The 922,746-nt window shown below is 35.8% G+C and carries 816 protein-coding genes, 17 tRNA genes, 6 rRNA genes, 12 pseudogenes and 3 riboswitches (1 of these 854 only partly in view); of the genes and pseudogenes, 428 read left to right on the plus strand and 423 right to left on the minus strand.

Annotation, left to right across the window (positions count from 1 at the left end; translation table 11 throughout):
• Positions 1-28: 28 nt before the first annotated feature.
• From MTQ00_RS15340 to msrA, 6 genes are all read left to right on the plus strand, one after another.
• On the plus strand, positions 29-2,239 hold the full coding sequence (locus tag MTQ00_RS15340; protein WP_273650182.1) for a TonB-dependent siderophore receptor: 2,211 nt from the start codon (positions 29-31) through the stop codon (positions 2,237-2,239).
• Positions 2,240-2,280: 41 nt separating this feature from the next.
• On the plus strand, positions 2,281-3,483 hold the full coding sequence (locus MTQ00_RS15345) for a PepSY-associated TM helix domain-containing protein (protein ID WP_273650183.1): 1,203 nt from the start codon (positions 2,281-2,283) through the stop codon (positions 3,481-3,483).
• Complete coding sequence (locus tag MTQ00_RS15350; RefSeq protein WP_273650184.1) at positions 3,483-5,600, plus strand: TonB-dependent receptor; 2,118 nt, start codon at positions 3,483-3,485, stop codon at positions 5,598-5,600. The genes MTQ00_RS15345 and MTQ00_RS15350 overlap by 1 nt, the downstream gene beginning before the upstream one ends.
• 51 nt (positions 5,601-5,651) lie before the next feature.
• Positions 5,652-6,863 carry a PepSY-associated TM helix domain-containing protein gene (locus MTQ00_RS15355; protein ID WP_273650185.1) on the plus strand — a complete coding sequence of 404 codons (1,212 nt, stop codon included), beginning with the start codon at positions 5,652-5,654 and terminating at the stop codon, positions 6,861-6,863.
• 87 nt (positions 6,864-6,950) lie between these two features.
• Positions 6,951-7,919 carry an ROK family protein gene (locus MTQ00_RS15360; RefSeq protein ID WP_172281487.1) on the plus strand — a complete coding sequence of 323 codons (969 nt, stop codon included), beginning with the start codon at positions 6,951-6,953 and terminating at the stop codon, positions 7,917-7,919.
• A 235-nt stretch (positions 7,920-8,154) separates the two neighbouring features.
• Entirely contained in the window at positions 8,155-8,709 is a 555-nt protein-coding gene (gene msrA, locus MTQ00_RS15365) for a peptide-methionine (S)-S-oxide reductase MsrA (protein WP_273650186.1), read from the plus strand.
• Positions 8,710-8,777: 68 nt separating this feature from the next.
• Here the strand turns inward: msrA and MTQ00_RS15370 are convergent, their stop codons facing one another.
• Together MTQ00_RS15370 and MTQ00_RS15375 are read right to left on the minus strand one after the other, a co-directional pair.
• Positions 8,778-10,544 carry a RagB/SusD family nutrient uptake outer membrane protein gene (locus MTQ00_RS15370; protein ID WP_273650187.1) on the minus strand — a complete coding sequence of 589 codons (1,767 nt, stop codon included), beginning with the start codon at positions 10,542-10,544 and terminating at the stop codon, positions 8,778-8,780.
• A 17-nt stretch (positions 10,545-10,561) separates the two neighbouring features.
• A complete protein-coding gene (locus MTQ00_RS15375) occupies positions 10,562-13,606 on the minus strand; it encodes a SusC/RagA family TonB-linked outer membrane protein (RefSeq protein WP_273650188.1) in 3,045 nt (1,014 codons plus the stop codon).
• Positions 13,607-13,933: 327 nt separating this feature from the next.
• Between MTQ00_RS15375 and MTQ00_RS15380 the strand changes: the two genes are divergently transcribed.
• A complete protein-coding gene (locus MTQ00_RS15380) occupies positions 13,934-15,001 on the plus strand; it encodes a phosphatidylinositol-specific phospholipase C1-like protein (protein ID WP_273650189.1) in 1,068 nt (355 codons plus the stop codon).
• 127 nt (positions 15,002-15,128) lie between these two features.
• Here the strand turns inward: MTQ00_RS15380 and MTQ00_RS15385 are convergent, their stop codons facing one another.
• Positions 15,129-16,922, minus strand: a complete 1,794-nt coding sequence (locus MTQ00_RS15385) for a metallophosphoesterase family protein (RefSeq protein WP_273650190.1) — start codon at positions 16,920-16,922, stop codon at positions 15,129-15,131.
• A gap of 76 nt (positions 16,923-16,998) precedes the next feature.
• On the minus strand, positions 16,999-17,808 hold the full coding sequence (locus MTQ00_RS15390) for a hypothetical protein (protein ID WP_273650191.1): 810 nt from the start codon (positions 17,806-17,808) through the stop codon (positions 16,999-17,001).
• Positions 17,809-18,177: 369 nt separating this feature from the next.
• Here MTQ00_RS15390 and MTQ00_RS15395 point away from each other — a divergent pair, with 369 nt between their 5' ends.
• The 14 genes from MTQ00_RS15395 to MTQ00_RS15460 all read left to right on the plus strand — a co-directional run bounded on the left by MTQ00_RS15395 (position 18,178) and on the right by MTQ00_RS15460 (position 26,780).
• Entirely contained in the window at positions 18,178-18,378 is a 201-nt protein-coding gene (locus tag MTQ00_RS15395; RefSeq protein ID WP_273650192.1) for a hypothetical protein, read from the plus strand.
• Positions 18,379-18,449: 71 nt separating this feature from the next.
• Positions 18,450-20,120, plus strand: coding sequence for a tetratricopeptide repeat-containing sensor histidine kinase (locus MTQ00_RS15400; RefSeq protein WP_273650193.1), 1,671 nt, complete (start codon positions 18,450-18,452; stop codon positions 20,118-20,120).
• A 12-nt stretch (positions 20,121-20,132) separates the two neighbouring features.
• Complete coding sequence (locus MTQ00_RS15405) at positions 20,133-20,798, plus strand: response regulator (protein WP_172281505.1); 666 nt, start codon at positions 20,133-20,135, stop codon at positions 20,796-20,798.
• Between the two features lie 139 nt (positions 20,799-20,937).
• Positions 20,938-21,276, plus strand: a complete 339-nt coding sequence (locus tag MTQ00_RS15410) for a YegP family protein (RefSeq protein WP_273650194.1) — start codon at positions 20,938-20,940, stop codon at positions 21,274-21,276.
• 5 nt (positions 21,277-21,281) lie between these two features.
• The gene (locus tag MTQ00_RS15415; RefSeq protein ID WP_273650195.1) at positions 21,282-22,352 is read left to right on the plus strand and encodes a type I restriction endonuclease; all 1,071 of its coding nucleotides are present in this window, start codon (positions 21,282-21,284) and stop codon (positions 22,350-22,352) included.
• Entirely contained in the window at positions 22,352-22,861 is a 510-nt protein-coding gene (locus MTQ00_RS15420; RefSeq protein ID WP_273650196.1) for an SH3 domain-containing protein, read from the plus strand. The genes MTQ00_RS15415 and MTQ00_RS15420 overlap by 1 nt, the downstream gene beginning before the upstream one ends.
• Positions 22,862-22,877: 16 nt before the next feature.
• Positions 22,878-23,501 (plus strand): PH domain-containing protein, encoded by a 624-nt coding sequence (locus MTQ00_RS15425; protein WP_273650197.1) that lies wholly within the window; start codon positions 22,878-22,880, stop codon positions 23,499-23,501.
• Between the two features lie 5 nt (positions 23,502-23,506).
• On the plus strand, positions 23,507-23,722 hold the full coding sequence (locus MTQ00_RS15430) for a TM2 domain-containing protein (protein ID WP_172281515.1): 216 nt from the start codon (positions 23,507-23,509) through the stop codon (positions 23,720-23,722).
• An 11-nt stretch (positions 23,723-23,733) separates the two neighbouring features.
• The gene (locus MTQ00_RS15435; RefSeq protein ID WP_273650198.1) at positions 23,734-24,156 is read left to right on the plus strand and encodes a DUF6804 family protein; all 423 of its coding nucleotides are present in this window, start codon (positions 23,734-23,736) and stop codon (positions 24,154-24,156) included.
• On the plus strand, positions 24,134-24,541 hold the full coding sequence (locus tag MTQ00_RS15440) for a hypothetical protein (protein ID WP_172281519.1): 408 nt from the start codon (positions 24,134-24,136) through the stop codon (positions 24,539-24,541). Before MTQ00_RS15435 ends, MTQ00_RS15440 begins: the two co-directional genes overlap by 23 nt.
• A 6-nt stretch (positions 24,542-24,547) precedes the next feature.
• On the plus strand, positions 24,548-25,567 hold the full coding sequence (locus tag MTQ00_RS15445; protein WP_273650199.1) for a beta-carotene 15,15'-monooxygenase: 1,020 nt from the start codon (positions 24,548-24,550) through the stop codon (positions 25,565-25,567).
• Positions 25,527-25,889 (plus strand): hypothetical protein, encoded by a 363-nt coding sequence (locus MTQ00_RS15450; RefSeq protein ID WP_273650200.1) that lies wholly within the window; start codon positions 25,527-25,529, stop codon positions 25,887-25,889. The genes MTQ00_RS15445 and MTQ00_RS15450 overlap by 41 nt, the downstream gene beginning before the upstream one ends.
• 10 nt (positions 25,890-25,899) lie before the next feature.
• Positions 25,900-26,388: a hypothetical protein gene (locus MTQ00_RS15455; RefSeq protein WP_273650201.1), complete on the plus strand. Its 489-nt coding sequence runs from the start codon at positions 25,900-25,902 to the stop codon at positions 26,386-26,388.
• Positions 26,389-26,447: 59 nt separating this feature from the next.
• Complete coding sequence (locus tag MTQ00_RS15460; protein ID WP_273650202.1) at positions 26,448-26,780, plus strand: hypothetical protein; 333 nt, start codon at positions 26,448-26,450, stop codon at positions 26,778-26,780.
• A 55-nt stretch (positions 26,781-26,835) separates the two neighbouring features.
• Here MTQ00_RS15460 and MTQ00_RS22390 read toward each other — a convergent pair whose 3' ends face one another.
• Genes MTQ00_RS22390 through MTQ00_RS15475 form a run of 4 tightly spaced genes read right to left on the minus strand, consistent with a single transcriptional unit; the run spans position 26,836 to position 28,720 of the window.
• On the minus strand, positions 26,836-27,099 hold the full coding sequence (locus MTQ00_RS22390; protein ID WP_442868076.1) for a GNAT family N-acetyltransferase: 264 nt from the start codon (positions 27,097-27,099) through the stop codon (positions 26,836-26,838).
• Entirely contained in the window at positions 27,042-27,284 is a 243-nt protein-coding gene (locus tag MTQ00_RS22395; protein WP_442868055.1) for a GNAT family N-acetyltransferase, read from the minus strand. The genes MTQ00_RS22390 and MTQ00_RS22395 overlap by 58 nt, the downstream gene beginning before the upstream one ends.
• Positions 27,277-27,900: a ribosome biogenesis GTP-binding protein YihA/YsxC gene (gene yihA / locus MTQ00_RS15470; protein WP_172281527.1), complete on the minus strand. Its 624-nt coding sequence runs from the start codon at positions 27,898-27,900 to the stop codon at positions 27,277-27,279. Before yihA ends, MTQ00_RS22395 begins: the two co-directional genes overlap by 8 nt.
• A 58-nt stretch (positions 27,901-27,958) precedes the next feature.
• Positions 27,959-28,720: an alpha/beta fold hydrolase gene (locus tag MTQ00_RS15475; RefSeq protein ID WP_172281529.1), complete on the minus strand. Its 762-nt coding sequence runs from the start codon at positions 28,718-28,720 to the stop codon at positions 27,959-27,961.
• 272 nt (positions 28,721-28,992) lie between these two features.
• Here MTQ00_RS15475 and mraZ point away from each other — a divergent pair, with 272 nt between their 5' ends.
• The 17 genes and pseudogenes from mraZ to MTQ00_RS15560 all read left to right on the plus strand — a co-directional run bounded on the left by mraZ (position 28,993) and on the right by MTQ00_RS15560 (position 48,796).
• Positions 28,993-29,451, plus strand: coding sequence for a division/cell wall cluster transcriptional repressor MraZ (gene mraZ, locus MTQ00_RS15480; protein ID WP_172281531.1), 459 nt, complete (start codon positions 28,993-28,995; stop codon positions 29,449-29,451).
• 37 nt (positions 29,452-29,488) lie between these two features.
• Entirely contained in the window at positions 29,489-30,382 is an 894-nt protein-coding gene (gene rsmH, locus MTQ00_RS15485) for a 16S rRNA (cytosine(1402)-N(4))-methyltransferase RsmH (protein WP_273650203.1), read from the plus strand.
• 64 nt (positions 30,383-30,446) lie between these two features.
• Positions 30,447-30,812: an FtsL-like putative cell division protein gene (locus MTQ00_RS15490; RefSeq protein ID WP_002981890.1), complete on the plus strand. Its 366-nt coding sequence runs from the start codon at positions 30,447-30,449 to the stop codon at positions 30,810-30,812.
• Positions 30,796-32,788, plus strand: a pseudogene (locus MTQ00_RS15495) (penicillin-binding transpeptidase domain-containing protein). Before MTQ00_RS15490 ends, MTQ00_RS15495 begins: the two are co-directional and overlap by 17 nt.
• Before the next feature lie 17 nt (positions 32,789-32,805).
• Positions 32,806-34,266, plus strand: a complete 1,461-nt coding sequence (locus MTQ00_RS15500) for a UDP-N-acetylmuramoyl-L-alanyl-D-glutamate--2,6-diaminopimelate ligase (RefSeq protein ID WP_273650204.1) — start codon at positions 32,806-32,808, stop codon at positions 34,264-34,266.
• Between the two features lie 81 nt (positions 34,267-34,347).
• A complete protein-coding gene (gene mraY, locus MTQ00_RS15505) occupies positions 34,348-35,589 on the plus strand; it encodes a phospho-N-acetylmuramoyl-pentapeptide-transferase (protein WP_172281538.1) in 1,242 nt (413 codons plus the stop codon).
• An 87-nt stretch (positions 35,590-35,676) separates the two neighbouring features.
• Entirely contained in the window at positions 35,677-37,002 is a 1,326-nt protein-coding gene (murD, locus tag MTQ00_RS15510; protein WP_172281540.1) for a UDP-N-acetylmuramoyl-L-alanine--D-glutamate ligase, read from the plus strand.
• 93 nt (positions 37,003-37,095) lie between these two features.
• Entirely contained in the window at positions 37,096-38,334 is a 1,239-nt protein-coding gene (locus tag MTQ00_RS15515) for an FtsW/RodA/SpoVE family cell cycle protein (protein ID WP_172281542.1), read from the plus strand.
• Positions 38,335-38,371: 37 nt separating this feature from the next.
• Positions 38,372-39,472 carry an undecaprenyldiphospho-muramoylpentapeptide beta-N-acetylglucosaminyltransferase gene (murG, locus tag MTQ00_RS15520; RefSeq protein ID WP_273650205.1) on the plus strand — a complete coding sequence of 367 codons (1,101 nt, stop codon included), beginning with the start codon at positions 38,372-38,374 and terminating at the stop codon, positions 39,470-39,472.
• A 15-nt stretch (positions 39,473-39,487) separates the two neighbouring features.
• Positions 39,488-39,964, plus strand: a complete 477-nt coding sequence (locus tag MTQ00_RS15525; protein WP_172281545.1) for a hypothetical protein — start codon at positions 39,488-39,490, stop codon at positions 39,962-39,964.
• Positions 39,965-39,976: 12 nt separating this feature from the next.
• The gene (gene murC, locus MTQ00_RS15530) at positions 39,977-41,341 is read left to right on the plus strand and encodes a UDP-N-acetylmuramate--L-alanine ligase (RefSeq protein WP_273650206.1); all 1,365 of its coding nucleotides are present in this window, start codon (positions 39,977-39,979) and stop codon (positions 41,339-41,341) included.
• 75 nt (positions 41,342-41,416) lie between these two features.
• Positions 41,417-42,373 (plus strand): cell division protein FtsQ/DivIB, encoded by a 957-nt coding sequence (locus MTQ00_RS15535; protein WP_273650207.1) that lies wholly within the window; start codon positions 41,417-41,419, stop codon positions 42,371-42,373.
• A 22-nt stretch (positions 42,374-42,395) separates the two neighbouring features.
• Entirely contained in the window at positions 42,396-43,778 is a 1,383-nt protein-coding gene (gene ftsA, locus MTQ00_RS15540) for a cell division protein FtsA (RefSeq protein ID WP_273650208.1), read from the plus strand.
• Between the two features lie 78 nt (positions 43,779-43,856).
• On the plus strand, positions 43,857-45,773 hold the full coding sequence (gene ftsZ / locus MTQ00_RS15545) for a cell division protein FtsZ (RefSeq protein ID WP_273650209.1): 1,917 nt from the start codon (positions 43,857-43,859) through the stop codon (positions 45,771-45,773).
• A gap of 118 nt (positions 45,774-45,891) precedes the next feature.
• On the plus strand, positions 45,892-46,338 hold the full coding sequence (locus MTQ00_RS15550; protein ID WP_172281554.1) for a GatB/YqeY domain-containing protein: 447 nt from the start codon (positions 45,892-45,894) through the stop codon (positions 46,336-46,338).
• Positions 46,339-46,762: 424 nt separating this feature from the next.
• Complete coding sequence (locus tag MTQ00_RS15555) at positions 46,763-47,173, plus strand: BrxA/BrxB family bacilliredoxin (protein ID WP_172281556.1); 411 nt, start codon at positions 46,763-46,765, stop codon at positions 47,171-47,173.
• Between the two features lie 105 nt (positions 47,174-47,278).
• Positions 47,279-48,796, plus strand: coding sequence for a GH3 auxin-responsive promoter family protein (locus MTQ00_RS15560; protein ID WP_172281558.1), 1,518 nt, complete (start codon positions 47,279-47,281; stop codon positions 48,794-48,796).
• Between the two features lie 33 nt (positions 48,797-48,829).
• Here the strand turns inward: MTQ00_RS15560 and MTQ00_RS15565 are convergent, their stop codons facing one another.
• From MTQ00_RS15565 to MTQ00_RS15610, 10 genes are all read right to left on the minus strand, one after another.
• Positions 48,830-49,213, minus strand: coding sequence for a hypothetical protein (locus MTQ00_RS15565; RefSeq protein ID WP_172281559.1), 384 nt, complete (start codon positions 49,211-49,213; stop codon positions 48,830-48,832).
• A gap of 59 nt (positions 49,214-49,272) precedes the next feature.
• Positions 49,273-49,620 (minus strand): hypothetical protein, encoded by a 348-nt coding sequence (locus tag MTQ00_RS15570; protein WP_172281561.1) that lies wholly within the window; start codon positions 49,618-49,620, stop codon positions 49,273-49,275.
• Positions 49,621-49,624: 4 nt separating this feature from the next.
• Complete coding sequence (locus MTQ00_RS15575) at positions 49,625-50,599, minus strand: endonuclease/exonuclease/phosphatase family protein (RefSeq protein ID WP_172281562.1); 975 nt, start codon at positions 50,597-50,599, stop codon at positions 49,625-49,627.
• A 73-nt stretch (positions 50,600-50,672) separates the two neighbouring features.
• Complete coding sequence (locus MTQ00_RS15580; protein WP_273650210.1) at positions 50,673-51,593, minus strand: endonuclease/exonuclease/phosphatase family protein; 921 nt, start codon at positions 51,591-51,593, stop codon at positions 50,673-50,675.
• Positions 51,594-51,671: 78 nt separating this feature from the next.
• The gene (locus MTQ00_RS15585; protein ID WP_273650211.1) at positions 51,672-52,406 is read right to left on the minus strand and encodes a rhomboid family intramembrane serine protease; all 735 of its coding nucleotides are present in this window, start codon (positions 52,404-52,406) and stop codon (positions 51,672-51,674) included.
• Between the two features lie 2 nt (positions 52,407-52,408).
• Positions 52,409-54,190, minus strand: coding sequence for a DNA mismatch repair endonuclease MutL (gene mutL / locus MTQ00_RS15590; RefSeq protein WP_172281568.1), 1,782 nt, complete (start codon positions 54,188-54,190; stop codon positions 52,409-52,411).
• Positions 54,191-54,435: 245 nt separating this feature from the next.
• Entirely contained in the window at positions 54,436-55,263 is an 828-nt protein-coding gene (locus MTQ00_RS15595) for a YoaK family protein (RefSeq protein WP_172281570.1), read from the minus strand.
• Between the two features lie 36 nt (positions 55,264-55,299).
• Complete coding sequence (locus tag MTQ00_RS15600; RefSeq protein WP_273650212.1) at positions 55,300-55,794, minus strand: hypothetical protein; 495 nt, start codon at positions 55,792-55,794, stop codon at positions 55,300-55,302.
• Between the two features lie 253 nt (positions 55,795-56,047).
• Positions 56,048-57,469: a sensor histidine kinase gene (locus MTQ00_RS15605; protein ID WP_172281573.1), complete on the minus strand. Its 1,422-nt coding sequence runs from the start codon at positions 57,467-57,469 to the stop codon at positions 56,048-56,050.
• Between the two features lies 1 nt (position 57,470).
• A complete protein-coding gene (locus MTQ00_RS15610) occupies positions 57,471-58,181 on the minus strand; it encodes a response regulator transcription factor (RefSeq protein WP_172281575.1) in 711 nt (236 codons plus the stop codon).
• Positions 58,182-58,349: 168 nt separating this feature from the next.
• On the opposite strand from MTQ00_RS15610, the gene MTQ00_RS15615 reads away from it, so the two are divergent.
• From MTQ00_RS15615 to MTQ00_RS15640, 6 genes are all read left to right on the plus strand, one after another.
• On the plus strand, positions 58,350-58,922 hold the full coding sequence (locus MTQ00_RS15615) for a helix-turn-helix domain-containing protein (protein WP_172281576.1): 573 nt from the start codon (positions 58,350-58,352) through the stop codon (positions 58,920-58,922).
• Positions 58,923-59,269: 347 nt separating this feature from the next.
• Positions 59,270-62,095 carry a TonB-dependent receptor gene (locus MTQ00_RS15620; protein ID WP_273650213.1) on the plus strand — a complete coding sequence of 942 codons (2,826 nt, stop codon included), beginning with the start codon at positions 59,270-59,272 and terminating at the stop codon, positions 62,093-62,095.
• A gap of 37 nt (positions 62,096-62,132) precedes the next feature.
• Entirely contained in the window at positions 62,133-63,404 is a 1,272-nt protein-coding gene (locus MTQ00_RS15625) for a DUF5690 family protein (protein ID WP_273650214.1), read from the plus strand.
• A 12-nt stretch (positions 63,405-63,416) separates the two neighbouring features.
• Positions 63,417-64,571, plus strand: a complete 1,155-nt coding sequence (locus tag MTQ00_RS15630) for a TIGR03364 family FAD-dependent oxidoreductase (RefSeq protein ID WP_273650215.1) — start codon at positions 63,417-63,419, stop codon at positions 64,569-64,571.
• Between the two features lie 4 nt (positions 64,572-64,575).
• The gene (locus tag MTQ00_RS15635; protein WP_273650216.1) at positions 64,576-65,244 is read left to right on the plus strand and encodes an HAD hydrolase-like protein; all 669 of its coding nucleotides are present in this window, start codon (positions 64,576-64,578) and stop codon (positions 65,242-65,244) included.
• A gap of 170 nt (positions 65,245-65,414) precedes the next feature.
• Positions 65,415-67,268, plus strand: a complete 1,854-nt coding sequence (locus MTQ00_RS15640; RefSeq protein WP_273650217.1) for an alkaline phosphatase family protein — start codon at positions 65,415-65,417, stop codon at positions 67,266-67,268.
• Between the two features lie 81 nt (positions 67,269-67,349).
• Here the strand turns inward: MTQ00_RS15640 and MTQ00_RS15645 are convergent, their stop codons facing one another.
• The 3 genes from MTQ00_RS15645 to MTQ00_RS15655 are packed head-to-tail and all read right to left on the minus strand — an operon-like array spanning position 67,350 to position 69,667.
• A complete protein-coding gene (locus tag MTQ00_RS15645; RefSeq protein ID WP_273650218.1) occupies positions 67,350-67,829 on the minus strand; it encodes a GNAT family N-acetyltransferase in 480 nt (159 codons plus the stop codon).
• 13 nt (positions 67,830-67,842) lie between these two features.
• On the minus strand, positions 67,843-69,258 hold the full coding sequence (locus MTQ00_RS15650) for an aminotransferase-like domain-containing protein (RefSeq protein ID WP_172281596.1): 1,416 nt from the start codon (positions 69,256-69,258) through the stop codon (positions 67,843-67,845).
• 43 nt (positions 69,259-69,301) lie between these two features.
• Entirely contained in the window at positions 69,302-69,667 is a 366-nt protein-coding gene (locus MTQ00_RS15655; RefSeq protein WP_273650219.1) for a hypothetical protein, read from the minus strand.
• A gap of 498 nt (positions 69,668-70,165) precedes the next feature.
• Between MTQ00_RS15655 and MTQ00_RS15660 the strand changes: the two genes are divergently transcribed.
• Positions 70,166-71,206, plus strand: coding sequence for a glycosyltransferase family 9 protein (locus MTQ00_RS15660; RefSeq protein ID WP_273650220.1), 1,041 nt, complete (start codon positions 70,166-70,168; stop codon positions 71,204-71,206).
• Positions 71,207-71,259: 53 nt separating this feature from the next.
• Positions 71,260-72,102, plus strand: coding sequence for a lipopolysaccharide kinase InaA family protein (locus tag MTQ00_RS15665; RefSeq protein ID WP_273650221.1), 843 nt, complete (start codon positions 71,260-71,262; stop codon positions 72,100-72,102).
• Between the two features lie 178 nt (positions 72,103-72,280).
• Here MTQ00_RS15665 and MTQ00_RS15670 read toward each other — a convergent pair whose 3' ends face one another.
• The 8 genes from MTQ00_RS15670 to MTQ00_RS15705 all read right to left on the minus strand — a co-directional run bounded on the left by MTQ00_RS15670 (position 72,281) and on the right by MTQ00_RS15705 (position 75,357).
• On the minus strand, positions 72,281-73,276 hold the full coding sequence (locus tag MTQ00_RS15670; protein ID WP_273650222.1) for a phosphotransferase: 996 nt from the start codon (positions 73,274-73,276) through the stop codon (positions 72,281-72,283).
• Between the two features lie 101 nt (positions 73,277-73,377).
• Entirely contained in the window at positions 73,378-74,502 is a 1,125-nt protein-coding gene (gene chrA, locus MTQ00_RS15675; RefSeq protein ID WP_273650223.1) for a chromate efflux transporter, read from the minus strand.
• 230 nt (positions 74,503-74,732) lie between these two features.
• Positions 74,733-74,816 (minus strand) — tRNA-Leu (locus tag MTQ00_RS15680).
• A gap of 6 nt (positions 74,817-74,822) precedes the next feature.
• Positions 74,823-74,898: transfer RNA gene (locus MTQ00_RS15685), tRNA-Gly, on the minus strand.
• Between the two features lie 8 nt (positions 74,899-74,906).
• Positions 74,907-74,988: transfer RNA gene (locus MTQ00_RS15690), tRNA-Leu, on the minus strand.
• Positions 74,989-75,101: 113 nt separating this feature from the next.
• A tRNA-Leu gene (locus tag MTQ00_RS15695) sits at positions 75,102-75,185 on the minus strand.
• A gap of 6 nt (positions 75,186-75,191) precedes the next feature.
• Positions 75,192-75,267 (minus strand) — tRNA-Gly (locus MTQ00_RS15700).
• Between the two features lie 8 nt (positions 75,268-75,275).
• A tRNA-Leu gene (locus MTQ00_RS15705) sits at positions 75,276-75,357 on the minus strand.
• Positions 75,358-75,536: 179 nt separating this feature from the next.
• Between MTQ00_RS15705 and MTQ00_RS15710 the strand changes: the two genes are divergently transcribed.
• From MTQ00_RS15710 to MTQ00_RS15720, 3 genes are read left to right on the plus strand one after another with little or no spacing between them, the layout of a single operon-like run.
• Positions 75,537-75,914, plus strand: a complete 378-nt coding sequence (locus MTQ00_RS15710; RefSeq protein WP_273650224.1) for a DUF3127 domain-containing protein — start codon at positions 75,537-75,539, stop codon at positions 75,912-75,914.
• A gap of 60 nt (positions 75,915-75,974) precedes the next feature.
• The gene (aat, locus tag MTQ00_RS15715) at positions 75,975-76,631 is read left to right on the plus strand and encodes a leucyl/phenylalanyl-tRNA--protein transferase (RefSeq protein WP_273650225.1); all 657 of its coding nucleotides are present in this window, start codon (positions 75,975-75,977) and stop codon (positions 76,629-76,631) included.
• The gene (locus MTQ00_RS15720; RefSeq protein ID WP_273650226.1) at positions 76,615-77,499 is read left to right on the plus strand and encodes a DMT family transporter; all 885 of its coding nucleotides are present in this window, start codon (positions 76,615-76,617) and stop codon (positions 77,497-77,499) included. Before aat ends, MTQ00_RS15720 begins: the two co-directional genes overlap by 17 nt.
• A 48-nt stretch (positions 77,500-77,547) precedes the next feature.
• On the opposite strand, the gene MTQ00_RS15725 is transcribed toward MTQ00_RS15720, so the two are convergent.
• The 8 genes from MTQ00_RS15725 to MTQ00_RS15760 all read right to left on the minus strand — a co-directional run bounded on the left by MTQ00_RS15725 (position 77,548) and on the right by MTQ00_RS15760 (position 85,761).
• A complete protein-coding gene (locus tag MTQ00_RS15725) occupies positions 77,548-78,927 on the minus strand; it encodes a tetratricopeptide repeat protein (protein WP_172282417.1) in 1,380 nt (459 codons plus the stop codon).
• 209 nt (positions 78,928-79,136) lie between these two features.
• Positions 79,137-80,108 (minus strand): quinone oxidoreductase family protein, encoded by a 972-nt coding sequence (locus tag MTQ00_RS15730; RefSeq protein ID WP_273650227.1) that lies wholly within the window; start codon positions 80,106-80,108, stop codon positions 79,137-79,139.
• Between the two features lie 74 nt (positions 80,109-80,182).
• Positions 80,183-80,758, minus strand: coding sequence for a Crp/Fnr family transcriptional regulator (locus MTQ00_RS15735; RefSeq protein ID WP_273650228.1), 576 nt, complete (start codon positions 80,756-80,758; stop codon positions 80,183-80,185).
• Positions 80,759-80,808: 50 nt separating this feature from the next.
• Entirely contained in the window at positions 80,809-82,191 is a 1,383-nt protein-coding gene (gene glmM / locus MTQ00_RS15740) for a phosphoglucosamine mutase (RefSeq protein ID WP_172281617.1), read from the minus strand.
• Positions 82,192-82,280: 89 nt separating this feature from the next.
• Complete coding sequence (locus MTQ00_RS15745) at positions 82,281-82,433, minus strand: hypothetical protein (RefSeq protein WP_273650229.1); 153 nt, start codon at positions 82,431-82,433, stop codon at positions 82,281-82,283.
• Positions 82,433-84,466, minus strand: a complete 2,034-nt coding sequence (gene feoB / locus MTQ00_RS15750) for a ferrous iron transport protein B (protein WP_273650230.1) — start codon at positions 84,464-84,466, stop codon at positions 82,433-82,435. Before feoB ends, MTQ00_RS15745 begins: the two co-directional genes overlap by 1 nt.
• The gene (locus MTQ00_RS15755) at positions 84,466-84,720 is read right to left on the minus strand and encodes a FeoA family protein (RefSeq protein ID WP_262888831.1); all 255 of its coding nucleotides are present in this window, start codon (positions 84,718-84,720) and stop codon (positions 84,466-84,468) included. Before MTQ00_RS15755 ends, feoB begins: the two co-directional genes overlap by 1 nt.
• A gap of 135 nt (positions 84,721-84,855) precedes the next feature.
• Positions 84,856-85,761 carry a GLPGLI family protein gene (locus tag MTQ00_RS15760; protein ID WP_273650231.1) on the minus strand — a complete coding sequence of 302 codons (906 nt, stop codon included), beginning with the start codon at positions 85,759-85,761 and terminating at the stop codon, positions 84,856-84,858.
• A gap of 239 nt (positions 85,762-86,000) precedes the next feature.
• On the opposite strand from MTQ00_RS15760, the gene MTQ00_RS15765 reads away from it, so the two are divergent.
• The gene (locus tag MTQ00_RS15765) at positions 86,001-86,495 is read left to right on the plus strand and encodes a DinB family protein (RefSeq protein WP_172281626.1); all 495 of its coding nucleotides are present in this window, start codon (positions 86,001-86,003) and stop codon (positions 86,493-86,495) included.
• A gap of 61 nt (positions 86,496-86,556) precedes the next feature.
• Here the strand turns inward: MTQ00_RS15765 and MTQ00_RS15770 are convergent, their stop codons facing one another.
• Positions 86,557-89,259, minus strand: coding sequence for a hypothetical protein (locus MTQ00_RS15770; RefSeq protein WP_273650232.1), 2,703 nt, complete (start codon positions 89,257-89,259; stop codon positions 86,557-86,559).
• A 276-nt stretch (positions 89,260-89,535) separates the two neighbouring features.
• Between MTQ00_RS15770 and MTQ00_RS15775 the strand changes: the two genes are divergently transcribed.
• Together MTQ00_RS15775 and MTQ00_RS15780 are read left to right on the plus strand one after the other, a co-directional pair.
• Positions 89,536-90,417 (plus strand): cupin-like domain-containing protein, encoded by an 882-nt coding sequence (locus tag MTQ00_RS15775; RefSeq protein WP_172281630.1) that lies wholly within the window; start codon positions 89,536-89,538, stop codon positions 90,415-90,417.
• Positions 90,418-90,696: 279 nt separating this feature from the next.
• Positions 90,697-91,578 (plus strand): cupin-like domain-containing protein, encoded by an 882-nt coding sequence (locus MTQ00_RS15780; RefSeq protein ID WP_172281632.1) that lies wholly within the window; start codon positions 90,697-90,699, stop codon positions 91,576-91,578.
• Positions 91,579-91,611: 33 nt separating this feature from the next.
• Here the strand turns inward: MTQ00_RS15780 and MTQ00_RS15785 are convergent, their stop codons facing one another.
• The 10 genes and pseudogenes from MTQ00_RS15785 to MTQ00_RS15830 all read right to left on the minus strand — a co-directional run bounded on the left by MTQ00_RS15785 (position 91,612) and on the right by MTQ00_RS15830 (position 100,646).
• On the minus strand, positions 91,612-93,336 hold the full coding sequence (locus MTQ00_RS15785; RefSeq protein ID WP_273650233.1) for a hypothetical protein: 1,725 nt from the start codon (positions 93,334-93,336) through the stop codon (positions 91,612-91,614).
• 128 nt (positions 93,337-93,464) lie between these two features.
• On the minus strand, positions 93,465-94,196 hold the full coding sequence (locus MTQ00_RS15790) for a metallophosphoesterase family protein (RefSeq protein ID WP_273650234.1): 732 nt from the start codon (positions 94,194-94,196) through the stop codon (positions 93,465-93,467).
• Positions 94,197-94,198: 2 nt separating this feature from the next.
• Positions 94,199-94,740, minus strand: a pseudogene (locus MTQ00_RS15795) (RNA 2'-phosphotransferase).
• A gap of 108 nt (positions 94,741-94,848) precedes the next feature.
• Positions 94,849-95,793, minus strand: coding sequence for an ADP-ribosylglycohydrolase family protein (locus tag MTQ00_RS15800; protein WP_273650235.1), 945 nt, complete (start codon positions 95,791-95,793; stop codon positions 94,849-94,851).
• A complete protein-coding gene (locus MTQ00_RS15805; protein WP_273650236.1) occupies positions 95,793-96,479 on the minus strand; it encodes an SIR2 family NAD-dependent protein deacylase in 687 nt (228 codons plus the stop codon). Before MTQ00_RS15805 ends, MTQ00_RS15800 begins: the two co-directional genes overlap by 1 nt.
• A complete protein-coding gene (locus MTQ00_RS15810; RefSeq protein WP_273650237.1) occupies positions 96,476-97,000 on the minus strand; it encodes an O-acetyl-ADP-ribose deacetylase in 525 nt (174 codons plus the stop codon). The genes MTQ00_RS15805 and MTQ00_RS15810 overlap by 4 nt, the downstream gene beginning before the upstream one ends.
• A gap of 26 nt (positions 97,001-97,026) precedes the next feature.
• Entirely contained in the window at positions 97,027-97,935 is a 909-nt protein-coding gene (locus MTQ00_RS15815) for a sugar kinase (protein WP_273650238.1), read from the minus strand.
• Between the two features lie 48 nt (positions 97,936-97,983).
• The gene (locus tag MTQ00_RS15820) at positions 97,984-98,991 is read right to left on the minus strand and encodes an SPFH domain-containing protein (RefSeq protein WP_273650239.1); all 1,008 of its coding nucleotides are present in this window, start codon (positions 98,989-98,991) and stop codon (positions 97,984-97,986) included.
• Between the two features lie 191 nt (positions 98,992-99,182).
• Entirely contained in the window at positions 99,183-99,725 is a 543-nt protein-coding gene (locus tag MTQ00_RS15825) for an NADAR family protein (RefSeq protein ID WP_273650240.1), read from the minus strand.
• 243 nt (positions 99,726-99,968) lie between these two features.
• Positions 99,969-100,646: an NUDIX hydrolase gene (locus MTQ00_RS15830; protein ID WP_172281656.1), complete on the minus strand. Its 678-nt coding sequence runs from the start codon at positions 100,644-100,646 to the stop codon at positions 99,969-99,971.
• Between the two features lie 134 nt (positions 100,647-100,780).
• Between MTQ00_RS15830 and MTQ00_RS15835 the strand changes: the two genes are divergently transcribed.
• Together MTQ00_RS15835 and MTQ00_RS15840 are read left to right on the plus strand one after the other, a co-directional pair.
• A complete protein-coding gene (locus tag MTQ00_RS15835; protein ID WP_172281658.1) occupies positions 100,781-101,413 on the plus strand; it encodes a DUF1579 domain-containing protein in 633 nt (210 codons plus the stop codon).
• A gap of 313 nt (positions 101,414-101,726) precedes the next feature.
• Positions 101,727-101,942 (plus strand): hypothetical protein, encoded by a 216-nt coding sequence (locus MTQ00_RS15840; protein ID WP_273650241.1) that lies wholly within the window; start codon positions 101,727-101,729, stop codon positions 101,940-101,942.
• A gap of 36 nt (positions 101,943-101,978) precedes the next feature.
• Here MTQ00_RS15840 and lepA read toward each other — a convergent pair.
• The 5 genes and pseudogenes from lepA to MTQ00_RS15865 form a co-directional block, all read right to left on the minus strand.
• Positions 101,979-103,774: pseudogene (lepA, locus tag MTQ00_RS15845) on the minus strand (translation elongation factor 4).
• Between the two features lie 77 nt (positions 103,775-103,851).
• Positions 103,852-104,871 (minus strand): hypothetical protein, encoded by a 1,020-nt coding sequence (locus MTQ00_RS15850; RefSeq protein ID WP_273650242.1) that lies wholly within the window; start codon positions 104,869-104,871, stop codon positions 103,852-103,854.
• A gap of 238 nt (positions 104,872-105,109) precedes the next feature.
• The gene (locus MTQ00_RS15855; protein WP_273650243.1) at positions 105,110-105,619 is read right to left on the minus strand and encodes a hypothetical protein; all 510 of its coding nucleotides are present in this window, start codon (positions 105,617-105,619) and stop codon (positions 105,110-105,112) included.
• An 8-nt stretch (positions 105,620-105,627) separates the two neighbouring features.
• The gene (locus MTQ00_RS15860; protein WP_172281668.1) at positions 105,628-106,164 is read right to left on the minus strand and encodes a hypothetical protein; all 537 of its coding nucleotides are present in this window, start codon (positions 106,162-106,164) and stop codon (positions 105,628-105,630) included.
• A 13-nt stretch (positions 106,165-106,177) separates the two neighbouring features.
• Complete coding sequence (locus tag MTQ00_RS15865) at positions 106,178-106,735, minus strand: RNA polymerase sigma factor (RefSeq protein WP_172281670.1); 558 nt, start codon at positions 106,733-106,735, stop codon at positions 106,178-106,180.
• A gap of 95 nt (positions 106,736-106,830) precedes the next feature.
• On the opposite strand from MTQ00_RS15865, the gene MTQ00_RS15870 reads away from it, so the two are divergent.
• The 4 genes from MTQ00_RS15870 to porW all read left to right on the plus strand — a co-directional run bounded on the left by MTQ00_RS15870 (position 106,831) and on the right by porW (position 111,360).
• Complete coding sequence (locus MTQ00_RS15870; protein ID WP_172281672.1) at positions 106,831-107,580, plus strand: Rossmann-like and DUF2520 domain-containing protein; 750 nt, start codon at positions 106,831-106,833, stop codon at positions 107,578-107,580.
• A complete protein-coding gene (locus MTQ00_RS15875; RefSeq protein ID WP_172281674.1) occupies positions 107,570-108,088 on the plus strand; it encodes a KdsC family phosphatase in 519 nt (172 codons plus the stop codon). The genes MTQ00_RS15870 and MTQ00_RS15875 overlap by 11 nt, the downstream gene beginning before the upstream one ends.
• Before the next feature lie 9 nt (positions 108,089-108,097).
• Positions 108,098-108,652 (plus strand): Maf family protein, encoded by a 555-nt coding sequence (locus tag MTQ00_RS15880; protein ID WP_273650244.1) that lies wholly within the window; start codon positions 108,098-108,100, stop codon positions 108,650-108,652.
• 86 nt (positions 108,653-108,738) lie between these two features.
• Positions 108,739-111,360 carry a type IX secretion system periplasmic lipoprotein PorW/SprE gene (porW, locus tag MTQ00_RS15885; protein WP_273650245.1) on the plus strand — a complete coding sequence of 874 codons (2,622 nt, stop codon included), beginning with the start codon at positions 108,739-108,741 and terminating at the stop codon, positions 111,358-111,360.
• A 16-nt stretch (positions 111,361-111,376) separates the two neighbouring features.
• Here the strand turns inward: porW and tsaB are convergent, their stop codons facing one another.
• The 7 genes from tsaB to rpiB form a co-directional block, all read right to left on the minus strand.
• Complete coding sequence (gene tsaB / locus MTQ00_RS15890; RefSeq protein WP_273650246.1) at positions 111,377-112,057, minus strand: tRNA (adenosine(37)-N6)-threonylcarbamoyltransferase complex dimerization subunit type 1 TsaB; 681 nt, start codon at positions 112,055-112,057, stop codon at positions 111,377-111,379.
• Between the two features lie 66 nt (positions 112,058-112,123).
• Positions 112,124-112,873 (minus strand): SDR family NAD(P)-dependent oxidoreductase, encoded by a 750-nt coding sequence (locus MTQ00_RS15895; protein ID WP_273650247.1) that lies wholly within the window; start codon positions 112,871-112,873, stop codon positions 112,124-112,126.
• 63 nt (positions 112,874-112,936) lie between these two features.
• Entirely contained in the window at positions 112,937-113,308 is a 372-nt protein-coding gene (locus tag MTQ00_RS15900; protein WP_273650248.1) for a YraN family protein, read from the minus strand.
• Between the two features lie 49 nt (positions 113,309-113,357).
• Complete coding sequence (locus MTQ00_RS15905; protein ID WP_273650249.1) at positions 113,358-114,287, minus strand: S66 peptidase family protein; 930 nt, start codon at positions 114,285-114,287, stop codon at positions 113,358-113,360.
• Positions 114,284-114,970, minus strand: a complete 687-nt coding sequence (locus MTQ00_RS15910) for a LysE family translocator (RefSeq protein ID WP_172281688.1) — start codon at positions 114,968-114,970, stop codon at positions 114,284-114,286. Before MTQ00_RS15910 ends, MTQ00_RS15905 begins: the two co-directional genes overlap by 4 nt.
• A gap of 66 nt (positions 114,971-115,036) precedes the next feature.
• The gene (gene rnr, locus MTQ00_RS15915) at positions 115,037-117,187 is read right to left on the minus strand and encodes a ribonuclease R (protein ID WP_273650250.1); all 2,151 of its coding nucleotides are present in this window, start codon (positions 117,185-117,187) and stop codon (positions 115,037-115,039) included.
• Positions 117,188-117,435: 248 nt separating this feature from the next.
• Positions 117,436-117,870, minus strand: coding sequence for a ribose 5-phosphate isomerase B (rpiB, locus tag MTQ00_RS15920; protein WP_273650251.1), 435 nt, complete (start codon positions 117,868-117,870; stop codon positions 117,436-117,438).
• A 550-nt stretch (positions 117,871-118,420) separates the two neighbouring features.
• Here rpiB and MTQ00_RS15925 point away from each other — a divergent pair.
• On the plus strand, positions 118,421-119,611 hold the full coding sequence (locus MTQ00_RS15925; protein WP_273650252.1) for a phosphoglycerate kinase: 1,191 nt from the start codon (positions 118,421-118,423) through the stop codon (positions 119,609-119,611).
• A 69-nt stretch (positions 119,612-119,680) separates the two neighbouring features.
• Here MTQ00_RS15925 and MTQ00_RS15930 read toward each other — a convergent pair whose 3' ends face one another.
• From MTQ00_RS15930 to MTQ00_RS15960, 7 genes are all read right to left on the minus strand, one after another.
• Positions 119,681-120,562 (minus strand): C1 family peptidase, encoded by an 882-nt coding sequence (locus MTQ00_RS15930; RefSeq protein ID WP_172281696.1) that lies wholly within the window; start codon positions 120,560-120,562, stop codon positions 119,681-119,683.
• Between the two features lie 863 nt (positions 120,563-121,425).
• Positions 121,426-122,247: a class I SAM-dependent methyltransferase gene (locus MTQ00_RS15935; protein ID WP_273650253.1), complete on the minus strand. Its 822-nt coding sequence runs from the start codon at positions 122,245-122,247 to the stop codon at positions 121,426-121,428.
• Positions 122,248-122,357: 110 nt separating this feature from the next.
• Positions 122,358-124,220 (minus strand): tRNA uridine-5-carboxymethylaminomethyl(34) synthesis enzyme MnmG, encoded by a 1,863-nt coding sequence (gene mnmG, locus MTQ00_RS15940; RefSeq protein ID WP_273650254.1) that lies wholly within the window; start codon positions 124,218-124,220, stop codon positions 122,358-122,360.
• 181 nt (positions 124,221-124,401) lie between these two features.
• Positions 124,402-124,812 (minus strand): rRNA maturation RNase YbeY, encoded by a 411-nt coding sequence (ybeY, locus tag MTQ00_RS15945; protein ID WP_273650255.1) that lies wholly within the window; start codon positions 124,810-124,812, stop codon positions 124,402-124,404.
• A 4-nt stretch (positions 124,813-124,816) separates the two neighbouring features.
• Positions 124,817-126,973 carry a patatin-like phospholipase family protein gene (locus tag MTQ00_RS15950; RefSeq protein ID WP_273650256.1) on the minus strand — a complete coding sequence of 719 codons (2,157 nt, stop codon included), beginning with the start codon at positions 126,971-126,973 and terminating at the stop codon, positions 124,817-124,819.
• 4 nt (positions 126,974-126,977) lie between these two features.
• Complete coding sequence (locus MTQ00_RS15955) at positions 126,978-129,425, minus strand: bifunctional UDP-N-acetylmuramoyl-tripeptide:D-alanyl-D-alanine ligase/alanine racemase (protein WP_273650257.1); 2,448 nt, start codon at positions 129,423-129,425, stop codon at positions 126,978-126,980.
• Between the two features lie 185 nt (positions 129,426-129,610).
• On the minus strand, positions 129,611-130,201 hold the full coding sequence (locus MTQ00_RS15960) for a thymidine kinase (protein ID WP_172281718.1): 591 nt from the start codon (positions 130,199-130,201) through the stop codon (positions 129,611-129,613).
• Between the two features lie 61 nt (positions 130,202-130,262).
• Here MTQ00_RS15960 and MTQ00_RS15965 point away from each other — a divergent pair, with 61 nt between their 5' ends.
• The 4 genes from MTQ00_RS15965 (at position 130,263) to fabG (ending at position 134,734) form a co-directional block, all read left to right on the plus strand.
• A complete protein-coding gene (locus tag MTQ00_RS15965) occupies positions 130,263-131,666 on the plus strand; it encodes a hypothetical protein (RefSeq protein ID WP_273650258.1) in 1,404 nt (467 codons plus the stop codon).
• An 8-nt stretch (positions 131,667-131,674) separates the two neighbouring features.
• Positions 131,675-132,349, plus strand: coding sequence for a 16S rRNA (cytidine(1402)-2'-O)-methyltransferase (rsmI, locus tag MTQ00_RS15970; protein WP_273650259.1), 675 nt, complete (start codon positions 131,675-131,677; stop codon positions 132,347-132,349).
• On the plus strand, positions 132,350-133,822 hold the full coding sequence (locus tag MTQ00_RS15975; protein ID WP_273650260.1) for a WG repeat-containing protein: 1,473 nt from the start codon (positions 132,350-132,352) through the stop codon (positions 133,820-133,822).
• Between the two features lie 168 nt (positions 133,823-133,990).
• Positions 133,991-134,734, plus strand: coding sequence for a 3-oxoacyl-[acyl-carrier-protein] reductase (gene fabG / locus MTQ00_RS15980; protein ID WP_273650261.1), 744 nt, complete (start codon positions 133,991-133,993; stop codon positions 134,732-134,734).
• Between the two features lie 52 nt (positions 134,735-134,786).
• Here fabG and MTQ00_RS15985 read toward each other — a convergent pair whose 3' ends face one another.
• Positions 134,787-135,827 carry a GMP reductase gene (locus MTQ00_RS15985; RefSeq protein WP_273650262.1) on the minus strand — a complete coding sequence of 347 codons (1,041 nt, stop codon included), beginning with the start codon at positions 135,825-135,827 and terminating at the stop codon, positions 134,787-134,789.
• A gap of 59 nt (positions 135,828-135,886) precedes the next feature.
• Between MTQ00_RS15985 and MTQ00_RS15990 the strand changes: the two genes are divergently transcribed.
• Genes MTQ00_RS15990 through MTQ00_RS16000 form a run of 3 tightly spaced genes read left to right on the plus strand, consistent with a single transcriptional unit; the run spans position 135,887 to position 138,294 of the window.
• Positions 135,887-136,642, plus strand: a complete 756-nt coding sequence (locus MTQ00_RS15990) for a prolipoprotein diacylglyceryl transferase (RefSeq protein ID WP_273650263.1) — start codon at positions 135,887-135,889, stop codon at positions 136,640-136,642.
• A 2-nt stretch (positions 136,643-136,644) separates the two neighbouring features.
• Positions 136,645-136,881 (plus strand): hypothetical protein, encoded by a 237-nt coding sequence (locus MTQ00_RS15995; RefSeq protein ID WP_273650264.1) that lies wholly within the window; start codon positions 136,645-136,647, stop codon positions 136,879-136,881.
• A 9-nt stretch (positions 136,882-136,890) separates the two neighbouring features.
• Positions 136,891-138,294, plus strand: a complete 1,404-nt coding sequence (locus MTQ00_RS16000; protein WP_273650265.1) for a radical SAM protein — start codon at positions 136,891-136,893, stop codon at positions 138,292-138,294.
• Positions 138,295-138,358: 64 nt separating this feature from the next.
• On the opposite strand, the gene MTQ00_RS16005 is transcribed toward MTQ00_RS16000, so the two are convergent.
• Complete coding sequence (locus tag MTQ00_RS16005; RefSeq protein WP_273650266.1) at positions 138,359-139,021, minus strand: GNAT family N-acetyltransferase; 663 nt, start codon at positions 139,019-139,021, stop codon at positions 138,359-138,361.
• Complete coding sequence (surE, locus tag MTQ00_RS16010; protein ID WP_273650267.1) at positions 139,021-139,791, minus strand: 5'/3'-nucleotidase SurE; 771 nt, start codon at positions 139,789-139,791, stop codon at positions 139,021-139,023. Before surE ends, MTQ00_RS16005 begins: the two co-directional genes overlap by 1 nt.
• A gap of 146 nt (positions 139,792-139,937) precedes the next feature.
• Here surE and MTQ00_RS16015 point away from each other — a divergent pair, with 146 nt between their 5' ends.
• Positions 139,938-142,067 carry a carboxy terminal-processing peptidase gene (locus MTQ00_RS16015; RefSeq protein ID WP_273650268.1) on the plus strand — a complete coding sequence of 710 codons (2,130 nt, stop codon included), beginning with the start codon at positions 139,938-139,940 and terminating at the stop codon, positions 142,065-142,067.
• A gap of 156 nt (positions 142,068-142,223) precedes the next feature.
• Here MTQ00_RS16015 and MTQ00_RS16020 read toward each other — a convergent pair whose 3' ends face one another.
• Positions 142,224-142,727, minus strand: coding sequence for a superoxide dismutase family protein (locus MTQ00_RS16020; protein ID WP_273650269.1), 504 nt, complete (start codon positions 142,725-142,727; stop codon positions 142,224-142,226).
• Positions 142,728-142,877: 150 nt separating this feature from the next.
• Between MTQ00_RS16020 and MTQ00_RS16025 the strand changes: the two genes are divergently transcribed.
• From MTQ00_RS16025 to MTQ00_RS16065, 9 genes are all read left to right on the plus strand, one after another.
• Positions 142,878-143,780: an AraC family transcriptional regulator gene (locus MTQ00_RS16025; protein WP_273650270.1), complete on the plus strand. Its 903-nt coding sequence runs from the start codon at positions 142,878-142,880 to the stop codon at positions 143,778-143,780.
• A gap of 93 nt (positions 143,781-143,873) precedes the next feature.
• Positions 143,874-146,117 carry a TonB-dependent receptor gene (locus MTQ00_RS16030; RefSeq protein WP_273650271.1) on the plus strand — a complete coding sequence of 748 codons (2,244 nt, stop codon included), beginning with the start codon at positions 143,874-143,876 and terminating at the stop codon, positions 146,115-146,117.
• A gap of 80 nt (positions 146,118-146,197) precedes the next feature.
• On the plus strand, positions 146,198-146,848 hold the full coding sequence (locus MTQ00_RS16035) for a hypothetical protein (protein ID WP_172281749.1): 651 nt from the start codon (positions 146,198-146,200) through the stop codon (positions 146,846-146,848).
• 139 nt (positions 146,849-146,987) lie between these two features.
• On the plus strand, positions 146,988-148,319 hold the full coding sequence (locus MTQ00_RS16040) for a 2TM domain-containing protein (RefSeq protein ID WP_273650272.1): 1,332 nt from the start codon (positions 146,988-146,990) through the stop codon (positions 148,317-148,319).
• Complete coding sequence (locus MTQ00_RS16045) at positions 148,306-148,611, plus strand: 2TM domain-containing protein (protein ID WP_172281753.1); 306 nt, start codon at positions 148,306-148,308, stop codon at positions 148,609-148,611. Before MTQ00_RS16040 ends, MTQ00_RS16045 begins: the two co-directional genes overlap by 14 nt.
• A gap of 55 nt (positions 148,612-148,666) precedes the next feature.
• Entirely contained in the window at positions 148,667-149,248 is a 582-nt protein-coding gene (locus MTQ00_RS16050) for a methyltransferase family protein (protein ID WP_273650273.1), read from the plus strand.
• 214 nt (positions 149,249-149,462) lie between these two features.
• Positions 149,463-149,762, plus strand: a complete 300-nt coding sequence (locus tag MTQ00_RS16055) for a 2TM domain-containing protein (RefSeq protein ID WP_172281759.1) — start codon at positions 149,463-149,465, stop codon at positions 149,760-149,762.
• Complete coding sequence (locus tag MTQ00_RS16060) at positions 149,746-150,042, plus strand: 2TM domain-containing protein (RefSeq protein ID WP_273650274.1); 297 nt, start codon at positions 149,746-149,748, stop codon at positions 150,040-150,042. The genes MTQ00_RS16055 and MTQ00_RS16060 overlap by 17 nt, the downstream gene beginning before the upstream one ends.
• Before the next feature lie 63 nt (positions 150,043-150,105).
• The gene (locus tag MTQ00_RS16065) at positions 150,106-150,849 is read left to right on the plus strand and encodes a LytR/AlgR family response regulator transcription factor (protein WP_273650275.1); all 744 of its coding nucleotides are present in this window, start codon (positions 150,106-150,108) and stop codon (positions 150,847-150,849) included.
• 447 nt (positions 150,850-151,296) lie between these two features.
• Here the strand turns inward: MTQ00_RS16065 and mnmA are convergent, their stop codons facing one another.
• Positions 151,297-152,484: a tRNA 2-thiouridine(34) synthase MnmA gene (mnmA, locus tag MTQ00_RS16070; RefSeq protein WP_273650276.1), complete on the minus strand. Its 1,188-nt coding sequence runs from the start codon at positions 152,482-152,484 to the stop codon at positions 151,297-151,299.
• A gap of 200 nt (positions 152,485-152,684) precedes the next feature.
• Between mnmA and MTQ00_RS16075 the strand changes: the two genes are divergently transcribed.
• Entirely contained in the window at positions 152,685-153,215 is a 531-nt protein-coding gene (locus MTQ00_RS16075; RefSeq protein ID WP_172281767.1) for a hypothetical protein, read from the plus strand.
• A 76-nt stretch (positions 153,216-153,291) separates the two neighbouring features.
• Here the strand turns inward: MTQ00_RS16075 and MTQ00_RS16080 are convergent, their stop codons facing one another.
• Positions 153,292-155,823, minus strand: coding sequence for an ATP-dependent Clp protease ATP-binding subunit (locus MTQ00_RS16080; protein WP_172281773.1), 2,532 nt, complete (start codon positions 155,821-155,823; stop codon positions 153,292-153,294).
• A gap of 154 nt (positions 155,824-155,977) precedes the next feature.
• On the opposite strand from MTQ00_RS16080, the gene MTQ00_RS16085 reads away from it, so the two are divergent.
• Genes MTQ00_RS16085 through MTQ00_RS16105 form a run of 5 tightly spaced genes read left to right on the plus strand, consistent with a single transcriptional unit; the run spans position 155,978 to position 159,637 of the window.
• A complete protein-coding gene (locus MTQ00_RS16085) occupies positions 155,978-156,202 on the plus strand; it encodes a uroporphyrinogen decarboxylase (RefSeq protein ID WP_273650277.1) in 225 nt (74 codons plus the stop codon).
• Complete coding sequence (locus tag MTQ00_RS16090) at positions 156,202-157,296, plus strand: glycosyltransferase (protein WP_273650278.1); 1,095 nt, start codon at positions 156,202-156,204, stop codon at positions 157,294-157,296. Before MTQ00_RS16085 ends, MTQ00_RS16090 begins: the two co-directional genes overlap by 1 nt.
• Before the next feature lie 46 nt (positions 157,297-157,342).
• Complete coding sequence (locus MTQ00_RS16095; protein ID WP_273650279.1) at positions 157,343-157,762, plus strand: SufE family protein; 420 nt, start codon at positions 157,343-157,345, stop codon at positions 157,760-157,762.
• A gap of 2 nt (positions 157,763-157,764) precedes the next feature.
• Positions 157,765-158,730, plus strand: coding sequence for a glycosyltransferase family 9 protein (locus MTQ00_RS16100; RefSeq protein ID WP_273650280.1), 966 nt, complete (start codon positions 157,765-157,767; stop codon positions 158,728-158,730).
• A 4-nt stretch (positions 158,731-158,734) separates the two neighbouring features.
• On the plus strand, positions 158,735-159,637 hold the full coding sequence (locus MTQ00_RS16105) for a glycosyltransferase family 2 protein (protein ID WP_273650281.1): 903 nt from the start codon (positions 158,735-158,737) through the stop codon (positions 159,635-159,637).
• Positions 159,638-159,713: 76 nt separating this feature from the next.
• Here MTQ00_RS16105 and MTQ00_RS16110 read toward each other — a convergent pair whose 3' ends face one another.
• The 7 genes from MTQ00_RS16110 to MTQ00_RS16140 form a co-directional block, all read right to left on the minus strand.
• Positions 159,714-160,616, minus strand: a complete 903-nt coding sequence (locus MTQ00_RS16110; protein ID WP_273650282.1) for a hypothetical protein — start codon at positions 160,614-160,616, stop codon at positions 159,714-159,716.
• 4 nt (positions 160,617-160,620) lie between these two features.
• Positions 160,621-163,407 carry a hypothetical protein gene (locus MTQ00_RS16115; protein ID WP_273650283.1) on the minus strand — a complete coding sequence of 929 codons (2,787 nt, stop codon included), beginning with the start codon at positions 163,405-163,407 and terminating at the stop codon, positions 160,621-160,623.
• A 2-nt stretch (positions 163,408-163,409) separates the two neighbouring features.
• On the minus strand, positions 163,410-163,880 hold the full coding sequence (locus MTQ00_RS16120; protein ID WP_273650284.1) for a DUF4280 domain-containing protein: 471 nt from the start codon (positions 163,878-163,880) through the stop codon (positions 163,410-163,412).
• Between the two features lie 54 nt (positions 163,881-163,934).
• Complete coding sequence (locus MTQ00_RS16125) at positions 163,935-164,918, minus strand: hypothetical protein (protein ID WP_273650285.1); 984 nt, start codon at positions 164,916-164,918, stop codon at positions 163,935-163,937.
• A 137-nt stretch (positions 164,919-165,055) separates the two neighbouring features.
• Positions 165,056-165,130, minus strand: a tRNA-Val gene (locus tag MTQ00_RS16130).
• A gap of 33 nt (positions 165,131-165,163) precedes the next feature.
• Positions 165,164-165,238, minus strand: a tRNA-Val gene (locus tag MTQ00_RS16135).
• Positions 165,239-165,280: 42 nt separating this feature from the next.
• The gene (locus tag MTQ00_RS16140; protein ID WP_273650286.1) at positions 165,281-166,525 is read right to left on the minus strand and encodes a bifunctional folylpolyglutamate synthase/dihydrofolate synthase; all 1,245 of its coding nucleotides are present in this window, start codon (positions 166,523-166,525) and stop codon (positions 165,281-165,283) included.
• A 97-nt stretch (positions 166,526-166,622) separates the two neighbouring features.
• On the opposite strand from MTQ00_RS16140, the gene MTQ00_RS16145 reads away from it, so the two are divergent.
• From MTQ00_RS16145 to MTQ00_RS16165, 5 genes are read left to right on the plus strand one after another with little or no spacing between them, the layout of a single operon-like run.
• A complete protein-coding gene (locus tag MTQ00_RS16145) occupies positions 166,623-167,963 on the plus strand; it encodes a TolC family protein (protein ID WP_273650287.1) in 1,341 nt (446 codons plus the stop codon).
• Between the two features lies 1 nt (position 167,964).
• Complete coding sequence (locus MTQ00_RS16150; protein WP_273650288.1) at positions 167,965-168,555, plus strand: SprT-like domain-containing protein; 591 nt, start codon at positions 167,965-167,967, stop codon at positions 168,553-168,555.
• Between the two features lie 2 nt (positions 168,556-168,557).
• Complete coding sequence (locus MTQ00_RS16155) at positions 168,558-169,640, plus strand: mannose-1-phosphate guanylyltransferase (RefSeq protein WP_273650289.1); 1,083 nt, start codon at positions 168,558-168,560, stop codon at positions 169,638-169,640.
• Positions 169,641-169,667: 27 nt separating this feature from the next.
• Positions 169,668-170,330: a hypothetical protein gene (locus tag MTQ00_RS16160; protein WP_273650290.1), complete on the plus strand. Its 663-nt coding sequence runs from the start codon at positions 169,668-169,670 to the stop codon at positions 170,328-170,330.
• Complete coding sequence (locus tag MTQ00_RS16165) at positions 170,299-170,832, plus strand: GNAT family N-acetyltransferase (RefSeq protein WP_273650291.1); 534 nt, start codon at positions 170,299-170,301, stop codon at positions 170,830-170,832. Before MTQ00_RS16160 ends, MTQ00_RS16165 begins: the two co-directional genes overlap by 32 nt.
• A gap of 84 nt (positions 170,833-170,916) precedes the next feature.
• Here MTQ00_RS16165 and bcp read toward each other — a convergent pair whose 3' ends face one another.
• Positions 170,917-171,366 (minus strand): thioredoxin-dependent thiol peroxidase, encoded by a 450-nt coding sequence (gene bcp / locus MTQ00_RS16170; RefSeq protein ID WP_273650292.1) that lies wholly within the window; start codon positions 171,364-171,366, stop codon positions 170,917-170,919.
• A gap of 32 nt (positions 171,367-171,398) precedes the next feature.
• Here bcp and MTQ00_RS16175 point away from each other — a divergent pair, with 32 nt between their 5' ends.
• A complete protein-coding gene (locus MTQ00_RS16175) occupies positions 171,399-172,019 on the plus strand; it encodes an endonuclease III domain-containing protein (protein WP_172281801.1) in 621 nt (206 codons plus the stop codon).
• On the opposite strand, the gene MTQ00_RS16180 is transcribed toward MTQ00_RS16175, so the two are convergent.
• Both MTQ00_RS16180 and MTQ00_RS16185 read right to left on the minus strand, forming a co-directional pair.
• A complete protein-coding gene (locus MTQ00_RS16180) occupies positions 172,020-172,466 on the minus strand; it encodes a DinB family protein (RefSeq protein WP_172281802.1) in 447 nt (148 codons plus the stop codon).
• Between the two features lie 150 nt (positions 172,467-172,616).
• On the minus strand, positions 172,617-174,413 hold the full coding sequence (locus MTQ00_RS16185; protein ID WP_273650293.1) for a DUF885 domain-containing protein: 1,797 nt from the start codon (positions 174,411-174,413) through the stop codon (positions 172,617-172,619).
• Positions 174,414-174,581: 168 nt separating this feature from the next.
• Here MTQ00_RS16185 and MTQ00_RS16190 point away from each other — a divergent pair, with 168 nt between their 5' ends.
• The 4 genes from MTQ00_RS16190 (at position 174,582) to MTQ00_RS16205 (ending at position 177,331) form a co-directional block, all read left to right on the plus strand.
• Positions 174,582-175,043, plus strand: coding sequence for a hypothetical protein (locus MTQ00_RS16190; protein ID WP_172281806.1), 462 nt, complete (start codon positions 174,582-174,584; stop codon positions 175,041-175,043).
• Positions 175,044-175,222: 179 nt separating this feature from the next.
• Positions 175,223-175,927, plus strand: coding sequence for a MotA/TolQ/ExbB proton channel family protein (locus tag MTQ00_RS16195; RefSeq protein WP_273650294.1), 705 nt, complete (start codon positions 175,223-175,225; stop codon positions 175,925-175,927).
• Positions 175,928-176,018: 91 nt separating this feature from the next.
• Positions 176,019-176,417 (plus strand): ExbD/TolR family protein, encoded by a 399-nt coding sequence (locus MTQ00_RS16200; RefSeq protein WP_273650295.1) that lies wholly within the window; start codon positions 176,019-176,021, stop codon positions 176,415-176,417.
• Positions 176,418-176,449: 32 nt separating this feature from the next.
• Positions 176,450-177,331 (plus strand): ferric siderophore ABC transporter substrate-binding protein, encoded by an 882-nt coding sequence (locus MTQ00_RS16205; protein ID WP_273650296.1) that lies wholly within the window; start codon positions 176,450-176,452, stop codon positions 177,329-177,331.
• Between the two features lie 15 nt (positions 177,332-177,346).
• Here the strand turns inward: MTQ00_RS16205 and MTQ00_RS16210 are convergent, their stop codons facing one another.
• The 9 genes from MTQ00_RS16210 to MTQ00_RS16250 all read right to left on the minus strand — a co-directional run bounded on the left by MTQ00_RS16210 (position 177,347) and on the right by MTQ00_RS16250 (position 184,784).
• Positions 177,347-177,739 (minus strand): hypothetical protein, encoded by a 393-nt coding sequence (locus tag MTQ00_RS16210; RefSeq protein WP_172281814.1) that lies wholly within the window; start codon positions 177,737-177,739, stop codon positions 177,347-177,349.
• A 49-nt stretch (positions 177,740-177,788) separates the two neighbouring features.
• The gene (locus tag MTQ00_RS16215) at positions 177,789-179,192 is read right to left on the minus strand and encodes a nucleoside recognition domain-containing protein (protein WP_273650297.1); all 1,404 of its coding nucleotides are present in this window, start codon (positions 179,190-179,192) and stop codon (positions 177,789-177,791) included.
• An 88-nt stretch (positions 179,193-179,280) separates the two neighbouring features.
• Entirely contained in the window at positions 179,281-179,790 is a 510-nt protein-coding gene (locus tag MTQ00_RS16220) for a DUF6973 domain-containing protein (RefSeq protein ID WP_273650298.1), read from the minus strand.
• 55 nt (positions 179,791-179,845) lie between these two features.
• Entirely contained in the window at positions 179,846-180,700 is an 855-nt protein-coding gene (gene accD / locus MTQ00_RS16225; RefSeq protein ID WP_172281820.1) for an acetyl-CoA carboxylase, carboxyltransferase subunit beta, read from the minus strand.
• An 83-nt stretch (positions 180,701-180,783) separates the two neighbouring features.
• On the minus strand, positions 180,784-181,854 hold the full coding sequence (fbaA, locus tag MTQ00_RS16230) for a class II fructose-bisphosphate aldolase (RefSeq protein ID WP_172281822.1): 1,071 nt from the start codon (positions 181,852-181,854) through the stop codon (positions 180,784-180,786).
• A gap of 70 nt (positions 181,855-181,924) precedes the next feature.
• The gene (locus MTQ00_RS16235) at positions 181,925-182,791 is read right to left on the minus strand and encodes an NAD kinase (RefSeq protein WP_273650299.1); all 867 of its coding nucleotides are present in this window, start codon (positions 182,789-182,791) and stop codon (positions 181,925-181,927) included.
• Position 182,792: 1 nt separating this feature from the next.
• Positions 182,793-183,443: a CBS domain-containing protein gene (locus tag MTQ00_RS16240; RefSeq protein WP_273650300.1), complete on the minus strand. Its 651-nt coding sequence runs from the start codon at positions 183,441-183,443 to the stop codon at positions 182,793-182,795.
• Between the two features lie 184 nt (positions 183,444-183,627).
• A complete protein-coding gene (locus tag MTQ00_RS16245) occupies positions 183,628-184,158 on the minus strand; it encodes an RNA methyltransferase (protein ID WP_172281828.1) in 531 nt (176 codons plus the stop codon).
• Positions 184,159-184,163: 5 nt separating this feature from the next.
• Complete coding sequence (locus MTQ00_RS16250) at positions 184,164-184,784, minus strand: toxin-antitoxin system YwqK family antitoxin (RefSeq protein ID WP_172281830.1); 621 nt, start codon at positions 184,782-184,784, stop codon at positions 184,164-184,166.
• 55 nt (positions 184,785-184,839) lie between these two features.
• Here MTQ00_RS16250 and MTQ00_RS16255 point away from each other — a divergent pair, with 55 nt between their 5' ends.
• Entirely contained in the window at positions 184,840-185,439 is a 600-nt protein-coding gene (locus MTQ00_RS16255; protein WP_172281832.1) for a hypothetical protein, read from the plus strand.
• Here the strand turns inward: MTQ00_RS16255 and MTQ00_RS16260 are convergent.
• Entirely contained in the window at positions 185,436-186,329 is an 894-nt protein-coding gene (locus MTQ00_RS16260; protein ID WP_172281834.1) for a bestrophin family protein, read from the minus strand. The two genes, MTQ00_RS16255 and MTQ00_RS16260, sit on opposite strands and share 4 nt — an antisense overlap.
• Before the next feature lie 107 nt (positions 186,330-186,436).
• Between MTQ00_RS16260 and MTQ00_RS16265 the strand changes: the two genes are divergently transcribed.
• Both MTQ00_RS16265 and MTQ00_RS16270 read left to right on the plus strand, forming a co-directional pair.
• Complete coding sequence (locus tag MTQ00_RS16265; RefSeq protein WP_273650301.1) at positions 186,437-186,598, plus strand: hypothetical protein; 162 nt, start codon at positions 186,437-186,439, stop codon at positions 186,596-186,598.
• A gap of 187 nt (positions 186,599-186,785) precedes the next feature.
• Positions 186,786-187,577: a cupin-like domain-containing protein gene (locus MTQ00_RS16270; protein WP_273651069.1), complete on the plus strand. Its 792-nt coding sequence runs from the start codon at positions 186,786-186,788 to the stop codon at positions 187,575-187,577.
• A gap of 9 nt (positions 187,578-187,586) precedes the next feature.
• On the opposite strand, the gene MTQ00_RS16275 is transcribed toward MTQ00_RS16270, so the two are convergent.
• The gene (locus MTQ00_RS16275; RefSeq protein WP_273650302.1) at positions 187,587-188,123 is read right to left on the minus strand and encodes a GNAT family N-acetyltransferase; all 537 of its coding nucleotides are present in this window, start codon (positions 188,121-188,123) and stop codon (positions 187,587-187,589) included.
• A gap of 125 nt (positions 188,124-188,248) precedes the next feature.
• Between MTQ00_RS16275 and mutS the strand changes: the two genes are divergently transcribed.
• Positions 188,249-190,834 carry a DNA mismatch repair protein MutS gene (gene mutS, locus MTQ00_RS16280; RefSeq protein ID WP_273650303.1) on the plus strand — a complete coding sequence of 862 codons (2,586 nt, stop codon included), beginning with the start codon at positions 188,249-188,251 and terminating at the stop codon, positions 190,832-190,834.
• Positions 190,835-190,877: 43 nt separating this feature from the next.
• Here the strand turns inward: mutS and MTQ00_RS16285 are convergent, their stop codons facing one another.
• From MTQ00_RS16285 to MTQ00_RS16295, 3 genes are all read right to left on the minus strand, one after another.
• Positions 190,878-191,036 carry a hypothetical protein gene (locus MTQ00_RS16285; protein WP_172281844.1) on the minus strand — a complete coding sequence of 53 codons (159 nt, stop codon included), beginning with the start codon at positions 191,034-191,036 and terminating at the stop codon, positions 190,878-190,880.
• Positions 191,037-191,192: 156 nt separating this feature from the next.
• The gene (locus MTQ00_RS16290) at positions 191,193-191,357 is read right to left on the minus strand and encodes a bacteriocin (RefSeq protein WP_172281846.1); all 165 of its coding nucleotides are present in this window, start codon (positions 191,355-191,357) and stop codon (positions 191,193-191,195) included.
• A 111-nt stretch (positions 191,358-191,468) separates the two neighbouring features.
• On the minus strand, positions 191,469-191,630 hold the full coding sequence (locus MTQ00_RS16295) for a bacteriocin (protein WP_172281848.1): 162 nt from the start codon (positions 191,628-191,630) through the stop codon (positions 191,469-191,471).
• Between the two features lie 151 nt (positions 191,631-191,781).
• Between MTQ00_RS16295 and MTQ00_RS16300 the strand changes: the two genes are divergently transcribed.
• The 3 genes from MTQ00_RS16300 (at position 191,782) to MTQ00_RS16310 (ending at position 193,425) form a co-directional block, all read left to right on the plus strand.
• On the plus strand, positions 191,782-192,270 hold the full coding sequence (locus tag MTQ00_RS16300; protein WP_273650304.1) for a TlpA family protein disulfide reductase: 489 nt from the start codon (positions 191,782-191,784) through the stop codon (positions 192,268-192,270).
• Positions 192,271-192,284: 14 nt separating this feature from the next.
• Complete coding sequence (locus MTQ00_RS16305) at positions 192,285-192,944, plus strand: thioredoxin family protein (protein WP_273650305.1); 660 nt, start codon at positions 192,285-192,287, stop codon at positions 192,942-192,944.
• 85 nt (positions 192,945-193,029) lie between these two features.
• On the plus strand, positions 193,030-193,425 hold the full coding sequence (locus tag MTQ00_RS16310; protein WP_273650306.1) for a ribosomal maturation YjgA family protein: 396 nt from the start codon (positions 193,030-193,032) through the stop codon (positions 193,423-193,425).
• On the opposite strand, the gene MTQ00_RS16315 is transcribed toward MTQ00_RS16310, so the two are convergent.
• From MTQ00_RS16315 to MTQ00_RS16335, 5 genes and pseudogenes are all read right to left on the minus strand, one after another.
• Entirely contained in the window at positions 193,405-193,785 is a 381-nt protein-coding gene (locus MTQ00_RS16315) for a hypothetical protein (RefSeq protein ID WP_273650307.1), read from the minus strand. The genes MTQ00_RS16310 and MTQ00_RS16315 overlap by 21 nt on opposite strands.
• Positions 193,786-193,837: 52 nt before the next feature.
• Positions 193,838-194,746, minus strand: coding sequence for a YARHG domain-containing protein (locus MTQ00_RS16320; RefSeq protein WP_273650308.1), 909 nt, complete (start codon positions 194,744-194,746; stop codon positions 193,838-193,840).
• On the minus strand, positions 194,743-195,033 hold the full coding sequence (locus tag MTQ00_RS22285; RefSeq protein ID WP_337249970.1) for a DUF2306 domain-containing protein: 291 nt from the start codon (positions 195,031-195,033) through the stop codon (positions 194,743-194,745). The genes MTQ00_RS16320 and MTQ00_RS22285 overlap by 4 nt, the downstream gene beginning before the upstream one ends.
• Complete coding sequence (locus tag MTQ00_RS16330; RefSeq protein ID WP_273650310.1) at positions 194,924-195,334, minus strand: DUF2306 domain-containing protein; 411 nt, start codon at positions 195,332-195,334, stop codon at positions 194,924-194,926. The genes MTQ00_RS22285 and MTQ00_RS16330 overlap by 110 nt, the downstream gene beginning before the upstream one ends.
• Positions 195,335-195,416: 82 nt before the next feature.
• Positions 195,417-196,620: pseudogene (locus tag MTQ00_RS16335) on the minus strand (NAD(P)/FAD-dependent oxidoreductase).
• A gap of 111 nt (positions 196,621-196,731) precedes the next feature.
• Here MTQ00_RS16335 and MTQ00_RS16340 point away from each other — a divergent pair.
• The 3 genes from MTQ00_RS16340 (at position 196,732) to MTQ00_RS16350 (ending at position 199,545) form a co-directional block, all read left to right on the plus strand.
• Complete coding sequence (locus MTQ00_RS16340; RefSeq protein WP_172281867.1) at positions 196,732-197,226, plus strand: acyl-CoA thioesterase; 495 nt, start codon at positions 196,732-196,734, stop codon at positions 197,224-197,226.
• An 84-nt stretch (positions 197,227-197,310) separates the two neighbouring features.
• Positions 197,311-198,375, plus strand: a complete 1,065-nt coding sequence (thiL, locus tag MTQ00_RS16345) for a thiamine-phosphate kinase (RefSeq protein ID WP_273650311.1) — start codon at positions 197,311-197,313, stop codon at positions 198,373-198,375.
• 261 nt (positions 198,376-198,636) lie between these two features.
• Complete coding sequence (locus tag MTQ00_RS16350; RefSeq protein ID WP_172281872.1) at positions 198,637-199,545, plus strand: DUF6268 family outer membrane beta-barrel protein; 909 nt, start codon at positions 198,637-198,639, stop codon at positions 199,543-199,545.
• 1 nt (position 199,546) lies between these two features.
• Here the strand turns inward: MTQ00_RS16350 and MTQ00_RS16355 are convergent, their stop codons facing one another.
• The 7 genes from MTQ00_RS16355 to pepT form a co-directional block, all read right to left on the minus strand.
• Positions 199,547-200,284: a LytR/AlgR family response regulator transcription factor gene (locus MTQ00_RS16355; protein WP_273650312.1), complete on the minus strand. Its 738-nt coding sequence runs from the start codon at positions 200,282-200,284 to the stop codon at positions 199,547-199,549.
• Positions 200,271-201,335, minus strand: coding sequence for a sensor histidine kinase (locus tag MTQ00_RS16360; protein ID WP_273650313.1), 1,065 nt, complete (start codon positions 201,333-201,335; stop codon positions 200,271-200,273). The genes MTQ00_RS16355 and MTQ00_RS16360 overlap by 14 nt, the downstream gene beginning before the upstream one ends.
• A gap of 68 nt (positions 201,336-201,403) precedes the next feature.
• On the minus strand, positions 201,404-202,000 hold the full coding sequence (locus MTQ00_RS16365) for a porin family protein (protein WP_273650314.1): 597 nt from the start codon (positions 201,998-202,000) through the stop codon (positions 201,404-201,406).
• 288 nt (positions 202,001-202,288) lie between these two features.
• Positions 202,289-203,761, minus strand: a complete 1,473-nt coding sequence (locus MTQ00_RS16370; protein ID WP_273650315.1) for an RCC1 domain-containing protein — start codon at positions 203,759-203,761, stop codon at positions 202,289-202,291.
• Positions 203,762-204,499: 738 nt separating this feature from the next.
• The gene (locus MTQ00_RS16375; RefSeq protein ID WP_273650316.1) at positions 204,500-204,739 is read right to left on the minus strand and encodes a hypothetical protein; all 240 of its coding nucleotides are present in this window, start codon (positions 204,737-204,739) and stop codon (positions 204,500-204,502) included.
• Between the two features lie 166 nt (positions 204,740-204,905).
• Positions 204,906-206,222: a hypothetical protein gene (locus tag MTQ00_RS16380; RefSeq protein ID WP_273650317.1), complete on the minus strand. Its 1,317-nt coding sequence runs from the start codon at positions 206,220-206,222 to the stop codon at positions 204,906-204,908.
• Between the two features lie 184 nt (positions 206,223-206,406).
• Positions 206,407-207,654, minus strand: a complete 1,248-nt coding sequence (gene pepT / locus MTQ00_RS16385; RefSeq protein WP_273650318.1) for a peptidase T — start codon at positions 207,652-207,654, stop codon at positions 206,407-206,409.
• A gap of 186 nt (positions 207,655-207,840) precedes the next feature.
• Here pepT and MTQ00_RS16390 point away from each other — a divergent pair, with 186 nt between their 5' ends.
• Positions 207,841-208,689: a hydroxymethylglutaryl-CoA lyase gene (locus tag MTQ00_RS16390; protein WP_273651070.1), complete on the plus strand. Its 849-nt coding sequence runs from the start codon at positions 207,841-207,843 to the stop codon at positions 208,687-208,689.
• A 92-nt stretch (positions 208,690-208,781) separates the two neighbouring features.
• Positions 208,782-209,618, plus strand: a complete 837-nt coding sequence (locus tag MTQ00_RS16395; protein ID WP_273650319.1) for a sulfurtransferase — start codon at positions 208,782-208,784, stop codon at positions 209,616-209,618.
• A gap of 53 nt (positions 209,619-209,671) precedes the next feature.
• Here MTQ00_RS16395 and MTQ00_RS16400 read toward each other — a convergent pair whose 3' ends face one another.
• The 5 genes from MTQ00_RS16400 to MTQ00_RS16420 are packed head-to-tail and all read right to left on the minus strand — an operon-like array spanning position 209,672 to position 212,544.
• Complete coding sequence (locus MTQ00_RS16400; RefSeq protein WP_089028448.1) at positions 209,672-209,998, minus strand: SUF system Fe-S cluster assembly protein; 327 nt, start codon at positions 209,996-209,998, stop codon at positions 209,672-209,674.
• Between the two features lie 3 nt (positions 209,999-210,001).
• A complete protein-coding gene (locus MTQ00_RS16405) occupies positions 210,002-210,706 on the minus strand; it encodes a 3'-5' exonuclease (RefSeq protein WP_273650320.1) in 705 nt (234 codons plus the stop codon).
• A 14-nt stretch (positions 210,707-210,720) separates the two neighbouring features.
• Positions 210,721-211,068 carry a tRNA-binding protein gene (locus MTQ00_RS16410; protein WP_273650321.1) on the minus strand — a complete coding sequence of 116 codons (348 nt, stop codon included), beginning with the start codon at positions 211,066-211,068 and terminating at the stop codon, positions 210,721-210,723.
• Positions 211,065-211,574 carry a hypothetical protein gene (locus MTQ00_RS16415; protein WP_273650322.1) on the minus strand — a complete coding sequence of 170 codons (510 nt, stop codon included), beginning with the start codon at positions 211,572-211,574 and terminating at the stop codon, positions 211,065-211,067. Before MTQ00_RS16415 ends, MTQ00_RS16410 begins: the two co-directional genes overlap by 4 nt.
• 40 nt (positions 211,575-211,614) lie before the next feature.
• The gene (locus MTQ00_RS16420) at positions 211,615-212,544 is read right to left on the minus strand and encodes an NADP-dependent oxidoreductase (RefSeq protein WP_273650323.1); all 930 of its coding nucleotides are present in this window, start codon (positions 212,542-212,544) and stop codon (positions 211,615-211,617) included.
• A 280-nt stretch (positions 212,545-212,824) separates the two neighbouring features.
• On the opposite strand from MTQ00_RS16420, the gene MTQ00_RS16425 reads away from it, so the two are divergent.
• From MTQ00_RS16425 to MTQ00_RS16450, 6 genes are all read left to right on the plus strand, one after another.
• On the plus strand, positions 212,825-213,400 hold the full coding sequence (locus MTQ00_RS16425) for a DUF4840 domain-containing protein (RefSeq protein WP_273650324.1): 576 nt from the start codon (positions 212,825-212,827) through the stop codon (positions 213,398-213,400).
• Positions 213,401-213,509: 109 nt separating this feature from the next.
• Positions 213,510-214,076, plus strand: a complete 567-nt coding sequence (locus tag MTQ00_RS16430) for an RNA polymerase sigma factor (RefSeq protein WP_273650325.1) — start codon at positions 213,510-213,512, stop codon at positions 214,074-214,076.
• The gene (locus MTQ00_RS16435; RefSeq protein ID WP_273650326.1) at positions 214,069-215,466 is read left to right on the plus strand and encodes an outer membrane beta-barrel protein; all 1,398 of its coding nucleotides are present in this window, start codon (positions 214,069-214,071) and stop codon (positions 215,464-215,466) included. Before MTQ00_RS16430 ends, MTQ00_RS16435 begins: the two co-directional genes overlap by 8 nt.
• A 44-nt stretch (positions 215,467-215,510) precedes the next feature.
• The gene (locus MTQ00_RS16440) at positions 215,511-216,485 is read left to right on the plus strand and encodes a T9SS type A sorting domain-containing protein (protein WP_273650327.1); all 975 of its coding nucleotides are present in this window, start codon (positions 215,511-215,513) and stop codon (positions 216,483-216,485) included.
• A 182-nt stretch (positions 216,486-216,667) separates the two neighbouring features.
• On the plus strand, positions 216,668-217,138 hold the full coding sequence (locus tag MTQ00_RS16445) for a YbaK/EbsC family protein (protein WP_273650328.1): 471 nt from the start codon (positions 216,668-216,670) through the stop codon (positions 217,136-217,138).
• A 97-nt stretch (positions 217,139-217,235) separates the two neighbouring features.
• Complete coding sequence (locus MTQ00_RS16450; RefSeq protein ID WP_273650329.1) at positions 217,236-218,771, plus strand: YifB family Mg chelatase-like AAA ATPase; 1,536 nt, start codon at positions 217,236-217,238, stop codon at positions 218,769-218,771.
• Between the two features lie 80 nt (positions 218,772-218,851).
• On the opposite strand, the gene MTQ00_RS16455 is transcribed toward MTQ00_RS16450, so the two are convergent.
• Entirely contained in the window at positions 218,852-219,325 is a 474-nt protein-coding gene (locus tag MTQ00_RS16455; protein WP_273650330.1) for a DUF6876 family protein, read from the minus strand.
• A 78-nt stretch (positions 219,326-219,403) separates the two neighbouring features.
• On the opposite strand from MTQ00_RS16455, the gene MTQ00_RS16460 reads away from it, so the two are divergent.
• Complete coding sequence (locus MTQ00_RS16460; protein WP_273650331.1) at positions 219,404-219,895, plus strand: hypothetical protein; 492 nt, start codon at positions 219,404-219,406, stop codon at positions 219,893-219,895.
• A gap of 1 nt (position 219,896) precedes the next feature.
• Here MTQ00_RS16460 and MTQ00_RS16465 read toward each other — a convergent pair whose 3' ends face one another.
• The 4 genes from MTQ00_RS16465 to MTQ00_RS16480 form a co-directional block, all read right to left on the minus strand.
• Positions 219,897-220,154 carry a hypothetical protein gene (locus MTQ00_RS16465; protein ID WP_172281918.1) on the minus strand — a complete coding sequence of 86 codons (258 nt, stop codon included), beginning with the start codon at positions 220,152-220,154 and terminating at the stop codon, positions 219,897-219,899.
• Positions 220,147-220,680 carry a hypothetical protein gene (locus tag MTQ00_RS16470; protein WP_273650332.1) on the minus strand — a complete coding sequence of 178 codons (534 nt, stop codon included), beginning with the start codon at positions 220,678-220,680 and terminating at the stop codon, positions 220,147-220,149. The genes MTQ00_RS16465 and MTQ00_RS16470 overlap by 8 nt, the downstream gene beginning before the upstream one ends.
• On the minus strand, positions 220,619-220,876 hold the full coding sequence (locus MTQ00_RS16475; protein WP_273650333.1) for a hypothetical protein: 258 nt from the start codon (positions 220,874-220,876) through the stop codon (positions 220,619-220,621). The genes MTQ00_RS16470 and MTQ00_RS16475 overlap by 62 nt, the downstream gene beginning before the upstream one ends.
• 439 nt (positions 220,877-221,315) lie before the next feature.
• Complete coding sequence (locus MTQ00_RS16480) at positions 221,316-223,520, minus strand: S46 family peptidase (protein WP_273650334.1); 2,205 nt, start codon at positions 223,518-223,520, stop codon at positions 221,316-221,318.
• A gap of 85 nt (positions 223,521-223,605) precedes the next feature.
• On the opposite strand from MTQ00_RS16480, the gene MTQ00_RS16485 reads away from it, so the two are divergent.
• Complete coding sequence (locus MTQ00_RS16485; RefSeq protein ID WP_273650335.1) at positions 223,606-224,040, plus strand: META domain-containing protein; 435 nt, start codon at positions 223,606-223,608, stop codon at positions 224,038-224,040.
• A gap of 65 nt (positions 224,041-224,105) precedes the next feature.
• Here MTQ00_RS16485 and MTQ00_RS16490 read toward each other — a convergent pair whose 3' ends face one another.
• The 5 genes from MTQ00_RS16490 to MTQ00_RS16510 form a co-directional block, all read right to left on the minus strand.
• On the minus strand, positions 224,106-224,516 hold the full coding sequence (locus tag MTQ00_RS16490) for a hypothetical protein (RefSeq protein ID WP_273650336.1): 411 nt from the start codon (positions 224,514-224,516) through the stop codon (positions 224,106-224,108).
• A 6-nt stretch (positions 224,517-224,522) separates the two neighbouring features.
• Complete coding sequence (locus tag MTQ00_RS16495) at positions 224,523-227,069, minus strand: beta strand repeat-containing protein (RefSeq protein WP_273650337.1); 2,547 nt, start codon at positions 227,067-227,069, stop codon at positions 224,523-224,525.
• A gap of 5 nt (positions 227,070-227,074) precedes the next feature.
• Positions 227,075-227,554 (minus strand): T9SS type A sorting domain-containing protein, encoded by a 480-nt coding sequence (locus MTQ00_RS16500; protein ID WP_273650338.1) that lies wholly within the window; start codon positions 227,552-227,554, stop codon positions 227,075-227,077.
• Between the two features lie 150 nt (positions 227,555-227,704).
• Entirely contained in the window at positions 227,705-228,418 is a 714-nt protein-coding gene (locus tag MTQ00_RS16505; RefSeq protein ID WP_273650339.1) for a LytR/AlgR family response regulator transcription factor, read from the minus strand.
• A 163-nt stretch (positions 228,419-228,581) separates the two neighbouring features.
• Positions 228,582-229,583, minus strand: coding sequence for an MsnO8 family LLM class oxidoreductase (locus MTQ00_RS16510; RefSeq protein ID WP_273650340.1), 1,002 nt, complete (start codon positions 229,581-229,583; stop codon positions 228,582-228,584).
• 327 nt (positions 229,584-229,910) lie between these two features.
• Between MTQ00_RS16510 and hflX the strand changes: the two genes are divergently transcribed.
• The 6 genes from hflX (at position 229,911) to MTQ00_RS16540 (ending at position 235,266) form a co-directional block, all read left to right on the plus strand.
• On the plus strand, positions 229,911-231,137 hold the full coding sequence (gene hflX, locus MTQ00_RS16515) for a GTPase HflX (RefSeq protein WP_172281937.1): 1,227 nt from the start codon (positions 229,911-229,913) through the stop codon (positions 231,135-231,137).
• Positions 231,137-231,766, plus strand: a complete 630-nt coding sequence (locus MTQ00_RS16520) for a DUF4919 domain-containing protein (RefSeq protein ID WP_273650341.1) — start codon at positions 231,137-231,139, stop codon at positions 231,764-231,766. Before hflX ends, MTQ00_RS16520 begins: the two co-directional genes overlap by 1 nt.
• 15 nt (positions 231,767-231,781) lie before the next feature.
• A complete protein-coding gene (locus MTQ00_RS16525) occupies positions 231,782-233,068 on the plus strand; it encodes a cation:proton antiporter (protein WP_273650342.1) in 1,287 nt (428 codons plus the stop codon).
• A gap of 13 nt (positions 233,069-233,081) precedes the next feature.
• The gene (locus tag MTQ00_RS16530; RefSeq protein ID WP_273650343.1) at positions 233,082-233,801 is read left to right on the plus strand and encodes a DNA alkylation repair protein; all 720 of its coding nucleotides are present in this window, start codon (positions 233,082-233,084) and stop codon (positions 233,799-233,801) included.
• A complete protein-coding gene (locus MTQ00_RS16535) occupies positions 233,801-234,130 on the plus strand; it encodes a DUF6122 family protein (protein WP_273650344.1) in 330 nt (109 codons plus the stop codon). Before MTQ00_RS16530 ends, MTQ00_RS16535 begins: the two co-directional genes overlap by 1 nt.
• Before the next feature lie 65 nt (positions 234,131-234,195).
• Positions 234,196-235,266: a calcium:proton antiporter gene (locus MTQ00_RS16540; protein WP_273650345.1), complete on the plus strand. Its 1,071-nt coding sequence runs from the start codon at positions 234,196-234,198 to the stop codon at positions 235,264-235,266.
• Here MTQ00_RS16540 and MTQ00_RS16545 read toward each other — a convergent pair.
• A pseudogene (locus tag MTQ00_RS16545) lies at positions 235,263-235,647 on the minus strand (group III truncated hemoglobin). The gene MTQ00_RS16540 and the pseudogene MTQ00_RS16545 sit on opposite strands and share 4 nt — an antisense overlap.
• Before the next feature lie 192 nt (positions 235,648-235,839).
• Between MTQ00_RS16545 and MTQ00_RS16550 the strand changes: the two are divergent.
• From MTQ00_RS16550 to MTQ00_RS16565, 4 genes are all read left to right on the plus strand, one after another.
• Positions 235,840-236,829 carry a hypothetical protein gene (locus tag MTQ00_RS16550; protein WP_273650346.1) on the plus strand — a complete coding sequence of 330 codons (990 nt, stop codon included), beginning with the start codon at positions 235,840-235,842 and terminating at the stop codon, positions 236,827-236,829.
• A 128-nt stretch (positions 236,830-236,957) separates the two neighbouring features.
• Positions 236,958-237,926 carry an ion channel gene (locus MTQ00_RS16555; RefSeq protein WP_273650347.1) on the plus strand — a complete coding sequence of 323 codons (969 nt, stop codon included), beginning with the start codon at positions 236,958-236,960 and terminating at the stop codon, positions 237,924-237,926.
• Entirely contained in the window at positions 237,926-238,408 is a 483-nt protein-coding gene (locus tag MTQ00_RS16560) for a YkgJ family cysteine cluster protein (RefSeq protein ID WP_273650348.1), read from the plus strand. Before MTQ00_RS16555 ends, MTQ00_RS16560 begins: the two co-directional genes overlap by 1 nt.
• Positions 238,409-238,533: 125 nt before the next feature.
• Positions 238,534-238,854, plus strand: a complete 321-nt coding sequence (locus MTQ00_RS16565; protein WP_273650349.1) for a hypothetical protein — start codon at positions 238,534-238,536, stop codon at positions 238,852-238,854.
• Positions 238,855-239,108: 254 nt separating this feature from the next.
• Here the strand turns inward: MTQ00_RS16565 and gdhA are convergent, their stop codons facing one another.
• The 3 genes and pseudogenes from gdhA to MTQ00_RS16580 form a co-directional block, all read right to left on the minus strand.
• The gene (gdhA, locus tag MTQ00_RS16570) at positions 239,109-240,467 is read right to left on the minus strand and encodes an NADP-specific glutamate dehydrogenase (protein ID WP_172281957.1); all 1,359 of its coding nucleotides are present in this window, start codon (positions 240,465-240,467) and stop codon (positions 239,109-239,111) included.
• A gap of 190 nt (positions 240,468-240,657) precedes the next feature.
• On the minus strand, positions 240,658-241,767 hold the full coding sequence (gene dprA / locus MTQ00_RS16575) for a DNA-processing protein DprA (protein ID WP_273650350.1): 1,110 nt from the start codon (positions 241,765-241,767) through the stop codon (positions 240,658-240,660).
• A gap of 34 nt (positions 241,768-241,801) precedes the next feature.
• Positions 241,802-242,568 (minus strand): annotated as a pseudogene (locus tag MTQ00_RS16580) (rhomboid family intramembrane serine protease).
• Between the two features lie 269 nt (positions 242,569-242,837).
• On the opposite strand from MTQ00_RS16580, the gene MTQ00_RS16585 reads away from it, so the two are divergent.
• Positions 242,838-243,761, plus strand: a complete 924-nt coding sequence (locus tag MTQ00_RS16585; RefSeq protein WP_273650351.1) for a DUF3078 domain-containing protein — start codon at positions 242,838-242,840, stop codon at positions 243,759-243,761.
• A gap of 67 nt (positions 243,762-243,828) precedes the next feature.
• Here MTQ00_RS16585 and sufD read toward each other — a convergent pair whose 3' ends face one another.
• From sufD to MTQ00_RS16610, 5 genes are all read right to left on the minus strand, one after another.
• Positions 243,829-245,136, minus strand: a complete 1,308-nt coding sequence (gene sufD, locus MTQ00_RS16590) for a Fe-S cluster assembly protein SufD (RefSeq protein ID WP_172282427.1) — start codon at positions 245,134-245,136, stop codon at positions 243,829-243,831.
• A 126-nt stretch (positions 245,137-245,262) separates the two neighbouring features.
• Positions 245,263-246,006 (minus strand): Fe-S cluster assembly ATPase SufC, encoded by a 744-nt coding sequence (sufC, locus tag MTQ00_RS16595; RefSeq protein WP_172281980.1) that lies wholly within the window; start codon positions 246,004-246,006, stop codon positions 245,263-245,265.
• 18 nt (positions 246,007-246,024) lie between these two features.
• Positions 246,025-246,534, minus strand: coding sequence for a GNAT family N-acetyltransferase (locus MTQ00_RS16600; RefSeq protein WP_273650352.1), 510 nt, complete (start codon positions 246,532-246,534; stop codon positions 246,025-246,027).
• 2 nt (positions 246,535-246,536) lie between these two features.
• Entirely contained in the window at positions 246,537-247,985 is a 1,449-nt protein-coding gene (gene sufB / locus MTQ00_RS16605) for a Fe-S cluster assembly protein SufB (RefSeq protein ID WP_172281983.1), read from the minus strand.
• Between the two features lie 83 nt (positions 247,986-248,068).
• A complete protein-coding gene (locus tag MTQ00_RS16610; RefSeq protein WP_172281985.1) occupies positions 248,069-248,398 on the minus strand; it encodes a HesB/IscA family protein in 330 nt (109 codons plus the stop codon).
• 211 nt (positions 248,399-248,609) lie between these two features.
• Here MTQ00_RS16610 and MTQ00_RS16615 point away from each other — a divergent pair, with 211 nt between their 5' ends.
• Positions 248,610-249,512 carry a GLPGLI family protein gene (locus MTQ00_RS16615; RefSeq protein WP_273650353.1) on the plus strand — a complete coding sequence of 301 codons (903 nt, stop codon included), beginning with the start codon at positions 248,610-248,612 and terminating at the stop codon, positions 249,510-249,512.
• 13 nt (positions 249,513-249,525) lie between these two features.
• Positions 249,526-250,374, plus strand: a complete 849-nt coding sequence (locus MTQ00_RS16620; RefSeq protein ID WP_273650354.1) for a GLPGLI family protein — start codon at positions 249,526-249,528, stop codon at positions 250,372-250,374.
• A 49-nt stretch (positions 250,375-250,423) separates the two neighbouring features.
• On the opposite strand, the gene ypfJ is transcribed toward MTQ00_RS16620, so the two are convergent.
• From ypfJ to MTQ00_RS16695, 15 genes are all read right to left on the minus strand, one after another.
• Complete coding sequence (gene ypfJ / locus MTQ00_RS16625) at positions 250,424-251,284, minus strand: KPN_02809 family neutral zinc metallopeptidase (RefSeq protein WP_273650355.1); 861 nt, start codon at positions 251,282-251,284, stop codon at positions 250,424-250,426.
• 104 nt (positions 251,285-251,388) lie between these two features.
• Positions 251,389-253,467, minus strand: a complete 2,079-nt coding sequence (locus MTQ00_RS16630) for an LTA synthase family protein (protein ID WP_273650356.1) — start codon at positions 253,465-253,467, stop codon at positions 251,389-251,391.
• 222 nt (positions 253,468-253,689) lie between these two features.
• Positions 253,690-254,208 carry a 6,7-dimethyl-8-ribityllumazine synthase gene (ribH, locus tag MTQ00_RS16635; protein WP_172281994.1) on the minus strand — a complete coding sequence of 173 codons (519 nt, stop codon included), beginning with the start codon at positions 254,206-254,208 and terminating at the stop codon, positions 253,690-253,692.
• Between the two features lie 2 nt (positions 254,209-254,210).
• A complete protein-coding gene (locus MTQ00_RS16640; protein WP_172281996.1) occupies positions 254,211-254,918 on the minus strand; it encodes a tetratricopeptide repeat protein in 708 nt (235 codons plus the stop codon).
• A gap of 113 nt (positions 254,919-255,031) precedes the next feature.
• Positions 255,032-256,075: an SMP-30/gluconolactonase/LRE family protein gene (locus MTQ00_RS16645; RefSeq protein WP_273650357.1), complete on the minus strand. Its 1,044-nt coding sequence runs from the start codon at positions 256,073-256,075 to the stop codon at positions 255,032-255,034.
• Between the two features lie 97 nt (positions 256,076-256,172).
• Positions 256,173-256,736, minus strand: coding sequence for a Crp/Fnr family transcriptional regulator (locus MTQ00_RS16650; RefSeq protein WP_172282000.1), 564 nt, complete (start codon positions 256,734-256,736; stop codon positions 256,173-256,175).
• Positions 256,737-256,767: 31 nt separating this feature from the next.
• The gene (locus MTQ00_RS16655) at positions 256,768-257,304 is read right to left on the minus strand and encodes an adenine phosphoribosyltransferase (protein WP_273650358.1); all 537 of its coding nucleotides are present in this window, start codon (positions 257,302-257,304) and stop codon (positions 256,768-256,770) included.
• Positions 257,305-258,498, minus strand: coding sequence for a hypothetical protein (locus MTQ00_RS16660; RefSeq protein WP_172282004.1), 1,194 nt, complete (start codon positions 258,496-258,498; stop codon positions 257,305-257,307).
• 104 nt (positions 258,499-258,602) lie between these two features.
• Positions 258,603-259,625, minus strand: coding sequence for a hypothetical protein (locus tag MTQ00_RS16665; protein WP_273650359.1), 1,023 nt, complete (start codon positions 259,623-259,625; stop codon positions 258,603-258,605).
• A gap of 143 nt (positions 259,626-259,768) precedes the next feature.
• Positions 259,769-261,100: a quinol:cytochrome C oxidoreductase gene (locus MTQ00_RS16670; protein WP_172282008.1), complete on the minus strand. Its 1,332-nt coding sequence runs from the start codon at positions 261,098-261,100 to the stop codon at positions 259,769-259,771.
• An 8-nt stretch (positions 261,101-261,108) separates the two neighbouring features.
• Complete coding sequence (locus tag MTQ00_RS16675; RefSeq protein WP_172282010.1) at positions 261,109-261,801, minus strand: c-type cytochrome; 693 nt, start codon at positions 261,799-261,801, stop codon at positions 261,109-261,111.
• A gap of 1 nt (position 261,802) precedes the next feature.
• The gene (locus tag MTQ00_RS16680) at positions 261,803-262,324 is read right to left on the minus strand and encodes a DUF3341 domain-containing protein (RefSeq protein WP_122546000.1); all 522 of its coding nucleotides are present in this window, start codon (positions 262,322-262,324) and stop codon (positions 261,803-261,805) included.
• A complete protein-coding gene (nrfD, locus tag MTQ00_RS16685) occupies positions 262,311-263,708 on the minus strand; it encodes an NrfD/PsrC family molybdoenzyme membrane anchor subunit (RefSeq protein WP_172282012.1) in 1,398 nt (465 codons plus the stop codon). The genes MTQ00_RS16680 and nrfD overlap by 14 nt, the downstream gene beginning before the upstream one ends.
• Positions 263,709-263,733: 25 nt before the next feature.
• The gene (locus tag MTQ00_RS16690) at positions 263,734-266,781 is read right to left on the minus strand and encodes a TAT-variant-translocated molybdopterin oxidoreductase (RefSeq protein ID WP_273650360.1); all 3,048 of its coding nucleotides are present in this window, start codon (positions 266,779-266,781) and stop codon (positions 263,734-263,736) included.
• Between the two features lie 22 nt (positions 266,782-266,803).
• Complete coding sequence (locus MTQ00_RS16695) at positions 266,804-268,168, minus strand: c-type cytochrome (protein ID WP_172282022.1); 1,365 nt, start codon at positions 268,166-268,168, stop codon at positions 266,804-266,806.
• 185 nt (positions 268,169-268,353) lie between these two features.
• On the opposite strand from MTQ00_RS16695, the gene MTQ00_RS16700 reads away from it, so the two are divergent.
• Positions 268,354-268,890: an SPOR domain-containing protein gene (locus MTQ00_RS16700; protein WP_172282024.1), complete on the plus strand. Its 537-nt coding sequence runs from the start codon at positions 268,354-268,356 to the stop codon at positions 268,888-268,890.
• 54 nt (positions 268,891-268,944) lie between these two features.
• Here the strand turns inward: MTQ00_RS16700 and MTQ00_RS16705 are convergent, their stop codons facing one another.
• The 6 genes from MTQ00_RS16705 to MTQ00_RS16730 form a co-directional block, all read right to left on the minus strand.
• The gene (locus MTQ00_RS16705) at positions 268,945-270,219 is read right to left on the minus strand and encodes a DUF6080 domain-containing protein (protein ID WP_273650361.1); all 1,275 of its coding nucleotides are present in this window, start codon (positions 270,217-270,219) and stop codon (positions 268,945-268,947) included.
• 78 nt (positions 270,220-270,297) lie between these two features.
• Positions 270,298-271,251 carry a T9SS-dependent choice-of-anchor J family protein gene (locus MTQ00_RS16710; RefSeq protein WP_273650362.1) on the minus strand — a complete coding sequence of 318 codons (954 nt, stop codon included), beginning with the start codon at positions 271,249-271,251 and terminating at the stop codon, positions 270,298-270,300.
• A 76-nt stretch (positions 271,252-271,327) separates the two neighbouring features.
• Positions 271,328-272,869: a protein adenylyltransferase SelO gene (locus tag MTQ00_RS16715; RefSeq protein WP_273650363.1), complete on the minus strand. Its 1,542-nt coding sequence runs from the start codon at positions 272,867-272,869 to the stop codon at positions 271,328-271,330.
• A gap of 73 nt (positions 272,870-272,942) precedes the next feature.
• On the minus strand, positions 272,943-275,324 hold the full coding sequence (locus MTQ00_RS16720) for a transglycosylase domain-containing protein (protein ID WP_273650364.1): 2,382 nt from the start codon (positions 275,322-275,324) through the stop codon (positions 272,943-272,945).
• 6 nt (positions 275,325-275,330) lie between these two features.
• Positions 275,331-275,792 (minus strand): gliding motility lipoprotein GldH, encoded by a 462-nt coding sequence (locus tag MTQ00_RS16725; protein WP_273650365.1) that lies wholly within the window; start codon positions 275,790-275,792, stop codon positions 275,331-275,333.
• Positions 275,785-277,149, minus strand: a complete 1,365-nt coding sequence (locus tag MTQ00_RS16730; RefSeq protein WP_273650366.1) for a PSP1 domain-containing protein — start codon at positions 277,147-277,149, stop codon at positions 275,785-275,787. Before MTQ00_RS16730 ends, MTQ00_RS16725 begins: the two co-directional genes overlap by 8 nt.
• A gap of 276 nt (positions 277,150-277,425) precedes the next feature.
• On the opposite strand from MTQ00_RS16730, the gene MTQ00_RS16735 reads away from it, so the two are divergent.
• From MTQ00_RS16735 to MTQ00_RS16755, 5 genes are all read left to right on the plus strand, one after another.
• On the plus strand, positions 277,426-278,661 hold the full coding sequence (locus tag MTQ00_RS16735; protein ID WP_172282038.1) for an OmpP1/FadL family transporter: 1,236 nt from the start codon (positions 277,426-277,428) through the stop codon (positions 278,659-278,661).
• 10 nt (positions 278,662-278,671) lie between these two features.
• A complete protein-coding gene (locus MTQ00_RS16740; RefSeq protein WP_273650367.1) occupies positions 278,672-280,222 on the plus strand; it encodes a G-D-S-L family lipolytic protein in 1,551 nt (516 codons plus the stop codon).
• Between the two features lie 84 nt (positions 280,223-280,306).
• Positions 280,307-281,245: a ribose-phosphate pyrophosphokinase gene (locus MTQ00_RS16745; protein WP_172282042.1), complete on the plus strand. Its 939-nt coding sequence runs from the start codon at positions 280,307-280,309 to the stop codon at positions 281,243-281,245.
• Between the two features lie 56 nt (positions 281,246-281,301).
• Positions 281,302-281,943, plus strand: a complete 642-nt coding sequence (locus MTQ00_RS16750; RefSeq protein ID WP_172282044.1) for a 50S ribosomal protein L25/general stress protein Ctc — start codon at positions 281,302-281,304, stop codon at positions 281,941-281,943.
• Positions 281,944-282,105: 162 nt separating this feature from the next.
• Positions 282,106-283,326 (plus strand): aminotransferase class V-fold PLP-dependent enzyme, encoded by a 1,221-nt coding sequence (locus tag MTQ00_RS16755; protein WP_273650368.1) that lies wholly within the window; start codon positions 282,106-282,108, stop codon positions 283,324-283,326.
• A 53-nt stretch (positions 283,327-283,379) separates the two neighbouring features.
• Here MTQ00_RS16755 and MTQ00_RS16760 read toward each other — a convergent pair whose 3' ends face one another.
• Complete coding sequence (locus MTQ00_RS16760) at positions 283,380-283,505, minus strand: GNAT family acetyltransferase (RefSeq protein WP_273650369.1); 126 nt, start codon at positions 283,503-283,505, stop codon at positions 283,380-283,382.
• A gap of 163 nt (positions 283,506-283,668) precedes the next feature.
• Between MTQ00_RS16760 and MTQ00_RS16765 the strand changes: the two genes are divergently transcribed.
• Positions 283,669-284,487: a T9SS type A sorting domain-containing protein gene (locus MTQ00_RS16765; protein ID WP_273650370.1), complete on the plus strand. Its 819-nt coding sequence runs from the start codon at positions 283,669-283,671 to the stop codon at positions 284,485-284,487.
• A gap of 97 nt (positions 284,488-284,584) precedes the next feature.
• Here MTQ00_RS16765 and hemE read toward each other — a convergent pair whose 3' ends face one another.
• The 4 genes from hemE to hemA are packed head-to-tail and all read right to left on the minus strand — an operon-like array spanning position 284,585 to position 288,540.
• A complete protein-coding gene (hemE, locus tag MTQ00_RS16770) occupies positions 284,585-285,610 on the minus strand; it encodes a uroporphyrinogen decarboxylase (protein WP_273650371.1) in 1,026 nt (341 codons plus the stop codon).
• Between the two features lie 41 nt (positions 285,611-285,651).
• Entirely contained in the window at positions 285,652-286,335 is a 684-nt protein-coding gene (locus MTQ00_RS16775) for a uroporphyrinogen-III synthase (RefSeq protein WP_172282054.1), read from the minus strand.
• 35 nt (positions 286,336-286,370) lie between these two features.
• Positions 286,371-287,279: a hydroxymethylbilane synthase gene (gene hemC / locus MTQ00_RS16780; RefSeq protein WP_273650372.1), complete on the minus strand. Its 909-nt coding sequence runs from the start codon at positions 287,277-287,279 to the stop codon at positions 286,371-286,373.
• Positions 287,266-288,540 (minus strand): glutamyl-tRNA reductase, encoded by a 1,275-nt coding sequence (gene hemA, locus MTQ00_RS16785; protein ID WP_273650373.1) that lies wholly within the window; start codon positions 288,538-288,540, stop codon positions 287,266-287,268. Before hemA ends, hemC begins: the two co-directional genes overlap by 14 nt.
• 240 nt (positions 288,541-288,780) lie before the next feature.
• Between hemA and MTQ00_RS16790 the strand changes: the two genes are divergently transcribed.
• The 6 genes from MTQ00_RS16790 (at position 288,781) to MTQ00_RS16815 (ending at position 295,108) form a co-directional block, all read left to right on the plus strand.
• Positions 288,781-289,806 (plus strand): rod shape-determining protein, encoded by a 1,026-nt coding sequence (locus MTQ00_RS16790; protein ID WP_034680746.1) that lies wholly within the window; start codon positions 288,781-288,783, stop codon positions 289,804-289,806.
• A gap of 26 nt (positions 289,807-289,832) precedes the next feature.
• Positions 289,833-290,687: a rod shape-determining protein MreC gene (mreC, locus tag MTQ00_RS16795; protein ID WP_273650374.1), complete on the plus strand. Its 855-nt coding sequence runs from the start codon at positions 289,833-289,835 to the stop codon at positions 290,685-290,687.
• On the plus strand, positions 290,680-291,186 hold the full coding sequence (locus MTQ00_RS16800; protein ID WP_172282059.1) for a rod shape-determining protein MreD: 507 nt from the start codon (positions 290,680-290,682) through the stop codon (positions 291,184-291,186). Before mreC ends, MTQ00_RS16800 begins: the two co-directional genes overlap by 8 nt.
• Positions 291,183-293,213: a peptidoglycan D,D-transpeptidase FtsI family protein gene (locus MTQ00_RS16805; RefSeq protein WP_273650375.1), complete on the plus strand. Its 2,031-nt coding sequence runs from the start codon at positions 291,183-291,185 to the stop codon at positions 293,211-293,213. Before MTQ00_RS16800 ends, MTQ00_RS16805 begins: the two co-directional genes overlap by 4 nt.
• A complete protein-coding gene (rodA, locus tag MTQ00_RS16810; protein ID WP_172282061.1) occupies positions 293,210-294,439 on the plus strand; it encodes a rod shape-determining protein RodA in 1,230 nt (409 codons plus the stop codon). The genes MTQ00_RS16805 and rodA overlap by 4 nt, the downstream gene beginning before the upstream one ends.
• A 93-nt stretch (positions 294,440-294,532) precedes the next feature.
• A complete protein-coding gene (locus MTQ00_RS16815) occupies positions 294,533-295,108 on the plus strand; it encodes a pentapeptide repeat-containing protein (protein ID WP_273650376.1) in 576 nt (191 codons plus the stop codon).
• Positions 295,109-295,219: 111 nt separating this feature from the next.
• On the opposite strand, the gene MTQ00_RS16820 is transcribed toward MTQ00_RS16815, so the two are convergent.
• The 7 genes from MTQ00_RS16820 to MTQ00_RS16850 form a co-directional block, all read right to left on the minus strand.
• A complete protein-coding gene (locus MTQ00_RS16820; RefSeq protein ID WP_172282063.1) occupies positions 295,220-295,930 on the minus strand; it encodes a C40 family peptidase in 711 nt (236 codons plus the stop codon).
• Positions 295,931-296,233: 303 nt separating this feature from the next.
• Entirely contained in the window at positions 296,234-297,340 is a 1,107-nt protein-coding gene (locus tag MTQ00_RS16825) for an efflux RND transporter periplasmic adaptor subunit (RefSeq protein ID WP_273650377.1), read from the minus strand.
• 30 nt (positions 297,341-297,370) lie between these two features.
• Complete coding sequence (locus tag MTQ00_RS16830) at positions 297,371-300,640, minus strand: efflux RND transporter permease subunit (RefSeq protein WP_273650378.1); 3,270 nt, start codon at positions 300,638-300,640, stop codon at positions 297,371-297,373.
• A 32-nt stretch (positions 300,641-300,672) separates the two neighbouring features.
• Positions 300,673-302,064, minus strand: coding sequence for a TolC family protein (locus MTQ00_RS16835; protein ID WP_273650379.1), 1,392 nt, complete (start codon positions 302,062-302,064; stop codon positions 300,673-300,675).
• A gap of 99 nt (positions 302,065-302,163) precedes the next feature.
• Positions 302,164-303,516 carry a sensor histidine kinase gene (gene porY, locus MTQ00_RS16840; RefSeq protein WP_273650380.1) on the minus strand — a complete coding sequence of 451 codons (1,353 nt, stop codon included), beginning with the start codon at positions 303,514-303,516 and terminating at the stop codon, positions 302,164-302,166.
• Complete coding sequence (locus MTQ00_RS16845) at positions 303,513-304,205, minus strand: response regulator transcription factor (RefSeq protein ID WP_172282069.1); 693 nt, start codon at positions 304,203-304,205, stop codon at positions 303,513-303,515. Before MTQ00_RS16845 ends, porY begins: the two co-directional genes overlap by 4 nt.
• A gap of 163 nt (positions 304,206-304,368) precedes the next feature.
• Positions 304,369-306,564 (minus strand): glutamine synthetase III family protein, encoded by a 2,196-nt coding sequence (locus MTQ00_RS16850; protein WP_273650381.1) that lies wholly within the window; start codon positions 306,562-306,564, stop codon positions 304,369-304,371.
• A 295-nt stretch (positions 306,565-306,859) separates the two neighbouring features.
• Here MTQ00_RS16850 and MTQ00_RS16855 point away from each other — a divergent pair, with 295 nt between their 5' ends.
• The 3 genes from MTQ00_RS16855 to MTQ00_RS16865 all read left to right on the plus strand — a co-directional run bounded on the left by MTQ00_RS16855 (position 306,860) and on the right by MTQ00_RS16865 (position 311,169).
• A complete protein-coding gene (locus tag MTQ00_RS16855) occupies positions 306,860-308,551 on the plus strand; it encodes a DUF6909 family protein (protein WP_172282071.1) in 1,692 nt (563 codons plus the stop codon).
• A gap of 186 nt (positions 308,552-308,737) precedes the next feature.
• Positions 308,738-309,208, plus strand: a complete 471-nt coding sequence (locus tag MTQ00_RS16860; protein WP_273650382.1) for a DUF1572 domain-containing protein — start codon at positions 308,738-308,740, stop codon at positions 309,206-309,208.
• A gap of 116 nt (positions 309,209-309,324) precedes the next feature.
• Positions 309,325-311,169 (plus strand): M1 family metallopeptidase, encoded by a 1,845-nt coding sequence (locus tag MTQ00_RS16865; RefSeq protein ID WP_273650383.1) that lies wholly within the window; start codon positions 309,325-309,327, stop codon positions 311,167-311,169.
• Between the two features lie 40 nt (positions 311,170-311,209).
• Here the strand turns inward: MTQ00_RS16865 and MTQ00_RS16870 are convergent, their stop codons facing one another.
• Positions 311,210-311,383 (minus strand): bacteriocin-like protein, encoded by a 174-nt coding sequence (locus MTQ00_RS16870; protein ID WP_172282075.1) that lies wholly within the window; start codon positions 311,381-311,383, stop codon positions 311,210-311,212.
• A 224-nt stretch (positions 311,384-311,607) separates the two neighbouring features.
• Here MTQ00_RS16870 and MTQ00_RS16875 point away from each other — a divergent pair, with 224 nt between their 5' ends.
• The 3 genes from MTQ00_RS16875 to MTQ00_RS16885 are packed head-to-tail and all read left to right on the plus strand — an operon-like array spanning position 311,608 to position 313,899.
• On the plus strand, positions 311,608-312,369 hold the full coding sequence (locus MTQ00_RS16875; RefSeq protein WP_172282076.1) for a type III pantothenate kinase: 762 nt from the start codon (positions 311,608-311,610) through the stop codon (positions 312,367-312,369).
• The gene (locus tag MTQ00_RS16880; RefSeq protein WP_273650384.1) at positions 312,366-312,896 is read left to right on the plus strand and encodes a GNAT family N-acetyltransferase; all 531 of its coding nucleotides are present in this window, start codon (positions 312,366-312,368) and stop codon (positions 312,894-312,896) included. The genes MTQ00_RS16875 and MTQ00_RS16880 overlap by 4 nt, the downstream gene beginning before the upstream one ends.
• A 46-nt stretch (positions 312,897-312,942) precedes the next feature.
• Positions 312,943-313,899 (plus strand): hypothetical protein, encoded by a 957-nt coding sequence (locus tag MTQ00_RS16885; protein ID WP_273650385.1) that lies wholly within the window; start codon positions 312,943-312,945, stop codon positions 313,897-313,899.
• A 2-nt stretch (positions 313,900-313,901) separates the two neighbouring features.
• On the opposite strand, the gene MTQ00_RS16890 is transcribed toward MTQ00_RS16885, so the two are convergent.
• The 13 genes from MTQ00_RS16890 to MTQ00_RS16950 form a co-directional block, all read right to left on the minus strand.
• Positions 313,902-314,333 (minus strand): nucleoside deaminase, encoded by a 432-nt coding sequence (locus tag MTQ00_RS16890; protein WP_273650386.1) that lies wholly within the window; start codon positions 314,331-314,333, stop codon positions 313,902-313,904.
• 4 nt (positions 314,334-314,337) lie between these two features.
• Complete coding sequence (locus MTQ00_RS16895) at positions 314,338-314,940, minus strand: energy transducer TonB (RefSeq protein WP_273650387.1); 603 nt, start codon at positions 314,938-314,940, stop codon at positions 314,338-314,340.
• 1 nt (position 314,941) lies between these two features.
• Entirely contained in the window at positions 314,942-315,571 is a 630-nt protein-coding gene (locus MTQ00_RS16900; protein WP_228457011.1) for an energy transducer TonB, read from the minus strand.
• A 56-nt stretch (positions 315,572-315,627) separates the two neighbouring features.
• On the minus strand, positions 315,628-316,548 hold the full coding sequence (locus MTQ00_RS16905) for a helix-turn-helix transcriptional regulator (protein ID WP_172282084.1): 921 nt from the start codon (positions 316,546-316,548) through the stop codon (positions 315,628-315,630).
• A gap of 269 nt (positions 316,549-316,817) precedes the next feature.
• The gene (locus MTQ00_RS16910; protein WP_172282087.1) at positions 316,818-316,991 is read right to left on the minus strand and encodes a hypothetical protein; all 174 of its coding nucleotides are present in this window, start codon (positions 316,989-316,991) and stop codon (positions 316,818-316,820) included.
• Between the two features lie 190 nt (positions 316,992-317,181).
• The gene (locus MTQ00_RS16915) at positions 317,182-317,739 is read right to left on the minus strand and encodes a hypothetical protein (protein ID WP_273650388.1); all 558 of its coding nucleotides are present in this window, start codon (positions 317,737-317,739) and stop codon (positions 317,182-317,184) included.
• 1 nt (position 317,740) lies between these two features.
• Positions 317,741-318,424, minus strand: a complete 684-nt coding sequence (locus MTQ00_RS16920) for a hypothetical protein (protein ID WP_273650389.1) — start codon at positions 318,422-318,424, stop codon at positions 317,741-317,743.
• 67 nt (positions 318,425-318,491) lie between these two features.
• Positions 318,492-319,064, minus strand: coding sequence for a DUF2589 domain-containing protein (locus MTQ00_RS16925; protein WP_172282092.1), 573 nt, complete (start codon positions 319,062-319,064; stop codon positions 318,492-318,494).
• A gap of 304 nt (positions 319,065-319,368) precedes the next feature.
• Positions 319,369-320,406: a patatin-like phospholipase family protein gene (locus MTQ00_RS16930; RefSeq protein ID WP_273650390.1), complete on the minus strand. Its 1,038-nt coding sequence runs from the start codon at positions 320,404-320,406 to the stop codon at positions 319,369-319,371.
• 188 nt (positions 320,407-320,594) lie between these two features.
• Positions 320,595-321,095 carry a M15 family metallopeptidase gene (locus MTQ00_RS16935; protein ID WP_273650391.1) on the minus strand — a complete coding sequence of 167 codons (501 nt, stop codon included), beginning with the start codon at positions 321,093-321,095 and terminating at the stop codon, positions 320,595-320,597.
• Between the two features lie 186 nt (positions 321,096-321,281).
• The gene (locus MTQ00_RS16940; protein ID WP_273650392.1) at positions 321,282-321,896 is read right to left on the minus strand and encodes a YdeI/OmpD-associated family protein; all 615 of its coding nucleotides are present in this window, start codon (positions 321,894-321,896) and stop codon (positions 321,282-321,284) included.
• 7 nt (positions 321,897-321,903) lie between these two features.
• Entirely contained in the window at positions 321,904-323,031 is a 1,128-nt protein-coding gene (locus MTQ00_RS16945; protein WP_273650393.1) for a serine hydrolase domain-containing protein, read from the minus strand.
• 83 nt (positions 323,032-323,114) lie between these two features.
• Entirely contained in the window at positions 323,115-324,656 is a 1,542-nt protein-coding gene (locus MTQ00_RS16950) for a glycine--tRNA ligase (RefSeq protein WP_273650394.1), read from the minus strand.
• A 213-nt stretch (positions 324,657-324,869) separates the two neighbouring features.
• Between MTQ00_RS16950 and MTQ00_RS16955 the strand changes: the two genes are divergently transcribed.
• The 4 genes from MTQ00_RS16955 to MTQ00_RS16970 all read left to right on the plus strand — a co-directional run bounded on the left by MTQ00_RS16955 (position 324,870) and on the right by MTQ00_RS16970 (position 327,820).
• The gene (locus MTQ00_RS16955; protein WP_273650395.1) at positions 324,870-325,562 is read left to right on the plus strand and encodes an alpha/beta hydrolase; all 693 of its coding nucleotides are present in this window, start codon (positions 324,870-324,872) and stop codon (positions 325,560-325,562) included.
• Positions 325,563-325,569: 7 nt separating this feature from the next.
• Positions 325,570-325,797 (plus strand): hypothetical protein, encoded by a 228-nt coding sequence (locus MTQ00_RS16960; protein WP_273650396.1) that lies wholly within the window; start codon positions 325,570-325,572, stop codon positions 325,795-325,797.
• Between the two features lie 205 nt (positions 325,798-326,002).
• Complete coding sequence (locus tag MTQ00_RS16965; protein WP_273650397.1) at positions 326,003-326,698, plus strand: pseudouridine synthase; 696 nt, start codon at positions 326,003-326,005, stop codon at positions 326,696-326,698.
• Positions 326,699-326,797: 99 nt separating this feature from the next.
• The gene (locus tag MTQ00_RS16970) at positions 326,798-327,820 is read left to right on the plus strand and encodes a quinone-dependent dihydroorotate dehydrogenase (RefSeq protein ID WP_273650398.1); all 1,023 of its coding nucleotides are present in this window, start codon (positions 326,798-326,800) and stop codon (positions 327,818-327,820) included.
• 43 nt (positions 327,821-327,863) lie between these two features.
• Here MTQ00_RS16970 and MTQ00_RS16975 read toward each other — a convergent pair whose 3' ends face one another.
• Positions 327,864-328,748 (minus strand): hypothetical protein, encoded by an 885-nt coding sequence (locus MTQ00_RS16975; protein ID WP_273650399.1) that lies wholly within the window; start codon positions 328,746-328,748, stop codon positions 327,864-327,866.
• A gap of 29 nt (positions 328,749-328,777) precedes the next feature.
• Complete coding sequence (locus tag MTQ00_RS16980; RefSeq protein WP_273650400.1) at positions 328,778-330,022, minus strand: DUF445 domain-containing protein; 1,245 nt, start codon at positions 330,020-330,022, stop codon at positions 328,778-328,780.
• Between the two features lie 105 nt (positions 330,023-330,127).
• Here MTQ00_RS16980 and msrB point away from each other — a divergent pair, with 105 nt between their 5' ends.
• The 3 genes from msrB (at position 330,128) to MTQ00_RS16995 (ending at position 332,120) form a co-directional block, all read left to right on the plus strand.
• Entirely contained in the window at positions 330,128-330,571 is a 444-nt protein-coding gene (gene msrB / locus MTQ00_RS16985) for a peptide-methionine (R)-S-oxide reductase MsrB (RefSeq protein WP_172282112.1), read from the plus strand.
• Between the two features lie 354 nt (positions 330,572-330,925).
• Positions 330,926-331,684 carry a murein L,D-transpeptidase catalytic domain family protein gene (locus MTQ00_RS16990; protein WP_273650401.1) on the plus strand — a complete coding sequence of 253 codons (759 nt, stop codon included), beginning with the start codon at positions 330,926-330,928 and terminating at the stop codon, positions 331,682-331,684.
• A 55-nt stretch (positions 331,685-331,739) separates the two neighbouring features.
• Positions 331,740-332,120, plus strand: coding sequence for a hypothetical protein (locus tag MTQ00_RS16995; RefSeq protein WP_273650402.1), 381 nt, complete (start codon positions 331,740-331,742; stop codon positions 332,118-332,120).
• A gap of 52 nt (positions 332,121-332,172) precedes the next feature.
• On the opposite strand, the gene fabF is transcribed toward MTQ00_RS16995, so the two are convergent.
• The 7 genes from fabF to MTQ00_RS17030 all read right to left on the minus strand — a co-directional run bounded on the left by fabF (position 332,173) and on the right by MTQ00_RS17030 (position 338,244).
• Positions 332,173-333,414 (minus strand): beta-ketoacyl-ACP synthase II, encoded by a 1,242-nt coding sequence (fabF, locus tag MTQ00_RS17000; protein WP_273650403.1) that lies wholly within the window; start codon positions 333,412-333,414, stop codon positions 332,173-332,175.
• Between the two features lie 2 nt (positions 333,415-333,416).
• Positions 333,417-333,842: a PaaI family thioesterase gene (locus MTQ00_RS17005; RefSeq protein WP_172282119.1), complete on the minus strand. Its 426-nt coding sequence runs from the start codon at positions 333,840-333,842 to the stop codon at positions 333,417-333,419.
• 9 nt (positions 333,843-333,851) lie between these two features.
• Complete coding sequence (locus MTQ00_RS17010) at positions 333,852-335,120, minus strand: acetyl-CoA C-acetyltransferase (RefSeq protein WP_273650404.1); 1,269 nt, start codon at positions 335,118-335,120, stop codon at positions 333,852-333,854.
• Positions 335,121-335,131: 11 nt separating this feature from the next.
• A complete protein-coding gene (locus MTQ00_RS17015; RefSeq protein ID WP_273650405.1) occupies positions 335,132-335,737 on the minus strand; it encodes a TetR/AcrR family transcriptional regulator in 606 nt (201 codons plus the stop codon).
• A 100-nt stretch (positions 335,738-335,837) separates the two neighbouring features.
• Complete coding sequence (locus MTQ00_RS17020) at positions 335,838-336,818, minus strand: alpha/beta hydrolase (protein WP_273650406.1); 981 nt, start codon at positions 336,816-336,818, stop codon at positions 335,838-335,840.
• 46 nt (positions 336,819-336,864) lie between these two features.
• A complete protein-coding gene (locus MTQ00_RS17025) occupies positions 336,865-337,281 on the minus strand; it encodes an OsmC family protein (RefSeq protein ID WP_172282127.1) in 417 nt (138 codons plus the stop codon).
• 90 nt (positions 337,282-337,371) lie between these two features.
• Complete coding sequence (locus tag MTQ00_RS17030; protein WP_273650407.1) at positions 337,372-338,244, minus strand: helix-turn-helix domain-containing protein; 873 nt, start codon at positions 338,242-338,244, stop codon at positions 337,372-337,374.
• A 345-nt stretch (positions 338,245-338,589) separates the two neighbouring features.
• On the opposite strand from MTQ00_RS17030, the gene MTQ00_RS17035 reads away from it, so the two are divergent.
• The 16 genes and pseudogenes from MTQ00_RS17035 (at position 338,590) to MTQ00_RS17110 (ending at position 362,896) form a co-directional block, all read left to right on the plus strand.
• Positions 338,590-339,585 (plus strand): EndoS/ChiA family endoglycosidase, encoded by a 996-nt coding sequence (locus tag MTQ00_RS17035; RefSeq protein WP_273650408.1) that lies wholly within the window; start codon positions 338,590-338,592, stop codon positions 339,583-339,585.
• Between the two features lie 243 nt (positions 339,586-339,828).
• Positions 339,829-340,707 carry an AraC family transcriptional regulator gene (locus MTQ00_RS17040; protein ID WP_172282133.1) on the plus strand — a complete coding sequence of 293 codons (879 nt, stop codon included), beginning with the start codon at positions 339,829-339,831 and terminating at the stop codon, positions 340,705-340,707.
• Between the two features lie 426 nt (positions 340,708-341,133).
• Positions 341,134-344,094, plus strand: a complete 2,961-nt coding sequence (locus MTQ00_RS17045) for a SusC/RagA family TonB-linked outer membrane protein (protein ID WP_273650409.1) — start codon at positions 341,134-341,136, stop codon at positions 344,092-344,094.
• Positions 344,095-344,109: 15 nt separating this feature from the next.
• Positions 344,110-345,744, plus strand: coding sequence for a SusD/RagB family nutrient-binding outer membrane lipoprotein (locus tag MTQ00_RS17050; protein WP_273650410.1), 1,635 nt, complete (start codon positions 344,110-344,112; stop codon positions 345,742-345,744).
• Positions 345,745-345,912: 168 nt separating this feature from the next.
• Positions 345,913-347,205, plus strand: coding sequence for an MFS transporter (locus tag MTQ00_RS17055; protein WP_273650411.1), 1,293 nt, complete (start codon positions 345,913-345,915; stop codon positions 347,203-347,205).
• A gap of 42 nt (positions 347,206-347,247) precedes the next feature.
• Positions 347,248-348,219, plus strand: a complete 972-nt coding sequence (locus tag MTQ00_RS17060; RefSeq protein WP_273650412.1) for a glycoside hydrolase family 130 protein — start codon at positions 347,248-347,250, stop codon at positions 348,217-348,219.
• Between the two features lie 104 nt (positions 348,220-348,323).
• Positions 348,324-350,555 (plus strand): GH92 family glycosyl hydrolase, encoded by a 2,232-nt coding sequence (locus MTQ00_RS17065; RefSeq protein ID WP_273650413.1) that lies wholly within the window; start codon positions 348,324-348,326, stop codon positions 350,553-350,555.
• Positions 350,556-350,587: 32 nt separating this feature from the next.
• A pseudogene (locus MTQ00_RS17070) lies at positions 350,588-352,018 on the plus strand (glycoside hydrolase family 125 protein).
• 93 nt (positions 352,019-352,111) lie between these two features.
• Positions 352,112-352,432 (plus strand): hypothetical protein, encoded by a 321-nt coding sequence (locus MTQ00_RS17075; protein WP_273650414.1) that lies wholly within the window; start codon positions 352,112-352,114, stop codon positions 352,430-352,432.
• Between the two features lie 60 nt (positions 352,433-352,492).
• A complete protein-coding gene (locus MTQ00_RS17080) occupies positions 352,493-352,711 on the plus strand; it encodes a hypothetical protein (protein ID WP_273650415.1) in 219 nt (72 codons plus the stop codon).
• The gene (locus MTQ00_RS17085; RefSeq protein WP_273650416.1) at positions 352,696-354,399 is read left to right on the plus strand and encodes a glucosamine-6-phosphate isomerase; all 1,704 of its coding nucleotides are present in this window, start codon (positions 352,696-352,698) and stop codon (positions 354,397-354,399) included. Before MTQ00_RS17080 ends, MTQ00_RS17085 begins: the two co-directional genes overlap by 16 nt.
• 55 nt (positions 354,400-354,454) lie before the next feature.
• Entirely contained in the window at positions 354,455-356,842 is a 2,388-nt protein-coding gene (locus MTQ00_RS17090) for an endo-beta-N-acetylglucosaminidase H (RefSeq protein ID WP_273650417.1), read from the plus strand.
• A gap of 185 nt (positions 356,843-357,027) precedes the next feature.
• Positions 357,028-357,894: an ROK family protein gene (locus MTQ00_RS17095; protein ID WP_273650418.1), complete on the plus strand. Its 867-nt coding sequence runs from the start codon at positions 357,028-357,030 to the stop codon at positions 357,892-357,894.
• Between the two features lie 12 nt (positions 357,895-357,906).
• Positions 357,907-360,177: a GH92 family glycosyl hydrolase gene (locus tag MTQ00_RS17100; RefSeq protein WP_273650419.1), complete on the plus strand. Its 2,271-nt coding sequence runs from the start codon at positions 357,907-357,909 to the stop codon at positions 360,175-360,177.
• 34 nt (positions 360,178-360,211) lie between these two features.
• Positions 360,212-360,709: a phosphoheptose isomerase gene (locus tag MTQ00_RS17105; RefSeq protein ID WP_273650420.1), complete on the plus strand. Its 498-nt coding sequence runs from the start codon at positions 360,212-360,214 to the stop codon at positions 360,707-360,709.
• A 75-nt stretch (positions 360,710-360,784) separates the two neighbouring features.
• Entirely contained in the window at positions 360,785-362,896 is a 2,112-nt protein-coding gene (locus MTQ00_RS17110; RefSeq protein ID WP_373428013.1) for a glycoside hydrolase family 97 protein, read from the plus strand.
• A gap of 51 nt (positions 362,897-362,947) precedes the next feature.
• On the opposite strand, the gene MTQ00_RS17115 is transcribed toward MTQ00_RS17110, so the two are convergent.
• The 10 genes from MTQ00_RS17115 to MTQ00_RS17160 all read right to left on the minus strand — a co-directional run bounded on the left by MTQ00_RS17115 (position 362,948) and on the right by MTQ00_RS17160 (position 377,615).
• Positions 362,948-364,291: a sugar porter family MFS transporter gene (locus MTQ00_RS17115; RefSeq protein ID WP_273650422.1), complete on the minus strand. Its 1,344-nt coding sequence runs from the start codon at positions 364,289-364,291 to the stop codon at positions 362,948-362,950.
• 6 nt (positions 364,292-364,297) lie between these two features.
• Entirely contained in the window at positions 364,298-366,052 is a 1,755-nt protein-coding gene (locus MTQ00_RS17120; protein WP_273650423.1) for a class I mannose-6-phosphate isomerase, read from the minus strand.
• Positions 366,053-366,081: 29 nt separating this feature from the next.
• On the minus strand, positions 366,082-367,005 hold the full coding sequence (locus MTQ00_RS17125) for an ROK family protein (RefSeq protein WP_273650424.1): 924 nt from the start codon (positions 367,003-367,005) through the stop codon (positions 366,082-366,084).
• 8 nt (positions 367,006-367,013) lie between these two features.
• Positions 367,014-370,340, minus strand: coding sequence for a glycoside hydrolase family 38 C-terminal domain-containing protein (locus MTQ00_RS17130; RefSeq protein ID WP_273650425.1), 3,327 nt, complete (start codon positions 370,338-370,340; stop codon positions 367,014-367,016).
• A 65-nt stretch (positions 370,341-370,405) separates the two neighbouring features.
• Positions 370,406-371,161 (minus strand): GntR family transcriptional regulator, encoded by a 756-nt coding sequence (locus tag MTQ00_RS17135; RefSeq protein ID WP_172282165.1) that lies wholly within the window; start codon positions 371,159-371,161, stop codon positions 370,406-370,408.
• A gap of 256 nt (positions 371,162-371,417) precedes the next feature.
• Positions 371,418-374,105: a TonB-dependent receptor domain-containing protein gene (locus MTQ00_RS17140; RefSeq protein WP_273650426.1), complete on the minus strand. Its 2,688-nt coding sequence runs from the start codon at positions 374,103-374,105 to the stop codon at positions 371,418-371,420.
• A gap of 68 nt (positions 374,106-374,173) precedes the next feature.
• Positions 374,174-374,464 carry a hypothetical protein gene (locus tag MTQ00_RS17145; RefSeq protein ID WP_228457014.1) on the minus strand — a complete coding sequence of 97 codons (291 nt, stop codon included), beginning with the start codon at positions 374,462-374,464 and terminating at the stop codon, positions 374,174-374,176.
• 91 nt (positions 374,465-374,555) lie between these two features.
• Positions 374,556-375,200 (minus strand): hypothetical protein, encoded by a 645-nt coding sequence (locus tag MTQ00_RS17150; RefSeq protein ID WP_273650427.1) that lies wholly within the window; start codon positions 375,198-375,200, stop codon positions 374,556-374,558.
• Between the two features lie 78 nt (positions 375,201-375,278).
• Positions 375,279-375,965 (minus strand): response regulator transcription factor, encoded by a 687-nt coding sequence (locus MTQ00_RS17155; protein ID WP_007842513.1) that lies wholly within the window; start codon positions 375,963-375,965, stop codon positions 375,279-375,281.
• 102 nt (positions 375,966-376,067) lie between these two features.
• Positions 376,068-377,615: a sensor histidine kinase gene (locus tag MTQ00_RS17160; protein ID WP_172282173.1), complete on the minus strand. Its 1,548-nt coding sequence runs from the start codon at positions 377,613-377,615 to the stop codon at positions 376,068-376,070.
• 201 nt (positions 377,616-377,816) lie between these two features.
• Here MTQ00_RS17160 and MTQ00_RS17165 point away from each other — a divergent pair, with 201 nt between their 5' ends.
• The gene (locus tag MTQ00_RS17165; protein WP_172282175.1) at positions 377,817-378,308 is read left to right on the plus strand and encodes an SRPBCC family protein; all 492 of its coding nucleotides are present in this window, start codon (positions 377,817-377,819) and stop codon (positions 378,306-378,308) included.
• A gap of 88 nt (positions 378,309-378,396) precedes the next feature.
• Here MTQ00_RS17165 and MTQ00_RS17170 read toward each other — a convergent pair whose 3' ends face one another.
• The 4 genes from MTQ00_RS17170 to MTQ00_RS17185 all read right to left on the minus strand — a co-directional run bounded on the left by MTQ00_RS17170 (position 378,397) and on the right by MTQ00_RS17185 (position 382,481).
• The gene (locus MTQ00_RS17170; protein ID WP_172282177.1) at positions 378,397-378,738 is read right to left on the minus strand and encodes a hypothetical protein; all 342 of its coding nucleotides are present in this window, start codon (positions 378,736-378,738) and stop codon (positions 378,397-378,399) included.
• 10 nt (positions 378,739-378,748) lie between these two features.
• Entirely contained in the window at positions 378,749-380,791 is a 2,043-nt protein-coding gene (locus MTQ00_RS17175; RefSeq protein WP_273650428.1) for a S9 family peptidase, read from the minus strand.
• 175 nt (positions 380,792-380,966) lie between these two features.
• Positions 380,967-381,707 (minus strand): uroporphyrinogen-III synthase, encoded by a 741-nt coding sequence (locus MTQ00_RS17180; protein ID WP_172282435.1) that lies wholly within the window; start codon positions 381,705-381,707, stop codon positions 380,967-380,969.
• A 12-nt stretch (positions 381,708-381,719) separates the two neighbouring features.
• Positions 381,720-382,481 (minus strand): DUF4271 domain-containing protein, encoded by a 762-nt coding sequence (locus MTQ00_RS17185; RefSeq protein WP_273650429.1) that lies wholly within the window; start codon positions 382,479-382,481, stop codon positions 381,720-381,722.
• On the opposite strand from MTQ00_RS17185, the gene MTQ00_RS17190 reads away from it, so the two are divergent.
• The 4 genes and pseudogenes from MTQ00_RS17190 to MTQ00_RS22290 all read left to right on the plus strand — a co-directional run bounded on the left by MTQ00_RS17190 (position 382,465) and on the right by MTQ00_RS22290 (position 385,854).
• Positions 382,465-383,181, plus strand: a complete 717-nt coding sequence (locus MTQ00_RS17190) for a polyprenol monophosphomannose synthase (RefSeq protein ID WP_172282183.1) — start codon at positions 382,465-382,467, stop codon at positions 383,179-383,181. The genes MTQ00_RS17185 and MTQ00_RS17190 overlap by 17 nt on opposite strands.
• Positions 383,178-383,546 carry a DUF4296 domain-containing protein gene (locus MTQ00_RS17195; RefSeq protein WP_172282185.1) on the plus strand — a complete coding sequence of 123 codons (369 nt, stop codon included), beginning with the start codon at positions 383,178-383,180 and terminating at the stop codon, positions 383,544-383,546. The genes MTQ00_RS17190 and MTQ00_RS17195 overlap by 4 nt, the downstream gene beginning before the upstream one ends.
• A gap of 56 nt (positions 383,547-383,602) precedes the next feature.
• Positions 383,603-384,733: a tRNA guanosine(34) transglycosylase Tgt gene (gene tgt / locus MTQ00_RS17200; protein ID WP_273650430.1), complete on the plus strand. Its 1,131-nt coding sequence runs from the start codon at positions 383,603-383,605 to the stop codon at positions 384,731-384,733.
• A 9-nt stretch (positions 384,734-384,742) separates the two neighbouring features.
• A pseudogene (locus tag MTQ00_RS22290) lies at positions 384,743-385,854 on the plus strand (LptF/LptG family permease).
• Positions 385,855-386,077: 223 nt separating this feature from the next.
• Here MTQ00_RS22290 and MTQ00_RS17215 read toward each other — a convergent pair.
• Positions 386,078-386,560: a biotin--[acetyl-CoA-carboxylase] ligase gene (locus MTQ00_RS17215; RefSeq protein WP_273650432.1), complete on the minus strand. Its 483-nt coding sequence runs from the start codon at positions 386,558-386,560 to the stop codon at positions 386,078-386,080.
• Positions 386,561-386,647: 87 nt separating this feature from the next.
• Between MTQ00_RS17215 and rsfS the strand changes: the two genes are divergently transcribed.
• The 5 genes and pseudogenes from rsfS to MTQ00_RS17240 all read left to right on the plus strand — a co-directional run bounded on the left by rsfS (position 386,648) and on the right by MTQ00_RS17240 (position 391,291).
• A complete protein-coding gene (gene rsfS, locus MTQ00_RS17220; RefSeq protein ID WP_172282203.1) occupies positions 386,648-387,016 on the plus strand; it encodes a ribosome silencing factor in 369 nt (122 codons plus the stop codon).
• 15 nt (positions 387,017-387,031) lie between these two features.
• Complete coding sequence (ftsH, locus tag MTQ00_RS17225; RefSeq protein ID WP_172282205.1) at positions 387,032-389,020, plus strand: ATP-dependent zinc metalloprotease FtsH; 1,989 nt, start codon at positions 387,032-387,034, stop codon at positions 389,018-389,020.
• Positions 389,021-389,155: 135 nt separating this feature from the next.
• Positions 389,156-389,736, plus strand: a pseudogene (locus tag MTQ00_RS17230) (LUD domain-containing protein).
• 24 nt (positions 389,737-389,760) lie between these two features.
• Complete coding sequence (locus tag MTQ00_RS17235; protein ID WP_273650433.1) at positions 389,761-390,633, plus strand: phosphatidate cytidylyltransferase; 873 nt, start codon at positions 389,761-389,763, stop codon at positions 390,631-390,633.
• Positions 390,634-390,637: 4 nt separating this feature from the next.
• On the plus strand, positions 390,638-391,291 hold the full coding sequence (locus tag MTQ00_RS17240; RefSeq protein ID WP_172282211.1) for a phosphatidylserine decarboxylase family protein: 654 nt from the start codon (positions 390,638-390,640) through the stop codon (positions 391,289-391,291).
• Positions 391,292-391,348: 57 nt separating this feature from the next.
• On the opposite strand, the gene MTQ00_RS17245 is transcribed toward MTQ00_RS17240, so the two are convergent.
• The 4 genes from MTQ00_RS17245 to MTQ00_RS17260 form a co-directional block, all read right to left on the minus strand.
• Positions 391,349-391,699 carry a DUF1801 domain-containing protein gene (locus MTQ00_RS17245; RefSeq protein WP_172282213.1) on the minus strand — a complete coding sequence of 117 codons (351 nt, stop codon included), beginning with the start codon at positions 391,697-391,699 and terminating at the stop codon, positions 391,349-391,351.
• A 22-nt stretch (positions 391,700-391,721) separates the two neighbouring features.
• The gene (locus MTQ00_RS17250) at positions 391,722-393,560 is read right to left on the minus strand and encodes an ABC transporter ATP-binding protein (protein WP_172282215.1); all 1,839 of its coding nucleotides are present in this window, start codon (positions 393,558-393,560) and stop codon (positions 391,722-391,724) included.
• A gap of 52 nt (positions 393,561-393,612) precedes the next feature.
• Complete coding sequence (locus MTQ00_RS17255) at positions 393,613-394,536, minus strand: M28 family peptidase (protein WP_273650434.1); 924 nt, start codon at positions 394,534-394,536, stop codon at positions 393,613-393,615.
• A 171-nt stretch (positions 394,537-394,707) separates the two neighbouring features.
• Complete coding sequence (locus MTQ00_RS17260) at positions 394,708-395,097, minus strand: DUF4293 family protein (RefSeq protein ID WP_273650435.1); 390 nt, start codon at positions 395,095-395,097, stop codon at positions 394,708-394,710.
• Positions 395,098-395,240: 143 nt separating this feature from the next.
• Here MTQ00_RS17260 and rho point away from each other — a divergent pair, with 143 nt between their 5' ends.
• Together rho and MTQ00_RS17270 are read left to right on the plus strand one after the other, a co-directional pair.
• Positions 395,241-397,052: a transcription termination factor Rho gene (rho, locus tag MTQ00_RS17265; protein WP_273650436.1), complete on the plus strand. Its 1,812-nt coding sequence runs from the start codon at positions 395,241-395,243 to the stop codon at positions 397,050-397,052.
• 176 nt (positions 397,053-397,228) lie between these two features.
• A complete protein-coding gene (locus MTQ00_RS17270; protein WP_194304258.1) occupies positions 397,229-397,825 on the plus strand; it encodes a superoxide dismutase in 597 nt (198 codons plus the stop codon).
• Between the two features lie 56 nt (positions 397,826-397,881).
• Here MTQ00_RS17270 and MTQ00_RS17275 read toward each other — a convergent pair whose 3' ends face one another.
• Together MTQ00_RS17275 and MTQ00_RS17280 are read right to left on the minus strand one after the other, a co-directional pair.
• On the minus strand, positions 397,882-398,304 hold the full coding sequence (locus MTQ00_RS17275; RefSeq protein ID WP_273650437.1) for a DUF6146 family protein: 423 nt from the start codon (positions 398,302-398,304) through the stop codon (positions 397,882-397,884).
• A gap of 30 nt (positions 398,305-398,334) precedes the next feature.
• Positions 398,335-399,522 carry an endonuclease/exonuclease/phosphatase family protein gene (locus tag MTQ00_RS17280; protein WP_273650438.1) on the minus strand — a complete coding sequence of 396 codons (1,188 nt, stop codon included), beginning with the start codon at positions 399,520-399,522 and terminating at the stop codon, positions 398,335-398,337.
• Positions 399,523-399,755: 233 nt separating this feature from the next.
• On the opposite strand from MTQ00_RS17280, the gene MTQ00_RS17285 reads away from it, so the two are divergent.
• Positions 399,756-402,626, plus strand: coding sequence for a carboxypeptidase-like regulatory domain-containing protein (locus MTQ00_RS17285; protein ID WP_273650439.1), 2,871 nt, complete (start codon positions 399,756-399,758; stop codon positions 402,624-402,626).
• Between the two features lie 31 nt (positions 402,627-402,657).
• Entirely contained in the window at positions 402,658-403,965 is a 1,308-nt protein-coding gene (locus MTQ00_RS17290) for a DUF5689 domain-containing protein (RefSeq protein ID WP_273650440.1), read from the plus strand.
• Positions 403,966-404,030: 65 nt separating this feature from the next.
• Here MTQ00_RS17290 and MTQ00_RS17295 read toward each other — a convergent pair whose 3' ends face one another.
• The 5 genes from MTQ00_RS17295 to MTQ00_RS17315 all read right to left on the minus strand — a co-directional run bounded on the left by MTQ00_RS17295 (position 404,031) and on the right by MTQ00_RS17315 (position 407,589).
• On the minus strand, positions 404,031-404,501 hold the full coding sequence (locus tag MTQ00_RS17295) for a DUF6702 family protein (RefSeq protein WP_228457017.1): 471 nt from the start codon (positions 404,499-404,501) through the stop codon (positions 404,031-404,033).
• Between the two features lie 58 nt (positions 404,502-404,559).
• On the minus strand, positions 404,560-405,312 hold the full coding sequence (locus MTQ00_RS17300) for a TIGR00730 family Rossman fold protein (RefSeq protein ID WP_373428014.1): 753 nt from the start codon (positions 405,310-405,312) through the stop codon (positions 404,560-404,562).
• Positions 405,313-405,319: 7 nt separating this feature from the next.
• Complete coding sequence (locus MTQ00_RS17305) at positions 405,320-406,033, minus strand: nucleotidyltransferase family protein (RefSeq protein ID WP_172282233.1); 714 nt, start codon at positions 406,031-406,033, stop codon at positions 405,320-405,322.
• Positions 406,034-406,108: 75 nt separating this feature from the next.
• On the minus strand, positions 406,109-406,516 hold the full coding sequence (locus tag MTQ00_RS17310; RefSeq protein ID WP_172282234.1) for a RapZ C-terminal domain-containing protein: 408 nt from the start codon (positions 406,514-406,516) through the stop codon (positions 406,109-406,111).
• A 53-nt stretch (positions 406,517-406,569) separates the two neighbouring features.
• Entirely contained in the window at positions 406,570-407,589 is a 1,020-nt protein-coding gene (locus MTQ00_RS17315; RefSeq protein ID WP_172282236.1) for an aminoglycoside phosphotransferase family protein, read from the minus strand.
• Between the two features lie 50 nt (positions 407,590-407,639).
• Between MTQ00_RS17315 and xrtF the strand changes: the two genes are divergently transcribed.
• Together xrtF and MTQ00_RS17325 are read left to right on the plus strand one after the other, a co-directional pair.
• Positions 407,640-408,170: an exosortase family protein XrtF gene (gene xrtF / locus MTQ00_RS17320; protein ID WP_273650441.1), complete on the plus strand. Its 531-nt coding sequence runs from the start codon at positions 407,640-407,642 to the stop codon at positions 408,168-408,170.
• Positions 408,157-408,591 carry an exosortase F system-associated membrane protein gene (locus MTQ00_RS17325; protein WP_273650442.1) on the plus strand — a complete coding sequence of 145 codons (435 nt, stop codon included), beginning with the start codon at positions 408,157-408,159 and terminating at the stop codon, positions 408,589-408,591. The genes xrtF and MTQ00_RS17325 overlap by 14 nt, the downstream gene beginning before the upstream one ends.
• 10 nt (positions 408,592-408,601) lie before the next feature.
• On the opposite strand, the gene MTQ00_RS17330 is transcribed toward MTQ00_RS17325, so the two are convergent.
• The 20 genes from MTQ00_RS17330 to MTQ00_RS17425 form a co-directional block, all read right to left on the minus strand.
• Positions 408,602-409,582: a cation diffusion facilitator family transporter gene (locus MTQ00_RS17330; protein ID WP_273650443.1), complete on the minus strand. Its 981-nt coding sequence runs from the start codon at positions 409,580-409,582 to the stop codon at positions 408,602-408,604.
• Positions 409,583-409,651: 69 nt separating this feature from the next.
• On the minus strand, positions 409,652-410,644 hold the full coding sequence (locus MTQ00_RS17335; protein WP_273650444.1) for an aspartate-semialdehyde dehydrogenase: 993 nt from the start codon (positions 410,642-410,644) through the stop codon (positions 409,652-409,654).
• A gap of 30 nt (positions 410,645-410,674) precedes the next feature.
• The gene (locus MTQ00_RS17340; protein WP_172282253.1) at positions 410,675-411,106 is read right to left on the minus strand and encodes a hypothetical protein; all 432 of its coding nucleotides are present in this window, start codon (positions 411,104-411,106) and stop codon (positions 410,675-410,677) included.
• A gap of 93 nt (positions 411,107-411,199) precedes the next feature.
• Complete coding sequence (locus tag MTQ00_RS17345; protein WP_273650445.1) at positions 411,200-413,815, minus strand: TonB-dependent receptor; 2,616 nt, start codon at positions 413,813-413,815, stop codon at positions 411,200-411,202.
• A 209-nt stretch (positions 413,816-414,024) separates the two neighbouring features.
• The gene (nadC, locus tag MTQ00_RS17350; RefSeq protein WP_273650446.1) at positions 414,025-414,885 is read right to left on the minus strand and encodes a carboxylating nicotinate-nucleotide diphosphorylase; all 861 of its coding nucleotides are present in this window, start codon (positions 414,883-414,885) and stop codon (positions 414,025-414,027) included.
• 15 nt (positions 414,886-414,900) lie between these two features.
• Positions 414,901-416,472, minus strand: a complete 1,572-nt coding sequence (nadB, locus tag MTQ00_RS17355; protein ID WP_273650447.1) for an L-aspartate oxidase — start codon at positions 416,470-416,472, stop codon at positions 414,901-414,903.
• A 29-nt stretch (positions 416,473-416,501) separates the two neighbouring features.
• Complete coding sequence (locus MTQ00_RS17360; RefSeq protein ID WP_273650448.1) at positions 416,502-417,128, minus strand: NAD(P)H-dependent oxidoreductase; 627 nt, start codon at positions 417,126-417,128, stop codon at positions 416,502-416,504.
• Between the two features lie 123 nt (positions 417,129-417,251).
• Positions 417,252-419,246 carry a T9SS type B sorting domain-containing protein gene (locus tag MTQ00_RS17365; protein WP_273650449.1) on the minus strand — a complete coding sequence of 665 codons (1,995 nt, stop codon included), beginning with the start codon at positions 419,244-419,246 and terminating at the stop codon, positions 417,252-417,254.
• A 115-nt stretch (positions 419,247-419,361) separates the two neighbouring features.
• Complete coding sequence (locus MTQ00_RS17370) at positions 419,362-421,623, minus strand: T9SS type B sorting domain-containing protein (protein WP_273650450.1); 2,262 nt, start codon at positions 421,621-421,623, stop codon at positions 419,362-419,364.
• Positions 421,624-421,741: 118 nt separating this feature from the next.
• Entirely contained in the window at positions 421,742-424,003 is a 2,262-nt protein-coding gene (locus MTQ00_RS17375; RefSeq protein WP_273650451.1) for a T9SS type B sorting domain-containing protein, read from the minus strand.
• Between the two features lie 187 nt (positions 424,004-424,190).
• Complete coding sequence (gene rnhA, locus MTQ00_RS17380) at positions 424,191-424,667, minus strand: ribonuclease HI (RefSeq protein WP_273650452.1); 477 nt, start codon at positions 424,665-424,667, stop codon at positions 424,191-424,193.
• A gap of 38 nt (positions 424,668-424,705) precedes the next feature.
• Positions 424,706-426,292 (minus strand): replicative DNA helicase, encoded by a 1,587-nt coding sequence (gene dnaB, locus MTQ00_RS17385; protein ID WP_273650453.1) that lies wholly within the window; start codon positions 426,290-426,292, stop codon positions 424,706-424,708.
• A gap of 156 nt (positions 426,293-426,448) precedes the next feature.
• Positions 426,449-428,509, minus strand: coding sequence for a gliding motility-associated C-terminal domain-containing protein (locus MTQ00_RS17390; RefSeq protein WP_273650454.1), 2,061 nt, complete (start codon positions 428,507-428,509; stop codon positions 426,449-426,451).
• A 113-nt stretch (positions 428,510-428,622) separates the two neighbouring features.
• On the minus strand, positions 428,623-430,698 hold the full coding sequence (locus MTQ00_RS17395; protein ID WP_172282275.1) for a gliding motility-associated C-terminal domain-containing protein: 2,076 nt from the start codon (positions 430,696-430,698) through the stop codon (positions 428,623-428,625).
• A 25-nt stretch (positions 430,699-430,723) separates the two neighbouring features.
• Positions 430,724-431,341 carry a hypothetical protein gene (locus MTQ00_RS17400; RefSeq protein WP_273650455.1) on the minus strand — a complete coding sequence of 206 codons (618 nt, stop codon included), beginning with the start codon at positions 431,339-431,341 and terminating at the stop codon, positions 430,724-430,726.
• Between the two features lie 89 nt (positions 431,342-431,430).
• On the minus strand, positions 431,431-432,666 hold the full coding sequence (locus tag MTQ00_RS17405) for an MFS transporter (protein ID WP_273650456.1): 1,236 nt from the start codon (positions 432,664-432,666) through the stop codon (positions 431,431-431,433).
• Between the two features lie 92 nt (positions 432,667-432,758).
• On the minus strand, positions 432,759-433,121 hold the full coding sequence (locus MTQ00_RS17410) for a hypothetical protein (protein WP_172282280.1): 363 nt from the start codon (positions 433,119-433,121) through the stop codon (positions 432,759-432,761).
• A 69-nt stretch (positions 433,122-433,190) separates the two neighbouring features.
• Positions 433,191-434,690 carry a GH3 auxin-responsive promoter family protein gene (locus MTQ00_RS17415; protein WP_172282282.1) on the minus strand — a complete coding sequence of 500 codons (1,500 nt, stop codon included), beginning with the start codon at positions 434,688-434,690 and terminating at the stop codon, positions 433,191-433,193.
• A 126-nt stretch (positions 434,691-434,816) separates the two neighbouring features.
• Entirely contained in the window at positions 434,817-435,098 is a 282-nt protein-coding gene (locus MTQ00_RS17420; protein WP_273650457.1) for a hypothetical protein, read from the minus strand.
• A 177-nt stretch (positions 435,099-435,275) separates the two neighbouring features.
• Complete coding sequence (locus tag MTQ00_RS17425) at positions 435,276-435,671, minus strand: hypothetical protein (protein WP_273650458.1); 396 nt, start codon at positions 435,669-435,671, stop codon at positions 435,276-435,278.
• 263 nt (positions 435,672-435,934) lie between these two features.
• Here MTQ00_RS17425 and mfd point away from each other — a divergent pair, with 263 nt between their 5' ends.
• From mfd to pth, 6 genes are all read left to right on the plus strand, one after another.
• A complete protein-coding gene (mfd, locus tag MTQ00_RS17430; RefSeq protein ID WP_273651072.1) occupies positions 435,935-439,297 on the plus strand; it encodes a transcription-repair coupling factor in 3,363 nt (1,120 codons plus the stop codon).
• 140 nt (positions 439,298-439,437) lie between these two features.
• Positions 439,438-440,247 (plus strand): hypothetical protein, encoded by an 810-nt coding sequence (locus MTQ00_RS17435; RefSeq protein WP_228457018.1) that lies wholly within the window; start codon positions 439,438-439,440, stop codon positions 440,245-440,247.
• A gap of 2 nt (positions 440,248-440,249) precedes the next feature.
• Complete coding sequence (locus MTQ00_RS17440) at positions 440,250-441,065, plus strand: hypothetical protein (protein ID WP_273650459.1); 816 nt, start codon at positions 440,250-440,252, stop codon at positions 441,063-441,065.
• Between the two features lie 3 nt (positions 441,066-441,068).
• Positions 441,069-441,812, plus strand: coding sequence for a hypothetical protein (locus tag MTQ00_RS17445; protein ID WP_273650460.1), 744 nt, complete (start codon positions 441,069-441,071; stop codon positions 441,810-441,812).
• Positions 441,813-442,084: 272 nt separating this feature from the next.
• Positions 442,085-443,017 carry a hypothetical protein gene (locus tag MTQ00_RS17450; protein WP_172282292.1) on the plus strand — a complete coding sequence of 311 codons (933 nt, stop codon included), beginning with the start codon at positions 442,085-442,087 and terminating at the stop codon, positions 443,015-443,017.
• Between the two features lie 85 nt (positions 443,018-443,102).
• Positions 443,103-443,666 carry an aminoacyl-tRNA hydrolase gene (gene pth / locus MTQ00_RS17455; RefSeq protein ID WP_273650461.1) on the plus strand — a complete coding sequence of 188 codons (564 nt, stop codon included), beginning with the start codon at positions 443,103-443,105 and terminating at the stop codon, positions 443,664-443,666.
• Between the two features lie 44 nt (positions 443,667-443,710).
• Here pth and MTQ00_RS17460 read toward each other — a convergent pair whose 3' ends face one another.
• The 8 genes from MTQ00_RS17460 to MTQ00_RS17495 form a co-directional block, all read right to left on the minus strand.
• Positions 443,711-444,133: a hypothetical protein gene (locus MTQ00_RS17460; RefSeq protein ID WP_273650462.1), complete on the minus strand. Its 423-nt coding sequence runs from the start codon at positions 444,131-444,133 to the stop codon at positions 443,711-443,713.
• 161 nt (positions 444,134-444,294) lie between these two features.
• Complete coding sequence (locus MTQ00_RS17465; RefSeq protein WP_172282297.1) at positions 444,295-444,930, minus strand: carbonic anhydrase; 636 nt, start codon at positions 444,928-444,930, stop codon at positions 444,295-444,297.
• 57 nt (positions 444,931-444,987) lie between these two features.
• The gene (locus MTQ00_RS17470) at positions 444,988-446,580 is read right to left on the minus strand and encodes a SulP family inorganic anion transporter (protein ID WP_172282299.1); all 1,593 of its coding nucleotides are present in this window, start codon (positions 446,578-446,580) and stop codon (positions 444,988-444,990) included.
• A 146-nt stretch (positions 446,581-446,726) separates the two neighbouring features.
• Positions 446,727-447,026 (minus strand): hypothetical protein, encoded by a 300-nt coding sequence (locus MTQ00_RS17475; protein ID WP_172282300.1) that lies wholly within the window; start codon positions 447,024-447,026, stop codon positions 446,727-446,729.
• Between the two features lie 20 nt (positions 447,027-447,046).
• Positions 447,047-447,715 (minus strand): carbonic anhydrase, encoded by a 669-nt coding sequence (locus MTQ00_RS17480; RefSeq protein WP_273650463.1) that lies wholly within the window; start codon positions 447,713-447,715, stop codon positions 447,047-447,049.
• Positions 447,716-448,043: 328 nt separating this feature from the next.
• The gene (locus MTQ00_RS17485; protein ID WP_273650464.1) at positions 448,044-448,601 is read right to left on the minus strand and encodes a serine acetyltransferase; all 558 of its coding nucleotides are present in this window, start codon (positions 448,599-448,601) and stop codon (positions 448,044-448,046) included.
• Between the two features lie 35 nt (positions 448,602-448,636).
• Positions 448,637-449,785, minus strand: coding sequence for a glycosyltransferase (locus MTQ00_RS17490; RefSeq protein ID WP_273650465.1), 1,149 nt, complete (start codon positions 449,783-449,785; stop codon positions 448,637-448,639).
• Positions 449,785-450,342 (minus strand): acyltransferase, encoded by a 558-nt coding sequence (locus tag MTQ00_RS17495; RefSeq protein ID WP_273650466.1) that lies wholly within the window; start codon positions 450,340-450,342, stop codon positions 449,785-449,787. Before MTQ00_RS17495 ends, MTQ00_RS17490 begins: the two co-directional genes overlap by 1 nt.
• A 56-nt stretch (positions 450,343-450,398) precedes the next feature.
• Between MTQ00_RS17495 and MTQ00_RS17500 the strand changes: the two genes are divergently transcribed.
• Positions 450,399-450,629 carry an acyl carrier protein gene (locus MTQ00_RS17500; RefSeq protein WP_172282309.1) on the plus strand — a complete coding sequence of 77 codons (231 nt, stop codon included), beginning with the start codon at positions 450,399-450,401 and terminating at the stop codon, positions 450,627-450,629.
• Here MTQ00_RS17500 and MTQ00_RS17505 read toward each other — a convergent pair.
• The 5 genes from MTQ00_RS17505 to MTQ00_RS17525 are packed head-to-tail and all read right to left on the minus strand — an operon-like array spanning position 450,626 to position 455,348.
• On the minus strand, positions 450,626-451,264 hold the full coding sequence (locus MTQ00_RS17505) for a GNAT family N-acetyltransferase (protein ID WP_273650467.1): 639 nt from the start codon (positions 451,262-451,264) through the stop codon (positions 450,626-450,628). The genes MTQ00_RS17500 and MTQ00_RS17505 overlap by 4 nt on opposite strands.
• On the minus strand, positions 451,261-452,706 hold the full coding sequence (locus MTQ00_RS17510) for an AMP-binding protein (protein ID WP_273650468.1): 1,446 nt from the start codon (positions 452,704-452,706) through the stop codon (positions 451,261-451,263). The genes MTQ00_RS17505 and MTQ00_RS17510 overlap by 4 nt, the downstream gene beginning before the upstream one ends.
• A gap of 33 nt (positions 452,707-452,739) precedes the next feature.
• Complete coding sequence (locus tag MTQ00_RS17515; protein ID WP_273650469.1) at positions 452,740-453,912, minus strand: glycosyltransferase; 1,173 nt, start codon at positions 453,910-453,912, stop codon at positions 452,740-452,742.
• Positions 453,913-453,970: 58 nt separating this feature from the next.
• Positions 453,971-454,804: a glycosyltransferase family 2 protein gene (locus MTQ00_RS17520; RefSeq protein ID WP_273650470.1), complete on the minus strand. Its 834-nt coding sequence runs from the start codon at positions 454,802-454,804 to the stop codon at positions 453,971-453,973.
• A gap of 4 nt (positions 454,805-454,808) precedes the next feature.
• Positions 454,809-455,348, minus strand: a complete 540-nt coding sequence (locus tag MTQ00_RS17525; RefSeq protein ID WP_172282319.1) for an acyltransferase — start codon at positions 455,346-455,348, stop codon at positions 454,809-454,811.
• Positions 455,349-455,496: 148 nt separating this feature from the next.
• Between MTQ00_RS17525 and MTQ00_RS17530 the strand changes: the two genes are divergently transcribed.
• Entirely contained in the window at positions 455,497-456,267 is a 771-nt protein-coding gene (locus tag MTQ00_RS17530) for a class I SAM-dependent methyltransferase (RefSeq protein ID WP_273650471.1), read from the plus strand.
• A 67-nt stretch (positions 456,268-456,334) separates the two neighbouring features.
• Here the strand turns inward: MTQ00_RS17530 and MTQ00_RS17535 are convergent, their stop codons facing one another.
• From MTQ00_RS17535 to MTQ00_RS17625, 19 genes are all read right to left on the minus strand, one after another.
• Positions 456,335-457,273 carry a glycosyltransferase family 2 protein gene (locus tag MTQ00_RS17535; protein ID WP_273650472.1) on the minus strand — a complete coding sequence of 313 codons (939 nt, stop codon included), beginning with the start codon at positions 457,271-457,273 and terminating at the stop codon, positions 456,335-456,337.
• A gap of 47 nt (positions 457,274-457,320) precedes the next feature.
• On the minus strand, positions 457,321-458,262 hold the full coding sequence (locus MTQ00_RS17540; RefSeq protein ID WP_273650473.1) for a glycosyltransferase family 2 protein: 942 nt from the start codon (positions 458,260-458,262) through the stop codon (positions 457,321-457,323).
• Positions 458,263-458,267: 5 nt separating this feature from the next.
• Complete coding sequence (locus MTQ00_RS17545; protein WP_273650474.1) at positions 458,268-459,206, minus strand: glycosyltransferase family 2 protein; 939 nt, start codon at positions 459,204-459,206, stop codon at positions 458,268-458,270.
• The gene (gene asnB, locus MTQ00_RS17550) at positions 459,203-460,999 is read right to left on the minus strand and encodes an asparagine synthase (glutamine-hydrolyzing) (protein WP_273650475.1); all 1,797 of its coding nucleotides are present in this window, start codon (positions 460,997-460,999) and stop codon (positions 459,203-459,205) included. Before asnB ends, MTQ00_RS17545 begins: the two co-directional genes overlap by 4 nt.
• Before the next feature lie 57 nt (positions 461,000-461,056).
• On the minus strand, positions 461,057-461,983 hold the full coding sequence (locus MTQ00_RS17555) for a glycosyltransferase family 2 protein (protein ID WP_273650476.1): 927 nt from the start codon (positions 461,981-461,983) through the stop codon (positions 461,057-461,059).
• A 12-nt stretch (positions 461,984-461,995) separates the two neighbouring features.
• A complete protein-coding gene (locus MTQ00_RS17560; protein WP_273650477.1) occupies positions 461,996-462,664 on the minus strand; it encodes a hypothetical protein in 669 nt (222 codons plus the stop codon).
• A gap of 17 nt (positions 462,665-462,681) precedes the next feature.
• On the minus strand, positions 462,682-463,614 hold the full coding sequence (locus MTQ00_RS17565) for a glycosyltransferase family 2 protein (protein WP_172282331.1): 933 nt from the start codon (positions 463,612-463,614) through the stop codon (positions 462,682-462,684).
• A gap of 6 nt (positions 463,615-463,620) precedes the next feature.
• Positions 463,621-464,559, minus strand: a complete 939-nt coding sequence (locus tag MTQ00_RS17570; RefSeq protein ID WP_273650478.1) for a glycosyltransferase — start codon at positions 464,557-464,559, stop codon at positions 463,621-463,623.
• Entirely contained in the window at positions 464,556-465,380 is an 825-nt protein-coding gene (locus tag MTQ00_RS17575; RefSeq protein WP_273650479.1) for a glycosyltransferase family 2 protein, read from the minus strand. Before MTQ00_RS17575 ends, MTQ00_RS17570 begins: the two co-directional genes overlap by 4 nt.
• A 5-nt stretch (positions 465,381-465,385) precedes the next feature.
• Positions 465,386-466,285 carry a glycosyltransferase family 2 protein gene (locus MTQ00_RS17580; RefSeq protein WP_273650480.1) on the minus strand — a complete coding sequence of 300 codons (900 nt, stop codon included), beginning with the start codon at positions 466,283-466,285 and terminating at the stop codon, positions 465,386-465,388.
• Between the two features lie 5 nt (positions 466,286-466,290).
• Positions 466,291-467,265, minus strand: coding sequence for a hypothetical protein (locus MTQ00_RS17585; RefSeq protein ID WP_273650481.1), 975 nt, complete (start codon positions 467,263-467,265; stop codon positions 466,291-466,293).
• Complete coding sequence (locus MTQ00_RS17590) at positions 467,265-468,365, minus strand: DegT/DnrJ/EryC1/StrS family aminotransferase (protein ID WP_273650482.1); 1,101 nt, start codon at positions 468,363-468,365, stop codon at positions 467,265-467,267. The genes MTQ00_RS17585 and MTQ00_RS17590 overlap by 1 nt, the downstream gene beginning before the upstream one ends.
• Entirely contained in the window at positions 468,358-468,819 is a 462-nt protein-coding gene (locus tag MTQ00_RS17595; RefSeq protein ID WP_273650483.1) for an acyltransferase, read from the minus strand. Before MTQ00_RS17595 ends, MTQ00_RS17590 begins: the two co-directional genes overlap by 8 nt.
• Entirely contained in the window at positions 468,816-469,217 is a 402-nt protein-coding gene (locus MTQ00_RS17600) for a sugar 3,4-ketoisomerase (protein WP_273650484.1), read from the minus strand. The genes MTQ00_RS17595 and MTQ00_RS17600 overlap by 4 nt, the downstream gene beginning before the upstream one ends.
• A gap of 110 nt (positions 469,218-469,327) precedes the next feature.
• Positions 469,328-470,590 carry an ABC transporter ATP-binding protein gene (locus MTQ00_RS17605; protein ID WP_273650485.1) on the minus strand — a complete coding sequence of 421 codons (1,263 nt, stop codon included), beginning with the start codon at positions 470,588-470,590 and terminating at the stop codon, positions 469,328-469,330.
• An 18-nt stretch (positions 470,591-470,608) separates the two neighbouring features.
• Entirely contained in the window at positions 470,609-471,457 is an 849-nt protein-coding gene (locus tag MTQ00_RS17610) for an ABC transporter permease (protein ID WP_273650486.1), read from the minus strand.
• Between the two features lie 171 nt (positions 471,458-471,628).
• Complete coding sequence (gene rfbA, locus MTQ00_RS17615; protein ID WP_273650487.1) at positions 471,629-472,492, minus strand: glucose-1-phosphate thymidylyltransferase RfbA; 864 nt, start codon at positions 472,490-472,492, stop codon at positions 471,629-471,631.
• 75 nt (positions 472,493-472,567) lie between these two features.
• A complete protein-coding gene (rfbB, locus tag MTQ00_RS17620) occupies positions 472,568-473,647 on the minus strand; it encodes a dTDP-glucose 4,6-dehydratase (RefSeq protein ID WP_273650488.1) in 1,080 nt (359 codons plus the stop codon).
• 131 nt (positions 473,648-473,778) lie between these two features.
• The gene (locus MTQ00_RS17625) at positions 473,779-475,095 is read right to left on the minus strand and encodes a UDP-glucose dehydrogenase family protein (protein WP_273650489.1); all 1,317 of its coding nucleotides are present in this window, start codon (positions 475,093-475,095) and stop codon (positions 473,779-473,781) included.
• A 214-nt stretch (positions 475,096-475,309) separates the two neighbouring features.
• On the opposite strand from MTQ00_RS17625, the gene rimP reads away from it, so the two are divergent.
• From rimP to pckA, 15 genes are all read left to right on the plus strand, one after another.
• Entirely contained in the window at positions 475,310-475,777 is a 468-nt protein-coding gene (gene rimP, locus MTQ00_RS17630) for a ribosome assembly cofactor RimP (protein ID WP_273650490.1), read from the plus strand.
• A gap of 16 nt (positions 475,778-475,793) precedes the next feature.
• Complete coding sequence (nusA, locus tag MTQ00_RS17635; protein ID WP_172282359.1) at positions 475,794-477,029, plus strand: transcription termination factor NusA; 1,236 nt, start codon at positions 475,794-475,796, stop codon at positions 477,027-477,029.
• Between the two features lie 78 nt (positions 477,030-477,107).
• On the plus strand, positions 477,108-480,068 hold the full coding sequence (gene infB / locus MTQ00_RS17640) for a translation initiation factor IF-2 (protein ID WP_273650491.1): 2,961 nt from the start codon (positions 477,108-477,110) through the stop codon (positions 480,066-480,068).
• Positions 480,069-480,374: 306 nt separating this feature from the next.
• Complete coding sequence (locus MTQ00_RS17645; protein WP_273650492.1) at positions 480,375-483,242, plus strand: SusC/RagA family TonB-linked outer membrane protein; 2,868 nt, start codon at positions 480,375-480,377, stop codon at positions 483,240-483,242.
• A 19-nt stretch (positions 483,243-483,261) separates the two neighbouring features.
• Positions 483,262-484,869, plus strand: coding sequence for a RagB/SusD family nutrient uptake outer membrane protein (locus tag MTQ00_RS17650; protein WP_273650493.1), 1,608 nt, complete (start codon positions 483,262-483,264; stop codon positions 484,867-484,869).
• A gap of 17 nt (positions 484,870-484,886) precedes the next feature.
• The gene (locus tag MTQ00_RS17655; protein WP_273650494.1) at positions 484,887-485,690 is read left to right on the plus strand and encodes a hypothetical protein; all 804 of its coding nucleotides are present in this window, start codon (positions 484,887-484,889) and stop codon (positions 485,688-485,690) included.
• 30 nt (positions 485,691-485,720) lie between these two features.
• Entirely contained in the window at positions 485,721-486,371 is a 651-nt protein-coding gene (locus tag MTQ00_RS17660) for a hypothetical protein (protein ID WP_273650495.1), read from the plus strand.
• A 313-nt stretch (positions 486,372-486,684) separates the two neighbouring features.
• Positions 486,685-489,666 carry a SusC/RagA family TonB-linked outer membrane protein gene (locus MTQ00_RS17665; RefSeq protein ID WP_273650496.1) on the plus strand — a complete coding sequence of 994 codons (2,982 nt, stop codon included), beginning with the start codon at positions 486,685-486,687 and terminating at the stop codon, positions 489,664-489,666.
• A 73-nt stretch (positions 489,667-489,739) separates the two neighbouring features.
• On the plus strand, positions 489,740-491,122 hold the full coding sequence (locus MTQ00_RS17670) for a RagB/SusD family nutrient uptake outer membrane protein (RefSeq protein WP_273650497.1): 1,383 nt from the start codon (positions 489,740-489,742) through the stop codon (positions 491,120-491,122).
• Between the two features lie 107 nt (positions 491,123-491,229).
• Positions 491,230-493,128 carry a putative porin gene (locus MTQ00_RS17675; protein ID WP_273650498.1) on the plus strand — a complete coding sequence of 633 codons (1,899 nt, stop codon included), beginning with the start codon at positions 491,230-491,232 and terminating at the stop codon, positions 493,126-493,128.
• A 14-nt stretch (positions 493,129-493,142) separates the two neighbouring features.
• Positions 493,143-494,729 (plus strand): bacillithiol biosynthesis cysteine-adding enzyme BshC, encoded by a 1,587-nt coding sequence (gene bshC, locus MTQ00_RS17680; RefSeq protein ID WP_273650499.1) that lies wholly within the window; start codon positions 493,143-493,145, stop codon positions 494,727-494,729.
• 38 nt (positions 494,730-494,767) lie between these two features.
• Entirely contained in the window at positions 494,768-496,717 is a 1,950-nt protein-coding gene (locus MTQ00_RS17685) for a LysM peptidoglycan-binding domain-containing protein (RefSeq protein ID WP_273650500.1), read from the plus strand.
• 68 nt (positions 496,718-496,785) lie between these two features.
• Complete coding sequence (gene fabD, locus MTQ00_RS17690; RefSeq protein WP_172282380.1) at positions 496,786-497,661, plus strand: ACP S-malonyltransferase; 876 nt, start codon at positions 496,786-496,788, stop codon at positions 497,659-497,661.
• An 11-nt stretch (positions 497,662-497,672) separates the two neighbouring features.
• Positions 497,673-498,575, plus strand: a complete 903-nt coding sequence (locus MTQ00_RS17695; protein WP_273650501.1) for a GYDIA family GHMP kinase — start codon at positions 497,673-497,675, stop codon at positions 498,573-498,575.
• 130 nt (positions 498,576-498,705) lie between these two features.
• Complete coding sequence (gene pckA, locus MTQ00_RS17700) at positions 498,706-500,322, plus strand: phosphoenolpyruvate carboxykinase (ATP) (protein ID WP_172282384.1); 1,617 nt, start codon at positions 498,706-498,708, stop codon at positions 500,320-500,322.
• 50 nt (positions 500,323-500,372) lie between these two features.
• Here pckA and MTQ00_RS17705 read toward each other — a convergent pair whose 3' ends face one another.
• Complete coding sequence (locus MTQ00_RS17705) at positions 500,373-500,777, minus strand: type II 3-dehydroquinate dehydratase (RefSeq protein WP_273650502.1); 405 nt, start codon at positions 500,775-500,777, stop codon at positions 500,373-500,375.
• Positions 500,778-501,022: 245 nt separating this feature from the next.
• A riboswitch (SAM riboswitch) is annotated at positions 501,023-501,119 on the plus strand.
• A gap of 83 nt (positions 501,120-501,202) precedes the next feature.
• On the opposite strand from MTQ00_RS17705, the gene MTQ00_RS17710 reads away from it, so the two are divergent.
• Together MTQ00_RS17710 and MTQ00_RS17715 are read left to right on the plus strand one after the other, a co-directional pair.
• Positions 501,203-504,118: a SusC/RagA family TonB-linked outer membrane protein gene (locus MTQ00_RS17710; RefSeq protein WP_273650503.1), complete on the plus strand. Its 2,916-nt coding sequence runs from the start codon at positions 501,203-501,205 to the stop codon at positions 504,116-504,118.
• 24 nt (positions 504,119-504,142) lie between these two features.
• Complete coding sequence (locus MTQ00_RS17715) at positions 504,143-505,636, plus strand: RagB/SusD family nutrient uptake outer membrane protein (protein ID WP_273650504.1); 1,494 nt, start codon at positions 504,143-504,145, stop codon at positions 505,634-505,636.
• A 571-nt stretch (positions 505,637-506,207) separates the two neighbouring features.
• Here the strand turns inward: MTQ00_RS17715 and MTQ00_RS17720 are convergent.
• The 7 genes from MTQ00_RS17720 to MTQ00_RS17750 form a co-directional block, all read right to left on the minus strand.
• A complete protein-coding gene (locus tag MTQ00_RS17720; protein ID WP_273650505.1) occupies positions 506,208-513,356 on the minus strand; it encodes an RHS repeat-associated core domain-containing protein in 7,149 nt (2,382 codons plus the stop codon).
• Positions 513,357-513,392: 36 nt separating this feature from the next.
• Positions 513,393-513,893: a hypothetical protein gene (locus MTQ00_RS17725; protein WP_273650506.1), complete on the minus strand. Its 501-nt coding sequence runs from the start codon at positions 513,891-513,893 to the stop codon at positions 513,393-513,395.
• 7 nt (positions 513,894-513,900) lie between these two features.
• A complete protein-coding gene (locus MTQ00_RS17730) occupies positions 513,901-514,755 on the minus strand; it encodes a cell wall anchor protein (protein ID WP_273650507.1) in 855 nt (284 codons plus the stop codon).
• Positions 514,756-515,163: 408 nt separating this feature from the next.
• On the minus strand, positions 515,164-515,559 hold the full coding sequence (locus MTQ00_RS17735; protein WP_273650508.1) for a hypothetical protein: 396 nt from the start codon (positions 515,557-515,559) through the stop codon (positions 515,164-515,166).
• Positions 515,549-522,202 carry an RHS repeat-associated core domain-containing protein gene (locus MTQ00_RS17740; protein WP_273650509.1) on the minus strand — a complete coding sequence of 2,218 codons (6,654 nt, stop codon included), beginning with the start codon at positions 522,200-522,202 and terminating at the stop codon, positions 515,549-515,551. The genes MTQ00_RS17735 and MTQ00_RS17740 overlap by 11 nt, the downstream gene beginning before the upstream one ends.
• A gap of 36 nt (positions 522,203-522,238) precedes the next feature.
• Positions 522,239-522,739 (minus strand): hypothetical protein, encoded by a 501-nt coding sequence (locus tag MTQ00_RS17745; RefSeq protein WP_273650510.1) that lies wholly within the window; start codon positions 522,737-522,739, stop codon positions 522,239-522,241.
• Positions 522,740-522,746: 7 nt separating this feature from the next.
• A complete protein-coding gene (locus tag MTQ00_RS17750) occupies positions 522,747-523,601 on the minus strand; it encodes a cell wall anchor protein (RefSeq protein ID WP_273650511.1) in 855 nt (284 codons plus the stop codon).
• 267 nt (positions 523,602-523,868) lie between these two features.
• Here MTQ00_RS17750 and MTQ00_RS17755 point away from each other — a divergent pair, with 267 nt between their 5' ends.
• The 20 genes and pseudogenes from MTQ00_RS17755 (at position 523,869) to MTQ00_RS17850 (ending at position 547,828) form a co-directional block, all read left to right on the plus strand.
• Positions 523,869-524,192, plus strand: a complete 324-nt coding sequence (locus MTQ00_RS17755) for a DUF6660 family protein (protein WP_273650512.1) — start codon at positions 523,869-523,871, stop codon at positions 524,190-524,192.
• Positions 524,193-524,331: 139 nt separating this feature from the next.
• A pseudogene (locus MTQ00_RS17760) lies at positions 524,332-528,696 on the plus strand (CusA/CzcA family heavy metal efflux RND transporter).
• 1 nt (position 528,697) lies between these two features.
• Positions 528,698-529,942 (plus strand): efflux RND transporter periplasmic adaptor subunit, encoded by a 1,245-nt coding sequence (locus MTQ00_RS17765; RefSeq protein ID WP_273650513.1) that lies wholly within the window; start codon positions 528,698-528,700, stop codon positions 529,940-529,942.
• A gap of 45 nt (positions 529,943-529,987) precedes the next feature.
• Positions 529,988-530,728 carry a methyltransferase family protein gene (locus MTQ00_RS17770; protein ID WP_273650514.1) on the plus strand — a complete coding sequence of 247 codons (741 nt, stop codon included), beginning with the start codon at positions 529,988-529,990 and terminating at the stop codon, positions 530,726-530,728.
• Positions 530,729-530,759: 31 nt separating this feature from the next.
• Entirely contained in the window at positions 530,760-531,632 is an 873-nt protein-coding gene (locus MTQ00_RS17775; RefSeq protein ID WP_172284652.1) for a bestrophin family protein, read from the plus strand.
• A 20-nt stretch (positions 531,633-531,652) separates the two neighbouring features.
• Positions 531,653-532,549 (plus strand): cation diffusion facilitator family transporter, encoded by an 897-nt coding sequence (locus MTQ00_RS17780; RefSeq protein WP_273651073.1) that lies wholly within the window; start codon positions 531,653-531,655, stop codon positions 532,547-532,549.
• A gap of 15 nt (positions 532,550-532,564) precedes the next feature.
• Positions 532,565-532,984 (plus strand): Fur family transcriptional regulator, encoded by a 420-nt coding sequence (locus tag MTQ00_RS17785; protein ID WP_172284650.1) that lies wholly within the window; start codon positions 532,565-532,567, stop codon positions 532,982-532,984.
• A gap of 44 nt (positions 532,985-533,028) precedes the next feature.
• Entirely contained in the window at positions 533,029-534,987 is a 1,959-nt protein-coding gene (locus MTQ00_RS17790) for a heavy metal translocating P-type ATPase (protein WP_273650515.1), read from the plus strand.
• Between the two features lie 142 nt (positions 534,988-535,129).
• On the plus strand, positions 535,130-535,489 hold the full coding sequence (locus MTQ00_RS17795) for a hypothetical protein (protein WP_273650516.1): 360 nt from the start codon (positions 535,130-535,132) through the stop codon (positions 535,487-535,489).
• A gap of 116 nt (positions 535,490-535,605) precedes the next feature.
• A complete protein-coding gene (locus MTQ00_RS17800; protein ID WP_273650517.1) occupies positions 535,606-535,881 on the plus strand; it encodes a YHS domain-containing protein in 276 nt (91 codons plus the stop codon).
• A complete protein-coding gene (locus tag MTQ00_RS17805) occupies positions 535,868-536,551 on the plus strand; it encodes an SCO family protein (RefSeq protein WP_442868057.1) in 684 nt (227 codons plus the stop codon). The genes MTQ00_RS17800 and MTQ00_RS17805 overlap by 14 nt, the downstream gene beginning before the upstream one ends.
• A gap of 109 nt (positions 536,552-536,660) precedes the next feature.
• Complete coding sequence (locus MTQ00_RS17810; protein ID WP_172284641.1) at positions 536,661-537,335, plus strand: superoxide dismutase; 675 nt, start codon at positions 536,661-536,663, stop codon at positions 537,333-537,335.
• A 3-nt stretch (positions 537,336-537,338) separates the two neighbouring features.
• Positions 537,339-537,707, plus strand: a complete 369-nt coding sequence (locus MTQ00_RS17815) for a hypothetical protein (protein ID WP_273650518.1) — start codon at positions 537,339-537,341, stop codon at positions 537,705-537,707.
• 214 nt (positions 537,708-537,921) lie between these two features.
• Positions 537,922-538,758 (plus strand): MbnP family protein, encoded by an 837-nt coding sequence (locus MTQ00_RS17820; RefSeq protein ID WP_273650519.1) that lies wholly within the window; start codon positions 537,922-537,924, stop codon positions 538,756-538,758.
• The gene (locus MTQ00_RS17825) at positions 538,748-539,797 is read left to right on the plus strand and encodes a cytochrome-c peroxidase (RefSeq protein ID WP_442868077.1); all 1,050 of its coding nucleotides are present in this window, start codon (positions 538,748-538,750) and stop codon (positions 539,795-539,797) included. The genes MTQ00_RS17820 and MTQ00_RS17825 overlap by 11 nt, the downstream gene beginning before the upstream one ends.
• Positions 539,798-539,810: 13 nt before the next feature.
• Positions 539,811-540,764: a transporter gene (locus MTQ00_RS17830; RefSeq protein ID WP_273650521.1), complete on the plus strand. Its 954-nt coding sequence runs from the start codon at positions 539,811-539,813 to the stop codon at positions 540,762-540,764.
• 100 nt (positions 540,765-540,864) lie between these two features.
• A riboswitch (cobalamin riboswitch) is annotated at positions 540,865-541,049 on the plus strand.
• A 112-nt stretch (positions 541,050-541,161) separates the two neighbouring features.
• Complete coding sequence (locus MTQ00_RS17835) at positions 541,162-543,189, plus strand: TonB-dependent receptor plug domain-containing protein (RefSeq protein ID WP_273650522.1); 2,028 nt, start codon at positions 541,162-541,164, stop codon at positions 543,187-543,189.
• Entirely contained in the window at positions 543,186-544,322 is a 1,137-nt protein-coding gene (locus MTQ00_RS17840; protein WP_273650523.1) for a YncE family protein, read from the plus strand. The genes MTQ00_RS17835 and MTQ00_RS17840 overlap by 4 nt, the downstream gene beginning before the upstream one ends.
• A 13-nt stretch (positions 544,323-544,335) precedes the next feature.
• The gene (locus MTQ00_RS17845; protein WP_273650524.1) at positions 544,336-545,529 is read left to right on the plus strand and encodes a cell surface protein; all 1,194 of its coding nucleotides are present in this window, start codon (positions 544,336-544,338) and stop codon (positions 545,527-545,529) included.
• 25 nt (positions 545,530-545,554) lie between these two features.
• The gene (locus MTQ00_RS17850) at positions 545,555-547,828 is read left to right on the plus strand and encodes a T9SS type A sorting domain-containing protein (protein ID WP_273650525.1); all 2,274 of its coding nucleotides are present in this window, start codon (positions 545,555-545,557) and stop codon (positions 547,826-547,828) included.
• Between the two features lie 255 nt (positions 547,829-548,083).
• Here MTQ00_RS17850 and MTQ00_RS17855 read toward each other — a convergent pair whose 3' ends face one another.
• The 9 genes from MTQ00_RS17855 to MTQ00_RS17895 form a co-directional block, all read right to left on the minus strand.
• A complete protein-coding gene (locus tag MTQ00_RS17855; RefSeq protein ID WP_172284623.1) occupies positions 548,084-548,875 on the minus strand; it encodes a T9SS type A sorting domain-containing protein in 792 nt (263 codons plus the stop codon).
• Positions 548,876-549,191: 316 nt separating this feature from the next.
• A complete protein-coding gene (locus MTQ00_RS17860) occupies positions 549,192-550,286 on the minus strand; it encodes an MFS transporter (RefSeq protein WP_337249971.1) in 1,095 nt (364 codons plus the stop codon).
• Positions 550,287-550,464: 178 nt separating this feature from the next.
• Positions 550,465-551,124 (minus strand): FadR/GntR family transcriptional regulator, encoded by a 660-nt coding sequence (locus MTQ00_RS17865; RefSeq protein ID WP_273650526.1) that lies wholly within the window; start codon positions 551,122-551,124, stop codon positions 550,465-550,467.
• A gap of 145 nt (positions 551,125-551,269) precedes the next feature.
• Positions 551,270-551,341, minus strand: a tRNA-Glu gene (locus MTQ00_RS17870).
• A 70-nt stretch (positions 551,342-551,411) separates the two neighbouring features.
• Positions 551,412-551,483: transfer RNA gene (locus tag MTQ00_RS17875), tRNA-Glu, on the minus strand.
• 11 nt (positions 551,484-551,494) lie between these two features.
• Positions 551,495-551,749, minus strand: a complete 255-nt coding sequence (rpsT, locus tag MTQ00_RS17880) for a 30S ribosomal protein S20 (RefSeq protein WP_273650527.1) — start codon at positions 551,747-551,749, stop codon at positions 551,495-551,497.
• Positions 551,750-551,816: 67 nt separating this feature from the next.
• Complete coding sequence (locus MTQ00_RS17885) at positions 551,817-552,137, minus strand: hypothetical protein (protein WP_172284615.1); 321 nt, start codon at positions 552,135-552,137, stop codon at positions 551,817-551,819.
• 11 nt (positions 552,138-552,148) lie between these two features.
• A tRNA-Glu gene (locus MTQ00_RS17890) sits at positions 552,149-552,223 on the minus strand.
• Between the two features lie 58 nt (positions 552,224-552,281).
• Positions 552,282-553,574 (minus strand): N-acetylmuramoyl-L-alanine amidase family protein, encoded by a 1,293-nt coding sequence (locus MTQ00_RS17895; RefSeq protein WP_172284613.1) that lies wholly within the window; start codon positions 553,572-553,574, stop codon positions 552,282-552,284.
• Positions 553,575-553,627: 53 nt separating this feature from the next.
• Here MTQ00_RS17895 and MTQ00_RS17900 point away from each other — a divergent pair, with 53 nt between their 5' ends.
• The 3 genes from MTQ00_RS17900 (at position 553,628) to MTQ00_RS17910 (ending at position 557,192) form a co-directional block, all read left to right on the plus strand.
• Positions 553,628-556,228, plus strand: a complete 2,601-nt coding sequence (locus tag MTQ00_RS17900) for a putative LPS assembly protein LptD (protein ID WP_172284611.1) — start codon at positions 553,628-553,630, stop codon at positions 556,226-556,228.
• Positions 556,229-556,356: 128 nt separating this feature from the next.
• The gene (locus MTQ00_RS17905; RefSeq protein ID WP_045491236.1) at positions 556,357-556,737 is read left to right on the plus strand and encodes a RidA family protein; all 381 of its coding nucleotides are present in this window, start codon (positions 556,357-556,359) and stop codon (positions 556,735-556,737) included.
• Positions 556,737-557,192: a hypothetical protein gene (locus tag MTQ00_RS17910; RefSeq protein ID WP_172284609.1), complete on the plus strand. Its 456-nt coding sequence runs from the start codon at positions 556,737-556,739 to the stop codon at positions 557,190-557,192. Before MTQ00_RS17905 ends, MTQ00_RS17910 begins: the two co-directional genes overlap by 1 nt.
• A gap of 48 nt (positions 557,193-557,240) precedes the next feature.
• Here MTQ00_RS17910 and MTQ00_RS17915 read toward each other — a convergent pair whose 3' ends face one another.
• Positions 557,241-558,770, minus strand: a complete 1,530-nt coding sequence (locus MTQ00_RS17915) for a trypsin-like peptidase domain-containing protein (protein WP_172284607.1) — start codon at positions 558,768-558,770, stop codon at positions 557,241-557,243.
• Positions 558,771-559,146: 376 nt separating this feature from the next.
• Here MTQ00_RS17915 and trhO point away from each other — a divergent pair, with 376 nt between their 5' ends.
• Together trhO and MTQ00_RS17925 are read left to right on the plus strand one after the other, a co-directional pair.
• Positions 559,147-560,517: an oxygen-dependent tRNA uridine(34) hydroxylase TrhO gene (gene trhO / locus MTQ00_RS17920; protein WP_273650528.1), complete on the plus strand. Its 1,371-nt coding sequence runs from the start codon at positions 559,147-559,149 to the stop codon at positions 560,515-560,517.
• 47 nt (positions 560,518-560,564) lie between these two features.
• Positions 560,565-561,110, plus strand: coding sequence for a 5-formyltetrahydrofolate cyclo-ligase (locus tag MTQ00_RS17925; protein ID WP_262888852.1), 546 nt, complete (start codon positions 560,565-560,567; stop codon positions 561,108-561,110).
• On the opposite strand, the gene MTQ00_RS17930 is transcribed toward MTQ00_RS17925, so the two are convergent.
• On the minus strand, positions 561,059-561,643 hold the full coding sequence (locus tag MTQ00_RS17930; protein WP_172284601.1) for a hypothetical protein: 585 nt from the start codon (positions 561,641-561,643) through the stop codon (positions 561,059-561,061). The two genes, MTQ00_RS17925 and MTQ00_RS17930, sit on opposite strands and share 52 nt — an antisense overlap.
• Positions 561,627-562,808: a hypothetical protein gene (locus MTQ00_RS17935; RefSeq protein ID WP_273650529.1), complete on the minus strand. Its 1,182-nt coding sequence runs from the start codon at positions 562,806-562,808 to the stop codon at positions 561,627-561,629. Before MTQ00_RS17935 ends, MTQ00_RS17930 begins: the two co-directional genes overlap by 17 nt.
• 183 nt (positions 562,809-562,991) lie before the next feature.
• On the opposite strand from MTQ00_RS17935, the gene MTQ00_RS17940 reads away from it, so the two are divergent.
• A complete protein-coding gene (locus MTQ00_RS17940) occupies positions 562,992-563,333 on the plus strand; it encodes a hypothetical protein (RefSeq protein ID WP_172284597.1) in 342 nt (113 codons plus the stop codon).
• A 73-nt stretch (positions 563,334-563,406) separates the two neighbouring features.
• On the opposite strand, the gene MTQ00_RS17945 is transcribed toward MTQ00_RS17940, so the two are convergent.
• The 3 genes from MTQ00_RS17945 to rmuC form a co-directional block, all read right to left on the minus strand.
• Positions 563,407-564,174, minus strand: coding sequence for a TrmH family RNA methyltransferase (locus tag MTQ00_RS17945; protein WP_273650530.1), 768 nt, complete (start codon positions 564,172-564,174; stop codon positions 563,407-563,409).
• Between the two features lie 93 nt (positions 564,175-564,267).
• Positions 564,268-564,687, minus strand: coding sequence for a hypothetical protein (locus MTQ00_RS17950; RefSeq protein WP_172284592.1), 420 nt, complete (start codon positions 564,685-564,687; stop codon positions 564,268-564,270).
• A 7-nt stretch (positions 564,688-564,694) separates the two neighbouring features.
• Positions 564,695-566,197 (minus strand): DNA recombination protein RmuC, encoded by a 1,503-nt coding sequence (gene rmuC / locus MTQ00_RS17955; RefSeq protein WP_373428016.1) that lies wholly within the window; start codon positions 566,195-566,197, stop codon positions 564,695-564,697.
• A gap of 201 nt (positions 566,198-566,398) precedes the next feature.
• On the opposite strand from rmuC, the gene MTQ00_RS17960 reads away from it, so the two are divergent.
• The 5 genes from MTQ00_RS17960 to MTQ00_RS17980 all read left to right on the plus strand — a co-directional run bounded on the left by MTQ00_RS17960 (position 566,399) and on the right by MTQ00_RS17980 (position 574,035).
• Positions 566,399-567,073 (plus strand): response regulator transcription factor, encoded by a 675-nt coding sequence (locus MTQ00_RS17960; RefSeq protein WP_172284590.1) that lies wholly within the window; start codon positions 566,399-566,401, stop codon positions 567,071-567,073.
• Positions 567,074-567,075: 2 nt separating this feature from the next.
• Positions 567,076-568,440: a sensor histidine kinase gene (locus tag MTQ00_RS17965; RefSeq protein WP_273650531.1), complete on the plus strand. Its 1,365-nt coding sequence runs from the start codon at positions 567,076-567,078 to the stop codon at positions 568,438-568,440.
• A gap of 101 nt (positions 568,441-568,541) precedes the next feature.
• Complete coding sequence (locus MTQ00_RS17970; protein ID WP_273650532.1) at positions 568,542-569,816, plus strand: TolC family protein; 1,275 nt, start codon at positions 568,542-568,544, stop codon at positions 569,814-569,816.
• An 8-nt stretch (positions 569,817-569,824) separates the two neighbouring features.
• Complete coding sequence (locus MTQ00_RS17975) at positions 569,825-570,937, plus strand: efflux RND transporter periplasmic adaptor subunit (RefSeq protein ID WP_273650533.1); 1,113 nt, start codon at positions 569,825-569,827, stop codon at positions 570,935-570,937.
• Entirely contained in the window at positions 570,937-574,035 is a 3,099-nt protein-coding gene (locus MTQ00_RS17980) for an efflux RND transporter permease subunit (protein WP_273650534.1), read from the plus strand. Before MTQ00_RS17975 ends, MTQ00_RS17980 begins: the two co-directional genes overlap by 1 nt.
• A gap of 122 nt (positions 574,036-574,157) precedes the next feature.
• Here MTQ00_RS17980 and MTQ00_RS17985 read toward each other — a convergent pair whose 3' ends face one another.
• The 5 genes from MTQ00_RS17985 to MTQ00_RS18005 all read right to left on the minus strand — a co-directional run bounded on the left by MTQ00_RS17985 (position 574,158) and on the right by MTQ00_RS18005 (position 577,932).
• Positions 574,158-574,394: a hypothetical protein gene (locus MTQ00_RS17985; RefSeq protein ID WP_172284580.1), complete on the minus strand. Its 237-nt coding sequence runs from the start codon at positions 574,392-574,394 to the stop codon at positions 574,158-574,160.
• Positions 574,395-574,520: 126 nt separating this feature from the next.
• Positions 574,521-575,495, minus strand: coding sequence for a DUF6624 domain-containing protein (locus MTQ00_RS17990; protein WP_273650535.1), 975 nt, complete (start codon positions 575,493-575,495; stop codon positions 574,521-574,523).
• Positions 575,496-575,663: 168 nt separating this feature from the next.
• Positions 575,664-576,134 carry a YciI family protein gene (locus MTQ00_RS17995; RefSeq protein WP_273650536.1) on the minus strand — a complete coding sequence of 157 codons (471 nt, stop codon included), beginning with the start codon at positions 576,132-576,134 and terminating at the stop codon, positions 575,664-575,666.
• Positions 576,135-576,185: 51 nt separating this feature from the next.
• Entirely contained in the window at positions 576,186-577,364 is a 1,179-nt protein-coding gene (gene pncB, locus MTQ00_RS18000) for a nicotinate phosphoribosyltransferase (RefSeq protein ID WP_273650537.1), read from the minus strand.
• A gap of 91 nt (positions 577,365-577,455) precedes the next feature.
• Positions 577,456-577,932 carry a Dps family protein gene (locus MTQ00_RS18005; RefSeq protein WP_172284572.1) on the minus strand — a complete coding sequence of 159 codons (477 nt, stop codon included), beginning with the start codon at positions 577,930-577,932 and terminating at the stop codon, positions 577,456-577,458.
• 102 nt (positions 577,933-578,034) lie between these two features.
• Here MTQ00_RS18005 and MTQ00_RS18010 point away from each other — a divergent pair, with 102 nt between their 5' ends.
• The 8 genes from MTQ00_RS18010 to MTQ00_RS18045 all read left to right on the plus strand — a co-directional run bounded on the left by MTQ00_RS18010 (position 578,035) and on the right by MTQ00_RS18045 (position 587,257).
• On the plus strand, positions 578,035-579,630 hold the full coding sequence (locus tag MTQ00_RS18010) for a hypothetical protein (protein ID WP_273650538.1): 1,596 nt from the start codon (positions 578,035-578,037) through the stop codon (positions 579,628-579,630).
• A 145-nt stretch (positions 579,631-579,775) separates the two neighbouring features.
• Positions 579,776-580,723 (plus strand): sulfatase-like hydrolase/transferase, encoded by a 948-nt coding sequence (locus MTQ00_RS18015; protein WP_273650539.1) that lies wholly within the window; start codon positions 579,776-579,778, stop codon positions 580,721-580,723.
• A gap of 92 nt (positions 580,724-580,815) precedes the next feature.
• Positions 580,816-581,229 carry a 30S ribosomal protein S12 gene (rpsL, locus tag MTQ00_RS18020; RefSeq protein WP_002983146.1) on the plus strand — a complete coding sequence of 138 codons (414 nt, stop codon included), beginning with the start codon at positions 580,816-580,818 and terminating at the stop codon, positions 581,227-581,229.
• Between the two features lie 22 nt (positions 581,230-581,251).
• A complete protein-coding gene (gene rpsG / locus MTQ00_RS18025; protein ID WP_172284566.1) occupies positions 581,252-581,728 on the plus strand; it encodes a 30S ribosomal protein S7 in 477 nt (158 codons plus the stop codon).
• A 6-nt stretch (positions 581,729-581,734) separates the two neighbouring features.
• Complete coding sequence (fusA, locus tag MTQ00_RS18030; protein ID WP_172284564.1) at positions 581,735-583,852, plus strand: elongation factor G; 2,118 nt, start codon at positions 581,735-581,737, stop codon at positions 583,850-583,852.
• 16 nt (positions 583,853-583,868) lie between these two features.
• Complete coding sequence (gene rpsJ, locus MTQ00_RS18035; protein ID WP_002661363.1) at positions 583,869-584,174, plus strand: 30S ribosomal protein S10; 306 nt, start codon at positions 583,869-583,871, stop codon at positions 584,172-584,174.
• 302 nt (positions 584,175-584,476) lie between these two features.
• Positions 584,477-586,660, plus strand: coding sequence for a TonB-dependent siderophore receptor (locus MTQ00_RS18040; protein ID WP_273650540.1), 2,184 nt, complete (start codon positions 584,477-584,479; stop codon positions 586,658-586,660).
• A gap of 105 nt (positions 586,661-586,765) precedes the next feature.
• Positions 586,766-587,257: a low affinity iron permease family protein gene (locus MTQ00_RS18045; protein ID WP_172284560.1), complete on the plus strand. Its 492-nt coding sequence runs from the start codon at positions 586,766-586,768 to the stop codon at positions 587,255-587,257.
• A gap of 37 nt (positions 587,258-587,294) precedes the next feature.
• Here MTQ00_RS18045 and MTQ00_RS18050 read toward each other — a convergent pair whose 3' ends face one another.
• From MTQ00_RS18050 to MTQ00_RS18080, 7 genes are all read right to left on the minus strand, one after another.
• On the minus strand, positions 587,295-590,009 hold the full coding sequence (locus MTQ00_RS18050; RefSeq protein ID WP_273650541.1) for a hypothetical protein: 2,715 nt from the start codon (positions 590,007-590,009) through the stop codon (positions 587,295-587,297).
• 46 nt (positions 590,010-590,055) lie between these two features.
• Entirely contained in the window at positions 590,056-591,057 is a 1,002-nt protein-coding gene (locus MTQ00_RS18055; protein ID WP_273650542.1) for a hypothetical protein, read from the minus strand.
• Positions 591,057-591,470, minus strand: coding sequence for a hypothetical protein (locus tag MTQ00_RS18060; RefSeq protein WP_273650543.1), 414 nt, complete (start codon positions 591,468-591,470; stop codon positions 591,057-591,059). Before MTQ00_RS18060 ends, MTQ00_RS18055 begins: the two co-directional genes overlap by 1 nt.
• Positions 591,471-591,614: 144 nt before the next feature.
• Complete coding sequence (locus tag MTQ00_RS18065; protein ID WP_273650544.1) at positions 591,615-592,415, minus strand: hypothetical protein; 801 nt, start codon at positions 592,413-592,415, stop codon at positions 591,615-591,617.
• A gap of 18 nt (positions 592,416-592,433) precedes the next feature.
• A complete protein-coding gene (locus MTQ00_RS18070) occupies positions 592,434-593,165 on the minus strand; it encodes an MIP/aquaporin family protein (RefSeq protein WP_273650545.1) in 732 nt (243 codons plus the stop codon).
• A gap of 23 nt (positions 593,166-593,188) precedes the next feature.
• On the minus strand, positions 593,189-594,685 hold the full coding sequence (gene glpK, locus MTQ00_RS18075) for a glycerol kinase GlpK (RefSeq protein WP_172284548.1): 1,497 nt from the start codon (positions 594,683-594,685) through the stop codon (positions 593,189-593,191).
• 19 nt (positions 594,686-594,704) lie between these two features.
• Positions 594,705-596,294: a glycerol-3-phosphate dehydrogenase/oxidase gene (locus MTQ00_RS18080; RefSeq protein WP_273650546.1), complete on the minus strand. Its 1,590-nt coding sequence runs from the start codon at positions 596,292-596,294 to the stop codon at positions 594,705-594,707.
• A gap of 114 nt (positions 596,295-596,408) precedes the next feature.
• On the opposite strand from MTQ00_RS18080, the gene MTQ00_RS18085 reads away from it, so the two are divergent.
• The 29 genes from MTQ00_RS18085 (at position 596,409) to rplQ (ending at position 611,175) form a co-directional block, all read left to right on the plus strand.
• Positions 596,409-597,173 (plus strand): DeoR/GlpR family DNA-binding transcription regulator, encoded by a 765-nt coding sequence (locus MTQ00_RS18085; RefSeq protein WP_172284544.1) that lies wholly within the window; start codon positions 596,409-596,411, stop codon positions 597,171-597,173.
• A gap of 227 nt (positions 597,174-597,400) precedes the next feature.
• The gene (gene rplC / locus MTQ00_RS18090) at positions 597,401-598,027 is read left to right on the plus strand and encodes a 50S ribosomal protein L3 (RefSeq protein ID WP_007839520.1); all 627 of its coding nucleotides are present in this window, start codon (positions 597,401-597,403) and stop codon (positions 598,025-598,027) included.
• Positions 598,018-598,647, plus strand: a complete 630-nt coding sequence (rplD, locus tag MTQ00_RS18095; RefSeq protein WP_172284542.1) for a 50S ribosomal protein L4 — start codon at positions 598,018-598,020, stop codon at positions 598,645-598,647. Before rplC ends, rplD begins: the two co-directional genes overlap by 10 nt.
• A 3-nt stretch (positions 598,648-598,650) precedes the next feature.
• Positions 598,651-598,941, plus strand: coding sequence for a 50S ribosomal protein L23 (gene rplW / locus MTQ00_RS18100; RefSeq protein WP_042720941.1), 291 nt, complete (start codon positions 598,651-598,653; stop codon positions 598,939-598,941).
• Positions 598,942-598,963: 22 nt separating this feature from the next.
• Positions 598,964-599,785, plus strand: coding sequence for a 50S ribosomal protein L2 (rplB, locus tag MTQ00_RS18105; RefSeq protein WP_172284540.1), 822 nt, complete (start codon positions 598,964-598,966; stop codon positions 599,783-599,785).
• Positions 599,786-599,787: 2 nt separating this feature from the next.
• Complete coding sequence (gene rpsS / locus MTQ00_RS18110) at positions 599,788-600,066, plus strand: 30S ribosomal protein S19 (RefSeq protein WP_002983209.1); 279 nt, start codon at positions 599,788-599,790, stop codon at positions 600,064-600,066.
• A 2-nt stretch (positions 600,067-600,068) separates the two neighbouring features.
• Positions 600,069-600,467, plus strand: a complete 399-nt coding sequence (gene rplV / locus MTQ00_RS18115; RefSeq protein WP_172284538.1) for a 50S ribosomal protein L22 — start codon at positions 600,069-600,071, stop codon at positions 600,465-600,467.
• Between the two features lie 7 nt (positions 600,468-600,474).
• The gene (rpsC, locus tag MTQ00_RS18120) at positions 600,475-601,209 is read left to right on the plus strand and encodes a 30S ribosomal protein S3 (protein WP_172284536.1); all 735 of its coding nucleotides are present in this window, start codon (positions 600,475-600,477) and stop codon (positions 601,207-601,209) included.
• Between the two features lie 78 nt (positions 601,210-601,287).
• Positions 601,288-601,713, plus strand: a complete 426-nt coding sequence (rplP, locus tag MTQ00_RS18125) for a 50S ribosomal protein L16 (protein ID WP_172284535.1) — start codon at positions 601,288-601,290, stop codon at positions 601,711-601,713.
• Between the two features lie 12 nt (positions 601,714-601,725).
• Positions 601,726-601,914: a 50S ribosomal protein L29 gene (rpmC, locus tag MTQ00_RS18130; RefSeq protein ID WP_172284533.1), complete on the plus strand. Its 189-nt coding sequence runs from the start codon at positions 601,726-601,728 to the stop codon at positions 601,912-601,914.
• Between the two features lie 11 nt (positions 601,915-601,925).
• A complete protein-coding gene (gene rpsQ / locus MTQ00_RS18135) occupies positions 601,926-602,183 on the plus strand; it encodes a 30S ribosomal protein S17 (RefSeq protein WP_052186088.1) in 258 nt (85 codons plus the stop codon).
• Positions 602,183-602,551, plus strand: coding sequence for a 50S ribosomal protein L14 (gene rplN / locus MTQ00_RS18140; protein ID WP_007839504.1), 369 nt, complete (start codon positions 602,183-602,185; stop codon positions 602,549-602,551). The genes rpsQ and rplN overlap by 1 nt, the downstream gene beginning before the upstream one ends.
• A 22-nt stretch (positions 602,552-602,573) precedes the next feature.
• A complete protein-coding gene (gene rplX / locus MTQ00_RS18145; RefSeq protein ID WP_172284531.1) occupies positions 602,574-602,900 on the plus strand; it encodes a 50S ribosomal protein L24 in 327 nt (108 codons plus the stop codon).
• 13 nt (positions 602,901-602,913) lie between these two features.
• Positions 602,914-603,465, plus strand: coding sequence for a 50S ribosomal protein L5 (gene rplE / locus MTQ00_RS18150; protein ID WP_039364081.1), 552 nt, complete (start codon positions 602,914-602,916; stop codon positions 603,463-603,465).
• Positions 603,466-603,468: 3 nt separating this feature from the next.
• Positions 603,469-603,738 carry a 30S ribosomal protein S14 gene (rpsN, locus tag MTQ00_RS18155; RefSeq protein ID WP_007839501.1) on the plus strand — a complete coding sequence of 90 codons (270 nt, stop codon included), beginning with the start codon at positions 603,469-603,471 and terminating at the stop codon, positions 603,736-603,738.
• Positions 603,739-603,881: 143 nt separating this feature from the next.
• Positions 603,882-604,280, plus strand: coding sequence for a 30S ribosomal protein S8 (gene rpsH, locus MTQ00_RS18160; RefSeq protein WP_172284529.1), 399 nt, complete (start codon positions 603,882-603,884; stop codon positions 604,278-604,280).
• 17 nt (positions 604,281-604,297) lie between these two features.
• The gene (rplF, locus tag MTQ00_RS18165) at positions 604,298-604,843 is read left to right on the plus strand and encodes a 50S ribosomal protein L6 (RefSeq protein ID WP_172284527.1); all 546 of its coding nucleotides are present in this window, start codon (positions 604,298-604,300) and stop codon (positions 604,841-604,843) included.
• A gap of 14 nt (positions 604,844-604,857) precedes the next feature.
• Positions 604,858-605,211: a 50S ribosomal protein L18 gene (gene rplR / locus MTQ00_RS18170; protein WP_172284525.1), complete on the plus strand. Its 354-nt coding sequence runs from the start codon at positions 604,858-604,860 to the stop codon at positions 605,209-605,211.
• Positions 605,212-605,230: 19 nt separating this feature from the next.
• A complete protein-coding gene (rpsE, locus tag MTQ00_RS18175) occupies positions 605,231-605,752 on the plus strand; it encodes a 30S ribosomal protein S5 (RefSeq protein WP_172284523.1) in 522 nt (173 codons plus the stop codon).
• Between the two features lie 10 nt (positions 605,753-605,762).
• Complete coding sequence (gene rpmD / locus MTQ00_RS18180; RefSeq protein WP_007839493.1) at positions 605,763-605,939, plus strand: 50S ribosomal protein L30; 177 nt, start codon at positions 605,763-605,765, stop codon at positions 605,937-605,939.
• 18 nt (positions 605,940-605,957) lie between these two features.
• Positions 605,958-606,407: a 50S ribosomal protein L15 gene (rplO, locus tag MTQ00_RS18185; RefSeq protein WP_172284521.1), complete on the plus strand. Its 450-nt coding sequence runs from the start codon at positions 605,958-605,960 to the stop codon at positions 606,405-606,407.
• 9 nt (positions 606,408-606,416) lie between these two features.
• The gene (secY, locus tag MTQ00_RS18190; RefSeq protein WP_172284519.1) at positions 606,417-607,796 is read left to right on the plus strand and encodes a preprotein translocase subunit SecY; all 1,380 of its coding nucleotides are present in this window, start codon (positions 606,417-606,419) and stop codon (positions 607,794-607,796) included.
• A 3-nt stretch (positions 607,797-607,799) separates the two neighbouring features.
• The gene (gene infA, locus MTQ00_RS18195) at positions 607,800-608,015 is read left to right on the plus strand and encodes a translation initiation factor IF-1 (protein ID WP_034684855.1); all 216 of its coding nucleotides are present in this window, start codon (positions 607,800-607,802) and stop codon (positions 608,013-608,015) included.
• Positions 608,016-608,078: 63 nt separating this feature from the next.
• Positions 608,079-608,195 (plus strand): 50S ribosomal protein L36, encoded by a 117-nt coding sequence (gene rpmJ, locus MTQ00_RS18200; protein ID WP_007839480.1) that lies wholly within the window; start codon positions 608,079-608,081, stop codon positions 608,193-608,195.
• A 9-nt stretch (positions 608,196-608,204) separates the two neighbouring features.
• Positions 608,205-608,582 (plus strand): 30S ribosomal protein S13, encoded by a 378-nt coding sequence (rpsM, locus tag MTQ00_RS18205; protein WP_040993540.1) that lies wholly within the window; start codon positions 608,205-608,207, stop codon positions 608,580-608,582.
• Between the two features lie 12 nt (positions 608,583-608,594).
• On the plus strand, positions 608,595-608,984 hold the full coding sequence (gene rpsK / locus MTQ00_RS18210) for a 30S ribosomal protein S11 (protein ID WP_089028777.1): 390 nt from the start codon (positions 608,595-608,597) through the stop codon (positions 608,982-608,984).
• 19 nt (positions 608,985-609,003) lie between these two features.
• Positions 609,004-609,612: a 30S ribosomal protein S4 gene (gene rpsD / locus MTQ00_RS18215; RefSeq protein ID WP_172284517.1), complete on the plus strand. Its 609-nt coding sequence runs from the start codon at positions 609,004-609,006 to the stop codon at positions 609,610-609,612.
• 33 nt (positions 609,613-609,645) lie between these two features.
• On the plus strand, positions 609,646-610,641 hold the full coding sequence (locus tag MTQ00_RS18220) for a DNA-directed RNA polymerase subunit alpha (protein WP_172284507.1): 996 nt from the start codon (positions 609,646-609,648) through the stop codon (positions 610,639-610,641).
• Between the two features lie 6 nt (positions 610,642-610,647).
• Positions 610,648-611,175 (plus strand): 50S ribosomal protein L17, encoded by a 528-nt coding sequence (gene rplQ / locus MTQ00_RS18225; RefSeq protein WP_172284505.1) that lies wholly within the window; start codon positions 610,648-610,650, stop codon positions 611,173-611,175.
• Positions 611,176-611,230: 55 nt separating this feature from the next.
• Here the strand turns inward: rplQ and MTQ00_RS18230 are convergent, their stop codons facing one another.
• Positions 611,231-611,665: a hypothetical protein gene (locus tag MTQ00_RS18230; RefSeq protein ID WP_273650547.1), complete on the minus strand. Its 435-nt coding sequence runs from the start codon at positions 611,663-611,665 to the stop codon at positions 611,231-611,233.
• 68 nt (positions 611,666-611,733) lie between these two features.
• Between MTQ00_RS18230 and MTQ00_RS18235 the strand changes: the two genes are divergently transcribed.
• The 11 genes from MTQ00_RS18235 to MTQ00_RS18285 all read left to right on the plus strand — a co-directional run bounded on the left by MTQ00_RS18235 (position 611,734) and on the right by MTQ00_RS18285 (position 624,358).
• Positions 611,734-613,599: a glycoside hydrolase family 35 protein gene (locus MTQ00_RS18235; RefSeq protein WP_273650548.1), complete on the plus strand. Its 1,866-nt coding sequence runs from the start codon at positions 611,734-611,736 to the stop codon at positions 613,597-613,599.
• A gap of 175 nt (positions 613,600-613,774) precedes the next feature.
• Positions 613,775-614,407 carry a response regulator transcription factor gene (locus MTQ00_RS18240; protein ID WP_273650549.1) on the plus strand — a complete coding sequence of 211 codons (633 nt, stop codon included), beginning with the start codon at positions 613,775-613,777 and terminating at the stop codon, positions 614,405-614,407.
• A 6-nt stretch (positions 614,408-614,413) separates the two neighbouring features.
• A complete protein-coding gene (locus MTQ00_RS18245) occupies positions 614,414-615,169 on the plus strand; it encodes a hypothetical protein (protein WP_273650550.1) in 756 nt (251 codons plus the stop codon).
• 639 nt (positions 615,170-615,808) lie between these two features.
• Positions 615,809-616,594: a sensor histidine kinase gene (locus MTQ00_RS18250; protein WP_273650551.1), complete on the plus strand. Its 786-nt coding sequence runs from the start codon at positions 615,809-615,811 to the stop codon at positions 616,592-616,594.
• Positions 616,595-616,681: 87 nt separating this feature from the next.
• On the plus strand, positions 616,682-617,008 hold the full coding sequence (locus MTQ00_RS18255; RefSeq protein ID WP_273650552.1) for a hypothetical protein: 327 nt from the start codon (positions 616,682-616,684) through the stop codon (positions 617,006-617,008).
• Between the two features lie 17 nt (positions 617,009-617,025).
• Entirely contained in the window at positions 617,026-617,229 is a 204-nt protein-coding gene (locus MTQ00_RS18260; RefSeq protein WP_172284491.1) for a hypothetical protein, read from the plus strand.
• A complete protein-coding gene (locus tag MTQ00_RS18265; RefSeq protein ID WP_172284490.1) occupies positions 617,229-617,810 on the plus strand; it encodes a hypothetical protein in 582 nt (193 codons plus the stop codon). The genes MTQ00_RS18260 and MTQ00_RS18265 overlap by 1 nt, the downstream gene beginning before the upstream one ends.
• Before the next feature lie 209 nt (positions 617,811-618,019).
• Positions 618,020-619,312, plus strand: a complete 1,293-nt coding sequence (gene eno, locus MTQ00_RS18270; protein WP_172284488.1) for a phosphopyruvate hydratase — start codon at positions 618,020-618,022, stop codon at positions 619,310-619,312.
• 84 nt (positions 619,313-619,396) lie between these two features.
• A complete protein-coding gene (locus MTQ00_RS18275; RefSeq protein ID WP_172284486.1) occupies positions 619,397-620,683 on the plus strand; it encodes a citrate synthase in 1,287 nt (428 codons plus the stop codon).
• A gap of 169 nt (positions 620,684-620,852) precedes the next feature.
• Entirely contained in the window at positions 620,853-621,914 is a 1,062-nt protein-coding gene (locus MTQ00_RS18280) for a helix-turn-helix domain-containing protein (protein WP_172284476.1), read from the plus strand.
• Between the two features lie 80 nt (positions 621,915-621,994).
• Complete coding sequence (locus MTQ00_RS18285) at positions 621,995-624,358, plus strand: outer membrane beta-barrel protein (protein ID WP_273650553.1); 2,364 nt, start codon at positions 621,995-621,997, stop codon at positions 624,356-624,358.
• Positions 624,359-624,402: 44 nt separating this feature from the next.
• Here the strand turns inward: MTQ00_RS18285 and MTQ00_RS18290 are convergent, their stop codons facing one another.
• Positions 624,403-624,567: a hypothetical protein gene (locus MTQ00_RS18290; protein WP_172284474.1), complete on the minus strand. Its 165-nt coding sequence runs from the start codon at positions 624,565-624,567 to the stop codon at positions 624,403-624,405.
• Positions 624,568-624,837: 270 nt separating this feature from the next.
• Between MTQ00_RS18290 and MTQ00_RS18295 the strand changes: the two genes are divergently transcribed.
• The 3 genes from MTQ00_RS18295 (at position 624,838) to MTQ00_RS18305 (ending at position 628,662) form a co-directional block, all read left to right on the plus strand.
• Positions 624,838-625,752 (plus strand): dimethylarginine dimethylaminohydrolase family protein, encoded by a 915-nt coding sequence (locus MTQ00_RS18295; RefSeq protein ID WP_172284472.1) that lies wholly within the window; start codon positions 624,838-624,840, stop codon positions 625,750-625,752.
• A gap of 68 nt (positions 625,753-625,820) precedes the next feature.
• Positions 625,821-626,750: a citrulline utilization hydrolase CtlX gene (gene ctlX / locus MTQ00_RS18300; RefSeq protein ID WP_273650554.1), complete on the plus strand. Its 930-nt coding sequence runs from the start codon at positions 625,821-625,823 to the stop codon at positions 626,748-626,750.
• Positions 626,751-626,907: 157 nt separating this feature from the next.
• On the plus strand, positions 626,908-628,662 hold the full coding sequence (locus MTQ00_RS18305; RefSeq protein WP_273650555.1) for a discoidin domain-containing protein: 1,755 nt from the start codon (positions 626,908-626,910) through the stop codon (positions 628,660-628,662).
• A 30-nt stretch (positions 628,663-628,692) separates the two neighbouring features.
• Here MTQ00_RS18305 and MTQ00_RS18310 read toward each other — a convergent pair whose 3' ends face one another.
• From MTQ00_RS18310 to recJ, 7 genes are all read right to left on the minus strand, one after another.
• Complete coding sequence (locus tag MTQ00_RS18310) at positions 628,693-629,403, minus strand: alpha/beta hydrolase (protein ID WP_273650556.1); 711 nt, start codon at positions 629,401-629,403, stop codon at positions 628,693-628,695.
• A gap of 215 nt (positions 629,404-629,618) precedes the next feature.
• Positions 629,619-631,922: a TonB-dependent receptor domain-containing protein gene (locus MTQ00_RS18315; RefSeq protein ID WP_273650557.1), complete on the minus strand. Its 2,304-nt coding sequence runs from the start codon at positions 631,920-631,922 to the stop codon at positions 629,619-629,621.
• 68 nt (positions 631,923-631,990) lie between these two features.
• Entirely contained in the window at positions 631,991-634,246 is a 2,256-nt protein-coding gene (locus MTQ00_RS18320; RefSeq protein ID WP_273650558.1) for an outer membrane beta-barrel family protein, read from the minus strand.
• 404 nt (positions 634,247-634,650) lie between these two features.
• Positions 634,651-634,992, minus strand: a complete 342-nt coding sequence (locus MTQ00_RS18325) for a DUF3817 domain-containing protein (protein WP_273650559.1) — start codon at positions 634,990-634,992, stop codon at positions 634,651-634,653.
• Between the two features lie 5 nt (positions 634,993-634,997).
• On the minus strand, positions 634,998-635,804 hold the full coding sequence (locus MTQ00_RS18330; protein WP_273650560.1) for a hypothetical protein: 807 nt from the start codon (positions 635,802-635,804) through the stop codon (positions 634,998-635,000).
• 5 nt (positions 635,805-635,809) lie between these two features.
• Positions 635,810-636,394, minus strand: coding sequence for a nicotinate (nicotinamide) nucleotide adenylyltransferase (gene nadD, locus MTQ00_RS18335; protein WP_273651076.1), 585 nt, complete (start codon positions 636,392-636,394; stop codon positions 635,810-635,812).
• 57 nt (positions 636,395-636,451) lie between these two features.
• Positions 636,452-638,164, minus strand: coding sequence for a single-stranded-DNA-specific exonuclease RecJ (recJ, locus tag MTQ00_RS18340; protein WP_273650561.1), 1,713 nt, complete (start codon positions 638,162-638,164; stop codon positions 636,452-636,454).
• Positions 638,165-638,426: 262 nt separating this feature from the next.
• Here recJ and MTQ00_RS18345 point away from each other — a divergent pair, with 262 nt between their 5' ends.
• The 3 genes from MTQ00_RS18345 to MTQ00_RS18355 all read left to right on the plus strand — a co-directional run bounded on the left by MTQ00_RS18345 (position 638,427) and on the right by MTQ00_RS18355 (position 640,904).
• Entirely contained in the window at positions 638,427-639,137 is a 711-nt protein-coding gene (locus tag MTQ00_RS18345; protein ID WP_172284454.1) for a ferritin-like domain-containing protein, read from the plus strand.
• A 27-nt stretch (positions 639,138-639,164) separates the two neighbouring features.
• Positions 639,165-639,983, plus strand: coding sequence for a ferritin-like domain-containing protein (locus tag MTQ00_RS18350; protein ID WP_172284452.1), 819 nt, complete (start codon positions 639,165-639,167; stop codon positions 639,981-639,983).
• Between the two features lie 108 nt (positions 639,984-640,091).
• Entirely contained in the window at positions 640,092-640,904 is an 813-nt protein-coding gene (locus tag MTQ00_RS18355) for a M48 family metallopeptidase (RefSeq protein ID WP_273650562.1), read from the plus strand.
• Between the two features lie 72 nt (positions 640,905-640,976).
• On the opposite strand, the gene MTQ00_RS18360 is transcribed toward MTQ00_RS18355, so the two are convergent.
• On the minus strand, positions 640,977-642,599 hold the full coding sequence (locus tag MTQ00_RS18360) for an ABC-F family ATP-binding cassette domain-containing protein (protein ID WP_273650563.1): 1,623 nt from the start codon (positions 642,597-642,599) through the stop codon (positions 640,977-640,979).
• Positions 642,600-642,718: 119 nt separating this feature from the next.
• Between MTQ00_RS18360 and smpB the strand changes: the two genes are divergently transcribed.
• The 5 genes from smpB to MTQ00_RS18385 all read left to right on the plus strand — a co-directional run bounded on the left by smpB (position 642,719) and on the right by MTQ00_RS18385 (position 647,453).
• Positions 642,719-643,177: an SsrA-binding protein SmpB gene (smpB, locus tag MTQ00_RS18365; RefSeq protein WP_172284446.1), complete on the plus strand. Its 459-nt coding sequence runs from the start codon at positions 642,719-642,721 to the stop codon at positions 643,175-643,177.
• Positions 643,178-643,254: 77 nt separating this feature from the next.
• Positions 643,255-644,763: an OmpA family protein gene (locus tag MTQ00_RS18370; RefSeq protein WP_172284436.1), complete on the plus strand. Its 1,509-nt coding sequence runs from the start codon at positions 643,255-643,257 to the stop codon at positions 644,761-644,763.
• 95 nt (positions 644,764-644,858) lie between these two features.
• A complete protein-coding gene (locus MTQ00_RS18375; RefSeq protein WP_172284435.1) occupies positions 644,859-645,599 on the plus strand; it encodes a YebC/PmpR family DNA-binding transcriptional regulator in 741 nt (246 codons plus the stop codon).
• Positions 645,600-645,657: 58 nt separating this feature from the next.
• Positions 645,658-646,485, plus strand: a complete 828-nt coding sequence (locus MTQ00_RS18380) for a UDP-2,3-diacylglucosamine diphosphatase (RefSeq protein ID WP_273650564.1) — start codon at positions 645,658-645,660, stop codon at positions 646,483-646,485.
• Positions 646,482-647,453 carry a glycosyltransferase family protein gene (locus tag MTQ00_RS18385; protein WP_273650565.1) on the plus strand — a complete coding sequence of 324 codons (972 nt, stop codon included), beginning with the start codon at positions 646,482-646,484 and terminating at the stop codon, positions 647,451-647,453. The genes MTQ00_RS18380 and MTQ00_RS18385 overlap by 4 nt, the downstream gene beginning before the upstream one ends.
• Here MTQ00_RS18385 and MTQ00_RS18390 read toward each other — a convergent pair.
• Positions 647,442-647,732, minus strand: a complete 291-nt coding sequence (locus tag MTQ00_RS18390) for a GNAT family N-acetyltransferase (protein ID WP_172284432.1) — start codon at positions 647,730-647,732, stop codon at positions 647,442-647,444. The two genes, MTQ00_RS18385 and MTQ00_RS18390, sit on opposite strands and share 12 nt — an antisense overlap.
• Before the next feature lie 92 nt (positions 647,733-647,824).
• Positions 647,825-648,574: an RDD family protein gene (locus MTQ00_RS18395; protein WP_172284431.1), complete on the minus strand. Its 750-nt coding sequence runs from the start codon at positions 648,572-648,574 to the stop codon at positions 647,825-647,827.
• Between the two features lie 27 nt (positions 648,575-648,601).
• On the opposite strand from MTQ00_RS18395, the gene MTQ00_RS18400 reads away from it, so the two are divergent.
• The 8 genes from MTQ00_RS18400 (at position 648,602) to MTQ00_RS18435 (ending at position 655,957) form a co-directional block, all read left to right on the plus strand.
• Complete coding sequence (locus MTQ00_RS18400; protein WP_273650566.1) at positions 648,602-649,582, plus strand: stage II sporulation protein M; 981 nt, start codon at positions 648,602-648,604, stop codon at positions 649,580-649,582.
• Complete coding sequence (locus MTQ00_RS18405) at positions 649,569-650,528, plus strand: DUF4013 domain-containing protein (RefSeq protein ID WP_228457061.1); 960 nt, start codon at positions 649,569-649,571, stop codon at positions 650,526-650,528. Before MTQ00_RS18400 ends, MTQ00_RS18405 begins: the two co-directional genes overlap by 14 nt.
• Positions 650,521-651,315, plus strand: a complete 795-nt coding sequence (locus tag MTQ00_RS18410; protein ID WP_273650567.1) for a DUF4129 domain-containing protein — start codon at positions 650,521-650,523, stop codon at positions 651,313-651,315. Before MTQ00_RS18405 ends, MTQ00_RS18410 begins: the two co-directional genes overlap by 8 nt.
• A 14-nt stretch (positions 651,316-651,329) precedes the next feature.
• Positions 651,330-652,493, plus strand: coding sequence for a DUF4350 domain-containing protein (locus MTQ00_RS18415; protein ID WP_273650568.1), 1,164 nt, complete (start codon positions 651,330-651,332; stop codon positions 652,491-652,493).
• 61 nt (positions 652,494-652,554) lie between these two features.
• Positions 652,555-653,586 carry an AAA family ATPase gene (locus tag MTQ00_RS18420; protein WP_273650569.1) on the plus strand — a complete coding sequence of 344 codons (1,032 nt, stop codon included), beginning with the start codon at positions 652,555-652,557 and terminating at the stop codon, positions 653,584-653,586.
• A 104-nt stretch (positions 653,587-653,690) separates the two neighbouring features.
• Entirely contained in the window at positions 653,691-655,013 is a 1,323-nt protein-coding gene (locus MTQ00_RS18425; RefSeq protein WP_273650570.1) for a DUF58 domain-containing protein, read from the plus strand.
• 8 nt (positions 655,014-655,021) lie between these two features.
• Complete coding sequence (locus MTQ00_RS18430; RefSeq protein WP_172284421.1) at positions 655,022-655,519, plus strand: YegJ family protein; 498 nt, start codon at positions 655,022-655,024, stop codon at positions 655,517-655,519.
• Between the two features lie 18 nt (positions 655,520-655,537).
• Positions 655,538-655,957 carry an OsmC family protein gene (locus MTQ00_RS18435; protein ID WP_273650571.1) on the plus strand — a complete coding sequence of 140 codons (420 nt, stop codon included), beginning with the start codon at positions 655,538-655,540 and terminating at the stop codon, positions 655,955-655,957.
• A 287-nt stretch (positions 655,958-656,244) separates the two neighbouring features.
• On the opposite strand, the gene MTQ00_RS18440 is transcribed toward MTQ00_RS18435, so the two are convergent.
• On the minus strand, positions 656,245-658,851 hold the full coding sequence (locus MTQ00_RS18440) for an MGH1-like glycoside hydrolase domain-containing protein (RefSeq protein ID WP_273650572.1): 2,607 nt from the start codon (positions 658,849-658,851) through the stop codon (positions 656,245-656,247).
• 189 nt (positions 658,852-659,040) lie between these two features.
• Positions 659,041-659,149, plus strand: a riboswitch (SAM riboswitch).
• 63 nt (positions 659,150-659,212) lie between these two features.
• Here MTQ00_RS18440 and MTQ00_RS22400 point away from each other — a divergent pair.
• The 7 genes from MTQ00_RS22400 to metF all read left to right on the plus strand — a co-directional run bounded on the left by MTQ00_RS22400 (position 659,213) and on the right by metF (position 668,914).
• Complete coding sequence (locus MTQ00_RS22400; protein ID WP_373428017.1) at positions 659,213-660,202, plus strand: alpha/beta fold hydrolase; 990 nt, start codon at positions 659,213-659,215, stop codon at positions 660,200-660,202.
• Positions 660,203-660,213: 11 nt separating this feature from the next.
• A complete protein-coding gene (locus MTQ00_RS22405; protein ID WP_373428018.1) occupies positions 660,214-661,752 on the plus strand; it encodes an ACT domain-containing protein in 1,539 nt (512 codons plus the stop codon).
• A gap of 115 nt (positions 661,753-661,867) precedes the next feature.
• The gene (locus MTQ00_RS18450; protein WP_273650573.1) at positions 661,868-663,028 is read left to right on the plus strand and encodes an O-succinylhomoserine sulfhydrylase; all 1,161 of its coding nucleotides are present in this window, start codon (positions 661,868-661,870) and stop codon (positions 663,026-663,028) included.
• Between the two features lie 67 nt (positions 663,029-663,095).
• Positions 663,096-664,106: a homocysteine S-methyltransferase family protein gene (locus MTQ00_RS18455; protein WP_273650574.1), complete on the plus strand. Its 1,011-nt coding sequence runs from the start codon at positions 663,096-663,098 to the stop codon at positions 664,104-664,106.
• Positions 664,107-664,187: 81 nt separating this feature from the next.
• Complete coding sequence (locus MTQ00_RS18460) at positions 664,188-665,279, plus strand: fatty acid desaturase family protein (RefSeq protein WP_273650575.1); 1,092 nt, start codon at positions 664,188-664,190, stop codon at positions 665,277-665,279.
• Positions 665,280-665,286: 7 nt separating this feature from the next.
• The gene (gene metH, locus MTQ00_RS18465) at positions 665,287-667,947 is read left to right on the plus strand and encodes a methionine synthase (protein WP_273650576.1); all 2,661 of its coding nucleotides are present in this window, start codon (positions 665,287-665,289) and stop codon (positions 667,945-667,947) included.
• A 7-nt stretch (positions 667,948-667,954) separates the two neighbouring features.
• Entirely contained in the window at positions 667,955-668,914 is a 960-nt protein-coding gene (gene metF / locus MTQ00_RS18470; protein ID WP_273650577.1) for a methylenetetrahydrofolate reductase [NAD(P)H], read from the plus strand.
• A 1,273-nt stretch (positions 668,915-670,187) separates the two neighbouring features.
• On the opposite strand, the gene MTQ00_RS18475 is transcribed toward metF, so the two are convergent.
• From MTQ00_RS18475 to MTQ00_RS18520, 10 genes are all read right to left on the minus strand, one after another.
• Complete coding sequence (locus MTQ00_RS18475; RefSeq protein WP_273650578.1) at positions 670,188-670,505, minus strand: DUF1493 family protein; 318 nt, start codon at positions 670,503-670,505, stop codon at positions 670,188-670,190.
• Positions 670,506-670,509: 4 nt separating this feature from the next.
• Positions 670,510-671,211 (minus strand): hypothetical protein, encoded by a 702-nt coding sequence (locus MTQ00_RS18480; protein WP_273650579.1) that lies wholly within the window; start codon positions 671,209-671,211, stop codon positions 670,510-670,512.
• Between the two features lie 139 nt (positions 671,212-671,350).
• A complete protein-coding gene (locus MTQ00_RS18485; protein ID WP_273650580.1) occupies positions 671,351-671,893 on the minus strand; it encodes a hypothetical protein in 543 nt (180 codons plus the stop codon).
• Positions 671,893-672,498, minus strand: coding sequence for a hypothetical protein (locus MTQ00_RS18490; protein ID WP_273650581.1), 606 nt, complete (start codon positions 672,496-672,498; stop codon positions 671,893-671,895). The genes MTQ00_RS18485 and MTQ00_RS18490 overlap by 1 nt, the downstream gene beginning before the upstream one ends.
• Before the next feature lie 184 nt (positions 672,499-672,682).
• The gene (locus tag MTQ00_RS18495; RefSeq protein ID WP_273650582.1) at positions 672,683-673,255 is read right to left on the minus strand and encodes a hypothetical protein; all 573 of its coding nucleotides are present in this window, start codon (positions 673,253-673,255) and stop codon (positions 672,683-672,685) included.
• Positions 673,252-679,995, minus strand: a complete 6,744-nt coding sequence (locus tag MTQ00_RS18500; RefSeq protein WP_273650583.1) for an RHS repeat-associated core domain-containing protein — start codon at positions 679,993-679,995, stop codon at positions 673,252-673,254. The genes MTQ00_RS18495 and MTQ00_RS18500 overlap by 4 nt, the downstream gene beginning before the upstream one ends.
• 46 nt (positions 679,996-680,041) lie before the next feature.
• A complete protein-coding gene (locus MTQ00_RS18505) occupies positions 680,042-680,518 on the minus strand; it encodes a hypothetical protein (RefSeq protein WP_273650584.1) in 477 nt (158 codons plus the stop codon).
• Positions 680,519-680,527: 9 nt separating this feature from the next.
• Positions 680,528-681,529, minus strand: coding sequence for a cell wall anchor protein (locus MTQ00_RS18510; RefSeq protein ID WP_273650585.1), 1,002 nt, complete (start codon positions 681,527-681,529; stop codon positions 680,528-680,530).
• A gap of 501 nt (positions 681,530-682,030) precedes the next feature.
• Positions 682,031-682,750, minus strand: coding sequence for a hypothetical protein (locus MTQ00_RS18515; protein ID WP_273650586.1), 720 nt, complete (start codon positions 682,748-682,750; stop codon positions 682,031-682,033).
• The gene (locus MTQ00_RS18520) at positions 682,747-683,184 is read right to left on the minus strand and encodes a hypothetical protein (protein ID WP_273650587.1); all 438 of its coding nucleotides are present in this window, start codon (positions 683,182-683,184) and stop codon (positions 682,747-682,749) included. Before MTQ00_RS18520 ends, MTQ00_RS18515 begins: the two co-directional genes overlap by 4 nt.
• Positions 683,185-683,281: 97 nt before the next feature.
• Here MTQ00_RS18520 and folE point away from each other — a divergent pair, with 97 nt between their 5' ends.
• The 8 genes from folE (at position 683,282) to MTQ00_RS18560 (ending at position 692,541) form a co-directional block, all read left to right on the plus strand.
• Positions 683,282-683,947, plus strand: a complete 666-nt coding sequence (folE, locus tag MTQ00_RS18525) for a GTP cyclohydrolase I FolE (protein WP_172284379.1) — start codon at positions 683,282-683,284, stop codon at positions 683,945-683,947.
• Between the two features lie 5 nt (positions 683,948-683,952).
• Positions 683,953-684,384, plus strand: coding sequence for a DinB family protein (locus MTQ00_RS18530; RefSeq protein WP_273650588.1), 432 nt, complete (start codon positions 683,953-683,955; stop codon positions 684,382-684,384).
• A gap of 152 nt (positions 684,385-684,536) precedes the next feature.
• On the plus strand, positions 684,537-686,003 hold the full coding sequence (gene cysS / locus MTQ00_RS18535) for a cysteine--tRNA ligase (protein ID WP_273650589.1): 1,467 nt from the start codon (positions 684,537-684,539) through the stop codon (positions 686,001-686,003).
• Positions 686,004-686,236: 233 nt separating this feature from the next.
• Positions 686,237-687,403, plus strand: coding sequence for a T9SS type A sorting domain-containing protein (locus MTQ00_RS18540; protein WP_273650590.1), 1,167 nt, complete (start codon positions 686,237-686,239; stop codon positions 687,401-687,403).
• Between the two features lie 124 nt (positions 687,404-687,527).
• The gene (locus MTQ00_RS18545) at positions 687,528-690,182 is read left to right on the plus strand and encodes a 4-alpha-glucanotransferase (RefSeq protein ID WP_273650591.1); all 2,655 of its coding nucleotides are present in this window, start codon (positions 687,528-687,530) and stop codon (positions 690,180-690,182) included.
• A gap of 139 nt (positions 690,183-690,321) precedes the next feature.
• Positions 690,322-691,275 carry a hypothetical protein gene (locus tag MTQ00_RS18550; protein WP_273650592.1) on the plus strand — a complete coding sequence of 318 codons (954 nt, stop codon included), beginning with the start codon at positions 690,322-690,324 and terminating at the stop codon, positions 691,273-691,275.
• 184 nt (positions 691,276-691,459) lie between these two features.
• On the plus strand, positions 691,460-691,906 hold the full coding sequence (locus MTQ00_RS18555) for a hypothetical protein (protein ID WP_273650593.1): 447 nt from the start codon (positions 691,460-691,462) through the stop codon (positions 691,904-691,906).
• Positions 691,907-692,031: 125 nt separating this feature from the next.
• On the plus strand, positions 692,032-692,541 hold the full coding sequence (locus tag MTQ00_RS18560) for a ferritin (protein ID WP_172284366.1): 510 nt from the start codon (positions 692,032-692,034) through the stop codon (positions 692,539-692,541).
• Positions 692,542-692,616: 75 nt separating this feature from the next.
• Here the strand turns inward: MTQ00_RS18560 and MTQ00_RS18565 are convergent, their stop codons facing one another.
• The 11 genes from MTQ00_RS18565 to MTQ00_RS18615 all read right to left on the minus strand — a co-directional run bounded on the left by MTQ00_RS18565 (position 692,617) and on the right by MTQ00_RS18615 (position 708,304).
• Positions 692,617-693,087, minus strand: a complete 471-nt coding sequence (locus MTQ00_RS18565; protein ID WP_172284364.1) for a hypothetical protein — start codon at positions 693,085-693,087, stop codon at positions 692,617-692,619.
• Between the two features lie 60 nt (positions 693,088-693,147).
• Positions 693,148-693,795 (minus strand): XAC2610-related protein, encoded by a 648-nt coding sequence (locus tag MTQ00_RS18570; protein WP_273650594.1) that lies wholly within the window; start codon positions 693,793-693,795, stop codon positions 693,148-693,150.
• 2 nt (positions 693,796-693,797) lie between these two features.
• Positions 693,798-694,415, minus strand: coding sequence for a hypothetical protein (locus MTQ00_RS18575; RefSeq protein WP_273650595.1), 618 nt, complete (start codon positions 694,413-694,415; stop codon positions 693,798-693,800).
• 5 nt (positions 694,416-694,420) lie between these two features.
• The gene (locus MTQ00_RS18580) at positions 694,421-698,482 is read right to left on the minus strand and encodes a PAAR-like protein (protein WP_273650596.1); all 4,062 of its coding nucleotides are present in this window, start codon (positions 698,480-698,482) and stop codon (positions 694,421-694,423) included.
• A 4-nt stretch (positions 698,483-698,486) separates the two neighbouring features.
• A complete protein-coding gene (locus MTQ00_RS18585) occupies positions 698,487-699,290 on the minus strand; it encodes a hypothetical protein (RefSeq protein WP_273650597.1) in 804 nt (267 codons plus the stop codon).
• A 449-nt stretch (positions 699,291-699,739) separates the two neighbouring features.
• Positions 699,740-700,921 carry a hypothetical protein gene (locus MTQ00_RS18590; RefSeq protein WP_273650598.1) on the minus strand — a complete coding sequence of 394 codons (1,182 nt, stop codon included), beginning with the start codon at positions 700,919-700,921 and terminating at the stop codon, positions 699,740-699,742.
• A 20-nt stretch (positions 700,922-700,941) separates the two neighbouring features.
• Positions 700,942-701,388: a hypothetical protein gene (locus tag MTQ00_RS18595; RefSeq protein ID WP_273650599.1), complete on the minus strand. Its 447-nt coding sequence runs from the start codon at positions 701,386-701,388 to the stop codon at positions 700,942-700,944.
• A 7-nt stretch (positions 701,389-701,395) separates the two neighbouring features.
• Positions 701,396-702,325, minus strand: a complete 930-nt coding sequence (locus MTQ00_RS18600; protein ID WP_273650600.1) for a DUF3289 family protein — start codon at positions 702,323-702,325, stop codon at positions 701,396-701,398.
• A gap of 10 nt (positions 702,326-702,335) precedes the next feature.
• Positions 702,336-704,261, minus strand: coding sequence for a type VI secretion system Vgr family protein (locus MTQ00_RS18605; RefSeq protein ID WP_172284350.1), 1,926 nt, complete (start codon positions 704,259-704,261; stop codon positions 702,336-702,338).
• Positions 704,262-704,542: 281 nt separating this feature from the next.
• Positions 704,543-704,947: a type VI secretion system tube protein TssD gene (tssD, locus tag MTQ00_RS18610; RefSeq protein WP_172284349.1), complete on the minus strand. Its 405-nt coding sequence runs from the start codon at positions 704,945-704,947 to the stop codon at positions 704,543-704,545.
• Positions 704,948-705,163: 216 nt separating this feature from the next.
• Positions 705,164-708,304 (minus strand): UvrD-helicase domain-containing protein, encoded by a 3,141-nt coding sequence (locus MTQ00_RS18615; protein WP_273650601.1) that lies wholly within the window; start codon positions 708,302-708,304, stop codon positions 705,164-705,166.
• 182 nt (positions 708,305-708,486) lie between these two features.
• Between MTQ00_RS18615 and MTQ00_RS18620 the strand changes: the two genes are divergently transcribed.
• From MTQ00_RS18620 to MTQ00_RS18635, 4 genes are all read left to right on the plus strand, one after another.
• The gene (locus MTQ00_RS18620) at positions 708,487-709,236 is read left to right on the plus strand and encodes a hypothetical protein (RefSeq protein ID WP_273650602.1); all 750 of its coding nucleotides are present in this window, start codon (positions 708,487-708,489) and stop codon (positions 709,234-709,236) included.
• A 14-nt stretch (positions 709,237-709,250) separates the two neighbouring features.
• On the plus strand, positions 709,251-710,048 hold the full coding sequence (locus tag MTQ00_RS18625; protein WP_273650603.1) for a carboxypeptidase-like regulatory domain-containing protein: 798 nt from the start codon (positions 709,251-709,253) through the stop codon (positions 710,046-710,048).
• A 26-nt stretch (positions 710,049-710,074) separates the two neighbouring features.
• Entirely contained in the window at positions 710,075-710,842 is a 768-nt protein-coding gene (locus tag MTQ00_RS18630; protein WP_273650604.1) for a carboxypeptidase-like regulatory domain-containing protein, read from the plus strand.
• Between the two features lie 104 nt (positions 710,843-710,946).
• Positions 710,947-711,681, plus strand: a complete 735-nt coding sequence (locus tag MTQ00_RS18635) for an SIMPL domain-containing protein (protein ID WP_273650605.1) — start codon at positions 710,947-710,949, stop codon at positions 711,679-711,681.
• A gap of 88 nt (positions 711,682-711,769) precedes the next feature.
• On the opposite strand, the gene MTQ00_RS18640 is transcribed toward MTQ00_RS18635, so the two are convergent.
• From MTQ00_RS18640 to MTQ00_RS18660, 5 genes are read right to left on the minus strand one after another with little or no spacing between them, the layout of a single operon-like run.
• Complete coding sequence (locus tag MTQ00_RS18640) at positions 711,770-712,282, minus strand: GNAT family N-acetyltransferase (protein ID WP_273650606.1); 513 nt, start codon at positions 712,280-712,282, stop codon at positions 711,770-711,772.
• 2 nt (positions 712,283-712,284) lie between these two features.
• Positions 712,285-712,506 carry a PspC family transcriptional regulator gene (locus tag MTQ00_RS18645; RefSeq protein WP_007839346.1) on the minus strand — a complete coding sequence of 74 codons (222 nt, stop codon included), beginning with the start codon at positions 712,504-712,506 and terminating at the stop codon, positions 712,285-712,287.
• The gene (locus MTQ00_RS18650; RefSeq protein ID WP_273650607.1) at positions 712,499-713,773 is read right to left on the minus strand and encodes a DUF2851 family protein; all 1,275 of its coding nucleotides are present in this window, start codon (positions 713,771-713,773) and stop codon (positions 712,499-712,501) included. Before MTQ00_RS18650 ends, MTQ00_RS18645 begins: the two co-directional genes overlap by 8 nt.
• Positions 713,774-713,800: 27 nt before the next feature.
• On the minus strand, positions 713,801-714,949 hold the full coding sequence (bshA, locus tag MTQ00_RS18655; protein ID WP_172284335.1) for an N-acetyl-alpha-D-glucosaminyl L-malate synthase BshA: 1,149 nt from the start codon (positions 714,947-714,949) through the stop codon (positions 713,801-713,803).
• A gap of 7 nt (positions 714,950-714,956) precedes the next feature.
• Positions 714,957-716,693, minus strand: a complete 1,737-nt coding sequence (locus MTQ00_RS18660; protein WP_273650608.1) for a glycoside hydrolase family 3 protein — start codon at positions 716,691-716,693, stop codon at positions 714,957-714,959.
• A gap of 115 nt (positions 716,694-716,808) precedes the next feature.
• Here MTQ00_RS18660 and MTQ00_RS18665 point away from each other — a divergent pair, with 115 nt between their 5' ends.
• Positions 716,809-717,342 carry a hypothetical protein gene (locus MTQ00_RS18665; RefSeq protein WP_172284331.1) on the plus strand — a complete coding sequence of 178 codons (534 nt, stop codon included), beginning with the start codon at positions 716,809-716,811 and terminating at the stop codon, positions 717,340-717,342.
• A gap of 72 nt (positions 717,343-717,414) precedes the next feature.
• Here MTQ00_RS18665 and ribA read toward each other — a convergent pair whose 3' ends face one another.
• From ribA to MTQ00_RS18705, 8 genes are all read right to left on the minus strand, one after another.
• Positions 717,415-718,011 (minus strand): GTP cyclohydrolase II, encoded by a 597-nt coding sequence (gene ribA / locus MTQ00_RS18670; protein WP_273650609.1) that lies wholly within the window; start codon positions 718,009-718,011, stop codon positions 717,415-717,417.
• Between the two features lie 26 nt (positions 718,012-718,037).
• Positions 718,038-718,496 (minus strand): hypothetical protein, encoded by a 459-nt coding sequence (locus tag MTQ00_RS18675; RefSeq protein WP_172284328.1) that lies wholly within the window; start codon positions 718,494-718,496, stop codon positions 718,038-718,040.
• Complete coding sequence (locus tag MTQ00_RS18680) at positions 718,493-719,107, minus strand: DUF4254 domain-containing protein (RefSeq protein WP_273650610.1); 615 nt, start codon at positions 719,105-719,107, stop codon at positions 718,493-718,495. The genes MTQ00_RS18675 and MTQ00_RS18680 overlap by 4 nt, the downstream gene beginning before the upstream one ends.
• Positions 719,108-719,122: 15 nt before the next feature.
• The gene (locus tag MTQ00_RS18685) at positions 719,123-719,332 is read right to left on the minus strand and encodes a twin-arginine translocase TatA/TatE family subunit (protein ID WP_172284324.1); all 210 of its coding nucleotides are present in this window, start codon (positions 719,330-719,332) and stop codon (positions 719,123-719,125) included.
• A gap of 30 nt (positions 719,333-719,362) precedes the next feature.
• Entirely contained in the window at positions 719,363-720,922 is a 1,560-nt protein-coding gene (locus tag MTQ00_RS18690) for a peptidoglycan DD-metalloendopeptidase family protein (RefSeq protein ID WP_273650611.1), read from the minus strand.
• Positions 720,919-721,761, minus strand: a complete 843-nt coding sequence (locus tag MTQ00_RS18695) for a DUF4292 domain-containing protein (RefSeq protein ID WP_273650612.1) — start codon at positions 721,759-721,761, stop codon at positions 720,919-720,921. Before MTQ00_RS18695 ends, MTQ00_RS18690 begins: the two co-directional genes overlap by 4 nt.
• A 108-nt stretch (positions 721,762-721,869) precedes the next feature.
• A complete protein-coding gene (locus MTQ00_RS18700; RefSeq protein WP_172284320.1) occupies positions 721,870-722,886 on the minus strand; it encodes a sugar phosphate nucleotidyltransferase in 1,017 nt (338 codons plus the stop codon).
• 141 nt (positions 722,887-723,027) lie between these two features.
• On the minus strand, positions 723,028-724,449 hold the full coding sequence (locus MTQ00_RS18705) for a lipopolysaccharide biosynthesis protein (RefSeq protein WP_273650613.1): 1,422 nt from the start codon (positions 724,447-724,449) through the stop codon (positions 723,028-723,030).
• Positions 724,450-724,563: 114 nt separating this feature from the next.
• Here MTQ00_RS18705 and MTQ00_RS18710 point away from each other — a divergent pair, with 114 nt between their 5' ends.
• Complete coding sequence (locus MTQ00_RS18710; protein ID WP_273650614.1) at positions 724,564-725,901, plus strand: dihydroorotase; 1,338 nt, start codon at positions 724,564-724,566, stop codon at positions 725,899-725,901.
• 108 nt (positions 725,902-726,009) lie between these two features.
• On the opposite strand, the gene MTQ00_RS18715 is transcribed toward MTQ00_RS18710, so the two are convergent.
• On the minus strand, positions 726,010-728,307 hold the full coding sequence (locus tag MTQ00_RS18715) for a GH92 family glycosyl hydrolase (protein WP_273650615.1): 2,298 nt from the start codon (positions 728,305-728,307) through the stop codon (positions 726,010-726,012).
• 129 nt (positions 728,308-728,436) lie between these two features.
• Between MTQ00_RS18715 and MTQ00_RS18720 the strand changes: the two genes are divergently transcribed.
• The 4 genes and pseudogenes from MTQ00_RS18720 (at position 728,437) to MTQ00_RS18735 (ending at position 734,626) form a co-directional block, all read left to right on the plus strand.
• Complete coding sequence (locus MTQ00_RS18720) at positions 728,437-729,318, plus strand: SDR family oxidoreductase (RefSeq protein ID WP_172284316.1); 882 nt, start codon at positions 728,437-728,439, stop codon at positions 729,316-729,318.
• An 86-nt stretch (positions 729,319-729,404) separates the two neighbouring features.
• Entirely contained in the window at positions 729,405-731,597 is a 2,193-nt protein-coding gene (locus tag MTQ00_RS18725; RefSeq protein ID WP_273650616.1) for a M1 family metallopeptidase, read from the plus strand.
• A 235-nt stretch (positions 731,598-731,832) separates the two neighbouring features.
• A pseudogene (locus MTQ00_RS18730) lies at positions 731,833-732,537 on the plus strand (endonuclease/exonuclease/phosphatase family protein); the annotation flags it as partial.
• A 223-nt stretch (positions 732,538-732,760) separates the two neighbouring features.
• The gene (locus tag MTQ00_RS18735; protein ID WP_273650617.1) at positions 732,761-734,626 is read left to right on the plus strand and encodes a M1 family metallopeptidase; all 1,866 of its coding nucleotides are present in this window, start codon (positions 732,761-732,763) and stop codon (positions 734,624-734,626) included.
• 37 nt (positions 734,627-734,663) lie between these two features.
• Here MTQ00_RS18735 and MTQ00_RS18740 read toward each other — a convergent pair whose 3' ends face one another.
• The 5 genes from MTQ00_RS18740 to MTQ00_RS18760 all read right to left on the minus strand — a co-directional run bounded on the left by MTQ00_RS18740 (position 734,664) and on the right by MTQ00_RS18760 (position 740,154).
• Positions 734,664-736,046, minus strand: coding sequence for a phosphatase PAP2 family protein (locus MTQ00_RS18740; protein WP_273650618.1), 1,383 nt, complete (start codon positions 736,044-736,046; stop codon positions 734,664-734,666).
• 96 nt (positions 736,047-736,142) lie between these two features.
• A complete protein-coding gene (locus MTQ00_RS18745; protein WP_172284312.1) occupies positions 736,143-737,138 on the minus strand; it encodes a zinc metalloprotease in 996 nt (331 codons plus the stop codon).
• A 414-nt stretch (positions 737,139-737,552) separates the two neighbouring features.
• The gene (locus tag MTQ00_RS18750; protein ID WP_172284311.1) at positions 737,553-738,191 is read right to left on the minus strand and encodes a response regulator transcription factor; all 639 of its coding nucleotides are present in this window, start codon (positions 738,189-738,191) and stop codon (positions 737,553-737,555) included.
• Positions 738,188-738,973 (minus strand): sensor histidine kinase, encoded by a 786-nt coding sequence (locus MTQ00_RS18755; RefSeq protein ID WP_273650619.1) that lies wholly within the window; start codon positions 738,971-738,973, stop codon positions 738,188-738,190. Before MTQ00_RS18755 ends, MTQ00_RS18750 begins: the two co-directional genes overlap by 4 nt.
• A 749-nt stretch (positions 738,974-739,722) precedes the next feature.
• Positions 739,723-740,154, minus strand: coding sequence for a hypothetical protein (locus MTQ00_RS18760; RefSeq protein WP_273650620.1), 432 nt, complete (start codon positions 740,152-740,154; stop codon positions 739,723-739,725).
• 257 nt (positions 740,155-740,411) lie between these two features.
• Here MTQ00_RS18760 and MTQ00_RS18765 point away from each other — a divergent pair, with 257 nt between their 5' ends.
• Complete coding sequence (locus tag MTQ00_RS18765) at positions 740,412-741,293, plus strand: hypothetical protein (RefSeq protein WP_273650621.1); 882 nt, start codon at positions 740,412-740,414, stop codon at positions 741,291-741,293.
• Between the two features lie 203 nt (positions 741,294-741,496).
• On the opposite strand, the gene clpB is transcribed toward MTQ00_RS18765, so the two are convergent.
• On the minus strand, positions 741,497-744,091 hold the full coding sequence (gene clpB, locus MTQ00_RS18770; RefSeq protein WP_273650622.1) for an ATP-dependent chaperone ClpB: 2,595 nt from the start codon (positions 744,089-744,091) through the stop codon (positions 741,497-741,499).
• A gap of 342 nt (positions 744,092-744,433) precedes the next feature.
• On the opposite strand from clpB, the gene MTQ00_RS18775 reads away from it, so the two are divergent.
• The 16 genes from MTQ00_RS18775 (at position 744,434) to paaZ (ending at position 758,999) form a co-directional block, all read left to right on the plus strand.
• A complete protein-coding gene (locus MTQ00_RS18775; RefSeq protein WP_228457057.1) occupies positions 744,434-745,045 on the plus strand; it encodes a TetR/AcrR family transcriptional regulator in 612 nt (203 codons plus the stop codon).
• A gap of 114 nt (positions 745,046-745,159) precedes the next feature.
• Positions 745,160-746,479, plus strand: a complete 1,320-nt coding sequence (locus tag MTQ00_RS18780) for a phenylacetate--CoA ligase family protein (protein WP_273650623.1) — start codon at positions 745,160-745,162, stop codon at positions 746,477-746,479.
• A complete protein-coding gene (locus MTQ00_RS18785) occupies positions 746,476-747,561 on the plus strand; it encodes a 2Fe-2S iron-sulfur cluster-binding protein (RefSeq protein ID WP_172284305.1) in 1,086 nt (361 codons plus the stop codon). Before MTQ00_RS18780 ends, MTQ00_RS18785 begins: the two co-directional genes overlap by 4 nt.
• Before the next feature lie 76 nt (positions 747,562-747,637).
• Complete coding sequence (paaA, locus tag MTQ00_RS18790) at positions 747,638-748,576, plus strand: 1,2-phenylacetyl-CoA epoxidase subunit PaaA (RefSeq protein WP_337249973.1); 939 nt, start codon at positions 747,638-747,640, stop codon at positions 748,574-748,576.
• 80 nt (positions 748,577-748,656) lie between these two features.
• Complete coding sequence (gene paaB, locus MTQ00_RS18795; protein WP_172284303.1) at positions 748,657-748,938, plus strand: 1,2-phenylacetyl-CoA epoxidase subunit PaaB; 282 nt, start codon at positions 748,657-748,659, stop codon at positions 748,936-748,938.
• A gap of 73 nt (positions 748,939-749,011) precedes the next feature.
• Positions 749,012-749,773 (plus strand): 1,2-phenylacetyl-CoA epoxidase subunit PaaC, encoded by a 762-nt coding sequence (gene paaC / locus MTQ00_RS18800; RefSeq protein WP_306615073.1) that lies wholly within the window; start codon positions 749,012-749,014, stop codon positions 749,771-749,773.
• Between the two features lie 89 nt (positions 749,774-749,862).
• Positions 749,863-750,327, plus strand: a complete 465-nt coding sequence (gene paaD / locus MTQ00_RS18805) for a 1,2-phenylacetyl-CoA epoxidase subunit PaaD (protein ID WP_273650625.1) — start codon at positions 749,863-749,865, stop codon at positions 750,325-750,327.
• 142 nt (positions 750,328-750,469) lie between these two features.
• Positions 750,470-751,270, plus strand: coding sequence for an enoyl-CoA hydratase/isomerase family protein (locus MTQ00_RS18810; RefSeq protein ID WP_172284297.1), 801 nt, complete (start codon positions 750,470-750,472; stop codon positions 751,268-751,270).
• Positions 751,271-751,305: 35 nt separating this feature from the next.
• Positions 751,306-751,656: a four helix bundle protein gene (locus tag MTQ00_RS18815; RefSeq protein ID WP_172284295.1), complete on the plus strand. Its 351-nt coding sequence runs from the start codon at positions 751,306-751,308 to the stop codon at positions 751,654-751,656.
• Positions 751,657-751,700: 44 nt separating this feature from the next.
• Positions 751,701-752,834, plus strand: a complete 1,134-nt coding sequence (locus MTQ00_RS18820; RefSeq protein ID WP_273650626.1) for a 3-hydroxyacyl-CoA dehydrogenase NAD-binding domain-containing protein — start codon at positions 751,701-751,703, stop codon at positions 752,832-752,834.
• A gap of 22 nt (positions 752,835-752,856) precedes the next feature.
• Entirely contained in the window at positions 752,857-753,153 is a 297-nt protein-coding gene (locus tag MTQ00_RS18825) for a hypothetical protein (RefSeq protein WP_273650627.1), read from the plus strand.
• A 2-nt stretch (positions 753,154-753,155) separates the two neighbouring features.
• Positions 753,156-753,569, plus strand: coding sequence for a PaaI family thioesterase (locus tag MTQ00_RS18830; protein WP_172284290.1), 414 nt, complete (start codon positions 753,156-753,158; stop codon positions 753,567-753,569).
• Between the two features lie 78 nt (positions 753,570-753,647).
• Positions 753,648-754,853 carry a 3-oxoadipyl-CoA thiolase gene (gene pcaF / locus MTQ00_RS18835; RefSeq protein ID WP_273650628.1) on the plus strand — a complete coding sequence of 402 codons (1,206 nt, stop codon included), beginning with the start codon at positions 753,648-753,650 and terminating at the stop codon, positions 754,851-754,853.
• Positions 754,854-754,950: 97 nt separating this feature from the next.
• Positions 754,951-755,547, plus strand: a complete 597-nt coding sequence (locus MTQ00_RS18840) for an acyltransferase (protein WP_172284286.1) — start codon at positions 754,951-754,953, stop codon at positions 755,545-755,547.
• A 14-nt stretch (positions 755,548-755,561) separates the two neighbouring features.
• Positions 755,562-756,389: an alpha/beta hydrolase gene (locus MTQ00_RS18845; protein WP_273650629.1), complete on the plus strand. Its 828-nt coding sequence runs from the start codon at positions 755,562-755,564 to the stop codon at positions 756,387-756,389.
• Between the two features lie 114 nt (positions 756,390-756,503).
• Positions 756,504-758,999, plus strand: coding sequence for a phenylacetic acid degradation bifunctional protein PaaZ (paaZ, locus tag MTQ00_RS18850; protein ID WP_273650630.1), 2,496 nt, complete (start codon positions 756,504-756,506; stop codon positions 758,997-758,999).
• An 18-nt stretch (positions 759,000-759,017) separates the two neighbouring features.
• Here the strand turns inward: paaZ and MTQ00_RS18855 are convergent, their stop codons facing one another.
• Complete coding sequence (locus MTQ00_RS18855) at positions 759,018-759,725, minus strand: CPBP family intramembrane glutamic endopeptidase (protein ID WP_273650631.1); 708 nt, start codon at positions 759,723-759,725, stop codon at positions 759,018-759,020.
• A 187-nt stretch (positions 759,726-759,912) separates the two neighbouring features.
• Here MTQ00_RS18855 and MTQ00_RS18860 point away from each other — a divergent pair, with 187 nt between their 5' ends.
• The 12 genes from MTQ00_RS18860 (at position 759,913) to MTQ00_RS18915 (ending at position 767,732) form a co-directional block, all read left to right on the plus strand.
• Complete coding sequence (locus MTQ00_RS18860; RefSeq protein WP_273650632.1) at positions 759,913-760,647, plus strand: DUF4241 domain-containing protein; 735 nt, start codon at positions 759,913-759,915, stop codon at positions 760,645-760,647.
• Positions 760,648-760,649: 2 nt separating this feature from the next.
• Positions 760,650-761,348: an SMUG2 DNA glycosylase family protein gene (locus MTQ00_RS18865; protein ID WP_172284662.1), complete on the plus strand. Its 699-nt coding sequence runs from the start codon at positions 760,650-760,652 to the stop codon at positions 761,346-761,348.
• A 441-nt stretch (positions 761,349-761,789) separates the two neighbouring features.
• The gene (locus tag MTQ00_RS18870; protein WP_172284276.1) at positions 761,790-762,554 is read left to right on the plus strand and encodes an enoyl-CoA hydratase/isomerase family protein; all 765 of its coding nucleotides are present in this window, start codon (positions 761,790-761,792) and stop codon (positions 762,552-762,554) included.
• A gap of 120 nt (positions 762,555-762,674) precedes the next feature.
• Positions 762,675-763,292: a hypothetical protein gene (locus MTQ00_RS18875; protein WP_273650633.1), complete on the plus strand. Its 618-nt coding sequence runs from the start codon at positions 762,675-762,677 to the stop codon at positions 763,290-763,292.
• 60 nt (positions 763,293-763,352) lie between these two features.
• Positions 763,353-763,643 (plus strand): winged helix-turn-helix domain-containing protein, encoded by a 291-nt coding sequence (locus MTQ00_RS18880; protein WP_273650634.1) that lies wholly within the window; start codon positions 763,353-763,355, stop codon positions 763,641-763,643.
• A gap of 72 nt (positions 763,644-763,715) precedes the next feature.
• Complete coding sequence (locus MTQ00_RS18885; protein WP_273650635.1) at positions 763,716-764,555, plus strand: metallophosphoesterase; 840 nt, start codon at positions 763,716-763,718, stop codon at positions 764,553-764,555.
• Between the two features lie 6 nt (positions 764,556-764,561).
• Positions 764,562-764,855, plus strand: coding sequence for a hypothetical protein (locus MTQ00_RS18890; protein WP_273650636.1), 294 nt, complete (start codon positions 764,562-764,564; stop codon positions 764,853-764,855).
• A gap of 10 nt (positions 764,856-764,865) precedes the next feature.
• Positions 764,866-765,351 (plus strand): Coq4 family protein, encoded by a 486-nt coding sequence (locus tag MTQ00_RS18895; protein WP_172284268.1) that lies wholly within the window; start codon positions 764,866-764,868, stop codon positions 765,349-765,351.
• Between the two features lie 5 nt (positions 765,352-765,356).
• Positions 765,357-766,730 (plus strand): DUF4153 domain-containing protein, encoded by a 1,374-nt coding sequence (locus MTQ00_RS18900; protein WP_273650637.1) that lies wholly within the window; start codon positions 765,357-765,359, stop codon positions 766,728-766,730.
• 5 nt (positions 766,731-766,735) lie between these two features.
• Complete coding sequence (locus MTQ00_RS18905; RefSeq protein ID WP_273650638.1) at positions 766,736-767,038, plus strand: hypothetical protein; 303 nt, start codon at positions 766,736-766,738, stop codon at positions 767,036-767,038.
• 92 nt (positions 767,039-767,130) lie between these two features.
• Entirely contained in the window at positions 767,131-767,274 is a 144-nt protein-coding gene (locus tag MTQ00_RS18910; protein WP_273650639.1) for a hypothetical protein, read from the plus strand.
• Between the two features lie 53 nt (positions 767,275-767,327).
• Positions 767,328-767,732: a hypothetical protein gene (locus MTQ00_RS18915; RefSeq protein WP_273650640.1), complete on the plus strand. Its 405-nt coding sequence runs from the start codon at positions 767,328-767,330 to the stop codon at positions 767,730-767,732.
• 201 nt (positions 767,733-767,933) lie between these two features.
• On the opposite strand, the gene dtd is transcribed toward MTQ00_RS18915, so the two are convergent.
• Together dtd and MTQ00_RS18925 are read right to left on the minus strand one after the other, a co-directional pair.
• Positions 767,934-768,383 carry a D-aminoacyl-tRNA deacylase gene (dtd, locus tag MTQ00_RS18920; RefSeq protein ID WP_273650641.1) on the minus strand — a complete coding sequence of 150 codons (450 nt, stop codon included), beginning with the start codon at positions 768,381-768,383 and terminating at the stop codon, positions 767,934-767,936.
• 3 nt (positions 768,384-768,386) lie between these two features.
• On the minus strand, positions 768,387-768,839 hold the full coding sequence (locus tag MTQ00_RS18925; protein WP_172284259.1) for a hypothetical protein: 453 nt from the start codon (positions 768,837-768,839) through the stop codon (positions 768,387-768,389).
• 109 nt (positions 768,840-768,948) lie between these two features.
• Here MTQ00_RS18925 and greA point away from each other — a divergent pair, with 109 nt between their 5' ends.
• From greA to MTQ00_RS18960, 7 genes are all read left to right on the plus strand, one after another.
• Positions 768,949-769,419 (plus strand): transcription elongation factor GreA, encoded by a 471-nt coding sequence (gene greA, locus MTQ00_RS18930; RefSeq protein WP_172284257.1) that lies wholly within the window; start codon positions 768,949-768,951, stop codon positions 769,417-769,419.
• A gap of 49 nt (positions 769,420-769,468) precedes the next feature.
• On the plus strand, positions 769,469-769,858 hold the full coding sequence (locus MTQ00_RS18935) for an HIT family protein (RefSeq protein WP_172284255.1): 390 nt from the start codon (positions 769,469-769,471) through the stop codon (positions 769,856-769,858).
• 66 nt (positions 769,859-769,924) lie between these two features.
• Positions 769,925-771,112, plus strand: a complete 1,188-nt coding sequence (gene clpX, locus MTQ00_RS18940) for an ATP-dependent Clp protease ATP-binding subunit ClpX (RefSeq protein WP_172284253.1) — start codon at positions 769,925-769,927, stop codon at positions 771,110-771,112.
• Positions 771,113-771,190: 78 nt separating this feature from the next.
• Positions 771,191-773,194: a T9SS type A sorting domain-containing protein gene (locus MTQ00_RS18945; RefSeq protein ID WP_172284252.1), complete on the plus strand. Its 2,004-nt coding sequence runs from the start codon at positions 771,191-771,193 to the stop codon at positions 773,192-773,194.
• A 5-nt stretch (positions 773,195-773,199) separates the two neighbouring features.
• Positions 773,200-773,424, plus strand: coding sequence for a signal peptidase (locus MTQ00_RS18950; RefSeq protein WP_172284250.1), 225 nt, complete (start codon positions 773,200-773,202; stop codon positions 773,422-773,424).
• Between the two features lie 61 nt (positions 773,425-773,485).
• Positions 773,486-774,772 (plus strand): TlpA family protein disulfide reductase, encoded by a 1,287-nt coding sequence (locus MTQ00_RS18955; RefSeq protein WP_273650642.1) that lies wholly within the window; start codon positions 773,486-773,488, stop codon positions 774,770-774,772.
• Between the two features lie 44 nt (positions 774,773-774,816).
• Positions 774,817-774,890: transfer RNA gene (locus tag MTQ00_RS18960), tRNA-Met, on the plus strand.
• A 314-nt stretch (positions 774,891-775,204) separates the two neighbouring features.
• Here the strand turns inward: MTQ00_RS18960 and MTQ00_RS18965 are convergent.
• The 9 genes from MTQ00_RS18965 to MTQ00_RS19005 all read right to left on the minus strand — a co-directional run bounded on the left by MTQ00_RS18965 (position 775,205) and on the right by MTQ00_RS19005 (position 789,252).
• On the minus strand, positions 775,205-776,503 hold the full coding sequence (locus MTQ00_RS18965; protein WP_172284246.1) for an HlyD family secretion protein: 1,299 nt from the start codon (positions 776,501-776,503) through the stop codon (positions 775,205-775,207).
• A gap of 71 nt (positions 776,504-776,574) precedes the next feature.
• Positions 776,575-776,778, minus strand: coding sequence for a hypothetical protein (locus MTQ00_RS18970; protein WP_172284243.1), 204 nt, complete (start codon positions 776,776-776,778; stop codon positions 776,575-776,577).
• 49 nt (positions 776,779-776,827) lie between these two features.
• Positions 776,828-779,020 (minus strand): peptidase domain-containing ABC transporter, encoded by a 2,193-nt coding sequence (locus tag MTQ00_RS18975; RefSeq protein WP_273650643.1) that lies wholly within the window; start codon positions 779,018-779,020, stop codon positions 776,828-776,830.
• Between the two features lie 352 nt (positions 779,021-779,372).
• On the minus strand, positions 779,373-780,878 hold the full coding sequence (locus MTQ00_RS18980; RefSeq protein ID WP_273650644.1) for a vitamin K epoxide reductase family protein: 1,506 nt from the start codon (positions 780,876-780,878) through the stop codon (positions 779,373-779,375).
• Positions 780,879-781,064: 186 nt separating this feature from the next.
• Positions 781,065-782,312 carry an erythromycin esterase family protein gene (locus tag MTQ00_RS18985; RefSeq protein ID WP_273650645.1) on the minus strand — a complete coding sequence of 416 codons (1,248 nt, stop codon included), beginning with the start codon at positions 782,310-782,312 and terminating at the stop codon, positions 781,065-781,067.
• Positions 782,313-782,422: 110 nt separating this feature from the next.
• On the minus strand, positions 782,423-785,593 hold the full coding sequence (locus MTQ00_RS18990) for a lantibiotic dehydratase (protein WP_273650646.1): 3,171 nt from the start codon (positions 785,591-785,593) through the stop codon (positions 782,423-782,425).
• A gap of 4 nt (positions 785,594-785,597) precedes the next feature.
• Positions 785,598-786,791 (minus strand): lanthionine synthetase C family protein, encoded by a 1,194-nt coding sequence (locus tag MTQ00_RS18995; RefSeq protein WP_273650647.1) that lies wholly within the window; start codon positions 786,789-786,791, stop codon positions 785,598-785,600.
• A 222-nt stretch (positions 786,792-787,013) separates the two neighbouring features.
• The gene (locus MTQ00_RS19000) at positions 787,014-787,223 is read right to left on the minus strand and encodes a class I lanthipeptide (protein WP_273650648.1); all 210 of its coding nucleotides are present in this window, start codon (positions 787,221-787,223) and stop codon (positions 787,014-787,016) included.
• 277 nt (positions 787,224-787,500) lie between these two features.
• The gene (locus MTQ00_RS19005) at positions 787,501-789,252 is read right to left on the minus strand and encodes a helix-turn-helix domain-containing protein (protein WP_273650649.1); all 1,752 of its coding nucleotides are present in this window, start codon (positions 789,250-789,252) and stop codon (positions 787,501-787,503) included.
• 195 nt (positions 789,253-789,447) lie between these two features.
• Between MTQ00_RS19005 and MTQ00_RS19010 the strand changes: the two genes are divergently transcribed.
• From MTQ00_RS19010 to MTQ00_RS19030, 5 genes are all read left to right on the plus strand, one after another.
• Positions 789,448-789,630, plus strand: a complete 183-nt coding sequence (locus MTQ00_RS19010) for a hypothetical protein (protein ID WP_172284227.1) — start codon at positions 789,448-789,450, stop codon at positions 789,628-789,630.
• A 32-nt stretch (positions 789,631-789,662) separates the two neighbouring features.
• Positions 789,663-791,837, plus strand: coding sequence for a prolyl oligopeptidase family serine peptidase (locus MTQ00_RS19015; RefSeq protein WP_273650650.1), 2,175 nt, complete (start codon positions 789,663-789,665; stop codon positions 791,835-791,837).
• Positions 791,838-794,021, plus strand: a complete 2,184-nt coding sequence (locus tag MTQ00_RS19020; RefSeq protein WP_273650651.1) for a lantibiotic dehydratase family protein — start codon at positions 791,838-791,840, stop codon at positions 794,019-794,021.
• Positions 794,022-794,870 (plus strand): thiopeptide-type bacteriocin biosynthesis protein, encoded by an 849-nt coding sequence (locus MTQ00_RS19025; protein ID WP_273650652.1) that lies wholly within the window; start codon positions 794,022-794,024, stop codon positions 794,868-794,870.
• Positions 794,871-795,039: 169 nt separating this feature from the next.
• The gene (locus MTQ00_RS19030) at positions 795,040-797,271 is read left to right on the plus strand and encodes a CocE/NonD family hydrolase (protein WP_273650653.1); all 2,232 of its coding nucleotides are present in this window, start codon (positions 795,040-795,042) and stop codon (positions 797,269-797,271) included.
• Positions 797,272-797,592: 321 nt separating this feature from the next.
• On the opposite strand, the gene MTQ00_RS19035 is transcribed toward MTQ00_RS19030, so the two are convergent.
• From MTQ00_RS19035 to MTQ00_RS19050, 4 genes are all read right to left on the minus strand, one after another.
• Positions 797,593-798,579, minus strand: a complete 987-nt coding sequence (locus MTQ00_RS19035; protein ID WP_273651078.1) for a DUF3810 domain-containing protein — start codon at positions 798,577-798,579, stop codon at positions 797,593-797,595.
• A 61-nt stretch (positions 798,580-798,640) separates the two neighbouring features.
• Positions 798,641-800,086 (minus strand): MFS transporter, encoded by a 1,446-nt coding sequence (locus MTQ00_RS19040; RefSeq protein WP_172284214.1) that lies wholly within the window; start codon positions 800,084-800,086, stop codon positions 798,641-798,643.
• A gap of 41 nt (positions 800,087-800,127) precedes the next feature.
• Positions 800,128-800,856, minus strand: a complete 729-nt coding sequence (locus tag MTQ00_RS19045; protein ID WP_172284212.1) for a lysophospholipid acyltransferase family protein — start codon at positions 800,854-800,856, stop codon at positions 800,128-800,130.
• A 3-nt stretch (positions 800,857-800,859) separates the two neighbouring features.
• A complete protein-coding gene (locus MTQ00_RS19050; protein ID WP_273650654.1) occupies positions 800,860-801,318 on the minus strand; it encodes a GtrA family protein in 459 nt (152 codons plus the stop codon).
• Between the two features lie 229 nt (positions 801,319-801,547).
• On the opposite strand from MTQ00_RS19050, the gene MTQ00_RS19055 reads away from it, so the two are divergent.
• The 17 genes from MTQ00_RS19055 to rrf (MTQ00_RS19135) all read left to right on the plus strand — a co-directional run bounded on the left by MTQ00_RS19055 (position 801,548) and on the right by rrf (MTQ00_RS19135) (position 826,704).
• Entirely contained in the window at positions 801,548-801,811 is a 264-nt protein-coding gene (locus MTQ00_RS19055; RefSeq protein ID WP_172284208.1) for a hypothetical protein, read from the plus strand.
• A gap of 85 nt (positions 801,812-801,896) precedes the next feature.
• The gene (locus MTQ00_RS19060; RefSeq protein ID WP_172284206.1) at positions 801,897-802,748 is read left to right on the plus strand and encodes a BadF/BadG/BcrA/BcrD ATPase family protein; all 852 of its coding nucleotides are present in this window, start codon (positions 801,897-801,899) and stop codon (positions 802,746-802,748) included.
• A gap of 13 nt (positions 802,749-802,761) precedes the next feature.
• Positions 802,762-805,050 (plus strand): NADP-dependent malic enzyme, encoded by a 2,289-nt coding sequence (locus MTQ00_RS19065; protein ID WP_273650655.1) that lies wholly within the window; start codon positions 802,762-802,764, stop codon positions 805,048-805,050.
• 176 nt (positions 805,051-805,226) lie between these two features.
• Positions 805,227-805,811, plus strand: coding sequence for a Holliday junction branch migration protein RuvA (ruvA, locus tag MTQ00_RS19070; protein WP_172284202.1), 585 nt, complete (start codon positions 805,227-805,229; stop codon positions 805,809-805,811).
• Between the two features lie 57 nt (positions 805,812-805,868).
• Positions 805,869-812,885 carry a T9SS outer membrane translocon Sov/SprA gene (sov, locus tag MTQ00_RS19075; protein ID WP_273650656.1) on the plus strand — a complete coding sequence of 2,339 codons (7,017 nt, stop codon included), beginning with the start codon at positions 805,869-805,871 and terminating at the stop codon, positions 812,883-812,885.
• Between the two features lie 257 nt (positions 812,886-813,142).
• Entirely contained in the window at positions 813,143-813,520 is a 378-nt protein-coding gene (gcvH, locus tag MTQ00_RS19080; protein WP_273650657.1) for a glycine cleavage system protein GcvH, read from the plus strand.
• On the plus strand, positions 813,462-813,872 hold the full coding sequence (locus tag MTQ00_RS19085) for a VanZ family protein (protein ID WP_373428031.1): 411 nt from the start codon (positions 813,462-813,464) through the stop codon (positions 813,870-813,872). The genes gcvH and MTQ00_RS19085 overlap by 59 nt, the downstream gene beginning before the upstream one ends.
• Positions 813,873-814,718: 846 nt before the next feature.
• A 16S ribosomal RNA gene (locus MTQ00_RS19090) occupies positions 814,719-816,235 on the plus strand.
• Positions 816,236-816,450: 215 nt separating this feature from the next.
• Positions 816,451-816,524: transfer RNA gene (locus MTQ00_RS19095), tRNA-Ile, on the plus strand.
• Positions 816,525-816,610: 86 nt separating this feature from the next.
• A tRNA-Ala gene (locus MTQ00_RS19100) sits at positions 816,611-816,684 on the plus strand.
• Between the two features lie 172 nt (positions 816,685-816,856).
• A 23S ribosomal RNA gene (locus MTQ00_RS19105) occupies positions 816,857-819,611 on the plus strand.
• A gap of 161 nt (positions 819,612-819,772) precedes the next feature.
• Positions 819,773-819,881 (plus strand): 5S ribosomal RNA (rrf, locus tag MTQ00_RS19110).
• A gap of 1,655 nt (positions 819,882-821,536) precedes the next feature.
• Positions 821,537-823,053, plus strand: a 16S ribosomal RNA gene (locus tag MTQ00_RS19115).
• Positions 823,054-823,272: 219 nt separating this feature from the next.
• Positions 823,273-823,346, plus strand: a tRNA-Ile gene (locus tag MTQ00_RS19120).
• Positions 823,347-823,432: 86 nt separating this feature from the next.
• A tRNA-Ala gene (locus MTQ00_RS19125) sits at positions 823,433-823,506 on the plus strand.
• 172 nt (positions 823,507-823,678) lie between these two features.
• Positions 823,679-826,433: ribosomal RNA gene (locus MTQ00_RS19130) — 23S ribosomal RNA — on the plus strand.
• Positions 826,434-826,595: 162 nt separating this feature from the next.
• Positions 826,596-826,704: ribosomal RNA gene (rrf, locus tag MTQ00_RS19135) — 5S ribosomal RNA — on the plus strand.
• The 16S, 23S and 5S rRNA genes sit together here with 4 tRNA genes alongside, the layout of an rRNA operon.
• Before the next feature lie 263 nt (positions 826,705-826,967).
• Here the strand turns inward: rrf (MTQ00_RS19135) and MTQ00_RS19140 are convergent.
• Positions 826,968-828,596 (minus strand): acyl-CoA carboxylase subunit beta, encoded by a 1,629-nt coding sequence (locus MTQ00_RS19140; RefSeq protein ID WP_273650658.1) that lies wholly within the window; start codon positions 828,594-828,596, stop codon positions 826,968-826,970.
• A gap of 461 nt (positions 828,597-829,057) precedes the next feature.
• Between MTQ00_RS19140 and MTQ00_RS19145 the strand changes: the two genes are divergently transcribed.
• Genes MTQ00_RS19145 through MTQ00_RS19155 form a run of 3 tightly spaced genes read left to right on the plus strand, consistent with a single transcriptional unit; the run spans position 829,058 to position 831,799 of the window.
• Positions 829,058-829,933: a DMT family transporter gene (locus MTQ00_RS19145; protein ID WP_273650659.1), complete on the plus strand. Its 876-nt coding sequence runs from the start codon at positions 829,058-829,060 to the stop codon at positions 829,931-829,933.
• 17 nt (positions 829,934-829,950) lie between these two features.
• A complete protein-coding gene (locus tag MTQ00_RS19150) occupies positions 829,951-831,033 on the plus strand; it encodes a PorV/PorQ family protein (RefSeq protein ID WP_172283528.1) in 1,083 nt (360 codons plus the stop codon).
• Positions 831,034-831,043: 10 nt separating this feature from the next.
• Complete coding sequence (locus tag MTQ00_RS19155; protein ID WP_273650660.1) at positions 831,044-831,799, plus strand: hypothetical protein; 756 nt, start codon at positions 831,044-831,046, stop codon at positions 831,797-831,799.
• Between the two features lie 111 nt (positions 831,800-831,910).
• Here the strand turns inward: MTQ00_RS19155 and MTQ00_RS19160 are convergent, their stop codons facing one another.
• On the minus strand, positions 831,911-832,480 hold the full coding sequence (locus MTQ00_RS19160) for a fasciclin domain-containing protein (protein WP_172283532.1): 570 nt from the start codon (positions 832,478-832,480) through the stop codon (positions 831,911-831,913).
• A 254-nt stretch (positions 832,481-832,734) separates the two neighbouring features.
• Between MTQ00_RS19160 and MTQ00_RS19165 the strand changes: the two genes are divergently transcribed.
• Together MTQ00_RS19165 and MTQ00_RS19170 are read left to right on the plus strand one after the other, a co-directional pair.
• Positions 832,735-833,304, plus strand: coding sequence for an RNA polymerase sigma factor (locus tag MTQ00_RS19165; protein ID WP_273650661.1), 570 nt, complete (start codon positions 832,735-832,737; stop codon positions 833,302-833,304).
• A gap of 1 nt (position 833,305) precedes the next feature.
• Positions 833,306-834,124, plus strand: coding sequence for an anti-sigma factor (locus MTQ00_RS19170; RefSeq protein WP_273650662.1), 819 nt, complete (start codon positions 833,306-833,308; stop codon positions 834,122-834,124).
• 69 nt (positions 834,125-834,193) lie between these two features.
• Here MTQ00_RS19170 and uvrC read toward each other — a convergent pair whose 3' ends face one another.
• A complete protein-coding gene (uvrC, locus tag MTQ00_RS19175; RefSeq protein ID WP_273650663.1) occupies positions 834,194-835,984 on the minus strand; it encodes an excinuclease ABC subunit UvrC in 1,791 nt (596 codons plus the stop codon).
• Between the two features lie 89 nt (positions 835,985-836,073).
• Positions 836,074-836,838, minus strand: coding sequence for a hypothetical protein (locus MTQ00_RS19180; protein ID WP_273650664.1), 765 nt, complete (start codon positions 836,836-836,838; stop codon positions 836,074-836,076).
• Between the two features lie 123 nt (positions 836,839-836,961).
• Here MTQ00_RS19180 and hutH point away from each other — a divergent pair, with 123 nt between their 5' ends.
• The 4 genes from hutH (at position 836,962) to MTQ00_RS19200 (ending at position 841,062) form a co-directional block, all read left to right on the plus strand.
• Positions 836,962-838,449, plus strand: a complete 1,488-nt coding sequence (hutH, locus tag MTQ00_RS19185; RefSeq protein ID WP_273650665.1) for a histidine ammonia-lyase — start codon at positions 836,962-836,964, stop codon at positions 838,447-838,449.
• A 10-nt stretch (positions 838,450-838,459) separates the two neighbouring features.
• A complete protein-coding gene (locus MTQ00_RS19190; RefSeq protein ID WP_172283542.1) occupies positions 838,460-838,876 on the plus strand; it encodes a DUF2059 domain-containing protein in 417 nt (138 codons plus the stop codon).
• A complete protein-coding gene (locus MTQ00_RS19195) occupies positions 838,866-839,432 on the plus strand; it encodes a GNAT family N-acetyltransferase (RefSeq protein WP_306614587.1) in 567 nt (188 codons plus the stop codon). The genes MTQ00_RS19190 and MTQ00_RS19195 overlap by 11 nt, the downstream gene beginning before the upstream one ends.
• 145 nt (positions 839,433-839,577) lie before the next feature.
• Positions 839,578-841,062 carry a S8 family peptidase gene (locus MTQ00_RS19200; protein WP_273650666.1) on the plus strand — a complete coding sequence of 495 codons (1,485 nt, stop codon included), beginning with the start codon at positions 839,578-839,580 and terminating at the stop codon, positions 841,060-841,062.
• A gap of 109 nt (positions 841,063-841,171) precedes the next feature.
• Here MTQ00_RS19200 and ygiD read toward each other — a convergent pair whose 3' ends face one another.
• Complete coding sequence (gene ygiD, locus MTQ00_RS19205; protein ID WP_273650667.1) at positions 841,172-841,999, minus strand: 4,5-DOPA dioxygenase extradiol; 828 nt, start codon at positions 841,997-841,999, stop codon at positions 841,172-841,174.
• Positions 842,000-842,075: 76 nt separating this feature from the next.
• Positions 842,076-842,588: a YceI family protein gene (locus MTQ00_RS19210; RefSeq protein ID WP_172283548.1), complete on the minus strand. Its 513-nt coding sequence runs from the start codon at positions 842,586-842,588 to the stop codon at positions 842,076-842,078.
• A 450-nt stretch (positions 842,589-843,038) separates the two neighbouring features.
• Between MTQ00_RS19210 and MTQ00_RS19215 the strand changes: the two genes are divergently transcribed.
• The 3 genes from MTQ00_RS19215 (at position 843,039) to MTQ00_RS19225 (ending at position 847,399) form a co-directional block, all read left to right on the plus strand.
• Positions 843,039-845,177, plus strand: coding sequence for a S9 family peptidase (locus MTQ00_RS19215; RefSeq protein WP_273650668.1), 2,139 nt, complete (start codon positions 843,039-843,041; stop codon positions 845,175-845,177).
• A 37-nt stretch (positions 845,178-845,214) separates the two neighbouring features.
• A complete protein-coding gene (locus MTQ00_RS19220) occupies positions 845,215-846,285 on the plus strand; it encodes an acyltransferase family protein (RefSeq protein WP_273650669.1) in 1,071 nt (356 codons plus the stop codon).
• Positions 846,286-846,373: 88 nt separating this feature from the next.
• Positions 846,374-847,399, plus strand: coding sequence for an LLM class flavin-dependent oxidoreductase (locus MTQ00_RS19225; RefSeq protein ID WP_273650670.1), 1,026 nt, complete (start codon positions 846,374-846,376; stop codon positions 847,397-847,399).
• A gap of 44 nt (positions 847,400-847,443) precedes the next feature.
• Here MTQ00_RS19225 and MTQ00_RS19230 read toward each other — a convergent pair whose 3' ends face one another.
• Genes MTQ00_RS19230 through MTQ00_RS19240 form a run of 3 tightly spaced genes read right to left on the minus strand, consistent with a single transcriptional unit; the run spans position 847,444 to position 852,187 of the window.
• Positions 847,444-847,890 carry an STM3941 family protein gene (locus tag MTQ00_RS19230; RefSeq protein WP_172283556.1) on the minus strand — a complete coding sequence of 149 codons (447 nt, stop codon included), beginning with the start codon at positions 847,888-847,890 and terminating at the stop codon, positions 847,444-847,446.
• Between the two features lie 50 nt (positions 847,891-847,940).
• On the minus strand, positions 847,941-850,979 hold the full coding sequence (locus tag MTQ00_RS19235) for an AAA family ATPase (protein WP_273650671.1): 3,039 nt from the start codon (positions 850,977-850,979) through the stop codon (positions 847,941-847,943).
• A complete protein-coding gene (locus tag MTQ00_RS19240) occupies positions 850,976-852,187 on the minus strand; it encodes a metallophosphoesterase family protein (RefSeq protein ID WP_273650672.1) in 1,212 nt (403 codons plus the stop codon). The genes MTQ00_RS19235 and MTQ00_RS19240 overlap by 4 nt, the downstream gene beginning before the upstream one ends.
• 214 nt (positions 852,188-852,401) lie before the next feature.
• On the opposite strand from MTQ00_RS19240, the gene MTQ00_RS19245 reads away from it, so the two are divergent.
• Positions 852,402-852,647, plus strand: a complete 246-nt coding sequence (locus MTQ00_RS19245; RefSeq protein WP_273650673.1) for a VF530 family protein — start codon at positions 852,402-852,404, stop codon at positions 852,645-852,647.
• A 107-nt stretch (positions 852,648-852,754) separates the two neighbouring features.
• The gene (locus MTQ00_RS19250; RefSeq protein WP_172283566.1) at positions 852,755-853,255 is read left to right on the plus strand and encodes an FKBP-type peptidyl-prolyl cis-trans isomerase; all 501 of its coding nucleotides are present in this window, start codon (positions 852,755-852,757) and stop codon (positions 853,253-853,255) included.
• Between the two features lie 58 nt (positions 853,256-853,313).
• Here MTQ00_RS19250 and MTQ00_RS19255 read toward each other — a convergent pair whose 3' ends face one another.
• Both MTQ00_RS19255 and MTQ00_RS19260 read right to left on the minus strand, forming a co-directional pair.
• Positions 853,314-853,691 (minus strand): YchJ family protein, encoded by a 378-nt coding sequence (locus tag MTQ00_RS19255; protein WP_273650674.1) that lies wholly within the window; start codon positions 853,689-853,691, stop codon positions 853,314-853,316.
• 112 nt (positions 853,692-853,803) lie between these two features.
• Positions 853,804-855,944 (minus strand): annotated as a pseudogene (locus tag MTQ00_RS19260) (M3 family metallopeptidase).
• 232 nt (positions 855,945-856,176) lie between these two features.
• Between MTQ00_RS19260 and MTQ00_RS19265 the strand changes: the two are divergent.
• Positions 856,177-856,941, plus strand: coding sequence for a head GIN domain-containing protein (locus MTQ00_RS19265; protein WP_273650675.1), 765 nt, complete (start codon positions 856,177-856,179; stop codon positions 856,939-856,941).
• 53 nt (positions 856,942-856,994) lie between these two features.
• On the opposite strand, the gene MTQ00_RS19270 is transcribed toward MTQ00_RS19265, so the two are convergent.
• The 5 genes from MTQ00_RS19270 to MTQ00_RS19290 form a co-directional block, all read right to left on the minus strand.
• On the minus strand, positions 856,995-858,875 hold the full coding sequence (locus MTQ00_RS19270; RefSeq protein ID WP_273650676.1) for a monovalent cation:proton antiporter-2 (CPA2) family protein: 1,881 nt from the start codon (positions 858,873-858,875) through the stop codon (positions 856,995-856,997).
• An 8-nt stretch (positions 858,876-858,883) separates the two neighbouring features.
• Positions 858,884-859,405: an NAD(P)H-dependent oxidoreductase gene (locus MTQ00_RS19275; protein WP_172283587.1), complete on the minus strand. Its 522-nt coding sequence runs from the start codon at positions 859,403-859,405 to the stop codon at positions 858,884-858,886.
• Positions 859,406-859,596: 191 nt separating this feature from the next.
• Entirely contained in the window at positions 859,597-860,403 is an 807-nt protein-coding gene (locus MTQ00_RS19280; protein ID WP_273650677.1) for a TPM domain-containing protein, read from the minus strand.
• Positions 860,384-860,812, minus strand: a complete 429-nt coding sequence (locus MTQ00_RS19285) for a TPM domain-containing protein (protein WP_194304275.1) — start codon at positions 860,810-860,812, stop codon at positions 860,384-860,386. The genes MTQ00_RS19280 and MTQ00_RS19285 overlap by 20 nt, the downstream gene beginning before the upstream one ends.
• On the minus strand, positions 860,812-861,420 hold the full coding sequence (locus tag MTQ00_RS19290; protein ID WP_172283591.1) for a LemA family protein: 609 nt from the start codon (positions 861,418-861,420) through the stop codon (positions 860,812-860,814). Before MTQ00_RS19290 ends, MTQ00_RS19285 begins: the two co-directional genes overlap by 1 nt.
• Before the next feature lie 73 nt (positions 861,421-861,493).
• On the opposite strand from MTQ00_RS19290, the gene MTQ00_RS19295 reads away from it, so the two are divergent.
• Together MTQ00_RS19295 and MTQ00_RS19300 are read left to right on the plus strand one after the other, a co-directional pair.
• Positions 861,494-861,994 (plus strand): dihydrofolate reductase, encoded by a 501-nt coding sequence (locus tag MTQ00_RS19295; protein WP_273650678.1) that lies wholly within the window; start codon positions 861,494-861,496, stop codon positions 861,992-861,994.
• 68 nt (positions 861,995-862,062) lie between these two features.
• Entirely contained in the window at positions 862,063-862,635 is a 573-nt protein-coding gene (locus tag MTQ00_RS19300; RefSeq protein ID WP_172283595.1) for a tetratricopeptide repeat protein, read from the plus strand.
• Between the two features lie 69 nt (positions 862,636-862,704).
• Here MTQ00_RS19300 and MTQ00_RS19305 read toward each other — a convergent pair whose 3' ends face one another.
• The 3 genes from MTQ00_RS19305 to MTQ00_RS19315 all read right to left on the minus strand — a co-directional run bounded on the left by MTQ00_RS19305 (position 862,705) and on the right by MTQ00_RS19315 (position 864,888).
• Positions 862,705-863,337 (minus strand): trimeric intracellular cation channel family protein, encoded by a 633-nt coding sequence (locus MTQ00_RS19305; protein ID WP_273650679.1) that lies wholly within the window; start codon positions 863,335-863,337, stop codon positions 862,705-862,707.
• An 82-nt stretch (positions 863,338-863,419) separates the two neighbouring features.
• On the minus strand, positions 863,420-863,893 hold the full coding sequence (gene coaD / locus MTQ00_RS19310; protein ID WP_273650680.1) for a pantetheine-phosphate adenylyltransferase: 474 nt from the start codon (positions 863,891-863,893) through the stop codon (positions 863,420-863,422).
• A 2-nt stretch (positions 863,894-863,895) separates the two neighbouring features.
• Positions 863,896-864,888, minus strand: coding sequence for a D-alanine--D-alanine ligase (locus MTQ00_RS19315; RefSeq protein ID WP_172283601.1), 993 nt, complete (start codon positions 864,886-864,888; stop codon positions 863,896-863,898).
• 156 nt (positions 864,889-865,044) lie between these two features.
• Between MTQ00_RS19315 and MTQ00_RS19320 the strand changes: the two genes are divergently transcribed.
• The 6 genes from MTQ00_RS19320 to MTQ00_RS19345 all read left to right on the plus strand — a co-directional run bounded on the left by MTQ00_RS19320 (position 865,045) and on the right by MTQ00_RS19345 (position 870,717).
• Complete coding sequence (locus MTQ00_RS19320) at positions 865,045-866,154, plus strand: PASTA domain-containing protein (RefSeq protein ID WP_273650681.1); 1,110 nt, start codon at positions 865,045-865,047, stop codon at positions 866,152-866,154.
• A 72-nt stretch (positions 866,155-866,226) separates the two neighbouring features.
• Positions 866,227-867,291, plus strand: a complete 1,065-nt coding sequence (locus tag MTQ00_RS19325; RefSeq protein ID WP_273650682.1) for an RluA family pseudouridine synthase — start codon at positions 866,227-866,229, stop codon at positions 867,289-867,291.
• A gap of 51 nt (positions 867,292-867,342) precedes the next feature.
• Entirely contained in the window at positions 867,343-868,293 is a 951-nt protein-coding gene (locus MTQ00_RS19330; RefSeq protein WP_172283607.1) for a PorP/SprF family type IX secretion system membrane protein, read from the plus strand.
• Between the two features lie 50 nt (positions 868,294-868,343).
• The gene (gene hemW, locus MTQ00_RS19335) at positions 868,344-869,468 is read left to right on the plus strand and encodes a radical SAM family heme chaperone HemW (RefSeq protein ID WP_273650683.1); all 1,125 of its coding nucleotides are present in this window, start codon (positions 868,344-868,346) and stop codon (positions 869,466-869,468) included.
• 61 nt (positions 869,469-869,529) lie between these two features.
• Complete coding sequence (gene murI, locus MTQ00_RS19340; RefSeq protein ID WP_172283619.1) at positions 869,530-870,360, plus strand: glutamate racemase; 831 nt, start codon at positions 869,530-869,532, stop codon at positions 870,358-870,360.
• 57 nt (positions 870,361-870,417) lie between these two features.
• Positions 870,418-870,717 (plus strand): winged helix-turn-helix transcriptional regulator, encoded by a 300-nt coding sequence (locus MTQ00_RS19345; RefSeq protein WP_273650684.1) that lies wholly within the window; start codon positions 870,418-870,420, stop codon positions 870,715-870,717.
• Here the strand turns inward: MTQ00_RS19345 and rsmD are convergent.
• From rsmD to MTQ00_RS19365, 4 genes are all read right to left on the minus strand, one after another.
• The gene (rsmD, locus tag MTQ00_RS19350) at positions 870,714-871,292 is read right to left on the minus strand and encodes a 16S rRNA (guanine(966)-N(2))-methyltransferase RsmD (protein WP_273650685.1); all 579 of its coding nucleotides are present in this window, start codon (positions 871,290-871,292) and stop codon (positions 870,714-870,716) included. The genes MTQ00_RS19345 and rsmD overlap by 4 nt on opposite strands.
• 70 nt (positions 871,293-871,362) lie before the next feature.
• Entirely contained in the window at positions 871,363-872,079 is a 717-nt protein-coding gene (locus tag MTQ00_RS19355; RefSeq protein ID WP_273650686.1) for a DUF3822 family protein, read from the minus strand.
• Positions 872,080-872,097: 18 nt separating this feature from the next.
• The gene (locus MTQ00_RS19360) at positions 872,098-872,592 is read right to left on the minus strand and encodes a Smr/MutS family protein (RefSeq protein WP_273650687.1); all 495 of its coding nucleotides are present in this window, start codon (positions 872,590-872,592) and stop codon (positions 872,098-872,100) included.
• 8 nt (positions 872,593-872,600) lie between these two features.
• A complete protein-coding gene (locus MTQ00_RS19365; protein WP_273650688.1) occupies positions 872,601-873,095 on the minus strand; it encodes a metallophosphoesterase family protein in 495 nt (164 codons plus the stop codon).
• A gap of 102 nt (positions 873,096-873,197) precedes the next feature.
• Here MTQ00_RS19365 and MTQ00_RS19370 point away from each other — a divergent pair, with 102 nt between their 5' ends.
• Entirely contained in the window at positions 873,198-874,745 is a 1,548-nt protein-coding gene (locus MTQ00_RS19370) for a serine hydrolase (protein WP_273650689.1), read from the plus strand.
• 58 nt (positions 874,746-874,803) lie between these two features.
• Here MTQ00_RS19370 and MTQ00_RS19375 read toward each other — a convergent pair whose 3' ends face one another.
• Together MTQ00_RS19375 and MTQ00_RS19380 are read right to left on the minus strand one after the other, a co-directional pair.
• Positions 874,804-875,853: a T9SS type A sorting domain-containing protein gene (locus tag MTQ00_RS19375; RefSeq protein ID WP_273650690.1), complete on the minus strand. Its 1,050-nt coding sequence runs from the start codon at positions 875,851-875,853 to the stop codon at positions 874,804-874,806.
• A 213-nt stretch (positions 875,854-876,066) separates the two neighbouring features.
• Entirely contained in the window at positions 876,067-876,543 is a 477-nt protein-coding gene (locus MTQ00_RS19380) for a SixA phosphatase family protein (RefSeq protein ID WP_273650691.1), read from the minus strand.
• Between the two features lie 114 nt (positions 876,544-876,657).
• Between MTQ00_RS19380 and ruvX the strand changes: the two genes are divergently transcribed.
• From ruvX to MTQ00_RS19405, 5 genes are all read left to right on the plus strand, one after another.
• On the plus strand, positions 876,658-877,074 hold the full coding sequence (gene ruvX, locus MTQ00_RS19385) for a Holliday junction resolvase RuvX (RefSeq protein WP_172283638.1): 417 nt from the start codon (positions 876,658-876,660) through the stop codon (positions 877,072-877,074).
• Positions 877,071-877,643 (plus strand): peptide deformylase, encoded by a 573-nt coding sequence (gene def, locus MTQ00_RS19390; RefSeq protein ID WP_172283640.1) that lies wholly within the window; start codon positions 877,071-877,073, stop codon positions 877,641-877,643. The genes ruvX and def overlap by 4 nt, the downstream gene beginning before the upstream one ends.
• Positions 877,644-877,723: 80 nt before the next feature.
• Complete coding sequence (locus tag MTQ00_RS19395) at positions 877,724-878,284, plus strand: DUF5606 family protein (protein WP_172283642.1); 561 nt, start codon at positions 877,724-877,726, stop codon at positions 878,282-878,284.
• 245 nt (positions 878,285-878,529) lie between these two features.
• Complete coding sequence (mazG, locus tag MTQ00_RS19400) at positions 878,530-879,303, plus strand: nucleoside triphosphate pyrophosphohydrolase (protein WP_273650692.1); 774 nt, start codon at positions 878,530-878,532, stop codon at positions 879,301-879,303.
• The gene (locus MTQ00_RS19405) at positions 879,303-880,184 is read left to right on the plus strand and encodes an SdiA-regulated domain-containing protein (protein WP_273650693.1); all 882 of its coding nucleotides are present in this window, start codon (positions 879,303-879,305) and stop codon (positions 880,182-880,184) included. The genes mazG and MTQ00_RS19405 overlap by 1 nt, the downstream gene beginning before the upstream one ends.
• A gap of 187 nt (positions 880,185-880,371) precedes the next feature.
• Here MTQ00_RS19405 and MTQ00_RS19410 read toward each other — a convergent pair whose 3' ends face one another.
• The gene (locus MTQ00_RS19410) at positions 880,372-884,088 is read right to left on the minus strand and encodes a metallophosphoesterase (RefSeq protein ID WP_273650694.1); all 3,717 of its coding nucleotides are present in this window, start codon (positions 884,086-884,088) and stop codon (positions 880,372-880,374) included.
• A gap of 26 nt (positions 884,089-884,114) precedes the next feature.
• On the opposite strand from MTQ00_RS19410, the gene MTQ00_RS19415 reads away from it, so the two are divergent.
• Positions 884,115-885,293, plus strand: coding sequence for a Pycsar system effector family protein (locus tag MTQ00_RS19415; RefSeq protein WP_172283648.1), 1,179 nt, complete (start codon positions 884,115-884,117; stop codon positions 885,291-885,293).
• A 106-nt stretch (positions 885,294-885,399) separates the two neighbouring features.
• Here MTQ00_RS19415 and MTQ00_RS19420 read toward each other — a convergent pair whose 3' ends face one another.
• The 17 genes from MTQ00_RS19420 to MTQ00_RS19500 all read right to left on the minus strand — a co-directional run bounded on the left by MTQ00_RS19420 (position 885,400) and on the right by MTQ00_RS19500 (position 903,682).
• On the minus strand, positions 885,400-887,700 hold the full coding sequence (locus MTQ00_RS19420) for a GAF domain-containing protein (RefSeq protein WP_172283650.1): 2,301 nt from the start codon (positions 887,698-887,700) through the stop codon (positions 885,400-885,402).
• 74 nt (positions 887,701-887,774) lie between these two features.
• Positions 887,775-889,154, minus strand: a complete 1,380-nt coding sequence (locus MTQ00_RS19425) for an NADH-quinone oxidoreductase subunit N (protein ID WP_172283652.1) — start codon at positions 889,152-889,154, stop codon at positions 887,775-887,777.
• Between the two features lie 121 nt (positions 889,155-889,275).
• On the minus strand, positions 889,276-890,769 hold the full coding sequence (locus tag MTQ00_RS19430) for a complex I subunit 4 family protein (RefSeq protein WP_172283654.1): 1,494 nt from the start codon (positions 890,767-890,769) through the stop codon (positions 889,276-889,278).
• Positions 890,770-890,771: 2 nt separating this feature from the next.
• The gene (gene nuoL / locus MTQ00_RS19435) at positions 890,772-892,685 is read right to left on the minus strand and encodes an NADH-quinone oxidoreductase subunit L (protein ID WP_273650695.1); all 1,914 of its coding nucleotides are present in this window, start codon (positions 892,683-892,685) and stop codon (positions 890,772-890,774) included.
• A gap of 3 nt (positions 892,686-892,688) precedes the next feature.
• Positions 892,689-893,018, minus strand: a complete 330-nt coding sequence (gene nuoK, locus MTQ00_RS19440; protein ID WP_172283658.1) for an NADH-quinone oxidoreductase subunit NuoK — start codon at positions 893,016-893,018, stop codon at positions 892,689-892,691.
• Positions 893,019-893,022: 4 nt separating this feature from the next.
• On the minus strand, positions 893,023-893,520 hold the full coding sequence (locus MTQ00_RS19445; RefSeq protein WP_172283660.1) for an NADH-quinone oxidoreductase subunit J family protein: 498 nt from the start codon (positions 893,518-893,520) through the stop codon (positions 893,023-893,025).
• Positions 893,520-894,077 (minus strand): NuoI/complex I 23 kDa subunit family protein, encoded by a 558-nt coding sequence (locus MTQ00_RS19450; RefSeq protein ID WP_172283662.1) that lies wholly within the window; start codon positions 894,075-894,077, stop codon positions 893,520-893,522. The genes MTQ00_RS19445 and MTQ00_RS19450 overlap by 1 nt, the downstream gene beginning before the upstream one ends.
• A 138-nt stretch (positions 894,078-894,215) precedes the next feature.
• Positions 894,216-895,277 (minus strand): NADH-quinone oxidoreductase subunit NuoH, encoded by a 1,062-nt coding sequence (nuoH, locus tag MTQ00_RS19455; RefSeq protein ID WP_172283664.1) that lies wholly within the window; start codon positions 895,275-895,277, stop codon positions 894,216-894,218.
• Positions 895,278-895,370: 93 nt separating this feature from the next.
• Positions 895,371-896,369, minus strand: coding sequence for a 2Fe-2S iron-sulfur cluster-binding protein (locus tag MTQ00_RS19460; RefSeq protein WP_172283666.1), 999 nt, complete (start codon positions 896,367-896,369; stop codon positions 895,371-895,373).
• A 41-nt stretch (positions 896,370-896,410) separates the two neighbouring features.
• Complete coding sequence (locus MTQ00_RS19465; protein ID WP_172283668.1) at positions 896,411-897,292, minus strand: hypothetical protein; 882 nt, start codon at positions 897,290-897,292, stop codon at positions 896,411-896,413.
• Positions 897,293-898,651: an NADH-quinone oxidoreductase subunit NuoF gene (nuoF, locus tag MTQ00_RS19470; RefSeq protein ID WP_172283670.1), complete on the minus strand. Its 1,359-nt coding sequence runs from the start codon at positions 898,649-898,651 to the stop codon at positions 897,293-897,295. It abuts the gene before it with no gap.
• A 12-nt stretch (positions 898,652-898,663) separates the two neighbouring features.
• Positions 898,664-899,173 carry an NADH-quinone oxidoreductase subunit NuoE family protein gene (locus tag MTQ00_RS19475; RefSeq protein ID WP_172283672.1) on the minus strand — a complete coding sequence of 170 codons (510 nt, stop codon included), beginning with the start codon at positions 899,171-899,173 and terminating at the stop codon, positions 898,664-898,666.
• 105 nt (positions 899,174-899,278) lie between these two features.
• Positions 899,279-900,502, minus strand: a complete 1,224-nt coding sequence (gene nuoD / locus MTQ00_RS19480) for an NADH dehydrogenase (quinone) subunit D (RefSeq protein WP_273650696.1) — start codon at positions 900,500-900,502, stop codon at positions 899,279-899,281.
• 69 nt (positions 900,503-900,571) lie between these two features.
• On the minus strand, positions 900,572-901,066 hold the full coding sequence (locus MTQ00_RS19485; protein ID WP_172283676.1) for an NADH-quinone oxidoreductase subunit C: 495 nt from the start codon (positions 901,064-901,066) through the stop codon (positions 900,572-900,574).
• A 6-nt stretch (positions 901,067-901,072) separates the two neighbouring features.
• Entirely contained in the window at positions 901,073-901,633 is a 561-nt protein-coding gene (locus tag MTQ00_RS19490; protein WP_172283678.1) for an NADH-quinone oxidoreductase subunit B, read from the minus strand.
• A 94-nt stretch (positions 901,634-901,727) separates the two neighbouring features.
• Positions 901,728-902,099: an NADH-quinone oxidoreductase subunit A gene (locus tag MTQ00_RS19495; protein WP_172283680.1), complete on the minus strand. Its 372-nt coding sequence runs from the start codon at positions 902,097-902,099 to the stop codon at positions 901,728-901,730.
• A 452-nt stretch (positions 902,100-902,551) separates the two neighbouring features.
• Positions 902,552-903,682, minus strand: coding sequence for a GNAT family N-acetyltransferase (locus MTQ00_RS19500; protein ID WP_172283682.1), 1,131 nt, complete (start codon positions 903,680-903,682; stop codon positions 902,552-902,554).
• 107 nt (positions 903,683-903,789) lie between these two features.
• Between MTQ00_RS19500 and MTQ00_RS19505 the strand changes: the two genes are divergently transcribed.
• Positions 903,790-904,500 (plus strand): zinc metallopeptidase, encoded by a 711-nt coding sequence (locus MTQ00_RS19505; protein WP_172283684.1) that lies wholly within the window; start codon positions 903,790-903,792, stop codon positions 904,498-904,500.
• Here MTQ00_RS19505 and MTQ00_RS19510 read toward each other — a convergent pair.
• The 7 genes from MTQ00_RS19510 to rbfA all read right to left on the minus strand — a co-directional run bounded on the left by MTQ00_RS19510 (position 904,497) and on the right by rbfA (position 912,368).
• Complete coding sequence (locus tag MTQ00_RS19510; RefSeq protein ID WP_273651080.1) at positions 904,497-905,099, minus strand: IMPACT family protein; 603 nt, start codon at positions 905,097-905,099, stop codon at positions 904,497-904,499. The two genes, MTQ00_RS19505 and MTQ00_RS19510, sit on opposite strands and share 4 nt — an antisense overlap.
• A 97-nt stretch (positions 905,100-905,196) precedes the next feature.
• Positions 905,197-906,225, minus strand: a complete 1,029-nt coding sequence (ribD, locus tag MTQ00_RS19515) for a bifunctional diaminohydroxyphosphoribosylaminopyrimidine deaminase/5-amino-6-(5-phosphoribosylamino)uracil reductase RibD (RefSeq protein WP_273650697.1) — start codon at positions 906,223-906,225, stop codon at positions 905,197-905,199.
• 60 nt (positions 906,226-906,285) lie between these two features.
• On the minus strand, positions 906,286-908,088 hold the full coding sequence (locus tag MTQ00_RS19520; protein WP_273650698.1) for a DUF349 domain-containing protein: 1,803 nt from the start codon (positions 908,086-908,088) through the stop codon (positions 906,286-906,288).
• Positions 908,089-908,163: 75 nt separating this feature from the next.
• The gene (locus MTQ00_RS19525) at positions 908,164-908,901 is read right to left on the minus strand and encodes a shikimate dehydrogenase family protein (RefSeq protein ID WP_273650699.1); all 738 of its coding nucleotides are present in this window, start codon (positions 908,899-908,901) and stop codon (positions 908,164-908,166) included.
• 61 nt (positions 908,902-908,962) lie between these two features.
• Entirely contained in the window at positions 908,963-910,750 is a 1,788-nt protein-coding gene (locus MTQ00_RS19530) for an endonuclease (protein ID WP_273650700.1), read from the minus strand.
• A gap of 49 nt (positions 910,751-910,799) precedes the next feature.
• On the minus strand, positions 910,800-912,005 hold the full coding sequence (locus tag MTQ00_RS19535; RefSeq protein WP_273650701.1) for an ABC transporter permease: 1,206 nt from the start codon (positions 912,003-912,005) through the stop codon (positions 910,800-910,802).
• A gap of 3 nt (positions 912,006-912,008) precedes the next feature.
• Positions 912,009-912,368 (minus strand): 30S ribosome-binding factor RbfA, encoded by a 360-nt coding sequence (gene rbfA, locus MTQ00_RS19540; RefSeq protein ID WP_273650702.1) that lies wholly within the window; start codon positions 912,366-912,368, stop codon positions 912,009-912,011.
• 91 nt (positions 912,369-912,459) lie between these two features.
• Between rbfA and mce the strand changes: the two genes are divergently transcribed.
• From mce to MTQ00_RS19580, 8 genes are all read left to right on the plus strand, one after another.
• Complete coding sequence (gene mce / locus MTQ00_RS19545; RefSeq protein WP_172283698.1) at positions 912,460-912,858, plus strand: methylmalonyl-CoA epimerase; 399 nt, start codon at positions 912,460-912,462, stop codon at positions 912,856-912,858.
• 62 nt (positions 912,859-912,920) lie between these two features.
• Positions 912,921-912,994: transfer RNA gene (locus tag MTQ00_RS19550), tRNA-Ile, on the plus strand.
• Positions 912,995-913,189: 195 nt separating this feature from the next.
• Positions 913,190-914,398: a site-specific integrase gene (locus MTQ00_RS19555; RefSeq protein ID WP_273650703.1), complete on the plus strand. Its 1,209-nt coding sequence runs from the start codon at positions 913,190-913,192 to the stop codon at positions 914,396-914,398.
• A gap of 42 nt (positions 914,399-914,440) precedes the next feature.
• Positions 914,441-916,843 carry a DEAD/DEAH box helicase family protein gene (locus tag MTQ00_RS19560; protein ID WP_273650704.1) on the plus strand — a complete coding sequence of 801 codons (2,403 nt, stop codon included), beginning with the start codon at positions 914,441-914,443 and terminating at the stop codon, positions 916,841-916,843.
• Between the two features lie 178 nt (positions 916,844-917,021).
• Positions 917,022-917,975: an AAA family ATPase gene (locus MTQ00_RS19565; protein WP_273650705.1), complete on the plus strand. Its 954-nt coding sequence runs from the start codon at positions 917,022-917,024 to the stop codon at positions 917,973-917,975.
• A complete protein-coding gene (locus MTQ00_RS19570) occupies positions 917,962-919,143 on the plus strand; it encodes a DUF3871 family protein (RefSeq protein WP_273650706.1) in 1,182 nt (393 codons plus the stop codon). Before MTQ00_RS19565 ends, MTQ00_RS19570 begins: the two co-directional genes overlap by 14 nt.
• A gap of 138 nt (positions 919,144-919,281) precedes the next feature.
• Complete coding sequence (locus tag MTQ00_RS19575) at positions 919,282-920,529, plus strand: AAA family ATPase (protein WP_273650707.1); 1,248 nt, start codon at positions 919,282-919,284, stop codon at positions 920,527-920,529.
• Positions 920,526-921,608 carry an RloB family protein gene (locus MTQ00_RS19580; protein WP_273650708.1) on the plus strand — a complete coding sequence of 361 codons (1,083 nt, stop codon included), beginning with the start codon at positions 920,526-920,528 and terminating at the stop codon, positions 921,606-921,608. The genes MTQ00_RS19575 and MTQ00_RS19580 overlap by 4 nt, the downstream gene beginning before the upstream one ends.
• 25 nt (positions 921,609-921,633) lie before the next feature.
• Here MTQ00_RS19580 and MTQ00_RS19585 read toward each other — a convergent pair whose 3' ends face one another.
• Positions 921,634-922,746: the 3' portion of a UvrD-helicase domain-containing protein gene (locus tag MTQ00_RS19585; protein ID WP_273650709.1), read on the minus strand. 564 nt of this gene lie beyond the right edge of the window; only the last 1,113 of its 1,677 coding nucleotides appear in the window; the start codon falls outside the window, past its right edge — the gene reads right to left on this strand; its stop codon occupies positions 921,634-921,636.

Below are 922,746 nucleotides of genomic sequence, written 5' to 3' on the forward strand. Positions count from 1 at the left end.
TTCAACACACATAAGGATCTTATAAACAATGAAAAGAGTAATAATAGGAGCTGCTTTATTATCAACTGTGATGGTATTTGCTCAGGAAAAAAAAGATACGATTAAATCAAACGATATTGAAGAGGTTGTAGTAAGCGGTAAGTACTATAAAAAATATGTAGAAAAAGAAGGTTCTTCTTCAATGCGTTTAGATGAAGCGCTTATCAAAATTCCTCAAAACATTTCTATTATTACGAACAGGGCTTTAGAAGATCAGCAGGTAACCACATTAAGCGATGGTGTATTACGAAATGTTGCCGGAGCACAAAGGTTAGAACACTGGGGAGATATGTATACCAGAGTTAACATGAGGGGTTCAAGAGCAGCTGCCTTTATGAATGGGGTAAATGTCACTTCAAACTGGGGACCTCTGAGTGAGGACATGAGCTTTGTAGATCATATTGAGTTCATCAAAGGCCCTTCCGGTTTCCTGATGTCAAATGGTGAACCAAGCGGTATTTATAATATCGTTACCAAAAAGCCTACCGGACAATCATTGAACGGGAGTGCCAGAGTAACACTTGGAAGCTTTAATATGTACAGAGGAGAGACCGATATTGATACGAAAATTACCGATAAAGTAGCGTTCCGATTGAATTTAATGGCTCAGAATAAGAACAGTTTCAGAGACTATGAATTTAATGACAGGTACATTATTAATCCCTCATTAAAAGTTAATCTTTCTGATAAAACTACATTAACAGCAGAATATATTTATCAGAAGGCTAAAATGTCTGAAGTTGGTTCCGCTTATGTTTTCTCTTTTGAAGGTTATAGAGCGAAGCCAGTTGGATATACCGTAACTGATCCAAGCATTGACCCTACAAAAGTAGATAACAATACCGTAAATATTAACTTACAGCATAAGTTCAATAATAATTGGAAATTAACTTCTCAGCTAACTTATGTAAACGAATATACTATGGGTAGTGACATTTGGCCAAGTAATTTCGAAAATGGATACATGATCCGTCGTGTAAACTATTGGGAAGCTGATAACACAATGAAATTCGGACAGGTGTTTTTAAACGGTTACGTTAAAACAGGATCTGTTTCTCACAAAATTTTAGCAGGTCTTGACTTAGGAAGTAAAAAATATATAGCAGACTGGTCTCAGGGATATAATCTGGATAAGTACAATGCTAACGGAGATTTTGATCCTGATAAAAATTCTGTCGCTGATCACAACTATTGGTACAATACCAATACTGGTAATTATGATATCAATGGAATAAATACATATTCCGGACCCAATAATACCGAGAATTATAAACCATTTGATAAAAGTAAGCCCCTTTCAACCAGAGCAGGTGCAGGAAGTACTATAGATCAAAATTATACTGGTTTGTATTTACAGGATGAATTAGGTTTTTTTAATGATGCTTTAAGATTAACTCTTGCTGCCCGTTATACTACTGTAAAAGAAATCAATTACGGAACAAAGTCTGAAGCTAATAGAATTACCCCTCGTATTGGATTGAGTTATTCTATTAATGAAAGCATGTCTGCATATGCTTTATATGATCAAACTTTTGTTCCCCAAGCAGGATTATTCAGAGATGGTACAACAGCTACTCCTCTAACAGGAAGCAATATGGAAATAGGAGTAAAAAAAGATTGGTTTGCAGGAAAATGGAACACTACTTTATCATTATACAATATCAATAAAAATAATGAAGTCACAGGAGATCCTGATCAAACCGACAATCCAAATGGAAGATATTCCATCCTTCTTGGAAAGACGAGAGTACAAGGAGTAGAGTTTGATCTTAAAGGAGAGATTGTAAGAGGATTCAATGCTATTTTCAACTATGCATTCACTGAAAATAAATTTACAGAAACCACGGCCAAAGCAAATAAAGGAGATAAAGTACCGGGGTTTGCAAAACACACGGCTAACGGATGGCTAAATTATACATTTACAGATGGTATCCTGGAAGGATTCGGGCTAAGCTTTGGGGGTACTTATCTTGCGGGAAGAAGCAGCTGGAATTGGGGAAGTTCAAACACCTTACAGATGGGAGATTATGTAAAATTTGATGCTGGGGCTTCTTGGGAAAACACGAAGTTCAGAGTAGGTCTAAATGTATTCAATGTATTTAACAGATACCTTTACTCTGGTTCACCATATGCAAACTATTACTATTATCAGGCAGATGCTCCGAGAAATTTCAGACTTTCAATAGGATATAAATTTTAATAAATAAAGGTTAATCGGTTTTTTCCGGTTAACTTTTTTCTATGCGTAAAAAACATCATCATAAGAAGAAACCATCCGCTACAAAAAAGTGGTCTGCCCAGCTGCATTTGTGGTTCGGCTTATCTGTGGGTTTGATCGTATTCATTGTTTCCCTTTCCGGAACCTTATATGTTTTTAAGGATGAAATCCAGAATATAATCCGAAAAGATGCTATAGAACTCAAAAGAGAAACCATCCGGGAACAATCTTTACCAATTAGCCTTCTCCGTGAAAAAGTAACATTGGAACTTAATGAAAAATATCCTTTGAGTTCTGTTGAGATCCCAATGGATAAAGGAAAATCTTATGGTTTTTTATATTATAAAAAAGGGAAAAAGGGATGGAATTATTTTCAGGAAGTATTGATCAATAAGCAGGTTTTTGTTAACCAATATACCGGTGAAATCCTGGCTGTTTATGATGAAAAATATGATGTCTTTACCATTTTAAAATATATTCACTGGAGTCTTCTTCTGAAATCGGATTGGGGAAAATATGTGGTGGGAATTCCAGTGGTTCTTTTTATTGTAATGCTGATCACAGGAATTGTATTATGGTGGCCTCAAAATAAAAAAGCAAGAAAAGGGCGCTTCTGGTTTAACTGGAAAAATATAAAAACCTGGAAACGGAAAAACTATGACCTCCACAATGTTCTGGGGTTTTATTCCTCGTTTATTGCTTTACTTATGGCGATTACCGGTATTTACTTTACCTACCCTTACGTTAAAAATGCCTTCAATTTCACTTTATCCGGATCATTTGAACTTCCAAAAGAAAAGCAACCCAAGTCTCCGGATTCGCTACTGGCAAAAAACAATAGAGTTTTTGATCTGGCAGCCAATGAAACGAGAAAAATATATGCGTCTTCTTCAAGTTTCAGAATTCCTCTGAACGGAAAGAATAAAAAAGGAAAAGAACTGAAGAACATTCCGGTAACCATTTATCAGCAGGACGGAAGGTACAGCGAAAGAAATGTTCTCATATTCGATAAGTACTCCGGAAAACTATTGGCAAACCGACCTCATCAGAATTTATCTGCTGCAGAGAAATATTCCAATGCCAACTATGACATCCATACAGGTTCTTATTTCGGCCTGGCGGGAAAGATCATTTGGTTTATTGCAGGGCTTATCTGCACATCATTACCTGTCACCGGATTTCTGGTATGGTGGGGAAAAAGAAAGAAACAAGGGAAAAAAATATAATGAAAAAAGCTTTTTTATCAGTAGCATGCCTGGGAACAGTGACTGCTTTTGCACAAGTTAAAGATACACTACAAACCAGGAATGTTGAAGAAGTTGTACTTACGGCTTCAAGAAAAAAAGAAAATATCAAGGAAGTTCCTAGCTCTATTACCATTGTCGGGGAAAAGCAGGTACAATCTCAATTGACGGTTAATTCGGATATTACCAGTATCCTTCAATATACTGTTCCGAGTTTGGGACCAAGTTCGGGACAAACTTCCAATTCAGGACAAACCCTCCGAGGCCGCCAGGTATTGGTACTTATTGACGGGGTTCCTCAGTCTACTCCACTTAGAAACGGAGCAAGGGATATAAGATCTATTGATCCGTCGGTTATTGAAAGAATCGAGGTTATTAAAGGTGCTTCGTCGATATATGGAAACGGAGCGGACGGAGGTATCATTAATTATATTACCAAAAGAAGCAGATCGGATCAAAAGATTTCAGGTCTTTCACAGATCGGACTTACAGGTCAGCCTTATGGCGGGACATTAGGATTCAGGGCAAGCCAGCTTTTATCCGGAAAGATCACAGACAAATTTGATTATGTGGCCTCATTGGCCTACGAAAGAACGGGATACCTGAAGGATGCTGACGGTGTAAACCTCAGCCCTACCTACAGTACGGCAAAAATGGACAATTACAACGGAATGCTGAAACTGGGATATAACCTGACCCCTAATCAAAGAATTGAGGCTTCATATTTAGGATATGCTTCGAAATCAGATCTGGATTTAGGATTAAAAACCGGAAAATACGGAGTTACCCCAACAATCGGTGAAGGAAGGGGGAAAAATCTTGAAACTACTCCACAGGGAACACCAAGAAACCATAACTATAAATTAAGCTACGATAATAAAAACCTGTTTGAAGGGACATCATTGAATGTAAACCTTTATTATCAGGACTTCAGAACAGTGTATGGATACAGTGATACATTCCTGAACGGAGGGCAGTCCAACGTTATTTCCAAGAAAAAAGGTGCCCGTATTAATCTTGATACTCAATTGTGGAATACGAAAAACTCCCAGGCAGAAGTTATTTACGGAGTCGATATACTTAATGATCAAACCGTACAGAAGCTTGAAGATGGCCGTTACTGGACTCCGGACATGGACATGACCAACATTGCTCCTTTTGCACTTATTAAAATTGATCTTTTAAAAAAGCTTACCATTAAAGGAGGTGTCCGTTATGAGAATATAAAAGTTAAGGTAGGTGATTTCAATACTCTCTCATCCATTAAAAACGACGGCACATTCACAAAAAGTATTTTTGTTACCGGCGGAGACTTAAAGTACAACGCCTTTGTAGGAAACATTGGGGTGCGTTATAATATTGAAGATTATATCAATTTATTCGGAAGCTTTTCACAAGCCTATTCGATTAATGAACTGGGCAGGATCCTCAGGACATCTACGGAAGGAACTATACAAAACCTCGAAACCAAACCTATTATTGTTAACAATTATGAATTGGGAGCCACAGGTCAGATTTCCAAATGGATCAATTACGAAATTACATCTTATGTAAGTACTTCAAAATTAGGAGCTTCATTTGTTCAGAGCCCGGACCGTGCTTTAACCATTCAAAGGTCTCCCGAAGTAGTATATGGAGTAGAAGGATTTTTACATTTCACGCCTACCCGATGGATTAATTTCGGTGGAAGCTACAGCTGGATGGAAGGCATTACTTCTATAAAAAATGACGGGGATTATTCTGCAAAAATCAACAACAGCAGAATTTCTGCTCCGAAGGTCCTGGCTTATGTTCAGGTAAGGCCTGTGAAGGCATTATCTTTAGGACTTGATATGCTTCATGCCTTTAAACAGGACAGGTTCGAGCCTAATACAAAAACAGGATTATATGCTTACGGTGAAGGTCGGGTTCCGGATTACACTGTTTTCAATTTTAAGTCCAGCTATGAAGTCAATAATAACTGGAAAGTTTCTTTAGGAATAGAAAACCTTTTCAATAAACTCTACCAACCTTCTATCGCATGGTGGTCTGCAAGAGATAGTGACTTCATCAATTCTTTAGGGATGAGAGGAACTTTCATGATCGAATATAAATTTTAATTAATCTAAATAAAAGTTAAGTGTTATCTTTGCACGACTTTCTGTTACGATATGAAGAAGAAACATCACCATAAAAAAAAGCCCGGATTTTTTAAAAAGTGGTCTGCCAAGCTGCATTTGTGGTTTGGGCTGGGAATCGGCTTTTTAATTTTCATTATTTCCATCACCGGAGCATTATATGTTTTTAAGGATGAGATTGAAAACGTTACCCGAAAAGATGTTATCTATCATAACGAGCAAAATATAGATCAAAAACAGATCCTGCCGATCAGGGTGCTGGAAAAATCAGTTACCGAACAGGTAAAAGAGAAATATCCTGTTCACTGGGTTAACATTCCTGTTGACAAAAAGATGTCATACATTTTCTATTGGTACGAACACAACACCGATGCCTGGAATTACTTTGATGAATATCCTGTCTATAAAGCGGCTTACGTAAATCCTTACACCGGAAAAGTTTTAAGAACGTATGACGAAAAAAACGGATTTTTCCAGATCGTAAAAATGATCCACTGGAGCTTTTTAATGAAACAGGACTGGGGAAAATACCTTGTTGGGATTCCCGTTATTATATTCGTCATCATGCTGATTACGGGGATCGTACTGTGGTGGCCGAAAAATAAAGCGGCGAGGAAACAACGTTTTTCTTTCAAATGGAAAAATATCAAAAGCTGGAAGAGAAAGAACTATGATCTTCACAATGTACTAGGTTTTTACGCCTCCGTTTTCGCTTTAATATTCTCTATTACAGGTTTATTTTATGCCTTCTTTTTTGTTCAGGCAGCAATCTATGTGATCTTTTCAGGAGGAAGTACCGTTTATCCTGATTTTTCCCATATCAAGACAAAGGCTCCGATAGAGCAGAGAACAGAAACCACACTCGATAAAATAAGCAATACTGTTAAAGAGAAATATCCGGATTCCTTTGGTTTTTCTATAGATCTCGGGCACGAACATATGGATGATCACGAGCATCCTAATTTTGAAGTATACGTAAAGCACCTATCCTATTCTTATCATAAAAGCAGCAGCTTAATTTTTGATGAAAACTCAGGTGAACTTCTTCACACTCACGATCCTAAAGACAAAAATTTCGGAGAAAAAGTAGTGGGAGCAAATTACGATATCCACGTCGGATCCATATTGGGGCTTCCTACAAAAATCATTGCCTTTGTTGTAAGTCTCATATGTGCCTCATTACCAGTGACTGGCTTCCTCGTATGGTGGGGAAGAAGAAAAAAGAAAACACCCAAAACGGCCTGAAAACTTTTTTTAATAAATTCTTCGTTAATAATCCATTAATACAATCTTTTTTATAATTTTAACCCTTCAGAATTATTAGAATAGAAAATGTCATTAATAGATTTATCAAAACATGTTGCCATAGGAATTGATATTGGTGGTACCAATACAAAGTTTGGAGTGGTAAACCACAGAGGAGAGGTTCTTGAAAAAGGGCACCTGAGAACAGATGAATATGAAAAGGTTGAAGATTTTATCGAAGCCCTGCATGAAAAGGTTCACCCTCTGATTGAAAAGTACGGCAATGAAAAAAATTTCGATGGCATTGGTGTAGGTGCTCCTAACGGGAACTATTACACCGGAACCATAGAGCAGGCTCCCAATCTTCCCTGGAAGGGAGTTGTTCCTTTTGCTGAATTAATGACAGCCAAATTCAATCTGCCTTGTACCATTACCAATGATGCCAATGCTGCAGCTTATGGTGAAATGCTTTTCGGAGCAGCAAGAGGAATGAAAGATTTTATCATGATCACTTTAGGGACAGGTGTAGGAAGCGGTATCGTGGCCAGTGGAAAGCTGATCTACGGACATGATGGTTTTGCCGGTGAACTCGGGCATACTATTGTGAAACCGGGAGGAAGAAAGCATTGGAGTACCGGTTCTGAAGGAAGTCTTGAGGCGTATGCCTCCGCTACAGGAATTGCAATCACGGCTAAAAAAATGAGGGCTGAATTTCCTGAATCCCTGTTGAACCAGTATCCTGAAGAGGCGATCAATTCTAAAACGGTTCATGAATGTGCATTAAAAGGAGATCCTATTGCTATCGAAGTATTCAGATACACGGGACAGAAATTAGGGGAGGCATTGGCTAATTTTGTTATGTTCTCATCTCCTGAGGCGATTCTTTTATTTGGTGGAGTTATTAAAGCCGGAGATTTTATCCTGAAACCTGCAAAACTTCATATGGAAAGAAACCTTCTTTCGATTTTCAGAAATAAAGTTAAATTGGTTTTCAGCGAACTTGATGAAGCGGATGCTGCTATTTTGGGGGCAAGTGCCTTGGTTTGGGAAAAATAATCTGACGCTATTTAAAGATATAATCAAGCATCCTTTAAGGGTGCTTTTTATTTTGTCCTATATTATCCGGAATATTTGATTTTCGGCTCGCTGCAAATCACGAGCAATATGTACAAATTCTCATGACAGTTCCCGTAAAAAATGAAAAAGTTTTTCATATTTTTGATTAGCTTTTTGATATCCTTTATAGTATAGGATAGATAAAGAAACCGGTAATTCAAACAATCAACCTACAATGGATAACAATAATTTAGAACAGATTACTTTCGGCGGTGGATGCTTCTGGTGTGTAGAAAGCTGTTTCAACATGCTAAAGGGTGTAAAATCTGCAATTTCAGGCTATTCAGGAGGACATAAAGAGAATCCGACCTACGAAGAAGTATGTACAGGAAATACAGGTCATGCAGAAGTAGTACAGATCACTTATGATCCTAAGATCATTTCATACGAACAATTGATGGATGTATTCTTTTTCCTTCATGATCCAACACAGCTTAACAGACAGGGAAATGACATCGGAACACAATACCGTTCTGTTATTTACTATAAAGATGATGCGGAAAAGCAAAAAGCAGAAGAAGCCATCAGGGTATCTGAAGAATCAGGGAGATGGTCCGGAGAATATGTTACCGAATTAACGAAATTCGATAAGTTCTGGCCTGCTGAGCAATACCATCAGGGGTATTACAATGAAAATCCTACACAACCTTATTGCAGTGCTGTGGTAGGCCCTAAAATTCAAAAATTCAAAAAACATTTCGGAGAACTGAACATGTTGAATGCTGAATAAAAAAATAAAGCGAAGAGATTATTCTCTTCGCTTTTCTTTGCAGAAAATAATCATTTATATGAGAAAAACTAGTAGCCCGGATTCTGAGTAAAATCATTTGATGCATCAAGTGTTGCCTGAGGAATCGGGAAAATTCTTCTGTAAGGTTGGGACGCTGACTTAGCCGTTCCCGGAAGATCGAATTTCCCAAATCTTATCATCGCTTTCCTTCTGTACATCTCCCAATACAGTTCATAGCCGGACTCTTTAAATAAAGTATTTGCATCAAGAGAAGCAATCGCAACACCCGGAGCATTATTGTATAAAGATTCGCGGGTCCTGCTGGTTCTTAATTTATTAACATCGGCCAACGCTGCTGCTATATTTCCATTTCTGAAATAGGCTTCTGCACGCATCATATAGATTGTTCCCAATCTGTATAATGGGACGTCCATTCCGCTTGTTCCGTTGTTTCCATAGCCTGGATCAAATTCAAATTTGAAATTTCTTACTCCTCTGTTGATCTGCGCCTGCGTAAATACAGCCTCAGAAGGGTTATCAAAATTCAGTTCAGGAGTGAAATCTGCAGCAAGCGTTGTGTTTTTTTCTGTAAACAACTTAAATACTTTAATTCTTCCATCTGCGGTCATATCGAAATTTCCATTTTGAAGAATTTTAGGCCCATATTGCTGACCCACCTGCAGTCCTCTGTTAAAATGAAACCAGGGTTTTCCTGTTCCTTCCACTTTACTTGTTGAAGGCACGCTCACATCAGTTCCGTCATTTCTGAACCATGTTCCGTCCTCATATTGATAGGTTCTTTGAAAACGGGGGTCATCATGATTCCCGTTCCATGAGTAATAGAATTCAGGAGTGACACATGATGCATTTGTTCCTCTGTTATCCGGTGAAGGCTTCTGGCTCCTTTCCATTGACATATACGCTAAATCGTTATCCGAACCCTTGTCTGAACTGGCTATTTTTTTCTGAACAATAGTAAAGATCATCTCCTTGCTCGTATCGTTATTGATATCAAAATTGTGAAAATAATTAGACTCTAAGCTAAAGTTGGGATTATTAATCAACAAGTTACAATATTCAATCACTTTATCCATATCATTTCCTCCCCCACTTACAGCCTGTTCCGTAAAATTGAAAGTACCTGCCGTTTTGTTTTTTAAAACTGCCCTGTTCAGGTACATATCTGCCAAAAGTGCATAGGCGGCTTGCTTTGTAAACCTTCCTGCATGGGTATTCTGAGTTTTAATATCTGCTAAATTGGGAATAAGCCCTGCTACTTCAGTGATTAAAGCATCAATTGTAGTATCTGCCTTTCTGATCACAATCGGGGCATTGATATTATCCGGATCCCTGTAAGGAGCTTGTCCAAATAAATCGATGGTTGTATAAGTATAATATGCCAATAATCCTTTTGCTTCTGCTAAAAATAATGTTTTATTGGCTCCTGTACTTTTGTTAGCGCTCGATATTGCCGTTAAAGATTTGGTAATCCCGAAGTTCAGCTGGTTCCATGTCGTTTTAACCACGTCACTGTTGGCATCCCAAGTAAATTCGTGCATAGCTCTCCACTTTCCTCCGTCTCCCCAGTCACTTCCTCTCGTAGGAAGAATGGCTTCATCCGTAGAATATTCCTGCAAAGCAAAAACACTTCCATGGTCTACAAAAGTTCCTTCGCCAAGCTGGCTGTAAGCAGCAGCCAAAGCAGCCTCTGGATCTGCAACTTCAGAACCCAGGACCTCATCGATTACTTTTTCATCCAGATTTGTACATCCCATTAAGGCCAATGCAGCAATGGATAAAATAATTTTATTAATATTTAAAAAATTAGATCTCATGATTTCTTTAACTCAAATTAAAATTTAACAGTTGCCCCCAAAATGAATGTTTTGGCAGACGGATATGTTGTATAGTCGATTCCCAGAGACTGGTTCCCTCCTACTTGTTTGTTCGTATCAACAAGAGGATCATATCCCGAATAACTGGTGATGGTAAATAAATTTTGTGCGCTTACGTAGAGATTAATGCTCTTTAAAAATTTCAGTTGTCCCATGTCGAAAGTATATCCTAGCCTTACGTTGTTCAAACGAAGGAAATCGGATTTTTCAAGATACAAAGAGGACAGTTGGGGCTGATTGGTGAAACTTGCTCCCGAATCGTAGAAATTTTTCAAAACATTCCTGTCTGAGGCTAGGTTATTGATATTCAGGTCAAGCGCCGTATTATTAACAAGATAGCCTCCGGTTTGTCCGATGAAAGAGAATGCAAAATCAAATCGCTTGTATTTCATATAAGAATTGATCCCGAAGGTAAAATTGGGTATAGCTCCTTCGAAAATTTTTCTGTCATTCTGATCGATTCTTCCATCTCCGTTAATATCTTCATAGATATATTTTCCGTTGGCATCAACACCGAGATAATTCAACATATAGAAAGAACCCGCCTCATATCCGTTTTTGTAAATATTCGCCGTTACCCCGGAAAGCCCCGGTCCTGAAACTTCACCAGAGTAAATCGCTGATACCGGAAGATTTTTTACAACATTGTTCACTGTCGCTCCGTTCACATCAAGGTTCCATGTAAAATTTTCATTTTTCATGATCTCTGAACCTAAGCTGAATTCAAAACCTTTATTGACAATCTGCGCATCAACATTCTTCCAAACAGTGCTTGTTGGGCTCAAAGGTCTTGAAGGAATATTTAAAATAGGATCTTTCGTCGTCTTATGATAATATTCCAATGATCCGTACAATTTATTTTTCCATAGACTGAAATCTGTCCCAATATTGGTCTGCTCTACAACTTCCCATTTCAGGTCAGGATTTACCGTTCTATTGATGGCCACTCCGTTGATCAGATTTAAGTTATCATACAGATAATATCCCGCAGCTTGCGTCAGTGAAGAACTCGCTTGTGTAATTTTGTTCGGAACTTCCTGGTTACCGGTTTGTCCCCAGCTACCTCTTAATTTTAATTCATTGATGATCTGAGAGTCCTTTAAGAAGTTTTCATTGGAAATCGTCCACCCCACCGCAAATGAAGGGAAATATCCGTATTTATTATTTTTACCAAAACGAGTGGAACCGTCTGCTCGTAATGAAGCTGTTAGTAAATACTTTTTATCAAAATTATAATTTACCCTTCCGAAATAGGACTGCAATTCATTTTCCTGCGCATATCCCGCTCCGGGAATAAATGCCGTTCCTGAATATCCCGGATTAATTTCCGGTGCAATTCCCGCTCCCTGAGCAGCAATATCCTTTACTCCGAAATAAGTTCCTGTAGATTTGAATTTCTGATATGAAAAACCTCCCAGCAAACTGAAATTATGCTTATTTAAACTAAGATCATAGGTTAAGTAATGTTCCAACAGAATATTATAAGAATCAAGATTGGCCTGAACATACATTCCTTTGGGAGTTCTGTCGGTAATATTCGGATACATAGTGGTGTTTCTCTCCGACATTGTTTTATCGATCCCTAAATTGAATTTATAATTCAATCCCGGCAAGATCCTTAAAGTTGCCTCTGTATTTCCCAAAACCCTGAAGGTATTGGTCTTGTCATTATAAACACTTAACAGATATAATGGATTATAATGAGCGTTCATATTAAAATTAGTGAAGTTCCCGTTTTGATCATAAACAGAACGGGTTGGGTTCGCCATCAGGGCATGAATAATGACTTGACCATCCGATCCTGCATTACCTCCGTTCGGGATTCCTGTTTCCCTGATGTCACTTGCCGTAAGGTTTACTTTAACCTTTAGCCTTTTATTGTCAAAAAAAGACTCTTCTGCATTCAGACGGGCAGTTGTTCTTTTAAAACCACTGTTGAGAACAATACCGTCCTGATCCATGTGAGAAATGGAAGCAAAATAATTTCCTGTTTCCGTAGCTTTTGAAAATGATACCGAGTGATTCTGAGACACCGCGTTTCTATAGATCTCATCCTGCCAATCCGTATTTCCTCCGTGATCATAAAGCTTATCAACTCCGGCAGCTCTGTACTGATCTGCCGTTAGCAGATCCAGCTTCTTAATAACAGAAGAAAAACCAAGATAGGTATCATAGGTAAACATAGGTTCTCCCCTCTTTCCTCTTTTCGTGGTGATCAAAACAACTCCATTCGATCCCCGGGCTCCATAAATGGCAGCAGCCGAAGCATCTTTTAAGACGGTGATTGATTCGATATCGCTGGTATTCAGAAAGTTTAACGGATTTTTTGCCTGTGCATTTCCTAAACCTACATTCGGGCTTGTTGCACTCACCGCATCATTACTTAAAGGAACACCATCTACAACAAATAAAGGAGTACTACCACTCCTTATTGAACCAATCCCACGAATAGACACGTTCACTCCGGCCCCCGGTTCACCGCTTGACTGAACTATACGAACACCGGCAATCTTTCCCTGCATCAGGTTATCCACAGAAATGTTCATTCCTTCTTTGAAGTTTTCAGCCTTCAACTGGCTGACAGCTCCTGTTAAATCAGATTTTTTCTGGGATCCATAACCTACTAAAGTTACCTCTTCGATAGAAGTTGCTGCTTTTTTGGATTTTAACCGTACAGAAACAGAAGTTCCGTCAATCTTCATCTTCTGAACTTCATAACCATCATAAGAGACTGATAATGTTTGCCCGATAGAAGCAGAAATGCTAAAATTTCCTGAAGCATCTGAGATGGCTGTAGCTCCCGTTTCTACAATCATAATTTTTGCCCCCTCAACCGGTGATCCCTCCTGATCCAGAACAACTCCGGAAATCGTCTCATTTACCTGCGAGTAAACAGGGCTAATGGTCGTAAACCCCTCTGCATTGGCCTGATTGGCCACCAGAAAGATTAACGCTATTGGAATTAGCTTTTTAAATTTAAAAAAATTAATTTTGTGGTACATATCATTAAGTAAATTGTAATAAACATTTGCTTAGTAAAAAGCCGCTGTTGTTCCCGCAACAGTGGTTTTTTTTTAACTCTTTTCACAGCTTATTTTCGGCATACAAAGTAAATCCATTTCCCCAAAAACTATTTTAACATAATATTATCTTAAGATCAACAAAATATAAATATCCCAAAATGAGAAAATAATATCGCTTTAACTTTCAGAGTTTTACAAACAGTATCTTTTACCTTATTTACATAATCTTAAAAATTTATTAACATAATATATAAATTATCTAAGAACAAGAGTCGCTAATTTCGCCATGACAAAATTTGAGTTATTATGAAAAAGGCTGCCGTTTTTCTGTTATCCTTATCGCCCTATTTTTTGCTATGGGCACAGAGACAGAATCTGGATGATGTAAAGATGAATGAAATCCAGGTGATCGGCTCCCATAACAGCTATAAGAAAGCAATCCTTCCTGAGGTTTATGATTTTCTGGCAAAAAAAGATTCATTACATTCCCTGCCTAAAATTCAATACGAGCATATCGCGATCCCGGAACAGCTGGATTTAGGATTACGGAATCTCGAACTTGATGTGTATGCAGACAGCAAAGGCGGAAAATATGCTCACCCGAAAATTTTAGATCTTGTCAAAACAAAACAACCTTTTGATCCGGAAGGGAAAATGAAAAAGCCGGGATACAAAATGATCCATATTACGGATATTGATTACCAGACCTGGTATTTTACACTTGAAGAGTGTTTAAGAGATCTTAAAAAATGGTCCGACGCACACCCTGATCACGACCCTATATTCATTACCCTGGAACCTAAAGATGGTGGAGCCAACACATTCGGAACCGAACCGGAGCACTTTACAAGCCAATTATTCGATGACCTTGATAACGAGCTAAAAAACTACCTCGGTAAAAACAAGATCATCACCCCGGATGATATTCGCGGATCCTATACCACATTGAACGAAGCAGTCCTTCACAAGAACTGGCCGACCGTAAAAAATGCCAAAGGAAAGTTTCTTTTTGTGCTGGATAACAACGGAGAAAACAGAGATCTCTATATCAAGGGACACGCTTCTTTATCGGGAAGGATGATATTCACTAATTCAGTACCCGGAACCCCGGAAGCTGCAGTATTGTTCAGGAATGATCCCGGTCCTGAAATCCGGGAACTCGTACTAAAAGGATACATTATCCGCACCAGGGCAGATGCAGATACTATGGAAGCGAGAGCCGGGGATTATTCAAGGTTTGAAAAAGCCAAAGCAAGCGGGGCACAAATAATTTCAACAGATTATTACTTACCCAGCAGTCTTTTTAAATCAGATTATAAGGTAAGTTTTGAAAACAATACTTATGAAAGAAAAAATCCGGTAAACGGACAATAATTACACACGTTCACATTCATATCAAAGAAAAGCAGTCTTAGCATAAGGTTGCTTTCTTTTTATTTTAAAAGATCTTTTAATAACGAAGGTTTGAGAGCAGGATTCAGCCATTCAACATAAGATTCCTCTACAGTTTTTTTACTGATTGCTTTTTCAAATCAATTTCAAAATGGTCAGCCGGATCTCCGTTTGAAAGCAGGGATAAGATCCTGAAGACAGATTTTAGCTTTAATATAAAAGGATCCTTCGATTGATTTTGCTCAAAAGATTTTATCAGAACCTGATATTGCATCCCCCTTTCCTTCGAAATATCCTCTTGTGCAAGTTCATCAGCAGACTGGAATTTATACAGGTCGAACAACAGATCTTCAAGATTCCATTTTTTGAACGAATTTATATTGATATTTTTTGGCAATGTATATTTTGAACCCTCAGAAAGCAAAAGCAATTCTTTCCCTGATAAGGATTTCCCTTTTTCAATAAAATCCTTTGGCCAGTCATCCGGGATCATCCGAAGGCGAACCAATTCCCTAAGATGAAATAACATGAAATCATGGTAGGATTTTGTTTTCAGGATTTCTTTATTCCACAGGAGCTTCCCCGGAATTTTTTGCAATGCTTTGTATTCCTTTTCGTATAAAGGAAACAACTCATCAAAACGGGGAACTTCATGTAAAACTTCTGTCCTTACTTCCATTACATCCTGTGAATGAATAGTAAGCACTTTATAACCTGGTAAATAGGCTGCAAGAGAAGGAACCTGTATATTCACCAGCATCTTATCCCCTATTTTCCGTATCCCCGTATCATTGATATGCATATGTCCTGCAAAATGAATCTGCAACCCGGCATCTGCAAAGTCTTTGGCTACTTCTTCTTCTGGAACCCTTTCCAGCTGCCATTTCTTCTCTCCTAAAAGATTTTTGATCTCATCTGTGGCCCCGTCATTAAAATCGATCATCGGGTAATGGGTAAAAGCAATCAGAGTTTTGCCATTTCTTTCAGCTTCTGCTGCTATCTTCTTTACCCATTGGATCAAATGCTTTTTATGCGTCAGAACATTATTATATCCTATACTCGCTCCGTTATAATTTCCGGGATCATCCGAGCCCTTATTGAGATTCTTGGGAATATAAGTGTTTCCATCAATAGCCATCATCCAAACACCATTTACCGGTTCTACCACATAGCTTAAGTCAGGGACTGAAAATCCTTTGGAGACTTCATACATCCTGTTAGGGTAATTGGCACATTTCATTGCATGATCATAGGAGTAGGCGGAATAAGAATAGCTGGCAAAAGGAGTACTCCAATACAGATTCCCTTTTTGCGGGTAAAAACCGAAATCTTTAAGTTCATTCAAAATCTCGAGATACCCCGATTCTGCAATGTCCTTCGTAATAATATTCCGTTTATTTTTTGACAGGGTTTTATTACTGTAAACCCCCAATGCATTTCCATCGCTTCCTAAAAAATCATCTTTCCCTCCATCCTTATAAAATGGCCCGACAGGATCATGATTTCCCGTTGTTATGTAAAAATTAATCCCATACTTTTCATGATACGTCCTCAGAATCCGTTGCAACCCGCGTATATTGTACGCTTGCCCGTCATCCGAAAAATCACCGGGCATGGCAACAATCTTAATTCCTTTCGCAGCAATATCATCCAGCGCTTTCAGGAAGGCAAAATAATTTTCATTAAAAACTCGTGTGGAATGCAATTGAGCATCCATTGTCCTCAAAATGGTTGCTTTTCCTGTTTTAGGATTAACAATTCCTTTAAAATCATGATCCGAAAAACTTCCATATACATCATGAAAATGCACATCCGAAAGAAAAGCAATCTGCACCGGATTTTGTTGGGCAGATAAATAAGTAAAAGCAAAAAGTAAAGTGGAGAGAATTCCTTTTTTTAACATGGTAAAAATAACCCGAAAATTAGAAGATTATTTTTGGAATTGATTTAAGGGAATTTTAAATAATTGTGAAAGAAATTCATTCTTCCAATTTAGCATTTTGACCTGCATAATTCTCTAATATTCCTTCAGAAACATCTTTTAAAGCTTTTTCATTTTTAGGATGTTTCCCATAACTTGTAAAAAATTCTACATGATTTTTACTTTTATCATACCATACTTTACCTAAGCTATTATCAACATTAAGTGTATCAGGTCTATTAATCCGCTTAAAATATCTAAAATCATGTGGATTCATTGCAACCACTTTCAATTGAGGACCAAGATCACTGCTATCTGTGGCAATATATCTATCTCCATCCCAATACATATAATTCTTTTCCACATCAAGCTTACCTCCAGACATAATCCCTAAAGAATGTCTCATTCCATCATCGTATTTCTTATTATTTGAAAAAATAACCCCTCCTGTAACCAAAAAAATAACAAACGCCATTTCTACAAGCCCAAGCCCATTTTTCTTAATAAAATCTGGCATTGCAAGAATTGGCTTATTAATAATATTAATTACGATTCTAGAGACCGTTTGATTAATTGTGTATTCTATTGTTTTCCAGTCTAAACAATAATTTTTGAAATTATCATATCCTAAATAATTGCTTAAATCATCAAGGATTACAGGCTTAATATTATAATCTTTCTCACTTTCAACAATAGTTTTATAATAAGTCTCAAAGGTTTTATAGCTCAGGTTGACTTTAAAATCATCTAACAAACTTCTTTCTAGTGATTTTAGAATCCCACTAGGAGATTTCTCAGTTGTCTCATTTGATGCCTTTTCAAATACATCTTCCAGTAGCTTTTTTTTCTGGGATAAAAATTTTGACATATAGCAATAGTTTTTATTCGGAAAATTAAAGGGTTTATCAATAAAATCATTACGGTTTCCCGTACAAAAGTTTCCAAGAACTTTCCAAAAACTTTCTAACACACACTTTCTCCATTGTTGGATATTTGCTCCAGAAATCAATGACAGACAAAACGTTACAATAACAAATTTACAAAACTGATTTCTAAATCACCAGATAAAACGGAAGAAAACTCCGGGTTGGGAAGCAGATGTTTCTCTTCCGTTTTTGAAGGTTCTACTTCCCAAAAAATTTAAGAAGCGCTTCAAATTTTTTAACCGTGTAAAACTATCTGCGATCTGTTTCGCAGGGAAGAACACGAATGCTTTAACATTAAATTTTTTGACAAAATGATCGAGTTTATATTAATGCTATTAGGCTTAGCATTCCCAAATAATAACGCAAATACAGCAACATGTCCACATAATAATGGAACGCAAATTACAATACAAACAAGTAGTAGTCCGGCAGAAGGATTAGATCCGGGAGGCCCAGGAGGAGGTACCACAGGCGATACAGGTCAGACACCACCACCATTTACAAACCCTTAATAATCAGAAAGGACAGATTGCATAAATCTGTCCTTTTTATTACTTTGCACTATAAACTAATATTATGAAATATGAAGAGTCTGTTACTATTAATTATATCAGTGATTTTATTTTCTTGTGCAAAAAAGAAAACTTTATCAGATAATTCCAAAAAAGAAAATCTATTCCATGTAAAAGCAAGAGAATTCAGAAATGCGAAAATCAGTGACTCAGCATTTTATTATTATACCTTGGCAAAAGACGAATACATAAAAAATAATGATTCATTAAGAGCAGGACAGTCTTTGATTAACATGGCAATTATTGAAACTGCAAAAGGTGATTTCTATGGTTCGATAGAAACCTCTCTCGAAGCAAATAAGTTTCTTACCAATATCAAAGATTCTATAGTGAGAAGAGACCTAGCTTCCAGTTTTAATAATATGGGGATAGCATCTGGCTACATGTATAATTACAATGATGCTATTGATTTTTACAAAAATGCTATACAATATGCAACCAATGACGAAACAAAATTTACCTACTATAATAATATTGGGGTAGCATTTTTAAAGAAAAATGAAGCCAAACAAGCTATTAGATACTTTAAAAATTCTATCTTATCTAAAAATAAAGTGGAATATGCACGGGCATTAAACAATTTTGCTAGAGCTAAATTCATGCAAGACAGAAATTACAATCCTCTTCCTGAGTTTTATAAAGCATTAGAAATAAGGAAAAAAAGCAATGACATAGATGGTTTAAATTCTAGTTACTATACATTATCTGAATACTTTAAAACATTTGATAAAAGTAAGGCTCTTTTTTATACCGAAAAAATGCTTGAAACAGCAATTGCGGTAAAAAATCCTGAAGATAAGCTGCAGGCATTAATTAAACTTATTGATCTCAACACAAGTAATATTTCAATATATTTTAAAGATTATCAAAAACTCAATGACAGTCTTCTTATTGCGAGGAGTAAAGCAAAAAATCAGTTCGCATTAATAAGGTATGAAACAGAAAAAAATAAAGCTGACTTTCTAAGATCTGAAGCACAAAATGCACAAAAAGAAATTCAATTATTAAGACAATATTTAATTTCAAGTGGTTTAGTAGCTACATTGATTATCATTATAATATTATATAGCAAAAGACAGAAAAAACTAAAACAAGAAAAAGAGCTAGAAGTAAAAAACACTCAACTTAAACTCTCCAAAAAAGTACACGATGTAGTAGCAAACGGTATCTATCAGGTGATGACCAAGATTGAAAACCAGGAAAGCTTTAGCAAAGATGAGGCGCTTGATGAATTGGAATTTGTTTATGAAAAATCAAGGGATATTTCCTATGAAAAGACCGATCTTACCAATAACGAGAAGAATTACAATGAAAAGATATCGGAACTTATAGGCTCCTTTAATAATGATACTGTAAAAACCTATCTTGCCGGAAACGATGCAAGCATATGGAAGGGATTACAAGAATCAACCCTGACAGAAGTGTACCAGATTGTACGTGAATTACTCGTAAATATGAAAAAACATAGCCGGGCAGACCGGGTGGTTTTCAGATTTGAAAGGGAAAATGAACTGATCAAAATTTACTATACCGATAATGGAATTGGCATTCCCGGAGAAATTATATATAAAAATGGGCTGTCGTCTACGGTTTCCCGTATAGAAACAATCAAAGGAGAAATTATTTTTGACACCAAAACCGAAAGAGGATTGAAGATCAACATTTCATTTCCTGTTTCCTAAAAACTAAAAAGAATGTTCAAAAAAATTTTAATCGCTGAAGACCATGAAAGTATTAATCTTTCGGTACAAAAAACACTGGAAGACCTCAACATTCCGAATGTTGATTATGTATATTACTGTGATGATGCATTGGCAAAGGTTCATAAATCCATTCGGGAAAATGAACCTTACGACCTGTTGATCACTGATTTGTATTATGAAGAAGATCACCGGCAGCAAAACATTAAAGACGGAAGAGATCTTATCCAACAAATAAAGGCACTTCAGCCTTCCCTGAAAGTCATTGTCTTTTCCGCCGAACACAAATCCGGAATCATCGATTCTCTTTTCAAAGACTATCATATCAATGGATATGTTCGTAAAGCAAGAAACGATTCCAAAGAGCTGAAAAAATCAATTGCATCTGTTTACATTAATGAAAATTATCTGTCTCTTGATTTAAAGCAGGAAATAAAAAAACTAAATAGTTATGAGTTTTCTGCGTATGAAATTACACTCGTTTCCCTTCTTTCAAAAGGAGTTCTGCAAAAAAACATTCCTGATCTCCTACAGGAAAAAAACATAAAACCTAACAGCTTAAGCAGTGTTGAAAAAAAATTGAACAGCTTAAAAGAAGATCTTGAGGTAACCAGCAACGAACAACTGGTTGCATTTTGCAAAGACATCGGAATTATTTAAAAAACAAATTTTCCATCCCGATTTAATATAGCCTTTCATTTTTTTGAAAGGTTTTTTTGTTTTTTGCCCGTTTTACGGATTCCCGTAAGGATTGGTTTTGAAAGGGTTATACTTTTGGAATGTTAAATAAAAAACAATCATGGGAAAATTTGTAATTACTCAGAGAATAAACAATGAGTATCAATTCAATCTTAAGGCTGGAAACGGAGAAATTATCCTGACCAGCGAAGGCTATGTTCAGAAAGCCTCCTGTCATAAAGGAATAGAGTCTGTAAGAATCAATTCAAAGGACGATTCCAGATACGACAGAAGAGAGGCTGTAAATGGTAAAGATTATTTCGTGCTAAAAGCCAGAAATGGGGAGATCATTGGAAAAAGCCAGCTCTACAGCTCAAAGACAGCAATGGAAAATGGAATTCACTCTGTAAAATCCAACGCTCCAACCGCAGAAATTATTGATGAAACCCTTAAAAACTAAAAGCAATGGATCTTAAAATAAAACTAGAGCAGCTGCATCAGAAAGTAGTAGGATTGAAAGACCAGATCAATACGGAAGAAGCGACCAAAAATGCTTTTGTTATGCCGTTTATCCAGATTTTAGGTTATGATATATTTAATCCTACCGAAGTGGTTCCTGAGCATATTTGTGATATCGGAACCAAAAAAGGAGAAAAAGTAGACTATGTAATAAGACACAACGACAATCCTATTTTTATCATTGAATGTAAGCATTGGAAAGAAAGTGCAGATGCGCACAATTCGCAGCTCCACAGATACTATCATGTTTCAAAAACCCGGTTCGGAGTGCTAACCAATGGGATTGTATATAATTTTTACACCGATCTGGAGAAGCCTAATATTATGGATGAAAAGCCTTTTTTTACCATCAACATTGAAGATCTCAAAGACAGTTCGATTAAAATTCTCGAAAGCTTTACCAAAAAAGACTACAATCTGGAAAGCATTTTAGATTCTGCTGAAGCATTAAAGTATATCAAAGCAATCCGGAGAGAATTTGAGAAAGAAATCGAAAACCCCTCTGATGAGTTGGTTAGGCTGTTAGTCAATCGTTTTTTCGAAAAACCTTTAACCGCGAACAGAATGATCTCCTTCAAAGAGTACACAAAGAAAGCTTTGACAACATCAATCAATGAATCCATAAGTTTCAGGCTCAAATCTGCATTGAGTATTAACGAACAGATTGAAAAAAGGGATGAGGCTGTAAAAACACCACAATCTATTGATGAAAACAATGATTCTAAAATTGTAACAACCGAAGAAGAACTGGAAGGGTTTCAAATTGTAAAGGCTATCCTGCGAGAAAAAGTCGAATCATCAAGAATTGCTTATCGGGATACTCTATCCTATTTCGGAATTTTATTCGATGACAACAATAGGAAACCTCTTTGCAGACTACATTTTAATACCTCGAATAAATACCTGGAGCTATTTCATAACGGGAAAGATTCCGGAGAAAAGATTTTATTAGGTAATCTCGATGAAATCTACAATTTCAGAAATGAACTTCACAAAACACTTGAAAATTATAACTGATGAAAAAGCTGTTTTTACTTATTATAATCCCAATCATCATTTTTCTTTTACATTCTTGTTTTAAGGCAAACGATAATATTGGGCACGATGGAAGATGTACGGGGTCTGCCTATTGTACAGCTTGTTCAAATTGTTCCGGTTGTGGACATTGTGCAGGAGGTGGTGGAACCTGTGGTGTTTGTAAAGGAGAATCCTCCGGAAAAAAATCTTCTTCAAAGAAAGACAAACATAAAAGACCGGGAGATAATGATTCTTATTCTTCAAAAAGAGGTAAATCTACCAAAGCTCCTTCAGTTTTTGTGAATGAAATCAATATCAATTCTGGCAGATACATAGCAGGAACTGCAATTACCTACATATATGAAAAACCTTCTATTCAATCCAAAATAATAGAAACTGTTCCTAAAAACGAAAAGCTGATTCAGCTTTCAAAACAGGATTCTTGGTATAAAGTGAAAGTACAGAAATCAGGAAAAATAGGATATGTATATTATAAAAATGTAAAATAACTAAAAACAAATATCTATGAATTTAAAACAATTTTTAAACGAAGAACAGGATCCTAAAGCTGTTGAAAAGCTCCTTGAAAAAATTAACAGCCTTCTTACTTCACAAGAGTTTGTTGAATATATTGCCGTTCAAAAAAAGCCGGCTTTTAATTTATCTCCGGACTGTATTGCTCTTACCAATAGGAGAGTTATTTTTTGTAGACCCAAAAATTTCGGTTTATCAATGGATTTTCAGGATTACAGTTGGGTAGATGTTGCAGACTGTCATATTAAAGAAGGTATTCTTGGGGCTACTTTCATTATGAAAACTGTAGGAAACCTAATCAACATGATGGACTATTTACCAAAAGCACAAGCAAGAAAACTCTATCAATACGCTCAGGAAATTGAAGAACAAATGAGAGGTGTGAGAAGAGAAAAAGATTTAGAAACAAGAAGAGCTTCTGCTGGAGGAGGAGTAACTGTAAATAACACGACACCTATTATTGCCCAGCCACATCAATTCCAACAACAACCTTTGTTGATAGAAAATGAAGATCCTTTTGCCATTTTACAAAAATTAAAAGGCTTAATAGAAACCGGAATTATTTCCCCGGAAGAGTTTGAAGAAAAAAAGAATGAAATCTTATCAAGAGTTTAGAAATTATGAAATCAAAATTTACCACAGCCATGCTCGCTCTCTTTTTAGGGGGATTGGGCATTCATAGATTTTACTTAGGCCAAAATACATTAGGAATATTCTATCTTTTATTCTGCTGGACTTTTATCCCGGCACTCATTGCCTTTATTGACTTCATCGTTTTCATTTTCATGTCTGAAAATAGTTTCAATTACAAGTACAACCTTACTACAGGATTCTAAAAACTAAAAAAATGAAACCATTTCTCACCTTCTGTGCAATATGTTGTTTTGTAGGTGTTTTTAGACTCCCTATTGAATATTACACCTTTCTCCGGGTTTTAGTCTCTGTTGGAGCACTGATTATCATCTATAGTTTTTTGAACAATAAGCAATACAACTGGGGAGCAATATTCATAGTAATACTGATCATTTTTAATCCGGTTTTTCCCATTTATCTATATAGAAAAAGTATATGGATCCCTATTGATACCATTACAGGAATCCTTTTTCTCCTTATAGCGTTTGCTGAAAAACTGGATTTTAAAAAGGAAGAAGAAACTACTGAAGAAATTCCAGAACATAATAGACAAGTAAGATCTCCTTCACGAGATATCATTATTAATCCCAAAAAGACCAAAGAAGAACCAACCAATGGAAAACAATCAAATAACTGAAAATCTCAAAGCTCACTTCTTAAGGCTTTATCAAATGGCTATTTGTGATGATGATTTCAGTGCTCTGGAGCTGAAAATGCTTTACAAATGTGCTGAAGAAAGAGGAATATCTTCAAAAAATCTGGATGATATTCTGCTGAATCCTATCAATTTTAAATCTCTGGTCCCACAAACCATTGAGGAGAAAGTTGATTACCTATATGATCTCACTGTGATGATATGGGCCGACGGCGTCGTCTCTCCAAACGAGTATTCCGCTATGGAAAAGTATGTACTTATGTTCGGTTTTCTGGAAGAGAATGTAACAGATATTGTTGATTACCTTATCGAAGCAGTAAAAATCGGAAAGAATAAAAGTGATATTTTATATGAATTAAAAAACTAAAACACTATGGATACCATCAGCATAAAAAATTTATTCAAACTGAAATCAGTTCCAATTGAAACACCCAAACAGGAAGTTCTCAAAGACACCGACTCTAAAGTAGAAACAGAATCTCCTGAAGAAAGCAGAAAAAGAACTTATCACGAAGCCGGCTACAGGGACAGCTCCAGAACAAATGGAAATCATTCCACACTATCAATTTGCCTTGATGCCGTATACTCAAAGTTTCAAAATGAGGAAAAAGAGATGGTTGAAAAACAGCAAAAGCTTAAGGAGTCTTATATCAATGAGCAAAAAAACAGAGAAACTGAGATCAAAGCTCTGACTGTTTCCCAGGAAACTAAAGAAGAACAACTAAAAAATAAAAACAAGGAGGTCGAAAATCATCAAAACACAATTGAGGCCCTAAAAGCTGAAATACTGGATTTACCTAGAAACCCCGAAAAACACAATGTAAAGGCAACAAAAGGAGCTTCCACTAAATTCTGGATTGGCGCATTCCTTCTCATTCCTATAAGCCTTTACTTGATCACATTCTATATTTCAACTTCTTACTCTGCTTTCTTTAAAAGTTTTGATGCTAAAAGTACGGTGATACAAAGTGTTTTGGACGCACAAGCATTCAGTAAAGCATGGAACGCAGGAGCTATTGAAGGAGCTTTTGTCACTTTAATTCCATTTGTATTTCTTGGACTAGGCTTTCTCATTCACATGTTCAGCGAGAATAAAACAACAGCGAATTATATTAAACTTGGACTATTATTCGTAGTTACATTTGTTTTCGACTCCATTTTAGCATATGAGATTGAATCAAAACTGTATGAATTAAATAAAACATTTAATTCCACTGATTTTAATCTTAAAATCGCTTTTACTAAAATACAGTTTTGGGGAATTATTTTCGCAGGATTCATTGTCTACATTATCTGGGGGTTGGTATTTGATTTCGTTATGAAGGAGCATAAAGAAAAAGATAAAATCAAAAATGAACAAGAAATCAGACAAAAAACGTGCTTTTTCTTTTAGAAAAAATCAATGTACTGAAAAAGAAATTGAAGAAATTCTGGGAAATATAGGTACCACAAAAGAATTAATAATTAAAACCCGTGGGAGAATTGAAGAACTTCAGAATATTATTGATGGAGTCATCATTCCAACCAAAGATTACAAGTTATATGCCTCAGAGTATGTCCAGGGTTGGATTACTTTTATTGGAGAAAAGATAGCTGTTTCCAAAACAGAGAAACAAACGATGATCGAAAGCTGTATTGAAACCTATAATATCAATCTGGAAACCGTAGGAGCTAATTCTGATAATCAAAATTTAGTATACTTGTCTTCTTTATAAATCGAAAGCCATGAAAAAAATAATATACTTATTAATAATCATCTCTTTTGTTTCTTGTTGCAAAACTGAAAGTGGTTCTTCCGATGAAAGAAAAGATAGTATTCAAACTGATCTGAATAACTTAAATGTTAGCATTTTAATTGATTTATCGGACCGAATCGATCCCAAAACCAACCCAAACCCATCAATGGAATATGCTCAGAGAGATGTGGAATATATCAAAACCATTGAAAAAGGATTTCTCAACCATATTAAATCCAAAAGAATAATCACTTATGATGATCAGATGCAGATCTTCTTTAATCCTGAACCTTCCGATCCAAAAATGAACGAACTGACCAAAGAACTAAAGGTATCTTTTGATAAAAATACAAGCAAAGATTATTTTAGTTCTGTCGAAAAAAATATTCTGAATTGCCTTCTAATATTTATCAATCAGCCATTAAAGATGATAAATACGTTGGTTCTGACATTTGGGAGTTCTTTAGAAATAAAGTAAAGGATTATTGTATCAAAGATGATCGAAGAAATATTCTTTTTATTCTGACTGACGGCTACATGTATCATGAAGATTCCAAGTTTTCACAAGAAAAGAAGACCTCTTATCTGACATCAAAATTAATAAAATCATTTCATCTTACCACAACAGATTATAAAGCAGAAATTGAGAAAAATCATTTGGGCTTTGTAAAGGCCAATGATAATCTGAATAATCTGGAAATAATTGTTTTGGGAATTAACCCTGAAAAAGGCAATCCATTCGAAGAAGCAGTCATCAAAGAATACTGGGAAAACTGGTTCAAAGAAATGAAAGTCAAAAATTACCAGATTAAATTAGCAGACCTTCCTTCTAATCTGGAACCGATTATTTTAAAAGCCATTAAAGGATAAAAACTAAAAACACTCAACATATAACCACAAAAAAGCGAAGATTAGTCTTCGCTTTTTATTTTCTGATCATTTCCGTATGCGGAATATCATCCTCCAGATATTTTTTCCCGGTATCAATAAAACCAAACTCAGAATAGAAACGCAACAGGTAATCCTGTGCAGAGATTTTGATCTCCGATGTATGAAACCTGTTTTCAATGGTTTCAACCGCATATCTTATCAATTGTTTTCCTAAGCTTTTTCCTCTTGCTTTCTCAGTAGTCAGTACTCTTCCGAATGAAGTTTCATCATATTTAATACCCTTATCAAAACCCTGCAGTAGGCAAGGATCTCACCTTCTTCCTCCGCCCAGATATGAATACCCTTCTGATCATAATTATCCAGATCAGGATAAGGGCAGTTTTGCTCAATCACAAAAACATCAATACGCGCCTTTAAAACTTTATAAAGCTCAGGAACGGTGAACTCATCAAAAGTTTTTATTTTCCAGATTATATTACTCATCAAAGTTTACGCTATTATTTTTTAAAAATTCATTGGTGGTCTGGATGAAATCCAGAATTTTGTCGCCTCCTTCCTTCTTTTCTGCTGAAGTAATGTACAGTTCCGGCAGGTCTTCCCAGGTTTTGTGAAGTTCAGCTTTATAATCCTCCACATTTTTTATAACAACATTAGGCTTCAGTTTATCTGCTTTGGTAAAAACAATTGAAAAAGGAACTCCGCTCTCTCCACACCATTGGATAAACTCTAAATCGATTTTCTGAGGAGTGTGTCTTGAATCCACCAAAACAAAAAGGTTAACCAGATTCCTTCTGTTCAGGATATAATTGGTGATCAGTTTTTCAAAATCTTTTCTCTGAACCTTTGAAACTTTAGCATATCCGTATCCCGGCAAATCGGTAAGATACCAGCTTTCATTGACTAAAAAATGGTTGATCAGCTGTGTTTTTCCCGGAGTTTGTGAAGTTTTTGCCAGATCTTTATGATTCATCATCGCATTGATCAATGATGATTTACCCACATTTGATCTTCCTATAAAAGCATATTCGGGAATATTGGGCTCCGGGCATTCCTGCCATTTCCCGCTACTTTTGACAAATTCTGCTGTTTTAATTACCATTTTTGAATTATTTTAAGAAAAACAAACCATTAAGAGCTATCTTAATGGTTTAAGTTATTTATACTTTATCTTTTAACCAGCTGTAAAGAATTTCATTGAATTCATCTGGTTTTTCCATCATTGCTGCGTGGCCGCATTTATCTATCCAGTACAGATCAGAATTAGGAATAAACTTATGCATATCTTCTGCCACCTCAGGAGGTGTTACATTATCCTGCTTTCCCCAGATCAGGCACGTAGGTGTCAGAATTTTAGGGAGATCATTCAGCATGTTGTGTTTGATAGCACTTCTGGCAAGCATTACCGTTTTTATTCCTTTCATTCTGTCATTAACAACACCGAAAACCTCGTCCACGAGATCCTCTGTAGCGACTGCAGGGTCATAGAAAACTTCCTCCGTTTTCTTCCTTATATATTGTCTGTCACTTTTTCTCGGAAAGCTGTCCCCGAATGTTCTTTCGTATAATCCGGAACTTCCCGTTAAAACAAGATTTTTTACAAGATCAGGCCTTGCCAAAGCTAAGATAAGCCCGACATGACCGCCCATCGAATTCCCGACAATAGTTACCGGTTCCGAAATATGGCTCTCTATAAACTTGATAATATATTTTGCGATAGTAGTAAGATTGGTATTGAGTACCGGCAAATCATAGATTGGCAATTGAGGCACATATACCTTAAATCCTTTCTCCGAAAAAAAATTCACCATCTTATCGAAATTACTCAAACCACCCATTAACCCGTGCAACAGCACCAATGGATGTCCTTCTCCCGCTTCTACAAAAGTATATTTCTTTTCTTTTTTTGTACTAAATATCATAAAACGCCTTAATAAAGCCCTGCAAAAATACAAATTAAACCTCAAAAATATTTTGATATTCCTAATTTAAGATAAAAATAATATAATAAAGGCTTTTTGCCGATCTTTTTTAACATCCTTTTTGTTATGGGCAAAATAAGACCAATTCCAATATCCAAAATATCAACCACTTACCCCTGCGGTCTTCAATCTTTGATAAAACTTATTAACATTGAGTCAAAAAGTGGGAAAAAGTGGGAAGTTTTGGAAATAATTATATAAATTTGTCCCAAATGAAGAATTTCATTGGAACATATGAGTGTAAAATAGACGACAAAGGTCGCTTAAAAGTCCCTGCATCGCTGATCAAGCAGATGGAGAACTTTGACGATAAAGCCTTTGTAGTCAAACGCTCCGTGTTTCAACCCTGCCTGGAAGTTTATCCTATGAATGCTTGGGATCAGCTGATGGGCAAAATTAATAAACTAAACAGATTCATTAAAAAGAATGCTGATTTCATAAGAATGTTTACAGCAGGAGTAAAAACTGTAGAGTTGGATAACGCCGGAAGATTACAGATTTCCAAAGACCTTACCCACTTCGCAAATCTTCATAAAGATATTGTGATCACAAGTGCCGGGGAATTATTTGAAATCTGGGATAAAGAAGCTTACGAGAAAGTGATCTCTACCAACGAAACCGATTTTGCAAGCCTTGCTGAAGATGTGATGGGCTCTTTCGATGAAGAATAACTACGCTGCTAAAAAGGCGCAAAACACAAATTAAAACATGTATCATAATCCCGTTTTGTTGAAGCAAAGTGTTGATGATTTGGTTACGAATCCAGACGGAACATACGTGGACTGTACTTTTGGTGGCGGAGGTCATTCAAGAGAAATACTGAGCAGGCTCTCGGAAAAAGGAAGGCTATTCAGTTTTGATCAGGACTTAGACGCTCTTAAAAATAATATTGATGATCCGAGGTTTACCTTGATTAATCAGAATTTCAGGTTCCTGGAAAATTCTTTACTGATGTACGGAGTTTCTCAGGTAGATGGAATATTGGCGGATCTGGGAGTATCATCGCATCAGTTTGATGAAGCGGAAAGAGGGTTTTCTACCAGAAGTGATGCCCCACTGGATATGAGGATGAATGTAATGCAGAGCCTGGATGCCAAAAGGGTGATCAATGAATATGAAGAAGAGCAGCTGGCAGATATATTTTACTACTACGGTGAATTGAGAGAAGCACGTAAACTGGCGAGGGATATTGTTCATCACAGAAAAAGTAAAATCATCAATACAACGGAAGACCTGAAAAAACTATTCAGCTATCTTCCCCCGCATAAGGTTAATAAATTTTATGCACAGCTTTTCCAGGCAATAAGAATCGAAGTAAACCAGGAGCTTGAGGTTTTAAAAGAAATGCTCGTTCAGGCTTATCAGATCTTAAAAACGGAAGGAAGACTGGTAGTTATTTCATACCACTCCCTGGAAGATCGTCTTGTAAAAAGATTCCTTAAAAACGGAATGTTTGAAGGTGAACCGACGAGGGATATTTATGGAAATTATAAAAAGGCATTCGAACTGCTGAAGAGTAAGGCAATCATTCCTGATGATAAGGAGATTGAGGAAAACTCAAGAGCAAGAAGTGCAAAAATGAGAACAGGAATAAAAGTATAAATGGTTAGAAATAAGGATTAACACCCTTATTATCAATTATTAATCATCATTTATCAATAATAAATTGGCTAAAAGAACGACAAATCGCCCACAAAAGAGATTAACTTTTATAGACATTATAAAAGGAAATTTTCTCAACCGTGATGAGATAAAAATACATTACAAGTATTTCTTATTGCTTTTTGTACTGATGATGGCCATGATCTATACCAATCACCTGGTGAACAAAAAGATCAAAATTGTAAATGCTTTAAAAGAAGAAACAGAAGAATATAAATCCCGAAACGCTTATGCCCAAAGTAAGCTGATTAAGGTAAAAATGGAATCAGAGCTCGGAAAAGAAGTAGCACGGGATTCTCTAATGACACTGGAAAACCATCCTCATAAACTGCTAATAAAATTGGATAGTACAGATGCAAAAGCAAAATGAATACGATAACAAACGTAAAAAAACGTTAAGGTGGGGCTACCTCTTCGCAGTGGTAGCTTTGTGCGTGTTTGTACTTTTTTTAACAAGAATCGTTATTCTCCAAAACACTAATGTTCAGGAAATTAAAGACGACTACATCAATAAAAACTATCGTGAAGCTACTTTAAAGGCCGCCAGAGGGAATTTATTTGCATCAGATGGCTCTATTCTCGCAACTACCGTTATGCGTTATGATATCTATCTTGATTTCAAAACAATAAAGGATACGGTTTACAGTAACAATATCGGTGCATTAACGGATTCACTAAGCAAGATGTTTGGAAAACCAAGAAGTGAATTCAGACAGAAATTTGACGAACAGAAAAGAAAGAAAAATCAATACTATACACTAGCCAGAGGCTTGGATTTTGATGAATACGACAGGATCAGAAACTTCCCGATCTTTAAGAAAGGAAAGAATAAAGGTGGGTTTATCGTAGACAGAAATTATAAAAGAGAGCTCGCAACTTCTGAAATTGGTGCAGGTACCATCGGAATGGATAACAGTGAGTACAAATCCGGTCTGGAAGGAGCTTTTTCAAAATACCTGACAGGCACCGACGGGAAAAGATTGGAACAAAGAATCAATTCTTCGCAGTGGAAGCCTATTGATTTCTGGAAGGTTCAGGAACCCGTAGATGGAGAAGATGTATATACGACCTTAGACCTTAGAATTCAAGACATTGCACACTCAGCTCTTGAGAAGCAGCTCGTAAATTTTGAAGCAAAACACGGTACTGTAATTGTCATGGAAGTAGGAACCGGAAAGGTTCGTGCCATGGTAAACCTTCGAAGAACAGATTCAGGAGAGTACGAAGATGCTTATAATTATGCTTTAAAAGATAATATCGAACCTGGCTCAACTTTCAAAACCATTTCACTTTTGGCAGCAATGGATGACGGATTCATCGATGATAACACAACGGTAAATGTAGGAAACGGAGTATGGACCTATGCGAAGCAAAGAATTTCAGATGGCCACGGAGGAGGGATATACGACATCAGTGACGTTCTTGCGAAATCCAGCAACGTAGGAACCGCCAAACTGATTACGAAATACTATGCCGATAAGCCACAGATATTCCTTGATCACCTTAAGCGCTGGAAATTATTTGATAAAATGGATATCGAACTTCCGGGCATTACAAAACCTAAGATCGTAACTCCGCAAAATAAAAGATGGAACGCAGCAACACTTGCCTCGATATCTTTTGGATATTCTTCGAACATTAACTTATTACAATTAGCAACTTTCTACAACGGGGTTGCTAATAATGGTAAAATGCTTAAGCCTTTATTCATCGATAAGATCATGAAGGATGGTAAAGTAATGTATCAGGCTAAGCCGGAGGTAATGGTCAGCAAAATGGCTTCTGAGAAAGCAATTAAAATGATGACCAATGCTTTGACAAAAGCCGTGGAAAAAGGAACCGGACGAAGTATTTTCACCCCGAATCTGAAAATGGCAGGAAAAAACAGGGACCGCCAGATTTGAGTACTGGCTTCCGGGCCCGATGAAATACCGTGCCTCTTTTGCAGGGTTCTATCCAGCTGATAATCCGAAGTATACCTGTTATGTAATGATCAGTGAGCCGAATACGGCAAAAGGATTTTACGGAGCGACTGTTTCAGCCCCGGTTTTTAAAGAAATTGCAGGAAAAACATTCCTGAAGACGCCTCAGAATATTGAAAAAGAAATGCTTGTTGACAAAAAGGTAAACCTCAATAAAATGGTGGAGCCTAATGTGAAAGTAGCAGTAAATGATAAACAAATGCCTAACGTGGTAGGATTAATAGGTAAGAATGTGATTCCACAACTGGAAAACCTTGGATACCGTGTAGACTACAAAGGAGTAGGAAGAATAAAAGAACAGTTTCCTTTGGAGGGAACTACGATCAGTAAGAACCAGAGAATTTATTTATCTCTTCAGAATTAAAAATAAGCATCAGAGAAATGCAATTAATTGAATTATTAAACAGAATCCAAACTTTAGAAATTCACGGCGACAATACCCGTGAAGTTTCGGAGCTGGTATTCGACAGCAGAAAGGTTACAGAAAATTCTCTTTACATCGCAGTAAAGGGAACGGTTGCAGATGGGCATTCATATATTGCATCTTCTATTGAAAAAGGAGCAAAAACGATCGTTTGTGAAGTATTGCCCGATCAGCTGAATGAGGATGTTACGTATGTAAAAGTAAAAGATTCTTCGAAAACCCTGGGACATCTGGCCTCAAACTTTTATGGAAATCCTTCTCAAAACCTGAAACTCATCGGCGTTACCGGAACCAACGGAAAAACATCTGTTTCCACTTTGCTTTTTGATGTTTTCAAAAATCTGGGCTATGAATCTGCATTGCTTTCAACTGTTGAAATCAGAATAGGCAGCGAAATAATTCCGGCCACACATACTACCCCGGATATTATTACGATCAATCAGGTTTTAGCTAGGGCCGTAGAAGCAGGTTGCGAATTTGCTTTCATGGAAGTAAGTTCTCATGGAATTTCCCAAAACAGAATTGAAGGACTTCATTTCAAAGTTGCAGGATTTACAAATCTTACTCACGATCATCTGGATTATCACAAAACATTTGAGGAATATCTGAAAACGAAAAAAAGGTTCTTTGATGAGCTTCCTGATACCGCTATTGCCATTACCAATATTGATGACAAAAACGGGAATGTAATGCTCCAGAATACCAAAGCTACCAAAAGATCATATGCATTGAAAACAATGGCAGATTACCATGGAAAAGCTTTGGAAATTGATTTTAACGGAATGCTCCTGAACTTCAACGGGAAGGAATTCTGGACCACCTTAACGGGAAGATTCAATGTCTATAATCTTCTATTGGTATTTGGAATTGCATCTGAACTCGGCTTTGAATCCAATGAAATCCTTCAGGCCATCAGCACCCTGAAAAGAGTCTCAGGAAGATTTGAAACCTTCAAATCCGATGGTGGCATTTTTTTCATCGTCGATTATGCCCACACTCCGGATGCATTGGAAAATATTCTGGACAGCATTAATGATATCAGAACAAAAAATGAAAGACTGATTACCGTCTTCGGTTGCGGGGGAGACAGAGACCACTCCAAAAGACCTGAAATGGGAAACATTGCAACGAAAAAATCCACGTTGGCAATTATCACTTCAGATAACCCGAGAACAGAAGATCCGGCAGCAATTATAAAAGAAATTGAAGCAGGTGTTGAACCTCAGAACTTCAGCAAATACACTTCAATACCCGATAGAAAAGAAGCCATAAAAATGGCGATTAAATTTGCAGAGCCCAAAGATATTGTTTTAGTAGCCGGAAAAGGTCACGAAAACTATCAGGAGATTAATGGTGTAAAACACCATTTTGATGACAAAGAAGTAATTACAGAACTGTGGAAGTTAATGAGCAAGTAATTTATAATCGATAAATGATCAATTATTATTGATCTTATCATTCATCAAACATCACTTATCATTTATTAACAATAGGAAAACATGTTATACTACTTATACGAATATCTAACCCACCATGGAATCCATATCCCCGGACTTGGAATGTTAAAGTACATCTCATTCCGTGCAGGGATGGCGGTCTTATTATCCCTGATTATTGCTCTTGTGTATGGTAAAAGAATCATCAATTACCTGAGAGCAAAGCAAATGGGCGAATTGGTCCGCGACCTTGGCCTTGACGGGCAAAAGCAGAAAGAAGGAACTCCGACAATGGGAGGGCTCATTATTATCCTTGCCACCATGATTCCGGTTCTTCTCCTGACAAGAATTACCAATGTATACATCGTCCTTCTGATAATTTCAGTTTTATGGATGGGTGCCATCGGATTTGTAGATGACTATTTAAAGAAAGTAAAGAAAAATAAAGACGGGCTTAGCGGTAAATTCAAGATCGTAGGTCAGGTTGGACTGGGGCTAATTGTCGGAGTAACAATGTATTTCCATCCTGATATTACGGTAAAGAGAAAATATGCAGATGCAAAAGTAGTTAACAGAAATAATGTGGAGCAGAATTTTATGCCTACAGAAAAAATTACGGTTTCTACCGTGCCCTTTGCGAAAAATAATGAATTTGACTACAGTGGAATATTATTCTGGATGAGTGATAAAGATGCTCATGAGTGGGCGTGGATTGTTTTCATTCCGATTGTCATCTTTATTGTAACAGCGGTTTCCAACGGAGCCAATATCACGGATGGAATAGACGGCCTGGCTGCAGGGACGAGTACGGTAATACTCCTTACCCTTGCATTCTTTGCCTACATTTCAGGGAACATCATTTTTGCGGATTACCTCAATATCATGTTCCTGCCCAATATGGGTGAAACCACCATTTTTGTAGTTGCCATGGTAGGTGCTGTGATCGGATTCTTCTGGTATAATACCTATCCGGCACAGGTTTTTATGGGAGATACCGGGAGTTTGATGCTGGGAGGAGTAATTGCTGTATTGGCTATTATTTTAAGAAAGGAATTAATGATTCCTGTTTTATGCGGAATATTCCTGGTTGAAAACATATCTGTAATGCTGCAGGTGGTTGTTTTTAAATACAGAAAGAAAAAATACGGGCTGGAATACGCCCAGAATAATAGATTATTTAAAATGTCTCCATTACACCATCATTATCAGAAAGACGGTTTCCATGAAAGTAAAATCGTTAACAGGATGATTATCATAGGAGTAATGTTGGCTATAGTATGTCTGATTACATTAAAAATGAGATAAAACTCTATAAAAGTAAATGTATTAACGTATTCATGATTTTAAAAACATAAATAAAGTACGCCAATACATAAATACAAAAAAGGTAATATGAAAATAGTTGTTTTAGGAGGTGGAGAGAGTGGCTGCGGTGCTGCTTATTTAGCTAAAAAGAAGGGTCTGGAGGTATTTCTTTCAGACAAAGGAACTATTAAAGATAACTATAAAGCGTTTCTTACTGAAAACAATATTGAGTTTGAAGAAGGAAATCATGACGAGGAAAGGATTTTAAATGCAGACTGGATTGTAAAAAGCCCAGGAATTCCTAAAAAAGCGGATATTATTTATAAAATCCATCTGAAAGGAATCCGCCTTTCTTCCGAGATAGAATTCGCTTCAGAATTCACCAATGCTAAAATCATTGCGATCACAGGAAGCAACGGAAAAACCACCACTACTTCATTGATCTACTATATCCTGAAAAATGACGGACTGAAAGTAGGTCTAGGAGGAAACATCGGCTACAGTTTTGCAAAGCAGGTAGCAGATGAAAACCATGAATATTATGTACTAGAGGTAAGTTCATTCCAGCTGGATGACATTCAGAACTTCAGGCCATATATTTCATTATTGCTTAATTTATCACAGGATCATCTGGACCAGTATAATTACAACTATGAAGAATATGCGATGGCAAAATTCAGAATAGCTGAAAATCAGGAAAACGATAATTTCTTTATCTACAACAAAGATGATGAAATGAGCAAAACCATTCTTGAAAAGCTGGAAATAAAGGCAAAAATGATCCCTTTTTCAACAAAAGAAAAATTGACCGAGGGAGGTTTTATAGATAACGACAGTATTGTGGTAAAACTAAAAGATACATTTTCAATGAAAATTGATGAGCTTTCTTTATTGGGAAATCATAATGTAGCGAACAGTCTGGCGGCATCTATCGCAAGTAAAATACTGAATGTCAACAATGAAAGCATCAGAAATTCATTAATGACTTTTCAGGCAGTGGAACATAGGCTGGAGTTTGTTTCTGAAATTGATGGCGTAAAATACATCAACGACAGTAAAGCAACGAATGTAAATGCGACCTATTATGCTTTGGAAAGCATGAAAACACCTACGATTTGGATTGTGGGAGGTCAGGATAAAGGAAATGATTACACGGAGATTGAGGACCTTGTCAAAAGAAAAGTAAAAGCAATTGTCTGCTTGGGAATTGATAATCAGAAAATTATTAATTTTTTTAAAGACAAAAAGGAGTTTATATACGATACTTCAAGCATGGAAGAGGCCGTAAAAATATCAAAATCGATTGCTAAAAGCGGAGAAACGGTTTTACTTTCTCCTTGCTGTGCAAGTTTTGACCTCTTCAAAAGCTATGAAGACAGAGGAAAACAGTTTAAAGAACAAGTATTAAAATAAATGTACTGATGTATTGATGTAAAATGTATTCATGTATTTGACAACTAAGAATCATTAATACTTTACATAATACAGTTAAAGATACAATAGAGTATGAACGAACAGGACACAGAAAGCAGATTTGAATTTCTAAAGGGAGATAAAGTACTTTGGATGGTCATTCTCGTGATCTCCATTTTCTCTATTTTCCCTGTATATTCTGCAAGTTCGAATCTGGAATATATTGTAAATAACGGGACCACAACAGGCCATGTTATCAAGCATATGTTCTTTGTAGTCCTTGGTTTGGGAATCATGAGACTGGTAGGAACCGTAAAATATGAATACATTGGAAAACTCAGCAGTATACTTCTGGGGTTAATGATTATATTACTGGTTGTCACCATGTTTACCGGCCAAACGATCGATGGGGCAAGTGCCTCCAGATGGCTAAAGATTCCGGGAACACCGATTTCTTTTCAGCCTTCATCATTTGCCTTTCTTATGCTGGTTATTTACCTGTGCAGGTATTTAACCAAGAAGATAACCCGGGAAAGACTTCCGATAGAAAACATTATGTACATCTTTGGTCCTATTCTCCTTGTTTTTGTTTTAGTAGCAAAAGATAACGGATCTACGGCTCTGATGATCCTGATGGTATCTGTTATTGTATTGGTTATCGGGCAGCTTCACTGGAAATATATTGCAGGTTTTATTTCGGCTTCATTTATTGCGATCGTATTGTTCTTACTGATTGCTTTAAATACCAATCTGATTGGTGGAAACCGTGTTCATACATGGATGAGCCGTGTAGAAACCTTCACTTCCAGTAAAGCAAAATCAGCCGATGTGGATGATGAAAGCGTAAAAGCCAAGAATTACCAGGTAATGCAGGCTAAAGCAGCAATAGTACATGGAGGAATTACAGGAATGGGACCTGGAAAAAGTGCATTAAAGCAAATGCTTCCGCAATCTGCTTCCGACTTTATATTTGCAGTAATTGTGGAGGAATACGGACTGATAGGAGCAGCTTTCCTTATCTGTATGTATCTGATCATGGTGATACGGATCGTAATGATAGCCAGTAAAATGCCTGCGTTTTTCGGATCTTTGCTCGTTCTCAGCCTCGGGGTCATGATCTTTATACAGCTATCGGTAAATATAGCCGTAGCCATCAATCTGATTCCGGTGACCGGACAACCCCTGCCCTTAATAAGTTATGGGGGAACATCCATGTTGGTAACCTATTTACAGTTGGGAATTATTTTAAATATAAGCTCAAGGATACAGATTTATGATGAGGAAGGAATGGGTAAAAAACAGAGTATTGCAGAAATAAATGATATTGCTTAAATCATATTAATGATCAGGCTATTTCAAAATTGAAAAAATGAACAAGAAACTAAAAGTATTATTATCCGGTGGTGGAACAGGAGGACATATCTTCCCGGCAATCGCTATTGCAGACGAGATCAGGAAAAGATTTCCGGATACAGAATTCTTGTTTATCGGAGCCAACGGAAAAATGGAAATGGAAAAAGTTCCTCAGGCAGGTTACCCTATTGAAGGAATCGACATCGCAGGAATTGACCGTGGTAACATGTTATCTAATCTGGGATTACCATTCAAGATATTGAAAAGCTTATCCAGATCAAAAAAGATCATTAAGCGTTTTGCTCCTGATTTTGCGATCGGTACAGGAGGCTTTGCCAGCGGACCGGCTCTGTATGAAGCAAGCAAGCTGGGGATCCCTATTTTTATTCAGGAACAAAATGCACATGCAGGGGTAACCAATAAAATTTTAAGTAAGAAAGCAAAAGCTGTTTTTACTGCTTACCCTAAAGTAGAAGGGTTTCCGGATGATAAGATAAAATTTTTAGGTAATCCTATTCGCGAGAATATCATTCTGGGAATGGAAGAATCTTCTCAGGCAAAAGAAAAAATGGGATTAAATAAGGAAAAGCTGACAATCCTTTCTGTTGGTGGATCACTGGGTTCCAGAACTTTAAATAATGCCTGGAGATCACATTTTGATGAACTCATCAACAAAGATTATCAGCTGATCTGGCAGACAGGAAAACTCGATTATAAAGATATTATAGAAGAAACAAAAGATAAGAAAAGCCAGAATATTCAGATTCTTGAGTTTATAAAAGATATGGAGAAAGCATACTCGGCAGCAGATATCATTGTTTCAAGAGCAGGAGCTATTGCCATTTCAGAACTGGCTGTTGCACAAAAACCGGTTTTACTGATTCCTTTCCCGTTTGCGGCAGAGGATCATCAGACCAAAAATGCACTGAATCTGGTTGAAAAGAATGCGGCAAAAATGGTCAAAGATTCCGAAATGGAAGAAAAATTCTGGAACACGCTTATGGAGGTTTGCGACAGCGCAGCGATGAGAAAAGAGATGTCTGAAAACCTGGAATATTTTGCCAAACCCAGTGCTGCAAAGGAAATTGTTGATGAAATTTTTATAAAGTTACAATAACCAACACTATAAAGTATGAAAACTAAATTACTAACAGTATTGCTCATTTGCTTCTTTACCCACTGGGTAACGGCACAAACCCTGATAAAACCCGCTGACTTTAAAATTGCAGCAGTGGGCAACTATTTGAAAGGAAAAGGATATGATATCCTGGAGCAGGAGGAAACTTTTATTAAAATAGGAAATAAAGACAAAGCCACACTCTTTATGGATGTGGATGCAGGGAAAAAATACATTAACCTTAATGTAAATATCCTACTGAATAAAGGGGTAAGCAAAGACAAAATTGATACCCTGCTGAACGAGATCAATAAGCTTGCAATGATAAAAGCAGAATATCTGCCAAGTCAGAATTCAATCGGTTTTAAATATTATTTCTGGATTACCAACGGATTTACATATGAGACCCTTGAAGATGCAGTAATGGAATTCTTTTTGTATCAGGGAGATTCGTATGGACTGGATAAAGAAAAGATATTCAATTATCAATAACTAAAATAGAAGATGAAATTATTAGAAACATATCATACTTTTTACTTTGTGGGGATCGGCGGGATTGGCATGAGTGCCCTTGCCCGTTATTTTAAAGCTTCAGGTAAAAAAGTTTTAGGTTATGATAAAACCAACACCAAACTTACTCAACAATTGATGAGTGAAGGAATTGATATTGTTTTTGAAGATCTCATCGATGAACAAATAACCACGCTTCAAAAGGATAACACCTTAGTAATTTATACTCCGGCTATTAAGAAGCTTGGAATTCTTGATTACTTCAATGAACATGGTTTTGAGATTTTAAAGCGTGCAAAAGTGTTAGGATTAATTACGGAAAATACAGATTGTATTGCCGTAGCCGGAACACATGGTAAAACAACAACGTCTACCTTGGTTTCCCATTTATGTAAAGAAGCGGACCTGCCATTTTCATGCTTTTTAGGAGGTATTTCGGAAAATTTCAAATCCAATTTTTTATATAACGGTTCAGAATACTCAGTGGTAGAAGCTGATGAATACGACAGAAGCTTTCTCAATCTTTCTCCGGACTGGGCAGTGATTACCTCTACCGACGCAGATCACCTGGACATTTACGGAGACAAAAGTCATATTGAAGAAGGGTTCCGCCAATTTGCCGCTCTGGTTCCGGAAGATAAAAAACTTTTTGTAAGAAAAGGTATTGAGATCGGAAGAGACCATCAGACTTATGCTGTAAACGAAAAAGCGGATTATTACTCCGATAATCTGCGTATGGATCACGATAAGATCTATTTTGATTTTCATACTCCCGGTGAGTCTGTAAAAGATTTTGTCTGGGAAATTCCGGGGATCCATAATGTGGAAAACGCAACCGTTGCATTAGCCATCCTGCATAATTTAGGAGTGGATTTTGACATCCTGAAAAAGGCTATTGCCAGCTTCAAAGGAATTAAAAGAAGATATACAAAACATATTTATAAGAACGGTAAAATATATATTGATGATTATGCCCACCACCCGACAGAGATCAATGCTGTTGTAGGTTCCATCAAGACCTTTTACCCTGATAAAAAATTACTGGTTGCATTTCAGCCGCATTTGTTCAGCAGAACAAGAGATTTCGCTGATGGCTTTGCAGAAAGTTTAAGCAATGCAGATGAACTCATTTTACTGGATATTTATCCGGCAAGAGAGCTTCAGGAAAACTTTGAGGGGATTACCTCAACATGGTTACTGGAAAAAGTAACCCTGGATAAAAAAGAAGGCTCCACTTTAACGGAAGCCTTTGAAAAGATAAAAGAAAAAGATTTTGACATTCTGCTCACCGTAGGTGCAGGAAATATAGACACCCTATATGACCCGATTTGTGAATGGTTAAGTTTAAAAGATAAATAGTAGTAGTGTATGTAAGTAATGTAATCCACAATAATCATGAATACATTTTACTTTAATACATGAATACAATAGAATATGAAAAATAAATACAGAATATTAAAAATTGCTATCACAGTAATCCTGCTTGGTTTCCTGCTGAGTTTCTCTTTGAAGAAATTCAGTGGCCAGAAGATTACCGATAATAAGATTTCTGTAAAATTAAGCGAAAAGACTCCGGTATATTTCGTTGATGAAAAAGACATCAGGGATATTGTAAAAAAAGAAAACCCTTCAGGAAAAGTAGGTGATCTGAATATTCCATCCCTCGAAAAAAAGATCAATGCCCTTCCGGCTGTGGATAGTGCCAATGTTTATTTAAATCTAAACGGAAAGCTCAATCTGGATATTAAACAAAGGGTTCCGGTATTCAGGCTGAATAAAGACGGCAGGGATTTTTACGTGGATGAAAAAGGAGTTGAATTTCCCATCTCAAAAACCTATTCGCATCCTTGTATGCTGGTAACAGGAAATGTAAAACCTGACGAATATGAAAAGCTTGCTGAACTGGTTGAAAAGATTGATAAGGATGACTTCAGCAAAAGATACTTTATAGGAATTTCAAAAGTAAAGGATGATTATAATCTTTTGACAAGTGAAGGAAACTATAAAGTAGAAATCGGAGACCTGGATAATATTGAATTCAAAGTAAAAGGTTTTAAAGCGTTTGTTGAGAAATATCTTGTGTATCAGGATCCTCAGAAGTACAATATGATCTCTGTAAAATATCAGAACCAGATTGTAACTACTTTAAATCCTGCTTTTAAAGAAAATGACAGTATTTTAACTGCAGGACGTAAAGAATTGGCAAAAGCTCCTGCTCCGGCAACGATAAAGAAACCGGAAACTAAAAAACCAGCAGAGATAAAAAAGCAAAATTCTGTATCTCAGCCAAAGGAAAATAAAAAGCCAAAAACGACAACCAAACCAAAGGAGACAAAGAAAACAACTGAGAAAAAGGCTACAAAGCCAAAAGCAAAAGTTAAAATAGAATAAAAAATCAAATCGATATAAACAAATGGAAAATCAAGAGTATTCAGTAGGTCTGGACATCGGGACAACAAAGATAGTCGCGATTGTCGGAAGGAGGAATGCACACGGGAAAATAGAAGTTCTCGGTGTAGGAAAGGCCAAAAGTCTTGGGGTTCATAAAGGTATTGTGAATAACATCTCACAAACCATTAATTCAATCAAGGCGGCTGTGTCTGAAGCACAATCCAGTGCAGGAGTTCCTATCCGCAAAGTCACGGTTGGTATTGCAGGAAAACATATCCGTTCTCTGCAACATTCCGATTATATTATGCGAGAGCATCCAGACAAGTTTATTACAGACGACGACATCGAAGCATTGAAAGATCAGGTAAAAAAACTGGTCATGCTACCCGGTGAAGAAATTATTCATGTACTTCCTCAAGAATATAAAGTGGATTCTGAAGGTGAGATACAGGAACCTGTCGGTATGCACGGAAAACGTTTAGAGGCTAATTTCCATGTTGTCGTAGGACAAATGGGCAGTATCAGAAACATTGCAAGATGTGTAAGAGAAGCCGGACTGGAAATGGAAGCCCTTACTTTAGAACCACTGGCATCTTCTGAAGCTGTTCTTACAAAAGAAGAAAAAGAAGCAGGAGTCGCAATCGTAGATATAGGTGGTGGTACTACGGATATTGCTATTTTCAAAGACAATATCATTCGCCATACCTGTGTAATTCCTTACGGTGGAGGAATCATTACAGAAGATATTAAAGAAGGCTGCTCGATTATAGAAAAACATGCAGAACAACTGAAGGTAAAATTCGGATCTGCAGTTCCTGAGCTTGAAAAAGACAGCACTTTTGTAACCATTCCTGGCTTACATGGAAGACCGGACAAAGAAATTTCTCTTAAAACTCTGGCACAGATCATCAACGCGAGAGTTGAAGAAATCCTTGAAATGGTGAACACCGAGCTTAAAGCCTATGGAGCATTCGAACAGAAGAAAAAGCTGATTGCGGGAATCGTTCTTACAGGAGGTGGTTCCAATTTGAAGCACTTACGCCAGCTTGCTAATTATACTACAGGTTTCGACAGCAGAATTGGTTTTGCTAACGAATATATCGCCAATGACAAAAACCAATACCTGAAAGGTCCTGAATTTGCAACATCTATCGGATTACTGATGGAAAGTTTGAAAATCCGTGACAAAAAGCAGACGATCGTAGAAGAAGAAACCGTTCAGGAGAAGCAACAACCGGAAGTAGTATCCAATACAGCTGAAACCCCAACTACCACACAGCAGGCGACTCCTGTTCAGGAGCAGGAAGTGGTAAGAGAGCAACAGGAAAATAAAAAAGCGGCAAGGCTCACATTCGGACAGTCGCTAATGGAAAAAGTAAAAAAATTCTTTGAAGAAGTAGAATAATTATAAAATGATGAATGATAAGCGATACACGGCTATTCCTTATCACTTATCATGAGTCAATTTTAAAAAATATAAGTTATGGAAAATATAGGTACACAAGGGTTTTCATTTGATTTACCAAAAGGAAATTCATCAATCATCAAAGTAATTGGTGTTGGTGGCGGTGGAAACAACGCCCTTAAACACATGTACGAGAAAGGGATTCACGGTGTTGATTTCGTGATCTGTAATACGGATGCTCAGACTTTAGATAATAACCCCGTCTCCAATAAAGTTCAGTTGGGTACTTCCATCACCGAAGGACTTGGAGCAGGTGCTGATCCTGAGGTTGGAGAAAAATCAGCTATTGAAAGTATTGAAGAGATCAAGGCTGCAATGGGACAAAATACCAAGATGGTATTCATTACTGCCGGGATGGGAGGTGGAACCGGAACGGGTGCCGCTCCTGTTATTGCCAAAGTAGCTAAAGATATGGGAATTTTAACGGTAGGTATCGTTACTGTTCCATTCAGCTTCGAGGGGAAGAGAAGGCTTGAGCAGGCAGAAAACGGACTTGATAAATTGAGAAATAATGTTGACTCACTGATTGTCATCAACAACGATAAATTAAGACAGCAATTTGGTAACCTTGGATTCAAGCAAGGCTTCTCAAAGGCCGATGAAGTGTTAACCAATGCAGCAAAAGGTATGGCAGAGGTTATTACCGGTTACTTCGATGTAAACATTGACTTTAGAGATGCTAAATCTGTGCTTCAGAACTCCGGTACTGCATTGATGTCTACAGGTACAGCTTCCGGAGAAAATAAAGCAGAAGAGGCCGTAAGAAAGGCTCTGGATTCCCCATTATTGAATGACAATAAGATTACAGGTGCTAAAAATGTATTACTATTGATCAGAAGTGGTGTAGAAGAAGTTACCATGGATGAAATAGGTATCATCATGGACCACATTCAGAAAGAAGCAGGAAACACCGCGGATATTATTTTCGGGGTTGGAGCGGATGAAGAGCTGGGAGATGCAGTAAGCGTTCTTGTAATTGCTACAGGTTTCTCCAATGAGGATAAAAAATTTGCAGGGCCAACTGAAAAAATAAGAATCGGTTTAAATGACAAACTGGATTCTCACAAAACTTCTCCTTTTAAAACGAGAGAAGAAAGAGAAATGAGCCCTGAAGAAGGCTATACTTTCGGAGGAAAGAACCTTTTCAGACTTGATGATGAAGACCAGGATAATCCTCAGTTTAAGACATCTACTGAAAAAAAAATGATTATTGAGGATGAAGAGGTAAAAACAGAAATAAAGTTCTCTGATAGAGAGCAAGATACGGTAGACAGCCCAATTCAGGACTGGAGAAACGAAGAAGAGGATCAGGATGCTTATAACTTATTTTCTTTCGATGAAGATAACGACCCGAATGACCTGGAAATACAGTCTTTTTCTTTTGAAACAGAAGACAGGAAAGAAGAACCGACTAAAAACTCTTCTGTTCCTTCTTTTTCCGAAGAAAAACCGATTGAATTCAGCTTCTTTGTCAATGAGCCTGTTAATGAGCCAAAAACGGATTATGGACAGCCAAAAGCAGAGTTTACCACTTCAGCCAATACGGTAAGCCAGATTACAGAAGAACCTCTTCAGAAAATGGAAAGTTTCTTCCAGCCAGTGAAAGAAGTTCCGGCCAATGAAAGCAAACCGGTTGTTGAAAATAAAACGGAAACCGAAGCTCCAAAGCCATCAGACAGTGAGTTCACTTTTGTGAACAAAACTATTGACCAGGAGAGAGTGGTTGAAAGAAGAAATAAATTAAAAGAATTCAATTCACGTTATCAGAGTTTTGATAATGTCAATGAGTTCGAATCTGTGCCTGCATTCAAAAGAAAGAATATTTCTATTGACGGGACCAACGCATCAGATCAGAATATAAATACATATTTATCTGATAATAATGGTTCTATGCAAATCAGAGAAAACAGATTTTTAAATAAAGACGTAGACTAAATTTAATTTGAAAATGAAATAATTTGTGAATTTGAAAATTGATCCACTGGAAATTATACATCCATTGCCTTTTACTATTTTCAAATTGTTTCATTCTCAAATTTTCAAATCATAATATATGAGTTTAGAAAATACAATCAGCGAAGCGATAAAAACCGCTATGAGGGAGAAAGACAAAGTGGCTCTGGACTCTCTCCGTGCAGTAAAGTCCCAGATCCTGCTTTTGAAAACAGAAGCCAGAGGAGCAGAAGTTTCAGCAGAACAGGAGATCGCTATTTTACAAAGAATGATAAAACAACGTAAGGATTCTTACGACCAGTTTGCTGCTCAGGGAAGAACGGATCTCGCAGACGTCGAAGAAGCCCAGATGAAGGTCATCGAAAAATTCTTACCTCAACAGCTTACTGCTGAAGAGCTGGAAACAGAAATTAAAAATATCATTTCACAGACCGGCGCTGAATCTATAAAGGATTTAGGAAAGGTAATGGGAATGGCATCAAAAGCGTTAGCCGGTAAATCTGACGGAAAAAGCATTTCCGAGATGGCTAAAAAGCTGCTTTCTTAAAGGGTATTTGGTCTTCAATCCGGACACAGATCCAGAGTAAGATCATTGAACCCGTTTACTAAGGATATTCAACCTTTGCATATCGATTTGATTAATGAAGCCCGAAATTAATTTCGGGCTTCATTTTATGCATTAAGATGCTTGAGGTGTCTGTGAATTACAGACTTAACTAATTGCATCTTTTAAGTCGAGGGAATGACGTAAAAAATGCCTTTTCATGGTTGGTTGTTTTTAGAATCATTTCAAATTTAATAATTATTTTTCATTATTCATTGCTTTTATTTACATTTCTTCAAATATTGTTGAAATATTTACATATCACCGTGTTACATATCATGCACTTTTCCTAATGCGTCAATAGTTTTTATAAATTGATGAAACATAAATAATTTTTTACCTTTGTACAGATTTAAAAAAACAAAAAATGTATCCAACAGATTTAGTAATGCCTATGAAGGCTGAACTTACAGATAAAGGCTTTGAAGACTTGACAACAACTTCTCAGGTACAAGAAGCATTAAAGCAATCAGGAACTACCCTATTAGTGATCAATTCAGTATGTGGGTGTGCTGCAGGAGCTGCAAGACCGGGAGTTGTTTACTCTTTGACCGGAGATAAAAAACCCGATCACTTGACAACCGTATTTGCAGGATATGATACTGAAGCTGTTTCAGAAGCGAGAAAACATTTAGCTCCGTTTCCTCCAAGCTCACCTTGCGTAGCTCTTTTCAAAGATGGAGAATTGGTTCACATGCTGGAAAGACACCACATTGAAGGAAATCCTGCAGGAGCAATTGCTGCAAACCTTCAGGCAGCTTACGACGAATATTGCTAGAAAACAATATATCCAGATAATCAACCGTTACAATATTTGTAACGGTTTTTTATTTTAAGCCATAAAAAATTCTCTGAAAAATCAAATATCATTATATTTGTTGAAATGGCAACGAAAGCACTTTTCAATACTGTGGTGAATTGGTTTATCCGTCAAAGGATAGACCAGATCCAGAATTTCATGAATCATCCGATTGAAACACAGAAAGGGATACTATTTTCCCAGTTGTTTCATGCCGAGGATACAGAATATGGGAAGAAGTATGGTTTTAATTCTATTTCGAGTTACCAGGATTTTAAAAATAAAGTTCCTATTGTTACCTATGAAGATTTCGAACCTTATATCGAGAGAGCACGACAAGGTTATAAAGATGTAAGCTGGCCTGGCTATATCAAACATTTTGCAAAGTCCTCAGGAACCACGAACGCTAAAAGCAAATTCATTCCCATCTCTGCCGAGAGCCTGGAATATTGCCATATGAAAGCCGGAAAAGACATGGTATCAATTTATGCCAATAACCATCCGGAAAATCAGCTTTTTACGAATAAAAATTTACGTCTGGGAGGCAGCTCCGAACTCTATGCCGATTTTAACACAAAATTCGGGGACCTTTCTGCTATCCTTATTGACAATCTTCCTTTTTGGGTAGAGATTACAACAACCCCCAGCAAAAAGGTATCACTCATGTCCGAGTGGGAGAGTAAACTGAGAGCCATTATATCTGAGGTTAAAAATGAAGATGTCGGAAGTTTACTGGGGGTTCCAAGCTGGATGCTTGTTTTACTCCAGAGGGTTCTGAAAGAAACGGATGTTCAGAATATCTCTGAGCTCTGGCCTAATCTGGAAGTCTTTTTTCACGGCGGAATAAGTTTTAAGCCCTACAGGGAGCAATACAGCCAGATCATCGGAAAAAACATCAATTACTACGAAATTTACAATGCCTCAGAAGGCTTCTTTGGTATTCAGGACAGATCAAATAGTGACGAAATGCTTTTGATGCTGGATTATGGTATTTTCTACGAATTCATTCCTATGGATAAATTCCATTTCTCGAATCCACCAGTTGTAAGCCTTGAGGATGTTGAAGTCGGAAAAAATTATGCGATGGTCATTACCACCAATGGAGGATTATGGAGGTATCTCATCGGTGATACGGTTGTCTTTACATCCGTTAATCCGTTCAGGGTAAAAATTTCAGGAAGAACCAAACATTATATTAATGCTTTTGGAGAAGAATTAATGATCACCAATGTGGAGCTTGCACTTACAAAAGCCTGTGAACAGACAAATGCAGCCATTACAGATTTTACAGGAGCTCCTGTTTTCATGAAAGAAAATGAAAGTGGTGCTCATGAATGGATTTTTGAATTCAGTAAAAAGCCGGACGATCTCGACTGTTTTATCAATGCTTTCGATGAGTGCCTGAAGGCAATTAATTCGGATTATGAAGCGAAGAGGTACAATAATATTACATTAAAAAAACCCATTGTTCATATAGCCAAACCCAATTTGTTCTATTCGTGGCTGGAGTCCAAAGGAAAGCTCGGGGGACAAAACAAGGTACCAAGACTCAGCAATGACCGGGAATATATAGACCCTTTATTAGAACTCAATAAGAATTAATAAAAAAACCGCAGTTTTTACTGCGGTTCTTTTTTATTTGCTTTTCAGATCTTCTTTTAATTTTTTAGCTCCCTCTTCTACTTTTCCGGCGCCTTTAGCTGCAGCATCCTTTACATCCTGTCCAAGCTCCTTCGCCCCTGCCTTAATATCTTTTCCAGCTTCATTAAGGTCTGCTTTTGCCTTATGCGCTGCATTATCTATTTTATCTCCGGTAGCATCCACTTTAGCTTTAACGTCTTCTTTTGCCTTATTAATTTTAGTAGTATCTACGATATCTGCCGGACTTTGCGTCACTGTAGTGCTGGTTGTTGTAATAGATCCGTCCGGATTTTCAACCTGCTCAGTTTTTGTTGTCGATTTGGTGCAGGAAACGACCAATCCGGCTACCATAAGTGCTGTTACAATTTGTTTTTTCATATTGATATTTTTTAAGAATGTATTCAAATTTATGAAAACTTCCGTATAGTTTTCATTGTTCAGGGAGAAGTTTTTCCTGCTTCCTCTTTCGCCTTTCCTTCTTTTTCCTTATTCTTTTTCTCCTCTTCCTGTTTCTTTTTGTTTTCTTTTTCCAGCTCCTGTTTAATACGTTGCTCTTCCTTTTGGATTCTAAGAGCCTCTTTTAAAGAATCCTGATACTTCTGGGAAGACATTCTGATCTTTCTTGCAATATCTACGGATATGGCACCATTAGAAAAGGAATCTATGGCAGTTGTATCATAATCCACTTTCGTCACCTGATCCGTCTCTACACGAACAGGTTCTCTTTTAGAACAGGAAGTAATCAGAATAGAAAAAACCGCTGCTAAAAAAAATACATTTTTCATGGAACTAATTTAACAGAAATTCCGCAATTACAGGATAGTGATCTGATAATTTTACGGACTGATCTATTTTATAGCTTATGGGTCTTATGTCTTTAGAGGTGAAAATATAATCGATTCTCAAAGGAACTTTATAATCATGAAAACTGGTAGAAATACCATTCCCGACTGTTAAAAAAGCATCATCCAGATTTTTCCCAAGATTATAATATTCATAAGAATTAGGCACGGAATTAAAGTCACCCGCAAGTATAACCGGATAAGGAGAAAAGTCGATTGCTTTTCTGATCTTTTTTATCTGATCTTCATGAGCCCTGAATGTGGGTGTCATGTGAGAAAGAAGAAGATGGAGTTTATTAGATCCTTTTCCAAGACTATTAAAATCAAACATCGATTTGTTCAGACGGAATGGTTCAAGATATACATTTACTATTCGTATGATTTTTCCATTAATATCAATATCCGCATAAAAAGAATTTCCTCTTGATTTATCTTCAATTAACTCTTCCTGTCTTACAATTTTATGTTTTGTCTTCAGGCTCACTACCGGATACTTAATCATATCTTTTCGTATTGCCCGGTTTGTATCTTTTTCCTGAACAAGAATAATATCAGCATTCTGATCCTTGATATATTTTGATACTTTATCCCAGCCAAACTCACCATACTTCACATTGAATGTCAATATTTTAACATCCCGTATTGATTTATAGTTTTCAGTTTTAGGAGAAAAGTTCACCCATCGTCTTATGGGATTATAAAAAACAAAAGTGCTTAACAGAAAAACAATGGCGATTTTATTTCTTTTAACGATCCAGACCAGCGTTAATAAAATATGTAATAAAATTAAATAGGGAAACCCTAATGAAAGAAGATTCAAGCCCCCAATAATGTTAGGCGGTATCCATGCATTCCCTAAGGTGCACAGTAATAATACGATAATTGCAATATGCAAAAACAACAATATCTGGTTCGGCTTCATGAAAAAAACGGTCTAGTCTTTTTTTAATCAAAAATCCTACCAATATGAAAAGCTTTAACGTATTTTATGAATATTATTTTTTTAATTTGAAAGTTGCAACCACCGGATAATGATCTGAAATTCTGACAGAACGGTCAACTTTATAACTTAGAGGTTGTATGGATTCCGATGTAAAAACGTAGTCGATTCGTATCGGGAATTTGTAGTCATGAAAGCTGGTAGCACTTCCTCTACCTGCTTCTACAAAGGCATCTTTTAACCCTTTTCCAAGATGGTAATACTCGTAAGAGTTAGGCACAGAATTGAAGTCACCTACTAATATTACCGGATAAGGAGACTCATCAATCCCTTTTCTTACCGCAGCAACCTGATCCTGGTGCATTTTGAAAGTCGGGATCAGCCTTTTAACGATATCTTTCAGCTTTTGTTCATCTTCATCACTATTTCCCTTAAGCTTTACCATGCTTTTTTCAAATTTAAAAGGCTGAAGGTATACATTGATAAAACGATACGTATTTCCTTTAATCTCAATATCCGTCTGATTGGCGTAGGCGTTATTGGTCTCTGAATTACTCTCAATAAGTTCTTTCTGATCAATGATCTTATATTTTGAAGAGATTGAGACAATAACATCTCCTCTTCCTTTTCCCATTCCTTTAAAATTGTAATCCCGAACATGTTCTTGTAACAGAACCACATCCGCATTTTGAGAATCTACATAATCTTCAATATTTTTAATCCCCATCGTTCCTCCTTTTGCATTTAATGAGATGATTTTCAGATCAGATGTCTCCTTTTTTTCAGCAGAATAGTTGACCCATCTCTTAACAGGGTTCAAAAAAAGCAGTCCCAATGCAGCAAATACTATAGCCCTTTTTTTCCAGGCGAAAACCCAGAAAACAGTTAGAAATACATAAGCAGTGATTAAAACAGGAAAACCTAATGATAAAAGATTAAACCATGGATATATTCTAGGAGGTACATAAGCATTCATTAATGTTCCCAACAAAAGAAACAAGATTCCCAGATGTACAATTAAAAATATTAGGCGAACAACTTTCACAGGATAGTATTAACGGAATCTATACAAATGCTTTTTCCATAGTAAAGCCAGGAGAAAGCCTACAATAGCCCCTCCCACGTGCGCAAAATGGGCAATACCTCCTACATTTCCTGAAACCCCTAAGTAAATTGAAATAACAAGTAGTATGGGTAAAAGGTATTTAACTTTAACAGGAACCGGAATAAACATAATCCCGATCTTTGAATCCGGATAAAGGGTAGCAAAAGCAGCAATAACTCCAAATATGGCTCCCGAAGCACCGACCATAGGAGTCCTTAGTGCATTATAAAGACTTTGGGAAAGCTCCTTTCCTTCTTCTGTCGTAGCACTTATATTCATGTCTCCTGTATATCCTATTGCCGCTTTCTTATAAATTTCAGCCGCATTTAAGCCTAAGCTTTCCAGGCTGGAGGTAATCTGCTGAATTTCTATAAAATTCCAAAGATTGAATAAGAAAAATGCACCCAAACCACTTACAAAATAGAGGATCAGATACTTTCTTTCACCTAAAGACTGTTCCAATATAGGCCCAAAACTCCACAAAGTCAGCATATTAAATAAAATATGCATCAATCCTCCGTGCATAAACATATGGGTTATGATCTGCCAGGACCTAAAGTTGGGAGAAAAAGGATAATACGCAGAAAGTGTATTATACAGTTGTGGAAAAATATAGGATATAATAAATACAACAATATTTATTATAATTATATTTCTTGTAATCGGTGGTATATTGTTAAACATTTTTAAAATTTGTTTTTAAAATCATTGAAAGGAACTTCATAAAAGCATCGTTTCCCGTTAGGTAAAAACTCAGGAAAACCTAATGCCGTAAAGTCCTTGATCAATTGTTCAGCATCCTTTTTATAAATAAAGTCAAATCTGGATTTAGACTGCATCTTCGTCCATTGATTCTGATAATACTGGTTGAATTCCTCATCTGTTTTATAATCCAGGATCTCAAACAGGTCTTCAAGAAACTTCATAACCTGAGTCTCTTTTAACCCCTCAGGCACCGCATCTATCCTCAATACACTTTCGTGGGCCACTTTCATGTCGAATCCCAGCTCAGGAAGATATTTTTTGATTGATTTATATTTTGTTTTCTCAATCTCGTTCATATGATACTCCAAAGAGAAAAGAAGTGCATGACTGTTTATGGTTCCTTTTTTTGTCGGCTTATTATTTTCTGAAACAAAAAGCCTGTGCATTCTTCCCAGATCAAGCATCAGGGTTCTGTCCCCTTTATTGAACAGCCAATACCCGTTGGGAAGCCTCATCAGATCTTCATCAAAATCTTCATCCTCAAAAAGGTTTATTTTGGAAGGTTCCGCAGATATATTCTGATGGTACATTTCTGCAAGATTCTGAATTTCAGCCTGCCTTACACCTCTTTCTTCCAAAAACGGATTATAATCCTTATCGACCACAATTTCCGGCATCTTTATAACCCCTCCGCTATTTGTCTTTCCCGGGAAGGTTTTTTGCATCAGCTCATCAAGCTGTGGGTCTTTCTCAAAATCAAGACTTGGAGCCACATTGTAAATTCCGAGAGATCTTTTTATTGTAGAACGGATCAGTGCAAAAATAAGATGCTCATCCTCAAATTTCACTTCTGTCTTTTGCGGATGAATATTAACGTCTATTTTTTCGGGATCCAGCTCTAAAAAGAGAAAGAAGGTAGGAATATAGCCAGGCAAAAGCAGTCCTTCGAATGCTTCCTGAACCGCTTTATTAAAATAAGGGCTCTTAAAGAATCTTCCGTTAACAAAAATAAATTGTTCCCCTCTTGTCTTTTTTGCCCCTTCAGGCTTGGCAACAAAACCATGCAGTTTACACCATATAATATCTTCCTTGATCGGAATAAGCTGTGGTTGCAACTTTCGTCCGAAGATATCTACGATCCTCTGCATCTGGCTTCCTTTTCTTAAGCGGAAAACCGGTTCATCATCATGGAATAATGAAAATTCCAAATTTTCATGGGCCAAAGCAACCCTTTGGAATTCATCAATAACATGTCTGAATTCAATATTATTATTTTTAAGGAATTTTCTTCTTGCAGGAACATTAAAGAAAAGATTTTTCACCAAAAAATTAGAGCCTTCTGAAGTTTGCACAGGATCCTGAAACTGGAAAACTCCACCTTCAATGTAAATATTGGTTCCTATTTTGGCATCTTTTTGTTTGGTTCTGAGTTCTACTTGGGAGACAGCTGCAATAGAAGCTAATGCTTCTCCACGAAATCCCTTTGTCGCAATTCTGAAAATATCTTCCGTCCCTCTGATTTTTGAAGTAGCATGTCTTTCAAACGCCATTCTGGCATCCGTTTCGGACATTCCTTTTCCATCATCAACAACTTGTATCAGATTTTTTCCGGCGTCCCTTACGATCAGTTCAATTTTAGAAGCCTCTGCATCGATAGCATTCTCCAATAATTCTTTCACAATGGACGCAGGTCTCTGCACCACTTCTCCCGCCGCAATTTGGTTGGCTACATGATCCGGTAAAAGCTGAATAATATCTGACATAAAAAACGTTAAATCAACTTACAAAAATAGTCAATGAAAATGGGAATAAAAACAATAAAAACGCGAATTAAAATTTTATTATCAATATGCAAAAATTCTGCCTTTTATGATTTATATAATAATCCCTTTATTTTTCATCCTTCTAAAAAATACAATCCCCTAAATGTACGACACAAATAGAGGATTGATTCACAGCTTGTTTACACAAAATTAATACTGATAGTTTCTTTATTTATTCTTGTATTTTAATCATCAAATACAAGTCTTCTTTTTTCTTTGGTTTTAGATTTTCCATGGATCTTATCATACAGGTTGGCCAGAAGGCTGGGCTTTTTATAGATCTTACTGTATCTGTACCGCGTGTTAAAGTGGCGGACATGGATCGTATAGAAATCATACCCAATAACTACTAATAAACATATACTGATTACATAAAACACTCTGAATTCCAGATAATAATAGGTTAATCCTGAGAACACAGCTCCTAATACATAAGCCAGCATGATACTCGAAAGCAGTTTTGCCCTTGCAATCAGTTCCGGATTTCTCCTGTACTTTTTTTGGGTAAACATAGACGCCAGGATTCCAAGGTCGGTAGTGGTACCGGTAAGGTGTGTTGTTTTTACCGAGAAATTGGAAATACTTGCCGTTAACCCATTCTGTAAACCGGTTGCAAAAAGCATAAGGGCAACCAGATACTCTGTTTCTTCTACTGTTTTCCTGTAGAAAACCTGTCCGTAGATCCCTACAAAAAGCAAACACATAATTTCCAGCACAATAGGCATCGCATGGGCAAAGTATTTACTTTTTTTATTAAAATTAATAACGAAGAAGTTCGCTACAAAACTTCCGAAAAAGAAAAGGAATATCCATGCACCAACCACTGCCACCTGCGTCCAGTTTCCTTTACTGATCTCTGCAGCAAAAATGGCATAGTGTCCTGTTACGTTTGAGGTAAAAGAGAGAAAAATTAAGAGAGATGCTATATTTATAGTTCCCGCCGTAAAGGCCGTCAGCGTCCCCAACCTGATGTTGTCTCCCAATGTCCTGCTGTTACTATAATTTCTTAACATTTTTATTAATTTAAATAATTGAATTGTGTGTTTTTTTTAGACCTCGACAAAAATCTCAGCAAGTCTTCCTCTTTCCGGAAGGCTCTCAGAAATCTCAAGAGTAATCTCATGCGATTCAAGATCTTTGCATTTTTTGATGTACGGAATGATGTCGAACTTCCCCTTCCCTTTACTTTTAATCGATGGCGAATAATAAGCCTCGTCAATTTTTTCTGTTATTATGTAATTATTAAATGTTCTTTGAAAACTTCCTGTGAAAATATCGCAGTTCATTTTATTAATCAGGTGAGGATATTTGTTTTTTATGATGCTGAATGCGTCACAAAATTCATGGGATCTTATTTTACCGAATATGGTACTCTTCGTCGTGAATAAAAGATCTCTGATAGAATCTCCCATGTCATATCCTGATACGAATATGATGTTATATTTTGTTTCGTCATGTTTCCCGTCTTTTTCCTTCAGTACTTTTTTTAATATATTTAATGACTCAAGGGAGTAATCGGTGGCAATTAAAATTGTTTTGGTCATATCTTCGATTTTAGTGTTTTATCTGATTTTGATAATACAAAACTATAGTGACCAAATTAGAGGATCTTTGGAATGGAATTAAAATGTCATTAAAGAGATTAAAATGAGATTAGAAAATTGTTAAGAGAATTTAATATGGAGAGGTGAATGGGTAAAAAAGATTGAATAATAGAATTTCAACCTATTCATTTACAGAACAAAATATATTAAGCCATCCCCCTCGACTCCAAAAGAATCTTACGATCTTTCAAGTTTAAGATTTCGCCCCCAATCCCTGGTTTTCTGCCTGCATCACATAGAAATTAGGAAAACGAAGCTGGACGGTAGTCCCCTGATTTTCATGGGAGCTTACAATCAGTTCTCCGTGATGCATTCTTACAATATTTCTTGCCAGTGGTAAGCCGATTCCATAGCCCTCATAGTTTTTCGTGTTAGAGGCTCTGAAGAACGGGTCGTAGATTTTATTCATTTCTTCCTGAGGAATTCCGATACCATTATCCTTTATAATAATATAAACATCGGTATCCGTGGCGCCTAAAGAAACCTTTACCTGCTGGAAATTGGAATATTTACACCCGTTATTGATGATATTGGCTACAGCAAGATGCAACAATTGCTCATTACCCTGAACTTTCAGCTTCTTTGGATTTTCCGGCAACATGCTGATATCCAAATAAATATTATTCCTCGTATCAATCCTTCTAAGGGTTTCAATAACATCCCAAAGGAGCTGATCGATCCTTACTTTATCTATCTTTTGGATCTTACCATCAAATCCGGTTTGAGCAATCATAAGCAAGGCTTTGATTTTCTTATCCAGTTTTTCGGCTTCATCGAGAATGATCTCCAGTGTTTCTTTATATTCTTCGGCGGTTCTGTTGATTGAGAGAGCAACATCTGCTTCTCCCATAATAGAAGTAAGCGGAGTTCTCAATTCATGTGAAACATTTCCGATCAGATGATTCTGGGTTTCAAATGAAGTTTCAATCCGGTTGAGCATATCATTGAAAGTATCTGCCAGTTCATTCAATTCTTTATTATCGGGATGGGACTCCAATCTTAAGTGAAGATTCTCCGAACTGATCTCTTTTACTTTCCCCGTAATTTTTAAAATAGGTTTGAATAAATTTTTGGATAAATAAAAAGAAAAGATCATGCTGAAGAACAAAGAAAGGATAATACAGGTAACCAATGTCCTCTTAAGGAATCCCAGATAATAAATCAGGTAATGGTTTTTCGCAGAAGCTATTGCTATATAATCTTTATCATGAAATCTGAATGACTGTCCTATATAATAAAACTCTTTATCATTATAATTATCCTCCCCTTTTTTCATGATGTTCTTGAAAAAGGTATCCGGAATATGAACTTCCTGGGATATCTTCCTGAAATTGGAATCTGCAGGAACCATAAATACATAGTCCTTTTCCATGGGAAGCTCTTCGTCATTCAGGCTGTTCAGGATGTAGTTTTCCGGAAGGTCCAGATGTTCTTTTCCTTTTTCGATTTGTACTATCGTTGTTGTCCGGATTTTAAGCAATTCATAAAACCTCTGATGTGAAAAATTGACAATAGAGAAGTACACCAGCCCTCCAAACAGTAATATAATGGTAGTAAAAACCACCATTAAAAGTATCATTGTTTTGGTTTGGGTAGTAACAACTTTATTAAACATCCTAAGGTTTTTTTAAAACATATCCCATCCCGATTACCGTGTGAATCAGCTTTTGATCATCCTGGTTGTCGAGCTTTTTCCTAAGATAATTAACGTATACATCTACCACATTAGTCCCCAGCTCATAGTTCACGCCCCACACGGCGTCCAGAATTTCTGCCCGGGAAATTACTTTTTCTGTATTATTCAGAAAATACATCAACAGCTTATATTCTGTGGAAGTAAGGGAAACTTCTTCTCCTGCACGGGTTACCTTTTTAGTATAATCATTCACGATCAGATCGGAAACCTGATAAATATATTCACTATCCGCATCCGGTTCTACCGCTTCTTGGGTCGCGGTATTATTAACGCTTCTTCTCAGCAGGGATTTTACCCGGGCAACGAGTTCTATAAATTTAAAAGGTTTTACCAGATAATCATCTCCGCCACTCTCCAGGCCAAGGACAATATTCTCGGAGGTTCCCAAGGCAGTCAGAAAAAGAATAGGAACATGCTGATTGGTCTTTCTTATTTCCTTACAGACATCAAGCCCATTCATTTCGGGCAGCATAATATCCAAAATTACCAGATCAAAATCATTGGCTTCTACCAGCTGTACTCCTGTACGTCCGTCAAAAGCTACAGAAATCTCATAGCCTTTTTCCTGAAGTCCCTTTTTTATAAAAGATACTACACTGGTTTCGTCTTCGATCAGAATAATTTTTTTCATAAGTAACGAATTTCACAAAAATAGCAAAAAGATAGGAAACGGAAGGAATGCATGAATCATGAGTTTTTCAATGAAATAATGGTAAAGTTGGTGAAAACTATAGAGAATAATATTACATTTGCTGTGATAAGCAACTAATGAAAAAAGTTTAGGTTAAATTTTTAAAGTATGAATGATTTTTTAATAGGAATAGGCAAAAGATTAAAAGATATTAGAAAGAAAAATAATTTAACCATCAACGAGCTGGCCTTTAAAGCCAATGTAAGCAATGGACTTGTGTCCAGGATTGAAAATGGGAGAACAATTCCTTCTCTTCCGGTTTTGTTGGACCTCATCCAGTCTTTGGAAATCGATGCCAGTTTTTTCTTCGAAGGCGTTGAAAAAAAATCAAATGCCAAATTCATCTATCTTCCTAAAGACAGTCAGCAACTTATAGAAAAAGAAGTAGAAGCGGAAGGCTTTAAATATGTGCATATTTTCAGTAAAAGTCTTCATTCTCTGGGCTTTGAAGCGGTTTTATTAACCCTTGAACCTAATTCCAAAAGGGAAAAAGTAATTACGGATGCCTGGGAATTCAAGTATATCCTGAAAGGAGAAGTAAAATACCTCATCGATAATGAAGAAGTCATTCTACATGAAGGTGATTCTCTATATTTTAACGGGAAGTTACCTCACGTTCCTGTAAGTATAAGCAATGAAAGCTGTATTATGCTGGTCCTTTATTTTTACTCAGATAAGTAAACCACTTATTTTTCCGGCTCATATCCGGAGTTAATTAAAATCCGTTTTTCCATTAAAAAGTTTACAAATATTCAACTTTTACTTTTTACGGCTCCAATAAAATGAATACAAAATGAACTTATTTTCCTTTCATGTGTATTCACATTTTGAGATACTTTCTTTAAAAAAAACAACCAAACCCTCTGTTTTACAGCACTAATTATCAATTAATCTTATTTTTTAACGACAATCTTACGTAATACACCCTTAACAATATGGCATTATTTGTTAATCATTACTTAATACCAAATATTTACATATATTAAAATTATTAACTTGTTTTGCATAAAAATTTAATATTTGTAAAAATGAAAACAAGATTGAAGAAATTACTCCCCCTTATGTTTCTTTGTTTCATTGGATGGGCATCCGCCCAAAAACAAACGATTACGGGAGTTGTATCTGACGAGAATCAACCTCTTCCCGGAGCTACGATCAAAATAAAAGGATTATCTAAGAATATGGTTACCGATATTGATGGTAAATTCACCATTAATGATCTTAAGGCAGGTGAATATAATTTGCAGATAAGCTATATAGGATATGAAAGCACTACTCTTCCTGTAAGCATTCAATCCGAAGAAAATACTGATCTGGGCATAATCCGATTACAACAAAAACATAAAAATATTGACGAAGTAATTGTTACCGCCACATTAAAAAACAGCGAAGCAAGAGCTTTAAATCTTCAAAAGAATGCAATCAACATGACCAATGTAATTGCTTCGGATGGTATCGGAAAACTTCCGGACAGAAATGCCGCAGAAACCGTTCAGCGGGTCCAAGGTGTTTCTATTGAAAGAGACCAGGGAGAAGGACGATTTGTATCTATACGGGGACTTCCTCCGTTCTGGGCTTCAACAACGATTAATGGAAACAGGCTTCCAACGGCAGAGGAAGAAACCACTTCAAGAGCAACGGCTTTTGACTTCTTCCCAACAGAACTTATTTCCTACGTGCATGTCAATAAATCTTTCACTCCGGATATGGAAGCTGATGGAATTGGAGGCGGTGTGAATTTCATTACCAAAACCCCTCCTATGAAACAAGAGCTAAAGATCACGGTTGGAAGCGGTTACAATGCAAAATCCGACAAGGGAGTTTATAATCTGGGCTTATTGTACGGAGGAAGAACAAAGGATAAAAAGCTGGGATACCTTTTCAATATTGCCCACTTTACGAGAAACTGGTCTACAGATAATTTTGAGGCGAGAAGAAGTGGTGACCAGGGAGTCTTCAGATTGGAGTTGCGGGATTACAATGGGGTAAGAAAGACCACGGGGATCAATACAGCTTTTGAATACGTGTTGTCTCCAAAGAGCACTCTTTATTTAAAAGGAATGTACGGAACGTTAGCAGATGATGAAACCCACTACAAGCACAGAATAAGATTCGATAAATTCAGTTCTACCAACAATACGGCAAGAGTGGAATTACAGAATATCCATAATCTTCTGATTACGCAGCTAACCTCTGTGTCTCTGGGAGGGATCCATCAATTGAATAAAGGAAAAATAGATTGGGACTTGTCCTACTATGATAACCGGTTCAAATATGGAAACATTCCGGACAAACAAAACAATTCTTATTATGTGATCAAATACACTCAGTCCGGAGTTGGCATTGATCCTAATTATATTGCAGATCGCGGAAATGGGCCTAGAGCGTATTGGAAAGCCGATGGCGGAAAATTGGATTATAAAGATCCTGATGCATTATTTGGGTTCTACAGTGACCCTAATTTCAAAATGGATGCTTCTCAAATGAGATTCACAGATCTTGAATTCTACAAAGTTTTTGTTGAAGAAAAAGACAAAATTGTAGCGGCCTTCAACCATGAGATTTACGCCTCGGATAAACTGACCTTCAAGTATGGTTTTAAATACAGGGATAAAGAGCGTAATGCAAAATTTTCAGATATTTTCTATAGCTGGAACAACGGAACAGCTCCCCTCCTTTCTGATTACGGGCAGTACATTACTACGCAGCCTAACGGTCCAAAATATTTAAGTGAAATGAATGCCCATATTGGCAACAGTTTCGGTCCTGTTTTATCGACTACCGGAATGGACCAGTTCTGGTTCCAGAATCAGGGAAATTTAAAAATAAATCCCGCAGATTCGGAATCTTTGGAATACAATAAAGCATTGGGTAGAAACTTCGATGTATTTGAAAAACATGCCGACGCATATGGAATGGGAACATATAAACTAAATGATAAAATTACAATATTGGGAGGAATCAGGCTATCTAATACCAATACGAAGGTAAAAGGTTATAACGTAATTGATGATAAACTGGTTCCGGTAGAAAATACTAAAAAATACCTGGCCGTTTTACCCATGCTACACATCAAGTATGCATTAAACGACAAAACAAATTTTCGTTTTGCAGCAACAAGAACTTTTTCAAGACCCAATTTCGGGGATCTTACACCTGGAGGAACTTATATTGAGGCCGACAACGAGTTTAAAGGAGGAAATCCTAATCTTAATCCGACGTATTCGTTAAACATTGATCTGATGGGAGAATACTATTTCTCCAATGTAGGTATTTTAAGCGGAGGGATCTTTTACAAATCCATCACAGACCCCATTTTCCAGGATTCTTTTGTAGGTTCTTATAATGAAAATCCAGGAGTTCAGTTTACAGCACCCAATAATGGAAAAACAGCATCATTGGGAGGTCTTGAGCTTGGCCTGAACAGAAGATTCGACTTCCTTCCGGGATTCCTGCAATATTTCGGAACACAGCTAAACGCTACTTTCATGACTTCAAAAATGGAGAAACCCAGTGGTAGAAAGGTAGCCCTTCCTTATCAGGCAAAAGAACTATACAACATACAGTTATTCTTCGAAAAAAAGGGATTCAATGCAAGACTGGCTTATAACTATAAAGGAAAATACGCCGTGGAATACGCTGAAGATGATATCAATGACACGTACTATGGAAAGTACAGCAGCTTAGATTTTGGAGGATCTTATCAGTTTACAAAATTTCTGACGCTGTATGCAGATGTAAATAACATCCTGAATAAGCCTTTGATCTATCATTTCGGTAAAAATGAAAATCGCCCTGAACAGGTGGAATATTATGGTGTAAGGTTCAATATGGGAATTAAACTTAACTTCTAGCAGGGTCAAAATGGAAGGCAACACCAATAAAAATAGAATGGTAACACTGAAGGCAGCATTTTCTGCTTTCGGTGTTTACTTCTGCATGTACGGATTCCGAAAGCCTTTTACGGTAGCTTCATTCGAAGGCCTTGCATACTTCGGAGTGGATTATAAGGTCCTGATAATCATTGCCCAGGTTATGGGATATTTTATTTCAAAATTCGTTGGAATCCGATTTATTTCTGAACTAAAACCCGCGAAAAGAATCTTCTACCTGTTAAGCTTTATTGCTATTGCAGAGCTTGCATTACTGGGTTTTGCAATCTGCCCGGCACCTTACAACATTATTTTTATGTTCATTAACGGTTTTCCGCTAGGATTGATCTGGGGAATTGTTTTCTCCTATATTGAAGGAAGAAAAACGACGGAGATCATAGGCTTGTTTTTATGCTCAAGCTTTGTCGTTTCGTCCGGGTTTACCAAATCTGTCGGAAAATTTATAATGGATACGTTTGGTGTTTCAGAATTCTGGATGCCTTTTACAGCGGGATTGGTTTTTATTATTCCTTTGGTCATTTTCGGCATCATGTTAAATAAAATTCCCAAGCCATCAGCAGAGGACATTTTATTAAAGAATAAAAGACAACCATTAGACAAGCCTGCAAGAAGGGCATTAATCCGCCGTTTCTTCATTCCTATGATGTGCATTACTATTGTGTATATCAGTTTAACCATTCTCCGGGATTTCAGAGACAATTTCAACCGTGAGATATGGGATGCCCTTAGCTTTACAACAGACAGCTCTGTTTTTACCCTGACGGAAATTCCGATCGCCATTGTAGTGCTTTTAATTTTAAGCCTTATGGTAAGGGTAAAAAACAATAAAAAAGCTTTTGCCTATTATCATTACATTCTTTTTGCGGGAATACTAACGGTAGGATTTTCAACGTATTTCTTTCAGCATCATATGATGTCTCCGTTTCTATGGATGATGGTCTCCGGAATGGGAATGTATCTTTGCTATATTCCATTCAACGGAATTTATTTTGACAGGATGATTGCGGCCTTTGAAATCAAAGGAAATGTAGGGTTTCTGATTTATTTTGTAGATTCATTTGGTTATTTGGGCAGCGTTCTGATCTTACTTTATAAGAATTTCGGATCTTCCAAAACAACATGGCTGAATTTTTATATTCAACTCAACTATTTCATCGTAATTACGGTTTTGATTTCTTCAGTGATTGCTTTCCTAGCTTTCAAAAAAAAATCCAAACCTAAACTAAATAAAAATCAATACTTCCATTTCGATGCTTCGAAAATGGTTTAAAACAAAAGTAAAATGACAACAAAATTTGATCTTATTGTTGTGGGTGGCGGAATTCTGGGAACATTTCACGCTTATCATGCACTAAAAAGAAACCTTAAAGTAGCTTTGGTAGAGAAAAATGCACAGCCTCAGGGAGCTACGGTAAGAAATTTTGGGCAGGTGGTTCCATCGGGAATGGATCTTAAATGGCAAAATTTCGGAAGAGAGAGTCTGGCCATATATAATGAGCTGCAATTCCAAACAGATCTAACAATACGAAAAAACGGTTCTGTTTACCTTGCTTCCAATGAAGAAGAACTTAAGCTTATCAATGAACTTTATGACATCAACCGGAAAAATGGTTACGAGTCTGTTCTTCTCTCAAAAAACGATTGTATGAAGAAATTTGATGGACTTCGTTCAGATTATTGTAAAGGCGGATTATTCTTTCCGGAGGAACTTTCTATAGATTCGGGGGAAATGATCGTCAAACTTCATAAACTTTTACAGGAAAAACTGGATTTAAAGATCTATAATAATACGACCGTAATTGAAACGTATGAAGATAATAATCAATGCGTTGCCCAGACATCAGACGGACAGCAGTTACAGGCTGCAAAAATAATCATCTGCGGAGGTCATGAGTTTAAAACCTTATATCCTAACGTATTCAATGAAAGCGATTTAGTGGTCACGAAACTGCAGATGCTACAAACCAAAGCTCAGGGTATTTATTCCTTACAGGGAAATATCCTTACCGGGTTATCCATCAGAAGATACGAGTCCTTTCAGGAATGTCCTTCCTTTCAGGAAATCAAGGCGTTAGAAACCCCTGATTCTTTCGAAAAGAGATATGGGGTCCATATTCTATTTAAGCAGGCTCTTGATGGATCTATCATTTTGGGAGATTCCCATGAATATGCAAGTGCAAAGGATTCGGATGCCCTGGGATATGACCTGAATATGGAAATCGATGAGTTTATGATCAGCGAGGCCAAAAAGATCATTGATCTTCCAACCTATGAAATTCAGAGAAGATGGTTTGGGATCTATTCTCAATGTAAAACAAAAGATATTTTCGAACATAATCCTTCTCCCAATATTCATATCATCACAGGTATCGGCGGCAAGGGTATGACCGCAAGCGGTGGATTCTCAAAATTTAATATAGATAAAATATACGCATAAAATAATGAAGAACATAGAATTATTGGTTCTGGATATGGCCGGAACAACAATTAATGAAGACAATGTAGTTTATAAAACTTTAATGCACGCAGTAAATGATTACGGTTATAATGTTACTCTGGAAAAGGTATTATCGAGCTGTGCAGGAAAGGAAAAATTAGAAGCCATCAGTGGTTTACTTATTGAAATAGGTGGCGACGCAAATGATTCCCTTCCCATTTTTGAAAATTTCTCTGATCAGCTAAAAGTAGCGTATCAGAACCTTGATGTAAAGCCGATCGAGGGTATTGAAAATTTTCTGCTAAAAATGAGGTCCAAGGACAAAAAAATTATTCTTAATACGGGATATACCTATGATATTGCGCAGCAGCTTCTGGATAAGCTGGGATGGAAGGAGAATGTATATTATGATGCCCTTATTACGGCTAATGATGTATCCGAAAGCCGCCCAAGTCCTGAAATGATTCATCTGGCCATGCAAAAATTCAACATCCTTGATCCTCAAAAAGTGCTGAAAGCAGGAGATTCGGTGGTTGATATTGAAGAAGGAAAAAATGCAGGGTGTGGATTAACGATTGCCGTTCTTTCTGGGGCTCAAAAAAGATCCGAACTTGAAAAATCCAATCCTGATTATATATTCAATACCCTATCTGAGGCTGAAGAAGTTATCTAGCATATTCTTTCATCTTACTACTGATCATTCAGCCTCAGTTTCTTATCGTTTTTTTATCCTTTAATTAACTTTAAGTTCACACATGTTTACAAATAGTAAATTAATTTTACAAATAATAAAATATTAATTACTATTTGTAAACATTTTCATTTCAAAAAACAAAAATTTCTATGAAAACAAAACTATTTTCAATGGCAGTTATAGTGAGCTGCTTTTTAAGTGCTCAGACAAAAAAGGTTCTTTTTATCGGAATCGATGGTTGCCGGGCAGATGTTATGATGTCTTCCGATACACCTAATATTAAGTCGTTAATTACAAAATCGGTGTATTCCCTTGACGGCCTTTGTGCTGCGACGACCTGGAGTGGAAATGGATGGAGCACCATGCTAACTGGGGTATGGCATACAAAACACAATGTTCAGGATAATAATTTCACAAACCCGAATTATGTAAATTATCGCGATTTCCTTACCCGTGCAGAGGCCTATAATTCAAATTTAAGAACAATCTCCCTCGTACATTGGTCACCTATTAACGATATTATTATTAAAAATGCAGATGTAAAGACCAATTTCAGCACAGATTTAGCGTTAAAAAATGCTGCTGTAGATGCATTGCAGAATGATAACCCAGATATTCTGTTTGTGGATTTTGATGACGTGGATCACGCAGGCCACTCTTATGGTTTTTCTTCGACCGTACCACAATATGTTTCCTCAATGCAAACAACAGACACTTATATCGGAGAAATTGTAAATGCGATGAAAAACAGGTCGACTTACAACAATGAAGATTGGCTGGTAGTCCTGACAACAGATCACGGGGCAGTAAATAATGGTCATGGAGGAGGAAATCTCTCTGAAAGGAATATCTTTACGATCTACTCTAATCCGAACCTTACTCCCCAACAGATCAGTAAAACGGACATTGATTCGAATGTCACTTTCAACCAACTTAACTTCCCTGCCGGTACTTATGCCAAGCCTACCAACCAGGTTCCTTTTAACTTTGGGGCTAATCAGGACTTTACGATTGAATTTTGGGTAAAGCCTAATGCCAGCTTCTCGAGTGATCCTGTAATGATCAGTAATAAAAACTGGAACAGCGGAAAAAACAAAGGATTTGTTATCTCAGGATATTCGGGACAAACCTATAAAGTAAATATTGGTGATGGTACGAACAGAATTGACCTGGTAGGAGGAAAAATGGAAACCAATAAGTGGAAACATATTGCAGTAAGTTTTGATAGGGATGGCCTTGTAACTCTCTATGAGGACGGTGTGCCTGTTACTTTTGCCAAAATGAATACAATCGGAAATATTGATTCAGGGCTTCCGTTAACGATCAATCAGGACGGAACCAATACTTATGGACAGAACCTGGCCGCTTCGTACAAAGACATCAGGATCTGGAAATCAGCCCTTCCTAATGATGTTTTAGTTAATTGGGCTACCCAAAATATCACTTCTGCCCATCCTTATTATGCTCAATTACTGGCTAATTGGAAATGCAATGAAACTTCCGGCAATACACTAACAGATTCAAGTTCAAACAGTAATAACAGTACGATTACAGGAAGTCCTACCCGTAGCCTCAATACAACAACTAACTTTAAAATCTATAATTATTTATCTACCACAAGAGAAACAGATCATCTTCCAACTGTACTGAACTGGCTATGTGTTCCTGTAGAAAGCTCCTGGGGAATTGATGGTACCAACAGATTATCCAGCTGCCAGAGCAATACTTTGTCTGCAAAAAGCACGGAAAGACCAGCAGAAGATTTTAAGATATATCCCAACCCGGCAAATCAGAATATCAATATAAAATTCAAATCTGATGAGAAAGAAATGACATTTACAATCATCGATACCCGAGGGTCCGTGGTTTTGTCTAAAACATCGAAATCATCGGATGGACAATATGACGAGACATTTGATATTCATAAGGCCCCAACAGGTGTTTATTTTATAAAAGTTACAGGAGTCCAGAAGTCCCTAACGAAAAGCTTTATTAAGAAATAAGAAAGAATTTCAATATCATTAGTAGATTTAAATTGGATATTAGAACGAGGATTACTCCAGGTTCTAATATCTTTTTTTTATTTAATCCCTAAGCTTTAGCTCCATCTGTGTATCGCAACGGTTATACGCCGAATGAGTAACCGGAATATGCTCAAATCCAAGCTTTTCATATAATTTAATCGCTGGCACCAAAATAGAATTGGTCTCCAGAAATATTTTCTCCGCGTGTAATGATTTTGCTTTCTCCACCAAAGCCTTTCCTAAAAGATATCCGATCTTTTTACCCTGGGCCTTGGGGCTTACTGCCATTTTCGAAAGTTCATAGGTTTCAGGTCCTGCCTTCACTAAAGCACAGGTTCCTACCACTTCATTATCCAATAGGGCAAATACAATGTGACCTCCTTTACTGATAATATATTCCTCAGGATTATCAAGCAATTTGTAGTCCCCGCTTTCCATCACGAAGAATGTTTTGATCCACTCTTCATTCAATGCTTTAAAAGCTTCTTTGTATTGAGGGTGATACGCCTCAATCTTTACTTCATTATTCTGGTCATTCATATTCTTTATAGTATTAAATATTATTCTTTATCATATTTCCGAGTTTTTCAATATCACTTTCCACCCTATCGGTCCATTCCAGGGCATAATTCAGTCGCATACAGTTCCGGTACTGATCATATTGTGAAAACATCCTTCCCGGAGCAAAATTGATTTTATGACTAAAAGCTTCGTCAAAAAGATCCTCAGTACATATCCTTTTATCGAGCTCCAGCCAAAGCATAAACCCACCTTTAGGTTCCGAGATTTTGGTATTATCCGGAAAATAGGAGGTAACCGCTCTCTGAATCTGCAAATAATTGGAATAGACTTTATTTCTGAACATTCTTAAATGATGATCATATCTTCCATATTCAAGAAAATCAGCAATTACATCAGAGTATAATGACGGACTGCATACCGTCTGAACCAGCTTCTGGCGGATTATCCTGTCTTTAAATTGTCCCGGGGCGACCCAACCTACCCGGTATCCGGGAGCCATAGTCTTGGATACAGAGCCTACCCACATCACCAGCCCTGCTTCATCATAAAATTTACAGGGCTTGGGGCGTTCTGCTCCAAAGTATAAATTCCCATAAATGTCATCTTCAATCAGCGGGACATTGTAATGGGTAATTAATCTTACCAATTCCTTTTTATGCTCATCGGGCATCTGAAAGCCCATCGGATTATTAAAATTAGTCACAAAACAACATGCCGATAATTTCGGCAATACCTTTTTCAGGGCATCAAGATCTACTCCATATACCGGATGAGTAGGAATTTCTACGGCTTTCAACCCTAATAACTGAATAGCCTGTAAGATCCCAAAATAGGCCGGACTTTCAATCGCGACAGAATCACCGGGCTGCGTCACTGCCATCAAACTGTTATAGATGGCATTCATTGCTCCGGACGTAATAACCAGGTCGTCTTCTGTAATTTTTCCTTCCATCACTAAAGACCATTTGGCAATCTCCCGGCGAAGATTATGATTCCCTTGTACCGGCTCATAATTCGTTCCAAAATCATTTTTACTTTTGATTACATTAATGATGGATTTCTTCATCTTAGCCAAAGGCAGAAAATTCTTGCCGGGTATAGCTAAAGCAAATTGGGTGATTCCTGAATCTGAAATCGTTCCGAATACTTTATCTATAAGATCTTCTTTGGTTCCCTCTATTTTGGAATCCTTCATTTTGGTTACAGATGGAAGATCCAGTTTCCGCTGGGAAGTGTGGCTTACATAATATCCAAACTTGGGTCGGGACTCAATCAGAGACCGGCTTTCCAATTCCATATAAGCCAGTTTGATCGTATTCAGGCTTACATTGTATAACTTCTGGGCACTTCTTAGGGAAGGCAGTTTATCTCCAAACTGTAAGGTTTCAGTCTGGATCTGCTCCATCATTATTTTTGCTATTTTGAGATATAAGACTTCTTTGCCCATAATATCATTGTTTTACATAAAGCAAGCAAAAAGCTATTCATCCTTAAATATTGATCCAGTTTATGATCCTGCTGATGGTGCTTTTCAATTGCCCGGGGTCATTATAATTATCTGAAGGAGCTTTTTTAAAACAATCTTCAGCATACTTTTTGAAAGCCTCCTTTTCTTTTGCATCCATATTCCCGGCTTCAAAAATCACAAAATCTACTGTATCCTGATCATTGATGATAAGACTTGCAAAAGCTATAATTTCATCTGTTTTTTTGGCCATTACAAACGGAAGTCCAAAGTCTTCATTCACTTGCTTCAGATTTCTTTCTTTCACAAAAATCTGTTTCAGGTGCACCAGATCAGAAATATAAACCTCATCAAACTGAAGTTTGCCTGTAGGCAGAAAGCATGTTTCCATAGTGTTTACATTAGATATGTAAAGTTAAAGCACAATGCTAAAAGGATACAGATACAGAACTTACTATTATTGTAGGTACAGCAAATTTATTAAAAAGAATTGGTTTGTATTATCGGAGCGTTATTCTACCGGTATGGTATCGAAAACCCTTCAGCTAAAATCCGGAAAATAGTTTTGCAGAGATTTGAAAGGTTCAAATAAATTTTCAAATCGAACAGGTAGATTCTATGCTTTCTTTATTTTAAAGACTTTTTCTCCTTTTATTAATTTTTTATCTAAAAAAACATCAATTGTCCATAACCTGAAATCCCTATGAATAAAGGACTTTACAAACATTACAAAGAAATTTTCAATTGTATACATATTAAATTTTATAAACACAATTAACTTTTCAGTAAATAATCAATCAAATGATTGTTTTGTGCTAATTTTATACATACGGTTTTTTTTAAGGAATGTTTAATACGAAATCGGGATTATCATGATCCCCGCTGAGCTATGAAAATACCCAAACAACTCAATGTGATCAGGAGGAAGGTAATGCGTGGTCTTACCAAAAATATGGGCCAGTCGAATTCTACCGTTAAACCCGGCAAAGAAGTCATCATAAAAAAAATATTGATTTCGCGCCCCAACCATAGATTAGGGAATTTATTATTGCTATCCCCTATCGTTCAGGAGGTTAACGATACTTTTCCGGATGCCAGGATTGATTTATTTGTAAAGGGAAGTATATCACCTATTATTTTTAAAAATTATAAAAATATTGACCAGATCATTCAGCTTCCGAAGAAACCTTTCAGCAACCTTCTGAAATACATCCGGAGCTGGAGTTTGCTTCGCTGGAAAAAGTATGATTTAGTGATCAATACAAGCCATAGCTCGTCATCGGGAAAAATATCCACCCAACTGGCCAATGGCGATTATAAATTCTTTAATGAATGGAATGATGAACTTCATTCAGAATATCCGGATTATCCGCATGCGGCAAAAAATCCTATTTATAATTTGCGAAAATTTCTTACCCACCTGGGATTTGAAAAAAATACGGGAAAGGTTCCTTTTTTAAATATAAAGCTGAGTCCGGAAGAAATAGAAACGGGTAAAAGGAAATTAGAAGGAATTACTAAAAACGATAAAAAAACCATTTGTCTCTTTACCAATGCCACAGGCGATAAATGCTATTCCAATACCTGGTGGGCATCATTCTATGAAAGCCTGAAAATGACATTTCCAGATTATAATATTGTTGAACTTCTACCGGTAGAAAATATTTCCAGATTAGATTTCAAAATTCCCAGTTTTTACAGTACCGACATCAGGGAAATAGGTGCCTTTATAGCCAATACCAGTGTTTTTATTGCCGCAGATAACGGTGTAATGCACTTAGCCAGTGCCGTTGGAACACCGACAATAGGATTGTTTATGGTAACGGATGAAAATGCATATAAACCCTATAACGATAAAAGCTTCTCCATTAATACAAATAATGTTAAGGAATCCGAAATACCGGATTTAATAAAAACGGTCCTTCAATAACCGTTGACTAATATTGAAAACACACAAACACACACCACAATTATACCACTCATATGAATCTTGTTCTTGCACCAGATTATGCTCATTACCAAGATGAAATAATCCGTATTATCAAAAATTTCCATAGTGAGGGGACTTTAATCGGTCCCGGAAGCAGAAATATTGTAAAGTCATTTTCCATCAATGGAAAAAAATTCAATTTTAAATCATTTAAGCAGCATAATTTTATCAACAGGCATGTCTACAAATACTACCGGAAATCCAAGGCACGGCGATCTTTCGAATATGCCCATATGCTGATCGATAAAAACCTTCACACCCCACAGCCGATTGCTTATGTAGAGTTTCACGACTGGCTGGGTCTTACCAACAGTTATTATATCAGTGAACAACTGGAAAACATATATACTCTGGAAGATGTGATGTACGCACGAAGCCCCTTTGAAAACCTGAAAGAAGTCATTAAAGAGTACACTCAGCTCATCTATTATTTACACGAACAGGGAATTGAGTTTATCGATAATTCTCCGGGGAATTTTCTTATAAAAAAAATCAACGGCGCTTATCGTTTTTTTATGGTGGACCTTAACAGAATGAATTTCCACACTGAATTTGAAATGCCCAAAAGGATCAAAAACTTCTCACGGATAACCAATGATCCGAAGATTCTTAAACTGATCAGTTCAGAATATTCTAGGCTGGCAGGAATTTCTTCGGAATACTTCCTTACACAGATTGTTAAAGCTGCCAATACTTTACAAACCAAGCGAAGAATAAAAAAGGTTCTGAAGTTTTATAAATATTTCCTTAAAGTACTTCCCGTTCTTAAAAACTTAATTCTTATCTCATTAATCAGTTTTTTAGAATCTGATTTACCTTTTCTTGTTTTTACCTGAAGGTCAAAAATTACAGTAGAAGGAAGGTGTTGATTTATAGTCGGAAGAAATTTTCAGCCCCAAAGTAATTATCTAAGATAATTGAAATATAAAGTCCTGCTTTTTAAGTAGGATTTTTTGTGGGCACATGTATTAATACTGGTTTTAATCTTTGAGCTCTGTTATTATTGATCCTTTTTTAATTATTAATATCAATTTTTTGATAAGCGATCCATCGTTTTAAATTCCCAACCATCCTTTTTAAATGATCTTCATTCAAGAAAATATTTGTCCAATATTCAAATCTATCGCACTGAACACTTATGTAGTAGGTCATAATTGCTAAACATGCGTAGGGCAAAAACTTTTTTTCTTCGTTACTAATTTTAGTTACAGTTTCATACCCTTTAATGAAACTATCGGCTTTTACCTGATATTCTTCTTCGTTCAAATGAGTTGTAAACAACTGAAATAGAAAATAGGAAATATCAAAGCATAAATAACCGTTGCCACAAAAATCAAAGTCAAAAAATGTTATTTCTTTTTCATTATCAATATGTAAATTATCAAACCAAACGTCGAGATGAACAGCTCCATATCTCATTTTACGTTTGTCCGTACTTTCCATTTTTTGCGTTAAAAAAGCAGAAAGTGTTTCTAAAAATTCATTTTCGCTAACATTTTTACTATAAAATTCTTTAGTTCTTATAATAGGATTCTTAAGCAAATTTTGAGCATTGTAGGTTATTCTCTTCAGTTCAATATTTTCTGTGGATTGGTGAACTTTTGCTAATGCCTGTCCAATCAGAAAACTTGTTTGGTGGGAGAATTTTGCTGTTTTTATGCCTTTAGCATATGAAAATAAAACACCAAATCGTGTTCCTTCTGATGCTTCAATTTCCTGAATGAAATTGTTCGATTGATCAGCTATGGGAAAAGCAACTTGTCGCCCTGCTTCTTTTAGATGAATTAAAAGTTTTAGCTCTTCTTCAATTTCTAATTGAGATCGCCAGTTATGTGTATAAACTCTAAAAACATATTTATTTTCGTCATCATGAACAATGTATAAATGATTCATGGCAAGCCGGAATACTTTGCATTCAGTTTTCTCGGTTAATTTATAATTTCTTTGAATAAACTTACCAAGTTCATTTGGTGAAAGCGTGCTATTTATGGTAGGAAATTTCTCTGTCATTAGTTTTTCGTTCGTAGTTGAGTTATAATGTGTATGCAGTTTTGCTCGTAATTTTCAGCCTTATATTTACTAAATTATTTTTACTAAATTGGGGGAATATCTTACATCTTTTGTAAAATATATCCTAAAAAAGCTCCCAGCATAACAATCCATGCACTGTTTATTTTTTTGAAAGTAAACATCAAAATAATGCATAATACAGCAATAATTATTGTTTTCCAATCTGCTATACTATCTTTTGCCATTTCATAACATATATTTAAAATAATAGCTATTGACGCAATATTGACTGCATCTAAGAAAGATGAGAATGTTTTTGATCCCCTCATCATCTTTACGATTGGATTAAGTAATGCTACAAAAATAAATGAAGGAAAAAAGATACCCAACGTAGCAACCAAAGCTCCTGACCAGTTATTTATTTGATAACCAATAAAAGTAACCGATGAAAAGACGGGTCCTGGTGTAAATTGTCCAACAGCTATAGCATCTAATAGTTCTTGTCTTGTTAATAAACCTCTTCCCACCAATTCTGTATCAAAAAAAGCAAACAGGACATATCCGCTTCCGTAAAGAATAGCTCCTATTTTAAGGAAAATTAGAAATAATTTAATATTACTTTGTGACAGAGAGCTAAAATCTGGAATCTGTAGTAAAGTTAGTGGAATAAGTGAGTTGGTCGTATTTTTCTGTCTTATGATTGCAAATAGCATTGCGATTATACCTGCTCCGAATAATAAAAAGAGTTCATTAATTCCTAAGAAAGAAAGCATCAGCACGCTAATACCAATAATCCATAGTGGGATGGTTTTTAAAGATTTTTTTGCGAGGGGAAAAACAGCCGATAATATTACAGATATGATAGCAGGTTTTATTCCATATATAAAGGGCTGAACTTGTGGAAGCTGCCCATATTCTTTATATAACCATGCAAAACATAAAGTAATGATAACAGCAGGACATATAAAACATAATCCAGCTACAATCAGTCCTTTCCAACCGGCCCTTTCCTGCCCGATATGAATTGCCATTTCTGTACTATTGGGACCTGGGATAAGGTTAGTTGCTCCGATCAGATCAAGAAAATGCTCCTCAGACATCCATTTCCGTTTTGTTACTACTTCCTGCTGCATCATGGCAATATGAGCGGCAGGACCTCCAAATGCTGTAACTCCCAGTTTCAGGAAAACACCGGCAACTTCTTTCAGATTATTTTCTTTCCCCACAATTTTTTATGTATTTGTCTATCAAAAAAACTATAATCCCATAATAGATTCACTCTTGTTTGGAGTGATCCAATTTAAGCTTCACACTGAGATATGAAATTACTTATTTCTTTTCTCTTTCTAAATTTTAATTATAAAATATGTATAACCTCAGGTATAATAAATAAGAAGTAGCAATGAGGTATGTTCTAAAAATAAAAACCCCTCCGCAACAAAGTTACGGAGGGTTGTACCCCAGACGGGACTTGAACCCGTACGTCCTTGCGGACACAGGATTTTAAGTCCTGCGTGTCTACCAGTTCCACCACCAGGGCGTGGAATGGAGCGAAAAACGGGATTCGAACCCGCGACCCCAACCTTGGCAAGGTTGTGCTCTACCAGCTGAGCTATTTTCGCAAACGTTGTGCGGATGAAGGGACTCGAACCCCCACGCCTCACGGCACCAGATCCTAAGTCTGGCGTGGCTACCAATTACACCACATCCGCTGGTTCTGCTGATCTGTAACTACAGATATCCTCAGCATTATTCTTACAAATATAATAAATACAACTTAAAAAAAACAAAAAAAATCCTCCGCAACAAAGTTACAGAGGATTAGTACCCCAGGCGGGACTTGAACCCGCACGCCAAAAGAGGCACAGGATTTTAAGTCCTGCGTGTCTACCAGTTCCACCACCAGGGCATGGAGTGGAGCGAAAAACGGGATTCGAACCCGCGACCCCAACCTTGGCAAGGTTGTGCTCTACCAGCTGAGCTATTTTCGCAAACGTTGTGCGGATGAAGGGACTCGAACCCCCACGCCTCACGGCACCAGATCCTAAGTCTGGCGTGGCTACCAATTACACCACATCCGCATTGTTTGGTTAAGTTGTATTTTAAAAGAACTTCTTTCGTTTTTGTGAGTGCAAATATAGGGCAATTTTCTACAATCACAAGGCTTTTTTCAAAAAAAATTAAAATTTCTGCATTTTTTTTTCCTGACCCCTTTTATTACATTTCATTTTCTTACTTTTACATCGTTAATATATACGATATGGAATTACAAGGAACGGTAAAGAAACTTTTTGATGCTCAGACATTTGCAAGCGGATTTCAAAAGAGAGAAATGGTTATTTTAACTCAGGATCAGTATCCACAGCCGATAAACATAGAATTTTTGTCTGACAAGATCAGTTTATTAGACAACCTTAAGGAAGGAGAAAATGTAAAGGTAGGAATCAACATCAGAGGAAGAGAATGGACATCTCCTCAGGGTGAAACCAAATACTTCAACTCTATCACAGGATGGAGAGTAGAAAAAGTTTTTGATAACGGATCAGAACCTACTCAGGCAGCTCCTTCACAATCCGGATCTCCGGTTTCAAATGAAAATCCATTTGCGGGAGACGAAGATGATGATTTACCTTTTTAATTAGATACAACGATTAAAAATATAGATCCTGCTTTTTAAGTGGGATTTTTTTTCCTCAACATGGTTCGATTAGACGAAAACGAGATTTCATTTCCTGATCCGGAACTTTATGACGGGCACGAAGGGGTTATAGCTTTCGGAGGGGATTTATCGGTAGAAAGAATTTGGTTTGCCTATCAGCTGGGCATTTTTCCCTGGTTCAATCCGGGGGAGGAAATTCTTTGGTGGAGTCCTGATCCCCGTTTTGTTTTGTTCCCTGATGAACTAAAGGTTTCCAAATCGATGCGTAAGATACTCAATCGCGAAGTTTTCACCTTTACTGAGAATAAAGACTTCCGGGGAGTCATCAGAAACTGCCAGCAGATAAACCGAGTCGACCAGGCCGGAACCTGGCTTTCCGATGAACTTATGGAATCATTTATCACACTTCATGACTATGGGTTGGCAAGAAGCATAGAAGTTTGGAAAGAGGGTGAACTGGTAGGTGGCTTTTACGGCCTCCAGATCGGTAACGTCTTTTGTGGTGAAAGTATGTTTGCCAAAGTAAGCAATGCTTCCAAAGCAGGCTTTATCCATTTTGTGGAAACTTATAAAGATCAGCTTGATCTCATTGACTGTCAGTCTCATACAGAACATCTGGAAAGCCTCGGCGCAAGGATGATCCCCAAAAAACAATTCTTACACTACTTACACAAAAATAATGAAAGCACACAATGAAAAATGGATCCTCTTACTGCTGCTCAGTCTCATTTGGGGATCTTCTTTTATCTTAATTAAAAAATCTTTAGAACATTTTAATCCTTTTCAGGTAGGTGCACTAAGGGTCCTTATAGCAGGGATCATATTATTACCTATCGCAATTTCGAAGTATAAACTATTTCCTAAAAAACACATCAAGTGGCTTATTTTGGCGGCGATCACTGGGAATTTTATCCCGATGTTCCTCTTTCCTATTGCAGAAACAGAAGTAAGCAGCAGTATTGCAGGGATTATCAATTCTATGATGCCCATTTGCGTGATTATCGTAGGCGCACTGGTATGGAAATTTGAAACCACAAAACATCAGATTATAGGAGTTTGTATTAGTTTTGCGGGAGTATGTATCCTCGCTTTCGGAGGAGGAGACGGAGCGAAATTTAAAATGATTCCGATTGCTTTGTTATTGCTGGCTACATTATGCTATGCGATAAGTACGACCACTGTAAAATCGAAGCTTATGGAATTGTCTTCTGTTATTTTATCCTCATTTATATTCTCTTTTGTACTCTTTTTTCCTTCGATCATTGCTTTAGCATTAACCGGGTTTTTCTCGGAGTTTAGTTTTTCAAAAGACAATATGACGGGATTGCTCTTTGTAAGCTTATTGTCGATTTTCGGAACAGGACTGGCCATGACCATGAATTACAGGCTCCTGAAAGTATCGTCTCCGCTCTTTGCATCAACCGTTACTTTACTGATGCCTATTGTTGCCATTATCTGGGGCATTCTGGATGGCGAAAAATTAACTTTCCTCCAGTTTGTAGGCGCAGCGATCATTATAGGAGGTTTGATCTTTTTAAGGACAAAACCTGCCGTAAAAAAATAAATCCTGCATTACTGCAGGATTTTTTATTTAAGAACCATTATTGATTCGTTAATTCTTTTTCTTCACTTTGGCTTTAGCCTTTTTTACCCCATCTTTAATGAAAGGATATTTCTTCTGCATATCCTGAACAAGAGTCGGGTCCAGATCTAATGCCTTCTGAAGGGTTTCAATTCCTTTTTCCTGATCTCTAAGGTTGAAATAGCAGTTGCTCAGCTGATAATACAATTCTGCCCTGTTATGATTTTCTATAGCTTTGTATAAAATCGTAACGGCTTCTTCGTATTCACCCAAAAGCATTAACACTTCTGAGTAGGCATACCAGTTGTAAAACCTTGAGGGTTCTGAAGCTACAAGCTTTTTCAAACAGGAAAGGCTTTCTTCAAATTTTCCAGCATCAATAAATAAAAATGCAAGCCTTTTTTGATAATCAAGGTTGCTGTCATTCAGATGCGTTGCCTCTTTTGCAAAATGAAGCGCTTCAGCCATTCCCCCCATTTCCTCATACAAATAAGACTGCTCCATCATAGACAGATAGAACTGAGGATCTTCCCTCAATGATTTCTGAAAAGAGTTCAATGCGATAATCGGCTGCTTCATTGCTTTATAGCATAATCCGATTTTATAGTAAGTAAATGCTTTGGTATATTCCAACTCCAGCATTTCCTCATATACTTCAATGGCTTTTTTATATTGCCCTAATGCTTCGTAACAAGCTGCTTTATTCGCATATACTCCTACAGAAGATGAATTGATCGCTAAAAGATAATCAAACCCTTTAATCGCTTCTTCATAATTCTTTCTGTTGAAATAGAACTGTCCGTATTCATACCATGCGGTTTCAGAATAAGAAAATTCATCTAAATATTCATTCAAAAAGGCAATAGCCTCCTCGCTCTTTTTTAAATCATTAAAGCAGATCATACAGTTTTCCAACGCATATTCATCCGTTGGGTCTTCTTTCAATGCTTTTCTGTAATGTTTAAGAGCGTTGAAAGGATCTCCTAAGTTCACATATTCATCCGCAATAAAGTTGTGAAGAAAGTTTTCTTCTTCCTTCAGTTCTAATGCTTTTTTACAAATTTCAATGGATTTTCTAGGATTTCCCAAATTCGAATAATACTTGGCGTAGCAAACTAAAAAGTCCGTGTGCTCCATAGATGAAGCCTTTAACTCGTCTATTAGCTCTTTTGCCGTATTATAATCTTCCCACTCCAAAAGAACTTCAAGCTTTTTGATCTTGATGTCCAATGAATTAGGATGAAGCTTTAGGCCATAGTTAACAGCATTATCCGCATAGTTAAAATCGCCCAGCTCCAGATAATAAACAATAATGTCTTCCAGTTCTTCTGTATCGAAGTAGAATTCATCATTATTTTCAATCATTTCTTCGAACTTTTTTACCAGTTCATTTCCAAAATATTCTTCCAATATACTGTATCCTCCGTCAGCCAACGCCCGAATTTACTTGCGAACCTCGGCAAACTTATTTAATTAATATACTACTTCTGAGATTGTTAATTCAAAATTACTGCAAATTTGCGACTTTTTTTTGAATTATGTTTTCGTAATTTTCTATCCTAAAGATAGTAAAAAGAAGAATATAATGAAAGAAATGTGGATAAAAAGAGGGATTCACATTAAATTAACACGACTAACCTTTTTCTGTTAGGAATTTCATTTTGCCATACCGATTCAATATCTTCTAAATCAATAACTTCAGTTTCCATTCTTATTTTTCGTTCTGCTGCAGCCTGAAACATTTGAGGGATAATTTCCGTAATCAACAACTTAAACTCTTCAGGAGTCCAACTTCCCAATCCGGAACCGGAAATCTGAAGATCAGTTCCTCTGAGTATCTGTGACGACAGCTGAATAGTGTCTCCGCTCATTCCTCCAACGGACACCAATCTTGTTTTGTGGGAAAAATTTCCATCTCCTTTTATCGCAGACAGAAGAAGCTCAATAGAATGACCCCAGATGTAATCCAGTACTACATCAATAGGAGTCTGGCTATGAATTTCCTTTATTTTCTGCATAAACTCCCCATCATTCATTTTCAGGGAAATAACCTCATCGGCACCCAACTCCCGAAGCGCCTGCAATGCTTCTTCATTTCTACCCGTGGCAAGTACTTTTTTAGCTCCGTATAATTTTGCGATCTGTACAGCAATCATTCCGGTTACCCCTGTTGCTCCATTGATCAGGACCGTTTCTCCTGTTTTTAATTGTGTTTTAAACCTTAATCCCATTGCTGAGCCCATAATCGCATTAGGTAATGCTGATGCTGTAGCGAAATCCAATCCATCAGGAATGGGAACAGTCATATGTTTATCAGCTATTGCTTTTTCTGCAACCGTTCCTCTTTTACTGAAAAAATATACTCTTTTTCCGTTTTCCAATATTCCGGCCCCGTCACTTCCTATAATTTTAGGCTGATGTTCCTCATTTTCCGTAGAATAGTGTTTTCCGCTTGCTCTGGCCCTGTCCAAATGTTTTATGGATGCTGCTTTTACATAGACGAGTTGCTCATTGTCCTTCGTAACTTGAGGATCCTGAAAATCTGCATATTGAGGAGTTGCTCCTTTTTCAAATACTACTGCTGCTTTCATTCTTTTTAATTTTTATACAAAATTATGATGAAGGAAACCCCTGCTGCAATAACATTTGTTATCAGTTTACTTCGCTAGCCTCCTTTGAGGATTTTGGCCTTTATTCTGCTCAGGTGGACGGTCGTAATTCCGAGGTAAGAAGCGATATAATGCTGGGGAACTCTTTTAATGATTTCAGGTTTCTCCTTTGCAAGATCAAGGTAACGTTGCTGAGGACTGTCTTTTATAAATGAAAAGAAATGTTTCATATAATCAAATGTTCTCTCAAAGACTGAATCCATAAAGCGATCCCTCAGCTCAGGATCATTATATATTTCTGCTAAAATCTGGTCAACGGTCGGCTTATCTATTTTCCATAAAATGCAAGATTCTATGGTCTCAAAGGAAACCATGCTCGGCAGACCTTTTCTGAAGCTTTCCAAAGAAGAAAACATGGTATTCTCAGTAAAAAACTGAAAAGTAACATCCTTTCCGTCATTGTTATACCAGGCTCTTGCCAATCCCTTTTCAATATAATAGGCGTGCAAGGACACCTCATTCTCTTTTAAAAGAATGGTCTTTGCCGGTACTTCAATGCGTTTGAATTCCCTGATAAATCGGACACATTTTGTTTTCGGAAACGGAAACTTTGCTTTTAGATGCTCAAACATATTTAAATATAAAAAAAGAACGGAACATAAAGTTCCGTTCTTTCATCTTTTTAAATCAGGCTATTTATTTTCGCTATAATCTGGTCTGCCAGCTGATCTGCCTCTTCCTGGGATTTGGCCTCAGTATAGACTCTGATAATAGGTTCCGTATTCGATTTACGAAGGTGAACCCAGTTGTTTTCAAAATCTATTTTCACTCCATCTATGGTAGAAACTTCTTCGTTCTGATATTCTTTTTCCATTTTGGCTAAAATATCATCTACGTTGATTTCAGGGGTAAGTTCAATTTTCTTTTTCCCCATAAAATAGCTTGGATATCCTGCTCTCAGCTCTGAAACGGTTTTGTTTTCTTTTGCCAGATAAGTAAGGAAAAGGGCAACGCCTACCAAAGAGTCTCTTCCGTAGTGAAGATCAGGATAAATAATTCCTCCGTTTCCTTCTCCTCCGATAACCGCATTTTTCTCTTTCATCAGGGTAACAACATTTACCTCTCCTACCGCACTTGCGAAATATTCAGAATTATGATTCCGGGCGATATCCCTCAATGCACGGCTCGAAGAAAGATTGGATATGGCAACTCCGTTTTTATGTTTTAATAAATAATCCGCCACTGCAACCAATGTATACTCTTCTCCAAACATCTCTCCCTTTTCATCGATCAGAGCCAGCCTGTCAACATCAGGATCCACTACCACTCCGAAATCTGCTTTTTCTTTTTTTACCAGTTCGCAGATGTCTCCCAAATGTTCTTTCAGAGGCTCCGGGTTATGCGGAAAATGTCCGTTAGGCTCACAATACAGTTTTATGGTTTCACATCCAAGTTTATCCAGCAACATCGGAATCGCTATTCCACCTGTAGAATTCACAGCGTCTAAAACAACTTTGAATTTTTTGGCTTTAATGGCTTCAACATCTACCATGGGAAGATCAAGGATCTGCTGGATATGAATATCAAAGGCATCGTCCCTTGTTTCATATTTCCCTAAATCGTCTACTTCCGCAAAGTTGAAATCTTCACTTTCAGCGATTGCCAGCATCTCTGCCCCGTTCTCACCACTGATGAATTCTCCTTTTTCATTCAACAATTTAAGGGCGTTCCATTGTTTTGGATTATGGGAAGCGGTAAGGATAATTCCTCCGTCCGCCTTCAGTTCCGGAACCATAATTTCCACGGTAGGTGTTGTAGAAAGTCCGAGATCAATAACATTGATCCCCAGTCCCTGTAATGTAGCCGTTACCAGAGAGGAAACCATTCCACCGGAAATCCTTGCATCCCTTCCTATAACAAGCGTTAAGTTTTTTTTGTTTTTATTGTTCTGAAGCCAGGTCCCGAAAGCGGAAGCAAACTTTACCACATCAAGTGGAGTTAAGTTATCATTTACTTTTCCCCCGATCGTTCCCCGGATTCCTGAAATACTTTTAATTAATGACATTGTAGGTCTTTTGTAAGTTTAAATTCTATTTATATTCTGCGTAAGGCTGAGCAAAATTAGAAATTATTTACATTATTTGTGTGACAAATTTATGAACAACCGCAATCTTTATCACAACCTCCTCCTTTAGAGCTGAATTTTTTAGGTGCAAAATTCTTTCTGATCACTCTGAAAAGAGAGTAACAGGCGAATCCTACAATGAGTAGTACGATAATATATTGAAAAATTAATGAAGAGTTCATTATTTTAGAATTTGATAAATAAACATAGACACAAAATATGCCAAACCAGTCATCATAACAACCTGAAAGCCTGTCCATTTAAGGCTTTTTGTTTCTCTGTAGACTACTGCAAGTGTGGAAACACACTGCATTGCAAATGCATAAAATAAAAGGATAGAGATTCCTGTTGCAAAATTAAACACTTTTTCACCGTTTGGTTTCACATCGTGTCTCATTTTGTCAATTACTTTTACTTCAGGAGCATCATCACTCAGGCTGTATAAGGTAGACATTGTACCTACAAAAACTTCTCTAGCTACAAAACTGGTAATGATTCCTACTCCCATTTTCCAATCATAACCCAAAGGAGCAATGGCCGGCTCTATAGCCTTACCCATTTTTGCAAGGTAGGAGTGATCCAGCTTAACATCTGTAGCAACCATTTGATTGGTCTTCTGTGCCGGTCCGAAATAACTTAAGAACCAGATGATAATACTTACAATAAAGATTATCTTTCCTGCTCCCGTTATAAAGTCCCAAACCTTTCCTAAAACCATTTTGAAATCATATCCGAACAATGGTTTTTTATAAGTAGGCAAATCCATTACAAGGTATGTTTTACCTTTATCTTTAATAAATCTTTTTAAGATGGCTGCTGAAAATAAAGCGACAAGAAATCCTAACAGATACATTCCCATTAATACCAGAGCTTTATACTTTATTCCTAAAAAGCTTTTGTCTGAAATAACCAAGCCGATAATGATGCTATATACAGGAAGTCTTGCAGAACAGGTCATGAAAGGAGTTACTAAAATGGTCAGGAGTCTTTCCTTAACGTTTTCGATATTACGTGTGGAAATCACAGCAGGGATCGCACAAGCTGTTCCGGAAACCAATGGGACAATACTTTTCCCGTTGAGTCCAAATGGCCTTAAAAATCTATCCATCAGGAAGATTACTCTTGCCATATATCCTGAATCTTCTAACAGATATAAGAAGTATAACAAAATTCCGATTTGAGGAGCAAATACCATAATCCCTCCTAATCCCGGGATAATTCCATTAGAAACAAGTGAATTTACCGGTCCTTCAGGAAGATACTCGCCAGTGAATGCGGACAGCCATGAGAAGAAACTTTCGATCCAGTTCATCGGATACTCCGCAAGGAAGAATACGCTTTGGAATATAATAAGTAAGATCAGCATGAAAATCACATATCCCCAGAACTTATGCACCAAAACTTTATCCAGCTTTTCGGTAAGCAGTTCTTTGAACTGTGGCTTTTTAGTGATTACATTCGCTAATATCTTATCAACATTCTGGTATCTTCTTACTGTCTCCTGAACCTGTAGTCTCTTCGGAACCAGACTTTTAGCATCCGGACTATTGAGAATATCATGAACAGATTCTATTTTGCTGAGTTCTACTCCCGATGATATACTCATCCAGGCTTCATAATCACTATCCAAGCCCTTATGAGCCACAATTTTTGCTATAAAATCTTTATGTTCATTCGGAATTTCAAAAGAAGTTTTTTCCGTTTTTTTAAAATCATTATTAAAAACAGCTTCCCTTATCTGATCTATTCCGATTTGCTCTTTAGCATTGGTTTGGATAATTTTAATATTTAAAGCATTTGAGAACTGCTGGATATCGATATCAATCCCGCGTCTTTGAGCCTGGTCGATCTGGTTAACTACCAAAATAAGAGGAATACCCAGATCCTGGATCTGTTGAAACAAAAGAAGCCCCCTTTTTAAACTTAAGGCCTCAAGGATATAAACAACTCCGGCATAGTTTTGCTGCTCATCGATCAGAAATTTTGAAAAGATAGCTTCATCTTCAGAGCTCGGATATATACTGTAAGAACCCGGTAAATCCACCACTTCCACTTCCTCATCCTTGTAGCTGTAATGTCCGGAATAGCTTGCTACAGTAACACCGGCATAATTCCCGGTCTTCTGTTTTTTATTACAGAGTGTATTGAAAACCGTAGATTTTCCTACATTCGGATTTCCAACTAAAAGTACCTTTTTTTTCTTATTTTCCTGCATTAATCCCATTCTTGTACAATTATATAATCCCCTTCTTCTTCTCTGAGAGCTATACGGCTTTTTTCATCTCCAAATTCCACATACATGGGACCACTAAATGGAGCCTGATACAAAATCCTGAAAACGGTTTCCGGTAAAAGACCCATTTCTATAATTTTGTTTGGCATCTTTAGATGATCATTATCATAACCCAATATCTTCCCCATTTTGTTCTTAGGGAATCCGCTTAATTTATGTAAATCCTTCTCTTTCAAAGCCTGCTTTTTGTACATGCAAATGTACGCTATTTAAATTTAATCTAAATAACCTTAGTCTTAAAAAAAATAAACCCAAATGCTGTAAAAACATTTGGGTTCATTTGATAAAATATAATTTAGTTAATTGAATGTCTATTTTTTCTTTTTGTCAGTTATTTCAACCTTCTCAATCGGGTTATCATTGGCATTAAAGAAATCTTTGTATTGTTTTTCCTGTTTCTTCAACATATCACCTACAGTTCCATCCATTCCCGGTATGGTCTTGGAAAGCATGTCCTGTGTCATCATCGGTCTCAGAGTAGCAAAAGGATCTTTTTTGAAATCGTTATACGTTTTTTCGAATTTTTCTCTGGTCAGTTCGTTTACCTTTCCTCCTTTCGCCTGCATCAGGTTTTCTACGTATGAATATTCTGTGTAATCTTTCACCTTCTTATTTCCCTGAAGCACCCATGAATAATCTTTTGCATCGTCCTCTATCTTGACAATCAGACCCGGAAGACCAGAAAACTTGTAAGGACCGTCAGGAAAAGGCAGATCCGTACTGAACCATGCTGTCCATTTTCTTCCTCCGAATTCTGTGGTTGCTTTTTGTGTATTATAAGCTCCTATTTTTTGTTTGTCGGTAAGAATATTCCAGTTGAATTTCGGCTCCTCGTTATATCCGATATTACTTGGAGTAAATCCACTGGCAATTTTATCAACATACTGCACTTTCATGCTTGGATAAAATTTATAAACCCTGGCAGAAATTTTAGGCTGTCTGATTGTTTTTGAAAGGTCTTTCATCACACCTGCCTTCTGCATTGCTTCTATTTCCACCTTCAGGATCGAATCCTGTGCGATAATGGTATAATCCTGATAAATCGATCTGTTTTTATCTGTAATATCCAATATCGTAATAACCTTATCTATTTTAGTAGAATCTTTTTTAGGTTTAAAAGTAAGTTCGTAAAAGAAACGGTTTGCAGTTTCTTTAGACTCCTGAGCATTGGCAAAAGCAAAAAGAGCAATTAAGAATACTGAAAGCAACTTTTTCATTGTAATAATGTTTACTTATTAGTTGCTATTGTATCAAAAATGTTACAACTTTTTTCTCTTTATTTATAAGTTCTTTATGGTAAGCCCCGGAAATATGGCTCCGCCAGGTTAATAGCTATATAAAAAATTATTTTCAGTGGCATCTTCTTTTTTCATATTCATTTTTAAAGATTATTATGTCGTCAAAACCTTTATAGCTATAAAAGTTTTAACTTTAAATACCTAAAAACAAAATTAAAATGGACACATTAGCTCAATTAAAATCCGAACTTGATAGTGAGTATCAAACCACCAGAAAATTTTTTGACCTCTATCCCGATGACAAAAATGAGTATGCTCCTCACGAAAAAAGTATGAAAATGAAATCGCTTGCCAACCATCTTGCTGATGTTTTTGAGTGGCCCAACACCATGCTGAAAACATCTGAACTGGATTTTGGAACCGCACAACATCCAACCACGTCTGCTACGAAAGAAGATTTATTAAAAAAACTGGATGAGAACTATAAATCGGGTATCGACGCATTGGAAAATGCAAAAGAAGATGACCTGAATTCTACCTGGGCTTTAAAACATAATGGGCATGAATTGGCAAAATGGACCAAGTATGCATCAATCCGCCACAGTTTAAATCAAATTACCCACCACAGAGCTCAGCTGGGAGTATACTACAGGCTCAATGATATTCCTTTGCCGGGAAGTTACGGTCCGTCTGCAGACGTACAAAGCTTTTAAAATATAGTTTAAATGAAAAAGCCAATCCCAAGGGATTGGCTTTTTCTGTTTATGTAGTTTATTATTTGAAGTTAAATTTCACGGTAAACATTACCTGACTTGGACGAAGCTGATATCTCGTATAGGTAATATTGGTCGTATTAATATCATAGGTTTCGAATACCTTTTTATTCGCAATATTCATCCACTTCAGTTCGAAATCTATTTTCTTTTTAGCCCAGGTAAACTGATAGGACACATCGTAGAATCCGTTATGGTACTTCTGTTCAGCTGCATTTGTGTTCACCTGATCCCAATTGAACCCGACTGTATGGTTTTCTATAGGATAGAAGAAAAGTCCAAGATTATGGGTGAAGCCTGTTCTGGTAGCGTTAGAACTAACCTTTCCAACACTGGTCTGTTTTGTTCGGGAAATACTTGCGTTATAATCTATACTCATCCAGCTGAAATAAGTATTATTGAATTTAATTCCGTACGACTGGCTGTTATTCTTGTTGGTATAGGAATCATTATTTAAAAACAGGTCTGATTTCACGGTGTTGTTACTATAGCTAAGGGAGGCATTGGTTTTAAACTTTGGAAAATACTTTCCAACTTCTGCACTGTATCCATTATTCAATACATGATTATCCTGTTCTTTGTAATTCATTATTGTATATCCCGCACCATTGATTGTAGGATTGGAAATCAGGTTTCTTTTCGCATCGGAATATCTGTAGTTTACATTAAAGAATAAATTATTCAGCGGGTTTCTGTATTCAATTCTTGTTCCTGCTGATTTATTGTTGTTCTGAGGAATCGGATTTTTTGGATCCATTGCATTAATTCCACTTGGAGAAGTCATCAAGAATCCTGAATATGCTGTATTAATTTCTCCAAAATTATTATTGATATTCGCGTTTACCGACGCTTTCCAGAATGAAGCAAATGTATATTGAGCAAAAACACTTGGCTCAAATGTAACTTTATTAACCGTTTTAGAAACATTTCTGAACGGGTCCTCCGCTTTAATATTATTAGAATTGACCGGGATGTTGGCATAAAGCATCCAGGAATCATTTTTATAATTAACCCCTAAACTTCCGTAAGGAGTTGCTGTGGAATATCTCAGGTCATTGCTGTATGCGGTAGAAAGTGTCGGTAGATCATTCGGATTCGTGGACGGAATTGTTTCAATGTTATACAGGTCTGAAACCAGATCCGTTGTTTTGAAATTAAATCCTACTTCAGGAGTAAAGGTCCATCCCTTTGTAGAAAATCCAATATTTGCAGAATGATTTGCCTCAAAAGTTTTAAGCCTTAGGTTTTGGGTAACAAAATCAGAATTCGGTAACACTTTAAATCCAGGGATATCCAGATATGATGTTGGAGAAACTTCCAATGTTTGCCTGTCTGTCTGATAGCTTACATAGGATAAAAGGTTCACCATTTTTTCCTTCCATGGTATAATCGTACTTAAGGAGTTTTGAAATGATGTCGTAGGAGATTCAAGGCTTTCCCCTGCATTTCTTTGTTTTCCGGAAGTAAGGTCGGTTCTGTCTACCAGTCCTCTGTCTGCATTCCAGTATTGAGAAAAGCTTGTTGTATTCTTGAAGAATCCTTTTTTTGCATTTTTTGTAAAAATCAATTCTCCTTTAGCTTTATCCGTATAAAAATTATTAAGAATATTAGTTGTATTAGAGCTTCCATCGAAATAATCTTTCCTATTATAAGCTTCTCTTTCTACTGCATTATTTGTATAGTTGGCATTGGCCTTAAGTTCCCATTCTTTCTTTTTATCGATATTGGTTAAATAATTAGCGGATAAATAGTGGACATTATTTAATAAGTATCTTTTTACCGGAAGGCTGGGAGTGTCTGCATTTTCTACAGTGAGCCAGTCATTTTGTGAGGCATTAATCCTCTTTCCTTCGAACCTGTTTCCAAAAGCCAATATATTTCCTTCATTTTCAACCTGCTCTCCCATATTATTGGTTTTATAATTAACTACCCATTGGCTTTTCTGTCCAAAGAACATAGGAGTCAGTTTCACATTCCAGAGCCAAGGTTCTCCAAATCCTGTTCCTACTTCTCCTCTACCAGTCATGGTAACGGAATTCTTTAATTTAATATTGATTGCCGCCTGGTCGGAAGGTACTTTATCCTGAAGAATTTTTACAGGTTGGTGATTTTCAAGCACTTCAACTTTCTGTACAGCATCCTTTGGTAAAGAATTATTAATCGTTCCGTATCCTCCTTCCATCAGGTCTTTCCCATTAACGTAGAATTTATTGATCGCATTCCCCTGATAAAGTATCGTTCCGTCCGTATTAACCTCAATACCAGGAATCTTTTTCATCACATCAGCCAGTGTCCTGTCACTCTTACTGTCAAAAGCTTTAAGATCATACGCAATGGTATCCCCTCTCGCCGTAATCATCTTGGTTTTCAGTTGAACTTCCTTGATCTCGGTAGCCTCAGACTGCATTTTAAAACTTAGCGTCTGATCACTGTTGCTTATCTGTTTAGTTAATGGTTTTTGGTTAAATGCCTTTACTTTCAAATCAACATTAGACTCTGCTGTAGTAAAAGTTACTTTATATTCCCCTTTTGAATTGGTAATTCCATAAGCTAAGATCGCATCTTTACCCGGTTCTTCTACCGTTACACTTGCGCTTGGAATAGGAACACCATCTTCATCTGTGATTTTACCTATAATCGTCTTTTGCGCATAAGTAAGCACAGAAAGAAAAATCATCAGAAATAAAGTAATATTCTTTTTCATAATTCTAGTTATTTGCTTAATTAGTTATTATTCGGTGTTTTTTGTTACACCTCTATAGAGATGCATTTCAGGCAAATAAGTTAAAACACTGTTTTTCACTATGTTTTTAGTGATAATTTTTTTTGGTTTTTTTTGTTTGTGTATTTTAGGGATATAAGTTTTGCTTCATTTTATTTTGACTAAATAAAATAAATGATTAAAGCCATAGGTTAAATAAATCTTAATTTACTTAATATCAATATTTATTTAATAGTTTTGTAACATAAAATTTATAAAATGGGAATTGTCTTAAAGCCTATTGACATTGTAGATGACATTACTAAGGAAGAATTCTACGAAAAATACCTAAGGCCGAGAAGGCCTGTTGTCATCAAAAATATGGCAAAAAAATGGCCTGCATATCAAAAATGGACAATGGACCACATCAAAGAGACAGTAGGAGACGTAGAAGTTCCATTATATGACAGTTCCAAAGCTGATCCCTCAGCACCGATCAATACCCCTACTACAAAAATGAAGTTTGGCGATTATATAGACCTGATCCAAAGAGAACCTACCGATCTTCGTATTTTTTTCTTTGATCCTATTAAATATGCCAATAAGCTGCTGGATGATTATATTTCTCCAAAAGATTTAATGGGCGGCTTCCTGGATAAATATCCTTCCATGTTTTTCGGAGGAACTGGGTCCGTTACTTTTCTGCATTATGATATAGACCTTCCCCACATTTTTCATACCCACTTCAACGGGAGAAAGCACGTTATTCTTTTTGAAAATAAATGGAAAGAAAGATTATATAAGATCCCTTATACCACCTATGCATTGGAGGATTATGACATTTCAAATCCTGATTTTACCAAATTTCCCGCACTGAATGGGATCGAAGGTATTGAATGCTTTCTGGAACATGGGGATACCTTATTTATGCCTACAGGATGGTGGCACTGGATGAAATATCTGGACGGAAGTTTCTCTCTTTCCTTAAGGGCATGGGATAAATCCTGGGCTGTAAAGGCCCACTCTATCTGGAATCTTACGGTACAACGTAAATTCGATGATATCATGAAGGTCAATTTCAAGAAGAAATATATGGACTGGAAGGAAAAAATAGCCATAAAAAGAGCGGAAATAGCCTTACGCAGAGGCTTGCCTAAGTAAATATTCTTATTTTACAAAATTCTTAATCATAGGTTTTGATCCAATCGAAACCCATAATTTTTTGTTGGATACTAAGACTATTTGTATTGAATTCTAAATTTTGTGGAGTCCTTTAGTTATTACGCATGATAAATAAAATACTATTGCATTACACTTCTTTTTATTATTTTTATCTGGTCTAAATATTTATGATAGTGATTTGAATCATAGATTAAAAAAAACTTAAACACAATATTATATTTATTTAATTTAATAATTTTGTAACATAAAATTTACAGAATGGGAATTATTTTAAAGCCTATAGATGTTGTAGACGATATCAGTAAAGAAGATTTCTACGAAAAATATCTAAAGCCGAGAAGGCCCGTTGTCATCAAAAACATGGCAAAAAAATGGCCTGCATATCAAAAATGGACAATGGATTATATGAAGGAAACGGTAGGTGATGTAGAAGTCCCCTTATATGACAGCTCAAAGGCTGACCCGTCTGCTCCCATCAATGCATCTGCAGCCAAAATGAAATTTGGAGATTATATCGATTTGATTCAGAAAGAGCCTACAGATCTTAGAATCTTCCTTTTTGATCCGATTAAATTTGCTCCAAAACTTCTTGAAGATTATATTTCTCCCAAAGAATTAATGGGAGGGTTCCTTGATAAATATCCGAATATGTTCTTTGGAGGAAAAGGATCGGTTACTTTCCTTCATTTTGATATCGATATGGCGCATATCTTCCATACGCACTTCAATGGCAGAAAACATATCATGCTCTTTGATTACAAATGGAAAGAAAGACTTTATCAGATTCCTTATGCTACGTATGCTCTGGAAGATTACGATATTGAGAATCCTGATTTCACTAAATTCCCGGCGCTTGACGGAGTGGAAGGTATTGAATGCTTCCTTGAACATGGAGACACCTTGTTTATGCCTACAGGATGGTGGCACTGGATGAAGTATCTGGACGGAAGTTTCTCTATTTCCTTAAGGGCTTGGGATAAATCCTGGGCAGTAAAGGCACACTCTTTATGGAATCTTACGGTACAGCGTAAATTTGATGATATCATGAAGTCCAATTTCAAAAAAAGGTATATGGACTGGAAAGAGAAAAAAGCTGTTGAACGAGCCAATTATGCTTTAAAAAGAGGCTTACCAAAATAAAAAAAGGCGTTTCAGATGAAACGCCTTCACTTTTTACAAAATCCTATACACCGGATATTGCCTGAATGTCTTTTCTTCAAAATAAGGAGAATGTCTATAAACCCAGTCTAGCTGAGCAGCACCATCATCTGCAAATTTTTTATCTGATGATTTTTTATCGTCAAAGTCCTTTTTCAGTTTAGGATCTTTTTTTAATAGTTCAGCCGCGGTATCTTCAAAGATATATGCTGAAAAATATTCCTTTTGTGCCAGAATACCATCAAAGAAATTCCAGTTAAAGAAGGAATCCAATGCTTCCGGCTCAAGGGTTTCAATAATGTATTTAACTCCCGGCTGTTGTGTAGAAACTATATAATCACCTTCCAGGAAATTCATTTTTTTATCGGATTTATCAACCGTTGTTTCATAATGAAGATAATGTCCTTCGTACGGATTTTTAACCGTTTTAAAATCATTGATCTTATAGGACTCCACCGCTATTGCACTGTCCTTTTGAATCGGTTTCATTTCTATTTTATTCCTTTTGAATTCTTCAATAACCCTGTACTGGGACTGCGGAATGACATAATATTTTGGAATTGTAATGTAACCCGTAGGAACAGCAGTCGTAAACAATTTTATATTTTTTGTAAAAGGACTTGTCCTGTCGTAATACAATCTTGGTTTTCCGGATACTTCGCTGGGTTTATATTTTCCTTCATATCCTTTAAAATCCATCGTGGAAAATTTTGTAGAATCAATCTTCCAGCGGATACCATATTGTTTTCCTGGCTGATATTGCTTTAGGTTTTCAATACGATAGTCTTTGATCTTTTTATACTCTTTATCCAGATTCTGAAGGTTAACAAGCATATACTTATACGTTGCATCAACCCTTTTGTCGTAAGGTTTGAGCATATGCGTTTCCGGAACCGTGCCCAATGAGTTGAATAAAGAAGTATATCCCGTTGAGTATCGTGGTGAATCCTCAAAGGCTGCAAATCCGATTTCAGGGACATCCCCATGAATATTCACATATGGAGTGCTCTCATATCCCAGTTTTTTTAAATCCTGCAGGTTCTTTGCCTGATAATCATTGTAAAAATAATTTCCCAGTACATTTCCAAGGCGTTCTTTAAAAGTTGAAATATAGGTAAACGTATATTGGTAATCTGCCCCGTTGCTTACATGGTTATCGATAAAGACATCCGGCTTCAGCCACTGGTATATTTCCTGGAAACTTCTGGCATTTTTAGAATCGGCTTTAATAAAATCCCTATTCAGATCATAGTTCCTGGCATTTCCTCTGAATCCGTATTGTTCCGGACCGTTTTGATTCGCTCTGGAGTAAGACCCTCTGTTCAGCATTCCGCTTACGTTATATGCCGAAATAGCTGCTATGATAAAATTCTGTGGAGTCTTTATTTTTTTTGTGGCAAGATCCCGAATGAGCATCATGGTTGCATCAATTCCGTCCGGTTCTCCCGGATGGATTCCATTATTAACAAAAAGGATTGCTTTTTCTTTTCTCAGCTTTTCAATATCTTTTTCCGGAAACGGATTATAGATAACAAGATAGATGGGCTTTCCGTTATCATCTTCCCCTTTTTTAAGGTATTGAATTGTATTAAATTTTTTAGCCAGATCCTGGTAATAGTTATTCATCTCATCATAGGTAACGGTCTGGTTGCCATTTCCTTTTTCAAAAGGCGTCTGGAAAGATTTCTGTGAAAAAAACAATGAAGAACTAAGTAATAATAGAACAAATTTAAGTTTCATGAAGATAAAATTTCAGATTATAAAATTACTGAAATTATTGATGAATCTTTTGGTTAATCATAAAGACCGGGGGGTTCTTTTAAAGAAGTAAGAATGTCTCTGATTATCATTGATTTCTCGATTAGCAGCTACCCATTCCTTCCTGTCTCATCAGGATATAAAGCAGGAAGAGGATCACTCTGCCAGAACTCTTTGGTGTCTGCATCCATAATGGACAATGATCCTGTATAAGCAGCCCCGGTATCCAGATTCCAGACATTGGCTTTGTGTAGAGGTTCTTTGCTTCCCAGGTCAATAGTAGGGGTATGCCCAATAAATATCTCGTTATACAAAAGCAGCCTTTTAGGATATAATTCAGAGTTCTTGCTCAGCTTTTTATCCATACAAACAGCCGTTTCCCAAAGCGTCCGATCCCATCGGTAATTGCTGGAATAGACCTCTCTTTCCGGGCCGTGCATTGAAGAATATCCGGCATGAATAAATAAACGGTTCTGATCATCTACATCATAGTTTTTCATATGCTGAAAAAACTCCAAATGTTGCTGTAATTCTATTTTGGAATAGGCATCATAACTTTCGATAGTCTTTCTCCCCCCATTATTGAGCCACACTTCAGGAGTTTCCCCGAAAGAAAGCCAGTCTTCACACCAGGTATCATGGTTTCCTTTAATAAAAATACAATCCTGCTTTTTTGAAAGTTCAATCAGAAAGGCAATAATATGGGAAGATTCACTCCAGCCGTCTACATAATCTCCAAGAAAGATTAATTGATCATCACTTTTTACCTGAGCCCGGTCAAGAACCTGGATCAGCGCTTTAAAACCTCCATGAATATCACCTATTACTAACTTTCTCTTCATTTTTACTTTGAAATATATTTCGTGTCAACAAAATCCGTCAGCCAGACTCCATTGTCTGAAAGATAGAACTGAATTCCTTCTTCAGACATTTTGCCTGTCCGGATGGTCAAAATTACAGGTTTTCCGTGACGCATTCCCACTTTTGTAGCAGTATCTTTATCTGCACTCAGATGAACATGCTGCCTGCTTCTTTTTCAATCCCTTTTTCCATAATGGAGCTGATATTACTTTCTGCAGTTCCATGGTAGAGATATTCCGGAGGCTGCTGAGGAATCAATGCCAGATCTATATCAATAGAGTGTCCCTGGTTAGCTCGTATTTTCGTTTTATCTTCGTTAAAAGCAAACCTTTTTTTGTTATTTGTTTCTACGACCTTATCTAATTCCTCCATCGTAAAATGCACTCTTTTGCGAGCCGATTTTGTAATCAATTCTTCCACATCCGCCCAACCATTTTCATCTAAATGCAGATGAATTGTTTCTGGCTGATGACGGAGAATCAGGCTTAAAAATTTACTTATTCTTTTATTTTCTATTTCGTTCATGATTATGTTTTTTATTTAGCAATGATATTCTTCAGGATCAGATCTTACTTGAATTCCTGTTGTTTCAATTATATTTTAAAATATTCACTTATAGTATTCATTGCTCTATTACTTACTAAAATATTTTGTCTCCAGCTTTTCACATAGTTTTTCAATATCTTCCTTCCTTACCAATTCTGAAATCCAGTCTTCAGGAATATTTTCAAAACCATAATAAATTCCAGCAATTCCTCCTGTTATTGCCCCTGTAGTATCGGTATCTTCACCTAAGTTAACCGCTTTCAATACCGCTTCAGAATAACTTTCTGAATTCATAAAACACCATAAAGAAGCTTCTAAACTGTGTAGAACATATCCTCCGCTTTTAATTTCATCTTCAGTATATTTCCAAATATCATTTTTTAAAAGCCTATCGAAAAGCTTAATTTCATTTGGATTAAAGCCTTTGATTTCTGCATATTTTAAACTTCTTTTTTGCATAAACTCATATGCTTCTTCTTTTCTTTTCCCTTTTATTAATTGGATAGCAAAAACAATATAGATAAAACAGGCAAATACTGAGCGAAAATGGCCATGGGTAATAGCAGAAACTTCTTTAATTGTTTTATAAAGCATGTCGATATCCTCTTGTTTTTCAAGATAAAAAGCTAATGGAAGAATTCTCATCAATGAACCATTTCCATTATCTTCCTCAAAGATATTTCCTGAAAATTTTGCGCTTTCGCCTTTTATCAGCCTTGCAATAGAATGTCTTGTTGTTCCGCCAATATCAAAAAGTTTTCCATGAGCCGTCCAATGTCCATATTTATTCCACTTAACAAAACTATGTCCTATTTTCTCTAAATCATATCCTTTAGTAAGCTCCTCCGCCAGACAAAGTGTTAAAGAGCTATCATCACTCCAGGTTCCTTTAGGCTGATTCCAAGACATATATTCCAAATATCCTTTAACCGGTGATTTCTTTAAATCTTCTCTTTTCTTAAATTCAACAGGAACCCCTAACGCATCTCCAACACAAACGCCGAAAATTCCAGATTTTACCACATTCTCCATTATGCCATATTTACAAGCTTATCAAACAATAATTTCATTCCTCTTGTTGCACTTTCTTTCATCACTACAGCTCTTTTACCATATCCGAACTCCGTTTCATTGGGATTGATAACGATCAAAAGACAATCATCTTTAATTTCATGTATCAGACCTGCTGCCGGATATACCTGCAAGGAAGTTCCGATAACAATTAAAATATCTGCTTCTTTTACCTTTTCTCTTGCTACATTGTATAAAGGCACATCTTCTCCAAACCAAACGATAAATGGTCTTAACTGAGATCCGTCTTCAGCTTTATCTCCCTCGTTAATATCATCTTTTTGCTCATAGATCAGGTCTTTGTTATGACTCGAACATGACTTAAACAATTCTCCATGGATGTGGAGGATGTTGGTTGATCCTGCCCTTTCATGAAGATCATCTATATTCTGAGTAATGATTTGTACATTGAAATACTTCTCAAGCTCTGCTAACAGCCGGTGGGCATCATTAGGTTCTACTTCGTGAAGCTGGCGGCGTCTCTGATTGTAAAACTCCAAAACCAATGCTCTGTCCCTCCTCCAGCCCTCAGGGCTAGCCACATCTGTTACATTATGATTTTCCCAGAGACCATCTCCGTCTCTGAATGTCTTTATTCCGCTTTCGGCACTAATTCCTGCACCGCTTAATATGGTTAGTTTTTTCATTGTTTTTCTTTTAATAGTTTGTCATAAATTGCTTCGTTTTCATTATCGAAACAAACGAAAATAATTTTTTCAATCCTTTCTGTCCAAAAATTTTGAACTTCATTAATAGCAATTTTTGCTGCTAATTCTTTCGGGAAATGATAAATTCCGGTACTAATGTTCGGAAAAGCTATTGTTTTAGCATCAAGACTCTCTGCTAATAGTAAAGAATTCCTGTAACAATTAGCTAAAAGCACCGATTCTTTTGCTTCTTCATCACCATTCCAGACCGGTCCCACGGTATGAATAACATAAGTTGCAGGAAGATTTCCTGCAGAAGTTACAACCGCCTCGCCCGTTTTACATTTTCCTTGTTTATTTCTTATATGAATACATTCTTTTAATATCTGCTTTCCACCTGCACGATGAATAGCCCCATCAACACCACCTCCTCCAAGTAAAGACGAATTTGCCGCATTTACAATAACATCAGCCTTTACTTTAGTGATATCGCCTTTTATTAATTCAATAAGTGGGCTCATCTAATTTTAATTTTTGTTTCCATTTTTTAATTTATTACCAAAACCGCCTCTTCATCAGACAGCTTAATTTCTACGGTTGCACCACTATTGAACTGCAAAAAATCCTGTTCAATTCCATCACTAAATATAAAACCATTATTTGGCATTAATGATTCTATAACGAGCCTATTTCCTCTTTTTATTCGCCCACTGCAAATTTCCGTTTGTGTTGCTTTACTTTTGAAAGGTTCTCTCACCGCAAAGTATAGATCATCTTCATTGAGTTCCGGATATTCCAGTTCTTTAGATCCTAAAATTCCATAGGCCATATTAAAGATCGAGCTTAGCCAGCCGGTACTTCCTGTCTTTGTAGAAACAATAATTCCACTGGAAGAATGCATCTCTTCTTTTCCGTTCATAACCACCTTATACCTTGCTGAGCTATGGGAAGAAACACCAATGAAAAGATCATTTACAGCCAGGAGCTTTTGCCCGTCATTCAATACTGCTTCAGCAAACTTCATTCTCTTTGAACTAAAATTTTCGTTTATAACAGAATAAATGCCATCCAGAAAGTTTTTTGTATTAAAAGGAAGCAGTACTCCATCATACCTTTCCTGGTCAGGGTTAATTGCTACGATAGGTATATTTTTAGAGTATTTTGCTACATTCACTACCAACCCATCCTGCCCAACCACCACAATTAAATTCTTTTGAGAGAAAATAAAGGAGGGTACAAATTCTCGTTCTACCACTTTATTTTTAATTACTTTGGAAAGTTTTGTCTGGACTTCAAGAAATGACTGATAGAACTTTTCATGTTCAGTAACATATTCCTGAAAATCACCCCCTGAACTTTCGATATAAAACCGGGCCTGTGCTTTTGTATTGAACCGTTCAATCAAAGCTTCCAATCTCGTTTTGTTCTTAATAATAATTGCGTATTCTGGTTTCATGCTTTACTTCAATTGCTTATTTTAAATGCTTTTCATTCCTTTCATCGCTTAATGCTGTTTTAAGAGATTTTCCAATAAGTCCGGGCTTATATTTAAGTTTCCTATTTTCCCTGCATTTTCAGCAAGCTCTCTAAAAGCCAGTGCAATATTGGATCTTGCATCCTGGTTTCCACTCAAAGCACTTAGAATTCTCCAATCCATTTCTTTATATGGTTTCAATGAGGTTTCCAATACATAGCCCTGGGTTTCAGCTTCTTTTCTGTCATTTTCTGTCTTTTGCTCTATCAGCTGTTTTCTTTGATTTTCAACGGAAATATCAGCAGCAATCTTCATTTCTCTAAGGATCTTATTATTTTCCTCCTGCTGGATCTCTGTTTCCATTCTTTTTTCTTCGATCTGTTTTTGTTTTTCCTCAACTGCTATCTCTGTATTCAGCTCAGATTCTTTGATCTTTCTTTCCTGCTCCACAGCAAAGTTTCTTCTCTCATAAATAGCTTCATCTGCCTGCTGCTGGAGTTTCTCCCTGGTTTCCGTTTCTAATGCCCTGGCCATTTCCGGAGTGGTTTGAACCGCCAGAATACTGGCTCCCAATATTTCAATGCCCATGGTTTGGATGGTTTCTGAAGCCTTAAGCCCTTCTAAAATATGTTCCTCAATCTTCTTGGCAGAGCGAATGGCATCTTTTAAACTCATGTCATGGATAAATGATGAAGTAGAAGTCTGTGCCAGGTTAATGATTCTCTGGTTAAGCTTCTCAATATCATTTTTCTTATATACTCCTGATTCGTTAACCGTAAAATCCAATGTATTGGATAAAGCTTTTGGATCAATAATTTTATAGCTGATCTGTCCCTGGATTTTTACCGTCTGATAATCAAGCGTATTTTCATTAAAAATAAACGGCAGATCATTACTTCCCATCGGAATTGCTACAATAGAACTGTTTGGGGCAAAATAAAAGAATGATAGCCCTCTTCCTTCTCTTACGGTTTTCCCATTTTTAAAATGAAGAACGTAAGTCATTGAATCGAATTTGATGTGTCTGAAACCAAACATTGCTTTACTTTTTTAAGAGTTAATATTTGTGTTGTTTTTACGCTAATTAAACAGGACATAAGTTTATCTTGTTTAAAAGAATGTATTCTTCATTGATGAACATAACATCCTTCCCGAATGCATATTTTCACTGTTGATTAATATTTTACATTATTGCCTTAACGGATAATAAATCCCTGTCCCGGGCCATATCATTCTTTTAGATCATCCCGGACCTCCATTAAAGCGAACCCTAAAAGATTCTCTCCTCTCCAATGAAGCGGATTTTTTGCTTCAGGATCTGATTCCAGCATTCCTATTCCCCAGATCTTATCATAAGGACTTGCTTCAATAATAAGCTTATCACCCGTTGATAATAGAAATTTTTTAAGCTCTCCGTTTTGCAAAAATTTAAAAAAGTTTCCTCTCTTTACAATTTCATATTTATGCTCATCCCAAATATGATGATCAAAGTTTTTAATCTTTCTTCCTAATCCCTTTGCCTCCTTTGGGTCCTGTGCTTCAATGATAAGAGCTTCGATATTCTCATCATTAAATAGTCTTGCTTTTTCTGCCATCATATAATGCTCTGCCGTTTTATAAATAACTCCTCCTTCTTCAAATTCAGCCAGATACCACTGACTGAAGCACGCCTTCGTGATCTGATCTTTGGCTGTATGACCCCAGAAAAATAAGAATTCCAACTCCTCTTTATTTTGAAACTTTTGGATGATATTTTGCAGATTATATTTCATGTTTGCGTTATTATTACACAAATGTAAGAGAATACTTTATTTCCCTCCAAATTTATTTGCGTTAATTTTACACTAATATCTTTAAAACATTGATTTTCAATTACATTAATTTATTACTGTACATTTTTATTTTAAATAATCCATCGAATAGTTTTATAAAAAAACGGGCTAAAGCCCGTTTTTCATTTGATATGATGATCATTTGTTATTATGTATTTACTTAGAAATATATGGTTTATACTCCTATTTGATTTCAAAATAAAATCCTTGCTCCTCAAGTTCCTTATATTTCTCCTGATTAAAAGTAAATAGTTTTCCCGGTCTTCCGCTCCCTTCTTTTTTAAGGTTGTTGGTTTCATTGAGAAGACCATAGCTCATGATCTTTTTACGGAAATTTCTGCGGTCTATCTCCTGGCCAATGATTGTTTTATAGAGGTTTTCCAGATCAGAAAACGGAAATTCCTCATTAAGAAGATTGAAACCAATCGGCTGGTATTGAATTTTCGTACGAAGTCTTTTTAACGCAATATCCAGTATTCCTTTATGATCAAAAGCAAGCTTTGGAAGCTGATTAACACTGAACCATTGTGCGTCTTCGGCATCGGAATCTGCAAATAGTTCATAGTAAGAAGGGTTTACCAGGCCCAAATAAGCTATAGAAACTACTCTGTTCCTGGGATCCCTACCCACATTACCAAAAGTATAAAGTTGTTCCAGAAAATCGGGCTTTATGCCAGCCTCTTCATACAGTTCTCTTTTTACAGCATCATCAAGATTTTCATCATCAAGAACCAATCCGCCCGGTAATGCCCATCCTCCTTTGAAAGGATCAATTTTTCTTTTTATCAAAAGAACCTGAAGATCCTTCTTATCAAAGTATCCAAATATAACTGCATCTACTGCTACTTTAATATTCTGCATAATATAGTTTGCGTTGTGAATACACAAAGTTAATGTTTTGAATTAAAAACTCCACCGTTAAAAAGGCAAAAACCAACAAAATAAAATTTCTTACCTTTAAATTAAAATTATAACCAACTTAAAACTAAACATTTATGAAAAATCTAATGTTCATTGTAATCGCAGCTTTTCTATTGACGGCTTGCGAAAAAGGAAAACCCAATATGGGTAAGGAATCCACAGGATCTGATTCTGCAGCATGGAAACCTGTAGATTCTGCTACCGCTGTAAAGGCATGGACTGAATATGCTACTCCCGGAGAGATGCACAAAATGCTTGCTAAATCAGATGGGAAGTGGACCGGAGAAACGACTATGTGGATGGAAGAAGGAGGAAAACCTATCAAAAGTACATCTGAGTGTACCAATAAAATGATCTTTGGCGGACGCTATCAGGAGAGCGTACACACCGGTAATATGTGGGGAATGCCTTTTGAAGGAAGGAGCATTGTTGGATACGATAATGCGACTAAAAAATTTGTAAGTACATGGATGGATAATATGGGAACAGGAATAATGTATACTACAGGAGATTGGAACGCTTCAAAGAAATCAATTGAATTTAAAGGTAAAATGCCTGACATTGCAAGACCTGGAAAAGAATGCGATGTAAGGGAAGTTTTTACATTCGTGGATGATAACACTCAAATCATGGAAATGTATGGTCCCGGCTCCAAAACCGGTAAGGAAATGAAAACAATGGAAATAAAATTCACCCGTAAAAAATAGAAAATAAAAAAACCGCTTCCTCTGAAGCGGTTTTTTATGCTAATTGGTTTCTGATGCACTTGTTACCGGAACGCTGAAATTATTGTTTAAATAATTAACGTTGTAGACCTGCCCGCTCCATGTCTTCATTGTGGAGTTGAAAACATATATTTATGATCATACGTATCAGCAAACATTAACAACAGTAAAAAACACACCTCATTTTCAGTGATTTACCTGATCCTACACCTTCTTTTATTATAGAAATTTGATATAGTAAAAAGGTCCAGGCCGAAAACCTTAAAAAGTAGGCATAAAACAAACTAACATTATTATGAATGCAAAAAATTTATTAAGAGTACTTATTGTAATTATCGTCATTATTGGCGGAGTTATTATTATTGTAATAGGCAAAAAACCATTTCCTGAGCCTGAATGTATTGTATGCGGTACTAAACTGATAACCATGCTTGGTATCGTTGAAATTATTCTGGGATTAGGAGCGCTGGTCGTGCAGAGAAACCTGATTGATAAGCAGAGAAATCTATAAAATAAAAAGACCGATATGATATCGGTCTTTTTTATATTAATCATTTAGCTTTAATACGGCCATAAATGCAGATTGCGGTACTTCTACCCTACCAATCTGTTTCATCTTTTTCTTACCTTCCTTCTGTTTTTCCAAAAGCTTACGTTTTCTGGAAATATCTCCCCCGTAACACTTCGCTGTAACATCTTTTCTTAGAGCTTTAATGGTTTCCCTCGCGATAACCTTCGTTCCCAATGCAGCCTGAACCGCAATATCAAACTGCTGTCTAGGGATCAGTTCACGAAGCTTTTCACACATCTTTTTACCGATATGATAGGCATTACTATCGTGAATCAATGAAGAAAGGGCATCTACCATATCGCCATTGATCAGGATATCCATTTTTACAAGCTTGGAAGCTCTGAATCCGATCGGATGATAATCAAATGATGCATATCCTTTAGAAATGGATTTCAGTCTATCGTAGAAATCGAATACAACTTCTGCCAGAGGCATATTGAATATCAGCTCTACTCTTTCAGAAGTTAAATAACTTTGGTTAACGATCTCTCCTCTTTTCTCAATACATAAAGTCATTACCGATCCTACAAAATCAGATTTGGTAATAATAGAAGCTTTAATAAACGGTTCTTCCACTCTATCCATTGTAGATGGATCCATCATTTCAGACGGGTTATTAATCAAAATAGGAACATCCGGTTCTTTTTTAGTATATCCGAAATAAGAAACGTTCGGTACCGTAGTGATAACGTTCATATTGAATTCCCTATCCAATCGCTCCTGAACAATTTCCATATGCAGCATTCCTAAGAAACCACATCGGAACCCAAAGCCCAGAGCAGCAGAACTTTCCGGTTCAAAAACCAAAGAAGCGTCGTTAAGCCTTAACTTCTCTAATGAAAATCTAAGTTCCTCAAAATCCTCAGAATCAATAGGATAAATCCCTGCAAATACCATCGGTTTAACTTCCTCAAATCCTTCAATCGGTCCACTTGCAGGTTTATCGAAAGAAGTGATGGTGTCTCCTACCTTAACTTCTCTAGCATCTTTAATTCCAGAAACCAAATATCCTACATCTCCACATCCAATTGTCTTTTTAGGAACCTGCTTCAGCTTTAAAGTCCCTACTTCGTCAGCTCCATATTCTTTTCCAGTGGCAAAAAATTTTATTTTTTCGTTTTTGGAAATACTTCCATTTACTACTTTAAAATAGGCTTCTATACCACGGAAAGGATTGTATACGGAATCGAAGATCAAAGCCTGAAGTGGTGCATCAGGATCTCCTACAGGAGCAGGAATTCTTTCCACAATCTGCTCAAGCAGATGATGAACCCCTTCACCGGTTTTCCCGGAAACCCTTAATACATCTTCATATTCGCAACCAATTAAATTCATGATTTCATCAGTCACTTCTTCAGGATTGGCTGAAGGTAAATCGATTTTATTAAGAATAGGAATGATCGTCAGATCATTCTCCAATGCAAGATAAAGATTACTAATAGTCTGTGCCTGAATACTTTGAGCAGCATCTACAATAAGAAGCGCTCCTTCGCAGGCAGCAATTGATCTGGAAACCTCATAAGAGAAATCCACGTGTCCCGGGTATCGATCAGATTTAAAATATATTTTTCCCCTTTATATTCATAATCCATCTGGATCGCGTGAGATTTAATCGTAATCCCACGTTCTTTCTCCAAATCCATATCATCCAGCGTCTGAGACTGTAATTCCCTCTGGGTAACTGTATTGGTATATTCCAATAAACGATCCGCCAAAGTACTTTTACCGTGGTCAATATGAGCGATTATGCAAAAATTTCGTATGTTTTTCATTTAAGAACCTTGTAATTTGCAAAGATAAAAAAAAGCAAGACAATTCATTGCTGTTAATTTTAATCAGTGAAATTAATTTATAATTCCGAAGGAAAATCGTATTCTCCCGTTAAAGGATCAATATAGATTTCAAACTTATCCCCTTTTTTCATTTTCTTTTGTTCTGCTCCCTGTTGAATTGCATCAGCAACACCTCCAATTAAACCAAACATTCCTAATGTATTATTAGAAGCTGCAGGAAAAAGATATCCTCTGTTGCTTACCACATAAAATCCTTTTTCATTTCTATTTAAATCCAGAAAGCCTGATAATCCCTTTTTATAAGCCTTTCCGTTTTCCACATAAGCAAACATTTTGTAGGCAGGAATCTTATTCTTTTTACCATTTTCCTCTTTTAGTGCTTTTGTCACCTCCCCTTTTTCATTCCTTTCAAGTAGATAATTTCCGGGCTCGGGAGTCTGGTTAAAGAATGAAAAGTGATCCAAATAAATCCCATCCTTTAACTGATCGCTCTTATATACTGCATAATTGTTATTGACAAATGATTCATAATCAGAAAGCTCGTTGATAGATACAGCATTTCCAACAGGTCTCTTTCTGTATGTTCTCATGAATAAATCAAAAAAAACATTAGGAACATTCTTAACTAAAAGTTCTGCAATTTCCTTATTATTGAGTGTAACTACAGTATCTTTTTTATATAGGAAACGATATTGGTCCCCTTCCTTTGAAAAAGTCTGGGCTGAAAAATCAATGCTCCCGCTTGTATTTTTTCCAATTGTTTCTCCAACACTTAATTTAAGCTTTTTTAAAATCAGAACCAGGTCTGCACTTCCTCCCTCATCATTTCCTTTTTTATACCAGTTTCCTAAATCATTTCCCGGGCTTGTAAGGAAAACAACTTCCTTCTCTTCTTTTTGATTTCCAAAAGGAAGAATTCCTATTTTTTTGTCTTCTCTTTGATCAATGACCGTTAAAGACTTATAAGTTTCTTTTCCGTAATTTGGAATACTCCCTTTGAATTTGATGTATTCTTTTCCCTGAGATAATACGGTGATTGCAATAAAAAGGCTTGCAGTCTGAAGTAATTTCTTCATCTTTTTTATATTTTTTGCAAAAGTAAAGATTAGTTTTAAACCAACTACACCAAACAAAAAACATTCATAAAAGCTATTAATCTCTATATTATTTTAAATCTTATTTTGAAAAAATGCAGTCTCCCGTAACGATAATTGTTCTAACAATGCTTGCCACAAAATATCATTTCAAACATAAAATCAAACGACTCTTACAAAAAGATTCGTAAGAGTCGTCCAACATTAAAAAAATAAACTATTATGGGTTTTGTTTCGGAGTTCCCGAATTGTTATGATCGTGAGGCTTTCTGTCATTCATCTTATCTCTCATCCTCCACTCCGATTGAAACAATTTCAGTACTTTCTGACAGGGAACTACCCGCTGCATTTTCTCAGCATATTTTTTTCTATTATCCAGTAATTTTTGTCCCAGCTCAAAGCTTTGCTGTAGCTTGACTTTGGCTTCTTCATCAGACATTTTATCAGGATCAAAATCAGGATTAAACTGGCTTTTTATCTGTTTCTGATTATCTATGTATTCATTATAAATAGCCGTAAATTCTGCTTTATCTTTCTCATCTACATTCAGATTGTCCAGCATCATATTATCTCTGAATTTTTTCAAAAGATCTTTTCTCTCTTCCGGAGAAAGGTTATTGATGATCTCCTTTCTTTGTTTAGGGTCCATCTTTTTCCAGTCATAATCCGTCCTTTGAGCATTTAAACAAAAGCCGTAAATAATAAAAAGGGTAAATAATATCTTTTTCATCTCTTCTTTTAATTATATAAATCTAAATAAACGTCTTCTGTTGAATTCTTGGCTAGTTCTGCAATCTCAGAATTAGAAAATGAATCCAGATATTCGTTCATTTTAGTTTCAGTCTGCTTTGAAACAGCGACTCCGTTCTGGGGTTTTGAAACTGTTTCTGCTTCAGTATCCTGAGAATCGTCTATCTCTGCACTTTTCTTGTTTTGAACTATTTGATCCGTGCTTTCCACAGAAATTAAATCAGATTTCAAAGTTTCGTAGGCAAGCTCGCTTTCACTCTTTGGGGCCTGGTCATTCTTTGCATAACTTACTTCAGAAATACCAGAATCTTTTATTGTATTTTGATCGGAATTGAAAACAAAAATACTTCCAAAGATCAAAGCTAATGACGCGGCAACCGCATACATCCAATTTAATTTAAATATGGGTGCTTTTTTATTTGCCTTCACGTCATTCATCACTCTTTCCTGGATCATATTAAACATATCATCAGGAGCTTTGTAAATGTTTTTACGTTCTAATTTCTCTATATCGAACTCTTTCATCTTATTATGTTAATCAAAAATTATTCTCGTAATTTTCTTTAATATATTCTTCTATCTTTTGTTTGGCATAGTGATAATTTGTTTTTAAGGTTCCTACGGACATATCAACAATTTTTGATATCTCTTCGTAAGGCAAATCATCATAATACCGCATCATAAATACGAGTTTCTGTTTTTCAGGCAGACTCTGTATAGCATTCTGTAATAAAACCTGTATTTCATCGGCATCTTTTTCAGCATTATCCGCTACAAGATTTTGCATATGATACTCAGCATCTTCATCAGTTTTTTGCATTTTTTTCATTTTATTAACTTGCTGTAATGCTTCGTTGGTAGCTATCCTGTACAACCAAGTATACAGCTGGCTATCATTTTTGAACTGGTGAAAATTCTGATAGGCTTTTATAAAAGTATCCTGCAACGTATCCTGAGCAAGATCTCCGTCTACAATAATTCTTCGTATATGCCAATATAATCTACTTTGATAAGCATCCATCAAGGCACGAACTCCTTTATCCTGAGTTCGGGGATTTTGCATCAGCGTAATAATTTCCGCGTCCTTAATCTTCATAGATGCTTTCACTGTTTTGGATTACAAAAATATCTAAAAGTTAAATACTTTGTTCAATTTTCAGTCCAAAACTCATAAAATATTATCTTTGTTATATGCAAATTGTAATTATAGGTTCCGGAAATGTCGCATACCATCTGGCAAAAGCCTTTGTTCTGAATAACATTCCGTTAGCTCAGATTTTTGGACGAAATGAAAAGGATTTGGAAAAAATAGCTGCGGAGTTACATATTCCTTATTCTACGGAAAAGCTGGAAGATGCCGATTTATATATTATCTGTGTAAGTGATAACTCTGTACAGAATGTTTCAGCAATGATCACTAAAAAAGATTCACTTGTTGCTCATACTTCAGGCTCGCTTCCTAAGGAGCTTTTAGCAGGGGAGTACAGGAAAGCAAGTTTTTATCCTTTACAGACATTTTCTAAATCCAAAGATCTCACCTACAAGAAAATCCCTTTTTTCATAGAGACAGAAACCGAAAAAGATAAAGAGATTCTTTTTGAACTGGCATCCAAAATATCTGATCATGTAATGGAAAGTAGTCATGACAAAAGAAAATATATCCATCTTACAGCGGTTTTCGCCTGTAATTTTGTGAATCACCTTTTTTCTAAAGCCAAAGAAATATCGGATTCCCAGGAGATTCCGTTCGACTATTTTCTTCCGTTAATTGATGAAACCGTTCAAAAAATTCATGAAATTGAACCCAGGCTTGCGCAAACGGGTCCGGCTGTAAGAAATGATGTAAGGGTATTGGAACTTCATGAGCAATTGCTAAAGGATGAAAGCCTTGAAATATATAAAGTAATGAATCATTCTATTAAAAAAATGTATGGGTTATAAAGAGAAATTAAAAGATATTAAAGCATTCGTATTTGACGTGGACGGTGTTTTTACCGATGGAAGTGTGTATCTGATGCCGGGTGGAAATATGAGCAGAGTGATGAATGTTCTGGACGGCTATGCAGTAGTAAAAGCTTTAAAAAATAATTATTTAATAGGGGTGATTACCGGAGGAAATGATGAGATGGTAAAACATCGCATCAATTATCTGGGTATAGAAGATTATTATGCCAAATCACATGATAAAATGGCTGATTTTGAAGATTTTAAAAAGAAATACAATCTTAAAAATGAAGAGATCCTGACAATGGGTGATGATCTTCCTGACCTGCATATTATGGAAAGTTCAGCCATCGCAGCCTGTCCAGAAAATGCTGTTCCCGAAATCAAAGGCATCGCTGATTATATTTCCACAAAGCAGGGTGGAAGTGGAGCTGTACGTGACGTAATCGAGCAGGTAATGAAGGTGCAGGGAAACTGGCATGATGACAACACACAATCTGTATAAATACTTGATATGAAATTACATTTAGCATCACAATCACCCAGAAGAAAGGAATTGCTTTCCAGCCTTGGATTTGATTTTGAAGTAGTAACAATAGATTGTGAAGAAATCATTCCTGATGATATGGCTATTGAAAATGCGGCTGCCTATCTTTCTCAATTAAAGGCAAACTCATTCCGTCCACTTGAGGCGGGTGAAGTTTTACTCACTGCAGATACCGTTGTTGCCTTAAATAATCAAATTCTTGGAAAACCGAAAGATGAAGCCGATGCTCAGCATATGCTGCGATTGCTTTCCGGAAAAACGCATCAGGTATATACAGGAATTACCATACAGACGGTTGATCAGGTTTTTACAGAAACGGATGTTGCAGATGTGGAACTCGATGAAATTTCCAATGAGGAAATTGATTATTATATTACCCATTACAAACCTTTTGATAAAGCAGGAAGTTATGGTATCCAGGAATGGCTGGGAATGGCAAAGATCAAAAAATTATCCGGTAGTTTTTATACAATAATGGGGCTTCCAACACATCTGGTTTACAAAATATTGAAAGAAATATAAATTTTTCCAATATAAAATTTTATTATTTTTACAAAATCATCAAACTTTTGATAATAAAAAGTAGATTAGCTAGTTATATTGAAATAATGAAAAAGAATATTTTATTCCTTTTAGCAGCATGTTTTGTTGTATCCTGTGCCACCAAGGTAAAAAAACCGGAGCAACGATCAAAGTTCTTAAAAGGTTTTTCCACATATTATAACACTTTATTTAATGCAAAAGATGCATTGAACAGTGAATTTACGACCAGAGATAAGGGGCATAAAGATAACTTTTATGCTCCTTATATTCCTATACTTACCTATGAAAATCAGCCCTTGGGAAGTGATCTTGGACAATCAACGGCCTTTGCAGAAAATTCTATGAAAATGGCCGAAGTAAATAAGCCTTCTAATTCTTCCGGAAGGGGAGCAAGCGGGCCTCCGGGTAAGCCTGGTCTCCAGGATATTCCCGGTATGGTAAAAGACAAAGTTAATTCCGCTGTTGCAGGTCTAACGGGAAATGATTCCAATCAGCCTGAGGTAAAAGGAGCTACCGCGCTTCAAATTGCAGAATCAAAGGCTTTAAAAGCTATCAATAAGTATTCGGTAGTGAGAAACGGGGAAGAAAAGAATAAACAGATTTTTGATGCCTATATGATCCTTGTTCAATCCCGGATCTATCAGGACAAACCTTTAGAAGCCCTTGATGCCTTAAATTATGTTTTCACTCATATGAAAGAAGACAAAAGATTACCATTAGCTAAGGTTTATCAGGGACAGGCTTATGCCCAGATGAAAGATTATCATAAAGCTCAGGAGATTTTCACTAAGCTGAAAGGAGAGGGGATCAGTAAAAATGATGATAAATTATTGAGCATTTATAATTCAGAAACTCTTTTGGATGCAGGTAAAAAAGAAGAGGCAGTAAAAGAACTTGACAGAGCATTTGAACTTAACAATAACAGTAAATTAAAAAGCCGAATTTCATATTTAAGAGGACAGATCCTGGAAGGACTGGGCCAGAATGAAAAGGCCAGAGAAAGTTTTTTAGCTGCTTATAAATATGCGAATGATTTTGAATTTGAAGTTAAATCGCAGATTGAAATCGCAAAAACCTTCAATGGAAAAGGGGATTATAATGGTGCTAAGAATTATCTGGAGAAGATCAGTAACAAGGGAACTTACATGTCCAGAAAGAATGAATTTTATTATGCTTTAGGACTTATGGCCAACAAGGCGGGTAAAAAAGAAGAGGGACAACAGTTTTTCAGAAAATCTTTGACGGAAAAGGTATCTGATCCGCAGGTTCGCGGTCTTGCTTATTACGAGATAGGAAAAAATTACCTGGACAAAAATGATTACATCGGTGCCGGAGCATATTATGACTCTGCGCTTGCTGTTATGACCTATGAACCATCTAAAGTCCTTTTAAAAGATCAGTCCGAGAATATTAAAAAGATCTCAAGAAACTATTACCTGATCAAAAAAAATGACAGTATTCTTTCATTAGCAAAAATGACTGATGCTCAAAAAACTGAATTTTTTGCCAAGCATATTGCCAAATTAAAAGCCAAGGAAGAAAAAGAAGAATTGGAAAGAAGACGTGCTGAAAGAAATAAAGGTTTTGACACGGGAGATTATAATTCCAACTCTATTTTTGCCAATAGTTCAACTTCTTTTGAAGATTTCGGAACAGCTCCTAAAGGATTTTATTTTAGCAATACGGGAACTGTAAGCAAGGGTACTTCCTCATTTAAACAGGTTTGGGGTGACAGGGCATTAAGTGATAACTGGCGTTATTCTAAAAAAATGTCTTCTATTGATGATATGAAGAATGAAGCGCTGGGAGTAACATCAGCTCCCGATCCGAGACGTTTTGAACCTGCTTTCTATATTGAACAGATTCCAACGGATGCGGGTAAACTAGGACAACTGAAAAAGGATAGAGATACGGCTTCTTTAGGATTAGGGATCATGTACCAGAACTATTTTACCAACACGCCTTTAGCGACTAAAACACTGTATGATCTGGTTGATGTAAAGCCGGAAGAAAAAGTACTATTGCAGGCGTTGTATGAAATTTTTGCAATGAATTATGAGAAAAACCCACAGGCATCAGAGAAGGCAAAACAGATCCTGTTGACAGATTATCCTTATACTTCGTATGCGGAATTTGCAAGAAATCCTAAAAATAATTCATTTATAAAATCCTCTGAAGATGTTGAAAATGAATACAAAAGAGCATACGCATTATATGAAGCAGAAAAATTCAGTGATAGTAAGAATGTCATTGACCAGACTATTGAGAAGTATCCGAAAGATGCATTAGTCCCAAAATTGTATTTACTGAATGCTTTCAATACCGGAAAGTCCAGTGGTAAAGAAGTAATGATTCTACAATTGGAACAGATTGCATTAAATTATGCCAAAACACCTGAAGGTATTAAAGCTAAGGAAATGCTGAACTATCTGAAGAGTGATCTTGCGTTCCAGGCAACGGACAACAAAGGAAATACGATACCTCAGAACCAGAATAATGTACCAGTACAACCTGCTTCACAGAATAATGTTCCTACCGGCCCGGATAATAACGATCCTCAAAAAATACAGGACTTTAACGGCCAGCCACCTGTAAAGAAAAAATCAAAAAGGTTTGGGAATCCTGATCAGAATAAGCAGGATCTTCAAATGCAGAATCCGAATTCACAGCCTCCAAGGCCAAAATAAATAAAAAAGCGAAGATTTAATCTTCGCTTTTCTTTTTCTTTACTCCATGAAAATCTTTTACATAAAAAGGTTCAAAGTAGGCAATATCTTCGTAGTCTTTACTTTCTGTTTTTTCAAGCGTCTTCTTTATCAGGTGTTGTGCGGAAGGGTATACCTCTTCATTATATTCTGCGTTGGGTAACTGCAGTATTTCTTTTGCCTTTCTAGCGCCGTCTCCTACAAAAAGTATTTTTTTATCCGACCATTCATTAAAAGATTGTTCATCAAGAATTTTAGCTTCCGTAGAAGAAATCTCTTTTCCCGTAATACCGTCATAAGCTGCCGTATAAACCTCCATTCTCCTTGCGTCAACTAAGGGTATGATTACATCATAGTTTTGTCCTAAAAAGGGCTCTTTCATGCTTTCGAGAGAATTCACCGCAATCAGAGGAATTTTTAAACCATAACAAAATCCTTTTGCAGAAGCTGCACCAATCCTTAATCCAGTATAAGAGCCGGGGCCTTTTCCCAAGGATATGGCTTCAATCTCTTTAATGGAAATTCCTGCCCCTTCCAATGCCCACTCTACAAAGGTATGCAAGCTTTCGGATTGTTTATAGTTTTCAGAAACTTCTTCACATACACACAGGAGTTTATCATTATCTGAAATGGCAACTGAGCAGTTTTTAGAAGAGGTTTCTAGATATAATATTTTCATTTTTGTAAGCTTATCGGCAGGTTTAAATACACTTAAATAATATCTGCAAATTTAATCCTTTTAAATCTATTTTCTGTAGATTGTTCTCGGTTCACTTTGTGCACTCGGATAGATTGTCATATCTGACACATTCACATGTTTTGGAGCATTTACACAATAGGCAATAGCATCTGCTATATCTTCAGCCTTTAAAGGCTCATAACCAGCATATACGGTAGAAGCTCTTTCATGATCCCCTTTGAATCGTATCAAAGAGAAATCTGTTTCTACAGCTCCCGGCTGAATATTAGTTACTCTTATTCCGAATTCAGTGAGCTCCAAACGCATTCCTTCGGAAACGACATCAACTGCCTTTTTGGTCGCACAGTATACAACACCATTGACGTAGGTCTGTTTGGCAGCTACTGAGCTGATATTAACGATATGTCCGGAATTTCTTTCTTTCATTCCTGGAATAATCGTTTTAGAAACATATAAAAGTCCTTTTACATTTCCATCGATCATAGAATCCCAGTCGTCCGTTTTTCCAGCCGAAAGAGGATCTAAACCATGCGCATTTCCGGCATTATTAACCAAAACATCAATATTTTTCCATTCCTCAGGAAGAGAATTGATTGCATTTTCTACTTCTTCAAGGTTCCTAACGTCAAATTTTAAGCTGAGTACTTCTGTAAAAGCTGATAATTCGCTTTGTACAGACTCCAATACTTCGCTTCTTCTTCCACAGATAATAACCCTGTTTCCTTGTTTAGCAAAAAGCTCTGCTGTTGACTTTCCAATCCCGGAAGTTGCTCCGGTTATTAATATTGTTTTCATATCTTATTGTAGCAATTTCTTAGTAACCCGATCAGTGAATCACGGTACATTTTGAATTAAATTTTAATTGGCGTCAAATGCCTGGAATGCATCTTCAATATGTTCAAGAACCAATTTTCCTTTTTCATCCGGCAAAACTGAAATAATATCGAAGCGTACTTCCTTCACATGATTAAACTCTTCGAGATAATGATCAGCAGCATTAACAATAGATCTGATCTTTGTTTTCGTAACAGCTTCCTGAGGCAGCATAAAAGCATCTGTAGAACGTGCTTTTACTTCAATAACTACAATCAGATTTTTTATTTCCGAAATAATATCAATCTCGGCTCTTTGAAACCGGTAGTTTCTGGCAAGAATTTTATATCCGTTTCTCTGCAAATGTTCTACGGCAAAATCTTCTGCTATTTTTCCAAAATCATTGTGAGATGCCATCTGTCTTTTTTACATTTAAAAGATTAAAAAAGTGAAAATTAATGCCTGATTAAAATTCTATCTTAACTTTACTTCCAACTTTCATTTTCACATTTCCACCGATAATCAATGGTCTGTTGTCTTTGATATGTCCGTTTGGAAAACCAAAAATAACGGGAAATTTATATTTTGAAATTCTTTCAGAGATTAGTTTATAGGCAAATTCATCGAAACTTTCCTCATAATTTTTATTCTCTTTTTCATCACCCATATTGGTCATTCCACCAACAATAAGTCCTTTGATTTTTTTTAAAACTCCGGCTAATTCCAAACTCATGATCATTCGATCCAGGGCATAGTAATTTTCTCCGATATCTTCAATAAATAATATTTTACCTTTAAAATCAAAAGAGTAGGGTGTTCCTAAAAGTGCATAGATCAGAGCTAAATTTCCCCCAATCAATTCGCCTTCAATATTGCCTTCTCTATTCAATTGATTGGTCTGTAAACCATATTTTGGAGCTTTTCCTTTCAGAATATCAAAAACTAAATCATAGCTTTCTTCTGTAACTCCGAAACTGGAAGTTTTAATTGTCTGGCCATGAATAGATACAAATCCTTTTTTCAGTAAATAACTTTGGATTACTGTATTGTCTGAATATCCGATATACCATTTTGGATCTTTTAAAAACTGTGTAAGTTTTATGCGCTGGATAAGATGCTGACACCCGTATCCGCCCCTGGAGGCCCAGATCGCAGAAATTTCGGAGTCATTGAAGGCCCAGTTTATATCTTTCAATCTTTCCTTTTCTGTTCCGGCATAGTTGTATCCCTTAGAAAATCTGGTATACAAATGTTTTCCTAAAACAGGTTCAAAACCTTTCGCTTTAATCACGGAAATTCCTTTTTCGAGCTGGGATTCATCAACTGCTCCTGCCGGAGAAATAATAGCTATCTTATCTCCTTTTTTAAGGGACTTTGGAAAGATATTTTTTTTCATTTTGATTTTTGATATTTGACTTCTTTTTTCTCTGCTTCTTCCAGACGTTTATCAAACTGATTAAATTTTTTAAAGCTCTGTAAAAAGATGAAAAAACTGAAAATAATAAGAATTCCACCTACAATTCTTCTGATCTTATTGGCCAGCTTTTGAGTAAGCCTGTCATGGAATTGTTTGGCAAGGAAAATTTTAGCAAGATCAATGCATAAATAGGTGCCTATTACAATCCCTATATAAAGAATAAAATTACTGATGTCAGGGTACTGGTTTCTTACCGAAATAACAGTAACCAACCAGAAAAGAATAACACCTACATTTAAAAGATTGAAGAAAAAACCATTAATAAAAGTCTTAAAATAATTTTGACCAATGATTCTTTCTTCACCGGGCATATGCATCTTGGTTTTGGTAACCAACATAACAACCCCATATACAAAAATAAGAATGGATGTAATCCTGTAAAATCCAGGGTGCTTATCAATCAGGTTCACAAGATCCGCACTCGCATAATAGGCGGCCACAATGCAAAGCAAATCTGCCGTAATTACACCAAGATCAAGCGCTAAAGCATGTCTGGGACCTCTTGAGAAGCTGGTTTCAATTAAAAGGAAAAAAATAGGTCCTATGAAAACCAGGCTTAACATGAATCCTAATATGACAGCAGAAAGTACAAGTTCAAACATTTAATATGGCTTTAAAACGGAAAAAAATCCATCTCATTTTGTACAAATTTAGACTTTATGATTTAATTAATCAACAATCTTGAAATCCAGTTGTTTCTGAATCAGATTAGCTTTCACTACTTTGATGTGAACTTCATCTCCCAACTGATATTTTTTACCTGTTCGTGAACCATAAACAGCATGGGTTGTCTTATCATACACATAGGAATCATCTACAAGATCCCTTAGTTTAATAAGTCCTTCAGCTCCATTTTCAGGAATTTCTACCCAGAATCCGAATTCCGCAACTCCGGAAATCACTCCCTTGAAGTTTTCTCCAAGATGTTTCTCCATGAATTTCACCTGCATAAACTTAATAGAATCTCTTTCAGCATCTGCTGCCAGTCTTTCCATGGCACTGCAGTGTTTTGCTTTTTCTTCCAATTCAGCTCTGTCCGGAGATTTTCCACCATCCAGATAATGCTGGAGTAATCGATGTGCAAGTAAATCGGGATAACGACGGATCGGAGAGGTAAAGTGAGAATAGTACTCAAATCCTAAACCGTAATGTCCAATAGGTTCAGTAGAGTAGACTGCCTTACTCATACTTCGCATAGCTAGCGTTTCGATCATATTTTCTTCTCCTTTCCCTTTTACATCGTATAATAGCTTATTCAGGGATTCAGCTACTTTCTTCGTATTGGCAAGATTCATCTGGTATCCGAATGTGGAAACAAAATCTCTTAATGCTTCCAGTTTTGCCGGGTCCGGATCATCGTGAACCCTATATATAAAGGTATTATTGGTCATTCCTCCTTTATTCGTTAAAGAAACAAATTCAGAAACTTTTTTATTGGCCAAAAGCATGAATTCTTCAATCAGGTGATTTGAATCCTTGCTTATCTTAAAATAAACGCCGATGGGTTCATTGTTTTCATTAAGATTAAATCGTACTTCACTTCTGTCAAAAGTAATTGCGCCGTTTTTAATACGTCCTTCACGCATAATTTTTGCCAGTTTATCCAGGACAAGAATCTCTTCAGCCAGATCTCCCTGCTGTGTTTCAATACGTTCCTGAGCTTCTTCATAGGTAAATCTTCTGTCGGAATGAATAACTGTTCTTCCAAACCATTGTTTCTGAATCTCAGCATTATCATTCAATTCGAAAACCGCAGAGAATGTATATTTATCCTCATTCGGACGAAGTGAACATACATCATTACTTAAAACTTCAGGAAGCATCGGAACCACACGATCCACTAGATAAACAGAGGTTGCTCTCTGATAAGCTTCGTCATCTAAAATAGTTCCGGGAACTACATAATGGGAAACATCCGCAATATGGACACCGATTTCCCAGTTCCCATTCTTTAGTTTCTGGATGGATAACGCATCATCAAAATCCTTTGCATCTTTAGGGTCTATGGTAAAAGTACAGATCCCACGCATATCACGACGTTTTGCAACTTCGTCATCTGTAATCTGTCTGTTAATTTTATCCGCATCCTGTTCTACTTCTTCAGGAAATTCATAAGGTAAGCCGTATTCTGCAAGAATAGAGTGGATCTCAGTTTCATGTTCTCCCGGAGAACCTAAAACCTTAATAATTTCCCCTTCCGGATTTTTATCTCCTGGTTTCCATTCGGTCATTTTCACAACAACCTTGTCACCATCTTCAGCACCGCCAAATTTTCCTTTCGGTATAAATATATCTGTATTGATCGTCTTTTTATCACAAACTACAAATCCGAAATCCTTATGGCTTACCACCTGTAAGGTCCCCACAAATTCTGTACGTGTTCTTTCCAGGACTTCAAGAACAGAACCTTCTAATTTTTTCCCTTTGTAAGTGTAAGTAACAATCAGTACTTTATCCCCCTGTAAAGCATCCTTCACATTTTTTGAATGGATAAAGATATCATCTGTCATTCCTTCCACATTTACGTAGGCGTTGCCGGATTGGTTAAAATCAATCACACCGGTAAGTGTTCCGGCTATTTTTAAATTGATAATGTATTTTCCTTTATCAGTCTCTTTTATTTTTTCAGAAGCCTGCAGCTTGTGCAAAGCCTGGATTACAAGTTCCCTTTGTCTCGGATTCTTGTAATCTATTCCGTCTGCGATCTGCTTATAATTATAGATCTTGGACGAATTTTCATTCATAAACCTAAGGATTAATCTACCGATCTCCATTAATTTATGGTCATTTTTTTGACTTATATATTTTCTTTTTTTCATTTTTTAATTATTGTTTAAATAACATCAACAGCATTATTTCCCTCCAAATTTTTAACAACGGAAGTTTTAGTTCGTATAAATTTAATACAAAAATGGAGAAGAGAAGTGAAAAACCTGGTATAAATAAATTTAATTTATCTGTAAAGGTTTTGGGGAGAATAAAGAATGTGTTTCTATTTGTTCGGTGCAAAGATAAGTATTTTAAAATAAATAAGGCTTGTAATTTGATTTACAAGCCTTTATATTTTTTAGCAAACTGCTATCTTATCTACTCTTGTTTGGTGTCTGCCACCTTCAAAATTAGTAGAGAGAAATTTTTCTACAATTTCTATCGCCAGTTCTTTTGAGATAAATCTTGCAGGCATTGAAATCATATTCGCATCATTATGTTGTCTTGCCAACGTTGCAATCTCCGGCATCCAACAAAGAGCACAACGGATCTTCTGATGCTTGTTAGCAGTGATCTGTACACCATTTCCACTTCCACAGATCAGAATTCCTAATTCGTTTTCCCCATTTTCTACGGAAGTTGCTGCAGGGTGTACAAAGTCAGGATAATCCACACTGTCTGTGGAAAACGTTCCAAAATCCTGAATATCAAATCGTTCTGAAAAATAGTTTTTAACAATCTCCTTATATTCAAAGCCTGCATGATCGGCTGCGATCGCAATTTTTCTTTTCATAGTAGTTATATTAAACTTTATATAGATTTATTTCCTTACAAATTTAAGTATTAAATATCAATTGTTAGTTGATCATTGGTTAATTGTGAAAAGCATTGTGAATAACTGTGGAAAACTTTTATAAACTAAATATTTTTCCAATACTAAAATTTACTAATGAGAAAAATCTTTGGAAAGCCAACGGAAAATTTCAAAAATCTTTTTTGGAAGAATTCATTAGCTTTTCCATAAATGAGTAATTAATAATTAAAATTGTTAACAACTAAACGATTTTTGTTAGTAACCCTTTAAATAATCAGATTTACAAGAAATTATATTGTGAATTAAATATGAATTACATAAAAATTTAGTGTTATCAACTTTTTAGGGTAAAGTTATCCCCGAAACTCACAACACTCAACAACAATACTCATTCTTCTTTTATCAAAAAAAAAAATTGTTGGTTAGTGAGTGTTGGGCTTGTGGGAAGTTTTTTGAAAACTTTTTTTTATTCGATCTTTTTCAAAAGTTTAAAATCTTACATTTGTGAAACGAAAATTCTAAGATATTTATGAAAACAGTGAATGATTTCAATTTTAAAGACAAAAAGGCTTTAGTAAGGGTGGATTTTAATGTTCCGCAAGATGATCAGCTTAAAGTTACGGATAATACAAGAATTGCTGCGGTTAAACCAACTATTGATAAAATTCTTAATGATGGAGGATCTGTGATTTTAATGACTCACCTGGGAAGACCTAAAGGAGAGGTGAAAGACGAGTTTTCATTGAAGCATATTCTTGAGGAAGTATCCAATATTTTAGGAAAAGAGGTAAAATTCATAGAAGAATCTGTAGGACCAAAAGCTGAGCAGGCTGCTTCCGAGCTTAAACCTGGTGAAATTTTATTATTGGAAAATCTTAGATTTCATAATGAAGAAGAGAAAGGAGATGAAGGCTTTGCTGAGCAGCTTTCTAAATTAGGAGATGCCTATGTGAATGATGCATTTGGTACTGCACACCGTGCACATGCTTCTACAGCTGTAATCGCTAAGTTTTTTGATTCAACTAAATTTTTCGGTTTACTAATGGCTAATGAGCTTGCAGCTATTGATAAAGTTTTAAAGAATGGTGAAAGGCCTGTAACTGCGATACTTGGAGGATCTAAGGTTTCAACTAAAATTACCATTATAGAAAATATTCTACCTGCCATTGATAATTTAATTATTGGTGGTGGAATGGCATTTACATTTATTAAAGCTCTTGGAGGTAAAATAGGTAATTCCTTGGTGGAAGAAGACAAGTTACCTTTAGCACTGGAAATTTTGGCTAAAGCAAAAGAGCATCATGTGAAAGTTTATCTGCCATCTGATACGATCATTGCAGAAAGTTTTAATAATGATGCTGATAGGAAGGAAGTAGATATATATGCTATTCCTGAAGGATGGATGGGATTGGATGCAGGTTCAAAATCAAGAGATCAGTTTAATGACGTTCTATTAAATTCAAGAACTATTTTATGGAATGGTCCTATCGGAGTATTTGAAATGTCTAATTTTGCTGCCGGGACTATTGCACTTGGAGACAGTATAGCTGAGGCAACAAAGCTGGGAGCTTTTTCCTTAGTAGGTGGAGGTGACAGTGTTGCTTTTGTTAAGCAATTTGGTTACGGAAATAAAGTGAGCTATGTATCTACCGGTGGGGGAGCGATGCTTGAAAGTCTTGAAGGACTGGAACTTCCCGGTATTGCTGCGATCAATAAGTAAAAACTGTTATTATATATAAAGAAAATAACCCTCTCAATGTGAGAAGGTTATTTTTTTTGAAATCATTATTTATTGAACATATGCTACGTAACATTCGTTAATCGCACCATTAGTTGTTTTGGCAAAGAATGAATAATCGATCCAGAAATATCCATTGTTGCCCCAATTTGTTCCCCATTGGTTTTGTACTTTAAATGCCTGTTTGGCATCATCATATCCTATTACCGCAATGGCGTGGCCACCTCTGCTGCTACCTGAATGTGACTTCCAGATCCATCCGTTAGATGAACTTAAATGATCAAAGCTGTAATCTACTGTTACTGCGATAACTATGGGTAAATTCATGCTTAGAAGTGTTTTTACATTACTGATATCTGTTTTATCAACCGTTGCCCAGGTGGTAAATTTGTGAGTGCTTGCGGCATTTTTCTGTGAGGAATTTGGCTGAGTAGAACATCCTGTATCTGTATAAGGCATTTCCGCCCAACTGCAAACACCCTGATTTTTAATCAGATTTAATCCATCACTTACATAAGCACCTGCATCACAAGATCCGAGCTTGATTTGATTATAAACGTACTCGGGGCTTCTTTTGGCAGTAACTCCTTTGAAATTAGATTCCAGACCACTAGCTGTGGTATAAGCTGTTGCCCAGGCAACACAAGAACCTTCTGCTCCCTGGTCTCCAATTGCGGGAAGACCGGGAATTAAATAACTTGAAGCAAGTGCATTTTTTGCTGCTTTTTCGGTCTTACCCTTTAGTCTTAAGGTTAGCTCATTGATGTTTACTTTAGCGAAATTGTTGTAAGTAGTTTGATCAATCAGCTTTGCTCCCAATGAGTGAAGTTGCTGTTTTTCTGAAGATTGCGTGTTTAAATCTTCGTCTCTTTTTTCGCATGCTGTAATGGATAGCATTCCTATTGCTATCATTACGAGTTTAAAATTTTTCATTGATTAATATTTAAAATGGTTCTGTGAATGTATAAATTATTTTCACATATCAATGATTTATTTTATGTAAAACATAAGAATTGATAAACAAAATGCAATTATTAATATTTTTTACTTAATTATTTTTATTTCTGTTTATTTTATTTTTATATTTTACCATTTGTTTTAAATATTTTAATATTTAGTGTGTTTTTATTACTAATTAAGTTATTTTGTTTATTTTTTTTCTTTAAATAAATTATTTAACTAAATAATTTATTTTATATAATTTAAAATATTTATATTTTTTTTCAAGTTTTAACCTGAAATTTTAATTTTATTCATAATTTTTCCTTTTTAAAATGAAAAAAATGGTGTTAAATGTTTGTTTTTGGTAATTTTTTAAATATCTCTAGTGAATTGGTGGTGTTATTAATATGTTTTTTATTATTTCTAATATGGTTGATTTTATTAATTAAAATACTAAGTTTAAAAGTGAGAGATGGTATTTGTCTATAGATTTATTAAGTTGGTGATTTTTAATAATCCAAGGGTAATTTTTAAATCGATAGGGGTAGGAGAGAAATTTGGAAATGTATTTTTCATTTTGATTTAATGATCTATTGCAGAGTTTGAAATAATGTTAAATGAGAATTGGAGATAAAAATTATTTATTGATTTAAGTTTTGTCGATTCTTGTTACATTTTATATTTTGAATAGTAAACATAAATAAATAAAAAAGGTCTGATAAAATATCAGACCTTTTATTCAAGGTAATTTTACAAATTATCTTGAATTTTTAATTATTAATTTCTTCACTTTTTTATTTTGGAGCCAAATTTGTCAAAAATTGACCTTCAGAAATATATCAAAAATCGATTTTCTATCTTTTTTCGATAATATATATCAAACTTGAAAATTCGTTCGAAAAAAGGGCATTTACGTTAGAAATCGTTCCGTAGATGATAGCTTTCAGCCAAAAAAGTGGTGATTTTTTATATTTTTCGCTGAGCATTGAGATGTAATATGAATCCAGGACAAGCGGTTTGATTTTTCTTAATTTCCAATCTGGATTTTTTGATATTAAATTTTCCATGCCTTTTTTTGAAAAATGAAAGATATGTCTTGGAACGTCATAAGCAGCCCAATATTCTTTGTAGTGTTTTGCATCATACGAAGTAGGGTTGGGTACGGCAATGATCAGAAGTCCTTTTTCTTTTAATTTATTATGAAAGATTTCCAGGATCTCTGACTGATTTTCAATATGTTCAAAAACATGCCATAATGTAATTGCATCAAGACTATTATCTTCTAAGGAAGTAACGTTATCTATTATTTTAGCTTTTGTTACTTTGCTCTGTGCAGCTTTTCTTGCATCTGGATTAGGTTCATATCCAAACGTCTGAAAATCATTTTCTATAAATTTTACAAATTCTCCGGCGCCACAACCATAATCCAGAACTTTTGAATTCTTATTAATACGATCTATGAGAATTGTTTTCTTATATTGAAGATTGAAAGACTGAAGGAATTTATATACTTTTTCTTTTAGGCTTCCTGAATCCTGATGATGGGAAATGTAATCCTCGCTTTCGTAGTATTTTGAAATGTTGGATGGAATAGGGGAGGTTTTGAAAACTCCTTTAGTTTCTGTTTCTTTAATTTCAAATATTTCCTGAGTCAGAAAGTGATCTTTAATTTTCATTAAAATATTCTTTTATGGTAAAAATTAAGATATTCAGAGTTTATATAAAGCTCATAAATACCTTAATTTTGTTTTAAATTTAATTATGTTTCACGTGAAACATAATGTAATTATCGTCCTAAATAGACCAGTAAAACGTTGATATCAGCTGGGGATACACCACTGATTCTTCCTGCTTGCGCAATTGTTTTTGGTCTTACATTATTCATTTTTTGTTTAGCTTCAGATGATAAACTTGAGAGTTTTAGATAATCAAAATCTTCTGGAATTTTAATGTTTTCCAAACGGTTCAGTTTTGCAACATTTTCTTTCTCCTTTTCAATATATCCTTTGTATTTGATATTAATTTCAGCTTGTTCCCTTACTTCATCGTCAAACTGAGAGGCTACATCTTTAATAATATCAATATTTTCAAGCTTTTCTAATGTAATATTAGGTCTGGTAAGAAACTGAGAAGCTCTGTAGGCTTGATCTACAGGATTACTTTCTTCACTTTCTAGAATAGGATTGATGATTCCGGGTTTTAAAGAAGTTTCTCGCAAGAATGTTTCAAGTTCCTCACTTTTAGCTATTTTTTGCTCAACTTTTCTTAATCTTTCTTCTTTTGCAAGTCCAAGTTGATACGCTTTTTCAGTTAATCTGATATCCGCATTATCCTGTCTTAAAAGGAGTCTGTATTCGGCACGTGAAGTAAACATTCTGTAAGGTTCCTCTGTACCTTTGGTAATAAGATCATCAATTAAAACTCCTATATATGCTTCATCCCTGTTAAGAATAAATTCTTCTTTACCGTGTACTTTATTATGGGCGTTGATACCTGCCATTAAACCTTGACCGGCCGCTTCTTCATATCCTGTAGTACCATTAATTTGTCCGGCAAAATATAAATTATCAATTAGTTTTGTTTCTAAGGTATGCTTTAACTGGGTAGGGGGGAAGTAGTCGTATTCAATGGCATAGCCCGGACGGAAAACCTTTACGTTTTCGAATCCTGGAATATGTTTCATAGCTTTGATTTGTACATCTTCCGGTAAGGACGAACTAAAGCCGTTTACATATATTTCTACTGTTCTCCAGCCTTCGGGCTCTACAAATAACTGGTGTCTTGTACGTTCAGCAAATCGGTTGATTTTATCTTCAATACTAGGGCAATATCTTGGACCTAAACTCTGAATGGTACCATTAAACATAGGGCTTCTGTCAAAACCTTCGCGTAGAATATCGTGTACGGTTTCGTTGGTGTATACGATATGACAACTTAATTGTTTGGTTAACTTCGGAGTATCTAAGTAACTGAACTTTTGTGGTTTTTCATCTCCTTTTTGCTCTTCCATTTTGGAATAATCAAGGCTTCTTCCATCTACTCTCGGTGGAGTACCGGTTTTCATTCTTCCGGCTTCAAAACCTAAAGATACCAATTGTTCTGTAATGCCAAAAGCTCTGGGTTCTCCCATTCTTCCACCTCCCAATTGTTTATCGCCAACGTGGATCAAACCATTAAGGAAAGTACCGTTTGTGAGGACTACAGATTTAGCTTTAATTGAAATTCCTAAAGAAGTTACCACACCAACTACCTGGTTATTTTCAATAATAAGCTGCTTTACCATATCCTGAAAGAAATCAAGATTGGGTGTATTTTCTAATGCTAAACGCCATTCTTCAGCGAAAAGCATTCTATCGTTCTGGGTTCTGGGTGACCACATCGCAGGACCTTTTGAAAGGTTCAGCATTTTAAATTGTATGGCTGATTTATCAGCTACAATTCCTGAATATCCTCCCATAGCATCAATTTCACGTACGATCTGCCCTTTAGCTATTCCTCCCATAGCAGGGTTACAGCTCATTTGACCAATGGTCTGCATGTTCATTGTAACGAGCAGGGTTTTTGATCCTAGGTTTGCAGCTGCGGCTGCAGCTTCGCAACCTGCATGGCCTGCACCTACTACTATTACGTCATATATTTCTGAAATCATTTTTTATACCTGTTTTAAGGCTTAAATTTTAATCTTTTTACTAAATGTTTCACGTGAAACATTTTTTTTAAATACTGCTTTAATAAGCCTATATTCATTGTTTTTCGCCATGTTTATTTCGCTTCATTCAAAAAAATAAATTAAAAAAACATGGTGTAAAGATTACAAATGCCAAACTACATTATCCAATGTATTTAGCTAGATAGAAATCTTCTTTACTTCGCATTTCTTTTTCTTCTTCTTCGGTCTTGTCCTTATATCCGCAAAGATGAAGGATGCCATGTCCTAGAACCCTTCTTAATTCTTCTTCATAATTTTTTGATAGGGTAGAAGCATTATCTGAAATGCGCTGCAAAGATACGAAAATCTCTGCGCTTATTGTTTTGCCTTTAACATAATCAAAAGTGATGATGTCTGTATAGTAATCATGTTGTAAATAATCCTGATTAATTTTAAGTAAATATTCATCATCACAAAAGATGTAATTGATTTCACCTAATTTTTTTCCTTCTGAAAGAATGATATCTTCCAGCCATTTTGTATAGTCTGTGTTCACAGATTCCGGTAAGTTTTCGTAAAAGAATTGTATCATTTTTTTAAAACCAGTGTCCTAGTATTACACTGAATATGCCTTTTTGATTATTTTTTAGAGAGTGACTGAAATTAATTTTAATTTGTCCGAACGGAGATTTATATCCTGCTGTTATTCCCAGGGAACTGTAGTTAAGTTTAGCTGCGTTTTCAAAAGTTATATCGTTGGAAAGGTTCGCAAAAGAGAAGTTTCCACTTATGAAATAATTTTTGTTCAATTTAAACTGAAGATCATTAGATACTAAAACAACGTTGTTAGTACTTAGCTGTGCAAAATAAAATCCTGCAAAACTTCTGAAATTAACTACATTCTGTTCAAAAATTCCTCCCAGTTTATATTTATAGAATTCCGGGAGATTTTCACCGATTGTTATTCCTCCATATAAATTCAGACGATAAGTAAATTGTTTTGCCAAAGGAATATTTATTCTGATATCAGCTTTTACCTGAACAATTCTTTTTTCAAGTTCAGATTTCATCAGATCGACCACTTTTCCTTCAGCAGCTATATAAATTCCTTTTGTAGGAAAATCCTTATCGTTTTGAGTATCGCTTTTTATAAATACATAGGGATTAAGGAAACGGCTTACTCTTTCATTTGATCCGTTCATATCAGCACTGAAATAATCGTGGCTGATCCCGCCGCCGATTGCAAACTTATCTTTCCATACGGATTGGATATAGGCTTCATTTCTTAACCATTTCCAGCTGTCAACAACATTATTATTGATGTCTTTAAGATCAATGCTCATTCCCGAAGAGTAGATCCCGAATCCCGGAATGTATCCGTTATCAATGAAATAATTGAGATAATACCTCGGCTGGTCACCCACAATAACGTCAAGCGACAGATTTGAATTTCTGAATAAGAGTCTTTTTGCAGAATAGTTTAGAAGCAATCCTGTTTTGAAAACATCATCATAGTGTAGTCCGAATTTAAAAAAATGTCTGGCATCGTCTTCGGTTACATACAATTTAAGATAATTGGCATTATTTTCCGATACAATGTCATAATTGATGAACTTGTAATTATTAGTTGCTACCAGTCGGTCTATTTTTTTGTTAATGCTACCGTAAGTTTCCATAGATGGAAGGTGTAATCCCATTTTCCCCAGAGCATAGTTTTTACCGTAAATTTTGCTTCCAATTAAGGAAATGCTATCAATCTTATATACGTTGGAATAAATTGGATTTACGCGCTGTCTGAGGCGGTCAAAAGAACGCTTGGGTAATTGATTCAGTATGTCAACATATTTGAGTCCTTCAACATATCCGCTATCCAGGATTTTTTTCTTTTCATCGTAGCTGGTCGCGGACATTCCTTTAAGGTCCGGTTTGATATTAATATCAGTATACTTGTACTGACGTTTTGTATCCTTGTGGATGTTCATATCAATAACCTGGTTAAGAATGGCTATAATATTGTTTAAATCTTCTCTTTTTGATAAGTCCTGGTTAAGGTCCACACCAATAACGATATCGATTCCTTTGTCCTTTAATGGCTTTGATGGATAGTTAACAGTCATAGCACCGTCTATGTAAATACTGTCGCCAACTTTTACCGGATCCATTAAAGAAGGAAATGCGGAACTTGCCATGATAGATTCTACGAGATCACCTTTTTCAAAAATCTGCATATTCCCACTTTCCAGATTCGTAGCAACACACATAAAAGGAATTGGTAATTTGGAGAAATCGTCAATGTTCGAAACATTTTTAAACAGTTCCTTTAACAGGTAAACATTTTTCTGTCCAGTACTGATAGAAGAGGGGAGATTGATCTTACCATGCTTAATGGGAATGGAAAGAAGATATTTGTCAACAGATTTATTAAAGAATGTGCTTTCCTTTCTGGATTTAGGATCCATGATCAGAGAATAGAAATCGGTATCCATAACGATTTTTTCTATTTCTTTTCCGGAATATCCTGAAGCATATAGTCCTCCAACAATAGCTCCCATACTGGTTCCTGCAACATAGTCAACTTTTACTCCCAGGGAGTCGAGTACCTTTAATACTCCAACATGAGAAAATCCTTTAGCTCCTCCGCCGGCAAGTGAAAGTCCTATCCTTGGATTTTTTGGAATCACGAGCCCTTTTCTTACCTGCGATTGCAGCAAAAGTAATTGGAATATGAACAGGAGGACCAGGAGTTTTCTCATAGGATTAGTCTTTTATATAAATCCGTTTCACCCGAGGCGAAATGGAGGTTAATACTTCGTAAGTGATGGTTTTGCAGTAATCTGCGAATTCTTTTAAACTTGGCTTTGCATTAAAAATAGTCACTGTATCACCTTCTTCTACATTAGGAATGTGATCTACATTGATCATCATCATATCCATACAGATACTTCCGACGATAGGAGCTAATGTTTTGTGTATTCCTACATTACCTATCTGATTTCCGATTAGTCTTGGAATTCCATCCGCATACCCTACAGGTATAGTAGCTATTTTTGTACGGTGATCTGTTTTATATCTTCTGCTGTAGCCAATGGATTCTCCGTTTTCTACATTTGATATTTGAGAAATAACTGTTTTAAAACTAACCGTTGATTGCAGCTGTTTTTGTATTTCACTATTTGGTGATTCACCTAACATTCCGATCCCAATTCTTACCATATCATACTGGTATTCAGAATAGTTTGTTATTCCTGATGAATTCAGGATGTGTCTTATCGGCTGATATCCCAACTTTTCGATCAGGTATCCGGAATTTTTTTCAAAAGTATTGAACTGGTTTAAAGTAAATTCTCTTTCATCCGGCATATCAGAAGAAGAAAGGTGCGTCATGATACTCTGAACCCGGACATTCATATTTTTTAAGTTTTCACTTAATTGATCCAGTTCAAAACCTTTAAAACCAAGACGATGCATACCTGTTTCCAGTTTAATGTGAATAGGGAATTTTTGATCGTATCCTGATTTCTGAACCGCATCATTAAATAGTTCCAGCACCCTGAAGCTGTAAATTTCAGGTTCCAGGTTGTATTGTATGATAGCATCATAGCTATGCTGAGCTGCATTCATTACTACAATAGGAGTTGTAATTCCCTTTTTTCGGAGCTCTACTCCTTCATCAGTGTACGCTACACCAAGATAATCGATATGATGGTGCTGCAGAAATTCCGATATTTCATAGCTTCCTAATCCGTATGCATTTGCTTTTACCATTGCCATTACTTTGGTTTCAGGTTTTAGCAGGGATTTGTGATAATTAATATTGTGAAGAATCGCATTTAAATTGATCTCAAGAACAGTATCATGTTTTCTGAGTTCAAGGATATCTTTAAGCCTTTCTATCTCGAATTTTCTCGCACCTTTTAACAGGATAATCTGATTTTCAATATCTGTAAGATGTTTGCTTTCAATTAATTCCTGAGTATTAATGAAAGTAAAAGTTTTAGATTTAAAAAGATGGCTGAATGCAGTAATTTCATTTCCGACAAGGAACAGAGAGTCAAAATTCTGTTCATTGACAAGTTCAGAAACTTCCTCATACAATTCTTGTGAATTCGAATTTACTCCTACGATATCTGTTAAAACCAGAGATTTTTTCGGCTTATTATATTCGTTCAGGAACTGCAGTGCAGTTTTCAGGGAATCAAGATCAAGATTAAAGGAATCGTTAATAATGATGTTATTTTTATTTCCCTCAATAGCTTCAAGCCTCATTTCAATAGTCTTCAAGGCATTGATCTTTTCGACAATTTTATTATTGTCGATATTCAACTCCTTTAAAACGGCAATAAGAGCCATGGCATTGGTTAAAGTGGCTTCATCCCTTTGGTGTACAGGAAAACTTATTTCTTCATTAAAGTACTGTACAATTATATTTTCTTCTCTTGAAATATTACTTTTAATAAATACCTGATTATTATCTCTGAAGCCATAGGAAATCAATTTTTTAGAAGCGTATAATGTTTTTATTTTCTGATCAACAAGGGAATTGTCACCATTGTAAATGATAACCCCGGAATCTTTAAAAAGTTTGATCTTTTCATTAATTAAGGCCTCTTCGGAATCGAAATTTGCAGCGTGAGCGGTTCCAATATGAGTAAGAAGTCCAATTTCGGGGCTGAAAATATCCTCCAGTTTTTCCATTTCATGAGGTTTGGAAATTCCAACCTCAAAGATCCCAAGCTCATAGGAATTGTTGATCTGAAGTAAAGAAAGGGGAAGACCGATCTGTGAATTGAAGCTTTTAGGACTTTTTACAGTGGAGAACTCATTCCAAAGACACTGATATAACCATTCTTTTAAAATAGTTTTCCCGTTACTTCCGGTAATTCCGATGGATTTCAGATGAGAATGTTCAAAATGATATTTGGCCAGCTTTTGAAGAAAGTCAACAGAATTGCTGACGATGATCCACGTTATATTTTCAAACTGAGGATACTGATGTTCGGAAATAATAATTTTTATACCTCTGTCAATCGCCGATTCAATGAATTTTTCACCAGAATTTTTTTGGGTATTAATAGCTATAAATGCAGTGTTTTTAATGGAATAGATGATTCTGCTGTCAAAAGCAATATTTTTGATGATGGCATTACCATCTCCGATTACTTTTGAATTGGTGATATGTGCAATTTGGTCTGCTGTATAGTTCATTGGTGCTCTTTCTTCTCTTTGTGAGGAAACTGCAAAAGTGTAAAATTACAAAATCAAAGAATCTGAAAATTGTAAAAAGGTTCCGGTAGGTTTATAAAACTACAAGAAAAACCAATTTTACAATTCAACAGTTTAATGACTTTACAACTTTGTCTTTTCAGCGTTTCCGCCAATATATATTTTAATTATTTCTTCTTTTTTAACAGGACTTCATCAATAAAGACTCTTCTGCTTACCGCTTCGTAACTTTCCGTTTCTCCAAGCTCTACCAGATTATCTCCCTGAGATGTTCTCATCGAGTAATTGGCAAGATTCCCTGTTCTTTTGCAAATAGCGTGAACTTTGGTTACATATTCCGCAGTTGCCATAAGATTAGGCATCGGCCCAAATGGACGTCCTAAAAAGTCCATATCCAATCCTGCAATAACAACTCTTATACCGCTATTTGCCAATTCATTGGCAATTTCAACAATGCTTTCATCAAAAAATTGTGCTTCATCAATTCCCACCACATCACAATTAGAACCCAATAAGAGAATTTCGTTTGGGTTTTCTACTGCTGTACTCCGAATTTTATTCTTATTATGTGAGACCACATCTTCTTCAGAATATCTAGTATCTGTTTTCGGTTTAAAAATTTCCACATTTTGCCCTGCCATTTCTGCTCTTCTCAGCCTTCTGATCAACTCTTCGGTTTTTCCGGAAAACATTGAGCCACAAATAACTTCCATCCAACCGCTTTGTTTGGAGTGATTAATTGTATTTTCTAAAAACATTTGTTAAATTAGCCGTAATATTTTAACATCAAAAGTACGCAATTTTTAACAAGAATCTTATATGCAGAATATCCAAGATTTAAAGGAAAAAATTTTTTTCGAATCCAAGAATATCATCGATATACTGGAAAAAATAAATAACGTGGATGAATTACTTTCCAAGCAGGATCTTGTGGATGAACTTGCTAATAGGATTTCTTTTTTAAGAATGGTAGAGAAAAATATTGAATATTTTATCCCCCATACTTCATCACAGAGTTCGGAAAGTCCAAACCATACTTCTTCTGTGCAGAAAGAATTTGAAAATCAGGATTCAAATCACGAAGTGACGGAAGAGGAAGCGATTTTCAATAACGAGCTGAATGAAATTGATGAAAATGAAGGGATGGAATATGATGATGATGAACAGGCGGATGAAAACGGGACTGAACAGGAGGAAATATTCAATAATCAATTGACAGAAATAGTTGAAAATGAATACCATGAAAATATGGTGCATTTTGCTGAAGAAAAAGCTGCTGATCTTAAAGCGGAAGAATCGTTTGATGATCCGATAGAGGAAGAAGTAATTTTTACCAACCAGCTGAATGAGATTAATGAATTTGAAAATGAGCCTTCTGATTATCAGGAATCAAGTAATAACTCCTTTGACGAAGAAGAAAATATTCAGAATAGCATAGAAAACGATGAAGCGACAGACAGGGCAAAAGCTTTTATAAATGATACCAGCAATTTTTCTGAGGTGAATGAAAAAATCCCTAGTATTTTTGACACAGAGGTTTTGGAAGATGATGAAATGCTAATAGAAGAGGTTGATTCACAGTTTATTGCTTCTAATATTTCAATAGAGCAGGGAGAAATGGCAATGGAAACGTCTAATGTTGAAAATATTGTTACAGAAATTAAAAGCGAGGCTCAGACCGAAGAAAAGCGGGAAGAACAAACAGCTTCAGAGGAAAATAACAAGAGAAAAATCGTTGATATAGATCATGGGCAGCATGAATCTGAAAAGGAAAGACATCCTTCTGACGAAAGTTTTGAAAATCTGGATGCCTATAATCAGGAGAAGAAAATCAAGCTTGCTAATATCAAGGGACTTAAATCCATTCAATCACTGTTTGATGATGACCCGTTAGAGAGGGAAATTTCGAAGGAAAAGACTGAAACAAACATCAAAGAAGAGAGTGGAAGTTTGCTTAAAACGAATATTCCAACGAATTTTATGGAGGCTGAGAAGTCAAAGCCTGAATTCAAATTGGATCTCAATGACAGAATTGCATTTTCAAAAATGCTTTTTGACGGAAGCCAGTCCGAGCTTAATGAGGTAATTTCCGAATTGAACAGCTTCAGAACACTGGAAGAAGCAAAAGAGTATTTAAGTGATTTGTATTACTCCAAAAACTGGAGAAAAGTAGATGAATATGCCCAAAGGTTATGGGTACTGGTGGAAAATAAATTTTTATAATTCTAATTTTGAGCGGAACCCTATATTTTGTTCCTACGCCTGTAGGAAATTTGGAAGATATGACCTTCAGAGCAGTAAATGTACTGAAAGAAGTGGATTACATTTTATGTGAAGATACAAGAACATCTGGTGTTCTTTTAAAACATTTTGAGATTTCTAAACCTTTAAAATCTTATCACCTGCATAATGAACATCAGGCAACAGAAAAGGTAATTGCAGACCTTAAAAGTGGCCAGAATGTAGCCATAATTACTGATGCCGGTACACCCGGAATTTCTGATCCCGGATATTTATTGGGAAAAGCAGGAGCTGATCATCATATTGAAATGATCTGTCTACCTGGTGCTACAGCATTTGTTCCTGCTCTTGTGGTATCCGGACTCCCGAATAATGAATTTTTATTTGCCGGTTTTCTTCCCCAGAAAAAGGGCAGACAAACGAAGCTGAAGCAACTTGCTGAAGAGAAAAAGACAATCGTTTTATATGAGAGTCCTCACAAAATAAACACAACATTGGAACAGATCAAAGAGTTCTTCGGTGAGCATACAAAAGTAAGCTTGAGCCGGGAGATCTCCAAGAAATTTGAAGAGACTAAAAGAGGAACTATCAATGAATTAATTGAATTTTCCAAAAGTAAAACTTTAAAAGGAGAAATTGTTCTTATCGTGAATAATTCTATTTAATTGAAAAAGCTATTTTTTATACTACTTTCATCGGCTTGTATCGCGCAGCAAACCGATCAATATAAACAGATCTTATTATCAAAACAATTGGGTAAAGAAGTACGCCTTTACTCAAAAGGCTATGGAATAATTTCTGAGGCAGGAAAATCAGGCATTATAGATTCCCTTGGAACTGTTACAGCCGCTTTCCCATATAAAAATGAGATCTCCAGGTTAGCCAGGGAAAGGTTTATATTAAAGGTTAAAGAAGGTTCTTCCAATGGAAAAATGGCTTTAATTGATACCAAAGGAAACCAGCTGATCCCCCTGGATAATTTTAAATTCAGAACTTGGGAGAACAAAGAAAGGCTTATTTATTCTAAAGGCGGAAATGACTGTCTTTATGATTACAACGGAAAACAGATCATCCCTTTTTCTGATAAAATTGAGTTTGCCAACGAAAAGAGACTTTTTGTAAAAACAGGAAAGGTATGGAAGATTTATGATTTCGATGGTCGCCTGGTTTCTGACAGGGAATTTGATGAAAATCTGCATTTTTACAAAGGAAGAGTTTATGTCATTACAGGATTCAGAAAAGGAGAGGTGATTGATGAGAATGGTAAGACAATCAGCTCTATTTCGGATCATTATATTGATGGAATTGTTTCTTACCCTTTTATGGTGACCAAAAATATCCCCAAAGATAAATATGGAATTATAGATGCCCAGGAAAATGTTCTTGCGGAAGAAATTTATGACCAGGCTTTTGTAGGAACTGAATACATTTACCTTAAAAAGGATGATAAAGTAAGCATCTTTTCTAAAAAAGAGAAAAAAGTATACGCAACGGATTTTGAATATGTGAATCATTTATTCGGAGGTTTATTCAGGACTGTTCCTGAACATAAAAATCCTAAAGTTGCGGTAATTATGACTAATGGTGAAATCGTACTGCCACAAGAGAATGATGATGTGGATGCCTTGAAAATTGCGGGAGATCATTTTATGTATCTCCGGAAAAACAATACCGAAACACTTTTGGATAAAAATTTAAAAAATGTTTTGGAGGAGGGGTATGATATAGAAAAAATATTTGCCAATTATCTGATTGTTAAGAAAGATAATAAATTTTATAGATTTTCACCCAAAGACAAGCAGTATAAAGAATTAACAGAAGTTGTTTCGATAAAACCTTTTGAAATTTTACCCGGATTGATCTACAAAAATAAAGAAGATAAATACGGAATGCTTGATGAAACCGGAAAAGAGGTAATTCCTGCCATCTACGACGATATGGTCACTTTTCTTTCTGCCAAAGAGATGGTTGTAAAAAAGAATGGTAAATTCGGTGTTACCAATCATAAGAATGAACCTCTTAAAGAGGTTGTATATGATAGCTATTCTTCTGATAGAAAAGGATTAAAACTTATCAAAGGAAAGAATTCCGAATATTTGTATTTTACTCATTCAGAGGATAAAACTGCTTGGGATTAATTGCATACTAAACAAAAAGAACGGGAAATATTGAAGTAATTTGCAATTAATAATGCGTTGAATAACAAATTATAATATCTTTGCGGCTGTTTATTTACAAAAATAAATATCTTAAATTAGCCGTCAATCAACAGGTTAGAAAACAGAAAGAAAATAATTGTCATAGATATGAAACTATTAGAAGGAAAGGTAGCGCTAATTACGGGAGCTACAAGAGGGATCGGAAAAGGAATTGCCGAAGTTTTTGCTCAACACGGAGCAAAAGTAGCATTTACTTATGCCGGTTCTGTAGACAAAGCAAAAGAATTGGAAGCAACTTTAAGTTCTGTAACTCAGATCAAAGGGTATCAATCAGACGCATCGGATTATGATGCTGCTCAAAAATTAGTGGACGATGTAATGGCTGATTTTGGTAACATCGATATTTTGGTCAACAATGCTGGGATCACCAGAGATAATTTATTGCTGAGAATGTCTAAAGACGACTGGGATACCATTATCAAAGTAAACCTTGATTCTGTATTCAACCTTACAAAGGCGGTTATTAAGCCTATGATGAAAGCAAAAGCAGGATCTATTATCAATATGACTTCGGTAGTAGGAGTGAAAGGAAACGGAGGACAATCCAATTATGCTGCTTCAAAAGCAGGAGTGATTGGCTTTACAAAGTCTATTGCTTTGGAATTAGGTTCAAGAAACATCCGTTGCAATGCTATTGCTCCCGGATTTATCGAAACTGAAATGACGGCTTCGTTAGATGAGAAAACCCTGAAAGCATGGAGAGACGGAATTCCAATGAAAAGAGGAGGACAGCCTCAGGATGTTGCTAATGCATGTGTATTTTTAGGAAGTGAAATGTCAACTTATATCACAGGACAAACCTTACATGTTGACGGAGGAATGCTGACATAGAAAAAACTTAATTAGAAATATAAAGCCGGATCAACGATCCGGCTTTTTTGTTTTAATCTTTAAATATCTGATTTTCCTGTTCCTGAACCCTAATGAAAGTGGTTCTTTTGGAAAGTTCTTTAAGTTTGGAAGCACCCACATAAGTACATGTGGAGCGAACACCCCCTAAAATATCTTTTACCGTATCTGAAACGGGTCCCTTATAAGCTACTTTTACCGTCTTACCTTCTGAAGCCCGGTATTCAGCAACACCACCGGAATGCTTATCCATTGCTGTTTTTGAGCTCATCCCATAAAAAAGCCGGTATTTCTTTCCATTTTCTTCAATCATCTCACCACCACTTTCATCGTGACCGGCAAACATACCTCCCAACATAACGAAATCCGCACCGCCACCAAATGCTTTGGCAACATCTCCCGGTACTTTACATCCTCCATCGGCAATAATATGGCCGCCTAATCCATGAGCTGCATCAGAACACTCAATAATGGCTGAAAGCTGAGGATATCCTACTCCTGTTTTTACACGGGTTGTACATACCGAACCAGGTCCGATACCCACTTTAATGATATCTGCGCCTACTAAAAGAAGCTCTTCAACCATTTCACCCGTAACTACATTACCGGCCATAATGATTTTATCCGGGAAATTGGCCCTTGCCTGCTTTACAAAGCTTACGAAATGTTCAGAGTAACCATTGGCTACATCGATGCATAGAAACTCGATTTTTGGGTGCCTTTCGAGGATTTGTTTTAGCTTCTCCTCGTCATTCTTACCTGTTCCGGTACTCAGGGCTATATATTGATGAATACTTTCCGGCTGGTTATGCAGGAATTCATCCCACTCCTGTATGGAATAATGTTTATGCACAGCCGTAATAATTTTATCTTTTGCCAATTCAACAGCCATTTCAAAAGTACCTACAGTGTCCATATTTGCTGCAATGATAGGTGTTCCTTTCCACTTCTTTTTTGTATGGCGAAATGTGAATTCCCTTTCCAAATCAACCTCGGACCTTGATTTTAAAGTAGATCTTTTCGGGCGGAACATTACATCCTTGAACCCTAACTTTATGTCATATTCTATACGCATTGTGATTATTTAGAATATTAAAATTAGCAAATAATATTAAATATAGTATTTTTGAAAGCATGGATTTTCCTGTTACTTTTCAAATCTTTGGTAAAACAATGCTGGCGCATCCTCTTTTTGAAGCGTTGGGAATGTTCATGGGAATGCGTTATTACTTTTACCTAAAAAGAAAATCCCCGGAAAAGTTATCCTTCAATGTTTCAGCGGCGATTCTCATCGGTGCTACTGCGGGGGCTTTGATCGGGTCAAAATTGATCGGGAATCTTGAAAATCCTTACAAGCTTTTTAATGACTTCAGCTTTAAAAATATATGGTCGAATAATACGATTGTCGGAGGACTTGCCTTTGGATTGATAGGAGTGGAGCTCGCTAAGAAAATTGTGGGGCATAAGGAAAGTACGGGAGATTTGATTGTGTATCCTCTATTACTTGCCATCATCATTGGTAGGATAGGATGTTTTCTTACCGGAATCTATGAAGAAACATATGGTCTTCCTACAGGTTCTGTTTTTGGAATGCATCTGGGGGATGGGTATTTGCGACATCCCGTAGCGCTTTACGAGATCGCTTTCTTAATCAGCCTCTGGGTTGTTTTAAAGATTAAGCAAAGTACGGCGGAATATCCTTCCGGATATATTTTCCAGCTTTTTATGCTGAATTATTTCACATTCAGATTTTTTCTGGATTTTATTAAGCCGAGAGTTGAACTGTTTGGAAACCTGGGAACAATTCAGATTGTGTGCATACTTGTAATTATTTATTATATTTTTAAAATCAAGCAGACAAAAAGTGTAAATTCACATCAAAATATTTGAAAATGATACCATTAACTTTTTTGGAAGGGGGCAATTATGCCGGTGTCTTTATAATGGTCATTGCGATCATTATTTTTGGAGCCTTATTTGTTTCTTTTATTGCCACTTTATTTGTAAAAATAATTTATGAATTAAAAGATGGAAGGAAATTTTCGAAAAAACAATTCATACAGACCATGGTTATCTGTTTGTTGATCTGTGGACTGATCAGCGGATATATTTGTGGTGGAGGACTTTAAAATTACATTATGCCGGTAAGAAATTATACCTATTACGATTATACGATCAGCCTTTGCCCCGAATGCCTTAAAAGAGTGGGAGCTAAGGTTATTATAGAGGATGAAGCCGTTTTCATGACTAAACGGTGTCCTGATCACGGGTTTTTCAAAACAAAAATTGCCTCGGATGTTCAGTACTATAAAAACATCCGAAACTATAATAAAGCTTCGGAGATGCCTTTGCATTTTGGTACGGATGTAGAATATGGTTGTCCTTATGACTGCGGACTCTGTGTGGATCATGAACAGCACAGCTGTCTTTCTATCGTAGAAGTTACAGACCGTTGTAACCTTACTTGCCCCACATGCTATGCAATGTCATCACCCCATTACGGAAGCCATAGAAGCCTGGAAGAAATCGAAGCGATGTTTGATATCATTGTAAAAAATGAAGGAGAACCGGATGTTGTACAGATCAGTGGAGGAGAGCCAACCATTCATCCTGAGTTTTTTAAGATCATGGATATTGCAAAGACAAAGCCGATCAAGCATTTAATGTTAAATACCAATGGAGTAAGGATAGCGAATGATCCTGGTTTTGCTGAAAAATTAGCAACATATGCTCCCGAGTTTGAGGTTTATCTTCAGTTTGATTCATTTAAACCGGAGGTTTTAATGGATTTCAGAGGTAAAGATCTTACTGATGTCAGAATGAAGGCTCTTGAAAAGCTTAATGAATTAAATCTTTCCACGACATTAGTTATCGTACTCCAAAAGGACAAAAATATTGATGAAATAGGAAAGATCATTGATTTTGCCTTAAAACAGAAATGTGTGAGGGGAATTACATTTCAGCCCGTTGAGATAGCAGGGAGGAACAGAGAAGACTCTGCTTATGAAAAAATTACGTTAACAGAAGTAAGACAAGAGATCCTGAATCAGTTTCCGTTGCTTAATTCAGATGATATTATTCCGGTTCCCTGTAATCCGGATGCCTTGGCAATGGGATATATCTTAAAGCTGGGGGGTGAAATTATTCCTTTAACCCGATATATCAATCCGGCTGATTTACTGAATAATGAATCCAGAAACACGATTGTCTATGAACAGGATGCCGGACTTCATATGCAGCTTTTGGATATTTTCAGTACAGGAATTTCCGTAGATAAAGTAAAACCTAAAGTGAACCAGTTACTTTGTTGTCTTCCTGAAGTTTCAGCTCCTGATCTTGATTATGATAATCTCTTTAGGATCATTATTATGAACTTTATGGATGCCCATGATTTTGATGTTCGTGCGGTTAAAAAATCCTGCGTGCACATCGTTAACAAAGACCTGAAATTAATCCCTTTTGAAACCATGAATCTTTTCTACCGTGATGGAAAAAAAGAATACCTTGAAGAACTGAGAAAAGAAGATAAAGTACTTTTTTGAGAATCTGACATGTTATATACACTTTGATTAAACAAATCAGCAAGAAATAAAAAGGGGTGAAAAACTATCGTTTAACACCCCATAAATTGATCTTTCCCCTGTGACCGAATCCTAGCTTATCGTAAAGTTTTTTGGCTCCCATATTGCTTTCCGCTACATGGAGAAACGGGGTTTTGTTATCATCAAATATTTTTCCTGAAACAAAAGCAACAAGTTGTTTTGCATAGCCTTTTCCCAGGTAATCCGTATCGGTAATCACGGCACTTACTTCAGTCATATCGTCCATCTGCATTCTTTCACCCGTTACGGCAACCAGTTTTTCATCTTTAAAAATTCCAAAATAGCGGCCAAGTTCCGGTGTTTTCTTTTTAAAATAGTAAGGATAAAATTTCAGGATAAAATCGTTAAGTTCCTTCTGATTTTCCTCTGTAATAAGGACAATATCTTCTGTAAAGTCGATTTCGATTTTATTTTCCAAAACATACTGATCACAGACAAGCTGAGATAATGCAGTTGCAAAGTTACCTTTGGGTTTAGCGCCAAAAACAAGAAAATCATCACAGATTTTTGCATATTCTGCAATATCTTCTTCTTTTCCTATGTCGGATGCGCCCCCAAAAGCAGCAACCTCAGGATTGTAAAATTTAGAATTTCCAAAGTTTAAGCAAAACTTTTTATGGTATTCATTAAGTGAATGATAAACAGGATTGTCTAGCTTGCCGTACATTAGTCAAAATTCATTACCTCTTCCAGGGTTTTCATATATTCGTAGGCTGTTAAATCAAACTTTACAGGAACAATGGAAATATATCCGTTAGCCAAAGCTGTTTCGTCAGCATCCTCAGACTCGTCCATATTGTTGAAATACCCTGTCAGCCAATAGTATTTTTTTCCGTGCGGATTGACCCTTTCGTCAAAGCTTTCTTCCCATTTCGCATGTGCCTGTTTACATACTTTAATCCCTTTTATTTCTTGAGCCGGAAGTTTTGGAATGTTTACATTCAGAACGATCCCTCGTGGCATTGGGTTTTCCAAGGTTCTTCTTACAATATTCTGAATGAACTCTTTAGCCTGCGTAAAGTCTGCTTCCCAGCTAAAGTCGAGCAGCGAAAATCCGATAGCAGGAATTCCTTCTACACCTGCTTCTACGGCAGCAGACATGGTCCCTGAATAAATAACATTAATCGATGAATTAGCTCCATGATTAATGCCGGAAACCACGATATCAGGTCTTCTTTTCAATATTTTGTCAAGGGCCATTTTTACACAGTCAACAGGAGTACCACTACAGGAAAAATCCTGCTGCGGGCCATCAAGTTTTACTTCTTCATAACTTAAGGTAGAATTGATCGTAATTGCATGTCCTTTGCCACTTTGTGGAGAATTGGGAGCTACTACGATTACTTCGCCTATTTCATTCATAAAATTGACTAGATTTCTGATACCAGGTGCTGTAATTCCATCATCATTAGTAACCAGAATAAGAGGTCTTTCCATAAAAAAATTTTATTTTAACAAAAATACTTAAAACTATCCGATATTTGTAAATAAGGTATTAAATTTGATAGTTTGTAACAGTAATTTAAATGTTACTACTAATTTATATATTTTAGAAAAAAATTAATAAAATACATTAAAGATTTATGTGGAAAAATTTTAAACTTAATAAATTTTTACTCCTAATTCCATTGACAAGTCTAATGTTTTGTTTCAACTCGCCTAAGAATGACGATGAAAAGATGCAGACGATAATGGTGAGCGTGAAAAATACACTTTCTTATTTGCACTACAGCCCAAAACCTATTAATGATGCCTACTCAAAAGATGTTTATAAGCATTATTTTGAATTGGTAGATCCTGCAAAAAGATATTTTCTTCAGTCGGATATGGATGAATTCAGTAAACACGAAACAAAGCTGGATGATTATCTGAACCTTGGAGACCTTACTTTCTATAAATTAACTATCGACAGATTATACCAAAGAGTGGATGAAATTGACCAGATTACCCAGGACATTTTCAGCAAGCCGATTAATCTGGAAGAAGATGAAACCCTTACACTGGAACCAAAACTTAAAAAGGTACCCGCGAATAAGCAGGAGCAGTATAACGAATGGAGAAAATTCATCAAATACAATATCCTTCAGGAAATTGAGTCGATGAACAGTAAGGAGCAGGCTCAGAAAGAGAAAAAAGATTCTGTACAAAAATATAATCTGAAAGATACCATCAAGCTTCAGATCCTTACTCCTGACCAGAAAAGGATAAAAGCAACAGATGAAGTTAAAGATCTTGTAAAAGAAACTTTTACAAGGTTCAAGAAAAGAAAGAAAATGGATTGGTTTACAGTATACATGAATGCTTATACTGAAGTTTTTGATCCGCACACCAACTATTATTCTCCAAAAGACAAAGAAGACTTCGATACTCAGTTTGCAGGAAAAGTGATTGGTATTGGAGCGATTATTCAGGAGAAAAAAGGGAATCTTTATCTGGGAGCCTTAACGATAGGAGCTCCGGCCTGGAAATCCAAGCAGCTTTCAGAAGGAGATAAGATCCTGAAAGTAAAATCCAAGCCAAAAGAAGATGCCGTAAATGTAGTGGGAATGCTTTCTGACGAAGCGGTAAGACTGATCAGAGGGGAAAAAGGAACTCCAGTAACTCTTACGGTACAGAAGAAAGACGGAACCATTAAAGAAGTTACGATGATCCGTGAGGAAGTAGCGATTGAAGATACATTCGCAAGAAGTATTGTGGTTAATGCTCCAAATGGAAAAAAATATGGTTTTATCAATCTGCCGAGTTTCAATGCTGATTTTGAAGATGCTAAGGGAAGAAACGCTTCAGATGATATTAAAAATGAAATCATTAAACTAAAGGCTCAGAACATTGAAGGAATTGTTTTAGACCTGAGAAATAATGGAGGAGGTTCATTAACGGAAGTTGGTGATATCATGGGATTATTTATGAATGCAGGACCTTATGTTCAGGTAAAAGATGGGAACGGTAAAATTCAGACGTTAAAAAACAAGAATGAAACTCCGATCTGGACAGGACCTTTGGTGATTATGCAGAATGAGCTTTCTGCCTCGGCTTCAGAAATTTTGGCCGGAGTAATGCAGGATTACGGAAGAGCAATGATTATTGGTTCCCCTCAATCTTTTGGTAAAGGGACAGTTCAGACATTCGTAGACCTAAACAGATTCTTAAATACTGAAGATGATTTCGGATCACTGAAATTAACGATTCAGAAATTTTACAGAATTACGGGAGAATCTACTCAAAGAAAAGGAATTGTATCCGATATCCAGATGAAGGACTTCTTTACTTATGCTGAAATTGGAGAAAGATATGATGATTTTGCGCTGGCTTGGGATAAAATTCCTGGAACGCAATTCCAAAAGTTAAATTATTTTGATATCAAAGCATTAGAGAAGGCTAGTAACGATAGAATGGCTAAAAACTCAAACTATCAGTTGTTATTGGAATCTGCTCAATGGAGAGAGAAGCTGGATAAAGAGGAAACCATTACCCTTAATATTACGAAGTTTAATGAAGTCATGAAGCAGAGAAAAGCTCAGATTGAAAAATTCAAAGCACTCACTAAATTTGTAAACGGGTTACAATTCACCATGTATCCAAACGAGATCGAAAGAGAGAAAAAAGATGAAGCATTTAAGAAGAAATCTGAAATGTGGATCAAAAATCTTAAAAAAGATACCTACCTTCAGGAAGCAATGAACATTATTGCAGATATGAATGTAAAATCATAAAAATAACCCGGCTATCAGAGCCGGGTTATTTTTTATAAACCTTTCAATGAATTTCCATAAATAAATTGGTATAAATACAAACGGAAACCTAATGGTTTCCGTTTGTATTTAATAAGCCGTACGGCTTATTTGTGTTGTAATAATCAGCTTTACATTTTACTTGATCTCCACACATCCTACACGTCCACCAGCATTTCCGGTTGGTTGGGTATGGAAATCATCCTTGTCTGCATGGATGATCAGACCTTTTCCAATAATATTCTTGGATTCATCGGTACATCCTAAACACCATTTGTTGGTTTTAAACGTAAGTGTTGCTGTTCCGCTCTGATCCGCTACAAGGTTACCAATGTCTCCCATATGGAAGTGTTCCGCTCCCCACTTTCCATGATCATCTTTCGCAGGATTCCAGTGTCCGCCTGTAGAAGTTCCGTCAGCAGCTGAACAATCTCCTTTTTCATGGATGTGTACAGCGTGGATTCCCGGTGTTAAATTCGTTACATCAAGTTTCATGATAACTTCATCACCTTTCTGCGTAAACTTGGCTGTACCTCCTGTCTGTGTTCCGCTTTTTGCGTTAATCATATAGGTATTTGTTGTTCCACAAGAAACAGCAAATAAAGCCAGTCCTGTTAATAATACAAATTTTTGTAGCTTCATTTTGAAATGATTTTAAGTGATTTTTTATAATTACCTAAATTTAGACATAATTTTTTAAAACACTTTATGATTCCGGTCTGTTTTCGGAAATCCCGCAATAAAAGACAAGTCTCATGGGTATAATCTCGGTATTTTTGTAGAAAACAACCATTGGAAGCGTATAAAAAAAGGATCGTAAAGATCATCAGGTATATAGAAGACCACCTTGATTCTGAACTCAGTCTTGAAAAAGTAGCAGAACTGGGAGCGTATTCTCCTTTTCATTTTCACAGGGTTTTTAAGCTTATTACAGGGGAGACGCTTCAAAGCTATGTCATCAGAAAAAAAACAGAAAAAAGCGCATTGTATCTTGCGGTAAGAAGGGAATTGGGTATTAAGGATATTTATATGGATCTTGGCTTTTCTAACCATTCGGCTTTCAATAAAACATTCAGGAAATATTACGGAAAATCACCATCCGAATTTCGAAGGTCAGTCCCGGAAAATTTTCACAAGATTTTACCTATAGAGAGCAAGAACGGACAAATTGATACAATTTTTCACCAGTACATTTGCAATGTAGAAAACCTGCTAAACTGGAGAAAAATGAATATAGAAATTAAAGTAACCACCCTTAAAGAAATGCACCTGGCTTCAGTCATGAGCATTGGGATCAAAAACGTTGAACCTTCTTATGACATTCTTATAGAATGGGCCAGGCGAAAACATCTGTTTCCTAGAGATGATGTAAAAATGATATCGGTATATCATGATAGTTTTAAAGTGACACCTCCGGATAAAGTAAGGATCCACGCAGGAATGCTATTGGATGATAAGCTAAAAGAACAGGATGGAGAAATTTTCCCGGAAACCATTGAAGCGGGAAGGTTCATTGTAGGCAGCGGAGAGTTTACATTAGATGATTTTGAACAATGCTGGGTATCCCTTTTTATGTGGATGAATGAAAACCATTATACTTTTAGGAAATCTTACCCATTTGAAGTGTATCATTCGAATTTCAGGGAACATCCGGAAGGAAAAATGCATGTTGATTTTTGCATTCCGATACACTAATTTCCCACTCAGTATACAATCTATACCTTTCAGTCATATTTTTTTCACTGAAAGGTATTTTCTGTCCTATTTTTGATCCGAAAATTAACAACAATGAAAACCCGACAGCAAAGATTATTATTTCTCATCACCTTTTTATCATTTTGTCTGAGCTATGCCCAGGTAAAAATTACAGGAAGGGTAACGTTTAGAAATAAAGGGATTGGTGAAATAAATGTGACCCTAAAAGGGACTTATGATGGGGCAACTACAGATTCTAACGGAAAATTTTCTTTTGAAACATCAGAAAAAGGAAATCATACGCTTTCTTTTACCCATCCGAAATATAATGATATTGAAAAACAGATTATTATTGATAATCAGGATATCTCTGTGGATGCAGAACTGAAAGAGCAGATCAATGAAATCGATGCAGTAGTAATCTCAGCAGGAGCAATAGAAGCAAGTGATAGGAAAAGAGCAACAGCATTATTAACACCAATCGATATCTACACAACGGCAGGAGCGGATGGCCAGATCTCCTCTGCATTAACCTACCTTCCGGGAGTGCAAAAAGTAGGGGAATCCGAGGGTTTATTTATCAGGGGAGGTACCGGAACGGAATCCAGGATCTTTATGGATGGAAGCCTTATCAATAACTATTTCTCCAGTTCGGTACCAGGTATTGCAGGAAGAGATCGTTTCAATACATCTCTTTTTAAAGGGAATGTGTTTTCAAGTGGGGGATATTCAGCTTTGTACGGACAGGCTCTTTCCGGAGCTTTAATGTTGGAAAGTGTAGATCTTCCAGATCAGAGCTCTTATGATTTCGGGATTTCACCCATCTTCCTGAATGCAGGGTTCCAAAAACTGAGTGGAGATAAGAATCATTCTTATGGTGCTACTCTGGGATATTCTCTTTTGAGCCTGATGCAAAAAGTTCTGAATTTCAATACAGATTTTATAGATGCTCCCCAAGGATTTAACGGAGATGCAAATTTCAGGATAAAAACAAAATCAGGCGGATTTTTAAAGTATTACGGAATGTATGACACGAATAAAATGGGGGTAAGAACAGAAAGTCTTGAACCGGGATCTGATTATGCATTGGTAAGAATAAATGGAAAAAATACCTATCATAACCTGTCTTTTAAGCAAAAGTTTGGAAAATATCTTCTGAATACCGGTGCTTCTTATTCTTATAACAGGTCCGACCTCAATTTTTCTGGAGAGACCAATACTATAGAAACTGATAAAACGCAGCTATTGACAGATGGTAATTATATTAATTTTAAAGCAGTTCTGGAAAGAAAAATTAATAAGATAAGCGCTGTTCGGGGTGGATTTGAATTGAATAATACTGACGAAAAGCTGAAATTTGAAGAAGTCAATAAACATTATCAGGATCTTATTTCTTCTGTATTTGCAGAAACAGATCTGGGATTCAGTAATGAGTTTTCAGCTAAAATAGGAATAAGGGCAGAAAATTCTTCTTTTCTAAATAAAAGTAATATTGCTCCGCGTTTTGCCTTAGCTTATCGCCTGGCAAAGAACTGGACCACCTCATTTGCTTATGGCCTTTTTTACCAGAATCCTGAAAGTAAATACATTAACGGACCTGCACATCTTGATTTTCAAAAATCACAACATTATATTCTACAGGTTCAAAGAGCATCAGAAGGCAGAAGTTTAAGATTTGAAGCTTTTTATAAAAAATATGACCAGCTTATAAAAGTGAGAAACATTGCCAATATTGAGAATCAGAATCAACCGGTCCAGACTGCGATTAATAATGACGGATTCGGATATGCAAAAGGGTTAGAGCTCTTCTGGAGGGATAAAAAAACATTTGAAAATATTGACTACTGGATCAGCTATTCTTTTTTGGACTCGAAAAGGGATTTTATGAATTATCCGGTAAGCTTAAAGCCCAACTTTGCATCAGAACATACCCTTTCAGTAGTGGGTAAAAGATTCATTCCGGAGTGGAAATTAGGGGTCAATCTTTCTTACACCTATGCCAAAGGACGCCCTTATTATGATATTGCCACAAAAGATATCAATGGAAATGTGGTTAATTTTACAAGAAATGAAGGAAGGTTGAAAGATTATAATGCTTTAAATTTAAGTTTTAATTATCTTCCGAATCTGGGTAAAAAAGATGCTAAAGCATTTACTGTTTTTGTATTAAGTATTTCCAATGTGCTCGGAACCAGGAATATGTATGGATACAATTTTTCACAGGACGGATCCAGAAGTTCAGCTATTGTCCCACCAATTAATACCTTTGTTTTTGTAGGGGCATTTATAAGCTTTGGAGTAGACAAAACACAGGATGCCATCAATAATAACTTATAATAAATAACGAAAGGGATCATCCTACTGATGAAATACATACCTTTCGGTACATAAAACGAACCCTAAAAAATTAAGAAACAATGAAAAAGTATTTATTAAGTTTTGCTTTAGTTTGCATGAGCCTAACTGCTTTTGCTCAGTCTGATTACGAGAAAATAATGTCTGAAAAGATCGCAAAGATCGAAACCTGCAAAACGCCAGAAGATTTCCAGGCGTTAGCGAATGATTTCCAAAGGATAGAAAGTAAGGAAAGCGGGAAATGGCTACCAAGCTATTATGCTGCTTTTTCTTATATTCAGAAGGGTAGGGTAATGATGAGAGAAGGAAAAACCCAGGATCTGGATGAGGTGGCCAACCAGGCAGAAAAGCATCTTGCGAACGCACAGAATCTTGCAGGTGCCGATAATGCAGAGATTCATTTATTAAGAAAAATGGCTTATTCTTTAAGAATGATGGTCAATCCCCAGCAAAGGTATATGACAGACGGAATGAAGGCTGCTGAAGAACTTCAAATCGCTGAAAAGCTAGATCCGGGAAATCCCAGAATAGCTCTGATAAAAGCGGAAGATACTTATTTCACTCCGGAACAATACGGAGGAAGTAAAACAAAAGGCCTCGAAATGTTCAAGAAATCATTGGAGCAGTACAATGCTTATAAGCCAAAATCTTCCATGGATCCTAACTGGGGAAGAGGAGAGGCAGAATATTTTATAAGCCAGCCCGTAAAATAACAGCCTATAAAAGAAAATAAAGTCTTCCCGATTCAGGAAGACTTTATTTTTGCCTTTCAGTAAAGGAAATTGACGGTTCAGTGAAAAATAATTTTTGGTACATTTATTATCCGCTAATTTTGAACCAAGAAATAAACTCATGAAACGCAAAAACCTTATTGTTCTGCTTTGGGTAACCATAGGAACAGCATTATTCTTCTTCCTGTTTTTTACAAAGGAGAAGACCATTGACAATCTAATGCTTTCCTTTCTTATTTCTGGTCTTTATTCTTTTGTGCTGGGGATGGGAAACGGCATGCTTAATGATTATTTAAATAAAAAGGTTCCATGGTCTGAAGCTACCACCAAAAGAGCCGTTATAAGCGTTATTTCGATCCTTATAGTCAATATTATTCTCGTCTATATTTGCAATTACATCAATTTTGTTCTTTTCCAGAAAGATGCAACGTCAGAAGAGTTCTTTTCTGGGAAATATAATTTCATCAACTGGTTCATGGTGAATATTGCTCTACTTATCTCAGCTTTTCTTCATGCCAGGGGTTTCATGGAAGAGCTCAAAAAAACTTCTAAAAAAGAAGTGGTAGAACAGAAATTGATTGCAAAATCTGCCAATGCACAGTTTGAAACCCTTAAAAATCAGCTCGATCCTCATTTTCTTTTTAATTCATTAAATGTACTAAGTGCCCTGATTGATGAAAATCCAAATCAGGCACAGAAGTTTACAGCTTCTATGTCAAAGATTTACCGCTATGTACTGGAGCAAAAAGATAAAGAACTTGTTACTGTAGAAGATGAAATAGAATTTGCAAAAACATACTGCGAATTGCTGAAAACAAGGTTTGAGGACAGTGTAGATTTTATTTTTGATGTCCGGAAAGAAGATTACAGGAGGTATGTCGTTCCGCTTTCTCTTCAATTGCTTCTTGAAAACTGTATCAAGCATAATTTTGCAACCTCTTCAAAACCATTGATCATAAAAGTTTTTTCGGAGAATGATACACTTTGTATTGAAAATAATCTGCAGGTTCGGGAACAGATTAAAGAAAGTGCCGGAATTGGACTTGCCAATATTGTACAAAGGTACTCACTGCTGACCAAAAGAAATGTTTTTATTGAGAAATCGGATGATTATTTTAAAGTGAAACTTCCGGTTCTATCAGATAAACCGAACGTTGTCAGTATTAAACCTGAAGATGAAGATAAGGCCTATAAAAAAGCTCAGAAAAGAGTAAAAGAGATCAAAGGATTCTATGCCAATCTTATTTCATACTGCCTTGTTATTTCCTTTTTAATCTTTATCAATCTTTATACTCAGAGCCGTTATCATTGGTTTTGGTGGCCACTCCTGGGTTGGGGATTTGGTGTTGCCTCTCATGCCTTCCAGGTATTCGGCATTGGAGAATCCTGGCAGGAAAAGAAAATTCAGGAAATTATGGATAAACAAAAAAACAAAAACAATGGAAACGTTTGATGAAAATGATATTCGGTATCAGCAGGCTAAAAAACAGGTAGAGAGACTAAGAGGATTTTATGCTCATTTATTCTCTTACATTGGTGTAAATATTATAATTGCTTATTTCAATTATTCCAACCTGGACCCGGGAGAAAGCTATTTCCAGTTTAAAAACTTCTTTACAGCGATATTCTGGGGAGTAGGACTTATCGCTCATGCACTTTCTGTTTTTCTGCCAAGAATGGACTTTGCTAAAAAATGGGAAGAGAAGAAGATCAGGGAGCTGATGAACAAGGATAAAAAATTGTAAAATCGCTAAAAGCGAATCGTCATTTTGCTACTTTTAAGAATAAAAACAATAACAAATGAATCTACAAATCTTATTTTACGCTTCTATGGCGGCCTGGTTTCTTAGTGAAATCATCTATAAACAAAAATTGAAATCAGCAGATAAGGATCAGAAAAAAGATCAATCCACTCTCAGTATTCTTTGGATAGTTATCCTCTTTTCAATCGGAAGTGCTGTGATGGTGTCTCACATATCTGATTTTGTTATTACAGACTCAGTCTGGATTGTATATACCGGCCAGGCCCTCATTATCATTGGAATTGTATGCCGGTATCTTATCATCAGGTCTTTAGGTAAATATTTTACTGTAGATGTGACGATACGGGAAGATCATAAAATTAAAAAAGACGGGCTTTATCATTATGTGAGACATCCCTCCTATACTTTTGCATTGTTAACTTTCCTGGGACTAGGCTTATATCTAAATAACTGGATTTCCCTTGCCCTGGCATTTATTCCTCCATGTATAGCATTTAGTTACAGGATTAAAATAGAGGAACAGGTGCTCATTGGACAGTTTGGTGATGATTACATACAATACAGGAAAGCAACAAAAAGCTTATTCCATTTATTTATTAATAATAAAAATACGGAATGATAAAATGCTGAATAAAATAAAGTTTGCTGCTTGGAAGACTTTAGTTAAGGAAAAGACTGACAAGTAATCCAGATAAAAAAATCCCGATTTCAATTGAGTCGGGATTTTTGCTACTCAGAAGGGATATTCGACGACTCAGTAAGATATAGTTGATTTGAAGGTGATTTTCGTGATACATTTGATTCAAGAAAATAAATAATCAAAATTCAATAGTATGGAAACATTATCATTCGACAAGGAAAATCTGACTTATAAAAAAGCAGTAAGACGGGTAAAAGAATTAAAGGCATTCTATGGGAATCTGACTTCCTATTGTTTAGTAATCCCATTTTTATTTGTTTTAAACCTTTTAACATCACCTGACCACTTGTGGTTTTATTGGCCGATGCTTGGATGGGGAATAGGTATTATTGTTCATGCCATAAACGTCTTTGGAATAGGGAAAGAATGGGAGGAGAGAAAAATAAAAGAATTAATGGAAACAGATAAAAGAAATCATGGAAAAGTACTTTAATAAAAATACAATGGAATATAGCCAGGCCTACGAACGCGTCAAAAGATTGAAGAGTTTTTATAAAAGCCTTGCATGGTATTGCGTTATCGCAGGGATTTTGTTTTTCAATGATTATTTTGAGCACGGAACAATTGATTTTTCTCCTTTTCATGGATCGATCCTTTTGCTTATTTGGGGAATAATATTAGCTATGAAAGCAGTCAAGTTATTTATTTTTGACTCCGAATGGGAACAAAGAACCTTAGACAAGCAACTTCATAAGGGTAAGCCGAAAATATAGTTCAAAACCGGATTCTTTTATCTACTTTTAATGCTGTAATTTGAAAAACTAAAACCGTTATTTATGATCAAAACTGTCATCATTGAAGATGAAAAACCAGCTTCAAGAAAATTAGAGCGGATGTTGAGTATATTTACTGATATACAGGTAATTGCAAAAATAGAATCGGTAGAAGAAGGTGTTTCTTGGTTTTCTGAAAATGAACATCCGCAACTGATCTTTTCAGACATTGTTTTAGGAGATGGATTGTCTTTTGATATTTTTGAAAAAGTTCCATCAAAAGGATTCATCATCTATACGACGGCTTTTGATCAATATACTCTCAAAGCCTTTAAACTGAACAGTATTGATTACTTATTAAAACCAATTCTGGAAGAAGACCTGGCAGGAGCTATAGATAAATTTAAATCTTTTCTTCCTTCCGGGAACCCGGTTAGTTCTGAAGAAATTAAACAGCTGATAAAAAAGGACAAATCCACCCTTTCCAGAATTTTGGTGAAAATAGGATATAACCTGAAAATTATTCAGACCAGCGAGGTAAGTTGTTTTTTCAGTGAAAATAAGATTGTTTACCTCCAGACACGGGAAAGAACATACCCTTCAGATTTTACACTCGATGAACTGGAAGAGACATTGGATGAGAAAAAATTCTTCCGTGTGAACAGGCAATTTATCGTTAACTCTGATTATATCAGAAATATTCATACTTCTCCAAATTATAAGGTTGATCTGGAATTCCAGCCGGGAGAGGAAATTACGGTAAGCAGGGATCGCGTGAAAGTTTTTAAAGTGTGGCTGGTAGGTTAAAATAAAAAGATTTTGATATTCAATTATCAATATTAACTATTTGTAATCTATTAGGTTAGAGTTAGTATCTTCAAGTTGTTTGATAATAAGAGCACATACTTCGCCACTAATTGGAAAGCTATTTGAGGCAGGTTGAAATTTCTTCTTTGAAGAATTTTAAATAGAGCAATAAGCTCTTATATTAAAAACTAATACATGTACTTATAAAATGCAATTCATGGAATTTTTATTCTGGATTCTTAAGTTCTTCGTTGATATTTTTTATCCTTAAAATACAACGTTGATTTTAAATAAAGGCAATGATTTATAATGAATTATATTAAATCAATTAAACAATTTTCTGAATACTCATTTCCTCAAACAAAAGATAAACCCGAAACAAAGTGCTCCGGGTTTATTATATATTATTTAGTCTTAATTTTTGGTGAGTATACTGAAAATTTTATATTATGCAATAACTCCGCTTCCTATCAATTCATCCTCCATATACCATGATGCAAACTGTCCTTCAGCAATTGCAGACTGAGGATTTTCAAATTCGATATAAAAAGCATCTTCAAACTGGTATAGCGTAGCCTTTTGAAGAGGCTGTCTATATCGGAACCTGGCCATTACTTCTATGGATTCACCATTGGAAAGTCTTAGGTCCTCTCTCACCCAATGAAGTTCCGGATTATTTATTTTTAAAGCTTTTTTATGCAGTCCGGGGAAGCTATGACCTTCTCCTACGAAAATAATGTTGTTTTCAATGTCTCTGGACACGATAAAACAGCTTTCTTTATGTCCGCCTATACCAAGCCCCTTACTCTGGCCAATCGTGAAAAATTGAGCGCCCTGGTGCTTTCCGATTACTTTTCCGTCAGATTTTTTATAACTGATCTTTTGTGATAAATATTGGAGTTCTTCTTCCTTCGAGGGAAATGAAGGCTTTTCTTTCGAAAATAAAGGAGAATCGCTGAAAATTTCTACAATTTCACCTTCTTTTGGCTTGAGTTGCTGCTGTAAAAACTGAGGAAGACTTACTTTACCTATAAAACATAGTCCCTGAGAGTCCTTTTTATCCGCTGTTACCAGCCCGATTTCTTTTGCGATTTCCCTAACTTCGGGTTTTGTAAGTTCACCAATAGGAAACAAAGCCTTTGACAATTGATCCTGACTCAGCTGACAAAGGAAATAGGATTGGTCCTTGTTGTTATCTTTACCTGCCAGTAAATGAAAAATTTCCTTTCCGTTTTCATCAAAAGTTGAGGTTACCCTGGCATAATGTCCTGTCGCAACTTTATCCGCGCCCAAAGACATTGCTGTTTTCATAAAAACATCAAATTTAACCTCTCTGTTGCATAGTACGTCAGGATTCGGGGTTCTCCCTTTTTCATATTCTGCAAACATGTAATCGACGATACGTTCCTTATAAAGATCACTCATATCAATAACCTGGAATGGTATTCCAAGCTTCTGAGCTACCATTAACGCGTCATTACTGTCCTCTATCCAGGGACATTCATCTTCTAATGTTACGGAAGCATCATTCCAGTTCCTCATAAACAAAGCCACTACTTCATGCCCTTGCTGTTGCAGCAAATAGGCTGTAACGCTAGAATCTACACCTCCGGAGAGGCCTACTACTATTTTCATTGTATTTCAATTTTACGAAACTCTTAACGGGAGTTCTTAGTTTGATCCGGCAAAAATACAACTAAAAAGATTCGCAAAAAAAACATAATTTTAAGCATTGATAAAAACGATGGTAATGTAGAATCCCGGAATTTTAAGGAATTATGGGTTCGCAGGAAAGCAATTGCATATTATCTTTATTAATAATTAAATATCAGAGTATGAAAAAAATAATTATTCCATTGATGCTGATGTGCTCAATATCAATATTTTCCCAGGTCACAGTGGGAGCTCCCTCAATGACTGAAAACAACAGATGGACTTTCGGAGGCGGGATCGGTTTAGGTTTTGGAAGCAACAGCGCATTTTCTCTTCAGGCAGCTCCGAGGGTAGGATACAGGTTAACCGATGATCTTGAAGCGGGAGTATTGGGAAGTGTTTCCTGGCAGACATCAGACTATTATAGATCAACGATGTTCGGGGTTGGTCCTTTTGTGAATTACTATTTCGCAAGATCCTTTTATGTAGGGGCGAATCTTCAACATTATTTTATAAATTATCATGATAAATTTTATGATTATAAAGATAACCGGGAAGAAACGGCACTATATCTGGGAGGAGGATATATGCAAAGGATAGGAGGGAATTCCTTTATGCAGCTGGGATTGATGTACAATGTTTTATGGAAAGAGAATTCAAGTGTTTTCTCAAGTGGATTGGTTCCGAACATTGGATTCGTTGTGGGCCTTTAATAATTACGGAAATTATTTAAAGATAAAAAAGCACGGAAAATATTTCCGTGCTTTTTATTTTAACAAAATTATTTATTTATTGAGAAGACTTTTCAGTCGTCTTTTTGGTCTTTTGAGCCTTGCCGGTTAATCCGTCTTTAGCTTCATTTACATCAAGAACAATTGTTTCTCCTTCATTTAATTGCTTGTTTACCAGCATTTCTGCCAATAAATCCTCAATGTATTTCTGGATTGCTCTTTTCAATGGTCTTGCACCAAAATCTTTATCCCATCCTTTTTCAGAAATAAAATCTTTAGCTGCTTCAGTTAAATCGACTTTATATCCTAATTTATCAAGTCTGGTGTAAAGCTTATTTAATTCAAGATCAATGATTTTCTTGATATCAGTCTGTTCAAGAGAGTTAAAGATCACAATGTCATCAATTCTGTTCAGGAATTCAGGAGCAAATGCTTTCTTAAGGGCATTTTCAATTGTGCTTCTTGCTCTGTTGTCTGTATTTGACTTCTTAGCAGAAGTTCCGAATCCTACACCATCTCCAAAGTCTTTAAGGTCTCTTGTTCCGATGTTTGAAGTAAGAATAATGATCGTGTTTCTGAAATCAATTTTTCTACCTAAACTATCTGTAACATGTCCTTCATCCAGAATCTGTAATAAGATATTGAATACATCAGGGTGAGCTTTTTCAATCTCATCAAGAAGAACTACCGCATAAGGTTTTCTTCTCACAGCTTCAGTAAGCTGACCTCCTTCCTCATATCCAACATATCCCGGAGGCGCACCTACCAATCTTGATACGGCGAATTTTTCCATATATTCACTCATATCAATTCGGATCAATGCTTCATCTGAATCGAAAAGTTCTCTTGCCATTACCTTGGCAAGCTCAGTCTTACCAACACCGGTTGTTCCTAAGAAGATAAATGTTCCGATCGGACGATTTGGATCTTTAAGACCCGCTCTGTTTCGTTGAATAGCTTTAACTACTTTTCTTACAGCATCTTCCTGTCCGATAACTTTTCCGTTCAGGTTGTTGTCCATCTGAGCTAATTTATCAAGCTCATTTTTACCAACTTTGGTTACAGGAACACCACTCATCATGGAAACTACCTCTGCAACGTTTTCTTCTGTAACCGTTTCTTTTTTCTCTTTTACATCCTTATCCCACTGATCTTGTGCGGCATTAAGCTCCATTTGAAGTCTTTCCTCCTCATCTTTAAGCTTTCTGGCTTCAAGATAATCCTGAGCTTTTACAGCTTTCTGCTTCATTTCTTTGATGTCTTCAATTTTCTTTTCGAATTCAATGATTTCGGTAGGAACTTTCATGTTTTTGATATAAACACGGGAACCTGCTTCGTCCATTGCATCAATCGCTTTATCCGGTAGGAAACGATCTGTAATATATCTTGATGTAAGATTCACACAAGCCAATATGGCTTCTGGTGTATAAATCACATTATGATGCTCTTCATACTTATCTTTGATCTGATTTAAAATCTGAATGGTTTCATCAATAGAGGTAGGCTCTACCATTACTTTCTGGAATCTTCTCTCTAATGCTCCGTCTTTTTCAATATATTGACGGTATTCATCCAAAGTAGTGGCTCCGATGCATTGAATTTCTCCTCTAGCAAGAGCCGGCTTAAACATATTGGAGGCATCCAGACTTCCTGTAGAACTTCCTGCACCTACAATAGTATGAAGCTCGTCAATGAATAGGATAACATCCCTGTTCTTTTCCAATTCCGTCATGATCGCCTTCATTCTTTCCTCGAACTGACCACGGTATTTCGTTCCTGCAACTAAACTTGCAAGATCCAGTGTGATCACTCTTTTACCAAAAAGAACTCTGGAAACCTTTTTTTGCTGGATTCTTAAAGCTAATCCTTCTGCAATAGCAGATTTACCCACTCCGGGCTCTCCGATAAGAAGCGGATTGTTTTTCTTTCTGCGGGAAAGAATCTGAGAAACCCTCTCGATTTCTTTCTCACGTCCGATTACAGGATCCAATTTCCCATCCCTTGCTAAAGATGTAAGGTCTCTACCAAAATTATCCAGCGTAGGAGTTTTGCTCTTTGCAGCGCCTAAATTTCCTGCCGGTTTTCTCATCTGCTCAAATTCTTCTCTTTCATCATCATCATCATAAGCACTCATCTGAGGTGATTGTCCGGAATTTTTAAGCATTGTCTGGTATTCTCTTGAAACGCCTTCATAGTCGATATCGTAAGCGCCTAATATATTTGAGGTGGGATCTTCATATTTATAAAGAATACCTAAAAGTAAATGAACGGTATTAATTTCATTACTTTTGTATTGTCGGCATTCTAACTCTGCACGTTTAACGGCATGATCTGCCATTTTCGTGAAAGAAATATTGGTTACCTCCTCAGAAATAGGATTAAGACTTGCTGTATTTAGAGTTTCAATTTTTCTTCTGATTTGTGTTAAATCGGCATTAAGGTTTTGAAGGATTTCTTTTGCAGAGTTTTCTGTTTTTATAATACCTAAAAGTAGATGTTCTGTATTAAGAAATTCACTTTTCAGCCTTTTAGCTTCATTTTTGCTCTGTTTGAACACTTGGCTCAAACCTTGTGAAAACTTATAATCCATAATATATCTCAATTAGAATAAAGATAGAATTATCTTTTATTCATTATTCTAAATTACAAATATTTTACCAAAAATCAATTAATGACTTTATGGCAGAAAAAAGTTTTATTATCTTATTGAAAATGACTAAGTTTGTGTCCCTTAAATTTTTCTTATGAACCCCGAAATTGCTGCTTATATTGGATATTCTGCTTCACTTTTTCTTGTGTTGAGCTTTATATTGAAAGATGTAAGAAAAATTAGAATCGTAAATATGATTGGCTGTATTTGTTTTGTCATTTATGGTATCTTTAACGGAATGCTCTGGCCGGTTATTATACCCAACGGATTGATCTGTATTATACAGATTTACCATTTAATGGCCGGAAAGAAAAGTTAATGAAAAAAAAAATAATTACATCTGCTTTTAGTAATCTGTATACAGATCAGCGAATAGAAAAGGTCTGTCACACCTTGTATGAAAACGGATACTCCCTGGAACTGATCGGAAACGACTGGGGAGGGGCTGAGAAAATCACAAGACCTTATCCTTTCTCAAGAATTATGCTGGTTTCTAAAAGTTTAAAGACGGCTTATTTTGAATTTAACTGGAAATTGTACAAAGAACTGAAAAAGAAAGCAGATAAGAATACCATTCTTCATGCTAATGATATTGACGCTCTTCTTCCCAATTATCTTATCGCAAAAAAATTAAAAATCCCTTTAATTTTTGACAGTCATGAAATTTTTTCCGAAATGCCAGCCATTCAGGGCAAAATGTCACAAAAAATATGGCGTTACCTGGAAAAAAAAGTACTTCCGAACTTAAAATTCATGATAACAGCCAGCGGAAGTTATGCAAAATGGTTTAAAGAAAAATATCATGTAGAGGCTACAGTGGTACAAAATGCACCCAAAAAAATAAACTTTCCAATAGATATTCCCGATAATAAGCCTAAAGTATTTTTATACCAGGGTGCAATAAATCCTTTTAGGGGAATTGATAAAGCAATTCTGGCTATGCATCATATTGATGATGTTGTTTTCAAGATTGCAGGAGATGGTCCCAAAAAGAAGGAATATGAAGAGCTGGTAGCTCGTGAGAATCTACAGCATAAAGTTGAGTTTTTGGGCAAGCTGGTGCCTGAAGATCTAAGAAAAATTACTCTTACCGCAGATGTGGGGATGAGTATCGAGGAAAACGGCGGGGACAGCTACTTATACTCCCTTCCGAATAAAGTCTTGGACTGTATTCAGGCAAGGGTTCCATTAATTATGGCTGATCTCCCTGAAATGCGTAATATAAGAATGCAGTTTGATGTTGGTGAGATCATTAAGGACCATCAGCCGGAAAATATTGCAGATGCTGTTTTCAGAATTTTAAATAAGGGAAGAAAGGGTTATCAGGATGAATTGAAAAAAGCCTCGGAATTGCTTTGTTGGGAAAATGAAGAACTAAAACTTCTGGAAGTTTTTAGAAAGGCATCTCAATAAATTATCTTTACAAAAATGGTATCTTTGCATAAAGAATTGTTAAAAGATGACCATTAAAGAAAAACAGCAGGAAATAATAGACGAATTTGCATTTCTTGACGATTGGGAGCAGAAGTATGAATATATTATTGACCTTGGTAAAGAATTGAAAGGGCTTTCAGAAGACAAGAAAACAGATGCTAATCTTATTAAAGGATGCCAGAGTAAAGTATGGATTGATGCTGAATTTAAAGACGGCAAACTTTATTTTGATGCTGATTCTGATGGTATTTTACCAAAAGGAATTGTTTCTCTTCTGGTTAGTATTTACAGCGGGCATTCTACACAGGAAATTCTGGATTCGGATTTCCAGTTTATTTCAGAGATCGGACTTCAGGAGTTTCTTTCTCCTTCCAGAGCCAACGGACTAATGGCAATGACTAAACAGATTAAATTTTATGCAGTTGCCTATCAACTGAAGTCGTAGTTGTGACAAGAATTTTAGCATATCGTTTTTCCGCTTTTGGCGACGTTGCGATGACAGCGCCCGTTTTTCGTGAATTCCTTGAACAAAACCCTGATGTAGAAATCGTAATGGTTTCCAGAAAAAATTTTGAAAGCTTGTTTTCAGATATTCCCAACATTATTTTTAAAGGAATTAACCTGGATGATTATAAGGGTTTTTTTGGATTGAATAGATTGGCCAATGAGTTAATCAGAGAATTTCATCCGGATTTCATAGCTAATTTGCATGATGTAATCAGGACGAAGGTTCTGGATAAAATCTACAGGAGAAAGGGATACAAAGTATTCAAGATCAATAAAGGAAAAGAAGAAAAGGAAATTCTTACCGATGTCTGGAATCTGGATAAAGTACAACTGAAAAAAACCGTCGAGCGATATGCAGACGTATTCCGGGAAATGGGGTTTAAAGTGAACTTATCCAATAAATTAAGGCCATCAACACAGCAAAAGTCCGGGATCGGGTTTGCTCCTTTTGCACAGCATAAAGGAAAGATGCTTCCCTTGGATAAATCCTATGAACTCGTTAAAATTTTAGCCCAAAAAGATAAAATATATTTCTTCGGAGGCGGGAAAAATGAAACAGAAACCCTGGAAAGATGGGAAAGTGAAATTCCGAATACCCAAAGTCTTTCCGGGAAATTAAACCTTAAACAGGAGCTGGATACAATTGCAGAACTTAAACTGATGATCTCAATGGATTCTGCCAATATGCACCTTGCCAGCCTTGTGGGAACAAGATGCGTTTCTATCTGGGGATCTACACATCCTTATGCCGGTTTTTTAGGGTTTGGACAGAGTGAAGATGATGTGGTGCAAATTAAAGATTTAACATGCAGGCCTTGTTCAGTATTTGGAGATAAGGAATGTTTCAGAGGAGATTGGGCATGTCTGGAAGAGCTTAGTATTCAGAAAATCATTGAAAAAATCTAATGAAATGAAAATTACAATCTGCATTCCTGTCTATAATTTTGATGTCCGGGAATTAGTTTCTGATTTAGGAAAAGAAATTACAGCAAAGGCTTTTAATGCAGAAATCATATTAATCGATGATCGGTCTGAAGAACAATTTAAACAGATTAATAAAGTCCTAGAAGATAAGGTAGAAAAATTGATCTATCTGGATAAAAACATTGGGAGATCAAAAATCCGCAATCTGTTTCTTTCCTATTCAAAGGGAGATTATTTACTTTTTCTTGATTGTGACGGTAAAATAACAAGTGACCGTTTTCTAGAAAATTACATAGAATTTATAAAGGAGAATCCGGATACAAAGGTGATCTACGGAGGGCGAGTTGTCTCAGAATCACCGGTTGATCAAAACCATTATTTAAGATGGAAATTTGCCGTAGAGCGTGAGAATTTACCGGTTTCGCTTCGTGTGGAAAATCCTTACTTGAGCTTCCAAACAAATAATTTTATCATTGATCGGAATATCCTCAAGAAAGTTCCGTTTAATCCCGAATTTCAAAGCTATGGGTACGAAGATCTGTTATTTGCAATGGACTTAAAATCCAGTCATATAAAAATTAACCATCTACAGAATCCTGTATTCAACAATGATGTAGAAGATAATCAACTCTACCTTGAAAAAGTAAAAGAATCGGTAGGTAGTTTATCTCAAATGCTTCAAAACAAACAACTCAGTGCAAAACTTTCCGAAATTAAACTGGTAAAAGCGTACAGGGCTATAAAAAGGCTTGGTTTAAAAAGCTTATTTACCATTTTCTTTAGGGTTAGCAGGCCAAGGATAGAGCGTAAGCTTTTAAAGCGAAATATCAACCTTAAATACCTTGATTTTTATAAGCTGGGATTACTACTGAATGTAGCGGATATCTGAAAGATTTTCTTTATCAGAATCATTTCAGGTAAAAATGAAGCATTGACAAAATGCCAATGCTACGATTGAAAATTAATTATCTTATTACTTCAAGAGGAGCGCCTTTTTTTGGACGATGAAGTACCAATTCATAGATTTCTGTACTTTTGTCTTTAAGTTTTACCTGCAAAGCTGATTCATCTTTATTTTTTTCATCAGTCCTGATTAAAGCAACCATTCTTCCATTGCCATAAAAAACCATTTTATAATTGTCTATCGGTAAAACTTCAACGATATTCTGAATCGTTTCCGATGTTTCTGCCTGGTCCTTTTTGCTCTCAGCAGAAGAAAGATATAAAGCCTTGTCAATTTCGGCATCTCGGACTTTTGTTTTTGTGAGAAAACTACCAATATCTTTTTTCTGCAGAATTTCCCTGAAATGATTATAAGTCTCTAAGACCTCTTTCAGAAGAGCATCTTTATCTTCATTCAACAGAACAGCGGAGTGGGACCATCCTGATACCTGATAGGGAACATCAGAAGTAAAATCCCAGGATTGAGTAATCTCTTTTGAGGGCTTATTGGTTTCTGCATTAAACTTACAATCTACTATTACCTCATAGTCAGGGGAATCAAATGAAGCATACTTTAAAATTCTGAATTTATAATATTTAAGCTCGTTTTCATCCAGTTCTTTATCCGACTTCAAAATAACTTTAACGGTTTGTTTTCCCGGACCTAAAATTTCACGATTAATAGGCAAGGTCAACGATGTTCCGCCGTTTTTGTAATAATAGGCAACCAGGATATCATTAATGTAAACCTGAAAATCGCCAGCTGCATCAAGGCTTAATGCATATAAAGGTTGAGAAGCCATATTTTGTGTTGTTTTTTTTTCGTAATTACTTTTGTTTGATGGAGATGTATGAGACGCTGTATCTTTTTTTTGACAGCTTATCATGTTGAACAGCAATAAGCCAAATAATATCTTTTTGTTCATTGTGTTAATATTTATGTTCTTCTCCGGCTCCAAATGTCATGCTGACTGGATTTCCGGAGTAGCTTGGGATCAGTTTAAAAGGATCAAGTGTTTCCGGAGCTTTATTTTTGGAGTTCCTCTTCATGGAAAATTTGTAATAAACAGTAACCATAAGTCCTGAGAACTTGGTTGTAAAGTCAAATTTATTATCCCAATCGAAATTAGGGCTTGCTGTAATTTTGAATGAACAGTCTGCTCTTACCCCGGCCTGAAGCTCTACCTCAGGAAACTTATTAATCTGCTTGGCGCTCATAGTAAGGCCCAGTTCAAGTTCAAGTTTTCCTCCGAGTGTTCCGGAAAGGGTTAAATCGGTATCAAATTTATTGCCTTCTTTTGCATCATTCCATTTTACATAGGCTTCCTCGATTGCCAGATTTGCATAAAATATCAAATCAATACGATAGGTAATGCTTAAGGCATTCATTGATATTTTTTCAATGAGCCAGGTCGTTAGGTCCAGGAAAGTAATAAACTTTCCATAAACAGGAATTTTATCAGCTAAGGCCAATAAATCAATTTTAAGCTCTCCACCAATGAGGGGAGAACATTTTACCTTTCCGGCAAGTTCAAGGCCAACAAAATCCCCTGTTTTTGCAAATTTCCAGCTAATCCCTGCTGATGGGGCAGGAGGGAGGAGTGAAAGGCTCATCATGCTCCTTCTTCCTGCCAGTGAAGGAGGAAGGGATTCTGCTCCCTTTCTGGCCTCTTTTGCTCCTGCAATATCATCTACCGTATCATAAACCGATTTTAAAATGCCCAGCATTTTACGGTACTTTTCGGCAAATTTCCAACTGAGTTCATGGGAGACACCACCATTATATGAGACCTTGGCGGAAAGTCCAAAATTCCCTTTCATATCTCCCATGTAACGGTTAGCAGAAGTGGCAATTTTTTTTTGTCCGTCTTTGATATTCTTGTTTTCGTTTCTCTCTTCTCTTCTTAAGTCGGCCAGGGCAACAACATCCCCTTTTGTTTTAAGATCTCCTACTGAGATGGTGTCTCTTGTTGCTTTACTTTCAGTACCATAGATATTATAGGTTGGCTCAGAATTACCGTACCAAACAGGGTCGGAGGTATTGTAAAGGAAGTTTAGTGACCATTCTACATCCGGGAATATCCTGATTTTAACAAGTTGATTAGGATACCGACAAGTAGAAACAGGAACAAAATACGTTTGTATTTTTTCTTTTGATAGCCAGAAGTAATTGACCAGCCAGGATTCTGCCACAGGAATATCATTGAATTCTTTATCTCCGATAGCTGTAGTTTTGTTGTAAATGTAGGAAAGGTTCAGTTGGAGTTTATTTTCTCCAATAAAGCTGTAATCCTCATTCTCTTTCCATCCCTGTACGTCTGCTACATTTCCTGACGGGGCTTTCGTTTCATCAGCGTAAGCATCAGTATCATTTGCTTGTGTGGGATCATTTTTTACGGATAGTACTTTATTTGTATAATGGGGAACCAGAACAGTATCTAATAAAAAAACATGTTGCGGGATATTATGTTTTTGGTCTTTAGGAAGTAAAACTCCTGTACACAAAACATTTTTATTCTGAAGATTATCCAGGGTTATGCTTATTTTTTTCTTTGTTTTATCTCCTGTTACAAGGTCAAAAGTATTTCGTGTATTGTCTATCCTGTCTTTAGCATCTTCATCAAATATAACATAGGGAGATCGTTTTTTATCATCCTCATCGGCTATCGTTATTTTGCTGTATCCGCAGGGATCATATTCTTTTTTAAGATATTCAATGTCTCCTATATATTGAATCTGATTATTTTTTTGTTTTTCAAATTCACCGAAAAGGGCACTCATATCATTATAAGGAACCAGTAAGTCGGGAGAAGTGTTAAAGATCCATTTTCCTTTTTCCATTCTTCCCCAGTTTGAAGTGTCTTTTTCAGAATCATATTCACCTTCCTGGGTAAGAAAACCTTTGGGTAGAAGAACCGGTCCTGTAAATCCTACATAACCTTTTAACTTTAGAAAAAACTTTTCATCCTTCTTTTCTTTATTGTGATTTTTTTGCCATTCGGTATTCAACTGAAACTTTAAAGATTTTACCGTGTTGTAAACGAATGGTCCCGGATTGGTAATTTCAATTCTTTGCTGTTTGGAAACGACCTTACCTTTGTTAATGAGCTCAACATCAAAAATGAACTTTGAAAGGCTATTGTTCCAGTCGGGAAGCATATGCGTATAAACTTCTACATCTACTGTTTGCCCATACAACGCTTTTTTTTCGTTATTTGTCAAAGGAATGTACCCTCCTTTAGGAAATTTAAAATGACAGTATAAGACCTGTGGTTTATCAATAACAACCACTCTCATGGCTTCTGTACCATCTGTTTCAGGGAAATTACTATAAGGTATTAACAGATAAATGACTCCAATACTTTTTGCACTTGTTTGAATGTCACCGGTAGTGAATACTTTGTTGTTTCCTTCAAATATTTTGTAATCCTTGTTTTCTTCGTTTTGGGCTTTTATTGTTGTAAAAAAGTCATTCGGCCCAAGGTTTGGGTAAAGTTGTTTAAATGATGTCCAGATATGCTCTCTTATAAGGAACCACTTCACTTCCTTCATTGTAGATTCCGGATTTCGGGTTCCTTTTCCCAGGCAGGTTTTATCCAGATAAGCGGTAAATGAGTTTCTGGCAGGGCTTAGTTCCACAATGGATCCGGAACCATACTTCCTGACGTTTTCTTTGGGCTCCTTGATCAGAGCTTTTTTAATCCCAGCTGTACCCATACTTAAAATCCAAATTTATAAAACTCCTGCGTATCATGCTGTGATATATTGATAACAGGATTTACATGTGACTGAAGCTCTTCATCTGCCTTTTTTATATTGCTTTTGGAAGGTTCTCCAATTTGTCCGGTTTTAATGATGCTGATGCAGTCTTTACCACCGATAGGACATGTTGCTTTGCTGTCTTCCAGTAAAACATAGCCATCAGGTGGAGAGTATTTTTCTTTTTCATAATAACCACTCCATTCAGTAACAACAGCTACACAGGGTGTATTGAGCTTTTTTTTGCATGAACCAAAGCTGTTTTTTTCAAAAGTAGATCCTATATCTTTATGTGTTGCAGCCAGTTTAGAGCTGCCATTAAGGTCATTGATGAAGAATTTTTGCTGCGTAAGTACCTTTAATGTATCGGGAGTAGTACCAAACTGACATTGGCACAAGGCTCCCTGTACTACTTTCTCTTTTAAAGACATATTAATGTAATTTGTGTGGTTTGTAAAATTAGTGTTTTTTATACAAATGGATTTTTACCAGTCATTTTCATATATGTTTTTGTAAAACCCCCATTTGTTAGGTTCTGAAACTACAAGTCCGCCCGTAATAAAAGGGCTATCCTTACTTAGTTTCTTGTCAGAATACTCTCCGTTATGGAGCTGAAACTGATTGTAGCTGATTCTTTTAATTAATTTTTTTTCCCCCGAATAATCCCTGGTGAAAACTTCAAAATATGCCCGGGTATGCATTGGGAAATGATGGTATACATCCAAATCAAAGGTGACCTTAAGAGACATCCAATGTGCATCTTGATTAAAAGCATTTGCAGGAATAAAATATAAGTCCGCAGGTATTTCTTCACTTTTGAATTCAATAATAAAAGAATGATAATCTGTCGGAATCTTTTGAATGGTCTGAATTCCGGGGAATCTTAAGGGATTCTGATAAGGAATTACAGCCAGAAATAATGCTGTTGATGTTTTTCTTGTGTCTCCATAATCAATGAATTTAGGATGGAAAAAGAGATTCCAGAACCAGTCATAATGCAGCCCGTTCTCTATTTCTTTCTTATTTTCCATTTTATGGTCAACAGCGGATAAGAATTTCTCCAATGGCTGTCCCGAATACTTTTCAGATAATTTTAACTTCTCGCGGGACCATCGGGTTTTAATTTCATCAAAATTTGTAATTTCATTAGTGCCCGTTCCTTTTTCATTGATTTGGGTCTGGACAGGATATAGGGATTTCGAAATGGATTCGGCTAATAGCTCGCTAATGTTATCGGCTTGATGCTGATTAAAGTAGATGTTTTTTTTATCAATCGTTAGAAAACCTTTCCCGTATTCGAGGTTTAATTCAGTAGTAATTTCATAATCAACCCTTTTATCCGGCGTTTCTTCATCATTTGAAAAATACTTTATTGAAACTCCATACTTTCTTGAGGGGAGCCCTAAAGGGTTTATTCTCAGAGTATTTAATCGTCTTAATATTTCTTTTTTTGATAATATAACATCCATAGCAAAAACATTTTAACCTATCAGACATGTGTTGTGTTGATCAAATTTAGTGAATTGAATTGAAAAGACTTGAAAATTTAAGGAATTAAGGTAAGATCAAAAAAGAAAGATCTCCCAATTTCTTGAGAGATCTTCTGTGGGTCCTGAGGGATTCGAACCCCCGACCCTCTGGGTGTAAACCAGATGCTCTGAACCAACTGAGCTAAGAACCCGAATTTTTTTGAAAGGTTTCGTTTCCTTTTCTGTGGGTCCTGAGGGATTCGAACCCCCGACCCTCTGGGTGTAAACCAGATGCTCTGAACCAACTGAGCTAAGAACCCTCTATACTTGTTTTCTCGTTTAGAGTGGTGCAAATATACGACTTATCTGGAAATCTCCAAATTTTTTTCTAAAAATTCTCCTACTACAAAGTTGCTTCCGCCAATAAAAATCATTTCGTCATTTGTACATTCTTGTTTTGCAGATAAATACGCTTCCTGTACAGAATCAAAAATTTTATAAATTATTTTTGCATTTATAAGCAAATCTTCATAATCTTTCGGATGACGTCCTCTGTGAATCGATGGTTTTGCAAAATAGAATGTAGAATTTTCAGGTAATAAACTCATCACTTCATCTATTTTTTTATCATTAACAAAACCTAAAATCACATGCTTTTTACAGCCAATGGAATTAAGCTGCGAGAAGACCTGTTCCAGACCAGCTTGGTTGTGCGCTGTATCACAAATAGTAAGCGGGGTTTTTGAAAATTCAAACCACCTGCCGATAAATCCGGTATTCTCATGAACATGTAATAATCCGTCTGTAATGTTTTTCTCAGAAATTTCAACATTCAGTTTTAACAACTCATCAGTTAACGCTAAAACCACCCTGATATTTTTCTGTTGATAGTTTCCCTTCAGATCCGAAGCGAAACCCGATGACAATGTGGTTGCATCGACAAATGTTGCATTATTTTGATCCGCTTTAGTACGGATGATATTTTTTACAACTTCATTTTCATCCCCGGATATAATAGGGATTCCGTTTTTGATAATACCTGCTTTTTCCCGGGCTATTTCTTCTATAGTATTTCCCAGGATATTCTGATGATCCAGCTGTACATTAGTAATAGCAGATACTAAAGGCCTTATAATATTGGTTGAGTCCAGTCTTCCTCCCAAACCTACCTCGATAATTGCAAAATCTACCTGCTGTTGATAAAAATATTCGAAAGCCATTATAGTGGTAAATTCAAAAAACGAAGGCAAAATATCGTTGGGTAATGTTTTTAATTTTGTGATGAAATCAAAAACGAATTCTTTGTTACATTTTTTCCCGTTTACTTTGATACGCTCTGTGAAATCAATAAGGTGTGGAGAATTGTATATTCCAACTTTGTAGCCGGCTTCCTGAAGAACAGAGGCAAGCATATTGCTGGTTGAACCTTTACCATTGGTACCTCCGATGTGAATACATTTTATTTTTTCCTGTGGATTGTCAAAAAATGCACATAGCCTGGTTATATTGTCAAGTCCTGGCTTATAAGCCTTCTCTCCGTCAATCTGATAGTTGGGTGCCTGCACGAAAAGCCAGTCAACGGCTTCCTGATATTCTTTGGTTGTCATGATGCAAAATTCTCAAAAGTTTTATTAAAATGAAACAATAATTTTTAAATGTGTAACTTTTTTATATTTGGTACGTCTAATATGGTAAAATCTTAATATGAAAAAAGTTTGGACTATCGTTTTCGGATTAACTTTCCTGGGTATGAATGCTCAGAAAAAATGGTCCTTAAGAGAATGTGTGGATTATGCTGTGAAGCATAACCTTCAGGTTATCCAAAATGAATACTCTAAACAAGTCCAGGATTCTAATCTTAAAATTGCTAAAAAAGGATATTTACCTTCTTTATCAGCAAGTATAGGAAATACAGTCAGTTTTGGACAGACGTCATTCGGAACAGGAAGTCTTAGAAATGACAGATTCAGTAATAATGCCAGTCTGGGAGCTGATATCCTGGTTTATAATAATGGAAGACTAGAAAAAACTGTCAGAAAAACACAGTTTGATGTAGAAGCAAGTCAATATGATATCGAAACCATAAAGAATGATATTTCATTGCAGATCGCACAGCAATATTTAACAACATTACTTAAAAAAGAAATTATTAAAATTTCACAAAGTGCTGTTGACAATGCTCAAAAACAATATGACAGGGCAAAAATCACTACCCAGGTAGGAACCACTGCTGAAACAGTGCTTGCAGAAGCTCAATCTGCATTGGCAAGAGAAAAACAAAACCTCAAAACAGCTGAAATTGACACCGGAAGAAGTCTATTTGCACTTGCTCAACTTTTACAATTGCAGGATTACAAAGATTTTGATGTTGAAGATGTAGTTGTCTCAGATGATCTGGCCCCACAATTAAAATCTGTGGATGAGGTTTTGAACACAGCATACGAAAATCAACCGCAAATAAAAGCAGCGGAAAGCAGAATAAGATCTGCGGAAGCTCAAACTGAAGTATCTAAAACAGCATACTGGCCTACGGTAACAGCAAGTGCAGGGATCGGAAGTTTTTACAATAACCTGCTTAATACCAATAATACAGGAAATGAATTGATTTATATCGCGGAACGAAACTTATTTCAGCAATATAAAGATAATTTCGGGCAACAGGCAGGCTTATCTATCAGCGTTCCTATTTTCAACAAGGGAATTACAAAACTTCAGGTAGAGCAGTCAAGAATTAATGAAAGTGCGGCTAAGAATACTTTAGAACAACAAAAACAGACGGTAAGACAAAATGTACAGAAAGCCCAGTTCGACGTAGAAGCTAATTATGAAGCTTATGTTGCTGCTGTAGAAGCTGCAAAAAGCACAAAATTGTCATTGGATTTTGCAGATAAAAGTTATGCTGCAGGGCGGACTACTATTTTTGACCTAAACGTGGCAAGAAATAATTACGCTAATGCAGCGGGTTCGGTGGCGCAGGCTAAGTATAATTATCTTTTTAGTCTTAAATTGTTGAATTTCTATGCAGGAATTCCACTAAGTTTGTAAAATGTCTATCCAGTCACTAGAAAAATATTTACCACAGAACACGCTTCAGTATTTAAAAATCTGGTTCTCAGATTACTATATTCATATAAAGATTACAAGAAACAGGAATTCAAAACTGGGAGATTACAGAAAGCTCCCGGATAATTCCCATGAAATTACAATCAATTCTACATTAGCGCCTCAACTGTTTTTCTTTGTTCTGACTCATGAGCTGGCCCATCTCATTGCTTTTGAAAAATATGGCAGAAGAATTTCTCCACATGGTAATGAGTGGAAAGATACTTTCAGACGAATGCTTCTTGAAAGTGTTGAGGTATATGAAGATGCTCTTCAGCCAATTATTGTAAAATTTTCAAGATCTCCAAAGGCTAACTTTATGGCCAGTCCGGATCTGGTCAAGTATTTCCATATTGAAAAACAAGATGATAAGCTTCAATTTATAGAAGAGTTGCAGAAAGGAGATTACTTCATCTATAGAAACGAAAAGTATTTTTTAGAAGGTCTGATTAAAAAAAACTATCTTTGTAAGAACCTGGCTACTGGAAGGAAGTATTCTTTCAAACCTCTGGCAAGGGTAGAAAAATGTAGTTAAGCATGTCAAAATCAGATAAATACTGTGTTATCATGGCAGGTGGAATTGGTAGTAGATTCTGGCCTATGAGTACGCAGAAGTTTCCAAAACAATTTCAGGATATTTTAGGTGTTGGACGTACCATGATTCAACAGACGTATGACAGGATCAGTAAGGTTATTCCTGATGAGAATATATTTGTTATTACCAATAAGGAATATGTGAATCTTTCCCATCAGCAGCTCCCTGAAATTCCGGAAAAAAATATTGTTGGAGAACCTCTGATGAAGAATACTGCTGCCTGTAATTTGTATATGGCCAATAAAATAGCTGAAATTAACCCTGATGCTACAATAATAGTTCTACCGGCAGATCACTTGATATTGAAGGAAAATGTTTTCCTGGAGAAGGTTGAGTTGGCCTTTGATCTGGCTTCTAAAAATGATTATCTGGTGACATTGGGGATTACACCAACCAGACCGGATACTGGATATGGTTACATTCAGTTTGTAGACAAAAAGGGAGCAGACTATTTTAAAGTTAAAACATTTACTGAAAAGCCAATACTTGAGATAGCCCAAAGTTTCCTAGAGAGTGGGGATTTCCTTTGGAATGCCGGAATTTTCATCTGGAATGTGAAAAGTATCCATCGTGCTTTTGAAACTTACCTTCCGGAAATGACCCAGCATTTTATGGCATGTGAATATAATGGTGAAGCAGAGGACAATTGTATAGAACTTATTTATCCTAAGGTACAGAAAATATCCATTGACAACGGGATTATGGAAAAGGCAAAAAATGTTTATGTAATACCTTCCGATCTGGGTTGGAGTGACTTAGGAACATGGACCTCGGTTTATGAAAATGCTGAAAAAGATGAGAACGAAAATACAGTAAAACTAAAATATCTTTTGGCATATAATTCCAAAGGAAATATCGTTCGTGTAAAAAGTAACAATAAGGCGGTAGTTATAGATGGATTAGAAAACTACATCATTGTAGATACGGATAAGGCTTTGCTTATTTGTCCCAGAGATAACGATCAGCTTATAAAAGATTATGTTCTGGATCTGAAAAACTTTAAAAAAGGGGAAAAATTTATGTAGTAATTCTCCATTATTAATCTCGGAACTATGAGAAAATTAATTTCAAGATGTATGGTAATTGCTTTTATTCTTTTAGGAATATCAGCTTATTCACAGGCAAAAATAAAATTTTCGAGCATTCCTAATGTTTTGCAGGGAATAGAGCCTAACGATAAAATTGACTTTTGGGTGTTGAATTACAATACCTATGGAAAAGATCAGGAATTAAAAGTTTCAGGAACTAAAAAAGACTTTATTCCTCAGACATCAGGATTTGATTTATTTCCGGATGAAGATAGCTTTTATTACATCGTTTATTCCTCCGGTGGAAAAATTAATTACGTTACGGATCTTGATGCCTTAAAAAAGTTTGTCGGAAAGATAGATAATGTTCAGGAAGCAGCCATTTTAGCTACTGTGGATGGTTATATGATCGATGAAGAATTTAAGGATGTAGCAGGAAATTATTATGAAGATCAATCTAACTATTACCTGGATTTAGGAAAATTAACGTCAAAGGAATGTCCTTATCAGAAAACCCATTTTACATTAACTGTAAATAAAGCTTCAGGAGCAGTTACTCAGGTAAAAGATAATGGGACTTATATAGAGCTTTATAATAAGAAATGTGCCAATAATCCAAGGCTTTTAAAAATCGAAAAAAAAGAAGAATCTAAAGATGAGTCTAAAAAATCACCCAAAAGAAGGTAATTTCTACGAAACAGAAAGACTTATCCTTCGTCCGATAACCGTGGATGACCGTGAGTTTATATTTGATCTTTACAACAGACCAAAGTTTATACAGTTTATTGGTGACCGTCATCTTAAGAATGTCTCCGATGCCGAAGCCTATATCAAAAACAGGTTTCTCCCTCAATTGGAACGGTTAGGATTTGGAAACTATCTTGTTATAACTAAAGAAGGAAATAATAAGGTGGGTGCAGTAGGAATTTTCGAACGGGAAGGACTGGAAATATTAGATATAGGATTTTCTTTGTTGGATGAATTCGAAGGCAAAGGATATGCTTATGAAGCTGCCTTAAAAGTTAAATCTATCGGTATGGATGACTTTGGGTTAAAGAAAATATCTGCCATTACTTCTAAAGATAATTTTTCTTCTCAAAAGCTAATTGAAAAGCTGGGATTGAAATTTCAAAAATACGTAAGTCTTCCAGGGGATAATGAAGAATTGAGATACTACGAAACCGAATAAAATTTCTTTAAAATAAATAGTACAAACCTTTAAACAGCCTTCCTAGTATGGACTTTGTTTAAAGGTTTGTTTTATTATATAATTTTATCCTTCTAAAATTTGTTCTGCTGCAGTCTTCGAGGTTACTTTATCAATAACTCTTGTGCAGATGCCTTTTTCATCAAAGATAAAAGTAGTTCTCACGATTCCCATATACGTTTTGCCAAAAGTCTTTTTCTCCTGCCAAACACCAAATTTTTCGATAACATCACGATTTTCATCTGCAATCAGATCATAAGGAAAAGCAAATTTACTATGAAAGTTTTTCTGTTTTTTTACAGAATCTCCACTGATACCTAAAAGTTGAAATCCTGCTTTTTTTAGCTGCGAATAATTATCACTCAGATTACATGCTTCCACAGTACAAGTTGGAGTGTTGGCTTGCGGATAAAAGAAGATAATTAGTTTTTTTCCAATGAGTTTAGATGAATTTATTGTTTCTCCATCTTGATTGGTCCCTTCAAATTCGGGTAATTTGTCGCCTACTTTCAACATATTGTTTATTTTTGTTCAAATTTAGTGGTTACATGACAAAAAAGCAAAGAGCTGAGCTTGTTCAGCTTGAATTAGAAAAATTATATCCTGAAGTTCCTGTTCCGCTTGCGCACACCGATGCTTATACATTGATGGTCGCCGTCGCACTCTCAGCACAAACGACGGATAAAAAGGTGAATGAAGTAACACCACAACTTTTTAAAGTAGCAGGAACACCGGAAAAAATGGCGAAGCTTGAAGTTTCAGAGATCAAAGAACTTATCAAAGAGATCGGGCTGTCAAATACTAAAGCCAAAAACCTGAAAAGGATGGCGGAATTATTGCTTGAAAGGCATAATGGTATAGTGCCGCAAACTTATGAGGAGCTTGAGGCTTTACCAGGCGTAGGACACAAAACAGCTTCGGTGGTCATGAGCCAGGGATTCGGATTTCCTGCATTTCCTGTCGACACTCATATCCACAGATTAATGACCCAATGGAAGCTTACTTCAGGGAAAAATGTTGTGGAAACAGAAAAGGATGCCAAAAATATCTGGAAGGAGGATGTATGGAATAAACTTCATCTCCAGATCATTTTCTATGGAAGAGAATATTCTCCGGCACGGGGAAAAGGAGATAAAGATTTCATTACCAAGATGATGTTTGAAAAATAATCAGCTATCCAGTAATCTTCTGTGATAATTGATCTGTCCCAAATGATAGCTTAAATGTCCCATAAGATGAATCAGAAAATATCCGGTTGTCATTTTGTATCCCAATGGTTCAAAAGGATATTCGTTTTCTAGGTCAGCATCTGTAAGGTTATTTAAAGAGGAGTTTACAACTTCAAGAGTATTTTCAATTTGTCGAAGTAACTCTGCTCTTGGAATATCTTTTAAAGAAAATTCAAGTTCACGGTTTCTTATATATCCGGTATTTCCAAGGATAGCGCCTACGAAATGGCTCAGGTTTCCGACCAGATGAAGAGATAGGGTTCCTGCAGAATTAGCAATGTTTTTATCTGTTTTCCAAATAGATGCTTCATTATGGTAAGCTTCAATTTCTGCTTTTAGTTTATTTAAATCTCTGGCAAAGAGAGATTGTAAAGATTCAATTGTCATGTTTATAGTTTTGTCTGTTATTGATTGTGTCTTTGAAAGAAGGAATCATCAAGCTTCTTTGCAAAAAATTAATTACCATTAAACTTAAAAAAGGAGCAATTTTAATAAACTGCTCCATCAAAAATATTAATTTTTTATTTTTTTAAAAGATTACTTTTGCTTCTTCGCCCAAAGTTCCATTTTTCTGTTCAAAACATCAAGTGGAAGACAACCCTGGCTTAGAACTTCATCATGGAAATTGGCCAGATTAAATTTCTTTCCTAGCTGTTTCTGATACTGATCTCTCAACTCACGTATTCTTAAAGAACCGATTTTATATCCCAGCGCCTGTCCCGGCATTGCCATATATCTTTCCACTTCTGCAGTTGCTCCTGCTTCATCATAAGAGATATTGCTTAGAAAGTATTTAATTGCTTCCTCTCGGGTCATTTTTCCTGTATGAAGTCCAGTATCCACAACCAACCTTACAGCTCTCAGCATCTGGTCGCTTAAATATCCCATTTTCTGATAAGGATCTGTATACAATCCAAACTCAGAACCTAATGTTTCACAATAATGCGCCCAGCCTTCTCCATAAGCTCCGAACCACCCGAATCTCATAAACTTAGGAAGCTTTGTGTTTTCCTGCTGAAGAGAAACCTGATAATGATGTCCTGGTATCGCTTCATGCAAGAAAAGGGATTCCATTCCGGAAGTTACATTGAATTTTGCCGGATCCGGAAGGGGAACGTAAAAGATACCCGGTCTCTTACCGTCAGGAGTTCCGGGAGTATACTCAGCGCTTGCGGTGGCCTCTCTAAACTTTTCCGTCTGTCTGATCTCAAATTTTGTTTTCGGAGTTACATTAAACATGGTTTTCAGTTTCGGAGTTATTTTGGCTAAGATTCCGTTAAAACCAGCCAGAACTTCTTTTGACGTTTTGTAAGGCATTGCCTTAGGGTCTGTCTTTACAAATGTTATAAACTCTTCCAGACTTCCTGTGAATCCGACCTGCTGTTTTACCTTCTCCATTTCTGAACGAAGCATGGCCACCTGCTGAATACCGATTTTATTAATTTCTTCAGGAGACTTGTTGGTTGTTGTCCAGCTTTTTACATAGTACTGGTAAATTTCGTTTCCTTTTGGTAAGCTGTTGTAACCATCTGTATCTCTGCCTTTAGGCAAGTATTCCTTTTCTAAAAAGTTACCCATTTTTGTGTAGGCAGGAATGATTTTTTTGAGAATAGCATCCTTGTAAAGTGTGGTGAACTTTTCTTTTTGTGCCTGGGTGAAATTCTTAGGGAATTTTTTGATAGGACCGTAAAATATATTTTTTTCAAAGTCCGGAGTAATGATTTCTTCCGCTTTCATCTGGGGAATCATCTTTACAATGAGCTTTTTAGGCAAAACTATTTTATTGCTAATTCCTTCTTTAAAATTTTCTATTGCAGTGTCCATCCACACCGGAAATTTATTCATTCTCTGCAACCAGTCCGCATAGTCTTTTTCTGTTTTAAAAGGCTGGCTTCCTTCTCCACTGCCAAACAGGGGAAAGTTCAGAGGAAGTCCTGTAAACTGGCTGAATGGAATATATTCCGGATGATACGCATAGGCTTCTATTTTGTCTTTTAAGGTATAATCCAGTACATCATAAACTACTTTATCATCATCAGAGAGATTTTTATAATCCACTTTATCTAATTGGTTCTGAATAGAATTATAAAAAGCAATTTCTCCTGAAATAAAATCTTTATCAATATTAATAGGTAATTGATCATTATACCTTGTGTCTCCTTGAGAAGTAGCATCAAGAGGATACAGTTTCAGATATTGTTCATAATAGTTAGAAGCAATGGAGTCTAAATTCGTTGGAGTTACTTTCGTTAAAGGGGAGTCAGACTTTTTACACGCTGTCAGGCTTATCACCAATCCTAAGCTTAAAATACTTTTTGATAAAAAATTTTTCATTTCAGAATCTTTATGTAACAAAAGTAAGTATTATTGGAGGATCAGAAAAAGATAGGATCATGATTTTGGAAAAAATAATTTTCAAAATATTTTTCAAATTCAATCTATTTTTTATCTTTGCTTAAAACATTTAACAATCATATTATTACAGCTCTTTTTTAAGAAATAATGAAAGGGATTTTAAAAATTTACCATCCGGACGAAACGTTAAAATACAATATAAGAAGTACTTATTGCAAGGCTATTTATAGTAATCAACAACATTTCCTTGAAGTTGAAATCATAACGGATGATGGCTTGGATCATGTAGAAGATGATTCTTTACAATACAATTTTCCACAACTCTCACTAGAAGTTTTCGACTTTCCTATTGATTCTGCGGACCTTGAAGGAAAAACGATAAACATCAATGATTCTGAAGATGAAACCTTTACAGAGGTGGATTTGTTCGACGATGAAGATGCTTTTATCTACGATAATGAGCTGGTATTTGAAAAAAATGAAGAAGGCGAATTGGATCTGATCTGGAAGGGAACGATTGATGATTTTTACACAGGATCAGATACTCCGATTGCTTTTAGACTTAAATGTGAACTAAAACAGGATAATATTGAGGTAGACGAAGATTAAAAAATTTATCTTCCTCAATAATTTTATATTCAATTTCTTTTCAAAATTCTTTTTGGAAAGAAATTTGCTGTTTATGTGGCAATGGAAAATTTAAGTTGTTTTTAAGCATTTTTTAAGACATGAATTAATAATATTCCATTACTTTTGTCGTTTAAATTCATTATAAAATATTCACATTAATGCTGTTAACGGAACTTACTCAGATCTTATTTGCACAAATTACAACACCCGCAGTTGCCACAGACAATTTAGAATTTTCATTTTGGAATATCATGTTCCATGGAGGAGCCTTCGCTAAAATAGTGATGGTGACCGTATTACTGCTTGGTGTGTTTTCAGTATATCTGTTTTTTGAACGGTTTTTCTTTATTAAAAGATTGTCCTCAAAAACAGATTCCAATTTTATGAATAATATTGAAGACTTTATTAAAGAAGGTAAAATTGAATCAGCGGTAGATTATTGCAAAAGACAAAACTCACCGGAAGGCAGAATATTGGAAAAGGGGATTTCCAGATTGGGAAGGCCTGTTTCAGATATTGTAAGTGCTATGGAATCCCAGGCTCAGGTTGAAGTAGCCAACATGGAAAAGAACCTAAATCTATTAGCAGTGGTGCCAAGTATTGCTCCGATGCTGGGACTTTTGGGGACGGTTATCGGGATGATATTAGCGTTCTTTAATTTGTCACATGCAACGGGGTCTTTCTCTCCGAAAACACTGTCAGAAGGTATTTATACTGCTTTGGGACAAACGGCTGTTGGTTTGGCGGTAGCGATTCCTGCTAACTTTTTTTACAATATCCTTTTAACAAGGATTGATAAATTTGTTTTGAGAGCTCAGAACATGTCTGGTGAATTTTTGGATCTTATCAACAAACCTTTATAAATCTTTCTTATGAAATCGCTGTGAAAAACATTCATTGTATAGACTTATTAAGAGCGATTCCATCTGACCCATAAAAATTTAGAATAAACAGATGAAAATTCAAAGAAGAAATAAAGCAAATCCGGAGTTTAGTTTGGCGGCGATGACTGATGTCATCTTGCTCATGCTGATCTTCTTTATGATAACATCTTCAGCGGCTAATCAAAGTGCTATTGACGTAAACTTGCCAAAGACAAGCACTGCTGATGATAATATACCGAATCCCCTTACAGTAACCATTAAACCTGACGGAACTTATTATATTGACGATAAGCCTGTAGCAAGGGAACAGCTTGAACAAACTATTGTCAATAATTTAACCAATCAAACGAATAAATCTTTTACGATTCGGGCAGACGAAAACACGTTGCATAAAGATGTTGTTTTTGCCATGGAAATTGCAGAGAAGCATAAATTCAATATTGCTCTTGCAACTATTAAAGATAAATAACCGGAACTTAAGATCCTGGTAATTAGTAAAAAATGAAAAGTTATACTGTAAACAAAAATGAGGAAACCCGGGACCGGATAAAAAGTGGAATACTTTCTATCCTGGTATGGTCTGCAATCCTGCTTTTTGTTTTTCTATATAAATTAAAGCCGGAACAGAATAAGGAGCCTGAGGTTGTAACCACTATGTTGGTAAACTTTGGAGATAACCGGAATGGAAATGGTATCGAAGAACCGGCAGAACAGGAAGGAAGTTTAGCTGCAAAATCGGAAGAAGTTACTCCCGAACCTGTAGAAGCCGTTGTTCCTGAAACTAAAACCGTAGTAAAACCTGAACCCAAGACGGAAACTAAGAAATCTGAACCTAAAGATAAAGTAATCAACGGAAATAGTAAAAAAGCGAGCGTTCCGAAAAAAGAAGAATCAAAATCGAATAAAAAAGAAACGACAAGTTCATCCGCTTCGAAAAACACTAAAAAGACTTCCGGAGCCACAGCAAATTCTAAAACCGGAAATGGAGATGGAAAAGGGAATGCGGCAATCGGTAACCTGATAAAAGGAAGAGGAACAAAAGCGGGCAGTCAAGGAACGGGAACAGGTATAGGAAATGCAGGAGATCCTTTAGGCGGAGATGGAAATGGAGACAGTAAAGTAGGAATCGACAGAAAATTGATTGGCTACATCCCCGGAACAATGGGCAGAGGAGGAGCACAACCACAACACAACTGTACAGCCAGTGGATCCGTTACAGTTGCTTACACCGTTGATAAGGCCGGAAATGTAGTCTCTGCAAGAAGAGTAGGGGGAATATCGGATCCTTGTGTATCTTCAACCTCTGTAGCGTGGGTTAAAAAATATGTAAAAGCTGAAAAGGCCAGTACATCATCCACCGGGACCTATAAGATCACATTCTAAAAATACAAAAGCACTTTATTCAAGTGCTTTTTTTATTTCATTAATTCTGTTGATTATAGGAAGGGCAAAGATTCCACTTGTCTGAAGATACAGTTCATAAAAGGTTTTTGCTTTATCCTGAAAATCGCGGTTTTCTGTTTCCTTTCCTTTAAAATAAAAAAGGTTTCCAAGCATTTCATAATAGTCTTTATGATCCCTTTCCTGTCTTTCATTCACGATTTCTATGATTTCTTCTTTTGTCTTAGAAGAGATTGCCGTAAAATCTATTTTAAAAATATCCTTCATCAGAGAATCAAAATCCAATTCTTTTTGCATCAAACTTTCTTCAGGCTTGTCTAAAATAAGTTTTTCCAGGGCCTGTGTCAGTTGACGGATCAGGCGTAATGTAAATTCTTTATCTGTAATCATATTCTGGTTGCTTGTTTGTTTGGTTATTGAATGGTTATAAAATGATATATTACGCAAAAAATAAATAAGCCAGCGCAATTGAAGTGATAACACCTACTAAATCGGCCAGAAGCATTGCAATTACCGCATATCTTGTGTTTTTAACCGCTACGGCCCCGAAATAGACCGCAATTACATAAAACGTCGTATCTGAACTTCCTTGCAGAACTGCTGCTAATTTTCCCTGAAAACTATCTGCTCCGAATGTGGACATGGTGTCAACCATCATTCCGCGTGCTCCCGACCCTGAAAGAGGTTTTATTAAAGCTGTGGGTAATCCGTCCACAAATCTTGCATCTAAACTGGCTGCATTGGCAACCCATTTCATTCCATCTATGATCACATCGAAAACCCCCGAGGTCCGGAGAAGAGAAATAGCGATCAACATTCCAACTAAATAGGGGATAATCTTAACACAAGTTGTAAATCCTTCTTTTGCGCCATCAATAAAGGCATCAAATACATTGATTTTTTTATAAACTGCTCCAAGCACGATCGCTAAGAAAATAAACAAAATAAGGCCGTTACTTAGAACCTTGCTGAATGTATCCAGCTCATCTTTACTCAACCGGACAAGGTATAAAACCAAAAAACCTATAATTGCTGAAATTCCACCGACATATGCAATTACGATTGGACGAAGCAGATTGATCTTCTGGTAAAGAGAAACGATGATCATTGCTGCCAGTGTTGCGGTAAAAGTAGCAATCATACATGGAAGAAAGATATCCGTTGGCGTCTTTGAGCCCATGGAGGCTCTTATAGCAATGATAGAAACCGGGATCAGCGTCATTCCACCAGCATGAAGACACAGAAACATGATCTGGGAATTACTGGCGGTGTCTTTATTGGGGTTTAAGGTCTGTAAGCTTTCCATGGCCTTAAGCCCGAAAGGAGTGGCTGCGTTGTCAAGTCCCAGCAGGTTCGCACTAAAATTCATTAGCATATGGCCGAAAGCAGGATGGTTTTTAGGAATTTCCGGGAAAAGTTTTGAAAAGAAAGGCTGAATAAGCCGACTGAGCAAATTGATTCCACCTGCTTTTTCCGCAATACTCATAAAACCCATAAAAAGAGTCATGATGCCTATTAGCCCAATGCATATTTTAACTGCAGTTTCTGCCGTCCCAATGACCCCGTCAGCTTCCTGAACACGATATACCTTTACGTTTTGTTGTAATGAGTCTGTTTTATAATGAATCCTGTCTTCTGCAAAATCAGGTTTCTTCGTAAGGCTGTCCCTGATAATGGGAGAAAGCGTATTCATTTTTTTCGATGCGATCTGTACTGTATCTCCTGCTTTTCCTACTACCATATCATTGAAAATGGTATTATAATGACTTGAAGAGATATATTTTATGCCTGCAATGGCGATAGCAACGATAATAAAAGCGGACCAAATTCTGCTTAAAACCATTTGATTGAATTAATTGTTTAAACTTATCAAAAATACTTTAAACTACAAAGGACACAAAGGGGCCAATGTTTTTTTTAGTTAAACCGGCTTATTCTTCAAGATATACAAGATGGCCCTCAAAATGGTCATCGAGGTTTTTAAGGACTTTTGCGTCGTCCATCTTTTTAACCAAAGCATCTATAAAAAAACTTTTTTCAAAAAACTGCCGGTGAATACCAGGAAGAATTTCCATAAAATAATCCATTCCGATCTTATTATTATGAAGGTCCATCTTGGTTTCCAAAGGTTTATTTGGAAATAATTCTTCGTGTAAATCTGTTACTTTTTTGCAGAAATCAAGAGCTTTTTGAGGTGAGGAGATCTTGGAACAATACATCAAGATAAAACAACACCATAATGCATGTCTGAAGGCATTGCCAATTCCATTATTTGAAGCTGTTTCAGGAAAACGAGCCTGTGCAATGGTGAAGGCTTTAACAGTCGCATAAAAACTCAATAGGGAAAATAAAGGATGTGGCAGAACAAGAGATAAAAGACGGAGAATCTTTTTAAAACTCATGGCCCGAATGGTATTGAAAAATATTCTGAAGGTTCTCATAAATAAAAATCTCTCCCTAATCAGAGAGAGATTATATCGTATTTGTTACAAATTTTTAAGCATGTGTTGCTAATAAATTTACTGTTTTAGAGACCACATCTTTAATTTCTGTTCTCTTCACAATAAAGTCTACAAATCCTTTTTCCTGAAGGAATTCAGATGTCTGGAAGCCTTCCGGTAAATCTCTACCGATTGTTTCGCGAATTACCCTTGGTCCTGCAAAACCGATCAGAGCTCCAGGTTCAGCCATAATGATATCTGCTGTCATTGCAAAAGATGCAGTAATTCCTCCAAAAGTAGGATCACATAAATAAGCAATATACAGTAAGCCCGCTTCTGAAAGCTGTGCTAATTTAGCCTGTACTTTTGCCAACTGCATCAAAGAATAAGTTGCTTCCTGCATTCTTGCTCCTCCGGACTGACAAATGATCATATAGGGAAGTTTATGTGCGATACAATAATCTACAGCTCTTCTTATCTTTTCTCCCATTACAGATCCCAGAGATCCTCCGATGAAAGCAAAGTCCATACAAGAAACCACCATTTCAGTGCCTTTCACTGTTCCTACAGCATTTCTGATAGAGTCTGTAAGTTTTGTTTTTGCTTTTACTTCTTTCAGACGATCAACATACGGTTTTGTATCTTTGAAGTTTAGGATGTCTATACTTTCAACATTAGCATCTAGTTCAGTGAATTTACCTTCATCAAAAAGGATATCAAAAAATTCTGCACTTCCTATTCTTACATGAAATCCATCTTCAGGAGAAACATAATTGTTTTTCCTTAGCTCTTCGTGTTCCACTATTTTTCCTGATGGAGTTTGGTGCCAAAGGCCCTTAGGAACATCCTTTTTTTCATCAGTAGAAGTGGTAATGTTTTTTGCTTTTCTTTTAAACCAGTCGAATGCCATTTTTGTTTGTATTAATGTATAAATGTAAAATGTATTAGTGCAAATGTATGAATACGTTTTACACTAATACAAATGTACAGTTCTTATTTTAAAGTATTTACGTTATTTAAATCTTCAAAAGCTTTAACCAATCTTGTGGAGAACGTTTCTTCACCTTTTCTTACCCAAACTCTTGGGTCATAGAATTTTTTGTTAGGTTTTTCTTCTCCCTCAGGGTTTCCGATTTGAGATCTTAAATAATCGATATTGTTAACCATATAATCTCTAACACCTTCTGTATAAGCGAACTGAAGATCAGTGTCAATATTCATTTTGATCACACCGTAATCAATTGCTTCTCTGATTTCTTCTAAAGTAGAACCAGAACCTCCGTGGAATACAAAGTTGACCGGTTTTGCAGCGGTTCCGAATTTTTCCTGAACAAATTTCTGAGAATTATCCAGAATTTTTGGTGTAAGAACAACATTTCCAGGCTTGTAAACTCCATGTACGTTACCGAATGCCGCAGCAATAGTAAAGTTATCAGAAACAGCCTTTAGTTTTTCGTATGTGTAAGCTACATCTTCCGGTTGCGTATATAATTTTGCATTATCTACATCAGAGTTATCAACACCATCTTCTTCTCCTCCTGTAACACCGATTTCAACTTCCAGAGTCATCTGCATTTTTGCCATTCTTTCGAAATATTTAGCAGAAATTTCAATGTTTTCTTCTAAAGGCTCCTCAGAAAGGTCCAGCATATGGGAAGAATAAAGAGATTTTCCTGTTAGTCTGAAATACTCTTCATTAGCATCCATTAAACCGTCAATCCAAGGCAATAGTTTTTTTGCGCAGTGGTCTGTATGTAAGATTACAGTAGCTCCATAAGCTTCTGCCAAAGTGTGAATATGTCTAGCACCGGCAATTGCTCCTAAAATAGCAGACTTTTGTCCGTCGTTGCTTAATCCTTTTCCTGCGTTGAACGCAGCTCCACCATTTGAAAACTGAATAATAACAGGAGAGTTTAGTTTTGCTGCAGTTTCCATAACAGCATTTACGTTGCTGGAACCGATAACGTTTACAGCTGGTAACGCAAATTTATTTTCTTTAGCATACTGAAAAATATCAGTAACCAATTGACCTGTGGCAACTCCTGCCGGAAAAATTCTGCTCATGTTTTACTTTTTAAATAAATTATTAGGTGTTTGTAAAGTTGTTGTAAAGGTAATAAAATTTGCTTAAATGCTAATTTCTTTTGTCCCGCCCCCAAAGTAGTTTCTGGCGGATTGTTTCATAGAAACTTAAATTATTAGGCTGAACCAAAAGAATCTGGAAATCAGCCTTTTTTATAACGACTTCCTGATCAGTCTCTATATGTATTAGTCTTGAATCAAGAGAAAGAGAATATTGGGATACCCTGCTTTCTACCTTGAATTTTATCTCAACACGGTCATTCACTACCAATGGCCTTACATTCAGATTATGTGGCGCAATAGGAGTTATGACAAAGTTTTCGTTATTAGGAGAAATAATAGGCCCCCCACAACTCAATGAGTAGGCTGTAGAACCTGTAGGAGTGGAGACAATAACACCATCTCCCCAGAATACATTCAGAAATTCATCATTGATAAATGAATCTACGGTGATCATGGACGTTGTTTCTTTTCTTGAAACGGTGACGTCATTCAAAGCGTATGGAAAAAATTCTTCAGATCTTGGGGAAACCACTTCGATCACAGAGCGTCGGCTGGTTTTTACATCTCCTTTCAGAATTGCGTCAAGTTCTTTGAATGCTTCTTCCTTGGTAAAGCTGGCTAAAAAACCCAACCTTCCTGTATTTACTCCGACAATAGGAATTTCAAGATCTTCAATAAAGGTTAAAGAGTTGACTATCGTTCCGTCTCCTCCGAATGTGAAAAAAAGATCAACTTCTTTCTCTACAAGATCCTGTTTATTATTAAAGGTTTCGAAAATTTTTGAAAACTGAAGGGCTTCAGCCATTTCATCGTATAAAACAGATTTTACGCCCCTGCTCTCAAGCTCTGAAACGAATTTGCTTAAATATAAAAAAGTATCAAGATCTTTTTTTTGAGAATATATAGCTGCCTTCATGTTATATTTCTATAAATTTTTGGAAAAAACCAAATCTGTCTTTAAACAGGTCTGTTTTTTCATCAGAGTAGAATTTTTCAACAATTCTATAATCATACCGGTCGAACGTGGCATCAATAGATGCAAGATTTTCATTGCTGATCTTTATGGTTACCCGAACCACTTCTTCCGACATAAAGCTGATAAATCCACCGTAGAATTTAGAATTGTTGCTTTCCACAATATTGGCAATTTCTGTCATGGAATATTTTCGTGCGGGAGCTTCTACAGTAAGTATAGCTCCTGATTCAGAAAACAAAGGATAGCGTGATAAATCCTGAAAGACATCTTCACACATGATATATCCTAAATATTTTTCTGCTTTATTGATGACCGGAATTACATTCGAATTGAAGGTATAAAATAAACGAATGCTGTCCATGATATTGTTATCCTCAAGAATAGCAAATCGTTCAACCTGGTGCTCCAGATCTTTTAATGTTCCTTCAGCGTCATAAAGAAACTCTCTGGCAATAGCTCCGTAAAAGTGATGGGATTTTTTAATGAAAACATGAGTATATCCAAAGTCTTCTAATGTACTTCTTGCTGATTCTATTGAGTCAGTCAGGCTAAAACATGGGAAATCCTTTGAGATATAGTCCTTGATAAACATTGTGCTAATTTATAAAAAATTAAACGAAACTGTTTTGTAATATTCGTTTTTTTTTTCGTGAAAATGAAAAATCCGGGCCAAAAATTTGTTTGTAAATAAAAATAAAGTATCTTTGTCGCCTTTCATTTTTACTTTTTATTAGATTTATTTCAAACTGCACTGTCTATTGGACATATGCAGTTTTTTATTTTAAAGCCTTTGTAAACTCCCACATAACGAGCCCTCCGCATACACTTACATTCAATGAATGTTTTGTTCCTAGTTGAGGAATTTCCAGGAATACATCAATGTTTTCCAAAGCTTCATCACTTATTCCTTCTACCTCATTACCCAGTATCAAGGCATATTTTTTAGTCTTATCGATGGTAAAATCTGTGATCATAGTACTATTACTGGTTTGCTCTATGCCAATAATTTCAAACCCCTGACTTTTTAAATCTCTGATTGCTGTGTTGATATCATTTTCATATGCCCAGTCTACACTTTCTGTAGCTCCTAAAGCTGCTTTGTGAATTTCACGGTGGGGTGGTTGCGGAGTAATACCACAAAGAATTATTTTTTCGATCAAAAAAGCATCGGCTGTTCGGAACGTGGCTCCTACATTGTGCATACTTCTTACATTATCCAAAATGACGATCAAAGGAATTTTCTCAACCTTTTTAAATGTTTCAACATCTATTCTGTTGAGTTCTTCCAGTTTTAATTTATGTACCAATTATATTATTTTGTAGAGATTAATTTTCCGTCTTTATATATTTCTGTTTTTTCAATGCTTCCGTCTTCACGGTAATGAACGCGTGTTCCGTTCCATTTATCGTTGGCGAACTCTGTTTCACGCTGAACTTTTCCAGATGGATAAAGCATTTTCCATTTTCCTGTGGCTATCCCGTTTTCGTAGTAGCCAATTTGTTTCACCGATTTTCCGTTCTCGTAAAAAACCTTGCTTTCACCATTCAGCTTTCCGAACTTATAATTTGAAATTTCGGTGATGGTGCCGGAAGGTGAATAAAACGTACCGGTAGAAGCATTGTCATAGACATTTTTTTCTCCGTTTCTGAAAACCTCTTTAGAAGTCAGGATACCATTTTTATCGTAGTATGCCCATTCTTTTATTTTGTAATCCTTTTTGTATTCTCCTTTTGCCTGAACTTTTCCATTTTCATAGTAAAAGATTGCATCACCATCCAGTTTTCCCTTTTTCCATTCAGCGATTTCTTTGACCTGCCCGTTTTCAAAAAACTGTTTACAGGTTCCTTCCTGTAGTCCGTCTTTAAATCCACATGGTTTTTGTGCTATTGCCAAAGAAGATGCAGAAAATAATAAAAGAAAAATGTATTTCATAGATTTTTTTATTTCAAAAATAGTAAAATAGTTATATTTGATTAAAAAATATGACATGAAAAATTTACTTGTATTCGGGATGCTAACCTCTGCTTTTATACTATCAAAAGCTCAGAATACATATTATCCACAGGCCTTCTTTGATAAAAAACTGGCTCAAAACATGATCGGTTTTGGAAATTCTACCATTGAAGGAGTGGCGTCTACCAAACAAAAAAACAACTGGGGAATCAAACCTTTACTGGGGGAAAAACATTATGCACCAAAAGGAACCGTTGTTATGCTTTTTCCTGTAACTCCTTATTTTGAAGAATTTTATAAGATGAGGAAAAAGTATGAGAATAAGAAAACAACCGTTTACATGTCTGATGAAGCTTTTAAATACAGAATAGAAGCTCTGACTGATGATCATGGCAGATTTAAATTTGAAAAATTAAAACCGGGTAATTATTATCTCGAGACGATTGTGAATTTTACTGCAACGGCAAGTTATCAGCAGCAAACAGGACAGTCGGATGCTTATAATGCTTACGGAGGATACCTTTATTCAACACCTATATACCAGACTTTTTTCTATAACTATTCGTCGGCAAATCGCGAAAGTAAATTTGTAGAAATCAAGCAAGATGGAGAACTAAAAGAAATCAACCTCTAAAGGTTGATTTTATTTTTTAATCCCATGATCTGATGGACATTTTTTTCAATATTCTGAGCAATGGTTTCCATCGGAATATCATTTTCATCATTATTGAAAGGGTCCTCAATTTCTTCGGCAATAAGTTCCAGACTCATTAAGACATAATAGACGAATACAGTCAAAGGAATCATAAATAAACCAATGCTGATAACATATGCTACAGGCAAAGCCAATACATATAAGATGATGAATTTCTTTACAAAAGACGAATAAGAATAGGGAATAGGTGTATTTTTGATTCTTTCGCAACCTCCGCAAATATCCAGAAACCCTGAAAGCTGAGTGTCCAGATATACCATTTCTACATCTGTAATTTTACCTTCCTTTTTTAGCTGATTTAATTTATGGCTGAGTAATATTACAATTTCACTGGGGCCATGGTGCTTAAGGGATTTTTCGATCTCAGAATAATCTTCATCCAATGCAAGTCTTGTAGATTCCTTAGAAAGGTGTTTGGCGAGAAAATGAGGAAAGAACTTCAAGTATCTTGCCACCTGTTCTGCACTATGTCTGTCATTGTCAAGGATTAAATTGAGCTTTATGGCAATATTCCGGGTATCATTCACCAGTTTTCCCCATAACTTTCTTCCTTCCCACCATCTGTCATAAGCCGTATTCGTCCGGAATACCAATAGTAAAGAAAGTACAAACCCTAATAATGAATGGATCATACCTACATTGCTTACCGCAGATTTTGACGTGAGATGTAGATACTCCACCTCAAGATATTCGATTCCGTAAGAATATACTCCCACCAATAGCATTGTTGGAAATAGGATCTTTAGGGTATCGCTTTTATGTAGGCTGAAAAGTATTTTCAGGAAATGTTTTGTATTATAAACTCTCATAAATTAGGTTGATCTTACAAAGATAATTTTTTTCATTTTATACTTTCTTTACGGAAACCCGTAATGAGGTCTTCTTCGAGCTTATTTTCTTTGTAAAAAAACTAAAAATGGGATATTACAGAAAAGGGCACTATAAAAGAGATGGCACCTGGGTAAGCGGACATTATGTAAATAAATACAGCAGAAAGAAATTTCAGAACGGGCCGGGTGGATGTGCTCTTATTTTTTTTGGAGGAATTATTTCCGTGTTGGTATATCTTTTTTCCTGATTTTTAATTGATAATATTCAAAGAATAAGAAAATGTGAAAGGTAAAGTTTTTATAAATTTCAAAAAAACATTACTTTTATTTCGCATTAAATCAATTATGGATGATTCTAGAAAAAGTAGATGTTGTCAACGATATCAGTAAAGAAGATTTTCAGAAAAATTATTTCAAAAAAAGAAGCCCGTTCTGATCAAAAATTTTGCAAGACGTTGGGATGCATTTGATTTGTGGAACCTTGCTTACATTCGTGAAAAAGCAGGGGAGCAGGAAGTTCCGTTATATGATAACAAACCTGCTAATGCTTCTAAAAGCTCAGATGCTCCTGTTACCCATATGAAAATGAAGGATTATATCGATACGATTAAAAGTAAACCTTCAGACCTTCGTATTTTTTTCTATATCATTACCGACAGGCTTCCGGAACTATTAAAGAACTTTACTTATCCTGATCTTGGAATGAAGTTTTTTAAAAGACTTCCAACCTTATTTTTTGGAGGAAGTGAGGCTCATGTTTTAATGCATTATGATGTGGATTTAGGAGATTTTATGCACATTCATTTTGAAGGAAAAAAAAGGATACTGCTTTTTGATCAGGAGCAATCTGCTTTTCTGTATAAAGTACCATTATCGGTTCATACTGTTTATGATGTAGATTATGAAAATCCTGATTATGAAAAGTTTCCAGCCTTGAAATATGCAAAAGGATATGAAATCTTCATGGAGCATGGAGATGCACTCTTTATTCCGGGAGCATTCTGGCATTTCAACAGGTATCTTGAGCCCGGGTTTTCGTTATCGCTACGCGCACTCCCCAACAAGCCTAAAGTTTTTGCCAGTATGCTTTATCATGTATTTATCATGAGGTATACCGATAAGCTTTTGAGAAAAGTTTTTAAAGCAAAATGGGTAAACTATAAACAGAAATGGGCATATGAAAAAAGTACTGAAGCATTAGAAAGACATCTGAGAAAAGGCCGGTAGAATACTCTTTTATTTTCTGTCTTTTAAAAGGCCAAAAATAGTAGCATCTACAAACTTACCCTTTTCAAAAAAGAAATCGCGCATGGTCCCTTCTTTTTGAAAACCAGCTGAAAACAAAAGTTTTTCAGAAGAGATATTAGCAGGATCTATAAAAGCTTCTATTCGGTGAAGATTCATTTTTTCGAATCCGAAAGATAAAATAGGTTGTACCGCTTCTTTCATATAAGCTTTTTGCCAATATTCAGGATTCAGTTCATATCCTATTTCCGCCTTAAAATGTTCGTGAAACCAATTGTGATAGCCACAGGTTCCTATAACCTTATTTTCGCCTTTCAGCTCAATAGCCCATCTAAATCCCTTATTATTTTCGAAATCGTTATTAAATGTGTCAATTAGTTTTTCGGCCTCTCCCAATTCTGTAAAAGTTGCCAGATCATAATATTCCATCACAATATCCAAAGAAAAATATTCAAATAAATCTTTAGCATCATTCCGGGTAAGTTGTCGTAAAATTAATCTGTCTGTTTCTAATATTGGAAAATCCATTACTTAATTTTATCGAAAAGTACGATAAAAAATTAATCAAAACAAAAGAGGAGCTCGTAAGATTAATAGAGAAACAATTTTTTAACCCTGAATTTATTTTTTAAATTTGACCTTCATTTTTTATTATGGCAAAAACGAAGAAGGAGACTCCATTAATGGCTCAGTATAATACCATCAAGGGAAAATACCCGGATGCTCTTTTATTATTCAGAGTGGGAGATTTTTATGAGACTTTTGGACAGGATGCAATCCGTGCTTCTCAGGTGCTTGGAATTGTGCTTACCAAAAGAGCGAACGGAGAAGGTCATATTGAACTGGCAGGATTTCCACACCACTCAGTAGATTCTTATCTGCCTAAGCTAGTTCGTGCAGGACTTAGGGTGGCTATCTGCGATCAGCTGGAAGATCCTAAAATGGTAAAAGGTATTGTAAAAAGAGGGGTGACAGAACTGGTAACCCCGGGAGTTACTTTTAATGATCAGGTACTTAGTTCCAAGAAGAACAATTTCTTGCTTTCGATCCATAAAGAAAAGGAAAAGTTTGGAATCGCACTGGTTGATATCTCTACCGGAGAATTTTTGGTAAGTGAGGGAACTCTCGAAAAGCTTTTGCATATCGTAAGCACTTTCGATCCCAGCGAAATTATCTATCAGAGAAGTGTTCAGATCCCTGAACAGTTGAAAAATAAAAGTGCTTTCAAACTGGAAGATTGGGCTTTTCAATACAATTTTGCATATGAGAAGTTAACGGGGCAGTTCAAAACCAATTCATTAAAGGGATTTGGTATAGAAAATCTCTCCCTGGCAATTACAGCGGCAGGAGCTATATTTGCGTACCTTGTAGAAGATACTCATCATAACTTACTTGCCCACATCACTAAAATCAAGGTGATCCCCCAAGATGATTTCCTGATGATGGATAATTTCACATTGAGAAATCTAGAGATTGTATATCCAAGCAACCCACAAGGAAAGTCATTGTTAGATATTATTGATAGGACTTCAACCCCAATGGGAGGTCGACTCCTAAGAAGAAGGATTATTCTTCCGCTCAAATCTGTTAATGAAATTCAAAGAAGGTTATCCCTTATTGACTTCTTAAATGAGAACGATGGATTAAAATATGAGATCTCTCAATTGCTGAAATCTATTTCCGACCTCGATCGTTTGATGGGAAAGTTAGCAGCAGAAAAAATTTCCCCGAAAGAAATAGGTTATCTTCGTCAGAGCTTAGTTAATATCCATACAATTAAGGACTTACTTCATCCGTTTGCTGATGTGCTGGCATGGATTGAACCGCTTTATGATCTTGGAGAACTGATTCAGTCTTTACAGGATAGACTCAATGAAGAACTTCCTGTAAATATTTCAAAAGGGAAAGTAATTAAAGAGGGGATTTCGGAAGAACTCGACAGGCTTAGAAACCTTCAAAGCAAAGGGCGGGGCTTTCTCGATGAAATGTGTCAACGGGAAATAGAAAGAACAGGGATTTCAAGCCTTAAAATAGATTTTAATAATGTTTTCGGATATTTTATTGAGGTCCGGAACACTCATAAAGATAAAGTTCCAGGAGATTGGTTGAGAAAGCAAACACTCGTTAATGCAGAGCGTTACATTACTGAAGAATTAAAAGAATATGAAAGTCAGATTCTTGGAGCTGAGGAAAAGATTAGTGTTTTAGAAAATGAGTTATACAGGAATGTGTGCTCTGAAACAATGGTTTATATGGACCAGATTCAGGAAAATTCGAATATCATTGCGCAGCTCGATGTAGCGGTAGGATTATCGGAGCTTGCTGTTTCAGAAAGCTATACAAAACCTATTTTGAATGATGGCTACATTGTTGATCTGAAGGAGGCAAGACACCCAATTATTGAAAATGCCCTTCCTTTGGGAGAAAAATATATTCCTAATGATATCTTTTTAGACAAGGATTCCCAACAGATCATTATGGTTACCGGCCCAAACATGGCGGGTAAATCTGCAATTCTTCGTCAGACGGCGATCGTCTGTCTTCTGGCGCAAATAGGAAGTTTTGTGCCGGCAAAACATGCTGAAATAGGGGTTTTAGATAAGATATTTACCAGAGTAGGAGCGACAGACAATATTTCTGCCGGGGAATCTACTTTTATGGTTGAGATGAATGAAGCGGCTAACATTCTTAATAATATTTCAGAACGGAGTCTGATCCTGCTGGATGAAATCGGTCGTGGTACATCAACCTATGATGGGGTTTCAATTGCTTGGGCTATCGCAGAATATCTGCACCAGCATCCAAGTCAGGCTAAGACATTATTTGCAACCCACTACCATGAGCTGAATGAGATGACAGTTAATTTTGAAAGGGTGAAAAATTTCCATGTCTCCATACAGGAAAATAAAGGGAATATCATCTTTCTGAGAAAGCTGGTTCCGGGTGGAAGTGAGCATAGCTTCGGTATTCATGTGGCAAAACTGGCCGGAATGCCGGCGAAAGTGGTTAACAGGGCTAATGAGATTCTAAAAACCCTGGAAGCAAGCCGAACTCAGGGAACTTCATCGGAAAGTATTAAAAGAGTGACAGATGAAAATATGCAGTTATCATTTTTTCAGCTAGACGACCCTGTTTTGGAAAATATCAGAGAAGAACTTACTAAAATAGATATCAATACGCTAACCCCAATAGAAGCTTTAATGAAGCTTAATGCAATTAAGAAAATGATTGGAGGATAAAAAAAGAGAGCTTACTAGCTCTCTTTTTTTGATATGGATAATGTTAGCAACAGCTTCCATCCATTCTGCAAATTCCCACACGAGGTTCGCCGTCGGGAGTAAAGCAAAAACATTCTATGAGGCAGTCATTACCGGCTCCGCCATTGATTTCCTTTAGTTGTTTCTTTGTTAATTTTCTTTTCTGATTGTCTGATTTTTTCATGATAAAAAATTTTAATTTGGTATAACTAAAGTACATTTTTATTTTAACAGGACAAGATAAAGTGATTGGTTTTTAGTTGCTTATTGAGTAAATTTAAAATAGGATGTCATATCATTCTATTTGTAGCTGCACTTTTTATTGCCTCGGATGGTGCAATTAGCAACAATACCCATCTTGTATTCCGGGAACTCCTATTAATTCTTCCCCTGTATTTCTGTCAAAACAGCTAAATACAACAGGGCAATCATGTCCCACACCTCCGTTAACTTTCTTCAACTCTTTTTTAGTTAATTTTGTGATTCTGATGTTTGATTTTTTCATAATTATAATATTTAATTTGTTTAAAAGCACATTGTTTTGTGTGAAAAATGACACCAGATAATGGTGTCATCGTAGATTTGTTATTATTTGATTAGCTATTAGTACAACCAATTAGCAGCAATAATCATCCTGAACTCCTGGCACACCATAGCGTTCCTGCCCTGTATGACGGTCAATGCAGCTGATTACCCTTGGGCAGACAACTCTTCCACCGTTAATTTCTTTCAACTCTTTTTTAGTTAGTTTTTTTGATTTAGTGTTTGATTTTTTCATAATAAAAACTTTTAATTTGACTAAACTAAATTACATTTTTAATTCTGATATATCCATAATTGGTGAATGAAATTCATGAAAAATACCTGAATTCAGGTATATTAACTAGTTGAAAATCATTGATCAATGAAACTTTTTATTAATTTTGAATATGAAGCATTTCTTAAAAATTTTATTCCTATCATTAGGCGTTACCATTTCAAAGGCACAGCAGACTGAAATTTCTTCTGTGAAATATGAAGAGCTTGAAAAACGTATTCAGCAGGAAACCGATAAGTTCCTTGTCCTGAACTTTTGGTCAACGACTTGTGCTCCATGTGTAAAAGAACTTCCTGATTTTATGGAAGTAAATAACAAGAATAAAGACAATCCGAAATTTAAAATGATTTTAGTTTCACTCGACAGATTAGCGGATAAGGAAAGAGTGCTAAAGTTTATCAAAAATAAAAAGCTTACTGCTGAAGTTATTTTATTGGATGATATCAAAAGAATGAATACATGGATTCCCCGGTTCGAAAAAAACTGGGATGGAAATATTCCCGTAACTTTGTTTTATAAAGGAGGCGAAAAGATCTTTTTTAATGATGGAGAAATGAGCAAAACTGAACTTGAGTCTGTTATTAATAAAAATTTACTTTAAATATTTATAATACTATGAAGAACATAAAAATTATCATAACATCTTTTATTATTGGTTTCGGCTTATTGAGTTTTACCGCAAAGAATAATGAGAACACAGTAAAAGAGAAATATAGTTTTATAACATCTGAAAAAGGATACGAAATAGGAGATGAGGCAACAGATTTTAAACTGAAAAATATTGATGGCAAAATGGTTTCCCTTAGTGATTATAAAAGTGCTAAAGGCTTTATTATTATTTTCACCTGTAACCATTGCCCGTATGCTAAGAAATACGAAGACAGGATTATTGCGCTGGATAAAAAATACAAAGAACAAGGTTATCCCGTAATTGCCATTAACCCGAATGATCCGAATGTACAACCGGAAGACGGATACCAGCAAATGATTGAAAGGGCTAAACAAAAAGGCTTTACATTTCCTTATTTAGTGGATGAGGGACAAAAAATTTATCCTCAGTATGGGGCAACTAAAACGCCGCATGTTTTTATTTTACAAAAAGAAAATGGAAAGAATATTGTTAAATATATAGGAGCGATCGATAACAATTACGACAATCCCAATGATGTTTCAGAGTATTACGCACAAGATGCAGTCAATGCTTTACTAAAGGGAGAACCTGTTAAAATGACAAAAACGGTTGCAATAGGATGTACCGTAAAAGTAAAAAAATAATCTCCTATTTGTAATAAAAAATGAATAAAGCGGGCACATGCCCGCTTTATTAATCCAGTATAATGACTTTTGTTAAACCAGGAAAATGAAACTACAATTTAATATCAAATACCTTATTCTGACGATTCTACTATTTCTGACAGAAGTTATAATTGCTACTGCATTAAAAAATGTTTTCTTTGTCAGGGCCTATTTGGGAGATGTTATTGTTGTAATCCTTCTTTATACTTTTGTCAAAAGCTTCATTACAATTGATAATACAAAACTTATTACAGGAATTTTTATATTCTCATGTATCATTGAATTTGCTCAGTATTTTAATGTTGCAGAAAAAGCAGGCTTCCAAAAAGGAAGCCTGATGTATATTGTTATAGGAAATTCATTTTCATGGGTAGATATCACATGTTATGCGATGGGATGTTTATTTCTCTATCTTATCATAAAAGTAGCTGAAAATAAATCATTCCAACCAGAAAATTAGAGGCTGTTTCATTTTCATTTTGACCTTTTCTCCATTTTTTTCTCCGGGAATCCATTTTGTATGTACACTGTGAAGAGCCTTCAGGAATTCTTTTTTTATGATTTCATTTTCGTAGGATTCTATTTGTATCTGGCTCATGCTGCCATCTTTTTCTACTATAAATGTAGCTACCGCTTTTGCTGTACTGATATTGAGCCTGGTTAATAATGACGTTTGGAAATTGCTTTGAATCTTTCTTACAAATGCCTGATGACCACCAGGAAATTCAGGGTTTTTGTATCCTGCAAGTTCGTCGGGAGAAATAACCGAATGGTTTTTCTGAGTGGAAGCAGAGTCTTTTTGTGCAGAAAGAAAGACCATGCAGAAAATTAAAGCAAAAAGGCTAAGATATTTTTTTTATCATCTTTTATTTTTAACGGCCAAATCTGTCGTATTTATCCTCGGCATATTTGATGAAACGGTTTAATAAAGCAACATTTTCCTTTTCTACTGGAGATAGATCATGATCTACATTATTCGAAACGGGAATATACCAGTCTGTATGTTCAAAGAAGTTTCTGTAGGTTTCTTTTTTAAATGAGTATCCATGTCTTGCAAAGACAGAGTTTTTGATGATTTCCATATCAAGTTTTCTCAGGTTTTTAAGATCTTTTTCTGTTAACTTCTGTTTGGAAGCATTGATTTTAAAAATAGCCTCAGAAGCGACCCTGTTTTTCGAGGTTGTATAGCTTTCTGTTTTTCCCGTCTCTTCATCAGTATACTTTTCAATAAAATCTTTAGGATTCGACCAATCTACCAGGTCAGAGTTTTCGTCCAGCATAAAGTTAGGGTTATACACAAAATCTTTTTTTATAAGCTTTAACGTCTTTGAAGGGGACTTTACTGCTGTTTTATTGAAGGCTGTCCATTTACCTGTTAAGCTGTCATTATTGAGCTTTATTTCAAATCTTCCATCGGTTTTATCATTTCCGGGTTCATCCAGTACAAAAGACTTTGTTTCTTCATTAAAAATGCCACGGAATGGTCGCTGATTGCCATTTACAATGCTTTGTCCATATACACTGTCTTTGGTAATCTTGTTAATTTTTACAGAAATTTTTTTAAATATATTATCTTCATATTCATTACCGTCATATTCGTCAATCACTTTTTCCTTTCCGCCGAAATCACCCGTGTAGATTCCATAGTATTCTTTATGGATTTCCGGAATTACAACAGAGTCTTTTTTTGCCATTGCGGGGCCTGCACTTTTAGCTTCTTTTTTACAACTTGATAACGCGACTGCTAACAGAGATACGAGAGTGTAATTTAAAATTTTCATAGTATTTTTTTTGTGATTAAAAACTCAATTAAAAGGATATTAGGAATCCAACCAAGCCAGGCAATTATTTGATATACATCCATCGGATTTGGATGAAATAAATATACAATAATAACTTTCCACATTCTTAAAGTAATAGCAGATAGTGTCAATGCAAAACTTCTCCACATCCATTGCTTATGGAGGAGGAATTTTTTTTTGTTTTGCCAGCTTAAAGGCTTTGAAGGTCGTAATCCACCACAGGATTCCCAGAATAATAAAAGAAAATTTTGAAAGGAATCCTCCATTGGCAAATATACCCATATAAACTCCCGAGGGAGCAGAGAGGCATAATACCACAAAAATATAGCTCTTTCCTATATTTTTGTGTAGGCTTTTCAAACCGAAATCTTTTCTCAGAATCGCTAAAAAGCCCAGTAACAGTACAAATATACTGGTATAAACATGAGTGTAGAAGAGGTAAAGATATTCAGGTCTATGACTTACCTCCGTCTGTTTGATCTGTAAAAAGCTTACTTCAGGGCTTATAGGAATATATTCCAGGGTAATTTGAAGCATAAGACAAAAGAAATAACCGAATCCTATCATTAAAAGGATTTTAAGAATATTCTGATATTTCTTTTGAATTAAAAACACTGCAATTACATCCTTGTTATAATTGACTAGATAATCATTTCATGTTCAGATCCTGTGCAATCAACCATGCTTCACTCCAGCATGCCTGAAAATTGAACCCACCCGTTTACTGCATCAATATTTAATACTTCACCGGCAATATAAAACCGAGGAAGGATCTTTGAAGACATATTTTTAAAGTTGATTTCTTTTAAATCCACTCCTCCGGCAGTTACAAATTCATCTTTAAAGGTTGATTTGCCTGTAACCTGAAGTTTTTTAGAGCAGAGACTGATAAGGATCGCCTGCATTTCCTTTCCGGAAATATGAGCTACCTGTTTATTGAGGTCTATTTTTAAAGTGTCAAGAATTTTCTGCCAGAATCTGTTGGTAACTTCAAATATTTTCGACTGACCTATGGTCTTTTTAGGATTGCTGTGTCTGAAGTTTTGAAATATCTCCTCTGCTTCATCTAGTGTTTTTGAAATGAAATTTACTTCAATTTCAAAGTTATATTTCACCTTTGCCAGATTGATCGCCTCCCAGGCCGAAATTTTCAGTATGGCAGGTCCGGATAATCCCCAATGTGTTATCAGGAGCGGCCCACTTTCCGCTGTTTTCAACTTTGGTATTGAAACTTCTGCATTTTCAAAGCTGGTTCCTGCAAGGTCTTTCAGAAGATCATTTTTAATGTTGAAAGTAAAAAGTGAGGGAACAAGGCTAATGATTCTGTGTCCTAAACTTTCTACAATTTTCAGAGATTTTGGAGAGCTTCCTGTAGCATAAATGATGTAATCCGCTACAAGGTCTTCCGAGCTGGTCTTTACAATGTATCTTTCACCATCCTTTACAATTTCTTTTACAACAGATTTTGTTTTTACATCTATATTTTTCTTTTGGACTTCGTTGAGAAAAGTATTGATAATTGTTTGTGAAGAATTGCTTTCAGGGAAGATTCTGTTGTCATTTTCTATTTTCAACGAAATATTTCGTTGTTCAAACCATTCCATGGTGTCTCCGGGCTGAAATTTGGTAAAAACACTTAAAAGTTCTTTGTTCCCACGAGGGTAAAACTGAATCAATTCTTTGGGGTCAAAACAAGCGTGACTTACATTACAACGACCTCCTCCTGAGATTTTTACTTTCTGGAGGACATCCGAGTTTTGTTCAAGAATAATAATTTTATATTTGGTTTCGTCAAGGTTGGATGCACAGAAAAACCCCGCTGCACCTCCTCCGATAATAATAATTTGTTTCATGTACCTGTAATCTTATGGTGAAGATTATTTTTCCAAAAGTACAATTTTTATAAACCATCTTATTTGAGTATTTTTGAAGATTATAATTTATTATTCTAAATACAATTTCAAATGACATTCTACCATACCTTCGAAGTGCGTTGGAGCGATCTTGACGCCAACAAACACTTAGCAAATTCATCTTATGTGCAGTATTGTGCACAAGCCAGGATGGCTTTTATGACAAAAGAAAAAATGGGAGTTACCCAGTTGAGTCGATGGGGGATAGGACCTGTTATGCTTCATGAAAGATATTCTTTTTTTAAAGAAATCTATGCTGATCAGACGGTGATCGTGAGTGTGGAAATAGGCGGTTGCTCGGAAGATTCTTCCATCTACCGTTTTATACACAAATTCTATACTCCGGATGGTGTGCATTGTGCAACGTCTGAAGCTACAGGGGTATGGATTGATATGATGCTGAGAAAAATGACCACTCCTCCGGATGATGTTATTGAAGCAATGAATAAATATAAAACACCAGACACTGAAGTTTTAACCAGAGAGGATTTTAAAAAGTTCCCTTTCCATCCTCATAACATTGATCCTTCAGAGTTTAACAAATAAATGATAATTGATAAATAATCATGGATAAAAGAATATCGAACAGCATTTATCAATTATCTGTCATCATTTATAAATAAAAAAGATATGTTTGAAGATAAATCTCAGGAACTAACACCCATTTCCAAATTAGGAGAATTTGGATTGATCAAACACTTAACGGAACATTTTCCTTTGTCCAATGAATCTTCGGAGCTTGGAGTTGGAGATGATGCAGCAGTTATCAATCCGGGCGGAAAGAAAGTGGTCCTTACCACTGATGTATTGGCAGAAGGTGTTCACTTTAATCTGGGTTATGTTCCATTAAAGCATTTAGGATACAAAGCTGTTGTTGTCAATTTAAGTGATGTAGCGGCGATGAATGCTACTCCTACACAGATTTTAGTTTCTCTTGCCGTTTCCAACCGGTTTCCGGTAGAAGCTTTAGAGGAAATCTATTCTGGTATCCAGGCTGCTTGCGCGAGATATAAAGTAGATTTAATAGGAGGAGATACCACCAGTTCTAATACAGGGTTGGTAATGAGTATTACCGCTATAGGAATTGAAGATGAAGAGAATCTGGTTAAAAGAAGTGATGCGAAGCCGAACGATTTATTGGTCGTAAGCGGAGATCTTGGAGGAGCCTATATGGGGTTACAGATTTTAGAAAGAGAGCATGCCGTTTTCCTGGCAAATCCGAATATGCAGCCGGAAATGGAAGGATACGATTATATTCTGGAAAGACAATTAAAGCCAGAGGCAAGAACGGATGTTAAAACGATCCTTAAAGAGCTGGATATAAAACCAACTTCTATGATCGATATTTCTGATGGGCTTGCTTCTGAAATACTGCACCTTTCTGACCAGTCAAAAGTAGGATTCAGGCTATATGAAGAGAAGATCCCTATGGATAGCCTTACGATCTCAACTGCTGATGAAATGAATTTGAATCCTGTTGTAACAGCATTAAGTGGAGGTGAAGATTACGAATTATTATTTACAATCGCACCGGCAGATTTTGATAAAATAAAAAACCATCCTGATTTTACGATTGTAGGACATGCTGTAGATAAAGAGGACGGGAATTTTATGGTGGCCAGAGGTTCCAACCAGCTGATACCGCTTACGGCGCAAGGCTGGGATGCTTTTTTGGGAAACCAGCAGGGAGAATAAAGTAATACTTAATTTTCAATATTGTTAGAAGCCACAGTACTAGTACTGTGGCTTTTGTATTGTATTGTATTGTATTGTATTGTATTGTATTGTATTGTATTGCTGAGACTAAGCCGTATGAGATCATAAATAAGGACAGGAACAAGCGTATGGCATCTATTGGTCATGCAGTTATTTCAGGTCATCACAAGATGTACACACTTAATCAAGTATTTTTTGTTTCGCTTTTTGAATACCCTCTCTTTGTGAAAATTTTACATTATGAAGAAGGGTCTTTTGATTGCCTTTTATGGTTTTACTCATTTAAGTTGTCTGCTAAACGCACAATCCGGATTATCCGGAGAATTAAAAACGGAATATATTCCTTATTCAAGTTACATCCGTCCTGAGGATAGTATGAAAACGGATTCCAAAAGTGATTTTAAGAGAATGGATATAAGCTTCAGCATTCCTCTTTCCATGAAAAAAATAAGTGAAGGAAAAATAAAATCATGGTCATTACTTGTTAACGGATCTTATGCTAAACTGTCCCATAAGAACTATGAAACTCATTTATTTCCTGATCAGATGCTGAATGCGCAGGTTGGATTACAGCATATAAGACCTTTGGGTGGAAAATGGAGCATGATGGTTACCGCTTCAGCCGGCGTTTATACCGACCTTGAAAATGTAAACTTTGATGATGTTTTAGGGCAGGGAGGTTTATTGTTTATAAAAAACTTTACTCCTAATCTTGCGCTTGGAGCAGGCCCTGTGCTTACTACTGCATTTGGAGTACCCATGATTATGCCCTGGATCTATTTCGATTGGAAAACGGGAAATAAAATCAAATTCAACATCAACTTTCCTGAAGGAATGGAGGCGGGCTATCAGTTTTCAGATAAATTTGCTATCAAGGCAGTCGTTGGATTAAACGGGATGACGGTAGAAAGGAATAAAGGAGGAAAATCCACGCTGCTTGGCTATCAGCAAATTACAGCAGGGATACGGCCTGAATTACAGATCAGCAAAAATGTAAGTCTACGTCTTACCGGAGGAACCGCTCTCCTGAGGAGCTTTAGTGAAAATGACCGTAAGATCAAAAGCATATTTAAATCAAAAAAGATGGAAGATCCTCGTTTTGCTTCCACCTTTTATATGGCTGTTTCTCTTCGCTGGAATCTCCCTTAATTTATTTACTTATGAGCTTCTTATAGACTACCTGGTTAAGCAATTCTTCTTTACGGGTTCTCGAAATAGGAAGCTCTGTTTTATTAATATAAAGCCTGCCTCCTGCAATCATTTCAATATGAGTGATATTGATGAGAAATGATTTATGGATTCTAAAAAAATGCTCAGGGGATAAGGACTCCTCGATAGCTTTCATTGTCTGATGAATGACAAGTGTTTTATCTTTAAAATGCAGTTTGGTGTAGTTCTGCATGCTTTCAATATATAAAATATCTACCCAGGAAACCTTTATAAAGGTGTCGGATTGACGTACATATAAGTAAGGATCATCCAGAGAAATATTTCTTTTGGATCTTTCAAATAAGATGAATTGCTGCTGTGCCTTATTTACTGCCTGGTAAAAACGATTAAACGCTATAGGTTTTAAAAGGTAATCTACAATCTGTAGTCTGTAGCCCTCTAAGGCATATTCTGAGTAAGCAGTTGTGAAAATACATAAAGGCGGATTCTCCAGTTGTTCCAAAAAATCAAGGCCTGTAAGATAAGGCATATTAATATCCAAAAAGATGAGGTCAATTTGATTCTCTTGTATTTTGTTATTAGCCTCTAATGCGGTAGCACAGGTATCCACCACTTCCAAAAAATCAATTTGATCCGCCATGTCTTTTAGATAGAATCTTGCCAAGGGTTCGTCATCTATAATCAGACATTTCATTTTGGGAATATTATTGTTTGTCATTTTCCTGAGAGAGATTTAGGATTAGAGAAATTTTGTAAACATGATTATCAGACTCCACGTTGAGAGAGTATGAATCCGGGTACTGAAGATCAAGCCTTTTCTGTACATTATTAAGCCCTATTCCATGAGCACCATCTTTACTTTTATGAACAGTTATACTGGAGTAGGAATTTTCCACATAAAAAGAAAGTTGGTTATCTTTTTCCTTACATGAAATTAAGATATAACCTTTATGCCCCGGCAAGCGGCAAACATATTTAAAGGCATTCTCAATAAAAGGAACGAGAAGAAGCGGAGCAATAGTCGCTTTATCGGTGGAAAGCTCCCAGGTTGCTTTTACATCCAGTTCATTTCCCCAACGCAATTTTTCAACTTCTACAAGATTTTGTAGGTATTCAACATCTTTTTTAAGCAGGACCTGATTCTGATTACAGTGATAAAGCTGATACCTCAGTATATCTGAAAACTTTAGCAATAAAAATGAAGCAAGCTCAGTATTGGTTTTCATCAGGATATGAATATGATTGAGAATATTGAAAACCAAATGGGGATTTATCTGGTCCTGTAATAGCTTAAGCTGATTTTCCAGATGGGCTTGTTGCAAAAGAATGTGATCCCTTTCAATTTTTCCGTGTTCCTGATAAAATGTTATTCCGCATGCTGTTCCATTAATAAGAAAGGATGCAGGAAGAGCTAAATAAAATCCTTTCCATAAAATAGGGAGGTGACTTTTAAAACCAGGAGCTAGGGGTGTTCTGGAATCTACTTCTATATAAGCAAAAACAAAAGAGTAAATAAAGCTCAGTAAAAGAATCATAATCGTTGCCTGGAGTAGGAATTTTTTCATCTTCCTCTCTTTTAAGGCTTGCGGGAGTAATTTTTTTGTTAAAAACTGAGTGAAAATAAAGGAGCTTATTACAATGGCTAAAGTCTGGATAAGTGAATTGTATCTGCCGGAATCTGCCTGGAAATTAATCCACATGGTTATCCCGAAAATCAGCCAGAAACCAATAACAAATAGATGTTTTCTTACGATAAAAGATTTAAGCATATTTTGATAGGTAAAAAATTAGAAACTGCAGGAAATGCAGTTTCTAATGGTAAAGATAATTTAAGTTTTTAGAACAGGAAGTATCCGATTCCAAGCGAGAAGCTGTGAGGTTTGGATTTAAATTCTTTGCTGATGCTGGTGAGTCCTGTTTCGTACCTCAGATCAACGGTGAAGTTTTTATAATCCACACCAATTCCACCGGTAATACCAATATTGGATTTATCGAATTTTTTTAAACCTTCGCGCAGTGCTTTTGAGGTAGAAATATTATCATTAAATCCATAACTGTAAACTCCTCCGGCAAAAGCTCGGACATTAAAATCTTTGGAACTTACGATCTTATAACCTGCTACAACAGGGATATCGATTGAATTCCATTTCAATTGCGAAGAACTTCCATCTTTTAAGTCATATGATGTTTTTCTTTTGTTAAATATAGCTTCTCCCTGAAGATATATCCGGTTAAAGTCTACTCTTGCCATAAGTCCCGCCTGATATCCTATTCCATATTTTCCGCTCAGGTCAGAAGAGGCAGAAGATGTTTTAGTGAAATTTGTACCGGCCTTAACTCCAATATGAACGATTGGTGTTTGTTGTGCGTTGGCTTCTACTGAGCAGGTAATGCAAAGCAATAAAGAGCTTACTGCTAAAAAACGTTGTTTCATAATAATAAATAGTATTAAATCTGGTGCAAAACAACAGCAGTGAGCGTGAAAATGAAATTTTATTTGATGAAGAGCATGGGTGTTTTGATAAAAGGAAGCTTTTGTATCAGGTTGAGCTCATCTTCGTTAATAGGTATTTCATGTAATCATTGATAAAGTATCCTGATTGTGCCATTATCTAAAGATGCCAGGCAATAACAAAAGCTATTCTTTGTGTATAAAAAAGACTGCCTTAGTTTAAGGCAGCCTTTAATAACTAATATCAGTTAAATGAGTATCGTAATCAACTTACTTATCTTCATACACAGGAACCAAAATATTTGATCCAGACTCGTTCAGTCTTCCTAATTGTCTGTAAGCGCCTTGTCCTGCTCCGTATAGTACATTTCTTTTATTGGAAGCAGGAAGATACATATTGTTGTATCCCAGACTAACTCCGCTATATTCAAAACCATTAAGGTGAGCTGGGGTAATGCTTGTAACGGCGTTTAAGGTATTTGTATTTCCAGTCCCAAAACGACCGTTGGTATTGAGTCCAACACCATAGATATTATTCTGGTTGGTGATAAAAGCGACACCATTATTCATTGAGAACTCTGTAAAACGTTCTCCGGATTGAAGGTTAGGAGTTAAATTTGTAGGTCCCGAATATACGCTTCCTCCTCCAAAATATAACATATAACCAAAAGCAAAGAACCTTCCCTGATCAGTTATAAATCCACCTCCATAATTGGAGTAATCATCAACTTGTACTTTCACTACTTTTTCTCCTGAATTCAATGTAAATTGGGAATTAAGAAGGGTAGGGGTAGTAGCGGTTCCTACATTAGTTGGAAGCCCTATTCTTCTGTACGTTGTACTATTAAGTCCCCATGTGTAAACATTTCCATCACTGGTAACTGCGATGGCTCCATAGATAAATACATCCATATCTATAACTTCCATCCCGTTAAAGAAATTAATTTTTGTAAAGGTATCGGCTTGGCCGGTTGTTGTTCCGTCACCCAAAACACCATACCCATTATATCCTGTTACATAGAGTTGATTATCCTCCCCTAAAACAAGAGAATTGTATTGTCCGGTTCTTGCTTTTTTAGCTTTAACACCTCCGGGAAGCGCAACTTGTCGTGGGGAAGCTACAGTAGTGGTATTTCCGGTTCCGTTCTTTCCATAGCTATTTTGTCCCCATACCCAGAGCTCCCCACTTGTAGTAATAGCCATTCCATTATATCGCCCCATAGTAAGCTCCTTACAAGAGCGGCCTAAAATAAGAGATGGGTATTTTGATCCAGCTGTTAAAGCTCCTAGCTGATTGGAAGATTGAAGTCCCATACCATAAACATAATTGTTTTTATAAGGGTCTATGTATGTTGCTGCATAGAGGTCAGCAGCAGCTACCTTATTAGCTCTGGCTGGCTTATTACCATTATAGGTTATTTCTGTTTGGATTAAGTTTTCAACTTCTGTTTCATCTATAAGACAAGAACTCCACCCTTGGGAATCATCTGTTGTTTTCAACCTAAGGCATCGTTTGTTATTATCATAAACAACAGTAGCTTCTACTGGAGTTGTATTGCTGTTGCTTACTGCAACATCGGTAGAGTCCACGCGAGGCATTACCAAACCCATTTGTTTGCTTGGTATGTTTTGTAAATGCAGAATTCCTTGTGGGGAGGTGGTATTTACCCCGACCTGAGCATAAGTTATGCTGGATAAAAAGATTGTTGTCACCAACAATAGTAGGTTTTTTAATTTAGTCATTGCTTGTGTTTTTAATTGGTTATATAATATTATTAAGATGAATTGTCTTCTTCTTTTTCTTTTATATCATTAAATCACAGGAGAAGGATTTTTTTTATGTCGAATTTTTACCGCAAATACATATTTTGCATTAAAAATGAGCTACTTAATTTATTTTAGTGCTAATTAACGATGCTAAAAAGAATAAGCAATTTGGTACAATCGTGGGAACTAATAAATCTATCTCCTTTTTTTTATAAAAATTTTTTTTCAGCGCGAAAATATAAAATATATTTAAGCTAAATGACTGTAAAAAATTATCTATTTTATTGATATAAAGCGTTTTGTATTTATTGTTTCGGTGTAATTAATCAAAAAAATAAACTACAAAGGCTTTTATTGTTTATAAAACATCTAATTTTTATCAAAAACATGATTTATATCATGTTTTTTTAGTTGGTTTTGTGAAAGTAACTATTATGGGTTGTGGTGAGTCTTTTTAGTTGAAACTTATTTCGGTTTTAGTTCCATTACGAATAATTGAATTATATGCTTGTTTCTACTTAAAGGAATAAAAATTTATGGTAATAAATAGGACTAACCAGGCGCAAACCAGCTATCGCTAGTGAGTGCAGGATGAGTTTTCTAAAACGAAGAGCACTTGTGTTTTGATAAAGGGCTTTATGTAAATTAGTTTCCTCTCAATGATCTGATGAGTAGGCAAAAAAAATCGGAAAAGTAATTTTCCGATTGATATTATTAAAATGGTTCTTCTTCACAAATCATCCCTTGGGGACAGCCGCTTCCGGGATTTCCACCACTACCGGGACTGCCGATACTTACACAGGTTCCCGGGTTACCATCGTCCTGCATTTCACATGCCTTACCATAAGTGCATTCACAATCTGTCCAACAATATGCGGAGTCTCCGCTGCTGTGGCAGCCATTTCCTCCGCTACCCAGAATTGTTAGCAAATCTTTTCTAAATAGTTTTTTCATAATGTAATTTGATTTTTTGTAGTAATAAATATATTAAAAAAACACCTTCACTTTAAAATATAATTATTTATAAGTAAAATACTTACAGGCTAAATGATGTTGTTATGCTCCAAAAGCAAGAAACCACAACAATTGTCGTGGCTTCTCTTTTATTTAAGTGATAATATTAAAATTCGATCTCTTTGTGATATAGAGGATATTCTCTTTGGAAAAGGGGAATGGTTCCTTCATATCTTAGTGGGAAGACTCCAAATCCATAAAACATGTCTGCCTGGATTTTTGCCTTTAGGTCAATAATCCCCTTCCTTTGTGGTATAAGCTGTACACCTAAGGCAGCAATAGTTGAGGCTCTGCCCCTTAGTCCTGAATTGGCAATAGGTACTGTTAGAAATTGTAAGCCAACAGCGCCTTTTGCTTCCAGACCTATTTCCGCAGATAACGTGCCTTCCAGAGAAGTGATGCTGAAATCAGATCTTTTTTCCAAGCTGATGTTTAGAGCCGGGTTTTTTGAAACCAGGAAATTAGCTGTCCCTCCTACATCAAGAAGGTTTACTTTTGCTTTGCCGGTCGCCCCGATTCCAAGAAAAGGACCTGCAGATATTGTAGGACTCAGTACAAGCCCGGTCGGACCTAATACGATAGGTACAATTGGAATGCTTACAAAATCTGTAGTACTTACAGTGTAACCTACTGATGCTTGAATATCCGCAGTGGACTGTAAAACAATATCATCCATGATAAAGTTTACAGAAAAGTTGGTCAGATGTCCCCATGAAAATGTAATATTGTAATCAATTTTAGGAGTTACTCCACCTTTTACGTTTACGCTTGAAGCTAATCCTACCGGACCAACTTGTTGATTAATAGGAAAAGTCCTGTTAAAGTTGAAACGATTAAAAGTAACCAGTTTCTGATCACTTAGACTTTTAGCTTCTATATTGATGATTTTATTATTTAATTCCTGGGAAATAAAGCCTTCAACCGGAACATAATTTACCATCCTCCCATTAACACTGATGGGAGCTTTGCCTGAGGGGTCGTAAATTCCACTCAACGTTCCACTATATATAAATTCTTCAAGTTTAGCGCTTGATGTCTGCACAAAATACTGATTATTTGTTTTAGTTACAGATTGTACTTTAGAAAGGATCGTCTTTACCTGATCTCCTTCTATTTTTGTTCCAACTAAAACACTCCCGGCCTGAATGTCATCAGTTTGATCGGTTGCTTTATTAAAGGTAATATTCTGATTATCCAGTTTGGAAATTGCTGATACGGATTCATCATCAAGAATAATGACATTTTTTTGTAAAGTAAGATTTCCCAAAGTTTTGAAGCCACCGGATTCTGTTTGAGGTACTACCGGGTCCTCGTTCAAATTGTCCTGTGAACACGAAGTTAGAATTACTGCTGTGAATATAGAAAGAATTATAAGGTTAAAAAATCTTCTATAAGTTCTGAAATTGTTAAAGTTGTTTTTCATAAGCGAAAGATTTTTAGTTCTTCCAAGTTACAGATTAATTTTATTTAATCACTATGAAGAGAAGTAGAAAATAAAAAAACCGTTATGCATATAATAATTTGTTAATGAGATGATTGTATGTGAAAAAGAAAAAGCCTCCGTTCCAACAGAGGCTTATTATTTAATATTTAAATCAAATGCTTTATTACTTCTTTACAATATTGATTATAACTTCAGTAGCTTTTTCCATGCTTTCTAATGCAACATATTCATAAGGGCCATGAAAATTGATTCCACCAGCGAAGATATTTGGACAAGGAAGTCCCATATAAGATAATTGTGCCCCATCTGTACCTCCTCTGATCGCTTTTATCTTAGGCTCAATATCAGCTTCCCTCATTGCTTTGGCTGCAAGATCAATGATATGCATTTTTCCTTCGAACTGCTGTTTCATGTTACGATACTGTTCCTTAATCTCAATTTCTGCAGTCCCTTCACCGTGTTTTTCATTAAATGCTGCAACTTTTTGCTCAATGAATTTTTTTCGTGCTTCAAATTTTTCATCATCATGATCACGGATTATATATTGAAGCTTGGCTTCAGAAATATCAGCAGTAATATCCATCAGGTGATAAAACCCGTCAAATCCTTTAGTTGTAGATGGTGTTTCGTTCGCTGGAAGAGATTGTGCAAACTCAGCAGCTAAAAGACTCGCATTGATCATTTTTCCATATGCATAACCAGGGTGTACGCTTAATCCATGGATTTTTACAACAGCTCCGGCAGCGTTAAAATTTTCATATTCTAGCTCCCCAACTTCACCTCCGTCCATTGTATAAGCCCATTCTGCTCCGAATTTTGCTACATCAAACTTGTGAGCACCTCTTCCGATCTCTTCATCAGGTGTAAAACCAATCGCAATTCTTCCGTGTTTGATCTCAGGGTGAGCGATAAGATATTCAGCAGCTGTAACAATTTCTGCACATCCGGCTTTGTCATCAGCTCCGAGAAGGGTATTCCCATCTGTTGTGATCAAAGTTTGCCCAATATATTTTTTTAAACTTTCAAATTTTGAAGAGGAAAGAGTGAATCCGGTTGCCTTATTAAGAAGGAGGTCTCCACCATCATAGTTATCCCAAACCTGAGGATTTACATTTTCACCACTGAAGTCGGGTGAAGTATCATAATGTGAAATAAATCCAATGGTAGGTTGGTCATTATTCTCAAGATTAGATGGAACATAACCCATAATATAACCATTGTCATCAATAGAAACATTCTCCAGACCGATTGTTTTTAATTCCTCAACAATATAATTAGCGATGTCCCATTGCTGCGGAGTAGAAGGAGTTGCTTCACTCTCTGCATCACTTGTTGAATATATTTTTACATAGTTAAGAAAACGATTCAATAACTTCTCTCTCCATAATTGGTTGAATTCTATAGTACTCATTATCCGGTATAAATTTTAACAAAGTTAGCAAATTTGATGCTCAGAATACATTATTTGCGGCTGAATATCAGTTATTGAAATTTTGAATCATATATAAATAATTGAAAATCAAAATTATGTTAGCTTTGTATTGATCGTAGATAAACTTGTTAAGTTTTATTATATTTGAGAAAATCTAAAGTGAAAATGTTTCTTACCGAATGTCCTAGGGATGCCATGCAAGGCTGGGGGGAATTTATTCCCACAAATAAAAAAATTGATTACATCAACTCTCTGATGGAAGTGGGATTTGATGTGTTGGATAGCCTCAGTTTTGTCTCTCCAAAAGCTATCCCGCAAATGGCTGACTCTGATGAGGTTGCTGAAAATATAGACAAATCTTTATCAAATACGAAGATTTCTGCCATTATAGGAAATTACAGAGGAGCTGAAAAAGCACTAAAGCATCAGGCTGTAGATATTCTGGGGTTTCCTTTTTCAATATCTGAAACTTTTCAACACAGGAATACTAACAAAAATCAGGAAGAAGCTTTTAATGAGATCATTAAAATGCAGGAGCTTGTAAAATCAGAGAATAAGGAACTGAATATTTACTTTTCCATGGCTTTCGGAAATCCATACGGAGAAATGTGGAAGTTGGAAGATGTAGAGTTTTGGGCTCAAAGATTTTCGGAGATCGGAATTGAAAATATTTTGTTGTCCGATACAACAGGCGTTGCAACTCCCGAAAAAATTGCCCTTTTATTCGAAAAAATACCCGCAAAACATCCTGAAATTAATTTTGGAGGACATTTTCATAACCGATATGAAGATTCTTATTCCAAATTAAAGGCGGCTTATGACCAGGGGTGCAAAAGGTTTGATAGTGCTATTAAAGGAATTGGAGGATGTCCTATGGCGGAAGATGATCTGGTAGGTAATATGCCTACCGAGCAGGTAATTAACTTTATGAGTGTAGAGAAAATAGACCATAATCTTAATCTTTTAAACTTCGAGAGCTCATATAATAAAGCAAAAGATATTTTTCATTTTTAAAATATAAAATCAATCAGTAGGCGGGCTTTAGCCCGTTTTTGAATTATTATATCATTCGGCTTTAGCCAGAACCTAATTAACAAAAGAATTGTATGTCCCCGATTATTTCAGCTTCACAATTAAGAAATTTAGAAACTCAAAATCTAATCATCCTTGATGCACGAGTAGGTAAAGATATATACCAGAGTTATTTGGAAAAGCATATTAAGGGAGCGCGATTCATCAATCTAGATACAGATCTTGCTGAAATCGGAGAAGATGCAGCTTTTGGAGGAAGGCATCCTTTACCCGGGATTGAAGAATTTGGTAGAACATTGGCAGCCTTGGGGATTTCTGAAGATAGCCATGTGATTATCTACGATGATAAAAATGGTGCCAATGCGGCTGCACGAGCATGGTGGATGTTGCGTTCTTTTGGACTTAAAGAGGTTCAGGTTTTAGATGGTGGGTTTCAGGCGGCTGAAAGAGAAGGTGTGGAATGTGCATCAGGAGAGGAGGTTTATGAAAAAACTGCACCTATGCAAAATCAAAGATGGCTTCTGCCAACATTAAGCCTGGAAGATGTTGAAAATGAATTAATAAACAACTCTTCAACAGTAATTGATGTACGGGATGCTTACCGTTATAAAGGAGATTCTGAACCGATTGATCTGATAGCGGGGCATATTCCCGGAGCGATTAATATTCCTTTTTCAGAAAATCTTGATGAAAACGGGAATTTCCTTAAACCAGAAGTCTTAAAAGAAAAATATTCAAAATTATTAAAGGACAAATCTCAAAACCTGATCATTCATTGTGGTTCAGGAGTAACGGCATGTCATACTATATTAGCTTTGGACTATGCCGGCTTACCAATCCCTGATCTTTATGTAGGTTCATGGAGCGAATGGAGCAGAAGAGAAGGAAAAAAAATAGCAACAGAGACTTAAAAATAAAACCGCAGGAATTATTCCTGCGGTTTTTTTATTTTCTATTCTGATTTTTAGAGCATTCCTAATTCGAATTTGGCTTCCTCACTCATCATATCTTTATTCCAGCTTGGCTCAAAAGTAAGTTCTAAATCAACACTGTTTACTCCTTCTACACTTTGAACCTTATCCTTTACCTCTTGTGGTAATGTTTCTGCAACCGGGCAGTTTGGAGTTGTAAGAGTCATGATGATCTTAACATCGCCATCCTCAGAAATCTGTACATCATATACAAGTCCCAATTCATAAATATCCACAGGGATTTCAGGATCGTATACGGACTTAAGTACTCTTATAATTTCTTCTCCTATATCAGCAATTTGATCGTCTGTAAATTTCATTTTTTAATCTTGATTGATATTTCTTTTCAACAAATCTTCCTGCCGCATGCGGCGAAAAACATTTGCCAAAGTTAAGACATCTTTTTCACAATAGTCAACTATTCTTTGCAAGTCTTTCTCTATGTAGTAGATTGATGAAACCATTGAGCCATCTATATCATCTTTGGGCGTTGGAATTCCAAAAACATGCGCTAGCAATTCAAGGGAAATAAACGTTTTATAATCTCCGAATTTCCAAAGGTCCATCGTATCGATATGAGGAATTTCCCAAGGTTTTTTTCCGAACATCTGAAAAGGAACCGGAGGTTGCATTCCATTGATCAGAAAACGGCGTGCAATCCAGGGAAAATCAAACTCTTTTCCATTGTGTGCACATAAAATTACATCCCGTAGCCTTGGACTGTTGAATATTTCTCCGAACTCTGTAAGGAGCTTTTTTTCATCATGATGAGCAAAGCTTTTTATCTTTAAAGTGTCATTCTTTTCTACCATTCCTATGGTAATGCAGATGATTTTCCCAAATTCTGCCATTATTCCTGCTCTTTCAGAATAAAATTCTTCGGCAGAAATATCATCTTTCCGTTGAAATCTGGTTTTTTTATCCCAAAGCTTCTGGTCTGTTTCGGATAAGTCGTCCCATGATCCTGCATTCGGAACTGTTTCAATATCAAGGAATAATATCTTTTCTAAAGGAATGTGTTGTATCATAAGTATTTTATATTTTATCCCACCTGCATTCCATTTTTTACAGGTAGCGAAGGTGCTAAAAGAGTAACATCACTTTTGTTCTCACCATACAATCCTAAAACAAGGCATTCACTAAAAAAGTTGGCAATTTGTTTTTTCGGAAAGTTCACAACAGCTAAAATTTGTTTTCCAATTAGGTCTTCTTTTTGATATAATGCTGTGATCTGAGCTGAAGATTTTTTAATACCGAGCGGGCCAAAATCAATTTCCAACTGGTAGGAAGGATTCCTTGCCTTTTCAAAATCATTAACGGAAATAATAGTTCCGCATCGTATATCTATTTTCTCAAAATCTGCCCAGGAGATATCTGGTTTTATTATCATGATATTTGGTTTATTAATTGTTCAACTTCTAATTTCTGCCCTGCATATTTTTGCTGTAATTGAGAATTTTCTCCCATTCTTCTGTAGTATTCCAAAGCTTTATTTCCAAAAAACTTTTTATGAAAATCCGAAACTTCAGGAATTTGTGGAAAAATCCGATGAAAAAGCATTTCCGAATATGCCTGAAATTCCCTTTCATTTTTATCTTCAATAAATTGACCAGGAACTTTCTGCCTTACATGAAGCATTTCATGAGCCAGCATATTCAGAACAAGACTCAAATCAAAATCGAATATGTTTCTGGGGATCATTACCTTTTGAGGGTGACCCAATTGTCCTTCAGCAGTCAATAACATGGAATTAGGGGAAAGTTCCTCCCGGAATCCAAAGCCGGCAAAGTTCTCATGCTCCAGGTTAAAAGTGCGGATCAGATAATTGGCCGCATCTAATATCTGATCATGTTCCTTATATGCCTCAAGATGTAAACTAACCTGTTCAAGGTTCATTCAGATGATGTTTTTAACAAATATATTAAAATAATAAAAACTATATTCTAACTACAATCTTTCCTTTTGTACGATGGGTCTCAATTTCTCTGTGCGCCTCTGCTATTTCGTTCATTGGCAAGATTTCTCCAACAAAAATCTTTAATAATCCTTTTTCGATCAGTTCTGATAGTTTTATCAGGCTTTCCCTTTTAAAAGTAAGCATGGTCCACATCAGATTGATATTGCGTTTTTGTGCCAGTTCAATTGCTTTAGGATCATCTTTAGTATAGGAAGGTAAACAAACGACTTTTCCTCCGGGCTTTACACAATTGATTGATCCGTACAATACTTCTCCACCCATAGTATCAAGGGCAGCATCAAGATCGGATAAGATTTCCTCAAATCTTTGATTTTTATAGTCAATAGGCTGATCCACACCAAGCTCTTTAATGAACTCAATATTTTTACCGGAGGCTGTACCACTCACTGAAGCACCGGCTATTTTAGCCAATTGAACGGCAAAATGACCAACTCCTCCCGCTGCGGACTGAACCAGAATGTGTTCGCCAGACTGAACTTTTAAATGATCATGAATAGCCTGATAAGCGGTGAGACCAGCTAAAGGAGCAGCTGCTGCTTCTTCAAAAGTGATATTTTCAGGCTTTTTTACGAATACTTCCGGACTGACGGCAATATATTCGGCATAAGTTTGAGTAGCTAATCCAAAAACAGCATCTCCGACCTCAACGTTCTGAACATTCTTTCCCACTTCCTCAACAATCCCACTGAAATCTTTTCCTAAAATGGCAGGAAACTTAAGCGTTTTCGATGAAATATGTGAGCCTGCTCTGATTTTTGTTTCTACAGGGTTAATTCCTATGGCTTTTACTTTTATTAAAACCTGATCAGAAGTAATTACCGGTTTTTCTATCTCTGCGATTTTAAGTTGGTCGGCCGTTCCAAATTCATTGATTATAATGGCTTTCATATTATTTTTTTATGATAATCTAATGTATGGATTTTATTGGTTTTTTAAAAAGCATTGCAGGATATTTTAGATATGCAAAGGGGTAATTATTTCGAAGCCTGAATTTACTGGTTTATTATTAAAATATTGATATTGTGATTTTTTTTAACTGATAATCAGTTGCTTACTTTTGCGTTTTCATTTTTATTTTAAAAGTTGTGCAAGATTTTAAGAAAAGAGGGTTTATATAAGTGAGTACTCAAAATAAATAAAATAGTGTTTAATGCAACAAATTTAAAAAATGAAGAAATTTATAGTACTTAAAGCTTTTATGGCTGTGTTGATTGGTTTTATGGGACTTAGCTTAATTTCATGTAACAATGACGGACCAGATATTCCACCAGTAAAATTACAAGATGTTATTGGAAATTATAAAGGAAGGCTAATAACAAGTCAGGGAAACAATAAAGCTGAGGCGGTAGTAAGTTTTGCTGTGAAGAAAGACACCATAAAGTTCGCAGACCTTCCCGTAAAAGAAATTGTGAAAGCCGTAGTAAAAGACCCTGCAAAAACTGAAGCTGCTCTTACGGCAATGGGAAAAGTAAAATATAACCTTAATTATACAGCTGTGGTAAATGCAAATTATAATGCAGTGGAATTAACTTTTACTCCTAAGACTTTAGAGCTCAATATTCCAATGGATGGAGCGGTGAAAAAAACAATTGTGACATTTACAGCGAAAGAAAAAGGATTTTATGTTGGCCAGAACTATGCAATGAAATTTGGTTTGGTCGCAGAAAAAATTACGGTAGACGGAACAGTGCTGACACCGTATGAAATGATTAAATATGATTTTCCATATTGTATAAAAAATTAAGTAATAGTTAGATGCAAAATTAAAATAGGTTGCGCTTTGCAATGTTGCAACCTATTTTTGCATTAAGATTTATCAATCATTAAAACGAGGCGTCAGGGAAACATAATCAATGGAGGCAAATAAGGAGCAGATTTTAGTTAATCGTCTTCTCTTAAAAGAAGAAGCTGCATGGAAGGAGCTTTTCGGAGCATATTCCGGGAATCTTTCTTATGTGTGCTCTCGCTATATCATTGATAAGGATGACGTCCGTGACGTACTACAGAATAGTTTTATCAAAATGTTCCGCTCAATAGATTCATTTGAATATCGGGGAAGCGGATCCCTTAAAGCCTGGATTACCCGTATTGTGGTCAATGAATCACTAAAACATATTAGACAACATTCAGATTTTAAAGTAACGATGAACGATTCTGATATTCCGGATAAAACGGACGATGAGGAACCGGAAATAGAAGAGATGCCACAGGAGGCTATGATGGAAATGATCCGTTCACTTCCGGAAGGCTATAGGACTGTTTTTAATCTCTATGTATTTGAAAATAAAAGCCATAAACAGATTGCGGAATTGTTGGGGATAGCAGAAAATTCTTCGGCTTCGCAATTTCACAGAGCTAAAGCTATGCTTGTTCAGAAAGTTAAAGAATATAAAATGTTAATAAAAGCGCAATATGAGTAATCAATGGTTAAACGATCTGCGCAGGAAGATGGAAGATCACGAAGGTGATGTTCCGGATGGATTATGGGATAACATCAAAGATGAATTATTCGATAAAGATGAGGATAAAAATATTGTTGGGCTTTTTACTGAAGCAAATAAAGCGATCGATAGTGAAGACTCAGATTCAAATAAAAAAAGAGGGGCATTCATTTATCGTATTGCCAGTATAGCCGCTGCGATTGCATTATTTTTTATTGTGGGCAAACAACTATGGGAGGTAAACCATAATGTTAAACCCAAAATTGGCAAGTCAGAAGATAAGAGTTCTGCTGAAAGTAATTCTCACACGCCAGATAATCGCATTTCCTCATTTAACGAAAAAGGAGAGTCCGATGTTCTAAAGGAATTTGGGCAGAAGAAAGATCGTACCCCGGAACAGGATATTTTTTCAACGAATGTATATGCATATGGGAATAGGAGAGGTGTAAGAAATGTCCAGTATAGGTCAGTAAAGGAAGAAACGGATTTGTTGGCTGGCCTGCACACACAATATGCTCCTGTAATTCAAAATCAGATTCCCAGGATTCGTGAAATGAAGAATCTTTTACCTATTAATAGAGAAGAGGAGATTAACAAACTTATTTCTGAAACGGATTTAGGGGTACAGGACAAATCATTAGCAAATACATTAAAAGAAAAAAAACAGAAGAACAAAAAGTCATGGATGCTAAGTTTACTGACTGGTAAAGCCTCATCTAACTCACAACAATTTCCGGGATATGCTACAATCAGCGGAGGTCCGTTAACTCTTGATCAGGTATGGAGTGCATCTGCTTTTTCTGAAGATCCATTTGTAAAAGTTCTTGTGGCTAACCAGAGTCAAAATGTAGAAGCAACGGTAAGGCATAAAGTTCCTCTGAATCTTGGCGTTTCTCTTTATTATAATCTGGGTAAAAAGTGGGGTATAGGGACTGGTTTAAACTATACTAAACTATCTTCTGAACTTCATTCCGGAAGCCAGTCGAACTTTGTAAAAAGTGAGCAGACAATACATTATTTGGGCATTCCTGTTCAGGTTAACTACAACGTTATCCAGAAAGGGAATTTTACGGGTTATGTTACCGCAGGAGCACTTGCTGAAAAATCCGTTGGAGGAAGCTTTAAGACACAATATATTGTTGATAATGAAGTGAATGGAGAAACAAAAGAAAAGCTTGGAAACCAGCCGGTACAGGTTTCATTAAATACAGCTTTAGGGCTGCAGCTAAAACTTGTTGACAAAATAGGCATATATGCAGAGCCCGGTATAGGCTATCATTTTAAAAACGATGGTGCTTTGAATACAATCTATAAAGAGAAGCCATTGAATTTTAATGTCAAATTCGGAATAAGAGTATTACTTGATTGATTTGTGAGGACCGAAAAATAACAACCAAAATTAAATTAATATCTATGAAAACAAAACTAATTTTTTTATCACTGTTTTTACTTTTAAATCTCTTAAAAGTAAGTGCGCAGTGTTCATTTACACCTACCATTACCAGTCCTAGATTAGGAGCTCAATTTCCCAATAAAGTCGTGTTTTGCAACACGGAATCAGAAGTACTTTCAACACAAACTTATGGTAGTTATCAATGGTACAAACAGGCGTGGACATGGCAGTCCCCCAATACTAATCCTTGGGTTCCTATTTCTGGGGCTACCTCCCAGACTCTGACGATTAATGGTTCAAGTGATATGCTTTATTATTTTAAAGTAGAAGCTACACTTAATGATTGTACAGCACAAAGCGCAGAAATTATGGCTGATGGATATGCCTATGCACTTCCGGCTATGATGACGACACTAACTCCGGGAACTTACGAAAATATAGGTCCGGGAGAATATAATGTATGTAATGGTGCATCGGTACAATTTGATGATATTTTTCCGGTTGTGTATGGAGTTCATACATGGTACAAATGTGCACCGAGCAATATACCACCGGTTTCAGGAGATGGGTGCATCATTTCTGGAGCTACCGGAGATACTTATGTAGCGACAGAATCAGGTGAGTATGGCTTCTATGCATGTACGGCTTATTGTCCTGATCAATGTGAATTCCTGGGATTACAATCTTTTGTAAAGCTAAACTTTGGAAACTGGAACTTTTGTAATCTTGGAACCGGAGAAGTTGATCCTAAAAAAGGGAATGAAATGAGTATTTATCCAAATCCTGCGACTCAGCTTATCTTCATTGGGAAAGATTCGGATAAAGTTTATAAAGAAGTTTCTATAATTGATGCATCAGGAAGACTTGTTTTACAAAAAAAGAACCATACCTATAATCAGCCTATCGATGTAAGCGGTCTTGCTACAGGCAATTATATTATTGTTTCCAAAGATTCTAAAGATAAAATGTACAAAAATAAGTTCATTAAAAAGTAAAATATGAGTGCCCCTTTATAACTCATGTTAGTTTTTTCAATAATTGTGGAGTCGGTGCAGAATTTATTCTGCACCGGTTTTTTTATCCGGAAACAGAACCAATATAGCGTAATGAGTCCTTCTTTTTTGTAAGAAATGAATTATATTTAACAAGATATAATTAGCATTTGTTTGATCATACAATGGGAATAGAAAAAGCAAAACTTCACTTGAAAAAATGGAATAAGGATTCCGAAGTGATAATATTTGATACCTCCAGTGCCACGGTGGAGCTGGCTGCAGCAGCATTGAACATTAGTGGAAATAAAATAGCAAAATCTATTTCATTGTACGATGAGAATAACGATGTTATTTTAATTGTAGCCGCAGGGTACCGGAAGATCGATAATAGAAAGTTTAAAGATGAATTTGGATTAAAGGCAAAGATGCTTGCTTTTGAAGATGTGGAACCTTTGGTAGGACATCCTGTTGGTGGTGTTTGCCCCTTTGGTGTTAATTCGCAAGTTTCAGTTTTTTTAGACATTTCGCTTAAAGAGTTTGAGTTTGTGTATCCGGCTTGTGGAAGTGCTAACTCAGCTATAAAACTTTCTATTTCTGAATTAGAGGTTTTATCGGGTTTCAAAAAATGGGTTGATGTTACGAAAGGCGGTTGAAAACGACAAAGGAAATACATAAATTCTTGCCAGAGTTTTTAATGATGAATATTTCATTCATTTATAAAAAATGATATATTTACATTAAAACACACTTATGCTGATCAAAATTTATGGAAGCGCAATTCATGGAGTTGCGGCACGAACGATTACTATTGAAGTTAATATTGATACAGGTGGCGTTGGCTATCATTTAGTTGGTCTCCCCGACAATGCAATCAAAGAAAGCAGCTATAGGATTTCTGCAGCATTAAGAAATGTCGGTTTCAAAATTCCCGGTAAAAAAATTACAATTAATATGGCTCCCGCAGATCTTCGGAAAGAAGGTTCCGCATATGACTTAAGTATTGCGATAGGGATTTTAGCTGCATCAGACCAAATTCTTGCTGAAAATATCCACAACTATATCATTATGGGAGAACTTTCATTGGATGGGAGCTTACAGCCGATTAAAGGAATTTTACCCATTGCAATCCAGGCGAAGGAGGAGGGATTTAAGGGGATTATTTTACCCATGCAAAATACCAGAGAAGCTGCTGTGGTGGAAGGAATTGATGTTTATGGAGTCAGTAATATCAAAGAGGTGATTGATTTTTTTAATAAAGGAATACCCATTGAAAAGGTTGTTTTGGATATAAAAAAAGAATTCCAGGAAAAAGTAAATCAGTTTCCTTTTGATTTTTCAGAAGTAAAAGGGCAGGAAACGGCAAAGAGGGCAATGGAAGTTGCCGCAGCAGGAGGGCATAATATAATTTTGATAGGTCCACCCGGAAGCGGAAAGACAATGCTGGCAAAAAGAGTTCCCAGTATTTTACCTCCATTAACCTTAAAGGAGGCTTTGGAAACAACAAAAATACATTCCGTTGCCGGGAAAATAGGTGCTGAAACTTCTTTAATGACCATTCGTCCTTTCAGATCACCTCATCATACGATATCGGATGTAGCCTTGGTCGGTGGGGGAAGCTATCCACAGCCAGGAGAGATATCCCTCGCACATAATGGTGTTTTATTCCTTGATGAAATGCCTGAGTTCAAAAGAACAGTGCTTGAAGTGATGCGACAGCCCTTAGAAGATCGTGAGGTTACCATTTCAAGGGCAAAGTTTACAGTAAACTATCCCTCGAGCTTTATGCTTATTGCATCGATGAATCCAAGTCCTAGCGGATACTTCCCGGATGATCCTAATAATACTTCATCCCTTGCGGAAATGCAACGTTATATGAATAAATTATCAGGCCCTCTTTTAGATCGTATTGATATCCACATAGAAATCCAAAAAGTTGAATTTGAGCAATTAACTGAAAAGAGAAAGGGTGAAAAAAGTGAAACGATCAGAGCAAGGGTACTGAAAGCCAGAGAAATCCAACAGGCCAGATATCAAGATTTAGAAATTAGTTACAATGCGCAAATGGGCTCGCGACAAATTGAGCAATTTTGTGCTTTAGATGAGGTTTCATTTGCTCTGATAAAACAAGCGATGGACAAGCTGGGTCTGTCCGCAAGAGCGTATGACAGAATTCTGAAGGTTGCACGGACAATTGCAGATCTTGATGAATCTGAAAATATTTTCTCACATCATATTTCTGAAGCCATACAATACAGAAGTTTGGATCGGGAGTTTTGGAATGTTTGATGTGGACTTATATGGGGTAAAAGCCTTCATCATTTTTTTATATTGTAAATGCATCATACTGATATGCAAAATCTGTATGTTTAGTAAATGTTCTCTTCAATCGGTAAACAGAATAATTTATCTTTTTTTATTACAATAAGATCATCAAAATAAAAACTTGCCTCAATATTCTTAATCTCGGCTAATTTTTGACCTTCTTTATTTTTGCATGTAAGTGTAAAGGAATGGGGAAGAACTCTTTTTAAGGTCCATATTTGAGTTTCGGAATCGGAATGAGGCTGCTCATCCAGTATAAGATCAAATAGCCACAAACAGTCTTCAAAATTAACCATATCATTAATCCCTTCTGTAAATTGGTATTCCTCCTTATAGTCGTGTAAATCCTGAGCAACTGAATAAACATTATATAACTCATTCGCTGAGTTTCGACGAATATTGTGTTTGTTGTTCATGGTTTTAGTTTTTGTTATGGAAGAAGGTTTAAATTGACGGAAAGATTCAGATGCTTCAAAATGTTTGTAGTAAGCATGTGATGGTTCAACGAAATTTTTCATGTTTTTAGAATTTTATTTTAATTTTGTTTTATATCTTTGCACAAATATAGTCAAAATTTAGACCAAAATAAAATAAAAATGGACAAAATAACAACCATAAAAGAAAGAATCCTATTTTATTTGGAGGAAAAGAGCATTAAAAAGGAGTCTTTTTACAGGGAAACAGGGATGTCTGCTTCTAATTTCAAAGGAGCAGGACTAAAAAGTGACCTTGGTATTGATAAGGTTGTTAAAGTTTTAGAGGTGTATCCGGAGCTGAATGCTCACTTACATTGGCTTATAAAAGGAGAGGGGGTATTGGATTTAAGTAGTTTAGAGAAAGTATATGAGGTTGAAGAACAAGAATTACAACCTGATCATATGTTGAAGAGTAAAGATTTTAATGAAGATATAGGTGACCTATTAGCTAATATTTATGCCCAATACAATACACAGGATAAAAGCTTGCTGTTCATCCAGAACCAGATATCGAAACTGGAAAAGAAACTGGAAGCCTCTATCGCTAAGCAAAGCAAATATTTGGAAAGAATTTTAGCTCAGGTTGAGGAAAAAGAATCAAGATCAAAGTAAGCTAGTTCTTGTTTACGATGATTTTTTCAGATCCTGATAATAATGTTTTAGTTCGGGTATTAAGAATAAGGTAGCCTAGTTCGTTAGTAAAGACTTCCAAATCCTGCATGGTACCAATAAATCCATTATTGATCTCTTTTTTTACCAATCGCATTTTCTCAAGATATTGCTCTTCGGACAAAATTTCCGCAATGTAGTCCTCCCAAAGTTTATCACTAAGAGCAACAAGAATTTTTAAACTTTCTCTGTGATTACTCATTTTTTGTGATATCGTTACGTTTGTATAATATGGAAGAAAACCTTTCTAAGGTACTATTGTTAAATTTATCAATAACATTTATTTCTCTATAGTAGTTGTCTAATCGATAGATAAGATAAACAATTATAGCAATAATGGCGATAATCGCTATATCAGCATATCCGGAAATTATATTCTTATTGAAAAATATAAACTTAATATAGGTCGCTAAGTGAAAATATCCGGAAACAAAAACCACATAGAAGGTATATCTATGAGCTTTGAATAATCCTCCTAATGCAAGGAGGATTATGCACGATGGGATTGATAGAAAATAGATTGCTGAATCTAAATCCAAACGCCTTTCGCCGGCATTATTTGCCAGCTGGACATTAACATCAATAAAATAACCCACAATATTATTCAGAAAAGGTAAGATCGCCGAAATCAACACGAATGCAGACATCGTAATCTGAATAATCAGCTTACTTAGGCCTATCCGGCTTTGTCGGGTCGATTGTGTCGGCGGTACTGTTGCTTGTTCCATCTTTTGAATCTGGCTCATTTGGTTTTTCTACTGGTTTTGTTACGGTATCGCTAACGATTTTTACATTTTTTGCCGCTTTTAAATCTGCTTTTGTGCCTTCCGATTGTAAAGCGGGAGCGTCTTCATTACTTCTGTCATCACATGCTACCAAAAGAGTCAGCAATGCGATCCCGGATAAAATTAATTTTAAGTTCATAACAATATATTTTTTTTAACAACTTAAAGATAAGTCTTAAAACTTAAATTTAGCTTAAAAAAAATAGACTAATTCTTTTCATTGTGTAATAATAATAAAATTTTCTGTTATAAAAACCTTATATCACTGCGTAATGAAATCAAAAATAGTAAATAAATATTTACATTTTGCTATTTTTTAATAAAATTTTCATTTTAAAATAAATTAACTGTTTTTATTTTTCTTAAATAATCTTTTTTTAGCAATGCATATTATTGCTGAAAATTTAACTCCGTCATCTTATTTGTAACGATCTCGTATTGTCTTTATTCTATAAAACGGCGTAAAAATCACAAAATTTTATGGTGCAGAGGGGTAACTCAATCACGTATTTATTTCATTAAACGGTATAAAAAAAGCCGTGAGAGAATCTCACGGCTTTTAAAATTTAAAAAAAAGATTATTTATTCTTTTTGGTAGATTTTACATGTTCAGCTTTTGCAGGACGGGTTTTAGTATCAGCTGGTGTGTTTTCACTTCTAACCAGCTTCAACTCGTCAATTAATCTTCTTGCACCAGCATATTTATCGATAGTCCAAAGAACAAAACGTACATCAACGTTGATTGTTTTTTGCCATTCTTGTTCAAAAACAATATCACCACTTAAAGCTTCACTGTTTCCATCAAATGCGATCCCTATAAGGTTACCGTCACCATCGATTACCGGAGACCCGGAGTTTCCACCTGTAATATCATTATTAGAAAGGAAATTAACTGGCATATAACCGGCAGCATCAGCATATTGACCGAAGTCCTTCATGTTGTAAAGATCGATTACTCTTTGAGGAAGATCAAATTCTTCATCTCCTTTTTTGTATTTTCCTACCAAACCGGTCATGTCAGTATAATAGTTATCTGTAACACCAAAGTAGTTTCTGTCTGTTCTGATAGGTAATTTATCAACAGTTCCGTATGTTAATCTCATAGTAGAGTTAGCGTCCGGATAAAACTTTTTCTCCGGCATGGATTTCATTAAACCAGCTAAGAATATACGGTTGTTTTTAGCAAAATTATCATCAATCTTAGAGAATTTTTCAGAAGATAACCTTTGATCTGTAGTGACCCCGTTAGCTATTTTTAAAAGTGGATCAGCGTCTAGCTTTAAACGATCCGGATTTAAAATAAAGTTGGTTACAGAGGTTTTATTAGCAAAAATAGATGAATAAGCAACGTTCGAAAGATTTTTAGAATCTAATGCCATAATAGTTGGAGATGCTACATCTTTATCTACTCTTGACTGATAAAGACCAACCATTGAATTAAGCATTTCTCCTTCTAACTTAGTATTAAAGTTTTCATAAGCAGCTTTTACCGCAGCTTCTACTTTTGGTTTCATTGCTAATCTTCCTGCCATATCTTGTTCAGCATATGACTTAAGTACAGAGCCTACCTGAGAAGCAAGGCTGATGTATTTAGCATTTCTATAGAGCTGGGTGGCATAATTTCTTTCAACATTTCTATTAGAAACTTGTTTATAATAGATTGAGATATCATCTAAAACTCCGTCATATTCTATATTTGCCGGTTGTAAAGCCCATTGCTTGAAATTAGCTTCAGTTTTCTGCTTATCGGTAATTGTCCCGTTTTTGATAACAGCATCGATAGTTCCTTGTCTATTTTTCCAATAATTTGCTACTGATGCGTATTGAGAAGCATAATTAAGCTGAGTTGCCTTGTCTTTATCCATGTACTTCTTCATCACATCCATTGCTAATTTAGAAGCTTCTACCCAAGCTGGATAATCTTTGTTTACCATCTGCTGTATACCGTAAGAAGTTAAATAACGGTTTGTTCTGCCTGGGTAACCAAGGATCATAGAGAAATCTCCAGGCTTAATTCCTTTAAGAGAAACCGGTAGGAAATGTTTAGGCTTTAAAGGGGTATTGCTTGGAGAGTACTCAGCAGGGTTTCCTGCTGCATCAGCATACACTCTGAAAACCGTAAAATCTGCTGTGTGTCTAGGCCATTCCCAGTTATCAGTATCACCTCCAAATTTACCTAATGATGAAGGAGGTGCACCTACCAATCTTATATCTTTATAATCCTGATAAACGAAATAATAAAACTCGTTTCCATTGAAGAAATCTTTTACTACTACTGTATACTTCCCGTTTTCAGAATTCTCAGCCTGAATAGCTTTAGTTTCAGCATCAATTACAGCTTTTCTTTCTTCGCCAGTCATTTTGTTGTTTAGCTTAGCATTGATTCTTTGTGAAGCATCATCCATTCTTACTAAGAATCTAACATATAGGTCTTTAGCGTTGAATTCGTCTTTTTGCTTCATGGCCCAGAATCCATTCTTCAGATAATCTTTTTCCGGAGTAGAAGCTGCTGCAACAGCACCATAACCACAGTGGTGGTTTGTGAAAATCAGTCCTTTATCAGAAACAATTTCACCGGTACAGAAGCCTCCAAAACTTACAATAGCATCTTTTAAACTAGAATTGTTTACGGAATAAATTTCTTCTGGAGTTAAATGCAAACCTTCTTTTTGCATATCAACACCATTTAATCTTTTAATGAGCATTAGCAGCCACATACCTTCATCCGCTCTCATCTGGGCAAAGCCCAATAAAAAAGTGAATAGTAGAAATAGTCTTTTCATTTTATAAAATAATTTTGTGTCGCTAATTTACTAATTTTTACGATATTCCGGCCGTGATTGGTATGAAAATGGAAGGATAGGCTGCATGAAAAAAATATTTATAAGTCTATTAGGAGTTTTGGTTTTAGGAATGATGATTAATTGTTCATCAGTTCCGGGTAAAAACCCATCAGTTCAAAGAGAATGGATGCTTATATCTTTTGGGAAATTTGATAAAGAAGAAATGGTTAAAAGCCGCGCGGGAATTAATCTTACAGGAGCAATGGAAGGAGAAAAGATTCGTGGAGGGGCATTCATGGGGTGTAATAAAATGTTTTTTACCGGAGAGTTCAGAAAAAATGGGAAAATGAAGATTTCCGGAGTTGGAAGTACAATGATGGCTTGTCAGAATATGAAACTTGAGCGAGCGTTTGTTAATAGCTTTGAAAGGATTACGCGGTATTCAGTGGAGGGTCATTTTCTTTCTTTGTATGATGATAAAGGGATAGTGATGAAGTTTGTTGCCTCAGATTGGGATTAACAGTAATTTTTTTGAAAAATGTACAGATAAAATAAGTCCGCTAAGTAGCGGACTTATTTCGGTTATTAGTTTCTAGGAATAGTTTTTTTTATTTCTTCAAGTGTTGCCGTATTAGAAAGTCCCGTAACGGTTATTTTCTTATTAATAGGTTGACTTGCTTTACGTGAACGCCGATTAGGAATTGTTGCTAAGACCTCATCAAAACTAGCTGTATTGGGAAGTAATTTTCCTGAATTGTCCGATGTGTTTTTAGGTTTTAGATTTTGTTTTTTAACTTCAAGTCCATAATCTGATACCAGCCCGCTGTGTGGAGGATTGTTTTTATTATACTGCTCATAATCTTTAATGAGCTTAGCTTCCTGTTCCTTTGCATTTTTTAAAATAACGGCCTGATCCTGCGGCTCAGAAGTTTTATTTTCCTGGGCATACATACTTAGTCCTGATAATAGTAATGCGATGGTATATAATGATTTCATAATTTTTTATTTAATGTTTACTAGTACTTTAATTTTTGCCGTTTCATTCTGATTGTAATCCTGGAGAGCTTTTCCGATTACCTGTCCAATTCTGACTTTTTTGAGATTTGCTTTCATGGCAACTCCTGGTTTTGAAGAGGTTACTAAAAGGTCTCCTCTTTTAATTTTTCCTCCTTCAAGACAAACCTTTGTGGGGATCACTCCGATAACTCCCATGGGAACTTTTCCGGACAGATCTGCATCGATATTTTCTTCAGTCAATAAAACCCCGGGTTTGGTTGCATAAACTCCTGCTACAAGTGTAGAGTAGGGCTTTGAGGACTTTTCTATCGTTCTGTCAGAGTCTGTTGAAATCACTAAAATGTCGCCGGGCTCATATTCAGAAACATTTCCTTCCACATCAAATGCTTCTGCAACGTCCGCACCGCTGTTTTGTGTTCCGCCATTAAAAAAGCCTCTTCCTGCTTTATTGATCCGGGCTACATTAACTGATGCACTTTGATAGACAGAAATATTACCAGATGGGCCCTGATGATTGACAAGAAGTGTGGAGCCGGTACCAGTAGTGGTTATGTGTACAACAGGTTGTCCGTTGGCATTATTAAAATTAGCAAATCTACCGGCCTTACCTGTTCCAAAATTGGGAATAAAACCTGAGATCGCATTACCTGTTCCGTCGCATGATGCTTCTATACCATCGCCGCTACCACCAGCATTGGCGGTAATCCCGTTTCCATTCCCTTCGGTAAGGGCTAATACAGCCGGTCCATTTCCACTGGCATTTGATGAATAAAATAAGCCTCCATAGCCACCGGTTCCTGATGAAAGACCAAAAATACCTGCAGTACCGAAATTAGCAAAAATGGAATTCACTTCACCTTTTACTGCCGGTGAGGTGCCGGTTGTGCGATCCACCTTGAAGTTTCCTGCAGTACCATTACCAACAGTTTTCACAGAGATTACTTCGGTATCATTGTCTTCATTGAAAATTTCAAATCTACCGGCACGCCCGGTTGCAAAAGATGGAACCCATGCGTATAAAGCATTTCCGTTTCCATCAATATTTGTTTCCACACCATTACCGTTTTTGCCGGCATTGGCAGTGATTGCATTTCCATTTCCATCGGTGAGTGCCACCAGGGCCGGACCGTTTCCGGCCGTATTAGAAGCATGGAATAAGCCTGCGAAACCTCCGGTCCCTGAGGATATTCCAAAAATACCGGCAGCTCCAAAATTGCCGAATATGGTTTTTACTTCACCTCTTACGGCAGCGGCGACACTATTGGTATTATTAACGAGGAATGAAGAAGCATTTCCTTGTGTGTTATCAGGAATATTTCCATTTCCGTTGGTTTCGATTTCAAGCGTATTATTTTCATTGGTTTGATTGAAATTTTCGAATCGGCCAGCTCTACCTTTACTGTTGTTGAGCCCAACCTGGCCTAAAACACCTATCGCTGTTCCGGTACTATTTGTTGCAATAAACCCCCTCACGCCATATCCTCCACCATCATTTCTTCCGACTACAGCACCGGCTATATCACTTGTTGTTCTTCCGACCACGGCTTCTCCGTTGCCGTTGTTATCACCTACAACACCTGCAGAGGATACTTGGCTTGTAATCCCATGTAGGGCAAAACCAGCTCCTGAAGTGCTTCTCAATCCTGCACCGGTTCCTGTCGTAGAAATATTGACAACCGTTCCGTTACCCGCGGTTGAGGCAATAATTGCGCTGTTGGCATTGGAATTATTAGTTATTGAAATATTAGCAGCAACCCCGTTTGTACTTATTGCGGCAAGTCCTGTTCCTGCGTTGCTGTTTGCATATACACCGTATCCATTTCCCGATGCATTTCCATAAACACCCAGTCCATTAGGGGTAACTCCATATACTCCCCATCCGCTTCCGTTCTGACTTCCCCAGACCCCCACTCCTAATCCTCCAGTGCCATTATTGATTCCCCGGACTCCCGAAGAAAATCCACCGGCAGAAGTACTGGTTACAACACCCCTTATTGAAGCGATACTTGAAGTTGTTGTATTGTTGGTGCCTTCAATGGCTGCTCCATCACCATCATTGGTTAAAGCAAAAAGACTGGCTGTGTTATTTACGGTAGCTGAATATGGAAGGGTAAAGCTTCCGCCACCGCCTCCTGCAGATTTTGCGTACATGGCATAAGGAACGCTGAGAAGTTGGCTGGTGCCTGATATCGTATAGCTGGTTCCTCCTGACGGATCTGTTTCTGTTTTCAAATAATAATTTCCAGTGGTCCAGTTAATCGCGGCAAATGTCCCAGTAAGAACAGTTCCTGTACCTATTTCAAGGCTGATTAAACCATTGGCATTGGTATTTCCGGTCAACCTTTCTGAGTATACCACTGGGCCTGCGGCTGAGCCTTGAAGAACACTTACTTTTACTGCAATACTCTGATTGATGATCAGTTGTCCCGAAAGATTTCGGATAACGGCCTGATAGCTCATTTTTTCAGGTACTTGTCCAAAGGCTAAAAAACAGCCCAGTATAAGCCCTAGTATGAGTAGATTTTTTTTCATGGTAGTTATTTTTTTATGATTTTGAATGTTTTAATGTTTTTACCATCCTGATTAATTCTTATAATGTACATGGCAGATGGAAGAGAAGAAAAATTAAATTCAGATTTTGTCTGCATAATTTTTTCACTCCTGATCAACTTACCTTGTGCATCGAATAATTGATAATCTGAGTTCTTATAGCTGTTTACTGTAAAATCCAGATATAGATAATCTCTAAAGGGATTAGGATAGAGTAAAATACCGTCCTCTGCAGATGACGTTTCATGGGTGTCAAGGGTCGTAATTTCAAAAGCTTGCTGTACTCCTTCCATAACCTGGAATCCGCTTCCCTTAGAGAGATAAGTGACCTGGCCGACACTATAAGAAATAGAGCCATTACCTCCTGAGACAGTTGTTCCTGTAGTTAAAACAGCTGATTGAGCTTTAAGCTGTCCGGTTACAATAAACAATATGAAAAGGAAGCCGGAAATAAATGTTCTTTTCATGTGAGTTTTTTTTGGTTAGTAGTTTATAAATTCGGGTTAATGAATTTCGGAAGACTAAATTACCACATCCCGGATGCAGATATTGGGAAAATAGATAAACGACACGAAAAATCGACAAATGACAATCCGAAAAAGAAATAGAGGAATACTTTAATTGGGCATGTTGAAAAATGCCAGATTATCTTTATAACTTCTTCCTATGGGAAGCTTAATCTTATGGGTAAGTTCCACTTCGTGAGAAGTTTTACTTCGGATAAGATATTTTGGAACGGCATAGCTGCGGTGTATTCTTACAAAAGAATCGAAGTGGTTTTGATGAAGAAGATTTCCAAGGGAATCGAGAATACAATGTTTTTTTTCAGAAGTTACAATTCTGGTGTAATCTTTTAATGCCTCCAGATAAAGAATATCTGTTATTTTGATTTGTAGAATTGTACTCCCTTCTTTGATTTTAATCGTATTTTCACCAAGTAAAATATCAAGACATTCACTCTTTTCCTTCATTTCAAGAAAATCCAAAAGTTTTTGTAACGAATGATGAATACGATCCGTTTTTAAAGGTTTTTTAATAAAGTCGAGTATGTCCAGTTCGAAAGCCTCGGCAGCAAACTCACAGTGGGAACTCATGAAAATACAAATAGGGATTTTATAGGCTAATTTACAGAATTCAATTCCGTTCATTCCGGGGAGTTTGGTTTCAATAAACAGGACGTCTACTGGTAGATCAAGGTATGGAATTGCTTTTTCTGCTGAATCAAAAGATGCAACAATTTCTATATTATCATACTGATTGATATGATGTTGAAGAACCAGCCTGTCCAGTTCATCATCATCAATAATCATACATTTAATATTGGCAATCATGATTCTCCGGATGTTAATTAGTTTTTATAGATCAATGTAAATAAAACAAAAATCTCATTATAAAGTTATTAAAATTATTTTGGTTTTTAATGTTTTATGTTTATTTTAATATTAAAATGGGTGATTTGAAATAATAATCACAAAGTGGTGAACGGTGGTGGCTTTATACATCACAATTGCTAATCCATTCAAAATTTTTGAAACGGGATTCTTTATCGTAAATATTGCTTAGTATAATCAGATTATTGGTTTGGTAAAATGTTGTAATTTCAAAGAGATGTTTATGAATTGTGTCAGGAGTGGCAATAATTATATTCTTCAGGATTTTTTTTAAATCATCATTTTCTGTAGGACTTAACATTTTTTCTTCTATATCATTCGGATGTAATAATGGGGAGGGAGCTAGGCCTCTGCGTGCTTCAAGAAACTGGTAAGCCATGGATAAGGCATTTCTTTTTGCGGTGTCGTAATTTTCAGCGACTGAAACTGAAACGGCAATTTGTAAATGAGGTGTTTCGCTCAGATTACCACGCTTAAATTCATTTCTATAGATTTCCGTGCTTTCATTTTGCTTGTTGTCCATCAAAAAATGAGAGAAGGAATATCCTAATCCGTTTTTTGCAGCTTCCTTTGCCGAATTATTCCCTGAGCCCAGCCACCATACTTCTGGCATATGTTGAAGGTTTTGAGGCTGAGCAATCAGATCACCATAACGCTCTTGCGTAATACTTGTATCATCTGAAATATAGGCTGCGATATCTCGGAGTTTTTCGCTGATATTACTTATTGTTGGAAGTTTATCGCCGTTCAGGGCCAGGGAAGATATTTTAAGACCGCCCGGTGCTTTTCCTAGTCCCAGTACAAAACGTCCGGGAAAAATTGACGCTAGTAATTTTGTGATCTCAGAAATTTTATATGCAGAATAATTTCTGAGCATGATCCCTGCGGTTCCAACTTTTATTTTTTGTGTTTTGCTTAAAATAACAGCGGCTAATATTTCGGGGCTTGAGCTTGCGTAACCAGGAACTCCATGATGTTCGGAGAATAAAATGCTTTCATAACCAAGATGCTCTGCCCATTGGGCCAGTTCAATGCTGTTATGAAGGGTATCCTGCGTATGCTCTCCCATTACAACAGGAGATTGGTCCAGGATGCTCAATTTCATTGTTTTTTTTGTAAAATCTTTTTCTGATTGGCTGGCCATACAATATTGTTTTAAAGCTGAAATTGAAGACTCAATATAATGAAAAATCGTTTTATGATCAGAATGATACTCTAAACGGTCATTCAGGTACTATTTTTGTTTTAATGGATTTGTAAGGTTTAATGTTTGAAAGTAATAAAAAAGCATTTGTTGATTATTATTTTTCCGCAAATTAATAGTATTTAAAGCTTAAATTAACATTAAAATTTTAGATTGTCTTAAAAATCGTTTTGCTTTTTATCCCTAAAAAGGGTATCTTGTAAAACTCACAAACATAGATAGAACTTAATGCTAGAAAAGAAAGAACATAATTACGAGAAAGCTGTTTTAGTAGGTGTTATTACTCAAAATCAGGATGAAGAAAAGCTGATAGAGTATATGGATGAATTAGAATTTTTAGCTTTCACAGCAGGAGCAACGGTACAAAAGCGCTTCACTCAAAAATTAACTCAGCCGGACTCCAAAACCTTCATTGGAAGTGGAAAGGCACTTGAAATAAAAGAATATGTAAAAGAAAACGAGATAGGAACAGTAATTTTCGATGATGAACTCTCACCATCCCAGCTTAAAAACCTGGAAAGAGAAATGGAGGTGAAGATTCTGGACCGAACCAATCTTATTCTCGATATTTTTGCACAACGAGCACAAACTTCTTACGCTAGAACCCAGGTGGAACTGGCACAGTACCAATATCTCTTACCTCGATTAACGAGGATGTGGACCCACTTGGAACGTCAGAAAGGAGGGATTGGAATGAGAGGTCCGGGTGAAACTGAAATTGAAACTGACCGTCGTATTATCCGTGACAGAATCACTTTACTGAAAGATAAGCTAAAGACGATAGACAAGCAGATGGCTACTCAGCGTAATAATCGTGGGAAAGTTGTTCGGGCTGCGTTGGTAGGGTATACGAATGTAGGTAAATCTACTCTGATGAATTCACTTTCAAAATCTGAAGTTTTTGCAGAAAATAAACTATTTGCAACATTAGATACCACTGTCAGAAAAGTGGTTATCGGGAACCTTCCGTTTTTACTTACCGATACTGTAGGATTTATCAGAAAATTACCGACCCAGTTGGTTGAATCCTTTAAATCGACTTTGGATGAGGTGCGGGAAGCTGATTTGCTGATCCATGTCGTAGATATTTCTCATGAAAGTTTTGAAGATCATATAGAATCCGTTAATCATGTTTTGATGGAAATTAATGCTCATCAGAAGCCTATGATTATGGTTTTCAATAAGATTGATGATTTTAGCTATGAGAAGAAGGATGAAGATGATCTGACACCTTCAACAAGAAAGAATGTTTCCCTTGAAGAATGGAAAAAGACCTGGATGGCAAAATCTAAATATCCAACGGTATTTATTTCGGCTTTGACAAAAGAGAATTTTCCGGAGATGAAGAAATTGATCTATGATGAAGTCATGAAAATCCATATTTCAAGATTTCCATATAATGACTTCCTGTTTGAGTATTTCGATAACGACGAGGAAGATGAAAACAACAATTAATGAAATATTACATTTTCCTTTTGCTGCTGAATATTTCGGTTTTAGGCTTCGGTCAAAAATCGAAAATTGATTTTAAAAGTATAGAGAAAAACCTTAAAAATCCCGAATCACTTTATAATTATGATAAACTGATTTTCAAGTACAAAGGGATTCCAAAGTCACTGGATAGTATAGAAGCTCAGTATTTGTACTACGGTAGAAATTTCGAATCAAATAAATTAAATACTTCAGATAATGATTTTAAAAGTCTTGCTGAAGCATTTAAAAATAATAATTTCGATGATTGCATAAGATTGGGTAAGGTTTTATATGGTAAGGATCCAACGAATATGGACGTACTGCTGATTTTGCTGCGTGCTTATGATTCTAAAAAAGATGTAAGTAATTTTACTCATCATCTCGCACAGCTTCGATTACTTGCCGACGCAATCAAAAATTCGGGAGATGGGAAAACCGAAAAAACCGCCTATCAGGTCAATTCTGTTGGTGACGAATATATTTTCCTGAATATTCTCAATATCGGAGAAGGCTATACAAAAAGTTCAAAAACAGTAAAAGAAGGCATTATTGACTTATGGGAAAAAGAAAATAACAAAATATATATCAAAGTCCTTTACTTGGACTTTTAATTAAAAAATAACTTAGTGGAATTATATTATTCATTTTCAGCGTTAATAGTTTTAGCATCCATATTCGCATATCTTAATTACAGATTTCTCAAACTTCCCAGTACTATCGGGATCATGGTAATTGCCATTGTGGTTTCAATTTTCCTGGTTTTATTTGGTGAAACTGTATTGCCAAGAACTTTTGGGCATCTTCATAAATTGATGAACAGCATAGACTTCACTGAAGTGTTAATGGGCGCAATGCTTAATTTTCTATTATTTGCAGGAGGAATTCATATTAATATTAATGACCTTAAAGAACAATTCAGGCCCGTTCTTATTTTCTCCACGGCAGGGGTTGTCATTTCTACTTTTATCGTAGGATTCGGAATGTTTTACCTGTTGCCTTTAGTGGGTATCAAACTTCCTTTTATCTATTGTCTTGTTTTCGGGGCTCTGATATCTCCTACTGATCCCGTGGCTGTTCTGAGTGTCTTGAAGCAGGCAAAAGTTTCTAAATCTTTAGAGACTAAGGTTGCTGGAGAATCTCTTTTCAATGATGGTATGGCTGTTGTTGTTTTTACCGTAGTACTGCAGTTAGCTGTCGGGAAAGAAGTAGATTTAGGAGTGGAAAGTATTGGACTGTTACTGCTTAAAGAAGCTGGAGGGGGATTGTTATTGGGTGTTTTGTTAGGTTGGATTACTTCAAGGCTAATGCGTGAAGTTGATGATTATATTATTTCAGTTTTGGTTACCCTTTCTGTGGTCATGGGCGGATACCTCATCGCAAGGCAGATGCATATTTCAGGCCCTCTCACCATGGTTGCTGCCGGATTATTTATGGGGAATTTTAACGTAAGATTCAAAATGAAATCAATTACTCAGGATTATCTTATTAAATTCTGGGAGTTAATTGATGAAATATTGAACGCTGTACTTTTCTTATTTATAGGTTTTGAGCTGCTCATGATAAAGGATCTGAATCACTTTATTATTCCAGGGATTATTGCAATTATTGTTGTGTTGGTAGCAAGATTTATTTCAATATGGGGACCTACAAAATTTATGTCTTTCCGAACAAGGTTTAGTCCCCAAACGATAAAAGTGCTGTTTTGGGGTGGAATTCGTGGCGGAGTTTCTATTGCGCTGGCAATGTCTATTCCTAAAAGTGAGTATAGCAATATTATTTTAAGTATTACTTATTGTGTGGTAGTATTTTCTATTGTAGTACAGGGACTTACCATTGCTAAGGTTGCTAATCCTAAAAAGATTGCAAAAGAAGAATTGGAACAGGAAAGCATTGCTTTAGATAAAGATGTTTAATTGATTGATTGTTATGAGTAACGTAGTAAAAGAAATACAGGAAGCTCTAGCTGTTTTATCAATTCCCGAAAAAGCGGAATTCTTCCCGAAATTTTTTAAAACAGGAAAGGGGGAATATGGTGAAGGAGATATTTTTTTAGGTGTAAAAGTTCCTGACCAGAGAATTGTAGCGAAAGAATACTATTCCAAAATCTCTTTGAAAGAGCTCAGTGTTTTGCTTGCATCCGGTTTTCACGAATATCGGTTGACTGCATTATTTATGCTGATCAGTAAATTTGAAAAAACAAAGGTGGCAGAGGAGAAAAAAGAAATTGTAGATTTTTATCTTAATCATTTGCCATACATTAATAATTGGGACTTGGTGGATTCAAGTTGCTATAAAATATTAGGGAGATATGCTTTTGAAAATCAACAAGAACACCTATTAAGGGAGCTTTCTCATTCTGATGAAATGTGGCATAAAAGAATAGCCGTAGTTGGAACAATGCATTACATTAAAAAAGGCTTTTTTCATCTGACAAAGGAATTTGTAACGACGAATCTGAGCCATACGCATGATCTTATGCATAAAGCAAATGGCTGGTTATTAAGAGAGATGGGAAATAAAAATGAAGGAGAATTAGTTGCCTATCTCAATAAGTACTATAAGGAAATGCCCAGGACCTGCCTGAGGTATGCTATTGAAAAACTGGATGAGGAGCTACGACAGGATTATTTAAAAGGAAGGATCTAATGGATTGTTTATTTTGGAAAGCAGGAACACATTATTTTTTACACCTGGTATTTCCTGTTTTGATAGCATATATATTTTATAGGGATCACTGGAAAAGAACTTACCTGATACTCTTAGCTACCATGTTAGTTGATCTGGACCATCTGTTTGCTAATCCCATATTTGATCCTGACAGAAACAGTATAGGATTCCATTTTTTACATTCTTACTATGCAATTGCGGTGTACTTTTTGCTGCTTTTTTTTAAAGGAAATATAAGAATTGTTGGCATCGGGCTTTTATTGCATATGCTGACTGATTATCAGGATTTCAATCTTTGGTGTCATTAAAATATCATTAATCTTTTCTCTTAATATTTTAATCTTCATTGATTTTTTGTATTTTGTAAACACTTATGAAATTAAAAGAACTTTTACATTATACCTTTATTTTCCCGGTTTTAGCCGTGGGATATTACTTTTCTGGTCTGATGGCAAACGGTGTCATCTTTGAAATAATAGCAGGAATTTTACTTACAGGAAGTGTGCTTTCGGCTGTTCATCATGCGGAAGTGGTAGCCCATAAAGTAGGAGAGCCATTCGGGACAATTATTCTTGCTCTTTGTATTACCATTATTGAAGTGGCGTTAATTATTTCTTTAATGATAGCAGGAGGAGATCAGGCGGTAACGCTGGCAAGGGATACTGTTTTTGCGGCTGTAATGATTATTCTGAATGGAATATTGGGGATATGTATTTTAGTAGGTGGAGTAAAGTATTATGAGCAATTTTTTGCGAGAACTTCTGCTACAACCTATCTGGTAAGTATTGTGTCTATATTGGCGCTTACTCTTATTCTTCCCAACTTTACTTCAAGTGTAAACGGACCTTTTTACAATACGGCCCAACTGATCTTTGTTTCAATTGCCTGTCTTGTTATTTATGGTGTATTTCTTATGGTTCAGACAGTGAGGCACAGGAACTATTTCATTATTACATCAGATGACCCGGATTCACATTACATCCCTTCAAAAATAGCGACTCTTATCAGTTTTATATTTCTTGTTATCTGTCTGATTATTGTTGTCTTAATGGCGAAAGGGCTTTCTGCGACCATCGAAAATATGGTTCAGAGTGTTGGAGCGCCAAAATCTTTGGTTGGAGTGATTATTGCAGCTGTGGTTTTGCTTCCGGAAGGAGTTGCGGCGATCAGGGCAGCCAGGAATAATCAGATACAATCAAGCGTTAATCTCGCATTAGGCTCTGCGCTGGCAAGTATTGGATTAACCATTCCTGCTGTGTCTATAGTTTGTATCATGTATGACATACCTTTTGTATTAGGACTGGATAGAAAGGACATTATTTTGCTTTCTTTATCGGTATTTATCGTTATGCTCTCATTAAGCAGAGGGAAAACCAATATTTTATATGGAACTGTTTTATTGGTAAACCTGGCGGCCTATATTTTTACTGTAATCGTTCCTTAATTTAATTTTCTAGCCATCTCCATTTTGTAGGACATAAGTTTTGCTATGTTTTCAGATTTATAGATGGCCATGTCTGCACTTTCACCGATGAAAAGCTCTTCTATTGTGCTTTTCCAAAGGAAGAGCCACTGATCGAAGTGTTTTTTTTCCATTGCATGAAGTTCGTTGATGGGAAAGTGAACGGCCATTGGATTTCCTTTATAGCTCATCTGGCCAAAAAGAATCGTTTCCCAGAAAGAATACATTTTAGGAAGGTGGTTATCCCAGTTTACCTTTGCAATGTCATTAAAAAAGAACCCAATGGTTTTCGTCTTTAACTACTTTTCCATAAAATGAATTAACAAGGTGTTCTATATCTTCTCTTGATTCCAACTTTTTCATAATTCAAATTTAGTGTAAATCAGGTAAAAAAGGGACTTGAAAATTGATCAATCTCATTACCTGCTAGTTATCAGTCACAACTGCAATTAATAAAATATTTATAAGTGTTAAAATTGTTTAATTCGCAAAAATAAGCTACTAAACAGAGCGGTTTTTGTAAATTTAATAATTAAACACTAAAAAATAATAAAGATGAGTAAAAAAATCAATTCTGTTTTAGTAATTATGTTATTGGGGATTTCTGTTTCTTGTTCAAGGGATGAAGTCAGTTCTATTGGTGATGATACAGAAAACACAAGTTATACTGATTTAAAAAGAACTTCAATGACTGAGGCAGAAATGCTTCAGAAGGGCTGGAAGATTGTAGATGAATTTAAGTTGCCGGGCAACACGAATGTGATACGTGGTATATCTGATGAAAAAAGCAAGATACCCTTTAAAGCAAATCACTTGAAGGATATGGGATATGATATCAATTTTTCAGGTGAAAAAACAAGGCTCAAAAATATTTTCGCTTATTCAGGACAAGTTCCTGACGGAATTATTTTTAATCCGGATCTATCCGTTGATGGCGATATGCGAAATACAGCAGCAAGTCCGGATGTATCTATTGTTTTAGGAACCCCTGATGTAAAAATAAAGACAGACGGAGTAGATCTACCTGATGATTCGTATACGACTGAAGCTATTAATAATGGTGACCGGGAAAGTGAGATTACAGTTACCTATTCTTATAAAAAAGGGTATTCAACCTCATGGAAACGTACGGTTTCAGGATCATTTGAAGTAGGAGCTTCGGTATCCATAGATGTTCCGTTAGTTGCCAAAGCATCTGCCAGTACAAAAGTTGTTGTGGGAGGCGATACTACAGATGGAACCGAGAGCTCGGAAGAAATTACAGAAACAAGTACATATAAAGCTATTGTACCAGCTCATTCCAAAAAAATAATTTCTGTTCTGACAAAGTTGAAAGGATCTTCGGTGGAGTATTCTGTGCCAATGAAGTTAACCGGAACTTTGCTAGCCAATTTTCCCAACCCTGCAAACGGACATTACTACTGGGCTTTTCCCGTGGAAGATTTTCCTAACTTTATTTCAAGCATACATGGAGAATCGGGTATTGTAAAGTCGGTGAGTAATGTAAGTGTAACTGTTCTTGAATCACCGGCCCAAAAAATATAGATCGATCTAAAATAATATATAATAATAGACAGGAGCTGTAGAGTTCCTGTTTTTTATTAAAAATGTTAAAAAAATGAGTTATTCTATGCTTAACTTTGCTCTTTAAAATAATTAAAAAAAGTGTAAGAATGACCCGGGGATTCAGAAAAAAAATCCGTCAGACAAATACGGAGAACAGTGGTTTTGGTAACAATGCCTCAGGGAGATTTATCAATAAGGATGGTTTTCCGAATGTTCAGCGAGCAGGAGTCAATGTTTTTAATCGGCTAAGTTGGTATCATACGATGCTTAATTTATCCACATTTCGTTTTCTTTCGTATCTGGTAATTTCCTATGTGGTGGTCAATCTTATTTTTGCATTGGTTTATTATCTGATCGGAGTACAGCATCTTACAGGAATTGATAAAAGTAATCCCCTCAATGAATTTATTGATGTGTTTTTTTTCAGTTCGCAAACATTTACGACAGTAGGATATGGAAGAATTGCACCGGTTGGTTTTCTGGCGAGTCTGGTGGCTACTTTTGAAGCTTTTTTAGGATTGCTTACCTTTGCTATTGCAACAGGACTTTTTTATGGAAGATTTTCACGGCCCAGAGCTTACTTAAGGTTTTCTGATATTGCAGTGATTGCTCCTTTTAGAGATACATCTGCTTTAATGTTTAGGCTAGCGCCTTATAAAAATAATGCGCTTACAGATGCAGAGGTTATTGTTTCGGTAGCTATTGAAGTTATTGAAGATGGAGTTCCTAAAAGTAATTTTTACCGGTTGGATACCCAGCTGGGTAAAATTAATACATTGGCACTTAACTGGACTGTTGTTCATAAGATTGATGAAAACTCACCGTTTTATGGCTTTTCTGAGGAAGATTTTAAAAATACAGATATTGAACTGATTGTTCAGGTTCGCGCTTTTGATGAGGTATTTTCCAATACTGTGGTTCAAAGGTCGTCTTATGTGACTGGGGAAATTATTTATGGAGCCAAGTTTGTCCCAATGTATTATCCGAATAAAGATAATCAGTCGACAATTCTGGATCTAGATAAGATTAATGAACACCAAAAAGCAGATCTTCCTGTTTTTAGCGAAAAGGGGTAATGGATATAGAATTATACAGAAAACAAGCTTTACAAAAGCAAAAGGAGCATAAGAAATTTTTGGACGGATTAAAGAAAAAGCCGCCCAAAAATCTTGATTATGTTGTTCAGGAAACCCATGAAGAAGTATTTGAGAAAGTGGATTGTCTTCAATGTGCAAATTGCTGTAAAACTACCGGGCCTTTATATACAGAGAAGGATATTGAGCGCATTGCTAAGCATCTTCGAATGAAGCCTGCAGATTTTGAATCAAAATTCCTGAGGATAGATGAGGATAATGATAAGGTGCTTCAAAACTTACCCTGCTTTTTTCTAAATGATGATAATACGTGCTCGATATATGAAGTGAGACCTAAAGCCTGTAGGGAATATCCTCATACGGATAGAAAGAAGATTTATCAGATCAATTCGTTAATGGTAAAAAATACTGTTATTTGTCCGGCTGCATTTGAATTTGTAGAGAGGATTATGAAAAAATTATGAAAATAACTTATAATCAAAATTCATCTTAAAATAATATAAAGTACGTTAAATAAGACCTTTACATATAATTTAATAAAATAAATGGCGTTCTAGAAATACTAAACACCCATTTAAAATATTAGAATATGAAAAAGTTAATTTTCACAGCAGCATTTTCTTTAGTAGGAATGATTGCTGTATCAGCCCAGACTGAGACACAGAAGAAGGTTGATCCTAATCAGACTACAACCCAGACAACTCCACAAACGATGCAGTCTAATTCCAATACGACTACACCGAATCAAACATTAAGTACAGGTACAACCACTACTGTTGATACTTCGGCCAACCCAACTAAAATGACTGATGGAACAACAAGTGTTAGTACTGAAACTGCTGTTGAGGCAACAAAACCTTCTGAAGCGACTAAAGAAGAGAAGAAGGCTAAGAAGAAAAAGTCGAAATAAATTGTTAAAAAGTTGAAATGAAGATCCTGAAATTATGTATTTCAGGATTTTTTTTGAGCATAAAATGTCTGGGAGCATATTATTCCCTACCAAATGATGATGGGAGATGCACTTATCTTGTATGTTTTTTACATAAAAAAAGCATTGAATATATCAATGCTTTCTCCTTTCACTTTTTACTTTTTTCCCATTATCCCCGGGAACAGGCTATAAGAAAAAAGGCCGGGAAGATTCCCAACCTTTATATTTTTATCTTACACAACTCCTTGAGCTAACATTGCTTCTGCAACCTTCACAAAGCCGGCAATATTTGCCCCTTTTACATAGTTTACATAGCCGTCTTCCTCTTTTCCGTAGTCTCTACAAGCTTTATGGATTCCAATCATGATTTCCTTTAATCTTGCATCTACTTCTTCAGAAGTCCAGTTCAAACGAATTGAGTTTTGAGTCATTTCTAATCCTGAAGTAGCTACACCACCGGCATTAGATGCTTTTCCAGGAGAGAATAATACTTTGCTATCTAAGAAATAGTTGATGGCTTCTAATGTTGAAGGCATATTAGCAGCTTCAGTTACACATAAAACTCCGTTTTCAACCAATATTTTAGCATCTTCGAAATCCAATTCGTTTTGGGTTGCAGAAGGAATTGCCACATCACACTTCACTTCCCAAGGACGTTTCCCTGCATGGAATACAGCAGATGGATATTTTTTAGCATAATCCTCAGCTCTGTTATTACCGGAAGCTCTCAATTCCAATAAGTAATCGATTTTATCTCCTTCAATACCGTCTTTATCATAAATGTATCCGTCAGGACCTGAAATGGTAACCACTTTTCCTCCTAATTCAGATACTTTTTTAATTACTCCCCACGCTACATTACCAAAACCTGAAACAGAAACTATTTTGTCTTTAAAAGTTTGGCCAATGGTTTTCAGCATTTGCTCAGCAAAATACACAACACCATATCCCGTAGCTTCAGGACGAATCAATGAACCTCCATAAGCAAGTCCTTTACCAGTAAGAACACCGGTAAATTCATTTCTGATCTTCTTATATTGTCCGAAAAGGTATCCGATTTCTCTTGATCCTACCCCGATATCTCCGGCTGGAACGTCAGTTTCAGGACCAATATGCTTGCATAATTCAGTCATGAAAGCCTGGCAGAAACGCATTACTTCCATATCTGATTTTCCTTGTGGATCAAAGTCAGAACCTCCTTTTCCACCTCCCATTGGAAGAGTAGTTAATGAGTTTTTGAAAACTTGTTCAAAAGCTAAAAACTTAAGAACAGATAAATTTACTGTCGGATGGAAACGAATTCCTCCTTTGTATGGTCCGATTGCAGAGTTCATCTGAATTCTGAAACCTCTGTTTACCTGGATCTCTCCTTTGTCATCAACCCATGGAACTCTGAAAATAATAATTCTTTCAGCTTCAGCCATTCTTTCTAGAAGCTTCATTCCTGTATATTCCTTCTTTGTAGCGATAAATGGGATAACAGTAACTGCAACTTCTTTTACGGCTTGTAAAAATTCTGGCTCGTTAGGGTTTTTTGCCTCAATTTTTGCAATAAACTCCTGGATTTTCTGGTCAATATTATATTGTTCCATATATTAAGGTTGAATATTATTGCCAACAAATTTAATTTTTTTTTCAAGATTCACAACACCTTAATTGATGATTATTGAAAATTTAATAATTATGAGGGAAAATATTATTAAATTAATAATTAGTAGTTAAATTTTATTAAAAATTAAATGTTATTTGTGAAATAATGCAATATTAAGAAATAGTTAAATTTCAAATTGCCACAAATTGTCTCCCGGAAAGTGATTTCACTTTCCCTAAAAGCTCTAATTCCAAAATTATGGGCAAAATTTTGTGTGTCGGAAGCGTAATTTGCTGGGCAAGATCATCTAAATTTATTTGTGGATTCTTTAGAATAAATTTATAGATTATATTTTGATTATCAGTTAGTTGTATGCTTGTGGAAGAATAAGGAAAAAGTTCTTCCATTTTTTCCTTCGGCTTGTTAAAACCTAGGGTATAAATAAGGTCTTTTATTGTAGAAATTATTGCTGCTTTATTTTGAGAAATGAGCTGATTGCAACCTTGGCTATGTTGATCGGTGACTTTTCCCGGGAGAGCAAAAACATCCCTGTTGTAGCCGTTTGCAAAAGTTGCTGTACTTACAGATCCTCCCCCAAAAGCAGTTTCTACCACAATTGTAGCAGGAGAAAAACCCGCAATAATCCTGTTTCTCTGGATGAAATTTTCTCTGTCGGGTTTCCTGGAAGAATTAAATTCTGTAAAAAGAGCCCCTCCTTCATTAATTATTCTGTCAGCTAGTTTTTTATTTTTGGCCGGATATAAAGTATGGAAGCCATGAGCTAGAACACCAATCGTAGGGATTTTATGATGCAGAGACTGTTCATGGACTTCCTTATCTGCTCCCAAAGCCAGGCCACTGACCGAAACAAAATTGTAGGATTGGGCTTCATGAAAAAAGTCACTTATAAATTGTTTCCCATATGATGTGATAGTACGTGTACCCACAATACTTAATGGTTGTAAGTTTTCATTGTAGGTTCCTTTTTGGTATAAAATAGCAGGAGCGTCTTCACATTCATGGAGTAAATAAGGAAGTTCTTTCAGATGTTTTAACCTGATCTGAATACCGTTACGCTCGCAAAATTTTAATTCTTTTTCTGCGAAGTGTAAATGAGACAAATTGCCAATATCTGATACGATTTTGTGACCAAATCCATCCAGCTTTTTATATTCTTTTTTGGCTTGTTCCCAGGCATTTTTAGCGCTCCCGAATGCTTTTGTGAGTTTAGAAAGGTTAATGTCACCAATGAGGTTACATTCGCGTAATGCGATTGAATAAAGATGTTCTTCGGATATCATGTGTGCTTTTTATCCAAATGTAACGAATTAAGTTTTATTTTTTTCTTAATTCATCCAAATGATCCCAGATATCATCTCTTTTTTGTACGGCAGTTCTAAAAAGTCTTCAGGGTGATTTTCTTTATATTCCTGCCAAAGTTTGTCATCTTTTTCGCTATAATAATTGGGGAATTCCCAGATATATCTTTTCTTTTTTTCTCCTATGTTTTTAAATGCAAATGCAATAATACTTCCTACAACAGCTCCCGATAGATGGGCTTGCCAAGATATTTTACTCGGTTCCTGAAGATTGTAAAATAGTTCCTCCGGAAACATTCCCCAAACTAAACTGCCATAATAAAGTACGACCAGTAAAGAAATGGTGAGAAGCTTCATATTCCATTTGAAGACCCCGCTGAAAAAGAGGAAAAAAGCTAGAACGTATACAATACCGCTCGCCCCAATTGTACATGTGTACATATATTCTCCTGTAAGAATATCTATGGGCGGAAGTAACCATAACAGCAAACCTGTTGCAAGCCAGCCTATGACAAATACTTTATTAGCCACTAACGGGTAAAACTGATATAGAAGAAACATCAATACGGCGATCGGAATTGAATTGCTAATGATATGATCCATATTTCCATGCAGAAGGGGAGACGTAATTATTCCAAGCAAGCCTTCAGGTAGCAGAGGTATAATAGCTCCAAAACAGCTTTGAAAAAAGCCCTGTGTCTGTAAAAAGTACCCCAGCCACATTGCTGAAAGCATCAGCAGTGGATTTATGATAGCTTTTCTGGAAATTGCGTTTTTAAACATGAAGAGATAATGTCAAATCAAAAGCCAATAATAAATTTCGGAAATTTTGGCGATGATTTCCAGATACGAAGTTTTTTTTACGACAAAAGGTAATGATTTTTATCAAGATTTAAATTTTAAAAAAATATAAAAGATTTGATTGCTGGAAAGTGGCTCGGTTTTCGTATGTTAAAGGATAATTTGTGAACAAAACAGGCTACCTGCTTTATAAATTATGGGTTCACACAAATTATATTTTATACTTTTGTAATTGAAAAATTTTTTATTATATGAAGAAGTTTTTATTGCTTGTCGGTATTTCAATGCAGTTTTTTGTAAATGCTCAGGACATAAAAAAGGATTCAATCGTTGTAGACACTGTTAAACATTGGTCGGTTTTAGGTAAAAATACATTAATGTTCAATCAGGCCGCTTTTTCAAATTGGGTTGGTGGAGGAGCCAACAATGTTGGCTGGCTTGCAGGTATCGATTATAATCTTACTTATGAAAAAGATAAGGACCTATGGGAAAACATTATTATCATGGGTTATGGACAGAATAATACAAAAGGAGTGGGAACAAGAAAGACACAGGATGTTCTCAATATTTCTACCAACTATGGAAGACAGTTTTCTAAAAGCTGGTATATTTCCTCCGGGGCAAGCTTACAGTCTCAGTTTTCAACAGGATATGAAGACGGGAATAACCCGGAAGCAAAGAAAATCTCTAATTTCATGGCTCCGGGATACTTTAACATGGGTTTGGGGGTTACCTACAGGCCAGATGATAATCTGACGGTAACATTGCGCCCGGTCAATGCAAGATGGACGTTTGTTCTGGATCCTGACCTTCAGAAAGCGGGGAATTATGGCTTAAAAGCAGATGGCGACAGTTCTCTTCTGCAATTTGGTTTTTTAGGGAATGCTGTCTACAAAATTAAGCTTATGGAGAATATTAATCTGACTAATACTGCATCGGTATTTTCAAATTACCTAGATCATCCGGATAGACTTGTTCTCGCTTATGGAGCAGTTGTCAATTTAAAAATCAACAAATATATTTCTTCCAATATTACGGTGGATGTACTCTATGACCATAATCAAATCCAAAAGACACAGCTTAAACAGACTTTAGGAATTGGTATTGCCTATACTGTGAATAATGGAGTGAAGAGATCGGACAGGAAAGATAATCAATGGTGGATCAAGAAATAGAGAAACTATATATCATAATAAAAAAAGCACTTCATACGAAGTGCTTTTTTGGTATCAATTTATTTTCTTAGAATTCAATGTCTACTTCTAATTTCTCAGCCAATAATCTGGAAATTTTTTCTTTTAAAGGTTCAATATCAATGTTTTGCATGGCATCATTGGCAAATGCATATAATAATAATGCCTGAGCTTCTTTTTTAGAGATTCCTCTTGCTCTCAGATAGAATAATGCGTCGTCATTCAGCTGACCTACAGTACAACCATGTGAACACTTTACATCATCTGCAAAGATTTCCAATTGAGGCTTTGTATCAATACTTGCTCCCTCGCTTAGCAAAACATTATTATTTTGCTGATAAGCATTGGTTTTTTGAGCTATTTTATCAACGAAAACTTTTCCGTTGAATACACCATGTGCCTTATCTTTAAATATCCCTTTATAGTTTTGATAACTTTCACAATTCGGCTGATTATGGTGAACTGCAGTATGGTGATCCACCAACTGATCTTTTCCGATAATCGTAATCCCGTTCATAAATGAATTGATATTCTGTCCGTTATGAATGAAATCGAGATTGTTTCTTACCAGTTTTCCTCCAAAGGAAAACGTGTTTACAGTTGTTAAACTATCTTTTTCCTGTTTTGCAAAAGTGTTGTCAATCAGATAAGAAGTGTCATTATCATTCTGAAGCTTATGCCAGTCTGCTTTTGCATTGGGATAAGTGAAAATTTCAGTTACTGAATTTGTTAATACAAAAGTATCATCAAAATTATGGTGACTTTCAATAATTTCCACTTTTGCTCCGTCTTCTACGATAAGCAGGTTTCTTGTGTTGTAGAAGGTGTTTTCTTCTTGATTTTGTGAAAGATAGAAAACGTGGATAGGTTTTTCAATAACTACATTTTTAGGAACTTTCAGGAAGAACCCGTATTTGCAATAAGCAAGATTCAGGTCCGTGAAAGCTGATTTTTCTGCAGCAATTGTATTAAAGTATTTATCAAATACTTCTTTATGTTTTTCATCATTCAAAGCATAGTTGAAGGACAAAAACTCTACATTCTCAATAGAAACTTTTGATAATTCTTTATGAAGTTTACCATTCACAAAAACAATCCAGTCAAAATTTTCTTCACCAAGATGCAATTGCTCCAATTGTTCTTTAGTAATATTGTGACCTTCTTTAGGGAAAAAATTATAGTTTTTTTCCGTGATCTCTTTTAGGTTGGTATATTTATATTCTTCGTCTTTTTTGGTTGGAAAACCAATACTTTCGAACGCCCGAAGAGCTGACTTTCTATCTTCATCCAGAAATCTGTGACGAAGACTTTCCAAAAACTCATCGTGGTTGTCAATAATTTGATCGTATAAAGCCATTACTGAAATTTCGGCCATCACACCTTTTTTATGTATTTAAAAATTGTATTACCATTTGCGGTTTTTCCGCTTGACTTTTAGTAATGATTGATAAAATCGGTACTAAAAATATTTCTTCTTATCTAATTAGTTAAGAAGCCAATCGTAACCTTTTGCTTCCAATTCTAAAGCAAGAGATTTGTCACCAGTCTTTATAATTTTACCGTTAGCCAGTACATGAACAAAGTCCGGTTGGATATAATTAAGCAATCTTTGATAGTGGGTAATCAAAAGAACTGCATTTCCTTCGTTTTTAAAGTAATTTACTCCATCTGCAACGATTCTTAAAGCATCAATATCCAATCCTGAATCTGTCTCATCAAGAATAGCTAATTTTGGATTAAGCATCATCATCTGAAAGATCTCATTTCTCTTCTTTTCACCTCCCGAAAATCCTTCGTTTAATGATCTTGAAAGGAAATCTTTTTTAATTCCAAGTTTTTCAGACTTTTCACGAATCATAGCAAGCATTTCTTTTGCCGGCATTTCTTCGAGTCCGTTTGCTTTTCTGTTTTCGTTTAAAGCAGCTTTAATAAAGTTAGTAACAGAAACTCCAGGAATTTCTACCGGATACTGAAAAGAAAGGAATATTCCTTTGTGCGCTCTTTCTTCAGGAGCATCCTCATTGATGTTTTCGCCCTCAAAAATAATTTCACCTTCTGTAACCTCATAATCTTCTTTTCCTGCGATAATAGAAGAAAGGGTAGATTTTCCTGCTCCGTTAGGCCCCATAATAGCATGGACTTCACCTGGTTTTATTTCAAGATTGATACCTTTTAAAATTTGTGCGCCATCTTCAATTCTGGCGTGTAAGTTTTTTATTTCTAACATTTTATTTGCTTAAACAAATTATTTTTGAATTCTATATACTAAACTTTCCGGCTGATCCGGGACATCATTAAGTTTTCCTGTCTGCTCCATTCCTGCTTTCTCCAATACTTTGATGGAAGCTATATTGTTAGGACGGACAACACCAAAAATTTCCTTTTCATTTAAATCACTAAAACCGAAGTCTATTGTCTTTTTTGAAAATTCTGTTGCATATCCTTTTCCCCAAGCTTCGGGAGCAAAGCGATATCCCAGATTTAATTTTTCTGTCTCACCATACATTTTATAGCTTAACCCTCCAAAACCAATGATTTTTTCCGGATTTTCTTTTTCTGAAACAGCCCAGGCTCCAAAATTATTTTGTTCCCAGTGTTCCAGCATCCTATTAAATGTACTTGTAGCCTTTTCAAGACTCATTGGTCCATTTGGATTATATAAATTAGTCTGCGGATCATTATTAATTTCAAAAAATCTTTCAAAATCGTCTTTTTCAGGTTTTCTTAAAATCAATCTTTCCGTAGTTTCCTTCATAATTACCCTACCGAACCTTCTAATGATATCTCTAATAATTTCTGGGCTTCAATAGCAAACTCCATTGGAAGTTTATTTAAAACTTCCTTACTGAACCCATTTACAATCAAAGCAATAGCCCTTTCTGTATCAATACCTCTCTGATTGCAATAGAAGATCTGATCTTCCCCAATTTTTGAAGTAGTAGCTTCATGTTCCAGCTGTGCAGTCGGGTCTTTGATCTCAATATATGGGAAAGTATGCGCACCGCACTCATTACCCATCAGTAATGAATCACACTGTGAAAAGTTTCTTGCTCCTTTTGCAGAAGGCATTACTTTTACCTGCCCTCTATATGAGTTCTGAGATTTTCCTGCTGAAATACCCTTGGAAATAATCGTTGATTTCGTATTCTTTCCGATGTGGATCATTTTAGTTCCTGTATCAGCATACTGGTGATTATTGGTCACCGCAATGGAGTAAAACTCACCTATTGAGCCATCTCCTTTTAAAATACAAGAAGGATACTTCCATGTTACTGCAGACCCGGTTTCAACCTGCGTCCATGAGATTTTTGCATTTTTTTCGCAAAGTCCTCTTTTAGTCACAAAATTGAATACACCTCCCTTGCCTTCTTCGTTACCCGGATACCAGTTCTGAACAGTTGAATATTTAATTTCTGCATTGTCCATTGCTATTAATTCCACAACAGCTGCATGGAGCTGATTTTCATCTCTGGAAGGAGCTGTACATCCTTCAAGATAAGAAACATAACTTCCTTCATCCGCAATAACAAGGGTTCTTTCGAACTGTCCTGTTCCAGCCTGATTGATACGGAAGTAAGTAGAAAGCTCCATCGGGCATCTTACACCTTTTGGAATATAGCAGAAACTTCCGTCAGAAAAAACCGCGGAGTTTAATGCAGAATAAAAATTATCTCCTCTTGGAACTACTTTTCCAAGATATTTTTTCACCAGGTCTGGGTGATTTTTTATCGCTTCGGAAATAGAGCAGAAAATAATTCCTTTTTCTGCCAGGGTTTCCTGAAAAGTTGTTTTTACAGAAATAGAATCGATGACGATATCTACCGCAACTCCCGAAAGTCTTTTTTGCTCTTCGATATTGATACCTAGCTTTTCAAATGTTTTGAGAAGCTCAGGATCCACCTCATCTAGGCTTGCTAGCTCAGGATTTTTCTTTGGAGCAGCATAATAACGGATAGCTTGGAAATCTGGTTTCTCATACTTAATATTTGCCCAGGTAGGTTCTACCATTTTAAGCCATATTCTGAAAGATTCCAAACGCCATTCTGTCATCCATTCCGGTTCTTCTTTTTTAGCAGAAATGGCACGGATGATATTTTCATCTAAACCAATTGGGAAATCTTCATAATCGATCTTGGTTTCCCAACCGAATTCATACTTTTTATTTTCTAAATCGACGCGTAAATCGTCTTCTGTATATTTACTCATTATTTTTTTTTAGATTTCAGATGTTAGATTTCAGATTGAAGAACAGGTCTTTTATCTGATATCCAGCATCTAATGTCTTTTCTCTATAGAGAAAAACTTTCTCCACAACCACATGTTCTGGATGCATTCGGATTGTTAAAAACAAATCCTTTTCCATTCAAACCTCCTGAATATTCAAGAATTGTACCCGCTAAATAGAGGATAGATTTTTTGTCCACAACAATCTTAACATCGTTATTTTCAATAATCTGATCTGTTTCTGTTTTTTCGTTATCAAATTTTAAAACATACTCCAAACCAGAACATCCTCCACTTTTTACCCCCACTCTTATATAATCTTCAGCAGGGTCAAAGCCTTCTTCCGTCATTAGTTGGATGGCTTTTAACTTCGCTTGATCTGATACTGTTATCATTGTATTTATTTAGAATGATTTAATCTTGCAAAAATACGAACTAATTTCCGCAATCTCAAATTGAAGATATCTATTTTAATAATTCTAATCACAAGAGGATCATTATACATATGATCACTGCTATTAAAAATGGATAAATTTTCTGCGGCAAAATTAGTGATTCTGGTCCGATTTAACTTTAGACAGTATTTTTTATCTATAAAGAACTATTATGAAAAATAAATTACCGGTCTTTTTTGTGTTGTTTCTATTGTCTATGTCTTATGGACAGACGACACGTTATATTTATGAAACAGCTGTAAATCCGGATTCAATTAACCTGGTAGGGCTGAAGACTGAAAGGACTTTCCTCGATATCAAAGGCAGTCAATCGTTATTCATAAGTGAACATAAATTAGTAAGGGACTCTCTTGTGTCAAACTTTAAACGGGATGAAAGGATAAGTAATAAAAAAGAGGGTAAAGATTTTTCAAAATTAGGAATAGGAAAATCGGGGGAACAGTCTTTTTTTGATTATTATATTCTTAAAGATATTCCGGATCAAAAAGTATATTATTACGACAGAGTAGGAGGGAAGCAGATTTATTATCAGGAGGACAGACCTATACAATGGAATGTAACAAATGATGTCGAAAAACAGAATGGCTATTCGTCACAAAAGGCAACTGCCAGCTTTGCTGGAAGAACCTGGACAGCGTGGTTTACGAAAGACATCAATGTTTCTGATGGACCTTATAAATTTTCGGGGTTACCAGGATTGATTGTAAAGCTTGAAGATGATAAAGGAGATTATAAATTTGATCTCATAAAAAAAGTTGTTGTAAAGAACCCTTTTGAAGAGCCTATGGATTCTGATGCGAGAAAAACTTCAAGGGTCAATTTCCATGGAGATAAAGCGGCGTTGGAATTGGAGCTTAGTAAAAACAAAAGAAGTATAAACGGAGGAAATAACGGTGGTATGCAAGGTTTTGAGGCAGGCAGACATCAGGGAGGAATGAATGGTGGTGGAAGAGACGGAATGAATGGGGGGAACAGTGACCTTCCTGCACAAAGTTTCGGCTCTGGAAATACATCCTTTAATACAGGAAGCCAAAATCCGATCGAATTACAATAAAAATATAAAATAAATGAAAAAAATAGGAATCATAGTTTTAATACTATGTATGCAAATAACCTTTGCACAGGTGAACCGTTTTGTATATCAGGTAACTATGAAATCTGATGCTACAAATAAAAATGATGTAAAAACAGAGAATGCTTATTTGGATATCTCACAGGATAAATCTGTTTTTTATTCAGAAAACAGGATAAAAAGAGATTCTATTATACAAAATACTTTCCAAAGTGGTGGAGCGAGAGGCTTTAACAGAGATCAAATGGAAAGCTTACGGAGTAATATCAACTATACAATTGAGAAAGATAAAAAGGATCAAAAGATCTATTTTAAAGACCGGTTAGGCCGTGATATGTATTCATATGAAGAGGACAGGCCGTTAAACTGGAAAATATTATCTGAGACCACAAAAATAGGAGACTATAAGGTTCAAAAGGCAGAGACCGATTTTGGGGGAAGAAAATGGACAGCCTGGTTTACTACAGATCTTCCATATCAGGATGGACCTTATAAATTCAGCGGACTTCCAGGCCTTATTATAAAAGTAGAGGATGATCTTGGTGATTACTCTTTTGATTTGATGAAGAATTATAAAATCGCTGCTTTCCCTACGATGAATCAGTTTGGAAATACCATTAAGGTTAAAAGGGCAGATTATATCAAACAGCAGAAAAAGTTCTATGCAGATCCGGCATCGTTCATGACACAGGGCGGAGGAGGTTTTGCCCAAACCAGAATTGGAGGAGGAATATCCGGACCTAGAGGGAATGGAGGTGGAAATCCTGCCGATTTCCGAAAAAGAATGGAGGAGAGAGTTAAGGACGATGCAAAGAAAAATAGTAATCCAATCGAACTGCAATAAAAAAACAGCCTGAAGAATTTTCTTCAGGCTGTTTTTTAGAGTATAGTTGTTACTTTAAAAGTTGATTAAATGTATCTCCTTGTCTGATATCCCCGGTATTATAACCTTTCATAAACCATTCCTTACGTTGGGCAGATGATCCATGAGTAAAACTTTCCTGATTAACATATCCCTGGGACCTTTTTTGAATATTGTCGTCACCAACAGCCTGAGCAGCTTCTATCGCAGAATCGATATCTCCCGGTTCCAGAATATGCCTTTCCTGATCTATGTTTTTCGCCCAGACTCCTGCGTAAAAATCGGCCTGCAATTCAGTAGCGACTGATACTCTGTTCATATCCGCTTCCGAATATCTTCCACTTCTTCTCAGTGCATCTACTTTTTGAGTGGTTCCTAACAAAGTCTGTACGTGGTGCCCGACTTCATGGGCAAGTACATAGGCTATAGTAAATTCTGTTACTTTAGCACCGAACCTTTGTTGCAACTCGTTAAAGAAGCTCATATCCATGTATACTTTCTGATCTGCGGGGCAATAGAATGGTCCCATTGCTGCTTGAGCCGTACCACAACCTGATTGTGTTGTTTCTTCGAAAAGAACAATTTTCGGAGGTGTATAGGTCATTCCATTTTCCTTGAAAATCTGATTCCATGTAAGGTTATTCCAGCCACTCATCATATCTACCATTTCTCCAATTTTCTTTTCATTGGCATTTAGCTCCCTTTGCTCTGTTTGGGTAGGTGATGACATGTTGCTCCCTGAACTTAATATGCTGGAAGGATCCCCGCCTAAGAAGAAAACAATGGCTGCAATAATTAATGTTCCTAATCCTCCTCCAACGATCATACCACCGCTCCCTCCGGAACCTCGGCGGTCTTCAACGTTCCCTCCTCTATCGTCTGTCCATTTCATAGTAATTTTTTTGTGTATGTAAATTTAAAGATTTAATGCTGAAAATAAAATAAGAGGACTATAAAATCCTCTTATGTATTTACTATATTGATATCTACAATACATTAGCGATTAAGCTGGTTTGTTTTTAGCCAATATGAAGTCGACTGATAGGCGGAAATTGCATCGTCAACAATTTTTTGATCCGGCTTTTTTAAAGGATTTTCATCATAATAAATGCTAAATTCCGGAGTAAGTTTATCCTTCTTTTGGGAAAGGGAATATTGCTTTATCTTTTTAACAGGAGAAATTACCGTTAAATATCCGTCTTTTACAAAACCCAGATCCTGATAAGTGGCAATATATGCTTTAGGCTGAAATTCTTTTTTGAGAACATCCTGGCCCAGGAACTTCGATTGATAGCTGAAGTTGAGTAATCCCAAAACAGTTGGCATAAGATCTATTTGTGACATAAGCTTATCAAATTTTACAGGCTGGATAAAATCTTCTGAAAAAACCATTGCGGGAATTCTGTATTTGTCCATAGGTAATTCCGTACTTCCTGCACTTGAAGCACAGTGGTCAGCTACAATAACGAAAACGGTGTTTTTGTACCAATCTTGTTTTTTTGCCATCTCGAAAAACTTGCGAAGGGAGTAATCTGTATATTTTACACCTCCTTCTCTTGATTTTGCATCTCCGGGGATATCTATTCTTCCGCCCGGATAAGTGAAAGGTCTGTGATTGGAAACAGTCATCCAATGGTTAAAAAATGGTTTTCCGGATTTTGACTCTGCATTCATTACCTGAATGGCTTTTTTCGCCATATCTTCATCAGCGACTCCCCAAACGTTGGCAAAGGTTATTTCTTCCGGCTTGAAATTATTTCTGTCAACAATTCCGTATCCATTTCCGGCAAAGAAATCCTGCATATTATCAAAATAGCTGTAGCCTCCATACAGGAATTTTACATCATATCCTTTTGATTTAAAGATATTTCCTGTTGTAAATTTGTTTTTATTATTTTCTCTTTTTATGATGCTTTCTCCGGCTGTTGGCGGGATACAAAGGGTTAAGGCTTCGAGGCCCCGAACTGTTCTGTTTCCTGTTGCATACAAATTGGTAAACATCATGGATCGGTCAGCCAGACTATCCAGGAAAGGAGTTATTTTCTGATCATTTCCATAATGCTGCATAAAATCTGCAGATAAGCTTTCGATGGATATAAGAACCACGTTCTTTTTAAGTTCCGGTTGGTCGGATGTAATATTTCTTGTAAGGGCAGGTTCAGGGTATTGGCTTAAAAAATTATGTTCTGCTGTTTTTTGATCTATATGCGGATAAAACTGAAAGTAATCCAATTCATTATGGGTAAATGCCCAGTAAAATTTCGGGAAACCATTGGCTTCGATTTCTTCTGCAAATACATTTGAGGATTTGATTTGGGTTGTGAATGTAAGAGAGAATAAGCTGATTCCGGCAAGTATTATGAAAGACGCTAATAAAACCAGTTTTTGCTTGAAGTCAGGAAGCTCCTTAAGTTCATCTTTGGTCTTTTTAAAGATAAACCATGTAACTGCAGATGTAAGTGCAAAAATAATCAGAAAGAGAGGAAGGACAGGGTAGCTTTCCATTATATTTCCGATCACTTCATTAGTATATATGAGATAATCTACGGCAATAAAATTATATCGTAATCCAAATTCATTATAAAAGAAATATTCACTTACTGCATTAAATATGATGAGCAGTACATATATAAATAATGTGATAAAATAGAGGATATTTCTGATTTTAATCCTTTTGGAAGGAAAAAAAAGCATTAATGCAAAGCAAAGGATCTTTACTCCAATAAAAGCAAGTGTAATTTCTGCTATAGAACCGCCATATTGTTTGAAAATATTATTAGGAATAAAAAGTATGTAGAAAAAAAGGAGCACTAAAGCTCCCAATATGATTTGTCCGTAAGGATTTTTGTATTTTGAATCTGAAAGAAATAAAAAGTAAAGCGCCAGAAATGTACTAGCCAGTATAAACACAAAAACATCATTAGCCACACCAACTACTAAAACTTTAAGGACTTCAAAAAAGCCAAAGCTTGCTGTAGTTATTGGATGGAAAAAAAACACTATCCTAATGATCAGTGATACGATAAGATAAAAGAATCCTAAGTATAAAAATGGTTTTATTTTTTGCGAATACATTCAGATTAGATATATGTTAACTTTTACAAAGATAGTTTTTATGCACAGTTTTTCAAGAGAAAAAATAAAAACAGGTAGTTTGTTGTATTTTTTATAATAAATTAAATTATTCTTAAGTTGAATTCTCTATAAGCTGTAGCCTCAAATTGGTCCCTAAACCTAGGTACAGAAAAAGGGACTATCATTTGATGTCCCTTTATATTCTCTAAGAAAAGAGATATGCTAAGAATGGCCAAAGCCAATGTTCCCTTTTTTATCTGATAAATTCTTTTTGAAATCTATCATTCTTAAGGCTGTAACGGCTGCTTCTACGCCCTTATTTCCCAAATCTCCACCGCTTCGCGCAATCGATTGCTCTTTGGTGTCATCGGTAAGAACACAAAAGATGGTTGGGGTATCTGTTAAAATATTACAATCTTTAATTCCCTGGGCTACCGCAGAAGATACAAAGTCGAAGTGTGGAGTTTCTCCACGGATAATACATCCTATTGCAATCACAGCATCGAATTTTCTTTCTTTGCAAAGCTGCATACTTGCATAATTTAACTCGAAGGCTCCCGGCACCGAAAACAACTTTATATTTTCTGTTTTTACTCCTTCTTTTTCAAGGATTTCTAAAGCTGCATCACGAAGATTGTAAGTTACAAAGTCATTCCACTCAGAAAAAACAATGCCGATAGAAAAATCTTCGGCATTGGTTATATGAAGTGGCTTGTAATCGGAAAGATTAACTGTTGCCATTTTTAATAATATTTAGTCATTTCAATATAAGAATCAGACATTCCGTTATCGTAGTCCTGATATTTCTCGTCAATAGTTGAGAAGTATTTTTTTGCATCTGCATTTTTCTTTAATCCTAATGCAACAATACCTGCTTTTCTTGTAAAGTAGTAAGAAGTATAAGGATCTGAAGATGCTGTTGCTGCCTTGTCTAATAATGCTAAAGCTTCATCATTTTTATTAAGACCGGATTTAGCATCAGCCATGGCACCATACTTCATAGCCATCAATGTTTTATTATCAGAAGAAAACTGATCCAAAAGATCATATGCTTCTTGAAATTTTCCTTCTTTGAATTTTAACAAACCGGCATTATATCCTGCAAGCTTACCGATATCTGTAGAAGAAAAATCATTATAAGTTCCAATAAAACCTGGATTAGCAGCAGATTTACCTCCTAAAGCTTCTTTATCTTTACCTTCGGTAAGGTTTTTCTGAGCGGCAAGGAATGTCTTTACTGCTTCGGCATTTTGAGGAGCAACAACAAATTGCTTATAGGCGAAAAATCCTAAAACTCCTAAAATCAAAGCCCCAAAAACAATACCTAATGGTTTTGAGTACTTTTCAAGGAATCTTTCTGTATTCAAAGCCTCTCTGTCAAGATCTTTAAAAAATTCCACTGTTTCTTTACCTTCTTGCTCTTTCTGAGCATTCTTTGCAAGTTTTGCCATAAATTCTTAAAAATTGAATTGCAAATTTAATTGTTTCTGAATGATTTACAAAATATAAATTATGAATATTAGTTTTTGTGGCCTTAAATGTCAAAAGATTCTGGGCTTTGTTTTTAAAACTTCAATTTAAATATTTTGTAAGTGCTTTTTTTTTCTTTAGGTAAGTGTATTTGAGAAGTTGTAAAGTAGAGATTCCTTTGGTTGTCAAAAGCAAATGAATCAGGCCATTTTATAGCTTCATCTTTTATTATTTCGGTAAAAACACCTTGTTTATTTATTTTACTGATTGCATTTTTCTCTAAACTACTTAGAAAAAGTTCTCCTTTCTTGTTGAATATAATCCCATCATTGGCTCCGGTTTGCGCATACTTTTCCACCTTTGTTCCCAATTCGGTATCAGAAATATTTTTATCTAATAAATATGCAACCGGTATCCTGTAGACATTTTTACCCATCAATGAGCAAAAATATAAATATCCGCTCGGTGCATCAAGTTCTATTCCGTCCGAATGCACCGGGTGTTTCCTTTCGTAACCTTCTATTATAATCTTATCTACTTCGGTTAAGGTAGAGTAATGATTGACAAGAACTCTTCGTACTTCGGTGGTGTTTAGATCGAACATGACAATACCACCGACCTGTGAATCTGTAAAATAAGCAATGTGATTTTTATGGTCTATTCTAAAATCATTTAAGTAAGCTTTGCTTGTTATTTTCTCGGCAGGTAAAAAGTAATTGTGGATGAGGGTATTATTTTTAAGATCAAAGCAAAATAGGCGGGCGCCTTTTGTGGTATCGGTCAAAAGCTCATAGCCTGTATCCAAAACCCAAAGTAAGTCTTTACTATCTACATACATACTTTGAACACAAATAAACTGATTATTGTTTGATGTATTTTCTGTCCAATTGTTCCAATGCGGATTAGGAAAAGGGATGGTCTTCCCGTCAATAATTTCTGCAACAGAAACCGGTGTTTCCGGAGACCATCTTGGGAAATTGACAAAAACACGATTAGTTTTGGAAATGGCAATTCCGGTCCATTGTTGCGGATTTTCAGCAAAGATACTCATCTGAACTTTGCTGGTTGTTTCCTGACTATAAGCCACCACGTTTGTTATAAACAAACATAAGAAAACTATTTTTTTTAATTTGTACATAATAACATCTATTTTTTAGTAAACTTTAATACAAAAATGGATGTATATGGCGAAATGTAAAAGGATGATTCTCACAAATATTTTGTGACGAATCTCACTATTTAGAACCCAGACGACTTAGGGATTCTCTTGAAACTCCAATGTAAGAGGCAATTATTGTTTTCGAAACCCTTTGAAAAAGATCAGGGTATTGTGCAAGGAGAACTTCATAACGCTCCTTTATATTATCGGATAAAAGCGAAATCATTCGTTTTTGAAGAGCAACAAATCCACTGTTGGCTTTTTTTCTGAAAAAATGCTCTACTTTTTGCATTTCTTTACACAGTTTTTCCCGGTTTTCATAAGATAAACAAAGGAGCTCTGTATTTTCGAGGCAGTCTACGTTAAATATGGCTTTTGTATGGGTGAAATAAGCTTGATAATCTGTGATCCACCAATTTTCCATCGCAAACTGTATAATGTGTTCCTTTTCTTTTTCATCAGTATAGGAAGCTTTCAATAATCCTTTTTTCACCCAATATGTGTGATTAACAGAATCGTCTTTTTGAATGAGGAACTGATGTTTTTTTAATTTTTTTATTGTAAAGTGAGAAAGAATGTAAGCAAATTCATCATCAGTCAAATCAATTATTTCTTCGAAATGTGCTCTCAGGTTTTCCATTACAGGTTTTTGATTCTGACAGTATGATATTTTAGTATTCTAATATATGATAGATTTCCGCATTGAATTTACGTAGTTTTTCATCGCCTTTTAAATCTTTCAAAACAGATAAAAAGCTGAACTGGGCTACTGTTGCACTTTGTTTCTCTACCAATTTTGCTGCTGCTTCTGTTGTACCACCTGTTGCAAGCAAATCATCATGGATGAGGACTCGCTGTCCTTTTTTGATCTGACCTTCACGGGTTTCAATCTCTGCACTTCCATATTCCAGATCATATTTTTCAGAAACAATAGGAGGGGGTAGCTTTCCCTTTTTCCTGATCAGGATAAATGGAACTTCAAGGGCTACAGCAATAGCAATCCCAAAAAGATAACCACGGCTTTCAATTCCACAAACAGCATCTATTTTTCCTTTACTGAATTTCACAAGATCTTCAATAACGTCTTCATATAACTTTGGATTTAGAAAAATTGGTGAAATGTCTTTAAACTGTATTCCCGGAATAGGAAAGTCAGGAACATTTTCAATGGTATTTTCCAGTTGCTTAATTAATTCCTTTGAGGCCATTTATGGGTTTATTTTGTAGCTGGAAATTTTCCAGTCACCATTTACATTTTTAAGTCCGAAAGTTACTTTTAGAGAAGTGGTTTTTCCATTCTTATCGGTAACATCATAAGTTGCATTCACACTAGAGCTGTTTGCGTTTGTAGCATTGGTTGTAATGTTTTTTACACTTACATTTTTTACAGATCCAAATCCGGAAGTAGGATTTGAAAATGATTCATAGCTTCCCCAACTTGGATTGTTTGAAGCATCAAAAGCAGCTTTAAGATTTTGCGAACTTACATTATTTAGGAATTTACTTACTGTATTTTTTGGATCTGCAGCAGGTTGTTTAGGAGTTGCCGGAGATGTTGATGCAGACGGATCTGTAGAAACAGGTGCTGTTCCTGTAGGATTATTTGGATCAATTACAGCATTAGGATCCTGATTTACTACTGTAGAATCTGTTTTAGGAGGAGCCGGAACTTTCAAAGCTGAAGGGTTAACTTCAAGTCCTATTTTAGACATTTTGAATGTTTTTGCAGTTGTCTTAACAGACACCGTGATATCTATTTTATTGTCCACAACTTTTGAAGCGAGAAGAGATGAAAACTTTAAATTGAAACCTTTAAAGTTGTTATCAGTCATTAGATTTTTAGCGGTAGAGAGCTTTACTCCATTACTGAAAACTTCCAGGGTTGTTTCTAATCCAGCTCCTGTAAAAGTAACAGGATTACCGGCGTTATCCACAAGCTTTGGGATAATTTGTATAGCAGTGGCTCCGTTTCCATCGTCAGCTGATGGTCTCGTTATAATACTTAATGAATTTGCTTTTACATCATTGGGATCTGTCTCTTTTGCTTTTTCGTCACCGAAGATATTCATTTCTCCTAATGACGGAGGAGCGGTACTTGCCCATTCGATATTATTTTTTTGAGCAACTTCATCTGCCATTGCCATAATTTCAGGAACTTTTTTTCCGTCGATCAACTTACCAAGAGCTTTTACCTCATTGATGTCACCATCAGCATCTACACCAAAGGTTTTAAGGATATAAAGCGCCTCATTAAACTTGATTTGTTTAATGGTAGACAGACTTGAAGCCATGTCATTGATACTTGACTGTAAAGTTTTTGTACTCGTAGCATCTACATGATCTTTCTTGCATGCTGTAAAAAGCAATAAACTAAAAATAAGTAGAAGAGAAAACTTTTTCATTTTAATTGAGTTTGATACAAATTTAGTAAAACCTTTATGAATAGAAATTTTTATTTTTTATTTCTTCTTCATTTTAGCTGATTGTAGTATCAAATCATCCTGTTCTATGGGTTGTATTTGTTAGGCTGTTCTTTTAGATCTCCTTTAAAGAATGAGCTGAAAATGCTTTGCATATTTGGAAATGAGGCGTCCTGCCAAAAAGATATTTTGTAATTGCTGTTATCTTTATCAAATCTTACTTTATTGGTATCGTTATCATTTTCGAAGCTGAATTCGGTTGGATAGAAATTAGAATACACTATGATTTGATTGTAATCTGGCTCACTTTTATGTTTTAATTTAACAAAGGTGCGCTCATTGTATTCTAGAAAATCTCTTAAACCTTTTGATGATCCCTTTTCAAATGTGAGATTAAGGATTGTCCTGATATCATAAAACCGGAATCCAAGAAATGCGAATTCTTTCTCCTGTAAAACACCGCCGGAAATTTCGATCTGGTCTTTCCTGTCTCCTTTTAATTCTTTTATTTCAGTAATTTTTGTTTTATAATCTTCTGGATTTCCCAAGTGCTTAAGCTTAGGAAGATTCAGCGAGTTCCCATAATCCCATGATGAAGTTTGTTTTTTTTCATTTTTAGGATCTTCCAGACGATAGATTCTGTACTGCTGAACATTTGTACTTTTCAGCTTTTTACTTTTATTGTCAAAAATATAGGTAATTATTCCATCCGCATATGCATTAAGCTTATTATTAACCGTAACATAAGAGTTGAAATTTCCTTTGATGAAAATGTATTTAGCCGGTTTATTATTTTTGATCACGACTGTCTCAATTTCCTTTATCCGATCATTGAGTTTTATAATGTCGTGGTCAATTTCTGTGTAGGATAGTGTTGCTACGGAAAAATTGTCGTAAACCAATTGAAATTTTTCCTGAGAGGGATCCAATGCTTTTTTGTCTATTTTACCATCAATATCTGAATAGGCTAGGATGCTTCCATCTTTTCCAAAGACAGATACTTTTGGCAAGGGTCTATTGTCCTTTTCAGAAACAAAAGTTATCGTCTGTGAATGCATGAAACTAAAGATGAGCAGGAATATGATCTGTAATACATAATTTTCCTTCATAATAAAAGCTGTTTAATGGTTTGTATTCATATATAAAGACACCGGATTTTGAAAATAGTTGCCTGATACATCAATTATAATCATAAAAAAAGACTGATTATTTAATAATCAGTCTTTTATAGTTTTTATTTTGTTACAAGTCCTTAGAAAGGATACTCATAAATTTCAGATTCATGTAAGAATGGGTTTCCTGTAGGAATCAATTTAAGTTTAGATAATGCAGTCATTACAGTAAACATAAATAACCCAACAATGAATAGGATAGATCCTAAGATCAGGATGAATACTTCAGGAGTATTCCAGTATGGTCCTACTGTTCCCGGCATTACCATATTGAAGTAATCTAGAATGTGTCCAAGGATTACAACTACTGCCATTGTAGTAACTACTTTATAGTTTCTCTTGATACTGCTGCTTACTAATACCAATAAAGGTAATAAGAAGTTAATGATCAACATTGGAAGGAAAGTAGGTGAGTAGTGTTGGAATCTTCCAAAGAAGTAATTAACCTCTTCCGGTACGTTGGCATACCAGTAAAGCATGAACTGTGCAAACCATGTATATGTCCAAAGCATACTTGTTGCGAAAAGGAATACTCCAAGATCGTGTAAGTGGTTATCATTGAACTGTGGTAAGAAACCGTTCTTCTTAAGGTATACACTGATTAGGATGATTACTGCAATACCACTAGACAGGCAGCTAACCATAGAATACCAGATATACATTGTAGAATACCAGTGAGGGTCAATAGACATCAACCAATCCCAAGCCCATGCAGCTGAACAGAATCCAAAGAATACAATATATCCTACTGCCCATCTGTAAAGCATTTGGTAGTCGATTCTTGATTTAGTTTCATCTACTTTCTTTGAAACAGCTTTTAATTTCCATGCGAAGAATGATGCTCCGATTACATACAAGAACGTTCTGAATGCATAGAAAGGGATATTTAAGAATCTTTTTTTCTCGAATAAGATCACATCAAAGTGCGGAGAATCAGGGTTTGTTAACTCCGGATCCATCCAATGGAAAAGGTGACCATTGTGAGAAATGTTTAATAGCATAAGGATGATCAAAATAGCTCCCCCGTATGGAATATAAGAAGCAATAGCTTCCATTACTCTTGTAATGATAATTGGCCAACCTGCGTGAGCTGCATGCTGAATACAGTAGAAAAATAATACTGCACAACTTACTCCGAAGAAAAATACAGCTACAAAGTGTAGTGATGCCAACGGCTGGTTGTGAACCTGCAATTCTGCGTGTTCCAAATGGGCAGCGTGGTCCTGAGGTCCTACCATTTCACTTGAATGTGTAGGAGCATTGTGACCTGAAGCATGAACAGCTTCCATCATCTGTTCAATTTTCTCTGTGCTGATTCCTTTATTCAAGAAAAAACCAATACCAAATAGAACTAAACCTACAACAAGCAGTATTATAGAAATTGATTTTAATTTTGGTGAAAAAGTATACATTTCTTTTCTTATTTTTTAGTTTCGGTAGTCGTTTCAGTTGCTGGTGCCGCTGCTGTAGCTGTAGCTGCCGCAGGTGCTGCTGCTCCTTTTTTGAAAGCACTCATCACATACATTGCTACTCTCCATCTGTCTCCTGCATTCAATTGTCCTGCATAAGACCCCATCGCATTTCTACCGTTTGTTAATACATAATGAACAGATCCCACAGTAATTTCTCTATCAGCATAGTTAGGTACACCTGAGAAAGCACCGCTTTGTACGATTGGTCCTTGTCCATCACCTCCTGTTCCGTGACATGCCGCACAAGTATGGTCGAACAACATTTTTCCTCTTTCTATATCTTTAGCTGCATTAGCTGGATTTAGAGGAGAAGTCGTCAACTTTTTTGATGCATCATATCCTGCATTATATTCATCTGCATTTTTAGGAAGTAATCCTTCTTCAAAAATTCCGTCTTTATTTTGAGCAACACTCCCTTCTACTGGAGCAAGTCCTGTTGCATAGCTATTTTTAACAAACGCTGGAATTTCATTGTCATGATCTGAATAAGCATCTTTAGCCTTCATCAATGGATCATATGCTACCGGGAAATACATATCCGGGAAATATACCAGAGGTGCATTTTCTTTCGGTCCGCAAGAATTAAGTAAAACTGTTGTTAAACCTAAGATTGCAGTAATTCTTAATACATTCTTTTTCATTTTAAGCGTCTTTAACAGTTATTTCTTCAACTCCAGTCTCAATAAGTAGCTGTTTTACAGATTCTACATCTTCAGTTACAAATTCCATCATGAATTTGTCATCTGTAGTTCTCGGATCCGGATTTTGTGCCGGAGCTCCAGGATACATCTTGTTTCTTACCAAGAAAGTAAGTGACATCATGTGAGCAGCACAGAATACCATTAATTCAAACATCGGAACTACGAATGCCGGCATGTTGTGTCCCCAGTCAAAAGCTGGTTTACCACCGATATTCTGAGGCCAGTCATGATTCATTACATACCAGGTTACAGTTGCACCGATCGTAACACCATAACAAGCATAGATAAAAGCAGCATCAGAAATTCTTGTCTTCTTCAGACCTAAAGCTTTATCTAGTCCGTGAACCGGAAATGGAGTATAAACCTCGTTGATTTTTATTCCTTTATCGTTGAATGCTTTAACGCCGTTCATTAAATCGTCGTCATCAGCATAAAGTCCGTATACAATTTTAGTGGTGCTCATCTCCTTCTTTTGCTTTATAAGTTTCACCTGAGATTTTCAAAATCGATTTTAATTCAGCCTGTGCAATTACAGGGAATGTTCTTGCGTATAATAAGAATAGTACAGAGAAGAATCCGATTGTTCCTAAATATACACCTACGTCAATAATGGTTGGTTTAAACATCGTCCATGAACCTGGCAAGTAATCTCTTGAAAGGTTGATTACGATGATATCGAAACGCTCAAACCACATACCGATGTTGATAATTAGTGCTACAATGAAAGTCCAGATAATGTTCGTTCTTGCTCTTTTGAACCAGAAAGAAGCCGGAATAACAAGGTTACAGATAATTAGTGACCAGAAAGCCCACCAATAAGGACCTGTTGCTGCACCTGGAGAAAGATACGTAAAATCTTCAAATCTTGATCCTGAGTACCATCCTATGAAATATTCAGTTGCGTAAGCTACAGTTACCATACCACCTGTTACCACAATTACGATGTTCATAATTTCAATGTGATACATAGTGATGTAATCTTCAAGGTGACAAACTTTTCTGGCAATTAACAATAGTGTTTGTACCATTGCAAATCCTGAGAAAATCGCACCGGCAACGAAGTACGGAGGATAGATCGTAGAGTGCCATCCTTTAATAACTGAAGTTGCGAAGTCAAAGGATACGGTAGTGTGTACTGAGAATACAAGTGGAGTTGCCAAACCTGCTAAAACCAAAGATAATTCTTCAAATCTTTGCCAGTGTTTTGCTTTACCACCCCAACCGAATGCTAGGAATGTATAGATTTTTCTAGTCCAAGGAGTTTTAGCTCTATCTCTGATCATTGCAAAGTCAGGGATCAATCCCATGAACCAGAAAACTGTAGATACTGAGAAATACGTAGAGATCGCAAATACGTCCCAAAGTAGAGGAGAGTTAAAGTTCCCCCAAAGAGAACCGAATTGGTTTGGAAGAGGGAATACCCAATATCCTACCCAAACTCTACCCATGTGGATTACAGGGAAGATAGCTGCCTGTACAACAGCGAAGATCGTCATCGCTTCAGCTGAACGGTTTACAGACATTCTCCAACGCTGTCTAAATAATAATAATACCGCTGAGATTAGGGTTCCGGCGTGACCAATACCTACCCACCATACGAAGTTGGTGATATCCCAACCCCAGTTAATAGTTCTGTTAAGCCCCCATGCTCCAATACCTGTTCCGATAGTATAAGCGATACACCCGAATCCATAGATGAATAGAACTAGTGCTGCATATAGTGATATCCACCATAATTTACCTGCTCTTTCTTCGATAGGTCGTGCAATATCTTCTGTGATATCGTGATAAGTTTTGTGACCAATAATTAGAGGTTCCCTTATCGGAGCTTCGTAATGTCCTGACATTTTTTACCTATTTATTATTTAAACTTTATTTTTCTACTCTGTTTCTTACTTTAGTGTGATAGAACACATTTGGCTTGGTTCCGATCTCTTCCAGTAAATAATATCTTCTGTTGCTTGAGTATAATTCTCTTACTTCAGATTCTTTATCGTTCATGTCTCCAAACGTCATTGCTCCGGTAGAACAAGCAGCAGCACAAGCAGCAGAGTTTTTGAACTCGTTGTCTGTTACTTTTCTGTTCTCTCTTTTCGCAGTTAAGATTGTAGCCTGAGTCTGCTGGATACACATTGAACATTTCTCCATAACCCCTCTTGTTCTTACCACAACGTCCGGGTTTAGTACCATTCTTCCAAGATCGTTATTCATGTTGAAATCGAAACGATCGTTCAGGTTATATGTAAACCAGTTGAAACGTCTTACTTTATATGGACAGTTGTTTGCACAATATCTTGTACCAATACATCTGTTGTAAGCCATATGGTTTTGACCTTGCTTACCATGAGAAGTAGCCGCTACCGGACATACTGTTTCACATGGAGCGTGGTTACAGTGCTGACACATTACCGGTTGGAAAATCACATCCGGACTTTCATTCGGTTCGATTAGGATGTCATATAGATTAGGAACATTTAATCCTCTTTCAATACCTTCTTTAGTTTCGATCTTTTCTTTAGCAGAATAGTAACGATCGATTCTTAACCAGTACATATCTCTGGACATTCTGATCTCTTCTTTACCTACAACAGGAACGTTGTTTTCTGCCTGGCAAGCAATGATACATGCTCCACAACCAGTACAAGAGTTTAAGTCAATAGATAAATTGAAGTGAGGTCCATCAGTGTCATCGAAAGCGTCCCAAAGGTCTATTTTTCTTGCTGGAAGAGCTCCACTGATCGTGTGGTATTCCAAAGGCTTGTTCCATCCTTTGTGCTCGTCATCAAAAGCGACATTCAGATATTCTGTTAAAGGAACTTCTTTAGCGATTTCATAACGACCCATTAGGGTGTTTTGAAGCTGGATACCAGCAAACTCATGCTCTTCACCTGTTTTTTCTATTTTAGCATTAGAAACAACTAAATTAGAACCGTCAAATAAAGGATAAGCATTTACTCCTGTATCAGCCGTTGCTCCGGAATTCTTTTTACCATATCCAAGTGCTAAACCTACTGATCCGTCTGCCTGACCTGGTTGAATGAATACAGGAACATCTTTTATTACAACTCCGTTTACCGTAAGGTTTACAATAGAACCATCCAACTGCATTCTGGCATTCAGATCATTTTTTATACCTAATCTGTCTGCATCTTTAGGAGAAATAGTTAAGTAGTTATCCCAAGACATTCTTGTTAACGGATCCGGTAATTCTTGTAGCCAAGGGTTGTTAGCCTGAGTACCATCTCCGATAGAAGTCTTAGTATAAAGTACTAATTCAAGATCGGAAGCTTTAAAGTTACCTAATTCAGCAAGTGCCTGAGCAGCATTTCCTCCTGCATAAGATAATGTCGTTGCATTACTGGAAGGAACGATACCGTTATACAAAGCTTTGTTGAAAGAGGTACCTCCTAATATAGAAGAAGCACTAGCTTTTAAGTAATCATAGTAGTTATTGGCAGCATTGTTCTTACCATTTTTCCAAACCAATAATGATTCTTCAATCTGTCTTGATTTGTAAATTTTCTGGATAGTAGGCTGCATTAATGTATAAACTCCTGTCTGAGGCTCCATATCTCCCCAAGACTCTAACCAGTTGGCTACCGGAATAACAGCTTTCGCTGCTTTATACATTTCATTTTTCTTATCTGCAACAGCAATTACGTAAGGAACTTTTGTTAAAGATTTTTTGAAATCTTCTCCTTTTGGATGAGAATAGATAGGATCTACATTGTTTGTAATCAATACTCCAACCTGTCCTGCATTTACCCATCCTAAGAATTCCTGGTATCTTGCTTTATCAAATTCTTTTAAGAAGTTCGCTTTACCGGTGAAGGCAACCGAACCTAATTTTTGGTTAATTAAGTGTGCTAAAACCTGTGCACCTTTAGATCCGTCCGCAAATACGACAGCTTTGCTTCCTTTTGTCTGAAGTTCTTTTACGATCTCAGCAGCAATTTTATCAGAAGCAGCACCCCCACCTACGATTGCATTGTAAACTTCAACTAATGTTTTATTTACTGCACTAGGCTTTAGTCTGTATCTTGAGTCAGCATTTGCACCTGTAAGAGACATGTTGGATTCCACCTGAATGTGTCTCAACATGTTTGCTCCCGGTTTTCTTGCTTCTGCATAAGAAGTTTCTAAACTTGAGGCATTGTAATCTCCTAAGAAATCAGCCTGGAAAGAAACTACTAATTCAGAACCTTTAAGATCGTAAACCGGTAATGCTCTTTGTCCGAATACTTCCTGTGCTGCATCTAATGCTGCGGAGTAAGGGAAAGCATCATAAGTTACAAGTTCTGCTGTAGGATATTTAGCTTTGAATTCAGCGAACAACTTTTTGAAAGTTGGTGAAGCAAAAGACTGAGATAAAAGAACAATCTTTTTGCCTGCTGACTGTGCTTCTGCCAAACCTTTAAAAACAAAATCATCTACTTTATCGAAAGTTTCGTCTTTACCGTCAAGCTTAGGTTGTTTTACTTTATCATTATCATAAAGAGAAAGTACACTTGCCTGAGCTCTTGCATTCGTTTTACCTAATTCTCCTGCAGCCGGGTTTGGATCAATTTTAATAGGTCGTCCTTCACGTGTCTTTACTAAAACACTAGCGAAATCGAAACCATCAAAATATGTTGAAGCGTAGTAGTTAGGAACCCCAGGAATGATATCATGAGGTTTTACCACGTAAGGAATCGTTTTAATTACCGGAGCTTCACAAGCAGCAAGTGTTACTGCTGCAGTAGAAAATCCTAATAATTTTAAGAAATCTCTTCTTGAAGTACTTGATCCGTTCTGTTCAGCATCTCCAAGGAAATCTTCTACCGGAATTTCTTCCTGAAACTCTTTTTGAGCCAGCTTATTATTTAAAGCCGGGTCTTTAAGTTCATGAATACTTCTAAATTGTATTTTGTTTGAAGCCATTTATACTTCTAATTTTTAGTTATTAATAATGACATTTACCACACTCAAGACCTCCAATTGCATCTACAGTAATCTTACCACCATCTTTAGGGTATTGTTTTTTCAACTTGTCATGTAGATTCTTGAAGTATTCTTTATTATAACCGTTGTTCATATCAACCTCAGTAGTTCTGTGACACTCGATACACCATCCCATAGTGAAGTCATTAGCCATCTGAACAACATTCATTGTGTCTATTTTTCCGTGACAAGCTTTACAAACAACATCGATTTTGTTATTCGGATTCTTTTTGTTGAAAGAATTGATGATTGCCTGCTCACCCGCTACAACGTGCTGAGAGTGATTGAAGTACACGAAATCCGGCATGTTGTGGATTCTTGTCCATTCTACTGGTTCAGTTTTTCCTGTATACTGTTGTTTTGCAGGATCCCAACCTGTATGCTGATAAATCTTTTGGATTTCACCGTCATAGAACGCTTTGTCTTTTCCTGGCTCCATATAGTGATCTGCATTGTATTCGGAAATTGTTCTGTGACAGTTCATACAAACGTTCATAGAAGGAATTTCAGAAACTTTACCATATTTAGCACTTGAGTGACATAGCTGACAGTCAATTTTTTGTTCTCCAGCGTGAATTTTGTGAGAGAAGTAGATAGGTTGTTCAGGCTTGTATCCTTTGTAAACACCGATCCACATTAACCAGTTCCAGATTCCATAGGTTGCAAGGATCGCTAAAATAACCAAAGCTCCTTTACCTATATAGTGGTATTTTTTATAGATTTCACTGAATGAACGAACTCTCGTTTCATTAAGCCCTGCTAAGTCTTCTGACTGTCCTAATTTAACTAATTGTCTTAGTTTAAGTAAGATCCATACCAGTAAGGCTGCAATTGCTAAAAGTGAAATGATAACAACGTTTGTTGTTGTTTTGTCGGTTGCTGCAGTTGCGGTAGCATCTGTTGCAGTGGCTGCTCCCGCTTCCGGTTTTTTCTCTTCCGGAGCCGGAGGATTAGTTGTAAAAGCTAAGATGTCATCGATATCCTTCTCTGTAAGATTAGGAAACTGAAGCATCTCAGTTTTATTATATTTTTCAAAAATCTCATTGGCGTATTTGTCTCCAGAAGCTCTCAGAGCTTTGTTGTCCTTGATCCACTTGTGAAGCCAATCTCTGTCTACACCACCCTCTGTCTTTACTCGTTCTACAACTCCTTTCAAAGGAGGTCCTATCACTTGTTTATCCAGAGCGTGACATGCAGTACAATTCGCTTTGAAAAGTTTCTCACCGTTTTTAGGATCGCCGTCTTGCCCGTAAAATGAAGCACTGGTTGATAGCAATAAGCCTATTGCGATCAACGTTTGTTTATAATGCTTTCTCCAACTAATCATTTAAATTATCTTATGTTAGTAAAATATTGAACATTCAATCAATCCCGCAAAAATAATATTTTTAACAGGAATTTAACGGCATATAGAAAGGGGAAAATATCATTTACGTTTAATTTGTATTGATTCTAAATAACTCAGTTTGGTATAATTTTTTAATTTGTATAAATTTGCGCAAACAAGTTTAAATGAAAAATTTAATCAAAATATTGTCGGTACTATCCTTTTTTGGATTTTATGAGATTGAAGCCCAGCAGGTTGTAAAGAAGGATACATTGTCCGGAACCGAACTAGTAATGTCAATGGATCCTAAGGTAAAAGATGCTTTAGAGAGTCTCGAAGACAAATGTTCAAGAGTTGTAACCACTACAACACCCCGGGATAGTAGTGACGAAACTTACACCAGACCTACAAAAATATATGTTCCGAATAGGGAATTGACCAATGCGGAAATCTGTAGAAAAAACCCAAGAATTTTAGGGTATAAAATTCAGATTACAACTGTGAAAAGTAACGATGAAGCGAATGAGATCAAATCGTATTTCAGAAAAAGATTTCCTAATCTAAAGGTGGAAACCGATGCGTCTTTGAGACCTAATTATAAGATTTTAGCAGGAAGTTATTTCACGAAACAAAGTGCTTCTTCAGACCTTTCTAAGATCAGAGAATACTTTAAATCTGCTGTTGCAGTACAGTACAGAATATTTTGTGCAGAGGCTAAATAATATAAGCTATATGATAAAAAAATAAAAGCTGAGAAGAAAATCTTCTCAGCTTTTTTATTGATAATAAGAATCTAAGAACCAGAAAAACTCTGTCATCCTGAGGTAGTTATTAACTCCCAGATAAACCAATAATATTCCCAATGTAAGTGTCAGGAATGAGAGTGCTTTCGGAGAAGACCGATAAGAGTAGAACAACCAGCCTAGAAGTATCGGATAGACAAAAACAAAGTGACCGCCATAGATGTAAGACGTATGTAATCCGAATCTCATAATGCAGTGGATAACAATATCTACAACAAAAGAGATCATTACAACTTGTACCAGTTTATTTTTGAAATTTCTGAAATAACTCCAAAATATAAGACTCAATAAAAGGGCAATAAATAAGTAAGCAACCCACGAAGAATAAACATCCATAATAAGACCTTTGAAATGAAAGCCTTTCATATTATGTTTATCACGAATGATAAAATTGGAAAAAAGAATATTGCCACCAAAAAAATACGAAAGAATCATGTCCCAGGTTGGTGTAGACTTTACATTAGAGAACTTTTCATATTGTTCGTTCGTCTTATTGAAGATATTTTTATATTTAAAGTCTATCCGGTTTAGGTATAGCAGTATAAAGCAAATACAAGTAATTACAACTCTTAGTGCAGCATTTCCAAATTTCTTCCATTTTGTAAACAGGTCTTTTTCGAATAAGACAGGAATGAAAACCTTAAAAATGTTGGTAATAGTAAGTCCTGCCACGGAAACTCCAGCGAAAACAAGAGCCAGACCAGATATTTTCTCTTCTTTTTTTAGTTTAATGGCCGCATAATGGTTATAAAGACAAAGAAGAAAAAATGTATAAGTAAAGTTTTCCGGAGTGAAAGAAAGCAGGATGCTTGTTGAGAAAAGCCCGAAAAAAAGAATAATAATAAGGTTGATCATCAATGGTATTCTGATGATGTTTTTTAAATATTTAAATACTTGTAATATAGCTAGACTTACCGTGGTTATGCTAAACCATGCCAGAACTAACCTAAAGGTAACATCCGTTTTTCCGTTCGAGATTAGAAAAGCAAACTCTCTTATCCAGTTAAAAAAGTAGTAGGATAAAGGATGTCTTTCGAAACTACCACCGGTCATCACAATTGAACGATTGTCAAAACTGAAATAAGCATCCCAGGGTATTCTGTTATCAAAAATGATGGTGTAATTAATGGCAATGTAAGATCCCAGTATTCCATACAGAGAAAGAAAGAAAAGAAAGACCCATAGCTCAGTGAGCGAAGAAGGAAATATGAGTTTAAAAAAATGGATTAGTTTCGTTTTGAAATTCACCTGTTTAAAGTTTTTGCAAAAGTAAAATAAAAAAACTCACCAATTCCGGTGAGTTTTGTTTCTATGTGTAAAAATCATTTATTCTTTGATGACTTTTTCTGAGGATGATGTCCCATCGTTAAATTCGATCTGCATCAAATAATTTCCTTTAGGGAGTGAAGAAAGATCTGCTTTTACCGAAGCCGTTTTTAAAACTGATTTTCCTGAAACATCAAAAACAGATATTGACTTTATTTTTTTGTCTGTTCTGATTTCAACTTCTCCTTTTGTAGGGTTGGGATAGATGCCTGTTCTAACTTTGGCAGAATTTTCGGATGTTGAAAGAGTGCCTGTAGTAATTTTAACGTCATCTAACATAAACATATATTGATCTGAGGACATATATTGGATACCAATCCTGATTGTTTGACCACTATAAGCATCCAAACTTTGCGTAACTTGCTGCCATGCCGCATAAGGAGCTGTTAATGGGGTTGCGCCAGATATTATTGTAAAGTTCGCAGCTGACGTAGGTGTACCGTTACCGACATATACTCCTATTTTATAGTTTTCTGTAAAGGCAGGAGATAGAGCTTTTACCCAAAGGCTTAACTGATTGCCACCTGCTCCTAATGTTACAGCTGGAGAAATAAGCCAGTCGTTATTTGCATTTACACCAGCAGCCGGCACTGCAGCCCAGGATACAGCTGTTTTTTGTCCACCATGTGGAGTGAAATTTCTTATTTCTTCATCCACTCCTGGTACTGAAGTCAGATTGTTTGTGGCATTACTTGCTGAAAGGTTAAAAATCTGAAATGCCATAGCACCACCGGCATTTGTCCAATTAGCAGTCCAGGTTGGTACGGTACTGCCTCCTACTACAGGCCCACCTCCTGTGTAAGTATTTCTACCGTCTAAATCTAAAGTCAGCCAACTTCCGATATTTGTAATGGCAAAATTCGTGTAAGATTCGAAGCCTTCATCTAACAAGACGGTTTGAGCAGTCCCCATCACGCTTGTTAATAATATTAAAGATAGTAAAGTCTTTTTCATAATGTAATTTTATAGTTATACTCAAAATTAAGCAATTTTTTAATAGATATCACGTATCTTATTTATTATTATGAACTTACGAACTGCAAGACAGCGTGGAACATCCGGAAATATCATCATAATCAACAGGCCTTTTTACGGAAAATTCAGGATAAATTTCCTGATAAGGATTTTCGAGGGCATGTATTAATTTTTTTAATAAATCTTTCTTCCCTTCATTAATTTCTTCAATGCATTGGTACAAAAGATAATTTCTAAGGATGAATTTTGGATTAGCTTTTTGCATCAGGTTGAGAGAGGCTTCCTTTGTAATTTTATTTTTTGAAATTCTTTCTTTGTATTTTTGAATAAAGTGTTTAAGCTTATTCAAAAGATCATCATTTAGGAAGGTATAAGATACATTTTCAAACAACTCTTTCAGGTCATCTCCCTCTTTGAGTTTTTCCAACTGATTAAAAAACAAGGTGTGATCAAATTCTAATTCCTGCATCAATCCCTGCCAGTTGCTGAAAAACTCTTCGTCACCATCTAATAGCTGATCGAATCCGAATTTTCGGCAAAGCATTTTGTCGTGAGCTTCCCAGAAATAATTACCATAATTATTGAGGGTATTTTCTAAAAATTTTTCATCCTTAATTAATGGATGAAGCGCATTTGCCAACTGCCATAAATTCCATTGTGAGATTTGCCCCTGCTTTCCGAATGCATATCTTCTTCCTGGCAAATCGGTGGTATTGGGAGTGAAATTCAGATCATACTCATCCATCATAGAGTATGGACCATAGTCAATGGTAAGCCCAAGCACAGACATATTATCTGTATTCATAACTCCATGTACAAAACCCACTCTGAACCATTCTGTCATCAGATCAGCCGTTCTTGTGCAGATGCTTTTAAAGAAATCTTTATATTTTTCAGAATCCGATGAAGTGATTTCAGGAAAATAATTGAGAATAGTAAAGTCACCGAGATCCTGTAAGGTTTTGTATTCTGCCTGAGCAGAAATGAGCTCGTAATGTCCAAACCGTAGAAAGCTTTCCGCAGTCCTGATAATTATCGCTCCTTTTTCTTTTTGAGGATTCCCGTTGTACATCATATCTCTTATGACATCTTCTCCTGTAAAACATAGGCTTAATGCCCTTGTAGTCGGAACACCAAGGTGATACATAGCCTCACTCATCAGGTATTCCCTGACTGAAGACCTTAATACAGCTCTTCCATCTGCATGTCTTGAATATGGAGTGGCTCCAGGACCCTTCCATTGAATTTCACTTTTTTTCCCGGAGTCATTGATTATTTCCCCAGCGAGTATAGCTCTCCCGTCTCCAAGTTGTCCGGCCCAGTTTCCAAATTGATGCCCGGCATATGCTGTCGCGTAAGGTTGAATATTAGGAGGTAAATTATTTCCAACAAGAAAATCCAGGTCGTTCTCTTCAAACTTTCCTAGGCCGATTTCTTCAGAAAGTTTTTCATTGAAAATAATTAATTCCGGATTGTCAAACCCGGCAGGACTAACCGTTGAGAACAAAACTTTAGGCGTTGCTCTCTGCATTGGATTTCCTGAAAAGTCTCCGGGAAACTTCTTTATAAAAGGCTGTTTGATCTCTTTAATATTCATGAATCAAAGATACAACAATAAAAAAAGACCTTTCAAACAGATTGAAAGGTCTCGTGTATTTGTAAAAGAGAATTTATTTATTAAAATCAATTTCTTCGCTCTTATTGAGGTTTTCATTGACGTTCTCTTCTTTCTTCGTTGTATTGCTTTTTGGTGTAGGATCTACAGGCCTAGGATTTTTAATTTGATCGATTGTCTGAAGTCCTCCCTCATCACCATAACCTCCACTCAATCCTTTGAGATCCGAACATCCGTCTTTCCAATCTGATGGTTTCACAAACTTATCATCTGGAGTAATGCCTAAACTTTTATCTGCCCAGACTTTTTTCATAAATATCGCCCAGATCGGCAATGCCATTCTTGCTCCTTGTCCTTCACCTGTTCCAAAGAAGTGAGTTGCTCTGTCTTCCCATCCTACCCAGGCACCTGTTGCTAGCTTAGGAGTTATTCCCATAAACCAACCATCGGAGTTGTTCTGTGTAGTACCGGTTTTGGCAGCAATTTCCACCGCTTTTGAGATGCCCCTTCTTGAAAGTTCTCCGGAAGCGGTACCAAATTGGGCTACTCCTTTCATCAATTCAATCATGGTGTAGGCATAACGAGGATTCATTACCTCTTTTGGATCTACATTTACTTCTTTGATAACCCTGCTGTTGGCATCTTCTATCCTCCAGATCATTTCAGGTTTATTATAGTTACCATAGTTGGCGAAAGTACTGTAAGCACCAAGCATTTCATAAATCGTGATGTCAGATGAACCTAATGCAATTGTATTGTTTCTTGGAATTTCCTCAGTTACTCCTAGATCTCTTGCAGTCTGTATTACAGCATCTACTCCGGTCATTTCTATGAGACGTGCTGCAACTGGGTTTTGAGAGTGCGCTAAAGCATCTTTTAACGTCAGCATTCCGCCTCTGCCGGGAACATGCCATCCATTATGGTCGTAGGTTCCGTTTGAAACAGCTGAACAAGGTGTCATTCCAAGCTTCATGATAGCAGTTGCATATACGAAAGGTTTGAATGTGGATCCAACCTGTCTTTTACCTTGTTTGATATGGTCGTACTGGAAATGCTGCCAGTCGATTCCTCCAACCCATGCTTTAATCTCACCGGTTCCAGGAACCATAGACATCAAACCTGCCTGAGCGATCTGCTTATGATATCTGATAGAGTCCCAAGGAGACATTTCAACTTCTTCTTCTCCATTCCATGTAAAACGTGATGTTTTTATCGGTTTATGGAATTCCATAAGGATTGAATCTTCAGATACTCCGGCTGCCTTAAGCAATTTGTAACGTCCCGTTCTTTTCATAGCCTGAACCATTACACTGTTGATTTGCTTATCCGTTAAGTAATAAAAAGGTCTGTTTTTTCTGCCTCTTTGTTCTGCATCAAATCTTTTTTGAAGGTCTGTCAAATGTTCTTTAATTGCCTCTTCCGCATATTTTTGCATTTTAGAGTCAAGCGTAACATATATTTTAAGTCCGTCTTTATAAAGGTTTAATTTTTTACCGGTTTCTTTTTCGTGATCTTTAAGATAACTATCGATCTCTTTTTTCAGATAAAACTTATAGTAAGCAGAGTAGTCATCATTGATGTTTTTGATCGGATGATAGTCTAAAGTAATAGGCGTTGCTACCGCTTTGTTGTAAGTATCCTCATCAATATAACCTGTTTTCTGCATCTGCTCCAAAACAACATCTCTTCTTGCCTTCGCTCTTGTCTCATTACGCATAGGATTGTTTTTTACCGGATTTTCCAGCATGGCAACAAACATTGCTGCTTCAGGTAATGTAAGCTGATTGGTGCTTTTGTTAAAATAGATTTTTGAAGCCATTTCAATTCCGTTTGCATTGTATAAAAAGTCAAACTTGTTGAAATAAAGCGTTACAATTTCTTCTTTGGTATATCTTCTTTCAAGGCTTACTGCCACAACCCATTCTTTTAGCTTTTGGAAAGCCCTTGCTAACTTGTTTTGTGAAGCTCCCCCTGTGAAGAGTAGCTTTGCAAGCTGCTGGGTAATGGTGGAGCCACCTCCTCTGCCACCTCCATAAACAACTGCTCTGGCAATTGATTGTAGATCAATTCCGGAGTGTTCTTTAAAACGCTCATCCTCTTTAGCTTGTAGTGCATACACAAGAAAAGGAGGAAGATCCTTATAGGTAATAGGTTGGGTTTTTTCTTTTTCAAATTTGCCTAAAAGAACACCATCTGCAGAAAAAATCTGAGAAGCAACATAAATGTCAGGGTTTTCCAGTTCTTCAACATCCGGCATTTCACCAAGAAAACCTTGTGAAACAGCAAAGAAAGTTCCTGAAATTCCCAAAACAACTACAATGAGTCCAAGCCAAATAAATCTAACCCACTTTTTCCAGGAGGTATTTTTATTATTTTTTTTGGGAGGAAGCGGAAACGTCTTTCCCTTACTTCCTGTGTTTTTTTTGTTTTCTTCCATTTATGATTACGGTTTAGCCGTTTCTATTTTTACTCCAATATCTTCAATCCCCGGAAGGAAATCATTTCTCATCGCTTGTATTAATCCAATTTCATATTTTCCTTTTTGTGGAAACCTGTAATTTAATTTATACTGGAAAAGCGTTTCCTTCGTGTCTCCAAAACCTGTTCCAAGCCATTCTCCATTTGGTTTTGTAAGAATATAATTCAACGTATCCGTCTCCTTTTTCTTGTTTTGAAGATTGGTGAAATTAACGATAAACCTTATATTGCTATAAGGATAATCGTTATTGTTTCTTACAACAAATATAATATTTTTAGGATTCTGTGGATCCGAAATCTCAAGATTAAATTTCTGCTCACTTTTCTTATTCCATTTACTATCAATGGAATTCATCGTGACATGTTCTCCCGGAGAATTACAGCTCAAGAAAAGAATAAGGGATAAAAATCCTAAAACTTTATGCATTGTTATCTTTTTTTGGAGGAAATTTTTTTTTAAATTTTTTCTTGTTTGGATTTTGTTGAGGCTTTTTCTCCTGACCGGAATTACTCGCTTCTACTTTCTCCAATTGAGCTTTTGGCTGCTGAGGCCTTGGCTGTTTGGGGTTATGATTAGAATTGGTATGGTCTGGTTTTTCAGATCTCTCCGGTTTATTTTTCCTTTGTCCCTGATTGTTGTTTTGCCTGTTCTGGTTATTGTGATTCTGGTTTCTGTTTTTGTTGAATCCTTTATTTTTCTTTTCGAATCGATCCACATTATTCTCCTGAATCAGATCAATGCTATGCAACGGGATATCCGGTTGTTTAAGTTCTTCAAGAGGGAGTATTTTTTCTCCTCTTTTATTTTTAGAAATGAACTGTTTTACAAGGTCAATATCAAAATCATACCATGCTACAGAGCTATCCACATAGGCAAACCACATTTTCTTCTTGAAAACGTCAATTTTAATACAGAAAGCTCTTCCTTTTTCTGTATCCAATGTTGTTGACGAAGAAGGGAAATTACTTAATGCATCAAGATAACTGTCTAATTCATAATTTAGACAACACTTTAGTTTACCACATTGCCCGGCAAGTTTTTGCGGGTTGATACTTAATTGCTGATATCTCGCAACGTTGGTATTTACAGATCTGAAGTCGGTAAGCCATGTCGAACAGCAAAGTTCTCTTCCACAAGACCCGATTCCTCCGATTTTTGCGGCTTCCTGTCTGAAACCGATCTGTTTCATGTCGATTTTTGTTCGGAATGTAGAGGCGTATTCTTTTATTAACTGTCTGAAATCGATACGATTATCTGCAGTATAATAGAATGTTACCTTAGAGGCATCTCCCTGATACTCTACATCAGTAACTTTCATTTCAAGCCCCAGATTATGGGCAATCTTTCTTGCCTGGATCTTTACGCTGTCTTCTTTTTTTCTAGCTTCCTGCCAAACTTCAATATCTTTTTGATTGGCTAATCTGTATATTTTTAGTGAGTTTTCTTCAGAAAATTTTTTCTTTTTCATCTGAATTTTCACTAATTCGCCGGTGAGACTTACCACACCAACATCGTGTCCGGGACTAGATTCTACGGTGACTACACTACCTATATGTAATGGAACATTATTTACATTTTTATAAAACGATTTTCTGTCATTTTTAAATCTAACTTCTACAAAATCACACCTGTTAGATGCGGGATTATTGATGTTAGATAGCCAGTCGAAAACACTTAATTTATAACTATTACCACAGGTATTTACATTTTCACAACCATTCGCGGATTTCTTGGGTCCGCAAGAATGCGCAGAATCGCCGGATGTTTTACATCCACAACTCATATAACTATTATTTAATCTTGCAAATTTATATATTTTTATCTTTATGTAATTCTAAAAAATTCAAATATTCGTCAACATCATTGTTTGATATTAAACAAAAAACACTTTTTTATCACCGAATTTTACCAATGTACTAGTATATATGCTTTTATGGTGAATTTTTCCTAAAGTGTTATTTTAAACATAATTTTCTTTTCGTATAATGTTTAAAATATTAAGAAATATTAACAGACCTATGCAAAATAATTTTATATTTGGGTTATATAATAATAGTCTATGAAAAAAATATTAGTATCAACTGCTTTATTGGCGGGTGTTTTATCTTACGCTGGAGGCTTCAGGGTTTCTTTGCAAGGGGTAAAGCAATTGGCAATGGCACATACTAGTGCTCATGCTGAAGATGCAAGTGTGGCATTCTTTAACCCTGCGGGTATGTCATTCATTCCTTCTAAACTGAGTATAGTTGCCGGAGGATTTGGAGCAAGTAATAAAGTTACTTTTCAGAATTTAAATACTTTACAAAGTACAGAAACTGATAATCCTCTTGGAACACCTATTTATGCGGCTATTGCTTATAAACCGCTGGAAAATTTATCAGTAGGTTTCAGCTTTTCAACACCTTTTGGTAGTACGATCCAATGGCCAAATGATTGGGAAGGAAGAGAAATGGTTCAGAAATTAGAATTAAAAAGTTTCTACTTCCAGCCAATGGTTTCAGTAAAACTGGCCCCGTGGTTAGCTTTTGGAGCGAGTTATATATATGCAAGAGGAAAAGTAGACTGGGATAAAGCAATTACTCAATTTGGAGGTGAGGTAAATATTAATGATGAGAAAGCAAGTGGACATGGATACGGGTTTGGTTTCTATTTCAGACCTGAAGAAAAACTGGATGTTAGTATTGCATACCGTTCTCCGGTTGATATGAAAGCGAAGAATGGAACAGCAACATTTAAATTTCCATCACAGTCTATCTACTCATTATTAGGATTAGGAGCGAACGGACAAGATGGTTTCTCTGCAACGCTTCCTTTAGTGGAAGAATATACAATAGGTTTAACCTATAAGATTACACCAAAATGGTTGGTTTCTGCTGATTTTAACTATCATGGATGGGAAAGATACAGTAAACTGACATTGGATTTTGCCAATGCTCCTATTGGAAACCAAGCAGATCCTACGGTGCTTGTTGCTCCAAAAAACTTCAGAAACTCAAAAACCTTCAGGTTAGGAACGCAATATGCATTTAGCGATATGATTTTTGGACGTTTGGGAGCTTATTATGATGAATCTCCTTATTCTGACAACAATTTTATAGCTGAAACACCTTCATTTAATACTTATGTAGTAACAGGAGGGGTAGGCTTTAAGTTGAAACAATTTGGAGTTGATATTGCTGGAGGATATGCAATGCCTCAGGCAAGAGACGTTAATAATGCGAATCTTGGATTCTACGGACAGGCAAAAGCCAGGGCGTTTTATTTTGGTCTAGGTTTATCTTATAATCCTTTTTAATTGAAAGACTATGAAAAAAATTATAATTTCTACAATCGCTGTCTCTGCGCTTTTATTTACAACGAGCTGCGAAAATGATTTTGATACGGATGTTAAAGATATCCAGGTATCGAAAGGGAATGCAGACTTTTCTAAATATGTAGCATTGGGTAATTCATTAACATCAGGCTATAGAGATGGAGCTCTTTATTCAGATGGACAAAATGAATCTTATCCTTCTATGATAGCTCAGCAAATGAAACTTGTCGGAGGAGGAGATTTCAAACAACCGTTAATGCCGGATAATAATGGTGGATTGCTGTTAAATACCTTAGCCGGTCCTGTTCAGATTGCCAATACAAAATTATTCATTAGTGGTTTTGTAAATGGTTCTCCTGATATTAAAAATGCGAATAATAATACAGCAACAGCACTTGTAAATACCATTTTGACGGGTCCTTTCAATAACATGGGAGTTCCGGGAGCAAAAGTGGCTCATTTGCTGGCTCCTGGATATGGTAACATTCAAGGAATTGCTACTAAAACAGCTAATCCGTATTTTGTAAGATTTGCATCAAGTCCTACAACATCTGTAATTGCTGATTTTAAAGCACAGAAGCCTACTTTCTTTTCATTATGGATAGGAAATAATGATGCGTTGTTATATGCTCTTGCAGGTGGAGATGCTACGGTTGAAACCCTTACACCACCGGCACAATTTACACAATATTATAATGCATTAATTAATGAGATTGCCTCTACAAATGCTAAAGGTGTTATCGCAAATATTCCTAGCGTTACTTCTATTCCTTCCTTAACAACTGTTCCTTATAACCCTTTAACAGCTTCTGTTCTAGGTGGAGGTAATGTTACTGTAGGAAATGCAACAATAGATAATTTAAATACAAACTTATACGGGCCATTGAGTCAGATTTTGGCTGCAGTAGGAGGTGCTGGAAGAATAAAGCCTTTGTCTAAAACCGAAGCTAATCCATTGCTTATAGTAGACGAAAGCCTTCCTAATCTAGGTGCTCAGATTACAGGTGCTGCTTTAGCATCCGGAAATCCAACCCTGATTGCTTTAGCAACATATTTAGGAGCTACTTATGGACAAGCAAGACAGGCGAAAGCAGGAGATTTGGTTCCTTTAACTTCTAAAGCTGAGATTGGAACACTTCAAACATTGCCTCCAGGGGTTCCCGCTAGCCTTGGTGCAAAAGGAATTGCTTATCCGTTTGCTGATAAATATGTATTGACGGCAACAGAAGTTACTGATGTAAACACAACCATTGATGCTTATAACGTAACGATTAAAGCAGCAGCAGATGCTAAAGGATACGCTTTTGTAGATGCCAACAAAAAGATGGTTGAACTTAATAGCCAATCCGGAATTTCATTTGACGGGGTAAGATATACTGCGAAGTTTGTAACGGGTGGAGCTTTTTCTCTTGATGGAGTTCACCTGACAGGAAGAGGTTATGCTATTGTTGCGAATGAATTTATTAAATCAATTAATGCAAAGTATAATTCTTCTTTACCACAGGTAAATGCGAATAATTATTCAGGAGTAAGATTCCCTTAAAATATAAAGGAAACAAAAACTTAGAAACCACAAGACTAATTCTTGTGGTTTTTTTTTAAATTTGCAAAATCTTAAAAAGTAAAAATGGCCGATCAGTTAAGTTATCTATTTAGTACAAGGACAAGTAAGGACTTGGCAGAAAAAATTGCTCAGCATTATGGGCAGGGATTAGGAAAAATAAACTTCCAGGAGTTTAGTGACGGGGAATTCGAACCTGTTTTAGACGAATCAGTAAGAGGAGGTAGGGTTTTCCTGATTGGATCTACATTCCCTCCCGCGGATAATCTATTAGAGCTTCTTCTAATGATTGACGCTGCAAAAAGGGCTTCTGCGAAAAGTATTACTGTTGTACTTCCTTATTTCGGACTTGCAAGACAGGATAGAAAAGATAAGCCAAGAGCTCCTATAGGTGCTAAGTTGGCTGCTAATCTTTTAACTGCTGCGGGAGCGACCAGAATTATGACCATGGATCTGCATGCGGATCAGATTCAGGGATTCTTTGAAATTCCTGTGGATCACTTGTATGCGTCAACTATTTTTGTAGATTATATCAGAGACCTGAATCTGGATAATCTTACCATCGCTTCACCGGATATGGGTGGGGCAAAAAGAGCTAAAAACTATGCCGGACACCTGGGTGCTGAAGTAGTAATTGCTTACAAAGAGAGAAAGAAAGCTAATGTTGTAGAGGAAATGTTCCTTATCGGGGATGTAGATGGTAAAAACGTTATTCTTATTGATGACATGATTGATACAGCAGGAACGCTTTGCAAAGCTGCTGATATCTTAATAGAGAAAGGAGCAAAAACAGTTAGAGCAATGGCTACTCATGGAGTGCTTTCAGGAAAGGCTTATGAGAATATTGAGAACTCTAAATTGCTGGAAGTTATTGTAACTGACTCAATTCCTGTTAAAAATAATTTGTCATCTAAAATAAAAGTGCTATCTTGCGCCCCATTATTTGCAGATGTTATGAAGATGGTTCATGAGCACCAGTCAATCAGTAGTAAATTTGTTATCTAATTGATTTACTGAAGTTTGCAAATTGTATTTTAAAACAAAATTTTAAATTTTTATAAATGAAATCTATTACAATTCAAGGTACAAAAAGAGAAAGCGTGGGCAAAAAGTCTACAAAAGCTTTACGTGATGCTGAATTAGTTCCTTGTGTTGTTTATGGAGGGACAGAACCATTGAACTTCTCTGCAGAAGAGAAATCTTTCAAAGGTTTAGTATATACTCCTGAAGCACACACGGTATCTATTGAAGTTGACGGACAAACAATTCCAGCAGTTCTTCAGGATATTCAGTTCCACCCAATTACAGACAAAATTCTTCATGCTGACTTCTATCAATTATCTGCTGATAAGCCGGTTATTATGGAAGTTCCGGTAAGAGTTACTGGTCGTTCTAAAGGTGTTGTTGCTGGGGGTGTTCTACGTCAGTCATTCAGAAAGCTAAAAGTAAAAGCGATCCCTGCAAACTTGCCGGATGAGATCGTTATTGATATTACTTCACTTAAGATTGGTAACAAACTATATGTTGGTGCTATCAAAACTGAAGGATATTCTTTCATGCACCCTGACAATGCAGTTGTTGTAGCTGTTAAGATGTCTAGAAATGCAATGAAGGGAGGTGCAGCAGCACAAGATGATGAGGATGAAGAAGAGGTTGTAGCTGAAGGAGCTGCTCCAGCAGCTGAGGAAACTGCAGCTGAATAAGAATTGCTTAATAACAATGATATAAAAACCTGTCAATTTTTTGGCAGGTTTTTTATTTTAGATTGCATCTATAATGCTATTCTTTCTTTAGCCTTTCAAAAAAAAAGATGTAAATTTGAAGTGTTCTAAATAAGAACATAATAATTGTAAAATTTATAATAAATGTTTGACATTCAAGAAATAAGAAGTCAGTTTCCTATATTAGATCAGGAGGTCAACGGTAAGCCTCTGGTTTATCTGGATAATGCAGCGACATCACAAAAACCAAACTCCGTTTTAGAGGTTTGGAACCAATACTATACAGAAATTAATGCAAATGTACACAGAGGGATTCATACTTTAAGTCAGCTTGCTACTGAAGAAATGGAGCTTTCGCGAAGAAAGATCCAGAAATTTATTAATGCAAAGCATGATTTTGAGGTGATCTTTACAAAGGGAACAACGGAAGGGTTAAACCTCATCGCTTATATTCTTACCGGAAAGCTGAAAAAAGATGATGAGATCATTATTTCATATTTAGAACATCATTCTAATATTGTTCCATGGCAGTTGCTATGTGAAAGAACAGGTGCAAAGCTTCGTGTGATTCCGATTGATGACAATGGTATTTTACAGCTTGATTATTTGGATCAGTATCTAAGCGAGAAAACTAAAGTTGTTGCCGTAAACCAGGTTTCAAATGCATTGGGGGTTGTAAATCCTATTGAAGAGATTATCTCAAGGACCAGGAGGAATTCCGATGCTTATATCGTTATTGATGGTGCGCAGTCTGCTCCTCATTTCAGAATTGATGTGCAGGCAATGGATTGTGATTTCTTTGTATTTTCAGGGCATAAAATGTACGCTCCAATGGGAACCGGAATCCTGTATGGGAAAGAACATATTTTAGATTCTTTGCCACCGTTTCATGGAGGAGGGGAAATGATTGCCACATGCTCATTCGATGGAACGACCTATGCCGGGTTGCCATTTAAGTATGAAGCAGGAACGCCAAATGTCGGAGGTAATATAGCATTAGGAGCGGCAGTAGATTTTATTGAAAAAGTAGGACACGAAAATCTTCAGAGACATGAGAATGCTTTGTTGGAATATGCTCAAAGACAGCTTTTAGAGATTGAAGGTCTTAAAGTCTATGGAGAAAAGGCCAGAAGAACGGGCGTTGTTTCCTTTAATTTAGAAGGAGTAGGAATATCTTCCGATGTAGGAATGATTCTGGATAAGATGGGTGTAGCTGTAAGGACAGGGCATCACTGCACGCAACCTATAATGGATTTCTTTAATATTGCAGGAACTGTAAGAGCAAGTTTTGCCGTGTATAATACTTTTCAGGAAATTGATCTTCTTGTAGAGGGAGTAAAAAAGGCCAAGAGAATGTTAAGTTAATCGAAATAAAAAAATAAAAAAGCAGTTGTAAAACTGCTTTTTTTATAGGTTTATTATTCCCAAGGAACGCAGTGACATCTTCCTTGTATAATAACCTGGTAATATCCGTAGGCGCATTCCAGGCATATTTCGCCGCCGGCATATATAGCCTTCATTGTTTCTTTGTTTAATTTTTTCATGTTATTTGATTTTTAAAGTGTTAGAAGTTAAATATAATCATAAATTCAAGTAAAACTCTTATGTTTTTTTGTGTTTAATTTTCATAAAAAATAATTATTGTATTAAATTTTACAATTATAATGATATTAATTATTAAATTTAATATAATAAATAAGATGCGTTATGAAAAAATATTTATTTTCTTTTATTTTGGTGTGTGGAATATACAATGCCCAAGTGTTCTCTGAAAATTTTGATGGAAATGTTTTACCATCCGGATGGACGACAAATAATCCCGATACTTCTTTTAATTGGGACGTAGGATCTGAAAATGGCTTCGCTACATTTCCCTCAGGTGCAGCTTTTTTTGATGATGATAATGCAGGACCCTCAAGCATAAACTCCAATGCCAGGCTTGTATCTCCTGTTATTAACCTATCGGCGGTTCAGAACCCTAAACTCTCATTTAAGTATGCTAACATGATTTATGATGATGATTCAACGTTAAAAGTCGAGGTTTTTAACGGAACATCATGGGTACAGGTATTTACTTTTTCGGGGGATGCTGGTCAGTGGGATCTTGATTTTAATACATTTTTATATGTTGTTACAACCTATGAGCAAGCTACGGATATTGATCTTACGCCTTATGCCAATGCTAATTTTCAAATGAGATTTGTATATGACGATGCAGGGGATTATTCTTACGGTGTTGTCGTAGATGATGTTGCCATTACTTCCGGAGCATTAGGTACTTCTGAGGTTTCATTTTCAGATAAGATGCAGGTATACCCTAATCCTGTGAAAGATTTTGTACATATTCAGTCTGGAAACTTAAGATTTGACTCTAAAATCACCGTGCTGGATTTAGCAGGCCGACAAGTTAAGAGCTTTACAGGATTGGCAGACGGATATAATCTTTCTGATTTGCCGAAAGGCAGCTATCTGATTCTGATAGATAATAAAAAGGAAATTATCAGTAAAAAAATTATAAAAGAATAATCTCTGAAATAGCCTCCTAAGCAGGGGCTTTTTGTAATAACAAATCCCTTTCGATAATTATTGAAAGGGATTTATTTTATATTTGGTTGTGAAACTATTAAGGCTTCCAGTCTACAACAGCTCTGATAAAGGCTTCTGCGTTCTCCAGTGGAATGTTTGGCAGAATTCCGTGACCTAAATTAGCAATATAGCGATCCTTTCCAAATCGATGAATCATCTCGTTTACCATCTTTTTTATGGTTTCAGGGGTTGAATGCAATCGGGCCGGATCAAAGTTCCCTTGAAGGGTCATTGTATGATTGGTTAAAGTTCTTGCAAACTCAGGTTTTATTGTCCAATCTACTCCAAGAGCTGAGGCCTTGGACATTGTCATTTCTTCCAGGGCAAACCAGCATCCTTTTCCAAATACAACCACGTGGGTCAATGGGCTTAAAGCTTCCACGATCTGATTGATGTATTTCCATGAAAATTCCTGATAATCATCTGGAGAGAGCATTCCTCCCCAGGAATCGAAAATTTGCACTGCAGATACTCCTTTTTCTACTTTTCTCTTTAAATAGGCGATGGTAGTATTTGTAATTTTTTGAAGAAGCAGATGGGCTGCTTCCGGTTGCTGAAAACAGAATGATTTGGCAATATCAAAAGCTTTACTTCCTTTTCCTTCCACACAATAGCAAAGGATAGTCCATGGAGATCCTGCAAAACCAATCAACGGGATTTCGTTATCTAATTTTAATAAGGTTAATTCTATGGCATCAAAAACGTATCCTAAAGTGTCATTCACATCCGGAACAACAACATTCTGAACCTGCTCCATTGTTCTGATGGGAGTGTCTAGCCATGGGCCTACTGATTCCTTCATTTTAAAGTCGATTCCCATTGCTTGTGGCACTACTAAAATGTCAGAAAACAAAATAGCAGCATCCAGCGGATATCTACGGATCGGCTGTACGGTAATTTCAGAAGCCAGTTCAGGAGTTTGACATCTTGTAAAGAAATCATATTTATCTCTTAATGCAATGAATTCCGGCAGGTATCTTCCGGCCTGTCTCATCATCCACACAGGAGGTCTTTCTACGGTCTCTCCGCGAAGGGCTTTTAAATATAGGTCGTTCTTAATCATAATTTATTTAAATCTGCAGTAAAATTGATAGCGCAAATTTGCTACAGGTTGTTCTTACTTTCTCTTCTGATCATTTCTAAAATGGAAACCAAAGTATTACCTTCTGAAGTGAAAATTTTTTCCCGGGTATACTTTTTTATTTCATTGGAGGTTGTTTCTCCAATAGAAAACAGCTTCGTATGATCTAATGAATTTCGCTTTGCAAAACTACGAACTCCACTTGGACTGAAAAAGACTATGCCATAATATTTTTCAGATATTAACGGATTGATCTCTTCGGTATTATAAACCGTTATCTTTCTGTACTTGATATTTTGTAATGGCAGTTCATTGTCCAGAACATCAATGGCCAGGTTTCCACAAAAATGCAGGAATTGTTCATGTGGACAATGCCCAATGATAAATTCCGAAAGTGCTTCTGCATTTTTCAGAACCTTAAAGGTGCCAAACCCATATTTTCGGAGGATTCTTTTTGTTTTTTCCCCGACGCAATAAATCTTGTTGTAATTTTTTGTCGTAAAATCCTCATTGGGTCTGAACTGATTTTCGAAAAAAGAAGTCACTCCGTTGGCACTTGTGAAAATAAGTGAGTAATTTTTTAAATCGAATGGTTTAACACGAATCGGAGTTGTTTTAATTACCTCAATACAATCAACCCCAATGTCATCTCCTAATTCTTTGGATAAAACAGAGGGGTCTATATTTTTGGTAAATAAGATTTTCATTTGAGATAAAATTGATTGCCGGCAAAAGCCTGAATTTATATCTGGCTCTTTATTTCGGCCATTAATTCCTTGCCTCCGTTTTCGAGTACTATTTTTGCATATTTTTCTCCGAAATTTTCACTCTCATTATATGTGAAATTTTCGTCCGTTGCGATGCAGTTTTTTCCGTCCAGTGAGCAAAGTGCTGCTTTAAAGCGGATCTGGTCATCAAATATTTCAGCAAAGGCTCCGATGGGTGCAGTACATCCTCCTTCAAGGGTACTAAGGAAATTTCTTTCAATCTCAACGCAGATTTGTGTGGGTTTATGATTAATCTGACGTACTATTTCATTGATTTCTTTTTTATCCGAATGTCCGGCAACTGCGATAACTCCCTGAGAAGGCGCTGGGATCATTAAAGGAAGCATCTCGTAATCAATGTCCATTTTCATTCTTTTGATGCCCGCTAAAGATAATATAGTGGCATCAAAATCCTGTTCTTCCAATTTTTGAAGGCGTGTCTGTATATTTCCACGAATATCGGAGAAAGTTGCTTCCGGATAATATTTCAGCCAAAACGCTCTTCTTCTCAAGCTGCTTGTTGCTAACTTAAGTTCATGAAACTCTTTATTTTTTGCTGATTCTTTTCTTATTAAAACATCCTGCGGATAATCTCTTTCCAGATATGCGATAAGTTCTGTATGTTGGGGAAGTTTTGTAGGGACATCTTTCAGAGAGTGTACAGCAATATCTATTTCATCATTTAATAATGCGGTATCCAGATCTCTGGTAAAAACGCCTGTAATCCCTAAAGCGTAAAGAGGTTGATTAAGATTTTTATCACCCGAAGAAAGGATGGGCATGATCTCAGTCGTGTAATTATTATTTTGCAGATACCTTGCGACCTCTCTCGCCTGCCAAAGAGCAAGTGCTGAATTTCTTGTTCCTATTCTAATGCTTTTCATTGAATTCGTTGTTTGGTTGTTCAACTAATATTTCGTGCATTAATTTACTAATTTCTTCGGCTTTTAAAGGGTTATCTATGATGTATTTTGCAAAACGGCTGGTAATTTTCTGAATCATCTTTTCAGAAAGTGCCATATCGTCTACATTGATGTATTTATTTTTTCTGTAGAACTGATGCATTTCATTACGCTCCATATTTTTCAGGACCGCTTTGAAATGATGAATGTTGGGAGCGAGTTTTCTTTTTTTCTCCCACTCTATGAAGTCTTTAGACATTTCCTTGATGATCTGTTCTGCTTTTGGAATTTCTTTTTCTCTCTGCTGGATTGTTTCCTGAATTTGTTTTGATAATTCATCCACATCGATCAAGGTTACATTTTTATTATCCGTAACATTTTTTTCAACATTGTGGGGAATGGAAAGATCAATGACCAAAGTTTCTTTTCCGTTTGGAAAATGTGAAGCGTTTACAATAGGATGTTTTGCCCCTGTTGCCACAATCAGAATGTCTGTATTTTTCAGTTCTTTATCGAAGTCTGAATAATCAACGTGAGGAATGGTATATTTCTGAGAAATCTTTTCAGCTTTCTCCTGGGTTCTGTTGGTGATTTTTATTTTAGGCTGATAAACGTGCTTTACAAGATTCTCAACCGTATTTTGTCCGATTTCACCCACTCCTAAAAGCAGAATATTTTTCTCGGTAATCCTTTTTTGATTATTCAGAATGTAATGAACAGCGGCATAAGAAACTGAAGCGGCCCCATTGGATATCCCGGTTTCATTTTTAATTCTTTTTGAAATCTGGATCGCCGAGTTGATCGCTCTTTCCAAATAAGGATTAGAGTTCTTTCTTTCTTTTTTAAAACGGCTGTATGCTTTTTTGATCTGCCCGATAATCTCAAAATCCCCGATGATCTGGCTTTCAAGACCTGCGGCAACCCTGAACAAATGAGTTAAAGCCTCCTCCTTGGTAAGGATATTGGCAAACTGCAAGAAATCAGTAATGTTAACCCCGATCGTTTTACAGTATTCTTCAGCAACCAAAAGATAGTTGGAAGTAGTGGTATATATTTCGGTCCTGTTGCAGGTAGAAACCACAAAGGCATCCCCTAAATTTTCATCGTGAATACGGGTAACGAAATTTTTTATGTTTTCATCAAAAAACGCAAATTTCCCTCGTGTTTCTCCATCTGCCTTTTCGTAGCTTATGGAAAGAACGGCGAAATTTGAAGTTTGATTTGTATGAGTGTTTTGTAACATATCCGAGGGCAAATTTACGCTTTTTTTAATTAAACACTTTCTGAAATTGTGTATGATAATTATCGTGAAAAACTATAAATCCGTTACTGTTCTGAGTTTGGATTGATATTATAAGAAATTAAATTGACCGTTAAAGAATTATTTCAAATTTTAATAAAATTTTAACCAAATTATATGCTTGCCAAATTTTATTGGTAGTGTTTAATTTATATCTTTGTAAACTTAAATCAGAAGAAAAATATGAGTTTATTCGATATGTTTACGCAAGAAATTGCGATAGACTTGGGAACCGCTAACACACTTATCATCCATAATAATAAAATTGTTATAGACCAGCCCTCAATTGTTGCAATTGAGCGATCTACTGGAAGGCCGATAGCTGTTGGTGAACAGGCTAAACATATGCAGGGGAAAACCCATGAAGACATCAAAACAATTCGTCCTTTGAAAGATGGGGTTATTGCGGATTTTCATGCTTCTGAACATATGATCAAGGAGTTTATTAAAAAAATTCCTGGTATCAAAGGTAAATTCATTCAGCCTGCTTTAAGAATTGTAATCTGTATCCCTTCCGGAATTACGGAAGTGGAAAAAAGAGCGGTAAGAGACTCTGCACAGAAAGTAAATGCTAAGGAGGTAAGACTGATTTATGAACCAATGGCAGCTGCAATAGGAGTAGGAATTGATGTTCAAAAACCGGAAGGTAATATGATCATTGATATAGGTGGAGGGACAACTGAAATTGCAGTAGTTGCTTTAGGAGGTATTGTTTGTGACAAGTCTGTGAAAATTGCAGGGGATGTATTCACGAATGATATCGCTTATTTTCTGAGAACACATCACAACCTTTATATTGGCGAAAGAACAGCCGAGAGAGTGAAAATTGAAGTAGGATCTGCTGTTGAAGATCTGGATGTGGATATTGAAGATATTCCGGTACAAGGTAGAGACCTTATCACAGGTAAACCAAAAGAAATCATGGTTGGGTATAAAGAGATTGCCCGCGCATTGGATAAGTCGATCATCAGAATTGAAGATGCCGTAATGGAAACTCTTTCTTTAACACCACCTGAACTGGCAGCTGATATTTATAAAACAGGTATTTATCTTGCAGGAGGAGGTGCATTGTTGAGAGGTCTTGCAGACAGATTACATAAGAAAACAGGTCTTCCTGTTTTTGTAGCTGAAGATCCGTTAAGAGCGGTTGTTCGCGGAACCGGGATTGCACTTAAGAATATGGATAAATTCAATTTCTTAATTAAATAATTTTAACTTTTACGAACACTATCTGAATGGGATTTTTGCTGAGATTATTTTCGAAGAACGCTCTTTTTGTCTTCTTTATTTTCTTGCAAATTATTGCTCTGGTCCTTATATTTTCTAAAAATGCCATGCAAAAATCCTGGATTGCTGGTCAGTCCGCAGCGTTAAATTCCTGGGTTTCCGGTTATATTGATGAAGGGGTTTCTTATTTGAGGCTTAAGCAAATCAATGAAGATCTTGTTGCTCAGAATAAAGCTTTAATGATTGAGCTGTATGGAAAGGATGGTGCTAAAAAGCCGGTCTTCAGAAAAGTTCACGATACTTTAGGAGGTGGCCAGATCTACACCTTTGTGGATGGCGAAATTGTTTTCAACAGTATTAACAGGAGAAATAATTATTTTACAATTAACCGTGGCCGCAGAGATGGGGTATTTCCTCAGATGGGAGTTATGGCTCCGAAGGGAATTGCAGGGATCGTTATAAATTCAACAGATAGTTATGCTTTGGTTCAGTCGGTTTTAAGTGTTAACCGTATCAGGATCAATGCTTCGTTAAAGAAATCTGGGTATTTTGGAACCTTAACATGGAACGGGGATAATTCTAGGGTAATGCATTTGGCAGATATTCCGAAATATGTAGCCCTGAAGATTGGAGATACGATTGTTACCGATGGAAAATCAGCGATTTTTCCCAAAGGGGTAATGATTGGAACTGTGGCAGGATACTCAGTAGATAACAAAACCGGTTTCTGGGATATTTCAGTAGAACTCAGTGAGAAAATGGGTTCCCTGAATAAAGTGTATGTGGTAAAAAGCCTGAAGAAAGCTGAGGTTCAAAAAATCCAGGATACATTACAGGCAGTAATAAAAAAGGAAAATGATTAGCAGAACACTTTTTACGGATATATTAATCATGATCTTTCTTGTTGCATTACAGATTTTTGTATTGAACAGGATCACTTTGTTCGGGAAGTATACTCCCGTGCTATATCCTGTATTTGTCATGTTTTATCCTTTTTTCAGAAATAAATTTCAATTTTTGGCATTGAGTTTTTTAATAGGACTTTCTATTGATGCCTTCTTATATTCATGGGGAATTAATGCACTGGCTACAACACTTATTGCGTATTTCAGAACATTGATCTTCAGGACGTCCACTGATACGTCCACCGACTTCTTTTCTTTTCAATCTCTGCAATGGGGGCAGTTCTTACTTTTTCTATTTTCAAGTATTTTCCTGCACCAGCTTTTAGTACAGTATATTGAGTTCTTTAAGTTCAGCAGATTTTTTGAAATATTGTTTAATGTGTTGGTAACAAGTGTAATTTCCTTTATATTTATAGTTGTTTACGCATTAATCTTTAAAATCAAACAAAAAGTTTGAACACACGTTATTTAAAAATCTTTGCCGTTGTTGCTGTTATTGCCCTTATTTTTGTGGCAAGGCTTGCATATTTACAGTTGTTTACGGACAGGTATGCGCTAAACGCGGCTAATACATCTATCAAAATAGAATATGTGATCCCGCAAAGGGGTGTTATTTTTGACCGGAATGGAAAAATCATGGTAGGTAACCAGCCGGCTTATGAGATCTCTTTCACTCAGGCTTTAATGAAACCTGATTTTGATACTTTGGGATTTTGTAATTTAATGAAGATAAGCAAATCCGACTTCATTAATAAAATCAATACAATCAAGAAAGAAAAATATTATTCTAAGCTCACTCCGATGACTTTTATCAAAGATCTGAGCAGAGAAGATATTGCGAGGGTTCAGGAAATCATCTTTAAATATCCTGCATTCAGTATCGTTTCCAGACCTCAGCGTCAATATGAGGTCTCCACTTCCGGAAATCTATTAGGGTATACAAGTGAGGTTAATGAAAGGGATATAAAAAAGGATTCTCTTTATTACCTGCCGGGAGATTTCATTGGAAAAACAGGAGTTGAAAAATCATACGAAAAAGAACTTCGTGGAGTAAAGGGGATGAAATACATCCAGAAGGATATCAGACTTCGAAACATTGGTTCATACAAAAACGGAGCATTAGATAAGGATGTAATTACAGGAAAAGATATTACTCTGACCATTGATTATGATCTTCAGAGAATGGCGGAGGAAATGATGGTGAATAAACATGGTGCCATCGTTGCCTTAGATCCTAATAACGGGGAGGTTTTAGTGTCGGCGACAGGTCCGGATATTGATCCTAATCTTTTCACAGGGCCTATGAAATCCAAAAATTTATACGCTTTATCTAAAGATACGATCTACGAAAATAAGCCAACATTTGACAGGTCTCTGCAGGCAGGGTATCCTCCTGGTTCCACTTTTAAACTACTTACGGCATTATCTGCTATGCAAATGGGAGTAATGGATGAAAACACGATTTTCCCTTGTGGGGGCGGATTCAATTACAGAGGATTACGAATCAAGGGGCACGGTGGAGCGGAACCTTTAATTCCTTCCATACAGGTTTCAAGTAACTGTTATTTTTCTTATGCATTTTTAGCGATTGTTAATAAATATCCGGGAAATCCATCTAAAGGTGTTGACGAGTGGAAAGCTATTATGAGCAGCTTTGGGGTTGGAGAATTTTTAAACAATGATTTTGCCGTTGGTGCAAGAGGAAGAATTCCTTCCGGAGCATTTTATGAAAAAAGAATGGCATCCATCCTTAAAGCAAGTGGTTCTAAAAAAGACAGTAAAAACTGGGATCCTTTGGCTACAGGTGCTGTTTTCAACGGAATGGGACAGGGGGACGTAATGGTTACTCCTTTGCAGCTTGCCAATTACGTGGCAGCTATTGCCAATAGGGGATGGTATTATACTCCGCATATTGTAAAATCAATTGACGGAAAGCCTAATCCGGATCCGAGATTTAAGAAAAAGCATAAAACTCTGGTTGATCCTAAACACTTTGAGCCTGTTCTTAAAGGAATGGAAGCAGTGGTATTAAGAGGTACGGCAAGAGGATTGAAATCAAATGATTTTACTCAGCTGGCCAAGACAGGGACTGCTCAGGTTCCTCAGGGTAAAGATAATTCCATATTTGTTTTGATTGCACCGGCGGATAAGCCAAAAATTGTAGTGGTTGCTGTAATGGAGCATGCAGGATTCGGTGCTACATGGGCAGGACCAGCAAGTACGGTGATCGCGGAGAAATATATTACAGGAGATCTGAAAAGAGAAAATCTTTACAAAAAGATGACATCTGCCAGCTTTATGCCTGAATATAAAAGACAGTGGATTGTCGATTTAAAACGTAAAGGTTTATACAAAGATCCGAAGCAGGATTCTGTAAAACTTAAAAAAATACAGGACAGTCTGGATTTTATAAAGAAACAGAAAGAAAAATTACAGAAACAGATAGACGCAGAAACTCAAACTAAAAAAGATAAAAAGCAATGAAATGGACAGAAGGATTAGATAAATTAGGCCTTGGTCTATATTTCCTGCTTTGCATTTTTGCGATAGCAAACATCTACAGTGTGGAACCGGCAAGTGGGACCAGACAAGCAGTTTGGTTTGGAATATCTGTTTTTGTAGGGCTCATTATCTTTTTCACCCGTACCAAGTTCTTTGAGAATATGGCAGGGATTATCTATATTATTGGAGTCTTATTACTGATCGGATTGTTTCCCTTTGGAAAAGAAGTTCTTGGGCAAAAGAACTGGTACAAATTCGGACCTTTAAGTTTGCAGCCGGTAGAGTTTGCAAAACTGGGAACAGCATTGATGCTGGCTAATTATGTCTCGGGTCCCGATTTTAATTTAAGTAATAGAAAATCTTTATTGACCTCTCTGGCGATCGTGGGAATTCCTGCAGTTGTTGTACTGGCAATTCCGGATGTTGGCTCACTGCTTGTTTTTGTAGCATTTTTCATTGCATTGTATAGAGAAGGATTAAGTGGATTATTATTCGGGATAGGATTTCTTTTTGCTGCTGTTTTTCTCGTTTCTCTTGCGGTGAATCCTATTTATGTAGTGATTGCTATTCTGGTCATTGCAGGAATTTTAATTGCAATGAACTATTATAAAATGTCCTGGAATGTTATATCCATTTCAAGTATTGCAGGCTCTATTATTCTGTTGTGCGGATTGGCATTTGCAACACCTTATATTTTAGAGAAATTACCTAAACACCAAAGGGAGAGGATAGAGGTTCTTTATAAAGGAGAAAAGGCATTCAGGGATACTTCAGGATATAACCTTCTTTATTCAAAAACAGCAATTGGCTCTGGCGGACTTTTAGGAAAAGGATATCGTGAGGGATCAGTAACCCAGGGCAAATTTGTACCTGAACAGAGTACGGATTATATTTTCTGTACCGTTGGTGAAGAATGGGGATTTGTAGGAAGTGCGGGACTTGTTTTGTGCTACTTATTGTATATTGGAAGGATCTATTACCTTGCAGAGAAGCAAAAGTCTATTTTTAACAGGGTTTTTGGCTACTGTTTTGCTTCCATCCTGTTAATGCACTTTTCGATCAATTTAGGGATGGTTATGGGACTTTTTCCAACCGTTGGGATCCCGTTACCTTATTTTAGTTATGGAGGAAGTTCTTTGCTGGCCTTCTCTACTATGACCTTCATCTTTTTTAAGCTCAACTATTCGGATAAAAACAGTCTGGTATAGAAGCGGTCGTTATTGGTTAGCTACAAAAGGCTTTCTAAAAACTCATCGTTATTATTAAAACTTATTACAAAAATTTCTTTTAAACATCCTGGTATGAAAGAAGCATACGTTATTGATCAGGTTTTTGAAAATGGGGACTTTTCCCAATTTCAAAAAGGCGAATATGAAAATTGTATATTCCGGAACTGCCATCTTGAGTATATGGACCTTTCTTTTTTCAGTTTTAACGATTGTGAATTTATCGGATGTAATCTGAGTATGGCAAAGCTTGTTTCAACAGCATTTCGGGAGGTGGTGTTTAAAGAATGTAAGATGTTCGGGCTTCACTTTGATGAATGCAATGAGTTTGGAATGTCGTTCAGATTTGAAGGGTGTTCTTTAAATAATTCTGTTTTTTATAAAACATCGATCAAGAAAACTTTGTTTAAAAACTCAAAATTGACGGAAGTCGATTTTGCTGAGGCAGACTTATCGAATTCCGTATTTAATAATTGTGATCTTTCCGGGGCAATCTTCGAAAATTCCAACCTTGAAAAGGCTGATTTCAGAACATCTTTCAATTATACTATAGATCCTGCTTCCAACAGGCTGAAAAAGGCTAAATTTTCACTTTCGGAAGTGCATGGGCTACTTTATCGCCTGGACATAGATATTGATCGAAATAGTTAGCTTTTGGCGTTGAAAGAAAGATGTCATCAAATAGAAACCAATTGAAAACAGATAAAACAGAAAGCCATCAAATATTTGATGGCTTTCATTATTTAAATCAATTATTTAAAATTAAAAACTTGTTGCTGTTGATGCTGTAGTTGCAGCTAAGTTATTATAAGCATCTCCCTCTTCATTAATCACTCTCTTTGCAAATCTGAATTTCGGTCCCCAATATGAATCATTAAGTGACGAAATCATAACTCCTTTAGAAGTAGCTGCATGAATAAATTTAATCTCCCCATCCTCAGAAACACTTTCTACAATACCAACGTGAGAGATTCTTCTACCGTGAGAAAAGAAAATCAAATCTCCTTTCTGTAGGTTTTCTTTTTCAACTCTCTCTCCTTCCTGAGATTGAGAAGCTGCAACTCTAGGTAAACTAAGACCTGCTGCTGCTCCGAATACAGAAAGAACAAAAGCTGAACAATCTATACCATTTCTTGTTGTTCCTCCATATCTGTAAGGAGTTCCTAGGTACGTTTCAGCTTCGGTTAGGATATTGTCAATCGTTTTATTGTGTTTGATTGCTTTGGCAATCTCAGAATTTCTTAAAGTATTTTTTGCATTAGATAAAACGGCTGCCTTCTCAGAGATAAAAGAATTGATTAATTGCTTCTTATCCTGTTCCATTTTTCTGGTATCTATAGAAGCTAGTTTGGCATCTGTTTTGTATTCTTTAGTGTAAGTTGCTGGTTTTGAAACTACGTAGTTTGTAACACAAGATTGTAATGACATCGTAGAAACGAAAGCAGCTAAATAAAACAAAACTCTTTTCTTCATATATATTTGATTATCCGTGTTAAATAAGGAATATTTATTTCTAAAAGCATTACAAAAGTAGAGATTCCAACCAAAAGAGCTTCGATATGATTAATGTCAGGTTCTTACTTTAACACATTTTAACATATTATTTACGTATGTTAAAGAAAAACAAACCGCAACATCCCATTTTTGGTGATACTGCGGTTTTTTTTATTAAGATTCTTTAACAAAGTAAAATCTCATTCCTTTAATAATGGGTTAATTTTTACTTTTTGTAGAAAAACGAATAAAAAATATCTTTTAACATCTAGTTAAGATTAATTATTTTGTGAGCTTTACTTTTATATTCTGTCCGTCGCGGATTTCTTCCGTTGCTGATTTGATAATCACATCGTTAGGGCTGACTTCACCAATAATGGTTGTCGTATCACTATTTGAAATTCCGGCAGTAACAGGAACCCAATGGGCAATGTCTTTTTCAACTCTGATAACGAAAACACCTAATGTGGAGTTTAATACTGCTGATGTAGGAACAGATAGGGCTTTATTGTTATCACTTAACGGAAGAATTACATTGGCAACCATTCCCGGCAATAATTTTTTATCATTATTGTAAACATCCATTTCCACGGATTGAGAGCGCAGCCTGTTATCCAATGCTCCTGCAAATCTGGATACTTTAGCGGTAAAGGTTTCTCCCGGGATAGATTGTACAGAGAATTTTATCTCTCCATTCTTATTTAAGCTTCCTGTGTAAGATTCCGGAACATTTACTACCAAACGAAGTTTGTTTTGCTGAACAAGACTGAAAAGGGGAAGCTCGGATCCTTTCCCAGAAGGTCCCACATAGGCTCCTGCACTTACATTTCTGGTTGCTATATTCCCACTGAATGGAGCCCTGATCTGAAGGTAGTTTTTAACATCCATGACTTCTCGATAAGAGGATTTTGCGGCCTCAAGCTGTGCTATGTCAGATCTTTGGGCAGCAAGTGCCTGTTCCAGATCAAGTGCAGATATGGTTCCCGGTGTTTTACTGGTTTCTTTCAAACGATCATATTTCGCTTTACTGGCTATATATATTGCTTCTTTAGATTTTAATGCTGATGCTGCAGCATTTTGCTGCGCATTCAATTCCGGAGCTTCCAGTGTGGCCAGCAACTGTCCTGCTACAACCTCATTTCCTACATCTACATACAGTTTTTTAACAAAACTGCTTATTTTAGCATATACGTCTACTTTCTGGAAAGGCTGAAGTTCCCCGGGAATAGTGGTGGATGAAGCGAAATCTCCCTGCTTAGGATTGATAGCTTCTATTTCAGGTGCTGATGATGTTGCGGTCTTTTTTACTTCCGCTTTGTTTTGTTCACAGCTTTGCAAGCTGAATAATAGAACAACTGCCGGAATGAAATATTGATATAAACGGTTCATATTTAAATTTTTAATAGCCATTTGGTTATTTTATTTTAAAAGTTCTGGTATAAAGTGGATACTTTCTTCATCCTCAGGGTCAAGTGATACGCTTTGGGTAGAAGTTTTTCCCTGTCCCCATGCAAAAGCCAACGGAAGAATAAACAATGCTGCAAATGTAGAAGCAATTAATCCTCCGATTACTGCACGTCCTAACGGAGAGACCTGATCTCCGGCTTCTCCTAATCCAAGTGCCATAGGAACCATTCCTACGACCATTGCTAAGGCGGTCATTACAATAGGTCTGATCCTTAGTGCCGCAGCTTCTCTTGCTGATAGTAAAGCATCTCCATTATGTTTTCTCAGTTGCTCTGCATTCGTTATCAATAGCACGGCATTGGAAATAGATACCCCTACGGACATGATAATTCCCATATAGGATTGAAGATTAAGCGTTGAACCCGCAATAATAAGCAATGCAAGAGAGCCTAATAATACCGCAGGGACAGTTACCAATACGACTCCGGATACTTTAAAAGACTGGAAATTGGCAGCCAGCATCAGAAAGATTACGAGAATGGCAATGATCAGACTGCTTTGTAAACTGCTCAGGGTATCGTTGAGAGTCTGGCTTAGACCAATTAATCCGACATTCAGCCCTCTTGGTAATTCTCCAAGGTTGTTAATCACCTTCTGGACATCTTTTGATGCTTTTCCTAAATCAGTGTGATTTAAATTGGCCGTTACTGTAAGCATTGGCATTGCACCGAGGTTATCTGTTTCCCCGTACGTGTAGCTGTCTTTTATAGTTGCCACATCCCCTAAATTAGGTCTGTTAGAGTTTTTCAGCAAAGGGATTCCTGCAATCTGAGCTTTGCTATTCATTTTATTTTCAGGGATCTGTACCTGTACATTATAGCTATATCCTGCTTTTTCGTCAGTCCAGATGTTTTTTTCGGTGTATCGGGATGAAGAGGTAGAAGCAACCAATGAACGTGAAATGTCGGTCATGTCTACTCCCAGTTGGGCTGCCCTGATCCTGTCTACGTTGATGTCAATCGAAGGGTATTTAATCGATTGCCCGATTTGGACATCTCTTAAGTAGGGTATTTTTTTAAGTTCCTCTGCTATTTTTTTAGCATAAGTTTCGTTAAGCTCTTTGCTTCTGCCTGATAATCTTACTTCAATCGGAGTTGGAGATCCCTGGCTTAATATTTTTTCTGTTAATTCTATGGGCTCAAAGGAAAGCTTCATATCCGGATTGATGCTTTTAGCCTTTTCTCTGATTTTATCTTTAAGATCATCCAGGTTTGCATGGAAGCCTTCATGTAATCCCACTTGTAATACCGTTTCATGTGATCCTGCCATCCAAAGATATATCGGGCTTACAGAAAAAAGATTCGGATGGGTTCCAACATAAGCTGAGGTAATAGAAATGTTATCTTTTCCTACAATATCCTTAATGCCGTCGAGCAGCTTCAGTGTTTGAAGTTCTGTAGTTTCAATCCTCGTTCCATCAGGGATACGCATCCTTACCTGAAACTGGGAGCCATTTACCTGAGGCAGTACGTCTCTTCCTATGCTGTTGAGAAAGAGAGCGACCAGTCCCATCGTTACCAGAATATAAGCCGAGACAATAATTTTCCTAAAGGGCATAATCCGGTCAAGAAATTTAAGGTACCGGAATCTTACCTTTTCAAATAGGCTTACTTTACCATCCCTGTTGCTGTCGATGTTTTGCAGGAGTATTTCTTTCTGGCTCCAGGTGTCTGCTTCATCACTTAGTCCCGCAGCATCAAGTTCTTCTGCTTCGGTCATGGTATGGCCGTCTTTCGCTTTGTGGTGCTTTACTTTCATAATCCAGTTGGCCATTACAGGAACAAAAGTTTGTGCAAGGAAATAAGAAATGATCATACTGAATCCTATTGCCAAAGCCAAAGGCAGAAACAGGGAGCCTGGAATTCCTTCCATTGTAAAAGCCGGGGCAAAAACAGCAAGAATACAGAACAAGATCAAGAGTTTTGGAAAAGCAATTTCCTTACAGGCATCCCAGATAGCTAAGGCTTTTGGTTTTCCCATATCGAGATGCTGATGTATATTCTCTATGGTAACGGTACTTTCATCAACGAGGATTCCGATAGCCAGCGCAAGCCCACTTAGGGTCATAATATTAATGGTCTGCCCGAAGAGATTAAGAAACAGTACCGCTGAAATAATGGAAATAGGAATAGTAAGAATTACAATGATAGCACCCCGTATATCTCCAAGGAATAAAATAACCATGAGTCCTGTCAGCAGGGCACCTATTGTTCCTTCACTCATCAAGCTTTTAACGGAATTGATAACATATGTCGATTGGTCAAATTCAAAGCTTACCTTAACATCGTCGGGAAGATTAGACTGGATCTGGGGAAGTTGTTTCTTAAGATTTTGGACGACATCCCAGGTTGAGGCGTCAGCACTTTTGGCAATACTCAGGTAAACTGAACGGCGTCCATTAACCAATGCGTACCCGGAGGTCATGTCTGCTCCGTCGGTTACCGTTGCTACATCTTTTAAATAAAGGTTTTGTACTCCTCCTTTATATAAAGGAATGTTTCCAAAATCTTTTACGTTTTTGATCATCGTATTGGTTGGAGTAATATAATATTTATCCCCGATGCGTACATTCCCTGAAGGTGCAGTCTGGTTATTAAGACGTAATGCTTCTACAAGTTGATCAGGAGTTAAATTATGCTGTCGGAGTAAATCCGGGTTGGCATTGATTACCACAGTCCGTATATTTCCTCCAAAAGGGGGAGAAGAAACAATTCCGGGAATGGAAGTAAATGTGGAGCGAACATATACGTTGGCTAAATCAAGAAGCTCATTGTTATTTCTTTTATCACTGCTCAAAACAAGCTGCCCCACGGGAAGGGTAGACGCATCAAAACGGATAATGAACGGAGGGTTGGATCCCGGAGGAAATGCTGCCTGGATCCTTGTGGAAAAAGAGTTGAGCTCAGCAGCGGCCTGGGCCATATTGGTTCCCGGATAAAAATTGATTTTCATCAGTGTCAATCCCTGAATGTTTTTAGTTTCAATACTTTTGATCCCGTTTACGAAAAGGAAAATATTGATGTACTGTTTAGCGAAAAAAGCTTCCATTTGTTGTGGAGTATATCCGCTGAAGGGGTGGGAAACGTAAATAACCGGTAAATCCAGTTTAGGAAAGATGTCGACTTTGATCGAATTGGCGGACCGTATTCCAAAGAAAAACAGTCCGGCTACAATCACCAGAATCGTAATGGGTTTTCTTAATGCAAATCTTATTAAGTTCATTGATCTATTATTGATGTAATTTATATTTAACCTTACAGTTCACTTTCGAAAACTGTAAAATCACCTGTTGCGGCTGCTTTTAATAGTAATGCGTTCCAAACGTTGCTAATAGCGATGTCCCTATCTGTCTCTGCTCTTATCAGTGCGTATATGGCCTGGGATAGGTCAACAATATCTGTGAGGCCGTTTCTGTATAATGCAGATCGCTGGATATAAGCATCATTTGCAGATTTTAATTGAGCCGGAACCTGATCGTACACGGTAAGAGCATTGTTCCATTTATTTTCAGACAAATCAAGCTGTGCCTTGAGCTGCTGTTCTGCAAGATCATATTCATGCTTTAGCCCCTGGCTTGCATATTCCTGCGCGCTGATTTCTTTTGATAATCTGAAGGTCTGGGTGAAATTCCAGGATACTCCCAGTCCGATCAGGTAATTGCTTCTCGTTGGGTGGATTCCGTCCCAATAAGACATAGAATAGTCATTTTGGTTTTGAGCATATCCGTTACCGAATCCTGAGGCGCGTGTTTGTATAATTCCAACCATGGAAAATGATGGATAGTATTGTGTTCTGAGCAATTGTTTTTCTTCTTCACTTACATCGATCCGGCTCTTGTAAAATGCAAGAAGAGGGTGGTCTTTTAGGACCAAGTTTTTTTCTGATGGCAGATCTGTAGGAATTCTTTTGAGAATGGTGCTGTCAAGTCTGAATTCCTGGGACGGAATACCCATTAACTGCGCCAGTTTATTTTCCTGCTCCTGCTCATTGTCTTTTGCCTTTGTGTAAGTGATCATGGCATTGGCATAGTCTGCTTTGGCAAGAGAAAGGTCAACTCCGGGAACGAGCCCGTTTTTTTCTTTAACCTCAACAATTCTCCTAATGGTGTCGGTTCTTCCTAAATTCTTTTCATAGGATAATTTCAGCTTTTTCGCTGCCAGAACATTCAGATAAGCTGCCGCGACTTTTATTTTATGCTGAAATATTTCGTCGGAAAGGTCTCTGGTATCTCTTTGGTTTTTAAATTGAGCCACCTTTATTCTTTGTTTTGCTTTTCCAAATGAAAAGAACTCCCAATTGACATTAGCAAGATACAGGGCTCCGAATGAAGCATTCCAGTTTTGTTCAGGAAGAGGAAGTCCGGAAGAGGCTACTCCGTAACCACCAAATCCATATAAAGGGCCGTTCTGTCCATTTACAGTTCCAAAATCCTGCTGTACACTTAAGTTGAGGTTGGGCAAATACTGCCTTTTGGCTAATTCTACGGATTCCTGCGATGATAAACGGTAGGATTCTTTGGCTTTAATGGTTCCGTAATTGTGAACAGCTGTTTCAAGTGCGGATTGAAGTGTGATGACTTCCTGTGCGCTTACTTTGTTGATTAAAAAAATCGTAGAGACGGATAGAATAAAAGCTCTTAAAAGCATCGAGTATATTTTTTTCTTTATTCAAAGTAAAAAACACATTTTGAAGCAAATTTGAAGTTCTGTATAAATTAATCAAACAACCGTTTTTATGGATTGATTTTATTCAGCAAAATTAAGTGATGTCTTTATGTTTTCAATCTCTTGGGCAGGGGTGGAATAGGAAGTTGGAGTAAATAAAGAGTGGTTTTCTGTTGAATCAAAATACACCGTAATACAATGCCAGCCGTCACTAAAGTCGTAATGAACAGGGAATGTATTGACCTCGCAAATTTGTTTTACGATTGAAAGGCCCAAACCAATACTCTCTGTGGATTGATTGCTTTTCTTGAATCTTTTAAAAAGTTCCTGGGTGGGAATATCAGGAGGCAATCCTGTATTGCTGATCCTGAAGAATTTATGGGTCAGTGAAATTTCTATATTTCCATTTTTCACATTGTGCCGGATTGCATTGGATAAAAGATTGTTCAAAAGAATTTCTGCTAGTGCGGGATGGATTTTTATGTATACATCTTTTTCACAGTGCCTGTTCAGGGTGATGTTTTTTAATGCAATATGATCTGAATAAGCGTGGATGGTTTCTTTTTCCACCCGGCAGAATTTTAATTTCTCATGCGTGAGGAATTCCTGATTGTTAAGTTTTGTAAGCAGGATCAACGAGCGGTTGATTCTGGTAAGTTTATCTATGGAGTTTTGGATGTCGGTCAATAATGCCGCCTGTTTTGCATTGATTTCTGTTTCAGCTAAAAGCTCAACTTTGCTCTGTATGATTGCCAGAGGGGTTTGTACTTCATGAGACGCATTTTCACTGAATTCTTTAACGGAGGTGTAATCTTCAATGGCTTTATCGGTCATGAGCCTGAGAAACTCATTAAGTTTTTTAAATTCATTTGTGCTTGTTGAGAGTAACTGAAGAGGTTCCCGCTTCTGAATATTAAAATGATGAATATTATCTATAGCGTGATGGAAAGGCTTAAGTATATACCGGGATAATATTCTTGCGGTAATGAATACTATAGCTGTGATGAGTAATACTTTTAACAGTAATGCAGTGAGCATACCTTTCATGATCTGTTCTGTAGAAGTGATATAGCTATAAGAAGAGATCTTGTATGTTTTATTTGCGGCTGTGACAAATGTATTGATTTGTATTTTACATTCGTTACGAGAGGGACCATTATTATCCAGGCAGGTGTGGATAATTTCAGGGTTGGTAGGAATAATACCACTTCCTGTATAGGGTTTGATAGAAATGGGTAATCCCTGAGATGTTTTTTCAGGTGTTTCTCCTCTTTTTAGTTGGGCGGCTACATAATTATTTACTGATCTAAGTCGCTCTATTTCAACATTGTCCAATCTTTTTTTAATATTGGAATAAGAAATGTACATGCTAAGAGGAGTAACCAATAGTACAATGGCAATGAACCAGATCGATATTTTATTTAGTAAATTCATGAGCCGTTATATTTTGACGCATTAAACTTATAGCCCAGACCATAGATCGTTTCTACATAATCGTTACCCTGTGCAATTGCTATTTTCTTTCTGAGGTTTTTAACGTGCTGATAAACGAAGTCAAAGTTAGCTAAATTATCGGTATGATCTCCCCAAAGATGGTTAGCGATGGATTGTTTGGACAGGACCCTGTTTTTATTAACCAAAAAATAAAGCAATAGCTCAAATTCTTTCTGCGTGACATCTAATCTATTTTCATGGATGAAAACCTCAAAGGTATCGGTATTCAATAATATTTCATTAAAACGGACATCATTGTAACCATCCATTTTTTTCCTGCGATATACTGCTCTAAGTCTTGCGTGTAATTCAGGTAAATGAAACGGTTTTGTAATATAATCGTCGGCACCCTTTTCAAGGCCTTTGATTTTATCGTCCAATGCATCTTTAGCTGAAATAATTAATATGCCGCTGTTGATTTTTTCACTTTTAATATGATTGAGGAGGTTTAGCCCATTTCCATCCGGGAGCATAATATCGAGTAACAAACAATCATAAGTATTGAAGCTCAGGCGTTCCAAAGCTTCATTATAATTATAGGCACATTCGCAGATGTAGTGCTCTTCTTCCAGATAATACGTCATGCTGTGGGCCAGTTCTTTATTATCTTCAATGATCAGGATTTTCATAGAACAGCAAAGTTAAATCTAAATTTTATATCAATTTTGAAGTTGTGTAAAATATTGTTTGCTAAGTGTTTAGTTTGTTTTATTTTCAGGAATAAAATAAAGGAAATACAATAAAAAAACTCCCCAAAAAGGGGAGTTTAACTAATATGGACTTTACAAAATGTTATTTTGTAAATAACATTTCTCTGTATTTTGTCATCGGCCAAAGCTCGTCGTCCACCATCATTTCAAGATTATCAGATGCATCTCTGATTACATCGAAAAGAGGTTTCACTTTGTTGCAATAATCTTCTGCCTGCTTTTGGCTGTCTGATACTGCTTTTGCTGCTTCTCTGGCTTTGATAAGATCTTCAACTCCTAATTTTATTACAGAAACATTTTCAGAAATATTAGTGATCAGGCTCATTTGTTCTTTTGCCAACGTTTTGAATTCTTTATCTCCGAAAATTTCTTTAAGACCTTTTACGTTTTCAATTAGTCTGTTCTGGTAATTTAATGCAGAAGGAATAATGTGGTTTCTTGCGATATCACTTAGAACTCTTGCTTCAATATCAATAACGGTAGAGTATTTTTCAAGTTTGATCTCATTTCTTGCTTCTACTTCTCTATGAGTAAACACTCCTATTTCTTCATAAAGAGCTAAGAACTTCTTATCCATTTCCTGCTTCAAAGCTTCCGGAGTGGTTTTTAAGTTGTTTAACCCTCTTTTCTTAGCTTCTTTTGCCCAGTCATCAGAATATCCGTCACCTTCAAACATGATATTTTTACATTGTTTGATGTATTCTCTTAATACGTTGAATATCGCTTCGTCTTTCTTTAATCCTCCTTCAATTAAAGCGTCAACTTCTTTTTTGAAATCATTTAACTGCTTTGCAGCGATCGTATTCATTACGGTCATAGATTCTGCACAGTTTGCAGAAGAACCTACAGCTCTGATCTCAAATTTATTTCCTGTAAATGCAAATGGTGAAGTTCTGTTTCTATCGGTATTGTCCAATAGGATTTCAGGAATTTTCCCAACAACATTTAATTTTAATTCTGTTTTTTCTTCAGGGGATAATTTACCGCTGGTTACTTTTTCCAATTCCTCCAATACTCTGAATAGCTGACTTCCGATAAATACGGAAATAATTGCAGGTGGAGCTTCATTAGCCCCTAATCTGTGGTCATTACTTGCAGAAGCGATACTTGCTCTTAAAAGATCTGCATATTCATGAACAGCTTTAATGGTATTAACAAAGAATGTTAAGAATTGCAGATTTTTCTTAGGGTTTTTCCCTGGGCTTAGTAGGTTTTCACCTGTATCTGTAGCCAATGACCAGTTATTGTGTTTTCCACTTCCGTTTACTCCGGCAAATGGTTTCTCGTGGAATAAAATATGAAAATGGTGTTTATGAGCCACTCTTGCCATAATATCCATCAATAAAGAATTGTGGTCTACAGCAACGTTTACTTCTTCAAACATCGGAGCCAGCTCGAATTGATTAGGAGCTACTTCGTTGTGTCTAGTTGTTACAGGAATTCCCAATTTCATACACTCTATTTCCAACTCTTTCATGAAGTTCATTACTCTTGTCGGAATAGACCCGAAATAGTGGTCATCCAGCTGTTGTCCTTTTGCCGGTGAGTGTCCAAGTAAAGTTTTACCTGTCAATACAAGATCGGGACGCGATTGATACAATGCCGAATCCACTAAGAAATATTCCTGTTCCCATCCTAAAGTAGGAGTTACTTTTGTTACATTTTTGTCAAAATACTGCATTACGTTAGTTGCAGCTTCGTCTACAGCATTCAGAGCTCTTAGAAGAGGAGCTTTATAATCCAGTGTTTCTCCCGTATAAGAAATAAAGATCGAAGGAATACAAAGTGTAGTTCCCATGATGAAAGCCGGTGATGTAGGATCCCAGGCTGTGTAACCTCTTGCTTCGAAAGTATTTCTGATTCCTCCGTTCGGGAAAGAAGAAGCATCCGGCTCTTGTTGGATAAGCAGGTTTCCGCTGAATCTTTCAATGGCTCTTCCCCCTTCGATTGGAGTGAAGAATGAATCGTGCTTTTCAGCAGTTGATCCTGTTAAAGGTTGAAACCAGTGTGTGTAGTGTGTTGCCCCTTTGCTCATTGCCCAGTCTTTCATAGCTACCGCTACCTGATCTGCAATGTGTCGTTGAATTTTAGTTCCTTTTTTAATAGCATCCATAATAGATGTGAATGCTTCTTTCGTCAAATACTCTCTCATGGTTTCTTCTGAGAAAACATTTTGACAGAATAATTCAGACAATTTTGCAGGAACTTCAATGGAGTTATCCTTTCTGAAGTCCTTGAATGGTAATGTTTCTAACGCTTTGAATCTTAAAGTTGACATAATAGGGTTAATTTTTACAGGGCAAATTTACAAAAAAAATGAATTGAAAATGTTTTAACCCTTATTTTTTTAGGGGGTGTTTGTAAAATTTATAAAAATTAACAGAAAAATAGGTGTCTTGAATGGAAGGATTTCAAATAGGAAGGGAAAATGAAATCAAATATTTTATAACTCAAAGATATGAATACTTTACTATTATATAGGATACAAAAATGTATACAATTTAACCTCCTTGTTAAAAGATACTTAAAATGATTTGCAGTGTAATTTTGTATATTTGTGTGAAATTTATTTTATGACAAATTCTAGAGCAAGAGAAACAACAGAGGCTATTGAAAGACTATACATCTCTATGAGACATTTATTCTATAGAGGATTTTTCAAGCCAGGAGGTGTTTCGGGAGAAAGTATAAGAAGTTTGTTAAAAACAATCAATCCTGAAATTTATGGTACCATGAATGTTCCGAATAAACTGGAGCTTGATGGTTTGATGTATGTTTTAGACAGGCTTCCTGAAGGAATTGAGGAGTGTGCTTTTATTCATCTTACATCAGATGAGGGTTTTGATAAAGGTAGTTTCGAGCCTATTGTTCCCAAAAAGAGAAGAAGAAACTGTTATAGAATTGATGAACACCAAATGAATATTGAAGTTCTTTTGGGACGTTCAGAGATCTATGATATTCTTACTCACTTAACATTCTTATTTATAGAAGCGGATAAAATCCGTAATCTGGCATTTATTCAGGATGAAAACTGGAAGCCGACACGTGCCTTTAAAATTATTGAAGAGGTAGTAAAAGGAGAAAAGAAATTCAGCAGAAAAGAAAAGGAAGTTGCACTTATTCATCTTTCTTCTCTGATCGGAAGAACTTTTGAAGAAACATTAAAAGCGTATAATACTTTTGGAGATGATGAAAATCCTGACCGTTTATTCAAAATCATCTATAACTTAGGAAAGGTAAGTTTAGAAGATGCTAAGCAGAGCAGAGAAAGAGAAATCCACTTCAGTGCTATATTGAAAGAAAGAGTAGGGCATCATTATTTTGGAGAAAAATGGGCAAATAAAGTAAAAGAAGTTTTGTATGATAACGGGCTTCACATGCGTCCCTTACATATAATCTCAGCAAACATGCATTCTGTGAAAAATATGCTGTATGCTAATGATGCACTTAAGAAGAAAGACCATAAGGAAGTTGATTATAAACTGTATGGTGAAATTTCCGATAAGAAAGATCTTCGAGATAAAGTTTCAAAATATGCGGCAGACCAGGGACTTATATATATCGATGACAAGAGTGGTAGTAATATAGATGTTCAGATCATTGATCTAAGTAAAACTGATCTTAAAAATACTCCATTCGGACATATAAAATATTCAGGAGATGATGTAATCATGGTTTTTGATTATGCCTTCGGAGAACAGGCTTTTGAGGTAATGGATGAGCTTTTAAGGCCTTTCGAACACAAAGGGGAAGTCTATATGATGAAAGTAAAATCCGTATCCATTATGGGTAAAGCCGGAATTCTAAACGGAGGTAAGGGAGATATTATGATTCCTACTTCTCATATTTTTGAAGGAACAGCTGATAATTATCCTTTTGAAAATGCTTTAAAACTGGATGATTTTAAGGATGATGAATTGAAAGCGTTTGAGGGAGCTATGATTACGGTTTTAGGGACTTCGCTTCAGAACAGGGATATTTTATCTTATTTCATGAATACCTCCTGGAAAGCTATCGGTCTTGAAATGGAAGGGGCTCATTATCAAAAAGCCATACAGGTGGCATCAAAGATCAGACATCATATTGCACCGGACCTTTTTGTTTGTTATGCATATTATGCTTCGGATAATCCTTTAGAAACGGGAAGTACTCTTTCTTCAGGAGGTTTAGGACTTACAGGTGTAAAACCAACCTATCTCATTACCCTGAAAATTCTTGAAAAGATTTTACTAAGTGGAAAAAAAGAAGTTACTTCTAAAAAATAATCTACTTTAAATTATATAAGCCTCGAGTATAAAACTCGAGGTTTTCTATTTTTAAATACCAATGCCATTGATGTTTTTCACTAACAGCAAGTACACTACTTGTGGATCAAAAAATTGGATTATCTCCAAATCTGCAAGAACTGAGAACATGAAATTAATTAACTTTAAAAAAATAAAATGAAAAGCATGAGCTCAGCCATACAATTATCAAAAAGATTCAGAGAAGTTATGCTTGACGGTCTCTGGATCGCCAATACCAATTTTAAAGATCAGCTTTCTGATGTAACCTGGGAACAGGCGATAACAAAAATCGGTTCTTTGAATACGATCGCAATGCTGGCATTCCATATCGATTATTATATTGCTGGTGTCTTACAGGTTTTTGAAGGAGGAGTGCTTGAAATAAAAGATAAATTTAGTTTTGACTTACCGCCGGTAGAGTCTCAGGAGCAATGGGAGAAAATCCTTAATAAACTTTGGTCAGATTCGGAAAGATTTGCCGAGCTACTTGAACAAATGTCGGACAATAAGCTTAGTGAAGTTTTTGTAGACGAAAAATACGGAACTTATCAAAGAAATATAGATGGAATGATTGAGCATTGTTATTATCATTTAGGGCAAATCACTTTGATTAAAAAAATGATTACCTATCCATAAACTAAAGAACTCTGATTTTGTTATGAGATCCTTAGACAGCATCTCAAATTCCAAATAACTCCACTTTTTTGAGGGTTTTGGATAAAATACCTACCTTTAAAAAAAATAATTTTTAAATGAAAAAGTCGATTGCAATCATTTTTGCGTTTGTCATTTCACAATTTCATGCCCAGCAGAATCCTTATTATCAGCAGGCTGCGAAGTACAAGATGGATATTGATGTTAATGCAGAAAAATTTACTTACCAGGGAAATCAAACATTAGAATACACAAATAACTCGCCGGACGAGCTGAATGTAGTGTATTTCCACTTATACTGGAATGCTTTTAAACCTAATTCAATGATGGATCAAAGAGTAGCTAGTCAAGGTAAAAATGGTGATTCAAGATTGCAGAGAGGAGGAATTTCAAGACTGGCCTCGATTCCTAAGGATCAGGAAGGGGCGCAAAATATACACTGGATCAAGCAAAATGGCAAAGATCTTAAGTTTGAAATTCAGGAAACCATTATGAAGGTTTATCTGAATGAGCCTATTAAACCCAATTCCAAAACATCATTTACGATGGAGTGGGACGCTGTAATACCTCAACAAATCAGAAGAAGCGGAAGAAACAATGAAGAGGGAATTGATATGACCATGACCCAATGGTACCCGAAAATTTCTGAATATGACTATGACGGATGGGCAACTTTCGACTATATAGGGAGAGAATTTCATGCCCCGTTCTCTGATTTTGACGTTACTATTAAAATTGATAAAGATTATGTAGTAGGAGCCGGAGGAATTCTTCAAAACCCAGGTGAAGTGAAGGGTTATGATGCGAATGCGAAGATCAAGACAGAGAAAAATAAAAAGGCAAGCTGGAGGTGGACAGCTAAAAATATCCTGGACTTTGCCTGGAGTGCGGACAGAGACTATGTAGTTAATAGCTTTGATGTTCCTAATGGACCTAAAGTGTATCTGGTTTATCAAAAAAATGATAAAACCAAAGTCTGGGAACAGGCGCAACCTTATGTTACCAAATATTTTGAGATCATGAATTCTCATTTTGGAAAGTATGCTTATCCTACCTATGCCTTTATCCAGGGTGGTGATGGTGGAATGGAGTATGGAATGTGTACCATGATCTTAGGCGAATCAAAAGATATTGAAGACCTGATGGGGCTTATGACACATGAAGGTTCCCATTCTTGGTATCAACAAATGCTGGCGACCAACGAATCTATGAAACCATGGATGGATGAAGGATTTACCAGTTATGCTGAGGGATACGTAATGTATCAGTTGTTTCCACCTAAAGATAAGCTGCCTAATCCTTTTGTTGATAGGTTGACAGCTTACCGGAATTTTGTGAAAAAAGGAATTGAAGAACCAGCAGTATGGTTAGGAGATCACCATGACAATGGTACTTCCTATACTTATGCTTCCTATGTAAAAGGAGAATTATATCTTGTTGAGTTAGGGTATATTGTTGGAGAGGAAAATCTTGCCAAAATTTTGAAGGAATATTTTGACAACTGGAGTTTAAAGCATCCTTCAGACCGGGACTTTCTTCATATTGCACAGAAAGTATCCGGGATGGATTTAAAGTGGTTCCATCATTACTGGATCAATACAACCAAAACCATTGATTATGGGATTAAAGATGTAAAATATGATGCAAAATCCACAATGATTACATTGGTGAATAACGGACAGGTTCCAATGCCTGTTGATTTTAGTGTAATGACAAAAGATAAGAAAATTGTTACTTATCAGATTCCGACAAATCTTACTCGTACATGGAAACAGAAAGATGCATACGGAGATTTTAAGACCATGAATTACTGGCCATGGACACAAAAGGAATATACATTAACAATACCTTATTCTCAATCTCAGTTGCAGGTTTTGGGGATCGATTTCAGTCAGAGATTAGCTGACGTAAATATGGCAGATAACTTTGTTGAAGTAAAATAAAATAAAAAAGGAGTATGAAAATACTCCTTTTTTATTTGTCTTAATCGGGTGAGCATGCAGCGGGTATAATGCAGTTGGGAGTAGCACATGGGTTAGCAGGACATCTCGTTCCCGGACATATTGCCGGAACACTGCTTCCGGGAACTGGGCAGTTTACATTTCCCCCGTGGATTGTTTTAAGAGCATGCCTTGAAATTCTTTTGAAGTTTTTCATAGTAGTGGTTTTAAATGAGTTGATATTTCAAATGTACCTTAAAACCTACATGCCCGATAGAATGAATTGATAAGTGTCTTCTTTATTTTTATAAGTGTAGCGGCAGACTTAATAAATGAAATGATTTGCAAACACTGATTTTAAATTAATAGGTAGTTTCATAGAACTTTTCACCATAAAGCCTTATTTTTACACTCATTTTCAAACCCATTTAGTTAAAATAAATGAACTCTATTGTTATAAATATTGGAAACAGCAATATAAGATTTGGTCTTTTTGATGATGACAACTGTGATATTTCATGGGTGATTAATACAAAGCCTTACAGAACCGCTGATGAATTGTATGTCCAGATGCTGATGTTGTATCAGACCTATAAGATTGAACCGGGCGCAATACAAAATGTGATTATTGGTTCAGTAGTTCCTCAGCTTACTAAAGTAATGAGCTCTGCCATTAAAAAAATACACGGAATTTCCCCTGTTATTGTTGATAGAAATACTCCTTCCGGGGTTCAGGCAAAATCCAAACAAATGGGAACAGATATCTATGCCAATTTGGTAGCAGCACATAATATGTACCCTGGCCGTAAGAAGATTATTATAGATTTCGGTACCGCACTTACAGCAAGTTGTGTTACTGAGACCGGTGAAACGCTGGGTGTGATTATTGCGCCGGGAATTGTTACCTCGCTAAACTCTCTCATCAGCCAGACTGCCCAATTGCCGGAAATAGAACTTAAAAAACCAAAATCTGTTTTAGGGCTTGATACTGTAACCTGTATGCAGAGCGGAATGGTTTATGGTTTCCTGGGAATGGTGGAAGGATTTATAGATCGTATTAATGAAGAGGTGAATGATGATTGTTTCGTCATTGCGACCGGTGGTGTTTCTCATGTGTATAAGCCTTTAACCAATAAAATACATATTACGGACAGACTTCATACTTTAAAGGGACTTTATTTTTTAGGTAAAGATCAATCATGAAAAAATTTCCTGTAATAGAAACAAAAAGACTGATTCTTTCACAGCTGGAAGAAGGCGATATTCCTTTAATTGTCGAATATCTTCAGGATAAAGTTTTTTCAGAGCTCACCTCTAATATTCCTTATCCTTACACTGAAAAGGATGCTGAATTCTGGTTGAAAATTTCAAACGAAGCTTTTGAAAATAAATCAGGGTTCACTTTTGCGATCCGAAATAAAGAGCATAGGATTATTGGAGCTATAGGACTTCACGACAGAGGAGATGATAAAGCTGAATTGGGCTATTGGCTGGCTGTCCCGTTCTGGAATAAAGGATACGTAACAGAAGCGGCTTCTGCAGTGGTTGAGTTTGGATTTAAAGAGCTTGGATTTAACAAGATTTTTGCCACTCATTTTTTCCACAATCCGTCATCCGGAAGGATTATGCAAAAAATAGGAATGGAGCAGGAGGCCATACTAAAACAGCATCTTAAAAAAGACGGGCAGTACTTTGACATTCCCGTGTATTCCATTTTTAGGAACAAATAGTTTTTCAATATCTTAGGTGTAGGTTTTAACTTCACCAACTTATACCATGAAAAAGCTGATTATCTTATTTCTGCTCACCAGTACTATCTTTTCTACTGCACAGACCAAAGTTTCCGGATCTTATCACGTAGATTCTGGAAATCCTGATGACGGAGGCTATAATTGGATACTTTTGGAAAACCACCGCTTTGTGATGGCTACATTTGGGCAGGTTATTCTTGGAACATGGAGTATGGATAATGATAGTATCATTTCTTTTATCCCTTCTACACCTAAATATCCTTTTGATGTGTACGGAAGATATGATGCCGGCCAAAAAGGAACTAAAGTTATGTTTGATAACTTTGAGAGGGATACCAAAATTTATATGGGAAATTCCGAACAGGGCATCCAGCCTGTGTTAAATGATGATGCTAACTGTTTTTCTTATCCAATGGTAAAAGAGTTTGGTAGTAATTTTAAAGATATTATCCTTTCTGTGGCATTGTTTGATCAGGCTAAAGACTTACACTATGTAGCAGAAAATAAAAGGTATAATAATTTTATTGTTATGTATTATTCATCTGCTGTAAGGCAAAAACCGTTTACGGCAAAATTTAAAGAAGGAAGATTATATTTCAGAAGTGAGGATCGCCCTTCTTCTCTCAAAAAAGATCTTCAGCCGGCAGAACTGAAAGAAATGGAGACGTTTATTAATGGAGGGGTGTCCGGCTTTTCAAAAGAATCTATCATCAGTAATCTGGCTTATAATATGGAGGCATATGGGCCTGGAGAAAGATCAATGCAGGAGGACTTTGATGAGGAGTCCTATCTTAATTACAACTATAACTACGATGCTTCCAAAGAGGTCTATACGGCAAAACACCCCGAGGGAGCGTCAGAAGATGATGAATACCATAATCTTGATACAATGTATAAGTATCATAGAATGGAACTTAAACCACAACAAAAATCATATAAGAAAATTGAAAAGAGTATTTTTAGTATAACCTGTAAGGATTAATCTTATCTCTTTGATCTGAAAAACTCTTTAACGATTGCCGAACATTCGTGTTCCATAATTCCTGTAACCACTTCAGTTTTGGGGTGGAGGCTGAGGTGTTTATTGATAAAGCCTCTTTGCTCGTCTCTTGCGCCAATAACTACCTTGGATATTTGTGACCAGGCCAGTGCCCCTGAACACATGACACAAGGCTCTAAAGTAACATACAGTGTGCAATTGATCAGGTATTTTCCTCCTAAAAAATTTGCTGCAGACGTAATCGCCTGCATTTCTGCATGAGCCGTTACATCATTAAGGGTTTCGGTTAAATTATGTGCCCTTGCAATAACACGGTTATTGGAAACGACTACACAGCCGATCGGAACCTCATCTTTTTCGAAAGCCAGCTCTGCTTCCTGGAAAGCCATCTTCATAAAGTATTCGTCAGTAAACATATAATTAAAATTGAATTGTTAGGGGAAGACGCATCCTGTATCTTACAGTGTAACCATCAATCCTTGCTGGTTCCCATGTGCCATCAGACAAATATACCGCAAGTTCAGCTTGTTTATTAAAATCCTCGTTATCACCGACTCCTTTTACTTCAACAATGGACCCATCTTTGTCAATAATAAAATTTACTATACAACTGATTTTTCCATCCGCATTAATAGTGCCAGCATAAAAATTATCTAAAATTTCCTGTTTAAACTGATTGATTCCTTTAGAATATTCTGCCACAATCTCTCCCTTTTCGTCTAACTTTTTAACAGAAGGGATATCAGATTTATGAGTAGATTCATAAAGTTTAATCCTCGTAAGCTCCTCTAAATACTCATTATTTCTTTTAAGTTCTAAGACTGAAATAGCAGCATTCTTTTTTACTATAAATTCATTCAACTGCTTCTTAGATAGTTTTTGGATAATAGAACTTTCGGATGCATTTTCTATTTTTTCAAATTCAGAAGCATATTTATTTTTAATTATTCGAAGTCCTTCTGTCTGCTGAGAATAATAAAAAGAGAATAATAAAATTAGATAAAAAGTACAGTAATTCTTCACGTTATTCAATAGTCATAGTTAGTGGAAGTTTAAAACGATATCTAACGGGATCACCGTTGATGATTGCTGGAGAAAATTTTTCTGAAAGAGAATACAATGCAATCTGAGCCTGGCGGTTAAAAGTGAAATTATCGCCCTGTGCTTCTACATTGCTGATAGTGCCATCCTTCTCCACGATAAAAGCAACATTGGCTTTTACTGTTTTCTCTTCTGAGAAGACTCCATCAATATAGAACAAATGGGCGACCTCTTGCCTCAGAGCATTAATACCGCCAGGATAATCTGCTGACTTGTCTGTAATGGGAAAGATTTCCGGGGCCTTTTCGGGGATTGCCATTCTGTTTTCCAACCGGATTCTGCTGAGGTCTTCAGTATTTTTTACTCTTAAAAGAGCTCCGATTAACGCAACATTTTCTATACTATCCATTTTTTTCATGAAAAAAATAAAATCCTGCTTAATGGCTGCTTTTTGAAAATTACCGGTTTCAGCATCAAACTTTTTTCTGAACTCAGTGTTCAGCATACTGCGATGCTGATTATAATAGTTTTTTACCTGCTTAAACTCTTCCCGTTGCTGAGAGAAGAATATTGCAGAACAAAAACAGCATAATAACAGTAATAAAGATTTCAAATTGTGGATATTTATGTAAAAATAGTCAAAAAAACTTAATTCAAAATGAACCTTTATTAGTCTTCCAGATAGCTGTTTAATGATTCTTTCAGATGATTGCGGATTTCATCAACTAAAGATTTAGGTTCAAGGACTTTTACCTCTTTTCCGTAAGAAAGGATTTCCTGCATAAAATCATAAGTAGGATGCAAAAAGAACTCAAAGTATATATCTTCAGGAGTTTCTTTAATCTCATTTTGAGATTGGTGAAGCGGAAAACTTTTGATATATTCTCCCTGATGACGTGAGCATTTCAATGTAATTTTCTGAGGTTTTTGTTCTGTTAAATTCATAACCCCGAATGCATTTTTAAAATATTCTCGGAAGTTATAACGATATTTTTCCCGGAATTTGGTCTTACTTACATCCAGATAATTGATCCGGTCCAGTCCAAACGATTTAAGTGCTTTATCATTGGTATCTATAGCAATGAGATACCATCTGCCTTTAGATTCTTTTAATGCTAAAGGGTGTACTTTTCTTGATGTCATAACTTTATTTTTGTAATTGTAATGTTCAAAAGAAACGACACGTTTATTACGAATGGCAAAGAAAAGATCATAGAAATGCTCTACACCCGTTGGTTTTCGGGATTCAAAAAAGATGTATCCTGAAAAATCCGGATGAACATTTAAAGCATTACTTACCTGAAAGGATTCCAGGAGTTTCTGGTTATACTCATCCACTTCCATCGTTGGACGGCTTTCTATATAATAACGGTTATCACCTTTCTTCTTATTATGGATAGAAAGGTTAAAAAGATCAGATATCTCACGGATATCCCTCTGAAGAGTACGGATGGAGTAACTCTTAATATCAGCGTCCTGAAATTCAAAAGAATTTAAAAGATAGTCTTCCAGCTGCGAGTAGGTCGCAGGAGCACTTTCTAATTTTTTAATAATCAGAGCATATCTTGTTAAGTAAAAATCTTTTTTCATTCGGGTTAATTTTATTTAAAGCTTTCCAGTCAGTTATTTCAAATGGAACGCAAGCGTTTCACGGTTAAGTTTTTATAATACAAATATATGCTCTTAATGCGACAAAAAATGTCGTATTTTTGTTTTTTTTAATTGAGTTTCTGGAATCATTTCTTTCTGAACGCTAAAAAGGTAAAAAGTTCCGGCTATCCAATAATGATTGGTGTTTAAAAGGTATTATGGAGCTGTGAGATTATCAGATAGCAACGGAACTTCATAACTAACAAGGTTTATAAATAAATATCGTCTTCGAGGATCTCATTCTCAAAATCTTCTTTGAAAAAGAGCTCAATATCATTGAGATAGTTTTCATAATCTATCTCCACATTTTCGATGTCACTCCACTCTATAGTGTAGAGATCGGTATCAAAAATTATATCTGGATTGTGATTTGGTGTTTCCATGTCGTGTGTTTTAAAGATTGAACATATTTTAGGCTGTTCAGCATTAATTAATGTTGAATTCAATGGCTTTTGAAAGTTTTTAAAGATTGTTTTTTTGTGCCTTGGTCTATGATTCAAAAGTAGAAAGAGGGGACGACAAAACTTGACGTATTAAAAAAAATAACTCAAAAAAATTGAGCTATTTTTTAGATTAGGAGAAATCTTCAAGATCTATTTCATCGGCAATCAGCATACTTATGTCCATTTCTGAAAGCATTGATTTAAGTTTGATTCCTCCGGGTTTTAGGTCCGCATCGGAAAGGATATACCACCACACTTTTTGAACAAAATCATTGAAGTCTATTTCCCTGGTATACTGCAGTCCTTTTTTTTGTGCTGTTATGGTAAGTATCTGTCTTGTGATGTCCCTGCACTCATTCATTTTCCCTTCGTGAGGTGCTAAAACCTGAATTACACAGTTTTGTACATCATACAGAAGGTTGGCTGCAATTTTTGTCTGGTTTTTCTTTGTATTAAAACCTCTTTCATCACTGTATTTAGCTGCCAGAATTTTACTTCTGAATCCTGCAATTTCAGAAACCTCACTGATATTATTATGGGAAAAAATCTCTTCTACAGACTTTAGCCATGATAATGTTTTTTCAATAAAGAAAGGTTCCTTTTTTTCTAATGCAGTAACGATCACAGGAAACTCCTGAAGATTATCCTTTAACTGGGAAACCAGAATGAATTGTGATTTCTTTACCATATTATTCAGGAATTAAGGTTTCTATAATATTTCCGTTAATGTCTTCATATCTGGACCATTCCATTCCTGCTTCACTTACACTCATTTTAGCATAGATCAGGCATTTGGCATCCAGTTCCATCAGTCTACTTGCTTCCACAATAATTTCGTAATCGTCGATCTTTTCTATGATTTTCCTTGCTTCCCGAACAACTCTGTTCAGGATACTCTGCTGGAAAAACTGAGGATCTGTTTGCCTCCAGCTGAAATTGGGCAACGACTGACAGAATTCCAGTGTATATTTGGGAATTGGATCAAAATATTGTATTTGTGAATCGGTAATGATAGAAGTATTATCGTCTTGTATTTTTTTGATAGCATCATTATAATAAACTTCAAGATCCACCAGAAAAGCTCTCAGGCTTTGATCGCTTTTAATATCGGAAGGATTGTAATTGGTCTTAGCTATTTTAATAATCTCGTCGTAAGCAAAATCTCTAAAGGCCATGATGGGTGAATTGCCTGCCGTAGCGAAAGGTATTGTAAGATCTACAGTTCCGACTTTCATTCTTGGAATGGAAAAATGTTTCAGTAGGTCGTCTTGTGCGTATTCTTTTGCAATCTGTACTGTTTGGAGGTCTGCCATTTTTCTGGCAGAAGCAATTTCAGAAACAATTCCTCCCAAATATTCATTCAATTTTGGCATGATAAGTTTTTTATATTTAAAAGTTTAAAAGAGATGGCTGCCCGGGCAGCCATCTGAATAAATGAGATTAAGCAGTTGGTGCAGCAGCATTAGCTACAATAGCATCTTCCAGCATGTCCATAATCTTTGCAAGACCGGCAGGTAGTTCATCATTTACAGCTTTTACATGTACTCCTAACGTATATGTTTTTTCTGTGGTAGAAGTACTTGAAGTGGTCTTCTTATAAGCAGCTGAAGCGTTGAATTTTACTTTCCAGATTTTTGCACTTATGGATGCACTTCCGGAAAACTCACTTGAAGCAGACTGTGTTTCTACTGAATTTAATTTTGCGTTAAAATCAATGGTCATTTCATCGATTCTCAAAGCCGGAATCGTAAGCATGGAAAGAAAAGGCACCTGTAAGGTAACTTCAGACTGTGTCACCGTATCATTTGCACCAGGTACGGATTTCTTATATTTGAAATCTACATATCTTAGCTCTTTTGCTTTAGGGTGTCCTTCCGGATAGAACCCGACTTCTTTGATGAAATCCACTTGTGAAATAGAGGCATCATGTTGAGCTTTAATGGCTGCTTGCATCGGTCCTCCGATATAAACACTGAAATCCAAACTGTTTAATTCTTGTACTAAATTTGCCATAATTTAAAATTGTTAAGGTTATTAATTGGTTAATAATATATAGTAGTGCTAGCAGACTATTCTATAGGTAATACATATCCTGGCTCAGTTTTCATAAACTGAAACTAAAAACGGATTAAAATTAATAGGGATATTTTAGGGTTGAAGCAGGTTGTTTGCTTTGGTTTCCCTGGTTATTTTGTTATTTCAAAGATAATTAGTTGTGGCGTCAAAACTCGTCGTGTTATAAAATATTTCTGTTGAGAACAAATATTTATCTATATAAGCTTTAAAGCTTATTATCACATCATATAAGCTTAAAAGCTTATATTTTGTTTTTAATGAGCTTCTGTACAATTTGATTTAATGTTTCTCTGTTATCATCAATATAGCTCAATCCTGCCTGGATCAGATTTTCAATATTCGAACGTCTTACATTATCCATAGCCGGAGATGCATTCTTTAATGAAGGATTGATACGATAATAATTTTTTTGATTTCTTAACCCCAATGTCTGAAACATCTGACATAACTGATAATCTACGGTTTCTGCATTCGCAGACATCAGAATGTCAATTATAGGAGTTACCCAGCCGATTTTTCCTGCTTTTTCCAGTTTTTTGAAAGAATAACTTCGGGATTCAATCCCGGTCCCTATTGATACGATGATCATATCATTAACAGTGGGGTGGTTGGCTTTCTGATGATTTTTCAATACTTCGGCAAAAGGAATTTTTCTTGCTTCGGCATACGCACAAAGTGCAGGATTATTGGCGAACATCCCTCCGTCAATAAGGCTGAAAAGCTGTCCGTACATCGATTTTATCTGGACCGGACTAAAATAGGTGGGTGCCGCCGAAGTTGCCCTGCAGACATCTTTTACATAAAAATTATCAGTACTTAGGCTGGCTTCCCATGAATTAAAAAGTTTAGCTCTTCTGTTTTCTATATCATAGCTGGTAATTAAGCATGGTTTTATCAATTCCTTTAATTCAAGATGTCCAAAAAAATCATTCAGATTTTTCTCAAGTGCTTCCTGAGAAATCTTCTCATTAATCAATCCAAAAGGGTTTACAAGTTTCTCCCAAAAAGAAACCTGGAATATGTTACCCCCCTTTTCAGCATACAGCTCTAACCCTTTTTGAATAGAGTATTTGGCTTTTCGATGTTCATCGGGACATAAAATAATTGAAGCGATTAGTCCTCCCGTGCTGCTTCCTGCTACCAAATCAAAATAATCACCAAGTTTTGCATTGGGCTTATCATAATATTGGAGCTGCTCTTCTATATAGCGTAAAATAATACAGGTGATAATGCCTCTTATTCCGCCGCCATCTAAAGAAAGAATGGTTGTCTTTTTCATTTGTTGATATTAATTGTTAATAGAACACTTACAATCTTTAATATTCAAAACCATTGGTCATTCTTCGGGATAAAACAATTTTTTTTATCATGCAGACTTTGTTTGCTTTTGTTGTTTTCTTGTAAAGTAAAGATAGGCAGAGAAAGCGACAGAACTTGTCGTATTATAATTATTTTCAATAAAAAAGATTAAAAAATAATATATCCGGCTTTGTCCCTTGCCATTTTAGAAAGGGTTTTCCAGGTGGTTTTTACAAGCCCTTTTTGGGTTGGAAAATTCTTTTTTTCGAAGTGAGGAAGGTCTTTAAACGTTTTCCAGTTTCCTCCCCAATCCCAGCCATGCTTCGCGAAAATTTTGACACATTCATACCAGTCTGCTACTCCGTCATTATCCCAGTCTTTTGCAGTGTCCCAGCTTGCTGTTTTCCCATCTATCATCAAACAAATATCCACCGCCAAACCATAATTGTGGATGCTTTGTCCGGCTTTGGCATTGGTCACTTTTTTTCCGGAGGTAATTCGTCCTATTGCATAGAGTTTTTCCTGTTCTTCAAAGGACCGTAAACCTTGCGTAATTCTTACTTTTGCTCTTCCGGTGAGGGCTTCGTCACATTCTTTAATGATTTGCTTTACTTCCGCTCTTACCAGAGGGTGAAGTTTTTCTATTCTTTCTAAGGTCACTTTATCCATAATTACAAAATTTAGTCTTTTTAGAAAACAAAAGTAGATATGGATAGCGCCAAAACTTGACGTATATTAGAATGAATTCAACGGGTGTGGAATTAAGTTTTGCAATACAGTTTATAGCCTGTTTCCATCTCTGCCTGTGACTGAGAGATGATTTTTTAGATGCGTAAATAGATAAAAGATAATGATTTAGGATTTTTTCTCATATTTCCAATTTCTTCCTTTACCTTCTTCTATCCATTCAAGAGCTTGTTCTATCCTTTTATTTCTTGTAGCTTCAGTTTTTGCTTCGGTAATCCAATTGATATACTCTTTTCTAAAAGATGGAGATTTTGATTCAAATACTTTTAAAGCATTTTTATTTTGCTGTAAAGCTTTATTGAAATAATCGGGAATTTCAGTTTCTGTTTTTGTTGGAAGTGCTTTTTTCATGGTTACTCCCATATCTGTTAGTTCCATAGCCTCAAGAATGGCTTTTTTCAAGAGAGCTTTTGAAGGGAGTTCTTCTATTTTAGTAATCTTACCTAAGCTAAACATCGAAGTTTTCTCAGCTGTCGTTTCCAGTTCTGCAATGGTTTTCATTTCCCCGTGAAGCCAAAATCCAAGGCTGCAATATTGTTTGAATGAAGTAATGGAACAAAGTATTTTGCCTTTGTACATAAAAGTAGGAAATTTCCATTTGATCGCCTCTTCTGCATCAGGGCAAAACTCATGAACCGTTTCCCGAAGGTAGCGTAAGATGGGTTTTGCAAAATCGGGGGATTTTTCGATATATTCATCAACCTGTGCGCTGTATTTTTTCATGATCCTTTTAATTAAATAATTTTACGGTTTCGTTCACAAGAAATCTTACCTGGTCTGGTCTTCCTCTGTCATTTTTAGGAGAATTCTCATAGCTTCCTGTTCTTACAATAACCATGTTGTGATCTGGTACCATAATGATATACTGACCTTGAAGTCCAAGAAAATAATAATGTTTAACAGGATTGTCATGATTAATCCAGAGCCCCATCCCATAGATGTCTTCGGATTTTTTTGTAGGGGTTCTCATCAGCTCAATAAAATCAGAATTAAGAACCTCGATACCATCTACCTTGCCATCATCCAGGAATAGCTGTCCGAGCTTTGCAAAATCCCTGGAATTGGAATGAATACAGCAATATGTCTTTTCCATTCGGCTATTATCCACACTCCATTCGGCATTTTGTTCCATGCCTAAAGGAGTCCAGAATTTTTCAGATAAGTAGCTTGCGAGTGTTTGGTTTATTGATTTCTTTATGGCAAATCCCAATAGCTGAGTAGAACCACTTTGATACTCAAACCGTGTCCCGGGTTCTGCTTTAAATCTTTTTGAAAAAGTAGCTTTTAAGAGACTCCTTCCGTAATAGGCTTTTGCATTAGGGCGAAAAGGATTTTTATAATCTTCGTCCCAATCCAGGCCAGATTCCATTTGGGCCAGGTTTTTAAGAGTTAGCTGATTACCTAATTCCTTGTTTTTGAAATCTTCGAAAAAGCTGGAGAATTTTTCGTCAATACTTTTTATTTTACCTTCTTCAAGAGCCTTTCCCAGGAGCATTACAGTCACTGCTTTTGCCATAGAAAAAGAATTCGTTTTAGAAAGCTGGTTATAGCCATTCCAGTACTGCTCATGAAGCAATTTTCCATTTTTAATCACTAAAAAAGAGGCTGTATTGGAGTGGATGAGGTTTTCAACGATTGTTTTAGGTAAAGTACTTTTGTTATAAGCAGGATCTTCTTCCCAAAGCTTTGGAGACTCTGTGGAAATAATATTGCTGGGAAACAGTTTTCCGTCGTCAATGTTGGCACTTGATTTACCTTTCAGATAAGTTTTGGTAATTCCACTGAATAAATAATCATATCCGAAAAGGTAAGCAAAAGCTACACCTGCAGCAGCTCCGCCGATAATATATTTTAGCATTTGTTTAAGATCTGTCTTAAACAAATTTAAAATAAATTAGGGGATAGCAATAAAAAAAGCCCTGAAAAATCAGGGCTCTGTATTTATATTTTAGAAAGTAAATTTCTGAAGTTGGTTTTTTCATCAATGATCCTTCTCAGGTCTGCTACAGGAACTCTTTCCTGTTTCATTGTATCCCTGTCTCTGATGGTTACCGTATGATCCGTAAGAGAATCGTGATCTATTGTTATACAATAAGGAGTACCAATAGCGTCCTGTCTTCTGTATCGTTTTCCGATCGCATCTTTCTCTTCGTAGAATAGATTGAAATCGTATTTCAGATCATTGAATATATTTTCTGCATATTCAGCCAATCCATCTTTCTTCATTAATGGCAAGATAGCAGCTTTGATAGGCGCCAACGCAGGAGGTAGAGATAATACCGTTCTTTCCGAACCGTCTTCCAATACTTCATCTTTAAGGCAGTGAGAGAAGATTGAAAGGAACAACCTGTCTAAACCAACTGAAGTTTCCACAACATAAGGAACATAGTTTTCATTTCTTTCAGGATCGAAGAACTGAAGCTTTCTTCCTGAATACTCTTCGTGGGCTTTGAGGTCGAAATCGGTTCTTGAGTGAATACCTTCCAGTTCTTTGAAACCAAAAGGGAAATTAAATTCGATATCTGCTGCAGCGTTCGCGTAATGCGCTAATTTTTCATGATCATGAAATCTGTAATTTTCATCACCTAAACCTAGGGCACGGTGCCAATTCAGACGTTTTTGCTTCCATTGTTCGTAGAATTCGAGTTCAGTTCCCGGTGCTACAAAAAATTGCATCTCCATTTGTTCGAATTCACGCATTCTGAAAATAAACTGTCTTGCCACAATCTCATTTCTGAAGGCTTTTCCGATCTGGGCAATACCAAAAGGAAGTTTATGACGTGATGTTTTTTGTACGTTTAAGAAGTTAACGAAAATACCCTGAGCTGTTTCTGGTCTAAGATAAAGATCCATTGCAGAATCTGCAGAAGCTCCCAGTTTTGTTCCGAACATCAGGTTGAATTGTCTTACTTCCGTCCAGTTTTTGGAACCTGTATCAGGATCTGCAATTTCAAGCTCTTCAATTAAAGCTTTTACATCAGCAAGATCTTCATTTTCAAGGGACTTTGCCAACCTGGAAAGAATTGCCTCTCTTTTTGCCCTGTACTCTAGAATTTTTGGATTTGTAGCAACAAATTGATCTTTATCAAAAGCATCACCAAATCTTTTCGCTGCCTTTTCAATTTCTTTGTTCTCTTTATCTTCAATTTTAGCACAATAATCTTCAACCAAAACATCTGCTCTGAAACGTTTCTTAGAATCCTTGTTGTCAATCAACGGATCATTAAATGCATCCACGTGGCCCGAAGCTTTCCAAGTAGTAGGGTGCATCAGGATAGCTGAATCAATACCTACAATATTTTCGTTAAGCTGTACCATCGCTTTCCACCAATATTGTTTGATATTATTTTTCAGTTCAGCTCCGTTCTGCCCATAATCATAAACAGCGGATAAACCGTCATAGATCTCACTGGAAGGGAAAATAAAACCATATTCTTTAGCGTGAGAAATCACTTTCTTGAAAACATCTTCTTGCTTTGCCATAATTTTTTTACGTCTGATTTGCAAAAATATGAATTTGGATTCCAAAATCATGAAATTCAACAAAAAAAGCGGCTAAAAAAGAAATTTTCTTTCTCTTTTGATTTTTAGCGAACTAAGAATCTATCTTTTTGGAAAGAAAATACGAATAGGATTGTTTTTATTGTCTTATTTTGAGACAATTTGTCGAAATTTGTTTTGATTAAAGATTTTACGATGAGAAAAATCAGTTTTATATTTTTGGCTTTTATTTTGTCTGTTCATCTGTTTTCTGCCCAGAAAATACCTGAAGGAAAAGTGGTAACAACTTTCATTACCGCAAAAACACTTCATAACAAAGCCGGTGAAAACCCTAAGCGGAGAATTTCAGTCTATCTTCCTCCGGATTATGAAAAATCTTTAAAAAGGTATCCTGTTATATATTATTTACACGGTTTTTTTTGGAATGACAGTCTTTTGGTAGGCAGTGATAGAATCAATCATATTATCGACCGCGCAATCGAAGCAAAAAAGATAAAACCTGTAATTATTGTTATGCCTGATGAAAGTACAGTTTTTAAGGGAAGCTTCTATGCCAATTCGAAATCGTCCGGAAACTGGTCCGATTTCACTTCTCTTGAACTGGTGGAGTTTATTGATAAAAATTATAGAACGATTTCCAGTAAAGACAGTCGCGGAATTTCAGGACATTCTATGGGCGGAAACGGAGCGCTTCGAAATGCATTTCTTCATCCGGATGTTTTTTCATCTGTATACGCTTTATCTCCGGGAATTCTGGATGCCAGGTATTTTGCTTTGACAGAAATTGAATCTTATAAAAACGTACAGAATATTAAAGAAGTCAAGGATCTTTCAAAACCTGAAAACTCAAGAACCAATATTATTTTTTGCCATTGCCAGAGCTTATAACGGAAATGTGAATAAGCCTCCTTTTTTTGCTGATCTCCCATTTTATTTTCAGGGAGATGATCTGAAAATAGACGCTCTTGTCCTGGACGAACTCAAGAAAAATTCTACTTCAGAGCTGGTTTTCACGCAATATGAAAACATCAAAAAACTGAAGGCGATAAAATTTGATTGGGGCCGAAATGATGAGCTTAAGCATATTCCACCAAGCTGTATGAGTTTAAGCAAAAAATCTTGAAATATTAAAAATAAAGCATGAAGCCGAAGAATATATCGGAACACATGGAAGTGAGGTTAGCAAAGAAAACGGACGAATTGAAAATCAAATGTTACCTTTTTTCAATACGCATTTGAAATTTGAGGAATAATGTATACTATAAAATTTTCATAGTATTTTCGTAGCAGTTAAGAGTAAATAGATAAGAATCCTCTATTTTTGCTCCATGTTAGAAATTCTTTATCGCGACGAACATCTTATTGCCATCAATAAACCGAGCGGTTTACTGGTGCATAAGTCCTTTTACTCCGGGGAAGCGGATACTTATGCTATTCAGGAACTGAGAAAGCAGATTGGTCAAAAAGTTTATCCGGTGCATCGTCTCGATAGAAAAACTTCAGGAGTTTTGCTGTTTACACTAGATAAAGAAACTTTGAGAACAATGAGTGACCGGTTTGCATCACGGGAGGTGGAAAAGAAATACATCGCAATTCTTCGTGGTTGGGCAAAAGAAGAAGAAACCATTGATTATGATTTAGTTAATGAAGACGAGGTAAAGCAAAAAGCAGTTACGTATTATCATCGTTTACAGACTTCAGAAATAGAATTGCCTTTTTTAAAACATCAGACGTCAAGATATTGTTTAGTTGAAGCCATTCCAGAAACGGGGCGGTTTCATCAGCTGAGAAAGCATTTTAAGCATATTCTGCATCCTATTTTAGGCTGTCGTAAGCATGGATGCAATAAACAAAACAAGTTGTGGCTTCAGACATTTGGCATCAACAAAATGACGCTTCATGCCCATCAATTGGTTTTTAATCACCCAGTTTCTAATGAAAGGATTACGGTAAATGCAACGATAGACGATGAGTTTAAAAGAGTAGGAGGCATTCTTAATTTCGACTTGAGCTCGTATTCTTAACCTCTCATATTTTGCCGTTTCAATTTCATTTTTGATAAAATATCAAAAGTTAATACGACCATTAATTTAATTTGAGTATTTTTGTCAAACTTTTTTTCAATGTACAAAAGTATCATCAGACCCATTCTGTTCAAATTTGATCCCGAGGAAGTTCATCATTTAACATTTTCAATGCTTAAGAATTTTGGATTTCTCACCAAACTATTTTTTCCTAAACCAATCGAAGATAAACGTCTTGAAAGAGAAGTTTTTGGCTTGAAATTTAAAAATCCGGTAGGCTTGGCAGCCGGTTTTGATAAGAATGCAGTGCTTTTTGAAGAACTCGCTGATCTTGGTTTTGGTTTTGTGGAAATCGGAACACTTACACCCAAAGGCCAACCGGGAAATGACAAGAAAAGACTTTTTCGCTTAAAAGGAGATTCAGCCATTATCAATAGGATGGGCTTCAACAATGAAGGAGTAGATGCTGCTGTTGAAAGGCTTAAGAAAAATAAAAATGTACTGATCGGTGGAAACATCGGGAAAAATAAAGTAACTTCTAATGAAGAAGCGGTAAATGATTACAAAATTTGTTTTGAGAAACTTTTTCCGTATGTAGACTATTTTGTTGTTAATGTAAGCTCGCCTAATACACCCAACCTCCGCGAACTTCAGGATAAAGAACCTTTAACTCAGCTTTTGGGAACTTTGCAACAAATGAATAACGGAAAAGCCAATCCAAAACCTATCCTTCTAAAAATAGCACCTGACCTATCCGATGATCAGTTGTTGGACATTATCGATATTGTAAAAGATACTAAAATAGCGGGAGTTATAGCAACCAATACTACACTTTCCCGCGAGAATCTTAGTTCCGAGAATAAATCTGAAACCGGAGGATTATCAGGAAAACCACTAACTAAAAGATCTACAGAAGTGATCCGTTTTCTTTCTGAAAAGAGCGGTAGAGCATTTCCGATTATCGGAGTGGGAGGAATCCATTCTGCAAAAGATGCAATTGAAAAGCTTGATGCAGGAGCAAGCCTTATCCAGCTTTATACAGGATTTATTTATGAGGGTCCGGAATTGATCAATGAGATCAACAAAGAACTTTTAAAAAGGGCTTCAAGACTACCTAGATAAGGAAGCATATTCCAAATCTGATCAGTAATGGCAGGTCTTGCATCTATTTTGATTTTGTAACTGAAGCATTGTTACGATCTACAACCAAGGTATAAGCAGGGCTTGTTGTTGTCTTTTTAATAGCGAACTTTAAAACTTTAGAATCTTTAGTTTTGGTTACTACAGTATCGTAAATATTATTGATACAGCTTTCTGTAAGAAAATCTTCGTGTTTTTTATAGTTCCAGTCGCTGGTAAAGTATAATACCCTATAGCCCTTTTCTCCTTCACTGGCACCACACATTCCGCAGGCATTGAAATTGGACGTATGCTCAAAATATAACAGAATCCTGTTTCCCGATTGATCTGAAACGTATGATACCAGTTCATTACCTCCGTAAGAATCTATAAAATCATAGGTGTTTATTTTTTTATTATTGGGCAGGATCAGATAATTATTAAATCTGTAGATCATGTTGTTTTTGGTAAACAAACTTGCAGATTGTGCTTTATTTCCTAAAATGAATTTACCTTGGACTTCTTTATTGGACCGATCATTTTTAAAAATGAAGCTTTCTTTGGGGTTCAGCGTCTTAGCAATACTGTCAGTTTTTTCAATCCATTGAGGTGATGTAATCTTTTCTCCCAATATTTTTGAACTCTGTTTTTGCTTATTTCCAAAATTATAGAGGTATAGGTTTCCATAATCGTAAATACCGGTGAGCGGAATTTTTTTCTGATATTTATCGTAGAAATACCAGCCGTCTATAAAGTGCTGATATTGGCTGCAATCCACGATACCCCTATAATGCAATTGCATGGTAACAGGAATTCCTGCAACTTCCCCTTTAAAGATCTGGGAAGAATCATTAACTACTTTGAGTTCTATTTTTTGAGCGAGGGAAAAGAAGTCTATGGAACACAGGAGTAATAAAAATAGTTTTTTCATGCGGGTTTTATGGTTAGTTTTTAGTTGTATTAAATAAAGAAATGAGCAATTGTATAAATGATCAATCCAACCAATCCACCGACTAATGTACCATTTACACGGATAAACTGTAGGTCTTTACCCACCTCAAGCTCCATTTTCTCACTTAATTCTTTGCCTTTCCAGTTTCCGACAGTGGAGCTGATGAGGTTTCCAAATTGGTGAGTGTTTCTCAGAATATATTTATAGGCAGTAACGCGTACCCAATGATCTATTTTGTTTTGAAGTTTTTCGTCAGTTTTTAAGTTCTCTGAAAACTCATTTAAATTTTTGGAGATATAATTTTTTAAAGAGGAGTGATCTTCCTGAAGTTCTTTTGTTAAAGTGTTTTTAATGGAAGACCAGATGTCATTCGAATACTGGCTGAGTTTATCGTTTTTAAGGATCTCATTTTTAATGTTCTTAAACTCACCTTCCCATTTAGGGTCTTCTTTCAGATCCGATGAAAATTCATAGATCTTCTTTGAGATTAATGATCTGATTTCATGTTGAGGATCTTCCTCCACTTCTTTAAAGAAATCGGATAATCCATTGGCAATTTTTTCTGCAATTTTATTGTCAACAAATGACGGGATAAAAGAATAACTTCCTTTTTTTACACGCTCCTCGATCATCTCATCATTTTCTATGATGTATTCTTTGATTTGCTTTGATAGATTGGTTATAATCCGCTGATGGTCATTTTTATCCAGCAAATAGTTAATTCCGTTTCCAATGATCACATTAAGCTTTATCCCATTGGACATTTCGGAGACTTTTTTGGTAATAAAATCACTGACCACTGAATCGTCAAGCTTATTGAGGATATCCAGAACAATATCGGATAGATTTTTAATTAAAATTTCCTGGTTTTTTTCTTTGGTAAGCCATTCGCCTACGAAATTGGATATTTTAAGTTTCTGAATGTAAGGGCGTATGTTCTGTGGTGAAAGAAAATTGGTCACTACAAAACTTCCGAGATTATCTCCGAGTCTTTCTTTGCTGTTTTCAATCAGGTTGGTATGTGGAATAGGAAGCCCCAGTGGATGTCGGAATAAAGCAGTTACGGCAAACCAATCGGCCAGGGCTCCCACCATTGCAGCCTCGGAGAATGCGCGGACGTATCCTATCCAATGTGAAGGATTTGTCTTTTGAAGGACTGTTGTAATGACAAAAATAATTGCCATCAATACAAATAATCCTGTCGCAAATGCTTTGTATTTTCTTAGTTGTTTTCTTTTGGCTTCATCATTCATATGATCAAATTTAGTAAATTTGGTTATGAAATTTTTAATTTCATTAATACTAATTGTTTTTCTGCAATCATATTCGCAGAATCATAACCCATCAAAATTACATCTATGGAAAACGAAGCAAAAAACAATCCATACTATTCAAGAACAGATACCACAAAACTGGAAGTTCCCAATGAAGAATGGAAGAAAATCCTGGCTCCCGATTTGTACGCCGTATCAAGAGAAGCTGCTACTGAGAGAGCTTTCACGGGAAAATATAATGAGTTCGATGAAACAGGTGAATATTATTGTGCCGTTTGCGGAAACCATTTATTTCGCTCTACCTCAAAGTTTGCAAGCAGTTGCGGATGGCCCAGCTTTTTTGAAGCGGATAAAGAAGGAGTTTATTATAAAAGAGATACAACTTATGGAATGGAAAGAGTAGAGGTGCTTTGTAAACGTTGTGATTCGCATTTGGGGCATGTTTTTGATGATGGTCCCAAACCAACAGGACTACGTTATTGTATGAATTCTGTAAGTCTGGAATTTGTCCCGGATTCTAAAAACTAGATTTTCGATGAATAGTTCTATCTGATCTTTACTATTTTCAATGAATCTACAATAAGTAAGAATTTTCTTAATATAAAGATGCTTATTGTAGAATATTAAATTATTGAAGATTTATATGCAGGAATTCCTTGCGAAGTATTTCCTCATGTTATAGCAAAACCCGTAAAATCGCAGTATCGCATAAAATCAATGCGACAGGAATTGATCCGAAATGCGTTAAAATAACGGCTTTAATTCACAGAATCAGGAAGTTAAAGTTTCTTAAATAGCGTTAAACTTCGGTTTGTTTTTCCTGTCGCGTAATTATGTTTTTATAATTTTGCCCCACTAATTTATATTTTACATAGTTATTGAATGAAAGGATTATATAGCCTCTTGGGCTTTGCGTACATGGTTACAACTTCATTTTACATTTCTCCGGAGAAAACGAATTTAAGAAGTGAAACCATTGGCACAGAAAAAATTGAAAGAGTAGCTGACACGAAATCTGAGAAGACAACCAATGCGGTATCTTCATCAGAAGAATTATATAAATCAATTGCATTCGCACCAGGACATGAACTTAATGAAGAGGTGTTCTTTAAAGCCTTAACAGGATTTGAAAATTTAAAAAAAGCAGGATTACTGAGTCAGGATTCACATTTACTGACAGTCTGCGATTTTTCGATGTCCTCCAATACCAACAGGCTATGGGTAATTGATACACAGGAAAAGAAAGTTTTGTTTAATTCTTTGGTTGCCCATGGTAAAAATACAGGAGAGGAGTTTGCAACCAATTTTTCAAATAATGAAAGCTCGCTTCAAAGCAGTATGGGATTCTATATTACCGATGCTACCTATAACGGAGATAACGGATATTCTCTAAGGTTGCTTGGGATGGATAAAGGATTTAATGATGCGGCTTACAGAAGAGCGATTGTAATGCACGGAGCAAATTATGTAAGTGAAGAATTTGCAGCAATGCATAAAAGAATCGGGAGAAGCTGGGGATGTCCTGCCATTCCGAAAGACCTTACGGCTCCAATTATTAATACCATAAAAGGAAGAAATTGTCTGTTTATTTATTATCCGGATCAAAATTATCTTTCTTCCTCAGAGTGGTTAAAGTCTTAATAAGAATTGTTATCAATAAGTATAAAGACGATTTGAACATAAACTAAAAGGTCGTATGAAATCTACAGGTGAGTATATTCCTGCTTTCAGGTTATCGAGTAATCCAGATCAGACAAGCAGATTTGAGACAGGTAAAATACCCACTTTGAAGCCCATGAATACCAGGACTTTTTGGATTAGTACGATAACAGAAGAATGGGAAAAACATACGCATCCGGCTCCACGGAGACAGTATGTGATCACATTAAAAGGAAATATTTTATTTAAAGTTAGTGATGGTTCTACATTTCTAATTGAACCGGGAATAATTCTTATAGCAGAGGATACTGATGGAGTTGGACATAGTTGGGAAATAGTGGAAGGAGAAAAATGGGAAAGACTTTATATTCCAATTGAAGAGGGGGAAGATGATTTTTTTATTCCTGAATCAGAATAAAATAGAAAGCAGTCAATTTTGACTGCTTTTTTATTTTTATTAAACTAATTCCTTAGCTAAACTTCTTGAAAATCAAGGTCGCATTGTGTCCACCGAATCCGAAAGCATTACTTAAAGCATACGTAATATCTTTTTCTTTAGCCTCATTAAATACGATATTGACATCTTTAGGGATGGCAGGATCTATCTCGTGAAGATTAATGGTTGGTGGAATGATTCCGTTCTCAATTGCTTTAATTGAAAGTATGGCTTCCGCAGCACCCGCTGCCCCTAATAAGTGCCCTGTCATTGATTTTGTACCACTTATATCAAGTTTTTTACTTCCTTTGAAAAGGCTGTTGATCGCTTTTAATTCAATAAGATCTCCTAAAGGCGTTGAGGTCGCGTGGGGATTGATATAATCAATATCTTCTGCATTAATTCCGGCTTCGTTAAGAGATAACTGCATAGCTTTTATAGCACCTGCTCCTTCAGGATGCGGAGCGGTCATGTGATAAGCATCTGCTGTCATGGCAGCACCTACCAGTTCGGCGTAGATTTTTGCTCCTCTGCTTTTGGCATGTTCATATTCTTCAAGGACCAATGATCCTGCTCCTTCACCGATTACAAAACCATCTCTGTCTACATCATAAGGACGGCTTGCTGTAGCAAAATCGTCGTTTCGCGTAGACATTGCTTTCATGCCGGAGAATCCGCCCACGGAAGCTGGAGTAATACCAGCCTCTGAACCTCCGCTTATGATTACTTTTGCTTTACCCAAACGGATATAATTAAAAGCATCCATTAAAGCTGTATTTCCGGTGGCACACGCGGAAACTGTCGTATAGTTGATTCCCTGCAGTCCGTATTTCATAGAAATCATTCCTGAAGCCATGTTGGCAATGAATTTTGGAACGAAGAACGGATTGAAACGCGGTATGCCCTCACCACCATAATATTCTGCGACTTCATTTTCGAAGGTTAGCATACCTCCCTGTCCTGTTCCCCAGATAACACCTGTATCGAATGGATCCATCGTCTCAAAATCCAATCCTGAATCTTCAATTGCTTCAGCAGAGGCATACATTGCATACTGAGTGAAGAGATCACTTCTTTTTATTTCATTATGGTTCAAATATTTTTTAGGGTCGAAATCTTTTACCTCACAAGCAAAATGAACTTTAAATTTTTCAGCATTAAAATGCTTGATTAAAGCCGTTCCGCTTACTCCATTAATACTGTTTTGCCAGAAATCTGCGACATTGTTTCCCAAGGGTGTAACTGCACCCAGTCCTGTAATGACAACTCTTTTCATACTTAGTTACTGATTTTAAATAAATTGGAGGTTCCTCTAGCAATGAGTCTTGTTTTATCTGCGTTCCATATCTCGCATTGGGCATTTACAAATTGCTTCCCCCTTTTAATGATTTTAGTTTCGGCTACAATATTATCATTTTCTTTCGCAGTTGAAAAATAATCGATGACATTATTTATGGTTGTAATGAAAGAATTTTCATTTAAGGAAAACATCGTAGCACCGATGATGTCATCCACAATAGCCGCGGTTACTCCGCCATGAAGATTACCGATTGGATTCAGCCATTCCGGGCGAACGGTATATTGAAACTCCAGATTTCCTTCCTCTACAGAAATTACAATAGGATTCAGCCATTTCATAAATGGAGAAGGGGACTGATCAAATTCTTTTCCAATAAATTGTCTTAATTGTTCTAATCGATCCATATAATACTTTTACTTTTCTATAATCATGGTGATACCTTGCCCTCTTGCTGCACAAATAGAAATAAAACCTTTCCCGCTTCCTTTTTGGTTTAAAAGCTTAGCCAGTGTAGCGATAATTCTGCCTCCGGTTGCGGCAAACGGGTGAGCAGCTGCAAGGCTTCCGCCTTTTACATTCAGCTTATTTCTGTCTATTTTTCCCAAAGCTTTTTCTAATCCGAATTTTTTGGCGAGGTCATCATTCTCCCAGATCTTAATTGTTGCCAAAACTTGTGCTGCAAAAGCTTCGTGGATTTCGTAATAATCAAAATCTTCAAGGTTCATTCCTGCTTTTTTCAACATTCTGTCTGCGGCAAAAACCGGTGCAAGAAGTAAATTTTGTCTGTTTTCCACATATTCTATTCCTGCTATTTCGGAAAAGGTAATATAGGCCAGGATGGGAAGATTGTTGGCCTTAGCCCATTCCTCACTGGCCAATAAGACAGCAGAGGCCCCATCTGTAAATGGAGTAGAATTTCCTGCAGTGAGTGTTCCGTTTTGTTTATCAAATGCGGGTTTTAACTGAGCCAGTTTTTCAAGGCTGGTATCAAGGCGTAAATTATTATCCTTCTCTAAACCAAATGCGGGTGTGATCATATCATTGAAGAATCCTTCCTCGTAAGCCTTAGCCATATTTTGGTGACTTTTGAAAGCCAGCTGATCCTGGTCTTCACGTGATATCTGATAATATTTTGCGGTAATTTCAGTATGTTCACCCATTACCAATCCTGTTTTAGGTTCCTGTCCCTTGTATGGAATAGGCATCCAGTCTTTCAATGACGGGCTTAAGAGATGTTTCAGCTTTCCAAAAGCTGATTTTTCTTTATTTGCTTTTAAAAGAGCCTTTCTCAATTTGGGGGACGATTCGAAGGGGATATTGCTCATAGCTTCTACTCCGCAGGCGATACCGCTTTCTATTTGTCCAAGGGCGATTTTATTCCCAATATATATAGCTGCTTCGATTCCTGTATCACATGCTTGCTGAAGATCACATGCCGGAGTTGCCGGATCCAGAGATGTATTCATTACTGTTTCTCTGATGAGGTTGCTTTCCGATATGTGCTTAATAACTGCTCCGCCTGCAACTTCACCAAGTAGTTTTCCTGTGAGCTGATAACGGTCAATCAGTCCGTTTAAGGCAGAAAGCAGCAAATCCTGATTCCCTTTATCTGCATAAGCAGTGTTCATTCTGGCAAAAGGAATTCTGTTGTATCCTACGATGGCCACTTTTTTTGTTTCCATATGATAAAAATTTATGATGGAATAATATTGAGTTCCTGGTCTATGATTAAAAGGATCCTGTCTAAAGCAAGGTTCAGATAGGTTTCATTACCTGTTGTTTTGGAAAGAAGTATACCGCCTTCAATAAGCATAATGAATAATGAGGCCATTTCATCTGCATTTACTTTTTCATTGAATTCTCCGCTTTGCTGGCCTTCCTGAATAGCTGCTGAAATTTTTTTGATCCAGGCCTGAAAAGATAGGGTAACCTGATTTTTCAGGATAGGAAAAGTGTCATCAGACTCTGTAGCGGCATTCATCAGCGGGCATCCTCCATTAAGGAAAACATCCTTCCAGCTTTTACGGTAAAAATTGACAATAGCTTTTAATTTATCCACAGCCAGAGGAAAGTCTTCTCCTAGTGATCTGGACATGCTTCTACTCAGAAAAGTTGAGTTATACTTGTAAGCTTCAAGAGCTACTTCATCTTTGTTTTCAAAATTTCCGTAAATACTGCCCTTTGTTAGTCCTGTTGCTTCCGTAATGTCCGAAAGCGTCGTTGAGAGATAGCCTTTCTTATTAAATAAGGGAGCAGTAGTCTCAATAATGAACTGTTTGGTCTTTTCTGCTTTTGACATAATCATGAAATTATATGCAAATATACGAAAATATACCAAATGGTATATTTAGAATAAAAACTAAGTCTGAACTTGAATATTAGTCCAGACTTAAGATATTTTATTTAAAGAGAGCTTCTTTTATTGTGGAAGCTGCCTGGGCAAGAGATTCCTGAATTGCCGGAATATGAGCTATAGGATTTAATAATCCATAATCATGGATAAAACCTTTATACACTGCAAGTGTAGTAGGAACACCGGCTTCATCAAGCTTTCTTCCATACGCTACCGCTTCGTCATGAAGAATATCATTCTCAGCTATCTGGATCAATGCAGGAGGTAATCCTTTTAACTCTTCAAGAGATGCCTTATTTGGAGAAGCATATTTTTCTTTTCTTTTTTCAAGATCTGTAGTATAATTGTCCCACATCCATTTCATTAACGGAGTTGTTAAGAACCTTTCCTGCGCATACTTTTCATAAGATTCTCTTGTGAAATCTGAGTCAGTAACTGGCCATAATAAAACCTGGTATTGAAGTTCCGGTCCTTTTTTATCCTTTGCCATCAGAGCAACTACAGCAGCCATATTTCCACCTACGCTGTTTCCTGCAACAGCCAATTTAGAGCCATCCACTCCGATTTCTTTGCCATTTTCGGAAACCCATTTTGTAGCTGCATAGGCCTGATTGATAGCAGTAGGATACTGAGCTTCCGGAGATGGAGTGTAATCAGGGAATACAGCGACGGCTCCACTTTTTACAACCAAATCTCTTACTAATCTTTTATGAGTAGGGAAATCTCCTAATACCCATCCCCCTCCATGGAAAAACATAAATACAGGAAGGTTATCGTTTGCTCCTTTGGGTTTTACAATATGAATATTTAATGAAATACCGTCCTGGGTAATCTTTTTTTCAAATTCTTCAATATCTGAATAATCAAAGTTTACAGAGGCTTGTGCTCCTACAAGAACCTGTCTTGCATCTTCAGGAGACATTTCTTCAATTGGTTTTCCGCCTCCACTGTTAAGATCCTTAAGAAAAACGCGGATATCTTTTAAAATATGGGGATCATTTTCTGCGGGTTGAACATTGTGTGACATAATGTTGGGTTTTTAAGGTTGGTAATTGGTTATAATAGTAGGTTGATTATGCTAAAGTTGCGTTGAGTGTAATTTCAAAATTGAAAGCGGCACTTACCGGGCATCCTTCTTCAGCAATTTTAGCATATTTTTGAAAGTCTTCTTCTGAAAGTCCTGGAACTTTTGCGGTTAAAGTCAATTCAGATTTAGTAATTTTTCCAATACTTGGATCAAGAGTAATAACAGAGGTTGTTTTAAGTTCCTCAGGGGTAAATCCGGCCTGTGATAATTCAGCGCTTAATTTCATGGTAAAGCATCCTGCATGGGCAGCCGCCAATAATTCCTCAGGATTTGTTCCTACACCATCGGCAAATCTGCTGTTGAAAGAATACTGAGTTTCATTTAATGTGGTGCTTTGAGTTGTTAGGTGTCCGTTTCCTTCTTTGATGTTGCCATTCCAAACGGCTGTTGCGTTACGTTTCATAATGTTTTGTTTTTTAGTTAATATTTAATTTGTTTTTTTGACATGACAAAGGTATGTCACATCAAGGTTGGTTTCAATAGATAAAAAGGCTTAAGTATTGTACTTTTTTCCCGAAGAGTAATTTTTCTTAAAATGAGCCGGTGTGCTGCCTACCTTATTGGTGAATAATCTGTTAAAGTACGCGGGGTCCTCATAGCCAAGATCATAAGCTATTTCTTTTACCGGTTTATCCGTATAGAACAATAGTCTTTTTGCCTCCAGCAAAATTCTGTTGATAATGAGTTGATTGGGAGATTCCAGGTTTAGGTTTTTAAACTTGTGGGTCAATGTTTTCGGCGCAATATGCAATAACTCGGCATAGTCGGCCACATTGTGTTTTTGTCTGAAATGAATTTCAAGGTTTCTGCTGAAATCCCTGAATACATCGAGATCATTATTCGGGATGCTTACCCTTTCCGTTTCCAGGTTTTGTTTTTTCCACTTTCTGGTAGAATGAATGATGATCTGTTTCAAATAGGTCCTTATCATTTCTTCGTTAGAGGATTGCTTCCATTCAAGTTCATCCTTTATATTTTTTAGCAAATTTCTGATAATTACTGCCTCCTCTGGATTCAGCTCTACCTTTGGAATTTCAAATATATTATGGAAAAGGATCCCGTCGCAGGCTACTTCCTTATCATGAATCTGAATACAATAGAAATCTCTGTTGTAATGTAATAATATGGATTCATCAGGATTTCCCTTCTTTATATCCAAATATTGATTGGTTAAAAAGAACAGGGTTGGAACTGTAGTTTTGTAATGGTTAAAATCCACACTCAGTTCATATCCCGGAGGAATAAAGAATATTTTGATCTCGGAAGTCAATTTATTTTCCTTTAAAATGCCAAGATTTTCTTCAGAAAAAACATCGAATCCAAATTTTTTATAGGAGTCTTCAAAAATAAAACTTTGTCGCAGCATTGGTATACTTTAAGAATAAAGATACAAAAAAGCTGGGTGCAGATGTATTAAATCCCTGAAACAGATCCTTGATTACAATAAAAGTCACTTTTGAATCTCTCTGTCAATAAAAAAACTTTGATATGATCGGGATTTGTAACCTGTTGCTTTATAGAGTTTTTATGGTTGTAAAATAGTATTGCTTAATGATAAAATAGTATTATCCCGGTCACTCTTCAAAATTTAGATTTGTTAATATGAATTAAATCTTAAATAAATTTTAATTATCTCTTGTTTATAATGAATGATATTTAAGAAAAAGAGATCTGACTTGTTTATATAGAAAAAACCGCAAAAAATATTAAGATGAGAAAACAAAAGGGGCTTGCTTACGTACATATGATTTTAATTTTTATGTGCTTCGGTTTCATATCCTGCCAGGATGATAATGAAGGAACAATTCCAAAGGAAAAAACTCCGATTGAAATTATCAACAGTAAAAAATTTAAGGTAACAGGGTATTTTAATGGATTGACGAGAGGAGGAGTGATACCTGATTACTACAACTTGAGGGATATTCCGGATGGTGTGGATATTGTCAACCTTTTTCATCGTTTTTTGGGCTTAAGTAATTTAAAGAGAGGAGATAGGATTCCCGGAGCTACAGGAGAGGATGCAAAAACATTAACAGAGATCATCAGTGATGTACAATTCCTTAAGAAAAGAGGAACTGTTGTTATTCAGACCCAGTTCGCAAATGAAATCTTCGAAAATTATAAGGATGAACGAAAAACCGTAAAATTTAAAAACATGCCTGAAGATTATGATGCTTACGCAAAAAAGGTCTCAGATTCTTTGACGAAATGGGGGATTGATGGGGTTGATCTGGATCTGGAGCCAGGCTATACGGATGCAGGTTTTAATGCCGGAGATTGGGAACTTTATATTAAGGCCTTTGCTAAATATTTTGGACCGGGATCAAACTCAGGAAAGCTACTCATCATTGATACGAATGTAGGGTTATCAGAATTAGGGGTGTCTAGTGCAACCCTTTCAAAGATCGATCTTATTTATATCCAGGATTATTGGGGAAGTGAAGCATCCAGTGATAATAAAATCGATGGCTACATACAATCCGGTTTTCCAAAGAAGAATATCCTGTTGATTTCTGCTGACTTTGAATCTTCTTATTCTTATAGTAATGATAGCCAGGGACCTTTGAGGCTAAAAAAGTATTACACTTCTACGAAATACCAAGCTAAGGCGGGAGGATATGGTGCTTATGGATTCAATTTTGATAAAAAACAGGACTATAAAATTTATAGAGAAATGATTACCAGCATCAATCAGCTAAACCAGTAAACGTGGAAAGATGAGGTAATAATTAGTTTACCTAGTGATATGGCCGCTTCTAATTATTGGATCCGGCTTTATTTTTCTTATTAGAGATGGATCAAAACAAGTTAAGAAGTGTCAGTCATTATCTTTTACTAAAATAAGTGTACTTTAGTCAATCAAATTATAAAAACAACCGGATGTAAGGTTCCTTATCTTACATTTCTATTATAAATGCCCATAATTCAGTAATTTAACTATTGTAAACACATGAGCGGATTAGAAAATATTTTGAGAGAAATAACTCCGTTATCTCCCGAGGACAGTTTTCTTGTATTTGACCGGATAAAAACCTCATTTGATTTCCCGTATCATTACCACCCGGAAATTGAAATTAACTTTATCTACAAAGGGAAGGGATACCGTCGGATGGTAGGGGACCATACCGGAGAGATCGGAGATATTGAATTGGTGCTGGTTGGCCCTAATCTTCCTCACTGTTGGGCAAATTACCGATGTAAGAACAAAAAAACATATGAAATTGTAGTACAATTTAATCAGGATTTTTTCAACCAATCCCTGATGCAGAAGAATATTCTCAAACCAATCAGCAATCTTATCAAAGAGTCTATAAGAGGCATCCTGTTTTCGAAGGAGACGGCTGAAAAGCTGAAAGAGTCTTTTCTTAATCTTTCGAAGATGAATAGTTTTGAATCTTTTATTGAGATCATGAAAATCCTGAATGAACTGGCAACAGCTGAAAACAAAACATTATTATCCTCTTACAGTATTGAGCTGGAAACATTTGTGGATAGTGATAAAATGAAGATCATCCATGATTTTGTGCATAAGAATTTTGAAAATAAACTTACTCTTGAAGGCGCTGCTTCTTTGGTCAATATGAGCAATGTTACGTTCAACAGGTTCATAAAAAAAAGGACGGGCAAAACTTTTGTGAATTATCTTAATGAGATCAGGATCAGTTATGCCGCACGGTGGCTGATGGAAAAGAATCTTACCATTTCTGAAATTGCATTTGAAGCAGGTTTCAATAATATTGCCAATTTTAATAAGGTTTTTAAATCACTCAAAAAAACAACACCTACAGAATTCAGAGAACAGTTCAAGGGAGTAAAGAAAATAGAATGATATTTTTATTTTAAGAGCATTTTATATTCCCGGGCCCGGATTTTGGGGTTTGGATTTTCTTTTTATGGTCATAAAATGACAGAAATCACGAAAAAAATTATGCATATATCACATTTTGGCTATAAAAAATAGGAAAAAAACATGATTTTATAAATTCTCTAAAATGTTGTAATGTATTGTATTTCAGGCCAAAAAAAGGCCAATAAGAAAAGTGTAGAAAAAATAATATCGTTTTATGACAAAATAGTATTATATCTGATTGTGCACAAAAATTAGATTTGTCAATATGAATTAAATTTTAACGAAACTTTAATTGTTTACTATTTATGATACATAAATGTTAAGCAAAATAAAGTGGGCTTGCTTTATAAATAAAAAACAAGAGGTAAAGTATTGATTCTAAATTAAACACTATTTAATCTACCTATGAGAAAAACTGCCGTACCGGTTTTATTAGCTTTTTCTGTGTTTGGATATGCACAAGTAAAAAAGCCTGCCGATTCAACTAAAACAGCCGACATCGAAGAGGTTGTTGTGACGTCTTTGGGGATCAAAAAACAAGCCCGTTCTTTAACTTACTCCAGCCAACAGATTGGAGGAGATGAACTGACGGCGGTAAAGACTCCCAACCTTTTAAACTCAATCAATGGGAAAGTTTCCAATGTGCAGATCAATAGAACCAATGGTGTAGGGAGTTCCGTAAGAGTAGTAATGAGGGGAAACAAATCTGTTTCTAATAGTCAGCCATTGTATGTAATTGATGGAATCCCTATTATCAATGATGCAGGGAAAGCTCCTGAAATCAGCCAGTACTCGAGCATGCCGGATGCAGGAGATGTATTAAGCTCCATCAATCCGGATGATATTGAAAGCATCAACTTCCTTAAAGGAGCTTCAGCTTCAGCTCTTTATGGTTCTGCAGGAGGTAATGGAGCAATACTTATTACGACAAAAAAAGGGAAAGTAGGTAGAAGCTCGATCAGTTATAGCTCTAGTTTCAGTGTAGAAAGAGCGTATAGTCTTCCTAAGTTACAGCACAGTTATTTGTCTTATGATCCGTCTGTATCAGGTGATGCTCCGGGGGCTTCTGTGCAGAGTTGGGGAGCAAAAGGGTCTTCAAAGGATTATTTAAAAGATTTTCTACAAAATGGGACAACATGGGTGAATAGCCTTTCTTTTCAATCTGGAAATGAGAAATCAACCAATTATTTTTCGATAGGAAATACAACTAATAAAGGAGTCGTTCCCCTTTCCTATTTTGATCAATATAATGTTTCTTTCAGAAACTCGAGTAAATTTCTCGATGATAAACTAACATTAGATGCTAACTTTATAGGCTCTTTACAGAATAGTATAAACAGACAATCTCCAGGGGTATCTTTCTCTCCTTTAACGAGTTTGTATTGGCTACCAAGAGGAGTAGATTTTGATCAATATGGCCCAGATAACTATTCTTATATTGATAAAAACAGATTACTGCCGGCACAAAACTGGTGGGAGGTAAAACCTGACGGATCCTTTAAAGGAAATCCGGCTACACAGAATCCATATTGGATATTGAACAGGGATAAGGTTACAGTAAATAACAAAAATACCTACAGTGCCGTTGCTTTATCTTACCAGATCAACCCATGGTTAACAGCAAGAGTTCGAGGGAACTATAGTTGGAGTATTTCAGATAGCCAAAGAGGAATTTCAGCGTATTCAGATCCTGCTTTGTTAGCCAATGGTACTAATGGAAGGCTTCTTAGAAATACATATGAAAATTCTTCTACTTATGGAGATGTTTTGTTGGTGGGTAGTCCTAAGTTGAGTGAGGATTTTTCTTTAGACTTTACAGTAGGAGGAAGTATTAATACCTCGAGAAATAAAGTTACTCAAATCGATAATTCCTATTTGGTAACCCCCAACTTATTTTCATTAAATAACCTTTTGTGGCCAGGAAACAGAGCACCTGGTGATGGATATCATTATATTTATTACAATCTCAAAAAACAAGTGCAATCTGTTTTTGCCAGCGCTTCCGTTGGGTACAAAAATATGTTATATGTTGATATGACATTTAGAAATGACTGGGATTCTACTCTGGCCTTAACGGGCAGAAAAGGATTTGATTACGAGTCCATAGGAGCCAATGCCATATTATCCTCAGTCTTTAAGCTTCCTGAGGTTATTAATTTCTGGAAAATAAGAGCTTCTTATGCGACAGTTGGGCTTGGGTTACCGCCAAATATATCGAATGCAATGTTAGAATATAACAAAGGTTATTCTTTTGGGGTAGATGCGGGAACAATTGTATATCCTAAGAGTTCTTTTGTTACAGATCCACGTTATAAGGATTTGTTTCCAAAACCTGAATTGAATAAAACATTTGAGGCGGGTACTGAATTAAGATTACTAAGAAACAGACTTAATTTTGATTTCACATATTACGACTCTAATGCGACGAATCAATTACTAGAAACACTGATTTCTTCCAATTTAGGGGGTATTCCTACCGGTTCATATTACATTAATGCTGGAAAAATACAAAATACAGGTTTTGAATCTTCATTGTCTTATAAGGTTTTCAATACAGGAAAATTTGACTGGACCACAACATTGAATGGGTCCGTGAACAGAAACAAGATCGTTGAATTGTTTCCTTCAAGCCTGAATATTCCGCAAGATCAACTGTTTTCATTAACAGGTGGTGGAAATTATACAAAAATGAAATTAGGTGGATCGTTTGGTGATATTTATGGAATTAAATACCAAAGAGATGCGCAGGGACGTATTTTGGTGGATAAAGATGGTATTCCATTGGCGACTACAGGGAGCCTTGGATACTTAGGAAATCCGAATCCTAAATTTATTTTAGGTTTCAATAACAGCTTTAATATAGGTAAGTTAGGTATTTCCTTCCTTGTTGATGGAAAATTCGGAGGACAGGTACTATCACTTACTGAAAAAGCAAATGATGTATATGGTGTAAGCAAAGCTTCTGCGGATGCTCGTGATGCTGGTGGGATATCTATCCCAAATTCTGTGTATGCACCGGGAACGCCTAATGCAGGACAGGCTTATAATGGCAAAACTGATGCAAAAGCTTATTATAAAGCTGTTGGAGGAATTGAAAATAATACAGGGATTGACGAAGCCTATATGTATAGTGCTACCACGGTGCGTTTACGTCAGGCATCGATCTCATATACCTTTGACGTGAATTCAAAATATATGAAAAGTGCAACATTAAGTCTGGTAGGGACTAACCTGTTTTTCTTCTATAAAAAAGCGCCGTTTGATCCTGAACAGGTATCAGGAAATACACCGGGTGGAGTAGGAGTAGATTCATTTGGTTTGCCAATCACCAGATCTATAGGATTATCATTAAAAGCTAACTTCTAATTTTACAATACTAAAATGAAAATCATTAATATAAAAACATGGGTACTAGGTGCAATAGTATTAGCTTCTGCTTCCGGATGTACCAGTGAACTTGATCAATATAATCAGGAAAAGTTAGGAGGCCCTGAAAATTTTTATGCCGATTTTAAACTAGTGGTAGACCCGTTGGTATCTATGCAGAGAGGATTGCAGTCAGATTATCAGCTCTATCCCAATCTAAGTGCAGATATGTTTAGCGGTATGTTCAGTACAGCATCACAGTTTAATGGAGGTAAGAATAATATGACCTATTATATGATGGATGGATGGAACAATAGGATTATTGCCAGACAGCAGGACATTTTTAACTATGCTATCAACATGGATAATGCTGCTAAAAATATATATGCAGGAATAGATTTTACGGGAACACTTGCTGTGAAAAAAATACTAAGAGTTGTTACAGCTGTAAGGGTTTCCGATAACCATGGCCCGGTTGTGTATAGTAAATACGACACACCAAATGCTAATGGAACTACAGATTTTGATTCTCAGCAAAGCGCGTATAATCAATTTATTATTGATCTTACTTCTGCAATAAATGACCTTCAAGCCATACAGAATAGCCCGGCAACAAAAAATGTAGAGGATAAATCAGCGTTAAAAAAGGCAGACTTAGTATACCAGGGGAATATGGGTAAATGGGCAAAGCTGGCCAACTCATTGAAGTTGAGGTTAGCAATGCGTATGAGTTATGCAGATCCTGCAAAATCAAAACAATATGCTGAAGAAGCACTTGCGTCACCAGCAGGATTGATCACTGACAATGAAGATAATGCTTTGATCAGTGTGGGTCAATCGGAATTGAGTTTTATCATTTATTCGTGGGGAGACTGTCTTATAGGAGCGCCATTAATGGCTTATATGAACGGATATAACGATCCAAGGCTTCCTGCCTATGCTATTCCGGCAACAGACAGCAATCCACAGATCAATGGTAAATACATAGGAATACGACAAGGTATCGATTTATTGAACGGAAAATCTACGTATGGTGGTTTTTCTCAGCCACAGGCAAAATCAGCAGCCGGAGATTATTTTTCTGCAACAGAAGGTAAAATGAAACTGTTTACCGCAGCTGAAACATGGTTCCTTAAAGCGGAGGCTGCATTGAGAGGGTATGCTGGAGCAGGAGCAATCCAGGCAGATTACGAGACAGGTGTTCAACAATCATTTGGAGAGTGGGGAAAAAGTGCAAGTGTTGCTACCTATCTCGCCAATACAACAGCTACAGAAGCTCCCTATGTTGATCCGAAAAATGCGGCGAATAATATTGGGGTAGGACATCCTGAGCTGAGTACCATTACCATTGCATGGAACAATGCAGATTCTAATGAAAGGAAATTGGAAAGAATCATTACTCAAAAATGGCTTGCCCTTTATCCGAACGGACCTGAGGCCTGGGCAGAACAAAGAAGAACCGGTTATCCGATCCTTTTCAAAGTAAGACAAAATGATAGTGGAGGGTTAATCAGTACAGATGCGATGATTCGCCGAATTCCTTTCACGGTAGATACCAAGAATTCTTTATTCAACTATCCTCAGGCATTACAATATTTAGGAGGAGCAGACACTGGAGGAACAAAACTTTGGTGGGATAAGAAGCCATAATTGTAACTCAATAATTAAAATAGCACAGAGGCCGTCTCAAATGAAAAGCATGGATTCATGCTTTTCATTCCGGTGTAAAAATGTACAGTATTTTTTATTTCTCACAATGTTTCGTTTATGCCGGCGTGAAACTTTTGAGATGTCCTCTTTTTACATCTATAATTTAATATGGTAAAAAACACTTCCGGAACCCGTTCTATACAGCCGATATTCTGGATCTCGTCATTATATTTTGCAATGGGAGTACCTTTTGTAACCATTAATGCTGTTTCCGGAATTATGTATAAGGATATGGGTGTTTCGGACTCAAAGATTGCTTTCTGGACAGCTCTCATTTTATTTTCATGGACATTAAAACCATTGTGGAGTCCTTTCCTTGAAATTTATAAGACAAAAAAGTTCTTTGTAGTTTTTACCCAGTTTGCCATAGGAATTCTTTTTGCGCTAATTGCGCTAAGTCTGCCTATGCCAGATTTTTTTAAGTACAGTATTGCCCTCTTTGCTGTAGTCGCCTTTTGCGGAGCAACACATGATATCGCAGCGGACGGAACTTATATTAATTTTCTTACCAATAAAGAACAGGCAAAATATATAGGATGGCAAGGTGCATTTTATAATCTGGCCAAAATTATCAGCAGTGGAGTCCTCGTTTATTTTGCAGGCGTTTTAGAAAAAACCAAAGGCGTTACGCATGCCTGGATGATCATTATGGGAGTATACGCCCTGCTATTTTTTATTCTTGCCGTCTATCATTATTCTGTTTTACCCAACGAAAACAAGCTTGAAAAGCAAAAGAACGGAAAAACAGCCGGCAATGTCCGACAGGAACTTCTGGAAGTCATCACTTCTTTTTTCAAAAAACGAAATATACTCTGGTCGGTATTATTTATTATTTTATATCGTTTTGCAGAGGGATTTGCTATCAAAATTGCGCCCTTATTTTTCAAAGCACCAAGAACCTCCGGAGGCTTGGGGTTATCTACTTCTGATATAGGGCTTATTTACGGAACCTATGGTTCTGCAGCATTTATTTTAGGGTCGGTGCTGGCTGGATACTTTATTTCAGCCCGGGGCCTTAAAAGATCATTGATCTGGTTATGCTGCGCATTTAATATTCCATTTGTTGTGTATGCTTTATTGGCTCACTATCAGCCGGATACATTGCTTCCTGTAAGTGTTGCTGTGGTTGTGGAATACTTTGGTTACGGGTTCGGTTTCGTTGGACTTATGTTGTATATGATGCAGCAGATTGCACCTGGTAAACATAAAACGGCCCATTATGCATTTGCAACAGGGATCATGAATCTTGGAGTTATGATTCCCGGCATGTTCAGTGGAATGATCAGTGACTGGATAGGATACAAAATGTTTTTCGTATGGGTTTTGATCGCTACGATTCCGGCATTTTTGGTCACTTTAGTTGCACCGTTTCCTTATCCGGAAAAACAAAAAGAACAATAATTCTATTATTAAATAATTTTAAATAAAAGTAAAAAATACTTTATGACATCTCAATCAGCAATGATCCCTTGGCAGGATCGTCCGGCAGATCGTCACGATATAATGTGGCGTTTCTCTGAAAATCCAATTATCAACAGATATGCAATACCAACATCGAACAGTATATTCAATAGCGCGGTAGTCCCTTTTGAAGATGGATTTGCCGGTGTTTTCAGATGTGATAACAAATCTGTACAAATGAATATTTTTGCTGGTTTCAGTAAGGATGGCATCAATTGGGATATCAACCACGATCCAATTGAAATGAAAGCAGGAAATACAGAAATGATCGAATCTGATTATAAATATGATCCGCGTGTCACTTTTATAGAAGATCGTTACTGGATCACATGGTGTAACGGATATAACGGACCTACGATCGGAATTGGGTATACCTTTGATTTTAAAGAATTTTTCCAGTGTGAAAATGCCTTTTTGCCTTTTAACAGAAATGGAGTTCTTTTCCCTGAAAAGATTGATGGAAAATATGCGATGTTGAGCCGTCCCAGTGATAACGGACATACGCCTTTCGGGGATATCTATATCAGCTATAGTCCTGATATGAAATATTGGGGAGAGCATCGTTGCGTAATGAAAGTAGCTCCATTTGAAGAGAGTGCTTGGCAATGTACCAAGATCGGAGGCGGCCCGGTTCCGATAAGAACAGAAGAAGGATGGTTGCTATTTTATCACGGGGTGATCAATACATGTAATGGTTTTCGCTATTCCATGGGATCAGCATTGCTTGACCTTGAAAATCCTTCAAAAGTATTGTACAGAACAAAACCTTATCTATTGGCTCCCGCAGAGCTATATGAGCTTACGGGAGATGTTCCGAATGTGATTTTTCCTTGTGCGGCATTATCAGAAGGAGACAAAGTTACGGTATATTATGGAGCTGCTGATACGGTGGTTTCCATTGCATTCGGATATATTTCAGAAATCATTGATTTCATGAAAAAAAATTCTCTTTAAATTAGATAAGATTAAAACCATAAGGAAAAGCGTCATTTTCTCGCTTTTAAAATAAAATTTTCATTTTTTTGTGTAGTCTTAAAAATGTTCAAGATCTCTCCGTTATGAAAAAGGAACTGTTTATTTATTTTTTTGTTGTCCTGTTTGTTCAATCTGTTAACGCCCAACGTAGAGACGATGCGCTTTCATGGGTAGATCCGTTTATCGGAACCGGAGGGCACGGGCATACGTTTCCGGGAGCTACAACACCTTTCGGGATGATACAGCTGAGTCCGGATCAGAATACCAAAAGTGGTGACTGGGACTGGTGTTCAGGGTATCATTACAGCAGTAAAACGATTATGGGGTTCAGTCATAATCACCTTAGTGGAACAGGCTGGGCCGATCTCGGAGATATCTTAGTGATGCCAACTACCGGAAAAGTAAAAATGGTTCCGGGATCAGAAGAAAATCCTGATAGCGGATACCGTTCCAAATTCAGTCATGAAAGAGAAACTGCTGCTCCAGGGTATTATTCTGTAATGCTTGACAGCTATGGAATAAAAGCTGAACTGACGGCTTCTCCACGGGTAGGGTTTCATAAATATACATTTCCAAAAAGCGAAGAGGCTAATGTAATCATAGATCCTACCAACAAAATCTTCGGAAATATTTATCATACACTGGTAAGAATCCAGGGAAACAATAAGATTTCCGGTTATTGCTATAGTAATGGCTGGGGTGGTAAAAGATTTGCTTATTTTGTAATGGAGTTTTCAAAACCATTTAAATCATACGGAACCTATTCTGAAGGTAAAATAACAGAAAATGAAAGGTTTGCGCTGGCTAAAGATGCAAAGGCTTTTGTAAGATTTTCTACACAGGAAAATGAAAGCATTGAAGTAAAAGTCTCTTTATCCCCGGTAAGTACGGAAGGAGCACAGGAAAATTTTGATGCAGAAGCAAAGAATGTTGATTTTGCTCAAGCTAAAGAAACTGCCCAAAAAACATGGAGAGACCTGATCAACAGATTCCAGATCACAGGCGGAACCGATGACCAGAGAAAAATATTTTATACTGGTGTTTACCATACTTTCATTGCTCCGAATCTTTATATGGATACCAATGGAGATTATGTGGCTGCCCAGGAAAATATGAATACCAAATGGTTCACCAATTATAGCACATATTCTTATTGGGATGGCTTCAGAGCAACACATCCGTTGCTTACCATTATGGATCAGAAACACACCAAAGAATTTGCAAACTCATTGATCAGCAGGTATACAGATCGCAAGGATCACATGCCAATCTGGGAACTTTGTGGATATGACAATTTCTGTATGTTGGGCTACCATAGTGTTTCGGTTATTTGGGATGCTATTTCTAAAGGTGTACCGGGAATTGATCATGAGAAGGCGTTCGCTGCGATGAAAGATGCTTCCTTAACGGATAAAATGAGCAGCAGCGATGGCGGTGGAGGTCTTAACGATTACATTAAATTAGGGTATACTCCTTCAGAAAACGGAGCTTCTGTATCCGCCACCCTGGAATATGCCTATGATGATTGGTGCATCCAGCAATTGGCTGAAAAATTAGGAAAAAAAGAAGATGCAGAAGTATATAAAAAACGCTCAATGAATTTTCTTAATACTTTCAATAAAGAAAATAATCACTTCTGGCCTAAGCAAAAAAACGGACAATTTCTGGCTGATTTCCTTTTAAACGACTGGAAAAAGCTTCAGCCGCACTGGGTATCAGGAAACATCTGGGCATATGATTTCTTTGTTCCTCACCAGATCGATGAAATGATGAATCTTTATGGTGGAAAAAAGGGATTTGAAGAAAAATTAGATAGAACATTTACAGAAACCCTTAAAATGGAAGGGGAACAACATGTTGATATTTCAGGATTTATCGGATCTCTTGGATTTGGAGATGAACCGGGACACCATGTTCCTTATCTTTACAATTATGCAGGAGCTCCCTACAAAACCCAGAAAATGATCAAATTTATCCGTGACAATATGTACGCAGCAAAGCCGGACGGGATTGTAAATAATGAAGATTGCGGACAGATGTCTGCATGGTATATTTTCTCTTCTTTAGGTTTTTATCCCGTTACTCCGGGAAAACCTGTGTATGCGATCGGAGCACCACAATTCCCAAAAGCTTCCTTAAAGCTGGAGAACGGAAAAACATTTACTGTGATTGCAGAGAAAATATCGGATAAAAATATTTACGTTCAGAAAATGTTTTTGAATGGTAAAGAATTTAAAAGCTGGGAATTGAATCACAGTGATATTATGAATGGGGGTGAACTGAAATTTGTGATGGGAAGTAAGCCCGTAAAATAGAATTAATAAACAATAACGAAATATAAGTATCAATGGAAAGGAGAAAATTTATTAAAACAAGTGCACTGGCAGGAGCCGGATTATTATTTGCGCAGAATGCTTTTGCAAAAGGGCTAGGCGTAGAAGAATTCCCTGTTGTCCGTGTTCCTAAAGATAAAAGGCATTTTACCAGTGAAGCGGTAGAAAATGCTATCTCAGCCTTTAAAAAGAAAGTGAAAAATAAAGAATTGACCTGGCTTTTTGAAAACTGCTTTCCCAATACATTAGATACAACGGTTTTCTATACAGAAAACAAGGGAACACCGGATACTTATGTTATCACTGGAGATATAGATGCCATGTGGCTTCGTGACAGTTCTGCACAGGTTTTTCCTTACTTGCAGTTTTCAAAAAAAGATGATAAGCTGCACAAATTGATATCAGGAGTAATCCATAAACAGACCCAGTTTATTCTGAAGGATCCTTATGCGAATGCATTTTATAATGATGATCAAAAGATAAGTAAGTGGAAGGAGTACGATCATACGGATATGAAACCCGGTATACACGAAAGAAAATGGGAAATAGATTCACTCTGCTATCCAATCCGCCTTGCGTATCATTTCTGGAAAACGACCGGAGATACAAAAACCTTTTGATAATAACTGGCTGCAAGGAATTAAGCTGACTCTGAAAACTTTTATTGAACAGCAGAGAAAAACAGGTTTAGGACCTTATCAGTTTGAAAGGACAACAGCCTGGGCTACCGATGGAATCCCAATGGGAGGATATGGATATCCTACAAAACCTGTTGGTCTTATCAGCTCCATGTTCCGACCAAGTGATGATGCTACCATTTATGCATTCCTTATACCTTCCAATTTATTTGCTGTGGTAAGTTTACGCCAGGCAGCAGAAATGGTTTTCCCAGATCAAAAATGAAAAGGAACTGGCAAAACAATTAACGAGTCTTGCTGATGAGGTAGATGCTGCCATAAAGAAATATGGAATCTATGATCACCCGCAGTATGGAAAAATATATGCTTTTGAAACGAATGGTTTTGGTAGCTATAACCTAATGGATGATGCCAATTGTCCAAGCTTGTTGGGATTGCCTTATCTGGATGCTGTAAAAGCTGATGATCCTGTTTATCTTAATACCCGGAAATATGTATGGTCACAAGATAATCCTTTCTTTTTTCAAGGGTAAGCTGGCAGAAGGAATCGGGGGTCCTCATATTGGTTTGGATATGATCTGGCCGATGAGTATCATTATGAAAGCACTAACAACCCAAGATAAAAGCGAGATCCGCTGGTGCATAGACACTTTACAAAAAACGCATGGAGGAACAGGTTTTATGCATGAGTCCTTCCATAAAGATAATGATAAGAAATTTACCAGAGAATGGTTTGCCTGGTCCAATACATTATTCGGAGAATTGTTATGGAAAACCTATAATGAAAATCCGGAACTGCTTGGATAAATTCAAAATTTAATAATCAAATTCAACACAAATAAAAAAAAAATTAAAAGATGGAAAATACTAAAATTTTTTACCCCCGTAGAGCTTACCTTTTTGAATGATGTTCCAAGAAGCAATAAGGTAAACGTTCCCTACATCGTCGTAGATAACTTTCCGAAGCTTGGGATGCTTTCGGCATTCCGGTTTCTGGAGTGGGTTCACAAGAATCCAAAAGGAGTTATCAGTCTGCCAACAGGAAAGACTCCGGAATATTTTATTTACTGGACAAAGTATATTCTCGATCATTGGGAGGAAGAAAATGTAGTAAGGCTAAGGGAAAAGCATCAGTTGTTATTCGCTGATAAACCATCGCTGGCTGATCTTCATTTTGTCCAAATTGATGAGTTTTTATCCCATAAAATCTTCACAAGCTAATAGTTTTTATCATTATGTAAAACAAATATTACATTGAAGGGTTTGGGCTTAAAAAAGAAAATGCTTTACTTATTAATTGTGATGAAATCCCTTTGGCGGAAGGTAAAAGTTTTGAAGAAGTTTTTCCCGGACAGCAAAGTAAATCTTGAACTAAGATATCGTGAAGCCCTGAACCCTCTTGAAAAATTACAAAAAGAATCTATTTTCCTCATTGATAACTGGTGTTCAGGATATGAACAAAAAAATCCGCCAATTGGGAGGGATTGGTTTTTTTCCTAGGGGGTATTGGTCCAGACGGACACATTGCTTTTAATATCAAAGGTTCGGATCCTTATTCTACGACAAGGCTGACTTCGACTAATTTTGAGACGCAGGCAGTTGCTGCGGGAGATCTGGGAGGAATTGAAATTTCAAAAGAGCGTCTTGTGATCACCATAGGTCTTGAAACCATTATTTATAACAAAGATGCTGTTGCTATTATTTTTGCAGCAGGTGAAGCGAAGGCTCCTATGATCAAAGATGCAATGGAACTTCCTCCTTCCAATTTATATCCGGCTTCTGTCCTTTCCCAACTTTCTAACGGACGGTTTTATCTTACACAAGGTGCGGCAAGTATGCTGAAAGACTATATTGATAACTATTATCATTCTGGAAGCTGGTCCCAGGAAAAGACCGATAGAGCTGTAATGTCTCTGACCCAAAAGCTGAACAAATATGCAGAACATCTTTCGTTGGATGATCTGAAAGGGGATGATTATACAAAACTAATTCCGGATGTAAGCAATACTACGGTACAGCAAGTTATTGCGTCCATTGAAAATAAAATAAAAACAGGAACAAAACCGCTCAGCAATGAAGTCTTTTATCATACCGGACCCCATCATGATGATATTTCTTTAGGATTATTACCATATATTCATTATCAGTCCCGTAATGAGACCAATTCTTCTCACTATTCAGTTCTTACCTCCGGATTTACTGCTGTTACCAATAAATTTTTAATAAAAATCCTTCGCGATACGCTTTCTTTTATCGGAAGAGAAGAAGTTGAAATGCTCAATTATCCCGATTTTTTTGAAAACGGATATAAAAATAAAAAAGACAAAGATGTATATCATTATCTGATCAATATTGCCTCAGGAAATGAAGAAGAGCGGGCGAGAGCTGTTTCCCATAGAATGGTGAGGAATATTGTTGAACTCTGGAATCTGAAAAGCAAGTCTGGATTACGCGAAAAGATCAGGGAGATCATAGACACGGTTAACTCCAGCTATGACGGACAAAACCCTGAACCGAAAATTCAGATTTTAAAAGGGATGATCCGTGAATATGAGGAAGAGCTTGTATGGGCACATTTTGGGGTGAGAACAAAAAACGTAAGCCATCTGAGGCTCGGCTTTTATACGGGAGCCATTTTTACGGAAAAACCAAAAAGAGAACGGGATGTTCTTCCTATTTTACAACAGTTAAAGGAAATTAACCCTACAGTTATAAGTTTAGCTTTTGACCCTGAAGGAAGCGGCCCTGATACTCATTACAAAGTTTTGCAGGCTATCGCTGAAGCGGTAAGAGAATGGGGCAAAGAAAAAGATCTTTCCGGTCTTAAAATCTGGGGTTACAGAAATGTATGGTATCAGTTTAATGCTGCAGACGTCAGCCATATATTCCCCGTATCACTTAATGCCATGAGCACAATGGATGAGAGCTTTACCAACAGCTATCTGAGCCAGGTAGATGCATCCTTTCCAAGTTACCGTTACAATGGGAAGTTCAGCCATCTGTCAATACAAACCTGGGTAGAACAGCTCAAAGCGGTTCAGCTGGTATTAGGGAAACCATATTTTTATGATAACGAGAGTCCGAGGCTGAGGGCAACCCACGGATTATTATTCTTTAAAGAAATGAATGTAGAAGAATTCCTTCAATCTGCGAGGGAGCTGGAGAAGTCAACGGAAGGAGCCTTCTGACCCATTGTTATACCTCCGGATTTATAAACCAGGTCAAAAACGAAATAATTATACTATGAAAGGAAAATCTATTCTTATTGCATTGGTCTTATTAATAGGGCAGGCAACATCTTTATTACGGGCACAGCTTAATCCTTTGGGGATATGCTATGTGGAGGTTAATAACAGCAATATTCTGAACGCAGGGTCATATACTTTGCAAAACAGTAACAAACAACTTTTTGACGTTGCTATTATCTTCGCGGCCAACATCAATTATGATGTTTCCAAAAGCCGGGCTTATATTTCCAACAATAATAATGTGACAAAAGTATTAAACGATGTCGACACTTATGTAAGGCCTCTACAGCAAAAAGGAATCAAAGTATTATTAGATATCCTGGGGAATCATCAGGGGGCGGGTATCTGTAACTTTCCGACCCGGGAAGCGGCACGTGATTTTGCTTTGCAGATAGCCCACACCGTATATACCTATGGCCTGGATGGAGTTGATCTTGACGACGAATATGCAGATTATGGAAATAACGCTACCGGACAGCCGAATAACAGTTCTTTTGTTATGTTATTACAGGAGTTGAAAGCTGCCATGCCGGATAAATTAATTACATGGTATTACATTGGCCCGGCAACAACAAGGCAAGCTTATAATGGAGATAATGCCGGAAACTATATCAATTACGGATGGAACGCTTATTATGGCACTTATAATGCTCCTTCAATACCTCCTCTTGCCAATTCTAAAATTTCTGCGGCAGCAACCTGGATCCAGAATACTTCTGCTTCTACACTTTCTACTTTAGCAACGAGCACAAAGAATGACGGCTATGGCGTTTTTATGTGGTATGATCTTAAAGGAACCAATGCTGCCAGCTATCTGAGTACGGGATCTAACATTCTCTATAACGAGAACACACAACTTAGTGGCCAGCTGTATACCTGGACACAGGGAGCATCATGTGATCCACCATTAGGACTTGAGGTGACCAATGTTGCAGGAACTTCAGCTAAATTAAACTGGACTTCAAACGGTTCTCAAACCTACAATATAGATTATAAGGCAGCCAATTCAACAACGTGGATTAATTTGGCAATCAATTACTCCGGAAATAATATCAATGTAAACAACCTGGCTTTAAGTACAGATTATGATTGGAGAATTCAGTCCAATTGTTCTTCTACGCTGAAGAGTACATATCTTTTTGCTCCGAGATTTAATTCCGGAAGCGGATGTGAAATTCCGGCAGGCCTTAAGTCGGAAAACTTCCTGGGAACGACAACAAAGCTGTCATGGAATGCCGGAAGTGCAACTTCTTATACCTTACAGTATAAAACAGCTGCCGCTACAACATGGACAACGATTCAGAATATTACAACCAATACATATAATCTGCAAAATTTAACTGAAAATACAAATTACGTTTGGAAAGTACAGGGAGTATGCAGTGCATCTACTGTAAGTGCATATTCTGCAGAGGCTTCATTTAACAGTGGTTTTGCGCCGGTTCAAAGTCCTGGACCAAGATCTCTTTCTTTTAACGGCAGTAGTCATTATCTCAATGCCGGCCAGTTTAATCTAAGTGGGAATGCACTCACTTTTGAAGGATGGGTGAAAGTAAATGCGTTTAAAACTGCTTTCCCTAATATTTCTTCAGTAATTGGGATTGAAGTAGGAGATAATAATTCTGCCATTCTGAGATTTGGGGATGCCGGTCTTACAAACAATAAATTACAATTTATATTAAGTTTCGGCTCATCTCAGATTAAGCTGAACAGCAATACTGGATTGAATACCAACACGTGGTATCATATCGCTGCCACTTATGACGGAACGGCGATGAAAATTTATATTAACGGAACTCTTGATGCAAGTGCTGCAGCCACCGGAAACTTTACAGCCAATGGAATTCTTTATCTGGCAAGAAATTATGATAATTCAAGAACATTGAACGGTTTCCTTGATGAATTCCGGGTGTGGAAAAAAGCATTGACGGCTCAGGAAATTATGAATGACAAATGTAATATAGCTTCTAATAGTGCAGGGCTTGAGGCTAATTGGAAAATGGATGAGGGAAGTGGTAACGGAGCTTTAGACGCGACTTCGAATACACATTTTGCGACTCTTATTAATATGTCAAATGCCAACTGGACAACAGATGTACCTTGCAATATTTCATTATCAACAAAAGACAATGTTCTTGAAAAAGGAAATAATGTCTATCCAAACCCTGTTAAAAAGGGAAATGATATTCATTTTGTAATTAATGATCGTTCTGCTAGTGAAGTATCCCTATATGATCTTTCAGGGAAGTTGATCAAAAAACAGAGTGTAGATAAAGATAAAATAACGATCAATACTAAAGCTTTATCGTCCGGAACATATATTTATAAAGTGGAATCAAAAAATGACCGCATTATATTTTCAGGAAAAATAATAGTGGATTAAGTCTTTAAAAAATTAATAAAATTATACAGTTAGAATTTAAATTTGGAATCTAAGATAGGCAGACAAGTGGCAGGAACATTTAAAAAATGAATTTAGGAATTATTGAATAATAATGATTTTGCTTTCTTGTTTGTCTGTTTTTAGATGATCAGATATATCTACTGGAATTAAAAAATAAGAGAATTATGCAAAATGCATTAGGTATAGACATTGGCGGATCGCATATTACAATGGCTCAGGTAGATCCTGAAAAGCATGAAATTATAGGTTCCACTTATATCAGGGAGCATGTTGACTCATTTGGCGGACGGGAAGATATTTTTTCCGCCTGGGTTTCTGCAATCGGAAAAGCTGTAGTAAATCTGAACAGGGAAGAACTCCTTATAGGCATTGCAATGCCGGGACCTTTTGATTATAAAAACGGAATTTCTCTCATGCAGCAGGGAAAATTTATCGATATCTACCAAATAAATATCAAAGAAGAACTGGCCAGCAGGCTTTCTATATTAAATGAACAGATCCACTTTGTAAATGACGCTGCCGCATTTCTGGAAGGCGAAGTTTTCGGAGGTTGCGTCACTGAATATAACCGTGTATTTGGGATAACGCTGGGAACAGGATTAGGAACAACATTCTACAATGGTGAGACTTCAACAGATGAGGATTTGTGGAATTCTCCTTTTAAAGATTCCTTAGCTGAAGATTATCTTGCCACTCGATGGTTTGTTAAACGATATGCGGAATTAACAGGAAGCGAAATCTCAGGAACCAAAGAATTACTTGATAAGCCTAAAGACATCCAATCCAAGATATTTCAGGAGTATGCAGATTCTTTCTCGGAATTTATTGTCAAATATGTATGGGATTACAGGCCGGAGGTCCTTGTAATAGGAGGAAACATTGCGAAAGCATATCCTTATTTTGAAGAAAGATTTAGTGAGAATTTAGTAAAAAATAATATTAACTTGCCTGTTAAAATTTCGGTTATTTTTGAAGACGCTGCCATCTTAGGTGCTGCAAGCTATGCTTTGAAGAAGACCTTAATCAACTAATAAAATGATATAATGAAGTTTTTATTTTCAACTCTTTTTCTCCTGCTTAATGCGCTGGTTTTTGGTCAGAATCCGTCTCCTGCAGATTATGTAAATCCATTAATGGGAACCCAATCTAAGCCATCATTGTCTAACGGTAATACTTATCCTGCGATAGGGCTTCCATGGGGAATGAATATCTGGACTCCCCAAACAGGTAAAATGGGTGATGGATGGGCTTACACATATGATGCGGATAAGATCAGAGGATTTAAACAAACACATCAGCCCTCTCCATGGATGAATGATTATGGAGCATTTGCAATTATGCCAGGTGTCGGAAAACTCAGGTTTAAAGAAGAAGATCGTGCCAGCTGGTTCAGCCATAAAGCAGAAATTGCAAAACCATATTTTTATAGTGTTTATCTCGCTGATATTAATGTTACTACGGAGTTTACACCCACAGAAAGAGCCGCATTTTTCAAATTTGATTTCCCTAAAACGGATAGTGCTTATGTTGTAATTGACGCGCTGAATAAAGGTTCTTATATCAAAATTCTTCCGAAACAAAGGAAAATCATAGGATACACGACTAAGTATGCCAGAGGAAAATATGAGAGTTTTAAAAACTATTTTATTGTTCAGTTTGATAAAGACTTTGATGTAACGACAACATGGAAAGATGATCGGTTGGTAAATGATCAATTGGAAATTACCAGCGATCACACAGGAGCCATAGTTGGATTTAAGTTAAAAAATAAAGAATCGGTTTATGCAAAGGTAGCTTCATCATTTATCAGTTTCGAACAGGCAGAAATTAACCTTAAAAGGGAAATTGCCGGCCGCAGTTTTGAGCAGGTAAAAGATAATGCGAAAGAGATATGGAACAAGACACTTGGAAAGATTGAAGTAAAGGGAGGAACAGATCAGCAAATGAAAACCTTTTATTCCTCTTTATACAGAACCTTATTTTTCCCACAAAAATTATATGAGATCGATGCTCAGAATAAAGTGAAGCACTGGAGTCCGTACAACAGTAAAATATTGGATGGGAAAATGTTTGCAGGAACCGGTTTTTGGGATACATTTCGTGCATTATACCCATTTCTGAATCTCGTATATCCAAGCATCAACGTAGAGATGCAGGAAGGCCTTGCCAATGCTTACAAAGAAGGAGGTTTTCTGCCAGAGTGGAGCAGTCCCGGCTATTCTGATATTATGATCGGGAACAATTCTGCTTCCGTTGTTGCTGATGCTTACATTAAAGGATTGCGTGGATATGATATTGAAACCTTATGGCAGGCCGTAAAACACGGGGCGAATAATGAAGGTCCTATTGAGGCTGTCGGCCGTAAAGGGGTGGAATATTATAATACCCTGGGATATGTTCCATATGATGTGAAAATTAATGAGAATGCAGCCCGTACTTTAGAATATGCTTACGATGACTTTTCGATTTATCAGTTAGGAAAAGCTTTAGGGAAACCAGCGTCAGAAATTGACATCTACAAAAAAAGAGCCTACAACTATAAGAATATGTTCGATCCTGAAACAGGTCTTATGCGAGGTAAAAATAAAGACGGAAAATTTCAGTCACCTTTTAATCCTTTTAAATGGGGAGATGCCTTTACCGAAGGAAACAGCTGGCATTACACATGGTCGGTTTTCCAGGATATAGATGGTCTTGCAAAGCTGATGGGTGGTAAAAAGAAATTCGAAGCCAAACTGGATGAGGTATTTTCTCTTCCTCCTGTTTTTGATGATAGCTACTATGGAAGTGTGATCCATGAAATAAGGGAAATGCAGATCATGAATATGGGGCAGTATGCCCACGGTAACCAGCCTATACAGCATATGATCTACCTGTATAATTATGCCGGAGCGCCATATAAAACCCAATATTGGGCAAGGCAGGTAATGGATAAACTTTATCAGGCCACACCGGACGGATATTGTGGGGATGAGGATAACGGGCAAACTTCTGCATGGTATGTTTTTTCTGCATTAGGATTTTATCCGGTAACACCCGCTACGGATCAATATGTTTTAGGGGCGCCGTTGTTTAAAGAAGTTACCGTACATCTGGAGAACGGTAAAAATATCGAAATAAAGGCTCCGGAGAATAGCAGTGAGAATCTTTACGTAAAATCTCTGAATGTAAACAATCAGCCTTACTCCAGAAACTGGTTGAGTCACAAAGACCTTCTGCATGGTGCAGTTCTGGATTTCAAGATGAGCAATCAGCCGAATAAAGAAAGAGGATCACAGGAAAAGGACTTTCCTTATTCGATGTCAAAAGAATAAATCATTTTAACAATAAACTTTAATAGCGATAATTATGAGTGCGGAAAAGAAAGAAATATTTGATAAAGTAGAAAAGATGCTAGGAGCTCAGGGCTTTAATCTTGTTGCAAAAGATGATACAAGACCGTGGGGTGGATTTTTTGTGATTGATGAAGCGCAGGCACAGGATTTTGCGAATCAATATTTTGACGGAATAGATGTGGAAAGCCTGAAGATCGGAGGAAAATTAAGCCCGAAAATTCTTCTGGTGGCGCCACAGGCAAGATTGAGCTGGCAGTATCACCACAGGAGAGCAGAAATCTGGCAGGTTGTTGAAGGAACAGTAGGTATAAAAAGAAGTAATACCGATGAAGAAGGTGAACTGCAGGAATACAAGCCAAAGGATCAGGTAAAACTTCAACAGGGAGAAAGACACCGATTGATCGGACTGGATGGCTGGGGTGTTGTAGCCGAGATCTGGCAGCATACGGATGCATCAAATCCATCGGATGAAGATGATATTGTAAGAGTACAGGATGATTTCGGAAGATAATTCCGGTAAGTATAATTGATCTCTGTCCGCCATTTTCCCAGAGAATGGCGGACAGTGTTTTTTAAGATTATTATAATGAAAATAAAGACTATATACTTTTGTATGAGTATGTTGTTCACGATTGTTACGAACGGACAACTACTCTCGTCACCCAATAATCAGTTTAAACTGAACTTTAAAATAGAAGGGGAGGGAACTCCATATTATTCATTAAATTATAAAGATAAAACGGTTTTAAAAGAAAGCCAGTTAGGATTTGTTTTAAAACCCTCTTATTCCTATTTCTCCGATTTTAAAGTAGAGGGGATTGATTACTCATCTTCCAATAAAACCTGGAGGCCGGTTTGGGGACCCAATAAGGAAGTAGCTGATCATTACAATGAAATGCTTGTCCATTTAGTTCAAGATAAAACCGGCTGGAAACTGGATATCAGATTCAGGCTATTTGACGATGGTTTAGGTTTCCGGTATGAGTTTCCTGTCCAAAAGGATTTAAGGCATTTTACCATAAGCAGTGAGAAAACAAGCTTTAATTTAGGAAAAGATTATAAGGCATTTTGGATCCCTGCCGATTATGATACGAATGAGTTTCCGGTTACTACATCAAATCTGTCCGAAATTTCAAAGCTGATCGATGAGGTACGCAAAGAACCTCTGGCAGCAAAAGCACCCAGTGCCAGTCTTGCTGTACAAACACCTTTGATGCTGAAATCAAAAGACGGAATTTATATTAATATTCATGAAGCAGCTCTTATCAATTTTGCTGCAATGACACTCAATCTTGATGAGAAGAATTTTATTCTTTCTTCCAATCTGACACCTGATAAAAACGGAGACAGGGGTTTTGTTCAAACAGGTTCTGTAAGCCCATGGCGAACTTTGATTATCAGCAGTGACGCAAGAGATATTTTGGCTTCCAACCTGATTGTTAATCTTAATGAGCCAAGCAAAATTGAGGATACTTCATGGATCAAGCCGACCAAATACATTGGAGTATGGTGGGAATATTTTATAGGAGGTGGATCTACCTGGGCTTATTCAGACGATCAGGATATCCGGATCGGGCAAACGGATTATAAAACCCTCAAGCCGAATGGCAGACATGGCGCGAATACCAAGCATGTTAAAGAATACATTGATTTTGCTTCAGAAAACGGCTTTGATGCTGTTTTAGTGGAAGGATGGAATGAAGGATGGGAAGATAATCAGGCTTACAGAAAAGAACATATTTATAGCTTTACCAAAGCTTATCCCGATTTTGATGTAAAAGAACTGCAGGCTTATGCCAAAAGCAAAAATGTAAAGATTATCATGCATCACGAAACAACATCATCTGCGGTAGATTATGAAAGACAATTGATGGACGCATTTCAGTTTATGAAAGACAATGGATACGATGCCGTAAAAACCGGATATGTAGGGCCAATTATCCCGCGGAGTGAATATCATGACAGCCAATGGATGGTTAACCATTACAACTACGTTGCTGAAATGGCTGCAAAATATCATATTATGGTAGATTCACATGAAGCAGTGCGGCCAACAGGTCTTTACAGGACTTACCCCAATTGGATTGCTCAGGAATCGGCACGCGGAACAGAATTTGAATCTTTCAATGGCAACCGTCCGGATCATACCACCATATTGCCATTTACAAGGCTAATAGGAGGCCCGATGGACTATACACCAGGGATATTCGAAGGAGATCTTTCGGTTTATGGAACTAATAAAGCGAAGTTGAGTACAACGCTTACCAAGCAATTAGCACTTTATGTTACAATGTACAGCCCGCTTCAGATGGCTGCAGATCTGATTGATAATTACAAAAAATATCCTGATGCTTTTCAGTTTATCAAAGACGTGGCAGTAGATTGGGATTCTTCATATATTCTTGAGGCCGAGCCGGGTGATTATATTACCATTGCAAGGAAAGCTAAAAATAAAGATGAATGGTTTGTAGGAAGTATTACTGATGAAAATCCAAGAGAAGCAACGGTAGATTTGTCATTTCTACCTAAAAACCAAAAATTTGAAGCGGTAATTTATAAAGACGGTAAAAATGCCAGCTGGAAAAACAATCCTAAAAGTTATGAGATCTCCAGACAAATAGTGAGAACCAATACTAAGCTGAAAATCAAAGCGGCTCCCGGTGGGGGATTTGCGATGAGTATAAAGCCGGTAAAATAATAAAGAGTGATTGAAATCCCAAAATTAAGAATTTCAATCACTCTTTTTCTTTTATAGAGAATTATGTATTTCCTCTAAGGTTTTTCCTTTGGTCTCAGGTACTTTTTTCCATACAAACAAGAGTGCTGTGATAGCGATGGCCATGTATAACCAAAATGTAAAAGCATTACCAATAATTCCGACAAGAACCGGAAAAGTTTGGGAAACTAAAAAAACGGCTGACCACAGAAAGAAAGTAGCCACGGACATAGCGGTAGCTCGAGCCTTTGTTGGAAAGATTTCTGCAATAACCACAAATGCAAGAGGACCAAGGGACATGGCAAAACAAGCAATGTATCCAAGGATCGCGATAAGTATCAGATACCCCTTTTGTTCATTAAAAAAGGCAAAACCAATAATAAATAAACAAATAGCCATGCCGGAAATACCAAGAAGCAGTAACTTTTTTCGTCCCCATGTGTCTACATATTTTATGGCTACAAAAGTAAAAAGAACATTGATGATCCCCACGAGAACGGTTTGCATGAATGCAGAGTCTGAGCCGACTCCCGTTGCCTTGAAAATCTCAGGAGCATAATACATAATTGCATTGATGCCGGTAATTTGTGAGAATATAGCAAGGAAGATACCTATAGCCAATGCCCGTTTTAATTTGGGCTCCTTAAGCGCGCTGAAAGAAAGAGATTTTTCCTCTTTTAAAGCCCCCTTGATGGAATCCAGCTCCTGCCGGGCAGTCGTAGGATCATTGATGGTTTTCAGGATTGCTAATGCCTCAGTTTCTCTTTTTTGTCCGGCCAGCCAACGCGGACTCTCAGGAACAGTGAAGAGCAACAGAATAAAGATAACGGCAGGAATAATTCCCGAACCAAACATCCATCGCCATCCTGTCGAAATATTCCAGCTTTCGTTATGAATGCCGGCAATATAGGCATTCACAAAATAGATAACCAGAATACCACTCACGATTCCCAGTTGGAATATGGATATCAGACGTCCTCTTATGGCTGCAGGAGCCATTTCTGAAATATACATCGGCGAGAGCATGGAAGCAATTCCGATACCCATTCCTCCTATTATCCGGAATACTACAAATATCCACAGATTAGGAGCCAGTGATGTTCCTATGGATGAAATAGTAAACAATAAACCCGAAAGCATTAATACTTTTTTACGACCGATACGATCACTTAATGTTCCTGAATACACAGCACCTATGATGCAGCCCAGCAGAGCACATGAAGCTACCCAGCCTGTCATCAGATCGGATAAATGATAATAAGTTCGCATAAAGCCAATTGCTCCGGAGATTACAGCGGTATCATAACCGAATAACAATCCGCCTACTGATGCTACAAGAGTTGCCTTAAGGATTGTAGAATGAAACGTTTGCTGCATAGATGTTTATTTTATAACTTTTTGAGAAATCATCTGAGTACGTATGCTCGCTTTAATAGTCACACATTCTTTTCCTTCACTCTCTCCATATGGGCTTATGGTATACAGTCTTACATGGGCCGGAACGATAAATGTTTCAGCATAATGAATAACATAAGGCTCAAAAAGATGTTCTGGGCTTTCTACAATAATTTCCCTTCCATCAACAAGGTTGAGTACATTTACCACACCTCCGGTATGATGAACTACTTTTTTAGTAAACCAATGTCTTCTTGTTTCAATAAATGATAATGCATCTAAACCTGTACGTTCTTCCCGCCAGCCATCTCCTTCAGCAATAGGTTCTGTAAGGTTTAGTATATTTTCTTTGGTCCATGAAGTTGTTCGATCCCATTGTATAACATTTTTACCATGTGCCAATGATATGGGACGCGGTTTGCCATCCAGTCCCATACGCCCCCAATCCCATAATTTAAAAGTAAAAATATAAGGAGTTGCACTGATTTCCAATACCACAGAATTCGCTCCCGAACAATGTACAGTGCCCGAAGGAATAGATACATGATCATGTTTGCGGACCGGCCATTTTTGTACATACTTCTCTGCGTCAAAAGGAACCTGATCATATTGCGCAGCTTCCAGCTCCTTCATCATAAGCTGAGGGTCAATATTTTCTTTTAACCCCAAATAGACAAAAGCATCTTCTTTAGCATCCAGCATATAGTAACTTTCATCCTGTGTATAGGACATCCCGAACTTTTCTTTGATGTATTCCTTAAGCGGATGTACCTGTAGACTCAGATTACCCCCTTCCATAGTGTCCAGAAAGTCAAAACGGATAGGAAACTCATCCCCGAATCCCTCATATACTTCTTTTCCCAGCAAAGCTTCTGGCTGGAAAAAAACAAGATTGGAAGAAGGTATTTCTACAACCTGGTTTCCGAAACCCAATAAGAGACTATTCTCTTCAGGGACACAATCAAATCCCCAGGCGTAATTCGGAAGACTTCTGTCCAGGTCACATACCTCTTTTAGCCACTGGCCTCCCCATGGGCCGGGATCAAAAAACGGGACAACTCTGAAAGGAGCGCTTAACGTTTGCTGAAATGCATCAAATAAAGAAACAGTACTTATCATTTTAGGTTGATGTGGTATGGTCGTATCCAGAAGAAACTGACACTTATTCAATATTTGTTTCTTATAATGGTCACTAACGCGCCAGTCTACAAAATAAGCATGTTTGTATTGATATGCAAAAGAATCAGTATAGTTGGTTCTGCCCAGATTGCAGGCTGTATCTTTTCGGAAACGCATTTGTATTTCCCATCGAGGCATATCTGCATACATGGAAAGGTCTGCCTCGTCTGCAATTAAAGTGGCACCAGGGCCTATGATCACAGCACAATCCCCGATTTCTGATAGAAGGCTTTTGAGATCTTTAATCTTTTTAAAATCAAAATAATCTTCCAGTTTTAGGGAGGATATATAGCCAAATACAGGATCATCCGTTACATAAGGCTGTATCAATGCTGCAATTTCTTTTTCCGGTTTCATGGCCTGAATGGTATTGATCACCAATTCCGGATTTAGGATCTCTTTCAATGAGCTGATGACCTCTTCCAGATAAACCCCTGGATAGCACTCAATCGCGATAACTCTAGGATTACTTTCTTTTATTTGTTCAGTAATATTCTGCCAACCTGAAAAACAAGAGTGGCCTTTGATTTCAATGACGGGATGTTTATTAAAGTTTGATTTCATCTTGTGCAATGTTTATCAGTCATATTATTTTATTGGTTGTTGATGAGATGGGCTATGCCCAATAGGGCAGCTGTGCCGGAGAATTTTCCTTCAGTAAGATGAACTTTTCCCCAGGGTGTCCATGCGTAAGTTTCAATATAATTCCGTAAATAGGGTATGATAGAAGAACTGCTGGCCATAATCCCGCCGGTAAGCACCAGTATTTCCGGGTCATAAGCATGAATCAGATTAACAGCACATGCAGACCATGCCTGAAGGCTCTGATTCCTGATTTCTAATGCTTTTGTATTTCCTTCTTCAGCCAGAGTAAAGATCATTTCATAATCAACTACCGAAGAAGCTGGCAGATCTTCTGATTTACGCATGTTTGCGAGATTCCATGTTGAAGCTTCCGTTTCTACACAACCTTTATTGCCACAATTACATACATTCCCTTTATAATTGATCACCGAATGTCCTCCAAGAATACCCGCCGTAAAGTGTTTCCCCTTCAATAATTTTCCTTCTATGATGGCCGCACTGCCTATTCCAGTTCCCAGTGTCATGAGAACTGCATTGTCATGATTTTGTGCATTACCATATATCCATTCTCCTACCAACGCACTCCTGGCATCATTCTCTATGAAAAAAGGAAGATTAAACATCTTCTGGCTCCATTCCTCTAAATCGATTTCAGGAGCATCTCCAAATTTCTTATCGATAGAAAGTACTTTTTTCCGGTGGCTGTCTACGATCCCGGGAGAAGCAATACCTAATCCACCCAGATCCGATAAAGAAAGTTGTTGGGGTTTTAATAAATTTTCTACAGCTTCCCGGATATAAGGAAGCCTGGATCTGAGACCATTTGTGGAATAGGCATCAATAGAGGTGGAATCCAGTAAAATGCCATCTTGCACAATGCCGATTTTAATCTTTGTACCTCCCATATCTATGGCAATAACCGGTTTCGACATAACTTTAATTAAGGAATAAGTTTAATTTCAATAACATCCATTCCTGATAAACTAAGTTTTTCGTCAGGTGTTATTGTTTTGCCTGTTTTTACATCAATAAGCTGAGATGGTTTTAGCTTTTCCCAGGCAAATGTTGTTGTCTGTTCCCGCTCGTCTGGATTGTATAGTCTTATAATAAAGCTGTGATCTTCTTGTGGTGTTACACTTGTCACAACAATTTTGTCATTGCCAACTTTGAAAAGACTTCCGCCAACTTTGAATTTTTCATCGACAGAAACGGCAATAAGAGGTTGCGTAAAAGCAGACGCATACTTCTCATTGTCTACTGAATCAAATGATCCATGTGGACGTAGAGCATAGCGGTAATGCACAGGACCTTCCTGATCTGCTTTATAGTTGGTGTGCCAATAGTTGTTCATCGCATAGCTGAACCAATTGGTAGTGCCGGGAGCTCCTTTGTCTTTCCATTTTTTGTGGCTGTTATCAATAACCATTCTTTCGTCGATCATCTCAGTAGCTTCAATAAGGGGTGCTTCTAAAACCATCCATTGCATTCCCTTTTGTCCAAAAGAAGCATCTACCCATCGGCGGCTATACCAATAATCCATGTTGGAACCGGGAAGCTGATCAGTAAGATACCTCATGATACCATAACCTGCATCTACTGTTATATTCTTGAACTCAGCATTGAAGGGAAAACCAAAGTGAACCGATTCTTTGGTACGTATAGGTTTTTTATCCACAATATTTTCCAATCCTACTTCATCACTATCCGCAAACAAAGTAAGAATTCTTTCCAGTTTATTAGCACCTGGTGCTTCTGATATCAGAGAGATTTTGCTCATAACAGGTCCATTCTCTAATACTTTTATCTGCACATTCATGTTGGATTGAGCTTCCTTTGGATCAGAACCAGGAACATACCAATAACTGTTTAACCCTTGGTTGTTAAAAATTCCTACGTAATTAATATTGTTGTTATCGGTAAACTGGGTAATGCTTCCAGTCTTATGATCCCAGGTCACAGCAACCTTTCCATTAGAAATACTATTGTTAGTAACAGAAAAAGGCTTTGCGGAAGATACTTTTGCTTTAATGATAATGTAGTTTGCTGACCCTAGTGGTGGAACATCTTTTGCGATGAATATCATAGTTCCGTCCTGCAGCTTTTGTAAAGGAGCTGTATGACCTGATGCATCCTGGACGGCATTCCCCAATGATGTTCCAGGAATAATTACCGCACCACTTCGTAACCATGATGAGGTGTTGAAAACTGCAATGGTTTTGGATACAGGATTGGTTATAGGCTTTAGTAAATCAGCTTCCAGTTTGTTAGCCAAAGAACTTCCGTCAGTAGAAAACTGCTTTTTTACCTGCCATTGATCTTTAACGAACGGAAGGTCAGGAGCAGTAATACTATTAAAGGCTCCCCAGGTATGCTCATGAAATAAAATGACATTTCTCCATGCTTCATAAAAACTTTGGCTGTTATATTGAGTAGGATTGAGCATTGAGTACAGGGTGGTTAGCTGTTGTAGCTTAAGGCTGCTGTTTCGGTTAATCCCTTCTTCCCTGGCCGTAGACATTGCTCCGTCTTCCCAATGCGGACTGATATCTCCTTTTACTATTGGAAGCTGATCTCCATATTTCTTTTCAAAAACTTCAAACATCTTTTCATTCGTACTGAGAACGATTTTAGGCGAGATATATTTTTTATTCCACTCATCTACAAACTTTGATATTGAAGGATCTATAGGACCATTATCAGAAACAATATTATAACGCCACTGTACCATATCATAAGGATAATTGGTTTTGGTAAGGTCATCAAGATATTCAGCAATCTTTCTTTGCCCGTTTTCAAATACACCACCCGGATGGATGCCGTGCCATGAAGAATAACCTCTTCCGGCTGTCCAGAATAATATTTTTTCTTTACCCGAAGGCGATTGCCACCATACTGGTTTATCTCCCCAGTTTTTTACAAAATTTCCAACCCGGTCTCCAAGATATGGGTTGGTTTTTCCAAGATAATTGGGGCCACTGGAAAAATATTTTACTCCCGATGCAGTAAGTGCAGGAACCAATGACCAGGCAAAGCCGGGAACATCAGACATCATGGCACTGTTGATCTTTAATCCATATTCTTTTTCCAGCTTTTTCCCATATTCCGTGTAATGGTATAATTCTTCGGGCTGGCTAAGTCCCGTTAAAATATTACCATACATTGCTGAAAGACCTATATCTCCTTCTTTTACTGCTTTTACAAATAATTGTTTATCCTGAGGAGTAGCTTTTCGCATAAAGTTTTCTACATCCCATAGTGCTTCGACATTATATTTAAAACGAGCTTCTTCAGGTAAGTTCCGTGTTTTCTCAATCATTTTCAAGGCATCATATATATTTTGAGTATGAATCCTTTCCACTTCAGATTGTAAATGGGAATATCCTACATCCGTATGAGAATGATGTATGAAATATAAGGTGCGGGGAACGATAGCTCCAGCCTCAATAGTTTTACGGAGAAGTTCCTTATTACCGGAGGTAACTGATAACTGAACACTGCCTCCTTCAGGTGCAAGATCTACAGGTAGGTCAAATGTTTTAATACCATCCGGCATAGTAAAGGAGAAGGAATTCTTATTGTTTATTTTAGCCGTAATTTTTTGTTCAGGACCAAAGTGTAATGTAGTAAGGGTAATAAGACGTTTTCCATCTTTTAAAATGAACGGAGTGGAGGAAGCATCCATTTTCTCCTGGAAGGTAAATTTGTATGTCATGAACCAGTCCCTGCTATCCTGAGCTTGTCCTACAAGTTTCAGACGTAAAGGTTTTCCCGGAGTTACTTTATTGGCAGGAACTCTGAGATACGCAATACCATAAGAATCTTTTAAGCCGTCCATTTTAGTCTGGTTGAATACAAATGCAGTACTGTCTGCTGCTTTGGAAATCCAGTCCGGATGCTTATTTCCGGGATAAGTAGTGAGAGTCAGTGCTTTTTGATCGTTGATGTACAAGTCAAAATGGCGAATACCCCCACTGCTTCCCGAAGAATGGGAGACCAGCCAGTTAAAATATACATATTGCTTATTGCCTTTTTGTGGCACAGGAGCAGTTTCCCACTCAATTGCTTTTGCGCCATCCGTTGTGCGCGTAAGCAAAGCTCTCGTTGCATGATCCGGAAATGCAGAGAAATAATCAATATTCTCACCACTTATTTCCTTTTCATAACCGTTGGTAGACTGTATGTTACCAAAATAAGGAACTTTTTTTTGACTATAAACAAAATTGCCTGTCATCAGGAAGGACATCAGCAAAAGAAAATACTTGTACATGGACTTCATTTTTGGTTATATGTTAGAATGTTTGAACATATTAATGTCTAAAAAAATAAAACCTGCTAAGAAGATTTATTAATATCTATCGTATAGGTAAACTTATCAGAACGGTAGTATCCCACATTATATTCTACCGGCTTTCCATTGATATCATACACGAAACGCTCTCGTTTCAGAACCGGAAAAGCAGCCGGTACTTTTAGTTTCTTTCCTATCACGGCACCAGCCTGGCAGGCGCTTATATTTTCACGGGACCGGTGTACTATGACTCCATGATTCTCCTGCAACATGCTATACAATGGCATATCAAAATCATCATTTTTATCAAGGCCTATTCTTGGATGAAAATAGCTTTCAAAATAGACAATCGGATCACCGGAATTTTCTCCTTTTAATTTAGAAAGCTTAAATATTTTTTTATCTGGTGAACTGTTAAAAAAATGGCAGATTTCTTCATTAGGCTGTACTGTTTCTGTTTTTAACAATTGGTTAATTACATGAATACCTTTCTCCTGCATTTCTCTTGTAAAACTATACCAATGATCCAATCCTGTTGTAAGGCTTTTATTTTCAGCCACACGTGTTCCGACCCCTTTTTTCCGTACAATAAGACCTTCATGTTCCAGTTTATTGGTTGCCTGTCGGATGGTGTTCCGGGAAACTCCCCAAAGATTAGCCAGATCAACTTCCTTAGGTAACAGAGCTCCTTTTTTATAAACTTCCATCTTGATAAGTTTACGGAAAAGTTCTTCTACCTGTACATGCAGAGGGAGTTTACTATGATGATCTATCGTGAAATCTTTGGTTGGTATGTTCATACATATTAGAAAGTGTAAATATATAAAATTTTTAATGTAAATAGATTTTTTAAGTATTTTTTTGTTCTTTGTTTGTAAAATGGCAAAATCGGAGATTTGCAAAATTGTCATTTAATGCCTTAGCTCACCTTTGTCAACGGAGAAGGAACCACATTTTAATCTTGAAAAAATGTCCGTACCGATAAAATTTTATTCCAAAATAAAGGCAGCATTTGGATTAATGCTGCCTATTATATTTAAAAACTTATCGGTATTTTTAGAATGTCACATCCAGACCTACATAAAAATTAGCTTTCATAATAGGAGCGTAGAGCATTCCACCATCAAAATAATTCCCGAAAGGATTTTTAAAATCGATGATCGCATTCTTCTGATAGTAAGAGGTTAAGTTTTCGCCTCCAACATAGGCTCTCAGTTTTTTATTGAAATTTCTAGAAATCTGTGCATTCAAAATAGTATAAGATTCGGAATAACCGGGTAATTGAAACTCGGTTGGATTGCCCGATGTGTCCGGTAGTCTTTGCTTTCCAACCCAATTCAGAGTCGTATCAAAACTCCAGAAGCCACCCTTATCACTTTTGTTCGTAGAATAAGCAAGATTTACAAATCCGCGATTTTTAGCCATAAAAGGAATTTCCCTTCTTCCGTCAAGATAATCTGCCTGAACGTCATAATATTTGTAGGCAGCTTTTACTTCAAAGTTTTTAATCGGAATAAAATCCCACTGTATCTGCAAACTATTGGCAAAAGATTTTCCTTCCAAATTATAGAATACAAGCTGCTGTGGAGATCGGTCAAGGTCAACCATCACCTGATTCTGAAAATCTGTTCTGAAAAAGTCGGCAACGATGGAAGATTTTCTTCCGAAAATTTTAAACTCCTGCTGTAAACTTGCTCCATAATTCCATGCAATTTCAGGTTTTAATCCGTAAATATCTCCGCCATTTTGTATAATTTGAATCGTTCTGTTCGATGCAAAGTACTGTTGATTTTCCGCAAAAACCGAAGCCGTTCTAAAACCTCTTCCTGCTGACAACCTTAAAATGGTTTGTGGAGTGAAATCATATTTAAAGTTCATCCTTGGTGTAAACTGTGTTCCAGCCAGGTTGTGGAAGTCTACTCTTGCTCCGGCTACCAAAGTATATTTTAATCCTGTTAAGGTATATTCGGCAAAAGCTCCAGGTACGATTTCATTTCTTTTGTATGGAGTTGTAAGATAGGTTTCATCATAACCGTCATACATAAAACTGGCTCCGGCTTTATATTTGTGATTCGTATTCCCGATAATACTCTCAAAAATTAAATTGGAATAAAAAGTATTCTGTTTACCTGAATAATTTCTCAACCCGAAAAAGCTATCCTGCTGATGGTATACATACTGATTCATCCAGCCTATACTTTGATAAGGTTTACCTTTAAAAACATATCCGGTCTTGTTCCATACCTGAAATCTCGAAATATCAATTCCAACCCCGTACGGGCTTTGCTTATCCTGAGACAGCCTTTTATCAAAATCGGTCTGGCCTGCTGTTCTGTTATCCTTCACGAAATTAATTCCGAAGTGAGATCCAAAACCGGATTTTTCCAGGTCATTATAATTAAGCAAATATGCTGCATTGATTTGTGTCCCTTTCGGACGGTCAAGAAATCCGTCATTATTCATATCCGTATTTCCGAAAGTTCCATTTCCATGTAATAAGAAAGTCTGAGACCATTTCTCATTAATAGGAGATACACTCGTTATATTTGCCTCTGCTCTCCCGTTGAAATCAGAAAAAAGATTGAGTGATGTTTCCGGAGTCTTGGCATTTTTTAGAAGTTCGGTATTGATTTGCCCGGTAATACTTTCATACCCATTGGTTACCGTACTTCCTCCTTTTGTAAGTTGGATGCTTTCGATCCATCTGCCGGGAATAAAATTCAGCCCATAAGCGGAAGCCAAACCTCTGATCTCCGGTAAAAGTTCCTTGGTTAGGCTGGTGTATTTCTGATCAAGACCCAGCATTTTAAGCTGTTTCGTGCCTGTTACAGCATTACTGAAGGAAACATCTACAGTAGCATTTGTTTCAAAACTTTCCGAGAGATTACAACAGGCTGCTTTCAACAATTCCTTTTTGTCAATATTAAAAACTAGGCCTGCTTCGTTTTTGCTTAATGAAGTTGAAGCTTTCGACGCGGATAATTTTACTTCCTCAATCTTTTTTTCATGATGATCGTGGTTCTCGTTTTCCGCAGATACATTATTGTTACCGGACATTGTTTTTTCATCTTCTTCAAAATGAACGTTAGGTCCTTTTTCTCCCAACGCTACAGTTCTGTCGTAAAGGCAACATGAGGGAAGATTGTTATAAACGTTCTCTGTTGAAGTATACTTTTCGTTGTCATGCCCAACATCAGCAATCTTTTTTAAAATTTTATCTGCAGAAGTTTTGTTGCTGTCAAAGTTTAAAACAACAGTTTGTTTCTCAGCGCTCCAATTTGCAGAAGTAGCACCGGCATCTTTTGCTGCTTTTTCAATTCTTGCTTTACATGATGCACAATTTCCTTTGACATAAAATTCATTGTCAGCTTTGGATTTTTGTACTACCGTGCTTGTACTTGCATTGGACGGTTGAAGAGTTCTCTCGTAATGACAGCAGTCAGGAAGACTTTGATACACTTCATCAGTAGCTTTGAATTTCTCATTGTCGTGTCCCGCTTCAGCTACCTTTTTAAGAATGTCATCCGGAGAAACATTTCCTTCTGTTTCTAATGTTAAAGTTTGAGAATCTATAGAATATCTTGCCGCTTTTGCCCCTGCTTTTTTTGCTGAGGTTTCTATTCTTTCTTTACACATTTCACAGTTTCCTTTTACCTGAAACTGGCTTTTAAGATTTTGGGCAAATATAAAGGGTGCAGATAATAAGCATAATCCAAGAATTATCCTGGAAATAAATAATTTCATTTTGTTTAAAATTTAGATTAATTAAAAAATAGTCCATTAGCGCTCTAATGAACCTGCTGTATTTTTAATTAAGCTAGCTTTGGCGGTTCCCAAATCTCTTTTAAACGATCCGAAAGATGAGGATCACAATATTGGAAAAGTAATTTTTTATTGGCTTTATAGTATGATAATTCCAATAGAAAACCTTTGGAAAAAGGAGTTTCTATATATGAAAAACAAGCCACACATGTTGAACAGCAATCATCGTTGCAAGATGATTTTGATTTTTCGTGTTCTTTAGATGATTTTGATTGATGGTTCTTACAGCAGTCGTCTTTTTTAGCGTCCGCCTTACAGCAGGTCTGCTGGGTTGACATCATATAGAAGTTATCTTTAGGAATCAAGAAAATTCCTAAGCAGAAGATAAGGGTTATGATCTGAAATAACTTCACGATGGCAAAATTACAAAAATTATGGTAATGGATCACCTACTTTTACAGAACAATTGTGAAAAGGCTCTCCGTGAGCGGGGTTTAATTTCGGTTTCTCACCAGTTGCCAGACTTTGTTCAGGAGCTGAAACGGGAGTGTTTTGTACAGCATTTTGAACAGGCTGTGGAAGCGGTTTACTATTGAGAGGTTGTCCTACAGGAATATCACAGCGATGTCCCGGTTGTCCGTGAGGTGGATTCATGCCCGGAGCAGTTTTTACCGCCTTTCCTGTTTTATTATCCACCGTAAATTTTCCTGGTTTTAGTGAATTGGGATCGATTTGTATCGTTTGAGATCCATTATTATTTACCACAACATTTTGAGTGGTCTGGGCCTGAGCCGGTTTGCTGTTTAATGGCTGTCCTACAGGGATATCACAACGGTGTCCCGGTTGTCCGTGGGGTGGATTCATTCCCGGAGCGGTAACAGGTGGAGCTGAATTTACAGGTTGCACATTGCTCTTTATGCCTGCCTGATCTAAAATAGAAGCTTTTGGAGTATTATTAACAGCTAATGCAGGCTGCTGAATGGATGCCTCTTCTTTAATGTAAGTTGCTCTTTCATCTTTTTTACAGGAAACAGTAAGCAGAGAAAAAGCAGCAAGACCTAAAAATATATTTTTCATATCCTATCGTATAAAACAAAATTAGCAAAACATTTTCAATTGTTTTGCTAATTTTATATTTATAATCTTCTTTTGGAATTAATTCTTAACTAAAAGTCTGAATCCTTCTCCGTGAACATTGATGATTTCCAGTCCTTCATCATCTTTTAAGAGCTTACGAAGTTTTGCGATATAAACATCCATACTTCTTGCAGTAAAATAGTTTTCCTTTTTCCAGATCTTTCTCAATGCAAGGTCTCTTGGCATAAAATCATTTCTGTGGATACAAAGAAGCTTAAGCAATTCATTTTCCTTCGGAGAAAGTTTGTATTCTTTGTCACCTACTCTTAATTGTCTCAGCATGGAATCAAAGAAAATATTGCTGATCTTAAACTGTTCCTGTTCTTCATTTTCCAGGGTTGAGCTTCTCTGAAGAATTGCCTTAATCTTGTATAAAAGTAATTCCGTATCAAATGGTTTTGTAATATAATCATCTGCCCCCAACTGATATCCTTTCAGGATGTCTTCCCTCATATTTCTTGCTGTAAGGAAAATGATAGGAGTATTTTTATCTATTTTTTTTACATCTTCTGCCAATGAAAACCCGTCTTTCTTAGGCATCATCACGTCGAAAATACAAATGTCAAATTCATTTTCTGTGAATTCTTTGAGCCCCTGCTCTCCATCTGTTGCAAGAGTTACTTCAAAATTATTGATGGTTAAATAATCTTTCAAAACAGCTCCGAAACTCTGATCGTCTTCTACTAATAATATTCTGTTGCTCATAATTTTAAAAATTAAAAATTAATAATAAGAATGAACTTCCTCACTCTCTCTTCTTTTATATTTGTTATTTGGTTTATCTTTTATTGCTTCCTGTCTATTCTTCTATGTCATGGGAAGTTTTATCGTGAACACACTTCCTTCTCCCTTATGTGATTCCACGATAATCTGGCCCTTATGAAGTTCTACAATTTTTTTAACGTACGAAAGCCCTAATCCCTGACCTTTTACATTATGGATATTTCCCGTTTCTTCTCTAAAGAATTTTTCAAAGATTTTAGTTTTATTCTGTGTTTCCATACCCATTCCTTTATCGGAAATTTCAATCACATAGAAGTTGCCTTCATTTTTTGTTTTGATTTTGATATCCGGTGTATCAGGAGAATATTTGTTGGCGTTATCCAGTAAATTCACCAGCATATTGGAAATATGGAACTCATCGATCTTAAAAGTATATCTGTCAGCAGTAAACTCTTCCGTCAGTGAACCGTTTCTCTGTGCTACAATAAGATTAAATGATTCTGTCGTTTTTTTGATCAGTTCTCTTACATTGGTTTCTTTGAGGAACAGATTAACTTCATTTCTTTCAAGCTTCGACATATTAAGGACATTCTCCACCTGTTTTTTCATCCGAAGATTTTCCTGCTTGATCAGGTTGGAATAATATCTTACCTTTTCCGGATTAGTGGCAATTTTGTCATTCGCCAGAGAATCCGTAGCAACGGAAATAGTAGCTAAAGGAGTTTTGAACTCATGCGACATATTATTGATGAAATCCGTTTTTATTTCTGCCAGTTTCTTTTGTCTCATCATATAGTTGATGGAGATGATGTAGATTCCCAATATCGTAAGCAAAGAAAGGAAGGTTCCCAAAAGCATCGGCCAGTTATTCATGGCTAAGGAATATTCTTTTTTAGGGAAAACCAATGCCAGGCTGTATAAAGTACGGTCCTTTTTGTCTGTAAAAAGGGGATAGCTATATGTATTATTATCCTTTTTCTCTTTATATACTTTGTTAAAAACACTTGTGAGTTTATTGTTTTTATCAGTAACCCCGAAACCAAACTTTGCGGTAATGCCTTTCATTTTCAGTTCTTTGGCAAGAACAGAATCCAGAATAGCATCATCCACTCTTTTAGTAATCGGAAGGTTATTTCCATATACTTTGGCAAACTCCTTCATAGAGTAATCTCCGCTTTCTATATCCTGATTAATGTCAGCCGTAAGGAGTTCCCGGTTGGTGGTATCTCTTTTCAGTTTGTAAGCGGCTTCGTCCGTATATAAGGTTGTCAGCTTTAATGAATCTCCTTTCTGAGAAATGGGAAGCTGTGTTTTTTCAATGATATTTTTAGAATAAATAATCTGCCTCTGAGCCCCAGAATCCTCTACCTGCTGGATCGTAGTTAAAGAAGGTTGATTATTATTGGAAATGACATTTTTTCTGAAATTTTTAAAATCTTCATTCAGGTACTTTTCCACTTCAATTTCAGAGATATTTTTTGCTGTATTTTCTAAAGCCGCATAGACTTTATTCGAAAAATCTTGTTCTAAAGCATTATAATATCCTTTCAACCAATAAAATTGGAGTGTAACAAAGACAATCAATGATATTGTCATAAACACTGAAATTATTGGGATGAATTTATTATTCATTAGCTTGTTTTAGGTTGTTCGGAATGATGAATGTTAAAATTAATTGTTTTCAGACTTGATAAACAAAAAACGAGCCAAAAAATTGTATTTTTTTTCTTAAAACCATGTTTTTTAACAATTTTTTTATAAATCAAAAATAACTTGTCTTATGAAAAGCCTCACCTACAAATAAAGAAGTAAGTTTGTTAAAAATAATTACGTATGGAATCAAATATCATTTTTAACAAAGATTTTGACGCAAACAGCATTTATGTAATGATTATTTACAAAGCTGATGTTTCAAAAGTGTGGGATTATTTTACCAAATCCGAATTATTAGACCAATGGTGGGCTCCAAAACCCTGGAAATGTGAAACGGTAAAAATGGATTTTAAAGAGAATGGAATCTGGCATTATGCAATGATAGGTCCCGAAGGGGAAAAAATGTATGGACAGCTTAAATATGGGGAAATTATGGAACACAGAAGCTTCGATGGGATAGATGCTTTTTGTGATGAAAACGGAAATATTAATAATGATTTTCCGCAAGCCCAATGGCTGATCGGATTCACTGGAATTGAAGAGGGAACGAAAGTAACAATCAACATCCATTTCGAATCCCAGGAGGCTTTAAAGAAACATCTTGAAATGGGCTTTGAAGAAGGATTTAAAATGGGCTTGAGTCAACTTCACGAAGTTTTGGCCGTTCATTAATATTGAATGACATATGTTCAACAATTAAGAAATTATATTAAAAACGAAAATGTGGCAGTTTAAAATGATTAACTGCCACATTTCAATTTTAAAGAAGCTCCTCATCCTGAAAATATTGGATGATGGCCTTTTTCATTAATAAGGTTTGCTCATTAGCCCTAAGTTCAGGAAGGTCCTCTAATTTGTCAAATTGGGGCCATCCATCTTCATAATGCGTAAACTTATAGTAGCCAAAGGGCTCCAGTAATCTGCAAACTGCAATATGAAGAATATTGAGTTTGTCATCTTTTGAATATTTTTGATGACCACTTCCAAGTTCCTGAAGTCCAATCAGAAACAATAAAGTTTCAATGGGAGGATTTTTTTCAGTCTGAAAGTTATCTTCAAAAAACTGTTCTATTTTTTTCCAGTATTCAGATTCGTTAATCATAATTTATACATTATCTTTTATCAATCATCAACAGGAACGCATATTCTAATGCATCTTCTTTTAATGATTCAAATCTTCCACTTGCTCCTCCATGTCCTGCACTCATATCGGTTTTGAAAAGTAAAAGATTCTGGTCTGTTTTCAGTTCTCTCAGCTTGGCAGTCCATTTTGCAGGTTCCCAATATTGTACCTGGGAATCATGCAGTCCTGTGGTGATGAGCATATTCGGGTAATCTTTAGCTTCTACGTTATCATACGGGGAATATTCCTTCATATAATGATAATATTCTTCATCATTAGGATTTCCCCATTCGTCATATTCTCCCGTGGTCAATGGGATGGTTTCATCCAGCATTGTGGTTACCACATCTACAAAAGGGACTTGCGCAACAATACCGTTAAACAGGTTAGGTTCATAGTTAACTACAGCCCCTACCAATAATCCTCCGGCACTTCCTCCCATTGCATAAAGATGCCTGGATGAAGTGTAATTTTCTTTGATCAGGTATTTTCCGGCATCTATAAAATCAAAGAAGGTATTCTTTTTAAATAACATTTTACCATCTTCATACCATTCTCTTCCCAGGTATTCACCACCGCGGACATGAGCAATTGCATAGATAAAGCCTCTGTCCAAAATAGATAACCTGACATTTGAAAAGCTGGCATCTACGGTATGTCCATAGCTTCCGTATCCATAAAGCAGTAGGGGAGTATTTTCTGATTTTTCTGTGTCTTTATGGTAAACCAGTGAAATAGGAATTTTTGTTTTTCCATCTCTTGAATCCGCCCATATTCTCTCCGAGATATAATTTTCAGGGAAAAATTTGCCTCCTAAAACCTCCTGCTGCTTGAGAAGTACGGTGGTTTTGTTTTTCATGTTGTATTCGTAAGTGGAACTTGGTTGGGTTAAAGATGTATAACCGTATCGTAAAATTTCCGTATCGAACTCCAGATTGATTCCAATATAGGCTGTGTAAGTAGGATCTGAGAAAGGAAGATAATAGGCTTCCTGAGTTTTTTCGTCTATGATTTTTATCTGTAACAAACCTTGCTCTCTTTCTTCAAGGACAAGGTAGTCTTTAAATATTTCGAACCCTTCAAGCAGGACTTCAGCACGGTGGGGAATTACATCTACCCAGTTTTCCATCCCGCAGTTGTCAATTTTAGTTTTTACAAGCTTAAAATTGAACGCATCATCAGCATTGGTGATGATATAGAATTCGTCTTCATAATGCTCAACGGAGTACTCAAGATCATCTATTCTGGGCTGTATAATTTTCCATTCAGCGAAGACATCATCAGATGGAATGAACCGGTGTTCATCAGAGATAGTGCTTGAACTTGCAATGAATATATATTGCAAAGATTTTGTTTTAAAGACATTTACATCAAAGGTATCATCCTTTTCATGGAAGATCAAAACATCTTCCGATGACTCAGTTCCCAGTTGATGTCTGTATACCTGGAACGCACGTAAGCTCTCATCTTTTCTGATGTAGAAAACATGTTGGTTATCATTTCCCCAGACAGCCTTTCCTGTTGTATTTTCTATTTTATCCGAAAGGATTTCTCCTGTTTCCAGATTTTTGAAATTGATGGAATATATTCTTCTTCCGACATTGTCAGATGAAAAAGAGGCGATCTTATTACTCGGGCTTACTGCAACACTTCCAACTTCGAAAAAGCTTTCTCCTTCAGCAAGGATATTTACATCGAGTACAATTTCCTCAGGGTTATCAAGGGTTTTATATTTTCTGCAAAAAATAGGATATTCCTTTCCCTCCTCATAACGAACCATGTACCAGTATTCATTAAAAAAATAAGGAAGTGATTCATCATCTTTTTTATAGCGGGACTTCATCTCCTCATAAAGCTCTTCCTGAAAATCTTCCGTTTCCTTCATCATGAAATCTGCGTAAGCATTTTCCTGTTCGATGTATTCTATGACTTCGGGATTTTCTCTTTCATTGAGCCAGAAATAATTATCAGTTCTTTTGTCTCCGTGTATTTCGAGTATTTTTTCTATTTTTTTTGGCTGGGGAGCTTTCATCCGGTAGTTTGATTTTTATAGGTCTGTGAATCATGTGGAATGCCATATCAATTTTTCACTATAGAAATATGAATAAGGCATTTCATTCAATATTAATTCTTGTTCAAATGTAATTAAAAAAAAGCCATCTTTCCTTTAATCGAAAAGACGGCTGTTTTATGTAAAATATTAAAACCTATTTATGAAGGCTTTTAATATATTTTTCAAGTGCCATTGTCATAGATGGTGTTTCCTTGGTAGGAGCCATTACATCTACTCTCAATCCTGCTTCTTCGGCTGCATTTAAAGTCGTGTTTCCAAAAACGGCAATTTTGGTTTCATCTTGTTTAAAATCCTCAAAGTTCATTTGAAGCGACTTAATTCCTTGCGGACTGAAGAATATCAGCATATCATAATCTTTAATGTTGATATCACTCAGATCACTGCATACCGTTCTGTACATGATAGCTCTTGTCCAGTCAATATTTGCCGCATCTAATGTTTTAACGATATCAGGACTTAAAACATCTGAAGAAGGCAATAAATATTTTTCTGTAGGAAACTTTTTGAAAAGAGGCAGCAAGTCTGAGAAGTTTTTCTCCCCAAAGCTGATTTTTCTCTTTCTGTAGACAATGTGCTTTTGAAGGTAGTTCGCAATTGCTTCGGACTGGCAGATATATCTCATGGTATCCGGGACTGCAAAACGCAGTTCCTCTGCTAATCTGAAGTAATGGTCTATAGCATTTTTACTGGTAAAGATGATGCCAGTATATTGCGTAAGATCTATTTTTTGTGTCCTAAGTTCTTTATTGTCAACCCCCTCTACATGGATGAACGGACGGAAATCGATCTTTATTTTTTCCTTCTTCGCTATATCCAAATATGGAGAAGACTCACTAGGCGCTGGTTGAGAAACCAATATAGACTTTATTCTCATCATTGACTTTTATTAAAAAAATAACAATTTCCAAAGCAACAATAATGGTGCGATTTGGAGGGTGCAAATATACAAAAATTTATAATACCATTTTTCAGGTAAGACCTTGTTCTTGTGAAATAAATAGAAAAAAACTTTAAAAATAAACACAAAAGAAAAGAATATCAAATAGTAAGAAAATATTTTATTTCTGTCGACTGGGAAATAATAGTGGGTTATACACAGAATTATTAGTAAAAAAGACAAAATGAAATAAAATTTAGTGGAGGTAAAATAAAAAATAAGCCATTTTTTAGTGTCACCTATACTTTGGTAAAATAAAAATCCTAAAGTTGATTTTATTAAATAAAAAATACTGATTGCAAATAGACAATATCCAAATTTGTTCATCTGATATCCTAAAATCTGTAGGTCGGCAATATATTTAGGAACAATTGGAATGTATTGAGATAGAAGTACAGCCAGGGTGAGGGTGGCCACACAGGAAGTTATTATCCAGCTTGCTAAATTATTACTGGCATCAAAATATTTTTGAAGAAGGAAATCTTTTAGATTGGCTCCTCTTTCTACAATATTCATCATAAAAAGGTACAAAAATATGCAGCCCAGCAATATAAAGATTACCCAATCATTGTTTTCAGGAATCCTTACATGGTTTACGAAGTTTTGTGATAATAGCAATCGATTGTTTTTTGCAAAATTATAGAATATTTTGTATAAAATAAAAAGGTTAAATAAACTATCTTTGCAAACTGAAATGAAAAAACTTGTCATTATTCCAACTTATAACGAAAAGGAAAATATTGAAAATATTATTTCCGCGGTTTTTGCATTGGAAGATGACTTTCATATTCTTGTGGTGGACGACTCTTCACCGGATGGAACAGCCACCATTGTAAAGGAGCTTCAAAGAAGGTTTCCCCATTCTTTACATTTATCCGTAAGGCACGTGAAAGATGGTTTAGGAAAAGCTTACATCCATGGATTTAAATGGGCTCTTCAAAATAATTATGATTATATTTTTGAAATGGATGCCGATTTCTCCCATAATCCGGATGATCTTCCAAGATTGTATGAGGCTTGCTTACAGGCTGATATGGCTATTGGTTCCCGTTATTCCAAAGGAGTAAATGTGGTTAACTGGCCTATGGGCAGGGTTTTGCTATCTTATTTTGCCTCAAAGTATGTGAGGTTCATCCTGGGATTGCCTATTCATGATACAACGGCAGGCTTTGTGTGTTTTTCAAGAAAGGTTCTGGAAAATATAGATCTGGATAATGTAAGATTAAAAGGATATGGTTTTCAGATTGAAATGAAATTCAGAGCATTTAAGAAAGGCTTCAAAATTGTAGAAGTTCCTATTATTTTTACGAACCGTATTTTAGGAGAAAGTAAAATGAATGGCGGAATTATCCATGAAGCGGTTTTTGGGGTTTTAAATTTAAAATGGAAATCATTAATTAACAGATTATGAAAAAATTAATTTTTCTTTTTGTTTTGATGCTTGTATTTTCCTGTAAGAAGTACATTGATAAGCCTAAGAATCTTGTTTCTGAGGGTACAATGTCAGAGATTCTTGCTGATTTGGCAATCAATGATCAGGCTACTTTTATGTTTCAGAATACCAATCTGGAAAGCGGAACCCGCTTTGTTCTTAAAACTCATAATGTAAAGCCGGATGACTTTGTTGCAAGTTTTAAGTATTATGTGGTAGAGCAAAAGATGAGTGGGATTGCTGATGATGCTCAAAAAATATTATTAAAAAAAGATCCGAAAGCAGATCAATATGTCAAAGATAAAATCAAGAAGAATTTAAGTCCTCCTGTTTTATCAAACTAATGTAGAATGTATTCGTTGGAGATCAACCAATGATGATGAATTAATAAAATATACAAATGAAATTTTTTAATATAGAAAAAACCTCTGAAGGGAAAGCTAGGGCAGGTGAACTTATAACCGATCACGGTAAGGTTCAGACGCCTATATTTATGCCCGTAGGAACTGTTGCGAGTGTAAAAACAGTTCACCAGAGAGAATTAAAAGAAGACATTAAGGCGCAGATCATATTAGGGAATACCTACCATCTTTATTTACGTCCGGGAATGGATGTTATGCAGGAAGCCGGAGGATTACATAAATTCATGAACTGGGATCTTCCTATTCTTACGGATTCCGGAGGTTTTCAGGTTTTTTCGCTTTCAGGAAGCCGAAAGATGTCTGAAGAAGGTGTGAAATTCAAGTCGCATATCGATGGAAGTTATCATCTTTTTACTCCGGAGAAATCTATGGAAATCCAAAGACAGATCGGGGCAGATATTTTTATGGCATTTGATGAATGTACTCCTTATCCATGCGAATATAATCAGGCAAAATTATCAATGGAACTTACGCACCGTTGGTTGAAAAGATGTATTGACTGGACTGAAGAAAACCAGGAGCTCTATGGTTATAAACAGAGATTGTTTCCTATTGTTCAGGGTTCTACTTATTCCGATTTGAGAAAGATATCCGCAGAGGTGATTTCTGAGGCCGGTGCTGAAGGAAACGCAATTGGTGGACTTTCTGTAGGAGAACCTGAAGAAGAAATGTACAGAATTACAGATGAGGTAACAGATATTCTTCCTAAAGAAAAGCCAAGGTATCTTATGGGGGTAGGAACTCCCTGGAATATTTTGGAATCTATCGGCTTAGGTATCGATATGATGGATTGCGTAATGCCAACCAGAAACGCCAGAAATGCCATGCTCTTTACTTGGCAAGGGGTTATGAACCTGAAGAATGAGAAGTGGAAACGTGATTTTTCGCCTTTGGATGAGTTTGGGACAAGTTTTGTAGACAAAGAGTATTCAAAAGCATACGTTCGCCATTTATTTGTTTCTAAAGAATATTTAGGCAAGCAGATTGCATCTATCCACAATCTGGCTTTTTATTTGGATTTGGTAAAAGTTGCAAGGGAGCATATTTTGGCAGGTGATTTCTATGAATGGAAACAATCTGTTATTCCTGTTCTCAGACAAAGATTATAAAAGGAAATTATGTTTACAATTATAGACCGGTATATCATCAAAAAATATCTTGGAACTTTTGGTTTCATGCTTATATTATTGTCTATAGTTGTTTTGGTGATCGATGTTCAGCAGAAAATTCCAAGGATAGAAAATGCAACAGCAATTGATGCAAAATTAAATCTATCTTATTTTCTCGTTCATTTTTACCCGTTCTGGATCATTAATTTGGTCATGACATTCTTGTCTATTCTGGTATTTATATCGGTAATTTATTTTACCTCCAGAATGGCAAATAATACAGAAATTGTTGCTGTGATCAGTAGTGGAGCGAGTTTTCATCGCTTTGCAAAGCCCTATTTAATTACTTCTTTGTTTATTGCGTCTATATCTTTGGTTGTCAATCATTTTGTGCTCCCATGGGCAAATATCAAAAAAAATGAGCTGGAAGCTTATACTTATAATGCAGCCAATAAAGAAAAAGTTTTGGAACAGCACCGGTAACGGCACAGCTCAGCAGAACAGAATATATTTTTATCAACTCCTGGAACAAGAGGGAGCGAAGGGGTTCCGGTTTTATATTCCAGAAATTTGATAACAACAGAAAGATGCTTTATGAACTGAAAGCTTCTGATGTGTATTGGGACCAGGATAAAAAACAATTTGTTCTCAATAATTATACTGAGAAAAATGTTAATAAAGATGATTCTGAAAAGCTGAAAAACGGAACTGAACTAAGGAAAAGCTATGGGCATGCACCTGAAGAACTTTTCCCTAATGAGCTTTTGGGGCAGAATAAAACCACTCCGGAGCTTTTAAAGTTTATCCAAAGGGAGAAAGAAAAAGGAAACAGTAACCTGAATACCCATTTAAATGAGTTGTACCAAAGGACTTCCATGCCTGTTTCTATTGTTATCCTGACATTTCTGGCTCTTTCACTTTCCTCACAAAAGAAGAGGGGAGGTTTGGGAATTAACCTGGCGATAGGTATTTCTCTTGCGTTTATCTTTGTATTCTCATTTGAGGCTTTAAAAGTAGTTTCCGAAAATAAGAGCATGTCTCCGGCTCTGGCCATGTGGTTTCCCAACCTTATTTTCTTTCCGATTGCATTATATCTTTATCTGAAAAGAGCAAATCAGTAAAGAAGTTTAATCTCTTTATGGTAAAAAGAACGAAGGCCTTCTTCCAGTTCAATCCAGATTTCTCCCTTTTCGTCGCAAAACTTTATAATGCCATTTTGTCTCTTTTTATCGATTTCAAAAACAGAGATCTCATCTTTACGGAATAAAAGATCATTGAATCGTTTCAGGATTTCTCCATCAGTCGGAATATTGCTCAGTTTTTCAATCAGGAAATCATGAAGACTTACAGTAAATTCTTCAAGGCGGAATCTCTTACCTGTAAGAACAGAAAGCGAGCTTGCGTTCGAAATTTCATCAAAATTCTCCTGTAGAACATTGAATCCTGCGCCAATGATGAAATAATTTTTTTGATTAATTTTTTCTTTTCAATCAATATTCCAACTATTTTCTTACTTTTAAGAATAATATCATTAGGCCATTTTATCTTTACATCACATTCAGTCATATTGGCAAGGAAATCCCTGATAATAATTGCGGTATAATAATTGAACATAAAATCCGAAAGCGTGAAATGATGAGTGCTCACAGCTAATGTGTAAGCTACATTCTTTTCAGCAGTGGAAGACCATGTATTTCCATATTGCCCGCGACCTTTGGTTTGATTAAATGTATGTAAAGCAATAAAATCTGAATTTTCGTAAAGTAAAAACTTTGAAATTTCGTCATTAGTAGAAGGGCACTCTTTTAGATAGAACAGTTGGGCCATTTAAGAAAACTTTAAGACTTTAAAAGGGTAAAAGTAAGGTTAAAGTAAAGAAAAAACAATAAATTTGCAGATTATAGTATTTTTTTAATGAATAAGACAGTAGAAAAGCAAGAATTAATAGATAAAATCGTTGAAGCTATCCAGGATGTAAAAGGAGAAGACATTATGATCTTTGATCTTTCCAACATCGAAAACTCAGTAGCAGAAACGTTTGTAATATGCAGTGGAAACTCTAATACACAGGTTTCTGCATTGGCGGGGAGTGTAGAGAAGAAAGTTAGAAACGAACTTCATGACAGACCTTGGCACGTAGAAGGAACGGATAATGCAATGTGGGTTTTGGTAGACTATGTAACAGTGGTCGTTCACATATTCCAAAAGCAGGTGCGTGAGTACTATGATATTGAGGAATTGTGGGGTGATGCGAAAATCACCAAAATTGAAAATGAAATTTAATTTTAAAAAGTATAAATGAACAATAAAGGATTTAACTGGTTTTTTCCAATTGCGATCATAGCTCTTTTGTTATTTTTTGGATCCAACTTTTTAGGAGACAACAGCGCAAAAGCTATTGATGAAGACGGTTTCTTCAGAGAAATGCAATCGGGAAAAGTTCAGAATATTATTATATATAAAGACACTGAAAAGGCTGATGTATTTTTAACTCAGGCTGCTAAAACAGCAATGGTGAATAAAAACACCAAAGAAAACAATCCTTTGTCAGCATTCGATATGGCTCCTAAAGCTGATTACACAGTGAAATACGGAGATCTTCAGCTTTTCCTTCAAAAATTTGATCAGATAAAAGCAGAAAATGCGGCTATTAAAACAACTAAAGATTATGGAGCGGGTAAAAATCCTTTCATGGATATTTTATTCTCTGCATTGATATGGATTGCTATTTTAGGATTATTTTACTTCCTTCTTTTCAGAAAGATGGGTGGAGGTGGAGGTCCTGGAGGACAAATCTTCTCTATCGGTAAATCTAAGGCAAAACTTTTTGACGAAAAAGAAAGAATTCAGGTAACATTTAAAGATGTAGCAGGATTAGAGGGAGCAAAAGAAGAGGTACAAGAAGTTGTAGATTTTCTTAAAAACTCTGAAAAATATACAAAACTGGGTGGTAAAATTCCAAAAGGAGTTCTTTTGGTAGGTCCTCCGGGAACTGGTAAAACATTATTGGCGAAAGCAGTAGCCGGAGAAGCAAAAGTACCTTTCTTTTCGCTTTCGGGTTCAGACTTTGTTGAAATGTTTGTAGGAGTTGGGGCGTCAAGAGTAAGAGACCTTTTTGCTCAGGCGAAAGCTAAATCTCCTGCCATTATCTTTATTGATGAGATCGATGCTATTGGACGTGCGAGAGGAAAAAATAATTTCTCAGGAGGAAATGACGAAAGAGAAAATACCCTCAATCAACTTCTTACAGAAATGGACGGCTTCGGGACTGATACCAATGTTATTGTAATGGCTGCTACCAACAGGGCTGATATTTTAGATAAAGCCTTAATGAGGGCAGGGCGTTTTGACCGTTCAATCTTTGTAGACCTTCCGGAATTACACGAAAGAAGACAGATTTTTGATGTTCACTTAAAGAAAATCAAACTGGATGATAATGTGGACAGAGAGTTTTTAGCAAAACAGACTCCTGGTTTCAGTGGAGCCGATATTGCCAATGTTTGTAACGAGGCAGCACTGATTGCAGCAAGAAATAACCATACTTCGGTAACAAAACAGGATTTCCTTGATGCGGTAGACAGAATTATTGGTGGTCTTGAGAAGAAAAATAAAGCAATAAAACCTTCTGAAAAGAAAAGAGTTGCTTATCATGAAGCCGGTCACGCAACCATTTCATGGTTGGTAGAACACGCTTCTCCACTTTTAAAGGTAACGATCGTTCCAAGAGGACGTTCCCTGGGAGCAGCATGGTATCTTCCGGAAGAAAGGCAGCTTACTACTACTGAGCAGATGCTGGATGAAATGTGTGCAACTCTGGGAGGTAGAGCAGCAGAGCAAGTAATATTCAATAATATTTCTACCGGTGCATTATCTGACCTTGAAACAGTAACGAAAAGAGCTCAGGCTATGGTTACAATCTACGGATTGAGTCCAAATATCGGTAACATTTCGTACTATGATAGCTCAGGACAGTCGGAATACAATTTTGGAAAACCTTACTCTGAGGAAACTGCGAATAAGATTGACGTAGAGATCAAATCGATTATCGAAAATCAATATGCACGTGCAGTACAGATCCTTACAGAAAACAAAGATAAGCTGGATGCGCTGGCTGGTAAGCTTCTGGAAAAAGAGGTAATCTTCCGTGAGGATTTAGAAGAAATATTCGGTAAAAGAGCCTGGGATCCTGAATTGACGGAAAGACCGGTAACGAATACAATTCCTCTAATCAAGGATAAAGAAGAAGAAAGTGAAATTCAGGCTCCGGAAAGCCCGACTCAACTTTAAAATTCTTAAAAAATAAAAGAAATAAAACCTGGTAATTTCAAAATTGCCAGGTTTTTTCATATTTAAACGTACATTTTTGGAATCTATTATAATTTATTTTCTATTTTTGTATAAAGTTGACTAAAAAACATTAAGTTGAGTTTATTTAAAAAAATTGTAAGCAAACTAACTAACCAACCCGAGGAAGATGACAACCAAAGTTTGGAAAAGCTAGGGGATTCGCTGAAAAATGCAGATCTCGATTATAAGTTTGCGCAATTATTTACGCATTCGGGGGATTTTTTAATTATTGTGCAGATGAAGCGGAGGCTCTACAAACTTTGAATCAAATCATTAAAATAGAGGGCATTCACAATATATTTTGTTGGGATAAGGAACTGCAGAATTTTTTGAATGTTGTAAAAACTCCCTTTACTTCAGAGCTGGAACATTCCAACGATGCTGCATTTATAACCTGTGAATATCTTATTGCTTACGACGGAAGAATTATGCTGTCTCACAATAACATTCTCCATTATCATTCGTCGAGACTACCCAGTAAGATTATTATCATGGCTAACGTATCTCAGATCGTTAATAACCTGAATGATGCCATGGGAAAAATAAAGCGTAATGGGAATATTAAAAACCTGACTTCAATCAGCGGAAGCCAGTCAAAATTAGATACATCCTCTAATTCCAATACAAAACTGTTTTTATTGCTGCTTGAAGATTAAGCATCAATTTCTAAATTATACATTTTGGACAAAAATCTCATTCAAAGAACCATTTCAGGGATTGTGTACGTTGCGGTTATTATCCTTTGTGCAACTCCACTCGGAGCCCAACTGATCAATACCATATCTCCGGACCTCGTTAAACAGCAATACCTGTACTACGGTTTAATAACATTTTTAATGCTGGTGGGTTCATGGGAGTGTGTGAAGATCATGAAGTTTGGAAAAGGATATGAAAAGTGGGTTGTTTTTCCCGTTATTGCGGTTATCTTTTACATGTTTTCCAAAAGATACTTCTATCATGATTTCTTTTTTGATTTCAGGCTAAGCGAAATATTGGCATTATCATTAATAGGGATAGCTGTAGTTACTCTATTTAAGTATCCTACAGAATTATACTACGATAGCGGGAAACTGATTTTTACGGTCATTTATGTTGCACTGCCTTTTAGCTTTGCTCTGGGACTTCCAAAATATTCTAATTTTGATAATTCGTTTTCTTTAGAAGTGTTGTTCCTGTTTATTCTGATCTGGAGCAGTGATACATTTGCCTATCTTACGGGAAAATTTTTTGGAAAACATAAAATGGCACCCAAGATATCTCCTAAAAAAACCTGGGAAGGTTATGCGGGAGGTGTTATTCTCACATTAGTATTGTCTTACTTTATTGAAAAATATCAACACGATCTGCGTGGAAACTGGATCGTTGTAGGTTTTCTCGTCGCTTCATTTGCTCCGCTTGGGGATCTGGTAGAAAGCCAGCTTAAAAGAAGTTTTGGCGTTAAGGACAGCGGAAACATTATTCCGGGGCACGGAGGTGTATTAGATAGACTGGATAGTTTTATAATCTGCGTTCCTGTTGTATATTTGTACTTTATTTTAGAAAAATTTATTTAAACTCATGAAATTACATAGAGAATCGAAAGGAACGATCACTGTAGCAACCATCCTTTTCATCATTATTGGTGTTGCAGCAATTTATTTTCTTAAAATGTGGTCGCTTTTGATCATTATGCCTTTATTGGTTGTGTACAGCCTTATATTTTGGTTTTTCAGAGTTCCCAACCGGGAAATTCTTGATCATAAAGAGAATGTGATTGCACCGGTAGATGGGAAAGTGGTTATGATTAAAGAAGTTGAAGAAACGGAATTTTTGAAAGGGAAGGCAATACAGGTTTCTATCTTCATGTCACCCCTGAATGTGCATATTTGCAGATATCCCGTTTCCGGAGAGGTGATCTATAAAAAATACCATCCTGGAAAATATTTGGTAGCATGGCACGAAAAGTCTTCTACTGAAAATGAAAGAACAACTGTGGCGATAGAAAGTTTAACGAATCACAAAGTTGTTTTCAGGCAGATTGCGGGTTATGTAGCCAGAAGGATTGTTTTCTATTGTAATGAAGGAGATCAGGCAAAAGCAGGGCACGAATTTGGATTTATAAAATTCGGTTCAAGAATGGATGTTTTCTTACCATTGGACACGGAGATTATTTGTAAAATCGGAGATATCACAAAAGGAGGGTTGGATATCATTGCTAAAATGAAAGAGTAATTTCAATCAGAAAAATATAAAAGCAGTTTCAGGAGAAGCTGCTTTTTTTGTTTAAGGTTAAACCTTAATAAATTTTTTCACCTCGTTTACAAGCTCTAAAATAAGCTGTATGGGTAAATCCTTATCCATGTCAATTAAAAGGATTTTAAACTTCTTTCTGCCTTCCTGGAGCAATTCCGGAGCATTCAGTCTGTCTCCATGATAAAAGCTTACATAATGTTTCTTATATTTTTTGCTGTAATACAAATAGCAAAGCATCTTCTTTTTGTATTTAAAAAAGGGCAATCCAAAGCTTAGTGTCTCTGTTATGTTATCCGGATCAGATTCCAGGATCTTTTTCCGCAAAAACAAAAGAGTACTTCTATCAGGTTCTTCAATTCTGTAGAAATACTCTTGTATGGGGTTCATTTTAAATTTAATTTAAAAAGGTTTAATCAAAATTCTGGAGTTCAACCAATTTGTGGTAAACACCTCTTTTCGCGATCAGGTCGTGGTGGCTTCCCTGTTCTACGATATCCCCTTTTTCCATCACTACGATCCAGTCTGCTTTTTGTATTGTCGAAAGCCTGTGGGCAATAACCAAAGAGGTCCTGTTTTCCATCATTTTCTCGAGAGCATCCTGTACAAACTTTTCAGATTCTGTATCTAATGCTGAAGTTGCTTCATCAAGGATCATAATCGGTGGGTTCTTAAGAACTGCTCTTGCAATAGAAACCCTTTGTTTCTGCCCTCCGGATAATTTACCACCATCATCTCCGATATTGGTGTCATAACCTTTTGGAAGCTGTGTAATAAAAGTATCTGCATTGGCCACTTTAGCAGCTGCGATAACCTCTTCTTTGGTAGCATCAGGTTTACCCATTAAGATGTTGTTATAAACAGAATCATTGAAAAGAACGGATTCCTGGGTTACCATTCCTAATAGCTTTCTGTACTCCTGTAGCTTCAGGTGTTTGATATCAACATTGTCAATTAAAATTTCACCTTCGGAAACATCATAGAAACGGGCAAGCAGGTTGGCTATTGTTGTCTTCCCGCTTCCGCTCTGGCCAACTAACGCTACTGTTTTTCCCTTTGGAATCGTTAAATTAAAGTTTTTAAGAATTACATTATCCTTATCATAATAGAATCCGATATTCCTGAATTCAATATTGTTTTCAAGTGTTGTAATAGAAACCGGTGCCGCAATTTCTTCGATTTTAACATCTGCATCCAGAATTTCCAATACCCTTTTCAGAGAAGCTTCTCCCTTCTGAACATTGGAAATCGAAGTAGATAAACTTTTTGCCGGAGGTAAAATCTGGAAAAACATCCCTAAAAATACAAGGAAATCTGCAGGGGAAATACTTTGATCAACGATGATTTGCTTTCCTCCATACCAAGCAATGATCAAAAATGTAATAGAGCCCAGGAATTCACTCATTGGCGAAGCCAATTCTTTTTTTCGTCCTAAACTTATAGAGCTGGAAATCCATTTGTGCATCGATTGCATAAATCGGTTATCCATTATTTTTTCAGCATTAAAGATTTTAATAACCTTTGATGATTTAAGGGTCTCATCCACGATAGAGAATATATTTCCTAATTCATGCTGAGCCTCATGAGAGTCTTTTTTAAGGCTTTTTCCGATTAAAGCGATCATCGTTCCCATTACCGGTAAAATAAGTAGTGAAAAAAGTGTCATTTCAGGGCTTAAAAAGAAAAGGGTGATCAAAGTACTGATCAGCATAAACGGTGCATTGATCAGGTCAATTAAACTACCTAAGATATTACCTTCCACTTCACCGACATCATTGGACATACGGGACATCAGATCACCTTTTCTGCTTTCGGTAAAGAATGACACAGGCAATGAAAGTATTTTGCGGTACATCGCACCACGGAGATCCTTGGTAACTCCCACCCGGTAATTAATTAAAAGAAAAGATCCGAAATAACGGAACGCATTTCTTAAGAGAAACATAAAAGCAGTGACAACGCAAAGCCATGCAAGTACTTTTAGCGAACCATACTCAGTAACAAGGCTTTGTACATAATAATTGGAATAGTCTTTTATGTAGGAAAAGAAATCAATAACATCTCCTGAATACACAGGTGCAGATTCATATTTCTGCGGTTTTATTGTTCCGAAAAGCATTCCCAGGACCGGAAGGATAGTTCCTAAGGAAGCTATCTGAAACACAGAATACAGGATATTGAAAAACAAACTTCCGTATATGTATTTCTGGTGAGGCCGTGCGAATTTTAATATTTTTTTATATTCGTTCATTAATGAAAAATTGGAAAGGCAAAATTAGGTATTTTTAAAAGAGTAGACGATCTTAATTGAATTTTACTTTATCGTTATATTTTGGTGTAAAATTCTTTGGTCCTAATTTCTCAAAAGTTTTCCCAAGGTTATTGATGATTTGGGTCAGGTTATTGAAATCTACAACGGATACATCGTCGCTTTCATTGTGATAATGTGTTGCTTTGGTCATGTCAACTGTAGAGAACGAGTGTGCAATGATTTTCTTTTTAACAAAGCTTACGTTATCGGATCTGTAGAATAACTGTTGTGTGGCATATGGATCAGGATATATTTTCAAGCCGTTTGCTGCATGTTGATTAAACAATTCATCAAGATCAGAAAATTCATCACCTGTCATGAAGAGGGCATTTTTCCCGAATTGTGATTCCGTAGCTACCATTTCAAAATTAAAGAGAGCAGACATGTTATTATAAATAGGATCAAGATCCTTGTTAGTTGAAATCGCCCTTGAACCTAACATTCCTTTCTCTTCTCCGTTAAAAGCAATAAATGCCATTGAAAATTCAGGAGTTTTATTTTTGAAATAATCTGCGATTCCTACAAGAGTGGTAATTCCGCTTGCATCGTCGTCTGCCCCATTGTAGATGTTATCACCACTTTTTTTACTGGTGCCGATATGATCGAAATGTCCTGAAAAGCCTAAATACTTGTCGCTTTTTCCTTTTTTGATACCACAAACGTTATAAGCGGTTTTCCCTTTATAATCAAAAGGGACAAGGTAAGAGTTCCCGGTGCAGTATTCTAAGTTGTTTTCTTTAAAAAGTTTGGCAATATATTGGGCGGCATTGTCGTTTTCCGGGGTCCCAATTTCCCGGCCCTTCATTTCATCAGATGCCAGTGTGGAAAGAACAGTTGTTACTGTACTTTTCTGAACTTCCTGGGCAAAGGTAATTACTGAGAAAAACGAGAATGCGAGATAAGTTAATTTTTTCATTGGAGTCCTGTTATATAAGTATGTGTCGTTGAAACATAGAAAATGTTGCATTGATTTTAAAAAAATATGGAGAGGTAAGAAGGAAATACAGAAATTGAAAACTTAATCTTGGTCTAAAAGAAAAAAACAGCTTCAAAAGAAGCTGTTCTTACTCAAAAAATCGTTGTAAGGTTATCGAAGTCTGTCTACAGATTTTACGAGCCTCTCATCTTTACGGATATATATGTTTGCAATAAACAAACAGATAATCGCGATTAATGGAAAAACAGGCTCAATACCCTTCTCAGGAAATTGAATTCCTCCGGATAAATTTAGTAGCCAATAAGCCAATACACCAATCAACAAAGCGTTTATAATGATGCTGATTGTATTCAGCAAAATTTGTCTTTTTCTGTTTTTAAAGCTGAATACACTTAGTAATCCAACTAAAACAAGTACAATACATGCACTGTCTACTACAGGAATGTTACCAAAAACAGCAACATCTTGTCCTGTGATGAAAAGAAAAACAGCAGCTAAAACTGCCAGAAAAATCCATATAGTTTGTATTCTTTGTAGCATTGAATATTAAATTCTTGGCAAAAATAACATAAATTTTGCACAATTCAAAAATAAGTGTAGATTTGCATTATACAATGTACTTGAAAACAAAAGTCACCGGACTTACTTTTCTTACTCACAATTAATTACATTTTTACATACATATGTTTAACATTGAAACGTTAAGGTCAAAATCCGTAACGGAATTGACTAAAATCTTAAAGGATTTAGGCGTTAAGGTTGCAAGAAACAGCTCTGAAAACGATAAAATTTTTGCTGTTCTTGATTTTCAAGCTTCTAACCCTAAAGTTACAAAAGATTATTTCAACACCACAGAGAACAGTATGAATACTGAAGACAAAACGGTGGAAAAAGAAACTAAAGCTCCTGCCAAGAAAGCCGCCCCAAAGAGGACGGCAAAACCTAAAACGGAGGCAAAGGTTCCAACGCCATCAGAGACAGCAACAAAGGTTGAAGAAAAAACAGAAGAAAAAGAAACTGTCACTGAAACTCCAAAGCAGGAAGAAGTTACTTCAACTACAGAAGAAAATACTGCTTCACAGCAGCCACAAGCAAAGAAAAAAAGGAAAAGAGTTACTCCAAATACCAATACCACTGAAGCTTCTGCTCAGGAAAGGACGGAAGTACAAAAAAACACAGATACTCAGGAATCTGCTCCGGCAGAAGAAAAGCAAAGTAATCCCCAAGCTCAGGCCAGACCTCAGAAAGGCCAGAACCATCCACAAAACGGTGGAAACTCTCACAAAAATCAGAACCAGAACCAAAATAACCATAATCAGAATCAAAACAGACATTCTGATAAGCAGGAAGAGCAACACGAATCTAAAAAAGAATTCCATTTTGATGGAATGGTAAGTATAGAAGGTGTGTTAGAAATTTTACCTGATAATTATGGGTTTTTACGTTCTTCAGATTTTAGTTATATTTCTTCTCCGGATGATGTATATGTATCTACTGCACAGATCAGAAATTTCGGATTAAAAACCGGAGATACAGTAAAAGGTATCGTAAGGCTTCCAAAAGAAGGTGAGAAATACTTTTCCTTATTAAAACCTACGGAGGTGAATGGCCGTGATCTGGCATTTATCAAAGATCGGGTAGCATTTGAATACCTTACACCTCTTTTCCCGGAAGAAAAATTTAACCTTACAGGAAACAATTCAACCATTTCTACGAGAATCGTAGATCTGTTTGCTCCAATCGGAAAGGGGCAAAGAGCAATGATCGTTGCGCAGCCTAAAACAGGTAAGACCATGTTGCTTAAGGACATTGCGAATTCTATCGCAGCTAATCATCCTGAAGTTTATATGATGGTTCTTCTTATCGATGAACGTCCTGAGGAAGTTACAGATATGGAAAGAAGTGTAAATGCAGAGGTAATTGCTTCTACATTTGATGAAGCAGCAGAAAAGCACGTTAAGGTTGCTAATCTTGTATTGGCAAAGGCTCAGAGAATGGTTGAGTGCGGCCATGATGTTGTTATTTTATTAGATTCCATTACCAGATTGGCAAGAGCATACAATACGGTAACGCCGGCTTCTGGAAAGGTTCTTTCCGGAGGGGTTGATGCTAATGCTTTGCATAAGCCGAAGAGATTCTTCGGAGCAGCCAGAAAAATTGAAGGCGGTGGTTCCCTGACAATTATCGCTACAGCATTGATTGACACAGGTTCTAAAATGGACGAGGTTATCTTTGAAGAATTCAAAGGTACAGGTAATATGGAGCTTCAGTTGGATAGAAAAATTGCCAACAGAAGAATTTATCCTGCTATTGACCTTGTTTCTTCCAGTACAAGACGGGACGATCTTCTTCTGGATGAAGTAACTTCTCAGAGAATGTGGATCTTTAGAAAATATCTTTCTGAAATGAATCCTGTGGAAGCCATGGAATTTGTTAATAAAAATATCAAAGGAACTCTTAATAACGAAGAATTCCTGATGTCTATGAATAGATAGATTAATTTAATATTGTTAAATAAAAAGCACAGGTTTTCATAATCTGTGCTTTTTACTTTTAAACAGGATGTGGAATATAATATATCAATGTTAAAGATTTATTAAAATAATACGCTATTTTTGATAATCGGTCAATTATTGGCTAACTTTGAAATATAACATTAAAAAATAAAATTATGTCATTTGAATTACCAAAACTAGGATACGCGTACGATGCATTAGAACCAACTATTGATGCGAAAACAATGGAAATTCACTATACAAAGCATCACCAGGCTTATATAGATAATTTGAATAAAGCAATCGAGGGTACGGACCTGGCTGGAAAAACAATAGAAGAAATCTGCAAAACAGGAACAGATAAGCCTGCAGTAAGAAATAACGGAGGAGGACACTTTAACCATTCTTTATTCTGGGAAATTTTAACTCCGGGAGGAAGCAAAGAACCTGTAGGAAATGTAAAGGCTGCTATTGAAAACTATGGTGGTTTTGATAAATTTAAAACAGATTTCTCTGAGGCTGCTAAAACAAGATTTGGTTCAGGATGGGCATGGCTGATTAAAAATGCAGACGGTTCAGTTTCCGTATCTTCTACTCCTAATCAGGACAATCCATTAATGCCTGTGGCAGATGTTAAGGGAACTCCGGTTTTAGGATTAGACGTTTGGGAACATGCTTATTACCTAAACTATCAAAACAGAAGACCTGACTACGTTACAGCGTTTTTCGATGTAGTAAACTGGGATAAAGTAGAGGAATTATTCAACAAATAGTTTATCGTTTCCAATAAAAATAAAAAAAGGATCAGAAATTTCTGATCCTTTTTTTATTAATATCTTGTGACATCACTACCGCTCAAACCGTTCATTCGTAAACCGTATTTCCAATTGACGTAAGCGAAAACCTGGTAAAGTTTGTATTCAAACTTTAATCCGTAATTTTCTTTTGGATCATAGCTGATCGACGATTCGATTACATTCCTATATCTTCCTGTATTATAATAGGAATTCCATTCACTGACCAGAATTATATTTCTTGATTTTAAGTAAGACTCTGTGTATTGGTTCATCGGTTTTGCAACCGCATTTAAAAAATAATCATATTGAGTATCCAATACAGTGATATCCCACTCTCCATCGTCATTTTTGGCCGGTTTTATCTCAGATTTCTCTTTGTCCGATTTAGGTTTGTCCTGAGACAAACAGCTAAAAGGCAGACAAAACATGCATACTATTAAAATCAGATTTTTCATACTTATAAAGTTACGCAAAAAGTACTTTAGTTAGGGTTCCTTCTGAAGAATGACAAATGCTGGAAAATGGTCGCTATATCCTCCGGTAAACTGATCCCCATTCCAGGACCTGAAAGGATAACCTTTATAGTTTCCTTCTTTATTGACGAGATATGCGGGAGCATAAATTTCAGCCCTGTAAACAGAGTACTCTTTTGTTACCTGATCGGAAATAAGGTTTTTGGAGACAATGATCTGATCGAATAGGTTAGGTGCATCCTGATACGCCAGAGAAGCAACTCCTTTTTTGTATAGAGGATACATCAGATTCAGATAGGGGGTGTTGTCATTAAGATCTTTTGAATTGCCTACAGCTTTTAAGTGATTCTTTAAACTGGAACTTACCGGGTCGTCATTAAAATCTCCCATTGCAAATAGCTTAGTAGAAGGATCTGCTGCCCGTACACTGTCCATTTGTTGTTTCAGAAGTACTGCTGCGGCATTTCTCTTAGGTAATGAGACCGCTTCTCCTCCTCTTCGGGAAGGCCAGTGATTCATAAAGAAAGCTACTTTTTCATTGTCTAAAAAACCTGTTACCACCAGGATGTCTCTTGTATATTCTCTTTTTCCGGTCTCATTGAAAATTTTTAATTCCTTTTTTAAAGAGTTCGTAACCGTAAATCTTCTCTTCTGATAGATCAATGCAACATCAATTCCCCTGTAATCGTAAGAATTATAATGAATGATCCCATAATCATATTTAGCTAAAGCGGGTTCTTTGATAAGGTCCTGAATTACCTGCCTGTTTTCCACTTCTATAAGACCAACAACTGCGGGAGCTGTTTTTGTATACTGAGACCCAAGCTCAGAAATGACCTTTGCTTCATTGGCAAGTTTGGTTTTATAAACTTTAGTATTATAGTTTTTAGAGCTTTTGGGGGTGAATTCTTCATATCCGCTTTGATATCTCACTGTTTTTTTCCCTTTTAACAAGCCATCACTCCATGTACCATCATACTTTTCAGCCTCCAGGAATCTGATTGAATCTAATGGGATACTCCGATGAAATGCAGGATTGTTTATTGCTTTAGTGCCATCAATATAATCAGCTGAAGGTATAGTATCAAATAAATTTTCCACATTCAAAAAACCTACTGCCGCTACCTTTCTTAGCTGGCCTTGCTGGGCAAAGGTAAACATTGAAAAAAGGAACATAAAAAGGCTTAAATTTTTTCTCATTTTGCGTCAAGATTAATAAGTAGACAATTGATTTATAACTCATTTCATCTTTAAATATAAGTAAATTTAAAATAATTGAACGGAGCGTTTAGCCGGATGCATTACAAAGCCGTAATATTAAGATAACATAATTTTAAAAGTATTTCAGATTATAAAAATTTGTTAAATTTATATTTCCCTACTTTTTTAACGCGTTGAAAACTAAGGGAAAACTATTAAAAATACATTTGCTTATGATTAAAAAATTATCATTAGTCTCTTTGTTTACTTTACTTCCGGCTTCTTATTATTTCGCGCAGACAACTGTGTTTGCTTATTTAAAAGATGCAGATGGAAAACCTATTGAAAGGGCAGAAGTAGATTTAAAAGGGAATGAAAATGATGTTACGGCAGACAAGATTGGCTACTTTCAATTTGTCGATTTGCAGCCCGGACATTACCAGATTGTTATTACAAAATCGAATTACGAAACCAAAGTTATGGAGTTCGATGTGACTCATGATGAAAAGAGGAAAGATTTGGGCATTATTACCCTGTATTCTAATTTAACTAATGTTGATCAGGGATTGGCTATCATAGACAGTGATAATGACGACGACGGTAGCGGCAGCCAGACCTCCACGGTTGGACTTCTTCAATCATCCCAGGATGTATTCAGCAGAATTGCAGCGTTTGATTTAGGTTTTTACTGGTTTCGGCCCAGAGGAATTGACGGACGAATGGGAGAAACTATGTTAAACGGAGTTTCTATGATCAAGTCTGATAACGGAAACGTAGATTTTGGAAATTGGGGAGGACTTAATGAAGTGACGAGATACCCTGAAATTTCTGCGAACCATTCCCCATCAGAATACGCGTTTGGGGGAAATAGTTCGGTCATTTACAAAAGTACCAAGGCTAGTGAATACAGGAAAGGGTTTCAGTTTACGCAATCTCTTACCAATAGAAACTACAGAAACAGGACCTCCCTACGCTATAGCTCCGGGATGAATAAAAACGGGTGGGCATTTACAGTAATGGGAGCAAGGAGATGGGCGGAAGAGGGAATTCAGGAAGGAACATTTTACGATGCATATGGAGCTTATTTGGGTATTGAAAAGAAATTCAATGACAAGCATAGTATGACCTTCAATTTTATTGGAGCTCCTTATAGAAGATCGACAGCAAGCCCAAGTACTCAGGAAGTATATGATTACAGAGGAGTACATTATAATTCCTATTGGGGATATCAGGACGGTAAACAAAGAAGTGAAAGAGTTAGAAAGGGTTTTCAGCCGATATTCCAAATCCAGGATTTTTGGAAAATTGACAAGAAATCAAGTCTCTGGACTTCTGTCTCGTATCAGTTTGGAAAGGATAGAGGCTCGCGCTTAGACTGGCAGAAAGTACAAAATCCGTCACCTACATACTACAGGAATTTGCCAAGTTATTATGATTCCTTAGACCCTAATGCATCGGTCGCTGTAGGACCTGGTGGAACGATGACGACTGCCCAGGACGCATATCAGACATCTCTGGCAGCCTGGACTTCCGGAGATCCGGGAAGTACTCAGCTTAATTGGGATGCTCTTTACAAAAGGAATGGGCAACAGGCGGCAGGAACGTATTACGGGCAGACGGGACGAAGGGCTTTATATTATCTGGTTGATGATGTAAATAATGATAAGATTTTTAATGCAGCAACACACTTTATCCACAATTTTAATGATACAAATAAGTTCCTATTGAATGTATCATATCAAAATTATAAATCAGAACAATATAGGGAAGTCAAGGATCTTTTAGGTGCTGATTTTGTTTTAAACCGGGATCCGTTTGCGGCAACCAATCAACCGGGAAAATCAGGATTGTTTAATGATGGGGAAGAGAATGTAACGAAAAAGGTCGGAGACAGAATGACTTACGATTATATTTTCAGAAGACAGGAAGTTAAGGTGAATCCGGGACTAAAATTTGCAACCGGAAAATTTGATGTATTTGTTTCTGCTCTTGCAGGCTACTCAACATCCAGCAGGGAAGGATTATTCAATCATTATTTGTATAAAGACTCTAAAGGGAAAGGACAGGACTACAATTACTGGAATTATGGACTGAAAGGTCAGGTAGTTTACAAACTGAATGGCAGGAACTTTTTGGTATACAATGGAGCATATTATTCGCAGGCTCCTTATCTGGAAGATCTCTTTATCAATCCCAGAGTAAACGGATCTGTAGCACCTAATATTCAGAATATGGTAATCAGTGCCAATGATATCAGCTATGTTATTTCTTCACCGTTTCTTAAGTTGAGGTTAACGGGATACTTGGTGAACACAAGCAATGAAACCACCGTGCAAAGGTTTTTTGCTGATGGTATTCAGTTAAGTAATTCTGATGACCAGGGAAATGAAACTATTGTACAAAGTGCATTTGTAACGCAGGTAATGACCGACGTTAAAAGAAGAAATATGGGGGCAGAGCTGGGGTTAGACGTAAAGATTATTCCTACATTATCACTACAGGGGTTAGTAAGCCTTGGACAGTTTACCTATGAGAATGATCCTGTTACCTATTTTGCTTCCGACGCTTCAGGTATTTTTTCTAATGGACTTTCTTATATAAATTTAGGAAAGGCTTACATTAAAAATTATCGTCAGGGAGGGACTCCACAGCAGGCTTACTCTTTGGGGTTCAGATATAATTCTCCCAAATACTGGTGGTTCGGTGCCAACTGGAATTATTTTGATGATAATTATTTGGATCCATCCGCTCTGATAAGGACAGAATCATTTGTTCAGAATAATGTTTCTTCAACTCCTTATATTAATCTTAGCGAATCTGAACTGAGAAGAGTGTTGCAACCCAATAAGCTGCCTTCTTCATTTTTTATCAATGCTAATGCAGGAAAATCCTGGGTCATTGGTAAATATTACGTTTTGCTTTCAGCTTCGGTTAATAATATTTTGAACAATAAGAGGTATATCACCGGAGGCTTTGAGCAAACAAGAAATGCCAAATTCCCGGATTTTGTTCAGGATACAGACAGGGAGTTTACTTTATTTGGCCCAAAATACTGGTATACACAGGGAAGATCTTATTTCATTAATCTTCAGCTTAGATTTTAATTTCTATCATCCATTATTAAAAACAACAACAATGAATATAAAAAAATACTTTAGTATAGTAATGGGAGTGGTTTTGGCAGCTTCTGTTACATCTTGCGTGCAAAAAGATGATTGGGAAACTCCACCCGTTAAGTGCACGAATAAATTTCCAGCGGTTACGATGACTATGGCTGATTTTAAAGCCCAGGCTCCGTCGAGTGGTTATATTCTCATCAATACGGACCAGATTTTCGATGGTTATGTGGTATCTTCAGATGAAAACGGCAATTTCTATAAAACGATTTCTTTTCAGGATAAACCTGAAAATCCTACCGTGGGATTACAAATTGAAGTAGATAGAGCAAATAATTATGCTGATTTCCCTGTGGGAGCCCATATCAGAATTAATGCAAAAGGATTAAGACTTGGACTTGACAGAGGAGTTGTGAAGATAGGCTCCGTGGATAATACTTATGCTATAGGAAGAATCCCGGGACCTTTACTGAGCAGATATATGTCTGGGGTATGTAATGGAAACGGACTTGATATTGCTACGTTAAAGCCTCTTGAATTGGCGAATCTGAAGTTGGCCCAGGATGCTAATTATCTGAATATGCTGGTGAAGGTTCCGAATGTTCAGTTTTCTGCTTCTGAGATGGGTAAGAAATACATAGATTATGTAGGTGGTGCAGGAGTAGATACTGATAGAAGTATCGTGGATGTCTTTGGAAATGCAACGAATATTAGAAATTCAGGGTTTTTTACTTCTGGCTCTGCTTTGATTCCTGAAGGAAAAGGGGAACTGACATTTGTAGTAAGCCGCTACAATTCTTCATGGCAAATGCTGATCAGAAGTTTGAACGATGTACAATTTACGGGGAAAAGGTTTTTCTTTGAAGGTTTTGATGGAAGTCTGGATGATAATTGGTTTGCTGTTAGTATCACAGGAGCGCAGGTATGGAACATTCAACAGTTTGGAAATCCAAAACCATGTGTAGTGATGAATGGTTTTTCCGGAGGTAATAATGTTAATGAGGACTGGCTGATTTCTAAACCAATTTCTTTGCAGGGCTTTACTTCGGCAGCTTTATCTTTTGAAACTGACGCAAGATATAATGGTAACCCACTTGAAGTTTTTGTTACTGAAAACTACACCGGAAATCCATCGACAACAAACTGGGTGCCTTTATCTGCAATACTGGATACAAATGCGGCTGCGTTTAATACCTGGACTTATTCCGGAGATATTAATCTTAATGCCTATGTTAATAAGAGTATTTCAATTGCATTTAAATATACCTCCACAACATCGGCAGCTGCCACCTGGGAGTTAGACAATGTTAGAGTAGTGGGTAATTAAAAAACTACAATTTCCATAAAAAAGCCACTACATCTGTAGTGGCTTTCATAATTTAAATTAACTCTTTAAAAAGATACTTCGTTCACTTCTTTCCCTCGTTGGAAATTCATTACTTTCTGACTTCCTTTATACGAGATAGTAACAATGTTACTCTGTTTTGGAAAGGCGCTTAGAAGGATCGTGTTTTTTATTTTCAAGGTATTGATATCTGAAACACCTCCGGTTTCAAAATATACCCATACAGTTTCTCCGCTTACCTGACTTCCTGTAAATGTTATTGTTTTTGGAGAGCCGTTGACGTACACATCAAAATTATTATTGACATATTTTTTTACTTCTGCCTCAAAACCTGCTGTGTTCGGATTTATCTTAATAGCATCGGAAATATGACTCGTATTCATTTTCGTGGTGAACTTCAATGTTTTGCTTCCATCTATATAATCAACCTTAGTCATTGAAGAGAAAAAGTCTACATACATAAAACTCATTAACATAAAACATGTTAAAATTCCTGATATATATAAAAGTTTTTTCATCTTAATTAATAAATTTACAATCATAATTGTTCGTTATAAGTGACAAATAATATGCCAACTAGAAGTTCACGTTTACCGCATACTTGTCGTAAAATGCTTTAATGTGTGCTACAGCCTCATCCGCAGTATCTACCACTCTGTAAAGATCAAGATCGTCTTCAGCAATCATCCCTTCTTTTAGTAAAGTTGCCTTAAACCAATCTAACAGTCCACTCCAAAACTCAGACCCAACCAGAACAATAGGGAACTTTCCGATTTTGTTCGTCTGGATCAGCGTGATAGCTTCAGTAAGTTCATCCAGGGTACCAAATCCTCCTGGCATTACAACAAATCCCTGGGAGTATTTTACAAACATGACCTTCCTTACAAAGAAGTAGTCAAAATTCATCGAATAGGATTTGTTGATATAAGGGTTGAAATGCTGTTCAAAAGGAAGGTCTATATTTAAGCCGATAGATTTACCCTTAGCATTAAAGGCTCCTTTATTTCCTGCTTCCATAATTCCTGGACCTCCTCCTGTAATGATACCAAAACCTATTTTCGTTATTTTTTCTGCAATTTCTACGGCCATTTCGTAGTATTTGCTTTCGGGCTTTAATCTTGCAGACCCGAAAATGGAAACACAAGGGCCTATTTTAGCTAATTTTTCATAACCGTCTACGAATTCAGCCATTACTTTGAAAACCATCCAGCTATCCTTAGTAATGATTTCGTCCCAGGTTTTTTGTCTTAAACTGTTTTGTAGTTTTGTTTCATTAACATCAAATTCCGGATTTATTAAACTTTCGTCTCTGGTACCATCCATTTCCATTGCAAAATTATTTAAAATGTTTTTCGGCTTCTTTTACAGATTCTGGTCTTCCAACATCTATCAGCAGATTATTGTGTACAAATCCATGAATATGTTCGGTTTGCATTAAATCCAGATATTCTTCCATAACAGAAAATTTGCCTGTTCTTTTTATTTTTTCAAAGATAGAAGGGTTAATGCAATGTACACCGCTAAAAGCCAATGCTTTAAATCCTTTATTGAATTCTGCAAGCCTTTGTTCTCCGGTTTGTACGTTTAGCCAGCCTCTTAAAACCATTTCATCATTGAAAAGTAATTTTCTCGAGCTTTCCCTGTCCGAGACGGCTAAAGTAGCAAAATCTTTTATCTTTTTGTGATAACTTACAAGATCATTAATATTAATATCGGTAAGAATATCCGCATTCATGATTAAGAAATCTTCTCCATGATCAAGGAATCTTCTAGCAAAAATTAAACCACCTCCGGTTTCAAGCAATTCTTCACGCTCATCAGATATTTCAATATTGCAATTAAAGTTGTTATTTTCCTTTAAAAAATCAATGATCTGATTTCCAAAATGATGGATATTAATGACAAAATCATTAATTCCAAAACTTTTAAGATATTTGATATTCCGTTCCAGTAGTGGAACTCCATTTACTTTTGCCAAGGCTTTCGGATGATGGTCTGTAAAAGGCTTGAGGCGTGTTCCTTTACCGGCAGCGAAGATTAGAGCTTTCATTTGTTATAATGGGTAGATGATTATTAAAACATACACGGAGTACATTAATTATTTATATAATTGATCGTTTATCAATTATGAATTAAGATGATGTTGCTCATCATGATGTAAGCTTATTTCAGTTCCCTGAGGATATTTTTCTTTGATAAATTCGGCTATTTTTATTGCTGAATATACTGATCTGTGCTGTCCTCCGGTACACCCAAAATTAATTTGCAGATTTTCAAATCCCCGGGAAAGATAATTATCAATATTGATGGATATGATTCCTTTTACCAATTCCAGAAATCGTGGCATCTCGGTTTCATTTTCAAGGAACTCCTGGACTCCTTTGTCGCTTCCTGTCTGACTTTTATATTCCTCAATTCTTCCGGGATTAAGAATTCCTCTGCAATCAAAAGTAAAACCTCCACCATTACCGGTTTCGTCTTTGGGAATTCCTCCTTTCTTGTATGAAAAACTGTGGATGTCTATGTGTAACATAAGTATATATTTTTTATTTACCCTTTAAGATTTAGATGTGTTTTCTTAAGGCTTTACGGGTTTAAAATTGTGTTTATTTTTAAATGTACTTTCTCGTGATCTAATTGTTGTATTAATTTTTTGAGCTCAGGATATTCATTTATACCTTCCCAAGTTTCCGCGAAACGTATCACGTTTTCAATCCCCTGATTGATGCTTGATATAAAATGTGGCTTTCTTTGAATAAGACCTCTAAAACCGTATGCACCAAGAACCTGGAGAAATCTCATCATTTGAATAGGTTTTACCGAGTTTCTTAGTTGATGTTGTGTCTGCTCACTTTCAAATTGCTGAATATAAAATTCTAACATTTCATTTTTGAAATCTTCGGGAAAGTTTGCCTTAGCCTGAAAAAGAAAGGAAATAACATCATAGATAAGAGGGCCTTTCATTGCAGATTGATAATCAATGAAGGAAACATCGTTATTTTCGTTAACCATGATATTTCTTGCCTGAAAATCCCGTATCATTATTCCTTTTGGCTCAAGACTTTCAATAAGAGAGGCTATGGCTTTGAATTCTTTTAGTAGGGTTGACTTATGATATTCCAGCTCCAGGACATCGGCAATGAAATTCTTAAAATAATACAAATCGTGGATGACCGGAAGTTCGTCATAATTCTCATATTCAAATGTTTTGGTAAAATCTATTTCCCCACTTGTCCGTATTTGTAACTGAAAAAGCTTTTCTAAAGTCTGCCTGACCATGGCTTTTACTTTCACGGAAAGACCCTCTTTTGCAATAATTTCGGAGAGGGTGTGTTCTCCTAAAAATTCCTGAACATATGTTTTCCGGTCTTCGGAAATAATAAGAATAGCAGGAGTGTTGAGGTGTAAGTGAGAGAAAATATTTGAATAATAAAAAAAACTTTCATTTTCCTGAATATTTTCATTATAGGTAATAATATACTTTTTGTTATCTGCCTGCGCCAGAAAATTCACTCTCGCGGATCCGCTTTGAGCCAATGTGACGAACTCAGAAGATTTTTTACCTATATGGTTTTCAAAAAATCGTTGTGCGTTTTCAGAAGTCATAATATGGAAACAAATATACTAAATTAGAGTCTAATTTTTATCTTTGTATTATGCTAAAGGATTTTAAGCCGGTTTTAAGTATTCTGTTGAGGTTCATCATCATTTATGTGGTGTTGCTGTTGGCTTATCAGTTTTATCTGAACAGCTACAAGGAAACGGGGCTGGATCCTTTTTCAAGGATGATTGCTGAACAGGTGAGCTATATTCAGAATATTTTGAAATATCCTACACAGCTGTATAATGACGTTGAAAAAGAACAGGTCTGGTTTTATGTAAAGAATGTTTACGTTACACGAATGGTTGAAGGATGTAATGCAATTTCCGTAATAATTCTTTTCGTATCTTTTGTTTTTGCATTCTATAAAGGAGCTAAAACATTTATTTTTGTTTTGATCGGCCTTATGATACTTTATGTGATCAATGTTCTTAGGATCGTAGGAATTAATCTTTTGGTCAGTGATTACAAGCAGTATGAAAAGATGGCCCATGATTTTCTTTTTCCTGCTGTGATCTATGGAACGGTAGTTATCCTGTGGCTTGTTTGGATTAAATTTTTTGCTTTAAAGAATGAAAATACTTAACTGGGTTTTAGTGATACTTGGAGTTGCGGGACTTATGAGTGTACGGGTATTTGAAAATAAGATCTTTTATGATCCTTTTCTTGAGTATTTTCATAAAGCCGATAAGACTATTGCTTTTCCTGCTTTTGATTGGGGAAAGCTGATTCTTGGGCATTTCCTAAGATTTTTTCTGAATTTATTTTTTTCCTGCCTTATTATTCATTTTTTATTTAAAAATAAGACCTGGACCCTACAGGGTGGAGTATTGATTACTATAATTTTTCTTATTACTTTTCCCATCTATCTTTACTGTATTCACGACAGGTTTGAAGTGGGATATCTTTTTTCTTTCTATATGAGAAGGTTTGTGATCCAGCCTTTGATTATACTTCTTGTTGTTCCTATGTTTTATTACAGGCAACAATTATTAAAAAGAGCTTAGATATATCAGTCTATGTTGCAGTATGTTTAACCTCCAGTGTTATATTCTCTGTAGTCCATTCCACTCTTTTTACGAAATCCCTTTCGCGGACTGGGCAATCCATGATCTGGCAGACCGGGCATGAAATCGTTTTGCAGTCATCCATATGAAAATTAAATTCAATGGTACGGTTGATATTTTTTGCCAGGAGGATAATCACATTTTCCATTTCTTTATGGGCGTCACGAAGGCTATAATACCATGGTAGCGTAATATGTGCATCGATATGGAGCGAAGCTCCGAATTGCTGGATTTTCATATTATGTACATCAATCCATTCTGCTTTTCTGTTGTTTTCAAGAACTTGAACAATCTGGATCAGTATCTCGGGATCCTGTTCATCCATAATTCCGCTTAAAGACTTGCGGATGATCTTATATCCTACAAATATAATATAGGCTCCAAATACCAAGGCAACGACAGAATCTAGCCAATAGATCTTTGTAAAGTAAACAACAATTAAACTAAGAACAACTCCAAGAGTGGTAATGGTATCAGATTGGAGGTGTTTTCCTGAAGAGATGAGAACCAATGAGTTATCCGCTTTCCCTTTTTTAATGGAAATATAACCCAGCAGATAATTGACTACTGCAGTGGCAGCAATGATTGCAATTCCCCAGTCCATTTTATTAAGCGTCTTACCGACGATTAAACTATGGGTACCTTCGTAGATGATCATAATACCTGCTATGGCGATTAGCGCTCCCTCTATTCCGGAAGTTACGAATTCAACTTTTCCATGTCCGTAAGGGTGTCCCTCATCTTTAGGTTTTGCGGCTAGATGGAGTGAATAGAGTCCCATAAACGCGCTGATAACGTTCACGACACTTTCCATAGCGTCTGAAAAAACAGCATCGGAATTAGTGAGTTTCCAGGCGATAATTTTACCGATGAACAAAATAACTCCAAAAACGGCAATTAATCTTTGAAAGCCTATCTTATTTTTATTCATATTCTTTAATCTTACTAGTTTGATAAAAAAAAGAATCTCAATTTTGAGACTCTTTTTTATTTTGTTAGTTTAAACTAAGTTTTTTGATACTAGGTATTCTGCAATTTGTACTGCGTTCGTTGCAGCGCCTTTTCTCAGATTATCCGCCACGATCCACAAATTGAGCGTTTTGGGTTGTGACAGATCCCGTCTTATCCTTCCTACAAAGACTTCATCTTTTCCTTCTGAGTCTAGTGGCATCGGATATCGGTTGTTTTTCACATCATCTATTACTATAACTCCCGGGGTTTCAGATAAGATCTTTCTTACTTCATCGAGGTCGAAATCATTTTCAAATTCGATATTCACACTTTCCGAATGTCCGCCCTGAACCGGAACCCTTACTGCCGTTGCCGTTAAATTAAAAGTATCATCCCCTAAGATTTTCTTAGGCTCTTTCATTAATTTAATCTCTTCCTTCGTGTAATCGTCATCACTGAAAACGTCACAGTGTGGTAAAGCATTTTTAAAGATCTGATAAGGATATACCTTTGATACGGAATCATCACCTTTAATTTCAGAATTTAACTGATCTACGGCTGCTTTCCCAGTTCCTGTCACAGACTGATAGGTTGAAACAACCACTCTTTTAAGGTCATATTTCTTATTAAGTGGTCCCAGAACCATAACCAACTGAATGGTAGAGCAGTTCGGGTTAGCAATAATTTTATCTTCGGCCGTTAAAACATTCGAATTGATCTCAGGAACCACCAGTTTTTTGGTAGGATCCATTCTCCACGCAGAAGAATTGTCGATTACAGTAATTCCTGCTTCAGCAAATTTGGGAGCAAATTCCAAAGATGTAGAACCTCCGGCTGAAAAAATAGCAATATCAGGTTTGGCAGCTATAGCGTCATTAATGCTTACAATCGTATACTCTTCCTGTTTATACTTCACCTTCTTACCAATAGATTTTTCCGAAGCTACCGGAATTAATTCTGTGACAGGGAAGTTTCTCTCCTCCAAAACTTTAAGCATAACTTGTCCAACCATTCCTGTTGAACCTACTACAGCTACTTTCATCTTAATGATTACAATGTTTAAGTTAATATATTATGCCCCGAAGACCCTTGTCCACGGGAACGCGAATGCAAATAAGCCAACCGCAATAAGTCCCATGATTACAATTCCTAACGAAATAGTATCATTGGATTTTACTTTTTTATTGATGATCGTCATCAATACGGCTGCAATCAGCATAGAAAATGGATGTTCCACATATTGAAATCTTAGGTCTGCATTTTTCATTACTGCTCCCATATCCAATCCTTTTGTAAAGTTGGTTATCAGCATAATGATTCCAATCAAAAATTGAACGTGGAAGAAGATCATGGTGAAAAGAGTGGTCTTCTTTAAAAATTTGTTCACTTTTCCACTGAAGCCAAACATGGTCCCTAAAAGTGCAATAATAAATAGTGCTACCAAAAGAAGCTCAAGATACCCAAATCCTTTGTGGGCACTAAGTAAAATCTTGTAAAAATCCATATCCTTTTTTTTTCTATTTTTCTAGTAGACAAAGATAACAAAAAATCCCGGCCAAAGCCGGGATTGATATTTATAAAATCTAAATTTATATTATTAGAAGTTGAAAGATAAATTAGCAGACCAAGTTCTTCCGAAACCGAAATAAACTCTGTTCGATGGGTCAAGCCCTTTGTATAAAGTAGCTTGATATGCAGCATATTGCTGAGGCGTTGAGAAATCTCCCTCTCCTTTAGCAAAGATGTTAGTTGCTCCATCTGAAATATAAGTAGTATCTAATAAGTTGTAAACGTTAGCACCTACAGTGAAGTATTGTGACGTGTTATTTAATCTTATTTTATAAGAAAATCCTACATCAAACAGATTAAAATCTGGTAATTTAAGTGATCCTCTTGCCTGGTTTTCAGGTTTGGAGAATGATCCTGGATCAATAGATGAGTAAATTTCACCCACGTATCTCCAAGTACCATAGATACTTAAATCTTTTACAGGTCTTATGGTAGCTCCCAATGAAGCAGTCATCTGAGGAATACTGTTACTGCTACTTCCCCCTACTTTTACACCATCTAGGTAAAGAGTAGTATTGTTAGAAGCGTTTCCAGAAGTTACTACTGGATTGTTGTTATCATCAAATGTAGCCCCACTAGCATTACCTTTATATTTGTAGTCTCCAATAGATAACATTCCTTGGAATTCTAGCATGGGGATTGGCTTATAGGTTGCATCTATTTCAATTCCCATATGTACCTGTGTAATTCCACTGATTTCTGCGTAACCGGTTAATGTTGACGTTCCTGTTGGAGAAGAAGGATCTACTACTTCAAATGTCATTCCTCCTCTTCTGAACCATCTGTCTTTCCACTCAGTTCTGTAAAGGTTAACATTTGCGTTTAATTTAGATGATCTGAATCCATAACCAACTTCAGCTGAGAAGATTTTCTCATTAGTCAAAGTAGGGTTAAGAACCTGAAAGTTACTTGGATATACAGAGTTCATGAAAGGCTGCTTGCTGTAATATCCGATATTAGCAAAAACATTATGGTTATCATTAATATTATAATTTGCCCCCCCTTTAATGTTGTATCCGAAAAGATTCTTGAAACCAGTTTTTGTATTTACTATCTGTCCAGTAACTGCATTAGGTTGTCTGGTTACACCATCTTTTACAAAGTTATCAATTCTTTGATATGCCTGATTTGAAACGGAACCTTGTAAGAATGCTGATAAATTATCCTTAGAATATTCTACTTGAGCGAATCCACTGTACCAAAGTACTTCACCATCATTACTGTAGCCTATTTGATCTCCTATTGGAGCAGTTTTCCCTCCAAACGGATTCCATGAAAGGCTCTTGTAATCATACACTTTATTAACAATGTATGGCGCCACATTTTTGTTTCCGGCTTCTTTATACCCTGCAGCTCCGTAAAGATCTGAAACTACTTGATAATGATAACCATAGTAATATCTGTCGTCTGTACCTACTGAGAAATTCCAGTTATCATTGATTTTATGTTGGAAATTTGCTAAAATCCCATACCAGTTGTGGGAGTTAATACTTGCTCTACGGATTAATGTACTTCCTGCTGGAGTAGCCGGATTATTTAGGTCAACAGCCTGGTTAGCTGCAAAAATAGCATCATAATTGAAATGCCCCATATTGTCATAGTAACCAGTAGCTCCTTTTCCGCCAACTCTACCCAAATCACCAGTTCCACCACCTCTACCATTAGACATATATAGAACAGTACTTAATTTGGATTTTTCATTCATATTCCAATCCCAGTTCAACATCATTACGGGCTTAGCGTAATAATTAGATCTGTTTGCTAAAGCCACTTTATTTCCATTTGCATCGGTATAGTAACCATAATCAGAATTGTATTGTCTGTATGGAGTACCATCTTGGTCCGGATTATATTTTATATAGTTTGCAATAGTAGGAGAGAAGGTTCTCTGATCATGCCACTGTGGAGATGAAGTTATAGTGAATTGGAAGTTATGCTTTTTGTTCGGCTCCCAACCTAATGCGAAATAGTAAGCATAAGCTTCAAAGTCTGTGTTTTCGATATAAGTTCCTCCTGCAGTTCTACTCATTAGAAAAGATGAAGACCATCCTTTATCAAGTTTTCCAGTATTATATGCAAATGATGTTTTTAAGTAGTCATTATTACCAACTCCTAATCTTATCACACCTCCTTTTTTCATGTCCGCAGAACGAGTAATGTAGTTAATAGTTCCCCCTACAGAAGCTATCCCTAATTTAGAAGAACCTAAACCTCTCTGTGCTTGAACAAAACTAGTAACGTCAGCTAAACCTGTCCAGTTAGAGTAGTATACAGTACCTCCTTCCATATCATTTACAGGCATACCGTTTACCATTACTGCGATGTTTCGGGACTCGAAACCTCTCATGGTAATACCTCCGTCACCGTAACCACCTCCGGATTTAGTAGCGTACACTGAAGGTGTAGTGTTTAAAATCTCGGTAAGTTCTTGGTTTCCTAATCTTTCGATAATTTGTGCTGCTTTAATAGTAGATGCAGCAACCGGTGTCTTTCTATCTTTAGCGATATCTGTTACACCTTGTAAAATTACCTCCTCAATGTCTTTAGACCTCTTAATCGTGTCCTGTGTTTCTTGAGCGTAATAAACACTAGCTGTAGACAATGTAATTACTACAGTCAGTATCGATTTGTTGATTAATTTCATAATCGTTAGTAATAGTTAGATTTAAATTTTATGCAAAAGTCGGTATTTAAATTTTAACCAATATTAACCCAATGTTAATTTTTAACGAATATTAAGAATTATTAATTTGTTGATTTATAGTATTTTAGCTTTTTTACTTGTTTTTATGTTAAAAAAATGCATTGCATAATACATAAAAAAGTAATATTATTTTTATTAAAAATACAATGCTATTTCACGGCTTTGAGGCTTAGATCTATGTTTTTAGCCGAGTGTGTAAGGGCTCCTGCAGAAATGTAAGTAACCCCTGTAGAGGCAATATCTTTTAGCTCATCACGGGTAATTCCGCCTGAAGCTTCGGATTCACATTTACCGTTAATCATTTCAACTGCCTGTCTCATTGTTTTGACATCCATATTATCGAGCATGATTCTGTCTACCTTTGCTTTAATAGCTTCTTCAACTTCTTCAAGATTCCTTGTTTCAACCTCTATTTTCAGTTTTTTCTTGTTCTTTTTAATATAATCTTTTGCCATTTTTACCGCATTGGTAATACTGCCATTATAATCAATATGATTATCTTTCAGCATGATCATGTCATAAAGCCCGTATCTGTGGTTGGTTCCGCCTCCTATAGCAACCGCCCATTTTTCACATATCCTGAAATTAGGAGTGGTTTTTCTTGTATCTAATAATTTGGTTTTTGTCCCCACTAATCTTGAATCCCATTCATGTGTAAGAGTTGCTATACCGCTCATCCTTTGCATGCAGTTCAGGATCAGCCTTTCTGTTGAAAGAATTGATTGAGCAGGTCCTGTAACTATGAAGGCAATATCTCCTACTTTGGCTGCCTCACCGTCTTTAATAAAGGTTTCAACTTTTAGGTTTTTATCGAAAGTTGTACAGATAATTTCAGCTAATTCAACTCCTGCAAGGATACAATTTTGCTTAACCAGAAGTTGAGCACTTTGTTTAAGATCTTTTGGAATTGTTGATAAGGTAGAATGATCACCATCCTGGATATCTTCTTCCAGAGCAGATTTTATAAATGTTTTAAGTGCTTTATCTGTTACGTAGTTTGGCTTTTTCATGTTCTTTATACTTGGTTAAGCTAAATCTTTATTATAAAATGCCCCCTTATTTTCAGTCATTTCCATAGATTGGGTAATGATGAGATGAGCAACGGTTGTTAAGTTTCTTAGTTCGGATAATTGAGGGGAAAGAATAGAGTAGCGATAGATTTCATCTACAGCCGCGGCAATTTCATGATGCTTTTGAAGAGCCATTTTTAAACGTCTGTTGCTTCGTACGATACCTACCAGGTCACTCATCATTTCCTGAAGTTGTTTTCTGAGGTAGCTTACGATAACCATTTCATCAATAATTTTCATTCCTTCCTCGTTCCACTCCGGAACAGCTTTTAGATCATCAAAATTAAAGCTGTTATCCTTTAATAGCTCTACGGTCTTCATCGCTGCATTATGCCCAAACACAAGTCCTTCTAGTAAAGAGTTGGAAGCAAGTCTGTTAGCTCCGTGTAAGCCGGAGTTGGTGCATTCGCCCACGGCAAATAAATTTTTGATAGAAGATTGCCCGTCTCTGTCCACTTCAATTCCTCCCATCAGATAATGGCAGGCGGGAACTACAGGAATTAATTGAGTGAAAGGATCAATGGCTTCTTCTTTGCATTTTTTATAAATATTAGGGAAATGGTCTAAAAATTTTTCCTGATTCATTTCCCGGCAATCCAGACCTACATATTCATCTCCGGAAATTTTCATTTCGTTGTCTATAGCTCTTGCTACTATATCTCTGGAGGCAAGTTCCTCACGTTCATCATATTTATGCATGAACTTTTCTCCTCTTTTTGTTCTGAGTTTTGCACCATCACCACGTACTGCCTCTGAAATCAGAAATAACATTCCGTCAATTTTGCTATACAGGGCTGTAGGGTGGAACTGGTAATATTGCATGTTGGAAACATTTCCTTTTGCGCGGGCTACAAATGCAATTCCGTCACCTGTCGCGATAGTGGGATTGGTTGTGTTTTTATAAACATGGCCAGCACCTCCGGTTGCAACGAGTGTTATTTTTGAAGTTATTTTTTTTATGGTTTTGGATTTTTCATCCAAAATATATGCACCATAACAGTGGATGTCTCCTTCATTTAATTCTTTTCCGGGAACATGGTGCTGAGTGATAATGTCAATAACGTAATGGTGATCGAGAATTTCGATGTTTGGACTGTTTTTGACTGTCTGTAAAAGAGCCCTTTCAATCTCAAATCCCGTTATATCCTTATGATGAACAATTCTGTTTTCTGTATGTCCTCCTTCTCTGCCTAATGCAAATTCTCCATTTTTCATGTCGAATTGAGCACCCCATTCTACAATTTCATTAAACCTTGCGGGAGCTTCTTTTACCACCATTTCTACCACATCGCGTTTACTTTCTCCATCTCCGGCACGCATGGTGTCTTCAATGTGTTTTTCGAAATTGTCTTTCTTGAAATCCGTAACGACAGCTAAGCCGCCCTGAGCATATTTTGTATTGCTTTCATCTTCATCAGATTTTGTTACTATTATTATATTGGCATCAGGAAGTTGTTCAGAAACTTTAATTGCATAAGAAAGTCCCGAGATTCCGGAACCAATTATTAATACATCCGCTTTTATCATATGCTTGCTTTAAGACAATGGTCTAATCATTAAATAAATTTAAACAATTTTTCGTTTGGTTTCCGTACTTTTTTCATGTGCTGAAAATGATCCTCTTCAGATCTGTAGCCCATTGCCAGTGTAACCGTTACTTTTTCTGTTTTCGGATCCAGATTTAGGATGTTTTCGATAAGATCTTCGCGAAACCCCTCCATGGGGCAAGTATCTACATTTTCAATAGCGGCAGCATACATTAGGTTGGCTAAGACGATATAGGATTGTTTTTCAGCCCAATTGAAAATTTCGTCGTCCTTTTTTTGAACAATATGCTGGTTAATGCTCTTTTTGAAAGGATCAAGTGTTTCCAGTGGAATATTTCTCACTTCAGAAATGTGGTTAAAATAACCTCTTATATAACTTTCATCAATTGTTTTTTTAGAAACAATTACAATAAGGTGAGAACATGTAGAAATTTGAGATGGATTATAGAAAGCCGGAATAAGCTTTTGTTTCATTTCTTCGCTTTCAACAACTAAGATCTTGTACGGCTGAAGTCCCAAAGAGCTGGCAGACAATTTCCCCGACTCAAGAATGTTATGAAGGGTTTCCTGAGGAATAATCTCTTTGTTGAATTTTTTTACAGAATATCTTCTGCTTAAAGCTTCCAAATAATTCATAAGACAAATTTAAGAATTGAATATGAATAAAATGGAGTTATCAGGAAATATCTGTTTATAAATAATATGAAAAAGGATTGCTTCAAAAAATGAAACAATCCTTTTTTTATGTGAATACGGATATTATTCTCTATTCTTTACCAATATCCATCCGGAATATTTGATAGCGGTATTTTTCTTGTCGTTTTCATTCCATGTTACGGAAAACCAGTAGCTGCCTGTAGAAACTTTTCTGCCAGCTATCGTTCCATCCCATTTGTATTTATTGGATTTATCACCCTGATGGAGTTTCGCCCCGTACCGGTCGAAAATACTGAAAACTAAATTTTGTTTACCGGACAGTGCGGAGTAATCGATAACATCGTTCACTCCGTCGCCGTTTGGAGTGATCACATTGACCAGATTTGGAACGGTAACGGTAATATCTATTGGCTCACAGTCATAGGCGTCTTTTACAAATATATTGGCTTCACCTCGTGGTAAATTAGAAAAGACATTGGAATTTTGCCAGTTGATATTGTCCAACGAGTATTGATAAGGAGGTGTTCCTCCTATTGCATTTACGGTTATGGTATTGCTGGAAATATCAACATTGTTGATGACCGGTTGTTCAGAAGGGTATACGGTTACATTCTGAGTAGCAGTACACTCGCCGGTTTTTAATTTTACCCAGTAAACACCTACTCCCACATCAGTAATGCTCTGGGTTGTTGCTCCGGTACTCCAAAGGTAGGATGCGAAACCCGGACCTGCGTCCAGAGTAGTTTTGTCTTCAATACAGATTATTTTGTCTTTTAAAATCGTCGAAAGAACAGGAGCGATCACCACCAGGGTGACTTTTGCTATCGCATAGCATCCGTTTGAGTTCGTAACTCTGATATATACAACACCATTAGGGGCAATATAATTTGCCGGTGTGGTGATTTCATTGGTTCCGTTCATTGCATCCGTTAGCGATGGATAATATTTTTTAGTTACCCCTAATTGTGTAGTAACCGAAGCGGCCGTCAGGTTGAAAGATGCTGTTGCAGGGCTCGATTCAATAAAACAGGACCTTAGGGTAGCATCATTTACAGTGACAATGGGGGCTACTTTTAAGGCTATTGTTGCATCATTGTTATCGCATAATACCGACGATGGGTCTTTTATAACTACAGAAATATTGGTATCTGTGGTATACTGGAAATTTGTAGGATTTGGAATCGGGGTTCCGCTTCCTGTAATATAGTAAGTAAATGTATAATTGCTAGGAGTTGCTGTAAGTTGAGGATTAAATGTTGTTAAGTCTATATTTGCCATTCCGGCAAGGTCAGGACATATGAATTTTGTTATAGCTGTTTGTAGCAGAGGAATTTTGTCTACATAGACTTTTACGTTTTTTATAGAGTGTCTCGATCTTGCTCCACCTGTAGAAGCTGAAAACCCAAAATAACCTACTGTCATGGCAGCAGCAGCTCCTGAAGGTGCGAAAGATTGATTAACGATTAAGTTTCCGTCAATGGTTATTTTTACGATCCAGTTGGCCGGAGCTGCAGGATCTACTTCTCCGCTTACCTCTACATGTTTGTAGGTTGTACCTTGGAAGGGTTGTGTGGCATTCAGATCAGGAGAGTGAAAAGAGCTTCCGGGAACATTAAAAAACTCAACATTGTTGGTATCTGTAGTATTTGCAACCTGGCCATATGCAACATGTACTTTACTCATTCCGGAGGTTCCGGTTGCATTGTTATATGTGTCAAATCCGGTAATAAAACCGATCGCATTTTGGGATACTCCCAGTCCGGAGCCCAGAATACTTGCAACAGGAGGGTTGGCGAGATACCAAAAGGCAATTCCGTCACCTGTATAAGTCTGATTGGAATCCATTCTGAAATCAAACTCTACTCTCCATTTGTCACAATATTTCAGATTGATGGGTTCGTTTAATCTTATGGAACCTGATCTGTCATTGATATCCGGAGTTAACTGCACAAAATCGGTATTTACAACCGTTGGTGCAACCATTGTCCATCCTGTAGTATTCACAGGGTTTCCTGTTAATTGATAGGTTTGTGAGAAAATCATTACCGGGAAACAGAGCAGAAAAAGGAGAGTATAAAAGGGTATAGTTTTTTTCATTGTTATAAAGGGTATTAGTTTTTTATGGTTTTATAAATCTTCTATTTTTTGGTAAAAAGAATCACTCCGGAAATAGAAGTGATTCTTTATTTTTTTATATGGTTGGTTATTTTTATTAATCTCTGTTTTTTACCAGAATCCAGCCGGAATATTTAATCGCTGTATTCTTTTTATCGTTTTCATTCCATGAAACTGAATACCAGTAGCTGCCCGTAGAGACTTTTCTGCCTGCTATTGTTCCGTCCCATTTATATTTATTGGATTTGTCACCCTGGTGAATCTTAGCTCCATACCGGTCATAAATATTAAAGACAAGGTTTTGTTTGTGAGCTAATGCAGAATAATCTATAACGTCATTTACTCCATCTCCGTTTGGCGTAATCACATTGATTATGTTCGGAACAGTTACGCTAATATCTATAGGCTCACAGTCGTAAGCGTCTTTTACATATATGTGGCTTTCTCCCCTCGGAAGATTAGTGAATACATTAGAATCCTGCCAGTTGATATTGTCTAATGAGTATTGGTATGCTGGTGTTCCGCCAATAACATTGACCGTCATTGTGGTGCCAGATATGTCTACATTAGTAATAACAGGTTGTTCGGAAGGGTGGACAGTCACACTCTGAGTAGTGGTGCATTCACCGGTTTTGAGCTGTACCCAATAGACACCAACACCTACATTTGTGATAGCCTGGGTAGTCGCTCCCGTGCTCCACAGGTAAGAAGCGAAACCTGGGCCGGCATCAAGAGTTGTTTTGTCCTCAATACATATTGTTTTATCTTTTAAAACTGCAGACAGTACAGGTGCTAGTACAACTAATGTAACCTTAGCAACGGAATAACATCCGTTTGCATTATTGGTAACTCTAATATAAGCGACACCGTTAGGGGCGATATAAGCTGCAGGTGTGGTAATTTCATTTGTTCCGTTTAAAGCATCGGTTAATGATGGGTAGTACTTTTTGCTGACGCCAGCTTGTGTCGTTACTGAAGCAGCTGTAAGATTAAATGAAGCTGTTGCCGGACTTGTTTCTATAAAACAGGATCTTAATGTAGCATCATTGACAACCACAACAGGGTTGATGGTGAGTGTAATTTTTGCCACATCTACACAGCCTTGTGGAGTTGTAACTCTTACATATACTGAACCGGCAGGTGATGCATAGGCTGTAGGGTTTACTATTTCGTTAGTTCCCGCATTTAGGTCTGTCAAAGACGGGTAATATTGTTTAGTAACGCCTGGAACAGTAGTAACGGCAGCTGTTGTCAGGTCAAATATTGCGGTTCCTGCATTATTATTGTTGCAGCCTGTTAATGTTACGTCATCCGCAGCAAAAGGAGTAGGATTTAGCTGAATAACCCCATCGCCATTATCACATAAAGTGGAAGAAGGGTCTCTTACTACTACCGTAATTGTTGTGGGTCCGGAATATTGGAAATTTGTAGGATTGGCAATTGGAGTAGAGTTTCCTAAAACATAATAAGTGAAAATATAATTAGCCGGAATATTTACAAATTGCGAATTATATGAGGTTAAATCCACTGTCCCGTTTCCTGTCGCAGGATTAACACAAACAAACGGTGTAACGGTGCTTTGTAAAATGGGAACCTTATCCACAAATATTTTAGCATTTTTTATTGAATGTCTTGCACTGGCTCCCCCTGTGGCTGCTGAAAATCCAAAATATCCTTGAGTCATACCAATTGCTCCTCCTGAGGGGGCAAATGACTGATCCACAATTAAGACTCCGTCAATTCTTACCTTTATAATCCAGCTGGTGGGATTGGCAAGGTCTGTTTCACCATTTACCTCTACATGTTTATAGGTTGAGCCAACAAATGGCTGTGTAGGATTAAGATCCGGGGAATGAAAAGTGCTTCCCGGAGTGTTGTTATATTCAATGTTATTGTTAAGGGAGTTGTTGGTTCCATATAAAATATGAACTTTACTCATTTGTCCTTCTGTAGTATTGTTGAAAATATCAAATCCTACCATTAAGCCCGATGCATTAGCCGGAATTCCAAGGCCGCCTCCTGAAACGAATCCTGTAGGAGGATTAGCTAAATACCAGAAGGTAAATCCATCTCCTCTTCCAAACTGTGCGGTTCCGTTTCCATCAATTCTGAAGTCAAATTCTACTTTCCATTTATCACAATATCTTAAATTAATAGGACTGGCTAATTTTATAGCTCCATATAAGTTTCCCTGATCAGCAGTAAGTTGTATGAAATCAGTATTTACGTTTGCACTTGAAACAAGATCCCATCCCGTAGTATTGACGGGATTTCCTGAAAGTTGATAAGTCTGGGATAGAAGATTTCCGGGTAGATTGGTTAAAAGAACAAAAAGGCAGAAGAGTAAAAGTTTTTTCATTTGGAGTGGGTGAAATAAGGAGTTGTTATTTATTCATTTATTTAATTTCGGATGCTTTCTTTAAAATAGTGATTTGTATTGAAAAGACCACTGCCAATGCTGGAGTGGTCTTTTTTTGTTAGTCCCTATTTTTAACCAATACCCAGCCGTTATAGTTTGTTTGAGTATTGTTTTTGTCATTTTCGTTCCAGGAGATGGTGTACCAATATGTTGCAGTAGGTACTTTTTTACCACTTGCGGTACCATCCCACTTGTAGTTTCTTAATTTGTCAGCTTCGTAAAGCTTATTTCCATATCTGTCGTAAACGATGAATATCAGATTCTTTTTATAGGCTAAAGCAGAATAGTCAATATAATCGTTTACATTATCCCCATTTGGAGTAATTGCATTAATCAGGTTCGGTACAGTGATTTGTACATCAATAGGATCACAGTTATATGAATCTTTAACAAATATTTTATGCTCTCCTCTGGATAAACCGGAGAATACATTAGAGCTTTGCCATGTTGTACCGTTTAATGAGAACTGATATGGGGGGGTACCTCCATTTACATTAATTGTAATCGTGTTATTGGTAATATCAATGCTTGAAATCACCGGTTGAGGTGCAGCTTGTACTTTTACAATCTGACTGGTGAAGCAACTTCCTGTTTTAAGCAGAACCGAATAGATTCCCACCGGAACATTTTGTATGGATTGAGTGGTTGCACCGGTGCTCCATAGATAACCGTCAAAACCTGGGCCTGCATCTAATGTTGCAGTTTCGTCTATACATATTGTCTGATCTTTAAGAACAGTTGATGGAACAGGAGGTAAAACAACAAGGGTAATTTTCACAATGGTGTAACAATTATTTCCATCAATTACTTTTACATAGACTACAGCATTTGTAGATACATATGCTTGCGGATTTACAATTTCATTCGTTCCGCCCATTGCGTCTGCTAAAGTTGTGTAGTATTTTTTTATTGCTCCGGCCAGTGGTGTTACATTGGCAGTGGTCAGGTTAAATAAAGCGGATGTTGTATTGGTGTCAATGAAACAGGAGCGAATAGTATCATCATTAGCGACTACTTCAGGAAGAAATGCCAGCGTTATCTGAGCTGTTCCTGTACAACCTTGTGGTGTTGTCACTTTTACATATACGACTCCCGGAGCAGATATGTAGTTTGAAAAGTTAGTGATTTCATTGGTTCCTGCGTTGAGATCAGACAGTGTTTTGTAATATTTCTTAACGGCTCCCGGTACTCCCGTTACAGCTGCAGTACTTAGGTTAAATGTTGCTGTCCCGGCTTTATTGTTGTTACAAGCGGAAATAGTTACATTATTTGCTGTAAAAGGCGCCAGAACCAACTGAATCTTTCCGTCGGGATTATCACAAAGGACACCTGCATTGTCTTTAATAACAACAGAGATTGTTGTATTGGTATTGAATTGATAGTTGGTGGGGTTAGCAATAGGCGTTGAACTCCCTATTACATAGTATGTAAATGTGTAATTGGCCGGGGTATTCACAAACTGTGAATTAAAGGTTGTAAGATTGACCGTGCCATTTCCTGTTGAAGGATTCGGGCATAAGGATTGGGTAACTGAGTTCTGTAAAATAGATACTTTGTCTGTATAGATTTTTACATTTTTTATGGAACTCCTCACTGAAGCCGCTCCCGTAGAGGCTGAGAATCCAAAGTATCCCACTCCCATTGAAGCTGCAGCACCTGCAGGTGCAAATGATTGATTAATGACTGATGTTCCGTCAATTTTCAGGTTGATAATCCAATTGGCCGGAGTAGCAGGATCCACCTGTCCGGTTACTTCCACATGTTTGTAAGTAGCTCCCACCAAAGGAATGGTAGACGTAAGATCAGGTGAGTGAAAGGAGCTTCCGACAGTATTGAAATACTCGATATTATTTGTGTCAGTAGTATTTTGAACCACACCATAGGCAAGATGAACTTTATTCATCTGTCCCCCTGTAGTATTATTGTAGAGGTCAAAGCCGATCATAAGGCCGATTGCATTTTGCGGAATTCCCAGACCTGAGCCTAACTGGCTGGTTACTGGAGGATTCTGTAGATACCAAAATGCAAAACCGTCTCCTCTTCCCGACGACGTTCCGTTACCGTCAAGTCTGAAATCAAACTCGATTCTCCATTTATCACAGTACTTCAGGTTGATAGGATCGTTAAGTTTGATTGCTCCTGATTTGTTGGTGAGATCATCAGTCAGCATAACAAAATCTGTGTTAACTACGGCAGAAGGAACAACTGTCCACCCTGTCGTATTCACAGGATTTCCGGTGAGCTGATAGGTTTGGGAAAAAAGATTTCCGGATAAACAGGATAAAAGTATAGTGAAATAAAATAGTAAATTTTTATTCATTAATTAGGATGTTTAAAAATTGGACATGTAAATATATTAAATCCTAAGTAATAAATATGTGTTCAGTGTTAATTTTGCAGAAAATATTAATGATTTTTTAATAAAAGTTAATTTGGATAGTAAAATAACTAAATTATTTAACAGAATAATTGAATTTGATAATGGGGTGCTTTTTGATTCTTATTCGTTAAAATAGAGAATTGTTTTCAATATTCTCAAAATAGGTGTCTATTTCTAAATCAGAAGAAGCTGCAGCTGCAACCGCCAGCTTATCACACAGCTCATTTTCAAAATGACCGGCATGCCCTTTGATCCAATGCATTTTAGGAGTATATTGATTGTAAAGAATAACAAACCTTTTCCAGAGATCGGGATTCTTCACATTTTTCCACCCTCTTTTTATCCAGCCGGAAATCCAGTTTTGGTTGATCGCGTCTGCTACATATTTGCTGTCTGTAAAAATATGGATATCGTTTTCTGTTGACTTTAGCTTTTCCAGAGCCGTAATTACTGCCAGAAGCTCCATCCTGTTATTCGTTGTTTTACGGAATCCTTTAGAAAATGTTTTTTGATAATTCTTTTCCGGAACACGCATGAGAATTCCATAACCTCCTTTTCCGGGATTTCCACTGCATGCTCCGTCTGTATAAATCTCAATTCTCAAAATTTCAGAAATTGTCTTTTCTTATCAGTTCAACATCATTAAAAAGGGAAGTCGTCATCATCATCAAAATCATTCATCGAAGATCCTGACAACTGGGAGTTGTCCGGAAGATCAAATGCTGCCCCCGGCTGAATGGTTGTTTTTATCTTATCAAAACCACTAGGTTCATTCGAATTAAAACCTGAGGGATAACCTGGGTTTCCACCCGTTGCTGCTTCGATATCTCCGAATTTTGCAAAATGTTTAAGGAAAGATAATCGTACATCGGCAGTAGCACCGTTCCTGTGTTTTGCAATAATAAGCTCAGCCTGATTTTCAGTCGAAGTTTCCTGGCCTTCTTCATCATTATCCCAAACCGTGATCTTATAATATTCAGGTCTGAAGATGAAAGATACGATATCAGCATCTTGCTCAATCGCTCCCGATTCTCTAAGATCTGAGAGCTGAGGTCTTTTCCCCGGACGTGTTTCCACACTTCTTGAAAGCTGGGAAAGTGCAATAACAGGAACATTGAGTTCTTTTGCAATTGCTTTTAATGAACGCGAGATCATAGAGATTTCCTGTTCACGGTTTCCTGTCCCTTTTCCACCTCCTCCTGCGGTCATAAGCTGAAGGTAGTCGACCATGATAAGCTTTACACCATGCTGCATTACAAGTCTCCGGCATTTTGCCCGGAAATCGAATATAGAAAGTGATGGAGTTTCGTCAATGAAAAGCGGAGCGTTTTCCAGTTCGGATACATTGGAAAACAATCTTTGCCATTCTTCATCATCTAAGGTTCCCTTTCTTAATTTTTCAGAAGAAATTCTGGTTTCAGAAGCAATCATCCTTGTAATAAGCTGAACAGATGCCATCTCGAGAGAGAACAGCACCATTGGGATTTTATATCCTACCGCAATATTTCGAGCCATGGAGAGAAGGAATGCTGTTTTTCCCATCGCAGGACGAGCCGCGATAATAATAAGGTCGGAATTTTGCCAGCCTCCGGTTTCTTTATCCACATCCCTAAATCCTGAGGGTACTCCGGAAAGTCCTTCTTTGTCTTTCAGGGATTTAATTGTATCGATAGCCTGCTTTACTAAAGAATTTGCAGTATCAAAGCCTTTTTTGATGGTCCCGTTGGTGATTTCAAAAAAAGATTGTTCTGCTTTATCCAGCAGCTCAAAAACATCCGTGGATTCTTTATATGAAGAGTCTATAACGTTTGCTGAAACATTAATCAGACTTCTCAAAATATATTTTTCTAGGATAACACGAACGTGATATTCTATGTGAGCTGAGGAGCTTACTCCCATGGTGAGATCAATAATATAATGATCCCCTCCTGCTGAATTTAATTTGTCTTCCTTTTTTAAGTCTTGTATAATAGTCATTAAGTCAACCGGATGGTTGGCTTCATATAATTTCAAAATGGTAGCAAATATCACCTGATGTCTGGGATCATAAAATACCTCCGGGGTAAGAAGGTCGATGGAATGGTCAAGACCTTTTTTATCAATTAAAAAAGTTCCTATAATCAATCTTTCAAAATCCACTGCATTAGGAGGCATTTTTCCATCTGCAATTGACAATTCTTTCGCAAAATTTCCATGCGTAAGAGATGATAATGTTTCTTTCTGCGCCATTGTGCAAAGATAGTTTATTTAAAAAAAATTAAAAAATAGTAATCAACAAATTATTCTTAAGGGTTATTAAAATACCACCAATAAAAGATAAGCAATGTTAATAAAAAAATCACCTCAATTTTGAGGTGATTTTTTAAATTCTATTTATAATTTCAATTATTCTCTATTTTTTACCAATATCCATCCGCTATAATTCGTTTGAGTATTGTTTTTATCATTTTCATTCCAAGAAATGGTGTACCAATATGTTCCGGTAATCACTTTTTTACCGCCGGTAGTTCCATCCCATTTGTAGCCTCTCAGTTTGTCAGCTTCGTACAATTTATTTCCATATCGGTCATAAACGATGAATACTAAATTTTTCTTGTATCCAAGCTCAGAGTAATCTACGTAATCATTTACATTATCTCCGTTAGGTGTGATGGCATTAATTAAATTAGGAACTGTCACTTGAATATCAATCGGAGTACAATCAAAAGAATCCACTACATATATTTTGTTTTCCCCTCTAGGAAGTCCGGTAAATACGTTAGAATCCTGCCAGTTGGTACCATCCAGTGAATATTTGTATGGTGGTGTTCCTCCTGAAACATTTACAGTAATTGTATTGTTTGTAATGTCTACACTGCTGATCACTGGTTGTTGGGAAGCCTTTACACTTACTTGCTGTACTGTATAGCAAATTCCTGTTTTAAGTTTTACCCAATAACTTCCTATCGCAACGTTTTGGATAGATTGTGTTGTTGCTCCTGTGCTCCACTCATATCCGTCAAAACCAGGCCCCGCATCCAATGTTGTAGTATCTTCAGGGCAAATAGTAACGTCTTTTAAAACCGCCGATTTTACCGGAGGAAGAACTTTAAGGGTGATTTTAGCAATAGCATAACACATATTTGCGCTGAATACCCTTACATAAACATTTCCATTGGCAGAAACATAAGCCGTAGGATTAGCAATTGGATTGGTTCCGCTTACTGCATCGGCCATGGTTGCATAAAATTTCTTCGTGATGGGTGTCTGGCTTGATACGTTAGCTGTTGTTAAGTCAAATTTTGCTGTTGTAATATTGGTGTCAATATAGCAGGATTCAATTTCTGCATCATTAACCACTACTACCGGAAAGAATTTCAAGGTGATTGCCGAGTCGTCTGAACAGTTTTCAGGCGTTGTTACTTTTACATATACTGTTTTTTCTCCTGAAACGTAAGCGGCAGGATTCATAATCTGGTTGGTTCCTGCATTTAAATCGTTCAATGTAGGATAATATTTTTTTGTCGCGGTGCCAGAATATGTATTGGCCAACGTCAGGTTGAATGTTCCTGTCCCCGCACCATTATTATTACAAGCATAAATGGTATCGTCACTTGCTACAATATTTCCCTGCCTGAATTTAAATTTCCCTGTCTGGAAACAGCCGTTAATCGGATTGTTAGGGTTATTCGGATCTGTATATTTTAATCGGTAGTAGTAGATCGTTGTAGCATCTACCATCGTAGGGCTTGGTAATGGGTTTGATCCCGTTATCGCATCATTTACATTATCATGATAAGTAACGGTAAAATTTGCATTTCCATTTAGAATCCCTGTTGTTAATGAGTTGAAGTCAAATGAAGTTGGCAAAGCACACTTCAGGATTTCATTTGGAGAATCCGGAGTAGGACCAGGTACCCCAGGTGTAATAAATGGATTCGGTGTTACTGCCGGATCATTAAATGCTGAAGTTAAAGTAGCTGTTCCACCCCATGTCATGGAAAAACCATGTGCTGTGTGTGAGTAATTATCAACAATCAAATAATAAGTTTCTCCGGCAACTACGTCCATATATGCACTCATAGCCTCATCAGTGTTTGTGCCGGTAAGTGTGAGACTTAAACCAGTTGGTCCGTCTGCAGGAGAATAATTACATCTGATTGGTGGGCTTAAAGCGCCACATGTTTGATTAGGACCATAAACACCAAAGTCATAGTCATCAGAATACTGATTAGGAGTAATAAGGAATGTTAAAGTTCCTGAAGTGGCTATGGTAAAAGAATACCAAACACTATAATGCTCGTCAGTGGCCAAACATCCCATTAAGTCTTCCTGAATATTACCATGACCACTAGGGGTGTAGGAAATATCAGAATTTCCACATACGGGAATTGCAGTGATACAGTCCGACTGTGAAAAATATATTTGATAAGTAAATAAAATAAAAAGAAGTAAGAATTTTCTCATTTTAAAATGAATTTAATGTAACAAAAATAGCGAAAATAACAAGATAATTGGATTATAGTTCGCTCGAATTAATAAAAACCGCTTTTTTAAGCGGTTTTTATCAAAAAATATGACTATTCTCTGTTTTTTACCATAATCCAACTGGAGAATTTGATAGGTGTATTTTTCTTATCATTTTCGTTCCATGTCACAGAATACCAGTAAGTTCCTGTTGAAACTTTTTTGCTTCCGTTGGTAGTACCATCCCATTTGTAACCATTCGTTTTGTCAGCCTGGAATATTTTTGCACCGTATCTGTCATAAATACTTAATATCAGGTTTTGCTTTCCTGCCAGTGCAGAATAATCAATCACATCATTCACACCATCATTATTAGGAGTGATCACATTGACTAAATTAGGAACAACCACATTGATGTCAATCGGTTCACAATCATAAGAATCTTTAACATAAATATGATTATCTCCTCTTGGTATATTATTGAATACATTAGAATCTTGCCAGTTGATGTTATCCAATGAATATTTATATGGCGGAGTACCTCCGATTACATTTACAGTAATCGTATTTGTTGCTATATCAACATTGGATATAACAGGTTGCTCAGATGCATAAACTGTTACAGTTTGGTTGGTAGTACATTCCCCGGTTTTCAATTGTACTGAATAAGTACCAACAGTTACATTACTGATGGTTTGTGTCGTAGCACCTGTGCTCCATAAATACCCGTCAAATCCAGGTCCTGCATCTAGTGTAGTTGTATCTTCCATACAGATTATTTTATCTGCAAGGACTGTAGATTTTACTGGAGGTAATACGATCAGATTTACTTTTGCAACAGTATAACAATTATTTGCATTGGTCACTTTGATATAAACCACACCATTCGGTGCAATGTACGGAGATGGCGTAGTGATTTCGTTGGTTCCGTTAACAGCGTCTGTCATGGATGGGTAATACTTTTTAGTAATACCCGGCTGTGTTGTTACTGAAGCAGCTGTAAGATTGAAAGAAGCCGTTGAAGGATTCGATTCAATGAAACAAGATCTAAGGGTAGCCTCATTTACCACGACTACAGGATGGAATGCTAAGGTGATTTTTGCAGTAGTGGTACATCCGAATTGTGAAGTTACCAGAACGAAAACATTACCTCCTGCAGAATTATACTGATATGGATTCGTGATCTCATTGGTTCCTGCATTAAGATCTGTAAGGGTAGGATAGTATTTTTTTGTCACGGTTGGGTCGGCAATTACAGCAGCAGTAGTCAGGTCGAATATAGCAGTACCCGTATTGTTGTTATTACATTCTGTTAATGTGACATCAGTCGCTGTGATAGCTCTTTGTATAAATTTGAATTTACCCGGAATCCTACACCTGTTGATAGCACCTGAAGGGGCATTTGGATCGGAATAACTAATGGCGTAATAATAAATATCAGTAGTGTTGACGGTTATAGGCGTTGTTATCGGATTATTACCTGTAATTGCATCGTTTGCGTTAGTATAATAAGTTACTATGAAGTTTGGGTTATTGTTTATAATTCCTGCAGATAATGAATTAAAATTAAAAACTGCCGGATTTGAACAGATAATAACCTCTCTCGGATCATTAGGTGTTGGCCCTGCGCTTCCTGGCTCCATAAAAGGATAAGGTTGGAAAGCATTGTTGAAAGGGGAAACCAAAGTTGCAGTTCCTCCCCATGTTAATACGAAACCATTTGCAGTGGATAAGAAATTATCAACAACCATATAATAGGTCTGGCCAGCTACAACATTCATGTAAGAACAGAATGGCGGGCCTCCTCCATTTTCTGATGTTCCGGTTGCGGTCATATTTAAACCGGTAGGGCCATCGGCGCCGGAATAGTTACATCTTATGGGAAACCCAAGATTTGCACAAGTAACATTCGGGCCATACACAGCCCAGTCGTAATCGTCAGCGAAAACGTTTGGATCGATATTAAATGTCAATGTTCCTGATGTGGCAACCGTAAAAGTATACCAGATGGAATAATGTTCCATGCTTAGACAGTCTCCCAGTACTTCGTGGATGTCTCCAGGTCCTGTAGGGGTGAAAGAAATAGGTGTGTTTCCGCAAACCTGCACATTTCCACCACAGTCAGAGCTGGATTGGGCAAAACTTATCTGAGATATAATTATCAGAAAAATAAGTAGAACTTTTTTCATTTTGATCAGTTTAAAATTTTAATTCTTATTTATTTGAAATTAACTGTCTGCCCCATGTTGGTGCAGCACTGCCCATAGAAGTTTTACTGTCAAATCCGTTTTTTGCTTTTTGCAGTAGTACATCAGCGTCAGCTTGATTTCCTGATTTTTCTTTTATTCTTGCCTTTAGAATGGCAAGCCTTGGATTGTTTGGAGAGGTAGCCTCAGCTTTTGCGACTGCCTGAGAAACAATTTCCATATCCTTTTGTGTGTCACCTGATGGACTCACCTGCATTTTCTGGAAATATAGCAATCCTAACAGAATATTAGCTTCGGCATTGTCCTGCTGAGCATTAAATGCCCCTTTTGCAAATTTTCTGGCGAGAGCGTTAGCGCCCGGAAGATCTTCATGCATGGTTTGATTTAGCTGAATCTCTGTTTTAAGATACATAGAAACTGCGGCATAATAATAAGCTTGCCATCTGTCATTCTTTTTGTATCCTGTGAATTTGGAAAATTTTTGGAAAAGGTTGTCGTAGTCGGCTTTTGTTTTAGCTGTATTTACTTGTGATATAGATTGTTGGAAGTCTTTTTCTGAGTAGGTTTGGGCGTTTACCCAAAAGCCAGCCAAGAAGAAGCCTGAAATTAGTAGAAATTTTTTCATAAGGGGGGATTTTATACGACAAATATAAAAAATTATTAAATTTTAATTAATGTTTTTAAGTTTTATTTAATATAACGTGGAATATGTGTTTAATATTGCATTTTTCGTAGCTTAGGATTCGTACTTCCGACAAGTAAGGCAATAAGAACCGTCATACTTCCTCCGAATACTACCGAACGGACCACGCCCAGTAGTTTTGCAGATAACCCACTTTCAAATTGTCCCATTTCATTGCTGGACATGATAAAAATTGAATTAACACTGAGTACACGTCCCCTTATATGATCAGGTGTTTTCAATTGTACAATGGTTCCACGAATTACAACGGAAATACCATCCAGCATTCCACTCATCACTAAAAACATAAATGATAACCAGTATATATGAGAGAGTCCGAATCCTATAATACAAAGCCCGAATCCGGTAACCACACCAAGTAATATTTTTCCCTGATTTTTTCTCAGTGGAACAATGGAGAGAATGGTGATGATGCACATGGAGCCAATATCTGAGGCTGCATTAAGAAGCCCGAAACCTTCAGCTCCCACCTTTAATATGTCGGTAGCATAAACCGGGATCATGGCTACGGCACCTCCAAACAGTACGGCGAACATATCCAGACATAATGCTCCTAAGATTTCTTTAGTTTTGAAAATATACGAAATACCTTCCCTCATACTTTCCACAACATTAATATTCCCTTTTTTATATTCAGAAAATTGTTTTTTCAATTGCCAGAAAAATAACGAGGCGATAAAAATGAGCAGGATGATAACCACAAGAGTCCATTTTACGCCAAAAAAACCAATAAGGAAACCTCCTATGGCGTGACCACAAACAGAAGATATTAGAAATGTAGCTTGATTAAGGGTGACAGCATGAGGAAGATTCTCCTTTTTTACAATCTTAGGAATCATCGAGGGAACGATGGGACCAATAAACGCTCTTGCAATTCCCGTAAAAAAAATCACACTATAAATAAAATAGGTGATCTGATGCCCGCTAAAATGCATTTCAACATTGAAAAAAGCTGGAATAAGCAGGAGCCCGATGAGAAAAATATAAGCATAGTTGCAAATGAGCAAGAGTCGCTTTTTTTCATTCATATCAATTACGTGTCCTGCATATAGTGCGCAACTGACAGCCGGAATTACTTCCGAAAGACCAATTAATCCTATTGAGAAAGGATCTTTTGTTAACTGGTACACCCACCACCCCAATAAAGTGGCAAGCATTCTGAAGGCTAAAACAATGAAAAATCTTCCGGTAAGTAGATTTCTGAATTCAATATTTTCTAAGGTTTTTAAGGGAGTAAAGGAAATCATACGCAAAAGTAGCTCTAAATATTTATTTAGAGCTACTGAGAAGTTGATTTTTCAAATGATAAATCAAATGTATTTTGAAAGATAAAATCTATTTAGTCTGCCCTTGAAGCACTCACTACGATGGCCGCAGCCGCGGCTGCACCGATAAGCACTGCTCCTCCTGTTACCCTTGCTCTTGATCTGTCTTTTACGGCAGCAACATTGGATTTTGGAATAATTACTTCTGTACTGTCTTTTTTACCTGCTGTTCCTACGATATTATCACCCTGGATATTACGGAATAACATTTTTTGTTTTTTAGAACCGTCTTTCATAGTGACAATGTATATTCTTCCCGCTTCCAGATTAGAATAATTATTTTTTGAAATATCTTCACTGTACTTTGTAGTAGCACATGAAGAGATTAAAAATAAAGAGGTAAGTAAAGATGATTTTAAAAGTACAGATGCTTTCATTATTTTTATTTAGTTTTTCAAATTTATAATTTTTTTTGAATATTTGTTTTTGGAATTGAAAAAATGTAATTATAATTTGTAAATTTCCAATAAATCAGCAATTTTTCTGTCATTTGCCAATCTTGGTATTTTATTTTGTCCTCCCAGTTTGCCCTGAGATTTTGCATATTCCTGAAATGCATTTTTTTTCAGAAGCGTAATGTGCAGCTTTTGCAAGATGTTTCCTGAAATAAGATCATCATAGTAGGTGTTACGTTTGCGTAGCTGATTATCCAGTTCATCCTTGAAAAGTTGAAGGTTTACAGGTTCTTTTTCGAATTCGATCAACCATTCATGATATGGGAGTCCGTCAATGGGAGTTACCTGCGGAGCCAGATGGAACTCTGTAATCTGAGCGGGAAACTTTTCTAAAGTGGCTTTGATGGCTTCCTCTACTTCGTAAGCTATGACATGTTCTCCAAAAGCGGATGTAAAATGTTTTGTTCGCCCACTTACTAAGATCCGGTGAGGATTTTTGCTGATAAATCGCACAACATCCCCGATAGAGTAAGCCCAAAGTCCGGAATTGGTTGTTAATATCAAAGCATAATCCTTATTTAGTTCAATATCCTTTAGTGTTAATCTTCGGGCATCCGGTTTCCCGTATTCCTCTAACGGAATGAATTCATAAAAAATACCATGATGGGTAAGAAGGAGTAGTCCTTCTTTGGTATAGCTATCCTGAAACGCAAAAAAGCCTTCTGAAGCAGGAAAGGTTTGGATGATATCAACCGGTCCGCCCAGAAGATCCTCCATTTTATCACGATACGGCTCATAGTTTACTCCTCCGGTAACAATAAGCTGAAGATTTGGAAAAAGTTGTTTGATCTTTTTACCATGCTTTTCAGTAAGCTTTTCAAAATACATGATGAGCCATGGCGGAATTCCCGATATCAGGGTCATATTTTCTTTCTCTGTTTCTTCTACAATTTTATCAACCTTGGTTTCCCAATCTTCAATGATATTCGTTTCCCAGCTTGGGAGACGATTTTTTTGCAGATAGTTAGGAATGTGGTGGGCTACAATGCCTGAGAGACGTCCTGTCTTTATTCCGTACACTTCTTCAAGAACAGGGCTTCCCTGCAGGAAAATCATTTTTCCATTGACGAAATCAGCGTTTTTTTTCTGGGAAATATAATGGAATAATGCACTTTGAGCTGCTGCTACCTGAAAGGGCATCCCTTCTTTTGAAATGGGAATGTATTTAGATCCAGAAGTTGTTCCCGAGGTTTTGGCAAAATATTGGGGCGTTTCAGGCCAAAGGATATTTGCTTGTCCTTTTTTTACCCGTTCGATGTAAGGCTTTAAATCTTCATAATCGGATACAGGTACTTTTTTCTGGAAGTCTTGTACAGACTGAATATTTTCGAATTGATGTTCTCTTCCAAAAAGAGTCTTTTTTGCAGTATCAATCAGTGATAAAAGCAATTTTTCCTGATCCTTTTCTGCATTCTTTTTGAATTCTTCGGCTTTTTGGACATGTTTTTTTGCCCAGGCCAGTGCTATATTTTTCTTTAGGAAGCTTAACATGGTTCAAATTTATAAATAACTAAATAATCTGAGAATACTTTTATGGAATATGAAATAAAAAAAACCGATGATAGCCCCATCGGTTCTTCGAAATTTGATTATGAAAATAACAACTATATGTTGAGTTTATTTGTTGGCTTTATACCTTTTATCTGGTGTGCCGTCTTTTTTTAAATGTTTGTTTGCTTTGTATCTTTTATCAGGAGTTCCGTCCTTTTTCATTTTCATTCCATTTGAAGTAGCAGCAGATTTAGTTTCAGTTGCTTTCAATGTTTTTGGCGCTTCCTGAGCTTTCAAAGTTTTCGGAGCCTGCTGAACAGTTTTAGTTGCAGTTGCCGGAGTTGTTTGTTGAGCAGTTGCAAGACCTAATCCTAAGATTAATGACATTGCGGTTAATAATTTTTTCATAGAATTACATTATTTTGGTTTTGTTGAGTAAAGGTATGCAAAAATCGTACAGATAGATCTAGTATATAGAAACTTAACTAAAGTTTATTACAGATTAAAAAAAGATTAAATGATCGCAGATATTAAAAGAAAAAACCTGTTTCTAAAAAGAAACAGGCCTGTTAAAAAAAATAATTATTATCGTGTACAATTGGCTGTCCACGTTTTGCCGTCTTTAAGATAAAGGATCTTTAATTCATTATTATCAATCCTTATATAAGAGGTTGCGCTGGAACCAATCATAACTAAACTATTATCACCTTTTTGCTCAAACTCTATTCCATTAAGGTCGGGAATGCCGTTTGAAAATCGAAAATTATACTTTGTACCGCTGGCGATTTTGGTTACAAATACACTACCGTCATTGGTGCTTGTATTTGTTGAACCACCGTCGTTATAAGATACGCTTCCACGGTATGTGCCTGCGAAGAAATCATTGTTTGCAGGATCATCATCCCTGCTACATGATGCTATAGTGACTGCTGCAAAAAATGTCACCATAAAAATGCCCAGAATTTTAATTGCTTTTTTCATAATACTATTTTTAGTGTTGTTATATTCGTATGAATGAAGTTTTCAAACACTGTGCCATGAAGTAAAATGGTTAGTTTTTTAACTTTTAATTAGAGTTTTTAGTAAAAAGATGCTATTTAGATTATCGATGGTGGATTATTTTGATTTTTGAATAATTTGCTATTTTATTGGGTTGGAAAAAATATAGCTACCTTTGTTCTAAATTAATGAACGGTTTCGGAGAACTTCCGAAATCGATTTTGTCGTTTATACCGTTATTACTTATGCAGTTAAAACCTATTCATGAAAAATTTCTTCCGGATTTACTACAAAAAGAATTTGGCAAAGAAATTTTCACACAACTGGAAGCGAATCAACACATCTCGGTAAAAGGGAATGCAGGATCTTCCACTTCTGTTTTTGTGGCAGAGCTTTTCCTGACCCAAAAGAAGAATATTCTTTACATTATAGATGATAAGGAAGATGCTCTTTATGCTAATACGGAAATGGAAGATCTGTTGGGTAAAGACAAGGTTCTTTATTTTCCTGCCACTCATCTTGAACCCTATCAGGTTGAAAAAACTCAGAATGCAAATCTTGTTTTAAGAACAGAGGTTTTAAATAAAATAAATTCCGGGAAATCTCCAAAAGTAATTGTAGCATATGCCGGAGCTTTATCAGAGAAAGTTCTGAAAAAAGAAGATTTTAAAGCAATTTCACATCATATCAAAGTAGGAGATCAGCTCGATTTTGATTTTGTGGATGAACTGCTTTCCCATTATCAGTTTCAGCAGGCAGATTTTGTATCCGAGCCTGGGGAGTTTTCAGTAAGAGGAGGAATTGTAGATGTTTTTTCTTACTCTAATGAAAAGCCTTATAGAATCACTTTTTTTGGTAACGAGGTAGAAAGCATCAAAACTTTTGACATTGAAACGCAGCTGTCGGTAGATAAGATCAAAGAATTTCAGCTTGTTTCAAATATGAACTTTTCGGTTTCTGGCAGCCGGGTTTCCTTACTTCAGCTTCTGCCGAAAGAGAGTTTTGTGATTTCGAGAAATGGAGTGGTAGGATTGCAAAAAATAAGATCATTCTATGAGAAGTCGTTGGAAAAGTATGAATCTTTAAGTAAAGATATTGCTCACAGGACTCCTGACGAATTGTTCATTTCCGATCAGGAGTTTTTATTTGATTACAAGAAGTTCAAAACAATTGATTTCAGCAGTGTTGCTATTGAAGGGCTTAACACTTATGAGATTAGTATAGAGCAAACTTCCCAGCCTTCTTTTCATAAAAATTTTGAATTATTAATTCAGGATCTGGAAGAGAAGCAGAATGACGGTTTCGATACCTGGATTTCGTTTTCAACAGAAAAACAAAGAGAACGACTGGAGTCAATTTTTGAAGAACTTGAACATCAAATGATCTTCAAAAGCTTTAAATCTGAACTTCATGAAGGTTTTGTTGATAATAACCATAAAATATCTGTGTATACCGATCATCAGATATTTGACCGTTATCAAAGATATAAGGCTAAAAATACTTTTGCTAAATCTGAGCAGCTTACCCTCAAGGATCTTATGTCTCTTAAAGTCGGGGATTATATTGCCCATATCGATCATGGGATCGGTAAATTTATGGGATTGGTAAAAGTTAATAATGATGGGAAAATTCAGGAATGTTTTAAACTTACCTATAAAAATGGAGATTTACTTTACGTAAGTATTCATTCACTTCATAAAATATCAAAATATAACGGGCCTGATGGCAAAGAAGTTGTTCTGAGTAAATTAGGATCTCCGGCATGGAAGTCTTTAAAGCAAAAAACAAAAGCAAAAGTAAAGCAGATCGCTTTTGATCTTATCAAACTTTATGCACAAAGAAAAACCGCTCAAGGTTTTGCTTATACCCCGGATTCTTATTTACAAAATGAATTGGAAGCCAGTTTTATTTATGAAGATACTCCGGATCAGGAAAAAGCAACGATTGATGTGAAGGCGGATATGGAGGCTAGTACTGTGATGGATCGTCTGGTGTGTGGAGATGTAGGTTTTGGCAAAACAGAAGTTGCAATAAGGGCTGCGTTTAAGGCAGCAACAGATGGTAAACAGGTTGCGGTTTTAGTTCCAACGACAATTCTTGCATTTCAGCATTACAGAAGCTTTAAGGAAAGACTGAAAGATTTTCCGGTGAATGTTTCATACATCAATAGATTCAGGTCAGCAAAACAAAAATCGGAAGCTTTAGAAGGATTAAAAAATGGTAAAGTAGATATCATCATAGGAACGCATCAGCTTGCCAGCAATAGTGTTAAGTTTAAAGATTTAGGCTTGTTGATTATTGATGAGGAACATAAGTTCGGAGTTTCCGTAAAAGATAAGCTGAAAACGCTTAAAAGCAATGTGGATACACTTACACTGACGGCGACACCTATTCCGAGAACTTTGCAGTTCTCCTTAATGGCTGCAAGAGATTTATCTGTCATCAAAACACCACCACCTAACAGGCAGCCGGTAGATACTCAGATTATCGGGTTTAATGAAGAGATTCTTCGTGATGCCGTTTCATATGAATTACAAAGAGACGGACAAGTCTATTTTATCAACAACCGGATTGAAAATTTAAAAGATATTGCGGGACTCATCCAGAGATTGGTTCCGGACGCCAGGGTTATTACCGGTCATGGCCAAATGGAAGGGAAGCAGCTGGAGCGGAATGTCCTTGATTTTATGGAGGGCAAATATGATGTACTGGTCTCAACAACTATTGTGGAAAGTGGGGTAGATGTTCCGAATGCCAATACGATATTTATCAATGATGCTCAAAGGTTTGGTATGGCAGATCTCCACCAGATGAGGGGAAGGGTTGGACGAAGTAACAGGAAAGCTTTCTGTTATCTGATCACTCCTCCTTATGATATGATGACTTCTGATGCGAGAAAGAGATTGGAAGCTATTGAACAGTTTTCAGATCTTGGAAGTGGATTCCAGATTGCCATGAAAGATCTGGAAATCCGTGGCGCAGGAGATTTGTTAGGTGCTGAGCAAAGTGGATTTATTAATGAAATGGGATTTGAAACATACCAGAAGCTGATGCAGGAAGCTTTGGAGGAGTTAAAAGATGATGAAGATTTTGAAAACCTGTTTGACAATGAAGAGGACAGGCAGAAACTTTTTAAATCTGTAAAGGAAGTGAATATAGATACCGACCTGGAGCTCATGCTTCCTGATTTCTATATCTCTAATACAGAAGAGAGGTTATTGCTGTATCAGAAGATTGCAGAAATTGATAATGAAAAAGATCTTCAGAAATTTGAATCCGAATTGATAGACCGTTTTGGGCCTTTACCGGAGGAAGCTGTTAATCTTTTAAAAAGTGTGTCTTTAAAATGGCTCGCTGCAGACATTGGATTTGAAAAAATAGTTATGAAGAATGGTGTGTTTTTAGGGTATTTTCCAGGTAATCCACAAGATAAGTTTTATCAGACAGAAAAATTCAGGCACATTATTAATTACCTTACTCAAAATCCTTCGGAGGCTCAATTAAAAGAAAAAATAGGAAAAGAAGGGAATAATTTAATGATGAGAAAAGATAAGGTGAAAAATGTAGATGAAGTAAATATTTTGTTGAGGTCTATATTGCAGCTATAGCCCTGTTTTAAAGATAATTCTACTTTTCGTTACGAAGAATTCTATTAATACATAGGCATATTTCTATGGTATAAATAATTAAACTATAGGGTTTTATATTAAAATTGTGTACCTTTGTGCCGCTTATTATGAAAAAAACTATGTATTACTGCATAGCAGGGCTTTGCTCTGTCTATGCTCACGCGCAGGTGGGAATTGACACTAATTCACCAAATTCGACTCTCGATGTAAACGGGAAAACCACCTTAAGAAAAGAATTAAGAGTGGGAGGTACTCCTACTCAAGTTGGAAATGCCGGACTAAACGGACAAGTTTTAGTTTCGCAGGGAGAAAATCTACCTCCTGTATGGAAATCAATCAACGTATCTTTTATGGAAGAAGGACAGTACAAATTAATTAACTCGTACTTGTCTCTGGATCAAAAAGGAATTACCAGTCTATCTAATGGTGTGGCAGGTGATATGATCTATACCAATGTTGTTGGGGATAATATAACCGATACCAGCAAGGGTAAATGGGTGAAGATTGAAGGCCTTGAAAATAATTTTACAGTTAAAAATCCTAAAAACAGGATTACTTACCAATTCCAGACAGGGATTGAATTGAAAGCTCCCGTGGCTACTACTTCCCAGAATATAAGCTTTACATGCGGAGTATTCAGAGGAGGTAAGCTTGTTGCTGTTCGTCCTGATAAGGTCTCTTCTACAAATAATACAGACAAAGGAGGATTTCAGGATTATATTTTTACACTGAATTACACTGAGCAAAACGTTCCCCTTGGTGCTCAGAAAATTGAAGTGGCTTGTAGAAAAATTGAGTCTTCTGATGTGAACAGCCAATTTTCGATTGGACGTAACATTTCGAATTCCAATACAGTTTCTAATGCCTTTACTTTAGAATCGGATCTAAAGATTGATATTATTGAATACGTAACCTACAAAGCCAACTAATTATGAAAAATATATTATCGCTTCTATTCTTATCAATCGGGCTTTCTGTTTCTGCGCAGATAGGAATAAAAACAGTAACTCCAAGAGCAAAACTTGATGTAAACGGAGATATTAACCTTCGTAATAAACTGGTTGTTTTAAATACAACAGACAATAGCCTCGTCCAGGGGACAAATGGCCAGATATTGGTTTCACAGGGAGAAAATTATCCTCCGATTTGGAAAACACTTAGAATTCCTGAATATGAACCTAATCAGTTTTACCTGATCTTTAATAACTCTTTTTCAGATAGAACAGGTGTTACTTTTACTGGAACTGAGGAATCTTCTACAAGATCTACACGATCTACGAGCTTTGTAAAAGGGAGCGACTTCAGCACTTTTAATAACTTTAAAAAGATCAATGCTTTATCTCAGCCGTTCCAGGTATACAGTACGGATAGTAAAACGTATTTTCAGTTTGAAACTGTAATTCATACGAATTTCCCTGCTAATGGTGCTACAGATACTTCGATTGATTATGCTTGCGGAATCTTTGTAGATAATAAATTGGTGAACCTAAGACAAGGGAATATTAAAGCCAGTACTGCAACAAATACCTTTTTGACACATAATCAAATCGGAATTGCTTCGAACCTTACAAAAGGAACACATACAGTAAGTGTTGCTTGTTCAAGACTACAGTCATACAATACGAGTAATGTTACTTTAGGAATAGGAATCAATGTGGCAACTAATATTGACAGTTTTATTGCACAGTCTTCTCTTAAAGTGGACGTTTACGAAATCCCTCAAGTCTTTAACACCATTTTAAATTAAATCATGAAAAAAATATTTTTAATAACATTATTATTAGGTGTTGGTTTGTCTAAAGCTCAAGTGGGAATCAATACTAAAACACCTGTAAACACATTAGATATTAATGGAGATGTCAATGTAAATAAAGAATTGAGAACAGGAGGGACTAATACCGTAAAAGGGAACGCAGGAAATGCCGGAGAGATTTTTCATAACAATTCCGATATGGTTAGTAACGATTGGAAAAGTATAAAGATTGCAGACGGACAGGGTAGTATGGCTTTGTTTTCCATCAATACGGTTTCTGATAAAGTAGGTGCTACTTTTTCAGGGGCAAACGGTTCTACATCACCTTATGCAGAAAATGCGGCACTGGATGCTACTTGGACAGTTCTGACAGGAGCTGTTGATACTTTTTCTATTACCAATGCAACGAATAAAGTAGTGTTTACTTTTCAGACAACGACACAAAAAACAGCTAATGCAAATTCTTCAATAAGTTATGCTTGCGGAATTTTTGTGAACAATACGCTTAAGGCTGTGAGAACAGACGTTTTGGTTGGAGGTGATGGTACAAATAAGATTTTCAATCTTAATGCTACACTTACTAACCTTACTCCTCAGAATAACTATAGCGTTAAAGCAGCATGTACTAAAAGAAACCTGAACTCCGGAACTTTAGGAACAGGAAAAGCTGTAAATACAACTTATTTAAATGATGATATGGCACAATCAGTACTTACTACTCAGGTACTGCAACCTTACTAATCATTAATTTTATCGATAAAAAAACAAAAAAACTAAAAGCGGGTCTTTTAGTTTTTTTGTTTTATAGCACAACTTACTTATAAGTAAATAGCTCTTCTAAAGATATAGTCTACAGTGAAATATGTTTTTTTGCCCAACTTTTCTCTTCAGAATATCTAAAGTACAAGAAAACCTGCTTATTTGATTGTTAGTTTTCTTATAATATAAATAAATATATGCTTTTTGTTTAAAAAAAAATTATATTTGTGAAAAAATAAATAATCCCCTTGGAAATGAAACAACTTTTCTATTTTATTTTACTGTTTGCTGGTTTTTCTTCCATTCATTCGTGTAAAGATCTTATTGATGAAGACGGAAATCCACTTGTTGATTTACATAACAATACCGGACTGACAGGGCCTAGAGCTTTGTATAGAGAAATTACGGATGCTGATACCATTGCAGAGTATCATTACAGTGGGCTGCTTTTATCCCGTGTGCTTACAGATAGTGCTTCTATTACAGATATTATGTATAGCGGAGATAAGGTAAGCAAGATTGATTTCAGAGGTTTTCTTGATTTAGATAATAATGGAAAATTAGATAAGGATAGTGTTTCGTATTCTCAGATTTTCACTTATGGTGTATCGGGAAAAATAGATAAGGTATCTGAAAGCCGTTCAGTGTTCAGGAGAACACCTCCGGTTATTCCGGGAGATCCTCCAGGTCCTCAAACTCTTTTCAGAAAAACCAAGACTCTTTATAATTTGAAATATGCAGCTTCAACAAGCAAGCTTGACAGTATTATCATGAGATCAGGAGAGGATGTTTCAGGAGTTCCGTTTGTTTACAAAAACTATTCAAGAACTGGGTATACTTATTTAGGGGATAATGTAAGTAAAGTAGTAAGACATTATGGCCCGATGAGTAATGACGTATTTGGCGCACCAACAGGTAAACTGGGTTATGATTATGCGAACTTTGACACTCAGATAAGTGCATATACATTGCTTCCTTTTGCTTATAAAATATCTGTGATCCTTTCTACAGAAATGAATGATAAGAGAAGTTTGATCCTATCTCCAAACAGTCCTAAGAGAATGGCGATAACGGATCTTACGACACCTATTCCTGTTCCGGCAGTGTTCAGTACAGATTATCATTACGATCCGCAGACTTACGTAACAAAAGGGTATGGAATAAATTATATCTACAAGCCTTTATAAAATTTTTTTAACAATAGATCAACTCAATTCTTTAACGGATTGAGTTTTTTTATTTTTTATCCCTTAATTTTGCAAAAAATTTCAAATGAAATATTTAATAGTCGGACTTGGTAACAAGGGTGCGGAATATGAAAATACACGTCATAATATAGGATTCAAGGTTGCAGAAAAAATAGCAGAAAGTCTTGAAACTTCATTTAATACAACCAATTTCGGATGGATGGCAGAAGGGAAATATAAAGGTAGGAAAGTCTTTATTTTAAAACCGGACACTTATATGAATCTTTCTGGTAATGCTGTAAAATACTGGATGCAGAAAGAAAATATCCCTCTGGAAAATATATTAATTATTACGGATGATCTGGTACTTCCTTTCGGGACCTTAAGAATGAAAATGAAAGGATCTGATGCGGGACACAACGGTTTAAAAAATATTAATGAAGTTCTGAAGACACAGAATTACGCACGGCTTCGCTTTGGAATTTCTGCGGACTTTACTGAAGGGAGACAGGTAGATTATGTTTTGGGTACGTGGAATGAAGAGGAAAGAGAAAAATTGCCAGAAAGAATTGAACAATTTTCAAAGGCCTGCCTTTCATTTGTTTTTGCGGGCATTAATAATACAATGTCAGCTTTCAACGGAAAATAAATCAGATTTTACATAAAACAATAAACCTCCGTCAGGAGGTTTTATTATTTAGCAACAACAATATCCTTTACAATTTTCTTTTCAAAAAAATTCCTTTCACTGGTTGTAAAACGGTAATTATGCTCCTGTTCAAAAAACTCTATTGGAGTTGTGGGAGAGTTATCAGGTTTCCATTTAATAATCATTGTGGGTTCCTGAGCGGAGTTGATATCGCTTTCTGAAAACCTGAATATCGTATTTAACAAAGGACTACCGGGATTTTCATTAATATCTGATTTTGCTTTTTTAGGTTGTAACTGGGAAAGGTCTTTTAGTAGTAGTGAAAAAGGTTTACCAATGTATTTTTCTTTGTTTGTTTCAAATTTTTTAAGATAAGCGAGGGTATCTGTAACTTGCTTTTGTGCTTTTAAAGATCCGCTCAATATTACTAAAATTCCAATCAGAATGAAGTTGTCCTGTAGTTTCATAAGTTTGTCTGCAACATTAATTTTTACGCATCAAATGTAAGGAAAAATTGAGCCTTGAAAATTCTTATGCTTGAAATAAAAGAACCACCGGGGTGCGATGGTTCTTTATTGTGAATTTAAAAATTAATTAATCTAAACTATTACATAGTAATATCTGAATACTATAACCAGGTTACAGCACCTGTTTCAACATCGTAGTTCGCTCCAACGATTTTGATTTTACCTTCATTTTCAAGGTTTCTAAGCGTTGAACTTTGTTTACGGATGTCTTCGATAGCATTTTTTACATTCTGATGATTCAGTCTTTCTAATAAAGAACTGTTTTTTGATGAACGTTCTTCATTCTCTTCAATCACTTCATTGATGATCGGATCAAAATGGTTAATCAGGTGGTTCAGGTTATCCATTCCCATTCCTTCGATTTGTGCGGCATCAAGTCCTCCTTTTAAGGCACCACATTTGGTATGCCCTAAAACAACGATAAGTTTGGAACCTGCAACATTACAACCGAACTCCATTGATCCCAGAATATCCTGATTTACAAAGTTACCGGCAATTCTGATGCTGAAAACATCACCCAATCCCTGGTCAAAGATTAGCTCTGCTGAGGTACGGCTGTCTATACAGCTTAAAACAACTGCAAAAGGCCACTGTCCTTCACGGGTAGCATTTACCTGTTCCAAAAGGTCTCTGTTAGCCTTTAAGTTGTTTACAAATCTTTGGTTTCCTTCTTTTAAAAACTCTAAAGCTTTCTCGGGAGTAATCGTTGATTGGGTTTCGTACGTATGTGCTTTCATATAATTTAATGGTTTTTTCAAATTTTAAAGTTAAAAAATAATTGTTGATAAATGAGCTTACATAGCTCTTCTGTGTGTAACCAGTATGTGTGAATCTTCATTTTTTTCGTAATCTCTGTACGAGGTTTTGAAGCCCAGAAGCTCTACCGTTATATCCTCTTCTTTTGCGCGGATGTTGGCAAAATCCTGGATCATTTCTAAAACGTCTGTCGCTATATATGAAGTATCCCTGGCATCGATGGTTACTGCAGAATTAGGTTTTATATTTTTAAGTGTTTTTTTGATGGCTGCTTTGTTTAAAAAAGAAACTTCTTCAGCCAGTTTGATATTGATTTCGTCTGCATCATCCAGATTCTCCCTACTAAGGTAATATGCTCTTTTCATATTTCCCTGGAGGATGTAGAAAATGGAAATGGCAAGACCTATTCCAACTCCTTTTAACAAGTCTGTTGCCACAACAGCTACAACTGTTGCTAAAAAAGGGATAAACTGAAATTTTCCCAAATGCCAGAAATGTTTGAATGTAGCCGGTTTTGCTAATTTATATCCTACTAAAATTAATACGGCGGCTAAAGTTGCCAAGGGTATTAAATTAAGTAGAAATGGTATGGTCAGTACGCATACCAGAAGCAGAACACCGTGAATCATTGCTGAGAGCTTTGATGTTGCCCCTGCATTAGCATTTGCCGAGCTTCTTACAACAACGGAGGTCATAGGTAGTCCGCCGATAAATGAGCTGACAAGGTTTCCGATTCCCTGTGCTTTAAGTTCTAAATTGGTATCTGTTATTCTTCTCTGTCTGTCCAGCCTGTCAGATGCTTCAATACAAAGCAAGGTCTCAATGGAGGCAACAATAGCGATCGTTGCACCCGCGATCCATACTTTGGGATTTGTAAATCCGGTAAAATCCGGTAATAAGATTAAATTTTTAAAATCATCAATGGATTTTGGAACAGGTAATGAAACCAAGTGTTCTGTTTTTATGGCCAGTGGGCTTCCAGTCATTTTAAAAGTTTCATTTAATAGGATTCCTGTAACTACGGCAACCAATGCTCCAGGAAGCATCTTCATTCTCCTAAGTGCGGGAACTTTATCCCAAAGCAGAAGAATACTCACTGATACTACTGTTACAAGAACGGCTCCCGGATGTATGGCCCCGAAAAGCTCGGTAAAGTAATTAAAGTTTAAGCCATTGTCGAAAATAGATTCATGTCCTTCGTAGTCTTTATCGAATCCTAATGCATGGGGAATCTGTTTTAGGATAATAATAATTCCTATTGCCGCAAGCATTCCCTCAATTACATTATTAGGGAAGTAGTTGGAAATACTTCCAGCTCTTGCAAACCCTAAAATCAATTGAATAAATCCTGCAATAATTCCTGCACAAAGAAACAATTCAAAGGCGCCAAGATCTGTAATGGCTGTTAAAACAATTGCTGTTAAACCAGCTGCAGGGCCGGAAACAGAAATGTTTGAATTACTTATTGTTCCTACGACCAGGCCACCTACGATACCGGCGATAATTCCGGATAAAGGAGGTGCACCTGATGCTAAAGCAATTCCTAAACAAAGAGGAAGTGCTACTAAGAATACCACGAGTCCTGAAGGGAAATTTTCCTTGATTCCTCCTATTAATGATGTCTTTTTCATGATGTGAAGCTGTGAGATATAACCAGCATATTTGTCTTTAAATAAGCTAGTTATAAAGATTGAAAATTTAATTTTTAAAGCACGTATGTATTCATTATCAAAAAAGTTGATAAGGAATAGGTATCAAAAAACTCTAACTATAAAAATTAAGCTTCGGGAGGCGGAGAAAATATGGTTAATAAGGGAGACAGGTGAAAATCATCATCCACCAATACAAAAGATCTGTCTTTTACGTCCGGTTCAAAGAACTTGAGATAATCAAATACATCTAATGTTTTAGGAAGTGTTTTTTCGTACACTGTAAAAGAAGTAGGATGGGAGTGTGGTTCTTCTTCATTGACTATTATATTGGTTCTCAGTAAATCCCAGCCCGCTACTGCAGCAATGCTCGGCAAGGCTGTAAAGTTTAGGAAAACCGTCAATACAATAATACTCCAGAATTTCATTTCACTCTTTTTTGGAAAAACTATTTTGTTTTTCTGTTCATGACCCAGTCTGATTCGGTTAGATTATATATTTTCTGGATGTCTTTCAAAACCTTTTCAAAGTCAATGTCCAGATCAATAATTTTTCCGGTTCGAAGGTCGAAAACCCAGCCATGAACTATAGGATACTCTTCTAATATGTATCTCTCCTGAACACAGGCCATTTTGATTACGTTGATACATTGCTCCTGAACATTAAGTTCTACAAGCCTGTCATAACGTTTTCCTTCATCCTGAATTGAATCCAGTTCAGTCTGGTGTAATCTGTAAACATCGCGAATATTTCTAAGCCAGGGATTTAATAATCCTAAATCCTGAGGGGTCATCGCTGCTTTTACTCCACCACAATTATAATGCCCACAAACAATAATGTGTTTTACTTTTAAATGTTCTACCGCATATTGAATAACCGCTGTAGAACTCATATCCAAAGTATTTACAACATTGGCAATGTTTCTGTGGACAAAAACTTCTCCAGGTTTAGCTCCCATTAATTCTTCAGCTGTCGCCCTACTGTCCGAGCACCCTATATATAGGTAGTCCGGATGTTGGGTTTTGGCTAATTCTTCAAAGAAAGCCGGATCCTGTGAAATTTTGGATTCGACCCATTTTTTGTTGTTTTCAAAAATAACTTCGTACGATTGGGACATAAAATAAATTTTTAAGGTTTATAATTATTCATTTCGTTTAAATTATTTTCAAATCCAATAGATCAAATCAATAATTATGCAAAAATATAATTTTTGATGAAAAGTTGATCTCTTTTAACAAAGTTTAATATTAAAATATGCTTAAAATCATACATCTGCTTTAAAATCAGGCATTATATCTTATTTTTAATACTAATTATTGACTTTTTCAAAATTTAAACGGAACAAAAATCTAAATAAAAATACGAACAATTAGACAGAATGTGTGGATTTAAGAATTAAAATATTCTTAAATGCTTAAAACATGCTTTTCAGCAAAGCGGAAATTTTATACTTTGTTATTGATATATCCCTCCGTAGCATCTTCTTTGGGATATATTTTTCCAGGATTACCTACAACTACAGAATTGGAAGGAATATCAAAGTTAACATAGGAGTTGGGTGCAATTAGTACATTGTCTCCAATAGTAATTCCACCTACGATTACAGCGTTAGCGCCTATCCATACTTCATTTCCAATAGCCGGAATTCCTGTGTTTTTCCCCCGGTTTTGCTGGCCAATGGTTACACCTTGGGCAATGTTACAATTAATTCCGATCTTGGTTTTAGGATTAATGACCAAACTTCCCCAATGTCCTAAGTAAAACCCTTCTCCAATTTGGGTTTCCGGATAGATCTGAAACCCATACTTTATCTGGTGGTGCCTTAATACAAATCTCCAGAATGCTCCGGCAAGGGATTTCTTTTTGTAGGATTGGGCTTTTCTAAGTATATAAATAAAATGGAGGTTGGGGTTTACACATTTAGCCCACATCTCAAATTTAGAAAGCCATTTTCCATTTTCGCGGTAGAAGTCTTTTTGGATAGTAGTATATTGATCTGGCATATAAATTATATGTAGGGTTAGAAAGATAAATTTATTTATAACTCATCTAAAATACGGGTTATTTTCTGTACGGAATTTTTAAGGTTAAAAGGCATAAGGTAATTATTCAAAGCCTCTTTATATTGTAGAAAAGTATCTGGATGTAATAAAGCCTGCTTCATTCCGGAGTAGATGCCTTCTTCGGAATTATCTACGATCATACCAAGTTCCCCGTTGTTCAACATTTCCTCTACCCCGGAAACATCTGTAGCAATAATTTTCTTTTTTAAAGTTATGGCCTCAAATAAAACCGTAGGAAAACCTTCATATCTTGAACTTAAAATATAAAAGTCGGCACTTTTGAAGTAGGGATAAGGGTTGTCCGTAAATCCTAGCATGGTTGCCGTTTCATCTATTCCAAGTTCCGATTTCAATTTTTTGATGTTTTCAAAATCATATCCGTCTCCGATAATTAAAATCCTATGTTTTAAGCCTTCATCAATAAGTCTTTGGTGAACTTTTAAAAGTCTGTCAAATCCTTTTTGTGGAAATACGGTTCCCACGGAAACAAAAGTGGGTACAGACGAATCAAAGCTGTAATCATCAATTGATTTTTCTGCTTTTTGTAGAATTTCCTCTGTGTCAAGAGGGTTGTAGATCTTAATAATTTTGTGTTTCTCCGATTCATTTTTTGCTGCCTTATAAAATAGCTGTTCAATCTTTTCAGAAATAACCAGTATTTTATCAAATCCGAAAAATTTACGGATTTCATCATGGGTATATCCTTTGACTTGTGATAAATCATTATGGATCCAGACGATTTTTTTAGATGATTGAAGAGGAGAATTTAGAATTTCATCCCGCATTCCGTGGATAGCGGCAAACTCAATGTCGTATTTTTTATTTTTTAATTTACCATTGTAAAGAAGAGACGGAAATCGGTTTAGTGATTTCTGATAAATAACACGGATTGCTTTTTTAGGAATATCCTGTATACGGTTTGTAGTGATCATTTCACCTTTATTAAGGTAAATGACATTGATCCAATCCGGGACTTCCGGTAAATACTTTCCAGAGTATAAATTTAAGAGTAAATCAATTTCATAGCGATCAGAAGGTAAATTTTTTAGAAAAGTTACAAGTACTTTTTCTGCGCCGCCGTGACGTAGGGAACCAATTCTGATAAGGATCTTTTTCTTAGGCACTATTTCGAAGTTTTGAACTTTTGAGGTAAATTCAATTTCAGCCACTGGTTAAGCTCTTTTCTATTCTTTTCAAGATGGATAGGATAGTCAATCGTGGTTTTTTTTAGAACATCAGCATAATCTTCTATTTCGCAAACATATTTGGCGGGATTTCCTGCGTAGACAGTATGTTCAGGCATTGATTCGGACAAAACTGAATTAGCTCCGAGAACACAATTATCTCCTATCTCAACATTTTGTAATATTACCGAATTGCTACCGATGGCACAGTTTTTCCCAACTTTTATCCATCCGAAATTTCTTACCTCTTCATAGCCTTCCAGCTTCCTGATATTGGCAGTAGCTCCTGAATGAGTTACAAACGTTACCCCAGAGGCAATTCTTGTATCATCTCCAATTTCCACGAGAAATGGTTCGGAGCCAAAGGAAACATTATTTCGTATCACTACATTCTTTCCTAATTTTAGCCCGCTGTTTTTGCATATTTTAAGGTAAACGGAATGTTGGAAATCCTGAGTAAGGGTAGATATTTTATTAATAATCTTATATATCATCATAGTAAAACAAAGTTAGAAATTATTTTATAAATTTGTCCCTCCAAATATATAACACAATGAAGATCGAACATTTTTGCGAACTGCTTCAGCAAGAACTTAACGAAAAAACTACAATAACTGCGGATACGCATTTTAAGGAATTAGAGAGCTATGGATCTCTGTCAGCAGTTTTGGTTATGCAGTTGGTTGAAAATCAATTTGGCGTAAGCCTTAATCCAAGATCTTTCAGAAGTATTAATACTATAAAAGATTTAACGGAAGCCATAGGAAAAGAGAAGTTCGACTAGTCTTTTAAATTCTTTTTCAGAATAACCTTTTTGATACTGGGGTAAACTTTATTTTCCTGAGTGTCTATTTCCATTGTTTCATATTTGGAAAATCCAAATTTAGCATAGTATTGTATAAGATGCGGGCTGCTCTCTAGTACATCTATGTAAAGTTCATCAGTAAGATTTTTCATCTCCGAAATGATGTGCTTTAATAAAAATTCCGCCACCCCTTTTCCTCTGAAGAGATCATCTACAAAAACATATTGGATCAGGTATTTGTTTTCAGAATAACTTTTGGTCTCAGGTAAGTTTTTTGCCTTATGTATGAATGAAGATAAATGATCACCTTTCAGATGAATCGGAAATAATTCACTTTTATTCTGATAGTAATTGACATTGGTAAGGATCAGTGCACAACATCCTGCAGCTATCCCATCCACTTCTGCTATGGTATATGTATTCAGAGATAATTCAGTATCGAAGTTCTCATCATCTAAAAAAAATTGATTAAGATATTCTTTAGTCGTATCAATGTCGCTTCCGAAAATATTGCTGTAAGTATCAGACAGTGATATTGGATGGCTCTCAATGGCTAATATTCCTTTTATGATCAAGGGAATGTCATCTTTTGTGGCTTTTCTGATGCTGATCATAACAAAGTCTTTTTTAATTCGTTTCGGTCTATTTTTCCGGATGTATTGACCGGAAACTTTTCGAGTTTAATGATTTTTGAAGGAATACAATATTCCGGAAGATTATCTTTCAGGTGAGAAAGAATTAAATCTTCATTGATACTTGGCTCATTGATAAACAAGACGAGAATATCATTATTGTTTTTGTCCTTGTGAATAACAGCAACACTGATTGCATTTTCCAGTTTTTCATTTGAAAAATATTCGATTTCTGCTAACTCTACTCTGAAACCATTGATCTTAGCCTGAAAATCGATCCTGTTCAGATAGAAATAATCTCCTTCATTATCTTTTACGCACCAATCCCCTGTCCTGTAGAAAGTTGTATGATCTCTTTGAATAAATGCTTCTTTTGTTTTTTCTTCATTTTTCCAATAAGAATTTGCCAACAATTTTCCGGATAATAAAAGTTCTCCTTCATTCATTTCATTGTCAGAAAAGCTCATTGTAGAGTTGATAACCGATTTTCCGATACTTATGATGCCATTTTTTTCTTTTATCGGGTCTTCCACTTTATAATGAGTGCAGAAAATTGTATTTTCTGTTGGTCCATATACATTGTAGATACTGGCATTGGGTACGAAATCTTTCCACCCGGTAATCTGCTTTGTCAATAATGCCTCACCACAAAATAAATTTAGCCTTAAGCTTTTATTTTTTATTTCGGGATCAAGGTAAGGTATGATCAGATTTAAGATGCTTGGAACCATTAAGGCTATCGTAATTTTATCTGCTTCTAACAGGTCCAGGATCTGCAAAAACTTAGTTTCTTTTTTATGAAGACCAACAACCGTTGCTCCGTTTAACCAGGGAATCAGATAACTCATTACCGAAAGGTCAAATGTAAGCTCAAACATTTGCAGCACACGATCCTCAGAATTTAATTTTCCAAAAGTTGAATGGAAAGCATCAGAGAAATAGTATAAATTGGAGAACCTGATAGGAACACCTTTTGGCTTTCCTGTACTTCCGGAAGTGAAGAGGATATAGGCGTTATTATCTATGGAAGACTCTTGAGGTAGTGTAGAAAGTACCCCTTCAGCCATCTTTTTTGTGTCAATCAGCTTAGTTTCATAGTTCTCTGTTATTTCAGCTGATGTAAGGATTGCTTCTATATCCGCTTGCTGAATAACATTCATATTCTTGCTGAAAGGAAATTCTGGATGTATGGGAACGTATGTTTTTCCTGCAAACCAAACTGCAAGAATTGAAGCATACATGTATACATCATCAGTGAGATAGATTCCTACGTTTTGAGAATTTATGGTTTGTAGCTGATATCTTATTTGATGGGTCAGATTTAAGACTTCCTCATAGGTGTATTCTTTATCCTCTATGCTTAAGCAAACTTGTTTGTTGTTGAGGAGAAAAGATTGGTATAAATTTTCAATAAAGGAATTCATCTTTTGCAACTTGTGTTATGATATACTTAAGAGTTATTGGTTTTTAATTTTACTTTGATATAGATTCTCGATAATATTTTCCACACTTTTGAAAATCTTTTCATTATCAAAGCGCTTTTCAATATCCTTCAGGTTGTCCTGTATATGTTGGACAAGCTCTTTGTTGGTTAAAAATTCCCTGATACCGTTGTACAGACCTTCCTGGGAATAATCTGTCAGGTAACCGGATTCTTTATGGGTAATCATTTCAGGAATTCCCCCCACGTTGGTTGCTAGTATGGGTTTCTGGAGAATCAGGGTTTCCGCAATAATTAATGGCCATCCTTCGCTTTCCGACGGCATGATATAAAAATCTGCATTGGAAACGTATGGGTATGGATTCATTTGGGTACCTAATAGCTTGAAAGAATTTTTTACATTTAATTCCTCAATCCTTTTGGAAAGAAGTTCATAATCCTCTCCATCACCAATAACAACAATACGATGATCAAACCCGTCATCAATTAGTTTTTTGTGAGTCTCCAATAATGTTCTGTATCCTTTTCTATAGTGCAGTCTGCCCACTGATACAAAAGTAGGGAGCTCTTCAAATTCAGGAATGAATGCTTTTGCTTTTGCTTTTAGCTCTTTTATGGGGATAGCATTCAGAACAACTTCGCCCGGAGGCAACTTAAGGTCCGGAAATTTTTCAGTCAATATATCTTTACATTGCTGTGAACCATAAATGATATAATCAAACTGTTGCATGTTTTTAAAGATTTCCTCACGGTAAGGAGCAAAGCCTTCCAATGAAAGATCTGAATGAAGCCATGCAATCTTTTTAGATTCTTTATTTGTGGAGTTTAGAACGGCTTTATAAATGCCGTATGTAGTTGCAATCTCTACATCATATTGATCTTTTAAAATCCCATCCGTAAGCCTGGGATTTTTGTCGATCTTATTAAGTCTAAATTTTCTTCTAGCCAGTTGAATTTTTTGAATAATCGGATTTTTTGAGAAATCTTCTTTCCCTTCCGCGATGTAAACTTTTCTAATGTTGTCAGGAAACTCATTCCGTAACTCTCCCTGATTAAGGCTTAAGCATATTGTGAGCTCAAATTTATCCTTGTTCAGGTTGTTGAGCATACTTAATACTACTTTTTCCACACCGCCAATCTCCATAGAGCGATGTCTGAAAAGAACTTTTATTTTTTTATTATGCTCCATTATTCTGAACTTTTGTATAGATAATTTTTTCTATGAAGTGTGTTTAGTTTCAAGTATATTAATTTTTCTGCAAAAATGTTAATATTTTAATCTTTAATCTGTGTGCCATTTTGGTTTGATAATCAAGTAAACTGAAAACCTCTTCAGCATTTTGATAAACCTGGGGAACAGCTCGCCCATTTATAGATATAATATTTCTTCTTTTGAATGTATTAAAAATAACTTTTGCAAATGAGTCTTTAGCCTTTCCTTTTGATGTTGCCTGAGATACCCCATTAGGATGAAGTCTGTATTTATATAGATCCTTGGCAATAAAGTATGCGTCACCAAAGTCTAATATTTTTAAATATAGGTCCTGATCAACGGCACTCTTTAATGTAGAATCAATACCTTCAGTTTTTAAATATATTTCTCGTCTGAATGCTACAAAATGAGCAATCTGGATTGGATAATTAAAAAAATAAGGATCATTATTTAGGATCTGTTTTGCAGATTTAAAAGGATAAAGAATATTTAAGTTCTGATCACATGATAAAAATCTGGAATAGGTAAGGACTACATTTTTTTTCTGTTTGAAAACTTCTATTGACTCTTCGATAGCTGTCGGAAAAATGGCATCATCGGGATCCACAAATCCACAGATCTCACCAGTGGCAAGTTCGGCGCATTTTCGTTTGGTATAGCCTACTCCCTTATTGGTCTCATTTTCAAAAAACAAAAACCTACTGTCATCGGATATCAGGGATTTTATCATTTCTTTCTCGGTATCATCAGAACAATCATCCACTATGATAGCTTCCCAGTTCGTATAGGTTTGTTGTTGAAGACTTTCATAGCAATCTTTAAAGTAATTACCATTGTTATAATGTGCTATAAGAACTGAAAATTTCATTTTTTTATGATTTGAAAATTAATTCCTGCTTATTAAGGACTGTTGTATTAGCAGGAATATCTTTATATATGGTGCAGCCTGCTCCTATTATACAGTTATCGCCGATATTTACACCTTTTAATATAGTAACATTGCTTCCTAACCAACAGTTTTTCCCAATTTTTATAGGAGCTTTTGTAAACTCATTATGGAAAATTTTGAATTCCGGTATACTTTGGTGTGCATGGTTATGGTCATATAATTTTACATTTTCACCAAACAAAGTATTTTCACCGATAGAGATGTGGTCTAAACAATTGATAGAGCAAAAATTATTCATAAAAACATTATCCCCAATTTCAAGGATTCCTTCATCCTTAACTAAAATATGAATGTAATTTCTGAAATTAATATTTTTACCAAAAATTGCTTTTCCAATGTTTTTATAGATGATAAAGTGATTAGAAATCCCCAGTTTTATACTTCCTAAAATTACTTTGGGATGTTTGTGAAGGATAGTAATTTGTTTTTTTCTTTGAAGAGTTTCAAAAAATCGGGAAAGCATTCTTTTATCTTTGTTTATTTTTTTATAAAATTATTGGCAGATCTTTTGCAAGTACCTTACACTAATTTTTATCATTTGAGTACTAAAATTGATTTTAGTTTAAACAAATGTAACTAAAAAAAAATATATTTTTGTGTAAAGTAACACGATGGGAGAATTAAAAAGAGTTTTTACAACATTTGTAGCCTATCTTAAAAGGCCGGATCTCTATCCTGAACTGGGTAGGAAAATTTTAAAAAATACAGTTAACCGAAATAATGCGTTTAAAGGAAAGGAAAAAACAAATTTTTGGGCAAGATCAAAAGCAATTTCCCAGAGAGATGCTATAACAAAGCTTTTTGGCATAAATACATTTTCATTTGAATCCAGTTATCGTGAAATTTTAGATTATGCTGTGCAACGAGAGAAGGAGTGTCCAATAAAAATGGGAGGACCTGGAGCCTTAGAACTTATTTATTATGCATGTGAATTTTCGCAGGCGAAAAATGTAGTAGAAACAGGAGTAGCCTATGGATGGTCCTCATTGGCATCATTGCTTTCTCTGGAAAAAAGAAATGGAACCTTGTACAGTTCCGATATGCCTTACCTGGGACAAAATGGAGATCAATATGTTGGATATGTAGTTCCTGAAAATCTTAAAAGAAACTGGAAACTATTCCGTTTTGCAGATAAAGAATCTTTGCCGAAAATTTTTGTTGAGAATAAAATTTTTGATGTTATTCATTACGATTCAGACAAGAGTTATAACGGGATGTCATGGGCTTATAATGAGCTCTATTCCCATTTAAGGAGTGGAGGAGTGTTTATTAGTGATGATATCGGTGATAATTCAGCCTATCAGGATTTCTGTGAAAAAAATAATATTGAAACGACCATTATTGAAATGGATAATAAGTTTGTAGGAATTTTTATCAAGTAAATTATATCAGAACAATAGTATAGATTATTTTCTTATAGTAATGAAATTTTGATATATTAAAAAGATACTAAAGTAAATACTTTCTAAAGTTAATATTATACAATCCAGATTTAATGCTTCGGAAATCTGTAAACAAATATTTTGTGATCATCCCCCATTTTCTGGGAACAGAAGCTTCTGCAATCTGGTAACTTCGGAGAGTCCTTTCAATATGTTTCTTTATATCATTTGAAATCAAATTTTCATGCTGTGCCCAATTATTGACTTCTCTCCAGAGCATAATTCTGGTGGATGAAGGTTTTATTTTACCAACGTCTACCTGTGTAATTCTGTTATTTTCATGAACTCCTCTTACTGCAACTGCAGTATTCAATAGCCCAGAATAAAGGCGGAGATAGAACGATAGTCTGAAGATGAATTCAGTATCCTGATGAAGTCTTAATTGAGTTTTGAATAATTGTCCTACTTTTGATAAAGCACTTTTCCTTATTGTTAATCCATCCAGACTAAAAAGACCAAAACTTCCTTTCATATTAAGAAGGCCGGGAAATACATCTTGGGGATTATGTCTTTTATAAACAGTGGTCAGGCGGTCTTCAAAAACCTTATAGTATTGTTCCCTAGCTTTTTCTGAATAATAGTGTACACCAATTGCTCCATATACCCCCTCAACATCAGGATTTTGAAAAAGCTCTTTTTCTGCATCAAAACGATTGGGTAAGTAATAATCGTCTGCATCTAAAAAGGCGATAAAATCACCTGTGGCATTTTGGATTCCCAGGTTTCTAGATGCTCCGGCACCATGATTTTGTTTATCAGGGTGCTGATATAATTTTACTCTGTCATGCTCTTCCACCAGTCTTTGACAAACGACCAATGCATTATCCGGAGATTTATCTTCCACAAGAATTACTTCAAATACTTCTTCAAACTGAAGAGCTGATTGCACAGCTTGAGAGATGTAATTCTCTGCATTGTAAACAGGTATAATGACAGATATTTTCATTATGATCAATTAATTTAAACAGGCAAACGATATAATATTATACAAGATTACGAAATTAATGAATATCTGAAGTTAATATTATATAATCCAGACTTTATACTTTCATAATCTGTCACTAAATATTTGATTATCATACCCCATTTTTTTAGTTTAGGGGCATTAGCAATTTCAAAACTGCGCTGCATTCTCTTGATATGAATTTTAATATCATCAGATATGGTTGCTTCATCTTTTGCCCACTTATAAGTTTCATTCCAGAGGATAGTCCTTGAAATTGCAGGCTTGGTTTTATTGGAATCTACTTTAGTAATTCTGTTACTTTCGTGTACTCCTCTCATTGCTATTGCCTGTTCAATAATTCCAGGATATAGTTCAAGATAATAAGACAAACGAAATAAGAATTCCGTGTCTTCGTGAAGCTTCATCGGTTTAAATAATGGATTTAGTTTTCTTATCATCGAAGCTTTTCTGATGGTCAGCCCATCCAAACTGAAGAGTCCAAAACTTCCAAGTTTATGAATTAATCCGGGAAAAACATCTTTTGGGCTATGTTTTTTATATACGGTGGTAAGTGAGTCTTTGAAAAGCTTATAATACTGTTCTTTTGCTTTTTCCGAATAATAATGAACGCCGATTGCACCATAAACTCCTTCTACTTCAGGATTTATAAAAAGCTTTTTTTCCGCTTCAAAACGATTGGGGAGATAATAATCATCAGCATCTAAAAAGGCGATAAAGTCTCCAGTAGATTTTTCTATCCCAAGATTTCTACTGGGGCCGGCTCCATGGTTTTTTTTATCCGGATGTTGGTATAATTTAACTTTATCATGCTTTGAGATTAATTCCTTACAAACTTCTAAAGAAGAATCCGGTGATGCATCTTCTACTAAAATCACCTCGAATACTTCATCATGCACTATTGCTGACTCCACTGCCTGAGAAACATACTTTTCAGCGTTATATACAGGAATAATTACTGAGATTTTCATTTCATCTATTTTTGATAGTTAAATCGATATTGTGTTTTTAATATATTGGGGTTTTTAATTGCTTCAATAAAGATATTATAATATTTTATGAGTCCTGTTTTTTGAGATAAATCAAAGGACTTATACTTTAAATAAATTTTTTCTTTGGATTCAGAGGAAATATTTTGTTGCTCAGCCCAATCATATAATGATTTCCAGAAAAGAAGTTGCCTTTGATTGTATTGAGGAGAATATTTAATAATTTTAGTGATTCTGTTGTCATCATGTATGCCTCGAATGGCGACAGGTTTATCTATAATCCCGGACTTTAAGTAACAATGATAAGTCAGTTTAATTATAAAATCCGAATCCTGGTGAACCCTTAGAAGTTCATTGAACCTGAGGTTATGTGTATCGATAGGATGTCTTCTTATAGTGAGTGCATTTAAGTGAAAAAACGTACCGAAAGTTTTAGGTGTTAATCCAAGAAGTCCTTTAAAAACCTCCATGCCTTCTGCGGGATAATTTACTGTGGTAAGAAAGGTATCATTAAACTTAGACTGAAATTCCTGTCTCCCCTTTTCGGTTAGATATTCTATACCAATAGCACCAAAGATCCCCTCTATTTTAGGATCTTTAAATATTTCTTTTTCGGCATCGAAACGATTGGGTAAATAATAATCGTCTGCATCTAAAAATGAGATAAAGTCTCCTGTGGATTTTTGCATCCCGAGATTTCTCGAGGCAGCAGCGCCATGATTTTCTTTATCAGGATGTTGAAGAAGGATGATTTTGTTGTTTTCACTAGCTAATTTTTTACAGATTTGCAGTGAATTGTCAATTGATTTGTCTTCGACTAAAATAACTTCTTTTACTTCTTCAAATTGTAATGCTGACTGAACTGATTTTTCTAAAAACTCAGCTGCATTATATACAGGAATAATTACTGAGATTTCAAGCATCATAATATAGATTTATTGTTATAAGCCCATAAAGCAAGCTGTAATAAATTCCAATGTTTATGATCGTTATTCAGAAATTTTTGAGCATTATCAAAATCAATATAGTCAAAGATTTTCTGATTAGGATCTTTGAGCAGGTCGTTGGAAAGGTTAATGAGTGACTCTTCTTCAAACCATGCCTTAATGCTCATTCCAAATCCTTGCTTATGCCGTTTTCTTATAGTCTCAGTCCAATACGACCCCATAGCTTCACGGAGTATGATTTTATCGTCATCATCTTTTAATTTCAATTGTTCCGGAAGTTGGATGCAAAATTCAGCAAAATCCATATCGAGAAAAGGGGTTCTAACTTCCAGCGAATTAGCCATTGCCATCCTATCGGATTTCATCATCATATTGCCAGGTACATAATTTTCAAGATCTACCCTCATAATATCATTCAGAGAATCAGGGTCAGGAATAAAACTATAAGACTGATGATAATCTGTTGAGATTCCCAAAAGCTTTTGTTCATTTTTATTAAATGCATTTCTCACAGAATTCTGATGAAAATCCAAAACAGAAGAATATTGTAGATTCTTTTGGGTAACAAAAGAAGTCTTTCTAAAATTCTGATAAAGCTTTAATCCAAATTTTGCGATGATGTTTTTATAGCTAAAATGATTTCTTAGTTGATCTTCAACTTTATAAAAATGGTATCCCCCGAATAATTCATCACCAACATCTCCTGATAGAACAACGGTGAGATTCTTTCTTGCGTTCTTACAGATTTCATAATGTGGGAGATAAGAAATATCAGCAAAGGGCTCATCCAGAAAGGGCGAAACTTTTAAAAGTGACGCTGCTATATCCTGTTTTTTTTCATGAACTTCAATGTGATTGGTGTTGTACTTTTCAGCAATCTCTTTTGCGTATTTCAGCTCGCTATCTTTATGATCATAGCCAAAACTAATAGTAGTTTGTTTAGGTAAAAACTCATTAACTAATGCAACAATAGAGGAAGAGTCGAGTCCTCCACTTAGAAAGCTTCCCACTTCCACATCTGCTATGAGCTGTTTTTTAACCGCATTTTTTAAAAGGTATAAAAATTCTTCTTTAGCATCAGATAAGCTTATAACTCTGTCTTTCGCAGGTAAATTATAATAGCGTGAAACTTCAATTTTTCCATCCTTCCAGATGAGTTGATGGGCTGGAGGAAGTGCAAAGATATTAGCATATATACTTTGATATGTGTTTACATATCCATTCTGGAGATAGTGTCCTAATGCATCAGGATTTACCTTAGATTGTATAAGTCCGGAAGCAAGGATTGCTTTGATTTCTGAGGCAAAAATAAATTCATTGTTATGTCCAATAGCATAAAAGAAAGGTTTTTCTCCAAAACGATCACGGGCGCAAAACAACTGTTGCTTTTGTTCATCCCAAATAGCAAATGCAAACATCCCGGGAAGATCATGAATGAGGTTTTCCTGCTTCCTTTGATACATGGCTAAAATCACCTCCGTATCGGAACTTCCATGGTATGGATACTCGGCATACCTTTTTTTGATGTCAAGATAACCGTAAATTTCACCATTCAGAACGATGCATTCGTTTTTTGTGTTGGAGTACATGGGTTGTATTCCATTTTCAGATAAATCGATGATTGATAATCTGCGATGTCCCAAAGCAATATGATCATAAAATTCATAATGGGAAGAATCCGGGCCACGATGTGCAATTGCATCAGTCATTTTTTGGATTTCTTCTGTATAATTTCTGGCATTATTGCTGATAATTCCTGCTATTCCACACATTTGTTTTGTTTTTTCATCACCATTTTGTTAAAAAAAATTCCATCTCTTGGGACTAATTTACGAAAGATTGAGAAAAGAAGGACCTTCCTGTTTTACCTTATTTCGAATATCAATAAGTGTTTTTTCCTCTTGGGATATTTTTTTATATCGGTGAGATAATTTTTTATATTCGGTTCTGTTCCCTAGTAAAAGGTTTTTGAAAATACTCTGTTTCAGTGATTTTTTCTCCAGTTGTAGAGCGTTAGGTAAGTTTGGATTTATAATATTTGTTTCAATACGCAGATCTTTATACTTATTGTAATCAATCTTATTCAGTAACTGTACTCCATCATGCACTGCCTTACTAGAGGGCACGAGGATGATCTTTTTTTTATGAAAATGAACCCGATTTACATATTCATTATCTTCGCCATAGTGGAAAAAATAAGGATTAAATCCGCCAACTGTTTCTATCGTTTGCTTCGGTAGAAGCCAATGTGCTGCGTTAATAAAATTGATTTCGTAGAAAGGTTTTATTGTTTGAAAATAAAGATCAGAGATTAATCTCGTCTTATCACAGTTCTGAGCTATATATTTATCTAAAAAAATATCCAGGTATTTTTCTGATCCGTCTACCTGCATTGGGCTTATAATTCCAATGTCGTTTTGATCGGGGTGGGTATTGTAGACTTGCAGGAGGTTCTTTATACTATCCGGATATAACCATGCATCCTGATTCATTAAATAAAAGAAATCTGCACCATCCTTATATGCTTTCTCAATTCCGATGTTATTAGCTTTTCCAAATCCTAAGTTTTCTGGGGACTGAATAAATTGTATTTCAGGAAATTTTTCTTTTATATATTCCTGTGTGCCATCAGTAGATCCATTATCAATAACAATGCACTGTACAGGTACAGAAGATTCTCTTAGACTTGTAAAGCATCTTTCTGCCCATTTCATGGCATTGTAGGTAACAATAATAAAATAAATCTTAGGTATCACTATTTTTTATTTTTAAATATACTTTTGAGCTAAATTATTTAAATAGACATCAGGTTTTACTCCTGAGAAAAAAGCATCCGTATTTTGGTCAAAAGTTACTTTATAAAAATCTCCTTCTTCGACCTCATCATAGTAAGCTTCCTGTTGTATCTGATCCTGAATAGCATTGACAATCTCTCTTAAGTTATAATAATAAGGAAATGCAAAATTGATTGTTTCGTTTTTTACAGATCTGCATGTAGTATCAAGAAAGCCTGAAATATCATCAATATCTAATAACAATCTTCTGGCATTACGGTGAACTGTAAATCTACTGTTATCTTTAATTTTTGTTTTGAGAAAGTTGAAAAGAGTATTGGGATTACCTCCTTTTCCTACAATGTTTCCAATTCTTAAGATAAGATAATTATTAGATTTATTCTTAATGTAATTTTCCATTTCAAGCTTATGTAATACATAATTGCTTTTCTGCTTTGATTGATCATGTACACTTAGAGTGGAAAAATATACCAATTTCTTTTCTTTATTATTTACAAGGGCGTTGCTTAAAAGATCAAATTCTCTTTTAAATTCGGTTTCTTTAGTTTCAAGGGAATTTGAAACACCAGAAGCAAAATAAAGAACATCTTCAGTATCAATATTTTTTAATGAATTAGCAATAAGCCCGTTTCCTATAATCATATTTTGTGTTTATTAATCTATACAAAACTATTGTTTTGTTTTTTTATCTGATATTTTTGTTTAATTGTTCTTCTGCTCCATTTAATGGTATGGTATAATTTGGTCGGAGTAAAGGAAAATTTAGACAAAACATTATAAAAAAAATAACCAATGCTCGCCTTAAAAAAATCGATTTTGCTTATCATATTTGAATAAGACATAAGGGTATAATAAAAATAGCTCTTAAGTTTTAATTGGCTATAATCTGAGTTATATTTTTTTATAAAGGGAATAATAGCAAAATCTTTTTTCATGACTTCTGAAGTTACATTTTTTGAAATACTGGCTCCAAATTGTCTGTAGGTACTCATTTGTTCCGGAAATATTTTTACTTTACCATAGCAACCTGCCAATAAATATAAACATCTGTCTGCGGAAATAATATCCGTTGGAAAGTCATCCTTTAATATCGATTTTCTAAAAAAAAAGGTGGATGTCTGACATATTTTCAGATCGGTTAAATCATCTTTTAACAATTCATCTCCCGGATGATCAGTAAAGCTATGGCTTGGGGTTGGAGTATCTTCATAAACAACCTTGGAATCTGCTCCTACAGCTGAAAAATCGGGATGAGATTCCAAAAAATCAAATTGCTTTTGAATTTTTGAATGGTCAATCCACAGATCATCTCCATCTAGAATAGCAATATATTTTCCTGAAGCTTTTGAAAAAGAAAATAGAGTATTTTTAACATAACCTAAATTGGGTATGTTTTTAAAATATTTGATTCTGTTACCTTTGGGGTGTGTGGTAATAAGTTGATTAATAATATCTTCTGTGTTGTCGGGAGAATTGTCATTGCATACAATAATTTCATAGGAACCGGAAAATTCCTGGGAAAAAATACTTTCCAGACATTCTTTGATATACTTTTCATGTTTATATGTAGTGATGCAAATACTGATATCCATAATGAGTTAGATTGTAAACAGGTCTGACAATTTCAAGTCTAAATATTTATGACGAATACATTTCGCTATATATATCTTCTTGTCAAGAAAGTTCATTGTTTTCAAATAAGAATTCCTATTTTTAATAAAGGCAGAATATATTTCTGTTTTTTGAGGATCCTCTTTAGGATTTATTTCCTGAAGCCTTTCAATAGATTTTAAATATGGCCATACATAATTTTTAAAATACTGTTGGTGTCTCGAAAGACTGGAGGGTGCCTCAGATTTCTCAGAATTATATCTGAGCCCATATACCTGACCAGGATGAAGTCTGTAGGAAGAAAGGGCTTTTGGAATGAATCCCAATTTATTTTTAATACTCAGTATTTGTACAATAAAATAATCATGAGCCATTGGAAAATCTTTGATATTGTATTTTTCAAGTGCATTTTTTCTTATGGCAAGTGCACAACCCAGAATAAAACTACCTTTACTTACTAATGAAACAAAAAGCTTATGCTCCCGAATGTCATTAATAATATTTTCGTGTGTTATATTTTTCCAATTAAGATATGATGGCTGAACACTATTTTCATCGATTAGTTTTAAATCATGAAATACTCCATCGGAATCAGGGTTTTTCTGGAAGAAAAGAATCGTCTCCTCTATCTTGTTCTTTTCCCATACATCGTCTTGATCACTAATAATTATGATTTCATTATTGCATAAATAGATCGCTTTTTCAAAATTTCTTATAAATCCTAAATTGGTTTCGTTTGTAAATACTTTGATAATCTCAGGATACTTTTTCTCATAAGTGCTTAAAATTTCAATTGTTCGGTCAGTAGAACCGTCATCGCAGATGATCAGCTCATCAGGAATCAAAGTCTGATGTAAAATGCTATCTAGCTGAGTGGACAAATATTTTTCACCATTGTATGTACACAGTGCTACTGATACCTTCATAATTTGAAAAATTTAAAAACTTTACTTACTAAAACATACCTTTTACTGTTTAAAATAGCTTTTAGGTGTTTGTTTTCGGAGGTTAACTTTTCATTAGCTTCAAATAAATTTTCAAAACTTCCTAGCTCCTTCGTGAAAAACTCTATATGTTTTCTATAGATTATATTGTGAGTATACAATTTCTTTGAATTACCATTTGCCGACATTTCTTTTATCATAGATATTTCTTTAATTCTATAATAAAACCCTACTTCTTTAATTTTGAAAACATCACCTTTTTCCTTCAAAAGAGAAATCCAGAAATCCCAGTCCTCCCATCCGTAAATAAGGTTAGTATCATAGCCTCCTGCCATCATCCAGTCCTCTCTTTTAAAGAAAGCAGAACAAAAAATCATGTTTTTTACGGCAAGCATCTTTCTGCTATAGGCCGGTAGTTCCCAACTTCCATTTTCTGAACCAAATTTTTCTGCTTCACAATAGATAATTGTATATCCTTTATTAAATTCTTTTGCAGCTAAATCAAGGTACCGGCTGCTTATTTTATCATCGGCATCCAATGGTAATATCCATGTTCCTTTTGAGATTTCTATACCCGCATTCCTGGCTGAAGATAATCCTCCGTTTTCTTTATAAATATACTGAAAACGAGGGTCTTTCTCAATCCATTTTTTTGCTATCTCTTCTGTGTTATCCGGAGAACCGTCATTTACAATAATACATTCCCAGTTCTCATAATTTTGATCAAGAACTGTTTCTAAGCATTCATCAAGAAATTGAGCCTGATTGTAGCATGGAACGATTATGGAAATTTCTGGATTCATTTTTTTTAAATGATTTTATTTAAAAGTTTAAATAATGGAACCGGTAGCTTATAATGCATGGCAGTATATAATCGTTTTACTTTAAAAGGATAATTTTTGTAGGCTTTGAGATATTGCAAAGGTAATTTTTCACCCGATATATAATGTTTCTGTGTTATTCCGTTTATTTTATCTTTTATATCACCATTTTTATCAAACATCATCTGAAGAATCAAGGTTTCCATCTCTATTCTTTCTTTTTTAGCAGAAGAAAGATTATTATCATGAATTCTGTAATAAGCTAGTTTTTGAGGAATGTAAGCTATGTAATAAAGAGCGTTTATCTTTAGCCATCTAAAATAATCCTCCACTAAAAAATCTGATTTATATTCTCCTGTATCTACAAGGGCTTTTTTTCGCATGAGAACTGTTAGGGCAGCAATTCTGTTGCTCTTAATTAATTGTTTCCTAAAAAGGTCTTTATCAATATTTCCCAGCGAGTTATAATCTGCGATATCCGGAATGCTGTTTGAATTTTCATCTACTCCATATGTGTCTGTGAATACCATTCCGAACCCATCACCTAGTCTTTCCAGTTCTGCTACACATTTTTCTATCGCTTCAGGATGGAGAAAATCATCGGCTGCAATTATTTTTATGTATTCTCCTTCTACAAGATTCATACAATTGTTCAGCATAGTTGAAAGGCCAGTATTTTTTTTCTGAAAATTGGTTTTGGCTGAATAGTTATTTTTTTTAAGCCAATTTTCATATACAGAAACTGAATCATCCGGTGAAAAATCGTCTGCAAGAATCAATTCTATGTATGGATAGGTCTGTGATTTAATACTATCCAGACATTCGTTAATATACTTTTCATGATTATAGCTACTAACTATAATACTTACTAACCCTTTTTTTTCCAAAATAATTATTCTAATTGTTCCTTTGCCCCTTCAATACCTAACAAACTCTGTACCTTTTCTCCGTGAGCATCTAAGGAATAAATAAGTTCTCTTTGATCTTTCTTTACCAGATAGATTTCAGATGGGACTATATTCGCATTGTCGATTTTCTTTGGAATCACTAGCTCTAACGTGTAGCCAGCAATAAATTTTTCGTTGAGGAAATCCGGTTTTATGTGAATTGTCGGATTAAGTGAGTCTACCGACACCCTGTTCAATTTAGTTGCTACTAACTTGGATGTTAATGGACTTAAACCAATGCGGAAAAGTTTACGTTGTTTAATATACTGAAATCCATTTTCTTCAAGGGTTACCGGATTATGATAAACCATTTTTTCGAGATGCTTAAGAAGTCCTTTGGAATTATAGATTGTTCCATCAACAGAAAAAGGATAAGACCAGTGATGAATAGCCGTATCGGTATAATAATCCCATTGATAATAGTTGTTCTTTTTCTCAAGATATGATGGTTGTCCTTCCAAATTTTCACCAACGTACAATCTGTAAGAAGCATTTTCAGGATTGGCTCTTATGATGTCAAACACTTCTTTCGGAATTGTAATATCATCATAAAAAACTCCATCATCTGTGTTGAACATTAGGAATTCACAATTGCTGTTGCGAATGATTTTTTGAAGTAATCCTTTGAAATTATCTCCGTTTTTATTAAATAAATTTTTTTTCTTGAAGAATTCCCAATCTTTTTTTGAATTAAGTGATTTGAAATAAGATAAATCGAAAATAACACTCTTTCTTTCAATAAAATTTACACGCTGTTCTGCATATTTTTTCTTAAGAAGCTCATATCCTTCCTTATGAGGTCCACTCGTATGATATAAAACAACGATTTTTGAATCTGTTTTAAAATGTTTTAAAGTAGATTGTAATAAGTAATCTAACTGAATCGCACGATTGTAAGAAAATATTATATTGAGAACCATTAGAATGCATTTAAGGTTTGTATAACTTTTAAAATTTCCCCATCTGTCATTACTGGGGAAATTGGTAAACTTAAAACCTCATTATGAATCTTTTCGGTAACAGGCAGACTAAGTTCCTTCCATTCTGAGTATGCTTCCTGATGATGAGGTGGAATGGGATAATGTATGAGGGTTTGGATTCCATTTTCTTCAAGATACTTTTGCAGCTTATCCCTATCTTCTGTTCTGATTACAAAAAGGTGATATACATGGCTGTTTTCTTCTAATTTATGTTGAGGGAGAATAATCTTTGGATTTATAATTTCCTTAAGGTATCTATCTGCAATTTTTTTTCGTTCGTAATTTTCTGCGTCTAAATATTTTAATTTTACAGATAACACAGCAGCCTGAATTTCGTCTAAACGCGAATTGTAACCACGATATTGGTTAACGTATTTTTTTTGAGAACCGTAATTTGCCAAAGTTCTCACACAAGTCGCCAATTCATTGTCTTTACAAGTGACAGCGCCGGCATCTCCTATAGCTCCAAGGTTTTTCCCTGGATAAAAGCTGAATCCTGCAGCATCTCCTAAACTTCCTGATTTTTTGTTTTTCCACAATGCTCCAATTGTTTGAGCATTATCTTCAATTATTTTTAGATTATATTTTTCTGAAATTTGTTGTATTTTCTCTGAAAATACAATACTCCCATATAAATGAACAAGTAGAATTGCTCTGGTCCGTGAAGTAATTTTTTCTTCTATTTTAGAAGTGTCAATGTTGTAAGTATTAAGATCTGGTTCTACTAAAACCGGAACTAATTTATTATCTGTGATGGCAAGGATAGAAGCAATATAGGTATTGGCGGGAACAAGAATCTCATCTCCTTCAGTCATAATACCAAGCTCAATATAAGCTCTGAAAATTAACCTTAATGCATCTAACCCATTTGCCACGCCAATGGCATGAGGAACATCGCAATATTGAGCAAGCTCTGTTTCAAATGTTTTTATTCTATCACCCAATAAATACCATCCGGAACGGAAAGTACTTAAGATGGCATCTTCAATTTCTTGTTGATGGGTAAGATTTATTTTCTGTAAATCAAGAAATTTAATCATGAGTATTTTTCTTTAAAAATTTTGCTGGATTTCCAACCCAGATTTCATTGGCAGGAATGTTTTTGGTAACAACACTCCCTGCTCCGATAAGCGAATTTTCTCCAATTGTCACACCTGCCAGTATGGTTGCGTTTGCACCAATAGATGCTCCTTTTTTTATCAATGTATGTTCCAGTTTAAAGTGCTTATTTTTGGATTTTGGAAACAGGTCATTCGTGAAAGTTGCATTAGGGCCAATAAAAACATCATCTTCTATTGTAATTCCATCCCAGATCTGAACACCGGGCTTTATTGTTACATTATTCCCTATAATTACCTTATTTTCTATAAATACCTGACAATTGATATTACAGTTACTTCCAATTTCTGCGTCTTTAAGAATGACGCAGAATTGCCATATGTAGGTTCCTTCACCTATGTTTTGAGATTGTACATCAGCCAGAGAGTGAATCATTTTTTATAATTTTTAAATTCCTCAAAATCTCTGAAATAATCTTTCTCATCATAAAGTTCAGATGCTAAACACAGGAGTACAGCATTGTGGCTAAACTTGATGTCTCTCCAAATTAGTTTAGGAATATAGAGGCCTTTCGAAGGTGAATCTAAAATGAAAGTTTCTCTATTTCCCTGAAGATCAAGCGTGTTAAATTCTATAATACCAGAGGTTGCAAATATCACTTGTTGAAGTTCTTTATGTGCATGACCTCCTCTTATAACATCCTGAGGAGTATAATAAGTCCAGTAAACTCTCTTTATTTCAAAAGGAGTGTCTTTTTGTGTTTCTGCAACAGTAATATATCCCAAATCCTGGGAGCCAATTTTAGAAAAATTTATGATATGTGGGATATCCATCGAATGAATATAATTAGTTAGTAATAAATTATTTCAAGTAAATGTATAAATTTTATATAACAAAGGATGTAATGGACTTTAATAATATGTTATCCAGATATCCATTATTTTTACATTTTCTCATAATTTACATTATGTGTGATTTTTGGAAATAAAACTCCTGGAGATTTAATTATTTCCCCGAATTGATTTTGCATTCCATTTACTTCAAAACCAAAAATTTGTGTTCTGAATGCTATGTCTGATCTATTAACACCCCAGAAAAAATCAAAATAATAGGAATCCTCATTAAGGGTATATGGAGGTATTTCAAATGTAACAGTATAATCTCCTTTTTGAGATTCTCTGTTAGTACTTAACATCAGTCCAGTACTCATTACTGTAAGATCGTGGCTATTTTTAAGAAGAAAGGAAAGATCAATATCGACATTCGCCATCTTTGACATAAAAGAAACAGTTACAAGGATACCCGACTTTATATTAATCATATCTCCATTAATTGGTTCGGTTTTGAAGGATTTAATTAAAATCTTTTCATTTTCAAGTTTTATAGGATCATCCAAATAATTGTAGAAAAATTTGGCTTCATTATTTTTTTGATATTCTATAATACATTTATTAATATCCCCTTGATTAATTAATAAGCCTTTATCTAATAATAATGCAGTGTTACAAAGCTCTTTAATAGCAGTAATATTATGACTTACAAAAAGTACAGTTCTTCCTTCTCCTTTGGTGACATCACCCATTTTCCCCAGGCATTTTTTTTGAAATTCTGCATCTCCAACAGCCAAAACTTCATCTACAATAAGAATTTCCGATTCTAAATGGGCAGCCACAGCAAATGCCAGACGTACATACATACCTGATGAATATCTTTTTACCGGAGTATCTATATACCTTTCTACGCCAGAAAAATCAACGATCTCATCAAACTTTCTTGTGATTTCCTTTCGGGTCATACCCAAAATTGCCCCATTTAAAAATACATTTTCCCTGCCTGTCATTTCCGGATGGAAGCCAGTTCCAACCTCAAGCAAAGAAGCTATTCTTCCTTGGGTGTAGATTTTTCCCGTTGTGGGTTTGGTAACTTTACTTAAAAGTTTTAATAGTGTTGATTTTCCTGCACCATTTCTGCCAATAATTCCTAAAGCATCCCCTTGCTTTGTTTCGAAATTAATATCTCTAAGTGACCAAACATATTCGGAATCTCCTTTTGAAGTTCTATCATTAGCTTCTCCAATTTTCAAATAAGGATCTTCTTTACCTCTTAACCTGTACCAGAATCTATTAAGGTCATGAGAAAGTGTGCCTGTTCCAACTTGTCCTAAACGATATTGTTTTGATATATTTTCTGCTTTTAAAGCGAGCATATTTTTTTAGTTTAATAATTATACAGTATCCATAAATGTTTTTTCAACCTTATTGAAAACAACAACTCCTATCCCCAAAAGAATAAGGATGATTATAGTACTTATTCCAAGCATCAATGGTGAAAAATCTCCAACACCTAACCATCCATACTTAAAACATTCAAAAATACCGGTTAATGGGTTGTAATAGGCTAACTTTTTAAAATATCCGGGTAGCGATGATACAGGATAGATAACCGGAGTTGCATACATGTATAAGCTTACACCAAAGCCCAATAGCATGTTAAGGTCTTTGTATTTTGTTGTAAGAGAAGAAAAGATCATACCAACACCTAATGCGAAAAGGGCCATAAGAACGACCAAAAGCGGAGTAGCCAAGATCCATATGTTAAAATGAATATCTCCTTTAGCGAGATAGTATCCCCAAACAATGATGAACAAAAAGAATTGAACACCAAGACGCATTAAATTTGAAATTACAATTGAAATAGGGGTGACAAGTCTCGGGAAATATACCTTTCCGAAGATAGCCGCATTTCCTGCAAATGTATTTGAAGTACCAAGTAGTGCACCTGAAAAATAGTTCCAAAGAGTAACCCCAGCTAGATAAAATAGCAATGGTGGTGCACCGTCTGTAGGTAAGTTAGCAAGTTTCCCAAAAACAATCAGATACGTAATTGTGGTGAAAATCGGATTAATAAAAAACCATATAGGTCCCAGAATCGTTTGTTTGAAACTGGATATAAAATCCCTTTTCACAAACATATAAATAAGATCTTTATATCTCCATACTTCTTTGAGCCTTAAGTCAAATAAAGTATGGTTGGCCTCAATGGTTTCTGTCCACTTTTGTTGTGGTTCATTCATTTGTGTTAAGTTTATGCAAATTTATAATAATTAATTTTCTCATAGTTCTATATATTATGAATTGTTATTCATGTAAAAACTAAAAATAATAACTAATATATTGATATTTATTATTATAAACAAAAGCTGTAATCATTGAAGATAACAGCTTTATAAATTCCTGATTTAAGATTATTTGTTTACGAGTTGCGTAAGGTATTTGCCATATCCGCTTTTTCCGTACTTTAAAGCTGTCTGTAATAACTTTTCCTCGTTAATAAATTTATTTCTAAATGCAATTTCTTCAATACATCCGATTTTAAATCCTTGTCTCTTTTCAATAACACTTACAAACTCTGAAGCATCATGAAGAGAATCAAAAGTTCCGGTGTCAAGCCACGCTGTCCCTCTGTCCAAAACCCCAACTTCCAGCTTGCCTTTTTTAAGATAAACATTATTTACATCTGTAATTTCAAGCTCACCTCGTGCAGAAGGTTGTATGTTTTTTGCAATTTCAACAACTTCATTGTCATAAAAATATAAACCGGGAACTGCATAATTGGATTTTGGATGTGTAGGTTTTTCTTCTATAGAAACAGCTTTAAAATCATCGTCAAACTCTACAACTCCATATCTTTCGGGGTCGGAAACGTGATAGGCAAAGACAACTCCGCCATCAGGATTTGTTTTGTTTTTTAAAAGGGTTCCCATTTCAGATCCATAAAAAATATTATCTCCCAATACTAGTGCTGCCGGATCATTCCCAATGAAAGAATCTCCAAGAATAAAAGCCTGAGCAAGACCATCCGGGCTTGGCTGCACCACATATTGAATATTGCAACCTATCTGAGATCCATCTCCTAGTAGTTTAACGAAACCTTCCTGGTCATGAGGGGTTGTTATAATTAGTATATCCCTTATTCCCGCTAATAATAATGTAGATAAAGGATAGTATATCATTGGTTTGTCATAAACAGGCATTAACTGTTTACTTACTGCAATGGTAAGAGGGTAAAGTCTAGTACCGGAACCACCGGCTAAAATTATTCCTTTCATGTATTTGTTTTTTTATTTTTTCAATTATGTTCTATTGGAACATTGCATTTGGTGAAATGATTATTTTTTGATGGTTTAGTTGTATTGTTTTTCGTAGTATTTTTGATAATCTCCCGAGGTTACGTTTTCTAACCACTCTTTGTTTTCAAGATACCAGTCAATTGTTTTTGATAATCCCTGCTCAAATGTCACTGATGGTTTCCATCCCAGGTTTTTATTCAGCTTTGATGCATCAATAGCATAACGCTTATCATGGCCTGGTCTGTCTTTTACAAAAGTGATTAATTTTTCAGAGTAACCAGATGGTTTTCCAAGTTTTGCATCCATTTGCTTGATTAATTCTTTTACCAGATCAATATTTTGCCATTCATTAAATCCTCCGATATTATAAGTTTCACCTGTCTTGGCTTCATTAAATATCTGATGAATTGCTTTTGCATGATCAATAACAAATAACCAGTCGCGGGTATATTTACCATCGCCATAAATAGGTAACGGTCTTTCATTAATAATATTGGAAATACAAAGAGGAATCAACTTTTCCGGGAAGTGATTGGGACCATAATTGTTTGAACAGTTGGATACGATAAAAGGCATTCCGTAGGTATTTCCATAAGCTCTTACTAAATGATCAGAAGCTGCTTTAGAAGCGGAATAAGGAGATTGTGGATCGTAAGATGTTGTTTCCAGGAAGAAACCAGTTTCTCCTAAACTGCCGTATACTTCATCCGTGGAAACATGATAGAATAAATTCTTTCTGATTTCATCTGGAAATCTTCCATGGGTATGTTCGGGATTAAGCGTCCAGAATTCTTTACACAAGTTAAGAAGATTGGCAGTACCATTTACATTCGTATTAATAAAAGCCATGGGGTCAGTAATACTTCTGTCTACATGACTTTCTGCAGCTAAATGTATAACAGCATCAGGGTTATATTTTTCAAAAATTATTCTTAATTCTTCCGGTTTTGTTATGTCTGCTTTTTCAAAAACGTAATTGGGTTCGTTTTCGATATCTTTTAAATTTTCTAAATTTCCAGCATAAGTAAGGGCGTCCAGATTGATTATCGTGGTGTTAGGGTTATTCTTGACAAATTCTCTAACAACGTGGGAGCCAATAAAACCTGCTCCTCCCGTAATAATTATATTTTTCATTTTAATATTTTGAAACAGTTAAGATTAAAGTTACTAAGGTATTAATATAAATTCTATACCTGCTATTATAAATATAGGGTATTGAATTTTTTATACAGAAAATAAACGGTACTTTGTTTTTGTTATTGAGCTTATGGATTCGGGATAGTTTGTCTTCCAATACTTTTATAATAGAATCCATGTTGTTTGGGAACCTCCAAAGGATACATATTTCTTCCGTCAAATATAACTTTATTGTTCATTTTTTCGACCATCAGATCAAAATTAGGATTTTTGAATTCCGGCCATTCCGTAGCAATAAATAATGCGTCAGCTCCTTCTAAAGCATCGTACATCGTTTTTGCATATTGGATCTGGTCTCCAATAATCTGACGAACATTGTTTTCCGCGACTAGATCATACGCGGTTATTTTAGCTCCTTTTTTCAACAAAAGATTAATGTTGTCCAAAGAGGAAGCTTCACGTATGTCATCGGTATTTGCCTTAAAAGCTAGTCCCCAAATTGCAATCTTTTTTCCATTAAGATCTCCTCCGAAATATTTTTCAATATCAGAAACCAGAATAACTTTTTGAGTTGTATTTACATTTTCTGTAGCTTCTAAAATCTGGAAATTAAAATCTTCCTGCTTCCCAGATTTAATTAATGCCTTCACATCTTTAGGGAAACAACTTCCCCCATACCCAATTCCGGGAAACAAAAAGCGGTGACCAATTCTGTCATCACTTCCCATTCCCAGTCTTACTTTGTCAACATCAGCGCCTACTTTTTCACAATAATTGGCAATCTCATTCATGAATGTAATTTTCACCGCTAAAAATGAGTTTGATGCATATTTGGTAAGTTCAGACGATTTTTCATCCATGAATATAATAGGAATTCCTGTATTGGTAAAAGGCTGATATATCTTGGACATGATATTTTTAGCTCTCTCTGAACTTGATCCGACAACAACTCTTGCAGGGTTCATAGAGTCCTCTACAGCAAAGCCTTCCCTTAAAAATTCCGGATTGGAAACAACATCAAAAGGAATGTTTGTTTTTGAAGAAATAACTTCTCTTACTTTTTCTGCCGTTCCCACGGGAACTGTACTTTTGTTAACAATGACCTTATATTCAGTCATCAGTTCGCCAATACTATTGGCAACACTCAACACATAAGAAAGATCAGCAGATCCGTCTTCCCCGGGAGGAGTAGGTAAAGCAAGGTATACGACTTCGCTTTTATCTAATGCTTCTTTTAAATTGGTGGTGAAAAATAACCTTTGAGACTGAATGTTTCTATGGAACATCTCTTCAAGGTTCGGCTCATATATGGGAACAATGCCGTTTTTCATGCCTTCAACTTTTTTTTCATCAATGTCAACACAGTATACTGAATTGCCAAGTTCTGCAAGGGTAGTTCCGGTAACTAATCCTACATAACCTGTTCCTACAATTGTTATATTCAAAATGTTTGTTTTTAAAATTCATCACAAAAATAATAAAAATACTGTCAACCCCTCTTTAAATTTAATGTTAATACATTGTCGGGTTATTTATCTGATAATAAGATGATTTTGCTTTTTTAGAAAAAAAATCTTATATTTGCATTGGATTTACGGAAAAAAATGGGAAGGCTTCGGAAGAAAGCCTTTTTTCGTACTGTAAATCAAGCATAAAATTATGGAGTTTAGAAAGAAAATTGAAGAATTATTAAATGAATTCCTTGAAACCAGAAAAGATTTATTTCTTATTGATCTGAAGTTTTCTGCAGGGGATGATATTACAGTGATTTTAGATGGTGATAATGGAGTTTCTTTGCAGGATTGTCTTGATGCAAGCCGGGCAATAGAGTTCAATATGGATCGTGAAGAACATGATTTTAGTCTTCAGGTTATGTCTGCGGGACTAAGCGAACCATTATCTACTCCCAGACAGTTTAACAAAAATATAGGAAGAGAAATTGAAATTGTTCTTGAGGATTCTTCTAAAATAGAAGGTGAATTGTCAAAAGTGGATGAAGAAAAAATCACACTTATTTTACGATACCGAAAACCAAAAGATATTGGAAAGGGTAAAGTAGATGTGGAGGAGGAAAAGGAAATTCCTTACTCTGAGATAAAAAAAGCATTAGTAGTAATTAAATTTTAAAAAGAAAAAAGAATAAATGGATAATATAGCGTTGATTGAATCCTTTGGTGATTTTAAAGACGAAAAAGGGATCAGTAAAATTGATCTTATGGCAATTATTGAAGATTCACTGAAAACTCTTTTGAGAAAAAGGTTTGATTCAGATGATCATTTTGATGTGATTGTAAACCCTGATAAGGGGGATTTTCAGATATTTTTAAATAAAACAATCGTAGAGGATGAGATGTCGGAAGACGATGATTTGGAAATTGAAATTTCTGAAGCTAAAAAAATCGATCCGACTTTTGAAGTAGGGGAAGACTTTACAATGGAGATTCCTGTTGCACAGCTGGGAAGAAGAAATATATTAACTTTGAAGCAGATTCTCGCTACAAAACTTCAGGAGCATAATAATGCAATGTTGTATGAGCAGTTCAGAGACAGAATTGGAGAGATTGTTGTTGGAGAAATTCATCATATTCGTCACAAACATGTAATTTTGTTAGATGATGAGGGTAATGAATTTATTTTACCAAAAGAAAACCAGATTCCTTCTGACTTCTTTAAAAAAGGAGAGAACATCAGAGCTATCGTAGAGTCAGTTGATTTTAAAGGTTCAAAGCCACAAATTATTATTTCCAGAACTGCACCTAAGTTCCTTGAGAAATTATTGGAGCTGGAGATTCCTGAGATTCAGGATGGAACGATTATGCTTAAAAAAGTGGTAAGAATTCCTGGTGAAAAGGCTAAAATTGCCGTAGATGCTTATGATGATAGAATTGATCCGGTTGGTGCTTGTGTGGGTGTAAAGGGATCCAGGATTCATGGGGTTGTAAGAGAGTTGAAAAATGAAAATATAGATGTTATTCAGTGGTCTAAAAATCCTGAAATTTTAGTTAAGAGAGCGTTAGGTAACGTTACAATTAACAAAATAGACATCAATGAGAACAGTAGCTATGCGTTAGTTTATACACCTGTAGAAGAAATTTCTAAAGTAATTGGAAAGCAAGGTCAAAATATCAGACTGGCTTCTTGGTTGACAGGGTATGAAATAGATGTTTATAGAGAGTCTAGCGAGGATGACGATGTTGATTTGAGAGAATTTAATGACGATATCGAGCAGTGGATTTTGGATGAATTTAAGAAAGTAGGTCTTACTACTGCGAAATCAGTATTGGATAAGGATACTGAAAGTCTTTTAAATATGGTTGACCTTGAAGAAGAAACCATCGAAGATGTAAAGCGCATTCTGAGAGAAGAATTTGAAGATTAAGATTTTAAATAAATTTTAATAAAAAGTAAAAAAGAAATACTTTAATTTTAGAAATTAAAAAAACAGTAAATAATATAAATGCCAAAAATAAGATTAAATAAAGCGGTTAAGGAATTCAACATTTCGATGTCCAGATTAGTAGAGTTTTTACAGTCAAAGGATTTCGAGGTTGAAAACAATCCTAACGCTCAATTAGAAGAAGCGGCATATTCTGCATTGGAGGCTGAGTTTGCCAAGGATGGCGAACAACGTAAAGCTTCCCATGAGGTGGTGATCATTAAAGTTCCGGAAGAAAAACTGGAAATAGAAGAAAAGAAAACCCCTGAAGTAATAAGAGCTAAAGCTAATAAACCAGAAACTAAAATTTTAGGTAAAATAGATTTGGATTCTAAGAAACCTGAGGCTGAAGAGATTTCTGAGGCTCCGGTTGTTCCTGTAACTCCTCCGGTTGAGAAGAAGGAAGAGATAGTGTCAGAACCGGAACCTGAAACTAAAGCAGCTACAGAGAAACAGGAATTTAAAGTTCTGGATAAAATTGACTTGTCACAAATAGAGTCAAGAAACAGACCAGTTAAAAAAGATAAACCAAAAGTGGAGGAGAAAAAAGCTGAAGAAAAACCAATTGAAGTTGTGAAAGAAACTCCAAAACCAGTTGTTGAAACTGAGGCCAAACCAATTGATGCTGTGAAGGAAGAATCTGTAAAAGATGACGAGCAATCTCAGGAGCCTCAGAAAATTGAAACCGTTTATCAAAAATTAGACGGACCTAAGATTGTTGGTGAAAAAATTGATTTAACGCAATTTGCTCCTAAGCCTAACTCAGGTGCGAAGAAGAAAAGAAAAAGGATTGAAAAACCTGGAGGACCTAATCAACAGAATACAGGGAACAATCAACAGGCTGGAGGAAACAATCAGCAAGGGGGGCAAGGAAACCGTCCGCAAGGGGGTAATCAAGGCAACCGCCCACAAGGTCAGGGTGGCCAAGGTAATCGCCCGCAAGGTCAAGGTGGTCCTGGTGGAAACCGTCCGTACAATAATAACAATCAAGGAAACCGTCCACAAGGTCAGGGTGGTGGATTCAAGAAAGGGGGTCAGAATAATAGACCGGGGCAAAGAACAATGCCTGTGGAGCTAACTGATGAGCAAGTAAAGAATCAGATTAAAGAAACCCTTGAGAAGTTAACTAATAAAGGAGGTAAATCTAAATCTGCTAAGCATAGAAAAGATAAGAGAACTTATCGTAGAGAGCAGGATGAACGTCAGCAAGAGATTGATGCACAGGATAGAACATTAAAAGTTACTGAATTTATTACAGTAGGGGAACTTGCCAGTTTGATGAACGTTTCTCCAACAGAAGTTATTTCCGCATGTTTCTCTCTAGGTGTTATGGTAACTATGAACCAGAGACTTGAAGCTGATACCTTATTATTGGTAGCTGATGAATTTGGTTATAAAATTGAGTTTTCGGATGCTGATCTTGAAGAAGCAGAATCTGAAGAAGATATGGATGCAGAGGAGGATCTTTCTCCAAGAGCACCAATTGTAACCGTAATGGGACACGTTGACCACGGTAAAACATCCTTACTTGATTACATCAGAAAAACCAATGTTATCGCTGGTGAATCAGGAGGTATTACACAGCACATTGGAGCATATAATGTGAAGTTAGAAAACGGGCAGAGGATTACCTTCCTGGATACTCCTGGTCACGAAGCCTTTACGGCTATGAGAGCAAGGGGTGCTCAGATTACCGATATTGCTATTATTGTAATTGCAGCCGATGATGATGTAATGCCTCAGACTAAAGAGGCGATCTCTCACGCGCAGGCAGCAGGTGTACCAATGATTATCGCTTTGAATAAAGTTGATAAGCCGGGTGCAAATCCTGATAATATCCGTCAGCAATTATCTGGTATGAATATTTTGGTTGAAGAATGGGGTGGTAATGTTCAGGCGCAGGAAATTTCTGCGAAGTTTGGTAATAATATTGATCTTTTATTGGAGAAAGTGTTGCTTCAGGCAGAAATGCTTGAACTGAAAGCTAATCCGAATAGAAATGCTCAGGGAGTTGTAATTGAAGCTTCTTTAGATAAAGGAAGAGGATACGTAGCTACGATGCTGGTGCAAACCGGAACTTTAAGAGTTGGTGATTATGTACTTGCAGGGAAAAACCATGGTAAAGTGAAAGCAATGCTTGATGAACGTGGTAGAAACCTTAAAGAGGCAGGGCCATCAATCCCGGTTACTATTTTAGGTCTGGATGGTGCTCCAACAGCAGGGGATAAATTTAAAGTCTATGCTGATGAGAGTGAGGCAAAAACTATTGCCAATAAGAGAGAGCAGCTTCAAAGAGAGCTTTCTATCAGAACTAAGAAACATACAACGCTTGAAGAACTTGGAAGAAGAATTGCTCTAGGTGAGTTCAAGGAGTTGAATATAATCCTGAAAGGTGACGTGGATGGTTCTGTTGAAGCGTTATCAGATCAATTGCAAAGGTTGTCAACGGAAGAGATCAGTGTTAATATCTTACATAAGGGAGTTGGTCAGATTACAGAATCTGATGTTAACTTAGCTACAGCTTCGGATGCTATTATCATTGGATTTAATGTTAGGGCTGGTGGTAATGCTAAAGAATTAGCAGATAAGGAAGAAATTGAGATCAGAACTTATTCTGTAATTTATGCAGCTATTGATGAGGTAAAAGAGGCAATGGAAGGTATGCTTTCTCCTGAAATTAAAGAACAGGTAATTGGTAATGTGGAAATCAGAGAAGTATTTAAAATTTCGAAGGTGGGAACAATTGCCGGATGTATGGTTCTTTCAGGGAAGGTTACAAGAAGTGCTAAGGTAAGAGTTCTAAGAGACGGTATCGTTAAATTTGACGGGGAACTGGAGAGTTTAAAGCGTTTTAAAGATGATGTGAAAGAAGTAACCAAAGGTTACGAATGTGGATTGAATTTAAAAGGTTATAACGATATTGAAATCGGCGATATTCTTGAAGTATATGAAGAAGTTGCAGTGAAGAAGAAATTGAAATAATTTATTAATTATCTAAATATTTGAAAACCACTTTTTTATAAAAGTGGTTTTTTTTGTTTAAAAACATAATTTATATTGATTCTAAATTGTTTTTTTAACATTTTATTATATTATCATTATTTAAGTTAAATAGTTATAATAATGTTTTTTTTATTTAATATTTATATGTTTTTATTATAAATAATTATTCAATTTAATGTGATTTTTGAATTAAAGTTAAATTTGTTTTATATTATTAATTTAATGTATTTGTAAATATTAGTATTAATTAACATATTTGTCTTGTATATATTAAAATATGTTAATATGAATGTTAAATTACGGGTGGTGAGTGCTGGCGCGTTGTTTTTTATATGTGGCCTATATAATGCACAAACTGTTAAAAAAAATGATACAATCAAATCAAAAGATATTGAGGAGGTTGTAGTTTTAGGGTACAATAGAACTTTAACTAAGCCTAAGGATGTCAGTGCGAATACTACTGTAAATGCGGAGGTTTTAGAGAACAGACCAAATGTTAGTTTTCTAAACTCATTACAAGGTTCTGCTCCTGGTGTTACTATTGCGTCTAATTCGGGTTCTCCTGGTTCTGCAAAAATTGATCTGGTTATTAGAGGGATTTCATCACTTTCGGCAGATACAGAGCCATTAGTGATTATTGATGGGGTTCCTACTGGGGCTAATCAGTTTAGGAATTTAAATTCGGAGGATATAGAATCTATCTCAATTTTGAGAGATGCGGCAGCGACTTCAATTTATGGAAATAGGGGAGCAAATGGAGTATTGTTGATTAGAACTAAAGGAGGTAAGTTTAACTCAAAATTGAGATTAAGCTATAGTACTATGACTGGGGTTAGTGTTATGCCTAAAAACAAATACAATATGGCAAATGCTCAGCAGTTACTTAGGATTCAAAAAAATAATAATCAAACAAGTCTTACAGGGGGAAAGCTTACTGATGAAGAAATTGCAAACTATCCAATTAATACAAATTGGGAAAAAACTTTCTTTAAGGCAGATGTAACCCAGCAACATAATGTTTCTGCAACTTTTGGTGGTGAAAATACATCGGTATATTCATCATTAGGATATTTGGAGCAAGGAGGTTTGGTTCCGAATACTAATTTTAAGAGATTTACATTTAGAAATAATATCACAGGTAGATCAGCTGATAAGAGGTTTAATTATACTGCTATAGTTGGTTTGGGGTATTCTGCTAGAAAACAGCTGAATCAAGAAAGTAATTCGGGTATAAATGGAAATTATGTTCAAAATCCATTAATAGGATCTTTTCTGGCTTTGCCTTATATTGCTTCTGGGCAATATGCTAATGGTCGCGATTTATTTAATGCAATTGGGACTAATTCCGGAGCGGAGGGTAATTTTGCTTACATTCTTGAGGATGTACTTAGGGGTGATCAGTCCGTATTTGGGCGTTTCAATGAAACTTCTATTTTCACTAATGTAACTACATCCTACAAACTTACAGATGACTTTACGCTTAATAATAGAACGGGGGTAGATGTTAAAATAGGGAATTCAATGGCAGGAAGAAATCCTAATGGGTATCTTTCGTTGGTGGTTGCTGCAACAAATGGGACAGAGTACGGAGGTAGTGAGACTATTGGTAACTCCAGAGAGCTGAACTTTACTACAGTTTCTAGCGTTAATTATAATAAAGTATTAGGAGATCATACTATTGGAGTAGGAGCATATTTAGAGTATAATAAGGTTCATTTCTATTCAAGTAGTCAAACTCAAAATGGTTTAGATCCAAGATCATTTGCGATTGGGTCAGGTGTCGGGTATATTGCTTTCGATCCTGTGAGAAATATTTATCTACCATCGGTTTCGGCATTTAAGGCTACTGCTGGTTCCCTTTCTTATTTTGCAACGGCAGATTACGATTATAAAGATAAATATGGTTTTAGTGGAACATTAAGACGGGATGGTAGTTATAGATTTGCTCCTGGTAATAAATGGGGAACGTTTTGGTCTGTCGGAGGACGTTGGAATATTGATAAAGAAAACTTTATGCAGGGATCAATATTCGATATGTTGAAGTTGAGAGCTTCTTATGGTACCCAAGGGAATGCTAACGTAATTGCGGCTGGAGATGATACGAATCCTATGCTTTTAGGAACTGGTATTACAAGGGATTTGAATGTGGTTGGAAATGGGTATTCCAACACTTCAGGTTATTTTGTTAGTAATATAGCAAATCCTACACTTCGATGGGAAGAGGTTAAACAAACAAACTTCGGGTTGGATTTTAAATTGTTTAAGAATAGGCTGGAAGGTAATTTTGATGTCTACAGAAAAGATACCGATATGCTTTATTATAATATTCCTTCATCAGCAATTACCAGTCAATATACTTATAGAGGTAATTATGGAGCTTTAAAAAATGAAGGTTTTGAAGCGGTGCTGAGATATAATATTTTTAACAAATCAGATTATAAGTTAACAATATTTGCTAACGGTTCATATAATAAAAATACTATTAAAAAACTGTCAATTCCAGTAAGTACAGGATCTTTACTTTTAGTAGAAGGAGGTAGCATCAATGAATGGAATCTAGTGCCTTATTTAGGGGTGAATCCTAATAATGGAAATGAGTTATATTTGGATTCAAACGGAAATGTATCAGAACAAGCATTAGATAAAGACAGAAGAAAAACGGGGAAAAACTATTTTCCAAAGTACACGGGAGGTTTTGGCTTTAATAGTGAATATAAAGGGTTTTTCTTAGATGCATTATTCTCATTCCAAGCTAAGTTCTGGAGATCAGACAATCAGTTGGCATGGGCATTAAATCCATCATATATGCGTGCTGGAAATAATGTTTCTGCTGATTTGCTTAATGCGTGGACCCCTACTAACACTAATACAGATATTCCTTCGTTAAATGCGCCCATGTCTAGCATTACTGATAGACTTCTGTATGATGCATCCTTCCTGAGGATGAAGAATGTAACTCTAGGGTACAATGTGCCTAAAAAATTCTTTAATGAAAAATCTATACTGAAGGCTGCTAGAATCTTTATTCAAGGTGAAAATATTTTTACCTGGACAAAATGGAGAGGGTATGACCCTGAGGGATTGGGTACATTTCCTTTAAGTGTTTATCCAAACCCAAGAACGTTCTCAATTGGAGCTAATTTAGATTTTTAGTAATTATTAATTATTCAATATGAAAAGTATTTTTAAAACAACAATATTATCCTTAGCTGTTATTGTAAGTGTATCTTCTTGTAATGATGCATTGGATATCACGCAGGCGGGAGAACTGAATGGTGAGTCGACATTCACTAATACAAACGATTTAGATAAATACCTTAATGGTGCTGTATATACTAGTTTAGATATTACCAATAATTTATTTTTATCTGCTCAAATAACTGATGAGTTGGGGATGGGGCCTCAGAATTCTGAGTTGGCACTTAGTGCTCATCAATTTTACCTTGATATTACTAATGGGCCTACTTCTGGTATCTGGCTCGGGAATTATACAACAATAAATAGGGCTAACAGGCTTTTGGTAGGAGCCAAGGGTATAGTGCCGGCAGAGTCTGAACGAGCTAGATATAATAATGTGGTTTCGCAGACCAGACTAATAAGAGCATTTTCTTATTTTACTCTTTTGTCCTATTTTTCTACAGACATGAAAGATCCTAATGCTTTAGGGGTTATGCTAATAGAAGATGTCCCTGAGTTGACAGAAACTAAACCAAGGGTTGCGAATTCTCAAATTTTTGCATTAATTGATGCGGATGTCGCCTTTGCAGAAAGTAATTTGACAACCAGTGGTGATTATTACAGGATTACGAAAAATTTTTTAAATGCCTTTAAAGCAAGGTATTATTTATACAGAGGTATGTATCCTCAAGCTAAAGCTGCGGCACAGGCGGTGTTAAATACTTCTGGTTTATCACTTACGGTGGCAAGTCCTCCTAATCCAGGTAATTTGGCTCAAAATAATCAGGCTCATAAAGATCTGAATGCATATACTTCCAAGAATCCATACGTTAAAATGTGGAATAATACAGATACTGGTAATCCGAGAGAATTAATATTTTCTTTAAACAGGCCGCAACTTCAAAGCTGGGGAAATATTGTAACTCTGTTTGCAACCAATGCGTCGCAGGCTAATGGATCTATTTTGTATGATATGGGTAGAAAAACTTTTAACCTGTATGCTAGTACTCCTGGAGATATTAGGAGGTTTGCCTATATTGATCCTACTGCTGTAATTAATTCCAATTACGCGACTATAGATAATTACAGAGCTCTGGATGTGCTTGTGATAGATAAATATCCTGGCAGAGCAACTTTGGCGCCTGATCCAATTCCTACAGACCCTACACGAGAAAAGGTTTTAAGTCAGAATGTATTAAGAAACGATATTCCAATTTTCAGGTTATCTGAGATGTATTTTATTTTAGCTGAATGCGCTGTTGAAGAAGGTAGTTTCACTACGGCTGCAACACTTATAAAGAATGTTAGGGATGCGCGTAACTACCTGGGTCCTGTGGATTTACCGGTATATTCAAGTAAACAGCAGGCATATGTTGATATCCTTTTGGAGAGAAGGAAAGAGCTCTATTTGGAAGGGCATAGATATTTAGACTTAAAGAGATTGGGGGCAATTGCTGGAGTGGCTATTGATAGGGATCCCACAGACGATGTGAAAACGATCCCGGTGACTATACCAATTAATGATTATCGTATGAGGTCGCTGCCTATTCCAAGAGCTGAGCTGCAAGGAAATCCAACAATTCAACAGAATCCTGGGTATTAATTAAAAAAAACTTAGAAATGAAAACAATAAAGTATATATATCTATTTCTTGTTTGTCTTGTTATGTCATGTACAAATGATGAAATTCATTACGAAGGTGAGCCATATTTACATTTTGTAACAGCAGGTTCGGATCAGTTAATAGAACAGGGTAGTGGACATAAAGATGTTGAAGTTAAATATGGAACAATTTCGCAGGTATCTGGAGATAAGGAGGTGAAATTAGTTTTAGATCCAAGTTCAACTGCAAAAGAAGGAGTTGATTTCCAACTTGTGAAAGGTACTGATAATCCTTCTGGTAAGGTTAATGGAGTTTTCGTTGTGCGATTGTTGGAAAGCGGAGCGACCAGTGTGGCTAAAAAAGCTGTTTTTAAATTACAATCGAATTCTATTCAGAATGCTATTATAGATTATCAAACATATACAATGAGTATGTCATTGAAATGCTCGGCTACGTTGATGAATGGTAATTTTAAAAATACAGAGGCTTTTTGGAATACTCCAAATGGAAATTATGATATTGTTCAATCGTCAACGACGAATCAATTGAAGGTAAAGGACTTTTTAGACGTAGGTATAGATTTGGTGTTAAATTATAATCCGGATACATATGTAGTTACTATTCCGGATCAATATACGGGATCAAACTATAGTGCTGCTCCATATGCCGGAGCTCCTATTTGGGTTAAGCAATCTACTGATGCTTCACAAGTTTCATCATTTAATCCGTGTACAAAGACTTTAACTGTGTATGGGAATTATTACCTTAAAGGTACTACGGCGGCTTACGGAAACAAAAAAGAAGCGTTTGTAGGAAATTAACAACCTCAATAAAAAAAGAAAATATTTAAAATGAAAAAGACGGGAATTATATTGTCATTTTTAGGCTTTAGCTTCTGTTTTGGGCAAAGTGCTGTGCTTTACAATCTTAATAACAATAGATTGTTGTCTAATTCGGTTAATAAAATTGGCGTTGGAGAAAGTGCCGATAATGATAATTATGATGGGTCTCCTTTTTTAGAAAAAGAGTTTTTGCCATCAATGATTAAAGGAGAGAGTGGAGCTTTTCTTTTAAGATATAATATCTATAATGATGAAATTATCTTAAAGAATGATGATAAATATTATAAAATTCCAAAAGAAGAGGCTGATTATTTTAAAATCAATAATGAATATGTTGTGAGATTGATTAATGGGAAATATTATATTGATTCCTCTTCGGATAAAAATAATTATGTAATTGTTCGAAAAGAGAATATAACCTTTACGCCAGGAAAAGTTGCGGAGAATACCTATGATCAAGCTAGGCCCCCGAAGTTTTCAAGAACTAAACCAGATTATTTTTTGTTTGATATGGCTAAAAAGGTAATTACTCCATTGAAAAAAGATGAAATTAAAGCATTATTTCCTAATAAATCCGAGGAATTAGATCAAAATTTTAAAAAAAATAAATTCAAAAATATTGATGATCTTAATAGTTTATTAAGCATTATTGCTGGTTAAATTAAGCATACAAATAAATTCAGAAGAGCCTATTGAAAAATAGGCTCCTTTGGAATTTATAACCGTCTGATAATTTATAATAATTCTAAATAATATTTTTAAGGATGATAAATGTTTGTTAAAGATATTTTGAACTGTGGAAAATTTGTTTTATTGAAATGTTAAATGTTATTTTTTGTTAAATTTTAATGTACGAAGTAAAATATTAATTTTTATATATCGTATTTATCATAATTATCGCCAAATTAAAAAGTTGCCAGTATTAATATTTATTAACATATTTGCTCTCTTAAATATATTAAAATTTGTTAATATGAATGTGAAATTACGTGTATTAAGTGCTGGCGCATTGTTTTTTTTAGGGCATACAGCTTTTGCACAGAAAACAAAAAAAGATTCTGTTACTAAAGAGCAGCAGATCGAAGAAGTTGTTGTTGTTGCTTATGGTACTCAGAAAAAGCAGAGTATTACAGGGTCAATTACGACAATTAATGCAAAACAGTTAGAGGATGCTCAGGCATCAAATGCTGTTCAATCTTTAACCGGAAAGGTTGGTGGGGTACAAATCTCCGCTAATTCGGGACAACCAGGAGATCCTCCGCAGGTTAGATTTAGAGGTATTGGATCTCTTTCTTCTTCAAATAATCCTTTGTATGTTGTCGATGGGGTGCCTTTTAATGGTAATATTAATGCGATTTCAAATCAGGATATTGAAACCATTTCATTTTTAAAAGATGCATCAGCAAACGCATTATATGGTAGCCGAGGTGCAAATGGGGTTATCCTTATTACAACAAAGAAAGCTAAAAAAGGTAGGTTCTCAGTTACTTTTGACACTAAGTTCGGGGTGAACTCACGAGCCGTTAAAGAATATGATATCATTACTGATCCGGGAGAATATTATGAAGTTTTCTATAATAGATTGGTAACTGATGGTGTTTATAAAGGAATGTCGATGGGTAATGCCGTGACAAATGCAATAAACACAATGATCCCTGATTATTTGGTTTATAATAATTATAATGTCGCTGATAATCAGATTATAGACCCTGCGACAGGGAAAATTAATAAAAATGCAAAATTGTTGTATCATGATGATTGGAACAAAAATCTATTTAAAGATAGAGTTCGTCAAGAATATAACATTAATATAGCTAATTCTTCTGATAAAAATGATACTTACTTGTCTTTTGGTTATCTTAATGATGAAGGGTATGTTATAAATTCTGGATTTGATAGGTATACAGCTAGATTAAATAATGAATTAAGACTTACTTCTGATATTAAAGTTGGTGTTAATTTAAACTATGCTAGAACTGAACAAAATGCACCTATCCAAGGTGCTTCATCTAGCCAGTATAGTAACCTTTTCAGTTGGGCAAGGAATATTGCTCCAATTTATCCGATATGGGCAAGAAATACAAATGGAGGTTTTATACTTGATTCTAACGGTCAAAGAGTATATGACTTTGGAACTCTTACTGGACCAATGGGATTAGCCCGCCCTTATGGTGGAACTTTAAATCCATATGGAACTACTTTATTAGATATTAAAAGAAATTCGGAGGATAATTTAAGTGGTAGAGCTTATGCTTCTGTGAATTTCCTTAAAGATTTCAACTTCACATATAATTTAGGGTATGATTTATTAAGTGGCTATTACACTAATTATTCTAATAACATTGGTGGTGATGCTGCAGGGTATGGAGGTACTATTACTAATGCAACAACAAATGATTATACTGTGACCAATCAGCAATTATTAAATTGGAATAAAACATTTGGAAAACATAGTATAAGTGCAATGGTTGGTCATGAAACTTCCGATTTTACCAGCAAGATGATAGCGGGAGTTAAAAATAATATTGCAATTCCAGATCTTCCAATATTAAGTAATGGAACTAAATATTCCGCATTAAATGGGTTTAACGATTTATATAAAGTAGAAGGTTATCTTTCAAGAGTTAACTATAACTATGATAATAAATACTTTGTAAATGCAAGTTTTAGAAGAGATGGTTCTTCTGTGTTTGCTCCAGAAAACAGATGGGGTAACTTTTTCGGACTTGGAGCAGCATGGGTTGCTACTAATGAGAATTTCTTGAAAGGAAATAAAGTGGTAACAAATTTAAAGCTTAAAGCAAGTTACGGGGAGCAAGGAAACGATAATATCTTGTATGCTGGGAATGTAAACCTTAATAATAGAACATATTTCGGATATGGAAGAAATTATTATGCTTATGAATCTCAATATGAAGTTGTTCCAGATTCTCAAGGAAATGCAACAATTGTGCAAGTTTACGAAGGAAATAGAGATATTAAGTGGGAGGTTTCAAGAAACCTTAATGCTGGCTTTGAATTAAGTCTTTTCAACAGGATTAATATTGATGCTCAATATTTTGAAAGAGGGGTGAAGGATATGATTTATAACAAACCATTACCATCTTCTACTGGGACAAGATTTATTTCAACGAATGTTGGAGATATGAAAAATAGAGGAGTTGAAGTTTCAATAGATGCAAGTATTATTAATAATCAGGATTTTACTTGGAATTTATTTGCTAACGCAACTCACTATAAAAATGAGATTACATTCTTACCTGCAAGTTTTGTATCAGGTATTTTCAAATTTGATAAAGGATCTTCAGCGTATACTTATTACCTAAGACAATTTGCCGGAGTTGATAAGGAAAATGGTGATGCTTTATGGTATATGGATGATGCTTCTGGAAATAAGGTGACTACTAATGATTATACGAAAGCAAAATTATATTTGAGTGATAAAACTCTAAATCCTAAAGCATACGGTGGTTTCGGAACTAATGTGAGCTATAAAGGGGTAAGCCTTGCAGTTAATTTTGCTTTCCAATTTGGTGGTTATATGTATGATAATGTTTACCAAGGAATGCTTCCTTCAGGACCAGATAATATTGGACAAAATTATCATAAGGATGTTTATAACACTTGGACACCTACCAATACTGATGCACCACTTCCAGCATTAGACTTATCAAGACCGAACCAAATGGCTGCTTCTGATTTATTCTTAATCAAATCTGATTATATCAGTTTACAAGATGCCTCTATTAGTTATGATTTTGATAAAAGTATTTTGCCTCAAGGTCTTTCTGGACTTAGATTTGGTCTTTATGGAACAAACCTTGCAATGTGGAGTAAAAGAAAGGGAATGGATCCTAGATTGGCTAGTATAGGTGCTTCTGCTAACAATGGCCTTTCTTTGAATAATTATGGAGTTGTTAGAACAATCTCTTTAGGTTTAACAGTTAAATTTTAATTAAAATGAAAAAATAGCAATATATTCACTATTAGTATCTTCTTTATTTGTTACAAGTTGTAGTGATGACTATTTGGATACAAAACCTCAATCAACTATTAATGAAGAGCAGTTAGCAACTTCCCCTGCAGGTCTTCAAGCGCTATTGGATGGTATATATACAGGATTTAGAACCTTTGGTAATACTAATGGCGGAAATCACGAAGATTATGGTCATAAATCCATTCTTGCAGGTTTGGATATGATGTCAAATGATAATGTCATGACTAAATCTAGCTGGTATTCTAGCTGGTATAATTATACGGGAATTATTCAAACAAATAGTAGATCTCTTCTTCCTTGGAATACTTATTATCTTCAAATTAAATCTACAAATACAATTATTAATACAATTACTAAAGTAGGAGTAAATGATCAAAATAAATCTGTTTTAGGACAGGCGTATGCATTAAGAGCGCTCTCTTATTTTATGTTAGCAAGAATATATGGGCCTACTTATGTTGGACATACTTCAGACTTATGTGTTCCTATATATACTACTGTTGGATTTGAAGGGAAATCAAGATCTTCAGTTGGTGAGGTTTATTCTTTAATAGAGAGTGATCTTTTGAAATCAGTTGATTTGCTTACGGGTTACACAAGACCAAATAGAGAAAAAGTAGATAAATCTGTAGCTCAAGGCTTCCTAGCTCAAGTATCCCTTGAAATGGGTAAATATTCTCAAGCTGCACAAAATGCTAATGCTGCTAAACAGGGTTACGCTTTAGGGACAGAAGCTGATTGGCGTAATGGTTTCTATGATCTAACAAAAACAACTGATGCTATGTGGGGAGCTGTTATTACTGGTGATAATACTTCTTTCGTAGCAAGTTTCTTTGCACACTTTGATAATACTAATAACAGTGGATATGCAGGAGGGCTTGGAATTTATAAATTAATCGATAAAAGATTATATGATAATATCTCAGCTACTGATTATAGGAAAAAAGCTTTTGTAGCACCTGGAGGAAATCCTAGTTATCCTGCGTTACCTGCTTATGCAAATCTTAAATTTATTGATCCTACCGTTACTGATGGGGATTATATTTACTTAAGAGCTTCTGAAATGTATTATATTGAAGCAGAAGCGCTTGCTAGATCTGGAAATGAGCCTCAAGCTAAGGCTGTACTTGCCCAAATTACACAAGCTAGAGATGCTTCTTATACAACATCTACTAATACTGGTGCAGCATTAATAACTGAGATTACGACTCAAAAAAGAATTGAGATGTGGGGTGAAGGTTGTGCTTGGTTTGATATGAAGCGATTAGGTGTTGGATTAAATAGAGTATATACAGGGACTAATCATCCAACATTTGGACAACTTACCTATCCTGCTAATTCTAACAAATTTTTATGGCAAATTCCGCAGGCAGAAATAGATACTAACCCAAATATTGTTCAAAATCCTAATTAACATCAAATTTTTATATAAGAGAAAATCTTAAATAATAATTATTAAATTTGTACTTCATAAAATCTTATGAAGTACATTTTTTTTTGTTTATTGATCTGCTCTTTTTTTTGAGAGCACAAACGGTAAAACCATCCTCAACTGAAAAGACCAATCCAGTCAAAGACAAGGATACTTTAGTTATTGACTCTGGAAAGAAGGATTCTTTAAAAATATTCAAACCTACCATCAATGATTATCTTTATCAGACTCAATTTTCTGAAAAGAAAATATTTGATACGGTGATGACTTACGAAAAAACATACGTCTTTTCACAATATAACAATAAAGATAACTTTGGGAGAGTTCAATTTCCTAATGTGGGAGCTGGATTTAATCCTCTTTCTTATGAGGTAAATGCAGAGCAGGATCTTTCACTGTTGCCTTCCAATAAATCTTATGGAATTATTGGGATTAATGACGTGAAATATTATGACGTAAAAACTCCAACAGCAACTTTTGTTTATCATAATTCTATAAAGAACGGAGCGGTTTTAAGATCTACCTACACCCAAAATATTGGGAAACGATTTAATTTTGCTTTGGAATATATGGGACTGCGATCACAAGGTCTTTACAGGAACTCATTGGCAGCTAATAATAATACACTATTCTCTGGACACTATCTAAGTAAGAGCGGAAATTATGAATTATTTGCTCATTACCTGCATCAAAATGTTAATAATCAGGAAAACGGAGGAATTGTGGCTGATGATCTGTTCCAGAGTGGGAACAGTGATTTCAGAAACAGAATCAATGCAGAAGTGAATCTTGCATCTTCAAGTTCGCAATTTGGATACAGAAGATATTATTTAAGCCATCAGTTTACTCCTTTTAACGCTGAAAAATTTCCTTTTAGGATCAGGCATACCATTTTTAACCAAGGGAATAAATATTATTACTCTCAAAATGCTTTAGAAGGGTATTGGTACGATACACCCGCCGAAATCGTTAATGGTTTTCCTCTTTCAACAAAGAAATATTCCAATAATCTAAGCAATACTGTTAGTCTGGTTTGGGATAATGAAAAGTTCAAACTGGATGCAGGAGTGCGTTATCAAATGATAAAGTTTGGAGCAACGCAAGTTACTCTGCCTACATTACAGATTCCAAATGAGATTAAAGAGAATAGAATTGGAGCAGTAGGAAACTTACAGATAAAGCTTTTAGATAAAATCCAGCTTAATTCATTTGCGGAATTTTCTAATGGAAGTCAGTTCGGAACTTATGTAAAAACTACTAACAACATTAAATTTGAACCGATCAAAGATTACTTTGTAAATGCTAAAGTAAATTTCCAGAGTGCTTATCCTTCTTTTAATTATCTTTTGAATACTTCTGTTTATAATAATTTTAATTATTACCTTCAGAATGTTAAAAACCAATCGATAACTGAGATTGGTGGGAATATTAATTTAAAATGGTTTAAAACAGAATTGTTTGTTAATTATTTCAGAATAGACAATTTTACTTATCTCGATGCGGCATCAATGCCTAAACAAAGTCAAGGGTCGCTGAATATTTCTCAGATCGGAGGAGATGCTACATTCAGTTTTGGTAAATATCATTTAAATACAAGAGTGCAGTTTCAGAACGCGCTAACAAATAAAGATTTGTATCCGATGCCTGGATTTATAGGCCGTGCTAATTTCTTTTATCAGACCAAAGCGTTTAAAAATGCTGCAGAAATCCAAGCTGGACTGAAAGTTTACTATTTCTCAAAGTTTGCTTCAAGAGAATATTTTCCGATACTTAACGAATACATTTTACCAAGAGCGGATTCATTTTCAATCGGGGGACAGCCTATTGCCGATGTTTATATCAATATGAAAGTTAAAAAAATGTTCTTCTTTATTGAAGGGCAACAGATAGGTACACTTATCTCATCTAATAAAGCCTATGCATTTCCACATTATCCGGTTTATGATTTTAGACTGAACCTTGGAATTGTTTGGTATTTGTTCAACTAAAATCATGACACCAGTTGAAAACAATCAGTAAAATATCATTTAATGATATAGAAAATATACCTCAGTTAATAAAAGATTTTTTAAATCATAAAATTGAGGGTTTTGAAGAAAATACATTTTCATTAGACCATTTTAGAAAAAAAATTCATCTAAAACAAGAATCTTTTACTTCAGAACAGAGAGTGGTATTATCCACCGCTCTTGAACAACAGTTATCCGGACTCATACTTTCTAAAAAGCAAAGGGAAAATTTAAACAACATAAAGCTTCCTGATACTTTTACTATAACAACAGGTCATCAACTAAACCTTTTTTCGGGGCCTGTTTTTTTTGTGTATAAAATTTTACAAACTATTAAGACTTGTTCTTATTTAAAATTTAATTTTCCGGACTTTAATTTTGTTCCTGTATATTGGATGGCTTCTGAAGATCACGATTTTGCTGAGATCAATCACTTCAAAACCGAGAATAATTATTACGAAATTAATGAAAAGTCTGGTGGACCTGTCGGGAGAATTCAGATAAGCGATACATTTTTCATTTCTGAGTTTGAAAAGGAATTTAAGGATTCTGTTTTTGGGACAGAGCTTATTTTAATGCTTAAAGAAGCTTACAAAGTCGGGAATACTCTTACAGAAGCTATAAAGACATTAGTGAACAGACTTTTTTCAGAGTTTGGTTTGTTAATCATTGATGGGGATTCAGGCATATTGAAAAATCAGGTCAAAGAAATTTTCCGGGAAGAGTTAATTCATTCTGCATTATATCATGCTTCTAAAGAAAAAGTGAAATTTCTCACAGATAAATATGGAAAGGTTCAGGTGAATCCCAGGGAAATTAATTTGTTTTACCTTTCTGACACGAGAGATCGGATAGAATTGGTAGGAGATCATTATAGTGTGGTGGATACTCCCATCCGGTTTACAAAGGAAGAGATCTTAAATGAGTTGGATAAAGCCCCGGAAAGATTTAGCCCTAATGCATTAATGCGTCCGGTTTATCAGGAAAAAGTATTGCCTAATTTAGCCTATATCGGGGGTAATGCAGAAATTATGTATTGGCTTGAGTTAAAAGACTATTTTACTAAAATAGATATCCCTTTTCCTGTTTTGATTCCCCGAAACTCAATGTTGTTCTTACAGGAGAAAGTATTAAAAAAAATAGATAAGCTTGATCTGAAAGTTGATGATTTCTTTCAGAATTTTGCAGCTATTACGAACAACAGGATCTTAGATAATAGTAGTATTCTCAGGTTACTTGAAGAAAAAGAATCTCTTTTGATCAATAGCTTTTCTGAATTACGGTCTATCGCCGAAACTACCGAGAAATCTTTTGGAAATATGGTTAAGGCGGAAGAAATTAGACAGCTCAAATCTTACAAAAGGATGAAAAAGCGACTTCTTCATGCAGAAAAGATAAAACAAAGTGAATTGCTTGAAAGGTTGGAAAATTTATTTTTAAACGTACATCCTTCTAAAACATGGCAGGAAAGGGTTTATAATTTTAGTGTATTTTTCGCTGATTATGGATATTCATGGCTTGAAACTTGTTTAGAAGAAATGGTGGTTCAAGAATCAAAATTAATAATTGTTGCCATTTAATTTTAAAGGAGTATTTTTGTAAATTATAATTATCTACTATGATAAAAAGGTTTTTTATTCTATCCAGTTTATGTATGGTTTTGGGCGTTTCCGCTCAACAATCACATACCGTAGTTAAAGGAGACAATCCTTATAATATTGCCAAGAAGTATGGTATAACGGTGGATGAACTGCTGAAACTAAATCCAAAATTTAAAGATGGAAAGTTGACAGTCGGTGATGTGCTTACAGTTAAATCTGATAAAAGCACTTCTGCTCCTGTTACAAAAACTGCTGTCATTGAAAAAGCTAAACCCAATGCTCAGCTTGGTAAAATTGTATTACAGCCGAAACAAACCATCTATGGAATTACAAAGCAATACCGTATTTCTGAAACTGACTTGAGAAAGTTGAATCCTGAATTGGATTCTCATATGAAGATCGGTGATGAGATTACATTACCTTTTGAAAGCATAAAAAAATATGGAGGCAACCAACAACCTGTTGTAGCTTCAAAAACTATAGAAGCAACTGCTAATAATACTCCATCAACTGCCGTGGCAACGGATGAGGATAGCTATACAATTCAATCAAAAGATAATTATTACAGAATTACAAAACAATTTGGAGTTAGCCAGCAAGAGCTGTATGCTTTAAATCCTGGATTGGAAGAAAAAGGATTAAAACCAGGAGAGGTTATCCGTGTTAAAAAATCAAATAGCAATGTTGCTAATGTGATTACGGAGCCTGTTAACCCTAAAACTAAAATTGATTCAGGCAACGAAAAGTCATCTGCTAATAATTCCTCTAACGTGAATGCAGAGGCAGGAGATGAATATGTTACTTACACTGTTCAGCAAGGGGATACTGTTTTCTCTATTGTGAATAAATATGGTATTTCCATTGACGAATTAATCGCTTTAAACCCGGATTTAACCCACGGACTAAAGACCGGGATGGTTTTGAAAATTAAGAAGCTTGATCCTGCATACATTAAGAAAAGCGGAGATGCTTTAAGTGTTGTTTTGATGCTTCCTTTCGGCTATAGTACAAATGAAACTCAATATAGGGGAATGGCAATGGATTTTCTTACAGGAGCTAAATTAGCCATTGAAAGAAATGCAAGAAACGGTCAGAAACTGGATATTAAAGTAGTTGATTCCGGTAATGAAGCTTCATTTAGGAATTCATTGACTCAAATCAATCCTAATAATACAGATTTAATTATAGGCCCATTCTTTAAATCGAATGTCATTGATGTTTTGGACTTTACTAAAAGCCAGAAAATTCCAATTGTAGCGCCGTTTGCAAATTCTCCGGAATTGTATAACTACAGTAATCTGGTTATTATTGAAACGAATGATCAAACCTATGCGGATAAAATTGTAGATGAAGTAAAAACTGTATACTCGGATCAAAAAATTTATATAGTTGCAGACAGCAAAAAGGAAAATGCAAATTATATTAAAGCGGGTCTCGAAAAGGCAGTGAAAAATCCAAATGTAACAATTGTAAGTTCTCCTGCAGAAATTAAGGCAGACCAGAATATGATGACGGGACAATCTGCTCCTGTAATAGCTATTTTAGCGAGTGATAACGATAGTACGGGCGAGGCTTTTTCAAATAGAGTTATTGCCCTGACAAAAGAAGTACAGGGAATAAAAGCTTTTAGCATGTATTATGCTCCAAGTTTTGAGAAAAAGGTAGACGACCTTAGTCAGGCGAGTCTGGTTTACTTAATGGACAGAAAAATCAATACGGACGGAAGTTTTGAAAAAGAGATTTTGGCAGCCTATAAAGGTAAATATTGCAAGACTCCTCCCAAATATGCAATTATTGGTTTTGATGTTGTCAATGACATGTTAACCAGAGAGAATAAAAAAGGAGAAATTTTTAAACAAATGAATAAAGTTCAAACTCAGCTTGCAACCAAGTTTGAATTTGTAAAGTCCAAAGCTAATGGAGCTTATGTGAATACTGGTTATCGTGTAATCCGATTAGTTCCTTAGTGAAGTACATTGGATGAAAGAAAATCTTCACATTATGTTTATATTTGCATAATATTTTAAATTATTAGATGAAAGCACTTGTATTTCCTGGGCAGGGTTCTCAGTTTGTTGGGATGGGAAAAGAACTATATGATTCTCGAAAAGACATAAAGGATCTGATGGAATCTGCCAATGAAATTTTAGGTTTCGATATTTTATCCCTTATGTTTAATGGGACAGAAGAAGATCTAAAGAAAACCGAGGTTACTCAGCCTTCTATTTTTATACATTCTGTAGCTGCTTTAAAAGCTGTAAATGGACTTGGTGCTGAAATGGTAGCGGGTCACTCTTTAGGAGAATTTTCAGCATTGGTCGCTAATGGAGTTCTGTCTTTTGATGACGGTCTTAAATTAGTATCTGAGCGAGCAAAAGCAATGCAGGAAGCTTGTGATATTAATCCAAGCTCAATGGCTGCAATTTTAGGATTGGAAGATGCTAAAGTTGAAGAAATTTGTGCACAGATCAATGGGATTGTTGTTCCTGCAAATTATAATTGTCCTGGGCAACTTGTAATTTCAGGAGAAACTGCTGCCGTAGAAGAAGCTTGTATTAAATTGAAAGAAGCGGGAGCGAAGAGAGCATTATTGCTACCTGTTAATGGGGCTTTTCATTCTCCATTGATGCAACCTGCACAAGAAAGATTGGCCGCTGCTATTGAACAAACTAAGTTCAGAAAAGCAACGATTCCAGTTTATCAGAATATTACCACGACTGCAGTTACAAATCCTGACGAAATTAAGAAAAACCTAATTGCTCAGTTAACAGGTCCTGTAAAATGGACACAATCTGTTCAGAATATGATTAAAGACGGAGCATCTAACTTTGTAGAAGTTGGACCAGGAAAAACTTTACAGGGATTGATCAAGAAAATTGATAGTTCTGTAGACGTTGCTTCGGCAATCTAAAAAATAAACAAATGGGCGAAATATTTTCACCGGGAAAGCTCATGCTTACTTCAGAATATTTTGCTATAGATGGAGCTCTTGTCCTAGCGGTACCAACCAGGCTGGGACAAGAGTTTTTCTTTGAAGAAACGGAAGATGGGAAATCATTGGTTTTTTGGGAAGCTTACCATCAAAATAAACTATGGCTGAAAGTGGTCATTGATTATTCCTCTTGGAAAATCCTTGAGACAAATATAGCTCCCAGTGCCCAATTTCTTATAAAAACGTTGAAAAACGTCCAAAAGCTTTCTACTCGTAAATTCCAGAATGCAGATTCATACTTTTTAAAAACAAATCTACAGTTCCCTTCCGATTTTGGATTGGGAAGCAGTTCAACATTAATGAACAACCTTTCTGTGTGGGCTGATACAGATCCTTTCATGCTAAATAGTCTAAGTTTGGGTGGAAGTGGTTATGATATTGCTGTCGCAAAGGAAAAATCAGCAGTTTTGTATCAGAATAAACCGGTAATACAATATAAAAGAGTAACCTTTGATCCTATCTTTAAGGACGACTTGATTTTTATCCATTTAAATCAAAAACAAGACAGCAGGGAAGCAATCGATCTGTATAAGTCTAAAATAAAATCCCGGAAACTGATCGAAGTATTTTCTGCCCTTACCAATGAAATTCTATTATGTAATGAATTAAATGATTTTTGTCATTTAATGACTGTTCATGAAAGAAAAATTTCTGATTTTCTGAATATTCCTACCGTTAAAGACAAATTCTTCTCCGACTGTCCGGTTTTTGTGAAAAGTTTGGGTGCCTGGGGGGGAGATTTTGTAATGAGTGCCAAATTTAGGGGCTTTGAGGACTATTTTCGGGGAAAAGGTTTTGCGACTATTTTTGAATGGACTGATATAATTGCTTGATATTTAATAATTTGCCGTTCTGTTTTTTTCTTTGTCATTCTGACTTATATCATTATATTTAACCACCTGTAACACTAAATTAATATTTAATTTTGTTGGACTAAAAAAAGAAATAGAAAATATAAGTAAAATGAAACACGCTAAAATCATCCAGGATTTGCAAAAATTAGGGATTAAGGGAGACTACGAAATAATATATAATCCCTCATATGAGGAATTATTTCAAGCAGAAGTTTCTCCTGAAAATCAGGGTTTTGAGAGAGCTGAACTTACGGAATCTGGTGCAGTATCAGTAAAAACAGGAATTTTTACTGGCCGTTCTCCAAAAGACAGATACATTGTTCAGGATGATGTTACAAGAGACACAATTTTCTGGGATGGCAAAGTGAACTTGCCTACAACAGCAGAAATCTTCAAGTCTTGTAAAGAATTAGTGCTAGACCAACTTTCTTCTTCTAAGAAAATTTATGTAGTGGATGCATTTTGTGGAACAAATGCTGACACAAGACTTAAAGTGAGATTCATCGTAGAAGTTGCATGGCAGGCGCATTTCGTTACTAATATGTTCATCCGTCCATCTCATTATGAGCTGGAAAACTTTGGAGAACCTGATTTCACTGTTGTGAACGGTTCTAAAACAACGAATCCGAATTGGGAAGCTCAGGGACTAAATTCCGAGAATTTTGTAATGTTCAACCTTACGGAAAAATTACAGATCATTGGAGGAACCTGGTATGGAGGAGAAATGAAAAAAGGAATGTTCGCAATGATGAACTACTACCTTCCGCTAAAAGGAATGGCATCTATGCACTGTTCTGCAAACGTAGGAGAAGAAGGAGATGTTGCTTTGTTCTTCGGCCTTTCCGGAACAGGTAAAACAACTTTATCCGCTGATCCTAAAAGATATCTTATTGGTGACGATGAACACGGTTGGGATAACAATGGAGTTTTCAACTATGAGGGAGGTTGCTATGCAAAAGTAATTGACTTATCGGAAGAAAAAGAACCGGACATTTTCAGAGCAATTAAAAGAGATGCTCTTCTTGAAAATGTTGTTGTAAATAATGGTGTTTCTGATTATACTGATAATTCAATCACTGAAAACACGAGAGTTTCTTATCCGATTTACCATATTAACAAAATTGTACTGCCTTCTAAAGCTGGGCATGCTAAGAAGATTGTTTATCTTTCAGCTGATGCATTCGGAGTATTACCTCCGGTTTCAATTTTAGATGAAAATCAGGCTCAATACCACTTTTTATGTGGATATACTTCTAAATTAGCAGGAACTGAAAGAGGAATTACTTCTCCAGAACCTTCATTCTCTCCGGCTTTTGGTGAGGCATTTCTTACGTTACATCCTACCATGTACTCTAAAACCTTGATTGGTAAAATGAAAGAACATGGAGCAAAAGCTTATTTGGTAAATACAGGATGGAACGGTACAGGAAAAAGAATCTCATTAAAAGATACAAGAGCCATTATTGATGCAATAATTGATGGATCTATTGAGAACGCTCCTAAGGCACAAGTACCTATTATGAACTTGGAAATTCCTACTTCTTTACCCAATGTTTCAGAAGGCATTCTGGATCCAAGACATACATACAGTGATGCTTCAGAGTGGGAAGAGAAGGCTAAAGACTTAGCATCAAGATATATTAAGAATTTTGAACAGTATTGTAACACTGAAGAGGGGAAAAAGCTGGTTGCTTCCGGACCTCAATTACAAGAACAAACAATATAAAAAAAGAAAAGCCTCATCATTGATGAGGCTTTTTTATGTATTAAAACATCCTAAAAGCTTAATAAAGCCAGTCTGTATCCTTTCATTCCAAAGCCGGATAATACAGCATCTGTGTGAGCCGCTGTTACTGACTTTTGCCGGAATTCTTCTCTTTTATAAATATTGCTGATATGTACTTCAATCTTAGGTTTCTGTATATTCTTTAAACAGTCGGCTATCGCATAAGAGTAATGAGTAAAAGCCCCCGGATTGATAATAACAGCATCAAAATCATCTTCCTGAAGTCTGTTAATTAATTCTCCTTCAATATTCGATTGATAATAGTTCAGTTCGTAAGAAAGGAATTCATCTTTTAGTTTTTCCAAATATTCATCCATTGAAATTATTCCATAAATTTCAGGTTCTCTTGTACCCAACAGATTTAGATTCGGCCCGTTTATGATTAAAATTTTCATAACATAAAATTAAAAAGTTTTTTTCGATTAGTGCGGATATTTTACGGGTTTTATTTGAAGAAGATGTTTTACATTATTTTTAATGATATTTCTCATGTTTAAAAATTTAACATTTTCTCTAATGGTTTATTAACAGGTGTTTTAAGTGAAAATTAAGTTAATTTTTGAGAATTTAAAATAAAAAATAAATTAGTCTACTTGTTTTATAGACTAATTGTTTTTAGATTTGCATCCATATTTCGATCGGCTTATAAAGAAAGATGGAGGGAACTGACCCTACGAAGTCTTAACAACCTGCATGATGCAAGGTGTTACATTCAGCCTTTTAAGGAAAAATAAGCATTTGGTTAAATCAATTTCTTGATGCCCTTTGCTGTGTTTTCCGCAAAGGGTATTTTTTTAATATTTAACAAATAAAATTGATTATGGTTAGTAGAAATTTATTCAAAGCTGGTGTTTGGATTTCACCCGGTGCTTTGTTTTTCTTAGGCATTATTAGTGTTAATGGGCAGGAGATAAAGCAGAAGAAAGATACGCTTAGGGAAAAAGATATTGATGAAGTCGTTGTAGTAGCTTACGGTAAAGCGAAAAAGACGAGTTACACAGGTTCTGTAGCGACGATCTCCAGCGAAAAGATTAATAATCGGCCGGTAACCAATATTACAAAAGCTTTGGAAGGGCAGGTAGCGGGATTGCAGGCAGTAAGTGCTTCAGGCCAACCGGGTGCTACGGCAACAATCCGTATCAGGGGGATCGGATCTATTAGTGCCTCAAGTAATCCTTTATTCGTGGTGGATGGAATTCCTTTTGATGGAAATATCAATTCTATCAGCCCAAATGATATAGAATCAATTAGTGTTTTGAAAGATGCTACGGCAAGCTCTCTGTATGGATCAAGAGGTGCTAACGGAGTGATTATTGTGACTACAAAGTCAGGGAAAAAAGGAGAATCACGAATCAATTTTAATATCAGTCAGGGATTTTCCAGCAGGGCTGTAAAGGACTATGAACAGGTTACCACGGACCAGTATTTTCAATTATATTGGGAAGCAATGAGAAATGGATATAAATCAGGACAGGTTTCAGCACAACAGGCTGCGCAAATGGCCACAGATAATCTTGTGAATAACCTGGGCATCAATCCATATGGTTCTAACTATGCAAAACCGGTAGGGACAGATGGAAAACTGCTGCCTGGAGCAAGGCCTTTATGGAATGATGACTGGAGGGATATACTACAAAGAGTGGCCTCAAGAAACCAGGTTGATCTTGATTTTAGTGGCGGAAATGAAAAAGGAAACTACTTTTTCTCATTGGGATATCTTGATGATAAGGGTATTGCCATAGGATCCGGATTTACAAAATACAGTACGAGATTGAAGATTAATAATGAAGTGAAAAAATGGTTAACAGTTGGAGCAAACCTTAGCTATACCAATAGTCTTCAGGAGGCACCACCATCTTCCGATTCAAGAACTGATAATATTATTAATGCAGCCAGAGTAATTCCTTCTTTTTATCCATACTATGAAAGAAATCCTGACGGAAGCTATAAGCTTGATGCTAACGGAAATACAATTTACGACTTCGGAAAGTACAGGCCGACAAGTGCTTTGCAAAATCAAAATGCAGCAGCAACTTTGCCATTAGACAAAAATGAAAACAGGGAAGATAACTTTTCAGGAAAAGGGTATTTGGATTTTACCTTCTTACCGGAATTAAAATTTAAATCCAGTTTTTCAATTGACCTGGTAAATTATAATGGGCATTATTATTCAAATCCGTTACTTGGGGAAGGTAGTGAAATCGGAGGTTCAGTGACCAAGACAAATTCACGGACATTATCTTATACAACCAGTAATATCTTGACCTATGACAAAAAATTCAATCAGCATCATTTCAATATTCTAGCCGGACAGGAGTTTTATCATTATGAGTATCAGACGATATCCGGAAGCCGAAGTCAGTTTTCTTTACCTTATTATTATGAACCGGATGCAGCGGCTTTATTAGGAGGTTTTAGTGGTAATAGTGATAAATTAGGTTTACTGAGTTTTTTAGGTAAAGCAGAGTATGATTTCAATAACACTTATTTTATTTCCGGATCTGTAAGATCAGACGGATCTTCCCGTTTTTCACCGCAAAACAGATGGGGAACTTTCTGGTCAGTAGGAGGTTCATGGAAGGCGTCTAATGAGCAATTCATTAAAAATCTAAATTTCTTTAATCAGCTAACCCTTCGTGCGAGTTACGGAGGACAGGGAAATGATAAGTTGAGTACTTATTATGCTTACCAGAGTCTTTACGCATTTTACAATAATCTGGGAGAAGGGGGAACAGTTGCTAGCAGACTTCCCACTCCTGATCTTAAGTGGGAAACCAATCTTAACTTGAATGTGGGGCTGGAATTTGCTATTCTTAAAAACAGGGTCAAGGGTAATGTGGAATATTTCCAGCGTCAAAGTAAAGATCTTTTATTTGACAGGCCTTTGGCTCCCTCTCTTGGTTTTAGTGGTTATTCAGCGAATATTGGAGAACTGAAAAATACAGGCTTTGAATTTTCATTATTCACAACTCCGATTAAAACGGACGATTTCCAATGGGATGTTGATGTTAATGTAACAACCCTAAAAAACAGAATTACGAAACTTCCTAAAGGCCCAATTGTAACAGGAACTAAATTATTGCAGGTTAGGGGTTCTGTTTATGATTTCTTTATTCCGGAATGGGTTGGAGTTGATCCAAGTAACGGTGCTCCGCTATGGAAATATGTTTATCAGGATGCCAATGGGAATACAGTAGAAGGAACAACTTCCGAATATGCAAAGGCGACAAAAACATTACAGGGTTCTTCTTTGCCTAAATTTTCCGGTGGAATCACTACAAATATTACATATAAGGATTTTGATTTATCCGCGCTGCTAACTTTTAGTGTTGGAGGAAAAATTCTTGATACAGATTACACCATGTTAATGTCAAATGGAAGCAATGCTGGAAGAGCATGGAGTGCAGAGATGTTAAACAGATGGACGCCTGAAAATCCCAATACGGATGTTCCGGCTTTAAGTACAACGACAAATAACTGGACTTCAACGTCCTCAAGGTTTTTATACTCGGGGACTTATGCCAGATTGAAAAATGTGAGTATCGGATATACGTTACCTTCAGATTATTTCGGAAGACTGGGACTGAAAAAGTTCAGAATTTATCTTCAGGCTGAAAACCTTTTAACTTTCTACAAGCATAAAGGAATGGATCCCGAGCAAGCTATAGATGGTACCACTTATTACAGATATCCGGCAATGAGAACAATAACATTCGGTCTTCAGGCTACACTTTAAGTTTATATTAAAACAATCAAAACAATGAAAAAAATAAAATATATATCATTTATACTTATTGCAGCTTTCTCTTCTACTGCATGTACTAATGATTTGGAAACAGCTCCTACTAATCAGGCTAATGAAGCCGAGATATTCAAAACAGCTGAAAGTGCTGAAACGGTGATTAATGGGACATGGGCAAAATTCAATGATGACGGGCCTACCTATGCTAATATTGGCTATTCAACTGTATTACGGGCCAGCGATGCTATGGGAAGTGATGTCGCTGTCCTTACTAATAAATATGGCTTTGCATCGGCTTACGCTTTTACCGATTTAGTGAATAGTACCGGAAGTCGTTCTCAATTTGTATGGAGTTTATTATATTCTGCAATCAACAACATGAATAATGTGATTAGTCGTATTGATGGAGTAGAAGGAAGTCAGTCTAAAAAGGATCAGGTTAAGGGCCAGGCAAAAGCTTTACGTGCTTTTTGTTACTTGAATTTAGCAAGCCTTTATCAGTTTAGTTATTTAAAAGATAAAAACGCTTTGGTGGCTCCAATTTATACAGAACCTACAACCACAAATTCTGTAGGAAAAAAGAGAGCTAGCCTTGAAGAAATTTATACTTTGATTAAAAATGACCTATCAGAAGCAGGACTTTTATTAGCAAATTATACAAGAAATAATAAGGATAAAATTGATAAGTCTGTAGTATATGGATTATTGGCCAGGACTTACTTAAATACCGGTGAGTGGACTAAGGCTACTGCTGCTGCTCAAATTGCAAAAGCTAGTTTTCCGTTGATGGCTCCCGAAAAGTATAAGGACGGGTTTAATGATATTACCAATGGGGAATGGATCTGGGGACATGGTCAGACGCAGGAACAATCAGGAGAAAGTTATGCATTCCACTACTTAGATGTTTCTTCATCAGGAAGTTACTACTACAGTTTTATGGCAGATCCATATTTTAAAGATTTATTTGACACCCATGATATCCGGTATCAATTATTTCAATGGGATGGGCTTCCTGGAAGAGAAGGACTTTTAAGATATGCTAAATTTAAATTTAAAGCTAATCTCATTGCTGATATTGTGTTTATGAGATCAGCTGAAATGTATTTAATTGAAGCTGAGGCAGAAGCCAGAAATGGGAATGTGACCAATGCTGTGGCAGTTTTGAATCAACTGAAATCAGCGAGACAGGCTAATCTGTACAGTGGATCTTTAGCCCAGAATGATGTGATCAAAGAAGTCCTGATCGAAAGAAGAAAGGAATTGTTTGGAGAAGGATTTTCATTGTCTGATATCATAAGAACTCAGGGAACTGTAGTAAGAAAACCTTTTACTGATTCCAATGGTCAGCCAATTAAAGTACAAGTAACAACTCCGGATGGAACTGTAAAAACAGTGAATGGAAGAGGACATTCTGTATTTTCTTTTCCTGATCAATCTGCCTTTGCGCCAAACAGTAAGTATTATTTGTTTACGATTCCGCAGAAGGAGGTGGAGAATAACCCGAATTTGTGAGGAAGTAAATAAGGTGTTATTTTTATGGTTATTATTTATAATGAGAATTTTATAAAAAAAATCTTTTTAATTAAAATAAAAGGTTGTCTCGGCGAGGAGACAACCTTTATTTTATATATTCTATTAGAAGATCTACATTAATTTTTGTACTATTTTCTTCCTAATGAAAAATATAAAAATGAGCGAAATAATTTTCAAAAATATTACTATTTCATCTACTTTCAAGTGATTATCTACATCATATTCATAGGCTATATATGATGTACATTGACTTACAATCAGTAAAAACTGGAATATTGTAAATATAATAAGTGATATTTCCGCCACATCATATCTGTTAAGCATCGACATGTGAATTCCCAAAAGTTTTTTTGTTATTCTATCCGCATATCGCATCATTACAAACCCAATCCCAATCAATATTAAATAAAAAATAAGGGACGATATCATACCATTATTGATTCCAAAATTTATTATTTTATAAATGGAAAGAAAAATATAATTAAATATTATATATAAAGATATTATATATATAGTTATACTGATTGAATAAAATACATTTTTCATAATATTACTTTATTAATGGATATTGATTTATCCCACTGCCAGCTCCGGGTAAATGAAAAGTGTAATCGTAGGTCGCTTTACCAAAAGGATGAAACGGAACAACTAAAGAAGTATTCATATTAGTTGCACCTACATAGGATCCTGTTACTTTTACATTAAAAACCATAGTTCCGGAAGGTAATACAAAATCTGCTCTGCCTATATAACTATAACCTGATGGACGAAAATCATTCACATCTTTTAAAATATTAAGAGCCTTTTCATATCTGAAGGTAAAAATCCCATAAGGAGAACTTCCCTGTATTACTACAGATCCTTTATACAATTTTGTAATATTTGTATTTCCACTGCTACCATAGGCTACTACAGAAAGTTTATTTCCAATTAGATTCATAGTACCTTTGATTGTATACCAATCATAATCGGCTACATATGGATCTTTTTCTTTTCCACTGACAGAACCAAAAGGTAATGCTATTGATGAAGCTTCAAAACTAACAGTCTGTCTAGGGATCCTAATGTTTGCTTTTTTAGGGCCTGGACCATTTAAATGGTCCATAGAGTGATTTAAGCCCGCAATGATACCTCCAATAACAGCTCCTTGCCAAAAATTCCCTCCACTGAGTTCGGCTCCCACACCACCTGAAATAGCTCCAAATAATACTTTTCCTGCTGTTTGGTTAGCAAAATCTTTAGCAAACGACCCAAAAGCCGAGGCTCCTAAACTTCCTAATGCTCCTGAAAGCAGAGCTTGATGGAAAGAGCCGCCTTGCATTAATGATAATGCTCCCTGAGCAATACCATGCACTGTTGCTTGCGCTAACGCTACTCCTGTTTGAGCCATCATTTTCAATGCAGCATTTGATACCTGTACAGCTGATTGGAGGGCGGGAGCAAAGAGTTGGCCAATTCCAAAGGTGACCGCTCCGGATATTGCTCCGAACACTGTGGACTTAAATAATCCCAGAAGAGAAAACTTCTGTCCTGTAATAATTGCGCTCACAATATAGCTTGCTGCCCCTACGATTGCCCCTATAACTACAGCTGCTAATAAAGCAGATTCTATTCCGAAAATATATTCTCCGCTAGGATCGTTGAACAATAATGGATTATTCATTACGTATCCATACTTATTATAATTCTGGGTATTATAAGGATCCTGGATATTTTCATCAGGATTTAAGAATCTTCTGAGTAGTGGATCATACAATCTTCCGTTCATGTGGATGATTCCTACTTCGGCAAAATGCTCATGGCTGGTGTATCCTCTTTCAATAAGTAATGCAGTATTATCAATAATATTTTTATCGGTAATAATCGCTCCGTTTCCAATCTGAAGATGTGTAAAATTACCCCATGCATCAAAATGTCTCTGTTCCAACTTGTTACCCGCTTCATCACTAATTGCTAAAATACTTCCGAGATAATCCTTGTGTAAAAATTTATATGAACCATTAGATTCGTTATAATCTTTAAGGAAAATGATGTTACTTTCATACGGTGTTCCACCAATGTAAAGAACATGCTTTTCTTTACCTGTCGTATTGTCTACCACTACTTCAAAACTTCCATCTTCATTATAGAATTTGGTAAACTTCCCATCTCCATCAGTTGCAAAATTGCCACCATAAGTGACTCTTTGTCTCATACTAGTTAATCCATACTGGAAGGCTACATCTCCTTTTTGTCCGTCAATAAATACGGGATCATTGTTCTCGTTGTAAACAATACTTTGGATCAGATCATTGTTATAATTTTGTGTTCCTGCTGCATTTAAGGTCATTCCTGTAGGTTGGTATACCTTAGCTGAGTTATTAAATTTAATGGTTCCTATCTGATCATTTTCCAGAATCCTTCCTTTTTCATCATAAATATTACGATTGCTTGAAGGTTTAACACCCGTTACAGGATTGGTCCAGTTGATCAATCTGTTGTTGTCATCATAATCAAATGATTCAACAATATTAAAATCTCCTCCTGTAGTTCTGCTTTTTAGCTCATTCTTAATCGCATCAAATGAATAAGAAAGCTGAAGGATTCCCGGCTTCACCTGCGAAGAATGGTTCATGTTTGTTAAGAACCCATTCGTGTCATAGGTATTATTTACTTCTGTGGCTCCCAGTGCTGTTTTTAAAACCTGGCCTTTTGCATTAGCTTGTAAAAGCGTCCATAATACCTTCCCTGAATTTCTATCCTTTACCTGAGCGAGTTCTCCATTCCAATTGCTATAAGCGTTTTCAATATTCACTTTTGTAAGTACGCCTGAAGAAAAAAGGCTTTTCTCGTATGATATCACTCTCCCTTTATCATCATAAGTAATTTCTTTCTGCATATAGTACTTACCATTGCTACTTTCAGATGTTGATAACAATCTTCCCTGTTGGTCGTAAGTTACATTTGAACTATATGCTTTTCCTTTGGATGTTCCGTTCTTAGAAGTTACTCTCCCTTTGTTGTCGTAAACAAACGAGATTACTTTGTTGGTAGTAGCGCCGGCATCCGCTGTAGAAATTTCTTTCTGAGTAATAAGCTGTCCAATGCTATTGTAAATGTATTCCTTGGTTCCCTTTGGACTTGTGATTTTTTTAACCTGATCAAAACCATCATACTCATACTTATAAATTCCATTAGATGGATCGTTAAACTCTGTTTTTCTTCCCCAAACATCATATTTAGATGTTACGATATTGGTTCCATACTGAGCGGTAAGTTGTTTTCCTAGGGAATTATAAGTAAAATTAATAGTGCCGCCTTTATCCGAAGTAGAAACAATATTTCCTAGAGCATCAACTGTTTTAGTTGTTGTTCGTCCATATCCATTAAGTTCTTTTAAGGTGGTAACAGTTCCTGATATTGAAGTTTCAGTTTGCTTACCATTAAAGAAGGAAGTTGTAACCTTAGCGGGGAATACTGTATCGTCATAGGTAAATACATTCCACTGAACATTTGCTGGCAATTCTTCTGTTGCCTGGTCAAAATAAGGTTCGGATTCTTTTATTTTCCTACCTAAAGCATCAAACATACGATATACTGCCACGAATTTACCTTGTTCAAAGCCTTTGGTTTGTGTTTTATATTCTTGGCCTAGTTTATTTACATATTTTCTAGAAATATTACCATCAGGTTCATATTCGATAACTATAGTATTTCCCTGGTCATCTCTTATATACTGGTAATTTGTAACGCCTTCTAAATTTGTTTTAGAGGTTAAAATTTTCCCCCAGTTATCATAAGTATTAGTAGCAGTGTTTCCCAGTACATCAGTTTGGGTTAAGATTTGTCCCCAATTATTATAAGTAATACTGGTTTCTAATCCAAGGTTGTCCGTTTTCTTTATAACAAATCTTCCCTTATCATCATATTCGCTTTTGTTAATTCTGAACTGTGAATCACTTCCGGCTGTAACTTTCTTCTCAATGACATTACCGAATCCATCATATTTATAATCTTCAGTAAGATTGTCCGAAAAGTTATTGGAGAAGTTATTCCCAGAAACATTAATGACTGTTTTAGGAAGATTATTCTGATACAAGTAATATTGACTTACTTTATTGGTTGTATTATAAGCCGCATGCTGCATAGTTTTTGCATCCAGATGACCAATAAAATAATCTTTCCCAATTCCTGAAGGATTATGAGTATAAATAAAGTCCGTTGTGGTTACTGAAAAATTATCATTAACATTGGAAGTTGTTTTAGACGGCAGGTAGTAGGTATTGTAAATAGCTGTTCCTGCTGTTGTAACGTTCGTCAAAAAGTCCTTCGCTAACGTAGAGGTTGCGACAGTAGCTGTCACTATTTTGGGCTTGTCAGCATCTGAAATTGTTGTAACTACTTGCCCATTGAGAAGTTTATCTTCCTTATAAATTGTCGATTTATAGCTCAATAACTGAGTATTATTCTCCGAAATATCTGTCGGGAATATCAGGTTTTCATTATTGGTTCTGATAGACCACTCTTTTACAGGGACTCCGTCCAATAAAGGGTCTATTTGTATGCCCGACCAAATTTTTGCATTTTCAAATCCAGCAGCGTATAAAGAGGAGCGGGCAGTTTGACGGAAGCCAATTACCCCTTTTCCTGTAAAGTGACTTAAAAAACCTCTGTATCTGAAGTCCTGGATCAGGGTGCCTGCTGGCGTATATTGTTTAAGCTGTGATACAGCAGCGGATAATGGAGCTTGTTCTAATTCAAAATATGGATAAAGTTCCTTTTTTACAGGCTGATAAAAATTAGCATCTGTTTTGGAATTAAGTTCTTTATAGCTGATCTCAGTGGTGATTCCTCCTTGCTTGATATTCTTAGCTCTTGCCAAAGCTGGCACATAAGGATATCCATATTGAATCACATAGTTGTAACCACACCCGATAACTCCAGAACAATCATCTGGTTTTCCTAAAAGGATAACCTGTTGGTTGTCTTTATTAATGGTCAAATTACTAAAAGGAATTACCTTTTCGTTAAAAGACTTTAACCAGTTTCTTGTTTTGTAGAAGTTGATACCACTATTAGTTTGGATAGAAACTGTGTTTTCAGTATTATAAGGTTGTGGAATGCTTGCTCCCAGAATAGTAATAGGAGGATTGTAAACAATACTTTTATCATTGGCTCCGGATACTTTGTTGACAGAGTAAACTGTAACATTGGTATTAGTCCATTCCTTGTCATGGTGAGCATTCCATGTATGGTCAGTAACTAAAACATTTGAAACAATAATTTCAGATTTTCCATCTCCATCCAAATCTGCTGTATTGTACTGGAAATATCTGCTCATACCATACGCACATCCACTTTCAAAGAAGGTGTTATGAACACCTTGTGTTAAGGTTTCGGTTCCTGAAGAGTAGAAAATAAAGTTATTGATGTAGAACTGATTCAGCTTTTTCCCATCAGATAAAAATAAATTCCAGTTATAAGATTTATTGCCTTGAGGAACTAAGACATCAATTTTGCTGTCGCCGTTAAAGTCACCGTATAGTGCACCATTGAAGAATCCTCCCAATGCTTGTCCTGTGAAGTTTCCTACATTGGATAATACAAAGTTTCCTGCAGATATTTTATTGATATTAAATACTTTGGTCATAGTACCATTGGAGCTATTGAGCCAGATAATATCCTGGATTCCATCTCCGTTAAAATCTGCGAACTGGATTTTCTTTGCAGCTCCTGTTCCTTCGTCATATTTGTAAATGCTTTCGGCAACCGGAAGGTTTTCACTTAGATCAAATAATATGGATGAGTAAAAACTTGTTAAAGTACTTCCTGGAATAATGTTTACCTCTCCATTGTCGATCGGAGGTACTCCATATTCTTCAGTATTGGATGAGTTAACTGAAGGCTCGATATAAGGGAGTGTAGGCGGCGTAGTTTCATCCAAGGCAACAGGATTTGAAATAGTTTTACCAATAGGTTCCGGATCAAATCCTCCATTAATACATGTTCTCGTTCTTCTGAAATTAAAAAGAAGTTCCGTAATTCCGTCCCCGTCATAATCATAGCTTGTCAATTCCGATAAGCTTACAACCGAATAGTTACAGCCCGTCATAGGAAGATCGTCATCTCCGGGATCACCAATAGCATACTGATCATACGTAATTAGTTTCGAATATTCCAGCTTGAATCTGAAATCTGAAATATCTACAGAGTATACCAATAATTCATAATTGGGTTTTTTAGGATCTCCCGTAGCAACGGTATGAGGGATGACGATTCCTGCTTTGTTTTTTACGTATCCGTCTTTTTTGAAAGTCACAGATGCCGCCTTGCCAAATTCAGCAGCTGTAAATCGATTAAGTTCATACTGTAGCGGCATAACCGGAACGTCTTTGTATACGGAGCTCTTAAAGTTCAAAACACCTACCTGTGTGGATCCCGCAGTCCCTGGAGTGGGAACGTATTCCAGATAGTCTGTGATACCATCCATATCAAAATCACCATATTTTTTGGTATTGGTCGTGGTGATATTATATTCTTTAGTTGTTTCCTCTCCTGCAGTCTGAGCAGGTTCATATTCTATAGCTATGGGATTGGCTGCCTCATTATTACTGTTGTATTCCGTAATCTTATTGACAAACTGATAACTCGTACCATTATCCGTATATTCTAATGCATATCTTCTAAACTGATTACCATTAGTGGAAACGATAACCTCATTTAATAATTTGTCCTGATTGTAATAAAATCCCTGATGATAGGAAATCTCTTTAAAAGTCCTATCCAGGTTATAATTGAACGAAATCTCATTGAAATGTGGCTTATTCAGGGTTTCATTCCCACCCCATTTTATTTTCTTTATCCGGGTAACATCCCCACCTGGAACTGGTTGAGAAGTAAGATATTGGTTCTTCTCATATTCATAGGTGATGTAATTCCCCTGGGCATCCATCCATTTTACAAGATTATATCCCATAGAGGTTCTTGCTGCACTATAATGCTCCGGATCGCTGTATTCAGTATCTCCATACCATGCCTGTGAGCCGTCATCAAAGGTAACATGGAACAACATGGGTCCTTGAACTCCATTTTTTGTTCCTAATGATTTGATTTTGATATTGGAGTATTTCTCAGTAACATACTCAGCTCCATCTTTTCCATATTCTCCGGATTTAAGAATGAGTCTTTGTCCGTTAAAGCTATAATTATCTGAATAATCGAGTTGTACTGATTTGGTTATCCCATCTTTTTCAATATTCTTACTTATTCTAGATACTGCTGTTATTCCTGAAATATCCCAACCATAACCCGCAATTCCATTGACAGAACCACTTGTATATGTAAGGTTGATCTGAGGTGCTACACTTTTTATTCCCGGAGGTAAAGCTATTGGTAAGCTAAATTGCAGTTGCCCGGCTCCGGAAACCTCAATGTTTCCCTTGGTATCATGGAAACTCTGGCCTGTTGGTGCAGATGTCCCGGTTGGATTACCGGCTCCGGCATTGGAGTCCGCGGGTCCCCCACCTGGATTTTCAGTAGAAGGCCCGATCTTTGCCACAAAAGGATTTGAAGTGCCGGAGGAGGCCTTAAATCCTTGAGCCAAGACAACGGTTTGCGGATCCTGTACTGTTCTGGAAGTACTTTCCTGCTGATAGAGTATGGTCTGGGAATAGCCCAATACCGAACAGAGGGAAAGTACCAATGATGAAAGAATCTTCATATTCTTGGTTGTTAGTAAATTGTTATGATTAAAAGTTTATCGTTTTGTAATATTTCTGCTGAAGACCCTGCCGTCTTTTAATGCAAAGTGTAAAACATATACACCCCATTCGTAATTGGACATATTGATCTTTAGCTGCTTATTTAATCCCGGAGTATTCTGTTGCTGGAATTTCCAGTGAACCGTACTGTGCTGGTAAAGAGAAACGGATTCTATGAGTCCGTCTACTTCATCGGTCCAGTCTATAGTAAGGAAATCATTCACAGGAACAGGATACAATCTGATCTGTTTCCAGAATGCTTTTTCATCCAGAACCGGTTGTTGCTTGATCTCAGCAATGGTCTTTACCTCTTCAACTTTAGGTTTTTCTTCGGTCTTTGCCAAATTTTTTAAGTCTTCAGGTGCTTTTTTACCACTCACATCTGTCCCTCTGTATCTCTGGTTTCCGGCTTCGTCATACTTGAAGTAGACTTCGGTTTGTGAGAATCCGAAAACACCAATCAACAAAGAAAATAAGGAAAGTAATTTTCTTTTCATTTTGTAATTATTTTTGTGTTGAAAGCAGCTCTTGAACCTTCTGTTCAAGTTTTTCAATCTTTGCAGATTGGATTTTTAAAACTTCATTTTCATCCTGAAGCAGCTTTAGTTGTATTGCCTGATGCTTTATTTGTTTATTCTGTTCAATTGAATAAAGAGTTAGTTCTTCTATCTTTTCAAGAAGTTTGGAATTCATCTCAGCAACGTTAATCCCGTTTTCAAGTACCTCCTTAGCCGTTGGAATGTTAGGCAAATGTCCTTTTTCATGAATATGTTTTTCAACATCCTCTAAAGATCTCAGTGGGTATTCTTTTTTAAACACATAATCTGCCCATACGTTAGCTTTTACTTCAACTTCTTTAGCCTTAATTTTACCATCAAATCTGGCAATAGCATTGTTGAAGAATTTTACCCAAGTTCCGTTATAAGCGTCTTGAATACCGAAATACGTGGAGCCATCATTACCATCATTAGGCTGAGCAATAATGATATTGTGGCTTTGCCCCAGGTTTCTAAGAACGGTATCTCCAATTTGCCCGCCCCAACAGCCCGAGCACCCTGATTTTCCAATCTGGAAAGAGCCTAATGAATTTGCAATTTCAAAAGCAGGATTGTCTTCCTTATATATTCTGAAATAAGCTTCACCGCTTCCTCCGGGATCATTAATTCCTACTTTTACTACTCCATTTGGAAGAATACTCATTACTTTTGTATTATTCGTTTTAAAAACCAGAGGTTGATTATCTGTAGTTCCAATGAAATTACTAGATGAATTAGTCCCTGAGTTTCCAGTAAGATTCCAAGATTGGGCAAAAGCCATAGAGGATACGGCTATCAATAGCGGTACAAGTTTAGTCTTCATAAGTTGTTAATTTTTATTAAATTGTAAAACGTGATATAATTTATGTTGATTGAAATTATTTTTTTAAATGCGTTTTGAAAAACTCTTTAAAAGTAGAATAAACAATATTTTTCTCATTCAAAGATGTAATCATTTGAATTATCATACAAATAAATACTATATAGATTCATAAATTTATATTCATGTTATGCTCTTATAATGATTTAATAGGATAGATTCAGTATTAAAAAGAAGTTCCGGATGGAATCGTAAAAAAAGCCGAAGGAGAATTCTATTTTATTTTCCTGACTAATCTGTTTAATATATATCTAAAATTAACTTTATTTGATAACGTAAAATACTTTATTATAAATCAGATTAAAACTAATAAAAAAACCGGTACAGAAATTTCTGTACCGGTCTAGCTATTTATTGACTTTTTTCATTACAAAATTTATATATTTTATTTCCGGAAAATTTAATCAATATAGTGTCATTTTGAGGCCTCCGATATTCAATCCTTTTAAGATACACCTTGTCATCTTCTGCAGACTGTGGGATTTTTCCAAATCTATAGGATTCAATTTCAACAGGTTCTAATAATTTATTTTTAAAAGAAACATAAATAGAATAAATGTTCTCTCTGTTGTAAATGGTATGGACTCCAATTTCAACATAATTTTTCTTACTTTGTGATTCTAAGACCTCAAAATAATTTTTATCTTTCTTGAGATTATCCACGCTTTTATAGCTCTCAAAATTTGTAGATACACAGCTTGTTGTAAAAAAAAGTATCGTTAAAAGGAAAATTTTCTTAATACCCATACATTTTATTTCTATAATGTTGATAAATTGATTCTGCTTGGCTCTCGTTAGTTCCTATAATTTCATAAGGATTACCCTTCATAAATAACTGTTCCCATATTCCTCTAGCTTGAAAATTACCCCAACCTTGTCTCTGAACCTGGAAGATATGACCAAATTCGTGCCCAAAAGTAGCAGGACTTGTAAAGGTGCCTGAAGAACCAAAAGTGGCTACATTATTTCCCCATGTCACCTCTCTTCGATAATTTTCAATGGGTTGTCCTTTTCCTTCCTTATCTAATAGTCGGGCAATGTATGGCTGTGCTAATTGGTATAATCCACCACTTCTCCAGTTTACATTTTCATAACCTACGCCACTTCCTTTTGAAATTTCTTTAACATACTGCAATTGTTCATCAGAAGGTTTATAAGTTGCACCAAATGTCATGATCATAAAGCTAGATTGTGCAGCTCCATTTATTGCCCCATTCTCAAATCCGCCTTTTACCCCTAACCATACATTTTCACCTCTGAATAAAGCTGAGAACCCTCCGGATATGGATCCTGTGATTCCATACCTTAAAGAGCTATGTAAGATTTCACCCACTGCATTTTTGGTCCATCCTAACAATCCCTTTCCACTAACACCATTCCATCCAGGTAATTGAGTACCAACAAAAGCTCCGATAACAGAAGCGCCAATAGTAGCTACATCTATTTTGCCATCTTGTAAAAACATTGTCGCCATGTTTGAAAGAAGATCCCATGTTCCGGAATTAAGCATGAAACTGCTTGTACTAAATAAGGCTGCACCGAGCCCATTTAATCCACCGGATATTGCGCCAGCAATAGCTCCTCCAATTATTGCTCTTCCAAAACCACTCCAGCTCCAATTTCCTGTAATTAGTCCTTTTATAGAATATGCTGCAGCTGCTACACCTGCACCAACTATTGCTCCATAGGCTGCTCCTATAGCAACTTTGATAAGTATAGGAACTAAGAATTGTAAAAATTCTCCACTTGGGTCATTAAACATTAAAGGATTATTTAATACATAACCATATTTATTATAATTTTGAGTATTATAAGGATCTTGAATGTTTTCGTCTGCATTTAAGAATCTCCTCAATAAAGGATCATATAATCTTCCATTCATATGAATGATTCCTACTTCAGCAAAATGTTCGTGGCTTGTGTAGCCTCTTTCTACTAATAACGAAGTATTGTTAATAACATTTTTATCTGTAATTATTGCTCCACTTCCAATTTGAAGATGAGTGAAGTTACCCCAAGCATCAAAATGTCTTTGTTCTACTTTATTTCCTGCTTCATCACTTATAGCCAGAACACTTCCTAGGTAATCTTTATGTAAGAATTTATATGAGCCATTTGATTCATTATAATTTTTTAAATAAACAAAATTGCTTTCATAAGGAGTTCCTCCAATGTAAAGTACGTGCTTTTCTTTTCCGGTTGTATTATCTACTACTATTTCAAAGCTTCCATCTTCGCTATAAAATTTAGTGAAATTACCATTACCATTCGAACCAAAATTACCACCGTATGTAACTCTTTGTCTCATGCTTGTTAAGCCATACTGAAAAGCGACATCTCCTTTTTCCCCATCAATGAATACAGGATCATTATTTTCATTATAAACAACTGTTTGAATCAGGTCATTGTTATAATTCTGACTGCCCGCTGCATTTAATGTCATTCCAGTAGGTTGATAAATTTTAGCGGAATTTTCATATTTAATGGTTCCTATCTGATCATTTTCTACAATTCTACCTTTAATGTCATAAGTATTTCTATTAGTAGATGGTTTGACACCAGTTACAGGATTGGTCCAATTTACTAATCGGTTATTGTCATCGTAATCAAATGATTCTACAATGTTAAAATCACCTCCGGTAGTTCTGCTTTTTAGCTCGTTTTTCACGGCGTCAAAAGAATAGGAAAGTTGTAAAATACCCGATTTAACCTGTGAAGAATGATTTACATTTGTTAAAAAACCATTATTATCATATGTATTAACAATATTCGCTTCTCCAAGTTTTGATTGTAAAACCTGTCCTTTTGCATTTACCGCTTGAAGCTGCCAAAGGATTTTTCCTGAATTTTTATCTTTTACCTGATATAGTTCTCCGTTCCAGTCACTGTAAACATTTTCTATATTTACTTTTGTCATTGTTCCAGAAGAAAACAAACTTTTTTCATAAGATATTACTCTCGACTTATCGTCGTATGTAATTCCTTTATTTATATAGTATTTTCCATTACTGCTTTCCGACGAAGAGATCAATCTTCCTTGTGGATCATATAATAGATTTGAGCTATAGGCTTTTCCATTGGATGTTCCACCTTTAGATATAACTCTTCCTTTGTCATCATAGGTAAAAGTAATTAGTTTATTGGTCGACTGGCCTGCATCTAAAGTTGAAATTTCCTTTTGAGAAATAATTTGACCAAGATTATTGTACGAATATTCTTTGGTCCCTTTCGGACTAATCATTTTTTTGATTTGTCCAAACCCGTCATATTCGTATTTATAGATTCCGTTCGAAGGATCGTTATATTCAGATTTCCTCCCCCATACATCATATTTAGTTTTTACAATATTTTGTCCATATATTGCTTGTACCTGTTCTTTAGCTGCATTATATATGAAATTGATAGTACCTCCTTTATCTGTTGTAGATATTACATTTCCTAAGGGATCTGTAGTTTTAGTAGTTGTTCTACCGTAGCCATTAAGCTCTTTTACCGTTGTAATGTTTCCAGAAATAGTAGTTTCGATTTGTCTACCATTGAAGGTTGTTACCGTTGTTTTTGCTGGGAAAACGGTGTCATCATATTGTATACTGTTCCATTTGTCAGCAAATGATTGTCCTTCAATATAGGGTTCACTTTCTCTGGTTTTTCTACCAATAAGATCAAACCAATATTCTGTAGATATGATTTTATTCTGGTTGAATATTTTAACTGAATTTTGATAATTTTCGTTGAGCTGATTTCTGTACGAAATATTTTGATTCCCATCTGGATAATAGGTCGTTATCTTTCGGTTTTGAGTATTATTAATATGCTGATACTGGTAGGTAGTAGTACCTTGAAGATTGTTTTTAGATTTAACAATTTTTCCCCAATAGTCATAATTATTAGTGGTTGTATTACCTAAAGGATCGGTTTCGGTTAATACCTGCCCCCAATCATTATAGGTAATATGGGTATCTAGACCAAAGTTATCTGTTTTTTTTATGATAAATCTTCCAGTAGGATCATATTGAGCTTTCGTATTTTGGATTTGAGAATCTACACTATTGGTAACCGTTTTTTCAATAATGTTTCCAAATCCATTATAATTATAGGTTTCCGTAATATAGCCAGTATTATCTCTATTCCATTTTCTCAAAGTTTTTAAAAGATTGGAGTCATAGGTATACTCTTCCTTATTAGTAATTACACTATTATATGAAGAAACATTATTGCTTAATATCTTAGATGCCGGACGACCAATGTAATAATCTTTTCCTACACCATTAGGATTATGAGTATAGGTCATTTCAGAACTCGTTATTGCAAATCCATTATTAATATTGGTAACAGAATTATTTGGCAGATAATATTCGCCATATGAAGTGTTTTCTGTGATAAGATTATTTGTCAAGAAATTTTTCGATTTCGTAACATTGGGTAGAATTGCCGTGACAATTTTCGGTTTATCAGAGTCGGCTATAGTTGTTACTAATTGTCCATTTAATAATTTGTCAATTTTATATGATGTAGATTTGAAACTAAGTAGCTGAGTATTGTTTTCCGAAATATCCGCAGGAAAAATTTTTGTCTCATCATTAGTTCTTATAGACCATTCTTTAATAGGAAGACCTTCGTTTTGAGGATCTGTCTCAATTCCTGACCAAACTTTAGTATTTTCATATCCATTGGTGTACCAAGTTGATCTTGCTATTTGATTATACCCAGTGATACCTTTACCTTGAAGGTGCCCTGTCATTCCTCTATAACGGAAATCTTGAGTTCGTCCGATCTTCTCTAATTGAGAGACTACAAATGTTTGATCAACTCTTTCTAGTGAAAAATATGGATAAAACTCCTTTTTAGTTTTTCTGTAAAAATTAGGATTGATATCAGGAACAGCTTCTAGATATTTTACGTAAGTTATAACGTTGGCATCTTGAGTAATTACCTTAACTCTTGCAAGTTCTGAAATAGGAGTCTGAGGTCTAATTTTCATTAAGACGTCTTCCCTGAATATAAATACGTCATAATAATTGTTATTCGATTTTAAAGGAACGGTAACGGGAATATATAAACTTGTATTATAAATGTTTTGTACCCATCCTTGTGTACTGTTATATTCAAGTGATGATGCAAAGCCTGGAGAACCATCCATCATATTTCCATTGGACATTTTCGATGTCATCGTAAAGCCAAAATTTCTCCAGCCGTTAGATTGCATATTAACATCACTATACGAAAATACTTGTATAATATCTGATTTTCCGTCCTTATTAAGATCCCCAACACTTAGAAAATACTCTTTTAAATATCGGCCATCAGAGCTTGAATTTCTTTTTTTATAGCCTAAAAAATTTTGTTTAAAATAATTATTAAAACTTTTTCCTGTTCCGATATAAAATCTCCAATCCTCTAAGCCTGTACTTTTAATGCCTGTAGGTATTGCAAAATCAATTTTTCCATCACCATTATAATCTCCATATAGAACAGGAAACTCGTTGTCTTTAGTCTCAACTAAATTATCTGTAAATTTAATTTTTTTAAGATATTGATTAGGAGCTGTTTTTATAAATTCAAAAACTGTATATGCGTTATTGGATACATTAATGATATCTATTTTTCCATCTCCATCAATGTCAATATATTTTTGATTGGTATATGAACTTTCGTTAACTCCTGTTTCAAGAGTATAGGAGGAAATAGGATTATTGGAATTTTTTAGATCCACAATGTAGTTTCCAATAAAATCAGTATTGCAAATGGTTTCTACACATTTGATTGGTCCAATTATTCCATTTTTAGAAGTAGGATCAGAGTTAACTGAGGGATCAATACAGTCTGGATTAGTTATTGTAATACATCTGCGTGCATTGAGTGTAAGAAAGATATCAGATATCCCATCCCCATCTACATCACCTTCACTTAAATTAGCTTGTAGTGTGCATTTTTCATCGCCTACATTTGTGCAATTTGCCAAATCATATACTTGTTTTTCAAATGTTTTTACAAAGGCGTTGTTTTTAAAAATGTAACCTGTAATTTTTCCATCTTCATATTGTACAATACCATTTCCATTGTGGACCTGGCCTTCCTCGTCAAGTAAAGTATTAACAATGAGTGCTGTGGAATTGAATGTTTTATTAGGAGTTACAGTGACAAAACTATCGTTAAAGGCACTTAATCTTATATTGCCATTATTGAATATGAAATCTACATAAGAATCTCCATTTAAATCCCCAGTAAATTTTATATTATTATAATCAGCATTCGAGTAATCAGCATTCGCGATTGCCGGTCCTGTTGGTGCAGGATATTCAAATTTTATTGGATTCGCCGGTTGATTATTTGCATTGTATTCTGTAATCTTATTAATAAATTGGTAGTTTGTACCGTTCTTAAAATAATCAAATACATATTTTTTGAATTGGTTTCCTTTTGATTTTACAAGTATATCTTTTAGTAATTTACTTTGAACATACATGGTTCCAGGCCCATTTATATAAGCTCCCTCGACAAAATCTCTGTCTATATAATTGAAGACAATTTCGTTAATAGGGGTTGTATTTAAATCTTGATTTCCTCCCCAAGTAATAGATGTAACAACTGCAACATTTTCAGATTGTGCATAATTATATGTAATATAATTTCCTTGAGAATCTTTCCACTTTACAATATTAAATTCCATCCGATTCGTAGAATCGTTTGTTCCTCCGTACCATGCTTGGGAACCATCCTCAAACGTTACTTCCCAAGATTGAGGTTGTTTCCAGTTTGCGATGTTTCCAATTGATTTAATTTTTACATTAGAGTATTTTTCAGTAACATACTCAGCTCCGTCCTTACCATACTCTCCTGATTTTAGAATGAGTCTTTGCCCATTAAAACTGTAATAATCTGAATAATCTAGTTGGACACCACTGGAAATACCATCTTTTTCGATGTTTTTTCCAACTCTTGAAATGGCGGTTAATCCGGATAGGGTCCAGCCATAGCCGGCAATTCCATTTCCTGAATTACTTAAATATACCAGACTTATGTTTGGTGATACATTTTTTATCCCTGGCGGTAAAGCAATTGGTAGTGTAAATTGCAGTTGACCACCATTAGTAACGTCTATATTTCCTTTGGTATCATCGTATTTAAGAGTTGATGAGTCAATTGTCCCATAAGGATTATTAGCTCCTGCTTGGGAATCTGTAGGTCCCCCACCTGGATTTTCAGTAGAAGGCCCGATCTTTGCCACAAAAGGATTTGAAGTGCCGGAGGAGGCCTTAAACCCTTGAGCCAAGACCACGGTTTGCGGATCCTGTACTGTTCTTGAAGTACTTTCCTGCTGATAGAGTATGGTCTGGGAATAGCCCAACACCGAACAGAGGGAAAGTACCAATGATGAAAGAATCTTCATATTCTTGGTTGTTAGTAAATTGTTATGATTAAAAGTTTATCGTTTTGTAATATTTCTGCTAAAGACCCTGCCGTCTTTTAATGTAAAGTGTAAAACATATACACCCCATTCGTAATTGGACATGTTAATTTTTAGCTGCTTATTTAATCCCGGAGTATTCTGTTGTTGGAATTTCCAGTGAACCGTACTATGCTGGTAAAGAGAAACGGACTCTATAAGTCCGTCTACTTCGTCGGTCCAGTCTATAGTGAGGAAATCATTAACAGGAACAGGATACAGCCTGATCTGTTTCCAGAATGTTTTTTCATCCAGAACCGGTTGTTGCTTGATCTCAGTGATGGTCTTTACCTCTTCAGCTTTAGGTTTTTCTTCGGTCTTGGCCAAATTTTGTAAGTCTTCAGGTGCTTTTTTACCACTCACATCTGTACCTCTGTATCTTTGGTTTCCGGCTTCGTCATACTTGAAGTAGACTTCGGTTTGTGAGAACCCGAAAACACCAATCAACAAAGAAAATAAGGAAAGTAATTTTCTTTTCATAGTTTACTTATTTTGTTTTTTCTGAAAGAAGCAACAACAATTGTTTTTCAAGCTTTTCAATCTTATCGGATTGTTGTTTCAACGTTTTATTTTGCTCAATAGAATACAATGTTAACTCTTCAATTTTTTCAAGCAGCTTAGCATCCATTTCTCCCAGGTTGATTCCATTTTTTTCTACTTCTCCGGCAGAAGGGATATTTGGTAAATGTCCTTTTTCTGAAATATGCTTTTCAACATCTTCCAATGATCTCAATTTGTAATCCTTTTTAAAGACATAATCAGCCCATCCGTTGGTTGCAGGGTTTTCAACTTTTATTTGCTCAGCCTTTATTCCTTTTCTTACATAAAAGATGAAATTAGGGTCATTATCATATTGATCTGTTCCTACGGTCACTTTTCCGGTATTAAAAACCACAAGACTGCTTGGGTGTACTGAATCTGTAAATTTTATTTTAGTAATTCCGGATGAGTTGGGAGTTGAAGTATCTGAATTAGGATCAACTGCGTTGTCATTGGGCATATGGAACTCCATATTTCGGCTATTCAGAATTCTGATAACTGCATCTGATGCAACAGACCAACGTGAAGCACAGCCATTACAAAGAACTGTTGCAAGCTCTAATTTGGCTCCGTTAACGGTTCCTGCAGCAGCGGAGTTTCCGATAGCAATACCATTGGCATAAGGTCCGTTAAATACCTTAAGTCTTTCCATGTTATTTGTTTTGATAACAAGTTCCTGGTCATCAATGGTGCCGATGAAATTAGATGGAGGAGTAGTTCCTGAGTTTCCTGTAAGATTCCAGGATTGGGCAAAAGCCATAGAGGATACGGCTAACAATAGCGGTACAAGTGTCGTTTTCATGAATTGTTAATTTTTGTTAAATTTAAAACGCGAATATAATTTATATTTATTGAAACTTTATTGATTTAATATTTTTTTTTAATATATTAAATATTAAGAATTATTTTCCCGGTCAAAGATGTGATCATTTGAATAATTGTACAAATAAATACTATATAGATTCATAAATTTATATAGTATTATAATGGTCTGTTAAAAAATATGCTAATGGAGTATGTTTAATTTTATTTAATATTTTTTTAATAAAAAAATTCTACCTTTGTCCAAATGAACTTCTTAAGATTGATTTTAGCGCTTTATTTTATGGCATTGTCTGTAATGCCATGTGAAGATGTGCATAAACAATCGGGTTCTTCCAAAGTTGACTTTTCATTAAGCGTTGAAGAGTCTCATTCAAAGGATCAGGGAGATATCTGTTCTCCTTTATGTGTTTGCAATTGTTGTCAGATAACGGTTGCGGCTTTTAAAATGGAACCTCAGATAAGTATTCCAAGACAAGAACAGGCTTACTTTTCCAAAAAGATTCTTTTCCACAAAAATAACTTTGCCTATCAGGTTTACGAAAACATCTGGCAACCTCCTAAAATTTAATTTTATTGATTTGGGGAAAGCACAGCTTTCCAACCTTACGTGAAACTTTGCAATTCTATTGCATGGATCTTCATGATATTTTTGCACTTGACATTTTAAAATGTCTGTGCATATAATTTCAATAAAATAAATCTTTTTTGTGTTAGATAAAATTATAAAATTCAGTATTAAGAATAAGTTCATTATTGGTTTAATGACTTTACTGTGGATTATCTGGGGAGTCTGGAGTGCTACCAGATTACCCATTGATGCGGTACCTGATATTACGAACAATCAGGTTCAAATTATTACAGTATGTCCTACATTAGCGGGACAGGAGGTAGAGCAATTGGTTACTTTTCCAATTGAACAGAGTATAGCAAATGTTCCAGGCATTGAAGATATGAGAAGTGTATCAAGGTTTGGACTTTCTGTGATTACAGTTGTTTTTAAAGAAGATGTTGATGTTTATTTTGCGCGACAGCTTATTAGTGAGCAACTTAAACAAGCCGTTGAAGAGATTCCCAAAGGAGTGGGCGTTCCGGAACTTGCTCCGGTAAGTACGGGATTAGGAGAAATATATCAATATATTCTGCATCCGAAAAAAGGAAGCGAAAAAAAATACAGTGCTAAAGATCTTCGGACCATGCAGGACTGGATTGTTCGAAGACAGCTTAACGGAACTCCTGGTGTTGCAGAAATCAACAGTTTTGGAGGTGAGTTGAAACAATATGAAGTTGGTATTAATCCCAATAGACTAAAAGCGATGGGAGTAAGTATTTCCGATATTTTTACTGCTTTAGAAAAAAATAATCAGAATACCGGAGGTGCTTACATTGACAAAAAACCGAATGCCTATTTTATCCGCGGGGTCGGAATGGTCACTTCGTTAGAAGATATTCGGAACATAGCAGTGAAAAATGAAACAGGAAGTATTCCTATATACATAAAAGATGTCGCAGATGTTCGTTTTGGAAGTGCGGTGCGATATGGAGCGATGACCTATAACGGAAAAGTAGATGCAGTGGGTGGAGTCGTAATGATGCTGAAAGGAGCGAATAGTAATGAGGTGGTGAACAATGTGAAAGCTAAAATCCCTACTATTCAAAAATCTCTTCCTGACGACGTAGTCATTGAGCCTTTCATTGATAGGACCGATCTCGTGGGAAGAGCAATGAAAACAGTGGAGAAAAATCTGGTAGAGGGTGCATTAATTGTAATTTTCGTACTTGTTGTTTTTCTTGGAAATCTTCGGGCCGGGCTTATTGTTGCGTCAGCAATTCCTCTATCCTTATTATTTGCTTTAGGAATGATGAATGTGTTTGGGGTGAGTGCCAACCTGATGAGTCTGGGGGCAATTGATTTTGGACTTATTGTAGATGGAGCCGTTATTATTGTAGAGGCAACATTGCATTTATTACATAATAAAAACAGCGGGAAGCTTACGCAGATCCAGATGGATAAGGAAGTAGGAACGGCAGCGTCCAAGATGATGAATAGTGCCATTTTTGGACAAATTATTATTCTGATCGTTTATATTCCAATACTTTCTTTAGCTGGAGTAGAAGGTAAAATGTTTACCCCGATGGCAAAAACAGTAGGATTTGCAATTATTGGAGCTACCATTTTATCCATTACTTATATTCCAATGGTAAGCTCGTTGTTCCTTTCTAAAAATGTTAGTCATAAAAAGACACTCAGTGACAAAATTATGGACTTCCTTCAAGGTATTTATCAGCCTTTGTTGCAAAAAGCCATTCGATTGAAGCTCGTAATTGTCACTATAACGATTTCTATTTTTGTGATTTCAATTTTCATATTCAAAAATATGGGAGGGGAGTTTATCCCGCAATTGCAGGAAGGAGATTATGCATTTCAATGTATCCTACCTCAGCAAAGCTCATTGAGTCAAAGTTTGGAAACATCCATGCAGGCATCAAGGATCATCAAGTCATTTGATGAGGTAAAAATGGTTGTAGGAAAAACCGGATCAGCCGAAGTACCTACCGACCCGATGCCACCAGAGGCTTCAGATATCATTGTGGTGCTAAAACCACAGAGCGAGTGGAAAACAAAAAAATCATATGCGGAACTGGGAGATGAGATCAGTAAAAAACTGGAAGCGATTCCCGGGGTATATTTTGAAAGAAACCAGCCGATCCAAATGCGTTTTAATGAATTGATGACGGGAATTAGACAGGACGTAGCCGTTAAAATTTTCGGGGAGAATCTGGATTCCCTGGCCATTTATGCAGAGAAAGTTGGAAAGGCGATACAATCGGTAAACGGAGCTAATGCTCCTCAAATTGAAAAAGTGGGTGGACTTCCACAAATCAATGTTACTTATGACAGAACAAGAATGGCTAATTACGGAATCAATATTGAAGATGTAAATAACGCCTTAAGTACCGCGTTTGCAGGAAAAAGTACCGGTCAGGTTTTTGAGAATGAGAGACGTTTTGATCTGGTTGTTCGCTTGGATAGTCTTAATAGGACTAATATTGATGATGTTGATAACCTGATGATCAATACTAAAACAGGAGCACAGATCCCGCTTTCACAGGTCGCAGATGTCAAATACAAAATGGGGCCCGCACAGATCAGCCGCGAACAGGCAAAAACGTAGAATTGTTGTAGGCTTTAATGTTAAAGGACGTGATGTACAGAGTGTGGTTTCAGGATATTCAGAAGAAGCTTGACAAAGACGTTAAGCTACCTGCAGGATATTATTATACTTACGGTGGACAATTTGAAAACCTTCAGGAGGCTAGCCAGCGTCTTATGATTGCGGTACCTATATCGCTGTTGTTGATATTTTTATTATTGTATTTCACTTTCAACTCTTTAAAACAGGCAGCATTGATTTTTACAGCCATTCCAATGAGTGCTATTGGTGGGATCTTTGCCCTTCTTGTAAGAGGGATGCCTTTTAGTATCAGTGCCGGAATTGGATTTATTGCCTTATTCGGAGTAGCGGTTCTTAATGGAATTGTATTGATAGGAACCTTCAATGAATTAGAAAAAGAAGGCGAAAAAGATATCTTTAAAAGAGTGATGGAGGGGACTAAAAACAAGGCTTCGACCAGTATTAATGACTGCAACGGTAGCATCGTTAGGATTTTTTACCCATGGCGATTTCCACGGGCGCAGGAGCTGAGGTTCAGAAACCACTGGCAACCGTTGTAATCGGTGGATTAATCAGTGCTACTTTTCTTACTTTATTTGTGTTACCAATGCTGTATATTATTTTCAATACAAAACTTCGAATTAAGAAGGTGAAAATGAAACCATTTACACCGGTGATTATTCTTGGATTTATAATGTTGGGTCAATTCGCCAGCGCTCAATCCAGAACATTGACTGTAGAAACAGGCAGTAGAACAGGCCGTGGCGAACAACCCCGGACTGAAATCCAAAGACCTGGGCATTGAGGCTGCAAGGGCTTTAAAAACCTACGGCTAAAGAATTGCCAAAAATGAATTTTAATGCACAGCTCGGGCAGTATAATAGTCCTACTTTTGACCAATCTTTTGCAATTTCACAAAGTATTCCTTTTCCTACTATATTCAAGGCCAGAAAAGAATTAATTGCGGAAACTATAAAAGGTAAACAGATAGAGAAGGAAATTTCTATGAATGAGCTTGTTAAACAGGTTCGCTCCTATTATTATCAGATTGAATATCTGCAATACAATAAAGCGCAATTAAAGAATCTGGACAGCCTGTATCGCGATTTCATTCGTATAGCCACCGTAAGGTTCAAGGCTGGGGACATAAAAAAGATTGAGATCAGTACTGCTGAAACCCAACAAGGAGAAATCAACCTTTTGCTCAATCAAAATCAGGTATTTTTAAATAACGCATATAAAAATTTAAAGACACTTTTAAATATTTCTGAGGACATTGAGGTTCCATTTAACGGAAATTATGAGCCGCTTAAATCCGGAAATATTCTGGACAGCAAAGAGGTTGATAATAACCCTACAATTAAAGCATTTTATCAGGAAATGGAAATTGCTGAAAGAAACAAAAATGTAGAAAAAGCACAGGGACTTCCGGAATTCAGTTTAGGATATACCAACCAGTCTTTAACAGGATCTTATCCAGTAAACGGACGGGAAGTATTTTATAACTCAGGCAACCGGTTTAGCTTTGTAAATGTAGGAATAGCAATTCCTCTAACTTTCGGAGCGACAAAGGCGAGAATAAAATCTTTGGAATTTCAGAAGCAGGTTGCGGAAACCAATGCTATGTATCAGAAGAATCAGCTTTCCACTCAATTGCAAAACGCATTAACCCAATATCAACAGGATACGCAGCAATATAATTACTATGTGGGGCAAGCGATTCCTAATGCTGAGAAAATTGTAAAAGCGGCTCAGTTAGGATATAGAACAGGTGAAATTACTTATGTAGAGTATCTTTTCGCCTTGCAGACTGCGACAAATATTCAATTAAAATACCTGGAATCCATCCAGCAGGTGAACCAATCTGTTGTAACGATTAATTCAATAATTAATAAATAAAATGAGAAAAAAACACATCATCATATATTGTATTGCTCTTTCTTTGTTAACTGTAAGTTGTAGTAAAAAGGAAGAGGTGGCGGAAAATCCTGCGGGGAAAGCAGAGCAAAAAATTGAGAAACCCGCAGAAGCTTCCGAGACTATTGCTTCATTAACGGAAGAACAAATAAAAGCTGTTGGAATTACAATGGGAACCATTGAAATGAAGGAGTTAACTTCTACCGTTAAAGCCAATGGTACCTTGGATGTACCTAATAACAGTAAAGCCACCATTACCTCTTTATATGGAGGAATTATTAAAACGCTTACTGTTCAGGTAGGTAGTGTGGTGAGAAAAGGACAGGTGATCGCAACAATTGCCAATCCTGAATTTATAAGACTTCAGGAAGAATACCTGACTGTGAATAGTAGGATTACATTTGCGGAACAGGAGTACAGAAGACAACGAGAGCTTTTTGATAATGATGCAGGAGCCAAGAAAAACCTGCAGAGTTCCGATGCAGAATTAAAAACCCTCAGAACGAGGAGGGCCTCTTTGTTGAGGCAACTCCAGATGATGGGAATAAGCCCCGGTGCTGTTAACAATGCAAATATGAGATCAGGTTTGGTAATAACATCACCTATCAATGGAACTGTGAGTAGTATTTCTGCGCAAATAGGGAGCTATGTTGATGTTTCATCTCCGGTGGCTGAAGTTATTGATAATGAATCTATCCATTTGGATTTACAGATATATGAAAAAGATCTTCCGAAAATGAAAGTTGGGCAAATTGTTCATTTTAATCTAACCAACAACCCGGAGACAGAGTATGATGCCAAAGTATTCAGCATAGGTTCATCTTTTGAGAATGCGAGTAAGACGATTTCTGTACACTGTAATGTAATCGGGAATAAGGAAGGATTAATTGATGGAATGAGCATTACCGGAGTTGTAAGTCTCGAAAAAACAACCACACCGGCTGTTCCTAATGATGCAATTGTAGAAGCAGATGGAAAGTCTTATATTTTTGTTCAAACGAATAAAAAGCCTGCAGAAAATCATGATGAAGAAAAACCTAAGAAAGAGATGTCTAAAGAAAATGTGAAAATGATCAATTTTGAGAAAATTGAAGTAGTAAAAGGTTCTTCTGATATGGGTTATACAGCAATAACTCCGGTAACAGAAATTGCTCCTGATTCTAAAATAGTAGTGAAAAGTACATTTTTTGTAAATGCGAAGCTCACCAATGCTGGCGAGCAGGATTAATTAAAAGCCTTCCGACAAAAAAACACAATAATATTATTTCACAAGATGGCTTTAAAAGAAGAACTTGAAAAACAAGGGAATTGGCTTTTCAAATATAGAAGCACATTACCGATAGGTATTTTATTTATCGGTTTTGTGGTTTCTGTTCAAATGAATTTAAAAGAAGAAACAACGAGCTGCGAAATTCTATACGAATTTGCCTGCCTTTTAATAAGTGCTGTAGGTTTAGGGATTAGAGTTTATACAGTGGGATATACACCTAAAAATACCTCGGGAAGGAATACCTCAGAAGGTCAGGTAGCTGATACACTTAATACAACAGGGATATACAGTGTAGTAAGAAATCCTTTATATCTTGGGAACTTTTTTATGTGGCTGGGACTTGCCTTATTTACAGAAAATTTATGGTTTGTCGTTTCCTTCATTCTTTTTTACTGGATTTATTATGAGCGGATTATTTATGCAGAGGAACAATTTTTAGAAAGAAAATTTGGAGAAAAATATAGAAGCTGGGCATCCAAAGTACCGGTTTTTATTCCTAACTTAGGATTGTTTAGGAAAAACGAACTCTCATTTAGTCTAAAAAAGGTGTTGAAGAAAGAAAAGAATGGGCTTTTTGCTATGTTTTTGATCTTTACGCTTTTCGATATTACAGGAGAATGGATTAGAGATCATTCTGATCATAATTTGTTGTTCATTTCTGGTACGATCATTACAATGATGATGTACTTTGTACTCAAAGTATTAAAAATGAAAACGAAACTTTTAGAAAACAACAGATCTTAAAGAGTTAGAACTTAATTTAAAAAAAATAATTATGTTATTAAACAAAAGATTATCCATTTGGTATTTCATTAATGAAATAAAATCTCAGATTCTTTTCATTTGCATATTTGCTTTTTGTATAGGGCTTTTAGATTTACTTCCCGGATTTAGAAAAATATCACTTCCTCTGAATATTCCTGCATTAGTGGGAACGGCCGTTTCTCTGTTATTGGCTTTCCGTACTTCACAATCTTATGAAAGATGGTGGGAGGCAAGAATTGTCTGGGGAGCCATTGTAAACGATTCCCGGACTTTGATCAGATTAGCAATTCAGTTTTTACCGGAAAAACAAGCACAGGAATTCGCGGAAAGACAGATCATCTGGACTTTTGCGTTAGGGGAATCGCTTAGAAAGCTGCCCTTTTCTGTAAAGGTACAGGAATATCTTACTGCTCATCAAATTGATGCTTTAAATGTTCCGAATGCATTACTCGATGAACATTCCAGGCAGGTAAGAAAAGCTTTTTCCTCAGGGGAAATCTCAGAATTTCAACAATTACAACTTAATGATGCCATTACAAAGCTTTGTGATAGCATGGGAAAATGTGAGCGATTAAAGAATACGGTTTTCCCGCGATCATATAGTATTTTGGTCCATGTGTTAATCTATGTTTTTGCTGCTATTTTACCATTTGGATTGGATGATAATCAATTGATAATCGAAGTATTGGTCACTATTTTAGTTCCTACAATGTTTATCGCTATAGAAAGAACATCAATCATCATGCAGGATCCTTTTGAAAATACGCCTGTTGATACCCCAATGACTTCTTTAGCACAGACAATAGAAATTAACCTGAGACAGATGGTCGGGGAAAAGAATGTTCCTATGAAGAAAGAAAATCCTTTGTACTATGAAATGTAACCCAACTTATTTTTGAAATGATGAACGAAAAAAACACACAAACAGTTTCCGCAGCCAGTAAACATAAAAAGAATCTTCTTATTGTATTATCGTTTAGTGGAGCATATCTTATTGCGGAGGTTATTGGAGGAATTCTTACCAATAGTCTTGCGTTGCTTGCAGATGCCGCTCACATGCTTACAGATGTGGTAGGATTGTTACTGGCTTTTATTGCAATAAAAATCGGAGAACGGAAAGCGGACTCCAAAAAGACTTTTGGATATTACCGTACAGAAATATTGGCAGCGGTGATCAATGCCGTGGTACTGCTGGGAATCTCCGTGTATGTTTTATTTGAAGCTTATCAGAGATTTAAAAGCCCTCCAGAAGTGCAGAGTAAATCAATGTTGATTGTTGCGGGAATAGGACTTTTAGTAAACATTGCAGGAATGTTGATCCTTAGAAAAGATTCCGAAGCGAGTCTTAATATGAAAGGTGCGTATTTTGAAGTTCTTTCGGATATGCTTACTTCTGTAGGAGTTATGATTGCAGGTGTAATTATGCTTACAACCAACTGGTACTATGCCGACCCATTGATCTCGGCAGCAATTGGCTTACTGATCTTTCCCAGAACCTGGCGACTTCTTAAGGAAGCTGTTAATGTATTACTGGAGAGTACTCCCAAAGATGTAGATATTGATCTGTTACGTAAATCACTGGAACAGGTTCCTGGTGTAAAAAGCGTGCATGATCTCCATGTATGGTCACTTACTTCCGGCGTAAATGCCATGAGTTCTCATATTGTTAAAGATGATACAATTACTCAAAATCAGCTGCTGGAAAAACTGACCGAAGAAACAACATCCAGATTTACCATCAGCCATACTACTTTTCAGATTGAGGAAGAAAGTTATCAGGAAGATGTTACCCATTATTAATAAAAAATATCAGAAATGAAAAAAGATATAGAAGATAAGCTTATAGACAAAAATACGAAGCCAACAAGTATGCGTATCCTGGTATATGATTTTTTGAGCTCTCAGGAAGCCGCTTTGTCATTGTCTGAAATTGAAAGTCATTTTGATAATGCAGACCGAACAACTATTTACAGGACCTTAAAAACTTTTGAAGAGAAAGGAATTGTTCACGGGATACAGGAAAATACAACTACCAAGTATAAGCTTTGCGATGATGATTGTGACGAGAAAACACATAAAGACTGGCATCTTCATTTTTACTGTAAAATTTGTAAGCAAACCACCTGTAAAGAAGATATTTCATTTCCAGATAACATCCAAACTAATTTCCGGATTGATGAAATAAGGCTTTTTGCTAAAGGGATTTGCGAAGATTGTTTGGAAAGTTTGCAATAGTATTGCACTTGTTTTAAAATTAATTTTGTTGAAAATTATAAGTTATGGAAGAATGCTGTAATACAAAACCTCAAAAAAAAGAGCACAATCATTTTGAAGGAGATGGCCATGATCACGGTCACTCTCATGATACCTCAGATAAAACGACTTTCCAGTTGTTTTTACCTGCAGTAATCTCTTTTGTTTTATTAATGATCGGTGTCGCTTTAGACAATTATATAAAAACAGAATGGTTTACCGGTTGGGTTCGGATCGTTTGGTACTCAGCGGCCTATATTCCTGTTGGACTTCCAGTATTAAGAGAGGCTTATGAAAGCATCATTAAAGGAGATGTGTTTTCAGAATTCTTCTTAATGGGGATTGCAACAATTGGGGCATTTGTTATTGCCCAATATCCTGAAGGAGTAGCAGTGATGCTTTTTTATGCCGTTGGAGAAGTATTTCAAACTTTGGCCGTTACAAGAGCGAAAAGCAATATCAAATCATTATTAGATCAGCGTCCGGATGAGGTAACTGTTTTAAAGGGTGGACTACCCCAAATAGTGAAAGCAGAGACTGTAGGTATAGGAGAAATTATTCAATTGAAATCCGGAGAGAAATTAGGGCTGGATGGAGAATTGCTTTCAGAAACTGCTTCATTTAATACAGCTGCACTTACAGGAGAAAGTAAGCCGGATACCAAAGCCAAAGGTGATGCCGTGCTTGCGGGAATGATCAATTTAAATACTGTTAGCCAGGTTAAAGTTACCACTGCATATCAGGATAGTAAACTGAGTAAGATCCTGGAGCTGGTTCAAAATGCTACAGCGCAAAAAGCTCCAACCGAATTATTCATTAGAAAATTTGCGAAGGTTTATACTCCGATTGTGGTATTGCTTGCTATAGCAATTGCATTATTACCTTATTTCTTTGTACCAGATTATCAATTTAAAGATTGGCTGTACAGAGCTTTAGTATTCCTTGTGATTTCTTGTCCATGTGCATTGGTGATCTCAATTCCTTTGGGATATTTCGGAGGGATTGGAGCGGGAAGCAGAAATGGAATTCTGTTCAAAGGAAGTAACTTCTTAGATGCACTTGCTAAAATCCAGAATGTTGTAATGGATAAGACCGGAACAATGACAGAAGGTGTTTTCAAAGTTCAGGAAGTGGACTTCAAGCCTGAGTTTGATAAAAATGATATATTGAAACTGGTAAACCTTTTAGAAAGCCAGAGTACGCACCCTGTAGCAACAGCTATTCATGAGTATGTGGGAGAAATAGATCATTCCATTCCTATGGAAAACGTAGAGGAAATTGCAGGGCACGGGCTGAAAGCAACAATTAATGGAAAAGATTTATTGGTTGGGAATTTCAAAATGATGGATCGATTTAATATTCAGTATGATATCAACCCGGATAATATTGTGTATACATTAATTGCGGTCGCTTATGATAATAAGTTTGTAGGATATCTTACTATTGCAGATACCATTAAAAACGATGCACAATTAACGATCAATAAATTAAAAGCATTAAATATAAAATCAACCATGCTGAGTGGTGATAAAAGCTCAGTTGTAAAATATGTGGCGGATACTTTGGGAATTCAAAATGCTTATGGGGATTTACTTCCAGAGGATAAGGTGAATAAAGTAAAAGCTATCAAAGCTAAAAATGAGACGGTTGCTTTTGTGGGTGATGGAGTGAATGATGCTCCGGTAGTAGCTTTGAGTGATGTAGGAATTGCAATGGGTGGACTGGGAAGTGATGCAACGATTGAAACAGCTGACGTTGTAATACAGGATGACATGCCAAGTAAAATTCCGATGGCCATTAATATAGGTAGAAAGACCAAACAGATTGTATGGCAAAACATTACCCTGGCATTTGTGGTAAAAGGAATTGTTTTGATTCTTGGCGCAGGAGGTTTGGCGACCATGTGGGAAGCGGTTTTTGCAGATGTCGGAGTTTCACTGATTGCAATCCTTAATGCCGTAAGGATCCAAAGGATGAAATTTTAATCATAAACCATAATTAAACTTAATTATAAGAAGCCTTGCTGAATTTCGGTAAGGCTTCTGTCTGAAAAAATATCGATGACTTTCATCATAAATTATACTTAAAAAGAATTTGAGTAGTATATTTGTGGAATAGAATTGATCATTGAAGCTTTTCATATCCATATTCATTATTTTTACCATAGCAATACGTCCTGTTTTGCCATTAGTGAATTATGCGGTTAACTATGATTATATTGTAAAAAATCTCTGTGAAAACAGAGATAAACCGCAATCTACATGTAAAGGTAAATGTTATGTAGAAAAAGAACTCGCTAAAACAGAAAAGCAATCGGGTCCACAAACGATAAAAATTTCTGTCCTTGATCTATTTCTTTCCAATGATATTCTTTCATTTGCTGATGCCAAAGGATTTGAGCTCTTGCAAAAAGTTGCTAATCCAGGCTATATCAAATCGCATTCTTCAGATTATTTTTCCAGGATATTCCATCCTCCTTTAGGATAATTTATAATAACTAATTTACTAGTCGAATACCTAATCTTTATTAGCTGTTTATTATGTAATTAGTTTTAATCAGATCTCTGAATTAATCCATTATTATAAATTTTCATTTCAATCCAATGAAACATATATTCATTTTGACAGCTTTGCTGCTGTCGGTATCATTTATTTCCTGTGCCCAGGAAACACCTAAAGTAAAGCATAGTAAAAGTATGATGACTCCAAAGGAGAACCTTAAGGTAAAAGTAGTCAACGCTGAAGATCCTATATGTCATATGAAAACGGCAGATTATTTAAAATTTACAGCAACATATAAGAACAAGGTGTACGGTTTTTGCAGTGCTTCCTGTAAGGACGAATTCAACAAAAATCCTGAAAAATATGTCCAAAAATAAAAAAACAGCCCAAAGCTCAAAAAGCAGGATCGTTATTCCCATTGCAATTATTGCAGTTATTTTCCTGGGAGTAGGTTTTGGTATGAGCTATTTTAAAAAAAACCTTTATACTGTAATGAAGGTTCCTGATTTTGAACTTACCGATCAGAATAATAAAAAGATTACCAATAGAGATATGCTGGGCAAAGTATATCTGGTGGAATTCTTCTTTAGTAAATGTCCCACCATCTGTCCTGTAATGAACAGCAATATGAAAGTGATCGAAGAGGAGATTAACAATCCTGGGTTTGGGATTATTTCCATAAGCATAGATCCGTTGAACGATACTCCGGAAACGTTGAAACAACATGCCAATAGAATCGGAGCAAAATCTCCCAACTGGCATTTTTTAACCGGAGACCGGACGTATATTGGAAACCTTGCGGATCAGTTCAATATCTATGTTGGGGATAAAGAAGATGAGGGAGAGAGTCTTAATCATAGCGGGATGATTGCGCTTGTTGATCAGGAAGGAAATATCCGTTGCAGATATAATAAAGACAATATGCCTATCCTTTACTATTCAGGATTAAACTATAAGGATCCCGAAGGAAAAGAAACACAGCTTACCGGCAAATATCATCCGGACAGGGAAAGGCTGATTGAAGATATTAAGAAGTTATTAAATTAAAAGTTGGATGTCAGGAAGTGTATTGATTGTGAATAAAGGTCTTTGACCCTTGTCTTCCATCATCAAACTTACTCTTTAAAAAAATGTTAAACCATAAATACAAAACATTATGAAGATTATGAAAATAGCTGCCTTAGGTGCAGTTTTGGCGGCGCAATTTGCTTTTGCGCAATTCAAGCAAACTCCTTTATCATACGCTTACAATGCGTTGGAAGGTTCAATAGATGCACAAACGATGGAAATCCATTATACAAAGCATGCTGCGGGGTATGTAAGTAATTTGAATAAGGCAATTGCTGGAACACCTCAGGAAAAAGAGACTTTATTCCAGATCCTTTCTAAAGTTTCAACTCTTAGTCCAACGATCAGAAACAACGCCGGAGGACATTTTAACCACGAACTTTTCTGGACCATGTTAACGCCTGAGAAAAATACCCAGCCTTCTGCGAAATTACTAAAAGCAATTACAGAAACTTTTGGAAGTCTTGATGCCTTTAAAGAAAAAATGAGCAAGGCAGGAGCTGATCGTTTTGGTTCCGGCTGGGCATGGCTTTCCGTGGATAAGAACGGGAAGTTGTTTGTTTCTTCAACTCCTAATCAGGATAATCCTTTAATGGATGTTGTAGAAGAAAAAGGAACTCCAATTCTTGGAATTGATGTTTGGGAGCATGCTTATTATTTAAAATATCAGAATAAGAGAGCTGACTATCTTACCGCGATCTGGAATGTATTAAACTGGAAAGAGGTAAGTAAGAGATATGAAAATGCACTGAGCAAAAAATAGATCATGAATTATATTTGCAGCATATTCCTTACCTTCTATATGGTGGTCAGACCTCTGATCCCCATCATGGAATATGCTGTAAATTATGATTATATTGCTGATTTTCTTTGTGTTAACAAAAATAAACCAGAGCTGAATTGTAATGGTAAATGTTATTTGAGTAAAGAACTCGCTAAAACCAATGATACAGAAACAGCCCCTTTGAGTAAGGGAAAAACTTCCGGACAAAAAATTCTTGATATCTACATCCTTCCGGAAATTACAGAAATAAAAAACACAGGTCTAACATACGATCACAATTTTACTTTTATTTATCAAAAGAATTACTCTTTTCTTTTCCTGAAACATATTTTCAGGCCGCCGGTTTTTTAAAGTTGTTTATACATTTTATCTCCAATTGTTAAAGTTCACGTACTGCGAAAATTACAGATTTTCCACACTCATGTGTTCTTCATAATTGTTTCATGATTCACTTTATAATTCTAAAGTGCTAAAACTTTTATGCCTATTGGGATTGAGAAAATGAATGTTTTCAACATTCGATGCTTATTTCTATTCAAACAAATACAACTTAAAAAAATCAACAATGAAAATTTATAAATTTTTATCTCTATTGTTTATTGGCCTTATATTACTTAGTGCTTCATCATGTCAAAATAATGACGATAGGGATAATTCACAGGATACTACACCGGGAAACCTACAGATAAAGTTTGAAAACGGATTCAATAACCTTGGCGGTATTGTTTTGAATCAGACAACCCAAACTTCTTCAAGCGGACAAAAACACCAGTTTTCTACTTTAAAATATATTGTAAGTAATATCAGCCTGATTGATGAATCCGGAAAAGAATTTAAATACAATGAAAATAATCCTGATAAAGGAGCCTTTATCATAGACCAGGCAGATGCCGTAGCAGGAATCGTTTATGTAAACCTTACCGGAATTCCTAAAAACAATTATAAAAAAGTGAAGTTCGGTCTGGGAATCAGCCAGAATGCTTATCTCCTGGGAATGGACGGGCAGGCAGAGTTTTGGAATAAAGCTAAAACAAAAGGAATGTCCTGGTCCTGGGCTGCGGGCTATGTTTTTGTAAAACTGGAAGGAAAATACGGAAGTACTGCGGCAGAGAAGGAGTTTATGAATCATACGGGAAATATGGGAAATGTAGCGGCTAATAATACTCCTGATTTATACCGGGAAATTACTTTAGACCTCCCAACAACGGCGAGAGTGACCGGAAAAATAAGACCGTCGATTCATATCCTGGCCGATCTTAATCAGTATCTGAGTGGTGACACAAAACTTACCCTGAATACATCTAACGATATGATGATGGGATCGAGTCCGCATTTGGTAAGTGTAGCCAACAACCTTACTAAAATGTTTACCGTAAACCACGTTCATAATGATGAAGATTAAAAATATTCTGAAGGCAGGATTGATTATTGTTACATTTTTTAATATCATATCGTGCTCAGATGAGGTTATTGAGCCATTGGAAAAGGATGAGGCTTATAACTTACAGTTTCCAGCTTATTTTCCTGAAATGACGTTTGATAAAACTGGGAATCCGGTCACCAAAAATGGAGTAGAGCTGGGAAGGAAATTATTCTACGAAGGAAGGCTTTCCCGAAATAATACCATTTCGTGCGGATTCTGCCATATACAGGAAAATGCTTTTACGCACCATGGGCATAATGTGAGCCATGGCGTGGAAGACAGGATCGGAATACGCAATGCCCCTCCTATCCAGAATATGGCATTCTTAAAACGATATATGTGGGATGGGGTAATTCATAACCTTAATGAGCAACCCATTATTCCTATTACCGACGCAAACGAAATGGATAGTTCAATGCCTGAAGTGATTGCTAAATTAAATGCCGACAGTAAGTATAGAAATCTTTTCAAAGCCGCTTATGGTGATGAATATATTACAGGGGAAAGGGTTTTGAAGGCTTTGTCACAATTCATGGTAACGATGATTTCTGCTAATTCTAAGTATGACCAGTATAAGCAGGGAAAAGCAACTTTTACTACAACGGAAACGAAGGGAATGGCACTATTCCAGCAGAAATGTTCCTCATGCCATAGCGGAGAATTGTTTACGGATGAAAGCTTCCGCAATACAGGGATGTATTACAATAGTCAGTTTAAGGATGCCGGGCGTTATAGGGTAACATTGGATCAGGTAGATTGGATGAAATTCCGGGTGCCCAGCTTAAGGAATGTGGAATATACAGCTCCTTATATGCATGACGGGAGATTCTATACCCTGGATGCTGTTCTTAATTTTTACTCGGATAATGTAGAGGACGATCCTAACCTTGATCCGCTGCTTAAACAAAACGGACATATCGGACTCACGATGAACTATGCGGAGAAGCAGTCCATTATTGCTTTCCTGAAAACTCTATCTGATAAAGATTTTGTTACCAACCCAAAATTCTCAGAATAAATTTTAATCGAACATGAAAAATATTTTTTTAATAGGATTGGGTTTATTTTTATGCCAAATAGCCTACGCAGAACCCATAAGAGACAGTTTGTATATTCCTGAAAATAGTTTTAACCCCAGCAAATTTTTTGATGATGATTGTGATGCTTGTGGCTGTGCTGCAGGAAATGGATCATCAGGATTTGAGTCTTTGCTTAATCCTCAATTTATAGGAATAAAATATTTTGCACAGCATTATAAAGCCAAAGAAAACCTTTTTGTGAATGATCTCACCCAGGATCAGTACTTCAATACCATCCAGTTATGGGGAAAAGTTCCCATTACGAAAAAGCTGAGTGTTTACGGGAGTCTCCCTTTTCAGTTTCATGAAAAAAAAACAATGCAGGGAGACATCAGAATTAATGGAATGGGGGATCTGAATGTAATGGGTATTTATCAGCTGATCAATTCTAAAGATGCATCTCACCAATTAAATGGAGGATTAGGAATAAAAGTTCCGTTAGGAAGATTTGATGAAAAAGGAATTACGGGAGTGAATCCGAGTTTCCAATTGGGAACAGGAAGCTGGGATTATCAGATGGTTGTGAACTATAAATACCAAAAGAACAAAGTTGCAGTAATTGTTAATACGGATTATACTGTTAAAGGTGAAAATAAGAAGTATTATCAGTTTGGAAACCAATGGAACTATGCAGCTACCGGATTTTATCAGCTTCATGCGGACAAAAAAATGATCTTTTCCGGGAAAGCCGGATTACAGGGAGAAGTATATGATAGGAATAAGCAATTTGATGAAGCCTTACCGGATACTGCCGGAAGTGCTTTATATGGAAAATTAGGTTTTGAACTTTCTTATAGCAAATGGAGCCTGGGTAGTGAACTGATGCTTCCGGCCTATTCAAACCTAGCGGGTGGAAACATTGAAGCTAAATCCAGATTCAGTGTGTTTATTAACTTTGGGATATAAAAATCAAATGAACATTCCGTTACTCATGTAACGGAATGTTTGTTTTTATTCTGTTGAAAATCATTTTATTAAGTATAATATTGTTTCTAAGAAGAATTTTCTATCTTTGCCGGAATCTGGTGAGCTGTAAAAGGCTTTTAAAAGGGAATCCGGTGTAAATCCGGAACAGACCCGCTGCTGTAAACTCTAAACCAAAATTTTTTGATGTATATATCCACTGTTTTTAATGGGAAGGATTTCAAAAATGGAGTAAGTCAGAAGACCTGCCAGAAGATTAAAGTTTGATGCTTTCGTGGAATAAAGCTAAGGACAACAATGCTTCTGTGCAGCTATGGCTGTACAATGTTATTGCTGCTTTCTTATATCCATTAGTGTCAAGATTATTCTCAATGAGCTAATGGAACCGAAATTTACTTTTACAACTAAAAAAATAATTATCACAATCCTTGTGCTAATTAACCAGCTTTATTTTTCTCAGTCAAGAGATAGTATAAAGGAAAAAGGGATCCTTCCGGTTACCATTTATAAAAAAGATTTTAAAGAAATTCTTCCCGCTCAAACTCTTTCAGGAGAACAGCTGGAAAGGTTGAACAGCCAGTCCGTAGCCGATGCATTACGCTATTTTTCGGGAGTACAGATCAAGGATTACGGTGGAATTGGCGGATTGAAAACGGTTAATATCCGAAGCATGGGTAGCCAGCATGTCGGTGTTTTCTATGATGGGATTCAATTGGGAAACGCACAAAACGGGGTTATCGATCTGGGAAAGTTTTCGCTGGATGATATCGGAGAAATTTCATTATACAACGGACAGAAAAGTGATATCTTTCAGCCTGCAAAAGATTTTGGATCTTCCGGCTCAATTTATCTCCAACCCAAGACTCCTTATTTCTCCGGAAATAAAAAAACGAATCTTGTACTTAGAATAAAAAACAGCTCAATCGATCTTTTCAACCCGTCATTTCGATTGGAGCAAAAGCTTTCAGATAAAATTTCCGCAAGTTTCAGCTCCGAATTTATACAGAGTGACGGACAATATAAATACAAATACCAGAAAAAACGCCCCGATGGTACTATAGCCAATGATACAATTGCAACAAGATATGATTCTTATATTACTGCCAAAAGATTTGAGACCAGCCTGCAGGGAAATCTGAATAATGGAGACTGGAATGTCCGGGGCTACGGATATATTTCAGATCGTGGGATTCCCTCAGCAATTGTGAATAATGGTTTTGATCCGAAAGGACAAAAATTACTTGATAGAAATTATTTTGTTCAGGCTCACCTGAGGAAAAAAATATTTCCAAAATTTGAGACTCAGCTCAAAGCTAAATTTGCCTACGACTATACCCGGTATATGGATACGGTAAATGTAGCTGAAACAGCTTTAAAAACAGATAATACATATATCCAGAGAGAATTATATTTATCATCTTCCAATATCTACTCAATTACACCAAACTGGGATGTTAGTGCTAATGTTGATTTCCAGTATAATAATCTGGATTCCGATCTTAAGCTTTTCTCATTTCCCACACGTTATACCTCATTGGTTGCTTTTGCAACCACTTACCAATGGAACCGGTTTAAATTTCTTGGAAGTGTTTTAGGCACTTTTATTCGGGAGAATGTTGAACGTAATTCAAAGTCGCCGGATAAGAGTGAATGGACACCCTCTGTATTTTTGAGTTACCAGCCACTGGCCTTTAAGAATTTAACAGTGAGAGCATTTTATAAAAGGATTTTTAGAATGCCGACTTTCAATGACCTGTACTATACCATGATTGGGAATGTTTTTCTTAAACCTGAATTTACCAATCAATATGACATAGGTTTTACTTATCAGAAGACTTACGACCATCAGGTTCTGAAAAGTATTTACTTCAAGGCAGACGGGTATTATAACAAAGTGGAAAATAAGATCATTGCAGTACCCACAACCAATCTTTTCAGATGGATGATGACGAATCTTGGAGATGTTCAGATCATAGGATCAGATGTGAATATACAGGCTGAGCTGGACCTTGGGAAAGTAATATTGAAGCCATTGTTGAGCTATACCTACCAAAGTGCACGCGATTTTACTGAAAAAGGAGAGTCATATTATGGAGATCAGATTCCTTATGTGCCATGGCATTCAGGAACTTTTACTTTGATGGCTGATTATAAGGAGTGGAGCTTTAATTATAGCTTTATGTATACGGGGAAACGTTATGATGCACAACAAAACAATATTGAATATAATCTCATCAGACCCTGGTATACGCACGATTTATCGATTCAGAAAAAGTTTAACTGGTATTCTCACCAGTTCAAGGTAAGCTTTGAGGTCAATAATACTTTGAATCAGCACTATGATGTGGTAAGGAACTATCCAATGCCAGGAAGAAATTTTAAACTTATTGTAAGCTATACATTATGAAAAAAATAAGCTATTACGTGTTCTTATTCATTGCGTTTTCATTACTGTCATGCAGAACAGATGAATACACTCCGAAAGAAGAAGTTGAGACGGGTCTTACACAACCGGAAAATACTGCAATCAAAGGTTTTTATGTTTTGAATGAAGGAAATATGGGGAGCAATAAATGCACACTTGATTTTTTTGATTATACAACAGGAAACTACAGAAGGAATATTTATGCAGAAATTAATCCCAATGTTGTCAAAGAATTAGGCGATGTGGGAAATGATATTCAGATTTACGGAGGTAAATTGTATGTTGTGGTGAATGTATCCAATAAAATCGAGGTGCTGGATGCAAAAACAGCAAAGCGAATCAAAACAATCCAGTTACAAAACTGCAGGTACATTAAATTCAAAGATGGAAAAGCCTATGCCAGCAGTTACGCTGGGCCGGTTGATATTAATCCTAATTCTCCTAAAGGAAAAGTTGTGGAGATTGATACGACTTCCCTGGCCATTCAAAGACAAGTTACCGTAGGATATCAGCCTGAAGAAATTGAGATTGTGGGAAACCAGCTTTTTGTAGCTAATTCAGGAGGGTATATGGTTCCAAATTATGATAAAACTGTTTCTGTGATCGATCTCAATACATTTACAGAAAGTAAAAAAATAAATGTTGCAATCAACCTTCACCGCCTTAAAAAGGATAATTACGGGGATTTGTATGTAAGCTCAAGAGGAGATTATTACAATGTACCGTCAAGTTTATTCCTCGTTGATGCAGCAACTGGAACTGTGAAAAAAGATTTTCATCTCGCAGTGAGTGAAATGACCATTGTGAATGATAAGCTTTATTACTATGGAAATGAATTCAATTATAATACCCATTCTTACACTAAAACTTTTGGAATTATTGATGTAAATACCGAACAGGTGATTTCTGATAAAATTATCGATCAGGAATATGCAGATGCAATCAAGGCTCCTTATGGAATTGCTGTAAATCCCATTACTGAGGATATTTATATTACCGATGCGAGGAATTATGTATCCACGGGATTTGTCTATTGCTTTAATAAAAGTGGTCATTTTAAATGGAAAACGGAAGGAGGGAATATTCCGGCTCACTTTACCTTTTTATATAAATAACTGAATCTTAGATATGGACAGAAAAATTTTAAAAATAATACCTGCTGTACTGGTTATATTTCTTTTAACCGGAATGTCAGGATGTAAAAGTGACAGAGATGAAGAGTCTTCATTTAAGGGATTGGAAGAGTCTTACACGATCAATCGTTTTAAGGTACTGAATATTCCCGCAAATGTTCCTGGTAAACTGACCTGGAGTATTAAAGATTCCATTATTTCTGAAGGATCCGAACTCGATTTTATCAGCCCTTACGCGAAAACATATCCACTGACACTGAAAATAGAACAAAATGGAAATGTGAAAACATATCAATCTACCATTAGTGTAAATAAGGAGACAGATTCCTACAGTAAATATATTGCCAGTGTACTGGATTTCCGCCCTGCAATAGGACAGTTTACCAATGAAATTCCTGAATATCTTGCTGGAAATACAGCCAATACTATGTTGCAAAAAGCCAGGGAATCTTTAATCGGCTCAAATTCCACAATGATCAGTTTAGGAGGATTCGGGGGCTATGTTGTTTTTGGGTTTGATCATACGATTCCAAATATGAACGGCCGGGATTTTAAGATTCTTGGAAATGCTTTCTGGGGAAATAATGCTAACGATCCACGTTCGGGTTCTTGTGAGCCGGGAATTATTATGGTGGCTTATGACAGAAATAAAAACGGGAAACCTGATGATAATGAGTGGTACGAAATTGCTGGAAGCGAATATTTTAAAAATACAACCGTAAAGAATTACAGCATCACTTATTTCAAACCCAATGAAACTAAACTTCCTGTTCCCGGAAGTGAGCCATGGCAAACTGATATCGAATATATTAAATGGCAGGATAACCAGGGGAATACCGGATTTAAAACCAAAAACGAGTTCCATGACCACAGCTATTTCCCTTTATGGATTTCTGATGCTTCTTACAGCTTGTCAGGAACTAAATTACAAAACAATTTTTACGATCAGAGTGGAAATGGGTCTTATTGGATTGGTAGATCATATGACTTTGGATACGCGGATAACGCTCCGAATAATGATGAGGCATCCAATATTGATATTTCCTGGGCTGTAGATAAGAGCGGGAAATATGTAAAGCTTCCGGGGATCGATTTTGTAAAAGTGCATACGGGAATCAATCAGGAAGCAGGCTGGCTGGGAGAAGTGTCTACGGAAGTAGCAGGAGCGTACGATTTATACATAAAATAAAATTCAACAATAAATTTATTTAAAAATGAAAAAGATCTATCTTTTAACATTACTGTTATTCTTTGCATTTTTCACGAATGCACAGGTCACAGTTCAGGGCGTGCCCCGAAATGACATCAAACAAAATTCAGTACATAAAAATGGGCTGAAAACAATAACTACCGTAACCAGTTTTTCTGATATTCAGTACTGGGTGGGGACGGGTTCTAAAAAGGCGGCTTTTGTTGTCCAATGGAATGATGGAAAAAATCCTGATGCTTTAGTTTGGGGATTTAAGTGGGATGGAAATGCTACAGGAGAGGATATGCTAAAGGCCATTGCTAAAGCGGACCACCGTTTTTATTCTTTGCTGTATCAGGGAACTACTTTCGGAACAGCGATCGGAGGACTTGGTTTTGATCTGAACGGACAAGGGACCAATGGATTATACAAGAATAACAATGTAACATATCCATTGTATCCTTTAAATGGTATCATCAATACGACAGCATATGATTTCGATGATTATACAGCGATAGATGCGGCTAATGATCACTGGAAGTCTGGCTGGACCACCGGATACTGGTCTTATTGGGTGAAGAATCCTACAGATACCGATTTTGGATATTCTAGTTTAGGTGCCAGCAGCCGTACTTTAGAAAACGGAGCATGGGATCTTTGGAATTTTTATCCGGGAATGGTTGATCAGCCAATTTCTACAACATTAACACCAGTATCGGCTTATGCTTCACCGGCAACGTTTACAGATGGCTATTTTATGGTAAATGAAGATTGGTACGGGCATACCAATGGCTCTGTTAATTTTGTAAATAATAATGGACAGATCAACTATAGAATATATAGTGACAAAAATAATAATGAAGCATTCGGAGCTACTACACAGTATGGAACGATCTATGGTGATAAGTTTTACTTTATTTCGAAACAGGCTGCTGATGGGGGTGATACACAATATACACCTGGAGGGAGACTTGTTGTAGCGAATGCCACTACCATGCAAAAGATCGCTGGATTTAATACTATTGGAGGAGGAGATGGAAGGTTTTTCCTAGGTGTCAATGAACATAAGGGATATATTGGAACCACTACCGGAATCTTTTTATTTGATATTGATAATTTGCAGGTTGGAACTTTAGTGCCCGAAACTAATGGTAAAGGTCAGATTGGGAATATGATTCGTACATCGCAATATGTATTTGCTGTGACACAAAACGGGGGAATTCTTGTGATCAACCCGAATACCAACGCTGTTGTTCAGACTATTGCAGGTGCATTTTATTCAATTGTACAGGCTAAAGATGGAAGTGTTTGGGCGATTCAGCAACAGAAATTGGTGAATATCCATCCTACTACTTTTGTAACGACAGATTATGCTATTCCTACCACTAAATACATTGGAGACTGGGGAGCATGGTATGCCGGAAGATTGACGTATAGCACCAAACAAAATGCGCTGTACTGGATCAACTCAATTAATGCATTCTCTTCGGGTAGCCAGATTGTGAAATTTGATGTTACCAATAAAACATTTAACGAAAGCTTTGCAGCAATTCCAGGACAAACGGGAACTTACAAGCAGATTCCTTATGGAGCTGCTTTGCGTGTAAATCCTGTTACGGATGAATTGATTTTGAATACAACAGAAAGTGGTTATGGAGCACACTATCAGAAAAACTGGGTACATACATTCAGTAGTACAGGAGCTCTTACCAATACTAAAATATTAAATGATTATTATTGGTTTCCTGCGGTTACCGTGTTCCCGGATACTATTGCTCCAGTTGTACAAAGTACATTCCCATCACAAACTACAGTGAACAGTACGACTACCATCGACCTTAAAACAGTGGTTTCTGATGCTGATAACCTTTCGTTAGCTATTGTAAAAACTGTAAAGTCCAATAGTAATTCAGGAGTTGTAAATGCTGTGATTAATACAAATGATGAGTTGGTATTAACACCACAAAGTACGGGAACTTCTACAGTTGTTATAAGCTTTAATTCAAATGGAAAGCTTGTGGAAAAATCACTTGTAGTAAATGCTAATTTGTCTACATTAGGAACAGCGGATGTTAGAAAGCTTGAATTGGGAATTTATCCTAATCCTGCGACAGATGTTCTTAATATTAAAACTCAGGATAAAGTATTGAATACGGTGGTATATGATGCTTCCGGAAAAATTATTCCTACTCAGTTCAGTAATGGACAAATCAATGTAAGCACTCTTACTAAGGGGATTTATATTCTAAAGGTGGTTACTGATAAAGCAGTTTATCAACAAAAATTTATTAAGAATTAAATTCTTAAAGGATAGTTTATAAATTAACCCCTCTATCATGTGATAGAGGGGTTTTTTATATAGGTTAAGGGCTTTTGTAAGATACCATGAAACAGATTATATATCCGTTTTTTAACTGATTACCCGAATGCTTACTCTCGTAGAGTTGAAAATATTCAGCGACAGAATGATCATTATTATTCTAAATTGATTACAAATAAATACGGCAGGCTTTTAGCCTGCCGTATTTTTCACATGTTGTTATTACATGTTTTTTTATTTAATCATGATTTTACGAGAGTATATTTTTCCTTCTTTTGTGGTAAGGGTCATAATATAAACTCCTTCCGGTAGTGTAGATTCAAACGTTTTTGATTTTAGTTTTGAACGATACACTTCTTTTCCTGATGTATTGATTAAAGCAACGTCAGATCCTTCGAAAGGTACATTTCCATCAAGGGTAACCTGACCATTCTTGCTGTATGCCATTAAGCTGATGTGTGGATCTTTGTACTGATAAGCGTAATAAATACGGAAACCTCCATTAAGGTTAAGCAATCCTGAGTTAAGGCTTATTTTCACACGGTCGAAAGGTTTGTTCATAGTAAGTTCAAGAGCTCCTCTACTTGCATCTGTACCGCCAAGTTTAAGCACATCATCAAAGATGTTCATATAATCATTATTGGAAACATCGCCAAGAAATGTCTCTACAGATAATCCACCTATTAATTGTGCAGTAAGAATAGATTGATCTGTACCAACACCAATGACAAGTTTATTCGTATCTGCAAGGATATTGGACGTAGGGAAAATCAGAGTCTGTTCTGTTCTTCCCAATAATCCAATAGGAACAAGTAGGGTAGAGTAGTCGTTTTCATTACTACCTACTGCATTTTCTGGATTTTGTACGAAACAAGCAACACAGATACCATATGCCCGGTTTGTTTGACTGCTTGCGTACACTTTGTTAAGTTGTGCAAAAGACATTGTGTTCATTAGGAACAATAGTAAGGAAGCCAAGACTACTTTTTTCGTCATGCTTTGGCCTGCGAATAGATTTGTTTTCATATGTTAGAAATTAGTTTTTAGAATTTTAAAATTACAAAAAAAAAGGTTACGATAATGCATTTATTTCATATTTATGTGATTTAATAATGATTTTTAATTTTTCCTTAACCTAAGCAAGTCGTTGAAAATGAAGTAATCCCTTATCTATAAAGGGATGTTAAATATTGTATTATGTATTTTAATTCTACCTATAGTGGAAAAAATTCATTAAGAATTAACGATGGCTTAATGTATAATCTATTGAAAATGAGACTAAAAATAATCCCCCTTTACCATGATATAAAGGGGGATTACATTGCCAAATTTATAATTATAATCAGTGTTTTTTTGTTCCTTTTATATTAGGCAAAAATGCGGTAATAATACCCATAAGAGGTAAGAAAGCGCATATTTTAAATACATATTCTATACTGGTGTCATCTGCTACTGCTCCCAAAACAGCAGATCCTATACCTCCCATTCCAAACATGAATCCGAAAAACAACCCGGCTACCAATCCGATTTTATCCGGCATAAGATCGGTAGCATATACCAGAATAGCAGAGAAAGCGGATGCAATGATCAATCCGATAAGAATTGCAAAAATAACTGTCCACATCAAAGAAAGATAAGGAAGACAAAGAGTGAAAGGAGCAGCACCCAAGATAGAAATCCAGATTATTTTCTTTCTGCCGTATTTATCACCCAGTTTGCCACCAAGGATCGTTCCTACTGCAACTGCTGCAAGGAACATGAACAAATACAGCTGGGAGTCCTTTACTGAAATATGAAACTTATCAATAAGGAAAAATGTGAAGTAATTAGTCATTGATGCCAGATAAATATATTTGGAAAATACCAGGGCCAAAAGGATAGTAATCGAAAATATTACTTTTTTTCTTGAAAGATCTATGTGTACGACCATATCTGAATGTTTTACCGTCTTTCTTATGGATAACCTTTCAGCATACCAGTTTCCTATTCTCCATAAAACGATAATACCAATGAAAGCAGCTATAGCAAATAGTCCCACATAACCCTGCCCTAAGGGAAGGACTATAAGCGCAACTAATAAGGGACCAATTGCACTTCCCGAGTTTCCCCCCACCTGAAATATAGACTGGGCCAGCCCTTTCTGGCCACCGGAAGCCAGTTGGGCAACCCGTGAAGCCTCAGGATGAAAAACGGAAGATCCCATTCCGATGAGTGCAACTGAAATGAGAATAACATAGTACTCATGTGCTGCCGCAAGGAGTAATAATCCTGCCATGGAAAGCGCCATACCTATAGCCAGTGACCTTGGATTAGGTTTTTTGTCTGTGTATATACCAACAAAGGGCTGTAGAATAGATGCGGTAAGCTGGAACACCAGGGTAATAATGCCAATCTGGGAAAATGACAGCTTAAACTCTCCCTTTAGAATGGGATACAAGGAAGGAATTGTAGATTGGATCAGGTCATTTAAAAATGAGAAAAGCTGATCATAAAGAGAATGGGATAAACAATCTTATGGGTGTCAATTGTTTTTGTCTGTACAGTGTTCATAGAGTAATAGTTTTAATTCATCTTGTCATCTGATGAATTTTTAGTTGTTAATAAAAAATCTTTTTTTATAATAGTTTGTGAATTATTTTTTCAGCAATAAGAGCCGCATTATCCGCATCTCTGTTCCTAATATATTCATAGAGTTCCGCATGCAATTTCTGTGAAATCCTGAATGCTTCAGTATTGTTTTTATGGCTGCTTTCAAAGACTCTGAGGACTTGTCTGCTCGCTATTTTATAAATTTCTTTCAGGAGTTTATTTCCACACGCTTCCGCTATGGATAAATGGAAATTGATATCAGCCTGGTAACATTCGAGTGCCATATTTTCTTCCGCAAACTTATTTCTCAGATCCAGATATTCTTTTATGGTTTTCAGTTGAGCTTCTGTATGATTGAGAGCTGCTTTTGCGGCAACTTTTGACTCCAGCAGAGATCGTACTTCTTCTACTTCTTCAATTTCTGCATTGCTCATCTGGATTTCCAGAGATTCCTGGACATTTTTTGAAACCACAAATGTACCTACACCTTGCTGTACACTTAATACACCTTTAATGGATAGTATTTTAATAGCCTCGCGAATACTCGAGCGTCCGACACCATATACTTTCATCAGTTCCGGCTCCGTAGGTAACTGATCACCGATTGAATAAGTCTCATTAAGTATTCCTTCTGTGAGTCTTTCTGCAACTTCCTGAGCTAATGTCTTTTTTTGGATCTGTGTCATATACATCTTATCATCTGATGATTGCAAAGATATAACTTATAGTATGTAATGCAAAGAGATATATAAATAAATTTTTAAAAATCCAGTCTTTATGAATGAGAGGGACTATAAAACAAAAAGCTACAAACAATGTTTGCAGCTTTTGTAGCCCGTAGGGGAATCGAACCCCTCTTACCAGAATGAAAATCTGAGGTCCTAACCGATAGACGAACGGGCCATCTACCATTACACTAAGATATCTTAATGTGTTAGATTTTTTGTTTTTATAAGTTTACAACTCTTATTAGTAGCCCGTAGGGGAATCGAACCCCTCTTACCAGAATGAAAATCTGAGGTCCTAACCGATAGACGAACGGGCCAACTATCCGTATTACGCTAATTTATTAACGTGCTTAGTTAATTTACTTTTCAAGTTAGCAGCCTTGTTTTTGTGGATAATATTTTTCTTAGCTAATTTATCCAACAAAGAGATAACCTTTGGCAATTGCTCTGCAGCAGCAGCTTTGTCTTCTTCATTTCTCAAAACCTTCATTGCTGTTCTAGCAGTTTTGTGGTAGTATCTGTTACGAACTTTTCTAACTTCGTTTTGTCTAATTCTCTTTAATGCTGATTTATGATTTGCCATATCGTTCAAATGTGAGTGCAAAAGTAAAAACTTTTTTTTTATCTGCCAAATTTATTTTTAAATAATTTCAATTTTCTTCAGATAAATATTTTCTCAGTTTGTCTATTGCTTGTTCTATTTTAAAATTTTCTTGTTCCTTATCTATTTTCTTGATAATATTTCCCAACATTATCATTGCGTTGTTCCATTCTCCAGTAGTATTGGTGAAAGTTAGTCCATCTATAGTTACTTCAAAGGCTACCCTCTCTCCATACCTGTAAAGTCTGAAACTTATCTTGTCATCTCTGCCTATTATCCCATCTTCATTAACTTTCAAGTCGTAACTTTTTGGGTTAGAGTGGATCTTCTTAAAAAGCAATGTTGCTTCTTGAATTTTTAAATCCGGCATGATATCAAATTTGGTAGCCTATAGGGGAATCGAACCCCTGTTGCAAGAATGAAAATCTTGAGTCCTAACCACTAGACGAATAGGCCAAATTTTGAGGTTGCAAAAGTAATAATTAACTTCTTAACTTCAAAATTATTTTTTACACTATCTATAAACTTTTTGTATGATAGTATTCTTAATGCCCTTTGTCTCAAGCTCTTTCTGGATTTTTACAGCATCTTCCAATGTGTATACTTTTCCATAAGTGTAGTAGAAAACTCCACTTTCTTTATTCCTTTCCACGTCTTTCAGGGTCTGGAGAATAAATGAGTTACCATTTAATTTATCTCCTACATATACCTCTATCGTATAGTATCCGGTACTTAGTTTTTGGTTAGGCATAAATCCTACAGCAAATGCATTTTTAAATCCGGCATCTTTGGCTGTTCTAAGGTTAATATCTTTTACGGAAGCCATATTCGTTACTCCATAATAATATTTGTACAGTCCGTTTTCTTTGATAGGAAGAATGTAATTCAATCCTTTAAGAGCAGGATCTCCATCATTGTATTTAGTAGGGGAGCTCATTAGCAGGATCCTGAAATCATTTTTTAATGCAACTTCTACAGGTTTTTCTGGTTCAGGCTTTTTGGTTGCGATCATAGAAGGACCTCCTGACTTTCTGTCAATTGCTTTTTTATAATCGATAATCGCCTGATAAATACTTTCCGCAATCTCTTCCTGTCCTCTGTCCGAGGCTAAATAGTGACTTTCTTCTGCATGATTGATAAATCCGGTCTCAATAAGTACGGAAGGCATTGCATTCATACGAAGAACGTGCAGGTTCTTTTGGAAAACACCTCTTGAAAATCTTTTGTCTTTATTTACAAAGTTATCTTCTACCAATCCACCGAATAATAAGCTAGATTCCAGGTATTTGCTTTGCTGAAGCTTTAATGCGATCAGAGATTCCGGAGAGCTGGCATCATAGGAACCAAAGGTCTGTCTATCTTTTTCATCAAGAAAGATCACATCATTTTCCCTTTTGGCAACTTCCAGGTTGGTGTCATTTTGGTCGGGCCCTTGTACATACGTTTCCGTTCCGTAAGCTGAAGATCTTTGTGCCGAGTTACAATGTACCGAGATAAAAAGGTCGGCTTTGCTTCTGTTCGCGAGATTAGTTCTGTCGGAAAGAGAAGGATATTCGTCAAATTTGCGGGTGTAGATTACTTTAAAGTCTTTATTTTTTTCAAGCATCCTTCCTAATTTTAGGACAACTGAAAGGGTTACATCTTTTTCAGCAAGAAGTCCAATATCACTATAAGTCCTCTTCGCCCCTGAATCACTGCCTCCATGTCCTGCATCTAAAACGATCGTAAATTTTTTTTGTGAAAAAATAAATTGGCTCAAAAGAATGAGGATAAATGATAAAATTATTTTAAATTTTTGTTTGTACATCTTACAGTTTTAAAAATTATATTAATTTTGAGCCTTAATTACATACAATAAAATTGGCCAAAACCGTCCTCAAAAATATATTACAAATTTTAATTATCCTAATTTTTAACAATTTTTTAGCACAGAAAACCCCTGAAAAATTGCCTAAAAATACGGTAATTAATGATACTATTTCCAAAAAGGATACCATTGTTGCAAAGAAGGAATCATTAGATGATGTTCTTATGACAAAAGCAGATAATATCCGGAGAGATTTCCCTAAAAAAATGATATACCTGAACCAAAAAGCTCAGGTAAAATATCAGGATATGCAGATTGATGCGGATTATATTTCTATTGATGAGCAGAAGAATCTGATCTATGCCCGTGGAAAGCAGGATTCTTTAGGAAAGAAGATTATAGAACCTGTACTTACTACCCAGGCCGGGAAAAAGTATGAAACGGATCAGTTCAATTATAATTATAAGACAAGACAGGCGATTGCCTATAATGCACGAACAGAAGAGAGTGAAGGGGTAATCATTGCCAATAAAACAAAAAAGTATAATGACTCTGTTTTTGCAATGAGACACGCATTATATACTACAGATGAGTATTTCCTGAAGAAAAAAGATACTGCTGCAGATTACCATTTGCTCGCTTCCAATATCAAACTGGTAAAAACCAAAGAAAAATCCCAGATTATTACAGGACCGATACAAATGTATATAGAGCAGGTGCCTACACCTCTAATTATGCCGTTTGCTATTTTACCGTTTTCCAGTAAAAGGTCTGCCGGTATCCTGATCCCCAGTTTCGGGGAAAGACAGGATGTAGGGTTTTTCCTGAATGGCATCGGATATTATCAGCCCATTGGAGACCATTTTGACATGAAAGTCCTTGCTGACATTTATACGAAAGGAAGCTGGAACGTGAGACCGGAAATGAACTATGTAAAGAAATACAGGTATTCGGGGAATTTCACAGCTGATATAGGAACGACCATCAGAGGAATTAAAGGATTGGATGATTATTCAAGAAGCAGTACATACAGGATTGCCTGGAGACATACGCAGGATACAAAAGCAAATCCGTTTCTTACATTTTCTGCATCGGTAGATATCGTAAGTAATAAATTCTATAATAATACCATCAACAATAACTATATATTCAATCAGAATGTATTGAATACCCAGCAGAACTCGACGGTTACTGTGACTAAAAGGTTCTTAAAACTTCCTGCTACTGTTACGGCAACGGCATCGTATTCACAGAACTTTGCTACCGGATTGGCAGATCTTCGTTTGCCGCAAATGAACGTTGCAATCAATCAATTTTATTTATTTAAATCAAAAACAGGAGTAAGACAAGGTCTTCTGGAAAATATTACGGTAAATACCGGATTAAATTTAACAAACTTTGTGACAACAAACGAAGGGGAGCTATTTACTAAGGCTATGTGGGATAAGCTTCAAACAGGTCTTACGAATAATATTACTTTAGGGACGAATACCACCGTTGCTAAATATTTTACCTTCAGTTTAGGAACTACAATTAATAATGCCCTGACAACAAAGACCCTTACCAGATATTATGATCCTTTAAGCAACAATTCCAATAAAGTGGTAGACCAGGTGAATAAGCAGATTGCAGGATATTCTTATTTTTCAAGTACGGCGAGTTTACAGACTACATTATACGGAATGCTTAATTTCAAAAAAGGATCTGCAATAGAAGCCATCAGGCATATGATGACCCCAAGTATCGGATTTACTTATTCTCCTGACTTCGGAAAACCTGGATTCGGGTACTATAAGAATTATTATGATGCCAACGGGGCTTTAACTCCTTATTCTATTTTTGACGGTGGGATTGTAGGATCGCCTACAAGTGGTATGCAAGGATCATTAGGTTTTAATATAGGGAATAACATTGAAATGAAGGTAAAGTCTAAGAAAGACTCTACAGGAGTGAAGAAAATAAAAATCTTCGAATCATTAAATCTTTCCGGAAGTTATAATTTTGCTGCTAAAGACCATCCATGGTCAATTTTCTCAATTAACGGACAATCTTCATTTTTTGAGAATAAATTAAGTGTTAATACCAGCCTGTCATTAGATCCATATAAAATTCTTTTTGTTCCGGGATCAGATACTGGTATCAGGACTGAACGTTTTGGGGGATTTAGTGTACAGGGGTTCAATATTCAGGTGTCATATCCTTTAAGCAGTGAGATCTTTGGAGCTAAAACAGATTATGCTAAAAAATACCAGTCTAAAGGAGAAATAAGAAATGAAAATTATTATTTCGATGATGATCATTATGCTCATTTTGATCAGGCATGGACTTTGAATGTTAATGCAAACTACGCTTATTCCAAAAACTTATCCAGATTTGGGACGAAAATTGCTTCAGTAGGATTGGATGGAAGTATTAAGCTTACTCCTTATTGGAACATTAACGGGAGTACACACTATGATATGATCACCAAACAGCTGGCATATACAAGGATAGGCTTCTCCAGGGATCAGCGAAGTTTTACGATTAATTTTAACTGGGTTCCTTTCGGACAATATAAGGTATATGACTTTTTTATAGGGATAAAAGCTAATATTCTGAGTGATGCACTTAAATATAAAGATAGAAGTTTTACCCAACCGAATGCACCTTTCTAATATAAGGTGGAGTTTTGAGAATAAATTTTATATTTGCACCCAAAATAAATTTTGCTGAATCCATTAAAGTCCCGGAAGAGGGATAAAGCAAATGGTGATAGTATAGATAAAAAAATAAATATCCACATATGAAACAAATAATCAACACAGTTAATGCTCCTGCAGCAATCGGACCTTACTCACAAGCAAATATGGCTAACGGAGTTTTATATATTTCAGGTCAGATTCCTGTAGATCCTGCAACAGGTAAATTGGTAGAAGGAATTGAGAAAGAAACTCATCAGGTAATGAAAAATCTTGAGGCAATTCTTACTGAAGCGGGGATGACTTTTAAAAACGTTGTAAAAGCGACAATATTTCTTAAGAGTATGGATGATTTTGCTGTGATGAATGATATTTATGCATCTTATCTGGATGCAGAAAGCTATCCGGCTCGTGAAACGGTACAGGTTTCTTGCCTGCCTAAGAATGTTGATATTGAAATTTCGATGATTGCACATCAGGATTAATGAGCTTTATAAGAAATACATTTGCGGTGTTGGTAGGTCTTGGTATTGCAGGGCTTATTATTACTCTTGGTATAAGAGCTTTTCCGCAGTGGATTACTTTTGACGCTTTTGCCCCTTTTGAACACTGGCAGAGATTTCTGTACAGCATGAGAAATGACGGAGCCTTTTTTGGATTTCTGTTGTTTATTTCCGGTTTAGGAACAACAATCGGAGGTGTGGCAACTGCGATTATTGTAAAATATGCTAAAGTAGCCTATGCTATTCTCATTGGCTTTATCATGCTGTTCATAGCAATGCTGGATGTTATTATATTTCCTTACCATCCTACATTTTATAAAATTTCCATATTTCTTACCTTTTTCCCTTTCTCCTGGATCGGAGGTAAGATTGTAGAAGTTATTTATGAAAGGAATAAGAAAAAGAGGATTGCTGATAAAATGAATAAAACAAAATAAAAAAACGCTGCATTTGCAGCGTTTTTTTATTTATAGTTTCTTTATTGATTAAGGCATTTTGAAACCTTTTGTATAGATTCTTCCATATTCATCCACAAACTTCACCTGAACATTTCCCTGATACTTGTCAAGGATCTTTTCAACATCTTTTTGTGAGTTTACCGGCTTACCATTGATCTCTATAATGATATAGTTATCTACAACTCCTATTTTAGCCATTTCGCTTCCTTCTGATACGTTCTTAGCGATAACACCACTGTTTAGTCCGTAGCTGGTTTTAAAGGAATCACTTAATGGTTCAAATTCAGATCCTATTTTTTCTGTAACGCTAAGATCAGCCTTAGTTCTCGTAGAAGTTCCTCCTTTCTGGTCTTTTAAAGTAACCGTAGTCACATTTTCTTTACCGTTTCTCAGATAAGTAACCTGAACTTTATCACCAGGACGTTTGCTTCCTACCGCCATAGAAAGATCTGCAAAGTCTGTAATTAATGTTCCGTCTATTTTAGTGATGATATCTCCGTTTTTGATTCCTGCATTTTCAGCACCACTGTTGTCCGTAACTTCTGTAACATAAACTCCGGAACCTACTTTAACGTTGGCTTTTTTCTGCTTGTTGTACATAGCAACCTGCTGATCATCTGAAAGGTCTAAAGAAGCAACTCCTAAGAATCCTCTCTGTACAATTCCAAACTTTTTAATGTCCTCAACAATTTTTCTTGCCAGGTTAGAAGGGATTGCAAATCCATATCCCTGATAATAACCTGTGGTAGATTGAATGGCCGAATTGATCCCGATCAGGTCGCCATTGGCATTTACAAGGGCTCCTCCTGAATTTCCAGGGTTAATAGCAGCATCTGTCTGGATAAAACTTTCAATCGGATTACTTGCTTTTCCTTGTGATCCAAGAATGCCGATTCCTCTTCCTTTTGCAGAAATAATACCGGCAGTTACCGTAGAGTTCAGCCCAAGCGGATTACCTACAGCAAGAACCCATTGCCCTACTTCAATGTTGTCTGAATTAGCAAAATTCAAATAGGGTAGTCCCTTTTCTTCTATCTTTAATAAGGAAATATCCGTATTAGGATCGGTTCCTACTAATGTAGCGATATATGACTTTTTATTGCTTAAAACAACTTCCAGTTTATTGGCACCTGCTACAACATGGTTGTTTGAAATGATATACCCGTCCGGAGAAATGATAACTCCTGAACCCATCCCTGAAGGCATGTTGTCCGGAATCTGTTGTTGTTTCTGTCTTTGTTGTCCGCCTCTTCCTCCAAAAGGATCTCCGAAGAAGAAATCAAATAAATCCTGCTCCGACGCTCTGCTTGAAGTCCTGGTCTGGTAATTTTTAATGGTAACTACAGCAGGAACTGTTGTTTTTGCAGCTTTTACAAAATCATCTCCTGTAGCTGCCGTATTCATTCCAGCGAAAGAAGTATTGGCAGATTTAGTAAAATAAGATTGGTCTCCGTTGTTGGCATTGTGACCGAAATATTGTATCGTGCCAACGGTAGTAGCTCCTGAGATAACTCCTACTACAGCAAATGGTAATAGTTTTTTTAAAGTACTCTTCATTGTATATCTTCTTTTATTTTTTATTAATTAATTCTGGTTTTACAGTAAACAAATTTAATGCTAAATAGGTGTGCAATTAGTGCAATGTGTTTCAACTTTAACTAAAATTTAACAGGAATACGGTATTTTTATGGTATTACTGATAATTGATGAAATCTCAATTAACGAAACTTAAAAATTTATTAAAGACAATATGACATATAGATGGTTGTATTGTCACAAAGGTTAAATTGTCTGTATTATCATACAGTAAATTACCATATTTATTAATCTTTTTCTTCAGCACCATTAAAGATAGTGTTTTAAACCGAGAATGGGGCTAATAGAAAAAATGATTATCTTTGCAAAAATTTTTCTCACTTAAAACGTTTATAGCATGCAACTGTACAACACCTTAAGCGCAGAAGAAAGAGCTCAACTTATTGATGAAGCCGGTAAGGAACGTCTTACATTGTCTTTCTATGCGTATGCCAAAATTGAAGATCCCAAAAAATTTCGCGACGAATTATTTATAGCCTGGAATGCACTTGATGCTTTAGGGCGTATCTATGTTGCTCACGAAGGAATCAATGCTCAGATGAGCGTTCCTGCAGATCAGTTTGAGGCTTTCCGCGATACACTGGAGGTGTATGAATTTATGAAAGGAATTCGTTTGAACGTAGCTGTTGAGCAAGACAATCATTCTTTTTTAAAATTAACAATAAAGGTCAGACATAAAATCGTTGCCGATGGATTAAATGATGATACTTTTGACGTAACCAATAAAGGGATTCACTTAAAAGCTCAGGAATTTAATAATATGCTTGAGGATCCTAACACCATTGTGGTTGATTTTAGGAACCATTATGAAAGTGAAGTCGGTCATTTTGAAGGGGCTATTACACCTGATGTGGAAAACTTCAGAGAAAGCTTACCGATTATCAACGAGCAATTACAGGATTTTAAAGAAGACAAAAATCTGTTGATGTATTGTACCGGCGGGATCCGTTGTGAAAAAGCCAGTGCTTATTTTAAACATCAGGGCTTTAAAAACGTGTTCCAGCTAGAAGGTGGAATTATTGAATATACCCGCCAGATAAAAGAGGAAGGAATACAAAGTAAATTCATCGGTAAGAACTTTGTATTTGACCACCGTTTAGGCGAAAGAATTACAGATGATATCATTTCACAGTGCCACCAATGTGGAAAGCCTTGTGACAATCATACCAATTGTTCTAATGATGCGTGTCATCTACTCTTTATCCAATGTGATGAATGTAAAGCGGCAATGGAAAACTGCTGCTCTACAGAGTGTTTGGATATCATACATTTGCCAATGGAAGAACAGGTGAAATTAAGGAAAGGATTACAGGTAGGAAACAAGGTTTTCAGAAAAGGCAAATCCGATGCTTTGAAATTTAAGAATTCCGGTGATTTACCTGCTAAACCTTTAAAAAAAGCCGAAACCAAAGATATCCGCAAAAAAATAGCGGTTAAAAAAGTATTGATTGGGAAAGCAGAACATTATTATTCAAAATCAAAGATCGGACAATTCCTGATTGAAAATAAAGAACTTACCGTGGGTGACAAAGTATTGATTTCAGGACCTACAACAGGTGAAAAGGAATTGACGATTACTGAGATTTATGTGAATGGAAGCTCAAGTGAAACGGCAAAAAAAGGAGATCAGATTACTTTTGAAATTCCTTTTAGAATTCGTTTGTCAGACAAATTATATAAGATCGGACAACCTTCGGAAGGAGTATAACAAGAATAGAAGTACAAATGCTGAAGTCCGAACTTAGAAAAGAATATATGCAAAAAAGAAAAACCTTGTCATCTGATGAGGTTTTCTTGTTATCTGAAGCAATTTTCAAAAATTTTGTTAATTTTTTTAAGCCATTCCCAGGTCAGAAGGTGCATATTTTTCTTCCTATTGCAAAGTTTAATGAGATCAATACTCAGATTTTTGTTGAGTATTTCTTAAACAGTGGCATTCGTGTTTTCGTCCCGAAAGTTGTTGATCAGAAGCTTATTTCAATTGAAATATTTAGAGACTCCCTGTTTGAAACCAGTTCCTGGGGGATTTCAGAGCCTTTTTCCAATCAGGATTCCGGCATAAAGGAATTTGACCTTGTGATAACCCCTGTTCTCTACTGCGATGGTTTAGGAAATAGGGTAGGATATGGAAAAGGTTTTTATGATAGCTTTTTTCAGGAACTTTACGGAAAACCAAAAAAAATCGGGGTGAATTACTTCAATCCCGATGAGATTATAGATGATATCTGGGAAAATGATATCCCTTTAGATTATTTGGTTACTCCTACTGAGGTACTGTCTTTCTTTACAGGAGAGGAATAGAATTTTAAAAAGTAAAATTTGAATTCTTTTTTGAATTTTATTGGTTTTGACATAAGGGTGTATTGAGCGTTTTTCTCAAAAGTTCCAAGTGATCTGTTCTTATCGTCGAAATACTCTACATTGAATTTTGCATAATCCAAAGTATCTTTTTTATAAAAGTCCTTATGTACCTCCAGGTTATTTACTTTCACGGATTTCACCTTTAAGCTGTCTAGTTCCCTGAAAAGATTTTTGAAGGTAAGGCTGTCCGGTTTGTGAAAATAGCTTTCCATCTGGGAGTAAATTACCGTATCAATTTCCGTATTTCTTTTTCCTGACAGGTATAATGTAGATAAGTCTAAAAGCTCCTGCACTTTCTGCTTGGTAATAGAATTAATAGCTTGCATACTGTCCATCTGAACTGCCGGATAGGTTTTTGTATTATTGCTGTTCCTCAATTTATCCAGATCACTTACCTCGCTTTTTTTATTATTACAGGAAATAAAAGCTGTTATCAGTAATAAGGCAATTAAAAATTTATTTATTCTTTTCATCAGTATTTGCAATTTTAAATTTAATAGATATTATTTTACCCTTATCATCCTTTTTCATCTCAATCACCTTTAAATTTTTCAGGGATGTTGTAGGAGTCGTCACAAGGGTAATATATTTTTGTTTGTCTAAAGTTTCTATACCATACGTATCGTTGTCATATACCTGATAAATTACGGCACTGTTGCTGATTAAATTTTCTAACTGTTTTCTTTTTTGTTTGATCAGTGCAAATTGTTCTTCCGGATTTCCTCCCTTTACATCTTTGATAGAGAAGTAATAAGCCGCCATTTTATAATCATCCGGCTTCATTTCGATCATTTCCTCCTCAGGGGCGTTCTCCAGGCTTCTGTTAACAGTTAGAGGTTCGTAGAAGGGTGCCGTGATCTGCATTTTCAGAATTTTATCCTTCGTAGAGTACCTGAAACATTCTCCCGGGTTAATTTTAAACAGGATTGGGGATTCGTTTTCTTTAAATACTTTTATTTCTAAGGTATTGATTACTGCAACCCCTCTGTCTGCATCTGTGAAACAGTATTTATACTCTTTAGAGAAAATTTCATCCTTAAAACCTAAAACTCCTGTAATGATAATTAAAATGGAGGTTATCATGGCCCAGGCATTCCTTTTCATGAACTTTTTTTCCGGTTCAGGGGAAACTGTATCGGATAAAGTGTTGAAATTTTGATTTTGGTTAACTATTTGATTTTCAGTATTTGATTTTTGTAAATCAACATTTTCTTGCCCTTTTATAGGTGTTTTTTGTGGTTGATCATCATTTTTTGGCGTTGAAGGTAGCTGATTGATCGTTTCTTCCAATTCCTGCAGTTCTTCATCGCTGAGATCTTTCTCATCCTGTAATAATTCTCCTGCAAAAAGATGTTGCTTTTTAAACTCGTACCATGAGTCGTATCCCGCATAAATACTCAATAAATTGAGCATGTCTATCCTAGGCAATTTTGTTACCGGTGAGTTCTTGAAATAAGTATAAAATGATTTTTCGCTGATGTTTCCCTTCGCCTTTTTCCGAAGATCCTCCTGAAAATAGATAATATCAATCCCCTTCCATTTAGAAATATCATCATAGGAAGGAGTGTATTCTTCTAAATATTGAGCCTGTACATCCCTTTTCAGCTGCTCAAAGTGTAATAGATCTAAATCTGTCAAGTTTATATAAAGTGATTAAGTTATTGATTATCAGTTGTACTTATTTGTAAAATTGTTTTACAAAGGTATTACAATTATTTTTCATAGACAAACTTTCTATCTGCTCTACCTTTGTCTTGTTCAAATAACAGAACGAAAGAAAATTTTATAAAACAATATTAACAAAATTAAATTTAATTTATTATGAAAAAGTCGTTATTCGTAGCTGCTATCGCTGCAATCTCTCTAGTTGCTTGTAAAAAAACTGAAGCTACTTCTACTGAAGGTGCTGCTGATTCTGCTGCTGTTGCTGCTACTGATTCTGCTGCTGTTGTAGCTGATTCTGCTGCTCAAGTTGTTGATTCTGCTGCTACTGCTACTGTAGACGCTGCTAAAGGTGCTGCTGCTGCAACTACTGCTGCTGCTGCTGACGCTGCTAAAGGTGCTGCTGCTGGAGCTGCTGATGCTGCTAAAGGTGCTGCTGATGCTGCTAAAGATGCAACTAAAGAAGCTGCTAAAGAAGTTAAAGACGCTGCTAAGAAATAATTCTAGTACGTTACTAAATAAAAGAACCGTTTCGCTCAGCGAAGCGGTTTTTTTATTATATATATTATCTTCCTTATTCCTTTTTCTGTCTCAGGGATTCGTAACACGTAATGGCTACGGCATTACTAAGATTTAAAGAATCTATACTTCCTGCCATAGGAATTAATGTATTTTCCCCTTTGCCAATCCAGAAATCACTTAAACCCGAATGCTCGGTTCCGAATAAGATTGCAGACTTTTTGGTCAGATCCCTTTTGTAGAGATCTTCAGAGTCTTTGTCCATAATGGTTGTATAAATACCGAACTGATTCTTTTTCAGAAAATCAAGGGTTTCTTCATTCCCGGCCTGGAATACTTCCATTCCGAAAAGACATCCGACACTTGATCGGATCACATTAGGATTATAGAAATCAGCTTTTGCATCTGTAATAATCAGTGCATCTATTCCAAAGGCCTCGCAACTTCTTAAAATAGCACCAAGGTTTCCTGGTTTTTCAATTCCTTCAACAATAATTACAGTTGCATCCTTTTTAGGTTTAAAAGAGGAAAGGTCAGCTTCTTTGGCTTTATAAATTCCAATGATCCCTTCCGAAGTGCCTCTGTATGCAATTTTTTCATATACTTTTTCACTGACATAAAATACCTTCCCAAGAGGAGTTTCTCCTTTGAAAATTTTTTCGCAGATATAAAATTCGACCGGTTCAAAATCAAACTTCTGAGCCCTTTCATTTTCCTGTTGGCCTTCTACTACAAAGATTTTAGATTTTTTACGAAATCTGTTATCTGTAAGAAGCTTAGTAATATTCTTGATTTTATCGTTTTGAAAACTTTCTATTAACATGCTGCAAAATTATGGAAATTTATTGATCGGTTTTTGTTTCCTAAGAACTGAAAAAGGATGAGAAAGAGAAATATTAAAATTCAGTAGCTGTATTTAGAAAAGCTTACTATGTTTTTCTTTATTAGATGAGTTTAAAAGAATACTGCTTCCAACTACCATACACAAACAGCTGGTAACCCACAGGTAATATCCTGCACCAAAAGAAATGATGGCAGACTCGTTACCTGCTTCATCAATAATTATCGTTTTTGATGAAAAATAAAATAATGACAGACAGAAAGCGATCAGACTGGAAATAACAGATACTTTAACCTGTTTTAAAAGTAGGGCAAGCCATGAAATAAACAATAAAGGATTGGCTAACCAGGCTATATTATTTTCTAGCTCAAGCCATCCTAAAAGAAAGCAGTTAGAAGCATCGGTTTCACGCCCTTGCGTGTAAACAGCTACTTGTGTTAAAGAAATCAAGAATATAACAAGGCTTATTGCAAAAATAATTTGTGTTTTTTTCATTTGATCATTATTCTATGCTGGTTATATTTTCACTATTATCAATAAGGCTTTGAGGAAGCTCTTTTTTATTTTTTATTCCCAGGGATTTAAGTTTTTGTGTTTGGATAATCAGGTTGTCATTTCCGGTAGATAACTGTTTATAAGCATCATTAAAAACATTTTTGGCCTGATCTAGATTTTTACCTACTTTTTCAAGGTTTTCTACAAAACCTACAAACTTATCATATAATCTGGCCCCCCGGTCTGCAATCTCCATAGAATTTCTGTTCTGATATTCTCGTTTCCAGAGATCTGCAATGAGTTTTAAGGAAGTAATCAGGTTGCTTGGATTTAAAAGCAGGATCCTTTTGTCATAAGCAAAATTCCATAAATTCTGATCGGCCTGCATTGCTGCAATATAGGCCGGTTCACTTGGAATGAACATCATCACAAAATCTAAAGATTTGCCATAATCATCATAAGCCTTCTGGCTTAATTGAGAGATATGATTTTTTACGGACGATAGATGCTGATTTAATTTGATGGCGTAGATTTCAGGATCGGTTTCGTCTACTAATTCTGTAAAGGCAGTGAGGGAAACCTTGGAGTCCACAATAACATTTCTTTCATCAGGATACTTTACTACCGCATCCGGGCGCATTTTTTTTCCTGAAAACTCTGAAAATAACGCCTTATTATCCTCATCACGCAGCTCATGTTCTAGAAAATATTCCCTTCCTTTAACCAGTCCTGATTTTTCAAGAATGCTTTCAAGAATCATTTCTCCCCAGTTTCCCTGTGTTTTACTTTCTCCTTTTAAGGCCCGGGTCAGTTTTTTTGCATCTTCGGAAATCTGCTGATTGAGCTCCGCCAGTTCTTTTACTTTTTCAGCCAGCGAAAAACGCTCCTTATTTTCTTTTTCATAAGCTTCATTTACCCTGTTTTTCAAATCAGTGATCTTTTCCTGAAAAGGCTCAAGAATAGTTTTAAGGTTATTTTGATTCAGAGTAGTAAATTTTTCAGCTTTTTCCTCGAGGATTTTATTGGCTAAATTTTCAAACTGAACCTTTGAATCTTCCTGGATCTTAATAATTTCTTCTTTCTGGGTTTGAAGTGATTTCTGTAAATTTTCATTCACTGCCGAAAGTTCAGAGTTACGCGCATATAAATGCTGCTTTTCCGTAAGAAGGCTTTCAAGCTGCGAGGCTTGTTTGGAAATAATTTGTTTCTGTTCCTGAAACTGACTATTTAAAGATGAATATTCCGCGGAAATTTTTGCATATTCATTTTTAAGATCATTGAGAAGATCTGATTGTTGCTGATTCTGATCTTTTTCATGATTGATGTCCTGATATAATTCCTGGATTTTTTGATTGATATTTTCCAGATCAGAATTCTTTCTTATATATAAATTGTTTACCTCGTCATAAGAAGCCCTTGAAACCATTGAAGATTTCAGCATAAAATATAAAATAACGGCACCTAATAAGGCACCGGTTATAAAACCTACGATTAAATATGTCATCTCCATTCTTCAAAATTATGAAAAAACGCTGGAAGCTGGAAGTGAGATCAGGAACCTGTTGTTTTCCGTTAAATAGTTTAAGTTTTTTAAATAGATAAAAATAAAATACTTAGTGACTTTTTGTAAGATTTCAATTGCTCCCAGCTTTCTTTCCACAATCTCCTTTCTGAATAAGAATACTTATATTTATAGGAAATTTAAGTGTTTATGAACATTTTGTTAGTAGAGGATGATGAGCGAATCAGTAAATTTCTTGTCAAAGGCTTGGGCGAGGCCGGATATCAAATGGTTCTCGCAGATTCCGGAGAGAAAGCCCGTGATCTAATCAGTACCTATGACTTTGATATTATTCTCATGGATATTATGTTGCCAGGGCTGGATGGAATGCAGCTGACGCAGATCATCCGCTTCAAAAAAAATTATACTCCGATTCTGGTTCTTAGCGCTTTGAATAGTCCTGATGATAAAATAAAAATGCTTGATCTGGGAGCCGATGATTATTTATCAAAGCCATTCCATTTTGAAGAATTGATTTCGAGAATCAAAGCATTGACCAGAAGAAATAAATTAAGCTATCAGGAAGGATCGCAGCTTTTACGTTGTGGTAACCTTACAATTGATACAGATCTCCACAAAGTGGTTCAGGATAATAAAGAAATTGAACTTTCCCCTACAGAATATAAACTTTTGACTTTCCTTTTAGAAAATAAAAACAAAGTTCTGAGCAGGACTCAGATCTTACATAATGTATGGGGAATTGATTTTGACAGTACGACGAATGTTGTTGATGTGTACATTTCTTATGTGCGGAATAAAATTGATGAAACGGATCAAAAGATTATCCACACAATTAAAGGAACAGGATATCTGATTAAAGATTAAAGATGACGTTAAGAAACAGGTTTACCATAATTTCGAGTCTTTCATTCGGTATTGTTACCATCATCGCTTTTGCGGTGGTGTTTTTTGCTTATTATGACAGTACCAGAATCTCTTATTTTGAAAGATTAAGAAATACGGCCCTTATTTCTGCCATTTATTATCTGGAAAAAGATGAATTGCCAAAAAGCAGGCATGCCCAGATAAAAACGGAATACAATCATTTGATAGAGAATAAAAAAGTAGCCGTTTACAATAAATACAATGAAGTTACTTTTGGGCAGAACCTGAATGATAAGAATATCAAAGCACTTCATCTGAAGTCTGCAAGAAATAATAAGATGGTACAGTTTATGGCCGGGAATAATTTTTATTACGGCATATTCTATCCGGATAATCAGGGTGACTTTGTCGTTTTTGTCAAAGCCCCGAATGATTCTTTTAAATCACAAATGGTAAGGCTTTCCATAATTATGCTGGCAGTACTGATTTTAGGATTACTTGTTATTTATTTCCTGAGCAGGTATCTTTCCAAAATCGTGTATAAACCTCTATCCAATGTTGTGGATAGGATCAATAATGTAGATTATACCAATATTTCCAGCGCAATTACATCTACCCATACTCATGATGAAATAGATGACCTGATCAAGTCCTATAATAAATTGTTTGGAAGAATTTCTGAAAGTATTTTGCTTCAGCAGAATTTTATCAACTATGTGTCTCATGAATTTAAAACACCATTAGCCGCTATCTCGGGCAATCTTGAGGTTTTTGCTCAAAAGGACCGGACGCCTGAAGAATACCGTAAAGTGGTGAAAGAATCATTGGATAATGTATATGAAATTGAAAGTATCCTTAATAACCTGCTGTTGATGTCAGGTCTTACGAAGCTTGAAAATTCTCACCAGCAGGTAAGAATTGACGAGCTGATCTGGAAGATATATGAAAAGCTAAATCCTAAAGCCCAGGAAAATAACTCTTCTATTAAAATCAATCTTCTGGTAAACACTCCTGATTTACTGGAATTTCCGGGTAATGAAACTTTGCTTTATCTGGCATTGTACAATATTGTTGAAAATGCTATTAAATATTCCGGGCATCATTCTGTAGAGATTGTGTTGTCTGAAGAACAGGATAGACATTTATTGATTGAAGTTAAGGACCAGGGCAGAGGTATTTCGGAGGATGATCTTCAAAAGATCACGGAAACTTTTTATCGCGGAAAAAATGTAGATAATATAAAAGGAAGTGGCATTGGCCTATCCTTATCTAAAAGCATATTCGATCATCATCATATTCAGATGAAAATTAATTCTGTTGTGGGCTCAGGAACCCAGGTATCGCTCATATTTCCGGTTACAAAATAGTTTTCTAATCGAATTCTAATTTTGGACTAACCGAATCTTAATGGTATTTGGAATTGGCTTTAATGTTTACAAAATAGCTTTGTGGTCTTAAACAGAAGACCTTGAAGAAAATCATTTTTACACTATTCTATATTCATTTTTTCGGGTTCTTTTCGGCACAAATTGCGGACACGTTGCAGATTGGAAGAAAAGAAGCGGAAACATTATTTCTTGCGAATAACCTTGATATTATTGCGCAAAAACTGGAAATTTCCCAGGCGGAAGCCCGTGTCGTTCAGGCGAAATTCTGGCCTAATCCTAAGCTGACTGTCAATGAAGTTAATCTTTGGCGTACTTACGATATCGAACAGCAGCCAGCTTTAATAGGGAATTGGGGAAAGAATACCCAATTCTCTGCTGAGATAGAGCAGGTAATCCAGACTGCAAGAAAAAGGAGGAAAAATATAGAACTACAGAAAATTGAAGTAGATGGAGAAAAGTATGAATTGCAGGAAGTATTGCGTGAGCTGAAAAAGTTATTACGAAATACTCTGACAGAGGTTATCTACAATCAGGAACAGCAGAAACTGTATCGCGGTCAGATTTCCTCTATAGAAAAACTAACAAAATCCTATCAGAATCAGTTAAACCTTGGAAACATAAGCAAATCCGAATATGTGAGGCTGAAGGCCCAGGAAATTGAATTCAAAAAGAAATTAATTTCATTACAACAGGAAATTGCGGAACAACAGGTCGAGTTAAAAGCTTTACTCATTCTTCCGGCTACATCTTATCTTGTTATTACAGATCATTTGTCAATTCCTGAAAAGGAGCTTTCTGAGTTGGAATTATCCAACTGGCTGAATATTGCCAAAGAAAATCGTCCGGACATCCGGATTACAAAAAATAAAGAGAAATACGCACAAAAAAATCTTGAATTACAACGAGCTCTCAGAACTCCTGACATAGCGCTCTCCGTGGGATATGACCGGGGTGGAAATATCATGAAGGATTTTGTAGGGTTGGGTATTTCATTTGATCTTCCGGTTTTCGACAGAAATAAAGGAAATATCCAGGAGGCTAAACTGGAGGTTACCAAATCCAATTTTGAGACCCGCAAAAACATCCTTAAATCGGAAAATGAAATCGTTTCCGTATTTCAGAATTATACCCGAACGCAAAAGATTTCTGAGGAACTTGATGGACCGTATGAAAGTACTTTGGATGGTTTATTGGCCAGTCATGAGAAAAACTTCAGATTGAGAAATATCAGCATGCTGGAATATATGGATTTCCTGGAAACCTACATCGGAAATAAAATGATCATACTCGATACGAAAAAAGAACTTAATCAATATTATGAAAACCTACAGTACGTTGTAGGGCAAGACTTATAAATATGAAAATGAATAGCACAAAATATATGGCAGCTGGCTATTTTTTAGCACTTGTTGTCCTGACCGGTTGCACAGAGAAAAAGCTCAATGAAAATACCGGATCCAAAAACTACTGCATTAGCAAAGAGCTAAAAAAAGATCTTAAGCTGGCAAAAGTAGAAATGCGCTCTGTGGAAGAAAGTATTACTCTTACCGGAGAAGTTGAAAGCAATTCTGATAAAACAGTTCCTTTTGTAAGTTTAGTGGATGGAGTGGTTACGGATACTTATTTTTCCCTGGGTGATTATGTAAAAAAAGGACAAGTCCTTGCCAGTATAAAAAGTGTATCCCTAAACGAAATGCAGGATGATACCCAAACTTTACAGGCTCAGTTGGCTGTTGCTAAAAGAAAGCTCTCTTCTGTGGAGGCAATGTATAAAGATGATATTGCCTCACAAAAAGATTTGCAGGAAGCAAGGTCTGAAGTTCAGATCATACAGTCCAATATTTCCAAAACCAAAAAGAATATGCAGCTGTATTCTGCAGGCAGTACAAATATGCAGGTTAAAGCTCCTGCAGATGGTTACGTAATTGCTAAAAATATTTCTACCGGTATGCCTGTAACTGCCGGAGGTGAACAGCTTTTTACCATTTCTAATCTTGATAAGGTGTGGGTAATGGCTAATGTGTATGCTACCAATATGAGACATGTGTACGTGAATCAGCCTGTAGTAGTAAAAACGCTTGCCTATCCGGATGATAGTTTTTCCGGAAAGATTAATGTCATCTCCCAGGTTTTTAATGAAAATGAAAGAGTGTTGAAAGCTAAAATTATTATGGACAATAATAATATGAAACTTAGACCGGGAATGTCTGCAGATATTGTTTTACCTATTAATGCACAAAACAGAACAGCATTGGCAATTCCTGCCAAAGCTCTGATCTTTGATAATAACCAAAGTTATGTTGTGGTCTATAAAAAAGATTGTGCCATAGAAATGAGAGCTGTTACCGAAGTGGCATCCAACAGTCAGTACATTTATGTAGAAGGAGACCTTAAAGAAGGGGAGATGGTTATTGCTTCCAATGGATTGCTTATCTACGAAAACATGAAAAATCAATCCAATAATTCTACGAAGTAATGCGAAAATTTGTACAAAGTATAGTTTCTTTCTCGTTAAAAAATTCTTTGATTGTACTTCTGGGTACTCTGCTTTTGCTTGCTGGTGGAATTTATTCTTACATGCATACTCCAATAGAAGCGTTTCCGGATGTTACAAACACCAGGGTGAGGGTAATTACACAATGGCCGGGACGAAGTGCTGAAGAGATAGAAAAATTTGTCACGCTTCCAATTTCAAAAGAAATGAGCACAATACCGAATAAAACCTCAGTACGGTCTATTTCTTTATTTGGTTTATCTGTGGTGACGGTTATTTTTGATGATCATGTGGATGATTTTTATGCCCAGCAATATGCTTCGAACCGATTGGGGAATGTTGAACTTCCTAATGGAGCAAATTACAGTATAGAACCACCTTCAGGTGCTACCGGAGAAATTTACAGATACATCATTAAAAGTAAATTGCCTATTAAAGAGGTTACCTCTATTCAGGATTGGGTGATTGAAAGAGAGCTTCGTGCGGTCCCGGGGGTTGCGGATGTTGTAAGTTTCGGGGGAGAAGAAAAGATTTATGAAATAAAGATCAATCCAACTGAATTACATAATTATGATCTTTCGCCATTGGATGTTTATGAAGCTGTTTCCAAAAGTAATATTAATGTAGGGGGAGATGTGGTTTCAAAAGGAGATCAGGCATATGTGGTTCGTGGTATAGGGCTTCTGGAAAGTAAAGAAGATATTGAAAACATACAAATTGAGGTTAAAGGATCCACCCCGATTCTGGTGAAGCATGTGGCCGAAGTAAAAGTTTCTGCCAAGCCAAGGTTAGGGCAGGTGGGGTACAATAAAGAAAATGATGTTGTAGAAGGAATTGTGATCATGCTTCGTGGGGAGAATCCGAGTGAGGTGATTGGACGTCTTAAAGAAAGAATCGGTGAATTGAACGGAGGAGAATTGCCAGGCGATGTAAAGATCGTTCCTATCATCGATCGTACAGAACTTGTAAATACCACTGTGCATACCGTATCCAAAAATTTGGTGGAAGGGGTGATTCTGGTATCTATTATTGTATTTATATTTTTATACAATTGGCGAACAACATTTATTGTGGCGTCGGTTATTCCTTTGGCATTTTTATTTGCGATCATTATGCTGAGGATCCAGGGATTGCCGGCTAATCTTATTTCAATGGGAGCCCTTGACTTTGGTCTGCTTCTGGAGGGTACACTCGTTATTGTAGAGCATGTTTTTGTAGCTCTCGAACAAAAGGCCAAAAAGGTAGGCTTACGGCGATTCAATAAAATGTCGAAACTGGGCATTATCAAGAAAAGTGCGGGAAGTGTTGCAGGGTATATTTTCTTTGCCCTTTTAATTCTTATTGTAGCGTTAATGCCTATTTTCTCCTTCCAGAAAGTAGAAGGCAAAATGTTTTCTCCATTGGCATTTACCCTAGGGTATGCTTTGCTGGGGTCTTTGATTCTGAGTTTAACTTATGTTCCTGCAATGTGTAAACTTTTGCTCACGAAGGATATAGAAGAAAAGGAGAATTTTATTTCGAAATTTTTCAGGGTGAACATTTATAAGCTTTACGCGTTAAGCGCACGCTACAAAAAAACTTTTATTATAGGATTTGGGGTTCTTTTGGTTATTTGTGGATGGAGGTTTTCCAATTATGGATCGGAATTTTTACCAAAGCTTAATGAAGGGGCAATTTATGTTCGTGCCACCCTTCCCAATAGTGTAAATCTCGATGAATCCGTGAGGCTTACTAAAGAAATGAAACAATTACTTTCCAGATATGATGAAGTGGAATTTGTAATGACGCAAACCGGTCGTCCGAATGACGGAACAGACCCGACGGGGTTTTTTAATATTGAATTTAATATTCAGTTGAAACCTGAAAATGAATGGAAGAAAAAGATTTCCAAAGAAGAACTTCTGGAGGAAATGAGGGTTTCGCTGGAAAAATATCCCGGCATTAATTTTGGGTTCAGCCAGCCTATTCAGGATAATGTGGAAGAATATGTGGCAGGGGTAAAGGCTCCTCTGGTGATCAAGATTTTTGGTAATGACCTTTTCCAGCTTGAAAACTATGCCAATCAGGTTGCGAATTCCATTAGAACCGTACCCGGAATTTCCGATGTGAATGTTTTTAAAAATATAGGCTTACCGGAATTAAGGATCCAGCTTCATGATTCCAAAATGGCAAAATACGGTGTCTCAACTGCTGATGCACAGGCGGTGATTGAAATGACTATCGGAGGGCAGGCAGCAACAAAATTCTATGAAGATGAAAGGATGTTTGACGTGATGCTAAGATTTGAAAAACAATATCGTGATAATCCGGAGAAAATAGGAAATATTCTGATTCCGACACAGGATAATAAGAAGGTGCCGTTGAAGGAAATTGCAACGATTGACTACCATACCGGGCCATCCTTTATTTATCGCGAAGGTAATAGCCGATATATTGGTGTCGGATTTAATATTGAGGGACGAGATCTTGGAAGTACGATTAAAGATGCAAAAGCAAAAGTAGCAAAAGATGTACATATTCCTAAAAACCATAAAATGACCTGGGCAGGGGAATTCGAAAGTAAAGAGAGGGCTGCCAAACAGTTGGCAATGGTTGTTCCGATTTCGCTCTTGCTTATCCTGATGTTGCTTTACTTTAACTTCGGTAACATTAAAGATACACTGATTTCATCTGTAACATTGGCTTTTGCATTTATTGGCGGGTTTTTATCACTTTGGTTTACCGGAACTATTTTTGGAATTTCAGCGGGAATAGGGTTTATTATCCTGTTTGGTGTTGCAACAATTGACGGAATTGTATTAATAGGGGTTATGAAAGAAAATCTTCAGAATAAAATGTCCCTGAAAGAAGCAATCAGCCAGGGAGTTCAAAGCAGAATCAGACCGGTGATAATGATTGCCTTGATGGGATCAATGGGGCTTTTTCCCGCAGCAATGTCCAATGGAATGGGGTCTGAGATTCAAAAGCCTTTAGCCATTATGATCGTGGGAGGATTGATTATATGCATGATATTGTCTTTTACCGTATTGCCTGTTATTTTCTATTATGCATATCAGAAAAAATACAAAGCAACATTATAATTCTTTCAATTTTATTACATGTTAGTTTTGTTTGCCGGAATGTGAGGATTCCGGCATTTTTTTGATTTATGAATAAAAAAAGTGAGCCGGAAAGCTCACTTTGTATATTGTCTTTGGTCAGATTATGGCGTGATGATAATCGGATCCGGGAACGGCTCAAGAACCAATGGCTTGCACATTGCGGCCGGTTCGCATCTTCCACCCATACATATAAAATTAGTCATCGTGGTAGAGCCGTCAGGACATCTGATCAAGGCCTCACCAGGGCATCCTCCCGGGCATTGTGCCGGATACAATGTTCCTCCCATTACATCTTTTAATTCTGTTCTTGAAAGTTTTTTTGAATTAGATTTTTTCATGGTTTAATTTTTTTTGTTTAGTGATTTTTTATTACTTTTTTATAATTAAGTAAATAAGAATGAGTTAGATACACTAAAGTAGTAAATTATTCCATGAGAATAGAACTATCTGAAAATAATTTTATTCTATTTGCGTTTTTCTTTGGCTTCGAGATTCGGTAGATCTTTTTTATATTGTTCCGGGTCCCACTTCATATTCCAATGGGTTACATATTCTGCTAATGGAGGAAGTCCAACTTCTGCCCGTCTTTTATCTACATGGTCAGGATCTTCTAAAGGTGATACATAAAATGCGTGAGTTTCAGGATCTTGTCCAATCTGGCTTCCATAAATTTGCTTTTTACCTTGTCTTAAAGCAATTCTATCCTCTAAAAGAGCTAAGCTACCGCTTTGGGCTTTTCCATTTTTTACAGCTTCCCTCATCATGGGCAAATATTTTACCTGCGTCTCCAAATCAGCATGTTGTATAACAAGAAATAAGGTAGTGTTTCCTTGGTTACCTACTACATCAGGGCCTAACCAACCATATTTATCAAGAATAGCTTTTACTTCTATTAAATTTAAAGAATCCTTTTTAATTATAGTTCTCCAATGCTCTTGCATTTCCTTTGAATCCCGGCCGTATTTTTTTTCAATTTCTCCAATCTCGCGTCTACCGTTTTGATCTTCATTATAAATGCTTCCAAGCTTTTCAACCAGAGGTTTATTCAATTTGGCATCTGCTTTCTCCTTGTTGAGTTTAATTTTTTCAAGCAATGGCTTCCATCGAACATCTGCATGCAAAGAGTTCAGATCCGTATCTCCTGTTATATGGTTATAATTACTAAATTGAGTAGCAATTTTTTCCAGCTGAGAAAATGCGCTATCCGTTACGGATGCCATTGCCCATGAGCATGCTGCATTATATCTGTCATTAAGAGAGGCTTTCCACCCATTAGACCTAAATGCTTCGGAATAATTATTAGCAGAGTTTTTAAAATCCTTGGCTTTATAAAATCCTTCGGCCTTTTTTACTTTCTCCGTATATTCTTTTGGAGTATTTTGCCCGAAGAGTAGTTTTGCTGATACTAAAAATATCAAAACAAATAGTCTTATTTTCATTGTTGTTATTTTGTTATGGGTGAAGATATAATTATTATTTTAATTGGAAATAAATAATATAAAACAAAAGCAATTAAGGACAGTTGTAACAAATACAGCCAGATTGTCTCTTGTTTTTCAGGTAATTTATCCTGTTTAATTAAATATATAAAGAGGATAAAAGCCTGTTTATGGATTTTCCTTAGTGATCTCTTGGTGATGCTTTACATACAGAGGCAAGGCAGCTGATCCATACCAGGGAAGAAGTTCATAGCTGAAGACTCCGGCCTTTACTGCAGGGTCTGTTTTTACCCATTGTTCGGCTTCTTCTTTAGACTTGGTATTGAAAATAAACATTCCACGATAATTTTCCTTATTCTTTTCTAAAAAAGGTCCGGCTACTATAATCTTTCCCTCGTCAGCTAATTTTCCAATATTAGTCATATGTCCTTTCATTATCTCACTCATTTTAGCTTTGTCTTCAATCTTTGCGGGTCCTGTTGTAAGCATAACAATAGTATAAGCCTTCATTCCATATTGATCTGCTCCCAGCGAAGTAGCCAGTTCCTGGTTGAATTTCGGTTTTACCTCTTTTTTCTCTTGAGCGACAGATAAAGTTGCTATCAGGAAACTAAGAGAAAAATAAATTTTAAATTTCATGATACAGTGGTTATTTAGTTATAAGTCTGAGATCTGACATCTAGCATCTACTTAATCTTTTATTCTAAGAAACTCTTTTGCTAATTCGATCATTTTTGGATCACCTGTATATTTTCCATGTTCATCAGATAATTTTACAGTTGGGATCCATTCTTTATTTGGAGCCTGTACACCAATTAATTTCATAACTATATTCATCGGTTTCAAACCGACATCATTGGTAAGATTGGTTCCGATTCCGAATGAAACACCGATTTTACCTTTACAGTATTTAGTGATTTCTTCTACTTTTTCAAGATTCAATGCATCAGAGAAAATGATGTATTTAAAGAGTGGATTGATTCCATTGTTCTTGTAATGAGCGATCGTCTTATCAGCAAATTCCAGTGCATCACCACTATCATGGCGTACTCCGTCAAACAACTTTGCAAACTTTTTATCAAACTGCTGGAAAAACACATCAGTGGTATATGTGTCTGAAAGAGCAACCCCAAGGTCACCTCTGTACACATCTACCCAATGTTCCAAGGCCAGTTCGTTGGCCATTTTGAAGCCATATTCGGCCGCATGAAACATGAACCATTCATGTGCATGGGTTCCGATAGGCTTTACCCCATATTTCATGGCGAAATGAACATTTGAACTTCCTATGAAAGTGGAGTCTTTTTTTTGGGTCAGTGCTTCCATCACCAGGTTCTGAACTTTGTAAGAATGTCTTCTTCTGGTTCCGAATTCTGCGAAAGTAACACCAAGCCTTCCTAATGAATCTGCTTTTTCTATGGTTCTATGCATAACGATTTCATTGGAATCCCTTTCCATATGGTTCATTTCGTAATGCAGCTCGCTGATCAGTGCTAATAAAGGAACTTCCCACAAGATAGTTCTGTACCAAAGCCCCTCAACAGTTACCGAAAGATCACCGGCATCCTGATGGATCTTTACTTCGGAAGGATCATAATGATACCCTTCCAAAAAATCAAGGTAGGGAAGGTCGATGTAAGGGCAGGTTCTCGCCATAAACTTTTTCTCATCTTTGGTGAGCTTAAGTTCGGCCATTTTGTTTACAGCTTCTCTTAGGGCAATATCAAAACCTTCCGGAAACTGATGTTTTCCTCTGTTGATAAATTCATATTTAACGATGGAGCTTGGAAATAATTTGACCACGGCATTCTGCATGGTTATTTTATAGAAATCATTATCTAGAATGGAATTCAATCGTACGTCGTGCATATTGTGTAATTTTAACGCAAATTTAATAATTAAAAATAAAAATCGTCTAAATGTAAGACGATTTTTTTTATATATCGATGATCTTTGTGGGTTATTTACCCAGATAAGAGTTATACATCCATACTTCTTTTTCCTGCTCCGTAATATAGTCGCTCATTTGTGAATTTGTTCCCTCATCTCCTGCTTTCTCGGTAATATCAAGAAGCTCTCTCTGAAGATCCAAAACTACTTTGAAAGAATTTAAAATGATTTCTACACTTTTCGTTCCGTCACTTACTTCCTTACTTTCTTTAATTGTAGATATTTTTAAATAGTCTGAATAATTATGTCCGGGAGTTGCTCCTAAGGTCAGGATTCTTTCAGCAATTTCGTCGATCTTTAATACAAGGCTATTATATAATTCTTCAAATTTCGGATGTAGTGTGAAAAACTGGTCACCTTTGATGTTCCAGTGAGAACCTCTTGTGTTTTGATAGAATACTGAATAATTGGCTAATAGTACATTAAGCTTTTCCGAAATGTTTTTACAATCGGTTTCTTTAAGACCGATAATACTGGCATTTTTCATACGTTTATTTTTTTATGCTATAAATGCAGTAAATATTGTGCCGAAATAGTGGGTTCCTGATTGATGATACTTATCTTTGGTATTCTTATAATTTATCATAAAATGTCGTCATCGCGAAATATAGGTTTGCAGAGTTTCTTTTTATCTCTTTTTGTATTTTTTGGTATCTGTATATTTTATTATATAGTTAGTATTTCAAAAACAGATGGACAATATGTATATCCTCTTGACGACGCTTATATTCATCTCGCTATCGCTAAGAATTTTGCTTTACATGATGTATGGGGGATTACAAGGTATGGGTTTTCCTCTACCTCTTCCTCTCCCTTGTTTACTTTTATGATCAGTTTTTTAATCCAGGTATTCGGTAATCATGATCAGATCCCTCTGTATTTTAATATAACCTTCGCGTTAGGAATTCTTTATTTCCTTTCCATGTATTATGGAGAAACTTTCAGGAATGTAAGAAATACTGTTTTAGCAACGTTGGTTACTTTGTTTTTTGCTGTTTTGCATTTGCAGGTACTCTCCGGTATGGAACATGTTTTTCAGGTATTTCTTTTTATCGTCAATATGTATTCCTTCAGCAATTGGAATAAGAGCAGGATGGCAGTTCCGGCATTTTATCTTTCCCTTATATTGATGGGGCTGGTCCGCTTCGAAAGTATGTTTTATTTTGTGATCCTCGCTGGTGTTCTTATTACGGTTAAAAAATGGAAAAATGCCTTAGGTGTTTTAATTGCAGGTTTTGTCCCTGTATTATTATTCTGTTATTTCAATTATCAGCAGGATGGTTATTTTTTTCCCAATTCAGTTGTGGTAAAAGGAACTCAATTGACTTTAGGACCTGAAATGTTTGTGCGGCTTAAAACGATCTTTCTTGATCATTTATTCCTTAATAAAAGCTTTTATAAAATAGGTATTTTTCCAATTTTAATAAGTATTGTTTTCATATGCAGAGATACTATCAGGAATAAGTCTTTAAAAGAAATCATTATAAAGAACTTTTTCCTAATTGTTTTTTCCCTCTTAATGATTTGCCATACCATGTTTGCTGATCTTAAAGGGATGTTCAGGTACGAAGCCTATATATTGACAGGGTTTTGTATGGCAATTATTCCCAGAATATCTGCTCTGTTTTCTGACTATAAAAGTTACATCAAAGGAGAAAAACTTATTACTATCCTGGTAATTATGAATATCCTGCTTCTTTTTTATAAAAGTTGGTTCGCAGATCGTATTCTTGAGAATGGCGGAAAAAATATTTATGAACAACAAATACAATCCGCAAGATTTTTACATACCTATTATAATACATCTAAAGTGGTAGCGAATGATATTGGTGCTATAAGTTACTATACAGATATCCATTTGCTGGATATTGTGGGGCTTGGATCTGTAGAAATGATTCCTTTTACCGCTGATAAAAGAAATTTAAATGAGGAATTTGAGAATTTTCTAATTCAATATACTGCTAATAACAAATATGAAATCGCAGTAATATATGATGAATGGTTTCAGGGGCATATTCCACGAAATTGGAAAAAAATTGCCGTTTTGAAGATTAAAAATATGATTGCTGTATCAAAAGATGAGGTTTCCATTTATGCGCTTGAACAAACTAACCAGGAGATATTAAGAAGAAATATCCGGGATTTTAAGTGGAATAAGAACGTTGAAGTTCGTATTGTGGACTAGTAGATGAAGAAAGCTTTTTATTAATTTCAGTTTCGTGATTTCTATTACATACTGTTGTTATGATTAATTTTAAAAATGTATAACAATTAATTAATGTTACTCGATGATGTATTTTCCTAATTTTAGAACCAAAATTCTACAAATTATGAAAAAGACTATTTTACTTTTAGCATTCCTTCTTTTTATTTTTTCATGTTCAGATAGAGATAAAGACGGACAGGCGCCTACTGAAAAAAAATACGAAACCAAGAATGTTGTTTTATTGGTTGTAGATGGTCCCCGTATTTCTGAGACCTGGGAAGAATCAACAAAAAAGAATATTCCTAATAGAGTGAGCCTTTTGAGTCAAGGAGTATTTATCAGTAATTTTAAAAACAATGGAACTACAAGCACCAACCCCGGGCATAGCGCCATGTGTTCTGGAGTATATGAAAATATTAAGAATGATGGGACAGAATTACCAGGCTTTCCGTCTGTAATGCAGCAATGGCTTAAATTCACAGGAGCAGATAAAACAAAAGCATGGGTTATTGCCTCTAAAGATAAACTGGAAGTTTTGAACGATTGTAAATTGGCAGATTGGAAAGGCAAATTCCAGCCAAGTGTAGATTGCGGAGTGAGCGGAAATGGATCTGGATATAGAGCGGATGCCGTTACGATGGCCAATACAAAAGAGATCATGAAAAAGTATAATCCTAATATGATTGTTATCAATCTTAAAGACGTAGATTCATATGGACATGATAATAAATATAATGAATACATTCAGGCAATAAAAACTACGGATGCTTCTATTAAGGATATTTGGAATTATATTCAGTCTCTGCCCGCTTATAAAGATAAGACCACACTAATTGTTTCTAATGATCATGGAAGACATCTGGACAGCAAAGGTGGATTTAGAAATCATGGTGATGATTGTGAAGGATGTAGACATATTGAGTTCTTTGCTCTTGGGCCGGATTTTAAAAAGAATACTACGATTAGTACCGGAAATTATGAACAGATTGATATAGCAAGTACTATTGCCGAACTTTTAGGAGTTCCTTTACAGTACGCTAAAGGAAAAGTAATCAAAGAAGTATTCAAATAAATATTTTAGTTTCAAGTATATAAAAAATATATAACTACTTGTCAATTAAAAAAATATTACTATTTTTGCAGCTTAAAATAAAAAGCAATTAAATGCCTACTATTCAACAATTAGTAAGAAAAGGAAGAGCCACGCTTGCCAAGAAGAGCAAATCGGCTGCCCTTGATTCTTGTCCACAAAGACGAGGTGTATGTACGAGAGTATATACTACCACTCCTAAGAAACCTAACTCTGCACTTAGAAAAGTAGCAAGGGTAAGACTTTCAAACGGTAAAGAAGTCAACGCCTACATCCCGGGCGAAGGACATAATCTTCAAGAGCACTCGATAGTATTGGTAAGAGGCGGAAGGGTGAAAGACCTACCGGGAGTACGTTACCACATCGTAAGAGGTGCATTAGACACTGCAGGTGTAAATGGAAGAACACAGAGAAGATCTAAGTACGGAGCTAAGAGACCTAAACCAGGTCAGGCAGCTGCTGCACCAGCTAAAGGAAAGAAAAAATAATCATTAAATAAGGTACAAAACAATGAGAAAGACAAAAGCGAAAAAAAGACCGTTGTTACCAGATCCAAAATTTAATGATCAATTGGTAACTAGATTTGTAAATAACCTAATGCTAGACGGTAAAAAGTCTATCGCATTCAAAATTTTCTATGATGCATTAGACGTTGTAGAAACTAAAAAAGGAGAAACTGAAAAGACTTCTCTTGAGATCTGGAAAGATGCCCTTACTAACGTAATGCCTCACGTAGAAGTACGTTCAAGAAGAGTAGGTGGTGCTAACTTCCAAATCCCAATGCCAATCAGAGCTGATAGAAAAATTTCTATGGCGATGAAATGGTTAATTAAATATTCTAAAGCTAGAAATGATAAGTCTATGGCTTTGAAATTAGCTAACGAAATTGTTGCTGCTTCTAGAGAAGAAGGTGCTGCTTATAAAAAGAAAAGTGACACTCATAAAATGGCGGAAGCTAACAAAGCTTTCTCACACTTTAAATTCTAATCTGAAATGGGAAGAGATCTTAAATTTACAAGAAATATTGGTATCGCTGCTCACATTGATGCAGGTAAGACTACCACTACAGAAAGGATTTTATTCTATACTGGTGTAAACCACAAAATTGGAGAGGTTCACGATGGTGCTTCTACAATGGACTGGATGGAGCAGGAAGCAGAAAGAGGTATTACCATTACTTCTGCTGCAACTACTTGTTCTTGGAACTTTCCAACAGATCAAGGAAAACCTGTAGCCGACACTAAACCTTACCACTTCAACATCATCGATACACCGGGACACGTTGACTTCACAGTAGAAGTAAACAGATCTTTGAGAGTATTGGATGGTTTGGTATTCTTATTCTCTGCTGTAGATGGAGTAGAGCCTCAGTCTGAAACAAACTGGAGACTTGCTGACAACTACAAAGTTGCTAGAATGGGATTCGTAAACAAAATGGACAGACAAGGTGCTGACTTCCTTAACGTTGTAAAACAAGTTAAAGAAATGTTAGGATCTAATGCAGTTCCAATCGTTTTACCAATCGGTGCTGAAGAAGACTTTAAAGGTGTTGTAGACTTAATTAAAAACAGAGCTATCATCTGGGATGAAGCAGGACAAGGAGCTACTTTTGAAGTAGTGCCAATTCCTGAAGACATGAAAGCTGAGGTTCACGAATATAGAGAGAAATTAGTTGAAGCTGTAGCTGACTATGATGAGACTTTGATGGAGAAATTCTTCGAAGATCCGGATTCAATCTCTGAAGAAGAAATCAACGAAGCTCTTAGAAAAGCTACTATTGATTTATCTATTATCCCAATGACTTGTGGTTCTTCATTCAAAAATAAAGGAGTACAGTTCATGTTGGATGCAGTATGTAAATACTTGCCTTCTCCATTGGATAAAGATGATATCAAAGGTACTGATCCAAGAACAGACGCTGAAATTACAAGAAAACCAGACGTAAATGAGCCTTTCGCGGCTTTAGCATTTAAGATTGCTACTGACCCATTCGTGGGAAGATTAGCATTCTTCAGAGCATACTCTGGAAGATTAGATGCAGGTTCTTATATCCTGAACACTCGTTCTGGAGATAAAGAAAGAATCTCAAGAATCTATCAGATGCACGCTAACAAGCAAAATCCTGTAGAATATATTGAAGCAGGAGATATTGGTGCAGCAGTAGGATTCAAATCTATCAAAACTGGTGATACGATGTGTGATGAGAAAAACCCAATCGTTCTTGAATCGATGGTTTTCCCTGATCCGGTAATCGGTATCGCTGTTGAGCCTAAAACTAAAGCGGACCAGGATAAAATGGGTAACGCATTAGCAAAATTGGCTGAAGAAGATCCAACGTTTACTGTTAGAACTGACGAAGCTTCTGGACAAACGATTATCTCTGGTATGGGTGAGCTTCACTTGGATATCATTGTAGATCGTATGAAGAGAGAGTTCAAAGTTGAAGTAAACCAAGGACAACCTCAGGTAGAGTACAAAGAAAACTTAACAAAAGTTGCCAGCCATAGAGAAGTTTACAAAAAACAATCAGGTGGTAAAGGTAAATTTGCTGATATTGTATTTGAACTAGGACCTGCTGACGAAGGTAAAGTTGGTTTAGAATTCATCAATGAGATCAAAGGTGGTAACGTTCCTAGAGAATTCGTTCCTGCAATTGAAAAAGGATTTAAAGCTGCAATGAAGAACGGTCCATTGGCTGGTTTCGAAGTTGAAGGTATTAAAGTTACTCTTAAAGATGGATCTTTCCACGCGGTGGATTCTGATGCTCTTTCTTTCGAATTAGCTGCTAAATTAGGATTTAAGGAAGCTGGTAAAGCTGCTAAGCCGGTAATTATGGAGCCTATTATGAAACTGGAAGTTGTAACTCCGGAAGAATATATGGGTAACATTATTGGTGACCTTAACAAGAGAAGAGGTACGATCAGTGGTCAGGAAGAAAAGAACGGTGCTGTTGTTATCAAAGGTTCTGTTCCACTTTCTGAAATGTTTGGATATGTAACAACTCTAAGAACACTTTCATCAGGAAGAGCTACATCTTCTATGGAATTAGAGAAATACGCTCAGACTCCACAAAACGTTGCTGAAGAAATCATTGCTAAAGCAAAAGGTTAATTTTTAAATTAAAGAAATGTCACAAAGAATCAGAATAAAACTAAAATCTTACGATTACAACTTGGTAGACAAGTCTGCTGAGAAAATCGTAAAAACGGTAAAGGCTACCGGGGCTGTTGTAAACGGACCTATTCCATTACCAACTAACAAGAGAATCTTCACGGTGTTGAGATCTCCACACGTTAACAAAAAAGCAAGAGAGCAGTTCCAATTATCAGCTCACAAGAGATTGATGGATATCTACTCTTCTTCTTCTAAAACTGTTGATGCTCTAATGAAATTAGAGTTACCAAGCGGTGTTGACGTAGAAATTAAAGTGTGATAATTGCATACTTTGCAATGATTATAGAATCCGCCCCTGTAAAAGGGGCGGATTTTTTTATGTATCAATAAGAAAGATTTCAATGGTATTTGGATGAGGAACCGTAAGAAGTAGAGGAGTCTGTTGAGAACGATTGACCTTTTTTTTATTTGGTAAATATTGAACTTTATGTTTGTAGAATTTTTTGCGAATTAAACTGAGAGGTAATAAAATTACAAAGAGTAATTCTTTGCAATGACATATATCACCAGTATTAATTTATTTAGAATTAATAAAAATAATATTTTTGCAAAAAATAAGAGATGAAAAGAACAGTATCTTTTTCTTTAGTAGTGTTAGGGATTGGTTTTGTCAGTGGACAAAAAGTAAATGATAGCATTAGAAAAGAAAACACAATCGAAGAAGTAGAATTATTCGGAGAAAGAAAAAAACAACCGGAAGGCTTAGAAGTCATAACAAGATTACCCTTAAAAACGAGGGATCAGATCCAAAGTATTTCTGTTATATCTTATAAAGTGATAGAAAACCTGGGAGGGCTTACGGTGACGGATGTTGCAAAGAATATACCGGGGGTAACCCAGTTTGGAAGTTATGGGGGAACGAGAGAAAGTATGTCAATTAGAGGATACAGAGGAGTTCCTGTTTTAAAGAATGGTGTTCAGATGGATTCAGATTTCAGGACCGGAGCAATGCTTACGGATATGCAGGGAGTAGAGAGTATTCAGGTGATCAAAGGCTCAGCAGCAGTTACTCAGGGAATTGGCGATGGGTTAGGTTCCGCAGGAGGTGTGATCAATGTGGTTACTAAAGTTCCTAAATTTATTGATGAAACAAATATAGGGTTTAGGTATGGTAGCTGGGATTTTTACAGACCAACAATAGATTTTCAAAGGGTATTGGATTCTGATGGTAGGATTGCCGTAAGATTAAATGCAGCATATCAGGATAATAATAGTTTCAGAAGATTTATTCATACGGATCGGATCTATGTAAATCCATCCATAGCTATTCGACCTGATGATAAAACGGAAATCGTGGTAGAAATGGATTATATGTATAACAATACTACGCCGGATAGAGGGACCGTAAATCTTGCAAAAGGTGATGTTGAAGCTATATACAGAATGCCGGGTAGAAAATTTCTTGGGTTTTCTACAGATAATGCAAAGATGGAAACATTCAACTTTTCTACAACGGCTACTAGAAAACTGACCAACAAATTGAAAGTAAGAGCTGCATTAATGAGCTCTTCTTATCAGTCGGACATTGTAGGTGCAGCTTTATCTCCTGTCGATTCAAAGAACCCAAATGAAATAAGAGATAGAAGTTTAACGAAATCAGGAAGAGAGGATCTAAACAAGGTTTTTCAGTTTGATTTTATCGGATCTGATGTAATGACAGGATTTATGAAACATACTTTCCAGGTAGGTTTTGATTGGAAAGAATCGAATGTTACAACGACCTCTTATCAGAGTAAAGATGTTGACCGGATCAATGTTCTTAATGAAATTAATAATATTCTTCCCGCTTCTATTGATGTCAACAATTTTGAACTGGCAAAGAAAGATGCTATCATCAATACTGTTACTCCGACATTAGGATTAATGGCCCAGGATGTTATCACATTCAATAAATACATCAAAGCTCATTTAGGTATTCGTTATAGCCGATTAAATGGATCGGATAAAAATCCGGGCTATGCATGGAATCCATCATTAGGGTTAATGATTTCGCCTGTCGAAAATATGAATATTTTTGGTTCATATACTAGTACAACTTCTTTAAGAACTGCAAATAATGTACTGATCGGAGGTGGGACAGTAGGAGCATCCACAACCAAACAATGGGAAGCAGGGATCAAATCCGACTGGCTTAGTGAAAGGTTAAGGTTCAATGTTACATTGTTCAATATTAATACAGACAACCTCTCATATGAAATTTTAACTGATGGAAACAGAACTGGGACCTATGCATTGGCAGGAGAGCTAAAAAGAAAAGGAATCGAAGTTGAATTAATAGGTAAAATCCTTCCTAATCTTCAGGTTATGACGGGTTGGGCTTATGTAGATGCACAATACAGGGACAGCCCTTCATTTGTGAATGGTTCTGCCCCTATTAATACTCCAAAGAATTCGGCCAACGCATGGTTGAATTATAAATTTAATACCGGAGCCCTGGAAGGTCTTGACGTGGGCGCTGGGATTTATTACGTTGGTACAAGACCTGTAGATGATTATAAACAAAAATATTCTAATGCTGCAAATGGTCATATCAATGGGACTCAGCTTGGTGAAAAGCCTTTTAATATGCCTCAGTATACAACAGTTGATGCGCAGATAGGATATTCATTTAAAAGAGGATTGGGATTAAGAGTCTTTCTCAATAATATTTTTGATACTGTAGGCTACAATTCGTATTTCAGAGGTGGATATATTGATCAGATCCAACCCCGGAATTTTGCAGTGCAAGTAAATTATAAATTCTAATTGATCTGTGGAACTTTAGACACATCACTATGTTTATTGTTTTAAGTTTTTTTGCTTAAAAAATAATATTATTTAATACATTTATTATTTAAAACAATAATCACTATGAGTCATAAGGATAATAATTTTTTTGAAAAGTTTTCAGATTGGGCAACCAAATTTACAGGAAGTTCCCATGCTTTTATTGGAGCTACTGCTATTGTTGTAATCTGGGCTCTTTCCGGACCTGTATTTCATTATTCTGAAACCTGGCAGCTGGTGATCAATACAGGAACAACGATTATTACTTTTTTGATGGTATTTCTTATTCAGAAATCCCAGAATAAAGATTCTAAAGCTATACAGATTAAACTAAATGAGCTGATCGCAGCCCATGAAAAAGCGAGTAACCGGATTGTAGATATAGAAGACTTATCCGAAAAAGAATTGGATCAGCTGCATACCTATTATGAGAAATTAGCTGACTTTGCTCAAGATGATGTGGATATCCATACTTCTCATTCTATTGATGCGGCTAAAAGAAATCAAAGCTACAAGCATGATCTGTTTAAAAAGAAACATGAGGAATGGTTGGAAAAACAAAAAAAGGAATCATAGTGATTCCTTTTTTTATTTCAGACCGAAAGCGATTGTTCTATTTCATGAAGTAACTAAAATAAGAACAGCTTCCCATTAGATTTTTGGTAGTTTCCGTATCAGAATACTGGGTTTTTAATAAAGCAAAATAGGTTCGGAACTTTTCATTCTTTATATTGTCCAGTTGCTTTTGATAGGCATCGCTTTTCTCAGAATATTGAGGATCGGAGTAGCTTATCTTTGATGGATTTTTTGCTTCGTATTGATAGTATTTTCCTTGCTCTGCACTAGCCATCTGGAATAAGATTCTCGCTTTTTCTTCCTTATTCACTGAAAGGGCCAGTGCTTTTTTATAATAATTGATAGCCAGATCAAAATTATCCGGTTCAATGTAAGATCTGTCAAGGAAATTTTTATAATAATATTGATATGGTGTTTTCTTATCTGTATTCCAGAAATCATATTTGCCACCATTACTATTATTTACATCCATTACGAACAGCTGTCGGTAATAACCAAGAATAGAAGTATTATACAATAAATTACCAATAAGCTGGCTCGCTTTAGCAGCTTTTTCATCTTTTCCGTTACCAATTTTCTTAAGCTCTATAGCAGCATCTGCTAATTCAAGCTTATTCATCATGGTCTTTATGAAAGGAAATTGAGTGTAGTCTTCGTTTTCCATGCTGGTGGCTGCATCACTTTCGAAGCTTTCCCATACATTATGGCCAAAAACATAATCCGGGATATTTCTGAAACCATTGTATTCGTCTTTAGCATATTGATGAGGAACTTTTGGTTGTTCACTGGAAACCCAGTCATAATTGATCCTAGGAATTCCTACAAAGTCCTGCGCTTTCTGATAATATGATTTTGCTTTTTCAAAATCGGCAACTCTCATCGCCCGGTCGCCATAAATTACACTGAAGAATGCCTCAATATTTCCTACATCGTCCATATTTTTGGCAATGATCTGCTGCTCGAATTGATTTTTATTAGGCTTCCTGTAAAAGTCCTCTACACTTTTAACCAAACTTGAATTAGGATTATATTGGAGATCAGAAAGCTTATTGCTCATTAGGAATGATTTCCCATCCTCTCCCTGAAGGAAATATCGGTTAGCTAAAACGTCCTTAAGGAATGATGCAGTAGATGGAACAGGACCGTAATAATTGTCATAATCAGAATTTGTACTGTCTGACTTCACTTCTTTTTCGATGAAATATTCCGGATAATCTTTCATTAGATGATCTTCGTAATCGGAAGTAATCTTCGGTTGGGAAACAATATCATTTAAGACCTTCATCCTTTTGATCTCTTCAAGATATTCAGGATTGGTTGTTTTAATATCTTCCAGAATTTCAGTACTTGCTTTGTAGTCTTTTTTTAAGAATTTAAGGTATGCATCTGCAATCTGCCAATATTCATCCTTAGATTTCTCTTTGGTTTTTGAGGTAAATTTTTCAAGATCATTAAGATAATCTATCTGCTTGCTATCTCCATACCAAAAACTTTGATTTTTTGTGTGGAAAGGAATTCGATTAGGATTATCTAATAGCTCATCATCACTTTGATCTGCTTTTCCGTCAGCTGTCTTATCCGATTTAGACCCTCCGAACAGGTTTTTAAAGAACCGGATAATCTTCTGCCAGAATGAAAGTTTTTTTTCTTTTACTTCCGGAGATTCTTTTTTCTGAGAATCAGCAGATGTACTTGAGTTTTCTTTTTGAACGGTTGCGTTATCTGTGTCGTCAGAATAATAATAAGTAGGAAGATAAGCTCTTTCCAGTTCATTGATACTTCTTACCGCCATTACTTTCAGAATTTCCGAATTAGGATCAATATCGTACATCTTCTCCATTATAGGAATAGGATTGGTGAAATCTTCATATCCCAAAAGAAAATAAGCCATATTCTTTTCATTCGGAGTACCTGCTCTTTTTAAAATGTTATTAAAAGATGCGGTATCAGAAAGTTTCATAGAAACAAAAGCAGACTCTTTACGGCTATCACTATTCATGAAAACCTGAAAGAAGTTCCAGTTGGCATCACTGTTCATCTTCATACCTCTTTGTGCGCCGGCTAATTGGTCAAGAGCCATAAAGTAAGGAACTCCTTTTAACTTGATCGGCTCAATATAGGTTCTGAAAGCCTGAAGTGCAGCGTCATAATTTCTGGTATAATGATTGAAACGGACCAGTTGGTAACCGTATCGCTGTTTTATCTCAGGATTTTTTGCAGCATTATATAAAGAAGTTAATGCTGAAATAGTTTTGTTATAATCAAGGTTGGTTGCATTTTTATCACTTTGAGGGCCGTTGTAAAAATAAGAATCAGGATTTTCAATAAAATTGATCCTCATATAAGGCTCAAGATATTTAGCTTCAATTAAGTAATCAATTCCTTCGCGATATTTCTGATAGAAACCTGTTCCCAGTTTTTTCAATAGTTGATTACCCGGATTTCCTTTTTTGAGCTCATTAAGCTCATTAAGGCTTATATTATTTACCAGATAATTGGTTTCCTGATAGCTCAGCTGATTGCCAAAGAATTTCCTCCATGTCCCAATATTTTCATCCGGAATCTGACCTGGTTTAAAGTCAGTATAAAATCTTGTTGAATAACTGTGCAGAAATGGCAGATATGATTTATCCTTGATAATACTTTGGGTAAAAAGATTAAAATACTCATAATCCGGATCTGACCAGGCGCAAGCTTCTGATTTTGTATAAAAAAGTGAAAAGACTGCAATTGTGAGAATATACTTTTTCATGGGTATGTAGTATTTTTTGCGTTGTGTTTTATTGTATTCTATGATGTTAAAAATCACTCTGGAATTTAGACATCAGTTTGAAATTTTGGTTCACAACAAATTTAGTATCTAATTGATAATAAACGATATTAAACAACGGTATTTTTTTATCTAAAAAAGCAATGACATCTCTGAGCTGGTCGTTTGTAATTTCCTCAACTTTTATGGTAAATCCTTTATTCAGGTAATTTCCAAAGTAAAATCCATCTTTTTGAATTTCAATTTCATGATCTGAAATCTTTTTAAAATTAGGATTTTTCAGGTCATTTTGTGATAAAGCATTGATGAGCTTGTGTCTTCCTAAATGATTGGTAACAATTCCCCACGAGTAAATAGGTAAAGCCACTTCAATTTCCTTGATTGGATAATCTTCCAATTTTGAAAGATAGCTTTTAAGGATATTAACATCCAGAATTGAATTCTTATCAGATGTTTCCAAAGGAGAAGAGGTGGAGTAGCACATCAGGAATACTTTTTTTACAGGAGGGATTCCCATTATTGCTTTATCTTTTACCTGATGAAGCCGAAGCGTACAGTCAATGTCTTTCCCGGAAATTTTGTGAAGTTCTTTTAAAAACGCGAAATAATCGTCACGTGTTCCGGCTGTCCAGTCACAATCAATCTGAATTTCATGATTGGTCTTCAGCTTATATTCTTTACTCTTTTTGTCAATTAAATGATGTATGCTTTCTGCAAGGAAGTGTATTTCCTCCCCTGAAATATTAACAAAAGTCTGGTTGGTGATAAATACGGTAGGGACAATTTGTTTGTCTGTCTCGAAACTTTCGTCTTTGGTGATGACGGCTAAAGGCTGAAATCTGCCGTTTACTTTATTGATGTCAAAGAACCTTGTGTAAAGAATAGGGACGGTTGTTTTATCTAATGCTTTTTTCTCTTCATTGTCTAAAGACAATTTTGTTTTCCAGTAATAAAACGTGTACGGATGTTTCTCTCTTTCGCTGCATGAAACAAGCAAAATAAGAATGACTAAAAACTTAATTATTTTCATTATTGGTAAAAAGCGCTTTCACAGGTACAACTTTCTTTATCACTTTCCATCGCAGAACAGCAATCCTCAGATTTCTGAATATTTCCCTTTTCATCAGTAAGGTATATTTTTTCTTTATCAAACTTTACATAAAAAGTTTCATTGTACTTTTTGAACTGGACCTTCATAACCTGAGGGGTGTATTTACCTGCATTTATTTCTTCACTGGTTTCTTCTCCGCTAGCCTGATTTACCTGTACATAGCCAAAATAAACATCGCCGTTCTTTTTTACATCAAGATAATAGGCTGGTGTGCCGGTTCCGCTGTATCCTTCTATTATATTGAAAGATCTTTTTCCAGTAAACGGAACTTTAGATTGTGAAAAGGAAAGGGTTGCGATGCAGAGGATAAGCACGCAGAATATCTTTTTCATTTTTTTGATCAAATGTAAAAAGATTTATGCAAGAATTACACCGTAAAAACACGGTATTTACTTTGTCTTAAGGATGTCAATGACATATGTAAAAAAGCCCATTCCGGTCAAAACCGGAATAGACCTCTTATAATGTTGATTTTTTTAAAATACGGTCGCTGCCAGCTGAATCCTTGCATATTTATTCGATGGATTCCACATGGCCATCATTGATACGGGAAGGGTATAATGTTCCGTTATCTTTAAAGCTTTGCTGGCTTTGATACCTACATTTACGATATCAAAACTGTTTTTTCCATTACCATATAAAAATGTGCTGTCATTGATGGCAAAGCCTCCACCAACAAATGCATCCAGATTTACTTTTTGATGGGCAATAACAGGATAGCTTACCTGAACATACGTGGAATATTTATTCTTTTTATAGCTCCCGTCCGGTTTCAAAACAACTTCTCCCGCGTTAGCACCTCCATAAAGCATGATGTCTGCTTCAATGTTTAAAGGGAACGAAGGACCGAAGGTGTAATTTGTTCTCAGATCAATAATATGGGCGGTTCTTCTGTTTGAATAATTAAAGATATCATCCGAAGCTACTGTAGTATTGATGTTTCTGGAGTTAAATAAGTCCCATAACCCAATATAAAGCCGTCCGTCAGAATACTGAACATAATAATTGATCTCTTTATAATGGGTGCCATCCTTGTCGTCGGTTAAAGCAGAAGCTCCCCATATTCCCACTTTCCATTTTTTTTCTTTATCCAAAGCGTAAGAAAGGTTTCCCATTACCACGGGCTTATCTGTAATGATCAAGCCTCTCCACAAGTGGTTATTCTGGATATTAGCAGTGAAATCCAGGCGACCGTCATCCTTGACTTCTGTGTCATCCTGGGCAAAGAGACTCCCTGTACCTAAAATAATCAGGCATATAAAAAGTAGTTTTTTCATACTGTAAACTTTCTTTGATTAACTTAAAGCGAGATGCAATAAAGCCGCAAGGGTTGCTCCTAGCACTGGTCCTGCAATAGGAATCCATGCATATCCCCAATCACTGCTTCCTTTTACCGGAAGAATAGCGTGCATGATCCTTGGTCCAAGGTCACGGGCAGGATTAATGGCATAACCTGTAGTTCCTCCTAATGATAAGCCAATAGCCCAAACAAGTAAGGTAACAGGTAGAGCACCAACAGTCCCCAGTCCGATCTTAGCGGTCGGATCATTACCCAAAGTGAGGCTTGGATCGGCAAAATGGAAGATCACAAAAACAAGCACAAACGTTCCTATAATTTCACTGATAAGATTCGAAACCGGCTTTCTTATTGCCGGACCTGTGCTGAAACATGCTAATTTTGCCCCTTCATCTTCGGTAATTGCAAAGTGATCCTTATTAAATAACCAGACAAGAAAAGCACCTAACATGGCGCCAATCATTTCTCCGGCGATATATGTGGGAACCAGATCCCATGAAAATTTTCCCGCGATAGCCAGGCCTAACGTTACGGCAGGGTTCAGATGAGCGCCACTCACTGGCCCTGCAACCGTTACCCCAACGAAAACTGCAAGTGCCCAGGCTGTGGTAATTACAATCCAACCGGAATTGTTTCCTTTTGTATCCTTTAAAACAACGTTGGCCACTACACCGTTTCCGAGTAGGATCATAAGCATTGTTCCGATAATTTCTGCTATAAATGGAGTCATAGTTTATTTTTATTTAGTGGAAATTAATCTTCAATCCAATCTTGGGAACGCTTTACTGCTTTGTGCCAGAAGTGGATCATCTTGTCGGCTTTTTCTTTCTCAAGCTGAGGGTGGAAATCTTTATCCACGATCCATTGAGATTGAATTTCGTCAATATTTTTCCAATAACCTACAGCAAGTCCGGCAAGATAGGCAGCACCCAGGGCTGTTGTTTCTAAAGTTCTTGGGCGTGTAATCTTGAAACCGAATAGATCAGACTGGATTTGCATTAATAAGTCACTATTGGAAGCACCACCATCAACTCTTAGCTCTAAACTACCAGTTCCGGAATCTGCCTCCATCGCTTTTACAATATCATATACCTGGAATGCTATACCTTCTAGAGTAGCTCTGGCAATATGTCCGTTAGTGGTTCCTCTTGTCACTCCAACAATAGTTCCCCTTGCATACTGATCCCAATATGGAGCTCCCAGACCTGTAAGTGCCGGTACAAAATAAACCCCTCCATTATCTTCGACGGTTTTGGCCAGACTGTTAATTTCGTCAGCTGAGTTAATTAATTTGAGCCCGTCTCTTACCCATTGAATTGCAGCCCCTCCCACAAAAACACTGCCTTCCAGTGCATAATTAACTTCTCCGTTTATCTTCCATGCAACGGTTGTCAGCAAGTTGTTCTTAGAGTGAACGGCCTCTTTCCCTGTGTTCATCAAAAGAAAGCATCCTGTACCGTATGTATTTTTTACCATTCCCGGTGTTGTACACATTTGTCCGAACAAAGCTGCCTGCTGGTCTCCGGCAATACCTGCAATTGGGATTTTTGTTGAGAATAAAGTGGTAGCGGTTTCTCCATAAACTTCACTGCTTTGTTTCACTTCAGGAAGGATCGCTTTTGGAATATTAAATAACTTTAAAAGATCTTCATCCCATTCCAAAGATTGGATGTTTAGGAGCATTGTTCTGCTTGCGTTCGAAACATCTGTGATAAACATTTTTCCACGAGTTAGCTTCCATACCAGCCATGTATCAACAGTTCCAAAACACAATTTTCCTGCTTCTGCCTGCTCTCTTGCTCCATCTACATTATCAAGGATCCACTTTACTTTGGTTGCTGAAAAATAAGCATCAAGAACCAAACCTGTTTTTTCTTTGATCATGTCTGTATACCCTTGTTCTTTTAGCGAGTCACAGTATTTTGATGTTCTCCTGTCCTGCCATACGATAGCATTATAAACGGGTTCACCTGTTTCTCTGTCCCAAACGATCGTTGTTTCGCGCTGGTTTGTAATCCCTATCGCTGCAACCTCAAGCCCTGAGATACCTGCTTTAGCGATAACTTCTGCTGCTACCGATACCTGGGAAGACCAGATTTCATTAGGGTCATGCTCTACCCAACCCGGGGTAGGAAATATCTGTTCAAAACTTTTCTGAGAAACAAATTCTATTTCTCCGCTGTGATTGAATAAAATGGCTCTTGACGAAGTTGTGCCTTGGTCCAGAGCGAGAATTAACTTTTCACTCATGTTGTGACGTTGATTTAGGTTAAATGGATCTTGGCGAATAAGGAGTTAACAGGTATCCCTTTGCCAATTCGATAAATTCTCTTTCCTGCTCATTAGCCCATTCCTCTGAATGTCCGTTTTCTTTTGCGATAATAGAAGCAATCTTATGTGCACTGTCGATTGCTGCTCTTGCATCTAAAAATAAAAGACGGACTCTTCGGGCCAGGATGTCCTCAATGGTTTCTGCCATTTCCTGACGGATTGCCCAAATTGCTTCAGCAACTGTGAATGGATGATCAGGATGTATTTTTTCTGAAAATTCAGGATTGCTCTGCTGTAGTTTTTTGATTTCCGGAATGTCTGATCCGTAAACATACAAATGATTGCTTCTGTCTACCGTTTCAGGTTTTACATTTCCATGAATCGAAAGATGTTCTGTTTTGGATGTAGTTGTTCCCAGATGGTGAACTTTCATCGCTTCATCGATAGTATCTTCTGCCATTTTTCGATAGGTGGTCCATTTTCCTCCGATGATGGAAACCAATCCTGTATCGGATGTTACTACTTTATGGCTTCTCGAAACTTCTTTTGTGCTTTTGCTTCCATCCTTTGGTGCGGCAAGCGGCCGAAGTCCTGCAAAAACAGATTTTACATCTTCCCGAGTAGGTTTTTTTGCTAAATATTGTCTTGCTGTGTTTAAAACAAACTTAATTTCTTCTTCCAATGCTCGTGGCTCAAAACTTTCACTTTCCAACAATGTATCGGTTGTTCCTACAAGCGCTCTGTCGTGCCATGGAACGACAAACAAGACTCTTCCGTCAGAAGTTTTCGGAATCATAATGGCGTCGTCACTTTTCAAGAAGGATTTATCCAGTACCAAATGAATACCCTGGCTTGGAACAACGAATTTTCCATGTTTCGGGTTGTTCATATTCAGAATATCATTCGTGAAAACTCCTGTCGCATTGATGACTACTTTTGCGTGGATTTCAAATTGCTGCTTGGTAAACTGATCTTCAGCGATTACACCGATTACTTTATTGGAACTGTTTTTTATCAGGTTAATTACTTTAACATAATTAACTGCTGTGCCTCCTTTTTCAATAATGGTCTGGGTTAAATTAACCGCCAATCTCGCGTCATCAAACTGCCCGTCCTGATATACAACCCCGCTTGCCAGATTTTTCTGTTCAATCGTCGGAAGTTTTTCAACTGTTTTTGATTTGCTGATATATTTTGTTTTACCTAAGCTTAATTTCCCTGCCAGAAAATCGTAAATCGAAAGTCCTATTTTGTAATAAATTCCTCCCCACCATGTATAATTAGGAATAATAAATGATTGATTTTTTACCACATGGGCTGCATTTTTTGCCAATAATCCCCTTTCCTTCAATGCCTCTTTTACCAAACCGATATCTCCCTGTGCCAAATATCTTACGCCGCCGTGTACCAGCTTTGTACTTCTGCTGGAAGTAGCTTTCGCGAAATCGTGAGATTCCAGCAGTAATGTTTTAAACCCTCTGCTTACTGCGTCCAATGCCGAACCTAAACCGCTTGCTCCTCCACCAATGACTAAAAAGTCCCATTCTTTTACGGTGGTTAATTTGCTGAGTTCTTCATTTCGTTTCATAATGTTTCGTTAAGTTTCGAATTCAAAGCTAGTAATTAAAAATGAAAGTAAAAAGAAAATAAGTGAAATTTTATGTTCTTGGAAAAAAACAATAACTTTGGGGAAAGAAAAAGAATGGAAAAATTAATACCAAGGCATACTGAGATACTGCAGGAGCTGGAAAAGAAAGATTATGTTCTCGTGCAGGAATTATGCGAAAAGTATAATGTTTCTTCCGTTACCATTCGAAAGGATCTGAACTATTTAGAAAGCTTGGGTCTTCTTTTTCGAAATCATGGAGGTGCAAGCAAGCATGTGAGGTATGCGTACGAAAAGAACGTAGATGAAAAGGAGAATATTAATGTAGAGGCTAAGCAGAATATTGCCAAGGCGGCAGTGAAACTTATAGAAGAAAACGATTGTATTATTCTGGCTTCAGGAACTACAATGCATTATCTGGCAAGGATGCTGGTGAATTTCGGTCGTCTTACTGTGCTTACGTCATCGCTGAGAGTGGCACTGGAGTTATGTAATAATCCTAATATAAATATTATACAATTGGGGGGTGAGGTTCGTAAAAGTTCTACATCGATCGTGGGTTCTATATCCGAAACAATTCTTGCTCAGTTTTCATGCAATAAATTATTCCTGGGGGTAGACGGCATTGATATGGATTTTGGAATCAGTACTTCCAATGCAGCTGAAGCACACCTCAATCAATTAATGATAGAATGTTCCGATAAAGTGATGATATTGGCGGACTCATCCAAACTAAACAAAAAAGGCTTCGGTAAGATTTCTTCTTTAGATAAAATAGATTATCTGATTACCGATGATGGCATACTGGAAGAGGATAAAAAGAGGCTCGAAGAAATAGGTCTGAGTGTTATCACGAAGTAGTCATGCTATGTTCTATGCTCTGGTTAGATTCGGGCTTGAAAAGTAATTTATTTTGTAAACGACTAAAAATCAAAATATTTTGCTGTAAAAATTTGTCAATCTAAAAATTATCCATAAATTTGCACACTCATTTTAGGGGAAAAGTATGCCCATCTCAAACGTGGAAATTACTTTAGCTTGCTGAAAATGAGGATAAATAAAGGATAAATTTTATTATAACATAAACAATGTCAGGTATTATTGGTAAAAAAATCGGTATGACGTCTTTGTTTAACGAAGAAGGAAAAAACATTCCTTGTACAGTTATTCAAGCTGGTCCGTGCTCGGTTTTACAGGTCAGAACCATTGAAAAGGACGGATACAAGTCAGTTCAATTAGGTTTCGATGACAAGAGTGAAAAGAACGTTGGTAAAGCGTTAGCTGGCCATTTTAAAAAGGCTGGTTCTGCTCCTAAAGCTAAATTGGTAGAATTCTACAGAGAATTCGTTGATGAAGTAAAAGTAGGAGAAGAAGTAAAAGTTGATTTATTCGCTGAAGGTGAATATGTTGACGTAACAGGTACTTCTAAAGGTAAAGGTTTCCAAGGTGTTGTTAAAAGACACGGATTTGGAGGTGTAATGCAAGCTACTCATGGTCAGCACAACAGACTTAGAGCTCCAGGTTCTATCGGTGCTGGATCGGATCCTTCGAGAGTATTCAAAGGAATGAGAATGGCGGGTAGAATGGGAGGTAAGCAGGTAACTGTTCAAAACCTTCAAGTATTAAAAGTGGATCAAGAACAAAATCTTTTAGTAGTAAAAGGTGCTGTTCCGGGAGCTAAAAATTCTTATGTAATTATCAGAAAATGGAACTAGTAGTATTAAATACATCAGGAAAAGAGACCGGAAGAAAAGTAACTCTAGACGAAACAGTATTCGGAATTGAGCCAAATCAGCACGCGGTTTACTTAGAAGTTAAGCAATATCTTGCCGCTCAGAGACAAGGTACTCATAAATCAAAAGAAAGAAGCGAAATTACGGCTTCTACTAAAAAGCTTAAGAAGCAAAAAGGATCTGGATCTGCTAGATATGGTGATATTAAATCTCCAACATTCAGAGGTGGAGGTAGAGTATTCGGACCAAAACCGAGAGACTACAGATTCAAATTGAACAAAGCTCTTAAGAGATTAGCAAAAAAATCTGTTTTATCTCAGAAATTGAGAGATAACAGTATTAAAGTATTAGAGGCTTTCAATTTCGAAACTCCTAAAACTAAAGAGTTTATCAACATCAATAACGCTTTAGGATTCGAAGGTAAAAAATCTCTTTACATCTTAGATGAAGCAAACAAAAATGTTTATTTATCTTCAAGAAACCTACCTAAGACTAAAGTTCTTGCTTATAACGAAATTAGTTCTTATGACCTAATCAATGCAGGTGAGATCGTATTCTTAGAAGGTGCTATCGAGAAATTCCAAGAAAATTTAAAGAAATAAGTCATGTCTATTATTATTAAACCAGTTATTTCAGAAAAGGCTAATTACCTTACAGATTTAAGAGGTTCTTATTCTTTCTTAGTGGATACTAAGGCGAATAAAATCCAGATCAAAAAAGCTGTTGAAGCAGCTTACGGTGTAAAAGTAGCAGACGTTAACACAATGATTTATGCTCCGAAGGTTTCTTCGAAATACACTAAAAAAGGTCTTCAAGTAGGAAAGACAAACAAATTGAAAAAAGCGGTAATCAAACTTGCTGAAGGTGAGGTTATCGATATTTTTGCTGTAAATTAATTATTAATTATAAATAATAGTAATGTCTGTTAGAAAATTAAAACCTATCACCCCGGGACAGAGATTCAGAATTGTAAATAATTTTGAGGAAATTACTACCAACAAACCAGAGAAATCTCTAACAGTTGGTATTAAAAAGTCAGGTGGACGTAACCAAACAGGTAAAATGACCATGCGTTACACCGGAGGTGGACACAAAAAGAAATACAGAATTATCGACTTCAAAAGAAACAAACATGATGTTGAAGCAACGGTAAAATCTGTAGAATACGATCCAAACAGAACTGCATTTATCGCTTTATTAGAGTACGCAGATGGAGAGAAGAGATATATCATCGCTCCAAACGGTATTAAAGTTGATCAAAAGGTGATTGCAGGAGAAAGCGTAGAGCCAAATATCGGTAACGCAATGAAATTGAAAAATATTCCATTAGGTACTGTTATTTCTTGTGTTGAAATGAAGCCTGGACAAGGTGCTATTTTAGCAAGAAGTGCTGGTTCTTCAGCTCAATTAACTTCAAGAGACGGAAAATATGCAATCATCAAATTGCCTTCAGGAGAATCTAGAATGATCCTTACTGAATGTTATGCAATGATTGGATCTGTTTCTAACTCTGATCACCAATTAACAGTATCAGGAAAAGCTGGTAGAAGCAGATGGTTAGGTAGAAGACCAAGAACAAGAGCGGTTGTAATGAACCCGGTAGATCACCCAATGGGTGGTGGTGAAGGACGTTCTTCAGGAGGTCACCCAAGATCTAGAAACGGTAAACCGGCTAAAGGTTACAAAACTAGAAAGAAAAACAAAGTGTCTAACCGTTACATCGTATCTAAAAGAAAATAATTATGGCAAGATCACTTAAAAAAGGACCGTTCATTCATCATACTTTAGATAAGAAGGTTCAGGCAAATATAGAGTCTGGTAAGAAGACAGTTATCAAAACTTGGTCTAGAGCATCGATGATCTCTCCGGACTTCGTAGGACAAACTATTGCTGTACATAACGGGAAATCTTTTATCCCTGTATATGTTACAGAAAACATGGTTGGTCACAAGTTAGGCGAATTTTCTCCAACAAGATCTTTCAGAGGTCATGGTGGTAACAAAAACAAAGGAAGCAGATAATCATGGGATCAAGAAAACAAGATAGTTCAATCGCAAGAAAAGAAGCTAACAAAGACGTTGTAAAGGCTTCATTAAACAATTGCCCGTCTTCTCCAAGAAAAATGAGATTAGTTGCTGATATCATCAGAGGAGAGCAGGTAGATAAAGCTCTTTATATCCTTAAATATTCTAAAAAAGAAGCATCTAACAAGTTAGAGAAATTACTTCTTTCTGCTATGGCAAACTGGCAGACGAAAAACGAAGGTTCGGATATAGAAGAAGCTAACCTTATCATTAAAGAAATATTCGTGGATAGTGCAAGACAATTGAAGAGACTAAGACCAGCTCCACAAGGTAGAGGTCATAGAATCAGAAAAAGATCTAACCACGTTACACTAATCTTAGGTAATAAAGAAAATTAATCAAGGTATGGGACAGAAGACAAATCCAATTGGTAACAGATTAGGTATCATCAGAGGATGGGATTCTAACTGGTTTGGTGGAAACGATTATGGAGACAGAATCGCTGAAGACTACAAAATCAGAAGATACCTTGAAGCTAGATTATCTAAAGGTGGAATTTCAAAAATCTTTATTGAAAGAACATTAAAATTAGTTACAGTTACTATTACTACTGCTAGACCGGGACTTATCATCGGGAAAGGAGGTCAGGAAGTTGATAAATTGAAAGAAGAGTTGAAGAAATTGACTGGTAAGGATATTCAGATCAACATTTTCGAAATCAAAAGACCTGAGCTTGATGCAGTATTAGTTGCTGATAGCATTGCTAAGCAAATTGAAAACAGAATTTCTTACAGAAGAGCTGTTAAAATGGCTATTGCAAGCACAATGAGAATGGGTGCAGAAGGTATCAAAGTTCAGATCTCTGGTAGATTGAACGGAGCTGAAATGGCAAGAAGCGAATCTTTCAAAGACGGAAGAATTCCTTTATCTACTTTCAGAGCTGATATCGATTACCACATTGCAGAGGCTCATACTACTTATGGTAGACTTGGGGTTAAAGTTTGGATTATGAAAGGTGAAGTTTATGGTAAAAGAGAACTTTCTCCTTTAGTAGGACAACAGAAAAAAGGACCTTCAGGAGGAGGAAACAGAGGAGACAGAGATAACAGAAGACCTTCAAGAGATAAAAAAAATAATTAATAAAATTTTAGAGGATAGTTTTTAAATGACCGTTACTTTTTTAAAATCTAAATTCTAAAATCTAAAATTTAAGAAATTATGTTACAACCAAAAAGAACCAAATTCCGTAGAGTTCATAAGATGAAGATGAAGGGGATTGCTCAGAGAGGTAATCAACTTGCTTACGGAACTTTCGGAATCAAAGCTACAGAAGGAGCTTGGATCACTGCAAGACAGATTGAAGCTGCGCGTATCGCTGCGACAAGATATATGAAGAGAGAAGGTCAACTATGGATCAAAATTTTCCCGGATAAGCCAATTACTAAAAAACCAGCTGAAGTAAGGATGGGTAAAGGTAAAGGTGCTGTGGAATATTGGGTAGCTGTAGTAAAACCAGGTAAAATTATGTTTGAAGTTGGTGGTGTACCTTACGAAATCGCTAAGGAAGCTTTAAGACTTGCTGCTCAGAAATTACCGGTAGTGACCAAATTTGTAGTTGCGAACGATTTTGTTAAACCTCTATAATCTTTGAATACAATGAAAAAAGCTGAAATTAAAAATCTAAGCGCAGAAGATATTCAAGCTAAATTGACTGAAGCTAAAGCTGAGTTCTCTAAAATGAAATTAGCTCACAAAATCAGTCCTCTTGAAAATCCAATTCAAATCAGAGATTTGAGAAAGACAATCGCAAGACTAAATACAGAGTTAACCACTAAACAACAATAAGATTTTCATACATTATGGAAAGAAACTTAAGAAAAGAAAGAATCGGAATAGTTTCCAGCAATAAAATGGAAAAGACCATTGTTGTAAGTGAGACTACTAGAGTGAAACACCCGATGTACGGTAAATTCGTATTAAAAACGAAAAAATATACTGCACACGACGAAAACAACGAATGCACAGAAGGAGATACAGTTCTTATCCAAGAAACTAGACCAATGAGCAAGAGTAAAAGATGGAGATTAGTAAGAATCATTGAAAAAGCTAAGTAATGTTACAAACAGAATCAAGATTAAAAGTTGCTGATAACACAGGTGCTAAAGAAGTATTGGTTATCAGAGTTCTGGGAGGAACCAGAAGAAGATATGCTTCAGTTGGTGATAAAATCGTAGTTACGATCAAAGATTCTACACCATCAGGAAATGCTAAAAAAGGTCAGGTATCTAAAGCTGTAGTAGTAAGAACTAAAAAAGCAGTTAGAAGAAAAGATGGATCATACATCAAATTCGAAGATAACGCTTGTGTATTACTAAACGCAGCAGGAGAAATGAGAGGAACACGTGTTTTCGGACCTGTGGCTCGTGAGTTGAGAGACAAAGAATATATGAAAATCATTTCATTAGCTCCTGAAGTACTTTAATTTTTAAAATTTTTAAAAGAAAATGTCAAAGTTAAAAATAAAAAGAGGAGATAACGTAATCATTACTACTGGTAAGAAAGATATCAAAGGTAAGACTGGTGAAGTTATTGAAGTGATCAAAAAAGAAGGTAGAGACCCTAGAGTAATTGTTGCAGGACTTAACATCATTAAGAAACACGTTAAGCCTTCAGCTTCAAATCCTCAAGGAGGAATCGTTGAAAGAGAAGCTTCTATTCATATCTCAAATGTAGCTTTAGTTGGTAAAGACGGTAAAGCTGTAAAAGTAGGTTACAAAACTGAAGGAGATAAGAAGGTAAGAATCAACAAAAAAACGGGTGAAACTTTATAATTTTAAATAACACATGGAATATATAGCAAGACCCAAGAAAGCATATAAAGAAACAATTGTTCCTGCAATGATGGAAGAATTTGGGTACAAATCTGTAATGCAGGTGCCTAAATTGGAAAAAATCATCTTATCTCAAGGATTAGGTGATGCTACTGCAGACAAAAAGATCATTGATTATGCTGTAGAAGAACTTACAAACATTACTGGTCAAAAGGCCGTAGGTACTATCTCTAAGAAAGACGAAGCTGCTTTCAAATTGAGAAAAGGAATGCCTGTAGGAGCTAAAGTTACTTTAAGAGCGAATAAAATGTATGAGTTCTTAGACAGACTTACTTCTTCTGCTTTACCACGTATTAGAGATTTTTCTGGTATCAAAGCTGATGGTTTCGATGGTAGAGGTAATTATAACTTAGGTATTACTGAGCAAATTATCTTCCCTGAGATCGTAATCGACAAAGTGAAAAAAATCCAAGGGATGGACATCACTTTCGTTACAACTGCGAAAACAGATAAAGAAGCGAAAGCATTATTAACTCACTTCGGTTTACCATTTAAAAAGAACTAAGAAATGGCTAAAGAATCAATGAAAGCGCGTGAGCGCAAAAGAGAAGCACTAGTTGCTAAATACGCTGACAAAAGAAAAGCTTTAAAAGAAGCTGGTGATTATGAAGCACTTCAGAAATTACCTAAAAATGCTTCTCCTGTAAGATTACACAACAGATGTAAACTAACAGGTAGACCAAGAGGATACATGAGAACGTTCGGAATTTCCAGAGTAACTTTCAGAGAAATGGCAAACAACGGTCTTATCCCAGGAGTTAAAAAGGCTAGTTGGTAATCATTAATCAATAATCGGGACAATTAAGTTGTCTGGATACTAAAGAAAAAAATATCAGACCTAAGATTTCTGAAGTCTGATATTTTACTCTTCAAGTCCTTTCAATACTGATTGTTCTTCAACCAATAATTTAAAATAGAAAAATGGTAACAGATCCAATTTCAGATTTCCTAACCAGAGTAAGGAACGCACAAAGCGCAGGCCACAAAGTGGTGGAAATTCCTGCATCGAAAATCAAAAAGGAGATTACGAAAATCTTATTTGATCAAGGGTATATCTTAAACTTCAAGTTTGAAGATAACGCTGTTCAAGGGACTATCAAAATCGCTTTAAAGTATGACAAGCAAACTAACAAACCAGCTATTAAATCTATCCAGAGAGCTTCAAGACCAGGTTTGAGACAGTACAAAGGTTCTGCTGAACTTCCAAGAGTATTGAACGGTTTGGGTGTAGCTATTATCTCTACTTCAAGAGGAGTAATGACAGATAAGAAAGCTAGAGAAGAGAAAGTAGGCGGTGAAGTAATCTGCTATGTTTATTAATTTTTAATCAAAGGAAAATGTCAAGAATTGGTAAAGCAATTATAACAATTCCTGCTGGAGTTACCATCACTGAAAATAACAGTGTAGTAACTGTAAAAGGTCCTAAAGGAGAACTTACTCAGGAACTTACAGAAGGAATTACTTTAGAACAAAAAGATGGAGAACTGAATGTAAACAGACCATCTGATTCTAAACAACACAGAGCGCTTCACGGTTTATACAGAGCGTTAATCAACAACATGATTGTTGGTGTATCTGCAGGTTTCGAAAAGAAACTAGAACTTGTAGGGGTAGGATATAGAGCATCTCACTCAGGTCAAAAACTTGAGTTGGCTTTAGGATTCTCTCACGGTATTACATTAGAGCTTCCTAGCGAAGTTAAAATTGATACATTGACTGAAAAAGGTAAAAACCCAATTATTACTTTAACGTCTTTCGACAAGCAACTTCTTGGAATGGTGGCTGCGAAGATCCGTTCATTCAGAAAACCTGAACCATACAAAGGAAAAGGTGTAAGATTCGTAGGTGAAAATGTTAGACGTAAAGCTGGTAAATCTGCTTAATAAATTATAAGAAAATGGCATTAAGTAAATTAGAAAAAAGAATAAGAATCAAAAGAAGAGTAAGAGGAAAAATCTCTGGATCTTCTGAATTGCCAAGATTATCGGTATATAAGAGTAATAAGGAAATTTACGCTCAGTTAATCGACGATAAAGATGGTAAAACTTTAGTAGCTGCTTCTTCAAGAGAGAAAGGAGTAGACGCTAATGGAACTAAAATTGAAGTTTCTGCTGCTGTTGGTAAAGCTATCGCTGCTAAAGCTATCGCTGCAGGAATTGAAAATATTGTGTTTGATAGAAACGGTTTCGTATACCATGGAAGAGTGAAAGCTCTAGCTGATGGTGCGAGAGAAGGTGGACTTAAATTCTAATCATTAAATTTCGGAAAATATGTTAGGACTAGATAATATAGAAAGAGTAAAACCGGGAGGATTAGAATTAAAAGATCGTCTCGTAGCTGTAAACAGAGTAACAAAAGTAACTAAAGGGGGTAGAGCTTTCGGCTTTTCTGCTATTGTAGTTGTTGGAAATGAAGATGGAATTATTGGTTACGGTTTAGGAAAATCTAAGGAAGTTGCTTCTGCAATTGCTAAAGCAGTTGAAGATGCTAAGAAAAACCTTGTGAAAGTTCCTGTAATGAACCACACTATTCCTCACCAAACTACTGCTAGATACGGTGGTGCAGATATCTTCTTAAGACCTGCTTCTCACGGTACAGGACTTATCGCCGGTGGTGCGGTAAGAGCGGTATTGGAATCTGCTGGTATTCACGATATCCTTTCAAAATCTAAAGGATCTTCTAACCCTCACAACGTGGTGAAAGCTACTTTCAAAGCATTGTTAGACATCAGAAGACCTGAGGAAATTGCAAGAATGAGAGGAGTTTCTTTAACTAAAGTGTTTAACGGTTAATATAAAAACAATGGCAACAATTAAAGTAAAGCAAGTAAGAAGCGCTATTGGAAGAACGAAAACCCAAAAGAGAACGCTTGAAGCATTAGGATTTAAGAAACTTCACCAAGTTGTAGAGCACGAAGCTACGCCTTCTATTTTAGGAATGATAGCTGCAGTTAGTCATTTACTTGAAGTTCAAAAATAATTTTAAAAAGAAATTAAAATGAATTTAAACAACATAAAACCTGCTGCAGGTTCTACTTTTAATTCAAAAAGAATTGGTAGAGGACAAGGTAGTGGAAAAGGAGGTACTTCTACAAAAGGACACAAAGGTCAGAAATCTAGAGCTGGTTATTCTCAGAAGATCGGTTTCGAAGGTGGACAGATGCCTTTACAGAGAAGATTACCAAAATTTGGTTTCAAAAATGTAAACAGAAAAGAATATAGAGCTATTAACCTGGACTCTATCCAAACTTTAATAGAAAATAAATCTATCACTGGAGATATTACTAAAGAAGTTTTGGTAGCAAACGGTTTAGCTACTAAAAACGAAATAGTGAAAATTATGGGTAGAGGAGAATTGAAATCTGCGGTTTCAATCTCTGCTGACAAATTCACTAAATCTGCTGAAGAGCTTATTGCTAAGGCAGGTGGAAAAGCAATTACATTATAATAGTAACTAATGAAAGAATTTATACAAACCCTCAAAAATATTTGGAGCCTAAAGGAATTAAGAGATAAAATTCTTTTTACGTTAGGTATTATCCTTGTGTATAGATTCGCATCTTATATCTCTCTACCTGCAATTAACCTTGCACAAGTAGGAGATCTCTTAGAGCATTATAAAAGTCAAGGCGGTAACAAGCAAGGAGCAGGTCTCCTTGGCTTGCTTTCGTCGTTTACAGGGGGGGCTTTCAGCCACGCTTCTGTTATGGCACTTGGTATAATGCCTTATATTTCAGCTTCTATTATTGTTCAGTTGATGGGGATGGCTATTCCTTATCTTCAGAAACTTCAGAAAGATGGAGAGTCAGGTAGAAATACATTGAATCAAATTACAAGATGGTTAACAATCGGTGTGTGTTTAGTACAAGCACCTTCTTATTTAACTTCTATTACTCAATTATTTTTACCATATGCTCAGTTCCAGTCTGCATACTATGTAGAGCCAAATTCTATCATGTTCTGGTTACCAAGTATTGTTATTTTGGTTGCCGGTTCAGTATTTGCAATGTGGCTAGGTGAGAAAATTACCGATAAAGGAATAGGAAATGGTATTTCTATACTTATTATGGTAGGTATCTTATCTAGACTTCCAGAAGCATTTGTTCAGGAAATGGCCGTGCAGAACGGAAAAGGAGGGATGGGATCTATTATGATCCTTATTGAGGTGATATTCTGGATGTTGGTTGTTCTTTTAGCAGTAGTGTTATCTGTTGCTGTGAGAAAGATTCCAATTCAATATGTAAGCAGAGCACAAGCAAGAGGAGGTGTAAATAAAAATCTTATGCAGGGAGCAAGACAGTGGATCCCATTGAAAGTTAACGCTGCCGGAGTTATGCCAATTATCTTTGCTCAGGCATTGATGTTTGTTCCAGGTTTATTAACTAAATTTGATGAATCCAATACTTTTCTTGCAGGTTTCAAGAATGTTTTTAGCTGGCAGTACAATGTATTGTTTGCATTACTGATTATAATCTTTTCATTTTTCTATACTGCAATTACAATTCCGGTGAACCAAATGGCCGATGATTTAAAGAGAAACGGAGGTTTGGTACCGAAAGTAAGACCAGGAAAAGAGACGGCTGATTATTTAGATGATATTTTATCTAAAATTACCTTGCCAGGTGCAATATTTTTATCTATCTTTGCAATCCTTCCGGCAATTGTACACGGAAGCTTAGTTCAGACAGATGCGTTCGCCCTATTTTTCGGGGGAACGTCACTATTGATTATGGTTGGAGTTATTTTAGATACTGTTCAACAGATTAATACATATCTGCTGAACCATCATTATGATGGCTTAATGCAGTCTAAATTATCAAGAACGACTGGATATTAATTTATGGCGAAACAAAAACATATTGAACAAGACGGCGTAATAACGGAAGCACTTTCGAACGCTCAGTTCCGTGTAGAGCTAGAAAATGGGCATATACTTATAGCTCATATTTCTGGTAAAATGAGAATGCATTATATTAAACTTTTACCTGGAGATAAGGTAAAACTAGAAATGTCTCCCTATGATTTGACAAAAGGGAGAATTACTTTTAGATATTAAACAAACGCCAAATGGAGTCTTCGGGTTTCCATTTGGCTATTGTTAAAAAATAAATACTATCAAATGAAAGTTAGAGCATCAATTAAGAAAAGAAGCGCTGATTGCAAAATTGTACGCAGAAAAGGTGTACTTTTTGTGATCAACAAGAAGAACCCAAAATTTAAACAAAGACAAGGCTAATATTAAATTATGGCGAGAATTGCAGGTATTGATTTACCAAAAAACAAAAGAGGCGTTATCGGTTTAACTTATATTTATGGGGTGGGAAGAAGTACTTCTTCTGAAATCCTTAAAGCTGCCGGTATCAGCGAAGACAAGAAAGTCAACGAATGGAATGACGATGAATTGGCTGCAATTAGAACTTATATCTCTGAAAACATTAAAGTAGAAGGAGAATTACGTTCTGAAGTGCAATTGAACATCAAGAGATTGATGGACATAGGATGCCAACGAGGAATACGTCACAGACTAGGACTACCTTTAAGAGGCCAGAGAACGAAAAACAACTCTAGAACCCGTAAAGGAAAGAGAAAAACTGTTGCTAACAAGAAAAAAGCTAGTAAATAATCGTTAGGAATTATGGCAAAACAAACTAAAGTAGTTAAGAAAAGAAAAGTAAAAGTTGAAGCTATTGGTGAAGCGCATATTCAGGCTTCTTTCAATAACATCATCATTTCTTTAACAAATAAAAGCGGAGAAGTTATCTCTTGGGCATCTGCCGGTAAAATGGGATTCAGAGGTTCTAAAAAGAATACTCCATTTGCTGCTCAAATGGCAGCAGAAAATTGCTCTAATGTTGCTCATGAAGCTGGATTAAGAAGAGTAAAGGTGTTTGTGAAAGGTCCTGGGGCAGGTAGAGAATCTGCAATCAGAACTATTCACAATTCAGGAATTGAAGTTAGCGAAATCATTGATGTGACTCCAATGCCGCACAATGGATGTAGACCACCAAAAAGAAGAAGAGTTTAATTTTTAGAATTTACCCATTATGGCAAGATATATTGGACCTAAAACTAAGATTGCTAGAAAGTTTGGTGCTGCAATCTACGGAGATGATAAAAACTTCGAGAAAAGAAAAAACCAACCGCCAGGACAACACGGTCCTAACAAAAGAAGAGGTGCTAAGAAATCAGAATATGCAGTTCAGTTAGCTGAAAAACAAAAAGCTAAATATACTTATGGTATTTTAGAAAGACAGTTTGCAAACTTATTCGATAAAGCACACAGAAGTAAAGGTGTAACAGGTGAAGTTCTATTACAACTTTGCGAATCTAGATTGGATAACGTAGTATACAGATTAGGTTTTGCTAAAACCAGAGCTGGTGCTAGACAATTGGTTTCTCACAGACACATCACTGTGAATGGAGAACTGGTAAATATTCCATCTTATTTGCTTAAAGCTGGTGATGTAATTGCAGTAAGAGAAAAGTCTAAGTCTCTTGAAGTAGTTACTGATGCATTAGCTTATAAAGCAAACTATGAGTGGTTACAATTCAACGATGAGAAGAAAGAAGGTACTTTCGTATCTGCGCCTGAAAGAATCCAGATTCCGGAGGAGATCAAGGAACAGCTTATCGTCGAACTTTACTCTAAATAATTTTTTAATCAAATTTTTGCTCAACCCAATAATATGGCAATTTTACAATTCATAAAACCCGATAAAGTAATTTTACTTAACTCTGATGAATTTAAAGGTCAATTTGAATTCAGACCTTTAGAACCAGGTTTCGGGCTTACAATAGGTAATGCTTTGAGAAGAGTGTTGCTTTCTTCTCTGGAAGGATATGCTATTTCATCTATCAAAATAGAAGGTGTAGAGCACGAATTTTCAACTATTCCAGGAGTAATCGAAGATGTTACCGAAATTATTCTTAACCTTAAGCAGGTAAGATTAAAATCTATAGCGGAAAACCAGTCCAACGAGCAGGTTGTTGCTAAGGTTTCTGGTCAAACGATTATTACTGCTGGAGATTTAGGTAAATCAATCAACGGATTTGAGATCTTGAATCCTGAGTTGGTGATTTGCAACCTGAACAGTGATGTAACTTTCGAAATTACTTTCAATATAGAAAAGGGTAGAGGGTATGTTCCTTCTGAACAAAATAAGTCAAACAATGCACCTGTAGGTACTATTGCTATTGACTCTATTTTCACTCCAATTAAGAAAGTGCAGTACAGTATTGAAAATTATCGTGTAGAGCAAAAAACAGACTACGAAAAACTTGTATTAGATATAGAAACTGATGGTTCCATCAGTCCTCAAAATGCTTTGACAGAAGCTTCTAAGATATTAATTTATCACTTCATGTTGTTCTCTGATGAGAGAATCACGCTTGAAACAGAAGCTGTAAAAGCATCTATCCAATATGACGAAGAAACTCTTCACACAAGACAACTTCTTAAATCTAAACTAGCAGATATGGATCTTTCAGTAAGAGCTCTGAACTGTTTGAAGGCTGCAGAAGTTGAAACGTTAGGAGAATTAGTTTCTTACAGTAAGTCTGATTTGATGAAATTCAGAAATTTTGGTAAAAAATCTTTGACAGAACTAGAAGAATTAGTGCATTCAAAAGGTCTTAACTTCGGTTTCGACGTTGCAAAATATAAGTTAGACGCTGATAAATAATTAATAATGAGACACGGTAAAAAATTCAATCACTTAGGAAGGACAGCTTCTCACAGAAGTGCGTTACTTTCTAATATGGCTTGTTCTCTAATTGAGCATAAAAGAATCAACACTACTGTAGCTAAAGCTAAAGCTTTAAGAGTATATGTTGAGCCCCTATTAACAAAAGCAAAAGAAGATACTACACATAATAGAAGAACTGTATTTTCATATCTTCAAAATAAAGAAGCTGTTACTGAATTGTTCAGAACTGTAGCACCTAAAATCGCTGAAAGAAATGGCGGTTATACAAGAATCATCAAGACTGGTTTCAGACAAGGTGATGCTGCTGATATGGCTCTTATCGAGTTAGTAGACTTCAATGAGCTTTACAATCCTAATGCTGAAGAGAAAAAAGCTACAAGAAGAAGCAGAAGATCTACAACTGCTAAAAAGGCAGAAACTGTAGTTGCTGATGCTCCTGTAGTAGAAGAAAAAGTTGAAGAGCCTAAGGCTGAAGCAGCTGATTCTACAGAGGAAAAGACTGAAGAATAATATTCATTCAGATATAAATAAAAACCGTTCAGGACTCTGAACGGTTTTTTTATTTTTATATTTTGGTTCTTACTAATTCGATCACATTGTTTCCTTGCTCAAGGTGCAGGCTATCTCCTTTTACCCTTGCAGTCATGTCATCTTTTTTATAGACTGTTTCCCCATCTTTAGTTTCTTCTTTAGGAAGGGTAAACGTCTTTTTGTTACTGGTTATTGCTACTGTACTCTCTTTTGGATCATTTTTGAAAACTACTTTTACCAAGGATCCATCGGTTGCCTTATATACAAAATCTGTTTTTTCAATTCTTTTACCGTTTACGTCTATAATGGATGAACTTGCCGAAGCTGAATCTATCTTTCCATTTTGATCAGATACTGCTGATACTGAACTATCAGTTTTAATGATGTTTTTATTGCCATCGGTTGATTTTTTACAGCCTACTACTGCTAAAAGAAATATAGTGTTGAGTAAAATGATCGTTTTTTTCATGATTGATAAAGTTTAATATGAAGTCTTTAATTTTATTCTTTATTTTTACAAAAATCATGCCTTGCCCTATGAAATCTCACTATAAATATTTTCTTCTGATCATTCTGATTATGTCCTTTAATTCAATGTTTTCTCAAATAAAAAGAGATCAATTTGAAATTAAAGACGGTCATTTTTTATTGAATGAAAAAGAGTTTATTATCCATTCGGGTGAACTTCATTATCCTAGAGTGCCATCAGAGTACTGGAAACACCGTCTTCAGATGATGAAAGCAATGGGGCTAAACACGGTTACTACCTATGTATTTTGGAATTATCATGAAGAAGGTCCTGGAAAGTGGAATTTCTCCGGAGAAAAGGATCTGAAAAAATTTATAAAAACAGCACAGGAAGTTGGATTGTACGTGATTATTCGTCCTGGACCTTACGTGTGTGCAGAATGGGAATTTGGAGGATATCCATGGTGGTTGCAAAAGGATAAAAATTTAGAAATAAGGACCTATAACCAGCCCTTTTTGAAAGAGTGCGAAAAATATATTAATCAGCTGGCAAAGCAGATCATTCCTTTGCAGATCAATAATGGCGGACCTGTTATAATGGTTCAGGCAGAAAATGAGTTTGGCTCCTATGTTGCCCAAAGAAAAGATATACCATTGGAGAAGCACCGAAGATACAGCCATGAAATTAAAAATATGTTGGTTAAATCGGGCATTTCTGTCCCATTCTTTACCTCGGACGGAAGCTCCCTTTTTGAGGGCGGAGCGATAGAAGGTGCATTACCGACGGCCAACGGGGAAGATAATATTGAGACCCTTAAAGAGAAAGTGAATGCATATAACGGAAATAAAGGACCGTATATGGTAGCTGAATATTATCCGGGATGGCTTGACCACTGGGCCGAACCTTTTGTGAAAGTTCCTGTAGAAGATGTAGTAAAGCAAACTGAGTTATACATCAAGAATGGGGTGTCATTTAATTATTATATGATTCATGGAGGAACCAATTTCGGATTTACGAGTGGTGCTAATTATGATAAGAACCACGACATTCAACCGGATATTACAAGCTATGATTATGACGCTCCGATAAGCGAAGCAGGATGGGAAACTCCAAAATATACAGCACTACGTACTATATTTCAAAAACTGAATCCAAAAAAGCTTCCTGAAGTGCCTGCCCGGAAAAAGGTTATTACATTCTCACATGCAAAATTTTCTAAAACTCTTTCTATTTTTGATTTAATAGAGGGACAGAAATTTGTATCAGCAGAAAGACCCTATACATTTGAAGAACTGAATCAAGGTAACGGCTACGTTCTTTACCGGATAAAATTTGATAAAGATCATAAAGGGAAACTTGAAATAAAAGGGTTGAGAGATTATGCAAATATTTATATTGATAAGATTTGGAAAGGTGAATTGAACAGATACTATAAAAAATATGATCTTGATATCTCAATCAAGGCCGGGGAGACTTTGGATATCCTTGTTGAAAATATGGGACGGATCAATTACGGAGCTGAAATTGTACATAACCTTAAGGGAATTATAAGTCCTGTTGAAATCAATGGAGATCCTGTTAAAGGTCTATGGAAAATGTATTCGCTTCCTTTTGATAAGATACCTGAACTAAAAAATAAGTCGAAAGATATTCCTGAAAGGAGCCCTGTAATAAAAGAAGCAAAATTTCAACTCAAAGAAAAAGGAGATACTTTTCTTGATATGAGAAATTTCGGAAAAGGAATTGTGTTTGTGAATGGAAAAAATGTAGGGAGATACTGGAGCAAGGTAGGTCCCCAGCTTACATTGTATGTTCCTGGTGTATGGTTGAAAAAAGGAGAAAATACTATTCAGGTTTTTGAGCAGATTAATGATAAAAACATATCAGAAATTAACAGTGTAAGTACACCAGTTCTAGATGAATTGATTAAATAATCAAAAAAATATTATTTTAAATTAAGTGATATGATATCAGTCGTTAACTGAAAGAAATTGATTAACTTTAAAAGAAGAAAAACTAAATAAACCAACTCAAATTTAAAGATTACACAAAAGTGTAATTGATTCTGCTTTGTTTTCTGTAGATTTTTGTCTCAAATAAGTAAAGGACATGAGTATTTCAATAGCCATAGTAGAAGATGAAAAAAACTACAACAATGCGTTGAAGAAGGTCATCAATTATCAGGCTGATATGAAAGTCATTGCCCAGTTCTTTGACGGCAACGATGCACTGCATAATTTACCTCTTATTTCTCCGGACGTTGTGATGATGGATATCCAGCTTCAGGATATGCTTGGAATTGAAATCATTGAAAAAGTACGGAAAGATATGCCCGATACCCAGTTTATCATGTGTACAAGCTTCGAAGATGATGAAAAGATCTTTAATTCTCTAAAAGCAGGTGCAATGGGATATCTCATCAAAGGAGAAAGCATGGACAAAATTCTCGCCTCTATTCGTGATGTATACAATGGAGGTGCACCGATGAGCTTTTCTATAGCACGAAGGGTGCTAAATCATTTTGAAAAAAAGACAACCGATGTAAAAGAATTTGATGAATTGACGCATCGGGAAAAAGAAATTCTTGGACTACTTTCACAAGGCTTGTTGTATAAAGAAATTGCAGACCAAAAATGCATAAGCATGGATACGGTAAAAAAGCATGTTGGAAATATCTATCGAAAATTGCATGTAAGCAATAAAGTAGAAGCTATCAATAAATTTAACCACTTTAAAAACTAAAAAACCATGAGAAACTTAGAGAATGAAAGCACAGATTGTGCTGAAAAAAAATTGGACTTAATAAGGGATATTTTACAATTAGATTGCGAGGTAATCAATGATTATTCTACACTGAGTCCACTTGTGAACTTGAAACTTTCAGCAGAACAAACCGGATGTATGAACGAGGGAGCAAATAGAATACTGAAGGAAACTCTTGAAGACTTTAAAATTGAAACCGGATCTTTCAAAAACCTTCCCATAAAATATAAATATATACACTTTATTTTTGTGGATAAAACCTCTTTGATGAGATTCCCCACTATTCAACCGGGAAGTCATAAGCATAATTTATACTATATAATTGTTGTGTGTGATCATGAAGACCTGAATGTTTTTGATTTCATCACTTACGATGCTTATTTAGTAGATAGTGCCGGAATGGCTAAAACAATAGAACTGCCAAAGGAAATTTATGCTGAAATGAGAAAAGAGTTTTTGGGAGGAGTTGGAAAGGCTATTAGAGAAAACTCTACTTACAATGCAATTACAGAATATATATCTTTTTCTAATGTTATGTTTGAAACCTTTAGAAATGATTTGTCCGGAAACTTTAAGGAGGTGAATGTGAGGTTAATTGCAATACATAAAAATTGTGATATTAACAGTCAAAATGTTGCAGTATCAAGAGTTTTAAATGATAATAAAAAACAAAGCAGATTATCATTAGCATTTCAAAAGGAAGATCAAGGATTCTATGATATAGGTAATATGCAACCGTAATGTACTCTGATTTCCAATTAGCATATTTGATTATTCTTTTTCTTGTTGCTTCTTTTTCGTTGATCCTATGTATAAGGAATGGAAAGAAGCAACAGGAATTTTTGTGTCTCTACCTCGGATTGACTTTTATTCTTGAATTTTTAATGTACATTGTCCAGATATATTTTAAGACCACCGCGAACTTTGGTTTCTTATACAATGCTTATATTCTATTTTGTACATTATTTTTCCTCATTTATTTTAATCGGGGACAGGATATCGTCCTGGTTAAAATCAATAATGTAATTTTCTTTCTTTTTCTCATTATCTATCTTGGTTTCATTTTAAAAAATTATAAAGAAGTCAATCAGACTATAGGTATAGCTTTTTCGTTAGTATACATACTCTACAGTCTGATTTGGTTCTATGGAAAATTAAAGCGTCCAAATACCAAGAGCATCATGCAGGATCCAAAGTTCTGGATTTCCTGTGGTTTATTATTTTGGGGAGTATTTTTTGTTTTAAGAATTATACCGCGGTACGTTTTTGATAAAATTGATGATAAAGTATTAATTGCGTCACAGTCATTTTTTTTCATTGTTAATATCATTTTTTATTTCCTTTTTTTAATTTCTTTATCCAAATACACAAAAAAACATAATGACTTCTCTTAATGAACTAAAATTAACCTATGCAATCATTACAGTTGTTATGCTGTTCTTTGTGGTATTTATCATCTTTGTAGTATTAATGTACAATAGGAAGCAGCTTTTGTTTGTAAAAGAAAAACAACTTAAAGAAGCAGAATACCAAAATCAATTGTTACAAAAAGAGCTCGAAAAACAAAAACTGATTGAGCAGGAGCGGGAACGGATCTCACATGATATGCACGATGATCTGGGAGCGGGAATTTCAGCTCTTAAACTTCAGGCAGAATTTTTAAAACAAAAAGCAGAGAATAGTGATCTAACAAATGATATTGACGAGCTGCTAAAAACATCTGAAGAAATGAATATTTCGATGAGGGAAATGCTTTGGAATTTGAATACAGGAAACGATACGATTGGAAGCTTTACAAGTTACTCAAAAATGTATACTGAAAGCTTCCTGAAAAAAACATCCATCAATTTTATTGTGACAGATCGGGGGATCATTCAGAATATGCCGGTTTCCGCTGAAATTAGAAGAAATATGTTTTTGTGCTTAAAAGAATCATTGAATAATGCCTATAAACATAGCAAGGCAAATAAAATATCAATTTCGTTTTCACAAAGGGATCGTGAATTTAGTATGGAGATTTCGGATGATGGAATAGGGATGATTGAAGGAAAAAATGAAGGGAATGGTCTTCGAAATATGAAACGCAGGATGAAGGAACTAAATGGAGAATTTGAAATTGTTTCCAAAGAAGATGGAACTGCTGTGATTTTTACAATAGAGATCTAACCATCATGCGAATTACATAATCACCCTTTTGTGTAATTGACTTTAATCTCTTTTAGTGAGAAATTTGATAGAGTAAAATTCACCATCATGAAAACTACAATTAACAACAGTTTTGAAGATTTCAAACAGACACTAAGCAACAACAATAAACTACAGCAGGAATTTAGGGATAATCCTATTCAGGCTGTCAATAGTATTGAAGTAAAAAATCCCAAAGAAACCGATACCTGGATATATAGAATTATCGTCCTGATGTTTGGGCTTGCGATTATTGGTATCATAACAGGATTGATTATATTATCCTTGCACAAGGAAATTACTTTAAACGAGCAGTTAATTACCATTTTTACTGCTATTTCATCAGGAGCGATTGGAGCCCTGGCAGGACTTTTAGCTCCTTCACCTAACAAATAACCTAAAAAACTATAATCATGACTAAAATTATCACAAACTACCTCTTAGATTGGAACATTAAATCCAGAAGCGGAAAGATCATCTTAAAGTTTAAAGATGCAGGATCTGAAGAAATCATGGAGGATTTAGATTACGAAACTTTCAGTGCATTAGCACATGTACTTGGAAAAGGCAAAGCCAAATATGACCCAACTGATAACTCAATTTATAATGTAATGTGATGAAAAATATATTTTTAACATTGGGAACAGTTCTTTTGTTCACTTCTTGCAGTAACCTGCATAAGGCAACATTGGAAGAACTGAAAAGTACAACCTCAAACTATCAGATGTCGTATGATGCCATGCGAAGAGGAGCCATAGTAAGCATTAGACCAGATGGAAAAATCAACAAAATATTATCGGAGGTGCAACCAGATGCTGCCATTGCCAGAACCACAGATATAACAAGTACGCTCATGGGTAAGCTGAAGTCGGGGGATAGTGTTTCTGCTGAACAAATGACTAAAATTACAGAAAGCCTTTCCAGACTTGGTGAAAGGACTGCTCCGGTTAATATGCTTAGAGATGCATTATACAGATTGGAAGAACACTGTATTAATTTTGAAGAGCAATGCAAAGGAGAGCTCTATTGGACTAGTTTTAATAATATTGTTAATAATATCACTGAACTTCAGGGCAAAATTTCAGAAACGGCAAAAGAGGAAGCTAATAAAGCAAAAGCCCAGGCTGAAGAAGAAAAAGCTAAAACTTTAAGAACATTAACGCCGGAAGAACGAAAAAAATATGATTTGACACCGTGAAATAACCAACAAAAATCAGTTGCTATGTCATGCATTTTTAAATTCTCCAAATTACCCTGAAAATTTTGGAGAATTTTATGTTTTTATTACCAAATATTAAAGTCCAGTTTTTTCATACCACTGTTTTTTTCATTAAATTTGTAACTCAAGTATATTAATTAATAATAAACAACTGGAAGCATTTTGCAGATAGTATAAACAGAAAAATTATGAGTTACATTTCTTACATTGAAGCGAGACAAATTTTGGATTCAAGAGGGAATCCTACAATAGAAGTTGATGTATTCACGGAGAATGGTGCAATGGGGCGTGCTGCGGTACCTTCAGGAGCTTCTACGGGAGAGCATGAAGCCGTTGAATTACGTGACGGAGGTTCAGAATATTTGGGGAAAGGTGTCCTTAAAGCCGTTGAGAATGTAAGAGAAGTTATTGCTCCAGAATTAGTAGGGCTTCCGGTTTATGACCAAAACCTTTTAGATCAGATCATGATCGACCTTGATGGGACTAAGAATAAAGGAAATCTTGGAGCAAATGCTATTCTTGGAGTTTCATTAGCAGCAGCAAAAGCAGCAGCAACAGAGTTAAGAATGCCATTATATAAATATGTAGGAGGAGTAAATGCAAATACACTTCCTGTACCTATGATGAACGTAATCAATGGAGGATCACACTCAGATGCGCCAATTGCTTTCCAGGAATTTATGATCATGCCTGTAAAAGCAGATTCATTTTCCCATGCATTGAGAAAGGGGACTGAAATTTTCCACAGCTTAAAATCTATTCTTCATTCAAGAGGTTTATCTACAGCGGTGGGTGACGAAGGAGGTTTTGCTCCAACGTTTACAGGAACGGAAGATGCTTTGGATACATTACTTCAGGCTATTGAGAAAGCAGGTTACAAACCTGGAGATGATATTATGCTGGCGCTGGACTGTGCTGCATCAGAATTCTATAAAGATGGAATTTACGATTACAGAAAATTCCAGACGGCTGACGCTGCTCAGTTCACAAGCAGTGAGCAGGTTTCTTATCTTGCTGAATTAGCAGCTAAATACCCTATTATCTCTATCGAGGATGGTATGCAGGAAAATGACTGGGAAGGTTGGAAAATGTTAACGGATAAAATCGGAGACAGAGTTCAGCTTGTAGGAGATGACTTATTCGTAACCAATGTTGAGAGACTTGCAAGAGGTGTTAAAGAAGGTATTGCCAATTCAATCCTTGTAAAAGTAAACCAGATAGGTTCTCTATCTGAAACGATGGCTGCTGTACAAATGGCTCAGCACAACAAATTTACTTCAGTAATGTCTCACAGATCAGGAGAAACAGAAGATTCTACTATTGCTGATTTAGCAGTAGCTATGAACTGCGGGCAGATCAAAACAGGATCAGCTTCAAGATCAGACAGAATGGCTAAATACAACCAGTTATTGAGAATAGAAGAAGCTCTTGGAGAAACAGCTATTTTCCCAGGATTGGAAGCATTTAAAATTAAAAGATAATTGAAAATATAAATAACGGCGAACGATAATTTGTTTGCTGTTTTTTTATGGAATTTTAGTAAATTTAAAAAAAATAAATAAATAATGTCAGACAACAAAGTTATATTGAATTACGACGGTAATTCATATGAATATCCTATCGTGGATAGTACTATCGGAGACAGAGGGATAGATATTTCAAAACTAAGAGACCAGACGGGTCTTATTACCCTGGATTTAGGGTATAAAAACACCGGAGCTACCATTAGTGATATTACTTACTTGGACGGAGATAAAGGAGAATTATTCTACAGAGGTTATCCAATCGAGCAGATTGCTGAAAAATCTAACTTTACGGAGGTAATGTATCTTTTATTACACGGTGAATTACCTACTCAGGATCAGTACAGTTCTTTCGAAAACAATATCAAAAAATATAACTTCATCGCAGACGAAATGAAAAAGATCATTGATGTTTTTCCTCGTTCTGCTCACCCTATGGGAGTATTATCTTCCCTGACTTCTGCATTAACCGCTTTTAATCCAAAAGCTGTTAACGTAAATTCTAAAGAAGAAATGGACCATGCTGCTGAATTGATGATTGCTAAATTCTCTCATCTTTGTGCATGGACTTACAGAAAAACTCAAGGTTTACCATTAAACCATGGAGATAACAATCTTAACTATGTTGAGAATTTCTATAAAATGGCTTTCAGATTACCAAATGCTGATTTCGAAATCGATCCGGTAGTTGTAGGTGCATTGGATAAGTTATTAATTCTTCACGCTGACCACGAGCAAAACTGTTCTACATCTACTGTAAGAATGGTAGGTTCTGCTCATACAGGTCTTTTTGCTTCTATCTCTGCTGGGGTATCTGCACTTTGGGGGCCTCTTCACGGTGGCGCTAACCAGGCAGTAATTGAAATGCTTGAATTAATTGAAAAAGATGGAGGAGATGTTTCTAAATATGTTGCAAAAGCAAAAGATAAGAACGATAACTTCCGTTTGATGGGATTCGGACACAGAGTTTACAAAAACTTCGACCCAAGAGCTAAAATCATTAAGAAAGCTGCTGATGATATTCTTAGTGCATTAGGAATCCAGGATAAAGCTCTAGATATTGCAATGCAATTAGAAAGAGTAGCTCTTGAGGATGAATACTTCATTGAAAGAAAATTATATCCAAACGTAGATTTCTATTCAGGAATTATTTACAGAGCGTTAGGAATTCCTACAGAAATGTTCACTGTAATGTTTGCATTAGGAAGACTTCCGGGATGGATTTCTCAGTGGAAAGAAATGAGATTAAAAGGAGATCCTATCGGAAGACCAAGACAGGTATATCAAGGAGCTCAGCAAAGAGACTATATCGATATGGTAAACAGATAATATCTGTTTCAACAATAAAAAAATCCCAAAGTGAGCTTTGGGATTTTTTGTTTCTTATCATATTCTTTGTAGGGTGTAGGAGGAAGAATTATAATAAAAAAATGATGGGATTTTAAAAATCGGATGTTGAAATTTCTTATTTTTACTTGGTGTAAAAAACTAATATACAATGACTTTCGGGCAACAATTGTTATTCTTCTTTAGTGCTGTAGGAGCTTTTAACGGGCTTTTGCTTGGGATTTACCTTTTGTTTGTTAAAAAGCTGAAGTACCTTCCTGATTTCTTTCTAGGCCTGATTTTATTAACTTTAAGCATAAGAGTCGGCATATCTGTATGCATCTATTTTTATCCGGACTTACCCAGGATTATTCCTCATCTTGGATTGTCTGCATTGTTTTTTACCGGACCTGCGATATATTATTATATCCGATCATCTTTTTTAAAAGAACAGTTTATCCTTAAAAATTGCAGAAAGTCATTTGGTATCTTGACATTAATTTTGGGTACTGTAGGTCTTTTATACCTTTTTTTTCCGGTAACGTGGGATAGTTATTTCGGTACTTTTATTTATTCAGTATGGACAATATTTGTATTCATGTCGGTGTATGAGTATTATAACAGGACTATAAAACAATCACAAAAGCCGGATAAATTCATACTACCGGTTCTTATTAGTAATCTGATTATATTCTTAACATATCAGCTTATTTCTACAGGCTGGGTTCAGATCTATTGTGCAGGTGGGAGTTTAGTGTTTTCATTTGTTCTGTATGCGAATTTTCTCATTTTGTTTAATAAAAAGTACCATACTACCGAAATAAAGGAGCCTGGCAGGTATTCTAATAAGAAAATATCGAACGAGCAGGTAGACAGCTTTGTTTCAAAACTCGAGAAATTAATGGAAGTCGAAGAACTGCACAAAAATCCTAATTTGAAATTAAATGATCTGGCAATAAAAATGGGGATATCCTCTCACCAGCTTTCTCAGTTGCTTAATGATAATCTGGGAAAAAGTTTTTCAACTTACATTAATGAGTACAGGATTCACGAAGCCTGTGTGATCATTGAAAACGGTTCATTTCTAAAAATTGAAGAAATCGGATACGAAGTAGGATTTAATTCTAAATCGACATTCTTTTCGACATTCAAGAAAATAAAAAATACTACACCTCTTTTATACAGACATTCGCAAACGCCATCTGTAAGCGAACTTCAGAGTTCAAATTTATAATTTCGTACTTCGGAATTTAAACTTTAAAACCTCCTTTGTATTTCCGAATCCTACTTTTGGTTTCATAAAATTTAAAATTTATGAACCTAAGATTGTGGACGCTGATCATGGTATTGTTTCTGTCATATTTTGCTAAAGCCCAAAAGAATATTCAAGGGAAAATTGTGGATTCTGAGACAAAGGCTAACCTTTCGGACGTTAATCTTTCATTTTTCAATGGACTCACTTCCCAACTTATTGAGAAAAAAACGACAGATTCTCTAGGCCGTTTTAGTTTTAAAGGTTTCCCGGAAGGACTTTATGTAATAGTAGAAAAAAGAGGATATCAAACAAAACGGTTGGATACATTCAGGGAAATTTCTGTCATTGAAATGATTCCATCCGGAAAAACTATTGAAGAAATTGTCTTACAATCACCAACCCGTAATGTAAAATTGAATGATGGAAATACGGTAATGAATATAGCCGGGAATAAGGATTTTAAAACGGCAACTCACATGCTGGATGTACTGAGGAAAACACCTGGAGTGACGGTGGATCAGGAAGACGGGATATTTATCGGTGGAAGAATAGCTCCTGCAATTTTCATTGATGGAAAGCCTGTAGTGATGAGTATTCAGGAAACTCGAGCTTATCTGCGGTCCTTATCTCCTGAAATGGTTGAATCTATTGAAATAAATACCAATCCGTCATCTAAGTATGATGCTGAGTTCAAAGGTATCATTGATATCAGACTTAAAAGAAATGCGAATCTGGGCTGGAAAGGAAATTATAATGGAAATATTTCAGTTAATAAGTTCAATTACCGGGAAAACTCTTTGACGTTATCTTATAACACTGAAAAGATAGCATATCAAATGCAGGTGGGTTATAATGAGGGAGTTTCAACTTATCGTTACAATGCGCTGCAACGACTTGCTAACACAAATGTTATGAGAACTGAAACCTATCAAAAAGATGCGGGGAAGGTAACCTCTGTTCTTACTGGCATTGATTACCGGATAAATAGTAAGAATCGACTACGGTTTACACTGAGAGGGAATTTTAGAAATAATAACAGGACACGAACAGGATCATTGTATACTACCAATGAAGATGAAACGCAGTTAATTTTTAATACTGAAAGCAATAATCCCACAGAATACGGTCAGGAGAATTATGGAATATCGACAGATTATTCATGGAGGGGCAAAAACTTTGAAGTGAATTTCTTAGGAAATTATCTACTGGTTAACAACAAGCAAAAAGATGATTTTATTAATAAGAAGCGACCTGATTATGCGTTATTATCATATTGGAAATCCGATTTATCAAATAGGATAAAAATTTATACTGCTCAACTTGATGTTCGTCAAAAAGTGAAAAATACTAATTTTGAAGCCGGAATAAAATATGGCAATACAGAAACCAGCAACAACATCAGGTATGATACATTGGCGTTAAATAATCAGTTTGTTCCGGATCCTACGCGTAGTAATATGTTTTCATACAAGGAAGAGGTATTTGCAGGATATGTAGCTTTCAGCCGGAAACTTAACAAACTTCAAATCAATGGGGGAATAAGATTTGAAAACACAAAAAGTATTTCCGATGCAATCAGTTCCGATTCTGTGGTAGCAAGAAATTATGTTGAGTGGTTGCCATCCTTTGGAATAAATTACGCCTTTAACAAATCTAATGAGATTTCTGTTTCATACAGCAGGAAAATTACACGACCGATTTTTTCACAGCTCAATCCTTTTAGGTTTTACTTCAGCCCATTGAACTATTGGATTGGAAATCCTTATTTGCAACCTTCATTTACCAGTCAGATCAAGGCAACTTATCGTTATAAAAATTGGGTGACAGATTTAACGATAGGAAAAGAAACGGATGTTATGGTCCGATATCCGAGATATGATCCCAAAACAAATGTTTTAGAATATTTAGGGACGAACTTACCTTATCGGAATTTTGCTATTCTGGAAATGAGCTTTCCTATAAAAATTACAAAGTGGTGGAATATCAATACGCAGATTACAGGATATTATAATTACGAATTCCGGCCTTATTTTAATGAGGTGTTTGCTTTTTCAATTTACAATTATGAGCTGAGATTTAATCAGGTATTTTCACTACCTAAGGGCTACACTGTAAATCTTTTTACAAACTATGAATCTAAAACGGGAAATAGCCTGTATATCATTAAGCCCATGTATACGGTCGATCTTTCAATACAAAAAACATGGTTTGACAATAAGCTGAATACAAAGATCAGTTATAATAATATGTTTGACTCATATGATCAACGTCTGGTATTCAGGCATAAGCAAATCATAGATAACCAATTTACCCATTGGTGGGACAGCCGGAGATTTCTGGTTGCGGTAAGTTACAATTTCGGAAGCTCAAAATATCAGGGAAAGGAAATACAGAAAACTGACGAGGAGAATAGATCAAGATAAAATAAAACCTGCTACAAGAAATAGCAGGTTTTTGTTTTTTTTAATTATGGACATACACAATTACCACATGTCCAGATTCTGCAGCTTCCGTCATCATTCCATTCACAGCAGTATCTCGGCTTCGTTGGGCCAGCACCTCCAATAATTGATTTCTGTTGATCTCTTCCTAATTTTTGTGCATTTTTTAGCACTGAAATGTTCTTGTTCATGATTTTGATTTTTTGATGTTGATGATTTAGTTTTAATTTTACATAAAATTATATCACTAATATAGGAGTTTTATTTGTAATATTTACTATTATTTTTCAACAAATGTAGATGATAAACAGTTGTTTATAGATTTTTTAAAGTTTAACGGGTCTCAGAAATGAATGAGTAGCATTATTCTATTGTAACCAAGAATAAATTCTTAGAGAAACTAATTCAAAAGTTTTCCAGCTAGGGACCTTTACTTATATTTGTACATTGCATAAATCTTTATGAAACTAAATATTAAAAACGAAACGGGGAGGTTAAAATCAGTTGTTCTGGGCCAACCTAATTCTCTGGGACCGGTTCCCACCCTTGAGGAAAGCTATGATGCCAAGTCATACTACTCAATCGAACACAACATATATCCTAAAGAATCGGATATTATTGATGAAATGAATGCTTTTGAAGCAGTACTGAAAAAATACGATGTGGAAGTTTTGCGTCCGAGCATTATCAAAGATTACAATCAGGTTTTTGCAAGAGATGTTGCTTTTGTAATTGATGATAAGATGATTATTTCCAATGTAATTGCTGACAGGGCAGATGAGCAGGAAGCTTACAAAAAAGTTTTTGAGAAAGTGGCCTGGAGAAAAATTATTAATCTCCCGGAAACGGCTCATATTGAAGGTGGAGATGTTATTGTCTGGGATGATTTCCTGTTCATAGGAACTTGCTTTAGCGAAGATTACAGAAATTACAAAACAGCGAGAACCAACGAATACGCCATAGAGATCCTAAAAGAATACTTTCCTAAAAAGAGGATCATAGACCTGGAATTAAAAAAGAATGATAAAATTCCTTTCGAGGGTATCCTTCATCTGGATTGTACATTTAATCCTGTTGGAAAAGATAAATGCCTTATCTATAAGAATGGTTTTGTGGACGAAAGCGATTATCGTTTGATTGTTGATATTTTCGGGGAGGAAAATTGTTTCCATTTGACAGATGAAGAGATGTTTGAAATGTTTCCCAATATCTTTTCTATATCTCCTGAAATAGTGGTTTCAGATCAAACATTTACAAGAATGAACAACCATCTGAGAAATGAATGGGGAATGACCGTAGAAGAGATTCCATACCGTGAAATTTCCAAAATGGGCGGACTTTTACGCTGCTCTACAATGCCATTAGTGAGAGAATAATAAAGTAAGAGTGTGAGAGAGTAAAGAGTTTTAATAGCCCAATCTTTCAATTTTTAAATTAAAAAACAATGCAAACTACAGATACAGTATTAATGATTGAACCGATTGCTTTCGGTTATAATGCGGAGACCGCAGAAAATAATTACTTTCAGGTTGAACAGAAAGATTCGGATGTTCAGGCTAAAGCATTAGGAGAATTCAATATTTTTGTTGAGAAACTAAGGAATAAAGGAATCAATGTAATCACAATCAAAGATACATTGGATCCTCATACTCCGGATTCTATTTTTCCGAATAACTGGGTAAGCTTCCATAATGATGGTAAAGTAGTTTTATACCCTATGTTTGCTTCAAACAGAAGAGTTGAAAGAAGAGAAGATATCCTGGAAACAATAAAAAGTAAAGGTTTTGAAATAACGGAAGTAGATGATTGGTCACTTCCTGAAATCCAGGGACACTTTTTAGAGGGAACCGGAAGCATGATCTTTGACCATGACAATAAAATCGCTTATGGTTCTGTTTCTTTAAGATTGGATGAAAAATTATTCAGAGATTTTTGCGAAAAATATGGTTTCGAGCCTATTGTTTTTCATTCTTTTCAGACCGTAGGTTCAGAGAGACTTCCTATTTACCATACCAATGTTATGATGTGTGTAGCTGACAAATTTGTTGTCATTTGCCTGGACTGTATAGATAGCGAGCTTGAAAGAAGCAAGGTTATTGAAACCATCAAAAATTCAGGAAAAGAAATTATTGAGATTTCAGAAGAACAGATGCAGCAATTTGCGGGGAATATGCTTCAGGTCCAGAATAAGGAGGGTCAGAAATTTCTAGTAATGAGCCAGACTGCATATGAATCTTTAACATCAGATCAAGTATCAGCCATTGAAAAATATTGTGAAATTATCTATTCAGATCTAAATACAATAGAAGTAAATGGTGGTGGAAGTGCACGTTGTATGCTGGCGGAAGTTTTTTTACCCAAAAAAACAATATAAAATAAACCAAAAAATATTACATATTATCTTCCGGCCTGATTTCTATGCCGGAAGATTTTATTTAAAAATGAGTAGACTTGAAGATATTGATACTTTTAATTTATAAGTAAACCGAAAAAAGTTAAGTAAATTTGGATCTTACATAAAAATTATGAAGATGCAGAAGTACTTTTTTATGATGCTTGTTTTGTTGGGAACAAGTTTGAAAGCCCAGCAAAAAACATTTTGTAATCCCATTAATATTGACTACGGATATACGCCCTTTGAATCTTTTTCTCAACAGGGAAAACACCGGGCGACTGCTGATCCTGTTATCGTAAACTTTAAAAACAAACTTTTTTTGTTTTCCACAAACCAGGAAGGTTATTGGTATAGTGATGATATGCTTGACTGGAAATTTGTACAAAGAAAATTTTTACGGGATAAGAAATATATTCATGATCTAAATGCACCTGCAGTTTGGGCCATGAAAGATACTTTATATGTTTTCGGCTCGACCTGGGAACAGGACTTTCCGATCTGGAAAAGTACAAATCCTACGAAAGATGATTGGGAAATTGCTGTAGATACTTTAAAAGTCGGAGCCTGGGATCCTGCCTTTCATTATGACGAAGACAAAAATAAACTCTACCTGTATTGGGGTTCAAGTAATGAATGGCCCTTGCTTGGAACAGAAGTAAAAGTAAAGACATTACAATCTGAAGGGTTTGTAAAACCTATATTGAGATTAAAGCCGGAGGATCATGGCTGGGAACGTTTTGGAGAATATAATGATAACGTATTTTTACAACCTTTTGTTGAGGGTGCATGGATGACGAAACATAATAACAAATATTATATGCAGTACGGAGCTCCCGCTACTGAATTCAGTGGATATTCTGATGGAGTGTATGTGAGTAAAAACCCTTTAGAAGGTTTCGAATATCAACAGCATAATCCCTTTTCATACAAACCAGGTGGTTTTGCCAGAGGTGCCGGACATGGAGCAACCTTCGAAGACAATTATAAAAACTGGTGGCATGTTTCAACAATTTTTATTTCCACAAAAAATAATTTTGAGAGAAGACTGGGGATCTGGCCTGCAGGTTTCGATAAAGATGATGTAATGTATTGTAATACATCCTATGGAGATTACCCTACTTATCTTCCACAATATGCTCAGGGAAAAGATTTCTCCAAAGATCTTTTTGCAGGTTGGATGCTGTTGAATTATAATAAGCCTGTCCAGGTTTCTTCGACCTTAGGAGGATATCATTCAAACTACGCTGTTGATGAAGATATAAAGACCTATTGGAGTGCTAAAACAGGTAATTCTGGTGAGTGGTTTCAGACGGATCTTGGCGAAGTTTCCACGATCAATGCAATTCAGATCAATTATGCTGATCAGGACGTGGAATTCTTAGGGAAGACTTTAGGGAAAATGCATCAATACAAAATCTATGGATCCAATGATGGGAAAAAATGGACTGTTATTGTGGATAAAAGTAAAAACACAAAGGATGTTCCTCACGATTATGTGGAGCTGGAAAAACCGGCAAAAGCAAGATTCCTTAAAATGGAAAACCTTAAAATGCCTACCGGAAAATTTGCATTAAGTGGTTTCAGGGTATTTGGAAAAGGAGCGGGACAAAAACCTCCAAAAGTTCAGAACTTTGTTCCTTTGCGTGCTGATGCAAAGAAATATGGAGAAAGAAGAAGTATCTGGATGAAATGGCAGCAAAACCAGGATGCCGATGGGTATGTAATATATTGGGGTAAGTCGCCGGATAAATTATACGGAAGCATCATGGTATATGGAAAGAATGAGTATTTCTTTACTGGAGCAGACAGAACGGATGCGTATTATTTTCAGATAGAAGCTTTCAACGCTAATGGAATCTCAGAAAGAACAGAAGTAATGAAATCAGAATAAAAAATAAGCGCTTTGGATTTTTCAAAGCGCTTATTTTTTATCAGCTTGCTTTAAAAATTGATCAATCTTTGTAATAAGAAAAGTACTGTTATATTCTTTATCCCAATCAAGGTGTCCGCCATTAAATTCAAAAGATTCGTGAAAAATATTATTCTTATTTAAAACAGAATCAAGAATTTTTTTTTGAGATACGGGGATAACCTGATCATTCTTTCCGTAATAAGATAAAGTAGGAGCTGAGGTTCTTGTAATCCAGTTAACGGGGCTCGCAAACTGTACTGTTGAGATACCAGAAGGGATCACTTTTGTATCAATCAGATGCTTTTCAACAAATGAGTAATCAAAATACCCTTTAAAACCTGCATCTGCCAGGTCTGTAGGGCCTACAATGTTAATAACTGCTTTTATCCTCTTGTTTTTATTAAATTTATAAGCATATATCATTGATAAATGAGCTCCTGCACTATTTCCAAGAAGAATAAAACGTGGTTTGTATTTAAGTGTTTTTTCCAAATGGGATAAAACACGATCAATATCATTGGTTTGATTCGGAATTCCAAACTGTGAAACTGAAGCTAATCTGTAGTTCATATTAACGAAAATGGAATTCTGGAACTTTTGCATCAGGGATAGAGTAAAGAATGTTAATTGAGATTTATTTCCACTACGCCAGCCTCCACCATGTATAATTAAAAAGACATCAGTTTTTGAATTGTAATGAGGTGGGAAATATAAATCCATTTTTTGGTCCGGACTCTCACCGTAGGAAATATTTTCCTCACTTTTAAAACATATCTTATTACCAAGACTGACTGTCTTCTTTTTGCAACTTATGCTACACAGGATTAATAATAAACTACAAAAGGATATCAGATTTTTCATATGCTCTAAGATAAAAAACTCACTGAGAAATCAGTGAGTTTGGCAAAAATAATTGATATGAAGAATGAATGTTTTTATCGGGTTCTGTTTTTAATATCATCTGAGGCGCTTTCAATATCCCTTACCTTTTTTATTTTTTGATTTCCGAAATTGTAAGTGATGCTTAAAGTCATTCCTCTTCTGTACTGATCGTTTCTGATGTAATTGTAATTTCCGTTTGGCTGATAATCTTCTATTTCTACGATATTGGTTCTTAGAACATCATTCACATTAAGAGCAAAGGTCCAGTCGTTCCAGTTTTTCTTTATACTTAAATCAAGACTCATCAGGTTTTTCAGCATTCCAAGCTCTATTTGTTGTTTGTCAATAAAGAAATAATTAACTCCTAAAAACCAGGTTTTTTTCTTATCTAGACGAATGGTGTTATTACTCGTGATTACAATGCTTGTCGATTTTACAGTATTAGTATAAACCAATGGCTTTCCGTCCTTATCAACAAAAGTGTCTCCTGTAGTTGGATCTTCAGCCAAAGAACCATTGTTGATATTGTGCTGAACACCGGTATTAAAATTCAGGGTCAAGTATTGTTTAAAGAAATTTTTCTGAATTCCTACCATGGCAGACATTTCCTGCTTGTCTCCAAAATTTGTTCTGATGTAACGCAGTACATTTTGAGTGCCTATTTTTCCATCCGCAGATTTTATAAAGCCTTGTAAAGGAACCTGTGTGATCTGATCTTTAAAATAAGAGTGGTTTAAAATCAGGAAATAAGAGTTTTTATACATGTAGGTCAATTCCTGATTGTATGTTGATGAAGCTTTTACAAAGGGATTGTTTTGTGTGTAGTTAAACTCTGTAATGTAATTTCTTATCGGGTTTAATTCCCAGAAGCTTGGTCTTCTCATTCTGCTTGAAAATGAATAGGAAATATTATTCTTATCATTGATAGCATAATTGAAGCTGAGGTACGGCAGGAAATTATTATAATTTCTCTCAATTCTCTGATGTTTTTGGCTTTCAATTATATTGGTAGGACTATCCGCTGTTCCCAGGCTGTTTGTAATTTCATATCGGGCACCCACCTTTCCTGAAAATTTATCTGAAAACTTTTTTTCAAGAGTGAGATACACTCCATAGATATTTTCATCATATATAAAATGGTTGAAATCCGGTGCTGGCTGTGGATTATTGTTATAATTACCATCCTTATCTATAAACTGATATGTAAAGTTCTTTGTATCATTATCAGTTTTGGTTTTATTGAAATTTCCACCTAAAGAGAGGGTAAAGTCATTCTTAAATTTCTGAATATAATCTACTGTACCTGAAAAATTCTTAATGACCTGCGGAGTATTTTGTGTGATTGTTTTTCCTGGTCTGGAATAACCGTTACCATTTTCATCCGGAATCATGGTGTTATTTTTTGAAAACTGAAACCTTTTGTAAATAAGATATGCAGCATTTGCATTAAATTTACTTCCAAGGGAGTCCAGTTTTAGCTCATAGTTTAAATTCACAGAGTTATTGTAGTTTCTGGAATCTTCTCTGTTTTTAGTCCATGTATGCGTTGTTTCTACCACACCCAACGAGTTTGGCTGCGTTAAGGTATTAAATAAATCGATCGTGGAGTTGTAACTTCTGTTAGCCCAGGAATTCCATGATAATGCCAGATTACTTTTTTCGGTCAGTTGATAATCAATATTCAGATAGCCACCAATATTTTTATTTGGATCATCAATATCTCCTACCGATTCATTTTTTAGCTGATCTGTACCATTTCGCAGAATATAAGATTGAGGTTGAATATTTTCTCCCCCGTTGAGATTAGCACTGATTCCTAATTTATCTTTTCTGTAATTAGCAGAAAAACTGGCTGAGCTTGCATTGTATTTATTTTGGCTATTGGACATTCTCATATTCCCATTCAATCCGTCGCTCATTTTTTTCTTTAAAACGATATTGATGATTCCATCAGAAGACTCTACCTGGTATTCACTTCCGGGAACCGTAATGACTTCAATTTTCTGGATATTTTCTGCAGGAGTATTTTTAAGGAACTGCACCAGAGACTCAGAGTCCATATTGGTTTTTCGTCCGTTGATATAGATCAGTACATTATTCTTTCCTGCTATTTTTAATGTTTTATCATCTGTAGTTGATAGCAGTGGTGTTTGCTTCAAAAGATCAAATGTTGTATTTCCTTTAGCAACTGGTGAAGCAGCTACATCATATACAAAGCGGTCGCTCTGCTTTTTAAAAATCTGTTTTGTTAGAGTAACTCCTTCGATATTTTTGGTTTTTACCGAATCTGATTTTTTTTCCTGGGCGAGTGCTAATCCGCTGAAAAATAAGGCTGCGATGAGTAGTGGCGTTTTCATGAAATTTATTTTTTTGTGCAGCTTTGGACTCTTATGTATTTGATCTAAAGCTGTAATAGGTTAGTTAATTAAGTTCTCGATTTTACAGCATCATTTGCTGATTTTATTTCCCTTGCTTTTTGCAGTTTCTGGTTTCCGAAGTTATAAGTGACCCCGATATTCAATATTCTTGGATAACCAAAATTGGTCACATTATTATAGCTGCCATTAGGCTGGACACCATTGATTTTATTGAAGTTTTGGTTAAACACATCATATAATTCTGCTACAAAAGTCCAGTTACCCATGATCTTTTTGACACTCAGGTCAAGACTCTGTCTGATACCCATTTCTCCGATTTCCATTTTACTTTTGCTTGCAAAGAAATAATTGATTCCCAGGAACCAGTCTTTTTTGGCAGATAAGCGGATGGTATTATTAAACTGTGCTGAAAAATTGAAATTTTTCACATCAACGATATACGGGGCAAGAACTTCTGTTTGTCCTGGTATTTGAACAGATGTCGGATCTTCACTTACTGTCCCTGAATACATTACATAAGCTAAATTAACTGAGTAATTGGTTGTCCAGATTTCTTTGATCCATGATTTATTCATTCCCAGAGTAAGACCCAGCTGTTTGTTATTACCATAATTCGTTCTGATATATCTTAGAAATTTAGTCGTAACCATTTTAGGATTTCCATTTTCATCCAGAATGATCTGACCATTTTTGTCCTTTTCCGGTTTGGTGACTGTTCCTTGTAATGGCACCTGATTAGAAGCATCCTCTACATAGTTAAAGCTTAAATTTGCGTAAAATGCATTCTTAAACATATAGTTAATTTCCTGATTGTAATGTTTAGAAGCTAATACAAAAGGATTATTCTGAGTATAATTATCCGGTGTAAAGTAAGTTCTTGATGGATTCAGTTCCCAGAATCTTGGTCTTCTGATCCGGCTTGAGAAAGTGTAGCTTATGTTATTATCTTCATTAATTGCATAGTTGATATTAACATACGGCAACAGGTTGTTATAATTTCTGTCGAAGCTGGTTTTTCCCAGAATCTCTCCGCTGCTTTTAGTCATTTCATAACGGGTTCCTATTTTACCGGACAATTTTTCGTTTAATTTCCTTTCATAAGTGATGTATGCTCCTAAGATGTTTTCCTTATAAATAAAATAATTTGTTTGATCGTAGTCATTTACAAAACCATTAGCAGTATAAATATCCTGTCTTGTATCGTTATCTGTTTTCGTATTGTTATAGCTTACTCCCATCAACCATGAATCTCCAGATTTTGTTTTTTTAAGGTAGTCGATATTAGCAGCATAATTATTGATGATTTGGGGAACCCATTGTTTAAACGCTCCATATTTGTTATCCTTGTCAGTTACAAATGGAAAGGTTTCGTTAATACTGTATTTATCCCTGTTGAACCACAAATATGAAATATTGGAAGTTAGTTTACTACCTAATGTATCCGTTTTTATTTCATAATTTAAATTGAAAGAATGGTTTCTTCTTTGTGCGTCTTCATCATTTACGGTTCTGTTTTTTAAAACTCCGTTCTGAATATTTGTGATATCTAAGATTGAGTTAAAGCTCTTATTATACCTCATATTATAAGTGAAGCTGAGGTTCTGTTTTTTATCGATTTCATAATCAATATTTACGCTTCCTCCAAAATTTTTGTTTGGATCATCATTAAATCCAAAAGATTCATTTTTAAATGTGGAATCTCCGTTTGACAACCTGTATTTTTCTCTTTCTGTCCAGCTTCCTGTATTGAAATTGGTGTTTACAGCAAATTTATTCTGTCTGAAATTAAAAGAAACTCCGGCTGAAGGATTGTTATAATAACTTTGTTCATTTTGCATTTTCAAAGTTCCATTATAACCATTATTCCTCTTCTTTTTCATCACAATATTGATAACTCCCTCGTTGGATTCAACCTGAAATTCACTGCCAGGGACTGTAATTACCTCAATTTTCTGAATATCCTCTGAAGGCGTATTTTTTAGCATTTCAATTAATGATTCAGAATCCATGTTGGTCTTTTTATTATTGATGTAGATAACAACCTCTGACTTTCCCATAATTTTTAACGATTTTCCGTCAATGCTGGAAATCATAGGAGTTTGTTTTAGCAGATTGAAAGAGTTTGTTCCTTTCGCAATAGGGGATGATGCAACATCATAAATAAAACGGTCGCTTTGTTTTCTGAAGACCTGTTTCTTTAAAGTTATACCCTCTATATTTTTAGTTTTTAAAGTATCAGATTTTTGTTGGGCAAAAATAAATCCGCTGAAAAATAAAGCTGAAATGAGAAGTGGCGTTTTCATGATTTTATTTTTAGTTTGTTAATAGCTTGTATTTGTTATTATTTAACATTACAAAGATATATAATAAATTTAGTATTATGCAATACAAAGTACTTAAAATGTTTTTGACTTATTATTAACTTATTGATTTTCAGGATGTAAATTTTAAATTAAAAATTTTACAGATTAAGATGTTTCAATTATTTAGACAACTTAAGTTCTAAAGTTGTTACATCATAATCGGCAATTAGGAAAAATTAACATAAAAGAGACTTAAAAAAGTTTCTGTCTCAGTTATATTTCGATGTTGATTATTACTCAATTAAAAGTGATGTGATAGATATGTATAGGAATGCAATGTAGATAAATAAAAAAAGGACTTATCAGTCCTTTTTAATATATTGTATATTCAGTGGAGAACCGATTTATTCTCTGTCGAAACGGGCTAATTTTTTATCTACCCATATTGTGGCAAATGGGAAAAATGCCGAGAGTAGGGCAAAAACAAAATCTTCGTCATCCCATTTGAATATTTTTCTCACCGGAATACAAAGTAAAAGATATACAGTAAAAAAAAGACCATGAATGTTTCCGATGACAATAATAAAAATTGTGGGAAGCAATCCTTCGTCATCATATCTCTTCCAGATCATGGCAACCCCATAAAGTAAAAAACAGGAAACTGCTTCAGCTACACAGATTTGCTTGAACCATTTAATGATTTTTTCCTGGGGATATTTTGAGAAAAATTTTTCGATGAAATTCATTTCGATTACTTATAATAAATTTTAAAAGAATATTTAATACCATTATACAGAATGGCTCGTTTTGAGAGGACAAATTTACTAGATTTTATAAAACTCTTAATCTTTTTTTCAAAGTAAGGAATAAACTGCTTATTGTATCGATTTATTATATGATGATCAAAGCTTTCCACTTTTAAAGTATCGTCATTCTCATCTACATATAACATAACTTTAGTAAAAGATTGATTCTTTTGTGAAGAATCTATGTATCCTTTTGGATACATGAAATTTTTGAAAAAAAAGGTATTGAGTAAAATATCAGCTAATTTAGGATCTCCTTTATAGATCCAATTTAAATTATCATTATATTCAAAAATTATAGAAGGATTTTTATTCACATGATCTAAAAGTGATTGTTTTACAATGTCCTCGATAAGATCTTTACCAAATTTTTTTTCTGTAAAGTAATTCATATATCGATGATAACATAAATTACTGGTGTAATGTGCTGGTATGTCGCTTCCCATAAAAGCTCCTCCCCAAATAATATTGTGCTTTTTTAAAGCTTGTTCGATCTCTTTCTTTGCTGGAAAATCATCTCCACCTGGTGCGATAAGGTATGTAAAATATTTATTTTCAATCTTTGAATCTTCAACTGCTTTAATTGAATCATTACTACATTGTTCATTATAATATTTTTGCCTTTCTTGAAATCTTTTTATGTATTCTATCTCTTTTTCCTTTCGTAAAGAATCTGCTATTTTAGTAGATGTATCTTGACCAAATAAAAAGGCTTGAGTGAGAAAAATGAAAAAAAAGATATAAAATTTCATATTTGTTACTTATAAAAACTACTACCATCCAAATATTCAAAAACCTCAGGAGGGAGCATAGGACGCACATTTTTACCTTCCTTGATCATATGGCGAATTTCGGTTGCAGAAATTTCAATGACAGGGGCTTTGATAAAAGAAATATTTTCGTGTTGTACATACTCAGAATCTTTTTTCTCGCCTTCAAAAATTCGTGGATAAACAATAATATGGTGATTCTTTAATAAAGTTTCGGAATTTTTCCATTTATGCAGGCCCTCCAAATTGTCCTCTCCCATAATCAAGCTGAATGAATGATCAGGGTATTTTTCATTGAGATACGTCAGAGTGTCAATAGTATAACTTGGCCTGGGTAAAGAAAACTCCACATTGGAAGCCCTCATGTTCGGGTAATTTTTAATAGCTGCCTGTACCATATCCAGTCGATTATGATCTTTAAGCAATGATTTTTTATCCTTAAAAGGGTTTTGAGGACTTACAACAAACCATAATTCTTCCATATTTGAATTTTCCAGAATATAATTCGCAAGAATAAGATGTCCAATATGTATAGGATTGAAAGATCCGAAGAATAAACCGATTTTTTTCATTTTCATTTGCAGGTGTATATGAGATGCAAAGTATAGCGTTAAAGTTGTATTTTATCCTTAGTCCCTAAACTTCACATCCTTTATATTCAGGTAGTGTGTTACATTTCCTTTCCAGTGATTTTCTTCCAGAGTAAATGCGAGATCGAAATGCTTATTTCTGAAGTCTTCAGAGAATTGCCCTAATTTAAAACCAACGCATTCTATATTTCTACCGGTGGATTCCTGCTTAATATAAAATTTCACGTGGTTATTATCTTTCCCCATTGTTTTTATATAACCGGATAATTTCTGGTTCCTTAAAGTGAGGATGGGTTTCATATTATGTGGACCAAAGGGTGCAAGTTTTCTATGGAAATTTATAAACTCGCGGTTGATATCATCAATTTCTATTTCAGAATCTATAATGATCGATGATTCTTTCTGGTGTTCCTGAATCTTTTCAGCGACCACCTTTTCGAATTTTTCCTTAAATGCCTCGAATTTAGATTTTTCCATTGAAAGTCCCGCTGCAGCATGATGTCCTCCAAATTTCAAAAAGTACTCTGAGCACATATCCAACGCCTCATGAACATCGAAATCAGAAACTGATCTTGCGGAAGCAACCATTTCTCCGTTGTTACCATCTGTAAAAACCAAAGTGGGTTTGTAATAAGTCTCAATGAGTCTGGATGCTACGATTCCGATAACACCTTTATTCCACTCAGGGTGGTAAACAATCGTTGTCAGATTGGTTTCCTGTTGCGATTCAATGATTTGATTAAGTGCCGAAAGCGTCGAGTTCATATCGAGTTCCCGTCTTTCATCATTAAGTCCCATAATGTCACTTACAATCTGATGCGCATGTTTCAGATTATCTGAAACCATAAGTTCTACAGCTGCTTTTCCATGAGAAATTCTACCGGCAGCATTGATCTTTGGAGCAATTTCAAAAACAATGTTTGAAATTTCAAAATGAGAAAGTTTATCTTCGGGAATTAAGAGTCTTAATCCTAAATTTCTTGTTTTTCGAAGGGTTTTTAAACCCATTTTGGCCAGAACCCTGTTTTCTCCGGTCATTGAGACAATATCTGCAGCAATAGAAATTGCAAGCAAATCGGTTAATTCAAACAGCTCCGAATCCGGTATTTTGTAGATTGTATTTAGACCCTGGCATAATTTAAAGCCAACTCCGCACCCTGAAAGCTCTTTGAAAGGATATCTGCAATCACTTCTTTTAGGATCTAATACGGCAACTGCATTAGGAATTTCATCTCCTGGTAAGTGGTGGTCACAAATAATAAAATCAACGCCTAAATTCTGCGCATAATTAATCATATCAATTGCTTTGATCCCACAATCCAGAGCTATAATCAAAGAAAATCCATTCTCCTTTGCAAAATCTATCCCTTCTGTTGAAATACCGTATCCCTCAGAGTTTCTGTCCGGAATATAATAATCAAGATATTTTTTCTGAACTATTTTGCTGAGGTATAAATACATCAGCGCAACAGCAGTTGTTCCATCTACATCATAATCTCCATAAACCAATATTTTTTCACCATTCTCAATAGCTGTTGCAATACGCTCTACAGCCTTTTGCATATCAGCCATTAAAAACGGACTATGTATATCAGTGAGATTGGGCTTAAAAAATTCTCTTGCCTTTTGATAATTGTCAATTCCTCTAAGAACGAGAAGTTTAGATTCAAAAGTTCCGAAACCAAGTGACGAACTTAATCTGTCTACAACTTCCTCATCGGGTTCAGGTCTGTAAATCCATTTTTGACTCATTTCACAAAAATAGGGAAAATATATTTTAAAAAGGAATGATGAACTGTTAATATAATAATATAAAACAAAGATTTTAAGTGACGTTAAAGACCTTTCAATTCTGATTTGTTATTAATATTTATCGAGTCGCTTTTTAGATGTTCAATAGGTTATTTGGAAAAGTTTTAGAGAAAAGTTAACATTTTTTTTGATTTTGTAAATCCAAAGATAATTGATTGTCGTAAATGATATTAAATAACTAAACACTTTAAAAATTAATATTATGAAAAAGACGATTAATGTTTCTAGCCAGGGAGCCACACTGGATACCGGTAGAAGAAATTTCTTAAAACTCGGCGGCATTGGACTTGCCATGGCAGGTCTTGCATTAGTAGGCTGTGATGATAATGATGATTTTCAAATGACAGACGACCAGGTATTCGACCTTGGTAAAGGCGATGTCGGGGTATTGAATTATGCTTATGCTCTTGAGCAGCTCGAAGCAGATTTCTATACTAAAGTTGTTAACAGTTTTTATTCAGGTATTTCAACCATTGAAAAAGAATTATTTACTGACCTCTATCATCACGAATTAATCCATCGGGATTTCTTTAAAGCTGCAATATCAGGAGTTACTGCTAATGTACTGCCAAAGCTTGAATTTCAATATCCGGGTGTGAATTTTAATAACAGAAGTTCAGTATTAGCTACTGCTAAGGCTTTGGAAGATACAGGTGTTGCTGCGTATAATGCAGCAGGAAAGTATATTACGGATCCTAATTATTTAGTAATTGCAGGGAAAATAGTTTCTGTGGAAGCAAGACATGCTTCTGCGATCAGAAATCTTATCAATCCCGGATCTGCTGATTTTTCAGGGGATGATGTGATTGATGCCAATGGATTGGATGTGGCAAAAGAGCCAAAAGATGTTGTAATGGCTGCAGGAGGATTTATAAAGACACCTTTTACCTGGAAAGAAAGAGGCATTAACTAAATTATTTACTTTTAAAAACGTACTATTATGAACATTCTTAAATTACTAGATAGATTTTCTGATGATAAATTCTTTACAACAGAAGCATCAAGATTAGAGACCATTACAAATCTTTCAGCATTTGGAAAAAAAGCAGCTATTGCTTCTGTTCCTCTGGGCTTAGGAGTCGCAATGTCAACTCCGGCGAAAGCTGAAAACCGAAATACAACACCAGTTACAGGAAGCTTTTTAAAGAGTGCTTTAACCGATGCGTTACAACTTGCCCTGACGCTGGAATACTTAGAAAATGAATATTACAGTATTGGACTATCTACAGCAAGTTTAATTCCTAATGCTGACCGTACCGTTTTTATGCAAATTTCTAAACATGAGTCTGCACATGTTGGTTTCTTGAAAAGTACATTGACCTCTTTGGGAGTTACACCCGCATCGAAACCTACTTTTGACTTTACGGCGGGAGGTAATTTTACTCCGTTTACAGATTATAATCAGTTTCTTGTTCTGGCGCAAGCCTTTGAAGATACGGGCGTTAGAGCCTATAAGGGACAGGCAGGAAATGTAATGTCTAATAAAGTAGTATTACAAGCTGCTTTACAAATTCACTCTGTAGAAGCCAGACATGCTTCGCAAGTAAGAAGAATGAGAGGAAATAAAGGGTGGATTGAACTGGCCAACGGAGGAAACATGCCGTCTGCAACAAACCCTGTGTACGCGGGTGAGGATAATACAAATCAAGCCGGATACAATACTTCAACTGCATTTGGAGCTGCAGCAGGTTCTGCTGCTTACGATGAAATTTTAAGTGGTAGTGATGCAACAGCAATTGCATCTTTATTTATTGTGTAGGTGATTTCTTAATATTAGGTGTGGATCCTTTTCTGAAATTTTTCAGAAAAGGATTTTTTTGTTGAAAAAAATCATATATTCGCCGGCCAAAAGGAAAATAAAATTAATATGAAAAGAATTGTTTTAAGCGTATGCTTACTGGGAGCTGTTCACGCATTTCAGGGACAAAAAATTAGTTTAGGAAAAATTACAGATGTTGCTTCTAAAGGAGCGAAGGCGCTCACTTTTACCAATGAAGATGCTGTAAAGTTATCTAAAGAATCTGTAGAATGGATGGATAAAAATAATCCTGTAGCCGGCCCTAAAGACCCATACACCATCAGACTGAATAAACTTTTCGGTAAACATAAATCACAAGATGGTCTTAATCTTAATTACAAAGTGTATAAAGTAAAAGACATTAATGCTTTTGCCTGTGCAGACGGAAGCGTTCGCGTGTTTTCCTCATTAATGGATATAATGACAGATGATGAACTGCTGGCGGTAATCGGACATGAAATCGGTCATGTTAAAAATCACGATACTAAAGACGCTATTAAATCGGCTTATTTAAAGGCTGCGGCATTAGATGCTGCATCTTCAGCATCCTCTGCGGTAGCTACATTAAATGACAGCCAGATAGGGAAGATGGCTAATGCATTTATGGATGCTTCACACAGTAAAAAACAGGAATCTGAAGCAGATGTATACTCATACGATTTTATGAAAACGAATAAGTATAATGTCGTAGCAGAATATACAGCATTTAAAAAGTTGGCTTTGCTTTCCGAAGGAAGTACACAATCCGGTTTTCAAAAAATGTTTAATTCCCATCCAGATAGTGAAAAGCGCGCTCAGAATATTAAGAAAAGAGCAGAAAAGGATGGTCTATGGAAAGATCCTGGAACTGTCACGTTACCAACAACTAAACTTACTAAATAGTAAATACCTGAAAATAAAAAATCCTCAATTTATTTGAGGACTTTTTATTTATTTTCAATTTGCCTTGATCAATTAAGAATACATTTTTTCTCTTAATTCTTTTACTTTTTTATCCGCAAGATAATCATCATAACTCATCTCTCTATCGATAATTCCGTTAGGAGTTAATTCAATGATTCTGTTACAGACTGTTTGAAGCATTTCGTGGTCATGAGACGCCAGTAAAAGATTTCCTTTGAAATTAGATAAAGAGTTGTTCAATGTTGTAATACTTTCCAGATCTAAGTGGTTGGTAGGTTCATCTAACAATAGAATATTGGCTTTCTGAAGCATCATTCTACTAAACATACATCTCATTTTCTCACCTCCTGAAAGCACTTTACAAGATTTCAAAGCTTCGTCACCGGAGAATAGCATTCTTCCAAGGAATCCTCTTACAAATTCCTCATGGCGTTCCTCATCATTTTTAGTGAACTGTCTTAACCAGTCAACTAAGTTGATGTCTTCCTGGAAAAAGTCAGTATTATCGAGAGGCATATAAGATTGAGAAGTAGTAATTCCCCAATTGAATGTTCCTTTGTCTGGTTGTGATTCCCCAGCCAATACCTGGAAAAACTCAGTTATAGCCAATGAATTTTTTGAAAGAACTGCAACTTTATCTCCTTTTTTAAGGTTTAAGTTAATATCAGAAAAAAGAAGTTCTCCATCTTTAGATTTTTCAAGACTTTTTACTTCAAGAATCTGATCTCCTGCTTCTCTTTCCATTTCAAAAATAATCGCAGGATATCTTCTGGAAGAAGGTTTGATATCATCAATATTCAGTTTGTCAATCATTTTCTTTCTTGCTGTAGCTTGTTTTGCTTTTGCTACGTTTGAACTGAATCTTGCGATGAAATCCTGAAGTTCCTTCTTCTTTTCCTCTGCTTTTTTATTTGCCTGAGCTCTCTGTCTTGTTGCCAACTGAGACGCCTGATACCAGAAAGAATAGTTACCGGTATAAAGATTAAGTTTTGCATAGTCTAAATCTCCGATGTGCGTACATACGGTGTCTAAGAAGTGACGGTCGTGAGAAACAACAATAACGGTGTTTTCATAATCAGCCAGGAAATTTTCAAGCCATGCGATAGTGTCGATGTCAAGGTCATTGGTAGGCTCATCGAGAATTAAAACATCAGGATTTCCAAATAATGCCTGAGCTAAAAGAACTTTTACTTTGTCTTTGTTTTCTAGTTCACTCATCATCTGCCAATGCATATCATCCTTGATTCCTACGTTAGAAAGCATTGTTTGCGCATCAGATTCTGAATTCCATCCTCCCATTTCATCATAGATAACACCAAGCTCTCCAGCTTTGATACCATCTTCATCAGAGAAATCTTCTTTTGCGTATAACGCATCCATTTCCGCTTTTATCTCGAATAACTTTTTGTTACCTCTTAATACTGTTTCAAGGACATTATATTGGTCGTATGCAAAGTGATCCTGCTCTAAAACAGACATTCTTTTTCCAGGCTCTAATGATACACTTCCTGTGGTTGGGTCTTGTTTTCCGGTTAGTATTTTAAGGAATGTTGATTTTCCTGCACCATTAGCTCCGATAATCCCATAACAATTTCCTTTAGTAAACATAATGTTTACCTCGTCAAAAAGAACTCTTTTCCCGAATTGTAAAGATAAGTTAGATACTGTTAACATATAGTTTTGTAAATTTGGCGCAAAAATACGAAAAGAATTTGGGTAATTTATAATAATGTAATAGTCAAGTTTTTAAATGAAAGGTATTTTTGTATATTTCATAAAGAAATTTTAATATAATGAAGATCGAGAAAACAGTTAACATATTAAACAGAAGAGCCCGTTTTGAATACGAAATCATTGAAGAAATTGAAGCTGGAATGGTTTTAACAGGCACAGAAATAAAATCTTTACGTTCTTCAAAAGCATCCATTGCAGAATCCTTCTGTCAGTTTATTGATGGGGAGTTGTACATCATTAACATGATGATTGATGAATACAAATTAGGCACTTTTTACAATCATAAAACAAAAAGGGAACGGAAATTGCTCTTGCACAAAAAAGAATTACAAAAATTCGAGAAAAAGTTAAAAGATGCAGGGAACACAATTATACCTTTGAAGTTATATATTACGGATAAGGGAAAAGCTAAGGTCTTAATAGCCCTTGCAAGAGGGAAAAAGCTTTTTGATAAAAGGGAAGCGATAAAAGATAGAGAAAATAAACGAACCCTGGATAGAATATTAAAGAAAAGTTAAAAATCATTCAAAAAACTTTGTATATAAAGAAAAATTATATTTATTTTGCAATATCAATTATTTAATCATTTAATTCTATGAAAAATCTAAAATTAGGAATTTCAGCATTGGCACTTACTGTTGCTTCTACTGTATTCGCACAGACTACCAACAATCCGTGGATGATCGGAGTTGGTGCTCATGCGGAAAATCATACAGCTCAGAGAAACAACTTCAGTAATACTTTTGCTGCAAGAAATTTAACAAAGACTTTGTTCAATATGAACAACTTCTCTATTACGCCTCCATTATCTAAACTTACTGTAGCAAGAAATATCGGTAAAGGTTTAGTAATCGACTGGCAGACTTCAGTAGGGAACGTTGACAATAAGAGATTCAACAGCGGGAAAGAATTTTTCCTAATGACTGGTCTTGGTTTCCAAGCTAAGGCAGCGGGTCTTTTATGGAACGAGGAGTCTTGGTTTGATCCATACTTAAGAGTAGGTGCGAACTATTTAAGACATGATTATACTGCATTAACTTTCCCAAGAACTGACGCTAACGGTTATGTTATCAGTAACGGGGATAACGGTAATGAAAATGGTAAAGCTAACTTCTTTACAGTTTCTACTGGTGCAGGTATCAACTTCTGGGTAACTAAAAACTTCGGTTTAGGTGTTCAAGGAGATTATGTTTCAACTCCAGGTGATAAATCTACAGTTGCAAACTTCTGGCAAGCTTCTGCATCTTTGAACTTTAGATTTGGTAACAGAGATAGAGATAAAGATGGTATCTTAGATAAAGACGATCTTTGTCCTGATACTCCAGGTTTACCAGAATTCCAAGGATGTCCTGATACTGACGGTGATGGAGTTCCAGATAAAGACGATCAATGTCCAGATGTAGCAGGACCAGTTGAAAACAACGGTTGTCCTTGGCCAGATACAGATGGTGACGGTGTTATCGACAAAGATGATGCTTGTCCTACAGTAGCAGGTCCAGCTGAAAACAACGGTTGTCCTTGGCCAGATACAGATGGTGACGGTATCCTTGATAAAGATGATGCTTGTCCTACAGTTCCTGGATTACCAGAATACAACGGATGTCCTAAGCCTAAAAAACAAACTGCAACTGAAGTAGAAAACGAATTCAGAAATGTTTATTTCGATTTCAACAAGTCTTCAATCAAAGCTGAGTCTAAGCCAGCGTTAGATAGAGCAGCTGATATCATTAAGAAAGATGGAGGTCACTATCTATTAGAAGGAAGAACAGATGCTAAAGGTTCTGAAGTTTACAACTTGAAATTATCTAGAGAAAGAGCTGCTTCTGTAGTTGCTGCTTTAGATGCAAGAGGAGTAGATGCTAACGCACTTAAATCTGTAGGTGTTGGTAAAGCTAAAGCTACAGTTCCTGCAACAGCTTCTGATGCTGAAAGACAAGCTGATAGAAAAGTAGTTGTAACTGCTATCGAAGATGATGCTCAATGGAATTCAATCGCTAAGAAAGATTACGCTGATGCACCTGCTAAGAAAGCAGTAGCTAAGAAAAAATCTACAGCTAAGAAAAAAGCTCCAGCTAAAAAAGCTGCTGCTAAAAAGAAAAAATAATTAATTTTTCTAAATAATTAATACCTCCAAATTTTTTGGAGGTATTTTTTTTTCGTTGACTTTTAAGTAATTTTGTTCAAAATTTAAAAATAAAAATGGGAAGAGCGTTTGAATATAGAAAAGCTTCGAAAATGGCGCGTTGGGATAAAATGGCCAAGACTTTCTCTAAAATTGGTAAAGATATAGCGTTAGCAGTAAAAGCAGGTGGAGCAGACCCGGAATCAAATCCGGCGTTAAGAAGATGCATCCAGAATGCCAAAGGTGCAAATATGCCGAAAGATAACGTAGAAAGAGCAATCAAAAAAGCAAGTGGAGCTGATGCTGAAAACTATGAAGAGGTAACATACGAAGGGTATGGACAAGGAGGAGTTGCTTTCTTTGTAGAATGTACTACAAATAATACGACAAGAACGGTAGCGAATGTAAGAGCTGTCTTTAATAAATTTGATGGTAACCTGGGGAAAAACGGGGAACTTGCCTTTATCTTCGATAGAAAAGGGATCTTTTACATCGATCCAAGCCAGGTAAAAATGGATTGGGATGAATTTGAAATGGAGATGATTGATGGTGGTGCAGAAGATATTGATAAAGATGATGAAGAAATAATGATTACTACTGCATTTGAAGATTTCGGTTCTTTATCTCATAAATTAGATGAACTAAAAATTGAAGTTAAAAGTGCAGAGCTTCAAAGAATTCCAAACAATACAAAAGAAGTTACTGAAGAGCAGTTTAAAGCCAATATGAAAATGCTTGATCGCTTTGAGGAAGATGATGATGTACAAAATGTTTATCATAACATGGAAATTACAGAGGAGCTCATGAACTCTTTGTAAAAAAATAATATAACATTCATATACAGTTAACTTTCAATTAGTTTCTTTGCATAAAACTATGAAAAGAAACGTTGAATTAGTTGTTATTTCGGATGTGCATTTGGGAACTTATGGATGTAAGGCTAAAGAATTGTTAAGATATCTGAATTCTATTCAACCGAAAATTCTGGTTTTGAATGGTGATATCATTGACATCTGGCAATTCAAAAAGTCTTACTTCCCTAAACCTCATTTGAAGGTAATTAAAAAGATTCTCTCATTTGCAACAAAAAATACCAAGGTATATTACATTACCGGAAATCATGACGAGATGTTCCGAAAGTTTACCGATTTCGAATTAGGTAAACTTAAAGTCTGCAACAAAATCTGTCTTGATATTGATAAAAAGAAAACATGGATCTTTCATGGTGATGTATTTGATGCATCTGTTCAACATTCTAAATGGATCGCAAAACTAGGCGGAAAAGGATATGATTTGCTAATCATGATCAATAACGTCGTTAATTGGATCCTGGAAAAAATGGGTAGGGAAAAATACTCATTCTCCAAAAAAATCAAAAATAACGTAAAAAAGGCGGTAAAGTATATTGGTGACTTTGAACTTACGGCTTCTGAACTTGCAATAGATAATCATTACGACTTTGTCATATGTGGTCACATCCATCAGCCTCAAATTCGTAAGGTTAACAATAAAAAAGGCGCTTGCACTTATCTTAATTCCGGAGACTGGATAGAGAACTTATCAGCTTTGGAGTATCATGATAAAGAATGGAAGATCTTTTACTATGATGAGCATAAACACTTGCTGCAGGACGATGAAACAGATGAAATTCAGGATCTTGATACCAACGAACTTCTTAAAATTGTAACTAACTTTTCTGAATGAAAATCTTATATGCGTTTCAAGGCACAGGTAACGGACATGTTGCAAGGGCTCAGGAGATCATTCCTATATTAAAAAAATATGCTTCGGTTGATACTTTAATCAGTGGTCATCAATCGCAATTAAAGGCTGATTTTGACATTAACTTTCAATATAAAGGGATTTCCTTACTCTATAACAAAACAGGTGGTTTATCCTATCGAAAAACATTTACTGAAAATAAATTTATTGAGGCGGCAAAAACAATCAATGATCTGGAACTAAAGCAGTACGATCTCATCATTAATGACTATGAACCGTTAACGGGGTGGGCAAGCAAGCTAAAGAATCTTCCGATGATTGAGCTTAGTCATCAGGCTTCGATGAGTTTTGCTGAAACTCCAAAACCTAAAAAAAGAGATTTCCTGGGTGAACTTATCTTGAAGTATTATGTACCCAGTGAAAGAAGGATTGGTTTTCATTTTGAAAATTATCATCCACAAATAAAGAAGCCGGTCATAAGACATAAAATACGAAATCTTAATCCTGATAAAAAAGGATACTACCTGGTTTATTTACCAAGCTTTTCTGATGAAAATATTATTAAAGTATTAAAACAAATTCCTGTGCAGTGGAAGGTTTTTTCCAAGTACAGCAAAGTGAGACTTAAAATAAAAAATGTTGAAATATTCCCCATCGATGAAAAGGAATACCTGACCTGTTTTGAAAATTGTGATGGTATTTTATGTAATGCAGGTTTTGAAGCTCCGGCTGAAGCTCTCTTTATGGATAAAAAGTTGTTTGTTATTCCAATTCATAATCAATATGAGCAGGAGTGCAATGCCTGTGCTCTGGATACGATGGGAATTCCCAATTCTAAAGTATTAAAGCTTGGGGAAATAATGGAATGGGTAGCTTCAGATCATCACATTAAAGTAGATTACCCTGATGATATTGAACAAATACTGTTAAACGAGGTTTTAATTCTTTAAAAAAATATCATCTACATCATTCATTCTCATCATTACTGATCTGGCATAAGAACAATGAGGATACACTTTCCAATTGTTTTCTCTTGCGAATCTGATGGCCTCTTCTACGAGATATTTTCCCATTCCTCTGCCTTCAAATTCAGGATGCACTAAAACGAAGGATATAATGAATTTGTTTTCTTCCGGGAAGATGGTATAGGTCAGTCTGCCAATTTCTGTAAGTTCATTGTTTAGTGTAAGTACTCCTCCGTTTCCGGATTTATTGTTTTCAAATTTCATAATTAAAAGCTTAGTATTGTATCACGTGCAAAAACTGCACCGACTTGGATTCGAGTGTAATCTATGGACAAAGATAATTCCAAACAGAAATTCTAATTATCTTTTCCTGTATAATAGTTATAATCTTTGATGATAATATTGATAAACTGTCTTTCCGTCATTTTTACGGGATCAACTTCCAGTTTCAAAATATTCTTGATCTTGTCGGAAAGCTTACTGATGATTTGCCGGTCATCTACTCTTAGGGCCTTTGTGTAATTATCTTTAATAATTCTCATATCATTATCACTTAATGCAATAACCTGAGGGAATGAAGGAACATAATCCTCCTGTATGTTTTCCAGGATAGTATGAGAAATATTAATGCTATTTTTTAATGAAATAACAGCTGTGCCTGATGCGATATCCCCGAGGCGCTGATTATTTTTAGAAACAATCATGGAAATTAATCCGATAACACCCGCAAAAGATGTGTCTATTATCCTGAATACCCAACGGATCAGATAATCTCCAAAACCAGCCTGGTATCCGTCGATTTTTACCACACGGATTTTCATTACTTTTTTTCCGGGAGTCTGCCCTTCCATTAAGCTTTCCAAAACCAAAGGATAGATGTAAATGGGAAATGTGATGGCAATATAAATAGCCATCTGAGACCATTGATCCAGGCCATTTAATAAATATCCCAAATCAAGAAAATTGAAAAATACATAGAAAGTAACGACTGCATAAGCGACTTTGATCAGGAGATCTATAATAAATGCAAGCATTCTTTCTCCAACACTGGCAATGTTGAAATTAATATTTACATTTTGTGAGGTATTAATCGCAATTTGAGACATAATTTTTATTATTTTAGCCTTTAGATTATGAGAGAAGTTTATTTCATAAAACAAAATAAAGAAAAATGGTTGGGAATTGAACAGGTTATTCAAGGGAAAATAAAAAAAAATCCGGATGACCTGTCATCGTTGTATATCAACCTCATTAATGATCTTTCTTTTGCTCAGACTTATTATCCTAAAAGTAATACTACGGTTTATTTAAATCATCTTTCTTCACAGATATTCCAAAAAATTTACAAAACAAAAAGGGTAGAGGAAAACAGAGTCCTTTATTTCTTCAAAACAGAGGTTCCTTTGTTAGTGTATCAATACAAAAGATATTTGCTCTACGCGTTTTTGTTTTTTGCATTGTTTACTTCAATAGGAGTCCTTTCAGCAATTTATGATAAGGATTTTGTAAATATAATTCTGGGTGAAAGTTATGTGAATGAAACAATAGAGAATATTAAGAAAGGAAATGCGGTTGGTGTCTATCAAAGTGGTTCTACATGGGGAAGTACCATTGGGATTATCTTTAATAACATTGGGGTAGGTGCTAAATTGTATATTTACGGAGTTTTTGGAGGAGTCGGTACACTGTATGCATTACTTTCAAACAGTGTGATGCTCGGATCCTTCCAGTACTTCTTTTATGACTATGGGGCACTTAAGGAGAGTGCAAGAGGAATATGGTTACACGGTGTTTTTGAAATTTTCGCAATGGTTGTTGAAGCTATGTGCGGATTAATTCTCGGGGCATCAATTTTATTTCCAAGAACCCTGTCGAGATTCAACTCATTTAAAAATGGATTTAAAGATTCCTTCAAAATATTTTTAAGTACAATTCCTTTTACCATTTGTGCGGGAATTATTGAAGGCTATGTTACAAGGCATGCTTTAAAAATGCCATTAGCTTTAAATTTAATTATTATCCTAGGTTCGCTAACGGTTATCGGATATTATTATTTTATTTATCCATCCGTTGTCAATAAAAAAATTAAAAACACAGATGATGCAGCTATATAAAAAAAGAGATTTCGGGACCTTTATCAGTGATAGTTTTAATTTTTTCAAATTATATGGAAAGAATTATTTCAAAAACTATATTTTGCTAAATGGTTTGTTGCTGATTTTAATGACTACCATTTTTGTTTTTGGATACAGGGAACTGTTTTCCCAGATATTCGGGTCAAATATGAATGGTAACAGTTACTATTTTCAGCAATATTTTGAAGATAATGCAGGGATGTTAATTGTTGTTTGCTTGCTTACGTTTCTGCTTTTTTTTATCCTGGTGATTGTCAATTATCTTTATCCTGTTTTTTATCTGAAAAGACTTTCAAAGGGCGAAGAAAAAATAAGGACAGATGATATTCTCAGCGATTTTAAAAATAACGCAGGAAGAATAGGTACACTTTGCCTGGGAATGGTATTTATTGTAACTCCCCTGGCTTTGATTATGATCGGCATCTCATACGCATTGATACTAATTATCATCGGATTATTTATTATGTTACTGGTGTATCCGACATTGTTTAATGTTGTTACATTTTTGATGTATGATTATTTTAATAGTGGCCGCGGTTTTTTTGAGAGTTTAAGTTATTCGATAAGATCACAATTTTCTTATACCAACGGAAGGGAAAAGTCTCCTTACTGGAAGTATTGGGGAGCTACAACGATCATTTTTCTTATCATGTATACCATAACCACCATTTTCACATTTATTCCCATGATATTTTTCTACAGTTCAATTCTTACTTCAGCTCCTGATGGAAATTTTGAACAAAACCCCTTTCAGGGAGCTATGGGAGTGCTGTTTTTTGTGATTTATGGGATTTCCATGCTGCTTTCATTTTTTCTTTCAAATATTATGTATATCAATTCTGGATTGATGTATTACGATAGCAGGACAGACCTGCATCAGAAGGTGGAACTTGCAGAAATAGAAACCATCGGTAATAATGAATAAAATTATTTTTTTCTTACTGATCTTTTTCTCAACAGGATTCGTGTATGCTCAGGATGACATTGAATTGCCACCGGAAGCATATGTTGAAGATTCTTTGAGTACAGGGCATTATAAAAATATGTACCGTGCAGATTCGGTATTGATGGAGCACCCTGTTTCTGAAAACACGATTTATCCTAAAAAATTCAGGGAAAATCTTAAGTCAAGATACAAAGGAAATGAATTTGATTACACAACAATAAAACCCAGGGAATCTTTCTGGCAAAAACTGCAACGGAAAATAGCAAGAATTCTTGAGGGCATTTTCGGTGAGGATACCTTTGGAACCTCTGCAAAGGTTACCACTATTGTGATGCGTTTATTTGCCATTGTACTTATAGGTTTTCTTCTATATTTTATTGTCAGGTATCTCATAAGTAAAGATGGCAATTTCTTCTTTGGGAAAAAGAATAAAAAAGTAAATATCAATGAAGAAGAATTGCATGAAAATATCCATGAAATCAATTTTCCTGAGAGCATTGCAAAATTTGAAGTAACAGGAGATTACCGTTCCGCAGTACGTTATCAGTTTTTGTACGTTCTTAAAAAGTTGAGCGATAAAAAGCTTATCATCTGGAATCCTGAAAAGACAAATAAAGATTATGCGGCAGAGCTTAAAGCAGAATACCTGAAAAAAGAATTTTCAAACCTTTCTTATATATTTGATTATGTATGGTATGGTGAATTTAGCATTACCGAACAGGATTATTTAAAATTTAAAAATCAATATCAGACATTTAAGCCATAATAAAATCTTTAAAAATGAATAAAACTTTCAAAATATATGCTGTAATTTTCATCATTATCATGGTGATTCTGGCATTGCTTGAAGTTAATAAAAAGGAAGTTACAGACTGGCGAAAGAACTTTGATCCAAATGAAAAATCACCTTTTGGGTTATTTGTATTTAACAAAGAGTCTAAAGATCTTTTTAAAAATCAGCTTAAGAAAATAGCTGAAACACCATATGAATATTATAATGAGAATAAAAAGCAGTCTCACAATATTTTAATAATAGAAAAAGAAATTGACAGGGAATCCTGGCGCAGTATCTTGAATGAAGTCTCCAAAGGATCGGATGCTATGTTGATTGCAGGCAGGATACCAAAAGAAATTTCTGATAGTATAGGCTTTTATGCTTCTCAAATCTCTTTTGAAGATCAGAATGTGTTAAAGCTTACAGATAAGAAATATCAGAATGATTTTATTAACTTAGATAAATTTCCGTCTGGAAGAGGATTTTCTTATGTTAAACCCAGTGTTGAAATACTAGGAAAGACTGTTGAAAAGAATAACACGGATCAGGCAAATTTTATAAAAGTAAAGTTGGGAAAGGGAAATATTTTCGTTCATAGTGAGCCACTTTTTCTCACCAACTATTATCTTCTGAAACCTGGAAATATAAAATATGCACAGGATGTTTTTTCGTATCTTAACGATAAAGAAACCGTTTGGTTTGTGGAAGCTGCAGATGCCAAGGCTTCTTCCCGCTTTTTTATGAGATTTATTCTGTCAAAACCAGCGCTGAAATATGCATGGTGGGTATTTTTAGGAGGGATGATCTTATTTATTTTTTTCAATGCAAAAAGGAAACAGAGAATTGTTCCTGTAATAGAACCTCTGAAAAATACTTCTGTGGAATTTGTGAAAAGTATCGGAAATCTTTATCTGCAGGAAGGTGATTTTCATGATATGATGGCTAAAAAAGCCCAATATTTCCTGAATAAAGTTAGAATGGATCTTCTTATCGATACCCAGAATCTCGATAATGAGTTTGCAAAGAAACTGCAATTGAAAACAGGGAAAAATATAGAGGTAATTACCGAAGCTATTGCTCTTATCCGGAAAGCTCAGGATCCTTATGCTAGTGTAATGAAAGAAGATCTCACCAGAATGAATAAGATCCTGGATGAAATAATACGATAATAATATAACGATGTAGTAACTGTGGTTACGGATACATTGACAAATGATAAATTAAAATTGTATGGAAAACCTTGAGAACGAAAATGTAGAAAATAAAAGTTCTATAAATCTTGATAAAGAAGAAAACGATTTTCAATCGAGAATCGATATGATTGAACTCCGTGTGAGTTTAGAAAAAGTAAAAGCCGAAATAAGTAAGGTGATTGTGGGGCAGGAGAGTATGATAGAACATCTTTTGGCAGCGCTCCTTTCAAATGGACATGTTCTCATTGAGGGAGTTCCAGGAGTTGCAAAAACCATTACGGCAAAGTTGCTGGCAAAAACTATTGATGTAAATTTCAGCAGAATACAATTTACCCCTGATCTCATGCCTTCGGATATTTTAGGGACTTCAGTATTCAGCGTGAAAAATTCGGAGTTTGAGTTTAAAAAAGGACCTATTTTCTCCAATTTTATTTTAATTGATGAGATCAACAGGTCTCCGGCAAAAACACAAGCTGCTTTGTTTGAAGTAATGGAAGAAAGGCAGATTACAATGGACGGTATCCGATATACGATGGAGGAGCCGTTTTTAGTCGTTGCTACACAAAATCCGATTGAGCACGAAGGAACATACAGGCTTCCGGAAGCACAGTTAGACCGGTTTTTGTTTAAAATAAATGTTGGGTATCCTAATCTTGAACAGGAAGTTCTGATTATTAAGAATCAACATGAAAGCAGGACCGAAGATAAAACAGAAGCAGTAGGACGTGTTATCACTGCGCAGCAATTAAAAAACTATCAGCAGTTGGTGAAAGAGATCATTGTAGAAGCACAGCTGATGGAGTATATTGCTAAAATCATTGTAAATACAAGAGAAAATCAGTTTTTATATTTAGGAGCCTCACCAAGGGCAAGTTTAGCCTTACTTACGGCATCTAAAGCCTTTGCGGCTTTAAGGGGGCGGGATTTTGTAACTCCGGAAGATATCAAAGAAGCCAGTTATGCAGTGTTGAGACACAGAGTAATTGTTTCGCCGGAAAGAGAAATGGAAGGATTAAGTGCTGACGAAATTATCAGACAGATTCTGGAGGGAATAGAAATTCCAAGATAAATAATAAGTGATATTATAAAATTTCAAAATGTTGAAGAGAGTAATAGATTCCTTGTAGTGGATTTATAAGGCTGCTATAAAATCTGTTATCCACAACCTGAAAAATGAGAAACTTATACATTAATAATCGCTTTTTCTTTACGCTCATTGGAGTGGGGATACTTTATGTTCTGGCTTTTTTCTTTCCAATTTTTATTTATGTAGCTCATATTGTGCTCTTGCTTTGCTTTTTGGCTGCAATGGTAGATTATCTTTTACTTTTTAATCAAAAAGAAGGTGTTTTAGCACAAAGGATCTTACCTGAAAAGTTATCAAATGGTGATGAGAATCCAATAAAAATTGATATTAAAAATAATTATGGTTTTAAGATCAATACTAAAATCATTGATGAAATTCCGTTTCAGTTTCAGAAAAGGGATTTTTTAATTCGAAAAGAAATTGATCCCGGCAGAAATGCATTCTTTCAATATATTCTTGAGCCTAAAGAAAGAGGTGAATATAATTTTGGTAGCTTAAATGTTTATACTTCTTCTCCGATAGGTTTTGTTTCGAAAAGATATAGATTCCAGAAAAATGCAAATTTAGCGGCATATCCTTCTTTTGTTCATTTACGGAAATATGAATTAATGGCTCTTCAAAGTGAATTCTTATTGGGGGGTATCAAAAAAATCAGAAAGCTCGGCCATACCATGGAGTTTGAGCAGATCAAGGATTATGTTCCCGGGGATGATATCAGGACAATCAATTGGAAGGCTACATCAAAGACCAATCGTTTGATGGTTAATCAGTTTCAGGATGAAAAATCTCAAAGGATTTTCATGCTGATTGATACTGGACGAACCATGAAAATGCCATTTAAAGAGTTAAGTCTTCTTGATTATTCTATCAATGCGACAATGGCCCTGTCTCATATTATATTAAAAAAAGGAGATCGGGCAGGGATGATGACATTCTCTAAAAAAACTGAAAACAAGATAGCTGCAGAAAACAAATCCGGTCAGCTAAAGAAAATTTCGGAATCACTTTATAATATAAAAACCAATTTTTTTGAAAGTGATTTTAATCGCCTTTATCAGGATGTAAAATATTCAATCAACCAAAGAAGCCTGATTTTACTTTTTACAAATTTTGAAACGCTGGATGGTTTGAACAGGCAGTTAAAGTACTTGCGTGGCATTGCAAAAAATCATTTGTTGGTCGTTGTATTTTTTAAGAATTCGGAACTCCAGACTTTAATTCATAAGAATCCGGAGAGTATGCAGGAGATTTATGATGAAGTTATTGCTGAAAAATTTGAATTTGAAAAGAAACTGATCATTCAGGAACTACGGAAATATGGGATTTATACAGTATATACACTTCCTGAAAATTTAAATATCGATGTTATCAATAAATATCTGGAGATAAAAGCCAGAGGAATTTTATAATTTTGCCTATGAGAATAATAACTGTTATCTGTCTTTTGGCATTTCTGATAAATTGCCAGGAGAAGCGAGAAAAACTTAAGAGAGAAGGTAAACCCGATATCATGTATTTTAAAAATGCTGATGAGGAAATGAATAGTGCTGTAAAAAACGCGAAAGAAACTTTACCCGAATTTCAAAACGCGATACAAAGTAAAAACCCTGATTATTCCAATTTTACATTAAAACAGCAGTTTGACACATCTGATGGAGGTGGAGAACATATCTGGATCGGAGATATTCAGTTTAAGGATGGGAAATACTATGGGATTGTTCAAAATGAGCCGTTTGATAAAAAAATATTGGTCAAGTTAGGAGATTCGGTTGAAGTTCCCATTGAAAGAATTAGTGATTGGAAATATAATGACAAGAATATTGTAAAAGGGGCTTACACAATAAAGGTTGTAAGAAAATATATGAGTCCTGAAGAAAAAAAAGAAATGGATGCAGAAGGATTAATTTACGAATAAAGAAAAATATTAATTAGAATGAAAATTACATTAAACAGAATAAACGACGACTTTTTATTTGAGTGTACTAATTCTCAAGGAAATTCAATCCTTTTGGATAATACATCACAACCCGGAGCTAAAGGAGTTTCTCCCATGGAAAGTGTTTTAATGGCAGTTGCAGGATGTAGTGGAATAGACGTCGTGTCCATATTAAAAAAACAAAGACAGGATATCACTGGTTTTAAAGCAGAAGTAGAAGGAGAGAGAGTACCTGTCGATGATGCTAAGCCTTTTAAATCAATTAAAGTTCAGTTTTTTTTGGAAGGTAACATCGACCCCACTAAGGCTTTGAAAGCAGCGCAGTTATCATTTGATAAATACTGTTCTGTTTCTAAAACTTTGGAGCCTAATGTAGAAATCGGTTATGATGTATTTGTAAATGGGGAAAAAATTTAAGGATGTTATAAACAAAATAAAAAAGCCGGATTGTTAAAATCCGGCTTTATGCTTATTATGTGTTGTTGAGGGTATTTTCTTTCTTTAAGATTTAAACATTGAGTTTCATTTTCTTAAAGGTTAACGATGTAAATATATGAAATATTTATCAATAATCTATTATAATTATTATTTTTGTTATTTATTTTAGCTTATGGCTAAAACTAAGGCATCAATGATGTTCAATACTAAAGGTTAATTAATTGATAAAAAAAATGTACCACTTAAGAAAGTGGTACATTTTTATTCTATCTCGGTTTCATCAATTTAGCGACCGTTGCCGTCCATCCTGTTTGATGTGAGGCGCCAACTCCACGTCCGTTATCTCCGTGAAAATATTCATAAAAGGTGATATAATCTTTGAAATGCTCATTGTAATTAAACTTATTGTTTCCCCCATTAAAAGCTCTTTGTCCATTTTCATCTTTAAGGAATATAGAACATAGCCTGTTACTGATATTTTGTGCTACTTCATCCAGATTCCTTTTATCTCCGCTTCCTGTCGGTAATTCCACTTTCAGGCTGTTTCCATAATAGAAATGAAAACGCTGCAGACTTTCGACAATCAAAAAGTTAATAGGGAACCAGATCGGGCCTCTCCAGTTACTATTTCCTCCAAACATTCTGCTGTCACTTTCCGCAGGGGTATAATAAACCACATTTTCTGTCCCATGAACAGAGAAAATAAAAGGATTTTCTTCATATACTTTAGACATGGCCCTGATACCATAAGAACTTAAAAATTCTTTTTCATCCAGCATTCTTGTCAAGACTTTTGTTAGTCTGTTTTTACGAAGGATACTCATTAAATGTTTTCTGCCGTGACCTTCTTCATCCCAATGGGAAACCAGTTTCGTAAGTTCCGGCTTATTTTTCAGCACCCATTCCATTCTTATTTTAAAGTTGGGCATTTTTTCCAATAATCCGTGATCAATAATCTCCACAGCAAATAAAGGAATAAGCCCGACAATACTTCTTAAACGAAGCGTAACACTTTCGCCGTTCCCAAGTTGTAGTACATCATAGAAAAAACCATCTTCTTCATTCCAAAGGCCTTCTTTTCCATCACCCATGTTTTCCATCGCTTCCGCGATGTAAAGATAATGCTCAAAAAACTTAATGGCCATGTCTTCATATACCTGATAGTATTGGGCAAGTTCCATTGCAATTCTCATCATATTCAATGCATACATTGCCATCCAGCTTGTACCGTCTGCCTGTTCAAGATGCTCACCGTCTTTAAGTTCCATATTACGATCGAAAGCTCCGATATTATCAAGACCTAGAAAACCGCCGCCGAAAATATTTTTACCGTTTTTATCCTTACGGTTTACCCACCAGGTAAAGTTCAAAAGTAATTTTTGAAAAACCTTTTCCAGAAACAGGAGATCCGGTTTTCCATTGGTCTTTTCATCAATCTTAAATACCCTGAAACAAGACCAAGCATGGACAGGTGGATTTACATCACTTAAGTTCCATTCATACGCCGGAAGTTGTCCATTAGGATGCATATACCACTCTTTGGTTAACAAGAGAAGTTGGTTTTTTGCAAACTGGGCATCAATTAATGCATAGGGAACGCAGTGAAAAGCGAGATCCCAAGTAGCATACCATGGGTATTCCCATTTGTCCGGCATTGAAATAATGTCCTTATTGTGCATGTGGTTCCACTCTGTATTTCTTACATAATGATTGAAATCCCTCGGTGCATCAAAATTAGGATCTCCCTTAAGCCATTTCCCAACATTATAATGATAAAATTGTTTGTTCCATAATAGCCCTGCGAACGCCTGACGTTGAACATTTCTTTCATCATCATTCGTTACATCGTGCTGAACTTCTTCATAGAATTCGTTGGCCTCAGCAATCCGGGTGTTGAAAATCTCATCAAAATGATGAAATGGTTCATCGGTGTCGTTTGGCGCCAACCTGAAATCAAAGGTTTTTGATTGTCCCCCACCAATAATTTCTTCAATCACAAAAGCGGCTTTTGAACCTCTTTTTTCCGGATTAACGGTATTGGAGTTATGAATAATGTGATCGTTTATACCATCCTTGAAATAGGTGTTATCTGTTAAAGGAGCTCCGTATAATTTAGGTGTATTGGTTTCATTATCACAAAAGAGACTTTTGGCACCGGTATTTCTTGAATAGAATTTTTTGATGGAAATACTATCATGGTTAATATCAATACAACCGTTGTATGAGGCGTTTAGCTGACCTTTATAAGTATTATATCCCCATTTCCAGTTGTTACGGAACCAGGCTGTTGGAGCAACAACAATAGGTGCGTCGTTTTGGCTCCTGTTACAAACTGTGATACGGACTAAAAAATCTTCAGCATCTGCTTTACAGTATTCGATGAAAATATCAAAATATTCATCATTATCAAAGATTCCGGTATCAAAGATTTCAAATTCAGCTTCCTTTTTGCTTCGTCTGCCGTTTTCAGATAGCAGGTGATCATAAGGAAATTCATGGATCGGATATTTATACACCATCTTCATATAACTATGGGTAGGCGTGTTGTCCAGATAGTAAAAGATCTCTTTGATATCTTCACCATGATTGCCCTGGGGATTACTCAATCCGAAAAAACGTTCTTTGATCATTTTGTCCTTTTTGTTCCAAAATGAAAGAGCGAAACAAAAAAGCTGTTTGGTGTCCGATATTCCGGCAATCCCTTCTTCACCCCAACGGTAGGCATAACTTTCAGCTTTATCATGATTGGTGAAATTCCACGCATTGCCATTGGGACTATAATCCTCACGAACATTACCCCATTGTCTGTTGCTTACATAAGGCCCCCAGTTTTTCCATTTTATATCCTGTAATCTTTGTTTTTCTGCAGTCATAGTTCATCATTTTTCACTACGAAGGTAATTTTTTTGAAAAATAATTCCAATTTTTTCTATCTGAATAATTCTTAATACATCCTTGTAACTATAATGATTACAGGGATTTTCAGAATAAATTATTTTTTTCATGAAAAAATTAAATAAAATGTTATATCTTTGCACCATTCGATCATTCAAATATTGAAAATGTTATCAAGAAAGGTTGAGGGATTAGACCCGATGAAACCTTAGCAACCCTTTGCGCAAGCGAAGAAGGTGCTACGTTCTACCAAATTATTTTTTGGACAGATAACTTACTGAGTTTTTCAGCCATTTCCTGTGGCATTTTCAATTGTATTATAAATAATGTATAATAGAATTGAAAACAGAACTAAAACATATTAATCTTTCGTATCAAACTAATTCCGGAAAGGAATGCAATATCCCGTTGAGCTATCAGACCTTCGGGAAAGAGCTGTTTTCAGCACCTGTTATTTTAATCAACCATGCTTTAACGGGAAATTCCAATGTATCGGGAACAAATGGCTGGTGGAAGCAATTAGTAGGAGATGGCCAGGTGGTTGATACCAATGTCTATACGGTTTTGTGTTTCAATATTCCCGGAAATGGTTACGATGATTTTTTAATTGAAGAATATGAAGAGTTTACTCCTTCGGATATTGCAGGCATATTTTTAAAAGGGCTAGAATTACTTAACATTAAAAGTCTATATGCGATTATCGGAGGTTCTCTTGGTGGAGGAATAGGATGGGAAATGCTGGTTAAACGCCCGGAACTTGCAGAAGTATTTATTCCCATTGCCTGTGATTTCAGAACTCATGATTGGCTGCATGCGCAATGTATGGTTCAGAAATTTTTATTAAATGGAAATGACGCTCCGTTACAAAAGGCAAGAATCCATGCAATGCTATGTTATAGAACCCCACAATCTTTAAACGACAGATTTCAAAATAAATACAATACCGCAAAAAATAAGCTTGAATCGGAAGATTGGCTTGAATATCACGGAAAAGCTCTTAATGAAAGATTTAGTTTAAAATCTTATCAACTGATGAATCATTTGCTGATGAACATTAATGCCGAGGAAGAAAGGCTGGAGAATGTACAGGCACGAATGCACTTGATCTCCGTTGATACAGATTTGTTCTTTCCTGCTTCCGAAATCCGGATGTGTTTTGAAAAACTGAAAGGTAAAAAAAAGGATGTTTCTTATCACGAGATCACCTCAGTTCACGGGCATGATGCCTTCCTAATGGAATACAAACAATTAAATAATATCATTAAAACCATTTTATTACAGAAAGAAACTGAACAATTACAAGAAACCTGTAATAAAGCTAAACAATAAAGAATGAACAGATGAAAAATGTTAACGAAATAAAATTTTTAAAGAACAGATCAATCATCAAATTTGAAGGAGAAGATTTCTTAGGGGAAATCGGTATTGACGGTAGAATTTTTAAAGCACTTACTTTAGCCAGGATTAGTGTAGGAGTGATCTCACAACAGGCTATAGAAAACGGAATATCAATTTTGGTTCACGAAAACGATTCTGAAAATGCGGTTAATTGTCTGATTGAGGAATTTGAAGCGGAAAGGAAATCAGGAGCAGTATCTCAGATTTATAGTATTAATAACGTTTCAGTTCTGGGGTTTGTAGCTGAAGATTTTAATAAAATACTGGCGGAACTGGCAAGAAATAATGTTTTTCCTTTGCTTCTGAATCAGATAGCAAGTGAAAAAAGAGTAAATATTGTAGTTACCTCTTCTCAGGATGAGAAAACTAAGAATATCATTGAATCTGAAATATCCAAAAAACCTAAAACCGTTCATCTTGCAATCATTGGACATGGGAATGTGGGTAAAACTCTGATTGACCAGGTATTGGAATCTTCCGAAGAAATTAAGAGACGGAAAAAAATAGATCTTAAAGTAGTGGCTGTTGCTAATTCAAGAAAAATAGCATTCAATAAAAAAGGTTTTGGTCATAATTGGAATGATGAGGTTTTAGTTGCTGAAAACCCTTCCAATGTTGATGAACTGATCAGTTTCTCCAGAGAGAATCAGCTGGAGAATCTTATTGTGGTTGATAATACGGCGAGTAAGGATTTTGTTAAGAATTATCATGCTTTAGCTGAGAACGGATTTGATCTTGTATCTTCCAACAAGATTTTCAATACCCTTCCAATAGAAGAATATCGTAAACTAAGATATACGTTGAATAAAAATAACAGGCGATACCTTTACGAAACCAATGTGGGAGCAGGTTTGCCTTTGATCGATACCATTAAACTATTGCACCTGTCGGGGGAAAATATTACAAGAATTAAAGGCGTGTTTTCAGGTTCTTTAAGTTATATCTTCAATAATTTTTCAGTTAGAGATGAGAAATTTTCAACCATTATAGGAGAAGCAATGGAGAAAGGATTTACTGAACCGGATCCTCGTGAGGACCTTTCAGGAAATGATGTTGCAAGAAAGCTTTTGATTCTGGCGAGAGAGTTGGATCTGATTAATGAATTCAATGATATTAATATTCAGAATCTAATTCCTGAAAACCTTCTTTCTATTGACAAAAATGAATTCATTTCCAGATTGGGAGAATTGGACGAGGAATACCAGAAAATTAAACAAAATCAGGAGGCAGATCATGTTCTACGATATGTAGGCGATCTACATGGCGATCTTCAAAAAGAAAAAGGAGAACTTGATGTAAAATTAATTTCTGTGCCGGCTACTTCCGCATTAGGGCAATTAAAAGGATCAGATTCCATTTTTGAAATCTATACGGAGAGCTATGGTGAAAACCCTATTGTAATTATGGGAGCCGGTGCGGGAGCACAGGTAACCGCGAGAGGTGTTTTTGGTGATATTTTAAGAGTAAGTGAAACAAAATAAATCAATGTACGAATGTAACGATATAACAGTGTGCCGATAAAAATGGCTCAGATCAGATTCGATCGATTCATTGGTAAACTGTTGCATTGATACATGATATTAAAATTAAAACTATATGGAAAATTTTGAAACGTTTGCAATAAGGACGCAGACTGAACGAACTCAGTTTGATGAACATTCTACTCCGCTCTATCTTACATCCAGCTTTATTTTTCAGGATGCAGAGGATATGAGGGCGAGCTTTGCAGAAGAAAAATCAAAAAATTTATACAGCAGATTCTCCAATCCAAACGTTACTGAATTCACCGATAAAATTGTGAAAATGGAGGGTGCGGAAGCGGGATATGCTTTTGCTACCGGAATGGCAGCAATTTATTCAACATTTGCAACTTTGCTTGATGCCGGAGATCATATTGTAAGCTGCCAGTCTGTTTTTGGATCTACACACACACTTTTTACAAAGTATTTCCCAAAATGGAATATTGAGACTACCTATTTTAAGGCAGAAGATGCAGAAAATGTTGAAAAGCTTATCAAACCTAATACAAAAATTTTATATCTGGAAACCCCGACTAATCCGGCAATTGAGATTCTGGATCTTGAGTTTTTCGGGAAAATTGCAAAAAAACATAATCTTATCTTCATTGTAGATAATTGTTTTGCCACCCCTTATCTTCAACAACCTATCAGGTACGGAGCTGATATTGTGGTTCATTCGGCAACAAAATTAATTGACGGACAAGGAAGGGTTCTTGGTGGAGTTGCGGTAGGAAAAGAAGACCTTATCCGGGAAATCTATCTTTTTGCAAGAAATACAGGTCCGGCCATGTCTCCTTTTAATGCATGGGTTTTGTCTAAAAGTCTTGAAACTTTAGCCATCAGAGTTGAAAAGCATTGTGAAAATGCATTGAAAGTCGCTGAATTTTTAGAAAGCCACCCTAATGTTGAATTAGTAAAATATCCTTTTTTACCTTCACATCCAAGCTATGAAGTAGCAAAAAAACAGATGAAATTAGGAGGGAATATTGTCGCTTTTGAAATCAAAGGAGGAATTGAAGGAGGTCGAAAGTTTTTAGATAAAATAAAGATGTGTTCACTTTCAGCAAATCTTGGTGATACCAGAACAATTGTTACACATCCTGCTTCTACTACACATTCCAAATTAACTGATGAGGAAAGGAACGAAGTGGGAATCACTGCCGGCCTTGTACGTTGTTCTGTAGGTTTGGAAAACGTGGAAGATGTTATTGCTGATTTAAAACAGGCATTGGATTAACTCAATTGAAATGGGCTTTAGCCCATTTATGAAAAAAATATTAACGGCTTTAGCCACAATCTACAAAATGAAAAGTTCAGAACAATTATATAAGGCACTCTCCGAAAGAATTTTAGTTCTTGATGGGGCGATGGGAACGATGCTTCAACGATACAAATTTGAAGAAGAAGACTATCGTGGTGAGCGTTTCAAAGATTATCCGCATCTGGTTAAAGGAAATAACGACCTACTTTCCCTCACACAGCCTCATGCTATTGAAGAAGTTCATAGAAAATATCTGGAAGCGGGAGCTGATATTATCGAAACCAACACATTCTCGGGAACTACAATTGCAATGGCAGATTATCATATGGAAGACCTGGTTTATGAGCTGAATTATGAATCTGCAAAAATAGCCAGAAAAGTATGTGATGAATTCACGGCTAAGAACCCGGATAAGCCTAGGTTTGTAGCAGGATCTATTGGTCCTACGAACAGAACGGCAAGTCTGAGCCCTGATGTAAATGATCCGGGATATCGTGCCATTACATTTGATGAACTGAGAATTGCTTATAAACAGCAGTCCGAAGCTCTTTTGGATGGGGGTTCCGATATCTTGCTGGTAGAAACAATCTTTGACACCTTAAATGCTAAAGCAGCTTTATTTGCCATTGATGAAATTCAGGATGAAAGAGGAATAAAAATTCCGATAATGGTTTCAGGAACTATTACCGATGCTTCGGGAAGAACTTTGAGTGGTCAGACGGCAGAAGCATTTTTAATTTCGGTTTCACATCTGAATCTTTTGAGTGTCGGATTTAATTGCGCGCTGGGAGCTAATCAGCTGACACCTTATCTGGAAACATTGGCTCATAATTCGGATTTTTATGTCTCAGCATATCCCAATGCGGGATTACCGAATGCTTTCGGTAAATATGATGAGACACCCGAGTTTATGGCAGAACAGATACAAGAATATGTGGAAAAAGGTCTGATCAATATTATTGGAGGATGTTGTGGTACAACCCCTGAACATATCAGGGCTATAGCAGGCTTAGTGAATAAGTATGAGCCAAGAAAATTGAGGAAATTTGCATGATTTGATAGATTTTTTTCATTGAATCAATTGTAAGATAACGGTTTAGTATTATTATTTTTAAGTTAAACTAAAACTAATCATATGGAAAAGCCGAGTTACTTAAAGAGTGCAGAAGACACAAAAATCTTTAATGAATTAAGAAAAAAGGTGAACCAGAGAGTCGAAAACATAGAGGAAAACAGAGATATCTACATTCAGATTAAAGCTGTTTTATTGCCCCTTATTTATATTGGGCTATATGTTTTTGCGTTGATTAATGTTGAGAAATCTTTGCTTTATATTTTGAGTTTTGTGTTAATGGGAATTATGTTGGTGTTGATCTATCTGAATTTAATTCATGAAGCGGCTCACAATAATATATTCAAAAACAAAAGATTAAATAGCTGGGTACTGCAAATTTTTGATTTTGTGGGAGCCAATTCTTATATCTGGAAGAAAAGGCATATTGCAAGCCATCATGCATATCCGAATGTAGACGGATGGGATACTGATATAGAGCAGAGTGGTTTACTGCTGATTGTTCCATGGATCCGGGCAAAAGGAGTGCAGAAATACCAGCATCTGTTTTTCTTTCTGGTGTATCCTTTATATTTATTCAACTGGATGTTTATCAGGGATTTCAGGGATTTCTTTGATAAGGAAAGGGTTATTTTAAAAACCCAGGGCGCCATTCCAGTTGTTGAGAAAGTAAAGATGGTTGTTTATAAACTCTTTTATTTCTTTTATCAGATTGTTGTTCCTGTTGTATTCTTTAAAGTTTCGATTGGATTGGCGATAGGAGCCTGGTTTTTACAGGTCATTACAGCAAGCATTTTTGCTTTGTTTGTTTTATTGCCATTACATCCGCTTCCCGATAATGCTTTTCCAAAATTAGATGAGAAAAACTCACTTCCATACAGCTGGATTCGGCATCAGTTGGAAGTAACCAATGATTTAACCAATAATAATTGGATGATCAGAAATGTATTGGGGAATTTCAATTTTCATGTGGCTCACCACCTCTTTCCAAATTATAGCTATATGTACTATAACGAGATAACAGAAGAAATAGAAGAGTTTGCTAGAGAACATGGTTTAGTATACAAAAGATTTCCAATTTTTACCGCTTTAGGCAAACATGTGGAGTTGCTGAGGCAAAATGCAAATAATGCATATTACATTTTAGAAGAATAAAAAATTGATGAAATATTTAAGATTATCGGGCCTTGAGCCTCTTATCATAACACCGGAAAGTAATTTCATCAACGTTGGTGAAAGGACTAATGTTGCCGGTTCTAAAAAGTTTTTAAGATTAATCAAGGAAGAAAAATTTCCTGAAGCATTAGATATTGCAAGACATCAGGTGGAAGGGGGAGCGCAGATCCTCGATGTTAATTTTGACGACGGACTGATTGATGGAAAAACATCAATGGTTAAATTCCTGAATCTGATTGCTTCCGAACCTGATATCGCGAGAATTCCCATTATGGTGGATTCTTCCAAATGGGAGATCCTGGAAGCAGGACTACAGGTTGTTCAAGGAAAATGTGTGGTGAATTCTATCAGTTTAAAAGGAGGGGAAGAAGAATTCATCAGACAGGCAAAAGCAATAAAAAGATATGGTGCTGCTGTTATTGTGATGGCTTTTGATGAAGAAGGACAGGCAGATACCTTAGACAGAAGAATAGAAATTTCAAAGCGGTCATATGATATTTTAGTTAATCAGATTGATTTTCCCGCTGAGGATATTATTTTCGATTTAAATATCTTCCCTGTTGCAACAGGAATGGATGAGCATAGAAGAAATGCCTTGGATTTTATCGATGCAACGCGATGGGTAAGACAAAACCTTCCCTATGCCTCTGTAAGTGGTGGAGTTAGTAACGTTTCATTTTCCTTTCGGGGGAATGATACGGTAAGAGAAGCGATGCACTCGGTTTTTCTTTATCATGCGATTCAGGCAGGAATGAATATGGGGATTGTGAACCCTGCGATGCTTGAGGTATATGATGAAATCAATAAAGAATTACTGGAGCTTGTAGAAGATGTTATTCTAGATAAAAGGGAAGATGCTACTGAACGGCTTCTGGATTATTCTGAAAAGCATAAATCTGTAAAAAAAGAGAAAACGGAAGATCTGGAATGGAGAACAAAACCTCTTCAGGACAGAATTACCCATGCTTTGGTAAAGGGAATAGATCGTTTTATAGAAGAAGATGTAGAAGAAGCAAGAAAAGAAGCAGAAAAACCATTGCATGTTATTGAGGTCAACCTGATGACGGGAATGGGTGTTGTAGGAGATTTATTCGGAAGCGGAAAGATGTTTCTTCCGCAGGTAGTAAAATCTGCACGGGTAATGAAAAAGGCAGTTGCCTATCTTCAGCCTTTCATCGAAGCGGAAAAAGATGGTTCAAGACCTGCGAATGGTAAAATACTTATGGCTACCGTAAAAGGAGACGTTCACGATATCGGAAAAAATATTGTTAGTGTTGTTTTGGGTTGTAATAATTATGAAATCGTAGACCTTGGAGTAATGGTTCCGGCTGAGAAAATTATTCAGACGGCAATTGAAGAAAACGTGGATGTTATAGGACTGAGCGGCTTAATTACACCAAGCCTTGATGAAATGGTGTATATTGCTGCTGAGCTGGAAAGACAAAATTTGGATTTTCCATTACTAATAGGAGGAGCTACCACATCAAAAGCGCACACAGCCGTAAAAATAGATCTGAAGTATAAAAACGCTGTTGTACATGTAAACGACGCTTCCCGGGCGGTAAATGTGGTAAGTTCTTTATTGGGAGACCGGAATAAGGAGTATGTGGATGACTTAAAAAGTGAATATTCGGATTTCCGTGAAAAGTTCCTGAACAGACAGATCGATAAAGATTACGTCTCTATTGAAGAAGCCAGAAGAAATCATTTTAAAATAGACTGGGAAAGCGAACAAATCTTTACACCCAACAATATCGGTGTACAAATCTTTCAGGATCAGGATCTGAATGAATTGGTTCCGTTTATTGACTGGTCACCTTTCTTCAGGAGCTGGGATCTTCATGGGAAATACCCGAACATATTAGAGGATGAGGTAGTAGGGGCTCAGGCAAAAGAGCTATTTAAAGATGCTCAGGTGATCCTGAAAAAAATTCTTGATGAGAAGCTTCTTACTGCAAAGGCCATATTTGGAGTTTTTAAAGCCAATGCTAATGAAACGGATGATATTATCATCTTTGATGAAAATGATCAGGAACAGACAAGGTTTTTGACTTTAAGACAGCAGGTTCAAAAGTCCAAAGGCAAAGAGTATCTCGCATTAAGTGATTTTATCGCTCCCCAAAGTTCAGGAAAGACAGATTATATGGGAGCTTTCTGTGTAACAACAGGTTTTGGAACAGATGAGCTTTCTGCAGAATATGAAAAGGCGAATGATGATTACAATTCCATTATGGTAAAGGCCTTGGCAGACAGATTCGCTGAAGCATATGCCGAATTTTTACATAAAAAAATAAGAACAGAATATTGGGGGTATGCAAAACAGGAAGAGCTAAGCAATGAGGAACTTATTGCCGAAAAATATAAAGGAATACGTCCTGCTCCCGGATATCCTGCTTGCCCTGACCATCTGGAAAAGAAAACCATTTGGGATCTTTTAAAAGTAGAAGAAAATATAGGCGTTTATCTTACCGAAAGTTTAGCAATGTTCCCTACAGCGTCAGTTTCCGGATATTATTTTGGCAGCCCTCATGCAAAATATTTCGGGTTGGGGAAAATCACAGAAGATCAATTAAAAGACTACGCCGCACGAAGGGGGTGTAGCATTCAGGAAGCCAAAAAATGGCTGTCACCTAATTTAGCAGATTAAAACAAGCATGAAGATTACTGAACATATAAAAAAAGCAAATGGAAAGACTTTATTCTCTTTAGAAGTGGTTCCGCCACAAAAGGGAATTGGTATTGAGGACCTTTACAGGAATATAGATCCTTTAATGGAATTCAAACCGCCTTTTATTGATGTTACAACTTCCAGGGAAGAATATATTTATCTTGATAAAGGAAATGGTCTGATGGAACGCAGAATTACAAGAATGCGCCCCGGAACCTTGGGGATATGTTCTGCTATTCAGCATAAATATAATGTAGATACCGTTCCCCATTTATTATGTGGAGGCTTTACAAAAGAAGAAACAGAGTACCTTTTGGTAGATTGTATGTATCTCGGGATTGAGAATATTATGGCACTGAGAGGAGATGCGATGAAAGGGCATCAGTATTTTGAAGCAACACCAGGCGGACATGAAAGTGCGATGGATCTTGTATATCAAATTAATGATCTCGGACGTGGAAAATACCTTCATAATGAAGATGAGGTTGGTGACGAACTGAATAAATTCTGCATTGGAGTTGCAGGATATCCCGAAAAGCATATTGAAGCCCCTTCAATGAACTATGACCTTAAATGGCTAAAACAAAAGGTAGATGCGGGTGCAGATTACATCGTCACGCAAATGTTTTTTGATAATAAAAAATACATTGAGTTTGTTCACAAAGCAAGGGAAATGGGAATTACGGTTCCTATTATTCCGGGAATCAAACCTATTGCAACCAAAAAGCATTTAAAATTATTACCACAAGTATTTAAAATCGATTTGCCCGAAGAATTGATCAGTGAAGTTGAAAATGCCAGAAACAATGAAGCTGTAAAGCAAATTGGGGTAGAGTGGGCAATCAATCAGTGCCGGGAACTTCTGGATTTTGGAGTGCCTGTTTTACATTTTTATTCTATGGGTAAAAGTGATAACATAAAGAAAGTCGCAGGGGAATTATTTTAATGAAGGAGTATTAATGAAAGGAATCCCTGTTGTTCTATCAACAGGGATTTTTTTATAAAATAGGATAATCCGAATTATTGCGGGTAATGAATGTTTATAGAATTTATCTTCTTTTCATTTAAATTGAAATAATATATATTATTTGTATTGTCGTTCTGTTGATAAAAAATTACGTCATTTACACTTCTTATAATATTATAATGGTAACCTGTAGATGGCAAAACAGGAAATTCTTTTTTAGCTTTTAAGTCTAACATTACTAATTGATATGATGATGCACATAGTACATTATTATTTGTCAGTAATACAGGGTTAGAATACATTGTAGAATTTTCGTAATGTGTCGTTTGTAATCATAATTTTATTAAGTGTTTTTGGATTCGTTATGTTATGGTCTGGATTAAAGAAAAACAAACCACTTTCATCTGGGGATCCTCGCATAGAAATTACTAAGCTATCTTTTCCTAAATTTAAAATCTCCTGCATATAATATGAGTTTAAATTTGAAATTTTTTTTGATTTTAAATTATTTATGTCTAATTCATAAATGTCATAATTATGATAAGCATTTGATACAGTTGGAGAATACGATTGAAAAGTTTTCGCTTGCAGATAAAATATTTTATTGGATTGTGAAAATATATAATCGGAAATAAATCCATCACCAACTTTAATTTCTTAGTTATTTTATGACTAAGGAGATCGTAAAAGTGAAATTCGGGACGTAATTTATTTTTAGGATAATATAAAGCAATTATAGTTTTACCATTATCAGAATATTTTGGGTTAATATAATTTCCGGGACCTTTGAAAATATTGTATGTTATTCTATTATTGGTATTAATAAGCTTAGCATATACAGAATATAGTGAATCCTCTTTGTAAGAGAAAATTATAGTCTTAATATCAGGTGAAACATCAAATCCATTCAAATATGATTTCTTTTTATTTTGATTACAAGAATATAACAAAATTAATAAAAATATATAGGGTAGTCTACTCATCTTATGCTTCGAGGTATTTGGTTAATTATAATATAAGGGTATTGTTATCCGAAATTATTCAAATAATTCATTGTCATTCTTGTAGCGGAAGAATAATATCTCAATCCACCACCTATCCAATCTCCATTTACAGAAGACCCTGCATTATTTATAGCATAGCTTAAGCATAAGTGTTTCCCGAGTTACTTATCAGAGCAGCATAAGTGTTGTGGATGATAATGACTGTGTTATAAAAACTAGCTCCTCGCAAAGGCAAGGAGCTAGTTTTTTCATTCCGGATCAAACCATTTCTGCCTTTTTGTTACTTCTATCATGTGAGCGATTGTTATTGAAGGTTTAGAAATGGTATTAGTCTTAATTCCTATTTTTATTAAAAATTTCTCTATCAGAAAATTATTGTAAAAATACTTATTTACATTAAACTCATTACTGTTTTTAATATTGAAATCTTTAAAAAAAGATTCAAATAGACATTCCATATCCATAAAATCTTCATTTTTATCATTAATAATTGTTTTATATTTCAGTTCTTCATTATAATACCCACGTTTTTGAAAATAATCTACTACAATATCAGTTGTATCCATTTAATTATTTGTTTATATTATTATAGATTAATCCTCCTCCTATACTGAATCTTCCTGCACCGAACCAAACAGCATTTCGACCATAAAAACTAGCCCAATTCCTTGTCAGCCCGGCTTTAACTCCAGTGAAATATGGAAGTTTTTTTATTAATCCACCCAATAAATTTATCTTTTTATAACCATAAATTTTAGAGTAGTGAAGAGAAGACTCTAAGACGGTTTTACTAGCCTTACCTAGAACAGGAATACCTAATTTAGCTTTACTGAGATTAGTTACTCCCATTTTGATTAAACCCAATCCAGCTTTCACTTCTCCTGTACCAATAAACATAGATGTTACATCCCAGCCAGCATCATAGGAGGCTCCTCCGGTTCCAATAGTTCTTATTCTGTATCCATAGCCTTCTACGCTTGAACTAACTTCTCCACCCTGGAATGTACCTATTTTTACCGATGTAGAAGATATTACATTTCCATTATCATCATACATGTAATCTGTAGTATTCCCTCCATCATTATTGATTTTTTTACCAGCTTTATCGTAACCATTATAGGGTGCGTCTCTCAAATGCGCCACATGATTTAATCCTGTAACTATACCCCCAATCAAAGCTCCTTGCCAGAAGTTTCCTCTTGTGAGTTCTGATCCAATCCCTCCTGCTAAGGCTCCAAAAGCAATCGTACCCACGGTACTGTTATTATCCACCACACAAAAGATTCGTGCGGTATCGGGTGTAAGGGTTTTATCTTTATCCAGGGTTATTATCTAACCTCTTTTTTCTTCAACCATACAAAAGGATTGACTTCGTTGATTTTCATTTCGTGCGGTAATGAGGAGTTATTTTTTAGTATACAAATTCTACCATATTAGATTTATATATTTTGGATTTTATTTTTAACTGAACTTGCATCTTATATTTTTTTCCTCTTTCTAAAGAATAAAACGCATACCAACAGTCAAACATTCTACAAGGATAATCTTGAAATAATTCCTTTGCATTTCTGTAAACTAAAAATTTATACTTTAATTTTTTAATTTTTCCCTTATGAATAAATATTTTCTCATTTTTTCTTTTTTCAATATTTTCTAACTCTTTTTTATAAAATGAGGGTGGTTCGTCGGGATGTGGTAAAATGTATGCATTTTGCATTGGAACTACGGTAGCCCCATCAAAAACAAATAAATATAAATTATTTTCATACATAGGGTATATCTCCGTTTCATTCATAGCTCCATTAATACTCGTAGATGTTAAATCTGTATTTAAATTTAGCTTTTCATTAGAAATTATGCCAACATTCAAATTATTATTTTGTTTTTGCAAGTTAATACTTACTTGTTGAGCATAGCTACAACAGAAAGCCAAAAGAAAAATAATATATTTCATTACCAATTATTTTTTACTTTATAATAATTATACCATTGTTTAGATAATGCTGAGGGAGCAAATGTTATCTCCCATTGATATGCTCTAAACTCCAGCGCTTCTCTATAATAAATATTTGCAGGCTTTTGATCATTCTTGTAAAACTTCAAATAACTATTAAATATTGATTTTGCGGTTTCATTAATAAAATCTATTGAATGAACTAGCTCATGGCCAACAGTCTGATAAAGTTTGAAATATGAGAATGTTTTTGACTTATTTAAAATGATATTTCCTGTTTTATCATTTGTTTCTCCTAATCTATTAGATTGATTCGTTTTCCCATATCCGATAGGAACATTTCCGGATTTTTTATGCATAGAAGATAATGTGTCTGTACTAAGAACCATATCAAGGCTTTCCTGCGTGTTAGGTGCTGTTGCATTTACGTCCTTTACTCCGACTGCATGTAGTTCCTTTTCAGCAATGGATTTAGTTCCAATCCTATGCATCGCATGATTCAATCCAGCAACAATACCACCTATAACGGCTCCTTGCCAGAAGTTTCCTCCTGTGAGTTCTGATCCAATCCCTCCTGCTAAGGCTCCAAAAGCAATCGTACCCACGGCACTATTGGCAGCATCGCCTACAAGTTTCTGTTATTACCCACTACACGAAAGATTCTTGCGGTAGTGGGGTGTAAGAGTTTTATCTTTATCTAGGGTTATTATCTAACCTCTTTTTTCTTTAACCATACAAAAGAATTGACTTCGTTGATTTTCATTTCGTTCGGTAATGAGGAGTTATTTTTTAATATACAAATTCTACCATATTAGATTTATATATTTTAGATTTTATTTTTAACTGAACTTGCATTTTATACTTTTTTCCTCTTTCTAAAGAATAAAACTCATACCAACAATTTAATAATGTACATGGATAATCTTTGAAAAGAGATTCCATATCAGCATAGACCCGAAATGGAAATTCCAATAAAACGCCTTTAGATTTAGAAATATTTATATTGATTTGACTTAGGTCTAAACGTGCCTTTTCAAGTATTTCTTTTTCTTTCCAATACGCTTCAGATTGTTCAATAGATTCAAATCTAATATTTCCTATTTTATTAGCAATTCCGCTTTCAATGAAATTATTTTTTTCATCATATAAAAACAATGTTAATTTTTTCTCCCTTATCCCTGATTTTTTGACCTGATAAAATGTATTATTGGCATATTCTATATCCTTCCTGATTTCAAGATTATTGCCTGATTTCAGAGTAATATTTATGTATTGCAAATTATCACTCAATTTTAGATCAATATTTTGAGGAAAAAGAAATTCATAAAATAATGTAGTAATTAAAAAAACTATTCTTTTCATAATCCTAATAATGATTTATATTTGTTGTATTGTTGTGATGACCACCAATCTTTTGCATAGCGCATTTCCCAACCATATGCCCGATATTCTTTCCAATTGTTATACCTTTCCATTGAACGTTCTGGATTGTTCGAAAAACGTTTCATATAAATACCATACTGTCTTACAGCTGCTCCTGAAATAAAATCAATAGCATGAGTAAGTTCATGTCCAACGGTTTGATAAAGTTTGAAGTATGAAAATGTCGAATTTTTATTTAAAACAATACTTACAGCTCTTCTTGAACTTGCATTTGGTGTTGTTTCAGCTTCATTGCCAAGATCCGTAGTCCCATATCCGATAGGAACATTTCCGGATTTTTTATGCATAGAAGATAATGTGTCTGTACTAAGAACCGTATCAAGGCTTTCCTGCGTGTTAGGTGCTGTTGCATTTACGTCCTTTACTCCGACTGCATTTAGTTCCTTTTCAGCAATGGATTTAGTTCCAATCCTATGCATCGCATGATTCAATCCAGCAACAATACCACCTATAACGGCTCCTTGCCAGAAGTTTCCTCCTGTGAGTTCTGATCCAATCCCTCCTGCTAAGGCTCCAAAAGCAATCGTACCCACGGTACTGTTGGCAGCATCGCCTACAAGTTTCTGAAAACCTGCTGCCCCTAAACTTCCCAGAGCTCCTGAAGCAAAAGCCTGAAGAAACCCACTGCCATTATTCTGCACCATTCCCAATACTCCTTGTGAGAGGCCATGAGCCCCGGCTTGTAATACTGCATTACCAAAGGTTTTCGCGGCGGCGGAAAAAATAGTTCCTATCCCAAAGGTAGCAGCACCCCCGACCGCGCCAAAGAACATCGATTTTAAGGCTCCCCCAAAACTCCATTTATCTATATTTCCTGTGAGTCCCAGTGTCAATTTATAAGATACCAGCCCTACAGCAGCTCCTATAAATACAGCTTTCCATATTGCAAACATTGAAATCCCTAATAATGTGACCAATTCTTCTCCACTGGGATCATTAAACATTAAAGGATTATTCAATACATATCCATACTTATTATAATTCTGGGTGTTGGTGGGGTCCTGTATATTCTCGTCCGCATTTAAAAATCTTCTTAATAGAGGATCATACAACCTTCCGTTCATATGAATGATTCCTACTTCTGTAAAATGCTCATGGCTGGTGTAGCCTCTTTCAATTAAGAGTGATGAATTACGAATTACATTTTGATCGGTAATAATAGCTCCATTCCCAATTTTAAGATGGGTAAAGTTACCCCATGCGTCAAAATGCCTTTGTTCCAGTTTATTTCCTGCCTCATCGCTAATCGCCAGAATACTTCCGATATAATCTTTGTGCAAAAATTTATAAGATCCACTGCTCTCTGTATAGTCTTTCAAATATACAATATTAGAATCATAAGGTGTTCCTCCAATATACAGGATGTGCTTTTCCTTTCCAGTGGTATTATCTTTGATCACCTCATAGCTTCCATCTTCACTATAGAATTTTGTAAACTTTCCTTCTCCATCATTGCTAAAGTTACCTCCATAACTCACCCTTTGCCTCATGCTGGTTAAACCATATTGGAAAGCCACATCTCCTTTTTCTCCATCAATGAATACCGGATCATTGTTTTCGTTATAAGAAATACTCTGGATTAAGTCATTGTTATAGTTTTGTGTTCCTGCAGTATTCAATGTCATACCAGTAGGTTGATAGATCTTCTGGCTGTTCTCAAACTTAATTGTTCCCACCTGATCGTTTTGGGTGATTCTTCCCTTTACATCATAGACATTTCTATTGGCAGAAGGTTTAACCCCCGTTACTGGATTGGTCCAGTTAATAAGTCTGTTGTTATCATCATAGTCAAAGGATTCAATAATATTAAAGTCTCCTCCGGTGGTTCTGCTCTTGAGTTCATTTTTAATCGCATCAAAGGAGTAGGAAAGCTGTAAGATACTTGCTTTTACTTTGGAAGAGTGATTGACCTGGCTTAAGAAACCATCAGCTGCATAGGTGTTATTGATGTTGGTTGCACCCAGCATAGCTTTTAGAACCTGACCTTTGGCATTGGTTTCCTGAAGCTGCCACAGGGTTTTACCTGTCCGTTTGTCTTTTACCTGAAGCAGTTCCCCATTCCAATTGCTGTAGAAATTTTCTATCTGTATTTTAGTCAATACCCCGGAAGAATAGAGTTGTTTTTCATAGGAAATCACTCTTGCTTTATCATCGTAGGTAATTCCTTTTTGGATAAAGTATTTTCCATTGCTGCTTTCCGATGAGGATAAAACTCTTCCCTGTGGATCATAAATTATGCTGGCATTGTATGCCTGACCTTTAGAGGTTCCTGATTTTGAAATCACCCTTCCTTTGTCATCATAAGAGAAAGTGATATTTTTGTTAGTGGCTTCCCCACCGTCCATTGTAGAGATTTCTTTCTGGGAAATAAGCTGACCTAGATTATTATAAGTATATTCTTTCGTTCCCTTGGGGCTAATAATCTTTTTAGGTTGTCCGGAACCATTATATTCATATTTATAGATTCCATTCGACGGATCATTAAATTCTGATTTTCTACCCCAAGGGTCATATTTTGTCGTGACGATATTTTCAGCGTATTGGGCTTTGATTTGTTCACCAGCAGCATTATAGCTAAATTGAATGGTTCCTCCTTTATCAGTACTTGAAATTACATTTCCTAAGGCATCTGTTGTTTTGGTGGTTGTTCTTCCATAGCCATTCAATTCTTTGACCGTTGTGGTCAGCCCTGAAACAGAAGTCTCTGCTTTCTTGCCATTGAATGAGGTCGCCGTTATCTTAGCTGGAAATACAGTATCATCATACGAAATACTATTCCACTGATTGGCTGATTGACCTTCAAAATAGGGTTCGCTTTCTTTGATTTTTCTACCCAATATATCATATTGAGTTTCTTTAGAAATATATCTTCCTTGTCCAAAGGCTTTAGTGGAAGTCTTATATTCCTGGCCTTGTTTATTGGTATACTTTTTAGTTATATTCCCATCCGGATCATTTTGAGTCATCGTAATATTAGTATTACTATCTCTCTCATATTGATAAGAAGTGATTCCGTTCAGATTGGTTTTGGAGGTTAAGAGTTTACCCCATCCATCATATTTATTTTCTAAGGTATTGCCTAATGGATCGGTTTGCTTTTCAATCTGCCCCCAGTCATTATACACAATATTGGTTTCAAGACCTAAATTGTCCATTTTTTTTACCACAAAACGGCCTTTAGGATCATACCTGCTTTCCGTATTCTGAATCCGTGAATCTATACTATTACTTATTGCCCTTTTTGTAATATTTCCGAAGGCATCATAGTTATAGGTTTCTGTTATAGATTCGGTATTATTTCTGTTCCAGGTGATCTGTGTTTTTAACAGGTTATTTTCATAGGTATATTCTTCTTTGGTTCTTTTGGTATCCCCATAAGCCTGTACAACATCCTCTTTAATTTTCGGACGACCAATGTAATAATTGGTTCCTGTTCCTGATGGATTATGGAAATAGTCAAAGGTTGAAGTAGTTATAGCAAAGTTATTGTTGATTCTGGTTTCCCTTTTTGCAGGAAGATAATAATCTCCATAGATAATCGTGCTTGCTGTAAGGGTATTGGTTAAAAAATCCTTGATTTTATTAGTCGTAGGTATAATGGCTACCACTACCTTATGCCGGTTTGCCTCCGTAATATTGGTTGTAACCTGTCCGTCTACCAGTTGTTGTCTTTCGTAAATGGTTGATTTAAAGCTTAAAAGCTGGGTATTGTTTTCAGAGATGTTGGCGGGGAAGATCAAATTTTCGTTATTGGTACGGATAGACCATTCTTTTACGGGAACGCCCTCATTCAATGGATCGATCTCTACTCCGGACCAGATTTTGGTAGCTTCAAACCCATCTGCATACCACGAAGAACGGGCGGTCTGGCGGAAGCCAATACTTCCCCGACCCTGCAAATGACTTACAAATCCTCTATAACGGAAATCTTGTTTACGGACTCCGTTATTGGTGGTCTGAAGTAGTTGTGATACTGCATACAATCCAGAAAATTTATTTACCTCAATATAAGGGTATTCTTCTTTTTTTACTGAAGTATAAAGATTGGGATTGGTAGAGGGGTTCAGTTCCTTGTATTCTATATTTGTACTTAGATCTCCTTGCACAATGGAAGAAATTCTTGAGTAAGTGCCGGTATCTCTAAAGCCATTAGCTTCAAGAAAAATAAACCTTTCACAATCGGTTTTGCCACAGTTTTGAGGTTTCCCAAGAATAATGACTTTCTTTCCATCTCTATACATCGTTGTTGTTGCAAAAGGAACGACAACCTGATTAAAATAAAAATTCTTTGTCGGCCCATGTTGAGTGAATACGATAGGTACTCCATTAGAATTTGCTGTAGTAAAAACTTTTGAGGAAACGCTGGTATTTTCCCAGTTAAAATGATTGTTCCAACTATGATCAACAAAAGAAACAGTAGTTGCAATGAATTCTGATCTTCCGTCTCCGTCTAAATCATCAGCAGCAAAAAGTTGCCCCGTAAACGTGGCATACCTACACCCTGATTCGAAAAACGTATTATGCACTCCCTCCTTACTCGTTTCGTAATTCAAGGTAAAATAGGCCAGGTTATTTTTTACTTCTTTTATAAAACCCACTCCATTGGAAATATATAAGTTCCAATGAGATGATTTGTCTGCTTGAGGAATCATTAAATCCGCTTTTCCGTCTCCATTAAAATCTCCTACAATAGCCCTGTCAAAAACGCCTTCCAGGCGAGATATATTTCTTATTGTTGCAGTAAAGCCATTTTGCCCTTTTTTATAACTCTCTATGGACCCATTATAAGAAATAAACTCAAGGACACCATCGCCATCGAAATCTCCGGCTAATGACTCAAATAAAGATTTTGTTCCCCCTCCCGCATGAGAAACTTGCATATCATCATACAGAGAGACAATCATCGTTCTGGAATTATTATTACACTTCCTATCAATGATAGGAAATGTTTGATCCTGATCCGGATTATTAGTTACCTCATCGTTACAATACATATCTGTAATTTTCAAGATCAGTTCAGACTGATTGTCTCCGTCAAGATCAAGTTCTTTACTTGCTTCAAGAGTTGAGTTTAGAGAGCTGTTTAAAGTTATAGTATAGGAGGGGTTATTAGGATAAGGTGCATATTCGTAATCATTGGATGAAGAATAATCATATTTGTCTCCAGATAAAGTTTTCTCAAACTCTGCTATAAGTTGATTATCATCGTTCACAGAATACCCACGTATGATTAAATCTTTTTTTAGAGTTCCATTAATTGTTTTTTGCTCTAGTGTAACCCAACCTTGTCGTGTTAATAACTGGTTTTGTGTATTTTTTATGGTAAAAGAAGTACTTGATGACCAGATTTGGGCATTCATGTAAGCAAGACTTCCAACAGGTACTTTGGTATTATTTCCAAAAACATCTTTATATAAAATAATATTGGTTCCTTCATTTCTTAATACATCGACTTTTCCATCCCCATCAAAATCTCCATTAATTCCTTTATTATCTCCATTCACATCGTAAATTCGGGATTCTTTCCAATCTTTCACCGTGGCATTTTCATAGGTGAAAAGTATAGGATTGGCAGACTCTTGCTTAGCATTCTGCTCAGTAATCGACTTTACCAGCTGATATTTATTATCACTATTAAGCTCATTGAGAATCTTATATTTTTTAAATAAGAGACCATTGGTATGGACGGTAATGTCTTTTAGTAAATTAGACTGGATAAAGCTCTGTGTCTTAAGATAAGAAGTCTCTGTCAATTGTCTTGCTTCATAATTAAATGAAATAGTATTAAAATGAGCGGTATTACTATTTTCATTTCCTCCCCATTGTATATTTGAAATGATGGCTACATTATTGGATTGAGTATATTGATAGCTAATATAATTACCTTGAGCATCTTTCCATTTTACAATATTGTAGTCTACCGGAGTTCTTGCCGGACTATTTCCTGAAGTGGTCGCTCCATACCAGGCTTGAGATCCGTCTTCAAAAGTAATCACCCAATATAATGGTCCTTTCCATGCTTGCCCGGTTATTGTTCCTATTGATTTTACTTTAATATTAGAGTATTTTTCCGTCACATATTCTGAGCCATCTTTTCCGTATTCCCCGGATTTTAAGATCAGTCTTTGTCCATTGTAGCTGTAATAATCCGACTCATCTAACTGAACTCCTTTAATCTCACCATCTTTTTCCATATTCCTTCCAGTTCTTGAAATCGAGGTGATTCCTGATAAACTCCATCCATATCCCGCAATTCCATTTCCGGAACCACTGGAGTAAATAAGATTAGCTTGTGGGGCTACACTTTTTATCCCGGGAGGCAAAGCTATTGGCAGGGTAAATTGTAATTGACCTGACTCGGATACTTCAATATTTCCTTTCGTATCATTGAAGCTTTGTCCTTCCGGGGCAGTTGTGCCGTATGGATTGGTTGCTCCTGCATTAGAATCTGTTGGACCTCCTCCCGGATTTTCTGTAGCAGGTCCAATCTGTGCCACAAATGGATTTGAGGTATCCGCAGCTGCTTTGAATCCCTGTGCCAGTAGTATGGCCTGTGGGTCCTGTACTGTTCGTGAGGCGTTTTCCTGCTGATATAGAATTGTTTGTGAAAAGCCCAATAGTGAGCAGAATGAAATAATAAACGAGTATAAAAATTTCATAGATGATAAAATAATAAGTAATACTTAATTTTTCTTGTCTAAACAACTACCTTTTTGTAACATTCCTGCTGAAGATTCTTCCGTCTTTTAAGGTAAACTGAAGGATATATACTCCCCAATCGTAGCCGGACATATTGATTTTAATCTCTTTATTAAGATCAGGCATGTTTTGCTTCCGGAATTTCCAGTTGATGGTGTTGTGTTGATATAGTGCTACAGATTCAATAAGACCATCTGCTTCGTTGGTCCAGTCTATAGTAAGAATATCGTTCACAGGAACCGGATAAAGCCTGATTTGTTTCCAGAATGTTTTTTCATCCATGGCTGGATTTTGCTGCAACGGAGCTATGGTTCTGGTTTCCTGACTTTCTTTCTTTGTTTCATCTGAAGCCTTTTTACTCGTGTTATTAGTACCACGATATCGCTGGTTTCCAGCCTCATCGTATTTGAAATAAACTTCAGTTTGCGAAAAACCAAAGAATCCCATAAGTAAGGCAGAGAAGGAAAATATTTTTCTTTTCATAAGTTGCATTTACTTGATTTTTCCTGAAAAAAGAGACTTTAATTGTTTTTCTAGTTGCTTTATTTTTTCAGATTGAAATTTTAATTGTTTGTTTTGTTCAATAGAATATAGTGTCAGCTCTTCAATTTTTTCCAGTAGCTTGGCGTCCATCTCACCCACATTGATTCCGTTTTTTACAACTTCTTCAGCGGAAGGAATATTGGGCAAATACCCTTTTTGTTCAATATGTTTTTCGACTTCTTCCAACGAACGAAGGTGATAATCTTTCCCGAAGACATAATCAGCCCATCCATTGGTAGAAGGAACTTCAATCTTTACTTTTTCTGTTTTTATTCCGTCTTTTACAAATAAGCGATATTCATTACAGTCACTACAGGCGGAGAGTGCAGTATTATTCCATGAAGTTCCGATAAGGACCTTACCATTTGCTCGTACAGTGAACACGTATTTTGCCCAATCCCCTTGTGTATGGGGAGAAGAAAGTGTAAGCAATCCTACATCATTAGATTGATAGTGGTCATATACAAGCCACATCAGGTCCATTCCTGAACTTACATTTTGTACTGTACTTCTTACCTGAACACCATCACTGTTGATATTGGTGTAAAATTGAGCTCTTCCATAGTTTTTAAAAGCAATATTAGGGTCTGTTGGACCTCCGATGGCTACTGCACCTTCACTTGATTCGATAAGAAATTTGCCCCATTTGCTCCATTTGGGATCATTCGGGAGAGCATTTCTATAAAATACACCTCCATCATTAAAATTGATCTGGTGATTTTTATTTCCTGAATTTCCTGACCATGGAGCTATAGTTAGTAATCCTGAAAATTTTCCGGCGCCGGGTGCTTCAATGATAGCTCTGTCCTTAAATTCAGCTTTAAATTCACGATTATATTCAGATGGAAGTGGATTTACATTTCTTGTATCCTGAACCTGAAGATTAGCGGCCTGCTGTGCAAAATATAACTGAGTGAATAAAATAATGCCAGTGAGTAAACTTTTTTTCATTATTGGATGTTTTATTACGATAGTTGTAGATTTAAATATACTTTTGGGTATAATGGTTAGATGGTCCTGATTTTTGAATCAGAATCATTAAAAGGATTAAGTCCATAAAAAATTAAAGGGAATAAACCTTTAAAAATGGAAAGTCATTAGAAATACATTTTATCTGTTAAAATGTATAGGGGAAATTATTTTTCATGCAGTGATCAAATTTTATTTGTGTTTTTGCAAACATATAAAATGTTCACTATATGTAGATTTAAAACACGTAACAATTTGATATTCTGGTCTGTATTTGTAATTTATTTAAAAAAATAAAGAAAAAAATAAATCTGGATTTTTAAAATTTTGAAAAATATTCATAGAATGGAATGGGCTTTTAGCAAAAAAATGCTAAGTAGATTGTTGTTTATCTCCAAAAAAAATGTTCAGGAGATTATAGCAGAGTTTAATACATTAAAAAAAGCCATCAGTTTCCATTTCTGGAAACGTTCTGAAATAGAACTAAAGTATAGGATGCCTTTCAAAAGGTTTGTTCCTATCAAAAAGATACCGATAGGTAATTAACTTTCTGGTCACAGTAGTATCGAGAGTTTCTGCAATTTTTATCATTTTCGGATTAAAGTCTCCGATCCATTGAAGCTCGGTTACTTTAAAATCTGTATGTTTTCTCAGATGCTGGGTTCCTTCCCAGATCATATATCCATCGATTCCTTTCCTTTGCCATTCGGGAATAACGCCGAAAACCAATCCGACCATTTTTTCATTTTTTTTGAATGTTTTGTACCAAAGGAACTTCAATTTTTCTATACATCCGAACTTTCCGTTGAGGTATCTGATCCATTGATTCACGTCCGGAATATTCATCCACATGGCAATCGGCTTTTCATTTTCATAAACGAACCATGAAATATGTTCGTTGATAATAGGTTTCATAGTTTTGAACATTTTCAGCACCTTGCCTTCTTCCAGTCTTTTTCCTTCTCCATGCGCTGCCCAGGCACTATTATAAACCTCCGTGAAATCTTTTGCAAATTTTTCCAGATTATTTTTTTTCATAGGCTGTGCAGAGATGGACGGATTTCGGCGGTGCTTTTCATGCATTACCCTAAATACCCGTGAAACGTCCGCGAAAATAGGTCTTGAAAAGCAGAGCTGTTCAAAATATAACCTGAATCCATAATTTTCAAAGAGATCTTTGTAATAAGGAAAATTATAGTTCATGCCAAATAAGGGAGGTGAAAATCCATCTGAAAGGAGACCCCAGAATTTATCTCTTTCTCCAAAATTAATAGGTCCATCCATTGCCTCCATACCTCTTTCGTGCAGCCAGTTTTTACAATAATCAAAATAAAATTAGCTGTTTCCTGATCATTAATGCAGTCGAAAAAACCTAATCCTCCGGTTGGCTGATCCTGCTTGTAGAAAGTATTGATAAAAACAGCGACCTTTCCAACAGTCTGATTGTTTTTATTTTTAAACAAAAATCTTTGGCACTCACCGGTTTTGAAAAATTTATTCTTACTGGGATCGAAAACTTCTTCGATATCTTTGTCTAAAGGTCTGATGTAATTTTTATCGTGCTGATAAAGTACAGCTGGAAACTGCAGAAATTCTTTTTTTTGTTCTTGATCCTGTACTTCTTCAACAATAATCATAAATTTTATAAAAATAGAGGGTGAAAGATAATGTTTTTGGTTTCAATTGAAATCAATGAATCGATTTTATCCGTATTTTTGTTGCAAATTATAAAAAATGGTTGATTTTACTGATAACGACGATGATATTTTCACTGGAAAAGAACATACGCCTATAAGGGAAGATGCTTTTGATAAATCGCCACAGGAAAAGATAGAAAAGATTACCCAGCTTTTTGGGGAAATTATGGAAACTTTGGGAATGGATATGACGGATGACTCCTTAAAAGATTCTCCCAAACGTGTTGCAAAAATGTACGTGAATGAAATTTTTGGTGGACTACTTCCGGAAAACAAACCGGGAATTTCTACTTTTTCCAATAAATATAAGTACCGCCAGATGTTGGTGGAAAAAGATATTACAGTATATTCGTTCTGTGAGCATCATTTTTTACCAATCATTGGAAAGGCACATGTTGCCTATATTTCAAATGGTGAGGTAATTGGTCTTTCAAAAATTAACAGGATTGTAGACTATTATGCAAAGAGACCTCAGGTTCAGGAAAGACTTACAATGCAAATTGTAAATGCCCTTAAAGAAGCTTTGGGAACAAAAGATGTAGCGTGTATCATTGATGCGAAACATCTTTGTGTGAACTGCAGAGGAATTAAAGATACGGCAAGTTCTACGATTACGGCAGAATTAAGTGGAATATTCAGGACTAATCCTATTACCAGACAGGAATTCCTGCACTATGTAGGAAGCCATACGACTTTGGATTAATCGAAATGGATTATCAGATTTTAAAAGATACCGTTGAGTCGGAGATGAAAAGATTTGGGATGATTTCTGAAGAAGAATGGAGTTACAAATTTTCTGCTGATAAGTGGTCCAAAAAAGAAATTTTAGGTCATCTTTGTGATAGTGCACTAACCAATATCAGGAGATTTGTGGTTACCCAATACAAGGAAAATGAAAATATAGTGTACGATCAGAATTTTTGGGTGAAAGCTCAGAACTATCAAAATATTCCGATAGCTGACGTGATCAATCTTTGGAAATATCTCAATCTTCAGATCGTGAATGTTGTTGAAAATATGCCGGATGAGGTTTTGCATAAAAATTGTGATACTTCAAAGACAGAGCAGAGAGTGTATACGCTGGAGTATCTGATTCAGGATTATATGGATCATTTGCAGCACCATTTAAAAACAATTTAATAATGATAAAATTTAAAAAAGTTTCAGATAAAATTTTTGTAACCACAATTATTTGTTGTTGCCAGAAATGCTTTTGTTAAAAGGTCACAATCTTTTAATACTAAAACTTTAAACTAAATTATAAATCATTAAATCTTTTAATTTTAAAATCAATGCAATTAAAAATATATAATTCGCTAACTGCTGAAAAAGAAATTTTCAAACCTATTTTAGAAGGAAACATTGGGATGTATGTTTGTGGCCCGACGGTTTATAGCAATGTACACTTAGGAAATGTAAGAACGTTCCTTTCCTTCGATTTTATTTACCGTACTTTAATGCATTTAGGGTATAAAGTAAGATATGTTAGAAATATTACAGACGCGGGACACCTTACTGATGATGGGAATGTAGATAATGACCGGTTTGTAAAGCAAACCCGTCTTGAAAAATTAGAGCCTATGGAGATCGTACAGAAATATACTGTGGATTTTCATAAAGTTTTAGATATGTTCAATCTTTTGCCTCCTAATATTGAGCCTACGGCGACCGGGCATATTGTAGAGCAGATTGAGCTGACTCAAAAGTTAATTGAAAGAGGTTTTGCATATGAAAGTAATGGTTCTGTTTATTTCGATGTTCTGGAGTATAATAAAAGAGGATTGAATTACGGGGAACTTTCAAAACGTAATATAGAAGAACTGTTTGCTAATACCCGTGATCTGGACGGGCAAGGGGAAAAGAAAAACCCACAGGATTTTGCACTTTGGAAAAAAGCGTCGCCTGCTCATATCATGAGATGGAATTCTCCTTGGGGAGAAGGCTTTCCGGGATGGCACCTGGAATGTACTGCAATGAGTACTAAATACCTCGGTGAGAAATTTGATATTCACGGTGGTGGAATGGATCTTAAGTTCCCACATCATGAATGTGAGATTGCACAAGGTAAAGCCTGCAATTATGTAGCTCCGGTTAATTACTGGATGCATGCCAATATGTTAACTATGAACAGCCAGCGGATGAGTAAATCAACAGGAAACTATATCCTGCCGATGCAGCTGGTTTCCGGTGAAAATGATTTCTTTGAGAAGCCTTTTCACCCGTCAATCGTACGATTTTGCTTCCTTCAGGCTCATTACAGAAGTGTCCTGGACATTTCTAATGATGCTATGATTGCCAGTGAGAAAGGATTTATCAGGCTGATGGAAGCCGTAAAAGTGCTGAATTCTGTTGTGCCGGATGATATTAAAGAATCAGGTTTCAATCTTAAAGAGTGGAAGGAGAAGGCTTATGACGCGCTGACAGATGATTTTAACTCACCAATACTGATCGCGCATTTGTTTGAAGCGGTGAAATTTATTTTTGCTTTGAATGATGGGAAAGAAACTATTTCTACTGAGGATCTTGCTGATTTAAAATCTACTTTACATGCTTTTATTTTTGATGTTTTGGGCCTACAGCCTATTGAAGAAAATAATAATGAAAAGCTTGATCAGACCTTACAGGTTCTGATTGAATTAAGAAATCAAGCCAGAAAATCTAAAAACTTTGAGCTTTCAGACCAGATCAGGGATAAGTTACTTGCTGAAGGAATAGAGCTAAAAGATGGAAGAGATGGAACTACTTATGTTTTGAATTAAAAGTAGATCTTTTTACATATTACCTCCCACAGGTTTTACGGATTACGCAGCTTTCAAATAGAATGTCTGTTCAAATCAGTAGAATCTGTGGGATTTTTTTATTTGAATAAATATTAGATTTAATGAATATGCTAATTAAAGCTACTGATGTATTATTAAATTTTTAAATAATTGTATTTTTTATTATTTAATCTAGAAAATATGTAACTTAGTGATAATAAATCCTATTAATTATGAAAAAATATTTATTCCCTGTCATCTTACTGTTATTAGGAGTGAAAGCTTCCGGGCAGCAAGATTTCTTTGCACTTACCGGAAAAGATACTTCGAGCATTATTTTTAATGATTTCCGGGCCCTGGATGTTATCAATGGAACTTCCGGTGAAACTATGTTGACAGCAGATTCTATGGCAAAAGTATTTTCACATTCGAGAAACGGATCTGTTACTGAGGATAAAAACTCTTATAACCATGCCCAGTCTGCAACAATGGCTGCTTTAGCTTATGATCCGTCGGGAAATAATCTGATATACATGCCGATGTTTTCTTCTAATGTGTATGTTTTAAACAATAAAACCAAAGAAATTACTTTGGTAGAAAACAACGTAACAAGAGTAACTGCGTGTGATATTAATTCCCATATAACGAGAATGGCGACAGGATACGATGGAAATGTTTATGCTATTAATAATGCAGGAACCCAATTCTTACAAATTACCAGAACAGGTAATCAATATTCGGTTCATGACCTGGGAATTATTAAAGATGATATATCCAACGGAAAGAATTCTTTTACAACTATTGAAACAGGTTTTGGTGGAGATATGATTGCTGATGCAGACGGTAATTTCTATGTTTTTTCGACATCAGGAAATGTCTTTAAGATTCTGAAAAAAGAACTTAAGGCAAGGTTTATAGGGAAGATCACCGGTCTACCTGAAAATTATTCAGTGAATGGTTCTGCTGTTAATTCAAAAGGAAAGGTGGTGATTGCAAGTGCAAAGGGGGCCCCATTGTATGAGGTGGATATGCAGACATTAACCGCGGATAAAATCCCCGGAGATCTGAATCTGCATATTTATGACCTGGCAAGTAAGTATTTTGTAAACGATAAATCCGTAAGCTCAAATGTTTTAACCCGCGTAGATATTTATCCTACAAAGGTTAACGAGCATTTTATTACAATAGATATAAATGATCAAAAGATCAAAGAAAATATTATACTTAATGTGTTTGATATGTCTGGTAAAAATGTGATGAAACAAAATATATCTGCTAAAGGAGGAGCCTTAAACCAAAAAGTATTCCTGAATAATTTAGTGGACGGAGCATATATTGTAAATCTTACAGAAGACTCAGGTAAAATATTATTAAATAAGAAGATTATTGTCACTAAATAATATCCTGAATTTTTATGATTTTAAAACCTTTTCAAAGTGACTGAAAAGGTTTTTTTAATGAATATTTGATCTTGAATAAGTTTTGTTTTTCGAGATTATAGTGTATTTTTATAAAAAAATAGAGATGAAATTATACTTTAATGTAGGATACAGCGCGCAAATTGGAGAAGGATTACAGTTGGTGATCAAAGAAGAAGGAGCTGCATCTAAAGTTCATAAAATGTTCTACACAGAAAACGGTTTATGGAAATGTGAGGTGGATTATTTCTCAAAATCTATTTCTTATAAATATCAACATATCAATGAAAGAGGGAATGTCCTGAGGGAAGAGTTTGTATCCCATCATTTGAATTTTCCTCATAATTATAAAGAATTTTTAATCTTTGATGAGTGGAATAATAAGAACTTTCCTGAAAACTATCTCAACAATAAAATTCTTTATAATAAACTTAATCAGTTTATTCCGGAGAAAATTACGGTTCTCAAAAAGCATACTCATTTATTCAGGATTGAAGCTCCTATTTATAACCCGGACTGGCAAGTCGTTCTTTTTGGGAACACTGAATCTTTAGGTAGCTGGGATTATGAAAGGGTAATTCATTTATCCCAAACTGACTTTGGAGTTTGGGAAGCAACAGTGGAAATTCCTGAAAATGAATTTATACAGTATAAATATTGTATTTACGATAAAAGTTTACAGAAAGTTGTCGACGTAGAAACTGGTGAGAATAGATTTACGGTTCCTAATCTTCAGCCTGATGTTTTACAGGTCCTTGCCAACCATTATTTTAAATTTAAATCTTATCAGATGTACCATGATGCAGGAGTTGCAGTTCCTGTATTCTCTTTAAGGAGTGAAGATGGGTTTGGCGTAGGGGAATTTGCTGATATGAAAAAGTTAGCCGAATGGGCACAAAAGACTGATCTTGGTATTATTCAGATTCTGCCTATTAATGATACTACAGCTAATTATTCCTGGACGGATTCCTATCCTTATGCCGCTGTTTCTGTTTATGCTTTACACCCACAATATATTTCACTGGAAAATCTTGATTATGCTTTACCTGATGATTTAGTTGAAGAATATCAGTCAGAAAAAAAAGAATTGAATGCTTTAGAATTGATTGATTATGAAAAAGTAATTGCCGGCAAATGGAAATTTCTGAAAGCTGTTTTTAGCTTGCAGAAGACCAAGATTTATAAAGACAGAAATTTCAAAAAGTTTATAAAAGATAATGAAGGCTGGCTGATTCCTTATTGTGCGTTTTGTGTATTGAGGGATAAATATAAAACGCCCAACTTTAATAACTGGAAAACACACAAAAAATATATTGCCGGAAAAATTGCCCCATTTTTTTCTGCAAAAAGTAAAGATTATGATGATTCGATGCTTCATGCCTGGGTTCAGTATCAACTTCATAAACAACTGAAGGAAACTATAGATCATATTCATAGTTTGGGTGTTTCGGTAAAAGGAGATCTGCCTATTGGTATTTACAGGTATTCTGTAGAAGCCTGGGCTGAACCAGAACTGTTTGGAATGGATTTCCAGGCTGGGGCACCACCTGACCAGTTTACTGAACTGGGACAAAACTGGGAATTTCCAACCTATAACTGGGAAGCCATGAAGAAAGATGATTATCGATGGTGGAAGAACAGGTTTAAAGCTTTGGAGCAGTATTTCGATGCCATGAGAATAGATCATATTTTAGGCTTTTTCAGAATATGGAGAATGCCCATATCCGCCACTCAAGGTATACTCGGATATTTTTATCCAGCTGTTCCTATAGTAGCTGAGGAATTTAAAGCTCTGAACATTCCTTTTAATTTTGAGCGGTATTGTAAGCCTTTTATTAATGACCATATTTTATGGAAGTATTTTGCAGACGAGAGTAGTAAGGTTCTGGAGTTTGTAAATAAGAATGCCGATGGAACGTACTCATTTAAAAAAGAGTTTGATACACAAAGGAAATTATCGGACTATTTCAAAAAAAATAAGGAGAATTCCTTTTTGGAAGAAAGGCTTCTTTCTCTTTGCGCAAATGTTTTGTTTGTGACAGAAGAGAGAAATGGGAAAACTGTGTATCATCCAAGATTCAATGTATACAATACGGATTCTTATTTTTATTTGTCTGATTGGGAGAAGAATTCGATCTATAATTTGTATCATGACTATTTTTTCAGAAGGCAAGACCACCTTTGGTACGAAAAGGCCATGGAAAAATTACCTATGATACTTAACGCAACAAAAATGTTGATCTGTGGGGAAGATTTAGGAATGGTTCCTGCTTGTGTGCCTGTAGTGATGGATGAGCTCGGTATTATAGCTCTAAAAGTCCAGCGTATGCCTTCGGATGATATTCCATTCTATAATCCCAAAATTGCAAATTATATGAATGTGGTTACGGCATCATCACATGATAGCTCAACTTTACGGCAATGGTGGAAGGAGGATCCGGATTTAACTCAAAAATATTTTAATAATCAGCTGATACAATATGGAAAGGCTCCAAAAGACCTTAACGCTTATTTGGCGGAAATCATTATGAAGCAGCATTTGTACAATGATGCTATGCTGGCGGTTTTTCCTCTTCAGGAATATTTAGCGACTGATGAAGAGCTTGTAAACCCTGAAATGGATAATGAAAGAATTAATGATCCTGCTGTTTTTCCTCATTACTGGCGTTACCGCATGCATTTGAACCTAGAAAGCTTAATGGACAAAACTGCATTTAATGAAAAAATCAGTCACTGGGTAAAAGATAGTGGTCGGAAGTAAGATTTAACAATTGATTATCAATTAATTAATGATATTTTAAAAGAAGTTGAATGAAAAGATTTAACTTCTTTTTTTTATTCGTATCAAAGAAATAGAATAGAGATATTCTACTATATATTAACCAATTAACGCTATTGAGATGAAAAATATACTTTTAGGATTTGCACTGGGTTTGGCGACTTTGTCGTTCGGCCAGCAGTATCCACATAACGGATGGGATGATGATGGGTATGATAATAATAACGGATACTACAGCAACCAGGACGATCAGAATTATTTCCCTGATGATTACTATTACAACTATCCTCAGGACTATTATCCTAATGCTTATTACCAAAGCTACTACAATGATTACAGGAACAGTATCATCAATGTAAACTGGAATGTATTCTTTGCTCAAAACAGATTAAACCGGTGGCAGATTGATCAGATCTTATATCTGAATAATCTTTACTCCAGTTTTGCAAGCTGGAATAACTTCTACAGGTACAATCCGGACAGATGGTATTATGATAGATTTTATGCAATGCAAAGAATTTTAGGACCAAGGGTTTTCGTTGTTTTCCAAAACAATTACTATCACGGCTCAAGTCCTATTGTTTACTTTCAAAACTACAGAAGAAGCTATTATGTTCCAAGATATGCGGTGATGCCACGTTACAGAAATATAAACATCAATGTTTATAGAGTAGATAGGGCAAGATTCCGAAGAATGGATAATCCTACTCTTAAAGTTGTTTCCACTAGAAACTACTCTGGCTTTAGAGATAATGACAACAGAAATCAGGGAAACAATGGATTCAGAAGTCAGGGAGGTTTCAGGAATCAGGATAACAATGTTAGAAATAATAGCGGATTCAGAAGTGATAATAATATAAACAGAGAAAGATCCGGAAACAGTGGATTCCGTACAAACCGAAATCAGGATGCCGTAAGGGACAATGGACCGAGAAGAGAAAACAATAATGGTTTCAGGAACGGAGGAGGAGAAGGATTCAGACAACAAAGAACTGAAAACTCCGGTTTTAGAAAGCAAAATAATGGAAACGACAACAGAGGTTCCGGATTCAGACAAAAACTGGCAAATAATTAATTTTCATATATTATATTTAAGTGGTGTGAAGGGCAGGTTTTTATAATCTGTCCTTTTTTAATGCTATGTTTTTATTTTATGATTTTTATACTTTAAATTAACATTTTTTATGAATATTTTCATTTAACTTCTGTTTTGTTTGATTATCAAAAAGATGTATAACAATTAATTAAAGATATAAAAAATGAAAAAATTAATTTTAGCAATAGCTTTTATCGGAATGGGAAGCTTTGCAATGGCTCAACAAACAACTCCACAGGATCAGCAGGCAAAAAAGGCTGAAATGCAGCAAAAAATGCAACAAAGAGAACAGGAGCGCCTGGATCAGATGCAGAAAGATCTTAATCTAAACCAGAATCAGGTTGCTCAGATTAAAGACCTTCAGGCTAAGAGAAAAGCGGAAATGATGGCTGATTTCGAAAAGAATAAAGGAGAGAGACAAGCGAAGATGGAGGAAATGAAAGCCAAAAGAGCACAAATGGATGCGGATATGAAAAAGATATTAACTCCAGAGCAGTATGATAAATGGCAGGCTGATAGAAAAGCTAAAATGGAAAAAAGAAAGGCAGAAATGAAAGACAGAAAAATGATGGTTAAGCCGATGCCTGCAGGTACTGCGAATGCAAATTGATAGTTTATAATTGTGTTTTTTTAATGTGTTGAGGACGGAAGTAATTCCGTCCTTTTTACATTAATTTTCATTAATTTTTTTGAAATCGGGCTTTAATTCCGTAATTTTGAATATAATCTTTTATTATGGTAAGCGAAAAAATTGCAAAATTAATCAACGAACAAATAGCCCACGAACAATATGCCGCACAATATTACCTTTCAATGTCTGCTTGGTTTTCAAGTAAGGATCTTGACGGGATTGCCAATTATTTCAGGGTTCAGAGTAAGGAAGAATTAATGCATGCAGATAAGATGTTTGATTATTTAAATGATGTAGGAGGAGAAATCATTATCGGAGAAATTCCAAAACCACCTCATGAGTTTGATAATGCAACAGATATTTTTGAAAAAGCACTTGAACACGAAAAAATAGTAACTAAAAGTATTTTCAATATTGTAAAGAATGCAAATGATGAGGGGGATTTTGCAACAACTTCTTTTTTACAGTGGTTTATTAATGAGCAGGTAGAGGAAGAGGCAAGCGCATCTCAATTGGTTACTAAAATCAAAATGGTTTGTGATAATCCTTCGGCATTATATCTTTTTGATCAGGAATTAGCTCAAAGAGTTTTTGTTCCTGCTGCAGATGCATAAGACTTAATAGCTTTAAATATAAAAGAGTGAACCTTATCCAAGTTCACTCTTTTTTATTTTTACAATATGATGTTTCTATTTTGATACTTTTAAAAAGATTTGTTGATGGTCTTGATTAATATCGATGGTTGGAAATTTTTTATCATAATCAATAACGATATCTCCTTTATCTTCAACTCCGTTTCCATCGGAATCCCAATTAATCGTAACGTAATATTTTACCGGATCTCCTTTCTTTACTTCCGGTTTAATTAGACTTTCGGGGTTGTTAGGTACAGGAAGTTCAATGGTAAAAGGAATTTTTTCCTGTGAATATTCTTTCTCTGCGATCAAGGTTGCCGGTACATCAGCCATATTAGCAGGTACCCCATACAAATTAACTTTAAGCTTTGCATTTTTGGGAATTACATTGTCTGTACCTGTAAACTCGATTTTTACATTTTTTCCCTGAGAAGCTTTATCTGTTGCTATTGCTTCTTTTTTGGGAGCATTGCAACTTACCAGCAGTAGGGCGCCCAGACTCATTAAGGTTATAAATTGTTTCATCTTAAATTTGTTTTAGAAACTAAATTTATGAAAAAAAAACACAAGTAGGGATATATTTTATTAACGTTTCATATCCTGCTCTTTTGAAGACAGAATATTCCACTTGGTTTCCTTTAGTTGAAAAATGGTAGTATTTATTTTACAGCAACCTAATGGCGCAATGGTTGTCAAAGTTTTATTGTTACTATCTATAATTTTTGGAAAGGCTCCTTCGTTTAAAGGAAATTCTTTATTCATTTTAAATGTGCTATCATTTTTATCCTGGAAAAAGTAAGAGTATACAGGTCCACCATTGCCTCCGGAGTCATACAGAATGGCAAAATCTTCAAGCTGATCAAAGTTAAAATCAGCAATGATAAAATCATGATAGTTTTCGATTCCTTCTTTTATTTTTTCTCCGGATAAGAAATAATTAATTCTGTTTAAACTCAAAGAATCTTCAACGACAGGCCACGTCCCTGGTGTATACATGATTTCCTGGAAATCCTTATTATTTTTAAAGATGTTAATTTTTAATTGAACAGGTCTGTTTTCGTCATCTTTAGCAGCAACACTAACCTTAAAATCAAAATTTTCATTTTTAGATGTTTTGACTTCTTTTTTTTCTGTTGTAGGGTTTCCTGAGCCTTGTCCTTTTTCAGGGGTAGGCTTACTGCAATTTATAAAGAAAATGGAAGTTAATATAATACTTAATAGGGTTGTTTTCATTCTTACATTAAAAGGTTTAAGTATATTTTTAATTGATCATTACTGCGCCATTCGATCCAAAATATTTGGTTATTTCTGGTTATGTTTTTAACCTGTAACCAAGTGTCCTGGATTTTCAGTACTTCGATTTCATCATCAGATTTCCAGTTTTTTATATCTAGTATTTTGCCATTAATTGCTTCACGCGGAGGATTTTTTTTAGGATCCTTCGTTTCAATACTAGTTATCTGATTCTCCAAAAAATCCTTCCAGCTATAAAATAAATAGTTTTCTGAAGGTTTTATATAGGCATAATTATTTTTGGATGTTACTACCTTGTAAAACTTATCATTTTTTTCTACACAGCTGAAGAAAAGAATACCATAATCTGCCTTATTAAGAAGAGGAATAATATCTTTTCCTGGTTGTGCTTTTTTTATTTTAATATGAGATAAGGATTTATCAGTATACAGAACAATATCCTTATCCGTTTTTACTAATTGTACCAGACCTATCCCAATAGTTTGTATTAAATCATCATTCTGATAATTTAGCGCTCTTTTCTCCTGGCTTTTAAAATTATTAAAAAATAATAAAACAAACGCTATGAGTGTATAAAGGGAAAAATTTGTTTTTATCATATTTGTTATCTTAATCCTAAATGGAAATGATCCTGGTGAACTGAAGTCGCCTTACCGGTAGTATGCTTGATATCTTTTTTATAAGCATAGTTTTTATTAAAGCCCCATTTGGTTCCCACCAGGAGTATATTTTCCAAAACTTCAATAAATTTCTCTTCTGTTTTATAGGCTTCTTTTGCATCACTCCATAAAGTTTGGCCACCGTTTGAACTACCCGGATATCTTATGTCGATGTCATTTCCTGCTTCATTATGTCCGGAGTGTCCTATATTTCGTCCATCATTTGCAGATATATCATTGAAATACAAGGTTTCAGAAAAATTATTTTTAGGTAATGAATAAAAGAATCCTAATAATGCTGCACATACATCTTCCGCAACCCAGTTATCGCCTCCTCTGTCTCTCGTTCCGAATCTACCCCAATTAGGTCCTGTCTCTGGAAAAGGTAATAGGTTATGCTCATTTTTCTCCAGTGTAATTGTTTTCACTAATTGGTTATTGTCATAGATATCATATTGGTATTTTTTAGATGTATCGCATTTCATAACCTTAGGGCAAGTGTATTTATCTACATCAATTTTGTATTTATTAATATCTCCTGCCACTGCTTTAACTTCGTCACAACACTTTTCACCAAATTCTTTGAGAAATCCTTTTTTAAGATGTAAATGATTTGTTGGCCCTTTTAATTCTTCCTGATAGAATTGCTCATATTTTTTCAAAACATGATCAAGTGCTTCTTCTCTTTGACCATATCCTGCTCCCGGTAAACTTGCCCACTCAGTTCTACACTTACTGATGGCTCCTTTGATATCGTCTTTCTTAATTAAATCTAATGCTTTTTTCTTTTCTTTAATCAGGTATACACAATATTTATCCTGGCTTTCAGGTGAAAAATCTGTGATACCATGATTGGTTCTCCATGTTGCAAAACCATTATCCTGCCAATTCTTTTTTGTAATCTGGTAGGCTCCGGCGGCTGAAGAATAGTCATTTATTTGATCTATCCAGACCATTACCTTAGGGTGGTCACTGAAATCTTTTCCATGATCTTTTAATGTACTTCCTCCTACAATTCTTGAATAACCTCCTTCATCCTGTGTACCTTCACCCACCCTTAGCATTCTCATGAATGCTCTTACTTTTGCTTCACATTCACATACTCCGTCTTCATTTTTTCCTGTTGATAAGGATTCTCTTCCAACTTTTACCGCAGCTTTGTTTTCTACCATATTAGGAAGGCTGGCAGTTGCATATAAGATAGCCATATCGGAATGATCAAGATACACTGCCCTTTCCTTGGCTTCTTTTCCTTCTCCTTCTGTTACCTTGATAATGGCGGAAATTTTAAAATAATTTTTAGGCTTTCCTAATTTCGCAGGATCAACTTTTAATATAAGCTCACCTTTTTTATTGATTTTGCCTGTTTGTGTATTGAAAAAAGTCTCTTTAGAAAATTTTTCTTTTACGTCTTTCCAGTCTTTCCATTGTCTAGGACTCCATGCTATTCCGAAATATATGTCTGATTTTGTAATAAAATGCACCTCAACATTTTTGTCTACCATATTGATGGCGTAAATTTTAAAATAGAGCGGAGTGGTGATGGGGGAGTTGTATCTTTTCTCAGTGTCTGATGCATCACAAAAATAAGCATCCACGATTTTGGGAACATCAGAAACTATAAGAGAAGAGGCGAGTGCCTTATCTGCATCCTGAATGATGAGCGAGGGGTTTGTGGATTTCATTTTAAAGAACAATTCTCCTTTTTTAGTTACTCCCTTGCTTTCTATTTTATGTTTTATAGAGTCATCTAACGTGAAAGGCCAGTAAACCGCTGTAGCAGTTTCATTTAAAGTTCCTGTCTTCTCAAAAATAATATTACTTCCCGTGCTGTCATTATCGTATACTTCCAGCTTTACTTCCTCACCTTGTAATCCCTCATATCTTACATAAGCAGATATATCCTGGCCATAGCCGGCCTCTTTTATAATATTCCCGCTGCTTCCGTCATTATCCATCCATTTTGCAGTATCCGCAATTACTTTGGGCTGAATAACATCCAAAGATAAAGGCTTTTCACAATTTCTACCTCCCATACTGCAATTGATAGTATATTTTCCGGGAACTAAAAACTTATATGAAAATTTTTCACCTATGCCTCCTGCCGTAACCGGACCTGTGATCTTCCAGATAATAGGTCCGTCTTTTGAAGCATTGTAATCTTTAATAAGCATCTTGCTTATTTCAAATAAAATATTGACTCCAACTTTTGGTTTTTTATCATATTTTATTTCGGTGACCACATTATTTTTTACTTCGAAGCGCCAGTCGTCATCTTCGTCTTTTGCTCGTTTTCCCGTAGCGTTGGCAACTTTGCTATAGGCTTCCACAACATATTTTCCAGGCACCATAAGCAGATTGCCAGGTATTGTAATGCTTTTACCTGTGCCCTGTAATATTCCGTTTAAATTCCACTTGATCTCTGAAGACTCATCTGAAGTAAGGTCATAAAGAGGATTGTTTCCGAAGTTATATTTCATTTTCGAAACACTGAATGACATGGCGGTTCCCGGTCTTACTACTTCAGCACCATGGCTTATTCCGATTACAGCATTACCCTCAGTTTCTCCGGACATTTGTTTTTCTATAATGCTTCCTGTATCATTTATATACCGGGCGATAATAGTATATTTTGCCTGGGTATTTTGAGGAGTAAACGTCAATGTATCTCCATCTTGAACAGCATCCGTAACAACATTTCCGCTTCCATCAAGTAAAGATAATGTAAGTCTTGATTTTTCTTCTTCAGTGAGATCAGGAATAAAAAATTTAGCTTTAAAGACAGAAGGAACACCCCGTCTGAATTTTCTGTTTTTAGAAGGATCAATCCTTGTCGAAAAATCTCCTGATGTACACTCTATATCGAGCAGAGTGTTTTCTACCACTTCAATATCGATTGAGCATGAAGGGTCACATTTGTCATATTTTCCTTTTTCAAAATCAGGACTTTTAGGCTTCCCATATCCTTCTACTCTGAATTTGCCTGTTTCCGCAAAGCTCTGTGAAAACTCAGTTCCGATTTGTTCTTTGAGAAGAATCCTGTCTTCTTTTTTACCCTGATGATTCTTGTAAATCATCCAGGAGGTAAGCTGCTTGTTTCCGCTCTTCAGGTTGGCTTTGAAATCAGTTTCTTCATTTTTTCGAAGATAAATGATATCTTTTTTACCTTTTGAATCGATTTCTTTAAAATCTTTTCTGTTTTCTATTTTTGTAAGCGTTATAGAAGTAACTACAGGATATTCCTCTTTTTTCTTAGGCTGTGCTACTGCAGGATTTACCATGGCAAGCTCTAAGGGATTGGTATTATCTGCATGTGCGTTACTTACAGAATCGGTCTGTCCATGTTTGTCTATGGTTATTTTGCCCCCAACCATACATTGCAATTCGGATATTTCTGTAAGAGTATTTTTGCCCATTACCTGTGTGCTTTCATAGGTTTTGCTCCATTTGGGTGCTGGAGCCAAAGCGCAAGGCAGGTTGCCTCCGGCAGAGGGCTTAAGGGTACATTTTCCGAAGGTTGCTACCGGTGGATTGAAGGTTTTGTCCTCTTCCGTAGCAGCCAGCTTACTGCTATCGTCATTAAGAACAATTATTTTATGAGTGGTTACTTGAAGGTCAGCGGTTTGTTTTGGATTTTCAGCTTTATCACAAACACATTTTGCATTATGTACGACAAAGTATTTTCCATCGTGATCACTTTTAGCAGCGTTCTCTTCTTTTTTCTGCTCTTCTTCCTTCTTTTTTTCCTCTCCTTGTTTTTGTTCGGCATTTTTTTGTTCTTCAGCAGGGTCGGGTGGAGGAGTTTCTCCATTCATCTCATATATTTCCTCATTTGACGGAGTCAGGAGATTAAACCCCGGATAGGGAACATTCGGAACCTTTGGGTCAGCGCCTGCATTTTGATCATGGTATTGTTTGAGCTTAGTCCAGTCTTTGATACCCAATTTTTTGGCTATATCCTGTAACGTCTCACCGCTCTGTACCTTATATGGGATGGAAGCTGCCATATCGTTATTTTGTTTGTATGGTTATAATGTGTTGGTAATAGAATTTATCTTCTACTTCTATACAGACATCGGTTTCGGCTGATTCAATCCTTGCTGTTTTACCCGTGTAGCTGATATTATGTTTAAAATCTGCATAGAGAGGAACGTTTTCTTTCTCAAAATCAACGGCATATTCATGTTGATGAATATATCTGATAACGTCATTCATAATTTCCTGGGCATTATCTATTTTAGGTTCAAAGAATAGGGTGTTTTTTTCCTTTTCATAGAAAGTTTCTCCCCTCCATTGTGATGTCCCGATCGGAAGTACCTTCCAGGAAGTGTCATATTGCCTTTTATTGTTGAATTTTTGCATACTGGCTTCAGCAACTTTCATGAAATGGAGCTCTCGGATAAATTGCATAAGTTTTTCTTCAGTTTCTGTAGCATTGAAAAAATGATTCCGGATATGATCTGTGCCTTCTCCACTATAAACAGATCGTATTTCTGAGTCCGTTTTTTGTATGCGTTTTTTTATCTGATTTATATTGTGGATGCTAAGTTTGTAGTTTTCTATTTTACAGTGAATAGGAAATAATGCTTCCATATAACTGTTTGATATTTCAAGGAACTTCGTATCTATTTTTTTATTATTTACTTTAAGATTCGTCCTGCTGATAGATACATCATAATCTTCATCCTCTTTGGTTTCTACGTATAATGTATAAGACAGTAAGGCTTCATGTTCCTCTCTTCCTATTTTCACGGTACATTTATCCTGTAAAAAATAAGTGGATGTAGGGAATATGTCAGCTTTAGAAGGTATCATTGCGTTCTTATAAATGTGGTTAGAAAAACATTCCTATTGATGTTAGTGATTAAGAGCTTTTATGGCCTGAGCATTGTTAATCGTATATAATGCAAAAACTGAAATAATACTTAAAATATATAATACAAACAGTATCAATAATTTCATTGTTTTTTGTTGTCCTTTTCCTTTCGTAAACTCAATATCTGAATTAAAAAGAGGATAGGATAAATAAAAGCCATAGCTATAAAAAAGACGAAAAGATAAGTCATTAATAAAGAAAACACGGCCTGGAGGTTTGAAGTGTCAAAGCTTCTGTTGAAATAGGTATGTGCTGGTTTATCCCAGTAATAAATAAATGTAAGGATAGCAAATGCCACAAATATGACTACCTGAATATTGAAAATTTTTTTCCAGTTTTTTATTATAAAATTATTTATCATAATCCGTTCGTTAGTTATATCATTGAGTTATTTTCCTGCTACATACCCGAAGTATCCGTCTTCAAAAGGATCAAAAGACACAGTCCATACCTTACTGATATCCCCCCATGTAAATAGGGTCAATATCACTTTTTCATTTTTTTCATCTAATGTAACTCCTTTAAGTCCTACCCAGTGGTTAGGAATCGTAAATGTACCTTTGCTGTTATTCTGAAAATTACCGGCAGTAATAAGGAGGCCAATACTATAGCCGCTGGTGAGAAGCCCGGACAATTCATTTGCCGAATTTTTTGCACTTGCCCATTTACTTGTCACAAGGTTGGTCTCATTTTTCACATCAGTGTAAGAAAGAATGTTCTTCATCATGCTTGCCACTTCGTGAGGAAGTGTGAGTCCAGTACCTCCTTCTACAAAACCGCCTGCACTTGTACCGTCGGGATCGTAATCAAAAACACTATTCAAATAGTCCTTAATGGTGAATAAAAATATAAAGTCAGCATAAGACATTTTTCCACCATTGCTGTTATTCGGATAGCTGGCATCGGAATCTTTCACTTTGATAAGGTGCTCATCCTTATCCAGTTTAATTTTATATTGAGTAGACGGAACTATAGCTTCACCCGTACGGTGCATGTCTAAAATTATTTTTTCGTAATCAGAGGGTTTCTGGATAGCCAGAAAGTGCCCGATCAGTGCAATAGCACACATTGAGCTTTGTCCCTGATCTATATCTTTTCCGGTATTCATCCTTTGCTGGATTTCCGATTTTAATGTTTTGCGGTCAAAAAACCGGAATCTGTTGTGTTTGAAAAGGGTTAATTTTCCTTCATTATCTACATCGTTGATATATGCTTTGATCTCCAGATTATTTCCACATCCGTTGGCATCATTAAATGTTATACTGATTTCTTCACCAGTATTGGGACCTTCCAAAGCATTTTTGTAGAATTTACCTGTTTCAGTATCTGTATAGCTAACCGCCCACCGAATCATACTAGGATCCTTTGGTGCATCGTTGGTATATGTTTCTACTTTGAATGTATAGGTCTTTCCGTATACAAGCCCTGACTTTTCCTTGATCGTTTTACTTCCGTCGTTTAAAGAACCATCATCCAGGTCAGAAATCAGCTTAATACTTTTGACTTGCGTTGCCTCAATCCCTTTTCTGGGAATGTTGGTCTTTTCATCAAATACTACACCTGCGCCCATGGTTGCTTCTAGTTTTTGTATTATTGTTCAAACTCAAAATCTTCTTCCTTGTTTGAAAGAACATCATAAACCACATTGCCTCTTTCGGTTATATAAAAAATATCCCTGTTTCCTTTATCATATCTGATATAAGCAATGAGATCCTGGTTGTGACCGTCTAATCCTTCTCTTCCAGCCTTATACTGTTGATTCAGAACATCTGTTTTTTTATAGATATAAACAGAATATAACTGATAGTTCTTTATATCTGTCCCTGCTGTTTTGTCATCAATTTTCTTTTTCAATTTTTCATATTCATCAACGTCGTATGAAAAATTTCCTTCAACATAAAAATAGTCGATTCTATTTTTATTTTCTCCTGCTTTAAACTCGTAGTTAACGGGAGATAAAGCAACTAACTGAAAGTCTTCCGACTTGTTTTGGATACATGCCACAAATAATGTTAATAAAATGATTAAGTTTTTCATGATAAATTTAGTCCTTATCGGAATTGCCATTTAAATCTACGCTTTTTTCCATTTCTGTAATGAAAGGTCTTGCCGTTCTGTAATGCTGTAGAATATACCAGGCTTTGAAAAAATCTCCGGTATGGTATTGCGGGATAATGTCACCACCATGTTTTACGATATCATCCCAATCCAGACCATAGTGATCGTAAAACGTATATTTCAGCTTTCCGCTCCATACTTTGGTACATTTGTTATAAGAATAATCCAGGATTTCTGCTTTGGCACTCCATACCTGATGTACTGTAATCCCTAATCCTGACACTTTATCCCAGAATGACGAAAAATTTAAAAGTCCCATCGAAATAACTCCCATTGCAGCTGGATCATAATTACTTTTTTTCAGCTCCTTTTTAAAATCCGTTAGAAACTTATTATGATAAGTGATAAAGGCATCATTGCCTGCAATTTTTTTATTCAGAACATCACTCTTATAAGTTCCACCTGTGCCCTTTTTAAACCGATCCGACATTTCCAGGGCTACAGTTTCCATATCACCAATAGATAAAGACTTCATCAGCTGATCCAGATATGCTCCTAATGTTGCATCATTTAATTTAAAAACCGGATCATTTTGTATGGAGGCGGAAGATGCCGGCTTATCGGCAAAATACATATCTTCGGCCTTTGTTCCGTCAAAATTGAATCCAGGATCCCTTTTGGCCTTGCCAATCAGCTTCTGGCTTATTCGGACTACCCCTTCTTTGCATCCTTCATCACCTTTTCCATCTTTTCCGAAACCTTGTAATATGGCACGTTTCTGACTTGAGAGCTCAAGATTTTGCTTCGTAGCCTCAATAATTACATGTTCCGATTCTTCATTGGAAACTTTGCATAGATTAGTATAGTTATTACTGACCTGTATATTGATATTATTAGCTTTTTTTACAATGGCCATATCACTGTTTTTAATGTGAATTTCCTTGCTCTCCGCTTTGAGATTTTACGGTTTTCTCACTTTGTAAGATCATATTTTCTTTAGTACTCACAACGGTAACCTTTTCAGCATAAGAGTCGCTCTTTTTGGACTGAACATTTCTTTCATTTTCAGCAATCTCTGTTCTCATATCAGAAGACTCATGAATATTTCCTGTAGCAGTTTGTAAAAGGTCTCTTCCGGCTGTATCAACCATGTTTACTCCCGCATTCGATACGATATTGACATTTGCTGTAGCAAATATATTGCTGCCCGCTATGGAAGTAATATCATTTCCTGCGGACATTCTTATATTGTTTCCTGCAGTAAAGGTCATATCTTTTGGGGCATTCACAATAATGCTTCCTTTTCCATCCATAAAGTAGGTATTCCCACTCGGATCTTCTATGTAGATACTTCCTTCTGCGTCATTAAAAATTACCTTATTTCCACTTCGCGTTTGTATCGATTTTATATGATTGTTAACGCCTCCTCCTAAACCAACTGCTCCATGAAACATTCCACCCATGGCGAAAGGGAAGTCGGGATGATGATATTCAAAGCCAACCATTACCTGATCTCCAACTTCCGGAATCGCTACAAACCCTCTGTTTTGAGTGATTACATCTGTCCCTCCGGCATCAGGGCTCATCATTCTTATAAAATGAGTGGTGTCATTTAGCTGCCAGTCAAATTGTACTTGTATCCGTCCCTGATTTAACGGATCTGTATTGGAAACTACTGTGGCAATCTGTGGTTCTGCACTTGGGGTAATAAATTCCGGTTTTGGAATAAATCCGGTCCCCTCGGCTATTGCTTCAAATGATCCTGTATAGATACCTCTGGTATTAACTTCATGAGAGACTTCAGTGATCATAAGCTTGGTGAAATAAGTCGTCTGGTTGCTATCCGGTTTTCTCATTTCTATATCTGCAACACAACCAGGATGTAAAAAAGGAACAGAGGTTGTCCCTGATACGGTAAAGACTTCTACTGCAGCACTTCCTGCAGCACTTTTTTGGGAATCATCAACATTTAACGACATATTGGCATTAATTGGAGATGGGTTCAGTGAACGGGTTTTATAGATGTCATTATTAAGATCATAAGCTTTAGCAGCAAGCTGTCCCAAATGCTTTATGCTTGCAGATGTACTTAATAATTTTGTGTGATTACTGCTGTTATATCCAAAAAACTCCGGTTTAGTATGCACCGCTCTCAGTTCCACGGAAACGTCACTTACATTACTTCCGTAAGTAAGGCGTATGGGTTGATCTTTGGGTGGAAGTTTACCGAAATACAGTGTTTCGCCATCATAATAGAATTGCTCTCCGTAGGTTTCGGCAAGCCTCGCAAGGTAATTGTAATGGGTTTCCTTGTACTGGGCGCTGTAATTAATATAGCTTTTGTTCTGGGTATCAACTTTATAGTCAAATTTACCTGAATTAAGGGTCTCCTTTAAAATCCTGTCGGCAATGATAGAAGTATTCACCGGTTTATCACCGCCAAAGCTTTGTGTATGTGGAGCGGAATCCATTAAAATAGTAGGGCTGTATCCTTTCAGAACAATATTGCCTAAACTCATTTTTTCCTGACTAAAAGCCACTTTGGTAATGAGTCCGACGAAAGTTTGTTCAGGACTCTCATTTTCAGCATCCTTATATTTAAAAACGACCGTTAGGCGTTTTCCGAGAAACTGCTGAGCCTGATCAAGCTCATGATTTTGCAAAGACCCTAAAGAATCGTGAGCTAAGGTCAACTCAAAGCTATGATGTCTTCTTGTACTTTGCTGTAAGCGGAAGTGTTTGAAATGGTTAATAATTTTACCTTCAATCACTACGTCCAGCTTCACCACACGCTGTACTCCTGCAATATGATTTTCAGCAATTTTGTCTGCGTTGGTAGTCTTATTTTTCATTCTTATGTTTTTGGTGTTCACTTACTAAATTAGAAATGTTTTCTAATTCAAGTTGATTAATTTTGTTAAATTTTAAAAACTGTAGTAGAATTACGACTTTTATAGATGTAAATGTTTATTTTATAATCGTTATATTGAAAAACAAGTATAAAATATTTTATTTACTAACTGAACAATTTAAGTGACCAAAGAGAATGATTAATTGTATAATATTCTCCCGGAGAGATAAAAAGATCATCCATAGGGATGATCTTTTATGTATAAATGTTTGTAGGCATTGATTATGCACCTGGCCAGATACCTTCATAGATACCGTTACCATAATGAATTTTTTCTGCACTTACGATGAAGCTGATCAGCATACTGTTGTCATCTACAGCATCAAAGTCTACTTCATGTTGAATTACATATCCGTTCTCCCATGTTAAAGTAATTAATGTTCCTTCTTCGTGAGATTTGTTGAAAGTAACTTCACCTGTTGTAGGCTTATATTTCCCGTTAAGTAAGCTTTCTAAGATGTCAGATTTTTCTGTAGCCTCGATCGTTAATTTGATGATTGCGTTGGAAGGGTCAGAAGCTACACGTCCTGAAACGTCTGTAGATCTTGATACGCTGTAGTTAAGCTTTAATAATTTCTGACCTTCACTTCCGTTGAATTTTAAGATTCCTCTTGAATTTGCTGCCATAATGGTAAATTTTAATCGTTATTAAATATTATATAATTCAGTGATTATGTAGCAAATGTATAGTACTTTAATCGGACTCAAAAATTTTTAAAGACAAGATTTGATTTTTGTAGTGGTTCTACGATTTCATGTCGTAGTTCTACGATATTTTGTCGTAATTCTACGATTTGTAAATTTTAAAAGTCCCTGAAATCCTTCTGTTAAAGGGATTTTGCGTTATAAATAGATGAGCTGGGTCTTGATAACTTTCCTTCCGAGACTTTCCAGTACACTTTTATAAGTTTCAATTTGACGGTCATTTTTTTCAGTAACTTCTCCGGTTTTAAAATCTACAATGATATAATCTTCACCATTTTTTAGAATTCTGTCGGGCCGGTAAATTCTGCTTTCCCCTCTTTCGGAGATCATGATATCTTTCTCGTTGATTACTTCCCATCTTTCGTCAAAGAATTCAGCATGAGCTGTAACGATTTCCTGAAGCGTTTCCTCAATTTCATTCTTTTCAGTTACTGTGATTTGCCCTTCCAGAAGGTAGCTTTCCAATACTTTCTGAATATCTTTTTTAGTGTTGATCTTAGATAACAGTTCGTGAACGAAAAGTCCTATCCTCACTTTCTCATTGCGAACCTGATAGTTCTTAGATGGTGTCGCTATTTTTACAGATGTATTTTTTTCGTTGATATTTTTGAGATTCCTGATATCTTTTGTCCTGAAAGATGAGGTTTTGACTTTAGAGTTTTTTTTGAGCATTTCAGGATGTACCTCATAAAGATCAAATTCATCAGACTGTTCTGTATTTTTACCTTGAATAAATTCCAGGATTTCGAGATTATTTGAAGTTTTATTTTGTTTCTGAATATAGAAAAACAGCTGTTCTACAGGACGAGTAGTGGCGACATACTGAAGACACAACCTGTCTATCAGATTTTTATAGAAATTCTTCTTATTGAATTTTTCAATTTCTTCATCATAGACTTCCAGGCTTTTGCTAAACTGATTGATATTAACAGATTTCAAAGCTTCATTGCTGTTGGTTTCAAACCAGTTGGAAAATTCAGCATCACGGTTTTTATTCATCATAGGAATAAAAACAACCGGAAACTCAAGTCCTTTGGCTTTATGAATCGTCATGATCTGGATAGCATCAATATTTTCTGAGGCCTGAATGGTATATGTGGAGGCTTCTTCATCCCAGTATTTTAAAAATTCTTTAGTGCTCGCTCCTGCATTTTGAGTAAAGTTAAAGAGCATTTCAAGAAAGTTTAACAGGAAGTCGGTTTCTTTATTATCAAAAGAAAACTCATTAATATAGTACTCTACAAAATTGTATAAATTAAATCGGGGGAAGTGATCTTGTTTTAGTCGTAAAGCATATTTGTTTTGGATAAACGGGAGGATGTCATCGTGGGATTCAATATCCAGAATTTCTTTCATACTCAGGGTAAAATCTGGCATGTTTACTTTTCCCAATTTATTCAGATAATACATCATCATGATTAAATTGGTTTTGTTTTTAGGATTGGTTTCCCATTTTAAGAACTCAATGACAGCCTGAATGGTATTTGAGAGTTCTAGCGTCAGTCCTTTATCTGATATGGTTTTAATATTGGTTTCTTCTCCTCTATACCTCACTTTCAGGTTCCCTAGCTTCTGTGAATAGCTGAAAATATCAAAATTGCCACGACATAGAATAGTAATATCTGCAAACCTGAATCCGTTGTCAAGACAATCCTGAATGTCTTTCTGCATTCTTTCGGAAGTGTCATTGTAGAAATCCTCATTGGTGAGATTTTCAATAAGATTTACTTTGACCCTTCCATCAATTTCTGATTTAGGATTTTGTTCGGCATCCGTCCCAAATATATTTTTATGTTCCTCTTCAAGATTTAAGGCATGAAATTGATACAGTTCATTATTGAATCGAACAATATTTTTTGCACTTCGCCAATTATCTTTTAATACAAGAAGTTCGGCTTGTTTGGGAGAAATTTCTTTTTTGTTGATAATGTCCAGCATGAGCTTGCTCTCACCACCCCTGAATCTGTAAATACTTTGTTTGGGATCACCTACCAATGTAAATGTTGTATTCTCTGTCGAGACACTATGGTCTCTTAATGGGACGAAATTTTGCCATTGTAATTCCGAAGTATCCTGAAATTCATCAAAAAAATAGTGCTGAAACTGGGAGCCTACTTTTTCATAAATAAAAGCCGAAGGTTCATTTTTCAGGTTTTCATTGATGAGGATATTAAATTTAGAAAGGAGAACAAGATCATTTTCCTCTTCAATTTTTTTTAATTCATCCTGAATGTCCTTGTTTACTTTTAAAGGAAGTAATGCAGATAATATTTTCTCCTTTTTCTGTGTTTCAATATAAAGAAGAATAAGCTGCATTCTGTTTTCTAATAATTCATCAAGAATTTCTAGAATTTCAGGCTCTTTACTTTTTGATTTTGAGGCGGCTCCTTTTCTGTAATTATTAACCACAGAGTCTTCCTGAGTTGTCGGAAAAGGAAAACCGGGTCTCTTCTGATGGTAAAAATCCAGAACTTTAGTAAAAAACCCTCCAATACCGTTTTTACCTTGTGCAAAGTCCTCAACATCGATATTTCTTGATTTAAAAAGATCAATAGATTTCGTAGCGATTTCAACAGCTCTTTTCTTATTAAATACAATCTCTTTCCGGATAGTATTCTTTATATTTTCATAATTGGAATCGTCAAAATTGGTATTGCTTTTCAGCTGTTCATAGTGAATATCTTTTACAAACTCTTTTGCAGAGTCATAAAGATTCTTGTTAAGATTGATTCGCTCGTTATTTTCGAGGCTGTAATCCACATAATCCATGAAAGAATTTGATATTGCATCATTCTCACCGATCTGATCAAGCATTTTGTCTACAGCTTCAATGAGGAAAGGCTCTGCTTCAATCTCGAGATTAAAATTTTTAGCTAACCCTAATTCGTAAGAAAAACTTCTTACCAGGCGGGAATTAAAACGGTCGATGGTACCAATATTTAAGGTAGAATAATTATGAAGAATATAATCCAGTAATTTTTTAGACCGGATGTGCAATTCATCAATGGTTATCTTTAAACCTTCTTCTTCAAAAACTTTCTGAATGTTTTTTAAATCATTATTATCAGCGAAGTTGCTTGCAGAAAAGGCTCCCAACCAGGATAAAATTCTTTCTTTCATCTCATTGGCCGCTTTGTTGGTGAACGTTAATGCCAGAATATTTCTGATGGCATGCTGCTGATTAGGATAACGAAGACAGATCATCAGAAGCCTCTGAACCAGCGCATAGGTCTTTCCGGAACCGGCGGAAGCATTGATTACTGTATAAGAATTTTGCATTTTTTGAGATGAATTGAAGATGCAAGTTAGCTAAAATTTAAATGAAATTTTAACAATTGAAAATGGTGCTTTAACAAAATCAGAATGGAAAATCAAAAAAAATGCTAAAACGCGTTAACTGTGGTTAAACTTGTGGAAAACATTAAAAATAAGTTTAGATTTGTTTTATAAAAAAACTTTCCGTGAAATTAAAACTACTTTTTCTTTTATCATTCATTTTCTTCATTCAAAAAATAAAGGCACAGGATTATCTTTTCGGAAAAATAACTTCAGAAGAGCATATAGAAATGCCTGATGTTACTGTAATCAACATTAGAACTGATGAACGTGTAACCACTAATGCTGATGGACATTTTATGATCTCAGGCAGGGAAGGAGATGAACTTCGATTTATAAAAAGCGGTTACGAAAGGATGAACAGGAGAATTACAAAAGACAATATTTCAGCTCCTCTAAGCATAACGTTAATCCGGCAGACTACTCTTATTGAAGAGGTCGAAGTAAAGAAGGGACTCACAGGCGACATGAAAGTAGATTCTAAAAACCTGAACAGACCCAGAAAAGTAGAAAAGTTAACCCAAGATATTGACAAATACATTGCCCGAAAATCTGATCCGAGAATCCTGGCGGCAAAAGCAGGAGAGTTTGTCCAGCCAAAAGGACAAGGGTTTTCAATCGGGAAAGTGAAAGATAAGTGGGACGATGTGGATCTCATGCGTTACTTGCGTAAAAGCCTCGGAGATCAGTATTTTATAGATTTAAAAATAGATAAATCTTTAATCGAGCATTTCATTTATTATGTCTTAAGATCAGGTTTTGAGAGGAGACAGATCCTTAAATACGGTTTTTGCAGTGATGCAGACCTGATGAGATTTCAAAGAGCTGTACTGGCAAGAATTTCCTCATATCGTGCTCCTCAAACCCAGAGATAATCTATGAATGTTTTATGATTAAAAATACTTTGTATATCGTACCATGCTTTGCTTTTGCCCATTTTTATTCGCAACAAAAGATTTCAGGCAGAGTAGCGGATGAGAATAATAATGCTTTGGCGTCTGTTCTTATCTATAATATTTCCAACAACACAAAAACTCAAAGTGATTCTTCCGGTCAATTTGTAATTGAAGCTAAGGAAAACGAAGAGATCCGCTTTGTAAAGCAAGATTATTACCGTATTGATAAAAAGATCAATAAGGAGAATATAAATTTACTATTAGATATTAAACTCATCAAGATTGAAACTCTAATTCCGGAAGTTGAAATTCCTTACAAACCCACAGGTAATCTGGAAAAAGATAGCAAACATTATGATCAGGGAAGGAAGATCCATGTATTAAAATTTGAAATGGACGCCTATATGAGAAGCCCTTTGAAAGAGCCATTACCCGAGAACAAAATTTCTAAAACCTTTAGCGGGCATGATTTTAATGCAGGACAGGTCGATATGGTCAAATTGTTTCTCACGGGTATAGGTCTTATAAAAAAAGCAAGCCAACCCAAAGTTACCAAACCTGATTATTATGAAACCCAAAATTTCATTAACAGGCTTAAACTGGAGATCAATTTAGATTTTCTTGTAGAAAGGGGAATGAATGAAGAGCAGATAGATGAATTTCTGGTATATGCTAACGATAAAAGGTATCTTGCAAAAAAATACAGGAAAACTTTTAATAAAAGCGTGATCGAATCAGAACTAAGAATTGCTTTCATAGAATACGACAAGACCCACGTAATTAAAAATTAATAGTGCAATAAAACAATCATAATTAAATGAAAAATATAATTTTATTTATTGTTTTGTTTATATATGGAATTGCCTATTCGCAACAGATTGTTACGGGGAAAATAACAGATGATAATGACATTAATCTTGGATCAGTTACGGTCATCAACCTTTCAACAGATAAGAAAGTCTATAGTAATTCTTCGGGCGAGTTTTCTATTGAAGCTTCAAAAAATGATGAATTAAGGTTTGTAAGACCTGGATATGAAAGGATTTCTAAAAGAGTTTTTGCAGATGGTGTTGATTCTCAACTTTTCATAACAATGGTAAAAATTCCTGAAGAAATAGAGGAAGTAGAGGTAAAGAAATTATCCGGGGACCTGGCTAAGGATTCAAGAAGTGTTGCTAAAGTTGACAAAGGGGAAATTGTTCAGCAGGCAGTGGGCCTTCCACAACCTGTTGGAAAAATGAGGGAAAAACCGGCAGAAGTAAAACAGGTACTACTTCCGATACTTTTAGGGCAGCTGAATGTTCAGGGAGCCTTTGATCTCATTAGTGGAAAAGCAAGAAGACAAAAACGTCAATACAGATATGACGATCTGCAGGACAATATTTTATGGGTGAGAAAGAGAGTGGATGATGATTATTTTACTAATGCAGGGATTCCTGCGGAAAGAATCTCGGAATTTATAGAGTTTTCTTTTGTTATCAAACCACAAGCCCGAACTTATGTAAAAGCAAGGAATCTCTCGGGGGTGCTGCTGAGATTAGAAGAAACTATGCCGGCATTTTTGGAACGATTAAAAAAGGATTGAACGATTTGTTAAAGAAATCTTAAAATTACGGAATAGAAATTGATGTATCCGTTTATAAGAAAATTTAAATTTAAATGACCAATCAATCAAATTCACAAAATTTTATGAACAAAAATATCATAGTAATGGCTATTGCAGCCATTGGTTTTGTTCTTGGACTGGGACTACTGGGAAATGCTATTAAAAACAGAAATAAATCTGAAAATACAATCTCTGTAACTGGATTGGGAACAAAGCAATTTACATCAGACCTTATCACATGGTCCGGAAGTTTCTCAAAAAATAATTTTGACTTAAAACTTGCTTACGACGGGCTGCTTGCCGATAAAAAAGTGATCAATGATTATCTGATTTCAAAAGGAATAAAGCAAAATGAAATTATTTATTCCTCAGTAGACATTCAGAAACAATTTCGTAATTATAATGATGCCAATGGAAATAGTGTCCAGGGAGAATTTTCAGGATATAACCTAACGCAGACTGTTTCTATAGAAAGTAAGGAAGTGGCTAAGATCGAAAGCCTTTCAAGAAATATTACAGAGATTATCAATCGGGGAATAGAATTTACATCCTCTTCGCCATCTTATTTTTATACAAAGCTAACTGCTGTAAAGCAGGAAATGATCGCTACCGCTACAAAAGATGCCAGAGAACGCGCGGAAAAAATTGCGGAAAACTCAGGAAGTGGTCTTGGAAGTTTAAAAAAGGCAACCATGGGAGTTATCCAGATCACTGCACCTAATTCAAATGAAGATTATTCTTATGGTGGGGCTTTTAACACAACCTCTAAAGAGAAAGTGGCAAGTATCACGATAAAACTGGAGTATGAAGTGAAGTAATAGGAACTGTAATAAACTTAGTGACCATTTAAAGTTCCAAAATGTACGATAAAATTAAAGCCGGCAGATTGTGCTGGCTTTTTATATTTTAATGATAAACAACATCATAAATTTCTTCTTTTATCTTTTTAAGATCTTCAGGAGAATAATTAGCCAGCAGCCATAAGTCTAAAGGCTGCTTACCTTCCCCGTAACTTGGCTGTACATACATTTCTTCTATTAATGAGAATCCGTTTTTCTGGTAAAAAGAATATCGTCTCTGAGCATCTTCCCCAATATGGGCTGGTTCAATTTCAAGAATAATCCTTGGATAATTTTTGAATAAGTATTCTGTAATATGAGAACCTAGTTTCTGGCTTCTGAACTCTGCAAAAACCTCAAAATGTTCTACGAAAATGTAATCGCTTAATTCCCAGAAAATAAGATATCCAATCGCTTTAGATTCGTGCAATACAGAAATAACCTTCACATGAGGATTGCTGAATAACTTCACAAACTGATCCCAGTCTCTTCTTTCATCCTCGGGAAAGGTTGTGGAGTAGGAGTGATAAATATCTTTTATTTTGTAGTCTTCCGGTGAAGTTATAGGTAAAAATTCCATAATTATAAATCAAAAACACTTGGTCTCCTTGTGATGAAAATATCTTTAATCCAAAGCGTAAACGCTAATCCCAGATAGATAAGAAAAAAGAAACCCGCCGTGGCGAAAGTTGAGTAAATGAAGAATACCCGAAGTTTAGAAACAGGAATCCCAAGTTTAGCGCCCATTCTTGTAAGAACACCAAACCATTCTCTTTCCATTTTGTGACGGATATTATCAAGCATCTGAAGAATCTTTTAAAAGTTTAAATCCAATACTGCAATTTAAGCAATTTTTTTCTTCACAGGAATTTTTAAAATGATAAAGGAGGCTTTGGGTTTCTAAGGAACTGGTAATTTTCATCTTCAGATTTTTCCAGGATGTGATAATAGCATTCTTTTCCGGGGCTATTTCTGCATAAAATTTTAATATATCGTCAGTAATTTCTTCATTATGATATTTATGGTAGGTGTATTTTAATGGCAGAATCGTATTTAATATAATCAGCTCGATAAAGTCATTACTTAATGTTTTAACCTGATTAACTGAGGAAATTTTCCCAAAGTTAAAATGGGTATTCCAGTAGCCGGACGCCTGTACGTTCTTAAAAATATCAAACAAGTCCTTACTATTTTTTGAATGTATGACTTTAGAAAATAAATTTTGATGCCGGTGATAAAGATCGGCTAGTTGTGAAAGTCTGATGGTAGGAAAATTAGGAGGTCTCAACCTTAAAAACTTAGGTGGAAACCTCATGTCCAGAATTCGGTATTTTACCTTTATGAACTGAAATTCCCGTTTCCAGATTTCCATTTGTTCGTCTTCCGGATACTCAAGCCACCCCGAAATCCCAAAGAATAAAGCTTCAAGATGTTTTGGGTTTTGTCTGATTTTATTGATGACACTGTAATCAATACTTTCAGCAATTTGTCTGAATATATAGGCATTTACTTTTAGTCCGAAAGAATAGGCAAGACTATGAAAGAGGATAGCTTCGAAATTGTTTTTTGACTGTTGTAAAGCATATTCCAGTTCCTCTGATTTCTCATTTAGTTTTCTTAAAACATTTTCTTCGTGGAAATGAAGAGGAACATTACGCTGATCAAAAATACTTTCGCAGGGAATAAACTGATTTTCTTTGATGAGTTTCTCATACTTCCACAGAATATTTTCATCAATATAATTCTTCAGTTCAAGAGTAGGAATTTTCTTATCATTAAATTCTTCAATCACAATATCATTTTGAAAAACAACATGAAGAATAATATTTTGATAGTTGGGATCCCCGGAATGATTATGGAAGATCCAGTCTGAAGACTTTACATGAAGCTCTATGTTTCCACTCAGGATGAGGTTATTGATTTTAATGGAAGCCAGAAGAAAATCAGGCCCGGCATTGGTATTCCATTTCCCGAAATGTATGATCTCAACGGAATTTCCTTCAATATCCTTGAAGTCAAAATTTTTGAAAACTTTAAAGTTCCAAAGATATTGAAGTAATTTTTCCGTCATGAGTGTGTCACAAATATAATAGATCTATTATACTTTTGACAACTCGTTTTTAAAATTTTCTATGGTTGTTTTGTACATTTCTTCATATATAGGAAGAACGTTTTTCAAATCGAATTTTATCGCCTGTTCTTTCGCATTTATCTTCATTTTGGCTAAAAGTTCATCATTGCTCAATAACTTGATCGTATAGTTGCTCATAGCTTCTACATTTCCGATTTCAGCTAAGAATCCTGTTTCTCCCTGGACATTTACTTCAGGAATTCCTCCTGCGTTGGAACTGATCACCGGAGTATACGCTGCCATGGCTTCCAATGCAGCCAATCCAAAACTTTCCTGTTCTGATGGTAATAAGAAAACGTCAGAAAGCTGAAGAATTCTATACAGGTCATTTACCTTTCCAAGAAGCCTGATTTTAGAAATCAAATCCGGATTTTCTTCTAAAAACTGGTTCACCTTCTCCATATCCGGACCTTCTCCGATAATGATCAGTTTGGATTTTACCTTCTTATGAACATTCTTGAAAATTTGAAGAACTTCATCTACACGTTTTACAGGGCGAAGATTGGAAACGTGTATTAATATTTTTTCATCCGGATCAGCGAACTGCGTTCTCTGGCATTCATTACATTCATCAAATTCAGAATTGTCGATGAAATTCGTGATCACCTGGATTGGTTTTTTAATATTGAAAAACTGTAGCGTGTCTTTTTTTAAACTTTCAGATACAGAGGTAATTGCATCGGATTTGTTGATTGAAAACTCTACAGCATGTTTGTAGCTGGGATGTTGTCCTACCAAAGTAATATCTGTCCCGTGAAGTGTTGTTACCAAAGGAATGTCGTTATTATCTTCCTGTAGCATCTGTTTAGCCGTAAACGCTGCATAAGCATATGGAATGGCATAGTGTGCATGCAATAAATCCAGTTTATACAGATTAACAACTCTGTAGATCATCGAACTCAGTGCAATATCATAAGGTTGATATTGAAACAGGGGATAAGTTTGAACATTTACCCTATGAAAAAAAATATTAGGATTGGTAATATCGAGTCTCGCTGGAAGGGCTGAGCTAATGAAATGGACTTCATAGCCTTTATTAGCAAGAGACATTCCCAGTTCTGTTGCTACGATACCGCTTCCGCCGTATGTTGGATAGCAAAGTATGCCTATTTTCATTGGAATATTATTGTTTTGATGTTGTAAATATAGTTGAATTCACTTTTGTTTCAGAAGCAGTTGCAGGATTCAAATCGAGTCCCATTCCTGCTTTTAGTTGATCATTAACAAGTACCGGAAGTCTTCCCTGGATCTTTGTCTTTCCCAATAGCGCATTAGCTGTTGCAATCATGGAATCGTCATTGTTTTCATAAGAAACAAGAACCGTGGAAATTTTTGAAATATCAATATCTTTTAAAGCATAAGCACTTCCAAATACATTTAAAATAACTTTTTGATTTTTAGTTAAATCAGCAAGAATCTTTTTAGATTCTCCGGAAATTTTATATGGTTTATATGCTGTTGCATTATCCTTATGAAGTCCTGCAATAACTATAGAATTAGCTGGAATTGTACTGATTTCGTCAGCTTTTTTAAGAATGATATTTGAACCTAGCTGATTGGCAAACGTCTGATAAGGAGCTTCCTCTAAAGGAACATAATACACTTGTTTTCCGGTAATGGGAAGTAGCTTTTGCTCATCTTTTAATAGGGTAAGTGCATTAGAATAAAGATTCTGAACCAAAAGTTTGTGTGAATCGTTATTCAGGTCATTATTAATGTTTTCAGGATTTTTGGGATTGTATTTATCCAGCCCTAAATAATATTTGGTCAGTAATATTTTTTTTACACTTTCTTCAACTCTTGATAGTGGAACTTCTCCATTGTCAATAGCCTTCTGAATTAATTTTTTTCCTTCAGACACTCCCTGCGAGAAAAGCATAATATCATTACCTGCTTTAAAGGCTAATGCATCTAATTCCCCGGGCTTATATTTATTGGCTACTGCACCCATATTGAGTGCGTCCGTAATAATGAGGCCTTTATACCCTAACTTCTCTTTTAAAAGTCCGGTGATAATATTTTTGGAAACCGAAGCAGGAATTCCTTTTCCCGATTCTAACGTTGGCACATATAAGTGAGCTACCATTACTCCACCGATACCTTTAGTCATAAGAGCCTTAAAAGGTGCCAATTCAACAGCATTCAGCCTTTCGAGTTGGTGAGGAACTACAGGAAGATCCAGATGTGAATCTGTACTGGTGTCACCATGACCAGGAAAATGCTTAATGGCTGCTAGTATGTTGTTGTCCTGTAATCCATTAGAGTATGCTATTGCAGAGCTGATGACATTATCTACCTCTGAACCAAAGCTTCTGTTTCCAATGATTGGATTATTAGGATTTGTATTCACATCAACTACCGGGGCAAAATCCCAATTGATTCCCATCCTCTTACAGTCTTCGGCAATTTTAGAGGACATCTGGTAAATAAGATTTTTATCCTGTATGGCTCCTAAAGTCATCGCCCATGGAAATTTGTGAGCCGCTGCGATTCTCTGATATAATCCCCATTCAGCATCCATTCCGATCATCAACGGAACTTTAGATTTTTGCTGAAACTCATTTACCAGAGATATTTCTCTTGCTGCATCATCCTGCATCAGAATCAATCCGCCTATCTTATCACTGGTCACAATATTTCTTACCTGGTTGATATAATCCTCGCCTTTGTTGGTATAAAGAGCAACAATGAAAAGCTGTCCTAATTTTTCATCCTGGGAAAGCGATTTGTATGTTTGATTAACCCACTGGTTTGCTTTACTTACATCAGACTGTGAAATGCCCTTTGGTATATACTGGGCAGCGATTTTTGAACTGATAGATAAGAATATGAATAGAGAAGTGCAAACTATTTTGTTCATAACTTTTGAATAAGAACAAAAATACAATTAAAAAAATCATCAGAATGGATGTTTTTAAGTTTTTTGGTATATGTTTTGGATGTGCTTTATAAATAATATTAAAACTTTTATAAAAATGAAAAAATTTCTTCCAATCCTACTATTAGCTTTTGTCAGCTTATTTATATTCAGCTGTGATAATAAAGACGATGATAATAATTTTGTGGATCATGATACAATAGGGACTGCTTTTGACATTACCCCAACTTTTACGAAAACCAATGATAATTTATATCAGTATTCAGACGCATTTACAAATGAGTTAGTACAATCTGATGTTGTGCTTATTTACTTACAAACGGGTCTTACTAATAACAATGCTCCAATCTGGAGATTACTACCTTATACGTTCTTTACTAATAACAACGTTGCTGTTGATTATTCATTTGATTTTAGCAAATTTGATATAGGAATTAATGTTAACTCAAGCTTGAATCTAACGGCTAATCCAACGTACTATACGAACAAAAGATTTAGAGTGGTAATCTTACCTGCTAATACAGGTGGGAAAAATTCCAAGACTGCAGCAGCTCCTGTCGATTACAATGATTACTACAGTGTAATTAAATATTATAATATTGACGAGTCTAAAATAAAGACTAAGAATTAAGATATATCTTTTCAGTTTTTTTATAATTAAAAAGGGCTCCAGAATTTATTCCGGAAGCCCTTTGTTTTATTTTTAATTATCATTGTCATCCAGAAGATGACCAAAATAATCTTTCTTTGTTTTTAAATAACCTCTGCTGATATCATTCGCGGGTATTTGCAAAGGAACCCTCGAATTAAGGTGGATGTTACTTTCCGTAACATATTTTACTTTTTCAGGGTTATTGGTCAGAAGATTGATATCTTTAATTTCCAGCACATTTAAAATTTCAATGGCTACATTGAAGTTTCTGTCATCTGCTGGGAGACCAAGCTGTAGATTAGCTTCTACAGTATCAAATCCTTTTTCCTGTAAAGAATAAGCCTTTAACTTATTTATTATTCCAATGTTTCTTCCTTCCTGACGAAGGTAAACAATAACTCCTCCATTTTCATGGATATATTTCATGGCTGCATCTAATTGCTGCCCACATTCACATTTTTTTGAATGGAAAACTTCACCGGTAATACATTCTGAGTGGAAACGTACATTAACTGGTTTTGAAAAATCTGTATTTTCAGCGATAATAGCCATATGAGGCATCCAGTCATTTTCGTTTTCAGAGAAAGCGATCATTCGGAAAGTTCCGTGTTCCGTTGGAACGTTTGCTTCCGCTTGAATTTTAATCATTAATAATAAGGTCGTTGAACTAGTTTTTAATTTCCTTTAAGAGAATCCTCTATAACAGAAATATTGGTTTTTAACCTTACCAAATATCTGTTTAGGATTTCATCATCATCTTTTGGAAGATCCTGTCTGAGTTTCTGAATTTTTTTATAAGATTTTTCAAAGCTTTTAATGGCTCTGTTCTTTCCTGAAATATTGTTGGCGTCAATTGCATACAAGTAATTCTGTAGGCTGTATTTTAGCGACAGAACCTCTTCATTTATACTAATAGTTTTGAATTTAGGAAAGGTGGAAATTAAATTGGATATTTCAGAAGCATTTACATTTTCTTTGATATTGATGTCTATGCTTTTTTTTAGTCCTCTATCAGAATCTGAACCTTTTGCTTCACTATAAAAATTATTAGACAACGGAGAAAAATTTAATTTTTCCGATGCGCAAGAAGAAGTTAGTATAAACAGTATTCCAAAAAAAAATAATCTTTTCATTTTTGTTGCCCCTTTTGATAAAGGATTGGGTTAAGACTTTCATCATTATACATTTTCATTTGTTTGTATACTTTCATCTTAACATCACCGTTTTCAATATCAGTAAGCAACTGATTAATAGAAGTCGACAGATCCTCTTTCTGTATGAGAAGCACATCTAATTTTGCCTGGCAATTTAATCGATGTTCTTCTGAAGCAGATTCTCTGTTTGCTTCTAATGACATATGATAAACCTTTAACGCAAGTATTGATAATCTGTCTACAGCCCAAGCGGGTGTTTCTGTGTTTATCTTTGCATGAGGTTTAGGAGTTGTATTTTTAAATTTATCAAGAAACCAGCTGTCAATAAATTCCACCAGATCAGTTCTTTTCTGATTAGAGGCGTCTATTGTTCTCTTTAATTGAAGAGCTTCAACCGGATCTATGTTCTCATCTCTTATAATATCTTCCAAATGCCATTGAACGGTATCAATCCAGTTCTTTGCGTACAAAATTCGTTCCAAACTGTATTTTTCGAAAGGATTATTAATTAGATGGTTAACGTCATCAAATACGTGGTAGTCTTCAATAGATTGATTGAAGACTTTCCATGCAGTCTCAGTGAAATTCATTAATTCTGAAGAATTTTAGTTGCTTGAAGGATTGTTCGTCGAAGAATTTTTATTTTCAGTAGGATTTTTATCTTCTTCCTTTACTGCGTCTTTGAATTCTTTGATCCCTGATCCAACACCTCTCATTAATTCCGGAATTTTTTTACCTCCAAAAAGTAAAACAAGCAGAATTGCTACGATAAGGATATGCTGCCATGATAAGGCAAGTATTGTTAATGTTTCCATTTCTAAATTTTTTACAAAGTTAGTCTTTTTTTAATAAGAAACCCACCCTAATGGATCAACAGGTGTAGTTCCGTTCCATACTTGGAAATCAAGGGTATAAGACCCATCAAAGTCTTGTCCTACAGTACCTACAATGGTGCCTGCGGAAACCTGCTGGCCTTTAGAAACATTGACACTTCCCAGATTTGAATAAATGGTAAAATAATTTCCGTGTTTCAGCATTACCGTTTTGGTTCCGTCACTGTTAGCCAGAACTGAAGATACAGATCCCGGGAACACTGATTTTGCCCGTGTACCCGATGGTACGGAGATTTTAATTCCGTTATTCTCTTCTGTGATATTTTTAAAAACAGGGTGTGGTTGTCTTCCGAAACGGTGGGTGATCTGGCCTTTGTCAACAGGGAAGCCTAGCTTTCCTCTGTTTTCAGCAAAATTATTGCCTGCCGCAGTAGAAACTCCAAAATTCGTCATCGCTTTGGTTTCTGCTGCTTTTTTCTCGTCGTCTTTTCTCTTTTCTAATGCGGCCTCAGCTGCTTTTGCGGCTGCCAGTTTGCTGGCTGCTTCTTTTGCCCTTGCATTGGCTTCCGAAGAAGCTTTTGCTGCGGCTATTTTCCGTGCTTCATCCCTTGCATTAGCTTCAGCTCTAGCTGCTTCTTCTGTACGTTTTCTTTCCTCTTCAGCTCTTTTTGCGGCTAGCTCCTCGGCTCTTTTAGCTTCAGCTTCAGCTAATTTTCTTTCTCTTTCAAGTGCTTCTGCTCTTGCTCTGTTTTCAGCTTCTATTCTTGCTTTTTCTCTTTCCGCTGCAATTTTAGCTAAACGGATTTTCTCAGCTTCAGCCTTTCTTCTGGCTTCTTCTTCCGCTTTCGCTATTCTGATTTCTTCTGCAATGATGCTTCTGATCTGCCCTTCAAGAGCTTTGGATTGGACTTGTTTTTGTTTTAATTCAGCAGTTAATTTCGATTCATTTTTCTTAAAATCCTCAACAAGCTGCTCTTTCTGAGCTCTTTCCACATTAATAGTAGCCAGATCTTTTTGTTGATCTATCAAAAGTTGTTGCTTATCTGCAACCGATTTTTGTCTTTGGGCAATTGTTTTTTTGATCTGATTTGCAGCGTCTGTAATTTCAGCTGCTTTTTTATCCTGATAGTCTGAATATTCTTTAAGATATTGAACTCTACGAATAGCTTCTCCAAGGTTTTTAGCAGAAAGAATAAAGGTTACTTTGTTTTGTACTCCCTTGTTTTTATAAGCATTTACTAAAACTTCTGCGTAATTTTTTCTAAGTACCGCCAATTCTTTATTTTGACGGTTGATCTCCAGTTGACGAAGATAAATATCATCTTCTATAAATCTTTTTTCCTTTTGAGTGTTGTTGTAAACTTTTTCTCTTAGGGTTAATTTTTTGTTGATATTACTAAGATAAGCTATGGAGAGTTTAGATTCGTTTCTTGTTTTAGCGAGATCTGAATTTATTTGTGTGATTTGTTTTTTAAGTTCAGCATTTTGCTTCTGCAATTGTTCTTTATTTTGTTGCCCATTGTGCAATCCGAACAATAAAATACCTATTAAAAAGCTAAATTTTTTAATCATTTAATTTCAATTTTCTTATAATTGGCTGGGACTGAATAGGCCACTTCCATCTTCGAAAAATCAAATTTCGTATTTTCTAATAAAATCTGGCTTGTTTTTGAACCTTTTATAATTATTTTAACATTTTTTGGTAGACGAATTTCATTATATTCAGCCCAATTGCTATAAGAAATTTCTAATTGGTCCGGAGATAAAACATCCTTTAACTGAACGTTCAGCAGATCATAATTATCATCATATTGTAATGAGATTTTATACTCTCTCGTTTTTTCATCAGTAACAATTTTTTGATTCACAGAAGAAACCAATTGATAACCCTGGGCATTTTTTGTAAGGATGAACTGAGAATCGTTAACTTTTATGAAAGTTCGTCCAAGAAGTATTTTTTCCAGGGATTGATAATCGATGAAATTTACATTTAAGAGATGGTTCAGATATTCAAAGTCAGAATCGATATAGGATTTACTTGTCCGGTCAAATCCCTTTACTCCTTCCGGAGTAGCTATTCCTCTGGCAGCATTAATAAATAGTACAGATAAATTCATCCATACTTTTTTATTTTTCTCAATATAGATCGTTGCATCCAGGGTAGGGACGAAATTTCCCGTTTCTACGTTAACTTTGCTGTTAATTTTAATCTGTTCGAATTGAGGAGGGATTATTACATGCTCGAAAAATGTAAGTTTATCCCTTACCGGTTCTCCTGCATCTTTTGGATTGTTGTTATTCTCCACAACTGTGCTGTCCTTAATTCCACCGTTGCCACTTTTGGAAACGTTCCGTGTTTTACAGGATGACAAGATAAGAAGTAATAAAACTAATGGGATCCAATTTTTCATGTATTTGTCTTTTCGATTAAAAATAATACTTTGCAATATTAACGCCAAACCACACAAAACATTTTGTGTGGTTTGAATATATCTTATTTATTGCTGCTTTTCTTATAACTATTTAGATAGAAAATCTAAAACAGAATAATCACCCAAAGAAATTTCTCTGGCAACTCCAAAATACTGTGCTGAATTACCAATCATAGAATTAGACAGGTTTCCATGGTTGATTCTTGTGTTTTCCTGGATCAATGAATTTTCAATATTAGAATTTACAATAATAGTATTGTTACCCAATGAAACCCCGGGACCTACCTTAGAATTCGAAATTTTTACATTTTCACCGATAAAGCAAGGCTGGATAATCAGCGAGTTTTCGATAACGGCCGAAGATGGATATTGAGACATCTCTTCTCTTTCGTAAGCAAGAATTTTGCTATTGGTTTCTACCGTAGCATTTTTGTTTCCACAATCCATCCAGTCATTTACTTTTCCTAAAGTAAATTTGGCACCTTTAGCTCTTAAGTTTTCCAATGCAGTTGTTAACTGATATTCTCCTCCATTTTTTATATCATTATCCATGATATAATTGATTTCATCCATTAACTTCTCAGCACTGTTAAAGTAATAAATACCTATAATGGCAAGGTCGGATACAAAAGTTGTTGGTTTCTCAACAAAATCTGTAATAAAACCATAATTGTCTAATTTCACAACACCAAATGCAGAAGGATCTTCTACACTTTTCACCCAGATAACACCATCTGAATTCTTATCAAGCTGGAAGTCCGCACGGAAAAGAGTATCAGCAAACGCGATAACTACATTGCCCTGCATAGAATCTTCCGCACATTTAATGGCATGAGCCGTTCCCAAAGGGTCATTTTGATAATATATGCTTCCTTTTGCACCTAGTTTTTCTGCAATATGGATCAGGGATTTTTCAATTTCAGGGCCAAAATCTCCGATAATAAAGGCTACTTCTTCAATTTCTTCACCGGCAACTTTAGCAATGTCTTCTACAAGCCTTTGTACAATTGGTTTTCCGGCAATGGGAATCAAAGGTTTTGGAACGGTTAGGGTATGTGGACGTAATCTGGAACCACGTCCAGCCATTGGAACGATAATTTTCATAAGTTATATTAGGGTATTTTTAGTTGTTTTTAATCTGATGGCTTTTGTTCATAAATAAAGCCATAGTATTGAAACGGTGTATTATATTAAATATTTGTTTAATTTTTTCAAATTCATTAGCATCAAAATAGAGACCAAAGTTTAGTTTTTTCTCATTCTTGCTAATAACATATTTTTCTCAGTATATAATAGAATTCCTGTGTAGAACAAAAACAATAGGTTTCCGATCCAGAAGTTATAGTCGGATACATTCGCTATGATATAACTGAAAACTCCCAAAAGTAATATGAAAAACGCGATTTTTTTCATTCGGTAGGGGATAGGATAGTATTTTTGGCCCAGGAAATAAGATAGTACCATCATAGTAAAATAAGCAGCTAACGTTACCCATGCCGAAACCATAAAGCCATATTTTGGTAAAAGCACAAGATTCAAAACAATCGTAAGAATAGCTCCGGTCCACGAAATATATGTACCTACCCGGGTTCTGTCTGTTACTTTATACCAGGTTGAAAGGTTATAATATATTCCGAAAAACAAGTTGGCAATTACAATAATAGGAATAATGTTGATGGCGATCCAATAAGAACTATTGGGAACCAAAAGAAGCTTTATCCATGATACATTCGCAATAATTCCCAATGCAACGATGGAGGCAAAAAAAGAAAAATATTCAGTTACTTTCGCATAGGTTAGTTTTGCATTTTCATTTTGCATTTGTTTGAAGAAAAATGGTTCGATTCCCATTCTGTATGCCGTTACAAACAGCGTCATGAGTACCGCCATCTTGTAGCATCCCCCATAGGCTCCTGCTGAGCTATCATCAATAATGAATTTTTGAATAAATTTATCAAAATTTTCATTCACCATAAATGCAAGACCAGCAATCATTATCGGCCAGGAATATTTGATCATCTGAAGGAAAAGACCTTTTGAAAATTGAAATTTAAGCTTCAGAATAATGGGAAAAACCAGAAGAAATCCCAAAAAGCTTGCGACTAAATTACTATAAAACGGATAAGTTACTTTTTCCCGTAGCCCAAATTTGGAGCTGATCGTTTCAGGAATGTATAAAAATAAAGCAATTACAAAAATACTTTGAAATACTGCCTGAATTACCCTTACAGCAGCATATTTTATTGGTTTGTTATGGAACCTGAGCCATGCCAGAGGAATGACAAGAAGATTGTCAAAAAAAGCAATCCATGCAAACCATCGTATAAATTCAGGAGTCTTTGAATAGCCAAAAACATCGGCGATAGGCTGGTTGAAAAGCAATACTACGATAAGGAAGACAAGAGATAAAGAGGCTAAAAACCAAAAAGAGGTATTAAAGACTTTTTGCTCGTCATTCTTGTTGGAGGAAAATCTGAAGTAAGCCGTTTCGAAGCCGAAAGAAAGAACAATATTAACAAAAGAAATTAATGCATACAGATTGGTGAAGATGGCAAAATCATTAACATTAATATGCTTAATGAATAAATAATTCAGCAATACTACAATCACTCTCGGCATAATTGCCCCTATTCCATAGATAATAGTTTCGTTAAGAAGTTTTTTCAAAATGCGAAATTTCTTGCAAATGTAAATATTTAGAAATTGATTTTTTATCAGGGATATTAAAATTCATTCATAAACCTTAATTTTGTAAGGAATATAAAGTCTAAAGAAAAGTAAATGAGGACCCTTATCAAAAATGCTACTATCGTAAATGAAGGAAAAATCTTTGAAAGCGATATTTTAATTGAAGACGATTTAATTTCTAAAATACAACCCCATATTTCTGATGAAGCAGATCAGATTATTGACGGCTCCGGAAAATATCTTTTACCAGGAGTGATTGATGATCAGGTGCATTTTCGTGAACCGGGGTTAACTCATAAAGGAGATATTGAAAGTGAATCGAGAGCAGCAATTGCAGGTGGGATTACCAGTTTTATTGATCAGCCGAATACTGTACCTAACGCTGTAACGCAGGAATTGTTGGCGGATAAATATGAAATAGGATCCCAAAAAGCATACGCTAATTACGGATTTATGATGGGAGGGACTAATGATAATCTTGAAGAGGTGCTTAAAACCAATCCGAGAAATGTTCCGGGAATCAAGTTATTCTTAGGTTCTTCTACAGGAAATATGCTGGTTGACAATCCTGAAACCCTTGAAAATATTTTCAGCAATACAAAAATGCTGATTGCTGTTCACTGTGAAGATGAAGCAACGATAAGAGCAAATACCCAGAAATACATGGAACAATATGGAGAAGATATTCCTGTTAAGTTTCATCATCTCATCAGAAGTGAAGAAGCTTGTTATAAATCTTCCTCCAAGGCCATCGAATTAGCAGAAAAAACAGGAGCGAGACTCCATGTTTTCCATCTGTCAACAGCTATAGAGACAGCCTTGTTCAGAAATGACATTCCTTTAAAAGATAAAAAGATCACCGCGGAAGTTTGTGTACACCATTTAACATTTACCAACGATGATTATGAAACAAGAGGAGGTCTAATTAAATGGAATCCGGCAGTAAAGACTCAGAAGGACAAAGACGGACTTTGGGAAGCTCTTTTAGATGGTAGAATTGATGTAATTGCTACCGATCATGCTCCTCATACCTGGGAAGAAAAACAAAATGTTTATACAAAATGTCCATCCGGAGCACCGTTGGTTCAGCATTCATTAAATGTGATGCTCGAAAATTTCAGAAATGGGAAAATTTCTCTGGAAAAGATCGTTGAAAAGATGTCCCATAATCCCGCAATTCTTTTCAGAATAGAGAAAAGAGGTTTTATAAGAGAAGGATATAAAGCAGATTTGGTTTTGGTGGATTTAAATGAAAACTGGACAGTAAATAAAGAAAACATTCTTTATAAATGTGGTTGGAGTCCTTTAGAAGGTATGAATTTTCATTCTAAAATTACCCAGACATTTGTCAATGGGAATCTTGTATTCGATAATGGAAAAATTGCTGACGAAAAATTTGGTGAGCGATTACTTTTTGAAGTTGAGGAGTAAGTTGGAAGATTGAAAACCCAGCTGTGTATATAATAAAGAAAAAGACTACTCACTGTAGTCTTTTTTATTTTTGTTTCGAAAAACGGATCTTGTAAATCTGCAGACTGATTATTTTTTTGCTTTGCCGCTCATATAAAAACTGAGTTTTCCACCTTTTATAATATCGGAATGCTTTAAAGTAAAGTTTTTAATTTCTTTACCATTTAAAAGAATCTTTTGAACATATACATTTTGTGGACTCTGATCAATTGCTTCAATTTCAAACGTTTTTCCATTTTCCAGATTAAGTACTGCGTAATCAACTGCCGGGCTTCCAATCGCGTAATCTTCTGAACCCGGAGCTACCGGATAAAATCCGAGTGAGCTTAAAATGTACCATGCACTCATCTGTCCTGTATCATCATTTCCGCCTAATCCATCAGGAGTAGCTTTATATTGCATTTCAAGAATATGGCGAATTTGTGATTGTGTTTTCCATGGCTGCCCAGCCCAGTTATACAGGTAAGCTACATGATGAGCGGGTTCATTACCATGGACATATCCTCCAATGATTCCTTCTCTCGTAATGTCTTCAGTATCGGCAAAAAATTCATCGGATAAATGCATCGTGAACAATTCATCAAGTTTGGATGCAAATTTTTTCTTTCCTCCCATGATGGTAATAAGTTCATTGGGGTTTTGTGGAACGAAAAAGCTATAATTCCACGAATTACCTTCAATAAATCCCTGTCCGTGAGTACTCAGAATATCGAAATCCTTTTTGAAACTTCCATCTGCTAAACGGGGCCGCATGAAACCAATACTTTTATCAAAATTATTTTTCCAGTTTTCAGAACGTGTAATAAATTGATTGTAAATTTCTGTTTCTCCTAAATGTTTTGCCAGTTGAGCAATTGCCCAGTCATCATAGGCGTATTCCAGAGTATTGGACACAGAAGTCCCGCTTTTTTCAGCAGGAATATATCCTAAATCAATATATTGCCCAATTCCTTCATAATCCCTTTTATTTGCTGTTGCAACACAGGCATAGAGCGCTTCTTTTGCATCACCGGTATAAACACCTTTGATGATAGCATCTGAAACAACACTCACACTGTGATAACCACTCATGCACCAGTTTTCATTGGCGTAATGAGACCAGATCGGGAGCATTTTCAAAGAGAACTGCTTATAATGGGCCATCATGGATCTTACAATGTCATTATTTCGTTTAGGCTGAATAATATTAAATAAGGGATGTAATGCTCGGTAGGTATCCCAGAGGGAAAATGTAGTATAATTGGTAAAACCATCTGCTTTATGAATATTCTGATCTAAACCTTTGTATTCTCCATTGCTATCCATATATATTGTTGGGTTAATAAAGGTATGGTACATTGCTGTATAGAAATTGGTCTTTTCAGTATCGGAACCTTTAATGATGATTTTATTCAGCTCTTTATTCCAGTTTTCCTGTGTTTGGGCTTTTACCTGATCAAAAGATAAATTTCCTGTTTCTTTCTCCAGGTTATCAAGAGCATTGTTTTGGCTCACCGGGGATAAAGCAAGTATTACCTCAATGGCTTCATTTTCATTGGTGTCAAAATCAAAATTCATTTTCAGATTTTTTCCGGCTATTTCCGGGAAATTTTTAGCCTGGTCGAATTTTCTCCAGAACCCTCCATACACCTGCTTCCCATCATAATTTTTCTGGCCATATGATTTGAATGGTTTTGAAAACTGTATCGCAAAGTATACTGTTCTGGTTCTTGCCCAACCATTGGTCTGTCTGTATCCGGTAATGGTATGATCATTTTCTACCCGAACATATGTCCAGACATTCTTTCCTTCGTAATTATAAATTCCGGCCATCAGATCCAGAATAATGTGAGCCTGATCAGACTTTGGAAAAGTATATCGCTGAACTCCCACTCTTGTAGTAGCTGTAAGCTCTGCCAAAATATTAGAGTCATCCAGTTTCACTTTATAGTAACCGGCTTCTGCTTTTTCATTCTGATGAGAGAACCTGCTTCTGTAACCACTTTCCGGATGAGAAGCGGTGCCCGGATTAAACTGAAGTTTTCCAACAGTAGGCATCATTAGAAAATCTCCTAAATCAGAATGCCCGGTTCCACTAAAGTGTGTAGAGCTGAAACCAACGATGGTTTTGTCTTCATAGCGGTAGCCAGCACAGTATTTATAGACTTCTCCATTATATTTTCCATTAAGTTCATATGAAATCGTATCTGTTTCAGGGCTGAGCTGCACGGAACCAAAAGGAACAGTGGCTCCGGGATAGGTGTGTCCCATTTTTTCAGTACCTATAAGAGGATTTACATATTGAGCTAGTTTTTCAAATTTTTGAGCGTTATAATTAAGGCTAAAAAACAGGAAGAATAAAAGAAATGGAGTTCCTGATATTTTCATGGATGCATAAATTTTAGAGTGGTAAAATTAAATAAAAAACAAAGAACAATTATTTATAACATTTATTTATAAACTTATTCTGAGCTTTATCCGTTGAATATTTATTATTTTTAGGAAAAATTAAATCGTATGAATCTGTATACACAACCAATGTTGCGTGAAGACGCATTAAAAGATAAAGTAGCTATTGTAACGGGAGGAGGAAGCGGCTTGGGAAAAGCAATGACCAGATATTTTCTTCAATTGGGCGCTAAAGTGGTGATTACTTCAAGGAATATCGAAAAATTACAAGGAACGGCTAAAGAACTGGAAGAGGAAACAGGAGGAAAAGTGCTATGTGTGGCTTGTGATGTGAGAAACTGGGATGAAGTGGAAGCTATGAAGGAAGCCGCATTAAAGGAGTTCGGAAGGATTGATATTTTGCTGAATAATGCTGCCGGGAACTTTATTTCACCTACAGAAAGATTAACACATTCTGCATTTGATTCTATTTTAGATATTGTTTTAAAGGGAACAAAAAACTGCACACTTTCCGTGGGAAAACATTGGATAAATTCCAAAACTCCCGGAACTGTTTTAAATATTGTAACGACTTATTCGTGGACAGGTTCTGCTTATGTCGTTCCTTCCGCATGTGCTAAAGCAGGAGTTTTGGCAATGACTCGGTCTTTAGCGGTAGAATGGGCAAAATATGGAATACGTTTTAATGCAATCGCTCCGGGACCTTTCCCGACAAAAGGAGCATGGGATCGATTATTGCCGGGAGATCTCCAGGAGAAATTCGATATGAGAAAAAAAGTTCCGTTGAGAAGAGTCGGAGAGCATCAGGAGCTGGCTAATTTAGCAGCTTACCTCGTTTCGGATTATTCTGCTTATATGAACGGAGAGGTTGTTACTATAGATGGTGGTGAATGGTTGCAAGGAGCAGGAGAGTTTAATATGTTGGAAGATATTCCTCAGGAAATGTGGGATGCTTTAGAGGCAATGATCAAGTCTAAAAAATCAAATTAATTTAAAATAAGTTAAAAAATCCCGGATTTGTAACAATTCCGGGATTTTTTTTACCTATCCATTAAGTAAGTTTATAAATTTTTAAAATGAAGTGTAAAGTATCAACCTTTGTTTCTGCGATAGCGGTTTTTCTGTTTTCAGGACCTGCTTTTGCTCAGGAAACACCTAAATATGATTATGTAGAGGCATTTAAGCCGTTTTTCTATCCACAAACAGGCACGGAAACCCGTTCTGCAAGTGGACAGCCGGGACATGCTTATTGGCAAAATTCTGTAGACTATAATCTTAACGTGAGTTTAAATGACACTAAAAACGAGTTAACCGGTACTGCTGATATAAAATATACCAATAACAGCCCGGATCAGCTGAGTTTTCTTTGGCTTCAGCTCGATCAGAATTTGTTTCATCAGGATTCCCGTGGTAATGCGGTAGTTCCTATTTCAGGAAGTAGAAATGGAGCCCATGGAGAAAAGTTGGAGGGTGGTTACAAAATTAAATCGGTAAAACTTGATGGTAAAGATGTAAAATATACGATTACCGACACCAGAATGCAGATTGATTTACCAAAAGCTTTGAAGGCAAAAGGAGGAGTGGCGAAAATTAGTATTGATTATTCATTTATTTCTCCTGAATATGGTTCTGATAGGATGGGAGTACAGGAAACTAAAAATGGTAAAGTTTTTACGATTGCACAATGGTATCCGAGGATGTGTGTGTATGATGACGTTCTGGGATGGAATACATTGCCATATCTGGGAGCTTCGGAGTTTTATCTGGAATATGGAAATATCAATACCAGTATAACCGTTCCTGCTAATCATTATGTTGTTGCCTCAGGGGAACTTCTTAATGGGAAAGAAGTGTATAGCAAGGAGGAAAATAACCGTTGGGAACAGGCAAGAAATAGTGATAAAACAGTAATGATCCGCCCTGAATCGGAGATAGGTAAAAATCAATCTTCAGGAACGAAAACATGGAAGTTTAAAATAGAACAGGCCAGGGATTTTGCATGGGCATCATCTTCTGCATTTGTTTTAGATGCGGCAAGAATTAATCTGCCGAGTGGCAAGAAGTCTTTGGCAATATCAGCGTATCCGGCTGAAAGTGGAGGTGAAAAAGCCTGGGGAAGATCTACCGAATACACGAAAGCTGCGATAGAACATTATTCTCAGAAATGGTATGAATATACCTATCCTGCAGCTACAAACGTTGCGGGTAATGAAGGTGGAATGGAGTATCCGGGTATTGTGTTTTGTCATATGGATTCCAAGGGAGATGATCTTTGGGGAGTTACGGATCATGAATTCGGACACAACTGGTTTCCGATGATTGTGGGATCTAATGAAAGGTTATTTGCCTGGATGGATGAAGGTTTTAATACATTCATTAATCAGCTTTCTACTGAAGCCTTCAATAAAGGGGAGTATTACAAAAAGCAAAATATTGCACAAACAGGAAGTTATTTGATGAGCGATAATTTTGAACCGATTATGGTAGGACCGGATAATATGAAAGAACACAGTATCGGAGTTCTTGCTTATTTCAAACCGGGTATGGGCTTAGGCATTTTGAGAGAGTCAATCCTTGGACCTGAAAAATTTGATAAAGCATTTAAAACATATATAGATCGTTGGGCTTTCAAACATCCTACTCCCTGGGACTTTTTCCATACCATGGAGAACGTTTCGGGTGAAGAGCTTAATTGGTTTTGGCGAGGATGGTTCTTTAATAAATGGAAAATTGATCAATCCGTTAAAAGTGTAAAATATATAAGTGGTGACTTTAAAAATGGAGCTCAGATTACGGTAGAAAACCTGGGGCAATTACCTATGCCAACTACAGTTCAGGTAAGATTTAAAGACGGGACAACACAAATTGTAAAGCTTCCGGTTGAGGTTTGGAAACGTAATAAAGAATGGACTTTTCAAATTGAATCTGCTAAGGAAATCGAAGAGGTAAAGGTGGATCCTAATTCTCAGATTCCCGATATCAATCCGAAAAACAATTCTGCTTCTGTAACAGATACCAAGAAAATTGATAAAATTGATCCTAAAGATTTTACAGGGACATTTGGAAGCAAAGAGATTCCATTAAAGCTGACATTTAAAGTAAAAAACGGACAACTTTTCGGCCAGGCCGGTGGAGATGCACAATTTCCTCTTGAATACAACGGAGATAATAAGTTTCTTTTCGGGCAGTCTGTTTTTACATTTGCTAAAGACAAGAAAACAATGACGATTACTCAGGGTGAAAAGGAAATTAAATTAACGAAGGAATAATAATTCTGTTTTAAAAAGAATACAGAAAATTAACAATATAATCATGGTTTTAAGGCTTCTCTCTGGTAGAGAAGCCTTATTTTTGTTTAATTATTATTTAAAATAGATGATTATGAGTTTTAGATTTTCAATTGTGTTTGTCTTGTTTTTTGTTATAGGGTTTTCACAAAACCTTAAAGTTATGAGTTTCAATATCAGATTATAGGTAGAATCTGATAAGGAAAATGCATGGACAGAACGAAAGCAAGATGTACAGGATTTATTAATGTATTATCATCCGGATTATTTTGGGGTTCAGGAAGCATTGCCAGAACAGATGAAAGACCTTAAAAAAGGATTGCAAAATTATAATTATGTCGGTGTGGGCAGGGACGATGGAAAAGAAGAAGGTGAATTTTCAGCTATTTTTTATGATAATGAAAGGTTACAGGTTGTGAAATCCGGTACATTCTGGCTTTCGGAAACACCGGATAAGCCTTCCAGAGGCTGGGATGCGGCATGCAACAGGGTATGTACATATGCAGTTTTTAAAGATAGAAAATCTAAAAAAGAATTCTTAGCAATGAATCTTCATTTTGATCATGTTGGAAATGTTGCAAGAGTGAAATCTGCGGAGTTGATTCTTAAAAAAATAAAAGAATTGAATCCTGGAAATCTGCCTTTAACTTTAAGTGGAGACTTCAATTTAACAGACAACAGTGAGCCTATAAAGATTATTTCCCAAAATCTGAAGGATAGTTTTTATAACTCTGAAACCCAACACTATGGTCCAAAAGGGACATTCACCGGATTTAATGTCAATGAAATTCCTAAAGACCGAATTGATTATATTTTTGTAAAGGGAATGAAAATAAAATCTCACAGGCATATTAATGACAGAAGAGAAAACCTGCTGTATCCTTCGGATCATTTTCCGGTTATTGCAGAGCTTTCATTATAAATCTAATCTTCTTTATTCGGAAAAATAATTTCAAATCCAATTCCTCTCAGGGATTGGATTAGCTTTTGTCTTAATAGGGCTAGAACAACAAAAAAACTGATAAACAAGGGTGGATGTAAAAAACATACGTTAAAATTTGCTAATATCAGTATCTGTGCGGTGATTAATTATATTTCTCTGTTACATTTTACCTAATTTTGAGACTTATTTTTAAAAAATAGATATGAAGAGATTGCTTTTTGGATGTTTAATGGTTGCTTCAGCACACTATTTTTCAGGACAAGAACTATACATACCAAGAAATGTAAAAAAAGCATATGAAAATGGGACGCGTGATATTTCCGGGGCTCCGGGTAAAAATTACTGGCAGAATAAAGGGATATACAATGTAGAAGTAAAAGTAGATGATAATACAAAAATCGTTTCCGGAAAAGAAACGATTACTTATAGTAACAATAGCCCCGGCGATTTACACTCTTTAGCCATAAGGTTTGTCAATAACCTTCATAAGCCACAAGCTCCGAGATCAGGCTTTGTATCCAAAGACTTTCTATCTTCAGGATTGCATATCAAATCTTTTATTGTAAATGGGGAAAAATATAACATAAACAGTGATGATTGGGGAACTGTTGCAAGTGTAAAGCTGCAAACCGCTATTAAATCGAAATCAAAATCAGAAATTAAAATAGAGTGGGAATATCCATTGTCTGTAAAAAGTGAAAGAGAAGGACAGATTGATCCTGAAACATTTTATGTTGCTTATTCTTTCCCAAGAATTTCAGTGTATGATGATTATAATGGCTGGGATATGCTGCCACATTCGGACAGGCAAGAATTCTACAATGATTTTAATGATTATAATTTTGCAATCATTGCACCCAAAAATTATGTGGTTTGGGCAACGGGAGAATTTCTCAATCCCGAAGCTGTTTTACAGCCTAATTATTTAAAAAGATACAAGACATCTCTGAGGAGCGATCAGGTTGTTCATATTGCAAGCCAGGAGGAAATGAAATCAGGAAAGGTAACTAAGCAGAATAAGTGGAATACCTGGAAATTCAAAGCCGCTAATATCACGGATTTTTGTTTCGCCTTGAGTAATCATTATGTATGGGATGGGGCAAGTGTTCAGCTCAAAACAAAACGAGCAAGTGTGCAGTCTGCATACAAAGCAGGTGCTAAAGATTTTGAACATTATGTAGACTGGATGCGTTATAACCTTGATTGGTATTCTAAAAACTGGCCGGGCGTGGAGTATCCATATCCTGTAATGACTGCTGTTCAGGGATATGCTGATATGGAATATCCAATGATGATTAATGATAACAGTATTCCGGATAATTTTGAAGATGCGAGATTAACGGCAGATCATGAAATTGCTCATACCTATTTCCCTTTTTATATGGGGATCAATGAAACACGATATGCTTTTATGGATGAGGGTTGGGCAACAACCCTCGAATATCTGATTGGAATTGATGAGAATGGTGAAGCTAAAGCAAAGGATTTTTATAAAAATTTCAGGGTAAAGAAATGGATCAATGATCCTTCTGCCGAACAGGATCAGCCCATTATTACCATGAGTACACAGGTAAGTGGAGCAGGATATGGGAATAATTCTTATGTAAAGGCATCTCTGTCTTATCTGGCTTTAAAAGATTATCTTGGGGATGATCTGTTTAAAAAAGCATTACACCATTATATGAACAATTGGAATGGAAAACATCCGATTCCATGGGATTATTTTAATTCTATGAATACAGGATCAGGGAAAGATTTGAACTGGTTCTGGAATAATTGGTTCTATACAAACAATTATATCGATCTCAAAATTACAAAAGGAACTCAGGAGAACGGATTGCTTACAATAAATATTGATAATGTCGGAGGTTTTGCAATTCCTTTTGATGCTGTAATAACTTATGACGACGGAGGAATTGAAAGTCTTCATTTTACACCTTCATTATGGGAGAAAAATCAAAAACAGGCAGTTCTTACGATTCCTGTAAAAAATAAAGTAAAATCGATCAAACTTGATGGGGATATTTTTATGGATTATACTCCTGAAAATAATTCTAAAAATTTATAATCAAAAAGCCTTCAGTATTCTGAAGGCTTTTTGATTATTAGAAATAAGCTGTTAATCTTAATCCAATCGTTATATATCTAACTTTTTCTTTAGCAAAAGAAGTGTTGAATACTTCGTTCATTTCTTCGTCGTCTTTCACCAGGTCGCTAAAGTGGTAATTCATCGTGGACTTAATCTGGTTGTATTCGGCGTAGGCGGTAATCCCGAGTTCAGGATTGAATTTATAAGTAATAGCACTTCCTAAATTAAGCCTGAAAGCCTTTGAAGGTTTATAAGTTGCCAGCTCCAATTGATTGTCTGGAGTGCCAATATGCTCACTTTTAACAAAAATTTTTCCGCTTGCAGGTATTGAATAGCCACCTGTAGCTTTTAACATGACTTCCCAGTTTTTTGCAAATTCATGAGAAAAATATGGACCCAAACCAAAATTGAGAAATCCTAATGACTGAGTCGTGATATCAAAGTTTTCATAGTGTTCCTCATCATCCAAAGTAAGTCTTTGAGGTTTGATCGGGAAACTACTAAAGCTAAGATCTCCTCCAATTCCCCATTTTTTTGAAAAAAAATAAGATCCTTCTAATCCTGCATCAAAACCAACCTGCTTTCTGTTATCGAGCTCAGATTCTTTCAAGAAGTTCGTGGTAGCGAGTGCTGATCCCACTTTTATAGACAGAAAAGAAGGATATCCGTTACTTTCTATCCTGGAAAGCAGGCTTAGATTATCTCCTTTATTCTTGTAAAATTTATCAATGAAAAAATATCCTAATTCAGTAGAAATAATCCCTACTCCTGCACCTGCAAGAATATCAGGCATCCAATGTCTGTTATTCAGGTTTCTTCCAAGTCCTGTCAATGTAGCTGCGCCATATCCTCCAATGCTGTAAGCTGGATTTACAAGTCCATACTCCTTATGTAGAAAGCTGGCATTAGCAAAAGCCATTGCAGCGTGCCCGGATGGAAAAGAGTTTTTGGCTGATGCATCCGGACGTTCAACTTTAGATGTGTACTTTACAGAATTGACGATGATTCCCATAATAGCTAAACTTGTGGCATAAGATAAAGTAGCTCTCCCAATATTATTACGTCCTTTAATTCCCGCTAACTTCAAACCGTACACCGTAGCAGCAGGAGCATATTGAAGGTAATCGTCAAAACTAGCCTTAAAATCCGGCAGATATCGATTTCTTATGTCACGGATGTTTTTACGCTCACCCCAGGTAGCTGCTGAAGCGGTAAATAATAATGTTGGGGCAATTGATTTTTGGACCCATTCTTTTTTTAAGAAAGGTACCTTCTCTGAAAGTGCGGGAGGTTCTGAAATAGAATGAGAGAGATTGTTTTCTTGCTGAAGAGTATCCTGTGCCTTGTATAGGCATAAGGTAAGCAGCATAAAAAATGCTAATACTAATTTATTCATCATTGTGTGTTTTTTATTTTAAATTTTAAAATTTGCCAAAAATATAAAAAAAAACCTTTCTCAAAACTGAGAAAGGCTTTTTTAACATATTAAGAAAACTTATAATACTCTTAAACCTGCTCTAGGACCAGAAGAACTTACAACTGCCTGCATTCTTGTTTTTTGCCCTGCAGAGAACATAAACATTGCAGCATCATCTACATAGTCCATATAGTTCATGAACATAATAGATCTTGATACCCCACTACAAGTATTGTATACAGGATATGTAGGTTTGTTATAATTAGCTCCTGTTTGTGTAGGTGTATCCGCTACCTGATCGTTTCCGCAATTTGCATCACCCCAGATATGTCTAAGATTTAAATAGTGTCCTACTTCATGAGTAGCCGTTCTTCCCAAATTGAAAGGAGAAGATGCTCCTGTTTTTCCAAAATAAGGAGCTGCAATCACCACCCCATCATTCCATAATCCTGCTGATTCAGGGAAGGTCGCATATCCAAGAACTTGTCCCATGCTGCCTACTACCCAGATGTTGAAATAGTTGGTAGGATTGGTGGCGTCAATACCTCCGGAAGAAGCTTTTTTCATGGCATCATTAGTGCTCCAGCTTGTTTTAGTTGTAGATTTTCTTACGGTATTTGCTAGTCTGAATCTCACTTTTACATCTCCTGATTTTACAGATTGAAATTCTGTTGGTATTTTATTTACATCACTGTTCGTACCTCCGTAGTCAGCATTAAGAACAGCAATTTGCTCTGCTATTCTGGCATCAGAAACATTTTGTGCAGAAGTATTGTACAATACATTTACTACCACAGGAATTTCAACAGTACCATCTGCAAGAACTTTCCCCATTTTAATTGCGTTTGCAAATCTTTCAGTATTCGCTTCAATAGCTGCATACTTTTGTCTGAGTTCAGGATTGTTCTGAAGTGTTTGCTTTCTGATTTCTTCTGAAGGACAAGATCTTCTGTTGGCTAAATCTGAAGCAGTTGCAGATTTGTTTGCAGTCTCTTCACCTTGATTTGAAACATTGTCGCTGTTACAAGCGGACATGAATCCTAATGCCAGGATTCCAAATAATAGTTTTTTCATAGTTTCTATAAATTTATTTGTGGAAAAACGAAATTATATTATTTTGGGTGAGTTTGCAAAATCTCATTTTTATGAATTGCTATTATTTTATGGGTTTTTATAACTTTTAATTCAGTAATTTATTTCCTTTTATGGTGATTTTATACTTTACTGGCGGTGTTTTCGTGTTTTTTACTCATTTTCATAATTTCCATATCTGAATCTTTATTTTGTTTATAATTATGTAAGTAAAATTGATATTCATTGCATAATTAATAAAACGTATTATGGGAAGGTATGATTTACTGCTCTTCGAATGTTTTGTCCTTCTTTTGCCAGTATTTACAGTGTAAAAAGTCCCTTTCTGAATTTCAAAAAGGGACTTTTTATAATTTAAATTGGAAAAGGTTTTTAATCGGTAAGCAATCCGAGAAACTAGTCGAATCCATTTTTCATGGCGAAAACAGCGAGTCCCACACGGGTTTTCAAATCTAATTTTTCACAAAGCTGGTCTCTGTAACTTTCCACAGTTCTTGGACTGCAGCACATTTTATCAGCTATTTCTTTATAACTTAGTTCAGTAACTGTATATTTCAGGAATTCTTTTTCACGCTCAGAAATCCGCACTGTATCTTTAGATTCAGTTTCATTGTTCAGATTAGAAAATATAATGCGTGACGCCCATTCCGGATAAAAGAATCCTTCCGTATTTAATTTCACAAGAGCTGTTTCCAGTTCTTTAGGGTGGGTGTTTTTTAATAAATACCCTTTTGCCCCGTTTTTTATCATTTTGATGACGCTTTTGTCATCCCCTTGCATGCTCAAGGCCATTACTTTAATATCAGGGTGGTTTTCTTTGAGCCATAACACGGTTTCGAAACCATCCATAATTGGCATGCTGATGTCGAGTAAGATAATATCAGGAATTTTATTGTTATTTTCGAATTTCTGAATAAGATCTTTTCCGTTTTCACAGACATAAATAACTTCAAAATCTTTAAAGTTGTCAATAATACCTTCCAATGCCTTCGCAATAAGGATGTGGTCGTCAACGATAACAATTGTTTTTTTCATGGCTGTCTTTTTAGTGTAATATTAACGGTTGTTCCTTTGTTCTTTAAACTTTCCAGAGTGAAGTCTGCTCCTATGATTTCCGCTCTGTTTTTCATATTGGTTAATCCAATGCCATTAGATCTTATGTTAGTCCTGTCAAATCCGATACCGTCATCCTGGATATTCAGTTCCCAAAGTGCTTCATTCGAAGTATTGAGGTTAATGAAAATATTTTTGCAGTGGGCATGCTTTATACTGTTCTGAATAAATTCCTGGGTGATTCTCAAAAGTACATTCTTATGTACGAATCCCAGATCCAGTTGTTTAAAATTATGTTTAAAGCTTACATTACATTTTTTAAAAGCATTGGTGTTGTCGACTTCTTCCTGAATTAAGGTTACGATTTCCTTTTGATTGATATTATCATCAGTTAAAGTTTTCGAAAGACTTCTAAGGTCCTGAAGGGATTGGTTGATGATCTGTGATACCTGTTCTATTCTTTCATTGACTTCAGGAACTTTATTTTCGTATAAAAGTTGCTGAGTGTACAAGCTTACTAATGTGAGTTTCTGTCCTATGTTGTCATGAAGTTCACGGCCAATCTGTTGCATAGTAGCCTGTTGGATCTCCAGCTGAGTGGCCAAGAGCTCCTTCTGATGGATTTCATTTTTTATTTCAATTTCATTTAAATACTCTTTTTTTCGCTGTCTGTATTTTCTAATGTATACCATTAGCGCAGCTACGAATAATACAAAGAATACGTTAAATAAAATAATGGTTATTAAAAGTTCCGTTTTCCCCATATGAATGAAGCTGAAAATAATAAATACATGATAATATCTGAAATCTGTGAGTAATTGCAATAAATACTCCAGATTTCCCGGTTGTCATAATATAGAAGTGTATAAAATGTAAAAAATGGAAGTGTTCCAATATAAAATAATGTTACTCCCAGATTTATATAAAACATTTTATTGTTACTGAAATTGATTATATCTTCAGAATTCACCTGTTTATAGTACTCCATGATAACTAAAATCATTAAAAGTAAACACCCAAAAGTATAATTAAATGAATAAATTATTTTACTTTCCTTAAAATACAGTTCACTGGGAATAAATGAAATCAGATAAAATAATGAAAGGATCCCGAATAGTTTTCTATTGTTGAATGATTTTGCAGCATATAACCAATAGAAAAACAAAAATTCCATGGGGATTACAAAATAATTATAATATTTGATTTTTGAAAATAAGGAAAAATTTCCATACCTGCCAAAAGACTCAAATATAAAAATTGCTATCAAATATATTGAAAAGTACTTCCAGTATTGATTTTTTAATGACTTTAGAAAAAAAATCGAAACTAAAGCGGATAAACCTTCTGTACAATATAATGAATAGTCCAGTACACTTCGCAATGAATCCATTTTTTACTTAATAGTTTTGAACAATTGGAGAATCAGGAGGAATTAAGCTTCCGTGGTTTTGTGCTAGTCCGCCTTCTTCTTCAATAGGATCTGTTGTATTTCGAGATTTTAATGCCATAGCGATTACCTGACCATTGGAATTGGATGGATTGAAATCGTAATGTAAAATCTTTCCGTTTTTGTCTTCTTTTTTAGAGTGGGAACCATTATTAAAGTATGTCGTTCAGCGTACTCTTTTGGAACAGTATGACTTTCCATAATTGTCCAATTGTCAATCTTAGGATAAGCAGCATAATAAAATCTAATACCCAAATCACTTTCACTGGTTGCGGGATTCACTTTCTTAGCTTCTGTTTCAAGATCGTTAATGAATTTTTTCAATTTAGGCAAGTCAAACCAGATAGAATCTGCATCAGTCATTTCAAGAGTAGAATTAATTGCTTTCAGTTGATTATTACGGTAATTATTAATCAGCTCCTGAATAAAGACATTACTCATAGTGTTTGGAAGACTTAGTGTCTCCACATCACCTTCGAGAATAGGTTTTGTTTCCATAATGTTAGTTTTTTAAACACAGTGTTAGTTAGTAATGCAAATCTCGGAAAAATTTTAGGTTAAATGACAGGGATTTCTCCTATTTGTTATCCGTGATTTTACGGGAAGATGGATTTTCTTTATAAAATGGTAATTTTTTGGTGAAAAAATTGATGTTTCGAATCTTAATTAGATTTTATTTTTATGTTAAAATAAATGCTTATTATATTATAATTATTAATAATTGAATATATTTACTTGTAGAAAAAAAAATAATTTTGAAAACAAAACTTTTTAGCATTGCCATATTGGGACTTTTATCGGTTGGAATGTTATTTCAATCATGCAACAGTGATAATGAAAGTGAAGCATCAAGCGATAAAGTAATTTCTCAAAATTACAAGGACCGATTAATTGATAGTAAAACAGCTCAGGCGCTGGCAGATACTTATCTCACTAATAACTACGCTGTATTATTAGGGGGACGAACAGCTAGGGGATTGTCAGCCGAAGATGCAAGACAGGTAATTTATCCAATAGAAATTTTGGAAGCGTTTATTGCAAATGTAGAAGAGAAAGCAGGGCAAGATGCATTAATTGGGGTTAATATCGGACAATACCCTTCTTCCGAAAAAGTGGACGCTCATCAGAGAGAAGATTATAAAGGATATCAGACTATGTATCTAATGTCTTACAAAACTCCTGCAGATACTGTTTCTGCGGCTAATTGTGTAGAGGCAATGAATCATGGTAGTATTATTCCTCCTGATGCGACAGCAGATAAAAATGATATCTTAGATAAGAATATTAATAATTATCTCATTGCTAATGAAACAGCTTCACTTTTAGACAAAACCTATGCATTAAACAATGAAAAGACGTTGGATGCAAAAGGGATTGAAGTTAAAAAGCAATATTTTTATAGTATTGGTTTATTGAAGGGATATCTTCAATATGTAAAAGAACAGGCTGTGATTAATGGTATTACTGACGTGAATATTGCAATTAATATGGGACAGAATAGCTTCAGTTCGGGCGCTGTGAATAAAGGGAAGCAAAAGGCAGGAAGCCAATGTATCTTTTTTACAGCATTTCCTAAGGGAAATGATGCAAATAGTAAAAATTTGAATATTCTAAATAATCTCCCGGCTCTTAAATAACTTTGATGTCCGGATAAAAATAAAAAAGCGGTAGAAATAATAATTTCTACCGTTTTTTTTACACTTGAATCTTTTTTGATATCGTTATGTGTTACTTTCATAGCGTTGTCCAGATGTTATGTCAATGTGAATTAACAAAAATAAGTGCTGTAGATTTTGTCTACAGCACTTACTACAAAAATAATATATATGAAAAAAACTATTTATTTTTCCGCCGGTCTGAAAACCAGACCTGTTTCATCGAAATAATCCAAAGTGATTCGGTCTCCGTCATTTACATTTCCGGCCAGAATCTCGCGGGATAGTTTATTTAAAACTTCCTGCTGGATAACTCTCTTTAAAGGTCTTGCACCAAAAGCAGGATCATATCCTTTATTCATTAAATAATCTACGGCATCCTGAGTTGCTGTCATGATAATATTTCGTTTTGCTAACATATCATTAAAGCCTCGCAACTGATACTGAACAATTTTTCCAATTTCCTTTTTTCTTAAAGGCTGGAATAATACAATCTCATCAATTCTGTTTAAGAACTCCGGACGAAGAGTTTGCTTTAATAAGTCAAAAACTTCTTCTTTTGTTTTCTCTACGATTTCATCCTGATTGGCTTCAGTAATGTTTTCAAAATTTTCCTGAATCAAATGTGAGCCCAGGTTAGAAGTCATAATGATAATTGAGTTTTTAAAGTTGACAACTCTGCCTTTGTTGTCTGTCAAACGACCATCATCCAAAACCTGCAATAAGGTATTGAAAACATCAGGGTGGGCTTTTTCAATCTCATCCAAAAGAACAACTGAATAAGGTCGTCTTCTCACTGCTTCTGTAAGTTGTCCTCCTTCATCATATCCTACATATCCGGGAGGCGCTCCTACTAATCTGGAAACAGAATGACGTTCCTGATATTCACTCATATCTATTCGGGTCATATTGTTCTCATCGTCGAATAAAAATTCAGCCAGCGCTTTTGCTAACTCTGTTTTACCGACACCTGTTGTACCGAGGAAAAGAAAGGATCCTATTGGTTTTTTCTCATCACTCAATCCTGCACGGTTTCTTCTGATCGCATCAGAAACAGCCTGAATGGCTTCTTCTTGTCCTACAACCCTGTGATGAAGTTCTGTTTCAAGGTGCAGCAATTTCTCCCTTTCCGATTGTAAAAGTTTTGTTACAGGAATTCCTGTCCACTTAGCAATTACTTCGGAGATATTTTCTGCAGTTACCTCTTCTTTTATTAATTCGTTCTGATGATTTTGCATTTCAAGTTCCAGCTTCTGCAAGTCATCTTCTTTTTCTTTGATTTTTCCATATTGGATTTCTGCTACTTTGGCATAATCTCCAGCTCTGGAAGCTCTTTCCGCTTCTAGTTTTAAAGATTCAATATCTTTTTTAATCTGTGTAAGATCTTCACTTTTTTGTTTTTCTTTCAACCATTTTGCATTAATCTCATTTCGTTGTTCGGAAATTTTTGAAATATCTTCTTTTAAATGGTCAATTTTGGTCTGATTGCCTTCTCTTGAAATAGCAGCCAGCTCAATTTCCATCTGCATAAGCTTTCTATCCAAGACATCAAGCTCTTCGGGTTTGGAGTTGATTTCCATTCTCAACTTGGCAGAAGCCTCATCAATAAGGTCAATTGCTTTATCCGGTAAGAATCGGTCTGAGATGTATCTTTGAGACATTTCAACTGCTGCAATAATAGCCTCATCTTTGATTCTTACTTTATGATGCGCTTCGTATTTATCTTTAATTCCACGTAAAATAGAGATCGCAGATTCTGTATCCGGCTCTTCCACCATTACTTTCTGAAAACGTCTTTCAAGGGCTTTGTCCTTTTCAAAATATTTTTGATATTCATTCAAGGTAGTGGCACCTATTGCTCTTAATTCTCCTCTTGCCAAGGCGGGTTTTAAAATATTTGCTGCGTCCATAGCGCCTTCACCACCACCAGCTCCTACTAATGTGTGGATTTCATCAATGAAAAGAATAATTTGTCCGTCAGACTTTATTACCTCATTAACGACAGACTTCAAACGCTCTTCAAATTCTCCCTTATATTTTGCTCCGGCGATTAATGCTCCCATATCTAATGAATATAAAGTTTTATCCATCAGATTTTCAGGAACGTCTCCGTTAATAATTCTATGTGCAATCCCTTCTGCAATTGCAGTTTTACCTACACCTGGTTCTCCAATTAGGATCGGATTGTTTTTTGTTCTTCTGGAAAGAATCTGTAATACACGACGGATTTCTTCATCACGTCCGATTACCGGATCCAGTTTTCCTTCTGCTGCTAATTCATTAAAATTTTTAGCATATTTATTGAGAGATTGGTAAGTTTCTTCTGAACTTGCAGAATTTGCTTTGCTCCCTTTTCTTAATTCCTTAATAGCGCCTTCCAGTAAGCTTTTGGTAACCCCCATATCTTTAAGCATTTTAGAAACTTCAGATGAAGTATCCAAAAGTGACAGCCATAAGTGTTCGATTGTTACATACTCATCACCCATTTTCTTTGCAATGTTCGGCGCATCCAATAGGACTTTATTTGCTGATTGTGAGAGATAAATATTACCTCCCTGAACTTTAGGAAGTCTTTCTAAACTTTCACGGTTTCTCTCTCTTACCAAAGATGCATCGGCTTCCGATTTTTTCAGTAAAAAAGGTGAAATATTTTCATCTACCTGAAAGATTCCTTCCAGTAAATGTTGAGGTTCTATGCTTTGATTACCCAATTCCATAGCAACTTGCTGGGCTGCCTGAATGGCTTCTTGTGATTTTACAGTATATTGATTTAAATTCATATTTTATATTTTTGGGTTGACTTAAAGTGTATAGATTTTAGACATCAGATTTCAGACCATTCAGACTTTGAATTAAATTTAATTTCTTAAATCCGTATCTAAAGTCTGATGTCCTTGATCTAATTTAATCATTTAATTCGGGTCGTATAACACAAAAAGTGTTCAATTATTGAATTTATAAATAAATTGGACAAAATTTCCGAATATTGTATTTTTAACACTGAGGTAACTAGACAAAATTTCCATTTTCATCATATCATCTGTAAATTTTGACATTCTTTTTTATTTTGAAATCAGATTAAAAGAGGTATGTAAAACTTTTATGAGGCAAAAAACAACAGTTTGGATCAAAAAAGTTACTTTTGCAATCTACTGATGGAGCTTAAAGAAAAACAAAAGAAAATATTAGACGAAGCCGTTCAGCTTTTCAAAGAGAAAGGCTATATGGGAAGTTCTGTAAGAGATCTGGCAACTCAATTGAATATAAAAGCTGCCTCTCTCTATGCACATATACGTTCTAAGGAAGAAATCCTTGAATGGATTTGCTTTGGTATTGCTCAGGATTTCTTTGTTGAGCTTCAGGAAGTATTGAACACAGATATCAAACCCAGTGATAAGCTGAATTTATTTATTGATAAACACTTATCTGTTGTTCTCAAAAATCCCGATGTTACTCATATTTATTCCAACGAATGGAAACATCTTGAGGAAAGGCTTCCTGAATTTGTTGAGTTGAGGAAAAAATATCAACAGGAAGTCGAACAATTAATTTCCGGGATCTATAAGGCCGAAAATTGGGAATTAAAATCCCCATCCTTTACTACAAGGTTTATTCTTCATACACTCAATAATTCTTATTTCTGGTTCAAAAGAAACACAGGATCAAATGTAGAGATCACTGATGAAATCAGGAATAAGATACTCTTTGGACTGCTTGGAAATCAAAAGAGATAAAAAAATTACCGTTCTGGTTATTTAGAATCATTCAAAATATGATTAAAATCATAAAAATTTTGTCAGCTTCCAAAATCTTTTTAAATTTACACCTAACAAATGTTAGTTAGTTTTATGGATTTTTCAGTTGAATATTTAGAGCTCGACCAGCTTAGGGAGCTCCAGTCCAAAAGATTGGTAGATCTTGTAGGTTATCTTGAGGAAAGATCAGATTTTTATAAAAGAAAATTTAATGAAGCGGGAATATCACCTCAGGAAATAAGGTCGATTGAAGATATTTCGAAATTACCCATTACTTATAAACAGGATTTGCGGGATCACTATCCATTTGGATTATTTACGGTTCCGAAGAATGAATTACAGAGAATACATTGTTCAAGTGGAACTACAGGAAAACCAACGGTAGTAGGATACACGAAGGAAGATGTTGATCTTTTCAGCGAGGTGGTTGCAAGGTCTTTGAACGCAGCAGGAGCCCAACCTGGGATGCAATTGCATAATGCATACGGTTATGGAATTTTTACCGGCGGATTAGGTCTGCATTATGGAGCTGAAAAGCTTGGAATGAGTGTTCTTCCTATTTCGGGGGGAATGACAACGAGACAAGTGGATTTGATAATGGATTTTAAGCCTGAAGTAATTTGTTGCTCACCTTCGTATGCTTTAACAATAGCTGATGAATTTGCTAAAAGAGGAATTTCTGCTGATGAAATCAGTTTAAAGTATGCTGTGTTGGGTTCTGAACCATGGACAGAAATCATCAGACATCACATTGAAGAGAGGCTGGGGGTTCATGCGACTAATATTTATGGATTAAGTGAGATTATCGGACCCGGAGTATCGATGGAGGATTTCGAAGAAAAAGGTGGTTCCTATATCTGGGAAGATCATTTTTATCCCGAAATTTTGGATCCGAATACAAAACAACCGGTTCCATTTGGAGAAGAAGGCGTACTGGTGATTACCACTTTGACGAAAAAAGCGATGCCACTTCTAAGATATTGGACAAATGACATTACAAGTCTTTACTATGATGAGAGTGGAAAAAGAACGATGGTAAAAATGAGACCTCTTATCGGAAGAGCTGATGATATGCTGATTGTAAGAGGGGTAAATGTTTATCCAAGCCTGATTGAAGAAGCTTTTTCACATGTAGAAGGAGTCGTACCAAATTACTATCTTACACCTATCGAAAAGGAGCAAATGTGCGTTGCTTTAGACATTGACCTGGAAATAGATAATGATTTTATTAAATCTCATCAACTTGAAATAAATACCGATGATTATCTTATTTTTGTCGGAAATTTTGGAAAAAATATTGAAAACGAAATAAAGAAACGGGTAGGAATAACCACAAAAGTGAAAATCCACACTCAGGATAGCTTACCTAAATGCGAAGGTGGAAAAATTAATAGAATACTAAAGAAAAAATGAATTCATTTTATAAACTAAAAACGGTAAAAGTTCAGAAAGATACCGATGAAGCTGTGAATGTAGCAGTGGAAATTCCTGATGAACTAAAAGATAAATTCAGATTCAAGCAGGGGCAATACCTTAACTTCCGGATGATGATCGACGGAAATGAGGAGAGACGTTCTTATTCTATCTGCAATGCTCCAAGTGAAAAAAGCAATACATTGGAAGTATTGGTCAAACTTTTAGAAGGTGGAAAGGTTTCAGGATATTTTAATGAACATCTTCATATGGATGAGGTGCTTGAGGTAATGCCACCTATGGGAGGTTTCAATACCACCTATCACCCATCGAATACCAAAACATATGTTGGTCTGGCTGCAGGAAGTGGAATCAGTCCGGTTCTTTCCAATATCAAGGAAAGTCTTTACCAGGAGCCTAATAGTAAGGCATATTTATTTTACAGCAACAGAAGCATGAATCATGTGATGAAGAAAGCGGAGATCGATAAACTGGTTGAGCACTTCAAAGGAAGGCTGAATGTAGTATATCTGGTAAGTCGTGAAAAGCATGAAGATCCTATTTTTGAAGGAAGAATCTCTCCGGAAAAACTGAATCATTTATTTGAAAGATATACCGATATAGATGTTAAAGAAGCTACCTATTTCATTTGTGGTCCTGCAGAAATGATCAAAGGTATTGCTGATTATCTGAAAAAAGAAAAAAAGGTACCTGCTATTCAGGTTTTATTTGAATATTTCACAGCTCCGGATGAAGAAAATTCTGAGGAAATGAGTGATGAATTCAAAGCTATCGCCAATATAGAAAGTATGGTAACGGTGATCATTGACGACGATGAATATTCCTTCCATCTTAATTCTAAAAAAGAGAGTATCTTAGATAAAGCATTAAAAGATCAGTTGCCTGTTCCTTTTGCTTGTAAAGGAGGGGTTTGCTGTACGTGTAAAGCAGAGGTTTTGGAAGGAGAAGTCTTCATGGAAAAAAACTTTGCACTTACCGAAGAAGAAGTAGCCAGAGGTTACGTTCTGACATGTCAATGTCACCCGACAACCAATGTGGTGATGCTTAATTATGATGTTTAAATTGTATTAACGATTAAATGTAAAAAGTATTCATGAATACATTAATACGTTTTACATTTTACAAAAGACAAAAGAAATGGACTTAGAAAAATTTGTTCAATACGTTCACGAAGAAAATAAAGTAGAGCCCAAGGATATTATGCCTGATGATTACAGGAAATTATTGGTTCGTCAGATTTCACAACATGCCCATTCCGAGATTGTAGGAATGCTACCGGAAGCTAACTGGATTTCCAGAGCTCCTTCTTTGAGAAGAAAAATGGCTCTTTTGGCTAAGGTTCAGGATGAGGCAGGGCACGGGTTATATCTTTATGCTGCAACTGAAACTTTAGGAAACGGAACAATCAGGGCAGACAGAGATGCTACTTATGAAGATATGTTGGAAGGAAAGGCTAAATACTCAAGTATCTTTAATTATCCTACACTGAGCTGGGCAGATATTGGAGCTATTGGCTGGCTGGTTGATGGCGCTGCAATTATGAACCAGGTAATGCTGATGGGTAACTCTTACGGACCTTATTCCAGAGCAATGGTAAGAATCTGCAAGGAAGAATCTTTCCATCAGAGACAAGGGTATGAGATTTTAATGGCACTTTGCCGAGGAACAAAACAACAGAAAGAAATGGCTCAGGCAGCGTTAGATCGTTTTTGGTGGCCGGCTCTGATGATGTTTGGACCTAATGATGACAGCTCACCAAATTCGAAGATCTCTATGAACTATAGAGTAAAACGAGAAAGTAACGATAGCCTTCGTCAAAGGTTTATTGACGTTACTGTTTCCCAGGCTGAGTTTTTAGGATTAACGATTCCGGATAAAGATCTGAAGTGGAACGAGGAGAGGGGGCATTATGATTTTGGAGAACTTCCATGGGATGAATTTATGACCATTCTGACAGGAAACGGACCATGTAATAAGAAAAGATTACAAACTAAAGTAAAGGCACAGCAGGAAAACCTTTGGGTGAAAGAAGCTGCAGCAGCTTTTGCGGAGAAACAACAAAAAGAAGTGATATAAGGTGATGATTTGAAAATGTACTGATTGAAAATTAATTAACACATTTTCAAATTCTCAAATTTTCAAATTTATAATTGACTATGGCAAATTTAGATATGTGGGAAGTGTTTATTCAGACTAAACCGGGATTATCCCACAAACATGCAGGAACAGTGCAGGCACCAACCGCAGAAATGGCTCTTCAGAATGCAAGAGACGTTTATACCAGGAGAAAAGAAGGAACATGCGTTTGGGTTGTTCCCAGCAAATATATTGTAAGTTCAGAAGGTATGGATCAGGAATCATTTTTTGATCCGGCAGATGATAAATTATACCGCCATCCAACCTTCTATGACATTCCTAATGATGTAAAAAATATGTAATTAATAAAGACTTCAGTATATGAGACTTCAGATATGAAAATTAAATATCTGAAATCTGAAATCTGAATCTGAAATCCATCAAAAAATGAATCCATTATATAATTATTTATTAAAATTCGCGGATGATAGTTTCATCATGGGGCAGGGACTATCCGAGTGGTGCGGTGAAGGTCCTTATCTGGAAGAAGATATTGCATTGACCAACATTGCTCTTGATGAACTTGGACAAGCGAATAACTTTTATCAGTATGCTTCAAGAGTAGCTGATAATGGTAAAAGCGAGGATGATCTGGCATTTTTGAGATATGAACATGAATACATCAATGCTCATTGGGTAGAGCTCCCTAATGAAGATTATGCCCAGACAATTCTTAAAGTGTATGTTTTTTCTATCTATCAGAAATTAATGTATGAAGCTTTATCAAATTCTTCAGATGAAGACTTATCCGCGCTTGCCCAAAAATCTTTAAAAGAGGTTAAATATCACTATACTCATGCTTCATCCTGGATGAAAATTTTTGCACAGGGAACAGAAGAAAGTAAAGTACGTCTGATAAAAGCAATTGAAAATATCTGGGAATACACAAAAGGTCTGTTTGCAAAGGTGGAAGGCGAAGATGATCTGATCACTCTTAATATTGTACCTGATGTTGATGCCCTTTATGAGCAGTTTATTGCTGTTACAGAAAAAGATTTTGCTGATTTTGGACTAGAATATCCAACGGATCATTTTATGCAGCCAAAGTCAAGAACAGGTTACCATACCGAGTATTTCGGATATATTCTTTGTGAATTACAATATATGCAGAGAGCATATCCGGGGTGTACCTGGTAGTAAAATAAGATTTATTTGAAAATATACCCCCATTTAAAAATTAAACAATTTTATAATGGATTTTCAAATAGGCAAATGATTAATAAGTAATGAACCAATTATTAAACATATTATCCCAGGTTCCTGATCCGGAAATTCCGGTAATCAATATTGTGGAATTAGGTATTGTAAGAGAGGCAAAAGCTACCAGCGAGAGTTCTTGCGAGGTAATAATTACGCCTACTTATTCTGCGTGCCCCGCTATGTTTACCATTGAGGAAGATATCATGAAAATCATGAAGGAAAACGGGTGGGATGCAAAGGTTGTTACCAAAATGTTTCCAATTTGGACAACGGATTGGCTAACAGATGAAGCAAGAGAAAAACTCCGTGAATATGGAATTACTCCTCCGGAGAAAGGGGCAGATGAGCACCATATAGGGAAACCTAAAAAATGTCCACGCTGTGGTTCTATGCATTCTAAGCAGATCAGCAGATTTGGATCTACATTATGCAAAGCATCATACCAATGTCTGGACTGTTTAGAACCTTTTGATTATTTTAAATGCCATTGATAAATTAATGTACTTGTTATATTTAAGGCATATGGCTATGTAAAGCATAACGAAGCTACTGCCGGATTACTAAGCTGGTAGATGGTTACATTAATTTATATTGTTAAATTAGAGCATTGTTAAATAATTAAATTTAAAAACTATGTATACACAACTTGATATCGAGACTCATTTTGATGGAAAACTCAAAATTGCCTACCTGAATCAACCTGAATCATTAAACGCATTAACAAAACCTTCTTTGGCAGATTTGAAAGATTTTATAAAATCCTGTAATGAAGATGAAACGGTAAGATGTGTGGCGATTTCCGGAAGAGGAAGAGCATTTTGCTCAGGACAGAATTTAGATGATGCTTTTGTACAGGGAAATGAACACCATGATCATGATATCATTAGAAAAATAGTAGTGGATTATTACAATCCATTGGTTACAGAAATCACACATTGCAGAAAACCTGTGGTTGCACTGGTAAATGGCCCGGCAGTTGGAGCAGGTGCCATGCTTGCCTTGATCTGTGATTTCGTATTAGCAGTTGACAAATCTTATTTTGCACAGGCTTTTTCAAATATCGGGTTGATCCCTGATACGGGAGGAACTTATTTCCTTCCAAAACTATTGGGAAGACAATTAGCCAATTACCTTGCATTTACAGGAAAAAGATTGTCAGCAGAAGAGTCAAAAGCTTACGGTTTGGTAGCTGAAGTTTTCAACGAAGAGGAATTTATTCCAAAATCAATGGAAATTCTGGAGAAAATGGCCAATATGCCTACCGCTGCTATAAAACTTACTAAAAAAGCATTTGCTCAGTCGTACAACAATACACTCAAAGAGCAACTGGAGTTAGAAGGCGACCTGCAACAGGAAGCTGCAGAAACAGAAGATTTCATAGAAGGTGTAAACGCCTTTTTACAAAAAAGAAAACCTGATTATAAGGGAAGATAATTAATTTGAGAATGGGCTAATTTGAAAATTTGAAAATGAGAGATGACAAAGAAAATATCATTGTAAATAAGACTTTTGACTTTGCATTGAACATTATTGAATTTTCTGAAGAACTATATAAGGCTAACAGATTTCCATTGGCAAACCAGATTTTTAAATCAGGAACTTCAATTGGGGCTAATGTTAGAGAAGCTCAAAATGCAGAAAGCAAGGCCGATTTTATTCATAAATTAAAAATCGCTGCTAAAGAAGCTGAAGAAACAGAGTATTGGCTCTTGTTATGTTCTCAATCTCAATATTTAAAATCTCCGGATGAAAAAATACGATCAGATTTAAAAGAGATTGTGTTAATCTTATCTAAAATTATTTCAAGTTCAAAAGCTTAAGTAATTTTCAAATTAGCTCATTTTCAAATTTTCAAATTTAAAATATGAATGTAGGAATTATCGGTGCCGGAACTATGGGAATAGGCATCGCACAAGTAGCAGCAACAAATAGCTGTAAAGTTTGGGTATATGATGCCAACTCAAAACAGGTAGAAACGGCAACGCTAGGTTTGGAAAAAACATTAACCAAACTAGTAGATAAACAGAAGATTTCAGCTGAAAAAATGACCGAAATTCTGGCTAATGTCTCTATCGCTACAGAACTGAAAGATTTCAAAGACTGTGAATTAGTCATTGAAGCAATCATTGAAAACAAAGAAATTAAAACTAAAGTTTTCGCAGAACTGGAAAATCATGTTTCCGAAAACTGTATTATAGGTTCCAATACATCGTCCATTTCTATCACATCTCTTGGCGCAGAATTGAAATATCCTGAACGTTTTATCGGAATCCACTTTTTCAACCCTGCACCTCTGATGTCTTTAGTTGAAATTATTCCTTCGTTATTAACAGAGAAGTCTTTAGCAGAGAAAATGTATCACCTCATGAAAGATTGGGGAAAGGTTCCGGTTATTGCTAAAGATATTCCAGGATTTATTGTTAACAGAATTGCACGTCCTTTCTATGGTGAAGGATTGAGAATCGTTGAAGAAAATATTGCTACACCAGAGCAGGTAGACGATGCCATGAGGACCTTAGGAAACTTTAAAATGGGACCTTTTGAATTAATGGATCTCATTGGAGTTGATGTTAATTTTTCAGTTACAACAACTGTTTATAAGGATTATTTTAATGATCCGAAATATAAACCTTCCTTGTTACAGCAACGTATGTCTGAAGCAAAACTTCATGGAAGAAAGACCGGAAAAGGTTTTTTTGATTATAGTGAAGGAGCTCAGAAACCGATTGCTCGAAAAGATGATGCGTTGTATGAGCAGATCTTCTTAAGAATCATCTCCATGCTGATCAATGAAGCTGTAGAAGCTAAAAGATTAGGTGTAGCGAATGATGAAGACATCGAGCTGGCAATGCAAAAAGGAGTCAACTATCCGAAAGGTTTATTAAGCTGGGGGAGAGAAATAGGATATACAAAAATCTCGGAAACCCTGCAGAACCTTTATAACGAATATCAGGAAGAAAGATACCGACAAAGCCCTTTATTAAATAAGCTTGCTTAATTTGAAGGATAAAACTATTATAATGGATTTAGATATTTTCGGAGCAGAATTAAAGCAGAGGCTTTTGATGGAAAAAGAATACCTGGTCCGGGAATGTTCTTTGATCAAAGATGATCAGGAAAGGTTGGAATTGCTGGGGAAATTTAATGATAAATATAAGGAGGCGATCAAGAGGATAGCTGATGAAAATAATTTCGATCTGAATGCTTCGTATCCTTCCGAAGACTTTTCATATGAACATATGATTCTAGGTAAAACTATGGGGATTTATGATGTATTGGTTGAAGAATTATATGAAGAAATAACAAGTATAAACTAAAAATGAATCCAAAACAAATTGCAGATTATATGCTCGGTCAGGATTATTTTTCCCAATGGATGAATATCAGAATGATTGAGGTGAAAGAAAATTATTGTCTAATAGAAATGCCTATTAAAAAAGATATGATTAACGGACTTAAGACGGTCCATGGAGGGGTGACGTTTGCTTTTGCAGATTCTGCACTGGCCTTTTCATCAAATAATTCCGGGGACGCTGCAGTTGCGTTAAATTGTATCATCAATTTTACTAAAGCAGGAAAAGAGGGTGATATCTTTAGGGCAGAAAGTAAGCTGGTTAACGATACCCGGAAAACTGCTGTTTATGATATTCAGATCACCAATCAAAATGAAGAGCTTATTGCAAAATTTGTAGGAACAGTATATAAGATCGGAAAAAAAGTAACAGAATTATAAAATCAGACATAAGACTCAGATATCTGATTAAAAACGAGTGAAATCTTTTTGTCTGGTATCTCAAAATCTAAATAAAAAATGAACAACGTATACATTGTAGATTATATCAGAACTCCTATTTCAAAATTACAGGGAGGATTATCAGAAGTAAGAGCTGATGATTTGGCATCAATTGTTATCAAAGAAATTGTTGCAAGAAATCCCGAAGTTCCGGTAGAAGAAATTGAAGACGTTATTTTCGGGTGTGCTAATCAGGCGGGTGAAGATAATAGAAATGTTGCAAGGATGGGTCTTTTACTGGCTGGTCTTCCTTATAAAATCGGAGGAGAAACTGTCAACAGACTATGCGCTTCCGGAATGTCCGCCGTGGCAAACGCTTTTCGTTCAATAGCTGCTGGAGAAGGAGAAATTTATATTGCAGGAGGAGTAGAGCATATGACCCGTTCACCGTATGTGATGTCAAAACCAAGTGCTGCTTTCGGAAGAGACAGCCAGATGTTTGATACTACTTTCGGATGGCGTTTTATCAACCCTAAAATGAAAGAACTGTATGGTGTTGATGGAATGGGAGAAACTGCCGAAAATTTAGCAGATATACATCAGATCAATAGAGAAGATCAGGATAAATTTGCCCTTTGGTCTCAGCAGAAAGCAACAAGAGCTCAGGAAAGCGGAAGACTGGCAGAAGAAATTGTAAAAGTTGAAATTCCTCAGAGAAAAGGTGATCCAATCATTTTCGAAAAAGACGAATTTATTAAACCTTCTTCATCTATGGAGGGATTGGCAAAACTTCGTCCGGCTTTCAGAAAAGAAGGAACAGTTACAGCAGGAAACGCTTCGGGAATGAATGACGGAGCTGCTGCTTTAATTTTAGCGAGTGAAGAAGCGGTTAAAAAGTATGGTCTTAAGCCAAAAGCAAAGATTTTAGGATCCGCAGTAGCAGGTGTTGAACCAAGAATCATGGGAATAGGACCGGTAGAAGCAACTCAAAAACTACTGAAAAGATTAAACCTTTCTCTTGAAGATATGGATATCATCGAGTTGAATGAAGCATTTGCAGCACAGGCACTGGCCGTAACTAGAAGTTTAGGGTTGAAAGATGATGATGAAAGAGTAAATCCAAATGGAGGTGCCATTGCAATAGGCCATCCACTGGGAGTTTCAGGAGCAAGAATCGTAGGTTCTGCAGCAATGGAGCTTCATAAACAGGATAAGAAATATGCGTTGTGTACCCTTTGTATAGGTGTAGGACAAGGATATGCGATGGTAATTGAAAAAGTATAATTAATTTGGAAGTGAGTTAATTTGAGAATTTGAAAATGCTTAAAGACATTTCTAATTTTCAAATTATCGCATTCTCAGATTTTCAAATTAAAAAAAGATGAATATCTATTCATACCACGGGATTCGTCCCATTATAAAACCTTCTGCTTACATTCATCCGCAGGCAGTCATTATCGGGAATGTAGAAATAGGTGAAGAAGTATATATCGGTCCCAATGCGGTAATCCGTGGGGACTGGGGGAAAATTATCATCAAGGATGGAGCTAATGTGCAGGAGAACTGTACCCTGCATGTTTTTCCCAATATAGAAACGATATTAGAAGAATCTGCACATATCGGACATGGAGCTATTATTCACTCCGGACACATCGGCAAAAACTGTCTGATCGGAATGAACGCTGTGGTAATGGACAAAGCTTATATTGGCGATGAAAGTATTGTCGGAGCATTGGCTTTTGTACCGGCGAATTTCAGATGTGAACCCAGGAAACTGGTTGTAGGAAGTCCTGCAAAAATCATTCGTGATGTTTCCGATGAAATGATTCATTGGAAAACAGAAGGGACAAAGTTATATCAGGAACTGGCAAGAGAGGGAAAAGAAGCTATTCTGCCTTGTGAGCCTTTTACAGAATATGTCCAGCAGATTCCAACGAAAATTGTGGATTACAGTATCTGGGATGATATAAAACAATAACCATACAATTAAATATGATTAAAAAAATTGCACTTGTATGCAGCATGATGTTGACGATGAATAGTGTGTTGTCAGCACAAACTGTTGCTACAAAACCGCTTACAATTGGAGAAGTGAGGACGATTAAGTCTAAAACCTTAAATGAAGACAGGATATTGAATATTTATCTTCCACAAGGATATGACAAAACAAAATCATATCCGGTAATCTATCTGTTGGATGGAAGCATAAATGAAGATTTTATTCACGTGACGGGATTAGTACAATTCTTTAATCAGATGTATTCCATGCCGGAAACCATTGTAGTGGGAGTTGCTAATGTAGATAGAAAAAGAGATTTTACTTTTCATACAGATTTAAAAGACTTGCAGAAAGACTATCCTACCACAGGGCATTCTGATCAGTTTATTACATTTATGGAAAAAGAGCTAAAACCCTATGTTGAAAGCCAGTTTAAAACTACGGAAAAATACCTTTTTGGCCAGTCTCTGGGCGGACTTTTAGCAACGGAAATTCTTTTGAAAAAGCCGGAAATGTTCAATAACTATTTTATTATCAGTCCAAGTTTATGGTGGGATGATGAAAGTCTTTTAAAGCAAGCATCTCAATTACTTTCAAAATCTCCGGATACTAAAAAGTTTGTTTATCTGTCTGTTGGAAAAGGTGAACATCCTGTAATGATAAAAGATGCGGAGACTTTCTACGATGTTTTGAAAAAAGCCGGAAAGAAAAACTGGACATTAGAATATAAAATGATGGAAACAGACAATCATGCTACTATTCTTCACAGAAGTTTATATGAAGGATTGGTGAAAATGTTTCCTTACCAGGAACCGAAGTAAATCAGTTTCACTTGATCGGTGTTCCTAAAAAAATTAGATCGTAATAGTAATTTGGTCATTACTGTGAATACCTTAGGGCTCACTAATTAATTTAAGTAAAAAGTAAAAAACTATATGGAAAAGTTAAAAAACTATATCTACGGACAATGGATAGAAGGGACCGGAAACGGGGTTCCTTTGTACAATGCCGTTACAGGAGAGCAGGTAGCTGTTTCCGATACTGAAGGCCTTAATTTTGAACAGGCTCTTGATTATGGAAGAACTGTAGGATATAAAAATCTTTCTTCAATGACTTTCTATGACCGTGGAGAAATGTTGAAAAAAGTGGCGCTTTACCTGCTGGAAAGAAAGAAAAAATACTACGAGTTATCCTATAAAACTGGAGCTACCCATGTGGATTCCTGGGTGGATATTGAAGGAGGTTTTGGGACTTTCTTTACCTACTCGGGGTTGGCAAAAAGAATGTTGCCTAATACTCCATTCTGGGTAGATGGAGATACACAGAAAATTTCAGCGAACGGAACTCATTTAGGAACTCATATCCTTACTCCAAGTGAAGGAGTATCTATACAAATCAATGCGTATAACTTTCCGGTATGGGGAATGCTGGAAAAGCTTTCTACTTCATTGTTGGCAGGTGTTCCGTCCATTGTAAAGCCGTCACCTTTTGGATCTTATCTTACCAATGCGGTATTCCAGGACATGATTGAAAGTGGTTTTCTTCCGGAAGGTGCTGTACAGTTGGTTTGTGGCGAACCCGGAAATATTCTTGATTATGTTCAGGATGGAGATTCCGTATTGTTTACGGGTTCTGCGAATACAGGAAGAAAACTGAAATCATTGCCTTCCGTGGCAGGTAATGCAGTTCGTTTCAATATGGAAGCAGATTCGTTGAATTGTTCTATCCTGGGACTGGATGCAAAACCAGGAACTCCGGAATTTGATTTATTCATCAAAGAGGTTCGTAATGAAATGACAACAAAAGCTGGCCAGAAATGTACCGCTATAAGAAGAATAATTGTACCGGAACACCTTATCGGTGATGTACAGCATGCATTGGCAACAGCATTGGATCAAACTAAAATAGGAAATCCTCTAAGCCGTGAAACCAGAATGGGATCATTGGTAGGAAAGCAACAGTATGATGAGGTTCTCCGAAAAGTAGATATTCTGAAAACTGAAACAGAACTTGTTTATGATGGTAAACATGAGCTTGTAGATGCAGACTATGAAAAAGGATCATTCATGAGTCCTAAATTATTCCTGAACGATAAGCCTTTCGAGAAAAATATTTCTCATGATGTAGAAGCTTTTGGTCCGGTTTCTACTATGATGCCTTACAAAGATGCGGAAGAAGCCGCAGCACTCGCGAAAAGGGGGAAAGGAAGTTTAGTAGGATCAATTGTTTCCCACGATGATCAATTTGTAGCTGAAACTTCTTGGAAAATGGCATCGCAACATGGAAGAATCTATGTACTGAACAGAGATAATGCTAAAGAGAGTACAGGACATGGTTCCCCACTTCCTACATTGATGCACGGAGGACCGGGAAGAGCAGGTGGAGGAGAAGAAATGGGAGGATTAAACGGGCTGCATTTCTTTTTACAAAAAACAGCTATTCAAGGGTCACCTGATATTTTGACGGCAATCACCAAAATTTACCAACAAGGGGCAGAGAAAAAATATGCAGATAAGCATCCATTTCAAAAATACTTTGAAGATGTTGAAGTTGGAGATTCTCTGGAAACAGCAGGACGAACAGTTACCGATGCAGATATTGTGAATTTCTCCAATGTTTCGTGGGATCACTTCTATGCACATACAGATGCTACAAGCTTAACGGGAACTATTTTTGATAAGACGGTTGCTCACGGATACTTTATCCTTTCTGCTGCTGCCGGACTATTTGTATCAGGTAAAAAAGGACCGGTAATAGCAAACTATGGTCTGGAAAATTGCAGCTTCTTTAAACCGGTATATGCTGGAGATACAATTACTGTTTATTTGACAGCTAAAGAAAAAATAAACAGGGGAGTCAAAGGAAGAAATATTCCATCGGGAGTCGTTAAATGGTTAGTGGAAGTAATTAATCAAAGAGATGAGGTGGTTTGTGTGGCTACTATTTTAACTTTAGTTGCAAAAAAATCTCCTTTTGTTGATCTTAATATTAAAAATATTCAGAAAATTTTAGGAGGCCTGACCCAAAGTACAAAACCAAGCTGGGGTAATATGTCTCCACAACAAATGATTGAGCATCTTGAGCATGGCGTTTTGGTAAGTATGGGAGAACCTGAAGCTGAAAAATGCTTTACTCCTGAAGAACAGCTCGAAAAATGGCAGGATTCCCTTTACAATCACAGGAAAATGCCTAAGGATTTCCCGGCACCTTACTTGGCTGAAGATGAAAAGCTGTTGGAATTAAGACATAAAAATTTTGATGCGGCAAAAGAATCATTCATAGAAAACCTGAAAAGATTTTCAATTTATTACAAAGAAAATCCTCAAGCAGAACATCTGAATTTTGTGTTCGGAAAACTAAATAAAGAAATGTGGGAATTGATGCATAGGAAGCATTTTACTCATCATTTTGAACAATTTGGATTGATCTGATAATATTAAAAGGAAGCTTTATAAAGCTTCCTTTTTTTGGGTACTGATGTCTTGTTTTTTTAGATATCTCAGATACCAGTAAACCAAAATGGGAAGTGCAAAGATTTGAAATAGAAATATAAAAAGTGAGATGAGACCTTCAGGCTTATGCTCATTGGCTTTAATCAAAACCTGTTGTCCCAGAGGTCCGTTTGAGAAAATAACAATATTAAAGATATTCCATCCCAGGTGAAGTCCAAAAGGAAGATAAAGTGATTTTGTTTTTGCAAATGCAAATGCAAGCATCAATCCAAATATTCCGGTCATAAAAAAAATAATCACCATTTGAATAGGGTTTCCAAATGCATTATAAGAAAACAAATGGTAGACACCAAAGCAAATGGCAGAAAGATAACAGGCGATCTTAATTCCCAATTTTTCAATGGCTAAGTAAAGTAATGCTCCCCTAAAAATGAGTTCCTCAAATATGACTGATCTTAAAGTCCACCAGACGCTGGTGAATATTGTCTGTAAGGTCATATGTTTATTTAATATCCAGCTGTTATCGCTGAAAGTCTTATTCATTACATGATAAAGTAAGCACACCAATGCTGCTAACAGGAAGCCTGTTGTCCAGTTCATAATTCTATTTCTGGTGGGTTTAAATCCTAAAACAAAAAGTGTTTTTTTATCGATATACCATAGCAAGAGCCCTGAAATAATAAGTTCAGCAAGAATTCCGATCATGGGTAAATAGTTTTTATATCGTATTTTCAGCACGATAAGTTCGATGACTAAAATAATTAAAATAATTGAAAATCAGTAGGTAATAGTATTTTGTATATATTTTTGTTTTTCAAAGTCCGTCTTCATTTGATCCGGATTAAATAAATAGTAATTTTAATTTTTAAATGAATTGATAAAAAATAATATCATGAATGAAAGCTGGCTACAAAAATGGGATGAAATGAAAGACCTTCTGGTTTGTCCTACAGATTTAGAAGCTTATTTTACTTCAGACGAGATTTTCGGAAAAAAAATGGAAGTAATACATGTTGGAAATGTTTCTATGCCTTCTGGAAAAGTAATAGTAAGAGATCCTTTGGTCTATTTGAATGCAGCAGAAAAACCTTACTTTATTAACTCTCCGAAAGGAAATTTTCCGGTACAAATAGCAGTAGTAAAATCTGAAGATTGGGGGAATCGCTATGCAGCGGTAAAAGTTTCATTTACGGATAAAAGGCCTGTAATTTATCGTGAGGCTTTAATAGGACATGAAGAACTGGAAGGAGTGGGAGAAGGAGAATATTTTGGATTTTCTGTAGACGCTGGTCTTGCTTGTATTACTGATGCGGAGGTATTGCCTTATTTCGATAAGTTCCTTACCCAAAAAAATGTGGGTAACATTTACGATGATTATTTTGCCGATATCTTTGCTCAGAGTTATAAAAACAACCCCAAAAACCAGAGGGAGTTAGGGGATTGGATCAATTGGACAATACCAGGTACATCTTATCAAATTCCGATGTTTGCCAGTGGGTTCGGTGATGGCGCTTATCCTGTATACTTTGCTTACGACGAAGATAATCAGGTATGCGGGTTATATATTCAGTTTATTGACATTGAACTGGCCCTTTCCGAAGAGCAGGAGGATGAAGAAGATTGCTAATGATGGGAGCTAGTTTTGCTGATAAAGTTATTGACTTTAATAGAAACCTTAATTATAACGGTAAGCTGCCACATAATTTTGAGGTGTTGAATCCATATTTTGACAATCCGGAAACGATGGCTGTTATGGAACAGTTTTATAAAAAGTATTATAATGATTCCATACAAAGAAAGTTTATGGTAGGAATTAATCCCAGCAGACATGGAGCTGGTGTAACTGGAGTACCATTTACAGATACAAAACGACTTGAAAGTGTTTGTGGGATAGCAATGCAATCTGCACGTACGCATGAGGTTTCATCTGTTTTCATGTATGATATGATCGAACAGTATGGAGGAGCCACTGAATTTTACAAAGATTTTTATATAAACTCTCCTTTTCCCTTAGCAATCGTAAAACGATCCGGAAATGGCTGGCTTAATGCCAATTACTATGATGATAAGGAGCTATTTTCTGATGTTAAAGATTTTATGATTGAATCCTTAAAAAAGCATATCAGTTTAAATCTTGATACTTCAGAAGTATTTGTTTTAGGAAAGAAGAATGCAGATTTTATCTCAAAACTGAATAAAGAAGCAAATCTCTTTGAAAAAATGACCATTCTTGAACATCCCAGATATATACAGCAATATAAACTAAAAGAAAAGCAAAGCTATATTGATAAATATATACTTGCATTAAAAAACAAATCCCTTGAATAGCTCAAGGGATTTTCCATTTGTGCAGTAGAATCTTTCACGGTACAATGATAGCTTATGATATTATTTTCACGGTTATTAGTTTTTATCGTCGTAAGCTATTTCTTTATGATCTTATTTGATCCCAAAGGAATTTTAATTAGATATGCTCTTGCAGGGAACTTAGAGATATCTTTTTCATTTACTCCTTTTTTAATTTCTGTGCTTTTTAAGAGCTGGCACTGTAGCAGGAAAAAAGCAGCATATTTAGTATCTCAAAGGAACAATAATAATGGGACCCGAAAGTAGAGTAGAAAGTACCAAATTGATGCATCCGTATTTCTACGTAATAGGCTTAAAATAGAATGACATGCTGATCACTATTTTGCAGGTCAATTTGTTGTGGTTAAATTTTCGTTAACAGGCTGTAATTCGTATTTTTGTAAGAATCCAATTTAAATTAAAATGAACGAATTTGTAGTCTCAGAACTTAAAAACAATATCGCAGAAATCACCTTTGGGACCCCTAAAAGTAACTCACTTCCTGGAGCGATTCTGGAAAAATTAGCACAAACGATCTTAGATGAAGGTGCAAAAGATGAAGTAAAAGCTATTCTTGTAAAAAGCAGTGGTGAAAAAGCTTTTTGTGCCGGTGCCAGTTTTGATGAACTTCTTGCTATTGAAGAATTAGATGCATCTACAAGGTTTTTTGGAGGATTTGCTAAGGTACTGAATGCGATGAGAAATTGTGGTAAAATAGTTGTGGTAAGAGTTCAGGGAAAAACGACAGGTGGAGGAGTAGGTATTGCCTGTGGAGCTGATTATTGTTTTGCAACAAAGGATTCTGCCTTGGCTTTGACTGAAATTAATTTAGGTATTGGTCCTTTTGTAATAGGCCCGTATGTTGAAAGGAAAATAGGAAAATCACAATTCTCTGCAATGGCGATTGATGCCGATTTCAGATCTGCTGAATGGGCTGAACAACATAATGTTTATCATTCTGTTTCAGAAAATATCGAAGAAATGGATGCTAAACTGGATAAATTTCTACAGATATTAGCTTCCAGAAGCAGTGATGCTCTTGCGCTTATTAAAAAGGTATCATGGGAAGGAACAGAACACTTCAATGAATTAATGCCGGAAAGGATTCATATGAGTGCTAGTCTCATCCTGGAAGAATCTGCAAAGAAAAATATTGAGTCTATTAAAGAAAAATTAAGAGTTAAGTAAAGGCTTACTTCATAAATAAAAAAACCGTTGAAATAATCAGCGGTTTTTTTATTTAAATAATCTTCGAAATATTTTTAAGTTTCAGAAAAATATTTAACTTTGTATTTCAAAGTTCTTTATATGGATTCAAAAAACTACCACGAAGATCTATCCCACATCCGGTCTATGATGGAACGATCTTCCAGATTTATTTCATTGAGTGGATTGTCTGGTGTTTTTGCCGGACTTGCTGCCATTGCAGGTGCAGTGTATGTGTATTTTGTTTTTCAGAGAGAAGGAATCGATTATTTTGATGGTGATCGAAATATCTACAATCCTTCTTTAGTGAGAGAATTAGTGATTATAGGAACTTTGATCTTATTTGTTGCGGTACTGAGCGGATACTTTTTTACAGCGAATAAAAGCAGAAAGCAAGGATTGAAAATATGGGATGCTACGACAAAACGTCTGCTATTAACGTTTTCTGTTCCATTAATAACAGGAGGCGTGGTATGTCTTGGTCTTTTATATCATCACCTTTTTCCATTGATTGCCCCAGCGACATTAATTTTTTACGGTTTAGCACTGGTGAATGCTGAGAGATATACTTTAACTGATGTCAAATATCTGGGCTATTGCCAGATTATACTAGGGTTGGTTTCCCTTTTCTTTCTAGGATGGGGATTAGTAGCATGGACGCTGGGATTTGGTTTTTTACATATAGTGTATGGCCTCATCATGCATAAAAAATATAAATAATGATTTAAATTTGCAGCTCTAAAAAAGTAATACTGTATACTATACCTACCACCAAAGATTATGATTAAAATAAATCAGCTCAACAAAGAATTTGAAAGTCGGGTAAGATTAGGCATTATGTCTGTTCTTATGGTTAACGATTGGGTTGATTTCTCGGAAATGAAAGGATTATTGGAGATTACTGATGGTAACTTGGCCAGTCATAGTAACGCTTTGGAAAAGGCTGGATACATAGAAATAAAGAAGGAATTTGTTGGGAAAAAACCTAAAACCTCTTATAGGGTTACACAGAGTGGAAGACAGGCTTTTTCTGATCATTTAGATGCTCTTGAAAAATTAATAGGCAGATAAAACTATATTTTTTTATCAATTAACTTTGTAATTCAAAGTTCTTTGTTTTAATTCAATATGTGAAAATAGTACATGACAAGAAAAACATTTTTAAAAAAGCTCTTTCAGCTCGCTGTAGTAGGATCCTTTCCTGCTCTATACTCATGGCAGGTAGAGCCTTTTTGGGTGGAGTTTGTTGAACGTAAGCTTCCCATTAGAAATTTACCGGTGAACCTTGAAGGTAAAATTTTGATGCAGATTTCCGATTTGCATGTAGGTAACCGATTTGACTGGAATTTTCTTATTGAATCTTTCCATAAGGCTAAAAAATTTAATCCGGATTTTGTAGTGTACACCGGTGATTTTGTAAATCACGGAACACTGGAAGAACAAAACGATTTAAAAATAGTAATGGAAGAAGCCGTATATGGAAACCTTGGAACATTTGGAATTTTGGGAAATCACGATTATGGACCAGGGTGGAAAGACATTGAGCTCTCCAGGAGTATTTGTCGGATTTTAAATAGCTACGGAATTGAAATGCTAAATAATGAGCAAAATAACCGGTATGGAATCAACTTTATTGGATTTGAGGATCTGTGCTCACCCAATTTTGATCCCTTGAAGGTTATGAAAGATTTAGATCAGTCTAAAGCGAATCTGGTTCTTTGCCACAATCCTGATGTTTGTGATAAAGATGTATGGAACGGATATCAGGGATGGATCCTAAGCGGGCATACCCATGGCGGACAATGCCGGATTCCCGGTTTGATCACTCCCATACTCCCTGTTAAAAATAAGAAATATGTTTCCGGAGAAATTGATTTGCAGGATGGCAGAATGCTTTACATCAACCGGGCAATCGGACATTCTTATCAAGTTCGGTTTATGGTTCGTCCGGAAATTACTGTTTTTACCTTAACAAAAGCTTAAAATAATATGGATAATAAAGAAATTGTGAATATAGGAAAATATGTTTTCTGGCTTTCATTTTTGCTTGGGAATATATGCCTGTTCGGATACCTTGTCAGCAGAATTGATGTATTTGCGATAGGAGGCTTCTTATTGCTCATTTTTGGATCTATCTTGAATTTATTGGTCATCGCCGGACTTTTAATTTATGGGTCGATATATCATGCCAAGCTTCATGCTTGTTTACAATCAATCGGAATATTATTAATCAATATCCCTATCGCCTGTCTTTATACTGTTATTGGAGTTAATCTTAATTAAATAATCAACTATGAAAAAATTACGTGTTCAGTTTTTACTTTTTGTATATGATAAAACTCAAAAGTTTTACAGAAGATATTTTAAGAAAAAGAAAAGACAATGGCAGTTCAACGAAAAACAACTGCTTAGTTTCAATGAAGATACCTTAGGCCGTAAACTGGGGGAATTTTATAAGCGTCATGGATTTACCATGATTCCTAAAATGGAAAATCACGATGTTCATCATTTGATTACAGGTTGCGGAACTAATTTCGAAGATGAAATTGCCATGCAATATCTGCTGTTGGGAAATGGAAAACTTAATGCCCATCTTCTGGCAGCAATCATATTAGGAACTTTGATTTTACCGGAATATTCAAAAATGTACCTGCAGGCATTTCGGAAAGGTCAAAATATGAGGTCCTTTCATCATTGGGATTTTGAAGCTTTGCTATGGCAAAATTTTGAAAATCTGAAAGATTTTATTCAGCAAAAAAATACAATAACTTATTATTAAATATCATGAAAACACATCACTATATACTCCTTACAACCGTCTTATTTATTATTCTTTTTTATAACGAAAATGTAGGTTTAAATCTTGGACTGTTAGGTATTGCTTATGCGTTACTAACATGGTACAAAACACCAAAGTCAAACAAAACAAAAGTATTTTTCATGCTTTTTTTCACAAGTATTTTTTCTTCAGTAGCTTTTGCCTGGTATGGAGATTTTGCTTCTTTTGTGGCGGTTGTAAGTTCACTTCTGCTTTTATCTTACAGATCAGGAAATAAAAGACTAAAAATTCTCTTCTTGATTCCTGTTTTTATAGTGAACTGCTTTACTTTTTTATGTCGATTTTTTAATTTTGATAGTTGGCTTCCCCAAAAAAATATTTCGGGGTTAGGACAGAAAATATTTGCCTTTATCCTGATTCCATTGGTATTAGTTGCTGTTTTTTTTGGAATTTACTCTGTAGGAAGTGATCATTTCGCCAGCTTGTTTACGGATATCAAAATAGATATTGATATTTGGCAACTGTTCTGCATAACAGTATTGGGGATGTTTATCGCTTTCAATTATTGGAATTATGCTGTAGAAAAAATCATTTATAAACAAAATCATTTTTTAGATGATACTTTTCACACGAAAGATCGAATCGTACAATCAACATATTCTTTTCTTGATATTGATGCAGAAAGGATGAGCGGCATAATCTCGTTTTTAGCATTAAATGTATTATTGATCTTTTTTATCATCACTTATAATTACGAACTATTCTACGAAGATTCAAAAACTCCCGGCCAGCTTTCAGAAGAAACCCACCAAAGAGTAAATGCTGTGATCATGTCTATTATTATGTCTATTCTGGTGATTATGTTTTATTTTAAATCCGGATTTAATTTTGATCCGAAAGCCGGGCTTATGAAAAACCTGGCTAAGATCTGGATTTTTTTAAATGCGGCACTGATTATTTCCACGATGATAAAGAACTCCGAATACATTATCAATTATGGTTTTACATATAAAAGGCTTGGAGTATATGCTTTCCTGACTCTTTCATTGATTGGTTTGACAATGACGTATATTAAAATTCAATACAGAAAAAGAAATGCTTTTCTGTTTAATACAATGACATGGTATTTTTATGGAACAATTTTGGCTTGTAGTTATATCAATTGGGGAGGATTAATTACTTCTCACAATATGAAGCGCAGTGATTTTAATGCAGGTTATCACTTCACAGAAATCAACTTTAGTGAGAAAAGTTTACTGAAGTTTGCTGCCGAAAAAAAAGATATTATACTAAAAAAACAAATTATAAGTAAAGTAAAACAAAAGAAATCATTTTCTTTCTTGTCAGAAGTGCTTTACTATGAAACACTAAAAGAATAACTATTATGAAAAAGTCCTTATTGCTGATCCCATTGATTATTGTTTCTTGTAAAAAAGAACCAAATGTAAACGAAACAGCCAACAAAGATTCGATCATGATTTCAGAACAGCCGGGTCCAGAACATTCAGTAGATTCAGCTGCTATAAGAAAAAAAGATTCTATCATTAATAATTCTCCCGTCACCAAACATGTCTTAAAAAAAGGTGTGATGAGAAGTGAGAAAGATGGGCAAATAATAAGAACTGCCGATGCCTCACAGCTTCCATTTACAGTAGGAGAGCAATTTACAAAGAAGGACAGGAGCTGATTCTCAAAATCACAAATTATAATAAAAGTGATATCAAGGCATCCATTTCTACAAAAGAAAAAGATTTTAATATTCGTTTCAATCAGATAAAATTGCCAAATGGAGAATACGATGGTCCTTTTGGAAGAGATATTTTTTATCAGATGGCGGGCAAAGGTGAAGTATGGTTAATTATAGGCAAAAGTAACATGGCTTCCGGAAACACAAAAGGAAGTTTTTCAGTAAGCGTCGAATAATAATTCTTTGGTATAGTTTCTGCAAGATAATTTTTGTATTAAGATTTATTATTATGAAAAATATATTTTTAACTGCAGTGGCAGCTTCTGTTGCCCTTGTTAGTTGTGGAACAGTACAGTCATTGGTTCAGAATACGTTTCCTTATACGGCTAATGTATTAGTATCCACAGGAGTGCCTGCTGATAAAGAGGTGTCTTCTACGGCTACTGCTTCTAATGTACAGACTTGGTTTGGTGGGAATAATAATGCTAAAATAAAAGATGTGAGATTGGCAGATGCAAAAATCTCTGTGGTTTCTCCTTCTGGTGGCAACTTAAGTGCTTTTAAAAACATTAAAGTTTATATTTCTTCAAATGGTACGGGTGAAAGACTTGTTGCATCAAGATCCAACATCTCTTCAAATAGTTCCAGCTTAAACCTCGATCTTAATAATAATGGATTTTGGATGAGGTCGTAAAGAGCAACGGACTTACAGTAAGAACAGTTTATGAACTGAAAAATCAGACAAGTTCAGATATGAACTTAAAAGTAGCATTGAATTTCAGCAGTATACCTGCGAATTAGTTTTTATAAAAGTTTATTAGGAAAAGGTCTTTCAAATTTTGAAGGACCTTTTTATTTGGATTAAATATAATTTAATGTATTGATATAAAGTGTCTTACATTTTTGTTTGGCTATCCATTACAATAGTGACAGGACCATCATTAACTAAAGAAACCTTCATGTCTGCACCAAAAATTCCGGATTCTGTTTTTAGTCCTGATTTTGCAATTTCTTCTTTGAAATAATCAAAAAGGGGAATTGCTTTATCGGGTTTTGCTGCCTTAATAAAGGATGGACGATTTCCCTTTTTATAATCAGCTATCAACGTAAACTGGCTGATACAAAGGATTTCTCCTGAAATATCTTTTAATGAAAGATTGAGCTTATCATCTTCATCAGCAAAAACTCTAAGGTTCAATATTTTTTGTACGAGCCAATCTGCATCTGCTTTCTCATCATTTTCATCAATTCCAATGAGTAGCATAAAGCCCCTATTGATCTCGCCGACGATTTTCTCTTCTACTTTTACATGAGCTTCTGAAACTCTCTGTATTACAACTTTCATAAATTAATAATAAACATTTAATACTCTGGTATTGGGATTATAATTGTAAGGATAAGTTTTCGGAGGTACATTCGTTCCTGACGAAGGTTGGCCGGTAAGTAAAATCCATTTAGCGTTATCCTTTGGACAAATGATACTAATATTGTCTTTTACTTCAAGTGTAGTATCATTATCAGGGCATATATGAGGTGCATTTCTATCAAATACCATAAACTGATTATCTGATCTACGGACAATAATTAAACCCCGTGTTCCTGATTGTTGCTCATCCACATAGATCCATCCACCTACATAGTTCAAATTATTATATGCAGCTAAATTAAGGTTCAAGGTTACGTTAATTGGAGTATTGGGAAAGCAGCTTACCGTGTCTTCTCGACTTCCGCAAGAATTAACAGATATATTGCTGATTATCAGTAAAGTGGAAAAGAATAAGATTGAAAAAGTTTTTTTCATTTCAATTTAAATTTTTATATATTTGTAAAAATTAAACGATTACAACACGAAAACATTGTCCGGCAAATGTCGGATTATTTTTTTATACTAAAACTAAATTTTGAAAATTATGGCAAGCTATGTTACAAAGGAGGGGTTAGATAAAATGAAAGCTGAGCTTGAGCAGTTGGAAACTGTAGAAAGACCTAAAATTACTCAACAGATTGCAGAAGCTAGAGACAAAGGTGATTTGTCTGAAAATGCAGAATATGATGCGGCAAAAGAAGCTCAGGGGATGCTTGAAATGAGAATTTCTAAACTGAAAGATGTTATTTCAGGGTCTAAAATAATAGATGAAAGTCAGCTAGATACTTCAAAAGTTTCCATTTTAACAACTGTGAAACTAAAAAATAATGCAACGCAACAACAACAGATATTTACTTTAGTTCCTGATAATGAGAGCGACCTTAAAAGCGGCAAGATCTCTGTAAATACACCTATTGCAAAAGGTTTGCTAGGTAAAGTTGTGGGAGAGACCGCAGAGATTGTTTTGCCGAACGGAAATAAATTATCTTTTGAAGTACTTGAAATTACCCTGTAAGGATAAATTTATACATGTATAATTCTCTGAAGTAAATTTTTTGATGCATATGAGTACTATATTCACAAAAATCATTAATGGCGAAATTCCTTCCTACAAAATAGCAGAGGATGAAAATTTTGTTGCGTTTTTAGATGCAATGCCTTTAGTTAAAGGACATACATTAATAGTCCCTAAAAAAGAAGTGGATCTGATCTTTGATCTGGAAAGCGAGGAGTATAAAAACCTTTGGGGATTTTCACAAAAGGTTGCCAAGCAGATTAAAAAAGCAATTCCTTGTATTAGAGTAGGGATTGCAGTGGTAGGCCTGGAAGTTCCTCATGCACATATTCATTTAATACCACTCAATACAGTGGAAGATATGAATTTTAAAAATGAGAGACTGAAATTAACGGATGAAGAGTATACCGAAATTCAAAAATCAATTATTAATTCTTAAAAAATCAAGAAATCGTAAAAAAGAAATTTTTTACGATTTTCTTTAACATATATTTATATAAATAGTATGAATTCAAACCAATGTTCTTTTTGTGGCAGAAAAAGAAATGAAGTGCAGATGCTTATTTCTGGTCAGAATGGCTTTATCTGTGAAAACTGTATAGAACAAGCTCATGCGATAGTAAAAGACAGTGCTACTAAAACTGAATTTTCACCTGCGGAAAATATAGATACGCTAAAAAAGCCAAAGGAGATTAAAGAGTTCCTTAACCAATATGTGATCGGACAGGATCAGGCAAAAAAACAGCTTTCGATTGCTGTATACAATCATTATAAAAGATTGCTTCATGCACAGGATGAAAATAGAGAAGTAGAGCTTGAAAAGTCCAATATTATCATGATCGGTGAAACAGGAACCGGAAAAACTTTGCTGGCCAAGACTATAGCAAGAGAACTTAATGTTCCTTTTTGTATAGTAGATGCTACGATTTTAACCGAGGCCGGATATGTAGGAGAAGACGTTGAAAGTATTCTTTCAAGACTTCTTATGGTTGCAGATTATGATGTGGAAAAAGCTGAAAAAGGAATTGTATTTATTGACGAAATAGACAAGATTGCCAGAAAATCTGATAATCCAAGTATTACCAGAGATGTTTCTGGGGAAGGTGTTCAGCAGGGGCTTTTAAAATTGCTTGAGGGAAGTATTGTAAATGTTCCACCACAAGGAGGAAGAAAACATCCGGATCAGAAATATATCCAGGTTAATACCCAAAACATACTATTTATTGCTGGTGGTGCTTTTGATGGTATAAAGGAAATTATCGAGAGAAGAATGAACAAACAGGCAATAGGTTTCAGTGCTGAAAAGATAAATAATGTAGATGAGGATGAATATGTATTAACAAATATTAATGCAATAGATCTTCGTTCTTTCGGATTAATTCCCGAACTTTTGGGAAGATTTCCAATCATTACATACCTCGAAAAATTAACAAAAGAAACGATGGTACGTATCATGAAAGAGCCCAAAAATTCAATCGTCAATCAGTTTATTGAGCTTTTTAAAATGGATGGCACAGAATTGGTATTTACGGATGGTGCTATTGAAAAGATCGTGGAGGAAACCCTTGATAAAGGATTGGGAGCCAGAGGACTTAGAGGAACTACCGAAAAAGTCTTGGAAGACTACATGTTTGCAATAGGTGAGGAAAAGAAAATAGTATTAACTGAAGATAATATTATTGTTAATAAATAAAAATAATTTTTTTATTATGAAAAAAATCATACCTTTGCGGGTGAGATTGTATTATAACACACACAAATAATTTATACAATGAGAAAAAGTTTATTTGCTATAGGTCTTTTAGCAATTAGTTATTCTGTTCAGGCGCAGATATTATGTCACGTAGACGCTAATGCTAATATGTATGTAAGTAAAGGTACCCTAGTTTATAGCGGGGGAGGTTTACAAATGAAAGCTAATGGTACTATAGAAAACCATGGAAACTTTATGGTTTCTGGTACAGCAACTGATCTTGTCAAGACGATTGATGCGTCAAATGCTGATAAGACAGAAGCAAACGGCGGAGGTAATTTTATTAACAAACTTAATGAGCCTACGGCTTATGCATCTGTTAATACCAATAGCTCTACTGCTACTCCCGTTTATACTTACGGACAATTATTCATCACAGGTATTCCACAAGCAAACATTACTGGAATTGTAGATCAGGAATTCAGACAAGTTCGTCAGGGTGATTATCAACAAATTGGGATGCCGTTCTATTTTAAAACTCCAGCTACTTTAAATGCTGAATTTGGTAAAACATTCACCACAGTAAGAAAATCAAAGAATGATATCCTGTATTGGAATAACAATACGGTACAGTTTGTTCATTTATCACCGATCAATGGTATTTACAAGTTTGGTGATGCAGCACCTACCTATTCTTATTGGGCATTAGGTGGAGCCGGCTTAGATGTTAGTTCTATTACACGTACCGTAAAAGGGCGACCTGTGAGTGATATTGCAACAGGAGTTATTGGAACTAGTGTTACATTACAAAATGCTGGAGCTGGAATCAACTTTGGGGCAGGTGGAAATAATCTAAATTCATTTAGAGAAAAATACAATACCTATGCATATGACCCATTCGAAATTCCTTCAGGTGGAGCATTGTGGACAGGTAATTATGCTAGAAACATGTATCAATTTGGTAATCCATTCCTAACCAACCTTGACTTATCAAAAATTGCATATAACGAACCGGCTGCTAATGGTGACGGAGTAAACCTTAGTAATATATATGGTGTAGTACTTGATGTTTCCGGGGTTGTAAATAATCAAGGTGGAACAACTACCGGAGGTTATAAATCGGTTACGTTTAATGCTGGTGTTCCAACAGGGGATGTTGATTATTTGATGATCAGACCATTTGGAACTTTTACGATTAAGCTTAATAACAATAATAATACGGATGTTCTAAACTTTGGCAATCTTAGGAGGTTTAATTATTATAGCAGAGCAGCGAATACTGATTATAATGTTAATGCAAGCAGAAGTGCTGCAGGTAGCATGAGTCAAGGCACTGTAAAGCAATTAGGAATTATTGCTCTTGATGCTAATGGTGTAGAAATTGGTAAAACTTATTATGTGGTTTATCCAAATGCAACTACTGGACATTCAGCAGCTGCTAAAACACAGTATGCTGCATCAACAGCAGATGTTGTGGGTACTTTTGAAGAAAATAAGGCTGGAGGTTATGATAATGATTATACTTCAAAGTATTGGTTACGTATCAATGAAGCCAATGAAAATGATTTTAAAGGAAAAAATGTGATGTTAGCAACTTACAGTTCTAATATAAAATCTTTTAAATTTGAAATTAGAGAGAATGCTGAATTGGTAAGTAAGGGGACACACCAATTATCTTCAGGTACAGGTTTCTATTACAAAGCTCCAAACGGAGAAGTAACTGAAGCAAAACAAGGAGATATAATTCCTGCCAAAGGAACTGAGTACAGTTTATATTATGGTGCACCTGAGGCCTCAACAGCAAGAAATCTTGCAATGGATGGAGCAGCAGTGAAGCCTTCATCAAGAACTAAAGTAGTTTATAACCCGGATATTACAAATTATATTGTAAGATTTGATCCGGATTGGAAGAAAGCAGATATTGAAGTTTATGATATGAGTGGTAAACTGGTAATCTCTAAAAAAGCAGTAAATACTTCTGCAGATTTTGTAATTGAATTAAACAATTCTATTAAAAACTCTTATGTAGTAAAAATTGTTTCAGATAAGGGAGAAACTGTTAACACTAAAATCTTAAAATAAAATATATGAAAGCTTTAAATAAACTATTATATAGTCTTTTTATTTTTGTTTTTTGTGTATTGAATGCACAAGGAACGGGCCCTGGAGGACAACCTCCTGAGCCAGGTGGACCTCCTACTGGCCCCGGTGGAGATTCAGTGCCAATTGATATGTATATTTATTTACTATCAATAGTCGCAGTAGCATTTATTGTATTTTTTACAAGAAAATATAAGGGTCAAAAAATATAAAAATTTAATTAAAATATTGAAAACTCTCTGATTAATCAGAGAGTTTTTTTATTTTTACATTATGAAAAAGATATTTGTATTATCAGCAGTTTTATCTGCTTTTTCTTTACAGGCACAATTCACAATTACCGTTCAGGCACCGGCTGATTTTAAAGATCAAGATGCAATTCTATATACATTAAATGGTTCCAAAGATGTTATTTTTACAAAAGAGCAGAGTAAGAATAATGTATGGACTTTTAAATATCCGCAGAACTATGTTGGTATGATGAAAATGTATTTTCCTACTACCAATAATACATTCAATTTCATATCAGAAAATAAGAATGTAAACATTAAATTAGATACTCAGGGTAATAAGATTAAAGATATTATTTACCAGGATGAGTCGAATAGTTTAATGAGTAAACAACAAGAAGGTTCTCAGAAAAAAGAGCTTATATTACCGGCATTAGCACAGATTAAAGAATACTATAAAGATAATACAGATTTTGGAAAAGCTCTGAAAGCAGAAATATCAAGATTATCAGGAGGCCTTGGAGAAGTGAACTCCACGGACCATCCGTTTATTTATTACTATAATACAAACTATAGTAAATTTTTAACTAATGACCCTAATAAAAAGGTATCACAGGAAGAAATAATCAATTTTATTGATAAGTCTAATGATATGCTTGAGACATCATCATTGTTGAGACCTGTATTGGTATCTTATCTTAATTCTGGTGGAAACAGCAATGTTGGAGCTTCTGTAGATAAATTACTTGATCGGTTAAAGGTGGAAACACCACGGGGTCAAACGGTATTATCCGAATTGATTGACATTTTTGATGTGTATGAAATGGCTGATTTAAAGAAAAAATATCTTGATCAGGCTAAAGATCTCAAATGTACGATTACAGACAGGTTAGCATCAACGCTTAAGGCAAATGCCAATGTACAGATTGGTGCAACTTTTCCTAATTATAAATTCCAGGCTCCGGTTAATACAAATGCCAAGTCTATTTATGATGTAAAAGCAGATAAGAAAATCATTGTTTTCTGGTCTTCCACATGCTCTCATTGTGAAACTGAATTGCCAAAACTTTTGGAGAAATATAATGATTTAAAAGCGAAGAATGTTCAGGTAATTGGGCTTTCTTTGGATGTAGATAAAGACTCTTACAATAAAAGAATTACCGCGTTTCCTTGGATTAATGATTCCGAGCTAAGAGGATGGAATAGTAGTTATAGTGAAACTTATAATATTCATGCAACTCCGACTTATTTTATTTTAGATGCTAACAATAAGATAATCAATAAACCAGACCATGTTGCCGATGTTTTGGAGTTTTTTAAGCTAAAATAATTTTGGAGGTTTAGAAATATTTTATATATTTGCACCACCAAAAAGGCGAGGTAGCTCAGTTGGTTAGAGCGCAGGATTCATAACCCTGAGGTCACGGGTTCAATTCCCGTCTTCGCTACTATAGAAAGGAAAAGTAAATTATTACTTTTCCTTTTTTGTTTTAAAAGATGATACCCATTAATATTTATTCTCATTCTTGGTTCCGAATCTCCGTAGTTTTCTTAGAATAAATCTCAATTAAGCCGTATAAAAAGAATTTTGTAAGCGTTTATATATAAAATGTTTTTATGAACTAGTTATGGCTAAATAACACAATTGACGTGCATATGATTATGTGATAAACATTACTATTGATATGTGATTACTATTGTAAGATTATATAAAAACCCACAACTATTAGTTGTGGGTTTTATATATTGTGATTTGGCTCTATTAGCTTTGATATCCCAATAGTTTTCTGATTTGATAGAAAAATCTTTCAATGAGTCTTAGATCCTGAGTAACAATATCAGCATTACCTCTAAGCTCTTTATCAAATGTGAGATTTCTGTTATATGATGTTTTTAAGCCTTTAGGAAGTAGAACATCTACGTAGTAATTTCCCTTTTCATCGGCAGAGAGAGAGATATTCTGTACTTTACCTTCTACAATACCATACTCCTGAAACCTGTAATTATCCAGTTTGATCAAAACCTTTTCTCCGGGAGCAATTTTTCCAGAGTTAGTAGGAGGGACATACATTCTTCCAACTAAATTCTCTTTATTCCGAGGTAATATAGATAAGATCGCATCCCCTGTTTTTACAAATTGGTTTTCTCCAAAGAATTGCTGAAAGCTGGCAATACCATCTGTAGAAGAAATAACAAGGAAGTTCTGCTCCCACTGTTTCATCGATTTTCTTAATTGCTCAAACAATTGCAGGCATTGTGAAGAGTAATTAATTTTATCCTTTTCCGTATTGATAGCAGTCCCGCTTTTAGTTTTGTTAAGGTTGGATATTGCTTCTTCCATTTGAGATAAAGAAATGGTAATATTTTCCAGATTTTGTTGAGCCTGGATGTATTTTATTTTTTCCCCTTCAAGTTCTACGGAAGCGATGACTCCCTGGTTAAAAAGTTCCTGTGATCTTTGATAGCTTTTTTTTGTAAGCTCATATTTAGCTTGTTCAAGTTTCTTTTGTTGTTTTGTCGTGGCAATCCTTACCCTGTATTCAGAAATACTTTGGTTAGCAGCAAGATTTTCAGGAGCGTAGGGCTGAAGTCTTGTAAATAATTCCTGATCCTGAAATGCTTTTGCAAAATTGTTATAATCTCCCTGAAGCTCTCCTAATTTATAATGAGACGTTTCATTTATAGGAAAGGAAGCTAAGTGAGTAGGAGAAAGAGAGTCGATGATTTTTTTCAGAGCAAGAACATCTTTATAATTGGCAGCAGACTGCATAACCATAAGGACATCATTTTTCTTAACCTCCTGATGGTCCTTGATAAAAATTTTTTCAATTTTAGAATTTGTTCTGGCCTCTAATTTTTCAGGTGGGTTTTGGGAAGTAACCACAATAGGAGCTGACACAAACTCAGGATATTTTATTATATAACTCATAATTAAAATGAGGATAAGGATAATAAATATGATGGTGTTTCCCCAGCGTATCATCCAATGGGGCGGTCTTGTAAGAATATCCTGAACACTTTCCGAACGAAGCTCTATATTATCTAAAATTTCTTTTTCCATATTAAAATAAACAATTGAAAATAAAAATCCTCAAATAGAGGATTTTGCTTTAATCTCTATAATGCTAAAAATTATAGGGGTAAATTATAATCACATTTGGGATCATTTCCCATTTCAACACCTGGAATTACTCCTCCCGGGCAATATCTGTTGCATGCATTCCACACTTTATCATTTCCTATAATGCAAAAACAATTGCATGGGTATGCAGGAATTGGGCCTGCACCATTTACTTCTTTTAAAACTTGTCTTTTGATTTTTTTTAAATTGTTCATAATTAATATTTTATGGGATTAGTATAGTGAAGTTAATAAAAAACACAGATTAATTTCCTAATTCAAGCTGATTTTTTACGAGTCTGTAATATTCCCCCTTCAGAGCAACAAGCTCAGTATGGCTTCCTTCTTCCACTACCTTTCCTTTATCTAAAACAATAATCTTATCTGCATGCTTTACGGTGGAGAGTCTATGAGCAATGACAATGGCTGTTTTACCTTTGAAAAACTGTTCAAGATTTTCCATAATTACTTTTTCATTGTTTGCATCCAATGCGGAAGTTGCTTCATCAAAGAAAATGTATTCCGGGGATTTATAAACTGCCCTTGCGATGAAGAGCCTTTGCTTTTGTCCACCACTTACGCCCACACCTTCATTTCCTATTTTGGTATTATAGCTTAGTGGAAGTTCTTCAATAAACTCTTTTATATTCGCTATTTCTACTGCTTTCCGTAGCTTCTTTTTATCAATATGATCTTCACCTATCGCGATATTATTAGCAATGGTATCATTGAAGATATAGCCTTCTTGCATAACAACACCACAATGATCCCTCCAGAATCTGGGTGAAACATTTGTTAGTTTTGTGTTACCAATTTTAATATCTCCCTGATTGGGTTCATAAAATTTCATTAACAGTTTGAGCAAAGTTGTTTTACCGCTTCCACTGGCTCCCACAATTGCTGTTGTTTTTTGATATGGAATACTCAGATTAAGATTTTCAAACACATAAGAATCCGAGCCTATATATCTGAATGAAAGATTTTCTATGTCAATATCCTTTTGAGGAAGGTCTGAAACATATTGTTCATCTTTATTCTCTTCGTCCTCTTTATCATGTATTTCTCCTAGTCTTTCAAGGGAAATTTTAGCATCCTGGGTTTGTTTGATAAAATCAATGAGCTGTAAAAGGGGACTGTTAAGCTGGCCTATGATATACTGTACAGAAAGCATCATCCCTAACGTGAGGTTTCCATCTAAAACCAGTTTAGCGGAAAGAAAGCTTACCAGAATATCCTTCATCTGATTAATAAAGTTACCTCCTACAGATTGCCATTGTTCTAGAGAAAGAGATTTGATCCTAATTTTAAACAGCTTAACCTGAAGGAATTCCCAATCCCAACGTTTCTGTTTCTCTGCATTATGCATTTTTATCTCCTGCATTCCATTGATCAGTTCGATAACTTTACTTTGTTCCTGAGAAACCTGGGAAAATCTTTTATAATCCAGCTCTTTTCTTTTGCCTAAAAAGAATGTGATCCATCCAATATATAAGATAGCTCCCACGAGGTAAACAATAAACAGTCTGTAATCATAAAGAAGTAATACTATACTGAAGATAATTAGGTTAACAAGTGAAAATAACGTGTTAAGTGATGAATTGGTCAGAAGCTGCTCAATTCGATGATGGTCATTAATTCTCTGCATAATATCTCCTGTCATTCTTGTATCAAAGAAACTGATAGGGAGTTTCATAAGTTTGATAAAGAAATCCGAAATAATAGAGATGTTGATTCTTGCAGAAAGGTGAAGTAAAATCCAGCTTCGAATAACTTCAATTCCCATCCTTCCTATAAAAAGCATGATTTGTGCAAGTAAGACCAGGTAAATAAAATGCAGATCCTGGTTTTGTATTCCCACATCTACGATACTCTGAGTAAGAAAAGGGAATAAAAGGGATAATAAACTTCCTGCCAGTAATCCTACGGCAAGCTGAATAACCAAAGACTTATATTTAAATAAATATTTAGAAAGAAAGGAAAAACTAGCCTTACTTTCCTGATCATCAAATTCTGTTTGAAAGAAAGCTGGAGTTGTTTCCAGGATAAGAACAATTCCTTCCTCTGTATTTTCAGTGGCATTTTCACCAATCCATAATTTGATAAACTCGTCTTTATTGTAGGTGATGAGTCCATAACTTGGATCAGAAATATATACTTTATTATTTTTATCAACTTTATAGACTACGACAAAGTGATTCTTATTCCAATGTACTATACATGGAAAAGGAACTTCTTCAACAAAAGTATTAAAGTCCACCTGAACTCCTAATGAACGGAATCCTAAATCCTCAGCAGCATCACTCAGCCCTAATAAACTACTTCCTTCACGTGTAGTTTCAGAAAGGCTGCGGATTTGTTGTAACGATATACTTTTACCATAATGTTTGCTGACTATTCTAAGACATGTAGGACCACAGTCTTTAGCGTCAGGTTGCCTGTAAAAAGGAAATTTCTTCAAAATTCAAAATCATTTAAAAATGCCGTCATATTTTGACGACATTTTTTATTAATATTTTTTATACTAATTGTCATTATTTCTAGTAATTGCCGTCCATCAGTAAACATCTTTTGGACATTATTACCCTGCAAATTTCTGAAGGACAATAATCAGAATATAACACAAGTCTTCCGTTGGATAATGGTCTGCTGATTAAAGATTCTATTTGAATGCTTTTAGGATTCTGATGTGAAAAAAGTGGTATGTTTTTCATGCTATTAGTTTTCGATCAGTGTAAGCACTGTGATGACTTGTATAATGATGGTTATTTTTTTCCTAAATTAGTGAAATTTGTTAAATTATTGTAATTATTTTAAATTTCATCATCCTCAATTAATTCATCAATGAAATAATGAATATCCTCACGATCATATTTGTCAGGAAACTGAAATCCGTTAATAATTAAAATAGGAGTAAAGCTTAATCCCGCATTTAGATTTTCTTTTGACATCTCGTTTAATGAATTAAGATCCTCTAATTGGCCATTAGTACCTGCCAGATCTCTGATTTGTTTCTCATCTTTATTTTCAAACCAGGTTTCTACTATTTTTAAAAACTCACTTTCATGCTTGTTCTTATAGATACTCATAAAATCTGATAGGAGGCCTGTTGCTTTTTCGTTGGATTTTTCTGCAAAATAATTGAATCTTATCTGGGCAGAAATTTCATTCGGATATTTTTTTAAAAGGCTTTCTAAAATTTCATGTGCTCCCTTGCAAAAACCACAATAAGGATTTGAAACCACTGAAATATGGATTTTTGCATCTTTATTTCCCAGTGAAAAAGTTTCATTATCACTGAAAGTAATTTTTTCCTTATCTAAAAGCTCTCTTTTAAATAGATCATAATTTCTTTTAAATCTTAAATTTTTTGCATTCGACTTTTGAAGAGATTCCTTATCTGTAAGCAAAGTATTGAAATAAGAAACGGCAAAAAAAGTAATTCCCCATAATAATATGCTTAAAATGGCAATATTTGCATTGAAGTAAGAGTTTTCAAAAAAGAATAATGTTAAAATAAGTTGAGCTACAAGAACTGAAATGATTAATAGGCAAACTCTACAAAAAGTTTTTTCTACAAAAGCCTGAACATATAGTGAATAACCAATGGCAATAAGGGAAACAATGGTAAAGCCCTTTATTACATAACTTGTTGCAGGCAAAAATAATCCCAATACTGTAATTCCAACAAAATAGATTAAGGAGAAATCAGAAAATTTCAATCCCAGAATACTTGTTTTATCTTCATTAATAATTTTATTACAAGAATTCTTAATCTGATTTGCTGATGTATCACCACAAATGCTACCAATTACTGCTGATGTATTCCCAAATTTTTGATTAAAAATTTCCAGTGAAATATAGACTCCCACTAATGATAAGAAATTAAAGAGGATTTCAAACCATGAAAAATTCAGAATGGAATATAAAAGGATTACGGCAAGAATTGCATATATGAAAGGTCTGTAATTTGATATTTTTTGTTCTGCATTTTCTGTTTTCTCAAATAACAAAACAAAATTGGTCGCATTTTTGTGAAGTTCATCTTTATTTAATGTCTTTGATTTATCAGAATAAACGGAATATTGAGTTCCCGTTTTCTTAACCAAAGAGAAAGAATTATCTACAATTGCAATAAATTCTTCAGGAAGTTCATCCCAATATTCTTTATCCAATTCATAAGCATCATTTCTTACACCCAAAAAGTTGAGCGTATCACTAAAAGCAAGTGCTGAAGGGTAATTGGGATGCGAATTAAACTGGAAAATGAATTCCTGCTTATCAAGTTTTAAGTAGTTGATTAGTTTATCTAAGGTCATGTTAATTTTTTTATCTAAAATACAAAGATGTTTTAATAAAACAAATATTTCTTCCTTTATAGGTGACTTAAGACTGATTTTTGAATTTCGTTGCTTGTTATGTGTTAATAGAGATTTAGTAAATTATTGTTAATCATTTATATATGCTAAAATGGAGATTTGCTGAATTTTTGCAAGATGACATATTTAAAGGGTATGTACAGCTGCGGATGTGTTTTTGATAAAAATAATGCCATCAAAGAAGTCACTAATATTAACGTCTTTAGTATAGGAGTCTTCCCTTTCAGGACCATAACCAATAAACTTCATTTTCAGAAGCTTCTTCAGATTAGAGTTTTGATGTAAATCGATGAAGAACATAGTGTCTTTGTTTTGTGAGAAATAATATTCCCATGATTTCTCTACGATAGGGTTAAGGGTATAGGATTTAAAACTATTGTTTTTTGTGTCAATTCTATCAAGTGTTGCACTATAAGTTCCCTTAGCGGTTAAAGTTCCCAATGCATAATATTTATCACCGTAATGTTGCTTTAGGTATCCTCCCATAGCTAGATCTGTAATATTATAAGGAAATTGAAAAGAAATGTGCGCAGAATGTGCCCATATGATGACTTTCTTTTTTTCTTCCTGAATTTTTGAAATCATATTTGCCATTAATTCATCTCTTGATTTTTCCTCTGTCTTCTTCTTTGCTGCATAAAAAGTTGAAAAAGCGTAGGTACAATTGGCAAGGGCTAATTCTAATGAAGACTTAGAGGATTTCATTGTATTTTGCTTTGTAAATGCATCAATTTTTTGTGTAAGTTCATATCCTTCATTCCCATTTTCTATGAGAGTATTCATATCAATCTTAAAATTTTTGTCATTTTGTTTATTCCAGATAGAATCCTGGATATTTCCAATTTCTTTTAGCCTTAAAAGATCCTTATTTATATCTTCATTATTTGATCCAAGTTGTTGCTGCAGAATTTTAATTGCATTAGATACATAATTAAAATCAGCTCCATACAAAGTAATTTTATCTGAATGTTTTTGATTGTAAAGTCTAATCCATGTAAGGAAATTTTTAACTTCGTCTGTTTGCCATATGGATAAAAGATTATTCTGCATCACAGTAGACAAAGGAACTTCAGAATTTAATTCCTGATTAAGGAAATAAGTATCGCCGAATGCATTTTCAAAAATTATTGTTTTATAACCTTTATTGACAAGTTCCTTTATTAATGCTATTCTAACATCATTAAATTCTTTAGTGCCATGTGTTCCTTCCCCTAAACCAATAATACTTTTTGTATCAAAGGCATTTATTACTTGTTTCAGGTTTTTCCCTGTTTCCATATTTATAGAAGTATGTTTGTATTCCTGTGATTTTATAGTGGAATTATTAATCCATATAAATAGGAGGATATAAACCACTTTAAGTCTACTTAGCATAATATTTTTGTTTATTTCCATTTCAAAAGTATTTGTATAAATAAAGATAATTTCATCATTCATTCTTCTAAGCTGTATTACCAGAAGAGACGTAATTCCCTTTAAAAACCTTATTTTGCTAAAATCTCAACCGGCTTTTTTACTTTATTCTGATTGATCTTTTGATTATAATATCTTTTAAGGATATGGTATAATGAAAATTCGTATAGTCTTTGTTTATTAGTAAAAAGCCTATTGACACTCATATGTATAATACTTTCTACTAATTTATCATGAGAAAGCTGATGCAGGATTATTTCTTCCCTTATTAAGCTAAAGTAATGATCTATAATTTGAAACAATATTTCTCCTTCTTCTATATCTTCTACTTTCTTTTCATCTATAAGATTCTTATAATAGATTCTCTTTTGATTATAATCCTTATCTAGCTGGACGATTGTTTCCCTGCTGAACGAAAATTCGTTAGTAAAGTAATCACAAACATTGCTTGTATATTGACAAGCGTCTTCCAAAGAAATATTAAATGCTTCTATATATTTGTGTACAATATAAATTCCCACTTTCCATTTGATCTCTTCAGGATTTTGATAATTATGAGTGATTACTGTTAACAATTCTGTCAACATCATGCTGTCGTGAAAGAATATACTTTCAACAGGCTCGATAGTTTTCGCCCCATACCTTTCTAATTCTCTTTTATAAGTATTTTGAGAAATATCTATGATTCGTTTATCTTCATATAAGGCATTGAATACTTTATTTAAAGCTAAATGAGCTATTGTTGATTGTTTATTGCTGAAAATTCTTAATCTTATATGATAGTCTGGATCATTATATCTAATAAAAAACCACTTGTCAATACTTTTGTTTTCTATTAATACATCAAGTTCTTCCTTTAGATCAGTTAAAACTTTATCAGATTGATTAGATCCCATATAGATATTATAATATGTCCAATCACTTCCAATTATATAATTTCTTTGAGCACTCAATTCTTTTTCAGAACAATAAATATCATTAGAACTTATCTGAGTGGGAATTTGTTTTTTGAAAAAGTAAAGCATTTCATTATGATACTCATTTCCGTCAGTATCTTTGATCGCTTTATATTCTTCCAATATAGACTCTTGGATATTAATTACGGAATGTTTTTTAGCTTCTTCAATAAATATTTTCAAAGATGTAGCATGATGTGAATTAATCATCATTTCATTATCAAACATACTGATACTAAAGAAGGCTGGAATTCCTTTTTCTTTTGTATACTTTTCCCATGTTTCCAACAATTCGTGATCTGAAGAAGTATTTTCCAGGGCCTCAATAACTGATTTTGGTATTTTCCAGGATGCCTTTCTTAAAATGATGTTTTTATAATTTATTCTTGGGATTCTTTCGAAGAAGTCGGGTAAAAAACCTAAATCCAATGCATAGCTTCCAGTCCCCTGAAGTTCCTGAAGTTCGGCTAAAAAGGTGAAAATTGGTAATCCTTTTGCTTTGTAATTTAAAGCACAACTTAAATAAGGTAAGACTTCTTTTTTCTTTTGTTTTGACCTTAGTATAAATTCATCATTAACAAGTTTTATTTCCAAATCTGAAATTGGGATCTGATATTCTTGATCTACACTTGAATTTACTAAATAAGGTATCTCATATTTTCTTGAATTTGCCCTGTGCATAACATTTCCTAACCGATCCTGAGGAAGGTGGTTGAGCTCAGCAACAATTTTATCATGATGAATTTTTTCCTCGGCATCCACAATGTCATGATAAAGATCTTTGATTTGATCATCTATTGTTGAAAATCTTCCAATAAGGAAGTTGGCTGTAGGTCCCCCAGCGTATTTTAAGAATATTTTTTTATTATTTTCTTCATTGCTAACAAGAGATGTTGATACACAAAACGTTGCATTAAGTGATTTTTCGTCTTTAGGGAATTTTTTAAGTTCAGATTCTGTGATCTCAATATCGCTGGAATGACTAGATAAGCCAGCTAGTATTTTGTCTTTCCAAAAATCGTGTAAACTATTGTCCCATGTAATTTTTGTTAGAAGTGATCTATTTCTAGCTGTGTATTGGAAATCATCAACCAAATAATTTTTATGGGTACCACTTTTGTCTCCATATCCAATACCATATTCCATATCAACGGCGTCTGGTACAGGGACCCATTGGTTTTCATATCTCTTAGCAAAACTCTTTTTAAAGGCTTTTAGTTCAGAATTTTCTCTGCCTTTTAAACTGAGTCTGGTTAAAGCGTCCATTGCCTCGTATATAATCTTAATGTTTTCAGAATCAAAAGATGAGTTATTAGGCTCTTTTATTAAATCAGCTTGTAATAATTTACTTTTTGTAAAATATAAATTCCCAATACTTCTTATAGATTGGTATAGCTCTTCCAGTTCTTGGGTGTGATTTTCAAAATTTTGATTATCTAAGGTAGCTACCTTATCCAAAATATCTTCTATTTTTTTCTTTAGCTTCTGAATTTCAGTATTTTTTCCTTGACATTCACTATCAATTCTCATTAACGTGGAAATAATAATATTTTCATGACTTTCCCCAGTCGTAGAAGGTTTTAATTCAGACATGAAGATTTGAGCGTCAATTAATTCTTTTATAAAGGATGATCTTTCTTCATAGGAGTAGTCTTTAATTAAATCAAAATCGATCATCTCATGAATATAGCGTCCGTCTCTGGAAAACTTTAAAAGCTCCTCGATAATTTCAGAATACTCTACAGATGATAAATCATAACTTTTTCCTCCCTGTTCTAAGCTAACCTCTACATATCTGTATTTATTACCAAGTTTGTATAATGAGTTATTGGGCTTATATTTTAAATATGGAAAAACATATTCCTGCTTTTCAACATAGTCAGATAATTGATATAAGAATTCCATATCAAATTTAACTTTGACATGATTATAATCTGAGTTTGCATTGGGAATGCAAAGTTGGGTATTTTGTTGATGAGATTCTTCAACGACAGAAATTCCCGAAAAGGTACCGAAAGGAGTAGATCTGGTAGACATTCTTGATAAATATTTCAATACTGACTTTTCCAGTTTTTCTTTCTTTTTAAAATCTGTAATTTTATTGTTCAGGTAAAGATTTATTTGTTCTGATAATTCTGGCGAAGCATAATGGATTGCTATTCTAATTTGATCATCTTGTCTTATGACTTCCCAGATATCTGTAGTAGGCTCAAAAATTTTTTTAAAAAATGATAAAGGCAATGCCGGAGTCCTTATGATGGCTTTATTAAAATGTGTATAAGTCATATCCTTAGTTTAATAATAAAATATTATCCCAATCTGAATCTAGATTACTGTTTTCTCGCATTAATAGCATAATTGCTATTCCAATTTTTCCATTGAGTAATGATATAGTACTTGTATATTCATCATCTCCAACATAAGTTCTATAACTATGAGACTTTTCGTCTACTGAGTAAAAATCGAGAGTAGTTTCAAACCATTTTTGGGATGATTCCTTTAATTTTTCATTCGAGGTAATTTTATACAATTTTTCGTAGATGTATGAAACACCTGCAGTACCGTGGCAGATCATGGCATCTTTAACAACGAATCGTTCATGGTCTCTCTTCAATGCATTAATTGCAACTTGCTCTGCTATCGAATAGAGATAGGAGTCTTCCAGAAAGACAGCACTTTTTAATAATCCCAATGCAATAATATTGTCTCCGTAACACCATCCTAATGGAGCGTTATATGTACTTTCTCTGTTTGTATAGATAATACTTGGAAATTGACAAGAGTTTTCTTTTTTATAAAATTCCAATATCTTATTTGAAATGGCCTTAATTATGGATCGGACATCATGAGATATCTGGTTTGAATATTTTATAAGGAGACATAAGTTTGAAATGAGTCCATGAGCCATTCCTAAATTATATTTAGCTGTATAATCTCCTGATTCATCAAAGAATTCCAAACTATTATCTTTTTTTATTTGCTCTTCTACAATGAAAATATATTTTGAAAAAAAACTATCAATTTTTTCTTGTAATAAGACATTTTCACTTGCCCTCTCTAACAGACAAAGTGCAATTCCCAATCCGCCATGTAAGAAATCAAACTTTTTATTGTGAAGGCAGGCATCAATTTCTTGCAATAAAATGGTGTCAAAATCTTTTAAAACGACTTCAAATTCTTCTGAAATTATTTTTTTCTTTTTTAAAAGATTCAGGGCATATCCTATTCCTGCCAAACCATTGCAAAATGAATTGCCACCAGAATAATTATCTTCATTGATATCTTGAAAAATTTGGGTAATTACATCTCCAATTTTATCAATGTATTGAGAATCTTGGGTGTTCTCATATAATAAATAATATAAAATCAATACACCGGCTCTACCATTGAATAGAGAGTTATCATTAGTATTACATACATTCTCTGTTATATCTTGTTCCAGCTCGTGTATAATATTGCTGATATTTATATGTTTTGTTTTCATAGTTAATTATGATAAAGTGGTGAGTAATAGTTTTATTAATAAAAGAGCAACAAACAGCATATTTGAACTTAATTAGAGTAATTCGGTGTTGTGACGTATTGAGTTGTTAAAAATCAGTACAACAGATATAATCTATAAGCGATTAATATTATTATATTAAGGAATTAACCCCGTATAAACGGGGCTAGTTCCAAAATATAATCTCTTATACTTTTATTAATCTTAACCTTGAGGCTCTAAACCTTCTTCTTTTGGTCCAAGTGGTTTTGTAGTAGAAGAATCCATTGTAGAAGTACACCATCCACAAGTGAACCCAGCACATGTGCTACCTCCAAAATTTCCTCCTTTTACATTTGACATTCCCTCTGCACTTAGTTGAGCGATTTTTTCCTTGTTTAAGCTTAATTTGCCTAATGATACTTGTTTTTTCATTGTTTTAATTTTGATTTTTAATAATAATTTATTCTGTCATATAATCCCTGACATCCGGGAGTGTTTGCTATTAGCGTAATATTCTTGTCTTTGTGCGCACAATTAAAAAATATTATTTGTTAACCAATTTTTGTTTTTGATTACAGAGCAAACTTACAGAACAAAACATCCCGAAAAAAAGGAATAGGATGTGTATTTATAAATGTATAGGCATTGATTTATAAATATATTTTATTTAAGTATCTGTTAATTAGGTTTTTGTTAAGGATTTTGAAGTTTAATTCTGATTATGGGATTTTTCTACCTCTTTAATATAAATGGAAAGTGTAGTTCCTGTTTTTTTCTTAAAAGCAATGGAAAATGCTTGTTCATTATTATATCCCAATTCCTCTGAAATGACAGAAAGCTTGTAAGATCTAAACTTTTTATCATGAACTAATCTTGTTAACGCATAATTAATACGAAGATCATTAAGGTATGATGCGAAATTTTTTTCCTTATATGTATTAATAACATCCGATAAATAGGCAGAATTTGTTTTTAAAGTTTTTGCCAGACTACTAAGTGTAATTCCCTTTTTCAAAAATTGTTGCTTGGTCTCGAAATTTTCTAATCCCTTTAAAATAAACTGTACAACATCTTCAGGAATTGATTTAGATTTAGATTCAATTTGATTAAATGGTATCTTTTTATCAGAGATCTCAGTAATTACGACATTAGGCTCTGGTTCTGTAAACGCATTATTCTTTTCTTCTATGGAATGAATTAATTTCTGAGCAATTTCTCTATGCCGTTTTTCCGAGTTTTTAGATTTTTTATAGAGATATAAGAGGACTAAAAGACCAATAAATAATATACTTATTGAGATGTAGAGAATTTTTTTTCTGTTTTGTAGGTCATTAATTATATTCTCTTTTTCTTTTAATAATTGAGGAGTATCATATCTTCTAGGTAATTCTCGCGAAATATATTTAAATTGCGAATCTAATAATTTATCAACCTTTAAGAATCGCTCGATATAGTAAAGTTGTTTTTCTTTATTATTTTTTTCTTTATAATAATCAATCAAGTAAGTATATATATCACGAAGTTCAGGAAAAGTATTGTTGCTTTTTTGTTCTATAGAGTCAATTGCAATAAAGTTTTCTGCTGCTTTATCCTTATTTTTCAATCCATCATAGGCTTTTCCCAGATTTAATAATGTATAGCTTATATTTAGATCATTTTCATTTTTGGCAAAAAACTCTTTACATTTTAATAATTTTTCAATGGCAATATCATATTTGTTTAATTTCAAATTATAAAAGCCATCTAAAAATAAATATTGGTGATATTTGTAACTATTCTTATTTTTTAGTGCTGCTTGAACACCTTCTTGTATTAATATTCTAGCAGAGTCCATTTTATTAATCTCAATATAGGTGTCAGCTAAATTATAATGGATTCTACCCTGCTCAGCTTCGTTGAAGTAATTTCCATGATACAGGTAGAATCTTAAAATTTTTGCAGCTTCTGCATGTTTTCCAATATAATTATTTAGGTAAGCAACGCTAATATTTGCAATAGCTATTTGCCTTTCATTATTTTTTTCTTTCGCATATTTTAGACCTAGCATATAATTTTCAAATGCTAGTTTTAAGTTATCATGTCTTAAGTAAAGATTACCACGTAATAAGTAAATTCGTGCAGGATATATTTTTTGATCAAGATCTTTTTTATAAATCGATATGCTATCTATATATTTTAGAGCATTTTGAAGGTCTAAATTAAAATGCATGAGAACATAGCCTTCAGTTATTTCAGTAGTATTTTTCTCGTTTTTTGCTTTTTGCAAATAATATTTTGAAATTACATTAGCATTACTAATTTTATCGTTACCCACATAATCATAGAATTTTTCTTTTAATTGGGAATATGAATATATTTTTAATGTATCATTTATCTTACCTTTTGAAGGTGAAAGGTTAAATACTAATATGAATAATAATAAATATGCTGATCTCATTGTTCCACAAATAACTGGATGCAAAATTATAATTTTTTTAATAAATTATATCGACAAATAATGAGTTATTCTGTTTGTGTTTAAATGTTTGTTTGTCAGTTATTTATTTGTGTTTTTATTAAGTTAGATTTATAAATTTATATGTATTTATAGATGTGCAATTAAAAAAAATTACTTTATTTGCAACTCTTAATTATAGAACTTAAATTTTAAAAAAAAATGGAAAAAAAGAAAAAATTATCTTTGGAAAAAATTCAGATGGTGAAAATTAACAATTTGAGCAAAATTGTTGGTGGAGGATCTAAGAACACTGTAATAGGATTTGAAAATACGGAAGAAGGAGGATGCCATGATCCGAATAATACAAGCAAGCCAGTTGAGACAATACATGCAACTGCCTAATAATTTAATAAAGAATGAAGTTTAGAATATTTTTGGTTATTTCTATTTTAAATAATTTTTTATATTCACAAACACCATTAGCCCCATCAATCCCTGTTACAGACAGTTATTTTGGGGCTAAAATCGTAGATGAATATAGAAATTTAGAAAATTTAACTGATCCTGACACAAAAAGATGGATTAATATTCAAAATGACTATACAGATCTTATCCTAGATAAAATCCCAAGGAATAACTATTATCTGAATAAAAGACTTGAGCTTGAAAAAAGACAAGGCTATTTTATTTCAGAACTGAAAATTATAGAAAATAATAAATATTTCTACTTAAAAAGAAATGGTGATGAAAAAATAGCTAAACTTTATTGTAGAAATGGGTATGATGGCAAAGAGGAGCTACTATATGATCCAATTAATTTTATATCCTCATCAAAAAGCAGCGGGAAGGATAACGAATTTAAAATCAATCTAATAAGTCCGAGCTGGGATGGTAGCAGAGTAGCAATTTCATTATCAGAAAAGGGTAAGGAGATATCCGAAATAATAATACTGGAAGTAAAAGATAGAACGATCCACCCGGAAATTATTACTCATGCAAATCCATCATCCATTGCAGGTGTTAAATGGCTGGATGATAATTCAGGTTTTTTTTATGTATATTATCCTGTAATTGATCCTAAATCTCAATTATTCGCAAAAAATACTCAGGTAGTCTTACACAAACTAGGAGAAGATCCTAATCACAGAAGAGATGTGTTTTCTAAAAAAAATAATTCTGAATTAAATATAGCAGCAGAAAAGTATCCCGGAATTTTAGCATTTAATCCAGATGATCAATATTATATTGGAATGGTAGTAGATGCGGAAGACTATAGGGATACATTTATTATTAATAAAGACGATTTTTTCAAAAATAAAAAGAACTGGAAAAGCCTGTATAAAAAAGATGATAAAGTTTTTTATGTAAGATTGGCGGGGAATGATATTTATTTTCTTTCAGGTTATAATTCTTCCAATTTTAAACTGTGTAAAACAAGTGCACAAAATCCAAATTTTAGAAATCCTGAAGTTTTAGTTCCGGAATATAAAGATGAAGTATTTAAAAGTTATGTAATTACAAAAGATGGAATTTATTATACCACAACAAAAAATGGAGTAGAAGCTAAATTATACCTTTATAGAAAAGGTCAACAAAAGCTTATAAAGCTTCCCTATGTAAGTGGAAATATAAATCTACAGGCGAAAGGCCAAAAATTTTCAGATATATGGATCAATTGTTCAGGATGGGCAAATGATGAACAACGGTATAAGTATGAGTTGAAAGATGATAAATTTATACTGGAAAATTTAGTTCCAATCATAGATTATCCTGAATTTAAGGATATTGTAGTAGAAGAAATTACAGTAAAATCTTATGATGGTGAAGATATTCCTTTATCTATTATTTATAATAAAGCTTTAAAGAAAGATGGTAAGTCTCCAATGCTTATTTATGGTTATGGAGCCTATGGTGAATCTTATCGCCCTTTTTTTGCAAGAAGTTATTTAATTTGGGCTAATCAAGGAGGTATAATGGCTATAGCACATGTCAGAGGAGGAGGAGAAAAAGGTGAAAAGTGGCATCTTGATGGACGGAAAATTAAAAAAGCGAATTCCTGGAAAGATTTGATATCATGTACAGAATATATGATCAATCAAAAATATACTTCTCCTGATAAAATAGCTGTTTGGGGACAAAGTGGAGGTGGTATTTTAATGGGAAGGGCAATTACAGAAAGACCGGATTTATTTAAAGCTGCTATTATTGAGGTTGGATCTCTGAATACTTTAAGGGGTAAACTGAATGGTATAGGAGGTACTGATGCTGATGAATTTGGAAATATAGATGATCCGGAAGGTTTTAAAAGTCTTTTAGAGATGGATTCATATCATCATATTAAAAAGAATGTTGAGTACCCTGCCACTTTATTAATTACCGGAATGAATGATACAAGGGTTGCGCCTTGGCAATCAGTTAAGTTTGCTGCAAAACTAAGTGCATATAAGAAGCCTAATAATCCTACATTACTGAAGGTTAATATGGATTCTGGACACGGTGTAGAAGATCCAGCTTATAAAATTCATGAAAGAAATTCGCTAATTTATGCTTTCGCTTTTTGGCAGCTAGGTCATCCAGACTATCAACCTGTAGAAGATACAAAAAAATAAATGCCACAATTTCCCTATTCATTTTTTGACCAATATGTGGTCCGCATACCTCACTATTCAAATAAAGAATTTCTAGAAAATTCAAATAAGAAGTTTTTTAATGATGAAGATTTGATGGAAATTTGTAAACGACCTTCTTTTCAGGAATCTATTTATCTAGCATCTCCAAATCTTTACGAAGAAATTATTCAATGGCTGGATTCAGGAAAAAAGCTTGCACCTAAAAAACAAGATAAACTGAAAAGCACTATAATAAAATATTATGGTCGTATGAGTACACGATGTACGCCATTCGGGTTGTTTTCAGGTATAGGATTGGGCGAATTTAAACATACTGTTAAAAAGCATGATGGAGGAAGGAAAATTCGTCAAACTAATTTGGATATGCTTTTTTTGGTTGCATTAGCTGATTATTTAGCTAACGTGCCAGAAATTAAAAGTAAGCTTTTATTCTTTCCTAACAACAGTATTCATATAATTGGAAATAAAATTCGCTTTATTGAATACGAGTTTCATAATGGAAAAAGAGATTATATAATATCATCGGCCCCACTTTCTGACGAACTTAAGAAAGTATTATATTACGTAAAGGAAGGACGAACAATTATTGAAATTGCAGAAATACTAATTGAAGAGGATATAACCATAACAGAGGCTATCGGTTTTGTTGAAGAACTTATTGAAAACCAGGTTTTAATAAGTGAAATAGATCCTAATGTTTCCGGGAATGATTTTTTAGATGAACTAATTTCTGTACTTGATAAAATTGGGGCAAAAGTTGAAATTGGGGTTTTGACATCTATTAAAGATAAGTTGAGTGGCTTAGATGATTGTTTTGGAAATCACATTGGCGTTTATAGTGAGATTGAAAACCTGATCAAAAGTTTTGGAATAGAATACGAAAACAAATATCTTTTTCAGACTGACATGTATTTTTCAGATCAATTTGCATTGCCGGTCTTTTGGAAAAAAGAACTTAAAGAAACAATCAGTTTTCTAAATAAGATCTCTTTGAAAAATAATGATACTAATTTTGATAGGTTTAAAAAAGCATTTTATAATAGATTTGAAAGTGAGGAGATTCCATTATTATATGCTCTGGATACAGAAATTGGTATAGGGTATTTGCAAAATGCCAGTGCCAAAGGAGTGCATCCTTATTTAGATGATCTGGTAATTCCTGAAGAAAAAAGGAAGTCAGAGTTGAATGCCAAGTTCAACCCTGTTCAGGTTATTTTAAACAAAAAAGTTCAGGAAAGCATACTAACAAATAGTTATGCGATTAAGCTTTCCGATCAAGATTTCGAGGGCTTTGATGAAAATTGGGGAGATTTACCAGACACTATCTCCTTCATGGCTGAAATAATAGTTGCTGAAGATCAGGAAAAATTATACATATCCAGTAGCGGAGGTGCAAGTGCAGCTAACTTGCTGGGCAGGTTTTGTTCAGAAAAATCGGATATAAAAAATTTAACGAAAGCAATTGCTAAAAAAGAATCAGAATTAAATAAGAATGTTATTCATGCAGAGATTATTCATTTGCCAGAAGCAAGGATAGGAAATGTGATTAGAAGACCATCTTTACGAGAATATGAAATTCCTTATCTGGCACAATCCACTTTACCTATAGAGAATCAGATTTTTATTGATGATTTATATATTTCTTTTAAGAATAATAGGATTGTCTTGCGTTCTAAAAAATTAAATAAAGAAGTTATGCCTTATCTGAGCAATGCACATAATTATTCTGCTCATTCTTTACCTGTTTATCATTTTTTATCCGATCTTAATGCCCAGGATCGTAGAGTTGGAATATATTTCAATTGGGGGGATTTAAAAAAAATCTATTATTTCCTTCCAAGAGTAGAGTACAAGAATAGCATTCTCTCTAAGGCCCAATGGCGTATTACGGATGAGCATATAATTGACGTGAGCCAGTTAATTAGTGATGAAGAATTGTTTTTACAGAGCTTAAAAGAGTGGAGAGAAATTCGAAAAATTCCTAACTGGATACGGTGGGTTAAGTCAGATAATACTTTGACTTTAAACCTGGATAATTACGAAATGGCCAAGCTTTTTGTACAAACAATAAAAAGCAAAAAATCAATATTCATTGAGGAGTTTTTATATGATGCTGATGATTTTAGTCATCAGTTTATATTTCCTCTTTATAGGAATCAATAGATGGAAACTGAAACTATAAGAAAATTTACTCCTGGTAATGAATGGATATACTTTAAAATCTATACCGGAATAAAAACAGCAGATTATATTTTAGATGAAGCAATCAAGCCTTTAGCTGATTATCTTCTACAAAGCAATATCATTTCAAAATGGTTTTTTATCAGATATCATGATCCTCAATCACATATACGGGTTAGATTAAAATTAAATAGTGCTGGAGGCTATGATGAAATTTTAAAAAAAATAAACAAAAGTCTAGAGGATTATACGGTGAGTGGAGAAATCTCTAATATTCTCATTGATACTTATAGTAGGGAGATTGAAAGGTACGGTGAACATACTATTGAAGACGCAGAAACCTTATTCTCTTTCAATAGTAGTTTAGTTTTGGATTGTTTATATATGGATGATGAAGAGAAAATTTTATTAAGTCTTTTTCATATTGATAAAACATTGGATATGCTTCATCTTTCTATTGAGGAAAAACTTAGTTGGCTTAAAGACTATAATTATGCATTTAAGAAAGAATTTAATTCTGATAAAAGCCTCAATAGTCAACTGGATAAAAAATACAGAGAAATTAAGCCTAGATTAATTGACTACTTTCTTTCAGATAATTATAGAACAATAAGAAATAGGATTGTTTATAGTATTACTAACAGTAGGCAAGTATTTGACAATATTAATCAATCCATAGAGTTTAAGGGGCAAAGTTTTTTTCAAAGTATATTCCATATGAACATTAATAGACTTTTTGCTTCCGATCAAAGAATATTTGAAATGATTATATATGATTATTTACACAGATATTATAAAAGTATTCTTTTTACAAATAGACCAAATTGGTAATCTTTGTTGATTACGGTCGAATGTTAGTTAAAGCGTTTTGAAAGCCAGGTGTTTAGATTGATCTTTTGAAAGATTAATCTTCGGGTTATGAATTATTCTTATTTTTGTGATAAGAGGCTTTACTAATTTATTTCTATCAAAGATCACAAATATTATAAATATTATTAAAATGAAAATAAAACTGGTAATTATCGTATTGTTCTTTATCAATACCATGTCAGCACAAAAAATATACTTTCCAGCAAAGGCTGCAAATGATTCCTTAATTCTCGAAAAAAATATTTCAGATTTTGCTGCCAAGTCAGTTGGGAAATATGAAAAATCTAAAGGATTAGATTCTTTGGAAAAGCAACTGAAATTGGAAATTTTAGCAGGTCGTTTTAAAAACGCCGTTACAACTATTGGGAAATACAGAAATGTTTTTGCAAACAGTAAATATGCCTGTACCAGATTTGTTAACTATGAAATATATGCTTTAGCTAAAGATATTGAAAAAAATGAAAGAACGGTTTTTCCAAAAGCACTGGAAAAAGCTTTTAATATTAAATATGCTGAGCTTCCTGAAAAATATTCATTCCGGGTGGCTGAAATCTTTAGTGAAGATATTCCATTACAGAGAACTAAATTGAAAAAAGGCTTGATGGCACTGAAGAATGATAGTATTGCGAATGCGGCAGCATTGGGGCTTGCTATGAGTTACCTGGATCTAAGGGTTTCTTCTCAAATTCAATCTAAAGTGACAGACCTTTTAATTTTAAAAGACAAAGAAAGATATACGATTGAGTCATTTAATTTAAAAACAAGCGGTGGGGGCAATGTTGAAATAACAATTATGCGTAGGAAAGGGAATGAAAAACCTTTGCCGGTTATTCTTACCAATAATATCTATGCCGGAAAATATGATTATGCTGTTGGAAAAAGAGCTGTAGCATACGATTATGTCGGAGTGGTTGTAAATACGCGTGGGAAGAGAAATAGTCCGGATGAAATAGAGCCTTTCGAGCATGAATCGCATGATCTTTATGATGTAGTCGACTGGATCAGTAAACAGCCGTGGTGTAACGGAAAAGTTGGGATGATTGGTGGTAGTTACTTAGGCTTCAGTCAGTGGGGAGCCGTGAAAAAACTACATCCAGCGCTAAAAACAATTGTACCTCAGGTTTCCGTAGGAATTGGAATTGATTATCCGATGACTAATAATGTATTTATGAGCTATATGCTGCAATGGATAGCATATGTCACTAACAACAAATTAACAGATGAATCTGATTTCCGGAATTTTGCAAAATGGGATTCTATTAATACAGCTTGGTATAAAAGTGGAAAGTCCTTTAGAGCTCTTAATTCTGTAAAAGGTATAAGAGATAAAATTTTTCAAAGATGGCTGGACCATCCAAGCTACGATAAATTTTGGAAAGACATGGTCCCTTACAAAGAAGATTTTTCAAAAATTAATATTCCTGTTCTTACTACAACGGGGTTTTATGATGACGATCAGCTTGGAGCGATGTACTATTTCCGGGAACATCTTAAATATAATAAAAATGCCAATCACTATGTTGTAATGGGGCCTTACGATCATGGAGGAGCTCAAAGTTATGGTGTAAATATATTAAGAGGATATAAAGTAGATCCTGTGGCCAGAATCAATATAAGCGATCTCGCTTTCTCTTGGTTTGATTATATTCTGAAAGACGGGATGAAACCTGAACTTTTAAAAGACAAGATAAATATTCAAATAATGGACACTAATGAGTGGCTCCATGTACCTGCCTTAGAAAAATCGCATAATAGTAAACTAAAGCTTTATTTCACAAAAAAAGAAAATGAACAATTGGTTTTGACTAAAGATAAATCTGGTGTATTGAATTCAACAAAACAAACAGTTGATTTTAAAAATAGAGACGATAAAGATGTATATTTTAAAGTAGGAAAAAGTGATAGTATAAAGATAAATAATTCTCTTGTTTATCAGACAGAGGTATTGGATAAAGATCTTATTATTAGTGGTGCATTTAATGCACAGATAAAAGCGGCTTTGAATAAAAAAGATATGGATATTACAATATCCTTAATCCAGATAAAGCCAGATAATAAAATATTCTTTTTATCCGACTTTCTTGGAAGGGCCAGCTACGCTGAAAACAGAGAAAAAAGACGTCTTCTTGAGCCTGGAAAAATTGAAACCATTCCGGTCGTAAATTCGATGTTTGTTAGTAAAAAAATACCTAAAGGAAGTAAATTGGTTGTAATTTTAGGAGTAAACAAGAATTCAGCATATCAGGTCAATTATGGTACTGGAAAGGATGTAAGTGAAGAAACAATTGATGATGCTACAGAACCATTGAATATTGAATGGTATAATGATAGTTATATAGAAATTCCAACTATCGAAAAGTAGAGTTATTTATATAAAAGTGATAAATTCTAAATTTTGTTTTATTGCCTTATTTGATTATTTTTTTAATTATAATTCAGTAATTGATATTTTTTTTTATTGAAAAGTAAAATTTACTACAGAAAACATATATTTGGTGTAAACTCAAATAAACTTAAAAAATCATAAAGTTTTCATAAAGTTTTACAAATAAATAAAAATGTTTTTGTTTTTATAAATATTGTTGTACTTTTACATCGCCTTGAATGAGGGAACAAGTCAAGGTAATAAATTTTTTTTCATCATTTGTGTTTTTAGAATCGTATCGCCTGATACGATTCTTTTTTATTGTTCATAATTCAACAGTAAATCAATGAAATAGGAATAGGTTACGGAGCCTTCCTGTTGATTGCTTTGTAAAAATAAATTATTCGTAAAACCAAAGAAGTCATCAAGCCATCCCTGATGTTTTAAAATAAAGCTCTTTTCATATAAGCGATCCCTTTTCATCCCAGAAGAGTAATTTTTTATTACTGCTTTTGCAAACGCAGGGTCTTCCTCTGCAATAAACCTTAAAAGACTTTTTAATGTAAAATATTCAGTGCTGTATCGCAAATCTGAATTTTTAGAGTTGATACCAACCAGATATCCGATGAAGTTGGCTTCTTGCTCTCTTGCGAAACCTAATTGATGGGAAGTTTCATGGGCTAGAGTAAATGGAATAAACGAAGAGGGAAGCTTGGAATTGTACTGTGCTTCTGCAGTAAATGGATTATAGTACCCCAGGATGCCTGTGAAATTCATTATATCCTTGAATAAACTCGGTTTGATTGAATTTACGGCCGCTACTTTTTTATCTGAAATGTACTGGGGAAGCATTAATTGTTGCGAAAGAATTTCTTTTTGAATGATTTTTAAATTACGGATCACAAAGATTCCGTTTTTATCCTCGGACACAAGTTGTCGGGTAGATTTACATTTTTCAAGATATATCAAAGCTAGCCTTCTGGCTTTATCTATATTGGGTCTTTCCTGGTTTCTTAATTTTTTAATTATCGGGGTCTGAAAATACAGCATTCCCCATGAAACCTGATAAGAAAAATAAAAGAGATTAATCACTACTAAAAATTTTAGTAAGGAACTATTTCTCTTTTTCCTATTGAAAAGCTGGAAAATAAGGTATACACAGACAATGCCCAGTAGGACGTATAAAACATCTCCAAATGAGAAAGGGATCCATGAGAATATAATCTGATGAAATACCTTTTGTAGTTCAAAAAACTTTTCAAAAACAGAAATGAATAATTGTGATTTTGAAAACGCAAAAAACAAAAAGAATTGGGCAAGTAATATACCTGCCCAAAATCTTTTTTTCTTATATGTATGTATATTTTTAGTGTCCACTACCTTTTGAAATTTTGTCAAGATCAATTCCCTGAGATCTTAAGATTCCACTTACACGGATTGCATAGAATGCCAGATAAGCAAAGCAAATTACACCCACAATATAACTGAAATGAATAGAGGTGAGGTCGGCTACATAACCTTGAATAATACTTACTATTCCCCCTCCCATAATCATCATGATCAGGTATCCGGAACCTTGGTTTGTATGCTTGCCAAGACCATTGATAGCCAAAGCGAAAATACAAGGCCAGAGTGTTGAACAGAATAATCCTACGCTTGTGAAGGCATATACTGAAACCATTCCTGTAGTAAACATTCCTATTAATAAAGCGGTAATTCCTGCGCAGGAAAATATAAGAAGCATCCTGGCTGGATTTCCCTTACTCAGAATGTCACAGATGATCATTGCTATGATGATAAACGCATAAACATAAAAATGATTGAGATCGTGTTTTGCGATTGCATTTACTAGTAAAAATACACCAAAAGCTAAATAAGGAGCTAGAAATCGTAAAATCTTTTTAAATCCGGCACTCAGATCAAAAGCTTCAACAGCACCGGTCCAACGACCAATCATTAGAGAAGCCCAATATAAGGATATGTAAGGAGCAACATCTTTTGTTGCAAAACCTAAATGTTTCTCCATATAAGCAGGTAAGTTACTCGCTGTAGAAACTTCTACACCCACGTAAACAAAAATAGCGATCATTCCAAGTACCAGCTGTGGATATTGAAAAGCTGATTTTCTATGTTCTCCCGGAACAGCGTCATCTGTGTCTTCTAAATTGGTTGGAGTAACTGCTGGAAGAGAGGAGAATTTAAGCATGATTGCAACTAAAACAAAGGCCACTCCTAATATTAAATAAGGCGTTTTTACACTTTCTATGCTCGCTTCTGTATTGGCAGCAGCGGCAGATCCGAAAATAGCAAAAGAAACAATCAGTGGTCCAATTGTAGTTCCCAGGTTATTGATTCCTCCTGCCATTGTTAACCTTTGTGATCCGGTTTCAGTAGGTCCTACCTCAATTGCCAATGGGTTGGCTACGATTTGTTGTAAAGAAAAACCTAATCCAACAATAAACAAACCTGATATCATCAGTGGGAACGATCCCAAATTGGCTGCTGGATAAAATAATAGGGTTCCAGCGGCAGAAATAAGAAGCCCGGCAATTAATCCATTTTTGTATCCGATTCTATTAACCAGGTCTTGCTTAATACCTTTAGAAATAACCATATAAATTAAAGAACCGACAGTATAGGCGACATAAAAACAGATCTGCACCAGCATACTTTCGGTTTGACTTAAGTTAAAAGCTTTTTGGAAGACTGGGATCAAAATATCATTACTTGCTGCAACAAATCCCCAGAAAAAAAATACAGTGACTAATGGGATAAACTGTCCCCAATTAGTTTGTTTAGAATAATTCGACATGTTTGTTAAAGATTTCTTAATAACAAATATAATTATTTCTTTTAAATAGAGCGTTCTAGCAAGGTTTTTTTTATTTCGTTAAAAGCTTGCGTTTTCATATCCTTTTGAGATGCCGAAGGCTCCATAATATCATTGAAATAAACCTTTACTTTACCGGGGTGGCCTTTAGAATTATCGAAGGGAAACATTTCTTTCAAGCCAATAAAAGTAAAGACTGCTATCGGAGACTGATGTTTTGTAGATAAGGTAAAAGGTCCGTCTTTGAATTCGTCCAGAAGAATAGACGTGTCGTCAGGCACACCGCCTTCCGGAAAAATAACAATACTATTTCCCTCTTCCATTTTTTCAGCACATCTTCTATAAACATCTGCACGGCTTCTGGCACTACTTCGGTCTACCATAACGCAGATCCTTTTATAGATGGTGCCGAAAATAGGAATTTTCACTAACTCCTTTTTTCCTACATAACAAAGAGGGTGATGTGGAAATAGAATGCATGGAAGCATAATATCCATTATAGAGGTATGGTTGGAAATAACTACATATTGTTTTTTTCTGTCAATCTTTTTATCCGTAAGATTAATCAGCTCATAGCGAAGCCCCATACCATAAAACATTCCGTAACACCAAAAGCGGATAAACTGATAGGCATATCTGTAGTGTTTTTTGCTAAAGGATAAAATATAAACAGGTATTCCAAAAATGATCGTTAAAAAAAAGGCTAATATCAGAAGCCAGAATCTCCACAAATAATTTAAAATCTTTACCACAAACTAACCATTAAAAATTACTTTCTTCTTGACAGAATAATTAAGAATTGAAACCAATAAAATCGCAGCGATCTTACTCAGAATTTCTGGACTCAAGGTATAAAAAATTAAATTGATATTATCTTTAAATATAAAGCTGTAAAATATTTGAAAGAAACTAAGGCTGAGTAGTGTTGAAATAAAAGAGATAATCATAAAATAGGCAAATTCTTTTCTTTTTGAATGCTTTCCTCTTTCAAAAACAAACCAGATGCTTAAAAAATAATTGCTGATAATTCCGCAACAGGTAGAAAAAATATTACTCAATGGATAATGGATTCCATGAAAATTGGTTTCCGAATGCAAAAATTGAGGAAGATATGTGCTGAAGATCTTAAAACTTCCTATCTCCATAATAGCACTGAGTCCTCCTGCTATTATGAAGAACAATATTTGTTTCTGACGTAGTATTAATTCTCTCATCGAATTTATCTGATGTGCAAATTTATAACTATATGTTAAACAGTAAAAAAAGATGTTAAATATTTTTTTTAAATCAAAAATAGTTCTAAATTTAATTTCAGAAGTAAATAAAAAGTACCTGATAATAAATTCATTTTCAGCCAGTTGTGTTGATGGTTTTTTCTATCTTGTAATGCCCGATTGAAAGCATTCTCCACAAATTTATAACCCAATTTATAACAATATTTGTATGAAAAGTCAAAACAAATACAGAAAATTCCAGCTCCAACAGAAAAATATTGAAGCTCTTGAGAAGGAAAATTCCCGTTTCAGGAGAGTATATTCTGAATATGAAAATATGTCTGATGAGCTTTGGAATCTTGAAAATTCCAAGGGTGAACAGGTGCCAGATGATTTTATCAATGCGATGATGTTACAGGCTTCTTATCTGGAAGATGAAATTCAGGACTGGCTGATACAGTTCAATGAAAAAAAAGATGATATAAAACATTAGTTATACCAGTCACGTTGTGGCTTCTTTGTGAAGCTATTTAGAGATAAAATTCATAATTTAGCATCCTTAAACTAAAATGTAATATATGGTTGCTATTGTTGATGGCGGTTCTACCAAATGTGATTGGGTAATTTTAGATGACTTTAAAAAGGTCTTTATGAAGACGGAGACTATTGGTTTTAATCCCAATAATATTGCCGCAGAACTTATTGTACCCGAAATTGAAAAAAACATCAACCTTAGTGCTGTTAAAAACTCAATAACAAAGGTTTTTTTCTATGGTTCAGGATGTGGTATCCCTGAAAACTGTGCGACTATCGAAAGAGAATTAGGTAAATTTTTTACTAAAGCTGATGTTTTAGCAAAAGAAGATCTGATGGCTGCTGCGTATGCCGCTTATACTGGGAAGCCTGCTATTGTTTGCATTCTGGGAACGGGATCCAATTCTTGTTATTTTGACGGGGAAAATCTAAAAATAAAGTTACCGTCTCTGGGATTTCTTATTGGTGATGAAGGTAGTGGAAGTGCTATTGGTAAACAATTGGTACGTCGCTTTTTCATGCAGAAACTTCCTCAGGACCTACATGTAGAATTTGAGGAAATCTATCAGTTAACAATTGAGGAGGCATTAAAGAATATGTACCATACCTCAAGGCCAAATGCTTATTTGGCTAATTTCAATAAATTCGTTGTAGAACGGAAGGATCACCCATACTTTCAAAAAATGGTTTTCGAGGAGATGAGAAATTTCTTTGAATACCAGGTTCTTCCTTATGAAGAATCCAAGGATGCCGAAATTAACTTTATCGGATCTATTGCTTATTATTATGAAGATATTCTTCGCTCTGCAGCTGCAGAACTTAATTTAAACATTGGTAATATTGTACAAAAACCGATTGAAAGTTTAGTAAATTACCATATTAAATATATACTATAAAAAAATACACTCTATGTCAAATAAAATCCATCGCGACGAAAAGAACTTTAATCAAGCCGCATTAGATTACCACAAAGCTGAACCCAAAGGGAAGATCGAGGTGATCCCTTCCAAACCCCACTCTTCTCAAAGAGATTTGTCTTTGGCATATTCTCCTGGAGTGGCTGTTCCTTGTATGGAGATTCACGAAAAGCCGGAGACTGTTTATGATTATACCGGAAAAGGTAATCTTGTAGCTGTAATTTCTAATGGTACAGCTGTTTTAGGATTAGGTGACATTGGACCGGAAGCATCGAAGCCTGTAATGGAAGGAAAAGGGCTGTTATTTAAAATTTTTGCTGATATCAATGTTTTTGATATTGAGATCAATGAGAAAGATCCTGATAAATTTATTCAGATTGTAAAAGGGATTGCTCCAACTTTTGGAGGAATTAACCTTGAAGATATAAAAGCTCCTGAAGCATTCTATATTGAACAGAGATTAAAGGAGGAATTGGATATTCCGTTGATGCATGATGACCAACATGGGACGGCTATTATCTCTGCTGCTGCACTGATTAATTCTTTACAGATTGCCAATAAGGATATTGAGGACGTAAAAATGGTGGTAAATGGTGCCGGTGCTGCGGCTATTGCTTGCACCAAACTGTATATTTCATTAGGCCTCAGGAAAGAAAATGTTTTAATGTGCGACAGTAAGGGAGTTATCAATCATAAGAGAGAAAACCTGACTCCTGAAAAACTAGATTTTATCGCTCAGACGGATATTGAGAGTTTGGAAGATGCTGTAAAAGGATCTGATGTCTTTGTCGGGTTATCTAAAGGAAATGTAATGACCCCGGAAATGCTCAACAGTATGAATGAAAATCCTATTGTTTTTGCATTGGCAAATCCTGATCCGGAGATTGCTTATGACATTGCTATTGAAACACGTAAGGATGTAATTATGGCAACTGGTAGAAGTGATTTTCCTAATCAGGTTAATAACGTACTTGGTTTTCCTTACATCTTCCGTGGTGCACTTGATGTACAGGCGAAAGGAATTAATGAAGAAATGAAGCTTGCAGCTGTTCATGCAATTGCAGATTTGGCAAAAGAACCAGTTCCTGAAGCTGTTATTTTGGCTTATAATCTTCAAAACCTTCAATTCGGTAGAGAGTATTTTATTCCAAAACCATTTGATAACAGGTTAATTACCAGGGTTTCCAGTGCTGTGGCAAAAGCAGCTATCGAAAGTGGAGTTGCTGGTAGAGTTATTTCTGATTTTGAAGAGTATGAACATCAGCTTCTTGATAGAATGGGAAGAGATGAAAAATTGGTAAGGATGATGCAAAGCCGTGCGAAATCCAATCCAAAAAGGGTGACCTTAGGAAATGCAGAAGAATACAACGTATTGAAGGCGGCTCAGATTCTTTATGAAGAAGGAATTGCTTATCCAAGTTTGTTGGGCGAAAAGAAATACATCAAGGAGCAAATGGAACGTTACGGAATTAATCTGGATGTACCGATTATTGATCCGAATGATGATGATCAGGAAGAAAACAGGAAAAAATATAGAGAAACGCTTTGGAAACTTCGTCAAAGAAAAGGAATGAATGAATACAAGGCTAAAAGGTTTGTGCGTCAAAGGGATTACTTTGGTCCTTTAATGTTGAAGCATGGCGATACAGATGCGCTGATTGTAGGTTTTTCTAAAAATTATGCATCCGTTTTACGTCCTGTTTTAGAGATTATTGAAAAAGAAAAAGGAGTAGATAAAGTGGCAGCAATGATGATGATCCTTTCTGAAAAGAAACCGATTTTCTTTGCTGATACATCTATTAATAATAATCCTACTTCGGAAGATCTTGTAAATATTGCAAGAATGGCGGAGATTACTATTAAATCTTTTGCTATTGAACCAAGAATTGCAATGCTCGGATTCGAGAATTTTGCTGCGATCTCTGAAACTTCTAAAAAAGTTGCAAAAGCAGTAAGTATTTTACATGAAAAGTATCCTAAAATGATTGTAGATGGTGAAATTCAACCTGATTTTGCTATGAATGCGGATCACCTTAGTGATTATCCATTTTCAAAATTAGGAGAAACTCCGGCAAATACATTTATATTCCCTAATCTTGAAAGTGCTAATTTATCTTATAAAATTATCAGAGGGATGAAAGTTGCCCAAGTGATTGGACCTATTCTTATGGGATTAAAACAACCTGTGCATGTTTTACAAATGCGTTCAAGTGTAGATGAAATTGTAAATCTTGCAACAGTGGCGGTTCTTGATGCCCAGAGAAGAGAAGCTAAAAAATAATATCTTTAAAAAAAATCTTCGATTTAAATATTTAAAAACTCCAAATTTTGGAGTTTTTTGTTTTTCAACCAAATGGTTGAGTATCACCTCAAAAATTAAGTTAAAAATCATTCGTGCGTGAAATGAAAACATTAATTAGTTTAAATTACTATATTTGGGAGTTTTAAAAATTAATAATGATATTTTCTTTACAAGGCATTGTTCAAGAACTTACGCCAACTTATGCTGTAATCAACGTTAATGGAGTTGGTTATTATACAGGTATTAGTTTAATGACCTCGCAAACTCTTACTCTTAATAAAGAGACTTTTTTATTCATTCAGCAAATCATTCGTGAAGATGCTCATTTGTTGTTTGGCTTTAACAGTCGTTTAGAAAAAGAGATGTTTAATTTGTTAATAAGTGTTAATGGTGTAGGAGCGGTTTCAGCACTTATTTTACTATCTACTTTAAGCCTTGATGAGATTGCCACAGCTATACTTTCGAGAAACAGTGCCCTCATTCAAAAAGCCAAGGGTATTGGCGCTAAAACAGCAGAAAGAATCATTGTGGATTTGAAAGATAAAGTCCAAAAATTCAATGGTCTTGAGGAAAATATTTCTACACAGGTGAATAATAAAATCAAGGAAGAATCGTTATCTGCATTAGAAGTTTTAGGAATTCCTAAACGGATGAGCGAAAAAATCGCCGACCGCATGATGAAACAAAATCCAAGCATTTCGGTAGAAGAATTGGTAAAACAAATTTTAAAAAACCTTTAACATTTGGTGGCAAATAATAAGTATCTCAATATATTTTTGTTCCTGTCGTTCTTATGTATGTCAGTAACTACCTTTGCACAGGTAAGACGTGACACTGCAATTATAAAGAAGGACTATGAACTGGCTGATCCTACTCAATTTGAAGCCTTTTACGATATAAAAACCGGAATGTATTATGTATATCCGAAAATAGGAAATACAGTAACCGGACCGCCGACTGCAATGTCGCCTCAGGAATATAAGGAATTCATGATGGCAAGCCAGACCAAGGCTTATTACAAAGATAAATCGGATAAATATAATCTACTCTTCAGAAAAGATAAAAGCGATGCACAGAGAAGAGGATTAATTCCGGCATTAACTATCCGAAATAAACTTTTTGAAACAATTTTCGGAAGCAATAAAATAGAAATTATCCCTACAGGATTTGCTTCCTTTGACTTTGCAGGATTGTATCAAAAGATTGATAACCCTTTAATCTTACCGCAAAACAGAACCAGTTTTACCTTTGATATCAATCAGAGAATTCAGCTCGGTTTACTGGGTAAAGTAGGAGAAAATTTGCAGCTCAAGGCCAACTATGATACTCAAAGTGGTTTTGCATTTGAAAACAGGATGAATTTAGTCTGGCAGTCTAAAGGAAGCTGGAAAGACCTGCAGACTAAAGGGCTTGGAGATGTGAATTCACCCGGAGCAGGTTCAGAAGACAGGATCATTAAAAGGGTGGAATTTGGTAATGTAAATATGCCGCTTTCTACCAGTTTAATCAGGGGCTCCCAATCGTTATTCGGGGTGAAGACTGAGTTTCAATTAGGGAAAACTTTTGGAACAGTAGTCTTATCTCAACAGCAGGGAGAAGCAAGAAATATAGTTGTACAGGGTGGGGGTGCTGTAAACACCTTTAAAATAGACGCAATTGATTATGAAGATAATCAGCACTTCTTTTTAAGTCATTATTTCCTGGATAATTATGATAATGCCTTGGCTAATTATCCGCAGATCAACTCCAGAGTTAATATTACAAGGCTTGAAGTATATGTTTTAGATCAGGGCAACAGTAATCTGGCGGCTCAAAAGAGCATTGTTGGTATCAGGGACCTGGGAGATATGGGTGGATCACTACCAGACAACCCTAATAATAATCTTTACCAGACAGTTTCCACCACAATGGGACCTATACCACGTGATGCAGGTGTAAACTATGCAGACCTGATACAGGGACAATCACTGCCTGTTGCAACCGGAGGTACAGAGACTTATAATAATAATGTTCATTATATTTTTAATAAAAAAGCGAGAAGGCTAAATGCCAGTGAATATACATTACAGCCACAGCTAGGATATATCTCGCTAAATCAAAAATTGAATGATAATCAGATTTTAGCGGTATCTTATTCATATACGGATGGAACAAATAAAGTATATAAAGTTGGGGAATTTTCTGAAGAAAGTCCTGTACTGATTACAAAAGTCCTGAGATCAACGAAAATTGATGTTTCGTCTCCGATGTGGCCTCTGATGATGAAGAATATTTATGCTTTAGACGCAGGACAGATAAGCCAGGATGGATTTATATTGAATGTTCTTTATAGAGATGCCCAGACAGGAGGTAAGGTTAATTATCTTCCTAACACAAGTGTTAAAGACACTAATTTATTGAAACTCTTAAACTGGGACCGTTTGAATATGAACGGCGATATACAAAATAATAGTGGTGGAGGAACAGGTGACGGCCTTTTTGATTTTGTCAATGGAATAACCATAAGGCCGGAAACAGGAAAGATCATCTTTACGAAAACACAGCCGTTCGGAAGCTATATGAGCAATGTACTTGGAAGTAGTGATCCTACCTATGTGCAAACAGATATTTATAACCAGCAAAAACAATTTGCAACCTATGTTCCTAAACGATACACCTTAGAGGGACGTTACAAAGGAACTGCAGGACAGGGAATTTCTTTGGGAGCTGTCAATGTGCCACAAGGTTCCGTAAAAGTTTCTGCGAATGGAGTACAGTTAACGGAAGGGATTGATTATACCGTAGATTATATGCTGGGAACGGTTACAATTATAAATGAGAATGTAAAACAATCTGGTCAGGCAATTAACATCTCACTGGAAAACCAGTTAACTTTCAATACGCAGAGAAAAAGATTTTTAGGATTAAATTTAGAAAGAAGATTTAATGAGAATTTTATCTTAGGAGCAACTGTTGTCAATTATTCTGAGTCTCCGCTCACTCAAAAGGTAAATTATGGACAAGAGGCAGTAAATAACACTATGGCCGGCATCAATTTGATGTACAACAATCAGGTTCCATTCCTGACAAGATTGACCAATAAAATTCCGATGGTAAAGACTGAAGCTCCATCTAATTTAAACTTTAAAATGGAAGGTGCTTATTTGCTTCCTGGATTGAATAAGGGGACAAATGATCAGTCTTATATTGATGATTTTGAGCAGACAACATCCAAAATATCATTAAAAGAACCAGCTGCGTGGAGTTTAGCCTCAAAACCCGAAAAATCAGGAGGAGTATTTCAGGGAGCAGGGGCAGGTAATGACATTACTAATGGATATGGAAGAGGACTCTTATCCTGGTATACAATTGATCCGAGATTTTGGGGAATTGGAGGAAGGGCTCCCGCAGGAATTACACCTCAGTCCGTATCTAATCATGCTTCTAGACGAGTACAATACTCAGAGATCTACAATAACAGGGATTTTGTAGCTGGTGAACAGACCTTTTTAAATACTATGGATATCTCTTATTATCCAGCAGAAAAAGGGCCTTATAATGTAAATCCTAATAATGAAACTACTCAGCAAAGATGGTCGGGGATGATGAGACCTATCAGTGTATCCAATTTTGTAAACTCTAATATCGAATATGTAGAATTCTGGATGATGGATCCGTATGCTGACGGAAACACCCTGGGTGTGGATCCAAAGTTACTACTTCATTTAGGTAATGTGTCTGAAGATATTTTAAAGGATGGGTATATGCAATATGAAAATGGATTACCGACACCATCCACACCTTCTGTAACAACAAGCTCAAACTGGGGAATTCAGCCAAAGCAACCACCTATCCTTTATGCCTTTTCAAGTGAAGGACAAGAGAGAACAGCGCAGGATGCCGGATATGATGGTTTGACTTCGGATCAGGAAGCCATGAGGTTCGGAAACACATTCACCAATCCGGTGACAAACCTTGCTGACCCTGCAGTAGATGATTTTGTGTTTTATCTATCAGCAAAATTTACAGGAACGCAGGCTTCATCTTTGGTTCAGAGATACAAATATTTCAGAGGACCAGAAGGAAACTCACAAAGCAATTCACTCGAGGTAGCATCTCAGACTCCTGATGCTGAAGATATTAATAAAGATTATAACCTGGATCAAAGTGAAAACTATAACGAATACCAGATTAAACTGGACCAGCAAAGTTTAGTTTTAGGACAAAATAATATTGTTGATATGAAAACTGTTCAGGCACAGTTTCAAAATGGACAAACTGCACCTGTAAAATGGTATTTATTCAGAATTCCTGTTTCTTCATATGTAATGGATGCTGGGGATCATGATCCGGGAGTTTTAAATAATGTACGATTTGCAAGAATGTTATTGACCGGATTTGATAAGACTTCCACACTGAGATTTGGAACCTTTGATTTAGTAAGATCAGACTGGAGAAAATATCCTAAAAATACTGCAGTGTCAATAGCTGATGGCGATACGAATCCAATAACAGAAGAAGGAACAGTGAATGTCCCTGATCCGCAAAATTTAGAAATTGGAAGTGTAAATATTGAGGAAAATGCTTTAAATCAACCTCCTTATGTTTTGCCTCCAGGAATAGATAGGCAAATTCTTAGTGGTAATGCAGGAGTACAAAGACAAAATGAAAGTTCTTTATATTTAAGGGCAAATCAGCTACCAAAAAGTGAATCAAGGGGAGTATTTAAAAATACAACCTTGGACATGAGAAGATATAAGAAATTAAAACTTTTTGTGCATGCCGAAGATCCTTTAAGAAGAGAAGAGGGCATGGATCCTAAAACTAAATTTTTTATTCGTTTTGGAAGTGATGCAGCAGATAATTATTATGAGTACGAAGCTTCCTTAAAAATAACACCTAAAACAGCAACTACGCCAATGGAAATTTGGCCAATGGAGAATGAAGTTAATTTAGAAATTCAAAACTTTGTAGATGCTAAAATAAGGAGGGACAAGAGTTCTCCAAATAATATCTCAAAAAGAATTAGGGATGCGGTTTTTGGTGAGGCCGACAATTTAAAGAATATTTATATTAAAGGACGACCAAGCTTAGGTAATATTACAACTATAGTTATCGGTATTAGAAATGGGATTGATAGAGATGCGCCTGGAGGACCTATTGATAGAATATTATGGGTAAATGAAATTCGACTTTCAGAAATAGATAATCAGGGAGGATATGCTGGAAATGCAAGTTTAAACTTTAACCTTGGCGATTTTGCAGTTGTTAATACAAGTGCATCTTACACATCTGTTGGATTCGGGAATATCGATTCTAAACCGGCAGAAAGAAATCAGTCTACACAATCAGCATTCAGTATTAATACGGCGGTAAACCTAGATAAATTTCTACCTGAAAAAACCGGGGTTAAAATTCCGGTTAATTATTCCTACTCACAAACCATCGAAGATCCAAAGTATAATCCTTTAGATACAGACGTTGAGTTTAAAAAGGCGGCAAATAGAGAGCAATTGAAAAAAGTGGCGAGAACATATACTCAACAGAGAAGTTTGGGAGTTGTTAATATGCATAAAGAAAGGGTCAATCCTAATAAAAAGCCTAAGTTCTATGATGTAGAAAACCTATCCGTTACGGCTGTTTATAATGATGATTTCTTCAGGGACATTTATACAAAGAAAAACTACAGGCAGTATCTCCGAGGGTATATAGATTATAATTATACTTTTAAACCTTGGGTTATTAAGCCGTTCAATAAAATGATCAGTGATACGGCTAAGTCTACTAAATACCTGAGATGGGTCAAAGAGTTTAATTTAAATCCTATACCTACAAGATTCTCTTTCAGAACGGAAATTGACAGGAATTATAATGAACTTGAATTCAGAAGTGTAGATGCTATAATCAATGGTAACTTCAATGATGAGTCTCAGGCCATAAGAAACAGAAACTTTTATTTTGGATGGCAATATGGTTTAGGGTTTAATTTTACTAAATCCTTAAAACTGGAAATCAACTCTGCAACAAGAACATTGAATGATAATGTAGATGTAAACACAATGGATAATTCTTCCATTTTTGGAAATGTATTCAGATCGGGAAGACCCGTCTTGTATAACCACAGGGTACAATTGAATTACAAACTTCCTTTCCAATATTTACCATATCTTGATTTTATTGATGCAGAGTTGGGCTATGGATTTACTTATAACTGGAATGCCAGATCTACAGCTTTATTGTACAATCCACAAGGAAGTTTAGGATCTATTGGTCAAAATACAAATGTTATTCAGGCTACTGCGACAGCTGATTTTCCAAAATTCTTCGGACAGTTCAAATATTTTAAGAATATAGCGACCAAGCTTTCAAAACGTAAACAGGAAATTGACTCACTAAATAATGTATACACACAACAATGGGAAAAGAAAAGATATAAGTTTAAAAACTATAAATTTAAAAACAAGCTGACTGTTTTACAGAGTGCAGCATTTATGCTTACATCGTTCAAACAGCTAGATGTGAATTATTCAGAAAATAACGGAACGGTGTTGCCAGGTTTACTTTCCGCGCCAAATTGGTATGGATATGGGCAGACATTGGGTGGACCTACTATTGGCTTTTTATTGGGCTCACAGGCTGATATACGAAGAACAGTTTTGGAAAATGGCTGGATTAGTGATTCTGAATATATGACAGACCCTTATGTAAGAATGTCAACAAGAGAACTAAGGGCTAACTTGCAGGTTGTACCAATGAATGACCTGAGAGTAGATGTAAGTGTATTACATAATTATAATAGGAATTTTTCTCAATCAGGGTTCAATAATAGACTGAATCTTGGTAGGGCTAATCATGATTATACTTTTGCAAATGATCTGATTACCTATTCTAATTCAGTAATACTTTTAAAAACTTCTTTCAAAGATGGTGCAGCGGTATATCAATCGATCAGACAGAATGCCAGAGCCATTTCTCAGCAAATAGGGGATATCTCTACTATAGGAAATGATGGATTTACTGCAGGGTATGGTATTGCGAATGCTTATGTTTTAATTCCTGCGTTCAGGGCAGCTGTTGAAGGAAAATCACCTAAAGGAATTGGCGACGCCAAAAAAGCGGGCTTGCCTATACCAAACTGGAAAGTTACTTATTCTGGTTTAAGAAATGTACCAATCATCAATGGGCAATTCTCTAAGTTTGATATTTTACATAGTTATAATGCTACCTATACTGCGACAGGAATACAGTCAAGTATTGATTATTTCAATGCAATTTCAACAGGTGGTAGTCTATTAGATGTCAATAATAACTATATCAATCCATTTACTTTCTCTCAGGTAGGATATGTTGAGTCGTTCTCTCCACTGATCGGGGTTGACGTAACGATGAGAAACAACATGCAGTTCGGTATCCAATATAATAGGAATAGAATGCTATTATTAGGATTGGTAAACCAAACCCTTACGGAAGATGCCAATACAGAATATGTCGTTCGGTTGGGGTATATTATTCGTAATTTCCGATTGGGAGTCAATGATACCAGAAAGAGAGGTAAAGGAAAGGGAAGTGATCTTAATATCAGGGGAGACTTCTCATTAAGAGATAGCAGAACCAGTATTACCAATATCCTATTGGATGATTCTCAGATTACTGGAGGACAGAGATTGATGAACATAAAGCTATCTGCGGATTACAACGTTTCTGAGAACTTAAATCTAAGAGTTTTCTACGAACAGATGACTTCTAAATATAAAATCTCTACAGCGTTTCCGCTATCTACAGTTAGAGCAGGATTGTCTGCGACATTTACATTTGGGGACTCCGGAGGCTTTTAAATAGAATAACAAATAAATTACGTTAAAATCATCCCTTTACTAAAGGGATGATTTTTTATTAAATAGGTGATGCTTTTATTTTGAAAGACCCTTTTGTTTAGTAAATAATGAGTAGATTTTAATTGAGTTTATAGCTTGCTGATACATTATAGTTTTATTATTTTTAATTAGTAAAAAAACATTTCAAATAAACAAACATACTTTTTTTGAACCTTATATAATTTTGAATAAATTTGTAGAATAATAAAAATCAAAAAATGAACACACCATCGGAATTAAAGTACACTAAAGATCACGAGTGGATCAAGATTGAAGGAAACGTAGCTACTATTGGTATTACAGATTTTGCTCAGGGAGAGTTGGGTGACATCGTATATGTTGATATCGATACAGTTGATGATGATCTTGATAATGGAGCTGTTTTTGGAAGTGTTGAAGCTGTAAAAACTGTTTCTGATCTATTCTTGCCTATCGCAGGAAAAGTTACGGAATTCAATTCAGAGCTGGAAGCTCAGCCGGAGTTGTTGAATACGGATCCTTATGGTGACGGATGGATCATTAAATTAGAGATCGCTGATGGTGCTGATCAGTCTGGATTACTTACTGCAGAAGAATATCAGGCTATCATTGGATAGGATTTCAAAAATATTTAGTAAGATATTGCCCATTTATTGGGCATTTCTTACTTATATGCTTCTCAAGCCCGGAGAAGAGAACCATGAATATTGGTTTATGTTCAATGGGATCGATAAAGTTTTACACGTCAGCATTTTTGCAATGCTTGGATTTTGCTTTATTGCTGCGTTTCCTAAAATTAAGTTTTCGTATTTTTTTCAGATCATCCTTATATATGCCTTCCTTACAGAGATCCTTCAGGAGGAAATGGGATTGGGAAGATCCATGGAAACTTTAGATATAGTAGCCGATGTTGTCGGATGCTTACTAGGATACTATATATATAAGATGCTTGTCAAGCGTTTTTTTTGATCATACAACTGAAATGACAGATTAAGCTGTTTTTTTAATTTTTCTTTGGAGCAAATCCCGCTATCCACTCATACTCCTCGTTCCTTGCTTTCTTTCAGATCCCTTCCTTACTGCGGGGTAACCGTTACTATCGGGGCTAGAATGTCAGACCTTTTATAAGATATAGCATATTTGTTCAACTGTTTTTTTGATTATAACAAGGATCATTGTTCATTAATTATAGCAACTGAAATTTATACCTTTCTTTTCATAGTATATTTATTCACTTGTTATTTTCATTGAGTTTTTGATCTTTACAGCCAGAAAATTCCATCCCAGGATTATAGTTGAAATCTTATTTCATATTGTGGATAACTATGTTTTTGTTTTAAATCATTTGATACCAGCTGTTTAAGCATTTGTTTTTCCACAATGCTTAATTTAAGTATAAAATGATTTGGATTATGTGATGAATAAGGTGTACTTTTGCCCCACTGAAAACGAGAGATAGTAGGTAGCGCAGAAGAGAGTAATTATAAACGAAAGATTTAAAAAAAATAAATAATAATTTATTTTGAAAATTGAGAAAAGTTTGTATCTTTGCAGTCCCAATTAAGGGAGCGCGGAGTAAAATTGAGATAAGTGTTAGAGAGGGATTAAGGTTACAGAAAAAACTTTAAAATTTTCTTCAAAAACATTTGGTCAGTTCAGAAACATTAATTACTTTTGCACTCGCAAATCTAAAGCAATAACGACAGAGAAAAAGCTTTAGAGAAAAGCGGAAGAAAAGAGATCATTGAAATACAATATAACAACCAAGTAAGGAAAAACTAAAGCGTCAAAACTTTGAGTGAGTCAGACAAACATACAATGGAGAGTTTGATCCTGGCTCAGGATGAACGCTAGCGGGAGGCCTAACACATGCAAGCCGAGCGGTATAGATCTTTCGGGATCTAGAGAGCGGCGCACGGGTGCGGAACACGTGTGCAACCTACCTTTATCAGGGGGATAGCCTTTCGAAAGGAAGATTAATACCCCATAATATATTTGATGGCATCATTAGATATTAAAAACTCCGGTGGATAGAGATGGGCACGCGCAAGATTAGATAGTTGGTGAGGTAACGGCTCACCAAGTCAATGATCTTTAGGGGGCCTGAGAGGGTGATCCCCCACACTGGTACTGAGACACGGACCAGACTCCTACGGGAGGCAGCAGTGAGGAATATTGGACAATGGGTGAGAGCCTGATCCAGCCATCCCGCGTGAAGGATGACGGCCCTATGGGTTGTAAACTTCTTTTGTATAGGGATAAACCTACCCTCGTGAGGGTAGCTGAAGGTACTATACGAATAAGCACCGGCTAACTCCGTGCCAGCAGCCGCGGTAATACGGAGGGTGCAAGCGTTATCCGGATTTATTGGGTTTAAAGGGTCCGTAGGCGGACTCGTAAGTCAGTGGTGAAATCTCATAGCTTAACTATGAAACTGCCATTGATACTGCGGGTCTTGAGTAAGGTAGAGGTAGCTGGAATAAGTAGTGTAGCGGTGAAATGCATAGATATTACTTAGAACACCAATTGCGAAGGCAGGTTACCATGTCTTAACTGACGCTGATGGACGAAAGCGTGGGGAGCGAACAGGATTAGATACCCTGGTAGTCCACGCCGTAAACGATGCTAACTCGTTTTTGGGTTTTCGGATTCAGAGACTAAGCGAAAGTGATAAGTTAGCCACCTGGGGAGTACGAACGCAAGTTTGAAACTCAAAGGAATTGACGGGGGCCCGCACAAGCGGTGGATTATGTGGTTTAATTCGATGATACGCGAGGAACCTTACCAAGGCTTAAATGGGAAATGACAGGCTTAGAAATAGGCTTTTCTTCGGACATTTTTCAAGGTGCTGCATGGTTGTCGTCAGCTCGTGCCGTGAGGTGTTAGGTTAAGTCCTGCAACGAGCGCAACCCCTGTCACTAGTTGCCATCATTCAGTTGGGGACTCTAGTGAGACTGCCTACGCAAGTAGAGAGGAAGGTGGGGATGACGTCAAATCATCACGGCCCTTACGCCTTGGGCCACACACGTAATACAATGGCCAGTACAGAGGGCTGCTACCAGGCGACTGGATGCTAATCTCGAAAGCTGGTCTCAGTTCGGATTGGAGTCTGCAACTCGACTCTATGAAGCTGGAATCGCTAGTAATCGCGCATCAGCCATGGCGCGGTGAATACGTTCCCGGGCCTTGTACACACCGCCCGTCAAGCCATGGAAGTCTGGGGTACCTGAAGTCGGTGACCGTAACAGGAGCTGCCTAGGGTAAAACAGGTAACTAGGGCTAAGTCGTAACAAGGTAGCCGTACCGGAAGGTGCGGCTGGAACATCTCATTTTAGAGCGTTGAAGAACGTTAAACAAAATAAAGGTACTTAAGTGTACCATGTACTTACTTAAAGAGAAGCTTTAGTTTTTTATTTGGTTGATATATAAAAAAATACAACACCCACTAGAAATTAGTAAAAGGGAAGAGAGACAAGAGGAAAGATAGAAGAAGAAAGACCATGTAAGTCTGATATCTGGGATCTTGAATCTGCAAGTCTAACAAGACAGTCTCGTAGCTCAGCTGGTTAGAGCGCTACACTGATAATGTAGAGGTCGGCAGTTCGAGCCTGCCCGAGACTACTAATTATAAGACGGGAAGAGATCAGATATAAGACATGAGACATTAAGTCTGAGATCTAGGATCTGATATCTGAAGTCTACTAGAGGGGGAATTAGCTCAGCTGGCTAGAGCGCCTGCCTTGCACGCAGGAGGTCAAGGGTTCGACTCCCTTATTCTCCACAGTTTGTATATGTAAAAAAGAAGCATGTAAACCTCATGACGAGAGCCGTCATTGATACATGAATACGTTTTACATTAATACAGAAGAAATAAAGATCATTGACATTAACGGTAAAGACATCACAAAGAGAAAACCGAGCACTTATAAGTGCTTGAGTAACCTAAAAATAGGAAAGAAATCGTTAAGGGCGTATGGCGGATGCCTAGGCTTTCAGAGGCGACGAAGGACGTGGTAAGCTGCGAAAAGCTGCGGGGATTGGCACACACGAATTGATCCGCAGATGTCCGAATGGGGCAACCCAATACATTGAAGATGTATTACCTCGTAAGAGGAGCAAACCCGGAGAACTGAAACATCTAAGTACCCGGAGGAAAAGAAATCGAAGAGATTCCGTAAGTAGTGGCGAGCGAAAGCGGATTAGCCCAAAAGTCTTTATATATTTAGAAGAACGTACTGGAAAGTGCGGCCATAGACGGTGATAGCCCGGTATTCGAAAGGTATATATAGATGATAAATGAGTAGGGCGGGACACGTGAAATCCTGTCTGAATATGGGGGGACCATCCTCCAAGGCTAAATACTCCTGAAAGACCGATAGTGAACAAGTACTGTGAAGGAAAGGTGAAAAGCACTTCGAATAGAAGGGTGAAATAGAACCTGAAACCGTACGCCTACAAGCGGTCGGAGCCCACAAGTTGGGTGACGGCGTGCCTTTTGCATAATGAGCCTACGAGTTAATTTTACTAGCGAGGTTAAGGACTTCAGGTCCGGAGCCGGAGCGAAAGCGAGTCTGAATAGGGCGGATAGTTAGTAGGATTAGACGCGAAACCTTGTGATCTACCCATGGGCAGGTTGAAGCTCTGGTAACACAGAGTGGAGGACCGAACCGGTTGACGTTGAAAAGTCTTCGGATGACCTGTGGGTAGGGGTGAAAGGCCAATCAAACTGGGAGATAGCTCGTACTCCCCGAAATGCATTTAGGTGCAGCGTTGATTATAAGTTTATTAGAGGTAGAGCTACTGATTGGATGCGGGGGTTTCACCGCCTACCAATTCCTGACAAACTCCGAATGCTAATAAATGTTGATCAGCAGTGAGGGCATGGGTGCTAAGGTCCATGTCCGAGAGGGAAAGAACCCAGACCAACAGCTAAGGTCCCCAAATATATGTTAAGTTGAAGCAACGCGGTTGGACTGCATTGACAGCTAGGATGTTGGCTTGGAAGCAGCCATTCATTTAAAGAGTGCGTAACAGCTCACTAGTCGAGCGGTCCGGCATGGATAATAATCGGGCATAAACATATTACCGAAGCTATGGATTTGTACATTGTACATCTGGTAGGGGAGCATTCTGTTTGCGCCGAAGCAGTATCGTGAGGTATTGTGGAGCGGACAGAAAAGAAAATGTAGGCATAAGTAACGATAAAGGGGGCGAGAAACCCCCTCACCGAAAGACTAAGGTTTCCTCAGCCATGCTAATCAGCTGAGGGTTAGTCGGGACCTAACGCGAACCCGAAAGGGGTAGTGGATGGACAATGGGTTAATATTCCCATACTTGCTCACACTAAAAAGGGGACGGAGTGCCGTACCTGCTGGAGACTGACGGAATAGTCAAGGCCTAGCCTTCGGGCGAAGCTGCTGCAGGGAAAGTGCTTCCAAGAAAAGCCGAAGTGAAGCAACCCGTACCAAAACCGACACAGGTAGTCGAGGAGAGAATCCTAAGGTGCTCGAGTGAGTCGTGGCTAAGGAACTAGGCAAAATAGTCTCGTAACTTCGGAAGAAGAGACGCCATCAGCAATGGTGGCCGCAGTGAAGAGGCCCAGGCGACTGTTTATCAAAAACACAGGACTCTGCTAAATCGAAAGATGCTGTATAGGGTCTGACACCTGCCCGGTGCTGGAAGGTTAAGGAAGGGCGTTAGCGTAAGCGAAGCGTTTGACTGAAGCCCCAGTAAACGGCGGCCGTAACTATAACGGTCCTAAGGTAGCGAAATTCCTTGTCGGGTAAGTTCCGACCTGCACGAATGGTGTAACGATCTGGGCACTGTCTCAGCCACGAGCTCGGTGAAATTGTAGTATCGGTGAAGATGCCGATTACCCGCAATGGGACGAAAAGACCCTGTGAACCTTTACTATAACTTCGTATTGACTTTGAGTAAGTAATGTGTAGGATAGGTGGGAGACTATGAAGCAGGCACGCTAGTGTTTGTGGAGTCAACGTTGAAATACCACCCTTTACTTACTTGGAGCCTAACTTCCTTTAGGAAGGACATTGCGTGGTGGGTAGTTTGACTGGGGTGGTCGCCTCCAAAAGAGTAACGGAGGCTTTCAAAGGTACCCTCAGCACGCTTGGTAACCGTGCGTAGAGTGTAATGGCATAAGGGTGCTTGACTGTGAGACCTACAAGTCGATCAGGTGCGAAAGCAGGACATAGTGATCCGGTGGTTCCGTATGGAAGGGCCATCGCTCATAGGATAAAAGGTACTCCGGGGATAACAGGCTAGTCTCCCCCAAGAGCTCACATCGACGGGGAGGTTCGGCACCTCGATGTCGGCTCGTCACATCCTGGGGCTGGAGAAGGTCCCAAGGGTTGGGCTGTTCGCCCATTAAAGTGGCACGCGAGCTGGGTTCAGAACGTCGTGAGACAGTTCGGTCTCTATCTATTGCGGGCGTTAGATGTTTGAGAGGGCTTGATTCTAGTACGAGAGGACCGAATTGAACAAACCTCTGGTGTATCAGTTGTACCGCCAGGTGCACCGCTGAGTAGCTATGTTTGGAAGAGATAAGCACTGAAAGCATATAAGTGCGAAACTCGCCTCAAGATGAGACATCTTTTAAGGGTCGTGGGAGATGACCACGTTGATAGGCTACAGGTGTAAAGTTGGTAACAGCATAGCCGAGTAGTACTAATTACCCGTAGATTTATAGCCTATAGGTTACACTAGTTCAAGTCTTATAAGTGCAATACTGGTTTTGCCTTTGTGATGAAATTTACCGATAAAACAGATGTCAGATACAAGACATCAGATGACAGACTTTATAATGAGTCTGAAATCTGAAATCTAGCCTCTGATATCTTATATACCTTCTTTAGGGTGGTTTTAGCGGTGGGGCTCACCTGTTCCCATTCCGAACACAGAAGTTAAGCCCACCAGCGCCGATGGTACTGCGACAAGCGGGAGAGTAGGTCGCCGCCAGTTTTTATTAAAAGTCTCATACATGAATTTGTATGAGACTTTTTTGTTTTATAACTATACCTATACATATCTATACCTACCATACCATAGGAATAAAAGATAAATGATCATTGATGAATTATAAATGATAAAAGATCAATCATCAATTATCAATCATTATTGATTAACAGACAAATATCAATTAATAGGGCTCATTATCAATCATCATTTTATCATTTATCATTCATAGTTAGTAGGACTTTGTATTTTATTCCTCTTCCAACAACAACAACAACAACAACAACAACAACAACTACTACTACTACTACTTTAGGCTCTTTATTCTTTTACAAGCTTTCATCAATAGAGGTGGTCTTTAGCCCTTCAGTAATAGCCTCCAAAATCCTAGTGGCTTTAGCCAACTTAAAAACTTTCCATTTTTAATTTTCAACTTTTAGGTTTTAATCGCCAATCACCAATAATATCTTAATCAATTATAAATTATTCCATATTGTTATTGCATGCACAGCTTAATGAATTATATGCCTGGAAGAATGACCTTATCCGGAATAAAGATATCCCAATAGTATATTGCAATTGATGAAAAGCTTTACTTTAGGAACAGGATCTAAATCCTAGGAAATTTGAGCTCAAAGATTTTATCCTGTCATCCGAAGCAATACAAGATATAATATGATCTATACTTTAATAACGGGCATAATGATATGGATTACGAATATCAATATAATCGGAGATCATATAAAGACCCTATCTTGCACCTTTACCAGTAATAAGTATGTTGATTTATTATTCAAGCTACCACAATGTGGTGAAAAAGGAGGAAATTTAAATAAAGAATAAAGAATAAAGAATAAAGAATAAAGAATAAAGAATAAAGAATAAAGAGATACTTATTGATCTTATAAAATGCTACATCATATTTTTTGTTGTGTTCAAACCGAATTTATTGCAGTCTTTTTTTTAGTCAGATATTTTTTTCTTTACTCTTCAGCACTTCATTTTCCATTTTTCTCCTTACTTTTCCCTTTCTACTTCTTGTTTTTCCTGTCTCAACCCTCCATTTTTCCATAGAAAACCCTTCATTTTATAGCTTTTATTTTTTTCCTTTTCCCTTGTTATGGCAGTTTTCTCTTATGTTTTCGCCTTTATCATTCTAAACCCAGGAAAAAGCATTGAAATTTTTTAAGTTGTTTATCAGTGAGTTAAGATCAAATATGAACTAAATATGAATTTAAATATAAAATGATTTGGATTGTTTGATGAATAAGGTGTACTTTTGCCCCACTGAAAACGAGAGATAGTAGGTAGCGCAGAAGAGGGTAATTATAAACGAAAGATTTAAAAAAAATAAATAATAATTTATTTTGAAAATTGAGAAAAGTTTGTATCTTTGCAGTCCCAATTAAGGGAGCGCGGAGTAAAATTGAGATAAGTGTTAAAGAGGGATTAAGGTTACAGAAAAAAACTTTAAAATTTTCTTCAAAAACATTTGGTCAGTTCAGAAACATTAATTACTTTTGCACTCGCAAATCTAAAGCAATAACGACAGAGAAAAAGCTTTAGAGAAAAGCGGAAGAAAAGAGATCATTGAAATACAATATAACAACCAAGTAAGGAAAAACTAAAGCGTCAAAACTTTGAGTGAGTCAGACAAACATACAATGGAGAGTTTGATCCTGGCTCAGGATGAACGCTAGCGGGAGGCCTAACACATGCAAGCCGAGCGGTATAGATCTTTCGGGATCTAGAGAGCGGCGCACGGGTGCGGAACACGTGTGCAACCTACCTTTATCAGGGGGATAGCCTTTCGAAAGGAAGATTAATACCCCATAATATATTTGATGGCATCATTAGATATTGAAAACTCCGGTGGATAGAGATGGGCACGCGCAAGATTAGATAGTTGGTGAGGTAACGGCTCACCAAGTCAATGATCTTTAGGGGGCCTGAGAGGGTGATCCCCCACACTGGTACTGAGACACGGACCAGACTCCTACGGGAGGCAGCAGTGAGGAATATTGGACAATGGGTGAGAGCCTGATCCAGCCATCCCGCGTGAAGGATGACGGCCCTATGGGTTGTAAACTTCTTTTGTATAGGGATAAACCTACCCTCGTGAGGGTAGCTGAAGGTACTATACGAATAAGCACCGGCTAACTCCGTGCCAGCAGCCGCGGTAATACGGAGGGTGCAAGCGTTATCCGGATTTATTGGGTTTAAAGGGTCCGTAGGCGGACTCGTAAGTCAGTGGTGAAATCTCATAGCTTAACTATGAAACTGCCATTGATACTGCGGGTCTTGAGTAAGGTAGAGGTAGCTGGAATAAGTAGTGTAGCGGTGAAATGCATAGATATTACTTAGAACACCAATTGCGAAGGCAGGTTACCATGTCTTAACTGACGCTGATGGACGAAAGCGTGGGGAGCGAACAGGATTAGATACCCTGGTAGTCCACGCCGTAAACGATGCTAACTCGTTTTTGGGTTTTCGGATTCAGAGACTAAGCGAAAGTGATAAGTTAGCCACCTGGGGAGTACGAACGCAAGTTTGAAACTCAAAGGAATTGACGGGGGCCCGCACAAGCGGTGGATTATGTGGTTTAATTCGATGATACGCGAGGAACCTTACCAAGGCTTAAATGGGAAATGACAGGCTTAGAAATAGGCTTTTCTTCGGACATTTTTCAAGGTGCTGCATGGTTGTCGTCAGCTCGTGCCGTGAGGTGTTAGGTTAAGTCCTGCAACGAGCGCAACCCCTGTCACTAGTTGCCATCATTCAGTTGGGGACTCTAGTGAGACTGCCTACGCAAGTAGAGAGGAAGGTGGGGATGACGTCAAATCATCACGGCCCTTACGCCTTGGGCCACACACGTAATACAATGGCCAGTACAGAGGGCTGCTACCAGGCGACTGGATGCTAATCTCGAAAGCTGGTCTCAGTTCGGATTGGAGTCTGCAACTCGACTCTATGAAGCTGGAATCGCTAGTAATCGCGCATCAGCCATGGCGCGGTGAATACGTTCCCGGGCCTTGTACACACCGCCCGTCAAGCCATGGAAGTCTGGGGTACCTGAAGTCGGTGACCGTAACAGGAGCTGCCTAGGGTAAAACAGGTAACTAGGGCTAAGTCGTAACAAGGTAGCCGTACCGGAAGGTGCGGCTGGAACATCTCATTTTAGAGCGTTGAAGAACGTTAAACAAAATAAAGGTACTTAAGTGTACCATGTACTTACTTAAAGAGAAGCTTTAGTTTTTTATTTGGTTGATATATAAAAAAATACAACACCCACTAGAAATTAGTAAAAGGGAAGAGATTAGACAAGAGGAAAGATAGAAGATAGAAAGACCATGTAAGTCTGATATCTGGATCTTAAATCTGCACAGTCTAACAAGACAGTCTCGTAGCTCAGCTGGTTAGAGCGCTACACTGATAATGTAGAGGTCGGCAGTTCGAGCCTGCCCGAGACTACTAATTATAAGACGGGAAGAGATCAGATATAAGACATGAGACATTAAGTCTGAGATCTAGGATCTGATATCTGAAGTCTACTAGAGGGGGAATTAGCTCAGCTGGCTAGAGCGCCTGCCTTGCACGCAGGAGGTCAAGGGTTCGACTCCCTTATTCTCCACAGTTTGTATATGTAAAAAAGAAGCATGTAAACCTCATGACGAGAGCCGTCATTGATACATGAATACGTTTTACATTAATACAGAAGAAATAAAGATCATTGACATTAACGGTAAAGACATCACAAAGAGAAAACCGAGCACTTATAAGTGCTTGAGTAACCTAAAAATAGGAAAGAAATCGTTAAGGGCGTATGGCGGATGCCTAGGCTTTCAGAGGCGACGAAGGACGTGGTAAGCTGCGAAAAGCTGCGGGGATTGGCACACACGAATTGATCCGCAGATGTCCGAATGGGGCAACCCAATACATTGAAGATGTATTACCTCGTAAGAGGAGCAAACCCGGAGAACTGAAACATCTAAGTACCCGGAGGAAAAGAAATCGAAGAGATTCCGTAAGTAGTGGCGAGCGAAAGCGGATTAGCCCAAAAGTCTTTATATATTTAGAAGAACGTACTGGAAAGTGCGGCCATAGACGGTGATAGCCCGGTATTCGAAAGGTATATATAGATGATAAATGAGTAGGGCGGGACACGTGAAATCCTGTCTGAATATGGGGGGACCATCCTCCAAGGCTAAATACTCCTGAAAGACCGATAGTGAACAAGTACTGTGAAGGAAAGGTGAAAAGCACTTCGAATAGAAGGGTGAAATAGAACCTGAAACCGTACGCCTACAAGCGGTCGGAGCCCACAAGTTGGGTGACGGCGTGCCTTTTGCATAATGAGCCTACGAGTTAATTTTACTAGCGAGGTTAAGGACTTCAGGTCCGGAGCCGGAGCGAAAGCGAGTCTGAATAGGGCGGATAGTTAGTAGGATTAGACGCGAAACCTTGTGATCTACCCATGGGCAGGTTGAAGCTCTGGTAACACAGAGTGGAGGACCGAACCGGTTGACGTTGAAAAGTCTTCGGATGACCTGTGGGTAGGGGTGAAAGGCCAATCAAACTGGGAGATAGCTCGTACTCCCCGAAATGCATTTAGGTGCAGCGTTGATTATAAGTTTATTAGAGGTAGAGCTACTGATTGGATGCGGGGGTTTCACCGCCTACCAATTCCTGACAAACTCCGAATGCTAATAAATGTTGATCAGCAGTGAGGGCATGGGTGCTAAGGTCCATGTCCGAGAGGGAAAGAACCCAGACCAACAGCTAAGGTCCCCAAATATATGTTAAGTTGAAGCAACGCGGTTGGACTGCATTGACAGCTAGGATGTTGGCTTGGAAGCAGCCATTCATTTAAAGAGTGCGTAACAGCTCACTAGTCGAGCGGTCCGGCATGGATAATAATCGGGCATAAACATATTACCGAAGCTATGGATTTGTACATTGTACATCTGGTAGGGGAGCATTCTGTTTGCGCCGAAGCAGTATCGTGAGGTATTGTGGAGCGGACAGAAAAGAAAATGTAGGCATAAGTAACGATAAAGGGGGCGAGAAACCCCCTCACCGAAAGACTAAGGTTTCCTCAGCCATGCTAATCAGCTGAGGGTTAGTCGGGACCTAACGCGAACCCGAAAGGGGTAGTGGATGGACAATGGGTTAATATTCCCATACTTGCTCACACTAAAAAGGGGACGGAGTGCCGTACCTGCTGGAGACTGACGGAATAGTCAAGGCCTAGCCTTCGGGCGAAGCTGCTGCAGGGAAAGTGCTTCCAAGAAAAGCCGAAGTGAAGCAACCCGTACCAAAACCGACACAGGTAGTCGAGGAGAGAATCCTAAGGTGCTCGAGTGAGTCGTGGCTAAGGAACTAGGCAAAATAGTCTCGTAACTTCGGAAGAAGAGACGCCATCAGCAATGGTGGCCGCAGTGAAGAGGCCCAGGCGACTGTTTATCAAAAACACAGGACTCTGCTAAATCGAAAGATGCTGTATAGGGTCTGACACCTGCCCGGTGCTGGAAGGTTAAGGAAGGGCGTTAGCGTAAGCGAAGCGTTTGACTGAAGCCCCAGTAAACGGCGGCCGTAACTATAACGGTCCTAAGGTAGCGAAATTCCTTGTCGGGTAAGTTCCGACCTGCACGAATGGTGTAACGATCTGGGCACTGTCTCAGCCACGAGCTCGGTGAAATTGTAGTATCGGTGAAGATGCCGATTACCCGCAATGGGACGAAAAGACCCTGTGAACCTTTACTATAACTTCGTATTGACTTTGAGTAAGTAATGTGTAGGATAGGTGGGAGACTATGAAGCAGGCACGCTAGTGTTTGTGGAGTCAACGTTGAAATACCACCCTTTACTTACTTGGAGCCTAACTTCCTTTAGGAAGGACATTGCGTGGTGGGTAGTTTGACTGGGGTGGTCGCCTCCAAAAGAGTAACGGAGGCTTTCAAAGGTACCCTCAGCACGCTTGGTAACCGTGCGTAGAGTGTAATGGCATAAGGGTGCTTGACTGTGAGACCTACAAGTCGATCAGGTGCGAAAGCAGGACATAGTGATCCGGTGGTTCCGTATGGAAGGGCCATCGCTCATAGGATAAAAGGTACTCCGGGGATAACAGGCTAGTCTCCCCCAAGAGCTCACATCGACGGGGAGGTTCGGCACCTCGATGTCGGCTCGTCACATCCTGGGGCTGGAGAAGGTCCCAAGGGTTGGGCTGTTCGCCCATTAAAGTGGCACGCGAGCTGGGTTCAGAACGTCGTGAGACAGTTCGGTCTCTATCTATTGCGGGCGTTAGATGTTTGAGAGGGCTTGATTCTAGTACGAGAGGACCGAATTGAACAAACCTCTGGTGTATCAGTTGTACCGCCAGGTGCACCGCTGAGTAGCTATGTTTGGAAGAGATAAGCACTGAAAGCATATAAGTGCGAAACTCGCCTCAAGATGAGACATCTTTTAAGGGTCGTGGGAGATGACCACGTTGATAGGCTACAGGTGTAAAGTTGGTAACAGCATAGCCGAGTAGTACTAATTACCCGTAGATTTATAGCCTATAGGTTACACTAGTTCAAGTCTTATAAGTGCAATACTGGTTTTGCCTTTGTGATGAAATTTACCGATAAAACAGATGTCAGATACAAGAACATCAGATGACAGACTTTATAATGAGTCTGAAATCTGAAATCTAGCCTCTGATATCTTATATACCTTCTTTAGGGTGGTTTTAGCGGTGGGGCTCACCTGTTCCCATTCCGAACACAGAAGTTAAGCCCACCAGCGCCGATGGTACTGCGACAAGCGGGAGAGTAGGTCGCCGCCAGTTTTTATTAAAAGTCTCATACATGAATTTGTATGAGACTTTTTTGTTTTATACCTATACATATCTATACCTACTACACCATACCATAGGAATAAAAGATCAATGATCACTGATCATTGATGAATTATAAATGATAAAAGATCATTCATCAACTATCAATCATTATTTATCAATTATCAGTTATGAACAATAGCTAGTTAATAAATACAAAAAAGCCCTACTTTTTCAAATAGGGCAATAAATATATATTGAAAATTGTATCATTATCAAACCTGTATTACTCCCAAATTAAATTTCTCCGTTATAGGGGAATGATTAGCAGCTTCAATACCCATAGAGATCCATTTTCTGGTATCTGTAGGATTAATGATGGCATCAGTCCATAATCTGGCCGCAGCATAGGTAGATTCGGTTTGTTTTTGATATCTTTTGGATATGCTATCTAAGATTTCATTATGCTCTTCTTCACTAATTTCTTTTCCTTGTTTTTTTAATGTTGATTCCTGGATTTGAGCTAAAACTTTTGCAGCCTGAGCTCCTCCCATTACGGCAAGATCAGCCCATGGCCATGCAACAATGAGTCGCGGATCATATGCTTTTCCACACATTGCATAATTTCCTGCTCCATATGAGTTTCCGGTAATCACAGTAAATTTAGGAACTACAGAGTTGGCTACTGCGTTTACCATTTTTGCCCCGTCTTTAATAATCCCTCCATGTTCTGATTTGGATCCTACCATAAATCCTGTAACATCCTGTAAAAAGATCAAAGGAATTTTTCTCTGATTACAATTAGCGATAAATCTCGTTGCCTTATCTGCAGAGTCGGAATAAATAACTCCTCCAAACTGCATTTCTCCTTTACCACTCTTTACTAACTTTCTCTGATTGGCCACAATTCCCACGGACCAGCCATCTATTCTTGCCGTAGCACAAATAATAGTTTTTCCGTAATCCGGCTTATATTCTTCAAATTCGGAATTATCTACCATACATTTAATAATATCTAATGTATCATATTGTTCAGCTCTTGAAGCCGGCATTATCCCAAAAATGTTTTCAGGATTCTCTTTCGGTGGAAAACTTTCAATTCTATCAAAACCTGCTTTTTCAGTACTTCCAATAGATTTCATGATATTCTTAATCCTGTCTAAAGCATCTTTATCATCTTTTGCTTTGTAATCTGTAACTCCTGAAATAGAACAGTGCGTAGTTGCTCCGCCCAGAGTTTCATTATCGATACTTTCACCAATGGCAGCCTTTACAAGGTAGCTTCCTGCGAGGAAGATAGAGCCTGTTTTATCAACGATCATTGCCTCATCACTCATAATGGGTAGATAAGCACCTCCGGCCACACAGCTACCCATAACAGCAGAAATCTGTATAATTCCCATAGAACTCATTTTGGCATTGTTTCTGAAAATTCTTCCAAAATGTTCTTTATCAGGAAATATCTCATCTTGCATAGGCAAATAAACACCTGCTGAATCTACAAGGTAAATAATGGGAAGTTTATTCTCCATAGCAATTTCCTGCGCTCTGAGATTTTTCTTTCCGGTAATTGGAAACCATGCACCTGCTTTTACAGAAGCGTCATTCGCTACAACAAGGCATTGTCTACCCGAAACATAACCAATGACAACTACTACACCTCCTCCGGGGCAGCCTCCATGTTCCTCATACATCTCATAACCTGCAAATGCTCCCACTTCTATGGAATCTGAATCTTTATCGAGAAGATAATCAATTCTTTCTCTTGCAGTCATTTTTCCTTCTTCACGTGACTTTTGAAGTTTTTTCTCTCCACCTCCTTTTTTTATTTCGGCAAGTAAACGATTTATTTCGGATAATTTTAATCTGTTTTGATCTTCTCGTTTGTTGAATTCGATATCCATAAAATTATAATTTTTTACGCCTAAAGATACTATTTTTAAAGAGAATATAAATTTTATTAAAACACGTGTTTAATAGTTTGGTTTACAGAAAATTGTGAAATATTTAACAAGAAATTATTTTTAATTAATTGATATTTTTTCTAACTTTACGTAAGAGTATTGAGGAGTATTATTGCTCTTTAATTACTCTGTTCCTAGTTTATTTTTTTAATAGTTTATTATTTGAAAGCCCCGAAAGTTGTCCAAATTTTCGGGGTTTTTTGTATATGTATTTTGCGATTAGATATATTAAGATTTTTTTGATCTCCTCATCATTAAATATGGCTCTTCATGAAAGTTTAGTAAATGAAAATGGGAGTTTATTATAATAATATCTGTTTTTCTTATTCAAATCTATTTTTTATGAAAGGAATTGGAAATGCTATTTGTAAATTTGCATTTTAAAAATTTAAAGGTAGGTTATGCATAAATTAGCACTTTTCAGATTGCATTTAATAATTTTTTTATGGGGATTCACTGCAATCTTGGGGAAACTGATTCATGCCAATGCTCAGATTCTGGTTTTCTACAGAATGCTATTTGCCGCGATATTCCTGTATGCTTACATAAGAATTTATAAAAAAGAGAGTATAAAAGTCTCAAAGAAAATATTTTTCCAATTGGCGGCGATTGGTACTGCAATGGCGGCTCATTGGTTTTGTTTTTTTTATTCCATTAAAGTTTCGAATGTTTCTATTGCATTAAGCTGTTTATCATTATCTACTCTTTTTGCGTCAATATTAGAGCCTATTATTTTTAAAAGAAAAATAGATATTTCGGAAGTTATCATGGGAATTGTTATCGTGGCTTGCATCCTGCTGATTTTTAAAACAGAGTTTCAATATAAAGAAGGGATACTTTTTGGTGTCTTGTGTGCTATTTTTGGGACGATATTTTCCGTTTTCAATGGTAAGATGTTTGGGAAAACAAGTTCAGGGAATATTATTTTTTATGAAATATTCTGTGGATGGTCAGTTTTATTGATATTTTATTTATTTTCAGGGCAAATTTTTCAAATGAACGAAATAAACTACAGGGATTTGGCGTTAATATGCTTGTTAGCAAGTGTTTTTACCGCTTTTCCAATGTTGGAATCAGTGAATCTGATGAAGTATATTTCTCCTTTTACACTTATTTTAACAGTTAATTTAGAGCCAGTTTACGGAATTATACTAGCTTTTTTTATCTTTGGCGAATCGGAGCATATGAGCCCTATATTTTATATAGCATCATTGGTGATGATATTAGCAATTATAGCTAATGGGCTGATAAAAGCCAGAAAACAAAAAAAAAACTAATTAAGCATCAAATTTATATGATGAAAAAATATCTACTATTCCTATTTTCTTTAGCATTTGGATTTTTTCAATCTCAGATCATTAGAAAATATTCCAATGAATTTTTAAATATAGGGGCAGGAGCAAGAGGCCTGGCGATGGGTGGAGCAGTTATTTCCAATCAGGATGACGTTTATTCTCCCATGTGGAATCCTGCAGGTCTTATGTCTATCGAAAGAGACTGGCAAGGAGCTGCGATGCACGCCGAATACTTTGAATCTATAGCAAAATATGATTATCTTGCCTATGCTAAAGTGATGGAAGAGGGAGTTTTCGGAGTCTCAGTAGTGAGATTAGGGGTAGATAATATCCTGAATACGACTCAAATGATCGATTCTGAGGGAAATATTGACTATGACAAAATCACCAAGTTTTCGCAGTCAGATTATGCTGCTATTCTGTCCTATGCATTTCATCCTGGCGGTAACACAAAATTGGATGTGGGTGTTAATGCCAAGATTGTTTACAGGAATGTAGGGAAATTTGCCAGCGGATATGGATTTGGTTTTGATGTAGGGGCAATTTATAAAGCTGATAATGGATGGAAATTTGGGGGAATGCTTCGTGACGCTACCACCACCGTTAACTTTTGGAGCATCAATCAGAAGGAGTTATCAACAGTTGTGAACGGAGAAGAGTTTAACCCTGCTCCAAAAGATAAAATGGAGCTTACTATGCCTAAACTTAATGTAGGAGCAAGTAAAATGTTTGAAATCAACAGCAGCGTTTATGTTTTACCGGAAGCCGGAATCAATGTGGATTTCGCTAAAACTGCAGCTTTAATTTCCACAGATTTTGCCAGTATAACACCATATGCAGGAGCGGAATTGGGATATCAGAAAATGATTTTTGTACGCTTGGGAGTGAATCGTTTTCAGTCTATCACGGATATTGAAGATCTGAAAAGAAAGGTTTCTTTTCAGCCGAGTGCAGGTTTGGGAATCAGATACCGGGGACTTACTCTCGACTATGCTATTACTAATTCAGGAATCGGAGGATCGAATTTTTATTCCAATTTTTTTTCTCTTAAATTAGATATGGGAACATTTAGAAATGATTAAAAAATAAAATATGAAAAAGGGATTATTTGCTATATTGACAGTTTGTTCGATACTTGCTTTCGGACAAAAAGTATCTGATTATAAGTATATTTCTATACCTGAAAAATTCAGCACTTTTAAAGAAAGTTTCGATTTGGATATTGCTTTGGCGAAAGCTTTAAAAGGTAAAAAATATGTTGTTCTTCAGGGAAGCCGGGAGCAATGGCCTGCTGAAGCTAAAGAAAATCCTTGTAATATTGTAAATGCCGATGTCATTGATGATAGCGGGTTCTTAAGAAATAAAGTGGTCGTTCAGTTTAAAGACTGTCATGATAAGGTATTACTGACCGGTAAAGGAGCATCAAATATTAAAGATTATAAAGAGGGATTTCAGGATGCATTAAAACAAACTTTTGTTTCTATTCCTGTTTCTTATCCAACGATAATAGCTGCTCCGGCTGAAACGAAGACCAATGAGCAGGTGCAGGTTGCTTCAGTTCAGGATAACACTAATACAGCTTCATCAACAGGAAGTTCTGTAAACAAATATAGTAACGGAGCAGTAACCCTACAGAAAATTCAGATTGATAACAGTCAGTTTATACTTGTGAAATCGGATAGCTCTGTTCCTTATGCGACTTTTAAGGAAACAACAAAAAAAGAGGTGTTCAGAGTGAAGCTTGCAAATGGAGATAATACTATCGGTTATTATGAAAATGGAAACATTGTAATAGAAATTCCTACCGGAAATGGTAGTTATTCTAAAGATGTTTATGCAGGTAAATAAGAAAATGTAAAAACTTCAGAGGTTTTTAGGAAACTACATAAAATAAGTAACCCCTTACCAAAATAAAAATAGGTAAGGGGTTATTTATTAAACCATAAAAAAAACTAAGAATTAAGGCATCAGAACCGTATCTATTACATGGATAACGCCATTAGACTGATTAACATCTGCTATGGTAATTTTTGCACTGTTCCCTTTCGCATCTTTTACATAAAGGTCTTTGCCTTTTGTCCAGAAAGTAACATCTTCTCCTTCCACCGTTTTCATCATACTTTTTCCATTTCCTGCTTTTACAGCGGCCCAGATTTCCTTAGCATTAAACTTTCCGGCAAGTACATGATATGTCAGAATTTTAGTAAGCATTTCTTTATTCTCCGGCTTAACCAGGTTTTCAACTGTTCCTTTTGGAAGTTTAGCAAATGCCGCATCTGTAGGCGCCAGTACAGTAAATGGACCAGCTCCTTGTAGGGTTTCCACTAATCCGGCAGCTTTTACTGCTGCTACCAGTGTTTTGTGATCCTTGGAATTAACAGCGTTTTCAATGATATTTTTGGATGGATACATAGCGGCTCCACCTACCATTACTGTTTTTTCTTTCATCGTTTGTGCAGTTACCGTTCCGCTAAATGCGAATGATAATACAACCATTCCGAATACTGCGATTTTTGATCTTGTGTTCATTTCTTTGATTTTTTTAATTAAATAGTATTTGATTTCTTGTTATGATCATTTACGACATTCATCTTGTTTTAGATTTAAAGATTTTTATTTTTTTAGTCGGAAATAAAAATCCAAACAAACAGAACTAGTGAAAAAATATGGATCTGTAGGAATTGATTTTAATATACCTTTCATATTCTTGTAATTTGTTAATTTCATATACGATGTAAAAGAACTTTTAGATTTTTGTTATTATATGTTTTATTTTATTACATTTGAATCGAAAAATATTCGCTATTAAAACAAACTATTCGGAGGAAGAACTTATCGTTTTATTGAAGGATAAAAACGAAGCTGGTTTTCATTATTTGTATGACCATTATTCCGGTGCACTATATGGTGTAGTACTTCGAATCGTACAATCAAAAGAATATACTGAAGAAATTATTCAGGATGTTTTTGTTAAAATCTGGAATTCTATCCAACAGTATGACAACAGTAAAGGAAGATTCTATACGTGGATGATCAATATTGCAAGAAATACAGCGATCGATTATCTAAAATCTAAAAGTTTTCAAAACGAATTAAAAAACCAACCAATTCCGGATTTCGTATATAACAGTGCTGAACTTTCTACCACAAACAATACCTCTGATTTTATTGGCTTTAATAATGTGCTTGAAAGTTTGGAAACTGATAAACAGGAACTTATTGATCTGGCTTATTATCAGGGATACACACAGAATGAAATATCTGATAAATTGAAAATACCTCTGGGTACGGTAAAAACGAAGATGCGGAATGCATTAATAAAATTAAAGGATTTGTTAAAAGATTATCAATAAATTGAACACTAAGGAATACATATCATCCGGAATTATAGAATCTTATATTCTAGGACTTGCTTCTCCCGAGGAGGCAGGCATTTTGGAGTGTGTGATGAAAAATAATGCTGAAGTAAAAGCTGCTTTTGATGAAGCACAAAAAGTACTAGAGGATCTGGCAACTGCTCAGGCTGTTGCCCCACCTAATGAGTTAAAATCTAAGATTTGGGAAAAGATTCAAAAAGAACAAACTTTTGAAAAAATTACACCTGCAGCGCAGCCAACGCAGCCTTTCGGAGATGTAACAAATAGATCGAAAGAAATTGCAAATACAAAAAATAACATCTGGAAAACTTATGCAATCGCAGCTTCGGTCTTATTTTTAGTAAGCCTTACCGGAAATTTGTTTTGGATGAATAATCAGTCTGAAAGCAAAAAAGAGATCGCAAAATTGGAAACTGAAAAACAATCTAAAGATGCGGCTCTGCAAAAGATGAATGAAAAATGGACGATGATATCCAGCCCTGATATGCAAATGGTTATGCTAAAAGGAGTGGAAAAACATGCAGATTCCAAGGCAATGGTATTTTGGGACAAAAAGACCAAAGAGGTCTATCTGAACGCAGAGGCTTTGCCTAAAGCTCCGGAAGGAATGCAATATCAATTATGGGCCATTGCAGACGGTAAACCCATAAGTGCAGGAATGTATACAGAAGAAAAAGATAGTAAAATTGCTCTTTCTAACATACCGAAAGCGCAGGCATTTGCTATCACCCTTGAAAAAGCGGGTGGAAGTGATGTGCCAACTATGGAAAATATGTACGTAATGGGAGGTGTATAAATACCTTCTGATCAAAAATAAAAGCGCTTTTGTAATGTAACAAAAGAGCGCTTTTATTTTTAAATTTTGTTAGTCGTTAAAATACTCCCAAATAACCTTGGCTTTACTTTTACCCAATATTTCCTCTAATGTTTCCAGGTTGGATTCTTTGATCCTTTTTACTGATTTTAATCTGGATAGTAATAGTTCAATTGTTTTTTCTCCTACACCGGGAATTTCTTCCAGTTCAGATTTGATGGTAGAGTTTTTCCTTCTGGTCCTATGATGCTTTACACCAAAACGGTGAGCTTCATCACGAACCCTTTGGAGGATTTTAAGAGTTTCGGATTTTTTATCCAGATATAATGGGATAGGATCTTCGGGAAAGAAGATTTCTTCTAGTCTTTTAGCGATTCCAATAATAGTAATCTTTCCGTAAAGACCTAATAGCTTTAAACTTTTTACGGCTGATGATAGCTGGCCTTTTCCACCGTCAATCAGAATAAGTTGGGGAAGGCTCTCTCCTTCGTCTACCATTCTTTTGTAACGACGATAGATCACTTCTTCCATAGTGGCAAAATCATTTGGACCCTCTACGGTCTTCGGATGAAAGATGCGGTAATCTGCCTTACTGGGTTTACCATCTTTAAAAACAACACACGCTGAAACAGGATTGGTACCTTGGATATTCGAATTATCAAAACCCTCTATATGTCTTGGCTCTACAGGCATTCGCAGTAGCTTTTGCATCTCAGCCATTATACGGTTGGAATGTCTTTCAGGATCTACAATCTGAACCTGTTTTAGTTTTTCCAAACGGTATTCTTTAGCATTTTTCTCGGAAAGTTCAACGATCCTTTTTTTATCACCAACTTTAGGAACAATAAGTTTTACATTAGGGATTTCAACGGATAAATGAAAGGGAAGCAAAACTTCTTTAGAGTCGGAACCAAACTTCTGACGAATTTCAATAAGAGCTTCTTCCAGAATATCCTCATCTGTTTCTTCAAGGATCTTTTTGATTTCTGTTGTAAAACTCTGGATTATATTTCCATTTCTGATCTTAAAGAAATTCACATAGGCAGCTGTTTCGTCGCTGGTCATTCCGAAAACATCCACATCGTCAATATTGGGATTGACAACGGTGTTTTTTGCCTGATAATCTTCCAAAATATCCAGCCTTTCCTTGATGATCTGTGCATCTTCAAACTGCAGATTAGCAGCATGCTTCATCATCTGGTTAATAAGGTAATCTTTAGCTTTTCGGAAATCTCCTTTTATAATACCGCGGATGGAGTCAATCTTTTCATCATATTCTTCTTTGCTTTCCAACCCTTCACAAGGGCCTTCACAGTTCTTGATGTGATATTCGAGGCAGACCTTATATTTGCCATCTTCAATTTTACTGGGAGCAAGATTCAGATTACAAGTCCTGAGCTTATAAATATGTTTTATAGTGTCCAGTAGTATTTTTGCAGGGCGAACTTTAGCATAAGGACCGTAATATTCCGAACCATCCTTAATGATGTTCCTCGTGAGGAAAATCCTGGGAAAGGCTTCATTTTTAATGCAAATCCAAGGATATGTTTTATCATCCTTGAGCATTACATTGTAAAAAGGTTTATGCTCCTTGATCAGGTTGTTTTCTAATAGAAGGGCATCATACTCGCTATTCACAATAGTGGTCTCCAATCGCTGGATTTTTCCGACCATTATTTTTATCCTGTACCCCGATAAATTTTTATTGAAATAGGAAAGAACCCTTTTCTTTAGGTTTTTAGCCTTGCCTACATACAATAACTGTTCATTTTTATCGTAATAACGATAAACGCCAGGCTCAGAAGGTAAAGTTTTGAGTTGTAATTCTAAAGAAGGATTCATATAACAAAATTACGGAATCCATCCGGGATTTAAAAGAACAAAAAAGCTGTAGAATTTTCTACAGCTTTTGAAGTATTATGTAAGATATTTTATCCGTTGCTCATTTCAGTATACTCATTGACCAAAAAGCTAAAATAATCCCATTCAGCAGATTTCTTAGGATATTTTTTCATGAATTCTGCATTGTCACCAAAAAGAAAATCATAATTGTCTTCAAAGTCATCCTTATGCAGCCAAAGTACTTTATCTCCCTTTTTAATATAATAGGATTTGATTACACCACCTCCGAGCTGAGGAGAACCTCCAATTGAAAAACCTCCCGTTTCTTTGGCTCTGGGATCATAGTACACGGAGATGATTTCACTAAAATCAGGATTGATCAATTGCATCAGAAATTCTTTATCCTCTTTTTTATTTTTCAGTGATACTGTTTGATTGACAAAGTGAATTCGTTCGCCGGTTGTGTTTTTAGTTAATTTTTTAGTTCCGAAATTCCGGATATTTCCCATGTATTTAGCAACTTTTGCTATTTTTTCGACGTTGCTAGGATAGACATACATTTCGCTGATCTGCTCAGCATTGAAGATTTCGTTCTTTTTTGAAATACTGTCTTTAATAGAAACTTCGTAGATCTGTCCTTTTTTGGTTTCTATTTTACTGCAAAAACCTTTATGAGAGCTTCCATCCTTTAAAATAATAGTAGAGGTTTTTCTGGGAGATGGTGTATTAAAACCTTCGTTGAAAAGGTAAGTTTCCATCTTTTTAATTTGTTCTTTGGAGTATTTCACTTTGTCCTGTGCAAAGGAAGCTGTGCCCATAAGGCATAATGCAAATAGTAGAGTTTTAGATTTCATTGGTTATTTTTAACGGACGTAAAAATAGCAAATTAAATTACTTTCTGCCGAAAAAATTAACGCTGTGAAATTTAGCTTTTACAATAGTCGCTAAATGTGTAATTTTAAAGAAATTTTTTAGAAATGATATACGGTGTAGATATTTTCACTTTCCATGATGTATTGGAAATCTGTAAAAAACCCAATAAAGCAAAACTTAATAAAGCAGCAAAAGAACAAATTTTAAAATCCCAGAAAAATGTTCAAAAAATTGTTGAATCTGATCGATGTGTTTATGGGATTAATACGGGGTTCGGTCCTCTTTGTGATACGAAAATTTCAGCTGATGAAACAGCTCAGTTACAATATAATTTAATCATTTCCCACGCAGTTGGAGTTGGAAAACCTATTGATAAAGAATTTTCAAAGATTATGATGATTGCAAAAGTTCATGCATTATCAAAAGGATTTTCCGGTGTTTCTTTAGAGGTTATTGAAAGATTGATTCTGATGTTGGAAAAAGATATCATTCCTGTTGTCCCTGAACAAGGTTCGGTGGGAGCATCCGGAGATCTTGCTCCTTTAGCTCATCTTGTTTTACCATTGTTGGGTCTTGGACAAGTTTGGGAAGGTGATGCCATCTATGAAACTTCTGAAATTTTAGAAAAACATAATCTGGATCCTTTAGCTTTAGGACCTAAAGAAGGGTTGGGGCTTATTAACGGTACCCAATTTATCCTGGCTCACGCGATCAAAGGATTGGAGAAGTTTGAATACTTATTGGACCTTGCTGATATGACTGCTGCCATGAGTCTTGAAGCTTACAGAGGCTCTGAAAGCCCCTTTAAAAAAGAACTTCACGAGATCAGACCTTTTGAAGGAAGTAAAAAAGTAGCAGCAAGAATGCTGAAATTCCTTAAGAACTCTGAAAATATGAAAGCACATGAGGATTGTGAAAGAGTACAGGATCCTTATTCTATGCGATGTGTTCCTCAGGTACACGGGGCAAGCAGAAACGCTTTTGAACACCTGAAAATGATGGCAGAAACCGAATTGAATTCTGTAACGGATAATCCGATTGTATTGAGCGCTGAGGAATCCATTTCAGGAGGAAACTTCCATGGTCAACTTATGGCTTTACCATTGGATTATGCAACTTTAGCTGCAGCTGAATTAGGAAATATTTCTGACAGAAGAAGTTATTTACTTCTGGAAGGGAAATATGGCCTTCCAAGATTATTGACAGAAAGCTCAGGACTGAATTCAGGATTTATGATTCCTCAATACACTTCTGCTGCTTTGGTTACAGAAAATAAAACACTTTGCTTTCCTGCATCAGCAGATTCTATTCCAACAAGCTTAGGACAGGAAGATCATGTTTCTATGGGAAGTATTTCCGGGAGAAAATTCAATCAGGTTCTTGGTAATCTGGTCAATATCCTATCTGTTGAATTGATGTTTGCAGCTCAGGGGCTAGAATTCAGAAGACCGGCTAAATGCTCAAAAATTATTGAAGAGAATTTTAGTATTCTTCGTTCCAAAGTAGCAAAACTGGAAGATGACAGATTAATCGGTAAAGATATGTTGGCTATTGCAGAATTAATCAATGATAGAAAGTTCATTGTGAATTAGTAGTGTGAGGATGAAGAGAATAATTGCCGTAAGTATTTTGTTTTTAGGAGTAAATACCTTTGCTCAAATAAAAGAAGCGAAAATTAAAGAACTCGTTGCTCTTACGGGAGGTGATAAACTGGCTTCCCAAGCAGTAAGTGAAAATATAGGAAAATATCAACAGGCATATCCGGGGGTACCCCGAAAATTTTGGGAAGAGTTTTCAAAGGAAATGAGTCCCGAAAAGTTTGCAGAAATTTATGTGCCGATTTACAATAAGTATTACACCGAAACGGAAATTGATGAGCTGATAAAATTCTATAATACGCCACTAGGAAAAAAAGTACTGGAGGTTATGCCATTGATTCTAAAGGAAAGTATGGAAGCCGGAAGAAAAATGGGAGAAGAAACATCCGCTGAACTCATGAAGAAAATAGATGCTGAATAAGGATATCGAAAATCTATTATGGCATCTTCAGGATATTAAAAAAGGCTTTCTGAATGGAAGCCTTTTTTATTTTTTCAATTCGTTATCTCTTATATTTGCTGAAAAAATAATGATTATAAAAAGAGTAGATTCCTCTGATATCGATTTCCAGAATCTGGTGAAGTTCCTGGATGAAGATCTTGCTATTCGAGACGGTAAGGATCATGCTTTCTACCATCAATTCAATGGAATTGATCTCCTTAAAAACTGTATTGTAGTGTATGTAGACAGTATTGCAGTTTCCTGTGGTGCCTTTAAGATCTTTTCTGAAGATACGGTTGAAATCAAAAGAATGTATACGAGCCCGATGCAAAGAGGAAAGGGACTAGCCGGAAAAGCATTAACTGAATTAGAAACCTGGGCTAAAGAGTCCGGTTTTGATAGATGTGTTTTAGAAACCGGAATTATGCAGCCCGAAGCGATTGCTTTATATGAAAAAATGGGTTATAAAAGAATACCAAATTACGGACAATACATTGGAATTGAAAATAGTGTCTGTTATGAAAAAGAGATATAGAAAACAAGGGTATGTAAATCCTGGTTTTACTTTATTACAGGATGATTTGAGAAAATTAATATTCGGGAAATAGTAAATTAATATTCAGGGAATTACAATTCACGATAAAGTGTTATATTGGTGATACCAATCAAAAGTATAACATATGAGAAAAAATGTATTTTACCTTTTAGTCTTATTTTTCTTTATCGTATCATGTAACAGAGAAAGTATCCAAAATGAAACTTCAGGTCTTGAAGCTTATCAGAAAGATCCTCTGACAGCAAAACAAATTAACGCGGAAATCAATCAATCCATTAAAAGCAAAGGTTCCTTCAATTGGAGCCAGACTTCAGATCACTTCCTCTGGAGCGCCGTCTTCCGTGGAAACAGGATGGTGTCCATTGGATTTGGTTCTTCCAAAGATGATTTCGATAGAAGTAAATCTCCTAACAGCAGTGAAATAGAGAAAGAGCTCTTATCTGTCATCAAAAAGTATGAAGGAAAAGATGAAAGAGGATTTCTTCTTCTTTCTGATCAGTATCTTAATCAGATGGATGTTGTAATTGAGAAGCAGGAAACACTTACTGAACTCAGAAAGATGAAAACTGTCAGATATCTGGAGCCTGCAGATTATCATTATTTTGAATATGAAGCAGCATATAATACAAATGCAAAATCTTCAGGGAGCGGTTCTTCAGGATGTGGCTTTTCTTCAACAACACTCAATACAGCTGATTATACAAGCACAACCCCAAGTGCAAAAATTCCATGGGCTTTTACAAAACACAGTATTCCGAATGCCTGGAATTACAGTACCGGCGCGGGTATAACTATTGGTTTGATTGATACCGGAGTTTCCCCTGAGCAAACCTTGTTGGGAAATAGTTTTAATAACGGAGCATCTTCAGGAAGAACCATCAGTAAATTCGGAGTTTATAACTCAGATGGTTCAGCAGATCAGTGTGGTCACGGAACAAAAATGGCTTCTGTAATGGCTGCGCCAAGAAATAATGCCGGATTACCTGTAGGGGTAGCTTATAATGCCAATCTTATCGCATACAGGGCAGCAGAAAATGTTGTGTTGGAAACCTCAAGTGAACAAACTGCTGTTAAAACTGCTTTTACTGAGCTGGGCAATAACAATAACGTAAAGATTATCTCAATGTCGATGGGACATATATTTTCTGTGGGAAAAATTGAGGATGGTGTAAAATATGCCTACTCTAAGGGAAAACTTATTTTCTGTGCAGGGGGAACGTCAACAAGCTTTACCAATTTTGTGGGGGTGATATTCCCTGCCTGGATGCCGGAGACCCAAGCAATAACAGGAGTAAAGGAAAATACTTCCAATAAAAAATGTGATGTTTGCCACTCCGGAAGTCAAATTGATTTTACATTTCAGATGGAAAGATCTTCAGGAAGTAATGTTCCGGTATTGAGCTATTATAACGGACAGTCTGACTATGTAGGAGGATCTTCTGTTGCAACTGCGGCAACTGCCGGTATTGCAGCTTTAGTCTGGTCAAAAAATCCATCATGGACGAGAGAGCAGGTACTTACAAAAATGAGGCAGTCTGCTACTTACTATCCAAATCCGGATTCCAGTTATGGTTATGGGAATATCAATGTTCTCAACGCGGTTCAATAACTCATAAAGTATAATAAAAAAAGGAAATATCTTCGGATATTTCCTTTTTTTTATTTTTGAAAGTATACACTTAAAACCAGACTGTTTTAAATGTAAAATATTATAATTTTTATCCCACTCTTACACTTGTCATACTTAGTGACCCACCTATCAGCTCATCATTGAAAAGACGAAGTTCTTCAGAAGAATCTTTTAATCCTAAAGTATAGATCAGAGGTAAATAATGATCTGGTGTTGGGACGGCATATTGTAAAAAAGTACCTTGTTTCTGATAGTCAATTATGTTTTGAAAATTACCATCTAGGAGCCAGTTGTTGGTTTTTTCCCTGGCTTCAATCGCCCAGTCCCAGCCCGCACCCACCGTATTGATGTTCTGCCAGTCGATCAATCTCAGATTGTGAACTATATTTCCGCTTCCGATAATCAGGATGCCTTTTTCCCGTAGTTTATTCAACCGTTTTGCGAGATCAAAATGATATTGCGGAGGTTGAGTGTAGTCGATACTCAATTGAATAACCGGGATGTTTGCATCAGGGTACATATGCTTAATTACAGACCATGCACCGTGATCTAATCCCCAATTGTGATCTTCTACGACCACCGAAGGAGCTAAAAGTTCAATAGTTTCTTTTGCCAACTCAGGGCTTCCGGGAGCTGGATATTCCACATCAAACAGTGCTTTCGGAAAACCTCCAAAATCATGAATGGTTCTTGGCATATCCATAGCCGTTACATATGTACCTTGAGTATACCAGTGAGCAGAAATACATAGAATAGCATTGGGAGTTGGAATTTCACTAGCTGATTTTCTGAACCCCTGAACAAACTGATTTTCTTCAATTGCATTCATGGGTGAACCATGCCCCAGAAATAATACGGGCATTCTCTCTGTGTTATTGAAATGGTCACTGATGTTTTGTAAATCGTTGAGGTTCATAATAGGGTTTTTAAAAAAGAAAAAGGTTCAAGGTTTTTAGAAATCCCTGAACCTGATTATAAGTATTATGATACAATTATGCTTGCTTTACAAACTGTAGTTCACCAGCTACTTTTACCTCATCGCTCACCATTACACCTCCTGCTTCAAGAGCTGCATTCCAGTTTAAGCCGAAGTCTTTTCTGTTGATTTTTCCTTCAAAAGAAAAACCAGCTTTTGTATTACCCCATGGGTCTTTATTGATACCCCCGAAATCTACATCCAAAGTTACAGGCTTTGTGATTCCATTGATCGTAAGATTTCCGGTTATATCTCCATTCAATGCCTGAGACTCAAACGTAATGGTAGGGTTTTGCTCAGCATTGAAAAATTCTTCAGACTTTAAATGGTTATCTCTGTCTACATTGTGTGTTGAAACAGAATTGGTTTGAATCGTTGCACTGGTTTTAGCATTAGAAAACGTATCATCATCAGCTTCGATTTCTGCATTGAAATTAGTGAAGCTTCCTTTAATACTGGAAATCATCATGTGTTTTACTTTGAAAGTAATTTCACTGTGTGCCGGGTCTAAATTCCATTTTGTTGCCATTGTGTTGTATTTTTTATTTGTTATTTATATTGCAAATGTACATGAAGGCTTAAGTAGAAACCATTGATATAGGATAAGAAATGAAGTTTCTTTTGGAGCTGTTTCCCGCTATCCATTTTTACTCCTCGCTACAAATCTCTTCCATACCCTTGCTGCGGGGTAATCATTACTATCGGGGCTATGGTTATCCCTTTTGATTACCATTTAGTATTAAAAATGCTATCAAGATATTTTTCACAAAAAACAAATCCGATATCGTGCTTGTGAATTGAACTTACAGAACTTTTTTCTATTCTTATTCATAATCGTATTACTCCTTCATTAATTTCCATATTAAGGTAAGAAATTATTCACTTAACATGATTATATCATTTTATGAATGTTTTTAATTTAACATTTTCTTAACGGCTGACTTTTATTTCTTATTTTTGATGGATTCAATTTTATATAATGAAATTACATAAGTTTACTTTACTGATGGTGGTTTTGAGCGGTTCTTTATATGCTCAGACCCAAAAATTTACAATGGCGGAGGCTGTAAATGGGCTAAGAACAAATCTGGCAGTTAAAAATATTTCTCAATTTTCATGGTCTGAAGATGGCAAATCATATATTCAGGCCGTAAAAGGTGGGTATTTAATTACGGATTTAAAAAACAATAAGCAGGATACCCTTATTTCATTGAATCAGCTAAACAAACAATTCTCTTCAAATAAGCTGAACGCGGTTCCACAGATTAAGTTTATCAATAATACCAACGCATATTTTAATGCCAATGACCAAATGTTCTGGGTGGAAAAATCCGCAAACGACTGGAAGGTAAAAAAGACTTCGGCACTGAATGAAAATGCTGCCAATGTAAAGGTTTTTGGAGATAATCAGACCGTGGCTTACACCGTAAAGAATAATCTTTATATTAACAGAAACGGAAAATCTGTTGCCGTAACCAATGATGCTGATGAAAATATCATTAACGGTCAGGCCGTTCACAGAAATGAATTTGGTATTGATACAGGAATTTTTCCAGCCCCTAATTCAGAATCTGTAGCTTTTTACAGAATGGATCAGACCATGGTTGCGGATTATCCCGTTATCGATTGGTCTGTAACTCCTGCGGTGAATCATAATATAAAATATCCTATGGCTGGGAATACCTCTCATCAGGTAAGTCTTGGTGTTTATAATATCAAAAATCAGTCTACAACTTTTTTAAAAATTGACGGAGAAAAAGATCAGTACTTAACAGCGGTTACCTGGAGCCCGGATTCTAAATATATTTTTGTGGCTGTGCTGAACCGGGGACAGAATCATATGAAAATGAATCAGTATGATGCCGAAAGCGGAAATCTTGTAAAAACATTATTTGAAGAAACAAATGATAAATATGTGGAACCTCAGCATCCGCTTGTATTTTTTCCTAAATCCAACACTGATTTTATCTGGCAAAGTCAACGAACAGGATACAATCATTTATTTCATTTCAACTTGGAAAAAGGGTTGATCGCCCAGATCACAAAAGGAGATTGGTTGGTTACGGATATATTGGGCTTTAATGAAAAGAAAAAGGAAATATTTTTTGTTTCAACAAAAGAAACCCCTCTTGAAAGACATTTGTATAAGATCAACTGGACAAACTTTAAAATGCAGAGACTGGATGGTGCGGAAGGAATGCATACAGGAGTCCTGAGCAGTGATGGAAACTATTTATTTGATGTCTATACCAATGCCAATACACCCAGAGTCGGTAATATCATTAATACAGCCACTTTAAAATACAATAATGTTTTCACCTCTGAAAATACATTAAAGAACTATCAGCGCCCTGAAATCAAAAATGTGAATTTGAAAGCGGATGACGGAACTCCTTTATACGGAAAGATTATTCTTCCGACGAACTTTGATCCTAATAAAAAATATCCGGTGATTGTTTATTTATATAATGGTCCACACCTACAGCTGATTACTAATTCTTTCCCGGCTTCAGGAAATCTTTGGTATGAATATATGGCACAAAACGGATATATTATTTTTACTATGGATGGAAGGGGATCTTCAAACCGGGGATTAAAATTTGAGCAGGCCGTGTTCAGAAATCTGGGGACTACTGAAATGAATGATCAGATGAAAGGAGTTAATTATCTGAAGTCGCTACCTTATGTAGATACGGAAAGAATGGGGATACATGGATGGAGTTTTGGTGGATTTATGACTACAAGCTTTATGCTTCGTCAGCCTGACGTATTCAAAGTAGGAGTTGCAGGTGGGCCTGTTATCGATTGGAAGATGTATGAAATTATGTATGGTGAAAGATATATGGATACTCCGCAGGAAAATCCGGATGGATATGCAAAAGCAAACCTCTTGGACAAAGTCCAGAATCTGAAAGGTAAACTTCTTATGATCCATGGAGCACAAGATGATGTGGTAGTTTGGCAGCATTCTATTAAATTTATTAAATCTGCGGTAGATAACGGGGTTCAACTTGATTACTTTGTATATCCTGGTCATCCTCATAATGTAATAGGAAAAGACAGAGTACATTTGATGCAAAAGATTACCGATTATTTTGATCAGAACCTGAAAAAGTAATCAAATCAACATACTAAAAACCACTTATTACAGTAGAATGAACTTTGAAAAAGGTAAGAGGATTCATTTTCATACTTTCGATTCACTAAGGTTTCTATCTTTTTTGCTGGTCTTTATACAGCATGCTCCTGTTCCGGAGGGTAGTATTTTACGGTATTTTTCGAGAGGAGAAGTAGGAGTTTCTTTTTTCTTTGTATTAAGTGGTTTTTTGATTACGTACATTTTGATACTTGAAAAATTAAATAATCAGACAATTCCACTTAAAAAATTTTTTAAAAGAAGAATCTTAAGGATATGGCCATTATATTATGCAATGGTCATATTTGCTTTTTGTACACCATATATCATTAATTTTTTTCACCTGCCTTTTTCAAATAAGGGATATGAACCCAATTGGCTCCTTACGATTACATTTCTTGAAAATTACAAAATGATGTCTACGGGGATTCTTGCCAATGTTTCTCCGTTGCCGGTGATCTGGTCTCTTTGTGTAGAAGAGCATTTTTATATCATTTGGGGATGCATTATGTATTTTATTTCTTTAAAAAATATTCCGAAGCTTATTGCAGTTTGCATCTTCATTTCTTTTGTATCAAGGATTATTTATCACATATTAGGTATCAGTTCACTGGATATATTTACCAACATCAGTTATTTTGCTTTTGGTGCTATTCCTGCCTATCTGTTTGTTTTTAAAAAGGATATCATCAGAAAATTGAGCATGATTCCTTCAATATATAAATATCTTTATTTTTTTATAGTTATTCTTGCCATAGCACTGCTTCCCGATATTATTTTCTTTAAACATATTCAGATAGGAATTATCATTTTTGGGATATTATTCTCTGTACTCATTTTATTTACATTGGGAGACAGGAATGTATTTAAAATCTCCGACCGTTCTATTTTTGGAAGGCTTGGAAAGTATACGTATGGTCTTTATCTTATACATACAATTTGCCTGGTCTTATTCGATAGAATCGGGAAAAGATATGATCTAAGTAATTATACAGTAATAATATCGGCACTTCTTTTCACCATATTTCTGGCCTATCTCTCTTATCATCTTTTTGAAAAGCAGTTTCTGAAACTTAAAAAATCAGTTTAATTTATTTTCTCTGCTTTTCGATCTTACCATTGATCAATGTTTTTGATTTTTGATTCCTGTAATTTTGATGTATATAAAAAAATACAATATGGAATTAGGAATTGGAATGTTTGGCGACTTAGCTTTTGACCAGACAACAGGAAAATATAAAGATGCAGGAGTAAAGATCAGAGAAATTCTTGAGCAGGTAAAACTAATGGATGAGGTAGGAATTGATGTTTTCGCCATGGGAGAGCATCACCGCCCGGATTATGCAGTATCATCTCCGGAAATGGTTCTGGCAGCAGCGGCAAGTATTACAAAAAATATTAAATTGGCTAGTGGTGTTACTGTTTTAAGTTCATCAGAACCTGTAAAAGTGTATGAAGATTTTTCAACATTGGATCTGATCTCTGACGGTAGGGCTGAAATATTTGTCGGAAGAGGAAGTTTTATAGAATCTTTTCCTCTTTATGGATATTCTCTTAATGACTATGATCAACTTTTCGATGAGAAATTGGAATTGTTATTAAAAATCAATTCTGAAGAGAATGTTACGTGGTCCGGAGAGCTTCGTGCACCTATGCACAATCAGACTGTATATCCAAGGGCAAAGAATGGAGGAAAGCTTCCTATATGGAGAGCCGTGGGAGGAACTCCGCAATCGGTTCTAAGCGCAGCAAAATTAGGAATGCCATTGATTGTGGCTATTATTGGAGGAATGCCGATACAGTTTAAAAATCTCGTGGAATTTTACAAGCAGGAATATCAAAAAGCAGGACATGATGTTTCCCAGATGCAGATTGCTATTCACTCTCATACTTTTGTGAGCGATGACCAAAAGGTTATTGATGGCTATTTTAATACTTACAAATCGCAGATGGACAGAATAGGGGCATCGAGAGGATGGGCTCCCTATACCAAAGCACAATATGATGGTGGGAGAAGCAAAGAAGGAGCTTTATTTATTGGAAGCTCGGATGAGGTATATGATAAGATTGCTTATATGAAGGAGATTTTTGGTATCACCAGATTTGTGGGACATATGGATGTTGGGGATCCGGAGCATAACGTGATGATGAAATCAATAGAATTGTTTGGTAAGGAAGTACTTCCGAAGGTCAAGCTATTATAAAAAGAAACTCCATTGAATTTTCAATGGAGTTTTTATTTTTTAGTCTAGGAATTCACGGAATTTGTTTTGTAGTCATTCATAATTTCTGCCAGCTTTCCGGCAGACATTCCGTAAGTATCCGGAAAAGCTCCTGTCCTCGATTTTAGTTTGGAAATATCTATGTACTCAGAATCAAAATCAATCATTACCATATTGTTAATGAAAATTCTTTTAGTGGAAAAGCCATTAATAACATGCCAGGGGATGAAAGTCGACCTGAATAATGATCTCATCTCAAAACCCTTTCGGTCAACCCTTAAATAAGAAGAATTAGGAATAAGCATGATGACATTCACAATTACACAAAGCCCGAAAAAGATAATATTAGCAAGCCCAATCCAAAGATTGGTGGTAACAATATAAAAGCCCATAATTACAAACAGTAAACTAATGATCAAAAGTATACTTTGCTTAAGCTTGCTGGGATAAAAAGTCACGGGAAGTTTCTCCATAATATTTCAAAAGTCAAATGTACTGCAAAAGGACTCAATAAACCTATATTTTAAAGCATTTCTATCAAACTTCCACGTTCCTCGTCTTTAACAATACTAAGTGATACCGGAATTTTTTCTTTAAGCTCTTCAACATGCGAGATAATTCCAACAATCCTGTTTTCCTTTTGCAGTCCCATCAGTGTTTCAAAAACAATATTTACAGATTCCAGATCCTGGGTTCCAAAACCTTCATCTATAAAAAAGAAATTTTTATCAGCTTTTGTAGTAGCCTGTACACTTTCCGCCAATGCCAGTGCCAGGCTCAGAGATACCTGAAAAGCCTGTCCCCCGGATAAAGTTTTTACACTTCTCGATTTACCCTCGTTTAAATAATCAATAATTTCAAAATCATTGTTGTCATTAAGCTGCAAGCTTAGTTGATTTCTGGTCATTCTGTGGAACCTTACATTGGCATGATCACAAAGCTGTCTAAGATAGATGGAGGAAACATATTGAACAAATCCGGCTCCTTTAAACAGATTGGTCATTATTTTTAGATTATCGGACCGCTTTTGGAGTTCACTCAGGTTTTTAAGTAATGCCTCCTTTTTCTTATATTCTTTTTCCAGTCTTTCAATTTCGGAAGTTACTTTTACAACAGAATCATTAGCTTCCTTTAATTGCAGTTCAATGTCTTTCAATTGTTTCTCGGCAGCTTCAAACATCTCCTGATCATAAGAAAAATCCTTCAGCTTGATCTCCAGCTCCTGTATACCGTTTTTTAATGTTTCAAACTGAATACGGAATTGTTGGATTTGAGTCCTTGTTTTATGAACATCAATTTCGATCATCAAAATATTTTGGACGTCGGTAAGCAAACCAAAGCCTTGTTGCTGTAAAGCAACTTGTAATGCCTCTTCATTTAAGGATGTTTCTTTTGTTAATTCAGAAATTCGGATGTTTAATTGGCTCGCAATCGCTTTTTCTTCCGCGAGTTTGGGGACGATTTCTTTTTCCCGGTTGATTAAGGCTTGATATTCTTTTTCAACTGTCAGATTGGATTCAATTAATTTTTGATGAAGCTTCATAACTTCTGAATGAGATTTATCCCGATAGTCATCCCAGTCCAGGCTCTTCAGATTGGATTGGTTCGTTCTGATCTGCTCCTCCTTCTTCGCCTCTTCTAGTTTGAATTCATCTAAAGCTTTTTTATATTTTTCAAGGATTTCCTGCTCTTTTTCAAAGGTTGTCCTTTCGTGTAAGATCTTCTGGTTAATTTCTTCAATTTGCTTTTCTATGGCAAAGGATTGTTGCCGTTTAAATTCGAAATCAGTTTCACCATCAGCACTAAATTCGTTCCATATGAATCTTTGAACATGGAGTTGACTTTCCTTTTGAAGCAGATCGAAAGATTCCTGTTCCGCCTTCAGCTGATCTTCAAAGATCTTTTTTCTATCCAGAATCTTTTCAATTTCTGCTATTTCTTTTTGGATTTTGGAAATAGCATGATCATTTAATTGAATTTCTTCCTGAACTTCATTAAGCTCAGTATCTACATAATGAAATTCGATAATATGAGGATGTTCCAGAGAGCCGCAAAGAGGGCAGTTCTCCCCATCATGGAGCTTTGTTGCAAAACGGGATAATTCTTTCTGAATCTTCAGGTGATCCAGTTTTTGCTGCAGATTTTTCTTTTTATTTTCTAAATTTTCTGTTTTGAGTTTGAAATCTTCTCTGAAATTTTCAGTATCAATTTTGTAAACTATCAGATCATTAAGGATCTTAGAGATCAAATCCTGTTGATCCATCAGTTTTTGGCTTTGTTTCTGTTGCAGCTCTCTCAGGTTTCTGTTCTGGACAAACCAATTTCCGACGCTGACTAATACATTAGCCTCGATCTTTTGAGGCTTCAGTCTATCAGCTTCTTTAGTAAGGGTATTAATTGCTGACTGTCCAAGCTTTTGTTTCTCCTCAACTTCGAGAACTTTTTCAGCACCCTTTTGTGTTCTTTCCCGAAGTGTCTTAATTTCTTCGGAAAATTGTAGCATCTGTAAGATCAGGCCAAGATCATTTTCCTGGATTTTTGATTGATCTAAAGCATCAAATTGAGGTTGAAGAGCAACAAGCTTTTCTTTGATAAGGTTAAAGCTTTTTTCCGTTTCTTCAACAGACTTTGTCCGGATTTCCAACTCCTTTTGTCTCTCAGAAATTTCACCGGAAAGCTTCTTCTTTTCATTCAATAAAGGGTCGAAAATACGAAAGGTTGTATCATAAAGATCTGTTTTCTTTTCCAGCTCATCAATTTTTGCTTTCTCAGTTGAAATCTTTTCAAACTCTTCTTTTTTTTGACGTAAGTTTTCGAAGTCTGTTTTTAAAATTTTTAGCTGTTGATATTTTTCAGAAACTTGCAGGTGCTCTTTTTTTACGTCACTGAATTTTTGTTGTTCTGTTTTAAGATTTTCTTTTTGTAAACGTATGTGTTCCTCATCAATTTCCTCAAATCCTTTCAATTCACCCTGAAGCTGATCTAGTTCGGACCTGTTTTTGGCATTTAAATTCGAAACATTGTTTTGCAGGTCAAACCTTTGAAGATTGAAAATCTCTTTCATCATATTGGTTCTGTCTGCAGCACCTAATTCAAGGAACTCTTTAAACTGGCCCTGAGGGATAATGATGGTTCTTTTAAAATTGGAATAGCTTAATCCGATAACTTTTTCTGCATCAGAATGATCGAGCGGGATCCATTTTTCATCTTTGTTTTCATAAAAAGTAACTGAAGAGGGTTTTACATCTTCAAATTTTTTTGAATTTCTTTTAAAATCCCTGGTTACACGAAATAACTTATTTTCATGGTTGACGAAATCGAATGCTATATAAGAACTGTTGGATTTGAGATTCATCATATTGTAAGCTCGCTTATCCCGCATATTCAATCGTTCTGTTTCTCCATACAGAGCAAAAGAAATAGCTTCCAGTATCGATGATTTTCCGGAACCCACCGAACCAAAAATTCCAAACAACCCGGCTTCCGTAAGGTTGGCAAAATTAATGGTCTGACGCTCCTGATAGGAATAGAGTCCTTCTATTGTTAGTTGAATTGGAATCATGACTGGGAATTTAAGATTTCGTTAAACAGGTTCATTAGTTCTTCATTAGCTTCCTGGCCAGCATTTTTAGACCTGAAATAATCTTTGAATAAAGTTTGTATATCCTGATTGAGATTAATTTCGTGCGGTTGGCTTTCACTAAAATCCTGATTTTTTACTTTAGGGATTAAGTGGATGATCCCTTGATGAGATTGGTAAATACGTTTTCTGTCCTCCGCCTTTAAAAAAGTATCGCTTTCCAGGGTTAATTCGATCAGCATATCGGGATTTTCAAGCAACCATGAAACCGTCTTTTCGACAGAATCAAAAACCTTTCTTACCAATGGCTTGCCGGTTTTTAAAGCGATTCTTTCATAAGAAACCTCTTTACCCGGTTCTGCTTCGATGATATTTACATATTTTGTTTGCCCTGCTTCATTAAAACTATAGCATAAAGGTGAAGAAGAATAAACAACAGGTTTTTCTTTTGTTCCGATATTTTGAAAATTGTGTAGATGTCCTAAGGCCGTATATTGAATCTGGTCAGGAATAATATCTGAATAGATGAGGTCCGCGGCACCAATTTTAATGGGTTTCTCACCTTCGGGCTCTTCCAGAAGTTCTGCACCTCTTTTATTTATGTATAAATGAGCGGATAAAATATTAACACCATTCTCATCGCAAAATTCTTCTGCGAGCTTTTTCCAGCTTTCCGCTAAAATCTTATTAAGTTCTTCCTCTTTATTTTCACCAAAATATTCTTTTAACCGGATCTCATTGGCATAGGGAGTATGCATGATCCGAACAGGAAAGCTTATGTCCTTTAGGTGTAATTCAATCAATCCTTCGGCTGAATTTGAAATTTTAAAATTTTCTAATTCAAAGGGAGTTACTTTAGCCTTTGGATGACCTATTAAAATAATTCCACATTCTCTTGCAAGTGGATCCGGTGCATCAATTAAATTCGGAGAATCATGATTTCCAGAGATCGCAACGACCGGGCGCTTTCCATTTAATGATAAACGTTTTAAAGTTTTGTAAAACAACTCGACTGCTTCAACACTTGGGTTAAAATTGTCAAAAAGATCTCCGGCAACAATTATGAGATCTACTTTTTGGGCATCGGCTATCTGAACAATCTCATCCATTACCTGAACTTGTTCTTCCAGACGTGAAAACCGATCCAGACGTTTTCCTAAATGCCAGTCGGCAGTATGCAGAATTTTCATATCTCAAATGTAAGAAACAAAAAAGGGAAAGAGAAATTTAGAGAGGAATTCTATAATTTGAACAGGTTGATCTTACTTTTTTTAGTAGAGGGGGCTGATTACAAAATTATTTCTATTGTAAATTATTTCTCCGAATTAATGATCCATATAAAAGGTAGGTCAGGAATCCTCTTTCAAAATCTCACAGTATTATTAGTACTTTTGTAAAAAAAAGATGGAACAATCCAAAGACCCGCTACACGGAAAAAGACTGGATACAATTCTTGAAGAACTTGTGGAATATTATAACGGATTTGAGAAGCTTGGAGAACAAATTAACATCAAATGTTTTACGGATAATCCGAGTATCAGTTCTCTGAAGTTTTTAAGAAAAACGGACTGGGCAAGGGCTAAAGTTGAAAGTCTGTATCTCTTTGTATTGAGGCAGAAAAAAAAGGATCAGACAAGGAATAAAAACTAGAAAAACTCAATATGGATTGAAGATTTTCTCAGTACTTTTTCTGTAAATCAAAAGTAGTATATTTGTGCTGTTAATCGTGAAAGGACTCACGAAAAAAAGATAAAAATATGACAATCGAAAACAATCATGTTGTAGCTGTAAGTTATATACTTCACACTATCGAAGAAGACGGAAGTAAAATTCTTGTAGAAGAAACAACAGCAGAAAACCCACTTACATTTTTACATGGTGTAGGAATGATGATTCCAAAATTTGAACAAAATATCCTTGGTTTGAAAGCTGGTGATAAAGTATCCTTTACTATTCTTCCTGAAGAAGCTTATGGTGAAAGACAACCGGATGCCATTGCACAATTACCGATTGACATGTTTAAAGAATCCGGTGTACCTCCTGTAGGAGCTATTTTACCTTTGTCCGATAATCAAGGGAATAATTTTCAGGCATTGGTAGTAGAAGTTACTCCAGATGTTGTAATTGCAGATCTTAACCACCCTATGGCTGGAAAAGTATTAGATTTTCAAGTGGAAATTTTAAATACACGTCCAGCTACGGAAGAAGAGTTATCACATGGCCATTCTCATGGGATCGACGGAACAGATGTTCACTAAAAAATAAAAATGTCCGATTTTTCGGACATTTTTTTTATAATCAGTTCAGCTAAGTATTTTAATCTAAAAATTCTCCGGAAACATAGTACCATCGATCGTGCATTTTCTGGAAAACAGAAAATTCATGATGAACTTGTGGATTTCCATCCTGATCAATGTAGTGGGCTTTAAATTCCACATGGTTCAAAGCAGGTGTCCGGATAATTTCAAGTTGTACCCATTCATTAATCTCTCCCCATTCCTGCAGATCTTTTTTATTGTGGTATTTACGTTTTCCGGGTAGAGTAGTTTCCATAAGATATTCACCATTTGGGATTGCAAAAGCCGAAAATCTGGAGCGCATTAATGCTTCGGCAGTTGGAGCATGCTTCTCTCCGGTGTGATAGGGTTTGCAACATTCAGCGTATAATTTACCCGAACAACATGGACAATTCATTTTTCAATTTTTTAAAATACAAAAATCATGATTTTTTATCATAATACCACAAATTTCACATTATGTATTTTACAAATAAAAAGCATTCAAATTAATGAATGTTTTTCAATTATTATTTAATAAACCCTCTGTTTCTCAATAAAGGTTTTATATCCGGATCATGTCCTGTAAAATCTCTGAATGCCTGGTTCAGGTCTACAGAGTTTCCTACAGAAAGAATGTATTTCCTGAAACGGTCTCCATTTTCTCTTGTTAAGCCGCCATTATTTTTGATCCATTCCCAGGCATCATTATCTAATGTTTCAGACCATAAATAAGCATAATATCCCGCTGAATATCCACCGCCCCAGATGTGCGCAAAATAAGGTGTATGATATCTCGGTGGAACAGTAGCCAGATTAAATCCATGCTTGGCAAGGGATTGTTTTTCAAACTCCAGAACAGGAATAAGCTGACTTTCATTTGTTACTGTGTGCCAATCCATATCCAGTTCTGCTGCCGAAACCAATTCGGTAGTCATGTACCCCTGATTAAAAGTTCCCGCTTTTTTGATCTTATCAACCAATGCTTGTGGGATAGGTTGCTTAGTTTCATAATGAAGGGCATAGTTTTTCAGAATAACAGGATCCAGAGCCCAATGTTCATTAATCTGTGAAGGGAATTCTACAAAATCTCTAGGGACATTAGTCCCGGAAAGAGAAGGATACTTCTGGCTTGCAAACATTCCGTGTATTGAATGTCCGAATTCATGGAACATGGTAGAAACATCATCATAACTGATCAATGAAGGTTTACCGGGTGCCGGTTTCTGGTAATTGTAGCAATTTACAATCACAGGTTTTGTTCCTAAAAGGTAAGATTGTTCAACAAAGTTACTCATCCATGCACCTCCGTTTTTAGAATCTCTTGTGTAAAAATCAAGATAATAAATAGCAATTGATTTTCCGTCGTGGTCAAAAACCTCATATGTTACCACATCAGGATGATAGGTTGGAAGGTCAGTTCTTTTTTGAACGTAAGCCCATAGAACTTTTCGGCAGCATAAAAAACTCCTTTTTCTAAAACTGTGGTTACTTCAAAATAAGGTTTGATTTGATTTTCATCCAGATCAAATTTTGCTTTTCTTACCTGTTCTGCATAGAAATTCCAATCCCAAGGCTCTACTTTAAAGCCTCCTTTTTGCTGATCGATAAGGTCCTGGATATCTTTTGCTTCACGTCTTGCAGTTTCTACTGCTGGAGTTGCAATCTGATTCATCAGTTTAGTAGCTGCTTCCGGCGTTTTAGCCATCTGATCCTGGAGTTTCCATTCTGCAAAGCTTTTTTTACCAAGGATCTGGGCTTTTTTAAGTCTTAGTTTAGCTAGTTTTTCAATAGTTTCCCTTGTGTCATTGGCATCTCCTTTTTCAGCTCTCAACCATGAAGCCTTGAATAGTTTTTCACGGGTAGCTCTGTTTTTAAGATTCTGTAATAGCGGTTGTTGTGTTGTATTTTGTAATGCTAATAAATACTTGCCGGGTTGTCCTGCTGTTTTTGCATCCGCTGCTGCTGCTTCAATTTCATCAGCAGAAAGGCCATCAAGTTCCTTTGCGTCCGAGAAGAAAACACCTCCCTGCTTTCTTGCTTCCAGTAATTTATTGGAGTATTGAGTGGAAAGCGAGGCCAGTTCCTGGTTTACCTGTTTTAATTTTTCTTTATCCGCCGCAGAAAGATTAGCACCAGCGATCTCAAAATTCTGCTTATAATATTGTAATAATCTCTTACTTTCAGAATCTAAACCATCCTCTTTAATAGATTGTATTCTTTTGTAAAGATTGTCATTAAGATACATTTTATCAGAGTGTGCTGCAAAAACCGGGGCGTATTCTTCATCCAGTGATTGTAATGTGGGATTCGTATTTGCGCTTGTTAAATTCGAAAATACAATCAGCGCTCTTTTTAATACCTCCCCGCTTTTCTCCAAAGCGACAATTGTATTTTCAAAAGTAGGTGTTGCCGGATTGTTTGCAATTTTAACAATTTCAGCATCATGCTGTTTTAATCCAAAATCAAAAGCAGGTTTAAAATCTTCATTCTTAATTTTATCAAATTCCGGAGCCTCGTACTGAAGCTTACTTTTTTTCATAAATGGATTTGAAGAAAGAGAAGAATCTGGTACAGGAACTTCCTGTTGAGTATCGGTTTTTTTCATTGTAGTACAAGAGTAGTTAAATGCCAAGGCAGAAATTAATAATACCGATGAAATATTTTTCATAAAATTACTTATTATTGAAGCATAAAGATATTAAAAACTAAACTATAATAGCTGCTTTCCGGTAAAGTCTTTCCTGAAAATAACATGGTCGCAGAATTTAAATCAAAAATATAAGATTTTACCTTTGGTCAGTTTTAGGAATGTAATTAACTAAACAGTTGTAATATTTTTTATACTTTAGTTGTTATTAATATAAAAGAATACTAAAACTTAAATTAAAAAATTAATACATATGAAAACGACGACTCTTTTTATTTTTTCAACTTTAATAGCAGTGTCTGCATGTAATGAAAAATATGACAGGAAAAACAAGGAAAAAAGTGATTGGGTTTCAAAGGTAGTGGACAAAGGAAGCGGCCCTATCAGAGAGAAAGAATTTAAAGGCGAGTTCGATGAAATTGAGGTTTCTCAGGCTATTGATGCTGAGATTATAAAATCTGAAACTGAAAGAGTAGTGATCTCTGCACCAGAGAATCTTATTGATGAAATCCTTGTAGATAATACGGGTGGGAAACTTCATATCCATTATAAACCGGGAATCAGAGTGATGAATCAAAATAATGTTACCGCTAAAATTTATGCCAAGGACTTTACCAAGCTTGACGCAAATTCTGCCGGAAAAATCACAGTTAAAGATAAATTTACCCAGGAGAAAACGGATATAGAAATTTCCAGCGCGGGAAGTGTTACCGGAGATCTGGAAGCGAATAATTTTGAAATTTCAGCGGGTAGCAGCAGTAGTTTTGAAGGAAAAATCTGGGCTGTTGACTTAGAAATTGATGCTTCTTCAGCTGCAAGCATCTCATTAACGGGGAAATCTAAAAATGCAAATATTACATCCTCTTCAGGAAGCAGCGTATCTGCAGAGCAGGTTCTTGCAGAAAATGTAAAAGCAGAAGCTTCCAGCGGAGCAAGCGTAGAGATAAGCGCTACATCCAAAATAGATGCTAATGCATCTTCAGGCGGAAGTATCGATGTTCACAAAAAGGAAATGTAACTTCTGTAAATAAAGAAGAAAGTAGTGGAGGAAGCGTTAATATACACTAGATATTAATCTTCAGAATCCTCTTCTTCTTCAACGGATGAGGCACCTTCCCAATCTTTATTATCGAAACTAAGATTATCAAATGCCAATAACTCCTCCTCTCTTTGGAGGAGTTCTTTTGTCGTAAACAGAAGCAGTTCATCTTCTTCTTTTATTTTTGCCAGCCTTCTGATAGATGCTTTATCTATGGCCATAAATCTCTGTCCGAGACGTCTGGCAGCATATTTTCTCATGCCTGTTTCATGAAGAACGTCTATAGCCATGTCTACAGCTGTGCCCAATGTTTCTCTGTAAATTTTATCAACACCTTTATTGAGATAGCTGTATGCGTCAATTCTGTTTTTAGCTCTTACAAAAATTTTCACATCGGGATAATGCTCACGGACAAGATCAGCAATAAACATATTATCATTAGGATCATCAAGGCAAAGGACCAGTATCTCGGCATCTTCAATTCCTGCCGCACGTAAAATCGGAATACGGGTGGCATCACCATAATAGACCTTAAAACCATAGCTACGCAACAATTTTACCCGATCAGAATCTCTGTCCAAAACAGTTGCTGAAATCTTATTGGCTTTTAAAAGCCGTCCTACCGTACTTCCAAAGTGGCCGAACCCAACAATAATAATTTTCTTTTGTGCAACATCGCTCCCCAGAATATCAAAATCGTGATCAGTATCCGGTTCTTCTTTGATAAATTTAGGTGTGAAAAATTTGTCATTTACAATCAGAAGAAAAGGAGTAATACACATTGTAATGGCTGTTACTGCCATAAGTTGGTCATTTAATTCAGGACCTAGTAGGTAAAGATCAGATGCATAATTTATAAGGACAAAAGCAAACTCTCCGACTTGAGAAAGGGCAAACGCATAAAACAGACTTTGAGGGGTGTCTATTTTAAAGAATTTTCCGATAGCATAGAGAACTATAAACTTTACGATCAAAACTGCAAAAACAGTACTGAATATAAATAAAGGATCATCCTGGATGATATTGAAATTCATAGTTGATCCTACACTGACAAAGAAAACCGCGAGCAATAAACCTTTAAAAGGGTCGATCTGTGCTTCCAGTTCATGTCTGAATTCACTGTTTGCAAGCATGACACCTGCAAGGAAAGCACCCAATGCCGGAGACAGACCAATGGCAACCATAAGTTCGGCAACTCCGATAACAAGAAATAGGGAAGAGGCTGTTAACAATTCGGTCATTCCGGATTTCGAAACATATCTTAAGAAAGGAACAAATACATACCTTCCCAACAGAATAAGGATTGCTACTCCAAAAAGTACCGTTGCAGCCTGTAGCCACTCAGGAAGTTTCTGAATAATCACCTGTATTTCATTGTTATGGTTTCTTGGTTTATAATGTGCTATTACAGGCAGTATGGCAAGAATGGGAATTACAGCAATATCCTGAAATAATAAAGTGGAGAAAGATGCTTCTCCTGCTGTTGTTTTGAGGTTGTTCTTTTCCTGTAAGGTCTGCAATACAATAGCAGTAGATGACAAAGCGAAACACATTGCTACAGCAGTAGCCTGGTCTGCTCTCCATCCAACACTGATGAAAACCAGAACGAGCAGGGAGATGGTGAGAACCATTTGGGTTAATCCCAATCCTATAATCTTTTTCCGCATTTCCCAGAACTTCCTGGGTTCCAGTTCTAATCCTACTAAAAATAAAAGCATGATTACGCCAAACTCACTCGCATGCATGATGTCATTGACATTCTTGCCTGTGAGCTTAAGTACGTAAGGGCCAATAATAATTCCTCCTGCAATATATCCAATGACGGAGCTTAACCCAAATTTCCTGGCAAGTGGAACCATAATAATGGCTACACCCAGAAAAAGTAACGTGTTAATTGCTAAAGAAGATTCCATATATTATTTCATTGATTCAATAGTTCCATAAACTCTTTTTTATGAAGAATAATTTCCTTTTTCGTAAGCTTATTGGCTTCATAAACGATTTTAATATTTTTGATATTGGCTTTAAAAACATTTAAAGAAACAATTAATCCACTGATCAGCTCGTCAATCGTGTATTGATATGTTCCTGTTTTGGTAAAAGACCGTTCTTTCCCTCCTGTTGTGACCAGAATGTATACCTCTTTGCCTTCAAGGGGATTATATTCCCCTTCTTTAAGCCAGTCGCGATCAAAAACCTCATCAATCCATAATCTCAACAAAGGAGGCATTCCAAACCAGATAATCGGAAACTGAAAAATAAAACGGTCATAATTTTTCAGCCGTTTTCTTTCTCTAAAGGCAGCAATGTGAAAATCCGGATAATCTTCATAAAGATCACGAAGCGTGAAATGCTGATGACGAACATAGAAATTGATAAGCTCTACATTCGAGTTTGAATGTTCCAGATAAGGATGTGCAAAAACCACCAATGTCTTTTTCATAATCCTGTTTTCAGTAAATATATTAAAAAATTAATAGAAAAACGATAGTTTTTAAGAGGTTTTGTTAATTTATTAATACAAAAACTTAAATTTTTTATTAAAATAAAGCAATAAAATGTTCTTATTTTAGTGTTTTAAATAAAAAAAATCAGTCATTATATGGCTGATTTTATATTTTGTTAATGTATATGTTACCACCCTCCGGATGCACCTCCTCCGCCAAAACTTCCACCTCCTCCGAAGCCGCCAAATCCACCTCCTCCGGAACTTCCGCCACCAAAGCCTCCACCGCCGAAGCTGCCCGGGAAAGGGAAGAATCCGCCAGGATAATTTCTGCGTCCTCTTCTGTTCAGGATTACATCGTCATCATCATTATTTCCGCCACCACCACCTCGGTTCCCGAACAGAATAGCCAGAATAATAAATATGACGAAAGCAATGATAAGAACTCTCAATGCCTTTCCATTTCCTTCCCCTGTTGCCGGTTCATTTACAGGCTTAAATTTCCCCTGAACGGCTTCCATAATGGCTGAAGTACCGCGGTTTATACCTTCATACCACAATCCTTGCCTGAAATTAGGAGTTACAATATAATCCAGTATTTGTCCGGAAACTGAGGCTGTAAGGTATTGTTCTACTGCTCTTCCCTGCTGTATAGACATCGTCCTGTCCTGAGTTGCTATAAGAAAAACAATTCCATTATCTACCCCTTTCTTTCCGATTCCCCATTTTTCACCAAACATAGTTGCCAGAAAATTGACATCTTCTCCTTTTGTGCTTGGAATAATAATCACCTCAATTTCTGTAGATGTCGAATCTGCGAATTTGATCAGCTTATTATTAAGATCATCTTTTTCCTGTTGTGAAAGCAGGTTAGCTTCATCATATACAGGATATAAAACAGCTGGTTTTTTAGTAATGGTATATTGTGCTGATACAAAAGTGTAAAAGCAGATCAATAGAAATGAAAATACTGATTTAAGAGAACGTAATTTCATTGGGGAGTTCATTGGGATTTTCTCCTTCTACAGGAAAATATTTTTTTAATTCAATACCAGTCTCCAGAATGGCACTCTTCAAAGCCTTGTAATAATTTCCTTTGGCAAATTCAGAAGTTATATAGTCATGCAGGTGGTCCCAGAAATACTGATGTACTTTTTCATGAATTCCCGTATCACCAATAATGGTAAGATATTTTTGTTCAAAATTAACATGGAAAAGTACTGCATTTCTATGCGTGGTTTTGTGCATACCAAGCTTTTTAAAAACTTCCAGCGCTGTTTGGGCATGCTGGGTTTCCGTATGGGAATCTATATGCACTCTGATCTCACCTGTAGAATTCTCTTCCGCAGACTGAATAGCTTCCACCAGGGAAGCTATTTGTTGATTTGTCAGGAAATTGCTCATTATTCAGAGAAAACTTCTGGTGCTTTATTAGCTCCGGCTTCTGCTTTGAAATAAGGTTTTTCTTTAAAGTTTGTAAAATTCGCCAAAATATTATTTGGGAAAGTTTTTATCGTAGTGTTATAATCTTTCGCAGCATCATTGAAATAAACCGTTTCAGATCTGATACTGTTTTCAATTGCGGTGTATTCTCTTTGGAAATTGATGTACTGCTGATCAGCCTTTAAATTAGGATATGATTCTACCACAGCCATTAATCTGCTTAAAGCTCCTGATAATTCTCCCTGTGCAGCCTGAAACTTCGCAAGGTCAGCTTCTGTCATATTGGTAGGATCAATATTTATAGAGGTTGCTTTCGAACGGGCCTCTATTACTTTGGTTAAAGTTTCCTGTTCAAATTTAGAATATGATTTTACCGTTCTTTCGAGGTTAGGAATCAGGTTGGCTCTTTTCTGATAAACAGTCTCTACATTAGACCATTTGCTGTCAACATTCTGTTCTTTTGTTACGAAATTATTATATCCGCTTTTTCCCCAGAAGAAGATTACGGCAACAATGATAAGGAGAGCAATGCCAATAGTTCCGGCGCTCAAACAGCCTTTATTTTTCATAGTTTATTTTTTTAAATTTTTTGTGCTAATCAAATATACAAATTATGTGCTAATTTTGTGGAAAATTATTTGAATGACAACAATTGTGGTAGCAATGGGGGAGAAAAATGAAATTGGTTTTAATAATCAGTTACTCTGGCATCTTCCGAAAGATTTAAAACATTTTAAAGATATAACTTCCGGACATCCGGTAATCATGGGAAGAAAAACCTATGAAAGCATCGGGAAGCCACTTCCTAACCGTACCAATATTGTTATTTCAAGAAAAAAAGATTGGTTTGAAGAAGGAATCCTGATCGTGGGCAGTATTAAGGAGGCTGTAAAATTTGCCAAGAAAATTGATGAGGAGATCTTTATAATAGGCGGAGGAAACATATATGAACAGACGATGGATGTTGTGGACAAGCTTGAAGTAACTTTAGTAAAAGCAGATCTTGAAGCGGATACCTTTTTTCCAAAAATAGATGGGAAAATCTGGGCAAAAACAAATGAAATTTGCCATGAAAAGGATGAAAAGAACCCGTATGATTTCTGTTTTCAGACGTTTGAGAGGATTAAAAGTAAACAGGATTAGAATTCTGACGGCTAAGTTCTAGCTTCTAACCTCTAAATTTTTTATCTTTGCACTTCTAAAATTGAATAATGAATAAATACATAAAAATTGTAATCGCAGCTCTTCTTATATTGGGTGGACTTGCCATGATGATTTTCACAAGAAATTTAGGTTGGGGAATTGTAATCTTTCTTCTTTCAGCTTTACCGATCTTTCTTTTCTTTAAAAATGAATATATCCTTTTGGCTTTCTGGCAATTGAGAAAACAGAATATGGAAAAAGCTGTAACTTATTTAGACCATATCAGGAACTATCAGACACAGCTTCATAAATCTCAATATGGTTATTTCCATTATCTGCAGGGATTAACTCTGGCTCAGGAACATCCTACCAAAGTTGAGCCTTTAATGAGGAAAGCACTTGAGTACGGTTTAAATATGAAACATGACAGAGCAATGGCTACTTTAAATCTTGCTGCTTCTGCCATTTCTAAAGGAAGAAAACAGGAAGGGCAGAAATTATTGGAAGAAGCTAAAAGATTGGATAGTGCAGGAATGATGACAGATCAGATCAAAATGATGAAAGATCAGTTGAAGATGCCCACAATGCAGAAACATATGCATAACCCTAATATGAGACAAAGAGGAGGGAAAATAAGATAATTGATTCCTTATCATAAAAAATAAAGGCAGAAAGTTTACTTTCTGCCTTTTTATATTGTTTTGTCTGATCTACATTTCCGAATTGTGGTCATATCCGTAGAACTTAGGCATCTGCCAGTGGTATTTTACCGCCAGTGTACGGATCACCACTATCAGAAGGATCGTAAAAATCTGGATAAAAGTGTAGGAAAAGTTAGAATATTTTGTCATCAGTAAAAAAGCAGCTCCGCCAAAAATACAGGCTGTAGCATAAATTTCTTTTCTGAAGATCAGAGGTATCCTGTTGAGTAAAATATCCCGGATAATCCCTCCGAAACAACCTGTAATAGTTCCGAGCCCGATGCATATCAAAGGATGGATATCTGCATTTAAACCTTTCTGGATACCTATAATGGTAAATAAGCCGAGTCCCAGGCTATCAAAAATAAATAAGGTAACCTGAAAGTTTTTTTCAAAAGATTTAAAGACCATCGTAAATATGCTGGTCATAATAATAACGGCGCAGGTCAGCAAATCATGCATCCAGAATACCGGAATATCCAGAAGCAGATCCCTAACAGTTCCTCCTCCCACTGAAGTTACGAAAGCTATAATGAGAACTCCAAAAGGATCAAGTCGTTTTTGCATAGCAGCAAAGCTTCCCGACATCGAGAAGGAAATTGTCCCCAATACTTCTATGGCAAAATTGAACTGTTCGTGCATATATTTTGAATGATAGCTGATAATAGATTGATGATTCTTCCATAAGCAAATCCTTTACCATTTATCACTGATCAACCGTTATTTATTTTTTTGTATTCTCTACTCTTACCGCTTCAGGAACCAGAAGTTCATACTCTCCGTTGTGGTTGATGATTTCCCTTACAATGCTGCTGCTGATAAAAGATTTTCCTGATGAAGTTAATAAAAATACGGTTTCAAGCTTCTTATGGGCCAAAGTTCGGTTGGTATGGGCAATTGCTTTTTCAAATTCAAAGTCTGCAGGATTTCTTAATCCGCGGATTATGTATTGTGCATTTTTTTCAAAACAATAATCAACAGTAAGGCCTTCAAAATAGTCAACCTCTACGTTGGGAAATTCTGCAACAGAATTCTGGATGAATTCCATTCTTTTTTCAAGCGGGAACATGTATTTCTTTTGGGAATTCTGTCCGATGGCAATAATTAATTTATCAAAAAGGGGAGCAGCTCTTTCTATAATGTCATAGTGACCTAGAGTAATAGGATCGAATGATCCCGGAAAAACAGCAATTTTCATAATTAGTTTGGTTTTTTCGCTAATGCTTTTTCAACTTCATTTCCACAAAGATCCATTATGGATATACCGTAATGTTTTGCCTGCTGTGGGAGAATACTTGCCGGAGAAAATCCCGGGTTTGTATTCATTTCGAGCATATAAGGAATGCCGTCCATCAATATATATTCACTGCGTGAAAAACCACTCATTCCTAAAGAGTCATAAGCCTTTTTTGAAATTTCTTCAACTCTTTTTGTTGTTTCTTCGTCAATTCTTGCAGGGGTTATTTCTTCTGAAGCACCTTCGTACTTGGCTTCATAATCGAAGAATTCATTGGTAGGAACAATTTCCGTAATCCCCAAAACAATTGTCTCTCCTTTAAAATCAATTACCCCTACAGATACTTCCATTCCATCCAGGAAGCTTTCTATTAAAATTTCATGATCTTCCTTAAATGCAACTTCTGTCGCCGGAAGTAATTCGGACTTTTCTTTTACTTTAGTAATTCCTAATGATGAACCGGATTGGTTAGGCTTTACAAATAGGGGAAGACCAAGATAGTCTACTATTTCATCAACATTAATATTTTCACCCTTTCTCAGATAAATACTTTTTGCTGATGGGATACCATATTTGGACAGAACTGCTAAAGTGTCCTTTTTATTAAAAGTTAAGGCACTCTGATAAAAATCACAACCCGTATAAGTTTGCCCTATAGCATCCCAGTAGGCCTGAAGTATGCCGTTCTCACCAGGTGTTCCGTGAATGATATTAAAGCATACATCAAACTTCAATTGCTCATTATTTTCCAATGTTACAGAGAAGTCTCCTTTATTGATCGGATATTCCTTTTCGTTCTGATCCAGAAAATACCACTTATCCTTTAAAACAACTACTTTATATACATCATACAGATTCCTGTCCAACGAATCATAAATTAATTGACCGCTTTTCAGGGAAACTACGTATTCATCAGAATATCCGCCCATAACTACGGCAACACTTTTTTTGCTCATAACCAAATAGTATCAATTAAGGCAAATTTAATCATTTTATGTAATGCAACAGGTGAAAATCCGAAATTTTGAAACCAAATATGAAATGTGATAAATAAAAAGTACATTCTAAAATTATTAGCTATATTTGCCATTATAATTAAAGTATTTTTAAGTATGCTTAAATCACTTTTCAACTGGAAAGTTTTACTGAATTTGTTAATAGCCATCGGTGTTTTTATAGGGTTGGTATGGCTTACATTTCGTTGGTTAGAATACCATACGAATCATGGTCAGGAAATTCCGGTTCCCAATGTTGTAAACAAATCCGTTCATGAGGCGGTAAAAATATTAGATGATGCCGGTCTGGGCTATGAAGTAGACAGTGCTGCTTATGATCCAAAATACAAACCTTTCCAGGTTTTAAAGATGTCTCCTACTCCTGGTTCCCATGTAAAGGATGGAAGAGCTATTTATCTGATCGTAAACCCGAGAAGCTGGGCTCCGGTTGCAATTCCTGATGTTATTAACAAATATTCAGGTCTGGCTTTCCAAAGGATAGATCAGGTAGGTCTGAAAGTGGGAGATACTATCTTCGAACCTAGCATCCAGAAAGATGCAGTACTTAGAATTTTATTTAAAGGAAACCCTATGAAACCAGGATCGCTGATTCCTAGGTTCTCAACGATAGATGTAGTAGTTGGTTCTGGACCCATGAGAAATATTTCTATTCCTAATGTAGTTGGCTTAACGGTAAAAGAGGCCAGAGCATTAATTACAAGAAGTATGTTTGAAGTAGGACTAGTAGAACATGAAGATGGAGGTAAAGATGAATCTGATATTATCTATTATCAGGATCCTGCTGCAGGAGATGTAAGAGATCAGGGAATGCAGATGGACCTCTGGGCAAGTAAAAAGACTCCGGCAGAATTGCGCTCTAAAATAGAAGAGCTGAACTCCGTATACCGTATGAAGGTAGATACTTCGTTGCCACCTATACAATATGAAGAAGTTCCTGTTCATCAGCAGCCTGTTTACGAACCAGTTCCTGTACCACCAGTGGTTCATAAAAAAATTGAACCTGCTAAAACGGAAGTTTCTAAAACTCCGGTTTCGAAACCTGCGACTGCTGATACGAAGCCGAAAACAACAACCGAAAGTAAACCGAAGAGTACAACAATCAATACTCCTGCGGGAAATAATAATGCTGGAAATAATAAAACAGCAACAAATGGTACACAACAACCAGCTCAAAAGCCAAAAGCTAAGAAAGTTGTAGTAGAGTAGTTACCATTTATTATTAAAAATACAGGCTTCAACTTATCATGTTGAGGCCTTTTGTGTAAAAAATAAAAAATCATGACAGAAGATAACGAGGATTTTTTTGATGAAGAATTATTGGATTCCAACAATATTGATATTGATGAGGAAAATAAAGGACTGTATGAGCATTTCAATATTACTGTCGATAAAAACCAGGAGCCTTTAAGAATAGATAAGTTTTTACTGATTTTCAGGCAGAATTCTTCAAGAAATAAAATTTCACAAACATGCAGAGCAGGTAACGTTGTCGTAAACGGAACTCCTGTAAAACAGAATTACCGTGTAAAGCCGGGAGATCAGATTTCTGTTCTACTGGCCCATCCTCCGAGAGAAAATGTAATTATCCCTCAGGATATTCCGATCAATATTGTTTATGAGGATGATGATCTTGTTGTTGTAGATAAAGAACCCGGAATGGTTGTGCATCCCGGATTTGGAAACTGGGATGGTACTTTGGTGAATGCTCTTGCATTTCATTTTGCCAAAAATGGTGAGAAATCTGATCTGGATAGAGTAGGCCTTGTTCACAGGATTGATAAGGATACCTCGGGTCTATTGGTTATCGCCAAGAATGAATATGCATTAAGCTTCCTTGCCAAACAATTTTTTGACAGAAGGACGAAAAGATTATATTGGGCTTTTGTGTGGGGGAATGTACAGGATGATGAAGGTACCATTCGGGGGCATATAGGGCGTCACCCTAAGAACAGGATGCAGATGTCGGTTTACGAGGACGGAAGCCACGGGAAGCATGCGGTTACGCATTATAAAGTTTTGGAAAGGTTCAGATATATGACCTGGGTAGAATGTAAACTGGAAACGGGAAGAACCCATCAGATCAGGGCTCATTTTAAACATATTGGCCATACCCTTTTCAATGATGAAAGATATGAAGGTCATACGCCTTTAAGAGGAGTGAATTTACCTAAATATAAACATTTTATTAAAAATGTTTTCGAAATCCTGCCAAGACATGCACTTCATGCACATACCTTAGGTTTTATACATCCTACCACTAAACAGGAATTGTATTTTGAAAGCCCAATGCCTCAAGATATGGCGGATGCTGTAAAAAAATGGAGAAATTATTTGGAAAACTAAAAATATATTGAGATTTTTTTTATATTTGTTGAATTGAAATCAAGATTTGTTATGAGAAAACTATATGCTATAGTGTGTTTGGCTCTTTTGTCAAATGCATACAAAGCACAAGAAACACTACCATATTATCAACAATATCTTTTGGATGGTGAGTTCCTGTTCAATCCGGCACAATACGGTAAAACAGATTATGTTCAGCTCAACCTCAATTATCAACAGCAATTTTCAAAATTTAATGAGTCTCCTAATGTGCAGTCAGTAGGGATCAATGCTAACATTTTTGATAGAGTTGGTGCAGGGATATCTGTTTTTAGAGATAGTAATGGTCCTATTTCAGCAGGAGGTATTACAGCGGGTGCTTCATATTTTATTCCGCTTAGTAGTGAAGGAGAGAGAAAAGATCAGTTCTCATTCGGTACCAGTGTTAGTTTTTACAATATGAATTTTGATTATACTAAAATCAATACTGAAGATGGGTATGATCCTTTATTGCAGGGTACGGAGAGTAATATTTTCATGGCATATGCCAACTTTGGTTTAGCCGCGACTTTTAGAAATATCTTTGCCGGAGTATCGGTTAATGATATTGCTTTGACGAATGACGAATCTATTGTGAATGGTCGTGAGCCTTCTCCTATCAAGTTCTTCTTAAACTTAGGATATGACTGGCATTTCGCAGATAATATGTACGTTACACCATCTGCATTAATCAATTTGAATACGAATTCTACAAGAACAATTGATTATAACTTGATGGCCACATTCTTTAATGATATCAATTCATTCTCTTTTGGGGTAAGTTACAGATCAGTTCAGAACAGATTTGATAACCAGCAATTAAGTATTTCACCACTAGTAAAAGTAAGATTCAATAAGTTTATGATCGGAGCAACTTATAATTTAGGTTTGTCTGATATTCAGACTTATGGAGGAAACAGCTTTATGATCGGATTGGGTTATAACTTCGATAACTTTATTAATCATAGAGGATATAGATATTAATCAATTTAATTTAAATAAATTTGAGCTCTGAATTTTTCAGAGCTTTTTTTATGATTTATATTCACATTCCTTTTTGTAAACAAAAGTGTAGTTATTGTAATTTTCATTTTTCAACATCTTTACTGTCTAAAGATGAGGTGCTTTCTGCTATTAAGAAAGAACTTTTTTTAAGGAAAGATGAATTACATAATAAAACACTACAGTCGTTGTACTTTGGTGGCGGAACACCTTCAATCCTATCAGGAGATGAGATCAATTCAATTGTTGATGAGGTATTGAAGTATTATAGTTTTGAAAAGGATATAGAAATTACTTTGGAAGCCAATCCGGATGATCTGGATAAGACCTTCCTGAGAGATCTCTCAAAATCACCGGTTAACCGATTGTCAATCGGAACGCAAAGCTTTTTTGATGATGACCTTAGGTTGATGAACCGTGCTCATAATGCTTCACAGGCAGAGGATTCTATTAAGAGAGCACAGGATTTCGGTTTTGAAAACCTGAGTATTGATCTGATCTATGGATCTCCCACTTCTAATTTGGAAATCTGGAAAGAAAATCTGAATAAAACAATTGCCCTGGATGTTCCTCATATCTCTTCTTATGCACTGACCGTAGAGCCTAAGACGGCATTGAATGACTGGATTTTGAAAGGGAAAGTGGCTACACCAAAAGAAGAAGAGCAAAATAGAGAGTTTTATTATTTGTCTCACTTTTTAAAAGATAATGGGTTTGATCATTATGAGGTATCTAATTTTGCTAAACCAGGATTTTATTCAAGGCACAACTCGTCTTATTGGAAGTACAAAGAATATTTGGGACTAGGACCCTCAGCCCATTCATATAACGGAGCTGACGTGAGAAGTTGGAATGTCGCTAATAATCAGCTTTATGTAAAGAAGCTGAATTCAAATTCTTTGGCTAAAGAAACTGAAATTCTATCGCAGGAAGACCAGTTTAATGAGATGATCATGATCGGATTACGGACGATATGGGGAGTGGACCTGGATAAACTGAAGAATAAGTTTTCTCCTGAAATAGTTGAGAAATTTCATCAGGAGATTAAACAAAAGATAGCTGACGGCATACTTGTTATTGAAAATAATCATTTGAAAATACCGGAAAAGCACTGGTTTATGGCGGATGGAATTGCTTCAGATCTGTTCCTGATTTGATTGTAAAAGTTTGATGTAATACTGGTGAAATTCATTATTTTTGTATAAAATTTCAACTCTTTTGAAAACTAAGAAACAAGATTATTCGCATCTTTCGGCTAAACAACCTATCGGAATTTTTGATAGTGGTGTAGGAGGTTTAACCGTTGCTAAAGAAATTAAAAGGCTTCTTCCTCATGAAGATCTTATTTACTTTGGTGATACCAAACACCTTCCTTACGGAGAAAAGTCTCGTGAAGCTATAATAGAATACTCTACCAAAATCACAAATTTTTTATTGGAGCAGAATTGTAAAGCAATTGTTATCGCCTGTAATACAGCAACAGCAAATGCTCTTAATGAAGTGATGCAGACAGTTGCCGGAAGAGTTCCTGTTATTGATGTTATTAATCCGGTTGCAGAGAAGGTATCTTATGAGATCCACACCAATGTTGGCGTGATTGCTACAAAAGCAACTGTGAATTCAGGGCTGTATAAAAAAAGTATAAGAAAGCATAATAAATGGATCAAAGTGGATGAGCTGGCAACTCCGTTGCTGGTTCCTGCCATTGAAGAAGGATTTAAAAATCATCCGATTACACATGCTATCATTTACAATTATTTAAGTAACAACAAGCTGAAAAATATTGAAACATTGATATTAGGATGCACTCATTATCCTTTATTAATCGATGAGATCAAGCAATATTACGGAAACCGTGTTCGTGTTATTGACTCTCCGAATATCGTGGCGAGCCATTTGAAAATTATTCTTGATAAATACAATCTTTTAAACGATCTGAATGCCAAGCCAAGTTATCACTTTTATCTTTCGGATCTGACGAAGAATTTCGAAAAGATATCCAAAAAGTTCTTTGGTAAAAGTATAGACCTGGAATTGAAAGTATTATAATATAAAAAGCTGTTACAAGGAGATAATAAAACGTACCCGTGTTGTACAAGTATCACCATGAAGTTTATTGGTGGGAAATGGAAAGCAGTGATTTTATACCATCTTATTGAGGGGGCAAAAAGATATAATGAGATCAGGAAAGATATTCCTACCATTACGGAAAGAACATTAAGCCTTCAATTAAAACAATTGGAGGAAGACGGTATTATCAGCAGAAAGGTTTATACGGAAAAACCGCCGTTAGTAGTGGAGTATGCCTTAACTGATTTTGGAAAGACGCTTCTTCCTGTTTTGAATGAAATTACAAGATGGGGAGACGAAGCCATTGCCAATTCCAAAAAAATAACCAGGAATTAGAGTTCCTGGTTTTCTGTATCTGATTGAGTTGGTTCAAAAAAGCTGAAACTTACGTTTCCATATTTTCTGGTATCTATAAGATTCGGGTGTTCAAATTTTAAGCGACTCTGATGCTCTATAATAAGAACTCCGTTTTCTTTTAGGTATTTATTGTTTAATACCAAAGAGATGATTTCATAGTATTTCTTCTCTTCAGTTTCAAAAGGAGCATCGGCAAAAACAATTTCAAAAGATTTTTTATTTCTGAATTTTTTGAGCCAATCCACCACGTCCCCTCTTTGCACATTAACCTGTAATGACATGTCCAGTTCGGATGCTGTAGAATTAATGAAGCTTGTATGTTTGGGGTTCATCTCTACAGAAGTTACATCCTGACAGCCTCTGGAGGCAAATTCTAATGAAATAGAGCCTATTCCTGCAAAAAGATCAAGAACAGAGATCGATTGCATATCATATTTATTTTCCAGAATACTGAACAGAGCTTCCTTTGCAAAGTCAGTAGTTGGCCTTACATCAAAGTTTTTTGGGGCGGCAATTTTTTTGGCTTTCCATCGGCCGGAAATTATTCTGTACATGTTGTTTAGATGTTAGATTGTTAGTAATGGATGCAATGTCAGGTAAGACCTGGCGTCTGCAACCTGCGACCTAATTAAGTATAAAATTCTTATTAGGAACGTTATCATATACAATTTTCAGGTTCTTTACGAATTTTTGTAATTCAGAAATGAATGTTTCATTTTCAGTGGTTTCTCCATAAGCATAGAAGTTGGTTTCATTGATCCCAAATCCTATTTTACTTAATGTGAACATTACAAAATAAAGAAAATCAACCTCAGAATTGACATCCAGATTATTGTATAAGATCAGTTTTTTATTATCCAGGGCAAAAAATTCACATTGGTTATGATAAAGGTTAATGTGGATTTCTTTATTGTTTTTATGGCTGATTGAATTCAGGAATTTTTCTCCTGAAAAATTAAAGTGAACGGGAACGGCCAGCTCCTTTATCTTTTTATAAAAGTTTTTAGGAAAAGTATAATAGAACTGAATCCTGAACTTTTTATTAAGGGACAGCATCAGCTCTTCATTGTCCTTATCCACAGGAGCATTGAATGCAATAAGATCATATCCCGCCTCATGTTCTGAAAATCCTTCAGGCATAAGGGTAAAATGGTTCAAGGCTGAAATGACAGAAATCTCATCGAACCTTTGCTTTATTAAAACTTCATCCAGTTTCTCAGCGATAAAATTTTTAGGAGACTCTTCATTAACGAAATAAGATTTCTCTTCCAAAATGCTTTTATTCCTCGCAATTTGGTAGATTAATCCGTCTTTTGTAAAAAGTAAATTAAGTACGTTCATATTTCTATTGCTGCAAATTTAGTGAAATTCTACCATTACCGCACCTGATTGATGATGAAGTATTTCCTTATTGTAAAAATCCAGATCGGTCTGGCTTTCTAAAACATCTAAAACCATCCTTTGCAGAACACCGTCTCCAATGCCATGAACAATCTCCAATCGTTTAAGATGATTTTTCCGGCAGAAGCTCAATGTATCGATTAATTTTTCCTTTTGGAGGAAAAGTCTCTCGAATCCGTCATAATCATTTGGGTTTTTAACGAGATTATGAAAATGCAGGTCGAGAACCATATGATTTTTCTGATGTTTCTTTGAAGTGATTTTTTGGGGTTCAGCCTTTTTTACCACTTTTATATTATCATATATGGAAGCATTTTTCGGAACCAGCTTTTCCTTGGGATACTGATGTGTAAAACCATATTCATCTTTAAGAACAACAATATTTCCTTTTACGGAAGTTACAACCCCGCTTAAATCTTCATCTACCACAGAAACCTGATCTCCAATCTTCATATGTATTTCTATTTTGGACCTAATTCAATAATTTCCAGATCTTTTACTTCTTCACCATCGACCACAAAACGCATCATTGTTCTCACTTTGTGCCACCCCTGTTTTCCGCATGCCCCGGGATTAAGGTGAAGTAAATTATTTTTTGCATCAAACATCGCTTTCAGAATATGAGAATGTCCTGAAATAAATAGCTTAGGAGCTTTTTCTCCAATTTCTTTTTTAGCTATTGCGGAATATTTTCCGGGATAACCTCCGATATGGATCATAAGAACTTCCAGATTCTCACAGAAAAACCTGTTTACCTCCGGAAATTCGGACCGGATTTTTGCATTATCAATGTTTCCGTAAACGCCTTTTAGTGGACCGATTTTCTCAAGTTGTTCAATCACTTCAAGACTACCGAAATCACCACAGTGCCAGATTTCATCAGCGTCTTTGGCATATTCCAGGATCCTGTCATCAATATAGGAATGAGAGTCGGAAAGAAGAAGGATTTTAGTCATTATCTTACATTTTCTTTCAGGGATATTCTTCGTGTTTAAAATAAAGTTCAAATTTACTTAATAAATGTCGAATTGATTAACTTTGAGAAAATTTAAAAAATAATGAAACAGAAAATTTCCTTTTTCATTTTTCTTTTGACAGTCGGCTTGATGAATGCACAGGTTGAAGAAAAAAAACTGGATGAGCTCATTCAAAATACCTTAAAAACCTTTGATGTTCCGGGAATGTCCGTTGGAGTGATTAAAGATGGACAATTGATCTATTCGAAAGGATTCGGAGTTCGTTCTTTGGCTTCAAAACAACCCATGGACGAAAATACCCTTGTAGGTATTGCTTCAAATTCTAAGGGATTTACCTGTACGGCACTGGCAATTCTGGCAGACGAAGGAAAACTGAAATGGGATGATAAGGTTTCAAAATACCTTCCTGAATTCCAGATGTATGATCCGTACGTTTCTCAAAATGTAACCATCAAGGATCTGGTAACTCACAGGGCAGGATTGGGATTAGGGCAGGGAGATCTGATGTTTTTTCCGGAAGGAGGAAGTCTTACGGTAAATGATATCGTCCATAATGTAAGATATCTGAAACCTGAAAATCCTTTCAGAACAACGTTAGATTATAATAATATCATGTTCATTGTTGCAGGGGAGGTTATTCACAGGATTTCCTGCTTAAGCTGGGCAGATTTTATTGAGCAAAGAATTATGAAACCTGTCGGTATGAACTCCAGTTTTGGAAGCTATAACAGGGCAAAAGGGGTAACCAATAAAATTGATGCCCATGCTCCGGTAGATGGAAAAGCAATTGCTGTTCCCCACGACTGGAATGAAACAGGAAATGCAGCCGGAGGGATTATGAGTAATATCAAAGATATGACGACCTGGGCCCAGTTCTTATTAAATAATTTCACAACGAAAGAAGGAAAAAAACTGGTTTCTGACAAACAGGTACAACAGTTATGGAGTCTGCAGATACCTAGCGGAGTAGCTCCTAAAAATCCTTATGATACAAGTTTTTACGGATATGGAATGGGATGGTTCCTGAGTGATGTTAAAGGACATAAACAAATTCAGCATACAGGGGGGCTGATCGGCACCGTAACCCAGTTTACATTGATTCCGGATATGAAATTAGGGATTGTCGTTTTAACCAATCAGCAGTCCGGAGCAGCTTTTAATACCGTGACCAATACTTTAAAGGATTCTTATCTGGGAATTGCAGACCGGAATTGGCTCAAAACATACGGAGACAGAATGGCTAAAATGAATGCTGAATACGATAAACAAAAGAAGGAAGCTTTTGAAAAATCTGAAACATTTAAAAAGAATAAAAACCTACACCCAAAAGCAGAACAGTTTGTTGGGAAATATAATGATATCTGGTTTGGGGATGTAGAAATTACCCATCAGGGAAATGCTTACAGAATCACATGTGAAAATTCTCCGAGATTAAAGGGAGAATTGCTTCCTTATTCCAACAATTCTTTCATTATCAAATGGGATGATAGAAGTTATGATGCAGATGCTTATATTATCTTTAATTATGATGAAAGCGGGAAGGCTGAATCAGCAAGGCTAAAAGCTATTTCTGATGTGACGGACTTCAGTTTTGATTTTGATGATCTGGATTTAAAAAGAATTCTGTAATATAAATACAATAATAATCCGGGCTCTAATATTTGTTAGAGCCCGGATTATTAATAAACTATTCTTTAATGAATTTTTTAATCAGATCTCCGGTCTGAATGATATAGGCTCCCTCTATGAGTTGACTTATATCGATATTGTTTCTTTCGAATTTTCCGGACAATATAAGTTTCCCTACCATGTCATATATTTTATATTCTTTTGATGGAGGGTTCATAACTGTTATGAAATCCTTAGCAGGATTGGGATAAATCTGTGTTTTATTTTTGTACTGTTGTTCAGAAACAGACAAAGCACCCAGATCAGCTTTTAATAATGAGCCTCCGAAGAAATCCGTAATAAAAATTGTGTTATTTTTTACGGCTAATCCTGATGGGTAGCTGAATTCACTGGAGACAATACCATCGGAAACTATTGGATTAGCCAGGGTGAAATTTAATTGGGAAATTTTAGAGGCTCCTGCTTCAGAAATATATAATTGATTTCCATGAGAGGTTAAACCGGAGGGATAACTTAATCCCTGAGCTATTGTTATTGGGGAAGTAGAACTATTGAGTTTAAATTTTGAAACTCTTCCTTCAAACCGTTCAGTGTAGAAAATTTCATCTCCGATTATTTCCAATTCAAATGGAGATGCTGCGGATGTAATATCCACTAATTGTGGGATCGGTTGGCTTACATCTATTTTGGCAATCTTATTATCTCCCTCAAGAGCCATATACAGGTCATTTCCAATGAATTCAAGCCCTAGAGGACTGTTTACATTCGTCAGGATAACTTCAGGCGCCGGATTGGAAATACTGAGATTGATCCTTGAAATTTTATTTCCCCCAAATTCAGAGATATATAGATATTTATCTTTTAATGCCAGACCATAAGGTCTGTTTACTCCTGTAACCACATCCACTGGCGCGGCGCCAGGATTATCGAGGTTTATCTTTACCACTTTATCCAAAGCATAAATGCCGATATACATTTCATTGTCTTCAATGATCATGGGGTTGGGTGTATTCAGATTGGTAATAAATGGACTGGCCGAAACCTGTGCGTAAATTGTGTTCCCTGTAAGCAACAGGATCAACAGTAAGAAATAAAATTGTTTTTGCATTATTATTTTTATTTAGAATAAATATTAATAAAACAAAAATATTTTATTCTGAATACAATGACAAAAAGGGCAACATGATATTTGCCCATATATTAGAAACTGTTATGTATAAAAGCGGAACTGGAGATATGATCTTTATAAAAATTTTCTCATGCATTATGCATAAAAAAGGAGATTGTAAAAAAAATAAAACAATAAATTTTTAAAATAATTTTAGATTTTTCCAGGTTCGTAAAAAAATAAAAGCTTTTTCGTTGCTCCATCAAATTCCGACCATGAATCACAGTTTATTTCAAAACCGGCAACTCCGCAGGTAGGAAAATGAAAAATATCCTCTGATATAGAGTTGGCAAAATTGGAAATTCCGTTGTTGTGTGAAAAAAATGCTACCGAATTATGATGGTCATCCAGGTTGTAAATTACAGATTCAAAATTCCTTTCTGAAGGGTTGTATAGCTTTTCATCAGTCATATAATTCAACTGGTATGTCTGATTGAAAATCTTACAGGTATTCAATGCACGAACCGCTGGGCTCGACACTAAATAATCTATAGAAATGCTATTGTTTTTTAAGAATCTGGACATGTTCATTGCGTCCTCCAAACCCTTGTCTGCCAAAGGTCTGTCAAAATCTTCAGTTTCTTCCGGCCAGTCGCTCTTTGCATGTCTCACAAGAATGAGTTTCTTCATAATTTCGTTTTTTGGAAGATTAAAATTATAAAAAAAAATATGGAATGAAACATGATTTATAAAAAAAACTACGTTGTGAATAAAATCATTAAAATTTACTAAATTTGCAAACCTATGGGACAAATCCTTGCAATAGACTATGGAAAGGCCCGTTGTGGCATTGCAACAACGGATGACATGCAGATTATAGCGAGCAGCCTTGATACTGTAGAAACAAAACATATACTGCCTTTTCTGAAAAAATATTTCAGCGAAAATAAGGTAGATGATGTGGTAATAGGACTTCCGATAGATTTAAAAGGAAACGTATCCGAGGTGGAAACAGATATTTTACAATTCATTGATGAATTTAAAAAAGAATTTCCAACTATTTCCGTTTACCGTTTTGATGAAAGGTTTACTTCCAAAATGGCATCATTTTTTATTTCCCAGAGTGGGAAAAGTAAAAAAAAGAGAGAGGAAAAGGGTTTAATAGATAAAATAAGTGCAACCATCATATTGCAGAATTTTTTAGAACAAAGAACAAGATGATTCTACCAATAAGAGCCTTTGGGGATCCTATTTTAAGAAAAGTAGGCAAAGATATAGACAAAAATTATCCCGATTTACAAGAACTGATTGATAATATGTTCGAAACTATGAATAGTGCGAACGGAATTGGCCTTGCAGCTCCGCAGATTGGCCTTGATATTCGTTTATTCGTAATAGATGTAACTCCTTTGGCTGATGATGAGGATTATGAAGATATCAAAGAAGAATTGAAAAGCTTCAAAAAAGTTTTCATCAATGCTAAAATTCTGGAAGAATCCGGGGAAGAGTGGAAGTTTAACGAAGGCTGCCTTTCGATTCCGGATGTGAGAGAAGATGTAAAAAGAAAGAGCACAATCCTGATCGAATATTATGACGAAAATTTTGTGAAGCATACAGAAACTTTTTCCGATATTAGAGCCCGCGTAATTCAACATGAATATGATCATATTGAAGGGACATTATTTACCGATCACCTTAGTGCCTTAAAGAAAAAGCTGGTAAAAGGTAAATTAACAAAAATATCTCAGGGGGATGTAAGCATCAACTACAAAATGAGATTTCCGAAGTAACAGGTGTATTTAATTATAAACAAAAAATAATAGACAGTAAAAGGTTTCTACTGATTACTAAAAATTAAAAAAATAAAATTATGTTGTTAGAAAAAATAATTTCAATCTCTGGAAAGCCAGGACTTTTTAAATTAGTTTCTCAATTAAGAAACGGATTTATTATTGAAGATGTATCTACAAAGAAGAAAGTAAGTATAGGAAACTCAAGCCAGGTGAGCTTGTTGGATAACATTGCTATGTTTACATTTGATAAGGAGGTTCCTTTGTTTGAGGTTTTTGAAAATATTGCTAAAAACCAGGATTACAAAGAAACAATTTCTCATAAATCTTCTGACGCTGAGTTGAAAGAATTTATGGCAGCTTCTCTTCCTAATTATGATACGGAGAGAGTATATGCTTCTGACATCAAAAAACTAGCACAGTGGTATAATATCCTTCACAAGGCAGGATATATTACACCTGAAAGCTTTGTTAAAGCTGAGCCTGAAACTTTAGACCCGGCACAGGATGAAGTTGCTGTTACTGAGAAAGCAGCTCCTAAAAAAGCAGCTCCAAAAGCAGAAAAACCTGCTACTCCAAAAGCAAAAGCTTCAACAGGAGCAAAAGCTGCTACTAAAAGTACACACAGAAAAATGGGATAATCCCTTTGCCCTGATTTAAAATAAAGCCTTGTTGAGAATTTTCTTAACAAGGCTTTTTTAATAAAAAAAGTACCGGATAAAATTTTTAAAGCCAAAAAAAATCTATTCAAAGGCTTCTCCTTAATTTTGCATCTAGCATCTAGCATCTAGCATCTAGCATCTAACATCTAACTTTCCCCACGAAGTTTTGTACCCAAGTTAAAATAACCCTTACATTTGTATAAGATTGAATTCCCAATTGACCTATGAATACCAGACAAGAAAAATTAGACGCTTTCGGAAGATTATTGGATATTATGGACGACCTTCGTGAAAAGTGCCCGTGGGATCAGAAGCAGACCTTACAATCTCTGCGTCATCTTACACTTGAAGAAACCTATGAACTCTCTGATGCTATCTTACAGGAAGATCTGCATGAGATCAAAAAAGAATTGGGAGATGTATTGCTTCACTTGGTTTTCTATGCTAAAATAGGTTCTGAAAAAGAAAGTTTTGATATTGCAGATGTCATCAATTCCCTTAATGAAAAGCTTATTTTCCGTCATCCCCATATTTATGGAGATACAGAGGTGAAAGATGAAGAAGAAGTAAAGCAGAATTGGGAAAAACTAAAACTGAAAGAAGGGAATAAATCCATTTTAGGAGGGGTACCCAAAAGTCTTCCAAGTATGGTAAAAGCTTACCGGGTTCAGGATAAAGTGAAAGGAATTGGATTTGAATTTCATGATGCGGAGGATGCATGGAAGAAAGTAGATGAGGAACTTGAAGAATTTCATGCTGAAACGGATCTTGAGAAAAAAGAGCAGGAACTGGGAGATGTATTTTTCTCCCTGATTAATTATGCACGGATCACCGGAATTAATCCTGATTCTGCCCTGGAGAAAACTAATTTAAAATTTATCTCAAGATTTCAGAAGATGGAAGAGATGGCGTCGGAAAGAAATCTGAATTTAGGAGAAATGTCCCTGGAAGAGATGGATTTGCTTTGGGATGAAGTTAAAATATTAAATAAAAATTAATGAAAATGTATATCTTTTGTATGGTAACCTCTCTTTTATTAATGGGATGTAATCCTAAAAATTCAGAACAAACTAAAGAAGATACTTTAAAAGTAGAGTTTTCATTACCTAAAAAATTAAAAGAAGTTTCCGGTATTACCTTGTCTCCGGATAAAAAGACAATATGGGCTATAGAAGACCAGGGAAATAAAAACCGGGTGTACGGACTGGACAGAAAGGGAGCATTTGTTTCGGATGTGCTGGTGGAGAATGCTGAAAATAATGATTGGGAAGAAATTACCAGCGACCGTGACGGAAATATCTATATTGGTGATTTCGGGAATAATGATAATGACAGACGCAATCTTTCTATTTTGAAAATTGATTTAAAAGATGCCTCTCAGACAACGACAAAAGTTACCCAGAAGACCAGCTTTCATTATGAAGGACAAACAGAGTTTCCGCCTAAAAAGTCAAATCTTTTATATGATTGTGAAGCTTTTGTTGAAATGAACGGGAATTTTTATCTTTTTACTAAAAACAGAAGCAAAGGTTTTGACGGGAGTTTTCTGATTTTCCGTGTACCGAATAAAGCAGGTGATTTTGAAGCAAAGCTAATGGGTAAATTCAAGCTGGATGGAAAGTATGCCGATGCAGCTATCACAGCAGCGTCAATCAATAGTAAAGGGGATCAGATTGTATTGCTGAATCATAAAAATGTGCGTATCGTTACAGGCTTTACTCCTGATGACTTTTCGAAAATTAAAGTTCAAAAAATTTCATTACACCATAATTCGCAGAAAGAAGCGGTTACTTTTGTGGATGATAAAAATCTTTTAATTGCTGATGAAAAGGATAAGAAGGATGGAGGTAATGTTTATCTTTTTACATTAAAACCTTAGAGATAATTTTCAGTTAAGCGGACGTGTGAATCAGCACTTCCTTTTAAATTGATCTTTCAAATATATAATATAAAAAAGTCGCGCAGAAATTTCTGTGCGACTTTTATTATTTTAATAAGGTATTCTAAAGCTCTCTTTTGTTTTGAAAAATGTAAAATTTTTAACAATAAAAATGGATAGTGCCGTTTTAGAAATTCATTCCTACGCCTGCAGAAATTCTTCCCCCGTCAGATCCATAGAAATAGTTTAATCTTGCGGAAAACATTTCGACAAGGCTTAACCATAAACCAACTCCTGCAGCCTGATGCCATTTTCTGGAATTCTCGTTATCATTCCAAACCCGTCCCAGATCATATCCAACCAATATACCCAGATTAGCCGGAATAATATTATTTTTGATCCTTCCAAAGTCCCAACGGATCTCGGAGTTGTTAGTGAAGTACGATTTTCCGGAAAACCGGTCATTTCTGAATGCCCTTAAGCCATTATTACCTCCGATACTTGCCGCCTGATAAAACTCAAAATTATTGTTGTTGATCCACATTACATTATTGGAATTCGAAAAAACAAAATTTGCTTTTTTATCAATTCTGTGGTGAATATTTAATGATCCGTTTACAAATAAAAAGTTTCTGTCGAAGTCCGAGAGATTGGTTTTCCAGTTCACGCTCGCGACAAATTCCAGACCTAAGGTAGGAAAAGCATTATTATCAAGGTTTTTGAAACTAAAGGTATAATTGGCTCCTCCGAATTGCTGACTTTTGAAAACACCAGGATTTACATCAGGAGATTGATCCACAAAGCGGTCACCCTTTCTCTGTACCTTATTGTCTTCAAAGGTAAGCTGAAACTGATGGCTTAAATTAAGCCAGCTCTTCTTTGAAATGGAAGGGGCAAAATTAAATTTTGAGATCCTGGCCCTGTTGTACTTTGCTTTAGTATCCTCACGGTCATATTCACTTTCATTGGATAATCCAAAGAAGTTTTCGGAAAAACGCGGAGTAGTATAGGCTGCATCAAGATTGAAATCCCATCCTGAAATTGCTTTCTTAAAGATACCTTTGTAAGCAAGGCTGAAACCTGCCGTATTGGTGTAAAAATTGGCTTTTAAACTATGTTTCTGTGTAAATGGATCACGAACGAAGTTGTTTACTGTATAATTGGCTAAAACACCGATAATCAATCCGTCATCCGGGTTGTAATCTGCATTGGGATAGCCGGCAAAGAAGTTATACTTCGGATGCTTGTAATTATAGGTGTTGACATCATAATCATCAGAAATATGTTTGGCCGCTGAACCTGCGTTATAGGTATTCTTTTGGGATTTAAAATCATAGATGCTGATCTTTTTTCCGTTGGCAACATTATATACATCATGATTATCTCCTCCCACCAATCTGATATTCATTTTAGGTTTGCCGTTTCCTGACACGTCGTAAACATCATCATCTTCAAGACCGTAGATCCAAAGCTCTTTGGTTTTATTGTCGTAATATGTTTTTTCAAATACCAATTCAGGGTTTTCACCTTTATCGTCAAGTTTATACTGTTTAACATCAACGGAATTTGCATTTTTAACGATTACAAATTTATCCTGGTTTACAGTTCCTGCTAACGGAACTTTTTCCTGTAAAACATCATAATACTGGACAGCATAGTCCTGTAGTTTTTCTTTTCTTAATTTTAATTTTCTCTGAATATCCTCACTGGTTTCATCTCTAACCTCTTTCGGCAAATGATCGAATGCTTCATTGATATCAGCATCAGTAAGGTGCTCCTGAATATATTTTGCCTGTGCAACCCATTCTTCCTGTGTTGAACCTTTTAAGAAAACAAGATCAATAGGATAAGGTTCTGTAGCCAGGAGTTTTACACTTTGAATGTCTTCCTTGAACGTTTTCATATGGCGGATAGCCGGAACGTTCATGATCAGTTTAAATGCAGCACCGTCATACTTGCTGAAAGCCTGGTCACGGTCTCTTGGAATCGGCTTATAGATGATTTTATCACCGTCTTTATATTCTGCCCATTTCCATTGATCGGAGTGTCTGTCCCAATCTCCTAAAAGCATATCAAAAATTCTGGCTCTGATGTACGATTCTTTGTCGACAGAGTATTTATAACTTTTGGATAGGTTTTTCAAGACATCGTCGGTTGAAAGAATATCTCTTGCATTGTCCAGGGATTCAAGCGTTTTAGGATCTGAAGAAAAGCGTTCTTCGATCATGTACATTTCGTCACCGTAATGTTCATTGTAATCTCCAAGGGCCTGTTGTTTTGGAATATAGAATAATCTTGGATTACTGTGCGTAATATTTACTTTTTCCGCCAGATTTCCAACAATAAATGGAGTGAACGGATGACTGGTTGTATAGAAGTCAAGCAGGAATTTGTCCGGAAAAGTGTCATACAGTTCCTCTCCGAAGGTACTTTTTTTAAAGGCCATGTTATTCAGAAAACGTACGGCACTTTTTTTAATGCCTCTCATGACGAATTCCTGACCATCTTTAGCTTTTAGTCTCAGGCTGTTGGACTGGTTTCCACCTCCTTCTCTGAAAGGGATATATCCACCGTCTAATTCTGAAATATTGGCAGTTTTAGCTTCAATAGGAATTCCGTAATATTTTCTGTAATGGTCACCCCACAACCATCTGTAGAACTTCCTTTTTTCTGTTAAGTTTGCCGGATACACCGTTGAGGTGATGGTAGCCGGAAAGGAATTAGGGTAGTTGTTGACAAAGGTTTCAGGTTCGGATATTACGTCGATATGGGCCAATGTTTTAACCTTGCTATTTTTAGTGGAAAAGTACTCAACATCGCAGCTTTGATCTTTGCGGATGTTTAAAACAGCAAAACCACTTCCTCCATAGGAAAAATCGGTCTGTTCAGCGATGGTTGCAGGATCTACTTTGGAGCCTCCGCCGCTGATGATCTGTTTGATATTCCTGTCGGTGTGGTATTGAAGGTTATGGTCATGTCCCGAAACAAAGATTACATTTTCTTTATCCTGGACGATACTCTTTAACCTGTTGGCAAGGTCGGCATAATGCTGGTTGTTGATATCCTCCATGCTGGCACCGGAGGTATTTCTGAGAATATTAATAATTGTTGCAATTCCGGGAGCCGGAATATTTCCTTTAAATGGAAAAAGGTGAGACCTAGCAGAATTATATCCCGCATGAGTTCCACTGCTGATAACAGGGTGGTGTAAAGCGACAATAATCCTTTTCCCCTGATTTTTAGTAATCAGATCCTGGAATTCATAAAAAAGATCGTCCCGGGTTTTGATATTGCAGTTTTTATTCATTCCCGGATATTTGTCCCAGTTGGCTATAACCCACTCACTATCGATAACGATTAACTTGATATCACTGGTCAGGCTTATATCATCAATAGGACAAGCATTTTTAGGTAAAAAAGCCTTTTTATCATTCAGATAATCCTTCACAAAATCTTCCTGTGCTTTTAATCCGTCTAAACCATGATACCAATCGTGATTTCCGGGAATGACGAGGGTTCTTCCCTTGAAATTTTTTGTAATGGAAAGCTGATTTTCCATTTTTTCTTTGGCCAGAGGATACTCTTTATCTTTCTTTTTAGGCATTCCTGAAGGATAGATGTTATCACCCAAAAAGATCAGCATCGAATTTTTGTCGGCTGAGTCCAGTTTACCCTTAAGAATATCCAGCGTTTGCTTCGCCTGTGGCTCATCTGCGTTGCCCGCATCCCCAACCAGGAAAATTTTAAAGTCGTTTTCAGAATTTATAGCAGAATTTTTAATTTCCTGTAAGTTTTTTCCCTTTTTTACGTTATAGGTAGCACAAGAATATAAGAGTCCTGATACCAATAAGAACCTAAATGGGACTGAAATTATTTTTAGATGAGTTTTAAAGGATAAATTCATAAATTTACATTAACAAAAATTCAGTAATGGATATTTTACAAAAAGCTAAAAATTATGTTGAAAACTTATTCAAAGATAAGTTATCTTCTGTATATTTCTATCATAATTTTATTCATACCACATATACGGTTAACAAGGCCGAAGAAATAATGAAAAATACTCCTGTCTCCAAAGAAGACCAGGAGAAAGTGATATTAGCTCTGTGGTTTCATGATGCAGGATATATTGAATGTGCTCAGGATCATGAAGAGAAGGGAGTAGAGATTATGAAAAATTTTCTCATCAATGAAAATTATCCTGAAGATTATATCGAAGACGTTTCTAAATTGATTTTGGCGACAAAGATCAACTATGAACCACAGAATTTACTGGAGAAAATAGCAAAAGATGCCGATTGCAGCCATTTTGCAAGCCATGATTATAATGATATTTCAGATTCTTTAAGGAAAGAGTGGGAGCTTACCAATGTAAGATGCTTTTCTAATGATGAATGGAATGCCGGAAACCTTGAGCTTCTGAAAAACAAGCATAAATATTATACCGATTATGCCAAAGAAAATTGGGAGCCTTTAAAGAAAAAGAATATTAAGAAGATTGAGAAGAAGTTGGAAAAGGAAGAGGAGAAGAAGGAAAATTCCGATGCTAAAGACAATAAAAAAGAACCTAAAGAACCGAAATCCGACAGAAGTGTGGATACTCTGTTCAGGGTTACTTTAAATAACCATACCCGCCTTAGTGATATTGCAGACAGCAAGGCCAACATATTACTTTCTGTAAATGCGATTATTATCTCGGTTTGTCTGTCAGTTCTGGTACCAAAGCTGGATGCACCTAAAAACGCCCACCTGATTGTACCTAGTTTTCTGTTGCTTATTTCAAGTGTGATGACCATTATTTTTGCCATCTTATCCACAAAGCCGAATGTGACAAAAACGAAATTTACGAACACAGATGTTAGCAATAGAAAAGTAAACCTCCTGTTTTTTGGAAACTTTCATCAGATGATCTTTGATGATTACCACAATGCAATGAAGGATCTGATCAAGGACAGGGATTATATCTATGATTCGATGGTAAAAGACCTGTATTACCTGGGAAAGGTCCTGGATAGAAAATATAAACTTTTATCGATTACGTATCAGATTTTCATGGCAGGAATTATAATTTCCGTACTTTCTTTTGCCTATGCATTCCTTACACTTTAATCGTGTTCGGGATGATAGGATAATTCTATAGGGAAATAGGATTATTCCCACTATATTTTACAAGTGAACTAAAGGGAAGCCTGATGTTTTTTTGTGAAGAAAATCTTTAAGCAATCGAAACCCTTAGAGCTAATAATCCTGTTATCCCCTGGAGGTCTTCAACCTTTAAAAACTCAACATCAGACTGAAGGATTTCTTTTTTCTGAAGCTTACTGATGTATTGCAGGTATTCTTTCTGGTTTTCCATTCCAAAGTAAACAATAGTTATTTTTCCCGGACAGGTAATTCTTTCGGTTGAATTTTTTATGTGGGCCTTATCTATTCTTTTTTTGATAATTTCATAATACGAATTGTAAGCACCATCTACATCGAAACGCTTTTCATCCATACGGAAGCGGATATCTATTTTTTCATTATAAACGAAAATAAGTGAAGCGATATCCAACGGAATGGGAAGCTCTTCCTTAAAGGTTTTAATTTCCTGTTCCATTTTACAGATCGTTTTCAGCTGCCAGTATCTTAACTGATGAACCACCTTGGATGTGTAATGAAGATCCGGAGTGATACTTGGTCCGATGAATAAATTATGCTCTACACCATCTGATTTAAACCTTTCGTAGTAATGAGGAAATATGGCTTGTGCTTTGATCTGATTCTCATCAAGTATATCGGCAAGTTTCCTGTTGATCAGAGTAATTGAATCATCAAGGCTTTTTCTGCTGTTGTAAAATAGATCGGTTTGAGTGAAGACCTGGGAAAAATACTCTGAAATCATTGTTTTTACCTCCTTAGTGGACCTTACCTCTAATTTTGCCTGAAGATACGGATGGATTTCATCCCTTAATAACCTTTGGAAGCGCTGTTCCGTATCGGCCTTGATCTCATTATTCAGTTCATTTTCAAAAATTTCCAAAGCCAGTAAATATTTCTCGGAATCTGAATTGACCAGAGTGAAAATATCATGAAGACAATCAATCTGCCTGTTAAGATCTTCCAACATAAGATTGAATCGTTTTTCGGAGGAAGAACGGATATCAGAGAACCCAAATAACGGCGTAAGATTTTTGAAAGAAATCTGCTTTAAGGTATAGATCTTCTTGGCTAACGAAGCATTAAAATACTTTTCTGCCTCATTTCTGAACTTCCAGACCACACTGTTGTGGATGGACGTGTATTCCCGTTGAATGATTGCCTCAATCTGATAATTCTTTTCAAAACTGAATCTGTTCAGCGAAAAAAGAATCATATCACTGAAAAACTCCAGCTTTTTCAATTTTAAGCCATTCAGACTATTGGGAATAGGAGAGGTAAACTCCATAATGGCGAGTAATTCCCCATCTTTCATGATTGGAATTACCATGAAACTGTTGATGTTGTTTTCCTTTAAAATGCTAAAGGAAGGTTGATCTTTTATTTCCTGCTCCATATTATTGACATTGGATATGACAATAGCCCTGGAGTTGTTATTTAAATTTTCAAAGGTGCTTTTCCGGGTCTCTTCATCAAAGGTATTGATCCAGAAATCAAGGATATGATTCGTAAAAAGATTTTCGTAAATCGGAACCTTTTCCAGCCTCTGGTCTTTTTTGTTGAAAAGCATCAGCCCGAAGTTCAATTCCGCGACATCAAAATAAGACTTAAATATCTCGATCAGGTTGTTATCCGGAGTAAGGTTTTCAGGATCAATCTGGATCATACTTGATTTAAGATCGGAAAGTGCAACTTCAGATGTACAGTCGACCAGAGAAACAATGGTAAAACCTTTTAAGACCCATGATTTCGATGGGAAGTGTTTTTTCCACAGCTTGTAATCATCCAGGTTTTCAAGAAGCATGTCGATAACATCATCCGCCGGTATTTTAGCCTTTTCCGTAGGATAAATATCTGTGAAATCTGAATTTACTGTGATTTTATAATGCTTCATGATTCCCTGCTTATTGGGAATATCATAATACAATGGCATTGTACTTTTCACATCTCTCTTGAAATAACTTTGGAGGATAAGACAGCAGCAGAATACATAGAACTCATCATCACTGATATTCCTAAGCTCAATTTCAAAATCCTTACCGGCATCTTTTAAAATATTCTTGAATCGTTCGGTATAATTGAATGTCGTTTTTGAAAGAGGAATACTGGCGGCTTTTATCTCATTATTGGTTAAACCCGTTGGAAACAAGTCAGCCAATAGAAGCCTGATGAGGTCCTCGTGTTTTTCCAATAACGAAACATCCTGGAAACCGTCTTTGAGCTCCTTGATTTTTTTTGTTTTCTCGATAAGGGATTCCGCATAATTCACCCGGTATTCTAATCGGTCATTGTACCGGATATGCTCAAGAACATCCAAATATTTTTTGAATGAAATGGATACTTGAAAAGGGGCGTCTTTTTTGTAAAGATGTAACAATGCTGAAAATTATAAAGTAAAGTTATAAAAAAAGCACAACTTTATGTTGTGCTTTTATATTTTTATGATTTTGATTACAGTCCAAATTGTTTTGCGAACAGGTCAGGGAATACTCCTAAAATGATGATAGAAGCTATAATTACCACCGCTACAATATTGTACGTAATTGTTACTTTTTCTGAAGTTTTGAATGTTGTTTCTTTAAAGAAAAACATGGCTATGATTAATCTCAGGTAATAAGCAATTGAAACTGCAGAACCTAAAACGGCAACCAGCACTAAAAAGGCAGCTCCGTTCATTGCCTGGGAAAATAATGCAAATTTACCCATAAAACCGGCTGTTAAAGGAACCCCAGCCATTGAAAGCATGGAGATTGCAGCTACGGTAGCCAAAAGAGGCTCTGATTTTGCCAATCCTTTAAATGCTCCAAAAGAAGTTTCTCTTTTCAATTTTTCTACCCATATCAGACACATAAATACTCCTACAGTAGATAATGAGTAAGCAAAAAGATAGAAAGCCAGATTATAAGTAGAAAGATTCGTCATTCCAAAGAATACCAATCCGATATATCCTGCATGAGAAACAGAAGAATAAGCCAGCATTCTTTTCGCATTGGTCTGTGCAAGCCCCATAACATTGGCCAGAAGCAAGGTTATGATAATGAATACTCCAAGTATATTAATCCATTCGTGGGTTACTCCTGCAAAACTTATATTCATTAATCTGAAGAATGCGAAAAATCCTGAAATTTTTACAACACTTGCCATGAAAGCTGTGATCAATGATGGAGAACCATAATATACATCAGGACTCCACATATGGAACGGTGCTAATGCTACTTTAAATGCCAATGCACAAAGCATCAGGATCACCCCTAAGATGAACATTACATCTTTTGGGTGAGCAGCTCCGAAATCATGGATTTTATAGATATCAAAAGTTCCTGTACTTCCATAGATGAACGTAATACCGAATAAAAGGAATCCGGTGGCAAACGCTCCCATCAGGAAGTATTTTATAGAGGCTTCGTTTGATCTTAAATCAGTTTTATTAGCTCCGGCCATCACATACAATGGGATGGAAAGGATTTCAATACCTAAGAACAGGGTTACCAGATTCTGATATCCGAAAAGAGTAATACCTCCGCACAAAGCGAATAGCATCAATGCATACAATTCGGACTGATGGCTTCTGTGGTTACTGAATGCGAAACCACCCAGAAAGAACAATAGTAAAGTAGTTACAATTGAGATTTTTGTAAATAAGGCAGTATTAGAGCCATATTCATACATATGTCTGTAATGTTCGAAAAATGAACATTCAGGCAGGAAGCTAACATATAATGCAATGATTAACCCCAAAATCCCAATGTACCTTGCGAATTTTCCTTGTTCAAAAACGCCTGAAAATAACGCAGCAACTGCAGTTAGGAAAACAATAATTAAAACACTCATAATATAGATTTGAGATTCGAGATTCGAGATTCAAGATAAAAACACTGACTTCTCAATTTCATACTCTCTTAATTTTTTAAATTATTAAATTAATCTTTAAATTTTTGAATCTTTCAATCTTTTAATTAATCAAAGATGCATAGATAAACTTCAGCGAACTACTCACCATTTCGATTACCGGTTGAGGGAAAATACCAAGTAAGATCACAAAAACCGCTAAACTGGCCAAAACAGAAAACTCCACTCCTGAAAGATCTTTCGCCGTACTCAATACGGCTTCATCTCCTTTTCCGAACATTGCCTTTCCGTAGAATCTCAATAGATAAACGGCAGAAAGAATCACAGTTAAACCTGCAATAATAGCAGCTAATACATTAAAATCAAAGATTGATTTAATCAAAATGAATTCCCCGATAAAACCATTAGTCAACGGAACGCCCATTGAACCTAAAAGGATCAGTAAAAACAATACGGCAAATTTAGGAGCTACTTTCGCTAAACCACCCATTTGTCTGATGTCTCTTGATTTAAATCTTTTATATAAAATGTCTGCACAATAGAATAAACCTACGACATTAATACCGTGAGCAAAAGTTTGTACCAAAGCACCTTCAGCACCTTCAGTAGTAAATGTTCCTCTTAGTGTAACAACAGCAGATGCAAAAATACCTGCTACCATCAATCCAACGTGAGAGAAAGATGAATAGGCAATGATCCTCTTCATATCATTCTGGATAATTGCGATCAATGCTCCATGAAGGATTCCTACTATCGCAAGGATAATAACGATCTGCCCTGAAATTCCCATAATAGGAATAGGAGTGATCGGTAATAAATAACGGATAACACCATACACAGCCATTTTAAGCATGATCCCTGATAATAACATCGATCCCTGAGTAGGTGAGTAGGTATAGGTATCAGGCTGCCATGTGTGGAACGGGAAGATCGGTAATTTCACAGCAAATGCAAAGAATATAAACCAAAATACAACCGTCTGCTGAGTTTCATTAAGTGATGCATTGTATAGATCTGTTAAGGCAAATGATGCAGAGTGATTATACACATAAATCAATCCGGCAAGCATGAATAAAGATCCTACGAATGTATATACAAAGAACTTCGTGGTGAATTCAAATCTTTTATTTTCCTGGCCCCAAAGTCCGGCAATAAACCAGATTGGAATCAGTGTTACCTCCCAGAAAATGTAGAACAATAATCCATCCAGAGATGTGAAAACTCCTACAAGTCCAAACTGCATCAACAGGATAAGACCATAGAATGAGTTTCTGTAATTGATGTTCTCATTAAATGAAGATAAAATAATGATTGGCGAAAGGATATTGGTCAGCAATAAAAGCAGCATACTCATCCCGTCAATACCGAAATGAAGCGAGCTTTTAATAAATTGTGACCATGGATAATTGATCTCATGCTGCAATACACTATCTACGGTCGGAGTAAAATCGAAATCCGAAAGTATATAAAATGTAAGAAGCATTTGTACCAATGCAATTCCTAGTGCCAAATATTTGCTGGATTTATTTTTCCAGGCAAAAACAAGTCCCGACCCTACTAGAGGTAAAAGCAATAATGTTAATAATAAACAAGACATTATTATTGTAATATAAAGTTAACAATCAGTATAATTCCCACAGCTAAAGACATGATAAGAATGTATGTCTCAACATTTCCGTTTTGAATACGTTTCATAGATCTACCGCTGTCCTCAGCTCCTTCACCTACGAAGTCTACAAAACGATCTAGAACACCCTTATCAAACATTTTACCTCCACGTCCTAATCCTTCAACAGTTTTTACAATTAATGCATTGTAAAGTTCGTCAATATATAATTTTTTAGCAGACAGCTTTTCCCAGCCTGTATAGCTTTCTTCCGGAAGGGCTCTCTTTTGCTTATTCACATAAGTGTTTTTAACGATGAACCATACCGCGAAGAACATTACAACAGTGGCTGCTAATAATATCATTTCAGTATTAAAATCAACTCCTGAAAGCGTAGCTTCCATTTGTTTGAAACTTTCTTCAGTAAGAACCGGCTTCAGCCATTCCATTAATTTTGCATAATGACCGTGGCCGATAAAGTGAGGAAGATTAATAAAACCTCCGATAACAGAAAGAATAGCCAATACGATCAACGGTAACGTCATGTTCATCGGGCTTTCATGCAAGTGGTGTTTCTGTTCCTCAGTTCCTCTGAACTCTCCGTGAAATGTAAGGTAATACAGTCTGAACATATACGTTGCCGTAATAGCTGCCAGAATGAATAACATTACCCAGTAGATTGGATTTTTTGCAAATGCAGCTACCAGAATTTCATCCTTGGAAATCATCCCTGAAAGTAAAGGGAAACCAGAGATTGCCAGTGTTCCGATAAGGAAAGTAGCATGGGTAATCGGAATTACTTTCTTAAGTCCGCCCATAAAACGCATGTCCTGCTCATTACTCATAGCGTGGATCACAGATCCTGCTCCTAAGAATAACAATGCTTTGAAGAATGCGTGTGTCATTACATGGAACATCGCTGTAGTATAAGCTCCTAATCCCAAAGCAATGAACATAAATCCAAGCTGCGATACAGTAGAATAGGCCAATACTTTTTTGATGTCGTTCTGACGAAGTGCATAGAAACCTGCTAAAGCTGCAGTTAAGAATCCGATCAACAGAATTCCGCCCTGAACAGTTGGAGCCAAAGTAAATAAGAAATTAGATCTTACTACCAGGTAAATCCCCGCAGTAACCATTGTTGCTGCGTGAATTAATGCAGAAACAGGAGTTGGTCCGGCCATTGCGTCCGGTAACCATGTATATAAAGGAACCTGCGCCGATTTACCGGTAGCACCGATAAATAAACTCGCCGTAATAAAGATAATTACAGTTCCGTCCAATTCAAATTTTGAAGCGTTTTGAGCTACTGAAAGATAATCAATAGCATTGGTCTGAGAAGCGATCATGAAAATACCGATCAATAAACCAAGGTCCCCAATTCTGTTCATGATAAACGCTTTTCTTGCTGCTTTACCATATTCTTCATTTGTGAACCAGAATCCGATCAATAGATAGGAACACAAACCTACACCTTCCCATCCGATAAACAGGATCAGGTAATTGCTTCCCATTACTAAAAGTAACATAGAGAAGATGAAAAGATTCAGATAAGTAAAGAACTTATAGAAACCTTTATCATGGCTCATATATCCGATAGAGTATAAGTGGATCAATGATCCGATACCTGTAATGATCATGATCATCATTAAAGATAACTGATCGATCTGGAAACCAAAGTTAATCTGAACTCCATTTACTCTGAACCATTCAAAAGCTTTTACGATAACCGGCTGGCTTTCAGAATTGAAATTCATGAAAATACTTACTGCGATACAGAAAGATCCGAAAACCGCTGCAGTTGCCAATCCCCCTACTACTATTTTTGGAAGATTTTTCCCGAATAAACCGTTAATAAGAAAGCCTAAAAGTGGTAAAAGTACTATTGCATACACTAAATTTTCCATTCTTTATCCTCTTAATTTATTAAATATACTAACATCTACAGAACGGGTATTTCTATATAGCATAGCAATAATTGCCAAACCTACTGCTACTTCAGCAGCAGCAACCACCATAATGAAGAAAACTAAAAGTTGTCCATCGCTGTTTCCTTTATACGCTGAAAAAGCAGCCAATAAAAGATTTGCAGAATTGAGCATAAGCTCTACACAACCCAAAATTACAATAGCGTTTTTTCTCAATAACACTCCCAATACTCCCAAACAGAACAATACTGATGAAAGAATAATGAAATAATTTAAAGGGACGCTTTGTATAAATGTATTTACTTCTCCCATAATTTTATAAATCTTTTTTACCGATTAATACCGCACCTACAATACCTGCCAAAATAAGGATGGAAGCAAGCTCAAACGGTAAAACATATTCATTAAACAAAAGTTTACCCAGATTTTTAGTAAGACCCACACCCCTGTCTACATTTTCCACTACAATATGGTTGTCCTGAACTCCTCTGAATACTCCTAAAATACCAATCAATAACAGACCGGCTGTAAAGACTCCAATAAATTTTAAAGTATTGTTCTTCTTACTTTCGTCTTCTTTATTAAGATTAAGCATCATCAGGATGTAAAGGAACAATACCATAATCGCTCCTGCATACACGATGATCTGAATAATGGCAAGGAACTGGGCATTCAAAAGAATGTACATCCCTGCAATGGAAAACATTGTAACAATTAATGATAAGATAGCATACAAAGGATTTTTTGCAAATACAAAGTATACTGCACCTGCCACTGCTAAAAAAGCCACCAAGAAAAATAAAAACTGATCCATTATTTTACCGCATTTTTTTGTTTCTCGGATTGTCTTGTCGTGATGTCAATCCTTTCGTTTATCTTTTCAACTAATTTATCTTTTCCATAGATAAAAGAACCTCTGTTGGTTTCCACATCTACCAATCTATCGGTTAAATAAATTGCTGATTTTGGACATGCTTCTTCACACATTCCGCAGAAAATACATCTCAGCATATTGATTTCATATACTGATGCATATTTTTCTTCTCTGTAAAGATGTTTTTCTTCCTTAGTTCTTTCAGCAGCAGTCATGGTAATTGCTTCTGCAGGACATGCCACCGCACAAAGTCCGCAAGCGGTACATCTTTCTCTGCCTTCCTCGTCTCTTTTCAGAACGTGCTGACCTCTCCAGATATCTGCTCTTGGTTTCTGTACTTCTGGATACGAGTATACTGCAGGAGCTCCTTTTACAACGGTTCTTACAGCATGCTTGAATGTAATCCCCATACCTTTGAAAATCGCCGGTAAGTAGATTTTCTCAGCAAGGGTCATTTCTTTATTAGAAACAACTTTTGATCTGTTAGTAAGTTTCATTTAATTATAGATTATAGATGGTAGACTAATTCTGTCTTTTATCTTAATTTTTAATATTTTATGTCTGAATAGAGCTGCTTAAGTAAAGATAAAATTTGATTTCACTTTCAAATCAGCTCATTTCAAATGTTCAATTTTTTAATGTCCGAATGCTAAAATCAAAGCTCCGGTAACAATCAGGTTCAAAACAGCCAATGGAATCAAAGTTTTCCATCCTAAGTGCATCAGCTGGTCATATCTGAATCTCGGTAGCGTCCATCTGATCCACATAAAGATCAGAATTCCGATAATGGTTTTAACTAAAAACGCTCCGATACTTAATATTCCTGCAATATTTTCTCCCCAGTTTTGTGTTACCCACTCAATTCCCGGATAGTTATAACCACCAAAGAAAAGAACAACCATAAATGCGTTGGAGATAAACATATTTACATATTCTCCGAACATGTATAAACCTAATTTCATGGAGGAATATTCCGTAGAATATCCTGTCACAAGTTCGGATTCACACTCCGGTAAATCGAAAGGGTGTCTGTTCGTTTCTGCTAATGCAGCAACAATAAAAATAAGGAAAGCCAACGGTTGATAGAAAATATTCCAGTTCATCCCGTCAATGTGGATAAGTCCCCACAGTTTTCCTGTTGTTTGAGCTTCAGTAATTACTTTTAAATCTAAACTTCCTGTCATCATGATGATAGAAAGCAGCGCCAATCCCATTGCCAATTCATAAGAGATCATCTGAGAAGAAGCACGGATAGCACCCAATAATGAATATTTATTATTAGAAGCCCAACCTCCGATCATGATCCCATAAACCCCAATGGAAGCCATTCCGATAATGAAAAGTACACCGACATCAATGTTAGCCACCTGAAGGTCGTAAGACATTCCTCCGATATTTAAACTTTTCCCCCAAGGAATAACAGCTCCTGTAATTAATGAAATAAACATCACCAAAGCAGGTCCCAATACGAAAAGGAATTTTTCTGCATTGGCAGGAGTAAAGTCTTCTTTAAAGAAAAACTTTCCACCATCAGCAAGAGGCTGCAGCAATCCGAAAGGTCCGGCTCTGTTAGGCCCGATTCTGTCCTGCATGATAGAAGCAACCTTTCTTTCTGCCCAGGTAGAGTAGGCCGCTATCGTTAGCGAAAGCAAGAAAAGCGCTAGTACAAGTATCAATTTAAATGTAATTAAATCCATTTTTATTATAGATGTTAGATATGAGATGTCAGATGCTAGATTTCAGATCTTTAATCTGATGTCTGTAGTCTGATATCTGAAATCTTATTAAAGTTATTTTTCGTCTTTTTCACTGATTTCTTTAGCCATAGGATTGTCTAAAACTCTTAGCTCATCCTTAGGTTTTTCATAATGGTTGAGTGAAATCACAGAATGTCTGTCGATATGTCTTGGACCTTCAATATTCCAGTCTTTCAATTCTTTTCTTTCAAAACGACATGTATCACAGATAAATTCTTCAACTTCTCCCCACTGGTCTTTTCTGGCTGTAACCCTTACCACTTCATCTCCTTTCAACCATACAACTGCTTTTCCAGAACACTTGTCACATTTACATGAAGCATTCATCGGGTTGGTAAACCAAACTCTGCTTGCAAAACGTGCGGTTCTGTCTGTAAGAGCTCCTACCGGACAAACGTCGATAACGTTCCCAATGAAATCATTATCCAAAGCTTTATTTAAATAAGTCGAGATTTCTGCGTGATCTCCTCTGAAAAGAATACCATGCTCTCTGGTTTCAGTAAGTTGATTCGCTGTAAGAACACATCTTGCACAAAGAATACAACGGTTCATATTCAGCTTGATATGTGGTCCCAGGTCATCCGCTTCGTAGGTGTTTCTTTCAAACTCCGTTCTGGTATTTTCCACACCATGTTCATATCCAAGATCCTGAAGATGACATTCTCCAGCCTGATCACAAATAGGGCAGTCCAGCGGGTGGTTAACCAATAAAAATTCAGTAACGGCTTTTCTACCTTCTTGAGCTTTATCAGAAGTAAGATTTTTCACTTCCATTCCGTCCATTACATTGGTTCTGCAGCTTGCCACCAGTTTTGGCATGGGACGAGGGTCCGCTTCAGATCCCTTAGAAACTTCTACTAAACAAGTTCTGCATCTTCCTCCACTGGTTTCCAACTTGCTGTAGTAGCACATTGCCGGAGGTACAGATTTTCCACCGATTTGTCTTGCTGCTTCCAGGATGGAAGTCCCAGGCAACACTTCAGTAGTCTGTCCGTCTATCGTTATTTTGAATTTTTTAACTTCTTCGCTCATATTATACGCTTTAAGCTTTCTGCAATAAGCAATAGGCTTTATTAATTATATTTTTTCGTATTAAATGTATATCCAATTCCGGCAAGGACTTGTCCAAAAACGAAATCTTGTCGTGCTTTATCTGGTTTATTATTCAACGTGGTTTTAATATCCCACATATTGATATATCCAAATTTTCCTTCCAGTCTTGCCATCCAGTGATTCCAGAACACAAGGTTTAAGCTGGTTCTTACATCAGTTCCCATACCGGCAACGTGAAAACGGTCACTCCTTTCATTCCCAAAAAGTCTTACGTTACTTTTGGGAAACATTACCCCAATTCCTGCTCCATAAGACCATACCAGGTCAATATTTTTCTTATTGATAAGGCTCTGGTATCTTTCAAGACCTAAGTTTTCATAGTTAAGTCCGTCCGTATGTTCGAAAGTAAGGAACTTTTCATCTGCCAGGTTTACCTGCCCGTTTTGAACCATACCTGCATATGTAGGATCTGAAATATGTCCCTTAAAATTAACGGTTTGGTTCTGATCCATAACATACTTCATATGATCAATCCCAAGAACAAGCGCTAAATTATCTTTTATGAAATAACCAGCTCTGAAGTTGTACTGAACCACTGTAAACCACGTAGGATCAAAATATACAATTCCAAATTTTGTAGGTCTGTCATGAGCGGATACATTATTCAGCTGAAAATTATAACCATTTCCTGAAAAATTGATATCAGAATTACTGAAAGCAGCTCTGTTCCAGCCAAAGAAAACAAACATCTGACCTTTTTTGGATAGAGGGTCTGGTTTTTGTTTTTTTGGAGTTGCACCTGTAAATGTTTCCAGATTTCTTTCCACACTTAAAGTATCTTTTTCTTTTTGTCCGAAAACAAAACTCGACATCATTACGCCGATCACAAACAACTTCTTCATTTATACATTTTTTTCAACAGCCGGAATAGGATCAGCATAATTAGCCAGACCATAATTTTGAGTTAAACATAACTCTGGATTTTTGATATGCCATTCAAATTCATCTCTGAAATGGCGTATCGCTGCTGCAACCGGCCAGGCTGCGGCATCACCTAAAGGACAAATGGTATTTCCTTCGATTTTTCTCTGGATATCCCAAAGCAAATCGATGTCTTCCATCTTTCCTTGTCCGTTTTCAATCTTTTTCAATATCTTATACATCCATCCTGTCCCTTCACGACAAGGTGTACACTGTCCACAACTTTCGTGATTGTAGAATCTCGCTAAAGTCATGGTATGTTCCACGATGCACTGATCTTCATCTAAAACAATGAAACCTCCTGAACCCATCATGGTTCCGGTAGCAAATCCTCCATCTGCTAAGGATTCATAGTTCATATATCTTGGTTCTCCGTTTACTGTTCTCAACAATAGGTTGGCTGGAACAATAGGAACCGAACTACCACCAGGAATACATGCTTTTAACCTTTTTCCGTTTGGAATACCTCCACAATATTCATCAGAATAAATGAATTCTTCCACAGTGATCGTCATATCAATTTCATAAACTCCCGGTTTATTGATATTTCCACATGCAGAAATTAATTTCGTACCTGTAGATCTTCCCACTCCGATTTTTGCAAATTCAGCACCGGTAATATTAATGATCGGTACCACAGCTGCAATTGATTCCACGTTGTTAACAACCGTAGGTCTTTCCCAAAGTCCTTTTACAGCCGGGAATGGTGGTTTCAATCTCGGGTTACCTCTTTTTCCTTCCAGCGATTCAAGCAATGCTGTTTCTTCACCACAGATATAAGCTCCACCACCTCTCTGAACATAGATTTCAAGATCGAAACCTGTTCCCAAAATGTTTTTACCTAAAAATCCTGCTGCTTTAGCCTCTTCAATAGCTTCTTCCAAAATATCCGGGATCCATGAATACTCTCCACGGATGTAGATATAAGAAACATTTGAGCCTAAACAGAACGAGGAGATAAGCATTCCCTCAATCAATAAATGAGGAATAAATTCCATCAGATATCTGTCTTTAAAAGTTCCCGGTTCAGACTCATCTGCATTCACTACAAGGTGTCTTGGAACTCCTTCAGGCTTTGCCAGAAAGCTCCATTTCATCCCCGTAGGGAATCCTGCACCACCACGACCACGAAGTCCTGAAGTTTTTACTTCTTCCAAAATTTCATCGGGTGTCATCTTCAAGGCTTTTTCAGCAGCTTCGTAACCTCCCTGTTTGCGGTATGTTTCGAAATAGCGAATACCTTCTATATGTGCATCTTTAAGTAAAAGTTTTTTACTCATCGTATATTTTAATTAATCCAAAGCGATTTGTCCCTCTCTGCAAAGATCAAGGATTTCATCTACTTTTTCTATCGTTAAATTTTCATGAAAGAATTTCCCCAACTGCATCATCGGTGCATATCCGCATGCACCAAGACATTCAGCAGGTTTTAAAGTGAACATACCATCTTCAGTCGTTTCACCGTCCTTAATGTTCAGTTTAGTCCTGATATGATTCAGGATCTTTTCACTTCCGCGAACCATACAAGGTCCGGTTCTGCAAACTTCCAAAACATATTTACCAACCGGTTTCATATTGAACATGGTATAAAAAGTAGCTACTTCATATACTTCAATTGGCGTAATACTCAATAATTCAGCAACGTAATCCATTACCGGGACATCCAACCATCCTCCAAATTCTTTTTGTGCTAAATGCAGAACAGGAAGAAGGGCAGACTTTTGTCTTCCTTCAGGATATCTTGCGATAATTTTATGTACTTGTTCTAAACTTTCCGGTTTAAAAGCTATTGTTTCGCTCATTTTCTTTAATGTATTATTGTACAATGTACAATGTACTAATGACTTATTTTATTTTGGTCATTGTAAAAAGTCATAAATACATTTTACAATGATACTTTTTACATTTTATGCGTCTAATTCTCCCGCAATAATATTCATACTACACATGGTTACAATGGCATCAGAAATTACAGAGCCTGTAATCATTTCCGGATACGCCTGGTAGTAGATGAAACATGGTCTTCTGAAGTGTAGTCTGTAAGGACTTCTTCCTCCGTCACTCACTAAGTAGAATCCTAATTCTCCGTTTCCTCCTTCTACAGCATGGTATACTTCTCCTTTCGGAATTTCGGTTTCTCCCATTACAATTTTGAAGTGATAGATCAAGGCTTCCATTTTGTTATAAACGTCAGCTTTTTCAGGAAGATAGAAATCAGGAACATCAGCATGGAAATCCCCTTCCGGAAGATTGTTATATGCCTGCTCGATAATTTTAATAGATTCCCAGATCTCCTGTTGACGAACCATGAAACGGTCGTAGGTATCACCAGCTGTTCCTATAGGAATGATAAAATCAAAGTCCTGGTAAGAAGAATAAGGTTGTGCTACCCGAACATCATAATCTACACCTGCAGCACGTAAATTAGGACCTGTAAAACCATAGCTTAAAGCTCTTTCAGCTGAAATTGCTCCCGCACCAATGGTTCTGTCCATGAATATTCTGTTTCTTTCCAAAAGCTGGCAGAATTCAGCAAACTTCTTAGGGAAAGTTTTTAAGAAATCTTTGATCAGTTCATGACATTTCGGTGTAAGATCTCTTTCGAAACCTCCGATTCTTCCCATATTGGTTGTCATTCTCGCACCGCAGATCTGTTCGTAAATATCATAAATACGTTCTCTTTCGATGAACATATAAGTAAGTCCGGTAATTGCTCCAGAGTCCATACCAGTTACTCCGTTACAGATCAGGTGATCCCCGATCCTTGCTAATTCCATAAGAATTACCCGGATATAATCCACACGCTTTGGAACTTCAATTCCTATCAGTTTCTCAACCGTCATATGCCAGCCCAGATTGTTAATCGGAGCAGAACAATAATTCATACGGTCGGTAAGGGTCGTAATCTGGGTATAATTTCTTCTTTCAGAAATTTTTTCAAATGCCCGGTGGATGTAACCTACGGTTTGCTCAGCATGAAGAATTCTTTCCCCATCCATCGTTAAAACGTTCTGGAAGATCCCGTGAGTAGCAGGGTGAGTCGGACCTAAATTGAGGGTGTACAACTGACCGTCAATCTGCTCCTTACTTTCGTATTGGTTAAGTATATTAGATAATGAGTTATCTTTCATAATATATAATTGATAATTGATAAGCGATAATTGATCATTAACCAATCATCAGCAATCATTATTTTTATTTTATCTTCCGAACATGCTATCGTTCTTGTCGGTTCTTGTACCATCCTCAAGACGATATTCCTTCAGCATCGGGTGGTAACCAAGATCTTCCATATTTAAAATAGGTCTCAGATCCGGATGTCCCTTGAATTTGATTCCAAAGAAATCATAGGTTTCCCTTTCCATCCAGTTCGCTCCGGCATATAGATCTGTAAGAGAGTCTACCTCAATGTTCTCTCTGGACATAAATACTTTAAGACGGATTCTGAAATTCGTCATCATATTATGTAAATGGTAGACTACGCCGATTTCTTTCTCCGGAAATTCAGGATAATGAATTCCACAAATATCTGTAAGGAAATTAATTTCTAAAGACGAATCCTTAAGGTAATGAATCACTTTTTTGATGTCATCTTTCTTCACTTCAACGGTAAGCATTCCATAAGGCTCTGAACTGGAAATTACAGTTTCAGGAAACTCCCTGGTGATTGCTTCTAATACAAATTCGTTCGTCATTTCCGTTTAGTTGCTTATGTTGTAAGAGTCTAATAAATTCTGATATTCAGGCATATCTCTTCTTCTGATGCTTTCGCTTTCTGCAAGAGCCTGAACCTGCATTACTCCTTCAATGATCTGCTCCGGTCTTGGCGGGCATCCCGGAACGTATACGTCAACCGGAATAATCTTATCGATTCCCTGTAAAACAGAGTAGGTGTCAAAAATACCACCGCTGGAAGCACATGCTCCTACAGCAACCACCCATTTTGGCTCAGCCATCTGAGTGTACACTTCTTTTAGGACCGGGCCTAATTTCTTGGATATAGTTCCACAAACCATCAACATATCTGCCTGTCTTGGAGAGAAAGAGTTTCTTTCCATTCCAAATCTTGAAGCATCATATGTTGGGTTAAGAGTCGCCATAAACTCGATACCACAACAAGAGGTAGCAAATGGTAACGGCCAAAGAGAAAACTTTCTTGCCATTCCGATTACACTGCTCAGTTTCGTTGCGAAAAATCCTTCTCCTTCAAATCCTTCGGGAGCAGGTGCATCTGTTCTTATTACTGGTTTTTTATCTGACATTTTATTAAATATTTAAAGATTAAAAATTTAGAAGTTTAAAAGCATGATAAAGCTTTAAATCCATCAAATAATTAAATCTTTTTAATGTTAAAATTTATTTATCCCAATCTAGCGCGCCACGTTTCCATACATAGATAAAACCTACGAAGAAAATAGCCACGAAGGTAAGGACTGCAAGGAATCCTTCGAATCCGAATTCTCTGAAGTTAACGGCATATGGATAAAAAAATACGATTTCGATATCGAATAGAACGAACAAGACAGCCGTAAGGAAATATTTGATCGAAAAAGGGGTTCTGGCATTTCCTTCAACAGGAACACCGCACTCCCAACTTTGATTTTTCACAGAATTTCCTTTCTTCTGACGAGGTCCTAAGAAATGCGCTCCAAGCAATGAAACAGCTACAAAACCAATGGCAACGGCAGCTTGGATAAGGATCGGAATATAACTTTCAGGTAAATTCATTTTTGCATTATTATCTCAATTTGCAAATTTAGCGAATAAACAAGAAAGCATGAAATTAATAACCTTAAATGTGGAGTTAAAATGGGAAAAACCGGTAATTTAGAATTAATAAAAATAACGGTTATTTCTGCATTTTTTTGAGTAAAGAGTAAGCCATAAATGAAATATAACCGAAAAGGATACTGGCGTAAATAATATTGATTACCGTGTTTGTTTTATCGTCTCCGTTTTGGAAAAAAAAGTTGTAAATAATAAACCCGGCAATTAAAATAGCGAAGACGATGAGATGTGGTTTCATAGGAGAGGAGTTATGCGTTTGAGTAATTAATTGTGAGTGACGAGATTCGGGATGTGAAATTCGATTTATGGATGTATGTGTCGATGTTCAGGATTTAAAATCATTGGTTTAAATTATCAAATTGAAAATCCGGTAACACGAACCTCGTACCTTATCAGCTATTGATCTTCAGTGAATAGGTTCTCCTTCTTTTATGATTAACCGGATTGTAATCCTGCCAAAGCAGTTGCACACTTTTGTTTTCTTCCAGTTCCGGATTGGTTTCTGCAAATTTGATTCCCATACTGGTAAAACGAACGAAAATTTCCTTAAAAATAATAGCCGTAACCCCTCTTCTCTGGTATTCCGGATGAATACCGATAAGATAGAAATTAGCGCGGTCATTCTTTTTACCGGCCTGTAAAAAATGCCACCACCCGAAGGGGAATAGTTTACCCTTTGATTTCTGTAACGCTTTCGAATAAGAAGGCATCGTGATTGCAAAAGAAATCAGCTGATCATTTTCATCAACAACGCAGATCACGTAGTTTTTATCGATAAACGGGAAATATTTTTCTCTGTATGTTTTGATCTGTTCGTCTGAAATAGGAGTATATGTGGAGAGGTGCTTATAAGTTTCATCCAAAAGCTTAAACATAGGCTCCACATACGGAAGAATTTCCTCTTTAGATTTGAAGTTCAGGACTTTCAGTTTATATTTTTGAGCGATCAATCCACTGAATTTTTCTACTTTTTCAGGAAGGACTTTAGGGAATTCCATTTCAAATTCCACCCATTCCTTTTCCTTGGTAAGGCCAAGACTTTCAAGATGTTTAGGATAGTAATCATGATTGTAAATTCCGATCATGGTCGCCAGTTTGTCAAACCCCATGGTCAGCATTCCTGCTTTATCCAGGTTAGTGAATCCCATAGGACCTTCGATCATGTCTATATGATGCTCTTTTGCGTAGTCAATTGCTTTTTGGATCAATGCTTCAGAAACCTCTTTGTCATCGATGAAATCGATCCACCCAAAACGAACTTTTTTTATGCCCAGTTCCTTTTCCTCCTTGTGATTGATCATCACAGCAATACGTCCCACTACTTTTTTGTCTTTATAGGCAAGGTATTGTTTTGATTCCGAGTAATTCAGTGCTGGATTTTCTTTGGCGTCCCAGATCTTCATTTCATCTTTGATAAATGAGGGTACATAGTAAGGATTGTTTTTATACAAATCCATGGGGAACATCACAAACTGTTTTAATTCGTTCTGGTTTTTTACTTCTAGAATTGAAACTTTAGACATGGTTTTTCTGGGGTAATTAAAAGGCAAATATAAATAAATAAAATGTAATACTTTGGCACAGTTTTTACATCTTACAGGTTAAAAAATATCTATAAAATTTTATTAAAATGATTGGTTATTATGTAATTATTGGGATTACAATGCTGGTGAGTTGGTATGTTTCATCAAAGTTGAAATCCAAATTTGAGTATTATTCCAATGTACACCTTCGAAATGGCCTTTCAGGAAAAGAAGTGGCTGAAAAAATGTTAAGAGATAACGGAATTAATGATGTTCAGGTAATTTCGGTTCCCGGACAATTAACAGATCACTATAATCCAGCAGATAAAACGGTCAACCTTTCGGAAGGGGTGTACATGCAGAGGAATGCAGCGGCAGCCGCAGTGGCTGCTCATGAATGCGGCCATGCAGTACAGCATGCAGTAGGGTATTCCATGCTTCAGATGCGTTCAAAATTAGTTCCTATTGTGAATATCAGTTCTAATTTAATGCAGTTTGTCATTTTTGCAGGTATTGCCATTATGGCTGCCAGCAGAACAATTGAGAATCCCAATGGGAATACAACCGTCCTGGCAATTGGCGTAGCCTTGTTTGCCGTGACTACTTTATTTGCTTTTATCACCCTTCCTGTAGAGTATGATGCCAGTAACAGGGCGATGAAATGGCTTAAAGATACAGGGACTGTAACTCCTGAAGAATATGTAGGAGTACAGGACAGCTTAAAATGGGCTGCCAGAACCTATGTAGTTGCAGCTATCGGATCACTGGTACAACTTCTTTACTGGTTGTCGATCCTGATGGGTGGCCGAAGAAATTAATCTTTAAATGTAAAGGATACATATTGCATCTCGGATAATTTATCTGAGATGTTTTCTTTTTGTGCCGTTTTTAAAGAAGCGGTAAGGATGCAGTTTTCATTCGCATCAAAGTTCAGGACTTTTGCATCGAATTTTGACAACAGGGTGAAAATGGTGTTTTGCTGATTAAAATTAAATCGGATTTCAACTTCTGTTTCCAGTTCCCGTGTAATGATATTAGCTTCTTCAAGGGTTAACTTTGCAGACTCTTTATATGCTTTTACAAGACCTGATACGCCCAGTTTAGTTCCTCCATAATAGCGGACTACAATAACGAGAACATTGGTGATCTCATGGGCTAATAGTTGATTGTAGATTGGTAACCCAGCACTTCCCGAAGGTTCCCCGTCATCATTTGCGCGGTAATTTTCACCATGAAGACCCATCCTGAAAGCGTAGCAATGGTGTGTCGCTTTAGGATGCTCGGTTCTTACTTTTTCAAGCGCGTCCTTAAGTTCATTTTCGTTCGCAACGGGATAAGCAAATCCGATAAATTTGCTTCCCTTTTCCTTGATTAAGGTGTTTTCGATGGGTTTATCAATGGTTTTGTATTCGTGCATCATTATGGCCGGCTTTAAAAGTACAAAAGTATAAAATGCTTTAGTTTGAAACCCCAATAGACTTTTATAATTTAACTACGGGTTCAGTTTAAAACGGTTACACCATACGGGACGTATGAAAAGCTATCGTATTATCTCTTACGGTTTCGGTTTTAAAAGGTTCTGAATGGAATTCAGGGGCTTGTGTTCCCTTTTCAAGGATGAGATTTTCATTTTTGATAACGATAGCTTCGTCCCAAAGGTTGGCATCAATGAATTGCTGAAGGGTAAAACGCCCTCCTTCTATAATAACGGATTGGATCTGCTCCTGATACAGGATGTCCATCAGGTCGGAAATGAAATCATCCTTTCTGATTTTGATCCAGTGGATATTTTCTTCGTTTCCTTCTTTGATAGAATTAAGAACCAACGTTTTGGCTTCTTTGTTGAAAATCTTAAAATTATCAGGGACTTTCAGGTTGAGATCTATTAAAATTCTGACAGGATTTACTCCTTCAACATTTCTTACGGTAAGGCCGGGATTATCGTTAAGAGCGGTTTGTGTACCTACTAAAATGGCATGTTCATCAGCTCGTAGTTGATGGACAAACTGATTGACCAGTGAATTTGAAATTGAAGTCGGTTTAAAATCTTTATCTAAAAATCCATCCTTTGATTCAGCCCATTTTAAAATGATATAAGGTCTTTTCTTTTCATGGTACGTAAAGAATCTTTTGTTCAACTCAACAGACTCTTTTTCAAGTATCCCTGAAACGACTTCTATTCCGGCATCCTGAATGATCTTTTTGCCTTTCCCGTTCACTTTGTCATGAGAGTCCATCGCTCCGATTACCACTTTTTTGAATCCCAGTTCTTTGATCTTTAATGCGCATGGTGGAGTTTTCCCGTAATGAGCACAGGGCTCAAGAGATACGTAAATGGTAGATTCAGGAATAAGATCCTTATTGATTACGGAATTGATTGCATTGATCTCTGCATGAGGTTCTCCGGCTTTGTGATGATAGCCTTCTCCAATAATTTCGCCGCTATGTACAATCACACTTCCTACAAGAGGATTAGGATATGTTCTGCCCAAAGCTTTTTGAGCGAGCTCGATACATCTTCTTATGTATAATTCGTCCTGCATAATATAAAAAAGGCGAAGACAAATTTCTTTGCTTCGCCTTGGGTGTTATTTTTTTATCTGTTATTCTCCGACAATAATGTTGTGAAGATTCTGTTTTAAAGTTTCCAGATGAGCTTTCTTCTCATCAATCGTGTTGAACGTATCTGCTAAAAGAGGATTGTCCCTTGAAGGTTTATTGAAGAATGAAAGGTTGTTCTCTAATTTAACGATTTCTGATTCCAGGTCAGAGATCTGGCTCTTCATTTTTCTTGCCTTATCGGTTAATTGATTTTCAGAAAGACCGTCTTCTTTCAACTCCAGTTCATTGATCTTATTCAGCTTTAATTTTTCTCTTAAAGTCTTGTTGAATTCGGAGTTGATAGAGATCTTATCTCTAGGAACTTTTCCTACATTATTCCATGCTGTTTTTATCGTCTCTATTTTTTCAATACTTCCTTCATCGTTAGAGATCGTTTTCAGCTCTTCAAGAAGCTCTTTTTTCTGTTTGTAGTTCTCCTTCCAGTTATCTGTAGATGCATTGCTTTTTTCTCTGTAGTTATTAAAGAAAGTATTGCAGGCATCACGGAACTCATCCCAGATCTTGTTGGTCATGCTTTTTGGAACATGGCCGATTTTTTTCCAGTCTTCCTGAAGCTTTTTAAATAATGGAACGGCAATATCCCATTCTTCATTATTCATATTGTCCTTGGCAGTCTGGATCAGTTTTAATTTTTCCTCCAGATTGGTTTGCTGAGAACCCTTCAAAGATTTATAATAATTGTTCTTTGTCGTATTGAAATTCCTTAGAGTGGTTTTAAAATCATTCCAGTTTTGGTTGGATAACTTTCTTGGAACACTTCCCGTTTTCAAAAACTCTGAACGGAGATCCTCAACTCTTCTGATGGCATTTTGCCAGTAATTGTGGTTAGGAGTTTCCGCAGGTTCGGATAATTTCTTTATCTCTTCGATAATCTTGTTCTTCTTTTCAAGATTGTCATTCTGTTCAGTTTCTATGGCTGCGGAAAGCTCAGATTTTCTTTCGTGTATCTTATTCGAAATTTCTTTGAACTCTTCCCATGTTTTTTCACGGAATTCTTCTGCTACAGGTTCTGCCTCTTCTTTCCAAAGCTTATGAAGATATTGCAGCTCATTCAGCGCTTTTTGAATAACGGGCTCATTTTCCAGTTCTTTAGCACGGGCAATAATATGCTGTCTTTTTTCAAGATTATGACCATATTCCTGCTCCAGAAACTCTTTATTTAAATCCAGCATTTGATAGAATTGATTCAGATGGTGGAAATAATTATTGTTAAGGATTTTAAATTCAGATTTTGCTACCTGTCCCGCGTTAGACCAGTCTTCTTTAATCTCACGGATCGATTTGAATAAATTGGTATTGGGTTCGGAATTGGTGTAAAGGTTTTTAAGCCTTTCAATAATTCCCTGACGATGTTCCAGATTCTTTTTTTGTTCTTCCTCCAGTCCTTTCTGGAAATTGTCATGCTTTTCTCTGAAGATATTAACCAAAGCTGAAAGCTTAGATTGAGAAGGGTGCTCATAGCTGAAATTTTCAGGAGCATTCCCGGCTTCTACATATTCGTGCTTTTTGTCCTCCACTTCATCATGGATGTAATGACTTGCTTTTTCTTTTAACTGGTTGAATTTTTTTACATCCTCGCCCGCATTAGGAGCGTTGATGATTTTTTCCATTTCCTTCAATGCATCAGCCAAAGAAATATCAGTATCTGCTTCCTCTTCCAGATGTTCAGCATCATCATGCTGGTTTTCTTCCTGAGGTACAGTGTTTTCTGAAGTTTCTTCATTTGATCCTTCGATAGAATTTTTACTTTCTTCGTTTTCAGAAAGGTTATTTTCTGTTGTCATAGCAAATCTTTTATGTGAATGGCGTTTATTATCTGTCGCACGTAGCTAAAAAGCCAATTAATGCACTAATTTATGTTATTTTTTTTGAAAATTCCAAATTTCCCAAGCTTTTTCTGCTTGCTGTTCAAGCATATAATAGCCATTTACAGTCTTTGCTCCTTTTTCCGAAGCATTAATAATGAACTTCGTGTAATTGGGATTGTATATAAGATCGATGATCAAATGTTCGCGGGAAAGTCCCTCAAATGGGAATTTTAAGCAATCCTCAACATTCGGAAATGTACCCACGGGAGTAGTCTGGATGATCAGCTTGTGGTCGTTTACTGTTTCTGTATCCAGATTATCAAAATTTAATATAGATTTTCTGGAAACGGTCTGTGAAGAAATGCCATTTTTATCCAATACATATTGTACCGCTTTGGCGGCTCCGCCATCACCTAAAATCAATGCCGAAGTATGGTGTGGTTTTTTATGGAGAAGAAGGGTTTTTTCAAATCCGAAAGCATCCGTGTTATAACCCGTTTTCTTTCCATTTTCAATTAAAACACAATTTACAGCGCCTATTTTTTCAGCTTCTTCACTCAAATTGTCCAGATAATTGATGATCTTTTCTTTATACGGGATGGTCACATTAAAGCCCAGTAGCCCAGGTGTTGAAAACAGGTTTTCAACCTCTTCGATTTCCTGAAGATCAAAAATACTATAGGAGATGCCTTTCAGCATTAGTTTTTGGAATTTATCTTCAAAGAATTTTTTGGAAAAAGAATAAGAAATATTTCTTCCTATTAAGCCTAATTTTTTATTGGAATCCATCTATCAAAAATAAAAAAAAGACCGAACAAATCGGTCTTTATAGATTAAAATATTTTTAAGATTATTCCACAATGAATTTTGCAGAAATGTTGTCTGTTTTTAGGATGTAATTTCCTTTGATCAATCCATTTAAATGAATTTTGTTAGAATTTTTGAATGGATTGTTAATCACCCGGATCAGTTTTCCCGACAGATCATAAATCTCTGCTTTGGAAATTTTATTCAGCAGTTCACCTTTTACATAAAGCTCATTATTTGTAACCGGATTAGGATAAACCACAAATGATGATGGATTTTTAGTGGCATCAACAGTAGCTAATGTTGAATTACATGTCCAGCTAAGATCATCCATTGCGATTCTGTTTGTTGCAGATGATGTTGTGATGATTTTGATCACGGCATTTCCGGTAACATTAATATTACTGATCGTTGTTGTTTGTACGGAAGCGCTGTACGGTATGGTACCTACAAGATTTCCATTGATTTCAACATTCAATGTTCCGGCAGCTCCACTATACTTCAATTGGGTCGTTAGTGTTAAGCTTTGTATACCTCCTGAAATGGTAGAGCTTGTTAAGACTCCATTTTTTATCGTGATGGATTTTCCATTGATCGTTTCATCCGTTCTTGCAGAGGTAGCATTCCATGTAATTCCATTGCTTGTCCATGTTCTATCGATGTAAGAACTAGGATTAGGAGTGGTTGGTATGGCATCAAAAGTTTCGGTTCCACAACTTCCTCCTGCCGGTGATGCCAAGGTAGTCCCTTGTGCGATATTGCTCTGAGGAGATGAATTTCCGCCTGCATCCTTAGCAATTACATAGAAATCATACGTAGTAGAAGGAGATAATCCGGAAACCACTGCCGTAGTTCCTGTTACGTAAGTTTTGAATGTATTGTTTGCATAAATATCATAACCAATTACGCCTATATTATCGGTTGCTGCCGTCCAGCTCAATGACATGGAGTTAGAAGTAGGGTTGTTGGCTATCAGGTTGGTCGCTGCTGTTGGCGCCTGGGTATCGATAACCGGAGTTCCCCAGATCAGTGCCACATATTCAGGGTGATCGATATAAGGGTTTCTGTTGTTTTGATAAGCATAAGATGCATTGTTTCTTGCAATTTCCTCCGGTGACACCGGATCTGCCGCATGCCATGCCAGCAACTGATTCAGTTCCCACGATTGAAGCCCCGGGAAAGCAGAACCTCCCAAAATATTCCCTGTGCTGAAAGTAGAAAGCTGGGCTTCATATCTTGTTACGAAATAAAGGACCATTCTTGCTATATCGCCCTTAAAAGCATTATTAGGTTCAAATACAATACCTGTATATCCTGCAGAAGCAGAACTTCCAAGCTTGGATCCGTTTTGGGAAACGAATGTTGGTACGTCTACAACTCCAAAAGGGTAATTAGATCTCATACCATTCACCTTATAATCCGTAGGGCGTATAAAATGAATGTCAGATTTCATGGGAAGGTTTTCACTGAAAAGACTCTGAGGGACAATATGCTCTCTGTTGTAGCAGGTTCCTTCAGGTCCATTGTTGCTGCCGCATTGATTGACTATAAAAGTATAGTTATAATTATCCGGTCCCGCTGGGTTTTCGGAATAGATGTCCAGAACGGTGCCATCCATCTCGTAAAAATTGTCTTTGTCGGTGGATTGATAGGCATCCCAAAGGTCGTTATAGGTATGTTGAACATATCCGGTAGAAATAATTTCCTTAAGTTGGGTTTTTAATGAAGGGCCGGTTAATCCAACAGCCGAATCATAATAGCCTGCAGGTATCTGTGCTAATGTATAAAAACAAGCTAATACCAATAAAAAAGAAGATAAAATTCGTTTCATTATTTAAAAATTGGGTCGCAAAGGTAAAGAAAATACGATCTTACGTATATTAATTTTTAGTAATATATTCCTTGCTTATTTTTGAAAATACCCATGAAATAATGAAGCCGAATAGAGATGCCGTAACGGCTACAATGATATAATTTTTACCTACGATCTTTACCGGGAACGGCAAAGTTTCGTTGGCTTTAAAAAATTCTGTAAACAATTGGAAATAGCACAATGCTGTCCCCAGAATCAACCCGGAAATAATCCCTGATATTACAATAAGGACCCCGGTGTAGAAGTAAATTCTTCTCAGGTGGCTTAACGGGAATCCAAGCGAGATCAGTGATCTGGCCTGTTCTTTTTTATCCAGTTGCAGAATGATAATGGCTCCAGCCAGGTTAAAGGTCGTAATAAAAATAACCAGCGCGAAGATTAAATAGATGAAAAGCTTTTCCGTATTGATCATTTTCCAGAAAGCAGCATTTTCTTCTTCTTTGGTCTTGATATCAATCCCTTTGCCCAAAGTAGAAAGTAATTTACCTTTAACGATATCTGCATTTTCAGGATTTTTTAACTTGATGACGATCTGGTAGGCTGAATTTTTGGGCAGGTTCAATAGTTGCTCCGTCAATTCAATCGGGGAAATGATGTAACTGTCCAGCTGATCTTTTCCCGGAAAAATACCGGTCACCAGAATGTCTTTTTTATTATAAATATCATCCTCTTTATTGATAATCCCAAGTCCTGGTTTCGGCATAAAAATGGTGGCATAATCCTTTGAAGAAGCTACCGGAATCGAAAGCCTGTTATCCAGTGAATTTTCCATCAATACCTCATTCGAATAATCGAAACTTGGATAGCTGCCGTAAAATACGTCTTTATTGATGGGATTGACTACGGTATAAGCTGAATCCACTCCTCTCAGATAGGCAATGTCTCCTTTTCCGTTATAATTAATGTATACTTTTTCCTCAATGACACGGGAAAAGCTGGTAATATCTTTGTTTTTTTTAAGAAGATCTTCAATTTTTGGCAGGTTCTTTAAGGTCTTGCCTGCAGAGCTCTTGATCGTAAGATCCGCATGAAGATTAGAGATCAGATCCTTGTTAAGATCCTCAAGGCCCGAGAAAACTGAAATAATGACAAACATTGCAGTAACGGCAACCATCATTGCTCCCACGGATAACCATGTGATGAAGGTAACGGCAGTGCTTCCTTTTTTTGCTAAAAGGTATCGGGAAGCAATATAGAATGCAATGTTTTTCAAAATTTATAATACAGGATTGTCTCCCTCGCCTCTTAATTCTTTTTCCAGTTTTTCAACATCATCAAGAGAAGTGTCAAGATAGAAACTAAGCTGTGGAATGATACGAACTTGTTTAGCCATTTTCTGGCCAATGAAATTTCTGTACTGAGGTTTGTTCTCCTCAATCTCCTTCATAATATGTGAACGGAATTCCTGAGGGAAAATACTTAAGTAGATCTTTGCTATTCCCAGGTCTGCAGTTACTTTAACATCCGAAACAGAAACCAAAATGTTCTGTTTGCTGTCAGCTGCCTGTTTGCGGAATAATTCTGCAAAATCTTCCTGTATAATCTGTGCTACTTTTCTTTGTCTGTTACTTTCCATAATTTATGCAAATTTAGTACTTTTGTTTGAATTGCTCATTTGAAATGTAATGGGTATTTCAAATTTACGATTTAATTATAGTATTTTACTTATGAAGTTAGAACATATCGGCATTGCCGTAAAATCTTTAGGGGTTTCCGATGAACTTTTTGAAAAGCTTTTAGGAAAACCTTCCTACAAAAAAGAAACTGTAGAAAGGGAAGGAGTAGTGACCTCGTTTTATGGAACCGGTGAAAGCAAAATCGAGCTTCTTGAAGCCAGCAACCCGGAAAGTCCGATCTCAAAATTCATCGATAAAAAGGGAGAAGGCATCCATCACCTGGCTTTTGGCGTTGAAAATATCGTCGAAGAAGTAAAAAGATTAAAAAAAGAAGGTTTTCAATTTATCTCCGAAGAGCCAAAAGAAGGTGCTGATAACAAATTAGTTGTATTCCTTCATCCTAAATCCACCAACGGAGTGCTCGTAGAACTTTGTCAAGAAAAGTCATAAAAAGTTTTGTAGTGAAAGAAATTTTACTATTTTTGCAAGCACAAAATTTAACCAAGTTTTGAGGTCCTATAGCTCAGTTGGTTAGAGCACCTGACTCATAATCAGGTGGTCCCTGGTTCGAGCCCAGGTGGGACCACAATAAATCAAACACTTACAGAAATGTAGGTGTTTTTTTGTGCTTTATTCTCTATTTCAGAGTGTTGTAATATTGTCTTAATTACAAGAGTTCAACTTACTCTATGTATTCAGATATATAGAATACTTCTTAAAAGGTGTCCTATTAGGTGTCCCATTTCTACTTTTTGGTGACCCATTTCTAAAACTTAAATCAATGAATAACAATAAATTATCAATACTTTTTCTATTGCAAAAAGTGAAACTAAATAAGCAGGGTAAGTGCCCTATAAAATGTAGAATTACTTTTCACCAGGATAGAAAAGAGTTTTCTACTGGATTATTTGTGAATCCTAAGCAATGGGATAGTAGGCTACAGAAAGCTAAACCACCCAATGAAGAAAACAGTTTTATTAATACACAATTAGGTCTGATTAAGAATGAAATTAATCAGGCTTTTTTATTTCTGCAAGTCAATGAAGAAAACTTTGATGTAGGAGATATTTACTTACAATACAAGGGAGATGTCTCAATCAGAACCAAAACAATTCTTGAGCTTTTTAAAGAGCATAATGACAGACTTGAGAAGCTTGTAGGGAAAGAGTATTCAATTGCTACACTTTGGAAGTTTAAACAGGCAAAGGACTTATTAAAAGGTTTTATTACATATTCATTCACTAAGGCAGACTATCAGTTTAAAGATTTGGATTTAAAATTTGTTCAGGATTATGAATTCTACTTGAAAACAGAGAAATCTTTAGCCCTTGCAACAGTAAACAAGATGATTCAAAGGTTTAGGAAAGTTGTTAAAATAGCCATTTCACAAGGGATTATAGATAGAGACCCTTTTGTGGGATATAAAGTAAAACGTGTTAAGAAAGAGATAGTTTATTTGACAACAGAAGAATTAAAGAAGCTTGAAGAGTATCAATTTAAATCAGAAAGATTACAAATAGTTACAGATATGTTTATTTTCTGTTGTTATACAGGGCTGGCTTATAATGAAATGGCTAATCTTGAAAAATCTCATATTATAAACGGTTTTGATGGCAATGAATGGATCAATATGAAAAGACTTAAAACTCAGCAAACTTTATCTATTCCTCTATTGACTAAAAGTAAATTCATTATTGAGAAATACAGTAATGCACATGAAATAAAAGTGTTGCCAAGTTTCAGTAATCAGAAGTTTAATGCCTACCTTAAAGAAATAGCAGACATTGTGGGGATAGAGAAAAGATTAACCCACCATTTAGCAAGAAGAACCTTTGCAACAACAGTATTACTCTTTAATGATGTCCCTATGGAGATAGTGTCAGAGTTGTTAGGTCATTCAAAAATTACTATTACCCAGGAGCATTATGCTAAAGTTGTAAATAAGAAAGTGAGTGAACAAATGAATAAATTAAATTCAAAACTAAAATAACTTTAACTGTGTTGTAGTATTTTTACAGCACAGTTAATTACTATGAGCAATACTATATTACCTAATTCTTATTTTCAAGATTATCCAATCGAGTTTAAACAAATTAATCCTTCTGATTTTAATGAATATTATACCGTTAATGAGAAAATTCAAATTACACCTGATGATAATGGTTATATAAGTGATGCACTAATGCCTATTTTAGAGGCTAATTATGAGATTCAAAATACAGTAGTGATTAATGCTGGTGTTGGTCAAGGAAAATCTAAGTCCATTATTGATTTAGCAGTTAAATATGCAAATGATGATAGGTATATAGTAGTAGTTGCTGTACCATTTAATAATTTGATTAGTCAATATGTGGAAGATTTTTCAAACTTTATTGATAGACAAAAAATCTTTAATATTCAGGAATTACCATTGGTAAAAATCTCCGATGAAGAGAACAGTAATGCTTTTAATGTAAAAGATTTTAGAATACATGTTATGACTGTTAACGCTTTACTTGGTAATGGTGGAGAAAACTTAGTTAGCTCAAAGAAAAGAATTAAGTATTTTAAAAAACTAGTATCTGCCTGCCATACCAGTAAGAAGAAATTAGTGATGATTTTTGACGAAATACATGACAGTATTTATAATTTTAGAGAAGAGAATATTTTCAATTTATGGAAGTTTGAAGGCTTTGTTCATAAGATTTTAATAGTAAGCGCTACATATAATGAAGCTTCAAAAGAAGTTATCAAATATCTTTCAGAATTCACAAATAAAAATATTCAAATTATCGAATCCGAGAGAAAAAGATTTATAGAAAAACAAAGTAGGTTACATATTAAATTTTATTCAGGATATGAACTTGATAGTGATGGAAGAATTATTAGTTTATTGAGTCATTTAGTAGAGAAAAATAAACCTTTTGATATTATGGTTTATTCAAAAAAACTTACAAAGAAATTTATTGGAAAACCTGATCCTAATTCTAAAATTTTAAAAGCCTCCAACATACTCTATCCAATAAGGAATAGAATTAATAGATGTTATTATGACCCTCTTGATAAGAGGGCTAACAAAACTTTTGATCCAAAACTAATAAATATTGGAACAAACTTCACTACTGGAGTCAATATAAAAAAGGAAAATCATCATTTCATTGTTATTCTTCCTCCAGAAGTAAACATTGATTATGGAATGAATAAAGGTGTTTTTACAAGTGGTTTAAACTCTTTAATACAATCATTGGCAAGACAGAGGAGCATGGGTGATATTTATGTATTTCTTCCTAACCCACCATGCATTAATATTACTTCTTTTCCTCATTCCTCTGAACAAAAGGAAGTATTAAAAGATGTTTTCAAAGAGTTTTCACATGAGTCATTAGGCAAGTTTGATTACACGAATATTAATAATCAAGCAAATATTTTAAATGATAAATTCAAAGAATTACAAGAAAACTTATACAAGGAGATTCTTCATGTTGATAGAGTGAAAAGGACTGGTATGAATAGACTTTTATATCCATCAAAAGAAATTTTCATTTTAGAGAAAGGTGAAAAATTTCTTACAAAGAATTTCTTTGGAGGAAATCTTTCAGCTTATTTCATATGGGCAGCTATTACTAATCAATTTCTTAATTGCAAATTAAAGAGTTTGCATATTTCAAGAAAAATTTATTTAGACTCAAATAAATTATCTGAGCAAATTTCAGAGATATACAATAACGAGTTAAAGTTTATTACTTCTCTTTGGAATCCTGAATCTGATATAGATATTGAATTTTCTCATAATTTATCAGATTTTGAATTACTGGAGTACTTTGAAGATTATTTATTTAACTACTTTGAATTACGGATAGATAGAGAAAAATTAACACAATCAAATCTAAACAAAATATATAAAATATTACTACAGTTGATTTTTGATTCAAATACTACATCAAGTAAAGATTTTCAAAAGTTATATTTTAAATCTTGTGTTTATTTTGCCTCAAAGGTTAACTTGGATGATATTAGTATTGTAGAAGTGTTAAATTCAAAACAAAAAAAAATAATAAAATTATATCAGGACTGGTGGAAATTAGTTAGTTTATTGGAATTTAATAAAAAGAAAATGAAGTTAAAGCATAAATTACCTAATAACCCCTTTCCAGAATTTATATCTTTGTTTAATGAGTTAGATATTGAAAATAATTTAAAAAACTTACAGAACATTGATGTGGTCATTGCTAAATCTTTAATACCTTTTAAAAATACCTTAAGTAAGCAAAAGTCAAAAGGGCAAATGATTGAAAGCTTTTATAGTTTGTTAATTAAAATATTCTACAATGGTCATTTGAAATCCACAAGATTTTTAGGTAATCCCATAAATCATTATGTATTAGATGATTTATTATTTGAAGAATCTGAATTAATCAATTTAATCTATAATCGCTTTCCAGAATATATAATATAAAAAGCGCTCTTTTTTCCTTTCTGTTATATAAATATAAAGAAAAAATGATGCTTTTAAACCAATCTCAAAATTTTGAGGTTGGTTTTTTTGTTCTCTGAAAAGTACCAGGAACAGGAATATTATTCACTTTCAATATTAAACAATCAATTAAAAATATTAATAATTAAACCTTATAACTATGCAATTAAAACAATCACAAAGACAACAAGTAAAGCTCAGGTTAGGACTATCAGGAGCATCAGGTTTTGGTAAGACCAAATCAGCCTTATTATTAGCTTATGGAATGACACAGGACTGGAGCAAAATAGCTGTTATAGATACAGAAAATTCCTCTGCTTCTTTATATTCAGATTTAGGAAATTATAATGTATTGGATTTACAAGCTCCTTATAGCCCTGAAAGATACATACAGGCAATTGAACTGTGTGAAAAGTCAGGAATTTCTGTTATTATCATTGATTCTGCAAGCCATGAGTGGAATGGTACTGGTGGATGCCTTGATATTCATGAGAAACTAGGTGGAAGATTTCAGGATTGGGCTAATGTCACACCAAGGCATCAAGCTTTTATCAATAAGATATTGCAGTCAAGCTGTCATATTATTGCCACTACCAGGAGAAAAATAGACTATTCTTTAGATGTTGGGAGCAATGGTAAAACCCAAGTAGTAAAGCATGGAACAAAAGAGATTACCAGAGATGGTTTTGAATATGAATTAACCATAAATTTTGAACTAGTCAATGAAAACCATTTAGCTAAGGCATCAAAAGACAGAACAGGGCTATTTATGAACAAGCCTGAATTTATTATTACCTCTGACACAGGTAAATTAATATTGAGCTGGTGTAATTCTGGAATTGCAGAAACTGCAAATGTTTCAACTGGTATGGATTCTCCTGCCAGCCCTCAAAGCTTTATCAAACCTATTACTTTTGATCCTGGTGGAGATTGCTTTTCTAAAGATGATATTCTAACTAAGATTAAAACCAGTAATACCATTGCAGAGCTTTTAGCTATCTATAAAAAATATCCTAAATATCAGGAAGAATTAAGACCTCAATATGAAGCCAGAAAATCATTCTTAATCAAATCATCAAACCCTCAAAACTTTTCAACCAATGGACACCATTAACAAAATTAGACCTGCTACCTTAGAGGAAGCCTTTGAACTTAGACTAGCACAGAATATTAAAGAGATTTCTTTGTATGAAAGCAGAATGAATAATGACACAGCCCATCATTCAAATCAGGATTATTTTATTCCTGGTGCTGTTTCAACTGAAGCAGAAAAAGATAAAGTCTGGCAAGAGTTTGATAGTTCTCTTCAAAGGATTGAAGTTCACCAGGAAAATAAACCAATAGAAGAGAAGCCATATGAATACAAACCTTTCATTGAAGCAAACACACAAGAAGTCAATCTCTATCAGTTAAAGAATGATTGTATTATTCCTGTATTCTCTAAAGACAATGAAAAAACCATTGCTCATCAGGAATTTATTGATATTACACAGGACTGTATTAGTAAGGTGTTTTCTCATCAATCTTTTATGCAACCTGAAATAAGAGTTTCACATCAAATTAAAGGCAGAACTCCTGATGCTATTTATAAGAATGCAAAAGATTTATTAGATCATGAAAAAACACAGTATTTTGAAAGGATGGCATTTATTATTAGGATTCCTGGTATAACAGATTCAATTAATGGTAATGAGCTATCATTAACAGTTGGTGGAGTTAGAGCCTATAATCAGGAGAATTTATACAATAAAAAAACTTTTGAAAAGTTTAAGTTCTTTGTGGGTTTTCAGAATAAAGTCTGCTGTAATTTATGTGTTTGGAGTGATGGCTTTGTAGATGATATGAGAGTAAGCTCATACCAAGAGTTGCAAAATAAAATAATGAATATTTTAACAGAATACAATGCACAGCAACATTTATTGGAAATGAAAGAGTTTTCAGACCATTATTTAACTGAACATCAATTTGCTCAATTATTAGGTAAAACAAGACTGTATCAGCATATATCTAAAACTGAAAAACAGAGATTAAATATTCCTCAATTAACTTTCAATGATAGCCAGTTAAATACAATAGCTAAAGACTACTACGAAGATGAGAGTTTTTGTAAGGCTAATAATGGAGAGATTAACCTATGGAATGCATATAATCTCTTTACACAAGCTAACAAAAGCAGTTATATAGATACTTTCTTAGATAGAAATTTGAATGCTTTTGATTTTACTAAAGGTATTCAGAAAGCACTCAATGGTAATTCTGATTACTGTTGGTTTTTGAGTTAATTAAACTACTCCATTTAATTGGAGTAGTATTATTTATGTTTCCCTCCAATATATATTGTAATTACTTTTCAAATATGACTGTTTAAACTTCTTTTTTTAAAGTTTAAATGAGTAGTTTTGTAAAAAAATCGCAACAATATGATTTTAAATCTTAAGCTAAAAAATTATAGATCATACAAAGAGGAAACAAATTATACTTTAGAAGCTAGTGCGTCTAAAGCTAAAGATTTTAATTATACTACTATTAATGATTTTAAAGTTTTAAAAACCTCTCTAATGTATGGCTCAAATGCTTCAGGTAAATCCAATATAGTTAGAGCTCTATATGAACTTAGAAATTTAATTATCAAAAAACCATCATTAGATGATGACATTACAATATATGACCCATTCAAATTTAATATTGAAACCCTTAACTCTCCTGTTGAGCTTACTCTAGAATTTTTACTCGATAAAATTAAACACATTTATTCTATAGAGTTTTTAGATAATATCGTAGTTAATGAGGTTTTATCTTATTATCCAAATGGTAGAGAAACGAATGTTTTTACAAGGAATAAATTTGATAGTAGTAAAGATGTTCAATCAGGCTTACTAGGATATGATTTTGGGAAAAAAACAATAAATGTATTTAAAAACCAATTATTGTTATCGAAGTTTGGAGATGATGAGCCACATGAAGTAATTAGTAAGATTTTTCTTTACTTTAAAAGAATGTTTGTTTATAATGCTACAAATAAATTACATTATGAAATTTTAAACGATAAAATATCTGAAGATCTTTTAAAAGACGAAAATTTAAAAGTTAAATTAGAAAAACTAATAAATTATGCTGACACAAAAATTACAGGTATAAATATTAATAAATCAAAATTAAATGCAAAAAACAAAATAAATTATTTATGGAAAAGAAGTGATTTTAATATATCAGGAATTCATGATTTATATAATGGTGATAAGTTAATTGATACAACAAATCTTTCATTATTAGAAGAGTCTATAGGAACACAAAGTTTATTTGTTTTAGGTGCTAAAATTATCGAAGCTCTTGAAACTGGAAGTGTATTGGTGGTAGATGAGCTAGATACTAGTTTGCATTCTTTTATTACAAAAATGATTGTTATGCTTTTTCAAGATGACGAAATAAATTCCAATAATGCACAATTAATATTTACAACTCATGATATATCTCTTCTTGATAAAGATATGATAAGAAAAGATCAAGTATGGATTACCGAAAAAAATGATAAAGGAGAAACTGATTTATATAGTTTGCAAGATTTTGAAAATCTAAGAGAGGATACTTCTTTTGATAGATGGTATCTTGCTGGTAAATTTGGAGGTGTTCCACAAATAAAGTCATTAAAGGAATATTTTAGTAAATGAGCCAAGAATATCGAAAAACTTTATTAATTGTTTGTGAAGGTGAAAGATCTGAACCTGATTATTTTAATAATCTACGCAATGAGATAGTAGATGAGGGAATAAGAGATTATTTTATAAAAATTTTGCCAATTCCTTCTCAAGAAAAAATACAAAATGATGTAGAAAATTTTGTAGAAAGAAAAGGCGGAAAAAAAAGACAAATAAGACAAACAATAGTTAAAGTAGAAGATTTTATAATAGAAGATGAATATAAAGCGCAACCTACTTGTTATGTAAGAAAAGCTCAATTAGCGGATATTGAGGTCGATTATGATGAATTATGGGTAGTATATGATAAAGATGGACATCCAAATCATGAAGAAGCTTTTAATCTTTCAAAAGCCTATAGGAAAAACATAAATATAGGTTTTTGTTCTATCGCATTTGAAATGTGGATTTTATTACATTTTGAATATTCAACATATTCTTTTAATAAGTCTCAATGTAGAAATAATTTAAAAGAAGTTTTTTATTGTGGAAAAAATATTCATGCTGAAGATTGTGCTGGTGAGAATTGTGTTGTTGGAACAATTGTATCAAAGGGCTATTTAGAGTACAATGATGGAAAATTTTTTGAATATGAAAACTATAAATCCAATTATAAAATAGCATTACAGAATGCTATATCATTAAGAGAAAGTATAACCAATCCAGCTCCTTTCTATGAACTAAATCCATATATTAGTTTGGATAGATTAGTTTTTAAATTGAAATATTTAAAAATACTTGATCATATTTGGATTGATGAAAATGTTTGTAATATTGCTAATAATATTCAATGTGTATTAACGGTTGAAAATAATATTTTAAATGTAATTGTTAAGAATGACTCCCATGTTTCTTATATTTTAGAAGAGTCTTCGATTTACTTAATAGATGTTGATTACAACATATTATCAAGTTGTGAAAGAAGATTTATTGTACCAGAAGACAGCCAAAATATAATTTCAGAAAATATAGATAATTTTGAATATTTAATTGTTAAAAAAGCTATAGATGAAGCATATATTTTAGATAGGAGTTTTATTAAAAAACTCTAATCCTCTTTGTAATTTATTATGTAAATCACATTATTTCTTTAATAAACATTGAAGGCTTCCAACTGTGTAGAATAAACAAACCAATTTTTGCTCTACTCATTCCAACGTATAATAGAGTTCTCCCATTTTGAATAGATTCATCTGTTAATTCCTCATAAATATATTTTACATGATCTATACATCTTTGGTATGGTATTCTATTTTCATTTATGCCATTTAATATTACAAAATCATATTCAAGCCCTTTAGCCTGGTGTATAGTGTTTATAGTTATACCATTGATGCCAGATAATGTTTCTATATACTTTTTAAAGTTCCAATTTAAAGCTTCGTCATCATTTACTATTGTCAAGATCTCATCTACTTCAGGAACATCAATCTTAAAAATCAGAGATATTATATTTTGATATTGTAATAATGATTCTTTTAATCCTGTATTTATATTAATTTTTTGAAATTGACTTATTAATTTATTTGTTGCAAACACAATTTCTTTTTCATTGAAATCAATGTTCTTTTCTAAGATTAAAAGTTCAATATTTCTTTTTATAATTTTTAAGTTCCTAATCGAGGAATCTACTGAATATCTACTTAAAGTTTTTAAGATAGCAAATACAGTGTTAGATATATTAGAATGTGGTAATGCGCCTAATCCAATAATGTTGAAATATTCTCTTAAGTAGCTTCCAATATTATAGGCATCAAACCAAGATGTTGTTAAGATTGCAATATTACCAACTTGTGCTTTGGCTTTTATCAGACTATCAATAATTTGTTTAATATAAAGATTATTGTCATCCTTTTTAGTTTGATGAAATCTGATATCGAAGGGAATATCTTTATATTTTGATGAGTTTATTAAAGTTGGATGATCTGAAAACAATTTTGAATACCCTGTTACAATCTTTTTAGTTGATCTATAAGTATAGTTTAAATCAAGGATTTCATAACCAAAATCCTTTTTAGCAATAGTGAATGTTTCATTTAAAGCCCCTGCAAAACTATAAATTTTTTGTTTTTCATCTCCTACAATAAAAAACGATGTTTCCCCATTATTTTTTATTTTTTTTAAAATTTCATATTGGAAAATATTTGTATCCTGAAATTCATCTACAGAAATTTCCATGAAAATATTAGA

The sequence above is a fragment of the Chryseobacterium sp. B21-037 genome, from assembly GCF_028570785.1.
Lineage (GTDB): Bacteria > Bacteroidota > Bacteroidia > Flavobacteriales > Weeksellaceae > Chryseobacterium > Chryseobacterium proteolyticum.

Bases quoted from the DNA above. Each gene is read 5' to 3' on its own strand.
- MTQ00_RS15340 (WP_273650182.1), top strand. From the start codon at position 29: ATGAAAAGAGTAATAATAGGAGCTGCTTTATTATCAACTGTGATGGTA.
- MTQ00_RS15345 (WP_273650183.1), top strand. From the start codon at position 2,281: ATGCGTAAAAAACATCATCATAAGAAGAAACCATCCGCTACAAAAAAG.
- MTQ00_RS15350 (WP_273650184.1), top strand. From the start codon at position 3,483: ATGAAAAAAGCTTTTTTATCAGTAGCATGCCTGGGAACAGTGACTGCT.
- MTQ00_RS15355 (WP_273650185.1), top strand. From the start codon at position 5,652: ATGAAGAAGAAACATCACCATAAAAAAAAGCCCGGATTTTTTAAAAAG.
- MTQ00_RS15360 (WP_172281487.1), top strand. From the start codon at position 6,951: ATGTCATTAATAGATTTATCAAAACATGTTGCCATAGGAATTGATATT.
- msrA (WP_273650186.1), top strand. From the start codon at position 8,155: ATGGATAACAATAATTTAGAACAGATTACTTTCGGCGGTGGATGCTTC.
- MTQ00_RS15370 (WP_273650187.1), bottom strand. From the start codon at position 10,544: ATGAGATCTAATTTTTTAAATATTAATAAAATTATTTTATCCATTGCT.
- MTQ00_RS15375 (WP_273650188.1), bottom strand. From the start codon at position 13,606: ATGTACCACAAAATTAATTTTTTTAAATTTAAAAAGCTAATTCCAATA.
- MTQ00_RS15380 (WP_273650189.1), top strand. From the start codon at position 13,934: ATGAAAAAGGCTGCCGTTTTTCTGTTATCCTTATCGCCCTATTTTTTG.
- MTQ00_RS15385 (WP_273650190.1), bottom strand. From the start codon at position 16,922: ATGTTAAAAAAAGGAATTCTCTCCACTTTACTTTTTGCTTTTACTTAT.
- MTQ00_RS15390 (WP_273650191.1), bottom strand. From the start codon at position 17,808: ATGTCAAAATTTTTATCCCAGAAAAAAAAGCTACTGGAAGATGTATTT.
- MTQ00_RS15395 (WP_273650192.1), top strand. From the start codon at position 18,178: ATGATCGAGTTTATATTAATGCTATTAGGCTTAGCATTCCCAAATAAT.
- MTQ00_RS15400 (WP_273650193.1), top strand. From the start codon at position 18,450: ATGAAGAGTCTGTTACTATTAATTATATCAGTGATTTTATTTTCTTGT.
- MTQ00_RS15405 (WP_172281505.1), top strand. From the start codon at position 20,133: ATGTTCAAAAAAATTTTAATCGCTGAAGACCATGAAAGTATTAATCTT.
- MTQ00_RS15410 (WP_273650194.1), top strand. From the start codon at position 20,938: ATGGGAAAATTTGTAATTACTCAGAGAATAAACAATGAGTATCAATTC.
- MTQ00_RS15415 (WP_273650195.1), top strand. From the start codon at position 21,282: ATGGATCTTAAAATAAAACTAGAGCAGCTGCATCAGAAAGTAGTAGGA.
- MTQ00_RS15420 (WP_273650196.1), top strand. From the start codon at position 22,352: ATGAAAAAGCTGTTTTTACTTATTATAATCCCAATCATCATTTTTCTT.
- MTQ00_RS15425 (WP_273650197.1), top strand. From the start codon at position 22,878: ATGAATTTAAAACAATTTTTAAACGAAGAACAGGATCCTAAAGCTGTT.
- MTQ00_RS15430 (WP_172281515.1), top strand. From the start codon at position 23,507: ATGAAATCAAAATTTACCACAGCCATGCTCGCTCTCTTTTTAGGGGGA.
- MTQ00_RS15435 (WP_273650198.1), top strand. From the start codon at position 23,734: ATGAAACCATTTCTCACCTTCTGTGCAATATGTTGTTTTGTAGGTGTT.
- MTQ00_RS15440 (WP_172281519.1), top strand. From the start codon at position 24,134: ATGGAAAACAATCAAATAACTGAAAATCTCAAAGCTCACTTCTTAAGG.
- MTQ00_RS15445 (WP_273650199.1), top strand. From the start codon at position 24,548: ATGGATACCATCAGCATAAAAAATTTATTCAAACTGAAATCAGTTCCA.
- MTQ00_RS15450 (WP_273650200.1), top strand. From the start codon at position 25,527: ATGAACAAGAAATCAGACAAAAAACGTGCTTTTTCTTTTAGAAAAAAT.
- MTQ00_RS15455 (WP_273650201.1), top strand. From the start codon at position 25,900: ATGAAAAAAATAATATACTTATTAATAATCATCTCTTTTGTTTCTTGT.
- MTQ00_RS15460 (WP_273650202.1), top strand. From the start codon at position 26,448: ATGTATCATGAAGATTCCAAGTTTTCACAAGAAAAGAAGACCTCTTAT.
- MTQ00_RS22395 (WP_442868055.1), bottom strand. From the start codon at position 27,284: ATGAGTAATATAATCTGGAAAATAAAAACTTTTGATGAGTTCACCGTT.
- yihA (WP_172281527.1), bottom strand. From the start codon at position 27,900: ATGGTAATTAAAACAGCAGAATTTGTCAAAAGTAGCGGGAAATGGCAG.
- MTQ00_RS15475 (WP_172281529.1), bottom strand. From the start codon at position 28,720: ATGATATTTAGTACAAAAAAAGAAAAGAAATATACTTTTGTAGAAGCG.
- mraZ (WP_172281531.1), top strand. From the start codon at position 28,993: ATGAAGAATTTCATTGGAACATATGAGTGTAAAATAGACGACAAAGGT.
- rsmH (WP_273650203.1), top strand. From the start codon at position 29,489: ATGTATCATAATCCCGTTTTGTTGAAGCAAAGTGTTGATGATTTGGTT.
- MTQ00_RS15500 (WP_273650204.1), top strand. From the start codon at position 32,806: ATGCAATTAATTGAATTATTAAACAGAATCCAAACTTTAGAAATTCAC.
- mraY (WP_172281538.1), top strand. From the start codon at position 34,348: ATGTTATACTACTTATACGAATATCTAACCCACCATGGAATCCATATC.
- murD (WP_172281540.1), top strand. From the start codon at position 35,677: ATGAAAATAGTTGTTTTAGGAGGTGGAGAGAGTGGCTGCGGTGCTGCT.
- MTQ00_RS15515 (WP_172281542.1), top strand. From the start codon at position 37,096: ATGAACGAACAGGACACAGAAAGCAGATTTGAATTTCTAAAGGGAGAT.
- murG (WP_273650205.1), top strand. From the start codon at position 38,372: ATGAACAAGAAACTAAAAGTATTATTATCCGGTGGTGGAACAGGAGGA.
- MTQ00_RS15525 (WP_172281545.1), top strand. From the start codon at position 39,488: ATGAAAACTAAATTACTAACAGTATTGCTCATTTGCTTCTTTACCCAC.
- murC (WP_273650206.1), top strand. From the start codon at position 39,977: ATGAAATTATTAGAAACATATCATACTTTTTACTTTGTGGGGATCGGC.
- MTQ00_RS15535 (WP_273650207.1), top strand. From the start codon at position 41,417: ATGAAAAATAAATACAGAATATTAAAAATTGCTATCACAGTAATCCTG.
- ftsA (WP_273650208.1), top strand. From the start codon at position 42,396: ATGGAAAATCAAGAGTATTCAGTAGGTCTGGACATCGGGACAACAAAG.
- ftsZ (WP_273650209.1), top strand. From the start codon at position 43,857: ATGGAAAATATAGGTACACAAGGGTTTTCATTTGATTTACCAAAAGGA.
- MTQ00_RS15550 (WP_172281554.1), top strand. From the start codon at position 45,892: ATGAGTTTAGAAAATACAATCAGCGAAGCGATAAAAACCGCTATGAGG.
- MTQ00_RS15555 (WP_172281556.1), top strand. From the start codon at position 46,763: ATGTATCCAACAGATTTAGTAATGCCTATGAAGGCTGAACTTACAGAT.
- MTQ00_RS15560 (WP_172281558.1), top strand. From the start codon at position 47,279: ATGGCAACGAAAGCACTTTTCAATACTGTGGTGAATTGGTTTATCCGT.
- MTQ00_RS15565 (WP_172281559.1), bottom strand. From the start codon at position 49,213: ATGAAAAAACAAATTGTAACAGCACTTATGGTAGCCGGATTGGTCGTT.
- MTQ00_RS15570 (WP_172281561.1), bottom strand. From the start codon at position 49,620: ATGAAAAATGTATTTTTTTTAGCAGCGGTTTTTTCTATTCTGATTACT.
- MTQ00_RS15575 (WP_172281562.1), bottom strand. From the start codon at position 50,599: ATGAAGCCGAACCAGATATTGTTGTTTTTGCATATTGCAATTATCGTA.
- MTQ00_RS15580 (WP_273650210.1), bottom strand. From the start codon at position 51,593: ATGAATGCTTATGTACCTCCTAGAATATATCCATGGTTTAATCTTTTA.
- MTQ00_RS15585 (WP_273650211.1), bottom strand. From the start codon at position 52,406: ATGTTTAACAATATACCACCGATTACAAGAAATATAATTATAATAAAT.
- mutL (WP_172281568.1), bottom strand. From the start codon at position 54,190: ATGTCAGATATTATTCAGCTTTTACCGGATCATGTAGCCAACCAAATT.
- MTQ00_RS15595 (WP_172281570.1), bottom strand. From the start codon at position 55,263: ATGTTAAGAAATTATAGTAACAGCAGGACATTGGGAGACAACATCAGG.
- MTQ00_RS15600 (WP_273650212.1), bottom strand. From the start codon at position 55,794: ATGACCAAAACAATTTTAATTGCCACCGATTACTCCCTTGAGTCATTA.
- MTQ00_RS15605 (WP_172281573.1), bottom strand. From the start codon at position 57,469: ATGTTTAATAAAGTTGTTACTACCCAAACCAAAACAATGATACTTTTA.
- MTQ00_RS15610 (WP_172281575.1), bottom strand. From the start codon at position 58,181: ATGAAAAAAATTATTCTGATCGAAGACGAAACCAGTGTAGTATCTTTT.
- MTQ00_RS15615 (WP_172281576.1), top strand. From the start codon at position 58,350: ATGAATGATTTTTTAATAGGAATAGGCAAAAGATTAAAAGATATTAGA.
- MTQ00_RS15620 (WP_273650213.1), top strand. From the start codon at position 59,270: ATGAAAACAAGATTGAAGAAATTACTCCCCCTTATGTTTCTTTGTTTC.
- MTQ00_RS15625 (WP_273650214.1), top strand. From the start codon at position 62,133: ATGGTAACACTGAAGGCAGCATTTTCTGCTTTCGGTGTTTACTTCTGC.
- MTQ00_RS15630 (WP_273650215.1), top strand. From the start codon at position 63,417: ATGACAACAAAATTTGATCTTATTGTTGTGGGTGGCGGAATTCTGGGA.
- MTQ00_RS15635 (WP_273650216.1), top strand. From the start codon at position 64,576: ATGAAGAACATAGAATTATTGGTTCTGGATATGGCCGGAACAACAATT.
- MTQ00_RS15640 (WP_273650217.1), top strand. From the start codon at position 65,415: ATGAAAACAAAACTATTTTCAATGGCAGTTATAGTGAGCTGCTTTTTA.
- MTQ00_RS15645 (WP_273650218.1), bottom strand. From the start codon at position 67,829: ATGAATGACCAGAATAATGAAGTAAAGATTGAGGCGTATCACCCTCAA.
- MTQ00_RS15650 (WP_172281596.1), bottom strand. From the start codon at position 69,258: ATGGGCAAAGAAGTCTTATATCTCAAAATAGCAAAAATAATGATGGAG.
- MTQ00_RS15655 (WP_273650219.1), bottom strand. From the start codon at position 69,667: ATGGAAACATGCTTTCTGCCTACAGGCAAACTTCAGTTTGATGAGGTT.
- MTQ00_RS15660 (WP_273650220.1), top strand. From the start codon at position 70,166: ATGAAAATACCCAAACAACTCAATGTGATCAGGAGGAAGGTAATGCGT.
- MTQ00_RS15665 (WP_273650221.1), top strand. From the start codon at position 71,260: ATGAATCTTGTTCTTGCACCAGATTATGCTCATTACCAAGATGAAATA.
- MTQ00_RS15670 (WP_273650222.1), bottom strand. From the start codon at position 73,276: ATGACAGAGAAATTTCCTACCATAAATAGCACGCTTTCACCAAATGAA.
- MTQ00_RS15710 (WP_273650224.1), top strand. From the start codon at position 75,537: ATGGAATTACAAGGAACGGTAAAGAAACTTTTTGATGCTCAGACATTT.
- aat (WP_273650225.1), top strand. From the start codon at position 75,975: ATGGTTCGATTAGACGAAAACGAGATTTCATTTCCTGATCCGGAACTT.
- MTQ00_RS15720 (WP_273650226.1), top strand. From the start codon at position 76,615: ATGAAAGCACACAATGAAAAATGGATCCTCTTACTGCTGCTCAGTCTC.
- MTQ00_RS15730 (WP_273650227.1), bottom strand. From the start codon at position 80,108: ATGAAAGCAGCAGTAGTATTTGAAAAAGGAGCAACTCCTCAATATGCA.
- MTQ00_RS15735 (WP_273650228.1), bottom strand. From the start codon at position 80,758: ATGTTTGAGCATCTAAAAGCAAAGTTTCCGTTTCCGAAAACAAAATGT.
- glmM (WP_172281617.1), bottom strand. From the start codon at position 82,191: ATGTCATTAATTAAAAGTATTTCAGGAATCCGGGGAACGATCGGGGGA.
- MTQ00_RS15745 (WP_273650229.1), bottom strand. From the start codon at position 82,433: ATGAACTCTTCATTAATTTTTCAATATATTATCGTACTACTCATTGTA.
- feoB (WP_273650230.1), bottom strand. From the start codon at position 84,466: ATGCAGGAAAATAAGAAAAAAAAGGTACTTTTAGTTGGAAATCCGAAT.
- MTQ00_RS15760 (WP_273650231.1), bottom strand. From the start codon at position 85,761: ATGAAAAAGTTGCTTTCAGTATTCTTAATTGCTCTTTTTGCTTTTGCC.
- MTQ00_RS15765 (WP_172281626.1), top strand. From the start codon at position 86,001: ATGGACACATTAGCTCAATTAAAATCCGAACTTGATAGTGAGTATCAA.
- MTQ00_RS15770 (WP_273650232.1), bottom strand. From the start codon at position 89,259: ATGAAAAAGAATATTACTTTATTTCTGATGATTTTTCTTTCTGTGCTT.
- MTQ00_RS15775 (WP_172281630.1), top strand. From the start codon at position 89,536: ATGGGAATTGTCTTAAAGCCTATTGACATTGTAGATGACATTACTAAG.
- MTQ00_RS15780 (WP_172281632.1), top strand. From the start codon at position 90,697: ATGGGAATTATTTTAAAGCCTATAGATGTTGTAGACGATATCAGTAAA.
- MTQ00_RS15785 (WP_273650233.1), bottom strand. From the start codon at position 93,336: ATGAAACTTAAATTTGTTCTATTATTACTTAGTTCTTCATTGTTTTTT.
- MTQ00_RS15790 (WP_273650234.1), bottom strand. From the start codon at position 94,196: ATGAAGAGAAAGTTAGTAATAGGTGATATTCATGGAGGTTTTAAAGCG.
- MTQ00_RS15800 (WP_273650235.1), bottom strand. From the start codon at position 95,793: ATGGAGAATGTGGTAAAATCTGGAATTTTCGGCGTTTGTGTTGGAGAT.
- MTQ00_RS15805 (WP_273650236.1), bottom strand. From the start codon at position 96,479: ATGAAAAAACTAACCATATTAAGCGGTGCAGGAATTAGTGCCGAAAGC.
- MTQ00_RS15810 (WP_273650237.1), bottom strand. From the start codon at position 97,000: ATGAGCCCACTTATTGAATTAATAAAAGGCGATATCACTAAAGTAAAG.
- MTQ00_RS15815 (WP_273650238.1), bottom strand. From the start codon at position 97,935: ATGAAACCAGAATACGCAATTATTATTAAGAACAAAACGAGATTGGAA.
- MTQ00_RS15820 (WP_273650239.1), bottom strand. From the start codon at position 98,991: ATGTTTGGTTTCAGACACATCAAATTCGATTCAATGACTTACGTTCTT.
- MTQ00_RS15825 (WP_273650240.1), bottom strand. From the start codon at position 99,725: ATGAAATATAATCTGCAAAATATCATCCAAAAGTTTCAAAATAAAGAG.
- MTQ00_RS15830 (WP_172281656.1), bottom strand. From the start codon at position 100,646: ATGCAGAATATTAAAGTAGCAGTAGATGCAGTTATATTTGGATACTTT.
- MTQ00_RS15835 (WP_172281658.1), top strand. From the start codon at position 100,781: ATGAAAAATCTAATGTTCATTGTAATCGCAGCTTTTCTATTGACGGCT.
- MTQ00_RS15840 (WP_273650241.1), top strand. From the start codon at position 101,727: ATGAATGCAAAAAATTTATTAAGAGTACTTATTGTAATTATCGTCATT.
- MTQ00_RS15850 (WP_273650242.1), bottom strand. From the start codon at position 104,871: ATGAAGAAATTACTTCAGACTGCAAGCCTTTTTATTGCAATCACCGTA.
- MTQ00_RS15855 (WP_273650243.1), bottom strand. From the start codon at position 105,619: ATGAAAAAGATATTATTTACCCTTTTTATTATTTACGGCTTTTGTTTA.
- MTQ00_RS15860 (WP_172281668.1), bottom strand. From the start codon at position 106,164: ATGAAAGAGTTCGATATAGAGAAATTAGAACGTAAAAACATTTACAAA.
- MTQ00_RS15865 (WP_172281670.1), bottom strand. From the start codon at position 106,735: ATGAAGATTAAGGACGCGGAAATTATTACGCTGATGCAAAATCCCCGA.
- MTQ00_RS15870 (WP_172281672.1), top strand. From the start codon at position 106,831: ATGCAAATTGTAATTATAGGTTCCGGAAATGTCGCATACCATCTGGCA.
- MTQ00_RS15875 (WP_172281674.1), top strand. From the start codon at position 107,570: ATGGGTTATAAAGAGAAATTAAAAGATATTAAAGCATTCGTATTTGAC.
- MTQ00_RS15880 (WP_273650244.1), top strand. From the start codon at position 108,098: ATGAAATTACATTTAGCATCACAATCACCCAGAAGAAAGGAATTGCTT.
- porW (WP_273650245.1), top strand. From the start codon at position 108,739: ATGAAAAAGAATATTTTATTCCTTTTAGCAGCATGTTTTGTTGTATCC.
- tsaB (WP_273650246.1), bottom strand. From the start codon at position 112,057: ATGAAAATATTATATCTAGAAACCTCTTCTAAAAACTGCTCAGTTGCC.
- MTQ00_RS15895 (WP_273650247.1), bottom strand. From the start codon at position 112,873: ATGAAAACAATATTAATAACCGGAGCAACTTCCGGGATTGGAAAGTCA.
- MTQ00_RS15900 (WP_273650248.1), bottom strand. From the start codon at position 113,308: ATGGCATCTCACAATGATTTTGGAAAAATAGCAGAAGATTTTGCCGTA.
- MTQ00_RS15905 (WP_273650249.1), bottom strand. From the start codon at position 114,287: ATGAAAAAAAATATCTTTCCAAAGTCCCTTAAAAAAGGAGATAAGATA.
- MTQ00_RS15910 (WP_172281688.1), bottom strand. From the start codon at position 114,970: ATGTTTGAACTTGTACTTTCTGCTGTCATATTAGGATTCATGTTAAGC.
- rnr (WP_273650250.1), bottom strand. From the start codon at position 117,187: ATGAAAAAAAGAAAATATATAAGTCAAAAAAATGACCATAAATTAATG.
- rpiB (WP_273650251.1), bottom strand. From the start codon at position 117,870: ATGAAAAGAAAAATTGCGATCGCAGCCGATCATGCAGGCTTTGAATAT.
- MTQ00_RS15925 (WP_273650252.1), top strand. From the start codon at position 118,421: ATGAAAACAGTGAATGATTTCAATTTTAAAGACAAAAAGGCTTTAGTA.
- MTQ00_RS15930 (WP_172281696.1), bottom strand. From the start codon at position 120,562: ATGAAAAATTTTAAACTCGTAATGATAGCAATAGGAATGCTATCCATT.
- MTQ00_RS15935 (WP_273650253.1), bottom strand. From the start codon at position 122,247: ATGAAAATTAAAGATCACTTTCTGACTCAGGAAATATTTGAAATTAAA.
- mnmG (WP_273650254.1), bottom strand. From the start codon at position 124,220: ATGATTTCAGAAATATATGACGTAATAGTAGTAGGTGCAGGCCATGCA.
- ybeY (WP_273650255.1), bottom strand. From the start codon at position 124,812: ATGATACAATTCTTTTACGAAAACTTACCGGAATCTGTGAACACAGAC.
- MTQ00_RS15950 (WP_273650256.1), bottom strand. From the start codon at position 126,973: ATGAGAAAACTCCTGGTCCTCCTGTTCATATTCCAATTACTTTTGCTG.
- MTQ00_RS15955 (WP_273650257.1), bottom strand. From the start codon at position 129,425: ATGAACTATACAGCAGACCAAATTGCACATATCACCAATTCAAAAGTA.
- MTQ00_RS15960 (WP_172281718.1), bottom strand. From the start codon at position 130,201: ATGTTTTTAGAAAATACAATTAATCACTCCAAACAAAGCGGTTGGATG.
- MTQ00_RS15965 (WP_273650258.1), top strand. From the start codon at position 130,263: ATGCAGAATATCCAAGATTTAAAGGAAAAAATTTTTTTCGAATCCAAG.
- fabG (WP_273650261.1), top strand. From the start codon at position 133,991: ATGAAACTATTAGAAGGAAAGGTAGCGCTAATTACGGGAGCTACAAGA.
- MTQ00_RS15985 (WP_273650262.1), bottom strand. From the start codon at position 135,827: ATGCGTATAGAATATGACATAAAGTTAGGGTTCAAGGATGTAATGTTC.
- MTQ00_RS15990 (WP_273650263.1), top strand. From the start codon at position 135,887: ATGGATTTTCCTGTTACTTTTCAAATCTTTGGTAAAACAATGCTGGCG.
- MTQ00_RS15995 (WP_273650264.1), top strand. From the start codon at position 136,645: ATGATACCATTAACTTTTTTGGAAGGGGGCAATTATGCCGGTGTCTTT.
- MTQ00_RS16000 (WP_273650265.1), top strand. From the start codon at position 136,891: ATGCCGGTAAGAAATTATACCTATTACGATTATACGATCAGCCTTTGC.
- MTQ00_RS16005 (WP_273650266.1), bottom strand. From the start codon at position 139,021: ATGTACGGCAAGCTAGACAATCCTGTTTATCATTCACTTAATGAATAC.
- surE (WP_273650267.1), bottom strand. From the start codon at position 139,791: ATGGAAAGACCTCTTATTCTGGTTACTAATGATGATGGAATTACAGCA.
- MTQ00_RS16015 (WP_273650268.1), top strand. From the start codon at position 139,938: ATGTGGAAAAATTTTAAACTTAATAAATTTTTACTCCTAATTCCATTG.
- MTQ00_RS16020 (WP_273650269.1), bottom strand. From the start codon at position 142,727: ATGAAGCTACAAAAATTTGTATTATTAACAGGACTGGCTTTATTTGCT.
- MTQ00_RS16030 (WP_273650271.1), top strand. From the start codon at position 143,874: ATGAAAACCCGACAGCAAAGATTATTATTTCTCATCACCTTTTTATCA.
- MTQ00_RS16035 (WP_172281749.1), top strand. From the start codon at position 146,198: ATGAAAAAGTATTTATTAAGTTTTGCTTTAGTTTGCATGAGCCTAACT.
- MTQ00_RS16040 (WP_273650272.1), top strand. From the start codon at position 146,988: ATGAAACGCAAAAACCTTATTGTTCTGCTTTGGGTAACCATAGGAACA.
- MTQ00_RS16045 (WP_172281753.1), top strand. From the start codon at position 148,306: ATGGAAACGTTTGATGAAAATGATATTCGGTATCAGCAGGCTAAAAAA.
- MTQ00_RS16050 (WP_273650273.1), top strand. From the start codon at position 148,667: ATGAATCTACAAATCTTATTTTACGCTTCTATGGCGGCCTGGTTTCTT.
- MTQ00_RS16055 (WP_172281759.1), top strand. From the start codon at position 149,463: ATGGAAACATTATCATTCGACAAGGAAAATCTGACTTATAAAAAAGCA.
- MTQ00_RS16060 (WP_273650274.1), top strand. From the start codon at position 149,746: ATGGAAAAGTACTTTAATAAAAATACAATGGAATATAGCCAGGCCTAC.
- MTQ00_RS16065 (WP_273650275.1), top strand. From the start codon at position 150,106: ATGATCAAAACTGTCATCATTGAAGATGAAAAACCAGCTTCAAGAAAA.
- mnmA (WP_273650276.1), bottom strand. From the start codon at position 152,484: ATGAAAATAGTAGTAGGCCTCTCCGGAGGTGTAGATTCTAGCGTTACA.
- MTQ00_RS16075 (WP_172281767.1), top strand. From the start codon at position 152,685: ATGAAAAAAATAATTATTCCATTGATGCTGATGTGCTCAATATCAATA.
- MTQ00_RS16080 (WP_172281773.1), bottom strand. From the start codon at position 155,823: ATGGATTATAAGTTTTCACAAGGTTTGAGCCAAGTGTTCAAACAGAGC.
- MTQ00_RS16085 (WP_273650277.1), top strand. From the start codon at position 155,978: ATGAACCCCGAAATTGCTGCTTATATTGGATATTCTGCTTCACTTTTT.
- MTQ00_RS16090 (WP_273650278.1), top strand. From the start codon at position 156,202: ATGAAAAAAAAAATAATTACATCTGCTTTTAGTAATCTGTATACAGAT.
- MTQ00_RS16095 (WP_273650279.1), top strand. From the start codon at position 157,343: ATGACCATTAAAGAAAAACAGCAGGAAATAATAGACGAATTTGCATTT.
- MTQ00_RS16105 (WP_273650281.1), top strand. From the start codon at position 158,735: ATGAAAATTACAATCTGCATTCCTGTCTATAATTTTGATGTCCGGGAA.
- MTQ00_RS16110 (WP_273650282.1), bottom strand. From the start codon at position 160,616: ATGAACAAAAAGATATTATTTGGCTTATTGCTGTTCAACATGATAAGC.
- MTQ00_RS16115 (WP_273650283.1), bottom strand. From the start codon at position 163,407: ATGGGTACAGCTGGGATTAAAAAAGCTCTGATCAAGGAGCCCAAAGAA.
- MTQ00_RS16120 (WP_273650284.1), bottom strand. From the start codon at position 163,880: ATGTCTTTAAAAGAGAAAGTAGTACAGGGAGCCTTGTGCCAATGTCAG.
- MTQ00_RS16125 (WP_273650285.1), bottom strand. From the start codon at position 164,918: ATGGATGTTATATTATCAAAAAAAGAAATATTAAGACGATTAAATACT.
- MTQ00_RS16140 (WP_273650286.1), bottom strand. From the start codon at position 166,525: ATGACAACCAAAGAATATCAGGAAGCCGTTGACTGGCTTTTCGTGCAG.
- MTQ00_RS16145 (WP_273650287.1), top strand. From the start codon at position 166,623: ATGAAAAAAGTTTGGACTATCGTTTTCGGATTAACTTTCCTGGGTATG.
- MTQ00_RS16150 (WP_273650288.1), top strand. From the start codon at position 167,965: ATGTCTATCCAGTCACTAGAAAAATATTTACCACAGAACACGCTTCAG.
- MTQ00_RS16155 (WP_273650289.1), top strand. From the start codon at position 168,558: ATGTCAAAATCAGATAAATACTGTGTTATCATGGCAGGTGGAATTGGT.
- MTQ00_RS16160 (WP_273650290.1), top strand. From the start codon at position 169,668: ATGAGAAAATTAATTTCAAGATGTATGGTAATTGCTTTTATTCTTTTA.
- MTQ00_RS16165 (WP_273650291.1), top strand. From the start codon at position 170,299: ATGAGTCTAAAAAATCACCCAAAAGAAGGTAATTTCTACGAAACAGAA.
- bcp (WP_273650292.1), bottom strand. From the start codon at position 171,366: ATGTTGAAAGTAGGCGACAAATTACCCGAATTTGAAGGGACCAATCAA.
- MTQ00_RS16175 (WP_172281801.1), top strand. From the start codon at position 171,399: ATGACAAAAAAGCAAAGAGCTGAGCTTGTTCAGCTTGAATTAGAAAAA.
- MTQ00_RS16180 (WP_172281802.1), bottom strand. From the start codon at position 172,466: ATGACAATTGAATCTTTACAATCTCTCTTTGCCAGAGATTTAAATAAA.
- MTQ00_RS16185 (WP_273650293.1), bottom strand. From the start codon at position 174,413: ATGAAAAATTTTTTATCAAAAAGTATTTTAAGCTTAGGATTGGTGATA.
- MTQ00_RS16190 (WP_172281806.1), top strand. From the start codon at position 174,582: ATGAAAGGGATTTTAAAAATTTACCATCCGGACGAAACGTTAAAATAC.
- MTQ00_RS16195 (WP_273650294.1), top strand. From the start codon at position 175,223: ATGCTGTTAACGGAACTTACTCAGATCTTATTTGCACAAATTACAACA.
- MTQ00_RS16200 (WP_273650295.1), top strand. From the start codon at position 176,019: ATGAAAATTCAAAGAAGAAATAAAGCAAATCCGGAGTTTAGTTTGGCG.
- MTQ00_RS16205 (WP_273650296.1), top strand. From the start codon at position 176,450: ATGAAAAGTTATACTGTAAACAAAAATGAGGAAACCCGGGACCGGATA.
- MTQ00_RS16210 (WP_172281814.1), bottom strand. From the start codon at position 177,739: ATGATTACAGATAAAGAATTTACATTACGCCTGATCCGTCAACTGACA.
- MTQ00_RS16215 (WP_273650297.1), bottom strand. From the start codon at position 179,192: ATGGTTTTAAGCAGAATTTGGTCCGCTTTTATTATCGTTGCTATCGCC.
- MTQ00_RS16220 (WP_273650298.1), bottom strand. From the start codon at position 179,790: ATGAGAACCTTCAGAATATTTTTCAATACCATTCGGGCCATGAGTTTT.
- accD (WP_172281820.1), bottom strand. From the start codon at position 180,700: ATGGCATTCGACTGGTTTAAAAGAAAAGCAAAAAACATTACCACTTCT.
- fbaA (WP_172281822.1), bottom strand. From the start codon at position 181,854: ATGAGCAGAATTTTTCCGGCAGGAGTTGCCACAGGTCAATTGGTTACT.
- MTQ00_RS16235 (WP_273650299.1), bottom strand. From the start codon at position 182,791: ATGAAGGCAGCTATATATTCTCAAAAAAAAGATCTTGATACTTTTTTA.
- MTQ00_RS16240 (WP_273650300.1), bottom strand. From the start codon at position 183,443: ATGTTTATCAAGGACTATATCTCAAAGGATTTCCCATGTTTTAGCCTG.
- MTQ00_RS16250 (WP_172281830.1), bottom strand. From the start codon at position 184,784: ATGAAATACATTTTTCTTTTATTATTTTCTGCATCTTCTTTGGCAATA.
- MTQ00_RS16255 (WP_172281832.1), top strand. From the start codon at position 184,840: ATGAAAAATTTACTTGTATTCGGGATGCTAACCTCTGCTTTTATACTA.
- MTQ00_RS16260 (WP_172281834.1), bottom strand. From the start codon at position 186,329: ATGAGAGTTTATAATACAAAACATTTCCTGAAAATACTTTTCAGCCTA.
- MTQ00_RS16265 (WP_273650301.1), top strand. From the start codon at position 186,437: ATGGGATATTACAGAAAAGGGCACTATAAAAGAGATGGCACCTGGGTA.
- MTQ00_RS16275 (WP_273650302.1), bottom strand. From the start codon at position 188,123: ATGGATTTTCCAATATTAGAAACAGACAGATTAATTTTACGACAACTT.
- mutS (WP_273650303.1), top strand. From the start codon at position 188,249: ATGGCAAAAACGAAGAAGGAGACTCCATTAATGGCTCAGTATAATACC.
- MTQ00_RS16285 (WP_172281844.1), bottom strand. From the start codon at position 191,036: ATGAAAAAATCAGACAATCAGAAAAGAAAATTAACAAAGAAACAACTA.
- MTQ00_RS16290 (WP_172281846.1), bottom strand. From the start codon at position 191,357: ATGAAAAAATCAAACATCAGAATCACAAAATTAACTAAAAAAGAGTTG.
- MTQ00_RS16295 (WP_172281848.1), bottom strand. From the start codon at position 191,630: ATGAAAAAATCAAACACTAAATCAAAAAAACTAACTAAAAAAGAGTTG.
- MTQ00_RS16300 (WP_273650304.1), top strand. From the start codon at position 191,782: ATGAAGCATTTCTTAAAAATTTTATTCCTATCATTAGGCGTTACCATT.
- MTQ00_RS16305 (WP_273650305.1), top strand. From the start codon at position 192,285: ATGAAGAACATAAAAATTATCATAACATCTTTTATTATTGGTTTCGGC.
- MTQ00_RS16310 (WP_273650306.1), top strand. From the start codon at position 193,030: ATGAAACTACAATTTAATATCAAATACCTTATTCTGACGATTCTACTA.
- MTQ00_RS16315 (WP_273650307.1), bottom strand. From the start codon at position 193,785: ATGGTCTTTCTTTCTGCACAAAAAGACTCTGCTTCCACTCAGAAAAAC.
- MTQ00_RS16320 (WP_273650308.1), bottom strand. From the start codon at position 194,746: ATGAAAATTTTAAATTACACTCTCGTATCTCTGTTAGCAGTCGCGTTA.
- MTQ00_RS22285 (WP_337249970.1), bottom strand. From the start codon at position 195,033: ATGGAGGATTCCTTTCAAAATTTTCTTTTATTATTCTGGGAATCCTGT.
- MTQ00_RS16330 (WP_273650310.1), bottom strand. From the start codon at position 195,334: ATGATAGGATTCGGTTATTTCTTTTGTCTTATGCTTCAAATTACCCTG.
- MTQ00_RS16340 (WP_172281867.1), top strand. From the start codon at position 196,732: ATGACATTCTACCATACCTTCGAAGTGCGTTGGAGCGATCTTGACGCC.
- thiL (WP_273650311.1), top strand. From the start codon at position 197,311: ATGTTTGAAGATAAATCTCAGGAACTAACACCCATTTCCAAATTAGGA.
- MTQ00_RS16350 (WP_172281872.1), top strand. From the start codon at position 198,637: ATGAAGAAGGGTCTTTTGATTGCCTTTTATGGTTTTACTCATTTAAGT.
- MTQ00_RS16355 (WP_273650312.1), bottom strand. From the start codon at position 200,284: ATGACAAACAATAATATTCCCAAAATGAAATGTCTGATTATAGATGAC.
- MTQ00_RS16360 (WP_273650313.1), bottom strand. From the start codon at position 201,335: ATGCTTAAATCTTTTATCGTAAGAAAACATCTATTTGTTATTGGTTTC.
- MTQ00_RS16365 (WP_273650314.1), bottom strand. From the start codon at position 202,000: ATGAAACAACGTTTTTTAGCAGTAAGCTCTTTATTGCTTTGCATTACC.
- MTQ00_RS16370 (WP_273650315.1), bottom strand. From the start codon at position 203,761: ATGACTAAATTAAAAAACCTACTATTGTTGGTGACAACAATCTTTTTA.
- MTQ00_RS16375 (WP_273650316.1), bottom strand. From the start codon at position 204,739: ATGAAAAAACTATTTAGAAAAGATTTGCTAACAATTCTGGGTAGCGGA.
- MTQ00_RS16380 (WP_273650317.1), bottom strand. From the start codon at position 206,222: ATGAAAAACAACTTTAACAATTTCAGAACTTATAGAAGATTTTTTAAC.
- pepT (WP_273650318.1), bottom strand. From the start codon at position 207,654: ATGAGTACTATAGAATTCAACCAATTATGGAGAGAGAAGTTATTGAAT.
- MTQ00_RS16390 (WP_273651070.1), top strand. From the start codon at position 207,841: ATGTTTCTTACCGAATGTCCTAGGGATGCCATGCAAGGCTGGGGGGAA.
- MTQ00_RS16395 (WP_273650319.1), top strand. From the start codon at position 208,782: ATGTCCCCGATTATTTCAGCTTCACAATTAAGAAATTTAGAAACTCAA.
- MTQ00_RS16400 (WP_089028448.1), bottom strand. From the start codon at position 209,998: ATGAAATTTACAGACGATCAAATTGCTGATATAGGAGAAGAAATTATA.
- MTQ00_RS16405 (WP_273650320.1), bottom strand. From the start codon at position 210,706: ATGATACAACACATTCCTTTAGAAAAGATATTATTCCTTGATATTGAA.
- MTQ00_RS16410 (WP_273650321.1), bottom strand. From the start codon at position 211,068: ATGATAATAAAACCAGATATCTCCTGGGCAGATTTTGAGAAAATAGAT.
- MTQ00_RS16415 (WP_273650322.1), bottom strand. From the start codon at position 211,574: ATGAACCTTGAACAGGTTAGTTTACATCTTGAGGCATATAAGGAACAT.
- MTQ00_RS16420 (WP_273650323.1), bottom strand. From the start codon at position 212,544: ATGAAAGCCATTATAATCAATGAATTTGGAACGGCCGACCAACTTAAA.
- MTQ00_RS16425 (WP_273650324.1), top strand. From the start codon at position 212,825: ATGAAGAAATTTATAGTACTTAAAGCTTTTATGGCTGTGTTGATTGGT.
- MTQ00_RS16430 (WP_273650325.1), top strand. From the start codon at position 213,510: ATGGAGGCAAATAAGGAGCAGATTTTAGTTAATCGTCTTCTCTTAAAA.
- MTQ00_RS16435 (WP_273650326.1), top strand. From the start codon at position 214,069: ATGAGTAATCAATGGTTAAACGATCTGCGCAGGAAGATGGAAGATCAC.
- MTQ00_RS16440 (WP_273650327.1), top strand. From the start codon at position 215,511: ATGAAAACAAAACTAATTTTTTTATCACTGTTTTTACTTTTAAATCTC.
- MTQ00_RS16445 (WP_273650328.1), top strand. From the start codon at position 216,668: ATGGGAATAGAAAAAGCAAAACTTCACTTGAAAAAATGGAATAAGGAT.
- MTQ00_RS16450 (WP_273650329.1), top strand. From the start codon at position 217,236: ATGCTGATCAAAATTTATGGAAGCGCAATTCATGGAGTTGCGGCACGA.
- MTQ00_RS16455 (WP_273650330.1), bottom strand. From the start codon at position 219,325: ATGAAAAATTTCGTTGAACCATCACATGCTTACTACAAACATTTTGAA.
- MTQ00_RS16460 (WP_273650331.1), top strand. From the start codon at position 219,404: ATGGACAAAATAACAACCATAAAAGAAAGAATCCTATTTTATTTGGAG.
- MTQ00_RS16465 (WP_172281918.1), bottom strand. From the start codon at position 220,154: ATGAGTAATCACAGAGAAAGTTTAAAAATTCTTGTTGCTCTTAGTGAT.
- MTQ00_RS16470 (WP_273650332.1), bottom strand. From the start codon at position 220,680: ATGGAACAAGCAACAGTACCGCCGACACAATCGACCCGACAAAGCCGG.
- MTQ00_RS16475 (WP_273650333.1), bottom strand. From the start codon at position 220,876: ATGAACTTAAAATTAATTTTATCCGGGATCGCATTGCTGACTCTTTTG.
- MTQ00_RS16480 (WP_273650334.1), bottom strand. From the start codon at position 223,520: ATGAAAAGACTATTTCTACTATTCACTTTTTTATTGGGCTTTGCCCAG.
- MTQ00_RS16485 (WP_273650335.1), top strand. From the start codon at position 223,606: ATGAAAAAAATATTTATAAGTCTATTAGGAGTTTTGGTTTTAGGAATG.
- MTQ00_RS16490 (WP_273650336.1), bottom strand. From the start codon at position 224,516: ATGAAATCATTATATACCATCGCATTACTATTATCAGGACTAAGTATG.
- MTQ00_RS16495 (WP_273650337.1), bottom strand. From the start codon at position 227,069: ATGAAAAAAAATCTACTCATACTAGGGCTTATACTGGGCTGTTTTTTA.
- MTQ00_RS16500 (WP_273650338.1), bottom strand. From the start codon at position 227,554: ATGAAAAGAACATTTATTTCCGGCTTCCTTTTCATATTGTTTATTGTA.
- MTQ00_RS16505 (WP_273650339.1), bottom strand. From the start codon at position 228,418: ATGATTGCCAATATTAAATGTATGATTATTGATGATGATGAACTGGAC.
- MTQ00_RS16510 (WP_273650340.1), bottom strand. From the start codon at position 229,583: ATGAAATTGAGCATCCTGGACCAATCTCCTGTTGTAATGGGAGAGCAT.
- hflX (WP_172281937.1), top strand. From the start codon at position 229,911: ATGCTAGAAAAGAAAGAACATAATTACGAGAAAGCTGTTTTAGTAGGT.
- MTQ00_RS16520 (WP_273650341.1), top strand. From the start codon at position 231,137: ATGAAATATTACATTTTCCTTTTGCTGCTGAATATTTCGGTTTTAGGC.
- MTQ00_RS16530 (WP_273650343.1), top strand. From the start codon at position 233,082: ATGAGTAACGTAGTAAAAGAAATACAGGAAGCTCTAGCTGTTTTATCA.
- MTQ00_RS16535 (WP_273650344.1), top strand. From the start codon at position 233,801: ATGGATTGTTTATTTTGGAAAGCAGGAACACATTATTTTTTACACCTG.
- MTQ00_RS16540 (WP_273650345.1), top strand. From the start codon at position 234,196: ATGAAATTAAAAGAACTTTTACATTATACCTTTATTTTCCCGGTTTTA.
- MTQ00_RS16550 (WP_273650346.1), top strand. From the start codon at position 235,840: ATGAGTAAAAAAATCAATTCTGTTTTAGTAATTATGTTATTGGGGATT.
- MTQ00_RS16555 (WP_273650347.1), top strand. From the start codon at position 236,958: ATGACCCGGGGATTCAGAAAAAAAATCCGTCAGACAAATACGGAGAAC.
- MTQ00_RS16560 (WP_273650348.1), top strand. From the start codon at position 237,926: ATGGATATAGAATTATACAGAAAACAAGCTTTACAAAAGCAAAAGGAG.
- MTQ00_RS16565 (WP_273650349.1), top strand. From the start codon at position 238,534: ATGAAAAAGTTAATTTTCACAGCAGCATTTTCTTTAGTAGGAATGATT.
- gdhA (WP_172281957.1), bottom strand. From the start codon at position 240,467: ATGGAACAATATAATATTGACCAGAAAATCCAGGAGTTTATTGCAAAA.
- dprA (WP_273650350.1), bottom strand. From the start codon at position 241,767: ATGATATCCGAAGAACATCTTTATTCAATCGCATTACGCGAATGTAAC.
- MTQ00_RS16585 (WP_273650351.1), top strand. From the start codon at position 242,838: ATGAAGAAGTTTTTATTGCTTGTCGGTATTTCAATGCAGTTTTTTGTA.
- sufD (WP_172282427.1), bottom strand. From the start codon at position 245,136: ATGGCTTTATACGATCAAATTATTGACAACCACGATGAGTTTTTGGAA.
- sufC (WP_172281980.1), bottom strand. From the start codon at position 246,006: ATGTTAGAAATAAAAAACTTACACGCCAGAATTGAAGATGGCGCACAA.
- MTQ00_RS16600 (WP_273650352.1), bottom strand. From the start codon at position 246,534: ATGAAGGAAACTACGGAAAGATTGATTTTAAGAAAACCTGAAAAAGAC.
- sufB (WP_172281983.1), bottom strand. From the start codon at position 247,985: ATGAGTAAATATACAGAAGACGATTTACGCGTCGATTTAGAAAATAAA.
- MTQ00_RS16610 (WP_172281985.1), bottom strand. From the start codon at position 248,398: ATGATAACAGTATCAGATCAAGCGAAGTTAAAAGCCATCCAACTAATG.
- MTQ00_RS16615 (WP_273650353.1), top strand. From the start codon at position 248,610: ATGAAAAATAAATTACCGGTCTTTTTTGTGTTGTTTCTATTGTCTATG.
- MTQ00_RS16620 (WP_273650354.1), top strand. From the start codon at position 249,526: ATGAAAAAAATAGGAATCATAGTTTTAATACTATGTATGCAAATAACC.
- ypfJ (WP_273650355.1), bottom strand. From the start codon at position 251,284: ATGAAATGGACAGACGATAGAGGAGGGAACGTTGAAGACCGCCGAGGT.
- MTQ00_RS16630 (WP_273650356.1), bottom strand. From the start codon at position 253,467: ATGTATTCGCAAAAAATAAAACCATTTTTATACTTAGGATTCTTTTAT.
- ribH (WP_172281994.1), bottom strand. From the start codon at position 254,208: ATGGCAACAGTTAATCTTTCCGATTACAAGCCACTTCATATAACCAAT.
- MTQ00_RS16640 (WP_172281996.1), bottom strand. From the start codon at position 254,918: ATGGCAAAACTTGCAAAGAATGCTCAGAAAGAGCAAGAAGGTAAAGAA.
- MTQ00_RS16645 (WP_273650357.1), bottom strand. From the start codon at position 256,075: ATGTACAAATTAAAAAAAATAGTTTTCTTATGTTTGTTTATAACAAAC.
- MTQ00_RS16650 (WP_172282000.1), bottom strand. From the start codon at position 256,736: ATGGAAAACCTGAGAGCACATTTCGAAGAAATAATTGATTTGACTGAT.
- MTQ00_RS16655 (WP_273650358.1), bottom strand. From the start codon at position 257,304: ATGGCCTCAAAGGAATTAATTAAGCAACTGGAAAATACCATTGAAAAT.
- MTQ00_RS16660 (WP_172282004.1), bottom strand. From the start codon at position 258,498: ATGAAAAAGTTTTCTCTTCTACTTATTTTTAGTTTATTGCTTTTTACA.
- MTQ00_RS16665 (WP_273650359.1), bottom strand. From the start codon at position 259,625: ATGAAGGAAAATTATGTATTACAGATCATATTCCTGCTCATCTTTAGT.
- MTQ00_RS16670 (WP_172282008.1), bottom strand. From the start codon at position 261,100: ATGTATACTTTTTCACCAAAATTAAAATCAATTTCTATAATACTGCTT.
- MTQ00_RS16675 (WP_172282010.1), bottom strand. From the start codon at position 261,801: ATGAAAAAGAATGTATTAAGAATTACTGCAATCTTAGGTTTAACAACA.
- MTQ00_RS16680 (WP_122546000.1), bottom strand. From the start codon at position 262,324: ATGAGCACCACTAAAATTGTATACGGACTTTATGCTGATGACGACGAT.
- nrfD (WP_172282012.1), bottom strand. From the start codon at position 263,708: ATGTCAGGACATTACGAAGCTCCGATAAGGGAACCTCTAATTATTGGT.
- MTQ00_RS16690 (WP_273650360.1), bottom strand. From the start codon at position 266,781: ATGGCTTCAAACAAAATACAATTTAGAAGTATTCATGAACTTAAAGAC.
- MTQ00_RS16695 (WP_172282022.1), bottom strand. From the start codon at position 268,168: ATGATTAGTTGGAGAAAGCATTATAAACAAACGTTGATCGCAATAGGC.
- MTQ00_RS16700 (WP_172282024.1), top strand. From the start codon at position 268,354: ATGAAAAATTTAATCAAAATATTGTCGGTACTATCCTTTTTTGGATTT.
- MTQ00_RS16710 (WP_273650362.1), bottom strand. From the start codon at position 271,251: ATGAAAAAGACTTTACTATCTTTAATATTATTAACAAGCGTGATGGGG.
- MTQ00_RS16715 (WP_273650363.1), bottom strand. From the start codon at position 272,869: ATGAATATTAAAGAGATCAAACAGCCTTTTATAAAGAAGTTTCCCGGA.
- MTQ00_RS16720 (WP_273650364.1), bottom strand. From the start codon at position 275,324: ATGGAAGAAAACAAAAAAAACACAGGAAGTAAGGGAAAGACGTTTCCG.
- MTQ00_RS16725 (WP_273650365.1), bottom strand. From the start codon at position 275,792: ATGCATAAAGTTTTAGGATTTTTATCCCTTATTCTTTTCTTGAGCTGT.
- MTQ00_RS16730 (WP_273650366.1), bottom strand. From the start codon at position 277,149: ATGAGTTGTGGATGTAAAACATCCGGCGATTCTGCGCATTCTTGCGGA.
- MTQ00_RS16735 (WP_172282038.1), top strand. From the start codon at position 277,426: ATGAAAAAAATATTAGTATCAACTGCTTTATTGGCGGGTGTTTTATCT.
- MTQ00_RS16740 (WP_273650367.1), top strand. From the start codon at position 278,672: ATGAAAAAAATTATAATTTCTACAATCGCTGTCTCTGCGCTTTTATTT.
- MTQ00_RS16745 (WP_172282042.1), top strand. From the start codon at position 280,307: ATGGCCGATCAGTTAAGTTATCTATTTAGTACAAGGACAAGTAAGGAC.
- MTQ00_RS16750 (WP_172282044.1), top strand. From the start codon at position 281,302: ATGAAATCTATTACAATTCAAGGTACAAAAAGAGAAAGCGTGGGCAAA.
- MTQ00_RS16755 (WP_273650368.1), top strand. From the start codon at position 282,106: ATGTTTGACATTCAAGAAATAAGAAGTCAGTTTCCTATATTAGATCAG.
- MTQ00_RS16760 (WP_273650369.1), bottom strand. From the start codon at position 283,505: ATGAAAAAATTAAACAAAGAAACAATGAAGGCTATATATGCCGGCGGC.
- MTQ00_RS16765 (WP_273650370.1), top strand. From the start codon at position 283,669: ATGAAAAAATATTTATTTTCTTTTATTTTGGTGTGTGGAATATACAAT.
- hemE (WP_273650371.1), bottom strand. From the start codon at position 285,610: ATGATTAAGAACGACCTATATTTAAAAGCCCTTCGCGGAGAGACCGTA.
- MTQ00_RS16775 (WP_172282054.1), bottom strand. From the start codon at position 286,335: ATGAAAATCTTATTTACCAAAAATATAGACCCCTCTGTTTTATCCAAA.
- hemC (WP_273650372.1), bottom strand. From the start codon at position 287,279: ATGAAAAGCATTAGAATAGGAACAAGAAATTCAGCACTTGCTCTTTGG.
- hemA (WP_273650373.1), bottom strand. From the start codon at position 288,540: ATGTTACAAAACACTCATACAAATCAAACTTCAAATTTCGCCGTTCTT.
- MTQ00_RS16790 (WP_034680746.1), top strand. From the start codon at position 288,781: ATGAGTTTATTCGATATGTTTACGCAAGAAATTGCGATAGACTTGGGA.
- mreC (WP_273650374.1), top strand. From the start codon at position 289,833: ATGGGATTTTTGCTGAGATTATTTTCGAAGAACGCTCTTTTTGTCTTC.
- MTQ00_RS16800 (WP_172282059.1), top strand. From the start codon at position 290,680: ATGATTAGCAGAACACTTTTTACGGATATATTAATCATGATCTTTCTT.
- rodA (WP_172282061.1), top strand. From the start codon at position 293,210: ATGAAATGGACAGAAGGATTAGATAAATTAGGCCTTGGTCTATATTTC.
- MTQ00_RS16815 (WP_273650376.1), top strand. From the start codon at position 294,533: ATGAAAGAAGCATACGTTATTGATCAGGTTTTTGAAAATGGGGACTTT.
- MTQ00_RS16820 (WP_172282063.1), bottom strand. From the start codon at position 295,930: ATGAAGAAAAGAGTTTTGTTTTATTTAGCTGCTTTCGTTTCTACGATG.
- MTQ00_RS16825 (WP_273650377.1), bottom strand. From the start codon at position 297,340: ATGAACCGTTTATATCAATATTTCATTCCGGCAGTTGTTCTATTATTC.
- MTQ00_RS16830 (WP_273650378.1), bottom strand. From the start codon at position 300,640: ATGAACTTAATAAGATTTGCATTAAGAAAACCCATTACGATTCTGGTG.
- MTQ00_RS16835 (WP_273650379.1), bottom strand. From the start codon at position 302,064: ATGCTTTTAAGAGCTTTTATTCTATCCGTCTCTACGATTTTTTTAATC.
- porY (WP_273650380.1), bottom strand. From the start codon at position 303,516: ATGAATTTACTAAATAAAATATCGATCTGGTTCATTGCCATTGTACTA.
- MTQ00_RS16845 (WP_172282069.1), bottom strand. From the start codon at position 304,205: ATGAAAATCCTGATCATTGAAGATAATAAAGAACTGGCCCACAGCATG.
- MTQ00_RS16850 (WP_273650381.1), bottom strand. From the start codon at position 306,564: ATGTCAACTTTAAGATTCAAAGCGTTAGAAACATTACCATTCAAGGAC.
- MTQ00_RS16855 (WP_172282071.1), top strand. From the start codon at position 306,860: ATGACAAATTCTAGAGCAAGAGAAACAACAGAGGCTATTGAAAGACTA.
- MTQ00_RS16860 (WP_273650382.1), top strand. From the start codon at position 308,738: ATGAGCTCAGCCATACAATTATCAAAAAGATTCAGAGAAGTTATGCTT.
- MTQ00_RS16865 (WP_273650383.1), top strand. From the start codon at position 309,325: ATGAAAAAGTCGATTGCAATCATTTTTGCGTTTGTCATTTCACAATTT.
- MTQ00_RS16870 (WP_172282075.1), bottom strand. From the start codon at position 311,383: ATGAAAAACTTCAAAAGAATTTCAAGGCATGCTCTTAAAACAATCCAC.
- MTQ00_RS16875 (WP_172282076.1), top strand. From the start codon at position 311,608: ATGAACTCTATTGTTATAAATATTGGAAACAGCAATATAAGATTTGGT.
- MTQ00_RS16880 (WP_273650384.1), top strand. From the start codon at position 312,366: ATGAAAAAATTTCCTGTAATAGAAACAAAAAGACTGATTCTTTCACAG.
- MTQ00_RS16885 (WP_273650385.1), top strand. From the start codon at position 312,943: ATGAAAAAGCTGATTATCTTATTTCTGCTCACCAGTACTATCTTTTCT.
- MTQ00_RS16890 (WP_273650386.1), bottom strand. From the start codon at position 314,333: ATGTTTACTGACGAATACTTTATGAAGATGGCTTTCCAGGAAGCAGAG.
- MTQ00_RS16905 (WP_172282084.1), bottom strand. From the start codon at position 316,548: ATGAAAAAAGATTTTTACTTAACAAGATATGCTCTGATTATTAAAAAA.
- MTQ00_RS16910 (WP_172282087.1), bottom strand. From the start codon at position 316,991: ATGGAAACACCAAATCACAATCCAGATATAATTTTTGATACCGATCTC.
- MTQ00_RS16915 (WP_273650388.1), bottom strand. From the start codon at position 317,739: ATGGTAAAGAAATCACAATTCATTCTGGTTTCCCAGTTAAAGGATAAT.
- MTQ00_RS16920 (WP_273650389.1), bottom strand. From the start codon at position 318,424: ATGCCAAAATTGAATGAATATTTGGGAGGAATTGTTTCTGAAATTGCT.
- MTQ00_RS16925 (WP_172282092.1), bottom strand. From the start codon at position 319,064: ATGGCAAATTTAGTACAAGAATTAAACAGTTTGGATTTCAGTGTTTAT.
- MTQ00_RS16930 (WP_273650390.1), bottom strand. From the start codon at position 320,406: ATGAAAAAGACAACCATTCTTTCTTTAGATGGCGGCGGAATAAGAGGC.
- MTQ00_RS16935 (WP_273650391.1), bottom strand. From the start codon at position 321,095: ATGGATAAAGTGACCTTAGAAAGAATAGAAAAACTTCACCCTCTGGTA.
- MTQ00_RS16940 (WP_273650392.1), bottom strand. From the start codon at position 321,896: ATGAAAAAATACAGCGCACAGGTTGATGAATATATCGAAAAATCCCCC.
- MTQ00_RS16945 (WP_273650393.1), bottom strand. From the start codon at position 323,031: ATGCTAAAATATATTATCGGCGGAGCTGCTGCAGGTGTAGCTTTTGCT.
- MTQ00_RS16950 (WP_273650394.1), bottom strand. From the start codon at position 324,656: ATGGCAAAGCAAGAAGATGTTTTCAAGAAAGTGATTTCTCACGCTAAA.
- MTQ00_RS16955 (WP_273650395.1), top strand. From the start codon at position 324,870: ATGAGAAAAATCAGTTTTATATTTTTGGCTTTTATTTTGTCTGTTCAT.
- MTQ00_RS16965 (WP_273650397.1), top strand. From the start codon at position 326,003: ATGTTAGAAATTCTTTATCGCGACGAACATCTTATTGCCATCAATAAA.
- MTQ00_RS16970 (WP_273650398.1), top strand. From the start codon at position 326,798: ATGTACAAAAGTATCATCAGACCCATTCTGTTCAAATTTGATCCCGAG.
- MTQ00_RS16975 (WP_273650399.1), bottom strand. From the start codon at position 328,748: ATGAAAAAACTATTTTTATTACTCCTGTGTTCCATAGACTTCTTTTCC.
- MTQ00_RS16980 (WP_273650400.1), bottom strand. From the start codon at position 330,022: ATGAATGATGAAGCCAAAAGAAAACAACTAAGAAAATACAAAGCATTT.
- msrB (WP_172282112.1), top strand. From the start codon at position 330,128: ATGGAAAACGAAGCAAAAAACAATCCATACTATTCAAGAACAGATACC.
- MTQ00_RS16990 (WP_273650401.1), top strand. From the start codon at position 330,926: ATGAAAGGATTATATAGCCTCTTGGGCTTTGCGTACATGGTTACAACT.
- MTQ00_RS16995 (WP_273650402.1), top strand. From the start codon at position 331,740: ATGAAATCTACAGGTGAGTATATTCCTGCTTTCAGGTTATCGAGTAAT.
- fabF (WP_273650403.1), bottom strand. From the start codon at position 333,414: ATGAAAAGAGTTGTCATTACAGGACTGGGTGCAGTTACACCCTTGGGA.
- MTQ00_RS17005 (WP_172282119.1), bottom strand. From the start codon at position 333,842: ATGGATCGATTAGAACAATTAAGACAATTTATTGGAAAAGAATTTGAT.
- MTQ00_RS17010 (WP_273650404.1), bottom strand. From the start codon at position 335,120: ATGGAAACAAAAAAAGTGGCCATCGTAGGATACAACAGAATTCCTTTT.
- MTQ00_RS17015 (WP_273650405.1), bottom strand. From the start codon at position 335,737: ATGTCAAAAGCAGAAAAGACCAAACAGTTCATTATTGAGACTACTGCT.
- MTQ00_RS17020 (WP_273650406.1), bottom strand. From the start codon at position 336,818: ATGTCACACAATGTTCAACCCGCAGAAAATGATCCCCATATTTTAAAA.
- MTQ00_RS17025 (WP_172282127.1), bottom strand. From the start codon at position 337,281: ATGAAACGTAACGCAACAGCCGTTTGGAATGGCAACATCAAAGAAGGA.
- MTQ00_RS17030 (WP_273650407.1), bottom strand. From the start codon at position 338,244: ATGCTGCGACAAAGTTTTATTTTTGAAGACTCCTATAAAAAATTTGGA.
- MTQ00_RS17035 (WP_273650408.1), top strand. From the start codon at position 338,590: ATGAGAAAACAAAAGGGGCTTGCTTACGTACATATGATTTTAATTTTT.
- MTQ00_RS17040 (WP_172282133.1), top strand. From the start codon at position 339,829: ATGAGCGGATTAGAAAATATTTTGAGAGAAATAACTCCGTTATCTCCC.
- MTQ00_RS17045 (WP_273650409.1), top strand. From the start codon at position 341,134: ATGAGAAAAACTGCCGTACCGGTTTTATTAGCTTTTTCTGTGTTTGGA.
- MTQ00_RS17050 (WP_273650410.1), top strand. From the start codon at position 344,110: ATGAAAATCATTAATATAAAAACATGGGTACTAGGTGCAATAGTATTA.
- MTQ00_RS17055 (WP_273650411.1), top strand. From the start codon at position 345,913: ATGGTAAAAAACACTTCCGGAACCCGTTCTATACAGCCGATATTCTGG.
- MTQ00_RS17060 (WP_273650412.1), top strand. From the start codon at position 347,248: ATGACATCTCAATCAGCAATGATCCCTTGGCAGGATCGTCCGGCAGAT.
- MTQ00_RS17065 (WP_273650413.1), top strand. From the start codon at position 348,324: ATGAAAAAGGAACTGTTTATTTATTTTTTTGTTGTCCTGTTTGTTCAA.
- MTQ00_RS17080 (WP_273650415.1), top strand. From the start codon at position 352,493: ATGCTTTACTTATTAATTGTGATGAAATCCCTTTGGCGGAAGGTAAAA.
- MTQ00_RS17090 (WP_273650417.1), top strand. From the start codon at position 354,455: ATGAAAGGAAAATCTATTCTTATTGCATTGGTCTTATTAATAGGGCAG.
- MTQ00_RS17095 (WP_273650418.1), top strand. From the start codon at position 357,028: ATGCAAAATGCATTAGGTATAGACATTGGCGGATCGCATATTACAATG.
- MTQ00_RS17100 (WP_273650419.1), top strand. From the start codon at position 357,907: ATGAAGTTTTTATTTTCAACTCTTTTTCTCCTGCTTAATGCGCTGGTT.
- MTQ00_RS17105 (WP_273650420.1), top strand. From the start codon at position 360,212: ATGAGTGCGGAAAAGAAAGAAATATTTGATAAAGTAGAAAAGATGCTA.
- MTQ00_RS17110 (WP_373428013.1), top strand. From the start codon at position 360,785: ATGAAAATAAAGACTATATACTTTTGTATGAGTATGTTGTTCACGATT.
- MTQ00_RS17115 (WP_273650422.1), bottom strand. From the start codon at position 364,291: ATGCAGCAAACGTTTCATTCTACAATCCTTAAGGCAACTCTTGTAGCA.
- MTQ00_RS17120 (WP_273650423.1), bottom strand. From the start codon at position 366,052: ATGAAATCAAACTTTAATAAACATCCCGTCATTGAAATCAAAGGCCAC.
- MTQ00_RS17125 (WP_273650424.1), bottom strand. From the start codon at position 367,005: ATGTCGAAACCGGTTATTGCCATAGATATGGGAGGTACAAAGATTAAA.
- MTQ00_RS17130 (WP_273650425.1), bottom strand. From the start codon at position 370,340: ATGTACAAGTATTTTCTTTTGCTGATGTCCTTCCTGATGACAGGCAAT.
- MTQ00_RS17135 (WP_172282165.1), bottom strand. From the start codon at position 371,161: ATGAACATACCAACCAAAGATTTCACGATAGATCATCATAGTAAACTC.
- MTQ00_RS17140 (WP_273650426.1), bottom strand. From the start codon at position 374,105: ATGAAATTATTTATTTCCAGGATAATTCTTGGATTATGCTTATTATCT.
- MTQ00_RS17145 (WP_228457014.1), bottom strand. From the start codon at position 374,464: ATGATGTCAACCCAGCAGACCTGCTGTAAGGCGGACGCTAAAAAAGAC.
- MTQ00_RS17150 (WP_273650427.1), bottom strand. From the start codon at position 375,200: ATGAAAAATATATTTTTAGGTCTTGCTGCTTTTTCTCTGCTTACTGTT.
- MTQ00_RS17155 (WP_007842513.1), bottom strand. From the start codon at position 375,965: ATGAGCAACAGAATATTATTAGTAGAAGACGATCAGAGTTTCGGAGCT.
- MTQ00_RS17160 (WP_172282173.1), bottom strand. From the start codon at position 377,615: ATGAATAATAAATTCATCCCAATAATTTCAGTGTTTATGACAATATCA.
- MTQ00_RS17165 (WP_172282175.1), top strand. From the start codon at position 377,817: ATGGAATCAAATATCATTTTTAACAAAGATTTTGACGCAAACAGCATT.
- MTQ00_RS17170 (WP_172282177.1), bottom strand. From the start codon at position 378,738: ATGATTAACGAATCTGAATACTGGAAAAAAATAGAACAGTTTTTTGAA.
- MTQ00_RS17175 (WP_273650428.1), bottom strand. From the start codon at position 380,791: ATGAAAGCTCCCCAGCCAAAAAAAATAGAAAAAATACTCGAAATACAC.
- MTQ00_RS17180 (WP_172282435.1), bottom strand. From the start codon at position 381,707: ATGAGAATAAAGTCTATATTGGTTTCTCAACCAGCGCCTAGTGAGTCT.
- MTQ00_RS17190 (WP_172282183.1), top strand. From the start codon at position 382,465: ATGAAAAAACTTGTCATTATTCCAACTTATAACGAAAAGGAAAATATT.
- MTQ00_RS17185 (WP_273650429.1), bottom strand. From the start codon at position 382,481: ATGACAAGTTTTTTCATTTCAGTTTGCAAAGATAGTTTATTTAACCTT.
- MTQ00_RS17195 (WP_172282185.1), top strand. From the start codon at position 383,178: ATGAAAAAATTAATTTTTCTTTTTGTTTTGATGCTTGTATTTTCCTGT.
- tgt (WP_273650430.1), top strand. From the start codon at position 383,603: ATGAAATTTTTTAATATAGAAAAAACCTCTGAAGGGAAAGCTAGGGCA.
- MTQ00_RS17215 (WP_273650432.1), bottom strand. From the start codon at position 386,560: ATGGCCCAACTGTTCTATCTAAAAGAGTGCCCTTCTACTAATGACGAA.
- rsfS (WP_172282203.1), top strand. From the start codon at position 386,648: ATGAATAAGACAGTAGAAAAGCAAGAATTAATAGATAAAATCGTTGAA.
- ftsH (WP_172282205.1), top strand. From the start codon at position 387,032: ATGAACAATAAAGGATTTAACTGGTTTTTTCCAATTGCGATCATAGCT.
- MTQ00_RS17240 (WP_172282211.1), top strand. From the start codon at position 390,638: ATGAAATTACATAGAGAATCGAAAGGAACGATCACTGTAGCAACCATC.
- MTQ00_RS17245 (WP_172282213.1), bottom strand. From the start codon at position 391,699: ATGAACCCCATACAAGAGTATTTCTACAGAATTGAAGAACCTGATAGA.
- MTQ00_RS17250 (WP_172282215.1), bottom strand. From the start codon at position 393,560: ATGAACGAATATAAAAAAATATTAAAATTCGCACGGCCTCACCAGAAA.
- MTQ00_RS17255 (WP_273650434.1), bottom strand. From the start codon at position 394,536: ATGAAAAAATTAACTTATCTCGCATTCTCGTTTTTCTCAGTAATTACC.
- MTQ00_RS17260 (WP_273650435.1), bottom strand. From the start codon at position 395,097: ATGCTACAAAGAATACAAACTATATGGATTTTTCTGGCAGTTTTAGCT.
- rho (WP_273650436.1), top strand. From the start codon at position 395,241: ATGTTTAACATTGAAACGTTAAGGTCAAAATCCGTAACGGAATTGACT.
- MTQ00_RS17270 (WP_194304258.1), top strand. From the start codon at position 397,229: ATGTCATTTGAATTACCAAAACTAGGATACGCGTACGATGCATTAGAA.
- MTQ00_RS17275 (WP_273650437.1), bottom strand. From the start codon at position 398,304: ATGAAAAATCTGATTTTAATAGTATGCATGTTTTGTCTGCCTTTTAGC.
- MTQ00_RS17280 (WP_273650438.1), bottom strand. From the start codon at position 399,522: ATGAGAAAAAATTTAAGCCTTTTTATGTTCCTTTTTTCAATGTTTACC.
- MTQ00_RS17285 (WP_273650439.1), top strand. From the start codon at position 399,756: ATGATTAAAAAATTATCATTAGTCTCTTTGTTTACTTTACTTCCGGCT.
- MTQ00_RS17290 (WP_273650440.1), top strand. From the start codon at position 402,658: ATGAATATAAAAAAATACTTTAGTATAGTAATGGGAGTGGTTTTGGCA.
- MTQ00_RS17295 (WP_228457017.1), bottom strand. From the start codon at position 404,501: ATGAAAAAACTTTTATATATATCAGGAATTTTAACATGTTTTATGTTA.
- MTQ00_RS17300 (WP_373428014.1), bottom strand. From the start codon at position 405,312: ATGGAAATGGATGGTACCAGAGACGAAAGTTTAATAAATCCGGAATTT.
- MTQ00_RS17305 (WP_172282233.1), bottom strand. From the start codon at position 406,033: ATGAAAGCTCTAATCTTCGCTGCCGGTAAAGGAACACGCCTCAAGCCT.
- MTQ00_RS17310 (WP_172282234.1), bottom strand. From the start codon at position 406,516: ATGTTACACATAGACATCCACAGTTTTTCATACAAGAAAGGAGGAATT.
- MTQ00_RS17315 (WP_172282236.1), bottom strand. From the start codon at position 407,589: ATGACTTCTGAAAACGCACAACGATTTTTTGAAAACCATATAGGTAAA.
- xrtF (WP_273650441.1), top strand. From the start codon at position 407,640: ATGCTAAAGGATTTTAAGCCGGTTTTAAGTATTCTGTTGAGGTTCATC.
- MTQ00_RS17325 (WP_273650442.1), top strand. From the start codon at position 408,157: ATGAAAATACTTAACTGGGTTTTAGTGATACTTGGAGTTGCGGGACTT.
- MTQ00_RS17330 (WP_273650443.1), bottom strand. From the start codon at position 409,582: ATGAATAAAAATAAGATAGGCTTTCAAAGATTAATTGCCGTTTTTGGA.
- MTQ00_RS17335 (WP_273650444.1), bottom strand. From the start codon at position 410,644: ATGAAAGTAGCTGTAGTAGGTTCAACAGGAATGGTTGGACAAGTTATG.
- MTQ00_RS17340 (WP_172282253.1), bottom strand. From the start codon at position 411,106: ATGGATTTTTACAAGATTTTACTTAGTGCCCACAAAGGATTTGGGTAT.
- MTQ00_RS17345 (WP_273650445.1), bottom strand. From the start codon at position 413,815: ATGAAATTAATCAACAAATCGATACTGACTGTAGTAATTACATTGTCT.
- nadC (WP_273650446.1), bottom strand. From the start codon at position 414,885: ATGAAAAAGCCAAACTACGTAACAGATAAAGCACTTAAAACATTTATA.
- nadB (WP_273650447.1), bottom strand. From the start codon at position 416,472: ATGATAAAAGCGGATGTATTAATAATTGGTTCCGGAATCTCGGGACTT.
- MTQ00_RS17360 (WP_273650448.1), bottom strand. From the start codon at position 417,128: ATGAATTATTTGGAAGCTTTAAGCAGAAGATATTCTGTAAAAAAATTC.
- MTQ00_RS17365 (WP_273650449.1), bottom strand. From the start codon at position 419,246: ATGAAAAAAACTATACCCTTTTATACTCTCCTTTTTCTGCTCTGTTTC.
- MTQ00_RS17370 (WP_273650450.1), bottom strand. From the start codon at position 421,623: ATGAAAAAACTTTTACTCTTCTGCCTTTTTGTTCTTTTAACCAATCTA.
- MTQ00_RS17375 (WP_273650451.1), bottom strand. From the start codon at position 424,003: ATGAATAAAAATTTACTATTTTATTTCACTATACTTTTATCCTGTTTA.
- dnaB (WP_273650453.1), bottom strand. From the start codon at position 426,292: ATGGCGCAGAAAGAAACATTATCATCTCTTACGCATGGAAATTTTGCG.
- MTQ00_RS17390 (WP_273650454.1), bottom strand. From the start codon at position 428,509: ATGAGAAAATTCTTACTTCTTTTTATTTTATTTACTTATCAAATATAT.
- MTQ00_RS17395 (WP_172282275.1), bottom strand. From the start codon at position 430,698: ATGAAAAAAGTTCTACTTATTTTTCTGATAATTATATCTCAGATAAGT.
- MTQ00_RS17400 (WP_273650455.1), bottom strand. From the start codon at position 431,341: ATGAAAAAATTTCTACTAATTTCAGGCTTCTTCTTGGCTGGCTTTTGG.
- MTQ00_RS17405 (WP_273650456.1), bottom strand. From the start codon at position 432,666: ATGATTTCCTTTACTCCCTTAAAAACCTTAGAAAATATTGAATTCAGA.
- MTQ00_RS17410 (WP_172282280.1), bottom strand. From the start codon at position 433,121: ATGAAAGCATCTGTACTTTTAAAATCATCTTTACTTACCTCTTTATTT.
- MTQ00_RS17415 (WP_172282282.1), bottom strand. From the start codon at position 434,690: ATGTTAAGCTTCCTAAAGAAAAATATAGCACTGGCCTGGGCAAAAAAA.
- MTQ00_RS17420 (WP_273650457.1), bottom strand. From the start codon at position 435,098: ATGAAAAAATTATTAACCGCAATGTCATTAATCTTAGGATTAGGTCTT.
- MTQ00_RS17425 (WP_273650458.1), bottom strand. From the start codon at position 435,671: ATGAAAAAAGCAATTAAAATTCTGGGCATTTTTATGGTGACATTTTTT.
- mfd (WP_273651072.1), top strand. From the start codon at position 435,935: ATGCAGTTAAAACCTATTCATGAAAAATTTCTTCCGGATTTACTACAA.
- MTQ00_RS17435 (WP_228457018.1), top strand. From the start codon at position 439,438: ATGTATTACTGCATAGCAGGGCTTTGCTCTGTCTATGCTCACGCGCAG.
- MTQ00_RS17440 (WP_273650459.1), top strand. From the start codon at position 440,250: ATGAAAAATATATTATCGCTTCTATTCTTATCAATCGGGCTTTCTGTT.
- MTQ00_RS17445 (WP_273650460.1), top strand. From the start codon at position 441,069: ATGAAAAAAATATTTTTAATAACATTATTATTAGGTGTTGGTTTGTCT.
- MTQ00_RS17450 (WP_172282292.1), top strand. From the start codon at position 442,085: ATGAAACAACTTTTCTATTTTATTTTACTGTTTGCTGGTTTTTCTTCC.
- pth (WP_273650461.1), top strand. From the start codon at position 443,103: ATGAAATATTTAATAGTCGGACTTGGTAACAAGGGTGCGGAATATGAA.
- MTQ00_RS17460 (WP_273650462.1), bottom strand. From the start codon at position 444,133: ATGAAACTACAGGACAACTTCATTCTGATTGGAATTTTAGTAATATTG.
- MTQ00_RS17465 (WP_172282297.1), bottom strand. From the start codon at position 444,930: ATGAAAGCACATACGTACGAAACCCAATCAACGATTACTCCCGAGAAA.
- MTQ00_RS17470 (WP_172282299.1), bottom strand. From the start codon at position 446,580: ATGAAAAAGACATCATTAATAGGAGGAATCAAGGAAAATTTCCCTTCA.
- MTQ00_RS17475 (WP_172282300.1), bottom strand. From the start codon at position 447,026: ATGAAATTCTGGAGTATTATTGTATTGACGGTTTTCCTAAACTTTACA.
- MTQ00_RS17480 (WP_273650463.1), bottom strand. From the start codon at position 447,715: ATGTCCCAATCGTACGAAGTTATTTTTGAAAACAACAAAAAATGGGTC.
- MTQ00_RS17485 (WP_273650464.1), bottom strand. From the start codon at position 448,601: ATGCCAGATCAATATACTACTATCCAAAAAGACTTCTACCGCGAAAAT.
- MTQ00_RS17495 (WP_273650466.1), bottom strand. From the start codon at position 450,342: ATGATGATATATAAGATTATTAATAAAATATCTACCCTTACTCAGGAT.
- MTQ00_RS17500 (WP_172282309.1), top strand. From the start codon at position 450,399: ATGAAGATCGAACATTTTTGCGAACTGCTTCAGCAAGAACTTAACGAA.
- MTQ00_RS17505 (WP_273650467.1), bottom strand. From the start codon at position 451,264: ATGATCAGCATCAGAAAAGCCACAAAAGATGACATTCCCTTGATCATA.
- MTQ00_RS17510 (WP_273650468.1), bottom strand. From the start codon at position 452,706: ATGAATTCCTTTATTGAAAATTTATACCAATCTTTTCTCCTCAACAAC.
- MTQ00_RS17515 (WP_273650469.1), bottom strand. From the start codon at position 453,912: ATGGAGCATAATAAAAAAATAAAAGTTCTTTTCAGACATCGCTCTATG.
- MTQ00_RS17520 (WP_273650470.1), bottom strand. From the start codon at position 454,804: ATGAAATTTTCAGTTCTTATAGCACATTATAACAATGGTAATTACTTT.
- MTQ00_RS17525 (WP_172282319.1), bottom strand. From the start codon at position 455,348: ATGCTTTCCCGATTTTTTGAAACTCTTCAAAGAAAAAAACAAATTACT.
- MTQ00_RS17530 (WP_273650471.1), top strand. From the start codon at position 455,497: ATGGGAGAATTAAAAAGAGTTTTTACAACATTTGTAGCCTATCTTAAA.
- MTQ00_RS17535 (WP_273650472.1), bottom strand. From the start codon at position 457,273: ATGAAAATATCTGTCATTATACCTGTTTACAATGCAGAGAATTACATC.
- MTQ00_RS17540 (WP_273650473.1), bottom strand. From the start codon at position 458,262: ATGAAAATCTCAGTAATTATTCCTGTATATAACGCTGAAAAGTATGTT.
- MTQ00_RS17545 (WP_273650474.1), bottom strand. From the start codon at position 459,206: ATGATGCTTGAAATCTCAGTAATTATTCCTGTATATAATGCAGCTGAG.
- asnB (WP_273650475.1), bottom strand. From the start codon at position 460,999: ATGTGTGGAATAGCAGGAATTATCAGCAATAATGCCAGAAATTATACA.
- MTQ00_RS17560 (WP_273650477.1), bottom strand. From the start codon at position 462,664: ATGATTATAGGAAACGGGCTTATTGCTAATTCATTAAAAAATATTGAT.
- MTQ00_RS17565 (WP_172282331.1), bottom strand. From the start codon at position 463,614: ATGGATATCAGTATTTGCATCACTACATATAAACATGAAAAGTATATC.
- MTQ00_RS17570 (WP_273650478.1), bottom strand. From the start codon at position 464,559: ATGAAGGTATCAGTAGCACTGTGTACATACAATGGTGAAAAATATTTG.
- MTQ00_RS17575 (WP_273650479.1), bottom strand. From the start codon at position 465,380: ATGAATCCAGAAATTTCCATAATCGTTCCATGCTACAATCAGGCTCAA.
- MTQ00_RS17585 (WP_273650481.1), bottom strand. From the start codon at position 467,265: ATGGTTCTCAATATAATATTTTCTTACAATCGTGCGATTCAGTTAGAT.
- MTQ00_RS17590 (WP_273650482.1), bottom strand. From the start codon at position 468,365: ATGATTAAATTTCTTGATTTACAGAAAATAAATCTTACCCATCAACAA.
- MTQ00_RS17595 (WP_273650483.1), bottom strand. From the start codon at position 468,819: ATGATTCACTCTCTGGCTGATGTACAATCTCAAAACATAGGTGAAGGA.
- MTQ00_RS17600 (WP_273650484.1), bottom strand. From the start codon at position 469,217: ATGGATATCCCACATATCATAAATTTTTCTAAAATTGGCTCCCAGGAT.
- MTQ00_RS17605 (WP_273650485.1), bottom strand. From the start codon at position 470,590: ATGCTCGCTTTAAAAGCAGAAAATATATCAAAACAATATCGTTTAGGA.
- MTQ00_RS17610 (WP_273650486.1), bottom strand. From the start codon at position 471,457: ATGAATGAACCACAACAAAAGTGGACAGAAACCATTGAGGCCAACCAT.
- rfbA (WP_273650487.1), bottom strand. From the start codon at position 472,492: ATGAAAGGAATAATTTTAGCCGGTGGTTCCGGTACTAGACTTTACCCT.
- rfbB (WP_273650488.1), bottom strand. From the start codon at position 473,647: ATGAAAAATATAATTATTACGGGAGGAGCAGGTTTTATTGGCTCCCAC.
- rimP (WP_273650490.1), top strand. From the start codon at position 475,310: ATGGAGTTTAGAAAGAAAATTGAAGAATTATTAAATGAATTCCTTGAA.
- nusA (WP_172282359.1), top strand. From the start codon at position 475,794: ATGGATAATATAGCGTTGATTGAATCCTTTGGTGATTTTAAAGACGAA.
- infB (WP_273650491.1), top strand. From the start codon at position 477,108: ATGCCAAAAATAAGATTAAATAAAGCGGTTAAGGAATTCAACATTTCG.
- MTQ00_RS17645 (WP_273650492.1), top strand. From the start codon at position 480,375: ATGAATGTTAAATTACGGGTGGTGAGTGCTGGCGCGTTGTTTTTTATA.
- MTQ00_RS17650 (WP_273650493.1), top strand. From the start codon at position 483,262: ATGAAAAGTATTTTTAAAACAACAATATTATCCTTAGCTGTTATTGTA.
- MTQ00_RS17655 (WP_273650494.1), top strand. From the start codon at position 484,887: ATGAAAACAATAAAGTATATATATCTATTTCTTGTTTGTCTTGTTATG.
- MTQ00_RS17660 (WP_273650495.1), top strand. From the start codon at position 485,721: ATGAAAAAGACGGGAATTATATTGTCATTTTTAGGCTTTAGCTTCTGT.
- MTQ00_RS17665 (WP_273650496.1), top strand. From the start codon at position 486,685: ATGAATGTGAAATTACGTGTATTAAGTGCTGGCGCATTGTTTTTTTTA.
- MTQ00_RS17685 (WP_273650500.1), top strand. From the start codon at position 494,768: ATGATAAAAAGGTTTTTTATTCTATCCAGTTTATGTATGGTTTTGGGC.
- fabD (WP_172282380.1), top strand. From the start codon at position 496,786: ATGAAAGCACTTGTATTTCCTGGGCAGGGTTCTCAGTTTGTTGGGATG.
- MTQ00_RS17695 (WP_273650501.1), top strand. From the start codon at position 497,673: ATGGGCGAAATATTTTCACCGGGAAAGCTCATGCTTACTTCAGAATAT.
- pckA (WP_172282384.1), top strand. From the start codon at position 498,706: ATGAAACACGCTAAAATCATCCAGGATTTGCAAAAATTAGGGATTAAG.
- MTQ00_RS17705 (WP_273650502.1), bottom strand. From the start codon at position 500,777: ATGAAAATTTTAATCATAAACGGGCCGAATCTAAATCTGTTGGGTACA.
- MTQ00_RS17710 (WP_273650503.1), top strand. From the start codon at position 501,203: ATGGTTAGTAGAAATTTATTCAAAGCTGGTGTTTGGATTTCACCCGGT.
- MTQ00_RS17715 (WP_273650504.1), top strand. From the start codon at position 504,143: ATGAAAAAAATAAAATATATATCATTTATACTTATTGCAGCTTTCTCT.
- MTQ00_RS17720 (WP_273650505.1), bottom strand. From the start codon at position 513,356: ATGAAGATTCTTTCATCATTGGTACTTTCCCTCTGTTCGGTATTGGGC.
- MTQ00_RS17725 (WP_273650506.1), bottom strand. From the start codon at position 513,893: ATGAAAAGAAAATTACTTTCCTTATTTTCTTTGTTGATTGGTGTTTTC.
- MTQ00_RS17730 (WP_273650507.1), bottom strand. From the start codon at position 514,755: ATGAAGACTAAACTTGTACCGCTATTGATAGCCGTATCCTCTATGGCT.
- MTQ00_RS17735 (WP_273650508.1), bottom strand. From the start codon at position 515,559: ATGGGTATTAAGAAAATTTTCCTTTTAACGATACTTTTTTTTACAACA.
- MTQ00_RS17740 (WP_273650509.1), bottom strand. From the start codon at position 522,202: ATGAAGATTCTTTCATCATTGGTACTTTCCCTCTGTTCGGTGTTGGGC.
- MTQ00_RS17745 (WP_273650510.1), bottom strand. From the start codon at position 522,739: ATGAAAAGAAAATTACTTTCCTTATTTTCTTTGTTGATTGGTGTTTTC.
- MTQ00_RS17750 (WP_273650511.1), bottom strand. From the start codon at position 523,601: ATGAAAACGACACTTGTACCGCTATTGTTAGCCGTATCCTCTATGGCT.
- MTQ00_RS17755 (WP_273650512.1), top strand. From the start codon at position 523,869: ATGAACTTCTTAAGATTGATTTTAGCGCTTTATTTTATGGCATTGTCT.
- MTQ00_RS17765 (WP_273650513.1), top strand. From the start codon at position 528,698: ATGAGAAAAAAACACATCATCATATATTGTATTGCTCTTTCTTTGTTA.
- MTQ00_RS17770 (WP_273650514.1), top strand. From the start codon at position 529,988: ATGGCTTTAAAAGAAGAACTTGAAAAACAAGGGAATTGGCTTTTCAAA.
- MTQ00_RS17775 (WP_172284652.1), top strand. From the start codon at position 530,760: ATGTTATTAAACAAAAGATTATCCATTTGGTATTTCATTAATGAAATA.
- MTQ00_RS17780 (WP_273651073.1), top strand. From the start codon at position 531,653: ATGAACGAAAAAAACACACAAACAGTTTCCGCAGCCAGTAAACATAAA.
- MTQ00_RS17785 (WP_172284650.1), top strand. From the start codon at position 532,565: ATGAAAAAAGATATAGAAGATAAGCTTATAGACAAAAATACGAAGCCA.
- MTQ00_RS17790 (WP_273650515.1), top strand. From the start codon at position 533,029: ATGGAAGAATGCTGTAATACAAAACCTCAAAAAAAAGAGCACAATCAT.
- MTQ00_RS17800 (WP_273650517.1), top strand. From the start codon at position 535,606: ATGAAACATATATTCATTTTGACAGCTTTGCTGCTGTCGGTATCATTT.
- MTQ00_RS17805 (WP_442868057.1), top strand. From the start codon at position 535,868: ATGTCCAAAAATAAAAAAACAGCCCAAAGCTCAAAAAGCAGGATCGTT.
- MTQ00_RS17810 (WP_172284641.1), top strand. From the start codon at position 536,661: ATGAAGATTATGAAAATAGCTGCCTTAGGTGCAGTTTTGGCGGCGCAA.
- MTQ00_RS17815 (WP_273650518.1), top strand. From the start codon at position 537,339: ATGAATTATATTTGCAGCATATTCCTTACCTTCTATATGGTGGTCAGA.
- MTQ00_RS17820 (WP_273650519.1), top strand. From the start codon at position 537,922: ATGAAAATTTATAAATTTTTATCTCTATTGTTTATTGGCCTTATATTA.
- MTQ00_RS17825 (WP_442868077.1), top strand. From the start codon at position 538,748: ATGAAGATTAAAAATATTCTGAAGGCAGGATTGATTATTGTTACATTT.
- MTQ00_RS17830 (WP_273650521.1), top strand. From the start codon at position 539,811: ATGAAAAATATTTTTTTAATAGGATTGGGTTTATTTTTATGCCAAATA.
- MTQ00_RS17835 (WP_273650522.1), top strand. From the start codon at position 541,162: ATGGAACCGAAATTTACTTTTACAACTAAAAAAATAATTATCACAATC.
- MTQ00_RS17840 (WP_273650523.1), top strand. From the start codon at position 543,186: ATGAAAAAAATAAGCTATTACGTGTTCTTATTCATTGCGTTTTCATTA.
- MTQ00_RS17845 (WP_273650524.1), top strand. From the start codon at position 544,336: ATGGACAGAAAAATTTTAAAAATAATACCTGCTGTACTGGTTATATTT.
- MTQ00_RS17850 (WP_273650525.1), top strand. From the start codon at position 545,555: ATGAAAAAGATCTATCTTTTAACATTACTGTTATTCTTTGCATTTTTC.
- MTQ00_RS17855 (WP_172284623.1), bottom strand. From the start codon at position 548,875: ATGAAAACAAATCTATTCGCAGGCCAAAGCATGACGAAAAAAGTAGTC.
- MTQ00_RS17865 (WP_273650526.1), bottom strand. From the start codon at position 551,124: ATGACACAGATCCAAAAAAAGACATTAGCTCAGGAAGTTGCAGAAAGA.
- rpsT (WP_273650527.1), bottom strand. From the start codon at position 551,749: ATGGCAAATCATAAATCAGCATTAAAGAGAATTAGACAAAACGAAGTT.
- MTQ00_RS17885 (WP_172284615.1), bottom strand. From the start codon at position 552,137: ATGCCGGATTTAAAAATTCAAGAAGCAACATTGCTTTTTAAGAAGATC.
- MTQ00_RS17895 (WP_172284613.1), bottom strand. From the start codon at position 553,574: ATGTACAAACAAAAATTTAAAATAATTTTATCATTTATCCTCATTCTT.
- MTQ00_RS17905 (WP_045491236.1), top strand. From the start codon at position 556,357: ATGAAACAAATAATCAACACAGTTAATGCTCCTGCAGCAATCGGACCT.
- MTQ00_RS17910 (WP_172284609.1), top strand. From the start codon at position 556,737: ATGAGCTTTATAAGAAATACATTTGCGGTGTTGGTAGGTCTTGGTATT.
- MTQ00_RS17915 (WP_172284607.1), bottom strand. From the start codon at position 558,770: ATGAAGAGTACTTTAAAAAAACTATTACCATTTGCTGTAGTAGGAGTT.
- trhO (WP_273650528.1), top strand. From the start codon at position 559,147: ATGCAACTGTACAACACCTTAAGCGCAGAAGAAAGAGCTCAACTTATT.
- MTQ00_RS17925 (WP_262888852.1), top strand. From the start codon at position 560,565: ATGCAAAAAAGAAAAACCTTGTCATCTGATGAGGTTTTCTTGTTATCT.
- MTQ00_RS17930 (WP_172284601.1), bottom strand. From the start codon at position 561,643: ATGAAAAGAATAAATAAATTTTTAATTGCCTTATTACTGATAACAGCT.
- MTQ00_RS17940 (WP_172284597.1), top strand. From the start codon at position 562,992: ATGAAAAAGTCGTTATTCGTAGCTGCTATCGCTGCAATCTCTCTAGTT.
- MTQ00_RS17945 (WP_273650530.1), bottom strand. From the start codon at position 564,174: ATGTTAATAGAAAGTTTTCAAAACGATAAAATCAAGAATATTACTAAG.
- MTQ00_RS17950 (WP_172284592.1), bottom strand. From the start codon at position 564,687: ATGAAAAAAACACAAATTATTTTTGCAATAAGCCTTGTTATATTCTTG.
- rmuC (WP_373428016.1), bottom strand. From the start codon at position 566,197: ATGGAGATGACATATTTAATCGTAGGTTTTATAACCGGTGCCTTATTA.
- MTQ00_RS17960 (WP_172284590.1), top strand. From the start codon at position 566,399: ATGAACATTTTGTTAGTAGAGGATGATGAGCGAATCAGTAAATTTCTT.
- MTQ00_RS17965 (WP_273650531.1), top strand. From the start codon at position 567,076: ATGACGTTAAGAAACAGGTTTACCATAATTTCGAGTCTTTCATTCGGT.
- MTQ00_RS17975 (WP_273650533.1), top strand. From the start codon at position 569,825: ATGAATAGCACAAAATATATGGCAGCTGGCTATTTTTTAGCACTTGTT.
- MTQ00_RS17980 (WP_273650534.1), top strand. From the start codon at position 570,937: ATGCGAAAATTTGTACAAAGTATAGTTTCTTTCTCGTTAAAAAATTCT.
- MTQ00_RS17985 (WP_172284580.1), bottom strand. From the start codon at position 574,394: ATGAAAAAATCTAATTCAAAAAAACTTTCAAGAACAGAATTAAAAGAT.
- MTQ00_RS17990 (WP_273650535.1), bottom strand. From the start codon at position 575,495: ATGAAAATAAGACTATTTGTTTTGATATTTTTAGTATCAGCAAAACTA.
- MTQ00_RS17995 (WP_273650536.1), bottom strand. From the start codon at position 576,134: ATGAAATTTAAAATTTATTTTTCTCTTAGTTTCCTGATAGCAACTTTA.
- pncB (WP_273650537.1), bottom strand. From the start codon at position 577,364: ATGCACGACGTACGATTGAATTCCATTCTAGATAATGATTTCTATAAA.
- MTQ00_RS18005 (WP_172284572.1), bottom strand. From the start codon at position 577,932: ATGAAAAATGCCAGTATTATCGGTCTTAAAGAAACCGATTGTAAAAAC.
- MTQ00_RS18010 (WP_273650538.1), top strand. From the start codon at position 578,035: ATGTCGTCATCGCGAAATATAGGTTTGCAGAGTTTCTTTTTATCTCTT.
- MTQ00_RS18015 (WP_273650539.1), top strand. From the start codon at position 579,776: ATGAAAAAGACTATTTTACTTTTAGCATTCCTTCTTTTTATTTTTTCA.
- rpsL (WP_002983146.1), top strand. From the start codon at position 580,816: ATGCCTACTATTCAACAATTAGTAAGAAAAGGAAGAGCCACGCTTGCC.
- rpsG (WP_172284566.1), top strand. From the start codon at position 581,252: ATGAGAAAGACAAAAGCGAAAAAAAGACCGTTGTTACCAGATCCAAAA.
- fusA (WP_172284564.1), top strand. From the start codon at position 581,735: ATGGGAAGAGATCTTAAATTTACAAGAAATATTGGTATCGCTGCTCAC.
- rpsJ (WP_002661363.1), top strand. From the start codon at position 583,869: ATGTCACAAAGAATCAGAATAAAACTAAAATCTTACGATTACAACTTG.
- MTQ00_RS18040 (WP_273650540.1), top strand. From the start codon at position 584,477: ATGAAAAGAACAGTATCTTTTTCTTTAGTAGTGTTAGGGATTGGTTTT.
- MTQ00_RS18045 (WP_172284560.1), top strand. From the start codon at position 586,766: ATGAGTCATAAGGATAATAATTTTTTTGAAAAGTTTTCAGATTGGGCA.
- MTQ00_RS18050 (WP_273650541.1), bottom strand. From the start codon at position 590,009: ATGAAAAAGTATATTCTCACAATTGCAGTCTTTTCACTTTTTTATACA.
- MTQ00_RS18055 (WP_273650542.1), bottom strand. From the start codon at position 591,057: ATGAAAATAATTAAGTTTTTAGTCATTCTTATTTTGCTTGTTTCATGC.
- MTQ00_RS18060 (WP_273650543.1), bottom strand. From the start codon at position 591,470: ATGAAAAAGATATTCTGCGTGCTTATCCTCTGCATCGCAACCCTTTCC.
- MTQ00_RS18065 (WP_273650544.1), bottom strand. From the start codon at position 592,415: ATGAAAAAACTACTTTTTATATGCCTGATTATTTTAGGTACAGGGAGT.
- MTQ00_RS18070 (WP_273650545.1), bottom strand. From the start codon at position 593,165: ATGACTCCATTTATAGCAGAAATTATCGGAACAATGCTTATGATCCTA.
- glpK (WP_172284548.1), bottom strand. From the start codon at position 594,685: ATGAGTGAAAAGTTAATTCTCGCTCTGGACCAAGGCACAACTTCGTCA.
- MTQ00_RS18080 (WP_273650546.1), bottom strand. From the start codon at position 596,294: ATGAAACGAAATGAAGAACTCAGCAAATTAACCACCGTAAAAGAATGG.
- MTQ00_RS18085 (WP_172284544.1), top strand. From the start codon at position 596,409: ATGGAAAAATTAATACCAAGGCATACTGAGATACTGCAGGAGCTGGAA.
- rplC (WP_007839520.1), top strand. From the start codon at position 597,401: ATGTCAGGTATTATTGGTAAAAAAATCGGTATGACGTCTTTGTTTAAC.
- rplD (WP_172284542.1), top strand. From the start codon at position 598,018: ATGGAACTAGTAGTATTAAATACATCAGGAAAAGAGACCGGAAGAAAA.
- rplW (WP_042720941.1), top strand. From the start codon at position 598,651: ATGTCTATTATTATTAAACCAGTTATTTCAGAAAAGGCTAATTACCTT.
- rplB (WP_172284540.1), top strand. From the start codon at position 598,964: ATGTCTGTTAGAAAATTAAAACCTATCACCCCGGGACAGAGATTCAGA.
- rpsS (WP_002983209.1), top strand. From the start codon at position 599,788: ATGGCAAGATCACTTAAAAAAGGACCGTTCATTCATCATACTTTAGAT.
- rplV (WP_172284538.1), top strand. From the start codon at position 600,069: ATGGGATCAAGAAAACAAGATAGTTCAATCGCAAGAAAAGAAGCTAAC.
- rpsC (WP_172284536.1), top strand. From the start codon at position 600,475: ATGGGACAGAAGACAAATCCAATTGGTAACAGATTAGGTATCATCAGA.
- rplP (WP_172284535.1), top strand. From the start codon at position 601,288: ATGTTACAACCAAAAAGAACCAAATTCCGTAGAGTTCATAAGATGAAG.
- rpmC (WP_172284533.1), top strand. From the start codon at position 601,726: ATGAAAAAAGCTGAAATTAAAAATCTAAGCGCAGAAGATATTCAAGCT.
- rplN (WP_007839504.1), top strand. From the start codon at position 602,183: ATGTTACAAACAGAATCAAGATTAAAAGTTGCTGATAACACAGGTGCT.
- rplX (WP_172284531.1), top strand. From the start codon at position 602,574: ATGTCAAAGTTAAAAATAAAAAGAGGAGATAACGTAATCATTACTACT.
- rplE (WP_039364081.1), top strand. From the start codon at position 602,914: ATGGAATATATAGCAAGACCCAAGAAAGCATATAAAGAAACAATTGTT.
- rpsN (WP_007839501.1), top strand. From the start codon at position 603,469: ATGGCTAAAGAATCAATGAAAGCGCGTGAGCGCAAAAGAGAAGCACTA.
- rpsH (WP_172284529.1), top strand. From the start codon at position 603,882: ATGGTAACAGATCCAATTTCAGATTTCCTAACCAGAGTAAGGAACGCA.
- rplF (WP_172284527.1), top strand. From the start codon at position 604,298: ATGTCAAGAATTGGTAAAGCAATTATAACAATTCCTGCTGGAGTTACC.
- rplR (WP_172284525.1), top strand. From the start codon at position 604,858: ATGGCATTAAGTAAATTAGAAAAAAGAATAAGAATCAAAAGAAGAGTA.
- rpsE (WP_172284523.1), top strand. From the start codon at position 605,231: ATGTTAGGACTAGATAATATAGAAAGAGTAAAACCGGGAGGATTAGAA.
- rpmD (WP_007839493.1), top strand. From the start codon at position 605,763: ATGGCAACAATTAAAGTAAAGCAAGTAAGAAGCGCTATTGGAAGAACG.
- rplO (WP_172284521.1), top strand. From the start codon at position 605,958: ATGAATTTAAACAACATAAAACCTGCTGCAGGTTCTACTTTTAATTCA.
- secY (WP_172284519.1), top strand. From the start codon at position 606,417: ATGAAAGAATTTATACAAACCCTCAAAAATATTTGGAGCCTAAAGGAA.
- infA (WP_034684855.1), top strand. From the start codon at position 607,800: ATGGCGAAACAAAAACATATTGAACAAGACGGCGTAATAACGGAAGCA.
- rpmJ (WP_007839480.1), top strand. From the start codon at position 608,079: ATGAAAGTTAGAGCATCAATTAAGAAAAGAAGCGCTGATTGCAAAATT.
- rpsM (WP_040993540.1), top strand. From the start codon at position 608,205: ATGGCGAGAATTGCAGGTATTGATTTACCAAAAAACAAAAGAGGCGTT.
- rpsK (WP_089028777.1), top strand. From the start codon at position 608,595: ATGGCAAAACAAACTAAAGTAGTTAAGAAAAGAAAAGTAAAAGTTGAA.
- rpsD (WP_172284517.1), top strand. From the start codon at position 609,004: ATGGCAAGATATATTGGACCTAAAACTAAGATTGCTAGAAAGTTTGGT.
- MTQ00_RS18220 (WP_172284507.1), top strand. From the start codon at position 609,646: ATGGCAATTTTACAATTCATAAAACCCGATAAAGTAATTTTACTTAAC.
- rplQ (WP_172284505.1), top strand. From the start codon at position 610,648: ATGAGACACGGTAAAAAATTCAATCACTTAGGAAGGACAGCTTCTCAC.
- MTQ00_RS18230 (WP_273650547.1), bottom strand. From the start codon at position 611,665: ATGAAAAAAACGATCATTTTACTCAACACTATATTTCTTTTAGCAGTA.
- MTQ00_RS18235 (WP_273650548.1), top strand. From the start codon at position 611,734: ATGAAATCTCACTATAAATATTTTCTTCTGATCATTCTGATTATGTCC.
- MTQ00_RS18240 (WP_273650549.1), top strand. From the start codon at position 613,775: ATGAGTATTTCAATAGCCATAGTAGAAGATGAAAAAAACTACAACAAT.
- MTQ00_RS18245 (WP_273650550.1), top strand. From the start codon at position 614,414: ATGAGAAACTTAGAGAATGAAAGCACAGATTGTGCTGAAAAAAAATTG.
- MTQ00_RS18250 (WP_273650551.1), top strand. From the start codon at position 615,809: ATGACTTCTCTTAATGAACTAAAATTAACCTATGCAATCATTACAGTT.
- MTQ00_RS18255 (WP_273650552.1), top strand. From the start codon at position 616,682: ATGAAAACTACAATTAACAACAGTTTTGAAGATTTCAAACAGACACTA.
- MTQ00_RS18260 (WP_172284491.1), top strand. From the start codon at position 617,026: ATGACTAAAATTATCACAAACTACCTCTTAGATTGGAACATTAAATCC.
- MTQ00_RS18265 (WP_172284490.1), top strand. From the start codon at position 617,229: ATGAAAAATATATTTTTAACATTGGGAACAGTTCTTTTGTTCACTTCT.
- eno (WP_172284488.1), top strand. From the start codon at position 618,020: ATGAGTTACATTTCTTACATTGAAGCGAGACAAATTTTGGATTCAAGA.
- MTQ00_RS18275 (WP_172284486.1), top strand. From the start codon at position 619,397: ATGTCAGACAACAAAGTTATATTGAATTACGACGGTAATTCATATGAA.
- MTQ00_RS18280 (WP_172284476.1), top strand. From the start codon at position 620,853: ATGACTTTCGGGCAACAATTGTTATTCTTCTTTAGTGCTGTAGGAGCT.
- MTQ00_RS18285 (WP_273650553.1), top strand. From the start codon at position 621,995: ATGAACCTAAGATTGTGGACGCTGATCATGGTATTGTTTCTGTCATAT.
- MTQ00_RS18290 (WP_172284474.1), bottom strand. From the start codon at position 624,567: ATGAACAAGAACATTTCAGTGCTAAAAAATGCACAAAAATTAGGAAGA.
- MTQ00_RS18295 (WP_172284472.1), top strand. From the start codon at position 624,838: ATGAAACTAAATATTAAAAACGAAACGGGGAGGTTAAAATCAGTTGTT.
- ctlX (WP_273650554.1), top strand. From the start codon at position 625,821: ATGCAAACTACAGATACAGTATTAATGATTGAACCGATTGCTTTCGGT.
- MTQ00_RS18305 (WP_273650555.1), top strand. From the start codon at position 626,908: ATGCAGAAGTACTTTTTTATGATGCTTGTTTTGTTGGGAACAAGTTTG.
- MTQ00_RS18310 (WP_273650556.1), bottom strand. From the start codon at position 629,403: ATGGATTTATATTTCCCACCTCATTACAATTCAAAAACTGATGTCTTT.
- MTQ00_RS18315 (WP_273650557.1), bottom strand. From the start codon at position 631,922: ATGAAAACGCCACTACTCATCGCAGCCTTATTTTTCAGCGGATTAGCA.
- MTQ00_RS18320 (WP_273650558.1), bottom strand. From the start codon at position 634,246: ATGAAAACGCCACTTCTCATTTCAGCTTTATTTTTCAGCGGATTTATT.
- MTQ00_RS18325 (WP_273650559.1), bottom strand. From the start codon at position 634,992: ATGAATTTCATCGAAAAATTTTTCTCAAAATATCCCCAGGAAAAAATC.
- MTQ00_RS18330 (WP_273650560.1), bottom strand. From the start codon at position 635,804: ATGAAATTTTATATCTTTTTTTTCATTTTTCTCACTCAAGCCTTTTTA.
- nadD (WP_273651076.1), bottom strand. From the start codon at position 636,394: ATGAAAAAAATCGGTTTATTCTTCGGATCTTTCAATCCTATACATATT.
- recJ (WP_273650561.1), bottom strand. From the start codon at position 638,164: ATGAGTCAAAAATGGATTTACAGACCTGAACCCGATGAGGAAGTTGTA.
- MTQ00_RS18345 (WP_172284454.1), top strand. From the start codon at position 638,427: ATGAAAAAGACGATTAATGTTTCTAGCCAGGGAGCCACACTGGATACC.
- MTQ00_RS18350 (WP_172284452.1), top strand. From the start codon at position 639,165: ATGAACATTCTTAAATTACTAGATAGATTTTCTGATGATAAATTCTTT.
- MTQ00_RS18355 (WP_273650562.1), top strand. From the start codon at position 640,092: ATGAAAAGAATTGTTTTAAGCGTATGCTTACTGGGAGCTGTTCACGCA.
- MTQ00_RS18360 (WP_273650563.1), bottom strand. From the start codon at position 642,599: ATGTTAACAGTATCTAACTTATCTTTACAATTCGGGAAAAGAGTTCTT.
- smpB (WP_172284446.1), top strand. From the start codon at position 642,719: ATGAAGATCGAGAAAACAGTTAACATATTAAACAGAAGAGCCCGTTTT.
- MTQ00_RS18370 (WP_172284436.1), top strand. From the start codon at position 643,255: ATGAAAAATCTAAAATTAGGAATTTCAGCATTGGCACTTACTGTTGCT.
- MTQ00_RS18375 (WP_172284435.1), top strand. From the start codon at position 644,859: ATGGGAAGAGCGTTTGAATATAGAAAAGCTTCGAAAATGGCGCGTTGG.
- MTQ00_RS18380 (WP_273650564.1), top strand. From the start codon at position 645,658: ATGAAAAGAAACGTTGAATTAGTTGTTATTTCGGATGTGCATTTGGGA.
- MTQ00_RS18385 (WP_273650565.1), top strand. From the start codon at position 646,482: ATGAAAATCTTATATGCGTTTCAAGGCACAGGTAACGGACATGTTGCA.
- MTQ00_RS18390 (WP_172284432.1), bottom strand. From the start codon at position 647,732: ATGAAATTTGAAAACAATAAATCCGGAAACGGAGGAGTACTTACACTA.
- MTQ00_RS18395 (WP_172284431.1), bottom strand. From the start codon at position 648,574: ATGTCTCAAATTGCGATTAATACCTCACAAAATGTAAATATTAATTTC.
- MTQ00_RS18400 (WP_273650566.1), top strand. From the start codon at position 648,602: ATGAGAGAAGTTTATTTCATAAAACAAAATAAAGAAAAATGGTTGGGA.
- MTQ00_RS18405 (WP_228457061.1), top strand. From the start codon at position 649,569: ATGCAGCTATATAAAAAAAGAGATTTCGGGACCTTTATCAGTGATAGT.
- MTQ00_RS18410 (WP_273650567.1), top strand. From the start codon at position 650,521: ATGAATAAAATTATTTTTTTCTTACTGATCTTTTTCTCAACAGGATTC.
- MTQ00_RS18415 (WP_273650568.1), top strand. From the start codon at position 651,330: ATGAATAAAACTTTCAAAATATATGCTGTAATTTTCATCATTATCATG.
- MTQ00_RS18420 (WP_273650569.1), top strand. From the start codon at position 652,555: ATGGAAAACCTTGAGAACGAAAATGTAGAAAATAAAAGTTCTATAAAT.
- MTQ00_RS18425 (WP_273650570.1), top strand. From the start codon at position 653,691: ATGAGAAACTTATACATTAATAATCGCTTTTTCTTTACGCTCATTGGA.
- MTQ00_RS18430 (WP_172284421.1), top strand. From the start codon at position 655,022: ATGAGAATAATAACTGTTATCTGTCTTTTGGCATTTCTGATAAATTGC.
- MTQ00_RS18435 (WP_273650571.1), top strand. From the start codon at position 655,538: ATGAAAATTACATTAAACAGAATAAACGACGACTTTTTATTTGAGTGT.
- MTQ00_RS18440 (WP_273650572.1), bottom strand. From the start codon at position 658,851: ATGACTGCAGAAAAACAAAGATTACAGGATATAAAATGGAAAAACTGG.
- MTQ00_RS22405 (WP_373428018.1), top strand. From the start codon at position 660,214: ATGAAAAATGTTAACGAAATAAAATTTTTAAAGAACAGATCAATCATC.
- MTQ00_RS18450 (WP_273650573.1), top strand. From the start codon at position 661,868: ATGGAAAATTTTGAAACGTTTGCAATAAGGACGCAGACTGAACGAACT.
- MTQ00_RS18455 (WP_273650574.1), top strand. From the start codon at position 663,096: ATGAAAAGTTCAGAACAATTATATAAGGCACTCTCCGAAAGAATTTTA.
- MTQ00_RS18460 (WP_273650575.1), top strand. From the start codon at position 664,188: ATGGAAAAGCCGAGTTACTTAAAGAGTGCAGAAGACACAAAAATCTTT.
- metH (WP_273650576.1), top strand. From the start codon at position 665,287: ATGAAATATTTAAGATTATCGGGCCTTGAGCCTCTTATCATAACACCG.
- metF (WP_273650577.1), top strand. From the start codon at position 667,955: ATGAAGATTACTGAACATATAAAAAAAGCAAATGGAAAGACTTTATTC.
- MTQ00_RS18475 (WP_273650578.1), bottom strand. From the start codon at position 670,505: ATGGATACAACTGATATTGTAGTAGATTATTTTCAAAAACGTGGGTAT.
- MTQ00_RS18485 (WP_273650580.1), bottom strand. From the start codon at position 671,893: ATGAAATATATTATTTTTCTTTTGGCTTTCTGTTGTAGCTATGCTCAA.
- MTQ00_RS18495 (WP_273650582.1), bottom strand. From the start codon at position 673,255: ATGAAAAGAATAGTTTTTTTAATTACTACATTATTTTATGAATTTCTT.
- MTQ00_RS18500 (WP_273650583.1), bottom strand. From the start codon at position 679,995: ATGAAATTTTTATACTCGTTTATTATTTCATTCTGCTCACTATTGGGC.
- MTQ00_RS18505 (WP_273650584.1), bottom strand. From the start codon at position 680,518: ATGAAAAGAAAAATATTTTCCTTCTCTGCCTTACTTATGGGATTCTTT.
- MTQ00_RS18510 (WP_273650585.1), bottom strand. From the start codon at position 681,529: ATGAAAAAAAGTTTACTCACTGGCATTATTTTATTCACTCAGTTATAT.
- MTQ00_RS18515 (WP_273650586.1), bottom strand. From the start codon at position 682,750: ATGAACTATAATTTTCCTTATTACAAAGATCTCTTTGAAAATTATGGA.
- MTQ00_RS18520 (WP_273650587.1), bottom strand. From the start codon at position 683,184: ATGATTATTGTTGAAGAAGTACAGGATCAAGAACAAAAAAAAGAATTT.
- folE (WP_172284379.1), top strand. From the start codon at position 683,282: ATGGTTGATTTTACTGATAACGACGATGATATTTTCACTGGAAAAGAA.
- MTQ00_RS18530 (WP_273650588.1), top strand. From the start codon at position 683,953: ATGGATTATCAGATTTTAAAAGATACCGTTGAGTCGGAGATGAAAAGA.
- cysS (WP_273650589.1), top strand. From the start codon at position 684,537: ATGCAATTAAAAATATATAATTCGCTAACTGCTGAAAAAGAAATTTTC.
- MTQ00_RS18540 (WP_273650590.1), top strand. From the start codon at position 686,237: ATGAAAAAATATTTATTCCCTGTCATCTTACTGTTATTAGGAGTGAAA.
- MTQ00_RS18545 (WP_273650591.1), top strand. From the start codon at position 687,528: ATGAAATTATACTTTAATGTAGGATACAGCGCGCAAATTGGAGAAGGA.
- MTQ00_RS18550 (WP_273650592.1), top strand. From the start codon at position 690,322: ATGAAAAATATACTTTTAGGATTTGCACTGGGTTTGGCGACTTTGTCG.
- MTQ00_RS18555 (WP_273650593.1), top strand. From the start codon at position 691,460: ATGAAAAAATTAATTTTAGCAATAGCTTTTATCGGAATGGGAAGCTTT.
- MTQ00_RS18560 (WP_172284366.1), top strand. From the start codon at position 692,032: ATGGTAAGCGAAAAAATTGCAAAATTAATCAACGAACAAATAGCCCAC.
- MTQ00_RS18565 (WP_172284364.1), bottom strand. From the start codon at position 693,087: ATGAAACAATTTATAACCTTAATGAGTCTGGGCGCCCTACTGCTGGTA.
- MTQ00_RS18570 (WP_273650594.1), bottom strand. From the start codon at position 693,795: ATGAAAACAACCCTATTAAGTATTATATTAACTTCCATTTTCTTTATA.
- MTQ00_RS18575 (WP_273650595.1), bottom strand. From the start codon at position 694,415: ATGATAAAAACAAATTTTTCCCTTTATACACTCATAGCGTTTGTTTTA.
- MTQ00_RS18580 (WP_273650596.1), bottom strand. From the start codon at position 698,482: ATGGCAGCTTCCATCCCATATAAGGTACAGAGCGGTGAGACGTTACAG.
- MTQ00_RS18585 (WP_273650597.1), bottom strand. From the start codon at position 699,290: ATGATACCTTCTAAAGCTGACATATTCCCTACATCCACTTATTTTTTA.
- MTQ00_RS18590 (WP_273650598.1), bottom strand. From the start codon at position 700,921: ATGGGCGCAGGTGTAGTATTTGATGAAAAGACCAACATTCCCAGAAAA.
- MTQ00_RS18595 (WP_273650599.1), bottom strand. From the start codon at position 701,388: ATGAAAAACTTAATCATTTTATTAACATTATTTGTGGCATGTATCCAA.
- MTQ00_RS18600 (WP_273650600.1), bottom strand. From the start codon at position 702,325: ATGGCCATTGTAAAAAAAGCTAATAATATCAATATACAGGTCAGTAAT.
- MTQ00_RS18605 (WP_172284350.1), bottom strand. From the start codon at position 704,261: ATGAAAAATAAGACTACCAACGCAGACAAAATTGCTGAAAATCATATT.
- tssD (WP_172284349.1), bottom strand. From the start codon at position 704,947: ATGGCAGCAAATTCAAGAGGAATCTTAAAATTCAACGGAAGTGAAGGT.
- MTQ00_RS18615 (WP_273650601.1), bottom strand. From the start codon at position 708,304: ATGCAAAATTCTTATACAGTAATCAATGCTTCCGCCGGTTCCGGAAAG.
- MTQ00_RS18625 (WP_273650603.1), top strand. From the start codon at position 709,251: ATGATTAAAAATACTTTGTATATCGTACCATGCTTTGCTTTTGCCCAT.
- MTQ00_RS18630 (WP_273650604.1), top strand. From the start codon at position 710,075: ATGAAAAATATAATTTTATTTATTGTTTTGTTTATATATGGAATTGCC.
- MTQ00_RS18635 (WP_273650605.1), top strand. From the start codon at position 710,947: ATGAACAAAAATATCATAGTAATGGCTATTGCAGCCATTGGTTTTGTT.
- MTQ00_RS18640 (WP_273650606.1), bottom strand. From the start codon at position 712,282: ATGGAATTTTTACCTATAACTTCACCGGAAGACTACAAAATAAAAGAT.
- MTQ00_RS18645 (WP_007839346.1), bottom strand. From the start codon at position 712,506: ATGCTTGATAATATCCGTCACAAAATGGAAAGAGAATGGTTTGGTGTT.
- MTQ00_RS18650 (WP_273650607.1), bottom strand. From the start codon at position 713,773: ATGACGGAAAAATTACTTCAATATCTTTGGAACTTTAAAGTTTTCAAA.
- bshA (WP_172284335.1), bottom strand. From the start codon at position 714,949: ATGAAAATAGGCATACTTTGCTATCCAACATACGGCGGAAGCGGTATC.
- MTQ00_RS18660 (WP_273650608.1), bottom strand. From the start codon at position 716,693: ATGAACAAAATAGTTTGCACTTCTCTATTCATATTCTTATCTATCAGT.
- MTQ00_RS18665 (WP_172284331.1), top strand. From the start codon at position 716,809: ATGAAAAAATTTCTTCCAATCCTACTATTAGCTTTTGTCAGCTTATTT.
- ribA (WP_273650609.1), bottom strand. From the start codon at position 718,011: ATGATTAAAATTCAAGCGGAAGCAAACGTTCCAACGGAACACGGAACT.
- MTQ00_RS18675 (WP_172284328.1), bottom strand. From the start codon at position 718,496: ATGAAAAGATTATTTTTTTTTGGAATACTGTTTATACTAACTTCTTCT.
- MTQ00_RS18680 (WP_273650610.1), bottom strand. From the start codon at position 719,107: ATGAATTTCACTGAGACTGCATGGAAAGTCTTCAATCAATCTATTGAA.
- MTQ00_RS18685 (WP_172284324.1), bottom strand. From the start codon at position 719,332: ATGGAAACATTAACAATACTTGCCTTATCATGGCAGCATATCCTTATC.
- MTQ00_RS18690 (WP_273650611.1), bottom strand. From the start codon at position 720,922: ATGATTAAAAAATTTAGCTTTTTAATAGGTATTTTATTGTTCGGATTG.
- MTQ00_RS18695 (WP_273650612.1), bottom strand. From the start codon at position 721,761: ATGAAAAATTGGATCCCATTAGTTTTATTACTTCTTATCTTGTCATCC.
- MTQ00_RS18700 (WP_172284320.1), bottom strand. From the start codon at position 722,886: ATGAAAATTATCGTTCCAATGGCTGGACGTGGTTCCAGATTACGTCCA.
- MTQ00_RS18710 (WP_273650614.1), top strand. From the start codon at position 724,564: ATGAGGACCCTTATCAAAAATGCTACTATCGTAAATGAAGGAAAAATC.
- MTQ00_RS18715 (WP_273650615.1), bottom strand. From the start codon at position 728,307: ATGAAAATATCAGGAACTCCATTTCTTTTATTCTTCCTGTTTTTTAGC.
- MTQ00_RS18720 (WP_172284316.1), top strand. From the start codon at position 728,437: ATGAATCTGTATACACAACCAATGTTGCGTGAAGACGCATTAAAAGAT.
- MTQ00_RS18725 (WP_273650616.1), top strand. From the start codon at position 729,405: ATGAAGTGTAAAGTATCAACCTTTGTTTCTGCGATAGCGGTTTTTCTG.
- MTQ00_RS18735 (WP_273650617.1), top strand. From the start codon at position 732,761: ATGAAGAGATTGCTTTTTGGATGTTTAATGGTTGCTTCAGCACACTAT.
- MTQ00_RS18740 (WP_273650618.1), bottom strand. From the start codon at position 736,046: ATGATGAATAAATTAGTATTAGCATTTTTTATGCTGCTTACCTTATGC.
- MTQ00_RS18745 (WP_172284312.1), bottom strand. From the start codon at position 737,138: ATGAAAAAACTATTATTTGGAATCCTGGCATTAGGATTCATGTCCGCT.
- MTQ00_RS18750 (WP_172284311.1), bottom strand. From the start codon at position 738,191: ATGAAAAAAACAATTGTTATCGTTGACGACCACATCCTTATTGCGAAG.
- MTQ00_RS18755 (WP_273650619.1), bottom strand. From the start codon at position 738,973: ATGGGGAAAACGGAACTTTTAATAACCATTATTTTATTTAACGTATTC.
- MTQ00_RS18760 (WP_273650620.1), bottom strand. From the start codon at position 740,154: ATGGAAACAAAACCTATTCTCGAAGGTGATGTGGAGACACTAAGTCTT.
- clpB (WP_273650622.1), bottom strand. From the start codon at position 744,091: ATGAATTTAAATCAATATACTGTAAAATCACAAGAAGCCATTCAGGCA.
- MTQ00_RS18780 (WP_273650623.1), top strand. From the start codon at position 745,160: ATGGATTTTTCAGTTGAATATTTAGAGCTCGACCAGCTTAGGGAGCTC.
- MTQ00_RS18785 (WP_172284305.1), top strand. From the start codon at position 746,476: ATGAATTCATTTTATAAACTAAAAACGGTAAAAGTTCAGAAAGATACC.
- paaA (WP_337249973.1), top strand. From the start codon at position 747,638: ATGGACTTAGAAAAATTTGTTCAATACGTTCACGAAGAAAATAAAGTA.
- paaB (WP_172284303.1), top strand. From the start codon at position 748,657: ATGGCAAATTTAGATATGTGGGAAGTGTTTATTCAGACTAAACCGGGA.
- paaD (WP_273650625.1), top strand. From the start codon at position 749,863: ATGAACCAATTATTAAACATATTATCCCAGGTTCCTGATCCGGAAATT.
- MTQ00_RS18810 (WP_172284297.1), top strand. From the start codon at position 750,470: ATGTATACACAACTTGATATCGAGACTCATTTTGATGGAAAACTCAAA.
- MTQ00_RS18815 (WP_172284295.1), top strand. From the start codon at position 751,306: ATGAGAGATGACAAAGAAAATATCATTGTAAATAAGACTTTTGACTTT.
- MTQ00_RS18820 (WP_273650626.1), top strand. From the start codon at position 751,701: ATGAATGTAGGAATTATCGGTGCCGGAACTATGGGAATAGGCATCGCA.
- MTQ00_RS18825 (WP_273650627.1), top strand. From the start codon at position 752,857: ATGGATTTAGATATTTTCGGAGCAGAATTAAAGCAGAGGCTTTTGATG.
- MTQ00_RS18830 (WP_172284290.1), top strand. From the start codon at position 753,156: ATGAATCCAAAACAAATTGCAGATTATATGCTCGGTCAGGATTATTTT.
- pcaF (WP_273650628.1), top strand. From the start codon at position 753,648: ATGAACAACGTATACATTGTAGATTATATCAGAACTCCTATTTCAAAA.
- MTQ00_RS18840 (WP_172284286.1), top strand. From the start codon at position 754,951: ATGAATATCTATTCATACCACGGGATTCGTCCCATTATAAAACCTTCT.
- MTQ00_RS18845 (WP_273650629.1), top strand. From the start codon at position 755,562: ATGATTAAAAAAATTGCACTTGTATGCAGCATGATGTTGACGATGAAT.
- paaZ (WP_273650630.1), top strand. From the start codon at position 756,504: ATGGAAAAGTTAAAAAACTATATCTACGGACAATGGATAGAAGGGACC.
- MTQ00_RS18855 (WP_273650631.1), bottom strand. From the start codon at position 759,725: ATGATCGGAATTCTTGCTGAACTTATTATTTCAGGGCTCTTGCTATGG.
- MTQ00_RS18860 (WP_273650632.1), top strand. From the start codon at position 759,913: ATGAATGAAAGCTGGCTACAAAAATGGGATGAAATGAAAGACCTTCTG.
- MTQ00_RS18865 (WP_172284662.1), top strand. From the start codon at position 760,650: ATGGGAGCTAGTTTTGCTGATAAAGTTATTGACTTTAATAGAAACCTT.
- MTQ00_RS18870 (WP_172284276.1), top strand. From the start codon at position 761,790: ATGAACGAATTTGTAGTCTCAGAACTTAAAAACAATATCGCAGAAATC.
- MTQ00_RS18875 (WP_273650633.1), top strand. From the start codon at position 762,675: ATGGATTCAAAAAACTACCACGAAGATCTATCCCACATCCGGTCTATG.
- MTQ00_RS18880 (WP_273650634.1), top strand. From the start codon at position 763,353: ATGATTAAAATAAATCAGCTCAACAAAGAATTTGAAAGTCGGGTAAGA.
- MTQ00_RS18885 (WP_273650635.1), top strand. From the start codon at position 763,716: ATGACAAGAAAAACATTTTTAAAAAAGCTCTTTCAGCTCGCTGTAGTA.
- MTQ00_RS18890 (WP_273650636.1), top strand. From the start codon at position 764,562: ATGGATAATAAAGAAATTGTGAATATAGGAAAATATGTTTTCTGGCTT.
- MTQ00_RS18895 (WP_172284268.1), top strand. From the start codon at position 764,866: ATGAAAAAATTACGTGTTCAGTTTTTACTTTTTGTATATGATAAAACT.
- MTQ00_RS18900 (WP_273650637.1), top strand. From the start codon at position 765,357: ATGAAAACACATCACTATATACTCCTTACAACCGTCTTATTTATTATT.
- MTQ00_RS18905 (WP_273650638.1), top strand. From the start codon at position 766,736: ATGAAAAAGTCCTTATTGCTGATCCCATTGATTATTGTTTCTTGTAAA.
- MTQ00_RS18915 (WP_273650640.1), top strand. From the start codon at position 767,328: ATGAAAAATATATTTTTAACTGCAGTGGCAGCTTCTGTTGCCCTTGTT.
- dtd (WP_273650641.1), bottom strand. From the start codon at position 768,383: ATGAAAGTTGTAATACAGAGAGTTTCAGAAGCTCATGTAAAAGTAGAA.
- MTQ00_RS18925 (WP_172284259.1), bottom strand. From the start codon at position 768,839: ATGAAAAAAACTTTTTCAATCTTATTCTTTTCCACTTTACTGATAATC.
- greA (WP_172284257.1), top strand. From the start codon at position 768,949: ATGGCAAGCTATGTTACAAAGGAGGGGTTAGATAAAATGAAAGCTGAG.
- MTQ00_RS18935 (WP_172284255.1), top strand. From the start codon at position 769,469: ATGAGTACTATATTCACAAAAATCATTAATGGCGAAATTCCTTCCTAC.
- clpX (WP_172284253.1), top strand. From the start codon at position 769,925: ATGAATTCAAACCAATGTTCTTTTTGTGGCAGAAAAAGAAATGAAGTG.
- MTQ00_RS18945 (WP_172284252.1), top strand. From the start codon at position 771,191: ATGAGAAAAAGTTTATTTGCTATAGGTCTTTTAGCAATTAGTTATTCT.
- MTQ00_RS18950 (WP_172284250.1), top strand. From the start codon at position 773,200: ATGAAAGCTTTAAATAAACTATTATATAGTCTTTTTATTTTTGTTTTT.
- MTQ00_RS18955 (WP_273650642.1), top strand. From the start codon at position 773,486: ATGAAAAAGATATTTGTATTATCAGCAGTTTTATCTGCTTTTTCTTTA.
- MTQ00_RS18965 (WP_172284246.1), bottom strand. From the start codon at position 776,503: ATGGAAAAAGAAATTTTAGATAATATAGAGCTTCGTTCGGAAAGTGTT.
- MTQ00_RS18970 (WP_172284243.1), bottom strand. From the start codon at position 776,778: ATGAACAATTTAAAAAAAATCAAAAGACAAGTTTTAAAAGAAGTAAAT.
- MTQ00_RS18980 (WP_273650644.1), bottom strand. From the start codon at position 780,878: ATGACCTTAGATAAACTAATCAACTACTTAAAACTTGATAAGCAGGAA.
- MTQ00_RS18985 (WP_273650645.1), bottom strand. From the start codon at position 782,312: ATGCTAAGTAGACTTAAAGTGGTTTATATCCTCCTATTTATATGGATT.
- MTQ00_RS18990 (WP_273650646.1), bottom strand. From the start codon at position 785,593: ATGACTTATACACATTTTAATAAAGCCATCATAAGGACTCCGGCATTG.
- MTQ00_RS18995 (WP_273650647.1), bottom strand. From the start codon at position 786,791: ATGAAAACAAAACATATAAATATCAGCAATATTATACACGAGCTGGAA.
- MTQ00_RS19000 (WP_273650648.1), bottom strand. From the start codon at position 787,223: ATGAAAAAACAAGTATCATTAGGCAAATTAAGCTTAAACAAGGAAAAA.
- MTQ00_RS19010 (WP_172284227.1), top strand. From the start codon at position 789,448: ATGGAAAAAAAGAAAAAATTATCTTTGGAAAAAATTCAGATGGTGAAA.
- MTQ00_RS19020 (WP_273650651.1), top strand. From the start codon at position 791,838: ATGCCACAATTTCCCTATTCATTTTTTGACCAATATGTGGTCCGCATA.
- MTQ00_RS19025 (WP_273650652.1), top strand. From the start codon at position 794,022: ATGGAAACTGAAACTATAAGAAAATTTACTCCTGGTAATGAATGGATA.
- MTQ00_RS19030 (WP_273650653.1), top strand. From the start codon at position 795,040: ATGAAAATAAAACTGGTAATTATCGTATTGTTCTTTATCAATACCATG.
- MTQ00_RS19040 (WP_172284214.1), bottom strand. From the start codon at position 800,086: ATGTCGAATTATTCTAAACAAACTAATTGGGGACAGTTTATCCCATTA.
- MTQ00_RS19050 (WP_273650654.1), bottom strand. From the start codon at position 801,318: ATGAGAGAATTAATACTACGTCAGAAACAAATATTGTTCTTCATAATA.
- MTQ00_RS19055 (WP_172284208.1), top strand. From the start codon at position 801,548: ATGAAAAGTCAAAACAAATACAGAAAATTCCAGCTCCAACAGAAAAAT.
- MTQ00_RS19060 (WP_172284206.1), top strand. From the start codon at position 801,897: ATGGTTGCTATTGTTGATGGCGGTTCTACCAAATGTGATTGGGTAATT.
- MTQ00_RS19065 (WP_273650655.1), top strand. From the start codon at position 802,762: ATGTCAAATAAAATCCATCGCGACGAAAAGAACTTTAATCAAGCCGCA.
- ruvA (WP_172284202.1), top strand. From the start codon at position 805,227: ATGATATTTTCTTTACAAGGCATTGTTCAAGAACTTACGCCAACTTAT.
- sov (WP_273650656.1), top strand. From the start codon at position 805,869: ATGTCAGTAACTACCTTTGCACAGGTAAGACGTGACACTGCAATTATA.
- gcvH (WP_273650657.1), top strand. From the start codon at position 813,143: ATGAACACACCATCGGAATTAAAGTACACTAAAGATCACGAGTGGATC.
- MTQ00_RS19085 (WP_373428031.1), top strand. From the start codon at position 813,462: ATGGTGCTGATCAGTCTGGATTACTTACTGCAGAAGAATATCAGGCTA.
- MTQ00_RS19140 (WP_273650658.1), bottom strand. From the start codon at position 828,596: ATGGATATCGAATTCAACAAACGAGAAGATCAAAACAGATTAAAATTA.
- MTQ00_RS19145 (WP_273650659.1), top strand. From the start codon at position 829,058: ATGCATAAATTAGCACTTTTCAGATTGCATTTAATAATTTTTTTATGG.
- MTQ00_RS19150 (WP_172283528.1), top strand. From the start codon at position 829,951: ATGATGAAAAAATATCTACTATTCCTATTTTCTTTAGCATTTGGATTT.
- MTQ00_RS19155 (WP_273650660.1), top strand. From the start codon at position 831,044: ATGAAAAAGGGATTATTTGCTATATTGACAGTTTGTTCGATACTTGCT.
- MTQ00_RS19160 (WP_172283532.1), bottom strand. From the start codon at position 832,480: ATGAACACAAGATCAAAAATCGCAGTATTCGGAATGGTTGTATTATCA.
- uvrC (WP_273650663.1), bottom strand. From the start codon at position 835,984: ATGAATCCTTCTTTAGAATTACAACTCAAAACTTTACCTTCTGAGCCT.
- MTQ00_RS19180 (WP_273650664.1), bottom strand. From the start codon at position 836,838: ATGAAATCTAAAACTCTACTATTTGCATTATGCCTTATGGGCACAGCT.
- hutH (WP_273650665.1), top strand. From the start codon at position 836,962: ATGATATACGGTGTAGATATTTTCACTTTCCATGATGTATTGGAAATC.
- MTQ00_RS19190 (WP_172283542.1), top strand. From the start codon at position 838,460: ATGAAGAGAATAATTGCCGTAAGTATTTTGTTTTTAGGAGTAAATACC.
- MTQ00_RS19195 (WP_306614587.1), top strand. From the start codon at position 838,866: ATGCTGAATAAGGATATCGAAAATCTATTATGGCATCTTCAGGATATT.
- MTQ00_RS19200 (WP_273650666.1), top strand. From the start codon at position 839,578: ATGAGAAAAAATGTATTTTACCTTTTAGTCTTATTTTTCTTTATCGTA.
- ygiD (WP_273650667.1), bottom strand. From the start codon at position 841,999: ATGAACCTCAACGATTTACAAAACATCAGTGACCATTTCAATAACACA.
- MTQ00_RS19210 (WP_172283548.1), bottom strand. From the start codon at position 842,588: ATGGCAACAAAATGGAATTTAGACCCGGCACACAGTGAAATTACTTTC.
- MTQ00_RS19215 (WP_273650668.1), top strand. From the start codon at position 843,039: ATGAAATTACATAAGTTTACTTTACTGATGGTGGTTTTGAGCGGTTCT.
- MTQ00_RS19220 (WP_273650669.1), top strand. From the start codon at position 845,215: ATGAACTTTGAAAAAGGTAAGAGGATTCATTTTCATACTTTCGATTCA.
- MTQ00_RS19225 (WP_273650670.1), top strand. From the start codon at position 846,374: ATGGAATTAGGAATTGGAATGTTTGGCGACTTAGCTTTTGACCAGACA.
- MTQ00_RS19230 (WP_172283556.1), bottom strand. From the start codon at position 847,890: ATGGAGAAACTTCCCGTGACTTTTTATCCCAGCAAGCTTAAGCAAAGT.
- MTQ00_RS19235 (WP_273650671.1), bottom strand. From the start codon at position 850,979: ATGATTCCAATTCAACTAACAATAGAAGGACTCTATTCCTATCAGGAG.
- MTQ00_RS19240 (WP_273650672.1), bottom strand. From the start codon at position 852,187: ATGAAAATTCTGCATACTGCCGACTGGCATTTAGGAAAACGTCTGGAT.
- MTQ00_RS19245 (WP_273650673.1), top strand. From the start codon at position 852,402: ATGGAACAATCCAAAGACCCGCTACACGGAAAAAGACTGGATACAATT.
- MTQ00_RS19250 (WP_172283566.1), top strand. From the start codon at position 852,755: ATGACAATCGAAAACAATCATGTTGTAGCTGTAAGTTATATACTTCAC.
- MTQ00_RS19255 (WP_273650674.1), bottom strand. From the start codon at position 853,691: ATGAATTGTCCATGTTGTTCGGGTAAATTATACGCTGAATGTTGCAAA.
- MTQ00_RS19265 (WP_273650675.1), top strand. From the start codon at position 856,177: ATGAAAACGACGACTCTTTTTATTTTTTCAACTTTAATAGCAGTGTCT.
- MTQ00_RS19270 (WP_273650676.1), bottom strand. From the start codon at position 858,875: ATGGAATCTTCTTTAGCAATTAACACGTTACTTTTTCTGGGTGTAGCC.
- MTQ00_RS19275 (WP_172283587.1), bottom strand. From the start codon at position 859,405: ATGAAAAAGACATTGGTGGTTTTTGCACATCCTTATCTGGAACATTCA.
- MTQ00_RS19280 (WP_273650677.1), bottom strand. From the start codon at position 860,403: ATGAAATTACGTTCTCTTAAATCAGTATTTTCATTTCTATTGATCTGC.
- MTQ00_RS19285 (WP_194304275.1), bottom strand. From the start codon at position 860,812: ATGAGCAATTTCCTGACAAATCAACAAATAGCTTCCCTGGTGGAAGCT.
- MTQ00_RS19290 (WP_172283591.1), bottom strand. From the start codon at position 861,420: ATGAAAAATAAAGGCTGTTTGAGCGCCGGAACTATTGGCATTGCTCTC.
- MTQ00_RS19295 (WP_273650678.1), top strand. From the start codon at position 861,494: ATGACAACAATTGTGGTAGCAATGGGGGAGAAAAATGAAATTGGTTTT.
- MTQ00_RS19300 (WP_172283595.1), top strand. From the start codon at position 862,063: ATGAATAAATACATAAAAATTGTAATCGCAGCTCTTCTTATATTGGGT.
- MTQ00_RS19305 (WP_273650679.1), bottom strand. From the start codon at position 863,337: ATGCACGAACAGTTCAATTTTGCCATAGAAGTATTGGGGACAATTTCC.
- coaD (WP_273650680.1), bottom strand. From the start codon at position 863,893: ATGAAAATTGCTGTTTTTCCGGGATCATTCGATCCTATTACTCTAGGT.
- MTQ00_RS19315 (WP_172283601.1), bottom strand. From the start codon at position 864,888: ATGAGCAAAAAAAGTGTTGCCGTAGTTATGGGCGGATATTCTGATGAA.
- MTQ00_RS19320 (WP_273650681.1), top strand. From the start codon at position 865,045: ATGCTTAAATCACTTTTCAACTGGAAAGTTTTACTGAATTTGTTAATA.
- MTQ00_RS19325 (WP_273650682.1), top strand. From the start codon at position 866,227: ATGACAGAAGATAACGAGGATTTTTTTGATGAAGAATTATTGGATTCC.
- MTQ00_RS19330 (WP_172283607.1), top strand. From the start codon at position 867,343: ATGAGAAAACTATATGCTATAGTGTGTTTGGCTCTTTTGTCAAATGCA.
- hemW (WP_273650683.1), top strand. From the start codon at position 868,344: ATGATTTATATTCACATTCCTTTTTGTAAACAAAAGTGTAGTTATTGT.
- MTQ00_RS19345 (WP_273650684.1), top strand. From the start codon at position 870,418: ATGAAGTTTATTGGTGGGAAATGGAAAGCAGTGATTTTATACCATCTT.
- rsmD (WP_273650685.1), bottom strand. From the start codon at position 871,292: ATGTACAGAATAATTTCCGGCCGATGGAAAGCCAAAAAAATTGCCGCC.
- MTQ00_RS19355 (WP_273650686.1), bottom strand. From the start codon at position 872,079: ATGAACGTACTTAATTTACTTTTTACAAAAGACGGATTAATCTACCAA.
- MTQ00_RS19360 (WP_273650687.1), bottom strand. From the start codon at position 872,592: ATGAAGATTGGAGATCAGGTTTCTGTGGTAGATGAAGATTTAAGCGGG.
- MTQ00_RS19365 (WP_273650688.1), bottom strand. From the start codon at position 873,095: ATGACTAAAATCCTTCTTCTTTCCGACTCTCATTCCTATATTGATGAC.
- MTQ00_RS19370 (WP_273650689.1), top strand. From the start codon at position 873,198: ATGAAACAGAAAATTTCCTTTTTCATTTTTCTTTTGACAGTCGGCTTG.
- MTQ00_RS19375 (WP_273650690.1), bottom strand. From the start codon at position 875,853: ATGCAAAAACAATTTTATTTCTTACTGTTGATCCTGTTGCTTACAGGG.
- MTQ00_RS19380 (WP_273650691.1), bottom strand. From the start codon at position 876,543: ATGAAGAAACTCATTCTTGTGAGACATGCAAAGAGCGACTGGCCGGAA.
- ruvX (WP_172283638.1), top strand. From the start codon at position 876,658: ATGGGACAAATCCTTGCAATAGACTATGGAAAGGCCCGTTGTGGCATT.
- def (WP_172283640.1), top strand. From the start codon at position 877,071: ATGATTCTACCAATAAGAGCCTTTGGGGATCCTATTTTAAGAAAAGTA.
- MTQ00_RS19395 (WP_172283642.1), top strand. From the start codon at position 877,724: ATGTTGTTAGAAAAAATAATTTCAATCTCTGGAAAGCCAGGACTTTTT.
- mazG (WP_273650692.1), top strand. From the start codon at position 878,530: ATGAATACCAGACAAGAAAAATTAGACGCTTTCGGAAGATTATTGGAT.
- MTQ00_RS19405 (WP_273650693.1), top strand. From the start codon at position 879,303: ATGAAAATGTATATCTTTTGTATGGTAACCTCTCTTTTATTAATGGGA.
- MTQ00_RS19410 (WP_273650694.1), bottom strand. From the start codon at position 884,088: ATGAATTTATCCTTTAAAACTCATCTAAAAATAATTTCAGTCCCATTT.
- MTQ00_RS19415 (WP_172283648.1), top strand. From the start codon at position 884,115: ATGGATATTTTACAAAAAGCTAAAAATTATGTTGAAAACTTATTCAAA.
- MTQ00_RS19425 (WP_172283652.1), bottom strand. From the start codon at position 889,154: ATGAGTGTTTTAATTATTGTTTTCCTAACTGCAGTTGCTGCGTTATTT.
- MTQ00_RS19430 (WP_172283654.1), bottom strand. From the start codon at position 890,769: ATGTCTTGTTTATTATTAACATTATTGCTTTTACCTCTAGTAGGGTCG.
- nuoL (WP_273650695.1), bottom strand. From the start codon at position 892,685: ATGGAAAATTTAGTGTATGCAATAGTACTTTTACCACTTTTAGGCTTT.
- nuoK (WP_172283658.1), bottom strand. From the start codon at position 893,018: ATGGGAGAAGTAAATACATTTATACAAAGCGTCCCTTTAAATTATTTC.
- MTQ00_RS19445 (WP_172283660.1), bottom strand. From the start codon at position 893,520: ATGGATCAGTTTTTATTTTTCTTGGTGGCTTTTTTAGCAGTGGCAGGT.
- MTQ00_RS19450 (WP_172283662.1), bottom strand. From the start codon at position 894,077: ATGAAACTTACTAACAGATCAAAAGTTGTTTCTAATAAAGAAATGACC.
- nuoH (WP_172283664.1), bottom strand. From the start codon at position 895,277: ATGGATTTAATTACATTTAAATTGATACTTGTACTAGCGCTTTTCTTG.
- MTQ00_RS19460 (WP_172283666.1), bottom strand. From the start codon at position 896,369: ATGAGCGAAGAAGTTAAAAAATTCAAAATAACGATAGACGGACAGACT.
- MTQ00_RS19465 (WP_172283668.1), bottom strand. From the start codon at position 897,292: ATGAAGAAGTTGTTTGTGATCGGCGTAATGATGTCGAGTTTTGTTTTC.
- nuoF (WP_172283670.1), bottom strand. From the start codon at position 898,651: ATGAGTAAAAAACTTTTACTTAAAGATGCACATATAGAAGGTATTCGC.
- MTQ00_RS19475 (WP_172283672.1), bottom strand. From the start codon at position 899,173: ATGAGCGAAACAATAGCTTTTAAACCGGAAAGTTTAGAACAAGTACAT.
- nuoD (WP_273650696.1), bottom strand. From the start codon at position 900,502: ATGAAAGATAACTCATTATCTAATATACTTAACCAATACGAAAGTAAG.
- MTQ00_RS19485 (WP_172283676.1), bottom strand. From the start codon at position 901,066: ATGACGAACGAATTTGTATTAGAAGCAATCACCAGGGAGTTTCCTGAA.
- MTQ00_RS19490 (WP_172283678.1), bottom strand. From the start codon at position 901,633: ATGTCAGATAAAAAACCAGTAATAAGAACAGATGCACCTGCTCCCGAA.
- MTQ00_RS19495 (WP_172283680.1), bottom strand. From the start codon at position 902,099: ATGAATTTACCTGAAAGTTATATTCCGATCCTTATCCAAGCTGCCGTT.
- MTQ00_RS19500 (WP_172283682.1), bottom strand. From the start codon at position 903,682: ATGTCTAAAGTTTCAATTCTAGAAGTAAAAAACCAGAACGAATTAAAA.
- MTQ00_RS19505 (WP_172283684.1), top strand. From the start codon at position 903,790: ATGATTGGTTATTATGTAATTATTGGGATTACAATGCTGGTGAGTTGG.
- MTQ00_RS19510 (WP_273651080.1), bottom strand. From the start codon at position 905,099: ATGCACGAATACAAAACCATTGATAAACCCATCGAAAACACCTTAATC.
- ribD (WP_273650697.1), bottom strand. From the start codon at position 906,225: ATGCAGGACGAATTATACATAAGAAGATGTATCGAGCTCGCTCAAAAA.
- MTQ00_RS19520 (WP_273650698.1), bottom strand. From the start codon at position 908,088: ATGACAACAGAAAATAACCTTTCTGAAAACGAAGAAAGTAAAAATTCT.
- MTQ00_RS19525 (WP_273650699.1), bottom strand. From the start codon at position 908,901: ATGGATTCCAATAAAAAATTAGGCTTAATAGGAAGAAATATTTCTTAT.
- MTQ00_RS19530 (WP_273650700.1), bottom strand. From the start codon at position 910,750: ATGAAACGAATTTTATCTTCTTTTTTATTGGTATTAGCTTGTTTTTAT.
- rbfA (WP_273650702.1), bottom strand. From the start codon at position 912,368: ATGGAAAGTAACAGACAAAGAAAAGTAGCACAGATTATACAGGAAGAT.
- mce (WP_172283698.1), top strand. From the start codon at position 912,460: ATGAAGTTAGAACATATCGGCATTGCCGTAAAATCTTTAGGGGTTTCC.
- MTQ00_RS19555 (WP_273650703.1), top strand. From the start codon at position 913,190: ATGAATAACAATAAATTATCAATACTTTTTCTATTGCAAAAAGTGAAA.
- MTQ00_RS19560 (WP_273650704.1), top strand. From the start codon at position 914,441: ATGAGCAATACTATATTACCTAATTCTTATTTTCAAGATTATCCAATC.
- MTQ00_RS19565 (WP_273650705.1), top strand. From the start codon at position 917,022: ATGCAATTAAAACAATCACAAAGACAACAAGTAAAGCTCAGGTTAGGA.
- MTQ00_RS19570 (WP_273650706.1), top strand. From the start codon at position 917,962: ATGGACACCATTAACAAAATTAGACCTGCTACCTTAGAGGAAGCCTTT.
- MTQ00_RS19575 (WP_273650707.1), top strand. From the start codon at position 919,282: ATGATTTTAAATCTTAAGCTAAAAAATTATAGATCATACAAAGAGGAA.
- MTQ00_RS19580 (WP_273650708.1), top strand. From the start codon at position 920,526: ATGAGCCAAGAATATCGAAAAACTTTATTAATTGTTTGTGAAGGTGAA.